This window comes from Pseudoduganella sp. R-31, from assembly GCF_049913235.1.
GTDB lineage: Bacteria > Pseudomonadota > Gammaproteobacteria > Burkholderiales > Burkholderiaceae_D > Rugamonas.
The window spans coordinates 2,149,234-3,056,868 of record NZ_CP183986.1; the positions used below are offsets into that span (position 1 = coordinate 2,149,234).

The window sequence follows — 907,635 nt, forward strand, 5'->3', positions numbered from 1 at the left end:
GCTTTGGCGACAACCGAAAAACAGACGACTATTTTTATGCCGGGCGTTACAGTCCTTTCTTTGCCAGTTCGGCGATTTCGTAATCGCCGTCATCGACCAGGCGCTCCCCTCCAGGCGTCAACCCCAATCCCAGGGTGCGCCCCAGCGACAGCAACTGGCTCTGTCCTGCGGCCTTGCGCACCGGCTCCAGCATGTAGACCGGATCGGCAAACGCTTCCGCCGGCGTGATGATCTTCCAGCCCATTTCCTTGAACTGTGCCAGCACGTCGTCCAGCCACAGCGCGTTGAGCAGGTTGTGGTGCAGCAGCAGGACTTGCGAAATATCGCGCCCCTGCAGTTGCTGCGACAGCTCGCGGTAAGCCAGCGCGCGTTGCCTGACGTGGGTCAGGTAAGCGGTCCGGATAGCGCTGATGTCGGCATTTGGATCCTTCTTCAGTACTTGCTCCAGCTTTTCGTTAAGGCGCCAATCGCTGGTGTCCAGGCTCACGCGAGCGTTGCGGTAACCATGGTCGCGCAGGAAGGTGCGCATGCCGTCGATCTTTTCAGGCGTGTTCCCCTCGCGCAGGTAAGTGAAGCGCAGCCATTTCTGGTAGCCGGGCTGGGTGCTGATCAAGCGGTCGCATTCCATCACCTGGCGCTGGTACTCGGCCAGTGGGATTCTTTCCAGGTCCGGATGGGTCACGGTGTGATTGCCGATGGCATGGCCCGCCTTGCTCCAGGCTTGCAGCAGCGGCAGGCCTTGCGGCGTGTTGGCGCCGAAGCCGGAGGTGACGAACAGCGCGGCCTGCACGCGGTGCTTGGCCAGCGCATCCAGAATGGCCTGGTTGCGTTCCGGGGCCGACATGCGGGGCGTGCTGCCTGCGTTCGGACCATCATCGATCGTGATGGCTACCGATTGCGCTTGCGCTGCGCTGGCAGCGGCCAGTGCAGCGGCGGCGAGAAGGCGGCGCATCATGCGGCACCCAATGCGTCAATGACGGCCTGGTAGACGCGTACGGGTTCCTCAGAGATGCGGTTCAATACGTACAGGAAGTACTCCTTTCCAAAAACTGCGTATTCACGCGTCGGAAATCCGGCGTCGCGCAGGTGGGCGATGTTCTGCTCGCCCAAGCCTATCAGGGATTCGAATTCATAGGGGCCTGCGGCGATGCCTTCTGCGCGGATCATCGCCGTCAGCTCATCCTGGATCGCCCGGTCATGCGTGGCAATCGAACATTTGTGGCCGCTGCGCAGCAACAGTGCGGCATAGCGGCGATAGGCCGATGCCAGTTCGGGACTATTGCGGGGATAAGCAATTTCCACCGGTTCGAACATCGCGCCTTTGACCAGGCGGATGCGGCCGGGATGGCGCAGCAGCGCGGGGAGATCGTTGGCGGTGCGATGCAGCTTGGCCGGTACCGTGATGCCGACGTTCGACAGGCCATCCTTTTCGTGCAGGCGGCCGTAGATCTCGTAAATGCCGGACGTGCGGTCCGAGGCCTCCATCGAGATCATCACTTCCTGCCCGATTTCACTGGCGGCGCGCGCGATGCGGCGCGCGTTCTGGTAGCCCAGTTCGGGATCGACCAGCGAGCCGACGTGGGACAAGTCGAAGGAGATCGAGCAATCAAGACGCTGCTCGCCGATGGCCTGGACCAGCTGCAAGAAGACGCCAGTCTCCGCATTGGCGAAGGCTTCGTTACGCACGCTCTCGCCCATGTATTCGGCGGAAGCGCGGTGCCCGTTCTGGTTGATCATGGCAGCGCGCACGATCGCGTCCGACACGGTGCTGCCGGCAACGTAGCGCTGCGACACGCGGTCCATGTAAGGGCGCAGCAGCGGGTCTTCGAGGAATCGGGCCTTGGCATCTTCATTGACGGCCAGTTCGCGCAAGGCGCTGGCCGCCCGGTCGACCAGGGGTTGCCACTGGGGCGGGAAATGCGGCGTGGTATTGTCTGTCACGGTGTCTCCTTGCGCGTTTGGACGTTGTATATTAACTAAAATTTCAATATGGAGCCGGCCATGGATGCTTCAACCCTCATGCTGTTCGTGCCTGCCTGTTTTGCGCTGAACATGGCGCCGGGGCCGAACAACCTGCTATCGGTCAGCAATGCCACGCGCTATGGCTTTCGGCGCTCCTGCCTGGCTGGTGCCGGGCGACTGGTGGCATTTGCGGGAATGATCGCCTTGGCATCGGCAGGGCTGGCAGCGGTGCTGCATACTTCGGAGCTGCTGTTCTACGGGATCAAGACCGTCGGCGCGATCTACTTGTTATACCTGGCCTGGCAATTGTGGCGCGCGCAGCCGGGCGTGCAGGTGGACAACGCTGCGTCGGCGCCAGGCTGGTGGCAGTTGGCGCGGCAGGAGTTTTTTGTCGCATCGGGCAATCCGAAAGCGATCCTGATCTTCACGGCGTTCTTGCCGCAGTTCGTCGATCCCGCCGGGCCGGTAGGCGCACAGTTCTTTGTGCTCGGGGTGTTGTTCCTGCTGCTGGAAGTGGTGGCGCTGGCAGCTTACGCCTGGATGGGCGCACGCCTGCAGAGGTGGTTTGCGCAACCGCGCGGGAAGAGGGTATTCAACCGGATTTGCGCCGGCCTGCTGGCCGGCGCGGGGATGGGCTTACTGCTGTCGCGAAGGACTTAGATGCGGTTCAGGCCGCCGTGCTCGCGCTTGACGTGGTCGCCGTTACGCAGGTTTGGATCGTTCTTCAGGACGACGGTGCCGACCTTGCCGGTTTCGTAGCGGACAGTCACGTGCCATTCCTTGACCTTGTTCATCTTGCCTTCGATCTTCTTGCCAGCGTAAGCGCCGCCTGCAGCGCCAGCAACGGTGGCCAGGGTCTTGCCGGTGCCGCCGCCAACCTGGTGGCCCAGCAGGCCGCCAGCAATACCGCCGGCAACGATGCCGGCTGCGCTGCCTTCGCCGTCTTTTTCGATCATTTTCACTGCGGTCACAGTGCCGCAATCAGCGCAAACAGCGCGCTTTGGCTGTGCGTAAGCGCCAGTCACCGTTACGGCCAGGATGGCTGGCAAGAGGAATTTAATTACTTTCATATGGGTTCTCCAAAAGCGTTGTGGTGTTGGTGAGTATAGGCCATTAGTTTCCTTCTGGAATGCTAATTTGTGACAAGGCGTTGCAGAGGGTGATATGTAAGAACGGCTATAATCGCGGATTGTTAATGCCTTAATTGATTTTTTACTATGATTGGCCAGTCATCCGCGCGCGTCGCAATTTTGGTGCCTTGTTACAATGAGGCGCTTACCATCGAAGCCATCGTGCACGATTTTCGCGCTAGTTTGCCGCAAGCGACAATCTACGTCTTCGACAATAATTCAACCGACGGCACCGCCGAGATTGCCCGTCGTGCAGGAGCCAGCGTGCGCCTGGTACCGCATCAGGGCAAGGGCAGCGTTGTACGCCGCATGTTCGCCGATATCGAGGCTGATGCCTACATTATGGTGGACGGTGACGACACTTATGATGCCGCGATTGCCCCACAATTGGTCGCTAAGCTGTTTGATGAAGGCCTGGACATGGTGGTTGGGAATCGTGTCACCGAGGAACAGGCTGCCTATCGCCTGGGACACCGCTTCGGTAACAACCTGCTGACCGGCTGTGTGTCCATGTTGTTCGGACGTACCTTTACCGACATCCTGTCCGGTTATCGCGTGTTTTCTCGCCGCTACGTAAAATCGTTTGCCGCCCATTCCACAGGTTTCGAAATCGAGACCGAGCTGACGGTGCATGCCCTCGAGTTGCGCATGCCGGTGGCAGAGGTCGAGACCGTATACAAGGCTCGGCCAGAGGGCTCCTTCAGCAAACTCAATACCTACCGGGACGGATGGCGCATCTTGATGACCATCTTGCGCCTGTTTAAGTCGGAGCGCCCGTTGGCATTCTTTGGCATCGGTTTTATGGCTTGCTTCCTGCTTTCGGTCGGCTTGGCCGTGCCACTACTAAGCGTCTATTGGGATACTGGGTTGGTACCGCGACAGCCTACCGCCGTATTGTGCTCGGCCATCATGCTGTTTGGCGTGGTGCTGCTGGTCTGCGGCATTGTCCTTGATGCAGTGACCAAGGCGCGTATTGAACAAAAGCGCTTTGCTTACCTGGCTTACCCGGCCCATGGAAACTAAGGGCGTGCGCCAGTTCCTGCGCTTTGGCATCAATGGAGTTGCCGGTGCGGGGGCCGACATGGGCGCTTTGTACCTGGCGCTGGCGTTGGGTTCGGGGCCGTACCTGGGGCGCCTGCTGTCTTTTCTGTTTGCGGTTTGGGTCACCTGGCGGCTGAACCGGCGGTTTACTTTCCGTGCCACGGCATCGGTCTGGCGTGAATGGTGGCGCTATTTGACGGTCATGGTTGGCGGCGGCGTGATCAACCTGGGCACCTATATGGTGCTGTTGCAGTTTTTGCCTGAAGCGCGCTGGGCACCAGCCGTTGGCGTGGTGGCTGGCTCGCTGGCCGGCATGACTTTCAACTTCATTTCCGCAAAATATTTCGTATTTCGTGAGCTCCATGATTAATAAACTCGTCTACACGCTATCGCATTATTTCGCCTTACTGATCTTCCTGGGGGCATGCTGGGGAGTTGGCCGCGCCATGCTTCGCCGCTGGGCGTCGGAGGTAATCCAGCAGGAACCCGAAGAAGCCCTGCTATGGCATGCCATTGCAGCCACGCTCGGCATGGGACTGTACATATGCGTACTGCAATGGCTGGCTATCGCCGGACAGTTGCGCATGATTCCACTGGTATTAGTGCTGGTGCTCGGCCTCGGTCTATGCCTGGCTGAATGGCGTGCGCTGCAGGGCCGCTGGTGGGCCGCCATGGTTCCGCAATGGCGTGAAGCAAACTGGCCTGCGCGCGGCACCGCCTTGCTGATTGCCTTGATGGTTTTCCCGACCCTCGTCGCTCCGTTGTGTCCGCCAATAGTATGGGATGAGGTGATGTACCACCTGCCGCACGCTCAGGAATGGGCTCGGAGCGGCAGGCTGACTGTCAATGACTGGCTGCGATATCCATGGTTTCCCTATAATGCAAACCTGCTGTTTGCCGGAGCCATGATCGCCTATGACGATGTGATGACCCACCTGATCAGCGCACTGATGGCGTGGCTTACCACCGTTTTGGTATATGTCACCGGCAAACGTTACGCTGGCCAAGGTGTCGCCAGCATCGCCACCCTTATCTACCTGTATTTGACGCGCAGCCTGTACGATAACGCGATGGTCGATGCCGCCGTCACGCTATTCATTTTTGCGGGCTGCCTGGTCTTCTATCGTTGGCAGCAGCAACCTCAGCGGCGCGCATTGCTGGCGATGGCTTGCTTCTTGTTGGGCGTTGCCGTCGGCATCAAGTACCAGGCGTTGCAGTTACTCCCCGTGCCGGCGATCGTTTTGTTGGTGCGGACACGTTCCCCGCGAGACTGGCTCATCGCGGCGGTCGCGCTGCTCCTGCCTTGCGCATACTGGTACGCCCGGAATTATGTGCTGACCGGTGACCCAGTCAATCCAATCGGTGGCAAGCTATTCGGTTTTAGCGATTGGAACCTGGGGGATTTCCAGCATCAATTCGAAGATCTCAAACGCAACGAGGGGTGGCCGGTGTGGTTTATCTGGCCAGCATTGTTGGCGCCTGTGATCGCCAGCGTGCGCCGCTTGCCAGGCGTGCGTGCCGGAAGCATGCTGGCGGCTCTCAGCATTACGTTGTGGTTGCTGAGCTCGCATTACCCGCGCTACCTGATGCCGCTCTATCCTGTCCTGGCACTGTTGGCGGCGGCAGTCTGGTACTGGCTTTTTGTCGCCGTATGGAAGCTGCTGGCCCGTGGGGAAACGTCGAAGCTGCAAAGCAAGGCGGTCGCAGTTTGTGTCGCCTTGGGGCTCCTGGCCGTTCTGCCAGGTGCACTTAAAACCGTACACAGGACCTGGAAGCTTGTTTCGCCGACAACTGCTGCCCGCGAGGCGGTTTTGCAGCAGAGGATTACCGGCTATCCAATGCTGGTCTATCTGCGCGAGCATCCGATGGGCCGTACCTACCAGTTTGGTCTGGAGGACTCAATCTATTACGCTCCACCGCGAACGGGCGGTGACCATTTTGGCCCGGGGCGCTATCGCGATCACGCCGATCTGCCTCCTGCTGACCTGGCCAAAGCCTTGCGTCGTTCCGGTTATGCCAGCCTGTTGATCCATACGGTGCGTTGGCCGGGCATCGAGACCAAGCCGGGATTCGCGCAGTTCTTCACGCTGGTACATCGGGACGGCCCGGTTTCCTTGTACCGGATTGCAGAACCTGCGCCGAGCGCCGCGCCGGCCAATTAACCGTAGATGCCGTCGGTGTAGAGCAGGTCGAACAGGCGGGCGATGGCGGCGATCAGGCCGAAGGCGCCAAACATCAGGGCGGCGACCAGCACGGTCGCCAGCGGCCAGCGCGAGTTCGATTGCTTGCCGCTGCCGGCGTTGAAGGTGGCGTCCCACTTCTCGTCGGGCATCAGGCCCAGCACGAGGGCTTCGAGGACGCCGGCCAGGATCGACAGGATCAACGGCAGCAGCAGGAAGTAGGGATCGGCTTTCGGCCATAATGCAAACACGGCTGCGACGCCGAGCAGGCTGGCGGCGTGCAGCCAGCCCCATTTGTCAGCCAGGCCGCGCAGGTAGAAGCGGTGCAGGCCGATGCCGCCGGCAACAGCGGCGAGCAGGGTGGCGAATGTTTTGTTCTTGTGTAAAACAGACATGATTGCAGCCGAGAAGTCCGAAAAACCGGCAGTATGGCACAACAAAGCTGTTGCCGACGAGGCCAGTTCAGGGGATAATCCCGGATTGTCCAATTCCCCACCAATTTGATTAATCTTGCCGGTTGGAGTTAAAGCGCGCTATAATTTGCGGCTTTTTCCGACTCAGCACACTTTTTTGGAATTATTATGGTCGTTATTCGTTTAGCTCGTGGTGGCGCCAAGAAGCGTCCTTTCTACAACATCGTTGCAACCGATTCCCGCAATCGTCGTGACGGCCGTTTCGTAGAGCGTATCGGCTTCTTCAACCCAATGGCTACCGGCCAAGCAGAAACCTTCCGCGTTGCTGCTGACCGTCTGGCTTACTGGCAAGGCGTTGGCGCTCAGCTGTCCCCAGCTGTTGCCAAGCTGGTTGCTGGCCAGAAGGCTGCTTAATAGTAGCTTCAAGTTTTGAGCAGCAAGACCGCATCTGGGGCGCAAGCCCCGGCTGACCTGGTTCAGGTTGGCTTTGTTTCTGGTGCCTACGGCATCACCGGCGGGGTCCGTGTCCGACCCTTCTCCACCGAAGCAGATGCGCTGCTGCATGCCACCACCTGGTGGCTCGACAAGCCAAGCCTGCGTGACGTTGAAGTCAAGCGGGCTAAGCTGCATGGTGGCGACGTGGTCACCACTATCGTCGGGATGACGGACCGTAACGAAGCAGAAGCGCTGAAGGGTGCATCGGTGTTCGTGTCGCGCGCCGATTTCCCGCAGCTGGAAGACGATGAATACTACTGGGGCGACCTGATCGGCCTGGCAGTTCAGAATCAACAAGGCGAGAGCCTTGGCACGGTCGCGGACATGATGAGCAACGGACCTCAGTCCATCCTGCGCGTCGAGTACGAGGCCGAAGGTAAGGCGCAAGAGCGCCTGATCCCGTTTGTAAGCCAGTTTGTTATCAAGGTGGACAAGGACGCGAAGCAGATCATCGTGGACTGGGGCCTGGATTACTAATCCGGAACCGCACAATGCAATTCGACGTCATTACCCTGTTCCCTGAGATGTTCGCTGCCTTGACGCAGTCCGGCGTGACCCGCCGCGCGTTCGAGCAGAAGCGCTGGGGCCTGTCGCTGTGGAATCCGCGCGATTTCACCACCGACAACCACCGTACCGTGGATGACCGCCCGTATGGCGGTGGCCCGGGGATGGTGATGCTGGCCAAGCCGCTGGAGCAGACCATCGCGGCCGCGAAGCAGCGCCAGGTGGTTTCCGGCCTGCCGGCGCCGCGCGTGGTGTACATGTCGCCGCAAGGCAAGCAGCTGACCCACGAACGCGTGATGCAGCTGAAGCAGGAACCCGGCCTCGTGATCCTGTGCGGCCGTTACGAAGCGGTGGACCAGCGTTTGCTGGACCGCTGCGTCGATGAAGAAATCAGCCTCGGCGATTTTGTGCTGTCCGGCGGCGAGCTGCCTGCCATGGCCCTGATGGATGCCGTGGTGCGCCAGCTGCCAGGCGTGCTGAATACCGATGCCTCCGCAGTCGAAGACTCCTTCGTCAATGGCTTGCTGGATTCGCCGCACTATACGCGGCCAGAAGTTTACGAAGGCGAGGCCGTGCCGCCCGTGCTGTTGGGCGGTAACCACGCCGAGATCGAGAAGTGGCGCCGCGAGCGCATGCTGGAGGCGACGGCGCGCAAGCGTCCCGACCTGCTGGTAAAGGCCCGCGAAGCCGGCCTGCTCTCGAAGAAGGACGAAAAGTTTTTGACGGGTTTATAAAAACCCGTTGTAGTACCGTGGCAGGCATGTTGCCTGCCGTGTTTCAACCCCATCCTCTACCGGGCATCTTTTTGGCGCCGGCAAGATGGTAATAGGAGTTTTAAAATGAACCTGATCCAGCAACTGGAACAAGAAGAAATCGCTCGCCTGGGCAAGAACATCCCTGAGTTCGCCCCTGGCGATACCGTGGTTGTCAACGTGAACGTAGTCGAAGGCACCCGCAAGCGCGCCCAGGCTTACGAAGGCGTTGTTATCGCCCGTCGTAACCGTGGCCTGAACTCGAACTTCATCGTTCGTAAAATCTCGTCCGGCGAAGGCGTTGAGCGTACCTTCCAGCTGTACTCCCCACTGATCGCTTCGATCGAAGTGAAGCGTCGTGGTGACGTTCGCCGCGCCAAGCTGTACTACCTGCGTGAGCGTTCGGGCAAGTCCGCACGTATCAAGGAAAAACTGCCAAACCGCAAAGTTGCGGCAACCGCAGCGTAATCCATACCCCGGTATCGGATTCGGAAAGGACGCCTTCGGGCGTCCTTTTTTTTCAGCTTGGTACAATGCCGCCTATGCCAAAAACACCTTTCGACCCGACTCAGCTACCGATTGAAGCGATTGCCGGCGAAGCCGCGGTGCTGCTGGAGCATCTTGCGCCGGATTGGCTGCGCCAGCGTTTTGCGCAGCCGCCGGAATGGACGCCCGAACCATCCGAGCCGCCGCTTGGCCTGCATCGCGGCGAGCCGACACCGGCTTCCGTGCTGGTGCCCTTGGTGCTGCGCGAGGACGGCGTCTACCTGCTGCTGACGATGCGCACGGCGCATTTGAACGATCATGCAGGGCAGGTGGCGTTTCCCGGCGGCCGTGCCGAGCCTGCCGATGCGGATGCGATCGACACGGCGCTGCGCGAAACCGAGGAGGAGATTGGCCTGGATCGCCGCCATATCGACGTGATCGGCACGCTGCCCTTGTATTACACCGGCACCGGCTATGCAGTGACCCCGGTGGTGGGGCTGGTGACGCCGCCGTTCGAACTGAAGGCCGATCCGTTCGAGGTGGCGGAGATCTTCGAGGTGCCGTTCCAGTTCCTGATGGATGGCGCCAACCACCAGCGCCTGGCGGCCGAACTTCCGAATGGCCGCCGCACTTTTTACGCAATGCCATACCAGAACTATTTTATCTGGGGCGCAACGGCCGGCATGCTGCGCAACCTGTTTCATTTCTTGCGCGCATAAGCTATCGTAGCGGGCATTGTGGTACTGCTAATCAAAGGATTTAGATGACTTTTCTCTCCATTCTCGTGGCCTTGCTGTTTGAGCAACTGAAGCCCCTGCGAGCGGACAACCCGATCTGGGCTGAATTCAAGCGCCTGGCCGTACGCATGGAGCAGTGGTTCAATGCCGGGCATGCGAGCCACGGCCGCATGGGCTGGTTCCTGCTGGTTGGCGCGCTGACGCTGCCGGCCGGCCTGGTGTACTGGCTGTTGCTGCGCTATAACCTGATACTGGCTGCCTTTGCCTGGAATGTGCTGATTGTTTACCTGACACTGGGCTTTCGCCATTACAGCCATTACTTCACGTCGATCCAGCTCGCGCTGAACGCGGGCGACGAGAGCCAGGCGCGTGTGCTGCTCGCAGAGTGGTGCAAGATCGACACCGTCGGCATGGAGCTGACCGAGATTTCCCGCATCGCCGTGGAAAAAGCGCTGGTCACTACCCACCGCAATGTATTCGGCGTGTTCTTCTGGTTCCTGATGCCGCTCGGTCCTTGCGGCGCCATCCTGTACCGCGTATCCGAATACCTGGCGCGCGCCTGGAACGAGCCGGAACACATGCGCCAGGAAGCTTTCGGCATCTTTGCCGCCAAGGCCTTCTACTGGATCGACTGGGTCCCGGCGCGCCTGACTGCCGTAGCTTTCGCCGTGGTCGGCAATTTTGAAGACGCGATCTACGCCTGGCGCAATTTCGCCCACCGCTGGAAGGATGAGGCGATCGGCATCATCCTGTCGGCCGGCGGCGGCGCCATGGGGGTGCGCCTCGGTACCCCGAATGAAAATGCGGCCAAGATCATCCCGTCCGATGCGGCGACCGTGGATATCAGCGACATGGAAGTGGACCAGCTGCCGGGCGACGAGCCGGGCGTGCGCGCCCTGCAAAGCACGGTCGGCCTGGTATGGCGCGCCTTGTTGCTGTGGATGATGCTGCTGCTGTTGCTGTCCGGAGCGGTGTGGCTCGGCTAAAATGACCTGAACCCGGAGCCCCGTTCAAGTCTTCTATAAGATATAATACTGGGGTTCCTTACAGCAACCGGGTTTCAGGTATATGGCCAGCGAGTTCTTCATTCTTGGGCTTACGACCGACGGCAAACAATTCCGTCCAAGCGACTGGGCGGAACGACTGGCCGGCGTGCTGGCGTGCTTCCGCCCGGAAGGCTCTGGCGGCCGCCACGCCCACCTGCAGTTCTCGCCTTACGTCACGCCGACCGTCGTCAATGGCATCAAGGCCGTCGTCGTCAACGAAGGCCTGCGCGAAATCCAGCCGATGGCTTATAACTTCGTTAAGGAATTCGCCAAGGATAACAAGCTGCAGGTCGTCGAGGCTTGTCTGATACCTGACGAAAAAGCTTAAGTGTCGTAGGATAGGGTTTTGCCAACATGAGCAGAACCCCATGCAAATCAAATACGTCGCAGCGCTGCTGCTGACCGCTTCTTCAGCTTTCGCCCAGACCTTGCCCGCCGGTGTCGCCAAAGGCCCTTCGGTCGAAGGCATCACCGAATACCGCCTGCCCAACGGGCTCAAAGTCCTGCTGTTCCCCGATGCGTCGAAACCGACGGTGACCGTCAACGTTACCTACCTGGTCGGCTCGCGCCATGAGAACTATGGCGAGACCGGCATGGCGCACTTGCTGGAGCACCTGATGTTCAAGGGCGCGCCTAACCATCGCAATATCCCGCAGCAGTTCTCCGAACGCGGCATGGAATTCAACGGCACCACTTCGCTGGACCGCACCAACTACTACGAAGTATTCCAGGCCAGCCCGGAAAACCTGAAGTGGGCGCTGGACATGGAAGCCGAGCGCATGACCAAATCCTTCATCGCCAAGAAGGACCTGGATTCGGAAATGACCGTGGTGCGCAACGAGTACGAGAGCGGCGAGAACAGCCCGTTCGAAGTGCTGTACAAGCGCCTGGAAAGCATTGCTTACGACTGGCATAGCTACGGTCGTTCCACCATCGGCAACCGCAGCGATATCGAGAACGTCAAGATCGAGAACCTGCAAGCCTTCTATCGCACCTACTACCAGCCGGATAACGCGGTGCTGCTGGTGGCAGGCAAGTTCGATCCTTCGCAAACGCTGGCCTGGATCAGCAAGACTTTCGGCGCGATCCCGAAGCCGAAGCGCAAGCTGCCGCAATTCTGGACCGTGGAGCCGACCCAGGACGGCGAGCGCCAGTACGCAGTGCACCGCAAGGGCGACGTGCAGATCGTCCTGGTGGGCTACAAGATTCCATCGGGCCTGCATAACGACGCCGATCCGCTGGCCTTCATGGGCCAGGTGCTGGGCGACACGCCAAACGGCCGCCTGCACAAGCAGCTGGTCGAAACCGGCAAGGCGGCACAGGTGTTTGCCATGACCCAGCCCGGCATTGCGCCAAGCCTCCAAGTGTTCGGCGCCGTGGTGAAGATGGGGCAGCCGATCGGGCCGGTGCGCGATGAGCTCATTGCCGCAGTGGAGGGCTTTGCCAAGGCGCCCCCGACCGAAGAGGAAATGGAGCGCACGCGCCGCGAATACAGCAACGCGATTGAAAAGGCGCTGAACAATCCGCAGCAGGTGGGCGTGGCCCTGAGCGACCATATTGCTCTGGGAGACTGGCGGCTGCTGTTCCAGGGCCGCGACGGACTCGCGTCCATCACTTCGGCGCAGGTCGCAGAAGCGGCAGGGCGTTACATGAAGCGCGATAACCGCACTGTCGGTACCTTCGTTCCAGACGACGCGCCTCAGCGCGCGGAAATCGGCGCGGCGCCGACGGCGGCCGAACTGCTCAAGGACTACAAGGGCAAGGCTAGCGCACTGACGTCCGAGAATTTCGATCCGAGCCAGGACAACATCATGGCGCGCACGGAGCTCAAGGAAATCGGCAATCTGAAACTGGCGCTGCTGCCGAAGAAGAATCGCGGCGAGACCGTGGCGGTGGACATGCGACTCCATTGGGGCGACGAAAAGAACCAGTTTGGCAAGCAGATGCTGTCGGCGGCAGCGGACCAGATGCTGGCGCGCGGCACCAGCAAATATTCGCGTGCGCAACTGGCCGATGCGATGTCGAAGCTGAAGATGAGCGGTTCGCTGTACCACTTTGAAACGACGCGCGAGCACCTGCCTGCCGCGCTGCGCCTGGTGGCGCATGTGCTGAAAGACGCTTCATTCCCCGAGACGGAGTTCGAGCAGATGCGCCAGCAATGGATCGTCGGCATCGAGGCTTCGCGCAACGACCCGCAGGCGATGGCCGGCAGGAAGCTGGCCGAATACTTCGACCATTGGCCGAAAGGCGATCCGCGCAGCGTGATGACGCTCGACGAACAGGTCGAGGCGGTCAAGGCGATGAAGCTGGCGGATGTGAAGGCTTACCACGCCGAGTTTTACGGCACCTCGCGCGGCGAGCTGTCGGTGGTAGGGGATTTCGACAAGGCTGAACTGGTCAAGGTGGTGAGCGAGGAACTGGCGGGCTGGCAAAGCAAGGCCGCTTACGCGCCGATCCTGGACAAGCATGTCGAGAAGGCCCCGACCCGCATCACGCTGGATGCACCGGACAAGGAAAACGGCATGTTCGCGGCGCGCATCAACCTTCCGCTGCGCACGGATGACCCGGACTACGCCGCACTGGAGGTGGCGAACTACATCTTCGGCAATGGCGGCCTGAAGTCGCGCCTGATGGACCGGATTCGCCAGAAGGAAGGCTTGTCTTACGGCGGCGGCTCTTCCCTCGATGCGGGCGACCGCGACGATGCGGGCGGCTTCACCATTGAAGCGATTGCAGCGCCGCAGAACATGGTCAAGCTGGAAGCTGCCGTTCGCCAGGAACTGGAGCGCGCCGTAAAGAGCGGCTTCACCGCAGCCGAAGTGGCTGGCGCCAAATCGGGCCTGATGCAGCAGCGCTTGCAGAACCGTTCGAAGGATGATGTGGTGGCAGGCGCCTGGTCGCACTTCCGCTACCTGGATCGCACTTTCGTGTGGAGCAAGGAGTATGAGGCGAAGCTGAAGGCGTTGACCGCGGAGCAGGTGAGCGCGGCCTTCCGCAAGCATATCGATCCTGCCAAGCTGTCGGTGGTGATCGCCAGCGACGCATCGAAAGCCAAGCGATGAAAAGGGCGCTTGCATTGATACTGGCGCTGGCGGCGGGCACTGCGCTGGCCGGTCCTCCGAACCAGTTATACCTGATCAAGCCGGACGGAAACGCTGCGCCGCTTGCGCGCATCGTTTCCGGCGGTTTCGAGTCCCTGAGCCTGGGCGACGACGAAACGGGCAAGCCGCCGCGCTCACTGCATGTCTATCTCGGCGCCCGGCATGCGGGCAAGGTCAAGGTCGGGGCGGCAGCAAGCCCTGACGACAGCGGCTGCAGCGATGGCGAAAGCCTGGCCCTCGCGCCACTGGCCGGCAGTGAGGTGCCGGGCAGCGGCCTGGCCACATCGCGGCCATTGACCTTGCGGCCGGCACGTCCTGAAATTGCCTTGACGCCGACAGATCTGCGAGGGCTTTCCCAGCTTGCCAGTGCGTGGATGGAAAAGCACGGCGTCAAGCGCAAAGATCGTATTGCCGCATTAAAGACACTGGAGGCGAACGAAGCCGGCCAGGCCGTGGCGGTATCGATCAACTACGACAATATCGAGGCGAACCAGATGGTGACGCTGTTCTTCCTGGCCGAAAAGGGCGCAGGCGGGCAATTTTCTCTGGTGTACGAGGACTCTTATGTCGGCCCGCATGGCGAGGCGGAAAAGGCGAACAAGAAGTACCTGGAACACCTGGACCTGGATGCAGATGGTGTGGACGAAGTCGTGATCTCCGGCAGTGCTTATGAATCCTGGTTCTACAGCATACTGAAACGGCAGGGCGGAAAATGGGTGGAGGCCCATAGCCAGGACGGTGGCGGATGTTAATCCTCAGGGCGTGCTGAGCTCCGCCACGAAATCGTACATGTCGCCGCGGAAGATCGAGCGGCAGAATTCCACTGCGCGGCCATCGCGCAGGAAGCCAAGGCGTTCGACGGCCAGGCCGGCGTCGCCTTCCTTGGCCTGCAGCAGCTTGGCCTGTTCGCCTGTCAGCAACAGGGCGGACAGGCGCTGCAGCGCGCGTACCGGCCGGTGGCCCGCCGCTTCCAGCGCCTCGTACATCGACACATCCACTGATTCCAGCGACGGCAGCGCATCGGCAACGATGGTCGCGTATTCGACGCACATCGGCACTTCGTCTGCAAAGCGGATGCGGTGATAGCGGTAGACCGGTGCGCCCGGGCTAAGCCGCAGGCGCAGGGCCTCTTCCGGCGTTACCGTGCCTTCCGATTTCTTCAGCCACACGCTGCGCGGCGTGCGGCCGCGCGAACGCATATCCTCCGAGAAGGACGTCAGCTTGGCGAAGTTCTTTTCAATGCGTGTGTTGATGAAATTGCCGGAACCTGGCCGCCGTACCAGCAAGCCTTCTTCCACCAGGCCGTCGATGGCCTTGCGCACTGTGATGCGGGAGATATTCAGGTCGGCCGCCAGCACACGTTCGGCCGGCAGGGCCTCGTCGGGGCCGAACACATGCAGGTTGATCGCTTCACGCAAGGCGCGTTGCAAAAGCTGGTAAAGCGGCTGGCTACTGGTCTGCACCAGGTCTTGCATGATCTGCGCGAGCGATGCCATTTAGTCTCCCTTTTTGTGTGCGGCTGATAATACCAAAAAAAGACCTTATGACCAGCGGTATGCTGCCACTCGCATCCGGCTTCCCCCTTGGATAGCGCTAACAGCAGCGCTTTCTAGCCAAAGTGGTATGTCTTTTCAGTACAACATGTGAAAAAAATATGTAAATTGGTAGTGTTCTGGTATTCAATCGGGGTATATTGGCGTCCAATTGGTTTGAACGTGGTTTTAGAAACTGGTAACAACAGACCGGGCTTTGAGACAGCCCATACTTAGGGGGAGTAAATGAACCGCAATATGACACCGATCGCGACTGCAGTCGCCATCCTGACCGCCACCATCGGCATGGCGCAAGCACAGCAAGCTGCTCCGGCAGAGCAGAACGTCGTGATCGTGACCGGCGTGCGTGCCGCACTGGCACAATCGATCAACCAGAAGCGCAACGCCGACTCGCTGGTTGAAGTGATTACCGCCGAAGACGTGGGCAAGATGCCGGACAAGAGCGTGGCCGACTCGCTGCAGCGCGTGCCGGGCGTATCGGTTGCCACGGCCGGCGGTTCAGAAGGCGGCTTCGGCGAGAACGACCGCGTCAGCCTGAAGGGCACTCCCTCCAACCTGGCGCTGACCACCCTGAATGGCCACACCGTGTCGAGCGGCGACTGGTACATCTCCAACATCACCAACGGTGGCCGCTCCGTCAGCTACTCGATGTTCCCATCGGAGCTGATCGGCCGCGTGACCGTGCACAAATCTTCGCAGGCCAACCTGATCGAAGGCGGCGCATCCGGCAACGTCGACATCGAAACCCGCAAGCCCCTGAGCTTCAAGGATCCGCTGACCCTGATGGGCGCCGTGACCGGCGTGTACAGCGAAGGTTCGAAGAAGACCGATGCGCAGTTCAGCGCACTGGGCAACTGGAAAAATGAACAGAACAATGTGGGCGTGTTGGTCCAGCTGTTCGATGAAAAGCGTACCCTGCGCCGTATCGGCCAGGAGTTCCTGTGGTGGGACAAGCTGAGCGCAGGCTATGCGCCGCAGTGGGTGGCCGCCAATCCTGAAGTGGAAGGCAAGTACATCTCCCTGCTGACCGGTACCGCCATGTTCAACCAGGAGCGCGAGCGCAAGGGCGGCATGATCGACGTGCAGGTCAAGGTCAACAAGGAATTCGACTTCGACATCAACGGCTTCTACACCCGCCTGGATGCGGACAATATCAACGCCAACTTCATGCTGGCGCCATACCAGCCGCTGACCAACAACTGGTCCGGCGTGGGCGGCGTGATTCCTTCCAAGTGGACCGTCACCGGCGACACCATCACTTCGATCACCTTCCCAAGCACCTGCCCGGTAGCAGACTGCTCGAAGATGGGGCCATCGGTGCAAGACATCATTGCCCGTCCAGGCTCCTATAGCGATTCGAAATTCGTCAACTTCGACTTCAACTACCGTCCTACCCAAGACCTGAAATTCAAGGGCCAGATCGGCACCACCCGCGGTACCGGCTATGCCCGCGACTATGGCTACGAAGCCTGGCTGGCTTATTCGGGCAGCAGCCTGACCACCCATGGCCTGGATTCGCCAGCCACCGTGACCGTGGATAACGCAGGCACCTTCAACCCGCGTACCGGCGCCGACTTCTTCGGCGGCTGGGCTTCCGACGTGACCGCGAAAGACAAGGAAACCTACGGCCAGATCGACGGCCAGTACAAGACCCAGTGGAATGGCGTGCCAACCCTGCATTTCGGCGTGCGTAACGCGAACCATGAGCGTTCGCTGACCTGGCTGGGAGGCACCGTTGCTGCCGCCGGTTCGCAGCTGGCCAACCGTCCTACCGGCTTGACCAGCTTCCCGAGCAGCCCTCTGCCTAACTTGCTGAGCAATGCGTGGACCTTCGATGCGGAATCGATGAAGGCCTGGGGCGACAAGTATGTCAGCTTCGCCAACCACGCCTACCAGAGCGAATTCCTGATCAAGGAAAAGGCCACTGCAGCATACGTGATGGGTGACCTGGAGTTCGGCAACTTCGGCGGTAACGTCGGTGTGCGCTTCGTGAAGACCAAGATCGATGTGGACAACGGCTCGCCGAACAACGTCTGGAATCCGACTCACAGCTCCAACACTTATAACGACTTCCTGCCAAGCATCAACCTGTACACCAACCTGACGCCGGACCTGAAACTGCGCGGTGCCGCCAGCCGCACCCTGGCTCGTCCAGACTTCGGTTCGCTGGGCGCCTTGAGCCTGAACGACCTGACCTTCTCCGGTTCCGGCGGCAACCCGAACCTGCGCCCGATCATGTCGAACAACGTCGATGTGGGCCTGGAATGGTACTTCATGCCGAAGTCCCTGCTGGGCATGAACATCTACAACATGAACATGGGTTCGTACGTGACCTTCGGTTCCTCGAAGGCTGACTTCTTCAACCAGTCGGTTGGCAAGATCACCACCTACAACATGAGCTCCGCAGTGAACACCAAGGCACGTGTACGTGGCGTGGAACTGCAGTATGTACAGGACCTGGGCAACGGTTTCGGCCTGAACGCGAACTACACCTATGCCGACGGCAAGGAAACCGCCGCTGCACCGAAATCGGCCTGTGCCGACCTGGGCGACTGCAGCATGATCGGCACTTCGAAGAACTCCTATAACCTGGGCGTGTTCTACGAGACCAGCAAATTCAGTGCACGCATCAACTACAGCTACCGTTCGGCTTTCCTTAATGGCCTGGACCGCAACAGTGCAATCTACCAGGATGACGTAGGCACCCTGTCCGCAGCCCTGAACTACAACCTGACCGACAACATCACGCTGTCGCTGGAAGGCAAGGACCTGAACGATCCGACCCTGAAGTCCTACGCAACGTCCCGTGACCAGCCACGCGCGTTCTACAAGAACGGCAAGCAGATCTTCTTCGGCGTGCGCGGCAAGATGTAAATGATCCCGATGTGAGAGTGTTATGGCAGGGTTCCTCCGGGGCCCTGCCTTTTTTGTATCCGGAGTTTGAATGCGTAAAGTAATGCTGGCGGTGCTCGCCGCCTTCTCGACTGTTGCCGTCGCGGCGCCGGCAGTCGTCCATAGCCCCTATAAATACCTGTCGCCGTGGGATCCTGCGCAGGGCGTCCAGACCTGGGCCTTCGCTAGCGGCGAATGCGGCGAAGAGCGCTGGGGCGAGGTTGACGGCGCCGCTGTCGCAGCCGCCAACGTGCCGCGCTTCGTCCAGGCTGGCGTTGGCTATGTCGTTTCGACAGGAGGGCAGGGCAGTATCTTCACCTGCGCCACTGACGAGGGCATGGAGCTGTTCGTGTCGCGCTATATGTCGCCACAGCTGATTGGCTTTGATTTCGATATCGAACATGGCCAGACGGCCGCGCAAATCGATTCGCTGGTGGCGCGCATCGCCCTGGTGCAAAGGGCGCGTCCGCAACTGCGGTTGAGTTTCACCATTGCCACCCATGCCGCTTCGGACGGCAGTGCGCGCAGCCTGAATGAAACGGGAGAACAGGTGCTGGCCGCCTTGCGCAAGCATGGCGTGCAGGATTACGTGCTGAACCTGATGGTGATGGATTTCGGGCCGGCCAGCCGTAAAGTATGCGTGGTGCGGCGTGGCCGCTGCGATATGGCCGCTTCCGCCATCCAGGCCGCGCAAAATGTACATCACAAGTACAAAGTGCCGTTCGCGCAAATTGAGCTGACACCCATGATTGGTGTGAACGACGTGGCGGAAAACGTCTACACCCTGGACGATGCACGCGCCACAGTAAGTGCCGTGCGCAAGATGGGCATGGCGGGAGTCCATTTCTGGTCGCTTGACCGCGACCAGCCTTGCGGCAAGCCGTCCAAGGGGGCGGAAGCGAATTGCAGCTCGATGGCGAACGTAGCGGCGGGCTCCTACCGGCGCATCCTGGTGCCGGCTGCGGCAATTCCGCGGAAGGCTTCACAATGACTGCCGCAGCCCGTTACCAGTCTCTGGACGTCCTGCGCGGCCTGACGGTCGCGTTGATGATTATCGTGAATACGCCGGGTGACTGGAGCCACGTCTACTCTCCCTTGTTGCATGCGCCCTGGCACGGGTTCACGCTGACTGATTGGGTATTTCCGAGTTTCCTGTTCGTCGTTGGTAACGCGCTTGCGTTCACGCTTCCGCGCTATGAAGGCATGGGTGGCGCGGCCGTGCTGGCCAGGATTGCCAAGAGGACCATTACCATCGTTGCCCTCGGCCTGCTGCTATGCCTATTGCCCAAGCTGGGCGGGCCTTTAAGCGAGGTGCGCCTGCCGGGCGTGTTGCAGCGCATAGGCCTGTGCTTCGGCATCGCCGCGCTGGTGCTGCATTATCTCGGCGAACTCGGTGCAGTGGTGTTCAGTGTCCTCGCTTTGCTCGGCCACTGGCTGGTCATGGCGCTGTTTGGTGACTATAGCCTCGAAGGCAATGCAGGCCGGGCTATCGACCTTTGGATATTTGGCGCAGGCCACCTGTACCAAGGGGAAGGCCTTCCCTTCGATCCGGAAGGCCTGATGGGTACTTTGCCCGCCACGGTAAATGTCATCGGGGGATATTTCGCAGGCCGCTACCTGCGCGGGCATGGCGCGACCGTGCGAACGCTCGGTGTGCTGGCCGGCGCTGGCGTCGTGCTGTCGGTATTGGCGCTGTGCTGGGCTCCGCTGCTGCCGATCAATAAGAAACTGTGGACTGGCAGTTACGTGCTTCTGTCGACCGGTACCGCGCTGCTCGTGCTGGTGGCGCTAGCGTGGATCATCGAAGTACGCGGCGCCAGGCGCTGGACCTACTTCTTCGAAGTGTTCGGCAAAAACACGCTGTTCATCTACATGCTGTCGCAAGTGGCTGTGGTAGCACTGGACAAAACCGGCACTTACGCGCCCTTGGCCGCAGCGCTGGAGCCGGTCGGCAGCCCTAGAGCCGCCTCGCTGGCGTTTGCGCTGCTTTTCATGCTTGCCTGCTGGCTGGTGGGCTATTGGCTGGACAAACGGAAAATCTACATCAAGGTGTAGTTTTCACGAACTCGAGGCGATTGTTTTCATATTTCCATTCGTTGTACGGTCCGAAGACTCGCAAGTTTTCCGGACTAACGGAAATCTGCTGCGCGCGCTTCAGTCGCCTGGACAGCGTTCCATCGCTTGGCGGGCCACTGGCCGGCCTGAACGAATCAAGCTTATACAGGCGTTTTCCATCAACGCTCACCATGGCCAGGGCGATCTCGCGCGGCGCTGGACTGAAGTAAATGCGCCTGACAGTCGTGTTTCGGTCCTGCAGATAGACACCGTCGTTGTGCCACTTTGCAAAAAAATAGTCGTCACATGCAGCCTTCGGCGTGTGCTTCCATTCACAGGCGAGCAGGATTTTCACATGGCGGTCATCCAGCCTTTTGATGGAGATGTGCGCCTTGCTATAGCCCCATTTGTCTGGTGACGAATGAAGGCTGTATTCGCCTTCCAGCTCCTGCAATGGGGCGCGTGGCGCGTTCTCGCGTGCGACGCTGCCGGAAGTTTCGTTCCAGATGTTACGCAGGTGATCCAGGAAGGCCGCGTTTTCCGGCAGCAGCAATGCGGCATCCGGCTTTGGCGTTCCGCCGCTTACCGGCTGGGCGGACGTGAAAACAAGTGCCTGTCCCCGCATCGCGTACTTGTCGTCACCCTGGCGCATGATGGCTTTGATTTCCGATGGCTCCGACTCTGTTCCACAAGTCAGGCTGTATGCGACGGTTACTTCTGCGGTGCCATCGTTATTAAGGTCTGTCACCGGGGCGGCATTGGGAAAAAATGTCGGCTTTGCTCCGGAACCTGCGGGACACTCTGCGCCATCCCTGATGATCCATTCACGCGCCCCGTTCTTGTTGAACGACATGGCGGCAAGGTTGATGGCCTTTCCAGCACGGCTTTTGGCCGCCGTTTCCCGTTCGGTGAGCAGGAGCGTATGGTCGCCATGAGAGTCGCTGTAGCGAACCAACGATACGACTTGCTCGTTTGGCTTCAAGTCTTCCTTGAGCATGGCAGGGATTTCGGATGTGCAGCAAGCGGCCATTAAAAGGCCCAGGAGATTATTCATGAACTTGAGGGTCCAAGGGCAGATACACCAATATCTTTCCAGAGGAGTTACAGGCAACGCCAACAAGCTCTCGGCCAGACTTCGTGACCGTCGTCGCATATTTTCTGCAATTGGCGCGGCTGGAGAGAATTGCTGTCGAATTCCTGTTCCTGTAGAGGAGATCGCGAAATTCCCTGGTGAGCCAGGGACGCGCGGCTTCGGGAACAATGAAAATTTCCCGGGCCGGCTCTTTGAGGGAGCTGAACCAGTCTTGTTCCTGCTCCAGCTCCGCGATTAAGGTCTGGAAGTCAGTGGGGCCAGGCACCCAGCCGGAGTCGTCGGGAGTCCCAAAGATCTCCCAGCGGGCGGATTTGGCCTCCATCGGGAGATTGACGATTGCGCGCAACGCGGCAATGTCTTCCGACTGCGGCTTCGGGTCTCCGAAGGAGCATCCGCAGAGGAGGAAGATGGTGGCGGCAATGAGAATTCGATTCAGGGTTTTCATTTCTGGATTCCGATCCGGTTGAATATTGCCTCAGTCTTATCATGGCTGGCACTAATCGTTAGTGCGTGAAAACTGCGTGGATACTTTTCGCTCACACTGGAAACGTCTGGCCTTGCTTCAAACCTGAACTTGATGTTCGCATTGCGCTGGAGCGCAAATTCAAACACGTTCACGTTCGTGACCGACTCGTGTTCCCGTTTCTCGGGAAAGGAGCCGGTCGAAACCAGGTCGGCGAAGAACGTCTTTGGCAAGCTCATACTGTACACACCGATGGGGAAATTCCTCGGGTGCACAGAAAGTATTGCGCTTTCCCAAGTACTCTTCGAAGTCTCGCGATGAAAGTCCACGGAGATCGACCTGAATCCAAAATTCTCCACTCCGAACCACAGTGCTGTTTTGATGGGAGCTCCTGGGTTCTTCGGCCAAAAGTACTTCCCCTCACCGAACACAGGATCGGATTCTTGCAGTGGCCTCTTGTTTTCGATCACCTCACGCATCGTTTGCGTAATGAGGGTCAAATGCTCCCGCTGTTCTGGCGACATCGGAACAGTGGTGGGAAGCTCCCTTGGGTCCATTTTGTCGAAGTTGACCGGGCCGCTTTGATCCATGTTTCTGGTTTCGGTGAATGGATTGTCCAAGTCGCGCGTACGTACCCAGGCAGTTGTGATTTTGGCGGTTGCAGGGTGTACGTATCGAACGCGCGTATAGGAATCGTCGCCTTCAAGGGCTGCGACTACGTCGCCGGCAACGAGCAAGCCCTTTCGTTCCTTAATGGCGTCGCCATCTTTGTCGTTAAATTTTGTCGTTCTCAGAACAACGCGAATACCGATGGCTGGCATCTTCTTCAAGATGGTGTAGCGTGTCGGATGGTCGTCGTCCGGGCCTTTGTCAAAAGTTCCAGCGGCGCTGCCGCAACCGGCCTGGGGTTCGTCGGTCTGAATGATCCATTCGCCGTTCCTCTCCCAAACTCGGCCCGGGATGTCGTCTTCCTTGCTTCCATCCCGAATGGGAAAAGAGTTGATGACGATAGGAGAATTGGCGTGGCGAGCGGTCTCCTTGAAGAGGAAGCTGCAAGAAAAATGCAGGATCTGGTGCGTCATGTTGAAGGCACCGCGAATGCCTTTGCTGGAAGTGGTGGCGACCAGGTGTGGATGGTCAAAGACCAGCAGCGTCTCGTTCGCGGTGGTGCTTGCGGCTGCGGTGCCCCCCGCCGCCAGGAATGCCAGCAGAATTGCCAAATGCGCCTGGATCTTCATTGTTCGGTTTGCGGGAATTCAAGCTGGCGAAAATCGTCGGACAGTATGCCGGTCGGCGTGCCCTCGACATCGGGGTAACTGCTGAACTTGACCGCCAGCCTGCCGTCCCGGATGGAATATGCGGAGAAAGCCGAGGCATTTTCCAAATGGTCGGGGAAAATCGATCGCCAGCAGCTCTCGACTTGTACCTTGCCGAGCACTTTGACTTTCGCATCGCTCATGCTCAGCGCATTGATAAATACCTCGGCTCCCGAGCCGCACTGGCCCATGCCTTCGCCGCCGCTGCTGCGAATGACAGAGTTGAACAGGACTACATTGCGTGACAGGTAGGGCTGCAATGCCATAGGCAGGAATCGGATGGATTTTTCCATGCCGATCAGTTCCGGGCCGTAGTTCATGTCGATTCGTTCTACCGTATGCGGGCGGCCGTTGACTGCGATGCTGACAGTGCGGGCTTTCGGCTGATAGTCCAGCGTCAGTGTCCTGCCAGGCAGGCAAAGGGAGGCTCCTGGCTGCTGTTGCTTGGCGCCGGCCGCGCAACCGAAGTCTTTTAACCCGGTCGCTTGCGCAGAAAAAGCTGCGAAGCAAGCGAGTACTGTGATCATGCGCATCAGGTTACTCGCAAGTTTAGTCGTTGACATGTCTCGACGTGACGAGAGGCGGCCGCTCCCCCTCACAATAGCCGGCCTCAGTGCCTTTGCCTTCAGTTGCGGCGTTATCGATGCAGGTCAGATTGCCTGCGCCATTTCGCAAGTAGCTCGTGTCGATTACACGTAAGTTGTACTTGGAGCAGACCGTGCGCCTCGCATTGCGCGCAGCAGCGATGGCGAAGACTTGGACGCTTCCTTTGGAGCTGAATTCAAGATGGCCGCGCGACGGATCAAGTTTCATCCACAATCCGGCGTCCTTGACCAGCGGCATAGCCAAGTCTTCAGGGGCCTCCGAATCCGAATAAAGCGAGATACGTGCCCATCGCTGCTTATCGTTATCACCTTGCTTGATGCGTTCGCTCATCGCTTCGCTTTCGCGCTGAGATTTATCCGCGGGGTTGGCAATGGCGGCGCAGCAGGCGAATGGCAGGATGATGGCGAACAGGATTCTCTTCATTGAAACAGGCGGCCTTGCCGGGACAGGCTGTCCCGGCAGCAAGCGCTTTACGGCAGGGTAATCGTGACGTGCGCTTGTCGCGGCGCCATGCGCACGACGTCGTTATAGGCGCTCACTTGCTGCGCCGTATGGCTGGACAGCGAAGTGCGCAGGCCGATATACGCCAGCGCGGAAATCAATGCGAACACGGAGCACAGCACCCACAGCGGCAGGTCGCTGCGCAGCTTGTGCATGACCTGGTCGGGACGTTCGGCGTGCGGCGCGAAGCCGGGACGGCGGCCCTTCATGTGGGCGATTTCGTCGCCCAGGCGGCTGGTCAGGTAGCCCAGTTTTTCCGAGCCTTCCAGGATGTAGCGGCCCTGGAAGCCAAGCAGCAGGCACATATGGAACACTTCCAGCGCTTCCACGTGTTCGCTGCTGCGGGTGCGCAGCGCATCCAGGCGGTTGAAGAAGTTCTCGCCGGCGAGCTGGTCGCCGAACAGGGTCAGTTGCAGCGGCTTCAGTTCCCACGCATCGCGGATGGAAAAGTGGGAGCGAAGGATGATCTCGTCGACCGCGGCGCAAAAGGCGTACTTGGCGGCGTCGATATCGTCGGCAGAGGCGTTCTTCTTGCGCGCATTGCGGCCGAAGTCGTCGAGGAAGCGCGTCATGCGCGACTGGAACTCGGCGTGGTCCTGCGGCGCGCTGCCGTTTTTCAGCATGAAGAGGGCGTAGAAGCCGTCGTACATCATGTCCAGCAAGGAGCCGCTGGCGGCCGGTGCGGCAACTGGTTCGGCGATAAGTGAAGGTGGGGCGATGGTGTTCATGTTCTGCTCTGATTCAGGAGTTCACGGCAATCAATTCAAGTCTCAATTCGCGCATGCCGGCCGGGGCATAGATTTCGATGGACTGGGCCTGCAGCATGCGCTCGTACAACGGGCCTTTGGAGTCCAGGGTGAAGTAGCAGGTGTCCGGGCGCACCGGCACCGCGGCCGGGACTTGCGGCGCATGTGCCAGCCGCACGCCAGGCATGGCGGACAGCACCAGCTTTTCGACGTCGTCCGGTGCGCCGACCTTGAAGCGCAACGGCACGACTTCCACCAGTTCGACGGCCGGCATCTCGGCGCCGACAGCCAGGTAGAAGGTGGTGTCTTCGCTGATCTTGCCGGAATCAAGCATGCCGCGGTGGTGAGCCGGCTTCGGCTGCGACAGAGCGATGGCAAAGTAGCGCGAGGAAATCACGGTATCCAGCAGTTCGCGCACGATCATGTAAAGCTGCGAAAACGCGGGGCCCGGATCGTCGTGGCGATAAGGCGGCAAGTCCGACAGCGACCAGCTGCGCGAGTACGTCATCAGCGCGCCCGCCAGCGACAGCAGCTGTTCGTACAGGCGTTCCGGGTGCAGCTCGGGGTTATGGTAGTAGTGCGACAGCGAAGCGAAGGCGGTGCTGGCGGTATGCAGCAGCCAGAAAGTGGACATGTCGCCGCTGCGGAATTCAATCACGTTGCGGCTAGGCTCGCGATGGTGGCCGTACAGCGCATTGACCTTGGCCTGCAGCGCATCGAGCAGGCGGCGCAGTTGCAGGAACAAGGGCTGGGCGGTGCGAATGGTCAGGCTTGGCGGCACGAAGCTCGGATCGAGTTCGAAGCCGCCGGTGGACAGGCGGCGCAGGCGCAGCAGCGGCAGGCACACATAGCCTTCGCGCGGTTCGGCGTCGGACACCAGGCGCAGGGATTTTTTCAGGTAGGCCAGTTCGGCTTGCGCAGCCTGGGTGTACAGGTCGGGCGTCTCGGCATTCGCTTGCGAGAAGCGGGCGCCATTCGCGGGCTGGCCGGCTTGCGCGAAATTGCCGCCGAAATGCTTGAACACGGGCAGGGCGGCGTACCAGGTCACGCTGTGCTGCGATTGCGCGAGCTGGCCCAGGTCGATCGCTTCCGGCAGGTTGTCATGGCCCGGCGCTTCAATCAATTCGCCATCCGGCAATACCAGCGACAGTTCGAGCAGGCGCAGCGTGTTATGCGCCAAGGCTTCCATGTCGATCGACAGGCGATCGACGCCCCACGCATACGGATGCACGGCTTTTACGCTGCGATGCAATCGGTGCTCGTGATAGCGGTCCTGCTGCTGGAAATGCTGAGGGCGCAAAAACAGGCCTTCGCCCCATAACACCTTGCTGGCCATCTGTGATCCTTCTGATAATTGTTTTCTGGTAAGTGCCAGAACAATAACACTTCCTGAGAAAGCCTGTATTAAAAGGCTCAATCGTGCGCGGGGATGTGGAAATTGGTGAGATTCAATTGTGCGTAGGTAATATTTTTTTTCTGCTAACGTTCGTCCGACGCAATTATTGTAAAAAAGCTATTTGTCCGTTCGATGAGGTTAGTTATGAAGAAAATCACTGTTATCTCCCGTATTTTGTGCATCGCAGCAATCGCTGCTTCCCTGTCTGCCTGCCAGACCATGGATACCGCTAAAGTTGCCGTTCCGGTAAAACCGAAGCTGGAAGACATGCTGGCCCGGGCTACCGAAGCCAAAGTGGCCGGTAAACAAGAGCAGGCCATCACCCTGTGGAAGGAAACTGCCAACGCCTACCCTGCCGATAAGTCGCCATGGGTGAACATCGCCCAGTCCCGCTATGACGCAGGGCAATATGGCGAAGCGATCGTGAGCGCCCAGGAGATCCTGGTGCGCGATCCATCCGACCAGCTGGCCAACAGCATCATCGCCATTTCCGGCCTGCGCCTGTCCACCCGTGCCCTGGGTGACCTGAGCCGCCAGAACAACCTGTCCGGTTCGATCCGTACCGAATCCCAGGACCTGGCCAAGCTGCTGCGCGAGAGCCTGGGCGAAACCGTGCTGGTGCCAAATACCGATAAAAAGCCGCAGGCGCGCAGCAACAACACCGCCAATGCCGCTGCCAATGCCGTCCGGACCAGGGCTCAATCTGCCCGGACGCCTGCATCGACCCCTAGCGCCGACCCATTCGGCGCACTGAAATAACCACCAAGTCCAAAGAAGGAGAAGCCATGTCCAAGAACGAAAGCGTCCAGAAGCGCCTGCAGAAAATCCGTCCGCCACGGGTCCAGATGACCTACGACGTGGAAATCGGCGACGCAATCGAAAACAAGGAACTGCCCTTTGTGATGGGGGTTGTCGGCGATTTCGGCGGCAATTCCGAGGTGGAGAAGAAGCGCCTGAAGGATCGCAGCTTCGTCAACATCGACCGCGACAACTTCGACGAAGTGATGAAGGGCGTGGAACCGCGCGCTGCCTTCCGCGTGCCGAATGAGCTGGGCGGCGAAGGCCAGTTCGGCGTCGACCTGAAATTCAAGGCCATTTCCGACTTCCGTCCGGAGTCGGTGGTGGAGCAGGTGGAGCCGCTGCGCCAGTTGCTGGAAGCGCGCAACAAGCTGGCCGACCTGCGCAACAAGCTGGCCGGCAATGACAAGCTGGAAGACTTGCTGAACGACGTTTTGCGCAGCACCGAGAAACTGGCCGAGTTGGGCCAGAAGCCTGAACAAGGAGAATGAGATGTCGGCACAATTGAACGCCGCCGGTGCACTGGCCACCGCAGAAGTAAACCTGCTCGACCAGATCGTCGAGCAGAGCAAGGTCGCCAAGTCGACCAGCGAGCACGCACGTGCGAAAGACATCATTTCCGAACTGGCGCAGCAGGTCATGGCCGGCACCGTGGTGGTGTCGGATAACCTGGCCGCCACCATCGACGCCCGCGTGGCGGAACTCGATCGCCTGATCTCCTCGCAACTGTCGGTCATCATGCACGCACCGGAATTCCAGAAGCTGGAAAGCAGCTGGACCGGCCTGCATTACCTGGTCAAGAACACCGCGACCAGCACCGGCCTGAAGATCAAGATGCTGAACGCGACCAAGAAGGAACTGGTCAAGGACTTCCAGGGCGCGCTGGAATTCGACCAGAGCTCCATGTTCAAGAAGGTCTACGAAGAGGAATTCGGCACCTTCGGCGGGGCTCCGTTCGGCGCCTTGCTGGGCGATTTCGAAATCACCCGCCAGCCGGAAGACATGTACTTCATCGAGCAGATGTCGCACGTGGCGGCTGCCGCGCACGCGCCTTTCATCAGCTCCGCTTCGCCCGAGCTGTTCGGCCTGGAGACCTACGCCGACCTGGGCAAGCCGCGCGACCTGTCGAAAGTCTTCGACACCGTGGAATACGCCAAGTGGAAGTCGTTCCGCGAATCCGAGGATTCGCGCTACGTCGGCCTGACCTTGCCGCGCTTCCTGGGCCGCCTGCCGTTCAACCCGGCCGATGGCGCCACGGTGGAAGGCTTCAACTACGTGGAAGACGTGGACGGCACCGACCACGAGAAATACCTGTGGTGTAACGCCGCCTACGCCTTCGGCGTGCGTCTGACCCGCGCTTTCGAGGACTTTGGCTGGTGCGCAGCCATCCGCGGCGTGGAAGGCGGCGGCCTGGTGGAAGACCTGCCAACCCACACCTTCAAGACCGACGAAGGCGAAGTCGCGCTGAAATGCCCGACCGAAATCGCCATTACCGACCGCCGCGAGAAAGAGCTGAGCGACCTTGGCTTCATCTCGCTGGTGCATTGCAAGAATACCGACTACGCGGCCTTCTTCGGCGCGCAGTCCGCGCAGAAAGCGCGCAAGTACAACACCGACGCTGCCAACGCCAACGCCGTGCTGTCGGCCCAGCTGCAGTACATCTTCGCCGTATCGCGCATCGCCCACTATATGAAGGCCATGATGCGCGACAAGATCGGCAGCTTCGCGGCTGCTTCGAACGTGGAGGATTACCTGAACCGCTGGCTGACCCAGTACGTGCTGTTGGACGACAACGCCAGCCAGGAGCAAAAAGCGCAGTTCCCACTGCGTGAAGCTAACGTGCAAGTGTCTGAAGTGCCTGGCCGTCCAGGCGTGTATCGCGCTGTGTCCTTCCTGCGTCCCCACTTCCAGCTCGACGAGCTGTCCGTTTCACTCCGTTTGGTCGCGGAGCTGCCGCAATCGACCAAGTCGTAATTTTTATCTTTAAACACAGAAAGGAATACCATGGCAATCGACGTTTACCTGCAAATCGACGGTATCAAAGGCGAGTCCACCGATACCGCCCACAAGGATTGGATCGAAGTCAAATCCGTCCAGTGGGAAGTCCTGCAGCCAAAGTCGGCCACCGCATCTACTGGCGGCGGCCATACCGCGGAACGCACCGAGCACCGCGATATCGTCATCAACAAGCTGGCCGACCTGGCTTCGCCACTGCTGCTGCAGAATTGCTCCTCGGGCAAAACCCTGCCAAAAGCGAAAATCGAATTCATGCGTGCTGACGGCCAGGGCGACCGCGTCAAGTACTTCGAAATCGAACTGGAAAACGTGCTGATCTCCAGCGTCGCTCCAGAAGTTCGCCAGGGCGACATCCTGGGCGAAGACGTTTCGCTGAAATACTCCAAAGTCAAGTGGAAGTACACCCAGCAGAAAGTCAACGGCGGCACCGGCGGCAACACCTCCGGCGGCTGGGACCTGTCGACCAATAAAGTAGCTTAAGCGGGGACTGAATGACGGTAAGGGGATTTGCGCCGGGGCTGATGGACCGGTTGCTCCAGCCTGGTGATGGCTCCGGCAGTGCGGCCGTCTACCGCATGTCGCTCGACGAGATGAAGGACTCCGTCGCGCGCGACCTGGAAGCATTGCTGAATACCCGAACCGTCATCCCTGAGCATCTGCTCAAACGCTTTCCGGAGTGCGGTCGTTCCATCGTCAGCTATGGGCTGAACGATTTCGCCGGCATGTCGCTGGCGAGCCCGGACGACCGCGCTGCCATTTGCCAGGGGCTGGAACGTGCCATTGCACGGCATGAGCCGCGCCTGCGCAATGTACGAGCCTCACTTGAAATGCAAGAGGGCGGCATCGACCGCCTGAATTTCGCCATTACGGCGCTGCTGGTGCTGCACGCGGCACAGGAGCCGGTCAACTTCGACGCGGTCCTGCAGCCATCCAGCCTGCAATACACGATTAGCAAGGCACGCCGCGCGCTGCCGGGAGCATGATTTGGAAGAGTTACTGCCGTATTACGAGCGCGAACTGGGTTTCCTGCGGCGCTATGCACGCGAATTCGCCGAGCGCTATCCCAAGATTGCTGGCCGCCTGCTGATTGGCGGCGAGGTATGCGAAGACCCGCATATCGAACGCATGATCCAGTCCTTCGCGCTGCTGAATTCGCGCGTGTCGAAGCGCCTGGACGACGATTACCCCGAATTTACCGAAGCACTGTTCGAGGTGCTTTATCCGCACTACCTGCGCCCATTCCCGTCCTGCTCGATCGCGCGCATGGACTATGCCACCACCGCCGCCCAGTTGACGGCGGCCAGCGAGATTGCGCGCGGAACGGTGCTCAACACGCGGCCCGTCAACGGCGTCGCGTGCACTTTCCGCACTTCCTATCCGGTGACGGTAGCGCCCCTTGTGCTGAGCCACGCCTCGTTCACCGCGGCGCTGGCCTCGCCGGAATCGGTGCAACTGCCTCCGGGCGCCGGCGCCGGCCTGGCGATCACGATCGATTCGGTGTCCGAGCAGATTGGCCTGCCTGCGATGGGCGTATCGAGCCTGCGCGTCTTCATCGACGGCGAACCCTCGTTCTGCGCCGCCCTGCGCGATGCGCTGTTCATGCGCAGCGCCAAAGCCTGGGTCGAGTGCGATGGCGACGGCCGCTGGCTGCCGCTGGCGCGCATTCCCGTCGCGGCCGCAGGCTTCGAGGAGGAAGATGCGCTGATCGATTTTTCGGCGCGCTCGCACCAGGCTTACCGCCTGCTGACCGAGTATTTCTGCTTCCCCGAGAAGTTCAATTTCTTCGATATCGACCTCGCTGCCCTGTGTGCGCTGCTGCCGATCGGCACCAAGCGCCTGACGCTGCACATCGCCATGAACGGCATACGTCCCGATTCGCATGTGGCGCGCATGCTGGCGACGCTGTCGACCAACAACCTGCTGCTGGGCTGCACCCCTGTGGTCAACCTGTTCCACCAGCGCGGCGAGCCGATTCGCATCTCGCATACGGCTGCCAGCTATCCAGTGCTGGCCGATGCGCGCCGCGCCTATGCCTACGAGGTTTACTCCATCGACGCGGTGCGCATGGTGCGCCAGACCCCGCAGGGCGAATCGATCGTCGAGTTCCGGCCGTTCTACTCGCTGCGCCACGGCGAGACGCCGGAAAAGCATGGCCATTACTGGGTGATGCGGCGCGATGAACAGATGGCGCACAAGAGCCCCGGCTATGAGACCGAGATCACTGTTGTCGACATCGACTTCGATCCGGCGGAGGTGGAAACCGATACCCTGAGCCTGCAACTGACTTGCACCAACCGCGACTTGCCGGCATCGCTGGCCTATGGCCTTCGAGGCGGCGACTTGTTCCTGGAAGGCGGCTCCAGCGTACGCAGCATCAGCTTCCTGCGCAAGCCGACGCCTTCCCAGCGCTTCGAGCGCGGACATGGGGCGCACTGGCGCCTGGTGTCGCACCTGTCGCTGAACCACCTGTCGCTGTCGGGCGGCGGCCTGCAGGCTTTCCAGGAAATGCTGGGACTGTACGACTTGCCGCGCTCGGCGGCGACCCAGCGCCAGATTCGCGGGCTGGAATCGGTGGAATACAAGCCGGCCAACGCCTGGCTGGCGGGAAACCCGTTCGCCTGCGTGGTGCGCGGCATGGAAGTGCGGCTGACGATCGACGAAGAAGCTTTCGTCGGCAGCGGCATCCATGCCTTCGCCCAGGTGATTGAACGTTTCCTGGGCCTGTACGTGCATGCCAACAGCTTTACGCAACTGGTCGTCGTGGCCGAGAGGACTGGGGAGGAGCTGCTGCGATGCACACCGCGAAGCGGCGATTTGAGCCTGCTGTAATCGAGCGCCTGTTCGCCGAGCCGTTCCGCTTCCAGTTCTTCCAGGCGGTGCGGATGGTGGAGCTATGGCTGCGCCGCAACGGCGTGGCGCAGGAGGGCGCGATCGCCAACTTCATGCGCTTCCAGAATTCGGTGACGCTGCGCTTCCCCGCCAGCCAGCTCGAAACGCTGCATCCGGAGCCGCGCGAGATCCTGCCTACCGCGCCGGCGCTGGCGGATGCCTTGCAGAGCAAGCAGCTGCGCTACCTGCGCATGACGCCCAATTTCATGGGCTTCCTGGGCAGCTCGGGAGCGTTGCCGGCGCATTACACGGAATCCATTGCGGCGCACCAGCTGTACGCGAAGGACGAGGGGCCGCGCGCCTTCCTCGATGCGTTTTCGACCCGCTCGCTGTCGCTTTTCTACGAAGCCTGGTGCAAGTACCGGCTGGAGCTCAAATACCAGGTCGATGGGCAGGACAGGTTCCTGCCGCTGCTGCTGGCGCTGGGCGGGCTTGGCAACAAGGGGCTGACGCAAAGGCTGTCGGGCCGCGAAGCCCAGGCTTCCGGTGCGGTGCGCGACGAGTCGCTGGCTTACTTTGCCACGGCGCTGCGCCAACGTCCGGCTTCGGCATCGACCATGGCGCGCGTGCTGGGCGAATACTTCCGCGTCGATATCAAGGCAACGCAGTTTGTCGGCTGCTGGTGCGAGGTGCCGGCGCTGCAGCAGACCATGCTGGGCGGCGTGCAGGCGCAACTGGGCGCCACCGCCATGATCGGCTCGCGCGTCTGGCAGCGCGACTTGCGCATGCGCCTGACCATCGGCCCGCTGCGGCGCACAGATTTCGATGCTTTCCTGCCCGGTGGTACTGCTGCGCGTGCCCTGGAAAAGCTGCTGTCGATGTTTACCGGGGTCACGCTGGAATACGAAATCTGCCTGGTGCTGCGCGCCGAAGACGTCTCCGGGGCGTCGCTTGGCGCCGGCGCGCGGCTGGGCTGGGACAGTTTCATACCGGACGAGGGTGCAAGCGAAGACCGCACCGATGTCCGCTACTTCATCCATGGATTAACAATGTGAGGACCGCTCGATGAGCATCAACCTGAAAACCCTGATCGGGAAACTGAATGACACTTGCCGCAATGCGGCCACTCGCGCGGCCAGCATCTGCGTTGGCCTTGGCCAGTATGAAGTAGACCAGGAACACCTGCTGCTCGCATTGCTGGAGAACCCGCGCAGCGACATGGTGGCCCTGGCGCGCCATTTTGAAGTCGACACCAGCCGCCTGCAGGCCGACCTGCAGGCCGAGATCGCGCGCTTCCGCAGCGGCAATGCGCGCACCCCGGTGTTTTCGGCGCGCCTGCCGAAGCTGTTCGAGCACGCCTGGCTGATCGCCTCGCTCGACCTGCAGGCCGGCCAGCAAGTCTTCATCCGCAGTGGCCACCTGCTGCAGGCCATGCTGACGGATCCGGAACTGTCGCAGCTGGCTTACCGCAGCTCGGCCCTGTTCCATCGCTTTGAGGCCGACGATATCAAGCACCACCTGGACAAGCTGACCGCCAATTCGGAAGAAGCCGAGGCGGCGGCCGCCACGCGCGCCGCGGGCGCGGGCGGCGACGGCGACCTGGGCGGCGATCCGGTCGGCGAAATGCAGCAGCCCGCAGGCAAGACCCCGGCGCTGGACCAGTTCACCACCAACCTGACCGAACGCGCACGCGCCGGCAAGGTCGATCCTGTGATTGGCCGCGATGCGGAAATCCGCCAGGCCATCGACATCCTGATGCGCCGCCGCCAGAACAACCCGATCCTGACCGGCGAGGCCGGCGTCGGCAAGACTGCCGTGGTGGAAGGCCTGGCCCTGCGCATTGCCCAGGGCGACGTGCCTGACGTGCTGAAGGGCGTGGCGATCCACACCCTGGACATGGGCCTGCTGCAGGCCGGCGCCAGCGTCAAGGGCGAATTCGAGAACCGCCTGAAGAACGTGATCGACGAAGTGCGCAAGAGCCCGACGCCGATCATCCTCTTCATCGACGAGGCGCACACCATGATCGGTGCAGGCGGCCAGGCCGGCCAGAACGATGCGGCCAACCTGCTCAAGCCGGCGCTGGCGCGTGGCGAACTGCGCACCATCGCAGCGACCACCTGGGGCGAGTACAAGAAGTACTTCGAGAAGGATGCCGCGCTGGCACGCCGCTTCCAGGTGATCAAGGTCGAGGAGCCGAGCGAGGAACTGGCTTGCGCCATGCTGCGCGGCATGGCTCCGCTGATGGAGCAGCATTTCAATGTGCGCATCTTCGACGAAGCGATTACCGAGGCGGTGCGCCTGTCGCATCGCTACATCATGGGTCGCCAGCTGCCGGACAAGGCAATCAGCGTGCTCGATACCGCCTGCGCCAAAGTGGCGCTGGGCCAGAGCGCCACGCCGGCTTTGATCGAGTCGCTGCAGCGTCGCCTGGAGCGCATGGCAGCTGAAACGGGCGCGCTGGAGCGCGAACTGGCGGCCGGCGGGGCGCATGAAGAGCGCCTGCAGGAACTGGCTGAAAGCCGCAGCGTGGCACAGGAAGAACTGGCTGCACTGCAAGCGCGCTGGGAGCAGGAGAAGGCGCTGGCAGCGCAGATCGGCGAGGCGCGTGCCAGGGTCGAGGCGGCATCTGCGCAGCTGGCCGGCGCCGGCGGCGCAGCGAGCCAGGCGCACGACATCCAGGCGATGCTCAAGGAGCTGCGCGCGCTGCAAGGCGAAGCGCCGATGGTGCCGGTGCAGGTGGACGGCAACGTGGTGGCTGAAATCGTTGCCGGCTGGACCGGCATCCCGCTGGGCAAGATGGTGAAAGACGAAATCCAGGCCGTGCTGAAGCTGCGCCCTGCGCTGGAAGAGCGCGTGATCGGCCAGCCGCACGCCATCGAAGCGGTGGCGCAGCGCGTGCGCACGGCACGCGCCAACCTGGACGACCCGAACAAGCCTAAGGGCGTGTTCCTGTTCGTCGGCCCGTCCGGCATCGGCAAGACCGAAACCGCGCTGGCCCTGGCCGACGCGCTGTACGGCGGCGAGCGCAAGATGGTGACCATCAATATGAGCGAGTACCAGGAAGCGCACAGCGTCTCCGGCCTGAAAGGCTCGCCGCCAGGCTACGTCGGCTACGGCGAAGGCGGCGTGCTGACCGAGGCAGTGCGCCGCAACCCGTACAGCGTGGTGCTGCTCGATGAAGTGGAAAAAGCCCACCCGGACGTGCTGGAACTCTTCTTCCAGGTGTTCGACAAGGGCGTGATGGACGACGCGGAAGGCCGCGAAATCGACTTCCGCAACACCATCATCATCCTGACCTCCAACGTCGGCTCGGCGACCATGATGCAGGCTTGCCTGAACAAGGAGTCGGAAGAAATGCCGTCGCCGGAAGAACTGGAAGCGGCGATCCGCCCGCAACTGGTGAAAGCCTTCAAGCCGGCCTTCCTTGGCCGCCTGAAAGTGGTGCCGTACTACCCGCTGGGCGACGATGTCCTGGCCAGCATCATCACGCTCAAGCTGGACCGCATCGGCCAGCGCGTGGCCGCCAACCACAAGGCGACCTTCCATTACGACGATACGCTGGTCGAAGCCGTGCTGGCGCGTTGCACCGAAGTCGATTCCGGCGCCCGCAATGTGGACAATATCCTGAATGGCACCTTGCTGCCTGAGATTGCGGAAGCGGTGCTGGCGAAAATGGCGGAGGGCAGTGCGATCGGCCGCATTGAAGTAGCGGCCGACCAGCAGGGGAATTTCAGCTACAGCGTAGTCTGATCAGTTGGACGAGGAGATGCCCAGCATCTCCTCGATATGCTGCAGCGAGTTGGAGTCTTTCACTACGCTGCGCAGCCAGGTGTGCAGGTCCTGCTCACCGGCGTCGGCGGCCTTGTCCGCGAAGTACGAGACGGGGCTGTGCGGCTCGGTGCGGCGGAAGAAGCTGGCGATCTCGCGCAGTTGCGTGATGGCCTGGGCGCGCGAAGCAATCGGGCCGCTCGCTTGCGGTGCAACGCCGGCCACCGGCTGCGCAATGATGATCTGCTCGCCGGCGGGAGCCGTGCCAAGCGGCGTGCTGACCGTGGCCGGCAGGCTGGCGTGCGACGGCATCGCGTCGATCATGGCCTGCACGGCATCGCGCGCTGCTGCAAAGCCGGGGCTGTCATTGCCCAGGAATTCATCGGACACCTGTTCCAGTTCTTTCAGGGCATCCATGCAATAGCGCGCATCGGTCGCGAATTGTTCGCGGAAGCGCGGCGAATTGCGCGAGCGAGCCGTCTCCATGTCGGCCAGTTTTGGCCAGTCCGGATTGCGCGCATGCTCCGGCAGGCTGGCCTGCTTGCGGGCCATGTCGAAGTCGATGGCGGAAAACGCCGTGCCCTGGCCTTCGGTCAGCGGCATTTCACGCAGCAGGGTGGGGGTGCGGCCCAGGATCCAGGCCAGGTTGCCGACGCGCTGCTCCATATCGTCGCCGTCCGGCTCAGGATACAAGCCGTTGTTCCAGAATTCACGGATCAGGCCCGCCAGCAGGCGGAAGGCTTCGCCCAGGCCCTGCATGCGGTGCTGCTTGGCCGCGGCTTCCGCCAGCCAGACTGCCACGCGCAGATCTTTGCTCTTTTCGCCCAGCAGGGTGCTGCAGCGCTTGACAACGAAGGCCCAGTCGGCCTCTTTCAGTTCGGTGACCCATTCGCCCTGCTCCAGTGAAGGGTCGTCAAAGCGGCGCGCCTGCGCAATGGCGTCGAAGTCGCTGGAGAAGGACAGGTCGTCGCCGGCCGGTTGTGCCGGCGAGATCGGCGCCAGCAAGGTTTCTGCGTTAAACATGGATATCTCCTCGGTTACTGCGCCATGCGGAATTCAATACGGCGGTTGCGTGCACGGCCTTCGACCGTGTCGTTGCTGGCGATCGGGCGATCCGGGCCGGAGCCGGAAGCGACCAGGGTCTCGGCAGCAATGCCCTTGCCGGTCAGGTAGTTGCGGACTGCTTCGGCGCGCGCTTGCGACAGGTTCTGGTTGCTGGCGCGCAGGCCCACGTTGTCGGTATGGCCGATGATTTCAACCTTCTGGCCTTTGAGCTTCAGCATCGCGGCGCCCATTTCGTCGAGGATGGCCCTGCCGGTTGGCGTCAGCACGGCCTGGCCGCTTTCGAACTCGACGATGCGGTTGGCCAGCGTGCGATCGAGCACGCCCTGGTCGGCGGCCGACACGCGCAAGCCGTTGGTGACGGTATAGGTAGGATTCAGCCGGGTGGCAAAGTCGCTGGCAATGCGCTGGCGCTGGGCTTCGTTGGCGACTTCGCCGCGCACGGAAACCGTGGTGCCGTCGATCTTGAGCTGGCCGCGGCTGACCTGTTTCAGGTCGGGCGTAATGAGCTTTTGCACGTAATCGCTCCAGTTGGCCGGCGTGGTGACCTGGCCCACGTTGATCTGGTCGAGCACCTTGTCGGCGCCATAGACTTCGCGCAGCTTGGCCAATACTGCAGCCTTGCTGGCTTCATCGGCCACGGTGCCGCTGGCGACCACCTGGCCGGGTACTTGTGCCTGCGCCGCAAAGGCGGCGCACAGCAGGAGGAGGGGAAGGTAACGCATATCAGTTTCCAATAAAGGAAGTACGCAACGAGTCGTGCGCAGATTTCAGGGAAAGTCCGGGATTGGCGAGGTAGGCCGACACCCTCTGGATCGCATGGTCTTCATTCACCTGGTCCTCGACCCAATTGACCTCGTCGAAGGCGATATGGTGGCCTTCGCCGACCTGCGGGTCCATGATGCTGAGCAGGGTTTGCGGCGAGGCGCCGCTGAAACCGAGCACCAGCACCGGCTTGTCATCCAGCCGTGTCAGGAACAGCGACAGCTCGAAGTCGGCGCGCGCCAGGAATGGCGTGACCACGTGCATCCAGAACGCCGCCACCAGGTAGCGGTAGATCGGGTCGGTAGGCAGGGGCAGCACCAGGCTCTTTTCCAGGCGGCTCGAGCTGCTTGCCATCACCGGTTGCAGCAGGATGCCAAGCGCCAGCAGCACCTGGCGCACGCTGCCGGTGAAGCCGGCCTGCGCCAGCATGGCGTCCAGGCCGCCGACAGTCTGCAGTTCGAGGAAATCGGCAAAGGCGGCATCGTAGGCGCTGGCATGGGTGTCCAGTTCCACGGTGTTGCCGTTCAGGGCTTGCAGCGGCGCGGCCGCATCCTCGGCGGACAGCACGCCGCCGCTCAGGTTTTCCAGGCGGTTCCACAGGCGGTTCAGCACCAGCGGGCTGTTGGCGGCAAAAGACGACGGTTCGTCGACGTCGATGCTGCCGGCCATCAGGAACGGAAAGCGGCGGCTGGACTGGTCGCTGCTGGCCGCGATATGGCCGGCGATCGCCGCGCGGCGGCGCGGCCCGAACAGCGCAAAGTGCAGCGGCTGCACGGCGTCGTAAGTCAGTTTCCAGCGCGCGTCGGTGCTCAGCATGTCCATCGAGCGCGCCATCCAGTCGTCCATCATCTGCAGCACTTTCGGGTCGCTGCCGCCTTTTACGAAGTCAGCCCGGCTCGGAATCTTGCCGAAGTAACCGATAGCAGCAGCGCGACTCATTGCGCACCTCCCGCGGCGGCAATGGCTGGTTCGCCACCGGCGCCGGCCGGGGCCGGGCCGCCAACCACGGTGTCAGGCAGGCGCAGCTTGCGGAAGCCCTGGCTGGCCTGGGCCGGTGCTGCAACCGGAGCAGGCGCCGAAGGCAACAGGCGCAGGTTGGCTGCCACGGTCACGCCGCCGTTGGTCCAGTTCAGTTCAAAGCTGCCATCCGGACGGCGCTTGCGCTGCGCCGCATCGATCATCTTCTTCAGGCCGAAGTGTCCATTCTCTTCCAGCACCACGACCTTCCTGCCGTCCGGCGTGAAGGCGGTAATGCGCGAACCGGGCACGCCTTGCGGGTTAGGCCAAACCATCGACACCCACGGCTGTTGCTGGCCTTTCCAGCGTACCGACTGGCCATCGATCTCGATGGTGTATTCGCTGACGCCCGTCACGGCCACGGTCTGCAGTTCGAAGCGGGTTTGCGCTTCCTCGCTGCTGGCGGCCTGGTTGGCGACGCCGTTCGCACTGAGCGGCGCAATCCAGCCCGGGAAGGCGGTAGCGACGGCAGGCGAGAGGGTAATGCCCATATTGGCCCAGGTCTTGGCGCTCAGGGAGTCGCCGCGGCGCACCACCAGCGGGCCGATGGTCGTGTTGAAGAATTTCGCCACGGCGCCTTCTGGACCGAACACCTGGCCGATTTCGGCATTGCTGGCTTCCTGCCTGGATTCGGTCGCGAACGGATACTTGGTCTGCAGGTCGCGGCGGAACGGCTCCAGCACCTGCGCCGCCCATACCTTGTTGATCTCGGCTTCGGTCGGCTGCACGATGACAGCAAAGGTTTGCATCAGTGGGCGCACCAGCAACGGACGGATGGCCTGCTTCTGCGGGTCGCTCATGCCGACCAGCATCTGCTCGTCGACATATTTCAGGGCGTCGGCCAGTTCGGAGCCGCTGCCATCCAGCGTTTGCTGCATGAGCTGCTTGGCGCCGGGGCCGGGGTCGCCCTGGTTCTTGATCTGGTTGAAGCGCGCGCGCAGCTTGCCCAGGCTATCCATATAGCCGCGCATCAGCGACGCGTTGTTGTCCTTGACGACCACCAGTTGCGCCACGCCGGCGAATTCCCGGCCGACAGGACCGAGCGGCAGCGGTGCGCCAGGCTGGCCTTGCGGATTGGCCGGCAGGTTGATGTTCACCTGCGAAGGCTTCTGGCGCAGGATGGTTTCGCGGAACCAGTCGCCGATGCCGCGCTGGGCACGCTGCAGGCCGCTATCCAGCAGGGTAGGGTTATCCCACGAGGTTTCCTGGTACACGGTGGTGACCAGCTTGGAAATCGGCGAAGTCTGCGGATCGCCCAGGCGATTCATCGCGGTTGCCGCCGCTTCGAAGCCGTTCAAGTCCTTGATCGCCACGCCCTGCAGGAATTTCTGCCATTCCTTGGCATAGTCGTTCTTGTACAGGTCGACCAGGGCTTTCTGGATCTGCTCGGGGCTGCCTTCCAGCGTCAGGTCGTCCTTGGCGGCGGTCTTCAGCACCCAGTCGGCGCTTTGCAGCTCGTGGTTGGCGGCTTCCTTGAAGGCGTCGCGCACATAGCCTTCCCAGGCGGCACGGGTGTAGGCGCCCGAAATCGAATAGCTGCCCACGACCAGTTCGCGGTCCTGGTCGCCAACGATGCGAGCCACGGTCATGGACGGGAAGCGGGTCGAGGCGCGGGCCTTGACGTCCGCATACACGCGTTCGCGCGCCGGCATGCCGCGCACCACGCCGCGCAGGGTGTTGCGCGACTGGTCGACCAGCGCCAGGCGGTTCTCGACGGTCGGCCAGGAAGGATCGTTGATCTCGGACAGGTAGAAGGCGATCAGGCGTTCGGCGCTGCGGATCATCTGCTCGCGCGGCATCGCCCCGCGATTCGACTCCAGCCATACGCGCCAGAAGCGGGTCAGCTGGTCGTTCAGGTGGCTCGCTTCGGCGCGCGACTTATCACCCAGCATCAGGTAGGTTTTCAGCGCGTTGTAGGCGTCTTCCACGTTTTCTGGTGAGGCGTCCTTGAACTGCTGCGGCCCGGCGTGTGCCACGGCAGGCGCCGGCGTTGCAGGCGCAGTGCCTGGCGTCGCGCCTGGCGCTGCAGGCGCCGCTGCGGCTGCCGGCGTGGCAGCGGCATTGCGCGCCAGCGGTTGAAGGCGCTCGGCATTGGTATTGACTTCGCCCAGGAAGGTTTCCAGGGATTGGCCAACGGGTTTCAGCATCACTTCACGAACGCCGGCGAAGTATTCTTCGCGCAGCTTGCGTTCCAGATAAGCACCCTGGTACAGGCCCAGGCTGACCGACAGTGGACGGTTGTCGCGGAAGCGGTCCAGTTGTTCGATACGGTCCTGCAGGATTTCCAGCGCCTCCAGGCGTGCCGCCAGGTCAGGGCGCTGCTTTTGCAGCTTCACGACTTTGTCGAGATCGGCCTGCACATTGGCCACCAGGGTGCGGTTGCCCATGTAGGACCAGCTCCAGCCGCCCAGCAGCAAGCCGCTCAGCGCCACTGCGCCGAAGAAGGCCGCATAGCGCATGCGCACTTTTGCCGGGCTGGCGTATTGCGCCACCAGGTTCTTGTCCGCAAAGATCACGTTGCGGAACAACTTGAGCAGGAAGTAGCCATGCTGCTGTTCGCTGCCGTGGTGCTCTTCGCGTTGCAGGCTCAGGTCGAAACGCTGCGCCACGCGGTGCGAGGTGGCGGAGACGCCTTCGCCTTCCTGCAGCGCGCTGGTGAAGTAGAAGCCGCGGAACACGGGCTTGAACTGGAAGGGGTTTTCTTCGAACAGCGTCGCGATGAAGGTGCGCAGCGGCGCCTTGACCGAGTTGAACTCCAGCGGGAATGTGAACACGCCGGACGGCAGGCGTTCGCGCCATTGCAGGGCCATATTGGCCAGGCTCATTTCCTTCAGGCCTTCATACAGCTCGTCAAAGCGCGCATCGAACTGGCGCAGCAGGTCTTCGTTCGGCTGGTTCTTGTGGTAGGGCAGGGTGGCGCCCCAGACGCGGTCGCGTTCGCCGATTTCGGAATCGTGGAAGAAGTCGGTGAAGCCGTTGATCAGGTCGGCCTTGGTAAAGACGACGTAGACCGGCGCATGCACTTCCAGCTTTTCGGTCAGCTCCTGCACGCGCTGGCGCAGGTTCTTGGCCAGTTCGATCGCGAATTCCGGGCGCTTGCCGGTCAGCTCGGCGATGCTGACGGCAATGATGATGCCGTTGATCGGTGCTTTCTTGCGGTACTTCTTCAGCAGGTTGAGGAAGCCAAACCATTCGGCGCGGTCTTCGTCGTTGACCGCATAGCGGCCGGCGGTATCGAGCAGGATGCCGTCGGTGGTGAAGAACCAGTCGCAGTTACGGGTACCGCCCACGCCTTGCACGATACGGCTGCCGGCCAGCGGAAACTGCAGGCCGGAATTGGCGATCGCCGTGCTCTTGCCGGCGGCCGGATTACCAATGATCATGTACCAGGGCAGCTCATACAAGGCAGCGCTGCCGGAGCGCAGGCCCAGCTTGGAAGTCTTGATGGTCTGGATCGCATCGAGCATGCGCTTGCGCAGGGCTTCCGTTTCGTGGCGCGGCGCTGGTTCGGCCTTGGCAGGCGTTGTGACGGCCTGCTGTTCCAGCATGCTGCCCAACTGGGTGGCGGCGCGGCGCGCGCGATAGCGACGCCACGACCAGACCATTATGCCAAGCAGCAGGGCGGCTGCCAGCACGGCAAAGGCCAGGGTGTATGGCAATTCCAGCAGCACCGCCGCCACTAGCAGGAATGCCGCGAAGGCAAGCCAGCCGTAGATAAGGAAGGCGGTGCGCGAGGTCAGGATTTCCCGGATTCTGTGCATCATTTTTCTACTCTTGCAAGGTTAGCTAAGGGATTGCGCTTTATTTGCCGGGGCCGGGTGCGGCCGGCCAGCAAGGCGTAACGTTGGGGTGGGGCGCTGTTGGCCAGCGTGAGCGCAAGGGCGCCGCGTCTTGTAAATGTGCTCCAGGCATTCCGAATTCCTATTTCCTTCTCACGCCGTCCACACGCAACTCCGTGTGGCCGAAATCCATCATCTTCCAGCGGCCGCCCCAGGTCAGGCCCAGGCTTTCCGCCACTTCACCGAACAGCTGGTATCCGCGCATGGCCCATGGATCACGCTCCGAGATCACGAGCTTGCCGTCGCGCAGGAAGGCGCAGTCGGCGGCCAGGCCGTATTGGTGCCAGCTCTGGAAGGCCTTGGCATTGGTCACGTTGCTGCCTTGCGCCGCCAGCGCGTCCTGGCGCTCAGGACTGCGGTAGCCTTCCAGGATGGCCATGTCGTAGCCATGGCGCTCCTTCATGATGCGGAACGCCTGCAGCAAGCGCTGCGAATAGTCCTTATCCAGCAAGGCCCAGTCGCGGCTTGCCGACACCAGGCCAGGGCGCACGATTTCGACTTCCGGTGTCATGAACAGCATCGGAGGCAGGGGAGCCGGCGGCACCAGCTGCTCACCGTGCAGCAGCTCCGATACCTGCTGGTTCGCTTCGCGCACCGGCGCATCGAAGCCGCCCACCATGGTGCGGCTGCTGGCCATCCAGGCGACGACTGCCGGCAGCAGCATGATGAACAGCGCCGCAAGCGCGGTCCATTTGTGTTCGCGCAGGAAGTTTCCGCCCTGGCGCATGGCCAAGGCCGATTCCGAACCCAGTGCACCGGCCTGCTCGCCGCCGCGGCGCGCGATGTTCTGCACGCGGCGCTGGAAACGGCTGCCCACCAGCTCCAGGCGGCGCGAGACATAGGCCCGCCCGGCAGGGAACAGGACCATCCAGCTCAGCGCGCAAGCCAGCAGGAAATACAGCACGACAGCGACGAACACCACAATTGACCTCTGGAATCTAAATTACTAATTTGATAACATCGCGGGCGCGTGTCGCCTTAGCAATAAATTATTGCGGGAAAGTATATCTTGAAGTTCTGATAATCTGCTTTTACTTGGATTTCAATCGTGCGCGCCCCCGTTAAAGGCGGTCTGCCCTAGAGTGCGCACCTTTTTCCTGGGATAAAGTATATTAATGATAACCTTTGCCAGGAGTAATCCATTGTCATCAAGCAACGAAACCCGGAAACCGGCAGGCCGTCCAAGCCTGCTTTCGGCCGAGCAGCAAAATGCTCTAGAGAATCAACCAGCTTCGCCGGCAGCGTTTGAGCCGCCGCCTGCGGAAGCTCCGCGCCGCAAACACTTGTGGATTGCCGGCGGCGTGAGCGTCCTGCTGATCGCCGTCGCCCTGGCGTTTGTGTCGTTCGGCGGAAGTGAACCGGCTGCCGAAACAGTGGCTGCCGCAGCGGCGCCTGCAACAGCGCCGGCATCCGCAGCAGCGACCGCGCCTGCTGCCGCACCCGCCGGTGCAGCGGTGCAGCCCGCACAGCCAGCAGACAATTCGCCGCTAGGCGCCTTGAATGCGCCACAAGTCGCAGCCATCATCGATGAATCGCCGCCGCCTGTCGTCGGCAAGCCAAAGGAATCGCTGAAGCAGATGCTGGAAAGCGGTACTCCGGCCGCAAGCAAGCCCGCTGCGGCAAAGGCGGTACGCAAGCCGGCCAAGGAAAAACCAGCCAGGGAGTCCGAGCAGGAAGCCACGCAGCCATCCGCGGAAGAGGAGAATGACGTCCAGCTCCTGGCGGCGCTGGTGGCCCACGCCAAGTACGACACTTCAGCAAACGCCCGCATGTCCTTGTCTAAGGCGCTCGACCAATGCAAGAAGCAGGGCAAGCAGGATGCGGCCCGCTGCCGTCTCCGTGTCTGCGAAGGTCGCTGGAAGAAAAACGAATGCCGCGTTTACAGCCGCAGCAAGCTTGAAAAAGCCGCGATGGGCGCTTGAGGCTCTGAGCTCGGAGGGGCGCCCCTTCAGTTCGTCGCCGGCATTGCGCGACCTTCGTCATAGTGCGCGCTTGGCAGCAACGACAGCATCAGGATTGAGAGGGAATTGTTGGCGGACCGGATCGCGCCTTCCGACGGAAGGCCGAGTGCTCCGTCATAGCCACATGCCAGGACGGCAACCGGCCGTGAGTCCAGCCATCCGCGCCTTGCTTTCTCGATCGTCACATGCGCGTTTTCCATTTTCAGGAAGGGCAGCGGGAATTGAAAGACTTCTGCCAGCACGCCCGTTTCTTCCGGGGCGGCCTGATGGACTAGCTCCTTCAGCATTTCGGGATCGCCGCAATGCTGTTCAACCAGTTGCGAGAAGTTGTCGGAATCCAGACTCTCAATCCCGAACTGAGGCAATGCCGAATACGTGATCTTTTCAACGCCAGTTGATTCGGGCGCAATCCGCGCGCTCCAACCGAAGGTTACCTGGCTTTGCCAGTTGTCGATGCGGATGCCCTGTAGCAGCGGCAGCTTCTCGAGCTTTTTCCAATGGATCTCGTTCGAGTAAATCCGGCCAAGGCCAGCCTTGCGCAGGACAGGGGTGATGTCCTGCCCGAGGAAGAAGGCCCGTTGAGTACTCGTTACGCGCAATGGGGCGCCGTCATGGAACGCCTTCAGATCGCGGAAGGTCTTGTCTGCATACGCTTCGCCTTCGCCAAGGTACTCGAACAGGGGAGTCGCGGCGTAGAGACCGGCATACTGCGGATGCTTCGTCGCGTTGTGAAAAGAGAGCGCCAGTTCCACCTCATGGCCGTTCAGGCGAATCCGGACGTCGTTGATCCTTGTCTCGCCCAGCTGGACGCCGACCGTCAATGGCACTGCATTCTCGAAGTCGTAAGCGAAGCCTGTGCTGGCGAAGCAGGCAGAAATGATGAAGGCCAGGGTGGTCTTAAGCCGCATGTTTGATTAATTTGCTGGTCTGATTCGCTTGAATTTACCGCTTTCGAGAAGCTGGTATTCCGGGTTGCCGTCCTCATCGACGCAGATATATTCTTCAGTGAAGTTGCAGCGTACATTGAGCTGATCGACGACCTTTCCGGATTTAATGGAGAGGTAAGCGCCACCCATGACATCGCGGCCTCCGTTCTCGCCCGCCTCAAGGTCGTTCACTCGAACGACGACAATGCCTTTGAATGGTGGGAGAACGTTAAAGACCGGGTGCAGGCCGTGTGAGAAAGGCGTTGCGTAGTCATCGGCAAAACTTGCGCCACCTTTTCGATAGTCGTGGTGGCCAACAAGCTGCGCGATATAGTTCGCGCTCTCTTTCCTGGCGATATAGGGGTTGAAAACCGGCGAGCATTGACTGGTTTCCCGCAAACCTCCGCCGCGGCCGGCCAGATGGCTCTCGCAATGGTTTGCAAAAATCTCGGCATCGAACGGCAGGTGAGATGGCGAGAGTCCCGCTAACTCGGGCTGGCGGGCTTCGTTGTTCGCGGCCATGCCTCCAGCGCGCACAAAGCTATAAAAGGTCTCGCCACCGGCTGCGACCAGCAATCTATCTCCGTCAACCAATACATCTTCGAATTCTTCGCTGCAGTCCTGCGAGGGGCCTTCCAGATGGTAGTAGAAACCGTTCTTGGGGAGTGCAACATCAAACTCTTTCCTGATGAAGGCGCCCAGGGCAGTCTCGCTTACCCCTCCTTTAAGCGCCAACTGAAAGAGTTCGCTGTAATAGTACTTTTTCCGCTGGTACGTGCCTAAGCAACGCGGATCAAAGTTGGTTCGATTGTTGACGATCTGGAGTATCTTTTTGCCGGGTGATCGAACAGTTTTCTGATGACGGTAGTAAGCGCTGGCCTTTTCAAATCGCCAGGTGCCGGAAAGGTCCGCGGCAGACGAATGAGAACAGGGAAGGAGAGCCAGAAGGTAAAGAAGAGTGAAGGATGTTAACCGGTTCATTCGCGTGGCGATCCAGGGCTTTTGTTAGAAGTGCTTGAACTTGCCTGTCGGCTGAAGCTGGTATTGCCTGGTTTCGCCCGCCATGCAGATGTAGTTCTCATTCATGACGCACGTGGCGTTGACCTGGTCGACCACCTTGCCGTCTTTGATCGACAGGAATACGCCGGACATCACTTCGCGTTCTCCATTCTGCGGCTCGAGGTCTTCCACATGAACCACGGTCACGTCTTTCATTAGCGGCAAAACCGTATACACGGGATGAAGCTTGTTCGCAAACGGAGGAGCGTAGTCTTGCGCCATCTGTGCTCCTCGTTTCTCGTAATTATTACTGCCAATTAGCTGTGCGAGCCTGTTCTTGCTTTCGCTATCTGCCACATATGGGTAATAGACGGGGGCACACTTCGTGGTCGCACTGGGTTTGCCGCTCTGGCCAGTGATGTTGGCGGCACAGAGCTTGTAGAAGCCAAGGGTATCGTAAGGCAGCTGGGAGAATCGATGGCCGTCCGCGATCGTCGAGGGCGGATTCGAATTGCCCTGGCCGGCGCCCGTGCGCCGGTAAACGCGAAGAACAACGCCGCCAACAGGAACGAGCAGGGTGTCGTCCTGGACCAGAAGCCGTTTGTAATCATCGCCGCACTTGGGTGAACCGACGTCGGATTTGAAGTAGACGGCCTTCGGGCCAAGGTCGAATGAAGCCTGACCCTTCAGGAAATCCTTCAATTTCGCTTCATTGAAGCCATTCCTTAACAGCAGCTGGAAGGCTTCCGAATAGTTGAACCTCTCCTTGTTCGCTTTTCCAGAGCAGTTTTCATTCACCCAGACCCCATTGTCAACAATTTGCAGATAGGGATTTGCAGGGGGCTTCGGTGAATCCATGACCTGGAGAGGGTCGAGGCTGCGTGCATACTTCCAGGTGCCATTGACGTCAGAACCGGAAGCTGCCTGAATTGAGAGTGCGCCGACCAGGGCTGCAGTAAAGCGCATCATTTACTTGAACAGGCGGGCTGCTTCCGCGGACATTGCTTCGTTCACGTCACAGAAATTGCGCTTGCTGGCGACCTTGCCAACCTCTCGGAAGGCCAGCGCCGGTGCGTCCACCGTCTCGGGATCATCATTCTTTTTCAATTCCAGCACCGTGAAGTTCACGCGGCGCTCGTCTGCCCACATGCCATCGCGCTCGGCATAAACCACACGCAGGCCAGACTTTGTCTTGAAAGCGCGGAATCCGCTGATGGCGCAATCTGCGCCAGATTCCAGTTGCAGCGCAGGAACGAAGCGCTTCTTGATTTCGAAGGGAATCTGCTGTGCTGGACCCTTGTCATTGGCGCGGAAAAAGGTGATGGAACGCAAAGTATGGGGCGTATTCCTGTCGATATCGGTGTACAGCATTTGCAGTTCCATGCCGTTTGCCGAAATGCTTGTGATGTCGCGTTGCGGGGTGATGAATTGCTGCGCGTGCAGCGGCAGGCCGATGGCGAGCAGCAGCGCGCCAAGGAAATGAGCTTTCATGTGACTCTCCGGGTTATGCGATGTGCGAGCGGGCGAAGTCGATCAGCTCGCGCGGATAGAAGTGGTCTTGGCGGTAGGTGGTGTCGTCGATGCCCAGCACGAAGCTGATGGCTGCGGCTTCCAGCGACCAGTAGCCGAAGAACTGGAAGCCCTTGCGGTTGGTGCCGAAATACGGTTCGTCTTCGCTCATGTCGTACCAGGCACGCATGTAGTCGGCCATCAGAGCGGGGCGCTTTTCGGGTACTGCGGCGAAAATCGGCAGGGCTTGCGAGTAGGGCCTGCCCCGCGTGCATTTTTTTGGCGGGGCTTCGCGGCCAGGCACGAATGGTGCGACCAGTTGCTCCAGCAGCGCGTCGCGACGACGGTTGCCATGGTCGAGGATAGGCATGATGCGCGCCAGCTTGTCCTGGTGGCCCAGCAGGATGGCGAAGCACACCAGCGACAGGCCGGTGTGATAGTCATCGTCTTGCAGGTCCAGCCAGTGCCTGTAGCAATCCTCGTCCTCGCCGTTCTCCGGCGCTGTAAATGGCGTTAGGAAGCGCGCGTAGTCTTCCCAAAAGCTGAGAGCCAGCGGAAAAAAAGTATTGAGGTCCTCCAATGCATGGCCGGCGCTGTAGCCATTGCGCAGGTGATTCACGGACTCCCATGCCAGCAGGTGTGCTCCGTCATACTGGTCCGGGTCGGCGCATTCGTAACAGACCTTGTCGGTGAAGTGCGCCAGGTTTTCTCCGTAGCTGTCATAGCGCATGCGGCTGGAGCGGCGCCGCTGCTCGAAATCTGCAGGGGACAGCTTCTTGTGCCGCCAGAACATGGCCAGCTCGTCAAGCGTGACGGGCGGCGCCAGTTCGGAGCCCTCTACGATAGAGGGAGCGACGTAGGACGGCATCTTGCCAGCGTTGGCCTGGCGTGCAAAGGCGACCATGTCCGCCGGGTAGTAGGGCAGGTGGCGATAGCTCGCCTCGTCGATGCCCAGCACCAGGGTGATTGCCGCAGCCTCCCACGACCAGTAGCCGACGAACTGGTATCCCGTCTTGTGCAGGTCGTAATAGTTTTCGCGGCGGCTGGCCTCGTACCATTCTGCGAGATATTGCGCCATCAGTGCCGGCCGTTCGGCGGGCTGCGCGGCAAAGATGGGGAGAATTTTCGAGTATGGCAGGTTGCGGCGGCAGATGCCGACAGCCGGATCGCGCCCTTCAACGCAGCAACTGAGCAAGCGTTCGACCAGCGCGTCGCGCTTCTCATTGCGGTAGTCGATCAGCGGCACCAGGCGATGCAGCATATCCTGCTTGCCGAGCAGGAGGCCAAGGCAAACCATGGTCAGCGCCTGATGGTACTCCGGACCGGCCAGCGCAACATGCGGCCACGGAGTCTCGCGATCATTGCTGTCGTTATAGGCCTGGTTGTAGTGGGCGTAGGTTTCCCAATGTTCGACCGCACGGTCGTAGAAAGCTTGAAGCTGGGCGATGTCATGCCCGCCGCTATAGCAGTTGACCAGGAACGCGGTGGCGTCAGTCGCCAGGCGCTTGGTCGTGTTCATCAGGTTATAGAGCGGGATCGCCGAGATCATCTCGGGCGGTTGCTGCAGGCGTTCCCTCACATGCTCGAACGTCTCGAGCTGGTCATGGAAGTTTTCTTCGTAGCCGTGATACCTAAGCAGGGGTTCGCGCAGGGACTGGTGAAAGTCGCTTTCTGACAGCGGGGCATGCATGGGTGTTGCTCTTTCTGTAACGATGCGGACCGCCATTACAGCCTAGAATTTCGTGAACGGCAAGAGTGATTCAATTGAATCGGGGGTAGCAGGCGAAAAAAAGCGGGAAGAGCCCGAAAGCCAATCCCGCTTTGTTGTATTGCATAGACGTTCAGGCGTCCTGCTTAGCCTTGTTTCTCGTCGTCGCCAGCAGTCGCTGGGTATGGACGGTTGACCCACAGGATCCAGTAGCGCGCCAGGTCGGCACGGCCATCGGCGCCTTGCACGGTTTCCAGGATCTTGATGGCTTCGTCCTTCTTGCCGGCCATCGCGTAGGAGTAGCCCAGGCGCAGCTTGGCATCTTCCGCGTTTTTCAGGCCGCCTTTGGCGATGCCGTCCTGGATCAGCTGGATACCCTTGTCATACTGGCCCATGGTCACGAACGCGTAACCAAGGTTGACCATGCCGGTGCCGTTCTTGGCCTTGCGGGCCGAAGATTCGGTGGAGGCGATGTTCTTCATGTCGTCTGCGGCTTGCCTGTCAAGTTCGCCCTTCAGCTTCTTGATCTTGGCGTTCTGGGTCACAGCACCGTTGGCGATGCCGGCATCCAGGGCGGCCTTGCCTTCGATGAACTGGCCTTCGAGCTGGTCGACTTCGGCCAGTTCCACGTAGTCCTGTTCTTCCATCTTGGTGGTGGCCACTTTCTGCAGGCGAATGATGTCAGCCGAGAAGCGGGTGGAGTAGTTTTCCTTGCCGCGGGTGCGGTACAGCATGTCCGACCAGTAGCGGTCACGTGGATGCCAGCGCACCAGGCCTTCCAGCGCCGTCAGGTAGGTAGCCTTGTCCTTCAGGCGATGCGAGGCGTCGGCCAGCATGTGCAGCTCTTCGCGGGTCATTGGCTGGTTAGCCTTGATGCTGTCGTTCAGCTTCTTCAGCAGGTCGGCCTGCACGCCCTTGTAATCGCCCGATTCGAAGCGGATCGCCATGATCTGGCGCGCCACTTTCGGGTCGCCGGACAGTTCGCCGTACTTCTGCAGGTTTTCGATGGTCTTGGGGTAGTTCTTCTGTTCCTGGTAGTAGCCTGCCAGCGCTTGCGTGAACTTGGCCTTCTCTTCTTTCTCCAGGCGGCCCGAGGCCAGCACGTACTCCAGCATTTCGATCAGCTTGGGCTTGTCGCCCATGCCAAGGGCGGTGGCCAGGCGCATGCGGTTGATGAAATACTGCTCGTAGGAGGATTTGTTCGGCATTGCATCTGCCTGGTCCAGCAAGGCGTTCACTTCGCCATATTTTTTGGCATCCAGCAGAGGGGCCAGGATTTTGCTGTCCAGGAATTTAACCATCTCTTTGCGCACCGTCTCTTGTGGAGCCGCGGCAGCCTGTTTGTCTTGCGCGTGTGCGGTCTGGACCAGCGCCGGGACGGCGCCCAGGCCGATGGCTGCCAGCAGCAGGCCGATACGTGCGAAACGATGTTGGGTCATGGTATGTGATCCTTCTTGTGGTTGAGGCAAACGTCTATTCTCCCATAATTTCGTCATGGGACCGGTTTTCTGAAGTAGCCAATTGTAACGATTTATTATGGCCGGTCGAAAGCCGTGCCATCGGCCGCAAACAGCATGCAGCGCTCCGGCGGCAGGAACAGCGTGGCAGTTGCGCCGGGAGCTGGCAGCGGATGATCCTGTGCCAGTTTCACCGCCAGCGCCTCCGCCATGCCGGGCAAGGCCGCGTAAACGATTGACTGATCGCCAAGATACTCCACATGGCTGATCGCGACAGCGGCCGCATTGTAAGCTTCTTCCCGCAATTGCAGGTGTTCCGGACGCACGCCAAGCGTGACGCTGGCGCCGCGCTCGACCTCGCCGGGCAGGACCGCCACTTCGACGATGGCGCCGCCCGGCAGCAGCACCGCCACGTGCGTGGCGCCCACGGCCATCACTTCGCCCGGGATGAAGTTCATGCGCGGCGCGCCGAGGAAGCCGGCCACGAACAGGTTGGCCGGGCTGTTATACAGTTGCTGCGGCGTGCCTGCCTGTTCAACCTTGCCGCCGTTGAACACCACGATGCGCTGGCCCAGCGTCATTGCTTCCACCTGGTCGTGCGTCACATAGATGGTGGTGGTGCCCAGTTCCTTGTGCAGCCGGCCGATTTCCAGCCGCATTTGTACGCGCAGGCCGGCATCCAGGTTGGACAGCGGTTCGTCGAACAGGAACAGCTGCGGCTTGCGCACGATGGCGCGGCCAATGGCCACGCGCTGGCGCTGGCCGCCGGATAGTTCCTTTGGCTTGCGATGGAGCAGGTGGCCGATCTGCAGCGTGGCGGCGGCGCGTTCCACTGCCGCGCGCAATTCGGCGGCGGGCGTGCCGGCCAGCTTCAGGCCGAATGCCATGTTTTCATACACCGTCATGTGCGGGTACAGCGCATAGGACTGGAACACCATCGCCAGTCCTCGCTGGGCCGGCGGCACGCTGTTGGCGAGCCGACCGCCGATATGCAGTTCGCCGCCGCTGATTTCTTCCAGCCCGGCGATCATGCGCAGCAGCGTCGACTTGCCGCAACCGGACGGGCCGACAAACACGGTGAATTCACCGTCCGCGATGTCCAGGTTTATGCCCTGGATGACCGGGTCATTGTCGCCATAGCGCTTGGCGATATTGCGCAGCGAGACCGATGCCATGAATCAGGCCGCCTCGGGCACGGCGTCGGCGCCGGATCGCTCGCGCGACTCCATCGGAATGAACTGCGACAGGATGGTGACGGGGATGGCAGCCACCAGTACCCACAGGAAGAAGTTCTTGTAGCCCAGCGCCATCTGGATATCGCCGCTGATCCAGCGGAATAGTACAAAGCCCCCCTGCATCACGCCGGTAGAGAAGGCGTAGTGCGCCGTGGTGTACTTACCCGGCGCTACGACTTGCATCATGTACAGGATGACGCCGACGAAGCCAAAACCGTAGCCGAACATTTCCACGCTGAGGGCGACGCCGATCGTGGTCAGGTCGGTCGGCAGGGAGTGCGACAGGAAGTAGAAAACCAGGTTCGGCAAGTTCATCGCCAGGATGAGGAACAGGATGGCGCGGCGCAGCGACAGCCAGGAGGTGAAATAGCCGCCGGCGATGGAGCCGATGATGAAGGCGATAGTGCCGCTGGTGCCGTAGACGGCGCCTACTTCGGCAGTGCTCAGGCCAAGGCCGCCCGCCTCGCGCGCTTCACGCAGGAACAGCGGGCCAATCGTCTGCACCTGCGCCTCGCCGGCACGGAACAAGATGATGAACAGGATCGAAATCAAGATGCCCGGTTTGCGGAAGTAGTCGGCAATCACTTCCACCAGGGTGCGCGCCACGCCGCCCACGGTATGGTCGTCCATGCGGGCGTTGGGGCTGAGGGGCAGCGCCCAGAGGTTATATGTGCCCAATGCGCACATCGTCAGGCCGAGGATGCCGAAGATGACGGTCCAGGCGGCGGTAACGCCCTGGGTCTTCTCCAGGTAGCCAGCCAGCATCAGCAAGCCGCCTTGTGCCAGGAATCGGCCGGCATTGAAGAAAGTACCGGTCCAGCCGGCGTATTGCGCCTGTGCCTTCTTGTTCAGGCTGGCGATGTACAGCCCGTCACAGGAAATATCATGGGTAGCGGAGGCGATCGACACCAGGAACAGCACGCCGATGCTGGCGCTGAGCCAGAACGGGAATTGCAGCGCGAGCGCCACCAGGCCAAGGCCCACGCCGCCGAACAGCTGCAGGCTGACCACGACCAGCTTTTTGCTGGACGCCAGTTCCAGGAATGGACTCCACAAGGGTTTGAAGATCCAGGCGCCGCCGAGGAAGGCCAGCCAGTGGCTGATTTCCGCGTTCGACATGTTCATGCTCTTCATCATCTGGCCGAAGACGAGCGCAATGGCGAAGTAGGGCAGGCCCTGCGCCAGGTACAGCGTGGGGATCCATTTCAGCGGGTTGTGGCGTGCGGCGTCCATCTTCTCTCCTTAAGCCTTAAGCAAAGCCGGGAACCGGGCAGCGGCCGGTGGCTTCAAGTTCGCCCGACAGCCAGGCGTTGACGGCTTCCAGTGCGGGAGCGGCGAAGCCATAGGTCATCAGGGCCGGGGACTGGATGTCCAGCGCCTGGTACGGGTTCCACAACGCCAGGTGCAGGTCCGGCTTCCAGTTGTTGCGGGCGTTGTCGCCGTAGCGCAGGCGCGATGTGGAGGCCAGCACGGTGAAGCGGCCATCCTGCGGCAGCGCCGACCAGTCAAAGGTGTTGGCGTCGGCGAAGGTGACCAGGTCCACGTCGTACAGCTTGCCCAGCGAAGCGGCCACGGTGGCTGCCGGTACGCCGGCTTCGGAAACGCCATCGCTGACCACATCCTGCCGTACCACCAGGCGCAGTTTGCTGCCCGGCGCGGGACGTTGCGGATTGCCGCGTGCTGTCAATGCGCGACGCCAGCCTTCGGCCATGATCACGCGGTCCGCGGCATCTTCCTTATAGGAGCGCTGCTGGCAAGGATAGGCTTGCGCCAGCGCGTTAAGGCGCGCCAGGCGTTCGTCGACAGCAGACTGCGACAGGGAACCATCGGCCAGCGCAGCCGCGATGGCGTCCAGGGTTTCGTTCTGGGTTTCGGTGGTGCCAAGCGCCATCACCATGTCGGCCCCGGCCAGCAAGGCGCGCACGGCGGCGTTGCCCACGCCGTAGCGGCCGGCGATGGCGTGCATGTCCATGCCGTCGGTGATGATAATGCCCTTGTAGTTCCATTGCTTGCGCAGGATGCCGTCCAGGATGGCCGGCGACATGGTGGCGGGATTATCCGGATCGATGGCAGGGTAGACGATGTGGGCGGTCATCATGGCCGGCGCCACCGGGGCGGCGGCGCGAAATGGCGCCAGCTCCAGCAGGTCCAGTTCCGGCAATGCCTTGTCGACGGTCGGCAGGTCGCGGTGCGAATCGACGTGGGTGTCGCCGTGGCCGGGGAAATGCTTGACGCAGCAGGCGACGCCTTCGGCATGGCTGCCGGCCATCCAGGCCATGGCCAGTTCCACCGCGCGTTTCGGCTCGGCACCGAAGGAGCGCTCGGCGATCACAGGATTGTCCGGATTGTTGTTCAAGTCCAGCACGGGCGCGAAATTCCAGTTGAAGCCGAGCGACTTGGCGGCGCGCGCCACGGCAGCGCCGGTGCGGTAGGCCAGATCGGCATCGTCGGCCGCGCCCAGGCCCATTGCCGCAGGCGGCGCCGGCACCCAGGTCGAACGCACCACAGCGCCGCCTTCCTGGTCGATGGCGATCAGCGCGTTCGGGCCCATGGCGTCGCGCAGGTCGGCGGTCAGCCTGGCCAGTTGCACGGAGTCGGTCATGTTCCCGCGGAACAGGCACACGCCGCGGATGCCGTTCGCGCGGATGAAATCGGCAGTCGCCTGGTCCAGCACCGTGCCGGGAAAGCGGATCATGATCAGTTGTCCCGCGATTTTTCGTAGTTCTTGTGTGCTCATTTGACTGCTCCGTCCATGCCGCGCATGAAGTAACGTTGGGTGAAAAGGAATGCCGCCAGTGTCGGCACTATGGTGATGATGGTACCCGCCGCGATCACGCGCGTGCTGCTGCCGAAGGTGCCGCGCAAATACAGCACGCCCACCGACAGCGGGAATTCGTCCGGCTTGCTCATGACGATCGATGGCCAGATGTATTCGTTCCATGCTTCGACGGCGGTCAGGATGCCGACTGTCGCCAGCCACGGGGCGATCAGCGGCAGCATGATCTTGCTGAAGATAGTCCATTCCGAGGCGCCGTCGACGCGGGCAGCATCGACCAGGTCTTGCGGGACTTCCTCGAAAGCCTGTTTCAGCAGCAGGATCGCGACCGCATTCACCACGTTAGGCAGGATCACGCCCGAGTAGGTGTCGACCAGCCCCAGTTCCGTCACAGTGATGAAATTGACCAGGAAGTTGACTTCGGACGGCAGCACCATGGTCGCGACGATCAGGCCGAATACCAGCTTCTTGCCCCTGAAGTGCAGGCGCGCCAGCGGGTAGGCAGCCATGGAGCACAGCACGAGTTTCCACAGCACGGTGCAGGCCGTGATCAGGATCGAGTTCTTCAGGAAGGACCAGATCGGGATGACGCGGAATACCTCGGCGAAGTTCTCCAGCGACGGCTGCCTGGGCCAGAAAGTCGGCTGGTAGGAGAAGACATTGCCTTCCGTGGACAGCGCCGTGACCAGCGTCCACCAGAACGGAAAGATGCACAGCAGCGCGATGGCGGCCAGCAGCAGGTATTGTGCGGTCTTTTTCATCGGTGCTTTGGCTTCAGGTAGCGCAGGCAAAGCAAGGCGATGCCGATGCAGATCAGGGAAACGATGAAGCTTGCCGCCAGGGCGCGCGGCAGCTTCAGGTGCTTGAGTCCCTGGTCGTAGGCGTAGTACAGGGCGGTGAAGGTGGAATTCATCGGCCCGCCCTGGGTCAGGACGTCCACTTCCTGGTAGGCCTTCAGCGCGCCCAGCACGGAAAGGATGGTGCAGACCATGATGGTCGGGCGCAGCATTGGTACCGTGATATGCCAGAAGCGCTGCCAGCGCGAGGCGCCGTCGAGAATCGCCGCCTCCTGCATTTCCTGTGGCACCGATTGCAGCGCGGCCAGGTACATCACCATATACCAGCCAAGGCCGCGCCACAACGTGACGAACATGATCGCGGCCAGCGCAAAAGTATCGTCCTGCAGCCAGCCGATGCGGATGCCGAGGATGTAATTCAGCGCGCCCTGTTCGTGGAACATGAAACCCCACATGATGCCGACCACCGAGACAGTCGTCACCACAGGCACGTAATACGCGGCGCGGAACATCTTGACGCCCGGGAGCTGGTTGTTCACCAGCACAGCCAACGTAATGGCGCCGAGCTGCACGCAGGGCACGATCAGCAGGAAAACCAGCGAGTTCTTCAGGCCGGTGACGAACATCTCGTTATTGAAGATGTAGCGGAAGTTGTCCAAGCCGACCCAATGCGTCGGCCGCACCAGCGAGAAGTCGGTGAACGCCAGCACGGAGCCGAAAAGCACCGGCCAGAACGCAAAGACGGCCAGCAGCACCAATGCCGGTGCGAGAAACAGCCAGGCAGCCAACGAGCGCTTCATTGTCCGTCCCTTACAGCTAACAAGTCGGGGTCAGGTCTGGCAATCGGACACGGGCTCAACCGTAGGCAGGGCCTACGGTTGAGCCCGTGTCCGATTGCCAGACCTGACCCCGACTTTATTAACGCAAGCTTGCGGTTCCAGATGGCGACCGCGGCGTTGAGCGCTTGCTGGATATCCTGGCGGCCGGTGACGCCGGCTTCGACGGCCTTCACCAGCGCGCGCCGCAGTTCGTCGTAGTCTTCGATGCCGGCCACGTACATCGTGCGGGAATAGGGCATCGATACGGCGCCGGCGGCAACGGCTTTTTCCGCTGCCCCAGCATTCGGCGGCACGGCGGTGAAGAAGGGATCATTGGCAGCCTGCGCCGAGGCTGGAAACACGCTGGCCTGGCGCGCGAATTCAAGCTGGTTCGCATCGCTGGTGAGGAAGCGGGCGAACTTGCCGATGCCAGGCAAGTCCGCCGCCGGCACCCGGGCCGGCACGCCAAAGTGGATCAGCCAACCGCCGTCGGCAATCCCGGTCGGCCCCAGCGGGGCAGGCGCCACATCGGTGATGGCGTAGACTTCGCGCGCATCGGCCTGGATGCGCTTCAACGCCGTCGGCGGCGCCAGCAGCATTCCCAGGCGTCCGCTCTTATAGGCCTCCACCGCAGGCGGGAAGTTATCCTCGGCAAACAAGCCATCCTTCAGCAGGCCTCCAGCGCGATAGGTCTCGGCCAGCTTGGCGACAAAGGCGACGTGCGCAGGCGTGTTGAATACCGCCCGTCCGCCAGCCAGTACCGGAAGGCCTTGCTGCAGCATCAGGCCATCAACCTTTGAAAGGGCTGGGCACAGGCCGGCCTTGCCGGTACGCTGGGCGATCTGGCGCGCGAACGCGAGCTGTTCATCGAGATTGCGCGGCGCGTGTGGAATGCCGGCGGCGCGGAAGATCTCGCGGTTATAGGCGATCACCGCGACATTGCTGTACATCGGGAAGCCGTAAGTCTTGCCCGAGAACGAAAGATCGCGCAAGGCGCTTTGCAGATAGCGTGCGCGATCGGCGCCCAGCAGCGGATCGACTGGCGTCAGCAGCCCGTCACGCGCGAACTCCTCGGCCCACGGCACGTTCAGGTTGACCAGCGCCGGCGGCTTGCCCGCCACGATGCGCGTGACCAGCTTGGTCTGGATGATGTCCCAGGGGAAGTCGACCCATTCGAGCTTGACGCCGGGATTTGCGGCCTCATAGCGCTGTACCACGTCCTCGAAGTAGGGCGTGAAGCGCGGCTTCATGCTGAAGGTCCAGAACTCGATATGCTGCACCGGCGCGGCGAATGCGGCGCCGGCAACGGCCATCAATGCAGCAAGCAGGAGTCTGTTCTTCATTGATGGCCGCGCGCAAATCAGTGGGTCTTGGTGACTTTGTTCAGGTGGCGCGGACGATCCGGGTCCAGGCCGCGCGCTGCGGACAGCTTGGCCGCCATCACGTAGAAGGCCTGGATCGCAACAATCGGGTCGAGATCCGGCGTGGCCGCAACCGGCAAGGTCAGGTCGCGCGTTGCCACGTCCTCCGGCGCCGCCAGCAGCACGCGCGCGCCGCGGCCGCGCATTTCTTCCGCCAGTGCCAGCAAGCCAGCCTGGGTCGGGCCGCGCGTTGCGAAGATCAGCAGAGGATAGCCTTCCTCGATCAGCGCCATCGGGCCGTGCTTGATTTCCGCGCCGGAGAAGGCTTCCGCCTGCAGGGCCGAGGTCTCCTTGAATTTCAGCGAAGCCTCCAGGGCGACCGGGAAGCTGATGCCGCGCCCGACCACCATGATGTTGCGGGCCGGGGCCAGGACTTCAATGGCCGGCGACCAGTCCACATTGCAGGCTGCGCGCAGTGCATCCGGCAGGGCCGCCAGGCCTTCCAGCAGGTCCGGGTCGTTCTGCCAGTGCGCAACGAGGCGCGCGCCGGCGACGAGGGACGTGATGAAGCTCTTGGTGGCGGCCACGCTCTGCTCCTTGCCAGCGCGCAGCGGCATGGCCCATTCGGCGCTGTGCGCCAGCGGCGATTCAGCGTCGTTGACCAGTGCTACGGTGGTCGCGCCGCCGTCGCGGAAATAGCGGATTGGTTCTACCACGTCCGGGCTCTGGCCGGATTGCGAGACCGACACCACCAGCGTATCGCGCGTGATCAGCGGCGATTTGTGCAGCGTCACCAGGGACATTGGCAGCGAAGCGACCACCCGCCCCAGGCGCGACATGATCAGGTAGGCGATGTAGTTGCAGGCATGGTCCGAGCTGCCGCGCGCCACCGTCAGCGCGGAGTTGAACGGCGTGCTCCTCAGTTTGCGGCCCAGTTCCGCGTAGCGGTCGGTGTCGTTCGCCAGCTGCTGTTCCACGCAGTCGGCGGCAGACAGGGCTTCTTTAAGCATCATTGAGGTCACAACGTTCTCCTTCGATATAAACGGCTTTCAGTTTCAAGTCCCGGTCCATCACGACCAGGTCGGCATACGCGCCGCGTGCCAGGCGGCCGCGGTCCTGCAGGCCGAGGTAGTCGGCTGCATGGGTGGAAACTCGTTTGGAGGCGTCGGCCAGGTCGAGGCCAAGCCCGACCAGGTTGCGCAGCGCCTGGTCCAGTGTCAGCGTGGAGCCGGCCAGGGTGCCGTCGGGCAGGCGCACGCCGCCCATGCATTTATGGACGATGTGGCGGCCCAGCATGTATTCGCCGTCCGGCATGCCGGTGGCAGCCGTGGAATCGGTCACGCAATACAGGCGCGGGATGGCGCGCAGCGCGCCCTTGATTGCGCCCGGATGCACGTGCAGGAGATCGGGAATCAGTTCGGCGAATTCGGCGTGCGCCAGCGCGGCGCCGACCATGCCGGGCTCGCGGTGGTGCAGGCCGCTCATCGCGTTGAACAAATGAGTGAAGCCGGTGGCGCCGTGGTCCAGCGCCGCCACGCCTTCCTCATAGGAGCCCAGCGTATGGCCGATCTGGACCCGCACGCCGTGGTTGGCCAGGTCGCGTACCAGTTCCAGGTGGCCCGAGATTTCAGGCGCCACGGTGATCACGCGCATCGGCGCCAGCGTTTCCAGTCGATGGACTTCTTCAATGGTGGCGGCGCGCGCAAAATTTGGCTGCGCCCCGAGCTTGCCGCTATTGATATAAGGGCCTTCCAGGTGAGCCCCCAGCACGCGCGCTTCGCCCTTGCCGCGCTGGCGCACGGCCTTGCCGATGGCGGCCAGCGCCACGTCGATGTCTTCCGGCGGGGCCGTCATGGTGGTGGCCAGCATGGAGGTGGTGCCGTGGCGCGCGTGGATTGCCGCAATGGCGTGCACCGCATCGCCGCCCTCCATCACGTCCTTGCCGGCGCCGCCGTGCACGTGCAGGTCGATAAAGCCGGGCAGGATATAGTCGTCGCCGTTCGCTGCCGGGTCGGTGCTGCTGCCCGCGACGTCCTCGATCCGCTCGCCGAAGGAAATCGTTCCGTTCAGCCAGCCGGACGGTGTCAGGATATTGCCTTTGATTGCCTGGTTCATCGACGCGACTCCGCTACAAATTCATAATAGTCACTCCGGCAGTAGGAGTGGGTAAGTTCTACCGCTGCGCCGCTTTCCAGGTAGCTCACGCGCGTAATGTGCAGCATGGCGGTGCCGGGCGCGATATTGGCCAGGCGCGCCTGCTCGGCATTGGCATTGATGGCGCGGATGTGCTGCAGCGCGCGCATCGGTACATTGCCGCTGGCTTCCAGGTAGCCATACAGCGAGCCGTGCACCGTGCCGGGATCGGGCATGTACATGGCCGGAATGGTCGAGGTCTCGATCGCCATCACCACGTCGTCGGCCGTGCGCAGGCGCTTCAGGCGCGCCACCGGCATGTTGGGCGACAGGCCGAGCGACAGCAGTTCCAGCGGCGCCGCCACGCCGATCTCGCGCTGCAGCCAGCGCGAGCCGGCAGTAAAGCCGCGCTGGCGCAGCTCTTCCGAAAAGCTGGTCAGGCGCGACAGCGGCTGTTCCAGCTTGGGCGTGATGTAGGTCCCGGAACCGCGGCGGCGCGTCAGCATGCCGCGCGCGCACAGCATGTCGATCGCCTTGCGCGCGGTCACCCGCGAGATATTGAGTATTTCCGACAGCACGCGTTCGGAAGGCAGCGCCTCGTTGGCGCGCCAGTCGCCGCTTGCTATGCCATCGGACAGCTTGTTTGCCAACTGCATGTACAGAGGGGTGTCGCTGTCGGCGTCAGGCCGGAAATCGCTCAACTGGGATAGCACGGGCTACTCCTTCAAATGTTGTTGGATCAGGCGCAGGCCACCCGCGGCCGAATCGCCCCTGGGGGGAACAATCCGCTGCAGCAGGGCAGGCGGCAGGAAAGCGCGCAGCGGCTCACCGAGGCCGCCGCACAGGGCGATAGGCAAGGTGCCGCTCGGGTCCAGGCCATGGGCGATCAGCGCCACCTGCTGGCCAGCTTCGGACAGGATGCCGCGCGCGGTCGCATCGCTTTCCCCAAATTGCAGCACGATGCGAGCCAGTTGCGCAAAGGCGGTCTGGTTGGCATTTGCCAGCCAGACCTGGATGCGGTCGCGGCTGCCTCCGCACGCCTCGGCCACCGCCTGCGAGAAGGCGCTGCCCCGGACCCGGCCGTCGACCACTTGCTGCACATGGTTGATCGCCTTCATGCCGATCCATGCGCCGCCGGCTTCGTCGCCGGAAGGGAAGCCCCAGCCGCCCACTTCATGGCGCGCGCCATCGGCATGCAGGATTTCGCCCACGCTGCCGGTGCCCAGGGCGATGATGGCGCCCGGCTGGCCTTCGTGAGCACCGAGCACCGTGGTAAACGCATCGGTTTCCAGCGCCACCGCGGCAAAACCGGGATTGGCGGCCACGAAATTGGCGGCCCACTGCTTGTTGTGCACGCCGGCCAGCCCCAGCCCGATCGCAATGTGTTCGCGCGCCGGTTGCGTCACGCCGGCCGCTTCGAAGGCGCGCCCCACGGCTTCTTCAACGGCAGCCCATGCATTCTTAATGCCGTGCAGCAGGGCAGATGGACCGGCTTGGCCTTCGCCCAGCAACTGTCCGTCGGCCCGCGCCAGGCGCACCCGTGTGCCGCTGCCGCCGCCATCGACGCCTATCAGGAATTCGATCATTTTTTCAAGGGATGAAAAGAACTGTGGCGACTATATGAGGAGCACACCAGCTTGTCAACAGGTATTTAACTGGTATTGTTTAGGTCTGCAGCTAAACTCGGATTTGCAATCACAAGTCTTTGATTTGTAATTGAAATTGTGCTGTCGCTAATGGTATGCACTTTGGTATGGACTGTGGTGCCAAAGTTGCAATATGGACGAAAAAAAGCCCGGCACGCTGGCCGGGCTCGGGAGAAAAGCTAATCGCTGCCGGCGCCTCAGGCGTCAGCAGCGATTTCGTCAATCATTCGGCGTGGGCGCCACGACGGTCGACCGTCAGCACACGCTGTTTGTCGGAAATCAATTGCTGGCCCTGGGCTGCGACCTTGCCTTCCACATTAACCGTGGCGTTGCCTGGACCGCGTACATTGACTTCTGCCTGCTTGGCCAGCATGTCGCGTGCATCAAGGCTGCCCGAGCCGGTGAGCTGCGCGTTAAGCGTGCCAGTCCAGCCGCGCAGCTGCACGCCGCCAGGGCCGCTCATCGTGACCTTGACGTCCTTGCACTCCGGTTCGGCCTTCAGGTCGCCCGAGCCGCGCACGTCGGCATCCAGCGAATCGCTTACCTTGCTCAGGTAGATATTGCCGGGGCCCTTGCTGCGCGCAATTGCCTTGGCTACCCGGAGCTGCTTGGCATCGAGGTCGCCGGAACCGCTGACGTCCGCGCTCAGGGTCTCGCTGCTGCCGGACAGATTCATGCCGCCGGGGCCGCTCAGGCTGACGCGCGTATTCTGGGTTTGCAGGCCGCGCGCTTCCAGGTCGCCGGAACCGTGCACTTCGGCGTCGAACTTCCTGATCTGGCCGCTCAGGCAAGCGCTGCCCGGCCCATTCAGCATGGCGCTGACGTTTTCGACCTGCATGCCGCACGCTTCCAGGTCGCCCGAGCCGGAAATCTCGACGCGCAGGTCGCGGCTGCTGCCGCGCAGTTCGACCGAGCCGGGGCCGCTCATCGCTGCGTTCACTTTATTGGCGCGCACGTCGCCCGCTTCCAGGTCGCCGGAGCCGGACAGCACGGCATTCAGGTCGCCGGTAATCGCCGGCGCACTGACGTCGCCAGGGCCGCTCATGACCAGGTTGACGTTGGTGGCCCGCATACGGTGCAGGTGCATGTCGCCGCTGCCGCTGGCCTTGACGGTCAATTCGGTGGCGGTGCCGGAAGCGCTGACGTCGCCCGGGCCGGTGGAGATCAGCTTCAGTTCAGTGCTGTCCACGCGTTCTAGTTCCACGTCGCCGCTGCCGCTGTTGCTCAAGGCTTTCAGGCCCTTGGCGCTGATTTTAACGATCACCGGTTCGCGCTGTTTGCCGAAGCTGAACACCCAGTGGTGGCGGCGCAAAGGCCGGACGTGCAGGGTATCGCCCTGGACCACGGTTTCCAGCTGTTCGACCTGGCGTTTCGGCCCGCTGACTTCCACCGCAGGCTCGCCTTGGGCATTGATCAGCACCTTGTAGGGGCCGTCCACCTCGATGCGCGAAAAAGCCGTCACCGGGCGGTTTTCCCGGGTCGGCGTGGCATCGGCCTTCTTTTCGCTTTCCGGAGGGCTCGCGTGCAAGGCCGTAACGCCCAGCGCGATCAGGGAAGCAGCGGCGCCGTAGGTGATCAGCTTATTCATTTTGATTGTCACTGTTCAGGATTGGTGATGCTGCAACGATAGGCGAATCGGCGTCGCCGCCGGGCCGGAAAAAGACAGACGCGCAAAAACGAGGAGCCAACTGCATTTTTCCGATACTGAAATGCACACGGTACCGGGCAAAAAGTTGTGATTTCGCCTTGAAATGTCATAATGCTCGTCAGGAGAGACACTTATGATCAAGTACTTGGGAACCAAAAAGACCGACCAGGGTGGAACGGTATACGTGTTCCTGATCAATGGTTTGCAAAAGGAAGTCCGCGAGGGTTCCCTGAAGCAATACCCTGGCTGCTATGAAGCGTTGCCTCCCTCGGCCAAGGCCAAGATCAGTGCCAACCGCGCCTGGTTCCAGAAGTTGTAACTGATGCGTCGATTGCGCTTCCTCACGGCGGCAGGCGTGCTCGCCGCCAGCCAGGCGACGCAGGCAGCGCCGCCTTCCCACTTCGGCGACGTGCTTGGCAATGGCCTGCTGTGCCGCGACCAGACCTCCAACCGTTATTATTTCGACTACCTCAGCCAGTATTTCGGGCGGCCTTACAAGCGCGAGGGCGGAGCCTACTGGTTCCGTACCAATGACGCGATCCTGTGGGGCTTTCCCGTGCTGGAAGTGATGATCAGCGACGAGAGCTTCCCCTACAGCTTTGTCGGCGCCGTGACCGACACCACGCCGGAGGAGCTCGAAAAGGCCATCCTTCGCCAGGACGGCCAGGCCTATGCGAAAATCGACACTTCGCGCTACCCGGTGCGGGAGTCCAAGCCGGGCAGCCGCATCGTCTATTTCAATACGCGCTCCAAGATATACTGCGCCAAATTCAAGCAACTGCCGCCCGCGCTGCGCTAAGCGCCCACCATGTACACGCAATACTTCAACCTCAGACAGCAGCCGTTTTCGATTGCCCCCGACCCGCGATACCTGTTCATGAGCGAACGGCACCGCGAGGCGCTGGCGCACCTCCTGTATGGCGTGGGCAGCGGCGGCGGCTTCGTGCTGCTGACCGGCGAGATCGGCGCCGGCAAGACCACGGTGTGCCGCTGCTTCATCGAACAGATTCCGGCCGACTGCCGCCTGGCCTATATCTTCAATCCCAAGCTGACGGTGGAAGAACTGCTGCAGTCGGTGTGCGATGAATTCGGCGTGGCGCCGGAAGGGGCGAGCGTCAAGTCCTATGTGGATGCGGTCAACAGCTACCTGCTGGAGTCGCATGCGGCGGGCCTGAATAATGTGCTGGTGATCGACGAGGCGCAAAACCTGTCGGCCGACGTGCTGGAGCAGTTGCGCCTCCTGACCAACCTGGAAACGAGCGAGCGCAAGCTGCTGCAGATTATCCTGATCGGCCAGCCGGAACTGCGCCAGATGCTGGCGCGCCCCGAGCTCGAGCAACTGGCGCAGCGCGTGATCGCGCGCTATCACCTGGGGCCATTGTCCGAGGCGGAAGTAGGCAGCTATATCCAGCACCGGCTGGCGGTGGCTGGCGCCGGGGCGGTGGAGCTGTTCCCGCGTGGCCTGCTGCGGCGCATCCACCAATTGAGCAAAGGCGTGCCGCGCCGGATCAACCTCTTGTGCGACCGGGCTTTGCTTGGCGCCTACGTTGAAAATCGTGCGCAGGTCAATGCCGTCATCCTGCGCCGCGCGGCGCAGGAAGTGTTTGCAGGCGAGAGCGCTCCAGTCGGGGCGCGGGCGTGGCGCGTGGCTGCAGCCGGAGTCTTGGCGGGGGCTGCGCTGACAGCCGCCGCGGCCTGGCAGCTGATGCCGTCGGTGCGCTCGCCGTCCGCTACGGGGGCCGCCGCCGCGCCGCGTGCACCCGCTGCCGCGCAGGCTGCTGCCCGTGCCTCTCAGGCGGCTGGCCGCGTGACGCAGGCCTCCGCCGCAAGTTCCGCTTCGGCCGCTGCCACGGCGCCGCAAGGGGCTGCATCGCCAGCGACCCTCGTCGCGCCAAGCTGGCTGACGATGGATGCCGCCCTGGGACAACTGGCGGCGAAGTGGGAAGTGGCATTGTCGGAAGGCGAAGGCTGCGCCGAAGCTTCCCGGCACAACCTGCGCTGCATGCAAGGCAAGGGCGGCCTCGAAGAAATCCGCAATCTCGACCGCCCCGCCATCATCAAACTGCGCGACGGCGATTCGCTGCCGCGCAATGTCCTGCTGACGGCCATCGACGGCAAGAGCGCCACGCTGGTTGGAGCGCGCGGCAGCGAAACGGTCTCGCTCGACGCCCTGGACGCCCGCTTCGACGGCACCTTCACCACCTTCTGGCGCGCGCCGCGCTCCTGGCGCGAGGAAGTCAGCGAAGGCGATAAAGGCCCGGACGTCGACTGGCTGGCCCGCCGCCTGGCACAAATAAACGGGGTCAAGAAACCGCGCGAGAACCTGCCACTAGCCGGCGAAACTTTGCGATACTTGCGCGAGTTCCAGCTTGCCCAGGGTTTGAAGGCCGACGGCGTGGCGGGACCGCGAACTTTCATCCGCCTGTCGCAGCCGGGCCGGGAGACCGAGCCGCACCTGTTGGCCAAGGCGGGTAATTAACATGTCCTATATTCTCGAAGCACTCAAAAAAGCGCAGGCCGAACGCCAGATCGGCAGCACCCCGACCATCCACGCACCCACGCTGGCCAGCGTGCCGGCCGGGCAGGGGGCGCGCAGCAGGCGTACGCCGGTGATCGTGGCCATGGCCCTGATGGCAGCCGCCATCGCCGGCCTCGCGACGATGCTGGTGCGCCAGCAGCCAGCCGCGAGCCAGCAGCCCGCCGCAAGCGCGCCGGTTGCCGCCGCTCCGGCCGCGGGTCCAGCGGCCGCCAACGGCAGCGCCACGCCTGTGGCCACGGCTTCCGGCCCGGGCGGCAACGCCCACAGCGCACCGGCAGCTCCTGCAGTCACCGTTGCCGGCGCCGCCCCGGCAGCGCCGGCCGCAGCGGTCACCGCAAGCCAGGCGCCAGCACGCCCAGGAGAAGCGCCTCCTGCACAGCAAGCTCCCGGCCAGCCAGCGGCCAACCAGCGTGCTGCCGACGCCCACGTCGCCGCTGCGCCACCCGCAGCCCGCGCCGCGGAGGCTCCCCGGTTGCCCGCCCAGAAGCAAGCCGGAAACGCGGCCCGCGGTGCAGACGTGACGCAGGCGGTCCCGGTCGCAGCGCAACCGCAGGCTGCAGTCCCGGCGCCAGCGCCGGCAGAAGAACAGGTGCAATCCCTGCGCGAGCTCCCTGAACCAATCCAGCGCGCCATCCCCCAGATCACCCTTGGTGGCTACATGTATTCGAAAAATCCCGCCGATCGCCTGCTCCTGATCGACAAAGTGCTGCGCAGGGAGGGCGAGGAAGTGGCCCCCGGCCTGATCCTGGACAAACTCCAGCCCAAGCAAGCCATCTTCAGCTTCCGCGGCTACCGCTACCGGGTACCGCTATGAGCAGCAAGCAGAACGTCGTCGGCGTCACCGGCCCCTCGGGCAGCGGCAAGACCACCCTGATCGAGTACCTGATCACCGAGCTGGCCGCGCGCGGATGGAAAGTCAACGTCATCAAGCATAGCCACCATGACTTCGAGCTTGAGCCGCCAAGGAAAGACAGCGCCCGTTTCCGCCATGCCGGCGCCGCCGAGGTGATGATCGCCTCGCCTTATCGTTTCGCCATCATCCATGAACTGCGTGGAGCCGAAGAACCCGGCGCCGACGAGCAACTGGCCCGCCTGCAGCCCGCCGACCTGACCCTGGTGGAAGGCTTCCATGCATGGCAAATCGACAAGCTGGAAGTTTACCGCGCCATCGCCGGCCAGCCGCCGCGTTACCTCGACGACCATACGATTGTCGCCGTCGCCTCCGACCAGCCCGCCCCGGAAGGCCTGCCGCCCCGCCTGCAATGGCTCGACCTGAACCGTCCCGACACCGTTCTGGCCTGGTTAATCAAAAAAATCGCGAGTCAGACCTAAAGTTCGCCAAATCCCATCCGTAAATCTGGATAGATATCAGTGGGAGGTTTAAATGGATGCGATGAGCATTGCAAAGCTGGCAACAACAATGGCCGATACGAGCAATCGTACCGAGGTTGGTTACGCCGTGTTAAAAAGAGCAATGGACGTGCAAGCCTCCAGCGCCCAGGCCCTGATCGAAGCGATTCCGCCAGCGACGCCTGCCGCCAACCTGCCATCCCACCTCGGCCAGAACATCAACACGACCGCCTGAACGCCGGTCGCCAGACCTCGCGCAGGCCGCAACGAACCCGCCGCACCGGCACCGGTGTCAGCGGGTTTTTTTTATGGTCTAATCGCAGACCTGCAAACCTACAGAGGAGACTCCGCATGAAAAACCGTCAAGCCCTGATCGCCGCCGCCCTGGCCACCGTCTGCGCCGCTACCAGCAGCGTTGCTTCCGCAGCCCAGGACAAGCCAGCAGCGGAAAAAGAAAAGTGCTACGGCATCGCCAAGGCTGGCCAGAACGACTGCGCCACCGGCACCCATGGCTGCTCCAACCAGGCCAAGACCGACAATATGGCAGGCGAATGGAAATTCGTCGCCAAAGGCACCTGCGAAAAAGCCGGCGGCAAGACCGCTGCGCCAGCCAAATAATCAATGACGCAACACGCGGTGGCGCGGGGAGCAGGCATTGGATTGCGGGCACCGCACTACCGCCAGTTCCTCGAGCAGCGGCCACGCGCCGCCTGGCTTGAAGTTCACACTGAAAACTACCTCGACCAGGCCGGCGGCGACTTCCACGTATTGCAGGAACTGAGGCGCGACTACGCGATCAGCCTGCACGGCGTAGGCCTGGGCCTCGGTTCGGCACGCGGATTCAGTGCCGGTCACCTGGAGCGTGTCGTGAGCCTCGCCCAGCGCATTGAACCGGCGCTGGTCTCCGAACACCTGTGCTGGGGCGCCATTGTCGACCGCCACCTCAACGACCTGCTGCCGCTGGCGCTGAACCACGCCGCGCTCGACCTGATGGCGGAGCGGGTAGGACGCATGCAGGACGCCCTTGGGCGCGCCATCCTGCTCGAAAACGTTTCCAGCTTCGTGCGCTTCGCCGACGACGCAATGAGCGAAGCAGAATTCCTCGCTGCGCTCGCGCGCCGCAGCGGTTGCGGCCTGCTGCTGGACGTGAACAACCTCTACGTCAACCAGCTGAACCACGGCGAAGACGCCATGGCGGCGCTGCAAGCGATCGCCCCCGGCACAGTCGGGGAAATCCACCTCGCCGGACACCTCGTCACACCCGATGCCGTGGTCGACCATCACGGCGCAGTCGTCGCCGATCCGGTCTGGCGGCTGTACGAAGCAGCGTTAAGCCGCTTCGGCGCCGTCCCCACGCTGATCGAATGGGACACCGATATCCCGCCCCTGGAAGTCCTGCTTGGCGAGGCCGGCAAGGCAGCTGCGATTGCCGAACACTTCCCGCCTCCTGAGAAAGTCGACTGGGGCTCCGGGAGCCGGAGCGGGCAATGCCTGCCGGTCGGCTGCGACGCCTTGGCCGCGCAGCAGCAAGCATTTTCCGACGCCTTGTTCTCGCCTGCTGCCGAGGCCACGCTACAGCTCAGGCACGGCGAACGCTTCGGCCTGTACCGAGGCAACCTGGCTTCGACCTGGACCAGGGCCCTGGCCGCCGCTTATCCTGTGATTGCGCAACTGGTGGGCGCAGAATTCTTCGCCGCCCTGGCGCGCGAATACGGCCGCGCCCACCCTTCCGACAGTGGAGACCTGAACCGCTTCGGCGCACACTTCGAGCCCTTCCTGCGCAGCTTCGAGCACGTCAAGGACTTGCCCTACCTTCCAGACATGGCGTGCCTGGAATGGCAGCTGCACCGCATCCATTACGCGCGGCACGAGCCCGCGCTGCAGGCGAAGGACATCAACCCGCAAACGGTGGAGGGCCAAAGCTTCCCCTGGCAGCCTACCGCCAAGCTATTTGAATCGGAATGGGCAGTCGTGCCCCTCTGGCTGGCCCATCAGGGCATGCCATTCCCACGGAAGATGGACGAGCCAAGCCGCGCGCTGCTCAGCCGCCCCGAATGGACAGCCCAGGTCACGCTGCTGCAAGTGCCGCAATACGCAGCGCTGCAGGCATTAAAAGAAGGGAAGGCATTCGGCGACGCGCTCGACGCCGCCTTTGCGCTGGATGAGAACTTCGACGTTGCCGCCAGCCTCCAGCAATGGCTGCAGCAGCAAATCCTAGTTAAACGCCCGCATTAACTTGTCTTCGCCGGACAAGTCCCGGTGCAGCAGGTTGGCGCGGTGGGTCGCCTCGATCATGCGCAGGAGCTGCGCGTCTTCACACCGTTCCAGTTCCTCGTTGGCGGCCAGCAAAGCCTGGGCGAGCTTGGCGCGCGCCGACTGGTACAGCACGCTGGTGTAATGATCGGTATTCTTGAGCAGCTCCTCGGCATTCTCGATGACCTGCCGCAGGTCGCCGATCAGTTGTTCCTGGGACTGCACTTGCTTCTCGTCGGGACCATCCATGGAGCTAACCCTCCGCGCGGATCAATCAGGCCGCACTGCCCTCGGCATGAACGTCGATCTGCACGTCGCCCAGGCGCACCTTCTGGCCCGCCCGGATCTTCGCCGTCTTGCGCAACTCCTGTTTGCCGTCGACCTTGACGTCGCCGCTAGCCACGATCTGCTTGCCGGCGCCGCCGCTGTCGCACAGGCCGACCACTTTCAGGAGCTGGTTCAGCTCGATGTACTCGCCTGTCAATTCGAAATCTACTTTCTGCATTTTAATCCTCTTTCTGTTGGGTTGGCGCGGAGGTGTTGTATTCCCACCTGGCATTAACCCTTGCCGCCTGGCTTGGTCATCTCCAGTGGAACAATCCACTCGTTGAACTGGCTTTCGTTCACAAAACCAAGGGCCAGTGCGGCTTCTTTCAAGGTCGTGCCCTCGTGCTGCGCCTTCTTCGCGATTTGCGCGGCGCGATCATAACCGATATGCGGGGCCAGGGCGGTGACCAGCATCAGCGACCGTTCCATCAGTTCTTCGATGCGGCCCAGGTTCGGCTCGATACCGTGTGCGCAATGCTCGTCGAAGCTGCGCATGCCATCGGCCAGCAGGCGGGCGCTTTGCAGGAAGTTGTGGGCGATCAGCGGCTTGAAGACGTTCAGCTCGAAATTGCCGGACGAGCCGCCAACGGTAATGGCCACGTCGTTGCCGAACACCTGGCAGCACAGCATGGTCAGTGCTTCGCTTTGGGTGGGGTTGACCTTGCCCGGCATGATCGAGCTGCCCGGCTCATTCTCGGGGATGCTGATTTCACCGAGGCCGGAGCGCGGGCCGGAAGCCATCCAGCGCACGTCATTGGCCAGCTTCATGAGTGCCGTGGCCAGGGTTTTCAGCGCGCCGTGAGCCGATACCAGGGCGTCATGCCCGGCCAGTGCGGCGAACTTGTTGTCGGCGGTGCGGAAGGGGAGTTTCAGGCGGCTCGCCAGTTCGGCTGCGATACGGCTGGCGTACTCGGGGTGCGAATTCAGTCCCGTGCCCACCGCGGTGCCGCCGGCTGCCAGTTCCAGCACGGCGGGGAGGGTGGCTTCGATGGCTCTCTCCGCATAGTCCAGTTGGGCGACGTAGCCGGAAAACTCCTGGCCAAGGGTGAGCGGTGTTGCATCCTGCAGGTGCGTGCGGCCGATCTTGACGATGCCCTCGAACGCCTGCGCCTTCGCCTGCAAGGTGGCGCGCAGCTGGCGCAGGGCTGGCAGCACATTGTTCGCGACTGCCTGCGCCGCCGCCACATGCATTGCGGTGGGGAAGATGTCGTTCGACGACTGCCCCTTGTTGACGTCATCGTTCGGGTGCAGCTTGCGCCCTTCGCCGCGCTCGCCTCCCATCAGCTCGGAGCCGCGGTTGGCCAGCATCTCGTTCATATTCATATTGGACTGGGTGCCCGAGCCGGTTTGCCACACGGCCAGCGGGAACTCGCCCGGATGCTTCCCATCCAGGACTTCATCGGCGGCCTCCATGATGGCCTTGGCTTTGACGCTATCGAGCACCCCGAGGTCGACGTTCACCTTGGCCGCCGCGCGCTTCACGCTGGCGAGGGCGGCGATCAGTTCGGCCGGCATGCGTTCGCTGGAAATGCGGAAGTGCTCGAGCGAGCGCTGGGTCTGCGCACCCCACAACTGGCTGGCTGGAACTTCAATCGGGCCAAAGCTGTCGCGCTCGGTTCTGCTGTTCATGTGCGGCTCCCTCGTTGGAAAGTGATGACTGGATTCTAACGCCAATGCTGCTTACTCTGCCGAGGCCTACAAAATCGGGATATTCTGCCGTTAATGAGTACATTGAAGTAATAGGCCTGTCCTCCATGTTAAGCAAACGATTGATCATTCGCGCCTTTGCGCTGCCGGTCTGCGCTGCTGCCCTGTGCGGTTCGCTGCGGGCGGCCGAGCTGGGCGAAATAAAGGTCAATTCCCACATTGGCCAGCAGCTTTCGGCGGACATCGAATTGGTCGACCTGACGGCGGCCGACTTGGCCGACATCCAGGCTCGGCTCGCCAATCCGGACGTGTTCAAGGGCGCCAATGTGGCCATGCCGCCTGCGCTGGGCGGCCTGTATATCTCGATTGCCAAGCGCGACAACAAGCGCTTCCTGCACCTGACCACGCTGCAGCCAGTGAATGCCGAGGCCTTGCATCTTTTCCTGGAGTTGAATAGTGGAGGGCGGCAGATCATCCGAGCCGCTTCGCTCTGGCTGACGCCGGAACCTTCGGGCCAGCGCGCTGCGGCTGTGGCCGCGATGCCGGCGGCGGAGCCGCTGCCTATGGCCGTTGCAGCAAGCAAGCCGGCCGCAGCCCCTCCCACATCGGGAGACAACGGCGAGGCGGGATTGAATGAAGCCGCCCAGCGTGCCTTTGCCCACCGCCAGCAGGTCGCCTTGGCGAAGGCACAGGAGCGAAGTGCCAACCCTGCGCCGCAAGCTGCACTGGTCACCGGCCCGAAGGCGGGGCCAGGCCCTGGGTCCGGGACGACGGCGCCTGTCCGCCAGCCAACCTCCAAACCGGCACAGCTGCCCACAGCCGTTCCCGCTGCGCCGGCGGCTTCCGCGCCCGCACAGTCTTGCGCCCCTGCGCAGCAGGTGGAAGCCCAGCTCCGTCAATGTGAAGCCATGACAAGCAAGCTGGCCGATATCGAAGGCAAGGTGCATCGCCTGCAAACCGCCATGGTGGCGCCTGCTGCCGCTGCGCCTGCGCGAACAGTCGAGTTGAAACCCGAAGCCGCGCCTGCCAAGCCAGCCGTTGCCCCGAACAAGCCAGGCGCGACGCCAGCCAAGCCGGGCGCCACTCCTGTCAAGCCCGGCGTTGCAGCAGATCTCGCGGCCAACCCGCGCAGCCGGCTGGCCATGATCGCCGGTGGTGTGCTGGCGGGGTTGGCGGCGCTCGGCGGCCTGATCTACTTCCTGCGCAAGCGCCAGGCGAAAGGCCCGCTGAAGATCTGGCAATCCTTCCGCAAGAAAGGGGGCGCGGAGGATGACGTGCCAACGCTGGAGGACGCAGTGGAGGTTGCTGCACACTAGTAACTACCGTTGCATTCCAGTGCTGGACAAGATTTTTTTACCTGCGTTATACTGGGCTCACACGGACCGGGTTCTGCCGCAGTCACCACCGATAGCGTGACGCGAACCGCAGAGCGACGTTGAAGAAACGACCCCGTCTGGAAGCAGTTCATAGCCGACTGAGGCGATATGAACGCCGGGTGCAACCGGCGCTGAGGCGACGCCAGGAGATACCTGGTGCTCGCCCCTCCGAATTCCAGGGCGCCCCAAGTGGGCGCCTTTTGTTTTAAAGGGTACGTCCCTTTAAAACAAAAAAGCGCCCGGAGGCGCTTTTATTGAGGGGCAGGCCGACTTAGCCGTTCAGGCGACTCTGCCAAGGATCGGTCACTTCGCGGATGGTGCGGTCGTTGGCCATGATCTGCTTCAGCAGTTCGATCTTGCGCTTGCGGGCGTCACCCTGCAGGGGAGCGGCACCGCCCATCAGGGCTACCGAAGCCGCAGCGCACTGGTTTTCCATGCTGTCGAGCGAATCCCAGTCGCTGGCTTGCGCGGCGCCCACCATCTGGCTGGTCAAACCGGCAATTTTTTCGTAGGTAGCGAGAATTTGGGTCGAGGACATTTTGAGCCTTGGATTCTGTGCGCGGAGTACCGCATGTCAGGATTAACGTCAGGCTCGGAAGGAACTTTAGGGTCTTTCTGAAAAATATTTGAGAAAATTCCAAAAAAATGCCGTTGCGCCCCCATCCCAAGGGTCACAACGGCAGACATCAAGCGAAATCGATTAGCTGATCAACTCATCCAGGCCGGCGCTCAGCTCGTCCAGCGATGGCATCTGGTCAATCAGCGCGTTCTCTTCCAGGCCCAGGCTTTCGGCAACTTCGGTCGGGTAGCAGGCCGCGATTGCGTCCGGGGACAGTTTGTTCTCGTCGACGCGGGCACGCCAGGCCGCCAGGTGAATCACTGCAGCCAGTTCGTTCTCGCCGGGATTAGGGATGGCGGCAATGGTCTCGCCAAAGGTTGGCGGGAATTTCCAGCGGTTGGCCAGTTCGGCGCCCACGTCGGCATAGGTGTAGCCCAGCGCGTTCTTTTCAATTTCCAGGCGGCGCTCGTCCAGCGGGCTTGCCACTTTGTCGAGTGCCTGCGCTTGCTCGGACATGCCGGCATGGATTACCAGCTGGCCGATCGCATGCATCATGCCAATGGTGAAGGCGAGGTCGGTGTTTTGCTTGCAAGCCTTGGCGATGAACTTGGCGCCCACGGCGGTGCGCAGGCTGTAGCGCCAGAACTGGCGCAAATCCATGCCGGGAACGGTCTTGAAGCCGCTCACCAGGCCGGAGCTGATCACCAGCGTGCGCACGGTGACAAAGCCCAGCATCAGGATGGCATCTTCAACGGTGCCAATCGAACGCGACACATGGTAGTAGGCGGAATTCGCCAGGCGCAGCAGTTTGGCGCTCAGCACGGGGTCGGCCGACAGCTTCTTTGCAATTTCCTCGGTGGAGACGCTGGCCTTGTCGAAGCTGCTGATCAATTCGTCAACAACCTTCGGGGCGGTTGGCAACGCAGTTGGATTCTGGAACAGTGCTTCGAGCTTCATGAAAAATCTCCTCTAAATTCGGCGTTGCTGTGGGTGAAACTATATAGCGATTCCAGAGGGGAGTGCAGCAAGTTTTTAACATTCGTTGGCCGCGCTGCACAGCATTCCCAGCTTTCTGCATTTGATCCCCGAAATTTGCAGTCTGTCGCAACGGGGCGATGTCACGCTTGCGTTGCAGTTAGAGTGCAGCCTGGCTCATTCCGCCACTTATAACTAGATAGGGATACAAAAAATGCAAGCATCCAACCGCGTTACGCCGCTCAAGCTGGCCCTTACCCTGGCCTTCTGTGGAGCCACCTTTGGATTGGCCCCGGCGATTGCCCAACAGGCAGCCCCGGCCGCGCAAACGCAAGACGCCGTCCCGCTGCCGGGCGACGATTTCTTTGGCCATGTGAACGCCGAATGGCTGGCCAAGACCCAGATCCCGGCCGACAAAGGCAGCTGGGGCGCCGGTTCGGCGCTGGGCGATGCGACCAACGAGCGCATCGTCAAGCTGATCGACGAAACCGCCGCCAAGTCGCCAACCGGCGACACCCGCCGCGTGACGGACTTCTACCGCAGCTTCATGGACGAAGCGGCAATTGAAGCGCATGGCCTGAAATCGCTCAAGCCGGAACTGGAAAAGATCGACGCCATCAAGGACAAGGCCGCGCTGGTTCGCGCCCTGGCTACCTCCATCCGCGCCGACGTGGATCCGCTGAACTCCACTAATTTCTACACCGAGAACCTGTTCGGCATCTGGATCGCACAGGGCCTGACCGACCCGAAGCACTACACTCCATACATCCTGCAGGGCGGCCTGGGCATGCCGGACCGTGCCTACTACCTGGACGACAACCAGCGCATGCACCAGCTGCGCACCGCCTACCAGGCCCACATCGCCGCCATGCTGAAGCTGGCCGGCTATAGCGAGCCGGAAACCCGTGCCGCGCGCGTGTATGAGCTGGAGCGCAAGCTGGCCCAGGCCCACGGCAGCCGCGAGGATTCGGCCGACATCCAGAAAGCCAACAACACCTGGACCATGCGCGACTTCGCCGCCAAGGCGCCAGGCATGGACTGGCGCGCCTTCTTCCGCGCCGCCGGCCTGGGCAAGCAGAACAAGTTCATTGTCTATCACCCGACCGCAATTACCGGTAGCGCCGCCCTCGTGAACGAGATGCCGCTGCAAGCCTGGAAGGACTTCCTGGCCTTCCACACCGTGAACCACTTCGGCGGCTTCCTGCCGAAAGCCTTCGTCGACCAGCGCTTTGAATTCTACGGCCGCACCATGAACGGCACGCCGCAACTGTCGCCGCGCTGGAAACGCGGCCTGAGCGCAGTCAATAACGCGCTGCCGGATGCCGCCGGCAAGATGTACGTCGAACGCTACTTCCCGGCTGAAGCCAAGGCGCGCCTGCAAACCATGGTGGCCAATATCGTCGACTCCTTCCGCAAGCGCGTCGATGCGCTGGACTGGATGGCGCCTGCCACCAAGAAGGAAGCGCAGGAAAAACTGCGCACCCTGTACGTTGGCGTGGGCTATCCGGACAAATGGACTTCCTACGAAGGCCTGGAAATCAAGGCTGACGACGCCATGGGCAACGCCCTGCGCGCCGAGCAGTTCCACTACAAGCAGCAGCTGGCGAAACTGGGCAAGAAGGTTGACCCAACCGAATGGTGCATGCCGCCGCACGTGGTGAACGCCGTGAACATGCCGATGCAGAATGCGCTGAACTTCCCCGCCGCCATCCTGCAGCCGCCATTCTTCGACATGAAGGCCAGCGATGCGCTGAACTATGGCGCGATCGGCGCCGTGATCGGCCATGAGATCAGCCACAGCTTCGACGACCAGGGCGCCCAGTTCGACTCCAAGGGCCGCCTGCGCGACTGGTGGACCAAGGAAGACGGCGAGCACTTCAAGCAGGCAGCCGCCAAGCTGGTGGCACAGTACGACGCCTATGAAGCCTTCCCGGACCTGAAGTTGAACGGCACCCTGACCCTGAGCGAAAACCTGGCCGACCTGGCGGGCCTGGCTGCAGCCCTGGACGCCTACCACGTTTCGCTGGGCGGCAAAGCCACCCCGGCGCAGGACCGTGACTTCTTCAACGGCTACGCCGCAAGCTGGGCCAACAAGGCCCGCGACGCCTCGCTGCGCAACCAGGTCATGACCGACGGCCACTCGCCGGCCAAGTGGCGCACCTACACCGTGCGCAACCTGGACGCCTGGTACCAGGCCTACGACGTGAAGCCTGGCCAGAAGCTGTACCTGGCGCCTGAACAGCGCGTGCGCGTCTGGTAAAGTAGGAGGATGGACGACATCGAGCAGATCACCCGCCGCACGCTGGAACACTACGAGCGCAACGCGCAAGCCTTCCTCGAAGGCACGCGCGACCACGACGTAAGCCAGAACATTGCGGCGCTGCTCGATGCGATTGAAGGAACGCCTCCGTTCCGCATCCTCGACCTGGGTTGCGGCCCTGGCCGCGACCTGCGCACCTTCAAGGCGCTTGGACATGAGCCGGTCGGCCTCGACGGCTCAGCCCATTTCGTGGAAATGGCGCAGAACTGGAGCGGATGCACAGTCCTGCACCAGGATTTCGTCGCGCTGGACCTGCCGCCCGTGTCGTTTGACGGCATCTTTGCCAACGCCTCCCTGTTCCACGTTCCCAGTGCCGTGCTGCCCGATGTGCTGAAGCGCCTGCATGCAGCGCTGAAACCGCGCGGCGTGCTGTTCAGCTCCAACCCTCGCGGTCACAATGAGGAAGGATGGAACGGTCCTCGTTATGGCTGTTACTACGATTTCGAGACCTGGTTTGAAGTCGTCACCGCAGCCGGCTTCGAGCCCATCACCCACTATTACCGCCCGGCAGGCTTGCCGCGCGAACAGCAGCCATGGCTGGCTTCAGTCTGGCGTAAAGCCTAGTTCTGTTAGCTTGCGTACAGTGGGTCTCGATGCCGATTCGTATCATTTGCTCGTCTCACTTTTTTAATGAGGAGCGCATCATGAACAAGGACCAAGTGAAGGGCAAAGCCAAGGAAATCGGCGGCAAGATCCAGGAAGAAACCGGCGAACTGGTCGGCAGCTCGAAACAACAGGTGAAGGGCGTCGCCAAGCAGGTTGAAGGCAAGCTGCAGAAACAGCGCGGCGACCTGCGTGAAGCCATCGACGATGCCACGGACGAGCTGATCGACCGCGGCAACCGTCAATAAGTGAACACACGGCAAGGCCGGCCCTCCCGGAGCCCGGCCTTGCTGTGCTAATCAGCTACAGGTAGGGCAGGGCTTGGCGAGCGCGAATGCGGCGTGGTCGTGGGCGTCATAGGTATAAATCTGCCCGTAGCCGTTGACTGCCCAAGCCTGGACCGACAGCGCTTCCGAAAATGCCGCGTTGTCGCATTCGCCCAGGATGTCCGACACCGTGACGTCTTTCCCGTAGACGAAATCCGCGCCTTGGGTAAAGCCATGGGTCCCCGCAGGGTCGCCACTTCTGCCGGTCGTGTCCGCGGCCCCGCTGCTGATTGATGTCGCCGCCCGAGTTGTCTGGAACGTGAACGTGGCAAAGTGGTTCGGATGCCGGGCCAGGAATGACACGTGCGCCTGGCTGTCCGGGCCGGCGTACAGGTGGAAACCGCATTCCGGGTCTGCCGAGACTCCCCCATCCACTGGCAGGATATCCGCCGCGCAGCGGTTGTTGTCGACGCGCAGTACCATGCGGAAGGCGCAGGTCTGTCCTGCTTCGCGCACCCTGTTGTACTCTGGTGCGCTGCTGGTGGTCAGGACGGGTGCTCCGGCCGGTTGATCCATGACGCGCAAATCGATATGCCGGGCATCCCAGTCCACGACCCTCGCGCCGGATGAGTCAAACAGTTCCAGCTTCACTTCATACAGGCCGGCGGCCATGTCTTCCGCCAGCACTGCGTCGGCTCGCGGCGCGCCGGGCAGGATATCGGTTTCAAAGTAGGCCGTCGCCTTGTCAATATGCTCCGACATCTCGTACCAGTAGCCTGAGGTGGACGGGGGATTTGCGGGCTGGATCCTGAACAGGTTTTCGGGACTTGGGCCGACAGCGGGCACTGGACCCATTGGTTCGGATGGATAGCTGTCGCCGTCGCGGTAATAGCGGTAGACGGCATGTGTCATCACGCGCCAGTCGCCCAGCGGAACCGAACCGGGAGCGACAATGGTTGATGTGCCGTTCGGCCCGGTCAAGCGCCGATATGACCATTGATAGTAAGGAATCCCCATCGCGATCAGCGTGGTCCGGCTGAAGTCGACGCGCATTTCCAGGGTGCCGCCAAGCGGTGCTCCGCCCAGGGTCGTGCCCTCCGTGCCGGATGTTTGCAACTGGTTCACCGTGATATTGGAGCCGATGGTGTTGAAGATCAACTGGCAGCCGGACAGGTCAGGGTTCGGGTCGCACGATGGCACCCTGGGGTCGGTGATACGGATCGTCACCTCGCTGCCGCAATGGTAATTCCAGTAAGTGTGGCAAGCCATGGCGGGCCGGTAGACCGTTTCGTAGCCTGCGCCAAAATTGAACTCAACCCAGAAATACACGTCGGGCTGGTCGCCGTGGCAAGGGATGATCAGGGTGGCGTCGAAGTGGCCATTCCCGTCAGTTTCGACGACGGCCATCTCGTCACAGCGCAGCCGGTGCCACCAGTGCGGCCAGTAGCAGAACCATGGAATCAGCACGGTCCAGTTCTCACGCAACATCGCCCTCAGGTGTGTCGACGACGCGCTGCGCAGCATGCGCGGCAAGCCGGCCGGCATGTCGGGCATCTGCAGCGCCATGTCGTTCATTGCCTGTGCTGCCTTGGAAGGAGCCGGTTGTGCAAAGCGTAACGGCAAGCGCAGGGGACCGGGATCGGGGTCTGGTACGGGCGGGAAGCGCAGGATGGCCAGCAAATCGTCGCGCAGGTGGAACAGGTCATGATCGGGCAGGGTATCGATCCAGAACGGAATGCGGTCCACTTCGCAGATGTGCACTCGCGCATGGCAGATCGGGCGATTATCGTCGTTTCGCACTACGCGGCCGCGCACACGGCAGAAGCAGAACGGCCAGATGTCGATCAGGGAGCCTGGAATGTCGATCAGGCTCTCCAGGCGGCCTTCGACATGCAACACAGGTTCATAGGCGCCCATGCGTTCCAGCCTGGCCGGTGTTGCCTTGGCGTCGAGCCGCTCGTTGAACGGTGCGACGAACAGGCGCATATGCCCCAGTCCTCCCGGTGGCAGCGCAAGTTCCGCCTTGCCTTCCTTCACTTCAACGCGCTGCTTGAGTTGCTGTCGGGTGTCGAACAGGTAAAGCACCAGGGGATGTTTGAAGTCGGGACGTTCCTCGCTGGTGATGTGGAACGTAATGGATTTTTCGGCGGACTGAGCCATGGCACACCTCGCTAATGTTGACAATCCAGGGGATTTGCCACCCTGGGTTCCAGGGCGGCATAGCGAGCAATGTATTGCGCATGGGCCTGATGCGAATTGGTGCTGGCACTCAGATTTCGGTGATGGCCCTACTCAGTTTTCGCCGTTTGCGGCGCTTATTCCTCGCCTGCCGGGACGCCCAGCGGGAACATATGGCGGTACGGCTTGGCCTCGGCCCAGGCCCGGGCGAACGAGGGGCGCGCACGCAGGCGCGCCAGATAGGCCAACACATGCTCATGCAGGGCAGGAATCGGATGTGACCAGTGCGCATACAACAGGAAGGGGGCGGCTGCGCAATCGGCCATGCTGAATTCCTCGCCGGCTGCCCAGATGCGATGTGCCATCACGTTGTCCAGCCACGCGTAGGCCGTATCGAGCTTGCGCCGCGCTTCGGCCGTGCCGTAGCCATCGTGCTCGCCTTCGGGGCGCAGGACGTCGGCCACCAGTTTTTGCTGCGGCGTGGCGATGTGGTTGTCGAAGAAGCGGTCCATCATGCGTACTTCCAGCGCCGCCTTCGGATCAGTGGGGAGCAGCTTTACCATCCCGGGATAGTGAAGCGCCAGGTGTTCGATCACGATGCTGGCCTCGACCACCATGCGCTCGCCGTCCAGTAGGATGGGGAATTTCTGGATCGGCCACAGTCCGGCAAACTGTGCGCAGTTTTCAGGATGTTCCGGCGACAGCATGCGGTACTCGAACGGCGTGCCGTTTTCATATAGCGCAATCAGCGCCTTCATGGAATAGGATGAAAGGGGATGGTAGAAAAGTTGCAGGGACATGAGGACTCCGTCGGTGGTGGTTGGATCGTACCACTACGACGGATGAGACTTTCTTAAATCGACATCTCGCTTCACTTCATTAACATCAACGCGGCCAGTGACCCCAAAAGGCAGGTAAAGCTTAGTCCTGCAATCCAGTTAAGGATGACTCTCGATGCTCGTTGCTCGTCTTTGAGAAATGCGGTGATTCTTTGCTTCATATCTTTTCCTTCGTGGGTACTCCCAGTCTGGCAGGGGAATGGCTATTTGCAAGCGAGCCCGAGCGCAAAAAGAACGACGCAATGCAAAACTGCGGCAATAATCATTGTGAATGTAGATACGCAAAGTAGTCGGTAGTGAAGGAGACAGGCGGCGACCGATCTAAACGTGATTGTCGGTTCGGCTACTGGGATTAGCGCTCCCAAGACGGCGAGCATGCAAGACAACCCGCGAGGCAAATGGTTCGATAGGCGTGCAGATCTTGCCGGCGATGAAGAGCAATGCCAGCGGGGCGAAAACCGGTAGCAGGATATTGATGGAGAACCAGCCCATCTTATAAGCGTAGCGCGGCAGTATCGGCACTGGCTTGAGGCGCAGCAAAGAAAAAGCCCGCCGGCTTGCGCGGGCGGGCTTCAGGGCAGGGCGCGTGGCCCGGGGCTTAGTTCGATTCCGGCTTCAGGTGCTTGCGGAAGAAGGCGTCGATGTAGGTTTGCACGTGGCGCTTGGCCAGGCGATTCGACACGCCGTGCTTGGCGCCCGGGTAGGTCATCAGCTCGAACTGCACGCCGCGGTTCACCAGCGCGTCGATCATTTTGGTGGTGTTGGTGAACAGGACGTTGTCGTCCGCCATGCCGTGGATCAGCAGCAGCTTCGACTTCAGGCCGTCGACGTGATAGAACACGTTCGATTGCTTGTAGCCTTCCACGTTGTCGGATGGGCGGTCCATGAACTGCTCGGTGTAGTGGGTGTCGTACAGGCCCCAGTCGGTCACCGGTGCGCCGGACACGCCGGCTGCGATCTTGTCCGAGCCTTGCGACAGCAGGCGCAGGGTCATGAAGCCGCCATAGCTCCAGCCGTACACGCCGATGCGCTTGGCGTCCACGAACGGCTGCTGGCCCAGCCAGTCGATGCCGGTCAGCTGGTCTTCCACTTCCACCTTGCCCAGGTTGCGGTAGATGGCGTCGGTGAACACGCGCTCGCGGCGCGAGGAGCCGCGGTTATCCAGGCGGAAGACCACATAGCCTTGCTGCGCCATGTACTGGTCGAACTGCTGGCTGTCCCATTTGCGGGTCACGTGCTGCGAGTGAGGGCCGCCGTAGGTGGACAGGTAGACCGGGTACTTCTTGCTGGCGTCGAACTTGTACGGCTTGATCATCGAGTAGTACAGGGTCTGGCCATCCTTCGCCTTCATGTTGCCGAATTCGACCGGCAACTGGTCCGATTTGTACTTGAAGTAGGGGTGCGACTCGTTGACTTCATTCTTTTCCAGCCAGCTCACCAGCGCACCGTCCGGACGGCGGATCGCGACTTGGGGCGGGGTGGCAGGATCGGACCAGGTATCCACGAACACTTCGCCATGCTTGGAGAAGGAGGCGTCATGCCAACCGTCAGCCTGGGTGATGCGCTTTGGCTTGTCGGCGGTCGAGCCGTCCAGTTTCAGCTCATAGACCTGCTTGTCGTAGACTGCGTCCTTGTTGGAGGAGACGAAGACCTTGCCCGCTTTCTCGTCCACTGCCAGCACATCGTCAAAGCCCCATTCGCCTTTGGAGATGGCGTGTTTCAGCTTGCCGTCCATGCCGTAGAAGTACAGGTGATTGCGGCCAGTGCGCTCGGACGACCAGATAAAGCCCTTGCCGCTTTCCAGGAAGCGCAGGTCGTCGTTGATGGTGGTCCAGGTTTTCGAGGTTTCGGTCAGCACAGGGCGCTGTGTCAGCGTGGCCGCATCGACTGCGATCAGCTCCAGCGTCTTCTGGTCGCGCGACTGGCGCTGGAAGAACAGCGACCGGGAGTCCTTGCTCCAGTCGGCACGCACCAGGTAGATGTCCTTGTTGGCGCCCAGGTCCACGTCGCGGATCTCGCCGCCGGTTGGCGACACGATCTTCAGGCCGACGATGGCATTCTTGTCGCCGGCGGCAGGGTAGCGCTGCTCCACGACGTCGGTGCGGTCGGCATAAATCTCGAAGCGGCGCGCCACCGGCACCTGCGCTTCGTCATACCAGCGGAAGGCAATGGCGGAATCGTCCGGCGCCCAGTAGTAGCCGGTGAACTGGTGCATTTCTTCTTGCGCCACGAATTCTGCTTCGCCGTTATGCACGGTGCCCTTGCCGTCAGTGGTCAGCTGGCGCTCCTTGCCGGTAGCCAGGTCGATCACGAACAGGTTCTGGTTGCGAACAAAGGAAACGTATTTACCCTTCGGCGAAATCTTCGGATCGATGACGCTGCCCGAAGCCACCAGGCGCGCGCTGTCAGGTTTCGACAGGTCGACCAGGTACAGATTGCCGGCCAGCGGCACCAGCAACTGCTTGCCATCAGGTGACCAGTTGTAGGAAATAATGCCTTTCAGGGCCGCGGTGCGGGCGCGTTCGCGCAGTGCTTTTTCAGCGTCGGACAAGTTCTCGACCGGGACCAGGGCCTTGGAGTCGACCAGGCGGCGCGTGGTCTTGTCCTTCATGTTGTATTCCCACAGGTCCATCTGGTATTGGTCGTCCGCGCGGGCGCGCAGGAAGGTGACGCGGGCGCCATCCGGTGAAACCTTGAGGGCGCGCACGCCAGGGCCGGACAGTGCCGGGTCGGCGTACAGGCGCTCCAGTGTCAGGCGTTCAGCGGAAGCGGTACCGGCAGCCAGCAGGGCTGCCAGGGTGAGGATAAGGCGCATTGTTTGTCCCGGAATGGTTTACTTACGAATCGCAAGACAATACCAGAACCCGCCCCCGCTGAAATTCGGAATGCAACGCCCTATGCCGTTTTTCCTTCGGCCACCCGGGAATTCGACAGTGTGCGCAGGTAGGCCGTAAGCAAAATGGCAGCAATTGTCAGGCCGAGCACCAGCCCGATCCAGAATCCGGCTGCCGCCATTTCCTTCCACAAGCCCAGCAGGCAGCCGACCGGCAGCGCAAACACCCAGAACGCCAGCAGCTGGATCAGCATCGGCCCGCGCGTCACCTTGTAGCCGCGGATCGCGCAAGCCGCCGCCACCTGCGTCGCGTCGGACAACTGGAACAGCGCGGCAAACAGCAGCAGGGTGACGCACGTCTGCTGGACTGCGACATCACTGGTGTAGGCGGCCGCGATCTCATTGCGGAATGCGGCAATGAACGCAGCCGACACCACGGCAAACGCCAGCGACATGCCGAGCCCGACCCATGACGCCGAACGGGCACGGCGCGCATCGCCTTCGCCCAGCGCCTGGCCCACGCGCGTCACCATGCCGATGCCAAGGCTAAGCGGCACCATGAACACCAGCGAAGAGAAGTTCAGCGCAATCTGGTGCGCCGACTGTTCGATCACGCCGAAGCGCGCCACCAGCAGCGCCACCGCGCCGAAGGCGCTCACCTCGGCGAAGTAGGTCACGCCGATCGGCAGGCCAAGCCGCAACATGCTGCGGATTTCAGGCCAGTGCGGTCCCTCCCAATGCGTGAAAGGATAGGTGGCGCGATAGGCGCGCGAAATACGCATCCACGCCAGCATGGCGCCCAGCATCAGCCACATGCAGATCCCGGTCGACACCGCGCAACCGACGCCGCCCATGGCCGGCAAGCCCCAATGGCCGAAGATCAGCAGCCAGTTCACGAACACGTTGAAGGCCAGCCCGAACAGGGCAATCACCATCACGGGCTTGGTCTGGTTGATGCTGGCGCTGTAGCCATACAGTGCGCGATAACAGGCGAACGGCGGCAGGCCGATACTGATGATGTGCACGAACAGCGAAGCGCGCTGGTTGACTTCCGGCGCCAGTTGCAGGTGGTCGAACAGCAGGGTGCAGAGATTGGCCAGCAGCATGGCCACAATGCCGACGCCCAGGCCTTTCCACAAGCCCTGGCGCACCAGGTGCGGGATGCGCTGGTAATTGCCGGCGCCCACTTCATGCGCCACCAGCGTATTCATGGCCATCATGGTGCCCATCACGGTCACCAGCACGATCGACCAGATCGCAGCGCCGGTCGACACTGCAGCCAGCTCGGAAGCCCGGGTGTGGCCGGTCATCGCCACGTCCGCCACCGCCATGCCGACCGTGGCGAGTTGCCCAATCAATACCGGCCAGGCCAATTTCCATAATGCTGTTGCTTCGTTGCGTAAATTAGCGGTCGAAATTGTCGTCGGCATGTGTTGCACAGTAGGAATTTGTTACAAGGTAGGGTAGTCTAACGGCCTTTGCGCCGCGTTAGAGCGCTTAGGATGCCTGAATATCGGAGATTTAGTAATGAAGAATACCTTGACCGCCGCTATCCTGCTGGCCGCTTCCCTTCTTGGCCAGGCCGCTTCGGCCGGTGAACTGCAACTCTTCTCGCGCGAAGACTTTCGCGGCCAGCGCGTGGTGATTGCCGACGGCGCCGCCGACAACTTCCGCGACTTCGATTTCAACGACCGCGCTTCGAGCCTGGTGGTGCGTTCCGGCACCTGGGAATTGTGCGAGCACGTTAATTTCCAGGGCCAGTGTGCCGTCTTCGAGCGCGGCGAATATCCTAACCTGCGCCAGTTCAACAACAACTTTTCTTCTGCCCGCGAGATCGAGCGCCGCCGCGACCGTGGCCAGGGCTGGGGCTGGGGCCGCGATAATCGTGATGACCGTGATGACCGCTGGCGTGAAGAGCGTCGCGAAGAACGCCGCGACTATCGTGGATATGAGCAGGAGCAGCGCGGTCCGGCGGTGGAGCTGTTCAACGACAACGGCTTCCGTGGCCGCATCGTGCAGGTCAATAACGACTTGAGTACCCTGCGCGATGTCCATTTCAACGACAACGCGAACTCAATGGTCGTCAACTACGGTACCTGGGAAGCATGCGAACACGCCGACTTTGGCGGCCAGTGCCGCACCTTCGCCCCAGGCCGCTACCCGGACCTGAGGGACTTCAGCGACCGCATCTCCTCGATCCGCCGCGTACGCTGATCGGAAACTGCTCCCAAGAAGAGCGCGCTTCACAGCGCGCTATTTTTTTCGCAACGCCGGAATTGAGCCGGGTTCCAGGGCTGTGCTAGCATTGTCTAATAGTATTTATAATTTCCATATGGAAATATTAATAATGTCTATTAAATAATCTAAATGCTAACAACCTGAGGGCAGAATGAAGTTCAATAAACTGATTTTGGCAAGTGCCGTGAGCATGGCCTTGGCCGCATGCGGCGGCGGCAGCAGTTCAAGCAGCGAAACGACGCCGCCACCGGTACAGACGTCCCCGGTTTCGGTGGTATTCAGCGGTACGGCAGCAGTGGGCGCGCCACTGGCCGGCAGCGTCACCGTCAAGGATTCGAAAGGCGCCACCAAAGTCGCCCAGATTGGCGTCAACGGCGCGTATTCGGTCGATGTCACCGGCATGACCGGCCCGTTCGTGTTCCGCGCCTCTGGCTCGGCCAACGGCCAGGTCTACACCGTGCACTCGATCGCCACCAGCGCCGATGCCTCCGGCAAGATCAATATCACCCAGCTTACCGACCTGATCGCCGCGAATGTAGGCGGCCAGCTTTCGGCGGATTACTTCGACCAGTTCGATAAAAACGCCGCCACCGCAACCGCTGCGACGATCGATGCTGAAGCTGCCAAACTCAAGGAAAAGCTGCAAGCGATTCTGACCGCGCTGGGCGTCGATGCCAACGCCGACCTGCTGCGCACGCCCTTCGTTCCATTGTCGAGCCCGCTCGATAAGGCACTGGACGCAATCCACGTCACGGTAGACTCGAGCACGGCCGTAGCCACCATCAGCACCAGCGCCAACACCTCGGTGATCACCGACGACCTGAAGCAGAAGGCAGCCGTCGAAACCAACCCGACGAAACTGGCAGCGGACAATATCAGCACCGCCACCACCGATGCACCGCTGGTGAAGAAGGCGCTGACCGACTTCATCGCCAAGTTCGCCGACGGCCTGCCGACGGTAGATGCGCTGCTCCCATTTGCAACCACCGGCTTCCTCAGCGACGACGTGGATGCCTCGGCCTTCTTCCGCCACCTGGTGAGTGAACCTGCCCTGGTAGGCGCCACCTTCAGCGACATTGAAATCCACCAGATCGATTACAGCGATCCGGCCAAGATCACTGCCCGCGTATCGTTCACCGTGAAGACCAAGTCTGGCCAGATCATGGACCGCCTGGAAAACTGGAAGATTCGCAAGAGCCCGACCGACGGCGTATGGCGTCTGCACGGCAACCAGCGCGCACTGGAGCTGGAAGCGTTTGCCAGCATGAGCAAGATTGTTGGCGCCAGCGGCACTTGCTACCGCACCGGCATCAATTTCAATATTACCGACCGTACCCTGAACAACAATACGACCGCTGGCACGCTCGACCACATCGTCATCACCGGTCCTGGCATGCCGCTGGCAGGCCTGCGCTACAACGCGCCAGGCGTGGGCGAAAGGTGGGTCAACGCTGTCAATTCGTCGGGTACCTATGTGATGGGCACTGACTGCGGCGGCAATTCTCCAATGGGCGACGATGGCATTGGACGCCTGCCTGACAATGCGGTGTATGTGCTGACTGCGTATGACGCCGCCAATGCCAAGCTCTCCTTCGCTTCCGGCAGCGCCGACGGCACTTACGTCCTGAAAGTGCAGCGCCGTCCACTGAACCTGACCGAAACCAAGGCCAGCACCGCCTTCGCAACGCTGTCGGAGCAGAGCCTGGCAGCACTGTCCAGCTACAGCACCCGTGACCTCACGCTGGCAGTCTCCAGTGTCAACCCGGGCACAGTGACCTGGCTCTCCATCACCGAGGAAACCTCGAATGGCCGCACAGGCCTGGAGTCGACCGAGTCGCCGACCGCGGCGGGAACCTTCAGCACCAGCTTCAAGCTTCCAGCGCTGGCGACTGGCGAGACTGTCAAGGCGCGCACCGTCTGGATGGAGTCCCGGGACAACTACCAGCGCATCATGGAGACTGTGTATAAGCGCTAATCTGCAGTAATGCCAGGCCAGCGGCGTGCCAGCGCGCCGCTGGCCCTGGGCGCGGCTTCGCTGACGAAGTCACTGAGGCCGCTATCGGGACTGCTTTCTCCGGTCAACTTGGGCATCTGTGCCTGGCACGTGCACGCGGACTTTTGATGCTGGCCGACCAAACACCTCTTCCGCCAGCGGCGCATGGACGCCGTAGAACAAGGCGGAGCGCAAACCTGCCTTAGCACCAAATGCCGCTCGAGTGAGCAGTGCAATGGACATTCGTTCTGCGGTAATAGTGTCGTGGCGCCGTGTCATGACATTTATGCTACAGCCGGACTCAAGAATAGGTCGCCACTTTGGAGTAAACGCGCGCATACTATCGGTATCAAGAGCACCTGCCATTTGACAAGAGGGCTGCCATGTCATCGGAACGGCCAGACCACAACAAGTGCGCGTTAGCCGATGACGCCATTGCGATTGCAAACAGCCAGTCTCGACTCGCCGCCGTTGAATTCCTGTTTGAGCACGGCTGTACCCCAGAGGTCATTGCCCACATCCTGGCGGCGCACATGGAAACTCAATTATCAAATCCGGCGACCGTGGCCTGACGGACCTTACAAAACAGTTGTTTTCGCACGCTCGTATTGTGAATATCCAAGCAAGCCATCTGACGTGTGCATATACTTTCTTTCGGCAAGGAGGTGCATATGTCTAACAGCTTAAGCAAGCCTCAACGGCGGCAAGATCACGAAATGGCGAAGATAGTGCAATGCGGCCTGTCGCTGCTGTATTTGGCAGGTGTGGCGGAAGCTTGCCAGTACATGACTCGTGCAGGGATATCGGGTCATATTGTCGAACGCATTGTGACAGCGCGAAATGTACGTGGGGCCAAGATTCCTGTCCGCGTGAGCGTTAATCGGAGCCCATGACTGGCGGTCTACTTTTCCTCGACCACTCCCCCCGATAAGGCGCCTGGGCGCAAATCCGATGGCTCACCTTACCTAGGGTGCATCATTGAACGCCGTTGGTGGAGGAGACCGAAGACACAGTCGAGAATGCTATTGCGCTATGCCCGAATGCCATCGTGAATCGCACTTCGGGTAGGCGGTTTTGCTAGTATTGTCATCGTATATCCCTTGAGTGAGCTCAATATTCTGTAGTCGTCATTCTGCGCCGTGGCACATGAGAATGCGGCAACGGACGTTTGTGGGCGTTTTCCGCTAGACTGGCAAGGACGCCATTTCGGGAGCGTGTACGTGGAATACAAGGACTACTACGCCACGCTGGGAGTCCCCAAGACTGCCAGCGAAGACGAGATCAAGAAGGCTTATCGGAAGCTGGTCCGCAAGTATCACCCGGACGTCAGCAAGGAAGCCGATGCCGATGCCCGCACCAAGGAGCTGAATGAAGCTTACGGTGTGCTCGGCGATGCCGAAAAGCGTGCCGCCTACGATTCGCTGGGCAGCGGCCAGTACCGCGCCGGCCAGGAATTCCGCCCGCCGCCCGATTGGAGCGCCGGCTTCGGAGGTGGCAGCGCCGAAGATTTTTTTGCCGACCTGTTTGCCCACGTGGGTGGACAGCGCGGCGGCCGCCAGGGTTTCCGCATGCGCGGAGAAGACATTCATGCCGTTCTCGAAATCAGCCTGCATGACGCCTACCACGGCGCCCAGCGCGAGATTTCGCTGGGCCGCGAACGGACGCTCAAGGTGAATATCCCGAAGGGCGTGACGGCCGGCCAGCAGCTGCGGCTGGGAGGACAGGGCCAGCCCGGCATGAATGGCGCCGAGGCAGGCGACCTGTACCTTGAAATCGCCTTCCAGTCCGATGACCGTTACCGTGCCGAGGGCCGCGACGTCTACGAGAAAGTCCCGATCCCGCCATGGCTTGCCGCGCTGGGCGGCGAGCGCGAAGTGAGCACGCCTTCGGGCCGCGTGACCGTGACCGTGCCGCCCAATTCGCAAAGCGGCCGCAAGTTGCGCCTGAAAGGACGCGGCATTCCCGCAGCCAACAGCTCGGGCATGGCGGGCGACCTCTACCTGATTCTTGAAATCTTCGCCCCGCCAGCCGATACGCCCGCGCGGCGCGCGCTATACGAACAGATGCAACGCGAAATAGGAGGATGAGCGATGCCCAAGGAAGAGATTGTGGAAGGCGTGCCGCTGGAACACCAGGCGCTGACGCTGGATGAACTGGCGCGTGCCTGCGCTGTCGAGCCGGAATGGGTCGTGCATCACGTACAACGCGGCATCCTGGTCGGAAGGGAAGGGGCAAGCATCGAAACCCTGCAATTCACCAGCGTGGACCTGGGGAGGGCGCGTCGCTTGGTCCAGCTTGAACGGGATTTCGATGCGGACGAAGATTTGGCGGCGCTGGTGGTCGATTTGTGCGACGAGGTCCGCCGCCTGAAGTCGCGCCTGCGCGCCGCCGGAATGGCTTAGCTGCGTGACAGCTTAGCGTTGCTGGTCTCGGCCGCCGCGATTGCCGCGGTTGCCGGTATTGCCTTCTTCCTCATCCAGCAAGTCATCGCGGCTGCCCTGGCGCTGGCCCTGGCCGACGTCGCTCTGCTTGTTGCCGCGCTCCTGATCGGATTGCTTGCTGCCGCGGTCCTGGTCGGATTGCTTGTTGCCGCGGTCCTGGTCGGATTGCTGGTTGCCACCGGTCAGGTTTTCGCGCTGGCCTTGTTGGCGATTACCGCCGCTCTGGCCAGCTTGCCCAGCCTGGTTGCGCCAATCGTCCGATTGCTCACTGTCCTTGCGTGGTGCCATGATCGCTCTCCTTTATGGTTGAAGCGAATCCATGCTAGGCCGAAGTGGCAGGCAAGCCTGTAGGTGCACACGCCGCTGGCCTGTAGGAATGTTTAGAAAGCGTCCGGCGGCAGCGTATGGTCGATGTCGACGAATTTCTGACGCAGCCATTTGCCGGCCGGCCCCAGCTCATCGTCGCCGCGGTGGATCACAAACAGTGGGTAATCAAGCTCGCGGCCCTCCTGGGTGTGCAGGCTCAGCAGGCGTCCTTCGGCCAAATCGCGCATGACCATGTGTTCGGGCATATTGCCCCAGCCTAAGCCGCCTAACAGCAGGGCGTGTTTGGAGCCGAGGTCGCCCAGCCGCCAGTCGCGCAAGCCCAATACGCCGAAATCGCGGCCCTCGGTCAACGGGCTGCGGTCGGTCACCACGAGTTGCAAGTGCTCGCGCAAGACCGCAGTCGGGATCGGCGCGGGTTCACGCGACAATGGATGCAGCGGCGAGCAGACCGGCATCATTTTGACGAAGCCGGCGGCATGACGCTCGATATTGACGGGCGCGGTGGCGGCCATGCCGGCCACGCCCAGCTGGCAGCGGCGGTCGGCCACCATCTGCGCCACGGCGCCCAGCGCTTCCGTATGCAGGCGCAGCGAGACGGTCGGGAACTCACGCTGGAATTGCTCGAGCGCGCGTACCAGCACGCAGGCCGGGAACATGACGTCGACCACCACGCTCAGCTCTGCCTCCAGCCCCATGCCGAGCGCCTTGGCGCGGGAACGCATGCCGTCCACCTTGCTGGTCACGGCACGCGCATCGGCCAGCAGGGTCTTGCCCGCTTCGGTCAGGGTCGGCTTGCGCGTGCTGCGGTCGAGCAGGGCGATATTCAGCTGTTCTTCGAGGTTGGCGATGGTGTAGCTGATCACCGATTGGGTGCGGTGCAAGGCCCGCGCGGCATGGGCAAAACCGCCGTGGTCGATCACGGCGATGAAGACGCGCAACTGGTCGAGGGTGGGAAGGCCGGGGTCTCGCATATCAATAAAATCGATAATTTCTATCGTTATAAAACCTATTTCATCGATAATAAACCCGTTCTAAGATGGCCGCAATCATCAACTTTCTTGGAGCAAGTACATGGCAAACGTTCTCTACATCAATAGCAGCGTGCGTAGCGCTGGTTCCCTGTCCCGCCAACTGTCGGCTGAGTTCATCGCCAAGTGGAAGGCTGCCAACCCGGCGGACACCGTGGTCGAGCGCGACCTGGCTGCCAATCCGGTGCCGCACCTGACGGAGCAGATGATGGGCGCCTTCTTCACGCCAGCTGAAGCGCGCAATGCGGAACAGGCGCATGTGGTCAAAGTGTCCGACACCCTGGTTGACGAACTGTTTGCAGCCGACGTGGTGGTGATCGGCGCCCCGATGTACAACTTCTCCGTGCCATCGTCGCTGAAGGCCTGGATCGACCACGTAGCCCGCGCCGGCCGCACCTTCCAGTACACCGCCAACGGTCCGGAAGGCCTGCTGAAGGGCAAGAAGGTCTACGTCTTCACCGTCAGCGGCGGCGTGTACAGCGAAGGCGCGGCGGTCGCCTACGACCACCTGACCACCTTCCTGCGCACCGTGCTGGGCTTTATCGGCCTGACCGACGTGCAGTTCATCCGCGCCGAAGGCGTATCGATGGGCGAGCAAGCCGTCGCCGATACGCTGGCCAAGGCCCAGAAGTCGATCGAGCAACTGATCGCAGCCTGATACAGCCCAGCCCGTGTCACACCCTGGGGTCAGACCCCAGGGTGTGACACGGGCTCGACCATTCACTCTCCCCGTAGTGGACTTGGCAGCATCGGCCCGCCGGCCCGTGCTGCCTTTTTTATCATTTGCTATCATTGCAAAATGAAACGCCACTACCACTTGCTCATCATCGATCCGCAGAACGATTTCTGCGATTTGCCCGTCGAGGCCAATTCTCCTGCCGTACCGGCCTTGCCGGTTCCCGGCGCCCACCGGGACATGCTGCGCGTCGCCAGCCTGATCGACCAGGGCGGCGCCGGGCTTTCGGCCATTACCGTCACGCTCGATTCGCACCATCGCTATGACGTGGCGCATCCGACCTTCTGGCGTACGGCCGAAGGCACGGCGCCGGGGCCGTTCACGCAGATTTCCGCTGCCGATGTGCGCGCCGGCCGCTTCGCGCCGCGCGATGAAGCCGCCTTGCCGCGCGTGCTGGCTTACCTGGATGCGCTGGAATCGGCAGGTCGCTATCAGCTGATGGTGTGGCCCGTCCACTGCGAAATCGGCAGCTGGGGCCACAATGTGCACGACGCCGTGCGCGCTGCCTACAACGCCTGGGAAGAGGCGCGCCATGCCGTGGTCGCCAAGGTCGGCAAAGGCTCCAATCCGTGGACCGAGCACTACTCCGCTGTCATGGCCGAAGTGCCCGATCCAACCGACCCTGCCTCGCAATTGAACCGCGAACTGATCGCAAGCCTGTCGCAAGGCGACACCGTCTACATCACCGGCGAAGCCGGCAGCCATTGCGTGAAGGCGACCACCGAACATATCGCCGACCACGTCGACCCGCGCAAGCTGGTGCTGGTGACCGACTGCATGAGCCCTGTGTCCGGCTTTGAAAACCAATACCTCGAATTCGCGCAAGCCATGCAGCGCCGCGGCGCGCGCCTTGCCACTTCGGCTGAAGTCCTGCCGGAACTGCTGGCCAATGCGGAGAACAAATAATGATCCCTGTCGTCCGCAGCTTGCTTGAAACCGACCTGTATAAATTCACGATGTGGCAGGCTCTGCTGCATAGCCACCCAAGCGCCCATGCCGAATATGAATTCGTATGCCGCAACCAGACCGTCTTCCCGCTGTCTGAGCTGAAGGAGGAAGTCGAGGCGCAGCTGGACCACCTGTGCGGCATGTCCTTCACCGAGGACGAGCTGAATTACCTGCGCTCCCTGCGTTATATCAAGAGCGACTTCGTTGACTTTCTCGCCGTGTTCCGCTTCCAGCGCAAGTTCATCGAAGTACGCGCGGAAGGCGATACCCTGGTCATCCACGCCGAGGGCCCGCAAGTGCACATCATGGCGTATGAGATCTTCGTGCTCTACATCGTCAACGAGTTGTACTTCCGCCGCGCCGGCACGCCGGCCGCGATGGAAGAAGGGCGCAAGCGCCTGGGCGAGAAGATCGCGCAGTTAAAGGCTTTCGGCACGACGCCGGCGCTGCGCCATCCCTTCGAATTTTCCGACTTTGGCCTGCGCCGCCGCTTTTCTTCCGCATGGCACGATGAAGTCGTCGAGCGCCTGGAACGCGAAGTGCCGCAGTGCTTCAAAGGTACTTCGAACGTCTATATCGCGAAAAAATTTGGCCTGATCCCTATCGGCACCATGGCCCACGAGTACATGCAGTCCTTCCAGGCGTTCGGCGTGCGGCTGCGCGACTTCCAGAAAGCCTCGCTCGAGGCCTGGGTGCAGGAGTACCGCGGCGACCTCGGTATCGCGCTGACTGACGTGGTGGGCATGGACGCCTTCCTCAACGACTTCGACCTGTACTTCGCCAAGCTGTTCGACGGCTTGCGGCACGATTCGGGCGATCCGATCCTGTGGGGCGAAAAGGCCATCGCGCATTACCAGGCCTTGCGCATCGATTCCAATACCAAGCGCCTGGTGTTCTCCGACGGCCTGGACTTCGACACGGCGTTCCGCCTGTACCGCCAGTTCGCCGACCGCATCATGGTGGGCTTCGGCATTGGTACCTGGCTGACCAATGATGTCGGCATCAAGCCGCTGAACATCGTCATGAAGCTGATCCGCCTGAATGGGCAATCGGTCGCCAAGCTGTCCGATTCGCCGGGCAAGACCTTGTGCAAGGACGAGACTTTCCTGGCCTACCTGCGGCAGGTGTTCAACCATCAGGCGTCCTGAGGACGGAAGCGCAGGCGGTAGTCGCCCGGCGTTACGCCAAGGCGGCGCACGAAGGCCCGCCTTAAGCTGTTCTGGTCGTGGAAGCCGCTGCGTGCCGCTATTCGCTTGAGCGGGTTGGCGGTTTCCTCCAGCAAGCGCCGCGCTGTGTCGAGCCGCGCGGCTTCGACAAAATCGGCCGGGGTTTCACCAGTATCGCTCTTGAATGCGCGCGAGAAGTTGCGCACGCTCATGCCCGCTTGTGCGGCCAGCTGGTCCACGGTCAGGTCCTCGTCCAGGTTTTCCAGCACCCATTCCTGCACTTGCCGGATCGGGGCGCGTTGCGCGGTTTGCGCGGCCAGGTGGGCGCTGAATTGCGACTGGCCACCAGGGCGCTTGATGAACATTACCAGTTCGCGCGCCACGGCCAGCGCCACGTCGCGGCCAAGGTCTTCTTCGACCAGGGCCAGCGCCAGGTCCATGCCGGCCGTCACGCCGGCCGAGGTATAGAGGTTCCCGTCGCGCAGGTAGATCTGGTCATGTTCGACCTGCACCTGTTCGAAGCGCCGCGCCAGCGAGGCCGAAATATTCCAGTGGGTGGTAACGCGCCGGCCGTCCAGCAGGCCGGCATGGGCCAGCAGCCAGGCTCCGGAGCACACGGAGCCCAGACGGCGCACGACGGCAGCCTGCCGCTGCAGCCACTGCGCCAGGCGCGGGTTGCCGGTGACGTCCTGCACGGCGTGGCTGCCGGTGACAAGCAGGGTGTCGACCGCGTGGTCCAGCGTATCGATGGTGGCCGTCGGCTGGAACAACATGCCGTTGTCGGCGCGAACCGGACCTTCCTCCAGCGCGACCAGGTCGAACTGGTAAGCGCCTGGCTTGCCCGACTGTCGGGACGCTTCGTGGAAGACATCCATCGGCCCGGCCACGTCGAGCAATTGCACGCCAGGGAAAACGAGTAAAGCGATACGCATGGTTAGCCTGCCAGGAGTTTGCCGGTGTATAGCGAATATAAGGTACGCACCAGCAGCGCGGCAATCGTCACGGTCAGGAAGGCAAGCAGCACGCCGGCCAGCAGCACCACGCCAGCGCTATCGGCCACGGCGGCATATTTGATCGCAGCGTTCACCAGCGCAGCGATCGGGAAGCTGATAGCCCACCAGGCAGGGCCGAAGGGCACCGAACGACGGAACACGCGCGGGGCCAGCACCAGGAACATGAACAGGCCAAAGTAGAACAGCATGGCGGCGAACATGTCGACGTGTTGGGTGACGTTGACGTAGGCCAGGAAGCCGACTTCGAATGGCGCGATCATCACCATCAGCGATGGCAGCATGCCGGCCGGCAGCGCGTCGCCGTGCACCAGGCGGCTGAAGATCATCACGTAGAAGACGATGGCGATGGCCGTGCCGATGCCAAGCGCGATCATGTTCATTTCATGGCCCCAGGCGCCGCCGGTGACGGCGATATCGAGCGAAGCCACGCCGGGAATCAGCCAGGCCGGCACTACATTGGCCGGCGTGATATTCCCTTGCAGGACGCGTGACACCACCACATAACCCAGCACCAGCGTGGCGACCGAACCGACAGTCCACACCAGTTTCTGGAGCTGCTCGCTCCAGGGCGCCACAACGCTTGAAAGCAGCAGCACAGCGATGGCAATCGTGCCGAAGAAGTTGCTCGCCACCGGGTGCGAGAATTCGGCCTTCACAGCATCGGGGAACGCAGCCAGTTTCGACAGGTAGCCCACGGCCAGCACCGCAAACACCAGCAGCGACAGGATGCCGACGCCATCGGCGATCAGCGTGCTGCTGCCGAACAGGTGGGCGGCGCCGCGCCAAGCCAGGGCCAGGCCGGCGATGCCCATGACGGAGCCAAACAGGTTGACGGGGAGGTTTTTGACCGTGGCGCTGCCGGCGGGCAGGGCGGCGATGGTAGTGGTTTGCATGATTTTCATCCGATGGATTTGCGATGAATCCATTATCGGACGGCAAGCTTTTGGCCGATAGTGTGTACATGCATCATTTTCGGCCAACCCTGCGCCACCCTCGGCCAAGGCCATTCCTGTCGGGGTGCGCCGGCCCGACAATGGCCACCCCCAAACAAGTTGCATCTTTACAACCCCAGCCCACTTGCTTAGTTGTATATTAAATAATTATTTCTTGGCAATGGGGACTTTTATGTGGAAGTCGCAATTTGCTGCATTGAGTTTGGCGCTGCTGGCCAGTGACGCGATAGCGCAACAATTACTGGCGAAAGAGGAAATTCTGCAGATGAAGAGCGGAACTAATTTCACGCTGAATAATTTGGAGAATGGGCAGACACAAAGCTTCAAGAAATCGCAGTTGAGTGGGCCGCCTCACGTAATTTTGCAAGATCTGGAGGGCAACGTTGTCATGGATTCGAAACTCTCCGTGAGCCCAATGATGAAATCTGTTCTGGATAAGCTTCATTCACGGCCAGAAACTATGCAAGTAGTTTCGCCGGACGGAATCATCAGATTAAACGAACAGCAGCCACGTGACGGGCTCATTTCTGCATTTTGTGACCAAGCCGACCAAACCTGCAGGGATGCAATCAAAGCATACGGCACAAGGGCAAAAGAATATGCCTCTGCCATTTCACAAGAGTGCAAGGAGGCAAAAGTCGCGTTAGCAAAAAATGATGCGATGGCTAATGGTGAGGTAACCTGACTTTTTCGGACACTCTCGTTTGTTAAACTTAGCAACGGGAGAAGCATTTATGAAATCGAAGACATACACACCGGAGTTCCGGGCAGAGGCGGTCAAACTAGTCCTCGCACAGGGACTGACACTGGAGGAAGCCGCGCAGCGGCTTGACATTCCTAAGGGAACACTGGGGACTTGGGTTAACGCTGCAAAGCGAAGCAATGATACTGGGGCTGCTCCCGGTAGTCGCAGCGTGGCGGAGCTTGAAGCGGAAGTGGCTAGGCTGCGCAAAGAATTGGCCGTTGAACGCATGGAGAAGGAAGTGCTAAAAAAAGCAACGGCGTACTTTGCAAGGGAGTCGCTGCCAGGTACGCGTTCATGAAGTCGGTGCGACTCGACGGATACCCGACGGATTTGCTTTGCAGGGTCTTCAATGTCTCTCGCAGCGGCTTTTACGCATGGCAGGGGCGCAAGCCGTCGCGCCGCGCTCAGGAGGACGCCAAGCTGAAGGTGGCGATTCAGGCCGTGCATCAGCAATCGCGCGAAACCTATGGCACGCTGCGCGTTCATCCTGAACTCCAGGAGCAAGGATTTGAGGCCGGGCGTGATCGCGTCGCCAGGTTGCGGACAGAACTTGGTCTGCGCTGCAGACAAAAGCGCAAGTTCAAGGCCACCACCAATTCCGGGCATGACATGCCGGTCGCGCCGAACTTGTTGAACCAAACGTTCCTGCCGACGCGGCCAAACGAAGCCTGGGTGGCAGACATTACCTACATCGCGACTGAGGAAGGCTGGCTCTATCTGGCCGGCGTGAAGGACGTTTTCACCTGCGAGCTGGTGGGGTATGCGATGGGGCCACGCATGACGCAGGACTTGACGGCGCAAGCCTTGTGGCGGGCTGTGCGCAACAAAAGACCGGCGGCGGGATTGATCCATCATTCTGATCGCGGCAGTCAATACTGCGCCGAGAAATACAGGAAACTGCAGAACCAATTCGGAATGAAGACTTCGATGTCGCGCAAGGGAAACTGCTTCGACAACGCGCCGATGGAGAGCTTCTGGGGCAGCTTGAAAAATGAGCTGGTTCATCATCGTCGCTTTGCATGCAGGTCTGAAGCGCAGGCGGCCATTACGGAGTACATCGAGATCTTCTACAACCGCCAACGGCGTCATTCGCGCCTTGGCTACAAATCGCCGGCACGCTTTGCGGCAGACTTCAACAAGGAAGTGCTGGCAGCTTGAGACGAGAGTGTCCACTATTGACAGTACACCTCATGGTGATGCTGACAGTATCGATACCAATGACCTCGCATTGGTGCGTACGTACTATGAGAAGTGTACCAGCCATGTTTTTCCAAGCGAAATGCGACAGCGAATTGGCGTCATTGTCGATCTGGGCGAGTCGTTGGGCGATGGTCATTCAGGGATCGTCATCAATAGCAAGACTTATCTGCCAATAGGCATGGCTGTACAACTGGCGCCAGACCGAATTTATACGGCAAGGCATGTGATTTTTCGTTGGGCATCTGATGATGGCGCGCTGCAAAGTAAACGACAAATCAGCAGTCTGGTCTTCATTCCCATGAACGCACCGCAGCGTGTCATAAGTCTGATGAGCGAGCTCGGCTCAGCAGAGGATAATCGAGATGATGGCCTGGTGGCCTTTGACCAAGTTATGTTGAAGCTTCAACAGCCGTATAACCCAGGTGGGTTATGGCCAATTGTTCGCGATGAGCGCTCCAAAGTGAGTAGCGAACCGCCAGAAGTAATATTGGCTGGCTTTCACGCCCCGTTTGCTCGAGCGCTTGCAGCGCCATCGTCGAAGCCAGCAGCCATTAAGTTGGCCGACTGGCCGCAATATGTCCGATTTGATTCCTCACTTTCTTGTCGCATCGTCACCAAGAGTGTGGATGGATGCATGATTCATGCGTGCGACACGATTGGCGGCGTCAGCGGAAGCCCAATTTTCCTGGCCAGACTTGAAAGTGGCAGGCCGGTCGTCGTAGGTGTGCATCATGGTACTGCATTCAATACCCAGCACCGCGCTTGCGCCGCTGGAAATACTGGAGTCGTGTTCAATATGGGGGCGATTCCACTCAAAACGGCAATCCAAAACTAAAGGGAATATATGAAAAAAATACTGTGTTTCGCGATGTTGACGGGAGCCTTGTCGTCCGTTGCTCTCGCTGCAGATGAGAAAAAGGAAGTTTCGGCCACCGCAGCGCCACAATTCCCTCGCGCCGATCCGCCCCTGTTCATCGACGTCAGCAACAAATGCCCGGTTACGAAATCCGGGCAGGACGACTCGCCTATGCTGTTGATCGCAGGCGCTCTCCTTAAACCGCTGGTCGATACCGTTGTGCCAGCGGCGACGGGGTGGTTGTATGACAAGGGCGTTCAGGCTCTCGCGAAACACAACGAGAAAAAGACTTCATCTTCTACCGCAGTACAGACTACGATGTTGTACTCGCCAGATGCCAAGAAATTCAGCTTCGGTTGCATCACGTTGATACGTGCCCCTCATGGCAAGGCGGAAAGCGATAATTATTTGAAATTGTCGAAAGATCTCAATGCGAAATTGAGTGCTGACAGCCCTTGGCATGCAATCGACAAGGACAGTGCGATTGGTAAGCTGAATCTCGCGCGCGTGCCTGATTTTTATATGGAGTTGACACTCGGTTCTGAAAAATCTTCCCCTGCACCAGTTGCTCCAGCTGCAGCAAAGAAAACTCCCCCGCCTGAAGCTAAGCAGCCACGTACCTTATATCGTACGTTGCGCCCGGGCCGTTTGGATTACTTCAACACGGGGGCGGAAGATGGCAAGCGCAAACATGTCAGCGTTGAATTGCACATGGATATTATGGAAGCCAATGGCGAATGGAAGCCCTTTTACGCGAAGACGTATGATCTGGGGATGCTAAGCGTCAACAGCGAGAATGTAGATTTGCAATCTCAAGGTAAAGATACATTCCTGCCTCCGTTGCCTCGTACTACTGCGGACGGCTATATCGATCCGATTCCTTTGCGTATTACTGCCGTGTTGACCGAAACCGAAGATAACCTGGATCTAGGACGCGCTATCGAGACTGCCCTTAAAGAAGATCAGCACCGTAAAGCAGTGGTTGATGCAGCGTCTACATCAATCGGCGACGCAATTAAGGATGCTATTGACAAGAAAACTGGTACAGCGTCGACTCCCGCCAAATAATTCTCCAAAGGCCTTGCGTTGGGCCCAACTTCGATGCATGGATTAATTGGTGCGAAATTGGTCTGCGTGGCGCCTTTGGTTGTCACGCTTCCTGCGCGCCGAAGCGCGACATGATGCGGTCGGCCTGCTCGCGCTGGGCGTCATCATCGACGTCGACCGACAGCAGGGCGGCAGGGCGGTCCGGCTTGTCGGTGTTGTCGACATCGTCCGGCGTGAGCGAATCCATGATGTTCTGCACCGCCGAAGCAGTAGTGCTCAGTGGGCGTGCTTCATGCAGGTTCAGTTGTACGGCCGAATTGGCAAAGCCTTCGGCCAGCAGGGCGCTGCGTGCGCCTTCGGCATCGGCGATCTGGCGGAAATTTCGGTAAATGGTGCTTGGCATGATTAGTCTCCTGTTTGGCGGGATTGTCGCGTAAGGCGCTGCGACGTGGCGCGCGCTTACTTCGCCTGCGACTTGCGTGACGACCAGTGCAAATGGACGATCTGCCAGCCGTCGCCCGCTTTTTCCAGCACGGCGGTTTCCAGCCCGAACAGGTGAATCTCGGCATCCTTGTAGCTGCCGGTGGTTTCCGTCTCGCGCATGACGATTGCGGTCGCGCCATCGCGGCGTTCTTCATGGCGCAGCAGGCGCGTTTTTGTCGTGCGCAGGAAGTCGATATCGCTGTCGAGATGGTGCGCGGCATATTCGTCGCGGCTATTTTCGGTATAGCCCGATTCGAATATCTTCACCTTGGGGCTGAGCAGGGCAAGCGCCGCATCGCGCTTGCCTTCGGCCAGCGCGCGCTGGAAAGCGTCCATCGTCTCGGCCGGCGTGGCGGCCAATGCTGGCAGGCTGGCCGCAGCCAGCAGCAGGCAGGCGAGGATTCGCATCAGAATCCGGCGACGACGTTGCTGGTGTGTTCGACGCGCGGGGTGTTGGCGAAGTATTGGCCAACCATGCCGCGCCACGCCTGGAAGTCTTCGCTGCCGCGGAAGTCGACGGTGTGGTTCTCCAGCGTTTCCCACACGATGACCAGCATATAGGTGTTGGCGCGCTCGATCACGCGCTCAAGCCGCATCGACTTGCAGCCTTTGGCGCGCTGGAACAGCGGCACGGCCTTCTGCACCGCTGCTTCAAACTCGGCACCCTGGCCATCCTTGATCTCAAATTCCGCCAGCTCGTAAATCATCGGGACATTCCTTTCGCAAAGTAATGTCCCGATTGTGCCTCAGATGGATCAGAAGCGGTAGCGGGCCGTTACGCGGAAATTGCGCGGCGCGCCCGGCAGGTTAAGCAGCTTGCTTGACCCGTGGCCGGAAACGATGTATTCGCGGTCGAACAGGTTGTTCACGTTCAGCTGCACGTCGTACGACGCGGTGCGGTAAGCCACCATGGCATCGACCACGGTGTAGCCGGGCAGGGTGGTTGTGTTGCCCGGGTTGGCAAAGCGGTCGCCCTGGTAGTTCACGCCGGCGCCGGTGAACCAGCCGCCGCCCAGTGCCTTGTTCAGCCACAGGTTGGCGCTGCGCTTGGGCGTGAGCGTTGGCTGCTTGCCTTGTACGTTCTGGCCGTCGTCGCGGGCGATGGACTTGATGATTTCCGCGTCCAGCAGCGCCAGGCCGGAAGCCACTTGCCAGCCCTGGCCCAGTTCACCGGTGAAGGTCAGCTCAAGGCCGTCGGTACGCTGGGTGCCGACCGGCATGACGACGTTCGTGACTGGATCGGTGGCCTTGATGCCAGTGCGCTGCAGGCGGAACAGCGATGCGCCAACAGTCGCCTGGCCATCAAACAGGTCGATCTTGGCGCCCACTTCCTTGTTGGTGGTTTCTTCCGGTTCGATGGCTGCATTGTTGGCGGCCAGCGCGAAGGTTTCACCCGAAGGCTGGAAGGACTTGCTGAACGAAGCGTAGTAGGAAACGCTGCCGCTCGGCTGGTACACCAGGCCCGCGCGCGGGCTCCAGGCGCGGTCGGTGCGCTCCAGGTCTTTCTGGCCTGCGCGGCGTTCGCGTGTCTCCTGGCTGAAGTCATCGTAGCGCACGCCGGCCAGCAGCTTCCACTGCGGCGTGAGCGTCGCCAGGTCTTGCACGTAGATGCTCTTGTTCTTCATGATGCCGAGGTTGTCCGTGCCCGGAGCGACGTTGGCTTCCCGTTGCAGTACCGGCAGCACCGGCTTGAAGAGGTTGACCGTGGCGACATTGGTCCTGGAGCGGTTGACCTGGTCCTTGTCCTGCTTGCCGATCTCCACGCCGTACAGCAACTGGTGCTGCATGCCGAAGAATTCTGCGCGCTGGGTCAACTCGGTCTGGTTGAAGTAGCCGTCTTCTTCGCGGCGCACATTGCCGTGGGTGAGGGAGGCGGTTTGCGCCGCTTCGTTAACGCTGCCGACCAGGGTGTTGTTGCGGTTCAGCGAATAGTCGTAGCGGCGGAAAGCGTTGCGCAGCGACCAGTTGGCGTTGAATCGGTGATCGAGCACCGCAGCCAGCGATTTCACGCGCGCCTGGCTGAAGTCCACATCGCGTGCATTGGCCGCGCCGTAGTAGGTGCCTGGGGCCACGTCGACCGGCGAGCCCTTGTAGGAAGGGATGCCGAAGTCGGTCAGGCGGCGGTCGGACAGGTATTCACCCTGCAGCAGCAGGGAGGTATCGGCGCTCAGCTTCCACAGCAGGGACGGCGACAGTGCTTCACGCTTGAGGAATTGCTGGTCGCGGTAGCTGTCCGAATCTTCCTTGGCGCCGGTGACGCGGAAAGCGACGCCGCTGTCCTTCAGGTTGCGCGCCACGTCGAACTCGCCGCGCTTCTTGCTCCAGCTGCCGAAGGTCACGCTGGCTTCGGTGCGGTCGATGCCAGGCTTCTTGGTGATGCGGTTGATCATGCCACCCGACGAACCGCGGCCATACAGCACCGAGGCCGGGCCCTTGATCACTTCAATCTGTTCGACATTGGACAGGTCGCGGAAATACAGCGCGTCGTCGCGCATGCCATCGATGAACTGGTCGGCGATCGCTGTGAAGCCGCGGATGGTCACCTGGTCGCGCTGGCCGTCGCCGTGCGACAGGCCGACGCCCGGGATACCCTTCATAGCATCCTCCATCGAGCTCACGCCTTTGTCGCGCAGCAGTTCCTGCGGCACCACGTTCACAGTTTGCGGAATGTCGCGCAGCGGCGCGTCGATCTTGGTGGCGCTGGTGGCCGTGCCCGGGTTGTAGGCAGCTTCGCGGCCGGCGGTGACGGTGACGGAGGGGAGGGTGGCTTCTTCGGCGAATACGGCGAAATGCGGCAACGCCAGCGCAATGGCAAGCGCCAGCGGGGACTTGTTCAACGACATGCTATTTCCTAAGTGGCTACGTAATGAGAATTGTTATCATTCTCAATTATGCGCCACCCAGGAAATTTGTTCAACAGTAAATCTTGTACTGGATTAAGAATTAGCGTTCGCTGCGGCGGACGGTATCGGGGCCGGTTTGCCGCGCGTCGCCTTGCCGATATTGCGGACCGGTCTGGAAACCGTGCTCGCGTTCGTCCTCATCGACACAGCCGGATAGCAGGTCGTCGGTACGGCCGGCCGTGTCGGCCGATTGCTGGTTGCCTTGCTGGGATTGCGACAGGTTGCGGCGGCCAGTGCAGCCGTCGCCCATGGTCGCAATGCTGCTGGTGCCATCGTGGGTTTGCTGCGCCAGGCTGCGTCCCTTGTTGAGTGTGGACATGATTGCCTCCTTGTAGCTAGGGCCAAAGTTCATTGTAGGCCTGCGGGGAGGAATCTCCTAGTTCTCGGTGTACTTGCGGAGCAGCAGGTTGAAGCGTTTGTTGCCCTCGGTGCCCATCCAGTTCCAGAGCGTATCGACGTCGTGGCGGTGGGCCTCGTAATAGGCGGTATTGGTTGCGATCCAGTTAAAGGATTTGAGCACGGGTTTCTCCAACCGGACCAGTTGGCCCTTGTAGCGGTCGGCCACATACTTGTCGAGGTCCGTCGCGGTGAGCATCGGCACCACAAAGGCATCGATGCGGCCAAGCTGGAGCTTTTCAAAATTGCTCGGGACAGTGGGGGCGCCCTGGTCGATGACGGCGCCGGCCTTCTCCAGCCGCACCGCATAGGACGAGCCAAACATCACGCCCACCCGTTTGCCGCGCACCATTTCCATCGGGTCGAGGTCGCGCGGATAGCCATCTTTGGCGCGCACGAAGGCGGCCACGACCAGGGTGGTGGCGCGCTTGGTGTCTGGCTTGCCCTGTGCATCGCGCGGGATCACGATGCCCGGCTGACCGTCGGCGGTGATGTCGACCGGCACGAAGTCCACGGCGCCGCTGATGAGCGAGCTGCGCAAGCGCATCACCGGCAGTCGCACCAGCTCGATCGCACAGCCACCGCTGGCGGCAAACTCGCGGATCCAATCAACGTTGGCGCCGGGCGGATCGGGCACGGTGGGGCCATTGCCCAGCCAATATGGGGGGCGGTGCTGGTCGGGGTAGGCGTAACGGATCGTGCCGCAGGCGGCATGCACGGTGTTGGCAGCGAATGCGAGGAGAGCAGCCGCAATGAAAGCTATGCATTTCATACTGCTACTATTCTAAGCCAACAGTACAGCGGCAGGCTGGGCAGAGTAGAATCTTATGGAAGGAGGCGACTATGGAAACCACTATGCGCCCGATCCATCCGGGCGAAGTCTTGCTGGAAGAATTCATGGACCCAATGGGGCTGACCGCGAGCACGCTGGCAGGCGTGCTGCACCTGGAACCCGGCTACCTGACTGGCATCGTGCGGCAGGAGCGCAGCATTTCGCCCGCCACCGCCCAGCAACTGGCCAGCTATTTCGACACCACGCCGGAGTTCTGGCTCAACCTGCAAACCACCTATGACACGCGCCGGGCCTTGCTAAAAGGGCGGCGCGCGCTAAAACGCACGCTGCATTGAATCGCCGCGGCGGTCGCTGGAGTGCCAGGGCAGGGATGCGACCGAGCGAACTTGCGTCGGGAAGCGCTCGGCGAAGGAGCGGATCAGCATGTGCTCCACGCCGCACAGGGCAAGGTAGGTATATGCTGCACCCTGGTCGAAAGCCAGGGCTGTGCGCACTGCCATGTCAAAACGTTCGGCAGTGCCGCTGTCGTTGCGTCGTTCCTGGTGACTTCGTTTTTCCACGCTGCCTCCTCGACCAAGCGCTTAGGCTACTGTGCGCGAGTTGGTGTGGTCTGTGCGTCAGTCCACATCGTGCAGCCAATAGCCTTTGTAGCCCGGATCAAGTTTGACTGCGGCGATGCCGACCAGCAGGCCTATGGCGCTTGCGATGAGTGCAGGTGTGGCCGACGTTTGCCAAAATGCGATGACAGGTAACCCAAAAGAGCCAGCAGCGGCAAGTATGGTCGCTATCGACAAAAAGAATGGCTTGCGTTGCGGCGAAGGAGAGTTGTGGACCGTTTTCGCTTCTCTCTCCTCCATGCAAATGATTGCTTCTTCAAGGAGCTTTGCCTCGTTCTCCGAAATGCTGACATTGGAGCGATTCGTCGCGAATCGGTCACGTAGCTTCATCAGGATGTATTGCCGATTTTCAGTATCGTTCTCGGTCATGTTTAAGCTCCCTCTTGTGCGAAATAGCCTAAAGATAGTACTCCAATGACCAAGAGGCTTGCGAAGACCTTGAGCGGCAGTCGAGGTTGCCAGCCTGAAGCTTGCCCGCGTTGATTCATTGCAGCCAGCAATAGCATTAGACAAAATCCTGCACCAATCATACACCCCCATGTTAGGAGTGAACGTTCGGCCCTTCCGACCGCACTTCTGATAGAAGCCTGAATTGCAATGATTAATGCACCGTAAAGCCAACCTAGCGGATCAACCGCTTCACGCCAAGCAAATGCCGGTTTCCAAGACCCTCTCGCTATGGCGATCAACAGGCCCCATAGGCTATAAAGGACGCCAGCGCCGAAAATTGGGAGCAGCCCTTCGAAGATGAGCCATTTCATCGGACCGTCGAGTGCCATTGTGGTATCCCTGGTCTGCAGTAGACCCAGGATACGCATGAGTCAATCGGTTCGATTGAGCTTGCTCAATGGCTGGTGGCTTCAGCCTAAGTCGCGGGCGTCGACGTAAGCCCACGCAACAGTTCCGGATGCCAGCGTGACGCTGTGCCGACGATACGCTGCCACCTCGTACGAGTCCGCTTGTCGTAGCTCCTCAGGTGTGACAAGGAGTACCGAACCCGTGACAGCATCCTCCTCGCTGCGACTGCGCGAAATGATCGGATGGTGCGTCTTGCCGCTCGTCGCAACCACGGCAGGATCATCGATCTCCTGCAGCCCGAGCTTATACCCGTTCAACTTGTCCGCCATGCCTTCAAGCTTGCGCCCAAACGTTGCAAGCTGAACGTCTTCCTGTTGCAGCGTCCCATAAGAAAACAGCCTCTCAAACTTTTCCATCTCGCCTCCGATGCGAACATTGAATTGTTTTAATGATAATGTAACGCAGCTGTCCACCATTCAAACACCAATACCGGAGCAAAGAATGCGACAAGATTTCCAGCCACGTTTCCAATCGTTCCTGCGCGTGTTCAGCAGCCTGCTGCTGATGGCTTCCGCAGGCTTCGCAGCCGCAGAACCATGCCGCAAGATCAGCACAGAAGCCGAACTTTCCAGCTACACCCAAACACAGGGAACCCAGGCCACAGTAGCCAGGGACATCTGCTATGCCGAGGGCACAGCGTGGGAGGAGAAGTCGCCAGCCGGTGCTTACGACGTTACGCTGGACCAGCGCTTCGACTTCTATCGACCTGCTTCACTGCCTGCCTCGCAAAGGCTGCCCTTGATCATCTGGGCGCATCCGAACGGCATGACCGATAACCTGCCGCAGCAGGGCGACCTTTATGCCAAGCTGGTGACGCCCGCGCTGGCGCTGGGCTTCGCGTTCATGTCGGTCGAATTCCGCCACCCGGTTGCGAGCCAGAGGTATGGCCAGCCGCCCAATCTCGATATCCCCAATACGGACATCGCACGCGCGGTGCAATGGGCGCGGCACCGTTCCGGCATGCTCGGCATTGATGGCACGAATATTTTCATCGTCGGCCAATCACGTGGCACGCTTGGGCTGATGAATGCGTTGTCGAAGAACCTGGCCGATGTCCAAAGCCCGTTCCCGTACCAGACCAAGTCTTCGCGTGTCAGGGCCGTGTATGCGGTGCAGGCGCAAACCAGCTACGAGAAAGACCAGGTCAAGGAGACCTTTATCCACCCGGACAGTTGGCCGGCATTCGATGAGCTCTATGCAAACTTCCACCAGCCGGGTAGTGCGATCAACGAAATCTCCACCGACGACCCACCCATCGCGATGCGATATGAGCGCATGCCGACCGACCAGTCGCTGCAGACAGTCGTGCCCCTTCATCTGCCTGCGCAGAACGGCAGCTGTGCTTATCCGGAGGGATGCTTCGACTTCCATCATCCGAACTTCGGCTTGAAACTGCACTTGGCATTCAAGGCGCTCTCACCAACCCAGCCGGCTTCGAAATTCGACATCGCGTACAACGTGCCGACCGGGTATCTCTACGTTGACCAAGCGACCAACCGCCCCTATGCCTGCTTCTTCGCGAAGAACCTGACGCTGGAAGGTCGTGCGAATCTGAGCGCTTATGCAGTTGAGGCATGCGGACTGTAAGCGGAATTCTGCGAGGGAAAACGACAAATCACCCTGAAAATGCGAGGGAAAACGACAAATCCGTCTAGATGAGCTGGAAAATGCGAAGGAAAACGGCAAGTCAAGCAATTCTATGAGCGAAAACGACATACCGCTAGAATTGGTGTGCGCCAAAAAACTGGGGCTCCAAGCTTGGCTTGGAGCCCCAGTTTTTGTTCGGTTGGTGGAGACGGCGGCTACCGTATCGAACGATGCCGTATGAGCAGAAACAGCGTGAAAATTTGAGTTCGGTACACGTAAATACCCCCAAAAATACCCCTCGTACGCGCCAAACGGCACTGGTTGGATTGATCCTTTAGGGCTGGCGAAGTTCGGGACTGGCAAGGGAACCCATACCGCGAATGTTTCGGTAACCAGCAAGGACGGTCAGGTCACGGACTGCGGCGTATTCGTCAGTGGGAATATGACCCCGGAAGAAAAGGCGCTAGGGTTCCCCAAATCGTCGCTTGCCACGCACACCGAAGCCAGGGCGACCAAAGAGGTCCCGATGGATGTGGGCGATACAATGCTGATCGAAGGGCAGTATCCGCCATGCCCTTCTTGCCGAGGTAAGATGAACGCCAAGGCGAAAGCCACTGGCGGCACCGTGATCTATGAGTGGGTAGAGAACGGAGAGAAGAAGACGTGGCAAACTCGCAAACCTAAACCACCGTGTAAATAGCTATGAGTAAAAAACTGGAATTCGACGCGACGGTTGTGTCTGTAGACGAACAAGACGAAGCCTACATCGTTGGCTTCGCTGACGATGCAATGGAGCCTTCTCAATACATCATCTTGCAGCGCTCTACCGAAGAGGATGAGCAAGACGATGAGCTTGGACTCAACACTTACTTCCTGGAAATAGGTAATCCATCAGTGTCTGGGTACGGCGGGATCAGTAGCGCGAAGTTAAAGCACAGCCAAATGGAGCTGAATCTTCGACAGCCGAGTGATTACGCCAATGAAGTAGAGCAGATCATTGTTCGCTTCCATGCGTCACAAGAGGAAAGGGAGCAACTTGCCAGGCACCTCGAACTCATCTTCCGAGACTCGGACTGCGCCTTGAACATTGGGTAGTAACAGACACCTGCGGGAACGGGGTAGGGCGCGCATTATTTTCTGCCTGCAGTGCTGTTTCCTAGCTCGGTTACGGCCCAATTTTTGGGCTGCATGATCGCTGTTTGGAAAGTTGTGATGGTTCTCCAGAACCGGTGAAGGCGGGCAGGTGGTTGCTGGCTTGATGGAGCATGGTAACGTCTTAGTGCTGCCCATGCGGCCACATGCTCCAGATTCAATGAATGGGAAGAATAAATGTCAACTTGGGCCGCAATCGAACTGGATGGGATGAGCATCCTTGAAGCGCAAAACTATCTTCCGCAGTGGCACTTCAGAAAGTCGGAGCGTTCAGGATTACATTCGGTGGGCCGCCCCGGTTGATGCTTCGGGGCGGTATTTCAGCAGCCTGCTAGTGCAGTCAATCAAGCTAATCATAGGAGAACACTCTGCTGCATCATCAGTGTGGCTCTTTGCTAATGGCGAAAAAATAGCCGCACTAAGCGGCTATTTTCATGTTGTCATTATGCTGTCATTCCAGTGCCAAAACAGCCCCTAAATGTCCAATTAATGACAGCATTAAAATCATAACTTCATGATTTTAAAGGAATTGGTGGTGGAGACGGCGGGAATCGAACCCGCGTCCGCAAGCACTCTACAGACAGTTCTACATACTTAGCACTATCATTTAATTTAACCTGTACGGCACGGATGTGCACGTTCCGGACAAGCGATTCACCTTAGATTTAGAGCTACTCGAAGTGAACCCTCGTAGCTCGATCCCTTCTAAATGACCCAACACGGCCTTGCGGCCACACCCGAAGGGCGAGGTGTTGTCGGGCAGGTCAGCGATTAAGCTGCCAGTGCGTACGAGTTATCGTTTGCAGTTAGTTTGTTTCTGGATGTATTTACGAGGTGACCAGCCCTCGGTATGCCCTGTTCTGCTTTGCAACCCACGTCGAAACCAGGTCGTCCCCACAGAAGGAAGCTCTATTTTACATGAATCTTTTCCGCCGCGTCACTCTTCGAGCGAAACCAGCGGGCGGGCATCCTCGGGCAGGCGATTGGCGTGGATCTCGCCGCCGGGGCCGAAGGTGAATTCGACCAGGTGGCGGCGCGAGACTGGCACGTTGGCGGACTTCAGGTCGTGGAAGCTGTCGGCTTCCTTGAAGCCGAGGTCGACGGTCAGGCTCTGCAGCTGGTAAGTCTCGACCAACTGCTCCACGCGGTTGCGCCGGTTGTTGCTTTCGATAGTACCGTGGTGGGCAGGTTTTTCGCCTTCGAAGTAGCGGATCAGCGCGCCTTCCATGACTTCGACGTGCGAGCGGGTGGTGGCTTCGCCGAGCGGGTCCTGGGTTGCGGTTTCCACTTTCACATCCATGCGCTTGATCAGCAGGAAGGTGTCGCGCGCGCCGTCATTTTCTTCCACGATGCGGTTGACGGACGGCAGGCGGCCCTTGGCCAGGCGCGATTGCTGATCGCGCGTGATGCCGACGTATTCCACCGTGCTTTCGTACTTCAGGTCGTTCGGGAATTTCTGCAGCAGGTCGTGCGCGGAATAGCATTCCGTCAGCGCGCCCCAGTTCAGCGTGATGTATTTGTCGTGCAAGGTGACGATCGGCTTTTTGAAGGTCGCTTCAAACGGCACTTCCAGCTCGATCGTGAGCGATTCCTTGCGGTTGTCGGTGCCGGCCAGCAGCGGCACAGTCAGTTTCAGGCCGAAGAAGCCCCAGCTCGTGCCTTTCTTGATGTCGAAGCGCAGGCGCGGGCGGGAGACGACGAAGAACAGCAGCTGCTTTTCCATGGTCGCGTCGAGCGCGAACTGCATGCGGCGCTGGTAGCGGCCGATCGGGGCGCGGAAGTCGGGCTCGAGCGGGTCGTTGACCAGCAGGTCGTACCAGTAGAAGCGGCTCTCGGCAACGGAGGCATCCCAGACCTGCGGCGCGCTGCTGCGCGGTGGGAGCGCCGTCTCGATGTTGTCGTCCCCGTCCATAAAATCTCCAGTTGCCTTTTTCTGTAATCGCTACTGACTATAGTATAGAAATTTATTGCCGTTGGGCAAGTGATAACGTAGTTTCTAGGCTGCCAACGGTGTCGGGGATGGTACGGTTGCGCGAATCAGGTCCAGCAAGTCGGCCGGTGAGGCCAGCAGGTGGTCGGCGCCCCAGGCTGCGGGTTCGACCGCGCCGCAATAGCCCCACTGGCAGGCGACGGTGCGCATTCCGGCGGCATGGCCGGCCTGGATGTCGCGCAGGTCGTCGCCGACGTACCAGCATTCTTCCGGCGCCAGGCCAAGGCGGGAAGCGGCTTCCAGCAATGGGGCGGGGTGCGGCTTTGCGTGGGGAGTCGTGTCGCCGGAGACCACGCAGCTTGCCAGTTCCAGGCCGATTTGCGGCACCAGCGGGTCGGTGAAGCGGGCTGGCTTGTTGGTGACGATGCCCCAGCGCAGCCCGGCTTCGGCAATCCCGGCCAGCATTTCGTGAATGCCGTCGAACAGGGTGCTGTGCACTGCCATCGCCGCTTCGTAATTGGTGAAGAAGCCGTCGCGCAGTTCTTCAAAGCCTTCGTCCTGCGGCTTGAGGCCGAAGGATACGCCGATCATGCCGCGGGCGCCGTGCGATGCCTGTGGGCGCAGCACCTCGTACGGCGTCGGCTCCAGTCCGCGCACGGTGCGCAGCAGGTTGATTGCGGCGGCCAGGTCGGGCGCGGTGTCGGCCAGGGTGCCATCCAGGTCAAACAAGATGGCGCGCGGGGCTGGGAACAGGCTCATGGTAGGGAAGGGGCTTTCGAAGCAGGCGGCGCGCAGGCCGCCTGGCTTTATGCGGGGCGGGTGCAGGCCACCAGGTAATTAACGCTGGTGTCGTTGTTCAGGGAGTAGACCTTGGTGAGCGGATTGTAGCCCATGCCCTTCAAGGCATCTACTTGCAGTCCAGCAGTGCGCACATATTGCGACAGTTCGGCTGGAGTAATGAACTTTTCATAATCGTGCGTGCCCTTGGGGAGCATGCGCAGCAGGTATTCTGCGCCAATCACCGCGAACAGGTAGGCCTTGGGGTTGCGGTTCAGCGTGGAGAAGAAGACGTGGCCGCCCGGCTTTACCAGGGCGGCTGCTGCGCGCACGATGGCGCCCGGGTCCGGCACGTGCTCGAGCATTTCCATGCAGGTGACCACGTCGTACTGGCCTGCTTCCTGGGCTGCCATTTCTTCGGCGGCGATCAGCTTGTAGCGTACCGGTACGCCGGATTCCAGGCTGTGCAGGTCGGCTACTTTGAGGGCTTTTTCGGACAGGTCGATGCCGGTGACCTTGGCGCCTTTGCGGGCCATGGACTCGGACAGGATGCCTCCGCCGCAACCGATGTCGATCACGTTTTTCCCGGCCAGCGGGGCGCGGGCGTTGATCCATTCCAGGCGCAGCGGATTGATCTCGTGCAGGGGTTTGAATTCGGACGTGGGGTCCCACCAGTGATGGGCCAGTTCGCTGAATTTTTGCAGTTCTAATGGGTCGGCGTTCATAGGGCGGATGATACTTTAGATTCTTCCGGTGCCCAAGCACAAAACCGGTGAATCTGGGTCTGACCCAAGGGTCAGACCCAGATTCACCGGTTCAAAAAAAAAGCCCCGCTCAGGGCGGGGCTGCAATAGCGCTTTAGCGCCGGGAATTACTTCTTGGTGCCAACAACCTCGATTTCCACGCGGCGGTTCTTGGCGCGGCCTTCGGCGGTCGTGTTGTCCGCGATTGGCTGCTTCTCGCCCTTGCCTTCGGTGTACACGCGGTTGGCTTCAACGCCCTTGCTCAGCAGGTATGCCTTGACGGCTTCTGCGCGGCGCAGCGACAGCTTGTCGTTGTACTGGTCGGTGCCCATGGAGTCGGTGTGGCCGACGCCGATGATCACTTCCAGGTTGATGCCGTCCAGCTTGCCAGCCAGTTCGTCCAGCTTTTCTTTCGCTTCTGGCTTCAGCACGGCCTTGTCGTAGTCGAAGAAGGCGTCGGCTGCGAAGGAAACTTTCTCAGCGGTCGGTACTGCGGTCGGGGCTGCCGGGGTTGCGACTGGCGGTACGGCGACTGGCGGCTGCTCTGGTGCTGGTGGCGGTGGTGGCAGCACGCACTTGCCATCCTTCAGCTCTTCCGGTGGGGTGCAGAGCGGCAGGTCGCAACCTGGCACGGCATCGGCCGGGGTCCAGTAGCCGGTGCGCCAGCACAGGCCGAACGGATTGCGGGCGATGACGCCGCGGGCATCCTGCACATAGGCGCTCTTTGGCGTCGCGGCCTTGATGTCCTGGGTTACTGGTGCGAACGGAGGAGCGGTTGGCTTGTCTTGTGCTAGCACAGGGCCGGCCAGAACGGAAGACGCAGCAAACACGGTGGCGAGGATTTTCTTCATATTGGTCTTTTCCTTAAACGGGGTGTCACGCAAATAAAACTAGCTTTTTCATTAGTTTCTCGACCATTTTGCCATATTTTGCAAAACCGCATCAAAACTGGGAGAAAAGGGCAGTTTCGCGTATCTGACCAAAATGTTGTTTTGTTGCAACGCAGCGGTCATAATAAGGTGCATTTGTGTCAACCAGATGACTTTCATCCGGCCGCCTTGGCGCCATGCTAAAATCGCAGGCTTGTACGCCTGGACACTATAGATCGACCCGCCAATGGATCAATTCGCAAAAGAAACAATCCCAATTTCCCTCGAAGAAGAGATGCGCAAGAGCTACCTCGATTACGCCATGAGCGTGATCGTTGGCCGAGCTCTGCCGGACGCTCGTGACGGTCTGAAGCCAGTACACCGCCGCGTCCTGTTCGGGATGCACGAACTGAACAACGTGTGGAACCGTCCTTACGTGAAATGCGCCCGCGTCGTGGGTGAAGTCATGGGTAAGTACCACCCGCACGGCGACGCGTCGATTTACGACACGCTGGTGCGCATGGCGCAGGATTTCTCGCTGCGCTACATGCTGGTCGACGGCCAGGGTAACTTCGGTTCCATCGACGGCGACAACGCCGCGGCGATGCGTTATACCGAGTGCCGCCTGGACAAGATTTCGCAGGAACTGCTGGCCGACATCGACAAGGAAACCGTCGATTTCGCGCCGAACTACGACGGCAAGGAGAAAGAGCCTACCGTCCTGCCGACCAAGATTCCTAACCTGCTGATCAACGGTTCCTCCGGTATTGCAGTGGGTATGGCGACCAATATCCCGCCGCACAACCTGACGGAAGTGATCAACGGCGCGCTGCACGTGCTGTCCAACCCGGATTGCTCGATCGATGAACTGATCGAGATCATCCCGGCGCCGGACTTCCCGACCGGCGGCACGATCTACGGCGTATCCGGCGTGCGCGATGGTTACCGTACCGGCCGTGGCCGCGTGGTCATGCGCGCCAAGACCCACTTCGAGGAATACGGCAAGGAAGGCGGCCGCACCGCGATCATCGTGGACGAGCTGCCATACCAGGTCAACAAGAAGTCCCTGCTGGAGCGCATCGCCGAAAACGTGCGCGACAAGAAGCTGGAAGGCATTTCCGACATCCGCGACGAGTCCGACAAGTCGGGCATGCGCGTGGTGATCGAGCTGAAACGCGGTGAAGTGCCGGAAGTGGTGCTGAACAACCTGTACAAGCAGACCCAGTTGCAGGATACCTTCGGCATGAACATGGTCGCCCTGGTGGACGGCCAGCCGAAGCTGATGAACCTGAAGGACCTGCTGGCCACCTTCCTGTCGCACCGCCGCGAGGTGGTGACCCGCCGTACCGTATTCGAATTGCGCAAGGCGCGCGAACGCGGCCACGTGCTGGAAGGCCTGGCGGTTGCACTGGCCAACATCGACGATTTCATCGCCATCATCAAGGCGGCGCCGACGCCGCCGATCGCGAAACAGGAACTGATGGCGCGCGGCTGGGATTCGTCCATCGTGCGCGAAATGCTGAAGCGTACCGGCGAAGAAGGCCAGGGCGGCATCGAAGCCTTCCGTCCTGAGCACTTGCCGAAGCACTACGGCCTGCAGTCCGACGGCCTGTACAAGCTCTCCGACGAACAGGCAGGCGAAATCCTGCAGATGCGCCTGCAGCGCCTGACCGGCCTGGAACAGGACAAGATCGTCAACGAGTACAAGGACGTGATGGCCCTGATCGCCGACCTGCTGGACATCCTGTCCAAGCCTTCGCGCGTGACCGCCATCATCACCGACGAACTGAATGCCTCCAAGCTGGAGTTCGGCGAGAAAGATCCGCGCCGTTCGAACATCGAGAACAACGCGACCGATCTGGAAACCGAAGACCTGATCACGCCGCAGGACATGGTGGTGACCCTGTCGCACATGGGCTATATGAAGGCCCAGCCGCTGTCCGAATACCGCGCCCAGAAGCGCGGCGGCCGCGGCAAGCAGGCGGCGGCAACCAAGGATGAAGACTGGATCGACCAGCTGTTCATCGCCAACACCCACGATTACATCCTGTGCTTCTCCAACCGTGGCCGCATGTACTGGCTGAAGGTATGGGAAGTGCCGCAAGGCTCGCGTACTTCGCGCGGCAAGCCGATCGTGAACATGTTCCCGCTGCAGGACAACGAGAAGATCACCGTGGTGCTGCCGCTGTCCGGCGAAAACCGCACCTTCCCGGAAGACCACTACGTCTTCATGTCGACCAGCCTCGGTACCGTGAAGAAAACCCCGCTGAAGGACTTCTCCAATCCACGCAAGGCCGGCATCATCGCGGTCGACCTGGACGAGGGCGACTTCCTGATCGGTGCTGCGCTGACCGACGGCAAGCACGATGTGATGCTGTTCTCCGACGCCGGCAAGGCAGTGCGCTTCGACGAAAACGACGTGCGTCCGATGGGCCGTACCGCGCGCGGTGTGCGCGGCATGAACCTGGAAGAAGGCCAGAACGTGATTGCGTTGCTGGTGGCAGAGAACGAGCAGCAGTCGGTGCTGACCGCAACCGAGAACGGCTTCGGCAAGCGTACCCCGATCACCGAGTACACCCGCCACGGCCGCGGCACCAAGGGCATGATCGCGATCCAGACCTCCGAGCGTAACGGCAAGGTGGTGGCGGCAACCCTGGTGCAGGCAACCGACGAGATCATGCTGATCACGACCGGCGGTGTGCTGATCCGCACCCGGGTATCGGAGATCCGCGAGATGGGCCGCGCGACCCAGGGCGTGACCCTGATTGCGGTGGAGGATGGCACCAAGCTCTCGGGCTTGCAGCGGATCGTCGAGGCAGACGCCGACGAGCCTGAAGCGGAAGCCGAAAACGGCGACGCGGCCGAATAAGGCCGACCCGCAACGGGCCCCGTCTGAGTGATCAGGCCGGGCCCGTTAGTTTTTTCAACGACCAAATTCGAAAAACGGATAAGCAATGAAGAAAATCGTCGTAGCCTTGATCGCTTCCCTCGCCCTGGCCCAGGGCGCATTCGCTGCCGAACCGGCGCCGGCCAATGCCGCCGCAGTGCGCGAACTGCTGGACGCAATGAACTACCGCACCATGTGGAAGGCGTCGATGGAGCAGATGTCGAAGACGCTGCCTGGCATCATGCGCCAGCAGATCGAAGCCACGATCCAGGCCGACACTACCCTGACCGAGGCGCAGCGCAAGGAAAAGCTGCAGCAGCTGCAGGCGCAATTGCCGAAAATGACTGAAATGCTGAACAGCGTTTTCACGGACCCGGGCCTGATGGCGGATATGGAAGCGGAAATGATCGCGCTGTACTCGCGCCATTTCACTGCCGACGAACTGAAACAGATCGCGGCTTACTACCGCACGCCGGTCGGCATGAAGAGCATGCAGTTGATGCCGCAAGTGATGGCAGAATCGATGGCGATTGGCCAGCGCGTGACCATGCCGCGCATTCAGAAGGCAATGGAGCAGTTCCGTTATAAATAAGGGAGCAAGCATGAAGAAGATCGCCTTTGCAGCTGCAGTATTCGCTTTCGCCGCCGCAGTCCATGCCGCCCCGGCAAGCGAAGCATCGGTCCGTGAGCTGATGGAAACGACTGGCGCCCGCGCCAACATGGCTGTTTCGCTGCAAAACCTGGCGAAGACGCTTCCGCAGATCCTGCGCATGCGTGCGGAAACGATGGCGCGCAATAATCCCAAACTCAGCGAGGAGCAGCGCAAGGCGGAACTGGCGACTGTGGAGCGCCGCATGCCGGCCATCACCATCGCGCTGCAAAAGGACCTGAACGATCCGAAGCTGGTCGACGAGCTGTACAACCAGGTGGTGCCGCTGTACACGCGTCATTTCACGCAAGATGAAGTGAAGGCATTGACGGCTTTCTACCGCAGCCCGGCCGGCAAGAAATCGCTGGAAGTCATGCCTGTCCTGATGGGCGAAAGCGCACAGGCTGCACAAAAGCTGGTGCAGGAGCGCGCCAAGCGCATTGTCGAACAAACGAAGTGAGGAGTATCGAAGTGACGAACACCTACAATTTCTCCGCCGGCCCGGCCGTGCTGCCTAAGGAAGTGCTGCAACAGGCGGCCGCTGAAATGCTTGACTGGCAGGGTAGCGGGATGTCCGTCATGGAGATGAGCCACCGTGGTCCGGAGTTCATTTCGATCTACCGCGCGGCCGAGCGCGACCTGCGCGAGCTGCTGGCGGTGCCGGACAATTACAAGATCCTGTTCATGCAGGGCGGCGGCCTGTCGCAGAATGCCGTGCTGCCGATGAACCTGTGCGGCGGCGCCGACAGCACCATCGATTTCGTGCAGACCGGCTCTTGGTCCAGCAAGTCGATCAAGGAAGCGGCGCGCTATGCCCGCGTCAATGTGGCTGCCTCGTCGCAGGCTACCGGCTTCGACCGCGTGCCGGACCAGAAGGACTGGAAGCTCACGCCGGGCGCGTCCTACCTGCACATCTGCACCAACGAGACCATCGACGGCGTTGAATTCAACTTTGTGCCGACCGCGCAGGGCGATACCGATATCGTGGCCGACATGTCGTCCCACATCCTGTCGCGTCCGGTGGACGTCAGCAAGTACGGCGTGATTTTCGGCGGTGCGCAAAAGAATATCGGTCCGGCCGGCGTGACCGTGGTTATCGTGCGCGATGACTTGATCGGCAAGGCGCTGCCATTCTGCCCATCCGCCTTCGACTTCAAGAACGTGGCGGATAATGAATCGATGTACAACACGCCACCGACCTACGGCATTTATATTGCCGGCCTGGTGTTCCAGTGGCTGAAGAAGCAGGGCGGCGTGGCTGCCATGGAAAAGCGTAATATTGAGAAAGCCGAGCTGCTGTACAACGCACTCGACGCCGACGAGTTCTACCAGAATCGCGTCGCAAAAGAATACCGTTCGCGCATGAACATCCCGTTCTACCTGCGCGACGAATCGAAAAATGAAGCATTCCTGGCCGGTGCGAAGGCGCGCGGGCTGTTGCAGCTGAAGGGCCACAAGTCCGTCGGTGGTATGCGGGCGTCGATCTATAACGCGATGCCGATCGAGGGCGTGCAAGCGCTGGTCGATTATTTGAACGAATTTGCTGGCCGTTAAAACCGGCAAACCGGTGTCTGACCCACGGGGTCAGACACCTATACGCAGCCGCCGCAGGCCGGAGGTGCCTGACCCTGCGGGTCAGGCACCGGGTTACCGGTTTAAGCCAGCACAAAAGTGAACGCAAACTAATGACAGACAAACTGAAACCCCTCCGCGAGAAGATCGATTCGATCGACGCGCAAATCCTGGCGTTGCTCAATGAGCGCGCCAAAGTGGCGCAGGAAGTCGGCCACGTCAAGGCCGAAACCAACGCGCCCGTGTTCCGTCCCGAGCGCGAAGCCCAGGTGCTGCGCGGCGTGGCCGACCGCAACCCTGGCCCCCTGGGTGCACGCGAAGTGCAGACCATCTTCCGCGAAATCATGTCGGCATGCCGCGCACTGGAGCGCCGCGTGACCGTGGCCTATCTCGGCCCGGCCGGCACCTTCAGCGAACAGGCGGTGTACGCCCAGTTCGGCACAGCAGTGGATGGCATCCCTTGCGCCTCCATCGACGAAGTGTTCCGCGCGACGGAAGCCGGTACCGCCGATTTCGGCGTGGTGCCGGTCGAGAATTCCTCCGAAGGCGCCGTGAACCGCACCCTCGACCTGATGCTGGCCACACCTTGCCTGATCTCCGGCGAGATCGCCATCGCGGTCCATCACAGCCTGATGACCAAGACCGGCACCATGGAAGGCGTGCAGGTGATCTGTGCCCATTCGCAGGCCTTGGCCCAATGCCAGGTCTGGTTGAACCAGAATTATCCGCACATCGAGCGCCGCGCCGTGGCCTCGAATGCTGAAGCGGCACGCATGGCGGGCGACGACCCGACCATCGCTGCCATCGCCAGCGAACACGCCGGCGCGCAATATGGACTGGGCGTGGTGAACGCCCACATCCAGGACGACCCGCACAACCGCACCCGCTTCGTGGTGATCGGCAGCCTGCAGACCAATCCGTCCGGCCGCGACCACACTTCGATGGTGCTGGCAGTGCCGAACAAGGCCGGCGCCGTGTACCAGTTGCTGGCTCCGTTGGCCAAGCATGGCGTGTCGATGACGCGCTTCGAGTCGCGCCCGGCCCGCATCGGCACCTGGGAATACTATTTTTATGTAGACGTGGAAGGGCACGTACAAGACCCGTCCGTGACAAAGGCATTGGCTGAACTCAAGGACAATGCTGCCTTCTTCAAAGTGCTGGGCTCTTACCCGACCAGCCTCACCTGACCTTTAAAAGAGATTAGAAACATGTCCAAGACTTACGGCCCTGAATACGTTCGTGCAATCGCTCCTTACCAGGCGGGCAAGCCTATCTCCGAAGTGGCGCGCGAATTTGGCCTGAAAGAAGAATCCATCGTCAAGCTGGCATCGAACGAAAACCCGTTCGGCGTGCCGGAATCGGCGCAGAAGGCGATGGCCGCTGCCGCCGCGGAGCTGGGCCGCTACCCGGATGCCAACGCTTTCGACCTGAAGATGGCGCTGTCCAAGCGCTATGACGTGCCGATGGATTGGATCACGCTGGGCAACGGCTCCAACGATATCCTGGAAATCGCTGCACACGCCTTCGTTGAGCGCGGCCAGTCCGTCGTGTACTCGCAGTACTCGTTCGCCGTGTACGCATTGGCGACCCAGGGCATTGGTGCGCGCCATATCGTGGTGCCGGCCAAGAACCATGGCCACGACCTGGATGCGATGGCTGCCGCGATTGAGGCAGATACCAAGCTGGTGTTCATCGCCAACCCGAACAACCCGACCGGCACTTTCGTGTCCGGCGCCGAGATCGAAGCTTTCCTGCAGAAGGTTCCGGCGCACGTTGTCGTGGTGCTGGACGAAGCTTACAACGAATTCCTGAAGAAGGAAGACCAGTACGAGTCGGCTGCCTGGGTCAAGAAGTACCCGAACCTGCTGGTGTCGCGTACCTTCTCCAAGGCCTATGGCCTGGCGGGCCTGCGCGTGGGCTTTGCGCTGGCGCAGCCCGAAGTGACCGACCTGATGAATCGCATCCGCCAGCCGTTCAACGTCAACTCGCTGGCGCAGGCTGCTGCGATTGCGGCGCTGAACGACAAGGAATTCCTGGAGAAGTCGGCTGCCAACAATACCGCGGGCTACGAGCAGTTCGTGGAAGCATTCAAGGATATGGGGCTGGAGTATGTGCCTTCGTACGGTAACTTCGTGCTGGTGCGCGTGGGTTCCGATGACGCGGCTGGCGCGCGCATCAACCTGGCGCTGCTGAAGCAGGGTGTGATCGTGCGCCCGGTGGGCAATTACGGCTTGCCGCAGTGGCTGCGTATTTCCATCGGCCTGCCGCAAGAGAATGCGGTGCTGATTTCTGCGCTGCGCAAGGCGCTGGCGGAGGATCGTGCTTAACAAGGTCGTCATCTTTGGCGTTGGCCTGATCGGCGGCTCGTTTGCGCGAGGGCTGAAGCAGGCTGGCGCTGCTCGGCATATTGTTGGCGTTGATCGCTCGGAGGCATTCCTGGCGCGGGCGCTTGAGTTGGGCATCATCGACTCGGCCGCCCAGACCGGTAACCCGGTGCCTGACCCGCAGGGTCAGGCACCGATACGCGACGGCCGCATACCGGTGTCTGACCCTGCGGGTCAGACACCGCTTTACAGGTTTGAAGACGCAATAAAAGGCGCCGACCTGATCCTGCTGGCCGCGCCAGTCGCGCAAACAGCCCGTATCCTGTCATCGATCCTGCCACACCTGGACGCCAACACCGTGGTCACCGACGCCGGCAGCACCAAATCCGACGTCGTCGTTGCCGCGCGCACCGTCATGGGCGACAAAGTCAGCCAATTCGTCCCCGGCCACCCCATCGCCGGCCGCGAAACCAACGGCCCCGACGCCGCCATCGTCGACCTGTACAAAGGCAAAAAAACCGTCCTCACGCCCCTGGCCGAGAACGCCCCCGCCGCCATCGAGCGCGTGGCGCAAGCCTGGAAAGCCTGCGGCGCCGTCATCCACACCCTGACCCCGGAAGAGCACGACAAAGTGTTCGCCGCCGTCAGCCATCTTCCCCACCTGCTGGCCTACGCGCTGGTAGACGACATCGAACGCAAGCCCCACTCGGATTTGCTTTTCCAATATGCTGCCAGCGGATTCCGCGACTTCACCCGCATCGCCGGCAGCTCGCCTGAAATGTGGCGCGACATCAGCCTCGCCAACCAGGCCGCACTCCTGACTGAGCTGGATGCATATCTGGCACAATTAACCCGTTTGCGCGCCAGCCTTGCCGCTGGCGACGCCGCCGCCCTTGAAGCGACCTACGCCAACGCCCAGCGCGCGCGCCGGCAATGGATCGAGACCATCGAGGCGGCTGAGCCGCCGCAGCCGAAAGACGCGGCGGCAGAATAAGGAACACGCATGACTGATTATCCGCATTACCTTGACCTGCTGCCGGTCGCCCGCGCCGAGGGCACGGTGCGCCTGCCAGGTTCGAAATCCATCTCCAACCGCATCCTGCTGCTGGCCGCGCTGGCCGAAGGCGAAACCCGCGTGATCGACTTGCTAGCCTCCGACGACACTGCCGTGATGCTGGCCGCCCTGCGCTCGCTGGGCGTGGAATGGACCGAGCATCGCGAAGGCGAAAGCACAGTGCACGTGGTGCAGGGCGTGAAAGGCAGCTGGCCGCTGCGCACTGCCGACCTGTTCATGGGCAACGCCGGCACCGCGATCCGCCCGCTGACCGCTGCGCTGGCCGTGATCGGCGGCGACTACAAGGTGCACGGCGTGCCCCGCATGCACGAGCGCCCGATCGGCGACCTGGTCGACGCGCTGAACGCCGCCGGCGCCGATATCGAATACACGATGAACAAGGGCTACCCGCCGCTGCACATCCGCACTGGCGAGTTCAAATCGCAGCGCTTGAAGGTGCGCGGCGATGTGTCGAGCCAGTTCCTGACCGCGCTGCTGATGGTGGCGCCGCTGATGGCGCGCGAGCATGCGGTGACCATCGAAGTGGAAGGCGAACTGATTTCCAAGCCTTACATTGAGATCACCCTGAACCTGATCCGCCGCTTTGGCGGTGTGGTCGAGCAGGATGGCTGGTCGTCGTTCACTACTCCGGCCAGCCAGACCTACAAGAGCCCGGGCACCATCCATGTGGAAGGCGATGCCTCCAGCGCCTCCTACTTCCTGGCTGCCGGCGCGATTGGCCGCGGCCCGGTGCGGGTGCAGGGCGTGGGCCGCGATTCGATCCAGGGCGACGTGCGCTTTGCGCAGGCGCTGGAGCAGATGGGCGCGACCATTGTCATGGGCGATAACTGGATTGAAGCCAGCGCGCCTGGCCCGCTGAAGGCGGTCGACATGGACTTCAACCACATTCCGGATGCGGCGATGACCATTGCCGTGGCGGCGCTGTATGCCGAGGGCACGACCACCTTGCGCAATATCGCTTCGTGGCGCGTGAAGGAGACCGACCGGCTGTCGGCCATGGCGACCGAGCTGCGCAAGCTGGGCGCAACGGTGGAGGAGGGGGTCGACTGGCTGTCCGTGACGCCGCCGGCTACACTGCTGCCGGCTGCCATTGATACCTATGACGACCACCGCATGGCGATGTGCTTCTCGCTGGCTTCCCTGGATGGGTTCATCCGCCAGGGCGCCAAGGTTCGCATCAATGATCCAAAATGCGTCGCGAAGACGTTCCCTGAGTACTTCACCGCGTTTGCGTCTATCGCTAAGCGTGGTAGCGTTTAACTTTTAGCCAAGACCTGGAAAACCGGTAAACCAGTGTCAGACCCGCAGGGTCTGACACTCGGCCTGCGGCTGCCGCGTCATAGGTGTCTGACCCTGTGGGTCAGACAACGGTTTACCGGTTTTAATGATTAAATTTATGCCAACATCGAACATCCCAGTCATCACCATCGACGGCCCGACCGCTAGCGGCAAGGGCACCGTGGCCCACAAGGTCGCGGATAAGCTTGGCTTCCACCTCCTCGATTCCGGCGCCCTGTACCGCCTGACCGCCCTGCAGGCCCTGCGCCGCGAAACCAACCTGAACGACGAGCACGCCCTGGCCAAGCTGGCCGAGCACCTGAACATCCATTTCGCTGGCGACGCCATCTACCTGTCGCAGGAAAACGTCACCGACGCCATCCGCGCCGAGGAAGTTGGCAATACTGCATCGAAAATCGCTGCTTTGCCCGCCGTGCGCCAAGCCCTGTACGGCCTGCAGCTGAGTTTCCGCAAGACCCCAGGCCTGGTGGCCGACGGCCGCGACATGGGCTCGGTCATCTTCCCGCACGCCCCCCTGAAGGTGTTTTTGACCGCCTCCGTCGAAGCGCGCGCCGATCGTCGCTATAAGCAATTGATCGGAAAGGGAATTTCTGCTAGTATGCAAGACCTGCTGATGGATTTGAAAGCGCGCGACGACCGGGATATGAACCGGGCCATTGCACCGCTGGCGCCGGCAGAGGGTGCGTACCTCCTCGATACGTCTGCCATGAACGCTGATGAAGCGACCGAGCAGGTGTTGAAATGGTGGGCCGCCGCCCATAAATAAATAGCTGTTTTTGTTCAACCCTCAACCCAGTTGAAGCCGCATAGTGCGGGCCTTACTGGCTAACCTGGAAATAAATAATGGAAAGTTTTGCAGCCCTCTTCGAAGAGTCCCTGTCGCGTCAAGACATGCGCTCTGGCGAAGTGATCTCCGCTGAAGTCGTGCGTCTGGACCACAACTTTGTGATCGTTAACGCAGGCCTGAAATCGGAAGCTTTCATTCCTGTTGAAGAATTCAAGAATGACCAAGGCGAACTGGAAGTCAAAGTAGGCGACTTCGTTTCCGTGGCCATCGAATCGCTGGAAAATGGTTTCGGCGATACCATCCTGTCCCGTGACAAGGCCAAGCGCCTGGCATCGTGGCTGGCACTGGAAAAAGCAATGGAATCCGGCGAAATCGTCGTTGGTACCGTCAATGGCAAAGTCAAGGGCGGCCTGACCGTTCTGACCAACGGCATCCGCGCTTTCCTGCCAGGTTCGCTGGTAGACACCCGTCCAGTCAAGGACACCACCCCATTCGAAGGCAAGACCCTCGAGTTCAAGGTTATCAAGCTGGACCGCAAGCGTAACAACGTGGTTCTGTCCCGCCGCGCCGTCATCGAAGCTTCGATGGGCGAAGAGCGTCAGAAGCTGATGGAAACCCTGAAAGAAGGCACCGTGGTGACCGGCGTCGTCAAGAACATCACCGACTACGGTGCGTTCGTTGACCTGGGCGGCATCGACGGCCTGCTGCACATCACCGACCTGGCATGGCGCCGCGTGCGTCACCCGTCGGAAGTCCTGACCGTTGGCCAGGAAATCACCGCCAAGGTCCTGAAGTACGATCAAGAGAAGAACCGTGTGTCCCTGGGCGTGAAGCAACTGGGCGACGATCCTTGGACCGGTCTGTCCCGTCGTTACCCACAAGGCACCCGCCTGTTCGGTAAAGTCACCAACCTGACCGACTACGGTGCGTTCGTTGAAGTTGAACAAGGCATCGAAGGCCTGGTTCACGTGTCCGAAATGGACTGGACCAACAAGAACGTGGCTCCTAACAAAGTCGTTCAACTGGGCGACGAAGTTGAAGTCATGGTCCTGGAAATCGACGAAGAGCGTCGTCGTATCTCCCTGGGCATGAAGCAGTGCAAGGCAAACCCTTGGGACGACTTCGGCATGACCCACAAGAAGGGCGATAAGGTCAAGGGCGCCATCAAGTCGATCACCGACTTCGGCGTGTTCATCGGCCTGCCAGGCAACATCGACGGCCTGGTGCACCTGTCCGACCTGTCCTGGACCGAGTCCGGCGAAGAAGCCGTACGCAAGTTCAAGAAAGGTGACGAACTGGAAGCCGTGGTTCTGGCAATCGACGTTGAGCGTGAGCGCGTTTCCCTGGGCGTCAAGCAACTGGAAGGCGATCCATTCAACAACTTCGCAGCCATGAACGACAAGGGCTCCCTGGTGACCGGTACCGTTAAGTCGGTTGAGCCAAAAGGCGCCGTGATCGCCCTGTCCGAAGAAGTTGAAGGCTACCTGCGCGCTTCCGAAATCTCCCGCGACCGCGTGGAAGATGCCGGCACCCACCTGAAGGTTGGTGATTCCGTGGAAGCCCTGGTGATCAACATCGATCGCAAGGCACGTTCGATCCAGCTGTCGATCAAAGCTAAGGACAACGCAGAAACCGCTGAAGTGATGTCGAAGATGGCTGCTGATTCCAGCGCCGCATCCGGCACCACCAGCCTGGGCGCGCTGCTGAAAGCCAAGTTCGACAACAAGAACTAATCTACCGAGCACTTAGATGACTAAGTCCGAATTGATCAACCGACTGGCTGAGCGGTACTCCCAGCTGGTGGCCAAAGATGCGGAGTATGCCGTCAAGACCATCCTCGATGCGATGACCAACGCTTTGGCCGACGGCCAGCGCATCGAGATCCGTGGTTTTGGCAGCTTTGCCCTGAATTCGCGGCCGCCACGCATTGGGCGCAATCCCAAGTCCGGCGACAAGGTGATGGTCCCTGAAAAACGGGTGCCGCACTTCAAGCCGGGCAAGCAGCTGCGCGAGCGGGTCGATGCGATGGTCGGGCAACCGATCATTGAGGACTGAGTCTCTGGCACAGTAGAATGAAGGGGCGGGCATTTGCCTGCCCCTTTTTTTGTTGTTAGAACCGGTAAACCAGGTTTCGAAGCCGCGGGTTTGGTTTCGAGGCCTTTGATCTTTTTCGAAAGTCAAAAGCTCAGAACCAACACCAACGGCCGTCGAGCAGACAGGGTCTGACCCTGCGGGTCAGACCCTGGTTTACCGGTTTTAAAGATAGGAACCAAGAATGAAATTTATTTCCACCGCCTTCGGCGTTGTCCTGTTTGTCCTGTTCTTTGGTTTTGCGTTAAAAAACACGCAGGAAGTCGACCTGCACCTGTTCCTGAATTACGAGCTGCGCGGCCCACTGGTGCTGATGCTGCTGGCCTTCTTCGTGGCCGGCGCCGCCCTGTGCATCCTTGCGCTGACTCCTACCTTGTTCCGCCAGCGCCGCGAATCGAACAAGCAGAAATCCACCATCCAATCCCTGCAGACCGCGGCCATGCAAGTAAACGAGCGCCCGCTGCCGGACAGCATCAACCCCCAGCGCTAAAATAAATATGGATTTTGAACTCTGGTGGCTGCTGGGCATCCCAGCCATGTTTGCCCTTGGCTGGATCGCCGCACGCGTCGATATCCGCGCCGTGGTATCCGAATCGCGCACGCTGCCGCGCGGTTATTTCCGAGGCCTGAACCATCTATTGAACGACCAGCCGGACAAGGCCATCGATTCGTTCATCGAGATCGTCAAGCTCGATCCCGAAACCGCCGACATGCACTTCGCACTGGGCAACCTGTTCCGCCGCCGCGGCGAAACGGAGCGCGCTATCCGCGTGCACCAGAACCTGCTGTCGCGCCCAGACCTGCCGGCCGAGCAGCGCGCCCATGCCGAATATGAGCTGGGCCAGGATTACCTGAAAGCCGGCCTGCTGGACCGCGCCGAAGAAACCTATACCCGCCTGCTGGACACTTCCTACGCCGTGCAAGGCCGCAAGGCGCTGCTGGAAATCTACCAGCGCGAAAAGGAATGGAAGCGCGCCATCGAAGCCGCGCTTGCGCTGCAGGAGTCCGGTGCCGGCTCGCGCCAGAAGGAAATATCGCAGTTCTACTGTGAACTGGCGCAGGACGCACTGGTGCACATGAAGCCCGAAGAAGCGGAAAGCCTGCTGGAACAAGCCCTGCAGGCCGACCGCAGCAGCGTGCGCGCCACCATCCTGTGCGGCGACGCGCAGCTGGCGAAAGGCGACACCGAAGCCGCGCTGGTCACCTGGCGCCGCGTCGAGCAGCAATCCGTGCCGCATACCGCGCTGGTCGCAACGCGCCTGATGGACGGCTACCGCAAGGTGGGCCGCCCGCAGGAAGGTGTCAGCCTGCTGAAGTCCTACCTGGAACAAGCATCCTCGATCGACCTGCTGGAAGTAGTGTTCAAGGCCGTCATCGAACTGGAAGGCGTGGACGCCGCCAAGCAAGTGGTGCTCGACGAACTGCGCCGCACGCCGACCCTGCTCGGCCTCGACAAGCTGCTGGAAGCGCGCATGATGGACGCGCCGGCCTCCGTGCTGTCCGAGCTGTCGATGGTCAAGAACCTGGTGCACGGCTACACGCAAAAGCTGGCCCGCTACCAGTGCAGCCACTGCGGCTTCAAAGCCCGCCAGTTCTACTGGCACTGCCCGGGATGCAGCCGCTGGGATTCCTACCCGCCGCGCCGCACCGAAGAACTCAACGTGATGAATTAATAGGTGCCTGACCCTGCGGGTCAGACACCGGTTTACCGGTTTTCAAAAATGACCACTAAAAAAGCGCTCGCACTCGACAAAGTACGCATCCTGGTCGCAGGCGACGTCATGCTGGACCGCTACTGGTTCGGCGACGTCAGCCGCATTTCGCCGGAAGCCCCGGTACCCGTGGTGCGCATCGAACGCCGCGAAGCCCGCCTGGGCGGCGCCGCCAACGTCGCACGCAATGCCGCAGCCTTGGGCGCACACGCCGGCCTGCTGGGCATCGTCGGCGCCGACGAAGCAGGATCGGAAGTGGAGCTGCTGCTGCAAAGCGGCGGCATCCACAGCTACCTGAAGCACGACAACGCCATCTCCACCATCATCAAGCTGCGTGTGATCGGCCGCCAGCAGCAGATGGTGCGCATCGACTTCGAAGAGCCGCCAAGCGACGCCGTCTTGCGCAACAAGCTGGTGCAGTTCAAGACCCTGCTGCCGGAATACGACGTGATCGTGCTGTCCGACTACAACAAGGGCGGGCTGGTCGACGTGGCGGAAATGATCGCCACCGCACGCGCAGCCGGCAAGATCGTCATGGTCGACCCGAAAGGCGACGACTTCTCGCCATACAAAGGCGCCACCGTACTGACCCCGAACAAATCGGAACTGAAGCGCATCGTCGGCTCGTGGAACAGCGAAGAACAGCTGGTCACCAAGGCACAGAACCTGCGCGCAGAATTGTCGCTGGACGCGTTGCTGCTGACCCGATCGGAAGAGGGCATGACCCTGTTCACCGACGAAGGCATCTTCAACGTGCATGCCAGCGCCCGCGAAGTGTTCGACGTCTCCGGCGCAGGCGACACCGTGATCGCCACCATGGCCGCCATGCTCGGCTCCGGCGCCGGCTGGCAAGAAGCCGTCGAGACCGCCAACCGCGCCGGCGGCATCGTCGTCGGCAAGCTCGGCACCGCCACCGTCACCCGCGACGAGCTATTCGCATAAAAGTCGGGGTCAGGTCTGGCAATCCGCCACAAAAGGCACGAATGTGCCTTTTGTGGCGGATTGCCAGACCTGACCCCGACTTTTATGGTAATTGCCGCGTGAGATTACCGGCGCGGGAGGGGAGGGATCTTTGTTATATTGGCAATCCGCTCACTCTTCCCGAATTGCCATGCGCCCGATCATCCTTTCCCTGCTGGCTGCCGCGTCGCTGCAAGCGAACGCGCAGCCGAACTTCAATAAAGACATCGCGGGCGGCAGCGACCATCCGCTCGTGCACCGCTATCAAGGTTCGATGCTCTACATGGTCGGCGGCGAAAACCTGGGCCAGGCTAAGGTCGTCGATACCGAAGCTGGCAAGCCGGTACTGAAAAAGGTGGAAGGCAAGACTGCCAACCGTTATTACTGGGGCCCGAAAGGCCGCAGTCCGCTGGAAATCCATCGCAACTACCAGCAGGCGCTGACTGCCGCCGGCTTCAAGGTCCTGTACGCCTGCGAGACCGACCAGTGCGAAAAGGCCAAAGTGCAGAACCTGGTCCAGGAGCTTCCGCGTGAAGTGAACTGGAAATCGTTCGACGCGTATATCAGCAGCACCTTTAATAGCGCCAACCAGCCGGGCTTCCATCTGGTGAGCGCTGCCAAGCCGGGGCCTGGTGGAAACACCTATGTCATGGTCGCACTGTCCGAGTACACCGACTTCCAGCGCGTGCGCCAGTTCGTGCAGATCGTCGAACCGACCGTGATGGAGGGCGGCAAGGTCACCGTTGACACGCGCGCCATCCAGGAAGGCTTGCAGCGCGACGGCAAGGTGGCGCTGTATGGCGTGACCTTCGACACCAACAAGGCCGTGATCCGTGAGCAATCGAGCGAACAACTGGAGCAGATGGCCAAGGCCCTGCAGGCGCAGCCCAAGATGAAAGTCTTCATCGTCGGCCATACCGACGACCAGGGCGAGTTCGAAGCCAACATGACGTTGTCGCAGAAGCGCGCCCAGGCCGTGGCCGATGCGCTGGCAGGCAAGTACGGCATTCAGGCCAGTCGCATGATGCCGCGCGGCGTTGCCAACATGGCGCCGGTGGCCAGCAACGCCAGTGATGAAGGGCGGGCAAAGAACCGTCGTGTGGAATTAGTTGTGCGTTGATTGATCTGCCTCAAACCGCGCGCGGCCCGTGTCAGCCGGGCGGCGCGGGCTGCGTTGTGGCGAAACGAGGTCTTCTCGTGTCCACTTTATGGAGGCAATCATGATCAGGAAACTGCTGCTCGCCGTCGCTACGCTGGTCGCTTGCATGGGCATGGCATTCGCCCAGGTTGACGTCAACAAGGCCGACCAGGCCGCACTGGATAGCGTCAAGGGCATTGGCCCGGCCAAGTCCAAGGCCATCATGGCAGAACGCGCAAAAGGGGAGTTCAAGGATTGGGCCGACCTGGAACAGCGCGTCAAAGGCATCGGCGAGAAAAACGCCATCAAGCTGTCGGAAGCTGGCCTGATGGTCAACGGCAAATCGCGCGAAGGCGCGGCGCCGCGCAAGGAGACTGCGCGCAAATAAGCCAGGACTCGCCGCGTTAATCCGCAGGCAGCGCCATTTATCGGGACGGGGAGGCGTTCATCGCATGCTTCCCCTGGCGCCAGCGGCATGGGGCACAGTTATGGACATGACAATGTCGTCATGCCATGAGAAACTAACGCCCCATGAAACCCCACGTTGTATTCCTCGCCGCAGTCGCCTCTGTTTCTTTGCTTGCATTAGCCCAGCCCACCGCAAGCCTAGACAAGAGCTGGTACCTCGCCGGTGAAAACCCGGACCTGTATGAAATAGGCGCCGACCCCAATGGCTTCCGCCGGGGCAGCTTTGCGAAGTTCCTGCGCGCGAAAACAGATGATCGCAAAGCATGGGCAACGCTGATGCAGACCATCGCTGCCGACAAGTATCGCGGCAAGCGCGTGCGTTTTTCTGCGCAGGTGCGTGCCGACAGCATCGGTGCCTGGAGTGGCCTGTGGATGCGGGTGGACCTGGAAAACGGCGAGACGGATGGTTTCTACAATAGCCAGGATAAGCCAATCAAGGGCAGTGCTGATTGGCAGCTGCGCAGTGTGACGCTTGATGTCGCTGAAAACGCGGACGTTGTCTTATTTGGCGTGAATGGCGTCGGCGGCGGCACGGTGTGGATCGATGACCTCAAAATGGAAGTGGTGGACAAGAGCGTGCCGGTCGATAAAATGCCGCCGCGCGAATACTGGCGTGCCCAGCACACCAATCCAAGCTTGTAATATGCAGAACGGACCCATGGCCGCCTTGCGCGCCCTCTTATCCGTGAGCCTGCGGGAAGGCGCTTCCAGTGCCTGCATATTTTTGCTGGTGGCCGGCTGCGCCGTGTTTGCTGGCTCTTACGACCGGCTTGCCTTGTTCGGCGCGCTCTTGCTCGATGCAGCGATCGTGCTGGCCGGTGCGCTGGCGCTGCGATGGCTGCTGCCGTCAAAGGCTGGCTGGACCTGGTGCTGGGCTGCCCAGCCACTATTGCAACTAATCGCTGCCGTGGCAGCGATGCAGGCTTACGCCAAGGGGACAAGCTACTTCCTGCTGCTGGCGCTGTCGCCCTTGCAAATGCTGGGGAGTGCGCTGGCTTTCGGAACCATCGTGCTGACGGTCCCGCTAATATATGCCCATCGCCAGGCGCGTGCCCTGGAAATTTCGGAGTTGCAGCGCGCAGCCTTGCAGGCGGAGTTGAGGTCCCTCCAGGCGCAGGTTGAGCCGCATTTCCTGTACAACACGCTGGCCAATACGCGCTACCTGGCGCGCCATGCGCCGGAACGTGCGGTGGACATGCTGGACCACCTGATCGCCTATTTGCGCACGGCCTTGCCCGACATGCGCACATCGTCGTCCACGCTGGCCCGGGAGTGCGAACTGGCGGGCCATTACCTGGCACTGATGGAGATCCGTTTCGGCACGCGCCTGGCCACCAGCATCGATTGCCCGCAAGGGCTGGGCGATCTGCCGGTGCCGCCGATGATGCTGATGTCATTGGTGGAGAACGCGGTGCAGCACGGAGTGGAGCCGAAACCGGGCGCCGTTTGCGTAAGCGTGGCAGCTGGACTCCGGGGCGATGGCCGGTTGGGCATCATCGTGCGCGACGATGGGGCTGGTTTGCAGCGCGAACAAGGCGCGCAGCTGCTGGGCAGCGGAGTTGGACTGCGCAACGTCCGCGAAAGGTTGCAAGCGCTATACGGCGGCCAGGCCGCGTTCGAACTGCGCCAGGCAGGCGATGGCGCCACCGAGGCGGAACTGTTGTTGCCGGTCGGGGGCGCTGCATGAAACCGCGCATCCTGATCGCTGACGATGAACCGCTGCTGCGCGCCGAGTTGCGCGAACTGCTGGCTGCACTGTGGCCCGAAGCGCAGCTGCTGCCCGATGCGGCGGATGGTTTCGAGGCGTTGCGGCTGGCACGCGAGCTGGCGCCCGACGTGGCTTTCCTTGATATCCGCATGCCGGGGCTGGATGGGCTGCAGCTTGCGGCCACCTTCGGCTCACGCACGCACGTCGTATTCGTCACCGCGTACAACGAACACGCACTGGCCGCCTTCGAGCAGGGGGCGCATGACTATTTGCTGAAGCCGGTCGATGCGGCGCGGCTGGCTCGCACTGTCGAGCGGCTGCGCGAACGTGTGTTGCTGCCGCCGCCGGACTTGCGCCGCATCGCCGGCGTTCGCGCGGCAAGCGCCGCTCCAGTGCAGCCGCCGTCATGGATCCAGGCTTCGGTGGGGCAGGCGGTGCACTTCATCGCGCTGTCCGACATCCTGTACTTCGTGGCGGAGGACAAGTACACGCGCGTGGTGGCGCAGGGCTTGGAGGCGCACATCCGCACTCCGCTCAAGGAACTGGCCGAAACGCTGGAAGGGGAGGGATTCTGGCAGGTCCACCGCAGCTACGTGGTGGCCGTGAAGCGCATTGCCGCCGCCGTGCGCGACGGCGACAACGCCATGTGGCTTTCTTTACGCGGGCATGGAGCGCGGCTGCCGGTCAGCCAGCGCTTCCAGCACCGCTTCAGGACGATGTGACAGGCAGGTTGGCCAGGAAGGCGTGGATCTGCGACACCACGGCCGCGCCTTCGCCGACGCCGGCTGCCACGCGCTTGGTGGAGCCGGAGCGCACGTCGCCGATGGCAAACACGCCGGGCACGCTGGTTTCCAGCGGCGCGCGCTGAGGCGCGTCGGCCAGCGTCATCTTGGCGCGGCACTGGTCCTTGATGGCGTCGAAGCCGGTGCGGATGAAGCCCTGCGCATCGACTTCCACGCCGCAGTCGGCCAGCCATGCCGTGTTCGGGTCGGCGCCGATGAACAGGAACAGGCGGCATACGTCGCAGCTATCGACTTCGCCGGTGTCCTTGCAGCGGAAGGTCACGCGCGACAGCCCGTCGTCATTGCCTTCCAGCGCCACGATCTCGGTATGCGTGTGCAGTTCGATATTCGGCGTGGCCTTGATGCGATCGATCAGGTAGGTCGACATGGTGGCCTTCAGGCCGTCGCCGCGGATCACCATATGCACCTTGGAGGCGAAGCTGGACAGGAATACTGCCGCCTGGCCGGCCGAGTTGCCGCCGCCCACCAGCACCACTTCTTCCGACTTGCATAGCTTGCCTTCGATCGGCGAAGCCCAGAAATAGATGCCGCGGCCTTCGAATTCGCCGATATTGTCGAGGGCAGGGCGCTTGTAGCGCGCGCCGCTGGCCAGCACCACGGTCTTGGCGCGCACCACCTGCCCGCCGGCGATCTCGACGCGCAGCGGCCAGCTGTCGCACAGCAGGCGGGTGGCTGGCGCGGGAATGGCAACTTCGACGCCGAACTTCTGCGCTTGCACGAAGGCGCGGCCGGCCAGGGCGCCGCCGGATATGCCGGTCGGGAAGCCGAGGTAGTTTTCAATGCGCGCGCTGGCGGCGGCCTGGCCGCCAAAGGCGCGCTGCTCCAGTGCCAGCACGGACAAGCCTTCCGAACCCGCGTAGACGGAAGTCGCCAGGCCGGCTGGGCCGGCGCCAACCACCACCACGTCCCACAGCTTTTCGGTATTGATGTCCGGCAGCAGGCCGATGCAATAGCCTACTTCCGCATTGCTCGGGTTCTTCTTCACCACACCGTCCGGGCACACCACCAGCGGCCAGTCGTCCGGGCCGGGCGCGTAGTACTCGCACAGCGCGCGCGCCTGCTCGTCGTCTTTCGGATCGAGGATGCGGTAAGGGTAGCCGTTACTGCTCAGGAAGCTGCGCAGGTGGAACAGGGCCGCATTGCCGGCCGGGGAAACCAGCACCAGGCCGCCGCCTTCCCTTTCCAGCAGGCCGACGCGGCGCAGGATCAGGGCGCGCACGATGCGCTCGCCCAGTTCCGCTTCCGCGATCACCAGCGCGCGCAGGTTTTCCGGCGATACTTCCAGCACTTCGACATCGTCCTTGGCGGTCGCATTGACCAGGGAAGGACGGCCGGACAGCTGCGACACCTCGGCGGTGAATTCGCCGGGACCATGCTCGGTCAGGAATTCGGAATTGCCAAGGCCGTCGTATTTGCAGATCGTGATCGTGCCTTTCAGCCCGATGATCAGGCCGAAGCAGGTGTGGCCCGCTTCGAGGATGCGCACGCCGCGCGCATACTGGCGCACCGTGCCGAATCGGTGCAGGCGCTTGATTTCCTGCTCGGTCAGCACCGGGTTGACCTGGTGCCGGCGGCTCTCCAGCGTGGAGGGCATGGATATGACTTCGGTGTCGCTCATGGGGTAGGGCTCCTGTGTTATCCGGGTAGTTTAATTCAATTACCCCGGCCTGCTATGATTTGTCATGACCTTTACCATCCGGCCGCTGCATCCAGAAGAATTGGCCGCCTTCTTCCGCTACCTCAACGACCACCTGCTCGATAACGGACGTGATGGCGCTCCCCTGTTCCAGCCCATGTCGCGCACCAGCGCCGGCTTCCCGCCGGAGAAGGTGAATGGCTTCAGCACCGGCCTGCAGGCCAGTTTTGGCCAGCAAGGCTGGCGCCGGGTCTGGGTTGCGCTGCGCGATGGAGAAATCATGGGCCATATCGACCTGCGTTCGCGCCCCGAGCCGGCGGCACGCCACCGCTGCTTGCTGGGCATGGGCGTGCACCGCGCTGCACGGCGCAGCGGCCTTGGTACGGCGCTGGTGGAAGCGGCTGCCAACTGGGCGCATGGCCAGGGGCTGGAATGGGTCGACCTGGAGGTTTTGGCGGGCAACCAGCCGGCCAGGGCCCTGTATCGCCGCTGCGGCTTCGTGCAGACGGGCGAGATTCCCGATCTGTTCCGGATCGACGGCGAGAGCCTGGGCTATGTCTTCATGTCCCTGCAGCTCGCCGCTGGAGCGGATAGAATGGGCGTTTGACAGAACAATTCATAGCAGGAACCATGGCATACAAAACAATCGCCGATACCATCGGTAACACGCCGCTGGTGCAGCTGGTGCGCATCCCCGGCGCGGAAGCGGCCGCACGCGGCAATATCATCCTCGGCAAGCTGGAAGGCGACAACCCGGCCGGCTCGGTGAAGGACCGCGCTGCCATGTCGATGCTGCGCCGGGCCGAAGAGCGCGGGCAGATCAAGCCGGGCGACACCCTGATCGAAGCAACCAGCGGCAACACCGGCATCGCGCTGGCCATGGCCGCCGCCATCAGCGGCTACAAAATGATTTTGCTGATGCCGGAAAACCTGAGTGAAGAGCGCCGCATGAGCATGGCCGCCTACGGCGCCAACATCATCCTGACGCCGAAAACCGGCGGCATGGAATACGCGCGCGACCTGGCCGAGCAGATGCAAAAGGATGGCAAGGGCATCATCCTCGACCAGTTTGCCAACGGCGACAACCCGCGCGCCCACTACGAAGGCACAGGTCCGGAGATCTGGCGCGATACCGAAGGCCGCGTGACGCACTTCGTGTCCGCCATGGGAACCACCGGCACCATCATGGGCGTGTCGCAATACCTGAAGGAACAGAACGGGAACATCCGCATCATCGGCGCCCAGCCTGAAGAAGGCTCGTCGATCCCGGGCATCCGCAAATGGCCGGAAGCCTACCTGCCGAAGATTTACGACAAGGCGCGCGTGGATCAGGTGGAATACGTGTCGCAGGCCGCGGCGGAACGCATGGCGCGCCGGCTGGCTGCTGAAGAGGGCATCTTCTGCGGGATTTCGGCAGCGGGTGCCTGTGAGATTGCGCTGCGCATTTCGCAGCAAGTGGAAAACGCGACGATCGTGTTCATCGTCTGCGATCGTGGCGACCGCTATCTGTCGACCGGGGTGTTCCCAGCCTGAGCATAGGGCTGCTCACCCTCCCCGGGCGGGGAGGGTCAACCAGGACTGGAATCAGCCCTCGTTTTTCGAGCCGCCGGCGCCTTCTTTCGGCTTGAACTGCTTGTCGCTGATGCGGAACTTATTGCGGCGGTCGCCCATCAGGTAGCGCAGGTCACGGATGCTCAGGTCGGAAACCTCGTGCATGCGGATCAGCAGCGATGCGCCAACCGGCAAGCGGTGGTGGCGGATCTTGGAGATCACAGGCGGCGCCACTTCCAGAGCGCGCGACAGGGCCGCATCGTTCTTCAGGCGCAGGTTTTCGATCAGGGTGTCGAGCAGACGGTTCGGATTGTACTGCAGCAGATCATCGCCTTCCGACTCGTTGTTCATATCGTTACCGACTTGGTTGGTCATGTCTTCTGTTCCTTCTCTAAAGTTGTCCTGCTAACGACCCACGTCCTGCGACGGATTCCTGTTTAACAAGTTTCATAATATATACACAATTGTACAACAGTGCGGTCAGCAGTACTGGCGTGCAACAAAAAATAGTATATTGCTCTCGAAACGCGTTGTCCTATCGCAACATTCTGAGAGAATTCTACCTGAATTTTTGTGTTAGGGTAATTCTCTACTCTTGTATTTCACACAAGTTACACGCAGTTACAAAGTTTCTTTCATTGAAAGCTTTACGGCGCGCCCAAGTTCGACTACTGACATGGCATAGAAATAACTTCGGTTGTACTTGGTGATAGAAAAGAAATTATTGCTGCCAACCCAGTACTCGGTCGGTTCAGGGCCGTTTTGCAGGTCGACCAGGCCGTACAGGCCCGGCGGCAGGTCGGCGTCCGGGTGCACGCCGGCAGCCAGCAGGTCGGCGCCGCTATATTGGGCTTCCAGTCCGGTGCCCAGGTATTTTTCCCAGCCGCGTTCGGGCGATACGGTTGCCGGATAGGCCAGCCGCGCCGGGTCGTCGCGCTTCCAGCCATGAGCAATCAGGAAATTGGCCACGCTGCCGATCGCGTCGGCTGGCGAATTGCGCAGGTCGACCTTGCCGTCGCCATCGAAGTCCACACCCAGCTTGTAGATATTGCTCGGCATGAATTGCGGCATGCCAACCGCGCCGGCGTAGGAACCGGTCAGCGATAGCGGGTCGATTCCGGTCTGGCGCGCCGAAACAATGGCTGCTTCCAGTTCGCCGCGGAAGAATTCCATGCGCGCTTCGCGGTTCGGCGTCAGCGGGTAGGAGAAGGCCAGGGTGGCCAGTACGTCGAGCACGCGGAACTTGCCCATGTCGCGGCCGTAGATGGTTTCCACGCCGATGATGCCGACGATGATTTCGGCCGGCACGCCATACAGCGCCTCGGCCCGCGCCAGTGTGTCGCGGTTGGCAGTCCAGAACTCGACGCCCGCATTGATGCGCTTGGGTTCGATGAAGCGGCTGCTGTAGGCTTGCCAGTTTTTCGGCTTGCCCGGCGGCGCCGGCTTCACCAGCTGCACCGCGGCGTCGATATAGCGCAGTTCGAGAAACAGCTTTTCGGATTCGGCGATCGGCACGCCATGCTTCAGTTCCAGGTCGCCCATGAACTGCTGCACGTCCTTCCATTGGCCGAAGTTGACGAATTCGCCGCTGTAGTCAATGGCTGGCTTCTTTGGCGCTTTCTTGACCTTGGCCGGCTTGTGGATGGCGGCGTCGGCCACTGGCGCCAGTGCCAGGCCAAGGCAAGCCAGGGCGAGCGTAATGGTGGGGAATTTCTTTAGAAAAGTCATCGGCATTGCTTCAGCAAACTATTCAGTCGTGCGACCGAGTTATCGTTTTGCGCCACCGGTGCGCCATATTTGAGCGCGCCGTATAGCTCCAGGAATCCTGTCATGGCCGCTATTTTCTCGCGGGGCAGGTTCAGCTGCCGCACGCGTTGGGCCAGGCCCAGCGGGCCTTCGTCCGGCGCCTTGTGCACGCCATGCCGCGCCAGCTGGCGGCAGAAGGCGAGGTAAGCAGCATCGACGGGGTCGCGCGCGCTTTCGCTGCGGCGGTATTTGATCATCAGCCACAGCCCGGCGCACAGGGCCAATGCCGCGAGCAGGCGCCAGTCGCCAAAGGCGGTGGCTAGTTCTCTGAGGAAATCTTGCTGCCTGTTTGGATTGTAGTCGAGGATCCATTGATTCCAAGCATTATTCATCGCGCTGATGCCAAAACGCATCTGCGCCAGCCAGGAATCCTGGTCGCGCGCCAGGTCGGCCAGGCCTTGCAAGCCGAAAGGTGCTGCTTGCGGCAAGGTTTGCGCCAGGCTGGTGCGGATGCGTTCCGGCGCCACCGCGGCAGTCGGGTCGATGCGCATCCAGCCGCGCTGGGGGCCCAGCCAGACTTCGCTCCAGGCGTGCGCATCGGACTGGCGCACCGTATAGTAGCCATCGACCGGATTGAGTTCGCCGCCCTGGTAGCCGGTCACCACCCGGGCCGGCAGGCCGGCCGCCCGCATCACGTAGACGAAGGCGCTGGAATAGTGTTCGCAAAAGCCCTTGCGGGTATCGAACAGGAACTCGTCGATTTCATCGCGGCCCAGGCGGCCCGGCTCCAGCGTGTATTCGAAGCCTTTGCGGAACATGTCCAGCACGGCAGCAATGGCGGCTTCGTCGCCGCGTTCGGCGCGCAGGGCCTGGATCTGCGCCGCATAGCGCAGCGTGCGCGGGTTGTAGCCTTTGGGGAGCTGCAGCCAGCGCCTCAGCGCCTGCGGCTCCAGGTCGGGTTGTGCGAGGTAATCCGGATGTGCCACGGAACTGTAGCGCAGGCGCTTGTCGCTGCTGGCCCGCACCAGCTGTTCCAGCTCGCCGGTATAGAAAGTATCGCCGTCGCTGGTCCTGGCGCCCGGTTCGCTCAGTTCCAGCATGAACAGGAACTGATGGCGGCCCGGCTCCAGCGTCACCTCGTAGGGATAGGACGGCCCTTTCCAGGCCAGTTGCCTGGAAAGGCGCAACTGGGCGCTTGGAAGCAGCGCCTGGGCGATGCGGTTCCAGGTGCGGCCGTCGTAGTTGCTCATCACCGGGCCGCGCCAGTACAGCAGCGCTTTCGGCGGTGCGGCGCCCTTGAAGCTGGCGCGGAACGCCACCTCTTCTGACAGCGCCAGGCTGCTCATCGAGCCGGGCGACATGGTGTCCGACATGCCGCTCTTGCCCGCAGCGTCGCCCGGCAAGCCCCACAACGGCCCCTGGATGCGCGGGAATCCGACAAACAGCAGCATGCCCAGCGGCGCGGCGATGAGAAAAATGCGTCCGGCCAGCTTCAGGCGTGCGGCCAGCGGTGGCACGGCGCCGGTGAACTGGAAGGTAATCTGCGCCGACAGCAGCACGATGATCGTGGCAATCATCGCCAGCGCCGTGAGAATCGATTGCGAGTAGAAGAAGTTGGTCAGCAGCAGGAAGAAGCAAAGGAAGATCACCACGAACAGGTCGCGCCGCGCATGCATTTCCAGGAGCTTGAAGGTCAGCAGCAGGGCCAGCATGGTGACGCCGGGTTCACGCCCCAGCAAGGAGCGGAAGGTCAGGTAGACGCCAGCCATGGCCAGCAGCGAGACCGGCAGCAGCAGCCACATGGGCGGCAGGCGGCTGCCGCGCAGCGTGATGGCGCCGCGCCAAGCCAGGGTCACGCAGACCGCAGCCGAGGTCCACAGCGGCAGGTGACCGAAGTGCGGCAGCAGAACCATCACGGCAGCCAGCAGCAGCAACAGGGTGTCGGCTTTGTCGCGTGTGAGGCGGTTGGCCATGCCGGTCAGGCGCGCAATCATGCACCCTCCTTGCCGTATAAGGCGAGAACGCGCAGGCAGTCGGCGCAATGCGCCTCGCCCAGGCCTTGCGCGATCTGGCGGTGGCCAACGGTCAGGGCGTAGGACAGGGCGCGCCGCTCCGCTTCCAGCACCCAGGCGGTCAGGCGTGACAAGCGTAGTTCAATATCGAGCTGCGGCGGCAGCGCGTTGAGGTCCAGCAGCAAGTCGGATACGGCGCCTCCTTCGAAATGCTTGCTGACCAGGTTGCCCCCATCGGCCGGGTGCAGGCGCGCAATCTGGCGCCAGGCCAGGTGGCGCATCGGGTCGCCCGGCTGGTAGTTGCGGATGCCGGAGAAATTATCCAGGCCCACGGTGCCGTGGCCATCCTCGCGTGCAGCGCCGGTGGTCGGCAGCGGCGGCGGCGCCACTTCCGGCTGCGGATAGACCAGTACTTTCAGGTCCGGTTGCCAGTACGACCAGGCACCGAACAGGCCAAGCGGGAAGCGGGTGAACAGGCGCACGCGCGGCGCCGCCAGCCAGCCGCGTTCCGTGGTGGGGCGCGACAGCACGATAGCCGCGCTGCCTTTCGACGCGACATCGATCGACTGGCGCGGTTCGCCGTCTTCCTGGAAACCAAGCCAGATCGCGTAGCGGTCGCGCGGCGTGGCGTTACGCACCAGCAGTTCGAACTGGGCCTCGTCGCCGGCAAACACCGGCTGGGCACGGCCCGGCGACAAGTGCAGGAAGGCCAGGTTCTTGGCCGTCATGTACATGTCGACGATGGCGCAGGACCCGGTGAAGAAGGTCAGCACGAAGCCCAGGCCAAGGGTGTAGTTGATGGAGCCGATCAGCATGATCAGCAGCAGGCCGATAAAAGCCAGGCCGGGCCTGGTCGGCAGGATGAACACGCGGCGCATCACCAACTGCACCTCGCCCGGTTCCCTTTCCTTCAACTGGAAGATCCAGCCCCTGAGCCATCTCTGCGTTGCAGCAAACATGGACTTAAACAGGTACGGATTTCTGCAGCTGCAGCACCAGGTCGCGGCTGGCCATCGCGGTGCCGTGCGAAGACTTGAGCGGGCGCAGGCGGTGCGCGCAGACCGGCACCAGCACGGCTTGCACGTCTTCCGGCATGACGTGGTCGCGGCCTTCCAGCGCGGCCCAGGCACGCGCCGCCTGCAGCAGGGCCAGCGCGGCGCGCGGGCTCAGGCCTTCGGCAAAGAAGCCGTTCTGGCGCGAAGCCTGCGCCAGCGCCTGGACGTAGTCGATCAGGGCCGGCGAGGCATGGATCTGGCGCAGCGACTGCTGTGCTGCAAAGAGTTCGGCCGGCGTCATGGCCGGCGCCAGGTGCTTGAGCATCTGGCGGCGGTCTTCGCCCATCAGCAGCGCGCGTTCGGCGGCAGCGTCGGGGTAGCCGAGCGAAATGCACATCAGGAAGCGGTCCAGCTGCGATTCCGGCAGCGGGAAGGTGCCGACCTGGTGGGTCGGGTTCTGCGTCGCGATCACGAAGAACGGTTCGGGCAGGGGGCGGGTCACGCCATCGGCCGAAACCTGGCGCTCTTCCATCGCCTCCAGCAGGCCGGACTGGGTCTTCGGCGTGGCGCGGTTGATTTCGTCGGCCAGCAGCACTTGCGTGAAGATCGGGCCCGGATGGAAGCTGAAAGCATTCAGCTCGCGTTCATAGATCGAAATGCCGGCCACGTCGGCCGGCAGCAGGTCGCTGGTGAACTGGATGCGGTTGAACTGCAGGCCCAGCGACAGCGCCAGGGCGTGCGACAACGTGGTCTTGCCGACGCCCGGCAAGTCTTCCAATAAAAGGTGGCCGCCGGCCAGCAGGCAGGTCAGGGACTGGCGCACTTGCAATTCCTTGCCGACGATGACCTGGCCAACCTGGCGTGCTACGGCGTGTAATTTGGTATACATGGTTTTGGTACTCATCCCGCCGCGTGGTAGATTAGTCGCATTCTATGCGAGAACGCGATTCATGAGCACAGCAATTTACAGCCATCCCGACTGCCGGCGCCACGAAATGGGCGATTGGCATCCAGAATGCCCGGCGCGCCTGCAAGCCATTGCCGACCAGTTGATCAACGCCCACATCGACGACCTGCTGGAACACCGCGAAGCCCCGCTGGCCGAGGAAGCTTCCATCGCACGCAACCACACTGCCAACGCCATCGCCATCGTGCGCGACCACCTGCCGGCTGCCGGCGACTACTACCCGATCGATGGCGACACTTCGCTCAACGCGCATAGCTGGAACTCGGCGCGGCGTGCGGCCGGCGCCGCGATTGCGGCCACCGATGCCGTGATTGACGGCGAAATCGACAATGCCTTCTGCGCCGTGCGCCCGCCGGGCCACCACGCGCGGCCGACCGAGCCGATGGGCTTCTGCCTGTTCAACAATGTGGCAATCGCCGTCAAGCATGCGCTCGACGTGCGCGGCCTGGAGCGCGTGGCGGTGGTCGATTTCGATGTCCATCACGGCAACGGCACCGAAGAAGCGCTGCTCGACGAGCCGCGCGCGCTGATGGTGAGCTTCTTCCAGCATCCCTTCTATCCGTATTGCGAAGTGCTGCCGGAAACGCCGAACCGCGTCAACGTGCCGGTGCCGGCCGGTTCCAAGGGCGACACGGTGCGCGCGCTGGTGCAGGAAAAGTGGCTGCCGGCGCTGCACGCGTTCAAGCCGCAGATGATCTTCATCTCCGCCGGCTTCGATGCCCACCGCGAGGACGACCTGGGCGGCATGGGCCTGGTGGAAGCCGATTACGCCTGGATGACGCAGCAAGTGATGGAGGTCGCGCGCCAGCACGCGCAAGGCCGCATCGTGAGCTGCCTGGAAGGCGGCTACAACCTGTCGGCCCTGGGCCGCAGCGTGGTGGCCCACGTAAAGGCCCTGGCCGAGATCTGACATGCTGTCGCTGCTGCTCGCGCTGGCCGGTGCCAGCGCTTTCCCCTATGAGTCGCTGGCCACCCCGGCCAGTTGCACCGTGCCCGAGTGGCCGCGCGAAGCCGTGCGCTACGAAATCGAAGGCACCACCACGCTGCAGTTCCAGGTCGGGCCCGACGGCGCCGTGCGCAATGCGCATGTGAAGCAGGGCAGCGGCTGGAGCATCCTGGACCAGGCGGCGCTGGCGGGCCTGGCGCGCTGCCGCTTCAAGCCCGGCCTGCTGGCGGCGCGCGAAGGCACGGTGTTCCCGCTGCAGTATGCGTGGACGCTGGAAGGCCCGGCGCCATTGCGGCCGGTTCTGATCCCGGGGAGCTGCAAGGCGGAGCCCCACATCGCCGGCTACGCCAACTTCGACCAGCAGGCGGAACTTCGCGCCGGCGTCAAGGTACGCTTCCTGGTCGGTTCCGACGGTGTGCCGCGCAATATCATTCCCGAACCGGGGCGCTATGCCCCACAGGTGGTGCGTGACGCAGTTGCCTACGTCGCCGGCTGCCGCTTCGGCATTGCACCTGGCGCCAGCGGCGAGCGCACCGATACCTCGTTTGGCAGGGTGCTGCTGAAGTAATCGTGCTATCAGCCGACCGAGGCGTTGGAGCTGCCAATCAGCTTGCATCCGCACTCAGTTTCGCAACCTTCCACCGCTACGGGAATTCCGCCGACTGTCAGTGACTCGTGGGCGGTGATGATCTTGTTGATCCCGTGTGGCTTGCCGCCCGGGTAGTGGTCCGGACAATCGACTGCGTCGCCTAGCCGTGCAATGGCCTTGCCGGCGATGTCGTGATCAGGCGAACCACTAATGACTTTGCCGTCATGGCTGGTTTTGTCGCCCACAGTGATGATTACTAAAGACATACTTCCCTTTCGAGGAAAACAGAACGCTTTTCCCGGACCGCATTGCTCGGGACGTGACGTGATCGCTGCATAGCTTGTTCAGCGGCATTGGGAGAGATATTTTGTCAGATGAGCGTAGGCCGCCGGAGGGTAGCTATGCATTCGGTGCGACAAGATGATTTCAATGTGGGTCAATTTAGCTGACCTGCGCATCGGCAGCATCCATTAGGTGCCACGTCAAATCCGTTGCTGGCAGGTCTAGTAGCCAGTCTTTGTCCGCTTGCGGGAAAGGCTGGCCTGCTGTGAGCCATGCCTGTCGCCAAGACTGATTGACGATGCTACTCAAAGCGTGATCTGGGTGCACCCACGGTTGCCAAGTGCCGGTGGCAGGACAAAGATCCTTGGCTGCGGCTGATTGGGCAAGAGGAAGCGGGGCGGTACGCGTAAGTCCGCTTGCCGCGCGTGGTGCGACCGAAGAGTGGTCGTGGCGGATGGTGTCCCAACGTTCCCATACCACGTCGCTGATCAAACGCCCGCCACCATTTGGCTGATAGAAGCGTTCGAAGGGCTCGTCCTGCAAGTACAGGCCTGGCGGGATAGCTGCCAGCGCTGCCTGGATCGTGGCATCCTGACCTGGCGCGGTAGGTTGCCAGTAGGCCGGAGCGGGCGCCAGCACTGCTGGGGCCTTGACTTCAGACTTGCGCAGCGTGAATTCGGCAGCCACGAAGTGTCGGCCTTTGAGTTGGGCCGCTGCGCTTGGTGGTGGTGCAACTGGTGGTGGATTCACACCCATCGCAGCTTTCAGCAAGGATTCTTTCTTGCCGTCCCAAGGAGGAAGTTTAGCTGGAGGCAGTGGCAAAATTTTGTCGAGGTTGGGGAACCGACGGTTGGGGTTAAAGCTCAAAGCATCACCAAGAATTCCATAGCGTTGCGCGCGACTCTTGTCAATTTGTGGTGGCAGCATCTTGGCTGGATCAAATGGCTCGCCGAATTCGATCTGCAATTTGTTAGCACAGTCTGCACAACCCAATTTGACCCCCTCGTGTAAAACCTTCAACGCACGTTCGTTGTTCTCTCGAGTTGGATTGCGGGCGATTTCGCGGTATTCGGACGCCAAGTAGTATGCCGCTGGACCGAAACCTTGTCCAAAGGCGCATTCGAGCATTTTTCTTCCAATAGGGATATTTGCCCAAAATCCATCCGCCGGACTGTCCCAAGTTGCCGTCAATTTCTCGCCAAGGAAAGTCATCGATTGTGGGTTACCCATTTCAGCTGCGCGCTGGAAAAATGAATACGCTTTGGTGGCGTCACTGTCGACTCCTGTGCCATTCATGTAATAAACACCCATGCGATCAAAGGCAGCAGGTACTCCGAGCTGCATCGCGTCTTCGACTAGCTTGATTGCATCTTGCGCGCCGTATTGGGGATCACGTTTTTCTAGGTAAAGGCTGGCCAGATTAAGCATCGCTTTCCAGTGATGTCGCTCGGCGGCCTGCCTCGTCAGCGCAACGATTTGTTTGTAATCACGGTCGTCTACGTAGATGGACGGGTCTTCGAGTTCAATGGCTTTTTTCAACCACGCATCGGCTTGCGCATCAATTGGGGGCAACTTATCAGCCTCGACCGTGCAAGTGAAATCTGGGCGGTGAGGGTTAAAAAGTGGAAGTTCTTGACTTCGCGGGCGGCTGTCATGTGTCATTTTGCAAGCGAATAACGTGAAACATAAGAATGCGAGCGCAGCAAGCGCCCTTAATCGTTGAAAGTTCTGTAGTAGTAGCATGACTAACTAAAACGAATTGTTGAACTGCGATTGTCACTGAAAGGAAGCAGGAAGCCGGTCATGCCTTGCCTCTTTGACTTCTGTATTTTGTTTGTCTTCATCAAATCGGCCCATTTCTTAAATGCTGAAGTAATCTCTTCCGCCGTGCCGTTCCCTCCTGATACTACGTCACCGCTATGCATCTTAAATATGCGCTGCCTCAATTCCGTCGCATGTCGCGGATCGTCGCTCGCGATATTGATCTCGCTGTCGACCGCCATGCTGCGCTGGTTTAAGTTGGCGCTGCCCAACGTGAAGAAACTGTCGTCAACTAACAGCAGCTTTGAATGGATGTAGATTTCGCGATAGCGCCAATGACCTTTGTCGACGCCGCTTGTTTGTAACATGGCAGTGCTCACCCTCAGGCCGAATTGATCTTCCAACATTTTCAGACTAGGCTTGCTGATGGTATTCGCGTACTGCACCACTTCAGGCGGCGGGGCCGGGCCTAAGTCGCGGGCGCCGGCTCGGGTGACTACGATGTGGCGTTTTGGGTTTTCATTGGCGTCTTTGATCAGCTTGCCTTGACCGGTCATGCCATCTTGTTGACCGAGTACGGCAAGGGTGTCGTAGGTGCGGGGAACCATCTGCGCGCGCTCGGGGGCCGGGATGACGATGAATACATGCATGTGGGGCATTTCTTCCATGCTTTTGCCGGCTTTTGCGCGGGCACGGTTCCAGGCGGCGACCACGCTTTTGCGCTTTTCGAGCAGGCGGCGCGACCAGTCTTCATATTGGAAGTACTGGTTCTCCATATACAAATAGCCACCGCCGAGGGCGGCGATATCGGTGGCCTGGAAATAGACCTCTTTGATCGTCATGTCACCATTTTCTTCGGGTTGGGTGCGTACGATCTGGACGGTAGAATCGTCGGGCCTTGCCGGGCGCGCCAAGCGGGCGGGCGGGGCACTGCAGCCATCTTGCCAGCTCGTGCAGGCGCGTTCCGCTGCGCGCGTTCGGTCGTCGACGGCGCGATCCCAAGCAGTGACAAAATTCTTGTACAGGCAGTGCAAGGCAGCGCCTTCAACACGGCACGCGTAGTCCTGGTAGGGCTTTAGCGTGGCAAAGCCTTGGTCAGGATTAACTATTGCAGTGCCGTCGGCAGCGCTAAGTTGCACGGCCTCCTCGGCTTCTTTCTCGCCCCCACATTCGCGGCGAGAGTCTTCCAGCAAGTGTGCCGTGGTACACCAGTAGTCGGTGACGGAGTTGAGGCCCATAACGTATCCGACAGCTTTCGCCCCTTCATTGTAGGCGTAATCGATCAGGATCGGTTTCTGGTGGTGGGTGCCGCCGTGCACCAGGAGCGCACGTTCGACTTCGCCATCGCGCAGCCTGCCGGGTTTCAGCCTTTCCATGCCAAGGGCGGAGTTGATGGCACTCGCATCTCCTGTACGGACCCGAACTTTAATCAGGCCCAGCAAGCCATGCATCGCCGCCTTGTACCAGCTGCAGCAATATTCGGTGCGCGCATCGGAGTGAATGTTCTCCTGCTTGAGTCTGCTGAAGAAGCCGGGGTCCTTCTGCGCAGCCTGGCGCCGCGCCAGGCTATTTGCAGCGCTAAAGTGTTCCCTGTCGACCCGGTCATCGGTCCAGGGATCATTGTCGTGTGAATAGCCCGGCATGTTTTTTTGCAGCCAACTTCCAATGGTGTCGTGCCAAATTAGCAGACGAACTGTGACGCCACGTTTGGCCGCCGCGATTAGCAGGTCGCCGTAGGTAGGTCCTCGTGGCCAGGTTTTCCCCGTGCGCACCAGTTCCATGCCGGGGTCGAAGCCCCAGCACACCAGGTCGATGCTCTGTTGGGCGGCTGCGATTTCTGCTGCGATGTCGGCGAACCCTTCCTGGCCGCAGATGAACAACTTAAGTTGATTGTTGTGCGTGATCGGATGGCTTGCCGCGCCTTTTTTGTTGCGATTTTCGGCAAACCATTGCACTGAACCATTGGCGGTGCGGTTTGTTTCGCAAATGTGCGAGGTTTCAGTTCGTTTGATCGGATCGGTCATGAATTGCTTGAATTACTCTGTCAGATGGTGCCGGTTTAAACATAGGTGCGGCTTTGCGCTTCGCCGTCGAGGGCGCGTGAACCGCGATTGGAAAGCGTTTGTTCCGCATGGGCGGCGTCGCCCGCCTGGGCCAATTGCTCTCTGACGGCCACCACGAACTCTTCGCCGGTCGGCAGTTTGACTTTATATTGCGGCGTTCCTGGCTCGTGATCGATGACGATGCGGCCGAACTCGTCGCTGAGGCCATCCTCGACCTTGGCGTCGCCCTTGTACAGCTCGTAGGGGACGTTGGCGAAAGGCCGGCCGCCGGCGCGCGATCGAATGGTGTAGTGCAATTGCTCTGGTGTGGGCTTGAGGTCCTTGTCAACCAAGGTTGGCGGTGTCGCGTTTTGCGGCCCCACGAGGCTATGTTTTGCGGCGTGGGCGACGAAGTCCCCATTGGTACCATGCTCAATGCCACCGGCTTTATAGATGCTGTAGCTACCCCCGCCGATGATTTTCAGTTCTTCCTTGGCACTGATGGTGATGCGATTGGCAGTCATGCTGATATCGAGTTTGGCGAGCATGTGGATGTTGTGCTTCAGTGCCTGAATGTCGATATCGCCGCTGTAGGCTAGCAGTTTCATGCCCAAGTTCTCGACGAAGAGGCGGAAAGTCTGTTTGACGCTGGCGAACAGGCTGCCGCCGCTGGCGAGCGACAAATTTTTGCCGGTCGTCAAGGCGGTATCCTGGTCGCTGGCGATGTGCGTGGACTGGGCGGTTGTTGTTGCGATGCCAGCGGGGCTGGCCAGCACCAGCAAGGGCTTGCTCAGTTCCGGGAAGGGGCCACTGCCACCCCGGATGGCGTCGTTTTGCTGCTGGATGCCAGCCGCCACGATGGCTTGTTGCTGTGCTTCCTGGGCGCCAGCCTGCTGCGCCAGGTCAGCCAGCGCGGCATGGTTTTCGCTCGCCACGTCCAGTCGCCGGGCGGATTCACCCATGTCCTTCACCGTGCCGCGCGCGCGCTCGCGCGCTTCGGTCGAAACCAACATGCCGAGACCGGCCCGGATTACGCCCCAAGCACCGGTGGCGAGTTCGAACCCTTCGCCACGCGTATCTTTGCGTCCGGCATTGTCTTCGATGCGGGTGATCTGGCCGAGGCTGAGTTGGCTGTGCTGGTGATCGCTTTTGAGCTGAGCCTGGATGCTCTGGTAGGTGTCATCGAGGATCAGGTGGTTGCTGCGTCCGCCGGCCTGGTTGCCGCCGCCCGGTGCCAGCTCGCGGCTGCGCATGCCGGTCAGCGCTTGTTGTTCGGGCAGCTTCCACGCCGGCATATTGTCCTGGTTGCTGACGGCTCCCATGATGATGGGGCGGTCAGGTGAACCATCCAGCCACTGCACAACGACTTCGCTTCCGACCCTTGGCGTCGCGGGGCTGCCCAGTTGGCTGCCTGTCCATGGATTGACGACCCTGATCCAGGCCGAGCTGCGGTCGTCGTGCTGGCCAATCCGGTCCCAATGGAATTGCACGCGGACCCGTCCAAATTCGTCGACGTGGATGCTGTCGTTTCCGTTTGGCCCGACCACCGTCGCTGTCTGTGGCGCAAAGATTTTGGTGTCGATGCTGTTGAAGCTGCGTCCTGGCCGCCATGGAATCATCTTGCGGATGCAGCTCAGGCTATTTGCATACTCGACGGCGTACTCAGGCTCTTGCAAGTAATTATTGGTGGCTATGTGGCGAACCTGAAGAACCAGGAACTCGTTCTGGTTCGAGGTGGCGTTGCCGAAATCCGCAGTGTCATCGAAATGGCCGGTCAAATGGAAGGCGCGACCAGGCATCATGAAGCGGTTGTTACCAGCACCGTCAAAGTGCTTGCCAAGCGCTTCCATCTCTTGCATGCGCAAGGTTGCCAGACCATCGCCGTCCTGGTCTTTGAACCCGTAAGCGCCGGTGTATTCGTAAGATTCGATATCCAGCACCGCGCCTTGCTTGTTCAAGGTGGGAGCAGTGCTTTGCATTTGCGGGCTTTGCAAAGGGTTCTTGAAATCGTACTGGGACAAGCGGACGCTGCCCGGCATAACCTGGCGTGTGGGCGACCATTCGCCTATGCCGTCTTCTTCGGTGGCGCCGCCGTGGCGCTGGAAGGGGGCACTGCCGCTGCCGTCGATGGGGGCGGCAGCCGTGGAGTCGTCCGTCAGGATCAGCTTATGGCCGGTGCTGCTGTGCTCATACCAGTAAAGCAGGCCAGCAGCCTCCCATCGGCGGCTGAGGTAATTGTGGTCGCTTTCGGCAAACTGGCAGGCGTCTGTCATTTGCGGATCCATTCCGGCGACGCGCCAGTCCCAGTCGGGGAGGGCACCGTAGCTGCCCAGGATGGTTTCTGTCTGGCCGTGCAGGTTCTTGTTGTGGAAGAGGTAACTATTCTTACGCAGGCTCAGGTATTTCAGCCAGGGACCGAGCTGAGCCTCGTAAAATGCCACCGCTCCGTCGGTCCGCTTCAGGCGGAATGCAAAGCAGTAACCTGTGAAATAGCGCAGAGTGCCATCGCCCCCGACCAATTCGATGCAAAGGAGCTTTCCTTGAAGTTGTTTGAGTTCCAGGGTGGCGCTGCCTGAGAGGAGTTCGACAGTAAATTCGAAGTCCCGCGACAGGCCCTCGTCCGCGTCGAGGCGGTTTACCAGCAGTTGCGCGGCAGGGCCGTCTTTATGCGGGAAAGCCAGGCGCAAAATACGGTTGTGTTGAGGGGTACTAATGAGTTCCCTGAAACTCTGGATGAACTTACTCATGCATTTTCGGCCCAACCACGAAGGATTGGTGTTGCAAATTGACAATAGTTACAAACTTTACCACATTATCAAAAATCTTCGGGATGGGCGGCGGGCAATCGTGTGAGCCCAAGTGTATGTGGGTAAAAGGCTGTGGCGCCATGTAAAATAGCGGATTGTTTATTCGATTTTTAGGGCAAGAGCATGTCTATCCAATGGTTCCCCGGGCATATGAACGCCGCCAAGAAAAAGGCGGCGGAACAGATGGCCGACGTCGACGTCGTCATCGAAGTGGTTGACGCGCGCCTGCCTGCGGCCAGCTGCAATCCTCTTGTGGAAGAGCTGCGCAAATTCCGCTCGCGCCCTTGCCTGAAGATCCTGAACAAGATCGACCTGGCCGATCCCGATGCCACCGCGGCCTGGATTCGCCATTTCGAGCAGGACAAGACCGTCACTGCCTACGCGATGACGACCAAGAAGCCGTCCGACGTAGCCAAGGTGATCGCCAAGGCGCGCAAGCTGGCGCCGCACCGCAATGAGCCGACCAAGCCATTGCGCATGATGATCATGGGAATTCCCAACGTCGGCAAGTCGACCCTGATGAACGCGCTGCTCAAGCGCCGCGTGGCGAAGGTGGGCGACGAGCCGGCCGTCACCAAGCAGCAGCAGAAGATCTACCTGGATATGGAAACGGTGCTGATCGATACGCCGGGCCTGCTGTGGCCGAAGATCGAGATGCCGTCCGACGGCATGGCGCTGGCGGCCTCGCACGCGATCGGCGCCAACGCGCTGATCGAGGAAGAAGTGGCTGTTTGGCTGGCGGAAGAACTGTTGAAGCGCTATCCGGAATTGCTCAAGGCGCGCTACAAGGCCGACGTGTCGGCGATGGATGGCGTGGCGCTGATCGAACGCGTGGCGCAATTGCGCAGCTACCGCTTGAAGGGCGGCGACTGGGATTTCGAGAAGGCGTCGCATATGCTGCTGCAGGACTACCGCAGCGGCGCACTGGGTCGCATTTCGCTGGAAACGCCGGCCACCCGTGCCGAAGCGCTGGCGGTCCACGCGGAGGCCGAGCGCATCAAGGCGGAAGAGGCGGAGCGCAAGGCCGCCGAGAAGGAAGCCGAGCGCATGAAGGGCAAGCGCGGGACCTGAAACCGGCAAACCCGGGTCAGACCCACAGGGTCAGACCCGCCTGCTCACCTGCAAACTGGAAAGTCTCCAGCAGCAGCTGATTTGACCGGGTCAGACCCTTGGGTCTGACCCTGGTTTACCGGTTTTAGCCAAGCTTAAAGCTGGACACCGCCAGCGCCCCCATGAAACGGTCTTCGTGATACACCACTTCGGCGGCTGCATCCTCGGCCGCACCCACCACCACCATCAAAGGCAGCAAATGCTCTTCGCGCGGATGCGCCATGCGCGCGGCAGGCGCCCGTTCCCATTCCAGCAAGCGCGCCGTGCGTTCACCCGGTGCTGCCGCCATGGTCTCGCGCAACCACGCATCGAACAGGCGTGAAGCCTCTGCGCCAGCGGCGTTGAACGCGCGCAGGTTGTGGAAACTCAGGCCGCTGCCGACGACCAAAATACCCTCGTCGCGCAAAGGACGCAGCAAGCGGCCAATCTCCAGGTGCTCCGCCGGATCCAGCCCGTGGCGCAGCGAAAGCTGCACGATCGGCACATCGGCTTCAGGAAAGGCGGGATACATGGCGCTGAACGTCCCATGGTCGAAACCGCGCTCCGGATCGAGGCGCGCCCGCCCGGCAAGCAGTCCTGCCACGCGTTCGGCCAGTTCCGGCGAGCCGGGGGCGGGGTACTGGATCTGGTAGGTATGCGGCGGAAAGCCGCCGTAGTCGTAGATCATCGGCGGCCTGGCCGACGATGAAACGAGGAAGTCGCGTCCCTCCCAATGGGCGGTGACGACCAGCAGGGCCTTCGGCTTGCCGCCGGCCTGGCGCGGCAAGTCGCGCAGCGATGCATCGAGTTGGTCGTAAGCGTTGCCGAACTGGTCACGCATCCAGGGCCATGGGCCGCCGCCGTGGGACAGGAAGAAGGTGGGCAAGGTAGTCATGCCCACCAATATACTCTGGTCAGCGATTCGTTGCAGACAGCGACATCAGCGCAAACAGGCGGGCGGCGCGCATCCACGCCATCGCCAGGGCGATCAGCTGTGCCAGCACGAACGCAGCTACCAATAGCGCGGCATTGCTGCCGGCCACATTCAGCCGTGCCACTGCCAGCACGGCCGCCAGCAGCAGGCCGCCCGCAGTCAGCGCCGTGTAGGCGCCCAGCATGGCCACGGGCCGGCGCAAGAGAAGCTTGACGCCCCGCCACCAGGCCTTGACGGCAGACGTGCGGCGGCGGTCGATCGCCAATTGGGCGCGCCCGGCATCGAGCGTCAGGTTGGTCAGCGCCACCAGCAGGGCTGTGACGACCGTGGCTGCCAGCTGCCAGCGTGCCGCATCGGCTTCCAGTACTGCCTTGCCGGCATAGTTCTCGGCAGCTTCCGCCAGCGCACCGCCCAGTGCAAACGCCACGCCCAGCGGCACGATCGCCCACAGCAGCATGCGGAACATGCGCGGGTATTCGGCGACCCCGCCTGCGCACAGTTCGCGCAAGGTGGCGGTTTGCTGCGCACGGCCGGCAGTGACGATGGCGCTGGTCAGGAACGGCGACAGAAGCAGGGTCAGGACCAAGGCAGCGATGCCGCCGGCTTGCAGCGAAACGGCGTTGCGCCGCAGTTCGGCGGATATGTCGGTGAAAGCGAGGCCGTCGAGCGCGCGCGCCAGTTCGGGGGCGCGCACCGAGTTGTCCAGCAGCGGCGCCAGGCTATTCCAGATGGGCAGGGCCAGCAGGGCTGTCGGCAGCAGCATGGCGATCAGCCAGATCAGCATCAGGCGCCATTGCAGGGCGGCGCGGGCGGCGTGTTTGAGGTTGGTTGTCAGCTTCATACAGTGGCGATGAAAGAGAGCAGGGTCTGGATGATGGCGGCCAGGTCGAAGGTCCAGCGGCGCGACGCGCTGCCGTCCTTCTTCAGGGTGCGGCTGTCATCGAGCTTGCTGACGTCGAGCAGGTGTTTGCCCTCAGGGTCGAGCTGGGCGGATACCGCTTTCACGGGCTTGGTCCACTCGTAGGTATGCCAGCGCTGTTCGCCGCCCCAGAACACGGTCTCCTTGGTGCCATCGGCGAAGGTGACCACCAGTGTTTGCAAGACATCGGCGCCGCGCCGGCGCACGGTGACCCGTGTCAGGTAGGGGAACGGGCCGGTGCCCGGCTTGGCTTCCGGGTTGGCCTTTTCCCATGCATCGCGCAGCTGTTCGACGTGCTGGTCGACCTGCTCTTCGCTCAAGTCGGCAAGCTTGCCGCCCTTCATTTGCCGGCCCGGCAGTGGCAGCACCTCGTCGCTGCTGAAGGAGGAAATGCGGTCATCCACGCGCGTGGTGGCGTAGACCTGCTGCGCGAAGACGGTTTCCACCAGCTGGCGCTGGCCGCTGACTTCTGCCAGCGTCTCACGGAAATCAGCCACGCTTGGGTGGCGGAATTTCCAGCGGCGGTAATACTCCTTGAAGGCGCGCTCCATGGTTTCCTTGCCCAGCTGCGCTTCCAGGTCATGCATGACCAGGGTGGTGCGCGAGTACACCGGGCCAATGCCTTGCAGGCGGGTATAGGCATTCTGGCCCAGCGGATCGGAGGGCTCGTCGCGCGGCGTGCCCTGGCGTTCGAACTCGAAGCCCTTGATGGTGGGCGCAAATCCGATCGCTCGCAGGAACGGCGTCGTGAGGTAGGCCTTGCGGCCCGTATCGCGCAGCATGCGCTGGTTCCAGTACTCGTTCAGGCCTTCGTCCAGCATCGGCTCTTCGAACTCGTTGCTGGCGAGGATGCCGTAGAAGTAGCCATGGCCGAATTCGTGAATGGTGACGAAATCCAGCGCCGCCGATGCGAACGTGCCCGGCTTCAGGCCGGCGAAGTTGTCGACAGTGAAGAAGGTGGGGTACTCCATGCCGCCCGCTTCGCTGGCGTTATGCGGAGGAATGACCACCGTCACGGTCTTGTATGGATAGGGGCCGAGGGTCTTCGAGAAGTAGTCCAGCGAATCCTTGGTGGCCTGCAAGGCAGGCGCCGCGTTGGATGCGAATTCCGGCGGATAAAGCACGGTGATCTTCACTTGCGGGCTGCCGGGCCCGGTCCAGGTGCCGGTCAGCGGTGCCGCAGTGCGCTTGTCGGCGGTCCACGCGAAATCGTGCACGTCGCCCTGCACGAAATGGTGGGTCAGCTTGCCGTCCTTTTCCTGCGGTGCGCCCTGCAGTTCGCCGGTGGCTCCCACGGTATATTCCCTGGGGACGGTGAGCTTGACGTCATAGCTGCCAAAGTCCGCGTAATACTCGGATTCCGCGTGGTATTCATGCGCGTTCCAGCGCACCGCGGTGGCGCCCCGTTCGCCCGGCAGTTCCAGCACGGCGATCTTGGGGAACCATTGCGCCACCAGGTGGAAGCTGTCGAAGTAGCCGCTGCGCGCCATCACGCGCGGAAGCTGGTCGAAAAAGGCGATATCGAGCGTGGTGCTGGCGCCCGCTGCGACAGCCTGCGGCAGGTCAAGGCGCACCACGGTCTGGTCGGCCGCCGGGCCGCCGTCGGGATGCACGAAAGTCCACGGCACCTTGGCGCCGCCTTGCTGCACGCTGCGCAATTCCGTGTAGCCCCATTCTCCATCTTTGCTCAGGGCGCTGTTGCGAATGCCGCTGCCGGTTTTGCGCTCCTCGGTGTGGAAGGTGCTGTAGCCGTTCTGGAAGGCATTCAGGTACAGGTGCAGGTAGACGCTGCGCACCGGTTCGGCGCTGCGGTTGCGCCAGGTCAGGCGCTGCTTGCCGTCGATGGTGTGCTTGACCGGATCCAGGCTGGCTTCGATCTGGTAGTCCACCACGCGGTCGGACAACGTGGCCTCCTGGCCGGTGCGGATGCCGCCCCAGGCGCCGGGAGCGCTGGGCTGCATGACGGCGGCCGCCTTGGCTGGCGCCAGTGCGATGCCGCTACCGGCTTCCGGCACGGTGGCGGACGTCGCGCCACCGGCCCACAGGCTGGCCTGGACCGCGACCCCGCCCAACAGGGCGGCCGCGGCCAAAAGGTGAGTGATGCGCATAAGACTCCATTGGGTTTTTTGCAACACCAAAATATAGCCCGGGTGGCGGCCGATTGCCAAACTTTTATGCCAACTTTAACCGGCGTATAATGGCGGCGCCTTGGTGCCCGCCTCCTGTTCGTGGAGGCAGTTAAACGGGAAACGCAATGTGCTGCCCCCGCAACGGTACGCAAGCGCCGTCATTGAGACGGCAGGCCGCGCCAATTAGCCACTGCTGCTGCAGGAAGGTGGCCCGGTCAGTCTTGCCAGCCCGGATACCGGCCAGGGAGGTGGAAGCGCGCCCGCGCAGGGTTCGTCTTCTGTGGATTCCGGCTGCGGGGACGCAGGCGGATACTCTTTCTACTGATTTGCCATGACCTTCATCACTTCGCGCTGCGCCGTTGCCGCAGCGGTTGCCCTGTGCTTTGCCGCAGCGGCCCAAGCCCAATCGAACACCGTTGTCGTTTCCGGCTCCCGCTTCGCCAGCGATCCGTCGCTGCTGCCGATCGGCGCCACCACCATCACCGCGGCCGACATCCGCCGCGCCGGCGTGTCCGACGTCAACCAGGCGATCCGCAAGATCGGCGGCGTGTACGGCCGCCAGAGCCTGACCGGCAGCCCCGACTTCGGCCTCGACCTGCGTGGCTTCGGCACCAACAGCGACCAGAACGTGGTGATTGTGCTGGATGGCGTGCGCCTGAACGAAAACGAGCTGTCCAGCGCAACCCTGTCCACCATTCCGATCGACATGGTGGAGCGCATCGACATCATGCGCGGCGGCGCCAGCGTGCTGTATGGCGAAGGCGCCACCGGCGGCGTGATCCAGATCACCACCAAGCGCCCGCAAGCCGGCGAGCGCAGCGGCAATATGTTCACTGAGCTGGGCCAGTTTGACAGCGGCGAGGTGCGCGCCAGCGTGGCACAGGGCTTCGACGGCTTTGCCTTCGACGCGTCGGCCGGCCACCAGCGCTCCGACAACTACCGCGACAACAATGAATTCAAGCAGTCGCGCCTTAACGGCGGCGTGAAGTTCAGCACCGGCGTGGGCAGCTTCTCGCTGCGTGCCGACATCGCGCGCCAGGACCAGCGCTTCGCCGGCAGCCTGACGGAAGCGCAATTCAACGCCAATCCGCGCCAGACCCTGACCCCGAACGATTTCGGCAAGCTCGATAGCGACCGCTATACCGCCGCCTGGGAGCACAAGGTAGGCGCTTTCGACCTGGCTGCGGAGCTGTCGCATCGCAAGAAGGAAGCGGAAGCCACTTACTTCAGTCCATGGGGCGTTTCCAGCTCCGCCTACGACACGAAGCAGACCCAGTTCTCGCCGCGCGTGCGCCACCTTGGCCAGTTCGACGGCATGCTGAATGAACTGGTCGCCGGCTTTGACTTCGGCCGCTGGAACCGCGTCACCACCGCGTCCTTCTCCGCCGCCGACGCCAGCCAGCGCAGCAAGGCTTTCTACCTGCGCGACGAAATGAAGTTCTCCGGCCCGCAGCAATTCCGCCTGGCCGCCGGCGTGCGCCGCGAACTGTTCGACAAGGATTCGATCGATCCAGTGCCATTCACCACCGCCACCTACAGCGTGAAGCAAGCCAACAACGCCTGGGAAGTGCAGGGCAGCATGCTTGCCGCGCCGGGCCTGACAGCGTGGGCCAAGATTGGCCAGAGCTACCGCGTCGCCAACTCCGACGAGAACGGCTTCACTCCGCAGGCCAACAAGCCGCTGGAAACCCAGACTTCGCACGATGTTGAAATCGGCCTTGGTTATGCGCAGGGCGCCGCCAAGCTTGACGCGCGCATTTTCCGCCACAACCTGGACAACGAGATCTATTACGACCCGACCGCAGGCATGTTCGGCGCCAACACCAACCTGGCGCCAACCCAGCGCAAGGGCTTCGAGCTCGATGGCAGCTACCGCTTCGCGCCGGAATGGCAGGTGCAGGGCCACTTCCAGCAGGTGGATGCCGAGTTCCGCTCCGGTCCGAACGCCGGCCGCGAACTGGCGCTGGTGCCGAAGAACATCCTGACCGTGCGCCTGGCCTGGCTGCCGTCCGACGGCCAGAGCGCCGACATCGGCGTGCAGCGCGTCGGCAAACAGCGCTACGGCAGCGATTTCGACAACAGCTGCGACGCCCGCATGCCGGCGTACACCGTGGTCGATGGCCGCTACGCGCGCAAGTTCGGCCAATGGGAACTGGCTGTGACCGCGCTGAACATGTTCGACAAGGAGCATTTCAGCCAAGCATTCAGCTGCCGCGCAGGCATCTACCCGAACAGTGGCCGTCAACTGAAAGTATCGGCACGCTACGACTTTTAAGCGCTTAAAACAGGCTTAAAAATGCCCCGTTGGCGCCTTTTTGGCCCACGGGGCTGATCACGGCGCGCAAAAAATGGTAATCTCGCGGCGTTTACCATTTACCTGTAAGGATGACCATGCGTTTGCTGCGACTGCTGCTTGCTTCTGCCGCCCTGATGTTCACCGCTGCCGGCGCCTATGCCGCCGAGCCGAAACAAGGCGTTGACTATACGGTTCTCGACACCCCGGTGCGCACCGAAGCCCAGGGTAAAAAGGTCGAGGTGGTCGAGTTCTTCATGTTCACTTGCCCGCACTGCAATGCGCTCGAACCGCGCATGTCGGCCTGGGTCAAGCAGAACGCCGACAAGATCCACTTCCGCCGCATCCACTTTGCCCGCGGTGAAAAAGACGTGCTGGCACGCGCCTACGTCACCCTGGAAACCATGGGCACGCTGGAACCAGCCAGCCAGAAGCTGTTTGACGCCATCCACAAAGAGCACAAGCGCCTGATGCGCGAGGACGACGTGACCGCCGTGGTGGTAAGCGCCGGCGTCGACAAGGCCAAGTACGAAAGCGTCTACAAATCCTTCAGCGTCGAGTCTAAAATGAAGCGCATGGAGACCATCATCGCCCAGTACAAGGTGGACAGTGCGCCAACCCTGGTGATCGATGGCCGTTACGTGACTTCCCCATCAATGGCCGGTCGTCCAGGCCAGCCGGAAGACCAGTCCCAGGCAGCCGCCCTGGCAGTTGCGGACTACCTGGTAGCCAAGGCTGCAGCGACCAAGAAGTAAGACATGGATCAACGTGAAGAAGGCGTGATGCGTGCGTTCCGGGAGTCGGCCCCTGACGAGGCCGGCTTGGTGCAGCGCACCTGGGTCAACCATTTTGCCTGGACGCTGGTGGTCCTGTTGTCCGGGCTGGTGTTCTGGCTCGTGGTGGCCGTGGTGAATGCCGAAAACCAGCGCAATGCGCTGGCCAATATGCAATGCCGCGACCGCGTCTTCAAGGAAGAGATCGACCGCCAGTGCATGCTGAGCGTGCAGTCACGCGAGCACTGGTGGCAGCACCTGGTCTACGCAATGAAGCACACCAAGCCCCAGAAATAAAAAAAATGGGGACGTACCCCATTTTTTTAATCAGGCTGTGACGTCGAGGTTGGCTAGCTGGCGCTTGAAGAGCTGTTCCTGCACGCGGATATCGTCGCCGTTGTAGCCGTCGTAAGCGCGGGTGGTGCGCGACCACACTTCCGGCATCACCTGCTCGATCAGGTTGCGGCCGGCATCGGTGAGGGTAATCATCACGCAGCGGCGGTCGCCCGGGCGGTTGCCGCGGGTGATCAGGCCTTGCGCTTCCAGGTCGTTGCAGACCCTGGTCAGGTTGGCCGGCTTTTCCATGCAGGCTTCGCCCAGGTTGGACGCCGTCGAAGTTTCATTCTCCGACCCATACAGCACCGCCAGCACCATGTAGCTGGCATCGACCAGGTCATACTTGCGCAGCACCGAATTCGCCAGGTCCTTCATGCGTTTCTGGACGTGATAGGTCATGCGCAGCAGGCGTACCAGGTCTTCCGGGAATTCCGGGATGCGAGTATGAATATTTTTCAGGCGCTTATTGGTTGCGTCAAAACTACTCATTCTGCAGGCACTCCTGTGCAATTTGTTCAAGCCTGAATTGTACTAGTGTTGACCTAAGGTAAATGCCTTTTTGATCTGTATCAAACCCCAAACGAAAGCTTCGGTGACGCTCGGGTTGCGTCTTTTTTGAAAGTTACATATTGGGAAAACCTTATACTTAAAGGGGAAATTTGGTACAAGCCGGATACGGCCGAAGATGTTTCAGCTTTATTGCCCATGTAACATAGTGTTGGCAACTTCCAACACTGCGCCGCTTGGCCCCTGTTTTCGTTAGATTATTGGAAACAGGAGGACACCATGTCAGGAACCAGTACCCTCGACCCGGACAATATGCCAGCCCAGCCTGACCGCGAAGTCAGCAAGGGCCATGGCACCGGGGCCCTTGGCCCCAGCGATTCGTCCGATTCCGGCAGCGACCTGCAAGGCGCGCGCCCGCCAGGGCCCGGCGACACTGAACTCGACAGTGATTCCGATGCCCAGGGCACCGGCGAACGCGCCAGTGTCGGACGCGATACGCCGGCCCCGGATGGCGGCGATATCGATGTCGACCATGTCGAATCGCTGCCCGACGCCAAACGCCAGGAACACGACGACGTCGAGCGCGGCAGCTAAAGGCTGTTGCTACAAGACTACAACCCACCCCGGCAGGGCGGGCCGGAAGAGGCACGAACGCGCTTTCTCCTCTGGGCCGCGCCGCTCCTCGATATCAAAACTGGTATTAAAGTCGGAAAAGATTTAATTGGATTGCATCCCGCTTGATCCCCTACATTCGGTTTTAACAAAAACCAACTCAGGGAGACCGCAAATGCAACACCAGTTAAATTTGAAAACCACCGTCGCCTGCATGCTGGCCACTGGCCTGCTGAGCAGCGCATCGGTCTGGGCGCAGGAAGCCGCCCAGGCCAATCCTGACGTCGTCGCCGAGAAGAAGGAAGCGACTGACAACGCGACCGTGATCGTCACCGGCGTCAAGGCATCGATGATCAAGAGCCTGGCGATCAAGCGCACCAGCGACCAGGTCCTGGAATCGGTCGTTGCCGAAGACATCGGCAAGCTGCCCGATAATAATGTCGTTGAAGCGCTGCAGCGCGTGACAGGGATTCAGGTCACCAACCGTTCCGGCGGCGAAGTCGGCACCTTGTCCATCCGTGGCCTGCCGGACGTGCAAACCACCTGGAACGGCCGCAACATCTTTACCGCGTCGGGCACCCAGGTCGCGCTCCAGGACATTCCTTCGACCCTGGTGCGCCAGATCGACGTCTACAAGACGCGCGACGCCAGCCAGTTGGACACCGGCATTGCAGGCCAGGTTGACGTCAAGTCGCTGCGGCCGTTCGATTTCAAGGGGCCAAAAGCTTCGCTGTCGGTGCGTGAAACCTATCTCGATCCCGCGAAAAAGGCGAACCCGCAGCTCAGCGGCATGTTAAGCAACCGCTGGCAAACCGGCGTCGGCGAAATCGGCGCCCTGGTCAATCTGTCGGTCAACAAGACGAATTACCGCAATGAAAGCGTGACCCCGGGCGCCATGGTGCCGTTCACCAGCCCCAATGCCGGCGAAGTTCCCCCAGGTTACATCCCGTTGCAGCGCATCTTCGATAATAAGATCTGGACGCCAGGCACCCATGCCGGCTTGCCGATGGCCGAGGGTTCAACGCTGGATTTCAACGGCAAAGCTTATCCTTACTACCTCGCGCGTGACGCCGTTTTCCAGAGCGACACCCACGGGGAGCGAAAGCGTCCGGCCGCCAATATCGCCTTGCAGTGGAAACCGAACGCCGATTCGGTCTACACCTTCGAATCGATGTACAACGGTTATCGTGACAAGTCCTTCAACCGCTTGCTGTTCAGCTTTGTTGACTGGTGGGGGGATCTCGGCAGCAATCCTGCGGGGACCATTACGACGTACCCGGGAACCAACGTTATCAAGAGCCGTCAAGTCAATAACGTCTATGGCTTCAACAGCGGCGACTACACCACATCGGCAACCGATTCTCGCATATATGCCCTGAACGGCAAGTGGGACCTTGGCGATCGCCTGAGGCTGGAAGGCGACCTGTCGTACCAATCCAGCACCTATCACTCGGAATTCACGGCCACCCGGATTGATCGCGTTGCACCGTCGATCAACGTCAACTTCAATGACGGCGGCAACAATACCGCCTTCCATTTCAACAACGATGCCGACCTGGCCGACCCGGCCAAGTGGAATGTTGCGCAGTTCTACGATAACGCCAACCGCAACAAGGGCAGCGCTGCGACGGCCAACCTGTCGGGCGTCTACGATGCCAACTGGGGTGCGCTGGAGACGATCCAGTTCGGCGTGCGCTTCGACGACCGCAAGGCGTCGGAGGCCAACCGGACGCAATCGGGCAATCTGGGCCGCACGCTCGCCTCGCTGGGCCCGGCGTATTCCTCCACCAACTCGAACTTCGGCACGGACATTTCGGACGTTCCGCGCTCATGGGTGGAGCCGAATGCTTATTACATCCGCGACCACATCGACGACTGGCGCAAGCTCTATAACTCGGTCGATGCCAACTTCCTGACGACAGACAAACTGAGCCTGCAGAAGACGTTCGAGGTCGATGAAAAGACGAACAACCTCTTCCTGATGGGGAATACCCAGAACGAATTGTTCGGCCGTCGCCTGCGCGGCAATTTCGGCGTGCGCTACGTCAAGGTCGATACCGACATGACCTTCTATAAGGTTGATCCCACCACCAAGGCGGTCTCGTCGTCTACTGCCAGCAAGTCGACTAGCAAGGTCCTGCCTAGCATGACCCTGATTTATGACGCATCCAAGGACGTGGTGACGCGCTTCAACTATGGTGAAACCCTGCGCCGCCCGAAGTTCAGTGACCTCAACCCTATCCTGCAGCTCAACGACGATGTTTCGAAGGTGGGTTATGGCTCGGGCAGCGGCGGCAATCCGGACCTGAAACCGACGCATTCCAAGAACTTCGACCTGACGGCCGAGTGGTATTTCCAGAAGGACAGCGCACTCTACGGCACGCTGTTCAAACGCAAGATCGACGGCTTGACCGTAGACTTGCGCCACAAGGTTCACGTCGATCCGGCGAACGACCCATTCCGCAACTCGACCGCGGGCGGCGACCATACGAACGGCTATGACTACGTCATCAACTCGCCGGTCAACGCCTCCAACGGCACGATCAAGGGCGCCGAGCTCGGCTTCATTTACTTCCCGAAGGGGCTGCCGAGCCTGCTGGACGGCCTGGGCGTCCAGGGCAGCTATACGCGACTGACCTCGTCGCAAAACGTGCCTGACGCCAATGATGCCGGCGTCATCGTCTCGCAACTCGAAACGCCGTTCTTCGGCGTGTCCAAGAGCTCCTACAACGCCACCCTGGCGTACGAAAAGGGCCCGGTCAGCGCGCGCTTGTCCTATGTCTGGCGCTCCGGCTTCCTGGACCGCAATGAAGCCGCCTTGTTTGCCAATCCGATTGGTATCTGGCGTCATCCGGAAAAGAGCGTGGACATGCAGATCTCGTACAAGATCAACGACAACATGTCGTTCGATATCAGTGGCGTCAACTTGACGAACGAAATGCAGCAGCAGTACTACCACTTCGGCAATGCGGGTAACGCGCAGTTGACCAATTTCGGCACGGTGCAGATCGGACGTTCGGTTTCGGCAGCGTTGCGTTGGAGGATGTAAGGCTAGACGGTCAAGAAGACCCCCTAGCCACGCAGGGCGTTGCTCGGTTCACACCGGCAACGCCCTTTTTCATGCACTCGGCCGGTCCCGGCGCTGGTGCAGGTGATCTGCCGCCAGCGGGACCGCAGGGTTCTCCTCCGCGCTCGCGAGGTAGATCGGCGTAACCTCAAGCAGCGTGTCGATTGCGACCCGCAGCTTGGCGGGCATGTAGGGAGTATGGGGCCACACCAGGTGCATGCGCGAGGCTTCCATTTCTCCGCAATCGAACAGCACCTTCAGTTCGCCCCGTTTCACGTACGGGGCCACCAGCCAGCAGGGCAGCCATGCCAGACCCATGCCGCGCGCTGCCGCGTCGGCAATCACCTGCAAGTCATCCACCAGCATGCGCTGCCGCGGCAGCAAGTCGTGCGTGCGGCCGTCCGGCATGGCGACCGTCCATTCTTTCACCACGCGTCCGCGCGAGTACAGGATGCCATCGCGCTCGCAGACTTCCTGGATGTCCTGCGGTTCGCCGTGCGCCTGCAGATAGGAGGGCGCGGCGCAGATCAGCATGCGCTGCTGGCCCAGGGGGCGCGCAGCCAGGCTGGTACTGTTCGGCAGCGGACCGACGCGCAGGCCGAGATCGAAGCCTTCATCCAGCAAGTCCACCACCCGGTCGCTGAACGAGATATCGATGGTCAGTTGCGGGTAGCGCTGGGCCAGGTCCATCATCAGCGGCGCCACGAACTGCCGGCCGAACAGCACCGGCACGCTGATGCGCAAGCGGCCGGTCGGCTCGCTGCGGCCGGTACCGATGCAGGCTTCGCCCGCATCCAGTTCGGCAAGAGCGCGCACGCAGCGCTCGTAATAGGACTGGCCCGCTTCGGTCAGGGCCTGGCTGCGCGTGGTGCGATGGAACAGGCGCACGCCCAGCCGTTCTTCCAGCCGCGCGATGGCCTTGGCCACGGCGGAGCGGGTCTGGTGCAGCCGCGTGGCCGCCGCCGAAAAACTGCCTGCCTCCACGGCCTGCACGAAGACGTTGATGCCATTCAGGCGTTCATTCATATTGATTCCTTTTGGGCGACAATCTGTCGATGAAACTCCACCACTGTGGATAACGTGGAAACTATATAGTTCTTCTCACTTAACCACAACTTGTAAGGAGATCCAAATGCATGCATACCAAATCACCCCCGGCGGCGGTATCGACAGCCTGGAAGCCGTCAAGCTGCCGAAACGTGAACTGCAATACCACGAGGTTCGCGTAAAGGTGCGCGCGGTTTCGCTGAACTATCGCGACCTGATGGTGGCGCAGGGCACTTACCCGACCAGCGGCGAAGGTGCAGTGGTGCCGGGTTCCGACGCGGCCGGTGAAGTGGTCGAGGTAGGCCCGGGCGTTGAACGATTCCGCGTCGGCGACCGCGTAGCGACCGCGTTTTTCCCTGAGTGGGAAGAAGGCAAGGTCACGCCGGGCAAGACGGCGGTGACGCTGGGGGCGGGCAGCAATGGCGTGCTGTCGGAAGAACTGGTGATCAAGGAAGGCGGCCTGGTTGCCGTGCCGGCGCACCTGAGTTATGAGGAAGCGGCGACCCTGACCTGCGCCGGCGTCACAGCCTGGAATGCGTTGTTCGTGGAAGGCGGCGTGAAAGCCGGCGACACCGTGCTGTTGCTGGGCACCGGCGGCGTGTCGGTGTGGGCGCTGCAACTGGCCAAGGCGGCAGGCGTGCGCACGATCGTCACCTCGTCCAGCGACACCAAGCTGGAACGGGCACGCGCCTTGGGCGCCGACGTGTTGATCAACTACCGCAAGACGCCTGAATGGCAGGACGAAGTGCTGCGCGCCACCAACGGCGAAGGCGTCGACCTGGTGCTGGAAGTGGGTGGCCAGGATACGCTGGCGCGCTCGATTGCCTCGGCCGGCATGGGCGGCAAGGTGGCAGTGATTGGCGGCCTGGGGGGCGGCTTCGAAACCAGCGTTCAACTGCTTGGCATTGTCATTGGCGGCAAGAGCATGAGCGGCATTTACGTCGGCAGCCGCAAGATGCAGGAAGACTTGTCGCGGCTGGTCTCCCAGCGCAACATCAAGCCGGTGGTGGACCGCGTGTTCGACATCCACGAGGCGCGCGAAGCCTACCAGCACCTCGCATCCGGCAACCACTTCGGCAAGGTCGTGATCAGCGTCAAGCCGCGCTATTGATCCTTCAATTCGGGGTCAGGTCTGTCATTTGGACACGCGTACAGTTTGTTTGACAAATCTCAATACGCAAATTCCGTGGAATTAGCGTATTGAGAAATATCAAATGAGAGCGCTAGCTGTCCGAATGACAGACCTGACCCCGAATTTGACCCCGAATTTGGTCGAAAAAAAGCCCGCTCGTAGCGGGCTTTCGATGGGCGAAGAACCGCGATCAAGCGAAGTTCTTGGCCACGAAGTTCCAGTTCACCAGGTTCCAGAAGGTTTCAACGTACTTAGGACGTGCGTTGCGGTAGTCGACGTAGTAGGCGTGTTCCCATACGTCGCAGGTCAGCAGCGGCTTGTCGGCGCCGGTCAGCGGAGTGGCGGCGTTGGAGGTGTTGACGATCTCGACCGAGCCGTCAGCCTTCTTCACCAGCCAGGTCCAGCCGGAACCGAAGTTGCCCACGCAGGACTTGGTGAATTCTGCCTTGAAGTTGTCGAAGGAGCCGAACTTGGCGTTGATGGCGTCAGCCAGGGCACCAGCTGGTGCGCCGCCGGCGTTGGGAGCCATGCAGTTCCAGTAGAAGGTGTGGTTCCAAACCTGGGCTGCGTTGTTGAACACGCCGCCGGAAGACTTCTTCACGATCTCTTCCAGGGACAGGTTTTCGAACTCGGTGCCCTTGATCAGGTTGTTCAGGTTGGTGACATATGCCTGGTGATGCTTACCGTAGTGGAATTCCAGGGTTTCCTTGGAGATGTGCGGCTGCAGTGCGTCCATCGCATACGGCAGTGGTGGCAGGGTATGTTCCATGAATGTTTCCTTTTGATTGAGACGAAAAGTTATTTTTGCCGAAACGGCCACTATTCTAATACGAACGCTAGGTAAGCGTCGGTTGCACGTTGGCCACGCCGATTTGGGCGCTGCCTTCGGCCAGGCGGACGCCCAGCGGCTGCCCCGGTTGGATATGCGCCGGGTCGCGCAGTACGGCGCCGGCGGCATCGGTGACGATGGCGTAGCCGCGTTCCAGCGTGCGCTGGGGATTCAGTAATTCCAGTTGCGCCGACAGCGCATTCAGGGCATCGCGCCGCTGCAGCAGTTGCGCACGCATGCTGGCGCCGGCGCGATGCTGCAAGGCTTCCATTGCGGCACGTGCCTTGCTCGCGTCGGGCTTGCGCGCGGCCAGGCGGCCGGCCAGCCGGTCGACCGTGAAGCGGGCCTGCTGCAGCGGGTTGCGCGTGGCGTGCATCATGGCGGTGGACAGGCTTTGCAACTGCATGCGCTGCTGGGCGATGCGGGCCGTCGGGCTGAGCAGGCGGCGCTGCAGGTTGTCCAGCGTCTGCGTGGCGTCGCTGAGGGCGCGGCGCATGGCGCGGCGCAGGTCGGTGGCGTCGGCGCGCAATGAACCGAGCCAGTCGGCACGCGGCGTTGCTGCCAGTTCGGCTGCGGCGGTTGGCGTGGCGGCACGCACGTCGGCGGCGAAGTCGCAGATGGTGAAGTCGGTTTCGTGGCCAACTCCGGACACTACAGGGACATTGCAATTGGCGACGGCGTAAGCGACCACTTCTTCATTGAAGCACCACAGGTCTTCCATGCTGCCCCCACCACGCACCACCAGCAGCACGTCGCATTCGGCACGGCGCGAGGCAGTTTCGATGGCGGCCGCAATCTGGGCGCCAGCCTGCTGGCCCTGTACCAGGGTAGGGTAGAGCACTACGTTGACGTGTGGCGCCCGGCGGCGCAACGCAATCAGCACGTCGCGCAGGGCGGCTGCCTGGGGGCTGGTGACGATGCCGATGGTGCGCGGGAACAGGGGCAGGGCGCGTTTGCGCTCGGTGTCGAACAGGCCCGCCGCCGCCAGGCGCTCCTTGAGGCGCTGGAAGGCTTCGAACAGGGAGCCGACGCCGGCCCGGCGGATTGCTTCTACATTGATCTGGTAGTCGCCGCGTGGCCCGTACAGGGTGACCAGGGCCCGCACCTCGACCTTGTCGCCTTCGCGCGGCACGAAGCCGGCGTACTGGGCGCGGCCGCGGAACATGACGGCGCGCACCTGGGCGGCATCATCTTTCAGGGTGAAATACCAATGGCCCGAACTGGCGCGCGTGAAATTCGAGATTTCCCCAGATATCCACTGCAAGGGGAATGAGCGCTCCAGCAGGCGCGCGACTGCCTGGTTGAGGGCGCTGACTGAAATGACCTGGTTGGGTTCGGGGCTATTGATCATGGACCTGTCCACACTTTTTGAAAGCGGTCATGCTTATGTCATATATCACTTCATATCGCAAGTATTTTTTGTAAACACATGATTATTAAGGGTAAACGCCAATGCCAAATAAGCGGGCAATTGTTGAATTTCCTTATAGATCAAGGACTTTGCGATAGCGCGTGGCTGTTACGCACAAAGATATCCACAGAATGTGTGAGGAACTTCTCGGCCCGAAGCCTTGCGTGATGAAAATGTTTGCAGGGTAACTTTCATTTTAGAAATCAACGGCTTGGCACTCCAGTCTGTCCCTTGCTAACAATTTTATCCACAGAAGCTGTGGGGAAAAACGCTGCCTAAATTTTCAGCTCGAAGTGATTGTCTTTCCATATCAAAGACTTGCGCTACCTCCTGTGGCCTTGCTCACACTTTTGTCCACAGAATTTGTGCATTTCGCTGAAAATGTGCCTGGAATGCATCGGGAAATCAGCGTGCGAGATTTTTACGCACGGCAAGAAAACCCTTATAGATCAAGTACTTTACCCCTCAAGCATAGCCTTGCTAACAATCTTATCAACAGAATATGTGAAGAAGTGCACAGATGGGGAAAAGCAGGAAAAGTGCCAATGCGCATTTTTTGTGCTTGAGAATAATTCGCTTTCCTTTCAAAGGCTTAGCATATAAAAGCCACCATTCCCCACAATTTTGTCCACAGAATATGTGTAGAACTGCGCTGAGCGAAGCTGATGAAAATTTTTGCATTAGGAAAAATCATAAACAAATCATGGGTTTAGGGTGAATTAGTTGGATTGCCAACAATGTTGTCCACAGAAAATGTGAAGAATGCGCACACTTGCCTGATAGCTCTCGACACGCTACATTGCGCGTTTAGGTTTTCTTTCTTAGGAGTATGTCTTGCTCGCAATTTTCCAGGCCGCCGGCTGGCCTATCTGGCCTCTGCTGATCGCTTCCATCGTTGCCCTTGCTCTGATCGTTGAGCGCCTGATGTATCTGCGCCGTTCGCGCATCATTCCGAAGACACTGCTGGACGAGGTGGTTCGCGTCTATCGCAGCGGAAACATCAATAACGACATCATCACCAAGCTGGAAAAATCGTCCCAGCTGGGCGTTGTTCTTTCGGCAGCGTTGCGTAACGTCAACGCCCCACGCGATGTGATGAAAGAGTCGATTGAAGAGGCGGGCGGCGCCGTGGCGCACGAGCTGGAGCGCTTCCTGACCACCCTCGGCACCATCGCTACCCTGGCACCGCTGATGGGCCTGTTCGGTACCGTGGTCGGCATGATCGAGATCTTCGGTTCGCAGAATTCCGCCGGCGCCAACCCTGCGCAACTAGCGCACGGTATTTCGGTGGCGCTGTACAACACCGGTTTCGGCCTGGCGATCGCGATGCCGACCCTGGTGTTCTATCGCCACTTCCGCGCCCTGGTTGACTCCTTCGTCATCGACATGGAGCAGCAGGCGGTCAAGTTCGTGGACGTGGTCCACAACTCCCGCAAGTAAGCGAGGGATCAGTTTATGGCGATGAATTTCCGCCGAGGCCAGAAGCGCGAAGATCCCGAGATCAACCTGATCCCGTTTATCGACGTGCTGCTGGTGATCCTGATCTTCCTGATGATCACCACCACGTACAGCAAGTTCACCGAGCTGAAAATCACCTTGCCGACCGCCGATGCGGAAAAGACGGTGGAGCAGCCGAATGACCTGAATGTGACAGTGGATGCCAAGGGCAACTACACCATCAACGGCACGCCGGTTGCGTTCCACGACGTAGCCGGCCTGGCCGAGCAGATGAAGGCTGCCACCAAGGATGCCAACCCGATCGTCAAGATCAACGCCGACCAGTTCGCGATGCACCAGATGGTGATCAACGTGATGGAAGCGGCGCGCGTGGCTGGCTTCGAGCGCGTGACCTTCGAGGCACAGACCGCCCAGGCCAGGTAATGGCCTCTTCCCTCGAGACGACGTTCTCGCGCGAGTGGTTGCGGCGGGGCGCGCTGGCATGCGTGCTCTGGCCCTTGTCCCTGCTGTTCCGGGGGCTGGCCGCCGTGCGCCGCGGCCTGTATGCGCTTGGCGTCTCGCACGCCGAGCGCTTGCCGGTGCCGGTCGTCGTCGTGGGGAATATCTTCATTGGCGGTACGGGAAAGACGCCGCTGACCATCTGGCTGGTCGATGCGCTGCGTGCGGCCGGTTTCCGGCCGGGCGTTGTGTCGCGAGGCTTCGGCAGCACGGATGCCGCGCCGCGCGAAGTCAGCGCCGTGTCGACGCCGGCCGAGGTGGGCGACGAACCAGTCCTGATTGCCGTCCGTACCGGCTGCCCGGTTTTCGTTGGCCGTGCGCGTGCGGCGGCGGGCGAGGCGCTGCTGGCGGCTTACCCCGAAGTCAACGTTATCGTCACGGATGACGGCTTGCAGCATTACGCCCTGGCGCGCGACATCGAAATCGTGCTGTTTGACGGCAGGGGAGTTGGCAATGGCTGGACGCTGCCGGCCGGGCCGCTGCGCGAGGCGCCGTCCCGCAAACGCGATTTCACCGTGGTCAACGCGCCCGAACTGACGGCAGCGCTGTGCACCGCCATCGCGCCACCCGGCGCTGTCCGCGGTGGCGCACCGGGTGCTCCCTGGCAGATGCGCCTCGCCGGCGACGTTGCAGAACGGCTGGCTGAGCGCAGCGAGCGCATGACGCTGGCCGAACTGGCTCGCCGTGCGGGGCAGGGCGACGGGCTGCGCGTGGCCGCGGCGGCGGGCATCGGCAATCCGGGCCGTTTTTTTGCCATGCTGCGCACCGCAGGACTTGAGCCGCAGGAGTTGCCGCTTCCCGATCATCACGACTTTAAAGACCGCCCGTTCGCGAATGTCGAGGCCGACTTTATTCTGGTGACGGAGAAGGATGCAGTAAAATGCTGGCAAATTGAAGAACTACGCAACGATCCAAGAATCTGGGTCGTTCCAGTCAGCGCCCGCATCGACGCGGCGCTGGCCGATCAAATTGTGGAGAAACTACGTGGACGCACGCCTGCTTGATATCCTGGTCTGCCCTGTGTGCAAGGGCCCTCTGGAGTACGACAAAAAAGCCCAGGAAATGATTTGCAAAGGCGACCGCCTGGCATACCCGATCCGCGACGGCATCCCGATCATGTGGGCCGACGAAGCGCGCTCCCTGCCAGACACCACGGAGTAAGCGGTGTCCTTCATCGTCATCATCCCGGCCCGCCTGGCCTCGACCCGCCTGCCCAACAAGCCCCTGGCCGACCTGGGCGGCAAGCCGATGGTGGTGCGCGTGGCCGAACGCGCGAAGGAAGCCGGCGCGGCCCGCATCGTTGTCGCCACCGACCACGCCTCTATCAAAGAAGCCTGCGAACAGCATGGCATCGAAGCTTTCATGACCCGTGCCGACCACCCGTCCGGCACCGACCGCATCGCCGAAGTGGCGCGCGCCATGAATTTGCCGGCCGACGCCGTCGTGGTCAACCTGCAGGGCGACGAGCCCCTGATCGAGCCGCAACTGCTGAAGGCTGCCGCCGCCCGCATCGGCGCCGACGTGCCGATGTCCACCTGCGCCCATCCGCTGCACGACGTGGCGGACGCCTTCAACCCGAACGTGGTGAAGGTGGTGCTGGACAAGCAGGGCCGCGCATTGTATTTCAGCCGTGCCACCATCCCGTGGCACCGCGATGCCTTCGCCAAGGACAAGTCGGCCCTGCCGGCCGGCTACGTTCCCTTGCGCCATATTGGGCTGTACGCCTATAGAAACGACTTCCTGCAGGCCTATCCGGCGCTGGAAGTGTCGCCGCTGGAAGGGATTGAAGCCCTCGAGCAGCTGCGCGTCCTGTGGCATGGATACCCCATTGCCGTACACGTGACCGATTCCGCCCCGGCGGCGGGCGTGGACACCCCGGAAGACCTGGCGCGTGTACAAGCACTCTACAAAAGTGGCGGATAAGCCAACTTCTGTGGTAAGTTTCTAGCAAGGTGGCTAAGGCATCATCAAAAATTATTATTAAATCGTTTAGGAACATTCATGCGTCTCATTCTGTTAGGAGCACCAGGAGCCGGTAAGGGCACCCAGGCCAACTTCATCAAGGAAAAGTACAACATCCCTCAGATTTCCACCGGCGACATGCTGCGTGCGGCAATCAAGGAAGGTACTGAACTGGGCCTGGCCGCCAAAAAAGTGATGGACGCGGGCCAACTGGTTTCGGACGACATCATCATCGGCCTGGTGAAAGACCGCCTGAAAGCGGCCGATTGCGCCAATGGCTACCTGTTTGACGGCTTCCCGCGTACCACCGCGCAAGCCGACGCGATGAAGGACGCAGGCGTCAAAATCGACTACGTGCTGGAAATCGCCGTACCGGACGACCAGATCGTCGAACGCATGAGCGGCCGCCGCAGCCACCCGGCTTCGGGCCGTGTGTACCACGTCAAATTCAATCCTCCTAAAGTCGAAGGCAAGGACGATGTCACCGGCGAAGACCTGGTGCAGCGCGACGACGACAAGGAAGAAACCGTCAAGAAGCGCCTGGACGTCTACCACAACCAGACCGAAGTCCTGCTTGGCTACTACGGCGAGTGGGCCAAATCGGGCCAGCCTGGTGCGCCGAAATATCGCAAGATCGAAGGCGTTGGTCCAGTCGAAGAGATTCGCGACCGTGCGTTCGCGGCTCTGAACAGCTAATACTTATGAAGCGGGCTCCTGGCCCGCTTTTTTCAAACCGGTACGCGACAGTCGCGTCGCAAGTGTCAGACCCTGCGGGTCTGACACTGGTCTACCGGTTTGGCGGCCCCCTGGCCGTGAAGTGTCAAAGTTTTGCAGTACGTAGTTCGGTCGTACCGAGTTCGTTTTGTGGCTTTTGATTCTAATAACGTAAGGGGGCAATCTATGGCAGCAAGTTTGTGGTTCGCGATTGCGTGCGGCGTGCTCGCGGTGGTGTACGGGCTGTGGGCGCGCAGCTGGATTCTTGGACAGAACGCGGGCAACGCCCGCATGCAGGAAATCGCGACAGCCATCCAGCAAGGTGCTGCGGCCTACCTGGCCCGCCAGTACCGCACCATCGGTATCGTCGGTGTTGTTCTGCTGGTAGCCATCGGGGCGGCGATCGATATGAAGACCGCCATCGGCTTCCTTCTTGGCGCCGTGCTTTCCGGCGCTTGCGGCTTTATCGGCATGAATGTGTCGGTGCGGGCCAACGTGCGTACCGCGCAGGCTGCGTCGGTGGGCATGAACGAGGCGCTCAATGTCGCCTTCAAGGGCGGCGCCATCACCGGCATGCTGGTGGTCGGCCTCGGGCTGCTGGGCGTAGCCGGATTCTACTGGGTGCTCACCGTGATGGGCGCTCCGGGCGCGCCTGACCCGACGCACAATGTGCATGAAGTGCTGAAGCCGATGATCGGCCTGGCCTTCGGCGCTTCCCTGATCTCGATCTTCGCCCGCCTCGGTGGCGGCATCTTCACCAAGGGCGCCGACGTGGGCGCCGACCTGGTGGGCAAGGTGGAGGCGGGCATTCCCGAGGACGATCCGCGCAATCCGGCGGTGATCGCCGACAACGTGGGCGACAACGTGGGCGACTGCGCCGGCATGGCGGCCGACCTGTTTGAAACCTATGTGGTGACCCTGATCGCGACCATGCTGCTTGGCGCGTTGATGATCACCAGCGCGCCGGCGCAGGCGGCCATCTATCCGATGCTGCTGGGTGCCGTGTCCATCATCGGCTCCATCATCGGCTGCTCCATGGTCAAGGCGAAACCGGGCAAGAAGATCATGTCGGCCCTGTACACTGGCTTGTGGTGGGCCGCCGGCCTGTCGCTGATCGGCTTCGTCATCGTAACCTGGATGGTCTGGCCGGATGATGAGATGCGCTACAAGATGCTGGGTGCAACGGTTGTCGGCATCGTGCTGACCGGCCTGATGGTCTACATCACGGAGTTCTATACCGGCACCGAATTCACGCCGGTGCGCCATATCGCGGAAGCTTCCACCACCGGCCACGGCACCAATATCATTGCGGGCCTGGGCGTGTCGATGAAATCCACCGCATGGCCAGTGCTTGCCGTGTGCGTGGCGATCCTGGTTTCCTTCAAGCTGTCCGGCCTGTACGGCATTGCGATTGCGGCGACCTCCATGCTGTCGATGGCTGGTATCGTCGTGGCGCTGGACGCCTACGGCCCGATTACCGACAACGCCGGCGGCATCGCCGAAATGTCGGGCATGCCGGATTCCGTGCGCGCCATTACCGACCCGCTGGATGCGGTGGGCAACACCACCAAGGCGGTGACCAAGGGCTATGCGATCGGCTCGGCCGGCCTGGCTGCGCTGGTGCTGTTTGCCGACTACACCCACGCCCTGCAGTCGCGCGGCATGGAGATGTCCTTCGACCTGTCCGACCCGATGGTAATCGTCGGCCTGTTCATCGGCGGCCTGATCCCTTACCTGTTCGGCGCCATGGCGATGGAGGCCGTCGGTCGCGCTGCCGGCGCCGTGGTGGTGGAAGTGCGCCGCCAGTTCCGCGACATCAAGGGCATCATGGACGGCACTGGCAAGCCGCAGTACGACAAGGCCGTCGACATGCTGACTGCCTCCGCCATCAAGGAAATGATCGCGCCTTCGCTGCTGCCGGTGCTGGTGCCTATCCTGGTCGGCATGCTGCTCGGCCCGCGCGCGCTGGGAGGCCTGCTGATGGGCACCATCATCACCGGCCTGTTTGTGGCGATCTCGATGACCACCGGCGGCGGCGCCTGGGATAACGCGAAAAAGTATATTGAGGACGGCAACCATGGCGGCAAAGGTTCCGACGCGCACAAGGCGGCGGTGACCGGCGATACCGTGGGCGACCCGTACAAGGATACTGCCGGTCCGGCCGTCAACCCGCTGATCAAGATCATCAACATCGTGGCGCTGCTGCTGGTGCCGCTGTTGCCGGTCACCGGCATCCTGTCGGTGACCATGGCGCCGATGCAGGCGCAGCAACAGGTGGTGGCCCCGGCTTCGGCTGCGGCGCCGCAGGTGGCAGCGCCCGTGGCTGCGCCAGCGGTGGCTCCCGCCATGGCCGAGGTGCCGGCCCAAGCCGCAAGCGAGACGCCGGCGGCGAAGTAAGTCGCGCCGCGTCAACCCTCTGCGGCGTATGATGTCTGTACGCTGCGGAGGGCAACATGAACTATCCACTCCTGCTGGCGCTGGCCGCCGGGCTGTCCGGCCCGGCCGCTGGCACCGAATCCCTTGACGAGTACCGGCGCTTGCCGGAATGCCGGCTCAGCGCAGATGGCAAGCGCCTGCTGCAGGAGCCTTGCCGCACGGCGCCTGCCCGCAAGAATATGCCGCGCCGCCCGGTGCCGCTGACTGTCACCCCGACTCCGCGCATTGCGCCGGCCCCCGATCCTTCACTGACCTGGGCGCCCATGCTGACCAAACGCGATCCGCATGCGGCGCCGACGGCGATCGCCCAACTGCCGCGTGCGGGCCAGCCGTCGCTGCCGCCGGGCGCTGTCTTGCCGCCAGCGACGCCGCTGCCCGGCCCCAGCGCGCCGATCCCGGTCCAGTGCGACGCTGGCGGCTGCCGCGACACCAGCGGTACCTATTACCACGGGCCGCCCGGCCAGGTCATCAGCCCGAGCGGAAAAGTGTGTTCCCAGAGCGGAGGATGGATGACTTGCTACTGATTTCGGCTACAATACGCCTCGATTGACGTTTACGTAACGTAAAGTGAATAGGGGAGACAAAAGCATGCAGATCAAGGACCAAGTATTCATCATCACCGGCGGCGCGTCGGGCCTGGGCGCGGCGACCGCGCGCATGATCGTCGATAACGGCGGCAAGGTCGTGCTGGCGGACGTGCAGGTGGAAGCCGGCGAAAAGCTGGCGGCAGAACTGGGCGCAGCAAAATTCGTCAAATGCGACGTGACTTCGGAAGCGGACGGCCTGGCTGTGGTGGCTGCGGCTACCGCCATGGGCACCCTGCGCGGCCTGGTCAACTGCGCCGGCGTGGCGCCGGCGATCAAGACCGTGGGCAAGGATGGCCCGCACCCGCTCGAATCCTTCGCGCGCACCATCAATATCAACCTGGTCGGCACCTTCAATATGTGCCGACTGGCGGCTGATGCCATGGGCAAGACCGAAGCGGCGGAGTGGGGCGAGCGCGGTGTGATTATCAATACTGCATCGGTGGCCGCATTTGATGGCCAGATCGGGCAGACGGCTTATGGCGCCTCCAAGGCTGGTGTGGCCGGCATGACCTTGCCGATGGCGCGCGACCTGTCGCGTTCGGGCATCCGCGTGATGACCATTGCGCCGGGTATCTTCGAGACCCCGATGTTGCTGGGCATGCCGCAGGAAGTGCAGGATGCGCTGGGCAAGATGGTGCCGTTCCCGCCACGGCTGGGCAAGCCGTTCGAATATGCTTCGCTGGCCAAGTCCATTATCGAAAATACTATGCTGAATGGTGAGACGATCCGTTTGGATGGCGCGATTCGGATGCAGCCTAAATAAACCGGAAAACCCGTGTCTGACCCGCAGGGTCAGACACGAATACGCGGCCGCCGCATGCCGAGTGCCAGACCCTATGGGTCTGGCACTGAATTGCCGGTTTTGGTGTAGCATGGCCGGATGAAAGCACTAGCCCTTGCCGCAGCACTGCTCTGCACCCTCCCGCTCCACGCCCAAGACAACCGTGCTCCTGAAATCGCCACTGGCTGGCAGGATAAAGCCGGTTGGTCCGCACAGAAATTCATGGTCGCCGCGGCCAACCCGCTGGCCACCGAAGCCGGCTACCAGATGCTGAAGCAAGGCGGCTCCGCCGTTGATGCAGCGATCGCCACCCAACTGGTACTGACCCTGGTCGAGCCGCAATCTTCCGGCATCGGCGGCGGCGCCTTCATGATGCATTGGGACGGCAAGAAAGTCCGTTCCTTCGACGGCCGCGAAACCGCGCCCGCCGCCGCCACCGAAACCCTGTTCCAGGACGCCAACGGCAAACCCTTGCCGCGGCCGGAAGGCGTAGTAGGCGGCCGTTCGGTCGGCGCCCCCGGCGTGCTGCGCATGCTGGAACTGGCGCATAAGGAGTACGGCAAGCTGGCCTGGTCCAAACTGTTCGCGCCCGCCATCAAGCTGGCGGAAGAGGGCTTCGCCGTCAGTCCGCGCCTGAACGCCTTGCTGACCAGCGAGCGTTACCTGCAGCGCGACCCGGTCGCTGCCGCCTATTTCTTCGACAAGGACAAGAAACCCTGGCCCGTCGGCCATGTCCTGAAAAATCCGGCACTGGCCAAGACCCTGCGTGAAATCGCTGCCGAAGGCGCCGATGCCTTCTACCGTGGCCGCATCGCGCGCGACATCGCTGCGAAAGTGCAGGGCCACCCGACCAATCCCGGCGGCCTGACGGCAGCCGACATCGCGGGCTACCGGGCCAGGGAACGCGAGCCGCTGTGCACCGACTACCGCGCCTACAAGGTGTGCGGCATGCCGCCGCCGTCGTCGGGCGGCGTAGCGATCGCGCAGATCCTGGGCATCCTGGAGAACAGCAAGATCGGCGACTATGCGCCGGTCAACGGCGTGATCACGGCTGACGCCATCCACTTGATGACGGAAGCCGAGCGCCTGGCCTACGCCGACCGCAACCGCTACGTGGCCGACACCGACTTCGTGCCGCTGCCCGGCAAGGGCGCCAGCGGCCTGCTCGACAAGTCCTACCTGCGCCAGCGCGCCGCCCTCATCGGCGACAAGTCGATGGGCCGCGCCCGCGCCGGCGTGCCGGCTGAAGTCAAAGTAGCCTGGGGCGATGACACTGCGCTGGACAAGCCGTCCACCTCGCACCTGGTGGTAGTCGACGGCAACGGCAACGCCATTTCCATGACCACTTCGGTGGAAGACGCCTTCGGTTCGCGCCAGATGGTCGACGGCTTCCTGCTGAATAACCAGCTGACCGACTTCTCCTGGGATTCGGTGGACGAAAACGGCCCGATCGCCAATCGCGTGCAGCCTGGCAAGCGCCCGCGCAGTTCGATGGCCCCGACCCTGGTCTTCGACAGGCAGACCAGGCAACTGGTGCTGGCCACCGGCTCGCCGGGCGGCTCGACCATCATCAACTACGTGGCCAAGGTGCTGGTTGGTGCGCTTGACTGGAACCTCAATGTGCAGCAGGCCATCAGCCTGCCCAATTTCGGCAGCCGCAATGGCCCCACCGAGCTGGAAGCGGGCAAGTTCCCGGGCGAGGTGGTGGATCAGTTGAAAGCGCGCGGCCACGAGGTGCGCCAGGTGGAACTCAACTCGGGCCTGCAAGGCTTGCAGCGCACGCCGGCCGGCTGGTTCGGCGGCGCCGACCCGCGCCGCGAAGGCATCGTGCGCGGCGAGTGACGAGCGCGCGACAGGCTGCTGGCGGGCAGGGCGCAAGTCATTCCCGCCCCGCAGCCAGCATGTTACCCTTGATAAATGGGCATGAAAAAGAAAACGGGCTTGATCCTGACGGGCGGCGGCGCCCGGGCGGCTTACCAGATTGGCGTTTTGCAGGCGATTTCCGAAATCCTGTGGGAAGAGGGATGGCCGCCGGCACGTAATCCCTTCCAGATCATTTGCGGCACTTCGGCTGGCGCCATCAATGCCACCGCGCTGGCCTGCCGCGCCGACAATTTCGGCGAAGGCGTGCAGAAACTGCTCGATGTATGGAGCAATTTTGAAGCGAACCAGGTGTATCGCGCCGATTCGCTGGGCGTGCTGCGTTCGGGGGCGCGCTGGCTGTCGCTGCTGTCCTTCGGCTGGCTGCTGCGCAAATGGCGCGCCGCGCCGCCGCAGTCGCTGCTCGACAACACCCCGCTGGTGAACCTGCTGCACCGCATGCTGGACTTGCCGCGCCTGGACAACTGCCTGCAGGAAGGCCTGCTGCACGCGGTAGCCGTCACCGCATCGTCCTACACCGGCGGCCAGCACATCACCTTCTACCAGACCGCCGCCGAAATCGCACCCTGGGTAAGGATGCAGCGCGTGGCGATGCAGGACCAGATCGGCGTCGAGCACCTGCTGGCGTCGTCGGCGATTCCCTTCATCTTCCCGGCCACGCCCCTGTACATGGGCGGCCACCTGGAGTATTGCGGCGACGGTTCGATGCGCCAGCTGGCGCCGATTTCGCCGGCCATCCACCTTGGGGCGCAGAAGGTGCTGGTGGTCGGCGCCGGCCGCCTGACCGAGCCGCCGCGCCAGATGACGGAAACGCCGCGCTACCCGAGCCTGGCCCAGATCGCCGGCCATGCCATGTCCTCCATCTTCCTGGACGGGCTGGCGGTCGATATCGAACGCCTGAACCGCGTCAACCAGACCTTGTCCGTGCTGCCGGAAGACCTGCTGGCCAAGACTCCGCTGCGGCCCGTGGAACTGCTGGTAATCGCGCCGTCCGAACGGCTGGACGACCTGGCTGCGCGCCACATCGGCAGCCTGCCGGCGCCGATTCGCACCATGCTGTCCGGGATCGGCGCCACCGAGGCGCGCGGTTCGGCGCTGGCCTCCTACCTGCTGTTTGAAGCCAGCTACACCCAGGAGCTGATCCGGCTCGGCCAGCGCGATACCCAGGCCCGCCGCGCGGACGTCCTGGCATTTTTCGGGTCCTGATGGCGAGCAATAGTAAAATGGCAGCTTTTGCCCATTTCTGAACCGTGGCTGGAATAGTTCGTCGTCTGCTTCCTCGCCTGGCCGCACTGGCCCTGGCTTGCACGCTCGCCCTCCCGGCGCTGGCGGCGCCGCCGCGCACCCTGCGTTTCGAGCAGCTGGACGTGGACGACGGCCTGGCTCAGGAGTCGGTACTGGCGATCATGCAGGACCGCCAGGGCTTCATGTGGTTCGGCAGCCAGGCGGGCCTGAGCCGATTTGACGGCTACAAGGTCACGGTCTACCGCAATATCGTTGGCGACCAGCGCAGCCTGGCCGAGAACTGGGTCGGCGTGCTGCACCTCGATCCGCGCGGCCGCATGTGGGTCGGCACCGATGGCGGCCTTGACCTGTTCGACCCCAGAACCCAGTCGTTCAGCCACCATCTGCCGCGCGAGCCGGAAAAGCGCGGCAGCGGCAACCGCCATATCAAAGCCATCATCGATGACGGCGCCGATGGCCTGTGGATCGGCACCGCCGACGGCCTGCAGCATTTCGATCCGTCGACGGGCAAGTTCCTCATTTACCACCACGATCGCGCTGAAGCGGGCAGCCTTGGCCACGACCAGGTCAATGCCCTGGCGCGCGACAAGCAGGGCAGGCTGTGGATTGCCACCTCGGCCGGCGTCGACATGCTGGAGACGGGGTCGCGCACGTTCATCCACTATCCGCTCAAGGCAGCGGGCGCCCGCGGCGCCCAGTCCCTGCTGGTGGACCGCGACCAGGTGCTGTGGGTCGGCACCCAGAACGGCATCGAGCGCTGGACGCTGGAAGGAAAATATCCGCAGCGCCGGGTGCTGGGCGCGGCGGAAGGCCTGCCGCAAAGCACGGTCAAGCGCATCTACCAGGACCAGGATGGCACGCTGTGGGTCGGCAGCCAGACCGGCGGCTTGTTCCGCTGGCGCCAGTCGGACGACCGCTTCGTGCAATACCGCCACCAGCAGGGCGACCCGCACAGCATCGCGGACAACTATGTGTTCTCGCTGTTCCGCGACAACGTCGGCACCTTGTGGGTCGGTACCTGGTATCGCGGCGTCAGCCGGGTCGACCTGGGCAGCGGCGGCTTTGCGCGCCTGGTCAAGGACCCGGGCCAGCCCTTCACGCTGACCGACAACAAGGTGCGCGCCTTGCTCGACGCAGGCGACGGCAAGGTCTGGGTTGGCAACAGCGACGGCCTCAATTACTACGATCCGGTGACCGGCAAGACCGTGCTGTATCGCACCGGCAGCGGCAACGACAGCCTGGAATTCCAGGTCACGGCCTTGCTGCACGACCCGCGCGACCGCAATGTGCTGTGGGTTGGCAGCCGCAACGGCGTGCGCCGCTTCGACATCAGGGCGCGCCGCTTTGGTCCGCTGATGCTGTCGCACGGCGATCCTGAAAACGATGTGATCCGCTTCCTGTACGGCGACCGCGACGGCATGGTCTGGGCGTCCGCCCGCAATGGCCTGCACCGCATCGACCCGTCCAGCAACGGCGTGCTCACCTTCCGCCACGATCCGGCCGACATCCACAGCATGGCCGACAGCGTGGTGCGCCCGGTGCTGGAAGACCGGCGCGGCAACCTCTGGATCGGTACCTTCAACGGCCTTGACCTGCTGGACCGCAAGACCGGCCGCTTCACGCACTATCGCAACAACCCGAACGACCAGGGCAGCTTGAGCCACAACGAGGTGCACTACCTGTTCGAGGACGACGATGGCATGCTGTGGATCGGCACCGCGGCCGGCCTGAACCGGATGGAGCGGCGCCCCGACGGCAGCGTGCATTTCCGCCGCTTCCTGCGCAAGGATGGTCTGGCCGACGATGCGATCGCCGGCATCCTGCCGGACCGCGGGAAATACCTGTGGCTGTCCACCAATACCGGCATCTCCCGCCTCGACATGGGCAACGGGCAGGTGCGCAACTACTCCGGCGTGGACGGCACCATCGAGGGCGCCTATTTCGACGGCTCGGCCTTGCGCGCGGCCGACGGGACCCTGTACTTCGGCGGCTTCAACGGCATCACGGCATTCGATCCGCAGGAGGTGCGGGAGAACAGTTCGGCGCCGACTGCCGTTATCACCGATTTCCAGATCTTCAACAAGCCGGTGCGGCCGGGCCAGGGCGGCGCCAACAGGGGCGTGCTGCAGCAGGCCATCGAATACACCAGCTCCCTGTCGCTGCGCGAAGGCGACTCCGTATTCTCGCTGGAATTCGCGGCGCTGCACTACGCCGCGCCGCAGCGCAACCGCTTTGCCTACCAGCTGGTCGGCTTCGACAGGGACTGGGTGGTGACCGATGCGGGCAAGCGCTTCGCGACCTACACCAACCTTGACCCCGGCACCTACCAGTTCCGCGTCAAGGCTGCCAACAAGGACGGCATCTGGAACGACAACGCCGCCACGCTGGAAATCACTATCGCGCCGCCGTACTGGAAAACCTGGTGGTTCCGCCTGTGCATGCTGGCCGCCGCGCTGGGCGCCGCCGGGGGCGCTTACCACATGCGCGTGCGCGTCCTGCGCAGCCAGCAGCTGCAGCTGGAAAAGCAGGTCAGCCTGCGCACGGCCGAAGTGGAGCTGAAGAACCAGCTGCTGGAAGAGCAGAAGCGCGAGCTGGAGCAGCGCGACAAGCACCTGTCGCTGGCCAAGCAGAGGGCTGAGGACGCGACGCGCCAGAAGTCCGAGTTCCTGGCCAATATGAGCCACGAAATGCGCACCCCGCTGGCCGGGGTGATCGGCATGCTGGGCTTCGCCCTGCGCGACAACGCGCTGGCCGAGCGCACCCGCGAGCAGATCGAGCGCGGCCAAGGCAATGCACAGTCGCTGCTGGCCATCATCAACGACCTGCTGGACTTCTCCAAGATCGAAGCCGGCAAGCTGCACATCGAGTCGATCGACTTCGCGCTGGCCAGCATGGTGGAGAACGTGGTCAGCCTGTTTGCCGAGCACACCATGTCCAATATGGTGGGCTTCGAAGTCGATTTTGCGCCCGACCTGCCGGAATTCGTGGTCGGCGACCCGACCCGCCTGCGCCAGGTGCTGGTCAACCTGGTCGGCAACGCCTTCAAGTTCACGGAGCGCGGCAAGGTATCGCTGCGCGTGGAGCGCGAAAGCAGCGGGCCGCAAGGGCATCGCATCCGCTTCACGGTGGAAGACACCGGCATCGGCATTCCGCCCGACGCCTTGCCGCGCCTGTTCCAGAAATTCGAGCAGGGCGACACCACCACTACCCGCCGCTACGGCGGCACCGGCCTGGGCCTGGCGATCAGCAGCCAGCTGGTGGAGCTGATGGGCGGCCAGATCGACGTAGTCAGCGCGCCTGGCGCCGGCTCCAGCTTCGCCTTCACCGTTCCGCTGCGCGACGGCGTGGCGCCGCCGCTGGCGCCGCACGTGGCGCGCGAGCCGCATACGCATCAACTGCGCGTGCTGTGCGCAGAAGACTTCCCCACCAACCAGATCATCGTGCGCATGATGCTGGAAGACCTGGGGCACAAGGTCGATATCGCCGGCAACGGCGTGCTGGCGCTGGCCGCCTGCGCCCAGCAGCGCTACGACCTGGTGCTGATGGACGGCCGCATGCCGGAAATGGACGGCTCCACCGCGACGCGCCTGATCCGCTCCGGCGGCCCGCGCGAAGCGCCGGTGCTCGATCCGCACCTGATGATCGTGGCCCTGACGGCCAACGCCAGCGACGAAGACCGCAGCCGCTACCTGGCCGCCGGCATGGACGATTTCCTGACCAAGCCGATCGACGAGGGCGCGCTGCACATGCAGCTGGAACGGGCCATCGAGCGCCAGCTGGCGCGCGGCATCAAGCTGCCGCCGTTGCGGGCGCGAACGGCCGAACTTCCTTCGGTGGCGGAGCTCGATGCCATGTTCGGCGTGTGCGACCTGCCGCCGCCGGCGCCGATGCCGGGCCAGGCAGGACAGGCGCTCAAGCTGCGCCTGCGCGATGCCTTCATCGCCGACTTGCCGGCGCGCCTGCGCGAACTGGACCAGGCCCTGGCCTCGGCCGACGCCGATGCTGCCGGCCGCCTGTTCCACGGCATGAAGGGCAGTGCCGCCTACCTGGACGAGGCCGAACTGCATGCCCTGTGCGGTGAACTGGAACGGGCCGCCGACCGCGCCATGTGGCCGGCGATCCGCGAAAAGCTGCCGCGCTTGCGGCTGCTGCTGGAACACGTCGTATCCCCAACGCGTCATTAAAACAAGAGCGGAGAGAGCATGAAAGTATTGGTAGTCGACGACGACGTAGTCTCACGCATGGTGCTCATGCACCTGATCGATGGTTGCGGCAAGTTCGAGATCGTTGAAGCGGAAGACGGCGCCGACGCCTGGCGGCAGCTGGAGGGTGGGCTGCGTCCGGGCATCGTTTTCTGCGACCTGCGCATGCCGCGCCTGTCCGGCATCGAATTGCTGCAGCGCGTGCGCGGGCAGGGCGACCTGGCCGAAGTGCCGTTCGTGCTGGTGTCCTCCGCCACCGACAAGGAAACGGTGCAGCAGGCCACCCTGGCCGGCGCCACCGGCTACATCGTCAAGCCGTTCCAGTCGGAGCAGGTGCGCGCCCACCTGGGCGCTTTCCTCGACCAGGCGGCCAACGGCTATGAGCACCGGGCGGAAGAGCCGGCAGCCACCCTGGCGCGGCTGGGCATTGCCGCCGACCGTTTGCTGGTCTACCTGACCGGTTTCCAGAACCAGCTGACGGCAGCCAGCAACGAGATCGATGCGCTGCTGGCGCACGACGAGCAGGCGGAGGTTCGCGTGCGGCTGGAGCGCCTGCTTACCGGCTGCACCACGCTGGGCTTGCACGGCGCCGCGGCCTCGCTCAAGCCGCTGATCGGCGTCCACGTCAGCAACGAAGCCGTGCAGGCGGCGCTGACGGACGTGATCAGGGCAGTGCTGCACCAATCCTCGCTGGTGCGCCAAAGCTGAGAAAATCGCCAGCCCGCTTGCGGGAAAATCCTCCCACCGGGCTGGCGCGGCCTTGCGGTAAATATAGTTTAGGTTTAAAGTAGTCTGCACCGCAGGCTGTACTTTCAACCGAACCTTACCCAGGCGACCATGAACAGACCCACTGCAGCAGAACCGAGCGCGCATCTCGACCAGTTCGCGCGCCAGCATCTACCTCCGGTTGAACAATGGCCGGACCTGGTGTTCGATCTTCCCGAGTTGCAGTACCCGGCGCGCCTGAACTGCGTGGCCGAGATCCTCGACCAGGCCGTGGCGGCGGGCAGCGGCGCGCGCATCGCCCTGCACGGCGAAGGCTTCAGCTGGACTTATGGCGAGCTGCAGCAGCAGGTTGACCGCATCGTCAACGTCCTGCGCGGCCCGATGGCGCTGGTGCCCGGCAATCGCGTCCTGCTGCGCGGCGCCAACCATCCAATGATGGCCGCCGCCGTGCTGGCCGTGCTCAAGGCCGGATTGATCGCGGTGCCCACCATGCCGCTGCTGCGCGCGCGGGAGCTGGGCGTCATCATGCAGAAGGCGCAAGTGCAGGCGGTGCTGTGCGCCCATGCCCTGCGCGAAGAGATCGAGGCTGCGCCCAACCGCCCTGGACGCACCCTGTGGTTCAACGTGCCGGCCGAGGCGCAGGCTGCCGCCGCGGCGTCCGGGCATTCGCTCGAGGCCATGATGGATGCGCAGCCGGCGAGCGCCGCGGCATGCGACACGGCGGCCGACGATATTTGCCTGATCAGCTTCACGTCCGGCACCACCGGCGTCCCGAAAGGCACCATCCACTTCCATCGCGACGTATTGGCCATCTGCGACTGTTTCCCGCGCCATGTCCTCGAGTCCCGCGCCGACGACCTGTTCATCGGCACGCCGCCGCTGGCCTTTACCTTCGGCCTGGGCGGCCTGCTGCTGTTCCCGCTGCGGGTGGGCGCCGCCGCCGTGCTGCTGGAAAAGCTGACGCCGGAAACGCTGCTGCAGGCGATTGAAAAATACCGCGCGACGATCTGCTTTACCGCGCCGACCTTTTACCGCCAGATGGCCACGCTCGCGGGCAAATACGATCTTTCGAGCCTGGACAAGTCCGTCTCGGCCGGCGAGGCGCTGCCGGTGGCAACGCGCGAAGCCTGGCAGCAGGCCACCGGCTTACGCATGATCGACGGCATCGGCGCCACGGAGATGCTGCATATCTTCATTTCCGCAGCAGGGGGCGATATCCGGCCGGGCGCCACCGGCAAGCCGATTCCCGGCTACCGCGCTTGCGTCCTCGATAACAAGGGCCAGCCGGTAGGCCCCGGCGTTGTCGGCCGCCTGGCAGTGAAAGGCCCGACCGGCTGCCGCTACCTGGACGACCCGCGCCAGCGCGACTACGTGCTGGACGGCTGGAACCTGACCGGCGACGCTTACGAAATGGATGCCGACGGCTACTTCTTCTACCGTTCGCGCACCGACGACATGATCATCTCCGCCGGCTACAACATCGCCGGCCCCGAAGTTGAAGACGCCTTGCTGCGTCATCCCGCCGTGGCCGAATGCGGCGTGGTCGGCAAGCCGGACGAGGAACGCGGCCAGGTCGTGGAAGCGCATGTCGTGCTCAAGCCGGGCTTTGAAGCAACGCCCGACATGGCGGCGCAGCTGCAAGACTTCGTCAAGGAACAGATCGCCCCGTACAAGTATCCGCGCTCGATCCGCTTCCTGCCTTCGCTGCCGCGCACCGAAACCGGCAAGCTGCAACGCTTCAAACTCCGTAGCACTTGAGGAACAGCATGAATATCGTTTGTATTGGCGGCGGCCCGGCCGGCCTGTATTTTGCCCTGCTGATGAAAAAGCAGGACCCGTCGCACCGCATCGTGGTGGTGGAGCGCAATCGGCCTTACGATACCTTCGGCTGGGGCGTGGTGTTTTCCGACCAGACGCTGGGCAACCTGGTGGCGGCCGACGAAAAGACTGCGCGCGAGATCCTGCAGTCTTTCAACCATTGGGACGACATCGACGTCTTCTTCAAAGGGCAGAAAGTCACCTCCGGTGGCCACGGTTTCTGCGGCATCGGCCGCAAGCGCCTGCTGAACATCCTGCAGCAGCGCTGCGAAGAACTGGGCGTGGAGCTGGTGTTCGAGACTGACGTGCAGGACGACCAGGAACTGGCGGCGCGCTACAACGCAGACCTGGTGATCGCTTCGGACGGCCTCAATTCGCGCGTGCGCGCTCGCTACGAGGCGACGTTCCAGCCGATGATCGAAGCGCGCCAATGCCGCTTCGTCTGGCTGGGTACGACGAAGAAGTTCGACGCCTTCACCTTCGACTTCCAGCAGACGGAACATGGCTGGTTCCAGGCCCACATCTACCAGTACGACGGCGAGACGTCGACCTTCATCATCGAGACGCCGGAATCGGTGTGGCGCGCTGCCGGGCTGGACGACATGCCGCAAGAAGAAGCGCTGGCCTGGTGCGAGAAGCTGTTCGCCGAGCGGCTGGAAGGGCATAAGCTGATGTCCAACGCCGCCCACCTGCGCGGCTCGAATGTCTGGATCAAGTTCCCGCGCATCGTGTGCCAGAAGTGGGTGCACTGGAATGGCGACGTGCCGGTGGTCCTGATGGGCGATGCGGCGCATACTGCGCACTTCTCGATCGGTTCCGGCACCAAGCTGGCGCTGGAAGACGCGATCGAGCTGGCGCGCTGCTTTGCTGCGCATGGCAGCGCACGCGACGCGCTGGCTGCCTATCAGGACGTGCGCGCGGTCGAAGTGCTGAAGATACAAAGCGCAGCGCGCAATTCGATGGAGTGGTTCGAAAACGTGCAGCGCTACTCCGCGATGGAGGCGCCGCAGTTCGCCTACTCGATGCTGACGCGCAGCCAGCGCCTGTCACACGAAAACCTCCGCGTGCGCGACAAGGATTACGTGGCTGGCTTCGAGCGCTGGCTGGCCGAACGTGCTTTCGCACAGGCCGGGGTGCCGCAGCCGGCGGCTGGCCGCCCCGTGCCGCCGATGTTCACCCCTTACAAGGTGCGCGGCCTGGTGCTGAAAAATCGCATCATCGTTTCGCCGATGGCGCAATACAGCGCAGTCGACGGCTGCGTTGGCGACTGGCATATGGCTCACCTGGGATCGCGCGCCATGGGCGGCGCAGCGCTGGTGATGGCGGAGATGACCTGTGTTTCCGCCGATGCCCGCATTACGCCGTTCTGCCCCGGGATGTACGCCCCTGCGCACACCATGGCCTGGAAACGCATCGTCGATTTCGTCCACCGGAACACGGACGCCAGGATCGGATTGCAGCTCGGCCACGCCGGTGCCAAGGGTTCGACCCGCGCCATGTGGGACGGCATTGACCTGCCGCTTGACAAAGGCAACTGGCCCCTGCTGGCGGCCTCGCAGCAGCAATACCTGGCCGGTGTGTCGCAGGTGGCCCGCACCGCGAGCGCGGAGGACATGCGGCGCATCGAGGCCGACTTCGTGCGCGCCACGCTGGCGGCCGAGGAAGCGGGCTTCGACTGGCTCGAGCTGCATTGCGCGCACGGCTACCTGCTGTCGTCCTTCATCTCGCCGCTGACCAATGAGCGCGGCGACGAGTATGGCGGCTCGCTCGAGAACCGTTGCCGCTTCCCCCTGCGCGTGTTCTCGGCCATGCGCGCGGCGTGGCCGGCGCATAAGCCAATGAGCGTGCGCATTTCGGCCCATGACTGGGTCGAAGGCGGCATCACGCCGGATGATGCCGTGCAGGTCGCGCGCCTGTTCAAGCTGGCGGGCGCGGACATGATCGACTGCTCCTCGGGCCAGGTCAGCAAGCTGGAAAAGCCGGTATTCGGGCGCATGTTCCAGACGCCGTTTGCGGACCGGGTGCGCAACGAGGCGGGGATTCCGACCATTGCAGTCGGCTCGATCTTCGAAGCCGACCATGCGAACGGCATCATCGCGGCCGGCCGCGCCGACCTGTGCGCCGTGGGCCGCCCGCATCTCGCAAACCCTTCCTGGACGCTGGCCGAGGCGGCCAGGCTTGGCTACACGCCCGTGACCTGGCCGAAGCAATACCTGGCCGGCAAGCAGCAGCTCGAGCGCAATCTTGAGCGCGAACGCCAGCTGGCCGCCGCCAATGCCGGGCTGACGCCGCAGCAGGTCGCGGCGAAATTGCTGGAGGGCTGACGATGGTGCTCTCTGGCCAGCATGCATTCATCACCGGCGGCAGCAGGGGCATCGGGCTGGCCTGCGCACGTGCATTGCTGGCCCAAGGCGCCAGCGTGACGATTGCCGGACGCGATGCGGTAGCGCTCGAACGCGCGGCGGACTCGCTGCGTACCGGGAACGCTCGAAGCGGGACGCAGGTGCCGCGTGTGGACATCTGCGTGCTGGACGTTACCGACGAAGCGGCCGTCCACGCGGCCATCGCCGCAGCCGCGCAGCAACTCGGCCCGATCACCATCCTGCTGAACAATGCCGGGCAAGCGCAGCCCGCGCCGTTCGCGAAAACCACCAGCCGGCACTGGCAGCAAATGCTCGACGTGAACCTGACCGGCGCCTTCCACTGCACGCAAGCGGTCCTGCCGCAGATGCTGGAAAAAGGCTGGGGAAGAATCGTCAACATCGCCTCCACGGCCGGCCTGAAAGGCTATAAATACGTCAGCGCCTACGTCGCCGCCAAGCACGGCCTGGTCGGCCTGACCAAGGCGCTGGCGCTGGAACTGGCGACAAAGAACATCACGGTGAACGCCGTCTGCCCCGGCTACACGGAAACCGACATCGTGCAGGACGCAATCGCCAACATCATGCAAAAAACTGGACGCAGCGAGGAGCAAGCGCGCGCCGAGCTGGCGGCCGGCAACCCGCAACAGAAGCTGGTGCAGGTCGAGGAGGTCGCCAACGCCGTGGCCTGGCTTTGCCAGCCATCCTCCAGTGCAATGACCGGCCAATCCATCGCCGTCGCCGGCGGTGAAGTCATGTAAGGAAACAGGAACAATGCAATTAGACCTGGAAAGCCGCCTGACCAAGGACCACCACCAGTCGCTGAAGCTGTGGCTGCGCATGCTCTCCTGCACTACCAAGATCGAAACCGAAATCCGCAGCCGCTTGCGCACCGAATTCGGCATCACGCTGCCGCGCTTCGACCTGATGGCGCAGCTTGAGCGCCACCCCGAAGGCCTGCGCATGGGCGAACTCTCCAAACGCATGATGGTCACCGGCGGCAACGTCACCGGCATCACCGACCAATTGGAGCAGGAGAACCTGGTCGTCCGCGTACCCGACCCGAAAGACGGCCGCGCCTTCAGTGTCAAGCTCACGCCCGCTGGACGCAAAGCCTTCGCGCAAATGGCCGCAGTCCACGAAAGCTGGGTTGCCGAACTGCTGCAAGAGATTTCGCAAGAAGACAAAGGACAGCTCATCGAATTGCTGTCGCAAATGAAGGGCCACCTGTACGCCCGCGAACCAAAGGACAAACCATGAAATACCTGCAAGGGGAACCGCAACACCTGCCGGGCAACCGCGCGCAACTCGCCGCCTACCAGGCCAGGCACTTCCAGTTCACGGTGGAGCAGGGCGTCGCCACGCTTACCCTGGACCGCCCCGAGCGCAAGAATCCGCTCACCTTCGACTCCTACGCCGAGCTGCGTGAACTGTTCCGCGCACTGGCCTATGCCGATGACGTCAAGGTCATCGTCATCACCGGCGCCGGCGAGAACTTCTGCTCCGGCGGCGACATGCATGAAATCATCGGCCCCTTGACCAAGCTGGACATGCCTGGCCTGCTGGCCTTCACCCGCATGACCGGCGACGTGGTGAAAGCCATGCGCGCCTGCCCGCAACCGGTCATCGCCGCCATCGACGGCGTGTGCGCCGGCGCCGGCTCCATGCTTGCCCTGGGTTCCGATATCCGCCTCGGCACGGAGCGCAGCAAGACCGCCTTCCTGTTCACCCGCGTCGGCCTGGCTGGCTGCGACATGGGCGCCTGCGCCTTGCTGCCGCGCGTGATCGGCCAGGGCCGCGCCGCAGAACTGCTATACACCGGCCGTTCCATGTCCGGTACGGAAGGCGAGCGCTGGGGCTTCTTCAACAGCCTGCACGCGCCGGAAAGCCTGCTCGCCGCAGCGCAAGCCTTTGCCCAAGGCCTGGCCAGCGGCCCGACCTTCGCGCACGGCATGACCAAGAAGATGCTGCAACAGGAGTGGAACATGGGCGTCGACGAAGCCATCGAAGCGGAAGCGCAGGCGCAAGCCATCTGCATGGCCACCAACGACTTTCACCGAGCCTATCACGCCTTCGTGGCGAAACAGAAACCGGTTTTCGAGGGCGATTGAGATGGCTGATAAATCCTACCTTGGCTGGCCCTTCTTCGAACAACGCCATGCGGTGCTGGAGCGCGACCTGGACGCTTGGGCCGCCGAACATGTGCGCGACGCGCACGGCAGCGACACAGACGCCCAATGCCGTTCCCTGGTGCGCGCCCTCGGCGATGCGGGCTGGCTGCGGCACGCCATCGGCGGCACCGCCTATGGCGGCGCGCTGGACGCCATCGACACCCGCGCCATCTGCCTGATCCGGGAAACCTTGGCCCGCCATAACGGCCTGGCCGATTTCGCCTTCGCGATGCAGGGCCTGGGCTCCGGCGCCATCAGCCTGTTCGGCAGCGACGCCAGCAAGCAAGCCTACTTGCCGCGCGTCGCGAAAGGCGAAGCGATTGCCGCCTTCGCGCTGTCCGAGCCGCAGGCCGGCTCCGACGTCGCCGCCATGCAATGCGCCGCCGTGCCGGATGGCGACCATTATGTGCTCAATGGCGAAAAGACCTGGATCTCCAACGGCGGCATCGCCGACTTCTATGTGGTCTTCGCCCGGACCGGCGAGCAACCCGGCGCGCGCGGCATCAGCGCCTTCATCGTCGACAAGGACACGCCAGGCTTCGCGATCGCGGAGCGTATCAACGTCATCGCCCCGCACCCGCTGGCGCGCCTGGAATTCAGCAACTGCCGCATTCCCTCCAGCCAGCGCCTTGGCGAGGCAGGGCAGGGCTTCAAGGTCGCAATGGCAACGCTGGACGTATTCCGCACCTCGGTCGCCGCCGCCGCGCTGGGCTTCGCCCGCCGTGCGCTGGACGAAGCGCTGGCCCATGCCCAAAGCCGCAAGATGTTCGGCCAGGCGCTGGCCGACTTCCAGCTCACGCAAGCCAAGCTGGCGCAGATGGCCACGGGCGTCGATTCTTCCGCCTTGCTGACCTACCGCGCCGCCTGGCAGCGCGACCAGGGCCAGAAAGTGACGAAAGAAGCCGCCATGGCCAAGATGACCGCGACTGAGACTGCCCAGCAGGTGATCGACGCCGCCGTACAAATGTTCGGCGGCATGGGCGTGGTCAGCGAACATCCGGTCGAGCGCCTGTACCGTGAAATCCGCGCGCTGCGCATTTATGAAGGCGCCTCCGAAGTACAACAATTGATCATCGCGCGCGAACTGCTGCGCGAAGGCTAAGGAGTCAGTATGCAAGTATTACAACCGCCGGGTTGGGCGCGTCCACGCGGCTATTCCAATGGCATCGCAGCGACAGGCCGCATGGTGTTTGTCAGCGGCATGATCGGCTGGGATGCAAATTGCGAATTCCAAACAGATGATTTCGCCGGACAAGTACGCCAGGCCATTGAAAACATCCTGACCGTGCTGAAAGAAGCGGGTGGCGGGCCTGAGCATATTGCCCGCATGACCTGGTATGTGGTGGACAAGCATGAATACATGGGCGCCTATAAAGAGATCGGCGCCATCTATCGCGAGCTGATCGGCAAGCACTATCCGGCCATGACGGCAGTCGAGGTCGCCGGGCTGCTGGAGTCGCGTGCAAGGGTGGAAATTGAGGTGACGGCAGTCGTGCCCGCGTAGTTTTAATGAAGTGCTATAGTCCGGCCGTGGAGGTGCAATCCCATGGCCAAACTTCTCTCGCGCCTGCTTGGCGCAATTTTCCTGCTAGTCTTGTCGACCGCGCAAGGCGCAACGCCGCTGTTGACGGAGGCTGACATTGCCCAGCTATCGACCTGGCTTGGCAATGGCCCGATCAGGCTGGAGCGCTTGTACAAGAAGCGCGATGGACAAACCGCAGCGGATTTCCACGCGGCAGTTGACGGCAAGGGCCGTACGTTTACCGTGATGGAAGCGACCAATGAGCTGGGGCAACTGTTCAAGGTCGGCGGCTATAACCCGCAAAGCTGGGACTCGTCCGGCAAATTCCACATCACGACCGAAGATGAAAAGCGCACCGGCTTCCTGTACAACCTGACGTCGCGCCAGATGCATCGCCAGACGCCGCGCACCTATGCGCTCGATACGGTCGGCTCCTTCCAGACCTGGAACGATGCCAGGACCGGCCCGGTGTTCGGCGCCGGCCATGACTTGTACGTGCCGTGGGACCTGACCAACGGCGGCTACTCGATCATGTATTCCTACATCGATCCCGAACGCAGCAATTTCGATTCCAGCCTGCTTGATGGGAGGGATTACAAGTCGCCGAACATCACATTCGGCGATATGGAAGTGTGGCGCGTCTTTGCTGTTCCCGAGGCCGACACCTGGTTGATGCTTGTAGCGGGCCTCGTCATACTGGGCTTTGCTGCTCGCTTCGCCCAACCCTTAAGACCGATCAGTAAAGCCCCGCAATGCGGCCCATCAAGCCAAGCAGAAAGAGGAAACCGGTCAGGAATGTCCCCATTGTCCACCTGAAATTTGTGTTTGCCTCGCGACGCAATTCCGCAATCTGCGCTTGCTGCTCATTGAAGCGCCGATCCATCGTGTCGCGCAGCGCAGTAATTGCTTGCGCATTTTTTTCGACCAGCTCTTTAAGTAATTCCACCTCAACCTCGACTTTTGCGAGACGATTCTCCCTTGCTATCTCCCAAAGCAGTTTGGCTAACTGTGGTGTGAAACAAGCCGGGAGATTTGAAATTGGACAGGCGGGAAGGAAAAAAGTTCCACTTCGGAGCTAATCGGTACGCCCCACCAGGTCGTTGAGAGCCCGGAATTGCTATGCCTTGCGGAGGTTCGGCAGCGTCGAAATCAGCACCGCACCGCAACTTACCTGATGACCTTCGTACGCCACTTCGATGCCGCCAATGCGATGCGTCGGATCGCCTTCGACAATGACGCAGTTGGTATGGCCAGGGCGTGGACAGGAACAAGCGTCTCCCTTGCGTGCCACCTTGATACCCACGATGCTGAAATTGTCGGAGGCGGAAACCACTTTTCCACCATGGCTGGTCGGGTCACCCAATCGAATAATTCTACGCATACAAAATCTTCCAGTGTTAACGGACAAAAATGACGACCTTCATGTCGCCGCGTGCTATTGCAGGCAATGTACCTTGCCCGCCGGCCGCGGAGGCGAGGATGTCAAATTGCATAGGCCCTGGCGGCGCATATCGGTCATGCGGCTTCTTGCATAACGTCTTGTGGCGCTTTCTCAAAAGGCGGAGCAACGAAAAACATCGCAACGGACTCGTCCTGATTGAATTCCGTACACATTACCGGCTGCTTCAACATGGCACTTTGCATTGCCGACAGAGCGAGCATGCCGACGCCGTTCGCTTTGCCAAAATCGCCGAGGACGATGGCCACATTGGTCGCTTTCTCCAACGGGTCGACATTCATCTTGTGATGGTTCATTGCCGTCGCGGTCGCCGCCAACCGCGCGCCCATGACGCTGACACTCCCGGCGTTGTGAATCAGCCAGCCGCATTCCGCCTTGTCTTCAGCCCTGTTGGCACTGTCGGATGCGGCCGGTTCGCCTACCGCTTCGCCATCAGCAATTGACGGCTGATCCGGCCAACCGGCATGCGCTTTGGCGCGCTCCAATAAAGTGCTCAGCGCGTTATGCAAGGCCGGCGGGCGCGCCGGGGCTTCGGGCTTGAGGACGATGGCAGTGCCGCGCCGGATCTGCGCCATGACAGGCAGCTCTATCAGCTGTTCTCGGGCCGCATGGTAAGCCTCCGCTAGTAGCTTGATCGCCAGCTGCTCGGCCGATGGGCGTCCAGAATACCTATTTTCTTCTTGCGTGCTTTGCACCGGCAGCGGTGAAAGCCCCGCCGGGGTCATCAGCAGGGCGATCACGCCTTGGCCTGGTGGTCCAGCCCATCGTTCCTGCGGCGTGGCGCCGGAACCCGTTTTCTGTGCCTGTACCAGCGGTGAGTCGAAGGCCAGAATCACTGCGCCAGGAAGGGCAGAATCGTTTTCGAATACCGACAGCACGGCATCTGCAATATTGCCGTCAACATGCAAGAGGCGAATAAAAGCAGGGTCATTCGGGACTGTGGACACAGGCTCCATTGCTTCCGCAATTTCTTTACGGATGCGGCCCAGTCCAGCGGACATCTGTGCCATGTCAATCTGATCCGACGCCACGACATAAATCGGCAATGCGATGCTCGCGGGGCACTTATCATAGAGATGCTGAAGTGTGTCGTATATCAACGGCGCAAATCCGTCGACAGCCAAGGCCGGATCGGCCTTCTTCATCGCCTCGAATACGTCCGACTCATCGCCTTTAGGCTGGGCAAGTTGAAGCACGACGTTGGGCAGATCAATATCGAACAACGTCTCCGGCGCCAGCGCCTTGGCTTGCATGACGATCGCGCGGCATTCGCAATGAGAACGACGGCTGGAGCATTCCTGTTCGTGGCGCAATTGGGCCGCCTCCATGTTTGCCTGTTGTTTGATGGCCGCCTCGTCTTCCTTTTCCTGGTCCTCGCTCCGCCACTGACGAAGCAAGCGCCAGCCACCCCAGGCCAGCAATGGGGGCGCCACGTGCATGACGATCAGCACGACTGCACTCCACCGCGCGAAGTTGAGAGTGATGCCGAACCATAGGATGGCTATCCACGCTACAGCTGCGACGAATAGGATAAAGAGATTGATTAAGAGACTGGTGATCACGATAAAGTCGAATGCTAATGATTAAACCGGAGCGAAAGAGTAGTCGGACGCACGACGGGGCCTGAGGGTGTGATGCAGGATGAACTCGTTACTTCCGTATCAACTAAAAAGGCCACATCAACGTTTGCCGCGAGAACTGGCGCGGCGCGGTTTCTTGGCTGACTTCTTTTCGGTGGGCAGGGCAGGCTTTCGGTCAAGGGTAGGCTTTCGGTCGCGTAGTAGGGGATAATCATCGAGCCGCTTCAAGAGTTCATTCCTCGCCGACTCATAGTCCGGAAAAATATCTTCCCAATTCGTTTTCCTCATCATCGGCGTACCGTCAATTTCATCTTCGTGTTGGATTCCGATAATGAATCCGGTTTTCGCCTCGGCAATGTGGAAATCATATCGAAATCCATCCTGATCGCGGACGCTTTCAAGCGGCACCGATTCGAAAACCGGAAAATTACGCGCGTAACGCCTGTCTTTTGCACCGAGTAAATATATCCACAAAAAAATACATGCGAACACTGCCACCATTGCAAGGAACATTCGCCAACCAATCATCAAAAAAAGGCCAATGGTTATGAGCGGGGCATAGACGAGGAAAGCCCGGTAGCTTAAAAGAAAGAAAAGACTGATTAAGGAGCCGGAAACAAAGAGCGCAGTTCCTGTTAATTGATAGTTGTCCATGAAAAAAAGGCTTTACTCGGCGGTAGATTGAGATCAATGGTGCTTATTTTTCATTGAGTTTTTGGATCATCAAATCAGCTTGCCAAGCAAATTTCCACCCCGTTTTTCCAAGATTCATGCTCCCAATTTTTAAAAGATCAATATTATTTGGCTGTGGAAAATTGAATATTTTGAAAATTGCTTCTGCATAAAAACAGGTACATTTGAATGTGCGGTATGTCCAGATTTCCATTGTGAAACTTAGGAAAAAAGTCCCTAATATAAAAACTGAAGTCAAGATCAACTGATCCATTTTTCCAATATTTTCATATTTCCCATCATGCAATCCCAAGAAATAAGATATTGCAAGAAAAAGAATTGAGCCTGCCGAAGCTAACCGGCTTGCGGTACGCATGCAGCTTTTAAAGAAGGCGTCTTTGCCCGCAAATACGTTCGGTGGCATATAAAATTGCCCGCTTTTTGCCTGCATGATGGCATGTAAATAAAATATGTCGCCTCGCTGTGACACCACAGCCTTAACCGGTTCGCCATTCTTGAACTGGTCGGCATGTTGCAGGGTGCCGCATACTATATGCTCACCTAATGCAGCAGCAAAGTTGTACGTGTCTTCTCCATCATACAACGCCAACGCGGCGGCATTGGCTACCACGCCGTGCATGCCACCGACCACACCGGCTGCCCCACTTGCGACGTTTTTTGCTTGGCTATTTTTCTCGATTTGCGCCATCAAATTTACGGCGGTGCGGGCGATTTGCAATTCACTAAGTGTGCCTTCAGCTAGGAAGAGTTTTTCGCCGTCGAATGTCACCAGCGGTAAGTCGGTATTCATTGAAATTCTTCACCTCTTGTGCTATATGCAATGCTTGAATGCGAACTTGAATGCAGAAGTAGGCAGCATGAGGCCAATATTTTTATTTTGCATTGAGTTTCTGGAGCATTAAATCTGCTTGCCATGCATGTTTCCACCCTGTGCTTTCATGATTCAGGAAACCCACTTTGGTGAGGTCAATGTTATTTGGCTGTGGGAAGTCAAATAGTTTAAAAATTGCCTCTGCATAACTCCCGGTATATCGAAAACTGCGGTATGTCCAGATTTCCATAATAAAACAAACGGAAAAACTCCCTGCTATGACGACTGAAGTCAATAGCAATTGTTTTTCTTGATTAATATTTTTATATTTACCATCATATAGTCCAATTGAATAAAATGCCGCAACGCAAGCAATTGATGTTGCTATAGTTAATCCATTGGCCACACGCATGCAGTGTTTTAAAAACGCCCCTTTGCCCGCGATTACATTCAAAGGCATATAAAATTGCCGGGTTTTCGCCTGCATAATTGCATGGACATAGAGCACATCACCTCGTTGTGACACCACCGCTTTGACGGATTCGCCATTCTTGAATTGGTTGGCATGCTCCAAGGTGCCGCATACGAAATGCTCTCCTAGTACGGCGGCGAAGTTGTACATGTCTTCGCCATCGTACAACGTCAACGCAGCGGTATTGGCAACCATGCCGTGCATGCCGCTGACCACACCGGCAACGCCGCTGACGAGGTTTTTTACTTGGTTGTCTTTTTCGATTTGCGCCAGCAAATTTACGGTGGTGTGGGCGATTTGCAATTCACTGAGCGTACCTTCCACGAGGAAGAGTGTTTCGCCGCCGTACATCGAGGATGGAGACTGTGTCATGGGACCATTGCCTGATAGGCTCTTTCAAGTTCTCCTAGCTCTTAAATGCAATGCTTTAGTGCCACCTTCAATCGCATAGGGGAGACTGGTCGTCGCCGACTATTTAGTATCGAGCTTTGGGAGTAGTAAATCCGCTTCCCAAGCCCTTTTCCACCCCCGTATTTTTAAAGTTAATGCTGCCTACCTTAAAGAGGTTAATTTTATGGGGTTGGGGGAAACCAAATACTTGAAATATTGCTTCCGCGTAAAAACCGGTATATCGGAAGGTGCGGTATGTCCATATTTCCATAATAAAACAAAGAAGAAAACTCCCCGTGATGACAACTGAAGTTAGCATCAACTGTTGCATGCGATTAAGGTTGTTGCCCTTTTCATCATATAGGCCGAAGAAATAAAATGCCACAATGAACACGATGGAAACCGCTATAGCCGATCTATTTGCCACACGCATACAGCTTTTAAAAAATGCTTCTTTACCGGCAAATACATTCAAGGGCATATAAAAATGCCGAGTCTGCGCATGCATGATGGCATGGACGTAGAGCACATCTCCTCGTTGAGACACCACGGCCTTGACAGGGTCGCCATTCTTGAACTGGTCGGCATGCACTAGGGTGCCGCATACGATATGCTCACCCAGTGCGGCGGCAAAGTTGTGCGTATCCTCTCCATCGTACAAGGCCAACGCAGCAGCATTGGCAACCATGCCGTGCATGCCGCCAACCACACCGGCTGCCCCACTTGCGAGGTTTTTTGCCTGGATGTTTTCTTCGATTTGTGCCAGCAAATTTACGGTGGTGCGGGCGATTTGCAGTTCACTTAGCGTGCCTTCAACGAGGAAGAGTGTTTCGCCCTCATACGTTGCAGATGGAGAGTTGATAAATGGTGTCATTGGGCGATCGCCTTATAAGCTTTTTCAAGTTCTCGTAATTCAATAGTTGCATCGGGATAGGGCTTTTCGCTAAGCCAACCTTTGCTTCTGTCTTTTCGGAAACAACAGGCTTGACACCAATTTTCCAGATCGTCGTCCATGATCCAACAGCGGTAAATAACTTCTCCCGCCGTGAAAGCAAAACCGATCAGATTAAATCTTGCCAGCCGGATGAGCCAGATGGTGCGTGCAGCCATAAATTTTTCTGCATAAAACATGCCTTTTGTAAGCAATGGGGCGAAGCGTTTAGCAATGACGGTGCCGTTTTCTGATATGCGTGTCAAGATAGGAACGGTATAAGAGAAGGCTGCGATTAAACCTATTCCGGTAGTTAATAGACTCACGCCTGCTCGAGAGAAATATAAGCTTGCCAATACCCAGTTCGTTCTATCCTTTTTGGCTTCTGTCACTCCTGAATATATGTCTAGCAGCACCGAAGTCGCCCCTGCCGCCGCACTGAAGGTTCCTGCAGCCATTTTGAGCCCGCCACGAATCAGGTCCGCAGCCGTATCCACGGTCGCGATACTCTTGAGCGGTGCAATCTTCACAGTCGCCATACTCTTGAACGGTTCAATTTCGCGAAGGGATTTGGTAACGGCATACACTAGATCAAGCGTCATGCCGATAAGCGAAAATGCGGAGGCGACCACTTCGGCCTTGCCGCGATAGGTCAGCTCTTTGTTATCGGTCAATTTCAAGGTCAGCGCCAAGCCTTCGATGGACATGAGCAGCACCCCCATGCGCGCCTGGCGGAAGTTATTAGTTTCAGGGCGCTTGCCCTTGTCCAATTCGTCTAGCGCAATTTTGACTTTGTCCCTGACTTTTCTTTGTTCATCGCGAATCAAGACCTCGATCGGGTCCTCCATAAACAATTGTCGCGGAGTGCGGCCAGCTTTTTTCGCAGCATCGCGCTCGGCCAGTTCAAGGTTGCGTTGTGCGGAACGTTTTCTGTAGCCTTCAGCTAGCCTGTCTGGCGGCACCTTGAGCATGAATGCTTCAAAACTGATTTCTTCCGCCAGTTTGCCGAGCCTCCCATAAAGCATCATGCCTACAACGGCCTGAATGCCTTTATCCATTTTCCCAGCCTTGTTGGACAAGGCTTGTGACCATTCGGCAATCCTGGCGTACATTCTCCCTTCGTTGCTGCGATGGAAGGTGGAAAGGTTGTGAAGGCGATCGCCGGATTTGAACTCGATCGAACCGCTTTGAACACCTTTAACCACTTTATCGCGCAGCCATTCGTCCCATGCTGAATCGGTTTTCTTCAGCACGTCAATCAAGCCCTTGCCAGCCTTGAGCCACGGTGCGCTTGCCACAGCACCTAAACTGCCCGCCGTCGCAACAAGTTGCTTGGCCTCGGTAAAAGCTTTGGCGGCTTCTTCTTCCAGCGACTTATGGTTATACAAATTGGCGCGCATGTAGAGGTTTTTCCGCTCCACCTTGCTCACATTCATCCATTCAGCCAATTTGGGTTTGTTCTTATCAATGCCAAACATGCCGAAGGTGCATACAGAGTGTTCTTGCGTAAAGCAGAAACCACTCCCCAGGTTGTTGGGGTCATATGTGTCAAAGGCATCAACCAGCCTGTCAGCGACAAGCCATTGCAGATGATCGTCTGTGCGGCTGTCGGCTTTTTTTCCGCAAGCTTCGGACAGTGCAGCAAGATCGTCTCCGAACTTTTTGATGCCGTCCATATCGAGCAGCTTGGCATACTTGTTTTTCCATTCGCGCTCTGCATCGGCACCCGACAGTATTTTCTGGCGATTGGCTTCGCGGGTTGCATGACTTCTCTTTATGTCTTCTTCGACTTTTTCTGCCTCTGCTACCCGACCCATACTGCGCAGATTTTTGGCGGTATTTTCCCGGAAGTCCGGCATGTGGCGAGAATCCATAAATTCGACCTGTTTTTGAGCCAAGCCGATGCCGTGCTGCATAAAGCCATATTTGATGTCTTCGATGGCATGTGCCACGTCCATCTTGCGTCTGTTGTCGACGCCTTCGCTGTCCTTTGTCTCAAGAAACTGTTCGATTGGTTCTAGCGCAGCATTCCTGAAATTATTGAGTTCCTGTGTAATGCCGATATAGTCGTACACGACGAAGCTTGCGGCACCACGGTCGCGCATGCTGAGATAAAGGGGCGTCAGCCGATCCGCAGCGGGGATTGCGCCCACTAGGCCCAAATCGGGCTTAGGAGATGCGGCCGGCGGGAACAACTGGTTTTCAAGGCCGGGGCCCAGCCGTGATTGCCACAATTCCTGCTTACCTTGCTTGTGCAGTATCCATTCCGTGGTGTGCGTGTGCATTTCGTCAGCCTGCATGGCATGCGGCTGGTTGGTCGATCCTGCCAGCCATGCCTTCGGATTGAAGACTTGCATCTTCCCTTGTCGGGCCAGTTCCGTTGCGTTTTTCTTGTATTCGTCCAGCTTGGCCTTGGTCATGGCAGTGGGCGTAAACAGGAAGTAGACTTTTTCGATCTCGCTGGCGTGCTCAATCGAGATCATCGACGCGTCGATGCCGCAGCTATTGGGCGCGCAGGTGAATTCGACCTTGGTCTGAGGTGGAACATCCACCGGGAATTTGTAAAGGTAAGCGTCTTTGGTGACCTGATAGCCTTCCCAGCTTTTGATGCCCTCTCGGTCGATCAATACGTATAGGTAGCCGGCCCGCAGCATTGCCGGAGCATACTTGCCCTTCGTAAGGACCAGGTCGCTTACGCCTTTGCCAAGGGTCGACGGCAGCGCTGGAATGGCGCGTAAGGATGCCATGTCGTCGGCAAGCGCCACGCTGTAACGCAGCGGCAGGATCATCAATCCTTTTTTGTCGCAAAATTTGCAGTCTTTTTTCATCAGAATTATTTGTTGGCAGGTGTTACTCGTGCTGGGCGGCCGGCGATACAAGCGCGATGCCAGCGGCTTCCAAAACGTCTCTCAGTGCGAAGGCGCGTTCGCGCACCAGGTTCAGTGCGCGCTGCCACTGCGGCTGGCGCAGAATGTTCTCGCTGCGACTGATAACGTGGCAAGCCAGTGTTGCTCGATCTTCCTTCGTCGACAATCCGCAGGCGTGGGCGGTCTTCAAGGCCGCATGCAGCGCAGCTTCGGTCTTTTCATCCAGTGCATATCCCTCCTGCCATAGCGTGTGCAATGCGAGGTTGAAGGTTTCGATCTCTTGCAGGGATGCCGATTGGGCGCTGCTGAGGCTCATGCGAACATAAGCAGGTTTGTCGGGCTGGGGGCCGTAGTCTTGCGCCTTGAGCGCAATGCGCCGGTCGCTCCAGTGCGGGTAGGTCCAGTAGTCTATGCCATTGAGCAGTTGCGCCATTTCCGCCGGCTGAAGCAGACGCGGCAAATGGTGCATCACGCGCGGATCGAAGAACCGGAAAAAAACACGTTTGCCGGTCTTGATGCGAAGATCGAGCTGGCGGGTCAGGTGCCCGGCGAGTTTTTCACATGGCAGATGGCTGAACAGGAAGGCGCAAATCGCTTGTCCTTGTCCAGGCCTTTGCGCTTCCTCTGCGGCGAGGGCAAGATAGCTCTCGATGAGGCTTGATGCATCCACCGACAGGCGCACCAGAAGCGGCGCCTCATCGGGAATCGTCATAAACAGCGGATCGATCAGCGGCAACGACTCTGCCAGATGGCCTTTCAGTGCTTTCAGTTCTTCGCGCAAGGGAAAGCCGCGCATCCGGTCGATGACGATGTCGCAGTGTCCGTATTCTTCCAGATGCGTGTGGAAAGACGTGGCGATATTGGGGGACGGGAATGACATGGCAACCTTACCTTTCTACAAAGGCTGCACCGGCGTCACTCGCACCTGATAATTTCATCTTGCACGGTTTGGCCGTTCCAGTGGGCAGTGTCAACGACGTGCTGCTGCTGGCCGGTCCCGCCAGGTCAAAGTCCGCCGCCTTGAGCGACAGGGCGCCAGGGTTGTGGATATCGATCCGGTTGCCCACATGGATCAACCCGCCTTCTCCCTTGATCCAAACTCCTTGCTCCGCCTCGATAATGTATTTGCCCCTGGTCTTGAACACGATATCGCCGTTCGATTCGACCTCGTATTTGCCCGCCAGCACGCGCTGCAGCATGTCGCCCTTGGCGACAGTGGTCTTGAACGTGTATTTGATCTTCGCCTTGCCGCCGTCAATGAACAGGCTGGCCGACTCGCCGACATTGTGAATCCAACGCCGCCCTGTCGTCTGGTTTGTGTCGCGTTGCGCTACCTGGTCGAGGTTGGTGTTGGCCGCCATGGTCACGCTGCCCTGGCTGGTCAAGGCTGTGCCATCGGTGGAACCGAGCATGAGAATGCCTTGCTTGCCGCGCTGCCCGCCCTGTCCGCTGCTGCCCTTCGGGTCGGTATTCCAGCCCCGCTCCAGATTGTCGACCGCTTCCTTTAATTGGGTTTGATGACCGGCATCGGTCTTGGCGCCGGGTTTGCTGTCTTCTTCGACCAGCATGTTATCGCGGCCCGTTTCCGGCAGATTGGCTTCGACTTCGCCGGCATGATCGCCTTGGCGCTGCACTTGGTCCAGTGCTGCGGTGAGCACTTGAATAATGGCTTCGCGCATCAATTGCGGTCCGGAGCCGCCTTTTTGCTGTTCGGCCGTCAGCAGCAGGGAACATGCGCGCAAGGCACCGGCAGCTTCGCTCGCCACTTCAAATCCTTCACCTCTCGGTTCGGCTTTGCCGTCGGCTCTCGGGTGCGTCAAATAGCCGAGATTCAGCTCGGTGTTCCCGTGTTCGCTCGCCAGTTGTGCACTGATCTGGCCGTTGGTATCGTCCAGGCGCAGCTGGTTATGGCGGGTTCCTTGCAGCTCCTGGCTCAGGAAGCCCGACAGCGATTTATTGCCGGGCAAGCTGCCCTGGCGGCTGAACCTCGGCGGCAGCGCGCGGCCGTTGAAAGCACTGCCGACAATAATCGGCTTGTCGCAGTTCCCATTAAGAAATAGAACAGTCACTTCGTCGCCAGCCCGGGGCAGGGCAATCATGCCGTAGCCTTCCCCGGCAAAGGGCGTGGCTACGCGCAGCCACGCTGAGCCAGGAACGGTGCTGTGGGCGATTGAATCGCCGCCGCGGGTATCAGTGCGGCTGCCGGCTTCGATCGTGTAGCCCGGAAAGCGGACCTTGACGCAGCCCAGTTCATTGCACAGGATTTCATCGCCTTCGGCATCCCCGGCGACCACAATGGCGCTCATGGGATGGACGGCCGGCAGATCGGTGCGCGGATCGTAGGACGGGACGATCGGAATGCCGCGCCGAACGCAAGTGAGGCGGTTGCTGTAGCGCGCGTTGCGTTCGCCGCTGGCTTCTTCTAGCGCTGCGGGGTCGAAGCCAGTCGCCGATGCTGTGTTCCAGCCGTTGCGGGCGAACAGGCGGCGCGCCTTGTCGCTGAGATCCGGGTGGACGTTATTTTCTGCGGTGACGTGCAGTTCAGTGATGACGAATTCGCGTTCTTCGGCCGGGTGGGCGTCGATTTCGGCGTGGCCGGTCAGGCTGAATGAGGCACCGACGCAGGCAGTGCGCTGGTCGGATTCGGCATAGAATTTCTTGCTCTCGTATTCATGGTGCTGGATGCGCAGGCGTGTCAGGTACTGAAAATCCGCGCTGTCTTCCCCAATATGCGGCGCCTCGACCAGGTTGTCGGTGAGGCTGACGGCGCATTGGTTGCCCAGCTCGCCTTGGTCGAGGGCGGTCGGGTCGCTGTAGGAATCCAGCTGCACCGTCTTGTAATCCCAGGTGTGGCGCGTGATGTTGCCGGGCGCGAGGGTGCGGGTCGCACTCCAGGCGGTGACGCTGTCGGCTTTTTCGGTGCCATCGGCGCGGTGGAAGCGCCAGACAGTGGCGTCTGCCTGAGGGAGCGTCCTGACGTCGTCGAACATGACCATGACATGGGTGGGTACGTGGTCGCTGCCGGAGTTGCTGGTGGGGCCGGGGCGGGTGAACCAGGCAATGCCCCGCCGGCTAAGCAATCGTCGGATGAACTGGGAATCGCTTTCGTTCGCCTGCATGGTGAACGCCCGCGCCGGATGCTTGGCGGCGCTCACGCCCGATAAGTCGAAGCTGAAGGTGCGCGCAGCACGGGGTTGGTCTGGCGCCATTCGCTCAAGTTCTGCTGAACAATATCGACTTCGCTCATATTGACGAAGACGCGGGTGTTTGTGTGCAGCGCCTTGAAGGCCAGGGCATCGCGCATGACGAGTTCATACGTGGCCCAGCCGCCGTCGCTGTGACCTTCCGTGGCGCTTTGGACGATGCCGCATACGGAGCGCAGGGCGCCCGCGGCGGTGACGAACTGCACTTCGGCAGGCATCGCGACGAATTGCTTGAGGGGCAAGCCGGCTTGGGTGGAAACACAGAGCAGGCGATATTCGATACCATCGCCGCACATCGCTTCGACGCCGCTCACGCATTGGACCATGAGCATATCTTCGGCGGCGAGGGCGCTACCTTTGGCGGGGAACAGGCGCAGACGGATGGGGCGGTTGGCTTGGGTGAAGCGGTCTCGTGATGCGAATGGATCGGACAAGTCCATGGAACTCCGTTTAAGTCAAATTGAGCGCTTGGGTCGTCAGGCGGCTCAGGGCAAGATATTTCTGTCGGTCAACTTGCAACTTTAGCATGATATAAAAAAAACAGCTCGCACAGTACGAGGCTCCCGATCCACCGGACTGGACGCGGCAGCGGGCATACGGCTTCAGGCCTAAATGTCGGAGGCGGATTGTGATGGAATGGCAGGCGGAGACAGCGCAAAACGACTGGAAACGCGCTTGGCCTTGAGTTGCGGGATGTATGAGGTGAGGGGGAATGCGGTGAGAGTGCCGATTGGTCCCCCCGACTGGAATCGAACCAGTATCCCACGCTTAGGAGGCATGTGCACTATCCATTGTGCTACGGGGAGGACGCAAAGCGAGCGCAATTATAGCTGACAGGCTAGCAACAGGTAAAATGCTTGTTTTTCTGTCCCTATTTGCACCCCATGGCTGTCATTTCCTTAACATCCGCACAACTGGCTTTTGGCCACCACGCCCTGCTGGACCACGCTGAATTTTCCCTCGAGACTGGGGAGCGGATCGGCCTGATCGGGCGCAACGGCACCGGCAAGTCCTCCTTGCTGAAAATTATCGCCGGCATGCAAAAGCTGGATGACGGCCTGCTGGTGATGCAGCAAGGCCTGAAGATCGTCTACGTGGAGCAGGAGCCGCAATTCGAGACGGGCCATACCGTGCACGATGCCGTCGCCGCGGGCTTGGGCGAACTGCCGACGCTGCGCAAGGAGTATGACGCGCTGACCAGCCAGTTCGGCCAGGGCGACGATGACAAGCTGATGGAGCGCATGCACGACATCCAGGTCCTGCTGGATGCCGGTGATGCCTGGAACCTGGATAACAGGGTGGAAAACGTGCTGGGCCGCCTGAACCTGGATGGCTCGGTGCTGGTGGAAACCCTGTCGGGCGGCACCAAGAAGCGTGCCGCGCTGGCGCGCGCCCTGGTTGGCGCACCGGACGTGCTGCTGCTGGACGAACCGACCAACCACCTGGACTTCAGCTCGATCCAGTGGCTTGAGAGCCTGCTGCGCGATTTCAAGGGCAGCATCCTGTTCATCACCCACGACCGCTCCTTCCTGGATAACGTGGCGACCCGCATCATTGAACTGGACCGCGGCATCCTGCTGTCCTACCCTGGCAACTTCAGCGCCTACCAGACGCGCAAGCAGGAGCAGCTGGCGATCGAGGAAGTGGAGAATGCCAAGTTCGACAAGGTGCTGGCGCAGGAAGAGGTGTGGATCCGCAAAGGCGTTGAAGCACGCCGCACGCGTAATGAAGGTCGGGTGCGCCGCCTGGAGCGCCTGCGCGAGCAGCGCTCTGCGCGCCGCGACCAGCAAGGCCAGGTGCGCTTGGAAGTGGGCACTGGCGAGCGTTCCGGCAAGATCGTGGCGGAACTGGAAAACGTCAGCAAGGACTTCGGCGAGAAGGTCATCGTGCGCGACTTCAGCGCGATCATCATGCGCGGCGACAAGGTCGGCTTGATCGGTCCGAACGGCGCCGGCAAGACCACGCTGCTCAAGCTGATCCTCGGTGAAGAGCAGGCTGACGCCGGCACCATCAAGCAGGGCACCAAATTGCAGGTGGCATATTTCGACCAGATGCGCGCGCAGTTGAACGACAATGCCACGCTGGCCGATACCATTTCGCCCGGCTCGGACTGGGTCGAAATCAATGGCCAGCGCAAGCACGTCATGAGCTACCTTGGTGACTTCCTGTTCGAGCCGCAACGCGCGCGCTCGCTGGTGAGTTCGCTGTCCGGTGGCGAGCGCAACCGCCTGCTGCTGGCGCGCCTGTTCGCCAAGCCTGCCAACGTGCTGGTGCTGGACGAACCGACCAACGATCTCGACATCGACACGCTGGAACTGCTGGAAGAATTGCTGGAGGATTACGCCGGTACCGTCTTCCTTGTCAGCCACGACCGCATGTTCCTCGATAATGTCGTCACGCAAGTGATCGTTGCCGAAGGGCAGGGCAAGTGGAAAGAGTATGTGGGCGGCTACAGCGATTGGGAACGCGTGCGCGACGCCAGCGTTGCCGCTGCACCCGCGCCGAAGAAGGCTGAAGCAAAACCCGCCGCAGCACCGGCCGCGCCCGCGGCACCGGCGCCAGCCAAGGCAAAAAAACTCAGCTACAAGGAACAGCGCGAGCTCGAAGAATTGCCGCAACTCATTGCCAAACTGGAAGACGAACAAACCGCGCTGAACCTCACGCTGTCCGATCCGGACTTCTATAAGAAGACGCCAGCGGAAGCGAAGCGCCTCAACGAACGCATTGCGCAGATTGAAGAAGAGCTGATGGCAGCGCTGGAGCGTTGGGAAGCAATCGAATCCCGCAACAACGTTTGATGTAACTCAATCCACTCTTTGCACTTTCTCACTTTCGTGCGCTTGCGCACGATTGCCCGCTGTAATATCTGACAACCTTAATGCCGAGGCAGTCCTGCTTCGGCATTTCCAACGGGAAGGCAGATATCGTGACTTTACAGCAGCCACCTAAGCGCATTTCCCAACAGCCGCAGGCCAGCGCGGCTGCCGCGCCTGTGCTCGCACTGCGCGCCCGCAGCGGCGCCATGCCGCGCGTGCTGCCGTTTGCCACCTTCATTATTTTCATCATCTTCGCCGACGTGCTTGAACGATTCGGTGCGCACGCTAACACCATGCGCTGGCTGTATCCCGCCAAGATTGCGCTGGTGCTGGCAATGCTGCTGGCGTGGCGCAGGCATTACCGCGAATTGCGCACGCTGCCTGCCAGGCGCGACGCCTTCGTTGCCGCCGGCATCGGCGCCGGTGTCTTCGTCTTATGGCTTGCACTCGATGCGAGCTGGATGCAGATTGGCGCTGCGCGCGGTTTCGATGCCGCCGGCAGCGATGGCCGCATCGACTGGCCGCTGGTTGCCGTGCGTGCATTGGGCGCGGCCCTGGTGGTGCCAGTGATGGAAGAACTGTTCTGGCGTTCCTTCCTGCTGCGTTGGCTGGAACAACGTGATTTCCTGTCGTTGCGTCCGGCAGCTGTCGGCCTGCGTGCAGCAGCGATTTCGATTCTTCTGTTCGGTATCGAACATAACTTGTGGCTGGCCGGCATTGTCGCGGGCCTTGCCTACACCTTGTTGTACATGCGCAGCGAAACGCTGTGGACTCCCGTCCTGGGGCATGCCGTGACGAACGGCTTGTTGGCTGCCTGGATCATGGTGACCGGCAGCTGGACCTATTGGTAGTGTTACATAAGGCTAAAAATAATATGCGCATCCTGCCAACTCCATTGGCGCTGGCTGCCGCACTGGCGTGCAGTCCTGCGCAGGCGGACATCAGCGAAACCTTCAAGCCCTTTATCAGCGTGGGCCAGACCTACGACGACAACCTGCTGCGCCTGCCGGACAATACGCCGGACGGCATCCAGCGTTCCGACCGCGCCACGCAAGCCATTGCCGGCATTGCGCTGGATCGCCCCATCGGGCGCCAGAAGATTACCGGGCAAGCGAAAGTCTCGCGCGTGACTTTCGACCACTACGACCAGCTTGATTACAACGGCAAGGATTTCAGCCTGGACTGGGCCTGGGTGGTGGGCAACCACTTCGACGGCAATATCGGCGGCAGCTACCAGCAGGTGCTGACGCCGTTCAACGATTTCCACTCGGAAGAACGCAACCTGCGCACGCAGCGCCGCGAGTACGCCAACGGCGGCTGGCGCATGCATCCGAGCTGGCGCATTTACACCGGCTTCCAGCGTGACCGTTTCGACTACGAGCTGGAAGCGCAAAGCCTGAACAACCGCAAGGAAGACCGTAGTGAAGTCGGCATCGACTATCATGCGTCGAGCGGCAGCAGGGTAGGCCTGGTGGCACGCCATATCAAAGGCAACTTCCTGAACCCGCGCCGAATCGGAGCCACCTTCCTCGACCAGAACTATACGCAGGATGAGCTGAAAGCCAATATCAATTGGCTGTACAGCGACATCACGCAGTTGCAATTGCTGGCCGGCTACGCCAAGCGCAAGCACGATACCTTTACCGAGCGTGACACCAGCGGCCTTAACGGCCGCGCCACGCTGAACTGGCGGCCGCGCAGCAAGCTGCGCTTTTCCGCCGAGACCTGGCGCGAATTCGCGGCGGTGGAAAGCATCGTGGTCAACAACAGCGTCAACAAGGGCGCCAGCCTGAATGCCACCTGGGACCTCTCGGCCAAGGTGCAGGCCAACGCCGGGATCAAGCGCGAGAAACGCAAATTCGAACGCATGCCCTACGTCACCTTCAATGGCGACCCGAGCGATACCACGCGCAGCACCAATGTCGGCGTGGTCTACCAGCCCTGGCGCAAGGTCCAGCTGAGCGTGACCGGCTTCAAGGACCGCCGTACCGGCACGCCGCTGATCGGCACCGGCAGCTACAAGGCCAAGGGCGTTTCCTTCATGGCCACAGTGCAGTTCTGATGACAAGGAGCGACGATGACGGTAAACGATATTCCCCTGGTCTCCTTTTTCCAGCGTGTGCTCGATCCGCTGATCATCATGGGGATGCTGTACGCCACGTCGATGGTGTATGGGGAGCCGTTTACCGGGTATTCGCTGGTGCTGATGGTACTGGCTTTCTTCATCTCGTCGGCGGTGTACCAGCACGTCGATCCTTACCGCACCTGGCGCAGCGGACGGATCACCGCCTATGCACGCGATATCTTCATGGGCTGGATCGTCACCGCCGTGATCCTGGTCTTCCTTGGCAATGTCAGCGGCCTTGCTTACCACTACGATGAGGCCGTGGTGTTCAGCTGGTTCCTGGCGACGCCGTTCGCGCTGCTCATGAGCCACCTGGCGGCCCGCCATGTCGGCACCGACCCGGCCAAGGAAAGCGAGGTGCGCTCGGTGGTCATCGTCGGCGCCAATGAAGTGGGCACCAAGTTCGCCGCCACCGTGGAGCGCATGCCCAACCTGTTCCTCAGCGTGCGCGGCTTCTTCGATGACCGTACTGCCGACCGCCGCAAGTCGGGCCTGTCGCACCCCGTGCTGGGCAATATGGGCGAGGTCGCCGGTTTCGTGCGTGACCACCACATCAAGATGATCTTCATCAGCCAGCCGATTTCGGCCCAGCCGCGCATCCGCAAGCTGTTGGACGAGTTGCAGGACACCACGGCCTCGGTCTATTTCCTGCCCGATATTTATGTGTTTGACCTGATGCAGGCGCGTTTCGACAGCGTGGGCGGCATGCCTGTGGTGGCGATTTGCGAAACGCCGTTTGTCGGTTTCGACGGCATCGTCAAGCGCGCCAGCGACGTGCTGATCGGCAGTGCGATCCTGATGGCGCTGGCGCCGCTGATGCTGGTGATTGCGCTGGCCGTGTGGATCAGTTCACCAGGCCCGGTGATTTTCCGCCAGCGCCGCTACGGCCTGTATGGCGAGGAAATCATCGTCTACAAATTCCGCTCGATGCGCGTGACGGAGGACGGTCCGGTGGTGAAGCAAGCCACTGCCCATGACGCGCGCATCACGAAGATCGGCGCCTTCCTGCGCCGCACCTCGCTGGATGAATTGCCGCAATTTATCAACGTGCTGCAAGGAACGATGAGCATAGTCGGGCCACGCCCGCATGCCGTTGCCCACAACGAACAATACCGCAAGCTAATCAAGGGCTATATGTTGCGCCACAAGGTCAAGCCGGGCATTACCGGCTGGGCCCAGGTCAACGGCCTGCGTGGTGAAACGGAGACCCTGGAAAAGATGGAGGCGCGCATCCGCTATGACCTGGACTACCTGCGCCACTGGTCGCTGTGGCTCGACCTGTGGATCATCTTGCGGACAGTCAAGGTGGTGTTGAAGCGGCAAAACGCGTACTGAGTCAATCGTGCGCGCTGGTCGCGCTATTAGAATGAGTTGCAACAGTCGAGGGAGGATATTTTGAAGCACATCAACCCGAATATGGCTTTCGCGGGCATGCTGGTGGTCCTCGTTTCCGCCTGCAGCAGCAAGGCGGAACAGAAACCGGGCCAGGCCCTGGCCAACGTCAATGGTGAGGAAATCACCGTGATGCAGTTGAACGACGAACTGTCGCGCAGTAACGCTCCGGCCGCGCAACAGGAAGCCGCGCGCAAGCAGGCACTGGAGGCCCTGATCGACCGCCAGTTGCTGATCGGCGAAGCGGCGAAAGAGAAGGTCGACCGCGATCCGCGCGTGGTGCAGGCGATCGAGAGGGCGCGCTCGGTGATCCTGGCGCAAGCCTATATGCAGAAGCGCCTCGGCACGCCGGCCAAGCCGACCGCGGCGGAAGTGGAAGCCTATTACAGCCAGAACCCGCAATTCTTTGCGCAACGCAAGCATTTCGACATGCGTGAAATCATCTTGCCGACACGCGAGGTGAACGATGAGTTGAAGGCGGTAATGGACAAGACCCGTTCGCTCGATGAGGTGGCAGCCTGGCTCGACCAGCACAAGGTCAAGTACCAGAAGGCGCAACTGAGCCGCAGCGGCTCGGAGCTGCCGCCGGAACTGTCGGCCAAGTTGCTGGCGCTGTCGAAGGGCCAGCTCTTCATCGTGCGCGAGGGCGAGCGCAGCATGCTGGTCACCATTGCCGATATCCGTTCTTCGCCGGTGGAACTGGATGCGGCCAGGCCGCAGATCGAGCAATACCTGGTCGCCAAGAAGGGCAAGGAGTCGGCCGAGGAGGAGGTCAAGCGCCTGCGCGCCAGCGCCAAGATCGCCTATATCAACCAGCCCTCGCCGGTAGCGGATGCGGGCGCCCCGGCCACCGCACTGGAACGTGGTGTGGCCGGCCTGAAATAATACTGGATCGAGGAGCAATCATGAAACGACTACTGATGTGGATGGTGGCGATGGCTTTCGTACTGGGTGCAGGCTTTGCACAGGCGGCCGACCTGACGCTGGGCGCAGGCGACGTGATCAAGGCTTCCGTGTTCGGCAACCCGGACATGGCGACAGAGACCCGGGTCAGCGAATCGGGCAAGATCACCTTCCCCTTGCTGGGGGAAGTCAAGGTCAGCGGCATGACAGTGCAGCAGGCCGAGCGGGCGATTGGCGAGCAGCTGGTCAAGAAGGGCTACCTGAAAACGGCGCAGGTCAGCATCATCGTCTCGCAGATCCAGAGCGCGCAAGTGTCGGTGCTGGGCATGGTGAACCGTCCGGGGCGCTATCCGCTCGATGGCGGCAAGCGCGGGGTGATGGACATGCTGGCGCAGGCCGGCGGCTTCAATGCCGATGGCGGCGATACCGTGAGTGTGGTGCGCACCCGCGATGGCAAGACCACCAAGACCGTGATCGACGTGGTCGACATGGTGCGCAATGGCGCGCTGGACAAGGAGATCGAGCTCGGCCCCAACGATGTGATCTATGCCGAGCGTTCGCCGCGCTTCTACATCTATGGCGAGGTGCAGCGCCCCGGTTCCTTCCGGCTGGAGCGCACCATGACGGTCAGCCAGGCGCTGGCGGTGGGCGGCGGCCTGACCCCGCGCGGCACTGAAAGCGGCATCAAGATCAAGCGCCGCGGCGGTGACGGCACGGTGCAGGTGATCGCCGCCAAGAACGAGGACGTGGTGCAGACCGACGACGTCATCTTCATCAAGGAAAGCTGGTTCTAAGGAGGTGTCATGAATTTCGCCCAGTTCCTGCTGATCCTCCAGGCGCGCAAGAAGATCGTGCTGCTGACCTTGCTGGTCACGGTGGCCGCCACCCTCGTAGTCAGCCTGCTGCTGCCCAAGACGTATGAGGCGACCAGTTCGCTGGTGATGAATTACAAGGGCGTCGATCCGCTGACCGGCATGGCCCTGCCGGGCCAGCTCTTGCCCGGCTATATGGCGACGCAGATCGACATCATCAGCAGCAAGAATGTCGCGCTGCGCGTGGTGGACCAGCTCAAGCTGGCCGAAAGCCCGGCCGTCATCGCCCAGTTCAATGAGTCGACAGGCGGCAAGGGCACAGTGCGCGATTGGCTGGCCGACCTGCTGCAGAAGAAGCTCGATATCGTGCCGGCCAAGGAAAGCTCGGTGCTGAACGTCACCTTCAAGGCTTCCGATCCGCAGTTTGCCGCCGCGGTGGCCAATGCCTTCGCCGACGAATACCAGAAGATCAATGTGCAGCTCAAGGTCGAGCCGATGAAGAAGGCCACCAATTATTTCAACGCACAGTTGAAAGTGCTGCGCGATAACCTGGAAGTGGCGCAGGCCAAGCTGTCGAAATACCAGCAGGAGCACGGCATCGTCAGCGTCGACAACCGGCTCGACGTCGAATCGATGCGCCTGAACGACCTGTCGGCGCAATTGGTGGCGGCGCAGTCGCAGGCGATGGAAGCCAATTCGCGGCAGTCGGTGGCGCGCGGCTCCGGCAGCGCTTCGCCGGACGTGACGGCCAGCCCGGTGGTGCAGAACCTGCGCGTCAACCTGGCGCAGCAGGAATCCAAGCTGGCGGAAATGGGCCAGCGCCTGGGCCGCAACCACCCGCAATACCAGAGCGCCGCGGCCGAAGTGGCGCGCCTGCGGGCCGGCCTCAATGAGCAGACCGCCCTGGTTACTTCCTCGGTCAGCAACAACGCCAATGTCTTTGCCCAGCGCGAAGCAGCGTTGCGCACGGCGCTGGCCGACCAGAAGACCAAGGTGCTGCAGCTGAACCGCCAGCGCGATGAAATGAATGTGCTGAACAAGGATGTCGAGAGCGCCCAGCGTGCCTTCGACAATGCCTCGCAGCGCTCTTCGCAGACCCGCATCGAGGGCGGCTCCGACCAGTCCGACGTGTCGGTGCTGAACCCGGCCGTGGCGCCGATCGAGCCGGCTGGTCCGCGCGTGGTACTGAACACGGTGCTGTCGCTGCTGCTGGGGAGCATGCTGGGCATCGGCATTGCGATGCTGTCTGAAATGTTCGATCGCCGCGTGCGGTCGGAAGCCGACCTGGCCGAAGTGGTGCACATTCCGGTGCTGGCCACGATCGACTGGAATCCGCCGCGCCAGCGCCGCTTCGGCCTGCCGCACCTGCATGCGCCGCGCACGCTGCGGCTGAACTGAGGAGGTGCTGATGAACAGCCCATTGCATTTCAATCCCGCCTCGCCGCACGGCGTGGGCGATGCGACCATCGGCGCCCTGCTGCAGGAAGCGGGCAAGCTGACGCCGGAAAATACCGATGCCGTGCTGCGCATGCAGGAGGAAACCGGCGTGCGCTTCGGCGAGGCGGCGCAGGCGCTGGGCATGGTCAGCGCGGCCGACATCCAGCAAGTGCTGGCGCGGCAGTTCGACTATCCCTATATCCCGGCCGGGGAAAAGTATTTCTCTTCGCGCCTGGTCGCTGCCTACGATCCCTTCAGCCGCCAGGTCGAAAAGCTGCGCGCAGTGCGCGGCCAGCTGATGCTGCGCTGGTTTGCACGCGGCCACAAGTCGCTGGCCATCGTCGGCGTCGAGCCGGGTTCCGGCACCAGCCTGTTCGCCGCCAACCTGGCGGTGGTGTTTTCGCAACTGGGGCAGAACACGCTGCTGGTGGACGCCAACCTGCGCCAGCCTTCCCAGCACGAGATCTTCAACCTGCAGGGCAAGACAGGGCTGTCGGACATGCTGGCCGGGCGCGCCACGATGGCGGCGGTGACGCGCATCGACGCGTTCGAATCGCTGTCCGTGCTGGGCGCCGGCACGCTGCCGCCCAATCCGGCCGAACTGCTGGCGCGCAAGGACTTCACCGGCCTCAATGCCCAGCTTGAGGCGCTGCACGATGTCGTGTTGTACGACACCTCGGACGTGCTGACGGCGCACGACTCGCTGCCGGTGATGGCGCGGGCCCACGGCGTGCTGCTGGTGGTGCATCGCAATGCCACCTCGCTGTACGAGGTGGCGGCGCTCAGCGAGCAGGTGCGCTATGCCGGGGCCGAAGTGGTAGGTTCCGTGCTGCTGGAGTTCTGAGTGGACCCGGGCCTGGCCATCCGCCCCCAAGCCGCAGCGCGTGCGGCCCTGCGCGATGCGCTGCCCGATTGGGCGCCCGTCCTGGCCGGCATGCTGGTGCTGTATGTCCCCACCTTCTATCGCCTGTTCACCGGCTTGTGGGCGACCGAGGAGCAGGCCCATGGGCCGATCATCCTGCTGCTCGCGCTGTGGCTGATGTACCGGCAATGGCCGGCCATGCAGGCGCGCGCCGACGGCCAGCCCGCCGCTGCCGGCTGGCCGGTGCTGGGCGTGGGCCTGCTGGCCTATATCCTGGGCCGCTCGCAAGGCATCATCGCCTTCGAAATTGCCTCCTTCGTCCTGTTGCTGGCCGCGGTGCTGATGCTCAAATGCGGCCATGGCGCGCTGCGCGTGCAGTGGTTCGCCTTCTTCTTCATGGCCTTCATGGTACCGCTGCCCGGGCCCCTGGTCGGCATGCTGACCATGCCGATGAAGATGGCGGTGTCCTGGGCGACGGAGCACATGCTGTATGCGGCGGGCTATCCGATTGCGCGCAGCGGCGTGATCCTGCAGGTGGGCCAGTACCAGTTGCTGGTGGCCGATGCCTGTGCCGGGCTGCAGACCCTGCTGACGCTGGAGGCGCTCGGGCTGTTTTACCTGAACGTGGTGCGGCATTCCTCGGCCTTCCGCAACGTGGCGCTGGCGCTGCTGATCATCCCGATCTCCTTTACCGCCAACGTGATCCGCGTGATCACGCTGTCGCTGGTGACCTACTACCTGGGCGATGCGGCAGGGCAGGGCTTCCTGCACGGCTTTGCCGGCATGGTGCTCTTCATCACGGCGCTGCTGCTGATTATCGGCGTGGACGCCTTCCTGCAATGGTTCGTCAGGTGGCGAAACTCATGAAAAAATCAATGATGGTGAGCTTGGCGCTGGGCGCGCTGATGGTGTGTTCCGCCGCGCTGACTCGGGCCTTGACCCCGACGGCGCGCATGGCCGATGCGGCTGGGCGCTTCAGCCTGGAGCAGATGGTGCCGCGCACCTTCGGCGAGTGGCAGGTCGATACGCGGGTGATGCCGCTGCAAGTCGATCCCGCCACGCAGGCCAAGCTGGACAAGATCTACAACCAGACCCTCGGCCGCACCTATGTCAACCGCAATGGCGAGCGCATCATGCTGTCGATCGCTTACGGTGGCGACCAAGGCGACAATATGGGCGTGCACAAGCCTGAGGTCTGCTATACGGCGCAGGGCTTCACCGTGCGCGATGGCCGGAAAAGCAGCCTCGATACGGGACTCGGCGTGCTGCCGGTGAAGCGCTTGTTTGCCGTTGCCGGTGCGCGCCAGGAACCGATTACCTACTGGATCACGGTCGGGCGCAAGGCGACCATGCCCGGCGTCGACCAGCGCCTGCAGGAATTGCGCTACGGCTTGAGCGGCACGGTGCCGGATGGCATGCTGGTGAGGGTGTCGAGCATCAGCGCCGATTCCGCTCCGGCTTACGCGCTGCATGACCAGTTCGTACGCGCACTGCTGTCTGCGCTCGACAAGCCCGCGCGCGAGCGCCTGGTCGGCGTGTTCGAAGGATAGGGGGCGACGATGCGCATGCCATTGTTCCACCGGGCTGCAGCGGGAACTGCCGTCGCCGCCGGACCGCGCGCGCTGGTTCGTCCCAATCGCGGGCTGCCGCTGATGCTGCTGCTCCCCTTCCTGCTGCTGGCGGTCTTCGTCGGCGTGGTCGGAGGGCTCGATTCGCCGCCGCTGGTGGCCATCGTCGGCACGGCCGTCTTGTCGGTGCTGATGGTGTTCGTCCTGCCGCTGCATGGCATGTTCTGGTGCCTGTTCGTGCTGACCTTCCTGCTGCAGGGTTCGGCCGTCTACTTCCTGAAATTGCGGCCGGCCGCCTGGCTGGCCTTCGGCCTGGCCATCTTGTTCTTTTGCCGCGCACTGCTTGACCTGGTGGTGCACAAGCGCGAGCAGCAGCGCATGCGCAAGGGCGACGGCTCGACCGTTGAGCTGGCGGCTGTGTTGTTCGTGGCGGCCTTCGTGATCAGCCTGGTGTTCAACCGCGTGCCGAAGTCGCAGATCTTCTCGGCGGCGAAAGCCATGCTGCCGATGTTTTCGGTGCTGTTTGCCCTGTACTGGTTTCGCTGGAAGGAGCAGCACCTGGAGCTCAGCTGGCGCATGATGTTCTGGGTCGTGCTGGTGCAGGTGCCTGTGGTGCTGTACCAGCACTTTTTCGTCGCCACGACAACCACCTTCGATTCCATCGTGGGGACCTTTGGCGGCACGCCTGGCTTTGGCGGCAATAGTGCAATCATGGTCTTGTTCACCGTGCTGGCCATGGGCTATGCCGCTTCGCGCTGGAACGCGGGCCAGATGTCGGGCAAGGCGATGTGGGCTTTCCAGGCGACCGGCTTTGCCATCATCCTGTTGGGCGAGGTGAAGGCTGCTTTCGTCTGGTTGCCGCTGGTGCTGGCCTGGGTGCTGCGGAAGCGCATCCTGCGCAGCATCGGCGCCTTCATCGGCTTTGCCGTGCTGCTAGCAGCCTTCGTCGGCACCACGTACACCGTGTACGAAACGCTGTACTGGGGCAAGAAGGTGCAGTCGGCGCATAGCATGGCCGAAAAGCTGGACCGCGGCGGCGGCTACTTCTTCGACCCGAACAACGTCAATTACCGCACCGGCGAGATCAGCCGCGCCGCTTCGCTTGCGCTGTGGGCGCATGACCCGCTGGCTTCGGTGCCGCGCCGCCTGGTCGGCTACGGACCGGGCGCCAGCAAACCGTCCGGCCTGCTCGGCGCGGGCGAGGTCGCCAAGCGCTACCAGCCGCTGCATCTCGATGCCACGGCGCTGGCGATCCTGCTCTGGGATGTGGGCCTATTGGGCGCTCTCGCTTATAGCTCCATGCTACTGTTTTCACTGCTAGCTGCCTGGCGCTACGTGCGCCGAAAACAAGGTAGCGTGGCCCAGCTCGCGCTGGCAGATACCTGTGTCGCAGCCATGCTGCTGTTCCTGATGATGCTCGTATATAACCGCGCGCTGATGGATGAACCCACCGCCCAGCTGCTCCTGATGATGTGCATGGGGACGATTGTCCAGTTGTGCCGTTTCGGCTCGTCCCAAGGCTAGGGGATTGTGTCATTTCTGAGCGACACTGTTACAAAAATTTTGTCGCACGGAAACGAATTTGTGAAATGCGTGATGTTAGACTTTCCTTGTTGTGCCGGATCAAAAAGTCGTTAACTTATTGATTCGCAAACGAAATTGTCTGGAGAGTATCACATGAAATTCGTTAAATATTCCCTCTTGCCCCATGCAGTCTTCGCCGCCCTGGCCACGTTCGCAAGTGCGAGCCGCGCCGACTGGGCGATTTCCCCCAACATCGAAGCTGTGCGCCCGGCGCCGGACAAGATGCAATTGCAGCCACAGAATCCGCCGGGATTTTCCTGGTCGCGTTATCCGATCGCTACTTCGTCCACCTGGTACCTGGTCATCATCCAGCCGCCCGGCACCGCCTCGCCCATCAAGCACGTGGTGCCGCGCAACTGGCTGCTGCCGACCCACGCTTTCGCCACAGCCGGCATCTATACCTGGAAGGTGGCGCCGTTCACCCGCACCCAGGCCATGAACGATGCCGACGCGGCAGCGCGCGCCAAGGCCAAGGCTGCCGGCTCGAACCTGGCGCAGATCGAAGCGGCAGCCGAAGCCGCAGTGGTGCCGCTGGCTGAAGCGGTGGCCAAGGACTGGTCGACCGTGCGCAGCTTCACCATCGACAGCAGCGCCATCAAGTTCGAGGTCTACGACAACGCCACCCTGCGCGACAATGTGCTGCGCCATGGCCGCTCGCGCACGCTGGCGCCGAACTTCCTGCCTTACCTGAAGTGGACCTCGGCCATGGTGACCGAGCGCGGCGACCAGGTGCGGCGCCTGATCGAGACCGTGCAGTCGCGCCTGACCATGGCGCCGGTGCGTGACAGCGATTGGCCGCTGATCAGCAGCGGCACCATGACCACGGCGCTCAGCAACCAGAACTCCGATATCCGCAACCGCATCAACCGTACGGCGCACCAGGTGGAAGCGGCTGCCTTGTTGTACCGCCTGAAGCAGGGCGAGGCCATCGCCACCGCCTACCTGAACGAAGCGATCAAGCGCGGCGACGAACTGGCTGCGCTGAGCCCGACCGGGCCGACCAGCTATGCCAACCAGGACCAGGCGACGCGCACCATCGCGCTGTCGCTGTCGAAGGCGCTCGACATGCTGTGGAATAACCTCGACGCCACGCGCAAGGCAAACTGGCAAGCTTCCATCGCGCGCCGTACCACGGATATCTACAACGACCTGGCCGGCAGCAATGGCCGCATGGACCAGTACCCGTATGACGCCCACGGCGGCAACACGCTGGGCTTCCTGGCGCTGATCGCGGCGCTGAACCTGGGCGACGTGCCGGCGGCGCAGACCTGGTTCGACTTTGCGGTGCGCACCTACGTGCACCAGGTGTACACCTGGAGCGGTCCGGAAGGCGGCTATGCCAACGGCACCGCCTATGGCCAGGCGGCGGCCGATTTCTCGATCCAGATCTGGGACCCGCTGAGCCAGGCGCTGGGCGTGTCGATCTACCGCAAGCCATGGTCGGACGGCTTCCTGCGCTTCATGGCGCACTTCGTCCCACCAGGCACGCCGAACCACGTGTTTGGCGATGGCCACGAAGACGTGCCCAACACCTATCTGCTGAAGGCCTTTGCGTCGCGCTTCAATACGCCGGCGGCAAAATGGTACTTCAGCAGCATGGTCGGGGTGGAAGATCCACTGACCCTGCTGCAGGCGCCTTCGCCGCTGCCGGTCAATACCGTGACGACCGCGCTGCCGCCGCCGAACGGCGCCTTTTATCCGAGCGTAGGCTGGGCCGCCATGCACAGCTCGCTGGCGGACATGAAGCGCACTTCGCTGTACTTCAAGTCCAGCCCCTACGGTTCGTACAACCACAGCCACGGCGACCAGAATTCGATCGTCCTGAACAGCGGCGGCAAGCGCCTGCTGATCGAGGCCGGGTATTACGACTGGTACGGCTCGCCGCTGTGGAGCAGCTGGTACCGCGCGACCAAGTCGCACAATGCGGTGACCTACGACAACGGCATTGGCCAGCGCATCGAGGGCAACACGGTGAACCTGGGCCGCAACGGCAAGATCACCGGCTTCTCGACCACCTCCGCCATGGACTACGTGGAGGGCGATGCCACGCCGGCGTTTGAAGGCGCGTTGTCGCTGAACCGGCGCAAGGTGTGGTATTTCCGCAGCCAGGATGCGGCAGTGGTGATGGATACGCTGACCGCGCCGGTGGCCCATTCCTGGGAATGGAACTTCCACGCGGCGGTCGCCATCACGGTCAACACCGATGGCACGGCAACCATCGTCAACGGCGACCGTTCGCTCTGCGTGCGCTCGATCACGCCGGGGGCCACCCTGGTCAAGCGTGACGGCCCGGCGCCGCGCACCGGTATCGAGGAGCATGCGGCGTTCACGCGCCCGGCCGCGCTCAAGGGCGAGTTCGTGATCTTGCTCGATGTGGGCTGCAAGAAGCCGGCAGTCAAGCTGACCACCGGCACCACCAGCCGCGTGCTGACGGTGGGCAGCCAGACCATTACGCTGCCGCTGCCTTGAGCCGCCAGGGGGACTGAGCCATGCTATGACAGCACCATACTCGGGCCCCCAGACGCGGCGTAATATCGCCGCTTTCCTGGTAGGCAAGGTGCCTACCGCCGTGCTGACAGCCTGCGTGCTTGGGTTGTCGGCACGGGTGCTGCCGTCCGCCGAGTTCGGCCACTACGTGGTCGGCATGGCGCTGGTGGAACTCATCCTCGGGCTGTCGAGTTTCGGCCTCGACTGGGTGCTGCTGCGCTTCCTTCCCGAATATCGCTTGCGCGGCAGCCGCCAGGCGCTGCTGCGCCTGGTGCTGGCGGTCGCCGCCTGCCGCATGCTGGTGCTGGCCCTGGTCGCTGGCGGGCTCCTGCTGGCGCGCGGCGCCGGCGTGCTGCCCGTTTCGTTCCCGGCCGAACTGGCCAGTGTGGCGGCCATCCTGCTGGTGGTGGAAGGCGTGATGCGCATCCTGCGCGACAACACGCTGGAGGCGCTGGCCCTGCAATCGCGCATGCAGCTGGTCACGGTGCTGCGCGGCGCTGTGATCGCCTGCGCCTTGCTGGCGATGGGCAGCGGCACGGCACGCCAGCTGCTGCTGGCGGAACTGGCGGCCAGCGCCGGTGCGCTGCTGCTGGCGGCGGGCTTTGTGGCGCATGCGGCGCGCAGCTTGCCGGTTCACGCGCATGCCGGTTGGCTGCCGCCCACGCGGGCGCAAATGCGCTCCGTAGCCTTGCATAACTATGCCAGCGGCATTGTGGAATACCTGTATTCGCCGTCCTGCCTGATCCTGCTGCTGGCGCGCAGCCAGGCGCCGGAAACCATGGCGGGACTGGGATTCGTCCTGCGTTTGACGGATATCATCCGCAACTACATGCCCGGCATGGTAATTTTCTCGGTAGTGCGCTCGCGCATGATCGGCGCCTATGCGGGCAATCGCGACTACGGCGAATTGCAGCGCTGGGCGCACTTCGTCTTTAAGGTCAGCGCCCTGAGCTTGCTGCCGGTGCTGGCGGTGGCGGCGGTGTATGGCGACCTGGTGCTGCAGCTGGCCAGCGGCGGGCGCTTTGGCGAATACCGCCTGCTGTTTGCGGTGCTGTGCGGCTGGCTGGCGCTGCGCCTGCATCGGCTGATCCTCAACGTGGTATGCAATGCGGTTGGACTGATGGGCATGTGGGCGCTGGCCTCGCTGTGTTCCTTGCTGGTGCTCCCCTTGCTGGCCTGGCTGGGCTCTGCGGCCCTGGGCTTGTGGCTGGTGCCTGCCGCCTTGCTGGGCAATGAGCTGATCGTCAACGGGCTGGTGGTGACGGGCATGCGGCGGCGCGGATTCGCCTGGCCGCTGGGCTTGCGCTGGTGGGCGCGCGCACTGCTGGCAATTGGTGCGGCGGCTTGCGTGGCCTGGCTGTTGCCGGGGCAGGGCGTGCTGGGCGCAGCGGTCGGAGCCATGCTGCTGTGCGCCGTTTTTGCTGTAGCGCTGCTATTGTCGGGTGCAATTGATGAGAAAGATCGACAGCTCATCAACCGAGTACTGGGACGCCAACTACTGCGCGAGGCCTCATGAAAGTGCTTGCCATCTATCCAGGATTGAATCCAACCTTCGACGAAGTAGCCTATGTGCTGCCGCCCCTGGTTGCGAAAGGCGTGGCGGTGCAGGTTGTGACGTCGCGCGTGTCGGCGCTCAAGAGTTCGGAGCCGGGCGAGGCATACGAAAATTTCCAGGGCGTACCGATCCACCGCATCTTTCCTAGCCTGCGCGCGCTGTCGCACGAAGCGGGGCGCTACCTGCCGCAAGTGCGCGAGATTGTCGATGCCTTCCGGCCGGATGTGCTGCTGGTGAATTCCTTCCACAGCCTGCCGTTGCTGGAGTTGTTGCGCCCCTTGTATCCGGTGCCGGTGCTGCTGCGGGTGGAGTCGGCCGACCCGGTGCAGCTGCTGCGGCGGCGCTATTACGGCGGCGTGCCGGCGCTGGGGCGGGTTGCGGGGCGCATGCGCTGGTGGCAGGTGTGCGGGCAGGTCGATGCGCTCATGAGCAACGATCCGGCGGACCTGCCGCAACTGGCCACGCTTGGCTTGCGCGGGCGGCGCGCCTACTACGCGGCGCATTGCGCGCAGCGGCCGGCGGACTGGCGGCCAGCGCGCGAGCGGCGGCAGGGCGAAATGATCTATGTCGGTTCGCTGATCCGCCACAAGAATTGCGAACGCTGGCTGGAGACGGTGCCTGCCATCCTCGAGCACACGCCGGTGGAGCGCTTCGTGGTGATCGGCCGCGGGCCGTATGCGCATATTGTCAAGCAGCTGCAGGAACGGCTTGGCGATCGCGTCGAGCATGTGGAAGGGGTGACGCGCATCGAGGCGCTGCAACGCCTGTCGTCGGCCTGGTTCGCCTATACGGAGAGCCATTCGGGGTGGGGCTTCCTGTGCGATGCGTGGTCGACGCGCACACCGGTGCTGTGCCCGCAATCGACTTTCAGCATCGTGCCTGGATGGACCGGGATGATGCCGCAGGACGTGCCGGCAATGCTGGCGACCATCAACCGCCTGTATGACGATGCCGAGTACTACAGCACCTTGCAGGATGGCGGCGCGCTGCGCTACGCCTCGGAACATACGGCCGAGGTGGTGAGCCGGCAGTATATGCAGATCTTGCGCGAGGTGGTGGCGGAGGGGCGGCGGCCATGATCCATGTCCTGCTTCCGCAAGCGAGCAGCTATCGCGACATCACCGGCTACCTGCGCGAACGCGGTGCGCGCGTGACGATCGTGGGCTCCGGCGCGCAGGGCATGAGCGGCAAGCTGTCCATCGTGATGTCGATGTTCTCGCCGAAGCTGCTGCGCTGTTTCGGCTTGTGGCAAAAGACCGACCGCTTGCTGGTGGTTGGCTGGCAGGCGCTACCTGTGCTGGCGCTGGTCAAGGCGGGCTTGCTGCCGCGGCCGCAGCGCCTGCTGGTCATGAGCTGCTTCGTCCACGGCAAGCGCGCGCGCCGCATTGCCGACCGCGTGCTGCGCGCGCTGCGCGTGCCGGGCCTGGGCTTCATCGCCTTCTCGCCGGGGGAGGCGCGCAACCTGGTCCAGAACGTCGGCATGGCGCCGCAGGACGTGCATTGCCACTTGTGGCGGCAGGAGCTGGATGGCCGGGCCGCGCAACAGGATGATGACGGCAGTATTTTCGCAGGCGGTTTCTCCAATCGCGATTACGACCTGTTGCTGGAAGCAGCCGAACCCCTGCCGGCACCGCTGGTGATCGTCGCTTCGCAGCGCAACCAGATACGCCAGCCGGCGCGCGGCAGCACCCGCATCCTGCGCGACCTGCCGGAGGCTGAATTCGAAGGTTTGCTGGCGCGCAGCAGCGTGGTGGCGATGCCGCTGCGCGGCGTTGGCGAGGCCTGCGGCCAGAGCGTCCTGCTGCGCGTCCTGCGGCATGGGAAGCCGCTGGTCGCGACCCGCCACGAGTCGATTGAAGCCTATCTCGGCGAGGACTACCCGGGCTTCGTCCCGCATGACGACGTAGGCGCGATGCGCGAAGCGCTGGCGCGTGCGATCGAGCAACCGGCGCGGCGCGCCGAACTTGCACAGCGCGTGCGGCTGGCGGCGGGAAAGCTGGAAGGGCGAGGCGAACCGGGCGCTGAAATCGAGCAGTTCTTGCTAGGATGAAGCATGGCTCGCCCAGTACGCATCTTGCAGCTGGTGCCGGAACCCTTGCCGACTTTTCGCGCCGACGTGGCGACCCTTTTCGGAAAATACCTGCCGCGCCATGGCGTGCAATGCCACCTGGTCGGCAAAGGCAGCGCGGCGCCAGCCGATAACCAGGGCTTCGCTTCTTCACGGCGGGCACGAGTTGGTGCGCGCTGGAAAGCGGAACTGTCTTTTCTCTGGCTATGCCTGCGCGCCTTGCTTGGCGCTAACCGCCGCACCCACGATGCGCTGCAGGTGCGCGACATGGTCAGCATCGGCTTGCTGGCGTTGCTGGTGGCGCGCATGAAGGGGATGCCGATGATGTATTGGCTGTCATACCTGATGAGCGAAGGGCGTATCGAGCGGGCTCGCGATGAGCTGGCGCGGCTGCAGGGGCGCCCTGGCTGGCGGCGCCTGCGGGCGCGCCTCGTCCTCGCCAAAGGCCTGGCCGAACGCTGGCTGCTGTACCGCGTGCTGCTGCCGCGCGCCGATCACGTGTTCGTGCAAAGCGAGGCGATGGCGCGCCTGGTGGCGCAGCATGGCGTGCCGGCAGGACGGATCAGCGCGGTGCCGATGGGCGTCGACATGGAAGCCCTGGCGCGGCCCGAGCTGCGGCCCGCGGCCCGTGCCTGGGCCGGCTGGCAAGGGCGGCCGGTGGTGGCCTATCTCGGTACGCTGGACCGGGCGCGCTGCCTTGAGCGCGTGCTGGATGCGCTGGTGCTGGTGCGGCGCGAGTTGCCGCAGGCGAGCTTGCTGCTGATCGGCAGTTCGCCGCAGCAGGGCGACGTGGTGCAGTTGCTCGGCGCCGCGCGCGAACGCGGGCTGGAAGAAGCGGTGCAGGTCACCGGCTGGCTGCCTCCCGTGCAAGCCTGGGAATACCTGCTTGGAGCGCAGGCGGCCATATCGTATGTGCCGCGCGGCGCACTGTATGACGTCAGTTCGCCGACCAAGTTGCTGGAATACCTGGCATTGGGCATGCCTTGCGTCGGCAACGACATCCCGGACCAGGAGGCCGTGCTGGCGGCAAGCGGCGCCGGCTGGCTGGCGGCAAGCACGCCGCAAGCCATGGCCGAGGGCCTGCTGGCGATCCTGCGCGATCCGCAAGCGGCGCGGGCACGCGCTGCGGCCGGCCCGGCCTATATCGAGGCGGCGCGCAGCTACCGCGTGCTGGGCGAGGCGGTGGCGCAACGCTACCGGAACCTGGTTGGAGGCGATCATGCTGGCCGAATTGCGTAAAGAGTTCCTGTACGGCGGGCGCGCACTGGTGCGCGACAATGCGCTGAGCCAGCGCCTGGTGCGGCGCCTGCGGGGGCATGAGCTGATGGACGATTACGCGCTGAAGGTGATGGGCGACCGGCTCCTGCACCGCAGCCTGCAGGCCGCGATCGAGAAGCTTCCATACTACGCCCACATCACGCGCGATTTCTCGCCTGTCGAAGCGCGGCAGGCCTTGCGCGAGCTGTTCCCGATTGTCGACAAATCGGCCTTGCTCGAGCATCCGCTGGCGCTGTATCCGAACGGAGGCAGCAAGCGGCCGTGGCAGGCGCTCGGCAAGACCAGCGGGACCACGGGCACGCCGCTGGTGATCATTCGCAGCCTGCAGTCGGTGCAGATGGAGCAGGCCTTCATCAAGCGCCATTGGACTTGGGCCGGCTATGTTGACGGCATGCCGCGCGCGACCTTGCGCGGGGACATGGTGGCCGGCCTGGACCAGGCGCGCCCGCCCTACTGGTTCGAGAACCGCTACAACCGGCAGTTGCTGCTTTCCTCGCGCCACCTGACCGATCATTGTGTCGGTCCCATCATCGACAAGCTACGCGACTATGCGCCCGCCATGATGCAGGCTTACCCGTCCACCGCCTACACGCTGGCGCAGCAACTCGAGCGGCGCGGCATGCGCTTGCACGTGCCCTACCTGTTCACCGCGTCGGAGCCGCTTTACCCGCACCAGAAAGAGCTGATTGGCGAGCGCCTGGCGGGAAAGATCATGGACATGTACGGCATGGCGGAGCGGGTTGCCTTCGCGACCCAGTGCGAGTATGGCTCCATGCACGTCAATCCGGACTATTCCCACGTCGAAATCCTCGACGAGCATGGCGAGCCAACCGACGGCTACGGCCATGTGGTGGGCACCACCTTGCATAACCTGGCGATGCCGCTGGTGCGTTATCGCCTGAGCGACCGCACGCGCTGGAGGCATGGCCATTGCCTTTGCGGCCGGCCGTTCCCCATGATCGAGCCTGTCACCGGCAAGCTGGAAGACCGGATCACCGGCGGCGATGGCTCGGAAGTCAGTCCTTCCGTGCTGACTTTTGCCTTCAAGGGCGTGGAAAACGTGCGCAAGTCGCAGGTCGCGCAGGTCGGCCCGGGCTTGTGGGAACTGCGCCTGGTGCCGGATGCGCGTTTCTCGCAGGCGGACCAGGACAAGCTGCTGCGCAACATCGCCCAGCTGGTCGATGCGACGGTGCAGGTGAAGGTGGTGCTGCGCGACGAGTTGCCAAATACCGCTGCAGGCAAGTTCCGCTGGGTCGTCAACGAATGGCAGGACGGGCGGCGCTCATGAAAACCATCGTGATGCTGGGCACCGGCATGGACACCATGGGTGGCATCGCTTCCGTGGTCAAGGTGTATGAGCAGGCGGGCATGCTGCGGCGTTTTCGCGTGCGCTACCTGGCTACGCATTGCGACGGCAGCAGGTGGCGCAAGCTGCGCGTGATGCTGGCGGCCTACGCCGTTTTCGCGGGCATGCTGTTGCGCGGACAGGTCGGGCTGGTGCACGTGCACCTGGCTTCGCGCGCGAGCTTCTGGCGCAAGTCGGGCTTCTTCCTGCTGGCTTTCGCCGCCGGGGTGCCGGCGATCCTGCATTTGCACGGGGCCGAGTTTGCGCAGTTCTATGGCGAGGAGTGCGGACCCTGGCGCAAGCGCTTCGTACGCTTCATCTTCGATCGCAGCACACGCGTCGTGGTGCTGTCGGAGGCCTGGCGGCGCTGGGTGGAGGGCATGTCGCGCAACCGGCATGTGCAGGCGATCTATAACCCGGTGCTGCTGCCTGCCGCCAGTGCGTGGGAGCAGCGGCGGCGCGGTGCGGTGCTGTGCCTGGGGCGCCTGGGGCGGCGCAAGGGCAGCTACGACTTGCTGCAGGCGGCGGCGCGCGTGGCGCCGCAGGTCTCGGCGCTGGAGTTGCGGCTGGGGGGCGATGGCGAGCTTGATGCCGTACGCGAGCGGGCGGCGCAACTGGGCATTGCCAACCAGCTCAACCTGCTCGGCTGGGTCGGGGCGGAAAGCCGCCAGCAGCAGCTGGCGCTGGCCTCATTGTTTGCGCTGCCTTCGTATAACGAGGGCCTGCCCATGAGCGTGCTGGAAGCGATGGCGGCGGGCTTGCCGGTGCTGGCAACGCCGGTCGGCGGAATTCCGGAAGCGGTCGCCGACGGCGTGGAGGGTTTCCTCGTCGCGCCGGGCGACGTCGATGCGCTGGCTGCGCGGCTGGCGCAGCTGCTGGAAGACGATGCGCTGGCGCGGCGCATGGGGGAGGCAGCGCGGCGCAAGGTGGAATCCACCTTCTGCAGCGATGCCGTGTTGCCGCAGCTTGAGCGGCTGTATCGCGAACTGGGGTTCTTGCCGCAATGACTGCACTTGCCTGGAAAATCAATCGCCTCAAGCTGATGGGGCCTGCCGAAGTTGTCTGGCGCGTGCACCAGCTGGCGCGGCGCAAGGCCGCGGCCATGGGGCTGGGACTGGCGAGCTATCCGCCGGTGCCGGCGCTGGACCGCTTTGGCGCGGCCTTCCTTGCCGCGCCGGCGGGCGTCGACCAAGCCGCGCTTTGCCTGGCCGCCGACTCGCTGCTGGCAGGGCGCTGGAACGTGTTTGCGCTGCAGGGCGTGCAGCTTGGCTTCCCGCCGCAATGGAACCGCGATCCACGCACCGGCACCACGTCGCCGATGGCGCCGGGGCCTTCGATCGATTACCGCGACGCCTCGCTGGTGGGCGATATCAAGTACCTGTGGGAGCCGAGCCGCCATCTGGAACTGGTGACGCTGGCACAGGCGTGGCGCGGCTCCGGCGAGCGCAAATACAGGGACGGCGCGCGTACGCTGCTGCTTTCCTGGCTCGACCAGTGTCCTTATCCGCAAGGCGTGCACTGGGCCAGTTCGCTGGAACTTGGCGTACGCCTGCTGAACTGGTCCGCCGCCTGGCAACTGCTGGCCGGCAGCCTTGACGACGACTGGCGGCATCGCTGGCTCAACGCGGTCTACAAGCATTGCCACTTCATCAGCCATCACCTGTCGCGCCATTCGTCGGCCAACAACCATTTGCTTGGCGAGTACATGGGCTTGTACATCGCGAGCGTGCAATGGCCTTGCTGGAGCGAGAGCGTGCGCTGGCGCGCCCTGGCCGAACGCGGCCTGGTCGAGCAGGGCTTGCAGCAGAACTGGGAGGACGGCGTCAACAAGGAACAAGCCATCTACTATCACCACGAAGTGATGGACATGATGCTGCTCTGCCAGCTTGCGGCGCAAGCCAACGGCAGCAGCTTCCCGCCTGCATGGCTGGCGCGCCTTGAGCGCATGGCGGAGTTCCTCGCGGCCGTGATGGATGCCGGGGGCAACGTGCCGATGATTGGCGATGCCGACGATGCGCGCATGCTGCGGCTGGACGGCTCGGCTGGGCCGCCGTACCGCTCCCTGCTCGCCAGCGCGGCGCTGCTGTTCGGGCGCGCCGACTTCAAGGCAAAGGCGGGCGTGCTCGACGAGCGCAACCGCTGGCTGTTCGCCGATGCCGACGCGCGCTGGGCCGCCTTGCCGGCGCCTGCGCCCGGCGCAAGGGAGACACCGCGCCTGGCGTTTCTGCAGGGCGGCTACTACCTGCTCGGCAAGGACTTTGGCACGCCGCAGGAAGTGCGCATCGTGGTCGATTGCGGCCCCCTGGGCTATCTTTCGCTGGCGGCGCACGGGCATGCCGATGCGCTGGCCTTCACGCTTTCCATGGGCGGGCAGGAGATGCTGGTCGATCCCGGCACGTATGCCTACCACACGCATCGCCAGTGGCGCGATTACTTCCGCAGCACGGCTGCGCACAACACGGTGCAGGTCGATGGGCTGGACCAGTCTGAGATCGGCGGCAATTTCATGTGGCTGCACAAGGCCAATGCGCGCGCGTTGTCGCACGATGCACCACATTTCTTCGAGGGAAAACATGATGGCTATATGCGCTTGCGCGATCCCGTCATGCATCGCCGCACCATTCGTTTCGATTCCAAACGGAACACGGTAAAAGTTGAAGATACCCTAGAATGTTCTGGCGAGCACGAGGTAGCCCTGCACTGGCATTTTGCGGAAGGCTGCCATGCCGAAAAGGTTGGGCAAGCTTTGCATGTCGCCAGGCGCGACAAGGGCTTGCACATGGCATGCCATTTCGGGAATGGGCCGCAACTCCATTGCGCCAGCACGGCGCCAATCGCGGGATGGATCTCGCGCAGCTTTGACAGCAAATCCGGCATCGCGACAGCAGCGTGGCGCGGAACGATACGCGGCACCAGCACGATCGTGACCGAAATTACCTTACTGGAAGGAGCGTCATCGTGAAGATCAGTATCTTTGGCATGGGCTACGTAGGTGCAGTGTCGGCAGGCTGCCTGGCGGCAGAAGGCCATACGGTGATCGGGGTCGATCCGAACCGCACCAAGGTTGGGCTGATCAACGAGGGGCGCACGCCGATTATCGAGAAGGATATCGGCGAGATGATTGCCGGCGCGGTGCGCGATGGCCGCTTGCGCGCCACCGACAGCGTGCGCGATGCCGTGATGTCGAGCGAGATTTCGCTGGTGTGCGTCGGCACGCCATCGCAACTGAACGGCAATCTCGACCTGAGCGCGGTGCGCAAGGTGTGCGAACAGATCGGCCATGCGCTGCGCGAGAAAGACGGCTTCCATGTCGTGGTGGCGCGCAGCACCATGTTGCCCGGCTCCATGCGTTCGCTGGTGATTCCGACGCTGGAGGAGGCGTCCGGGAAGCGCGCCGGCATCGATTTCGGCGTGTGCAGCAACCCGGAATTCCTGCGCGAGGGCACGGCGGTGCATGACTACCACCACCCGCCGAAGACGGTGATCGGCGAGACCGACGAGCGTTCTGGCGAGCTGTTGCTGCAACTGTATGCCGGCATGGATGCGCCGGTGGTGCGCACCGACGTCGAGACGGCTGAAATGGTGAAGTACACCGACAATACCTGGCACGCGCTGAAGGTCGATTTCGCCAACGAGATCGGCAACATCTGCAAGGCAGTCGGCATCGACGGGCACGAGGTGATGGAGATCTTCTGCAAGGACACCAAGCTGAATCTCTCGCCCTATTACATGAAGCCCGGCTTCGCCTTTGGCGGTTCCTGCCTGCCGAAGGACGTGCGTGCGCTGGTCTACAAGGCGCGCCAGCTCGACCTGGAGCTGCCCCTGCTGAACGCCATCCTGCCGTCCAACCACAAGCAGGTGGAAAAGGGCCTGAAGATGGTGATGGAAAAGCCGGGCAGGAAGGTCGGCATCCTCGGCTTTTCGTTCAAGGCGGGAACCGACGACTTGCGGGAATCGCCGCTGGTGGACGTGATCGAACACCTGATCGGCAAGGGCTATGAGCTGCGCCTGTACGACAAGAACGTGAAACTGGCGGCGCTCACCGGCGCCAACCAGGACTACATCATGAATATCATTCCCCACATCTCGCGGCTGATGGTCGACTCGATGGACGCGGTGCTGGCCTTTGCGGATACGGTGGTGATCGGCAACGGTGCGCCGGAGTTCCAGTCGGTGCCCGACCGGCTGCGGCCCGGGCAGCACCTGGTGGACCTCGTGCGCGTCTCCGGCAAGCAGAGCGAGGGGGCATACGATGGCATCTGCTGGTAAACGCACGGATCAGCGCCGAGTCCTCATCATCGTCGAAAACCTGCCGTCGCCATTCGACCGGCGCGTATGGCAGGAGGCGACGACCCTGCATGCCAACGGCTACCAGGTGGCGATTATCTGCCCGACCGGCAAGGGCTACGAGTCGCGCTACGAGGAGCTGGACGGCATCCACATCTACCGCTACAAGCTGCCGATGGAGGCCGAAGGGGCGCTGGGCTACGCCATCGAGTATTCGGCCGCCCTGTTCCACAGTTCGCGGCTGGCGTGGAAGGTCCTGTTCCGCCACGGCTTTGACGTCATCCATGCCTGCAATCCGCCCGACCTGCTGTTCCTGGTCGGGGGCTTCTTCAAGTTCGTGCTGGGCAAGCGCTTCCTGTTCGACCACCACGACATCAACCCGGAACTGTACGAGGCCAAGTTCGGGCGGCGCGACTTCTTCTACAAGCTGATGGTCTGGCTGGAACGCCTTTCGTTCCGTACCGCCGACGTCTCGATTGCCACCAACGATTCGTACAAGCGCATCGCCATCGGGCGTGGCGGCATGGACCCGGACAAGGTGTACGTGGTGCGCAGCGGGCCCAAGCTGGACCGCCTGCGCGTGCTGCCCGCGGTGGATGCGCTGAAGCAGGGCAGGCGCTTCCTGGTCGGCTATGTTGGCGTGATGGGAGCGCAGGAAGGCATCGACCTGCTGCTGCAAAGCGTGCGCGTAGTGGTGCACGACATGGGCCGGCGCGACGTGCATTTCGGCCTGGTGGGCGGCGGCACTTCGCTGGAGGACATGAGGTCACTGGCGCGCGAGCTTGGCGTGGCCGACTACGTGACCTTTACCGGGCGCGTGCCCGACCAGCAATTGCTGGAAATGCTGAACACGGCCGATGTGTGCGTGAATCCGGATGTGGCGAACGAAATGAACGACAAGTCCACCATGAACAAGATCATGGAGTACATGGCGCTGGGCAAACCGATCGTGCAGTTCGACCTGACCGAGGGCCGGGTCTCGGCACAGGAAGCTTCGCTGTACGCGGCAAGGAACGACCCGGTCGACATGGCCGTGAAGATTGTGGAACTGCTGGACGATCCGGAGCGGCGCGCCCGCATGGGTACCTACGGGCGCAACCGCGTGGTCAACGAACTCGAATGGGAGTACGAGGCGCCCAAGCTGCTGGCGGCCTACGAACGCCTGTACTCCGCTCCCGAGCTGGTGTTAAGAAAGGACAACCCATGAAAGCGATGATTCTGGCGGCCGGCAAGGGCACGCGGGTGCGCCCTTTGACCTATGAACTGCCCAAGCCGATGATCCCGATCCTCGGCAAACCCGTCATGGCCTATCTCGTCGAGCACTTGCAGCGGCATGGCGTCAGCGAGATCATGGTCAACGTCAGCTACCTGCATGAGAAGATCGAAGAGTATTTCGGGGAAGGGCACCAGTTCGGGGTGCAGATCGGCTATTCCTTCGAGGGCTATACCAACGACAAGGGCGAAGTGGTGCCGCAACCGATAGGCTCGGCCGGCGGCATCAAGAAGATCCAGGAGTTCGGCGGATTTTTCGACGAGACCGTGGTGGTGCTGTGCGGCGATGCGCTGATCGACCTGGACCTGAAGTCGGCCCTGTACGAGCATCGGCGCAAGGGCGCGCTGGCGACCGTCATCACGCGCGAGGTGCCGTGGGACAAGGTGAGCAGCTATGGCGTGGTGGTCAGCGATGACGATGGCCGGGTGCTGGAATTCCAGGAAAAGCCCGCGCGCGCGCAAGCGAAGTCGAATTGCGCCAGCACCGGCATCTACCTGTTCGAACCGGAGGTGATCGACCTGATTCCCTCCGGCCAGGAATTCGATATCGGTTCCGAGCTGTTCCCACTGCTAGCCCAGCGCGGCCTGCCGTTCTACTGCCAGACGCGCAAGTTCGACTGGATCGATATCGGCAGCGTCAAGGATTACTGGGAGGTGCTGCAAGGCGTGCTGACCGGCGGCGTCGCGCACATGACCGTGCCGGGCGTGCAGGTGGAGCAGGGCGTGTGGGTCGGCCTGAACACCAGCATCGACTGGAACGGCACGCGCATCATCGGGCCGGTGTACATAGGTTCCGGCTGCCGCATCGAGGCCGGCGCCACCATCATCGGGCCGACGTGGATTGGCCACGGCAGCCACATTCGCAGCGGGGCAAGGGTAGTGCGCAGCGTGTTGTTCGAATATACTCGAGTCTTACCAGACGTTACGCTCGACGAATTGATCGTGTTCAAAGAGTATAGTGTCGACCGCGCTGGCGAAATGCAGCATATTTCGCAGGCAGAAGGCGGGGGCTGGGCGAATGCGCGGGATCGACGCGCGACCCGGCGTGCCGCGCACAATGTTGCCAAAGAGACAACTCTAATATGAAAATTTATCCTGTCATCCTGTCCGGCGGCGCCGGTACCCGGCTGTGGCCCCTGTCGCGCGCGGCCTTGCCGAAGCAGTTGCTGCCTTTAGTGTCGGACAAGACGATGTTGCAGGAGACCGTGCAGCGCCTGGGCGGGCGCAACGGCATGATGGCGCCGCTGATCGTGTGCGGCAATGAGCACCGCTTCCTGGTGGCGGAACAGATGCGTGAGATCGGCGTGGCCCCGCTTGGCATCCTGCTCGAGCCGGTGGGGCGCAATACGGCACCGGCGGTAGCCGCCGCAGCCCACTACCTGAAAGCGATCGACCCGCAGGCGGTCATGCTGGTGCTGCCGGCCGACCACGTGATCAAGGACGTCGATGCTTTCTATGCCGCGATCCAGCGCGCCGCCGGCCTGGTGGAGGAGGGCGCGCTGGCCACTTTCGGCATCGTGCCGACCGCGCCGGAGACCGGCTACGGCTATATCCAGAGCGGCGAGACCTTGTCGTCTGAAGGCTGCTTCAAGGTGGCGAAGTTCGTCGAGAAGCCAGACCGAGAGACGGCACAGGGCTTTATCGCTGCCGGCAATTTCTTCTGGAATAGCGGCATGTTCCTGTTCCGCGCCGACGCCTACCTGAAAGAGCTGGCGCAATTCCAGCCCGACATGGCCAGGTTCAGCGAGGAGGCGGTGGGCAAGGGCTATCGCGACCTGGATTTCTGCCGCCTCGACGAAGCGGCATTCACGGCATGCCCGTCCGATTCCATCGACTACGCGGTCATGGAGCACACCCGGCAGGCGGTGGTGGCGCCAGCCTCGATCGGCTGGAACGATGTCGGGTCCTGGTCTGCGCTGGTGGACGTGCTGCAGGCCGACGGCGACGGCAACGTGACGCGGGGCGACGTGTACACCGATAACGCCAGGAACTGCCTGGTGCGCGCCGAAGGCCGCATCGTGGCAGCGATCGGCGTGCAGGACCTGGTGATCGTGGAAACCTCCGATGCGGTACTGGTGGCGCACAAGGACCATGTGCAGCGCGTGAAGCAGGTGGTGGACCACCTGAAGGCCAATGGCCGCACCGAGCACCTGCACCATACCAAGGTGTACCGTCCGTGGGGATCCTACGAAGGCATCGACATGGGCGACCGCTTCCAGGTCAAGCGCATTATCGTCAACCCGGGCGGCAAGCTGTCGCTGCAAATGCACCACCATCGCGCCGAGCACTGGGTGGTGGTGTCGGGCACGGCGCGCGTGACCTGCGGCGACAAGGTGACCCTGCTGACCGAGAACGAATCGACCTACATCCCGATCGGTATGAGCCATCGCCTGGAAAATCCCGGCAAGCTGCCGCTGCACCTGATTGAAGTGCAGTCGGGCAGCTACCTCGGCGAGGACGATATCGTTCGCTTCGAGGATGTCTACCATCGCGGCTAAGCGCTGCGCCTTTGCCGCGCTCCTGCTGATTGCAGCCGGCGCGCGCGCCCAACTCCAGCCGGCCCAGCTTGGGCTGGTCATCAACGATGCCGATCCTGCCAGCGTGGCGCTGGGCGCCTACTATGCGCAGCTGCGCGGCATCGCGCCGGCGCACATTGCCCACGTCAGCATTCCCGGCAAGCCGCACCGCCTCGATGCCGAGGCTTTTGCGCGGCTGAAAAGCGAGATCGACCAGCAGCTGCCGGCGGAAGCACGCGCCGTGCTGTTCGCGTGGACAGCGCCTTACGCAGTCGAATGCAATAGCCTGACATCGGCCTACACCCTGGGTTTCGATGCGGCGCAATGCGAGCGCAGTTGTGCTCCCGGCCGCAAGAATCCCTATTTCAATGCCAAGGCGCTGCCGCCCGGCATGCGACTGTCGATGCTGTTGCCGGCCGAGCCGCTGGACGTGGCGCGCGCCGTGGCCGAACGCGGCAAGGCGGCCGGCTTCAGCCTGCCGCAGGCGGGCGCCTACTTCCTGCAGACCAGCGAAGCCGCGCGCAATACCCGGGCACGCTTCTTTCCCCCCAGCGGCGCCATTCCCGCACGCAAGCTGACCATCCACACGCTGCAGCAGGATGCACTGGAGGGCGCGCAGGACATCATGTTCTACCAGACCGGGCTGGCGCGCGTCGGCAAGCTGGAGACGTTGCGCTTCTTGCCCGGCGCCCTGGCCGACCACCTGACTTCCTACGGCGGGGATTTGCTGGGCAGTGGGCAGATGAGCAGCCTGCGCTGGCTGGAGGCGGGCGCCACCGCCAGCTATGGCACGGTCAGCGAACCGTGCAACCACTGGCAGAAATTTCCCCATCCACAAATCCTGTTGCAGCATTACCTCAGCGGAGCCACCGCCATCGAAGCGTATTGGCGCAGCGTGGCCTGGCCGGCGCAGGGCCTGTTCATAGGAGAACCGCTGGCGCGGCCCTATCCCCGTTAGTCCGTTCGGACTAATCGTGTGTCACCAACTAGTCATATCAAACAGTTAATATGCAAAAGAACAATAAAAAATCCTTTTGGTAAAAACTCTGGGGGTACACCTTTTCATGGACAAACGCATTTCCTTGCGCGCTACCGCGCTGGCCGCCCTGTTGGCCTGCCAGCCGGCATTCGCTGCCGACGTGGTGATCAGCCAGATGTACGGCGCGGGCGGCAACAGCGGCGCTACCCTGCGCTACGATTACGTTGAACTGTTCAACCGCGGCAGTGCTGCCGTGGCGGTGGGCGGCTGGACCATCCAGTATGCGTCCGCCAGCGGCACAAGCTGGGGCAGGGCAGAACTGCCGGCCGGCACCAGCATCGATCCGGGCAAATACTTCCTGGTCAAACTGGCCAGCAGCAATACCGCCGTCGGCGCCGACGTGGCGGCCGATTTCTTCAGCGGCAGCGTGAACATGAGCGGCGCTTCCGGCAAGGTGGCGCTGGTCAACAACAACAGCGCGCTGACCGGCGCCCAGCCGAGCAGCGCGGCGATCCAGGACGTGGTCGGCTACGGTTCGGCGAATTTCTCCGAAACTGCGGCGGCGCCGGCAATGAGCGCCACCACCAGCCTGCTGCGCGCCAATAACGGCTGCACCGACAGCAACAATAACGCTGCCGACTTCACTGCCGTCGCGCCGCAATTCCGCACTGCCGCTTCGCCGGCCAATATGTGCGATGGCGGGCCGCTGCCGCAACCTGTCGTGCCGGTTTGCCCGGCCAGCGCCAAGCTGACTTTCGGCACGGGCGGCAGCATCGCCTTGTCAGCCTCGGACGCAGACGGCATCGTCAACGGCGCTGTGATTACGTCGGCAGCCGTGCCAGGCCTGAGCCTGGGCAGCCTGACTGCAGCTGGCGGCATCGGCGGCAGCGCCAGCGTGTCGCTGGTGGCGTCGCCATCGGTGGCAACCGGCACGTATCCGGTGGCCGTCAAGTTCAGCAACGACCAGGGCCAGGACGCCAGCTGTACCGTCAGCGTGACCGTGGAAATGGGAGCCGGCACCGTGGTGCCGGTGCCCCAGGTGCAGGGTTCGGGCGCCACCAGCCCGTACAACGGCGTGAAGCTGACCACCGAAGGCGTGGTGACCGCCAGGGTTGGCAGCGGCTTCTTCATCCAGGACCTGGCTGGCGACGGCGATCCGCATACCTCGGACGGCATCTTCGTCTACATGGGCTCGTCCCAGGTCACCGTGGGGCTGGGCGACCTGGTGCGCGTAAGCGGCACCGTAACCGAGTACAAGCCTAGCGGCGCCACGCGCTCCTACACCGAACTGTCGACTGTGACCAGCGTCGTCACCCAGAGCACGGGCAACAGCATTACCCCTGTCAATATCGACCTGCCCGGCACCAACCTGGCCAATGTGGAAGGCATGCTGGTACGCTTCCCCGCCAAGTTGACCGTCAACGGCACCGAATCGCTGGGCAGCCGCGGCGAACTGGCCTTGGCCGATGGCCGCCGTGAAGTGCCGACCAACCGCTATCCGGCGCGCAGCGCCGAAGCCATTGCCATGGCAGCCGCCAACGCGGCCAATATGATCACCCTGGATGACGGCCTGTTCGTTACGCCCGATAGCGTGCCATATCTCGGCCAGGACGGCACCGTGCGCAGCGGCGACACCGTCAGCGGCCTGACCGGCGTCATCGATTTCGGCGCGCTTGGCAGCGGCGGCGCCGGCTTCAAGCTGCAGCCGACTGAAACCCCGGTCTTCGCGCGCGAGAATCCGCGCAGCCTGGCTCCTGAAGTGGCGGCGGGTAACGTGAAGGTGGCCAGCGCCAACGTGCTGAACTTCTTCACCACCTTCACCGACGGCACCGACGTGCTGGGCCAGTCCGGCCAGGGCTGCACCCTCGGTTCAGGCACCAGCAAGAGCAACTGCCGCGGCGCCGACAATATGACCGAGTTCGTTCGCCAGCGCGACAAGATCGTGGCGGAATTGAAGGCGATCGATGCGGACGTGGTCGGCCTGATGGAAATCCAGAACAATGGCGACTATGCCGCCAGCTACCTGGTCGACAGCCTGAACGCCGCATACGGCAAGGTGGAATATGCCTACGTGCCGAAGCCGGACGCGACCGGCACCGATGCAGTTCGCGTGGCGATGATCTACAAGCCTGCCAAGCTGGCACTGGTGAGCGGCGCGCTGTCCGACGCGAACAGCGTCTACGAGCGTCCGCCGATGGCGCAGACCTTCAAGGCCGCCAACGGCGCGAAATTCAGCCTGGTCGTCAACCACCTGCGGGCCAAGCGCTGCAATAACGCCAGCGGCGCCAACGCCGACCAGGGCGATGGCCAGGGCTGCTACAACCCGGTGCGCATGGCTCAGGTGCAACAGTTGTCCGACGGCTTCGTGCCGCAAGTGGTGGCCGCGTCCGGCGACGCCGACGTGCTCCTGATCGGCGACTTCAACGCCCATGGCATGGAAGACCCGATCCTGTACCTGGCGTCGCAGGACCGCCAGGTCCGCTTCGAAAACCAGCTCGAGCGCTTCGTGCGTCCGAACGGCATTCCGCATTCCTATGTGTTTGGCGCCGAGAGCGGCTACCTGGACCAGGCATTGGCCAGCACTTCGCTGAGCCAGCAAGTGGCCGGCGCCGTGCTGTGGAATGTCAACGCCGATGAACCGGAAGTGCTGGACTACAACCTCATTGGCAAGAACGCTGCAGCCCAGGCGCTGTACAACACCCTGCCTTACCGTGCCTCCGACCACGACCCGGTGGTGGTCAGCCTGAACCTGCCGGCCGCGTATGTGGATGTGACGTCCAGCGTGCAGATCCAGCGCTCCGGCCTGGTACAGGGCCGCTTCAGCAGCGTCGGCACCGCGACTGCCTGGATCACCAACACCAGCGGCGCCGACATGGCCGCGCCGGTGCATTATGTGCTGCAGGGCCTGCCGGCCGGCGTGACCCTGGCCAACGCCATCGGTTACGTCAACGGCATGCCCTACATCACCGCCGCGCCGGCGCTGGCTGCCGGCGCCCAGGCCACCGTCCAGCTGCAATTCAATAATCCGAGCCGTGTAGCCGTCAACTACACGCCAAAAGTCTACAACGGCAGTTTCTGAGGACAGCAACCATGCAAAACACATTCATCACCCGTTTCCTGCGCAGCTTGGCGCTGCTGCTGGCTTTTAGCGCCAGCAGCCACGCCATGGCCGACGTCGTGCGCCTGGTGACGCTGGATACCGCCATTTATGGCGCCGGCCGCGCCGGCTACCTGGACTTCACCTTCAATGGCGTCGATGGCGCGCCGGCCGTGACTGCGACCATGTCGCAACTGCAGGGCTTTGACATGGACCCGGCCAATTTCTCGCCATGGGGCGATGCCGCCGCCGTGCCGGGCGGCTTTGCCCTGTTGAATACTGCCACCCCCAACGATGTGCTGTACCAAGGGGTGTTTGGCGGCGTGTTCAGCTTCCTGCTGACCATTTCCGGCGATCCGTCGGCATTGATGTTTTCCAATTTCGGCGTCCTGGCCCTTGACGATGCCGGCGTCCAGATCAAAGGCAAGGTCCTGGACCTGATGTTTGTCGCCGCGGCGGACGGCAGCCCGGACCTGCAAATCCTCAGCATCAACGACGCGGTCGCTACCGTTGCGGCGCCGGCCGCCGTGCCGGAGCCGGCTTCGCTGGCCCTGGCGGCACTGGGCTTGCTGGCGCTGGCCTGCGCGCGCCGGCGCCGCGCTTGAATACGGCAGGTTGCACAAACACCACAAGCATCCTGGGAGTTTCGGCTTCCAGGGTGCTTTTTCATTTGGATGGCACAGAGTGAAGCGGGGTATTTATTTCGGCAGAATATTAATACTTAATTAAAATTGTATTAGCGTGCAGGACTTGGCATGATTCATAGTTTTCCGCATAACGACCTGCGTTTTTTGCCATGTCCTTCAACATTCTCGTCATCGACAGCGACCCCGCTGTGCAGCAACTGCTGGCCCATAACCTGGGGCAGGCGGGCTACGCGGTGCAGTGCCACGGCGATGCGATGAGCTCGCTCGCAGCGCTGCAGGGGACGTTGCCGGAAGCGGTGCTGCTGGAGTGGGATTTGCCGGGCCAGTCGGGCCTGTCGCTGATCCGTCATGTGCGCGCCGCGCCGCGCACCAGCGAGCTGCCGCTCCTGATGCTGAGCGCGCGCTGCGCCGAACAGGACAAGGTGCTGGCGCTGGAAAGCGGCGCTGACGATTTCATCTGCAAGCCCTTCGGGCCGCGCGAAACCATCGCCCGCCTGCATGCGGTGCTGCGGCGCCGGCGCCCGGCTGGCATGCCGGGGACGCTGCAGGTGGCGGGCCTGCGGCTCGACCCGCATACCCTGAGCGTCACCGCCGGCGACCGCCAGTTGAACCTGGGACGCGTCGAATTCCGCCTGCTGAACTACCTGATGCACCATCCGGGCCGCGTGCACAGCCGCGCGCAGTTGCTGGACCAGGTGTGGGGCAGCCATGTCTTCCTCGACGAACGCACGGTCGACGCCCACGTCGGGCGCTTGCGCAATGCGCTGCAACCGAGCGGCCTGCACCAGGCGATCCAGACCGTGCGAGGCAGCGGCTACCGCTTCCACACCCAATGCTGAGCCCCGACGCCCGCGAGCAGGAATACCTGCTGCACGCCATCGATGGCGCGCATGGCCTTGCCACGCTGGGCGAGTTATTCCTGTGGAGCCAGGGCGCCTTGCAGGCCCTGTTGCCGCATGGCGTGCTGCTCTGCATGCAGCTTGACGAACAGGGGCGGGCGCGTAAGGTGGACTGCCTGCACAGCACGATGCTGGCGCCGGCCGAGCGTGCCTTGCTGTGCGAGGCGCGGCAAGGGCCGGTGCCGGCCTGGCTGCGCCTCTGGCAGCAGGCCGGGGGCCGGCCGCTGGCGCTGCAGGCCGGCGCCATGGGCCATGGCCTGCTGCACGGCAGCGGGCCGCTGGCGTCCGGCGGCAGCGCCGTGGTCCTGCTTGGCTTGCCTGCGGCGGCCGGCTTGCGCGAATGCTGGCTGTTGCAATTGCTGCTGCCGTACCTGCACCTGGTGCTGCAGCGTATCGCCACAGCGGCCCAGGCCCCGGCCATCTCGCCGCGCCAGGCGGAAATCATGCAATGGCTGCGTGAGGGCAAGAGCAATGAAGAAATCGGCCGCCTGCTCGGCATCAGCCCCTTGACCGTCAAGAACCACCTGCAACGCCTGTACCGCCAGCTCGGCGTGAGCAACCGCGCGCACGCCGTGGCGCAATTCCCGATCCTGCCTCTGCCCGATTTGTCGAAGATCTTTACAGTTTGATTAATTGCCAATAGTGGCATGACAGCAAGCGATTGATTCTTTTGGAAATGTTGTTTTGGCATGTTTTTTGCGTGCGCCGTCCCCCACGCACAAGTATCCGTGCGTAAAGTTGTGTTGTAGGCAATAGATTGGAGTCAGGCACCTATCCACGAGGCAGGCGCCATTTTCGAGAGTTCAACCATCCAGGGGATTCTGTGGCTAATTTTTCTAAGAACCAAACACATCGCGCAGGCAAGGCGATCAAACAATTCCTGTGTGCGGCAGCGCTGGCAATGGGCAGCGTGGCGCAGGCAGGGGTACTCGATTTCGAAGGCCAGGTAGATTCGCCGTTCGTCTTCGCCGGCGACCACATCAAGGTCGGCTCCTATTGGATCGAGTCGTATGGCGGCAGCCTGACTTCCGACCTGGTCGGCGCCTTTGTCGACGGCAGCGATACTGCCAGCTGCTTCGGCGTCAGCTGCCCCGTCAACAACGCGTCGCAGTACTACAGCGGCCTGGATGATGGCTACTTCTACTTTGGCATGAATAACGATTCCCTGTTCCGGCTCGGCAGCCTGCGCGCCAGCTTCATCGGCAACGGCCAGGCCAGCTTCCCGGCCGTCGCCGGCATGCTGGTGCTGCAAGGTTTTAATGCCATGGGCCAGGCGGTGGGCGCGGCGCGCCAGCTCGGCCTGTCCGGTCCTGTCGGCGGCCAGTTCCGCTTCGGCACCTTCGACCTCAGCTCCATCAAGGAACAATTCGCCTTCGTGCGCGTGCTTGGCTATGCCTGCGATGCCGCTGGCAGCTGCAACCGCAATTCCAACCTTGCCAACTTCGCCATCGACGATATCGTCACCGTTCCCGAACCAGGCAGCCTGGCGCTGTTCGGCCTGGGCGTGGCCGGCCTCGGCCTGGCCAGCCGCCGCCGCCGTGCGCGCTAAGCCGACGCTCTTTCGCTAACCTGAACCGGGAATCCAAATGAAAATGACCATGAAACTGCGTCCTGCGGCACTGGCGGTGCTGGCCGTGCTGTCCTGCCTGGCCGTGAGCGCCGGCGCGCAAGAGGCGCGCAAAACCTATATCGTGCAATTGAGCGACCAGCCGGCGACGACCTATGTCGGCGGCATCAGCGGCTATCCGGCTACCCAGCCGGCGCCAGGCGCGGTGTTCGACTACCGCGATCCCAACGTGCAGAACTATGTGCGCTACCTGGGCGACCGCAAGGCCGACGTGCTGGCCAGCGTCGGCAATCCGACCGTGATTGCCAATTACGATGTGGTGCTGAACGGCTTTGCCGCGCTGCTGACCGACAGCGAAGTGCTGGCCCTGAAGAACAATCCCGCCGTGGCCGACGTGCAAGCCGATTCGGTGCGCCGCATGGAAACGATTTCGACGCCGCGCTTCCTGGGCCTGAGCACCGCCGGCGGCCTGTGGTCGCAATTTGCGAGCGGCAGCCAGGTCAAGGGTGAAAACCTGGTGGTCGGCATCGTCGACGGCGGCATCTGGCCGGAAAACCCGGCCTTCGCCGACCGCGTCGATGGCAACGGCGTGCCGACCTTCGATGCCGGCGCCAGCCTGGCCTACACCGCGGCGCCGGCCACGTTCACCGGCGGCTGCGTGGGCGGGGAGGGCTTTGATCCTGCCACTCACTGCAACAACAAGCTGGTGGGCGCCAAGTACTACAACGCCGGCTTCCTGGCCAGCGGCCGCCCCAAGAACTGGACGGAATTCTATTCGCCGCGCGATTCCAACGTCGGCAGCAATGGCGTCAGCAGCGGCCATGGCGGCCATGGCGACCATACCGCCTCCACCGCGGCCGGCAACAGCAATGTCCCTGCCGTGGTGGCAGGCATCCCGATGGGCCCGGCATCGGGCATCGCCCCGCGTGCGCGCGTGGCCGCCTACAAGGTGTGCTGGACCTATGACGATCCGGCGGCCGACGACGGCACCGGCGCCTCCAACGGCTGCTTCAATTCCGATTCGGTGCAGGCCATCGACGACGCCGTCAAGGACGGCGTGAACGCCATCAACTTCTCGATCAGCGGCGCCCAGAACACGGTCAACGACCCGGTCGAACAAGCCTTCTACCGCGCTTCGCTGGCGGGCGTGTTCGTTGCCGCTTCGGCCGGCAACAGCGGTCCTGCCAACGCGGTGGCCCACATCAGCCCGTGGCTGACCACGGTGGCAGCTTCCACCCATGACCGCAGCCTGGTGGCCGACGCCACCACCGGCGGCGGCGTCAAGTACACCGGCGCTTCGCTGAACACCCATGCGCTGCCGCAGACGTCCCTGGTGCGTGCCGAGGATGCCGGCGTGGGCGGCGGCAACGCCAGCCTGTGTTTCAGCAGCTCGCCGCCTGCTGGCCAGGTGCTGCTCGATCCAGCCAAGGTGGCCGGCAAGGTGGTGATCTGCACCCGCGGCACCAACGCCCGCGTGGACAAGAGCCTGGCCGTGCTGAACGCCGGCGGCGCAGGCATGATCATGATGGACAATGGCGCCGGCCTGGTGGCCGAGGCGCATTCGGTGCCGAGCGTGCATGTCAGCTCCGCCGACGGCGCTGCCATCAAGGCTTATGCGGTGGCCCAGGGCGCTGCTGCCACCAGCGCCATCGGCACGTTCTACCCGGGCAGCAAGCCGGCGCCGGTCATGGCCGGCTTCTCGTCGCGCGGGCCGAACATGGGCGACGCCAACGTGCTCAAGCCCGACCTGACCGCGCCGGGCGTGGACATCATCGCCAGCGTGTCGGCAGCCTTGACACCGGCCCAGCACAACGCGGTGGTGGCGGGCAGCTTCGTGCCGCCGGCGGCTTACGAGTCCTACCAGGGCACGTCGATGTCGAGCCCGCACGTGGCGGGCCTGTCCCTGCTGCTGCGCCAGGCGCATCCCGACTGGTCGCCGGCCGCCATCAAATCGGCCCTGATGACCACCGCCTATTCGACCCTGAACGACGGCCTGGCCGGCGCGCAGAACGGCTTGCTGCCATGGTCGCAGGGCGCCGGCCATGTGGATCCGAACAAGGCGGTCGACCCGGGCCTGGTGTACGACATGGGCAAGGCCGACTACGTGCAGTACCAGTGCAAGGTCAACCGGCCTGCCGTGCCGGCAGCCGATTGCACCGCCTTTGGCACGCTGGACGAGACCTATAACCTGAACCTGCCGTCGATCACGGTCGCTTCGGCACTGGGCGGCGTCGGCACCACGGTGCGCCGCAAGGTGACCAATGTGGGCCCGGCAGCCACCTACACCGCCAGCGCGGTGCTGCCAGGCTTCACCGCAGTGGTTTCGCCGTCGTCGCTGACGCTGGCGACCGGCCAGAGCGGCAGCTTCACTGTCAAGCTGACCCCGAACGGCGCCCCTGCCAACGCCTGGCAGTTCGGCAGCCTGACCTGGAACGATGGCAGCCATAGCGTGCGCATTCCGGTGCAGGCCAAGGTGGGCAAGGCGGTGACGGCGCCAGCCATGCTGAGCGGCGACAAGGTTTCCGGCAGCCGCCTGTTCCCGGTCCTGACCGGCTTCTCCGGCCGCATGGGCTATGCGAAGGGTGGCCTGAAGGCGGCCAGCTATGGCGATGCCGTGACCCTGGAAGCCCAGGCGATCAACTCCGCCACCCTGAAGACCCTGTGCACGGCCGGAGTCGATACGGCCAACGTCAAGGTCTACAAGGTTAGCGTCCCGGCCGGCGCCGTGGCTGCCAAGTTCGCCCTGTTCGGCAAGGACTCCGGGGCGACCGACGACCATGACCTGGGCGTGCTCTCGCCAAGCGGCACCTGGGGCTACTCCGGCAACGACGGCAGCAACGAGTCGGTGCAACTGGCAGCACCTGCGGCCGGCACCTACAATGTCTGCGTGGTGGCATACGGCAGCACGACGCCGCAAGCCATGCAGCACAAGCTGGCATCGTGGGTCGTGACCACGGCCGACGCTGGCGGCAAGTTCGTGGTGGCAGTGCCGAGCAAGGTGGTGGCGGGCAACAACACCACCGTGGGCGTCAGCTGGTCCGGCCTCGACAATGACCAGAGCTATGTCGGCGCCGCCCAGTTCATGGACCTGAATGGCGTGGTGCAGGCGACCACCCTGGTCAATGTCAACACCGGTACCGCGGCCGTTCCGATTGCCGAGACCGACCGCGTGGCGGCTGCCAAGCTGAAAGACTAAGGCCTGGCAGGAGGCATCAGCTCCGCCCTGGCATGCGCAGCAGCGCATGCCAGGGCGGTTTTTTTTTGCGGCGGGCTGCCGGCACGGTTGACCGGGCGGGCGGCGGGGCCGATGATAGGCCATCGCCTTTGGAGCAATATGTCATGAAACAGTTTGCCATCCTGCTGGCCTGCCTGGGCGCCGCTGCCTGCAGCCACGCCACCCCCGACACCTTGTCGCAGTTGCGCGCGATGGGCCGCGATGCTGGCTGCGACAGCGACCAGCAGTGCCGGACTGTGCCGCTCGGCGCCAAATCCTGCGGCGGGCCGGAAGGCTACCTTGCCTATTCCACTGTGCGCAGCGACCCCGCCAAGGTCGCGCAGCTCGCCGAGCGCTACCGCAAGGAGCGCAGCGATGCCAATGCCCGCTCGGGCATGGCCAGCGACTGCCGCTTCATGGCCGATCCCGGCGCTGCCTGCGTGGCCGGCAAATGCCAGTTGGGCGGCGCGCTGGACCGCTGACCTCCTTTCTTCCTCCCCCGACCAAGCCGGCCAAGTGTCGGCTTTTTGTCGTGCATTCGTATGCAAAGTGTCGGAAATCTTTACACTTTTTGTAGTTAAATAAATCTTGCCAAGATAACATATTGATTCTTTTGATAATTATTTCCTTGGCATGAAATATGCTTCCTACCGGCAACTTGTGGTTAGAAAATTTTCCACAAGTAAAGTTGCTCGATAAGCAACCGTGTTGTAGTGGAGCCGGGCGGTGCGGAGCAAAAGTTCCGCCATCGCCTGTCATGATGATAATTCGCAGAGGAATCGAAGTTGAAATTTTTTAATAATCAAGCACCTCGCGCAGGAAAAGCATTCGGTCAAATAATGTTGGCGGCAACGCTGGCCATTGGCGGCGTCGCCCAGGCAGGAACCTTGAGTTTCGAGGGCAAGCCGCAATCGCCATGGGTGACGGCTGGCCAGCATGTCCAGATTGGCGACTATTGGATGGAAGCCTATGGCGGTAGCCAGCTGGGCGATCTGGTGGGGGTCTTTGTCAAAGGCAGCGAGCCGGAAACGTGCGTCTCGGCCAGCTGCCCCGTCAACAATCCCAGCCAGTATTACGCCGGCCTGGACGATGGTTATTTCTATTTCGGCCGCAATGACAATACTTCCTTCCGCCTGGATAGCCTGAACGCCAGCTTCGTGGGCGCCGGCCAGCAGAGCTTCCCGGACATGGCCGGCCAGCTGCTGCTGCAGGGCTTTGATGCCGCGGGCAAGGAACTGGGCCCGCTGGTGCGCCTGGCCCTGGCCGCGCCGGAAGATGGCCAGTTCAGCTTCCAGCATTTCAACCTGGGCAAGCTGACCGATTACTACAACTCCGTGCTGGTGTTCGGCCTGCAGTGCGACGACGTTGGCCAATGCTTCCGCGGCGCCGGCATGGCGAACTTCGCGATCGACGATATTGCGACTATCCCGGAACCGGGCAGCCTGGCGCTGTTTGGCCTTGGCATGGGCGGCCTGGCCCTGGCCAGCCGTCGCCGCCGCGTGCGCTGAACCTCCCGCTAACCTGAACCGGAAAGATTCCATGAAACTGAATTTGAAACGCCGTCCAGCCGCCCTGGCAGTGCTGGCGCTGCTGTCCAGCTTTACCCTGTCCGCCGCCGCGCAAGAAGAGCGCAAGGCCTATATCGTGCAACTGCAAGACCAGCCGGCCGCCACCTATACCGGCGGCGTCACCGGCCTGGCCGCCACCCAGCCGGCCAAGGGCGAAGTCTTCGATTACCGCTCGTCCAAGGTGCAGAACTACGTCAGCTACCTGGGCGCCAAGAAGGATGAAGTGCTGGCCAGCGTCGGCAATCCGACCGTGGTCGGCAATTATGACGTGGTGCTGAACGGCTTTGCCGTGATGCTGACCGATGCCGAAGTGCTGGCGCTCAAGGCCAATCCGGCCGTGGCCGACGTGCAGGCCGACGCCGTGCGCCGCATGGACACCGTGTCCACTACCCGCTTCCTGGGCCTGAGCACCATCAATGGCCTGTGGTCGCAATTTGCCGGCGGCAGCCAGGTCAAGGGCGAAAACCTGGTGATCGGCGTGATCGACGGCGGCATCTGGCCGGAAAACCCGGCCTTTGCCGACCGTGTCGATGCCAACGAGGTGCCGACCTTCGACCCGGCCGGCACCCTGGCCTACACCGCGCCGCCGTCGACCTTCAAGGGCGGCTGCGTGGCGGGCGAGGGCTTTGACCCGGCCCAGCATTGCAACAACAAGCTGGTGGGCGCCAAGTTCTATAACTCCGGCTTCCTGGCCACCCGCAAGCCGAAACACTGGACTGAATACTTCTCGCCGCGCGATTCGAGCTCCGGCACCGACGGCCATGCCATCGGCCACGGCGGCCACGGCGACCATACCGCGTCGACCGCAGCCGGCAACGCCAATGTGATGGCCACCATCGGCGGCGTTCCGATGGGGCTGACTTCCGGCATGGCGCCGCGCGCCCGCGTGGCCGCCTACAAGGTGTGCTGGAGCACGGCCGAAGAGGGCGCAGCCGACGGCACCAATGTCAACAACGGCTGCTACAACTCGGACTCTGTGCAAGCGATCGACGACGCCGTCAAGGATGGCGTCAACGTGATCAACTTCTCGATCGGCGGTTCGCAGACCAGCACCGGCGATGCCGTTGAACAGGCCTTCTACCGCGCCTCGCTGGCAGGCGTGTTCGTGGCTGCGTCGGCCGGCAACGCAGGCCCGGCCAATACCGTGGCCCACATCAGCCCATGGCTGACCACCGTGGGCGCATCGACCCATGACCGCAAGTTCCAGGCCGACGTCAAGCTGGGCAACGGCAGCAAGTATTTCGGCGCCTCCAACAACCTGAACAGCCTGCCCGATACGGCCCTGATCCGCGCCGAAGATGCAGGCGTGGGCGGCGGCAACGCCAGCCTGTGCTTCAGCGCCGCGCCGCCGGCCGGCCAGGTGCTGCTGGACCCGGCCAAGGTGGCCGGCAAGGTGGTGATCTGCACCCGCGGCAACAACGCGCGCGTCGACAAGAGCCTGGCCGTGCTGAACGCCGGCGGCGTCGGCATGGTGCTGAGCGACAACGGCACCGGCCTGGTGAGCGAGATCCACTCGGTGCCAACCGTGCACGTGAGCGCCGCCGACGGCAGCGCCATCAAGGCCTACGCCGTGGCGCAAGCTGCCGGCGCTACCGCGTCCCTGAGCGCCTTCTATCCTGGCACCAAGCCGGCGCCGGTCATGGCCGGCTTCTCTTCGCGCGGCCCGAACATGGGCGACGGCAATATCCTGAAGCCGGACGTCACCGCGCCGGGCGTGGACATCATTGCCAGCTACGCGGCACCGCTGAACCCTGCCGAAACGGCAGCGGTGGCAGCCGGCGCGCCGGGCCAGCAAGCCTATGCGTCGATCCAGGGCACTTCCATGGCCAGCCCGCACGTGGCCGGCCTCGGCCTGCTGCTGCGCCAGGCGCATCCGGACTGGTCGCCAGCGGCCATCAAGTCGGCGCTGATGACCACGGCATACGATACGCTGGACGACGGCCTGGCAGGCGCGCAAAACGGCAAGCTGTCATGGTCGCAGGGTGCCGGCCATGTGGCGCCGAACAAGGCCAACGATCCTGGCCTGGTGTACGACATGGGCAAGGCGGAACTGGTGGCCTACCAGTGCAAGGTGAACCGCGCACTGGTGCAGCCGGCTTCCGACTGCACCACCTACGGCACGCTGGATGAGACCTACAACCTGAACCTGGCATCGATCACGGCCGGCGCGATCCAGAACAGCGTCACCATCAGGCGCAAGGTCACCAATGTGGGCGGCGCAACGGCCACCTACAATGCCAGCGCCTCGGTGGCCGGCTTCAGCACCGTGGTGACGCCTTCCACGCTGACCCTGGCGCCTGGCGCCACCGGCAGCTTCACCGTCAAGCTGACCCGCACCACGGCGCCGGAAACCGCGTGGCAGTTCGGCAGCCTGGTATGGAGCGATGGCAACCACGTGGTGCGCAGCCCGATCCAGGCCCGCACCGCCAAGCCGGTCATTGCGCCGGCGCTGATGACTGGCGACAAGGCTGACGGCACCCGCCTGTTCACCGTGCGCACCACCTTCAGCGGCCGCATGACGGCGCTGAAGGGCGGCCTGAAAGCGGCCACCTTCGGCGACAGCGTCACGCTGGCTGCCCAAGGCCTCAGCTCGGCGGCACTGAAGACGGCCTGCGCGGCCGGCGCCGATACCGCCAACGTCAAGGTCTACAACGTCGCCATCCCGGCCGGCGCGGTAGCGGCGCGCTTCGCACTGTTCCAGAAGGATACCGGCAACGCCAGCGACGACCATGACCTGGGCATGCTGGCGCCGGATGGCAGCTGGAACTATTCCGGCCATGACGGCAGCGCCGAAGCGGTGCAGGTGGCATCGCCGGCAGCTGGCAACTACAAGGTGTGCGTGGTGGCTTACGGCGGCGAGAACCCGGCAGCGATGCAGCACAAGCTGGCATCGTGGATCGTGACCCCGGGCGACAGCGGCGGCCAGTTCACAGCGGCCCTGCCAGGCCGCGTGTACAGCGGCGCCAACGCGATCGTGGGCGTGAGCTGGGCCGGCCTGGACGAGAACCAGAGCTATGTCGGCGGCGTGCAGTTCCAGGACCTGAGCGGCACCGTGCAGGCGACCACCCTGGTCAACGTGAACACCGGCAGCGCCACCGTGCCGGCGGCGGACTCGGACCGCGCCCAGGCCAAGCTGCAGGACTGATTGCGGCTGGCTGAGTGAAAAACCGCCTGGACGCATGCCGTCCGGGCGGTTTTTTTTTGCCATTGACTGCAAAGACACACACTATTGCGCAAAATGTTGTTGAATACTTAAACCGCATGGTAGGCTTGCGAGTTTCTTCAGCGGTCATCATAGGAGTCGTCCGGATGCAAGTAGCAAAGTTTCAAGGTCAGCGCCGCGCCACCGGCTTCACCCTGCTTGAGTTATTGGTGGTGATCGTCATCATCGGCCTGCTGGCCGCCTATGTTGGCCCAAAATATTTCTCCCAGCTGGGTAAATCCGAAGTCACGGTCGCCAAGGCGCAGATCGAAGCCTTCGACAAGGCGCTCGACACCTACCGCCTGGATGTCGGCCGCTATCCGAGCACGGAAGAAGGCCTGGCTGCGCTGCTGACGGCGCCGGCCACGGCGGGCGCCAAATGGAATGGCCCCTACCTGAAGAAGGTTGTGCCGGCCGATCCATGGGGCCGTCCTTACCAGTACAAGGCGCCGGGCGCCAAGGCTGAATACGAGATCATCTCCCTCGGCAAGGATGGCCAGCCGGGCGGCGAAGGCGAGAACGCCGACATCGGCGCCCAGTAAGAACAGCGCAGACTGGATTATGCAGTTCGACGTTCGCACCCTGTCGCCGGACATGGCTATCGGCCAGATGGTGGTCGACGGCCGCGACGAGGCCGATGCCCGCCGCCAGGTAGAAGCGCGCGGCCTGTTTGTCAGCGCCATCACGCCGCGCAGCGCCGGCCTGCGCGCAGGCAAAGCCAAGGCGCTCTCGCTGGTGCTGTTCAGCCAGGAGCTGCTGGCGCTGCTGAACGCCGGCCTGGGCGTGGTGGAGGCGCTGGAAGCGTTGCTGGAAAAGGAATCGGCGCCGGCCACGCGCGGCGTGCTGGAACGCCTGCTGGCCGGGCTGCGCGAGGGCCAGCGTTTTTCCACGGTGCTGGCGGACCAGCCGCAATTGTTCCCGCCGCTGTATGTGGGCATTGTCAAGGCGGCCGAAGGCACCAGCGACCTGCCGCGCTCGCTCGAACGTTTTATCGATTACCAGCAGCGGGTGGACCTGGTGCGCGCCAAGCTGGTGAGCGCGGCCATTTATCCGTGCATCCTGCTGCTGGTGGGCGGCGGCGTGTCGCTGTTCCTGATTGCCTATGTGGTGCCGCGCTTTGCCGAGGTCTACCAGGGCGCGGGGCGCAACCTGCCGTGGATGTCGCAAGTGATGCTGAGCTGGGGCCAGTTTGCGGCCGCGCATACGCTGCCGCTGCTGGCCGGCATTGCCGCGGCGATCGGCAGCGCGGTATTTGGCGTGCGCCAGCTGGTGCGCAGCGGCGGCATGGCGCGCCTGCTGGCCCGCCTGCCGGGCGTGGGCGAACGCGTGAAGATTTACGAGTTGTCGCGCCTGTACCTGACGCTGGGCATGCTGAGCGAAGGCGGCATCACCATCCTGAATGCGGTGGACACGGTGCAGGCCATGGTGTCGGCCAATGTGAAAGAGGGCCTGCAGGGCGCACGCGCCATGATCGAGGCGGGCTTGCCGCTGTCGTCGGCCTTCGAGGCCAACGGACTGACCACGCCGATTTCGCTGCGCATGCTGCGCGTGGGCGAGCGCACCGGTGAGATGGGGGCGATGCTGACGCAGTCGGCGGCCTTCTACGACGGCGAGATCGGGCGCTGGATCGACCGCTTCACCCGTACTTTTGAACCGCTGCTGATGGCCGGCATCGGCCTGGTGGTGGGGGCTATCGTGGTACTGCTGTATATGCCGATTTTTGACCTGGCCGGAGAAATGGCATGACCTTGCCGGTGCTTGACGCAACCCTGCTGTCGAAGGCGCGCGCGCAAAGCGCGTTGTCGAAACGCAGCCTGGTGGAGGAGCTGGAAGAATTGTCCGGCATTGAACCGCGCATGGCGGTGCGGGCGCTGGCCCAGCCTTTCGGCCTGGCCGTGCTGGAAACGGCGGACATGCTGGCTTTCGCGCCGGCCTTCGACCTGCTGCCGCTGTCGCAAGCGATGGCGCGCCACTGCGTGCTGCTGCGTTCACACGAGGGGGCGGCGGTGGGCGTGATTGCCGATCCTTTCGACCTCGATTTGCAGACCTGGCTGGCGACGCAGGCGCGCTGCTCGGCGGCGGCGCCGCTGCAATTGCGGCTGGCGCTGCAGGCCGATATCCAGGCCTACCTGTCCAAGCAGGAAGAATCGGCGCGCGCCGTCGACACCCTGGTGTCGGGCGCGGAGGGCACGCGGCGCGACGGCAAGACGGCTGCGGTGCTGTCCTTTGCCTCGGTGTCGGAGGGCGCCAGCCCGGCCGTGAGGCTGGTGAATTCAACCCTGTACGACGCGCTGAAGGCGGGCGCTTCCGACATCCACCTGGAGTCGACCGCCGGCGGCCTGGCGGTCAAATACCGCGTGGACGGGGTGCTGGACCATGCCACGGCCGTCAACGGCATCGACGTGGCGGAGCAGATCATTTCGCGCCTGAAGGTGCTGGCCGAACTGGACATCGCGGAGCGGCGCGTGCCGCAGGACGGCAGCTTCCGCGTCGAATCGATGGGACGCGAGATCGACTTGCGGGTATCGATCATGCCTTCCATCCATGGCGAAGACGCAGTGATCCGTATCCTGGACAAGCGCGCCATGATCGAATCCTATGGCTCGCTGACGCTGGAAGCGCTGGGCTTCGACGAGTCGTCCCTGTCGACCTTGCGTGCGCTGGCGCAGGAGGCATACGGCATGCTGCTGGTGACCGGGCCGACCGGTTCCGGCAAGACCACCACGCTGTATGCGGCGCTGACCGAGATCCACAATGGCCGCGAAAAGATCATCACCATCGAAGACCCGGTGGAATACCAGCTGCCGGGCATCCTGCAGATCCCGGTCAACGAAAAGAAGGGCCTGACCTTCGCCAAGGGCCTGCGCTCGATCCTGCGCCACGATCCGGACAAGATCATGGTGGGCGAGATCCGCGACCGCGAAACGGCGGAAATCGCCGTGCAATCGGCGCTGACCGGCCACCTGGTGCTGACCACCGTCCACGCCAACAACGTATTTGATGTGTTCGGTCGCTTTACCCACATGGGCATCGATCCCTACGCATTCGTGTCGGCCCTGAACGGCATCTGGGCGCAGCGCCTGGTGCGCATCAACTGCCCGCATTGCGCGGTCGAAGTGACGCCGTCCGACGAGGAACTGGCCAGCGTGGGGCTGGCGCGCGCCGACGTCTACGAATACAGCTTCAAGGAAGGCAAGGGCTGCGGCGATTGCCGCGGCACCGGCTACAAGGGGCGCCGTTCGATCGCCGAGATCCTGACCCTGAACGATGAAATCCGCGAACTGATCGTGGAAAAACGGCCGATCCGCCAGATCAAGGCGGCCGCCTATGCCAACGGTACGCGCAGCCTGCGCCACGCGGCGCTGGAAGTAGTGCGGCGCGGCGATACGACCCTGGCAGAAATCAAGCGGGTGACCTTGCATGCTTAAGAATTTCACGCAATCGCTGCGCATCGACGTCACGCCGCAAGCCTTGCGCCTGCTGCGCGTGCGGCGCTGGAGCCCGGCCGCGCCGGAACTGCTGGCCGGTCAAGGCCTGGCCGCCGGAACCGCAGGGCCGGCCGGCGTGGCAGAAGCCTTGCCTGGCGCGCTGGCCGCGCTGCTGGCGGGGCAGGACGCCGCCGGCATGTGCGCCAGCTTTGTCCTGTCCGATGAACTCGTGCGGCTGTGGCAGGTAACCCCGCCGGTGCAGGCCGCCCGCCTGGCCGACCTGGAGGGCGCCGCCGCGCTGCGGTTTTACACGCTGTACGGTGAAACCCCTGCCGCCTGGCACGTCAGCGCGGACTGGAACGCTGCCGCCCCCTTCATGGCCGCTGCGGTTCCGCGCTTGCTGAAGGCCGCCATTGAAAACGCCGCTGCGCAGCATGGCCTGGCCGTCATTGCCATCGTTCCGCATTTCGTGGCGGCCTGGAACCGCCATGCCGGCGCCTTGAAGAACGACGCCTGGTTCGGCGTGGCACAAGACAATGTGCTGGCCTTGGCGGCCTGCGAAGACGGCAAGTTGCGCGCCGTGCGCCACGTCGCGATTCCGCATGGCGCCGATCATTACTGGCTGACGCAAGCGGCGCAGCGCGAGGCGCTGCTGCTTGGCCTTCAGCCGCCGGCGCTGATCCAGTTGAGCGGCGACATCCCGCCGGCGCTGGCAAAGCCGGCCGGCAGCGACAAGCATATCGCCACCGCCGCGCTGGGAGTGGCAGCATGAGGCCGATGCAGATCGATTTCGCCGCTGCGAGCTGGCGCGGCACGCTGTATCGCGTGCATCCGGCCTTCCTGGCTGCCGGCGCGCTGGGCGCCGCATTGCTTCTGGCCGGCGCCGCCTTCGGAATGCAGGCCGCAAAACAGCAAGCGCTGCGCGAAGAAAGCCTGCACGCCCAGCAGCGCAAGCAAGCCGCCGCCGTGCGTGCGCCGGAGCGCAAGCCGGAAACCGTGATTCCGGAAGCGCAGGCCGTGGCCGTCAACGCCGCCATCCTGCAATTGAACCTGCCATGGCGCGACCTGCAGGACGCCGTTGCAGCCGCCAATACGCCGGCCGTGGCCTTGCTGGCGCTGGACCCCGACCCGCGCAAGCAAACGCTGAAAATCACGGCCGAGGCCAAGAACAGCGACGACATGGTTGGCTACATCGAACAATTGAAGCAGCAGGAATTCTTCGCCGGCGCGGCGCTCTTGCGCCATGAAATCAACGACCAGGACCCGAACCGCCCGCTGCGGTTCCAGGTGGAAGTGCAATGGAGGGCGCGATGAACCTTGCCGCCCTGTTGCTGCGCCTGCGCCTGGTGGCGATGCGCCTTGGCGTTGCCGGCTGCGTTGCGCTGGCGCTGCTGCTGGCGGGGGCTTGTGCGCTGGCATGGTCGCTCAAGGCGCGCCAGCAGGCAGCCGAGCCTTTGCCGCCGGCGCCGCCGGTGCTGGTGCAAGCGGCGCCGCCGCCAACTGCCAACGAGAACCTGGCCCATTTCTATGCCACGCTGGGCGAAAAGCGCCTGGCGGAGCAGCAGGTCAAGCAACTGTTCGACATCGCTGCCAAGACCGGGCTGGCGCTGGAGCAGGGCGATTACAAATTCAGCGTAGACAAGGCCAGTGGCGTGTCCGCCTACCAGGTGACGCTGCCGCTGAAAGGCGCCTACCAGAATATCTGGCAGTTCAGCATGCAGGCGCTGTCGGCGATCCCGTTCGCGGCGCTGGACGACATCGCCTTCCGCCGCGAAACCATCAGCGAACCGGTGGTCGAGGCGCGGATGCGCTTTACGCTGTACCTGAAGGAGAAACCATGAAGCCTCGCCACATGCTGATGGGCGTGGCGCTGGCGGGGGCTGCCGCGCTTGTGCTGTTCGGCGACAAGGCGCCCAGCGACACGGTGGCGGAAGCGGTCGAACGCAAGCCTGCGCGCGCCCCGGCAACCAGCGTGGCGCCCGCCACCAAGGCGGACAGTGCGGCCAAGGGGGCGCTGGGCGAAGCATCGATCCTGCGCCTGGTGCCGCGCGAAGAATTGATTGGCGAAGTTGGCGAAGGTTCCTTCAAGAGCAAGGACGGGGTGTTCGGCGGCCAGAACTGGAATCCGCCACCGCCGCCGCCAACGGCAGCGGAACTGAAGCCGCCGCCCCCGCCGCCGCCAAGCGCGCCGCCGTTGCCGTTCCAGTTCCTGGGCAAGGCGGCCGCCGACGGCCAGTGGGAAGTCTACCTGGGCCGCGGCGAACAAACCTTTGTTGTGAAAAAAGGCATGCAGATTGACGGCACTTACCGCGTGGATGCCATTGCACCGCCAACCCTGACGATGACCTACCTGCCCATGAACCAGGTGCAGCAGTTAAATATTGGAGTGATTGAGTGAAGCCAAGTCTGAGAACGCTGTCGCTGTCCGTGCTGGTCCTGGCACTGTCCGGCTGCGCGGCCGAAATGGCCTACCGCGACGGCCGCAACCTGGTCGAAAAGGACCAGGTGGAAGCGGGGCTGCTGAAATACCAGGAAGCGATGCGGAGGGAACCGGACAACGCGATCTACCGCTCCGCCTACCTTGACACCCGCGACCGGGCCAGCGCGCGCCTGCTGGTGCAGGCAGACCAGTTCGTGAACGAGGGCAAATACGTCCCGGCTGCACAAAATTTCCAGCGCGTGCTGTCGATGGACCCGCAGAACGAGCGCGCGCGCGCCGGCTTGCGTTCGCTGGAAATGGCCGATCGCCATGATAAGCTGCTGGCGCAGGCCGGCGCGTCCCTCGAGCAGAAGGAATTCGAAGCGGCGAAGAACCGCATCGGCACCATCCTGGCCGAGAAGCCTGACCATGCGCGCGCCCGCGCCATGATGCGCGAGATCAATGAGCAGATGCCGCAGCCGCCGGCTGAAAGCGGCCTGTCCAAGGCCTACAAGACGCCGATCACGATCGAATTCCGCGAGGCGCCGCTGAAGCAGGTGTTCGACATCATTTCGCGCCGATCGGGACTGAACTTCATTTTCGACAAGGACGTCAAGAGCGACGCCCGCACTACCATCATGCTGAAGAACAGCACGGTGGAATCGGCGATCTACTTCCTGCTGATGACGAACCAGCTGGAACAGCAGGTGATGGATGCCAACACCATCCTGATCTACCCGAACACGGCGGCCAAGCTGAAGGAGTACCAGGAAACGGTGGTGCGTACCTTCTACCTGTCGAACGCGGAAGCCAAGACTGTCGCCAACACGCTGAAAACCATTCTCAAGTCGCGCGACGTGGTGGCCGACGAAAAGCTCAACCTGGTGATCCTGCGCGACAGCGCCGACGCGGTGAAGCTGGCCGAGAAAATCATCGCCACGCAAGACCAGGCCGAGCCCGAAGTGATGCTGGACGTGGAGATCCTGGAGGTCAAGCGCAGCCGCCTGCTGAAGCTGGGCGTGGATTGGCCGAACACGGTAGGGCTGTCGGTGCTGAACAGCGCTGGCGCCGGCGACAAGCTGAGATTGCGCGACCTCGATTCCATCAACCGCGATACCATCGGCGTGTCCGCGCTCGGCACGACCGTCAATATCAAGAAGACCGACGGCGACACCAACCTGCTGGCCAGCCCGCGCATCCGCGTGCGCAACAAGGAAAAAGCCAAGGTCGTGATCGGCGAAAAGGTGCCGGTGATTACCACCACCATTTCGCCGGGCACGGGCGGCTTCGCCTCGGAGTCGGTGAGCTATGTCGACGTCGGGCTGACCCTCAATGCGGAGCCGATCATCTACCTGAACAACGAAGTGGGCATCCGCATTGCGCTGGAGGTGTCGAACCTGATCGACCGGGTGACCACCGCCACCGGCACCACCGCCTACCAGATCGGCACGCGCCAGGCCTCCACTTTCCTGCAACTGAAGGATGGCGAGAACCAGGTGCTGGCGGGCCTGATCAACAGCGAAGAGCGCAGCACGGGCAACCGCGTGCCGGGCCTGGGCGACCTGCCGATCCTGGGCCGCCTGTTCGGCACCCAGACCGACGACAACCAGAAAACCGAAATCGTGCTGTCGATTACGCCGCACCTGGTGCGCAACCTGCAGCGCCCGGAAATCTCGGCCGCGGAATTCTCGGCCGGCACCGAAGCGAACTTCCGCCGCAAGCCTGATGTCGCGCCGCGCCAGGCCGTGGTGTTGCCGGGTGCACGCCCGGCCGGAGCCGCTCCGGCACAGGAGGCGGCACCGGCAGCCGTGCCGACCGCCGTGCCGACCCCTGGCGCCGCGCCAGCAGCCCCGGCCGACCTGTCCGCGCCGCAGAAGCTGCCTTTGTCGAACACCCAGCCCGGCCCCGCGTCTAGCGTGACCAAGCCGCTGCCGCCGCCGGCGCCCGCGCCGGCCAACACCGTGCAGCCGCCTGCCAGCACGGAGCGTAAAGAGTAAGCATGCGCGCGCGCGGATTCACCCTGATCGAACTGCTGGTGACGCTGGCCATCCTTGGCCTGCTCGCCGCGCTGGCGATCCCGGTCGGCCAGACCGTGGTCCAGCGCCGCAACGAGCAGGAGCTGCGCAGCGCGCTGCACGTGATCCGCAAGGCGCTGGACGATTACAAGACCGCCTACGATGAAGGCCGCATTGCCAAGTCCATCACCGGCAACGGTTACCCGCGCACGCTGGAGGTGCTGGTGGAAGGCGTGGTCGACGTGCGCAGCCCGAAGCGCGCCAAGATCTTCTTTCTGCGGCGCATTCCGCGCGACCCTTTCAACGCGGACTCGAACGCCAGCAATGGCCAGAGCTGGGGCAAGCGCAGCTACGCCAGCGATGCCGACGATCCGCGCGAAGGCGAGGATGTTTTTGACGTGTATTCGACTTCGGAGCAGGTGGGCCTGAACGGCGTGCCTTACAAGAAATGGTGAACAAGAAGGGCTTCACGCTGATTGAACTGCTGGTGGTGCTGGGCATCATCGCCTTGCTGCTGACGCTCGCCGTGCCGCGCTACTTCCCGAGCGTGGACAAGACCAAGGAAACCATCCTGGCCGACAACTTGCGCAGCACGCGCGCCATCATCGACCAGTACTACGGCGATACCGGCCGCTTCCCGGACAGCCTGGAACAGCTGGTGGAAAAAAAATACCTGCGCGCGGTGCCGATCGACCCGATCACGGAGAAAAGCGACAGCTGGACCATCGTGCCGCCGGACGACGTCGGCAAAGGCGGCGTGGCAGACATCAAGAGCGGAGCGCCCGGCAATGACCGAAGCGGCAAGCCTTATTCGGAATGGTAGGCAGCGCGGGTTCACCTACGTCAGCGTAGTGATCCTGGTGGCGATAATCGGCCTGGTTGGCGCCATGTCGCTGCGGCTTGGCACGACCATGCAGCGGGCGGCGGCCGAGCAGGCCCTGCTCGATATCGGCATGGAGTACAGCAATGCGCTGGCCAGCTATGCCGCCGCCACGCCACAGGGGCAGCCCAACTATCCGAAGTCTTTTGCCGAACTCCTGAAGGATCCGCGCTTCCCGCAGTTGCGCCGCCATTTGCGCCGCGTGTATGTCGACCCGATGACAGGCAAGGCTGAATGGGGGCTGGTGAAGGCCACCGAAAACGGCGGCATCCTGGCCATCTACAGCCTGTCCAAGGCCACGCCGATCAAGATCGGCAATTTCCCGCCGCGCTTCGTCGCATTTGAAGGCAAGACCAGCCTGGCGGACTGGAAATTCAGCGGCGAAGGCGTGCAGGTCGCGGGAGCCAAGAGTGGGGACGGACAGCAGCCCGCCCAGCAGCCGGGCCAGCCGGCCAAGCCGGGATCGGGCATGCAGCCAGGCAGCCCGCTGACCGGCATGGACGGCACCCAGCCGGGTGGCTTGAATGGCACGCCGCCCGGCAGCAAGACCGGCACGCCGCAAGAGCCGCCAGAGCCGCCACAGGAGCCGCAGGAACCGCCGCAAGAACCGGCACAGGAACCGCAGGAACCGCCGCAAGAACCGCTGCCAGGACAGTCCGGCGAGCAGCCGCGCGAGGAGCCGCCAGCACCGCCGCCGCGGCGCTGAGGCTGCGCCGCCTTATTTGGCGCGGCGCTTGAAGTCGCGCAGACGGAAACCGAGAGCGAACAAGGTGCCGAAGTACACCACCACGCAAGCGCCGATCACCAGGAACAGCGCACCTGCGCGCAGGAACGCATGGTGGCGCATGGCCAGCCACTCAAACTGCTGCGCACCGAACCAGCCGGCAAGGCCCATCAGGACGACAGCCAGCAGCAGGCGGGCCAGGAACTTCGGCCAACCCGGTTGCGGCGCGTAGATGCCCTTTGCGCGCAGGCCGCGGTACAGCAGGGCAGCGTTCAGCAGTGCCGCCACGCTGATCGACAGCGCCAGGCCGGCCACCTTGAACTGCCAGACGAAAGCCAGGTTCATCACCTGTGTCGCGAGCAGGGTGATGATGCCGATGCGTACCGGCGTGCGCACGTCCTGGCGCGCGTAGAAGGCCGGCGTCAGCGACTTGACCAGGATGATGCCGAGCAGGCCGACCGCATAGGCCAGCAAAGGCTGGGCCGACATCACGGCAGCGAAGTCGGTGAATTTGCCGTTGTGGAACAGGGTCGCCATCAGGGGCAGGGCCAGCACGGCGATGCCCACAGCCGCCGGCATGGCAAGCAGGAAGGTCAGGCGCAGGCCCCAGTCCAGCAGGGCCGAATATTCCGCGTGGTCCTGTTCCTGGCTGGCCTTGGACAAGCTTGGCAGCAGGATGGTGCCGAGCGCCACGCCGAGCAGGGCGTTGGGAAACTCCATCAGGCGGTCGGCGGCGGTCAGCCAGGAAACGCTGCCTTCCTGCATCCAGGAGGCATAGGTGGTGTTGATCATCAGGCTGATTTGCGCCACCGAGACGGCAAACAGGGCTGGCACCATATTCTTCAGCATGCGGCGCACGCCCGGATCGGCCAGGCCGGCGCGCGGATTCCACGACAGGCGTGGTAGCATGCCGATCTTCACCAGCGAAGGCACCTGGATCGCAACCTGCAGGACGCCGCCGACCATGACGGCAATCGCCATCGCGTAGACCGGCTGCTTCAGGTGTGGCGCCAGGAACAGTGCGGCGCTGATGAAGGAAATGTTCAGCAGCACCGGAGTGAAGGCCGGGATCTTGAACTGGCGCCAGGTATTCAGCACGCCGCTGGACAGCGCGACGAAGGACATGCAGGCGATATAAGGGAACATCAGGCGCGTCATCCAGACGGCGGCGTCGAACGATGCCGGATCCTTGCTCAGGCCGGAACCAATCAGGTAGATGAACAGCGGGGCGCCTATAATACCGACTGCGCTGGTGAGCAGCGTGGCCCAGACCAGCACGGTCGCCACATGGTCAACCAGGGAGCGGGTCGCTTCTTCGCCCTGTTTGTTTTTGTATTCTGCCAACATTGGCACAAATGCCTGCGAAAACGCGCCTTCGGCAAACAGGCGGCGCAGCAGGTTGGGGATGCGGAAGGCAATGTAGAAGGCGTCGGTCATGCCGCCCGCGCCGAAAGCGCGGAAGAACAGGACTTCACGAAGCAGTCCCGTAATGCGGGACAACATTGTCATGCTTGAAATAGCGGCGAGGGTCTTGAGCAAGTTCATGGGCGCTGATTATAGCGAAAGCGGCAACGCCCCGATATTTAGAATTGCCCTGGCAGCAAAACCCCGTTATAATTTAAGGCTGTACAGAATTCAGTAAGGCAGGCAGCGACGTTCAGCCGGCTCTGAAAACACCGCACCGGTTTGGCAAACGCTATTGTTTGCAAACGAACTTTGACAACGAATTAGGATTCTCAAATGGCAAATACCGCACAAGCGCGCAAACGCGCTCGTCAAGCAGTCAAGCAAAACGCTCACAACTCCGCTCAGCGTTCGACCCTGCGTACCGCTATCAAGGCTGTTCGCAAGGCAATCCAGGCTGGCGACAAAGCTGCTGCTACCACCATCTTCCAGGCTTCCGTGTCGACCATCGACTCGATCGCTGACAAGAAAATCATCCACAAGAACAAGGCTGCTCGTCACAAGAGCCGTCTGGCAGCTGCCCTGAAGGCACTGTCCGCCTAAGTTCGTGTGCTGGCGGCATTAGCCGCCAAACAGGTGTACCGGAATAACCCGCATGGCATTGCGCCATAGCGGGTTTTTCGCTTTGTGCTTACTTCATCGAAGCAGCCGCGGAAGCAGCGGAAGCGGCCGATGCGGCAGCGGAGGCTGCGGCAGAAGCGGCTTTCCTGGCTTTCTTGGCCGATTTCTTGGCGGAGGCAGCATCCGAGGCGGCGGCGGAAGCGGCCGATGCGGCGGAAGCCATTGGCGCGGCGGAAGCCATCGAGGCGGCGGAGGCTGCGGCCGAAGCGGAAGCCGAACCTTTCATGTGATGGTCGGCAGCGAAGGCGGAGAGGGAAAGCAGGGAGGCAAGCAGCGCGACAGTAGTCTTAGACATGACGAACTCCTTTTATAGTGGGTGCAGGTTCAGGTGAACCTGATTCATCAACGCTGCTGCAAGTTGCCTGGTTGACTTATTAGCGCGTGCTGAGGTCGTCTGGCGACACTTCGGCCCACTCGCCTGGCAGCAGCGGGTGGCTGGCCAGTGAGATGCCGCCGATGGCCGAGCGCACCAGGCGCAGGGTGGGGTGGCCGATGGCGGCCGTCATGCGGCGCACCTGCCGGTTCTTGCCTTCCTGCAGGGTGATCGCTAGCCAGGAGGTTGGCTGGCCGGCACGCTGCCGGATCGGCGGATTGCGCGGCCACAGCCAGACTGGTTCAGCAATGCGCACCGCCTTGCAGGGCAAGGTGGTGAAGTCGCCCAGGTCGAGCGGCGCCTGCAGGCGCGCCATGGCGCCGGCATCCGGCACGCCCTCCACCTGCACCAGGTAAGTCTTGGCCTCCTTACGGTCGGGGTGGGCGATCTTGTGCTGCAGCTTGCCGTCGTCGGTCATCAGCATCAGGCCTTCGCTGTCGTAGTCGAGGCGACCAGCGGGATAGACGTTCGGGATCGTGATGTAGTCGGCCAGCGTTTCCTTATCTCCAGAGGGGGAAAACTGGCACAATACCTGGAAAGGTTTATTAAAAAGTATCAGAGGCATAGGTAGCTAGTATAGCGCCCAGTAAAATACTGGTGCATAATGTGGAACGCTAGTGTCTTATGTCTTATAGAAGACTGCCAAAACCCTTCTTCGGAGAACACGATGTACCAACATATCAAAGTACCTGCCGGCGGCCAGAAAATCACCGTTAACGCCGACTTTTCCCTGAACGTGCCTGACACCCCGATCATTCCTTACCTGGAAGGCGACGGCACCGGCGTGGACATCACCCCGGTGATGATCAAGGTGGTGGATGCTGCGGTTGCCAAGTCCTACGGCGGCAAGCGCAAGATCAGCTGGATGGAGATCTTCGCCGGCGAGAAGTCGACCAAGGTCTACGGCCCGGACGTGTGGCTGCCGGAAGAGACCCTGAAGGTACTGAAGGATTATGTGGTGTCGATCAAGGGCCCGCTGACGACCCCTGTCGGTGGCGGCATCCGTTCCTTGAACGTGGCACTGCGCCAGGAACTGGACCTGTACGTCTGCCTGCGCCCGGTGCGCTACTTCAAGGGCGTGCCTTCGCCAGTGCGCGAGCCTGAGAAAACCGATATGGTGATCTTCCGCGAAAACTCGGAAGACATCTACGCCGGCATTGAGTGGCAGGAAGGCTCGGAAGGCGCCAAGAAGCTGATCGAGTTCCTGACCAAGGAAATGGGCGTCAAGAAGATCCGCTTCCCGGGCACCTCCGGCATCGGCGTCAAGCCGGTTTCGCGCGAAGGCACCGAGCGCCTGGTGCGCAAGGCGATTCAGTACGCGATCGACAACGACAAGCCATCGGTGACCATCGTCCACAAGGGCAACATCATGAAGTACACCGAAGGTGGCTTCCGTGACTGGGCCTACGAACTGGCGCAGAAGGAATTCGGCGCCGAGCTGATCGACGGCGGCCCATGGTGCAAGTTCAAGAATCCGAAGACCGGCCGCGAGATCACCGTCAAGGATTCGATCGCCGACGCGTTCCTGCAGCAGATCCTGCTGCGTCCGGCGGAGTACTCGGTGATCGCCACCCTGAACCTGAACGGTGACTACATTTCCGACGCGCTGGCGGCACAGGTAGGCGGTATCGGCATTGCGCCGGGCGCCAACCTGTCCGACTCCGTGGCCATGTTCGAAGCGACCCACGGCACCGCGCCTAAGTACGCGGGCAAGGATTATGTGAACCCTGGCTCCCTGATCCTGTCGGCTGAAATGATGCTGCGCCATATGGGCTGGACCGAGGCGGCGGACCTGATCATCTCCTCGATGGAGAAGGCGATCACCTCCAAGAAAGTTACCTACGACTTCGCCCGCCTGATGGAAGGCGCGACCCAGGTGTCGTGCTCCGGCTTCGGTGACGTCATGATCGAGCAGATGTAAGCCAAGCTCGTTTCCATGCAAACCCCGCCATCCGCAAGGAGGCGGGGTTTTTTGTTGTGCGCCTGACGCGGCTCAACATGGCGGCGTGTGAAGCGGCAGAGAATAAACCGCTTACGCTCACTCGAGGAGGCTGCCATGCCGCAGAGCTTGCTTGACGATGAATCGTCCCCGTCCGAAGATGATGATGACGCGCGACTTCACCGGCTGGAGAAACAGGTGGATACCCTTAATTGCGAACTGGCCTTATTACGTCAGCACATGGACAGTGGCTTTGCCCTGGTGCGGTCCGATATGGCGGCGCGCTTTGCCGAAGCCGACCTCAAGAGCTCCGAGCGCTTTGCCGAGGCGGAATGCAAGAATATGGAGCGCTTTGCCGAGGCCGAACGCAAGAATATGGAGCGCTTTGCCGAGGCCGAACGCAAGAATATGGAGCGCTTTGCTGAGGCCGAACGCAAGAATACGGAGCGCTTTGCCGAGGCCGACCGCAAGAATACGGAGCGCTTTGCCGAAGCCGAACGGAAGAATCTCGAGCGCTTTGCCGAAGCCGATCGGAAGAATCTCGAGCGCTTTGCCGAAGCCGATCGGAAGAATCTCGTGCACTTTGCCGAAGCCGAACGGAAGAATCTCGTGCACTTTGCCGAAGCCGAGCGCACGACCTGCGAGCGCTTTACCGAGGCGCGCCGAGAGTCGGAACAGCGTTTCATTCGGCAGGATGACAATATGAAGGCGCTAATAGGCCAGTTGCAAACGCAGATGCTTGAAATGGACAAGCGTCATGATGCACACATGGTCGAGATGAGACGTCGGCACGATACGTTCAGCCGCTGGATGGTAGGTCTGACGCTCGGCGTCGTTGTGTTGGTGGCGGATCTGGCCAGCCGCATGTTTTAGCGAATTGCGCGAGCGTGACAAAAGTGCAGGCAATCGAGTGCGCTGCCGGCGACTTCTGCCTGGATAGGGGAGGGGCCGGCAAAGATGAAGCCGGCCCGCTGCAGGACGCGGGCGGAGGCGGCGTTGGCGATAGTAACGTGGGCGTCGAGGCCACGTAGCTGCCAGTGGCCGTAAGCCAGTTCCATCAAGTGTGCCAGCGCGGCGCCGGCAAGCCCCCGGCCGCAGGCATAAGAGGCGATCCGGTAGCCGACTTCGGCGCGCAACGAGACCTGGTCGATACCTTTCAAGTTGCAACGGCCAATAATCTCCCCATCTTCAACCAGCAGGCAGGGATGCATGGTGCCGCTCGCATGGCGCGCCAGGTAGTCTTCGATATGCGCAGCCACGCCGATAAGATTGTAAAAGTCTGGCGCACGGGCATCGACCTGGGATTCGAACCAGTCGCGGTTGGCGAGCTCGAATTCCAGCAGCGCGGGCGCATCGGCTGTTGTCAAAGTGCGGATTTGCATGACGAAATCGGCATAGTGCAGGTATGATGGCAGGCGAAAAAAAACCCCGCGGGGCGGGGCTTTTCGTTGTCCGAGGCCAGGGATTAGTTGGTCTGGATGTTGGAAGCTTGCTTGCCTTTAGGGCCCTGAGTAACTTCGAACTGCACTTTTTGACCTTCTTTCAGGGTCTTGAAGCCGTTCATGTTAATCGCGGAGAAGTGTGCGAACAAATCCTCACCGCCATCATCAGGAGTGATGAAGCCAAAACCTTTGGAGTCATTGAACCACTTAACGGTACCAGTTGCCATTTTAAAAAAACTTTCAATAAAAACGAATCACACGAGCCATAAAAGCAAGAAGCTTCCTGCCCCCTCCTCGACAACTCACTTCTTACCAACATGTACAGATCTGCACAAAGTCGATATCGCATTGTTGGCGGAACAATTTTTAATGTCAAGCGCTTTCACTAGCACATGGTGAGCTTTTTGCAACAGCTTTTTTTCGAGCCCTTGATTTTGACCAAGCTGACCGCCATCTGCGGCAATCGGCGAAAACGCGTAAGATGAGTACTGGTGGAAATGGCCCTCTGAAATGGGCGTTGCAACTAGTCTGAAAGCATTAGAATATAAGCGTATGGCAACCAAGCATGACACCGAAACCGTCCTGGAACGGCAGGCGATAAAGCCGCCACCTATGTACCAGGTGGCGCTGCTGAACGACGACTACACTCCAATGGAGTTTGTGGTCGCCATCATCCAGGAGTATTTCAATAAGGACCGGGAAACGGCCACACAAATTATGCTGAGTGTCCATCGCTACGGCAAAGGCGTGTGCGGCGTTTTCTCTAAAGATATAGCTTCAACCAAAGTGGAGTTCGTTTTAACGCATGCACGCAAGGCGGGGCATCCCCTGCAATGTGTGATGGAGGAAGTATGATTGCGCAGGAATTGGAAGTAAGTTTGCATATGGCGTTTGTCGAAGCGCGGCAGGCGCGACACGAGTTCATCACCGTGGAGCACTTGCTGCTGGCGCTGCTCGACAATCCATCGGCAGCCGAGGTGCTGCGCGCCTGCGCAGTGAATATTGAGGACCTGCGCAAAACGCTGACCAACTTCATCGGCGACAACACGCCGACCGTGCCTGGCACCGGCGAGGTGGACACCCAGCCTACCCTGGGCTTCCAGCGCGTGATCCAGCGCGCGATCATGCACGTGCAGTCGGCTTCCAACGGCAAGAAGGAAGTGACCGGCGCCAATGTGCTGGTGGCCATCTTCGGTGAAAAAGACTCGCACGCTGTTTACTACCTGCACCAGCAGGGCGTCACCCGCCTGGACGTGGTCAACTTCATCTCGCACGGCGTGCGCAAGGACCAGCAGATGGATTCCGGCAAGGCATCCGAGGGCGTGGAAGAAGGCGCCGCGCCGGAAGGCCAGGCCAAGGAATCGCCGCTGGACCAGTTCACCCAGAACCTGAACAAGTCTGCCGCCGAGGGCAAGATCGACCCGCTGATCGGCCGCGAAGACGAAGTGGACCGCGTGATCCAGGTGCTGTGCCGCCGCCGCAAGAACAACCCGCTGCTGGTGGGCGAAGCCGGCGTGGGCAAGACCGCCATTGCGGAAGGCCTGGCCTACCGCATCACCCAGGGCGACGTGCCGGAGGTGCTGTCGAACGCGGTGGTCTACTCGCTGGACATGGGCGCGCTTCTGGCCGGCACCAAGTACCGCGGCGACTTCGAGCAACGCCTGAAGGCCGTGCTCAAGCAGCTGAAGGATAATCCGAATGGCATCCTGTTCATCGACGAGATCCACACCATCATCGGCGCCGGCTCGGCGTCGGGCGGCACGCTGGATGCGTCCAACCTGCTGAAACCGGCCCTGGCCAACGGCCAGCTGAAGTGCATCGGCGCGACCACGTTCACGGAATTCCGCGGCGTGTTCGAGAAAGACCATGCGCTGTCGCGCCGCTTCCAGAAAGTCGACGTCAACGAGCCGACCGTGGAACAGACCGTGCAGATCCTGCGCGGGCTGAAGTCGCGCTTCGAGGAGCACCATGGCGTGAAGTATTCGTCGTCGGCGCTGTCGACCGCAGCCGAATTGGCGGCGCGCTTTATCAATGACCGCCACCTGCCGGACAAGGCCATCGACGTGATCGACGAGGCGGGCGCCGCACAGCGCATCCTGCCGAAGTCGAAGCAGAAGAAGACCATCGGCAAGACCGAGATCGAGGAAATCATTTCCAAGATCGCGCGCATCCCGCCGCAGACCGTCAACCAGGACGACCGCAGCAAGCTGGCTACCATCGACCGCGACCTGCGCAACGTGGTGTTCGGCCAGGACCCTGCAATCGAAGCGCTGGCATCTGCGATCAAGATGTCGCGCGCCGGCCTGGGCAAGCAGGACAAGCCTATCGGTTCCTTCCTGTTCTCCGGCCCGACCGGCGTCGGCAAGACCGAGGTGGCCAAGCAGCTGGCCTTCATCCTGGGCATTGAGCTGATCCGCTTCGACATGTCGGAATACATGGAGCGCCATGCGGTGAGCCGCCTGATCGGCGCGCCTCCTGGCTACGTGGGCTACGACCAGGGCGGCCTGCTGACCGAAGCGATTACCAAGAAGCCGCACGCCGTGCTGCTGCTGGACGAGATCGAGAAGGCGCATCCGGATATCTTCAATATCCTGCTGCAGGTGATGGACCACGGCACGCTGACCGACAACAACGGCCGCAAAGCCGACTTCCGCAACGTGATCATCATCATGACCACCAATGCGGGTGCGGAAAGCCTGCAGAAGCGTTCGATCGGCTTCACCGACAGCAAGGAAGCGGGCGACGAGATGGCGGACATCAAGCGCATGTTCACACCGGAGTTCCGCAACCGCCTGGATGCGACCATCAGCTTCCGCGCGCTGGACGAGGAAATCATCCTGCGCGTGGTGGACAAGTTCCTGATGCAGCTGGAAGAGCAGCTGCACGAGAAGAAGGTGGAAGCCATCTTCAGCGAGAAGCTGCGCAAGTTCCTGGCGAAGAAAGGCTTCGATCCTTTGATGGGCGCGCGCCCGATGTCGCGCCTGATCCAGGACATGATCCGCAAGGCGCTGGCCGACGAACTGCTGTTCGGCCGCCTGGTGTCCGGCGGCCGCGTGATTGTCGACCTGGACGAAGCGGAAGCAATCAAGCTGGAGTTCCCGGAACCGGATGCGGCGCCTACGCCGCCACCGGAGACCGTCGAAGTCGAATAAGCAGTGTGCCGCTTCGAAAAACCCGCTCGCCGAGCGGGTTTTTTTTCCTTCAGAATTCCTGGAGTTGTTTCAATGCCGCCACGCGGCGGCGCGACACCTCTACGCTCATGCCGTCGACGCGCAGCAGGACGGCGCCACCGTCGCCATTCTCGATGCTGCACACGGCGGCCAGGTTGACGATGTGGCGGCGATTGGCGCGGAAGAACTGCTGTGGATCGAGGCGCTGTTCCAGTTGCAGCAGCGAGCGCGCCAGCAACGGCGCGGCGCCGTCGAAGTAAAGGCGGGTGTAATTGCCCTCCGATTCGAACAGGCGGATGTCTTCCAGCCGCACGAACCAGCAGCGTTCACCGTCGCGGATGAACAGTTTTCGCGGAATGGCGCTGGGCGCAGGCGCGAAGCCAAGCCGCGCAGCGGCACGCTCCAAAGCCGCGGCCAGGCGTCGCGGCTCGATGGGCTTCATCAGGTAGTCGAGCGCACTGGCTTCGAAGGCCTGCAAGGCGTACTGGTCGAAGGCGGTGGTGAAGATCACCTCGGGCGGGTCGTCGAGCGCGGCCAGCAGGTCAAAGCCGCTGGCGCCGGGCATTTGCACGTCCAGCAGCAACAAGTCGGGCTGCAACGCAGCCACCTGAAGCGCCGCTTCGGCGGCATTGGCCGCCTCTCCAACCACGGCGACGCCGGCGTGGCAGGCCAGCATGCGCCGCAGTTCGGCGCGAGCCAGGCGCTCGTCGTCAACGACCAGGACGCGTATCATGCGGCCCGTACCGGCCAAGCTTGCCAGAAGCGGATGCAGGGTGTCCGCCATTGTCATTGGGTGGCACCCATGACTTCCACAGCCACGCCCGCCACATTCAGCGCCAGTGAACCGCCGGCGGTTTGCACGATGCGATCGACATCGGCCAGGTTGACCAGGTGGCGGCTGCTGGCGCGGAAGAATTGCTGGCGGTCGAGCATTTGTTCGAGCTGCTGCAGGGAGCGCGGGATCAGTGGCGCAGCACCGTCGAAATAGGCGCGCGTATGCTCGCCTTCCGCTTCGAACAGGCGGATGTCGGTCAGGCGCACGAACCAGCAGCGATCCCCCTCGCGGATGAACAGCTTGCGTGGCCTGCTGCCCATGCCGGCGCGGACGGCAGCACGTTCCAGTGCGGCGGCAAGGCGTTGCGGGTGGATCGGCTTGAGCAGGTAGTCGGCCGGGCAGTGGCCATGGCCCGTGGTGAAAATAACTTCCGGCACGTCGTCCAGCGCATCGAGCAGGTCGAAGCCGCTGCCGCCCGGTATCTGCACATTCAGCAGGAGCAGGTCCGGCGCCAAAGCCCTGGCCCGCGCGATGCCATCGGCAACATCGGCGGCCTCGCCGACGATTTCAAATTGCTGCTGGCCTGCCAGCAGGCGGCGCAGCTCCTTGCGGGCCAGCCGCTCATCGTCGATAACCAGCACGCGCATCGTCATGACAAAGGGAAGCTCAGGGTGGCGCGTACCCAGCCATCGCGCTCCACCAGTTCAAGGCTGGCGTTGCCGCCCTTGGCATGCAGCAGCCTTTTGCGGGCGTTGGCCAGGCCGACGCGCGTCGAATCGCCTAGCCTTGCCAAGGCGCCGCGGTTGGCCACCTCGATAGCGGCGTGGCCGTTGGCATGGCTGGCACTGATGCGGATTTCCGTGCCGGCGCTGCTTTGCTCGACGCCGTATTTCACCGCGTTCTCAACCAGCGTCTGCACGGCCATCGGCGGAATGGTCACGCTATCCATGCCGTCGGCGATGCAGACGGTGACGTTCAGGCGCTCTTCGAAGCGGATCTTTTCGATGGCCAGGTAGGATTCAACAGCTTCCATCTCTTCTTGCAGCGGCACCGTATCGGCATAGCTGGCAGCCAGCGTATAGCGCATCAGCGTTGCAAGCTGGTCGATCATTTGCGCGGCCGATTGCTGGTTCTCGAAAATCAGGGCGCGCACGCTGTTCAGGCTATTGAAGAAAAAATGCGGGTTCACCTGGGCCTGCAGGGCCTTCAGTTCGGCTTCCTTGGCGAGCACGTCGAGCCGCAGCGCTTCCGATTCGAAGCGGTTGGCGCGCCGCAGGGCCGTGGCAGCCATATATGAGACCTGCCATGCTGTCATGATGCCGGACCAGAACAGCAAGAGCATGGGCAGCCAGCTGCCGCCGTCTGCCGCGCCGACCAGCGAACGGGCAATGATGGTGACGAGCGCCAACTGCACGGGGCCGAGGATGAAGATGGCGACAAGGACCTGCCGCCAGTCCACGCGGCGCGTGTTCCAGTCGCGCAGCTTCATGTAGCGGCGCCACAGGTCCGTCAGCAGCAGGCCGCTGGCGCCGTCCAGGATGCAGGTCAGGACGGCGCCCGGCCGCGCCAGGAACGGCCCGTTGACCAGCATGAGGAAGGCAATCACGGCGCTCCAGCCAAGCCCTTGCAAGATCCAATACCAGTTGAGCCGCGCCAGCAGCGGCATGTCGCTGCCGTCGGTGCGGTTCATTTGGTCGTTTTCCGTCCCGGTGAGTGCTCTTTTCATGGCATGGGAGCATACCGTATCCATCCAACTGGCGCTCCAGCGATATGACGAGCGGTCGAATCGGATGACAAGCGGTTGCTCAGGAGCTGTGCCGGCGGCGCCGGGCGCGCAGGGGGAAGACGAACCACGTGCCGATCAGCAGCAGGAAGGCGGCCAGTCCTCCGGCCGCGCTGCCCATATCGCTGCCGGTGACCATGTAGAGCACCACGGCGATGTCCATCGCCAGGCCTGCGGCCAATGGCGCGAGGGCGTAGCAGATGGCGCGCGAAGAAATGGTGATCGCATGCATGGAAACCTGGCCTGGTTCGGCGAGGCGATGGTAGGCGGCCGGCAACATGACCAGCGCGATGGCCACCACCACCAGCGCCAGGGCAGCAGCGTGGCAGTCCTGGGCATAGACCGGCAGCTGCTCGAAACGGTCGTTGAAGACGGCAATGGCCTGGAAGCCGAACAGGGCCTGGATACCTGGCAGTATCATGCGCGCCTCTTCGATGATGCGGCCCATCTGCTCTTTCAATGACTCTTGCTCGGTGTGCTCGTCCATGCCGTCGATTCTAGCGAGCAGCCGTTTTGACAGGCGCGCGCCTGTGCTGCCACGACCTGCTGCGCCACCAGCCCGGCGCCGTAGCTGGACATGTGGTCATCATCGAAATACAAGGCCTTGCCATCCTTGACGGCGTAACAGCGCGCAGCGTCACAGAACAGCGTTTCCGGCCGCAGGATGCGCACGCCTGCAGGCAATTCACCCAGCCGCTGCTCCACGAAGGCGCTGCGGCGGCGCCACCAGTCGGTCGTGACCCCATCCACCGTGCGCGGATCGTCGGCCTGGCGTATCAGCTTATCCACCTGGCGCGGGAGTTCGGGCGCCTGCAATACCACGGTGACATGCTTGCCCGCGCTGGCAAAGTGGTTCAATATCGTCTTGTACGAGGCCCAGATGGCGTCGCGCTTGGCATCGCTGAATTCGTCCGGCAGGCGCGGGTAAATGCCTTCATGGTCGCCAAACAGGGCACTGTGGATGCGGTAGCTGACCACGACCTCCTTGATATGCGGATCGGCGGCGATGAAGTCGACGGCCTCGCGCGTCCAGTCGCTGCAGCCGGGATTGGTGTCGGCGCGCTGGTAGGAAGGCGAGCAGCCGCTGAAGCTGAACTGGCGCACACCCTGGTGGCGGCCGTTCAACTGTACCGCCAGCGCGTGCGCCAGTTCGATCGCATGGCTGTCGCCGAACACTGCCCATTCCCCGGCGGGACCGTTGAAGGCGCAGGCGTCTTGCGGCTTGCGGTACTCCAGACCCTTGGTATGGCAGGCAGCGCGCTCCGGGCTTGCAGTGACAGTGCGCAGCACCTCTTCCTGCTGCGGGGTGGTCTTGACGCTGCGCATGCCGTTGGTCTTGTGGCCCGCCATGCCGATTCCGAAGAACAGCAGCGAGCCGGCAATGGCGAAGGCGAATATTTGTTGCCGGCCAAACCTGCTGCGGTTGCGGAACGGCTTTTCGACGAATTGCCAGCTAAGATAGGCCAGCACCAGCGTCAGCACCACCAGCGCGGCCATCAGGGCCGGACTTGGCCCGTCCAGGCTACGGTGGCGTGCGAATGCAAGGATAGGCTGGTGCCACAAGTAGGCGCTGTAGCTGACCAGGCCGACGCCAACCATCAGCCGGCTGCCCAGGATCTTGCCGACCGTGGTCGACGGGACTGCGAACAGGATGATCAGCGCTGCGCCGACCGTGGGCAGGAGCGCGTACACACTGGGGAAGGGCGTGTATTTGCTGAAAGCGAAAATGCCGGTGCCGATCAGGCCGAGGCCGGCAAGGCTGGCAAGTTCGCGCGTGCGTTGCGAATGCCGGCCGGCGCCGGGGCGCGACATGTAATAGGCGCACAGCGCGCCGATGGCCAGCTCCCAAGCGCGTGTGGGCAGCAGGAAGAAGGTGGCGGAAGGGTCCCTGGCCACACCCCATTGCGCCGCACCGAGGCTGGCCAGCGCCGTGCCGACCAGCACCGCCAGCAGCAGGCGCTGGTCGCGGCGCCAGAACACCATCAGGAACAAGGGGAACAGCAAGTAGAACTGTTCTTCGACCGCCAGGCTCCAGGTGTGGAGCAGGGGCTTGAATTCGGCCGAGCTGTCGAAGTAGTCGCTCTGCTCCCAGAACAGGATATTCGACGCGAAGGCGGTGACGGCCACCAGGCTTTGCGCAAAGCCTTTCAGGTCGTCCGGCACCAGCCAGAGCCAGGCGAACGGCAGGCAGGCAAACAGCAGCAGGAATAGCGCCGGCAGGATGCGGCGCGCCCGTCTTTCATAGAAATTGAGGATGGAGAACTGGCCAGCTTCCAGCTCGTGGATCAGGATCGTCGTGATCAGGTAGCCGCTGATGACGAAAAAGACGTCGACGCCGACGAAGCCGCCGCCAAAGAACTGGAACCCTGCGTGAAACAGGATTACCGGCAGGACGGCAACCGCCCGCAGACCATCGATTTCCCTGCGATATTCCATGTAATGCCCCTGAACTCAACGCAAGAAGATACTACGGGATTGTCATTGATGCAATATGCTGTGGCGTCGACGCCTCGGCTCAGGGTTCCTGCTCTTCGCGCAGGCGGCGCCACAGCGTCGTGCGGCTGATGCCCAGGTAGTCGGCGGCGGCGTCACGGCGGCCGCCGAAGCGGGCCAATACTTCGGTGACGCTGTTCGGCGCGGGGGCGGATGCATGGGGCGCAGGCAGTTGCGTTGCCGCCTGCGGCAAGGAATGCAGTTCGGGCGCGACGCCTGCAACGAAGCTGGGCGTCAGGGCCTGCAGCGGTTCGGCGGCGAGGAACAGGGCGAGGCGTTCGGTCAGGTTGCGCAGTTCGCGTACATTGCCGGGCCATTCATAGCGCAGCAGCAGGGGCGCGCAGGCGGCCAGTTCGGCCGGCAGGTTCGGATGGGCGCGCGCGCCCAGGCTGGCCAGGGCGGTACGCAACGACCATTCGGCCAGCGGCAGGATGTCGGTCGGGCGCTCGCGCAGCGGCGGCAGCGACAGGCGCAGCACGGCCAGGCGGTAGAACAGGTCGGGGCGGAAGCGGCCCTCGCGCACCCTCGCTTCAAGGTCGCAATGGGTGGCGCTGATGATGCGTACATTGACCGGAATCGGCCGCGTGCCGCCGACCCGCACCACTTCGCGTTCTTCCAGCACGCGCAGGAGCCGGGTCTGCAGTGCAAGCGGCATTTCGCCGATTTCGTCGAGGAACAGGGTGCCGCGGTTGGCTGCTTCGAACAGGCCGGCGTGGCCGCCGCGCCGGGCACCGGTAAAGGCGCCTTCCTCATGGCCGAACAGTTCCGACTCCAGCAGCGATTCGGCGATCGCGCCACAGTTCACCGCGACAAAAGGACGGTTGGCGCCGCCCAGCGTGCGCGGGGATTCGCGGTGGATGGCTTGCGCCACCAGTTCCTTGCCGCAGCCGGTTTCACCCTGGATCAGCACAGTGGCAGGCGACTTCGCGTACAGCACGACCGCCTGGCGTACGCGCTCCATCGCCTCGGACTCGCCGCGCAGGTCGGCCAGTCCATGCTTGGCGCGCAAGGTGTCGGCCACCACGTGGCGCCTGCTACGGTTGGATTCCAGCTGCGCCAGGCGCGCCAGTTCAAGTGCGTCGTCGAAGGCCTGGCGGATCGATGCGGCGGAATAGACAAAAACGCCGGTCAGGCCGGCTTCTTCGGCCAGGTCGGTGATCAGGCCGGCGCCGACGATGGCCTTGATGCCGGAGGCCTTCAGGTCATTGATCTGGGCGCGTGCATCTTCCTCGGTTGCATAGGTGCGCTGCTCGATCGGCACGCCGAAGGTGGCGGCGAATTCCGCCAGCGCCGGCATGTCTTCCTGGTAGGTGATCACGCCGATGCGGTCGGAAACCTTGCGGGCGCGCGCCAGGGCCTGCATGAAATCGAAGCCGCTGGCCTTGGCGATCACCACGGGCACCGACAGGCGTCCCTTCAGGTAGGCCGCATTCGAGCCGGCCGCAATGACGGCATCGCAGCGCTCCGTCGCCAGGCGTTCACGGATATGGCGCGCAGCCTCGTCGAAGCCAAGGTTGATCGGTTCGATATCGGCCAGGGCGTCGTATTCCAGCGTGATGTCGCGGAACAGCTCCGACAGGCGCGAGACGGAAACCGTCCAGATCACCGGCTTGTCGGCCGGGTCGAAGGGCAGGGGAGTGGAATGTCGCATGTTTCACCTGAAACGTTTCACGTGTTTCAACCTGAAACATTATACTCTGGCGCCCGCGTTGCAAGTGCTTGATTTTGCTGGGAAGCCACGGCTGGCATGCCACTTGCACTATGGACGGCAAACATTCCTCAAACAGAAAGGACATCATGAGCCAATATTCCGCAGGCGCCGCCTTCCGCAAGGCCGTGCAAGAAGAATCCCCGCTGCAGGTGGTGGGCGCGATTAACGCCAACCACGCCCTGCTGGCCAAGCGCGCCGGCTTCAAGGCGATCTATCTGTCGGGCGGCGGCGTGGCTGCGGGCTCCCTCGGCCTGCCGGACCTGGGCATCTCCAACCTGGACGACGTGCTGACCGACGTGCGCCGCATCACCGACGTGTGCGACCTGCCGCTGCTGGTGGACGTGGACACCGGATTCGGCGCCTCCGCCTTCAACGTGGCGCGCACCGTGAAGTCGATGATCAAGTTCGGCGCCGCCGCCATGCATATCGAAGACCAGGTGGGCGCCAAGCGTTGCGGCCACCGCCCCGGAAAGGAAATCGTCTCCAAGGGCGAAATGATCGACCGCATCAAGGCTGCCGTGGACGCGCGTACCGACGAAAACTTCGTGATCATGGCCCGTACCGATGCGCTGGCCGTGGAAGGCCTGGACGCCGCAATCGACCGCGCAATGGCCTGCGTGGAAGCCGGCGCCGACATGATCTTCCCTGAAGCGATGATTTCGCTGGATATGTACAAGCAATTCGCCGCAGCGGTAAAAGTCCCGGTGCTGGCGAATATCACCGAATTCGGCTCCACCCCGCTGTTCACCGTGGAAGAACTGAAGTCCGCCGACGTGGGCCTGGTGCTGTACCCGCTGTCCGCCTTCCGCGCCATGAACAAGGCTGCGGAGAATGTGTACACCGCGATCCGCCGCGACGGCACCCAGCAGAACGTGGTCGACACCATGCAGACCCGCGCCGAATTGTACGAGCGCATCAACTATCACGATTTCGAACAGAAGCTGGACGCCCTGTTTGCAGCCGCCAAAAAATAATTCGACGATCCGAGGAGAGACCAAAATGACCGAGCAAGCCCCAACCTTCAAGCCTAAGAAATCCGTCGCCCTGTCCGGCGTCGCAGCCGGCAATACCGCCCTGTGCTCCGTAGGCAAGACCGGCAACGACCTGCACTATCGCGGCTACGACATCCTGGACGTGGCCACCACCTGCGAATTCGAAGAGATCGCCTACCTGCTGGTGCACGGCAAGCTGCCGAACATGGCCGAACTGAAAGGCTACAAATCCAAGCTGAAATCCCTGCGCGGCCTGCCGCAAGGCGTGAAGTCGGCGCTGGAAGCGCTGCCTGCATCGGCTCACCCGATGGACGTGATGCGTACCGGCGTTTCCGTGCTGGGCTGCTGCCTGCCTGAGAAGGACGACCACAATATCGCCGGCGCGCGCGACATCGCCGACCGCCTGATGGCTTCCTTCGGTTCCATGCTGCTGTATTGGTACCACTACAGCCATAACGGCAAGCGCATCGATGTGGAAACCGACGATGAAACCATCGGCGGCCACTTCCTGCACCTGCTGCATGGCGAAAAGCCGTCCGAATCGTGGGTGCGTGCAATGCATACCTCGCTGATCCTGTACGCGGAGCACGAGTTCAATGCCTCCACTTTCACCAGCCGCGTGATCGCCGGCACCGGTTCCGACATCCATTCCGCCATCACCGGCGCGATCGGCGCGCTGCGCGGTCCCAAGCACGGCGGCGCCAACGAAGTGGCGCTGGACATCCAGCAGCGCTACGAAAACGCGGACGAAGCGGAAGCCGACATCCGCAACCGCGTCGCCAACAAGGAAGTGGTGATCGGCTTCGGCCATCCCGTGTACACCGTGTCCGACCCGCGCAACGTGGTGATCAAGGAAGTGGCGCGTTCCCTGTCGCAAGAAGCCGGCTCGATGAAGATGTTCGACATCGCCGAACGCCTGGAGTCGGTGATGTGGGAAGTCAAGAAGATGTTCCCTAACCTGGACTGGTTCTCCGCCGTGTCGTACCACATGATGGGCGTTCCGACCGCCATGTTCACCCCGCTGTTCGTGATTTCGCGCACCTCCGGCTGGTCGGCGCACATCATCGAGCAGCGCATCGACAACAAGATCATTCGTCCAAGCGCCAATTACGTCGGACCTGAAGACCTGGCCTTCGTACCGATCAAGGATCGCAAGTAATCATGAACTCCCAATACCGTAAGCAACTCCCTGGCACCAAGCTGGGTTATTTCGACGCGCGCGAAGCGGTCGATGCGATCAAGCCGGGCGCCTACGCCACGCTGCCGTACACCTCGCGCGTGCTGGCGGAAAACCTGGTGCGCCGCTGCGACCCGGCCACGCTGACCGCGTCGCTGTCGCAGCTGATCGAACGCAAGCGCGACCTGGACTTCCCATGGTTCCCGGCCCGCGTGGTGTGCCACGACATCCTGGGCCAGACCGCGCTGGTCGACCTGGCCGGCCTGCGCGATGCCATCGCAGAGCAGGGCGGCGATCCTGCCCTGGTCAATCCGGTGGTGCCGACCCAGCTGGTGGTCGACCACTCGCTGGCAGTGGAATGCGGCGGTTTCGATCCGGACGCCTTCAACAAGAACCGCGCCATTGAAGACCGCCGCAACGAAGACCGTTTCGACTTCATCAACTGGACCAAGAAGGCGTTCCAGAACGTCGACGTGATCCCGCCGGGCAACGGCATCCTGCACCAGATCAACCTGGAACGCATGTCGCCGGTCATTCAAGTGAGCGATGGCGTGGCCTATCCGGACACCCTGGTAGGCACCGACTCGCACACCCCGATGGTTGACGCGCTGGGCGTGATCGCCATCGGCGTGGGCGGCCTGGAAGCGGAAACCGTGATGCTGGGCCGCGCCTCCTGGATGCGCCTGCCGGACATCATCGGCGTTGAGCTGAGCGGCAAGCCACAGCCCGGCATTACCGCGACCGACATCGTGCTGGCGCTGACCGAGTTCCTGCGCAAGGAAAAAGTGGTCTCGGCCTACCTGGAGTTCTACGGCGAAGGCGCCGCCGCACTGACCCTGGGCGACCGCGCCACGATCTCGAACATGGCGCCGGAATTCGGCGCCACTGCCGCGATGTTCTCGATCGATGCGCAGACCATCAAATACCTGAAGCTGACCGGCCGCGACGACGACCTGGTGGCGCTGGTTGAAACCTACGCGAGGCACACCGGCCTGTGGTCGGACGACCTGGCAAAGGTGGAATACGAACGCGTGCTGAAGTTCGACCTGTCGACCGTGGTGCGCAATATCGCCGGTCCTTCGAACCCGCACAAGCGCGTCCCAACCTCCGAATTGGCAGCGCGCGGGATATCGGGCGTGGTGGAAAACGAGCCAGGCAAGATGCCTGACGGTGCCGTGATCATCGCTGCCATCACCAGCTGCACCAACACCAACAACCCGCGCAATATGATCGCGGCAGGCCTGCTGGCCCGCAACGCGAACAAGGCCGGGCTGCTGCGCAAGCCGTGGGTCAAGTCTTCGCTGGCGCCAGGCTCGAAAGCCGTGACGCTGTACCTGGAGGAAGCAGGCCTGATGCCTGAGCTGGAAAAGCTGGGCTTCGGCGTCGTGGCGTACGCCTGCACGTCCTGCAACGGCATGTCCGGCGCGCTCGACCCGGTGATCCAGAAGGAAGTGGTGGAGCGCGACCTGTACGCCACCGCAGTCCTGTCTGGAAACCGCAACTTCGACGGCCGCATCCACCCGTACGCCAAGCAGGCCTTCCTGGCATCGCCGCCGCTGGTGGTGGCCTACGCCATCGCCGGCACCATCCGTTTCGACATCGAGAAGGATGTGCTGGGCCACGATGCCGCCGGCAAGCCGGTCACCCTGAAGGACCTGTGGCCGAGCGATGAAGAGATCGACGCGATCGTGGCAAGCAGCGTCAAGCCGGACCACTTCCGCAAGGTCTACATCCCGATGTTCGCGCGCAGCGAAGAAGCTGCGGAACGCGCCGAGCCGCTGTACGACTGGCGTCCGCAATCGACCTACATCCGTCGCCCTCCTTACTGGGAAGGCGCGCTGGCAGGCGAACGCACGCTGAAGGGCATGCGCGCGCTGGCCGTGCTGGGCGATAACATCACCACCGACCACCTGTCGCCATCGAACGCGATCATGATGGACTCCGCTGCAGGCGAATACCTGCACAAAATGGGCCTGCCGGAAGAGGACTTCAACTCCTACGCCACCCACCGCGGCGACCACCTGACCGCGCAACGCGCTACTTTCGCCAACCCGACGCTGAAAAACGAAATGGTGCGCAATGCCGACGGCAGCATCAAGGCCGGTTCGCTGGCCCGTGTGGAGCCGGAAGGCAAAGTGACCCGCATGTGGGAAGCCATTGAAACCTATATGGACCGCAAGCAGCCGCTGATCGTGATCGCCGGCGCCGATTACGGCCAGGGCTCTTCGCGCGACTGGGCAGCCAAAGGCGTGCGCCTGGCGGGCGTGGAAGCCATCGTTGCCGAAGGCTTCGAGCGCATCCACCGCACCAACCTGGTGGGCATGGGCGTTCTGCCGCTGGAGTTCAAGGCTGGCGTCAACCGCCTGACCCTGGGCATCGACGGCACCGAAACCTTCGACGTGATCGGCGAACGCGCGCCACGCGCCACGCTGATCCTGGTGATCAACCGCAAGAACGGCGAACGCGTGGAAGTGCCGGTGACCTGCCGCCTCGACTCGTCGGAAGACGTATCGATCTATGAGGCAGGCGGCGTGCTGCAGCGCTTCGCGCAGGACTTCCTCGAAACCGCAAAGGCTGCGTAAATGGCACACAAACCGCAAATCAAGGTAGCTGCCACGTATATGCGTGGCGGCACCAGCAAGGGCGTGTTCTTCCGGCTGCAGGACTTGCCGGAAGCGGCCCAGGTGCCAGGCAAGGCGCGCGACGCCTTGCTCCTGCGCGTGATCGGCAGCCCGGACCCGTACGGCAAGCAGATCGACGGCATGGGCGGCGCGACATCGAGCACCAGCAAGACGGTGATCCTGTCCGCCTCCACCCGCGCCGGCCACGACGTGGATTACCTGTTCGGCCAGGTCAGCATCGACAAGGCCTTTGTCGACTGGAGCGGCAACTGCGGCAACCTGTCGGCGGCAGTGGGCGCGTTTGCCATCAGCGGCGGCCTGGTGGCGCCGGCCCGCGTGCCGCGCGACGGCATGGCCGTGGTGCGCATCTGGCAGGCCAATATCGGCAAAACCATCATCGCGCACATTCCGATGACCAACGGTGAAGTGCAGGAAACCGGCGACTTCGAACTGGATGGCGTGACCTTCCCGGCGGCCGAAGTCCAGCTTGAATTCATGGACCCTGCGGCGGAGGAAGAGGGGGCAGGCGGTTCGATGTTCCCGACCGGCCGCCTGGTCGACGACCTGGAAGTTCCGGGCGTCGGCACGCTGAAGGCGACCATGATCAACGCCGGCATTCCGACCATCTTCATCAACGCGGATGCCATCGGCTACACCGGCACCGAGCTGCAGGAAGCGATCAACGGCGATGCCGCTGCCCTGGCAAAGTTCGAGACGATCCGTGCGCACGGCGCAGTGCGCATGGGCCTGATCAAGGACGTGTCGGAGGCGGCCACCCGCCAGCACACGCCAAAGGTCGCCTTTGTCGCCCCGCCCACCGGCTATGCCGCGTCCAGCGGCAAGCAGGTGCAGGCCGGCGATATCGACCTGCTGGTGCGTGCGCTTTCGATGGGCAAGCTGCACCACGCGATGATGGGTACCGCCGCCGTGGCAATCGGCACGGCGGCGGCGATTCCCGGCACGCTGGTCAACCTGGCCGCCGGCGGCGGTGAACGCGAAGCAGTGCGCTTCGGCCATCCATCCGGCACGCTGCGCGTCGGCGCCCAGGCCAGCCTGGAAAACGGCGAGTGGACCGTGAAGAAGGCCATCATGAGCCGCAGCGCGCGGGTCTTGATGGAAGGTTGGGTACGGGTACCGGCCGAATAAGCCTTGCGCGCCCGGCTGCCGGCCGGGCGCGCATTTTAAAGCTGCAGTGAGAGCGCGTCCAGCATGCGGGATACCGCCGCACCGGCGTTGGACCTTGCTTTGGCGATGGCGCCCCGCAGTTGCGTGGCTTGGCCGCCGATGTCCAGGCCGTAGCAGGCCAGGGCATTGATCGAGTCGAGCGCGGCGATCGTCACGTCATCGTCTCCCTCTTGCATCAGCCGAAGCAACAAATCGAAACTCCGAGTCTGATTCGTGACTTCGCTGAGCGTTTCTGCGCATGAGCGCTGCCAGAGCCGGGGGCGTTCTGCCAGCAGGTCTTGCAACATGATCCACTCTTGGTCGGAAAATGCCTCCAGGAAGGCAATGGCGTCGAGGATACCGACGTCAGCCCAGTAGTCATCGCATTCGCGCACGCCCCTCAGCAGGGCATCATAATTTTTCAGCGTGTAGTTCATCCGAACAGACCGAGATCAGACCTTGCACGTCTTCTGCACGCGTGCTGTGGCGAGAGGTCAACTGATCCAATAATTGCTGCAGCCTTCCTCGCAGGGAAACTGGCAGTTGAACCTCCATATCGTCTAGTTGGCTGGCAGCGATTGCCGCGACATCGAGGCAGGACGATGACATAAGCAGCGTCGTCAAAACGCCAATTCCATCGTTGCTCCTGGACTCGCCAACTGCCTCGGCACAGCGCTCCTGAAGGCATGCGGAAAATGACAGGACCCTGGACTGCAGGTCGCTCCAGTCATCGGAGGTAAATTCATTCAAGGCTTCGCTAGCGATCTCCAGGTTGTATTCAAACCAGGGGGAGCTTTCATTGCCAAGCAGTCTTTCAAATTCACCTGTACTCATCATCCGATATCGTCTTCATCATAGAACTTTCCGGGAGGGCCATATTCCCCGTTCTCTAGTACCGGACACCAGCCAAAGCTTGTGTCGAACATGGCCAGGTCGATGATCTTGTAAATGCCCGGCTGCGCAATTTCCAGGGTCACCATGCCAAACGTGTAATGGGTGTACAGACCGCCAATGCCCGAAATAACCCGCTCGTGAAGCAGCTTCCAATCCCAGCCCTGCACAACACCTGTCGATCCCGGTAATGGATCCAAAAATTCGATCTCGAATTCCTCGGCTACCTTGCAAAGGCAAGGGATGTTTTTTTGCCGGGTCACTTCTTCCGAACTGAGGTTCTTTGGCAAATCAATTTGCAGGTACAAACTCACTACTTCTCCTGGAGCTCATTAGCAGTGCATCGTATCTGCTTAGCGCTGGCCCTCATCTTCCGAAATCGTCTTCTTCGTCATCATCAGAGAATTTTCCTGGGGGAGCGTAGTCTCCGTTTTCCAGGATCGGGCACCAACCAAAGATTCTGTTAAAGAACGCCAAATCGACGATCCTGTAAACGTCCGGCTGTACCTGGTCGAGGGTCACGAGACCAAATGCATAGTGCGTATAAAGCCCTCCCGCGCCGGCGACAGCACGTTCATCGAGCAATCGCCTGTCCCAGCCCTGAACCACGCCGGTCGCCTCTGGCAGCGGGTCCATGAATTCGATCTCGAATTCCTTGGCTACTTTACATAGGCACGGGATATTCTTTTGCCGGATCAGGTCAGCGGTGACCAGGTTCTTGGGCAGAGAAATGTTTAACTGCAGACTCACTTATTTACTCCTCGGTACTATGACTTCCCGCGTATAGTTTTTCTCAAATGTGCTAACCGGGCTGAAATACTGCTTGCCGTGAGGGTCCCGGATCGCAACAACCGGTACGCCGTTCCTCGTCGTCACGCCATCGACAACAATGAAGTGACGGAAGCTGGAACCGCCCGTTCTATCTTCAATGACAGCAACGACAGGTGTTCCATCCTTAGTATAACGTGCCAGGTCATTCACGTTGCGCCCAGTCCTGTAATTGGCGCGAACGCCTTCGGACTTGAACAGGGCAACGACGTCCTGCGGATAAATGCCATCCTTGCCGGGTGGGATGCGTTCAATCAGCGCGCCAATCTCAACGGGTTTTCCCATCGTGTCCAGGACCATGCCGCAGGAATTATGGCCGCAGGTCGGTACCCGCCCCTGGTTGACCACCAAGCGGTCCCCATCGCGCGGCATCGCATCGTCCTTCAGCGGGTTGCGGGCCGGGTTGGTATTGACAGTCGGTTCGCCTGCAGGACTCTTTGGAGACCAGAGCTTGCCGCCTTTGGCACCCAACAAGCCACCCAGCAAACCGCCGCCCAACATCGACCACTTCTGTCCATCGGACCCTTCGCCAAAGACTTTTCCACCCACCCAACTGCCGCCCATGCCACCAAGTATGCCGCCGGCAAGGCCGCCAATCGCTACGAGGGGCGCCGCCAAGACAAATGCAGCGCCTGCCCCCACGACGAACATGGTCACATGTACCCAGGTGGGCACCAGGTCTTCGGCGTGAATTTCGTCGGTCTGCACAGTCTCGCCGCCGATGTTCACGTTGGGAGAACCCTTGGTGATGGTGGCGCTGCAGGTCGTCTTGTCGTCGACACGCGCGGCAGGCCAGCTGTTGATGAACACCTTATTGCTGCCGGTCGCCACCTTTTCAGTGTCCGTATGCTTGTCGCATTTTGCCGTGTCGAGATGGGCACGTATGGCGCGCAGGCTGTTGGTGAAGACATTGGGCGAGCCAGTCGTGGTTATATTTCCCACTTCTTCCTTGGGAGCCCAACTCATGGTGCTCAATACTTCGCCGATGCCGCCGCCGGCGGCGGCAGCGCCGCCAATGATGGCAGCGGCAGCCAGGCCGCCAGTGCCGACGACAGCAACCGCCGTCACGGCGATGGCCGCGGCGGCAATCACGCCGGCCAACAGCCAGCTCATGGTCGGGCTATGGCCGATCGGGTCATTCAGCCTTGCAGCAGCCTGCGCCATGGCTAGCCTGCCTGCCGCTCAAGGAAGCTGCGCACCGCATCGAGGTGCGGAAGGCCCGGGATGTCCATCGGGGGATCGTAGATAGCCGCCAGGTGCAGGTTGTCGAGCAGGGTGGCCGCATCAGGATCGGAATGGGCGGCGAGCTGGTACATGCCTGTGTTGCGCAGCCCCGGATCGTAGGAATTGGGCGCCGTGAAATGCGGCTGCAGACGGTTGCCGGCAGCGTCGAAAAACGCCCAGGTTTCCAGCTCCACTTCGCGCGGATCGGTCCTGCGGCAGGCCTCGCCCTGGTTTGCGAAGACGTGCAGGCTGCGCCGGCGGGCGGAAAGCGCGAAGGTATAGGGCTGCGTGGCCACGACGACCTTGCGTTTTGGAGCTGCCGCGGCCACGCTCAAGGGATTGCGCAGCGTCATGCTGGCGAGGAGGCCGTCGAACGCTGCGTTCCATTCGTCGCTGAAGGCATTCAGGCAGGTGGCGGCGACCATCATGGCTTGCCGCGTGCCGGGCGCTGGCCCTTCGACCAGCACGATGGCCTGGCGCTGGTGCATGAAGTTGCCGTCCTTGCGCCAGCTATAGGCCAGCTCGATCGCCGGCGAGCCGCCGACTTGGCATTCCTTCAGGCCCCGCAGCTGGAAGCGGGGCAGGGCGCGGCCCAGTTCCTTTTGCAGGCGGTCGCCGAAGTCGGCCAGGCTCTCTTCCCGCTGAACGTCGGCTTGGGTGATCACTACGCTGAATTCACTGGGCCCGTCGTCGCGCACGACGAACATGTGCATGGACTTGTCCTTGAGCGGTGCCGGAAGCTCGAAGGTGGCGCTGTTGGTGTGATATTGCATGGTTGTCGGCTCCTACTTGTTCAGGTCGATACGGTCGCTACCGACGATGTCGACATACTTGCCCTGGATCGTGATGGTGCCGTCGGCGCGCAGTTCGATCTTGCTGGCGCCGACCTGCAGCGTGATGTCGGTGTTGGCCGTCAGGTGAATGTGCTGGGTGTCGGATTTAATGTCGACAAATTTGCTGGCGCCCACTTCCACGTGCTCGGTTTCGGCTTTCAGCTGGATGTGCTTTTTCGCCGTGGCGGCAATGTGTTCGGTCTCCGCCTTGAGTTCCACGAATTTCTTTGCGGTGGCGCCGATATGCTCCGTTTGCGCCACTACTTCGACATGTTTTTTCGCGGTCAGGGCGATATGTTCGGTCTCCGCCGTCAGCGCGATATGCTGCTTGGCCCGCTGGTCGATATAGGATGTCTCGGAAACGATTTCGATCTGCTGCTTGACCGTGTTGCGCTGGTAGCCCTGGCTCACCGTGTTGGTCTGGTGCGGGCCATTGACGGTCGTCGCGTGCGCATTCTGCACGGTCGTGACCATGTCCTTCTGCGCGTGGATGTTGATCAGCTCCGAGCCCTTGGAGTCGTGGATCACCATTTCGCTGTAGCCGCCACCGCCCGGCGTGGAGCGGCTCTTGAAGCCCATCATATGGGCGCCGCCGGGCAGTGCGTAAGGCGCCGGCTGGTCGGCGTTGAACAGGCGGCCGGTACAAACCGGGCGGTCCGGATCGCCTTCCAGGTAGTCGATCAGTACTTCCTGCCCGATGCGCGGGATGGAAACCGTGCCCCAGCCCTTGCCGGCCCACGGCTGCGAGACGCGGATCCAGCAGGAACTGGCTTCGTCGCGGCGGCCGTAGCGGTCCCAGTGGAACTGCACCTTGATGCGGCCATACTGGTCGGTGTGGATTTCCTGCCCCTTCGGGCCGACCACGGTGGCGGTCTGCGGGCCGGGCATGCGCGGCGAACGATGCTCGCGCACCGGGCGATAGGGGATCTTGCGGCGGATCGCCGTGAAGCTGTTGCGATAAACGTCGCTCTGGTCGCTGCCGAAGAAATTGTTGCGGCAGTTGATTTGCACGCCGATGACCAGGAAATCGTTGTCCTTTTCGTCGGTGACGTCGAACCAGTGGTGGCCGTGCAGCTTGAAGGTGTGGCCCGGCGCCAGGCCGCGGCAATCGGATTCGCCGGCAAACAGCTTGGCCTGCCATTCCATGGCTTCCATGCGCAGCTGCGCCTCGCGCTCGCCGCTGTCGCGGTCCTTGTAGGAGAAGGCCGGGTTGCCGTCGTAGACTTCGAGCGTCGGCACATCACCCTGTCGCGCGGCGGTCGGCAGTTCCACATATTGCACCGTGTTGGGCGACTTGAAGTCGAAGGTATTGAGAGCGACCTTGGTCGGTTGCAGCACACGCCGTGCGGTGAAGGCCGTGACGGCATCGCGGTCGTGCCAGCGGTTGCCGCCATTGAATTCGATGTCGGCATGTGCGGACTGCGGCGGGCAGAACGAGCTGTCACGCGAGTCGTCGCTGATCACCATGACGTGGCCTTCTTCGCTGTGCTCGAAGTAGTAGAACAGGCCATACTTCTCCATCAGGCGGCTGGCGAAGTGTTCGTCGGTTTCGTCGTACTGGACGATGTAGTTTTCCGGCAGGTAGGTCCTGGCGGTGCGGAATTCATAGGCCGCCAGGCTGCCGTAGTCGGAGCTGAAGATCTGCGTCAGCACATCGACCACGCTGGCGTCCTGGAAGATCCGCGAGTTGGTGCGGCGCTGCAGGAAGGCCAGCCAGGGCACGATTTCGGCGTGGTAGAAGGCGAACCCGCCATCCGATCGGGTGAATCCGAATACGTTGACATAGCCGTTGATGAAATGCTCGCTGCCGTCGGCCAGGCGCACGCCGACGCTGACGTTCTTGCCCAGCAGGTCTTGCAGGTCGATGCTGGAGCTCTTGGAGAGCAGGCCTAGCGTGTAGCGGTAAGGCGACGACAGCCTGGCTTCGCCGGTGACCGTTTCGACCAGCAGGGCCTTGTCGCCCTCCAGCGGCGAGTAAAAGCGCAGCAGGCGGCTGCCTTCGTGGAATGCGGCAAAGGGGCCGCTGCCAACTGCCTCCTGCAATGCCGCCAGGTGCGGCTTCATGACGGCCGGCGCATATTCCGGGGCCGGCGACATGAAGTCCTTGATGGCCAGGCCGGCCAGCGGGTGTTCTTCGATTTGCAGCGCCCTGGCAACGGCCGACGCGGCGACGGGCGCGGCTTGTTCGGCAGCGTACGTCCCCGCGGCACCAGGCTCGGGGGCCCGGCCTTCAGCAGCGTGGAGCCGGACGGCCTGGGATCCGGCGGTCAGCGCCTCCTCGGCAACCGGCGCCTTTTCCGGCGCGAGCAAGCCGCCGAGGCTTTGCACGGCCAGGGCGGTCGCGCCTTGCGTCAGCGCGCTTGCCGGCGCTGCAGCAGGCGCGTCGCCGCTTGCATTCGTGCCAAATCCGGCGCCAAGTCCGCCGATCGCGGTTTGCGCCAGTTGCGCAGCAGCGGGTGGGATTTTGTCTTGCGCCGCCATCTCAACTGCAGTGGGCACGATGTTGTCGGCCAGCTTGCCGACCAGCGACGATGCGCCAGGCGCTTCGCCCAAGGGCGACGACGCCAATGCTGTCTTGCCATCCAATGGTCCAAACGACATTCAGGCAACTCCTATCAATTATCAAGTTGCGACAAGCGCGTATCTAACGTACTTATCAAATAAGCAAACTTGCGGACGATACCAAATTGCGCCGAATTACTTCGCACGGTTGAAACTGGATGGTGGATTACTGCGTGGCGGCAAAAAGACATGTTTTTGTTGTAACAATGTCAGCAAGCCCGGCCTTTTCTTTGACTAGCCAGGTTTGTACGCTATGATCGGCTGGATACCCCCGGAGTCCAGGCGTACATGAATTCTGTTTCGAGTAATGTTGAAGTTGTGGCCAATGCCTTGCAATTGGTCGGAATGCCAGCCTGCGCCTGCGATGCGGACGGCCTGGTGTTCGCTTCCAACGCCGAATTCGACGCCTTGCTGCGATCCGATCCGCGTGGCCGCAACGTGGTGGAAATGTTTGCCCGCCATGTGCGCGCCGAAGCGAATGCGCAGTTGAATGCCGCGCTGGTGGTGTCCGCGGCATTGCCGAACATGGCGCCGCGCACAGCGCCCAAATGGGACAGTGTGCTCACCAACGCCAGCGGCAATTACGTCGCGGTGCAACTGACCGTCAAGGCGCTGCCGGGCGGGCTGGATGGCGGCGCCACCATCATCTTCAACGATATCAGCAGTGCCCAGCGCGACCAGCGTGCGCTGCGCAAGGCCATGCTGGAGCAGCAGGCCATCCTGGAAAATGCGGCAGTTGGCATCATCCTTGCCAAGAACGGCTATATCGTCGAGTGCAATATGCGCGCTGCCGAAATGTTCGGCTATGCACGCCAGGAGCTGGAAGGCGCGCCAAGCGAAATCCTGTACTCGACGCCGGAAGAAGCGCTGCGCATCCGCACCGAGTATTTCCCGATGCTGGCGAAAGGCACGCCGCTGACGCTGGAGCTGCAGTTGCGGCGCCGGGACGGCAGCCTGTTCTGGTGCCGTTCCAACGGCCGTGCGCTGGACCCGGCCGATGCCCGCGAAGGCACCGTGTTCATCCTGGAAGACATCAATGAGCAGCGCATGGCGAACGAAGCAATGGGCCGACTGTTGCTCGAGCAGAAGGCGATCCTGGACAATGCCTCGGTCGGCATCCTGTTCACCAAGAACCAGGAAATCATGACGGTCAATCCGCGCATGGCTGAAATGTTCGGCTATACGCTGGAAGAGCTGCGCGGCCGCCACGCTTCGCAGCTGTTTGAAAACGTGGAGCAGCACACGGCCTTCGGCCTGCAGGCGGGGCCCTTGCTCGCTGCCGGCCAGCTGTTCGAACTGCGCGAATGCCAGCTGGTGCGCAAGGACGGCAGCATCATCTGGTGCCGCGTGCGCGCCCAGGCCGTGGACCAGGAGCACAACGCAGGCGGCACCATCTGGATACTGGAAGACGTGACCGTTTCGCGCCAGACCCAGATGGAAGTCGAGGCCATCATGACCAATGCCTCGATCTCCATCCTGTTCACCAAGAACCGCCTGATCACGCGCTATAACCGCGGCTTTGCCGACATGTTCGGCTACCAGGGCGAGGAAGCGCTTGGCATGCCGGGCCGCGCCATTTATCCGGACGACGAGACCTATCATCGGGTCGGCGCCATTGCCGGCCCCCTGCTTAGCCAGGGCAAGCACTTCCACTGCGAAACGCTGATGCGCCGCAAGGACGGCAGCGACTTCTGGGCGCAACTGATCGGCTATGTCGTGAATCCGGAAGATCCGACCCAGGGCACGATCTGGATCATCGAGGATCGCACCGCGCAAAAGCATGACGAGGAATCGCTGCGCAATGCCTTGCTGGAAAACCAGGCAATCCTGGACAGCGCGGTGATGGGCATTTCCGTCTGCGAGAAGGGGCGCAACCTGCGCTGCAACGCCAAGATGGAAGAGTTGTTCGGCTACGGCCCGGGCGAAATGGCCGGCGTCAGCGTGCAGACCTTCTACCCCGACCTGGCTGCCTGGGACGCGGCGCGCAAGGCCACCGAAAAGGACTTCCTGGCGGGCCATGCCAGCTCCTACGAATACCAGCTTGTGCGCAAGAATGGCAGCAGATTCTGGGCACGTCTGTCGGGGCGTCCATTCGACATGGCCGACCCCAAGGGCCGCTCGGTATGGCTGATCGACGACGTCACCTCACGCCGCGAAGCCGCCGAAGCAGTGCGCCGTGCGCGCGACGAACTGGAGGTGCGAGTGCTGGAGCGCACCGCCGAACTGGCCGGCGCCAACGCGCAACTGCAGGCTGAAATCGTGGAACGCCGCCAGGCCGAGGCCCGCGTGCACCATATGGCCTACCACGACAGCCTGACCGGCCTGCCCAACCGTGCATTGCTGGCCGATCGCCTGGATCGCGCCATGCTGGCCGCGCAGCGTTCGGAGCGCCGCCTGGCCGTGATGTTCATTGATCTCGACCGCTTCAAGACCATCAACGATTCGCTGGGCCACATGACCGGCGACGCCTTGCTGAAGGAAGTGGCGGGGCGCCTGGTGGGCGCGGTGCGCGCCAGCGATACCGTGGCGCGCCTGGGCGGCGACGAATTCGTGGTGCTGCTGCCGGGCATCCACGGCACGGACGAATCGAGCCACGTCGCGCAAAAGATCATCGACCTGCTGTCCGAGCCGATTGCGCTGGAAGGGCGCCTGCTGCATATCACGCCGTCGATCGGCATCTGCACCTATCCCGACGACGGCGGCGACGTCGCCACCCTGATGCGCAATGCCGATGCGGCCATGTATCACGCCAAGGCTTCCGGACGCAACAACTACCAATACTTCAACGAAGAGATGAACACGGCGGCGGCCATGCATTTCGAAATGGAGAGCGCGCTGCGTTCGGCGCTGCAGCTCGGCCAGTTCGAATTGCACTACCAGCCGATCATGGATATCGCCACACGCCGCCTGGCCACGCTGGAGGTGCTGCTGCGCTGGCGCCGCCCGGCCGGCGGGCTGGTGATGCCGGACCAGTTCATCCCGCTGATCGAGGAAAATGGGCTGATCGTGCCGATCGGCGAATGGGTGCTGCGGCGCGCCTGCGAGCAAAGCATGGAATGGCAGCGCCAGGGCATGGCGCCGGTGCCGATGGCGATCAACCTGTCGGCGCGGCAGTTCATGCACCGCGGCCTGGTCGATTCGATCCGCCGCACGCTGGAAGACACGGGCATCGATCCGGCGCTGATCGAATTCGAAATCACCGAAACAGCGCTGATGCAGCATGGCGAACAGACGCTGGCTATCCTGGGCCAGATCAATGCAATGGGGATCCGGCTGTCGATCGATGACTTTGGCACCGGTTATTCTTCGCTGGCTTACCTGAAGCGCTTCCCGGTGCGAAAGATCAAGATCGACCGCGCCTTCATCAAGGACCTGGAGCAAAGTGCGGAGGACCGCGCCATCGTGGCCGCGATCGTCGCCCTGTCGGACAGCCTGCAGCTGTCGGTGGTGGCCGAAGGGGTGGAGACGGAAGGACAGTTCCAGCTATTGCGCGAGCAAGGCTGTACTTATGCCCAGGGCTACCTGTTCTCGAAACCGGTGCTGGGCGTGCGCGCCCAGCTCATGATGGAGCGCCAGGCCGCTTAGGCGCCCAGGGTTGCAATCACCGGCGCGTGGTCGGAGGGCTGCTGCCACTTGCGCGGTGCGCGGTCGATCACGCAGGAAACGCAGCGCTCCTTCAGCGGCGCGGACAGCAGCACGTGGTCGATGCGCAGGCCTTTGTTCTTCTGGAAGCCCAGCATGCGGTAATCCCACCACGAGAAAGCCTTCTCCGGCTGTTCGAACAGGCGGAAGGAATCGTGCAGGCCGAGGTCGAACAAGGCTTGCAGGGCGGCGCGCTCCTTGTCCGAGCAGAAGATGTCGCCTTCCATCGCCGGATCGTGCGTGTCGCGTACATCGGGCACGATGTTGTAGTCGCCCAGCACGGCCAGGTGCGGGTTGCGCGCCATTTCTTCGCCCAGCCAGTCGCGGAAGCCGGCCAGCCAGCCCAGTTTATAGGTGTATTTGTCCGAGTCCAGCGCCTGGCCGTTCGGCACATAGGCACTGACCACGCGAATGCCGTTGATGGTGGCGGCCAGGATGCGCTGCTGTTCGTCCGGGTAGTGCGGATTGTTCTTGACCACGTCTTCCATCGGGTGGCGCGACAGGATGGCGACGCCGTTGTAGGTTTTCTGGCCGCTGAAGGCCACCTGGTAGCCCATCTCCTCGATTTCGCGGACCGGGAACTTGTCGTCGGTGAGCTTGGTTTCCTGGATGCAAAGCACATCGACCGGATTTTCGCCCAGCCATTTCGTAACGTGCGGCAAGCGAACGTTCAATGAGTTAACATTCCAAGTGGCTAATTTCATTTCAGTCTTTCTAATCAGGTGGGGGCAGATCTTATCAATACTCACTATGCTATGGGAAGCTGTCGTATTTGAGCCAAACAATGATTCTACGGTGACATCAAAATTGTGCTTTCTTGTCGCAAAAAAGGTGCCGCTGTAAAAATAATTTCCAATAGTGCTTCATAGTTATCAGATTGGTACTAAAATTACGGTATCAACAACCGTAAATGTCAATATAATTACAAGGTTGGTATCGAAGTTGTTTCCACGAAGCTGGGTGATTTTGCTTATTTACAACGGATTTGAATGTTGTCCTGCGTCAATAAGTGGTAATATAGGGAAACTAATTCCGATTTAACGAGCACTGCAAACTAAAGGAATACACATGCGATCTGCATTCGAAGCATGGGCGCAGAAGGACGGCCAAATCGTCCGTCGGCGCGAAGACAAGCCAGAAGAGTATCTGGTCTATGAGACACAACGTCGTTGGCTGATCTGGCAAGCGGCGTTGGAACATGGCAAATCGCCAAGCGGCCGCAAGTCGGCCCGCGAGGCAAGCGCCCGCGCAGCGTCCCAGCGCCCGCAAGCGATTGCTACTGCTGACGCCGAGGTGCGTAACGAAGTCCTGAACGAAGTCCTCGATGCGTTCCAGGGCATCGGCGCGAACAGCATGGACGACATCATGCACGTCATCCAGGGGCTGCGTCAGAAAAGAGGCCAGTCGGCCGACTGAGCCCGACTGCATGCCATCCAGGCTGAGCCGATCCGCGTTCGCTGCGCTGTGCGCAGCGGCGTTGGTCGGCTGCGCCACGTTGTTCGACTCGACCGAGCAGTCGGTGCTGGTGCAAACCGTGCTGGATCACCAGCAGGTGTCAGCCATCGGCTGCGTGCTCTCCAATGACAGGGGGCGCTGGTTCGTTACTTCCCCCGGGCGGGTGACGGTGCGCAAGAGCACTCAGCCGCTGGTGGTGGATTGCCGCCGCGAAGACGTCTGGGCTTATGACCAGATCGAAGCGCGCCAGAACGCCTCCAAGTGGGGCAACATCATCTTCACGCTCGGCGCCGGCCAGATAGTCGACAAGCAGACTGGCGCCGGCTTTGACCTGCCTTCCACGCTGACGGTCGTCCTGCAGCGCGGGGAGGGCGCCGCCGCGCGCGGTGCGCCGCCGCAGCAGCCGATGCCGACATCGTCGATCTACTAAACAAAAAAGCCGGGTCTCCCCGGCTTTTTTGTTGGTCACTCCAAATATCAGCCTGCGCGGCCGATCAGGAAGTTGGTCAGCAGCGGCACTGGACGGCCGGTGGCGCCTTTGGCAGCACCCGATTTCCAGGCGGTGCCGGCGATGTCGACGTGCGCCCATGGATACTTGCGGGTGAAGTTTTCCAGGAAGGCGGCAGCGGTGCACGATGCGCCGCCTGGGGAGCCGATATTGGCCAGGTCTGCGAAGTTCGACTTCAACTGTTCGTTGTACTGCTCGCCGATCGGCAGGCGCCATGCGGTATCGCCGGTTGCCTTGCCCGATGCCATCAGGGCGTCGGCCAGCGCGTTGCCAGCTTCATCGTCGCGTGCGAACACGCCGCTATTGTGGTGGCCCAGGGCGACGATGCAGGCGCCGGTCAGGGTTGCCACGTCGATCACGGCGGCCGGGTTGAAGCGCTCGGCGTAGGTCAGGGCGTCGCACAGGATCAGGCGGCCTTCGGCGTCGGTGTTCAGGATTTCGATGGTCAGGCCGTTCATCGAAGTGACGATGTCGCCCGGCTTGGTGGCGCGGCCCGACGGCATGTTTTCGCATGCAGCGACGATGCCGACTACGTTGGACTTCAGTCCCATTTCGCCGATCGCGCGGAAGGTGCCCAGCACGGAGCCGGCGCCGCACATATCGTATTTCATCTCGTCCATGCCGGGGCCGGCCTTGATCGAAATGCCGCCGGTGTCGAAGGTGATGCCCTTGCCCACCAGGACGGTCGGCGCATCCTTGGCCTTGCCGCCCTTGTGTTTCAGGACGATGAACTTGGGCGCCTGCTCGGAGCCGTTGGTGACGGACAGGAAGGAGCCCATCTTCAGGGCCTCCATCTGCTTGCGGTCCAGGATTTCGACTTCAAAGCCGAAGTCCTTGCCCAGTTTCTTGGCGACGTTGGCCAGGTAGGTCGGGGTGCAGACGTTGGCGGACAGGTTGCCCAGGTCCTTGGTCAGTTCCATGCCGTTGGCGGTGGCAACCGCTTGCGACAGCGCCAGCTTGTTGCCTGCGTTGTTCGCCACGGCCAGGGCCACTTTCCCGGGGCCTGCCCAGGCAGGGTCTTTCCTGGATTTCTGCGCGTCGGTACGGTACACGGCGTCGCGCCCGGCCAGCACCACGGAGCGGATCGCCCAGTTGGCGTCGCGGCCTTTCACTTCTTCCAGCGGCAGTGCGATAATAGCGTCGCTCGATGCGACGGTGCCCAGCGCCTTGATGGCGGCATTGATCGCGGAGCCGATGGCTTTTTCGGCGACTGCTTCATCGGCGCCCAGGCCTACCAGCAGCACGCGTTCCGCAGCGGCGCCTTTCAGGCCGCGCAGCAGCAGGGTGGTGCCGGCTTTGCCGGTAATGTCGCCGGATTTCAGTGCGGCGGTGATTTCGCCTGCGCTGTCGAGGGCTTTAGCCGCTTTCGAGAGCTTCTTGTTTTCGAAGACGCCGACCACGACGCAGCCGCTTTTGGCGCTGGCGATGGTGTTCTTGGCGTCGAGTGCTTTTATGCTAAAGTCCATTTGGTTTCTCCTTAATTTTGTAGAACGAATTATAAACGTCGAATGATTTTCCATCGCGCCCTCCGCCGAGAGCTGGTCAGCTCTGCCGGGGCTTCCTTTACGGTGCTGTTCTCGATCCTCCTGACGTGGACCCTGATCTCGATCCTCGGCAAAGCCGCAGGCGGCAAGGTCGCGTCCAGCGATGTCATCGCGCTTATTGCGTTCGCAGCCCTGAATTATCTGCCAATTGTCCTGATTTTCACCAGTTTTATTTCCGTGTTGATGGTGGTGACCCGCATCTACAAGGATTCGGAGATGGTGGTATGGTTTGCCGCAGGCGTCAGCCTGACTCGTTTCGTCAGGCCGGTGTTCCTGTTTGTCCTGCCGCTGGTCCTGCTGACCGGTGCGCTCAGTTTTTATGCAACGCCGTGGGCGCGCTCGAAGAGCGCCGAATATATTGAGCGTTTCTCCAAGCGGGAAGACCTGCAGAAGGTTTCCCCCGGCCAGTTCAGGGAATCCTCGTCGGCCAACCGCATCTTCTTCGTGGAAGGCGTTTCGGGCAGCAGCTCGGTGGTGCGCAATGTGTTCGTCAACCAGGTTGATGCCAAGGGTACTTCCGTCGTGGTGGCGAGCGAGGGCGTGATCGAGACGCTGCCCTCCGGAGATCGCCACCTGGTCCTGAAGAACGGTCGCCGCTATCAGGGCAAGCCGGGCGATGCCAGTTTCCAGAGCATGGAATTTGAGCGCTACAGCATGCGCGTCTCGCAGCAGTCGTCCGAGGGCGATGGCCAGAAGGAAACCAAAACCCTTCCGACGTTGGAGTTGATCGCCGCCGGTACCAATCCGGCCAAGGGGGAGTTGATGTGGCGCCTGTCGCTGCCGCTGGCCTGCCTGGCGCTGTCGATGCTGGCGATTCCGCTCGGTTTCGTCAATCCACGGGCGGGCAGTTCGGTCAACCTGATTCTCGCAGTGCTGATCTTCTTCACTTATAACAACCTGATCAACGTGTTCGAATCCGGTATCCGGCGCGGCAACTTCACGTTTGGCTTGAGCTGGTGGCCCTTGCACCTGGCGATGGCACTGGCAGTACTGGCATTGTTTGCCTGGCGCCTGAACGTGAATCACCGCTACCATCCACGCGCGATCTGGGCGGCATTCAAGCGAGGCGCGCGCAAATGAGCATCCTGCAACGCTATTTCTTCGTCTCGATCCTGCAGGCGGTCGCATTTGCACTGGCGGCATTGCTTGGATTGCAGGCATTCTTTGACCTGACCGGCGAGCTGCCAGTCGTCGGCAAGAACGGCTATGGCATGCAACATGCTGCCTTGTACACGCTGACGATGCTCCCTCAGCACGTGAACGAGGTGCTGCCTGTGGCGGCCCTGATCGGCACCATCTACACCATGGCGCAGTTCGCGTCGACTTCGGAATTCACGATCATGCGTGCCTCGTCCCTGTCCACGGGCAGGGCCGCGGTCATGGTCGGGAAGGTGGGACTGGTGCTGGTCGTTGTTGCCTTCATCTTTGGCGAACTGATTACGCCACGCCTGGCGCCGGTGGCGGAGAAAGTTCGCTTGATGGGCCGCGGCGCCACGGTGTCGTCGGAGTTCCGCTCTGGCATGTGGACCAAGGATATCATCAAGAGCGGAGGCATGACCGGCGATGTGCAGGGGACGCGCTTCTTCAATGTGCGCGAAGTGCGCTCGGATGGACAACTGGTGGATGTCAAGCTGTACGACTTCGACAACCGTTTCCGCCTGCGCACCCTGACGCTTGCCGAGACGGCCACTTTCAAAGGCAACAATACCTGGCTCCTGAATGGCGTGACGGAAAACATCTTCAGCAATCCGGCATTGCTGGCCGACGGCGCGCAAGCCAATCTGGCCAATAATTACGCGCAGGCGACCAGCTCGGTGGAGATCCAGCGGCATGCCAGCAAGGAGCTGATTTCGGAGATCACCCCGAAAATCCTGTCGGTCTCCGCATCCGATCCGGAACATATGTCGGCCAACGAGCTGGCGGTTTACACCCGCCACCTGCAGGAAAACAAGCAAGGTACGGAACGTTTCAAGATCGCCTTCTGGAAAAAGCTGTTCGACCCATTGGCCATCTTCGTGCTGATGGCGCTGGCACTGCCTTTCGCCTACCTGCATACCCGCTCCGGCGGCGTGAGCCTGAAAATCTTCATCGGCATCATGATCGGCGTCAGCTTCCTGCTGGTGAATACGCTGTTCTCGCATATTGGATTGTTGTCGGCGCTGCCGGCATTCCTGACGGCGCTAATGCCAAGCCTGCTATACCTGTTGCTGGCGCTGGGTGCCCTTTACTGGGTGGAGCGCCATTAGCATGGGCGGCCGCGCGCTGGTGCTGTTTGCCCACGGCGCCCGTTCCGCCAGTTGGGCGGCGCCGTTCGAACAGCTGCGCGACATGGTCGCGGCGCGCGCGCCGGGCATCGATGTTTCGCTGGCTTTCCTGGAATTGATGTCGCCGCGCTTGCCGGAGCAGGTGGCTGCGCTTGCCGCACTGGGCATCGACGACGTGACGGTGATTCCGGTATTCCTGGGACAGGGCGGGCATGTGCTGCGCGACCTGCCGCTGATCCTTGACGAAATGCGCCTGGCGCATCCGGGAGTGACGATACGCGCAGTCGGCGCGGTAGGGGAAGACCCCACGGTGCTGCGCGCGATGACGGACTACTGCCTCAACTCGGTGACCAATGGCGCCTGACGTGCCGCTGGTTGCGGCAATCCAGTCGCTTTCCATCAAGGGTGATATCGCCGCCAATGTTGCGCGCCACGTGGCACTTGCAAGCCAGGCTGCGGCGCTCGGCGTGCGGCTTGCGCTATTTCCCGAACTTTCCCTGACAGGTTATGAGCCTGAAATTGCGGCAGCCGCGGCGCTGCGTGGCGATGACCCGCGCCTTGCGCCGCTGGCCTCGCTGGCCCGGCGCAGCGGAATGATTATCGTGACCGGCGCGCCGCTACGAATCGAGGGCGCACTGTACATCGGCGCCTTGTCCTTCCTGCCCGACGGCCGCGTGGCCGAATATACCAAGCAGCACCTTCACGCTGGCGAGGAGACCGTGTTCGCGGCCGGCAGCGGCGGCGCTTTGCTTGACGTCGATGGCGTCCCGGCCGCCTTGGCCGTCTGCGCCGATTTTGCGCATGCCAGTCATGCGCAAGCTGCAGCCAGGGCGGGGGCCATGCTGTATGCCGCCAGCGTCCTGGTCTCGCCAGCCGGCTATGCAAAGGACGGCGCAATCTTGCAAGGGCACGCCTCCCGCCACGCCATGCCCGTGCTGATGGCCAATCATGGCGGCCCTACGGGTGGGTGGCAATCGGCGGGGTGCAGCGCGCTTTGGGACGAAGGCGGGCAACTGGTGGTGCAGGCGGGAGAGGGCGAATGGCTGCTCCTGGCCAGCCGCGTGGCTGGCCGCTGGCAGGGACGGGCCGTGGCGGCCGGCCAGGCGGCTTAAGCGCCCTTGGCGTGGGAGACCATGGCGGCAATGGTGCTGCCCGGGTTGTCGAATTCGCGCTGCACAGCGTCGCGCAAGGCTTCCGACTTCAGGGAGTCGAGTGCCGCGGCGCTTGCCTTGGCCACTTCCTCATCTTTGCCCAGACGGCGGAACACTTCGACGATCAGGCGCACTTCCTTGGTGTAGTTCAACACGAACGCCAGCAACTGCGGGGCAGACGAGGTGTTGCCGCGCTTGGCCAGTTCTTCGGCGAAGTCGTTGACGCGCTTGGCCAAGGCAGCGATGCGTGCCACCGGGTCCGGTAGGTAGCGGCGCGCCAGCTGGAAATCCTCTACCGCCACCAGGGCCGGCAGGGCCAGTTCGGCACAATCCTTGGCTAATTCGGGCAGTTGGGCGTCGATCTGGGTGAACAGGTCGTGGGTGGCGCGTTCTTCGCCCAGCGCACTGTTGATGGCGCTGACGTCGTGGAAGCGGGCCAGGGTGGCGCTGCCGTTCAGGATGCGCTGCGTGTCGCGGTCGCGAATGGCCTGCAGTGCGCGGCGCGCCAGCGGGAATTGTTCGGCGAGGTAGATCCAGTCGCGCAGGGCGAAGGACAGGCGAACGCCCGCCAGGGTCGGGTCTTCGTCGAGCGCATGTTCGTGGAACCACAGGTGGTCGCGCAGGGCGTCTTCGTATTTGCCTGCCAGGCGCGCATTGCGGGCGCGCTCCAGGACTTCGTGGGCTTGGCTCATCTTGTTCCTCTCATTGCAAGAGGACGATATTCTACCGTTTTTGCTGCGGCCGCGGCGCCATAGCCTTGCCCAGCATGACCAGCACGGGACCGTGCGCGGCCGGCAGGCCATGCGCCAGCTCGGCCAGGGTGATGCGTTCGACGCGCTGGTCGGGGCGGCTGACATTTTCGATCACGACCACCGGCGTATCCGGCGAGCGGCCCTGCGACAGCAGATTGTTGGCAGTGGCAATCGCCTCGCGCCCGCCCATGTACTGCACCAGGGTGTCGGTGGAAGGGATAGTGAGTTCTTCCGGATGGCCCGGCGCGGTGGAGGAGGTGAAGAAAGCCACGCTGCGCGCCACGCCACGCTTGGTCAGCGGCTGCTGTGTTGCCGCGGCGGCGGCAACCGCGGTGGTGATGCCCGGAACGACTTCGACTTCGATGCCGTGCTGCTCAAGCGCCGTCAATTCTTCGTCGGCGCGGCCGAACAGCATCGGGTCGCCGCCCTTGAGGCGCACCACCAGGCGGTAGCGCGCTGCGCATTCGACCAGTTGCTGGTTGATGACGCCCTGGGCGGTGGAGCGTTGGCCGGCCCGCTTGCCGACTGAGATCTTCTCGGCCTGCGGGCACAGTTCCAGCATTTCTTCAGTCACCAGCGCGTCGTACAAAACGACGTCGGCTTGCGCCAGCAGCCGCGCGCCACGCATGGTGATCAGGTCCTGCGCCCCCGGTCCAGCTCCAATCAAATACACTTTCCCGTATGGCATGCGCAGGTTTCCTTTCTTGGCGAAGCTTACTCGCCGAGGCGGATCATGCCTGCAGCGACTGTCTGGTGCGTGACCTCATCGATCAGGATGAAGGCGCCGGTGGCGCGAATATCCGAATAGGCATCGGCCGCCAGCGGTTGCTGCACGGTCAGCGCAATGCGCGCCACGTCGTTCAGCTTCAACGCATCCGCATCGTGCCGCTGCTGGGTGTTGATGTCAAGGATCGAATCGATCTTCGTCACTTTGGCGGCGGTCTGCTTGGTGCCGTGCTTGATCCAGTATTTGCGGCGCAGGTCCAGCGGTTCTTCGGACAGCCAGCACACATCGGCGTTCACCTGTTTGAGCAGGTTGGCCGGTTGTGCGCTGGAGGCCAGCAGGTCGCCGCGCGACACGTCCACGTATTCTTCCAGCACGATGGTGACCGACTGGCCGGCGCTGGCCGTCTGCAGGGAGCCATCGAAAGTGACGATTTCCTTGACCGTGGCGCTTTGACCGGACGGCTGCACCACCAGTTTGTCGCCGACCGCGACGCTGCCGGCTTCGATACGTCCCATGTAGCCGCGGAAGTCGTTGGCTTCATGGCCGTTGTGGCGCGCCACCAGTTGCACAGGGAAGCGGAATGCGGAGTTGTGCGACTCATCGTACACCGACAGGTCTTCCAGCAGCTCGATCAGGGTAGGACCCTGGTACCACGGCATGCGTTCGCTTGCGTCGACCACATTGTCGCCGGCCAGTGCCGACAGCGGAATGGTCTTCACGTCCGTGATGCCCAGCGTTGCAGCGAATTCGCGGTAAGCCTTGACGATGCGCTCGTACACGTCCTGGTCGTAGTTCACCAGGTCCATCTTGTTCACGGCTACCACCACGTGCTCGATCTGCAGCAGGTGGGCGATGGTGGAGTGGCGCTTGGTCTGGATCAGCAGGTCCACGCCACCGTCTTCGCGCAGCTTCACTTTCGACACGTCGACCAGGATGATCACGGCGTCGGCGGTGGAGGCGCCGGTCACCATATTGCGGGTGTACTGCTCGTGGCCCGGGGTGTCGGCGATGATGAACTTGCGCTTTGGCGTGGCGAAGTAGCGGTATGCGACGTCGATGGTGATGCCCTGTTCGCGCTCGGCTTCCAGGCCGTCGGTCAGCAGGGACAGGTCGATGGTGTCGCCCACGGTGCGCTTATGCTTGGCGCGCGACACGGCTGCCAGCTGGTCGGCGAAGATGCCCTTGCTGTCGAACAGCAGGCGGCCGATCAGGGTGCTCTTGCCGTCGTCGACGGAGCCGGCCGTGATGAAGCGCAGCAGGTTACGTTCGTTCAGGTTGTCGTTCAGTGCGTTCATCAGAAATATCCTTGCTTCTTGCGTTTTTCCATGGAGGCTTCGGAGGTCTGGTCATCCATCCGGGTGGCGCCGCGCTCGGTGATCTGGGTCACTGCGGTTTCGGCGATGATCGCGTCCACGTCGGCAGCGTCCGAAGACACGGGGCAGGTGCAGGAGATATCGCCCACGGTGCGGAAGCGCACTACTTGGGTTTCAATGGTCTCGCCTTCACGGGCCGGGGTCAGGTCGGTCAGCGGCACCAGCAGGCCGTTGCGCGGGATCACCTGGCGCTCGTGCGCGAAATAGATCGACGGCAGCGCCAATTTTTCGCGGGCGATGTACTGCCACACATCCAACTCGGTCCAGTTCGAGATCGGGAACACGCGCATGTTTTCGCCCGGGTGGACGCGGGTGTTATACAGGTCCCACAGCTCCGGGCGCTGGGCTTTCGGGTCCCATTGGCCGAATTCGTCGCGGAAGGAGAAGATGCGCTCCTTGGCGCGGGCCTTTTCCTCGTCGCGGCGCGCGCCGCCGATGCAGGCGTCGAAGCCGTGCTCGGCGATGGTTTCCAGCAGGGTCACGGCTTGCGCGGCATTGCGCGAATCGGTGGCCGGATTGCGCAGGCGTACGGTGCCCTTCTTGATCGAGTCTTCGACCGAACCGACGATCAGGCGCTCGCCCAGTTCGGCCACGCGGCGGTCGCGGAATTCGATCACTTCCGGGAAGTTATGGCCGGTGTCGATGTGCACCAGCGGGAAGGGGAATTTCCCTGGGCGGAAAGCCTTCTCCGCAAGGCGCAGCAGGACCACGGAGTCCTTGCCGCCGCTGAACAGCAGGGCAGGGTTCGAGCATTCGGCGGCAACCTCGCGCAGGATGTGGATGGCTTCCGACTCCAGGGCGTCGAGGTGGCGCGAATTGACGTGTTGTTCTACCAGTGCGTTCATTTAGCCTACTTTCTTGATTCGAATCAGTTTGCCGTCTACCAGGTGCAAGCCGCATTCCTTCGAGTCCGGGTTTTCCCACCACCAGCGGCCGGCGCGTACGTCTTCGCCAGGCTGGATGGCGCGGGTGCAGGGTTCGCAGCCGATCGACGGGTAGCCCTGGTCGTGCAGCGGGTTGTAAGGCACGTCGTTGGCGCGGATGTAGTCCCACACTTCCTGTTCCGACCAGTCGGCCAGGGGATTGAACTTCTCCATGCTGTGCGAACCATCATACTCCTGCACCGACAGGTCGGAGCGGGTTGCAGATTGGGCGCGACGCTGGCCGGTAACCCAGGATTTTTTGCCGCTCAGGGCTCGGCCCAGCGGTTCGACTTTGCGGATCTGGCAGCATTCCTTGCGCAGTTCCACACTGTCGTAGAAGGCGTTCAAGCCTTTTTTTTCCACATAGGCGTCGATGTCGGCCTGCACGGGACGGTACAGCGCGATTTCGTAGCCGTAGCGCTCCTGCACGCGTTCGACCATGCCCAGGGTTTCCTTGTGCAGGCGGCCAGTTTCCAGTGAGAAGATGCCGATCGGCAGGCCGGCCTTCAGGATCAGGTCCGTCAGGACCATGTCCTCGGCGGCCAGGCTGGAGGCGAAAACGGCAGGCGAAAACTCTTCTGCAACGCGTTCGAGCGTGGCTAGCGTATCCCGCACGCGGGTGGCGAGCTCGCTCATGTTCAGGCTCCGGCGGCAGGCGTTGGACGCGCGTGGCGGCGAAACAGCGGTACGCGCTGGTCGACCGATGCCTGGTAAGTCTCGCTGAACACGGTCAGGCCTTTCAGCGCGTCTTCAATGCTGCGGTCCGGACGGGTGTCGTAGGCGTCAAAGCCTACGCGCTGCATCGAGAACAGCTGGTCGCGCAGCACGTCGCCGATGGCGCGCAGTTCGCCGGTCCAGCCCAGGCGGGAGCGCAGGTTCCAGGCGTGGGAGTAGCCGCGGCCATCCGTGAATTTCGGGAAGTCGATTGCGACCAGGGCCAGGCGCGGCAGGTCGTCGTGCAGGGCGACCGGATCTTCGTCAGGCGCCAGCCATACGGCGATCTCGCCGGCGGCGGCGCGGGCAGACAGCGCATCGCGCTGCGCCAGCCAGGTTGCCAGCGGCAGGATTACGCGGCCTGCCGGCACAGCCAGCGCAGCCACGGTGGCGGCTTCGGCGCCTTCCTCGGCGCGCAGCAGGTTCCAGTCGTCGGCCACGATCGCGCGGCCCTTGATGATTTGCTTAGGCATATTCGTCTTCTCCTACCAGGCGGCCAGCGGTTTCAATCGGCGTGGCGTATACATATTCCTTGAACGGGGCAATGCCCAGGCGCTGCGCGGTGTCCACGAAGCGCTCTTCCGGGGTACGCTCGCGTACATACACTTGCAGCAGGCGGTCGATCACTTCCGGCATCTGCTGCGCGGAGAACGACGGGCCAATGATCTTGCCGATGGCGGAGTTGTTGCCTTGCGCGCCGCCGATCGACACCTGATACCATTCGCTGCCGTCCTTGTCGACACCCAGCACGCCGATATTGCCGACGTGGTGGTGGCCGCAGGCATTGATGCAGCCCGAGATATTCAGCTCGAAGTCGCCAATATCGTGCAGGAAGTCGATGCGGTCGAAGCGTTCGGCAATCGCCTGCGCAATCGGGATCGACTTGGCGTTCGCCAGCGAGCAGAAATCGCCGCCAGGGCAGCAGATGATGTCGGTCAGCAGGCCGATGTTAGGAGTAGCCAAGCCGTGCGCCTTGATCTCCTGCCACAGGTCGAACAATTGGGATTGCTCGACATCGGCCAGAACGATGTTCTGCTCGTGGGTCACGCGCAGCTCACCGAAGCTGTAGCGGTCGGCCAGGTCGGCCATGTAGTCCATCTGTTCCGCAGTCGCGTCGCCCGGCGGCACGCCGGTCTTCTTCAGCGACAGCACCACGGCTGCATAGCCCGGCACCTTGTGCGCCTTTACATTGCGCTTCAGCCAGTTGCCAAAAGCCTTGTTGTCGGCGTGGCCCGCGGCCGGGTCGATGGCTGGCAGCGACTTGTAGGCGTGCGGCTGGAAGTAGGCGATGATGCGCTCCATTTCTTCCAGCGTCAGGGTCTGCTCGGTGCCTTTCAGGTCTTCCCACTCGACTTCCACCTGGCGGGTGAATTCTTCCACGCCCAGGGCTTTCAGCAGGATCTTGATGCGGGCCTTGTACTTGTTGTCGCGGCGGCCGTGCAGGTTATACACGCGCATGATCGCTTCGATATAGGTCAGCAGGTGCTCGCGCGGCAGGAACTCGCGGATCACGCTGCCCAGGATCGGGGTACGGCCCATGCCGCCGCCGACCATCACCTTGAAGCCGATCTCACCGGCTTCGTTATGCACAACTGTCAGGCCGATATCGTGCACGGCGATGGCGGCACGGTCTTCCACGGCGCCATTGATCGCCACCTTGAACTTGCGGGGCAGGGCGATGAATTCCGGGTGGAAGGTGGACCACTGGCGCAGTACTTCAGCGTATGGACGCGGGTCGATAATCTCGTCGGCTGCTACGCCGGCGAATTCGTCCGAAGTCACGTTGCGGATGCAGTTGCCCGAAGTCTGGATGGCGTGCATCTCCACCGAAGCCAGGTCGCTCAGGATTTCCGGCGTTTCTTCCAGCTTGATCCAGTTGAACTGGATGTTCTGGCGGGTGGTGAAATGGCCGTAACCGCGGTCATATTTGCGGGCGATGTGCGCGAACATGCGCATCTGCTTGGATGACAGCAGGCCGTAAGGGACGGCAATACGCAGCATATAAGCGTGGCGCTGCATGTACAGGCCGTTCTGCAAGCGCAATGGCAGGAATTCGGCCTCGGTCAACTCATCGTTCAGGCGTCGTTGAACCTGGTCGCGATACTGCTCGATGCGTTCGCGGATGATGAGGTGGTCGTATTGATCGTATTGATACATAGCTTTCCCAGTAAGGCATGCCCAAAGTGGAATCAATGGTAATAAACTGGGGGCTTATTCCAAACAACATAGTCTTTATTTGCTTATATGCTGTTAAGGCATAAGCATCAGCGTAAAATATGCGCTGGGGAGTCCAACGAGAGCGAGAATGAACCTTCACCAACTGCGATTCGTGCGGGAAGCCGTGCGCCAGAACTACAACCTGACCGACGCCGCCAAGGCCTTGTTTACCTCCCAGCCGGGCGTTTCCAAGGCGATCATCGAGCTGGAAGAGGAGTTGGGTGTTGATATTTTCACAAGGCATGGCAAGCGGATTCGCGGCCTGACCGAGCCTGGCCGCCTGGTTTTGTCTTCGGTCGAACTGATCATGCAGGAGATCGACAGCCTGAAACGGATCGGCAAGGAATACGCGGCCCAGGACTCGGGCAGTTTCACCATCGCCACCACGCATACCCAGGCACGCTATACACTGCCTAAAGTAGTACAGGCCTTCATGCAGAAGTACCCGAAGGTGCGCTTGTCTTTATTGCAAGGCAATCCGAAGCAGATCGCGGAGATGGTGCAGCGCGACCAGGCCGACCTGGCCATCGCCACCGAATCCATTGCCGCCATCGATGGACTGATTACGCTGCCTTGCTACCAATGGGAGCACGTGGTGGTGGTGCCGCCGGACCATCCGCTATTGAGGATCAAGTCCGTCACGTTGGAAGAAGTGGCCGAGCACCACATCATCACGTATGATGCCGCCTTCGCCGGCCGGTCGCGCATCGACCAGGCCTTCGAAAAGCGGGGCCTGAAGCCGGACGTGCTGCTGGAGGCGATCGATGCGGACGTGATCAAGACCTATGTGGAACTGGGCATGGGGGTCGGGATCATCGCCGGCATGGCCTTCGACCCTGAGCGCGACCGCAACCTGCGGGCCATTCCCGCCGGCCACCTGTTCGGCATGAATGTGTCGCGCGTGGCTGTCAAGCAGGGCGCCTACCTGCGATCCTATATATATACCTTCATCGAGCTGCTGGCGCCGACGTTGAACCGCAAGCTGATCGAACAGGCGATGAAGGGCGAACATGAGAACTACGAACTGTGATTAACGAAGAAGAATTGTACGAAGTGCGCGAGCACATCGAAGAACTGCTGGATGGCCACGAGGTCCTGCAGCTGGAAAGCGCCGACCTGTCCATGCTGGACGTTCAGCCGGGCCAGTACACGGCTGTCTACGCCGAATTCCTGTGGGCCCAGGTGCCGCGCGAGAACCAGGACAAATTCCTGAAACAATTGCGCGAGAAGGTCGGCAAGGATGTCTTGCTTGTCTTGATGGGTGAAGACTATGTCGACGGCGAGAGTTTCCCGGTTGCGCGCACCGACCAGCACGGAAATACCTACGAGTTCCAGAAAGATGACGAAGGAAATCGCTTCGAAGTGATGAAGAACTACCCATCCGACAGCTGGCTGCGCAAGCGTTTGGGCATCGCTGCGCGTGAAATCAAAGTGTTGCGGTCCGAATATTACTGGGTTGTTACATCACGCCTGAAGTAATTTTTTTCCTGTCACATTGTTGAAGTAATTGAGGGGCAATATAGCTGCGTTTGAAACATTTCCCTTAACTTCAACAACGTAGGACAACAAGTGAAAAAACTTACTCTGGCAGCACTGATCATCAGCGGTTTCGCAGCACAAGCTCAAGCCCAGTCCAATGTGACCATCTACGGTATCGCTGACGCAGGCTTCGTCGCAGAGCGTGGCGGCGTAAACGGCAGCGTCAACAAGGTGACCAGTGGTGTGGGTTCGGCTTCCCGCCTGGGCTTCAAAGGTGTTGAAGACCTGGGTGGCGGCACTTCCGCCATCTTCACGATTGAATCCGGCGTCAAGATCGACACCGGCGACCAGGACACCGCAGGCGTGTTCGCACAGCGCCAGGCCTTCGTTGGCCTGAAGAGTGCTGAAGCCGGCCAGATCACCCTGGGCCGCCAGTACACCATGCTGTACAACGCCCTGTCGCAGGTTGCCGACCCATTCGGCGCCGGCTATGCTGGCAGCGCCAAGAACCTGTTCCCAACCGGCGGCGTCAACACCCGCCTGTCGAACTCCATCGTTTATAACTCCCCAGTGTTCTCCGGCTTCAGCGTCGATGCACTGTACGGCATGGGCGAACAAGCCGGCGACAACACCGCTGGCCGCCAGTTCGGCTTTGGCGTGAACTACACCAGCAAGGAACTGAATGTTCGCCTGGTGCACAACAACAAGAACAACGACACGGCTGCAGTGGGTGCCACTCCAGCCGTGCGTAAGGACAAAGCCAAGAACACCCTGTTGGCAGCCAACTACGATTTCGGCGTTGCCAAGGTCTACTTCGGCTACGAAAAGGACAAAGGCGCCGGCTCGGCACCACTGCCAGTGGCTAACGCCTACGGCCTGAAAGTTGCACCCAAGTCCTCCGCGGACAGCGCTGAATGGCTGCTGGGCGTAGGCGTGCCAATGGGCGGCGGCACCCTGGTTGCTTCTTACATCCATAAAGACGACAAGCAAAACGACCAGGACGCCAACCAGTTTGGCATCGGCTACCTGTACGCCCTGTCCAAGCGCACCACTGCCTACACCGCGATCGCCAAGATCAAGAACAAGAACGGCGCCGGTTACACCGTTGGCAACAACACTGAAGCGGGCACTGGCGACAAGGCATTCAACCTGGGCCTGCGTCACGCCTTCTAAGCAGTTTTTGTAGCAAGCAGTACCTCTCTCTCTCGAGGTGATTCATGATCTTTGGCGGGTCTTCGGACCCGCCCTTTTTTTATGCGCCTGCGGGGAGGGGAATGCGGATCGCGATGCGCGTGCCGCCGCCGCCGTCGACGTTCATGGTGCCGCGCAGTGCGGCGACACGTTCGCGCATGCCAAGCAGGCCAAGCGCGTCTGCCTTGGCCATGTCGCCGACAGCAATGCCGCGCCCATCATCCGAAATATTGATGAGCAGTTCCCGGCTGTCGCGCCGGACACGCACTTCGGCAGTGGCGGCTTCCGCATGGCGGGCGATATTGGTTAAAGACTCCTGCACCAGCCGATAGATGGCGGTGCTATAGCGCTCGTCAAGCACCAGGGTCTCTGGCCGCGCATCGAGCAGGCAGCTAATGCCGTGCCGTTTTTCGAACTCGCGCCGCAGCGATTCCAGTGCAAAGTACAAACCGCCTTCATCGAGCGCGCGGGGGCGCAAGTTGCCTGCAATGCGGCGCAGCGAACCAATGGCCGTCACGAGCAGGTTGTCCATGCTGGCCAGGCGCGCCTCGGCATCGGGCGAGCCCGGAGGCAGCTGCTTCAGGAGAGTGAGTTCGACGCGCAGGGTTGCCAGCAATTGCCCCAGGTCGTCGTGTAGTTCGCGCGAGATGTGGACGCGTTCATCCTCACGGATTTCCGCCAGCGCGGAATCTGTGGAGCGACGTCCCTGGACGCGGGTGCGGGGATTCTTCAAAGTTGGCCTCCTGGTGGCTGCAACCACCAGGACACCGTATTACAGCAAGCCGGTGGACGGCTTGATCTGGATCACATCTGCTTGAACAGATGGAGGAAGGAGCGGCTGACTTCCAGCTTATCGGGGCGGCCTTTGATCATAACCAGGTGGCGGCCGCGAATGTCGCGCGTTACGCCTTCGATGGCGTTCACATTGACGAGGGTCGCGCGGTGGATTTGCCAGAACAGGGAAGGGTCCAGCTCTTCGGCCAGGTCGCGCACCGGCTTGCGGATCAGCGCCTCGAATTTATCGGTCTGCACGCAGGTGTATTTTTCGTCCGAACGGAAGAACAGGATTTCCTCGACCGGGATCATGCGCAGGTCTGAACCGATGCTGGCCTGGATCCATTGCAGGTACTTCGGTTTTGGCGCTGCGATTTTCTCGGCAAGCTGGTTCAGGATCGCGGCCATGTCGGCGCCTTGAGCGGCGCTGGCTGCCGGCGAAGACAGGCGACCTTTCAGGCGCTCGACGGTGATCTTCAGCCGCTCCGGCTCCGGTGGTTTCAACACGTAGTCGACTGCGCCGCGTTCGAAGGCTTCCACGGCGTAGGCATCGTAAGCGGTGACGAAAACCACATTGCTCTTGTTGCCGATTTCGGCAGCTGCTTCCATGCCGGTCTTGCCCGGCATGCGGATATCGAGGAAGGTGAAATCAGGTTTCAGTTCGTCGACCAGTTCTACTGCTTCGTCGCCGTTCTTGGCTTCGCCGAGGATCTCCAGTTCCGGCCAGACTTGTTCCAGCCGCATGCGCAGTTGGTCGCGCATCAATCGCTCATCGTCGGCAATAATTGCTGTGGGCATAGTGCTCAATATGTGGAAATAAGAAGTATCAATTATTCAATGGATCGCAGCGTAAGGCAATCGCTTATTCCGAACGCGCCAACTGGTATGGCACCTCGATAATCGCGATCACGCCGCTCGGCTGGTTGGGCTCGATTTTCAGCGAAGCCTGGTCGCCGTGCAGCAGCTTAAGGCGTTCGCGGATATTGGTCAGGCCCAGGCCGGTGCCGGTGCTCGGCTTGGCGCCAAAGCCCAGGCCATCGTCGCTCACCGTCACGCGCAGCTTGCTGTGCGCCACTTCGGCGCGGACTCTCAGGTAGCCGCCCTCCGGCTTGCCTTCCAGGCCGTGCTTGATCGCGTTTTCGACCATCGACTGCAGCATCATTGGCGGGAAGGCGGCGGTGCGCAGTCCTTCCGGCACATCGAAGTCGATGGTGAGGCGCTCTTCCATGCGCATCTTCAGCAGGGCCAGGTAGGCCGCCACCATATCGGACTCGCTGCCGAGCGTGCTGGTCAGCTTGTTTTCACGCATTTGCGGCAGTACCGCGCGCAGGTATTTGATCAGGCTGCGCTGCATGGCTGAAGCGCGCGGCGGATCGGTCTCGATCAGATGCTCCACCGAAGCCAGGGTATTGAACAGGAAATGCGGTTCGACCTGGGCCTGCATCATTTGCATTTTGGCTTCGCTCAGTTGGCGCTGCATGGATTCGCGCTCGGCCGCGGCGTTTGCCACTTGCGCCTCGGCTTCTGCCTTCTTCTTGCCGCCAACCAGCGCTTTCATCGCGAACAGTGCTAGCAAGAGCAGGGTGATGAAGCTGGTGAACCAGGTCGACGCCTGCTTGTGGTAGCGCGAGACTTTTTCTTCGGCTGCACTATCGACAGCCTGCTCCAGTGCGTTTGACAGTTCTTCGCCGATCTGCGGCGGCAGTTCGATATGGACTTCTTCGCCAGGCATTGGCGCCACTGGAGCCGCCGGCGCCGCAGGAGGTTTAGCCCGACTGGCCTTCGGCGCCGGCGGGGCAGGGGGCGTTGGGATCGCGGCATCTGCCGGCTCGGCTGGCATCGCCGGCGCTGCTGCTTCGGCTGCCGCCGCTTCAACAGCATCCGCTGATTCATGTTCATTGGCCGCATCATCGCTGCTGGCTTCAGTGCTGGCTGGCTTCTTGATCTTCCCAGCGCGCGGATTGAAATGGATGCCACTGTCGTCAATCGTGATGTTTGGGTCCGCGTTACCTGATTTTGTACGCTTATGGGAGCGAATCACCATCTCTTCGTCGCGGGAGGGCGAGAACAGCTCATCCTGCAAGATCGATGCTGCGATCATCGACAGCGCCGCAAACAGGAAGAACTTCCACCAAGACAAGTGCGTAACCCAGCCGGTCGTCGCATCAAAGCCGCGGTGGAGCCAGGCCAGGATGGTTTTTGCTGTGTCTTGGGCTTTCGGAGTTGGAAACATGCGCGACTTTCTATTGAATATGGGGCAAGTGTAGATAACCTTGCGTAAAGCCGCCACCGATGTGCGACAGAATGCAGAAATACGGGAATAGAAGAAGGCCCTTGCGGACAGCCGGGTCGTTTGCTATAGTTCTGTCCCTCGCAACGCAGCGCTGACAACTCAGCGAAGCGAAACGAGGAAAAGATGGGGTTGACGAGTTATACGAAACATTGCATAATCTCGCTTCTCTGCTGCAACGAACACAACGCTTCGTTAAATAAAAGCAGCGATCTTTAAAAATCAACAGTCGATAAGTGTGGGCGTTTGACGATATGCCCGGACCTTCGGGTCCGATGCTCAAAATATACGTTGTAACGCTCGCACAAAATTAAACGTAATCTCGAAAGAGATTTCGTCAGTATTTTGAGTGAGTGACCTGCCGCAGAAATGCGGCAAAAACAGAGATTGAACTGAAGAGTTTGATCCTGGCTCAGATTGAACGCTGGCGGCATGCTTTACACATGCAAGTCGAACGGCAGCGCGGGCTTCGGCCTGGCGGCGAGTGGCGAACGGGTGAGTAATATATCGGAACGTACCCAAGAGTGGGGGATAACGTAGCGAAAGTTACGCTAATACCGCATACGATCTAAGGATGAAAGCAGGGGACCGCAAGGCCTTGTGCTCCTGGAGCGGCCGATATCTGATTAGCTAGTTGGTGAGGTAAAGGCTCACCAAGGCAACGATCAGTAGCTGGTCTGAGAGGACGACCAGCCACACTGGAACTGAGACACGGTCCAGACTCCTACGGGAGGCAGCAGTGGGGAATTTTGGACAATGGGGGCAACCCTGATCCAGCAATGCCGCGTGAGTGAAGAAGGCCTTCGGGTTGTAAAGCTCTTTTGTCAGGGAAGAAAAAGGGTCTGGCTAATATCCAGATCTGCTGACGGTACCTGAAGAATAAGCACCGGCTAACTACGTGCCAGCAGCCGCGGTAATACGTAGGGTGCAAGCGTTAATCGGAATTACTGGGCGTAAAGCGTGCGCAGGCGGTTTCGTAAGTCTGTCGTGAAATCCCCGGGCTTAACCTGGGAATGGCGATGGAGACTGCGAGGCTAGAGTTTGGCAGAGGGGGGTAGAATTCCACGTGTAGCAGTGAAATGCGTAGAGATGTGGAGGAACACCGATGGCGAAGGCAGCCCCCTGGGTCAAAACTGACGCTCATGCACGAAAGCGTGGGGAGCAAACAGGATTAGATACCCTGGTAGTCCACGCCCTAAACGATGTCTACTAGTTGTTGGGTCTTAATTGACTTAGTAACGCAGCTAACGCGTGAAGTAGACCGCCTGGGGAGTACGGTCGCAAGATTAAAACTCAAAGGAATTGACGGGGACCCGCACAAGCGGTGGATGATGTGGATTAATTCGATGCAACGCGAAAAACCTTACCTACCCTTGACATGGCAGGAATCCTGGAGAGATCCGGGAGTGCTCGAAAGAGAACCTGCACACAGGTGCTGCATGGCTGTCGTCAGCTCGTGTCGTGAGATGTTGGGTTAAGTCCCGCAACGAGCGCAACCCTTGTCATTAGTTGCTACGCAAGAGCACTCTAATGAGACTGCCGGTGACAAACCGGAGGAAGGTGGGGATGACGTCAAGTCCTCATGGCCCTTATGGGTAGGGCTTCACACGTCATACAATGGTACATACAGAGGGCCGCCAACCCGCGAGGGGGAGCTAATCCCAGAAAGTGTATCGTAGTCCGGATTGTAGTCTGCAACTCGACTACATGAAGTTGGAATCGCTAGTAATCGCGGATCAGCATGTCGCGGTGAATACGTTCCCGGGTCTTGTACACACCGCCCGTCACACCATGGGAGCGGGTTTTACCAGAAGTAGGTAGCTTAACCGCAAGGAGGGCGCTTACCACGGTAGGATTCGTGACTGGGGTGAAGTCGTAACAAGGTAGCCGTATCGGAAGGTGCGGCTGGATCACCTCCTTTCTAGAGTCGGCATCAGACTCAAACGTTCACACTTATCGACTGTTGTAATACGAAGAACAGCAATGTTGGGGCTGTAGCTCAGCTGGTTAGAGCACCGTGTTGATAACGCGGGGGTCGTTGGTTCGAGCCCAACCAGCCCTACCAAACCAATGGGGGATTAGCTCAGCTGGGAGAGCACCTGCTTTGCAAGCAGGGGGTCGTCGGTTCGATCCCGTCATCCTCCACCAAGTTTTCAAACGTAAGCGTAGCCGCTTAGGTTTGAACGCTTAAATGTTCATCGTTCTTTAACAATCTGGAAGAAGTAAAAGTTTTATTAAGCGATATCGAAAGATATTACTTAGGGTAGTAGTAAAACTCATCAAACACAGTAGTAAGTGCTTGAACCTGTAGCCGTCAAGGTTATAGGGACAAGTGAATAAGTGCACATGGCGGATGCCTTGGCGATTACAGGCGATGAAGGACGTAGAAGTCTGCGATAAGCTTCGGGGAGCTGACAAACAAGCTTTGATCCGAAGATTTCCGAATGGGGAAACCCGGCCTTATAGGTCATCACTCACTGAATACATAGGTGTGTGAAGCGAACGCGGCGAACTGAAACATCTAAGTAGCTGCAGGAAAAGAAATCAACCGAGATTCCCAAAGTAGTGGCGAGCGAAATGGGAAGAGCCTGTACGTGATAGTCGTTTGGATAATGGAACAGATTGGAAACTCTGGCCATAGCGGGTGATAGCCCCGTACATGAAATCCAAGCGGTGGTACTAAGCGTACGACAAGTAGGGCGGGACACGAGAAATCCTGTCTGAACATGGGGGGACCATCCTCCAAGGCTAAATACTCGTAATCGACCGATAGTGAACCAGTACCGTGAGGGAAAGGCGAAAAGAACCCCGGGAGGGGAGTGAAATAGATCCTGAAACCGTGTGCATACAAACAGTCGGAGCCTCGTAAGGGGTGACGGCGTACCTTTTGTATAATGGGTCAGCGACTTACATTCAGTGGCGAGGTTAACCAGATAGGGGAGCCGTAGAGAAATCGAGTCCGAACAGGGCGCCAGTCGCTGGGTGTAGACCCGAAACCAAGTGATCTATCCATGGCCAGGTTGAAGGTGCGGTAACACGCACTGGAGGACCGAACCCACTAATGTTGAAAAATTAGGGGATGAGCTGTGGATAGGGGTGAAAGGCTAAACAAACTTGGAAATAGCTGGTTCTCTCCGAAAACTATTTAGGTAGTGCCTCAAGTATCACCGACGGGGGTAGAGCACTGTTATGGCTAGGGGGTCATCGCGACTTACCAAACCATTGCAAACTCCGAATACCGTTGAGTGCGAGCTTGGGAGACAGACATCGGGTGCTAACGTCCGGTGTCAAGAGGGAAACAACCCAGACCGCCAGCTAAGGTCCCAAAGATTGGCTAAGTGGAAAACGAAGTGGGAAGGCTAAAACAGTCAGGATGTTGGCTTAGAAGCAGCCATCATTTAAAGAAAGCGTAATAGCTCACTGATCGAGTCGTCCTGCGCGGAAGATGTAACGGGGCTAAGCCAGTCACCGAAGCTGCGGATATCCGCAAGGATATGGTAGGAGAGCGTTCTGTAAGCCTGCGAAGGTGTCTTGTAAAGGATGCTGGAGGTATCAGAAGTGCGAATGCTGACATGAGTAGCGATAATGCGGGTGAAAAGCCCGCACGCCGTAAGCCCAAGGTTTCCTGTTCAACGTTCATCGGAGCAGGGTGAGTCGGCCCCTAAGGCGAGGCAGAGATGCGTAGCTGATGGGAAGCAGGTTAATATTCCTGCACCGTCGTATGATGCGATGGGGGGACGGATCGCGGAAGGTTGTCTGCCTGTTGGAATAGGCAGTTCCTGGTTCATAGAAGGCGCTTAGGCAAATCCGGGCGCGTAATTCAAGGGACTGGGACGAGCGAACTTGTTCGCGAAGCAATCGGAAGTGGTTCCAAGAAAAGCCTCTAAGCTTCAGTCATACGAGACCGTACCGCAAACCGACACAGGTGGGCGAGATGAGTATTCTAAGGCGCTTGAGAGAACTCGGGAGAAGGAACTCGGCAAATTGGTACCGTAACTTCGGGATAAGGTACGCCTCGGTAGCTTGACCACTTTACTGTGGAAGGGCGAAAAGGTTGCAATAAACTGGTGGCTGCGACTGTTTAATAAAAACACAGCACTCTGCAAACACGAAAGTGGACGTATAGGGTGTGACGCCTGCCCGGTGCTGGAAGATTAAATGATGGGGTGCAAGCTCTTGATTGAAGTCCCAGTAAACGGCGGCCGTAACTATAACGGTCCTAAGGTAGCGAAATTCCTTGTCGGGTAAGTTCCGACCTGCACGAATGGCGTAACGATGGCCACACTGTCTCCTCCCGAGACTCAGCGAAGTTGAAGTGTTTGTGATGATGCAATCTACCCGCGGCTAGACGGAAAGACCCCATGAACCTTTACTGTAGCTTTGCATTGGACTTTGAACCAATCTGTGTAGGATAGGTGGGAGGCTTTGAAGTAGGGACGCCAGTTCCTATGGAGCCATCCTTGAAATACCACCCTGGTTTGTTTGAGGTTCTAACCTTGGTCCGTGATCCGGATCGGGGACAGTGCATGGTAGGCAGTTTGACTGGGGCGGTCTCCTCCCAAACGGTAACGGAGGAGTTCGAAGGTACGCTAGGTACGGTCGGACATCGTGCTAATAGTGCAATGGCATAAGCGTGCTTAACTGCGAGACCGACAAGTCGAGCAGGTACGAAAGTAGGACATAGTGATCCGGTGGTTCTGTATGGAAGGGCCATCGCTCAACGGATAAAAGGTACTCTGGGGATAACAGGCTGATTCCTCCCAAGAGTTCATATCGACGGGGGAGTTTGGCACCTCGATGTCGGCTCATCACATCCTGGGGCTGTAGCCGGTCCCAAGGGTATGGCTGTTCGCCATTTAAAGTGGTACGTGAGCTGGGTTTAAAACGTCGTGAGACAGTTTGGTCCCTATCTGCCGTGGGCGTTGGAAATTTGAAGGGGGCTGCTCCTAGTACGAGAGGACCGGAGTGGACGAACCTCTGGTGTACCGGTTGTCACGCCAGTGGCATTGCCGGGTAGCTAAGTTCGGAAGAGATAACCGCTGAAAGCATCTAAGCGGGAAACTTGCCTTAAGATGAGATTTCCCGGAGCCTTGAGCTCCTTGAAGGGTCGTTCGAGACCAGGACGTTGATAGGTCAGGTGTGGAAGTGCAGTAATGCATTAAGCTAACTGATACTAATTGCCCGTACGGCTTGTCCCTATAACCTTGACGGTTATGTAGCACTTACCGTGTTTGAGAAACACTACCCCAACCTTACTTCTTCCACGATTGTTGACAAGTCATGCCTGATGACCATAGCAAGTCGGTCCCACCCCTTCCCATCCCGAACAGGACCGTGAAACGACTCTGCGCCGATGATAGTGCTGCAACCAGTGTGAAAGTAGGTTATCGTCAGGCTCTTATTAGAAGAGGCCCGCTAAGCATAAGCTAGCGGGCCTTTTTGCTTTTCCGAGCAGGAGAATCAGCTACATCGCCTTGAACAAGTGTACGAACGCACGGCTGACCGGCAGTTCCTTCGCTTGCCCTTTCATGCGTACGAACAGGCGGCTGGCCTCGTCGCGCCGGGTGCCTTCCACGAAAGCCAGGTTAATCAGGGTGGAGCGGTGGACTTGCCAGAACTGGTTCGGATCGAGCTGTGATGCGAGGTCGGTGATGGTGGTACGGATCAGGTGCTCGCCGGCGGCGGTGGTGACCACCGTGTACTTGTCGTCGGCATGGAAGAACATGATGTCGTCGACCGCCACCTGCGATGTCAGTTCGCCGCGCGCCGCGCGGATGTAGCGCAGGCGCGGTTGCTGGGGCGGCGCCATCAGGCGTGCCAGAGCATCGGCCAGGCGCGCGTCGGGTTGCACGGAGGCGCGCGCCGCCTTGATCCGCTCCAGCGTACGTGCCAGCCTTTCGTTCTTGAGCGGCTTGAGAACATAGTCCAGTGCCGCGTGATCAAACGCCTCGACCGCGTATTCATCATAAGCGGTCACGAACACCACGCGCGTTGGTCCTTCGATTCCCTGAGCCACCTCGAGCCCGTTCATGCCCGGCATCTGTATATCCAGGAACGCCAGGTCGGGCGCGAGCGCAGCGATACGTTCGGCAGCTTCAATGCCATTGCGCGCGACATGCACGATCTCGAGCTCGGGCCATAGCAATGCCAACTGGCTGCACAAGTACTGCGCCAGGTGCGCCTCGTCATCGGCGATCAAGGCGCGCCATGGCGATTGCGTATCCAGTTTAGAAGTCATGGCGGCATTGTAGCCACTCGTCGGCTCGATTGTCGATTCGTCGCTTAGCGCGTGGCGTCGCGTGCGGGTTCTGGAATCCTTCTTTCATCTCAACCAACGAAGAAGGAATGCAATGCCAAAAAATATCGTCCTGATGTCCGCCTTGCTTTGGGCAGTGCCCGCTTTCGCGACCGACAAGGTCATGCCGATCGAACCGCCGATGGTCACCATCAAGGCCGGCGAGTTCATGATGGGAAGCGATCGCAAGGCCAACTCGCAGCCGGTGCATGCGGTGGCCATCAAGTCGTTCAGGTTGGGGAAGTATGAAGTCACTGCCGCTGAATTCCAGCGTTTTGTTGAGGCCACCAATTACCGCACCCCGCGCATGTGCACACAAATGGCGTCGAGGAGTTGGTTTCTCAGCATTCCGGGAGAATATCCTGTGGCCACCACGCTGCAGTCGATGAGCAAGTTCGAACCGGCAACCTGCATTGGCTGGAACGGCGCCGACGCCTATGTCAAATGGCTGGCCAAGGAAACCGGCAAGAAGTATCGCTTGCCGACCGAGGCTGAATGGGAATACGCGCATCGCGCTGGCAGCACCCAGCGCTACTTCTTTGGCAACGACGAAGCCCAGGCGTGCCGCTATGGCAATCTAGGCGACCGCTCGGCCGAGGCTGCGATCCGGCGCGACTTCGGGCTGGAGTCAATGAACCACGTCGGCGTCATTCCGTGCGACGACAAAGCCGAGTACGCCAGTATCGTCGGCATGTACGAACCGAATGCCTTCGGGCTGTACGATACGCTTGGAAATGTCGCCGAATTCCTGCAAGACTGCGAACACGATGATTATAACGGTGCGCCGAAGGATGGCAGTGCCTGGGTGAACGGAGCCTGCAAGGCGCGCGGACTGCGCGGCGGCACTTGGCACTGGCGCGGTTTCCACGCCTCGATGCGCGGCTTCACGGCGCCTGATTTCATCGGTGGCTTAGAGGGCTTCCGCATCGCCGAAGACTTGGGAGGGGGGCAGGCTTCTAGCGATAAGCCAAGCGCATTCGAAGTGGAGCTGGCGCAGGCACAGCGCATCGAGCGCGAACGGCGCAGCGCTCTTGCGGAAATCAAGCCGCCCAGGAACTGAGCCGTTACACTGTCGCCCCATGACGATCATACAAACCCTGAAATATACGCTGCGCACCTTCCTGGTCCTGAAGAAGGAGCGCGTCGATCCGTGGTGGGCGCGGTTGCTGGTGGGGAGCGTCCTGGGGCTCAGCGTTGCAATGGCATTGATGGGGCTGTCGGTCTTCTTGATGGGCAGCGATGCCCAGGGCTGGATGGCCTCGTCGTTACGCACCAATCTGCTGCTCGGACTGTGTGCGGCATGCACAATGATGTTCATGCTGCGCGGCTTCGAACTGTTGCTGCCAGGCGCGAAGCTCGACGCGCTGTCGGCCCGGCCGGACTGGCGCGCGGCAGCAGTCGTGAGTGTGCTGTTGATCGCAGGCATGGCAGTGGGCGTGCGCCTGGGCTACGTGCTATTGGGGTATCCATACAGTCTCAACCTTTGGAACAAGTTGTCTGGTGTCCCCTTGGTCCAGCTCAAGTTCTTGATCTTTGCGCTTTTCATTGTGGCAGCGAACTGGATCTGGTGGCTGCTGCGGGCGAAGGAGAATGCGTTGGCGCAGCAGGCGGCCGAATCGCAATTGCGCATGTTGCAGGCGCAGATCGAGCCGCACTTCCTGTTCAATACCCTGGCCAATGTACAAAGCCTGATTGCCATCGATGCGCCGCGCGCGCAGTTGATGCTTGAATCGTTTACCGACTATCTGCGCGCCAGCCTCGGCCAGATGCGGGCGAGCGACAGCACGCTGGACGTCGAGCTGGAGACTGCACACAATTATCTGCAATTGATGCAGATCCGGATGGGAGACCGGTTGCGCTTCTCGATCGACGTGAGCGAACAAGCGCGCAAGGCGGTGCTGCCGCCGCTGCTGCTGCAGCCGCTGGTGGAGAACGCCGTGCACCACGGGCTCGAGCCGAAGCTGGAGGGTGGCACGGTGCGCCTGTTTGCCGACGTCAAGGACGGGCAACTGAATATTCGAATCGACGACGATGGGCTTGGATTACATCATTCGCGGCGTCCGGCGCGACTGGGCAGCGGTGTTGCCCTGGCGAATATCCGGGCGCGTTTGCACACCCGCTACGGCGCACAAGCCTCGCTGGAGTTGGCCGCGCTGGAAGAGGGAACACGGTCATCGCTTACCTTGCCTTACTCCGGCAGCCAGGCGTTTAAACAAGATAGCGCTGAAACCGCTGTGAAAGCGGGCTATCGTCAGGCTCTTATTGGAAAATCCCGCTAGCCATGTGCCAGCGGGACTTTGTTGTGGAAAAGCATCAAAGTTTTCATTTATATTATGTTGCTTAATGGAAAATTCATATAATTTTCATTTTCCACCTAGCAGAAACATAATATGGCGTTGAAGTTCCGGTACGTAGCACTCCTGGCTTGTCTGCACTTCCCCGTGCATTTTGCACATGCGCAGGCATTTTCCCGCACCCCTAATGAAGAGTACGCAAAAGGCAATTACGCGCGCGCTTTCCGAGGGTTTTTTGAGCAAGCCACACGCAGCAATGACCCGAACGTACAGTTCAACTTGGGCATGATGTACGAGCGCGGACAGGGTACCGACCAGAACGATGTCGAGGCTGTGAAGTGGTACTCGCGCGCTGTCGACCAGGGCAGCGTACCTGCGATGCGCCAACTGGCTGGCCTGATGGCCGCTGGCCGCAGCATCAAGCAGGACGGCGCCGGTGCACTGGCCTTGCTGCGCAAGGCGATCGAACAGAATGATGTTGCAGCGATCGAGCAGGTGGCAGGCATGTATTTCGAAGGCCGGGGAGTCCCAGCCGACCAGGCGCAGGCAAAGCAGTGGTACCAGAAGGCAGCCGCCGCCGGCAGCAAGAGTGCACAGGAGGCGCTGGACCTGATCGCAGCAATGGAGCGCCAGGCGGCCGGTCCTCTTGCGCCAATCCGCAAGCGCGCCGTGACCGGAGATGCCAACGCCCAGTACGACCTTGCAGTGGCCTATCACACCGGTAATACGGTGCCAAAGGACCCTGCCCAGGCGCTGGAGTGGTACCTGAAAGCTGCCGCGCAGGGACATGCGATGGCGCAGTTCTACGCGGGGCTGCTGTATTCCAATGGCGACGGCGTTGCGCAGGACCTGGCGCAGGCCCGCGCATGGTTCAGCAAAGCTGCTGCACAGGACAACAAGGATGCCGCCACCAACCTCGCCGTCATGCTCGACCTGGGCAAGGGCGGCCCGGTCGACCTGGCGCAAGCCGCGGTGGTCTACCAGCAGGCGGCAAAGCTGGGAAGCGCGCAAGCGCAAGTCAGGCTGGCTGGCATGTACTGGATGGGGCAAGGCGTGAAAAAGGACTACATCCAGGCCGCAACCTATTATCGCCAGGCAGCGGAGCAGGGGGAAATTACTGCTATCCGCAAGCTGGTCTACCTGCTCGAGAATGGCGTCGGCACAGCCCGTAACGTCGACGAGTCGAAGAAGTGGGCCGCCAAGCTGGAACAACTGGGCGGCAGCAACTGACATGAAAAGCCCGCCAGGCGTTTGCTGGCGGGCTTTTTAGTTTAAGGGCTGACGTTCATGCGTTGCGTGTGCGTCCAATTGTGGTCATAGGCGCTGACTGCCGATGCAAAGGTGCGGTAGGTCTGTCCTTCGCCTGGCCACGGGTTCATGATGTAGATGTAGTTGGTTCCGTTGTAGGTTTCGTAACCGCGTCCCACCATGATATGCCCCCCGCCATTGGTCCAGCCGTAGCGGATCACGAAGGGGCGGTTGCCATTGATCTCATTCACCACCGAATTCCACGACAGGTAGTTGTTGATCGCCGTGTTTGGCACGCCCCAGTTGTACAGGATGTTCTGCACGCTGCCGGACGTGCCGTACATATTGTTCGGCCGGTTGGCGTAGCTGTTCCAGTTGAAGGTGCTGTTGCCGCAGGCGTAGTTGATGCCGTAAGCCCAGTTCACGATCTGGCATTGGCTGGGTGTGCGGCTGTAGTAGTTCAGGACCGCTTTGCTGGAGCCTGCCCAGCACCACTGGCTGTGTTCCTGCGTCACCAGCGGGACGTTCAAGGTACGCCATTGCGCGAAGGCTGAGGGCAGGGCAAGCACCAGCGCTGCACCGGCCACGATTTTTGCGATTTTCATAGTCGGTCCTCCTTAGCGAAATGCTTCAATGTTGGCTTTGACGGCGGCGCGCAATGGCTCCAGCAATTCCGTGCCGTCGACCAGCTGGTTGCCGTTCTTCTGAAGCAGCAGCGATTCGCGAGCCGAGTGCAGCGGCGCGAACTTGGCGTGGTCCACTTCCAGCAGGTCGGCGCGGGCCTGGTAGATGCGGATGAAGCGCAGGTTGGAACGCGCGCTGTTGCCGTGAACCGCCATCGCAGCATCCACGTCTTTTGCGAGGATGGAGGCGCCATAGGCGACGGTTTCATAACGGCCGTTCACACGCTGGACAGTCGCCAGTCCGATGGGCTTCCCGTGCAGGGAAATGACGAAGCGCCATTCGCCGGTAGGCTTGGCTAGGGATGCCAGGTCGCCGCGCGCCAGCAGGTCTTTCGGGTCGACGGTGTAGACCTCGAAACCGTGGCCGACCGTGGCTTGCTTCAAGTCGCCCACGTCCGTGATATCGAGCGGGAAGTCGACCGGTGCGCTGCCGGGGCGAATCGCCTGCTGGTGCTCGGCGAATTGTACGAGTCCGCGTTTGGCGGCCTGCAATGCCGCGCCGTTGTCTGCTTTTGCCAGGAACGGGGCGGCCAACATCGCTGCGCAGGCAATGCGCAGCCAGAGTCGATGCGTATGCATGTGACTACTCCTCTGAAGGTTGATCAGATGTTCTTGAGGTGCGAGGTGATTGCCCCCTCTGTGCTGGACCTGAGAGTTTCACAGGCGTTGGCGGCCTGCTTGCTCCTTCGGTGCGCCGGCGCTTACCCTTGCCGGCGGCTCTTCAGAGTTGTGAAAACACGCGACCGGTCCTTTGGCCTGAGAGATTCCGGGGGCGGCTTGCTCCTTCGGCGTTGTCCATGGGTGGGACAAACTCTCCCGATCGCGCGACCGGAATGCTCCGGCAGCGAAATCAGGATATCCCAGGGATTTATTCGATTTCAATCGTTTTCCGATACACGTTGCGTTTTCGCCAAGAAGGACTTTCCTGTTATTCTATTGACACTCGCCTGGGAAATTGGTAACGTTTCCAAAAATAAGCGGCACACAGAGGAGACGGGATGTTTAAGCAGTTATTTGCTTGTGCAATGGCGTTCGGCGCCACCTCCGCGCAGGCTGCCGGGCCAAGCGCAGAAGTGATCCATTGGTGGACGTCAGGCGGTGAATCCGCTGCCGTCAAGCAGCTCGCAAGTGCCTATCGTGCCGCCGGCGGCACATGGATCGATACGGCGATTGCCGGTGGCGAGCAGGCTCGCGCGGTGACCCTCAATCGCATGGTTGGCGGCAAGGCGCCTGCTGCAGCGCAGTTCAATATTTCCAAGCAGTTCCTCGATATAGTGGACCAGGACATGCTGGTGCAACTGGATGATGTCGCACGCCAGGAGCGCTGGGAATCCACGCTGCCGGAACCGATCGTCAACACCATCCGCATCGATGGCCATTACTACGCGATGCCGATGAACATCCACATGCAGACCTGGATCTGGTATTCCAGGGCCGCCTTCAAAAAGGCCGGCATCGCAAAAGAACCTGCAACCGTCGACGAACTTTTTGCCGCGCTGGATAGACTCAAGGCCGCGGGCCTGGTGCCGCTGGCGCATGGCGGGCAGGCGTGGCAGGAGCACATTCTGTTCGCATCGCTGCTGGCAAACATGGGAGGGCGCCAGCTCTACCTGCAAGTGATGCGCGATCGCGACCAGCGTGCGATCAATTCCGAACCGGTGCGCAAAGTGCTGCTGGCCTTCAAGCGCCTGCAATCCTATGTCGATCCCGCGTCACCGGGCCGCAACTGGAATGACGCGACCGCAATGCTGGTTAGCGGCAAGGCGGGCATGCAGATCATGGGGGATTGGGCCAAGGGCGAATTCAGCAATGCAAAAATGGCGCCCGGCGTCGATTACGGCTGCATCGCGGGCCTTGGCGCGAATTCGCCGTACCTGATCCAGGGCGACGCTTTCGTCTTTCCTCGTTCGGAGCAGGCGGTAGTGCAGCAGGCACAGAAGCTGATGACCAAAGTGCTGCTGGCGCCTGCGACACAGGTGAGCTTCAACAAACTCAAAGGCTCGGTGCCTCCGCGTGTGGATGCCGATACCAGCCAGCTCGACGCCTGCGCCCGCGCGGGCGCCGCCATCATGCGCGACCGCAATCGACAGGTCGGGGCGCCCGAAATCTACCTGACTCCCGACCAGAACGGTGCAGTCCAGGACGCGCTGACCGCGTACTGGAACACATCGATGACGGTTGACAAGGCGCAGAAGGCGCTTGCTGCGGCGCTGAGGAACTGAGCGGTGCGTCGAGCCATGTCTTATGCGGCGCTGTTGCCGATGTTGCTGACGGTATGCGTGGGCTACCTCGGCTCCTTCGCCTGGACGTTCTACGTATCCCTCACCAGTTCGCGCAGCATCGCGACCAGCAAGCTGGTTGGCATGGCGCAGTATGAGCGCCTGTTCGACAATGAGCGCTGGCTGCTGTCGCTGCACAACCTGGCGTTGTTTGGCGTGCTGTTCGTGCTGGCCTGCATGGTGATCGGCTTTCTGCTGGCTGCCGCGATCGATCGGCAGGTTGCCGGCGAGGGTGCACTGCGCACCCTGTTCCTGTACCCGTATGCGATGTCATTTGTCGCGACGGGGCTGGTGTGGCAGTGGATCCTGACGCCCGGCGGCATGCCGGGCGTTGAGATTGACTGGCTGGTGGACCAGGACATGGTGCTCTATACGGTGGTGCTGGCGTCGGTGTGGCAGGCATCAGGTTTCGTCATGGCGCTGATGCTGGCCGGCCTGCGCAGCGTTGATCCGGAAATATGGAAGGCTGCGCGACTGGACGGCATTCCGGCCTGGCGCGTCTATGTTTCCATTATTCTGCCGATGCTGGCGCCAACCCTGGCGACCGTTTTCATCCTGCTGGCGACCATGGTGGTGAAGTTATACGACGCCGTCGTGTCGATGACCCAGGGCGGCCCGGGTACGGCCAGCGAAGTGCCGGCGAAATTCATCATGGATCACCTGTTCCTGCGCGCGAATATCGGCCTGGCCTCGGCCGGCGCGGTGGTGTTGCTCCTGACGGTGCTGGCCCTGCTGGCGCCATGGGCTTATGCCCGCAGCAGGAGAGGTAGGGCATGAAGGCGGCGCGTATCGGGCTTTACGCCTTCCTGGCCAGCGCGGCGCTGTTCTTCCTGCTGCCGCTGTACGTGATGCTGGCGACTTCGCTGAAATCGATGGACGAGATCCGGCTGGGGAATATTTTCGCCTTGCCGCTGGCGCCCACACTGGACGCCTGGCGGGCTGCCTGGAGCGAGGCATGCACCGGCGCGGCTTGCGAGGGTGTGCAGGGCGGGTTCTGGAATTCGGTGCGTATCGCCGTGCCAAGCACGATGCTGCCGATTGCGCTGGGAGCGCTGAATGGTTATGCCTTGTCTTTCTGGCGGCCGCGCGGCGCGAATCTGTTGTTCGGCATCCTGTTGCTGGGAGCCTTTGTACCGGTACAAGTGATGATCTATCCGCTGGTGCGCATGATGGCCGGCCTGGGTGTCTTTGGTTCGTTGCCGGCCATTGTGATCGTGCACCTGGTGTTCGGCATGCCGGTGCTGACGCTGCTGTTCCGCAATTACTACGCGGCGCTGCCGCAGGAGCTGTTCCATGCCGCGCGTATCGATGGCGGCGGTTTCTGGCGCATCTTCTGGCACGTGATGCTGCCCTTGTCGGTACCTATGCTGGTAGTGGCGGCGATCATGCAGCTTACCGGCGTATGGAACGACTATATCCTGGGCCTGGTTTTTGCCGGGCGCGACAACTTGCCAATGACGGTGCAGTTGAACAATGTGATCAATACGACGACAGGCACGCGTCTTTACAACGTCAATATGGCGGCCACGATCCTGACGGCACTGGTGCCCTTGACGATTTATTTCCTGTCGGGCCGCTGGTTCGTGCGCGGCATCGCTGCCGGCGCTGTGAAAGGTTGAACGGATGTCGAACGTAAGTCTTAAAAAGCTGGACATTAGCCTTGGCGGCAACGCCATTATCCGGGGCCTGGATCTGGAGGTGGAGGAGGGCGAATTCCTGGTCCTGCTCGGGCCCTCCGGTTGCGGCAAGTCGACCTTGTTGCACAGCATTGCGGGGCTGACGGAAGCCAGCGGTGGCACGATCGAGATCGGCGGCAAGGACATGTCGCGCACGGATCCGAGCGATCGCGGGATCGGCATGGTATTCCAGTCCTACGCCCTGTATCCGACCATGACGGTCGAAAAGAACATGTCGTTCGGCCTGCGCATTGCGGGTGTGGCGAAGGAGGAAATCAGGCGCCGCGTTGACCGCGCGGCAGCCATGCTGCACCTGGGCGACCTGCTTGGCCGTAAACCGGCGGCACTTTCGGGAGGGCAGCGGCAACGAGTGGCGATTGGCCGCGCGCTGGTGCGCGAGGCCAGCGTTTACCTGTTCGACGAGCCGCTCTCCAACCTCGATGCGAAGCTGCGTACCGATTTGCGGCGCGAGCTGAAGCTGCTGCACCAGCAACTGGGCGCCACCATGATCTACGTGACGCACGACCAGGTGGAAGCCATGACGCTGGCCAGCCGCATTGCCGTCATGCGGGCGGGGCAGATCCAGCAGGTCGGCACGCCGGGCCATGTGTACGAGCGGCCGGCAAACCTCTTCGTCGCCGGCTTCCTCGGTGCGCCCGCCATGAACTTCATTGAAGGCGAAGTCGATGCCTCCGGCACGTTTGCGGGCGGCAGCCTGCGCTTGGCGATGGACGAGCATGCCGGGACTGGCGATGGGCGCAAGGCTGTATTGGGCGTCCGTCCGGAACATATTTCCCTGGTGCTGGCCGGCCCGATGCAGGGGCGCGTCACGCTGGTCGAGCCGATGGGAAGCCATCGCGTAGTATGGCTCGATTGCGGCGGCAAGCTGCTCTCCTGCATCTTGCAGGGCAGCCGCCCGATTGCGCCGGATGACATGGTCGCATTCGAGATTGATGCACAACGCGCTTCGCTGTTCGATCCGGATAGCGGCAGTCGCTTTGATTTGGCGGGCGCTTCAAGTATGCTCGCGATGACGTTATAAGAAGAAAAGGATTCCAGTGGCCACTATCAAAGACGTAGCCCGCCTTGCGGGTGTAGGACTGGGCACCGCCTCCCGTGTAGTCAGCGGCAAAGGTTCGGTGTCCCCAGCCACGCTTGAAAAGGTGAAGAAGGCGATTGACGAACTGGGATTCCGGCCGTCGCATGCGGCGCGCACGCTGCTGACCGGCACCAGCCAGATGATCGGTGTGTATATCCCGGTCCTGAGCGGCACCTTCTACACGCCGATCCTGCAGATCATCGATACCGAACTGCGGGCGGCCGGCCTGCACATGGTGGTGGCTTTCGGCGTCGGCCTGGGCGACGAACGCAAACAGGCCAAGGACGGCATCCAGTTCCTGATGGAGCGTGGCTGCGATGGCCTGATCGTGATGACCAGCGCCTTGCAGGACGAAGATATCGAGGCGCTGGGTACGCAGCAGGGCCGGATCGTGGTGCTGAACCACAGCCTGGCCAGCATTCCCGACCAGTGCTTCACCGTGGACCACAAACTTGGCGGCCGGCTCGCGGCACGCGCGCTTCTGGACCACAAGCACCGCGATATCGCCGTGGTGGCCGGACCGTCGCGCCTGGCCGACAACGTGGAGCGGATCGATGGCTTCATGGAGGAACTGCAGGACGGCGGCATCGACACCAGCCGCATGTGGGTCGCCGAGAGCGACTTTTCGCCGGCTGGCGGCTGGGCGGCGGCCAAGGAGCTGGTGGAGTCGGGGCACCGCTGCACAGCCCTGTTCTGCGCCAACGATGAAATGGCGGTCGGAGCGCTGTCCTATTTCCAGGAGGCGGGCATCCGCGTTCCGGTCGACCTGTCCGTCATTGCTTACGACGATACGCCAAGCGCGGAGTTTTCTGCGCCACGCCTGACTACCGTCCACATGCCATGGCGCGAAATGACCATGAATGGCCTGAGCGCCTTGCTCAACCGCTGTTACGACTTGCGGCGCACGGTTACGCGCAGCTTCCCCGTGACGGTAACGCTGCGTGCGTCCCTGGCCAAGGCGGCAAGCGCCAAGCGCCAGGCCGCTGCATGAACTGAACCAGTAGAAGGGCGCGTGCGCCCTTTTTTTTCGACTAGATATGGAAACCTTTCCAATTCCTGTACACTATTGAACATGACTACTCCAGACCAGATTGAACCAGGCGCCCCGGCGCGCAGCGACTTCGCCCGCGATTTTCTTTGGGGCTGCGCCACCTCGTCATACCAGATCGAGGGGGCCGGCAGGGAAGATGGTCGGGCCGAATCAATCTGGGACCGCTTTGCCGCCACGCCCGGCAAGGTGCGCGACGGCTCCAGCGGCCTGGTGGCCTGCGATCACTATCACCGCTGGCCGGAGGATCTGGACATCGCCCGCGACATGGGCTTGAACGCCTACCGCTTTTCGATTGCCTGGCCGCGCATCGTCTCCGGTTTGGGCGAGGAACCCAACCGGAAGGGACTGGACTTCTATTCGCGCCTGGTGGACGGCATGCTGGAACGCGGCCTCCAGCCCTGGGCCACCCTCTACCACTGGGACTTGCCGCAGTACTTGCAGGACCGTGGGGGCTGGGCCGAACGCGACACGGTGCGGCGCTACCTCGAGTTCGTGGACGCTGTAACGCGCCGCCTGGGCGACCGCGTGCAGCACTGGATTACGCACAACGAGCCCTGGTGCACCGCCATCCTGGGCAATTTCGAAGGCCTGCATGCGCCAGGGGTGACTGATTTCGGCACCGCGCTGCAGGTTTGCCACCACGTGCTGCTTTCGCATGGCAAGGCGGTACCCTTGATCCGCGAAAACGTGCCTGGGGCACGCGTAGGCATCTCCCTCAGCCTGCATCCGCTGCGCGCCGCCAGCTCCAGCGAAGAAGATCGCGCGGCATGCGAACGCCACGATGGCCTGCGTTACCGCTGGTTCCTCGACCCACTGCATGGCCGCGGCTACCCGGCGGCAGCGCTGGAGCGGTTTGGGGTGGCGGCACCGATGGTGCACGAGGGCGATATGGAGGCGATCGCGGTGGCGACCGACTTCATGGGCGTGAACTACTATTTTCCGGAAACGGTTGCCGACGCGCCCGGCCACGAGCCGCTGGATGCGCGCGTGCTGCCGCCTCCAGCCGGTGCGGAGACCACTGCGATGGGCTGGGAAGTGGCGCCGGAAGGTATGAGCGAGCTGCTTGGCCGCATCCATGCCGATTACGCGCCGAAGGAGTTGTACATCACCGAGAATGGCTCCTGTTATGACGACGAAGTGCTGGCCGATGGCAGCGTGGCCGACTTTGGCCGCCGCCGTTACCTGGCGCGCCACCTGGGCGCCATGAAGGATGCGATAGCGGCCGGAGTGCCGGTGAAGGGCTATTTTGCCTGGAGCCTGGTTGACAATTTTGAGTGGGCTGAAGGCTACCTGCGCCGTTTCGGCCTGGTCCACATCGATTACACAACACAAGAACGAAAGCTGAAGGAAAGCGGCAAGTGGTATCGCGCCTTCCTGCAACAGCCATAAAAGGAGGCAGGATGAAGCAGGTTTCAATGCTGGTCGCGGCGCTTGCAATGGCGCTACCGGCAGCGGCTGCGCCGCTGGCCGACTGGCCGCACGCAAGCAGCGCAATCAAGCGCGACCCGGCGCTTGAGAAGCGCGTCGCCGATATTGTCGGCAAGATGACGCTGGAGCAAAAGATCGGGCAAATGACACAGTCCGAAATCAAGGCCACCACGCCGGATGACGTGCGGCGCTACTACCTCGGCTCGGTGCTCAATGGCGGCGGTAGCTGGCCCAATGGGAACAAGCGTGCCAAGGCGGCTGAGTGGCTGGACCTGGCGCAGAAATACCATGACGCATCGATGGCCACCGACATGGCAGTCAAGGTGCCGGTAGTGTGGGGCATCGATGCAATGCACGGCAATAGCAATGTGTTCGGCGCTACCTTGTATCCGCACAATATCGGCCTCGGTGCGGCGCATGATCCCGGGCTCGCCTACGAGATCGGCGCGGCTACGGGCAAGGCCGTGCGCGCAACCGGCATCGCCTGGGTCTTCGGCCCGACTGTCGCGGTAGTGCGCGACGACCGCTGGGGGCGTACCTATGAAAGCTTTTCGGAAGATGGCAGGCTGGTGGCGCAATATGCCGGGCAATACGTGAAAGGCCTGCAGGGGCGATTCAGGTCCGATGCCAACGTGCTGGCCAGCGCCAAGCATTTTGTCGGCGACGGCGGCACCGACCAGGGCAAGGATCGCGGCAATACCAAGGTATCGCCGGCGGACATGGTCAATATCCACGGTGCAGGCTATGGGCCGGCACTGGCGGAAGGGGCGCAGACAGTCATGGCCTCGTTCAATAGCTGGAACGGGGTGAAAATGCACGGCAGCCGCGAGATGCTGACCGATGTGCTGAAGACCAGGATGGGCTTTGACGGATTCGTTGTAAGCGACTGGAACGGCATCGCCGAAGTGCCAGGCTGCCGTAACGATAGCTGTCCGCAGGCGATCAATGCCGGCATCGACATGATCATGGTGCCGGACGACTGGAAAGCCTTCATTGCCAACACCATCGCACAGGTGAAGGCGGGAGAGATACAGATGTCCCGCATTGACGATGCCGTGACACGCATCCTGCGCGTCAAGCTGCGTGCGGGCCTGTTCGGAAAGAGTCCTTCGCAGAACGCCCATGCCGGCCTGGACGCTGCCCTGCAGGACCGGGAGCTGGCACGCCGCGCCGTGCGGGAGACGCTGGTGCTGCTGAAGAACGAAGGACCGGCGCTGCCGCTGGCGCGCGGCAAGAAGATCCTGGTGGTCGGAAAGAGCGCCGACAATATCGCGAACCAGGCCGGCGGCTGGTCGTTGACCTGGCAGGGGACCGATAATACCAATGCCGATTTCCCGAATGCCGATAGCATCCTGGCCGGCATCCGCGCAGCGGCGGGAGAGGGCAACGTGGATTTCAGCGTGGATGCGCAAGGCGTCGACCTGTCGCGCTTCGATGCAGTGATCGCGGTCGTCGGTGAGCGCCCGTACGCGGAAGGCGATGGCGACATCGGACCGTCGGGCACGTTGCGCCACAGCAGCCGGTATCCGGAAGACCTTGCGGTCCTGGAAGCGGTGGCGGGCAGGGGCAAGCCGGTGATTACCGTATTTGTTGCCGGCCGCCCGCTGTTCGTGAACGACCTGCTCAACCTTTCCGATACCTTTATCGCGGCATGGCTGCCGGGTACCGAAGGCAAGGGCGTGTCCGATTTGCTGGTGGCTGGCCCGCGCAGCTATGACTTCCGTGGCAGGCTATCCTTTTCCTGGCCCGGAGCGGCATGCCAGACGCCGTTGAACTTTGGCCAGGCCGGCTATGCGTCGCTGTTCGCATTGAACTACGGCTTGCGCAAGGCGCAGCGTTCCAAGCTGGGCAAGCTGGATGCTTCCTATGCTCCTGGCGGCTGTGGATCGAGCAATAGCGTGCCAGTGCACGGCCAGGCCGACCGCGCCAGCTTCCCTCTCGTGATCCGCAGCGGCGGCGAGCAAATCGCGCTGGGCGCGGACCTGAACGCGACGTTCCGCCTGCCCGGCATCACGGTGCAGACAGCGCAGGTGAACACGCAGCAGGACGCCAAGCTGGTGACATGGTCGGCCGGCGCCCCGACCGGCGCCGCCCTCGTTGCGCGCGGCGCAAAGCCTATCGTATTGCCTGCCGCCGCCATGCGTGATGGCGCACTGCAATTTGATGCGATCGTCGCTGCCGCGCCGCAGGGAAAAGTCATGCTGGCGATGCAGGACACCGCATTGGATGCGACCCGGCTGTTCACCCGCATTGCGGGCAAGGGCAAGCAGTCAGTCAAGCTGCCTCTGGCCTGCTTCACGGCCCGGGGCCTGCAGCTGGAGCGCATGGATGCACCGTTCGCCATCAGCGCCGGGGCGCCGTTCGCCGTGGCCATTGCCAATATCGAAATCGCTGGCGGCGCAGCTACAGCTGCCGACGCGATACCTTGCGAAGAACTGGGACAGGAGAACTGAATGGCAAGCATCGCTCCCAACTCATCCCCCGCCACGCAGCAGGAGGCGGCCGGCGCCCGGCAGGACGGCGGCAACACCGGTGCCCTGGTGATCGTCACCATCCTGTTCTACATGTGGGGCCTGATCACTTCCCTGAACGACGTCCTGATCCCGCACCTGAAGTCGATCTATACGCTGACCTATGTCCAGGCAATGCTGGTGCAGTTCTGCTTCTTTGGCGCCTATTTCATCGTATCGATGCCCGCCGGCGCGCTGATTCGCCGCATCGGCTACCAGAAAGGCGCGGTGGCCGGCCTGCTGATCGCCGCCTGCGGCTGCGCGCTGTTCTATCCCGCATCGTTCGGCGGATATGGCCTGTTCCTGTTTGCTTTCTTTGTGCTGGCATCGGGCATCACCGTCCTGCAGGTGGCCGCCAACCCCTACGTGACGGTACTGGGCGCGGCGCGCACGGCGTCGAGCCGGTTGACAATGACTCAGGCCTTCAATTCGCTCGGCACCACGATCGGCCCGGCAGTCGGAGGCTTGCTGATCCTGTCGGCCGTTGGCGCGGCCGCCGGCGCGGCAGCGGATGCGGCGACGGTGCGCGGTCCTTACCTTGGCCTGACTGCTGCGCTGGTGCTGCTGGCCGTCCTGTTCCATGCCGCCAGGCTGCCTCGGGTCGCCGCCAGCGATGATCTGGCGCAGCCGGGGGACGGGCAAGGTTCCGCGTGGGCGCATCGCCATCTGGTGCTCGGCGCCATCGGCATCTTCCTGTACGTGGGCGCGGAAGTCAGCATCGGCAGCTTCCTGATCAATTTCCTCGGGGAGCCGCATATTGCCGGCTTGTCGCATGCCGAGGCGTCGCGCTACGTCAGCATTTACTGGGGCGGCGCCATGGTGGGCAGGTTTATCGGCTTCGCTGTGATGCGGGTTGTCAGCCCGGGCAAGACGCTGGCCTTCAATTCCTTGCTGGCGATTGCGCTGGTGCTGGCGGGGGTGTTCGGCAAAGGCAGCGCGGCGAAGTGGGCGATCCTGGCGGTTGGATTGTGCAACTCGATCATGTTCCCGACCATCTTCAGCATGGCGCTGCATGGGCTCGGCAAGTACACGGGGCAGGGGTCGGGAATCCTGTGCATGGCCATTGTCGGCGGTGCGCTGGTGCCGTTTGCGCAAGGCGCGCTGGCCGATTCGATCGGTGTGCAGGCGTCCTTCATGCTGCCGGCCGCCTGCTACACCTTCATTCTTTACTTCGGCGCCAGGTATTCTTCCATGTACGCGGCGCAGTAGTTTTCCACGTACTGCTGGTGCGGCGGCAGCTGCGCTACGGTACGCGCCACATTGTTGCGGATGCTGTCGAGGAAATAGGACAGCTCCGCATCTCCCATCAGGTCCGCGGAAGGGTGGTGCTGGAGCGGCATGATGCCCTGGCCCAGCATCACCTGGACCCATGAGTTTTCGGCGAACAGTTCGTTCGACAGGCGGAACACGCGGCCCGTGTCGCGGAACATGTCAATACGCTGCTGCAGGGATGGGGGCACCTCCATCTCGGCGCAATGACGCCAGAAAGGTGCATCGCGGCGGTTCGTTGCCTTGTAGTGCAGGATGATGAAGTCGCGGATATGTGCGATCTCGTCCCAGGCTTGTTTGTTGTATTCGTCGACCTCGGACTGGAAAATGCCCGCGGAAGGGAACATCTGCAGCAGGCGGACGACGCTGCGCTGGATCAGGTGGATGCTGGTCGATTCAAGCGGCTCGAGGAAGCCGCCGGCAAGGCCGATAGCGATGCAGTTCTTGCTCCACACCTTGCGGCGCTGGCCAGGCTTGAAGCGGATCAGGCGTGGCTGCACCAGTTGTTCGCCGACGATGTTCGACATGAGCTTGGCGCGTGCGGTATCGTCGTCGGCGAATTTGCTGGAGTAGACGATGCCATTGCCGACGCGATGCTGCAGCGGGATGCGCCATTGCCAGCCCCATTCGTGGGCGATGGCCCGGGTATAGGGCACGGCTGCCCCCGTCGAGGAAGTCTGTACAGCGATCGCGCTGTCGTTGTGCAGCCATTGCGACCAGTCTTCCAATGCCGCGCCCAGGGTTTCGCCGATCAGCAACGCCCGGAAGCCGGTGCAATCGATAAACAGGTCGCCTTCCAGCATGGCGCCGGAATCGAGTTGCAGCGCCGTGATATGGCCGATCGCGCCGTCGGTATGGACCCTGGCAATTTTTCCCTCGATCCGTTGGGCGCCGTAGCCTTCCGAATATTTGCGCAGGAAGCGTGCGTAGGCGCCGGCATCAAGATGGTACGCGTAGTTGATGCCTTCGCGCGGCAGGTGGCCAAAGCGGTTCAGCTGTGCCGCTTTCAGCTCGATGCAGTAGTCGCCATAGTCGCCGGCCAGTTTTCGTTCGCGCCCCTTGCGCCAGAAATGATTGAAGCCGGCGGTCCAATGATCGGTGCCGGTCACGCCGAAGGAATGAATGTAGTCTTCATGTACGTTGCGCCAGCTCTCGAAGCTGATTCCAAGTTTGAAGGTGGCCCTGGTGGCGGCCATGAATTCCTGTTCATTGATCTCCAGCAGACGATGGAAATTCAACAGGCTGGGGATGGTCGCCTCGCCAACGCCGACGGTGCCGATTTCGTCGGACTCCACCAGCTTGATGTCGAGGACCTTGCCAAGGTTGCGGGAAATCGCCGCTGCAACCATCCAGCCTGCAGTGCCGCCGCCTGCAATGACAACGCGCCGCACTGGGCGGCGCAGGAACTGTTCGTCTCTCACTTCGGTCTCCGTTATCGGTTGATTTTCCTGAGAAGCTGGGCGCGCAGCATGCGTGCTGTGTCGTCGTCGATCGGGCCAAGAGCACGCCTTGCGCCGGCGGGGATGTGGGCTGCGGTTTTCTCATCGGCCTGGAATACGTAATGGCGGAAAATTTCCTCCCAGGCGTGGCGCTGCTCGGGCGGCAAGTCGCGGATCGATAGCAGCGAGAGCAACAGCGCATTGGCAGGCGTGTCCATGTATGCAGGCGACTGGCGCCACCAGTAATTGACCAGGACATTGAAGCACTCCAGCGCTTCCACATGGTGCCACCACATGCTGGGAATGAAGATGGCGTCGCCGGGCTCAAGTTCGGCGGCTTGTGCATGGCGCATCGCTTCCCTGAAGCGAGGAAAGCGCTCGAGGTCCGGCTGGCCCAGGTCGACCAGGCTGATTGGCTGGCCGGCCGGGGTCAAGTCCAGCGGGCCGATATACAGGTTTTCCAGCTGCGCCGGCGGGAACAGCGTGAACCTGCGCCGGCCTGCCGTGACGCAGGCCAGGTTGTCGGGCAGGTCGTAATGGGCCGGAACGCGGGTCTGGTTGCCGATCCAGATGCTCGCGAGCGCGTCGCGCGGATGCAGGTTGAGCGGGTTTTCTTCGAGGTAGCCCGGCAGGGCCGTTTCTGCCGTGGTGGAGCCGACGTAGATGGCGGGTGGACGCGGGTTGCCGCGGTGTGCCGCCAGTTCGTTCAACACGTGGTCGAGGCGGGTGTGCACCGAGGTGAAATTGAAGCCGCTCAGGTCTTCGTTATAGAAAATGCGTCCGCCGATGGCGGGTGCGCCGAGCATGGCAACCACGCTGGCGTCGCGGCAGAAGCGGCGCAGGTAAGCGTCGGCGCTGGCTGCGCGTGCGATGCTGTCGGCGCCTTTGCGGCCAGCCTGCACCGCCGGCCAGCGCGCAACCAGGCCGCGCAGTACCAGCGGCCGCGTGGACGCCAGCATTTCATCGCCCAGGTCGGACGGGGTTACGCCGTGCAGTTCCCGGATTGGCTCAGCACTGGGCAGCATGGGCGCGGTTCTTGCGTTCGATCAGGGTGCGGAAGTTGGACATGGAGGCGATCACCATGTAGACCGGCTGCAGGTAGCCGGCGCGGTTCAGGCGTTCCAGCACGTTGCCCGGCAGCGTAGCGAGGCGCTCTTCGTTGATAATGTGGAAGCCGGCCAGCCGGCACTGTGCGCCATCATCGAGTTCGATATCGAATACAAAGGGCTCGAGCAATTGGTGCTCCAGGAGCGCCGCCAGAAAGCCTCGTGCCTGCCGCAGTCCCTGGTGGATGGCAAGCAGGGTAGAGTTGATGCGTTCCAGGTACTCGGAGGTGCCGCCATGCGGCAGGAATACGCGCTCGCCGCTGGAGGTGCCGACGCGCGGGTTTTCCAGGTCGATGTGCACGGTCAATTCATCGCCGCTCACCCCGATCAGGAAAGGCTGGCGCTCGATTGCCAGCGGGACGTAAGGCGCCTCCCAGCCGTGCAAGCCGAGGAACAGGTTTTCACCCTCCTGGAAACCGAACAGCGCATGGGCCTCGAAGCCGCCGCCGGCAGTCCGGCGGAACACGATCGGGTAGCTGGCCTGCACGTCGCGGAATTCGGCCGGGAAGGTGAGGGCGGACATGACGTTGTCGCCGAAATGGGCGCCGCGCCCGGTCTGCACATGCAAGTCTTTGTGGTCGATATTATTCAGCAGGACGGCTCTGGCCATGGAGATCCTCGGTTGGACGGCGGGCCGGGTGGTGCTGCCTACCCGGCCGCGCCGCCGCTTGTCATCAGAACTTGTAGCGGGCGCCCAGCATGTAGCGCGGCCCGGATTGGGTCACGAAAAGCGCCATCGTTTCAGCGCGGCCGTGGACACGCTGGATTTCATTGGTCAGGTTGATCGCCTCGAACTGCACGCTGAGCTTCTCGTTGAAGGCGTAGCCGACGCTCAGGTCGAGCTGGCCGTAGGCTTCCGTGTAGTTCGGATTGGGGCCTGCGCCGTCGAAGGTCGAGGACAGGAACTTGTCGCGCCAGTTGTAGGCCGCGCGAATCGACCAGTTCTTGTCTTCGTAGATACCGACCAGGTTGGCGGAGTTGCTCAGGCCGACCAGCGCAAATTGCTCGCCAATCTTGAAGTTGTCGTACTTCAGGCCCGAATCGACCCAGGTGTAGTTGGCCGAGAGGCCGAAGCCCGAATTGCCGAACATATGCTGCACATTGATCTCGGCGCCTTTCAGCTTCTCGTTCTTCTGGTTGGCGAAAGAGTTGATCTCGAACGACATCACCGGATCGTTTGGCTGGCCGATGATGGTGCCGGTAGCATTGCCGCTGGCGTCGTCCTGGCCGCGCGTCACGCCGGGAGCGGTAGGGTGGTTGCGGAAGATGTAGTTGCGGATGCAGACACGGTCGGTGCCGCAATTACCCTGCTGGACAGCTTCGTTCCACAGCGCGCCGCCAACCGGGGTATGCAGGTTGAACGGGGTAGCCGTGATCTTCGATTGGCCGGCATAGTTGCTCAGGTCTTTGTGGAACAGGCCGATCGAGGCGAAGCTTTGCTGGCCGTAATACCATTCCCACGACAGGTCCAGGTTCTTCGACTTCACCGGCTTCAGTTGCGGGTTGCCTTGGCTGCCGGTGCCGCCGAAATCACGCGCCAGGCGGTCCAGCGTGGTGCCGCCCTGGATCTGGTCGTAGCGCGGGCGGCCGATGGTTTCGCCGTAGCTGGCGCGCAGCTTCATGTCGGGACGGATATCGGCATCCCAGTCCACGGCGGGCAGCCAATGGCTGTATTTGCCGTCCAGCGTAGTGAAAGTCGGCGCGCCGAAACTGAGAGGGAACTCATTGGCCGACACCCAGCTGATGCCGGTCGCTGCGGGTACCAGCGCGGTCGAGATGACGTCGGTCTTTTCATAGCGCACGCCGATATTGGTATGCATCGGGATCGCGGTATCCCAGTCGGTGCCGAACTGGATATAGGCGCTTTTCGATTTCTCCTGGGTGCGCTGGTCGGAGTCGAAGGTACTCTTCGGCATGTACATGTCCGGCAGGCCGGTGACCTTGGCGGTCAGGGCACGCACTTTGGCAAAATTGAAAGTGTAGAACTGGTTGAACAGGGCAGGGTTGCCGCTGCCGTTGATCTTGTCGTAGTACTGCCGCAGCGACTCCTGGTGGAACAGGCTGGCCGGGTAGTCCGATGCCGTCGACGCGCCGCCCCAGGAATCGCGCTGCTGGGTCGACATGGCGGAGCGGTTCTTCACTTCGATCGCACCGACCCCGAAGTTCAGGTTCGACGCTTCCAGCAGCTTCAGGCTGCCCTTGAATTGGGCCTGTTCGATCTCGCCTTTCATGTAGCCATTCTGGAATACGGAGCCCGTCACCTGTTGCGGAGCCCTGGCGAAATCCGCGCCCTGGATGCTCAACACCGGGAAGTCGTCGCGGAAATCGACGGTAGTGTCGCCGCGGCTGAAGCTTGCGGTGCCGATCACGTTGCTGGAGCCGAAAGGACTGTCGGCCTTGGATACGGCGCTGGACTTGTGCATGTCCAGCTCCAGCTTCAGGCCATCGGTCTTCCAGGCGGCGTTGAAGCCGAGCGATTTGTTCTGGGTCTTGGTGGCAAAGTCGGCGCCGCCCATGGCGATATCGCTGTTGGCCGCCGGCAGCAGTTCGGTGTAGACCAGCGGCGCGGCGACCGGTCCGTTGCTCCAGGTCGAAGTGGATGGGCCGAAGTTGAACCAGGCGGACAAGTCCTGGCGGCGGGTCTGGATCTTGTTCTCGGAGTAGGTGTAGTCCAGCGTGGTGGTGAGCTGCTTGAGCGGCGCCCACTGCAAGGTCAACTGGCCGTTGGTGCGCTGGCGCTGCACGCCGTTCATGTTGTAGTTCAGGTTTTGCGGCAGCGAGTAAATGTCGCTGTCTTTCGGATGGTTGGTGGCGCCGGCTTGCGGGACCGGCCCCGCATTGCCCTGGTAAGGGCCGCGCCAGCCGTTCGAAACGGCTGCCTGGTTGAAGCCCAGGTTGCGCTCCTGGTAGCTGGCGCTGAGCGCCACGCCGAAGCGGTTGTCGTCGAAGGTATTGCTGTAGATGCCCGACACCTCCGGCGTGGTGGCGCTGCCTTGCTTGACGTCGCCTGGCAGCTTGTTGTGCGAGGTGTCATGTACCGCCTTGACGCCGACGCTGGCCACCATGCCCGGGCGGTCGAGCGGACGCGCGGTCAGCACATTGACGGTGGCGCCGATGCCGCCGGTCGGCGTTTCGGCGCGGCCGGTCTTGTAGACCTGGATCTGCGAGATCGCTTCCGAAGCCAGGTTGGCAAAGTCGAAGGCGCGGCCATTCAGGTCGCCCAGGTTGGAGGTCGGCATCTGGCGGCCATTCAGCAGCACCAGGTTGAAGTCGGGACCCACGCCGCGCACGGTGATCTTGGAGCCTTCGCCGATGGAGCGGTCGATCGACACGCCGCTGATGCGCTGCAGCGATTCAGCGAGGTTAGTGTCGGGGAATTTGCCGATATCGGCTGCCACGATGCCGTCCACGATACCGTCGGCATTGCGCTTCAGGTTCATCGAGGAACCCAGGCTGGCGCGCAGCCCGGTCACAACCACCGTGGTCACGTCGCCTGTACTGGCAGGGGCGGGCGCCACCCCTGCCTGGTCCGATTCCTGCGCCTGGGCTGGTGCGATGAGCGCCGCGCAGGCGGTGGCTACTGCAAGGCTCATCAATGTCTGCTTCGCCTTTGGATAGTGCATTTGGTCTCCTTGGTTCTTATAGTCTGGCCGCCTCCCAACTAGCATGGAAACGTTTCCATAACATGCTTAAAAATACTAGGGGCAGCAAAATCGATTGTCAATAAAATACGCCGGGGATCGGCTGGAAGTGTGGGATTTTCGTCATCAAACTGGAAACGTTTCCACTCTGGTTGGCGCAATATAGCACTCCTCAAATTTTGAAGTCAACAGCCTTTCCGTGCCGTGTTTGCAACAATAATGGGAACGTTTCCAGTGTGCGTGCGCGCTGACCCTGTGGCCGTCCTTGCAGTGGAAACGTCGCCAGGCGATATTCGGATTTTTCACTGGAGAGTCTGGTGGTACACTCGGTGCATGAATGCAATCATTCTTGCTGCGGCAATGCTGGCCGCCCCGGCCACGCCGGAACAGGCAGTCGCCACCCTGTGGCGTTCTCTAAGCCACGCTGCCGGCCAGGCCGGGGATGAGGCGGCCCTGCGCGCCATCCTCCACCCTGACGCCATGGTCTACGGCGCCCGTTACCGCGACGGCGTCGCCGCGCTGTCCGTGGCGCGCGGCAGCGATTTCGCCGCAGGCATTGGACGTGCTGCTGAAAAGGGCTTCTACGAATGTGAAGTGGCGCGCGAAGTACGCCAGTACGACCGCTTCGCCACTGTCTACAGCGTGGTCGAATCGCGCAACGAGCGCAATGCGCATCAGGCCAGTTTCACGGGCGTCAACAGCATCCAGTTATACCGCGCCGATGATGGCTGGCGCATCATCGGCCTGTATTACCAGGTCGAACGGCCCGGCCAGCCGATCTCGCTGCAGGGCGGAAAATCCGGCGCCTGCCTGGAGGGCTGAATGAACGAAAAGACCGCCCGAGCCATCATGCTGGTCAAGGCCATCGAGGAGGCCGACCAGCACAAGGAAGTACTGACTGACGACGACAGAAAATTCGCCAGCCGCACAGCGCGTGAACTGGCGCACTGGCAGGCGGCCGAGCAGCGATCGGCGTCCACGCTGCCGGACTTCCTTTACCAACGCGCCGAGCAATTGCTCAAGCGCCTGGCCACACGCCACAAGCTGTTCGCCTCCGTCACGCAAGGCCACAGCGGCCTGTGGGGAGCAAGCTGGATGCTGCCGCTGGCGGCGTTGCTGGCTGGCGGCATGGCGGAGCGCTTCGGCGACCCGCACCGCGTCGACTTGCTGTCAATGCCGCTGCTGGGAATCATCGCCTGGAATATGCTGGCCTACCTGTTGCTCATCTTGTGGGCGCTGCTGCCTGCACGCCGGGCCGGCCTGCGGCGGGGCCTGGCCAACCGCATGGCGCTGGGCGGCGGCCATATACCGCGCCGGTTGCCGCACGCGCTGGCGAGCGGCGTGCTGCAATTCATGGTGGACTGGGCGCGCGTGGGCGCCCGCCTGAACCTGGCCCGTATCGCACGCATCCTGCACTGGTCGGCCGCCGCCTTTGCCGTCGGCGCCTTGCTGTCGCTGTACGCGCGCGGTATCGTCGAGAGCTACGCGGCGGGCTGGGAGAGCACCTTTCTCAGCCCGTGGCAGGTACACCATCTGCTGTCGGTGCTGTTCGCGCCGGTGGAATTCATCTTTGGCCTGGAAGGCTTCACGATGGACGAGGTGATGGGCTTGCAGAACTGGGAAGGATCGCGCCTGGGCAACGGCGCGCGCTGGGTGCACCTGTATGCTGCAAGCCTGCTGCTGTATGTGGTGCTGCCGCGACTTGCGCTGGGCGCCATTGCCGCGCTGCGCGCCTTGTGGCTGCGCCGGCATTTTCCGCTCGACCTGGACCATGCTTACTACCGCCAGCTATCGGCGGCTGCCGGCGGCGAACCGGGCCTGTTGCGCGTGCTGCCCTACAGCCTGACGGTGGACGAAGCGCGCAGCAAGGGACTGGATATCCTGGCGCAAGCGATGCTTGGCGAGCAGGCTCGCCTACGGCTGCTGCCGCCGGCCGCATACGGCAGCGAAGCGCCGGCGCTGGAGGCCGGAGAAGGCGTGACCAATGCAGTGTTGTTTGGCATCGCCGCCACGCCGGAACAGGAAAATCACGGCGTTTTCCTGGCTGCGCTGGGGCGCGGGCGCAAGCTCATTGCCTTGCTTGACCAGTCCGCGCTGGCAGCACGCATGGACGCCGCCCGCTTGAGCGAGCGTATCGAGTTATGGCGCGAGTTCTGCATACAGCACGGCGCCGAGCCCATGGTGGTCGATTTGCTGGCGCCCATGGCGGCAAGCGAGAATCCGGCATGAGCGGCGCGCCTGTCACCATCCAGCTTGCGCTGGTCTCCCACACCAACAACGGCAAGACCACGCTGGCCCGCACCCTCCTGGGCACCGACGTCGGCCAGGTGCGCGATGCCGCCCATGTCACGGCTTTCGCCGAATCGCATGCGCTGATGACGACCCAGCAAGGCGACCGCCTGGTTCTGTGGGATACGCCGGGCTTTGGCGACTCCATGCGCCTGATGAAGCGCCTGGCGCTGACCGGCAATCCGATCGGCTGGTTCCTGCGCGAGGTGGTGGATCGCTACCGCGACCGTCCTTTCTGGCTTAGCCAGCAAGCCGTGCGCACCGCGCGCGACGAAGCGGACGTTGTACTGTACCTGGTCAATTCCACCGAGAACCCGGGCGATGCCGGCTACATCCCGGCCGAAATGCGCATCCTCGACTGGCTGGGCAAGCCGGTGCTGGTGCTGCTGAACCAGATGGGGCCTCCACGGCCGCTGCCGGAAGAGCAGGCCGAACTGCTGCGCTGGAAAGACTTCATGCTGCAGTTCGGCCAGGTGCGCGAAGTGCTGCCGCTGGATGCCTTTGCCCGTTGCTGGGTGCACGAGCGCGTGTTTTACGATGCGCTGGGGGCGCTGGTCGGGCCGGAAAAGCAGCCGGCCTACGAGCGCCTGTTCTCCGTATGGGAAGACACCAATGCGCGCCGCTTCAAGCAATCCATGGCGGTGATGGCGCACCAGCTGGCCGATGCTGCGCACGACAGGCAGATCGTGGAAACGGTGGAGCGCGGCGTCATCGCATCGGCCCTGAAGATCATCGGCATCGGCAAGGGCGAGGACCGTAAGCGGCAGGACCGGGCCATGAATACGCTGGTGGCGCGGCTCAACCTCTCGATCGGCCAGGCGACCGTCAACCTGCTGGCGCTGCACAAGCTGGACCCGAGCGAGGCGCCCAAGATCAATGCCCGCGTCAGCAACAACTTCGTGGTGCTGGCGCCGGTCGACAAGGGACAGGCGGCGCTGCTGGGGGCCATCGTCTCGGGAGCGGCAACCGGCTTGTCAGCCGACCTGGCTGCCGGCGGCCTGACGCTGGGCACGGGTGCATTGCTGGGCGGCGTGATCGGCGCACTGACCTTTGCCGGCGCGGCCTGGGGCTTCAATGTCGGGATGGAGCGTGAAGTGCCGACCATGTCGCTGTCCGACGATTTCCTGCGCACGCTGCTGGTATCCAGCGTGCTGCGCTACCTCGCCGTCGCGCATTTCGGCCGCGGGCGCGGCAACTTCGTCGAGAGCGAAGCGCCTCCCTTCTGGCAGGAGGAAGTGGAGCAGGCCGTGGCGTTGCATGAAACGGAGGTTGCCGCCCTCTGGAAGACCCTGCGCGAGCAGGAAGAGCGCGACCTGGCGCCGGCCAGCGCCGTGATCACCGGCATCACGGCGCACGTGCTGGCACGGCTGTACCCCGAAGGTCAGGCGGCGAATCCGCCGTCGATATTGAGGCCGGCACCGGTCACGTAACCGGCATCGTCGCTGGCCAGGTAGGCCACCATGGCGGCGATCTCCTCGCCGCGCGCGTGGCGCTTGATCGGCATCAGGTCGTGCAGCGCCTTGGCAAAATCGCTGTGCGCCGGGTTCATGTCGGTGTCCACCGGGCCAGGCTGCACATTGTTGATGGTGATGCCGCGCGGGCCCAGGTCACGCGCCAGGCCTTGCACCAGGCCAGTCAACGCCGATTTGCTCATCGCATAAATCGAACCGCCAGGGAAGGGCATGCGCTCGGCATTGGTGCTGCCGATATTGATCACGCGGCCGCCGGCTTTCATATGCGCCACAGCTGCCTGGGTGGCCGCAAACACGCCGCGCACGTTGACGGCGATGGTGTGGTCGAAGTCTTCCAGCGTCAGTTCGGACACGTCGCCCAGGTGCAGCACGCCAGCGTTGTTGACGAGGATGTCGAGGCGGCCGAAGCGCTTGGCGATATCGTCGATGGCGGCGCGGGTTGCAACGGCATCGGTGGCGTCGACTTTCAGTGCGAGGGCCTTGCCGCCGGCAGCGGTGATTTCGCTGGCCAGGGCGTCGGCTGCTGCGCCGGAGCTCTGGTAGGTGAAGGCGACCGTGGCGCCATCCTTGGCCAGGCGGCGCACGATGGCGGCGCCGATGCCGCGGGAACCACCGGTAACGAATGCGATCTTGCTCATGATTTTGCTCCTGAATGTTGGTTGGGATGAAGCTAGTATGGTCGCGACATTGCATGCCGACTAGATGGTAATATTGATTATCACTTTCAACCAAATGTATCAAATGCAGCCACTGAATCTCCTGGAATCCTTCCTGCAGAGCGCCGAATGCGCCGGCTTTTCCGAGGCGGCGCGGCGCCTGGGACTGACGCCGGCGGCGGTCAGCAAGAACGTGGCGCGGCTGGAGGCGCAACTGGGCGTACGCCTGTTCCAGCGCAGCACGCGCCGGCTGGCCTTGACCGAGGCCGGCGAACGCTTGCTGCAGCAGGTGCGCGGCCCGCTGGCCGAATTGCAAGGCGCGATCGCAGGCGCGGCACAGGATGCGGGCGAACCGGCCGGCACCCTCAAGGTGGCGGTGGCGCATGGGGTGGGCCGCATGTACATCCTGCCGTTGCTGAAGGGCTTCCTGCAGCGCTATCCGGGCGTGCAGCACGACTGGCGTTTCGACAACCGCACGGTGGACCTGATCGGGGAAGGCTATGACGTTGCTATCGGCGGCGGCATCGAACTGGCCCCCGGCGTGGTGGCGCGCGAACTGGGGCGGCCGCGCATCCTGGTCACGGCCGCCCCGTCCTGCCTGGCTGGCCGCAAGCGGCCTTCCCATCCGTCCGAGCTGGCCGGGTGGAAAGGCATTGCGCGCCGCTCCGCCGAAACCGGACGCCTGCGCGAATACCTGCTGCGCAACGCGGCAGGGGAAGAGGCGGTGGCCCAATTCAGCGCAGTCGCCACCTTCGACGATCCGGAAGCGATGGCGCAGGCGGCCTGCATGGGGCTGGGCGTGGCGCTGCTGCCAGGGCCGCATGCGGCCCCGCTGCTGGAATCCGGCCAATTGGTGCGCCTGCTGCCGGACTGGCATGCGGAGGTGGGGCCGCTGTCGATCTACTATTCCAGCAAGAAGCTGTTGCCGGCCAAGACGCGCGCCTTCGTCGATTACGTGATTGCTCAAATGCGCGCAGACGACTTTGCGGGGCGGCTCGACAGGCTTTGAAAGATCACGGTAATATGGGCTTCCAATTCATCAGCGATAGGGGTGCCTTCCATGAAGTTCCGCCTTGTTACCCGCAGTGATTTTGATGGCCTGGTGTGCGCGGTGCTGCTCAAGCACCTGGACTTGATCGACGAGATCCTGTTCGTGCACCCGAAGGATATGCAGGATGGGAAAATCGCCATTACCAGCCGCGATATCACCACCAACCTTCCTTACGTATCCGGCGCTTATCTGGCGTTCGACCACCACCTGTCCGAAACCATCCGCAATACGGGCGAGCGGCAGAACCACGTGATCGACCCCGGTGCGCCGTCGGCCGCGCGCGTGGTGTACGACTACTACGGCGGCGGCAACAAATTCCCTTCGGCGTGGAACGACATGATGCTGGCGGTGGACAAAGGCGATTCGGCCCAGTTCAACCGCGATGAAATCCTCAACCCGCAGGGCTGGGACTTGCTGAACTTCCTGATGGACGCGCGCACGGGCCTGGGGCGCTTCCGTGATTTCCGCATTTCGAACTACAACCTGATGATGGACCTGATCGATTACTGCCGCTCGCACACGATCAGCGAAATCATGGCGCTGCCGGATGTGAAGGAGCGCAGCGATCTGTATTTCGACCACGCGGAAAAGTGCAAGGAGCAGATTCGCCGCTGCTCGAGCGTGCATAAGAACCTGGTGGTGCTGGATCTGCGCCATGAAGAGACGATTTATGCGGGTAACCGCTTTGTCATTTATGCACTGTATCCTGAGCAGAATATCTCTATCCACGTGCTGTGGGGCCTGAAAAACCAGAATACGGTGTTCGCGACCGGCAAGTCGATCCTGAACCGTACGTCAAAGACCAATATCGGGGCGCTGATGCTGGAATACGGCGGGGGCGGGCATGAGAATGCCGGGACGTGCCAGGTGGAGAACGAGATGGCGGAGGATGTGCTGGGCGCGCTGATCGTGCGCATCAACAAGGAAGGGTAGAACCTCTAACCGGTGCCCGACCCGCAGGGTCGGGCACCATTGCCCGGCAAGCGAATTAGAAGTCTTTTTCAGGTAAAGCTATAGAATTATCGGTCGAGAACTGGTAGTCCTTGAACACGTGCTCCGCAGTCAGGATCTGGTAGGAACCATCCGGCTTCCTGAACGAAGTGTCCTTCAGGCGGTAGGTGTAATGACCGCAAGTCCAGCAGTTGAAGTTGCGCATGTGGGTGCACAGGCAGGTCTTGTCCATCACCTTGATGCCCTTGTCGCTGCCGCCGTTGGCCATCACTTCACGGTTGTACGAATTGATGTAGGCGCAGTTGCCGGTGGCATCGAGCAGGTAACCGTAGGATTCGCAGCCCGGACGAATGCCGGCGCCGATTGCCGGGGTGCTCTTCAGCATGCGCATCGGATAGCCGGTCGGCGAAACGCCGTTGACGATGATGTCTTCCTCGCTGGCCTTGAAGTATTCCTGCTTCACGTCTTCAGGCAGGCCGCATTCCTTGGTTACGGTAAAGCGGGTCGCTACCTGCACGCCGGCCGCCCCCATCTCCAGGAAGGACACCGCATCGCTGCCGGTGAACACGCCGCCTGCGGCGATCACTGGAACGTCCAGGTTTTCCGCCTTCATGTAGTCCAGGATCTCTTGCACGATCTGGTGCAGGTCGAAATCCTTCCAGTCTTCCAGGCCGAAACCCAGGTGGCCGCCGGCCAACGGGCCTTCCACGATCACGTAGTCGGGCAGGCGGTTCAGCTTCTGGTTCTTGCGCAGGAAGATCTGCAGCGCGCGCACGGAGGAAACGATGATGCCCAGCTTCGCTTCGCGGAAGCGCGGGTGGTCGGCCATCAGCGCGAAGGAGCCGAAGTGCAGGCCGGCCGACAGGGTGATGCCGTCGATGCCCGCGTCCAGCGCCGCGTTCAGGCGCGTGCGCAAGGTTTCCTTCGGGCCGTTCATGGTCAGCTTTTCCATGCAGTTCACGAAGATCAGGCCAGGGCCTTCCTTGCGCTGCATGGTGTCGCCGATGTGGCGGCGCTGGGCTTCTGCCAGGCGTCCCAGGTCGAACTGCACCTCGGACTTGTCCATATTGTTGATGTTGTGCTTGTACAGGCGGGTCTTGTCCTTGACGAAGGTGGTGTCGAACTTGCGGTCCGAAACATCCTCCACCATGGCATCGGAAATATGGCCGATGCCGCCAAGGCGCGCTGCTTCCAGCGCCAGTTCGGTCGTGGAAATATCCACGCCCATCCCGCCGATCATGATTGGCACATACTCTTTGTCGCCAAACTTGAGGCGGAAATCGTCAACACGTTTCATTACAGTCCTTCGATCAATCGCGGAAATTGTTGAACTCCAGAGGCGTGTCCGGCACGTCCTTGCGCAGCAGCTGCATCGCAGCCTGCAGGTCGTCGCGCTTGGCACCGCTCACACGTACCGACTCGCCCTGGATGCTGGCCTGGACCTTCATCTTGCTTTCCTTGATTACCTTGGTGATCTTCTTGGCGGTCTCGGAATCGAGACCGTTTTTCACCTTGATGACCTGCTTGACTTTGTCCCCACCAATCTTCTCTACCTTGCCTTCGTCGAGGAAGCGCACGTCGACCTTGCGTTTGGCCAGCTTGTTGGTCAGCACATCGCGCACCTGGCCAAGCTGGAATTCCGAATCGGCGAATGCCGTCAGGTCGTTTTCTTTTTGTTCTACGCGCGCATCGCTGCCTTTGAAGTCGAAGCGGGTCGAGATTTCCTTGTTGCTTTGGTCGACGGCGTTGCGCACCTCGATCATGTCCGCTTCGGATACTACGTCAAACGATGGCATATTCTTTCCTTTACAATGAAGCACCCGCCCAAGGGGCGGATTCAAAAGAAGCGACATTTTAACGGACAAACAAGCGAACGCTCGGTCGTTTTTGTCATAATTGCACTATAATCGAGCAAAAACTTGATCTACCCATGCCTTTCCCTGATTTTCTCCAGCACGAATACCCACTGAAGCATTTAAATACGTTTGGTATTGATGTACGCGCCAAACATTACCTGCGCGTGACATCGCTGGAGCTGTTGCGCAGCGCCCTGGCCGATCCCCAACTGGCGGCCATGCCGCGCCTGGTGCTGGGCGGCGGCAGCAACCTGCTGCTGACCCGCGATTTTCCGGGCCTGGTGCTGCATATTGCGCTGGAAGGCCGCGAAATCCTGGCAGGCACCGCGACTCACCACCACGTCCGCGCCGCAGCCGGCGAAACCTGGCACGGCTTTGTGCAGTGGGCGCTGGCGCAGGGCGTCGGCGGGCTGGAAAACCTTTCGCTGATCCCGGGTACCGTGGGCGCAGCTCCAATCCAGAATATTGGGGCGTATGGGGCGGAAACCAAGGACTGTTTCCTGTCGCTGACGGCGTTCGACCCGGCCAGCGGCAAAGTGCGGGTAATGGACGGCGCCGACTGCCGCTTCGCCTACCGCGACAGCATCTTCAAGCACGAAGGACGCGAGCTGATCATCCTCGACGTGAGCTTTGCCTTGCCGCGCGCCTGGAAGCCTAACCTGCGCTACGCCGAACTGGCCAATGCCGTGGCGGAGCAGGGCCTGGCGGCGCCAACGCCGCAGCAGGTAGCCGACACTGTGATCGCGATCCGCCGCCGCAAGCTGCCCGACCCGGCGCAAATCGGCAATGCCGGCAGTTTCTTCAAGAATCCCGTGGTCAGTGCCGAGCACTGCGCCCAGTTGCTGGAGAAGTTCCCAACACTGGTGCACCACCGCCAGCCGGACGGCAGTGAAAAGCTCGCTGCGGGCTGGCTGATCGACCAATGCGGCTGGAAAGGGAAGTCGATGGGCGCCGCCGGCGTCTACCCAAAACAGGCCCTGGTGCTGGTGAATAACGGCGGCGCCACCGGCACCGAAGTGCAAGCCCTGGCCGCAGCCATCCAGGCCGACGTATCTGCGCGCTACGGCGTATTGCTCGAACCCGAGCCAGTATTCATTTAAAAGTCGGGGTCAGGTCTGGCAATCCGCCATGTTTTTCGCGATGCGAAAAACATGGCGGATTGCCAGACCTGACCCCGACTTTCATTCTGCGTTGACGACGCGGTTGCGGCCGCCTGCCTTGGCGGCGTAGAGCGCGCGGTCGGCGGCCGATACCAGTTCACTCCACGATGATTGCTTGGTGGGCACGACGGTCCGCACGCCGATCGACATGGTGAGCACGCCGTAAGGCGCGGCATTGGCGTTTTCGATTTCCAGTTTCTCCAGCTGGCGCAGGCAGGACTGGGCCACGTTCATCGCACCGGCATTGTCGGTCTCCGGCAGGATGATGGCGAATTCTTCTCCGCCGTAGCGCGTGACCAGGTCGGCCGGGCGCTTCAGGTTCTCGGTCATGACTGCAGCTACCTTTTTCAGCGCCAGGTCGCCTGCCGGGTGGCCGTAGCTGTCGTTGAACTGCTTGAAATAGTCGACGTCGATCATCAGCAGCGACAAGGGTGTCTTGTCGCGCTTGCCGCGCTGCCATTCCAGCATCAGCGTTTCATCGAAACGGCGTCGATTGGAGATGCCGGTCAGCGGGTCGAGCGCGGCGAGCTTTTGCAGCTCCACATTGGCGGCGGCGAGCTTTTGCTGGCTTTCGCGCAGGAAGCGGAAGGCCTGGTCGCGCTGCAGGCGGTGGATGTGGGCATTCGAGTGGTGGCGTACGCGCGCCAGTAGCTCCAGCTTGTCGGGCAGCTTGACCAGGTAGTCGTTGGCGCCGACGGCAAAGCCGTGTGCTTTGAGCTTGGGGTCTTCGCGCGCCGACAGCACGATGATCGGAACATGCGCCAGCATTTCCTCGGCGCGGAAACGGCGGATCAGCTCAAAGCCGTCCACTTCCGGCATCACCAGGTCCTGCAGGATTACGGTAGGCTGCATCGAGTTGGCGACGGCAATCGCTTCGCGCGCATCGGTGATGAAGTGGAACTCGATGTCTTCCTGGTCGGCCAGCATGCGCCGTACCGCTTCCGCAATGATCAACTGGTCGTCAACCAGCAGCACGCGTACCTTGAAGTGGGTCAGGCTTGGCTCGGTTTCCAGGTTCAAGGTGAGTACGTCAGGCATCGCTTTCCTTTAAATCAGTTTGCCTCCGATCGTGCTTCGCAGGAATGGCCCGATCTTATCGAGAGGCAGGATGGTTTGCGCCGCGTCCAGTTCGATCGCGGCGCGCGGCATGCCGTATACCGCGCAACTGGCCTGATCCTGGGCAATGGTGTTCTTGCCCGCGCGGCGCAATGCCAGCATGCCCTCGGCGCCATCGCGTCCCATGCCGGTCAGCAGCACGCCGACTGCGTCGCCTTTCCAGTGCTGCGCCACGCAATTGAAGAACACATCGACCGAGGGCCGGTAGGCATAATCCTTCGGGTTGGCATCGTAACCCAGTTGGTGTTTTTCATCCAGTACCAGGTGGTCATTGCTCTTGGCGACCATGACGATACCACCCTGCAGGGGCGTGCGGTTTTCAATTGGGCGCACCGGTACCGCCAGTTGTTCCGACAGCCATTTGGCGAAATGGTCGGCAAAGTTTTCGTCGATGTGTTGTACCACGACGACGGCGCAATTGGCGGGCGGGGTCCAGCCGGCCAGGATGCGCGCCACTGCCATGGGCCCGCCGGTCGAGGCGCCGATCGCCACCAGCGTGTCGAGCACCGCTTCGCGCGGTTGCGGCAGCGTTGCGTGCCGGCGCGGCGGCATGGACTGGTTGCCGCCGCTGTGGCGGATCAGCTTGTCCATGGTCTTGATCTTGTGCAGCAACTCCGCGTCACCGCCTTCTTTCCCCTGCAGCACCGGGGTGGCCGTGACGTCCAGGGCGCCGGCGCCCAGGGCGCGGAATACCTGGTTGACGTTGTCCTGCGGGCGCCCCGTCACCACCAGAATGGCGCAGGGACTTTCCTCCATGATGCGGCGCGTTGCTTCAACCCCGTCCAGTTCCGGCATATTGAGGTCCATCAGGACCAGGTCAGGGCGGTCGGTTGCGCATTTCAGCACCGCTTCGAGACCGGTGCGGGCGATCCATGCCACCTGGTGTTCCTGCGTGCTGGCGACCACGCGCCGCAGCGCTTCAGCCGCCATCGGAACATCGTTGGCGATGGCGATCCTCATCGGTAAGCGTCGCCTATCAGGTCGGACACCGCATCCAGCAGCGTCTCGTCGTGGAAGCTGCCCTTGGTCAGGTAATAGTCCGCCCCCGCAGCCAGGCCGCGTGCGCGGTCTTCCGGCCGGTCCTTGTAGGAGACGATCATGACGGGCAGCTTATGCAAGTGCAGGTCTTTCTTGATCAGGGTGACCAGTTCAATGCCGTCCATGCGTGGCATGTCGACGTCGGTGATGACCAGGTCGTAGTCGCCGCTGCGCACCACGTTCCAGCCATCGATGCCGTCGACGGCGATGTCCACTTCAAAACCGCGCCCGACGAGCAATTTACGCTCCATTTCACGTACTGTCAGCGAATCGTCCACGACAAGGATGCGTTTCATTCTACGCCGTCCGGCGTGGTCTGCGCGCGTAAGTTGATGCAGGCCGCCTTCTTCCAGCAGCTTTTCGACGGAAAGCAACAGGTCCGGTACGTCCAGGATCAATACCGGTTCGCCGTCGTCCAGCAGCGCGGCGGCTGAAATATCGCGCATCTTGCCGAAAATTGGGTCGATCGCCTGCACTGCAAGGCTTTCCTCGCCGCGGATCTTGTCCACTACCAGGGCGTAGCGGCGCGCGCTGCCGCCGATGACGACGACGGGCATTTCCTCGGCATGTTCCATATCGCCCAGTTCCAGCACCTCGGCTGCAGCCACCAGGCCAAGGTGTTCGCCGTCATGGTCGAAGAACTGCTTGTTCTCCAGCGTGTGCACGGCGCCTTGCTGCACCATGAGGACGCGCTCCACCTTGACGATGGGAACCGCGTAGGCTTCGCCCTTGACGTCCACCACCAGGGCACGCACGATCGATTGCGTCAGCGGCAGCGTGATCGAAGTGCGGAAGCCTTTGCCCAGCTCCGATTCGATGCGTACCGTGCCGTTCTGCTGGCGGATGGTGTCGTGCACGATGTCCAGGCCGACGCCGCGGCCTGAAATCTCGGTAATGCCTCCCTTCAGGCTGAAGGCCGGCAGGAACAGGAATTCCATCAGCTCTGCCTGCGACATGGCAGCCACCATCTGCTCGGTGGCCATCTTGCGCTCGATGACGGTGCTGCGTATTTTTTCCGGATCGACGCCGCAGCCGTCGTCGCTGATCTCGATATTCAGCATGCCGGCGCGGTGGCGCGCCTCCATCACGATGGTGCCGGTGGCTGGCTTGCCGGCTGCAAGCCTTTCTTGCGCGCTTTCCATGCCGTGGTCGACGGCGTTGCGCAGCATGTGGCTGAGCGGGCTCTCGATGCGCAGCAGGATGTCGCGGTCGACCAGCGTGTCTTCGCCTTCCACGTGCAGCACCACGTCCTTGCCCAGGTTGCGGGCCAGGTCGCGCACCATGCGCGGGAAGTGCTGGATGCCGTCGCGGAAAGGCCGCATGCGCAGCGACAGCACTTCATCGACCATGTTTTCGGAGCCAGTCAGCAGGCGGCGCTCGTAGTTTTCCATGTCGGTGATGTGCTCCAGCATGAATTGCTTGAGCGGCTGGCTTTTCTGGATCGCCAGCAGGGCCTTTTCCTTCAGTGCCGGGTCGCTGGTGCGGGATGCGGCTTCCATCACGTCTTCCAGCACCGCGAACAGGGCGGCCTGGTTGCGCTTGTAGCGCTGCATGCCTTGGATCAGGGGATGCAACTGGTGGGCGTTGATGCGGGCTTCGCTCGCCAGCGCGAGCAGGCGGTCGAAGTTTTGTGCGTTTTTCATCGGCGGCAGGGAGCGGCCGGGCACCGGCTGTTCCGCTACGCCGTCGGCCTGCGCCGCCTCGACCAGACTCTCCGGCCGGATCTCAGGCGCCGGCTCCGCTGCCCGCGCCGCCTTGACGGCTGGCGCGGGCGGCGGCAGGGCAGCCGGCAGTTCGACCGGCTCGGGCAGGAAGGCAATGCCCTGCACATCGTTCATGGTCTTGCCGACTTGCGCGCTATTGGCCGCCAGCCAGGCATCCAGGTCGCCATTGAGGCGTGAGCACTGCACGATCAGGTCGACCGCAGCCAGCAGGGCGTCAACCCGGTTGGCAGTCAGTTTCAGCTTGCCTGCCTGGGCGGCGATGAATGCATCTTCCATGCCGTGGGCCAACTGCACGATCATCTCCAGCCCAACGATGGAGGCGGCGCCCTTGATCGAGTGCGCGGCGCGCATCATCGATTCCACGGCAGCCGGGTCGTTGCGGCGCTCGAAGGCCAGCAGGCCGTCGGTCAGGATCTGGGTCTGGCTGTCGGCCTCCATGCGAAACAGGTCCAGCATGGAGAACTGGCTCAGGTCATCCTTCTTGTCGGTCATCGCAAGGTCCTCGCTAGCTGGTGGCCGAGCAGGCTGTCGTCCAGGCAGCCCACCTGCATGTCCTGGTGCGGAAGGACCCCGGCCAGGTAACGCTCAATGCCCTTGTTGATGGTGGCGGCAGGTGGTTTCAGTTCGCTGGCCGCATAGCGGATGATGCCGTGCAGTTCCGCCACCGGCAGGGCGTAGGACTGGCCCTCCCACTGCACCAGCAGCATGCGGGCGAAAACATGGCGGCCGCCGGTTGCCTCGCCGCCGGCTTCGTCGATGCCCAGCAGTTCGGCCAGCGAGATGCAGGGATACAGCTTGCCGCCAGCGTTGACGATGCCGCGCAGCCCGCGTGCATTGCGGTGCGGCAGGCGATGCGAAATGGCTTTCGGCGCAATCTGCTGGAACATATTGGTCGGCAGGGCTAGCCACTCGCGGCCAATGCGGAAGGCGACGCAGGAGCTGTCGTGGCGCGTGCCCTCATCTTGCGGGGCGCGGAAGTGTTCGGCCCATTCGCGCAGGTAGGCCGGATCGACAGGGCGTTGCAGGTTGCGCAATGCGGCGCCGGCATACACGTCGCAATTGCGGCAGTGGACCGCCTTGTCGAGGATCTCGCAGCTATGGTCGCCGGCGACGCCGATACGGTTCCAGCAGGCGTCCAGGTCTTGGATTTGATCAGTCATTGTCTTGGTCTGCTATCACTGTGGCTGCTGGCGCTGGAAAGCGCGCGCGGCACGGGCCTTCAACGTAGCGGCGGCGCGGCTGTTGCCGCCTTGCTCCTGCAGCAGGGCCAGGTGGCACAGGGCTTCGTAGTGTTCCGGTTGCAGGTAGAGGCAGCGCTTCAGGTGTGCTTCGGCATCGGCCGGCTTGCCGGCGGATTCAGCCAGCAGGCCGAGGATGAAATACGCTTCGGCCGACTCGGGCTGCTGGGCAAGAAATTCACGGCAGGCGGCATCGGCTTCCAGCAGTTTGCCGGCGTCGGCCAGCTTGCGCGCGTGCGCGAGCAGGGATTCGTCGCCGGCAGCGACCGGACGGGACGTTGCGCTGGCGTTGGCGCGGTTGGCACGGGGCGGGTGCGGCGCCACCGGGGCAGGGCGGCTGCCGCGTGCCGGAAGGCTTGCCAGGGCCGGCGCAGCGGATGCGGTGGCTCGCTCCGGCGCGATGGCGGCGGGATGCGCGAGGCCGGCGCCGGACGGCAAAGGCGTGCCGGCAGGCAGGGCAGCCCGGGCCGGTGCCCCGGAGCGTTTGATGTCCTTGCGCAGGGCGAATGCCTGGCGGTGCGGCAGCGGCGAAAAGCCGTGACGCACGAAGGATGGCACTTCTGCGTATCCGGCCAGGATCATGCCGTCTCTGGCCAGGTATTCAGACAACCGTGCAATGGCAGCAGCGGTGGTTGGCTCGTCGAAATAGATCAGCAGGTTGCGGCAAAAGATCACGTCATACTGGCGCGCCGTTCCAAGCTCGCCTTCCAGGATGCTGCCCTGGCCGAACCGGATGCGCGCCCGCAGCGCGTCATTGATGCGATACAGTTCGTCGTCGCCGGACCAGGTGAAATAGCGGTCGCGGAACGACATTTCCCGTCCACGGAACGCATTGCGTCCAAATACCCCGGCCTCGGCGCGCATGATGCAGGCAGCGCTGATGTCCACGGCATCGATCATGAACGCTTGCGGCTTCACGCCGGCATCGAACAGCGCCATCGCCATCGAATAAGGCTCTTCGCCACCGGCGCAGGGTACCGACAGGATGCGCACGAGCCTGGACCCATCGGCCAGCCTCTGGCGCACAAACGCGACCGCCGCGGCGAAAGCTTGCGGATCGCGGAACAGCCACGACTCCGGCACCACCACCAGCTCCACCAGCTCGCGCAGTTCCGCTTCATCCAGCCCGTCGACGTAAGCCTTGCGCTCCGTTGCGCGGGTCGCCTCTATGCGCCGCTTGACCGCCAGTTCGACCGTGTCGCGGGCCAGGTTCATACCGGTCAGGCGGCGCAATGTGGAGAGTACATTCATTCCGTCGCCACCTCCGCCGGGAACAGGCGTGCCCGCAACTCGGCTGGCAACAGGTCATTGACCTCGACCAACTGCACCATGCCTTGCGCATCGCCTGCGACCCGGCCCAGGAACGGCGCCGCCTGCACGCCGCTTGGCACCAGGTCTTGCGGCGCCACGTCCTGCACGCCCTGCACCCGTTCGGCCATCAGTCCCAGTGCGTGCACTGTGCCATCGGGCGCCGTGTAATCGGTCACCACGATGCGCGTGTCGTAATGCTGCCGCGACGGCGCCCGGCCGCTGATGCGCGACAGGTCGATCACCGGCATCGGGGCACCGTGCAGGTTCAGCAAGCCCGCCACACTGTCCGGCGCCAGCGGGATGCCCTTCAGTTCCAGCAGGGGCAGCACGCGCTGCACCTGCCGCAACGGAAGACCGTAGCGGTCGGCTCCAATGTGGAAGACTAATACTTTCATGCGTTCACGGCGAAAGTGGAGACGCTCGACTGCAGGTCGCCGGCCGCATACTGCAGCTGGTGCACGGCCTCGCTGGTTGCCTTCAGCGATTCGACGGTCTGCTGGGTGGCATCGTTAAGCTGCATCATGGTTTCGCTGATCTGCTGCGCGCCCACAGCCTGCGCCTGCATGCCTTGCAGCACCGCGTCGAATTGCGGGGCCAGTTTCTGCACCTGGTCCATCACGCCGGACAACTGGTCGGTCACCTGGCGCACCTCGCCCACGCTGCGGCGGATCTCTTCCGAGAATTTGTCCATGCCCATCACGCTGGCCGAAACAGCCGACTGCATTTCCTTCAGCATCTGCTCGATATCCCAGGTCGACACCGAAGTCTGGTCGGCCAGGCGGCGGATTTCGGTTGCCACCACCGAGAAGCCGCGGCCTGCTTCGCCGGCCTTCTCGGCTTCGATGGCGGCATTCAGCGACAGGATGTTGGTCTGGTCGGCCACCTTGGTAATGGTGGTCAGCACCGAGTTGATGTTGGACGCCTTTTCCGACAATGCCGCCAGCTTGGCATTGATCGAATCGGTCGCGTTGACCATGTTCTGCATGGTCTGGTCCATGCGGCGCAGGTTGCCCTGGGCCTCAGAAGTGGCGGTGGTGGTGTAGTCGGCCACCGCGGTCGCATCTTCCATCGTCTTCAGCAGTTGCGAGGTATTGGACGAAATCTCCTTGGTGGTGCTGAGCACCTCGACCGAAGTCTGTGCCTGCTCGACACCGGTGGCTTCCTGCTGCTTGGCCGAAGCGGCAATCTCGGTGGCCGAGGTGGTGACCTGGATGCCCGCCTTCTGCACATTGTTCAGCAACTGGCGCAGGTTGTCGAACATGCGCTGCAAGCCATCGCCCAGCTGGCCGATGGCGTCATCGCCGCCCACGGAGATCTTGCCTGTCATGTCGCCGCCGGCAGCGCGCGCCACAACGCCAAGCAGGGAATCGACTTTCGCGCGCAGCTCATTGGTCTGCGCCTGCTCGCGCAGCGTTGCATCCTGCAGTTGCTGCGCCATCTTGTTGAAGTCTTCGCTGACTTTCCCCAGTTCGTCGCCTGACGTCACCACGGTTCGGGCGGCCAGGTCGCCGCCGCCCAAGCGGGCGAGCCCAGCGGTCAGGTTGGCCAGCGGGCCCAGGATGGCGCGCCCCAGCGTATAGGCGATCAGCAGGGACAGCATGAATACCGCCGCGCCGCCGCCCAGCAGCAGGTTGGTTTGGTTCGAGTGCAGGTCGACCGCTTTGGCGCTGCGCTCGGCCAGCAAGCGGCGCTCTTCTTCAGACGCCTGGTCCAGCAGTTCGCGCGCGCTGCCGACGATGGCGCCGGCTTCCTTCAGCTCCGACGACTGCCCCAGGATTTCGGCCGCGCCTTTGGTGTCGCCGAGTGCGCGGCGCTTGTCGATCTGGCGACGGATATTGACGTCGGCCCAGGTCGTGAGCAAGGCCTGGGCGCGCTTCAGGCGCTCGTTCTGTTGCGGATTGTCTGCCGTCAGCTGGACTGCTTTGGCGATATGCTGCTTGAGTTGTTCCGCGTTTTCACGCTCGCTGCCGATCAGGGCTTCGCTGCCGGTCAGGATATAACCGCGCGTGTCGACCTGGATTTGCAGGGACACGCTGTTGATGCGGTCGAGCTGAAGCAGCACCTCCATCGTGTGCCGGTCCCACCTGTTGGCATCGGTCAAGCTGGCGAAGTTGTTATAGGCCGTGATCAACAGTAGCAAGATGATTGCCACGATGCTGCCGAAGCCGATATACAGTTTGTTCTTGATGCTCAGATTGTTCATGCGCGGGTCTCCGGGGACGGGGGGCTTTCTTCCAAGGCAATGTAGCAAAAAAAACGGGCCGCGCAAAGCGGCCCGTCTTAGAGGAGCGGAGGCAGCTTACTGGCCGCGCTTGTTCCTTGCGTTGGCGGCGATGCGCATGCGCAGCGCGTTCAGCTTGATGAAGCCGCCGGCGTCGGCCTGGTTGTAGGCGCCGCCGTCTTCGTCGAAGGTGGCGATGGTCTGGTCGAACAGCGAGTCGGTCTTCGAATCGCGCGCGACGACGATCACATTGCCCTTGTACAGCTTGACGCGCACCCAGCCGTTCACGGTGGCCTGGGTGTGGTCGATCAGGGTTTGCAGCGCGACGCGCTCCGGCGCCCACCAGTAGCCGTTGTAAATCAGCGAGGCGTAGCGCGGCATCAGGTCGTCTTTTAGGTGGGCCACTTCGCGGTCCAGGGTGATCGACTCGATGGCGCGGTGCGCCTTCAGCATGATGGTGCCGCCAGGGGTTTCGTAGCAGCCGCGCGATTTCATGCCGACGTAGCGGTTTTCCACCAGGTCCAGGCGGCCGATGCCGTGCTTGCCGCCCAGGCGGTTCAGCTCAGTCAGCACGGTGGCAGGGGACATGCGCTTGCCGTTCAGGGCGACGATGTCGCCTTTTTCGAACTCGATGTCCAGGTATTCCGGCTGGTCCGGTGCAGCCTCCGGGCTGACGGTCCAGCGCCACATCGATTCTTCGGCTTCGGCGCTCGGGTTTTCCAGGTGGCGGCCTTCGAAGGAGATGTGCAGCAGGTTGGCGTCCATCGAGTAGGGCGCGCCGCCGTTCTTGTGCTTCATGTCGATTTCGATGCCGGCATCTTCCGCGTATTTCAGCAGCTTTTCGCGCGACAGCAGGTCCCACTCGCGCCATGGCGCGATCACGCGCACGCCTGGCTTCAGTGCGTAGGCGCCCAGTTCGAAACGGACCTGGTCGTTGCCCTTGCCGGTGGCGCCGTGCGAGATGGCGTCGGCGCCGGTCTGGTTGGCGATCTCGATCAGGCGCTTGGCGATCAGCGGACGCGCGATCGAGGTGCCCAGCAGGTACTCGCCTTCGTACACGGTGTTGGCGCGGAACATTGGGAAGACGAAATCGCGCACGAACTCTTCGCGCACGTCGTCGATGAAGATGTTTTCAGGCTTGATGCCGAACTTCAGCGCCTTGGCGCGTGCCGGCTCCAGCTCTTCACCCTGGCCCAGGTCGGCGGTGAAGGTCACGATTTCGCAGTTGTAGTTGTCCTGCAGCCATTTCAGGATCACGGAGGTGTCCAGGCCGCCGGAGTAGGCGAGGACTACTTTCTTTACGTCGCTCATGATTTTCTCAGTCAGTTGATATTGGTTGGTGTTGCCTGAAAAATGGGGTACGTCCCCATTTATTGAGCAATCTTGCCCAGCAGCAAATATTCGATCAGGGCCTTCTGTACGTGCAGGCGGTTCTCGGCTTCGTCCCACACCACGGATTGCGGGCCGTCAATGACGTCGGCGGAGACTTCCTCGCCGCGGTGGGCCGGCAGGCAGTGCATGAACAGGGCGTCCGGCTTGGCGCGGGACATCTTGGCGGCATCGACGATCCAGCCGTCGAAGGCCTTCAGGCGGGCGGCGTTTTCTTCTTCGTAGCCCATCGAGGTCCAGACGTCGGTGTTGACCAGGTCTGCGCCTTCGCAGGCGTCGGACGGGTTGGCGAAGAAGGTGTAGCGGTCGGTCGATACCAGCGACATGTCCATGTCGTAGCCGTGCGGCGTGGAGACATTGACGTGGAAGCCGAACACTTCGGCCGCCTGCAGCCAGGAGTAGAGCATGTTGTTGGCGTCGCCCACCCAGGCCACGACCTTGCCCTTGATCGAGCCGCGATGCTCGATATAGGTGAAGATGTCGGCAAATACCTGGCATGGATGATGTTCGTTGGTCAGGCCGTTAATCACCGGCACGCGCGAATGCGCTGCGAAACGTTCGATGATGTCCTGGCCGAAGGTGCGCACCATGATGATGTCGCACATGCGGGACATGACCTGGCCCGCGTCTTCCACCGGCTCGCCGCGGCCCAGCTGGGAATCGCGGGTATTCAGGTAGATCGCTGCGCCGCCCAGCTGGTGCATGCCGGCCTCGAAAGACAGGCGGGTACGGGTCGAATTCTTGTCGAACACCATGACCAGGGTGCGGTCGATCAGCGGGTGGTAAATCTCGTAGGCCTTGAATTTGCGCTTGATTTCCGCTGCGCGGGCGATCACATATTCGTACTCCTCCAGGGTCAGGTCCTTGAACTGGAGATAGTGCTTGATGCTTTTAGGTGGTATAGACATCTTTGCAAAGTTTTGCTGCGGTGGACTAAAGATTATACGGGCATTTCAATAAATCGTGGCCGGGCGTTCGGGGTCATGCCTCGGCGCCGATATCGGCAGGTCCAGCGTGAAGGTGGTGCCTGCGCTGCTGCTGTCGACGGCGATCTGGCCGCCCAGCAGGGAAGTGACGATGTTGTAACTGATTGATAACCCCAGCCCCGAGCCGCCCTGTCCCAGTTTGGTGGTGAAAAACGGGTCGAAGATGCGCGTCTGGTTCTCCGGCGCGATGCCGCTGCCGTCGTCACTGAACGATATTAGCACGCGGCCTTCTATCGGCGTGGTCGCCAGCAGGTGCAGCTGGCCCCCTTCGCGGCCGTCGAAGGCATGCAGCAAGGCGTTGTTGATCAGGTTCGTGATGACCTGGCCGAAGGGGCCGGGATAGCTGTCCAGCATGATCAGCTCCGGCACCTCGAATGCGATCGTGTGGCCTTCCTTGCGGATGCGGTTCATCACCGTCGCCACCACTTCATGCGTCACCTGCTGCAGGTTGAAAATGCGCCGCTGCTCGGTGGTGCGGTCCACCGCCACCTGCTTGAAGCTTGACACCAGGTCGGCCGCGCTGTGCAGGCCGCGCATGACCAGGGTGGAAGCCTTGCGCGCGTCGTCGATGTAGGCCAGCAGCTCGGATTTGCGCAGCCCCCGGCCATTGACCACTTCTTCCAGTTCGGTGGTTTTCTGTTCCAGCGTGCTGGCAATCAGCAGGCTGTTGCCGATCGGCGTATTCAGTTCATGCGCCACGCCTGCCATCAGCGCGCCCAGCGCCGCCAGCTTTTGCTGCGACACCAGCTGCGACTGGGCTTCCTGCAGCTGCCGGTAGGCGAGGGCGTTGTCGAGCGCGATGGCGCCGTAGGCGCATAGGGTGCGGAAAATCAACCGTTCCCGTTCGCCATAGGCATTGGCATGCATGGCTTGCGCCGTCATTACGCCCAGCGCACGCTCGCCCACCAGCAACGGCACGTACAGGGCGCTGCGGCTGGCTGCCGTGCCGGGCGTGGCCGTGCTGTCGCGCTCGGGCGGGATCTGGTCGATGTACACCTCGCGCCGCTCGCGCAGGCATTGCGCGGTGTAGGCGGTGGGGTGGTCGAGCGGGATTGCGTTGCGGGGCAGGGCCTGGCCGGCTTCCACGCCGAAGGCACGTTCCAGCTGGCGGCCGGCCGGATCGACCAGGTAGACCGCGAAGGTATTGGCCGACAGCAGGGCGTGGGTGTGGCGGTCCAGGGCCTGGAATACGGCGCCGGCGTCGAGGTGGGTGGTGATTTCCTGGCCGATGGCCGATAGCCGCTCCAGCAGCTTGGTGGTTTGCTGCAGCACTTCGGCGCGGCGCGCTTCGGACATTGCCAGTTCGCGATGATGCAGGCCTTCCGCACGCGCCTGTTCCGTCTGGTGGTGCACCTGCATGGCGATGGCGCGGCTGGTGGCGTCCAGCGTGTGGGTCTTTTCGCGCGCGGCGCTGGCGGCGGTCGCCATTTCGTAAGCACGGCCGAAATCGCCCAGGCGCGCGTACTCGGCGCCCAGTGCGTCATACAGGTCGCCCGGCACTGTGTAGCCTTTGATGGTCTGTGCCGCTTCCAGGGCTTGGTGCAGGTAATGCAGTCGGGCGTTGGGCGCCTGCATGCCGGGCGGCGCGGACAGCTGGAGCTGGCCGTGGATCAGGGCCAGCACCCGCAGTGCCGCCACGTGGTGGAAGGCATTATGGTGGCGCGATGCGCGTTCCACCGCCATCAGCGCCATGTCCAGTGCTTCCAGCGAACGATTGAGGAAGCACAGGGCATGGGCCTGGCCGCGCAGCGCTACGATCTTGAAGTCGCCCTGCTGCAAGGCTTCCGCGCGCTCAGACAGCCGCTGGAAAGCATCCAGCGCTTCGCCGTAATCCTTCTTGTCCAGGCACAGTTCGCCCAGGTGCTGCAAGGCGATGGCGTAGGTGCGGCCGTTCGCTTGCGGCGCCAGGATTACCAGCGCCTCGCGCAGCAGCTCTTCCGCCGCGCCAAGGCGGCCAAGGCGGCGCACGATGTCGGCCGTGTGCACCAGGCAGGAGCCGATGCTGCGCGGCCAACCGGTAGGTTTGGCCAGGTCCATGGCGCGCTGCATCCACTCCAGGCCGGAGTGGTGGTCGTTCAGTTGCGAGAATTTCTCCGCGATATTGATGGCGGCCGTGGCGGCTGCGCGAATCTGCCCCGTTTGCAGCGCGGCTTCATAGCTGCGGATGTAGAAGCTGGCCGAATTGCCGATATCGCCGGCCTGGCTGGCCGCGATGGCGAAAAAGTCGTTGATCCAGCATTCGACGCTGGGCGGCGCTTCCACCGACATGTTGAAACGCTCGCCCCAGCGCTCTGTCGCGGCGTGCAGGTCGCGCAATGCCGCCCAACGCGCCTGCACAGCATCCGCAATGGTGGCGCGCTGCTCGTCGGGCGCCGCATGGGCTGCGTTGGAACAGGCTTCCAGTTCAGCATCGCGCTGGCCATGGTTGCCGCGGTCGACCGAGATCCAGGCCTTCAGCCAATGGGCGTCGGCCCGGCCGATATTGTCGTTTTGTGCTTCGAACGCCTCCAGCGCGCGCGAAGCGAGGCTGGCGGCGGCATCGAGCTCGCCAAGCAGCCAGCGGATTTCGCCGTCGACCAGGTGCAGTCGCGCTTCGAGCGAAGCGCGTGCATCGCCCGGCAGGTGAGCCAGGGGCAGCAGGGCGGCTGCTTCGCGCGCCAGTTCCTGCGCGCGCTTGCCGTCGCGCTGGCGCAAATGCCAGGCCAAGGGGAGCAGCACCGGAAGCCGCGCAATGCCGCGCAAGGGCAGCAATTCGAGCTCCCAGTGCGCAACGGCATCGTCATCGGCAAACAGAAGCTGCATTGGCGTCCCGTCAATAGAGCGTCTGCGAGGACTCGTGCAACAACTGGCCGTACAGCGTATGCCGCATTTTCGCGATCTTGCCTTCGTTGACGGCCTCCAGCACCGCGCATTGCGGCTCGCTCAGGTGGCGGCAGTTATAGAACCGGCAGCCGCCGAGATAGGGCTGGAAATCGCGGAAGGCCCGTTCCAGCATGCCTTCGCTCAGGTGGTAAAGCCCGAACTCCTGGAAGCCAGGCGAATCGATCACGCTTGAATCCGGGCCCACATGGTACAGGCGGGTGAAGGTGGTGGTGTGCTTGCCGGTGTCGAGCGCCTCGCTGATTTCTCGCGTGGCGATATCGGCGTCCGGCACCAGGATGTTGATCAGCGAAGACTTGCCCATGCCTGACTGGCCGATCAGAATCGAGGAATGACCTTGCAGCAGCGGCGCCAGCGTTGCGCCAGTCTGCTCGGGCTGGCCGGTGGCCGAGACTTCGATCACTTCGTAGCCCATCGCCGAATAGACCTGCAGGCGCTTGCGCGCGTGTTCCAGCATGTCGGTCACGTCAACCTTGTTCAGCAGCAGGCGCACGTGAATGCCGGCCGCCTCCGCAGCCACCAGGGCGCGCGACACCAGGTCGTCCGAGAAGCTTGGTTCCGTTGCGACCACGATGAACAGTTGGTCGACATTGGCGGCCAGCAGCTTGGACTTGTACTGGTCGGAGCGGTACAGCAGCGTCTTGCGCTCCTGAATCTTGTCGATCACCCCCTGGTCGGGCGAAGTCAGGGTCAGGTCAACGATGTCGCCGACCGCCACATTGGTCTTCTTGCCGCGCGTGACGCACTGCAGGCGCTGGCCGTCCGCTTCGGCCAGGTAGTGGCGGCCGTGGGCTGCGATGATGGTGCCGGTGCGTTTGGTCCCCTTGCTCATGCCTGGCCCAGTGCATCGGCCTTGGCGGCGCAAATGAAATCGTTGATCGACAAGCCGTTGACCGAATGCGTGTCGTAGCGCACCTGGCAGGTCTTGTAGCCCACCACCAGTTCGGGGTGATGGTCTTCGCGGTGGGAGATGTAGGCCAGCGCATTCACGAAAGCCATCGTCTCGTAGTAGTTATTGAAGCCGAAAGTGTTCACCAGCTTGCCGCTGGCCATGCTCCAGCCATCCAGCAACTGGACCAGACGCAGCGCCTCAGGGGCGTCCAGGGCCTGCGTCTGGTGGCTGCAGCGCAGCGCGCGCAAATCGGCCGCGGTGTGGATATTCGCTGTCATTGAGATGCCGCCAGGTTGAGTTGACGAATCCGCACGCTGGCGGGCGGGTGCGAATCGTAGAAGGCCGAATGCAGCGGGTCAGGCGTCAGGGTCGACGCATTGTCCTCGTACATCTTGACCAGGGCCGACACCAGGTCGCGCGCATCGGTATGCCTGGCGGCGAAGGCATCGGCCTCGAACTCGTGCTTGCGCGAGCTGAGCGACGTCAGCGGGCCAAACAGGAAGGTAAATACCGGCAGCACCAGCATGAACAGCAGCAGCGCCAGTGCGTCGTTGGACTGGCCGGGCACGATGATCGGATTCACGCCCAGGCCGGTGTAGAACCAGAGCTGGCCTTTCAGGTAGCCAAGCAGTGCGAGGAAACCCAATGACAAGCCGAATATCACCACGATGCGCTTGATGATGTGTTTCAGCTTGAAGTGGCCCAGCTCGTGCGCCAGCACCGCCTCGACTTCCTGAGGCGACAGGCTGGACACCAGGGTATCGTAGAACACGATGCGCTTGGCCGCGCCGAAGCCGGAGAAATAGGCATTGCCATGCGCGCTGCGCTTGGAACCGTCCATCACGAACAGGCCCTTGGAGGCAAAGCCGACGCGCGCCATCAAGCCCTCGATGCGCTGCTTCAGCGATTCGTCGGCCAGCGGCGTGAACTTGTTGAACAGCGGAGCGATCAGGTTCGGGTAGAGCGCCATCACCAGCAGCTGGAAGCCGCACCACACGAACCAGGCGTACAGCCACCACAGGCTGCCCGATTTTTCCATCAGCACCAGGATGACCCACACCAGCGGCAAGCCGATCACGCCAGCGACGCCGACACCCTTGAGCAGGTCGATGAAGAACAGGCGCTTGCTCATCTTGTTGAAGCCGAAGCGTTCTTCCAGCTTGAACTGGCGGTAGTAGTCGAGCGGCAGGTCGACCAGGCCTGAGATGACGCAGACGGCAACGATCAGGCCAAGCTGGTAAGCCATGCCGCCGCCGGTGGCATTGAACAAAGTGGCCGAGAGCCATTGCAGGCCGCCCAGCAAGGTAAGGCAGATCAGCATGATGCTGGACACCATCATGTTCAGCAGTCCCAGCTTGGTGCGCTCGATGGTGTAGTCGGCGGCTTTCTGGTGGGCCGCGAGGGGGATTTTTTCCGCGAAATCGGCTGGCACGGCGGCGCGGTTTTGCAATACATGGCGGATGTGGCGCGAAGCGAGCCAGAATCGCACCACCAGAGTTGATGTTAAAAATGCAATGAACAAATACGAAAACGCGTGTGAATACATTCTGTGCCTGTGAGAAAATGGCGGATTAACCTGCCCTATATTGTCTTAGAGAGAATTATGTCACAAGCGAACGACACCCCAGCAACCCCGGTCACCCCGCAGCGCCCGAATGAAATGAACCTGGTGTGGGTCGACATGGAGATGACCGGCTTGGAGCCTGAGACCGACCGCATTATCGAAGTGGCAATGGTGGTCACCGACATGCACCTGAACGTGCTGGCCGAAGGCCCGGTGCTGGCGATCCACCAGTCGGACGAAACGCTGGACAAGATGGACGCCTGGAACAAAGGCACCCACGGCCGCTCCGGCCTGATCGACCGCGTGAAAGCGTCGACCGTGACCGAAGCCCAGGCCGAAGCCGAATTCATCGCCTTCATGCGCCAATGGGTCCCGAACGGCAAATCCCCGATGTGCGGCAACACCATCGGCCAGGACCGCCGCTTCATGGTCAAGTACATGCCCAAGCTGGAGGCCTTCTTCCACTACCGCAATATCGACGTGTCGACCCTGAAGGAGCTGGGCCGCCGCTGGAAACCGGAAATGGTCGCCGGCTTCAAGAAAGCCCAGAAGCACACCGCCCTGGCCGACATCATCGAATCGATCGAAGAGCTCAAGTACTACCGCGAGAACTTCATCAAGCTCTAATCAGCCGAGCCCGTGTCACACCATGGGGTCACACCCCAAGTGTGACACGAGCTGTGCTGCGCAGCCCGAGCGCCAGCGCGGCGCCCGCCAGCAGGGCCAGCGCGCAGGCCAGCAGGGCAGGCGGAAAGCCGGCGCCCGGCGCCGGGACAAACACTGGCAACCGTGTAAAGTCCGCCGCGCCGAACGGCTTCTCGTCAAATACGTAAGGATAGAAGTGGCGTCGCACCCGCTCATGGTAGGCGGCCACGCGATCCTGGTAGGCCATGCGGGCCTGCATATCGGTTCCCGCCAGCCGATGCAGCAGCACCTGCACATTCACTCCCGCCAGAAATATTGCCGCGTTGCGCGTCCACTCTTCACGCGACCACAGTGCGTTGCGGTACTGGGCTGCCTGCCCAGCAACCATGTCATCCCCGGCCTGGTGCATGGCGTAATACCACTTCCAATGGAAGCCTTCAGGCAGCGGCGCCGTGTTTTTCCACTCAGGATGGGTGCGGAAGAAGCGCTGCATCGTCTCCTCCTTCGGTTTGTCCCATGCCGCATGCACCGCCTGGCGCTGCGCCAGGGCCAGTTCCGCGCCTTGCGCTACCGGGATGGCCCGCTCCAGCGCGGCGTTGACTGCCGTCGGCAGCACCAATGCGAGCAGCACGAAGGCGGCCAGCAGCAACGCGGCGCCCGCTGCTGCGTTACGCGCCACAGTCGCGCCCCAGGCGGCCACGCCGCACCAGAAAACAAGGTAGAGCAGCGCAGCACCCGCCATCAGGGCCGTTTCACCCGGTGCGGCGTCGGACAGCAGCGCACCGGCAAGCAAAGGCACAAGCAGGGCCGCGGCAAGCAGGGCAAGGCGCAGCAGCACGCGGCGCCGCCACAGCGCGCCGGGCTTGCCGGGCAGGGAGGACAGCAAGCGCAAGCGCCCGGCCTCGCGCTCGCCGCTGACCATGTCGTGCATCAGGGCGATGATGAACAGCGGCGCCAGGTAGACCAGCACAAAGGCGAAGTCGAATCGTCCCGGCGCAGCCAGCTCGGGATTGATCGCTTCCGATTCATAGAGCTGCGCTTGCAGCCCAAGGGCGCGCACCTGCAGCGCATAGGGCTGGACGTCGCGCTGCCCGATGGCGGCAAAGGCCAACGGTGACGCCGGGTCGAAGGTCAGGTGAGGCGTGTAGTAGGCCGTGAGCCCGGCATCGCCGTCGGCAGGCTGGCGTTCTGCCCGTTCTGCAAGGTCGGCGGCATGGACGGCGGCGATCCGCTCCAGCGCGACGCGCTGAGCGCCCATCGCCTGCATGCCGTTCCAGACCGACAGTGCGGACAAGAGCGCCAGCACCACGAGCGCCGCAGCCGCAGGCCGCGAGCGTAACAACAGCAGCAGTTCAAATTTCCAGTTCTTCATTCAGATATTCCTTTCCAGACGGCGCGCGATCCAGGCGGCCAGCAATGCGGCGGCGCCCAGCCAGCCGGCGAGGACGGCCAGCGCGGGCCATACGCGCTGCGCGACTGTGCGTTCCAGCGGGGAGGGGGGATGGCGGTAGCGCGGCAGTGCGCGCCAGTAGTCAGCCGAAATGCGCTGAGCGCGGTCGTCGTGGTACTTCACTTTTTCGGCGTGCAGCCGGTTCAGCGCCTGGATCAGGCGATAGCGATAGTCCTCGCCGGCCAGAAGAAAGCGCTCATGCGCCGCCCGGTCGGTATCCGCCAGCGCCGCCGACATGCCGCGCAGGGCCAGCAGCGGCACCGCCAGCGCCGCCGTATCCAGCACGCTGCCTTGCGCGGCCTGGCGTGCGAAGTCGCGCTGCATGCTGGATAAAAACAGCTCGCTGGTCAGGCGCTCGCCTTCCTCGATCACCAGCCCCTTGTAGTTGACGGGCAGGTCCTCGACCTTGCTGACACCATACCGTTTCAGCACGCTGTCGCGGAAACTGCGGAAGTAGGGATCGTCCGGGTTATGGCTGTCGCCGATGCGCGCCAGTTCGGCGTGGACGGCCGCTTCCATTTCGATGCGGGTAGGGCGCGGCACCATGCTGGAAGCCAGGTCGGGCAGCATGCGCGGCAGCAGCACCGCCATCAGGGCCCAGGCGCCAACCAGCAAGAGCAGCGCATCGCGCGCCCGCCGCGCCAGGGCGGAAAGCAAGACCGCAGCAGCCGACCACAATAGCAGGTAGGCGGCGTAGCCCAGCGCCAGCCAGCCGGCCGGCGCCACCAGCAGCGGATCGGCCGCAGCGATCAACAGCAGGGCTGCCAGCGCCGGCGCCGCCAGCATGAGGGCCAACGCGCCGTGCGCCGCCAGCTTGCCCGTCACCAGCGCGCCGCCGCCGACGCCATGCGCCAGCATCAGCCGCAGTTGACCGCGTTCGCGCTCGCGCGCCAGGGCGCCGAACGCCAGGAACACCAGCAGTAAAGGGGCCAGCACCTGCAGCACGAAGGCCGGCGTCAATTGCCCGAAGCGCAGCAGCAGCGAAGACTGGCCGGCGTCGCTGAAGTTGGCGCTGTTCTGGCGGTGCCCTTCCAGGTACAGCGTGCTGCCGGTGAAAGGCGCCACGCCGAAGTCGAAGAAAGCGAGGGCGGTCAGCGGGCGGAACACGTAGTGCCCGTAATGCACCACCCGGTGCGGATGGCGGTCCGGCTGGCTGTTCCACTGCTCGTCGGCCTGCTGCTGGAGGCGGGCACGCTGCGCTTCCACGCTGTGGGCGCGTTCCAGGCTGACCATGATGGCCGCCAGCGTCAGCACCAGCAGCAGGCCCGCCGCAGCAACGGCGACCCTGCTGCGCCGCAGGGCGCGCCATTCCTCCAATGCCACGCGCCAAGCGGTGGCGGCAAACGCGGGCCTCATGCCGCCCTCCGTGCATCGGCATAGCGCTGGAACAACTGCTGGACATCGAAGCGCTGCGGCCCGTGCGCGGCCAGTTCATGGGCGATGCGGCCCCGGTCCAGGAAGCCGATGCGGTCTGCCACTTCGGCAGCGCCCAGCAGGTCGTGCGTCACCATGAACACCGTGACGCCGTGCTCGCGCAGCTTGAGCAGCAGGGCATTGAATTCGCTGGTGGCATGCGGGTCCAGGCCGGACGTCGGCTCGTCCAGCAGCAGCACCGGCACCAGGCGCGCCGCCGCCAATGCAATGGCAACCTTCTGGCGCATGCCTTTGGAGTAGCCGCCGAGACGACGGTCCCAGGCCGCCGGGTCCAGGCCGACGTCGTCCAGCGCCGCCTCGATGATGGCGGGCGCGGCGTCGGCGCCGCCCATGCGCAGCAGGTAATCGAGGTTCTCGCGTGCCGACAGGTGTTCGTACAAGGCGACGTTCTCCGGTACATAGGCCAGGCTGGCGCGCGCCGCCAGCGGATCGAACGCGGGATCGATGCCGCACACGCGGGCATAACCCTCCGCCGGGCGGGCGAAGCCGAGGAAGGCGTTCAGCGTGGTGGATTTGCCGGCGCCGTTGCCGCCCAACAGGGCGTAGATCTCGCCCTGGCGTACCTGCAAGTCGAGGCAGTCAAGCACCCTGGCCGTGCCATAGCGGACCGTCAGGCCCACCGCTTCAAGTGCAATCTTGGTCATCTGTGTTCTCCTTTCAATCAGTAGGAAGCCTGCAGCCCCAGCGAGACCGCACGCGGCGTTCCGGGCGCGACCCAGGTGCGCTGGTAGGAACTGGTGTAGTAGGTTTTGTCGAACAGGTTGTCGATATCGAGCGACAGCCGCAGGCCGCGGGCGATGTGCAAGTGCGCGACCAGGCGCGCCACCGTATAGGCCGGCAGATCGAACGGCGCTGCACCGCTGCTGGCCTGGGCCTGGGTGCGTGCTTCGCCCAGGCGGCGGCCCGTGTGCGTCACGCCGCCGCCAACGCCGAAGCGGGCGCCGTTGGCCAGCGCGCCTTCGTACATCAGCATCAGGCTGCCGTTCACGCGCGGCACGTTGAGCAAACGGCCTCCCGTTTCCAGCGTGTTGTCGCGCACCACCTGGGCGTCGATCAGGGACAGGCTGGCATTGGCGCGCCAGGCGCGGCCCAGTTGCCCGGCCAGGTCGAAGTCCAGTCCCCGGCTGCGCACCTCGCCAGCCGCCACGGAATAGGCGGGTTGCTGCGGATCGGTGGTGAGGGCATTGCGTTTGCGGATGTCGAACAGTGCCAAGGTGGCGCCGAGCCGGCCGCCTGCCTGCTCCCATTTCAGGCCCGCCTCGCTGGCCTTGCCGCGCTCGGGCGCGAAGGCGGAGCCGCTGGCGTCGCTGCCCGTGTTGGGACGGAAGGAGCTGCCCCAGTTGGCAAACAGCGTCCACGCCGGCGTGGCGAGGTAGCTGGCGCCGATGCGCGGGGAAGTGGCGTTCGGCTCCTGGCGCGCAACCGTGCCGTTGCGCCGGTTGGCCAGGGTCTGCTCGTGCCGGTCGTGCCGCAAGCCGGCCACCACGCGCCAGTGCTGGCCGAGGCGCAGCGTGTCCTGCGCATACACCGCCACGTTGCGCTGCTTCTCCAGCGTGTCGGTAAACAGGGCTGGCACCGGCAGCGGCTGGCCGTAGACGGGCGCCAGCACGTCGATCGCATACGGCGCGGCGGCGCTCGGGCTGGCGCGGAACATGCGCAGGTCGTAATCAAAGCGGTAAGCTTCGGCGCCGAGCAGCAGTTCATGGCCCGGCGCCGGACTGCCCGCCAGTTCCATGTGTCCGCCCAGGTCGTCGGAGCCGTAATCGCGCAGGCGGCGCTGGCGGCGCAGCGTGCGCTGGTCTGCATTGAGGGCGGCGGCCGGTTCAGTGGAGTAGCCATCGAGCAGGCCGCGCTTCCACAGCAAGCCGCCGCGCAGTTGCCACGCGTCCGACAGTACATGCTCGAACATCAGCTGCTGCGTGCTGTTGAAGATGCGGATATCGCCGTCGCCCGGTTCGCCGAGGAAGCGCCCGCGCGGCACGGCGCCCAGTTCATCGTTGACCGCTGCGATGCCGCGGTCCAGCGTGCCCACATGGCGCAGCAATTCGCCGCGGTACTCGAGGCGCGTGCCCGGTCCGGCCTTGATGCTGAGCGCCGGCGCCAGCAGGGTACGGCGTGAATGGACATGGTCGCGGAAACTGTCGCGCTTTTCGCTGGCAGCATTCAGGCGCCAGGCCAGCGCTTCGCCCAGCGGGCTGGTGGCGTCGAGGGCCGCGCGGCGCAGGCCGAAGCTGCCGGCCACCGCATCGAGCGCGTAGGCGGGCCGCCAGAGCGGCCGTTTGCTGACGATATTCAGCGTGCCGCCAGGTTCGCTGGCGCCGTACAGCGCCGCCACCGGGCCTTTCAGGAACTCGATGCGTTCGACGGCGGCCGTGTCGCGCGGCGCGTTGATGCCGCCGCGGTTGGCGGCAAAGCCATTCAGCAACAGGGCCATGCCGTTGTTCGGGTCCCCGGCCAGGCCGCGGATGGCGATGTTGTCCCACAGGCCGCCAAAGCTGTTCTGGCGCGACACGCCGCCAGCGTAATCGAGGGCATCGTCGATGCGCAGGGCGCCCAGGTCGTCCAGTACCTGGCGCGGCATGATGCGCACGGCTTGCGGCAGTTCACGCAGCGGCAAGTCGGTCTTGCTGCCCAGCGCGTCGCTGGCCAGGTAGCTGCCGGAGTCGCGGCGGCCCACGACTTCGACGGATTGCGGTTCTTCGGCACGAACCGACAGGGTGAGCAGTGCCAGCGCAGCCGGGATGGCACGCAGGCGGATTTTCTTCGTCATTTTTATCTTCTCGTCTTGCTTGATCAATGCGCCGCCGCACTGGGCGGCGCCGGGTCTTGGTCAGGGCAAGGCGTTGGCGGGCGGGCCGCGCGGGAGGTAGGGCGGTGCGGCGCGGCGGCCAGGCAAAGCCCGCTCGGCATAGGCCAGCGGGCGTGCCGGCGCCTGTGCCTGGGGCAGCAGGAGTGGCGCGGCCGGCAGGCGTTCGGCCAGCGTGGCGGCATCGTAAGCCAGGCAGGAATGCGCGTGCGCGACGTCGCGCACGTCCTTCTTCCAGGCGTGGGCGAGGCGGTGCTGCAGGCCGGCGGAAACCGCTGTCAGCAAGGCGGCCGCCAGCAGGGCGGCCAGCGCAATATGGATGGCACGCCGCGATGTCACGCGGGTGCGGCGGAATATGGGCATATCGGGTAGCGGCACGATGCCGCGGACGTAACAGGGAATCCTGCGCGCAAGCGGGCAGGGAGGTCAGGTCACGAAGCGATATGGGGCGGCGCCTGCCGCTGGGGGATCAGGTAGCGCTGGGGCGAAATTGCCGCTGGCGCCGAAGGCTGGCGCGCCAGGAAGTAGGCGACTGCCAGGAAGACCGCCAGGAGGGCGGGCGGCGTCGAAGGAACGTCGGCCGGGAAATGGCTGGCCATCTGGCAGGCCACGCAGTCATCCAGCTTGTCGGCCAGGTCGTGGCTGTGCGAGGACGCCGCCAGCAACTGCAATGCAAACACGATCGCGCACAACGCCAACAGCCAGCGCCACAAGCGATTGCCGTGGCGCAGTCCGGAACGTTGGGTATCGGGCCTGGTTTGCATAGCGAGCGAGTATAGCAACTTTTGTCCACTTTGTTCCTGACCCCAGGTGGACAAATTTTGCTGGTTGTTACTTGTCAGTCCTTGAACGCGGGCGGGCGCTTGGCCATGCCGGACATCATGGCTTCCTGCAGGTCGGCCGACATCAGCATGGCCGCGTTCCAGGTGGCGTTGTAATTGAGGCCGTCGGCAATCGAGTGGTCGCGCGCGTAGGTGATCATTTCCTTCACGCCCCGCACGGCCAGCGGCGCCTTGGCGGCGATATCGGCGGCAATGGCGCGCACGCCTTCGCGCAGCGCTTCCGGCGATTCGAACACGCGGTTGACCAGGCGGATTTCCCTGGCTTCCGCCGCCTCCACCTTGCGCGCCGTGTAGGCCAGTTCGCGCGCCATGCCTTCCCCGATCAGGCGCGGCAGGCGCTGCAGCGTGCCCACGTCGGCCGTCATGCCGATATCGATTTCCTTGATCGAGAACCAGGCGTCCGCCGAGCAGTAGCGCATGTCGGCGCAGGTGACCAGGTCGATGCCGCCGCCCACGCAGGCGCCATGCACGGCCGCCAGTACCGGCTTGCGGCAGCGTTCCAGGCTGGTGAGGGTGTCCTGCAGATCGAGGATGATGCGGCGCAGCGATTCGCGCATGCGGCCCTCGCAGTCGTTCTGGATCTGCTGGCCCAGGCCCATCATCATTTGCAGGTCGATGCCTGCCGTGAAGGCCTTGCCTTCGCCTTCCAGCACGGCGACGCGGATCTCGGGCGTGTCGTCAACGTAGCGGAAGGCGCTGCGGATGTCGTGCCACATGGCCAGGTTCATCGCGTTCAGCTTTTCCGGCCGGTTCAGGCGGACGGTGGCAATGTGGGCGTCAACGCTGATGGCGACAGTTTCGAGGACTGGAATGCTCATGGGGCTCTCCGTGCTTATTGCTCGGCGCCGTGGCACTTCTTGTACTTCTTGCCGCTGCCGCACGGGCAGTCGTCGTTGCGGCCGACTTTCGGCTCCTCGTGCTTGACGGTGGTCACGCCGGTCTTGCGGCGCGGCACCCACCATTTGTGGATGGCCGGCAGGTTGGCTTCGATGTCCAGCGCCAGTTGGTGGGCTTTCACCGGATCTTCCACTTCCGGCAGTTCTTCCGGCTTGATCTCGTCGGCGCCCAGCAGGTAGATCGGGCGCATCAGCGGAGCAGCTTCGGAATCCCAGATCTCGTCCCACGACCCCTCGCGCAGTTCCATGCCTTCCCAGAAGCCCCAGCACCAGGCCTCGGCGTTCAGCAGGACCTTGCCTTCATGTTCGTGCTCGACGAACAGCGGTTCGAATTCTTTCGGCGCCACTTCAAAGGTCACCAGCACTTCGTTCATGAAGCGGGTGATCAGGTTGTAGATGCGCTCTTCCTGCTTCGGGTTCTTGAACTTCGGACCGTCCTTGCGGTCCTCGCCCCAGATGCTCGGCAGCCATTCGGCCGGGGTAATCGGTTCCGGGCCGATGGCGATGGCGGTCAGGTAGCCATGCAGGTGGTCCATCGTCATGGAATCCTCCGGGCTCTGGTCGCCCAGCAGGAAGTTGTCGAGTTCGTCGAATTCTTTGTCGGTCAATGGCTGGTCGAGTTGCATGGCTTGGTGCTCTATATATTGGGTCGAAGGGCGACAGTATACGCCCTGGCCCTTACAATAGCGAGAATGACGCATCCATTCCTTGAATTGAGCCCGGACCGGGTACTCGACGCCCTGGCCAGCATCGGCCTGTATGGCGATGGCCGCCTGCTGGCGCTGAATTCCTATGAAAACCGTGTTTACCAGGTGGGCATGGAAGAGGGGCCGCCGGTGGTGGCCAAGTTTTACCGCCCGGGGCGCTGGACCGGCGAGCAGATCCTCGAAGAGCACGCCTTCGTGCAGGAGTTGCAGGAGCGCGAGGTGCCGGCCGTGCCGGCGCTGGCGCGCGATGGCCGCACCCTGCATGAATTCGAGGGTTTCCGCTTTGCCGTCTTCCCGCGCCACGGCGGCCGTGCGCCGGAAATGGACGATCCCAAGGTGCTGGAGTGGACCGGCCGCTTCATCGGCCGCATTCACGCGGCAGGGGCGGCGCGGCCGTTCGCCACCCGCCCGACCCTGGACATTGCCTCCTTTGGCGAAGAGCCGCGCGACTGGCTGCTGGCCAACGACTTCCTGCCGCCGGAACTCGTGACACCCTGGCGCTCGGTGGTCGACCAGGCACTGGACGGCGTGCGGCGCTGCTATGAGCGGGCAGGGCAGGTCGAGCTGATCCGCCTGCACGGGGATTGTCATGGTGGCAATGTTTTGTGGACTGATGCCGGGCCGCATTTCGTCGACTTCGACGACGCCCGCATGGGCCCGGCCGTGCAGGACCTGTGGATGATGCTGTCCGGCGAACGGAGCGACATGGTGCGCCAGATGGGCGATATCCTGGCCGGGTACGAAGACATGCGGGAGTTCGACCCGCGCGAGTTGTACCTGGTGGAAGCCCTGCGCACGTTGCGCCTTATCCACTACTCGGCCTGGCTGGCGCGGCGTTGGGACGATCCTGCGTTCCCGGTGGCTTTTCCGTGGTTTAATACACAACGATACTGGCAAGATCGTATCCTCGAATTGCGCGAGCAAATCGCGCTGATGGACGAGCCTCCCCTCTGGCCAGTTTGAAAAACCGGTAACCCGGTGTCAGACCCTGTGGGTCTGACACCTGCCACGCGGCTGGCGCAAGTCCGTGTCGCGGGCTTACCGGTTTTAAAACGAGAATTGCCGGGAAATCCCCGCTTTCCTCAAGAGCTTCGCCCCTGTTGGACTCATCGATAATGGCAACATCACCCCAAAAGCCAAGCGAGACCCTCATGCAAGCACAACTGCCGCCAAATACCGACGCCGTCGCCAGCGACCGTGCTGAGCATGAGAAAGCCGAGCTGAAGGCGATCACCGAAGCCATCGCCCGCGTCGAAGCCGAGGCGAAAGCCCAGTGCGCCGCAGAATCGCGCGCCGTGGCCGAGGCCCGCGCCCGCGCTCTGGCCGAAGACCGCGCCGCCCTCGAATCAGCCGCTGCTGCTGCTGCGGTGCAGAACGCCGAAGCTGCTGAAGAAGCCATCAAGATTAACAAGGAGCGCCTGGAAACCCTGCGCGCCGCCGCATCCGCCAGTGTGGCCCGCCTGGAAGCCGTCAAGCAGGAAACCGCCGAACTGCGCGCCCGCGTCGATGCCGACATCCAGGTGCGCCTGGCCGCCGAACAGCGCGCCAGGGCTGAAGAGGAAAGCCGCCGCCGCGCCGCCGAGCAGGTGGCCGAAGAGGCCAAACTGACCGAACTGGCCAGCAAGGCCGCCGAAGAACTGGCCGCGCAAGCCGAGCAGGCCCGCCTGCAAGCCGCCGAACGTGCGGCCGCCGTGCAAGCCGCCCGCGATGAAGTGGTGGGCGTGGCCTCGGCCGACGCCCGCATGACCACGATTGCACGCGAGCGCGAACGCCAGGCCCACGCCGCCCGCCTGACGGCCGAACAACTGGCCCAGGCCGAAGCCGAGGCCCTGGAAGCAACCCGCCAGCGCGAGCGTGCCGACCAGGTGGCCCTGGAGGCCGCTTTCAAGCGCGCCGCCGCCGAAGTGCGCGCGCTGGAAGAAGCCCGCGCCTTGGCACACCTGGAGCAGGAGCGTGAACAGATCGCCTTGGCCAAGGCCGAATCCGACCGCAGCGCCGCCCAGTCGCTGCACCTGCGCCTGCAAACCGAAAAGGAAATCCGCGACGCCGCCCTGCACCGCGAACGCGTCGAAGCCATGGCCGCCGACGCAGCCCAGGCTCGCCGTGATGCCGACCTGCAGATCATCGCCGCCACCGAGCGCCGCGTAGACACCGACCGCCAGCTGCACGCCATCGCCATGGCCCGCGTCGAGGCCGAGCAGCAAGCCGATTTCGAAACCCGAGCCCGCCTGGAGGCGGAGGCGGTAGCGCTGGAGCAGGCCAAGCTGCGCGAACAAGCCGAGCAGGCCGCTGCCGAGCAGGCCCGCATCGAAGCCGAGGAACACCAGCGGGCGGCCGCCATCGCAGCCGAACGCCAGCAACTGTCAGCGCGCTCCGTCGCCGTGGCAGCGGAGCAGGCTTCGGCCGAGAAGATCGAGCGCGATGCCGTCGCTGCGCAACTGGCCGCCGCAGAACAAGCCAATGCCCTGGCCCAGGAAAAAGCCGCCGCCGCTGTGCGCCTGGCCGATGCCGAGCGTGCCCGCGCGGAAGCCGAGCAGGCCGCGCAGGCAGCGATGAATGACCGTATCGCCGCTGAAGAAGTGGCCACCGCAGCGGCCAAGGCGCGGGTCGATGCCGAACGCGCCGGCGCTGCCGAAGCTCGGCGCAAGGCGGCTGCCGATGCCCGCTTGCAGGTGGCGGCTGAGCAGGAAGCCTCGGCCGTGCGTGCAATGGCTGAGCAGGTTGAATTTGATGCGGCCAACAAGGCTGCTGCTGCCGAGGCTGCCGCTGCCCAGGCGCGGCTGGCAGGTGAACTGGTCAAGGCGCAGGCTGAGCGTACCAAGGCCGAGCAGGCCCGCGTTGCGGCGGAGGAGTCGCTGCTCAAGTCGGAGCTGGAGTTCGTGGCCAAGGAGCGTGAGACCCTGGCGCTGATCGACCAGAAGCTGGTGCAGCAGCGTGCGGCCAATGCGGCCGAGGTGCGTGCGGCCAAGGCGATCGAAGTGCGCGTTGAGCTGGAGAAGAAGGCAGCCGCGGCCGCAAAGGCGCGTGCGGATGCCGAGGAACAGTTGGTGGAAGTGGCGCGCCAGCGTGAAGCGGCTGAGGTGGCGGCCAATGAGGCGGAATGGGCCAAGCTGGCGGAGCAGAAGACCCTGGTCGATACTGTTCATGCGCATGCCGAATTGCAGCGCCGGGTGACGGCGACAACTGCGGCGATGGTGGAGTCGAAGAAGAAGCTACTGGAGCAGGAGGCACGCCGCCAGCATGCGGCGCAGAATATGCTGAGTGCGATGGAAGATAAGGCGGCGCATCCGGCCGACGAGCATTCGGAGACCATGGCGCGCGATGTGATTGGGCGGCTGAAGGAAACTGCTGGCGCCGTGTGGCGCGGCCGTTAAACCGGTAAACCGGTGTCTGACCCACGGGGTCAGACACCTGGCCAGCGGCCGTCGCGTCACAGGTGCCAGACCCTGCGGGTCAGGCGGGACGGCCATCCGGCTGGTGTACCGGTTCAAGGCTGAACGTTCACCGACTCAACAAAATACTGCGTATCGCCGAAGCACGAAGTCGGCAACCCCTTATGCTGCGCATAATGCAGCACCACCCGCTTGCCCGCGGCCGCCGCGATCTGCGACGCGACAGCATCATCGCGCACGGTAAATTCGAACTTCTCCGGAATCGCCCCCGGCATCGAGGTCAGAAGAATCTCCCCCTCCCAGGTCTTGCAAATCCACCCGCGTTTGGAAAACTTCTGCAAATAACCGGCGCGCTCGCCCTCCGAATACGAATAGCTCAACGCCACCCACACATACGCTGCAAACAGCAGCGCCACGGCGGCCAGCAGGCCACCGACAATCACCAGCACACGACCCATTAAGACTCCTGAGGATGTAATTTCTTGTATTTGAGGGAAGACCACAGCGACACGGCAATGAACGCCACCCCGGACAGGCCGGTGAACCACTCCGGAATGTGATACTTCACGCTGGCGAACATGATCAGCGCCAGGATGCCGATTGCGTAATGCGCGCCGTGCTCGAGGTAAATGAACTCGTCCAGCGTGCCCTTGTGCACCAGGTACACCGTCAGCGAACGTACGTACATCGCGCCAATGGCCAGGCCCAGCATGATGATCACGACGTCGCTGGTAATGGCAAAGGCGCCGATCACGCCGTCGAAGGAGAACGAGGCATCCAGCACTTCCAGGTAGAGGAAGCCGCCGATCGAGCCGCCGGCCACCGCCTTGCCCACTTCGCCATGGCCTTCTTCTTCCAGCAGGCTGCTGATCCAGCCCACGCCCACGTAAATCGCGGTACCGATCACGCCCGAGTACAGCACGGTATAGCGCTTGGCTTCCGGCACCATCTGTACGCACAGCACCACGGCAACCAGGGTCAGCAGCACGGCCAGGCTTTCGGTGCCGTATTTGCCCACTTTTTCCTCGAACCAGTGGATCCAGTGCACGTCCTTTTCTTCGTCGAACAGGAAGTTCAGGAAAACCAGCAGCAGGAAGGCGCCACCAAAGGCTGCCACTTCCTCATGCACCCCCAGCAGGTGGCGCGAGTATTCTTCCGGCGTCTTGAGCGCCATGTCCCACACCGACAGCATGTCCAGCCCGGTCGCCGCCGCCACGATGGCCAGCGGGAAGATCAGCCGCATGCCGAACACGGCCACCAGGATACCGACGGTCAGGAACAGTTTCTGCCAGAACGCGTTCCAGTTCTTGAGGACCGAGGCATTGACCACGGCATTATCAAACGAGAGGGAGACTTCCATCACCCCCAGGACGCCGGTAATCCACAGCGCGGTAATCGCAGCGGACATGCCGCCATGGTTATAGCCCCACCAGCCGGCCAGCCCCATCAAGACGATGGTGACAATAATCGAAATCCTGAAATGCTTCATTTTTGCTTGCTATTAATAATTGTTAGTGCGCCGATTATAATGGGGGATTGCACCTTAGGACGCTATAAATGGATCTCGCTTACCTGCTGACGCCTGTCTTGACCTGGATTACTGTCGGTCCGATCAAATTCCTGATTAACAGTATCAAAGCCCGCAAATGGGCATTCAACCTGGTCGGGAATGGCGGCTTCCCATCCAACCACAGTGCCGTGGTCTCCAGCATGGCCACCCTGATCGCCCTGCGCGAGGGCATCGGGCATCCGGCCTTCGGCGTGGCAGTCGCGCTGTGTTTCATCGTGATCATTGACGCCAACAGCCTGCGCCAGCACGTCGGCCGCCAAGCGGCGGCGATCAACCGCCTGGCCAAGGATGCCACGGACCATAAATGGCTGCGCGAACGGATGGGCCATACCGTGATCGAGATCACCGGCGGCCTGGCCACCGGCATCGCCATGGGCCACATCATCTTCGCCCTGTTCCCGCGCGTCTGATCCCTTCAAATACCCCTGGATTGCTACACTAATGTAGCAATCCTTTCTTGCAGTTCAGCCACCGTTTTTGCGGTTCATCCGCGAATCCTGCAGTCCAGCCCTAAAAACCCGCAGTCTGGCCCGCGGTGAATTGACACTCTCCCTCTGTAAAAGGATACTTTTGCACGCTGCAGAAGTATGCATTCCATATTCAAAAATAAGCCGTCCACCAAACTGGAGATTCACATGTTGCGTAAAACCCTATTAGCTCTCGCCGTTGCATCCGCGCTGGTCGCCTGCGGCAAGTCCGACAAGGCGCCTGAAGCCGGCAAGGCCAGCGCCTCGGCGACTGCCGACGCGAAAGGCAAGGGCGATGACAAGAAGCTTGCAACGCTGCAGGTTGCATCTGAAGATCTGGTGACGGTGGAAAGCAATGCCCTGTCGTCCGGCCCGGTGATCACCGGTTCCATCCAGCCTGAACGCAAGGCCGACCTGCGCGCCGAAGTTGGCGCCGTCGTGATGCAGGTGCTGAAGGAGAACGGCGAAGCGGTCAAGAAGGGCGACCTGCTGGTGCGCCTGGACGATACTTCCCTGCGCGATGCGCTGAATTCGGCCCAGGAAGCCGTGCGCGCCTCGACCCAGTCGCTGGACCAGGCCGAGCGCGTCCTGCAGCGCCAGAAAACCCTGAAAGCCTCCGGCATGGTGTCCTCGCAGGTGCTGGAAGACGCCGAAGTGCGCCGCAATAACGCCCAGTCCGACCTGTCGGCTGCCAAGGCCCGCCTGGTGGCCGCCAACCAGCAGCTGACCCGCACCCTGGTGCGCGCGCCATTCGACGGCATCGTCTCCGAGCGCAAGGTCTCGGCCGGCGATACCGCGCAGATCGGCAAGGAACTGGTGAAAGTGGTCGACCCGGCGTCGATGCGCTTTGAAGGCCGCGTCTCCGCCGACTCGGTGGGCGTGGTCAAGGCAGGGCAGGGCGTGGTGTTCGCCATCAACGGCTACCAGGGCCAGAACTTCCTGGGCAAGGTCAAGCGCGTCGATCCGGCCGCCAATCCGGTCACCCGCCAGGTGGAAGTGCTGGTCGATTTCGCCGACAAGAACCTGCCGCGCGTCGCCGGGCTGTTCGCCGAAGGCCGCATCGAAGCGGAAACCACGTCGGCCCTGATGGTGCCGGAATCGGCCCTGGTCAAGCAAGGCGACACCACCTACGTCTGGAAGATCAAGGACAAGGCCTTGTCCAAAGCCACGCTGCAAATGGGCGCACGCGATGCGCGCAGCGGCAACTGGCAGGTGCAGTCGGGCCTGGCCAAGGGCGATATCGTGATGCGTACCCCGGCCTCCGGCTTCCGCGATGGCCAGAAAGTGGACCTGCAGATGAACAAGGCGGTTGCATCCGCTTCGGTGCCGGCCAATGCCGTCAAGGGCAACTAAAGAAGTATAAAAACCAGGGAAACCGGGGAAACTAAGTCATGTTCCTTTCCAATTTCAGTATCAAGCGCCCCGTCGCCATGATCGTCCTGATCGTGGCGATGATGGCCATGGGCCTGCTGGCCCTGTCCAAGCTGCGCGTCAACCAGAATCCCGACGTCGAGATTCCTCTGTTGATCGTCAACATTCCGTATCCTGGCGCTTCGCCGGAGACGGTCGAACGCGAGGTGGTCAACCGCCTCGAAAAATCGCTGCAGTCGATCGCCGGCGTGACCGACCTGTATTCGACCTCGCGCGAGGGCAGCGCCACCATCGAAATGCGCTTCACGTTCCAGAAGAACCTGATCGAAGCGTCCGACGAGGTGCGCAACGCCATCGCCTCGGTGCGCTACAAGCTGCCGACCGAGATGCGCGAGCCGATGATCCAGCGCATCGACACCTCGGCCGACCCGATCATGCAGATGTCGCTGTCGTCCAAGACCCAGTCGCACGCCGTGCTGTCGCGCCTGGCCGAAGACAAGCTGGCCGACCGCTACCGCGCGCTGGACGGCGTGGCCGTGGTCAACGTCAACGGCTCGCTGCGGCGCGAATTGTCGGTGCTGCTGCGCGCCGACAAGCTGCGCGAGTTCAACGTCTCGGTGGCCGAAGTGGCCAATGCGGTGCGCATGCAGAACACCAACGCCCCGGTGGGCAAGGTGCGAGGCGACCTGGAAGAGAAGGCGATCCGCCTGGTCGGCCGTATCGAGCGTCCGGAAGAATTCAAGGACGTGGTGGTCAAGCGCAACGGCGACCAGCTGATCCGCCTGGGTCAGGTGGCGACCATCGAAGACGGCTTCGCCGAGATCAATAACGTCAGCCTGCGGTCCGGCAAGCCGAACGTCGGCCTGGCCGTGATCCGCGCGCGCGATGCCTCCACCGTGTCGGTGGCCAAGGCAGTGCGCAAGCTGACCGAAGAAATCAACAAGGAATTCAAGGAAGAAGGCAACGGCACTTCGCTGGAAGTGACCCGCGACGGCGGTGAAGACGCGCAGGATTCCCTGAATAACGTGATCGAAGCCCTGGTATTCGGCGCCGTGCTGACCATCTTCGTGGTCTACGCCTTCCTGAACTCCTGGCGCTCGACCCTGATTACCGCGCTGTCGCTGCCGACCTCGGTGGTGGCGGCGTTCATCGCGGTCTGGCTGTGCGGCTTCACGCTGAACTTCATGACCCTGCTCGGCCTGTCGCTGGCAATCGGCGTGCTGATCGACGACGCCATCGTGGTGCGTGAAAACATCGTGCGCCATATGCAGAACGGTTCCGACCGCCGCAAGGCTGCACTGGAAGGCACGGCCGAAATCGGCCTGGCCGTGGCAGCGACCACCTTCTCCATCATGGCCGTGTTCATCCCGGTCGCCTTCATGGGCGGCATGCCGGGCGAATGGTTCCGTCCATTCGCGCTGACCGTGACCTGCTCGGTGGCGGTGTCGCTGTTCATCTCCTTCACGCTGGACCCGATGCTGTCGGCTTACTGGGGCGATCCGCCTGACCACCACAACGCGCCGAAGAAAGGCATCGGCAAGGTGCTGGACAAGTTCAACCACTGGTTCGACCACCAGGCCGACCGTTACGGCAAGGTGATCGCCTGGGCGCTGCACCATCGCCGCTGGATGGCTGTGATTGCCGTGGCGACCTTCGTTGGCGCGCTGGCGCTGCAGGGCACCATCGGCGGCTCCAGCTTCCTGCCGAAAGTGGACTTCGGCACCATCGCCATCGACGTGCGCACCCCGTCCTCGTCCAGCCTGGACTACACCAAGACCAAGATGGACAAGGCCGCGCAGATCGCTCACACCATTAAAGAAGTGAAGGCGACCAGCACCTACGTCAACCTGTCGGGCGGCCGTATCTGGGTCGACATCGGCAAGCGCAAGGAACGCAAGCGCGATGCCACCGAGATCGGCATGGAACTGCGACAGAAGCTGGCCGGCCTGGTGGGCGGCGAGTTCGTGGTGCTGGAAGACATCAACAACGGCGCCCGCAAGCCGGTGCAGATCGACTTCGTCGGTCCCGATTCGCGCAAGCTGATGGAGATCACCAACCAGTACATGGACAAGCTGCGCCAGGTCAAGGGCGCGGTCGATGTCGGCCTGTCCGAGCAGGATCCGAAGGACGAACTGCAGATTGAACTGAACCGCGGCCTGGCCAACTCGATGGGCATTTCGGCAGGCGATGCGGCGCAGTCGCTGCGCGTGGCCTTTGCCGGTATCGAGGTCGGCGACTGGGTCGACCCGACCGGCGAGACCCGCGACGTGGCAGTGCGCCTGCATCCGGAAGACCGGGTCAGCCCTGACAATATCGAGCGCCTGCCGATCGCCGTCACCGGCACCAACCAGATGGTGCCGCTCGACCAGATCGCCAAGATCACCATGGGCAAGGGCCCGGCCACCATCCGCCACAAGAACGGCAAGCGCATGGTGTCGGTATCGGCCAACGTGGAAGGCCGCTCGAACGGCGAAGTGATCAAGGAAGCCCGCGAGCTGGCTGAAAAGATGGACTACCCGCCAGGCTTCGGCATGGACGTGGGCGGCTCCGGCAAGGACCAGGCGGAAGTGTTCGGCGCGATGGGCATTGCCCTGGTATCCGGCATCGGCCTGATGTACCTGGTGCTGGTGATGCAGTTCGGCTCCTTCACGGCGCCGGGGGCGGTGATGCTGTCCTTGCCGCTGTCGCTGATCGGCGTGGTGGTGGGCCTGCTGCTGACGGGCGGTACGCTGAACCTGATGAGCTTTATCGGCGTCATCATGCTGATGGGCCTGGTCGCCAAGAACGCCATCCTGCTGCTCGACGCGGCGCGCAAGCGTGAGGAAGAGGGCTATGGCCGCGAGGATGCACTGATGTATGCGGGCCGCATGCGCTTGCGCCCGATCCTGATGACGACCTTCGCGCTGATCGCGGGCATGATGCCTGTGGCAATCGGCATGGGCGACGGCGGTGAGTTCTATCGCCCGATGGCGGTGGCCATTATTGGCGGCACCATCACTTCGACCCTGCTGACCCTGCTGGTGGTGCCGACCTTCTACGACAGCATCGAGATTACCCGCGACCGCATGGTGGCCAAGTTCAAGTATCGCGAGCAGCGCTGGAATACGGCAGTGGCCTTTGTGCTGACCTTCGTGGAAGCGATCCTGGCGCTGACCTTTGTGCGCCTGGTGTTCCGACTGGTGATGAAACTGGTTGGCCTGGTGACCGGCCGCCGCCAGCCATCGGCAGCGTAAAGCGCCTGAAACGCGTCAAGCGCGTACCAAGAAGGGCCTTCGGGCCCTTTTTTTGAACCAATGAGTTAAGGAAAATGCAAGATGTTCCTCTCCAATTTTAGTGTCCGGCGCCCCGTCGCGACGATCGTCCTGATCATCGCCATGATGGCCATGGGCTTGCTGGCCCTGTCCAAGCTGCGCGTCAACCGCGAGCCGGACGTTGAACTGCCGATGTTGTTCATCAATATCCCCTATCCGGGCGCCTCGCCGGAAACCGTGGAACGGGAAGTGGTCAACCGCCTGGAAAAGTCGCTGCAGTCGATTTCCGGCGTGGACGACCTGTTCTCCAATTCGGGCGAGAGCATGGCGACCTTCCAGATCCGCTTCAGCTTCAACAAGAACCTGATTGAAGCCTCGGACGAAGTGCGCAATGCCATTGCCGCGGTGCGCTACAAGCTGCCGACGGAAATGCGGGAACCGATGATCCAGCGTGTCGATACCGCGGCCCAGCCCGTGATGCAGCTGGCGCTGTCGTCGAAAACGCTGTCGCATGCCGCCATTTCGCGCCTGGCGGAGGACAAGCTGGCCGACCGCTTCCGCGCGTTGGACGGCGTGTCGGTCGTGAACGTCAACGGCGCGCTGCGGCGTGAGCTGTCGGTGCTGCTGCGCGCCGAGAAGCTGCGCGAGTACAACGTTTCGGTGGCCGAGGTCACCAGCGCCTTGCAGATGCAGAACACCAATGCGCCGGTGGGCAAGGTGCGCGGAACCCTGGAAGAAAAGGCGATCCGCCTGGTAGGCCGCATCGAGCGCCCGGAAGAATTCAGGGACGTGGTGGTCAAGCGCAATGGCGAACAGCTGGTGCGCCTGGGCCAGGTGGCGCAGATCGAGGACGGCTTCGCCGAAATCAATAGCGTCAGCCTGCACAGCGGCAAGCCGAACGTGGCACTGCATGTGATTCGCGCCCGTGATGCATCCGCCGTGTCGGTGGGTAAGGAAGTGCGCAAGCTGACCGAGGAAATCAACAAGGAACTGGCCGACAGCGGCACTGTGCTGGACATCACCGAAGACGGCGGCAAGGAAGCCCAGGAATCGCTGGACAACGTGATCGACGCGCTGGTGTTCGGCGCCGTGCTGACCATCTTCGTGGTGTACGCCTTCCTCAACTCCTGGCGCTCCACCCTGATTACCGCGCTCTCGCTGCCAACCTCGGTGGTGGCGGCCTTCATCGCGGTCTGGCTGTGCGGCTTTACGCTGAACTTCATGACCCTGCTTGGCTTGTCGCTGGCGATCGGCGTGCTGATTGACGACGCCATCGTGGTGCGTGAAAACATCGTGCGCCATATGCAGAATGGTTCCGACCGCCGCACGGCTGCGCTGGAAGGCACGGCCGAAATCGGCCTGGCCGTGGCCGCGACCACTTTCTCGATCATGGCGGTATTCATTCCGGTGGCCTTCATGCCCGGCCTGGCCGGCGAATGGTTCCGCCCATTCGCGCTGACCGTGACCTGCTCGGTGGCCGTGTCGCTGTTCATCTCCTTCACGCTGGACCCGATGCTGTCGGCCTTCTGGGGCGACCCGCCGGACCACCACAGCGCGCCGAAGCAGGGCCTCGGCAAGCTGCTGGACAAGTTCAACCACTGGTTCGACCGCCAGGCATCCCGCTACGGCAAGGTCATTGCCTGGGCGCTCGACCATCGCCGTTCGATGGGCGCGATTGCGCTGGCCAGCTTCGTTGCCGCGATTGCGCTGCAGGCGACAGTGGGCGGCACCAGTTTCATGCCGAAGCAAGACCACGGTGCCCTGAAAGTCGAAGTACGCACCCCTTCTTCGTCCAGCCTGGCCTACACGCGCGGCAAGATGGAGAAGGTGTCCGCTGTTGCCATGGGCATCAAGGAAGTGAAGTCGACCGAGGTGTACATCAACCAGGCCAGCGGCAATATCTGGATCGATATCGGCGAGCGCAGCGAACGCAAACGCGGCGCCGGCGAGATCGCCTCCGAACTGCGCCAGAAGCTGGCTGGCATGGTGGGCGGCGAGTACACCGTGATCGACGATTTTGGCGGCGGGGGCGGCGGCAAGGCCGTGCAGATCGACTTTGTCGGCCCGGACTCGCGCAAGCTGATGGAGATCACCAACGAGTTCATGGCCAAGCTGCGCCAGGTGCCGGGTGCGGTCGATGTCGGCCTGTCCGAACAGGATCCGAAGGACGAGCTGCAAATCGAACTCAATCGCGGCCTGGCCAACTCGATGGGCATTGCCGCCGGCGATGCCGCCACCTCCTTGCGCGTAGCATTTGCCGGAGTGGAAGTGGGCGACTGGGTTGACCCGACCGGCGAAGCGCGTGACGTGGCTGTGCGCCTGCATCCGGATGACCGCCTGAGCCTGGAACATATCGAGCGCCTGCCGATCAAGGTGGCTGGCACCAACCAGATGGTGCCGCTGGACCAGATCGCCAAGGTCTCGATGGGCAAGGGCCCGGCCGGCATCCGCCACAAGAATGGCATGCGCACGATCGCCGTCACCGCCAACGTGGAAGGGCGCGCGGCAGGCGAGGTGCTGGCCGACGCCAAGAAGATCGCCAAGGAAATGAATTATCCGCCGGGCTTTGGCCAGGGCGTGGGCGGCGCCAGCAAGAACCAGGGCGAAATCTTCTCCGCGATGGGCATCGGCCTGCTGTCCGGCATCGGCCTGATGTACCTGGTGCTGGTGATGCAGTTCGGCTCGTTCACGGCGCCGGGCGGTGTGATGCTGTCGCTGCCGCTGTCGCTGATTGGCGTGGTGGTAGGCTTGATCGTGACCGGCGGCACCCTTAACCTGATGAGCCTGATCGGCGTCATCATGCTGATGGGGCTGGTGGCCAAGAACGCCATCCTGCTGCTCGACGCGGCGCGCAAGCGCGAAGAGGAGGGCGCCAACCGCCACCAGGCCCTGATCGAAGCGGGCCAGATGCGCCTGCGCCCAATCCTGATGACCACCTTTGCCCTGATCGCCGGCATGATGCCGGTCGCGATCGGCATGGGCAACGGCGGCGAGTTCTACCGGCCAATGGCAGTGGCCATCATCGGCGGCACCGTCACCTCGACGCTGCTGACCCTGCTGGTCGTGCCGACCTTCTACGACAGTATCGAGATCGCCAAGGAGCGCATGGTCGCCAAGTTCCAGCGCCGTGATGAACGCTGGGGCGCCGCGCTGGCCTTCATCCTGACCCTGGTAGAAGCGATCCTGGCCCTGGTTTTCGTGCGCCTGGTCTTCCGCCTCGTTATGAAGCTGCTCTCGTTTGTAACCAGAAAGCAACGGAGTCAGCTCGCCTGATTCCCCTATGACAGAGGGCTTTCGGGCCCTCTTTTCTTAAACTATTTTCAATTAAAAAGCACCGTCGTACGGTTTTGGTGTAGACTGCGGTGCCCTCGCGCATTTCTTATGACGCAAGGTTGAACATATATCAATAACGAACAGCCGAGACCTACCTTGAACCCAAAATACCTCTCCCTGATGGTTGCTGCCGCCCTGTCGGCCGCCGCAATGAACGCAAACGCATCCGGTTACCGCTTCGGTTCCCAGTCCGTGTCCGGCCAGGGCACTGCGGATTCCAACACCGCTGAAGCTGCCGATGCTTCCACCATTTTCGCCAATCCAGCCGGCCTGTCCCGTCTGGAAGGCACCCAATTCTCCGGCGGCATCACCGCCGTGGTACCGCACTCGACCTACGACGACCAGGGCTCGCAGCGTTACGGCAAGGTCGGCTCGACCGGCGGCGCAGCGCATCAGGATGACTACGCTCCAAGCGCGGTGGCGGCTCCTTCCCTGTACATCTCCCACAAGCTGAACGACAAGTGGGCGTTGGGCTTCGGCGCCTTCGTTCCTTACGGCGCGAAGCTGGACTATGACAACAACTGGGCCGGCCGCTACGCGCTGACCAGCATCGACCTGAAGTCGGTGACCCTGAACCCATCCGTCTCGTTCAAGCTGGACGAGCGTCACTCCTTCGGCTTCGGTATCGATGCCGAGTTCATGAAGGCCGAGCTGGGCCAGGGCGTTGACGTGCCAGGCTCCATCATGTTCCTGAGCGCCAACGCTGCCACGAACCCTGCGATTGCCGCGCGTCGTGCTGAACTGCTGCAAAAGATCGTTTTAGCCGGTGGCAACCCTGCTGCCCTGTTAGCCGCTAAAGATGGCCACGCCACCATGGACGGCAAGGATTGGGGCGTAGGCTTCAACCTGGGCTACATGTTCAACCTGACCAAGGACACCCGCTTCGGCCTGGCCTACCGTTCGTCGATCCATCACAAGCTGAAGGGCGACGCGGTGTGGGACTTCTCCACCGTCACCAGCGATGCAAAGGTGAACGCCGTGTTGCAAGCGTCCTCCCGCAAGGCCAATTCGGGCGCCCTGGTTGACATCAAGACCCCGGAAACCCTGTCGGCCAACGTGTTCTCGCAGATCGACGACAAGCTGGCTCTGATGGCTGACCTGACCTGGTCCCGTCACTCCCGCATGAAAGACCTGCATATCGAGTTCGTCGGCACCGGCGAAGGCGATGAAGTGATCCGCCAGCAGTGGAAAAACACCATGCGCGCATCGCTGGGCATGAACTACAAGCTGAATGACGCCTGGCTGCTGCGCGCCGGTGTGGCAATCGACGAATCCCCAGTGGAAAAGGCATCCCTGCGCCATCCAGCACTGCCTGATTCGGACCGCAAGCAGCTCTCCTTCGGTGCAAACTGGAAGGTAACGGCTAATTCGTCGATCGACCTGGCTTACAGCTACCTGAAGTTCGACGACGCGTCGTCCACTTACCAAAACCAGTGCAGCACCCTGGCACCTGCCGGCACCTGCACCGGCAACGGCGAAACCACCGTCGGCACCTGGAAGACCCACATGTCGCTGGTTGGCCTGTCGTACAACTATAAGTTCTAATCCTCCACGGATGAACCGAGAAGCCGGCGCTTGCGCCGGTTTTTTTTATGTTTGAACCCACTGGCGGTATCGAAAATTCCCGATCGTTGTGCCCCATTGCTGCTGCAACAGCGCGAGAACGGGCGTCACGTTGGGGTTGGCCGGTTTGCCGCGGCTCAGGCGGCGCAGCTGGTGCTTCACCATCGCCATGTAGGTCACCGAAGCCAGCACCTTGTTCTTCCAGGTGATGGCGCGCAGCAGGGGAGCCTGCGCCTTGTCCGTGCGCCAGGCATTGGGCAGTTGCGGGTCGAGTGCGAGTGCGGTGCCGATGCCCGCCATGTCGATGCCGCTGGCCAGTACTTGTTCGACGACAGCAAAGCGGCGGATGCCGCCGGTGACCATGACCGGCATGCGCGCCACCGACCGGATGTCCTTCGCAAATTCAAGGAAATAAGCTTCGCGCGCCAGCGTACGTCCATCGCGCGCCTCACCCTGCATGGCCGGCGCCTCGTAGCTGCCGCCCGAGAGTTCGATCAGGTCCACGCCTAGCGGGTTGAGTATCCCGACCACCTTCTTCGCATCGTCGGTACTGAAGCCGCCGCGCTGGAAGTCGGCCGAATTAAGCTTCACGGCAACCGCGAAACTGCTGCCCACCACAGCGCGCACGCCTTTGACGATGTCGATCAGCAGGCGGGCACGGTTTTCGAGCGAGCCGCCCCAGCGGTCATCGCGCTTGTTGGTGATGGGGGAGAGGAATTGGCTGAGCAGGTATCCATGCGCCGCGTGGATTTGCACCCCATTGAAGCCGAACCCCTCAGCCAGTTGCGCGGCCTTGATGAAACGCTCCTTCACTTCGGCGATATCTCCCTCCGTCATCGCGCGCGGGGCTGCGAACTGCTTCGAAAAACTCCCCAGATCCATCGCCACAGCGGAAGGCGCGATGGTCGGCTGCCCCAGGGCGGCCGGCATCTGCCGGCCCGGGTGATTAAGCTGCAGCCAGATGTGGGCGCCATGGGCTTGCGCAGTTGCCGCCCAATCCTGGAAGCGGTCGCTGTGCAGCCAGGAATCCAGCACAACGCCGCCCGGCCCGGTCATGGCGCGCCGGTCGACCATGACGTTGCCGGTTATGAGCAGGCCCGCGCCACCTTCAGCCCAGGCGCGGTAAAGCCGGATCAACTGGGCGGAAGGAGCATGGTCCTTGTCCGCCATATTCTCTTCCATGGCGGCTTTGGCGATGCGATTCGGGATGACGGCACCGTTGGGCAGTGCCAGTGATTCGAAAGGGTTCATCGTGAAGTCCAGTGAGTTGCGATGGCTCCACCTTAGGATTAAAGTTCACTTGAAGGTCAAGCATTTATTTCGGTCATTGACCTTCAAGTGGGCTTTAAGCTTATAGTGATGCCGTGAACAGCGGGTGGACACTATGAAAATTGGGGAACTGGCTCGGCAAACAGGCTTGGCTGCATCGGCGATACGCTTCTATGAATCGAAAGGGTTGTTGAAGGTAGGGAGGCGGCAATCGAACGGCTACCGCGAATACCCGGAGGAAGCGGTAATGGTGCTGACGATCATCAGCGATGCGCAGCATGCAGGCTTCTCGCTTGAAGAAATTGCCCAGTTGTTGCCGGACGAGGCTTCGGCGTGGAAGCACGATGAATTGCTTGCGGCCCTGCGCAAGAAGATCGCCGACATCGAGGTGCTGGAACAGCGCCTGGCGCGCAGCAAGTCCGAACTCCAGTCGCTGGTGGAACTGATTGATTCAAAGCCCGCAGATGTTGGCTGCAAGGAGAATGCCGAACGGGTGATGGCCGCCATGGAAGGGCGCAGGAGATCGACGCTGCCGAAGCAGCCCTGAGCTGTCTCTGTCTTCCGGCAACCAATGTACCGTTTGACTTTCGAATCAGCGTTGCGCCGCGTCGCTGTCAAAGTGGAGCATGTGCTCGACATGCACCTTGATCTCGCCATTCAGGCAGGCCAGTTCCGAGCGCAGCTCACGCGCCGATTCATCGCCAATGCCTTTCACGGTAATACAGTGATCGTAGCAGCCTGCGCGGCGCGAGATAACCCATTTCTCGATTTGGGCGTTTGAGTTTTTCAGCGTGGCTTCCAGCTGGCCCGCAACGGGTTCGTTGGTTCCCAGCGAGAGATGGAACGTGTGGGTCATGCGGAACTGGTTGCGCCAGGCGCTGAGGTCCAGGGAGGAAGCAGGGGAGGTGTGAGTTGTCATGGTTTCTCCTGAGAGCTTGGCCCGATTCGGAGCAAACCATGTCGCACCCGCTTCGTTGCCGTTAATAGGCCGCATCGCCGTGATGGCTTCCACCTTGCCCGGGGAGGCAGGTTGGCGTCGAAAATTCGACTCTTGATGCTGATTAGTTGATAACAAACGTCGCTAAACGAATTTCGTTATACAGAACTTGCGTTCAATATAGCGGAATTTCTTTGGTTGAGCAACAAATCATTGTAGTGGTGAGCAAAGCACTAATATTTCACCTGCCAGCCGCTGGTAGAACTGCAGTAGACCACGGAGAAATGACGCTCCAGCCAAGGCGGGTATAGAGCGCCCGACCATCCTCGGTCGCCACGAGCAGCCGTTCGGTTACGCCGGCTTCGGTCGCGAGGGTATCGAGAGAGTGCATGACGACACTTCCCAGGCCGCGGCGTCGATGGGATTCTGCGGTTTCGATCTGGTCGAAGATGGCGGTCTGGCCGTGCAGCACAATACGGCCCGACGCTGCCAATTCCTGGCTTTCGTGAAACACTCGCACAACGTGCGCGCCGTGTTGGGTTTCGACAGTAGTCCGGTAACCCGGAGGCATCGCCACTTTGATGTTTGGCTGCGAAGGTCCGGCCATGAGGTAGCCGCGTCCTTCAACACTCCAATGCGCTGGCAATGCCCGCCGCAAGTCCTCCGGCTCGACAGGGGCCTTGAGGAAAATGAATGGTTCCCGTATGCGATCCGCGCATGCTTGAAGTGCTTGCCCTGCATCGGCAAACACGTAGCGCCGCAATTGCGCCGGCATGCCGACTTCAACGACCAAGCCACCATCGTAGGGCACTGGCAATGGCACGCCGCGCGACAAGCTCCAGCCCATAAGCCAGCGTTCGATCAGCGCAAGGTCGATATTCTTCAAGCCGGTTTCTCCGATTGAGATCAGGACGTTAGCCTAACATCAAACGCGCGCCGTTGCTTGGAGCCTCGCCGCCCAACCGCCGCCTTTGCAGTGGCAAGGCAAATTCCAGATCAATCGGGGGTAGGCAAGGGGCGGGTCAGCGCGCGTTCATTTGGCCTCGCAGAAGCTGTTGCCCGGACTGTCTCCTGGCACGTATCGAAGTTGCTCGATGTCGCGAATTTTCAAGTAGGGCCCTTCTTGCCGATCGCTGTATCCAACCAGGATGACGCATGCGTCTTGCCTGAGAACGCTGTATAGCTCGTAGAAGTGGCCAGCTTTCGGCTGGAAACTGGAGGTGATGCGGCAGGCGTAATCGCCTTTGGTAAGGTAGGCCGTAAACGTGAGCTGGCGATCCGCAGATAACTGCAAGGGATTTTCAAGCCGCCGAACGCGCCTTGGCGAACGGCAGGTGTTCGGGTCGTCATAGATGACAAGACCGGAGATCGCAGCGGAGCCACCAACGGCAACCTGAAGTTGTGCAGTCCTTCCTTCAGTGGGAGAAACGAAGTCTGGAACAGGGCTGTACTGCGCGGCTGCCGGCAAAGCTACAGCCATCAGCCCAACTAGAGCGAAGTGAGTGAAGTTGAACACGAAATGAGACTTTGATGTCACGAGCGACGCACAAGGCGTGAAAAATAACCCAGATCATCCCATGCAGCTGCGCCAGAAACGATTGCCTGGGCAAGCTCGGGAGCCAAAGCGTCCGCTCCGATTTGGCCCATAAGACTGAGCATACTCACTTGGTATCCCGCCACTATTTCAGCGCGTCGCTCCGGACTATGCCCAGACCACATGTAACCCTTGTCGTTGTACATTGCCGCTATTGAGGTAACCTGACTTTTTCGGACACTCTCGTTTGTTAAACTTAGCAACGGGAGAAGCATTTATGAAATCGAAGACATACACACCGGAGTTCCGGGCAGAGGCGGTCAAACTAGTCCTCGCACAGGGACTGACACTGGAGGAAGCCGCGCAGCGGCTTGACATTCCTAAGGGAACACTGGGGACTTGGGTTAACGCTGCAAAGCGAAGCAATGATACTGGGGCTGCTCCCGGTAGTCGCAGCGTGGCGGAGCTTGAAGCGGAAGTGGCTAGGCTGCGCAAAGAATTGGCCGTTGAACGCATGGAGAAGGAAGTGCTAAAAAAAGCAACGGCGTACTTTGCAAGGGAGTCGCTGCCAGGTACGCGTTCATGAAGTCGGTGCGACTCGACGGATACCCGACGGATTTGCTTTGCAGGGTCTTCAATGTCTCTCGCAGCGGCTTTTACGCATGGCAGGGGCGCAAGCCGTCGCGCCGCGCTCAGGAGGACGCCAAGCTGAAGGTGGCGATTCAGGCCGTGCATCAGCAATCGCGCGAAACCTATGGCACGCTGCGCGTTCATCCTGAACTCCAGGAGCAAGGATTTGAGGCCGGGCGTGATCGCGTCGCCAGGTTGCGGACAGAACTTGGTCTGCGCTGCAGACAAAAGCGCAAGTTCAAGGCCACCACCAATTCCGGGCATGACATGCCGGTCGCGCCGAACTTGTTGAACCAAACGTTCCTGCCGACGCGGCCAAACGAAGCCTGGGTGGCAGACATTACCTACATCGCGACTGAGGAAGGCTGGCTCTATCTGGCCGGCGTGAAGGACGTTTTCACCTGCGAGCTGGTGGGGTATGCGATGGGGCCACGCATGACGCAGGACTTGACGGCGCAAGCCTTGTGGCGGGCTGTGCGCAACAAAAGACCGGCGGCGGGATTGATCCATCATTCTGATCGCGGCAGTCAATACTGCGCCGAGAAATACAGGAAACTGCAGAACCAATTCGGAATGAAGACTTCGATGTCGCGCAAGGGAAACTGCTTCGACAACGCGCCGATGGAGAGCTTCTGGGGCAGCTTGAAAAATGAGCTGGTTCATCATCGTCGCTTTGCATGCAGGTCTGAAGCGCAGGCGGCCATTACGGAGTACATCGAGATCTTCTACAACCGCCAACGGCGTCATTCGCGCCTTGGCTACAAATCGCCGGCACGCTTTGCGGCAGACTTCAACAAGGAAGTGCTGGCAGCTTGAGACGAGAGTGTCCACTATTGACAGTACACCTCAGTACGCCCAACTATGAGGCATTCCATGGCTTCATGATTTGACCGTTCCAGGGCGTAAAAAGGTACCCCGATGAAGCATCCTGTAAAGCGACTTGGGCTTCCATCAGCGAGTTAATTTCGTCCAGAGCCGCATCCAGATCGGAAATAAAGAGTTCGAATCGAGATCCGCACTTAGACAGAAACTGTTCGTGCTCCGATCCTTGGCCAATTTCCTTTGCCTCCAGCAAAACATGAGGAAGTTGGACAAGCGTGATCTTAAACTCCTGTGATCCAAGCCTTTTCGCGAATAGCGAGCCCCCGCTCGATCTCACGTCGAAGTCGTATTTCGTAAGTTCTTGCTCCGCTTGCTGGAGTGAGGACGAACCTTCGGGAAAGAAGATAAGGCATGTGCTATTCAATGTTTGCGCTCCTACGTGCGTGCTAATCGACGGCTTGAGCGCGCAACCCGCAAGCTATCCGATTGGCTTTAAGGTTTGGCATTTGCGTCCACCCGCTTGAGCCGAAAAAGTTTATGAAGCACCCACACGAAAAGGCTAAGCAGGACAAGGAACGACGCTTGCAACGAGTACACTTGAACCGTTGAAGTGCAGCCCCGAGCGCAGACTGAGATATTGAGCGCAGCGGAAAAAGCTAGCGCGGCGATCAGTACAGCCAGTATAAGGAAGCGCTGCAACTTCGTCATGGCCAACGAATAGGTTCAGCTGCGTCGAAGACGTCGGTTGGAACACTTGGTTATGCGGATTCAGTCATTCGAGCGTAACCAAGAATGGTTAGGAACATGCAGCCAATGGCGATGCCAATAACAAGCGCTGAGATGAGACCCTTTTTCCAGCTGGGCAGTGAGTCCCAGTTTGTTGCTGCGTTGAAGAGAGACTGGCCTCCGACCAGTTCAATCGCTCCAACCAGCGCATAGGCGCCCATTATGACCCATACTGCCATTTATGTTCACGGACCACATAACGGCGCCGATCAAAGTCAAGGGCAACGCAATCAGGAGCTTTTTTTTCGCCGAGGATTGCGACAAAGTAGGTTTGGTGGGTTCAGACGTGTCGTTTGAAAAATCGGTCATAGGTTCCTCTAAGTGGCATAACATTGGACGTAACCGGCCGCATCAGCGCGAAGCGATGCGGAGGTCTGGTTGACGGAGCTGTAGGAAGTGTCAGGCGCTGCGTTTATTTTGCTTCGCATTAAGGCCGATATAAAACACCTGCGTTCCTGGTGGAACGTCGTCCTTCGTGATTGGATGAGGTACTGAAATTGGCACGTAGATCGTCGTGGGCCGTGGTCTCTGGCCGTAGTTGATCGTCTCCACTCCGTGGACTCTCGTTTCGATTGATTCGCCGTTCGGCTTGACCAAACGAATTGGGTCACCCACGCGTACCGGTGGGAGACCGGGCGTGGGGGCTATGCCGGGAGCAAGCACGCAGCCGCGCCCAGAAATTTGGAACGCTTGTTCCACGGTGAAAAGAATCGGCAAGTCCACTTGGTGCGCCTTTCGTCAAAATTCAGCCGCGCTGCAGGCGTCGGCCGCAATGCATGGTTGGGGTGTAGCCACCATCCTAAGGCGGGTTTGCAGTTCAATCGTCATCAAGAGCATCCAATCCGTCCAAGACTCCTTCGCGGCGCGCAGGATCACGAAGCTCATGCGCTGCGAAAAGAGCGCCAATCAGTGAAATAACTCCAATCAGAATGCACCAAACGATACCAGCGCCTTCAACCAACCCAAAGTGAAAAACGAAGATTGATCCAACTAGAGCCAACGCAAAGCCAGTGAAAATCGCTTTCCAACGCCGCTCGAATCGGGCGAATTCTTGTGCGTTCATGCGCTCGCTCATTCCATCCTCCAACGTCGAGCTCAGCGGCGACGCTGCGAAGCAGCGGCGTCGGCAGGTTGAAAAAGCCACGGCTCGCCTTTTGTGCAGCCAAGCATAAGGCGCCTTTGAGTAAACAAAAAACGGCTTACGCGAGAACGTAGGTCACCAATTCGGAAGGACCAAACAGGTCTTTCGCAAATGCGCAGGCTCCATTGATCATTTGTGCCGTAGAACCTGAAATTCAGCTCAAGTTCGGCCGGGCTTTCAACATCTTGAAGGAACCCGAAGTAGTCAGGAGTCGACACGATGTCTCGGATTCTTCCCTCGTCGTCAATCAGATGAAACCAAGTACTCACGCCGTCAAAGTAGTCGTAGTTTGTAACAAAAATGGTGAAGGCGCCGCACAAAAACTGTGCGGCAATCTCATCTCCATCGACCACCACCCGGTTGGTTTTCCATCGCGAACCAACCGGCGTTTGAACGCTCTGAAAGGGTACCAAGCGGGAAGCACTTGAAGTGAATATCGTTCAATCGGTTTCATGCGAATTTCTACGCCGAACGTGGCGCTAACCGGCGGCTGGAGGGTGCAGCGCGTAAGTCGTTCGGTTGAGCTAGATGTTGGACGCGCGCGTGAACTGGCCGAGAAGGCTCAGACGATAGCGTGTCCGCGAATGCGTCAACACGAACCGGAGCAAAACGCGCATGCTGGCACCTGCCACCGACCTGGGAGCAGCCAGCGGCCCAATCGCCACCGATAGTCACGGAGGCCGAGCAGTGGGCCTTGGAGCCAAGCGGAGAGGACGAAGCGTGCATCATGTTCACAGCGATGACCAACGTTACCGATCAGCGGCGCCGTCAGGCGTCCGCTGGATTGAATGGTTGGGCGGATTTAGCTGGTCGAGACGTTTTCCAACGGCCGGCCAGGGCTCCAGACCGAATTGATGCGACAACTTACTTAGCGCTGCGCTTTGATCTTCGGCAGTCTGGATTGCGCGAATTGCGCCTTCCATATTGTATGCGAGCTGTTCCAGTCCGAAGTACCCGTAGACGCAGCCAAGAGCGAGGAATTCCTCAATGTTCGCTCCGACAACGATATTTGGCCCATCAAAGGCCATAGGAACAGTCATTACAATGGGGCCGACGTCACCAAGTGGGACGTTGAACTGAACGCCATTGCCACCAGTTGACGCAAAAGTGACGTAGCCAAACGGTGACGCATCATAACCGCTCGACGCAAGCAACTCGTCTACACGAAGGCCTTCGTCTTCGAGCTCTGTTCGTTCAGAGTCCGATAGGCTTCGAAAGTAGTTTTGTAGATCAGAGATGTTCATAGCGCTACCGTATTGGCCCAACGTGGCTGTTCAGCGGCGCCGGTAGGCGTCCGTTGGAACTGGAGGTTATGCCAAAGCGTCATTGTAAGGGGCATCGGGTTTGGCGACGGAATACCTGGTTAAGGAGCGGCAAGCGAATCTCAGATATGTTGGGGTTGTGCTTGAACTCTTCGATCTGGCGCAGCTCGTACAAGTAACGATCCCAGAAAGAATTCCACTTCTTTGTTTTTTTCGGAGACGGGACATGGAGCTTCCAATGCACACGAACGCTCTCGCGACCGCAAAGCGGGCAGAAGAAAGCCTCGATGTTTTGATCTTTGCGTTGAAGTTTGCGGCAATGGAGGCACGCGAATGTTCGATTACTCATGATGCATAACGTTGGACGTAACCGGCCGCAGCAGCGCGCAGCGATGCGGAGGTCCGGTTGACGTGAAGGTTAGACTTTTCGCGCAAAATCATTGCGTCCTCTCCCAATGAATGCCAGGGAACTTCGTTTCGGCATGCGCAATCGCAGCATCGAGCGTCACAAGGTTTGGAATGAGGTTGCAGAATACGCCAGGAGCCCCCGCCATTTCGTATGCAAGAAAATAGCAAAGTTCCTCGCGATCTTCGCGAACATCTTCATCATCCTCGTAGTCGCCAGAGCCCCAAAACTCTGCACTTTCGAGAACTCGAACTTCGACCGGCACCGAGCCATCATAGAGCCAAGTGCCTTGTCGAAGAATTGGCCAGGTATCAGTATCGGGCATGGTCTAACGTTGGACGTAACCGGCCGCAGCAGCGCGCAGCGATGCGGAGGTCCGGTTGACGGAATTGTTGGGCGATTTTAGGCAAGTGCTCACTTGGGGTTGATCCAGTGACGAATAGCTTTCCCGCTGTGACATACCATGATGTAGGTTTGGCCACCGAACTGGCTTTGGCAACACCCGACCTCCCAACCTTCCTCATTAATTTGCAACGTAAATGCAGGCTTCCAACGCAAGGAATTGGCATTTGCGTATTCACGAGCAATCACCAACGCGAGCGCGGGTTCTAGTCTGTCCGATTCGTCTACGACCCGCCCATTCTCGCCGTTGATCCGAATGATCGATTCATTCTCAGCTTGAACTTGCCACTCACCTGCATCGAAGCCAATAAAAAATGGCGGTCGCCATGCCCAGCTTCGATCCTTTGCGGTGGCGCAAGCAGTTCTAAACACTTCGATTTCATCAATGGTCATGGCTGAAGGGCCCAACGTTGGACGTAACCGGCTGCAGCATCGCGAAGCGATGCGTAGGTCCGGTTGACGGAATGGTTGGGTCTATTCCAAAGCGTATGCGAGTTCAAATGCTCCTCCTCGATTGGTCGGCTGCCAGCCTTTGGTCAGGGCCTGTCGAATCGCCCGTTCGACCACAACTGGAGTGATTGGAACGAAATCTTCATTCATCCAATTGTCTGGGCGAACTACATTGAGCTTCACCAACAGCGTAGTCAGTCCGCCGTTTTCAAGATCTACAGCGAAAGTCATTCCGGCCTGTGCAAGTGCCTGATCATAAGTGGGGCGTGGCCGAACAGTCCATCGATAGGGTATGGAATCAACAACCACGCGACGACTGCCTTTTCTTGCGATTGCCATAGAGTTAGTTGGCCCAACGTGGTGCTAACCGGCGGCTGGAGCGCGTAGCGCGTAAGCCGTCCGGTTGAGCTAGATGTTGGACACGCGCGTGAACTGGCCGAGAAGGCGCAGCCGATAGTGTGTCCGGGAATGCGCCCACACGAACAGCGGCGAACCGCGAGTGCAGGCCCCTGCCACCAAACTGAGAACTGCAAGCGGCCCAAATGCCGACATTGGCCGCGCTGGCGGATTTGCCAGCGGCCCAAGCGCCAGAAGTAAGAGCTGAAGTCTGCATCATGTTCAAAGCGATGACCAACGTGGTGCTAACCGGCGGCGGAAGCGCGCAGCGCTGTAGCCGTCCGGTTGAGCTAGATGTTGGACACGCGCGTGAACTGGCCGAGAAGGCGCAGCCAACAGCGTGTCCGCGAATGCGCCGGCACGAACAGCGGCGAACCGCGCTTGCAAGCCCCTGCCACCAAACTGAGAACTGCCAGCGGCCCAAACGCCGGCATGAGCCGCGCTAGCAGATTTGCCAGCGGCCCAGGTGCCAAGCGTAGAGGACGAAGCGCGCATCATGTTCACAGCGATGACCAACGTAAAGTCGACGTCAAATTAACGTTTTAAGAAATTTCATAATGCCGTTGATTGGCAATCAATGCAATGCCAAGCCCCAGGTTTTGGCAATCTGCGCGCACAAAACCTCCCAAACTTAGATAAAAAGCGTCGATCGGTAGGCTTCGAAGGCAACTACGGCTGAAGGCGAGCAAAAAAGATGGGTGTAGTTGAATTACGTCGCACCAATTCAGCTTGGTTGAGTAAACAAGAGCTAAGGAGCAAAATCGATTCGCTGTTACGTAGTGGAAGTACATAAACCAATAAAATAGGAAGACTATATGAAAGTTCGCCGTGCCCTCGGGTTGGCGACGTTGGGCTGCGCCATGCTTGGCAGCCCGCTCGTCGTTCAAGCCGCTATCAATGCCAACAATCTCGGCGCCGCCTATGACGCCACGAAATCCAGCATCAACTTCAAGATCTACTCCAGCCGTGCCACCCGCATTGACCTGTACCTGTATGGCGCCGCCACCGGCCAGCAGGAAAAAGTCAGCTTGCCGATGACCCTCGGCACGGGAGGTATCTGGAGCCTGAACGTCACCAGCAGCCAACTGGCCGGCTACGGCATCACAGGCACCGTCTACTATGGCTACCGCGCCTGGGGACCGAACTGGCCCTACAACGCGGCGTGGACCAAGGGCTCATCAACCGGGTTCATCGCGGACGTCGACGCCAATGGCAACCGCTTTAATCCCAACAAGCTGTTGATCGATCCCTATGCGCTGGAGATCAGTCACGATCCGACCACGGCCACCATGAGCAACGGCACGATCTACGCCAGCGGCGCGTTATACCGCAACATCGACAGCGGCAGCAGTGCTCCGAAAGGCATCGTGCTGCAGGGCGATGCGCAATCGATCGGCACCAAGCCCACGCGCGCTTTCAAGGACGACATCGTGTACGAAGCCCATGTGCGCGGGCTGACAAAGAACGACGGCAGCATCACGGCCGCCTATCGCGGCACCTACAAGGGCGCGGGGTTGAAAGCGCCATATCTCGCAAGCCTTGGCGTGACCGCGGTCGAATTCCTGCCGGTGCAGGAAACCCAGAATGACACCAACGATGCCGATCCGAATTCAAACACGGGCGACAACTACTGGGGCTATATGACCCTGAACTACTTTGCGCCGGACCGACGTTACAGCTACGACCGGACGGCCGGCGGCCCGACCCGCGAGTTCAAGGAGATGGTGAAAGCCTTTCACGACAACGGCATCAAGGTGTATATCGACGTGGTCTATAACCACACTGGCGAGGGCGGCCAGTGGAATGCCGGCGACAAGACCACCTACAACATCTATGGCATGCGCGGGCTCGATAACCCAACCTATTATTCTCTGACCAGCGACTTCCAGAATTCCTGGGACAACACCGGCGTGGGCGGCAACTACAACACACGCAACACGGTGGCGCAGAACCTGATCGTCGATTCGCTGGCTTACTGGCGCGACATGCTGGGAGTGGACGGCTTCCGCTACGACCTGGCTTCGGTGCTGGGCAACACTTGCCAGCATGGCTGCTACAACTTCGACAAAATGGATAGCGGCAATGCGCTCAACCGCATCGTGGCGGAGCTGCCGGCACGCGCGGCCGCTGGCGGCAGCGGTGTTGACCACATCGCAGAACCATGGGCAATCGGCGGCAACTCTTACCAGGTTGGCGGCTTCCCGGCTGGCTGGGCAGAATGGAACGGCATCTACCGCGATGTGATCCGGCAGGACCAGAACAAGATGGGGCAGGTGGCCATCACCCCCGGCACGCTTGCCACGCGTTTTGCGGGTTCCAGCGACTTGTATGGCGACGATGGACGCAAGCCCTGGCATTCGGTGAACTTCATCACGGCCCATGACGGCTTCACGCTCAAGGATCTGTATAGCTGCAATTCGAAGAACAATTCCCAGGCCTGGCCTTATGGCCCAAGCGATGGTGGCGAGGACAATAACAACAGCTGGGACCAGGGTGGCGTTGCGGGCGAGCAGCGCAAGGCCGCGCGCAACGGCATGGCGTTGATGTTGTTGTCGGGTGGCGTGCCGATGATGGTGGGCGGTGACGAGTCGCTTCGCAGCGTCAACTGCAACAATAATCCCTACAACCTGGACTCCGTCGCTTCGTGGCAGAACTGGAGCTGGACTGCGGACCAGTCCAATTTCCAGTCCTTTACCAAAGGCCTGGTCGCCTTCCGCAAAGCGCATCCGGCGCTGCGTCCTGCGAACTTCTATTCATCGACGGACGGCAACGGCAACGTGATGGAGCAACTGCGCTGGTTCAGGCCGGATGGTGCAGTGGCCGATGCGACGTATTTCAATGACAACAATAACCACGCGATTGCCTGGCGCATCGACGGCAGTGAATTTGGCGACAGCGCTTCCGCCGTCTATGTTTCCTACAACGGCTGGAGCGGCAATGTGAACTACACGCTGCCGTGGCCGGGTTCGGGCAAGAGCTGGTACCGCGTGACCGACACTTGCACCTGGGCCGAAGGCGCCGGCCAGGTTCGCACGCCAGGCGCGGAAGACTTCATCGGCGGCGAAAACTATGTCTACGGCGTTTGTGGCCGCGGCTTGCTGCTGCTGATTGCGAAGTAGAAAGCTTGGATGGGTAAAACGCCGACGCTGTGACGCCGGCGTTCCGCTATCGGCCTGGTTGCTGGCCGCTGGGCGGCGTTGACGTTCCCGGTGTGTTGGCCGGGCTGGTCGCAGGCGTCGCGCCGCTGGCGGGGGCCGTTGGCTGCGTGCCCTGGGTGGCGGCGCTGCCGCCGCTGGCGCCGCTGGTCGAATTGCCGGCGCCGGTGGCAGGCGGGCTGGGAAGCGCGGCTGCTGGCGCTGGTGCGGTACCGGTGCCGCCAGTATCCGGCGTGGTCTGGGTTCCGATGCCTGTTGGCGGGTTGGCAGGGCTTTCGGCGTTATGTTTGCTGCAGGCCGGGAGGACGGCTGCAAGCAGGGCGCCCAGCATCAGGGCGCCCGCATGGCGGAGAATCGGCATGGCAGGGCCTCCGTTCTAATAAGTTGGGCGTCGATCGCGCTGCATGTCCTTCTGGTCTGTCTTGTCGGGCACAGTGGACGGCGGCTGGGCGGCGCCTGTGGTGCCTTGCGTGCCGCTGGTCCCGCTGGTTCCTGGCGTGGCTCCGCTTGCTGGCGTTGTCGTGGTGTCTGGTGCTGGCGTCGTGGAGTCGGACGGTGGCGTGGTTGGCGTCACGGGTGCCGGGGCAGGGGTTGCCGGCGGCGGCGTTGGCGTTGTTGTTTCTGGCGAAGTTACCGGCGCAGGCGTCGTGTCTTCCGTGCGGTTTTTGCAGCCGGCCAGGCCGGCGGCCAGGACTGCGCCCAGCAACAGGGCGCCTGCTTTGCTCATGGTGTTCATCTTGAATCTCCTTTATTGGGCAGCCAGCACCCGCAACAATGCCGGTACTTCGGCTGCAATTTCACGCGCCAGGTAGCCCAGTGGGCCGCAACGCAGCGCCAGTTGCTCGCCGGCGGCCGCGTGCAGCACCACGCCCCAGGCCGCAGCCTGTTCCAGCGAAGCACCACGCGCCAGCAGCCCGGCGATGATGCCGGCCAGGGTATCCCCCGAACCGGAAATGGCCAGGCCGGCATTGCCGCCCTGGTGTTGCCACAGCTTGCCGTCCGGCGTCGCCAGCACCGTGGTAGCACCTTTCAGTGCGAGGACGGCATTCCAGCGGTCGGCAGCGGCTTGCGCGGCGCCATGCGGCTCCCGCTCGATATTGCCGCGCACACCGCCCGTCACTCGCGCCAGTTCGCCGGCGTGGGGTGTCAGCAGTACAGGCGTGGAAAAACGGAAGTGCTCCCAATCGACTGCTTCGTCCAGCAAATGCGGCTCGCCACGCGGATGTACCGCGCACATGGCGATGGCATCGAGTACGATGGGAATGGCGCTGAAGCGCTGCAGCAGCTGGTGCACCAGTTCCACGCAGCTGGCTTCGTCCTCCATGCCGGGGCCGACCAGCAAGGCATCAGCCTTGCCGGCCAGTTCAGCGAGGCGGCGCGCGCTGTCGGCCTGGAAGCCGTGTGCCGCGGTTTCGCCCAGGCTGATCACGCGTGCTTCGGGGATGGCGGCGCCCACTTGCGGCGCCACGCTGGCAGCGGTAGCGATGGTCAGCTTGCCGGCACCGGCGCGCAGGGCCGCTTCGCCGGCGAGGATGGCGGCGCCGGGCATTTCCGCCGAGCCGGCAACCACCAGCACGTGGCCGCGCACCTCCTTGTCGCCATCGAAGCCGGGTTGCGGCAAGGGCCAATCGCGCAGCAGGGCGGGAGCCAGTTCGATCGGGGCGGCGTTGCTCATGGTTTCGGCGCGGCCGGGACGTCCGGCTTGTCGGTGACGGGGGTGCCGCTGTCTTTCAGCGGGGCGACGAAGTTTTCCAGCTCCAGCACCAGCTTGCCGCGTTTGCCCGCTTGCGGATCGAACTGGTAGGAGGTCACGCCGCAATTCGGCACATCGGCCGCGCGGTCGATGGCGAGAATGGTTTCCTCATCCAGCCGCTCGACCAGGTAGCGGAAGCAGTTCACGATCACCTGGTGGCCGATGATCAGCACGCGCTCGCGGCGGTATTCGCGGGTGATGGTGTCGAGCACACTGCGCAGGCGCAGGATCACATCGCACCAGCTCTCGCCACCTGGCGGTCGGAAGTAGAACTTGCCGACGTGTTTGCGCTGTGCCGCCAGGTCGGGGTATTTCTCAGAGATGCCCAGTGGTGTCAGGCGATCGGTAATGCCGAATTCCTTTTCGCGCAGGCGTTCATCGGAGACCACGGCCAGCATGTCCTCAGGGCCGAGGCATTGCAGCACCGCTTGCGCCGTCGCGCGGGCGCGCAGGTAAGGCGAGTACAGCACGACATTGGGCTGCTGCCCGGCGGGCAAGGCCGCGAACCATTGCGCCAGTGCGTCCGACTGGCGCATGCCCAGTTCGGAGAGGGGGACATCGACATCGCGCTCGGCAATGTCGATCAGCAACTCATTGGCAGCCGTGGCAGCATCACGCGCCACGTTGCCGGCACTCTGGCCGTGGCGCACAAGCCAGATCTGTTGCGGCCATTTTTGCTCCATCGCATACCTTTCGGTGGATAGCCAAAAGCCTATGGTAAGCGATGCGATGGCAGGGCGGCACACAATCCCCGCCAGCAAGAATTACAGCCGCGCCCGTGTCACACCCTGGGGTCACACCCCAAGTGTGACACGGGCTCAGCCAAGCCGTAGTCGAGGCCGTGTCACTTTCGGGGTGTGACCCCAAGGTGTGACACGGGCTCGGCTGGTGGGGCGGCTTAGGGGTTCCAGCCGGCGCCGTTGTTGTAGGCGGCGAAGAGTTGGGCGCGGGTGGCGAAGCCGGCAGCGACGTCGGTGGCGCTTAGCTGGTAGCCGCCGACGCGCGTGGCGAGGTTGAGTGGGGCGCCGGACAGGTCGGTGCTGCCGTACTCGCGCCAGCCGCTGCCGGCATTGGGCACGGCCGGGCTGGGCGCGGGTTGGCCGTTGACGCCGGCACCGGCCCAGCCGACTGGCGCAACGTGGCTATCCATCTGGCAGTTGATGAAGGCGATGTTGTCCCATACGCTTGCGTTGCCTGAACTGCGTGCCAGGTAGGTGGCGCCGTTTGGCACGTCGCCGTGCGCGGGGCCAGGGCCGGGGCCGTGCGTCAGGCGGCTGTTGAGGAAGACGTAGCCTTTGTCGCTGGCATTCGGCACGCGCGCTTGCAGGACATACCCGCCGCTGCTGGCGCTGGTAGTGTCGCCGACCGAGCGGATTTCGCTTTCTTCGAACAGGGCTGCGTGGCTGCCTCCCCAGATGAAGTCGACATTGCCCGCCACCAGCGTGCGGTAGAACCAGGACCAGCCTTTCAGGTTCAACGTGTCTTGTTCGCTGTAGAAGGCGGCGTCGCGCGCAATCAGCCGGCCGTTGTCGTTGTTGAAGTACAGCGTTTCCGCCTGTGCCGAGATGTTGGCGGCGCGCAGGGTGGTGTTGCGCAGGGTGAGGGTGTCGAGCAGCAGCATGTCCGAGGTTTCCACCAGCATGACGGAACGTCCACCCCCAGCAGTGGCGCTGGTGCCTGGAGCCTGGCTGGCGCCGGTGCCGGGATTGAGGGTGTCGTGGTTGGTGTATTGGATTACCGTGCCGTCGCGGCTTTCACCGCGCAGGGTGACGTTGTCCTTGCCCCGCAGGTAGAGCAGTTCGTTGTAGCTGCCGTTGCGGACCGTGACCGTGGCTGGCGTGGCCTTGTCCACGTTCTGCATCAGGAAGTTCAGCGCTCCCTGGACGGTGGCGAAGTCGCTGCCGGCATCGGCTCCGACCACCAGGTCCGGGCCCGCCGGAGCCGCAGCCTTTGTCGTGAAGGACCAGTTACCCAGCTTGCCGATGCCGACGAAGGGTGTACCACCCAGCGTGGCGCCATTGAATACGCCGTTCGCTATCGCAACGTAGTATTCGGTTGCGTAAACGAGCTTGCCGTTGTGCGGCTTGATTGTCACGACGTTGCCGTTGATCGTAATCGGATGGGTATTTACCTTGCGTACTGCCGCCTGGCCGGGGTAGCCCAGTTCATCGCTCTCGCCGGACAGCTTGATCACATCGACCAGCGCATCGTCCATCTTGCGGAAGATGCGGATGGTGCCGCTGCTGCCCAGTGATGGCGTGCTGTCGAATGCCAGGCGCAGGCTGGCGTCCACCTGGGCCTCGCCCTGTGCCGCAGCGGGAGAGGCGCGGTCGGCCAGGGTGTAGGTTTGCGTCGGTTGCACGAATTGCGCACCGATGGTGGCGCTGATCAACCGTACCAGCGTCGGGTCGCTGTCGCTGGTCACGCGCACCGTGGCGTTGCCGGCGCCGACCGGCGTCAGTGCCAGCGTGTTGCCGCTGATGCCGACTGCCAGCACCGCCGGGTTGCTGGAACTGGCGCTATAGCTGTCGGCCGATCCATCGGGCTTGACGGCGGTAACAGCCAATTGCAGCGGCGCGTCGCCCGCTTCGGCGGTGTAGCTCGTGGTGGCGGGATTGAGCGTCAGCTGCGCGGGCTTCAGGCTTGGGTCGCCAATCCGCACGTCGTCGATCTGGAAGGATTTGTTGGCGGTGTACAGGCCGACCAGCCCGCGCGCGCTGAAGGTAGTATCGGTCACGGAGCCAAGCGATTCGCCATCGAGATAGACCGTCAGCGTGCTGCCAATCATCTCAAAGCGCACGGTATAGAACACCGAATCCATATTGATTGGCTTGCGCACTTGCTTGGGGCGGGTCAGCGCGCCATTCAGCATCCTGGCGATTTCAACCTGGGTGCTGGTGTTGGCGTTCTGGACATTCAGGCCGGCGCCGTACCAGTTGCTGGCGTTGGTGTAGCGCGTAATCAGGTAGAGCTGCTTGTTGCCGGTGGTGCTGTTGGTTTGCGGCTTGATGCGCGCTTCGACAAAGTAGTCGCCGCTCGGCACATTGGCCATGGCGGCTGGCTTTAGCAGGGCCAGCACGCCGCCGGTCGTGGCGGCGGTGTACTGTATCAGCATATTCGTCGCGCCGACCGCTTCCGCCTTGACGCTGAAACTGCCGTTCGCGCCGGCCACGGGCAGCAAATCCCAGTTGGCGGAGGTGCCGGACTGGAAGTCGTCGCAGAAATACAGGCCGCTCGGCGGGCAGCTCCGGGTAAGGATCGGCGTGCCGCTGGTGTCGCCCGTGCCGCTGATGCTGATGGACAGCTTGCCGGCGCCGGCCTGCGCCAGCGCGTTGGCCTTCACCAGGGAGGTAGGGCGCACGCTGTAGGTATATGGCGGCGTCCACGTCACGTTATTGTTGATGGTGCATCCTCCAAGCAGGGTGCCGTTCAGCAGCGAGCCACTGTCCTTGAAGGCGCCGGTGGCGGCGCCGCCCGGATTGACCACGATATTGCTGCAGCCCTGGGCTCCGGTGATGTCGAACACGTTCGATTGCGACAGGATCCTGGAGTTGTAGCCGGCGCCGATGCTGTACAGGTTCGCATACACCGCGGCATCTCGGCTGCCGGTGAAATAGTTGTTAAACAGGTGGACCTGGCCGTAACGCACGCGCGGTGCGCGGCTGGACACGTTGCGGAAGACATTGTTGCTGAAAGTGACGCGCAGCTTGCCTTCGTCGGCTGTGGCGCCGTCGCCCGAACCGATCAGGTTGTTCTTGTGGTGCTCGCCGAACACGTTGTACGACACTGTCACGTAGTCGGATGCGTTGGTGATGTCGAGCGCCCCATCGTGGCATTGTTTCAGCTGGCCGTTTTCGATCGGCAGCAGGTTGTCCGTCATCGGAGCGTCAGTGAATGTATTGTGGTCGATCCAGACGTGGTCGGAGCCTGAAACGCCGATCGCGTCATAGGCCGAATTCCATGCACCATTGGCGCCGTCGTTCGGGTCCCACACCGGCCCCACGTCGCAGGGCGCAACGATCTTCAGGTTGCGGATGATGATTTGCGAGACGCCGACAAGCTGGATATGGCCGTTGACGATGCCTGCGCCGGCTCCAGCACCGACCAGGGTCGTATTGCTTTTCAAGCGGATCGCGCCGCGAATGGCCTGGTCGCCCGTGTTCGCGTAAGGCACGCCTTCAGTCATGTCGATCGTGCCGGTGATCTTGATGATCTTGGGATTGATGCCGCCGTTATTGATGGCGTTGACCAACTGGGCGCGATTGCTCACGCTGTAGATTTGCGAAGCGATGGCGGCTGAGCCGCCGGCGGTTCCGCCAGCTTGGCTTGCCCAGCCGTCGGCCGGGGCGGCGACGCGCGCCGGATCGTCGGCCGCCTGCGCGGGCAGGCATAACGCTGCAAGCAGGGCGAGCGCGATCCTGAAACCTTTGAGTTCCATAAGATTCTCCTTGGGGGAAAGGGGGACAGTGTCAGCTGCGTCGTGTGCGGCGGCGGCCTGCCGCCAGCGCGGCAAGGCCGCCCAGCATCAGTGCAGCGCTGCCCGGTTCCGGCACGGCGGTGGCATCCAGCTGGGCCGTGATGCTGGCAAATTCGGTCCAGGTGGTGCCGCTCAGGTCGATGTCGATCGAGTTGCCGTTGGCGCCCAGCGACAGGATGGGCAAGCCGCCGATGCCGCTGGCGTCAAGCAGTTTGAAGGCGGTCAACGGTGCAGCCAGGGTGCTGCCGAAGTCAAAGTGGAACTGGTATGTACCCGGCGTGACCGCGTTATTTGCGATCACGGTCAACAGGCCGCTGGCGTCGAAGTCGAAGCCGAACATGGCATCGGCGCTGAGGAATTCGACGCCGGTGCCGGTTGGATCAAGGGCGGTGGTGTTGGCGCCCGGTTCGGGTTGGAACAGGTGGTCAAGGCCGACGATGGTGTCGGGCGAGCCGTTGTAGGTGGCGGTGATGACGGCATCCTGCAAAGGTAACGGTGCTGCGTGCGCAATTCCGGTGGCGAGTACGGCAGCCACCAATGTCTCCATTATGGTTTTTCTCATCGTGTGCTCCGGTGGGGCTGAATAGGCGTGCCTGATCGGCACTGTCGATCTTATATTGGCCTGACCAATATTTCAATCAATCAGGCCAAATGTGATGCGGTCAGACCACGTTGCCTCGCGGAAATACAAGTCATTCTGTCGCGACCATTCAACACTCCACGCCACGAAGGTGTCATCGCCCGCAGCGCAGCGGCTGCAACCACAGGACGTAGCAGTGCTTAAGCCAAGGCAAGCGGTACCAGACAAGCAAGCAAGAGCGTTCCGCATAACCCGGGGGCTGCAAGACACGCCTATCGAGCATTAACTTTCGCATGACAGGGAAGCATTAATGTCAGCGTCATGCCTCATGGTGTCCGGCCTTGAGTCAGGTTGGACCATAAGACAAGTGCGCCTTCGCGATCAACTGGCGAGAGCCTCGTTGATTCCAGTACTTCCGACATATCCGAGTCTGAATACTTTGTGTAGAGCGCATAGCCATTCGAAAAGATCGAGATGCTATAAAGCGGGCCAGACGCCGACCCGCATTCAATCCAGGCATCGGGGTGGTCGGCGTCGGCTTTCTCAAAGAGCTCGTCAAGCGCGGTTTCCATTTCCGCTATTGTCGGATTGCGCAGGGAACTTCCGAATACCTTGGTGAGAGTAATCCATTCGTGCATGTGGTCCTCGATACAGATACGTGCCTGAAGCGTCAGGCTACATTCTCGAATTTGGCCGTGAAGCCAATCACTTTGCCCCCTGAAGCTTGAACAGCCCTCAGCACGAATACCTGCATTTCCGGCGAGACCGTTTCAAGAGGCATTGTGATGAACTGCGCCTTGGAAAACAACAGAAGCCAGAAGCCGGGAAAACACCATATTTCGACAACCGATGACCACTGCATGGTGGAGCTTCCAATGCCCGACGAAACTGAAAACGTCGATGCGTCGGCAGTGAAGACCGCTTGCGGCCTTCCCATGTCATGCAGCTTTGCCATCACGCTGCGATAGTGGACCACATAGATTGCCAGAACAATGGCAAAGGCAAACGCCAGAGCGGCGCCAAGGGCGCCAATGAACCAGGACGATTCACCTTCAACGAGCAGCCACACGAAGGCAATGGTGGCGAATGATAGTGCCAAAGGAAGGCTTATGCCGACTGACCGGCGCCAGAACGCCAGCACTGCTCGACGGAGGAGTTGTTTGTCATAGGTGAGCGTGGCTTGATGGGACATATTATTGGAGGCCACTGGGCCACCTGTAGGCGAGAACCATGGACTTTGGATAGAAGTGTTCCCGTACCTGTCCAAGCTGATTACCTCCGAGGAGGTAAACGAATTCTTGGTCTTCCCTCAAATAGAAGCCTACGTGTCCTTTCCAGCTGGCCGGATCATCTCGCCAAAGAACTGCAACGCAACCAGGTACCGGACGTTCAATTTCCTCACCCCACTCAAGCCACGATCTGGCGAGAGCAGACGCCGTACCGGCAATGCCCGCTTGTGCAAACGACCAATTGACGAACGATGAACACCAGGACACTTTGTCATCGTAACCTTCGATATTGGTGCCTGCGTGGTATGAATTGATTCGCGGGTTGCTCGAACCGACGGGGTATGCTGCGATCCCCAATTCGCCGATAGCGATTGCCAGCCAAGGTGGAGTGTTCAATTGAGCGGTCAACTTAACAGGTCAGGATTAAATTCTAGCCAGCGTCGTGCTTTTGCTATAGAGGGCGTAGTAGTACTGCTGTACTCTGCCTCTGAGCTCAGAGTTGGCTACGATAGTTCGCTGCCGCATACTGCTGAAGCGCGGCGATACGCTTGCGCGTCTCTCGCTTGAAAAAGAACACTACCGCTGGAGTCAGCAGCCAGGATAGCCAGCGCGGCTTGGTCGTGATGTTGTATGAGAAAAGAACCCTGGTCCTGTCGGGGCCGAGTTCCTTGAAATTCCACCCGCCGGCAAATTTATCGAAGATGTATGGGCCCTTGATCAGCTTCACGGCCGCAACCTTGTTGGGCTGGTAGGACACGTAGACCGTATCCATGCTAAGGCCATTGGCCGCAGTGCAGCGAACCAGTTCGCCTTGCGCAGCGTCCGTCGCATTGACCAGGAATGCCTCTGTCGTGAGAGGATCCCACTTTGCCCTCAGGTCGTAGTCCTGGGTGAGCTTGAACAGGTATTCGGCACTTGCGCTGACTTCGAAGTCGTAACGTATCAGCATAGTGAGCGTAGGTAGAATCTGGTATCGACTGCCATTACCGGGAAGGCAGGAGGCAATTCGCACTGGTTTATTTCGGTGAAGCCGTTCTTCTCGTAGAAGCGATGTGCCGCGACGAATGCATCGGTTGTTCCAAGATAGACTTTGTCGATCCCCTGGAGGCGCGACCATTCGAGCAAGCTATTGAGAAGATGCCTGGCCACGCCATGCTCGGCGCCTCGATGGGATTGCGAGACGAACAGTTTGCGCAAGGCGGCCTGGCTGCTGCCGATGTCCAGCAGGGCAATGGTGCCGACGATGGCGCCTCCATGCTCGGCCACCCAGAAGCCACCGGCGCCGTGCTGATAGAAGCTCGGAATGTTCAGCAGGTCGGGCTGGGCTTCGAGCGTGATCGGAATGCCGAACTCGGATTGCTGGATCGGAAGGATCACATCGATGACGGCTTGAGCGTCAGCAGGTGTGTATTGGCGAATGCGTAAGGTCGACGTCATATTGACGGATTACGCCGCGGCCTGGGAATCGACCTGCAACTCCTGGTCGCTGGCGAATGCCGCCATATTCGTTTCGCCCATCACGCGGCTGGTGACGGTGCCGGCGGCGATGGAGCCGCTGACATTCAGCGCCGTCCGGCCCATGTCGATCAGCGGTTCGATCGAAATCAGCAGGCCTGCCAAGGCCACCGGCAGGTTCATTGAGGACAGCACGATCAGCGCCGCAAAGGTCGCACCGCCGCCAACGCCGGCCACGCCGACGGAGCCGATGGTGATGATCGCCAGCAGCGGTACCAGGAACGAGGCGGTGAAAGGATCGATTCCGACCGTCGGCGCGATCATCACGGCCAACATGGCGGGATAAATGCCGGCGCAGCCGTTCTGGCCAATGGTGGCGCCAAACGACGCGGCGAAGTTCGCGATGCCTTCCGGCGTGCCCAGGCGCTGCGTCTGGGTCTGCACGCTCATCGGGATGGAGCCTGCGCTGGTGCGGGACGTGAACGCGAAGGTCAGCACCGGCAGGATCTTCTTCGTATAGCGCAGCGGATTGAGGCCGCTTGCGCTGACCATCGCCAGGTGCACGCAGAACATCAGCAGCAGGGCGCAGTAGGAAGCCACGACAAAGCCGATCAGGTTCAGGATGTCGGCATAGCTGGAGCTGGATACCACCTGTGCCATCAGCGCGAACACGCCGTAGGGCGTCAGGCGCAGCACCAGCGTCACCATGCGCATCACGATGGTGTGCGCCACGTGCACGGCATGGTCGAAGGAAGTGAAGTGCTCGGGCTTTTTCTCCGCGATGCCGATGGCGGCCACGCCGATAAACACTGCGAACACCACCACCGCAATGGTCGACGTCTTGCGCGCGCCGGTCATGTCGAGGAAGGGGTTGCTCGGGATGAAGGAGAGCAGCATGTTCGGCAGCGAAATCGACTGCGCGTCGGCCAGCTTGCCTTCCAGGTAGGCGCCGCGCGCCACTTCCGCCGCGTTCGACGCCAGGCCGGCCGCGCTCAGGCCGAATACCTTGGCCATCAGGATGCCGATCGCCGCCGCCACGGTGGTCGTCAGCATCAGGGTGCCGATGGTGAGGGCACTGATCTTGCCCAGCGAGCTGGCGTTGCGCAGCTTGAGAATGGCCGAGACGATCGACACCATGATCAGCGGCATGACGATCATCTGCAGCAGCTTGACATAACCGCTGCCGACGATATCGAGGTACTGGCCGGTCACCTTGACGATGTCGCTGCCGGCGCCGTACAAGGTTTGCAGCCCGGCGCCCAGTACAACACCCAGGCCCAGCGCGCTGAACACGCGCACGGTGAAGCTGGCATGGCGTTTCTGCTGCATGACGAGGAAGGCCAGCACGATGGCGGCGACGGCCAGGTTGAGGATCACTTGCAGGTTCATGTAGGGTCGGCGGCTTATATTCTGGAATCGACAGATTCTAATTGAATTGGTGTAGTCTTGCCTATTTGCAGTGCCGAGGTTGCAGAGTCGCTACGAAAGGAATAGCCATGTCGAAGCAATCGATGAAGGTGGGCACCCGGCTGGCGCTGGGTTTTGGCCTGGTGCTGGCGCTGATGGCCGGCGTGTCGGGCCTCGGCATCTTCAACATGCACCGCATCCACGCCCAGCTCGAGAAAGTCGTGCGGCTCAATGTGGCGAAGCTGACCTATGTGCAGGACATGTCGGAGGCGGTGCATGTCGTGGCACGCGTCACGCGCACCCTGGTGCTGCTCTCGGACGAAGCGGCAATGCAGCGCGAACTGCCCAAGATCCAGGCCGCGCGGGCTCAGTACGACAAGGCGCAGGCGGCGCTGGAAGCCTTGCCTGCCACGGAGGAGGGCAAGGCGATCCGCGCCCGCATTCGCGCGCTGCAACAGGAGTCCCGTTCATTGACCGACCAGCTGCTGCAGCTGGCCATGCAGCACAAGGATGACGAAGCCGTGGCCCTGCTGATGCAGAAAGCCGGCCCCGCCACTCAGCGCTGGCAGGACGTAATGGATGAAGACGTGCAATTGCAGCGCCAGCATAATGCCAGGGACGCTGCCGCCGCGACCGAAGCCTATGCCGCGGCCCGCAGCATGATGCTGGTGATGAGCGGCGTGGCGCTGGTGGCCGGCGTGGTGGCCTCTACCCTGATTGCGCGCCGCTTGCTCGGCCAGTTGGGCGGCGAACCCGATGTGGCGGCCGAAATCGCCGGCCGTATCGCTGCCGGCGACCTGACCGTGCATGTGGAAACCCGCCAGGACGATGAAGCCAGCATGATGAAGGCCATGAGCATGATGCGCGACAGCCTTCTGCGCATCGTATCCGAAGTGCGGCAGGGGACAGAGACCATCAACACCGCCGCCACCCAGATTGCGGCCGGCAACCTGGACCTGTCGTCGCGTACAGAACAGCAGGCCAGCGCGCTGGAGGAAACCGCGTCCTCGATGGAGGAGCTGACCAGCGCCGTGCGCGAAAACGGCAACAATGCACGCCAGGCCAACGAACTGGCCGCGGCGGCGACCGCGGTGGCGCAGCAGGGCGGCGCCGTGGTAGGGCAGGTGGTGCAGACCATGGGCTCGATCAGCGATTCTTCGCGCAAGATCTCGGACATCATCGGGGTGATCGACGGCATTGCCTTCCAGACCAATATCCTGGCCTTGAATGCGGCGGTGGAGGCGGCGCGCGCCGGCGAGCAGGGGCGCGGCTTTGCCGTGGTCGCCACCGAAGTGCGCCAGCTTGCGCAGCGTTCGGCCGCTGCGGCCAAGGAGATCAAGGACCTGATCGTCAATTCGGTGGAGCAGGTGGACCAGGGCAGCGCCCTGGTCGCCCGGGCCGGCAGCACCATGGATGAAGTGGTCGCTTCGGTGCAGCGGGTGTCTGAGATCATGCGTGAAATCACGGCCGCCGGCGATGAGCAAAGCGCCGGCATCGAACAGATCAACCGGGCCGTGACGGAGATGGATACGGTCACGCAGCAGAACGCCGCGCTGGTGGAGGAAGCCGCATCAGCAGCGGATGCGCTGAAGCAGCAGGCCGCCCACCTCGATACGCTGGTGGGCGTGTTCAAGCTGCATCACGATGTGGCCAGGCGTACCGCAAACAGCAGGATGGCGACGAAGCAGCTGGCCGCAATCAGCCCGCCTGCAATGACGTAGCCGGGACGCAGGGCGCCGGCGTCGCGCTCGAAATCGCTGCGCCGGCGCAGTCCGATGAAGGACCAGGCAACGGCCAGCATGGTTTCGCCGAAGCTGCGGGGTTTGGTGTCGTCCATGTCGTATCCTTTCGAGGTTGGGCCTATTGTGCGCCGGCCCGGCCTCGAAAAACAGGCGCAGAAGCGCCCGGAAACGACCGTATCAGTTGGCAGCCGGCTGGCCGCGCAGCCGGGCCAGGGCCTTGAGCAGTTTGCCGCGCTGGCCCCCGGTCCAGTCCAGGCGCAGCAGGTCGGCATCGCCCAGCGACTCCAGGCTGGCCGCCGCCTCGTCGCTGCCGCCGTCCGCTTCTTCCAGCATTTCCTCGTACAGCTCCGGGTAGGCCTGGATGCGCAGCATGACTTCGTCCGCGACCTCGTCTTCCACCAGCGTGTCGCCCCAGGCGAGCAGGCGTTCGGCCAGCTCGGACAGCGCGGCGTGGCGCTCGGGCGACGTGGCCTGCTGTTGCAGCAGGTCGAAACTGGCCAGGGCTTCCTGCAGCTGGCGGGTGCAGGCCGAGACGTGGCAGGCGTAGGTGGCGAATTCGCGTGCCAGCGGACCGCCTTCGGCGATCTGGCGCCAGCTCGCCAGCATGGCGTCGCCGCCCAGCACCGGGCCGGCGCCGGGCACTTGCCAGGCCTGGGGGGCGGCCAACTGGCGCAGCTGCACTTCGGCGCGCCCCAGGCAAACCTGCAGGTCGTCAAGGCGGCGTGCATAGGCGCTGTTGGCGCGCGACGCGCGCAGCCTGTCCAGCAGGTGAATCGGGATGGCTTCGCGGCCGCGCCATCGGGCCACGGCTGGCAGGGTGGCGGCACGCGGCGCGGATGCCGGTGCCAGCAGGTGGTTCATGGCGCGCGCTCCGCGGCTACGCAGCAGCCAGGTGTCGCCAGGTTTGAACTGTATTAAAGAGTCCATCACAACCTCCCTCGGGCTTTGAGGGAATTCTGAACCTTTTATCAAGCCCCCGCAAGCCTCAGCCAGCGCCGATGATGCGATTGCGGCCGGCGCGCTTGGCCTGGTACAGGGCGTCGTCGCCGCGTTTCAGCACGTCTTCGCAGGATAGGTCGCCGGCGCGAAAGCAGGCCAGGCCGCCGCTGATGGTGACGGAGTCGCCAATGCAGCCCAGGGCTTGCAGGGTTTCCGCGATGCGCAGGCGCAGGCGTTCGGCAATGGGCGTCGCCTGTTCGCAGGTGGTGTGTGGCATCAGGACCACGAACTCGTCGCCGCCCAGGCGGGCCGGCGCGTCGGTCGTGCGCAGCTCGCGCTGGCACACGTCGGCGGTGGTCTTGATCACCATGTCGCCGGCCAGGTGGCCGTGTTCGTCGTTGACGCGCTTGAAGTGGTCGATATCGAAGATCAGCATGGTCATCGGGGTGGCGTAGCGCTCGAAGGTATCGAAATGCTCGGCCAGCACGCTCATCAGCTTGCGCCGGTTCAGCAGGCCGGACAGCGAATCCACTTCGCTCTGCATGCGCAGCTGAACTTCCAGTTCCTTGCGCGCCGTGATGTTGCTGGCCACCCACAGCACGGCATCTTCGTCGTCAACCTGGAAGTCCAGCGCCTGGAGGCGGCCCTCGAACCACAGGCGGTAGCTCGGACCGCTGCCAGCCTGCCCCTTGATGTCGCCTTGCACCAGGCTGTATTCGACAATGTGCAGGGCGCGCCAGGCCAGGGCGGTTTCGATCTCTTTCAGGAACCAGCTGGCCTTGTCCGGCGTCAGGACGTCATGGACGGTTTTGCCGATCAGGTGGGTGCCGTCGTGGTAGTACCGCAGGTCGATGCCGCCAAAAATAGCCATGTAACGGCCGCTGCGGGTCAGGACGAACGCAGGGTCGGGCAGGGCATTCAACAGCGATGAGAGTTGATTGCCAGAAAATAGTGTTTCATCGCGCATGACTATGACAGTATCGAGACCCGCCCAATAACGCAAAAATTGTTAATAGGAAATTATTTAATTGTAACTATTTAACTTTCATCGTGTCGTGCCTGCCACGCGAGCTGGCCGCTGGCTGCCTCGTTCAGCTGGGCCGCCAATGCCGGCGCGGCGGCCTGGGCGATGCGGAAAGCCAGTGATACGCGCTGCCCGTGGCTCACTTCCAGCAGGATGGCGCCGGCGGCGGCCAGTTCACGCCGCACCATGCCTTCCAGCGAGTAAGGCAGGGTGCAATGCACTTCGGTATGGCGCACGATGGCGACTTTTTCCACTTTCATCAAGGCCTGGGCCACGGCATCGGTATAAGCTCGCACCAGGCCGCCCGCGCCCAGCTTGATGCCGCCGTAATAGCGCACCACGGCTGCCAGCACGCCTTCCAGGTCCTGGTGGCGCAGCACGTCGAGCATGGGGCGGCCCGCCGTGCCGCCGGGTTCGCCGTCATCGACTGCCGCCGACTGGCCGCCGGCCAGCAGGGCCCAGCACACATGGGCCGCAGCGGGGTGCTCGGCGCGCAGGCGGGCCACGACGGCCTGCGCCTCGGCGCGGCCGGTTACCGGAGAGACAAAACCGAGAAAACGGCTCTTCTTTACAATCAAATCGCTAGTCGCGGGAGATATAATGGTTTGTGGCATGGGGCCAACATGATACAGCTTTGCTGAACAGTTAACGTCCGGCTTCCCTTACAATGCCGTTGCAATTTGTTCAACTTGGTCTACGTGGCGACGTTCGTGGCAACTTATCGGATCAAAACCCTTGGCGTACAAAGCGGCTTCCTGCAGGAGCGGGTCGAGGCACGCCTGATGCTTTTGTTCCGCCGCCCCCTGGAGGCGGTGCGCCCGATCACGGCCGGCAATGGCGCGATCGTGAAGAAGGGCGTCGACTGGGCCATGGCCGAGCGCTTCCGCGACGCCTTGATGACCTGCGGTATCCGCTGCGAAGTGGAGGAGGAAAAGGCGCCGCCCCCGCGTGCGACGCTGGCTGAATACGCCGTGCAATTGCAATCGCACCTGGAATTGCTGGACCCGGGCCGGCGCTGGACTTTCATGGCGGCAGAAGGCGAACTGTTTGGGGTGCCCGGCCCGGAGTCGCCCTATCCGCTTGAACTGCTGGTGCCGCTGGAGAGCATGTACCAGGAATGGCTGGGCGCATCGCTGGCCGCCAGCGAAGACCTGCTGCGGCACACCGCGGGCATGGTCCTGATGGGAAATACGCCCGGCATGGTGGAGGAGGCCGTGCGCCACCTGCTGCCGATCGTGCGCAACAGTGCGGAGCGCGGGCAAGCCATGCTGGCTGCCGCCCGGGGCTACTCGCCGCTGCTGTTCCGTCCCATTTGCGAGGGCCTGGAAATGGGCCTGGCCTTCCACCGCGGCACGGTGACCCACCGCGTGGCACGGGCGCATCTCGAGGCCTGGGGGCTGACCGAGGATGCCGCTTTCGAAGCTGCCTTCGCCAATTTGCGCGCGCGCTCGACCGCGCCGCTGCTGTCGTCCCCGCAAGGTGTCTTTGCCGGCGGATGGGAAGATGGCTACAGCTCCTCGCGCATGCTGCTGCCTGAATTGATCAAGGCGGCCGTTCCGGATGGACGTCCGGTCGTCATGGTGCCGACGCGCGGCATGCTAATGGTGTGCAGCGACCAGAACCTGGTGGCGATGGAGGCGATGCTGAAGGCCGCTATCGAGGCCATGCGCGAAGAGAAAATGGTCATGCCACGCCTGCTGCGCCTGGTGGACGAGCGCTGGCAGGTCTTCGTGCCGCCAAGCCTTGAGCGGCGCCTGAACAGCCTGGCCAAATACGTCGAAGGCAATGATTACCGCTTGCAGAAGGAACTGCTGAAAACACACGAATGGGCCAGTGGGCGCAATCGCTGCGTGGTCACCTACCTGGTCGGCAAGCTTGGCCCGGAGCAGGTCCGCACCAGCGCCTGCACCTGGACGCGCGACATGCCAAGCCTGCTGCCGAAAACCGACCTGCTGTACTTTGCCGATCCTTCCAGCCTGGACCCGCCGATTACCGTGAGCTGGGACGCCGCCATGCCGGTGGTGGGAGCGCTGATGCAGCGCACCGACGATTACCCGCCGCGCTATTTTGTCGAAGGCTTCCCGAACGAGGTGCAGTTGGCGCAACTGGCCGATATCGCTGCCGGCGCGCGGCGCGAAGCAAAGGCGAAGGCCCTTGCCGCCGCCCAGGCTGCACAAGCGGCCATGGCCGCGCAGAACACCCGCCCCATGCTGGACTCGCGGCGCATGCAGACCGTGGCGGCAGTGCTGAACCGTCCTGTCGGCGAAGTGCTGCGCAGCGCGCTTGGCCGCAAGGCCGGCGCCAAAACCGCGCATGCTCGATAACAATGCACTGGTGGCTGCGGCCACGCCCGTCTTTCTTGTCATGATCGCTGCCGAAGCCTGGCTGGCCCATCGCCGCCGGCTGCAGGCCTATTCGCTGGCCGACAGCCTGACCAGCATGGGCTGCGGCATCTGGACCGTGACGCTGGAAGTGTTCACCAAATCCGCCATGCTGCTGGCCTATGGCTGGGTGTTCAGCCATTTGTCGCTGTGGCAGTCGGCGCCCGCGTCGGCCTGCACCTGGGCGTGGTCGTTTGTCGCCTTCGATTTCGTCTATTACTGGGCGCACCGCTGGTCGCACGAAATCAACTTCCTGTGGGCCGTGCATTCACCGCATCACCAGAGCGAAGAGTTCAACCTCACCACGGCGCTGCGGCAGGGCGCTTTCCAGGATCTTTTCCACGCGCCGCTGTTCATGGCGCTGGCGCTGCTCGGCTGCCCGCCGGGCGTCTTCATCATCCAGCTCACGCTGAGCAAGTTCTACCAGTTCTGGATTCATACGCGCCTGGTTGGCCGGGTGCCGCTGCTCGAGGGCATCCTCAACACGCCCAGCGCGCACCGGGTGCACCATGCCGTCAACGACGTCTACCTCGACCGCAACTACGCCGCCACGCTGATGATCTGGGACCGCCTGTTCGGCACCTATATCGAAGAAGGCGAGGCGTGCGTTTACGGCGTGCGCAAGGGCGCGCCGGGCTGGAATGCGGTGCGGGCGCAATTTGCCTGGCCGGCCGTGATGTGGCGCGATGCGCTGCGCACTGCGCGCTGGCGCGACAAGCTTTCGCTGTGGTTCCGCCGCACCGGCTGGCGTCCCGCCGATGTTGCCGCTGCCGATCCGTGGCCGGCCTTCTCGCTGCCTGCGGGCCGCCTGTACAGCGCCACCCGTGCCACAGCCGGCGGTGCGCGCTGGACCTTCGCCGCGCTGTCGATGTTTGCTGCCGCAGTGGCCATGCAGAACCAGCTGGTCCTGCATGCCGCCACGCTGTCGCTGGCGGCCAGGCTGGCGCTGGCTGGCGCCGTTACTGCGGCGCTGCTGCTGGTGGCGTATTGCCTGCAGCCTGTTGCGCCTTCTGCCGCCAACGCACCAGCCAGAACACGGGCAGGCTGACCGCACCCAGCGCCATGCCCCACCAGAAGGCTTCCCTGCCCATGCCGTAAAAGGCCCAGAGCGAAAAAACGCAGCTCATCACCGCACTCAGGGACAGCGCTGCCCCTCGCGCCAATACGCCGCGCCGGTGCAGCCTGAATACCGCCGCGCCGCCGACCAGGTAGAGCGGCATGCTGGCTGCCGTGACCACCAGCGTCAGGAAAGTGAAGGCCTCGGCCGTCGAGCGGCTGTAGTTCATTGCGATCATCACGCTGGCCAGCGCTCCCACCAGCAGCAGCGACCAGGCTGGCGCGCCGTGGCGGTTGGGCGCTTTCAACATGGCGGGGAAAATGCCGTGGCGAGCCATCGACGCGGTCACTTCGCCCGCCAGCATGGTCCAGCCATTCAGCGCCCCCAGGCCGCTGAAGATGACGGCCGTCGCCAGCCAATGCCCGCTGCCGCCATCCCAGTAGCGGCGGAACAGGTCGACGAAGGGGGCGTTGGAGGCGGCCAGCTCGGCCTGCGGCAGCAAGAGCATGGGAATCGTGCAGACCAGCACATACACTGCTGCCGCGGCCAGCGTGCCGGCAATCGTGGCGCGCGGGATGGTGCGCTCCGGCTCGTGCACCTTGGTCGCAGGCAGCGAGGCGCATTCCACGCCCAGCATTGCGAACAGGGCAATGGTGCCGGCTGCGGCGGTGCCGTCCAGCGTGAATGGCGTGGGCGGCAGGTGCGCCGCGTAGGCGGCGCTGTCGGTTCCCAAGATCCACACGCCCAGCAGCACGATGGCGCTCATCGGCAGCAGCTTGAGCGCCGCCGACACCAGTTGCACCCGGCCCGAAGCCAGCGCACCGCGCAGGCTGACCAGCACGAAGAACCAGATGATGCCCATGGCCGCCAGCGGCGGCAGGGCCGGGTGCGCGGACAGCGCCGGCGCCAGCGTTGCCAGGTAACCCACGATGCCGATCGCCAATGCGGCATTGGTGACCCAGATCGACACCCAGTAGCACCACATGGTGAAGAAGGCAACGCCGTTGCCGAAGGCGCGCCGGCAATAGCCGTAAGGCCCGTCCTCGTCCGGCATGGCGCGCGCCAGGCGGGCGAAGACGTGGGCGATGAACAGGCAGCCGATGACGGAGATGGCCCATCCCGCAAACGCGTTCCTGCCGAACGGCGCCAGCGCGGCGGGCAGCATGAAGATGCCCATGCCGATCATATTCCCCACGATCAGGGCTGTGCACATCCAGAAGCCGAGCGGCTTGGCCTTATCCGTGGCGTGCATAGGCCGCGCGCAGCAGGTTCTGGAAATGCCACACGCCGCTTTCGCGCCTCGGGTTCAGGCGCCCGGCGGTGTATGAGCCGGATGCCAGGCCTTGCTGGACGTGCTGGCAGATGCTGATGTCCTCGGCCTGGATCTCGTCGCTGAAGGCTTGCTCGGCCTGCGCCCGCGCCTGCACTGCCGGATCGTCGGCGTAGTAATAGTCGAACTCCACGATGCACTGCCTGTGCCCGGCCGGCAGGATGCGGTTGGTCTGCAGCCGGCCCGGTGTGATGTTCAGCATGATGTTGGGGTAGATAAAGTAGTACCAGGCATTGCCGTCGCCGTAGATGCCGTCGTTGTTGCGCAGCGGCGAGTGCTGCAGCGAATGCCATTGCGCCAGCTCGGTGTCGTAGGCGCGGTAGTCGAGCACCTGCGACAGGCCGGGATGGACGAAGGGCAGGTGATAGCCTTCGAGGAAGTTGTCGACATAGACCTTCCAGTTGCATTCGAGCTTGTAGGTGTCGCGCTTGGCGAAGCGCATGGACGACACGCCCGCCGGGGCGATGAGCTCGGCGATGCCGGCAAAGACCTGTTCGAACGGCGGCGCGGCGGCATCCAGCGCCACGAACACCAGCCCCTGCCACTCGCGCACCTGGATGCGGGGCAAGCGGATCGCCGACTTGTCGAAGCCGGCCGCGTCTTGCATTTCGGTGGCCGCACGCAGTGTGCCATCCAGTTCGTAAGTCCAGCCGTGGTATTTGCAGTGCAGCGCCCGCGCGCCCTTGCCGTTACAGGTCGCGAGCGGGCCGGCGCGGTGGCGGCAGACGTTGAAGAAAGCCTGCAGGCTGCCGTCGCCCTGGCGTATGATGATAATCGGCTTGCCGGCAATGTCGCCGACGACATGGTCGCCGGTTGCACTGAGCTCCCCGGCGTGCGCCGCCAGTTGCCAGGTCGATCCGAACACTTCCCGCAGCTCGAATTCCAGCCATTGCTGGTCGGTATAGAAGCTGGCATGCAGCGCGCGGGCGCGTTCCAGCGGCTCGATACGGCAATGCTCCTGCAGGGTCATATGTGCTCCGCGGCGCGAAAGATTCACTGTCTCATAAATTGCAGCGCACTGGAAGAAAGAGGTTGCAAAAATGGACGAAGGTCTTTTCTTTGAGGGTTTGCAAGCCTTGCCTGCATCGGCCTTCCCCAAGCATTGCGGCAATTGCGGGCGGGCTTTCGCCACGGCGCAGGAATTCATGCAGCAGACCCAATCGGTGCGCAAGGACATCACTGGCCTCAAGCAAAGCTTCGACGACGACAGCGTTGCGATCGTCGAAGCCTATCGCAATTGCCTGTGCGGCTCGACGCTGATGGACTTTTTCAGCGACCGGCGCGGTATCTCGGAGGCCGGAGTCCGGCGCCGCGAACTGTTCGAAAAGCTGCTGCCGCACCTGCAGGAAAAGGGCATGGCGCCAGCGGCGGCACGCCAGCATTTGCTGGCGCTTTTGCGCGGCAAGGAGAAATCTGGCAATATATGTAGGTAGCCTACCTAACTATATGGCCGATGCCGAAAAAACATGAAGCGATCCTGACGCCGCGCGTGCTCGCCGCCAGTGAAGAGCTGCGCCTGACGCTGAAACGGCTGGTGCGCGAGATGCGCCGCGACGCCAGCGAAAACGGCGGCGATATCCCCTTGGTGCAGTACATGCTGCTGGCCATCATCCAGGAACAGCCTGGCATCGGCGTGGCCGAACTGGCGCGCATGGAAAACGTGCGCACCGCCACCATGAGCGGCCATGTCAAGGCGATGGAGGAGGCGGGGCTGGTGCAGCGCAGCGCGCCCGATCCGCAAGACCGGCGCCGCTCCGGCCTGCAGGCGACGGCGCATGGCGCCGCGTGCATCGAAGCCTTGCGCGACAAGCGCCGCGACTGGATGGCGCAGCGCATCGCCCGCCTGACGCCGGCCCAGCTGGCTGCGCTGGAAGCCGCCATTGAACCCCTGAACATCATCGGAGCACCATGAAGGACACCGCTGTTACCGAGCGCGAAATCCGCGCTGTCTACCTGGCCATGATGGCCGTGCTGGGCCTCAGTGCGCTGGACCAGAGCATCGTCGCCACCGCCTTGCCGCGCATCGTGGCCGACCTGGGCGGCATGGCCCACCTGTCGTGGGTGGTCACCGCCTATGTGCTGGCTTCCACTGCCACCATGCCGCTGTACGGCAAGCTGGCCGACCAGTACGGCCGTCGCCCGATGATCTTCGCCGCCATGGGCGCCTTCCTGCTTGGCTCCGCGCTGTGCGGCCTGTCGCAGAACATGACGCAGCTGATCGTGTTCCGCGCGATGCAGGGCGTGGGCGCGGGCGGCTTCCTGCCGCTGGCCCAGATCATCATTGCCGACATCATCCCGCCGGCGGAACGCGGCAAGCGCATGGGCATGGTGCCGGTGGTGTATGCCGCCACCAGCCTGCTTGGGCCGGTGCTGGGCGGCCTGATTACCGACGCCTTGTCGTGGCACTGGACGTTCTACGTCAACCTGCCGGTTGGCGCCGTGGCCTTCTATGCCATCGCACGGGCGCTGCACAAGGAAAAGGTGCACCATGCGCACCGTGTCGATTATCTGGGCTCCGTGCTAATGACCGGCTCGATCACGTCGGCGCTGCTGGTGCTGGCGCTGGGCGGCACGGAATGGCCTTGGGATTCCCTGCAGGTGCAGGTGTGCAGCGCGGTGGCCGTGGTGCTGGGCGCCTGGCTGGCCATGCATGTACGCAAGGTGCCGGAGCCTGTGCTGCCGCCGGATTTGTTCGGCAACCGCGTCTTCAATATCGCCAGCGTGGTGATGGCGCTGACCTTCATGGGCCTGATGGGCGCGACCGTGTTCTTCCCGCTGTTCTTCCAGGTGGTGATGGGCAGCAGCCCGGCCAGCTCCGGCCTGCTTACCGTGGCCATGATGATTGGCCTGGTCGGTTCTTCCATGCTGAGCGGCCGCAGGCTGGCGCGCACCGGCAAGTACAAGGGCGTGCAAGTGGCTGGACTGGTCGCCGCGCTGGTGGCGTTCAGCACCCTGGCGCTGGGCATGGAGTCCGGGTGGGGCTACTGGGTCATCGAGCCGGCGATCTTCCTGCTCGGCGCCGGCCTGGGCCTGGTGATGCCGAACATGACGATCGCGGTGCAGAACGCCTTGCCGCTGCCGCGGCGCGGCGTGGGGACGGCGATGCTGACTTTCTTCCGCTCGCTGGGCGGCTTGCTGGGCGTGACCGGTTCGGGCGCCATGCTGGCGCATTCGCTGCATGTCCACGGCGTGAACGCCGTGGCGGCCGTCGGGCCCGGCGTCAGCGTGCTGGCTTCGACGGTGGCCGTCTATCGCCACGCAATTGCCGGCGTCTTTGGCGCCGGCGCGCTGCTGGTCCTGCTAGGACTGATTGTGCTGCTGTTCCTGCCGGAGATCGCGCTGGCAGGGCACAAGGCCGATTAGCGCGCGGCGCCGGCGTTCATCAACGAACGAGCAGCAGGCCGATGGCGAAGAAGAACCAGGCTAATGCGCCGAGCACGCACCAGGCGATATTGGCCGCGGTGAAGTTGTCGTTGCTGCTGCCGGCCGGGTCGCCGCTGCGGATGTTGATTTCCAGCTGGACCTGCTTCAGCAGCAGGCCAGTGGGGATCAACAGCAGGATCGAGACCACGTCCAGGAGCAGCGAGCCGGTGCCGGCCCATGACAAGGCGTAGCCAGCGAGCATCAGGAACACCATGCCGGTCGCGTAGGTGTCGCTGTTCCAGCTGCGGCCTTTGCCGCTGGGGTCGTAGTCGGCCACTTCGTGGTACAGGGTATGCGTAAAGAAGAGGGCGAACAGCGCGCGCGGCAGCGGCCAGACGTCATCCCCGGTAGCGCGCTTGTGCCGCTGCCAGTTCTGGAAATTCCAGTGCAGCTGGAACAGGCCGAAGGTGAGGAAGAACAGGATCAGCATCTTGCGCGTGGAGACCACGTAAAAGCGGTCTTCCACGCCGGAATGGAAATGTTCATCAAGGTTGGCGCTCGGCGCGGCGTATACGTTATCAGACACTGGGAATCCCGAAATTTTCAGAGTGCAAATTGTAACTTCTGTTGCTGTCAGCAAACTATCGAATAGTCACGGGTTGCATAAATCCGACATCAGGCATCGTGCTCGCGCGCAGCCAGCGGGCCAGGCTGACTCATACGTTTTCGGAATATCAATACTGAAAGACGCAATACTTTGATATTGCAAGCCCTGCGTAACATTGGCTCACCAAAACCAAAATAACGGAGACAATTTATGCGTAAGACTGTATTGGCGGCGCTGATCGCAGAGATCCTGCTGCCGCTGGGTGCCAATGCTCAAACGGCGGAAGAGCAGATCGATCCTTCTGCCAAGGTGGTGGTGAGTGGCGTGCGCGCTTCGCTGGCGTCCTCGCTCGCGACCAAGCGCTTGCAAGAAGGCGTCGTGGATGCCGTATCGGCCGAAGACGCCGGCAAGTTCCCCGATACGAACATTGCGGAATCGCTGCAGCGCGTCACCGGCGTGCAAATCCAGCGCAACAACGGGGAAGGGCGCTACATCTCGGTACGTGGCCTGGGCCCCGAGTTCAATAATGTGCTGGTCAACGGCCGCACCATGACCAGCGACACCGGCGGCCGCGATTTTTCGTTCGACCTGCTTTCGTCCGACCTGATCTCGAAGGCCATCGTCTACAAGACTTCCATGCCTTTCCTGCCGGAGGGCGGCATCGGCTCCACGGTCGATATCCAGACCGCGCGTCCCTTGTCCGGCAAGGCCGGCCACTCGGGCGTGATCAATGTATTCGACTCCTACGATTCGAACTCGAAGAAGAACACGCCCAACGTCAGCGGCATGTATTCCTTCGCCAATGAGAACAAGACTTTTGGCGTGACCGGTTCGCTGTCGTACACCGACCGCGCGTCGAAGCAGAACAAGGCCATCAACGATGCCTGGAACCTGCGCGACGTGTATATGATCGACGGCGACCTGAATTCCAAGGGCCTGACCATGGCCAACGTCACCAGCAAGAAGCTGCTGATGCCGCAAAGCTTCGGCTACCAGCAGGAGAACGAAACGCGCAAGCGGCTGGTCAGCAACGTCACCGTGCAGTACAACCCTTCCGCGGACTGGAAGCTGACCGCCGATGCCTTGTATTCGCGCCTCAACCAGCGCAACGACGTGATCGCCATCAGCGACTGGAACAACCCGGTGCAACTGGGCGTGAAGTACGACTCCAACAACCAGGTCACGAGCTTCCTGCGTCCCGGCGCGAACTTCTTCGCCAATAACCCGGCCCTGGTCGGCGACGGCACCGGTATCCTGACAGATGCCAATTCGAACGACATGATCGTCAAGGGCGGCGACCGGCTGTCGATTACCAAGGCCTTTGGCCTGAATGCGAAATGGAACGCTTCACCTGAGTGGAAGCTTGAAGGCGACGTCTCGAATTCGCGAACCACCACCAAGACTCCGGACCAGTGGATCGTGGCGGGCATGGTGCCGAAAAATGGCGATTCGCTGACCTTTGGCTCCATCCCGAGCCTGTCGTTCGGCGACGGCATTACGGACCCGAACGCGGTACGCGCCCACGCCGTGTCCAACAAGGATGTGCGCTTTGCCGATGAACTGAGCGAAGCCCGCATGAACGCCTCCTGGGCGCACGAGATGGGCGCCTTCAAGGGCATCGACACCGGCGTCTCATATTCGCAGCGCAAGGTCGGGCGCAACCAGTGGGAAAGCGATTCGTGGAACGCTTTCAGCGGCTACCACGTGTCGCTGCCGTCATCCTTGTTCACGGTGAAGTCGCTGGATAACGCCTTCCCGGGCGCGCCGGCGAGCTACCTGAGCTTCGATCCGTATGCTTACATGAATTACCTGAACCAGCCGTCCACGCTGGCGCTGTCGAACGATCCGGCGCTGTACCTGGACAAGAGCAAGTTCCCGAACGGCCCGATGTCCATCGATTACACCAAGCCGAACTTCTGGAGCGTGAAGGAGAAGGTGTCGAGCATCTTCCTCGATTCGAAGTGGGAAGGCGAGCGCTGGTCGGCGAATGCAGGCGTGCGCGTGGTGCGCGTGAATTCGACTTCCACCGGTATCAGCCGCGTGCTGCTGTCGGCGACCAAGAGCCCGAACGACACCACCTACATCCTGAACTACGGCCCGGCGGTCGAGACGTCGGTCGAGAACAGCTATAACAGCGTGCTGCCATCGGGTAACCTGAAATTCGACCTGACCGATGACATGGTGCTGCGCCTGGCCGCCTCCAAAACCGAGACCCGGCCGACGCTGAACCAGATGGGCGTCGACAACTGGTACGGCGGCCGTTTCGGAGACGTGCAGACCGGCGGCGGCAATCCATACCTGAAGCCGATGGAGTCGAAGAACCTGGACCTCTCTTATGAGTGGTACCTGTCCAAGACCAACTTCCTCGGTGCGGCGATCTTCCAGAAGAATGTGTCGAACTTCCTTGAAAAGCGCCTTGAAGACATCACCATCCCGCAGTACTCGGAAGTAGTGCACGATACCCGCATCCGCAATGGACAGAAGGGCAAGATCAAGGGTATCGAGCTGGCCGGCCAGTATGCCTTCGACAACGGCATCGCGTGGCTGCGCGGCTTTGGTGTCGCCGCCAACTACACCTTCGTCGACGCTACCGCCAGCCGAGACGATGCAGCAGCCCTCGATTGCGGCTACCCGGGCTTGTCGAAGCAGTCGTACAACGCTTCGCTGTTCTATGAGAACGAGACCTTCTCGGCGCGCGTGAGCTACAACTGGCGCAACAAGTTCGCCGTCGATTGCGGCGGCGGCAGCACCCAGCCACGCACCCGTGCAGCCTACGGCCAGTACGACCTGAGCCTGCGCTACAACATCACGCCGAAGATCGCCTTGTACCTGGACGGCATCAACTTGAGCAATTCGCGCATGCACGAATATGCCAACAACGAGAGCCAGTTCCTGACCCTGGAAGATGTGGGGCGCCGGGTCAACGCCGGCCTGCGCTTCGCCTTTTAAGCGAGCAAAGGAGCGATATCGTCTAGATGGGCGGCTTCGAAAGTGGGCAGGGCTTCGGTGTCGTTGTCTAAACGGCCCGGGTTGTACCAGCAGCTTTCGATGCCGAAACGGTTGGCGCCGAGAATATCGGCGTCCAGCCGGTCGCCCACGATGATGGTTTCATCCTTGTTGAAGGCACGCGCCATTTTCGTGGCGTATTCGAAGAAGCGGCTATCCGGCTTGGCATAGCCGCATGCTTCGGAAGTGGCAGTGAAGGAGATGTAATCGCCCAGGCCGGAGCTGGCAATGCGGCGGTCCTGGATGTGCGCCACGCCGTTGGTGATGATGCCCACTTCGCCGGCTGCGGCCAGCGTTTCGCACAGGCGACTGGCGCCATCGACCAGGACCACGGTTTCGGACAGGGACTCCAGGTAGCGGTAGCTGGCTTGCTGCGGATCGATCTCCAGCCCGTTTGCCGCAAAAGTTTTGCGGAAGCGTTCCACTTTCAGGAATTCCTTGGAAACCGTACCGGCTTCAAACGCCCGCCACAGTTCGATGTTGATGCCTTGATATTGCTGGAACATTTCATCGATGCTGTCACGGAAGCCAAGCTGCCGCAGCACGCGCTCAAAGGAAAGCTTCTCGGAAGCGCGGAAATCGAGCAGGGTGTCGTCGAGGTCGAACAGGAAGAGGGAATGCTTCATAATGCAGATAATAAAATAGCCAGCCCGAAGGCTGGCTATTCTATCTTTTTCTGGTAGGCCGTGCGGGGCTCGAACCTGCGACCAACGGATTAAAAGTCCGCTGCTCTACCAACTGAGCTAACGACCCGAAGGGCCCGAATTATATAGATACGGAATCGTTTCGGCAAGTGCCCGCATGACGCGTATAATCGGCGCCGGAAGGAACCGATCATGACTTACGAAGAATATCTCGACGAAGTGACCACGCTCATCTTCGAAAAATACAACCTGAAAGACACGCTTGCGGTCAAACTGGTGATGGATGCGCAGGACGCAGAATTCTTTGTCCGCCATGACGACGACAAGAAGCTGCGCAATATCGACCAGGCCCACAAGGACGCCAAGACGATCTACGAAGCCTACGCCGCCCGCACCCGGCGCCGCTAACATGGAGATGGATCGCGACTCGCTGGTGGAGCAGCTTTCGGCAGGCGTGCGCCATTTCGTGCAGTGCAGCTTTGACGAGGCGGACCTGTCGCGCCTCGACCTGCAGGACTGCGTCTTTGAGCGCTGCACTTTCAATGAAACGATTCTGTACGCATGCAAGCTGGCTCGCAGCAGTTGGCAGCGTTGCCGCGGCATGTCGGCCGATTTCGAATCGGCGGACCTGGTCGATGCACAATTCCAGGGCTGCGACCTGAATAACAGCAAATGGCGCCGCAGCAAGCTGGCGTCGGCCAGTTTCCGCAGTTGCAAACTGACTGGAGCGTCCTTCGAAGAGGTGTCGCACCTGGGCGCCAGCTTCGAGGAAAGCCTGCTGGTTGGCGCGGATATGCGCGGCTTTTCATTCCGCAAAGCGACCTTGAACCAGCTCGATTTTTCGGATGCCGACTTGTCCGGCTGCGATTTCCGCGAGGCCGTGCTGGAGGGCTGCAGCCTGCGCGAAGCCGTGCTCAAGCTGGCCCGCCTTGAAGGCGCCGACCTGCGCGGGGCAGATATCGGCGGCCTGGATCTGGCCGACTTGCGCACCTTCAAGGGCGTCGTGATATCCCACGCCCAAGCGGCGGCAATCCTGGGCGAGATGGGACTGTTGGTCGCCTGATCGCCCTAATGGCTGGCCTGTTGTGCGGCCAGCTTCTCCTCCGCTTGTGCCAGCGTGTTCGCGATGCGACGTGCATTGCGGTCGCGCCAGCCCGGCTCTAGCGCCACCCTGGCGTGCAGTTCACGACATTGGTTCAGCAGGCCCCAGGCCTCCAGCCGCGCCGAGCCAATACCCTGTTGATCGGCGTGCACGCAAGCGGCGACCGCCTTGCGCAGGCGCGACAGAGCTGTTTTGAGCGCCTGGCCTTCGCGTTCTGGCCACAGCAGCGCGTATATGGTGATCGAAACCGCCAGTCCAAGCAGAATGCCAATCAACCGGTCGCGGATCTCAGTGACGTCGGTGACGGGCCCGAAGCTGCCCAGTTGCGCCAGTGCGAATGCAAACATCATTTGGACGCCGATGTAGTTCGAACGCGGCGGCCCCACGGCAATCCACGCACCAAGCGCGATGATGGGCAGGGACATGGCCAGCAGTCCGACGATGCTGTCGAGGTGCGGCACGACAAATACCGTTGCCGCCAGCGCGGCCAGGCTGCCAAGGCAGCAACCCAGCAAGCGGTTGATGCCTTTATGCGTGGTCGCGCCGAGGCTTGGCAGGGCGAGAATGATGCAGGTCTGCATTGCTGTATGGATGCCGGGCCATTGAAGGCCCGTGTAGATGACGTAGGTGATCATCGCAGCCAGGACTGCCTTGAAGGCAAACTGCAGGTAAACGAGGCGCAAGGGATTTCCGACGGCACCGGACGAGCGGGTTCCGCCTTGGCGCGCCAGTCCGGCGGCACCTGGGGTGGCATCGGCGTCCGCATTTGCCGCGGCGTGCAAAGCCCGCGCCATCTCGCGCAAAACCACGCTGTGCGCGTGCGACGCGCCGGTTGCAGCTCCCGCTGCGGTGCCAGCCAGGCCGGCCGAAGCCGGCGCTGCAGAATCCGGCGTGAAGGCCGTCCCATGCCCGAGACACTCCCGCAGTGACGCGCAAGCCTGTCGAATCGCGATCATCTGCTTGTGCTCCTCCTGCGAAGCTTCGAACGGCGCCAGCCTGGCCAGTTGCGCGGCCGCGGCATGCAGGCGACCGACGGCCGCAGCACGCGCCGCAGTGCGTTCCTCATTGCCCAGGGCTGCAAACGCCAGTTGCCGCTGCAGGGCCAGCACGCCGCGCCCGACCTGGCCGCTGTGAAAGGCTGGCGCTGCGGCACCGGCGATGCGCGCCTCAAGCTGGTGCTCGACTTCATCAAGCTGGCGGCCATATTCTTCCACCAGGAGCTTGACCGGCAACGCAGGCCGGAACAGGCGCTGGATGATCATCGTCACCACCACCGGATAGGTCGAAGCTACCCATACCCACAACAAGGCGCGCGTCATCACTTCGGGATCTTCGTAAATGTCGGCCATGCTTTGCCCATACACCACGATCAGGGCGGTGAGGAAGCCGATGGCGCCGAGCTTGCTGGTCCGCATGAAATACATGCCGCAGAAAGCAACCAGCGCCGCGCCGAGAATCCGCAGCATCGGGGCGTCGATGAAGAATTTGAGCAGGAGGATGGACGACGCCACCGCCAGCGTACTGCCGATCCCCAGCACGATGCCGCTCATGCGGGTCAGCACGGTATTCTCCTGCGCGGTGAAGAACACCATGATCAGCGACAGCGAGAGCGAAGGAATTTGCAAGGCCATCGAGCAGACGATGACCACGGTGCAGCTCGCGAGCAGGCGCCACACCGCATCCATGCGGCCAGGGAAGGGCGCCAGTTCGGCGCGGATACGCGCCATCAGCGCTTCCATGATGTTCACTTCGCGTTCAGCATGGCGACGGCCGAAGCGCCGATGCGGAACGCTGCGTCTGGCTGTTCGATCAGGATGCGCACGGGGAAGCGCTGCGCCACCCGCACCCAGTTGATGGAACGCGGTACGCGCGGCAGCCCTGCCACTTCGCTGCCGCCGTCGTCGGGGAACACGCCGTAGCCGATGGACTCGACGGTGCCGCTGTAGCGTTTGGAGGTGTCGCCAAGCAGGTAGACTTGGGCATGGCGGCCGGCCTTGATGCCGGCCAGGTCGGTCTCGCGGAAATTCGCCACCACGTACCAGCGGCTGGAGCTGGCCAGCGTAAACACCGGATGGCCGGCAGCGGCAAACTGGCCCACCGAGGTTTTCAGGTTCAGCACGATGCCGTCGCCCGGCGCGCGCACCTCGGTATAGGACAGGTTCAGGCGCGCCAGCGCGATCTCGGACTTCACGACTTCGCGCCTGGCGACCAGCGCATCGACGCCGCTGACGGAAGCTTCGGCTCGGCGCGCATCAAGCAAGGCCGCACTAAGCTGGGATTGCGCGCCGCGCCTGGCGGTGCGAGCCTGGTCGATGCGCTCGGCCGACACGAAGCCTTTGGTGAGCAAGGGTTCGAGCCGCGCCAGCGTGTCGCCCGCCTGCTCGGATGCGGCCTTTGCGTGTTCGACGTTCGCCTGTGCTGCAGCGGCGGCAAACTTCTGGGCATCGACCGAGCGCTGGGTCAGCCTGATCTCGCTGTCGAGCGCTTTCAGGCTGGCTTCGGCCTTTGCCAGGGTTTGCTCGAAGGGCTGGGGATCGATGCGGAACAGAAGGTCGCCTTTCCTGACACGCTGGTTGTCCGCCACCGGCAGCTCCACGATCCTTCCGTTGACTTCGGGGGCGACGTTGATGGTGTCGGCATAGACGTAGGCATCATCGGTGCGCGGCGCTTGGTCGATCGTGCGCACGACGTAGATGGCGAGGCCGATTGCGGCCAGGGCCAGCACCAGCACGATGGCGCTCCAGCGGCGGGAGTTCCTGGTTTTCTTCATGACCTCACCTCAATGTTGGAAAAATACGAGCCACGCCGACAGGGACAGCACGGTGGCGAGGGCGGGGTAGCCCAGCGCGAGCAGATGCGCCGGGGCGCCGGCCAGCCAGCCGCGCGCATTCAGCACTGTGTGCAGCACGAAGCACAGCACCGTGGCGCCGGCAATGCAGAAAAGCCAGTCGGGAAAATAGGCTCCCAGCACATTGATTGAAGGTTCCACATTACTTCCTTAATGTAACATTGCCTAGGCAACCTATTCGGCAAAAAAAAGATCTATTTCCCGGCGAACATCTTCAGCAACAGGGCTTCGAGAGCATGCAGTTCCTGCGCACTGAAAGTACCGAAGTACTGTTCGATCACGGTGCCCGAAGCTTCCAGCAGGCTGGGGAAAAGACGCCGGCCTTCTTCGGTCAGTTCCAGTTGCACGGTGCGGCGATTGGCGGCGCTCGGCCCTTTCTGGATCATGCCTTTCTGTTCCAGGCGGTTCAGCATGCGGGTCATGGCGCCGGGGCTGTACGAGAGCTCCTTGCAGATCTGCGCTGCGATGTTGGCGCGGCCGCCATGCAGGGCAGACAGCACCACGTATTGCGCCGCCGTGATATCGAAGGGCGCGAGCCTGGCATCGAGTTCTTCTTCCAGGGCTTTCTGGGCGCGGCTGACCAGGCGGGCAACGCGGCGAGGGTCGGCTTGTTTGTTCATAAATGAACTATACGTTGCCTAGGCAACGGTTGTCAAGCACCTCGAGCACGCTTGCGCAATTCACAAGCTTGTCATTTTCGCTACCTACAATCCGCCAGTTTTCAACTTACACAGCGGGGCAACGATGAAGAAGGCGATAGCAGGAGCGGTAGCGGCAGCGGTATTGGCGGCATGTGGCGGGACTTCGCAGGCGCCGCTTCCCACGTTGGACGGCAAGCCGGCCCTGGTGGTGGCGCACCGCGGCGCCAGCGGCTACCTGCCGGAGGAAACGGTGGAAGCCTATGCCAAGGCCATCGAGCTGGGCGCCGACGCGATCGAGCCGGACGTGATCTCCACCAAGGATGGCGTGCTGATTGCCCGCCACGACCCGAACCTGGCGTTCAGCACCGACGTGGCGCAACATCCGGAATTCGCCGCCCGCAAGCGCAAGCTGAGCGTCGACGGTGAACTGCAGGACGGCTGGTTCGCCAGTGATTTCACGCTGGCGGAGATCAAGACCTTGGGCGGCATTTCAACCGATGCCGAACGCCCGCAGCAATTCAACGGCCAATACAAGATCGCGACCATCCAGGAAGTGATCGACATGATCAGGAAGAGCGGCCGCAATATCGCCATCTACCCGGAAACCAAGAACCCGACCTTCCACCGCCAGCAAGGCTTGCCGCTGGAAGACAAGCTGCTGGCGATGCTGGCGGCCGCCGGCTGGACCGAACGCGACTCGCCGGTCTACATCCAGTCCTTCGAGCCGGGCAGCCTGAAGTACATGCGCAGCAAAGGTTCGAAGCTGAAGATGGTGCAGCTGATCGACGCCGACGACGTCGATCTGAAAACCGGTGCGCTGACCTACGCCGCGCCATACGACAAGCCGTTCGACTGGGCGCAGGCCGGCGACAAGCGCCTGTTCAGCGACATGGTGACCCCGGCCGGGCTGGCCGAGATCAAGACCTATGCCGACGGCATCGGCCCATGGAAGCGCTACATCGTCAGCGTCAAAGGTGCTGCTGATATCAACGGCGACGGCAAGGTGAACGATGCCGACACCACCACCATGGAGCCCACCTCGCTGGTGGCGGATGCGCACAAGGCTGGCCTGTTCGTGCACCCGTACACCTTCCGCAACGAGAAGCGCCGCCTGGCCAGCAACTACAAGGGCGATCCTGTGCTGGAGTACAAGCACTTCTTCGCCCTTGGCGTCGATGGCGTGTTCAGCGACTTCGCCGACACCGCGCTGGCAGCGCGTGCGGAATACCTGAAGGAAGCGGGGCGCTGATTCAGAACTTGTGGTGGTACTCCGCGGCAAAGCGCACCTGGCGTTCAGGTGCGCGCCCCAGCACCTGCCCATAGTAGGGGCTGACGGTGTTGGCGCCCGCGTTGTAGACCGGCTGGGTCGCCAGCGTGGTCTGGCGGTTCAGCAGGTTGAACACGTCCGCCTTCAATGCCAGGCCCTTGAACATGCGCGGCATATAAGTCGTGTTCAGCGCGATGCGGAAATCGGTCGGCATCCTGCCCGCGGAGCCGCGCGGCGCCGGCTTGTCGTCGCAGTAGAAGACGGCAGCGCCATAGCCGGCTGCCGGATTCTTGCCATCCTGGTTGAGCGCGGCCGGCAGGTTGCCGATGCAGGACTTCGGCGCGCCGGTGACGATGTTGACGTTGCCGCCCACGGTCCATTCCTGGCCAAGCTGGTAGTAGCCGAAGGCCTTCAGCACGTGGGTATGGTCGTTCGGCAGGGGGCCGCTGGCGTGATCCATCAGTTCCGGGAAGTCGAACGAGGTGGTGGCGGCGATGTCGGCCTGGCCGATATCGGACATCACCTGGCCTTCCATATTGCCCCTGGTGCGCGACAGCGTGTAATTCAGCTTGCCGTACCAGCCATTGCGCATCGGGTGTTCGATGAAGAGGTCCAGTGCCGTATAAACGCGGCTTACCTTCGGCAGGCCGATGTCTTCAGCCGTCAATGGAATGGAAACCAGCTTGCCATCGCCGGCCAGGTCCAGCGTCAGGGTGTTGTCGCGGCCGGGATTGATCAGCAGGCATGGCATATCGTATTTGCTGGTATCGACGTTGTTGCGCTTGCCCCAGGCGCGCAAGGGACGCGAATCGCACCAATCCTCGATCGTGTTGCGCAGCGTGCGATAGGTGACCTTGCTGCCGACCGTGTACTCCGGCGTCAGTGCCGCCTCGAAGCCGAGTGCCAGCTCGTCCTGGTAGGTTGCACCCAGCTTGCTCGATGCGACCTGGCGCGGGTCTTTGGGCGTGCCCCATTCGTTGCCGCCGGAAACCGGTGGGGAAATTTCCGTCAGCCCGGTCGGTACGCCGGTTTTCGGATCGACGCCGGTATAGGTGTAGTAGTGGTCGATGTGGACCGGATTGCCGGCCAGGCGCGATGCCACGCTGGTCGGAATTTGCAGGTGGTAGCGGCCAAGGTTGGCAAAAGCTTTCAAGGTGCTGTCTCCGCGCACGTCCCAGGATGCGCCGATGCGCGGGGCGAGCATATGGCGCTGCGCTGCATAAGCCTGGCCGAAGCTGTTCTTGTTGGTGAACTGCTCGTTGCGCAAGCCCAGGTCGAGCAGCACTGTATCGGTGACCTGCCAGCGATCCTGGATGTACTGGGCCGACTGATCGGTTTTTGGCGAGGCGGAGTCGCTCTGGTGATACTCGTTCACGTAGTAGCCTTGCAGTCCGTATCCACCTCCCGATGCGGGCGTCCTGCCGCCAGGAACCGCTTTACTGGGATCGCCGCGGAAGTAGGTCCAGCTGCCACCGCCGGCCAGTTCCGAGCCATTGATCGATGAGACGTTGTTGCGGTCGATGCCGGCGCGCAGGCCGTGGTTGCCAAGCTTGTACTCCACGTCCAGGCGCAGCGTGGATTGCCTGTCTTCCGCATTCGGCACCTGGATGGTGCCGCCGATGGCCTGCGGGTTGGTATAAACCAGTCCCGGCACCTGGGCATTGAGCGGGGCATTAACCTGGTACACGCCCGGCACGTAGCCTTCACGCGATTGCGGATAGGTCGACTTGAAACGCCCCGCCAGCGCAGTCACTGTCAGGCTGTCGCTCAGGAAGCCGGTATATTTCACGATCGAGTCGTTGGTCTTGGCGCCATCGCCGGTGGTGCCGCCGGCGCGCACCTCGTTGCGCTGCAGGCTGGCGTAGTCGAAGCCGTAATTCTGCTGCGTTTTCTTGTTCTCGTCGTGGATCTGGGTGAACTCGAGGCGATGGTTGTCGCTGATGTTGTAATCGAGTTTGAGCAGGTAGCGCGGCGTGCGGGTCTCGCGTTCGGTCCAGCCGTTGGTCTTGTTGAGCGAATCGGAATCCTTGCTGATGTAGCCGGTGCTGAAGCGGTCCTGCTCGATATTGGCGAACATGAACAGCTTGTCCTTGACCAGCGGGCCGCCGACGTAGGCGCTGCCGAAGACGTCGGTGGCGTTGTTGCTGTGACGGTAGGTGAGCAGCTTGCCGTCGGTCTTCGGGTTATGTCCGGTGTTCGGATAGTAGGTGTTGTCCGGCTTGGCGCGCAGCCAGTCCGGCGTGTATTGCAGCACGGCGCCGGCTTCCCAGTTGTTGGTGCCGCTCTTGGTGGTGATGTTCACCACGCCGCCGGTGGAACGGCCAAATTCCGCACTGTAGCCGCCTTGCAGGATCTGCGCCTGTGCGATCGCGAAGAAGGGCAGGGTGGTCGAGCCGATCTGGCGATAGACATTGGTGACCGGGAAGCCGTTGATGAAGTAGGCGTTCTCGCTCACGCCGGCGCCGCCGAAGCTGTCACCACCGATGCGCGTGTTGCCGCGCGCAGTGCCGGGCGCAAGCTGGATAATGCCGGACAGGTTTTGCGAGATCGGCAACGTAGCCAGTTGGCGGGCGGTGAACACAGCGCCGTTGTTCGTGTTGCTGACGTCGATAGTCGGGCGCCGGCTGGTCACCTTCACTGCCTGGATGGGTTCGAAGGACGCTTCCACGCCTTGCCCAATCAGCGCCTCCACTTCCAGCTCGCGTTCGACGACGCCGTCGCGCATCAGCAGCACCTTGTAGACGCCCGGCGGCATGGAGCTGGCGTTATAGCGCCCGTTGGCATCGACGGTGATGGTGCGGCGCGCGCCGGTTGCGACGTTCACCAGCACGATGCTAGTCCCGCTCGCGTTGGCAACCTGGCCGAAGATGCTGCCGGTGGCATTCGATTGAGCAAGGACTGGCCCGGCGAAAGCCAATGCAAGGGCGTGCGCGACGAGCGTCAAGCGCACACGTTGGGAAGGGTTCTTCATTGCGTCTCCTGTTGTGGTTATGATTCGGCCGCGCAAGGCGGCCGACGGAGACATGCTAGGTAGCTTGGTGGTGGCGAACAATTGAATGTTTACTCGCCATCTATGCACAAAAGGTTATATCTTGCCTGGCAGCGTGACGAGCAGCGGCGCCTTGCCGTCCCAGGCCTGGTCCAGCAAAATCTTTCCATCCAGGCGAACCAGCACGCGCTGGCCGCGCGGCGTGCGCGTGGTGACGATGTCGATGCCGCCGCCGTCTTCGCCCGCGCCGAAGGCACGCATATGCCGCAACGCCATGCGCGGCCAGCCATGCGGCAAGCGCGGTGCGATAGTGAAGCTGCGCAGGCTGGCCGCCTCGATGCCGAACAGGCCTTCCGTCATGACCCGCGCATACAGCCCGCTTTCGGCGGACAGGTGGCGTTGCTGGCCTTCCGGCCAGGCTTCCACCGCATACGGCACGTGGTCGCCCAGCAGGCGCCGGCCGGAGTAGTAGCGCAGGTAGGGCATGGTGCGTTCCAGTTCGCCCGCTTTCAGCAAGCCGCGTAACGCATACAGCGTGGCGCGGTCCCAGAAGGTCTTGTCGCCCGCTTCGGTCAGCACCCCGTTCTCGCTCCAGAGTTGCGGCGACAGCAGGGCATCGACGGTGCCGCGCTGGCGCTCGTTGATGCCCACGGCCAGCGGCAGTGCGATCCAGGCGCGCAGCTTTTCGTTGCCGTCGTAATAGCGGTAGGTGTCGAAGCCACCCATGCGCGCACCGAAATGGCGTTCGATCGCACTGCGTTGCGCTTCCGCTTCCTGCCGCAGCGCAGTCGCACGCTGCGTATCGCCCAGCGAAGCTGCCAGCCGGGCAGCACCTTGCAGCCCGGCGTAGGCCAGCACATTGGTCGACAGGTTGGCCTTGCCGGCCGGGAAGCGGCCTTCCAGCTCGTCGCTGTCCGAATGCACGACGCCTTGCGCGTCGCGCTTGCGGCGTGTGAATTCCAGGCACCAGTCGATCAGGGGCAGCAGCTGGCGCGCGGTGCCCGGGTCGCCTTGTGCCAGTGCGAACTGGCTGGCGCCGTAGGAAATCATGGCGCAGTCGCCGCGGTCGCCGGCACCGTTCCAGTAGCTGCGTCCTTCGGCGATGATCGAGGAGGGGATGGGCTTGTAGGCTGCGTTCATGTAGCGCGCGAACATGCCGAAGCTGGTGAGCGCGCTCTGCACGCCGGCGCTGTCGCCCAGGTAAGGAAAGAAGGGATTGACGTATTCCGCCTGGTCGTTGGCCCAGATGGCGGCGTAGTAGCGCGTGCCGCCGGGCCCATGCAGCAGGCCGCCGCGCGTGGCGAAGATGCTTTCCGCAGCCCGGATCTTGGAGAAGGCGAACATGGCGTCGAGCACCGGCTCCGGCGTTTCCAGCACCAGGTTGCCGCGCCATTGCGCTACCTTGCGTGCGCGTTCCTGCAAGGCTTCGCCGCCGTCCACGTAGACCATCTCGTTCTGCAGGCGGCCGCTGATGATCACGTCCACGTGCACGCGGGCGCCGGGCGCCAGCTCGCCTTCGCGGGCCGGGGAGCGCACTTCAATCACGTAGGTGCCGTGGGTGCCGCGATCGGCCGGCGTGGTTTCGCTGCGCTCCAGCGCGCCGAAGCTGTAGTGCAGCATGCTTTGGCCGCTATTTTCCAGTTCCAGCCGCTCAACCAGAGCCGGCTCGCTGGGCGACGGCGTCAGGGTGCGCGTCAGCGTCAGGCCAGGCGCCAGCTCCGAACGCAGCGCGAGGCGGCCGTCGAATCGAACTTGCTTCAGGTGCTCGCCAGCGGCGGGTTGGCCGTCGATGGCGATGACCGGCGAGGCTTCCGCACCGAATTTACGAATCAGGCTGGCATGGGTGTCGTCGGGAATGGTGCGCAACATCGGCCACACCACGGTGCGCGCCAGCAGCAGCGAGCCGTCGCCCTGGCTGCCGTAGTCGATCACGGCCGAGACCTGGCGGCCGCTCATTTCAAGCTGGTCGCGGTGGACGTCTTTCACCTGCCAGCGGATAGCGTCGCCGTCGATCTGCCAGCGCGGCGCAAAGGCCGGCGGTACGGCGTGTGCAGGGCTTGCGGCTGTTGCGTCGGCGGCAAGGGTTGCGGCAATCAATGCCGCGCAAATGCGGGAATTAATTTGCATCCGCTTCTCCTCAATTCATCTTGCGGATGATCGCCGCCCAGCCGCCGCCCGGCGCCAGGCGCATCGTCAGGCGGCTGCCGCGGGTGACGCTGGCGCCGCCCTTCTGCACGTCGGTGGCGAAGACGCCGGCGTTCGGCCCATCTTCCATGCTGTCCAACTGGTAGCCGCCGTCGCCCAGGAAGGACAGGTCCAGCTCCAGGTCGCGGCCGTCGGCGCCGGTCATGGCGCCCACATACCAGGTATCGCCGCGGCGGCGCGCCATGGCGACGTAGCGGCCAAGCTCGGCGTGCAGCACGCGGCTTTCGTCCCATTCCACCGGCACCTGGCGGATGAACTCCAGCGAGGATGGGTTGGCGCGGTATTGCGAAGGGCTGTCGGCCAGCATTTGCAGCGGGCTTTCGTAGATCATGTACATCGCCAATTGGTGCGCGCGCGTGCCCTGGCTCATGGGGCGGTCGAAACTGGCGACGAAATCCTTGCGGTGCGCATTGTTCATGGCGCCCGGGGTGTAATCGACCGGGCCGGCGAACATGCGGATGAAGGGCAGGGTGACGTCGTGTTCCGGCGTCTGTTTGTCGCTCCACTTATTGTTTTCCAGGCCCTTTACGCCTTCGAAGGTCAGCACGTTGGGCCAGGTGCGCTGCAGGCCGCTGGGCTTGAAGCTGCCGTGGAAGTCCACCAGCAGGCGGCGCGCGGCGGCTTCGCGCGCCACGCGCTCGTAGTAGTTCACCATCCACTGGTCGGAGCGCTGCATGAAGTCGACCTTGATGCCGGCAGCGCCCCAGCGCGCGAACTGGTCCAGTGCCGCCGTCATCTGGGTGTCCAGCGTCTTCCACGACACCCACAGGATGATGCCGACGCCGCGCTGCCTGGCATATGCCATCAGTTCCGGCATGTCGATCTCCGGCTTGACGGCCAGCAGGTCGCCCAGCTTGTACCAGCCCTCGTCCATGATGATGTATTCGAGGCCGTTGTCGGCCGCGAAGTCGATGTAGTGGCGGTAGGTGCGGGTATCGAGTCCCGACTTGAAGGATACGCCATAGAGCTTGTTGCCGTTGTACCAGTCCCAGGCCACCTTGCCTGGCTTGATCCAGGCGGTCTCCTTCAGTTCTTGCGGCTCGGCCAGCAGATAGGGCATCTGGTTCAGCAGGAGGCCGCCGGCGTCGGCGGAAATACCCAGGATGCGCCACGGGAAGCTTCGCTTGCCAGCGGTGCGTGCGATGTAGGGTGCCTCCTGCGTGACCGGCACATTGCGGTCGTCGCGCGCCGTTTCGGCCAGCGCCACTTTCGGGAAGACGGCGCGCAGGCCCGCCGCTTCGCCGTGCAGGTACAGGCCGGGATAGTCGTGCAGGCCCGATTCGGTGAACACCAGGTGCACCCCGCCATCACGCACCAGGGCCGGCACGCCAACCAGCTTGCCGGCGGCGTCGCCTATGGTCAGCGCCTGGTAATAGTGCTCGTTGTGCGACTGCATCGACTTTTCCTGGGGCCAGTACAGGGTGTCCTGCGGCCGCAGCCTGACACCAGCCTGCTCGTCTTCCACCGTGACCTGGCCGGGCAGGGAGGTGTGGAAGCGGTAGGCGATGCCCTCGTTGTAGGCGCGCACTTCCAATGCATAGCCGCCGGCGAAGTCGAGCTGCAGGGAGTTGTAGTGGTCGCGCACTTCACGCGACTTCTGCGCGACCACCGGCCGCACGGTCGTATCGATGCTGCGGCGCTGCTGGCCGGCCAGGCGCGGCTTGTCGCCCAGCGTGCCAAGGCCGGCCAGGGTCATGCTGATTGGCGTGGGCAGCACCAGTTCGGTGCCGCGATGGCTGACGGCGAAGGCCAGGTGGCCGCCGGTATCTATCGTTACGAGCAACTGGCGGTCGGGGGAGCTGAGTTCGACGCGGGGCGCGGCGTGGCCGGCCAGCGGCGCGATCAGCAGCAGCGCACTGGCCAGGCAGCGCATAAGGGGCATATGGTTCAAGGCAGGTCTCCGGATATGGGTGTGCCGGTCCATGCTATGCGCATGCACCGGTACCGATCCAATGACTTTTTACGCGAGAGCTATGTCGTAGAGGTTATACGCCGCAGGCGTCGGCGCGGGCGCCGGCACAGCAGGGGGCGGCGCCGAAGCCTCGCGCCGGATCGCCTCCAGCAATAGTTCCGCGCCTGGCGACAACATGCTGTCGCGCCGGCGGATGATGCCGAAAGGGTCCATGCGGCAGTCCAGCTCCAGCGGCAGGATCGCCAGCAGCCCCAGTTCCCGAAGGCGCCGCGCCACATCCGCCGACATGACGTTCAGCGCATCGCTCATCTGCAGCATGCTGGTGATCAGCACAATCTCGCTGGTATCGACCACGTCGGCGGGCGGCTCCAGTCCAGCGTTGTGGAACAACTGGTCGAAACGCTGGCGCAGGATGCTGCCGGGCGGCGGCGTAATCCAGGGCGCATGCACCAGGTCCTGCAAGCCAAGGCCGTGGCGCACGGCCAAGGGGTGTCCAGCGCGAGCCACCACCACGACCGGCTCCGGCGCCAGCTCCTCGTACAGCAGTTCGGCGCAGTCGTGGAAACCTGTAAGGCGCGCCAGCAGGAAATCAAGCGTGCCCCGCTGCAGGCGCTCCAGCAGTTCGTTGCTGGACTCGACCTGCACGCCGATGCGCAGTTGCGGCACCTGCTGCTTGATGCGCGTGATGGCCCGCGGCAGCAAGCCCAGTGCCGGCGTCATGATGCTGCCCACGTCGACCTGGCCCGCCAGGCCGGCCTTGAGCGCCACGATATCCTCGTGCGCACGCGCCAGGCTGCTCAAGGCCATGCGTGCGTGGCGGATCATGCTTTCGCCGTAAATGGTGGGCAGCATGCCGCGTGGATGGCGTTCGAACAGCGCGATGCCGAGCATGTCTTCCAGTTCCTTGAGCTGCTTGGAAGCTGCCGGTTGCGTCATGCACAGGGTCTCCGCCGCGCGCAGGATATTGCCCGCGTCGTCGATGGCGATCAGCAGCAGGAGCTGGCGGGTCTTGAGCCGCGCGCGCAGGTACCAGTTCGGATTCGGAGCAGTCATTGCAGTGCCTTTCGGGTCGATTGGCGTTTTTAACATGTTCAAAATGGTATCGGTGTTGCCAATTTATCGATTGCGCGCATATCGTGGCCTCCTTTAACTTATTCAGCACAACGCGCCCCGTGGTAGACTGCGCCGTCCAATTGCCAATTTTCTAACGATGAAGATCCAGCAAAAACTGCGCTCAGTGAAAACCGCCCTGTCCGAACGCCGCGAAGTGCGCAAGCGCCTGCGCGGCCCCGCCCAACTGCGTTACGCCATCGCCGACTCGATCGGCATGCTCGACGCCCAGGCATGGAAAGGGCTCACGGCCCAAGCGGGCTTCTTCCTGTCCTACGATTACCTGCGGTCGCTGGAGACCGTGCTGCCGACCAACCTCGAGCCGCGCTATGCGCTGGTGTACGAGGATGAACAGCCGGTGGCCGCGCTCTATATGCAGCTGGCCGACATCAAGCTGGCCCAGGCCAGCAAGACTTCCTTCGGTGCGCTGGGCGAGAGCCTGGGCCAGCGCGTGCTCACCTGCGGCAACCTGCTCACCTTCGGCCAGCACGGCATCGCCATCGCCCCCGGCGTCGATCCGGAACTGGCCTGGCACGGGGTGGCCGAAGTGCTGTACCGCGTGCGGCAGGCCGAAAAGCTGGCCGGCTCGGCCAACTTCGTCATGATCAAGGACTTGCACGGACCGCAAGCGGAGGATGCCGCCTTCCTCAAGAACCTCAGCTACCGCTTCGTGGAAACGGAGCCGAACATGGTGCTGGCCCTCGGCGAAGACTGGAAAAGCTACGACGACTACCTGGCCAGCCTGGCCTCGAAGTACCGCGCCAACATCCGCAACGGCATCCTGAAGCCGATCGAGGCTGCGCAATGCACGGTGGAGCACTTTACCGGCATGGCCGCCATGCAGGACGAGATCCATGCCCTGTACAAGGCGGTGCAGGTGAACGCCGGCTTCCGTCCGTTCGAACTGCTGCCGGAGTACTTCCCGGCGCTGCAGCAGGCGGCAGGGGAGCGTTTCCGCTGCAGTGTGCTCAAGCGCGAAGGCAAGATGCTGGGGTTCCTGGTCACCATTGCCGACGGCGAGACCGCCATCGCCTTCCACATTGGCTTTGACCGCGCCGCCGCGGCCGACCTGCCGATCTACCTGCGCCTGCTGCACGCCGGCATTGCCGACGCCATTGGCCTGGGCTGCAAGCGCGTGTCCTTCGGCCGTACCGCGCTGGAGCCGAAAGCGGCGCTGGGCGCCCGACCGGAAACGTTCGGCGTCTTGATCCGCCACCGCCAGCCTTTGATGAACAAGGTGATCAAGCACCTGCTGCTGAACATCGACCACGATGAGGCGCCGGATCGCAGCCCGTTCAAGAAGGCCGAAGGCAAGGCTGCGTAACATCTGGTTACTTACGCGGTGCTAGGCGCGCGCCTCTAATCTGCTGAGCTCGGTTATCATGTCGACCTTTTGCACAGTCGGCAGCAGATGTAATGAAGTATGGCGTGATCAATTTATTAAAGGCTGTTGCAGCACAGCTAATTGTGTTGCACCACCTGGCGTTTTACGGCCCCATGGCCGACCACGTGCGGCTCATCCTGCCAGACCTGATCGACTGGCTGGGAGGCAGCGCGCGCATTGCCGTGCAAGTGTTCCTGGTGGTGGGCGGCTTCCTGGCCGCCAAATCACTGGCGCCGAGTGCGCAGCCGGTGATGGTCGACCCGCTGGGCGCCGTCTGGCGCCGTTACGCCAAGCTGGCGCCGCCTTTCATCGCCGCGACCCTGATTGCAGCGCTGGCGTCCGCGTTTGCCAGCCAGTGGATGGACCATCATTCGATTTCCGCCCCGGCGACAGTCGGCCAGTTGGCTGCGCACGCCGTGCTGGCACATGGCGTGCTCGGTTTCCCGTCCCTGTCGGCAGGCGCCTGGTACGTCGCCATTGATTTCCAGCTGTACGCCATGGTCGTGGCCATCCTGTGGCTGGCGGCCCGCATCAGCGGCCCGGTGCGCCGCGCCTGGCTGGTGCCAAGCCTGGTTGCCGTCGGCAGCGCGCTGTCGCTGCTGCACTTCAACCTGGACTCCGATTGGGACAATTGGGGGCAGTACTTCTTCGGCAGCTATAGCCTGGGCCTGGCCGCATGGTGGGCCGGCGATCCGCGACGCAAGACGCGCGGTGCAGTGCTGGTGCAGGCGGCGATTTTCCTGCCGGCCTTGCTGGCGCTGGCTGTGAACTTCCGCAGCCGCCTGGCGCTGGCCATCATGGTGGCGTGCGCGCTGGTGATCTTCGGCCGCATGCAGTTCAGCGGCGAAGGCCGCTTGCTGGCCGTGGTCAATTCACTGGCCCGCACCTCGTACTCGGTTTTCCTGATCCACTTCCCGGTCTGCCTGCTGGTGAATGCAGCCTTCACCCGCTTTGTGCCTGCCGATCCGGTGCTGCAAGGCGGCGGCATGCTGGCCGCCTGGGGCGCCAGCCTGGTTGCGGGCGCTGCTTTCCATCGCTGGATCGAAGTGCCGCTCGGACGCCTGCTGCAGCCTTCTTCCTCCACAGCCAGCGCTGCCCAGCGCGCGTAGGCTCGCTTACTCGAGCGACCAGACATACTCCATCACTAGCCATGAAGCGACGCGCTTGCCGTCCTGCTCGGCTGGTGTGAATTTGCTGGCGGCCACCGCCAGTAGCGCTGCGTTATCAAGCTCGCTGTAACCGCTCGATTTGAGCTTCCTGGCGCGCTTTACATTTCCTTCTTCATCAACCAGGAATGCGAGCCTGACGGAACCAGTCTCTTCGTAGCGCAATGAGGCGTGGGGCCAGGTTGGCCGGTTAAAGCTGGCGATGCTCGGGCGTGCCACTTTCTTGCCCGTTGCAGGATCCCTGGCGCCGGTGATCAGCTCAGGAAAAGCCGCTTCAACCTGGGCCAGCTTGGCCGCGTTCTGGTCGATCAGCGAGACGGCTTCATTGAAAACGGTTGCCGAATCACTTGCCTGTGCAGCCTTCAGGTATGCATCGCGCATGACGGTCGGGTTGCTTGCCCAGTTATATGCGACCAGCAGTGCCGCGACCGCATCGTCTTTCTGTCCCTTGCCCATGAAAACGGCAGCCAGGTCCGACCAGAACGGCGCGTAAGACGGTTGATGGCGGATGGCTTCCTTCGCTTCGCTCTCGGCGGCCTGGTACTGCTTTAGCTGCAAGTACTGCAGGGTGAGGGCGCGGCGGAACGCCGGCAACTGATCGTAGTCCTTGTTCGCATTTTGCAGAACCGCGGTCAGTGCGGTAGCAGGAGAGTCAATGCCTGTCGCTTCGGAGCCAATTCCCGGCCGGGTCTTCTGCCTGCTCTGTGTGTCTTGCCAGTTGGGGGCCAGGGAGGTCAAGTGCGCCATTTGCGCAAGCTCATTCGCATGTTCGCCCGCCCTGGCGCTTGCCAGCACACCTGCAATGCAGGCGTTTTGGTCCGGACACGCAGGACCTGCCAAGACGAGGCTCGGCGCCATTGCCGCACAAATGATCAAGAAGTGGCTGATTCGCATCGCTCTTAACATCTTTCCTGGAATATTGAGAAAGGCGCAATTATAGGCGCCTCAGTACGAGGCAACTAGGCATTCGGCCACGCCTGGTATATCGTGTAAGAAGCGCAGCTGTAGCTGGAGGCTGAATGTGGCGTTGGCATGCACTGGGAGTCCTGGCGCGAAAGTGGCTTTGGCTAGCCTTGGCCATAGGCTGCGCCGCGAGCGCGGCTGAGCCGGTCATGCCGGAGGTCCACGTCGGCATGGGTTTGCCCAAGCCGCCTTATGTCATGGAGTCAGGCATTGCAGGCCTGGACTACGACATCGCCAGACAAGCTTTGGCGTCCGGCGGCTATAAGCTGGTTGGACATATGCTTCCGCAGACCCGGGCGCTGGCGATGCTGCGCGCCGGCCAGCTCGATGGCCTGCTGTCCATCAGCGAAGGGATTGGCGGCCAGGACTACTTCACGGACAACTACATCGTCTACCAGAACGTCGCCACCACGCTCACCCGCCGCAACCTGAAGATCCAGCAGATTGAAGACCTGGCCAATTATTCAGTGGCAGCTTTCCAGAATGCGAGCATGGTGCTGGGCGACCGCTTCAGCCTTGTTGTCAGCGGCCATTCAGATTACAGGGAAGTGCCGGCCCAGATCACGCAGAACAAGCTTCTTTTCACAGGCCGGGTAGACGTCGTGGTGGGCGACCGCATGATCTTCCGCTACTTCTCGGAAAAGCTGGAGCCGCGAATCGATGCCAGGCAGCCTGTGACCTTCCACCGGATCTTCCCGGAAAGCCCGCGCAGGGCTGTCTTTCGCGACGTACGTGTACGCGATGCATTCAATACCGGCCTGAAAAACCTCCATGCCAACGGCACTTATGACGCACTGGTGAAGCAATACCTTGGCCCGCAGCCTTAGGAGAGCGAGAACTCTCGCAGGAAGCCATTGCGCCGGCCCATGCGCACCAGTGACGGCGGCGCACCAAGGTAGGTGGCGAACCTGGCGACCAATGCCTGCAAGGGGGCGCTTTCCATGTGCGCCTGCAAGGCTGCTGCATCGGCATAGTGTTCGAACACGATGATGCGGTTCTCGTTTTCCAGATCCGTGAGCACTTCATATTGCAGCGTACCGGGCTCGGTACGTGAATGTGCCACCAATTGATCGAGTGCGGCAAGCAGCTCCTGTTGGAATTGGGGATGGACGTCGAGTGTGGCAAGCAGGTACATGGCGGCTCCGGTGAATGAATGGAATCGCGAGTCTACGCAACCGGCCGCGATGGCGGATTGTAGAAATGGGACTTTTCGCGCAGGCCTGTGATGATTGCCTGCGGAGTGCTGCCGGTCAGTGCGCGCGTCTCGTGGATAAAGTGCGACTGGTCGAAATAGCCCATGCGCAATGCTGCATCGAGCGCAGGCAGGGAGGGGGTGAGCGCCAGCATGCGCATCGTATGACCCAGGCGGGCGACGCGGGCAAACTGCTTGGGGCCGAGGCCATAGGCATCGGTGAACTTGCGCTGGAAGTGGCGGCGGGTCCAGCCCGATAGTTCGGCCAGGGCATCAATGCTGGTGCCCGGCGCGTAATAGAGCTTATCGAGCAGGGAGTCCAGCCCGTGCCCGCTGCGGTCTTCATGCTTACCCAGGCGCGCCAGGAAGAACTGGTCGAGCGCAGCGGCGCGCGCGGCTGGGCCGTCGGCCTGCGCCAACTGGTCGGACAGGCGCTCAGCACCATCTTCCCAGACCGCTTGGGCCGGCCAGGCCTCGTCATGCAAACGGGACAGCGAGGCCGCGCAAAAATGCCGCAGGCTGCCTCCACGAAAGCGCACTGCGACGAACCCGAAAGCCCCATTTGCTTCGATGGCGATGGCGCGCGTGCGCAGGCAAAGCAGGACCGCCCGTGGCGACTCTTTGCCGTCCAAGAGATAAGGCGAGCTGTAATGAAATATGCACTCGGAACCGGTACCGGGCGGAAGCCGGGGCGGAAGGGGAGAATCGCCCTCCCAGCCCCAGTAGCGGTCGATAAACGGGCGCAATTGAGCGGTCGGGCGAAGATGCCAGCATTGTAGGAGCATGCCGGCGATGTTACCCGATTCCTGCCAACTGCTTAGCTGCCAATGGTGAGCGTCAAGGTAGCGGCACTGTAATTTGGCGTGACGTTGGCAAAGCCATCCACCGTAATGGTGGCGAACTTTCCCTTCAGGCTGGCGGCCGTGATGAGCGTCAGGACATCGCCGGCTTTAGGCTTGTAGCCGTTGGCGAACTTCACGTGCAGCGTTCCGCCGGCGATGGTGGCGGTAGATGCCACGGCCAGGCTGCCCTGGCTGCCTGAAGCGGCGCCAAGATCCAGCTCCAGGGTGGTGCTGCCGCTTAACTGGGTGTAGTTGCCGGCCAGTTTCAGCGCAGTCTGGGCGTTAGCCACCAGGGTTCCACCGCGTACGTACATGTCGCCTGTGCCGAATGCAGAGGCGGAGTCGCCTTGCAGGGTTCCTGCGGTCAGCTCGGTACCGCCACTCCAGGTATTTGCCCCGGCCAGTTTCAGCGTGCCTGTGCCTTGCTTGACCAGTTTGCCGTTGCCACTGATGTCGTTACGCCAACGATCTGCCGCGTTGAAGCCACCTTTGCTGGCATCCATCACGATGACGACGTTGCCGCTGAACGCCCCGTAGCCGTCGGCTGCGGCAAACAGGTTGATTCGGCCCCATCCCTCCGCATCATCCATCACTGGGTAGCCGGATGGCAGGGCGGTGGTTTTGAGCACGACGCGGCGCTGCGCATCGCTCAGGTAAGGCTGGCGCGTCTCCAGCAACACTTCGGCGCCTTTCGGTACAGCGGCGATGGCATTGGTCGCGGAGACAGGCGTGAAGCCATACGTGAGCCGGCGCAGGTAGTTGGCCTTGTTGGTCGCATAGTCGGCAAACCGGTCGTCGGCGAGCGTGCCCGATTGCGCGAACGTGGCAAAGGTATCGGCGTTGGTGCCGGTAGCCGCCATCAGTGTGGCGTGCGCCTGGGTGACGGCAGCGGCTTTCCTGGCCATGTTCGCAGGGTCCGCCAGATTCGCCGCGGCGCTGGCCTGGCCGAGGATACGGCCGCTCAAGACATCCAGCGGCGAATGCATGCCGGCCAGGATGCGCGATTCACCCAGCTCGAGGCCGCGGCTAAGCATTTCCTGGAAGCGCTCCGGCACCGCATACGCCATGGCGACAGCGTCGCGCACGGCTTCGGCTGAGTGGCCGCTGGTGAAACCGCCGTCGGTAGTCGGAGTGCTGCTCTTGGCCGGCACCAGTGTCGGCAGCACCTGCACGCTGCTGCTCCAGCGGTAGGGGCGGGCGTATTTGTAGAAACGCTTGGCCGGTTCGGTGGAAGCGTTGTTGCCGACCAGGTTGACAAGGTCGACCACGCTGCCGAAACGTTCATTGGCGCTGCCGGCAACGCCGGTGTTATTGCCGGTATCGTTATACAGCTTGCTGGTGGCGTCGCTGGCGACGGTGGTAATGCTGGTGACTTGCTGCGCCGCGCTGCGCCAGGCGTCGGTCAGTGGGCCCATGCCGTCGGTGACGCTGTAGCCTTTGCCGCGGCGGTCATCCAGGTAGGCCTGCACCGCTTGCACCGCGCTGCGGCTTGCGGTGGCTTTGACGACATAATCGATATTGGCCTGGTGCACAGCCGCGTTGACCACCTTGCCGTCCGGCGTGCCATCGTTAGGTACGCCGCTCCATGTTGAAGGGACCACCGCCGGGAAGCCATCAACAGCGGGCGCGCTGACGCCCGCATCGACTATTTCGGTCAGCGGTTTCCATACATCGAGAAAGCCACCCAGAACGCGTACGCCGGCATTGGTGGATAGCGTGGCATAGCGGGCGTCGCCGCGCTGGTTAGTGGCGATGGTGTCGACAAAAGCGGTCACGGTGGGAAGCGGCACCACTTCCGCCGCGCCCTGGTCGGCTGGCGCCGCCGGGATCACCAGCGGTTCGTCGGAGGAGGCGCCGCCGCAGGCGCTCAGGCCGAGCGTAATGCCCAGGGCCAGGAGGTTGCGACGCGAGGAAGGCTTTTGCATGTTGGTTACCGTGCGTTAGTTGAAAACGCACAAAGGTAAAGAGGGCTTGTGACATATCGATTACCCGGGGCCGCTGAAAAGCCTGATGATGAAAATGTCATCGCATGATATCGAAATCGATATTGCTAAAACTTCTTTTCAATTCGATAAAGTGTTATCTTGCGGCCTGGATTCCCTCATTACCCGCACCTGCCTCAAAGATGATCAGACATTTTCTTATTCCAGTTGCCGCGCTATGGAGCAGCGTGGTATTTGCCGCAGCTGTCAACCCGCTCACCGTCGATATTGGCACGGACGATGCCCGCCGCTTTGCAAACCTGATGAAGGACAATGCCGTGCCGACGGCCGAAGTCCTGCAACGTGAATACCTGGATCGCGCCGGCCCAGGCGTCAAGATTTTCACCCCAATGCGCATTGTCAACGCCGAGCGCCTGGCGCGCAACGTTGCGTCCAAACCTGACACCTATCGCTATGCCATCAGGGAATGCCTGCCACGCCTTCCAGCGTTGCGAAGCGACCTCAGAGCGATCTACCTCGCCTTTTCAGGCTTGCTTCCCGAGCGTCCGCTTCCTGCAATCGAGGTCGTGTTCGGCGCGTTGAATTCAGGAGGAACAGCCAGTTCGGACACGCAGGTAATTGGCCTCGAGGTGACCTGCCCGCCGGGCACAACCCCCGAACAGTTCCGTACCAGGATGCGCGGCTTCTTCGCGCACGAAACAGTCCACACCTGGCAGGAGGCGGAAACACCGCAGGCCCTCGCCGATCCACTGTTAAGCCAAGCCTTGAGGGAGGGCGTTGCCGATTACCTCGCAAATTTGGTCACCGGCGAAATACCCGAACCCGAGCGCGATGCGTGGGCACGCCAGCGCGAGTCGTGGTTGTGGGAAGAGTTCAAGCACGATCGCCAGTTTATGCAGTCCGACAGCGATAGTTTGCGCAAACCTGGCGCCAGCCCACGATTCAAGCGTTGGTTCGCTAACTACGGCAGCGCTCCGGAAGGCTGGCCGAGCGAGGCGGGCTATTGGATCGGCATGCGCATTGCCGAAGCTTACGTGAACCGCGCCTCCGACAAGCAGGCGGCGATCCGAAAACTTGTTGAACTCGAAGATCCTGCTGCCATCCTGGAGGCAAGCGGTTATAAGAATTAACCCTGCCGGCCAGAGACGTTATTTACCACTTCGGTATTGGGTGGCTGTGGGACTTGTCCCATTCATCAAAACTTGTGGGAACGTCGGGCTCTCCGTCCGACTTTGGTATGACGGCCAATTCTGGTTCCTCGCGCGGTTCGTGCGTGTACGCATCCAGTTTCGTCACGGTGCCCTTGATTTGATCTTTGTCGATCTTGCCCGAGAACGTTAGCTGGACGCGTGCCTCGCGCTCCTTGTCGCCCACAAATTCGGAGCCGTCCGAATACTTTGCCTTGAACGAGATGGTCTTTTGTTCTTCATTGTAGATAACGTCATAGATGGACGCTTGCGATGGTTCCAATGAACCGTCGGCGATACCAATGGCGCCAAAGACGACATTGCCTTGCTTGTACAGATCCAGGCTATAGCCGGAATTGGCGTGGGGCTCGTCGGTGTCGCTGTATTCCATGCTGAAGTAGGTGCCAATCACTGTCACAGGCCCGGCAGGAGTGCTTGCAGGTTTTGCGTTGGCCGTCACCGACGGCTGGACCGCCTTGGTGTCTGAAGCGGGCTGGCCGGCGGTCGAATAGCTGTAGATGCCAGCGGCCAGTGCCGCGAACACGGCGCCGGTTGCAGCGACAAGTGCGAATGTTTTTTTCATGAGTTTCCGATGTGGTCCCGGCAATTCGGCAGTGGGCGGGCATGTTATCAGAATGGCCGCATTGCAAATTGCGCAAAAAGTCACAAGATCGCTTGCCGCTTCAAGAACTCTTAATCCGTTGGTGTCCGGGATCATTAAGGAAACTGTTGTCGGGTATGGACTACGGCAAGAATTTCTATTGCAGTCGCGCTAACACGATAAACGACAAGGTAGTTTGGGTGAACAACCATTTCGTGGGTGTCGGCTACGCGTCCCAATCGGTATATGTATGGGTGTAGCGGGAGCTGCGAAACAGCGCGATCGATTTTGTTGTACAGATCAGTTGCGGCTTGCAGGTTGCGCTCTGCAATGTAGGCAAGAATCGTCGCCAGATCGGCTTGCGCTTCAGCTCGCCATTGAATCGGAAGCATTGATGTCACGCTTCGCTTCGATAATCTTGCGGAGTGCAGCCATTACTTCTTCGTGGGGGGCGGGGAGACACCGATCGTCAAGCGACTTCTGTACTTTTGTCCGAAACCAAATATCGTAGGCTTCGGCTTCTTCAGCCGTTGCGAACTCGGACTCGGTCGGGAGGGGGGAGGCAGACATGATTTGGGAATTATACGGCAGAAGGAATGCAAGTCGTCCGCCCAACGAACTTCATTGACTGGCGTCAAAACGGACGTTGTTCTCCGCTCAGCGCTGGCTTCACTGAGTTCGAATCCGTGGCTCGAGTCGGCGCCCAGGTGGGCGCAACCCAATGGGTGAGGCTGGCGGTGGGGTATTGCTTGAGATTCCCCTTGGTATTCCCATTTCTGAGGTAACCTGACTTTTTCGGACACTCTCGTTTGTTAAACTTAGCAACGGGAGAAGCATTTATGAAATCGAAGACATACACACCGGAGTTCCGGGCAGAGGCGGTCAAACTAGTCCTCGCACAGGGACTGACACTGGAGGAAGCCGCGCAGCGGCTTGACATTCCTAAGGGAACACTGGGGACTTGGGTTAACGCTGCAAAGCGAAGCAATGATACTGGGGCTGCTCCCGGTAGTCGCAGCGTGGCGGAGCTTGAAGCGGAAGTGGCTAGGCTGCGCAAAGAATTGGCCGTTGAACGCATGGAGAAGGAAGTGCTAAAAAAAGCAACGGCGTACTTTGCAAGGGAGTCGCTGCCAGGTACGCGTTCATGAAGTCGGTGCGACTCGACGGATACCCGACGGATTTGCTTTGCAGGGTCTTCAATGTCTCTCGCAGCGGCTTTTACGCATGGCAGGGGCGCAAGCCGTCGCGCCGCGCTCAGGAGGACGCCAAGCTGAAGGTGGCGATTCAGGCCGTGCATCAGCAATCGCGCGAAACCTATGGCACGCTGCGCGTTCATCCTGAACTCCAGGAGCAAGGATTTGAGGCCGGGCGTGATCGCGTCGCCAGGTTGCGGACAGAACTTGGTCTGCGCTGCAGACAAAAGCGCAAGTTCAAGGCCACCACCAATTCCGGGCATGACATGCCGGTCGCGCCGAACTTGTTGAACCAAACGTTCCTGCCGACGCGGCCAAACGAAGCCTGGGTGGCAGACATTACCTACATCGCGACTGAGGAAGGCTGGCTCTATCTGGCCGGCGTGAAGGACGTTTTCACCTGCGAGCTGGTGGGGTATGCGATGGGGCCACGCATGACGCAGGACTTGACGGCGCAAGCCTTGTGGCGGGCTGTGCGCAACAAAAGACCGGCGGCGGGATTGATCCATCATTCTGATCGCGGCAGTCAATACTGCGCCGAGAAATACAGGAAACTGCAGAACCAATTCGGAATGAAGACTTCGATGTCGCGCAAGGGAAACTGCTTCGACAACGCGCCGATGGAGAGCTTCTGGGGCAGCTTGAAAAATGAGCTGGTTCATCATCGTCGCTTTGCATGCAGGTCTGAAGCGCAGGCGGCCATTACGGAGTACATCGAGATCTTCTACAACCGCCAACGGCGTCATTCGCGCCTTGGCTACAAATCGCCGGCACGCTTTGCGGCAGACTTCAACAAGGAAGTGCTGGCAGCTTGAGACGAGAGTGTCCACTATTGACAGTACACCTCATTCTTTTGGTAGGCTACCTTCTTGATGAACGATTATCTCAGTTAGAAATACTGTCTTATCATTTTCCAGTTTCAAATAAATGCCTTTGGTATAAGAGCAGGGCGCAAATGCCGGATGATAAGCAAGCCCATCAAACTCAAGTGCGATGTGTTTTTGCTGGCAAACTAAGTCGTATACATGGGGCAGGAAATTTTCCCGAGGCGCTGTGCCATGATAGATCATCTCGTTCGTAAGATACGTATGGATTTTCCCATCATCTTGCCAAAATTGCGATAGCCAATGGCGTCGATAATACGCAGTTCGTGGATGAGATATTTTTACGAAGTTCTCATAATATTCAGGAAGGGGAAGTCCTCTGGCAAAAAAGTCAATTGGAAACTCTTCGCCTTGCTTTAACTTAACCCATGGTATTGCCAACAGCGCTGCTAAGACGGGGTCATTCTTTGTGTTAGGAAATAAATATTCAGTTGAAATATCTGGAATCGCATTGGACGCGAATTTCGCAAGTATGTCGGCTGGCGCAACAATTTTTGCGACAAGACAGTCGGGCGGAAGTGACTCCAGCGGCCCCACCATGAAGGCGTCTTGTACCAAAAATCGTGGGGTCCCCTGAGCCGTCGTAATCTCGGCGCGTGTCAAGGTAGTTGTCGCCCGATTCAAGCAGCAATTTGCTGAGTATGGCTCTCCTTTGCACTGGTGGAAACGACGTGATCGCGCTCTGGGTTCAAGGTAACGGCGCCACAAGGTGCCCAGTTGCGCGTATTGCCCGACCAGCGGGCCGGATGGCGCGCCTGGGCAGCCAAATAGAGCTGATGCCGCGCTGCCAGAATAGCCTTGTCTTGCCCAGCATGGCGCTGTGCGGGGCTGACATAGCGAATGCCGCTGTGTCGATGTTCGACGTTGTACCACTGCACAAAGCGGGCGGCCCAGTCGCGCGTGGCGGCCAGATCGGCGAAGCCACCCGATGGGAATTCCGGGCGATACTTTGCGGTGCGGAACAGTGCCTCGGCGAACGCGTTGTCGTCGCTCACACGCGGGCGCGAGTAAGAAGGCTTGATGCCCAGCCAATGCAGCATGGCTAACACCGTGGTCGCCTTCAGTGTGGCACCGTTATCGCCATGCAGCACTGGCTTGTTGCGGTTCATAGCGACGCCTTCGGCCAATGCGGTGCGGCGCACCAAGTGACTGGCATGGTCGGCATCATCCTCGGCATGCACCTCCCAGCCAATGATCTTGCGGCTGTAGAGATCCAGGATCAAGTAGAGGTAAAACCAGCGGCCCGCCACCCGAGCCGGCAAATAGGTCATATCCCAGCACCAGACCTGGCCGGGCGCAGTGGCGATATGTGTGGTCGGTGGCCGCTGCCGACGCGGCGCTTTGGCCCGACCGCGATGGCGAATCTGACCATGGGCGCGCAGGATACGACTGAATGTCGATTCGCTGGCCAAGTAGACGCCCTCGTCGGCCAGCATGGGGACGATGCGAGCCGGCGGCATGTCAGCAAAACGCGGTTCGTTCGCGGCGGCCAAAACGGCAGCGCGTTCGTTCTCCGTCAGCGCATGCGAAGGCAGAGGGCGTATTACCGTCGGCCGGCGGTCGCCGTTTTCCAAGCCGCCGTGCGCTTGCCAGCGTTGCAGGGTGCGCGCATTCAAGCCGACTGTGGCACATGCCTCACTCAGGCGTGCACCGGCCTGGCAAGCGTCGGCGATATCTCGGGCCATGACTTGGCGATCTTCGAGTCCGATCATTCGTCCTCGGCCTTGTACTTGCTGAAGATCGCCTCGGCTTTTTTTGATAGCACGAGCAAAGCTGCCGTCTCCGCTAACGCCTTGTCCTTGCGGCGGATCTCGCGTTCCAGTTCCTTGATGCGGCGCCTGTCTTGCTTGGCCTCTGCCGCAGTCACGCGCTTCTCTCCAGGTTCGGCTAAAGCATTGATTGCATGCTCGCGCCACACTGCCAGCTCGTGCGGATAGACGCCATTACTGCGGCACCAAGCGCCTTTGTTTGCCTCGTCCATCATGGACGTCGCCAGCACCGCTTCAAACCGCGCGGCGGGCGTCCATTCGCGGCGTTGCGTCGGATTGGCCAGCGCTTCACTGCGCCAGCGTTCCAATGTCGATTCGCTCACGCCAATCGACAAGGCGACATCCTTGATCGACGCGCTCTCTGGCGGCAACAAACGCGCTACCGCCTTATCCTTAAATTCCTGTCCGTACCGTGCCACTTCACACTCCTGTTATCGCCCCCATTTTCTCAGATCTATCGGAGCGACAACTATTTTGACACTGGGGGATCTCAACTAGGTCTACGGCGTTTATCGAATTACGGCGCAAGCTTTTGCGGCTGATCGCGTATACGACTCCCTTTCCAGGGTGGGGTTCATATTTTGCGTAATCACGAATTTTGTAAAGAGGGAGTTCGTCGCAGTCTTCGCTGAGTTCGATCGCTTGTTGTGAGTTGTACCGATTTGCAGCAAACCATGAAGCTACAGCAGGGCTAGATGTAGCATCGATGAAGAAAGACCTCCAGCCATAGTGTTGCAGAATAGCTTGATCAATCGCGAGGTCTGAAGTTTGCTCGAAGTTCTTGACGAAGGATTCCAGCAACGCTTTCGAATAATGCGTCCACTTCAACATTCTTTCGGGAATGCAGCCGTGGCGGCTAAAGCTTGTAACGATGCTTGGCGTTAAATCGGTGTTTAAGTATTCTTTGGTTTGCCCTCGGAATAAAGCGTTTGGCCCACATTCCTCAAAGGCCTTTGCAAGCTCGTTGATGCTTTCGCATTTGAAGGTCTCCATCATTTGCCCCTAGTTCCGCCCTCTGATGATCTGATCTGGCGACGATTACCGATTGAAAGGATGAGTGTACTCTGCAATTCTTTAGTGAGGAGCAAGTGCAGCAATGACGAGGAGGGGACCAGAGAGCGACCAGAAACAAAAAAGCCCACGAACCGAAATTCGTGGGCTTCTCTGCGTATCTTGGTAGGCCGTGCGGGGCTCGAACCTGCGACCAACGGATTAAAAGTCCGCTGCTCTACCAACTGAGCTAACGACCCAAGGTTCTCATTTCGAATGGTAGGCCGTGCGGGGCTCGAACCTGCGACCAACGGATTAAAAGTCCGCTGCTCTACCAACTGAGCTAACGACCCGTCGAAAGAAGAAGCGAGATTATAGGCTGGGTCGGCCCAGCTGTCAAATACTCGCCTGCACTTTTTACTTGATGGATTTCAGGCGGTCCTTGGCGGTAGCGGCCGCTGGGGTGCCTGGATAATTCTTGATCAGCTCCTGCAATGTCTTTTTGGCATTGTTGACCGCCTTCAGTTCGGTTTGGCAGCTTGCGATGTTCAGCAGGGCGTCGGCGGCTTTCGGGCTATCCGGCCAGGTCTTCACGACCACTTGCTGGGCGGTGATGGCGTTTTTGCAGTCGCCCTGGGCATAATAGGCGTTACCCAGCCAGTATTGGGCGTTCGAAGCGTAGGCCGAGGCGCCGAAGCGCTTCACGAAGTCTTGCAGCGCGCCAGCCGCGCCTTTGTAGTCGCCGCCCTTGAACTGTGCCATCGCGTTGTCATAGGCGTTCTGTTCGTCCATATTGACCGAGGAGGTCTGGCCGTCGATGGTTACCTGGCGCGGTTCCAGCTTCTTCATGCGAGCATCGAGGTCGGTGTAGAAGTCCTTCTGGCGCTTTTGCGCGACCTGGATTTCGTTCAGCAGAATTTCAGTCTGGCCGCGCAGGCGTGCAACTTCTTCGCGGAGCTGGTCCTGCTGCGAGATCATGTCCAGCGTGGTGTTCTTGTCGGTCTTGGTGTCGATCAGGTTTTTCAGGTCCGCTTCCAGCTTGGCGACCTTGGACTTGAGATCCATGATGGCCTTGCGTGCTTCATCATCGTCGAACAGGCCGGCCGATGCGGTCAGGGGCAGGGTGGCAGCGAACAGGGCTGCCATCAGGGCAGACTTAGTGAATTTCATTTTTTCTTCCTTGCACAAAAAAAGAAATGGGGCAGGGCGCAGTATAAACTGCGCGCTGCCCCTTGTGCGACATCTCTGGCGGTTGGCCTATCGCGCCTTGTAGACGATGTCAGCACGGCGGTTCTTGGACCATGCTTGTTCGTCGTGGCCTTCAGCCGCGGTCTGTTCCTCGCCCTGCGAGACGGCTTCCATCCGGCCTTCTGGCACGCCCAGTGCGGCCATCGTCTTGCGCACAGCTTCGGCTCGCTTCTGACCAAGGGCCAGGTTGTACTCGGAGCCGCCGCGTTCGTCGGTGTTCCCCTGGATCAGGACGGTACGCTTGTTCTTGACCAGGTACGCGGCGTGGTTCCGCGCCACTTGTTTCCCATCTTCGCCCACAATGTAGCTGTCGAAGTCGAAGTGTACGGACCGCTCGGCCAGGGAGCCCCCGGGGATATCCAGTTCGTCGATATCGGTGTCTGGGAGCGGCATCGGGCCACAAATCACGCGCTCGGGAGGCACCTGAATTTCCTGCGCAACCTCTTTTGACGCTGCCAATTGCTGCGGGGTGGAGCAAGCAGCCAGCAACGCGATACTGCAGATTGCGGGAATATGATTTTCGATTTTGCGCATTCTATTGCGAAAAAATTAGGGGCGGTGCGCAGACTAGACTGCGCACCGCCCCTCGAGTGCGGCATTGTTAAGCTAAAAAATTACTTAGCTTTGTAAACGATGTCAGCACGGCGGTTCTGCGACCATGCTTCTTCGTTGTGGCCTTCAGCCTTAGGCTTTTCTTCGCCCAGGGACACGGCTTCCATGCGGGACTCGGCCACGCCCAGGGCTGCCATCGACTTGCGCACAGCTTCAGCACGCTTCTGGCCCAGGGCCAGGTTGTACTCGGAGCCGCCGCGTTCGTCGGTGTTACCCTGGATCAGGATGGTGCGCTGGTTTTTGCCCAGGTATGCAGCGTGGTTCGACACCACTTCTTTGCCGTCTTCACGAACAACGTAGCTGTCGAAGTCGAAGTACACGGAACGGTTGGCCAGCTTGCCGCCTGGGATGTCCAGTTCGTCAACTTGTGCTTGCACTGGCTGAACCACGCGTGGTTCTTCCTTAGGTGGCTGAACCACTGGCTTTTCTTCCACGGCTACTGGCTTGGTTTCTGGCTGTGGGGTGGAGCAAGCTGCCAGCAGGGCTGCAGTGCTGAGGATGAAGGCTACGTGTTTTACGTTACGCATTTTTATTTCTCCTGGTCGTTAAAGGTGCTACTTCTCGTTTACTTCTTTTACTTCTTCACTTCATGAAAGGGCCCCAAGTGGGTTCCTTGATATTGCCCGCCTGAATACTCAGGCGTTGCTTAACCCGGCCGTCTGTCGATGCCACGGCCAGCGAGCGGCGGCCGCCGTTCTGAGTGGCGTACAGGATGTACTTGCCATTCGGAGCGAAGCTTGGCGAATCGTCGCTTGTGGTATCGGACAGGCGTTGCTCTTGGCGGGATTCCAGGTCCAATACGAACAGCTGGAAGGCGCCGCCATCGCGCCGCGAAATATAAGCCAGCGTCTTGCCGTCAGCGGAAATGCGCGGGCTGATATTGTACGAGCTGCCAAACGTCAAACGCTGTGCTTCGCCACCGTTGACGCTCATGCGATAAATCTGCGGACCGCCGCTGCGGTCGCTGGTGAAATAGATCGACTGGCCATCGGCGCTGAATTGCGGTTCGGTGTCGATGGTGGTGCCGTTGGTCAGGCGGCGCATGCCGCTGCCGTCGGCGTTGACGATGAAGATCTGGGTGTTGCCGGGCTTGGACAGCGCCACCGCCAGGCGCTTGCCGTCCGGCGACCAGGCCGGCGCGGAGTTGTTGCCCTTTTCGTTGGCCACTACGGTGCGCTGGCGGGTCGTCAGATTCTGCACGTAGACCACCGGTTTGCGCTGCTCGAACGAAACGTAGGCGACCTTGGTGCCGTCAGGCGACCACGATGGCGAGATGATTGGTTCGCTCGAGGTCAGGGCCGGGATCACGTTCTCGCCGTCGGCGTCAGCCACTTCCAGGCGGTACTGGCGGCCTTGCTGGACCACGTAGGCGATGCGGGTCGAGAACACGCCCTTGAAGCCGGTCAGCTTTTCATAGATGTCGTCCGCCAGCTTGTGCGCTGCCAGGCGGCCATACTGGTTCGGTACCTGTGTTCTCAGGGCCGACAGGTCCTTGCCCAGGGTGGAGATCAGGCGGTACTGCACTTCGAACGAACCATTCCCGGCTGGCTGCACGGCGCAAGCGGCCAGTGCGTCGACGCCGAGCGACTTCAAGCCGGTGGCATCGACCTGCATCAGGTTAGTGGTCGGCGTAACGTCGATGACCTTGAACATGCCGCTGCGGATCAGGTCAGCCTTGATAATTTCCGAGATCTGGGCCGGTGCCGCTGCTTCATTGGCGCATGGGCCGATGGCAACCGGGATCTGGTTGCTGCCGACACCGGAAATTTCGACGCGCAGTTGCGCCTGGGCCGACAGCGCAAACGCCGCGCCGGCCGCTACGAACATCAATTTAGCTTTGTTCATCAAGGTACGTCCTTCAAATTGAACACGAGTTCAAGCTCGCGCGCCACCGTGCCGTCATCGCGTTTCGGCAGGGGCGAGGCCTTATAAATCGCATTCTCCACCGCAGTGTCATACGCAGCTACACCGCTGCTTTTCGTTTTCTTCACGGACATGACTTCGCCGCTAGGAAGCTGGCTGACCATGAACCTTGCCTCGATATCCTGCTTGGCGCCAGGATAGTCGATGCGGCCCATGATCTTGGTGCGCAGCTTTGCGACATAGCCCTTGTCCAGGTTAGGCGCGGTTGAACGTGCCGCCGTTCCGGTGGAGCCTGCAGCTGCCGAACCCATGATGCGCTGCATTTCTGCAGCACGGGCTTTGGCAGCTTTTTCCTTCTCTTTCAGTTCCGCCAGTTTTTTGGCTTTTTCTTTTTCCAGCTTATCCAGCTTGTCTTGCTTGTCCTGCTGCTCGGCCAGACGCTTTTTCTCATCTTCGAGCTTTTTCTTTTGCTCGGCGATCTTCTGTTCGAGCTCTTTCTTCTCTTTTTCTTTCTTCTTCTGCAGCGCGATCTCAGGATCAGGCTGCACCGGCTTCACCACTTCCGGTGGCGGAGGCGGCGTCGGCTCAGGCTCGCGCGCAGGCGGCTCTGGTTCAGGCTGCGGCTCCGGTTCAGGCGCTTTAGGTGCGGCCATCTGCGTGGTCATGTCCCAGATTTCGGCGTCGACGCCGACCGGGTCGTTGTTCCACCGAATACCGACCCACAGGAACGCAAACAGCACGCAGTGCATCGCCAGCGCGAGCGCAAACGCGCGCGTGCCGCCGTGCCGCTTCGGCACGCGATACGGTCCGCCTGCATTTGCCATCGTCATTGCCATGCCTTACTTCGTTGCCAAGCCAACGCGGTTAATCCCCATCTTCTTCGCTTCGGAAATCAATTGGATCACATCGTCGTACTTGCTTTCCTTGTCGCCGGCGATCAGCACCGGGTACTCGGGATATTGTTCGTGCAGCGTGCGCAGCTTGCGCACCAGTGCATCGCGGTTCGGTTCGGTTTCCGGCGCTTCAGCCGACTTGCCGGCGATGCCGATCATCAGCGAGCCGTTCGGCTTCACCTGTACCTGGATATAAGCATCCGGCGGGCGCGACGCTTTTTCCGCGTGGGGCAGGTCGATCGACTGCGGGTTGTTCGAGGTCGGCATCACCATGAAGATGATCAGCAGGCAGAGCATCACGTCGATATAAGGCACGACGTTGATCTCGGACTTCAGCTTGCGGCCGCCGCGGCTGCCGCGCATGCTGCTGGAGAAGGAGGAAGCCATCTTCAGTTTCGCCTTTTAACGGGACTGGCGCTGCAGGATGTTCGAGAATTCTTCAACGAAGCTCTCGAAGCGGATCGCCAGGCGGTCAATATCGTGCGAGAAGCGGTTGTACGCCACCACGGCCGGAATTGCTGCGAACAGGCCGATAGCAGTCGCGATCAGCGCTTCGGCAATGCCGGGCGCCACAGCCGACAACGTCGCCTGCTGTACATTGGCCAAACCGCGGAAGGCGTTCATGATGCCCCACACAGTACCGAGCAGACCGATGTAAGGGGAAACGGAACCGACCGAAGCCAGGAAGGCCAGGTGCGCTTCCAGCGCATCCATCTCACGCTGGAAAGCAGCGCGCATGGCGCGGCGCGCGCCGTCCAGCACGTCGCCCATATTCATGTCGCGGCTGGAAGCTGCAGCCTGTTTGCCCTTGATGAATTCACCCATGCCGGCCTCGAAGATGCGGGCCAGTGCGCCGCTGTTGGCGCGGTTGCTGCCTGCGCTGGCGTGCAGGGCATGCAGGTTGCCGCCGGCCCAGAAGGTCTTCTCGAATTCGATGGTCTGATTGCGCGCACCGCGCACATCAAACAGCTTCTTGAAGATATAGGTCCAGCTGATAACGGAAACCGCAAGCAGCAGCGCCATGATCAACTGAACGATCAGGTGTGCGTTGGTGATGAGGGCGATGAAGGAAAGGTCTTGGGTGACGTTCATTGTTTCTCAATCTAATTATTATGCGCGCATGCGGGCCGCAACGGCATCAGGCACGGCGCGTGGGCGCAGGGCCGAGTCGACGCAGCCTACTTTTACGTGGGCAGTATTTAAGAGGCGGTCGCCGCACCACGCCTCCTGTACAAACTGGATCGAAGCGCGGCCCAGTTTATCAATACGAAGCGTCAATTTTATTACATCGTCTAGTCGCGCTGGCGCGTGGTAGTCCGCGCTGACATTTTTGACAACAAACATGGCGTCGTGCTCACGCAGCAGGATGTCCTGGTTAACGCCGAGGGAGCGCAACCACTCAGTACGTGCGCGCTCGAAGAACTTCAAATAGTTCGCGTAATAGACAATTCCGCCGGCGTCCGTGTCTTCGTAATAAACACGGACATCCCAGGTGAACTCAGACGACATAGATAGAAGAGCTACTAAGTGAGAATCGGCAACATTTTACGCCAAATGAATCAGCGACAAGGCATTTTGCACAATCTCGTAACAATTGCTTACGGTTTTCCCTTATATGGGGCGGCATTTTAGCTGCGTTTGATCGCGAATGGCGAGAATCCTTGGCAGGTTGGCATCAATTCGATGGAATTTACATTAATGTGTTGCGGCAATGTTGCAATCCAGAAAGCTGTGTTGGCGATATCGTCGGCGGTCAGCGGGGTGGTGCCTTCGTAAACCTTGGCTGCGGCAGCGTCGTCTTTCAGGCGCACGTTGGAAAATTCGGTGCCGCCGCACAGGCCTGGGGCGATATTGGTAGCGCGCACACCGGTGCCGATCAGGTCGGCGCGCAGGTTCAGGGTGAATTGTTCGACGAAGGCCTTGGTGGCGCCGTACACATTGCCGCCGGGATAAGGGTAGGCGCCAGCGACGGAGCCGAGGTTGATGATGGTGCCGCGGCCGCGTTCGACCATGCCTGGCAGCAGGGCACGCGTGATGGTGACCAGGCCGGTGCAGTTGGTGGCAATCATGGTTTCCCAGTCTTCCAGGTCGGCTTCGTGGGCGCCTTTGATGCCGAGGGCGAGGCCGGCGTTATTAATCAGGACGTCGACTTCTTTCCAGTCGGCGGGCAAGGACGCCAGGGCTGCGTGGATCGCGCCTTTGTCGGTGACGTCGAGCTTGACCGGCAGCAGGTTCGGGCCGAGTTCGGCGGCCAGGGCTTCCAGGCGCTCGGCGCGGCGGCCGGCGGCGATGACCTTGTGGCCGTTCTTCACGAAAACACGCGCCATCGCGGCGCCAAAACCAGCGGTTGCGCCGGTAACTAACACGATCATGGTCGAACTCCCAATGTTAACTTGGGGGATTCTAACGCCAAACCGGTAAGGCGGGTCAGACCCGCAGGGTCAGACCCCTGTGCGCCGAAGCCCCACGCCGTAGAGCAGAGGGTGCCTGACCCTGCGGGTCAGGCACCGGTTTACCGGTTTTAGGCCGAATAACCCCCGAAATCCGCCGAATCCGGCCAAACGATTGCCGGATCTGGCCACTTAATCTACAATCTTGGCTCCATTACTGTCTCACGTAACTGGCGAAAAACTAGCTGGCGCTTGCGCTGCTGGTGAGAGGTGGGCAACCACCGGGGAACGTGAGATCTCAAACAGCCGTTCGCCTGGGCAGCCACGATGGAAACCTGCGTTTCGGCTGCCCTGTCACTTTTTGGCTCCCGATTCGATCCAATCTGCCTTAAAAACTGGAGTAATTTCATGTTCGCAAAAGATCACACCCTCGCCAACGTTGACGCGGAGCTGTTTGCCGCTATCCAGAACGAGAACAAGCGCCAGCACGACCACATCGAGCTGATCGCTTCTGAGAACTACACCTCGCCAGCCGTAATGGAAGCCCAGGGCTCGCAGCTCACCAATAAATACGCCGAAGGCTATCCTGGCAAGCGCTACTACGGTGGCTGCGAGTACGTGGACGTCGTCGAGCAACTGGCAATCGACCGCGTGAAGCAGCTGTTCGGCGCCGAAGCAGCCAACGTGCAGCCTAACTCCGGTTCCCAGGCTAACCAGGGCGTGTTCTTCGCTGTCCTGAAACCAGGCGACACCATCATGGGCATGTCGCTGGCGGAAGGCGGCCACCTGACCCACGGCATGGCGCTGAACATGTCCGGCAAATGGTTCAACGTCGTTTCCTACGGCCTGACCGCTGAAGAAGACATCGACTACGACGCAATGGAAGCCCTGGCCAAGGAACACAAGCCTAAGCTGATCATCGCCGGCGCGTCCGCCTTCTCCAAGAAGATCGACTTCGAGCGCTTCGCCAAAGTCGCCAAGGCCGTTGGCGCCTACTTCATGGTCGACATGGCCCACTACGCCGGCCTGATCGCCGCTGGCCTGTATCCGAACCCGGTTCCGCACGCCGACTTCGTGACCTCCACCACCCACAAGTCCCTGCGCGGCCCACGTGGCGGCATCATCCTGATGAAAGCCGAACACGAAAAGATCATCAACTCCGCGATCTTCCCTGGCATCCAGGGCGGCCCGCTGATGCACGTGATCGCCGGCAAGGCAGTGGCCTTCAAGGAAGCCCTGTCCCCTGAATTCAAGGCCTACCAGCAGCAAGTGGTGAAGAACGCCGACGTGCTGGCCAAGACCCTGATCAAGCGCGGCCTGCGCATCGTTTCCGGCGGCACCGAGTCGCACGTGTTCCTGGTCGACCTGCGCGCTAAGAACCTGACCGGCAAGGAAGCGGAAGCGATCCTGGGCCAGGCGCACATGACCTGCAACAAGAACGGCATCCCGAACGACCCGCAGAAGCCATTCGTGACTTCGGGCATCCGCCTGGGTTCGCCAGCCTTCACCACCCGCGGTTTCAAGGAAGCCGAAGCGGAAGAAGTGGGCAACCTGATCGCCGACGTGCTGGATAACCCGCACGATGCAGCAACCATCGAGCGCGTGAAAGCCGCTGTGAAGGTGCTGGCTGACAAATTCCCTGTTTACGCCTAAGCAAGCGGTTGGTACTATCGAGGCGCCGGATCGTAAGGTCCGGCGCTTTTTCATTCAATAATAAGAGACGCTCAATCCATGAAATGCCCGTTCTGCCAGCACGATGATATCCAGGTCCTCGACACCCGCGTGTCGGAGGAAGGGGACGCCATCAAGCGGCGCCGGCGCTGCGTGAACTGCGACAAGCGCTTCACCACCTGGGAGCGGATCGAACTGACCATGCCTTATGTGGTCAAGAAGAACGGCAGCCGCACCGAGTATTCGGCCGACAAGCTGCGCGCCAGCCTGATGCTGGCCTTGCGCAAGCGCCCTGTTGCCGCCGAGTCCGTTGACAAGGCGGTTTCCTCGATCGAAGAAAAGCTGCTGACCAGCGGCCAGCGTGAAGTCGATTCGGTCTTCGTCGGCGAACTCGTCATGGCCGAGCTCAAGCGCCTGGACAAAGTGGCGTATATCCGCTTCGCATCCGTCTACAAGAACTTCGAAGACCTGGCCGAATTCCAGGACGCGATCGAAGAAGTTGGTGACGGTCAAGAGCTCTCTCCCAAGGCTTGATATTTCTCAAACCCGCGAGTCCTCTGCTGACTAATTTGATCAGCAGGGGAGGGCTGTGCCATGCATCGTCCATTTGCTGGGTTCACCATGGTGGAAGTGTTGGTTGCCGTGCTGCTGCTCGCCGTCGGCCTGGTCGGCGCGCTGGCGATGCAGGCCCACGCCATGCGCACTCGACAGGAGTCGAGCCTGCAGACCGAAGCCCTGCAGGCTGCCGCCACGCTTGCTGACCACATCCGCGCGAACGCCGCGCAGTCCTCCGCTTACCTGGGATTCGAATTCGACGCCAGCGATGCCAGCGGCGTTTCCGGCGCACCGGCTTCCTGTGCCGGCGCGCCCTGCGATTCCGGCGCCATGGCGCGGCAAGAGCTGGAAGAGTTCCGCCGTCACCTTGCGGCTGTGCTGCCGCAAGCCCGCGCCGTCATCTGCCGCGACGCCGACACGGCGCCGGGCGGCCAGTTGCAATGGCCATGCTCCGGTGGCGCCGATGCGCCCGTCGTCATCAAGATAGGCTGGCGCTTCCGGCGGCCAGATGGGGCTGCTGCCGGTTTGGCCACCGTTCCAGGCGTTGCTTTGCCCATCGCGCTGGCCGATCCGCCACCCTTGCCCGGCCCACCGCCAGCGGCGCCCGCCCAGCCGGCTCCAAACGATCCGGTTGATCCGCCAGCCGCAGGAGACATGCAATGACAGCACGCCAGCATGGCCTGGCCATGGCCGAAGTCCTCGTCGCGATGGCGCTCAGCCTGTTGGTAGCGTTGGCGGCCGCCTCCCTCCTGCACGCGTCCGATAGCGACTTCCTGCATAACGGCGCCAATACCCGCATTGACGATAGTGGCCGCTTCGCACTGGCAATCATCGGCCAATCCCTGCGGCAGGCGGGCTATCCCGGCGAGCCAGGCGCGGAGGTCGCCGCCGCGCCAACGTCGCCCATGGCCATCGAAGGCCGCGACGCCGCAAGTGTGGCAACCAACGCCGACGGCCTCGGCCCAGCGCTGCCAGCTGTCAACGGCAGCGACGTACTCGCCATTCGCTATGCACCTGCAGCAATCGCCGGCGCGGAGGGCGGCGGCGCCATGCTCAATTGCGCCGGTTTCCCGGCCGACCCAGGCGAATGGGCCTGGAGCATTTTCTACATTGCCCAAGCTGGAGACGGCGTTGCTGAACTTCGCTGCAAATACAAGGGGGAAAACGGTTGGGGCTCGGACGCCGTGGTGCGTGGGGTGGATGCCTTCCACGTGCTATATGGCGTCGATACGGATAGCCCGCGCGACAGTATCCCCAACCTTTACCTGACCGCCAGCGGCATCGATGCCCTCGATGCCGCGCTTCCCGTATCCGAGCGTGCGCTGCGTCCTCATTGGCGCCGCGTCACCAGCGTTCGCATTGCCTTGCTGCTGCACGGTGAGCGCGGTTCGCGTGCGGGCGGCCGGCTTGGCAGCTACGATTTGCTGCCGGGCCTTGACCCGGGCGCACGTATCGACGAAGCCGGTTTGCCGCAGCCGATGCAGCGTCGCGCGCGCCGGCTGTTCACGGCGACGGTCGCCTTGCGCAACCATTAAGGAGAGCACCATGCATGAATACCAGCGTGGCGTCACTCTTCCGGTAACGATGCTGTTGCTGTTCGCCGCCCTGACGATCGGCGCATCGGCCGCACAAATGGCGATGCTGGGCGAGAAGGCCGCCCGCGCTGAACGGGACCGCCTGCTTGCCTTCCAGTCTGCGGAGGATGGATTGATGGATGCAGAACGCGATATCAATGCCGGCCTTGGCCAGCCGCTCGACGTGCCCGCCACGCCGGCGCAGCCCGGGAGCGCGGCTCCCGCCTGGCAAACCGTTGACCTTGCAGGTATCGGAGGTACGGAATACGGCGCGCTGACCGGCGCCGCAATGGAGACAGGGCAGGGCGTGCTGCCATTTCGACGCCCGCGCTACCTCGTGGAGCGCGTCGGGTACACGCCAGCCGGAGCGCCGCCGTCCCACTATTACCGCGTGACGGTAATCGGCTTCGGCACGCGCCCCGGCGCCGAGACCGTGATGCAGGCCAGCTACACGCCCCCGGTACCGGTGCGACGCCACAGCTGGCGTGAAATCATGGATTGGCAGGCGCTGCACGATGCCGCCAGCCGCGAGGAGGAACAATGACCGCGCGCCCATCCGCCGGCGGCACCTTGCTCGGCATGCTGACCACCCTGATCATCATCGGCATTCTCTCGGCCGTGGCGATACCGGTCTGGAGCGAAGCGGTCATCCGCATGCGCCGCAGCGAAGCGCAGGCCGCACTACAAGAGCTGATGCAGCAGCAGGAGCGCCACTTCACGCGGTTTAATAGCTACGCCGCGTTTTCGGCGAATACCGTGAGCGACTTCCGGTGGTGGTCGGGCCGGAACGCCAGGTCCAGCGCTTACGAGCTTGAAGGCAAGGCCTGCGATGGCCAGCAAATCCGCGACTGCATCCAGCTTGTTGCCACGCCCGGCACGCCCAATGTCGACAGCCGATTCAGGGACCCGCAATGCGAACGCCTCATACTCACCAGCAGCGGGCTTCATCTCGCCACCGGGCCTTCCCGCAGTTGCTGGCGCTGAAGTGGGCGATGCGCCAGCAAGCGGGAAGGCGCCCCGGCTTTACGCTGCTGGAGCTGATGATTGTCCTTGCCATCCTCTCCATCCTGTTTGCCACCGCGCTGCCGAACCTGAGCAATATGCTGGCCGGACGCCAGCTGCGCACCGCTTCGGCCGACCTGCTGGCGGCAATCAACGACACCCGTGCCCAGGCCATCGCCCGCCGCCGCGTGGTCACCCTGCTGGCAGAAAGCGGCAACTGGCAGCAAGGTTGGCTGATTGTCATCGATGCCAACGCCAACCGTAGCCTGGACGAAGGCGAGGCAATCCTGTCCCGCCACAGAGCCGCGCCCGAGCGCCTGCAGGTAAGGGCCAGGTTCACCGACAACACAGCCCCGGCCTATATTTCATATAATGCAGCAGGACGAAGCTGCCGCGCCGCCCACCCGAATGCCGCCAACTTTGGCACCATCACGCTTGAACTGGCCGGTGCGCAGCGCAATATCAAGATCAATATGCAGGGCAGGGCGCGCTTATGCGATCCCGCCCTGGAACCGGCAACCTGCGCAAGCATATGAATATCAACAGCGACCTCGAAGGCATGCGACTGGCCCTGCAATGGGCAGAAAAAGGGCTGTTCACCACTTCCCCGAACCCGCGCATCGGCTGCGTGATCGTGCGCGACGGCGTCGTGATCGGTGAGGGCGTGACGCAAGCCGCCGGCCAGGACCACGCCGAAGTGCAGGCCCTGAAAGACGCCAAACGCCGCGGCCACGACGTACGCGGCGCCACCGCCTACGTCACGCTGGAGCCGTGCAGTCACCATGGCCGCACGCCGCCCTGCGCCGACGCGCTGGTGCGCGAAGGACTGGGCCGCGTTGTCGCGGCGATGGAAGACCCTAATCCGCTGGTTGCAGGAAATGGCATGGCGCGACTCTCCGCCGCCGGGATCGAGGTCGCCAGCGGCCTGCTGGCCGACCAGGCCTATGAAATGAACATTGGCTTCTTCCACCGCATGCGCCACGGCCTGCCGTGGGTGCGCATGAAGACCGCTGCCAGCCTGGATGGCATGACCGCCTTGCACAACGGCCAAAGCCAATGGATCACCGGTCCCGAGGCACGCGGCGACGGCCATGCCTGGCGTGCCCGCGCCTGCGCCATCCTGACCGGCATCGGCACGGTGAAAGCCGACGACCCGCAACTGAATGTGCGCGCAGTCGAAACGCCGCGCCAGCCGCGCCGCATCGTGGTCGACAGCAAACTGGAAATCAGCCCGCAAGCGCGCGTGCTGCAAGGCGGCGGAACCTGGATCGTCGCTGCCGGCCATCACCCGGAAAAGGAAGCAATCTTGCGCGACCAAGGCGCCGAGATCATTGTGCTGCCCAACGCGCATGGCAAAGTCGACTTGCCGGAGCTGATGCGCGAGCTTGGCCGCCGGCAGATCAACGAACTGCACGTCGAAGCAGGCGGCAAACTGAATGGCTCCATGATCCGCGAAGGCTGCGTGGACGAACTGCTGGTCTACCTTGCGCCAACCCTGCTGGGCGATGCGCAAGGCATGTTCGCCCTGCCTGCGCTGACTGAGCTCAGCGGCAAGCACAGCCTGAAATTCCACGAGGTTAAGCAAGTCGGCGCCGATTTGCGTATCCTTGCCCGATTCAACCCTCATTAAAGATCACTATGTTTACTGGAATCGTTGCCGCAATCGGCAAAATCAAAACCGTAACCCCGCTGGAAGGCGGCGCTGATGCAGGCGTGCGCCTGGACGTGGATGCCGGCGGCCTGCCGATGGCCGATGTCGGCCTGGGCGACTCGATCGCCCTGAACGGCGCCTGCATGACCGTGGTGGAAAAGACCGCGACCGGCTTCACCGTCGACGTCTCGCGCGAGAGCCTGAACAAGACCGTCGGCCTGGACACCACCACCGAAGTGAACCTGGAAAAAGCCCTGACCCTGGCTGAGCGCCTGGGCGGCCACTTGGTTTCCGGCCACGTCGACGGCCTGGGCGTGGTGCGCAAATTCGAACCGGTCGGCGAATCGCACGAACTGGTGATCGAAGCCCCGCGCGAGCTGGCGAAATACCTGGCCTACAAAGGCTCGGTGGTAGTGAATGGCGTGTCGCTGACCGTCAACCGCGTCGAAGACAGCGCTTCCGGCTGCTCGTTCTCGATCAACCTGATCCCTCACACCATCCAGGTCACGACGCTGAAGCACCTGAAGGCCGGCTCCAAGGTTAACCTCGAGATCGACCTGATTGCCCGCTATGTGGAGCGCATGCTGTCGTTGAAATCCTAAATGGATATATCGATTTCATTCGCCAGCCGACCAACAACAGCTCTTGCCGAGCTCTGAGTTGGACCGCTAACGGCCAAAAGCTGCCTGCGGCGAGTGCGTAAATTTTTGGAGCTTTCATGGGGCCGCATCGGGTCAACATCATTAACCTTTTGGACCTTAGCGCATCGCGCAGCGAGCAGCTTGAATACCAAGGATCAGCGCCAGTGAGGCGTTCATAAAGAGCCACTACAGCTCTGTGGGCAGCGTGACCTCATCGGACGCATGATTGTCGATGATCGGCAGGGCGGCGATGAGCATCGAGCTTAGTCGCTGCTGTGCCTTGCCGGCCCGCACCTTGCTGCGCAGGAATCGCGATATTGAACCTGCCTTCGCCATAAGGAACTCCGCAAGAATGGGGGGGCACCGCGGAATGCTACCTTGGGGCGGCCGTTCGCAAAGTTCGTTAAGCCGCGCAATCGCGCTGCACCACGTAAAATGGCGGGTTCGTTACCTGAATTCACCCCCCAATGCGGATATTGCATCTTATTCGGAATGGCCTCATTCTGTTTCTGCTGACTTCGCCGCTGCACTCCGGCGCAGCCACGGCAGGTTTTAGTCCGATTAATCTGCACCATAGGAGCTGGACGGCCAAGGACGGTTCGCCTTCGTCGATTATCGGAATTGCACAAACACCCGACAGGTGGATGTGGGTCGCGTCATTGGGCGGTTTATACCGCTTTGATGGCATCGAGTTCGAACGCTTCACTTCGGGAGGCGGCGCGGGCCCGAGAAGCGATATCTGGGGAATCAGGGTCCTGGAGAACGGCGACCTATGGATAGGGTACCGTTTTGGCGGAGCAAGCGTTTGGCGCGATGGGCGCCTGCGAACCTTTGGCGCCGCAGAGGGGTTTTCCGGAACAAGTGTCTTGGACTTTGCGCAGGATGCGCGTGGACGCGTATGGGCATCCACGGCGCGCGGCTTTCGCGTCTTCGATGGGGAGCATTGGACTTCTGCGGATGAAAGCGAATCAGGCCGCACCGGTTCATGTTTCCTGGCCAAGGACTCCAGCGGCACTATTTGGGCTCGATGTGAAACGGGGGTGTACGCGCTGGCAAAGGGCGCTGATTCGTTTGGCGCGAGAATTCGTCATCTGAGTTTCGGCCGCTTGGCCCTGGCTCCCGACGGAACGCTTTGGGCAACCGGAGGCTCGGCAAATGAACTGATCCCGCTGGGCGGGCCCGGAAAAGACAAGCCTGTTCCGGATTGGCCGCGTCCAAGAGGTGGCAATGGCCCCATGCTGTTTGAACGCGACGGAAAGCATGTCTGGTCTTCTCAGCCAGTTGGAGTAATCCGTCACGGGCCAACCGAAAAAGGCGAACCGTTTGGCGTGGCGAACGGACTGAGTGGAAGCCTGGCCAACTGTTTCTATCAGGATGACGAAGGAAACATCTGGGTCGGCACTGAAAACGGCCTGGACCGCTTCAGGAGAACTGTATTGTCAGGAGTGGCCTTGCCGCCGGCCTATTGGGATGCGGAAGCCATTGTTCCAGGAGAGGACGGAGCCCTGTGGGTCGGCGGCGTGGAGGTGAAGTCGCCCGGTGTTCGCACATTGGGCGCACTCCCGACTCAGAATTCGGCGACCGCAGTGAGTGTCGTCTACAAGGATGGCGCAGATGTCTGGACGGGTGGGCGCGATGGCGTCTGGCACTATGCCGCTGGTATCCGGACGCGTGTTCCTTTGCCCGATTACGTTAACGTGATGCAGTTCCATGCAATCGCCCGGGATACGGAGGGCGGCTTGTGGGTTTCGGCTCGTGGGGCCGGCGTCATACGCTTGAAAGATGGTGCCTGGCAGCGTGGCGGCGGATATCGGGAACTGGAAACGTATGCGAGTTCGATTTCGCGCGATCGTCATGGAAAGATGTGGTTCGGATACCCGAATAATGGCATCCGCATGCTCGACAAGAACACCGTTCGATCGTACGGGGAGGAAGACGGTTTGGCGCTTGGGGCCACCCTGCAAATACTTGACGATGGAAAGCGCGCGTGGGTTGGCGGCTCAGACGGCTTCAATTACTTCGATGGCACCAGGTTCCACCGGCTTGTCGGCGAAGGGGATGATCAGTTCCTCGGAGTGTCGGGAATCGTTGAATATGGCGGATCGCTTTGGCTCAATGGGGCGGCAGGTATCACCGTCATTGCTAACGCTGAACTGGAACGTGCCGCGTCAAACGTGAAGCACCGCATAAGATTCAGGCGCGTCAACCATCTTGATGGCTTGCGCGGTGCGGCAACAAATTCGTTCCCGATACCGACTGCGGTCGCCGGCACTGATGGCAAGCTGTGGTTTTCCACTGCAGCGGGCATCTTCTGGCTGGATGCTAAAAGGCCGATGACAAACAAGATGCCACCGGGAGTTCATGTCAGGGCCATCAACGTGGACGGCGCCAACTTCAAGTGGTCGAAGGATACGGTGACGCCCATCCCGCCGAACCCGGGCCGGTTGCGCATCGACTACACAGCCCTCAGCTTCAGCATGCCGGAGCGCGTGCGATTCCAGTATCGCATAGAGGGTATCGACCGTGACTGGCAAGACGGTGCGGCCGTGCACAGTGCAACGTACACCGGACTCGCTCCCGGGAAGTATCGGTTTCGCGTGCGAGCGGCCAACAATGATGGCGTGCGGAGTGAGGCAGATGCAGTAGCCGACTTCGAGGTACCCCCGGCCTATTACCAATCCATTTGGTTTCGTACTTTAGTCGTGTGCCTGCTGGCGCTTGCCCTATTGGGGATATACAAGCTTCGTGTTACATATGTGGCGCGGCGTGCGGTCGAGGGTTACGCAATCCAGGCGGCTGAAAGGACGCGCATTGCGCGCGACCTGCATGACACTTTGCTGCAAAGCGTGCATGTGCTATCTCTGCGGCTGGCGAAGGTGCTCGATCGCCTGCCAGCGGAGAGCTACGGGCGGGATGAAATTGAACGCTCGCTGTGCCTGGTTGAGGCAGCGCTGCAGGAAGGGCAGGATAAGTTGCATGGATTGCGGCGCGGGCCGGCGTCGGACCTGTTAGGCGAGCTAAGCAGTTCCTTTGCGGCCGAATATCCGCTGTTGCCGTTGAAGTTGTCATGTACTGGCGACGTAAAAGAATTCCAGCCTCCTGTCCGTGAAGAGCTCCGGGCGGTAGCCTTCGAAGCGCTTCGCAACGCCGCGCGGCATTCCGGAGCTTCACAGATTCGTTTTGGCATGGAGTTCGACAACCACGAATTTCGAATGTCGATCATCGACAACGGCAAGGGCCTGCCTGAAGAAGTCGCGTTAGCTGGTTTCAGCAATGGCCGCTGGGGCCTGGTTGGTATGCGTGAGCGCATCGATCAGCTTGGCGCGCAATTGATCGTTGAGAGCATTCCCGGGGAGGGAACGATGATCAAAATCTCGGTAACCGCGACCCGGGCATACGTGGGCTGATCTGTACTGGCGATCAGGCTGATTTTGTAGACGCTGACGGGGGGGTGTTGCGGCGACAGGAGGAAGGCCAGTGCGCAGGTCAGAATGGCAACCAGGAGCGATTCGAACATGCGTGGCAATTTGCCCACGTAAGGGCGAGCCACCTTGACCAGGCGACAGATGGCGACGACAAGACTGGCGGCAATTAGCGCGGCCAACGAAATCTCCCTCATTCCCCGAGCATTGCTAATCGCTCCAACTGGGCCAGGCTTTGGCGATGGAAGGTATCGGCAATTGATTTTGCTGCGATACCACTGCGTCGGGGAAGAAATATGACTGTCGAGCTGTGCCGCTTTGCGACTAAGGTGCGAAGTGCACCGCGTTTGCCATGGCCATGAGTTGCGATGTGCTTCTTGCACAAACCAGGACCGAGGTCGGCTTCGTAAAGGCCGGCCTCGATTTCACAGGCAGCGATGCAAAGCAGGACATCGCCAACTACTTTCCTGGCCCAGCGGTCGAAAGTCTTCGTCTTGAAAACTCTTTTGCAGTCCCTGGGCAAGGGTAGCGCGCAGTGCTACACCTTGTCGCAATCAAGCGGCTGCGCGTGAGGCGGCGATGTAGGCCGGCAGTTCAGCGTTGATGCCCAACTTGACCTGGCGGGTCAGGTCGTCCGCCAGTACTTCTTCCTTGCCTTCGGCCAGAGCGGCAAAGATTTGCGCTGCCACTTCTTCCGGCTTGATCTTCGCGACTTCGTAGCCGGCGGTCATGTCGGTATCCATATAGCCCATGTGGGCGCCGACCACCTGCGTACCTTGTGCGGCCAGTTCGATGCGCAGGCCGTTGGTCAGTGCCCAGGCGGCCGACTTCGACATGCTGTAGGTATTGGTCGGGCCCTGGCTGTACCAGGCCAGCACGGACAGGATGTTGACGATGGCGCCGCCGCCGTTGGCTTTCAGCGTTGGGGCGAAGCCTTTGCTCAGCAGCATAGGGCCGATTACGTTGGTTTCCATTTCGGCGCGGGCCTGTTCGAGGGAGTTGTCGGCCAGGATGCCGCCGGCGCGGACGATGCCGGCGTTATTGATCAGCACACTCACATCTTTGTATTCACGGGTGACGGCGGCGATTTCGTCGTGGTTGGTCACGTCGAGCTGGACCGGGGTGACGCCGGGCAGGGTGACCGATTTCGGGTCGCGGGCGGCGCCGTAGACTTTCTTAGCGCCTGCGGCGAGGGCGGCTTTCGCCAGTTGCTGGCCGAGGCCACGGTTGGCGCCAGTGATGAATACGACGGAATCTTTGATGTTCATGGTGGTTTCCTTGAGGGTTAATGATGACGGTCGTAATCGAATGACTTGATAATAGTGATCGCAATTAAAAAGTTCAAGGGAAATTTTTGGAAACCGGTAAACCAGGGTCAGACCCGAAGGGTCTGACCCTCGCTAAGCGACGGGCGCGGGATTACAGGAGGGTGGTGGTGAGGGTGATGTTGGCTTTGAAGAGCTTGGAGACGGGGCAGCCAAGCTTTGCTTTATTGGCAAGTTCTTCGAACTTGGCCTTGTCGGCTCCGGGGATCTTCGCCTGCAGGTCGAGGTGGATGGCGGAAATCGAGAAGCCGTCGGGCACTTTATCCAGAGTCACTTCGGCCTTGGTTTCCATCTTTTCGGCCGTCAGCCCGGCCTCGCCCAGGATCAGCGACAGGGCCATTGTGAAGCAGCCGGCATGCGCCGCGCCGATCAATTCTTCGGGGTTGGTGCCCGGTTTCCCTTCGAAACGGCTGGAAAAGCCGTATGGCGCCGCCTGCAGTGCGCCGCTTGCCGTGCTGATCGCTCCACGTCCATCCTTGATGCCGCCAGTCCAGACGGCCGAACCGCTAGTCTTCATCGCTGCCTCCTTCAGGGTTGAAAAGCAATTCAGTCTAGGCCAAAACCCCTAATGGCGGCGCTCGAGGGGGCGGAAGTGCGCCAAATCCTTTAAAATAGCGGGTTAACAAAGAAACGCTCTGTGCCTCACATCAAAGGAAAAAAATATGTCCATTTCCAGCACCGAAGAAATCGTCGCCGAACTGCGCGCCGGTCGCATGGTGATCCTGGTCGATGAAGAAGACCGTGAAAACGAAGGCGACCTGGTGCTGGCCGCCGAGCACGTCACGCCGGAAGCGATCAATTTCATGATCAAGCACGCGCGCGGCCTGGTGTGCCTGACTTTGACCGAAGAGCATTGCAACCAGCTCGACCTGACCATGATGACGGCCAAGAACGGCACTTCGTTCGGCACCAACTTCACCGTGTCGATCGAAGCGGCGGAAGGCGTCACCACCGGTATCTCGGCAGCGGACCGCGCCAAGACCATCCAGGTGGCCGTGGCCAAGGGTGCCAAGCCAAGCGACATCGTGCAGCCGGGCCACATCTTCCCGCTGCGCGCGGTGCCGGGCGGCGTGCTGATGCGCGCTGGCCATACCGAAGCCGGCTGCGACCTGACCGCGATGGCTGGCCTGATGCCGGCTTCCGTGATCTGCGAGATCATCAAGGATGATGGCACCATGGCGCGCCTGCCGGAACTGCTGGAATTCGCCAAGGAACATGGCCTGAAGATCGGCACCATCGCGGATCTGATCCACTATCGCAGCCAGAATGAATGCATGGTGGAGCGCATTGCCGAACGTCCGCTGCGCACTGCGCACGGCGACTTCCGCATGATCGCTTTCCGCGACAAACCGAGCGGCTCGGCCCACCTGGCGCTGGTGCATGGCGATATGGCGCCTGGCAAGGAATCGCTGGTGCGCGTGCACCAGCCGGTATCGATCCTGGACCTGCTGGAAACCGAAGCCACCACGCACTCCTGGAACGTGTCGTCCTCGATGAAGGCGATCAAGGCGGCGGAGCAGGGGGTGATGGTGCTGCTGAACTGCGGCGAGACTGCGGAGCAACTGTTCGGCCAGCTGGAAGCGCTGGACAAGAACGTGCGCCCAACCGGCCGCGCCGCCAGCATGGACCTGCGCAGCTACGGCATTGGCGCGCAAATCCTGCGCGATGTAGGCGTGCACAAGATGCAGTTGCTGGCCAGCCCGCGCAAGATGCCTTCGATGACCGGCTTTAACCTTGAAGTCACCGGCTACATGGCCAAACCTGCCGCCTGAAGCGCGGCTTAACCGAAATCCAGAAAAGAGGACCACCATGACCGTAGCAACCTACGAAACCAACCTGTCCGGCGAAAACCTGCGCATCGGCATCGTGCAAGCGCGCTTCAACGAAGACGTTTGCCATGGCCTGCTGTCCGCTTGCCTGCAGGAGCTGAAGAACCTGGGCGTGGAAGATGAAGACATCCTGCACGTGACTGTTCCGGGCGCGCTGGAAATCCCGCTGGTGCTGCAGAAGATGGCCGAATCCAACCAGTTCGACGCCCTGATCGCGCTGGGCGCCGTCATCCGCGGCGAAACCTACCATTTCGAACTGGTGTCCAATGAGTCCGGCGCAGGCGTGACCCGCGTGGGCCTGGACTACAGCATCCCAATCGCCAACGCCATCCTGACCACCGAGAATGACGAGCAGGCGGAAGTCCGCATGGCTGTCAAAGGCGCCGAGGCTGCCCGCTGTGCCGTCGAAATGGCCAACCTGTCGATCGCCCTGGAAGAACTGCACCAGGACCTGGGCGACGACGAGTAATTCAACAAGAAGGTAAGAACATGACTGACAAAATGACGCACGCCAACCCGAGCAAGAACCGCACGCCGCGCCATCGCGCGCGCGAGTTCGCGCTGCAGGGCCTGTACCAGTGGCTGCTGAACAACGAAGACGCGACCAAGGTCGTCAACAACATCCGCGGCGCCCATGGCTTCGACAAGGCGGACGGCGAGTACTTTGCCGACCTGCTGCGCGGCACCATCAAGCAATCGGTCGAGCTGCGTGAAGTGTTCACGCCGCTGGTCGATCGCGGCATTGGCGAACTGTCCCCGATCGAGCACGCGGTGCTGTTGATTGGCGCATATGAGCTGAAGAACCACGTTGAGATTCCATATCGCGTCGTGATCAACGAAGCGGTAGAGCTGACCAAGTCCTTTGGCGGTATCGATGGCCATAAATACGTGAACGGCGTGCTGGACAAGCTGGCGGCCCAACTGCGCGGCGACGAAGTCGCGGCAGACAAGAAGCGCTAATCCCTTCCCCCGGTGCCTGCGGCAGTGGCCGCGGGCCCGTCTTTCAGCACCAGTTGTCCCTTCACCAGCCATGCGGCCGAAAAGGCCATGACCGCAAGGGTCTCCGGCCAGAAGATCGATTGCTGCTGTCCGTTCAGTTCCAGGATCGCTATCCACGCGAATGCCACCGTCATCAGGGCGCCGCAGGCAATGTAGACCTTGTTGCGCGTGCATTTCTGTTGCGTCGGCAGGGAAGGCGTATTGGCGCGGAAGCGGAACGTCACCAGGTAAAACGTCAGTACGAAAAAGGCGGCAACGAAGATGAAGTGGTAGCCCAGCGGGCCATGCGGGGCGTGCAGCAGGGCTGCCACCAGCTTGCTCTCGTCGTCGGGCAGGATGGTGTCGGGTGACCTGAGGACGCCGATCGAGATTTTCATGGGGAAAAGGGCGATGCCGATGGCCGACGCTCCGGCCAGGATGGAAAACCAGCGGTCGCGCCGGTGGCCGGTATCGAAGAACGCCATGACCACTCCGCCCACCACCAGGGCGCCGACGAAGATGTCGCGCGCACTGCTGTAGTAATAGGCACTGATGGAGTTGGTGGTCCAGACCTGGTCCGGCGAGAGGAAGGCGAGCAGGCGCACGCTGACCGGCATCAGGAAGGCGATCCAGCCCACGGTTTGCTGCAAGGCCCGCTCGGAGATGAGCAAGTGGTTTGCGGTCGACATGCCTCCATTCTGCGCCGCGCATAATAAAAAAGCCACCCGAGGGTGGCTTCGTGCGCGGCAGGTGGTCGATTACAGGCCGGCCAGCTGGTCTGCGCTGATCGGCTTGTCAGCCTGGGCCACGGTGGTCGGGGCTTCTTTCGGCTTTGCCGGGGCAGGGGCGGAGGACGCGACCTGCTGCGGCGGGGTAATGTAAGGCACTTTCTTGCCGGCGGAGACTTGCTTCAGGCGCGAGTATTCCGCCAGCACGCGCGAACCATAGCCGTCATCGGTTTCGAAGGCGGCTGCGCCGACGTAGGATTTCAGGCCCGCTTCAACGGAACCGCCCTTGGCCACGTAATCCTTCAGGATCAGGGCGCCGACGCGGATGTTGGCGACCGGGTTCAGCGCAGCCTGCACGCCGCCCATGTCCTGGAATTTGTCGGTGTGGACCTTGGACATCACCTGCATCAGGCCTTGCGCCCCCATCGGGCTTTCCGCGAACGGATTCAGGCCCGACTCGATTGCCATCACGGCCAGGATCAGCAGCGGATCCAGCTTGATTTCGCGAGCGGTAAGGTAGGCGGTAGAGACCAGCATATTGGTCGCATCGCCAGCCACGCGGTAACGCTTGGAGAGCCAGTTGGTAACGGCATCCTGCTGCTTCTTGGAGCCCACCAGGTCTTTGTCCTCGGCGGCAAGCTGCGCTTCGGCAGTGGCGATGACCAGGCCGGCCGGACGCACTGCAGGCGCTTCCATCAGTTCGGACAGCGGAGGCGCCACGACGACTTGCTGAGGCGCTGGCGGCGCGCCGCGCAGGGCCTGGGCCAGATCGGTCGCCAGTTCAGGACGGGCAACCATGGCGCAAGCCATGACCAATGCAGCGATACCCAGGAGGCTCAGCAGAGACTGAGCGGCGGTCAGCAGACCGCGTGCCGAAATGCTCTGCGTGGAAATCCACGCGGCGGGCTGGCGAGCCCACAGGCGGGCGCTATCAAGCAACCCATTGAATCGATTGTTCATTCAGAACTCCCCTGAAATGTAAGAGTCAAAACGCGTCCCCGCCGCGCTAAAACGCGGTCAATTCGACGTGCCATAGTCGTTACATCAGTGTTATCTTCGTCCACCGCCGCACAGGTCGCACGGGACTGGACGCCATCATTGTTTGCTAAAGCTGGCGGGTCTATGGGGCCAGTTGCAACACAACTTTTTCCGGGAGGGAGGCAGACGCCTCGTGAAAAACACTCCTTAAAATGTCTGTGGAGCCCGGATACTCCGTGAATGTAATGAGTGACAACTTAGTTGGCATAAAGGCCATGTCCTCATCAGGTAGGTCAAATTGTAGGAGGGGTATTATATCTAGTCAATACTAACACCGTCGTTCTTTATTACTTTTGAGTATGATTTTCTCGTGAACACATTGACAAAAACCAATAAAATCAACGGCTTGACCAAAAGTGCTCAGACGGCCCGTCGGGAGCAAAAAAATCGTAAAAAAGTATGAAATATCGCGATCTCCGGGATTTTATTTCCCAACTGCAAGCAATGGGCGAACTTAAGCGCACAAGCTTGCCTGTTTCGCCACACCTCGAGATGACGGAAATTTGCGACCGCACCCTGCGTGCCGGCGGACCGGCCATCCTGTTCGAGAAACCGGCCGGTTTCGACATGCCGGTGCTGGGCAACCTGTTCGGCACCCCGCGCCGCGTGGCCCTGGGCATGGGAGCGGACGAAGTCGGCGAACTGCGCAAGATCGGGCATGTGCTGGCACAGTTGAAAGAACCCGAGCCGCCAAAGGGCTTCAAGGACTTGATGGGCCTGGGCTCGCTGGTAAAAGCAGTATGGGACATGTCGCCGAAGGAAATGCGCGGTGCGCCATGCCAGGAGATTGTCTGGGAAGGCAATGACGTAGACCTGGCCCGCCTGCCGATCCAGCATTGCTGGCCAGGCGACGTGGCGCCCCTTATTACATGGGGCCTTGTGATTACCAAGGGGCCGAACAAGAAGCGCCAGAACCTCGGCATCTACCGCCAGCAGGTCTTGGGGCGTAACAAGGTCATCATGCGCTGGCTGGCGCATCGCGGCGGCGCGCTGGACTTTCGCGAGCACTGCATCAAGCATCCGGGCCAGCCATATCCGGTCTGCGTGGCGTTGGGCGCCGATCCTGCAACCATCCTCGGCGCCGTCACGCCAGTGCCGGACAGCTTGTCGGAATATCAGTTTGCGGGCTTGCTGCGCGGCAGCCGCACCGAACTGGTAAAGGCGATCGGCAGCGAGTTGCGCGTGCCTGCTTCGGCCGAGATCGTGCTGGAAGGGCATATCTACCCGGACGAGAAGCATCCGTCGGGCTTCGAGCATGGCCTGGAAGGCCCGTATGGCGACCACACCGGCTATTACAACGAGCAGGACTGGTTCCCGGTCTTTACCATCGACCGCATCACCATGCGGCGCGACCCGATCTACCACTCCACTTATACAGGCAAGCCGCCGGACGAACCGGCTGTGCTGGGCGTGGCGCTGAACGAAGTGTTCGTGCCGTTGCTGCAGAAGCAGTTCAGCGAGATCACCGACTTTTACTTGCCTCCGGAAGGCTGCAGCTACCGCATGGCGGTGGTGCAGATCCGCAAACAGTACGCGGGCCACGCCAAGCGAGTCATGTTCGGCGTGTGGAGCTTCCTGCGCCAGTTCATGTATACCAAGTTCATTATCGTGGTGGACGAGGACGTGAACATCCGCGACTGGAAGGAAGTGATCTGGGCGATAACAACCCGCGTCGACCCGACCCGCGACACCACGCTGGTCGACAATACGCCGATCGATTACCTGGACTTTGCCTCGCCGGTCAGTGGCCTGGGCAGCAAGATGGGCATCGACGCTACCAATAAATGGCCGGGTGAAACCAGCCGGGAATGGGGCACCACGATCGCCATGACGCCCGATGTGAAAGCCCGTGTGGATGATATTTGGCAGCAGCTAGGTTTATAGCCTATAATTGCCGCCGGGCGGGCCCCTGCGCATTGTGGCACGGTTAACCTGGTCAGGTCGGGAACGAAGCAGCCAAAGCTGTTCACCGCAAGTGCCGCAGATCAGGCTCGCCTCCTTGAATTCTTAAAAAGCTGCCAATGGCAGCTTTTTTCATTCTGATTTTCCTTCAGCAGCACAGACTTCAGCGTGGGCGGTGCCGGTGCCGGTGCAGGCCAGCAGGGCAGTCAGCAGCAGCTTTCTCATGGTGGTGAGGTTGTAAGAAGACAAAGTCCGGGCGAAGCCTGGCCAAACGTCTAATGTTGTCCGCAGTGCTTGCTAACTACGGTAAAATTCCGTTCATGTCCTATCAAGTCCTCGCTCGCAAATACCGTCCCCGGAACTTTGAAACGCTCGTCGGCCAGGAGCACGTTGTCCGTGCACTGACCCACGCGTTGCATACCGGTCGCCTGCACCACGCCTACCTGTTTACCGGGACGCGCGGTGTCGGCAAGACGACGCTGTCCCGTATCCTGGCCAAGTCGCTCAATTGCGTCGGCCCGGACGGCAATGGCGGGATCACGGCTACCCCGTGCGGCGTGTGCGAGGCTTGTACCGCGATCGACGGCGGACGCTTTGTCGACTACGTCGAGATGGATGCAGCATCCAACCGCGGCGTCGATGAAATGGCGCAGTTGCTGGAGCAGGCGGTGTACGCGCCGTCCAATGCACGCTTCAAGGTCTATATGATCGACGAGGTGCACATGCTGACCAACCACGCTTTCAATGCGATGCTGAAGACGTTGGAGGAACCGCCTGAGCACATCAAGTTCATCCTGGCGACCACCGATCCGCAAAAGATTCCTGTCACCGTGCTGTCGCGCTGCCTGCAGTTCAATCTGAAGCAGATGCCGCCGGGGCATATCGTCGGCCACCTGGAAAATATCCTGGGCCAGGAAAATGTGGTGTTCGAACAGCCGGCCTTGCGCTTGCTGGCGCAGGGCGCGCACGGCTCGATGCGCGATGCCTTGTCGCTGACCGACCAGGCGATTGCCTACGCCGCCGGCGCTGTCACGCTGGATGCGGTGCAGGGCATGCTGGGCGCTTTGGACCAGTCCTATCTGGTGCGCCTGCTGGACGCACTGGCCAATAAGGATGGCGCGGATTTGATGGCGGTGGCCGACGAGATGGCGACGCGTTCGCTGTCATACAACGGCGCCTTGCAGGACCTGGGCACTTTGCTGCACCGGATTGCGCTGGCGCAGACCGTGCCTTCCGCCGTGCCGGCGGACCTGCCTGAATATAGCGATATCGTGCGCCTGGCTTCCCTGTTCGATGCGGAGGAAGTGCAGTTGTATTACCAGATCGCCGTGCACGGGCGGAATGAGTTGGGGCTGGCGCCGGATGAATATGCCGGCTTCTCCATGACCCTGTTACGCATGCTTGCCTTTCGGCCCGGCATCGGCGGGGCAGATGGCCAACCGGGCGGCGCCCCGGTAGCGGCTCGTCCAGCCGGTGCGAATCCGGCCCGTGCGGCTGCTGCAGCCGCCATGGCCGCATCGGCAGCAACGGCGGATCGCATGAGTGTTCCGGTTGGCCAACCCGCACCGGCCAGCGCCGCCCCGGCTGCGGCCGTGCCGCCAGCGCCGCCGGTCCAGCAAGTCGCACCCGCTGCCGCAGCGGCTGCAAACGCTGCCAGTGCCTCGCACCTGAGCAGCGTTCCGGCCAGTGCCCCGGCTGTCGCCGCGCAAGCCGCACCAGCGCAGCCAAGCGGTTCGCAGCTTGCCAACGCATCCGCTCCTGCGCCAGTCGCCACGTCGCAAACTGCTGCCGCTGCAGCCCCTGCGCAGCCCGCGCCAGCAGCCGTGGCAGCACCGCAGCCTGCTGCTGCACCTGCCCCGGCTGCAGCGCCTGCGCCGCAGCCAGCGCCTGCCGCCGGCAGCCGCCCGATGAGCCCAGCCAAGATGGCTATCACGGCGGCATTGGAAGCCGCGCGCGCCGCAGCCGCTGCCCGTACCGGCCAGCGCGCGCCGGCGCCAGCACGTCCGGCAGCGCCGCAAGCCGACGCGCCAGCATCGCCGCCTGCAGCGCCAGCCTCCGCGCCGCGCGCAGCGATGTCGCCGGCACCGGCCGCCCAGCCTCCTGCCGCGCCATCGGCACCCCGGGCACCGGCGCCGTGGGAAGACGCCCCGGCGATGCAAGCCAGCGCTCCTTGGGACGACCACGACGGTGCCGCCGCCGTGATGGAAGCCCCGCAGCAAGTGCAGCAGCGCCGCGCTCCTCCAGTGCAGCAGCCGGCGGATGAAGACGAGCTCCCGCCCTGGGTCACCGACTTCTCCGAAGACTCCGCAGTGCCGGCCGGCGCCGACCACATTTCCGGCATGGCGCAGGCAGCGCCGCAGCAACGCGCCGCCGCGCCGGCCCAGGCGCCATATGAATATGTCATTACCCCGGTTCCTGAATTGGGCTGGGACGGCAACTGGCCAGCGCTGGCCGCCCACCTGCCGCTGCGCGGCGTGGCGCAGCAGCTGGCAACCCAGGCCGAACTGGTAAGCTGTGCCTTTGACGGCAATATGGCCGTGTTCCGCATCCGCTGCCCGATCGAAACCTGGGCCACCCCGGCCAACGTGGAAAAACTGACCTCCGCCCTGACCGAACGCTTCGGCCGCGCCGCACGGGTCGAGACCGAAATCGGCAAGGCCTGGTACACCACCAGCGTCGAAGCCCAGGTGCACCGCGACAATTGCCAGCGAGCCGCTGAAGAAGCCGTAGCCGCCGATCCATTTATCAAAGCCATGGTGCGCGACTTCGGCGCCTTCGTCGTCCCCGGCTCGATCGTGGCGCCGATGACGCCAGCGCACTAAACCCAATACTCAACACCGAAATACGGAGAACCACACCATGATGAAGAACCAACTGGCCGGCCTGATGAAGCAAGCGCAAGCCATGCAGGACAACATGAAGAAGGCGCAAGAAGCGCTGGCCCTGATCGAAGTTGAAGGCCAGGCCGGCGCCGGCATGGTGAAGGTCGTCATGACCTGCAAGAACGACGTGAAGCGCGTGTCGATCGACCCATCGCTGCTGGGCGACGACAAGGACATGCTGGAAGACCTGGTAGCCGCCGCCTTCAACGACGCCGTGCGCAAGGCCGAAGCCACCGCTTCGGAAAAAATGAGCGGCCTGACCGCCGGCCTGCCGCTGCCACCCGGCTTCAAGATGCCTTTCTAAACCAACATCATGTTCATCATCACGCTCACGTACCTTAAACCGGCCGAGGAGATCGACAAGCTCCTCGCCGCGCACAGCGAGTACCTGCGCGAGCAATATGCCAACGGCATGTTCCTGATGTCTGGACGCCTGGTGCCGCGCACGGGCGGCATCATCCTTGCCACGGCCGATAGCCGGGCCGATATCGAAGCGGTGATCGAGCTGGACCCGTTCAACGAAGCGGGAGCAGCCAGCTACACGATCACCGAATTCGTGCCGACCAAGACGGCCGACTTCCTGAGCGCGTTCAAGCAATCCTGATCCAATGGCGAAGTCCTTTGAATTCCTGACGGAGGCGCTGCGCCGCCTGCCTGGTGTCGGCCCCAAGTCGGCCCAGCGCATGGCCTTCCACCTGCTGCAGCACGACCGCGAAGGCGCGGCGATGCTGTCGCGCGCTCTGTACCAGGCGGTGGAGCAGGTGCACCACTGCGCGCTGTGCAATACCTTCACCGAAACCGAGATCTGCGACACCTGCGCCGACGAGTCGCGCGACAAGCGCCAGCTATGCGTGGTCGAAACGCCGGCCGACCAGGCGATGATTGAATCCACGCTGACCTACAAGGGCCTGTACTTTGTCCTGATGGGCCGCCTGTCGCCGCTGGACGGCATCGGCCCGAAGGACATCCACCTCGAAAAGCTGCTGGCGCGCGCCGCCGACGGCGTGGTGGAGGAAGTGGTGCTGGCGACCAACTTCACCAACGAAGGCGAGGCCACCGCCCACTACATCAGCGAAATGCTGAAAGCCCGCGGCCTGGCCGTGACGCGCCTGGCGCGCGGCGTGCCCGTTGGCGGCGAGCTCGAATACGTCGACGCCGGCACCATCGCCCGCGCGATGCTGGACCGCCGCAGTACCTGATCGCCGCTGTCAAGTTGACGCGATGCCCGTCGGGCATGCGACCAGCATCTGGCTGATGGCTTCCTGCGGGGCGGGGCGGCCGAGCAGGTAACCCTGGGCCATGTCGCAACCGTAGTGCTTCAGCAGGTCGAGCTGTTCGGGCGTTTCGACGCCTTCGGCCACCACGATCATCTTCAGGCCGTGCGCCATGGCGATGATGGCGCGCGTGATGGCGGCGTTTTCGCTGTCCTGCGGCAGTCCGCTGATGAAGCTCTTGTCGATCTTCAAGGCGCGCACGTCGAAACGTTTCAGGTAGCTCATGGACGAATAGCCGGTGCCGAAATCGTCGATCGACAGGAATACGCCGATGCCGCGCAACTGTTCCAGCGTGGCCAGCGTGGCGAGGGCGTTGTCCATCAATGTGCCCTCGGTCAGCTCCAGCTCCAGCAGGCCCGGATCGAGCCCGGTATCCTGCAATACCGCCAGCACGATCTGCGCCAGGTTTTCATCCTTGAACTGGCGCGCGGAGAGGTTGACTGCCATGCGGACAGGACGATCGCATTCGCGCTGCCAGGCGCGGGCCTGCCAGCAGGCTGTGCGCAACACCCATTCGCCGATCGGCACGATCAGGCCAGTCTCCTCCGCCAGCGGAATGAACTCCGTGGGCGGGATGATGCCGTGTTCCGGATGGCGCCAGCGTATCAGCGCTTCCACGCCGACGATGCGCGTGGTGGGCACGTCGACCTGGGGTTGGTACAGCAGGTAAAGCTCGTTGTTCTGCAAGGCCTTGCGCAAGCCCACCTCCAGCTTGACGTGGCTCATGATCTGCATCGTGAGCGAGGAGCTGTATAGCTTGGCGTTGTTCTTGCCGCAGTTCTTGGCGTGGTACATGGCGGTGTCGGCGAACTTGAGCAGCGAGGTGCAGTCTTCGCCGTCTTCCGGGTAGAGCGAAATGCCGATACTGGCGGTGACGAAGATTTCATGGCCGTCCAGGTTGAAGGGGCGGCGCATGGCGTCCTTCACGCGATGGGCGACGGCCAGGGCGTCGTCCACGCGCTCGATATCGGGCAGCAGGATCGTGAATTCATCGCCGCCCAGGCGGGCCAGGCTGCTCAAGTGGTCGCTGGGGCGTATGGTTTCGCGCAGGCGCTCGGTGACGATCTGCAGCAGCAGGTCGCCGACATTATGGCCCAGCGTATCGTTGATGCGCTTGAAGGAGTCCAGGTCCATGAACAGGATGGCGAACTTGCGCTGTTCGCGCTGCGAGCGCTCCAGCTCGCGCTCCAGCGTCTCGAGGAATGCCTGGCGATTCGGGATGCCGGTCAGGCTATCGCAATAGGCCAGCTTGCGGATCTGTTCTTCGGTGCGTTTGCGCTCGCTGATGTCGCGCACCAGGCCGAGGACCTCGCCCGAGGCTGTGCCGACCAAACGCGCTTCAAAGTGGTGGCTGACGCCGTCGCGCGTCAATTCGTAATCGACCGAGTGCACGGAAGTGGAATGCAGCACGGCCGACAGTTGATCCAGCATGCGGCTTGCGATCGGGGCGGGCAGCACGTCGCGGATGTGGCGCCCCACGCATTCGCGGCTGGCGAAATCGGCTCCAGGCTCATGGCCTTCTTCGTAATCGAGGTAGTAGCCGTCGGCGCTGAGGCGGAAGAAGGTGTCGGGGATCGCGGCCAGCACGGCGCGGTTGTGGGCGTCGGCAATGCGCAGGCGGGCGATGGCATCGCTGGCGCGCAGCACATAGAGCACGCGGTGCCCGAGGATGGGCCAGTTGATCGGCTTGGAGACGAAGTCGGTGGCGCCGGCTTCATAGGCTTGCGTGACTGCGCCCAGGTCGTCGCCGCCGGTGACCATGATGACGGGAACGTGCGATGAGCTTTCCAGCTTGCGGATGGCGCGGCAGACGGAAAAGCCGTCGAGCAGCGGCATGTCGACGTCGAGCAGCACCAGGTCTGGCGCGTTGTCGCGGAAGCTGGCGATGGCGGCACGGCCATCGCTCGCTTCCACGGCGTCGAGCCCGACCTGGGCCAGCATTTCAAGCATCAACAGGCGCATGACGGGATCGTCGTCCGCCACCAGCACGGTGCCGCGTTTGGGTGAATAGAGCGCTGCCATGATTTCATGCTCCCTTCGGCAGAATGAGGCTGAGCGAATGCCGGACTGACTGGAATTCGCGCTCCAGTTGCGCTATCAGGTCTGCCGCACCATCGGTCTGGCCGGTGCGGGCAAGCTGTTCCAGGTCGCGGAACAGCCGGGCCAGCGTATCGGCGCCGACGTTGGCGCTGCTCGATTTCAGGCTGTGGGCGGTCTTGCGGATGGTGTTTGGGTCGCTTTCTGCGACCGCTTCGTGCAGGGCTGCGAGCTGGCGGGGCGTGTCTTGCAGGAAGGTGGCCAGCACGCGCTGCAGCAATGCCTCTCCTTGCCCTGCGCTGAGGGCGCGGATGGCGTCAAGCGCGAGCGGGTTGATGGCTGCGGGCATGGCTTGCAGGGGGGGGCGCACATGGCTTGCATCGGCTGGCTCGGCTGGGGGCGGGGCGTGCGCCTTGTGGTTGCCGACGGCGCTTGCTGGTGGTGCCTGGCCGGACGCGGCGCGCACTGCGAGAGCTACGGATAGCGCGCTGGCGGAGGCGCGGCTGTCCGGGGCCGTGGCCGGCAATGCGGCAGGCGCCGGGCGGGGCAGGGCGATCCACCGGCCAAGCGTATCGGCCAGGGCCTGTTGCGAGAACGGCTTGCTGATGTAATCGTCCATCCCCGCCGCAAGGCAGCGTTCACGGTCCCCTTGCAGGGCGTTGGCGGTGATGGCGACGATAGGCGTGGCGCGTGCGCGGCCGCGCTGCTGCTCCAGCCGGCGGATTTCGGCGGTGGCGGCCATGCCGTCCATCACCGGCATCATGCAGTCCATCAGCACCAGGTCGTAGTCGCCCGCCCGCACGGCCGCCAGCGCCTCCTCGCCGTTGGCAGCGCAGGCCACTTCCATGCCCAGGCCGCGCAGCATGGCCGACGCCACTTCCACATTGACGGGATTATCTTCCGCCAGCAGGGCGCGCGGGCGTTGGCCGAGGCGAGGACGCAGCGAGGCCTGGGACTGCGATGCGCCGCCGTGCGCAGCAGCGCCCACGCCTTCATTGGCCCGCACCGGCGTCACGATGCAGTCGTACAGGTCCGGCTCGCGCACCGGCTTGATAAGCTGGAACGCCACGCCGGCGGCACGGCGCTGCACCTGGTCCGCTGCATTGCGCTCGGAGGCCAGCAAGATCAGGCGGATGCCCGAAATGTCGGGATCGGCCTTGATCTCGGCCGCCAGCGCCAGCCCGCCGATATCGTCCAGCCCCATGTCAAGCAGCGCCACGTCGTAGGGCGTCCCCCGTGCGGCCGCCGCGTGCAGCTCGCGCAAGGCATCGGCGGCGCTTGGTGCGCAATGCCCCTGCAAGTGCCAGCGGCCCAGCAGGCGCTGGAGCGCCAGCGCGCTCTCGGCCTGGCGATCGACCACCAGCGCGCGCAAGCCCTTGGTCGGTTTTTGCTGGAAGCCTGCATCATCCGCGTCCACGCGCCGCTTGTCGAATTGCACGGTGAACCAGAACACCGAACCGCGTCCCAGCGCGTTGTCGACGCCGATCGAGCCTCCCATCAACTCCACCAGCTGCTTGGAAATCGCCAATCCCAGCCCGGTACCGCCATGCTTGCGGGTAGTCGAGCCATCGCCCTGCGAGAACGAGTCGAAAATGTGGGCCCGCGCCTCGCGTGAAACGCCGATGCCGGTATCTTGCACTTCTATGCGCAGGCGCGCCGATTGCGCGTCTTCCTCCGCCACGCGAACCGCCACCTTGATCCGTCCCTGGTCGGTGAACTTGACCGCGTTGCCCAGCAGGTTGACGATCACCTGCCGCAGCCGGTTTGGGTCGCCGCAGATCGCCAGCGGAATATTGTTCGCCACAGCAAACTCCATCTCGATGCCCTTGGCCTGGGCCTGCGGCGCAAATACGTTCTCGATATCGTCAAGGAGTTCGCGCAGGTTGAAGTTGATGTATTCGACGGTCAGCTTGCCCGCTTCAACCTTGGAAAAGTCGAGGATGTCGTTGATGATCACCAGCAGGTGCTCTCCCGAGCGACGCACCATGCTGGTGTAGTGGCGCTGGGTCTCGGTCAGCTCGGTCGCCGCCAGCAGCTCGGCCATGCCCAGCACCCCGTTCATCGGCGTGCGGATTTCGTGCGACATATTGGCCAGGAACGCGCTCTTGGCCTGGCTGGCCGCTTCCGCCGAATCCTTGGCTTTTTCCAGTTGCGCAGTGCGGATGCTGACCTGGCGTTCCAGTTCGCCGCGGTACTGCGCCAGCTTGGTGTCGCGGCTCTCGATCTGCGCCAGCATGCCGTTGAAGCTGTCGATCAGCGTGCCCAGTTCATCGCTGCGCTGGTGCTGCACCTGGGCGTAGGTCTGGCTGCTGCTCACCTTGTCCGCCGCCGCGATCAGCTGCGCAATGGGCGCCGCAATGCCTTCGCGAAAGCGCGCCGACAGCACCAGGGCCAGCCCGAAGGAGGAAACGGTGGCCGCCGCCGTAATGCCAAGGTTGCGCAGGATGCCAAGCCACAGCGAAGCCTGGCCGGCCTCGATCATCACCGCCCCGATCACATGCTGGCGCACCCGCACCGGCCGGTAAAGCCGCAGCAGCGGCGCCCACGGCGGCCCGTCACGCTCGGCCAGTTCGCCCGACGCCAGTTGCCGCAAGCGCGGCGCATCCAGCGCAATGGGCGCCGGTTCGCGCTGGGCAGGGTAGGAGGCAAACAGCCTGCCGTCCCGGTCGAACAGGGCGGCGCGCGTGATGTCGCTCTTGACCGCCAGCGCGGCCAAGGCCTGTTCGGCAGTCGGCCGGTCGGCATAAAGCAGGGAAGAGACGCTGTTGGCGCCGATGACATCAGCCAGCGAGGTTAGCTGCTTGCGCTCCTCGCTGGTGTGGGAAAGGATGGACGCGACGGCGAATGCCACGAACACCAGCAGCAGGGCGCTGCCGGTGGTGAGCACCGAGATGATGGTCAGTTTCTGGCTTAGGCCGGACCGTTCGAAATTGAGCATTTTCGCCGCCGAAGGACGATTCCATCGGGCAAAGAATAAATGCTAAGAATTTCGACACTTTGATCTGGCTCTAACTTCCAGTTACTAGCAGCAGCCACCCCGCTTGCCGGCGCCGCCGTAGCGCGCTTCCTGGCGTTCGCGGAAGAATTCCTCGTAGCTCATCACGGGCTCACCCGGGTGGGTGGTCTCGCGATGGGCGACGTAGGTGTCGTATTCCGGCAGGCCGCACATCAGCCGCATGCTCTGTCCGAGGTAGCGGCCTGCCTTGACGATTTCTCCGAGCATGGCTTTACTTGGCCGCGGCGGCGTATTGGGCCGGGGCTTCGTTGTGGGTCGGGCGGCTGGCGTTCCAGGCAGCCAGCGCGGTGCGCACGCCAAATACCAGTACGCTGACCACGACGATCATGAAGAAGGCTGCCAGGCCTGCATCGAGGTAGTCGTTGAAGATGACCTGCTGCATCTGCTCGATCGACTTGGCCGGGGCCAGCACTTTGCCGTCCGTCAGGGCCGCCTGGTATTTCGCGGCGTGGGCCATGAAGCCGATCTTCGGATTGGCGTCGAAGATCTTCTGCCAGCCGGCGGTCAGGGTGCACAGCAGCAGCCAGATGGTCGGCAGGATGGTGACCCAGGCGTATTTGGCGCGCTTCATCTTGAACAGCACGCAGGTCGCCAGGATCAGCGCAATCGCGGCCAGCATCTGGTTGGCGATGCCGAACAGCGGCCACAGGGTGTTGATGCCGCCCAGCGGATCGACCACGCCCTGGTACAGGAAGTAACCCCAGGCAGCCACGCACAGGCCGGTGGCCAGCAGGCTGGCGAACACGGAGTCGGTGCGTTTCAGCGACGGTGCGAAGGAGCCCAGCAAGTCCTGCAGCATGAAGCGGCCGGCGCGGGTGCCCGCATCGACAGCGGTCAGGATGAACAGGGCTTCGAACAGGATGGCGAAGTGGTACCAGAACGCCATCATGGCCTTGCCGCCCACCACGTTGGACAGGATGTGCGCCATGCCCACCGCCAGGGTCGGTGCGCCGCCGGCGCGGGAGATGATGGTGGATTCGCCCACGTCCTTGGCGGTCTGCGTCAGCATTTCAGGCGTGACGTAGAAGCCCCATTGGGAAATCGCCTGCGCTGCAGATTCGGCGGTGGTGCCGAGCAGTGCGGCCGGGCTGTTCATCGCGAAGTACACGCCTGGCTCGATGGTCGAAGCGGCCACCAGCGCCATGATGGCGACGAAGGATTCCATCAGCATCGCACCGTAGCCGATGAAGCGGGCGTGGGTTTCGTTCTCGATCATCTTCGGCGTGGTGCCGGAGGAGATCAGCGCGTGGAAGCCGGACACGGCGCCGCAGGCGATGGTGATGAACAGGAAGGGGAACAGGTTGCCGGACCATACAGGGCCGGTGCCGTCGATGAACTTGGTAATCGACGGCATCTGCAGCATCGGCGCCACGATCAGGATGCCCAGCGCCAGGCCGACAATGGTGCCAATCTTCAGGAAGGTGGACAGGTAGTCGCGCGGCGCCAGCAGCAGCCACACCGGCAGCACGGAAGCGATGAAGCCATAGCCGATCAGCATCCAGGTCAGTTCAGTGCCGGAGAAGGTGAACATCGGCGCGAGGGCAGGGTTTTCCTGCACCCACTGGCCGCCGAAGATGGCCAGCATCAGCAGCACGAAGCCGATCAGCGACACTTCGCCGACGCGGCCGACGCGGATATAGCGGGAGTAGACGCCCATGAACAGCGCAATCGGGATGGTCGCCATCACGGTGAAGGAGCCCCATGGCGAGTGCGCCAGCGCCTTCACCACGATCAGCGCCAGCACGGCCAGGATGATCACCATGATCATGAAGGTGCCCAGCAGCGCGATATTGCCCGGGATCGGGCCCAGTTCGGACTTGATCAGGTCGCCGAGCGAGCGGCCATCGCGGCGGGTGGAAATGAACAGCACCATGAAGTCCTGCACCGCGCCGGCGAACACCACGCCGGCCAGGATCCACAGCATGCCGGGCAGGTAGCCCATCTGCGCCGCCAGCACGGGGCCGACCAGCGGGCCGGCGCCGGCAATCGCGGCGAAGTGGTGGCCGAACAGAACGTTCTTATTGGTTGGCACGTAGTCCAGGCCATCGTTGTGCTTATGGGCCGGGGTCAGGCGGTTGGCCTCCAGGCCCATGACGTTTTTGGCAATAAACAGGCTGTAGAAGCGGTACGCGATCAGGTACACGCAAACGGCTGCAATCACCAGCCAGATGGCGCTGACAGGTTCGCCGCGCTTGAGGGCAATCACGCCCAGGGCGCCGGCACCGAGCACCGACATCGCTGCCCAGCCAAGTTTCTTCATAACGGGATTCATCGGGGTCTCCTCCAAGGATGAATGGCCAGTATTCAGGAATTGAATATCTGTCACAAGCGCACCACTACGCAAACGCCGTCCGTATAACTACGTAGGACAAGCGCCCGGCAGCGGGCTTACAATCGCCGCATGAAGCTGCGGCAAAAGTTCCTGTTCCTGGCCATTGCGCCCCTGATCCTGGCCTTGTGCGCGATCGCCGTCGCGGTGCGCTACCAGGCGGCGACGCTTGCCCGCCAGCAGCGCGACACCATCCAGCAGGCCTACCTGGCCAGCAAGGAAGCGGAGCTCAAGCACTACGTCACCCTGGCCAATCACTCGATTGCCCACCTGGTCAAATCGGGGCGCAAGGACCAGGCCACGCTGGACGAAGCGAAACGCATCCTGTCGACCCTGAGCTTCGGCGACGATGGTTATTTCTTCGTCTACGACATGCAGGGCAATTCGCTGATGCACCCGCGCCAGCCGGAGCTGGTGGGCCAGAACCTGTTCATGCTGAAGGACCAGGAAGGCAATCCCACCATCCAGCGCCTGCTGGCCCGCGCCCGCGAAGGCGGAGGGCTGGAGCGCTACAACTGGGTCAAGCCTTCCACCCACAAGCCGGCGCCCAAGCTTGGCTACGTGATCCCGCTGCCGGAATGGGGCTGGATGCTGGGCACCGGCATCTATCTCGACGACGTCGATGCGGCGCTGGCCCAGGTCGACGCCCAGCAGCGCGGCAACATCCGCAATACCCTGCTGTGGATGGCGGCGATTGCGGCGCTGGCCCTGGTGGCGGTCGGCGTATCGGGCCTGGCGCTGAATATCCGCGAATACCGCGTCGCCGATGCCAAGCTGAAGGTGTTGGCTCAGCGCGTGGTCGAATCGCAGGAAGAGGAGAGGGCGCGCCTGTCGCGCGACCTGCACGACGGCATCAGCCAGTGGCTGGTGTCGATCAAGCTGCAGATCGAGGCCGGCATCATCCGCCTCGGCAACCCCGCGCAGCAGGACAAGGCCAAGGCGGCTTTCGAACACACGGCGGAGCAGTTGAACAATGTGCTGGGAGAAGTGCGCCGCATCTCGCACAACCTGCGTCCCGCCATCCTGGACGACCTGGGCCTGGCCGCCGCGCTCGACCACCTGGCCGCCGAATTTCGCGAGCACATCGGCGTCGACGTGGCCTTCATCGCCAACGGCTGCACCGACCGCCTGCCGGACGTGGCGAACACGGTGCTGTTCCGCATTGCGCAGGAGGCGCTCACCAATATCGAGCGCCATGCTGCGGCGACCAGCATCAATATCGGCCTCGAAGGCGATGCCGAAGGCGTCACGCTGCGCATTGCCGACAATGGCAGCGGCTTCGATGCCGAGGGCATCGCCGGCCATCCGAAGCGCGGCATCGGATTACGGAATATGATGGAGCGCATGGAAGCGATCGGCGGCCAGTTCCGCGTCGAGTCCTCGCCAGCCGGCACCACGGTGCTGGCGCGTGTAGACAATAAGGGCAAAAAATGAGTGAGCTGCGGACAAGGATCCTGCTGGTAGACGACCACCCCCTCGTACGCGACGGCCTGCGCGCGCGGCTGGAAGCGATGGCCCAGTTCGACGTGGTAGGCGAGGCCGGCAGCGCCGCCGAGGCGCTGGAAGCTGCCGGCCTGCACAGCCCCGACCTGGTCCTGATGGACATCAATATGCGCGGCACCAATGGCATCGAAGCGACGGCCCTGTTCAAGCGCCAGTTCCCGTCGATTGCAGTGCTGATCCTGTCGATGCATGACAAGCTGGAATACGTGACCCAGGCCATCCAGGCAGGCGCCCGCGGCTACGTGCTGAAAGACGCGCCGGGCAAGGATATCGTGGTGGCCATCGAAACCGTGATGGCCGGCGGCATCTACTACAGCGCCAACCTGGCGCAGCAACTGGCCAAGCCCATGGCGCAGGACAACCATCTCACCACCCGCGAAGCGGAAGTGCTGCGCCACCTCGCCAACGGCGAATCGAACAAGCATATCGCGCGCGAGCTGGACCTCAGCGTGCGCACGGTGGAAACCCACCGCCTCAATATCAAGCGCAAGCTCGGCATCGAGGGACAGGCAGAATTGATCAAGTTTGCGGTACAACACGCACAATTCGACAAATAGAAATTGCTAAATAGCTCAGGAATGTATCGTTGCAGGTACAATCCGGCAATTCGATTGCTCCCTCTATCCCCAAAAAGCTGACTTTTCAGCAATTTCTGTTATATTCCCGGAGTCTTGTAACACAGGGTGTCAGCGGGCGCTCAATGGTTGCTTTACATCAATAAACCATTTACCATTGTTCGTATTGCCACACCGAGATTCCGATGTCTGCGTCAGATCCGAATTCGTTTCCGTTGGTGGGAATCAAGCCTGTCCTGGATAACCAAAACCACTGGGCAGGACTGGCGTTTCAAATGCCGGCAGCGGCTTCGCTGCCCGCGCTGCAATTGCTCCTTGGCTGTCCTGAATCCGAAGCACTGGGTTCGCTCGATTACTACATTCCCCTCGCCGATCCGCTTGCCATCGAGGCCAGCCAGCTCGATGGCCTGCCGCTCGCACGCATCGTCTTCACCGTCTCCGCCGCGCAGCTGGCCGACAGCGCAGTGCAGCAGCGGTGCAAGCAACTGGCCGAGCGCGGACTGCGCTTGCTGGCCGATGGTGAAGCTGGCGTCGCACCGGCCCAGGCCTGTCTCCGCAGCGAACTGCCGCGCGCGCAGCAACATGAAGCGGCGCAAGGCGACGGCACCACCCGCAAACGCTTGCTTGCCCTGCTTGGCCTGCTGGCCCGGGACGCCGATTCGCGCGAGCTGGAAACCCTGCTGAAACAGGACCCTGCGCTGTCCTTCCAGTTGCTCAAGCTGGTCAATTCAGCCGCCTTCGCGCCGAACAGCAACCCCATCCACAATTTCGGGCAGGCCATCAACCTGCTGGGCCGCCGCCAACTGCAACGCTGGCTGCAACTGCTGCTGTACGCGCGCCAGCAAGCGGACGGCCCGGCCAATGCCCTGCTGCCGCTGGCTGCCCTGCGCGCCGCGCAAATGGAAGCCTTGTGCAAGCTGCGCGAAGGCGACCGCGATGAGCAGGACATGGCGTTCCTGGTCGGCGTGTTCTCGCTGCTCGACGTGTTGCTGGCAATGCCCATGACCGACATCGTATCGGCACTGAACCTCGACCTGGACGTCGTTGCGGCCCTGCTGGACCGCACCGGCGAACTGGGTGAGATGCTGGCGCTGGTGGAAATGCACGAACCGCAGGCGAGTGCGCTGCGCGACGTCGGCATCGACAATGAGACCTATTGGCGCAGCCTGTTGCAGGCCTACCATTGGGCGCTCCAGGTCAGCAGGAACGTGTGAGCATGCCCGCGCAACCGCTTGCCAATTTCCTCGCCAGCAGCGCCGCCGTGTGCGATGCCGTGCTGCGCCTGCGCGGGCACGCGCTGGTGGAGGAGCTTGGCCGCGTCGCGCGCGAGGTCACCGGCAGCCCGCACGGCCGCTACGTGCCGCGCGACATGACGCCGGCCACCGGCCTGCCGGGATGGGAAAGCGGCTTGTCGCAGCTGATCCAGTTCGACAGCCAGTATTTCGGCCGCTTTGAAGTATCCGGTCTCGCATCCTATACCGACGCCAACCGGCAGAATCTCGCCAGCCTCGCCAGCCTGGCCGCCAGCATACTGCAAGTGCATTCGGTAGCGCAGCGCACCACCCACGCCTATGTGCAGGTGGAAGCGCGCCTGCAGCACCAGACGCAGATCCTGGACCAGATCCACGAGTCGGTACTGACCATGGACCCGAACGGCTTCATCACAAGCTGGAACAAGGGCGCCGAGCGCCTGTTCGGCTATTCGGCGGTGGAAGCGGTCGGCCGCAACATCATCTTCCTCTACGACGACGAAGACGAAGATCTCGGCGATGCATTCCTGGAGCAGGGCGGCCGCCTGATGGAAGTGCGCCGCAAGAAAAAGAACGGCGAAGTATTCTGGGCCAGCCTGTCGCTGTCGCAGCTATGCGATATGGAAGACCGCTCGATCGGCCTGATCGCCTACCTGACCGATATCACGGAGCGCAAGCGGGCGGAGGAGCGCATCCACCACCTCGCATACTACGATGCGCTGACCAACCTGCCGAACCGTTCGCTGCTGACCAAGCTGGTCGACCAGGCCTTGATCGTGGCCCAGCGCAGCAAGGCGCACGGCTGCGTGATGTTCATCGACCTGAACCGCTTCAAGCTGATCAACGACACCCTGGGCCGCGCCGTGGGCGACGCGCTGCTGCGCGAAATTTCGCAGCGCTTCCGCCTGGCCCTGCGCGACCAGGACGTGGTGGCGCGGCTGTCCGGCGACGAATTCGCGGTTGGCCTGTTCGACATCCACCAGCATTACGAAGCAAGCATGGTGGCAAACAAGCTGCTGTCGGCGCTGAACGAGCCTTTCCTGATCGATGGCCATGACTTGCGCGTCAGCGCCTCGATCGGCATCAGCGTCTACCCGCAGGATGGCAACGACGCGGAAACCCTGCTGCGCTTGGCCGATATCGCCATGTATCGCGCCAAGCAGAATGCCTCGACCGACGGCGAGCATATCGCCTTCTACAGCCAGGACATGAACAAGGGCATGCAAGAGCGCATGCGCATAGAATCCGGCTTGCGCCAGGCGCTGGGCAATGGACAGCTGCTGCTGCACTACCAGCCAAAATTCGAAATCAGCAGCGGCAAGATCATCGGCGCCGAAGCGCTGGTGCGCTGGAAGCACCCCGAGCGCGGCCTGGTGCCGCCGGCCGAATTCATCCCGCTGGCGGAAGCGACCGGCCTGGTGGTGCAAGTCGGCGAATGGGTGCTGGAAGCTGCTTGCGCGCAGGCGCAGGCATGGAAGGAGAAAGGCTTGCCGCCGATTCGCCTGGCAGTCAACGTCTCTGCGCGCGAGTTCACTTCCGCGTTGCCAGGCCGCGTGATGGAAACGCTGCAGCGCTACGGCCTCGAACCATCCTGGCTGGAACTGGAAATCACCGAATCCACCCTGATGCACAATATCGAGCGCGTGATCGGCATCATGGATCGCCTGACAGCGGCCGGCATCACCTTGTCGCTGGACGACTTCGGCACCGGCTATTCCAGCCTGTCCTACCTGAAGCGATTCCCGATCGATACCTTGAAGATCGACCGCTCCTTCACCACCGGCATTCCGGTCGACACCAACGACTGTGCCATTGCCAGCACCATCATCAGCATTGCCCAGCAACTGAAGCACAAGGTGATTGCCGAGGGTGTGGAAACGCCGGAACAACTGGCCTTCCTCAAGGATTCCGGCTGCGACGAAGTACAGGGCTACCTGTTCTCGCGCCCCCTGCCGGCCGAGGAGTTCGAAGAGGCCCTGGTGCAGAACTGGGCGCCGCCAGAACGTATCGCCGCGGCAGGCTGACCATGTTGCGCGCCGCCCTCCTGGCCATGCTGGTTTCCTGCTCCGCGCAGGCTGCAGAGCCGGCGCGCATCAGGTTCGGCCTGCAGGACGACATTGCCCCCTTTGTCATGCCCGACCGCCACAGCGGCCCGATGGTCGATGTGCTGCGTGACGCCATGGCAACGCAAGGCATCGCAGCGGATTTCCTCTACCTGCCGCAGAAGCGAACCGAGGAAGCCCTGCGCAAGGGCGTAGTCGACGTAACGACCAGTGCCAAGCCAGGGATGACGCTGCCAGGCGTGATGAGCCGCTGGCCGATAACCAGCTTCCACAACCTTGCGATCACCCGGCGCGCCAACTTGCCGCGGCTCGATTCGGTCGCCGACCTGTCGCACTACCGCGTGACCGCCTTCAATGGCGCCAGCCGCATGCTAGGCCAGGCCTACCGCGACGCAGTGCAGGGCAATGCTCGCTACTCAGAACCCTTGACGCTGCAATCACCGCTGCTGGTGCTGAAGCAGGTGGACGTAGTGATCTCGCAGAAGGATATTTTCAACTTCTACCTGGACCGGCAGTCCTACCTGCGCGATGGCGATTTCGACCTGGTGTATCACGACATCCTCGGCAAGCCGAATGAATATTGGTTTGCCTTCCGAACGGTCGAAATGCGTGAAAGCTTCGAGCGCGGCATCGCGGCCCTGTACAAATCCGGCGACATCGACCGTATCTTCAATCGCTATAACAAAGCTTACGGCACCTCGCGTGATTTCTTCCGCCCATTGGACTGCCGCTTCGCTGCCATCAAGCCCCAGGACTGCTAGCTTATCGCGGCAGGAAGTTATTCATTGTGTCGTTCAACCTGCGCACTGCAGAACTTATCGAAAATTTAATTATTTTGCTATCCTACCGGTTTTCCAATTGAGCAACGCCAGAGGGTAGCAATTTGCTTAACCAATCGTCGCGCATATGGTCTGAACTTGAAAAACGGGAGCGCCAGGTCAGCAAGGGGCATGGCACGGGTTCGGTTTTCGACAGCATGGGACGGGCCATCAGCCCCGCGCCCCCATTCGGCATCGGCAATTTCGCAAGCCAGAGCTCACGCGTCGAGCGCGTCCAGCGCGCGCTGGAGCAGTCGGGTGACATGGCCAGAAGGATCATTGTCCAGCAACTGTCGGGCATCGACCTTTCGTCCATCTGGCACATTCTCATCGAAGTCTGTAAAGACATGGCCCTGTACTATGGCGGCTCGGTTGTCGCCGGCGCCACGGTCGGCGCTGTCGGCGGCGCGTTCTTTGGTGGAGTCGGAGCTTTGCCGGGTGCTGCAGCCGGCGCGGCGGTGGGCTCACAAGTCGGCGCCTGGGTGATGGCGCTCTTGGGACTGAAATCGCTGATTGAAGGCATGGTGACGGCAATTCCCGAAGCCATGGAGCACTATGAACGTGGTTTCCGTGAAGCCTGGGGGCCGCCGCCGCGGGGTGAGCGAACCTGCAGTTACGCGCTAGCCGGGCCGGAACAAGGAAACGTACGCCACGCAGCCTTTGAGTTCGCCAACGGCCACGTGATCATGATCATGGCCATCCTGATGGCGCTGATGGCCTACTTCTCGCGGGGAAAAGGTAACAAAGCCCTGGCGTTGAAAGAAGTCCGTGAGAGCCCGCGCCTGGGACCAAAAGTGGCGCGCTGGATCGAGGAAAATGAAGAGAAGTTGAGCCGGCATCCGGCCTTACAATCACGCCGCAAAAATGCAGCGAGCGCGCTGGAGGAACCTGCACCTGCGCCGCCGAAACGAAAACGTCCAACTGAGGAGCCGGAACCACGGCGCCCGGCAGGTATGCCTCAAAAGAAGGTTCCGTGTTTCAAGCCGAATGACCTGCCGCAAGGAAGCCTTCCCGAATTTGACCGCCAACTGGCGGGGCAGGAAGCGGGTTTGAACGCAATGACTGTCGAGGAATACATGGAAGGCCGCAAGGCGTTCACTGCAAAAGATGCAATTCGTGATCCCAAAGTGGCGAAACAGGCTCGTGAGGGGTACGAAAGGAGACTTGTGGAAGCACTTACCATCCAATTCCGCAAAATTGGATTGTCGGTAGGCGATGCTGAAACTAAGGCCATGCAAGAAGCAGCAACTAGAATGAAGGCGTTGGCAGCCTTACATAACCCCGACATGGTCGTAGCTGGACGGGATGTTATCAGCGATTTCGGTGATCGCAATATTAACTCGCGCATCGGTTCTCAATGGCGAAGCCGAGTTGGAACACTTGATGACGCAGCAAAAGAAGTGCCAATCTCGCAACGCACCGTTGCCAAAATGAATGTAAAGCTCGAACGATGCAAATAAGGGAATAAATTATGGATGAAGACTTTGAGTACTTCCTTGAGAAAATGGGGCCGGTGATGAATAAGCGCCATGTTCCACCATCAAGCATTGCTCGCTTTCGAGGAAAACTCCCTGATCAATTGCTGGCGTATTGGGAAGAACATGGCTGGTGTGGTTATGCAGAGGGTTTATTCTGGACCGTCGATCCGCAAGAGTACGAGCCTGTTCTCGAGGCATGGATCGGTGAAACGCCCCTCATGGAAAGGGATGCGTATCACGTCATTGCGCGGAGCGCCTTCGGTGAGCTCTACTTCTGGGGCGAACAAACGGGCAACACGCTGACGTTATTTGCGCCAGGGTCGTACTGCTTTCCTACCGAACCAGCTTTTCAGGAGCATGAGCTAGAGTTTGGTATGCGAGTTTTTTTCGGCATGCGGAAACGAAAGGACAACGACTTTGCTGAAATGTTCTCGCCAGCGTTGAAGAAATTAGGCCAGTTGAAGCACGATGAAATGTATGGTTTCGTTCCTGCGCTGGCGCTCGGAGGCCCATCGGAACTGCCGCATCTTCAAAAAGTAAAAGCCGTCGAGCACTTGGTTCTTCTTGCTCAACTCGCCCCATTGGAAGTGATGAGATCGCCTACGCTTACTGATTTCTAAAGTGATGGACGAATACTTCGAGTTCTTCTTGAAAAAAATGGGGCCTGCCATGCACAAGCGTTGCGTCCCAGCGCTGAGCATCGAACGCTTTCGAGGAAAACTCCCTGAACAATTGTTGGCATATTGGGAGGACCATGGATGGTGTGGTTACGCGGGTGGTCTCTTCTGGACCGTAGATCCTCAAGAGTACGAGCCCGTACTGGAAGCATGGATTGGTGACAGCCCATTCATGGAAAAGGACGCTTATCACATCATTGCGCGTGGCGCTTTTGGTGAGCTGTATTTTTGGGGCGAACGTACTTGCGACTCATTGAAAGTCTTTGCGCCGGGCTCCTATTGTTTTCCTCGTGAATCGGCATTCCAGCACGGAGATATGGAACGCGGCATGCGGGTCTTCTTCAGCAAGCGAGATCGTGAAGAAAATGATTTTGCTGACTTATTTGTGCCGGCCTCAGAAAAACTCGGGCCGCTAAAACACGATGAAATGTATGGTTTCGTCCCCGCATTAGCGCTGGGTGGCCCGTCGGAATTGTCGCATCTCCAAAAGGTTAAGGCTGTCGAGCACTTGGTGCTGCTGGCCCAACTCGCGCCATTGGAAGTAATGACCCCACCTTAGCTGATTGCGGGCACATCGACCGAACAATAAAGTGATGGATGACGACTTTGAATTTTTCCTGGCGCAGATGGGACCTGCGATTGAGCGGCGGCGTGTCTCAACAGCGAGCATGGCACGCTTCCGAGGAAAGCTCCCCGAGCAGCTATTGGCCTATTGGGAACAGCATGGCTGGTGTGGATACGCCGACGGATTGTTCTGGACCGTCGACCCCCAAGAGTATGAGCCGGTGTTGGAAGCATGGATCGGCGATACGCCATTTATGGAAAAGGACGCGTATCACATCATCGCGCGCAGTGCGTTTGGGAAGCTGTATTTTTGGGGAGAGCGTACCGGAGACTCTCTGAAAGTGATAGCGCCTGGAGCGTATTGTTTCCCTCGTCAATCGCGCTTTCAGAATGGCAGACTCGAACTTGGCCTTCGCATGTTTTTCAGCAAACGGGATCGTGAAGAAAATGATATGGAGGGCCTTTTCTCTCCAGCGAGGGAGAAGCTAGGACAATTGAAGCATGATGAGATGTACGGCTTCGTTCCTGCATTGGCGCTGGGCGGCCCATCGGAACTGTCGCATCTTCAAAAGGTGAAAGCCGTCGAGCACTTGGTCTTACTAGCCCAACTTGCGCCATTAGAAGTAATGACCCCGCCCTAATTGATTGTTGATGCAATGGACGAACATTTCGAATTATTTCTGGAGGAGATGGGGCCGGCGATTGATAAGCGGCCCGTTCCGCCATCGAGCATTGAACGATTCCGCGGTAAGCTCCCCAGCCAGTTGTTGGCTTACTGGGAGGAGCACGGCTGGTGCGGTTATGCAGACGGGCTTTTCTGGACGGTCGATCCCCAAGAGTATGAGCCTGTGCTGGACGCATGGATTGGCGATACCGAGTTCATCGAGAGGGATGCTTATCACATCATTGCGCGAAGCGCCTTCGGTGGGTTGTACTTCTGGGGCGAACGTACCTGCGACTCGCTAACTGTGTTCGCTCCGGGCACTTACTGCTTTCCTCACGAATCAATTTTCCAGAACGGGGATATAAACCTCGGCCTTCGCACGTTCTTCGGCGTGCGTGATCGCAATGAGAACGATTTTGATGACATGTTCTCCGGCGCCCGAAAAAAACTGGGTCAATTGAAGCACGATGAAATGTATGGATTCGTTCCGGCATTGGCGCTCGGCGGTCCTGCACCCTTGTCACACCTCAAGAAGGTTAAAGCGGTTGAGCATTTGGTGTTCCTCGCACAGCTCGCCCCATTGGAAGTGATGACGCCGCATTCGCTTGCTGATTTCTAAAATGACGGACGAACATTTCGAGTTCTTTCTTGAAAAAATGGGACCGGCAGTGCACAAGCGTTGCGTCCCAGCGCAGAGTGTCGAACGCTTTCGAGGAAAACTCCCTGATCAATTGCTGGCGTATTGGGAAGAGCATGGCTGGTGTGGCTATGCTGACGGCTTGTTCTGGACCGTCGATCCGTCTGAGTATCAACCGGTCCTGGAGGCGTGGATCGCCGGTACAGGCTTCATGGCGCAGGATGCGTATCACATCATCGCGCGGAGTGCATTTGGTGAGCTGTACTTTTGGGGCGAGCGTACTGGCGAGTCCCTCCGGTTGTTTGCGCCCGGTTCTTATTGCCTTCCCGTTGATCCGGTCTTTGAAGAGGATGAGCTGGAGCTCGGTGTGCGTGCGTTCTTCAGCGTGCGAGATCGCGAGGAGAATGACTTCGCGGGCATGTTTCTCCACGCATTGGAAAAGTTGGGGCATTTGAACCACGATGAAATGTATGGTTTCTCGCCAGCGTTGGCGCTGGGAGGGGCTTCGATGTTGAAGAATCTAAGGAAGGTAAAGGCTGTCGAGCACTTGGTATTACTTGCGCAGCTCGCCCCTTTGAGGCTGATTTCGTGAATGAAGACTTCGAGTACTTCCTTGAAAATATGGGGCCGGCGATAAGCAAACGCCGTGCTCCGCCATCAAGCCTCGCACGCTTCCAGGGAAAGCTCCCTGACCAGCTTTTGGCTTTCTGGGACGAGCATGGCTGGTGTGGTTATGCCGATGGCTTATTCTGGACCGTCGATCCTCAAGAGTACGAGCCGGTGTTGGAAGCATGGATCGGCGACACGCCGCTTATGGAAAGGGATGCGTATCACGTCATCGCTCGAAGCGCATTTGGGAAGTTGTATTTATGGGGGGAGCGAACCGGAGACTCCTTAAAAGTGATGGCGCCTGGAGCTTATGGTTTTTCACGTGAATCGATTTTCCAGGGTAATAGGTTGGAGTTTGCGCTGCGTTTGTTTTTCAGTAATCGAGACCGCGAAGAGAACGATTTTGCAGACCTGTTTTCCCCTGCCTTGCGTAGGCTCGGTCAACTGAAACATGATGAGATGTACGGGTTTGTTCCGGCATTGGCGCTCGGCGGTTCCGCGGCCTTGACACACCTCAAGAAGGTCAGGGCTGTTGAGCACTTGGTGCTGCTCGCGCAGCTAGCGCCCTTGCAAATCATGAACCCCGCAAATTGATCCAGTTTCCGCATTATCGGAATCCGGTTTGGTGATTTTCGTAATTGCCGGGTAATCCTGTGCATTGGAGAATGCGCTTCCGATACTCTCCGGGAGACGACGCATGGGGTCTTTACTTAACGCTGGCCCGATTGGTGCAGGGATGGCGGCAATCATCTTATGCGTGGGCGCGGTTGCTGCGCCCCAGGCACCTGGCTATGTGTGGGACAGCGTGGCAATTGGCGGCGGTGGATTTGTGTCCGCCGTCATTCCGAGCCGTAGCGAGGCTGGCGTCGTGTATGCCCGAACGGACGTCGGCGGCGCCTACCGCTGGGACAAGGGTGCTGGGCGCTGGATGCCGCTGCTGGACTGGCTGGGCGATGCAGATACTGGCCTGTTAGGCATCGATTCCCTGGCCGTTGACCCACACAATGCCGGCAAAGTCTACCTCCTGGCCGGCATCGGCTACTTGCAGAATGGCCGCACGGCGATCCTGCGTTCCAGCGATTACGGCAAGACCTGGGCCGTAACGGAGACCACTGGCCAGTTTAAAACGCATGGCAATGGCATGGGGCGCAATAACGGGGAGCGGCTGGCTGTCGATCCCGGCAACGGCAACGTGCTCTATGTCGGCACACGCTGGAATGGCCTGTTCAAGAGTACAGATGCCGGCGCTAGCTGGCGCCATATGGCGAGCCTGGATGTCAAATCTACTCCGAACGGTGCGGGCATCAGCTTTGTACTGCCGGACCCGGCCAGCGTGAAGGACGGCGCGGTGCGGCGCCTGTATGTTGGCGTATCGCGCTACGGCTCCGTCGGCCCGAACTTCTATCGGAGCGACGACGGCGGCGCAACATTCACGCCAGTGCAGGGTGCTCCCGCCGCGCTGATGCCGCAACGGGCGGCGCTCGATGGCGCGGGCAAGCTTTACATCACGTTCGCGAACGGTGCTGGCCCGCATCCGAACGACAGGCAACCCGAGCCCATGGACCGGGGACAGGTCTGGCAATACGCCATCGCAACCGGCGCATGGAAGGATGTGACGCCAGCCGGTTTCACGGCGCCTTTCAGCGGTATCAGCGTCGATGCGAAGAACCCGCGCCGGCTCGCCGTATCCACCATCAGTACTTACCTGCCGCAGGGCGACGCCAAAGGGGACCGCCTGTTCGTCTCTAACGACGCCGGCAACAGCTGGACCGACGTCATTGCTCGTGGCTTTAAAAAGGACCTGCAAGGCGCGTCCTGGATGGCCGGACATGGCATCCACTGGGCCAGCACGTTCGAATTCGATCCTTTCGATTCAAAGGCAGCCTGGGTTACCTCCGGCAATGGCGTTTTCCGTACCGCCGATATCGATGCAAGGCCGGCGCGCTGGTCCTTCCATGTGCGGGGACTGGAGGAAACGGTTCCCCTGAATGCCATCAGCGTTCCGGGTGGGCCGCTGGTATCGGCACTGGGCGATATCGACGGCTTCCTACACGCGAATCCCGCCCGCTATTCGCCGATCCATATGCCGCAGATGGGCACGACGTTTGGCCTCGCCGTGGCCAGTGCCAGGCCTGGCGTAATGGCCCGAGTCGGCAAGGCGATGTACCTCACCACGGATGGCGGCTCACACTGGACGCAAACACGCTCGTTGAAGGGCGAGCAGGGCCAACTCGCCCTGTCGTCCGATGGTGCCGTCATGCTGCACGCTCCGCGCGGCAGCCGGGAGGTTTATCGCAGCAGCGATTCAGGGACTAGCTGGAGCGTCGTGCGCGGCCTGGCTGGCGCCAACCTGCGCCCGGTTGCCGATTCGGTTGCGTCGGGACTGTTTTATGCCTACGACAACGGGGTGATGCAGGTCAGTACCGACAGCGGCGTTTCATTTGCACCGCGTGCGCGGCTGGCTGCAGGCGGTTCGCGTGTGATCAGGGCTGCACCGGGCAGGGAAGGGGATATCTGGGTTCCGCTATACGGTGGCGGACTGGCGCGCTCCACGGATGCAGGTGCCAGCTTCGCGCCCTTGGCCGGCGTTACCTATTGCGCAGCCGTCGGCTTTGGCAAGGCTGCGCCGGGCGCCGATTATCCGGCGGTCTACATCTGGGGCAGTGTCGGCGGAGTGCGGGGCATCCACCGCTCGCTGGACGGCGGCACGACCTGGCAGCGCATCAACGACGACGCAAACCAGTTCGGCGGACCTGGCGATGGCCAATTCATCGTCGGCGACATGAACCGCTTCGGCGTGGTCTACATGAGCACTGCCGGACGCGGAATCATTTACGGCCTGCCAGCCGCGGGCAAGGGGGACCCGGTGTTGTAGCAAGTAGACACATGCGAGTAGGTCTATGGTTCGGAAATCCGGGTAATTGTTTGAAAACGTTTTCAGCTTTGGTGAATTTCATAATTGCGAACGCAAAAATAGCAAAGCAAACTCCAATCACTCAGTGGAAAACCACGAGATAGATACTAAAAAAGGAGACTACAGCGTGAATCAGACTCACCTCAGGAAGACCGCTATTGCCCTCGCCGCGGCCCAGTTTGCACTGCTTACCGCCAGCACCGCGATGGCCCAGGTGGGGGGCGATGCGGCCCAGCCTTCGTCAGTCGTGGTGGTGACCGGCCAGCGGGCGGCACTGCAATCGGCACAGAACATCAAACGCAATTCAGACGAAATCGTCGACTCCATCGTCGCCGAAGACATTGGCAAGCTGCCGGACCGTTCCATCACCGAAGTGCTGCAGCGCGTAGTCGGCGTGGCGATCGACCGCACCATGGCCAAGGGCGACCCGGAACACTATTCGGTGGAGGGCTCCGGCGTGACCGTGCGCGGCCTGACCTATGTGCGCTCTGAACTGAATGGCCGTGATTCCTTCTCCGCCAATGGCGGCCGTTCGCTGAATTTCGAGGACGTTCCACCGGAGCTGATGGCCGGCGTGGACGTGTACAAGAACCCTTCCGCAGAACAGATCGAAGGCTCGATCGGCGGCCTGGTCAACCTGCGCACCGCGCTACCCTTCGATTACAAAGGCTCCAAGGTCTCCCTGAGCGCCGACTACACGTACAATGAGCTGGGCGGCAAGAAGAAGCCGGGCGGCTCGATCCTGGCATCGGATCGCTGGAAAACGCCGATAGGAGAGTTTGGCGCGCTGGTCGACCTGGCATACTCGGAAAGCGCCACCCGCACCGACGCCTTCCAGGTCGAGCCTTATTATCCGCGCACCGACGTCGTCAACGGCAAGACGGTGTGGGTGCCGAAGGGCGCGCAATGGCGCACACTGGAATTCGACCGCAAGCGCGAGGGCTATTACGGCGCACTGCAATGGCAGAAGGATTCCACGCTGAAGTCGCACCTGACTTATTTCAAGTCCAAGTACCAGATGCAATGGGATGAGCGCGCAATCTTCTCGCAGGCCAGCCCGTACAACATCCGCGTCAGCCCCGATGCCACCTACGGCCCGAACGGCAACCTGCTGACGGGTACCTTGACCGATCCGGCCGATGGCGGCATCAATTTTGGCGGCGACACCCGTACCGCCAACCGCAAGTCCGACACCACGGACATCGGCTGGAATGTTACCTGGCGCCCTGCGAACCGCTGGACCCTGAAATCCGACCTGCAGTACATCAAGGCCAAGACCCGCAGCCTGGACTCCACCGTGGCGACCGGCATCCAGATGGCCAAGGAACAGGTCGACCTGAGCGGCGACGTCCCGCGCCTGATCTTCGACCAGTCCGACCTGGCTCACCTGGCCGACCCCAGGAATTACTACTGGGCCTTCACCATGGAGCACCTGGATCGCTCCAAAGCCACCGGCAAGTCGTGGAAGGGCGATGCCATTTACGACTTCGAAGACCATCCCTTCCTGAAGGACATCCGCTTCGGCGTCCGCCTGTCCAACAAGGACTCGGTGACGATGAACTCCAACCCGAGCTACAACTGGTCGCCGATCACCCAGACATGGCAACTTGGTGGAGACATCAAGCAGCTTGCTTACTTGGGCGACCCACGGTTCAGCGGCAATACCGAGGTGCATGCCTTCAATAACTTCTTCAACAAGAACATGCAGGTGCCATCGCTGGTGTTCCCGGCGGTCTCGCTGGCGAATGGTTATCCGGACAGCTATGCAGCGCTGCACAAATACCACGACATCCTGTGTACCGAAGCGCATAACGGCGACTCTTCCAGCTGCACCCCGTGGAAGGCCGCCACGTTCGGCACCGATCCGGCCGGCACCAACGTGCAGTCGGAAAAGACCAAGGCCTTCTATACCCAGGTGCGCTTCGGCTTCGATGAACTGAAGTACCCGATCGACGGCAACCTTGGCGTGCGCTATGTGAAGACCGACATGACCGCCCAGGGCTACGTCACCTTCAAGCCTGACTACACCATCCCAGCCGGTAACGTTGTGACTGGCCTGCCGTTTGCCCTGATCCCGGCCTACCAGGCAGCCCAGGACTTCGACAACAGCTACCACAACGTGCTACCTAGCCTGAACCTGCGCATGAAGGCCAGCGACAAGCTGCAATTCCGCTTCGGCTTTGCAGGTGCGATGTCGCGGCCGGACTTTGACCAGTTGCAGGCCTACACTTCGCTGTCGCAGAAGCTCGACATCACCAACAACGGCGGCGTCACCACCATCAACAGCGTCAACCAGTCGGGCGAGGCCAAAGGCAACCCGCAACTGAAGCCGATCACCTCCAGGCAGACCGACCTGACAGCCGAATGGTACTTCTCGCCCGTGGGTTCGTTCACGGTGGCCGTGTTCAACAAGCAGCTCAAGGACGTGATCCTCAAGCAGTCCCTGGTCTACCAGATCCCTGACGTATCGGGCAACCTGCAGAACTTTGTCGTGACCGGTCCGGTGAACGGCGCCAAGGGCCACGCGCGCGGCATCGAACTGGCTTACCAGCAGTACTTCGACAAGCTGCCGGGCTGGATGTCCGGCATCGGCATGCAGGCCAACTACACCTACGTGGACAGCAAGCAGAAGCTGTACACCCCGGTGTTCTCGCCGTACTGCAGCGGCAGCAGCCAGGCCGCTGGCCTGAACACCAGCATGAATGGTTGCGACACCAACGGCCAGACCTTCAACGATTTGCCGCTGCCACTGCTGTCGAAGAATGCCTACAACATCGCACTGCTGTACGACAAAGGCCCATGGTCGGCCCGCGTGGCCTACAGCTGGCGTTCCAGGAACCTGCAGGCGATCGACGTGAACGGCACCAACGGCGGCGACGCCACCGACACCAATCCGGCCAGCCCGACTTTCGGCCAGCACGTGCTGCACTGGGCGCTTCCGACCTGGGCCGATTCCTTCGGCCAGCTGGATGCCTCGGTGTTCTACCAGATCAACGACAAGGCAACCATTGGCATTGAAGGCACCAACCTGACCGATGCCAAGTACCGCCAGTTGATGCAGCAGCATACCGGCATGATGGGGCGCGCATGGTTCGTTTCGGGCCCGCGCTACGCCGTCAAGCTGCGTTATTCGTTCTAATCACAGGAGAGAGAATGCGTTTTAAACCGATGCGGGCCGCGCTGTTGTGTGCCCTGGCGGCGGCCGGCAGTGCAGGCGCCGGCACCTTCGAACAAACAGCCCATGGCCTGGTGGTCAAACCGGACCGCGGCGCTGCGAAGGAAGTCCGCCTGGAGCTCATGGACGACAACATCATCCATGTGCTGAAACTGGACCAGGGCGGCAAGGCGCTGACGCCATCGCTGATGACGGTCGCCAAGCCATGCAGCTGCAGTTTCACTGTCCAGCGCAAGGGCGATACGGTGATCCTCCAGGCTAACAAGATTGCTGCTGCCGTGTCGCTGGCGACCGGCAGCGTGCAATTTTCGGATGCGGGAGGCAAGCCGTTCCTGAGCCAGGCATCGGAATCCATTGAACCGATTGAAGTCGGCGGCAAGCCTTTCGTGGCGATCAAGCAGGGCTTCAACTACGGTACGAAAGATGCGTTCTACGGCCTGGGCCAGCACCAGAACGCCCAGATGAACCTGAACGGCGAAGATGTGCTGCTGGCCCAGCACAACATGATCGCCTCCGTGCCCTTCGCGGTCTCGGACAAGAACTACGGCGTCCTGTGGGACAACAACGCCATCTCGCGCTTCGGCAACCCGCATCCTTATGGGCCGTTAAAGCGCGACCTGAAGCTGGTAGATGCGGAAGGCAAAGCGGGTGGACTGACCGCGCGCTACTACGTGGACGGCAAGCTGGCGCTGACCCGCCAGGAACCTGATATCGCCTATCAGTACCTGAAGGACGTTGCGGAAAACTGGCCGAAAGAACTCGGCCCAGTGAAAAACCTGAAGGACGTGAAGGTGGTGTGGGAAGGCACGCTGTCCAGCGACAAGCCGGGCGTCCACAAAATGCAGCTGTACGCATCCGACTATGCCACGCTGACCATCGACGGCAAGCAGGTGCTGGATGTGTGGCGCCAGGGCTGGAATCCGTGGTACCACAACTTCGAGCTCAATATGGCCAAGGACAAGCCGGTCAAGCTGAAACTGGAATGGAAGCCATCCGGCGGCATGGTGGCCATGACGCACAGCGACCCCATGCCGGATCGCGAGCGCCATTCGCTGACGCTGTCCTCGGAAATCGCACAAGGCATCGACTACTACGTGATCCGCGGCACGAACATGGATTCCGTGATCGGCGGCTATCGCCAGTTGACCGGCCAGGCGCCCATGATGCCGAAATGGGCTTATGGCTTCTGGCAATCGCGCCAGCGCTACGAAACCCAACAGCAGCTGCTCGACACCCTGCACGAATATCGCAGGCGCCAATGGCCGCTGGATAATATCGTGCAGGACTGGTTCTACTGGCCGGAAAACGCCTGGGGCTCGCACGACTTCGATAAGACCCGCTTCCCGGACCCGAAGGGCATGGTGGACGAAGTGCACCGCCTGCATGCGCGCATCATGATCTCCATTTGGGGCAAATACTACGACACGACCGACAACTACAAGGAGTTCGCGTCCAAAGGCCATATGTGGACGAAGAACGTGGAGGACGGAGCGCTGGACTGGGTTGGTCCTGGCTACAAGAACAGTCACTACAGCCCCTATGCGCAAGAGGCGCGCGACATCTACTACCGCCAAATGAAGCACAAGCTGGTGGACCTGGGCTTTGACGCCTGGTGGATGGATAATACCGAGCCGGACGTGCTGTCCAACACGCGCCCCGAGGATTTCAAGAAGCTGATCGGCCCGACCATTTACGGCCCGGGCGAGGTCACCTTCAATCCGTATAGCCTGGTGCATACCCAAGGCATGTATGAAGGCTTGAAGCGCGACCAGCCCGACAAGCGCCAGTTCATCTTGTCGCGTTCCGGTTTTGCCGGCATCCAGCGCAATGCCACAGCCGTGTGGAGCGGGGACGTGGCCAGCCGCTGGAATAACCTGTACGACCAGATTGCCTCGGGCGTGAACATGTCGATGTCCGGCATCCCGAACTGGACGCACGACATCGGCGGCTACGCCCAGGAGAACCGCTACCAGTATGGCGACGTGGGTTCGGCGCAGGAGAATCGCGGGACCGGCGGCGGCAAGATCGATCCCGCCGACCTGAAGGAATGGCAAGAGCTGAACCTGCGCTGGTTCCAGTTCGGCGCGTTTTCGCCGCTATTCCGTTCGCACGGCGAAGTGGTCAAGCGCGAGATCTACAATATCGCGCCGGAAGGCTCGGAGATGCGCGACTCGATGGTGTCGTACCTGAAACTGCGCTACCGCCTGATGCCGTATATCTACGCGACCGCGTCGGACACCTATCACAAGTCCGGCACCATCATGCGCGGCATGGTGATGGACTTTCCGTATGACGAGCGTGTGAAAGACATCAAGGACCAATACCTGTTCGGCCACGACATCCTGGTCGCCCCGGTGACCAGCTACGGCGCCCGTGAACGCAGCGTCTACTTGCCCAAGGGGGCGTCGTGGTATGACTTCGACACCGGCGCCGTGCACCAAGGCGGCTCGACAATCACAGCTGCCGCGCCCGCCTCGCGCATCCCGCTGTTCGTGAAAGCTGGCGCGATCATTCCTACGGTGCCGGTGCAGCAGTATGTGGACCAGCAACCGGATGCGCCGGTTACCTTGAAGATCTACACGGGGGCCGACGGGGACTTCTCGCTTTACGAAGACGACGGCGTCAGCAACGGCTATACGCGCGGCGAATACACCCGCATCCCGCTACGTTACGACGCGAAGACCGGTGTCGTAACGATCGGTAAGCGGGAAGGGCAGTATCCAGGCATGGTGGCGGCGCGCAAGTTCAAGGTTCACTTCATCAAGCCGGGCACCTCGACCTCCGGTAGCCTCGATGTTGCCGACAAAGAGGTCACTTACGACGGAAAGGAAGTCGCAATCAAGCCATGATGAGTGCGCGGCCCTGCTTTTAGGGGTTCCCCGGCTTTAATGGGGATTTGGGCCGCGCTACCGAATACATCTCCCAAGTGATCTTCTCCAGCAGGGCGAGTTTGTTCTCGCCCTCTTTGTAGAGGTCAAAATGCGTTTTGCCGGAGACGAAGCGGAAGTCCGATTTTGCGTTCAGGCCTTCCATCACCGCTTGCAGGCGACGGGCCGAACCATCCAGGTAGAAAGTGTCGGCGGTACCCACGATCAGGTGAATCTTTCCATCGAGGTCGGCCTTCAGTGCAGGCCAATCGCGCTTCATGCGGTGGGCAATGTCGAAATTCTCCCGCCAATAAGCGACTACGGCGGGATCGACGTTGCCCGTGTCGCGGTCGAACATGGGCTGCGGCGCTCCGGCATGGCCGCGCGGCGAGAACACCCATTCCATTGAGGCGAGTTGGCCGCCATAGCTGCCCAGCACGCGTTCCAGCTTGGCGAACTGCTCAAACGTGCCAAGGACCTTGTCGTGGTCACGCACCAGCGGATAGGCGCTGCCATCGGTCTTGCGGAAGACATTGGCCTGCGGTGCGTACAAGTCTACACCGGTGAAATCGTGGAAGTCCGACGGGTCCGGCGACGTGGACCAGGTTCCGCCGAACAGTTTTGGATAGCGCGTCTGCAGCCAGAGGGTTGCCCAGCCACCCGACGAGTGGCCGTTCAGAAGGCGTCCATTGGCGTTGGCATCCATGCGGTAGTTTGACTCCAGCTGAGGAATCAGCTCGGACGTCAGCGCCTGGCCCCAAGGGCCATTATTCACAGAGTCTGCAAATTCGTGCGTGCCGGTGGGGCTCGATTCATCCAGCAGCACCCAGATCATGGGCGGCGTTTTCCCGCTTGCCATGCCTTTAAAAATGTCCGCCATGATCGGCACCAGGTAGGCGGCATTGCCGCCAAATCCGTGGGTGAAATAAACCGTAGGATAGGTCTCCTTCGCTTTCGCGTCATAGCCAGGCGGGGTCAGGACCCAGCCATCCATTTTGACAGGGCGGCCCCAGAAAGCGCTCAGGGCAGGGCTGGTGAACGCGATAGGCTGGGCGTGCGGACGGGCTGCATCCAGCGCCGCGCGCTCCTCGGCGGAAGCGGACTCCCGCGTCCACGGATCGGTTGCGGGCAGGGCTCGGGCCAAGTGGATCGTGGGTGCTTCCTTGGTTGGCAAGTGCACCTTGACGACGTCGCTGACCAGATCGCCCGCGCCACGCCCTGTGTAGTTGTAGCTGTGATCCACGTCAAGCACCGCCTGAACGTAATAGTCGCCGGGAGGCAATTGCGAGTATGGATGCGGGAAAGCGATGTCGTCTCCGTCAATGCCTACGCTTTCTCCTGGGTGGAGGCGGCCAACTTCCCGCGCCGTGACAGCAGTTTCAGTTGCAGCAAAGGGATCGGCATCTACTACCGTCACTGCATTGGACTTTTGCTTGGACTTCTCCAGCGCGTTCGCTTCGGCGGATTTGGCCTCTCTCGCAAACACCAGTAGCCGGCCTTGGGTGGCAGGGCTGGCGGCGGCATCCAGTTGGACCTTGATGAACTGCCGGTCTGGCGTGGCGGCGGCCTGCACGTTTGCTGCGCTGGCCAGCATCAGAAGGAGGGAGAGTGTCGAAATCTTCAAGCAGCTATGCATGGCGGCCTTTCAAAGAAATGGAAACACGAGAGTATCAGGATCAGCGGGAAACGCAACGAAGCCATAATTTCGTAGAACGATGCCGCTCCATCTTCCGCATCAACAAACAATGTGATTCCGCCGACATTTTGTGATGCGCGCCAGACGCGCTCCCCGCTGCATGGCGGCAGACTGAAGCCACCCCGTTGGTGGCAAATCGGGCTTGCTCTGTTTCGCAAGCCTTTCTTGAAGCAGGGTGCGATGGTGTTCTTAAGCCTTGCCGTAGGCTTTATGCGGGTGCTGTGCGGGTGTGGGAGCTTTCTTTGCCCCACCTTTCTTTGCAGGTGCATGGGGAGTCTTCTTTGCCGCTGACTTGGCTGGTGCGTTGGCCGGAGTCGCTTCGACCGTCATGGCTTTTGCAGCCGGCATTGAATGCACCGGCGCTCGCTTAGGTGGTGCCTTTCGAGCTGTTGGTGACAGGTGACGCACTTCCACTTTTCGTGAATCTATCTGTTGAGTCGCTTCTGCCTTTGTTAATTCAGCAGGAATTGGCTCGACCACCAAGCGTAACTGCATTGCGCCAAGAACTCGGGCGATAGTTTCCATGCGTGGCTGGCTGTTCTGGCGCAACGCCTTGTACAGCGCCTCCCGGGTAATACCAGCGCTTTTGGCAATTTCAGTCATGCCGCGAGCGCGGGCAATGTCACCGATTGCGGACGCGAGAAACGCTGCATCGCCTGTTGCCAGGGCTTCGTTAATATAAACAGCGGCGGCCTCCTCGCTGGTGAGGTATTCCGCAGGGTCGAAGTCCTCCAGGCCCAGACCGTCAAGGTCGGACACAGTAATATTTTGATCGGACATACATTTCTCCTTGCTTACCTTATTGTGCTATGTGAGTGAACTTAGTGTGTGCTTAAGTGGCACTATCTTTGTACGGACTTTGATGTCGATTTTGCGCCCGGTCTCGCCGCTGCGTTCGCGGCTGCCCGTTTCTTCAATTCTTTAAACATCGTTTTTGCGTCATCAATGTCGGCTTGTTGCCCTTTTTTTGTGCCGCCTGCGAGCAGAATGATTACTTGGCCGGCGAGCTCGCCGAAGTAGACCCGATACCCAGGCCCATGGTCGACCCTAATCTCACTGACCTCTTCTCCAACCGGTGCGACGTCGCCGAGACCCCTTTCCAACTTCTCGACGTTGGACGCAACGATCGCCGCTGTCTTGACATCCTTGATGCTGGCCATCCAGTCCCGATACTTTTGCGTGCTTTTGATAGCCTTCATAGGCAACTCGTGTAATCATTCGATTACATTCATTGTAATCACTCGATTACGGCAACGCAATCGAATAATCATGCGCTGCGGGAGTATTGCGAAGTCGCGGACTTAATGAAGTGTCCCAAGTTGCGGAACGTCGTTGCCTGTAATCTGCAATTAACAAGACGCCAAAAGAAATCTCATAACTGTTGTTACGCATTCCCAACCGGCATATATTGTGTCAAATATGCAATTTCCGGAGAGGAGGGCAGATCATGACTGTAGCTGAACATCAGCGGTTGCAAAGAGCTTGACATGAAAAAGGCAGCCATTTGGCTGCCCTCAACTGGTGTGACGCTTACTGCTTAACCCCAGCCGTACCACGCATCGCGCAGTTCGCCGACTTTGACGTCGGTCAGCTTGCTCTGCTTGGCAAGCCATTCCTGAACCAGGGTGCGATGGTGTTCTTCAACCTTGCCGTAGGCTTTGTTCGAAACCACAATGCCACCGAAATCATCGTTGTAGCCGCCGCCAAAAGCGAGGCCGTTTGGCTCGATTGCTTCGTCGAGGAATTGATGGATCAGCGCATTGTGTTCGGCCATGGACAATTGGCCCACGATTTGTGCTTCCACGAGGAAGCCGAGTTCCTGGAACTCACCGAGGTGTTTTTTCTTGAGTTGGCGTTTGTTGTAGCGGCGGGATGCGGTCATGGTAGATCGTGGTCAAAAAAATTGGGTTGATGGTCATCTATTACCACCAACCCATCAGTCAGGCTTACCTCACAATTCCGAAGTCAGCAGCCTTGATCTTCACCATGCGACCATCCGGGTGGTACCAAACCACACCTTCCATCACATTCTTGGTCAAGTAAGACTTCAGGCCATCGAAATCACGAGGGCAATCAACAAGTACATCTTTGCCGTGAGGTACCAGCAGGTGTTCAGATAACCGTTCAGGATTTGCGCCATGGCGGGTGCCGACCGTAGGACCGCAGAATTCGTACGTCCCATCAGGCAGGCCTTCTTTTACGGCCGCCATGATCCTCTTCAAGTTCTTGCCTTCCACCTTGACCCAGCCCGGCCAGTGACCGGTTTCAGGATCGGGTTGTGGTTGAGCAGGCTCAAAGCCGGCGGGAGGGGTGCGTCCTGTTTTCGCGTCGTAGCGTACAAAGATCACGCCATCTTTCAACCGCACAGCCAAGCCATCCCATTTACGGGTTGCGTAGCCGGTACCTTCGGTGACCCATTCGGATCCCGGCACGACTTCGTTTCGAACTTGACGATTTCCGTCGTAGTTACGCTGAAACAACGACTTAATCTTAATCATTTGCTGCTCCTAGGTAGTTGGTAAGGTTTCGATTCCGGCCCCATCCACACTAGGTACTTCTACTACTGCACTACTACTGCACATCAGGATCAAAGTCACGCGACCAAGTCCCAAAGCACGTTGGCGGAAGCGGTGAGATTCGAACTCACGAACGGGATTAACCGTCGGCAGTTTTCAAGACTGCTGCCTTCAACCACTCGGCCACGCTTCCGGAGGGCTGGATTATACATTCCCGGAGCGGATCGCGCCAAGAATCGTGCAGTTCGTCGCAAATTCCCGCGCCGGGATGCCTGCGCCGGTATGGTCGGCCCACGATTAAAACCCTGGGGGACCGAATGAAACTGCATGCCATCGCTTTTGCCGCAATGACCTTGACCTTGGGTGCTGCCATGGCCGCTCCGATCGAGGTGAGCGTGGCGCCTTCAAAGCCGCTGATCGAGCAGGGCAAAGGCCAGCAATTGCTGAACATAGACTTCCTGATCAAGAATGACAGCCAGGATAAGGTTGAATTGAGCGAGGTCGAAGTATCCGTGCTGGGCGACGCCGGCAAGCTGGTGGCGCAGTATCGCGTAGGCGCCAATGGCCGCAGCGTGCTGGTGGTGCCGAACCGTTTTATTGAGCCGGGCAAGTCGGAGCTGGTCTTCAATCCCCTGTATGCATTCCCTCAGGAGCTCGATTTGTCGCGCCTGCGCTATACCTTCAAGTTCGACGTAGGCGACGATACCAAATACACGGTCGAAATCCCGGTAGCGCCAACTTCCTACAAGCCGAAAGCGCAGCTGCAACTGCCCGTTGCCGGGCCGGTCCTGGTACATGACGGACACGATTTTTACGGCCACCATCGCCGCCTGCCGTTGCTGGACCCTATGGCGCAGGCGCTGAAATGGAAGCGCAACTTCATGCGTTACAGCTATGACTTCGTGGCCACCGATGACCAGGGGCGCATGTTCAAGGGCGATGGATCGCGCAATGACGATTGGTATGGCTGGGGCAAACCGATCCTGGCACCGGCTGGCGGGAAGGTAATCCGCGCCGTCGGCACAATCCCGGACAATGCCAAAGGCAAGGGGCCGTCGTTTGGCAAGGAGCAGTTCATCGCTGATCCGAGCATCATGTGGGGCAACCACGTGGAGATCGAACATGGCAACGGCGAAATCAGCTTGCTGGCCCATATGAAGCAGGGCAGTGTGGCGGTCAAGGCCGGTGATATCGTGAAGGCTGGCCAGAAGGTCGGAGAAATGGGCTTTTCCGGCGATGCCTTCCTGGTTCACCTGCACTATGACCTGAAAAACGCGCCGGGCTTCGATGCCGATGCGCTGCCATCGCCGTTCAATACCTTCGAACGCCTGACAGGCAAGAACTGGCTCAAGGTCAAGCAAGGCCAGGTCGATAGCGGCGATGTGGTGCGCCGCCTGCCGTAAGCCTTAGCGGATGCGCCGGGTGGTTTCGCGCACCACCAGCTCCACCGGCGGGATGGTGCCTTCCACTTCCTCGCTGTTGATGAGGCCGAGCATCGATTGCACGGCCGTCTGTCCGATCACGTACAGCGGCTGGCGGATGGTGGTCAGCGGCGGCGTGGTGTAGGAGGAGCCGGGCAAATCGTCGAAGCCGACCAGCGAGATGTCGTCAGGTACGCGAATGCCTTTGCGATACAGGAAAAGCCGCGCGCCATAAGCCGTCTGGTCATTCACCGCGAAGACGGCGGTAAAGGGATGGCCGCCGTCGAACAGTCGATTCATGGCCAACAGGCCGCCGGCCTCCTGCAGGTCGCCTTCCACCACCAGCGCCGGATCGAAATCGATGTCGGCTTCTTTCAGCGCGCGTTTGTAGCCGGCCAGGCGCTCGACCGAGTCGCGGTTCTCGCCCGGCCCGGCCAGGTGGGCAATGCGGCGATGGCCCATTTCGATCAGGTGGCGTACGGCCAGCCAGGCGCCGTGTTCATTATCGAGCGCGAAGCCGATTGCGCGGTTGGTGCGCAATACGCGGCCCAGCGAGACGATAGGGCGCTGGGCGGCGAAGCCCAGCACCGCTGCGTCGGTCATGCGGCCGGTCAGCAGGATGATCCCGTCCACTTTGCGCGCCAGCAGCAGGCGGATGCGCTCCGCTTCTTCGTCGGCGTTCCAGTGGCCGCTGACGATTACCGAGGCGTAGCCGGTGCCTTTCAGGCCATCGTCCACACCGTGCAGGATCTCGTCGAAGAAGGGTGAGGCGATATCCTGCACCACGATCCCGATCGTCATCGTGCGTCCGTGCTTCAGGCTTTGCGCCATCTGGTTGGGTGCAAAATTCAGTTCGCGGATCGCGGCCAGCACGGCTTGCCGTTTATCGTCGGCGACCTTGGCGGTGCCGTTCAAGATACGCGATACGGTGCTGGGGGAAACGCCTGCGCGGCGGGCGACGTCGGTCAGCGTGGCGGGCGATGGAGCAGTGGAGTGGTCGTTCAAAGGATTTCTCATTCTGAAAAGCTTTTCAAATGGAGATTACCATAGAACACAGCGGCAACTTCGACTTAATGAATTACTGTTGCACGAATAGTATGAAAATCGTTTCTGAAAGCGTTTTCATGCCGGCATAGCAGGTCTACGAAGGCGCGATGGTCGGGCAGGTCCGCCACTGCCCGTGCCGACACTGCAGCGATATTGGCGAATTCCTGGCGCGCGGCTTCTGCCAGCGGTTCAAGACCGGGCAGGGGAGGCATGGCTTTCGGGAAGTCCATTCCATACAAGACGTATTGCCAGCTGGTGGGCGGGTACATCTCGAAATCGGTCAGGAAATCCATGCGTTGCGGCGGGCGGCAGCGCCACATGGCCAGCTTGTCGCGCAAGCTGTCGGTCCAGGTGGCGGGGTCGCAATTGTCGATCCAGAATTGTTCGCGGCGTTTGCTCAGGCAATAGTGCAGCTTGATGAAGTCGACGATGCGGGCATAGCGCTCGCCCATGAACTGGTTGAAGTGGCGCGCCACCGGCGCCATTTCGCCGTTATGCGGGAACAGGGCGCCCAGCATGTGCACCGCGGTTTCGACCAGGCCGATGCCGGATGCCTCCAGCGGTTCGAGGAAGCCGCCAGCCAGGCCGATCGCCACGCAGTTTTTGATCCAATGCTGTTCGCGGTAGCCCACGCGCATGGGGATCTTGCGCACGTTCAGGCCTTCGGCGGCTGGGCCGGCGTAGGCGCGCAGCACCTGTTCGGCGCGCTCGTCGCTGGTGTGGCGGCTGGAGTAGACGTAGCCGATGCCGCGCCGTTCCTGCAGTCCTATGTCCCAGGTCCATCCCGCCTCGTGCGCGGTGGAGATGGTGGCGGAGGCGATCGGCGTATCGGGCGCCGGATGCGGCACTTGCACGGCCAGCGCGGTATCGCATAGCAGGATATCGCTCACGCTGTGGAACGGCGCGCCAAGTGCGCCGCCGATCAACAGGGCGCGGAAGCCGGAGCAGTCGATATAGAGGTCGGCCATGAGCGCGCCGTGTTCGCGGGTGTCGACGCTGGCGATGGCGCCATCCAGGTCGAGCTGTACGCCTTCGACATGATCCTGCACGTGGCGCACGCCGAGTTTGCGCGCATGCTTTGCCAGCAGGCCGGCAAAGCGCGCGGCGTCGAAATGGTAGGCGTAGTTCATCGGGCCGTTGTAGTCGCTGTCGCCGGGACGTTTCGGCGCGCGTTGCGCATCTACCACGCGCTTCTGCATGGTGACTGCTTCGGCAAACGGCTTGTTGCCGGCCAAGCCTTGCAGCCAGTAAGGCAAGAGCTCCGGCGCGCCCGGCCGCTGGCTCGGCATGGAGAAGGGATGGAAGTAGTGCTCTTCGCCGTGCAGCCAGTTCTGGAAGGTGATGCCTTGCTTGAAGGTGGCACTCGATTCGCGAATGAATTCCGCCTCCGGAATGCCGATCGCCGCGAGCGTGGCGCGCAGGGAGGGGAAGCTGCCTTCGCCCACGCCGATGGCGCCGATTTCGGGCGCTTCCACCAGAGTGATTTGCTTGCTGTCGCCGAACATCTTGGCCAGGTAAGCGGCGCACAGCCAGCCTGCGCTGCCGCCGCCAACGATCAGTATCCGCGTGGTTGGGATCGTTCCCATTTTTGTCGTCTCCTTAAAAATTTTTGTTGACTTTTTATTTTTTGAAAATGTACCATGAAAACGTTTTCAAGAAATAAGAAATCGTTTTTACAACAACTACCGGAGACAACATGAAGTTTTCTGCAATCCAGGTCGGGGTGCTGGCCCTGGTCTCGTCCGTCAGCGCCTCGGCGCAGCAAGCCGCCCCTGCGGCCAACACCGAATCCGCCGTCGTGCCAGAGGTTCTGATCACGGCGACCAAGCGCACCACCTCCCTTCAAAAGACCCCTGTGGCTGTTACCGCCCTGGATGCAGCGGCACTCGAAGACGCACACGTGCAAACCATCCAGGACGTGACCAACCTGGTGCCAAGTTTCCAGGCCACCGGCCAGGGCGACCACGGCGTCATCACGATGACCATGCGCGGTATCGGTAACGACTCCGCCAAGACTGAATACGCCGATCCGGAAGTAGCCTTCTTCGTCGACGGCATCTACTCGCCTCGTCCGGAAGGGGCTACCGCGCTGCTGTTCGACGTGGAAGCGATTGAAGTCCTGCGTGGCCCGCAAGGCACGCTGTGGGGCCGCAATTCCACCGTCGGCGCAGTCAATATGCAGACCGTCAAGCCCAAGCTGAAGGAGTTCTCGGGCAGCGTTTCCGGCGGCATCGGCGATTACGCCCGCCTGGGCGCCCGTGCGGCGTTGAACGTGCCGACCGGCGACAACTCCGCCCTGCGCGTGGCCGTGATCCACGAGCAGCACGACGGCTACGTCAAGTACCAGACCTTCCCGAACATTTCGCTGGCCGACCAGCGTGCGGCCTACCTGGCTGGCGGCGGCGACCCGGCCAAATTCCAGCCGATCAACCCGAACCAGTACGTCGTCAACGGCCCGCGCTACAACGCGCAGAACCAGAGCGGCGTACGTGTGAGCTGGCTGTACCAGCCGACCGATCGCCTGAAGTGGAACATCTCCTACGAGCGCTTCCAGGACCGTGGTACCCCGAACATGAACCTGATGCAGACTCCGCGCGCCGGCCAGGACGAGTGGTCGGCACTGATCGACACCGCGCCGTTCCTGCACCGTAACGTGAACACCTTCCGCAGCCGTCTCGAATATGCGGTGAGCCCGGACATGGCGCTGACCTACATCGCCGGCCATTCCAAGTTCTCCGGCTCGTCGACTTACGACCAGGACGGCGGCCGCGTACTGCCGACCAGCTTCACCACCGGCGGCGACTTCCAGGCCAATAACACGGTCTGGTCGAAATACAGCAGCAATAGCCACGAGCTGCAACTGCAGTCGGTCGGCCAGAAGGAAGTGGACTGGCAACTGGGCGCCTACTACGCGGCGGAAGACAACGGCATCCGCTTCGACATCCCGATCATGCACGGTACCCAGCAAGGCAGCGTGGCATGGCAAGGTTCCTTCATCCAGCCGAAGGAAACCGTGGATTCGCGCGCTGTCTTCGGCCAGGCGACCTGGAACGTCGGCAGCATGCACCTGACCGGCGGCCTGCGTTACACCTCGGACAAGCGCACCAATGAAGGCGGCAACGGCTATACCTGGAATTCTGACCCGAACGCACCGCAGGTTCCTCTGAGCCCAAGCATCGACCCGACCAAGCCGGGCCAGGGCTACAACCCGAGCGTGCCGTCCAACGATGGCCGCTACAAAGGCAGCAAGACCACCGGCCTGGCGCGCCTGAGCTACGACGTCGATAAGAACCACATGCTGTACGCCAGCGTCGCCACCGGCTACAAGGCGGGCGGCCTGCAGGACGGCGGCCGTACGTACGACCCGGAGACCCTGACCAACTACGAGATCGGCAGCAAGAGCTCCTTCCTGGGCGGCGCATTGCGCATCAACAACGCGCTGTACTACGAGGACTTCAAGGATTTCCAGTTCAGCTCCCCGGTCACCAATCCGGACGGTTCGCACACCTTCGTCACCAGCAATGTGGACGGCGCGAAAGTGTGGGGCTTCGAATCGGAAATCCAGGCCAAGCTGTCGCCGGATGACAAGCTGGCGCTGGCCCTGGCTTACACCCACACCAAGCTGGGCTTCCTGATCGCCGGCTCCAACGACTACGCGCTGCCGTTCTGCCCGGACCTGAACTCGAACTGCCTGAACGTCACCGGCAACATCATGCCGCACGCGCCAAAGTTCTCGGCCCACCTGAACTACCAGCACACCTTCCGCATGGCGAATGGCGACACCCTGATCCCACGCGTTTCGGCACACTACGAAACCAAGTCCGAACTGTCGATCTTCAACCTGGGCCCGGAAGACCAGCAAGCTGCCTACACCAAGTTCGACCTCGGCCTGCGCTACCAGGGACCGAAGCAGTTTTGGGTGGACGCCTTCGTGCGCAATGTGGGCGACAAGCGCATCAAGACCAGCGCCATGAACGGCGCCAATGTGTGGGTGGCGCAGTACCTGCCTCCGCGCACCATCGGTGTGAATGCGGGCATCGAATTCTAAGCCCGTTGCAACGCGGCCTGCCTCGTCCCTCGGGGCAGGCCATCCCTAAGCCTTAACCTGTGAATCAAGAAATGAAAGATAAACGCCTGCCGCCCGAATTTCTCTGGGGCGTAGCCACCAGCGCCTTCCAGATTGAAGGCGCCAACCAGGAGGACGGCAAAGGCCTCTCTATCTGGGACGTTTTCTGCAATACGCCCGGCAAGATCAAGGACGGCAGCGACGGCAGCGTCGCCTGCGATCACTATCATCGCTACCGCGAGGACGTCGACATCATCGACTGGCTCGGTGTCGATGCCTACCGCTTCTCGATCGCCTGGTCGCGCGTCCAGCCGGACGGCAAGGGCGCCTGGAATGAAGCCGGTTTCGCTTTCTACGACCGCCTGATTACAGCCCTGCACGAAAAGGGCAAGCAGGCATACATCACGCTGTACCACTGGGACTTGCCGCAAGCCTTGCAGGAAGAGGGCGGCTGGCTCAATCGCGATACCTGCTACCATTTTGCGGCCTACGCTGCCGAAGTGGCGCGCCGCTTTGGCGATCGTGTGGCCAGCATCGCCACCCACAACGAGCCGTGGTGCACAGCCAACCTGGGCTACGGCAACGGACAGTTCGCGCCTGGCGTGCGCGACGCCAAGGCGGCCATACAGGTTTCGCACCACTTGCTGTTGTCGCACGGCCTGGCTATGAACGCCATGCGCGCCGTCGGCTCGAAGGCAAAATTGGGCATCGTGCTGAACCAGTGGACCGCTGATCCTGCCACAGACAGCGACGCCGACCGCGAACTGGCGGAGTTCGAGTATGCGCGTTCGGTACAATGGTTCATGGACCCAATTTTCAAAGGCCGCTATCCGGAACTGGCGCTGCGCAAGCACGGCGCGAACGCGCCGCTGGTTGAGCCGGGCGACATGGCCGTCATCCACCAGCCGATCGACTTCCTCGGCGTGAATTACTACTTCCGCGCCTTCTGCAGCGCCGAAGACCCGCCGCGTACGCCGCCGCTGGAAAACGGCCGCACCGACATGGGCTGGGAGATCTACCCGCAAGGCCTGACCGAACTGCTGCTCAAGCTGAAGGGCGAGTACGAGCTGCCACCGATTTACATCACCGAGAACGGCATGGCCAGCAGTACGCCGGAGCACGATGAGGAGCGCATTTCCTTCGTCACGCGCCACCTCGATGCGCTGGCCAGCGCAATGGAGCAGGGCGTCGACGTGCAAGGCTACTTCATGTGGAGCCTGCTGGACAACTTCGAATGGGATTCCGGCTACGCCAAGCGCTTTGGCATCGTCCACGTCGATTACGCCACGCAAAAGCGCACGCTGAAAGACAGTGCGCACTGGTATCGTGAATTGATCAAGGTACAGCGTTCATGAACCGATCGCCGCTGCAGTGGGTCCCCACCGGCTACTTCGCGATGGCGATGGGGTACATGATGCTGACCAGCGTCACGTCCATCATGTTCAAGAACCTGGGCATGGACAATGGCCGTGCCGCGCAGTATTCGAGCATGCTGATCCTGGCCTACACCATCAAGCCCCTGTTCGCGCCAGTAGTGGAAATGTACCGCACCAAGAGGTTCTTCGTGCTGGTCACACAGTTGCTGCTTGGCCTGGGCTTCGGTGCGGTAGCCCTGGTGATGGGCATGCCGGGTTCGATGGCCCTGATGATGGTGCTGTTCTGGATCATGTCCTTCATCGGCGCCACCATGGACATTGCCAGCGATGGCGTGTACGTCACTTCGTTAAGCTCGCGCAGCCAGTCGCTTTACTGCGGCGTGCAAAGCCTGAGCTGGAATATCGGCCCGGTGGTGGCCTCCGGCGTGCTGGTTTACCTGAGCGGCCGCCTGCATTCGGACTACGGCATGGATTGGCTGGGCGCTTGGCGCATCGTCTTCGTGGCCGTGGCGATCCTGTTGCTGGCAATTACGGCATGGCACTGGCGCGCTATGCCGGATGGCGCCCGTGCCGCCGATACGCCGGAAAGCCTGGGCCAGGCTGCCTTCATCCTGCGCGACGCGTTCAAGACCTTCTTCGAAAAACGCGGCGTGTGGATGATGGTAGCCTTCGCGCTGCTGTACCGAGTCTCGATCGGCCTGCTGGAAAAAATCGGCCCCTTCTTCATGGTCGATCCGGTGGGCAAGGGCGGCCTGGGCATGTCGAATGAGTTGCTGGGCATCGTCTACGGCACATACGGCTTGCTGGCCGTGCTGGCGGGCTCCCTGATTGGCGGCTGGTACGTGGCGAAGCGCGGCCTGAAACCGGTGTTGTTCACGCTGTGCTGCGTACTGAACATCCCGATTGCCACCTTCCTGCTGATGGCGATCTACCAGCCGTCCAACCTGTGGGTAATTGGCGCCGGTGTGGTGATCGAGAAATTCTCCTTCGGCTTTGGCTCGGTGGGCTTCATGATCTACCTGATGCAGCAACTGGCGCCTGGCAAATACACCACGACCCATTACGCCTTCGGCACTGGCCTGATGGGGATGTGCGGCATGTTGACCGGCATGGTCAGCGGCCACCTGCAGGAAGCACTGGGCTACGTCAGTTACTTCTGGCTGGTGATGGCGGCGACCGTACCATCCTTCATCGTGACGTGGTACGCGCCTTTCCACCATGAAGAAGCGCGTCCTGCTACCGAACCCGATCAGCTGCAGCGCAAGGCTGGCTGACGCTTGCCGTCGTGGGCGCCGATCACGTCGCGGATCGCGCTGACCACGACCTCGGGATTGGCCTGCTGCATCTGGTGGTCGGAATCCACGATCACCTTGCAGGCTTTCGGATACATGTTCTTGACCATGTTGCGAGTCTGTTCGTCGTCGTTGACGGTACCTAGGTCCACCGCCACGGCGCCGGCCGATTTGGGCACGTTAAACAGGCGCACGACCGGAATATCGTCATTCCACGGCATCGCCAGCATGGCCTGGCCGGTGCTGTTGATCTGGTCGACTTCCGCCTCCATCGCCGCGTTCAGGAACACGTACTTGGCCACGCGCGTCATGAAGGGAAATTCTTCCGGCTTCTTGATGATGCCGGGGTAGACCGAGTCGACCAGCACCACCCCCTGGACTTCCTGCGGGTAGGCGCGCGCATACATCTGCATGTACAGGCCGCCAAGGGAATGACCGACCAGGGTATAGGGCGGCTGCAAGCCTTGCTGGCGCAGCAGCTGGCGCAACTCCTCGACCACGGTCTTGCCGTCGCGCGGGGTGGAAGGCTTGTCGCTCTTTCCGTATCCGGGGCGGTTGTAGGCAAACACCGTCGATTCCTTGGCCACTTCCGCAATTACCTTGTCCCATTTATCAAGGGTGATGCGCGAACCGTTCTCGAAGACCACGGTGGACGGCGCTCCTGGCTTGGCGATTTTCAGGACTTCGATCTTATGGCCTGCAAAGTTCTGCAGCACGGCTTCGGCATGGGCCTGGGCGCTGGCCAGCGCGATTGCCAGCACAGGCAGGGTGAAACGAGTCAAGGGCATGAATGTCTCCAGTTTGATAACGGTGGCGATTCTGACGGCTGCCACAGCTAGCTACCGGAAGATTGCGACGAGTTGTCAAAAATAATGCTTGAATTGCACAAATCGCGGCCTGGGGGCTAGAATAAAAGTCACTACTTAGAGGGGAATCGCCATGAAGCCTATCCTGTTCGCACTGCCCGGCAATGAGGCAATGACAGCGCAACTGTCGGCGTTGCTGGGTTGGGAGCAGGGGAGTTTGCAGGTGCGGCGCTTCCCGGACGGCGAATCCTACGTGCGCTACCACTCGGAAGTGAAAGGCCGCCAGGTGGTCTTGGTGTGCACCCTGGACCGGCCGGATGATCGTTTCATGCCCCTGTATTTCGCCGCCAGCATCGCGCGCGACCTGGGCGCGGCCAGCGTAGGACTGGTGGCGCCATACCTGGCCTATATGCGCCACGACGCCATCTTCAACCCCGGCGAAGGCATCACCTCTGCCCATTTTGCGCGGCTGGTGTCGGGCGTGTTCCATTGGATGGTGACCATCGATCCGCACTTGCACCGCCACCATGACCTGGCCGAGATCTACACGATCCCGACCCGCGTGGTGCGCGCCGCGCCTGCCATCTCGCAATGGATCGCGGCCAATGTGCCGCAGCCGCTGGTGATCGGGCCGGATTCGGAAAGCGAACAATGGGCCTCCGAAGTGGCGCGCGGCGCCGGTTGCCCCTTCATCGTGCTGGAAAAAGTGCGTCGCGGCGACCACGACGTGGAGGTATCGGTGCCGGACACCGAACGCTGGCTGCACCACACCCCCGTCATCGTTGACGATATCGCATCCACTGCCCGCACGATGATTGCCGCCGTGGGCCACGTGCGTCGGGCCGGCCTGCCGCCTCCCGTATGCGTCGCGGTCCACCCCCTGTTCGCAGGCAGCGCCTATGAAGATCTGCAAGCCTCCGGCGTGGCCCGCACTGCCAGCTGCGACACCGTCCCGCACAGCAGCAACGCCATTCCTGTCGCATCCTTGCTGGCCCCGGCCCTGGCAGGCATGACACAAGGCGCAGGCTAGGCTATATTCCTGCCTATGTGGAATTGGATTCGTAACTGGTATCGCAAGCTGCGCATGCCCGCAGCCTATCGCGCCTACGAGCGCAGGCTGCGTGCCGCCCATGAGGAAGAGGCACGCAAGAAGTTTTCAACCGTGCGCTACGAGGCGCGCCTGCTGGCCGCCAACAAGGCGATGGAGGAGCGCGCCCAGCGCCGGTTCGACATGCCGGTCGCCAAACTGCAGCTGGAAGTGGTGGCGCTGGAAAAGCAGCTCGAGTCCTGCCGCGCCCAACTGGGCAATTTCGAACGCCCCTTCCGCGACGAGTACGAAGTGCTGGAAGCGGAAATGGCCCTGCTGGGGGAGCGCCGCCGCAACGCCTACGCGGCCAAGGACGCCCAGGCCATCGACGAGGTCAACGCGGAAATCGCCGAACTGCAGAAGCGTACCAACGCCGTGCGCGGCGACCTGGCAGTGCAGACCGACTTGCGCGACCAGGGCCTGACGCCGGAAAAGCTGCGCCGCACCGTGCAGCGTTGCGAGGGGCGCCTGCAGACCATCAAGGACGAGCAGGAACGGATCCAGCGCGAACGCGCCAACTACATGAACCATTCGGCGGACCGCGCTGAAATCGACGCGATCGAGCGCGAGATGCTGGCGCTGGAACGCAAGCACATCCAGTTCTTGCGCGACTTCGACTCTCCGGCCGAGCGCCGCCGCCGTGAACGCGCCCACGAGCAAACCTGGCTCAACGGCGCTTAATCGCTGCACCTTTAATCTGCGTCAAGCCGGGGTATATTCCCGCCGGCCCAGTGCTGCCTATACTTGGCTTGTCGCGCCATGCCTTTGCACGGCGGATCGTCGGGAGGACGGCCATGCGCAACCAATCCCTTGGCAGCAATCTCGGTGCGCTCCTGCGCCGCTGCAAAAAAATGGAAGCCACAATGCGGGGCGTGGGCTTGCCAAGCTTCCTGGCCTGCCTGCCGCTGGCCCTGCTGGCCTGGCAATACGCGTTGATGCTGCACCAGAAAAATGCCAACATCAATCGCATCAGCCGCCGCATCCAGCGCTGGCAAGGCACGGTGTCGCAACTATCGGCCCATGAATACGCGCGTACCGAGTTCATCGACCTTGACCGCAAGATGCGCGCCGACATCGAAGGCGCTTGCGCTTCCATGCGCACCCTGCGTGACCTGTGCTTGGATATCTGCGAAATGTTCAGCGTAGTCGGTTACCAGTCGGCCATGCTGACGCGGGGCCGCGACCGCTTCGATGCCACGGTCAGGGAGGCGTGCCGGCTTTCGCAATCCTTAATTGACCTGGTCGATGCGCATGATCGCCGCGCGCTGGCAATCCGCCAGCAACTGCACGCGATCGAACAGGCCGGCGAGGCGAGCGCGGCAGCGCATGCCGCGCGTGCCGCCGCTGAAGCTTAAAACCCTTCCAGCACGATCTTGCCGCGCGCGCGATTGCTTTCGAGCAGGGCGTGTGCGCGTTTCAGGTTGGCTGCGTTGATGGCGCCGAAGCGCTCGCCCAGCGTGGTTTTCAGCACGCCGCTATCGACCAGGCGCGACACGTCGTTCAACAGCGCATGCTGTTGCGCCATGTCGTCGGTCTCGAACATTGAGCGCGTGAACATGAACTCCCAATGCAACGATACGCTCTTGCGTTTCAGCAGGCGCACGTCGATATGCGCAGGATCGTCGATCAGGGCCAACTTGCCTTGCGGTGCCACCAGTTCGGCCAGCGCGGCGAAATGGCGTTCGCTCTCGTTCAGGCTGGCGATGTAGTGGACGGGCGGCAGGCCGAGGCGACCGATTTCTTCATCCAACGGCTTGCTGTGGTCGATAACGTGGTGCGCGCCAAGCGACTTGACCCAGTCTGCAGTTTCAGCGCGCGAAGCGGTACCGATCACGGTCAGTCCCGTCAACTGGCGTGCAAGCTGGACCAGGATGGAGCCGACGCCTCCGGCGGCGCCCGTCACCAGCAGGGACTTGCCGGCTTCGCGCGCCTTGTCGCGGCTGGCGCCAAGGCGGTCGAACAGCAATTCCCAGGCGGTGATGGCGGTCAGGGGCAGGGCAGCCGCTTCGGCGAAGCCAAGCCTGGAAGGCTTATGGCCGACGATGCGTTCGTCAACCAGGTGCAGTTCGGCGTTCGTGCCCGAGCGGCCCAGAGCGCCGGCGTACCACACTTCATCACCCGGCTTGAACAGCGTCGCCTCCGGGCCGACCGCGCGCACGATGCCGGTGGCGTCCCAACCGAGCACCTTGTGTTCTCCTTCGGCGGGAGCGACGTTGCGCCGAATCTTGGTATCGACTGGGTTGACGGAAACGGCCTTGATTTCGACCAGCAGGTCGCGCCCGCTGGCAACCGGTGCCGGCAATTCGATGTCGACCAGCGCTTCGGCGTGGTCAATGGGCAGGGAGGCGCGGTAGGCAACAGCTTTCATTGTGATGTCCTTCGTCAAAAGTGGTGATGTCGCTATCTTCGATCATCACGGCTTCGCGAAAAAGACTAAAATTATGGAAACACTTTCAAAGGAATGCTGAAAATGCTGCGCCTCGACGATCTGGAAGTCTTCGTCAGCACGGCCGACCGCGGCAGCCTGTCAGCGGCGGCGCGTTCGCTCGACATCTCGCCGGCCCTGGCCAGCGCAGCCTTGAAGCGGCTGGAAGACGAACTGCAACTGCGGCTGTTTGCCCGCACCACGCGTTCGCTGCGCCTGACGGCGGAAGGCGAGCATTACCTGGGGCACGCGCGCGAAGCGGTACGCCAGTTGCGCGAAGGACATGAGGCGATCAGGCAAGGCCAGCAGGAGCTGGCGGGCTTATTGAAAATTTCGATGCCGTCCGATGTGGGCCGTAACGTGCTGCTGCCCTGGCTGGACGCTTTCCAGGCCGAATATCCGGCCATCAGCCTGCAGTTGTACGTCAGCGACCGGGTTGCCGATATGTATCGCCAGCCGGTAGACCTGGCCCTGCGTTATGGCAAGCTCGATGATTCAAGTCTGGTTGCCATGCCTGTTGCGCCAGGAAATCGACGCACCCTGGTGGCCTCGCCGGACTACCTGCGCCGGCACGGCGCCCCGGCCAACCTGGATGAGTTGGCGCGGCACAATTGCTTGCGCTTTGCTTTGGATGATGTGCTGTATGACCGCTGGGCCTTCCCCGCCCAGGGCAAAGTCGTGCAGGTCAGGGGCAACCGCAGCAGCGATGATGCCGACCTGGTGCGCCGCTGGGCGGTAGCGGGACTGGGGATTGCCTATAAATCACGGCTGGACGTGACCGCCGACCTCAAGGCCGGTCGCTTGCGCATGCTGCTACCAGATGTAATGGGTGAAGAGGTGCCATTACAGCTGGTTTGCATGCATCGCTCGCAGGTCACGCCCGTCGTGATTCGTTTGCGCGACTATTTGCGCGCTCGGTATGAACAGCTATGCGAGACTGAAGCTTAGTGGGCCTTGGAGAAGATCAGCAGCCAACGGCTGAACAGCAGTACTTCCAGGTGGCCAGGCTGTACGCCGGTGTCGCATTCGATGATCGGGTTCACAGCGTAGAAGCGCTTGCGGAAGTCGCGGCACACCAGCACTTCGCGTTTGCCGAAGCGAACCAGGAAAGACATAGGGGCATATTCCAGGCCAAAGCGGGAGCCGAAGGTGCTGTGCATAGTGGTCATGACGAATTCCTTTTGCTGTGATGTGTTTAACGAGTGATTAGAATAACACAAATACTGTATGAATCAACAGTACTGGATGAAATATCAGGTTTTTTTATTAAGCGTTGTATGAGAGATACGATCCGACTTCCCCTGCATCTGGTGGCCGGCCTGCTCCTGTTGCTCAGCGCCGCGGCCGTGTTTGATGCGATTGCCGGCGCTGCGATGGGACCCGGCGCCCGGCTGGCCGCACTCGATATCAGCGTTTCCCAATGGCTGCACGTTCGCGCCAGCGAGCCCTGGACTACGCTGATGCTGGCGGTCAGTCATCTGCACAGCGTGGCGGGCATTGCCTTCCTGACGCTGCTGTTTGCCTGGCAGCTGTGGCGGCGCCAGGCGCATTACTGGCTGCTGACCTTGCTGCTCTCCGTACCACCGGGCATGGTGCTGAACGTGTTGCTCAAGTACAGCTACCAGCGCGTGCGGCCCAGCTTCGACGCGCCCCTGCTGACTTTGCCGACCTACAGCTTTCCCAGCGGCCATACGCTGGCCGCAACCGTGTTTTATGGCGTGCTGGCCTGTTACCTGTGGCCGCGTGCCCGCGGCGCGGCCCAGCACGCGGCGCTGCTTGCTGGCGCAGTGGCGATGGTGGCGCTGGTCGGGTTCAGCCGCGTCTATCTCGGCGTGCATTTCCTGAGCGATGTGCTGGCGGCGGTGGCGGAGGGGCTTGGCTGGTTGGCCATCTGCGTCACGGCGGTGTCCAGCCTGCGCCGGCACCGGGAGCGCCGATGAGCCGCATGGCCGTCATCATCAACGCTGGAGCTGGCCTCGGATATGGCCTGCCGTGGCGCGATTCGCTGGCCGCGCGTTTCGCCAGCCACGGACTGGATGCCGACATCACGCTGGCCGCCGACCTCAATCATCTGATGGAGGCCGCCCGGGCAGCATTGGCCGCCGGCGCGCCAGTGGTGGTGGCGGGAGGCGGCGACGGCACGGTCAATGCCGTGGCCTCGGTGGTGCTCGATAGCGGCGCCATGTTCGGCGTCCTGCCGATGGGGACGCTGAACCATTTTGCGCGCGACCTGCGCATCCCGCCCCAGCTCGACGCAGCCATTGCCAACCTGGCTGCCGGCCACGTGGCAATGGTCGACGTCGGGGAGGTCAATGGCCGCATCTTCCTGAACAACTCGAGCCTTGGGCTCTACCCGGACATCGTGCGCGATCGCCAGCGGCAGCAGCGCCGCCTCGGGCGCGGCAAGTGGACTGCGTTCGGCTGGGCGACGCTGGCCGCGCTGAAGCGTTATCCTTTCCTCAGCGTGCGCCTGACCCTTGGTGAACAAGGCCATGCGCGGCGCACGCCCTTCGTTTTCATCGGCAATAATGAATACCATATGCAAGGATTCAACATCGGCGAGCGGGCACGGATTGATGGCGGCACGCTGAGCGTCTACGTGGCCCAGCGGCCGACACGTTTCGGCTTGCTGAAACTGGCCTTGCGCGCGCTGTTCGGACGGTTGCGCCAGTCGCGCGAGTTCCATGTATTCCAGGCCGGCGAGATGGTGATCGAGACCCGCCACCGCCGCTTGCGGGTGGCGACCGATGGCGAGGTGTCCGTCATGGCCCCGCCTTTGCGTTACCGGATCCGCCCGGCAGCCTTGCCGGTGCTCGTGCCGCGCCCTCTGGAGAAGTGATGCGAACCCTGGTCCATATCTCCGACTTGCATTTCGGCCGCGTGGACAACGCCTTGCTGGCGCCCTTGCGCGAATTGATCGGGGATTTGCGGCCGGACGTGGTGGTGGCTTCCGGCGACCTGACCCAGCGTGCCCGCAGCGCGCAATTCCGCCAGGCACGGCACTACCTCGACACCTTGCCCCAGCCGCAGATCGTGGTGCCGGGAAATCACGACATTCCCCTGTATAACGTGGCAGCGCGCTTCTTCCAGCCGCTGGTCAAATACCGGCGCTACATCACGCGCGACCTCGCGCCAGAGTTCGTCGACGATGAAATTGCCGTGCTGGGGTTGAACACGGCGCGCTCGCTGACCTTCAAGGATGGCCGCGTCAATCGCCGCCAGGTCGAATACTTGCGGCAACGCTTCTCGCGCCTGCCGCGCAGCGTCACGCGGGTTGTCGTGACTCACCACCCCTTCGACCTGCCACCGCACAAGGACAATGACGATATCGTGGATCGCGCGCCAATGGCGATGGAAACGTTCGCGCGCTGCGGCGTGGACTTGCTGCTGGCAGGGCACTTGCATACCAGCCACACTCACAATACTTCTGAGCGCTATGAGATAGACGGCTATGCCGCACTGGTGGTGCAGGCCGGCACTGCCACCTCCACCCGTAGCCGGGGGGAGACCAATTCATTCAACGTGCTGCGCGTACAGCACGACGAAATCCAGGTTGAGCGTTACAGCTGGCGCGAAGGAAGCGGCTTCGCCTTGGCTGCTACCGATATCTTCTGCCGTGTGGGTGACATCTGGCGCCCAGCTGCTTAAAGCACGCCAAGGTGGCGAGCTTCAATGCATATCAAACCTCAGAGCCAGTAGTCCCATACGCGGGCAAGCCACTCCTTCAGACGCGTGGAGATCGGCCGCTTGTTCCACTCCACCAGCGTGATCTCACGGGAATTGTGCAGGTCTTCCTTGAACGCCTTTTCCATCTCGAGGCCGAACACATCGCCCATCACGATCACATTCACTTCACTGTTGTGGAGGAAGCTGCGCCGGTCGAGGTTGGTTGAGCCGACAGTGGACCATACGCCGTCAATCACCACCGTCTTCGCATGCAGCACCGACAGCTTGAGCTCATAGATCTTCACGCCAGCTTCCAGCAAAGGCTGGTAGAACGCCCGCCCTGCGTGGAATACGAGCCCGCTGTCCGACACGCTGGGCAGCACAAGCTGCACATCCACGCCGCGCCGGGCGGCATCGGTCAGCGCCTCCAGGGTCTGGTCATCCGGCACAAAATAGGCGCAGGTGATATGGATCGACTTCTTCGCTTCCTGCATCGCCAGCAGCAGCGCCTTGTAGATCTCAAAATGTCCTTCAGGCCGCGAACCCAGCACGCGCACCACCTTGTCTCCCGCCGGCGCTACCTGGCTGAAGTATTTGGCGTCGCGCAAGTCGTCCGCATCCTGCTCGATCCAGGCTTGCACGAACAACCACTGCATGGCCTGCACGGCCGGCCCCTCGATGCGCACATGCGTGTCGCGCCAGCCGACGTCATTTTCGCCTTTTTCACGCCCCGGGCCGGACCCGCCGCCGGCGCCCGAACCCACGCCGCCGGAGCCGCCGCGGAATGGTGAACTCTTCGAGTACGTATCGCTGATATTGATCCCGCCCGTGAAGCCGACCTTGCCATCGACGATCAGCATCTTGCGGTGGTCGCGCGCATTCAGCTTCCAGCCGTTGCCGCGCGCCTTGGCAGGATTTACCGGGTTGAAGGCCAGCAGCTTCACGCCGCCTTCCTTCATGCGGTCAAAGAATTCCTGCGGCACGCCGATGGTGCCGACACTGTCGTAGATCACATTGACCACCACGCCTTCGCGCTGTTTCTGGATCAGCAGGTCGGCGAACTTCATCCCCAGTTCATCCTGGTCGAAGATATAGGTCTCGAAATTGATATGGTCGCGGGCTGCCGCAATGGCCTTCATCATCTCCGCCATGGTCTGCGGGCCATCGAACAGCAATTGCACCTTGTTGCCGGCAATAAGCGGCACCCCGGTTGCCGACTCCTCCAGGGCCGCCTGGGCTTTCAGGTCCAGCGTGGACTTGGCCCAGCGTTTCTTCAGCAGTTGTTCGGTGGTCTGGCGCGGCAGCTTGCCCTTGGCGGTGATGACTTGCGGCACGGTGCCCGCACGTGGCTTGGCCTGGTCGGCATCGACCTCCGGCAACGAAGCGCAGGCCAGCAGCGTCCAGCCCGCGAGGATAAAAGCCAGCCAACGACTTGCCTTCATGGGGCACCTCCGAAGGCCAGTCTAAGACAGCAGCGAACGGTTGAATGTTCGCTGCCGAACATAGTCAGCTGTAGTTCAGCCGGGCTGCTTCACGCCGCAATTCGCCCCTGAAATCGGGATGCGCAATCGAAATCAGCGCTTCGGCGCGTTGCTTGGCCGACTTGCCGCGCAATTGTGCCACGCCATATTCGGTCACCACGTAGTTGATGTCGTTCTTGCTCGTGGTCACATGTGTCCCGGCGCACAGGGTGGGCACGATGCGCGAAATGCTGCCTTCCCTGGCGGTCGACGGCAGCACGATAAAGGACTTGCCGCCGCGAGAACGATTGGCTGCCCGCACAAAGTCCACCTGGCCGCCGGTGCCGGAATAGGGCAGGTGCGCCAGGCTTTCCGAGCCGCACTGTCCCAGCAGGTCGATCTGCAGGCTGGCGTTGATCGATACCAGCTTGTCGTTCTGCCCGGCGATATAGGGATCGTTGCTGAAGCTGACCGGGTGCATTTCCAGCATCGGGTTGTGGTGCATGAAATCGTACAGCTTGCGCGAGCCCAGCGCGAAGGTCGCCACCATGCGCCCGGGCATGAAGCTCTTGCGGCGATTGGTCACGGCGCCGCACTCCACCAGCTTGAGGATGCCGTCGCCAATCATTTCGGTATGGATGCCCAGGTCCTGCTTGCTGGTCAGTTGCATCACCACCGCGTCGGGAATGCCGCCATAGCCGATCTGCAAGGTCGAGCCGTCTTCGATCATCGGCGCCACATGGGCGGCAATCGCCTCCTGCACCGGTCCGATCTTCGGCAGCCCGACTTCGATCACCGGCGCATCGCTTTCCACCACCGCCGTCACCTGCGAAATATGGATGTGGCATTGGCCGTGCGCAAAGGGCACGTTGGGATTCGATTCGAGCACGATGACACGTGCTTTCTGCAGGGCAGCCATGGTGTAGTCGGCGCCCAGGCTGAGCGAGAAGTTGCCGTGCTGGTCCATTTCCGATGCCAGCGCAAAGACCACGTCGGCGGGCATCTGCCCGTGCTCGATCAAGGAGGGGATTTCAGAGAAATACGCCGGGATGAAGCCTGCCCAGCCGGCCTGGCCCGCCGGCCGCGAAGCGCCGCCGAAGAACAGCGCGCAATGCCGCACGTGGTGCGCCGTTTCCTGGTCGAAGTAATCGTACTTGCGCATGGCCAGGATTTGCGCCACCTGTACGCCCTTGAAATTGCGGCGCTGCGCCGACAGTTCGGTCAACAGGGCCGGCGGCTCGCCGGCGCCGGTAGGAACAATGATCATGTCGCCATCACGCACGAGGCGAATGGCGTCGGCGGCGCTGCAACGCTTGCTGGACATACGCGGTCTCCGAATAGTTTTGTTTGTGTGCGCACAGATTGCATGACCGTGCTTACCCTAAGCTGACAAGCATGAAAGCTCTTGCCATCCTGCTCACAATGCCCGCACTGGCGCTGGCGCAGACCAGGGAACCGCCGGCGGGACAAGGCGTCCAGCCCTATGGCGTGGTCGATGCCGGCGTGGTGCTGGAGCGCGGCTGCAAGGAGGGCTGTGCCGGCAGCAAGGTTTCCCCCGGCATAGCGGAAGGCTCGCGCATCGGCATCACGGGGCGCGAACCGTTGGGCAGCAACGGGAATTCCGCCGTCTTCACGCTGGAAGGCGGCGTCGAGAACGATACCGGCCGCTCCGAAGAAGGCCGCCTGCTGGGGCGCCAGGCCTGGGTCGGGCTCGATGGGACGTGGGGCATGCTGACGCTCGGTCGCCAGTACAACCTGCAATACGAAACCTTGGCCGAGGTGGCTGACCCCTTCCATGGCGGACTCGCCGGTACCGCTACCAACCTGATGGGCTTTACCACCAAGCGTTATGACAATGCCGTCAAATACCGCACGCCGTCCGGCCACCAATGGAATGCCAGCGCCATCTACAGCTTCGGCGAATCCGAATTCAGCACCTCGCGCAACCGGGCATACGGCGCGACGCTGGGCTTTGCCAACGGCATCTTCAATGTCCGCATCGCCCACCAGCGCAAGCGCAATCCGATCGAAGCGGTCGGCACCACGCAGCCGGTCGACCTTTCCGCCCGCAATACCCTGGTGGCGGCCAACCTGAACTTTGGCGCCACCACCGTCTTCGCGGCCTATGGCATCAATCGCGGCCTCGGCAGCTCGCCGTGGGACCCGGCCAACCCGTATGGCGCGCTGACGCTGAACACGCCCTCGCTCTACAGCCACGATATGCTGGCAGGCATTTCCTACACCCGCGGCCGCACCACCTACATGGCTTCCTTCATCCACAAGGACGATCGCAGCCCCCCCAACCAGGATGCCGACCAGGCGGCTGTCGGCGTGGTGTATTCGCTGTCCAAACGCACCGCCCTGCATGCCTCCCTCGCCCATATCCGTAACCGCAACAACGCAGCTTATACCGCCGGCACCGCGACCGAAACCGGCAAGGGCAACCGCGCCATCACCTTCGGCCTGCGCCACGCTTTCTGATGTGCTACATTCCCAAGCTGGAACTTTCAGCGGGGAACACTATGTATCTGACTTACTTCAATGGAAACTGGGCGGAAGGCAATGCGCCACTGTTCGGCGCAATGGACCACAGCGTCTGGCTCGGCTCCTCGGTATTCGACGGCGCGCGCGCCATGCGCGGCAAGCTGCCGGACTTGCGCCCGCACCTGGAGCGCGTGATTCGCTCGGCGCGCAGCCTGGGCCTGGAATGCCCGCTCAGCGTGGATGAAATGGAGGAGCTGGTGAAAGAGGGCGTGGCCCGCTTCCCTGCCGATGCCGAGCTGTACATCCGCCCGCTGGTATTTGCCACCGATGGCCTGCTGATCCCGGTCGCTGAAAAATCCGCCTTCGCGCTGACCCTGTTCGACGCACCGGTGCCGCCATTCACAGGTTTCTCGGCCTGCCTGTCGGCCATGCGCCGTCCGGACCCGGACATGGCGCCTACCGATGCCAAGGCCTCCGCGCTGTATGCCAATTCGACCCGCGTGCTGCGCGAAGCGAAAGAACGCGGCTGCGACAACGCCGTGGTGTGCGATAGCCAGGGCAATGTGGCGGAGTTCGCCACCGCCAACCTGTTCTTCGTAACGCCGGAGGGGAACGTGGTGACGCCGGCCCTGAACGGCACCTTCCTGGCCGGCATTACCCGCGCCCGCGTGATCAAGCTGCTGGCCGAAGCCGGCATCGAAGTCGAGCAGCGTACCGTCAAGCCGGAAGAGCTCGATCGCGCCAGCGAAATCTTCAACACCGGCAACTTCGGCAAGGTCACGCCTTGCGTGCGCTATAACGGCCGTGAACTGCCGGCTGGTCCGGTCGCCACCAAGGCCCGCGAGCTGTACTGGGCCTTTATTGAGCGCGGCGAGTAGGCGCCTGCAAATCCGGCCCGGGCTTGCTGGGCGGTGCAGCGGGCGCCGGCGGCGCCACGCTGCCGCAGTCGGCGCTGAGCCAGCGGCCGCTGCCCTCCACCACCATGTTTTGCGGCTTGCCCTGCGCTGAACTGTTCACGTTCATGCGCATGCTGTAGGCCGTATTGCCGTTGAAGATCACCTGGCCATTACCGCTGGACGGCGGCCGGGTGCAATTGAAGGTCACGTTCAGGCCGCCCGGCACGGGCGTGCGGGTAGTGGTGCACTGGCCGGGTTGGCCGGCCGGCAGATCCTGCTTCTCGGCCATGTCCTTGGTCAGGCAATAGGTGAGCTTGACGCCACCGTTAGCGCCCAGTCCCAGGTTGACGCCGTGGCGCGCCATCATCTGTTCCATGGCCTTGCGCTGTTCCGGCGCCATATTGGCCATCTGTTGCTGGGCTGCCTCCATGATGGCCATCATTTCGGGACTGGCCGAGGCAATGCGGTTATCCAGCTCCCACAGTCCCGGTTTCAAGGTCTGCGCCATCGCCGGCGCGGCGGCCAGGCAAAGCAGGAAGAAGGCTTGGATTTTCATGCGGGCTCCTTGGGGGCAGGATGCGCGGCCCGGAGCGCCATGCCCCGGGCCGATGCGGCTTGCTTAGCCTTGCGGCTGGCGTGGCTCGGCCACGAAGATTTCCACGCGGCGGTTGCGTGCGCGGCCGGCTGCGTCGTCGTTGGAGGCGATCGGCTCCTGCTCGCCGCGGCCTTCGATCACGATGCGGGTCGGCGATACGCCGCGCGTGGCTAGGTAGTCGCGCGTATGGGCTGCACGGTCGACCGACAGTGGCTGGTTCACGCTGGCGTTGCCGGTGCTGTCGGTGTGGCCGACAATGCTGACGGTGGTCGCCGGGTTTTCATTGAGCGTGGTGGCAAAGCGGTCCAGGATCGGGCGGAAGTCGGGCTTGATGTCGGAACGGCCCGTATCGAACGAAATATCGCTCGGGATTTCCAGCTTCAGGCGGTTGTCGCCGGTTTGCGAGACTTGCACGCCAGTGCCCTGGGTGGCCTGTTCCATCTGCTGCTTCTGCGCTTCCATGCGCTTGGACCAGACGTTGCCGACCACGGCGCCGACTGCCGCGCCAATCGCAGCACCGCCGGCCGCCCGTTTGCCGCCGCCTGGACCGGTCGCGGCGCCAAGCACGGCGCCGATGCCGGCGCCGACGCCGGCGCCGGTGGCAGTGCCGCGCTGGGTGGCGCTCATGTCCGCACAGCCGGTTGTGGCGAGCACGGCAATCAGCAGGGCAGCAAGGGTTTTATGAGGCATGAGCTTTCTCCTTCGTTAAATATGCTCGAAAAAAAGCGGGACGGGTCCTGCGCCGCAGTTCCCGCCCCGCTAGTGTACGCCGGCTTGGCCGGCTTAACTAAATGCCGCGCCCACTGATCAGGCGCAGCAGGATCATGATGACTGCCACCACCAGCAAAATATGGATGAAGCCGCCCACAGTGTAGGAGGTCACCAGGCCGAGCAGCCACAAGATGATAAGTACGACAGCGATCGTATAGAGCATGATGTTTTCCTCTCATAATCCGTAATCCTGGATGCATTATTGCTGCGTCCGACCGCGTCATCTGTACGTTGTCGAACTATCAGCGTCGTTGCAGGCGTCCCTTGACGACTTTTACATGGTCGCCAGCCTGCCAGTTGGCCGAGCTGCTGCTGACGGTGCGCACCTTGCCGTCATCCATGCGCACGCGCACCTGGTAGGTGGTGGTCGACTTCATATTGTCTTCCACCTGGTTGCCGACCACGGCGCCGCCGACCGCACCGGCCACGGTGGCCAGCTTGCGGCCCGAGCCGCCGCCGATCTGGTTGCCCAGCAGGCCGCCGACAATCGCGCCGCCCGCCGCGCCCAGGCCGCTGCCCTGGCCGCGCTGGGTGACGGCATGCACTGCTTCCACTACGCCGCAGCTATGGCAGACGGCGGGCGCCGGCGCCGCCATGTGCGCTGCGGCGGGCTGCGGTGGAGACGCTTCTGCCGGGGCCGCCCTGCCGCCGCCATCGTTGCCGGCGCCATAACTGCCGCCGCCTGCGCCGCCACCGCTACCGGAATAGCCGGAGGTGTCGGCCACGCGATTGACCGGCGCATAGCCGGCCGGCGGCGGCGGCGGGCCGGCGTCGCGCGTATCGACCTGTACCGGCGCTTCGGCAACCGGCGGCCCCATCTTCGCCCCTGATTGCGGCAGCCAACCCATGACCGCAGCGATGCCGACGCCGCAAAACAGCACCACGGCAATGGCTGCAATCAGCAGCATCGGGTGGGTGGTGTAGCTCATGATTTTGGTTTCTCGTTGCATGCCGTAATTCCTTTCCTATTGGATAGACGCATTCTGGCGGCCGGGCTGGCCTGCTTCCGTGCGTCAGCGTACATACAGTCTTTTTAATTGCCGATACGCTCCGCCTAAACTCCACCAGGCTGACGGCAATGACCCTGAATCTTCATACCGTTCCAAGCAGTGAATCGCCACCACCCCGTATTGGCAACCGCCTGCTGGCAACCCTGCCGGAAGACGACCTCGAGCACCTCGAGGGCCTGTGCGAACTGGTGGACCTCGCGGCCGGCGATATCCTGTTCGAAGCCGGCCAGCCCATCGACTACATCTTTTTCCCGCTCGATACCCTGGTCTCGCTGCTGGCCGTGGCGGAAGGCCGCATGACGCTGGAAGTTGGCTCGGCCGGCCGCGAAGGCATGGTCGGCGCTTCGGTAGCGCTGGGCCAGCGTTTCGCCCAGGTGCGTGCCGTGGTCCAGCGCAGCGGCCATGCGCTGCGCATGGAGGCGGAAGATTTCATCGCCGAGTTTGCGGAAATGGAATCGCTGCAGCGCCTGCTGCACCGCTATACCGACACCCTGCTGGCGCAAGCGATCCAGATCGCGGTCTGCAGCCGCTTCCATGTGCTGGAGGCGCGCTTGGCGCGCTCGCTGCTGGTCACGCGCGACCGCCTGCAATCGGACCGCTTCCACATGACCCACGAATTCCTGGCCCACGCGCTCGGCGTGCGCCGCGTTGGCGTGACCAAGGCGGCCAGCGCCTTGCAGGGGCAGGGCTTGATCAGCTACAGCCGGGGCAATATCGAAATACTGGACCCGGCTGGCCTGGAAGCGGTGTCCTGCCATTGCTACCAGCAGGTCCGCACGCCGTCTTAGCGGCGAGGTTTGTCGACCTGGTTACCGATCACGCCGCCGACCACGGCGCCGCCCACCGTACCGGTGGTGGAGCCGCCCGTCAGCACGGAACCGGCGACCGCGCCGACACCGGCGCCAATGGCCGTGTTCTTATCCTGTTGCGACATCGAGGAGCATGCGCCCAGGCCCAGCATGGCGGTAGCGATGGCGAGGCGGGCTGCGATCTGTTTGGTATTCATGATGTTTCCTCCGTAACGTGGAATGCTGGCTCCAGCTTACGGGGGAGGGCAGATGTGATCTGTTCGCTATTTCACGGTGTAACGGTTTGTTACCTTTGCGTCTTGCCCGGCGGCGGCGCCTTCGGCTTTTCGCGCGCGGCGGCCAGCAGGCTGGCGCATTGGTTGTCGCCTTCGCCGCCCGCGCTGATCAGGGGCACCAGGGCCGCCGGTGCGGCCAGCGCGCCCAGCGCCAGTGCGCCGCCGGCCCGCATGGCGATCACGCCCTTGTCGATGTCGACGTCGGGTTGCTTGAGCGAGCCGCGCACATAGATTGGGGCGCGCAGCGAAATAATGCGCAAGCCCTTGCTTTCCGGTTTCATGGTGAGGTCGATTTTCTCGCTGGCCAGGTTGACTGCGCCGTTGATGCGCACCGTGGCATCGTCGGTATCGGCGATGAAATAGCGCGTCTGCGCCAGGCCGTCGCGCACGCCGAAGTCGCCGGCCAGGCAGTTCAGGTGCACCGGCTTGTCGCCAAACAGCTTGGTCAGCACGATGTTGCCGATGTTCAGGCCCATCTGCTCCAGCAGCAGCTTGCTGACGGTGCCGTCGTTGACCAGGGTTTTCAGTTCGCCATTGGAATGCGCCAGCAGGGTGGCCACCGAGTTGCCTTTCGCAGTCAGCTTGGCGTCGGCATTGATTTCGCCGATGGTGGCCTGCTTGAGTTCGGGCAGCTTGGGCAGCAGTTGCCTGAGCTTGATATGGCGGGCCGTGGCGTCGAGCGTGGCGGCGACAGCTTCGCCGCTGCTGCCGTCCAGCGTTGCCTTCGAGGCGACGCGGCCGCCGGCGAAATCAAAGTTGAGCGGGGTCAGGCGCAGCACGCCGTCTTTCAGGTGGAACGCCGTTTCCAGTTTGCTGAGCGGCAGTTCCTTGGTGCGCACGATGCGCTCGGCGCGGAAGCCGACGTCGGCATCGAGCGCCGTCCAGCGTTCAGTCTTGAAGGTCTCCACCGGCAGCAGCTTGCCGGCCGGCTGCACTGCCGCCACGCCGCGTTCTTCTTTCTTGGCATTGGAGTCGGCGCCGATCAGCGGCCCCAGGTCGGCGAACTGCAGCAGGCGCGAGTGCACTGAGCCGGTCAGCAAGCCGCGCGGCTGGCGCTGCTGGTAGGACAAGGTGCCGGCGATATCGCTGTCGCCGACGCGGCCGGTGAATTTTTCGTAGGTCCACTGGCTGGCGCCCTCGGCCAGGTGGCCGCTCAGGCGCCCGGCGGTACTGAAGGGCGGGGTTTCCGGCAGCAGCAGCCCGGTCAGTGCATACAGGCGTGCGGCCGAAGCGCCGGCGACCTTGAGCTGCAGGTCGATGGCAGCGAGCTGGGCCGGATTGGTCAGCGTGCCTTCGGCAGCCACGCTGACCAGGCCGATCTTGGCATCGGCCTGGATCGGGAAGGGCAGGCCGGTGTCGCGCAAGGCCAGCACGGCGCCGGTCTTGCCCTTGCCGCTGATGTCCTGCTTGTTCCATTTGCCGGCCAGGGTCCATTGCACGCCGTAGCGAGGATCGTTGTCGAGCGTGTCGACGTGGGCGGTGGCCGCGATCTGTTGCTGGGCATCGTCCAGCTTGATGGTGCCGCGCGTGAAGACCACGCGCTCCAGTTCCATGCGCCACTCGGACGGCGGGCGCTTGGGCAGGGTCCAGTTGTTCCTGCCGTCGGCCTGGCGCAGCAGGTCGAGCTGCGGCTGGTCGAAACGCAGTTCCGGGATGGCGATCTTGCGGCCCAGCAGGGCAAATGGACTCAGCGAGAACGCCAGGCTCCGGGCTGCCGCGGTGTCGCCTGCCGGCAGGCCGGCCGGGTTACCGACGTGCACGTCTTGCGCGACCAGATGGGGCCAGGGAATATGGTCGCGCCAACTGCGCGCCTGCGGCGGCAGCGCCTGCTTTTGCCAGGTCAGCGACAAGTTGCCGCGCAGTTCCACCGGCCTTTGCAGTGCCTCGGTGGCGCGCGCGCCCAGCCAGGGGCGGGCGCGGTTCCAGTCGTAGTTCAACACGATCACCAGGGCCACCGCCGGAATGGCCAGCAGGAAGCCCAGCACAGCCAGGCTAATCTTTGCGCGGCGAGAAATTGTGTGTGCCATGGCGCCAGCTTACACCCGGGCAGCCCGACTTCAATGTGCGGCACCGTACTGAACCCATCGGGGACAGCTTATATAACTGGCATACCCCAATCGCTTTGAGGAGAACAACAATGGATTCGCTGAATCGCCTACCGCTGTTGACTACCGCCTGCGCAGCATGCGTGATTGCGTTGGCAGGTTGCAGCAGCATGAAGACCCCGGCCACGGCCGAAGTAGCATCGTCGCGTACGGCGGTGGAAGCCGCTGCCTCGACTGGCGCACCGGAACTGGCTCCGGCCGAAATGGCGGCAGCGCGCGACAAGATGCTGCGCGCCAACCAGGCGCTGGCAGCCAAGGATTACCGCACCGCCCAGGACCTGGCACAGCAGGCGCAAGCCGACGCCAAGCTGGCGCAAAGCAAGGCCAGCAGTGCCAAGGCCACCGAGGCCGCCAACAAGCTGCAAGACGATATCCGTGTGCTGCGCGAAGAACTCGATCGCGCCAACAGCACCATGACTCGCTGAGAAAGGGGCCATCATGTTCAAGCCATTCCTGAAACCTGTTGCCCTGGCCGCCGCCCTGGCCCTGGCAGCCTGCAGCACCACCCCGACCACCACCGGCGAACTGGAAACCGCGCGCGCCAATTACGCGCAGGCGCAGGGCAACCCGATGGTCGCCAAATACGCCAGCGCCGAACTGGCTGCCGCCACCCGTGCCATGGACCAGGCCAATACAGCGGCGGCGCGCAATGAAAGCCTGCAAACGATCGACAAGCTGGCCTACATCGCCAAGCAGAAGACCGCCAGCGCCGAGGAAATCGCGCGTGCCAAGTCCGCCGAAGACCAGTTGAAGGACGCCGCCTCGCAGCGCGACCAGGTGCGCCTGCAAGCGCGCACGGCGGAAGCCGAGGCGGCCAAGCGCCGTGCCGACCAGGCCCGCATGGAGGCCGAAAATGCGCAGAACCAGGCCGCCAGCGCCGAAGCGGCGAAAAGCGACGCACAAGCCCGCGCTGCCGCCCTGGCGGCGCAGCTGGCCGACTTGCAGGCCAAGCAGACCGAGCGCGGCATCGTGATCACCTTCGGCGACGTGCTGTTCAACGTCGACCAGGCCGTGCTGACCTCGCAAGGCATGGCGACCGCCCAGCGCCTGGCCGATGTGCTGCGCGACAATCCCGACCGCACCGTGCTGATCGAAGGCTTTACCGACAGCACCGGCAGCGATGCCTACAACCTGCAGCTGTCGCAGCGCCGCGCCGAAGCGGTGCGCAGCGCACTGGGCCAGATGGGCATCGAGCGCTCGCGCATCGAGACGCGCGGCTATGGCGAAGCGTATCCAGTGGCCGGCAATGCCACGGCTGGCGAGCGCCAGATGAACCGGCGGGTGGAAATCGTGCTGTCCGAAGCGGGCCGCCCGGTGACCTATCGCCGCTGACGAGGAGTTTCCATGATCGATAAAAATGCGATCCGCGCGGCAGCCCGCAATATGGCCGACGGTCCGGTGACCGAAGGCTACAAGGGCAACCGCGCGATGGTGCTGCAAATGCTGAACGAAGCGCTGGCCACCGAACTGGTCTGCATCCACCGCTACAAGCGCCACTACTACATGGTGACCGGCCTGTCGAACGCCTCGATCAAGGCCGAGTTCCTGGAGCATGCGACGCAGGAGCAGCAGCATGCCGACTGGCTGGCCGAGCGCATCGTCCAGCTCAATGGCGAACCCGATTTCAATCCAGCAACGTTGCTCGACAGGAGCCATGCCGAGTATGATGACTCAAGGGAGGTGCAAGCGATGGTGCGGGCCAACCTGGTGGCAGAACGGGTGGCCATCGAGAGCTATCGCCAGATGATCGAACTGATTGGCGACAGCGACCCGACGACCAAGCAACTCTTGACGCAAATCATGGCGGTGGAGGAAGAACACGCCGACGATATGCGAGACCTATTGGCGTAAATCACTTACGAAAGAGGAGTCCTATCATGCTGGAACAGAACATCAGTACCGTCAATAACGATGTGAAAACGCTGGTCAAGGATGCGCAAGCCCTGTTCACGGCCGCCACCGCGCTCACTGGCGAAAAAGCGGATGAATTGCGTGGCCGCGGCATGAAAGCGCTCGATAGCGCACTGGCCAAGGCCCATGAAGCCCAGGCCAGCGCGATTGCCGGCGCCAAGCATGCCGCTGCTTCGACCGATGCCTACGTCAAGGAAAATCCATGGCGTTCCATCGCCGTGGCAGCCGGCGTGGGTCTGCTGGTAGGCGTTATCCTCGGCCGCAAATAAGCGATGTCCGCCGAGAACCAGGTACCACCACCGCCCGGCCTGATCGCCTCACTGGCCGGGCTTGCCAAAAACAGCCTGCATCTTTTACTGTCGCGCCTGGAACTGGCAGCCCTTGAGCTGACCGAGGTGCGCGACACCCTGCTGCAATTGTCCATCGTGTTTGCCGTGGCCCTGCTGGCTGCCTGGTTCGCCATCGCGTTCGGCACGGCGACCCTGATCTACCTGTGTTGGGAAGCGATGGGCTGGAAGATCCTGCTGGTGCTGGCGATTGCCTTTGCGGTAGTGGCGATCGGCCTGGTGCTGTGGGGGCGCAGCCTGGTGCGGCAAGGCAAACTGGGCTTGTCGGCGACGATGGCGGAACTCAAGTCCGACCGCGACATGCTGCTTTGAAAGGGAGACCATGGCGTCCAGACAGGAATTACAGGCGCTTGCCGTAGCCAAGGAAAGGCTGGTGCGGGAAGGCGAGTTGTACCGCCTCGGCACGCTGCGCTCCAAGCATGAAGTGATCAACGCCCTGCAGCCGCAAGCGCTGCTGCATGGGGCGGTGGACCAGGCCATCGGCACGCTGCAGTCACGCCTTGGCAGCTTCATCGGGCAGGGCGGCGGCTTGTCCGGCATCAGCTTCAAGACCGTGCTGCCGTATGCGGTGACACTGGGTTCGTGGATTGCCCGCAAGCGCTTGTGGAAGCCGGCCGCGGCGGCCGGGGTGCTGGCGGCAGTCGGCGCCTGGTGGCTGATGCGGCGCAAGCCCGATGCTTAAAGGGTCTTGCGCAGGCGCGACATGTACTGCGTCGTAATGCCGAGGTAGGAGGCCAGCGCGCGCTGGGTGATGCGTTGTTCCAGGCCGGGGAACTGGCTGCGGAACGCTGCCAGCCGCGCTTCCGCCGTATTGTGGCTGCGGATCTGCAGGTTGGCCGCATAACGGCGGATGCTGCATTCGATGATCTTCAGGTAGTACTCATTCACAAAGCCATGCTCGGCCCTGTGGCGCTGCATGGCCATCCAGTCGATGCGCCAGGCCTCGACGGCCGTCTCGGCGACGAAGAATTCGCGCGCCGGCTCGCCCTGCAGGCCGCCCATCATATCGCTGTGCGAACCGGTGTTTTCACCTTCGGTGATGAAGCCCAGGGTCAGGTCTTCGCCGGCCACCGAGATATGGCCGCGCCGCGCCACCCCGCTGGAAATCCAGTAGTAATGGGTGGCGCGCGTGCCGGCCTCCTGCAGCATGGTGCCCTTGCGCACGTGTACCGCAGTCACGTGCGGGGCGCTCAGCTCGGTGTAGCGGTCGTAGAGCTCAATGCCAATGCCCAAGCGCTGGACGGTGGTAGCCCGGTGTTGCTCTCTTTGTAATTGGTATGCATGTGGCATGCTCGCATCATACCCGACCTGCTGCCAGGCCAGGATGACTTTTTATGATGCGGCCATAACTGGCGGTTGTACGCTTGCTTATTTGCCACTGGTTTCAAAGGTACGCGACATGTCGCGCGTGGCCAGGTGGATCTGGCGCGCGTTGGCCATGTCCGACTGGGCAATGCTGCGCGCTTCTTTCACGCAGTCGCTGTTGGCGCCGGCCCCTTGCTGCTTGCAGGCTTCCAGGGCTTCACGCAGGGCTGCGTTGATTTCCTTGCGCAGCGTAGCAAGCTGGGCCGCTTCGGTGCGGTCCGGCCTGGTCCAGCGCGGCGGGTCGCCGCGCTTCAGTTCTTGCTGTTGCTGCCTTGCAACTTCCGGCGGCGTGACCTGGGCGCTGGCCAACCCGCACAGGGCCAGGGCGGCAGCGCCAATCAGCATTTTCATGATGGGCTCCTTCGCTACAGCCTGCCGGTCAGCAGCAGGATGAGCAAGACGACAACAATCAGGCCGGCAACGCCGCTCGGGGCATAACCCCAGTTGCGGCTATGCGGCCAGGTTGGCAGGGCGCCGATGACAAGCAGGACCAGCACGATCAGCAGGATGGTGGCCATGGCAACCTCCTTTAATAGCGGTAAACCCGGCCATCGACCACGCGCACGCGCGTGCCGACCCGCAGGTCGTAGGCGCTGTCCTGGTTGACGGTACGGTAGTCGCCGTTATCCAGGCGCACGCTGATCTGGTACACATCGCGCGGCATGTTGCGGCTCTCTTCAACGCGGTTGCCGATCACGGCGCCGCCAATCGCACCGGCAGCGGTTGCCGCGGTACGGCCGGAACCGGAGCCGATCTGGCTGCCGGCCAGGGCACCCAGCAAGCCGCCGGCGACTGCGCCGGCTCCGCTGGTGGCCGGGTCAACGCGCACCACGCGGATCGAATCGACCGTGCCATACGTCGAGACATCGGCCTGCGAGGAATAATCGGTTGCCTGGGGATAGGATGAGTTGCTGGCGCAGCCGGCCGACAAAGCGGCCACCGCCACCATCATCGCTGCAAGGGATACAGTCGGTTTCATAACGTCTCCTCCTGTGGGTGGGATTAGGCGCAGCTTATGGCCGCCCGCCCTTGCTCGTCTGTGCGATTCCGCACAATGTTCGCCAGCGAACAGAAAAAGGGGCTTGTTAGCTGGACACTAGTGCCCGGAACACCCACCTCACAAAGGAGAAGCGTCATGAAATTCACCCAGAAATTCGCTACTGCCGTGTTCATTGCCTCAACCCTCGGCCTGGCTGGCTGCGCCTCGACCCCCACCAAGGAAAGCGCCGGCGAATATATCGACGACGCCGCCCTGACCACCAAGGTCAAGGCCAGCATCTTCAACGAGCCATCGCTGAAGTCGACTGAAATCAATGTCGAGACCTTCAAAGGCACCGTGCAGCTGAGCGGCTTCGTGGCCCAGCCTGCCGACATCACCCGCGCCGGCGAAATTGCCCGCGGCGTGAAAGGTGTCAAGGAAGTCAAGAACGACATCCGCGTCAAATAAACGCGGGTGGCATGGCTCATGCGCCTGGCGCAGACCATCCTTGCCACCGTCGCCTTCCTGTACGCCTTGCAGTGGGGCCGGGGTTTCCTCGTGCCCCTGCTGCTTGGCATCCTGCTGGCCTACACGCTGAACCCGCTGGTGGCCTGGCTGGAACGCGTGCGCGTACGGCGTGCGCTGGGCACGACGCTTGTCACTTGCGCCATCCTGGGGGGCGGTGCGGTGACGGCGGAGAAAGTGCACGTCGAATTTTCCAACATCATCGAAGAACTGCCCGATGCGGGGCGCAAACTGTCGCGCCTGGTGGCCTCGACCACCAGCGGCAAGGACAGCACGCTCAAGCGCATCCAGGATGTCGCCACCCAGATCGAGCAGGCGACCGCTGGCAAGCCTGCCACGCCGCCGCGCAAAGCGATCGCCGTGGTCACGCAGGATGGCGGGCATATCAAGGTGATCGACTGGGTCTGGGCCGGTTCGCGCGGCCTGCTGTCTTTCCTGAGCCAGGCCACCATGGTGGTGTTCCTGGTGTTCTTCCTGCTGCTGTCCGGCGACACCTTCAAGCGCAAGCTGGTCAAGCTGGCCGGGCCTTCGCTGACGCGCAAGAAGGTCACGCTGCAGATCCTCGACGAGATCAACAGTTCGATCCAGGGCTATATGTTCATGCTGCTGGTGACCAATGTGCTGCTGGCGCTGCTGATGTGGCTGGCCCTGCATTTCATCGGGGTGGAAAACGCCGGCGCCTGGGCCATCGTGGCGGGGCTGCTGCACCTGATGCCTTATTTCGGCCCGCTGCTGATTGTCTGTGCGCTCAGCGTCGCCTCTTACCTGCAATCGGAATCGCTGCAGATGGTGGCGCTGGTGGCGCTGGCCTCGATCGCCATCGCGACCCTGGTCGGCACCGTCATTGCCACCTGGATGACCGGGCGCATCGCGCGCATGAATGCCGCCGCGGTGTTCGTCAGCCTGCTGTTCTGGGGCTGGCTGTGGGGCGTGTGGGGCTTGCTGCTCGGCGTGCCGGTGGTGGTGATCGTCAAGGTCGTGGCCGAGAAGGTCGAGGGCATGGAAGTGGTCGCCGAGCTGCTGGGCGAGTAGGCGGGGAATGCTGCCGCTATCTGAGCGTATCCATTCGGGGGCTGCCGTGCCGGTGGCGCAGGCTGCCCAGCTGGAGCGCATACTGGCGCGCAAATTCGGCGCCGAGGAAGAACACCTGGGCCGAGTAATAGACCCACAGCAGGACCGCGATCAGGGAGCCGGCGGCGCCGAAGCTGTCGGTCACGCCGCTGTTGCCGATGTAGACGCCGATGCCGTATTTGCCCAAGGTGAACAGGGCCGCGGTGCCGAAGGCGCCAATCACCACGTCGCGCCATGACAGCCTGACGCGCGGCAGCATCTTGTAGATCACGGCAAACAGGGCGGAAATCACGAAGAAACTGATGACGTGGTTGAGGATGGTCAGCAGCAATGCGGCATCCTGCCAGTAAGCGCCCATTTTCTTTTCGACGAGGGCGAGGGCGGCGCTGACCACCAGCGAAACCAGCAGCAGGAAGCCGAGCACCAGCACCATGCCGAAGGATAGCAGGCGCGTGCGTACGGTATCCCAGATGCCGCCGCCTTGCGCAGGTGGCAATTGCCAGATTTCGTCGAGGCTGCCTTTCAGTTCGGTGAACACGCTGGTGGCGCCAAACAGCAGCAGGGCGCCGGCCACCAGGGTGGCGATCATGCCTTGTGTTTCATTGCTGGCGCCAGAGAGGATCAGCTGGATCGCTTCCGCGCCCTGGCTGCCAACCAGGCCGCGCAGCTGGAAGAACAGTTCCCCCTGGGCCGCCTCCTTGCCGTAGAACAGGCCGGCTATCGCGATCACCAGCACCAGGATCGGCGCCAGCGAAAACAGGGTGTAGAAGGCGAGCGCGGCCCCTTTGCTGCTGGCGCGGTGCTCGAGCCATTCGGTGATGGCGCACCAGCCAACGGCAGGCAGCTTCTTGGCGATGTGGGGAAAGCGTCTCCAGCCCATGAGCCGAGTGTACGTCCGGCGCGGCCAGGCTGACGGTGCGCCGGGGCACAAAAAAAGGGGCCCGCAGGCCCCTTCCATACCGCGTTGGCAGTGATTACTTCACACGGCGTTCCGCGGTCACATTGTCGATTTCAACGCGACGGTTTGGTTCCAGGCACTTGATCAGGTCGGCGCGCTTCATCTTCTTGTCGTTGCACTGTACCACTGGCTGGGACTTGCCCTTGCCTTGCGCGGTCAGGCGGGATGCATCAACACCCTTGCTGACCAGGTAGGTCTTGACGGCTTCGGCACGACGCTCGGACAGCTTCTGGTTGTACTTGTCCGAACCCAGGCGGTCGGTGTGGCCGGTGATGACCACGTTGTTGACCGACTTGTCTTCGTTCAGCAGCTTGGCCATGTCGTCCAGCTTAGGCTGTTCCGGCGCCAGGTTGGCGCTGTCGAAGGCGAACAGTTCGTTGGCGGACATGGTGACTTTTTCGAACTTCGGTGCTGGTGGCGGAGGCGCCACTGGAGCGGCGACTGGCGCCGGGGTTGGCTCAGGCGCCACGACTGGCGCCACCGGTGCAGGCGGTGGCGCTGGCTGTGGCGCTGGGCCCAGCAGGTAGTTCAGCGAGAACATCAGGTATTTGTTGTTCGATTTCGAGTTGTCGAACTCGTTGCCGCGGATGAAGCCGTGCACATTGCGCAGGTCAGCTTGCAGGAACAGGCGGTCGGTGATGTTCGACTGCAGACCTACGCCAACGGAGACGAATGGGGAATTGCGCTTTGGCTCAGCAACGCTGTTCGCTGCGGTGAACACGTCGCGTTCCATGCCGGCACCAACCAGCAGGAATGGACGCACCGTCTTACGGGTCAGCATGTACAGGCCGTCAACGCCCAGGGTCTTCTGGCCGTAGCGGGAGCCGAACTTCTTGGTGGCAGCGTGGGTGGCGTTGAATTGCAGGTCCCACTGTTCATTCAGGGCTTTACCCAGTTTCAGGCCGTAGGCACCGTCGTATTTGTCGATGCCCCAGTCGCCGTCAGGGCGGAACGCGCCAGCGCCAGCGCCGACGTACCAGTTCTGGTTGAGCAGGGTGTCCTGCGCCGAAGCGGCGAACGAAGCCGACAACATCGCAGCGGCGATGGCGATATTCTTAATCTTATTCACTAGAAAACTCCCGTTGTTTGAGTAGCAAAGTCGCAAAAAAAAGTTGCGCGACTCCCTTTCCCAGCGGTGATACATTGCTGTGGGTTCAGTTTAGGCGGCGTTAACCGTCAGTATCCGTGCGTTGGCGCACATTTGGCTTGAAGTATAGCAATCACGTGGCATTTATACAACATATACCATAATTCACTATTGAAATTTCGTCAGGCCGCCACCTAAACGGGGATAGGTGGCGGTCGGTTGACAGACTGACTATTTCTTTTCAGGCTCAGGCGGCGGCGTCTGCGGCTGCACGATGACGGTGTCGCCGGCCTTGCCTGGCTCGCCTTGCGGACCAGGGGTGCCAGGTTCGCCTTTCGGGCCTTCCGGCCCCGGCGGACCCGGCACGACCGCTGGCGGCGGCGCCGGTTCCACCGTGGGCGGCGGATTATTGGTGACGGTCTTTTCGCAGGCGGTCAGGCCCACCAGGGCCAGGGCTGCGAGCAGGACTGGATATTTCATGGTCGTTCCTCTCTGGTTGGTTGATGCCGGCTCCAGCATAGGCCGCTGTCGGGTTGCGCCTCTGTTCGGGAACACACACAGGAAATCAAGGTCCAAGCTCCTGACGCAGCAGAGATTGGCAAATAACCAATGTTTGTTCGTTTGTATGTTCGTTGCCGCACAGACCGATGAGTCGCAGGCAGGGCACTCTGGAGCCTGCGAATCCACCCTGGCATCTACAAGGAGTGTTCAAATGCACGCAATCAGAGAATCGTCCCATGGCCTCGAAATCGAAGCTACCGCAGAGCTGCCGGCACCGTTGCCGGCTGTGCCGTCCCGTCCACGCCTGGCGCTTGTCGAGCGTCCCGGTCCCGTGACGGAGCGCAAAGCCCTGTCGCTGGCCCCGATCGAGCGCGTCCGATCCACCTCGGCGACCCTGCGCCGCATCGAAAATATGCAGAAACTGGTGGCGGAATTACAAAACCACGAAATGCTGGCTGACGAAATCGCCTGGTTCCTGAAATTTTCCCCATCCGGCGCCCGTAAATATATCCGCGACCTGCGCGAAGCCGGCGTGATCGAACTGGCCCGTTATATCGAAGGCACGGCGACCTACCTGGGCAAGGCTGTCTACCAGCTGACCCCGGATGCCGAACGCGTGCAAGCCTTCCTGGCCGCGATCGCCCAGCCCAAGCGCGAAGGCGCGCCGCCGCGCAAGGAGCGCCCCAGCCTGCGCGAACAGAGCATGGCCGGAAATGGCCGTCACTTCCATATCCTGGCAGATGACACCCATTACGCCATCCGCGTCAACCGCGGCCCGGTCCAGCGCGACCCCCTGGTGGCAGCGCTGTTTGGCGCCCCGAGCTCCCTGCAAAAGGCCATGCCTTAAGCCGGAACAGTGATAAGCTTCCATCAATGGCATGTTGAAATGCCATTGACCAGCCCCATCTGTGGCGGAACGAGTTCTGTTATGGACGGCATCATGGACGCTTGGGTTTTGCTTATCTTGACGGCGCTGGGCATCGCGGCGCCGATCGTGTATCCACGCTGGACCTTGCGGCGGGCGCTGGCCCGGCCGCTGGCAGCCGCCGAGCAGGCTATGCTCGAGCGCAGCATGCCTTTCTACCGCCAACTGGCGCCGGACTTGCAGCGCCAGTTGCAGCGCATGGTGGTGCAATTCCTGCACCAGAAAAAATTCGTCGGTTGCGCCGGCCTCGAGGTGAGCGATGAGATGCGCATCACCATCGCCGCCCAGGCTTGCCTGCTGTTGCTGAACAAGCCGAGCAAGGTCTACAGCGCCTTGCACACCATCCTGGTCTATCCGGGCGCCTTTGTCGCCAACCGCGACGAAGTGGGGGCGGGCGGCGTGATCACGCCGGCGCGCCGGCAGATGCTGGGTGAATCCTGGAGCGATGGCCGCATCGTGCTGTCCTGGGACGATGTCGCGCGCGGCACGCTGGATTGGCAGGGCGGAAACAACGTCGTGCTGCATGAGTTCGCCCACCAGCTCGACAGCGAATCGGGCAGCAATAACGGCGCCCCCTATCTTGGCAGCCCGGACAGCTATCGCAGCTGGTCGGAAGTGCTGTCGCGCGACTACGCCAACTTGCGCCATGCTGCCTGGCTGGGCCGGCAGGATAGCGTGCTGGACCATTACGGTGCGACCAGTCCTGCCGAGTTCTTTGCCGTGGCGACGGAAACCTTCTTCACGCGGCCGTGGCAACTGGCCGAGCGCCATGCCGCCTTGTATGACGAGCTGCAAAAGTATTACCGGGTCGATCCGCGCGACTGGCTGGCCGCACCGCCGCCGCCAGCGCCCGAACCGGCCTTCCTGTCAATGCCAATGCCTGTGCGGTCGTTCGCCTGGGCCGACTGGTAAGGAGACTCAAAGGCGCCCATGGAATTCGAAGACTTCGATTTCATCACCAGCGAAGCGCCGGCCCGCGCCAGCGAACCGGCCGATCCGCTGCAGCGCCTGAAATACCTGGTCGACAATACCCCGGCCATCATCTACAGCACCGTGCCAAGCGGCGACTTCAAGATGACCTTCGTCAGCGCCAACGCGCTCAACGTGCTGGGCTACCGGCCGGAAGACATGGTGGCCGACCCCAATTTCTGGTTCGACCATATCCACCCCGACGATGCGCCGAACATCTTCTCCAGCCTGGCGCAGATCTTTACCGAAGGCGAGAAGGCCTACGAATACCGTTTCCGTACCGCCGATGGCCGCTACCTGTGGATGCATGACCAGTTGCGCCTGATTCGCGACGAGCAGGGCGCGCCGCTGGAGGTGATTGGCTCGCTGACGGACATTACCGACCGCAAGCAAATGGAAGAGACCCTGGTGCAGGCCCAGAACATGGCCTCGATCGGCCAGCTGGCGGCGGGCGTGGCGCACGAAATCAATAACCCGGTCGGTTTTGTCACCTCCAATATCGGCACCCTGAAAAGCTATGCCGACACCCTGTTCGAACTGGTCGAGCACAGCACCACGGCGGAGCAGCGCAGCGCGGCCGATTTCGAGTTCATGAAGGAAGATACGGAAGCCTTGCTGCGCGAGTCGATGGATGGCCTGCGCCGCGTGCGCGACATCGTGCAGGCGCTGAAAGACTTCTCGGAAGCCGGCGACAGCCAGTGGCAGCAGACCGACCTGCATGAGGGTCTGGAGAGCACGCTCCATGCGCTGGCCAATGAGCTGCGCTTCAAGGCCAAGGTGGACAGGCATTATGGCAAGCTGCCGCTGGTGCGCGGCTTGCCGGGCCAGTTGAACCAGGTATTCCGCAACATCCTCATGAATGCCATCCAGGCCATCCCCGGCGAAGGCATCATCCGCATCGTCACCAGCGCCGACCGCGAGGCCGTGCATGTGCGGATCCAGGACAACGGCGTCGGCATTCCGCCCGAGAATCTGGGCCGTATTTTCGATCCCTTCTTCACCACCAAGCCGGTGGGCAGCGGCACCGGGCTGGGGCTCTACCTGGCTTACGGCGCCGTCAACAAGCACGGCGGCCGCATCAATGTGATCTCCGAGCCCGGCAAAGGCTCGGCATTTACCGTGGTCCTGCCACTGCGCTCCGCTGAACCCAGATAGGCAGACGGTGGCCGCTCTTTTTCTCGAAGTCCTGCAACTGCTGGATCATGCGCTCATTGAGCACGTGGTCGGAGGCCAGCAGCATCAGGCCATCGCGGCTGACGACGTCGCGCGCGAGCACCATGCCGGGCACCAGTTCGCCCGACAGCAGTTCGACGTCGGTGCTTTCCGCCACGCCGCGCACGCCGCCGTCGACCACCTGGCGGAAGGCTTGCACCACTTGCGGGTCATAGCGCTTGCCGCTGCCATCCATGACCAGCGACTTGGCTTCTTCCGGCTTCAGGTGGCGCTGCACCAGGGCGCCTTGCTGCAGGTTGAAGTAATCGATCGCCAGCGTCAGGATGCGCGAGCCGATCGGGATCGCAAAGCCCGCCAGCCGGTCCGGGAAGCCCTGGCCGTCGAAGCGCTCCATCTGGTGCCGCACGATGGCGGCGACGCCGGCCATGTCGGTCAGCGGCATCAGCAACTGCGCGCCGGAAACAGGATGCTTGCGGAACAGCGCCAGGTCGGCGCCGTGCAGCATGGTCATCGGGGTGCGCAGCATCTCGTCGGAAAAGCCGATGCGGCCAAGGTCGTGCAGCAGGGCGGCGATGAAGATATCCTGCACCTCGTTCATGTCGAGCTTGAGCTGGGTCGCCATCTTGCGCGCCAGGTCGGCCACCTGGCGCGTCTGGCCGGTCTGGCCGGTGCCGCGCGCTTCAGCGATGCTCGACAGGATCTTGATAGTGGTCAGGAAGTTGGCCTTGAGCTGGCGCGTACGTTCCTCGACCTTTTGCTCCAGGCCGGCGTTGAGCGACTTCAGTTCCTCGTTCTGCTTCAGGGTCAACGCTTCCAGGCGCTGCTTTTCCAGCTCGAGCTGGTGGCGTTCCAGCGCGTGGCGCACGATCAGCAGGATGTCGTTGTCGTCCCAGGGCTTGGTGATGTAGCGGTAGATCTCGCCGCAGTTGATGGCGTCCTGGATCGACTGCACGTCGGAATAACCGGTCAGCAGCAGGCGCACGGTATTGGGCCAGCGCTCGCGCACCTGGGCCAGGAAACGCGCGCCGTCCATTTCCGGCATGCGCATGTCCGAGATCACCAGGTCGACCGGCTGCTGCGCCAGCAGCTCGAGCCCCTGCGCGCCGCTGATGGCCGTCAGCACCTCGTAGCCTTTGCCGCGGAACAGGCGGCGCAGGGAAGAGAGGATGTTCGGCTCGTCGTCGACACACAGGATGGTCATCATGGGGTGGCTTCCTTCTGCTCGTTGGGCGGTCGCTTCTTGGGTAGGGTGACGCGGAAAGTGGTGCCCTGGCCGAGGGCAGAATCGACCTCGATCCGGCCGTGGTGCTTTTGCACGATGCCGTAGGACAGGGACAGGCCCAGGCCGGTTCCCTTGCCGACTTCCTTGGTGGTGAAGAAGGGGTCGAAGATGCGGCCCAGGTTTTCCGGCGCGATGCCGGCGCCGTTGTCGGAGACGCTGAACCAGACGTGATCGCCGTCGCAGCCGGTGCGGATCTCGATGCGGCCGCGCATGGAGCCGATGGCGTGGGCGGCGTTGACCAGCAGGTTCATCACTACCTGGTTGATTTGCAGCGGCAGGCATTCGATGTCGGGGATTTCGGCGTATTCGCGCACCACGTCGGCCTTGTACTTGATTTCGTTGCTGACGATGTTGAGGGTGGAGTCGATGCCCTGGCGCAGGTCGGCCCAGACCCATTCCTGCTGGCTGTCGACGCGCGAGAAGTCCTTCAGGTCTTGCACGATATGGCGCACGCGCACGATGCCTTCCTTCGATTCCTGCATCAGGGTCGGGATATCGGTGCGCAGGAAGCCCAGCTCCACCTGGTCGCGCATGGCGCGCAGCCGGGCCGCGACGGCCGGATCGACAATCGCCGCCTCGGCTTCCTGATAGGCGTCGAGCATGGAGAACAGGTTGTCCAGGTAGCTTTGCAGGGTGCCGAAATTGGAAAAGATGTAGCCGATCGGATTATTGATTTCGTGCGCCACCCCGGCCGCCAGCTGGCCAATGGAGGCCAGCTTGTCGGACTGCACCAGCTGCTGCTGGGTGCGGCTCAGGGTTTCATTGAGCTCGGTCAGTTCGATATTGCGGCGCCGCAGCTCCTCTTCGGCGCTCTGGCGCTGGCGGATGTCTTCGGCCAATTGGGCGGTGCGCTGGCGCACGGTCTGCTCCAGGTTGTCGTGCGCGCGGCGCAGGGCGTTTTCCGCCACGCGCCGCTCGGTCACGTCGCGCAGGCTCTGGATTGCGCCGACCAGCTTGCCGTCATGCCCGCGCAGCGGCGCTGCCGTCGATTGCAGCCAATGCCCGGCCGCGCCGAGGTTGGGGAAGAAGTCCTCTTCCTCGTAGGCGCCGTCGATCAGCGAAGACGGCTTGTATTTGTCGCGGAAATTGCGGTCGGTGGCCGGATCGATGTTATCGACGATCAGGTCGGCCAGCAGGGGGCGCGGCTTGGTATAGAAAGCTTGCCAGTGCTGGCGGGTGCCCACCATTTCGTGCGTGCCCCAGCCCAGCAGGTGTTCGCAGGCCTTGTTCCAGTGGGTGATGACGTGGTCGGTATCGATGACGAAGGTCGCAACGGGGTGACCGTCCAGCAATTCGGACAGGGCGCGTTCGACAGACCTTTCGACGTGGAAGCTGCTCATGTCAAAGTGGCATCTGGTGTGGACGGTCTGATTATACGGCGGGAAATAGAAAAGGTGCGCGTGCGATAGCTAACAGTCATAAAGGCCAGGCTTAGGCAGGCTAGGGCTTTTGGGAGGAACCGCCATGGCCACCATCATTGCAGGACATTTCCAGTTGCAGGAAACCGCGCTCGAGGTATGCGAAGCGTTCAAGGCTGCCGGTTTCGCTGCCGGCAGCGTATCGACCTTCTTCAACAACCCGCCCGGGCAGCACAATGTGATTCCGACCGGCGGCGACCGCCCCGAGTCGCCGGGCGCGCAGCAAACCCCGGAGGCGGTGGCCAAGGGCGAAGTGACCGGCGCGGCCATCGGCGCCGCGGCAGGGGCGGCCACCATTCCCTTGACCGGGCCGCTGGGCCCGGTGCTGGGCGGCCTGGTCGGCGCCCACGTGGGCTCGCTGTACAGCTTTTCCGAACTGAAGGAGAAGAACGAATCGGGGCCGCCGCCACGCCGCTCCGGCATGATGGTTGCCGTGGCAGTCGACGGCGGGCAAGAGGCGCGGGCGATCGAGCTGATGCGCCAGCAGGGCGCGGAAAAAATCGAGCGCGCCCAAGGCATTATCGAGAACGGCGACTGGAAGGATTTTGATCCCTTGTCAGTCCCACAATTTGTTTGAGCGCCCTGTTGCGGAATGCAAACGCCCCCTGTGCGAAAAGTAATTTTCGGTATGATAGTTGCTACAATAAAAGCAGCGAACTAGACGTGGATCATGACCACGGCGTGCCGTCCAGTACATCATCTGCCACAAGAGCTATCGCTTTGTTCTGAGGGGGAGAGGGCCAATGACACAGGCATGGGTAGTCCTTTCGCGGCCGGATCGCCGCGATATTTCGGCGCCGACCGAAGCCCAACTGGTGGCGGCACTGTCGGATGTGTACGGCGGCAAGATCCACGGCCCCGATGGCATTCCCGGCAGCGCCACCCTGAAGTTCGGCTATGACGACGGCCTGATGTACCAGGTCGAAGTCGGCCAGGACGGCGCCGTACGCTACGAGGAGTGGTCGGACCGCGATTGCGAAATTGCGCTCGCCACGCCGCGCCATATGAGCTGCAAGCAGGAAGATGCATTGCAAATCTGGAAGTGGCTGGCGCTGCGCCAGGTCGCCAAGATTCGCAGCCAGGCCTGGCTCTCCGAGGGATGATGGCGCGCTCAATGCGACATCAGCAGCGGCAGCGTCATCGCGTCGAGCACGCTGCGCGTGACGCCGCCCAGCAGCGTTTCGCGGAAGCGCGAATGGCCGTACGCCCCCATCACCAGTAAGTCGCAATCGCGCTCGCCGGCCAGGGCCAGCAGCTGTTCGCCCACGTTGCCGGGGCGCTTCAGCAGGCCCAGGCGTTCGCTCTGGGCCAGCACCAGTTTCGCCATCACGCCATGCCGCTCCAGCCAGGCCAGCACGTCGGTGCCGGGCGGATCGCCGAAGACGCCGGGACGCGCCTCGGCATCGACAATCGCCACCGTCACGCTGTCGGCGCGGCGCAGCAGGGGCAGCGCATCCTGCAGTGCGCGCCCGGCTTCGCGGCTGGCATTCCAGCCGACCAGGATGTGGCGCGCCGGCGCCGGGCCGCCCGGGCTGGCCACGCCATCGCTGCTGACGGCAATGGCAGACGAGGTGCGGGCGGCAAAGGGCATGACCAGCACCGGCTTGCCGCTGCCGGCCAGCACTTCGGCCGGCACGTCGGGACCGCGCCCGTTCGGCGCGAGCTGGCCGACGATCACCAGGTCGGCATGGCGCGCCATCAGGCTCAGGCCGGCAGCCGGTTCATCGTCGAGGATGCGCTGTTCGAACGATTGCACGCCCAGCGCCTGCAGGCGCGGCGCGAAGTCGGCCAGCGCATGGCTGGCCCGCTCGCGCAGGATGTCGAGGTGGCGTGCCAGATTGGGATCATTGTCGTCCACCGTTTCGTTCTGGTACAGGAAGCGCGAAATGCCGGTGGTGGCGACGCCGATGACGTGGGCGCCTTCCTGCAGCGCCAGTTCGCCGGCCAGCAGGATGCGCGCTGCGCTATGGGGCGCTTCATCGACGTGCACCAGGATAGTTTTGTAGGCCATGGCTTTTTCTCAGCGCAGGGCCGCCGTCGCTTTCTCCAGCCGCGTCTGGCACGCGATGCACAGCGGTGCTTCGGGCCGCGCATTCAGGCGCGAGAAGGGGATCTCATTGCCGCAATTGTCGCACAAGCCGTAGCTGCCTTCGTCGATCTTGGCCAGGGCGTGGCGGATACTGCTGAGCTGTGCCTGCTTGTGTTCGTCGGCTTCCAGTTCGAGCTGGTTGAGGGTGCGATTGCTGGCGCTGTCTGCCGGCGAGGTTTCGATTTCCTCCACCGCCGGGACGCGCGCCAGCTCGCCGTCCATGCGGCCGGCAAGCTGCTGCAAAAGTGCTAGCTTGCGTTGCTCCAGCGCGGCTTGCAATGATGCAAGCTGATCCGGCGACAGGCCCATGGCGGTCTCCACGAATTCATTGTTCGGAAGACCATTGTATGCCTGCTGCGTTAATTACGCACTCTCGCGTGCATGGCGTGCGGCCAGCTGTTTTTTCAGGCTCTCCAGCGGCGCTGCCAGGTGTTCGGGCCGGGCCGCGGCAATCGCTGCCGCCACGGCCAGCAAGTCGGCGCTGATGCCGGCCAGTTCCTTGACGCGCTCGATGCGGCGGATGGTTTCGCGTGCTTCGCTGGCCAGCCGCAGCAGTTCGGGCAGGGTGACGCCCATGCCTTCCAGCGAATGGCTGGCGGCATCGACGTACAGGCTGTTGGCCTGCTGGCGCAGCGCCACTTCGTTTTCGAACAGGGCCTGGGCCGCGCCGTGCGTCAGCGGCGCGCCTGCGCCCTTGCCGTTGTTGCCCTCCAGCCGTTGCTGCTGGCGGATGCCGCGCATGATGCGCTCGTGCAGTTCGTCGGCGCTGGCGGACAGGCTGTCGGCCAGCGTTTCCAGGTCGTGCGGCAGGGCGGCGGTCAGGCTCATGGCTGGGCTCCTTGGGCGGTGGCAGGCGGGATGGCGGACGATGCGCTGCCGGCGGTGTCGGTCGCCGGCAGCGGGTCGAGGCCGCGGTACAGGGCGGCGTGGCGTTCGCGGATGGCATCGATGTTTTGCGCCGCCAGCGTGTGGCGCAGGCCGAGCAGGCGGTACTCCTTCAACTTTTCCTGCTGGTGCGCGCGGGCCAGGGCGGCCAGCAGGCGGTCGCGCGGCGCGTCGGCATAGGGAATTTCCACCGCCAGCATGCCGAGCACGATGCGCTGCTCGTTGTCGTGGTTCTTGTTGAAGTAACGCAGCAGGGTGTGCATGGCGTCAAGCGTGCCTTGCAGCGGCTCGTACCCTTCGCGCAGCATGGCTTGCACGGCCTGGTCCTGTTCGCGTGCCGTGGCGCTGCGCAGCAGCAGGCGCACCAGGCCGGCATAGGCGTTGACATGGCGGTCGCTCAGGCCGGTATCGGGCCAGGCCTTGATGCTTTGCGACATTTGCTTGACCTGGTCGCCGTAATGGAAGGTGTCGCCGCTGGCCAGGGCGCCCAGGGCACGCAGGTAGGTGGTGGCGGCGCTGTGCAGGGCGATGAAATCGGGATAGGCGTCGTGGCGCTTGCGGTCGATCGCTTCCTCGCGCTGGACGGCTGCGGCGCTGAGGTAGGGCTGCTCGCGCTGGAAGGTATCGCGGAAGCGTTGGCTCAGGTCGTTGAATCCGGCCAGCTTGGGCGCGTCGTCGGCAAGGGCGCGCACCTCCCGCAGGCGCGGATTGCTGGCGCAGGCGGCCAGTAGCAGGCACAACAGGATGCACAGGTAACGTTTCATGGCGGGTCTCCTCGGGCGGCAGAGACCATCTTGCACCTCGGCGCAGCGGGCGCGTTTGCGCCAGCGCAAAGGTCAGGCGCGCAGGTAGGGCGTGGCCCAGGCCAGGCTGTCTTCGGTGCGCGCGCCAGGCAGGTACTCGCAGCCGATCCAGCCCCGGTAGCCGAGCTCGTCGAGCAGGCGGAACAGGAAAGGATAGTTGATCTCGCCCGTGCCCGGTTCATGGCGGCCCGGCGTGTCGGCCAGTTGCATGTGGCGGATATGGGGCAGGCAGGCGCGGATGGTGTTGGCCAGCTCGCCCTCCATGCGCTGCATGTGGTAAATGTCGTACTGCAGGAACAGGTTGGGGCGCGCGGCGTCGGCCAGGATCTCGAGCGCCTGGCGGCTGTGGTTCAGGAAATAGCCGGGAATGTCGAAATGGTTGATCGGCTCGATCAGCACCTCAATGCCATGGGGCGCGAACTGGTCGGCGGCGTATTGCAAGGCGCGGATATACGCCTCGCGTGCACGTTCCGGCGCCAGGCCGCCGGGCAGGATACCGGCCATGCAATGCACGCGCGGCGTGTCCAGCTCCCTCGCGTATTCCAGGGCGAGGCCGACGCTATCCTGGAATTCCTCGAAGCGGCGCGGATCACAAGCCATGCCGCGCTCGCCCGCTTGCCAGTCGCCGGGCGGCAGGTTGTGCAGCACCAGTTGCAGCTGGTGGCGCTGCAAGCGTTCCTTGATGTCGTCGGAATCGAAGGCGTAGGGGAAAAGGAATTCCACGCCCTTGAAGCCTGCCGCATGCGCCAGCCCGAAGCGCTCGATGAAGGGCGCTTCGGTGAACAGCATGGACAGGTTGGCAGCGAACTGTGGCATGCCCGCGATTATAGCGGGCCTGGCCTGGTTCAGCGTGGAGGGCGGTTGCGCGGGGCGTTGGATGGGCGCGAGCCGCTTGGGCTGCCGCCTGGACGGGCGTCGCGGCGGATGCCGGCCGGGGCTGCTGCGCGCGGGGCGCCGCCGTTGCCGCTGGCAGCCACGCGTGGCTTGCCCTGGCCATTCTGGCTGCGGTTGCCGCCGCCGTTTCCGCCATTGCCGTTGCCGCCAGGGCGTGGGGGGCGATTCGTATGGCGGCCGACACCGCTGCGCAGCTGGATCGGCTGCGCCTTGGCGTTCGGGTCCGGCTCGAAGCCCGGGATGATTTCGCGCGGCAGCGTGACCTTGATCAGGCGTTCGATATCGCGCAGCATGACGTGTTCGTCCACGCACACCAGGGACACTGCTTCGCCCTTGGCGCCGGCGCGGCCGGTGCGGCCGATGCGGTGCACATAATCTTCCGGCACGTTCGGCAGGTCATAGTTGACCACGTGCGGCAACTGGTCGATGTCGATGCCGCGCGCGGCGATATCGGTGGCGACCAGGCATTGCAGCGTGCCATCCTTGAACTCGGCCAGCGCGCGGGTACGCGCGGTCTGGCTCTTGTTGCCGTGGATCGCCATGGCTTTCACGCCGTCCTTGCCCAGTTGCTCGACCAGCTTGTTGGCGCCGTGCTTGGTGCGGGTGAAGACCAGTACCTGGGTCCAGGCGTGGGTGCGGATCAGGTGCGACAGCATCGGGTGCTTCTTGTCGCGGTCGACCGGATGGATCTTCTGCGAGATGATTTCCACCGTCGAATTGCGGCGCGCCACTTCGATGGTCTTCGGGTTGTCCAGCAGGCCGTCGGCCAGGGCCTTGATCTCGTCGGAGAAGGTGGCCGAGAACAGCAGGTTCTGGCGCTTCGGCGGCAGGGCGGCCAGCACTTTGCGGATATCGCGGATGAAGCCCATGTCCAGCATGCGGTCGGCTTCGTCCAGGATCAGGATCTCGATCTTGTCGAGGTTGACGGTGCCCTGGCCCATGTGGTCCAGCAGGCGGCCTGGCGTGGCCACCAGGATGTCGACGCCGTGCTTGAGCAGCTTGATCTGCGGGTTGATGCTGACGCCGCCGAAAATCACGGCCGAATTCAGCTTGGTGTATTTACCGTAAGTCTTGACGCTTTCTTCCACCTGGGCCGCCAGTTCGCGGGTCGGGGTTAGGATCAGGGCGCGGATCGGGCGCGGCGAAGTATTGTTGACCAGCTTGCTGCCGAAGGCGTCGGTGGACAGGCGGTGTAGAACGGGCAGCGTGAAGCCGGCAGTCTTGCCGGTACCGGTCTGGGCGCCTGCCAGCAGGTCGCCGCCATTCAGTACGGCAGGAATGGCCTGGCCCTGGATCGGGGTTGGGGCTGTATAGCCGGTTTCGGCGACCGCGCGCAGAATGGCATCGGACAAGCCGAGATCGGAAAAGTTCATAGTTATTATATAAATTATGTGGAAATTATTGCCATACGGAAACGTCGGCCCTGTGCGGAGTATAGCAGCAAGTCCGATTCATTGACGCACGGCAATAACAAAAGAGGCCCCGCAGGGCCTCGTTTGTGGCGGTTTTGGGCTTGTTTTTATGCAAATTCTGCCAGCAGGCCAACCATCTGGCCGAACACCTTTGGCGAGGCCGCGATGATGTGGCCGGTGTTCATATAGTTCGATTCGCCGTTGAACTCGCCGGCGATGCCGCCCGCTTCGGTCACCAGCAGGGCGCCGGCCGCGATGTCCCATGGCTTGAGGTTCTTTTCGTAGTAGCCATCCAGGCGGCCGCAAGCGACGTAGGCCAGGTCCAGGGCGGCGGAGCCGGCGCGGCGGATGCCGTGCGAGCGCTCGGCCATGATGGTGAACATCTTGGCGAACTCAGCGATGGCGGCCGGGCTGCCTGGCTTGTAGCCGGAAGCGAGCAGGGCGCCGCTGATGCGGTCGAGCTTGTTGACGCGGATGCGCTTTTCGTTGAGGTAGGCGCCGGCGCCCTTGGTGGCGGTGAACAGGTCGTTGTGTACCGGGTCGTAGACCACGGCCTGGGTCACTACGCCTTTTTGCTGCAGGGCGATAGAGATGCAGTACTGTGGGAAGCCGTGCATGAAGTTGGTGGTGCCGTCCAGTGGATCGATGATCCACACGTATTCGCTCTCGTCATTGACGGTGCCGGTCACGCCGGATTCTTCGGCGAAGATGGCGTGGTCGGGATAGGCTTTCAGCAGCACTTCGATGATGGCCTGTTCGGCGGCCTGGTCAACATCAGTGACGAAGTCATTGTGTTGTTTTTCAGTTACGTTCACGCGATCCAGGTCGAAGGATGCGCGGTTGATCACAGCGGCGCCACGGCGCGCGGCCTTGATGGCCGTATTCAGCATTGGGTGCATACTAGCTTCCGTAAAATAGACATTGCCGCCCACGGAAACGCTTCGCGCATCCGGCAGCGGAAATGATGACAAGATTGAAAAAGAGCGGCGCGTTGTGCGGGCAAGGTAAAATGCGGCCCAACGCAGAATCCCGCTATTGTAAATGAAGCAGACCGAAACCGCACCTTCCGCCTTCCACCGCCTCCGCGTCGTCCTGGTGGAAACCAGCCGCCCCGGCAATATCGGATCAGTGGCGCGCGCCATGAAAACCATGGGTTTTTCCGACCTGGTGCTGGTCAATCCGCGCTTCGAAGGGGCCTGCGAGCATGAGGAAGCGGTGGCCTTTGCCTCCGGCGCGCAGGATATCCTGTCGTCGGCGCGGGTGGTGGGCAGCATGGCCGAAGCGCTGGAAGGGATCAACTTCACGGCGGCCGTGTCGGCGCGGCTGCGCGAGTTTTCGCCGCCGGTGGTAACGCCGCGTGAATTTGCTGGCCAGCTGGCGGCCGGGGCGGAGCTGAACGCGGCCCTGATCTTCGGCAATGAGCGCTTTGGCCTGCCGAATGAGATTGTCGAACCTTGCAATGTGCTGGTGAATATCCCGGCCAATCCCGACTATTCCTCGCTCAACCTGGCGCAGGCGGCCCAGGTCCTGGTGTATGAATGCCGCATGGCGGCGCTCGACGGGCAGCGTGCGGCCAGCCCGGTCGGTTTCCACGGCGAAGCGGCCAGCGCGGCCCAGATCGACGGCATGTACGAGCACCTGGAGCAGGCGCTGGTCGAGGTCGGCTTTCTCGACGCCAGCAATCCGCGCAAGCTGATGCCCCGCCTGAAGCGCATGTTTGCGCGCGCCGGGCTGGAAACGGAAGAAGTCAACATCCTGCGCGGCATTGCGCGCCAGATGCAGGTGCGCAGCCGCAGGGATTAGAGGTCTTTCTCTAGTCGGGGCGCGGCGGCGTCCTTAGAATCCCCCTATAACTATTAAGAGGGGACTAGATGCAACGCAGATCATTCTTGAAGGCTGGGCTGCTGGGCGGCCTGGCGCTGGTCGCCGGCGGGGCCGTGTACCGGCAACTCCGTCCGGCCGTGGCCGAGCGTTTTGCGCTCGATGCCGAGGGCCGCACCATGCTGGCGGCGCTGATTCCAGCCATTACCGGCGTCGCGCCCGACGCGGCAGCGCTGCAGGCGGCAATCGACCGCGTCGGCGCGGCCATCAATGGGCTGCCGCTGCGCGTGCAGAAGGAAATCAGTGACCTGTTCGGCTTGCTGAACATGGCGCCCACGCGCCGGCTGCTGGCTGGCGTGCCGGCCTGGCATGACGCAACGGCGGAGCAGTTGGCGGCCTTCCTGGAGGGGTGGCGCACCCATCGCACCGAGATGCTGCAGACGGCTTACCATGGCTTGCATGACCTGGTACTCGGCGCCTGGTATGCCGAATCTTCGACCTGGGCGGCCATCGCCTATTCCGGCCCGATGAAGGAGTTGAGCGCATGAGCAGCCCGATTCCAGATCCAATCCAGGCCGGCATCGCCGCTGGCTGGCAAGTCATCGATGCCTCCACCTTGCAGCAGGACCGCAGCTTCGACGCCGACGTGGTCGTGGTCGGCACGGGCGCGGGCGGCGGCGTGACCGCGGAAATCCTGGCGCAAGCCGGCCTGAAAGTGCTGATGGTGGAAGAGGGCGCGCTGAAATCGTCGAAGGACTTCAAGATGCGCGAGGCCGATGCCTATCCTTCCCTTTACCAGGATTCCGCCGCCCGCAAGACCGCCGACAAGGCGATCAACATCCTGCAGGGCCGCACCGTCGGCGGCACCACGGTGGTCAACTGGACATCCAGCTTCCGCACTCCGGCCGACACGCTGGGCTGGTGGCAGTCGAAATACGGCCTGCGCGACTATAGTGTGGAAGGCATGGCGCCCTGGTTCCAGAAAATGGAAGAGCGCCTGCACATCAGCGACTGGCCGACCCCGCCGAACGCCAACAATGACCTGCTGCGCACCGGCGCCGACAAGCTGGGCATCAAGACCGCCCTGATCCGGCGCAACGTCAACGGCTGCTGGAACCTGGGCTATTGCGGCATGGGCTGCCCGACCAATGCCAAGCAGTCGATGCTGGTGACGACCATTCCGTCCGCGCTGGAAAAAGGCGCCGTGCTGCTGACGCGCGCCCGCGCCGAGCGCTTCACGCTGGCGGGCGGCCATGCCACCTCGCTCGAGTGCGCGGCGCTGACTGCGGATGGCATGGAACCGACCGGCCGCCGCCTGACGCTCAAGGCGCGCCACTTCGTGGTCGCGGGCGGCGCCATCAACTCGCCGGCGCTGCTGCTGCGCTCCGGTGCGCCCGATCCGCAGCAGCTGCTTGGCCAGCGCACCTTCCTGCATCCGGTGGTGGTGTCGATGGGGCTGTACCCGCAAGCGGTGGAAGCCTTCAACGGCGCGCCGCAGACCGTCTATTCCGACCATTTCCTGCATACCCAGGCGCTGGACGGCCCCATGGGCTACAAGCTGGAAGTCGCGCCGCTGCATCCGGTGCTGGGCGCGACCACGCTGGCAGGCTACGGCCCGTCCCATGCCAACCTGATGAAGCGCTTTGCCAACGTGCAGGGCATGCTGGCGCTGCTGCGCGACGGCTTCCATCCGGAAGCGGCCGGCGGCCGCGTGACGCTGCACAGCGACGGCTCGCCGCGCCTGGACTATCCGTTGACGCCTTACTTCTGGGAAGGCGCGCGCCGCGCCTTGCTGACCATGGCGGAAATCCAGTTCGCCGCCGGCGCCGACGGGGTAGGCCCGGTGCACGAACTGGTGCGTCAGCCCTACAAGAACTGGGATGAGGCGCGCCAGGCCATTGCCGTGCTGCCGATGCAAAAGCTGCTGACGCGCGTCGTCTCGGCCCACGTCATGGGCGGTTGCGCGATGACGGGCGATGCCGCCACCGGCGTCGTGGCGCCGGACGGGCTGTATCGCGGCATCGGCAACCTGTCGGTGCACGACGGCTCGCTGTTCCCGACCTCGATCGGCGCCAATCCGCAGCTGTCGATCTATGGCGTCGCGGCCCGGCTGGCAAGCGGCCTGGCCGAGCGCCTGGCAAGGAAGGCCTGACCAATGGTAAAACGCATGCTGCTGATGATCATGGCCACGCAAGTGGCCGTTGCGATCGTCATCGCATGGGCGTTATCGCGCCTGGTGCCAGCCGATGTGGCGCTGCTGCTGGCGGTGATTGTTGTGCTATTGGTACGCCTGGCGATCACGGCCAACAATTTCCGCATGACGCTGCGGCCGCTGCCGGAAGAGGCGCACCTGGGCCTGCTGCAACGCTTGCAACTGTTCTTTCACGAGTATGCGTCCACCATGGCCGTGACGTCTTGGCATATGTTGCGCCACCAGCCGCGCATGCATATTGCAAGGACGCCGCGCGGCTTGCCGGTGCTGCTGGTGCACGGCTATGGCGCCAACGGCGGCTTCTGGGTCCACCTGGCCGAGCAGCTGGAAGAGCGCGGCTACAGTCATGCCACCGTGGATCTGGAACCGGTGTTCGGCGATATCGAAGACTTTGCCGTGCAGCTGGAGCAGGGCGTGCAGGCGCTGCTGGCTGCCAGCGGCAGCGAGAAGGTCATCATCGTGGCGCACAGCATGGGCGGGCTGGTGGCGCGCGCCTGGCTGCGCCGCTTCGGCGCCGCGCATGTGGCGCGCATCATCACGCTGGCTACGCCGCACCACGGCACCGACCTGGCGCACCTTGGGCCGGGCCACAACGCGCGCCAGATGCAGCGCAATGCCGAATGGCTGGCGCAGCTGGATGCCGCCGACCGCAACCGGCGCGGCCTGTTCACCTCCATCTACTCCTGGCACGACAACATCATCGCGCCGCAGGATTCCTGCCACCTGCCCGGCGCCCGCAATATCGCACTGCATGGCATCGGCCATGTCGGCATGGGCCGCCATCCAGCGATCGCAAGCCACATTCTTGCGGAGATTTTGGGTATCACTTAGACTGTCTTGAGGCCAAGCAAGAAACGCTGCAATTTTGACCCTGGTTGGTTTCAATAAGAAAGCGGGACGATGGCGACAGACTACGGCAAGCTCGAAGAAACCCTGGAGGCCGAAGAGTGCTTTGGCAGCCTGCTCGAATCCATGCCGGATGCTATCGTGGTGGCCAACGAATCTGGCCGCATCGTGCTGGCCAACTGCCGCGCGGAAGACCTGTTCGACTACCTGCCGGGGGAAATGCGCGGCATGGCCCTGGAAGCCGTGCTGCCCAAGGGGCCGGAAGCCTGGGGGGCGCGCAAGGGCGGGGACAGGTTCGCGGCCGACGTGCGCAGCAGCCAGCTGGGCGCCGGCGCCAGCAGGCTGCAAGTCCATTCCGTACGTGATATCAGCGAACTGGCAAAGGCCAGCCAGGCCAAGGAGCGCTTCCTGGGCAGCATGTCGCATGAATTGCGCACGCCGCTGAATGCCATCATCGGTTTCACAGGCACGTTGCTGATGCAGCTTCCGGGTCCCTTGAATGCGGATCAGGAGAAGCAGCTGCGTACCGTGCAAGCCAGCGCGCGCCACCTGCTCGCCCTGATCAACGACCTGCTGGACTTTGCCAAGATCGGCTCGGGCAAGGTGGAGTTGAACGCCGAGCCGCTGAACTGCCGTGCCGTTGTCGAAGAGCTGGCGATGGCGTTCCGCCCGCAGGCAAAGCAGAAAGGGCTGGTGCTGCATTTCCGCGCGCCGGCGCAAGCCGTGATGCTGCGCACCGACCGCCGCGCCTTGCAGCAAATCCTGGGCAACCTGTTGACTAACGCGATCAAATTTACCGAACGTGGCGAAGTCAGTATCGCCCTGGAACGCAGCGTGGCCGGGGGCAAGCCCGTGGTGCAGGTCAGTGTCAGCGACACCGGTACCGGCGTCACGGAAGACATCATGCAACAACTGGGCATTCGCCTGAGCCAGAAACTGGCGGCACTGTTGAACGGCTCGGTCCGGCATTTCGACAAACCTGGCAATGGCAGCATATTTGTGCTCACATTGCCGCTGGAATAGCGGATACTAGAGGCGATACATTGACAGGAGTACCAATGTCAGCACGCATCCTGATTATCGAAGACAACCCTACGAATATGGAGCTGATGGTGTACCTGCTCCGTGCCTTCGGCTATCAGCCGCTCCTGGCCCACAACGGAGAGGAAGGCGTGGAAGTGGCGCGCCGCGAAGTGCCCGACCTGATCATCTGCGATGTGCACCTGCCCAAGCTCGATGGCTACGGCGTGGTGGCGCAACTGAAACAAGACCCGGAACTGAAAGACATTCCCGCGCTGGCCGTGACCGCACTGGCCATGGTCGGCGACCGCGAAAAGCTGCTCGCTGCCGGCTTTGACGGCTATATCGGCAAGCCGATCGAACCTGACACCTTCGTCTCGCAAATCGAGTCTTTTTTGCCGGGGGAGATGTCGCCCCGGGATGAGAACGACATCGCGACGATCCTGATCGTCGACGATCATGTACTGAACCGCGAATTCCTGATGACGCTGCTGGGCTACAGCGGCCACCGCCTGCTGGAAGCGTCCAGCGGCATGGAAGGCTTGAAGGTGATGGAAGCGGAGCGGCCGGACCTGGTCATTTCCGACATCCTGATGCCGAACATGGATGGCTATGAGTTCGTCAACCGCATCCGCAGCAAGCCGGAACTGGCTGACGTGCCGATCATTTTCTATACCGCGACCTACCGCGAGCGCGAGGCGATGGCAGTGGCGGAAGCGTGCGGCGTGCGCTGGGTGCTGCCCAAGCCGTCCGACCCGGACGTGATCCTGAAGACGGTGCACCAGGCCCTGGGCATGGCGGAGCAGGGCGAGGCGCTGCCGGCATTTGCACCGGAGCCGCCCAGCCAGGGCCGCCTGTTCGATATCGAGCACAAGGTGGCGGAATACATCGACGAACTGGAGTCGAGCAGCCAGGGCATTACGCGCATCGCCAACAACGGCGAGACGCATGAAGGCGAGCCGGAACACCTGAACCAGATGACCGAGCGCCTGTCGCGTTCCCTCTCCAGCCTGCAGGCTGTCAGCTTGCGCCTGACGGCCCTGATCGAGCTGGGGATCGAGCTCGGCGCCGAGCGCGATGCGCAAGGCCTGATTGAAATCGGCGTGCGCGTGGCCCAGAATATTTGCGTGTCGCGCTTCGCCTGCATCGGCGTGCTGGAACAGGATGCGCAGGAGACCAGCTATTTTGCATCCTGCGGCGTGGGCGAACAGGCCCAGGTCGTGGCGGGCCAGCCGCGCGCCGGCATCCTTGACAGCCTGCTGCAGCAACGCCAGCCGGTTCGCATGAGCCGCCTGGGCGGCGATCCGCGTGAGATCGGGCTGCCGGCCGGGCACCCGCAGGTGCATTCCTTCCTTGGCGTGCCGATTGCCTCGCGCGAACGCGTGCACGGCTGGCTTTACCTGGTGGACAAGCTGGGCGCCGACGAATTCAACGAAGTCGATGAACGGGTGGCGGTGACGGTGGCGGCGCAGATTTCAGTCGCCTACGAAAACCTGCTGCTGTACGAGGAAATCAGCCGCCACCACGCCCAGCTCCAGCTGGACATGAACGCGCGCATCCGGCTTGACGAAGACCTGCGCCGCTTCCGGCTTGCCATGGACGCGACGGCCGATGCGATCTTCCTGGTCGACCGCGCCAATTCCTGTTTCATCGACGTCAATGTGACAGCCTGCCGCATGCTGGGTTTCGCGCGCGAGGAATTCCTGAAGGTTGGGCCGGATCGTGAGCTGGTTCCCGGCTTGCAGCCTTTGCAGGACCTGTACGACAAGCTGCTGGCGGGCGACCAGAGCGGGGCGATGGCCGAGTTGCTGCTTGAATGCAAGGATGGTTCGCCGCTGTCCGTGGAAGTGCAGCGCCGCACGCTGCGCTCGGGCCAGAACTGGATCCTGGTGGCCGTTGCGCGCGACATCACGGAGCGCAAGGAGGCGGAGCGCCGCCTGCTCAAGCTGGCCCATTTCGATACCCTGACCGGCCTGCCGAACCGCAGCCAGTTCTACGATTCCCTGACGCTGTCGCTGAAACAGGCGGCCGAGCATAACTGGGCGCTGGCGGTACTGTTCCTCGACATGGACCGCTTCAAGAACATCAACGACACGCTGGGCCACACCATCGGCGACGAGCTGCTGCGGCAGTTCTCCAGCCGACTGGTGGAGTGCCTGCGCGTGCGCGACACCATCGGGCGTTTCGGGGGCGACGAGTTCGCGGCGATCCTGATGCTGCCGGAAGGTGCGCAGAACGCCATCGCGGTAGTCGACAAGATCCGCGAGGCGATGCGCCAGCCCTTCGACCTGAAGGGCCACGAGGTGACGGTCACCGCCAGCATCGGCATTTCCGTTTTCCCGGAAGATGGCAGCGATCCCGATACCTTGATCCAGTACGCCGATACGGCGATGTACCGCGCCAAGGAGGCGGGCCGAGACGCCTTCCGCTTCTTCACCGCGGAGATGAATGCGCAATCGCTGGCGCGGCTGGACATGGAAAATGCGCTGCGGCGCGCCATCGACAACAATGAATTCAGGCTGTACTACCAGCCCAAGGTGCATATTGCCTCCGGCCGCATCAGCGGCGCCGAAGTGCTGCTGCGCTGGGAGCGGCCAGGCCACGGGCTGGTGTCGCCGGCGCTGTTCATCCCGCTGCTGGAGGAAACCGGCCTGATCGTGCGAGTCGGGAGCTGGGTGATGCATGAATCCTGCCGCAAGATTGCCGAGTGGGCGAAAGGAGATGTCGGCCCCGTGCATTTGTCGGTCAACGTATCCGGGATACAGTTCTTCGTCGGCGGCCTGGAAGAAGAGGTGATGCGGGCGATCAAGGAGAACGATATCTCGCCGGAACTGCTGGAGCTGGAGCTGACCGAAAGCTCGCTGATGTCCAATGCCGAGGAAACCATCACGGTCCTGCAAAACCTGAAGGCGCTGGGCGTGAAGATTTCGATCGACGATTTCGGCACCGGCTACTCGTCGCTGGCTTACCTGAAACGCTTCCCGATCGACAAGCTGAAGATCGACATCGCTTTCGTGCGCGAGGTAACCAGCAATCCGGACGATGCGGCGATCGTGCTGGCCATCATCAATATGGCCCACAGCCTGAAATTGAAAGTGATTGCGGAGGGCGTGGAGAAGGATGCGCAACTGTCCTACCTGCGGCGCCACGACTGCGACGAAATGCAGGGCTATTACTTCAGCCGCCCCTTGCCCGAGGCCGACTTCGTGCAGATGCTGCGCGAAGGGCGCCACCTACAAACGCCGACGGACGAAAGCATCGTCGACCAGCAAACCTTGCTGATTGTCGATGACGATGCCTTCATGCTCGATGTGCTGAGCGATTTCCTGGCGCAGGACGGCTACCGGATCCTGACTGCCCAGACCGCGGCGGAAGGCTTCGACGTGCTGGCGCGGCACCGCGTGCAGGTGATCCTGTGCGACCAGTGCATGCCGATGATGACCGGGACCGAGTTCATGGAGCGGGTCAAGAACCTGGCGCCGGATACGTTCCGCATCATGCTGTCGGCCTATGCAGACCTGACGCCGATCATGGCTGCCATCAACCACGGGGCGATTGACCGCTTCTACACCAAGCCGTGGAAGGGGGCGGTGCTGCGCGAGAATATCCGCGAAGGCTTCCGGCTGCATTCGCAAGTCAGGGCGCCGCAATACCTCAATTAATCGGCCGCCTGGCCGAGGGCGGCGAAGTGCAGGACCCAGCGGCCTTTCTCCGCCTTGACCAGCGCCGCCGCCTCGTCGTCGTAGAACGCACCGACGGGACAGGCGCCCAGTCCCCTGGCGACGGCGCCCAGCAGCCAGCGCTCGCTCATCAGGCCTGCTTCCAGGAAGGCCATGCGGTAGCCGCGGGCGCCGTTTTTCAGCGCCCGGGCGCTGTCGGCGGAGAGGATGAGGACGACGGCGGCGTCGCCGATGACGTCCTGGTCCAGCGCTGCGTTGCGGGCCTGTGCCGCGAAGTCGCCAAGCTGCACTGGCTGCAGCGCATGCCGCGTTGGCAGGTAGCGATAGACGCCGGGCCTTAGTCCAGCTACGCGATTCACCACCAGGTCTGCATGCAATGCGCCTGACAAGAGCGGTGCCTGCGCCATGTCGGCCAATATCGATGCCAGTTGCTGGAGCTGGACCGGCCGTTCCGGGAAGCGGCGCTGGCTGCGGCGCTGCAGGATTGTTCGGGCCAGGTCCATTGGCGCCGCATCGCCCGGCGGCAGGGCGACCAGTCCGTCCGCACGCAGTGCGCGCGCGGACGTGCCGCCGTTGGCCGCCGAGGTGGCGGCATGGATTTCGCCGGTCACGCCGAGGCTGGCCCCTGGAGCAGAATCGGCACTGCCGGGAGGCAGCGTTTGGGCTGCCGGCCTGCCCGGCGCGGCTGCAGTCGGGCGTGAAAAAGTCGCCATCGCAATCACGCCTTCCTGCACGCCATCCAGCCCGAATAGCGACGCCAGGGCCGTTTCGTCGAATTGTTCTAGAAGGACGGCGTGCACGCCAACATAATGTCCCGCCAGCCGGGCATTTTCCAGCAGGTGCCCCAGGTCGGCTGCGACATAGCGGTAAGCGCGATCGCGATACTTGTAACCGGTCCTCTGGAAGACAGCCGACACCACCATCAGCAAATCCGCCTCGACTGCAAGCAGCCCGGAACGAAGTCCGCCAAGCCACGCCAGCCGATGCTGGTCGGGATCAAAATGGTAAAGCCCCGGTTGCAAGCCATTGACACGCCTGGCAACCAGGTAAAGCTCGGCAGGGAACAGGGCGCCGGAAGAGGGCGCGGCGCGCAATGCAAGTCCTCCGCGCCTGGCGGTGACGCCTGCAGTCAGGTGCAGTAACTGCCCAACGGCCGCAAGGTCGAGAGCCTGCCCTGGGTGCGGCGCTGCCGGGCCGCGCAGCATGGCGCCCAGACTGCGAGAGTCGGCATCGTCCGGTACGGCGCGAGGCAAGGCGATATGTGGCGAGGCCGGATAGCTTTTGAAGGGAGGCCGTTGTGCGCCCCAATCGACCGCGGGAGCGCGGCGCAACATGCCGCTGCGCGAAGACGATGACGCTTCGTGATAGCGCAGCACCGTCGCAATGGCAGCCGCGAGAGTGTCGCCGCGCGCATCCGTCACGCCAACCGGGGGCGGTACGCCGCGTGCGCCCCAATGCGCACCAAGCGCAAAGGCCAGCACCAAAGCCCCCGCGATACCGGCGATCAGCACGCTGCCGCGCCACGCCCTGGCGCCGGCAGGCCGGTGCGGCGCTGGCGGCGAGCCATGCCGCTGCCGCAGCCAGCGCAGGGCCGTCGGCAAATTGAAGAACAGATGCAGCGACACCAGGAGCAGCGTCGCATAGCCGAACAGGTAATGCCAATCGAACACGGGAAGCTGCTGGTTGGCGACCCAGAACAATCCCAGGCCGGCAGTGCAGAGAAGGTAGGCCATCAGCAGCAGGCTGCTATGCATATTGAGCGCAAGGCGCGACGGTGCTTTCCCGCGCCATGCCAGCGCGAGCAGGGCGGCGTACACCGCCAACGGCAGCAGCACCCACAGGATTTTCGGCCCCATGCGGGCATTGTAGACCGCATTAGAAGCCCCGTTCTAGAGAGCGCGACTTACAATGGCAGCAGAATAAATACAGGAGCCGCCGCCATGGGTAAAAAGACGAAATCGTTTGAGGAAAGCGAAGAACGGCTGACCAAGGCAGTACGCGAATCGGCACAGGAGATCTGGAAGGCGGGGCTGGGGGCCTTCACCGACCTGCAAAAACGTGCCCGAGCCGTCGAAGGCGACCGCGCCGTCCATGTGCGCGAAACCGTCAATTCGCTGGAAAGAGTGTTCGAGGAGCGGGTGACGCGGGCGCTGGACTCGATTGGCGTGCCAATGCGGCAGGACATCAACGCCCTGATCGACCGGATGGATGAACTGAGCCGGCAGGTCGAAGAATTGAAGGCTTTGGTGAAAAAGCCCGTCAAAAAGGCCACAACGAAAAAAGCGTAACTTCTGGAAAGCTTCTAATAGTGATATCCTTGCAGGGGAAACAATAGAGCCCCCCTGTTATGCTACAAAAAGCGCCAAGACGAACCCGCGAACGCATCCTGGAACTCTCGCTGCGCTTGTTTAACGAGTTCGGCGAGCCCAATATCACGACCACCGTCATTGCCGAGGAGATGAATATCTCCCCGGGGAACCTCTATTACCATTTCAGGAACAAGGACGACATCGTCAACTCCATCTTCGTCCAGTTCAAGGCCGAAGCCGAGCGCATGCTGCAGGTGCCTAGCGGCCGCCGCTCAAACGTGGAGGACGTGTGGCTGTACCTGCACCTGATGTTCGAGCTGATCTGGCGTTACCGCTTCTTCTACCGTGACCTGAACGACCTGCTGTCGCGCAACCGCAAGCTGGAGCTGGAGTTCAAGGAACTGCTGGCCCACAAGATCAAGGTGGCGCGCAATCTGTGCCTGGACCTGCGCAGCGAAGGCTCGCTGGAAGCCAGCGACATGGCGATCGACGCGATGTCGGTGAATATGGTGGTAGTGGCGACGTATTGGCTATCCTACGAATACGTGCGCAACCCGCGCAAATACTCCGAACAGCAATCGATGGCGGATGCACTGGCGCGCGGCTGCTACCAGGTGCTGTCCCAGATCGGCCCTTACCTGCGCGGCGAAACCAGCCTGCTGTTCCAGAAACTGTCTGAAGAATACCTGAAGAAGCTCAAATGAAATCGATTTGCGTATATTGCGGCGCCAATGCCGGCGCCTCCCCTCGTTACGCCGAACAGGCGCGTGCGCTGGCCGCGGCCCTGGTGGAGCAGAACCTGGCGCTGGTGTATGGCGGCGGCAATGTGGGCTTGATGGGCGTGATTGCCGACGAAGTGCTGCGCCTTGGCGGCGAAGTGACCGGCGTGATCCCGACCGCCCTGGTCGAGCGCGAAGTAGGCCATAACGGCCTGACGCGCCAGTTCATCGTCAAGGATATGCACGAGCGCAAAGCCATGATGGCGCAGTTGTCGGATGGCTTTATCGCCATGCCGGGCGGCATGGGCACGCTGGAAGAACTGTTCGAGATGCTGACCTGGTCGCAGCTCGGCATCCACAGCAAGCCGGTTGGCCTGCTGAACGTCGATGGTTTCTACGACAAGCTGGTCGGCTTCATCGAGCACGCCCGCGACCAGGGATTCATCAAGCCCCAGCACGCGGCCATGGTGCGTGTGAACGCCTCGCCGACGGCCCTGGTGCAAAGCCTGCGCGGCTAAGGCCAGAGCTTCTTGCCGGACGCATCGAGGTACGTCAGGTACAGGCGGGTGTCGAACTCGTATTGGTGGTAGTTCGGCTCCATATACGTGCACAGCTTGTAGAACGCCTTGTCGTGTTGCTTTTCTTTTACGTGGGCCAGTTCGTGCACTGCGATCATGCGCAGGAATTCCAGCGGCACTTCCCTGAACATCGTCGCGACGCGGATTTCGTGCTTGGCTTTCAGCTTGCCGCCCTGGACGCGTGACACGGAGGTGTGCAGGCCGAGCGCGTGGTTGATCACGTGGATCTTGCTGTCGAAAGCCACTTTGTCAATCGGGGCCGCATTGCGCAGGAATTCGTTGCGAAGATCCTGGACGTAGTCGTACAGCGCACGGTCATTGCGGATATCGTGGGCTTTCGGATAACGTTGCAGCAGTACTTCGCCAAGGCGGCCCTGGTCCATTACCTGGCGGACCTGCGAAAGTGTCTGTTCTGAGTAAGCGCTGAGGTATTTCATGGCGGGGCGAATGGTATCATGGCCGCATGCGCACCCACGTCAATTCGGTGGGACTGCTGGTGGTCAGCGACCCCGTATTGAACTTCAGCTATCCCGCCCACATCCCCAGAGAATGCATCGATGCCTTGCCGTCGCTGCCGGGTATTTACATCTTTCGCGATGCGGCCGGCAAGCCGGTCTACATCGGCAAGAGCGTCAATATCCGCACACGGGTGCTGTCGCACATGCGAACGACGGAGGAAATGCAGATGCTGGCGCGCGCCGCCACGATCGACTTCGAGCGCACCGGCGGCGAGATTGGCGCTTTGCTGCGCGAATCGGAACTGGTCAAACGGCACCAGCCGGTCTTCAATTCCAAGCTGCGCAGGCTGCGCGAAATGTGCTCGATCAGCATGGCGGGCGACCGTCCCGAGATCGTCTTTGCACGGGAAGTGGACTTTGCGCTGGCCGGCCAGCTATATGGACTGTTTGGCAGCAAAAAGGCGGCCATCGAAACGCTGCGCGACGTGGTTCATGCACGTAGCCTGTGCCCGGTGGCGACCGGGCTTGAGAAGGGCGTTCCGGGTCGGCCGTGTTTTGCGCGGCAGGTGGCGCGCTGCAAGGGCGCTTGCACTGGCGAAGAGCCTGCAGCCGATCACGCGGCACGGGTACGCCAGGCGCTGGAACCGTTGCGCGTGACACGCTGGCCGTTCGCTGGCGCGGTGGCAATCGTCGAAGAATCGGCGGGACTGCGCCAGCGTGCGATCGTCGATCGCTGGTGCTATCTTGGTGTCGACAAGCCGCGTGCGGCCGCTGTGAGCTTCGATATCGATGTGTACAATATCCTCGTGCGCCCGCTGCAGTCGGGCACTTTACGCATCGAGGAGCTTTGAATGTCGTTGAAGTTCAATGTATTCGGCACGCGCATCCATATTGAGCGCCAGGGCGGCCAGTGGGCTGCTTTCTATCCCGGTTCGGACGGCAAGCGGCGCGCGGCCGACTTCGTCATCCCGCACGATGTCGAGGAGGCCGACCTGGCCCTTTACCTCGGCGATCTTTTCCATGAAGAGGCGCGGCCTGCCTACCCTGAAGTGATCAGGGTAGCGTAATGGTTCCGTCAACACAGGTGATGGCGTTGCCGCCGACGCGGATTAGCTTGTCGCCGGTCGACAGTTTCAATATTCCCACACGTCCGACACGCGCGCCTTGCGACGCAAGGAATTCGCGGCCAAAGGCGTCGGCCTGGCCGGTGTGGCGCAGGTAGGCGGCCAGGCTGCCATTGCCGCTGCCGCAAACCGGATCTTCATTGATGCCATGTGCAGGGGCGAAGGCGCGCACTTCGATATGTGTCGCGGCGCCTGCAGCGTGCGGACCGAAGATCACCACGCCAGTGTGGCGGCCTTTGATGTCTTGCGCCTTCATCCGCGCAAAATCCGGAGCGCATTCCAACACCGCTTCTGCGCTCGGCAACTGCGCGACTACCCAGCGCGCGCCGACCTCGACCAGGTGAGGTGAGGCGCCTTGCGCCACTGGCGTGTTGAGGATAGCGTGCAATTCATCAGCCTGACCGGCGTCGAGCGCGGTACAGGTCGGGGTGGGCAGGTCAAACGCGATCCATTGGGCGCCGTCCGGGGCGCTTTCCACCGTCAAGCGGACCAGTCCAGCGGCGCACTGCTGGACTAGCGCGCCATCGCGGGCAGTCACCATGCCGGCTTCCAACAAGGCGTGTGCCGTGCCAATGGTTGGATGCCCGGCGAAAGGCAGTTCGCCACCGGGAGTGAAAATCCGCACGTGGTAGTCGGCGCCAAGGGCGGTTACTGGTAACACGAAGGTGGTTTCGGACAGGTTGGTCCAATTCGCGATTTGCTGCATCTGCGCCGTGGACAGGCCAGCGGCGTCAAGCATGACAGCGACCGGGTTGCCCTTGAAGGGCGTGCTGGTGAAGACGTCAACAGTTTTGAGCGGAACGGTTTTCATGGCCTCAAGTGTATTTGCCGCTTGCCGCGGGCTGAAGCGACACTTGAGCAATCCAGGGCCAGTACTGTACTGGCCCTGCGACCGTTACACATCGGCGTCGCGTGCGGATTCGAAGCGGGCGCGCGTCAGTTCTTCCTTGCGCTCTCCGAAGGCGTAGTTCGCCTCCAACCACATCACATTGATGATGGCGGCGAAGACGGCGACGCAGATGCCGAGGATCCAGGTGAAGTACCACATGACTGATTCCTTTCAATAAGCGGTGTGTTCGTTTTCGTGAATATGGGCGCTGGTGACCTTGCCGCGCACCACGCGGTACACCCAGCTTGTGTACATCACGATAATCGGCAGCATGATCACCACGACCCAGAACATCACGGCCAGTGTCTTGTGGCTGGAGGTGGCGTCCCATGCAGTCAGGCTGTGCGAGGGCGCCAGCGAAGACGGCAGGACGAAGGGGAACATGGCGCCGCCAACAGTGAGCAGGATGCCGGCGACGCTCACGCCGCTGGCAAGGAAGGCTGCAACGGTGCGGCCTGCGGCGCTGAGCACGATCACCAGCACGGCGCCGAGGATGGCTGCCGCCGGGAAGGCCAGCGTCAGCGGCCAGTGCGAATAATTGTCCATCCATGCGCCGGCGGCAAGTACCACGGTTTTCGCCGGAGGCATGAAGGCGGTGCCGGCATCGGGCATGGCGGTGATGCGGTAGCCGGGCAGGGACGTGGCGACCCATAGTCCGGCGGCGGCGAACAATACGATGGTCAACGCGGCGGCAACCATCGCCATGCGGCGCGCGCGCTCGGCGATGACGCCCTCCGTCTTCTGGTGCAGGAAGGTGGCGCCGTGCATGGCGAGCATGGCGACAGCCAGCACGCCCGACAGCAGGCCGAATGGGTTGAGCAACTGGAAGAAATTGCCGGTGTATTCGAGCCGCAGCAGGTCGTCGTAGCGGAACGGGACGCCTTGCAGCACGTTGCCCATGCCGACGCCGAAGATCAGCGGTGGCACGAAGCCGCCGATGAACAGTCCCCAGTCCCAGCTGTTGCGCCAGCGCGGGTCGGCGATCTTGCTGCGGTAGTCGAAGCCCACCGGCCGGAAGAACAGGGCGAAGAGGGCGACGAGCAGGGCGATGTAAAGGCTGGAGAATGCCGCGGCATACACCAGCGGCCAGGCTGCGAACAGCGTGCCGCCCGCGGCTATGAACCAGGTCTGGTTGCCTTCCCAGGTCGGGCCGATGGTGTTGATGATGACGCGGCGTTCGGTGTCGTCCTTGCCGAGGAAGGGGAGCGCCATGCCGACGCCGAAGTCAAACCCATCGGTCAGTGCAAAGCCAAGCAGCAGTACGGCGACGAAGCACCACCAGATCACCTTATAGGTTTCGTAGTCGAAGATCATGCTTGCTGCTCCCAATGGTATTTGCCGGTGTGCAGGGCGCTTGGGCCGAGGCGGGCGTACTTGAACATCAGCTTCATTTCAATCACCAGCAGCACGGTATAGAACAAGGCGAAGCCGGCCAGGCTGAAATACAGGTTCGATGGCTGGATGCTGGAGGCCGACAGGTGGGTCGGCAAAATCCCCGCAATCGTCCAGGGCTGGCGGCCGTATTCCGCCACGATCCAGCCCAGTTCCGCGGCAATCCACGGCAGCGGGATCGCCAACACGGCCAGCTTGAGCAGCCAGCGCTGCGGCGCCAGGCGCTGGCGGATCAGGAAGTAGAACGAGGCGCTGAAGATGAACAGGAAGGCCAGGCCAAGTCCTACCATGCCGCGGAAGGCCCAGAACAGCGGGGCTACTTTGGGGATGGTGTCATCCACCGCCATCTTTACCTGGGCGTCGGTGGCGTCGATCACGTTTGGCGTGTACTTCTTGAGCAGCAGACCGTAGCCCAAGTCTTCCTGCAGCGCTTTGAAGCCTGCCAGCGCCTCGGGCGACTTATCGCCGGCCTTGATGCGCGTCAGTGCGGCATAAGCTTTCATGCCATTGCGGATGCGGACTTCGTGGTTCGCCTTCAGCTCGGAAATGCCAGTGACCGGCTTGTCGATCGAGCGAGTGGCAATGAGTCCCATGACGTAAGGGATCTTGATCGCGTAGTCGGTGCGTTGATGCTCGTCGTTGGGCAGTCCGAATACGGTGATGCCGGCAGGAGCGGGTTCCGTGTGCCATTCGGCTTCGATGGCGGCCAATTTGACTTTGTTCACTTCACCCACGGTGTAGCCGGATTCGTCCCCCAGCACGATCACGGACAGGGTCGAGGCCAAGCCAAAGCCTGCGGCAATCGCGAACGAGCGCAGGGCAAACGCCACGTCGCGCGCCTTTAGTAAATACCAGGCGGAGACGCCGAGCACGAACATGGAGGCGGTGACATAGCCTGCCGCCACGGTATGCACGAACTTCACTTGCGCCACCGGGTTGAAGATCACGTCGGCGATGCTGGTCAGTTCCATGCGCATGGTTTCGACATTGAACTCCGCGCCGACCGGATGGTTCATCCAGCCGTTGGCGATCAGGATCCACAGCGCGGACAGGCTGGAGCCGAAGGCCACCAGGAAGGTGACGAGCAGGTGCTGGCGCCTGGAGAGCTTGTTCCAGCCGAAGAAGAACAGGCCGACGAAGGTTGATTCGAGGAAGAAGGCCATCATGCCCTCGATCGCCAATGGCGTGCCGAAGATATCGCCCACATAGTGCGAGTAATAAGCCCAGTTGGTGCCGAACTGGAATTCCAGCGTGATGCCGGTGGTAACACCCATGGCAAAGTTAATGCCGAACAGCTTGCCCCAGAACTTGGTCATGTCGCGATAGATTTCGCGGCCGGTCATCACATAGACCGACTCCATGATGACCAGGATCCAGGACAGGCCCAGCGTCAGCGGGACAAACAGGAAATGGTATAGGGCGGTGAGCCCGAACTGCAGCCGGGACAGGGCAACAACTTCATCGACGGGTGCCATCTTTGACCTTTTCGGTAAGGGTTGGCGCGGGCGCCGCCAGCAGGTGTTTTTCCACCTGCCCGGTCGGCAGCCGCATTTTCTTGGTTTGCGGATGCGAGAAGAAGGCGTACCACAGGCCGTACAGCAGCAAGGCCTTGACGGCCAGTGCGATCGTGATGGTCAGGGCCAGGCTGTGGCGGCCGGGGGGCTTCATTTGCTGTCCTCTTCAGCCTCGCTGCGGCTGGAGCGGAATTTGCCGCGCACAACGTCGCCCACATCAAGCAGCTTCTTGACGGTGGAGCCCATTTTCATCAGGGAAGCCAGGGTGTCCGGCGACAGGCGCTGCACGTCGTCGAACCAGGAGCTGGAAAGCTCGATCAGTTCATACATCTCGCGCATGCGTTCCTGGGCATAGCGGTCTTCCGCCGTGGAGGCGGATTCGAGCATCGCGTCGCGCAGCATGGACAGGGTCGGTTCGACCTCGCGGCGGCGCCGTTCTTCCAGCAAGGCCTTGAAAATGTCCCACACGTCTTTCGGCGGTTCGAAATATTCGCGGCGATCGTTTGGCTGGTGCAGCAGCTTGACCAGGCGCCAGGATTGCAGTTCCTTCAAGCCCATGGAAACGTTGGAACGCGAAAATTCCAGGTGCTCTGCAATTTCATCGGCATTCAGCGGGCGGTTGCTGACGTAGAGCAGGGCATAGATTTGCCCGACAGTGCGGTTGATCCCCCAGCGGCTGCCCATTTCGCCAAAGTGGAGGATGAATTTCTGTGCGAGGGGGCTCAGGTTTACCATTTCTTGATCTGCTTCCTTGAGTTTTTGAATTTTCAGGATTTCCTGAAATTATAGGACGATTCAAAAAACTTTGCGCTGTATAATCGTGTATATTGCGCTTTTGCAAAGGAATGCTGATGAAACGTATCACTGCTGTCTTGCTGTTGGGCGCCGCTGGCGCCGCCTCTGCTGCAGATATCACTGTATCCGCCGCAGCCAGTCTCAACAACGCTTTCCGTGAGGCAGCAGCGGCCTACGAAGCAGCCCATCCGGGCGACAAGGTCCTGCTGAACTTTGCAGCATCCGATGCGCTGGTGGCCCAGATTGCCAAGGGGGCGCCGGTGGATGTCTTTGCCTCCGCCGACCAGGACGCCATGGACAAGGCCCAGCCGCACCTGGCGCCGGGCAGTCGCCGCGACTTCGCCAGCAATCGCCTGGTGGTGGCTGTTCCGTTCGGCAGCAAGCTGGAACTGCGCACGTTGGCCGACTTGCGCCAGCCGGCGCTGCAGCGGCTGACCACGGGCAATCCGGCCAGCGTGCCTGTTGGCCGCTACACCAAGGGCGCGCTGGAAAAAATAGGGCTGTGGGGCGAACTGGAACCCAAATTCGTGTTCGGAACGAATGTGCGCCAGAGCCTTGACTATATCGCCCGTGGCGAAGTCGAGGCAGGCCTGGTGTACCAGACCGACGTCGCTTCGCAAGCGGAGAAGGTGCGCACAGCGATGGTGGTGCCGACCAGGACGCAGATCACCTATCCGCTGGCCGTCATCAAGGACGCGCCAAATCCGGTGGGTGCGCGCGGTTTTGCCGATTTCATCATGTCCGCCGGCGGCCAGGCCATCCTGGCGCGCCACGGATTCGGAAAACCATAAGCAATGGATGCTGCGCTGATCGCCCTTGGCCTGTCACTGAAGGTGGCGTTGTGGGCCACCTTGATTGACCTGGTCCTGGGTGTCGGCTTCGGCTACCTGCTGGCGCGCGGCCGCTTCCCCGGCCGCGATGTGCTGGATGCCTTGCTCACGCTGCCGATGGTGATGCCGCCGACGGTGCTGGGTTATTACCTCCTTGTGCTGATCGGCCGCAATGGCCCGTTAGGTCATTGGCTGCAGCAGCACTTCGGCATCAACCTGATCTTCACCTGGCAAGGTGCAGTCATCGCGGCAGCGGTCGTCGCTTTTCCGCTGGTGCTGAAAGGTGCGCGCTCGGCCTTCGAAGCTGTCGACGTGCAGCTGGAGCAAGCCGCCCGCGTGCTGGGCGTGCCGCCGCTTGGCGTATTCCTGCGTGTCAGCCTGCCGCTGGCGTGGCGCGGCGTGCTGGCCGGCACCTTGCTGGCTTTCGCTCGTTCGATGGGCGAGTTTGGCGCCACGCTGATGGTGGCGGGAAGCATTCCCGGCAAGACGCAAACGCTGTCGATTGCCGTCTATGAGGCGGTGCAGGCGGGGCAGGACGATACGGCCAACCTGCTGGTGATCATTACGTCGCTCACCTGCATTATCGTGCTGGTGGCTGCGAACCGGCTGGTACCGAATCGCGCGCAGGGGGCGGCATGACGATCAGTGTGAATATCCGCAAGGCCCTGCGCGCCGGGCCGCGCAGCTTCCTGCTCGATGCGCGGTTCGAATCGGCGAGCAAGCGGGTCGTGATTTACGGCGCATCAGGTGCCGGCAAGAGCCAGATGCTGAAAGCGATTGCCGGCTTGTCGCGTCCTGACAGCGGCATGATCGAACTGGATGGGCAGAAGCTGTTCGACAGCAGCACGGGAATCGATGTGCCGACGCGCAAGCGGCGCGTAGGCTACCTGTTCCAGGACTATGCCTTATTCCCGCACCTGAACGTGCGGCAGAATATCGGCTTCGGCCTGCAGCGCGGCTGGTTCAATCCGTCGCATCGCGGCGAGCCGGAAGCAGTGCGCTATTGGCTGGAAGCCTTTGGCCTGGCCGAGGTCGCGCATCAGCGGCCGGCGGAATTATCCGGCGGCCAGCGGCAGCGCGTGGCGCTGGCCCGTGCGCTGGTGGCGGAACCGAGTGCGCTGCTGCTGGACGAGCCATTCGCTGCGCTGGACCCGGCGCTGCGCGTGCGCATGCGCGCCGAACTCGATAGCCTGCAGCGCCGGCTCGATATCCCGATGCTGCTGATTACGCATGATCCCGACGACGCCGCCACTTTCGGGGGGCATGTATTGACGATGGCTGACGGCCGCGTGGCCGGAGAGGGCAGCAATGGTTAAAGAGGTCGCACTGCAAGGCGAGGTGTGGATCACGCTTGATGGCAAGGACTTCGGCGGCCACCAGCGCGTCGAATTGCTGGCCAGCATCGCGCAGCATGGCTCGATCACGCAAGGCGCCAAGGCAATCGGCATGAGCTACAAGGCTGCATGGGATGCGATCGATGCGATGAACAACCTGGCCGGCGAACCGCTGCTGGAACGATCCGCCGGCGGCAAGGGCGGCGGCGGTACGCGGCTCACGCATCGCGGCGCGCAGCTGGTGGCGAACTTCCGCCGCATCGAATACGAGCACAGGGTGTTCATGAAACACCTGAGCCGCCAATCGCAAGGGTTGGCAGATGATTACCTCCTGTTGCAATCAATGAAAATGAAAACCAGCGCGCGCAATCAATTCTCCGGAACCGTCACACGCATCAAGCCGGGCGCGGTCAATGACGAAATCATCCTGCGCATTGTTGGCGGCCAGGAGATTGTTGCAATCATCACACACGAGAGCGCAGAAAGCCTTTGTTTGCAAGAAGGAACGGAAGCTTTCGCTTTAGTTAAGGCTTCTTCGATCATCCTGGCGACCGGCGAAACCGGCAAACTGTCGGCGCGAAATCAGCTGCGCGGCACGGTATGCCGCGTGCAGCCTGGCGCCGTCAATTCCGAGGTGACCATCGCCTTGCCCGGCGGCGGCACCATCGCGGCCACTGTCACGCGCGACAGCGAGCAAGCGATGGAGCTCGAAGTGGGCATCGAAGCAACCGCCTTGTTCAAGGCGTCGAGCGTGATCATCGGTGTTCCGATATGAATTCCGTTTTGCAACCTTATGAGGATTTGCTAAGCTAGTCCACTTTTCGGGCCCGCCCCGTCCTTTGTGGAAAAGAAATGGAACTGCTAGCAAAATATTTCCGATGCCAGGGGCGCATCAATCGCCGCACCTGGCTGACACGTATCATCGCGCTTGGCCTGGTCTGCCTGGCCTTCGGCATGCTCGCCAATGAGCTGCTTGGCGATCCCGGCGCCGCCGCGTTCGCGCTGGCCTTCACCTGGGGCGCTCTGGCCGTCTCCACCCAGCGCCTGCATGATATCGGCCGCTCCGGCCCGAGTCTTCTTTTGCTGTTGATCCCTGTCCTGGGCCCGCTCTGGGTACTGCTCCTGCTTTGCCGCCGCGGCGGAGAAGGCAAGAACCGCTATGGCGACGACCCGCTGTCGCGCCACGATTACCTGCAAGTGAACATCGCAAAGTAAGACTATGCCAACTGTAAACGACGTCACCCAGCTCAACCCGATCAATGTCTACGCGGTAGCGACACCAAGCACCACGGCCGACCTGCAGGATGCGTTGCGCAAGACCAGCCTGCCGATTTCCATCGGCGGCGGCCATTTCAGCATGGGCGGCCATACGGCCAGCCCCGGCAGCCTGCACCTTGACCTGCGCGGCATGAACCGCGTGCTCGAATTCTCGCCGGCGGACCGCCTGATCCGCGTGCAGGCCGGCATCCGCTGGTGCGATATCCAGCGCTTCATCGACCCGCACGGGTTGTCGGTGAAGATCATGCAGACCTATGCCAATTTCACCGTCGGCGGCGCGCTGTCGGTCAATGCCCACGGGCGCTATATGGGCCTGGGCCCGGTGGTGCTGTCGGTGCGTTCGATTACGCTGGTGCTGGCCAGCGGGGAAGTGCGCGAAGCGAGCCCGCAGCAGGACAGCGAGCTGTTTTACGCGGCAATTGGCGGCTACGGCGCGATCGGCATCATCGCCGAGGCGGAGCTGGAACTGGTGCCGAATACGCGCGTGCAGCGCGGCAGCGTAAAGCTGGCGACCAGGGATTACCCGGCGTGGTTCGACGTGAATGTGCGCGGCCGCAAGGAGATCACTTTCCATAACGCCGACCTGTATCCGCCGCAGTACAACCGTGCGCGCGCCGTGACCTGGACCGTGACCGACCTGCCGGCCGACAAGCCGCGCCTGCAACCGCTGAACCGCGCCTACCTGGCGGAGCTGTATTTCCTGTGGTCGGTGTCCGAATCGCCGTTCGGCAAATGGCGCCGCGAGTACCTGCTCGACCCGCTGCTGTACCGGAAGAAGAAGGTCCACTGGCGCAATTACGAGGCCGGCTACGACACGGCGGAACTGGAGCCGCTGGGCCGCACCGAGCGCACCTACGTGCTGCAGGAGTATTTCGTGCCTTGCACGCGCATGGACGAATTCGTGCCGAAGCTGTCGGCTATCCTGGCCAAGCATCGTGTCAACACCATCAATATCTCGATTCGCCATGCACTGTCCGATCCGGGCACCTTGCTGTCGTGGGCGCGCGGCGAGACCTTCGCTTTCGTGCTGTACCACAAGCAGCGCACGCGCGACAATGCGCGCGAACGCGTTGGCGTGTGGACGCGCGAGTTGATCGACGCCGTGCTGGAATGCGGCGGCACCTACTACCTGCCATACCAGCTGCACGGCACGCATGAACAATTCCACCGCGCCTACCCGCGCGCGAAAGAGCTGTTCGCCATGAAGCGCGAGCTCGATCCCGAGTACCGCTTGCGCGGCGCCCTGTGGGACAAATACTATGCGCCGACGCTGGACCTGAACCCGGATGGCGAAGCGGCGCGCCGTTCGCTGTTCCATTCGGTGTACGGCAGCGAGCGCGAAGCGGACAAGTTCTACGCCTTCCTGCAGAACATCTTCAACCTGTTCCCGGAAGACCGCTTCCACACCCTGATCCGCAAGGCGACCACCGAAAACGACGACGAGGAATCGATCTACCGCGCCTTGCAGGCTGGCCTGCCGGGCATTACGCCGCCGCTGTCGCTGCTGCGTTATGCCTTGCCGTCATTGATGGTGCAGAAAGAAGAAATGGGTGTTCAGGCCAAGCGCCTGCTGGGCGACCAGGTGTTGAGGGATTACGTGGAGATCGGCACCACCGGCCGCTACGTCAACGCACTGCGCAAGCACCTCAAGCTGAAGGGCAAAGTGACGCTGGTGCACGACAAGGCGCCAGGCTATTCTCCTGTCGATATCGTGGAGCGGGGCGGCTTGCTGCAGGTCGGCAAGTTCGTGCAGATGAAGGACTTCGCGCCCATCGAACTGCCGGAGCAAAGCGCGGACCTGGTCAGCTGCTTCGTCGGCCTGCATCACATGGAACCGCACAAGCTGGCGCCGTTCCTGGCGTCGGTGGCGAATGTCGTGCGTCCCGGCGGCTATTTCGTGGTGCGCGACCACGACGTGAAAGACCGCGCCATGGACGATTTCGTCAGCCTGGCCCATTGCGTGTTCAATGCCGGCCTGGGCGAGCCGTGGGCGGTCAATTCGTCGGAGCTGCGCTTCTTCGCTTCGGTGGACGAATGGATCAAGCGCGTGGAAGCAGCCGGCTTCGAGCACACGGGCGAGCGCATCGTGCAGGCTGGCGATCCGTCCGCGAACGTCCTGATGGCCTTCAAACGGATCTGATATGCGCAAACTCTTGCTGGCTTTGAGCCTGCTGGCCGCTTGCCTGACCAGTTCCGCCGAAAGCCCGATTGCGGCGGAACAACGGCGCAGCGTGGAGCAGACTTTCCTGACCTTCCCTGAATGGTTCCTGGTGCACAGCCCGGCCGAATACGCCCGCTATGTGAAGCAGCATCCGGCCCACAACTTCCCCTTCCTCGGGCATGTAGGCCAGATCTGGACCAGTTATGCAGCCGTGACTGAAGAACAGGTGCGTGCCAGGTATCCGGGCAACGCCGGCTATCACGTGATGATCGGCGTCATCGGCGGCAGTACCTCGGTGGAATATGGCTTGCGCTCGCTGTATGAAAACACGCTGGGCCGCATCAGCTGGGCCACCGCCTCGGCGCTGACGCCGGAAGACGAATACGGCGCGCGCGTGGCGCAGGATTACGTCGACTTCATCCGCAAGGAGCCTTGGTACCTGTACAACTTCAGCATCAAGCTGAAAGGCCTGTGGACGGATACGCCGCTGTTCGGCGCCAATATGCTGCGCAAGCTCGAGCGGCGCTATGCCTTGACCACCGAATACCTGGTGAAGGCGGCCTACGGCAAGTTGATCAAGCTGGCGACCAGTGCCGCCTACGAGCCGGCCCTGATGACGACGCAGGTGGTGGTCGACCACGAGCCTTACGACCTGGCAGACATGCCCAACGTCAAGCTGCTGCGCATGCTGGACGATGGCCGCGCCGTGCTGGAGCTGCCGCGCTATTACGACTTCCGCCTGGCAGCAACGCGCCTTGGGCTGCAGGACGTGCAGTTGCAGGACATTGCCGGCAACAGCGGCGTCATCCTGGTGACGGTACTGACGCGCGGGCAGGGCACGGCGGCGCCACCGGACACGCGGGTGTTGTTCGAACAGCCGATCCTGACCGAACCGGGGCGCAAGCGGGTGGCGCTGGTGATGCGGGTGTCGGCATTGTCACGCTACCTGGTCGACGCGCCGCGCCAGGGCGTCGAGGTGGAGCACGTGTACGACTATTAATGCCGGCCGCTGCTGGCGACGCGCTGGAGCGCGCCGTGCTTGACGCAAGGCGCGGCCAGCGCTCGCCAGGCAGGCCTCAGCCTGCTTCGCCTTTTTCGCCTTGCCGGTTGCCGCCGCGCGCAGTCTGTCGACTCTCGCCGCCTTTGCGCCCGATTTCCGCCATGTGCTCGCGGTTGCGGCTCACCACTTCGCCGCCTTTCTGGCCGGCGCGGCGCGCTTCTTCCGGGGTGAATTCATGCGCCGTGCCCTTCTGGTGCGCGGCCTGGCCGCCCTTGCTGGCAATCATGCGCTGGGTTTCCTTATCCATCGCTGCGAAGCCGCGCTTGCCATTGCCGATTCTGACCTGCTCGTCCTGTGTAGCCATGATCCACCTCCCTCAATGTGCCCAGAAATCCGGGCGTGTGCCCGGGCCGGAAGCAGCGTCGCGGCTGCTTCTTGGGCTTGGAGGGAAGGTCTGCAATAAAGTTCAAACTTTTTTTTCGGTTCAGGAACCAGCCTGCCCGGTGGCGGAACGTTCGCCCTCCGCTTCGGCGGTGTTGTTGCCGCGCACCGGGGTGGCGCCGAAGTCATGCTCCAGTTCTTCCTTGCGGTCCTTGAGCTGTTCGCACAGTTCGGCCAGGTTGGCATCGCTCTGGCGGACTTTGGGGAACATTTGCTGTTCTTCTTCGGTAACGTGGTGTTCCACGCATTCGTGCAGTTTTTGCACGGTGGCATCCAGCTCGCCGTTCCCGGTGGCCATGCCGCGAATGTGCTCGACCAGCTCCTTGATCGAGCCATGCTCCTCGAGGGCTTCATCGACTTGCTGCTGGTGGCCGGTCTCGGCGCGCACAGCGGGATAGAAAATCTCTTCTTCGATGGTGGCGTGAATGGTCAGGTCCATGCAGATTTGCTGCGCCAGGTCGTGCTTCAATCCCTGGTGCGAGGCATCGCATTTCTCGAATTCACGGAACAGTTTCTTGACCTTGTCGTGGTCGGCGGTGAGTAGCGCCACGGCATCTTTTGCCGTGGCGCCCTGGTTTTGCTGGCTCATGCTGGCTCCTTCGCTGCGTCGGTTAGGCCGCGCAGAAGGAGCCGCAGGGGAAGGGGCTCAGGCGACTTGCAGCACCAGCTTGCCGAAGTTCTTGCCTTCGAACAGCATGGTCAGCGCCTGCGGGAATTTCTCGATGCCTTGCACGACATCTTCCCGGCTTTTGATTTTGCCTTCCTGCAGCCATTTGCCGAGCGCGGCAACGGCTACGTGGTAGCGGTCGGCGTAGTCGAACACGACCATGCCTTCCATGCGCGCGCGGTTCACCAGCAGGGACAGGTAGTTGGCCGGTCCTTTGACCGCCGTCGTGTTGTTGTACTGCGAAATTGCGCCGCAGATCACGATGCGGGCCTTCAGGTTGATGCGCGTGAGAACGATGTCGAGGATGTCGCCACCAACGTTGTCAAAGTATACGTCAACGCCATTTGGACAGTGTTCCTTCAGGCCGGCTCGCACATCGCCGCCCTTGTAGTCGATGCAGGCGTCGAAGCCGAGCTCATGGACCACGAAATCGCATTTTTCCTTGCCGCCGGCAATGCCGACCACGCGGCAGCCAAGCTGTTTGGCCACCTGGCCGACGGTCTGGCCGACGGCGCCGGCCGCGCCGGACACCACCACGGTTTCGCCGGCTTTCGGCTGGCCCACTTCGAGCAGGCCGAAGTAGGCGGTCATGCCCGGTATGCCGAGGGTGTTGAGCCAGGTGGTCGCGGGAGCCAGGCGGGTGTCGATCTTGTGCAGGCCGGCATGACGGTCGTCGGCGGCGCCGACCCAGTACTGCTGCACGCCGAAGCCGCCGCCGACCTGGTCGCCCACGGCAAAGCGCGGCGATTTGGAAGCGACCACCTCACCCAGGCCGCCGGCGCGCATGACTTCGCCGATGCCGACCGGGCGGATATAGGATTTGGCGTCGTTCATCCAGCCGCGCATGGCGGGGTCGAGCGACAGGAAGAGCGTCTTGACCAGCACTTCACCGTCGGCCAGCTCGCGCACCGGCTCCTTGGTGATTTGCCAGTCGCTGTCCTTGGGCAGGCCGACCGGACGGGCGGCGAGGCGGAACTGGGTGTTCTCCATTTTTGCTCCTTTTTTATAAAAAAGTACGGTCATTCTATTCCGGAATTTGCCAGACGTGGCAATGTTCATGCGACAATACCGTCCCGCCCATGACTTGAAATGCCATGAATCACCCAGAATACATCCTTACGCTCTCTTGCCACGACCAGCGCGGCATCGTCCATCGTGTATCGGGATTCCTGGCTGAACATGGTTGCAACATCATCGATTCCGCCCAGTTTGGTGACGCGGAAACGCAACGATTCTTCATGCGCGTGCACTTTGCGCGCGAGGATGCCGCGTTTACCGATGCCGCACTGCGCGAGGATTTCGCCAAGGTGGCGGAAGCCATGGGCATGGAATGGGCGCTGCACGATGCGCACGCCAAGCCGCGCGTGATGCTGATGGTGTCCAAGATCGGCCACTGCCTGAACGACCTGCTGTTCCGCTACAAGAGCGGGCTGCTGCCGGTCGACATTCCAGCCATCGTGTCCAACCATATGGACTTCTACCAGCTGGCGGCCAGCTACAACATTCCATTCCACCACCTGCCGCTGGCAACCGGCGCGCCGGAGGAAGCCAAGCTGGCGCAGGAAGCCCGCATCGCGGAACTGATGGAGAACCACAAGGTGGACCTGGTGGTGCTGGCGCGCTACATGCAAATCCTGTCGCCGTCGATGTGCGAACGCCTGAAAGGGAAGGCGATCAACATCCATCATTCCTTCCTGCCCAGTTTCAAGGGCGCCAAGCCTTATGCGCAGGCGCACAAGCGCGGCGTGAAGCTGATCGGCGCCACCGCCCACTTCGTGACCGGCGACCTGGATGAAGGCCCGATCATCGAGCAGGACGTGGAGCGCGTCGACCACGCCATGGATTCGGATGCGCTGACCGCGATCGGCCGCGACGTCGAGTGCGTGGTGCTGGCGCGCGCCGTGAAATGGTTCGTCGAACATCGCATCCTGCTGAACGGCGACCGAACTGTAATCTTCAAATAATTAGTAATGGCACTGAAATCTACGATCTACAAGGCGGAACTGTCCATCGCGGACATGGACCGCAATTACTACGCAACCCATATGCTGACCCTGGCGCGCCATCCGTCCGAAACGGATGAACGCCTGATGGTGCGCATTGTCGCCTTCGCGATCCACGCCGATGAAGCGCTGGTGAATGCGAAAGGCATTTCCGATACCGAAGAACCTGACCTGTGGCAGATGGACCTGACCGGCGCCATCCAGTTGTGGATTGAAGTCGGCCAGCCGGACGAGCGCCGCATCCTGAAGGCCGCCGGGCGTTCCGAGAAAGTGATGGTGTATTCCTATAGCTCCGCCTCGCACGTGTGGTGGAAGCAGCTCGCCAGCAAGATCGACCGCGCCAGGAACGTCAGCGTGGTGAATATCGATGCCGAGGCCAGCGCCGCGCTGGAAAAGATGGCGCAGCGTTCCATGCAACTGCAGTGCACGATCCAGGACGGCCAGATCTGGCTGACCGACGGCGCCACCACCGTGGAAGTCACGCGCGAGGTCTGGAAGTCCTGATCCGGCGAATCGGTGGCAGAATGTGCTCATCATGTTGCGCTACCTGATTGCCTTTCTATTCCTCGTCCAGGGGGCCACGGCCCAGGCGGTGACGCAGGCTGAAGTCATGGCCGGTTCCGCAAAGCTGTATCGCGGGCAGCTCGATGAGCTTCGCAAAGGCTATCGCCTTGTCGACGATGAGCGTTTTGGCGCGCGGGTGGCAGCGCTGGCGCGCCCCTTGATCGAGCAGGCGAAGCGCGAGTTTCCGGAAACGACCGCATGGGACTGGGAGCTGCACACCACGACCGACGGCGATGCCAATGCCTTTGCCATGGCGGGTGGAAAACTACTGGTCAGCCGCGCCTATGTCGATGAGCTGGCGCTGTCCGATGCGGAACTGGCAATGCTGCTGGCGCACGAAATCATGCACGCGGTACTGCGTCACAACCTGAAGGAATTCGAAGAGGCGCTGCGGCTCGAGCCGGGGCGGGCGACGCAGCCCTTCGCCGAATTCGAATACGATATCGACAACGATAGTGCCCTGATGCGCAAACTGGCGAGCTTCAATCAGCAACAGGAATTGGAAGCCGACCGCGAAGGCCTGCTGTTTGCGGCGCGCGCCGGATGGCCGCCGCAGGCGCTGGCGGCCTATTTCCGCAAGCTGGCAAAGCACAGCCACTCCCCCAATGTCGCACGCTTCGACCATCCTTCACCTGCCAGCCGCTGGCACGCCGCGCGGGAGCTGGCTGCGCAAATGGAAGCGTCCCGCTAGGCTATAATGCCCGCCATGCATATCAAATCGTCAACCCGCTTGCGCTGGATCTGGATCGCGTGCTTCGCCATCCTGATGAACGCACTTGCGCCGGCAATTTCGCATGCGGTGAACGGCAAGCCGCGCACATGGGAGATCTGCCTGAACGACGGCACGCGCGTGACCGGTGTCGGCGATCTCGATTACGCCACCTTCGTGGCCGTGACCGACCGCAGCAAAGCGCAGTCCCCGGCGCGGCCGATGGCGCAAATGGACATGGAAGACTGTTCCTACTGCTTGCCGCATGCCGGCTGGTTTGGCCTCCCGCCAACCGACCTTGCCTTGCCGTTGCCCCTCGACGGTGCGACCATGCGCCCAACCCTGTTCTACCAGTCGCCACAACCACTGCCGGTGTGGTCTGCGTCCAATCCGCGAGGACCGCCTGCACACGCCTGATTTCGTCCCCCATTTAACGAATCAAGGAGTGAAAAATGAAAAAGCAGTTCTTCGCGTTCGCAATGTCGATCGCCTTCGCCGCCTCCGCCGCGGCACAAGTTACCGTGCGCGAGCCATGGATTCGCGCCACCGTGCCGGCCGCACAGGCCACCGGCGCCTTCATGGAGCTCGTTTCCAAACAGGACGCGCGCCTGGTGGAGGTGCGTTCGCCTGCCGCCGGCATTATTGAAATCCACCAGATGTCGATGCAGGGCGACCGCATGATGATGTCGGCCGTCGAAGGCATCGACCTCCCGGCCGGCAAACCGGTGGCGCTGGCATCCGGCGGCTACCACATCATGATGATGGACCTGAAGCGCCAGATGAAGGCGGGCGAAATGGTGCCCATGACGCTGGTGATCCAGGGCAAGGGCAAGAAGCAGGAGACGGTGCAAGTGCAAGTGCCGGTCAAGCCGCTGTCGTACACCGCTCCCAAGCACTAAGGAGCCGACCATGAAAAAATACCTGATGGCCGCAGCACTGCTCGCGGCAGCGTCCGCGCACGCCCATATCTCGCTGGAGCAGCGTGAATTTGCGGCGGGCAGCTACCAGAAGCTGGTGTTCCGTGTCGGCCATGGTTGCAATGGCAGCCCCACGGTGGCGGTCAGCATCCGGCTGCCGGAAGGCTTTGCGCCGATGAAGCCCATGCTGAAGAATGGCTGGAGCATCGAACGCACGCCCGACAGCCTGGCCTGGCGCGGCGGTCCCTTGCCTGACGAGTTCTACGACGAATTTGTCATGTTCGGCAAAATGCCGGCGGCGGGCAGCCACACCTTCAAGATCGTCCAGTCCTGCCAGTTCGGCAGCGCGAACTGGGAAGCCACCCTCGAAACGCGCTAGGGGCTGATCATGAAATGCCAATACAAACCGCTGGCCGCAATGCTGGCGGCGATGGGCCTGGCTTGCCCGGCGCAAGCGGACCACGTGGTGACGATCAACGGTGGCCGCCCGACGTCGCTGCCTACGCAGATACCGACCACGATCGAAGGGATCACCGGGGCGCAGGTGGAAGACCGCATCAACGCCTTCGATAGCGAGGATGCGCTGAAATACCTGCCAAGCCTGAATGTGCGCAAGCGTTTTATCGGCGATTACGACCATGCTGTGCTGGCCAGCCGCGCTTCCGGCACTGGCAACAGTGCACGTTCACTGGTGTATGCGGACGGCATCCTGCTCTCCAACCTGCTGGGAAATGGCGCAAGCTACACCCCGCGCTGGGGATTGGTAACGCCGGAGGAAATCGAACGCGTCGACGTGCTGTACGGTCCGTTTTCAGCCGCCTATGCAGGCAACTCGGTGGGCGCGGTGGTGGATTTCCAGACCCGCATGCCAAGCAAGCTGGAGGCGCACGCCAAACTGTCGTGGGTGAGCCAGGATTTCGAGCAATACGGAACTGATTCTCGCCATGCCGGCAGGCAGTACAGCGCCTCGCTGGGTAATCGGACGGGCGCCTTGGCGTGGTGGCTGAACCTGTCGCGCCTTGACAGCGACGGCCAGCCGATCGCCTTTGCCAACAAGCTTTTGTCGGCAGGCGTCGCGCCAAAACCGGGCGAGCCGGCCGGCGTGGCCGTGACAGGCGCTGTTGGGGATCGCAATCCCGCCGGCAAGGATTGGTACATCCTTGGCAGCACGGGCCAGGTGAACACGGTGCAGGACCACGCCAAGCTGAAGCTGGCATATGATTTGTCGCCAACGCTGCGTGCCAGCTACACGCTGGGCTGGTGGCGGAACGACGTGGTGCGCAGTGCCGAATCGTATTTGCGCGATGGCGCAGGCAATGCCGTGACCAGCGGCGCAATCAATATCGGCGGCAAGCGTTTTACGCTGCTGCCTTCCGACTTTGCTGGTGCGCGTGCGGACCTTGAACATCTGATGCACGGATTGTCGTTGAAAACGCACGGGCGCGGCAGCTTCAATTGGGAAATCGCCGGCAGTGCTTACGACTATTCGCGCGACCTCGCACGAGTGCCGACAGGAGGCGGGCAGGGCAACCTGACCGATATGGGAGGCAGTGGGTGGAACACTTTGGCGTTACGCGGTAGCTGGCGCGCTGGCACTGTGCACCAAGTGGAGTTTGGCGTGCAGCGCGAGAATGCCAGGTTGCGCACGCATGTGACCAGCGTGGCGGACTGGATCGCAGGAGCAGGCGGCAAGCATGTGTCGACCTTCAATGGCAATACGCGGCTTGAGAGCCTGTATGCGCAGGACACCTGGCGGCTGTTGCCGGATTGGAAGGCAACGCTTGGCCTGAGGCAGGAAACCTGGCGCGCATATGGTGGACAAATCTCGGCTGCGACTGGAAATCTGCTGCCTTTCACCGAACGCCGCGAGCAGGCCTGGTCGCCCAAGGCTGCGCTGGCGTGGCGTGCAGGCGAGACCTGGAGCCTGAAGGCATCCATCGGCCGTGCGGTACGTAATCCGACCGCGGCGGAGCTGTTCCAGGGTTCCATCGTGGACGACAGGATCGTCAACACGGATCCGAACCTGGGTGCCGAGAAATCGTGGACCAGCGAGATGACAGCGGAGCGCATGACAGCGCAGGGTAGTGTGCGCGCCACGCTGTTTGGCGAAGCCACGCGCGATGCCTTGTATTCGCAGCCGCTGACTGCGACTGTGAATACGGTACAGAACGTGGGCAAGATCCGTACACGTGGGTTGGAGTTGTCGCAACAGGCTGACGACGTCCTGACGCATGGGCTGACGCTGCAAAGCAGTCTTACCTATGCGGATTCCGAGATCGTCTCGAACGATGCCATGCCTTCCAGCGTCGGCAAGCGGCAACCGCGCGTGCCGAAGTGGCGCGCGAATGCCTTGGCGTCTTACCATGTGGGCCAGCACTGGACCGGTACATTCGGTGTGCGTTATAGCGGCAAGCAGTTCGGCACGCTGGATAACAGCGATCCGAATGGGGCAACGTATATGGGAGTGTCGGACTACCTGGTCGCCGACGTGCGCTTGCGCTACCGCTTCAATCGCCAGTGGACGGCATCGGTCGGCATCGACAACCTGAACGGCGAAAAGTACTGGGCTTTCCACCCATATGCCCAGCGCACGTTCAGCGCTGACCTCAAGTTCGACCTCTAAGCCCCCAGTGAACAACGCCCCGCCGGGGCGTTCTCCTTTGCGCGGCTTGACAAGCTGATCGCAGGTGAAAAATTAGAAGAATTTCTGAGGGACGATGGCCCGTGAACTTTGTGGCGACACGGGCCGGGACAGAGGCATTGATCAGTTCGGGTTGCCAGTCAGGCGCTTCACGCTGCCGGAGCCCATCACGCTCTTGGTGAGCTGCGGCTCACCGTAGTAGCTGACATCGCCCGAGCCAGCCACGCTGACCGACAGCGATTGCTTGGCCCACACCACAGCGCGGCCTGAACCGCCAATGCTGACCGCAGCTTCGCGCGTCGCCAGTTGCCCGGTGCTGACCTTGCCCGAACCGCCAATCGACACCTTCAGTTTGTCGGCCGAACCGCTTGCCTTCAGGTTGCCGCTGCCGCCGAGGGAAACGGTGACGGACTCGCCTTCGATATTGCGCAAGTTCATGGAGCCGGAGCCGCCGACATTGAAGGACAGTTTGCCGCCACGCAGGCCTTCCGCATCGACCGAGCCGGAGCCGCCAACCGAAATTCGTTCCAGATTCTTTGCAATGATCACAACCTTCAGGTTGCGGGTATCGAACTGCAGGTTGGGACGGACAGGACGAATCTGCAGGGTGCCGTCTTCGACCACGGTTTCGATCAGCGGCAGGATGTTGTCATCCGATTCGATGCTCACGCTCTCGGTACTGCCGATGCGGACTTCGACGCTGCCGGGCAAGCCCAGGCCAAGGCCGGTGAAGTTGGCCGCTTCCCGCGCCTGCCTGGAGATTTTGCCATTGCCCTGCACGCGTTCGCCGGCAAACCAGCCCAGCGGGGCGGCTGAGACCACGGCAACCGGAGCGGCGACAGCAAAAACGGAAGCGGCGACCAGGGCATTGCGCATTGCAGCAGACATCTTCATCTTGTTTCTCCTCAATTTGAATAAGAAACATCGTATCGAAGCCGGCGCCCTGATGCCTGCGCAATGCGACAGGACGCCGCCTTGCGGGAACAGAATGCAAATGCCGCGGGCAGGGCGTCGCTCCTGTATCATTTCGCCCATGCTTACCATCATCATCAAACAGGGCAAGGAGAAATCCATCCTTGCCGGCGATCCCTATATTTACCTGTCCGCCATCGAGCGCGTCGACGGCCGTCCCGCAGAGAAAAACAAGCCAGGCGCCACGGCCACGGTCGTGTCCTCATCGCGCCAATTCCTGGCCCGCGCCGCCTATAACGCCAAGTCGCAGATCGCAGCCCGCGTCTGGACCCTGCGTGAAGACGAGCCGGTCGACCACGCCATGGTGAAACGGCGCGTGCGTGCCGCCATCGCGCGCCGCATCCATTCCCTGCAAGCGGCGCGGCCAGATGAGCTGGTGCCGATCGTGCTCGGCGATGAAGATGGCTTGTCCGGCCTGCTGGTGCAGAGTTATGGCGGCAAGGATGGCTACCTGGTGTGCCAGTTCCAGTCGGCTGCGGTGGAAGCGTGGAAGATCGCCATCGTGCAGGCCCTGATTGCCGAAACTGGTTGTCAAAATGTTTACGAGCGTGCGGACAAGCTGATTCGGGAAGGAGAAGGCCTGCATGTGAAGTCGCGTGCGCTGGCCGGCGAGGAACCGCCGCAACGGCTGACTGTGAGCGAGCGCGGCCGCAGTTTTGCCTACGATCTCCGTACCGGATTTGAATATCCGAAATAAATGTTGTTCACCAGCCACTTACATTCTACAAAGCAAATGCAATAGAATCTTGCGTAACAATTGGAGAACACAGGCACAATGGAAACCTCGCAAATTCGCACCCTGACGTATATCGAGAACGAAGACCACCCGGTCTTTGGCACCCTCGTCGAGCAAATCCTGCACCTGCTGAATTCCAAACTGGTTTTTTCGGACATCCTGATCCACCAGAACAGCCCTTTGCTGCTGCGCCAGCCGAAGGGCCTGGTGGCCGTGACCGATTCGCCGATCACGCGCGAAGAGCTGGAAGAATTCTTTGAAGTGGTGGAGCCAAACTGGCGCGAACGCATCCAGGACCGCGCCTTCGACCGCGCCATCGACCTGCACACTGCGCGCATCCGCGCCAACTGCTTCAGTTTCCAGGGCAAGAAGCGCCTCGGCTGCGTGATTCGCCGCTTCCCGAAAGAACCGCTGCTGTTGTCTGGCCTGGGCCTGCGCCCGACGGAAGAAAAGTTCGCGCAGCTCTCGAGCGGTTTGGTGCTGATTATTGGCGACACCTGCCAGGGCAAGTCGACCACCATCGCCTCCATGCTGGACGACATCAACAAGAACCGTTCCGGCCATATCATCACCATCGAAGACCCGGTCGAGACCCTGATCCCGCAACGCAAGTGCGTGATCACCCAGCGCGAAGTCGGCTTTGACGGCGACGTTGAAACCTTCGACCTGGGCGCCAAGGATGCGCTGCGCGAACGTCCCGACGTGATCGTAATCGGCGAGATCCGCGATGCGGAGACCGCACACGAAGCGCTGGCGCTGGCCGAATCCGGTCCGCTGGTGCTGGCCTCGCTGCATGCACGCTCGACCGAGCTCGGCCTGCAAAAGATGATCCGCCTGCTGGGCAACACCGAACCGCAACGCCAGGCACTGGCGCACGCCCTGCGCGGCGTGCTGTGCCAGGCGCTGATGCCGGCGATGGATGGCGACCGCTACTACTTGGGTACGGAAAGCCTGACCGTCAATCCCGACGTGGCGGCCGTGATCGAAAACGGCAATGTGGCCGACCTGCGCAATGTCATGGAGCGCAAGTCCGCCCCCGGTTGCTACACGATGAACGAATGCCTGCGCAAGCTGCTGGCCGAAAAGAAGGTCAGCATCGAAGACGCCCGCCACGCCACCACCGACCGGCTCGGCTTCGCCGACATGCTCTAAGAACAGCCGAGCCCGTGTCACACCTTGGGGTCACACCCCGAGTGTGACACGGGCTCATCCGATACCAGTTGAGGCCGTGTCACAGTTTGGGTGTGACCCCAGGGTGTGACACGGACTGGGCTGTAGTTATTCCAGCGGTACGTTGCGGTAGCGGTTGACCGTGCTGCTTTCGACCGGTGGGGCGTTGTTGCCCCATGCGGCGCGCAGGTAGGACACTACTTGTGCTACTTCCACATCATTCAAAGAATGGCTGAACGGCGGCATGCCGTAGGGACGCGGGTTGCCTGCCGTGCCGGGGGCGAAGCCGCCATTCAGCACAATGCGGATCGGGTTTACCGCTTCGTCCATCGTCAGCGCGCGGTTGCCGGCCAATGGCGGGTAGTGCGGCGCGATGCCTTCGCCTTTTTCACCGTGGCAGTCTACGCACGCCTTGCTGTAGATCTTTTCGCCCGCTGCGAGAAAGGCGGCGGCTTCAGGTTCCTTTGAACGTTCGTACGGCTCGCGGCTGCCGCTTTCGTTCGGCAGCGATTTGAGGTACACGGCCATGGCGCGTGCGTCTTCATCGCTCAGGTGCTGCAGGCTTTCGCGCACGACTTCCGCCATCGGGCCGAACACGGTGGCGCGCTGCGAGACGCCGGTCTTCAGCAGGTCGGTGATGTCTTTTACTTCCCAGTCGCCCAGGCCGGCTTCCCGGTCGGAGGTGAGCGAGGGCGCGTACCATCCCAGCACGGGAATCAGGCCGCCTGACAGGCCTTTGTCGCTGGCGCCCAGGGCGTTGCGTTCGCTGTGGCAGGCAATGCAGTGGCCGGGGCCTTGCACCAGGTAGGCGCCGCGGTTCCATTCGGCGGACTTGCCGGCGTCTGGCGTGTACACGGCGGGCTTGAAGTACAGGGCGCGCCATACCGCCAGCATGGCTTGCTGGTTGTAGGGGAAGCGCAGGCTATGCGGCTGGCTGGCCTGCTTCACCGGTGTGATGGACTGGAAGTAGGCGTACAGCGCGTCCGAGTCGTCGCGCGTCATTGCGGTGTAGTTGGTGTATGGGAAGGCTGGGTACAGCAGGCGGCCATCCTTTGCCTTGCCGTTGTGCAGCGCGTTCCAGAAATCGTCGGCGCTCCAGTTGCCGATGCCGGTTTCCTTGTCTGGCGTGATGTTGGGCGACATCACGTTGCCGAACGGCGTTTGCAGGGCGCGGCCGCCGGCAAAGGCGGCGCCGCCGCGCGTGGTATGGCAGGCCATGCAATCGGCGGCCTTGGCCAGGTAGGCGCCGCGCGCCGCCTTTTCCGCGATCGGCATGGTCTTCGAGGCGGCGCTTGGCGCCGGGCCGGTGTCGTGCTTGGGCCAGAGGAAGCCGACCGCTGCGACGACGAGCAGCAGCGGTACGGCGATGGCGATTTTCGTATTGCGCTTCATGGTCGGTTCTGTTTATTTGTGGATGCCGCCGCATTCCAGCGGCAGTTGTCCGGGCAGGGCGGGCGCTGGACGCGCGTTCGGGTCGGCCGGTTGCGCGGCCAGCCAGCCGGAGACGGCGGCAACGTCGGATTCGCTCAGGCGATTGGCCACTTCGGCCATGCAGTCCGGCGCGTGCGCCTTGCGTTTCTGGTTGCGCCAGGCGCCGAACTGGGCGTTGATGTAGTCGCGCGGCAGGCCAATCAGGCCGGGAATCGCGGGTGCCACCCCGGTCATCGCCTCGCCGTGGCAGGCCACGCAGGCCGGCACTTTGCGCGAGGGGTCGCCCTGGTGCACCAGCACGCGGCCACGCTCGATCATTTGCGGCGTGGCGCTGGTGGCGGCCGGCGGCGGGTAGGGGGCGTGCTGTTCGGAGAAGTATTGGGCGATCTCCCTCAGGTAGGCATCCGGCAGCTGTTCGACCATATACGTCATCATCGGGTACTGGCGGCGGCCCTGCTTGAAGTTCAGGAGCTGGTTGTACAGGTAGCCGGCGGGCTTGCCGGCAATGCGCGGGAAGAAGGCGTCTCCTTGCTCGTTGGCTTTGTGGCAGGCAATGCAGGCGGCGACGCGCTGCTCGACGGTGTCCGGCAGGCTGGCCGGTGCGGCCAGCGCCGAGGTGGCCACAACTGCGGCGCCAAATGAGAGAATGCGGAGCATGATGAATCCGTTTTTCTTGTGATGGGTCAAGGATACGCCTGCGAGGCGGAGAATAACAGGCTCAGAATGGCCACGGAATGAGGGTATCAGTTTGAAGCTTTACGAGGCGCTAGCCGATGAACTGGCGGGCTTGATGGCGTCCGGCGTGCTGCGGCCGGGCGAGAAGCTGCCTTCGGTGCGGCAGCAGCAGGAGCGGCGCGGCGTCAGCCCGTCCACCGTGTTCCAGGCTTATTACCAGCTCGAGGCGCGTGGCCTGATCGAGTCGCGTCCGCGCTCGGGGTATTACGTGGCTTCGCGGCGCTTTGCTGCCGCGGCGGAACCGGAGGTCTCGCGGCCCGATGCGGCTTCCACCCTGGTTGACGTCAGTGAGCTGGTGTTCCAGGTGCTGGAGGCCAGCCGGGCGCCGGGCAACGTGCCTTTCGGTTCCGCCTTCCCCAGTCCCTTGCTGTTCCCGCTCGATAAGCTGGGGCGCGCGGTCGCGGCCAGCATGCGCCATATCGATCCCTGGAGCACGATTGCCGACCTGCCGCCGGGGAATGCGGAGTTGCGGCGCCAGATCGCTTTGCGCTACCAGCTCGATGGCTTGCAGGTGGCGCCGGACGACATCGTGGTCACCAATGGCGCGCTGGAAGCGCTGAATCTCTGCCTGCAGGCGGTGGCGCGGCCGGGCGACACGGTGCTGGTGGAGTCGCCGAGTTTCTACGCGGCCTTGCAGGCGCTCGAGCGCATCGGCTTGAAAGCGCTTGAGGTGGCGACGCATCCGCGCGAAGGGATCGAACTCGGGGCGCTGGCTGCGGCGCTGGAGCAGCACAGGCCGAGCGCCTGCTGGCTGATGACCAGTTTCCAGAATCCGCTTGGCAGCCTGATGCCGCCGGAGAAGAAGCGGGCCCTGGTCGAATTGCTGGCGGCGCATGACGTGCCCCTGGTCGAGGATGACGTGTACGGCGAGCTGTATTTCGGCGCGCAGCGGCCGGCGCTGGCGAAGCGTTTCGACAGCAAGGGACTTGTGATGCATTGCAGCTCGTTTTCAAAATGCCTGGCGCCGGGATTCCGGGTTGGCTGGGCTGCGGCGGGGCGTTTTGCGCGGCAGGTCGAGCGTCTTAAACTGACTACCTCGCTGTCGGCGGCGATGCCTTCGCAGCTGGCGCTGGCGGAATACCTGGGGCAGGGTGGATATGAGCGGCATCTGCGCCAGTTGCGTGGTGCGCTGGCGGGACAGCAGCAGCAGATGTTGGCGGCGATCGCGTCGCACTTCCCGGCGGGGACGCGGGTGACGCAGCCGCAGGGCGGGTATTTCCTGTGGGTGGTGTTGCCGGAGTCAGTGGATGCGCTGGAGCTGCATCGGCTGGCTTTGGCGCACGGGATCAGCATTGCGCCGGGGCCGATGTTCAGCGCGAAGCGGGCGTTTCGCAATTGCATTCGCCTCAACTACGGGCATATTTGGGATGAACGGCAGGCGGCGGCGATTGCGAAGCTTGGGGTGCTGGCGAAAACCGTGAAGCCAGTGTCAGACCCTTGGGCCTGACACTGGCTTCCCGGTTTTAGGTCGCTTGGGCGGCTTGATCGGCGGCAGCACATTGCCGATGCCGACCCAGTGCCGGTACACGCGCAGCGCCACTTGCGCATCGTCGGCGGCGTACAGGATCTGCTTTTCATTGAGCCGCGGCGTGGCCCAGTTGGTGGTGGAGATCTTCTTGGACTTGGTCAGCGCCTGGCCGAAATACTTGGCGACAGCGCTCTTGGCGCCCAGGTCATTCTTCTGTCCTGGCACGCGCAGCACCACGCCCAGGTCCACCACTTTCAGCGGCTCGATGCCCAGCTTGGCGCGCACGCGCTTGATGTCGTCGGACAGGCCGAAGCCGATCTTCAGCGTCATGTCGGATTCAAGGATAGCCTTGACCACGGCCAGATGGGGAAAGGCAGCGCCAACCTGGAACAGCCAGGCATGGCGGTCGTCGGCAAACTGGATCAGGTGCGGGCCGTCCGAGCTCTCCCCCTTGACAAAGGTCGGCTTGGATTCGGTATCGAAACCGATAGCATCCGCCGCCAGCAGGGCCGCTTGCGCTGCCTCCGCGTCGGCGGCGGTCTTCACGAGCCTGACGTCGGCCAGCCGGATGCCTTCATAAGGAGGCAGCTCGGGGACCGCTTCTGGCGCGTCGCTCATTACTTCCTGGAGAACTTGGCGGTCAGCGCCTGCAGCTTCTCTGCGCGGCGGCGCTCAGCTTCCTGGGCGGCTGCAGCTTCGCGTTCGGCAGCGCGTTCAGCCTTGCGACGCTCCACTTCTTTCTTGTAGCGTTCAGCCAGGGTTTCCTTGGCGTGCTTGCGGTGTTCGTCGGTGACTTCAGCGCCGGTGCTGCCATCCAGGTTGTAGCGGACGGTGGCTTTTTCCATGGCGCGCAGGTAGCGCTGCGAGGAGGTGTGAATGCCCAGGGCGGCGCGCATCAGCTTGCGGTTAAGCTCCGGCATCGCGGCGATGAGCTGTTTGTCGATGCCGATCGACAGCGGCAGGCTGTCGCGGAACGGGGCATACTGTTGCTGCAATTGCTTGAGCAGGGCGCGTGCGGAATTGGGAGCGGCAGGTGCGGCGGCTTGGCCTTCGGCCGACTGCTGAGGGGTAGTGCTAGTGTTCATCGACTTCATAGGTTAATCAAGAGCCGCCAGCATACCACGACGCAAGCGCCCGGCGCATTGTGTTTTCGCTCATGATGTGGTTTTGATATCGAATTAATGGGTGCAGTCCGGGCCGAAACCTTGTATAATGACAGACGCACCAAATGCAGGACGGTGCGAATTCAGTTTGGTAAAGAGTTTTCGGCCGGGGCCGCGCTGCCCTGTGAAGTCCAGTTCCAGGGCATGTGCCCTCTCTAATCACTGAATCATCGGAATCGAGCCCGGTCATGCGGGCTTTTTCTTTTCCCGATTATCCCTGAAACCGGGCCATCGCGAGCCTTCGATAAGTGCACCTTCGGGTGTGCTGAGAGAGATATTGAATGACGAAACCTAAGACCCTGACGTTGTCCGCCAAGAAGTCCACTGGCTCCTCCACTACCAGCGCTCCGTTGGCTGTGCCAAAGACCAGCCTTTCGTATGTGATCGACAACGCTCAAGAGGAAGCAGGAAAAGTCACCGTAGTAAAGAAATCGCGCCGCCTGGCTGCCGTGCCGCCAGTGGAAGCGCCGGCGGAAGCCGTGGCCGACGAAGCGGTCGTCAAGACCCGCGCCCGTAAGACCGCTGCTGCCAAGCCGGTGTCGCTGGCTGTCGTCGCTGAAGAAGCGCCGGCGGCGCCTGCAAAGCGCGGCCGCAAGCCCAAGGCCGCCGAACCTGCGCCCGTGATCGTGACGAGCGGCCCGGCTGCCGTGACTGAAGTGCGCGACGCAGCCGTGCTGGCATCGATCGACACTTCCGGCTACCTGCTGCCGCAAGTGAAGGTGCCGGGCCGTCGCGGCCGCAAGCCAAGCGAATTCACCCCGGAAAACGATGAAGTGGCGGCACTGAACGCCGTGGAACGCGCCGAACTGAAGGCAGCGTCCAAGGCGCGCGAGCGCAAGGCCAAGGGCATCGACGCCTTCGGCATGGCCGACGGCGCCAACGCGGAGGAGCTGGAAAAGCGCCGCACCCAGTTCAAGAACCTGATCAACCTGGGCAAGGACCGCGGCTACCTGACTTACGCCGAAATCAACGATCACCTGCCGGAAAACATCGTCGAGCCGGAAGCGATCGAAGGCATCATCGCGACTTTCAACGACATGGGCATCGCCGTGTACGAGCGCGCGCCGGATGCGGAAGCGCTGCTGCTGTCCGATAACGTGCCGACCGCCGCCAGCGACGATGAAGTGGAAGCCGCAGCTGCCACCGCGCTGTCGACCGTCGATTCCGATTTCGGCCGCACCACCGACCCGGTCCGCATGTACATGCGTGAAATGGGCGCCGTGGCGCTGCTGACCCGCGAGGGCGAGATCGAGATCGCCAAGCGTATCGAAGGCGGCTTGCGCGACATGATCCAGGCGATTTCCGCCTGCCCGACCACCATCGACGAGATCCTGCTGCTGGCGGAGAAGATCGCGAAGGACGAGATGAAGGTGGACGACGTGGTGGACGGCTTTGTCGACTTGAACGAAGACGCGCCGGTTCCTGCGCCCGCCAAGGTCGTTGCCGCGGCTGACGAAGACGAGGAAGAGGAAGAGCTGGACGACGAGGAAGAAGACGGCGACGTCAACGGCGGCGCTGCCGGCTACTCGACCGAACAACTGGCGCAGTTGAAGGATGACGCGCTGGCCAAGTTCGCCCTGATCTCGAGCCAGTACGACAAGATGCGCAAGGCCGCCTACGGCAATGCCGCCTACGTGAAAGCGCAGGACATCATCTCCAACGAGCTGCTGGGCATCCGCTTCACCGCGAAAGTGGTGGAAAAGCTGTGCGACACACTGCGCGGCCAGATGGAGCAGGTGCGTTCGATCGAGCGCGCCGTGCTGGAACTGTGCGTGAACCGCTGCGGCATGCCGCGCGCTCACTTCATCAAGGTCTTCCCGGGCAATGAAACCAACCTGGATTGGGTGGACGGCGAAGTGGCGGCAGGGTATCCATACAGCGCGGTGCTGGGCCGTAACGTTCCCGCCATCAAGGAACTGCAGAACAAGATGATCGACCTGCAGGAGCGCGTGGCGCTGCCGCTGGCCGACCTGCGCAAGATCAACAAGCAGATGGCTGCCGGCGAAAAGCGTGCGCGCACCGCCAAGCGCGAAATGACCGTAGCCAACCTGCGCCTGGTGATCTCGATCGCGAAGAAGTACATCAACCGCGGCCTGCAGTTCCTGGACCTGATTCAGGAGGGCAATATCGGCCTGCTGAAGGCGGTCGACAAGTTCGAATACCGCCGCGGCTACAAGTTCTCGACCTACGCTACCTGGTGGATCCGCCAGGCGATCACGCGTTCGATTGCGGACATGGCCCGCACCATCCGCGTGCCGGTGCACATGATCGAGACCATCAACAAGATGAACCGCATCTCGCGCCAGATCATGCAGGAAACCGGTTCCGAGCCGGATATGGCAACCCTGGCGCTGAAGATGGAAATGCCGGAGTCCAAGGTGCGCGAGATCATGAAGATCGCCAAGGAGCCGATTTCCATGGAAACCCCGATGGGCGAGGACGGCGATTCCCAGCTGGGCGACTTCATCGAAGACAACACCACGCTGGCGCCGCTGGACGCCGCGCTGCACGCATCGATGCGCAACGTGATCAAGGAAGTGCTGGATTCCCTGACCCCGCGCGAAGCCAAGGTGCTGCGCATGCGCTACGGTGTCGAGATGTCCAACGACCACACGCTGGAAGAAGTGGGCAAGCAGTTCGACGTGACCCGCGAACGTATCCGCCAGATCGAAGCCAAGGCGATGAGCAAGCTGCGCCAGCCTTCGCGTTCGGACAAGCTGAAAACGTTCCTGACGGAGAAGTAATGAAGACGGAGGCCTCGGCCTCCGTTTTTTTTTGGCCTTGCGCGTCGCCGATTGCCTGAACAACTGCGATTAAGCGAGGATGGGAGCCGCTGCTCCCTCCTCAAGCAAGTTCTATGCGATAGAAAGCATCAGGCGTTTGCCGAAATCAAAGCCTTTGCGGAGGTGTTCGCGGACCTTGAAGCCTGCTATTGCGGCGATAACGGCCAGGAAGCCGAGCGTGAGCCAGTCGACCGGCTTCAGGCCATGGTCGGGGCGGGCCGAATCCACCGCGCCGGACTTCAGCACGTGGCCGGTGTAGCTGGAGCCAATCACCGTGCCGTCTTCCGTGATGTCGCGCGTCAGGTACAGGCTCTCATAACCGGAGCGCACCTGCATCCGGCCGCCCTTGTAGATGAAGGTATGCGGCGCGTCGTGGTCTTTCATGCGCACGGTGCCGACGATGTCGCCGTGGTTGTTGATGCCGTTGGCGAAGCTGGAGCCGTGCGCGATCATCGCGCCCAGGTCGATCATGCGGCCGTTTTCGTACATGAAGGCGTGCCAGCTGCGATCCTCCATTTCGGAGGCGCCGCCCACCACGCCGTGGTCGTTGACGCCGGTTGCCACGCTGACGCGGCCGCCCAGCGTCGGCAGCTCGATCATGCCGCTACCCGGCTTGTACAGGAAGGCGCGGCGGTAGCCGTTCGGCAGCTGCGCGGCGCCGACCACATAGCCATTGATGTTGATGCCGGTGGCGTAGCTGTTCTTGCCTCCGAAGGTGCCCAGGTCCAGCATGGCAATGCCGGTATCGACAAAGGCGTGGTAGTTGCCGTCGGCGGTGTCGGCGTAGCCGACGATGTGGCCGGATTCATTGAGTGCGGTGCCGACGCTGCTGCTGCCGCCCAAGGTGCCGAGGTCGCGCATGCCCAGCGACTCCTCGTAGCGGAAGGCATGCCAGGCATTGTTGGCGGTCAGGGCGCCGCCGGTGACCACGCCCTGGTTGTTGATGGCGTTGGCGGTGCTGTCGGTGCCGCCGAGGGTGCCGATCTCGATATGACGGCCTTGCGACATCAGCACTGCGCGGCGGCGGCCGTCTTCGTCCTTGATTTCGCCAACCCATTCGCCTGCTGCGTTAATGCCTGTCATGGTGCTGGACTCTGCTTTTCGTTCCCCCATCGGGCCGGCGGCGTGGGTAGTGGTGAAGGGCAGGGCCAGTGCGATGGCCAGGGCAAGCGTGGCAGGCTTCATAGGCAGTCTCCGGTAAATGGGAATTATTCCGGAGACTATACGGGAATCTTGCGAATAAATATTCGCAAATTGTCACACTTTGCGAACGAACTCCGATTTCAGGCTCATGGCGCCGAAGCCGTCGATCTTGCAGTCGATATCGTGGTCGCTGTCGACCAGGCGGATGTTCTTTACCTTGGTGCCTTGCTTGATCACGCCGCCGGAGCCTTTTGGCTTCAGGTCCTTGATGACGGTGACAGTGTCGCCATCTTGCAGGAGATTGCCGGCGGCATCCTTGTAGACACGTGCGGATTCGCCGGCTGCTTCAGCGGCCTGCATTGGCCACTCGTGGGCGCATTCAGGGCAAACATAGTTTTCGCCGTCTTCGTAGGTATACTCGGACTGGCATTTTGGGCAGGCTGGGAAATTGGACATTGGAACTCACATGCAGGAATTGGAAAACCCGATCTGGGCTGCGCTGTATGGCGCACAGCAACATTTTAGCATTCCGGCAGGCGCGGCCCGCCGCTATCCGGCCGAGGTGGCGCCGTTCATGGCGGTGCCCGAGGCCGGCGTGGCCTTGCCTGCGGCCGACCTGGAAGGCGTGGGCGCCGGCTACTACTTCCTCGGCGCCATGCCGGAACTGCCGCGGGGCTGGTCGCTGCAGCCGCTATCGGGCGTCCTGCAAATGGTGTACCAAGGCGGGCCGGTCGCGGCACCGGATGCCGGGGCGATCCGCGTGTTGGCGGCAGACGATCCCGCGATGGTGGAGCTGACCAATCTCGCCTTCCCCGGCTACTTCCGGCCGCGCACCGGCGAAATGGGCAGGTACGCCGGCATCCACGACGATGGCGGCCGGCTGGTGGCGCTCAGCGGCGAGCGCATGGATCTTGGCCACCTGCGCGAAGTGAGCGCCGTCTGCACCCACCCTGAATTCACGGGGCGCGGCTACGCGCGCAAGCTGGTGGAATTCATCATGCACGGCATGCAGCAGCAGGGCGTGCGCCCCATGCTGCACGTGGGAGCGGCCAATGCCCGCGCCCAGGCCTTGTACCGCTCAATGGGATACGTGCCAACCCGCGAGCTGGCGCACGCACGGCTTATTTGCCCGGACTGACGTTGCCGATGCCCTTGGCCGACTTGTTGATGTGTTTCGGGTTGCCGTAATAGGTGAAGTTGCCCATGCCTTCCACAATCAGGTTCAGGGTGTCGCTGGCGTAGAGGCTGATGTCTCCCATGCCGGTGAAGTTCACGTCGGCGCGTTCGGCTTTCAGGTCCTTGAGGTTGGCCTGGCCAACCCCCTGGCCTTTCATGCGCAGCAGCTTGACCTTGCCGCTGGCGTAGAGCGCGCCGGCGCCTTCGAAGCTGATGTCGATCCGTTCGCCGTTGATGTTGGTGACGCGCGATTCGCCGGCGCCCAGCACGCGATAGCTGGTCAGCGCCGGCACGGTGACGGTGATCTTGTCGCCTTCTTTGACGTCGACCGGGGCCTTGTTGGTATTTTCGTAGACGACGCGCAGCACGCCGCCTTCCACGACGATGCTGACCTTGTCGATGTATTCCTTGCGGCCGCTGATCTTGACCGACTGTTCCTTGCCGACGTCAACGTAGACGTTGATCGGGCCTTTGACGTTGATGCCATAGAAATTGTCAAGCTTGCGAGCCTGGTCCGCAGCCTGCGCCGAGGCAGATAGCAGCAGGGCGGAAAAGACGAGGGTTCGATACATTGTAAACAGCTCCTGGGTGAATGGACGCCTACTTCGTTGCCGCGCAAGTTTAACTGGCAATGCACCAGCTTGCACGCGGATTTCCGTGAGGCTTTTCGGGTGAATTAGCCATCTGGCCAGTTGGCGCATGAAGACAGGCTGGTTATTCTGGATCGGACCAGCCTTCAACTGCCGGATACCCCATGACCACGGTCACGCCAGCCGCCGCCGACAATATCGACCAGGAGTTGCTCCTGTTCTTCGCTCGCCAGGGCCGCAGGATGCCTGTGCCGGTATTTGTTGCTGCGCTCATGCTGGCCATGCTGGTGCATGGCCATGTGGCCGATGCGCTGGTGGTAGCCTGGGTCGGCGTGGTTTGTCTGATGCTGGTGGTGCGGCGCATTGCATTGGGACGGCTGCCCGCCATGCATGGCCTGTCCGGCGCGCGACGCTTGCAGATTGCAATTTGCCTGAGCGGCTTGAACGGGCTGGCGCATGCGCTATCGCTGCTGTTTTTCGGCAGCCTGCCAGAGTTGGAGCGGGTCATCCTGACGTTGTTGCTGGTTGGCTTATGCACCGGCGCCATCGCGACCACCGCAGGCTATCGCCCGGTTTTCGTGGCCTACATCCTGCCGATATTCGCGCCGCTGGTGCTGCTGTGGGCTGGCGGGCAGCGCACCGGGCATTCGGGCTGGACCCCTGGCGCGGCAGCCCTGATTCTTGCCGTGCTGGCGACGCTCCTGACCGCCATTGCAGGTGATTCCTATCGCCTGTTCCGCGAATCGTTCGAGATCCGGCTGCAACAGGTGCGCCTGAACCGGGAACTGACGGATGCGCTGGCAAGAGCAGAGCAGGCGAACCAGGCCAAGACGCGCTTCCTGGCTTCGGCCAGCCATGACCTGCGCCAGCCAATCCATACCTTATCGCTGTTCGCCGCTGCCTTGGCGATGCGTCCGCTGGACGAAGCAAGCCGGGAGATCTCCGGCCACATGCAAGCCGCCCTTGGCAGCCTGACCGCCCAGCTCGACGCGCTGCTCGATGTTTCTAAGCTCGACGCCGGCGTGGTACTGGCCAGCGTGGTGCCGGTGCGCCTGCCCGCCCTGTTGCATCGCGTGCACGACGAGTTTGCGCCAATCGCGCAAAGCCGTGGGCTCGCCCTCGGCTTTCACAGCGTTGGCGAGGCAGTAGTCGATACCGACCCGGTCTTGCTGGGGCGTGTGCTCTGCAACCTGGTGGATAACGCCATCAAGTACACGGCGGAAGGCGGTGTGCAGCTTGAGTTGCTGGCGCAGGGCGGCCTGGCTGTCGTGATCGTCGAGGACAGCGGTTGCGGCATTCCGGTCGATGAGCAGGGACGGGTGTTCGAAGAGTTCTATCAACTGGACAATCCGGAACGGGACCGTGCCAATGGCCTCGGCCTCGGCCTGTCGATTGTGGCGCGGCTGGCAAAGCTGCTGGCGCTGCGGCTGGAAATGGTGTCGCGCGAGGGCGTGGGCACCGCATTTTACGTGATACTGCCGCTGGCGCAGGCGGCGCCGGCGCCAGTCACTGCACAGTCGAGTGTGGCCGGTTCGCTCGCCGGGCGCCAGGTGCTGGTGGTCGACGACGAATTGGCAGTGCGCAGCGGAATGCAGGCGCTGCTGGTGGAGCTGGGCGCGCGGGTCAGCCTGGCCGATGGCACGGCGCAGGCCGTCGCGCTGGCCGCGCTGGACCGGCCCGACCTCGCCCTGGTCGATTTCCGCCTGCGTGGGCAGGACAGCGGCCTGCTGGCAGTCCAGTCGCTGCGCGAGCTCTATCCCGGTTTGCCGGTCATCCTGGTCAGTGGCGATACCGCCCCCAACCGGCTGCGCGAAGCGCGCAGTGCCGGCCTGCCTTTGCTGCACAAGCCGGTTCCGCTGGCCGCCTTGCTGGCGGCGGTAGCGCAACTGGAACAGTCACCGAAAGGGGTACATCATGGATACATGCAATAGGGAGCCGGACGCTGGCAGCACGCAGCGCCATCGCAACTGGCTGTCGCACGGCCTGGAGAGCCTGGCCGCGAAGCTGGCGCTGCGCGGCGCGGAGCCAGCGCCGGACTATGATGTCGTTATCGTCGGCAGCGGCTACGGCGGCGCAGTGGCGGCAGCCGGGCTGGCCGGCTGCCGTGGCGAGGAGTCGGGACAGCCGCTCTCGGTCTGCGTGCTGGAACGGGGCAGGGAATACCTGCCGGGCGCCTTCCCCAGCCGGCTGGCAGAATTGCCTGGACACCTGCGCTTCAGCACCCCGGGCGGCCAGGTACGCGGCCAGCGCGAGGGCTTGTTCGATTTGCGCCTGGCTGGCGATGCCAATGTGCTGCTGGCCAATGGCCTGGGCGGCGGTTCGCTGATCAACGCCGGTGTGCTGGAAGAACCTGCGGCCGAGGTGGTGGCGGCGCTGGAACAGGCGGCGCCCGGGCTGGCAACCCATTTCGCCAGCGCGCGCGCCAGGCTGATTGCCGTTGATGGCGGCACCTTGCAAGCGCACGGTATTGCCGCTCCGGCCAAATTGATGGCGCTGGAGCAGCTGGGGCGGCAAGTCAAAGGGGGCAAGCTGCGCCAGGCCCGTATCAGCGTGGCGCTCGAAGCCCGCGACAGCAGCGCACAGGTGCGGCTTGACCGTTGCGTTCAGTGCGGCGACTGCGTTACCGGCTGCAACTTCAACGCCAAGGAATCGCTCGACACCAACTTGCTGGTAGACGCCTGGCGCCATGGCGCCGAACTGTATACCGGCGCCACGGTGCTGCGGTTCGAACACGACCGGGCCGCCGGTTGCTGGCTGCTGCACCTGACGTATACCGACCCCGGCTTGCGCGAACGGCAGCCGCAGCCGCTGGTGCTGAGGGCCGGCAAGCTTATTCTCGCTGCCGGTGCGCTGGGTTCGACCGAGATCCTGTTGCGCTCCCAGACTGCTGACCTGCAGTTTTCCGGTCAGCTGGGATGCGGCTTCTCGAGCAATGGCGACATGATCGCCGCTGTCTACGGGCAGCAAGCCCCGGCGCATCCGACCGATGATGAAAACACGGCTGCGGGCGCGCGCAGGGTTGGCCCTACCATCACCGGCATTGTCGATGTGCCGGCGCAGGATGGGCAGCCGGGCTTCGTGGTCGAAGAGCTGGGAATTCCGGCGCCGCTGCGGCGCGTGCTGGAAGAAGTACTGGCCACCACCCATACCCTCGATGCGCTGGCCTATGCGGACGAGAGTGAACACGGCAACGATGGCAGCCAGGGCGATCCCTGCGCAGTCGATGCCGGGGCGATCGAGCGCAGCAGCATCCTGGCGATCATGGGCGATGATGGGGCCGCCGGCGCGCTGGAGTTGGCCATCGCCGACGATGAGAACGAAGGCAGCTTGCGGGTACGCTGGCCGGGCTTGCGGAACAGCGAACTGTTCCAGGGCCAGATGGCGGCGCTGGCCGCCGCTTGCGCCGGCCTGGCGCCGGACGGACAGGGCGAACCGCCGCGCCTGCTTGCCAACCCGCTCTGGAAGACCCTGCCCGATTCCATGGAATTCCTGCTGTCGGGGCGGCGCGGTCCTCCCTTGACCGTGCATCCTTTAGGCGGCTGCCGGATGGCGCACGACAGCGAGCATGGCGTGGTGGACGATTGCGGCCGCGTGTTCATGCGCCGCAAACGGGGCCAGGAGTCATTTCATCCAGGACTGGTAGTGCTGGACGGTTCCATCGTGCCGCGCGCGCTTGGCATCAACCCGGCGCTGACCATTGCGGCGCTGGCCGAACGGGCGATTGAGGCGCTGCGCAAAGAGTGGAAACTGGCCAGGCCGCCTGAGGCCGGCCTGGTCGGCCTGCCGCAGGAGCGCCCGCGCTTCCAGCTGGCGCCCAGCGCACAGGCGCGCAGCGCAGCGCCCACCATGGTCGACCTGCGCGAACGGCTGTGCGGCCCAAGCTGGCTCGATACCGCAGCCGGTCCGCGCCAGTTTTTTGTCGAACTGACGATCGCTTACGAACGGCAGGACCTGGCGCGGCTGGTCTTGCCGGCGGACGGCGGCGCCGTGCCGCTGCAGCGCCGCATGCTCACCCGGCCTGGGGAAAGCTGGCTCACGCTGTATGACTGGGATGCCTGGCAGGCGTGGAGCCCGAAGCGCGATGACCCCAGCCATCCCAAGCCGCCCATCTTGCTGAAAGCCAGGGTGGAAGGCGAGTTGCGCCTGTTCCATCGCGAGCCGGGCACGGCAGGCGGGCGCCGCTGGGCAGCGCTGCCCGCCTGGTTCCTGAACCGGGGCCTGCGCGACGCCTGCCAGGTATTGTGGCAGACGGTGCGCAGGGGGGAGTGGCGGCACGAACCCGCCCTGTTGTTTGCCAATGGCGGCCGGCGCATCCGGTCGGCCTGGAACCTGGCCTCGCGGGCCGGCGAGGTGCGCCTGCTGGAGTACGTGCTGCAGGTGCGCGAGCTGGTGGTCCCGCCCGCTGAGGCGCTTGCCGGGCTGGAGGTGGAGGGCCAGCCGATCGTTGGCCGCAAACGCCTGACCTATGCGCGTGCCGCCAACCCCTGGCACCAGTTGACCCGGCTGCAGCTCGAGCAGTTTCCCGGCCTGCGCGCCGGCAGCCCGGCCCGGCTCGAACTCGACACCGGCTTCCTGGTATGGAAGCAGCAGCCGCTGCTACGCATCCTCCGCCAGCAGGACCAGGTGTCGGCACTGGCCGATTGCGCCGGACTGGCCGGCTATTTCCTGCGCCTGTTCCTGAGCGTCCACGTGTGGAGCTTCCGCAAGCCGGACGATTCCGCGCCGCGTGCGCCGCGGCGCCTGCCTGGCAAGCTGCCGGGCTGGTTCCGGCCGGCACCCGAGGTGACCGAGCTTGAAGTCGACCGCCTGCCCGACGGCACCCCCGTGGTGGCGCGCCTGACCCGTTACATGGGCCACGTCGACCAGGGGACGCTGCCGCCCGTGCTGCTGATACACGGCTACAGTGCCAGCGGCACCACCTATGCCCATCATTTGCTGCGCCCGGGGCTGGCCAAGTACTTGTGGCAGCGCGGCCGCGATGTATGGGTGGCCGACCTGCGGACTAGCAGTGGTTTGCCCAGCGCGCGCCACCCCTGGACACTGGAAGATGTGGCGCTGGCCGATATTCCGGCCGTGGTGGCGCATGTGGCGCGCAGCAGCGTGCACGGCACGGTTGACGTGTTCGCGCACTGCATCGGGGCGGTAATGACCAGCATGGCGGTGCTGGCGCTGCCCGAGCCTGGCGCGCGTTTCCAGCAAGAGCGGCAGGCGCTGCCGGGAATGATCCGCAGCCTCGTGCTATCACAGCTGGGACCGGTGGTGAAGTTCAGCCGCGACAACCGCCTGCGCGGCTACCTGATGGGCTACCTGCGCCGCATGCTGCCGCTGGACCGCTACGAGTACCGGCTGGAGCGCGAGGCGACCTTGCTTGACGAACTGATTGACCGGCTGCTGGCGACCTTGCCGTATCCGGACGAGGAGTTCCGCATCGAAAACCCGCTCGGGCCGTGGCGCAACGCAAGCTTCGTGCGCACCCGGCATCGCATGGACGCCTTGTATGGGCGAGACTTCAACCTGCCGCAGCTCAGTTCCGCCATCCTCAAGCATATCGACGACTTCTTCGGGCCGCTGAATACCGAGACCCTGGCCCAGACCATCCATATCGCGCGGCTGCAGCGCATCGCCAACCGCGCCGGACGCAATGTCTATGTCGCGCAGGGAACGCTGGCCACGCGCTGGACCTTCCCCACCCTGGCACTGTTCAGCGACCAGAGCGGGGTGTCCGATCATGCGGCAGCCGCCTTGTTGCAGCGCCAGTTGTGCGGCACGCCGGTCCGGCTGACGCCGGTGATCCTGCACGATTTCGGCCACCAGGACTGCCTGATCGGGAAGCGCGCCGCCGGCGAGGTGTTCGGGCGGGTGGCCGCCTTCATGGCGCAGCCGCAATGCGCGGCACCGCTGCCGGCCATGCGGCGCTGGCGCGTGGCGCCCCCGGTTGCAGGCCCCTTGCGCAGCAGCCTTGACGAGGCGGTGCGCTGGAAGATTGGGCTCGGCATCGATCCGCAACAAAATGGCGCGGCCATGATTGCGCTGGTGCCGGTGGTGGAAAGGGGGCAGCGCCTGCAGGCGTCGCACGCGCCGCTGGCGAGCCACATCCAGTTCCGTCCAACCCCGGCCGAATGCGAAGGCTGGCTGCGGCTGGATATACCGCCGCCGCCCGCCGGCGCTACGGGCTGGCTGGTGCTGGTGGTGTACGACCTGGGGGCGCAGGCGCACGCGGATCGCGAGATCTACCACGAGCCCTCGGTGCGCGACATGAAGTTCATCGCCGGCAAGGCTGAGGCGGGACTGACGGCGGACGAGTCGGCACGGGTCCGCATGCAAGCCTTTATCAACCAGCAAGCCGCCGATATCGCCGCCGCAGTCGGCGATGCGCTGCAAGCCGGCTCGGCGATCGCCCACGGCTACCTGCCGCGCCGCCAGCGCGACGACAGGGTCGCACCGGCCCTGTGCATCGCCTTCGGCAGCTGCCAGTACCCGGCTGGCCTGTTGGATCGCTATCCGGCATATGGCTCCTATTTCCGGCTCGGCAGGCTGTTGCGCGAGCATGCCTGGCGGCCTGACTTCCTGCTCTTGCTGGGCGACCAGATCTATAGCGACGCGACGGCCGGCCTGTTCGATCCAACCGCCAGGGACGATCGCTTTGTGCGGCCCTACGAGAAGTTGCTGGGTAATCCGGATGTGCGCCGGGTCCTGCGCCGCCTGCCCGTGCTGGCGATGCTGGACGACCATGAAATTGCCGACAACTGGGAAGGCGCTGCCGGCGACCCGCAGATGCAGGCGGGGCGGGACGCCTTCCGCGGCTATTTGCGGGCCAAGGAGCGCGCTGGCGCGCCAGCGTGGCTGGATTTTGCCGCGCAGCCGCGCGGATTTCCACTGTTTGTCGCCGATACGCGCACCGAACGCGCCCGGCGCAGCGCCGCCGGCATCGCGCAGGACCGCATCATGAGCGAGCGACAGATGCAGTGCCTGCTCGATTGGCTTGACAATGCACCGCCAGAGCGGCCGAAATTCATCGCCAGTCCGTCCATGGTGCTGCCGCGCCGCCTGCTCGCTGCGCGCGACATCAGCGGCCCGCATTGCTTGCGCTCCGATGCCTGGGATGGCTATCCCGCATCCTTGACGCGCCTGTTGGGGCATATCGCCGAGAATGGCATCCAGCACGTGGTGCTGCTGTCGGGCGATGAGCATATCTCCTGCGATGCGCAGGTAACGTTGTCATGTCCTGGACGCGAGCCGGTGCGCCTGCGCTCCATTCATAGCTCCGGCTTCTACGCGCCGTTCCCCTTCGCGAATTCGAGCGAGGCCGACTTTGCGGGCGACGAGGACTTCAGCTTCAAGACGGGCGGCGGGCTGCAGGTCGATTGCCAGGTCCGGACGCGTTTTTACCCGGGCGACGGCTTTGCCCTGCTGCGCGTTGTGGCGGCAAGCGGGGGCGGCTGGCGCACCGAACTGCGCTTCCACCGCGGCGCTGGCGTCAGTGTAGCGAGCGGGTCAGGCCAAGCCGCGCAATCAGGGCAGCCAGTTCGCTCCTTGTCCGAGCCCCAAGCACCCCTCGAGCTCCAGTCAGATGAACCTTGACGGTGGCGATCGCCAGGTCCATGTCGCGGGCAATTTCCTTGTTCGACTTGCCCGCCGCCACCTGGCGCGCCACCTCCAGCTGGCGCGGCGACAGGCCGTGGGAACCCGTGTCGCCAGCTGGCGGAGCCGGGCGGGGAGCCCTGGCGGAGGTTGCCACGACAGCGAGATACTCCATGACCTTGCGCGGAATCACCACCCCGCCAGACATTGCCGCCTTGAGCGAGCCTTTCAATTCTTCTTCGTCCGCTGATTTCATGATCAGTCCGTCCGACGTGATCTTCAGCACGTCCACCGCCAGCTTCATGTCTTCATCGCCGGTGAGCACCACCACGCGCGATGGGGGGCGAAAGGCCGCGCGCGTCCTCTCCAGTGTCTCGATCGGCGTGCAGCCGGGCAGGTGAAGATCGAGCAAGACCAGGTCCACCACAGGGCCGCCGGCAAAGGCCAGGGCGGTGGCGGTGTCGCCAGCTTCCAGCACCTCGTAGCCGCCCTCGGGCATGACCGAGGACAGCGCGCTCATCAGCCCGCGGCGGTACATGGGGTGGTCGTCAACTAGCAGCACACGCATGGCACGGCTCCTTAAGCATCCTGGCCGTTCGGCCTAGTCCCAGTGTCTAGGTTAGCACAGCGCCACCGTGCTGAATACGTTGTTGGTTTAGCCGTCCGGCGAATGGCGCCGGCAGGGCTGCTTTCCTACACTGGACACGTTCCGATAACAACAGTGTCGACGAGGAAGGAGACCCAAATGAATATTCTGATGCAAGGCACAAAGGCCGCTACGGCAGGCGCCATGCTGGCGTTGCTGAACGGCTGTGCGGGATTCCAGCTGTATGACGAAGCGCGCGATAAACAAGGCCAGGCAGTGGTGAAAGCGTGGGGTGAAGTCAAGGCGGAAAACTACTTCGACTCCGTGCGCAAGGTGCGTGCCGCGGATGAAGTGCAGGCGCGCGAGTACCGCAAAGCCAAGCTGATGTTCGAGCGCGACAGCAGCTTCCAGCCCGTGCTTGATCTGCCCTTGGATAAAGGCCTGGCGGCCAATATCGACCACCGCCTGCTTGAGCTGGCCGGCCCCGCAAGCGCGGACTATGCCGTGCTTGACAGGAAAGTGCGCAACATCATGGACGCGATCGGCATCGAGCGGGTGAGCCAGGAGTTCTTCCAGCGCAGCCTGCTGGAGCGCCATTTCGCTGCGGACTGTACCAGCGCGCTGGCGGGCGAGCTGCGTGCCAGGCTGGAGAAGGCGCGCGAATTCGGCCTGTTGCTGGAGGCTGAAGGCTTGCGTGCTTCCTGCCAGCAGGAACAGGAGGCATCCGCCAGGCTGGACCAGGCTCTGGCAGGCACAGGCGGCGAATTGAAGAAGCAACAGGATGCGCTGCAAGCCTTGCGCAAGCAGTTGGTGTTCGAGGCGGGGCAGGCCCGCCAGGCGGAACAGGCGTTCAAGCTGGCCCAGGAAGAATACCGGCTTGCCGCCGAGCGCGCAGCACAATTTGCCGCCCGGCCGCTGCCGGGCGATGAGTTGCAGAAGTCGGCCGCGTCGCTGCACGACGCCATCGCCGTGTTGCAGAAGCTCGAGACCGCTGCCGGCAAGGAGGCGTTGGCCAGGACCAGCCTTAGCACGATCGACGATATCCTCGCCAGCGTCAGCGGCGACAAAGCGCCTGCCGCCGATGACGGCAAGCTCGAAAGCGCCGCCAGGATGTTCCCGGCGCTTGCCAACGACCTGCATCAATTACGCGCAGTGCGTGGCACCAACGTCATGCCTTCTTTGCAGATCGCGAAGGCGATTGCCAGCAGCCGCTCCGACACGGCACACAAGATGCTGGCGCTGCAAGCGCAACGGCTGGAGTACCTGGACCAGGCGCGCCTGGCCGCCTATGGGGAATTTGCATCCCTGCTTGCGGCGCGCGGGGCGCTGCCGGGCTTGAACGGCCCGCAGCGCAAGCTGAGCTTTGCTCAATTGTGGGACAAGTTTCCCGCCCATCGCCACGCGCTCGCGAAATCTGCCATCGACTACCAGACGGCGATCGGCGCGCGCCACCTCGCTACAAGTGATCTGCTCGCGGCCGCTGAAACCGTCAGGAACGAAGGCCCCTTGGTGCGGGCGGAGGGGAACTTCGGCGAATGGAGCAGCCTGATTACACCCACCGTGGACGAAGCAGCGCGTTTCGCTGCCAACGGACAGAAACCGGACCTTGTGCTGAATCTGGTCAAGGCCATTTCCCTGCTATGGATTGGAGTAGAACAATGAATTATCTCGCCATCTTGGGAGCAAGCTTGCTCAGCGCCTGCGCGGCGCCCCCTGCAATCCAGGCCAATATCGACAACGGAAGAAACCTGCTCGCTTCGGTGCGTGAGGAGCTGGCGGCGTTCAACGAACACGAGCAGGCCGCACGGCGCGGCCGGGTGACCAACCTGCGCTCGGATTGGGCGAAATTAACGAGCGACATGCACCAGGCCATGCTGGAGCGGCTGGCAGCACAATCGGCCGGCAATCCCGGGGCGGGGCAGTTGTTCGACCACCTGCGCCAGGCAGCCGACCAGCGTGTCCAGCAAGAGGCCGCCCTGGCCGGCCAGCAAGGCCATTTCCATGAGCGCGCCGATGCGCCGCCCACCGCATCCTTGCAGGCGACGGAGCTGTCCTTGCAGGAGTTGGGTAGCACGGCCCGCAAACCCGACCGGGTCAGCGTGTTGCGCCAGTTCGCCGTGGAACTGGCGCGCACGCAGGGGCCAGCTCCTGCCGCCGCCGAAGGCGTTCCCGCACCGGTTGCCGCCAACGAGGGCGCGGCACCGGTCCTGTCCAAATGAACTTGAATGGAGGTTGCCATGCCCGAAACCCTGATTGAATACCACATCTGGCTGCAATTGCTGATTGATTTGTGCATCGCAATCAAGAAGCGCATGGAGTCCGACGGCCGGCCGGAGCTGCACAGCCGTTTTACCAAAGCCGATGCGGCACGGCGCGAAGTGATGGGGCGCATCGTCGAGGCCGAGACCCAGGGGCTGAGCCTGGCGCCGCCGTCGCCGGCAGTGATCGATGGGACCAAGCGCGTGGCTGATGCCGCACGCGGCAAGAACCTGCAGCTCGAGACGACCTCGGCCCTGATGAAGCTGTCCACCGACCTGCTCAATCTTGTGTCCGTCGGTACCGGCAAGCCCGGGCTGGCCGCGGGTTAGCATCATGGACATGTGGCAAGCGATCGGCAACGTCAGCTCCCCGCTGACGTTCGTTGCCTTCCTGGCTGCCCTGGTATCGCGCATCTACGAAGGCCAGTTGCAGCGCATGGCGGAGGAAGTGCGCAGCAGCAGCGGGGCCCAGCGCGATGTCCTGCTGGGCGCCCTGTCCAACGTCATGCGACGCGCTGATGGCGATCAGGCGATGGCAGCGCTGACGCGCCAGGAAACCCGGCTCAAGCTCGCCTGGTTTAGTTTCCTGATCGTGGCGCTGTGCCTGATCGGCCTGTCGGCATTCGCCTATTGGGGCGAACATCCCGAGCGTACGGTGCGGGAAATGCTGCAGGGAGAGCACAAGGCGGCCGTGATTGCTGCGCTGAAGAGCCAGAAGATCTATCCGATCACCGATGCCGAACTGCCGGATGCGCTGACAACGCTGGTCAGCCTGGATGCCAGGGAAAATGCGCTGGACCGCTATGGCAAGTGGGAGAGCAAGCAGGTCAAGATCATGGCCGTGCCGTCGCTCGCCGAATTGCGCCGCCGGGCGGCCAAGCGCGAAGAACCGTTCGAGCCCATGGGAGAGCAATTCAGGGTCGGCGTGCCGAACATCGGGCCGGAACAGCCGGCGCGCTTCCACGTCTATGTGGGCATGAAGTCGCCCCTGGCCTGGCAGCGCCTCAGCATCACCAATCCCGTTACCGACCGCACGCTGCGGGTGCTGGCCAAACCCGGAATCGAGGAAGACAGCGATGTTGACCTGCACTTGAATTACCTGCAGGTCCGGCAGCTATTCAATGGAAACCTGCCGGCCCGGACCGCATCGGTGTGGGTTGAAGTACTGCAGCCAGGCACCTTGTACGACCCAGCCTGTGAACCGGCCCGCAAGCGGGGGGCGCGCGCTGGCCAATGCGATCCGGACCAAAGGCCCGATTCGAAGCAGTTCCTGCCCAAGGCCGGCGCCCTTTAAAGCAGCCCATACCTACCGGAGGAAGACATGAAAGAAACAGCCAAGTTCAAGCTGACAGTACGCGACCTCGACATCGGCGAGCGGCATGAAGACGTGCCGCGCGTTCAGATGTTCCTGCGCCGTTTTGGCTACCTGAGCGAATCGGCCTCGACGGACGGCACGTTCGACGAAGCGACGCGGCAGGCCGTCAAGCGCTTCCAGGCCTACCACCGCCTGCACGACTCCGGCCTGCTGGACGACCCGACGGTGCACCAGATGGAGCGCCCGCGCTGCGGCAATCCCGATTTGCGTCCGCCAGGGTTGCAGTCGCGCTTCCTGTTAAAAGGATGCAGTTACTGGTCGCGGCGCCGCTCGCTCACCTTCGGGTTTGCCAACGCGACGCCGGACATCGCGGGGGACGGGGAAAGGGAAGCGGTTCGCAGTGCTTTCCGCACCTGGCAGCAGGTGGCGTGGGTGGATTTTGTGGAGGTGCCGATCGAAGCCAACCCAGACCTGCGCATCGAATGGCAGGCCGGCGACCATGGCGATGGCTCGGCCTTTGACGGCGTGGGACGGATATTGGCCCATGCCTTTTACCCGCCGCCTTGCGGCGGGGCGCATGCCGGCAAGTGTCATTTCGACGAGGCCGAAGCCTGGGCGCTGGGGGCCTTGTCCGGCATGATCGACCTGGAAACCGTGGCGTTGCACGAGATCGGGCACCTGCTTGGCCTGGACCACAGCGCCGATCCGTCCAGCGTCATGGCGCCCAGCTACCCTGGCGTCAGCCTGCGCACCCTGCAGCCGGATGATGTCGCCGGCATCGAGGCCCTGTACGGCAAGCGCGGCCCGGCTATGCGGGTGCGCGCGCACGTGGAGGGTTATGGCGACATGCTTGGCGTGGAAAACCAGTTCCTCGGCACGCGCGGGGAGTCGCGCCGGCTTGAAGGGATGCAGCTGGAAATCAGCAGTCCGGTGCCCGGCCTCAGCATCGAATACATGGGCCATGTGGAAGGGTATGGCGACACGCAGTTCCAGTCCGAAGGCAGTTACCTGGGAACGCGCGGCCAGGGGCGCCGGCTGGAAGGAATCGCCATCCGGCTGGCAGGTCCAGCCGCCGGCCAGTACACCGTGCGTTATATGGCACATATCGAAGGGCATGGCGACTCGGCGTTGCACAGCGATGGCCAGTTCCTCGGCACGCGCGGTGAAAGCCGGCGCCTGGAAGGGCTGCTGGTGAGGATCGAAAAACGCTGAGGGAAAGGGGCAGCCGCCGTGCCGGCTGCCCCGCTGCGATCAACTTAGCCTGTGTTGCGCAGGCCGGCGGCGACGCCGTTGATGGACAGGTGGATGCCGCGGTTGACGCGCGGATCGGCCCTGTCCTCTTCATTACCCAGCGCGCGGCGGCGCTTGATCAGCTCCACCTGCAGGTGGTTCAGCGGATCGAGGTAAGGGAAGCGGTTGGTGATGGAACGCGCCAGCAGCGGGTTGCCTGCCAGGCGGTCGCGGGTGCCGGTGATCGACTCCAGGCAGTCGAGGGTCTGGTGGTATTCCTCGGTGATGCGCTTGAAGATGCGTTCACGCAGCTCCTTGTCCGCCACCAGCTCGGCGTAGCGCGAGGCGATTGCCAGGTCGGTCTTGGCCAGCACCATGTCCATGTTCGACAGCAGGGTGGCGAAGAACGGCCAGTGCTGGAACATGTCGCGCAGTTGCGCCTTGCGTTGTTCCTCGTTGCCGGCGGCGATCCAGGCGCCGATGGCGGAGCCGAAACCGTACCAGCCCGGCAGCAGCAGGCGGCACTGGCCCCAGCTGAAGCCCCACGGGATGGCGCGCAAGTCTTCGATGCGGCGCGTCGATTTGCGGGAAGCCGGGCGCGAACCGAGGTTCAGTTCCGCGATTTCCGCAATCGGGGTGGCCGAGAAGAAGTAGTCGGTGAAGCCCGGGGTTTCGTACACCAGGTTGCGGTAAGCCTTGTAGGCCAGCTCGGAGATTTCCGCCATCGCGTTTTCGAATCCGGCCAGGCGCGGGCCGTGGCAGGCGTCGGCCGGCGGCGGCATCAGGCTCGCTTCCAGGGTCGAGCACACCAGCAGCTCCAGGTTGCGGCGGCCGATTTCGGCGTTGGAGAACTTGGAGGCGATGATCTCGCCCTGTTCGGTCAGGCGCAACTGGCCGTTGACGGTGCCTTTGGGCTGCGCCAGGATGGCCTCGTAGCTTGGACCGCCGCCGCGGCCGACAGTGCCGCCGCGGCCATGGAACAGGCGCAGCTTGACGCCGGCCTTGGCGAAGATTTCCACCAGCGCCAGTTCCGCCTTGTACAGCTCCCAGTTGGACGTCATGAAGCCGCCGTCCTTGTTGGAGTCGGAGTAGCCCAGCATGACTTCCTGGATCTGTCCCTGCTTGGCGATCAGCTTTTGCACCATCGGCACGGCCATCAGCGCTTCCATGATGCCGGCGGCGCGCTGCAGGTCGGGGATGGTCTCGAACAGCGGGATCACCATCAGGTCCGAGGTGCGTTCGCCGTCGGCACCCTGGCGCAGCAGGCCGGTCTCCTGCTGCAGCACGAACACTTCCAGCAGGTCGGACACGGTCTCGGTGTGCGAGATGATGTAGTTGCGGATGGCGCGCTTGCCGTAGCGCTGGCGGATGTCGCGCGCGGTGCGCAGGATGGTCAGCTCGGAGCTGGTCTCGTCCGAATACTCGATGTAAGGCGAATACAGCAGGCGTGGTTGCGCTAACTCCGCCAGCAGCAGCTTGACCTTGGCATCCTCATCCAGCGACGGGTAGTCGGCCTGCACGCCGGCCTTGGCGAACAGCTCCGCCAGCACGCGTTCGTGGATGTCGGACGACTGGCGCATGTCCAGCGACGCCAGGTGGAAGCCGAAGATGTCGGCGGCGCGTTTCAGGGTGGTCAGGCGCGGGCGGGCCAGCACGGAACCGTGGTTGGCGTCCAGCGACTCGATCAGCACCTGCAGGTCGGCCGAGAAATCGGCCGGACACGGGTAGGGGGCGGCGTGGCCGACTTCCTTGCGCAGGATATTGGTCGCGCCCAGTGCGCGGGCGGTCGCTGCCAGTCGGGCGTACATGCCGATCAGGGCGCGGCGATAAGGCTCGTCGCTGCGGTGGTCGGACGTGTCGGTGGAGGCATCCGACAGTGCCTGCAGTGCGGGCGAGCAGCCGATCATCAGGGTCGACACCGACAGCTCGGCGCCCAGCGCGTGGGTTTCGTCGAGGTAGAAGTCGAGGATGGTGGTGGCCTGGCGCTCCAGCGCATGCTGCATGGTGCCGGCGTTGACGTTCGGGTTGCCGTCGCGGTCACCGCCGATCCAGCTGCCCATCTGGACGTAGGAACCGTCGATGGCGGCCGGCGCGGCCTGGCCGTAATGCTCGGCGATCTCGGATTCGATGTCGTCGTACAGGGCCGGCAGTTCGCGCAGGAAGGTAATGCGGTAGTAGGACAGGGCGTTGTCGATTTCATCGGCCACGGTCAGCTTGGAGTAGCGCAGCATGCGGGTCTGCCACAGCGTCGCGATACGGGCGCGCAGCATGTGCAGGTTGGCGGTGCGCTCCTTCGGCGTCAGCGGCAGGTCGCGCTGGGCCAGCAGGCGGGCGATATCGTGTTCCGCGTCCAGGATGGACTTGCGCTGCACCTCGGTCGGGTGGGCGGTCAGGACGGGGCTGATCAGGGCTTCCTTGAAGAAGCTGGTGACGGTGTCCAGTTCGACGCCGGATTCTTTCAGCTTGTCGAGAGCAAAGCTGATGCTGCCTTTTTGCGGCGCCGAGCCGGCCAGCAAGTGGGCGCGGCGGCGGCGGATGTGGTGCTGGTCTTCCGCAATATTGGCAAGGTGGGAGAAGTAGGAGAAGGCGCGCACCACCGTGATGGTCTGTTCGCGTGTCAGGATTTTCAGCATGCCGTCCAGTTCCTTGGCGGCGCCGGCGTCGGCTTCACGGCGGAAGCGGACAGCGGTCTGGCGAATGGTTTCTACGACGGCGAATACTTCCTCTCCCTCCTGTTCCCGCAGGACGTCGCCCAACAGGCGGCCCAGCAGGCGGATGTCTTCTTTCAATGGCGCGTCTTTATCGGCGCTCTGGTTTGCTTCGTCTGTTGCACTTACTTGATTTGCCATAGTTAATCAGTCAAAAGATAAGAATGGTCGTGCAATAGGCTTGTGGCCCGCTCTCTGCATAGGGGCGCGCATGCTAGAATTTGTGGTCCCAATCATGCGCAATAAACTGGTGAACGCCGGTTTGGCGCTAGCAACAGCGAAAGAACTGGTCTTGAATACTCCTGAAATGGCCCAACAGCTCCCTTCCAAATTGGTGATCGCTTCGCGCGAGAGCCGCCTTGCCATGTGGCAGGCCGAACACGTCCGCGCTCGCTTGTCTCAATTATATCCGCAGTGCAGCATTGAGATCCTGGGCATGACAACCCGCGGCGACCAGATCCTCGATCGCGCCCTGTCCAAGGTGGGCGGCAAGGGGCTGTTCGTGAAGGAGCTGGAAGTGGCGATGGAAGAAGGCCGTGCCGACCTAGCCGTCCATTCGCTGAAGGATGTGCCGATGGAACTGCCGGAAGGCTTCGCGCTGGCGGCGGTGCTGGAGCGCGAAGATCCGCGCGACGCCTTCGTTTCGAACGACTATTCCTCGCTGGCCGAACTGCCTGCCGGCGCCATTGTCGGCACCAGCAGCCTGCGCCGCCAGGCCCTGATTTCGGCGCGTTACCCGCACCTGGTGATCAAGCCTTTGCGCGGCAACCTGGATACCCGCCTGGGCAAGCTCGATCGCGGCGATTACGCGGCCATCATCCTGGCCGCCGCCGGCCTGAAACGCCTCGGCCTGCCGCAGCGCATCAAATCGCTGCTGGCGCCGGAAGATTCGCTGCCGGCCGCAGGGCAGGGCGCGATGGCAATCGAAATCGCCGAGCGTAACGATGGCCTGGACCTGAAAGCCATCCTGGCGCCGCTGAACGACCTGCCGACCGCGCAGGCCGTGACGGCGGAACGCAAGGTGTCGAAAGTGTTCGGCGGCTCCTGCCAGGTACCGTTGGCAGCCTTCGCCACCGTTGATGGCGGCCAGATGCACCTGCGCGCCATGGTCGCTACGCCGGACGGCACCCGCGTCGCCCGCGCCGAGATCAATGGCGCCGCCGCCGATGCCGAATCGCTTGGCGCCCAGGTTGCGGAACAACTGCGCGCACAGGACGCCGAAGCCATCCTCGCCGTCTGCGCCGCCGAGCAAGCCGACGCCATGAACCCCAACGCCGCCCCATCGGTATAAAAGCGCCGCCCGGATGTCCGCCGATCCCGCGAGCCCAGCAAACCAGGGACAGCCCCTTGCCGGATGGCCGTCCCGTCTGACCCAGATTTACCGGGTTTAAATGCCACGCCCAGTCATACTCACCCGCCCGATAGCCCAGGCCGAGCCCCTGGCCAGCCGCATCCGCGCCCTCGGCCGCGAGGTCGAAGTGCTGCCGCTGCTGGAAATCAGCCCGCTGCCAGACCAAACGCCATTGCAGGACGCCCTGGCCAGCCTGGCGAGCTACCAGCTGGTGACCTTCGTGTCCCCGAACGCCATTGACGCGGCCTTCGCCCACATCCCCGCATGGCCGCCAGGCCTGCAAGCCGCAGTAGTGGGCGAGGCCAGCCGCCTGGCGCTGATCGCCCAAGGTGTCCCCGCCAGCCAGATCTCCAGCCCCGCCGACCCAGCCCACAGCGACACCGAGCACCTGCTGCAAGCCCTCGACCTGCCAGCCCTGCGCGGCGCCAGGGTCCTGATCGTGCGCGGCGAATCCGGCCGCGAACTGATGGCCGATTCCTTCCGCGCAGCCGGCGCCGAGGTCACCGTGCTGCCGGCCTACAGGCGCGCCGTGCCGCAGCTGACGCCAGCACTGGCCGGGCGATTGACAGAACTGGCCGCCACGCCAGCCGACTGGATCATCACCAGTTCCGAAGCCTTGCGCGGCCTTGTCGGGCTGCTAAAGGAATTAAACAAGTTGACAATCGTTGCATCTTTGCAACATCATCGCCTGATCGTCCCCCATCCCCGCATTGCCGAAACGGCAAGAGATTTGGGCTTCCCGAATGTGACTCTCACAGGATCAGGCGACGAACGGGTACTCGCCGCGTTACAATCACGTCCATGAACGATTTGCCTAACCAAACTGACAACTTGCCAACGACGCCAACTGCGCCGGCCGTCGACACTCCCAACACCGCCCAGGCTGCGCCCGCGACCCCGCCGGCACAGGAGCGCGATGCCTTGCGCCAGCCGCTGACCATTGCCGTAGTGGTGCTCGGTATCCTGCTGGCAGCGCAAGCCTTCTACTCGAAGAACCAGGTGTTCCGCCTGCGTGAAGAGATGGCGCGCCGCCTGCAGCAGGGCGACTCGCTGAATGGCCAGACCAGCCAGCTGGCGAAGAACGTCCAGGAGACGACCAAGGAAATCCAGCTCAAGGTAGGGGTGCTGGAAAACCGCCAGCAGGAAGCGCAGGCGCAGCAGCTCGCGCTGGAACAGCTTTACCAGGACATGTCGAAAAACCGCGACGAGTGGGCGCTGGCTGAAATCGAGCAAGTGCTGTCCACTGCCAGCCAGCAGCTGCAATTGGCCGGCAACGTGCCAGGCGCGCTGATCGCGCTGCAAAATGCCGACCGCAGCCTGTCCCGTTCCGACAAGCCGCAATTCATCACCATCCGCCGCGCCATCGCCAAGGACATCGAACGCCTGAAGGCGCTGCCGAACGTCGATAACGTCGGCCTGGCCGTGCGCCTGGATAACGTCATCGCCCAGGTCGACGGCCTGCCGATGCTGTCGGACGCCAAGCCAACGCCGCCGGCGCCTGCGGAGCGCAAGCCGCACACCCCAGCGCCGGCCAAGGCCAAAGGGAAGGGCGCAGCCGGCAAGGAAGCTGCTTCCGCACCGGCAGAAGATGAAGATAGCTGGGGCAACCGCCTGAAGACCGTGTGGCAGGACTGGAGCAGCGACATGTGGTCGGAAGTGTCGACCCTGATCCGCGTGCGCCGCGTCGAAACACCGGACGCCATCATGCTGGCGCCGGAAGAAGCCTATTTCCTGCGCGAGAACCTGAAACTGCGCCTGCTGAACGCGCGCATGGCCCTGCTGTCCCGTAACGAAGCCGCCTTCCGCGCCGACCTGCTGGCCGCGCAAGAAGTGCTGGCGCGCTACTTCGACACCAAGACCGCCCAGACCAAGACTGCGCAGCAGCTCCTGCGCCAACTGCAGGGCAGCAACCTGCAGATCGAAATGCCGACGCTGGCCGATAGCCTGAACGCGGTGCGCAACTACAAGGCGAAGCCATAATGCGTCTCTTTATCTGGCTCGTTGTAATGATGGCTGCGGCCATCGGTATCGCCGTGACGGCGCGCTTCAATCCCGGCAATGTGGTGCTGTTCTACCCGCCGTACCGCGTGGACCTGTCGCTCAACTTCTTCATGGTGCTGCTGGTTGCAGCTTTCCTGCTGGTGCATTTCCTGGTGCGCGCCTTCAACGCCACCGTCGACATGCCGCGCAAGGTGGCTGCCTACCGCCAGAACAAGCGTGAACGCGACGGCAACAAGGGCCTGCGCGACGCACTGAAAGCCCTGTTCGAAGGCCGCTTCGGCCATGCCGAAAAGGCCGCGCTGCGCGCTGCTGAATTGCCGGAAAACGCCGGCGTGGCTGCCCTGATCGGCGCCCGCGCCGCGCACCGCATGCGCCAGCAAGCCCGCCGCGACCAGTGGCTGGCCCGCATCGCCAGCGACAACGGCATGAAAACCGCGCGCCTGATGACCGTGACCGAACTGCTGGTCGACGACCACCAGCCGGAAGCGGCGCTGGAAGCCGTGCGCGAACTGAATGCCAGCGGCACCCGCCATATCCATGCCCTGCAATGGTCGCTGAAGGCCGAGCAGCAAGCCAAGAACTGGCCCGAAGTGCTGCGCCTGGTGCGCCTGCTGGACAAGCACAAGGCCCTGCATCCGGCCCTGTCGGCGCGCCTGCGCGAACTGGCATATGACGACCTGCTGTCCGATAACTCGCACGATGCGGAATCGCTGCAGCGCGTCTGGAGCACCATCCCGAACGCCGATCGCTTGAAGCCCTACGTCGCCTGCCGTGCAGCCACCGCCCTGAATGCGCGCGGCCTGCATGACGAAGCGCGCGTGGTGTGCGAAGAATCGCTGGCCGCCAACTGGGACGAGCGCGTGCTGCGCGCCTACCGCGACGCCGCGGCGCCGGTTGGTTCCGCTGCGCTGCTGGTGCAGATCGAACACTGCGAAGGCTGGGTGCGCGAGCGCCCCAACGATGCCGAGCTGGCGCTGACCCTCGGCTCCCTGTGCCTGAAGCAGAAACTGTGGGGCAAGGCCCAGCGCTACCTGGAGCAGGCCCTGTCCGATGCCTCCGAATCGCGCATGGTACGCGAGTCCCACCTCAAGCTGGCGCAGTTGCACGAAGCGCTGTCCCAGCCCGAAGAAGCGGCGAACCACTATCGCCAGTGCGCCTTGGCAACTATTTTGTGAGACTGCTGCGCCGCACAAGCGGCGCGCAGTTCGCTATAATTGCAAGGTTAGACTGTCCAAAAATGCATTAATCCGAGGAAAACATGAGCCTGAACAAAGTACCGGCCGGCAAAGACCTGCCGAACGATTTCAACGTGATTATCGAGATTCCGATGAACGCGGATCCGATCAAGTACGAAGTGGACAAGGAATCCGGCGCCATCTTTGTCGACCGTTTCATGGGCACCGCCATGCACTATCCGTGCAACTACGGCTACATCCCTAACACCCTGTCCAACGACGGCGACCCGGTCGACGTGCTGGTGATCACCCCGTTCCCGCTGATCCCTGGCGTGGTGGTACGTTGCCGCGCTATCGGCGTGCTGAAGATGACCGACGAATCCGGCGAAGACGCGAAAGTGCTGGCCGTTCCGGTCGACAAGATCCTGCCGATCTACAAGCACTGGCAGAAGCCTGAAGACCTGCAGGACCTGCGCCTGCAGCAGATCCAGCACTTCTTCGAGCACTACAAAGACCTGGAGCCAGGCAAGTGGGTCAAGGTTGAGGGCTGGTACGGTCCTGAAGAAGCCAAGAAGGAAATCATGCACGGCGTTGCACAAGCCGCCAAGCAGGAAGGCAAATAAGCCTGATCGAAGAAAGCGCCCCGCGGGGCGCTTTTTTTGTATAGTCGTTGCGTGCACCCTTGCAGGGAGGACGCAACATGGAAGGATCATTGTCGATCTGGGCGAAGACCGCCCCCGTCGCCGCGATGCCGGAACTGAGCGGCGAACTGCAGGCCGATGCCTGCATCATTGGAGGCGGCATTGCCGGCCTCACCACCGCCTACCTGTTGACGCTGGAAGGGCGGCGGGTGGTGCTGCTGGAAGCGCGGCAGCTCGGCAGCGGCGAAACCGGCCGCACCACCGCCCACCTGATGCCGCCGGACGAGTGGTATCACTGCATAGAGCAAAATTTCGGCTCAGTCAACGCGAGGCTGGTTGCCGCTGGCCAGATGGCGGCCATCGAACAGGTGGCGTCCATCGTGGGCAGCGAAGGACTGGACTGCGAATTCGAGCGGCTCGACGGCTACCTGTACTCCGCAACTGGCGACCCCAATGAAATCCGGCGCGAGTGCGAAGCTGCAACGCGCGCCGGCCTGGAGGCCGAGCTGCTGCCCCAGGTGCCTGGCCTGCCGTTTGAAAGCGGCAGCTGCGTGCGTTACGCCCGACTGGCGCAATTTCATCCGCTGAAATACCTGGACGGGCTTGCCGACTGCATCCGCCGCCGCGATGGACGCATTTTCTGCGGCAGCCGCGCCACCGGCATCGACCGGGTTGGCGACAAGCTGCACGTGAACACGGCCGGCGGGCGCGTGGTGGCAAACGCCGTGGTGGTGGCCACCAACACCCCGTTCAACAACCGCGTCGTATTGCATACCAAGCAGAATGGCTACCGTACCTACGTGATCGGGGTCGAGGTGCCGCGCGGGTCCTTGCCGCGCATGCTGCTATGGGACAGTGGCGACCCCTATTACTACGTCCGGCTGGAATCGGGCGGGGCCAGCCCGGGCCACGACGTGCTGATTGTCGGCGGCTGCGATCATAAGGTCGGGCAGGACGGCGACCCGCGCCACCGGCATGAGCAGCTCGAGGCATGGACGCGGCAGCACTTCCCGATGGCAGGCGCGGTAACCCTGCGCTGGTCCGGGGAAGTCATGGAGCCAGCAGACGGCTTGCCCTTCCTGGGCCGCAATCCGGCCGACGACAGCCAGGTGTACGTGATAAGCGGGGACTCGGGCACCGGCATGACCAACTGCACGCTTGGGGCGATGATCGTGCGCGACCTTGTGGCCGGGCGGGAAAATCCCTGGACCGAACTGTATGACCCGGCGCGCAAGCCTTTCCACGGCATGAAGGAATTCATGCAGGAGCAGGTGAATACGCTGGCGCAGTATGGCGGCTGGCTGCGCGGCGGCGACGTGGAGTCGGCGGTGGAAATTGCGCCGGGGCAGGGCGCCATCCTGAATCGCGGCGCCAGGAAACTGGCGGTCTATCGCGACGACGATGGCGGGCTGCATGCCATGTCGGCCGCCTGCACCCACCTGGGCTGTGCAGTGAGCTGGAACCCGGCCGAGAGGTCCTGGGATTGCCCTTGCCACGGTTCGCGCTTTTCAGCCGAGGGGGCGGTGCTGCACGGGCCGGCCAACACGGCGCTGGCGGCGGAAGAACTGGACGATGACGAAGCCGGCATCCAGCCTGTGCCCGGCCAGCACGGCAGCAGCCACCGCGCGCCGCGCTAGCGCCGGAAAGGCGTGTGCTCGTTCAGTTCATCGAGGTAGGCATCGATACCGCCTGCCTCGCGCTCCAGGAAGCGCTCCACCGCGTCGCTGAAAGCGGGGTGGGCCAGCCAGTGGGCAGAGTAGGTTTTCTGCGGCAGGAAGCCGCGCGCCATCTTGTGCTCGCCCTGCGCGCCGCCTTCGAAGGTCCTGATGCCGTTGGCGATGCAGAATTCGAGCGGCTGGTAGTAGGCGGTTTCGAAATGCAGGCAGGGGATGTGTTCCATCGCGCCCCAATAGCGGCCGTACAGCGTGTCGCCGGTGTGGACGAGCAGCGAGGATGCGAGCGGCTGGCCATCGCGCTCGGCGAGCACCAGCAGCAGGTTTTGCGGCATGGTACGGGCCAGGCGCAGCCAGAAATCCAGGTTCAGATAGGGCGAGGAGCGGTGCTCGGCGTAGGTGTTGCTGTAGCAGCGGTGGAAGAAGCGCCAGTCTTGCTCGGTCGTTTCGGCTCCGCGCAGCTGGCGCATGGCGATGCCGGCTTCCCTGACCTTGCGGCGCTCGGCGCGGATGTTCTTGCGTTTTTTGTGCTCCAGCGTATCCAGGAACTGGTCGAAGTGCTGGTAGTCCTGGTTCAGCCAGTGGAACTGCACGCCGGTGCGCAGCATGAAGCCCGCCTGGCGCAAGTGTTCCGCTTCCTCCTCCGTCGGGTAGAGGACGTGGGTAGAGGACATGCCGGCGGCGCCTTGTTGCTCGCAAAGGAAGGCCAGCAAGGCGCTTCGCGCCGCTGCGTTGCGCGCCATCAGGCGCGGGCCGGTAACGGGCGTAAACGGGATGGCGGAGAGCAGCTTCGGGTAATACTCGATGCCGTTGCGGTGGTAGGCGTCGGCCCAGGCCCAGTCAAAAACATACTCGCCGTAGGAGTGGGATTTGACGTAGAGCGGCATGGCAGCGGCCAGGCTGCCGCCCTGCCAGACGGCCAGGAATTGCGGCTGCCATCCCGTATCGGCGCACGCGCTGCCCGATTCATGCAGGGCATGCAGGAAGGCGTGCGACAGGAAGGGATTGCCCGCCGCCAGCCGATCCCATTCGGCTGGATCGACATCGGCAAGGGAAGAAAGGACGCTGGTACGGTATTCCATCGGGCCATTCTAGCCAATTACGGCCGAGCCCGTGTCACACCATGGGGTCACACCCCAAGTGTGACACGGGCTCGGCCGTACGCTGGGGCGGGGGCAATGTTAAAATCTTCGCCATCACCTTTGCCTTGCCGAGATATGCCGCATTTCTTCCATAATTTGTACAACCATGACTTTGCCCGTGTGGCGGTTGGCGTGCCGCGCTGCCGGGTGGCTGATCCGCAGTTCAATGCGGCGCAGACGATCGCCTTGGCGGAGGAGGCGGCGGCGAAGGGCGCGGTCCTCGTGGCTTTCCCGGAGCTGGGCCTGTCTGCCTACTCTTGCGATGATCTGTTCCACCAGCGCGCGTTGCTGGACGGGGCGCTGCAGGCGCTGGCTTCCGTGGTCGAGGCTTCGAGCCGCATTCCGACGGCGATGGTCGTGGGCGCGCCGCTGCGCATCGACCATCAGCTGTTCAATTGCGCGGTCGTGGTGTCGGGCGGCGTGATTCGCGGCGTGGTGCCGAAGTCCTATTTGCCGAATTACGGCGAATTCTACGAGGCGCGCCAGTTCAGCGCGGCCGATGAGGCGATTTCCACCGAAATCTCGCTGCTCGGCCAGCAGGTGCCTTTCGGAGCCAACCAGCTGTTCGAGCTTGAAAACCTGCCGCTGTTCAAATTCCATATCGAGATCTGCGAGGACGTCTGGGTCCCGATTCCGCCGTCGTCCTTTGCCGCATTGGCCGGGGCGACCGTGCTGGTCAACCTGTCCGCTTCCAATATCCTCGTCGGCAAGGCCGATTACCGCCGCCAGCTGGTCGGCCAGCAATCGGCGCGCTGCATTGCGGCTTACCTGTATTCTTCGGCAGGCCGCGGCGAGTCGACCACCGACCTGGCCTGGGATGGCCAGGCGCTGATCTGCGAGAACGGCGAAATGCTGGCCGAGTCCGAGCGCTTCGCCGAAGAATCGCACATCATCTTTGCCGACGTCGACCTGGAGCGCCTGTCGCGCGAACGCATGCGCACCACCACGTTCGGCCATTCGACCCGCCGCCATAAGGCCGAAGTGGCGCAGTTCCGCACCGCGCGCTTTCCGGTCGAGCTGCCGTCGCAGCGCGTGCTGCCGCTGGAGCGCAATGTGGCGCGCTTCCCTTACGTGCCGTCCAACCCGCAACTGCGCGACAAGCGTTGCAACGAGGTCTATCACATCCAGGTCAGCGCGCTGGTGCAGCGCCTGTCCTCGTCCGGCATCAGGAAGGTGGTGATCGGCGTGTCGGGCGGCCTGGATTCAACCCACGCGCTGCTGGTCTGTGCCAAGGCCATGGACCACCTCGGCCTGCCGCGCACCAATATCATCGCGGCCACGATGCCGGGCTTTGCCACCAGCAGCCGCACGCTGGACCAGGCGAGGGCGCTGATGCAGTTCGTCGGCTGCACTGCGATGGAAGTCGACATCAGGCCAAGCTGCATCCAGATGCTGAAGGACCTGGGCCACCCGTACAGCGAGGGCAAGGAACAATACGACATCACCTTCGAGAACGTGCAGGCCGGCGAACGCACCAACCACTTGTTCCGCATGGCGAACCACCATAACGGCATCGTGATCGGCACCGGCGACCTGAGCGAGCTGGCGCTGGGCTGGTGCACCTACGGCGTGGGCGACCATATGTCGCATTACAACGTGAATGCCAGCGTGCCCAAGACCCTGATCACCCACCTGGTGCGCTGGGTGGCCGAGAGCAAGCAGTTTGGCGACGTCAATTCAAGCGTGCTGCTGGCAGTGGTGAATACCGAAATCAGTCCGGAGCTGGTGCCTGGCAAGGCCGACGACGAAGCACCGGCGCAGATCACGCAGAACGTGATCGGCCCCTACGAGCTGCAGGACTTCAACCTGTACTACACGCTGCGCTTCGGTTTCTCGCCGGCCAAGGTAGCCTTCCTGGCTTACCACGCCTGGCGCGACCGCGACGCAGGGTTGTGGCCGGAAGACGAGCACGTGGTGCGCAACCAGTACGAATTGAAAGACATTAAACACAACCTGGGCATCTTCCTCAAGCGCTTCTTCCAGACCTCCCAGTTCAAGCGCACCTGCGTGCCGAACGCGCCGAAAGTCGGATCGGGCGGCTCGCTGTCGCCGCGCGGCGACTGGCGCGCGCCAAGCGACTCGGAGGCTGCAGCCTGGCTGGAAAACCTGAAGACCGTGCCTGACGCTTAAAACCACTATAAGGAGAACGCAATGAAGCAAATTACCGCCATCATCAAGCCATTCAAGCTGGACGAGGTACGCGAATCGCTGGCCGAAGTGAACGTGACCGGCCTGACCGTGACCGAGGTAAAAGGCTTTGGCCGCCAGAAGGGCCACACCGAGCTGTATCGCGGCGCGGAATACGTGGTCGATTTCCTGCCGAAGGTGAAAGTGGAAGTGGTGGTGGACGACAGCGTGGTCGATACCGCTGTCGATGCGATCATCAAGGCGGCCCGCACCGGCAAGATCGGCGACGGCAAGATCTTCGTGCAGAACATCGAGCAGGTGATACGCATCCGTACCGGCGAAACCGGCGCTGACGCGGTTTGATCAGGCCGCAGATCTAACGACCTGCACGCAATCGCGGCCTGCGTGCTTGGCCGCGTACAAAGCCTGGTCGGCACGCGCCAGCAGCGTGTCCGGCCCGCTGTCTCCCGCCTCCAGGCAGGCAATGCCGATGCTCAGCTTGAGCGGCACGGCCCGGCCCTCATGCATAAGCAGCAGCGCCCTGGTGCCGGTGAGCAGGCGCTCCGCCACGATCTGCGCTTCGCTGATTCCTGTCGATGGGAGCACGATTGCAAATTCCTCGCCGCCCAGGCGGGCCGCCAGGTCGCTGCGCCTGCAGGCGGTGGCGCAATGGTGTCCGATGGCGATGATCGCCTGGTCGCCGGTGGGGTGGCCAAAGCTGTCGTTGATTGCCTTGAAGTGATCGATGTCGATCATCAGCAGCGAGAGCTTGTGCCCATAGCGCCGCGAGCGTTCGATTTCCATTTCCGTGCGCGCCATGAACTGGCGCCGGTTGGCGATGCCGGTCAGGAAATCGGTGGTCGCGATCTCGTGCAGTTCACGGTTGCGGTCCTCGATCGTTTTTTCCAGTTGCAGGCTTTCCATTTCCAGCGCTGCGGCCAGGGCCTCGAGCGAAGCGCGTGCATTGTCGCTCTCGATGCGGAACTGGGCTGCGATAACGAGGATGGCCAGGGCCCCGCGCAACAGCTCGCCGGCAACGACGTCTCCGCCCTGGACGGCCAGGGCGGCAAACAGCTGCCATGCAGTGTCGATGCCAAACAGCGCGCACAGCATGGCGCGGCCATTGCGCGGCGCATGACGCGAAAGGAGCGCGATGGCTGCCAGCAGCAATGGAATGCGTATCGCCGCCGCGAGAACCAGGCGCGCGTGGTCGCTTGCATGGCCGGTCGAGGCGCAAAGGACGGCGGCCGCCAGCAGGAATGCGAGCCAAGGCTGGGGCTTGAGCAGGCATGGCGGCGGGGCAGGCATATAGCGCACGGCGCCGCGCAGCAGCAGCATGGCGTTGGCGGCGGCCAGCACATTGGGCAGCACCACCGTCAGCGCCACAGGCAAGTCGCCGCGCATGCCGGCCAGTATCCATGCCAGGCCCTGGCAGATCGCCGCCAGGCTCCAGTTGGACCCGGCGGAACGGCCATCGCGTACCGCGTGCAGGCCGATGAAGGCTATGCCGAGTGCCAGGCAGGCAATGCCGAGGGTCAGTTGGCAAGTTCCGATGTGCAGGGTATTCAAACTGCCTCCACCCGGTTGCGGCCGCCGTTCTTGGCGCGATACAGGGCAGCGTCGGCCCGAACCACCAGGCTGTCCATCGAGGCATCATGCGACTTGAGTGCGGCGATGCCGAAGCTGGCGGTCACCTGGTGCGGCACGCCGGACAGCGCGGGCGGGATGGCGCTGATGGCACGCCGCAGGCGCTCGGCCGCAAGCCGGGCCGCAATGGCGCTGGTTTCAGGCATCAGCAAGGCAAATTCTTCGCCGCCGAGGCGGCCGGGCAGGTCGACGTTGCGGGCATTGGACTGGCAGGCCTGGGCAATGACTTGCAGCAGCTTGTCGCCTGCCGCATGACCGAAGCGGTCGTTAATCTGCTTGAAGTGGTCGATATCGAGCAACAGCAGCGTGAGCGGCAGGTGGTAGCGGCGGGCCCGTTCGATTTCGTCGTTGCCGCGCTCCATGAAGTGACGGCGATTGGCGATGCCGGTCATGCTGTCGGTGGTCGCTTGCCGGGTCAGTTCCGCGGTGCGTTCGGCGACCACGGCCTTCAGTTTGTTGCGCTTGTCCTGCAGGCGGCCGGCGTGGGCCGCAAGCTCGTCGCGGATCTTTTCGCTCTCCAGCCGGAACTGGAAGGCGTTCACCAGCAGATGCAGGATGCCGCCCACCGAGACCATGACTGCAAACGAGGAGCCGCCGTCCAGAAAATTGTCGACGTGCTCGCCTGAAAGGAGGGCAGTGCCTAGACGCACCACGCTCCAGATGGTGGCCAGCGCCAGGATGTCGACCAGGTAGCGGGTGCCGGCCGGCAGGCCGGGCCGCCTGACCAGCATCAGCAAGGTCGCGCAGTAAAAGGCGGCGCGGCAGGCAGACACCAGCCCGATCCGGGCCTGCACGCTCGGCTGGCCGTAACTGAACCAGGCGAACGCTGCGGCGGCCGCACCGACGCACAGGGCGTAATAACGGTCGCTGTAGCGTGCGCCGACCAGCATTGCCGTGCCGCGATGAATGAACACCAGGCTGACGACGGACAAGGCGTTGTCGGCGACGGTTCCAATGTAGCCGGGGAGTGTGGCGGAATTGGCAACAAGCAGCGCTGCGACACCGCCGGCCAGGGCGGAAAGGGCCCACTGGCCGCCGGGCGTGCCCGCCAGGGAGCGGCCGTGCAAGCCCCGGAAGGCGCAGGCAATCAGGATCGACAGGAAGCCGACCAGGCTCGTTGCAGTAGCGACATCAAAGGTAAACACGGACAGGCAAGCGCATCAAGAAAGTTGCGCAATTGTATCAGTTGTTACTTGATGGTAAGTTTTAACTTTCCAATTGAAAGTCTGTTGGCGATAGCCCTACGGCCGGCTGATCTTCAGGTCAAAGCGCCAGGCCAGCAGGCGCATCACGGTGATCAGGCCGGCACTGGACCACAGGGCGACGTCGTCCGAAACCTGGGTATATTGCAGCGCGATATAGAACCAGCAGCCGAAGAAGGCGCAGATCGCGTACGGTTTTCCATCGCGGAAGACCATCGGCACCTCGTTACAGATGATGTCGCGCAGCACGCCGCCGAAAATGCCCGTTACCACGCCCATCATCACGGCGACGAAAATCGGCATGTCGGCCGCAAGCGCTTGGGCCACGCTGGCAACCGCGAACAGGCCGAGGCCCACCGCGTCGGCTATCACGATCAGCCGTTCGGAAACGATATGGCGGATATGCTTGACGAAAGGCGCCGCCACCAGTGCCACCACGAACAGCAGGATCGTATATTCCTGGTGCGCTACCCAGAACAGCGGACGCTTGTCGAGCAGGATGTCGCGTACGGTACCGCCGCCGAAGGCGGTAATGAAGGCGACGATGAACACGCCGACAATGTCCATGCGCTTGCGGCGCGCTTCGATGAAGCCGGAGAATGCCCCAACCAGGATTGCTACGACCTCAATGATGGTGATCAGGGAAACGGCGGGGACTATTTTCATGAGGCGCAGATTAGCATCCTGATAGCAGAACCTGCAAGCCACGCATGCCGTGGCGCCGCCGCGGCGAAAGGAGGCCGGTCAGCGCTGGGGCGCGAGGGCGGAGCGCAGCAGCACCATGATGGCGCCTTCGCCGCCTTCTTCGGCGCGGGCCTGGCAGAAGGCGATTACGCCGTCGGTCTGCACCAGCCAGGAGTGGACCATGGATTTCAGCACCGGCTCGCCGCCGCGCGAACCGAAGCCGCGGCCGTAGATCACGCACACGCAGCGGTAGTTGCGGCGTTTGGCCTTGAGGAGGAAATCGTCCACCGCCTGGCGCGCCTCGTCGCGGCGCTTGCCGTGCAGGTCCAGTTCATCCTGTACCGGCCAATGGCCCTTGCGCATCTTCTTCATCACGTCCGGGCCGATGCCGGGCGCGCTGTAGTTCAGCGAGGGATCTTCTTCCATGTAATGGTCGACGTCGAACATATCCGACAGCATCGACTCGCGCAGCACGGCTGCGTCGTCCGCCGCCTGCTCCTCGGCCGTCTGCTGCTTGCGCGGGCCGGATGGGGCAGGGCGGCCCGCCGCGGCCGGGCCCTTGGCGGGCGGCGGCACGTAGCGGTCGGACGGCTTCATCTTCTGCACGCCGGCCATGGAGGACTGGAACACGTTGGCAGCGGCGGCCGCGGCCTTTTCCTGCCTGGCGCGCTCCTTCTGCTCGGCCGCGCGCTGCTCTTCCTGCTCCTTGAGCTGCTTGCCCAGTCCCTTCAGGTCGGCGAAGCTTTTCACTCTTGCGCTTCCAGGTAGCGTTGCGCGTCCAGCGCGGCCATGCAGCCGGTGCCGGCGGAAGTGATGGCCTGGCGGTAGATGTGGTCTTGCACGTCGCCGGCTGCAAATACGCCTGGCACGGAGGTGGCGGTGGCCATGCCTTCGGTGCCGGTGCGGGTCTTGATATAGCCATCCTTCATTTCCAGCTGGCCTTCGAAAATGCCGGTGTTCGGCTTGTGGCCGATGGCGATGAACAGGCCGTGCACTGCCACGTCGGACAAGCCGCCGTCATTGTGCTTGATGGTGATGGCGTTGACGCCGGACTGGTCGCCCTTCACTTCGTGCAGGGTGGAGTTCAGCTTCAGCTCGATCTTGCCTTCGGCGACCTTGGCCATCAGGCGGTCCACCAGGATAGGCTCGGCGCGGAACTTCTCGCGGCGGTGCACCAGGGTGACCTTGGTGGCGATGTTCGACAGGTACAGGGCTTCTTCAACGGCGGTATTGCCGCCGCCAACCACGGCCACTTCCTGGCCGCGGTAGAAGAAACCGTCGCAGGTGGCGCAGGCGGACACGCCGCGGCCCATGAATTCCTGCTCGGTCGGCAGGCCCAGGTACTGGGCCGAGGCGCCGGTGGCGATGATCAGGGTGTCGCAGGTGTAGGTGTTGCTGTCGCCCACCAGGCGGATCGGCTTTTCGTTCAGGTGGGTGGTGTGGATGTGGTCAAACACGATTTCGGTCTTGAAGCGCTCGGCGTGCTGCAGGAAGCGCTGCATCAGGTCCGGACCCTGGACGCCCATCGGGTCGGCCGGCCAGTTTTCCACGTCGGTGGTGGTCATCAGCTGGCCGCCTTGCTCGACGCCGGTCACCAGCATCGGATTCAGGTTGGCGCGCGCGGCGTAAATCGCGGCGCTGTAGCCTGCTGGACCGGAGCCGAGAATCAGGACTTTGGCGTGTTTGGTAGTAGTCATATGCGGATTCTTTACCTAGTTGGAGTGTCTGGTATATGGGTGCGGACAGGAATGCGACAAGTCCGGCCCCAAGCAAACCGAAATTATATGCGAAGCGTGCATTTCACATGTACCGTGGGGCCGTTTTACCTTGATATGCCTTAGAATAAGCGCAATTATGGAATTTTTGCCTCCAAGCAATGAGTAAGAAGAGTCAAAAGAGCCAGGAGACTTCTTCTGGTTACACTCGCAATGTCACCGAACGCCAGCCCTTACCCAATCGGCTGGTGCGACTGCTGTCGGAGGCCCGCTTTTTCGCGCTGTTTGTCGTCTGCGTTTATTTCATCCTGATCCTGGCCAGCTACAACCGGCTGGATCCGGGCTGGTCGCACAATAATGTGGTGCCCACGGTGTTCAACCTGGGCGGGCGCGGCGGCGCCTGGCTGTCCGATTTGATGCTGTTCATCTTCGGCTTCTCAGCCTGGTGGTGGTGCGTCTACATGCTGCGCGTGGTGTGGCAGGGCTATCGCCGCCTGACCCGTAAGTTCGTGCTGGAGAAGGACGAAGATCCTGAACACAAGCAGGAAGGCCTGATCCGCGTGATCGGTTTCGGCCTGATGCTGGTGGGTTCGATGGGCCTGGAGTTCCTGCGCCTCTACACGCTGAAAGTGCAGTTGCCGCGCGCTCCGGGCGGCGTGCTGGGTGAACTGATCGGACACGGCGCGCACGTGGGCCTGGGCTTTACCGGCGCCACGCTGCTGTTGCTGCTGTTGTTCGGCACCGGTTTCAGCCTGTTCTTCCACGTATCGTGGATGTCGGTGGCCGAGAAGATCGGTGAAGTCATCGAGATGGGCATCGACTGGGTCCGCGCCCGCATGGAAGACCGCGAGGATCGCCGCCAGGGCGACGTGGCCGTGGTCAAGCGCGAAGAAAAAGTGGTCAAGGAACGCGTCAAGCACGAGGAGAAGCATCCGAAGCCGGCCGACTTGCCCCCGGATGCGCCGCCGGCGCCTATCGTCAAGATCGAGCCGCAGATCACCCAGGTGGTGCAGTCCGAGCGCGTGATCAAGGAAAAGCAGGGCACCCTGTTCCAGGAAATCGAGAACACCACGCTGCCGCCGTTGTCGCTGCTGGACGATGCGCCGCCGCAGCAGGAAACCGTGGCCGTGGAAACGCTGGAATTCACCAGCCGCCTGATCGAGAAAAAACTGTCCGACTTTGGCGTGGAAGCCAAGGTGGTAGCCGCCTATCCGGGTCCGGTCGTGACCCGCTACGAAATCGAGCCTGCCACCGGCGTGAAGGGCAGCCAGATCGTCAACCTGGCGCGCGACCTGGCGCGTTCGCTGTCCCTGACCTCGATCCGCGTGGTGGAAACCATCCCGGGCAAGAACTACATGGCGCTGGAGCTGCCGAATCCCAAGCGCCAGATCGTGCGCCTGACCGAGATCCTCGGCTCCAAGGTCTATAACGACAACCATTCGCCGCTGACCGTGGCGCTGGGCAAGGATATCGCCGGCAAGCCGGTGGTGGCCGACCTGGCCAAGATGCCGCACCTGCTGGTGGCCGGTACCACCGGTTCCGGCAAGTCGGTGGGCATCAACGCCACCATCCTGTCGCTCTTGTACAAGGCCGACCCGCACGACGTGCGCATGATCCTGATCGACCCGAAGATGCTGGAAATGTCGGTGTACGAAGGCATTCCGCACCTGCTGGCGCCGGTGGTGACAGATATGCGCCAGGCCGGCCACGCCCTGAACTGGGCGGTGAACGAGATGGAGCGCCGCTACAAGCTGATGTCGAAGCTGGGCGTGCGTAACCTGGCCGGCTACAATGCCAAGATTGCCGAGGCCGAGAAACGCGAAGAGAAGATCCCGAATCCGTTCTCGATCACGCCGGACGCGCCGGAACCGCTGGAAAAACTGCCAACCATCGTCATCATCATCGACGAGCTGGCCGACCTGATGATGGTGGTTGGCAAGAAGGTGGAAGAGCTGATCGCCCGCATCGCGCAGAAAGCGCGTGCGGCAGGCCTGCACTTGATTCTGGCAACCCAGCGCCCATCTGTAGACGTGATCACGGGCCTGATCAAGGCCAATATCCCGACGCGCATTGCGTTCCAGGTATCGTCCAAGATCGACTCGCGCACCATTCTGGACCAGATGGGCGCCGAAACCCTGCTGGGCATGGGCGACATGCTGTACATGCCGCCGGGTACCGGCTTGCCGATCCGCGTGCACGGCGCCTTCGTGTCGGACGATGAAGTGCACCGCGTCGTGAAGCATCTGAAAGCCCAGGGCGAGCCGAATTACATCGAGGGTATCCTGGAAGGCGGCACGCTGGAAGAAGGCGGCGGCGACGGCGCCGCGGCCGGTGCTGGCGGCGGCGGAGACAGCGAGGCCGATCCGATGTACGACCAGGCCGTGCAAGTCGTGCTGAAGCACCGCAAGGCATCGATCTCGCTGGTGCAGCGCCACCTGCGCATCGGCTACAACCGGGCGGCACGCCTGTTGGAACAGATGGAAAACAGCGGCGTTGTATCGGCCATGCAGTCGAACGGCAACCGCGAAATCATCGCACCTACCGCATCGGCGGAATAAGGATTCTTATGAAGTACACCAAGTTGATGGCGGCCCTGGCCGCCGGCCTGCTGTTCGCAGGTTCCGCCAGCGCTGCGGCGCTGGACCAGTTCAAGTCTTTCGTTGCCAGCACCAAGGCAGCCAGGGGCGAATTCACGCAAAAGGTCGTGGCGCAGGGCAGCAAGGACAAGCTGTCCTCCGGCAGCTTCACCTTTGCCCGCCCGGGCAAGTTCATCTGGACCTACACCAAGCCTTACGACCAGGTGCTGCAGGCCGACGGCGAGCAGCTGTATATTTTCGACAAGGACCTGAACCAGGTTACCGTGCGCAAGCTGGGCGACGCTTTGGGTTCCTCGCCAGCCGCCATCCTGTTCGGCTCCAACGACCTGGAAAAGAACTTTGCCCTGGCCGAGGCGGGTTCGCGCGATGGACTCGAATGGCTGAAAGCCACGCCCAAAGCCAAGGATGCCAGCTTCGAGCAGATCCAGATCGGCCTGAAAAACGGCGTGCCGGAAGCGATGGAACTGAAAGACAGCTTCGGCCAGACTTCCATCCTGTCGTTCAAGAAGTTTGAAAAAAATCCAGCGCTGAATGCAACGTCCTTTAAATTTGTCATGCCCAAGGGCGCGGACGTCATCAACAATTAAGGCATGATGACGCAAGACCTGTTCGCCCCGGAACCCACCCCGCCGCTGGCCGAAGCGCTGCGCCCGCATACCGTTGCGGACGTGATCGGCCAGAGCCATTTGCTGGGCGAGGGCAAGCCTTTGAACCTGCTGTTCAAGTCCGGCAAGCCGCATTCGATGATCCTGTGGGGGCCGCCGGGCGTGGGCAAGACCACGCTGGCGCGCTTGTCGGCGCGCGCCTTCGACTGCGAGTTCATCGCCATTTCGGCCGTGCTGGGCGGGGTCAAGGACATCCGCGCCGCCATCGAACAGGCGGAGCAATTCGTCGCCAATGGCAAGCAGACCATCCTGTTCATCGACGAAATCCACCGCTTCAACAAGGCGCAGCAGGATGCGCTGCTGCCGTATGTCGAATCCGGCCTGGTCACCCTGATCGGCGCCACCACCGAAAACCCCTCGTTCGAAGTCAACTCCGCACTGCTGTCGCGCGCCCAGGTCTATGTACTGAAGGCGCTGACCGAAGAAGAGATGCGCCAGCTGCTGGCCCGCGCCCGCGAACGCTCCATGCCGGACCTGGACTTCGACGAGCTGGCGATCGATACCCTGATCGGCTACGCCGACGGCGATGCGCGCCGCTTCCTGAACCTGCTGGAGCAGACCAAGACCGCTGCCGCCACCGCGCGCACCAGCAAGGTCACCGGCGAATTCGTGCAAAACGCGCTGACCTTGAATGCGCGCCGCTTCGACAAGGGCGGCGACAATTTCTACGACCAGATATCGGCCCTGCACAAGTCTGTGCGCGGCTCAAACCCGGACGGCGCCTTGTACTGGTTCTGCCGCATGATCGACGGCGGGGCCGATCCGCGCTACCTGGCGCGCCGCATCGTGCGCATGGCGTGGGAAGACATCGGCCTGGCTGACCCGCGCGCCCTGACCATGGTCAACGACGCCGCCGAAACCTATGAGCGGCTCGGCTCTCCGGAAGGGGAACTGGCGCTGGCGCAGGCCGTGATTTACCTGGCGGTTGCGGCCAAGAGCAATGCCGGCTACAACGCCTATAACGCCGCCATGGCCTTCGTGCGCCGCGACAAATCGCGCGAAGTGCCGGTCCACCTGCGCAATGCGCCGACCAAGTTGATGAAGGAGCTGGGCTACGGCCACGAATACCGCTACGCCCACGACGAGCCGGACGCCTATGCCGCCGGCGAAACCTACCTGCCGGATGGCATGGCGGAACCGGGCTGGTACCAGCCGGTTCCACGCGGCCTGGAATCCAAGATTGCCGACAAGCTGGCCTTCCTGCGGAAACTGGACGAAGAAGCCCGCAAGGGTTAAGTGGCCGGTCTAGAGCGCAAGGGTGATGGTTTTACCTAGTTTGTCGCCTTTGCGGCCGAAGTAAGTGATGTTGACGGTGCCCGGCGATGCCTCCATGCGCGCGAAGTTGTCGTCCGAATAAACCGGCGAGGTTCGCTTGATCTGGTAGTTGCCAGGTCCTGCGGTCTGGAATCCAGAAAAGTCGAACTGGTTTTCTTCCATGTGCGGGTAAGGCCAGTAGAACGAGGAAGAGACAATCTGGCTTATCTTCAATGTGGGCGACAGCTGTAGCTGGCAGGTAAAAGAACAGTGAACGTCGCCAGAGACGAAAGCTACCCGGCGTATGCTGTTCTTCTCGATGTGCTGCAAGATGCGGTCCCGGTCCGGTACGAAACCATCCCATTTGTCGTTCCTGTCCGATTTCATGTCGGGGATAAAAGGCACCGACGTGACAATGAACTTGTTGCGGCCCGACCCGTCGGAAAGCCAGTCAAGAAGCGCCTTCATCTGCTCATCCTTGATCATTCGGCGATTTGCCGTCGGTGTCGGGATTCGCTCAGTACGAACATCCATCACGAACCAATCGACGCAACCGTCCTGGAAGGTGTACCAGAAGTGTGTTGGCGTACCTTCTATGCGCCCTTCAGCATTGGATTCGAACAGCGGGCTATGGCTGCACTGGTATATCTGGTAAGCGTGGATGGCGTGCGGATAAAGGTTGATCCGGTCACTGGGCGAGGCATTGCTTGGCCAGTTGTTTTCGATTTCATGATCGTCCAGAATCATGTAGGTTGGTACACGCGACATCAGTTCACGAATCGAGTCCTGTGAAAATGCGGTCCGGTACCGGTCCAGGAAATCGTCGATTGCGCTTGCTGGATCGAGGAAACTCTTATCGTCGGCGTAAATCTGGTCACCTATCATCAACAAGGCATCGACAGGTTGAGGCTGTTTGGCGTCGTCAATCTGCGACAGAATGCTTCTGAAACATTTGTCGCCCCGGCTGTCAAAGATGGCGCCCCCGAACAGGCGCAACACGTAACGGCAAGACCCGACGATATATGACCGCGCGTGGTTGGCGGCTTGGCTTCCGCTATTGAAGACGCGGGCATCGGGCCATTGGAAGAGAGCGCCATCCATGCGGGCCACATCGGTCAGTTCACTCTCGGCAAAGAACCATCCTGCCTGGTATTCATACGGCGTATTCCGCGCCAGGCCCTTCAGCGCAAATACGCCGGTCATGTCGAAATGTGGCTCGAGTTTGTTGAAAATCGGGTCGGACCATTGCTTGGCTCCCGGCTTGCGATAGCGCACCGCACCGAAGCAACGCCGTGGCTGGCCATTGTCCAGTTTCAAGTCTCCGCGTAACCAGATGCGTGACTCGGCTTCGCTGGTATAGCCCACGATAGGGCCAACTGTCGGCTGCGAAAGTTGCATTTCAACTCCTTTCGTGGCGGGCGTAGGAAAAATCCTACGTCATTATTGGCCTAAAAAAGAGGCAATATTCTCACGGATCGTAACGATGGCTTAAATTCTTGACATCGTAGGACGACTGTCCTACTCTTGTCGGCATGAACAAGCAGGCAATCAGCACCCGCGAACGCATTGTCGAAACGGCCGACCGGCTGTTCTATGAGCGCGGCTACGGCCACACCAGCTTCGCCGACATCGCGGCGGCGGTCGAGCTCTCACGCGGCAATTTCTACTATCACTTCAAGACGAAGGACGAGATCCTGGCGGCCGTGATCGAATTGCGCCGGCAGAAGACGCAAGCCATGCTCGATGCCTGGGCCGCGGACTCCACGCAGCCGGCGGCGCGCATCGGCCGCTTCATCGACATGATGGCGATGAACGCGCCATCGATCCGCCGCAATGGCTGCCCGGTCGGCACGCTGTGCACCGAACTGGCCAAGCTTGAACATCCTGCGCTGCCCCAGGCGAATATCCTGTTCACGCTATTTCGCGAATGGCTGCGCGCGCAATTCGCGCAGCTGGGCAGGAAGGCTGCGGCCGATGCCGATGGCCTGGCCATGCACCTGCTGGCACGCAGCCAGGGCATTGCCACGCTCGCCAACGCCTTCGACGACGGAGCATTTATCCAGCACGAGGTTTCGCAACTACACAAATGGCTGCACGCCATTTCCAACTAAAGGAGGAATCATGTTTGTTGTATCGCTCAAACTGACCGGCAGCCGCGAACAGGCCGCGCATTGGATGGCCGCACACAAGGATTGGTTGCAGGCGGGTTTTGACGATGGCGTATTCCTCGCGGCGGGCAACCTGCTGGGGCAGGCGGGCGGCGGCATCCTGGTGCATGGGCTGGAAGAGGGCGCCGTGCGTGAGCGGCTGGCGCTAGACCCGTTCGTTGCAAACGGGCTGGTGGAGGTGGAACTGACCGGCTTCACACCTGCCAAGACAGATTCCCGGCTGCAATTCCTATTGCCTTCATAAGCGGAACCCTTAAGCGAAGCGTTTACATTTCTATTGTCCAACGTTAGGATGTTGTAAATATTTTAACGGAGGGCGGGATGTCGCAGCGTCTGACAGTCGATGGAGTGACCGTCCATGTGGATGGTGTGGGAGAGGAAGCCATCATGATGATTCATGGGTGGCCGTATGACCGCAGCCTGTGGGATGCCCAGGTCGCTGCCTTTTCTTCGAGCTATCGCTGTGTGCGGTTCAGCTTCCCCAGCCAAGGCGCCAAGGGCAGCCATACGATCGATGAAGTCGCAAAACTCTACGCCGATACGGTCCAAGCCGTGAATGGCGGCCGCCCCGTGATCCTGATGCTGAGCGACTGGGGCTGCGTGTTCGGCTACCAGTTCGCGCTGCGCTATCCCGAACTGGTGAGCCGGGTGATCAGCGTCGGCATCGGCGGCTCCAGCCAGATGACTTACCGTGCCTCGCTGGACTGGAAAACCCGCTTGCGCCTGGCCTTTGCGCACCGCCGCCTGAAGGCATCCAGCAGCACCAGCCGGGCGGCGCGCGATGCTTGCGACCGCCTGCAATTGCCGCACGCAATTACCTGGCTGCGCGCCGCCACGCCTGCCGCAGGGACGCTGCCATTCAAGCTGCGCTGGCCCATGCTGTACATCTACGGCAAGCGCAAACCGTTCCCGTTCCATACGCGCAGTTTCGAGGCGGCCGTGCAATCCAAGCCGGACAGCCGCGTGATTGCCTTCCGTAGCGGCCACTGGGTCATGCGCGAGCAGCCGGAAGCGTTCAACAGTGCCGTGAAGGGATGGCTTGAGCAGGGCCGTACGGTCTGAAATTTGCATTTCATCCCGTGTTTTTTGCGCTTCGTCGCAAGTGCAAGGCAGGGCAGGGAGGCTTTAGGTACAGTGTAACCATGGAAGCACGGAAGTAGTTCAACACTGACCTGAAGGAGAACATCATGAAAGCCCTGAAACACATGGAAGCGATCTTCGTTATTGCAGCCGCCCTGGCCACCGTCACCAGCTTTGCAACCGCCACCACTCCGGTCCTGCACGTTGCCGCCGACCCGGTTGTTGCCAAGGTGGATACCAGCATTCCAACCGTGGTGGTGGCCGCCAAGCGCCTGACTGCAGCCGAAAAGGCAGCACTGATCTGACAGCACAACGCCGGAGGGCGTAAAACTCGGTTGTTGTGCTGTCATCTTGGTACAATTGCCCCTTTCGATTAAACCTCGTAGCGGCAGCAAAACATGATTGACATCCAACTTCTCCGTAAAGACATTGATACTGTCGCCGCCAAACTGGCGACCCGCAAGTTCCAGCTCGACGTAGCCGGCTTCAATGCCCTGGAAGGCGAACGCAAAGCCATCCAGATGCGCACCGAAGAACTGCAAAGCAAGCGCAATTCGCTGGCCAAACAGATCGGCATGTTGAAGGGCAAAGGGGAAGATGCCTCCGCCGTGATGGCCGAAGCAGCCAGCCTGCCCGAAGAACTGAAGGCCAACGAAAGCAAGCTGGCCGAAGTGCTGGCCAAGATGAATGCATTCCTGCAGGCTGTACCGAACCTGCCGCACGAATCCGTGCCGGCCGGTGCCGATGAAACGGCCAACGTGGAAGTCCGCAAATTCGGCACTCCGCGCAGCTTCGACTTTGAAGTCAAAGACCACGCAGACGTAGGCGCGGCACTGGGCCTGGATTTCGAAACCGCCGTCAAACTGACCGGCTCCCGCTTCAGCGTCATGAAAGGCGGCATCGCTCGCATGCACCGCGCGCTGGCGCAGTTCATGCTGGACACCCACACCGACAAGCACGGCTACACCGAGTGCTACACCCCGTACATGGTCAACGCGGAATCGCTCCTGGGCACCGGCCAACTGCCGAAGTTCGAAGCGGACCTGTTCTCGGTGAAGAAGGGCGGCGCCGAAGGCGAAGGCCAGAACTTCTACCTGATCCCGACCTCCGAAGTGTCGTTGACCAATATGGTGCGCGACGAGATCGTGGCAGTCGAAACGCTGCCGATCAAGGTCACCGCCCACACTCCATGCTTCCGTTCGGAAGCCGGTTCGGCAGGCCGCGACACCAAGGGCATGATTCGCCAGCACCAGTTCGACAAGGTTGAACTGGTCCAGGTCGTGCATCCGGATAAGTCGTACGAAGCGCTGGAAGAAATGGTCGGACACGCCGAAACCATCCTGCAGGCCCTGGGCCTGCCATACCGCGTAATGCAGCTGTGCACCGGCGACATGGGCTTTGGCGCCGCCAAGACCTACGACCTGGAAGTGTGGCTGCCGGCGCAGAACACCTACCGTGAAATTTCTTCGCTGTCGAACTGCGAAGCCTTCCAGGCGCGCCGCATGCAGGCCCGCTTCCGCAACGCGCAAGGCAAGCCGGAACTGCTGCACACCTTGAATGGCTCCGGCTTGGCAGTGGGCCGCACCCTGGTCGCCGTGCTGGAAAACTACCAGCAGGCCGACGGTTCCGTGGATATTCCAGCCGTGCTGCAGCCTTATATGGGCGGCCTGACGAAGCTCGTCGCATAAAGTTGAAAATAGCCCTTCCTTTTTTCGGAAGGGCTGCTATAATCTTGGCTCTCAACGGCGACCACCGTTAAATGCAGTACCTGGAGAGGTGGCAGAGTGGTCGAATGTACCTGACTCGAAATCAGGCGTAGGGTGTCCCCCTACCGTGGGTTCGAATCCCACCCTCTCCGCCAGAACACTGAAAAAGCCCTCGAGCGATCGAGGGCTTTTTCTTTTTCTTCGTCCAAATTTGCGCAGGAGGAAGCACAATGCAGGCATTCAAAGGATTTGCGGCACTGGTAAGTGGTGTTGAGAACTTTCCCGATTCCGGTGGGCTTTACACAAAGCCAAAGATCGACCGCAAAACAATTATGGATGCCGAGTTCGTAGTCATTCCGAGCATGGAGATGGAAGAGTGCATGGATGAAGAGGGCGGATATATTCCGGAGCAGTTGGCAGGGAAAGGCTACGTCGAATGGCTGGAGGCACCGATGGTTCGTGCCGTGGTCAGTAACAAACTTCAGCACTCCCCCCTGGCATCGACGGCGGAGATTGTCGATGCCATGTTCTACTATCTTGAATACGACACCTTTAAGGATGCGTAGTTGCCGCGTGCCGCGCAGCAGGATCTTTCAAACTGAGGGACGCAAATTGGCGAAAACCTATCATGGATTTATTGCGCTGAGAAATGCAGTCGATGACATGCTTCCCGCTGGAGATCGGCTTGAGAGGGACGCGAAGGCTCCACTGCACGATATCGTTGAAGCCGTCTTTCATTTTGAGAAATACGACACCTTCAAGGATTCAGAGTACTGAGGATTAACTGTTGAGGAATGACTATGGGTGCCTGGGGCCCTGCGCTATATTCGGATGACACGACATGCGAAGTGCGCGATGCATACATCGAAAATCTGAAGTTGGGGCGATCCGACACGGAAGCCTATGAGCAAATACTGCACGGTTATGCCGATCTGGCCGACGACCGCGAGGTCATGTGCCTCGTGTATTTCGCATTGGCGGATACAGCATGGAAGTATGGACGCCTCCACGAACATATCAGGGCTCGCGCACTTGATCTGATCGGCCAGGGTGGCGACATATCTGTTTGGGAGCGCGACGCGCCAGGTGAAGTTTCGGCACGACGAAAAGTACTGCGCACCCTGGAGGCGAGGCTGCTGTCTAAGCAACCAGAGCCCCGGCAGATCAAGGTATCAAAGCCCAAGCCGAAGAAGATCCGATGTAGCGCACCTGTCGGCTCGGTGTTTACGCTGGACTTGCCCAGCAAATACAGGGCCTTCCTGGCGTTGGTGGGGTTTATCGATCTCGGGAAAAGCGTAGATCCTGTGTTTTCGATACTGGACTGGCGCAGTCATCACCTGCCATCCGACGCGGAGCTCAATGAGGCGGCGCGAAAAACCCTCCCTGTCAAATCGGGACTTGGCGATCAAGCGCATTGGGGCATTTTCCCCAAGGACGAGCGAAAGAATGTCATGGCCTGCCTCCAGCAGACCAGGCACTCGCTTACCATCAACATGCCATACGACCCCTCGAAGGTAGTGTTTACGTATCCGGAGTCGCTTGCTGATGATATCGATGCCCACTATGCTGCCCATGGCCCGGCAGCGCGAGGAGAACCCTGAAAACTCAGAGCCTTTCGATCTGGCGATTGATGGCGGCTCGCGCCCGTTCGTTTCGTTCGCTGTAACGGTCGGTCAGGTAATCGCTTCGTCCGCGCATCAGTAATGTAAGCTTGAACAGTTCTTCCATCACATCGACGACCCGGTCGTAGTAGGCGGACGGGCGCATCCTACCCGCATCGTCGAACTCCTTGTAAGCCATTGGCACGGACGACTGGTTCGGGATCGTGAACATGCGCATCCAGCGGCCGAGCAGGCGCAGCGTGTTCACCACATTGAACGACTGCGAGCCGCCACACACCTGCATGACAGCCAGCGTGCGCCCCTGGCTTGGACGCACAGCTCCTTGTTCCAGCGGTATCCAGTCGATCTGGTTCTTCATCACGGCAGTGATTGCGCCGTGCCTCTCAGGGCTGCACCAGACCTGGCCTTCCGACCAAAGGCAAAGCTCCCTCAGTTCTACCACTTTGGGGTGCGTTTCGGGCACGCTGCCAACCATCGGCAGTTCCATCGGATCGAAGATTCTGACTTCGGCGCCGAAGTGTTCGAGGATGCGCGCGGCTTCGAAGGTCAGGAACCGGCTGAATGAGCGCTCGCGCAACGAGCCGTATAGCATCAGGATGCGCGGCGGATGGTTCATGTCACCTTGCGGCGCCAACTTGTCCAGGCTGGGAGCGTCGAGAAGCTCTGCTTTGATGTTCGGAAGTTCAGGGATGTTCATGCGTCAGTGCTTTTCGAGAGAGTCTGCAAAATCGCCGGGTGCTACAGTACCGCCAACGGTGGCATCGGCGGGCGGGGCTGGGTAGAGCCAGCAAAACAATGCAGTGGCTGCGACCATGCCCGCCAACTGAGCCAGGATGAAGCCAGGCGCATCGGCGGGGCGAATGCCGGCGAAGGTGTTGCTTGCTGCGCGGGCCAGCGTCACGGCAGGATTGGCGAACGACGTCGAGGACGTGAACCAGTAAGCGGCAGTGATGTACGCGGCCACGGCAAACGGCGTGACGGCGGGGCGGCTGCGGGAGCAGCCGATAATCACGCCGATCAGGCCGAACGTGGCGATAAATTCGCTCCACCATTGCGCGGGACCAGAGCGTACATGTTCGGACGCGAAGAACAGCGCTTCACCGAACATGCCGTGAGCTGCCGCCACGCCTGCGAATGCACCGGCTAGCTGCACCGCGATGTAAGGCAGGACTTCAGCCGCGGGAACATTGCGCTGCCAGGCCTCCGACAACGTCACGACGGGATTGAAGTGCGCGCCGGAGATGGTGCCGAACATCAGGATCAGGGCCACGAGTCCTGCACCGGTCGCAATCGTGTTGGCCAGCAGGGCGATGGCCACATTGCCGCCCGCAAGGCGTTCGGCCATGATGCCGGAACCGACCACCACCGCCAACAGCATGGCTGTGCCGAGTGCCTCGGCGACCAGGCGCCGAGAGAACGTCATGGCTGCACCTTCCCAATGCGTTCCAGCTCCGCTTTCATGCGTACCGGATCCTTCTTCAGTTCCTCCAGCGGCAGTGCGAAGAAGGTTTCGATGCGGTGGCGCAGGATGCGGTATGCCTTCATGAACGCGGCGTCGATTTCTTCGTCGGTGCCGGTCGCGTGTGCCGGGTCTTCAACCCCCCAATGGGCGCGCATGACTGGGCCAAGGTAGGCCGGGCAGGTTTCGCCTGCGGCGCTGCCACAGACGGTGATCACGATGTCCGGGGTGACCGGCAGGCTGTCCCAGGACTTGCTGTGATAGCCCTTGGTTGAGATGCCTTCGCGCTCCAGCAATGCCAGCGAACGTGGGTGGACGTAACCTGCAGGCTTGCTGCCTGCGCTGATTGCATGCCAGCCAGCTGGAGCGAGGTGGTTGAAGGTGGCTTCGCCGAGGATGGAGCGGCAGGAGTTGCCGGTGCAGAGGATCAGGACGTTCATGGTTTGCAGGATTTGATGGTGGAGGATGGGGCGCAGCTTTGTCCGCCGCAGCAGTTGTCGGTCAAGAAGGAAAGCACGCCGTTCATGGTGTCAAAGTTGGCGCTGTAGATAATGAAGCGGCCTTCCTGTCGCGGCTCGATCAAGCCCGCATTGGTCAGCTCTTTCAGGTGGAACGACAGCGAGGATGGGGCAATATCCAACTGTTCACCGATCTTGCTTGCTGCCAGGCCTTGCGGGCCGGTCTGGACCAGTAGCCGGAAGGTGTTGAGCCTGGACTCTTGCGACAGTGCCCCTAAGGCGGTCAATACGGCTTTCGTTTCCATGGTGCGGCTTTCTTTAAAGGTGTGGCCTGATTATGGCACAACGATACGACAGTTCAAAGAATATCGAAATATCTTGACAGCTTGATGACATGGACGCTAACCTTTGTTCGTAGATTGACGAATCGCTTGATGAATATGCTTAGCTGCTGCACCTCCAACCCCAAAACTGACCTGCCCGAGCTGGATGCCGACGAGGTGGCCATGCTGTGCAAGGCGTTGGCGCATCCTGCTCGCGTACAGTTGTTGCGCTACCTGGCAGCGTACGGGGCTTGCTACTTTGGCAGCCTGGCCGATGTGTTGCCATTGGCGCCCTCGACCATTTCGCAGCATGTCACCATCCTCAAGCAGGCGGGGCTGATTCTTGGTTCCGCCGACGAACAGCGCGTCTGTTATTGCGTCAATCCCGAACGGCTGGAGCAGTTCAAGCAGTTGATCGGCAGCTTGTAAAAAATTTGTCTATTTATTCGTAATTCGACGAACTTCGAAAGGAGCGCATCATGGTGCAATTGAATGATCTCCCCGTCGCTGTGCTGGGAGCTGGCCCCGTCGGTTTGGCTGCCGCTTCACACCTCTTTCAGCGCGGCCTGCGCCCAATCATCTTTGAGCGTGGGCTTGAAGCAGGCGCTAACCTGAATACCTACCGGCATGTGCGCTTGTTCTCGCCATGGCAATACAACATCGACAAGGCCGCGCGCCAGCTGCTGGAGCGTCATGGTTGGCGGGCGCCTGCCGAAGATGGCTTGCCGACCGCGGGGGAGTTGCTGGACTCCTATCTTGCGCCGTTGTCGAAAGTGCCTGAATTGGCTGGTGCGTTGAAGCTTGGTCATAAAATTATCCAGGTAACGCGCCAAGGGTTTGACAAGGTCAAAAGCCGTGGCCGGGAGTTGGCGCCGTTTGTGATCCGCGTGGCGGGGCCAGATGGTGAGGCAGACTACCTGGCGCGGGCAGTCATTGACGCCACTGGCACGTGGTCGAACCCGAATCCGCTCGGCGCCAACGGCATTCCTGCCCTGGGCGAGAAGGAACTGCACGACCGCATCGCCTACGGCATGCCGGATGTGGCGGGCGGGCAGCGATCCGACTACGCAGGCAAACGCACCTTGGTCGTAGGTGCAGGCCACTCTGCAGCCGGCACCTTGCTGGCGCTGGCTGAACTGGCGGAATCCGTTCCCGGCACATCGATTGTCTGGGCGACGCGCGGCGATCAACTGGCTCGCGTCTTCGGCGGTGGGGAAGCTGATGGACTCCCGGCTCGTGGCCAGCTTGGCCTTCGGCTCAAGGCATTGCGCGACTCTGGCAAGCTGGAGCTGCATACCAATTTCCGAATGGTCGCGTTGCAGGAGTGGGCTGGAGCTATCACGGTTGTCTGTGACAAGCCGGATGGCCAGCAACAGGTGATCAACGAAGTCGATCGTATCGTCGCAGCGACAGGCGCGCGCCCGAACCTGGACCTGACCCGTGAAATGCGTGTTCGGCACGATCCTTGGCTGGAAAGCACGGATGCGCTGGCTCCGCTGATCGACCCGAACGAACATAGCTGCGGCACCGTGCGTCCACACGGGCACCGGGAACTGGCCCACCCCGAGGCGGGATACTACGCAGTCGGCGCCAAGAGTTATGGCCGTGCGCCGAACTTCCTGATGGCGACGGGTTATGAGCAGGTGCGGTCGGTCGTGGCGAGGCTGGCCGGCGACATGGCCGCCGCCGATGACGTTCAACTGGACCTGCCGGAAACTGGCGTGTGCAACACGCGCCTCGCGTATGAAGGCGAGGCCGAACCCGGCGACGGCTGCTGTGGTGGTCCGGCCATCGATGCCGGCACGGCGTGCTGCGCTTTGGACGAGGCGGAAAAGGCCAAAGGACAGCCTGGTTGTTCGTCGTCGGCCGCTTGCAGCCCACGGTCGAAAGCAGGCGCGTGCTGCATATAAGTCGGGGAGGTAGCGTGATAAAGACTTTGCTCGCACGCTTTTTCCTGCCAATGGCGCTGGCGTTGAATTCCGGAGTCTTCCTGGTGGCCAGGAAAATTGGCGGAAGCCTTGAACTTGCTGTCGTGATCCCGAGCGCTCTGGTTCTCGCCGCTGCAGGATTTGCAGAGCGGAACATGACATACCGCCCTGATTGGAAAACAGGGCAGGGCGACCTGAGTACGGACATCACCAGCGCGGCGCTGCTGTTTGGCGTAGTCGATCCGCTACTGAAGTGGCTACTGCCGGTACCGGTGCTGGCGCTGGCGGGAGCGCAGGCGATGGAGATTGGTGCTGCAGTCTTCCCCGCCGATTTGCCCTTCGCCACGCAAGTCCTGGTCGCCACCCTGTTGGCCGAGTACACGAGTTATTGGTCGCACCGCTTGCATCATCGCCTGCCTTCATTGTGGTGGCTGCATGCCCTGCACCATGGCAGCCAGCGCCTGTATTGGCTTAATAACTTCCGCATCCATCCCTTGAACTATGCCATCAACTACATTCTGGGCTTTGCACCGCTTCTGTTAATCGGCACGCCGCCGGACGTGGTGCTTGGCTACCTTGCGCTGACTTATCCCGTCTTGATGACGCAACATGCGAACCTGCCGCTACGGAGCGGATGGTTGAACTATGTGTTCAGCACCAATGAAGTTCATCGTTGGCACCATGCCGATAACGCCAGGGACGGCGACCGGAATTTTGGCCGTGCTTTGGTGGTCTGGGATATGGTGTTTGGCACCTACCGCTATCATGCAAAAGGCAATGATCCTGCTGCGGTAGGCCTGTATCGGCCGACCACGTATCCGGCCAGGTCGTCTTTCGCAAAACAGGTGTGGTCGATGTTCTTGCCTGGCTGCTGCAAGGCTGCGAACTGAAGGAGGTGAAATGCAAATACGGAAGCCTGTTGCAGTTCTGGCGGTAACGCAGGTAATTTCATGGGGAATGTTGTACTACGCCTTCGGCATCCTGGCCAGCCGAATCCAGGCTGACCTGGCGCTGACGGCGAGCCAGACTTTTGGTGCATTCTCCTGGAGCGTGCTGGTGGCGGGGCTTGCTGCAACGCCGGTCGGCATTGCGATTGACCGGCATGGCGGTCGCTGGATCATGGTGGCGGGGTCCATGGCCGCTGGTTTGGGCTTGTGGTGCCTTGCGGTTGCCGGGTCGTACGCCACCTATATGGCCGCCTGGACCTTGATTGGCGCTGCAATGTCGCTCACCCTGTACGAGGCAGCCTTTGCAACGCTGAATGGCTCCCTCGCCAATGATGGTGCAAGGGCCATATCGACAGTCACCTTGCTGGGCGGCCTTGCCAGTACAGCATTTTGGCCACTGACCGAGGCCTTGGAGGTGCATTTGGGCTGGCGAGATACATTAACGCTCTACGCGCTTGTGCAACTGCTGGTTTGTGCGCCATTGCATTGCCTTCTTGACGGCGCGCACCAGCAGAAGGCGTTCGCATCATGTCACGCCGGTGCGACACTGCAGCAAGCCATCCGACAGCCACAATTCTGGCTTCTGGCCGCGGCTTTTGCGATTAACGCATTCATCTTTGCTGCGATTTCCGTCCACCTGATCCGCGTCATGCGGGCCTTGGGACATTCGATGGAGCTTGCCTTGATGCTGGCGGCCTTGATTGGACCGATGCAGGTGGCAGGACGGCTTATCGAGCGTACCTGGGGCAACGGAAGGCCGCCGACGATCGTGGGAATCTATACGTTCGCAGCATTGCCGGTGGCGCTGTTCGCGGTTGCTGCATTTGGAAGCCAGGCTTGGGGTGTCGCGGCTTTCTGCCTGCTGTATGGACTCAGCAATGGGGTGCTTACTATTCTGCGCGGAACGTTACCGGCAGCGATGTTCGGCCGTCTGCATTACGGGGCGATATCCGGCGCGCTTGCGGCGCCGGCGCTGCTGGCCAAGGCCAGTGGGCCGCTAGTGTTCGCAATGTCGTTTGACGTGATCCGCCCTCGTCAAGTACTGATTCTCCTGCTCGTGATGTCGCTCATTTCCTTCGCAGTGTTCATGCAGGCCATCCGGAAACGCGTTCGCCATTCAATGGCAGCGGTATAGCGCCAGAAGCGTGACGGCCAGTCAGCAAACGTCGCCGGTAACGCGGCGTTCCACCAGCACGACATCGCGCCAGACGCCATGTAACTGCCCCATCCTTTCCCTTCGGCCGACCTGGCGGAACCCGACGCTTGCATGCACAGCCAGGCTCGCGACATTCTCCGGAAATATGCCAGCTTGCAAAGTCCAGAAACCGTGTTGTTCCGAGGCCGATACCAATTCCCGCATCAGGGCCTTGCCAACCCCTTGTCCGTGGACAGACTGTGTTACGTAGACACTGACTTCAGCCACGCCGCGGTAGACCGGTCGAGCCGATATCGCCGCCAGGACTGCCCAGCCGACGACGGAATCGCCTTGCACGGCAACCAGGCGGCAGGCCTGCAAATGGTTGGCGTCCCATTGTTCCCAGTCTGGTGCTTCGGTCTGAAAGGTCGAATTTCCGCTGGCAATACCTTCGAGATAGATGCTGCGGACCGCAGGCCAATCCTCCGGACGCATGGGGCGTAACGTTATTTCTGGCATTTGACCCTCGATCTTTCATCAGGTGCGCTCAGCGCGGCGTGCAAGGTTTGCAAAGCATTGCGCAGCGCGGCCCTTTGTGCAGGTGGAACATCCGCTAGCAAGCCTTCTACATGTTGATTCAGTTGGAGATTCAAGGAAGCAGCGCGAGCTTTGCCTTTGGCTGTGAGCGACAGCATGACACTGCGTCTATCGCGCTGGCTCGGTTCCTTCGACAGGCATCCTTCCATGCAAAGGCCGTCCACAGCTCGGCTGATCCATGCTTTGTCCAGGCCGAGGCGATTGACCAATGCTTGTTGTGGCAGGGGCGTTTCGCGCAGCAATTCGTTGAGTATGTGGCAGCGTACCGTCTGTCCACCGTCCATGCACCCTGCGTTTTCTCTTTGGTCGCGAACGAATAGGCGCACGACGTCGCGGAAAAGCTGAGCAGTGTTTTCGTTGGTACTCATGGCGGATTGGTTGTGTTAGTCAACCAATTTTAGTTTTTGCACCGACTGGTTGTCAAGAACAACTAAATTCCCGGCGCCGGTGCTGGTCACAGGATCATTCGACAGGTATCTTGACTCGCCATTTGCCTTTGCCCCAGGTGGTCTGGACGGCCTGGCGGCAGATCACATCGACACTGTTCCTGGCGCCGTCCCGCCATTCGACGGCGAGGGGGACCGCGCATTTGGGCACCTGGGTCTCATTTGCCGGGTATCCGGCCTTGCGGTTCGATTTGCGCCGCGCGTTTTCGCGGCGTACGAATGTGCTCGCCGCTTTGTGGATATGGTAGTTCAGCTGCTCGCTCTCGCTGTAGACGTCGACCGCGGCCTTCCAGGTGCGCTTGTAGGCCGATGGATCGGTGCGGTCGCAACTCACCGTCACGCTTTTCCGGGCTTCGTATATGGCCCAGGTCGCACCCAGGGGGACGAGGCAGGTTTCAAACATCATCCTGATATCGGGGCCGAGTGGCCGCCAGTCGGTCTTGTCGCGGATGTTCTGCTGGTCCAGGAATCGTTTTGCGGCCGCCTGGATCGCACACAGTTCGCGTTCGGGACCGCCGTTTTCGGGGCGATAGTAAGGCGGCTCGCAAACTACTCCACCTGCCCAAGAGGGAAGGGCCACGAGCAGCACGGCGCCCCCAATCGCTGATCTTAACAGTCCTGGCAAACCTCCTCCTTTGTCGTCGTCCTGCCGCCCGGCGAGAGTTTGGGTATTATTATCAATCCGACCCGCTACCACCAACACTTTTGAGCCTCGACATGACCTCTGCTCCACAATTCGACTCCAGCCTGCCCCTCGACATGATCATCTTCGGCGGGGTGGGCGACCTGGCCATGCGCAAGCTGCTGCCGGCGCTGTATATGGCGCACCTGCACGGCAACCTGCCACCCGGGACCCGCATCATTTCCACCGGCCGCCAGGACTACGACCGCGCGGCCTACCTGGCCTTCGTCGAGGAGCATTCGCGTCCCTTCATCAGCGGGGAGAATTTCACGGACGAGGCCTGGCGCAGTTTCCTGCAGTTGCTGGAGTTTGTGCGGGTCGATGTGGAAAAAGACGGCATGGCGCCGCTGGCCAAGGTCTCGCGTCCTGGTGCAGAACGGGTTTTCTACCTGGCCACGGCGCCGTCGCTGTTTACCACCATCTGCGACAAGTTGGCCGAAGCCGGCCTGGTTGACCGCAACGCGCGCGTGGTGCTCGAAAAGCCGCTTGGCCGCGACCTGGCGTCAGCGGTAGAGATCAACGAAGCGGTCGGCAAGCATTTCGAAGAGTCGCAGATTTACCGCATCGACCACTACCTGGGCAAGGAAACCGTGCAGAACCTGATGGTGCTGCGCTTTGGGAATTCGATCCTGGAGCCGCTGTGGCGTGCGCCGAATATCACCAGTGTGCAGATCACGGTTGCCGAAGAAGTCGGCGTGGGCAGCCGCGCTGGCTTCTACGACAGCGCCGGCGCCATGCGCGACATGGTGCAGAACCACTTGCTGCAGCTGCTGTGCATCGTTGCGATGGAACCGCCTGCCTCGCTGGCGCCGGATGCGGTGCGCGACGAGAAGCTCAAGGTCCTGCGCTCGCTGCGCCGCTTCAGCCTTGCCTCGATCGCACGCGACACCGTCCGGGGCCAGTACGTGCGCGGCGTGAGCGGCAATCAGGAAGTGCCGGGCTACCTGGAGGAGCGTAACGTGCCGCAGGGCAGCAGCACTGAAACCTTCGTGGCGATGCGCGCTTACGTCGATACCTGGCGCTGGTCCAAGGTACCGTTCTATCTGCGTACCGGCAAGCGCATGGCGCGCCGCTCGTCCAAGATCGTGATCGAATTCGCCAACCCGCCGTTCCCGCTGTTCCCTGAGACGCCGGGCGGGGTAGCCAACCGGTTGGTGATCGAACTGCAGCCGGAAGAAGCGATCAAGCTGCAGCTCATGGCAAAGCAGCCCGGCAGCGGCATGCAAATGCAGCAGGTGGCGCTGAACCTGGACCTGCAATCCGCATTCTCGCAGCGCAGGGCCGAAGCTTACGAGCGCCTGCTGATCGACGTGGTGCGAGGCCGCCTGACCCACTTCATGCGCCGCGACGAACTGGAAGCTGCATGGGAATGGGCCGATCCGATCATCAACGGCTGGAGCGCCCTGGCCGAGAAGCCGAATCCTTATGCTGCCGGCACCTGGGGCCCGTCGGAATCGTTCGCGCTGCTGGCGCGCGATGGCTTCAGCTGGGTAGAGTAGGCCGCGCGAGGCGGTCTTTTACCGCCGCGGCATAACGTTCGCTGACCGGCAGTTGCGCACCGCCGGCCAGTGTCAGTTCGTGGCTTCCTTCCTGGAGCTGGCGAACGGCCAGCATTTCGCTGCTGCGCACCAGGATGCGGCGGTGAATACGAAGGAATTGCGCCGGGTCCAGGTAGCGCTCCAGCTCCGTCAAGGTGCTGCGGTGCAGGAAGGTACGCTGCGGCAGGTGCAGTTCCACATAATTTCCCGCGGATTCGATCCACAGCACTTCCGACAGGTTGACCCGGTCTATCCTGCCGACCGAGCGCACAGCCAGTTCGGTCCAGTAGCCGGGGCGGGGATCGACGAAGCCGCGCAGGGCTTGCGTGTATGCGGCGCGCTGGTCGAGCAGCTTGGCGGCGCGTTCCAGGGCCTGCTGCAGCCGGCGTTCATCCACAGGCTTGACGATGTAGTCGAGCGCGTGGACGTCGAATGCTTCCAGGGCGTGGCCCCGGTGTGCCGTCACGAACACGATCAAGGGCGGCAGTTCGCGCCGGCTCAGTTCACGCGCAAAGTCGAGCCCCGACTCCACCGGCATTTGCACGTCGAGCAGCACGATATCCGCGCCGCCGGTGTCCAGGAAGGTGCGTGCGGCCGAGGCGCTGGCGCATTCCGCCACGATCTCCCATCCCGGCAATGCCTCCAGGGCAAACCGGAGGTTGGTGCGGGCGTGCGCCTCATCGTCCACGATCAGCGCTTTCACGGCTGCGGCCTCCAGGGAAGGGAAAGCTCCGCCAGGAAGCGGCCGCCGGTGCGCGACGTCGCCAGGGTGGCTGCATCGCCGTAGGCCAGCTGGAGGCGCGCGCGAATGCCGCGCAGGCCAATGCCCAGGCCTGCCGAAGGCGCAGCGTGCATGCGGGCCGGATTCGATACTTGTACCGTGAGCCGGTCACCATGCCGCGTGAACGCCATGTCGATATCGCTGTCGCCTTCATGGCATTCAAGGTCGTGGCGCAAGGCATTTTCGATCAGCGGCTGCAGTAGCATTGGAGGGCAATCGATGCCGTCGTCCAGCAAATGGGCGCCTGCAATGCGTACCTTCAGGCGCTCGCCGAAACGCAGGCGCTGCAAGTCCAGGTAGCTGCGGACAAATTCCAGCTCCTTGCCGGCCGCCACCCAATCGCTTTCGCTGCTCGTCAAGGCATACTCCAGCAGATCCCCCAGCCGGGACAGGGCGTCCAGTGCGAGCGCCTTGTCGTCCATGCGCACCAGGGCGCCGATCGCGCTCAAGGTGTTGAAGATGAAGTGCGGTTCAAGCTGGCCGCGCAAGGCGGCCAAGCGCTGGCGTTCAAGCGAAAGCAGGGCCTGGGCCAGTTGCCGGTCTTGCTGCCGGCGCTGGCGCCACAGCAGGAGCGCCACCACGACGCCAAAAGCCATCGTCAGCAGCACGTACTCGATAAACCACTCGAGTTTGTCCATCGTGGCCACGTAGGTCCAGGCGTTTCCAAAGGTCGGGTCGATGTCGAATTTGAAGCAGCGGCGGAATGCCAGCCCAAGCATTGCAGTGGGCCAGCCTACTGCGAGATAGGCAAGGTAGCCAAGGCCGACGCGGCGCATGCTGGCGAGCCATTCCGGATGGCGGCGGTAGACCATGTACAGCATATAGCTTTGCAACATCATCGCCGAGTAGCCAACCCACCAGCCGGCGGTCATCTGCCAGTAGCTGCGGGTGTCGCCGCTTTCGATACGTTCGCCGTAGGTGGTGATGCCGGCCAGCGCGCAGACCAGCGTCCACAGCGCGAAGTTGGCCAGCAAGGCGCGCAGCCAGGCTGGCATTGAATGTAGTCGGTCCATGGCGCGGCAGTATAGCAGCCGCATTCCGGCGTTCGTCCCGGTGGGCCGGGTGTTCGTCACACTCCGTATCGGCTTTCCCGAGGTTTCGCCAACAATGCGCATCGTTCTTTTACAACCGGGTCTTTACGATGCGAATATTGCTTTACTTGCTCCTGTTTCCCCTTTGCGCCAGTGCCGAAAGCGACGTGGTGAGTGTCGAGGTCAAAGCGGCCAGCACCTTGCAGCAACCCCGCGATGATGGCGCGGGCCGGGTTATCGTTTCACGCGATGAGCTGTTACGCTATGGCGATCCCACCATGTCCGAGGCCCTGCGTCGCCAGCCCGGAGTTACGGTAAGCGGGGGGCAGGTGCAGTTGCGGGGGCTGGGCGGCGGGCATACGCAATTCTTGCTGAATGGCGAACCGGCGCCGCCCGGATTCTCGCCGGAGAACCTGGCGCCGGAGCTCGTCGAACGTATCGAGATCCTGCGCAGTGCAACTGCCGACAGCAGCACCCAAGGCATCGCCGGCAGCATCAATATTGTTTTGCGCCGAAGCACTGGGCGGGCCCGGTCGCTGGCCTCGCTGGCCGGCAAGGACGCTGGCGCCGGCTGGTCTCCGGAAGCGTCGTTCGACCTGTCGCGTCCCGGCGAGGTTTATTCCGGCAACGTGGCGATACAGGCCGCACGCGGAAAGAGCGCACCGGCAAGCAGCATTTTCGAGAGCACCTTGTCGGCCCGGCGCCAGACTGCCGAAGCGAACTTCTTGGCCACGGAGCGCATAGGCCTGGCGCCGCGCCTGAATTGGAAATTCGACGGCGGAACGAAGGTAGCCTGGCAAGGCCTGCTGGACCATGTCCGCAATCGCAACCGTGGCAGCAGCGGGGAAACTGCGCTGCTCGGCGCATCGAGCGATTTCCCGGTGAGCGCATACAGGGCCGATGCCCGCACCGGCATCGCGCGCAGCGATATCGAGGCCAGTCATCGTCTTGGGGACGCAAACCGCATCGATTGGAAGGCTGGCCTGGCGCATAACCGGCGCAACAGCGACTATCTTTTCACCGGAAGTGACGCGTCAGGAGATGCGGTCTGGCTGCGCCGCGTGATTTCCAGCGCGTCGGACGATAGCGCCAGCAGCAGCGGAAAATGGCGTCTGGGAGGCAGCAGCGGACATGTACTGGCGGCAGGGTGGGATGGTTCGGTGGCGCGGCGTTCGGAATGGCGGCGACAGGAGGACGCCAGTGCGGCAGGCGAGCCGCTTGGCGAGCTTGACCAGCGTTACATCGCCCGCGTGCGGCGCTTTGCCGTGTACGCCCAGGATGAATGGACGGTATCGCCTGGATTTGAGGCATATATCGGCCTGCGCTGGGAAGGGCTGCGCACGATGACCAATGGACGCGACCTGGCGGACGTGCGCAGCAGCACCGCCGTCGGGAGTCCGGTGGCGCATTTGCTCTGGCGCCTGCCCTGTTCGCGCGATCAGCTGCGGCTTGGTCTCGCGCGCAGCTACAAGGCGCCCAATACGCGCGACCTGGTGCCGCGCCGTTTCACGGTCAACAATGGCAACGGCCCCGCAAATCCCGATGTGCAGGGCAACCCGGCATTGCGTCCGGAGCTGGCATGGGGAATCGATGCCGCTTACGAACGCTATTTCGGCCAGGACAGCATGGCCAGCGTGGCTGCCTATCATCGGAGCATTGCCAATGTCATCGGTTCAGTTCTTTTCGAAGACAAGGGCAAGTGGGTGGCGACGCCTGGCAATATCGGCGGCGCCGTGACCCGCGGCCTGGAATTTGACGGGCGCCTGGCTTTGGCGGCGGGGACGATGGCGCGAATAGGCGTCGCGCGCAATTGGTCGAAGGTGGATTCCGTGGCATCGCCCGGCAACCGGCTTGGCGAACAAGTGCCGCTTACCATCAACGCGGGTGTCGATATTCGCTTCGGAGCGGGAAAGACGGCGGGCTTCAACTGGAACCTGCAGAAGGGTGGCCTGGCGCATATATCTGCCTCGCAGTGGAGCGGGCGAGGCACAGAGCGCCGGCTGGACTTGAACGCCGCCTGGCAATTGCGGCCGGGGCTGACCTTGCGCGCCACGGCTGGCAATGTATTGAAGCCCGATACCCGCAATACGCAAATTTTCGAGGACGGCCGCCACGATTCCTTGCGAAACGTGACAAGCAGTGGGCAGCGCACGTTCAAGCTCGCTGCGGAAGTCGCGCTATGACGCTACAATTGCGGCCGTCTAAACAAGTGGAGTAGGGAAATTAAGAAGCTTGCACTGATCTTTGCACTGATTTGTACTCATTCATACGCAGACACGGTCATCGGCGTTTCCGATGGCGACACGCTGACTGTGCTGAGCAAGGGCCGTCCGGTCAAGGTTCGCCTGGCGAATATCGATGCGCCGGAAAAGAAACAGTCTTTCGGCGCGCGTTCGAAGCAGTCGCTGTCGGACCTTTGCTTTGGCCGCGACGCGACGCTCGACTCGGGGAAACAGGATCGTTACGGACGCACCGTGGCCGTCGTCCATTGCGGCGACGTCAACGCCAACGTGGCGCAGGTGCGCAAAGGCATGGCCTGGGTCTACCCCCAGTACAACCATGATCCTTCGCTGCCGGCAATCCAGGCCGCAGCGCGCAGCTCCCGGGTCGGTTTATGGGCGGAACGCGAGCCGCTCGAACCCTGGTTGTTCCGCAAGGAGCGCAAGGCGCGCAGCAGCTACCTGAACTAGTGGACTGTGCCCTGAACGCCGCCCTGCAGCCGCCGTCAATCTGTTTTACTATTATCCGCCTGACGACACCCAACTCAAGAGGACCAAGATGGCGGAATTCAAATTGCACTGCTTTGCTGCTTCCGGCAACTCGTACAAGGCAGCCCTTTTCCTGGCGCTGGCCAACGCGGACTGGGAGCCTGTGGTAGTGGACTATTTCGGCGGCGAGACGCGCACGGAAGGCTGGCGTGACAATCTCAATGAAATGGGAGAGATTCCGGTGCTCGAGCACAAGGGGCTGAAGATCAGCCAGTCCGGCGTGATCCTCGACTACTTGGCCGAGGTGACCGGCAAATTCGGTCCTCGCACCGATGAAGAGAAGCGCGAAATCTGGCGCTGGATCCTGTTCGACAACCACAAGTTCACCAGCTATTACGCGACCTTGCGCTTCATGTACGGCCTGCAGAAGACCGGCGACACGCCCGTCACCCAGTTCCTGCGAGATCGTGCGATCGGCGCTTATCGCATCGTCGACAAGCACCTGGCCGCCAACAAGTTCCTGGTTGGCGACCGCCTGACCATCGCGGACCTGTCGCTGATTGGCTATGTCTACATGCCGGAGGAGACCGGGATCGACCTGGCTGAATTCCCGCACATCGAAGCGTGGAAACAGCGCATCAGCGACTTGCCTGGCTGGCGCCACCCGCACGAGCTGATGCCTGGCAAGAAGGCTTTCTAAGCCCAGGCGGTTTATTGCCCACTACAGCAGGAAGGAATGAACTTTTTCGCGGCATGCCGGTATTAACCTGCATTGTGATTATTTGAGGATCCCGACATGCCACAACATTCCCGCCTGCTCATTCTCGGTTCAGGTCCTGCCGGTTACACCGCCGCCGTCTACGCTGCCCGCGCCAATCTGCAGCCAACCCTGATTACTGGCCTCGAGCAGGGCGGCCAGTTGATGACTACGACCGACGTGGAAAACTGGCCGGCCGACCCGCTGGGCGTGCAGGGGCCGGATTTGATGCATCGCTTCCGCGACCATGCCGAGCGCTTCGGCACCCGCTTCATTTTCGACCATATCCACACCACCCACCTTGATGAGCGCCCGATCCGGCTGGTCGGCGATGCCGGTGAGTACACTTGCGATGCCTTAATCATCGCCACCGGCGCCTCGGCCCAGTACCTGGGGCTCCCCTCGGAGCAGGCATTCATGGGACGCGGTGTGTCGGCCTGCGCCACTTGCGACGGTTTCTTTTACCGTGGCCGCGAAGTGCTGGTAGTGGGCGGCGGCAATACCGCGGTGGAGGAGGCGCTTTATCTGTCGAATATTGTGGCGCGCGTGACCCTGGTCCACCGGCGCAGCCGGTTCCGCGCAGAACCAATCCTGGTCGACCGCTTGATGTCGAAGGTTGCCGAGGGAAAGGTTGTCCTGAAACTCGACACGACGCTGCACGAAGTCCGGGGCGACGATGCCGGAGTAAGCGGCGCGGTACTGCGCGACGCCAGCGGTGAACTGGAAGCGCTGGCGGTGCACGGCATCTTCATCGCCATCGGGCACAAGCCCAATACCAGCATCTTCGAAGGCCAGCTGGCGATGCGGGACGGCTACATCAGGACGAAGTCCGGCCTCGACGGCATGGTAACCCTGACCTCGATCGACGGCGTGTTTGCGGCGGGAGATGTGCAGGATCACATCTACAGGCAAGCAATTACGAGCGCGGGGACAGGCTGCATGGCGGCACTGGATGCACAGCGCTACCTGGAGCAGCTTTCCAGATAGGCCGGGCAGGGCGTCAGCGTTCTTCGGCCAGGAAGGCTTGCATCGCCCTGGTCGGCCTGCCGTCGTCGCCCCAGGCGCTGAGCGGGTAGTTGCTCCAGCTGCGCGCGCCCAATGGTTCCCAGTAGATCACGCCCAAGCCCTTCTGGTTGGGTACCGCCTTGACCTTGCGCTGCACGGCGACCAGCATCTCATACGTGTTTTGCGGGCGTTTGTCTTCGCCGCCCACCTCCACGATCATGACCTCCTTGCCGTAGCGCGCGGCCATGTCGTTCATATTGCGGGCAAGGGCGTCGATCGACTGTTTATAATCCGGCTTGCCGGGCAACCAGTAGGGGTAGTACGACATGCCGATCACGTCGTAGCGTGCGCCATTGGCCCTTGCATTGTCGAACCAGGTCCTGAAACGCTTGCTGTCATTGCCGCGGTCCAGGTGCAGGATCACCTTGGATACAGGGCTGACGGCCTTGATGGCATCGTAGCCCTTGTTGATCAGTTGCGCCAGTTGCGGCCAGTTCCTGGTGCTGCCTTCGGGATAAATCATCCCTCCCGGCGTTTCATTCCCAACCTGCACCCATTCCGGCGCGACGCCAGCCGCCTGCAGGGCGGACATGACCTCATAGGTATAGCTGTAGACGTCTTCCAGCAGGCGCGGGAAGTCGTGGCCTGCCCAGGCAGCGGGCTTGTTCTGCTTCGACGGATCGGCCCAGCTATCGCTGTAATGGAAGTTGATCATCACCCGCATGCCCATCTTCTGCGCGCGAACGGCCATGGCCACGGTTTCGTCCTTGCTGTTGTGGCCATTCGTCCTGTCGTCCGAAGGATTGACCCAGGTGCGCAGTCGCACCGTATTGATGCCGTGGTCCTTGAGGATCTGCAAGGCGTCTTCCTGCTTGCCCTGCTCGTCATGGAACTTGTAGCCGGTGGCTTCCATTTGCTGGAGCCAGCCGATGTCGGCTCCCTTGGCAAATTCCCCGGCTCCGGCAGGCGTCGCGATTGCAAGGAGCAAGGCAAGCAGCGCACCAATCTTCTTCATCATCCTCTTTCGCTATTTTTGGTGGCACAATGCTAGACCAAGGACAGGCTTCGCAGGTATGACGAAACTGGTGCGGGCCATGCAGGATTGATATGAGACTTTGATCGAGGTTTCAAGATGAAGACATCCCATCAGTTGAGCGAACTCCTCGAGCAGCGCTTCCTCAAGAACATGGAGCGCCACCAGGAACTGGCATGGAACGCAGTGCAGGCACGCCTGGATGCGCATCCAGGCAAGCTTCGCGTACTCGAGGAAATGGAACGTACCGGCGGCGAGCCCGATGTCGTGGGCGTCGACGCCGCGACGGGTGAAGTGGTGTTCTGCGACTGTTCGCCGGAAAGCCCGGCAGGGCGGCGCAGCCTGTGTTTCGACCGGGCCGCACTGGATGGCCGCAAGGAAAACAAGCCTTCCGGCAGCGCGCTGGAAGCGGCCAAGGCGATCGGCATCACGCTGCTGACCGAGGCCGAGTACCGCCACCTGCAAACGCTGGGTGAATTCGACCGCAAGAGTTCAAGCTGGGTGCAGACGCCGGCCGACATCCGCAAGCAGGGTGGCGCCCTGTTCTGCGACCGGCGCTACGGCCACGTCTTCCTGTACCACAATGGCGCCGAGTCGTATTACGCGGCGCGCGGCTTCCGCGGCATCCTGAGGGTTTAAGGCGGCAGGTAGCGTTCCAGCGTTTGCATCATCTCGTCGATATCGAGCGGCTTGGGAATGAAGTCGTCCATTCCCGCCGCCAGGCAATCGGCGCGTTCGGATTCCATGACGCCTGCCGTCATCGCCACGATAGGCAGCTTCAGGCCCAGTTCCTGGCGGATGATGCGGGTCGCCGTGTAACCGTCCATGACCGGCATCTGCACGTCCATCAGGACCAGGCGGTAGGCCTCGGGCGAGGCGCGCAGGATGCGCACCGCTTCCTCGCCGTTGCCGGTGACATCGATGGTAGCGCCGGCGCGCTCCAGGATGCCGACTGCGACAAGCTGGTTCATCGCGTTGTCTTCCACCAGCAGCAGGCGGCCGCTGATGCGCAAGGCCGGCGCTGCATCCGCCTGCACCTCATGCAGGTCGGCCTTGTCCAGCACCTCGTGCACGGTATCGTACAGGGCGGACGCGGTAATCGGCTTGGTGAGCAGGCCTTCTCGATCGGCATCGTCTTCGAGCATTTTGCTGCGCTCGTAGGCGCTCACCATGAGTATCACGGGAACTGCCGGTCCTTGCGCATGGCGCAGCGATTCGATATAACGCTGGTCTTCGCCGGGCACGCTCCAATCGGCGAGTATCACGTCATAAGGCAAGTTGCGCTGGGCGGCGAGGGCGAGCATCTTCTCCACCTCTGCCCCGGAGGAGGCAACGTCGACGCCCCAGCCCCAGGCTTGCAGCGTCTTGGACAGGTAGACGCGGCTGGTGAAGTGGTCGTCCAGCACCAGCACGCGCAGCGGCCGTGCGCCCGCGCCGCTTGGCGCCTGCTGCTGGCCGGCCGGTACGGCGCCGAAGGGCAGGGTGACGGTGAAGGTGCTGCCTTCGCCCGGCCGGCTTTCAAGCGCGATGCTGCCGCCTTGCAGTTCGACCAGGCGCTGGCAGATCACCAGCCCGAGCCCGGTGCCGCCAAATTTGCGGGTGACGGATTCGTCGGCCTGGGCAAAGGGCGCAAACAGGTTGGCCTTTTGTTCCGCCGAGATGCCGATACCGGTATCGCACACGATAAAGCGCATGACGGAGCGCTGCTCGTCGCACTCCGCGCATTCGACCTTCAGGCTGACTTCACCCCTTGCCGTGAACTTGATGGCATTGCTGGTGAGGTTGACCAGCACCTGTTGCAGGCGCAGGGGATCGCCGAGCAGCATGCGCGGAACGTCCGGTTCGACGCCGATGGCCAGTTCCAGCTCCTTCTCGCCGGCGTTCACGCTCATGATGGTGGATACCGCGTGCAGTACCGCGTCAAGTTCGAAGCGGGTCGTATTGAGCTGGACCTTGCCGGCTTCGATCTTGGAGAAGTCGAGGATGTCGTTCAGCAGTGCCAGCAGGGACTGCCCCGAAGTGCGCAGCATCGTCAGGTAGCGCCGCTGCTCCAGCGACAACGGGGTGGTGGTCATCAGATGCGCCATCCCCAGCACGGCATTCATCGGCGTGCGCAGTTCGTGGCTCATGTTGGCGAGGAAGGAACTCTTGGCCGCATTGGCTGCCTGCGCTTCCTTGACCGCCTCGCGCAAGGCTTCCTGCGACTTCTTCAGCTCCGTCACGTCGCGCAGGACGCCGACGAAACGATATTTGCCTTCGTCGCGGATGGCGCTGATGGTCAGTTCAACGGTGAACTGGGTGCCGTCCTTGCGCAATGCGGGCAGTTCGACGGCGCCTTTGCCGATCACGTGCGGATCGCCGCCCGACAGGAATCGCCGCATGCCATGCTGGTGCGCGGCGCGTATCGGCTCCGGCATCAGCATCTGGATGCCGGCGCCGACGGCTTCTTGCGCTGAGTAGCCGAAGATTTCGCTGGCCGCACGGTTGAAGGTTTCGATCCGGCCTTGCTCGTCGATGGTGACGATGCCTTCCCCGACGCTGTCGACAACAGTGCTGATGCGCACGTTGGCGTCCTCGAGCTGGTCGGTGCGTTCGTGGATCAGGCTTTCAAGCTGCCGGATCTTGCCGCTGATGAACCAGGCCAGGCCGAAGCCCGCCAGCAGGAGCGCCAGCACGATCCAGGTAAGCCAGGTGACGGAGGCCAGCAGCTCCTGCAAGATGGTGGCGCGCGGCACGCCGACCGCGACGGCCCAGCCGCTGCGGCTGGAGCGGGTGAAAATCGTGTACACCGGGATGCCCTCCAGCGTCGTGGACTCGAACACGGCTTCATCGGTCTCGCCCAGCCGCTTGACCAGGGCGTCCGAGCCGGGCTTGCCGACAAAGCGCTCCGGTTCGTGGGTGCGTGCAATGATCACGCCTTTACGGTCGAAAATGGCAAGCACCCGATCCCTGGGCAGGGTTCCGGAAGCGAGGACGCGCCCCAGGTTGCCGGGCTGGTAGCCAACCGAAAGGCAATAGACGACCTGGCCGCCCCGTATGACCGGCACATGGACCGCGACCAGGGGCTTGCCGGTAACGCCGCCAATAAATACGTCCGACACCACGACTTGCCCCGTTTCGAACACGCGCTGGATACGTTCGCGGCTGCCGGGGTCGGGAATCTGCTGGCCGAAGGGGAGCAGCGTGTTGAGGAGCTGGACCGAGTCGCGCGTGCTGAGCACGATGTTCGAACCGGGAAAGCCGGCATTGACGATATTGACCGCTTTGCGGTGAAAGCCGGCCAGGTCGCCCTGGTCGAGTTCCGCCGACATGGCCAGCGCCCTGGCCGCAGTGATGCCGAGGTCGAGATCGCGGTCGACCGCCTGCATCATCGAGCGCACGACGAACAGGGAATCGCGCTCGACCTGGGCCCGTTCGCGGGTATAGAAGTGCTGGATCAGCAGGCCGAAGCCCAGGGCCGCGGGGAGGGCGCATGCCAGCACGAGTGCAAACAGCATGCGGCGAACGGTGGGCCTTCTTGGTTGCCGAATTTGAGCCAAGTTGCTTCTTCCTTCGGATGGGCAAGTTGTAAGCTGGTCATGGCATTGTACAGTTGTAGGCCTCGACTGGGCGCTGGATTCCCACTGTGCGCATCGCCCGCTCGGCAACGTCGGCAATACTGGGATGGGCATCGCCCCAGCGGTCGAAGGGTGTGCGCAAAATGGCAATGATCTCGGGATCGGCTACCCCTGCCATGGCAAGATAGGCCCAGGCATATACACCGCCGTAGACGAAATCAATGCAGTGGGCATTCAGGATAAGGGAAGATGTGGGCGTGCGCATGCAGTTTCATGGTGAAGCTAGCGCACAAGAGTGGGGTGCAGCGGATATCAGGGCGGCGGCAGGCGGGATCGGGCATGCCGGAGCGTAGTGCTGCACTGTAGCACGCGGCAAGGCTTCATATCAAGTTTTGCCGCCCGCACCCGGCCCTCGGTCAGGATTGCCTGTAGCCGTGTGCGTGAAGCCATCAACGGAAGCGGTGAGCTGGTTCACGAACGGCTTCAGGACGTTTCGGGCGGCGGCAGGAAAAAGCTGCGCGGCGCCTGGCGGAAGCGCTGCCATACCATGCCGGCCAGGGCCCGGCCGCGGCCGAAACTGACGCGGCGCGAACGCAACGCAACCATCAGGGCCAGCGAGAAGCTGACCGCCAGGTTGGTCAGCGCGATCAGCACAATGCCCGACAGCGACAGCAGCCATTGCTCGGTGCTGAGCTGGTAGTCCAGTCCAACCAGCGCGAAAGCGAAATTGGCGCTCGAGAAGGTCACATGGCGGATGTCGATCGGCAGTCCCAGCACGTATCCGATGGTGCCGATCGTACCGAGCATGATGCCGAAGAAGAAATTACCTGCAAGTGCGCCAAGGTTGCGGCCGATGTAATCGGTGACGCGCCCCAGCCGCTTTTCGCCCAGCAGCCAGCGCAACCAGTGCAGCTGCCGTAGGCGCGCGGCGATATCGTTATAAGCCGCCTTGTTGTCGTAGTAGCCAGAGATCAGTCCGGCCAGGAACAGGCACACGCCGGCAATTGCCGCATGCGGCAAGGCCAGGCTATGCAGCGGGTCGATATCGTGCAGCAGGTGCTGGGCCTTTTCCGCGCCGGCCAGGTGCTGGCCGAATGCCGCCTGCCATCCCACGGCGATGGCGAAGGCGGTGGGCATGGCAAGCGCCACATTGCCGACGATCGCCACGAATTGCGAGCGCAGCACCCTGACCACCAGCTCGGCCAGTTCATCGAGCTTCTTCTGGCCTTCGTCGATTGCAGCGGCGATGCGCGCCGCCGTCATTGCCGGCTGCTTGGTGGCCACCGTGAAGTGCAGCACGTGGATCAGCATGAAGCCGAGCGAGTAGTTCAGGCTATACAGCGCGGCGTAGCCGATCGGGGCAAGCAGCAGGCGGGCCATCAATATCTTGAGCGTCGCCATGAAGCCGACGATGAATCCCGCGCCGGCGGCGGAGCGCATCATGGACAGCCATTCGGCGCGCGTGCTGGCGACATAATGTTCGCCCGAACGCCCGGCGTGCTCCGTCACCTGCAAGGCCAGCAACTCGGTATTGGTCTGGAACAGGTCGGTCAGGCTCAGTTTACGATTGTCGGCTTCCACCAGTTGCTGGAACAGGCCGAGCGCGCTGGGCAGGGATTCCTGCAAGGAGGGCGCTTCCAGCAGGTCCAGCAGGATGCGCAGGCGGCCGATGCTTTGCGTCAGGCGCAGGAACAGACGGGTCAGGCTGACCGACACCCCTTGCACCGATGCCGCCTTGCGCGCACGGCCGATGATTTCTTCGCACTGGCTGAGAAGCACGTCGAGGTGGCGGGCATCCGGCACTGCGGCCTGGGCGTCGACCAGGCGGGCGCGCCAGGCTTCGGTCAGCTGCACCACTTCGGCATTCTGGCGCAGGAAGGGCGATTCGAAGCGTTCGATGTCCGGATGGACGCGCACCAGTTCAGGCTCCAGGCCGATGGCGCTGATGCGGTAGGAGAGCACCTGGATGGCTTCCAGCAGTTCACTCAGCGCCTGCCCCTGCAGCCAGCCATGCTGCGGCAACTGGAGCGTATTGAGCAAGTCCAGCCAGACCGTGGGTTCGACGCCGTTGACCCACTTGTAGTCATCCTGGCGATTGAAGATCTGGCCGAAGACGTCTTTCAGGTAGGCGTCGTTGACGGTCGGCGGCAGCCATTTGTGATTCAGGCGGCGCCATAGCTCGCCGAAGAAGCCCTGGTTCTGCAACACGCCGGTATCGGTGAGCAGGTGCACCAGCTTGCGCTGTCCGATTACTTCGGCCAGGTATTCGCGCAGGGCTTGCGCCCACTCTGGCCGCGTAGCAAGCAGGTGCGCCAGGGCGCGCAGGCGGTTGGTAGCCTGTTGCAGGTCATTTGCATGGCGGGGACGTACAGTGCCGACCAGTTCCTGCAGCAGGGATGTATCGCGCGACGGGGCCGTGGCCTGGATGCGCGCCAGTATGCTGTCCATCATCATTCGCGACAGCATACTGGCGATCGCGCTGCTTGTCCAATCAGGCGCTTAGGGTAGCCTTAAGGACCTTGCCGCCGATCCTGACGTTTTCCAGCGCGAGGCCGGCCACGTTATACAGCCAGACCGGCTGCGCAGCATTGACCGGGTTGCCGAAGTCGCAGTTGCTGATGGTGACCCGGCGTACCGGCAGCACAGGCGGTGCGGGCTGCGGGCCGTTGTAATCGCTGGCGACGGGGCCGAGGATCGCAATGGCCTGGTAGCAGGAGCCGGAGGTGCCGCCTTTGGTCACGTTGCCGACGGTGAGGTTCTCGATGTGTACATCGGAGACCTCGGGCGGCCGGATGCGAACGCTGTCGGCGCCTGGCTGGTAGTCGCAGTCGAAGGAAACGACGGCGCCGGCGGCGGTGGCCAGCCCCCTGGTGTCGATCGGCGACCCGGGCAGCAGGGCGTAGTGCGAAGGGCTGAGCTGGACGCCATTCGGGATCTTCACATTCTTCACGTAGAAGTGGCGCAGGTAGCCGCCGCGGTTCATATTGGTCTTGAGCCGGATGGCGATATTCAGCGGATCGGTCTCCCAGTGCACGTTCTCGAATACCAGGTCGCGGGCGTAGACGTGCTCGATGCCGCCGGCCATTTCGGAGCCCAGCGTCACGGCGCCGTGGCCGCTGTGCATGGTGCAGCCCTGGATCACGATATTGCGCGTCGGGCCGTACTGGACGTCGCGGTTCTTGCCGGCCTTGATGGCAATGCAGTCGTCGCCGGAATCGAAGACGCAGTCTTCCACCAGCACATGGTCGCAGGCTTCAGGATCGAAGCCGTCGCTGTTCGGGCCGCGGCTTTCGGCGTGGACCTTGCGGATCACTAGGTTGCGGCAGTTGACCGGGTGGTGCTGCCAGAAAGGGGTGTTCTGCACATGGTAGCCCTGCAGCAGGACGTTGCTGCAGTTGATGAAGTGGATCATCGGCGGGCGCAGGTAGTGGCCTTTGCCGAACACGCGCTGTTCAACCGGCAGGCCTGCTTCGGACAAGGCAGGCAGGTAGCGCTCGTCGCTGCGCCATTTGTCGCCTTCGCCTTCGATCAGCTTGCGCTGGGCGGCGTTCAGGCCCGGGGCGATTTCCGCCAGCGGCTTGTTGAGCGGGTTGGGGACCACTTGCGTCGGCTGGCCTTCCTTGTAGCCGGGCGCCGTGGTCTGAGAGACCGCATTCATGGTGCGGTTGCGGCCCTTCCAGGACCACCAGCAATCGCCGGCTTCGTTGAAGGCGACGCCGCCCTGGCCGTCCAGTTTCGACGTCCAGTCTTCGCCGGTCAGCGCGATATTCCTGGCGTTGACGGCGTACACCATGGGCGAGTAGTTCAGGCAATCGTTGCTTTGCCAGCGCGAGAGCACCAGCTTGCCGTTTGCGTCGCAGTCGAAGTCGCCGTGGCGGGCGTAATCGTCGGGGTACTGCGAGAACAGGATATGGGCTCCGGCTTGCAGGTGGACGTGGACGTTGGAGCGCAGCACCAGCGGGCCGGCGCAGTACCAGTGCCCTTTGGGAATGACGACCCGTCCGCCGCCGGCGGCAGCGCAGGCGTCGATGGCCGCCTTGAAGCCTGCGTAGCAGTCATGGGCGTCGTCGGCCTGGGTCGGGACCAGCTCCTGGTCGTCGTGGGTAACCCAGGCCTTGACCGTCTTGGTACCGCAAGGCCTGGCGCCAAAATCCGTGACCAGGAAATCCTCGTTGCGGAAACTGACGGGAGCGCGCAGTGCAGCGGCGATGGCGTCGGCACGGCGCCAGGCATTGGCGCGGCTGGGCGGGGAGGCCGCCAGCGCGGGCAGCCATTGCGGTGCGAGCAGGGCGGCGGCGCCGGCTTGCAGCAGTTTGCGGCGGCGTAGTTGTCGTGGTGCGTTCAAATCAAGTCTCCTAAGCAGAGAAAGTGCGTGTCACGCGGCCAAGGTGCACCCGCATGGCCTTGCGGGCGGCGCCCGGGTCGTGGCTGGCGATGGCCTGCAGGATGGCGCGGTGATCGCCCAGGGTTTCCTTGCGCAGTTCTTCGGTCTGGAAGTGTTCCTTGAGCTTGTGCCACAGGTGGCCGCGCTGGTCCCACAGGTGGTTCATCACGCCCACCAGCGCGCTGTTGCCGGTGGCATTGGCAATCGCCATGTGAAAGTTGCGGTCAGCCTGTTCATTGGTGGCCACGTCGTCGTGGTCGCGCTCCATGGCTTCCACCGCGAAGAGGATGGCGTCGATCGCACGGTCGGTGGCCACTTGCGCGGCGATGGCGGCAATCTCGGCCTCGATCACGCGCCGCGCCGACAGCACTTCAAACGGTCCCGGGCCGGCTTCGGGCAGGGCGGGCGCGTGCCCTGGACGGTCGCATATATAGACGCCGGAATTGCTGCGCACCTCGATCACCCCGCCCAGCTCCAGCGCAATCAACCCTTCGCGCAGGGACGCCCGGCTCACCTCCAGCTTGGCCGAAAGTTCGCGCTCCGACGGGAGGCGATCGCCGCTTCCATATCCCTCGGTGGCGATCATCGCCTGGATCTTGTCCGCCACCTGTCTATATAGTCTGGTCTCCATGTGCGCAATTCTAATGTGGTCAGGCCAAAACAACAATCTGGACTGGCCAATAGTGGCTTTTTTGCACAAGCTTGCAATTTCTTCTTGTGAAATTGGCCTAACCACTTTAGTCTGTGGTTATACCAAAATCGAAAATCGATCAAACCAATTTGATCATACAACTGGAGGAGACTCATGAATTACGTTGCAGGCCCTCAAACCAAACGCGCCGTGCTGGCAGCAGCCGTAGCAGCGGCCGTTCTTCAGATGGCGAACCAGGCAGCCGCACAGACCGCGGCCCCGGCGGAAGAGCCGGTGGCTTCGGTGGTGGTGACCGGCTCCCTGATCCGCCGTGTAGCCAATGAGGGCGCCACCCCGCTGGTCACCATCAAGTCCAGCGAACTCCAGGCGCGCGGCAACACCGAGTTGAAAGACCTGGTGCTGGAAATGCCGCAGTCGCTGTCGCTGGGCACCAATAGCGGCGCGGCCGGGCCGATCATCAACCTGCGCGGCCTGGGGCCGATGCGCACCCTGACGCTGCTGAACGGCCGCCGCCTGGCCAACGAGCCTTTGCAGGACCAGTATGTCTCGGTCAACGTGATGCCGCGCATGGCGCTGGACCGCGTGGAAACCCTGAACGGCGGCGCCGCGTCGATCTACGGCGCGGACGCCATCGGCGGCGTGCAGAACTTCATCACCAAGCGCGGCTTCGAAGGCGCTTCGGTCAAGGCCGAATACGCGCCGACGGAAAAGGGCGGCGCCGATACGAAGAGCTTCGGCATGATCCTGGGCGCCGGCAACCTGTCGCGCGACGGCTGGAACGCCTATATTGCGATCGACCACCAGAAGAAGGATGCGCTGTTCCAGAGCGACCGCCCGGAGCAGCACGACCCTGCCATCCTGCGCACGCTGGGCCTGGGCATCACGCCGGACGCCCGCAACGCGACCCCGGCCGCCAACTTCGGCTTCGCGCGCAACGCCAACTCGAACTACAACCCGACTTTCGCCACCGGCTGCCTGTCGCCGTACGCCACACCGACCCTGGGCAACAACAGCACCGCCACGCCGCCAGTGTATGCGCCGGGCTGCGCCCGTAATCCGCTGTACTGGAATGCGGTGACCGACGGCAGCGAGATCACCAACATCAGCGGCCGCGCCAGCATGAACCTGCCGGGCGGCCACAAGGTGGACCTGGACATCCTGCACTCGGAGTTCACGGTCCAGAAATACCGCGGCATGCAGGCGCCGGGATCGACCAACCCGTTCACCACATATTCGCTGCCGGCTTCCAGCAAATACTATCCGGGCAAGGGCATCACGCCGGCCGTTCAGGTGGTGGGCAGCAATACCGGCAGCAACACGCCGACCATGTTCATCGACCCGGCCAAGACGCCGGGCACGGTCAGTAACCTGAACATGAACAACCGGACCATCTACTTCCAGTGGGGTCCTGCCGAACTTGGCCCGGCATACCGTAACGACGAACAGACCAACGACCGCATCGTGCTGACCGCCGAAGGCGAGGTGCTGGGCTGGGACTACCGCGCCGGCCTGAATTACGGTGAGTCGAAGCGCGACACGCGTGCCGGCGCAGGCTATATCTCGTACACCAAGGCGCAGGAAGGCTTCAATAACGGCACCCTGAACCCGTTCGGCCTGCAGGACGCGGCCGGCCTGGCTTACCTGCAAAGCATCCAGGCGGACGACTATACCTATCGCCTTAACAAGGCCTTCAACCAGAGTGTCGACGTGACCCTGTCCAAGGGCGTGTGGGACCTGAAGGGCGGCCCGCTGACCCTGGCCGTTTCGGGCGAGTTGCGCCGCGACGGCGCGCAGACCTTCAATGCGCCGCTGGACTACGTGCTGAAGAAAGCCGACGGCAGCTACAACATCGATGCGGCAGGCAACGTGGTGCAATCGGACCTGGTGGGCGAGACCCCGCAAGGCGTCGCCAAGAAGATCCACCGTACCATCGCTTCGCTGCTGATGGAGGCCGATGCGCCGATTACCGACAAGTTCCTGCTGAATGCAGCGGTGCGCGCCGACCGTTACTACGACCTGAAGCAAACCACCGTCAACCCCAAGCTGGCCGCACGCTGGCAGCCGTTCCAGCAGCTGGTCCTGCGCGGCAACGTGAATACCGGCTTCCGCGCGCCGTCGATCATCGACATCCAGAACCCGACGCCGGAAGTGCGCAACCAGGTGATGGACGATCCGGTCCTGTGCCCAAGCCCGCAGCCGCTGGTGGCGGGCACCGGCACGCCAAAGGCCGGCTACACCTATGACCAGGTGTGTAACGTCGCCACCAACTACTGGACCAAGTCGCCGAACAACGATTTCCTGAAACCGGAAAAATCGCGCGGTTTCTCGCTCGGCTTCGCACTCGAGCCGGTGAAAGACCTGTCGATCACCGTCGACTACTGGGGCCTGAAGCTGCGCGACGTGCTGGGCGCGGTGACCATCGCCGAGATTCAGCAGAATCCAGCCAAGTACGACGTGAACTTCGTGCGTAATGCGGACGGCACCATCGACCACATCGTGGCGAGCCAGGCCAACCGCGGCCAGACCCGCATCCGCGGCCTGGACCTGTCGGCCAGCTACCGCTTCCCGAAAACCAGCTTCGGCACCTTCGACGCGAAACTGGACGGCACTTATATGGACAAGTATGAGTTCCAGTCCGAGAAAAACGGTGCTTGGCTGAGCAACGTGGGCATCATCACCAACGATGGCCGCTACGGCGGCTCGGGTCCGAACGCTGGCCTGGCCGGCCTGCCGCAGATCAACCCGCGCTGGAAGCATACCGCCTCGGTGACCTACACCAACGGCGCCTGGGCCAGCACGCTGTCGCAGCGCTATAACTCGAGCGTGACCGACGTCACCCCGCGTGCCGGTTCCACCCTGACTGAAGTGGAGGCCTACAAGCAGTACAACCTGAACGTGAACTACACTGGCTTCAAGAACACGACCCTCAGCTTCGGCGTCAACAACCTGACCGAGGAATGGCCGCCACTGACCTCCAACAGCACTTATAGCGGCGGTTACGTGACCTCGATGGCCGACATGCTGGGCCGTGTGTATCGCTTCTCGGTGGAGTTCAAGTTCTAAGATGCTGCTGCGTTGCCTGTTGCTGGCCTGCGTCCTGCTGCTGTCGGCAGCGGCGCAAGCCGATCCTGTGGAACAGTGGGGCACGGCCGAGATCGAGCTGGCCGGGCCCCGCGACGGCAACCCTTTCCTGGACGTGCAACTGGCGGCCACGTTCAGGCAAGGGGGCCGCAGCGTCCCCGTGGCAGGCTTTTACGACGGCGACGGCAGGTACAAGGTCCGTTTCATGCCGGACAGCGTCGGCACCTGGGAGTATGAAACGCGCAGCAACCGGGACGCCTTGTCCGGCAAGACGGGCAAGATCCAGGTGGTGGCGCCGAGGCCGGGCAACCGCGGGCCGGTGCGCGTGCACAACACCTGGCATTTCGCCTATGCCGATGGAACGCCGTTCTGGCAGGTCGGCACCACGTCCTATTCCTGGACCAACCAGCCGGCGGCCTTGCAGGAGCAGACCTTGCGCACGCTGGCTATGGCGCCGTTCAACAAGCTGCGCATGGGCGTTTTCCCCAAGCGCTATGAATTCAACAAGAACGAGCCGCCGCTGTATCCATTCGAGGGCAAGGCGCCCTCGCAGTGGGATTTCAGCCGCTTCAATCCGGCCTTCTTCCGCAATCTGGAGCAGCGTGTCGGACAGTTGCGCGATCTCGGGATCGAAGCGGACATCATCCTGTTCCACCCTTACGACAAGGGGCATTGGGGCTTCGACGCCATGCCGCAGGAGGCCAATGAGCGCTATCTGCGCTACATCGTGGCGCGCCTGGCGGCCTACCGCAACGTGTGGTGGTCGATGGCCAACGAGTTCGATTTCATCAAGTCGAAGTCGATGGCGGACTGGGATCGCTACTTCCACCTCGTGCAGGCGAGCGATCCCTACCAGCACCTGCGCTCCATCCACAATGCATTCGAGTTCTATAACCATAGCAAGCCCTGGGTGACGCATGTCAGCGTGCAAAGCGGTTCGCTGGCCACGGATTACGAACGTGCGGTGCTGTTGCGCGATGTCTACAACAAGCCGGTGGTGTACGACGAAGTCAAATACGAGGGCAACTTCCCTCAGCGCTGGGGCAACCTGACGCCGCAGGAAATGGTGCTGCGCTTCTGGGAAGGGGCGATTGCCGGCACCTACGTCGGACACAGCGAAACCTACACTTCGCCGGACGAGGTGGTGTGGTGGGCCAAGGGCGGCGTGCTGCGTGGCCAGAGCCCGGCACGGCTGGAGTTCTTCCGCAAGATCCTGGCGGAAAGCCCGGCGCAGGGCCTGGAGCCAATCGACAAATGGCAGGGCTTCCCGTTCGCCGGGCGGCAGGGGCAGTACTACCTTGGCTACTTCGGCCGCGAGGCGCCGGTTTCCTGGCCGGTGGTCCTGCACAACAAGGGACTTGCCGAAGGCACGAGATTGCGGGCGGAGGTGATCGATACCTGGAACATGACCGTCTCGCCGGTGCCGGGAGTGTTTGAAATGCGCAAGCGCGATACGTACAACTTCGCCGACAAGGACGGGCGCAGCATTGCACTTCCGGGACGGCCCTACATGGCTGTGCGGCTGGTGCGCGTTGGCGAAGGGGCTGCTTGCGCCGGCGGAGCGGCGTGGTGCCGCGGCGAACCCTGGCTGGTTTCGCCTGCCGCGCCGACGGCTGCCGCGGCGCTGGTGCCGGCTGCGGAAACCGCGGCGGCGACCAGCGCTTCCTACTATGTCGAGGCGCGCCTGAGGCCTGCGCCGGGATCGGCGGCGACCGACGCGAAACGCAGCGGCTACGTCATTGCGCGCTACGCCGACGACCGTAACTGGCTTGGCTTCGGCCTGGAAGCCGCACCGGGCGGCAGGATGGCGGTCAATATTCTCCGCATGATCGACGGCCAGCCGAAATTCCTGAAGCAGGTGCGCATCGAGCCGGATGCAGGCGAGGCGTTCTACACGATCCGCGTCGACGTCGACGGTGCGGCGCTTACTGCCTACCTGAACGGCACGCGCCTGATCGGTGTCGACGAAGCCAATTCGCTGCCGCCGCGCATCGGCGTGCTGGCGCAGGGCGGCCGGTTCGAGATCGATGGCTTGCGTGCGGGAAGCATGGCGCAGCCGCCGGCCAGCATCGGCCTGGCCCATCGGCACAAGCAGCTTGCCTTGCAGGCCGGTGATCCGCCCCAGCGCTTTGCGGTACGCGCCGCGAGCCGCGGCGGCCTTCGTGCCCTGCGCTTTGCCGCCAGCTCGAGCGATGCCTCGGTGCTTGATGCCAGCGTGGACGGCGATGAGCTCGTGCTGGCGCCCCGCAGCGCCGGCTTTGCGGCAGTCACGCTCGCCAGTGCGGAAGATCCGAACGTGGCAGCGACGCTGGCGGTCCGCGTGGGGGCGGCGTTTGCAGCCTCTTCGCGCAGCGGCGCACTGGCTACGGGCAGAGCTTCGCCGGCGGCCGGTGAGCGCGACGTCCCGGTCGACACGCGGCTGCAGCTTCGTTTCGACCAGGCGCCGGCTCTCGGCGACAGCGGTTCGGTCCGCATCGTCCGCGCCAAAGACAATGTGACGGTCGACGTCATCCGCCCCGGCCTGGAACTGGACGAAATCGGCGCCAGCCGGGACGGCGTGAAGCGCGTCGTCCGCTACAAGGCGATCACGCTCGATGGAGCTACTGCCACGATCCGTCCACATGACGGCAAGCTGGCATACGGCACCGACTACTACGTGCTGGTGGACGGCAAGGTGTTCACGGGCGCGGCACTGGGCAAGGTCCCGTTCGAAGGCATCGCGAAGCCGGCCGGCTGGACCTTCCGCACCCGCGACCGCGCCCCGCAGGGCACGGCGCTGCGCGTGGCGCCGGCAGGCAAGGCCGACTTCCGTACCGTGCAGGGCGCGCTGGACCACGCCATGCAGAACATCCCGCGCGCGACCCCGGTTACCATCAACCTCGCCAACGCCAAGCACGACGGCCTGCTTTACCTGCGCGGCAAGGACAATGTCACGTTGCGTGGTGACAGCCGCCATGGCGCCATCATCGCAGGCGAGAACAGCGACGGCGTCAATCCTGGCAGCGGCAACGGCCAGTTGCCGCTGGCACCCTGGGCCGGCGGCGGCCGTTCAGTGTTCCTGGTCGAGGATGCGGACCTGCTGCGCCTCGACAGGCTGACAGTGGTCAACACGACATGGCGCAGCAAGACCATTGGGGCGCAGGCGGAAGCGCTCAACTTCAACAGCGAAGGGCGCCTGGTCGCCAACGAGGCCGATTTCCTCAGCGAGCAGGATACGATCCAGGTCAAGGGCTACGCCTGGTTCTACCGCAGCCTGGTGGCGGGCAACGTGGACTTTGTGTGGGGCTATAACCGTGCCGCCCTGTTCGAAGAATCCGAGATCCGCTCGGTAGGCGACAGCGTCAACCCCTCGAGCGGCGGCTACCTGGTGCAAGCGCGCACTGTGGCTGAAGACGATCCCGGCTTCGTCTTCCTGAACAGCCGCCTGACGCATGGACCGGGGCCGGCCGGCAACGATGTGCCGCCCGCTGCAACCTTCCTGGCGCGGCCGGGCGTGGCCACGGCCTGGGACAATGTGCGCTTTATCAATTGCAGCATCGGGCCGCACGTCAATGCCGCAGGCTGGCATGGCAAGCCGCGCGCCGGCAAGGGCTGGGAAGAGGGCGGCAGCACCGACCTGGCGGGCAGGCCGCTCGACCTTTCGCAGCGCGCAGCAGGGCGCGTGCTGGCGCCCGCCGACGCCGCCCGTTATGACAGCCGCGCCAAGGTCTTCGCCCAATACGCAAACGGGAAAGGATGGAACCCTCAGCCATGAGTAAAAATGTCCAGCATTCAGCGCGCCGCCGCAGGCTGCTGCAAGGCGCCGCCGCCGCGGGCGCGCTCGGTTTTGCCAGCGCCGCATCGGCCGTGGCGGCGTCCAATCCTTGGTCGCGGGCGCAGGATATCCGGCACCGCTTTGCCGTGCCGCTCCGCTTCCCCCAGCGCGACTACCTGGTGAGCGACTTCGGCGCCAGGCCCTGCGAACTGGCGAAGGTACACGGCTATCCCACTATCCGCGCCAAGGGCGAACTGGAGACGCAGGCGCCGGGATCGCATGACAGCCACCCTGCCTTCAGGGCGGCCATCGCAGCTGCGCACAAGGCGGGCGGCGGCCGTGTCGTCATCCCGGCGGGGAACTGGTACCTGAAAGGCCCGATCACGCTGCTGTCGAACGTTCACGTCCACCTGCAGGCCGGCGCGCATATCCTGTTCAGCGCCAACCCTGCCGATTTTGCGCGCGATGGCGACTATGACTGCGGCGGCAACGGCAAGCTGGTGCTCACGCGCTGGCAAGGCAACGACTGCCTGAACTTCAGCCCCATGGTCTATGCGCGCGGCCAGCAGAACATCGCCCTCACCGGCGAAGACTGGAGCAGCATCCTGAACGGCCAGGCCGGCGTTCCTTTCGAAGACGGCGGCGGCAACTGCTGGTGGGGCATGAACCCGAAAGGCGCCTTGCCCGGCGCCGTGCACCAGTCCGTTCCGAACCCGGCCAATCCGGCTTCGCTGGCGCAAGTGGCGCCCCAGCTCGATGCCGCGGCGCGGGCCCGGATACAGGGAGCGGGCGAGGGCTGGCGCGCGGACGCAAGCCTGTTGCCGGCGCTTTCCGAAGCCGGCGTTGCGCCGGAAAAGCGGGTATTCGGCCTTGGCCATTTCCTGCGTCCTTCGATGATCCAGTTCGTCGACTGCACCAATGTGCTGATGCAAGGCTATATGGTCGTCAACACGCCGATGTGGATCCACCATCCGCTCAACTCGCGCAACGTGCACATCAAGCGCGTGCGCATGGACAGCATCGGTCCCAACTCCGACGGCATCGACCCGGAGGCCTGCGACACGGTGCTGGTCGAAGGCTGCGAATTCAATACTGGCGACGATTGCATCGCCATCAAATCCGGCAAGAACCGCGACACCCAATACGGCCCGACACGCAATATGCTGATCCAGGATTGCGTGATGAACAGCGGCCATGGCGGCATCACGCTGGGCAGCGAAATGTCGGCCGGCATCGAGCATATCTATGCGCAGGACATCGAGTTCCGCAACGCGCACTGGGCCAGCGACCCGCTGTGGACCGCGATCCGCCTGAAGACCAATATGAACCGCGGCGGCTACCTGCGCCACCTTCACGTGCGCAACATCACGCTGCCAAATGGCGTACAGACCACGCCACGGCCCTACAAGCCCCTGCCGGGCAACAGCCTGGGCGGCAAGCTGCCATCGACCGGCGGCGGCGCGGTGCTGACCATCGACTGCGACTACGCTCCCGCGGACGATATCGTGCGCAGCCGGCCGCCCAGGGTGTCCGACGTCCACCTCAGCGGCATCCGCGCCAGCAACGTGCAAGGCCCGGACGGGGCCTACTCCTGCAACCAGGTCATGGTGGTGCTGGGCCCTGTAGCGGGCAGCTATAACGGGCCGCCCGGCACGCCTGTGCTGCCGCTGCGCGATATCTCCATCACCGATGCCGATTTCGGCACGCCGCGCAATGCCGCCGATCCCTGGTTTGTTTTCAACGCCAGGCGCATCAGGCTTGCCAATGTACGGATAGCCGGGAAAACCATCAACACGGAGCTGAACGCATGAAGAAGATGCTTGTGCTGCTGGTGGCGGCCCTGTTCGCCGCTGCGGGGGCGCAGGCGCAGGATGCTGGTCCGGTCGAGCGCTGGGGCAGCAAGGAAATTTCGCTGAGCGGGCCGCGCGACGGCAATCCCTTCACCGAGGTGGAAATTTCAGCCACCTTCCGCCAGGGCGCGCGCCAGATGACGGTGGACGGCTTTTACGACGGCGATGGCCAGTACAAAGTACGCTTCATGCCCGATGCCGCCGGCGAATGGGAGTACGAAACCCACAGCAATCGCACAACGCTTGACGGCAGGCGCGGCAGCTTCACGGTCATGGCTGCGAAACCCGGCAACCACGGTCCGGTGCGGGTGAAGGGCGTGCATCATTTCGGCTATGAGGACGGCACGCCGTTCTGGCAAGTCGGCACCACCAGTTACGGCTGGACCCACCAGCCGGAATCCATCGAGCGCCAGACCCTGGCGACCCTGGCGGCGGGGCCGTTCAACAAGATCCGCATGCTGGTATTTCCGAACCAGGACGTCCGGCACCAGCCGCCGCGCTTCCCCTTCGAAGGCACGCCGCCGAAAGAGTGGGACTTCACGCGCTTCAATCCCGAATTCTTCCGCCACCTGGAGCAGCGCATCGGCGACTTGCGTGCTCTCGGCATCGAGGCTGACGTCATCCTGTTCCATCCCTATGACAAGGGCTTCTGGGGCTTCGACCAGATGCCGGCCGAAGTCAATGAGCGCTACCTGCGTTATGTGGTCGCGCGGCTGGCTTCCTACCGCAACGTCTGGTGGTCGATGGCGAATGAGTTCGACTACCTGGTGAAGAAGCAGATGCCGGAGTGGGACCGCTACTTCGAAATCGTCCAGCAGCGCGATCCCTACCGGCACCTCCGCTCGATCCACAATGCCGTGCTGCTGTACAACCACACCAAGCCTTGGGTAACGCACGTCAGCGTGCAAAGCGGCGCCATTGCGGAGGACTTCGAGCGCGCCGTGCTGCTGCGCGACGTGTACTCGAAGCCCGTGGTCTACGACGAGGTGAAATACGAGGGCAATATCGAGCGCCGCTGGGGGCAGTTGTCCGGGCAGGAAATGGTGCTGCGATTCTGGATGGGGGCGATTGCGGGCACTTATGTCGGTCATGGCGAAATCTTCAAGGACCCTGGCGACATGTCCTGGCTGGGCAAGGGCGGGACCATGCGCGGTGAAAGTCCGCCGCGGCTGGCGTTCTTCCGCAAGATCTTTTCCGGCAGCCCGGCCGAAGGGCTGGAGCCGATCGACAAATGGCAGGAGTATCCGTTTGCCGGCAAGCCTGGCCAGTACTACCTGGGTTATTTCGGCCGCCAGGCGCCTGTTGCCTGGCCTTTCGTGCTGGCCAAGCCAGGCCTGGCGGATGGCATGAAGTTCAAGGCCGAAGTGATCGATACCTGGAACATGCTGGTCACGCCGGTGGAAGGCACGTTCGAAATCCGGAAACGCGACAACTACAGCTTTGCCGACAAGGACGGCCGCAGCATCGCGCTGCCAGGCCGTCCCTACATGGCCTTGCGCATCACGAGGCTGCTGTGAAGCGCGGCGCGGCACCAGCGGCCGGCGGAAGCCACACGCGGGGAAAATGCAGCCGCGGTTCGCGCAGGGCCAATTAGTTAAAATGTCTGCCATCATTGTTATGGGGAGACATTCTTGGAAAGCTCGAAGGGACACAAGATCGCGGCCGGCGCCGGCCTGACGCTGGCTGGGTTACTGGCCTACCTGCTGCTGTGGCCAGTGCCCGCTGAACCGGTTTCGTGGACGCCACAACAGGCCCCGGGATACCTTGGCGCGCATGCGCCAAACACGAGGCTCGCCGGCCTGCAGAAAATCGACATCGGAACCGAGCAAGGCCCTGAGCACCTGGCCATGGGACCGGACGGCAAGCTGTACGCCGCCGTCGCCAGCGGGAAAATCCTGCGCATGGCGCCTGATGGCAGCCAGCGCGAAGTCTTCGCCAGTACCGGCGGACGGGTGCTTGGCTTCGACTTCGACGCCGGCGGGCGCCTGATTGCAGCCGACGCGATGAAAGGCCTGCTGGCGATTGCCCCGGACGGCAAGGCCACCGTGCTGGCCGCGCAAGTCGCGCAAGGCGATCCAATCCGCTATGCCGATGGCGTCGTGGTGGCGCCCAGCGGCATGATCTACTTCACCGACGCCTCGACCCGCTTTGCGCCCGCCGAGTGGGGCGGCACGTTCGAGGCCAGCGTGCTGGATATCCTCGAACAGTCGGCAACCGGCCGCGTGCTGGCCTACGACCCATCGAAGGGCAGTACGCGCGTGCTTGCCGGCGGTTTTTCGTTCGCCAACGGCATCGCACTGTCGGAAGACGGGCGCACCCTGTTCGTCAGCGAGACAGGCCGCTATCGCATCTGGAAAATCGACGCGCAAAGCGGCAAGCGCGAAGTCCTGCTGGACAACCTGCCAGGCTATCCCGACAACCTGATGCGCGGGCGTGACGGCAAGATCTGGGCCGGCCTGGTCAAGCCGCGCAACCCGACCATCGACAAGCTGGCGCAAAAGCCCTTCATGCGCAAGCTCACGCTGCGCTTGCCGCGCGTCCTGTGGCCGGTGCCGAAAGCCTATGGCCACGTGTTCGCCTTCAGCGAAGAAGGCAAGGTGCTGGCCGACCTGCAGGATCCTTCCGGCGCCTACCCGGAAGCCACGGCAGTTCTGGAAAGCCAGGACCGCCTTTATATCCAAAGCCTGCACGCAGCCTATATCGGCTGGATGCCACGGCCCTGACCGGCCGGCGCGTCGTCTGGCACCGCCGGCAGGGGCGCCGGCGGTGCCGGCGTCGGCACGACGATCGTCGTGGTATCGACGGCGCCGGTGACGCGCTGCTGGACGACCTGCATGGCGACTGCCTTGCGCGGCGGTTCGGGCCGGGGTGGTTTCGGGAACATGGCTTCTCCTGTCTGTGCGGTCCGGCCCATATTGGGCGCCCCTGTCAAATTTACAAGCACATGCTGTTGCCAATATGGTCACAGCGAATCGTGCGCCGGATAGTTGTGTCTATAATTCCCTACGACAATTTTCCTCTTCGCCATGTACAGGAATTCCACTCCCTTGCTGTTGCTGGCCGTACTGTCCCTGGCGCCCGGCGCGCGCGCTACGGGCCTGGCCGATGGCGACATCGCCGACCTCACGCTGGAACAACTGAATGAAATTGTGGTCACCTCGGTCTCGCGGCAGGAAGAAAGGCTAAGCAAGGCCGCCGCTTCATTGTTCGTCATCAGCGCCACCGATATCCGCCGCAGCGGCGTGCGCTCGCTGCCGGAAGCACTGCGCCTGGCGCCAAACCTGCAAGTGGCGCGCATCGACGCGCGCAACTATGCGATCAGCGCGCGCGGTTTCAACGGCGCGTTCGCCAACAAGCTGCTGGTGCTGATCGACGGCCGCAGCGTCTACTCGCCATTCTTCTCCGCCGTGTTCTGGGACGCCCAGTCGGTGGTCATGGAAGACATCGAACGCATTGAGGTGATCAGCGGCCCCGGCGCCACCATCTGGGGCGTGAACGCCGTCAACGGCGTGATCAACATCATCACGCGCAGTGCGAAGGACAGCCAGGGCACGCTGCTGTCGGTCGCCGCGTCGAGTGGGGAGGGCGACGCCAGCCTGCGCTTCGGCGGGCGCCTGCCGCACAATGGCTACTACCGCGCCTACGCGCAAGCCATGGCTTCCGAAGACACCGAGACCGAAACCGGCCTCAATACCTACACCGGCATGCAGCGCCGCCAGGCCGGCTTCCGCGCCGACTGGGGACTGGAGCAAGGCAGCTTCGCCGTGTCGGGCGACGCCTACCAGGCCAACCTGGGCCAGCTCGGCACGCGCGATATCCGCCTGTCCGGCGCCAACCTGGTGGCGCGCTACATGCGCCAGCTGGGCGAAGACAGTGCGCTGCGCCTGCAGTTCGTGCTGGACCACACGGAACGCAACCAGCCCAACGCCTACGTCGACCGGCTCGATACGGTGGAGCTGGAAGGCCAGCACGACGTGCGCTTCGGCCTCCACAAGCTGTCGTGGGGCGGCGGCTATCGCCATTCGCGCGACGACAATACGCCCGGGCCGAACTTCGGCTTCTGGCCCTACGAGCGCAATATGCATTGGGGGAACCTGTTCGCACAGGACGAGGCGGCGTTGTCGCCGAACCTGCGCGCCACCGCCGGCGTGAAGGTGGAGCACAACACCTACACAGGCTCCGAAGTGCTGCCCACGCTGCGCCTCGCGTGGAGCCCGGATGCCAGGCAAACGGTCTGGGGCGCGCTGTCGCGCACGGTACGGGCGCCGGCGCGCGCCGACCGCGACTTCGTGCAGCCGCCCACGCCGGTCATGATCGGCGGCGTGCCGCGTTTCGCAGTCGGCGCCAGCCCCGAGTTCGAATCGGAGGTGGCCAAGGTGCTGGAACTGGGCTACCGGGCGCAGCCGGGGCAGAACTGGTCATACTCGGCCACGGCCTGGTACGCCGATTACGACAAGCTGCGCACCCTGGAGCCGAACGCCACGGCCGAACCTTACCGCGGCATCTTCGAATTCCGCAACCTGGCCGAAGGGCGCACGCGCGGCATCGAACTGTGGGCGCGCTGGCAACCGATGCTGCGCTGGCGCCTGAATGCCGGCTTGGTGGTGCAGGACATCGACACCAGGCTCAAGCCAGGCAGCAAGGACGCCAGCAGCATCGGCATCCTGATCAACGACCCGCACAGCTACTGGCAGTTGCGTTCTTCCCACGAAATTGGCGAACGCATCCAGTTCGACTGGACATTACGTTACAACGGCAGCATGCCTAAACCCCATGTTCCGTCGTATCATGAGCTGGATACGAACCTGGTCTGGAAAGCCAGCCAGCATATTGACGTCGCGCTCGCCGGACAGAACCTGCTGCATGCACGGCATGGCGAGTGGGGCGGCTACCCCGGCCGCAATGTGTTCGAACGGCGGGCGGTCCTGAAATTGACGATGCGATACTAAGGAAATGGTAAGCGCAAGCCTTACTTTATGGGCCGCGCCGCCGCTGGCGGCCGGCAGTTGGCGCAACCGCCTGCTGGCGCTGGCGCTGATGCTGTTCGCCTTCAGCTGCCTGGCGGTCGGCTCCCAGCAGAACGGCGCAACGCCGGTGCTGGAGCGCAGCGTCAAGGCTGCCTTCCTGTATAAATTCCTGGGCTATATGGAGTTTGCATCCGATCCCGGGCCGACGCTGGTGGTGGGCGTGCTGGGGGCGGACGAGGTGGCGGCGCAACTGGCGCAGATCAGCAGCGGCCGCAGCGTCGGCAACCGCAGCATCAGCGTGCGCAAGCTGAGCGAGGGCGACGCGCTGGGCGGCCTGAACCTGCTGTTCGTCGGCAGCGATGCCAGCCTGCCGGAAGCGGCGCTGCGCGCGGCGGAAAAGAACGGCACCGTCACGGTCACCGAGCAGGAAGATGGCTTGCAAAGTGGGGGTGTCATCAATTTCCGCCTGGTTGACGAGCGCGTGCGATTTGAAGTCTCGCTGCCGGCTGCCGAACGCTGCAATGTACGACTCAGTTCACGCTTGTTGTCGGTCGCCTATTACGTGCAGAAAGGCGGGCAGTAAATGATCACCAGGGCGGCAGGATCAGTGCGCATCAAGCTGATCCTGACGGCACTGGCCACGACTTTCGTCGCGCTGGTGGTGACCACGGTGACCATGCTGGTGTACGACCTGCAAAGCTTCCAGCAGGGCTGGATCGATGACCTGACCACGCAGGCCGAACTGGTGGCCACGGCCTCGGCGCCGGCGCTCTCTTTCAACGATCCGCGTGCGGCGCGCCAGAACCTGGGGCTGCTGCGCGTTCGGCCGCAGATCGAGGCCGGCGCGATCTATGCCGCCAATGGCGCCTTGTTCGCATCCTACGTGCATGCGCCGTCGGAAATACCGGCCCTGCCGCAAAAGCCCGGCCCGCTCGGCTATGCCATCGAAGGCGGGCGCATGGTGGTGACCCACCCGATCGTCGAGGAAGGTGAACGCATCGGCACGGTGTACCTGAGCGCCTCCTACCGCCTGCTCGACCGTGTGCAAAGCTATGCCCTGATCCTGCTGGGCGTGATGCTGGGCAGCCTGCTGCTGGCGGCCGTCGTCGCGCATCGGCTGCAGCAGGCCATCACGCGCCCGCTGCTGGCCATGACCGACGTGGCGCGCGCGGTGATGCAGCGTCGCGATTATTCGCTGCGCGTCGGCGAGCGTGCCAGCGGCGAGATCGGCACGCTGGTCGACGCCTTCAATGACATGCTGGCCGAAATCGCACGCCGCGCCAATGCACTGCAGGATGCCAACCTCACGCTGGAGCACGAAATGACCGTGCGCCAGGGCGCCGAGCGCGCGCTGCTGCTGGCTGATCGCCGCAAGGACGAGTTCCTCGCCACGCTGGCGCACGAGCTGCGCAACCCGCTGGCGCCGATCCGCACCGGCCTTGACATCATGCGCATCAATGCCAGCGACCAGGTGGCATGCGAGCGCGCCCGCTCCATCATGGAGCGCCAGTTGAAGCAGATGGTGCGGCTGGTGGACGACCTGCTGGACGTCTCGCGCATCAACACCGGCAAGCTGGCCATCCGCCGCGAGCAGCTCATGCTGCAGGACGTGGTGAACGATGCGCTGGAACTGGCGCGGCCTTTCATTGCTGCGCAGGGACATACCCTGCATGTGCAGGTCCCGGAGCAGGCGGTCTACCTGGTCGGCGATGCCACGCGCCTGGCGCAGGTGATATCCAACCTGCTGCATAACGCCGCCAAATACACCGCGCGCGGCGGCAGTATCGCGCTGGAAGCCGAGGCGCACGCGGGCCAGGTCGAGCTGCGCGTGCGCGACAACGGCATCGGCATTTCGTCGGCGATGCTGCACGCAATTTTCGAGATGTTCATCCAGGCCGACTCCTCGCTCGAGCGCAGCACGGCGGGCCTGGGTGTCGGCCTGTCGTTGGCGCGCAAGCTGGTGGAGCTGCATGGCGGCAGCATCCGCGCCGACAGCGCCGGCGAAGGGCAGGGCAGCACCTTCATCGTCACGCTGCCGGCGCTGGCCGACGGCCATGCCGCAACGCCCGCGGCGCAAGCCTTGCCGTCCGATGCGCGCCTGCACCGCATCCTGCTGGCCGACGACAATGTCGACTTCGTCAATGGCATCGGCGGCCTGTTGCGGTCGATGGGCCACCAGGTGCATATCTCGCACGACGGCAAGCAGGCGCTGGCGGCCGCCGAAGCGTTCGCACCGGAATTCGCCTTCCTCGACATCGGCTTGCCGGAGCTGAATGGCTATGACCTGGCGCGGGCGCTGAAGCGCCTGCCGGCCCTGCGCCATACGGTGCTGGTGGCGGTGACGGGCTGGGGGCAGCAGAAGGACCGCCAGCAAGCGTTCGAGGCCGGCTTCCACCATCACCTGGTGAAGCCGGTCAGTATTGACCAGCTCCAGGAAATCCTGGCTCACGCTGGCCCTTGATATCCGGCGAAAACGCCCGATCTGCTTTGACAGGCAACGTTAATCGAGGAGTAATGCCATGCGAGCGCATATCACACCCGACCCGGAATCCCCTCCGCCCGAGCCGGAAAAAGATCCGCCGCCGGACGACCTGCCACGGCCGGCCGAGCCGCCTATCGAGGAGCCGGTGCCGAAGCCGCCCCCGATGCAGGCTTGACCCCCGCGTCGGGCAGGGGAGGAATCTGGCGAATCTGCTCGTCGGTATCCTGTTCGCCCGGCGTTTTCTCGCCGCTGCCAATGTCGGCTTCTTCAATGAAATGGCGGCCTTTTTCAGGCTGCGATTTTGCTGGCTGTTCCATGCTGGATCCTCCTTGTTGCCGATGCTACCAGCGCCCCACACCTGCTGTCGCTTGCTTGCTAAAAGGAAATAAGTGTTGTGCGTTGAGAATATATTTTGCGCTGTCACGAAAGCGTCACGATCCGCTATCTATAATAGGTCATCGACACATGCTTTTTCTTCGTCGGAGGCCGCGATGGGCAATTCCCTGCACAACAAGATCTACCTCAAACGCCGTATTGACCTGCACAGCCGCCGTCTCCAGGCGCTGGTCTGTGCGACTGCCGTGACGGGGCTGGCGCTGGCATGGCTGGCGCTGCGCGCGCTCAAGTAAGCTTGCCGCCTCCGGTGCAGGCGCGTACCATGATGGGTTGCAAAGGCACCATCATGGAATACGAGCAATGAAAAACGAAAAACTGAGCACCGACGAATTCAACGCGCTGGAAGAGATTGCCCGCGGCATCAAGGGCAAGCCCAGCGCTTGCGTCGGGCGCAACAGCAAGCGCCTGTCCGGCATCAAGTTCATCAAATTCGAGCGCAGCGGGGCCATCATCCTGACCGATGCCGGCCGCCAGCAGCTGTTCCTGCGCCGCTGCGTGATGGCCTTGCGTGCGCTGGCCGTGGCGCCCGGTGCGGTGGCGGACAAGGACGTGGCCCTGTTCCTGGGCAAGAAGTCGCACATCGTGGCGACCGAAGGCGGTTTTGCCATCACTGAAAAAGGCCGCGAGTCGCTGGCCGATATCGAAGCGCAGGGCATGTAAGCCCCATGTCCAGCCACCTGCTCAGCGAAGGCCAGCCCAGCCGCAGCGCGCTGATGGTGGCGCGCTTGCGCGCAGCCCACCAGCTGCTGGACACGCCGGCCATTTTCGACGACCCGCTGGCGCTGCCGGTGCTGGGGCCGGAAGACTGCGTGCAAGTGCAGTCCAATGCGCGCGTCTACGACGCCGGCTTCAGCCGCATCCTGCGCGCTGCCATGGCCGTGCGCAGCCGCTTTGCCGAAGATGAACTGGCGCGCGCCGCTGCTGCCGGCGTGCGGCAATACGTGGTGCTGGGCGCGGGCCTGGATACCTTCGCCTGCCGCCGCCAGCATGACGCGGCGCTGCAGGTGTTCGAAGTGGACCACCCTGCAACCCAGGCGTGGAAGCGCAAGCTGCTGGCGGCCAGCAGCATCACCGTGCCGGACAGCCTGCGTTTCGTGCCGGTCGATTTCGAACGCGATGCGCTGGCCGATGCGCTGCGTGCGGCCGGCTGCCGCCTGGACCGGCCCGTGTTTTTCTCTTGGCTCGGCGTCACCCTCTACCTGACCGAACAGGCCATATTCGACACCCTGGGTTTGGTCGCCAGCCTGCCTTGCGGCAGCGGCATCGTGTTCGATTACGGCATCAAGCCGGAGCTGCTCGATACGCTCGAGCGGGCCGGCGTCGAGTACTTCGCGCGCCGTTATGCCGAGCAGGGCGAGCCCTGGCTGTCGTATTTTGATCCTGCCGGACTGTGCGCGCGCCTGCGCGATTTGGGATTTTCCGCAGTGCAAGATTTTGGGCGCGATGCGCTGGAAAGCCGCTATTTTGCTGGGCGCGGGGACAATTTGCGCCTCGGCGGCGGCACGCATTTAATGCTCGCTAGCAACTAGAAAGTTAATATTTTTGGAATGTTTCTTCTACTAGATGTAGTTTAGTTTCATGCTACCTTCCGGAGCGGTCGTGCCCGATGCGGAATCCGCATTTGCTTATGCTGGTTTCGCATATGGCGCGGCCATTCTCTTAAAAACTCAAAAGGAAGCAGAGAAATGACCATTCTGATTGAAACCACCCACATCCAGATCACCGACTCCACCGAGCCGGAATACCTGATGGACGACATGAGCGGCGCCCTGGCCGACGTGAGCGTCTCCTGCTGCACCTGCTCCTGCTCTTGCTGCTGCTAAACGGTTAAGTCCGGACACCGGCGTCGTTGCCTCGTGCAGCAGCGCCGGTGCCACGCCTTTTTTCTGAGATTGGTTAAGAGAATGAGTGAGTCCCTGTACATCTCGCCGCTGGCCGAAGTGACCACGCTGGGCGAAGGCAAGATTGCCATTTCCGTCGTCGGGCGCCGCTTCACGGTGGAAGACCGGGTCGGCATCCTGAAAAGCATCCTGGCCGACGCCGCGCAAGGCGTCACGCTGAAAAAGCTGCTCGACGACCGCGCCGAGAGCTTCCCGCCCGAGGCGGTGGAAGCGGCGGTCAACGCCCTGGTCGAGGCGCGCGTGCTGCTGAAGCAGAACGGACGCAGCGGCGGCGATGCCACCTTCCACCACCTGCAGCACCGCCGCGAGCAGGACGGCATGTCCGGCCCGGCACAGCGCCCGCACTACGACAAGTCCAACTGGGTGCTGGCGCTGGCAGGCACCGGCTCCTGCGCCGATGCGCTGGCCGCTTCGCTGACCGAACTCGGCGTGCAGGTGGAGCGCGTGGTGCGCGACGGCCCCTTGCCGGACAAGGGCGAACGCCGCGCGCTGCTGCTGGTGGCGTCCGATTTCGACGACATCGCGCTGTTCCGCGCCATGAATGCCACGGCCGTTGCTGCCGGCTGGCCGGCGCTGTTCGTCGGCATCGACTGGAACACCGTGCATTGCGGCCCCCTGGTGCTGCCGAAAGCCACCGGCTGCTACGAATGCTATTTCCACCGCGTGCGTTCGACCCGCAAGTTCGTGGCGGAATTCGACATGCGCAGCCAGTCGGAGAACATCCTGTACCACGCGCTGCCAAGCCGCCTTGCCGTCCAGTTCGGCGTGGCCGAGGCGTCGCGCCTGGCGCTGCAGTTCCTGGCCGGCACGCTGGAAGGCCTGCAGCAAAGCGTGTTCAGCGAAATCGACAGCGCAAGCGGCGAGATCGTGCGTTCGCGCGTGCTGCGCTTGCCGCGTTGCCAGGTGTGCGGCACCGCCAGCACCGAGCGTCCGGTAGGCAGCGTATTCCAGCAGGCGCTGTTGCGCCGTCGGGCCTGAGCCATGGAGCGCCTGTCCGATGCGGGCCAGCTGGCCCTGGTGCACGACGCCCTGGTGCATCGCCGCCACGGCATCATCACGTCGCTGCTGGAAGAAACCGAGCACCCCGATGCACGCGGCCTGTTCGTCTTTAATGCCTTGATGGTCGACATCAAGAGCATGATGGTCGACCCGGCGCGCGGCAAGGCGAACAACCCGAACACCGATCGCGCCAGCCTGGCCGGTTCGGGCGCTGCGTTCGATCGCACCTCGGCCATGTGGGCGGCGTTTGGCGAAGCGGTGGAGCGCTATGCGGCGGCCGCGCATTTCGACGACCAGTTGCTGTATGCCTCGCAGGATTCCCTGGGCGACGCGGCGGTCGGCCCTGGCCAGTTCATCCTCTTCGCGCCGGAGCAATATGGCGAGGGCTTCGAATTCGCGGCCGACGACACGTCGGTGGTGCGCGCCTGGGCGCCGGCTGCCGACCTGATGGACCCTGCGCGCGAGGCCTATGTGCCGGCGCAGATGGTCTACCTCGGCATGCAGGTCAAGGACAAGCGCGAGATCGTGATGCAATCCTCGTCCACCGGCCTGGCAACGGGCATGGACGAAGGCAGGGCCTTGCTGAGCGGCTTGGCGGAAGTGATCGAGCGCGACGCCTTTGCTGCCATGTGGCAGATGAAGCATGCGCCGCGCAAGCTGCTGGTGGCCCCGTCCACCATGGCACGCCTGCTGCCCGGCGTGCGCCGCCAGCTGGCGCACCCCAGCCTGGACGTGCATCTGTGGGACATCACGACCGATGTCGGCATGCCGGTGGTGCTGTGCCTGGCGCGTAGCCGCAACGACGGCACCATGTCGCTCGGCGCCAGCGCCCACCTCGACGTCGCCACGGCCATCAACAAGGCCGTGGTGGAAGCCTTCCACGGCTATGTGTGGGGCAGCTCCATCCTGGCGGCGGGCACGCCGCTGCCGGAGCAGGGCGCGATCCGCAACCCGGGCGACCATTTCGCCTTTTTCCTGGATCGTTCGCGCCAGGGGGCGATGGACTTCCTGTTCACCAGCGAGGCCACGGTTTCTTCCGACGACCCCGCGCTGCGCCAACTGGCCGGCATGGGCGACTTGCTGGCACGGCTGAAGGTCATGGGCCTGCGCGCGCTGGCGGTGGACGTGACTTCCGCCGACGTGGCCAGCCTTGGCTTCTGCGTGCTGCGCGCCTTCATTCCCGGCCTGCATCCGCTGCTGTTCGGCGACGGCCTGGTGAGCCGCGATGAGCGCCGCCTGCGCGCCATCGCTGCACACTGGGGCTTGCCGGGCGTGCCTGAACCTAACCTCGAACCGCATCCGTTCCCATGACCAAGACACTCCAGGAATTGCTGCCGCCGCAGGCCATGGCGGGCCAGTTCGACATCGACGACCCGGCCGAGATCCTGCATGAGCAGACCAAGTTCCACCGCGCCACCCTGATGGGTCAGGTGAAGAACATTGTGCGCTTCCTGCGCCATCCGGCGTATATCGCGCGCGGCGCGGCGGGCTATAACGCCTATCCGTCCTGCCCGGCGATTGAATTGCCGGAACCGGTGCTGGCGCTGGGCGAACTGGCGCAGGCCTTGGCGCAGCGCAAGAGCGCGCGCGCCTTTGCCGGCGCCATGACGCTGCAGGAGCTTTCCAGCCTGTTGCACCATTCGCTGCGCGTGCGCCGCATGGCCAAGAGCGATATCGCGCCGCATGTCAAGCTGGCGTTCCGCTCCTATCCGTCGCCGGGCGGCCTGTACCCGACCGAGTTCTATTTCTTCCTTAACCAGGTAGAGGGCATCGAGCCTTGCATCGCGCATTACGATGCGCGCAACCACTTGCTGCGCGTTTTGAAACCGCAGCAGGGCGACGCCTTCGGCAGCGCGGAAGTGAAGTCGGGCGAGTCGGGCGGGTCGGGCGTCCAGGCGCCGGTGGTGTGCGTGATGACCAGCGTGCCGCAGCGCGCGACCGCCAAGTACGGCGCGCGCGGCTATCGCATGTCGCTGCTGGAAGCCGGCCACGCTTCGCAGAACCTGTGCCTGGCCGCGCAAGGGCTGGGGCTGGGCTCCCTGGTCTACGGAGCCTATTATGACGACGAGCTGGCGGCCTTGCTTGATATCGATGGCGTGACGGAAACCGTGGCTTCCGTCATGCTGCTCGGCCGCGAAGCGCCGCTTGCACCTGCCGCCAGCGAGGACGAATGAACGACGCGCCGGGTTGGCAGGATAGTGAGTTGTGGCTGCGCGATGCGGCAGGTGCCGTGCTGCGCCTGGCCACGGCTGGCGATCGGGATGGCGCAGGGGATGCGCTGGAACGCCTGTTCGCGCTGCGCGGGCGCTTCCATGCCTATCCGGTCCTGCAGGACATCCTGGCCGGGCGGCGCGCCTGGCGTGCTTGCGGCAGCGTTTATGCGCTGGGCGAGCACGAACCGCCGCCTGCGCTGCTGCGCAATTTCGACGAGGCGGCTGCAGCCTGTGCCGCTTTTCTCGGCCTGCCGCCGCCGTGCATCCTGCTGCAATGCGTGCCGTCGGAGCGCGACATGCACTTGACGATGGAGAGCTTGCCGGGACTGGCCATGGTGCGCCTCTCCACGCAAACTGAAGGCTATTCCGATGGCCTGCGCGCGGTGGTGTTCCATGAAGTCGCGCATTGCTTCCTGACGTGCGGCGTGCGCCTGCTCGACGAGGGACTGGCGCAACTGTTCGCCAACCGGCTCGGCGGCGCCACGCCGCTGCCGCAGCGGCCGGAACTTGCCCCGCCATTGCGCAGCATGCTCTCGCGCGACGGCGATGCCATGTTCGCTGCGTCGGCAGGTGCCGGCATTGACGCCTACCGTGCTGCCTGCCGCCTCGGCGCCGACCTGCTGGATGCTGTCTGTGCCCGTGGCGGTGCGGCGGCGATTGTTTCGCTGTTCCGTGCCGTCGCCCGCGCCGCCAGCGACGCACAGATCGCCGGGCTGGTGGAGCAGGCCAGCGGCCTGGCGATTCCCGCCGCGCATGTTCAGGCCGTACAGCAGTCGGGGAACGAGACTACTGCCCAAGTGCAGCAAGCGATTTTCTCCGCGTGGAGCAGCAAGCGCGCCGAAGACCTGTCGGCCGGCATTGCTTTGCTTGAGGCGGAAGCGGTATTCACCCAGCCCGTGCTGCTGGACGCCTTGCTCAGCGCGCGCCTGAACCAGGCGCTGCTCCAGGTCCACGGCGGCGCCAAGCTGCCGGCCGAGCAGGAGGCAAGCATTGACGCGCTGCTCAAGGCTGCCGATATCCTCCCGGCGGGCCGCCAGTGGCTGTGGCGGGGCGTGCGCGCCATCCTCGCCATCCTGCTGGCCCAACCCAACATCATCAAGGTCGCGACGGCAGGGCAGAACGCCTTGCACGCCTTCGGCAAAGCGCAGGAATTGATCGCCGGCGACCCGGACCTGCTGATTCATCATGCTTCGCTGCTGTTGCATGCACCGCCCAATTACGGCGGTGATCGCGACCGCGGCGCCGGCATGTTGCGGCAAGCGATGCAGCACCCGCTGTACCGCGCCCACGCGCGCGAAATGCTGCTCGATAACGGCATCGATCCCGGCGACGAAGTCGTGGCCATCGCACCGTCGATACCCGAACCGGCGCCTTCCGCGACCGCGCATGCGCGCGAGCCCGCCGCCATCGCCCTCGAAGCGCTGGGCATCACGTTGCAGCTCCCGTCCGGCTTCAGGTTGAAACCAGGCGACCTGGCCCTGCGCAAGGGCGAGCGTGTCGCCATCGTCGGCCCCAATGGCAGCGGCAAGACCATTCTGCTGGAGACCCTGCTCGGCCTGCGCGCGCCCGACAGCGGCCAGATCCAGCTGGCCATCGGCGATCCGCGCGACGCCAGGGCAAGGCAGAAGCTGGGCGGCCTGCTGCAAAGCGCCGACCTGCCGGGCCAGATGCGCGTCAGCGAAGTCATGTCGCTGCACGAAACGATCTACGCCCGCACGGAATCGGCGGTGACCCGTGCCCTCGGCATGGACGAACTGCGCGGCAAACTCTGGCAGCAACTCTCGCGCGGCCAGAAGCAGCGCGTCATGCTGTGGCTCGCGCTATCCCACGTACCGGAACTGGCAATACTCGACGAACCATCGCTCGGCCTCGACGAATGGCATGCCCGCGCCTTGCGCGAGCTGTTGGCCGGCATGCCGACCACCGTGCTGCAGATCTCCCACGTCCCCGCCGACCTGCTCGGCATGGACCGCATCCTCTGCATGGAAAGGGGGGAACTGGTCGACGGCGGCACCCTGGACGAACTGCAGGCGCGCCGCGTCGGCCGCTTCAAGGCCCGCATCGGCCAGGCATTGCCCGGCGAGGCGGAACAATCCATGCACGCGCTGCCAGCGCTGCTGCGCGCTGAAGCAATGCAGGGCGGCTGGCTGCTCCAGGGCGCGCAAGGCTTCGACGCGGGATTCCGCCGCTTCATCGAGCAGCAAGGCATCGCCAATTTCAGTCTCGAAGCTTCGACCATCGAAGACTTCCTGGCCGACCTCACCAAAGGTGGAACCGCATGAAAAACCTGCTGCACCTGGTGCGCGCCGACCTGGCGCTCTTCCTGCGCGGCCGGCTGGCCTTATTCTGGACCTTTGCCTTTCCCTTGCTGATGCTGATGATGCAGATGGCGCTGTTCGGGCAAGAGGCGAAGCTGGGTCCCGTCACGCTGGTCATCCATGACATGGACCGCAGCACGGAAAGCACAAGTTACGCCAGCGAGCTGTCGCGCGGCCTGCGCCTGCAAAACAGCGTTGAATTCCGCGTGGTCGCGCCATCCCGCACGGTAAAGCCCGACCTGGAGCTCACCATCCCCGCCGGTTTCGCCGAAGCCGTGCGCGCGGGCCAAAGCACCGAGATGAAGCTCGAAACCTCGCTCGCCGCCGGCCCTACGCTGGAAGCCAGTTACGGCATGCTGCGCGGCTTCAGCGACGGCTACAACCTGGCCGGCCTGCAGGACGAACCGCGCGTCGTGATGCCACCGCCGCCGGCGCCGGCCGCCGGCGCACTGGACTACCGCCTGTTCCTGGTCAGCGGACTGGCCGGCCTGGTCATCCTGTCCACCAGCCTGATGGGATTCGCCGGGCCGCTGGTCGCCGCCCGCGAAGGCGGCATGTTCCGCCTCTACCAGCTGTTCCCGATGCCGACAGGCGTGGTGGTGCTGGCCTGGTGCCTGTCGCGCCTCGTCATCATCGTCCTGGCCAGTGCCACCATGTTTGCCGTGGCCTGGGCTGTCTATGGCGTGAAGCTGAATGCCGGTCCCGCCGGCATCGCGGCAGCTGGCGGCATGCTGGTCCTGGGCTGCGCCGCCTTCCTGGCATTGGGACTCTTGCTGGCCGCAGCGAGCCGCAGCGTGGCGGGCGTGACCATGGCCAGCAACCTGCTGTACTTCCCGCTGCTTTTTTCCGGAAACCTCATGATCCCGCTGGGCGGCTTGCCGCCGTTGCTGCGCGACGCACTCGAATTCCTGCCGCTGAATGCGATGATGGCCAGCATCCGGCGCGCGCTGACCGGAAGCATGAGCTGGAAGGGCGACGCCTACAGCATCGTGGTACTGGCCGCAATGATGTGCGCCTGCCTGCTGCTGGCTGTGCGCCGCTTCGGCTGGACGCCGCGTGACCTGCACTGAGAAGGAGTCCTGGATTGAAGAAGATGAATATCCTGATGATCGCCGGCGTGCTGGCACTGGCCGCTGCCGCTGCCGCCTATGCCTTCGGCAACCGCCAGCCCTCGGCCTCCGGCACGGCAACGGTGAACGTGACCCTGGGCGGCGTCGCAGGGCAGAAGGGCGCGTTGATGGGCGCCATCTGCAACAAGGATTCCTTCCTGAAGACCTGCCAGTACTTCGCAGTGGAGCCAGCCATCGCAGGCAATGTGCTGAGATTCCCCGGCGTGGCGCCCGGCAGCTACGCCGTGATGGTCTACCACGATGAAAATGCCAACGGAAAGCTGGACAAGTCGGCCAACGGCATGCCGCTGGAAGGCTGGGGCTTCTCCCGCAACGCGCGCGGCCATTACGGCCCGCCGGCCTTCGACGACGCCCGCATCGACATCAAGTCCGGCGCCAACGACATTGCATTGGACATGGTGTATTGATGGCGCCCATTGTCGACGTCAGGCAGGTCAGCAAGCATTACCGGCGCGGCGAAGAAAGGATCGCCGCGCTGGACAGCGTTTCCTTCCAGATAGGCGGGCCTTCGGTCGTGGCCATTGCCGGCCCCTCCGGCAGCGGCAAGACTACCTTGCTCGGCATGCTGGCGCGCTTCGAACAGCCGGACAGCGGCAGCATCCACCTTGACGGCGCCGCGCTGGACGCCTTGCCGGACCACGAACTGGACACTTTCCGCAACCGCAAGCTCGGCTTCGTCTTCCAGAACTTCAACCTGGTCGGCACCCTGACTGCGCAGGAGAATGTGGAACTGGCGCTGGCCACGTGCGCCTTGCCAAAGCGGGAACGGCGCAAGGCGGCAGCCGAAGCCCTGTCCCTGGTCGGCATGGAGCACCGCCTCGGCCACACCCCGGGACAACTGTCCGGCGGCCAGCAGCAACGCGTTGCCATTGCGCGCGCCCTGGTCAATCGCCCCAAGCTGGTGATTGCCGACGAACCCACCGGGAACCTGGACAGCAAGACCGCGCAACAGATGCTGGAGCTGGTCGATCGCCTCCACCGCGACCTCGGCACGACCTTCATCATCGCCACCCACGACCAGCGCGTGATGGATATGGCCGGCCAGGTGCTGCGCCTGGAAGACGGCAAGGTGACGGCATGACACAATGGCTGGTGCTGGCCCATCGCAACGTGCTGCGCAACGGGCGCCGCTCGCTGCTGCTCGGCGGGACCATCGCCATCGGTACCCTGGCCTTGCTGCTGTTCGCCGCCTACATCGCCGCCTCGCTCGATGGCCTGCGCGAAAGTACTATTCGCGGCGGCCTGGGGCATGCCCAGGTCAGCGCGCTCCCGCCTGCTGACGGTTACGTGGAACAGCAGCTCCAGTATGGGCTGGACGGTGCCGAGCGTAGCCGCATCGAGACGCTCCTGGCGAAAATGGACGGCGTCCGGCGCGTCGCCCCGCGCCTGCAATTCAGCGGCCTGGTATCGAACGGACCGCGCACGCTCACCTTCGAAGCCCAGGGCGTGGACCCGGTGCGCGAACTGCAGGCATTCGGCACTTTCCAGTTGCTGGCGCAAGGCGCACCGCTGCGCGCCGGCGACGAGGGGCGCTACCAGGTCCTGGTTGGCCGGGAAATGGCGCGCCGCCTAGGCGTTCGCCCCGGACAATCGCTGACGCTGATGACCACGACGGTGCAGGGCAGTGTGAACGCGATGGATGTCGAAGTCGCGGGCCTGCTCGCCACAGGCATTCCGGAGCGCGACCTGTATACGCTGCAGATTCCGATCGAGACCGCGCAGGAGCTGCTGCGAACCAGGAAGATCTCCCACCTCTCCGTGCTCTACCAGGACACGGCCATCGCCGATGCGCAATCGGCCGCCATCGCACAGGCAATCGGCGGCAAGGTACGCCTTCAGCGCTGGCAGGAACTGGCGCCGCTCTATCCGCAGGTGATGGCCCTGTTCCGCAACCAGTTCATCGTCTTCGGCGCCATTATCGGCCTGATCGTCTTCCTTGGCGTGGCAGCGATGACCCTGGCCACCATCTATGAGCGCGGTAAGGAGATCGGCACGCTGCGCGCGATGGGCATTCCGCAAGCGATGGTGCGCCGCCTGTTCATGTTCGAAGGCCTGCTGCAAGGCGCCTTCGGCGCTCTGGCCGGCGGCACGGCTGCATGGCTTGCCACGTTGGCGATCAACGCCGCCGCCATCGAACTGGCGCCGCCGCCCGGCCGCAACGTCGGCGTGCCCCTGCACCTGCTATGGCTGTTCCAGCCAAGCCTGGTGATCGTGCTGGTATTGCCGCTGCTTGCGATGGCGGCAGCCTGGCTGACCAGTCGCCGCATCGGCCGCATGCCGGTGAAAGCCATCCTGACTTCCAACTAGACCATGCTGAAACGATTCCTGATCCTGATGGTGTACGCCGGTGCGGCACAAGCATCGCCGCCGGGCGCCACCGAAATCCTGCAACAGGTAGACCAGTACCGGATGCCCGTCAACAGCTTTGAAGCGAACGTGCGCATCGAAGCCGGCGACGGCCAGGAGCCAGGCACCTATGTGATCCGGGGCGCCAATTACAACCAGGTGCTGGTGGAAGCGACCAGCGTCGACCAGCGGGGCCAGAAGTTCCTGACTACGGACAGCGGACTGTTTTTCTATGCGCCACGTACGCGGCGCGCCATTCGCCTGACCCCCTTGCAAACACTGCTCGGCAAGGCAAATATCGGCGACCTGTCGCGCATCCGCTTCAGCCATGATTACGACGCTACCGTGCTGGAAGGCGAGACCGAGGGTTGCCCGGCGAAGTCCTGCATCGCGCTCGAACTGCGCAGCCGCAACGAAGCCGCCACCTATGCCAGGATCAAGCTGCTGGCCGCAAGGCAGGACGGGCGTTATGTGCCGCTCAAGGCAATGCTCTACGTCGCCAGCGGCAAGCTGCTGAAGATCGCCACTTTCGATGCAGCGCATGGCGGCCTGCCGCCGACCACGCGCTATGCCGACCCGCAACAGCCCGGCGGGGAGACGAGGGTGGTGTTTGAAAAGGTGAGGGCGGCTGAATTCCCCGCCAATATGTTCAACCCGCGCACGCTGGAGCAATGAAGCGCCTGCAATGCCTGCCGCTGGCGGCGGCCGTCGCTGCCGCCGCTCCAGGCGACGCCTCGGCCGGCGAAGACTGGACCGGCGGCTTCGTTCTGGGTGCGCAAGAGCGCACGATCTTTCAGAACACGCCGCTGAATCGCGACAACTTCCTCGGCATTGCCGGCAGCGGCACGCGAGCCGTCGCACTGTTCGAAGGCCGCCGGCAGGACTTCACATGGCGCCTGCGCACCGAAGCACTGCGTACAGATCTTGACGGCACGCGCGGCAAGGCGGTGCTGCAGGAACTGAACCGCGTGTTCGACCTTGGCGCAGGCGCTTCGCTCTCGCTCGGCAAACGCCTGTATGCACTGGATCCCTCGTACATCAACCAGCCGCTAGGCTTCCTGCAAAAGCGCACGGACCTGAGCGACCCGCTGGACACGCTCGGCAATTCCGAAGGCATCCCGATGGCCGTCCTCTCCTGGAGCGGCGCGCGCGCCAGTGCAGCGGCCCTGCACGCCCGCGAAGCAGGCGGCCGCGTGCAAACCATCCTCAAATTCGGCTACGAATTCGACGCCATCAGCGCCGGCATGGTGCTGCGCCGCGCACATGGCGAACATGCCGGCATCGGCGCCACCATCAGTGCCGCGCCGGCCGATGCCCTATCCTGGTACGCCTCCGCCTACCGCGCCGGCGGTGCGGCCCGCTACACCCGCGCCACCGCAGGCCTGGTGCTGACACCCGCGGCCCTGCCGAAGCTGCAACTTGAATACGCCTACAATGGCCGGGGCATGCCGGACGGCGAATTCGAAGTACTCCAACAGCAAGCGCAATCAAGCCTGCCGCCCTATGTGCTGGCAACACTGGCGAGCCGCCTGCCCAGCCTGGGCGCAAGGCAGCACTACGCCAGCCTCACGATATCGAAAGCAGCAGGCGCCTGGGATGCCGGCGGTGGAATGTACCTGGGACTGGATGACAGCAGCAGGGTGTGGCACGGCCAGGTCGACTATGCCTTCAGCGCACGCACGCACCTGATGTTGTCAGCGATGCGCCAGCAAGGAAAGAACGGCAGCGAGCGAGCGCTCTCGCCGGTAAAGGAAACGCTGGCACTACGGTTACGCCATGCATTTTGAAAGTCAGGGTCAGGTCTGGCAATCCGCCACAAAACGCACGAACGTGCGTTTTGTGGCGGATTGCCAGACCTGACCCCGACTTTTATTATGGTTGGAAGCCGTCGGCGGTGATGTCGAGGTTGATGACGTCGCCGTATTTGGCGGCGATCTTGCCGATCTCGGATGCTTTGCCTATCAGTACCATCTGCAGGTTCTTGCGCGGGAAATGTTTGTCTATCAATTGCCTGGCGCGCTCGGGCGTCAGGCTGTCGACGTCTTTCATGAAGTTGTCGATCTGGCTGCGGCCTACGTCGTTGGCATACATGTCGCCGAGCAGCGATGCCAGCTGTTCGCTGGTCTCATAGCGCGGCGGGAACTGGCCTTTCACGTAGGCCTTGGCGGAATCCAGCGTCGCCTTGTCGATGCCTTTGCTCCACAAACGGTCGTAGGTTTTCAGCGCCAGGTCCAGCGCGGCTTCCGTCTTCGGCAGTGCGGTGAAGCTGGAGATCGAGAACGTCCCGGTTTGCGACAGCGTGTTGAAGCCGGAATTGGCGCCGTAGGTCAGCCCGGAGTTCACGCGCAGTTCGTCGTTGAGCCATGAAGTGAAACGGCCGCCCAGCACGGTGTTCAGCACTTGCAGCGGCACGTAGTCGGGGTCGTTGCGCGCAATGCCGGCGCCGCCGATCAGGAACGTGGTCTCGATCGCATCGGACTTGTTCACCACCCAGACGCGTGCCTTGTCCGCTTTCACCGCTCCGTAATCGGCGTGTTGCGGGGCGGGGCCTTCGGCTTTCCATTGGCCGAACAGTGTTTCGACTTTCCTGCGCATCTCTGCCGGATCGAAATCGCCGACCACCACCAGCGCTGCGTTGTCCGGGCGGAAGTAGCGCTTGTGGAAGGCTTTCACGTCGTCCTGCTTCAACCCCGCCAGGCTGTTGACTGTGCCCGAGGGGGGATTGGCGTAGGGCGCATGACCGAACAGCATGGCGCGGTAATAGTTGCCGGCCACCATGCGCGGGCTTTCCTTGGCCTGTTTCAAGCCGTCGACCTTGCGCGCACGCAGCTTGTCCAGTTCCGCGGCATCGAAGCTTGGCTCCTGCACCAGTTCTGCGAACAGCGGCAGCAGGGTATCGGTGTCTTTGCGGGCGAAGTTGGCGGCGATGGTCGATTGCTCGACGCTGCCGCCACCTGCCAGGACGGCGCCGCGGAAGTCGAAGGCCTGGTCGATTTCGGCCTTGCCATGCCTGGCGGAGCCGAGCAGCACGCCGTCGCCGGTCAGGTTGGCCAGGCCGGCCTGCGTGCCGTCGTTGACGGCGCCAGCTTTCACCACGGCGCGCACGGCGACCAGCGGCACGTCGTGGCGTTCCATCAGGTAGACGGTCAGGCCGTTTGGCAGCCTGGCGGTTTCAAACGCGGGCAGCTTGAATTCGGCGCCTTGTGCGGAGGCGGCAATTGCGCCGGTGAGCGCGATGGAAATCAGTTTCTTCATCAATCAGTCCTCCTTCGCGGCCAGCACGCCGATGGTGCGCTGCGATTTCTTAAGGTACTTGGCCGCGGCGGCCTGGATGTCGGCGGTCGTCAACTTTTCGTAGGCGGCAGGGGCGTTGAAGGCTTTCCTGTAGTCGCCGTTGAAGACTTCGTAATTGCCCAGCAACTGCGCTTTGCCGTTGATGGTTTCCTGCAGGCGGTAGATGCCCAGCAGGCGGGAATTCTTCACCTTTTGCAGTTCTTCCTCGCTCACGCCTTCCTTCACGACCTTGTCGATCGCTTCCAGCATCGCCTTCTCGATCCTGGACGGTTCGACGCCGGCGGCGGCCACTGTCATGATGTACAGCAGGCCGGGATCGAATCCGTCGCTGCTGTTGGCGCCGACGCTGGTTGCCAGCTGGGTTTCCACCAGGGCTTTGTACAGGCGCGACGTCTTGCCTTCGGTGAGCACGGATTGCAGCAGGTCCAGCGCGTAGGTGTCGGCGGAAGCCCGCTGCGGCACTTTGTAGGCCACGATCAGGTTGGCCGAAGTCGCGGACGGCTTGGCGACAAACAGGCGGCGTTCGCCTTTCTGTTCCGGCTCCACGGTGCGCACGGCGGGCGGCGCTGCGCGTTGCGGAATGCTGCCCAGGTATTTGGTGGCCAGCTTTTTCACTTCGTCCGCCTTCACGTCGCCGACGATCACGGACACCGCATTGTTCGGCGCATAGTAGGTGCGGAAGTAGTTCTCCAGGTCCTTCTGGGTCCAGGCCTTGATATCCGATTCCCAGCCGATGGTGGGAATCGCATAGGGGTGGGCCACGAAGGCGACGCTGTCCAGGTCCTGCATCAGCATCTGCACATTGGAGTTTTCCAGGCCGGTGCTGCGCTCGGACAGCACGACACCGCGTTCGCTGTCCACCATCTTCGGATCGATCGAGAGGTGGCCAATGCGGTCGCCTTCCAGCTTGAAGATGGTCTCCAGCGAAGAGGCGGGGAACCAGTCCTGGTACACCGTCACATCGCTATTGGTATAGGCGTTGTTGGAGCCGCCATTGGCTTCCATGGTGCGGTCGAACATCTTCGGCCCGTAGTGCTTCGAGCCGTTGAACATCATGTGCTCGAAGAAGTGCGACAGGCCGGTAATGCCCGGCGCTTCATTGCGCGAGCCGACCTTGAAGTAGGTGTACATGGTCGCATTCGGAATGCTCGAGCTTTCCAGCACGATGAACTTCATGCCGTTCTTGAGCGTGAAGGTCTTGACCTGGTCGGCCGTCAGCGCGGCCTGGGCGTGCGAGGCGGCCGCGCAGGCCAGCACCGTTGCCAGCATTTTCAACCTCATCTGGGTTTCCTTTTCATGACAGAGTTGCCGAAAGAGTACTAGATCCATAGGGGAAATGCCATTTTTTCAGGAAGGGCTAGAATGGGCCAGGAGCTGAGATGCCGATGAATGCGCCGAATACACTGAAGGCTGAGATGGGCATGGCCAGCGTAACCTTTCCGCTAGTCGGGATTGGTGCGTCGGCGGGCGGCTTGGCGGCGCTGGAACGTTTGCTCCCAGGCCTGCCGGCGCAACCGGGTTTTTCCATCGTGGTCATCATGCATCTGTTGCCGGACCATCCGAGCCAGTGCGCCGAAGCCTTGCAGCGCTTCAGCAAGCTGCCGGTGTCGCAGGTGACGCAGCACCCGACCGAAGTGCTGGTCAACCACATCTACGTCATTGCGCCCGGCACGCTGCTGAAGGTGGAAGACCGCTACCTTTTCATCGATGAAGCCAACGCCGGGCATACGACGCTGGGCGCCATCGATTATTTTTTCCATTCATTGGCCTTGTCGCACCGCCAGCGCGCTGTTGGTGTGCTGCTGTCGGGCATGGGGCACGACGGTTGCGGCGGGCTGGCGGCCTTGCGCGAGCAGGGCGGCAGCACCATCGTCCAGTTGCCGCAGGACGCGCAGTTCGGCACCTTGCCGCAGGCGGCCATCAAGGCCAGCCAGGCCGACATCATCCTGCCGGCCAACGATATCGCGGCGCGCCTGCTAATGCTGTGCAATGCCGCTGCCAGCCCCGTACTGGTTGGCGACGGCACGGAAGCGGAAGCCGAGGCGCAAGCCTTGCAGGAAGTGCTGGAGATGGTGCACCGGCACACCGGGCACGATTTCCGCCATTACAAGCGGCCGACCATCCAGCGCCGCCTGGAACGGCACCTGCATCTGCATGGGGTGCACAATGTGGCGGCCTATCGCACGCTGATGGCCAATGATGGCGATGAAGCGCGCAGGCTGATGAAAGACCTGCTGATTGGCGTGACCGGTTTCTTCCGCGACCGGCAGGCATTTGAGAAGTTGCGCGAGACGGTGCAGCCGGCCGTGCTGGAGGCGCGCACCAAAGGCGAGTTCCGGGCCTGGGCTGCTGCCTGTTCGACCGGACAGGAGGCGTATTCCTTGGCCATGCTGCTGGCTGACGCGGCGCGCAATATGAGCGATCCGCCGCGCATCCACATTTTTGCTTCCGATATCGATGAACAGGCGCTGGGTGTGGCGCGTGCCGGCCTGTATCCGGCAACGATCCAGGACGAGGTGCCGCAGGAGAGCCTGGAGCGCTATTTTGTACGCTCCGGCAAGCAATACCGCGTGCGCCAGCCCTTGCGCGAACTGATCACTTTCGCCAGCCATAACCTGCTGCGCGATCCGCCATTTTCCGACCTTGACCTGGTGAGCTGCCGCAACTTCATGATCTATCTCGACCGCGCGATGCAGAGGCATGTGCTGCAGCGTTTCCACTTGAGCCTGGGCCGCGGCGGCATGCTCTTTCTCGGCAGTGCTGAAACGGCGGGGGGCGTGCCGGAACTGTTTTCACCGCTTGACCGCACGCACCGGATATACCGCGCGCGCGTCATCAAGAAGCTCGCGCCGGTGACGGAACCAGGCGGCGAGGTGCTTGCCGCTGTCGAACCGCCGTTACCGCCTTTGCAGCACCGCGTCAGCTTTGCTCACGTGCCAAATGGCGCCGGCGCCGCGCTTCCGCTGCATCTGTCGCTGGACGAGTTGCGCGACCGGCTTTCGCTAGCGGAAAGCGGCTGCGAAGAACTGCAGTCGCACAACGAGGAGCTATCCACCGTCAACGCCGAGCTCAAGGCGCGGCTTGACGATAGCGGCCGGGCCCACGACGACCTGGCCAACCTGATCGCTTCGGTCGACCTGGCCACCATCTTTGTCGGCCCCGACCTGACGGTCAAGCGCTTTACCCCGCGCGCTGCCGGCATCTTCAACCTGATCCCACGCGACGTGGGGCGCAGCCTGCTGGACATTACGAATCGCCTCGATTATCCCCAGCTCAAGGAGGACGTGGCCGCCACTTTTGGCAGCCTGCAGCCGCTGGAGCGGGAAGTGGCCGCGACCGACGGCAATCACTACATTGTGCGGATGCGGCCTTACCGCACCGGGGAAGACGTCATCGCCGGCGCAGTAATGACTTTCTTCGACATCAGCCGCCGCCGCGCGGCCGAGGATGTGGCGCGCGCCCTGGCCAGCGACCAGGAATTCCTGCTGCAGCTGGGCGACATCCTGCGTCCCCAGTCGGACCCGATGCAGGTGCTGGCGCTGGGCTGCCGCTTGCTGGGCGAACGGCTAGCGGTGCCGCAGCTGGCCTTCGCCAGGATCCAGTCCGGTCGCTATGCCGTGCTGCCGGGCCACGCGGCCGGCGTGCCAGCGCTGCACGGCGAGGGCGAGGTGGAGGCGCTCGGGCAGCAGGCACTGGCCTGCTGGCGCGCCGGCGAGACAGCGGTGGAGGCGGACCTGTCGCGCGCCTGCGCCGGCGGCCTGGCCGAACTGGCCGGGGGGCGCGGCGCCTTGCTGGCGACCGCCTGCCGCAAGGGCGAGCAGTGGCTGGGCTTCTTCCTTGCCTGCCAGGCGGCTGCGCGCGAATGGAGCGCGACGGACATTACCTTGTTTTCCGAGGCGGTGGCCCGCATCGGTGTTGAATTCGAGCGTGCCCGTTCGCAGGCCGCCTTGTGCGCCAGCGAAACCCGCCTGCGCGACTTGCTGCGCGGGATCGCCAAAGTGTGCTGGGAGGCCGATGCCAGCGGCAAGGATGGCGAAGCCTGGCTCGCGGCTATCCATCCCGATGACCGAGCCCGCGCCCTGGCCATGTGGCGCGAGGCGGTGCGCACTGGCGGCAGCCGCGAAGCCGAAGTCCGGCTGGAAGATGCCGGCGGCGGCTGGAGCCGGGCCAGCGTGCTGGCCAACCCTTTGCTGGACGAGCAGGGCAACGTGCGCAAATGGACTGGCTGCATCATCGACATCGATGAGCGCATGCTCGCGCCATCGGGTAGCATATAGCCATCTATAACTACCCGTGGCAATAGCGATGGAAAATACGATGCACTGGTCGGCGCACGAGCTGTCGATGACGGTCTTGATGACGCCTGACATGGCAAACTTCTCTGGGAATGTGCACGGCGGCGCCATCCTCAAGCTGCTGGACGGCGTGGCCTATGCCTGCGCCAGCCGCTATTCGGGCAGCTATGTGGTGACGCTGTCGGTGGACCAGGTGATGTTCCTGCAGCCTATCCATGTCGGTGAACTGGTCACTTTCCTGGCCTCGGTCAACTACACCGGCACCAGTTCGATGGAAGTGGGCATCCGCGTCGTGGCGGAAGACATCCAGAAGCGCCTGGTGCGCCATGCGAACAGCTGCTACTTCACGATGGTGGCGGTGAGCCAGGACCGCAAGCCGCAGGCGGTGCCGCCGCTGGTGCCGCAGACGCCGGAACAGATCGCGCGCTGGGAAAAGGCAAAGCTGCGCAAGGCCGCGCGCCAGCAAGTGGCGGGCGCGGCCAAACAGGCTTAATTAAAAGCGACAGTAAAACCAGGCGGGTCTGGCCCTTGGGTCAGACCCGTCCAATCTGGCCTAGAGCGCGCGGCGGTGGGTCGGGTAGACCAGCGTGCGCAGCGCAATCGGCTGCGGCACGCCCATCGCGAACAGGAATTCGGCGGCGCGGCGCAAGCCCACTTCGGGCAGGGCGGCGACGGCCTGGTTGATGATGTCGCGCGTCCGGTGGTCGGTGCGCACTTGCTGCCGGTGCAGGTCTACGCTGTTCATGTCCACTCTCCTTATCTCCTCAGGCTCGCAGTCGGCGGGGCGCCGCGCTGGCTAGGTGCTTGCCTTCCTGCAACATCTGGCGCATGGCCGATGCGTCCACAGGACGGCTGAAATGAAAACCCTGGATCTCGTCGCAGCCATGGCGGCGCAGGAACTCAAGCTGCTCTTCAGATTCTACCCCTTCCGCAATCACGCGCAACTCAAGGTTGTGCGCCAGGGCGATCACCGACACCACGATGGCCGCATCGTCGGCGTCGGTGGCGATGTCGTTGACGAAGGAACGGTCGATCTTCAGCACGTCGATCGGGAAATTGCGCAGGTAGGACAGGCTGGAATAGCCGGTGCCGAAATCGTCGATCGACAGCGCCACGCCCAGTGATTTCAGTTCGTGCAGCAGGTTCACGCCTTGCGCCACGTCGTGCATGAACAGGCTTTCGGTCAGTTCCAGTTCCAGCGCGGAAGGCGGCAGGCCGGATTGCTCCAGCGCAGCGGCGATGGTGGACACCAGCTCCGGCTGCGCGAACTGGCGCGCCGACAGGTTGACCGCCATGCGCAAGTCCCTGAAGCCGGCATCGCGCAGCGTACGCGCCTGCTGGCAGGCCGTGCGCAGCACCCAGGCGCCGATCGGCACGATCAGGCCGGTTTCCTCGGCCAGGCTGATGAAGCGTGCCGGCGGCACCATGCCCAGTTCCGGATGCTGCCAGCGCAGCAGGGCTTCCATGCCGACGATCGCGCCGGAGGCCAGGTCCACCTGCGGCTGGTAATGCAGCACGAATTCATCGCGCTCCAGGGCATTGCGCAGGGCGCTCTCGATGCGCAGGCGCTCTTGTGCCTCGTCGTTCATTGCCGGCTGGTAGAACTGGTAGGTGTTGCGGCCCAGCTTCTTGGCCGAGTACATCGCGATGTCGGCGTGCTCGATCAGGTTCTGCGCCGGCGTGCCGCCGGCATCGTAGACCGCCACGCCGATGGAGCAGGTGACGAAGAATTCCTTGCCTTCCAGGAGCACCGGCTGCGCCAGGGCCTTCATCACCCGGTCGATGATGGCCGGCGACAGTTGCTCGTCCGGGTACTGGCTCAGGATCGCCACGAATTCGTCGCCCGACAGGCGCGCCACGGTATCGCTCTCGCGCACGCTCGATTGCAGGCGGCTCGCCACGGTCTGCAGCAGCTGGTCGCCGGCCTTGTGTCCCAGGCTGTCGTTGACGAACTTGAAGCGGTCCAGGTCGATCAGCACGACCCACATCGGCAGGCCGCTGCGGTTGGCGTAGGCGATGGCTTGCTGCAGGCGGTCTTGCAGCAGTACGCGGTTGGGCAGGCCGGTCAGCACGTCGTGGTGGGCGATGTGCTGGATGCGCTGCTCGGCTTCCTTGCGCTCCGTGATCTCGCTGCCGGTGCCGCGGTAGCCCTTGAATTCGCCCTGCGCGTCGTACACCGGCTCGCCGCTGGTGTTGAACCAGCGCGTCGCGCCGTCATGGCCGACGATGGCGTACTCGAAATTCGAGAAGGGCAGGCGGGCCTGTACCTTGTTGATGTGGTCGCGGCCGGCGCTGCTGGTATACAGCTCCGGCGTGCATTCCCAACGGGTGCGGCCGAGGAAATTCTCCTTCGCCACATGGCCTTTTTCGAAGAAGCCGCCGGTGATATGGGTGAAGCGGAACTGCGTGTCCTGTTCCCAGTACCAGTCGGAGGACAGGGCCAGCAGGCGGCGGAAGCGGTGCTCGGATTCCTGCAGCGCGCGTTCGGTGCGCTTGCGCGAAGCGACGTCTTCGGCCAGGCGCTGGTTGGAGCGCTGCAGGTCGGCGGTGCGGGCATCGACCAGCCATTGCACGCGGCGCGAGCGTTGCACCAGGGTGTGCACGAAAGCCGCAGCCAGGGCGCTGAACAGCAGGCCGCCAAGCAAGGTGCCGAGCGAGCCAAGATGGTCGGCCAGGAAGGGGCGCGGCAAGTCGTCGCTGCGGATATGCCAGGTGCGGCCCAGCACGTCGAAGCTGCGCATTTCGCTGCCGTGGTAATCGAAGTCCAGCCAGCGATGCAGCCAGTGCTGCTTGCGGTCCGCCGGCAACGGGCCGTGGCGGTAGGCCAGGGTGCCGTTCTCAGACGGGTCGCCGGCGTACACGCTCAGGCCCAGGCTTGCGTCGTCCAGCAAGCCGTTCTGCTGCAGGATGGTATGCACCAGGTGCGGCGTGCGGATCACGGCTGCCGTATCGCCAACCCAGGCCGCATGGCGCTCGTCGCGCGTGCCGGTCGGCATGCCGGGGCGGTACACCGGCATGATCATGATGAAGCTGTTGTGCTGGGCCGGGTCCTGTGCCAGTTGCAGCTGCTCGGTGGCGGAGGGGCGGCCGTTGTGCAGGATGCGGTCGATGGCGCCGCGCACATGCACGTTGTTGCCGGTATTCAGGCCCAGTGCAGGCTCGTTGCCGCGCATCGGCTCCAGGTATTCAACCACGTTGTAATAAGGCCGTTCCGGAGCGGGCACGGTCTTGCCTTCGGCAGAAAGCTCGGTGATCTGGAAGCCGGGGAAGCGCGCTTGCATGGAGGCTTCGAAAACCGGGCGCTCGGCTTGCGTCAGCACACGGTGGTAGTTGAAGGCCTGGATGAAAGGGTAGCGCTGCAGCAGCGGTGCCGAGAAGGTGTGGAATTGTTCACGGCTCACCGGTTGCACGGTGCGGAACAGTTCATTGATGACATTCAGTACTTCTTCGGCATCGGCCAGTCCGCGCTCGATGGCGGTCATGCGGGCATTGGCGCGCTGCTGGAAGCCCAGTTCCATCTTGCCGAATTCCAGGGCGCTGACGGAGACGAAAAGAACGGCAGTGGCCGCCAGGCCTGCGCCGAGCGTGAGTGCGGCTGCACCGTAGTGCGATAGTCTCCTGCGCCGACCTGCCATGGTGTCCCTTGCATAAAAAATGTAGTTTGTCACAATTCTCATGGCTTTGGGGCAATACCCATTAATTTCCCGTCAAATCTCCCTTGCGCAGGCGGGCAACGGTGTAAATTGCCAACAGTCGATTGGCCAGGCCAAAGCCAAGCCCGGGCGTTGGGCTGCCCCAGGCGGCCACGCGGCGCTGCATGGTGCTGGCCAGCGCACCGGGCGCGCGTCCTGGACGAATCGCAAACAGGATGTGGTTGTTGCCGGCGATGCCAGTGAACTGGCAGATGCGGTCATGGAAGGCATTGGACAGGCGCACCAGCACGCTGCGGTACTTGGGGTCATAGCTGAACACATTGGCCGCCAGCACGCCGTCCGGCCGCAAGGCGCGCCGGCAGTCGGCGTAGAAGTGCTCGCTCGCCAGGGCATTCGGCAAGCCGTCGGCATCGAAGCCGTCCACCAGCAGCACGTCGGCGCTGTCCTTCAATTCCTTCATGTAGCTGGCGGCATCGCAATGGATGACGCGGAAGCGCTCGCTGTCCGGCGGGATGGCAAAGCGTTCGCGCAGGGCGATGACGTCGGCGCGCAATTCGAGCACGGTAATGCGGGTGCGGGGCAGGTAACGATGGCAGAATTTGGCCAGCGAGCCGCCACCCAGGCCCACCATCACGATATGCTCCGGGTTGGGCTTGAACAGGACAAAGCACATCATGGCCCGGGCGTAGGCCAGCACCAGCGCGTCAGGATCGGCCGGATCCATCTGGCTTTGCACTTCGCCGGGCGTGAATTCCAGCGACAAGCGACCGCGCCGGTGGCGAACCAGGGGACGGTGGTGGTCGGGGATGGAAGTCATTTTGTCAACTTGTTACGAGCCGTGATGATCTGCTAAGCTGCCGGGCTCCGGTTTCGACCCCAGTGTACCGGATGAGCACTGCGTTTGGGCGCTCGCGTTTACATCGGCAACTTTTATAGGTACATTGCCAACATAGGCAGCTTGGAGACGATAAATGTTCTTAGACCATCCAACCATTACAGCGACCAACAGTTTTACCGAGCCGGATCGCATCGAGCGCCTGACCCGCGTGTATGGTTACGTGGCCGCACTGGCCGACCACGCCGGCAAGCAGCAGTTCATCGAAAAGGTCAGCCAGCTGCATGACCATAAAGGCACGCTGATCGTGTTCTGGCACGACGCGCCGACCGAAGACGAAAAAGAGTTCTTTTCCAAAGCCTGGGCCAGCAAGATCGGCGACGGCAGCAGCAACGTCGAACACGAAGTCTGATCGCGGCCCGTCCGCCAAGCAATGGATATCAAAACCCTGGTTCTCGCCCTGGCGCTGGGCAATCTCAGCCTGTGTGCAGCGCTGTTTTTCTTCGAGTACGAGAACAAGAAGTCGCTGACCCTGTCCACCTGGGCCATCGCGAAGCAGTGCCAGGCCGTGGGCTGGATCCTGCTGTATTTCCGCGGCGTGGTGCCGGAACTGCTGGCCGGGCCGCTGGCCAATACGCTGCTGCTGGCCGGCTTCGCGCTCGATGCCGGCGCCCTGTGGGAAGGCGTGGGCCGGCCGCGCTGGCGCAACATCCTGTACCCGGCGCTGTCGCTGGCAGTCGGCACGCTGCTGGCCTTCCACATCCTGGATACCTCGCCGGCGATCCGCATTTCTGTGGGTTCGCTGTTCGTCGGTTTCTTCTTCCTTGCCGGCGTGCTGGCGCTGGCGCGCGCCTGGCGCGGCGGCAGCATGCTGCGCCGGTACCTGGTGGTCGCCATGTTCGTGCTGGCGCTGGTGATCGTCGGGCGCGGCCTGCTGGCGGCGGCTTACCCTGAAGGCCTGTCCTGGATCAGCGCCAATGCGATGCAGCTGTTCGGCTTCGGCGGCTTCTACCTGATGATGCTGGTGAACGCTTTCGGCTACCTGCTGCTGTCGCGCGAAAAGCTGCAGATGGACCTGGCCCGCCTGGAAACCACCGATGCCCTGACGGACGTGCCGAACCGGCGCGGCTTTTACCAGGCGCTGGCGCCGTGGATGGCGCTGGCGCGCCGCCCCGGCCAGCCGACTGCCATGATCATCCTGGCGCTGGACCAGTTCAAGCGCGTCAACGACAGCTACGGCCACGCGGCGGGCGACGCTGCCCTGAAATCCATGGTGGAGACCTGCAAGAAGCAATTGCGCGATTCGGACCTGATGGGCCGCCTGGGCGGCGCCGAATTCGCCATCCAGCTGCCGCGTACCGAGCAGGAGGCCGCCATGCTGGTGGCCGAGCGCATCCGCCGCGCCATCGAGGCGACGCCGGTAAAGACCGAGCGTGCGATTATCAAGCTGACCGCCAGCATGGGCGTCACCACCATCCGTGCCGACGACAGCACGGTCAGCCTGTTCAAGCGCGCCGACGAAGCATTGCAGGCGGCGAAACTGCGCGGCGAAAACCAGGTGGCGCAGCCGCCGGAACCGCAATCCCTGGAGGCATTGTCATGACAGCGTAACACTGACGGCGTACTGTGCTACCATTTTCGTTATAAACGATATAAATGGATTCCTCGATGTACGCCGCAGTGGACCTGGGCTCCAACAGTTTTCGACTCTCCATCGGCCAGCACGATGGAGGCAAGATCCGCGTGCTTAACAGCATGCGCGAGCCGATCCGCCTTGCCGCCGGCCTGGATGCCGCCGGCAACCTCACCGACGAAGCCCTGCAGCGGGCGCTGATCTGCCTGAAGAACTTCCGCGTGGCGCTGGCCGCCTACCAGTTCGACGGCGTGCGCGTGGTTGCCACCGCCATCTTGCGCCAGGCGCGCAATGCAGCGGATTTCCTGCCGCAGCTGGAGCAGGCCATCGGCTACCCGATCGAGATCATTTCCGGCGAGGAGGAAGGGCGGCTGATCTACATGGGCGTGGCCAATGCGCTGGGCCAGCCGAACGAGAGCCGGCTGGTGGTGGACATCGGCGGCGGTTCGACCGAACTCATTCTCGGCCGCGGGCTCGATATCGAGCGCGTGGAGTCGTTCAGCGTGGGCAGCGTCAAGCAGAGCCTGTCCTTCTTCGTCGGCGGCCGCGTCGATGCGCGCTCCTTCGAAGCAGCCGTGCTGTCGGCGCGCTCGCATTTCGAGGATGGCGCACCGCCTTATCATCCGGAGTACTGGAAGCGGGCTTATGGCTCCTCCGGCACCATCCGCGCCATCGGCGAGATCATCGAAAAGAACAAACTGGGCGAGGGCATCACCCTGGCCGCCCTGAATGCAGTGCGCAAGCGCTTCATTGAATTCGGCCAGGTGTCGAAGATCGACATGCCGGGCCTGCGGCCGGACCGCGCCAGCACCGTCATCGGCGGGCTGGCAATCCTGATTGCGGTAGTGCAGGAGCTGGGCATCGAAAAGCTGGAGCCGATCGATGCCGGCCTGCGCATGGGGGTGATGTGGGACCTGTACCTGCGCTCGACCCGCCGCGACCGGCGCGACGAATCGGTAGGCGAGTTCCTGGCGCGCTTCCATATCGAATCGGAACGCGGCGTTCGCGTGTCGGAGGCGGCAACCATCCTGTTCCAGCAGATGAAGCCCGCTAGCGACGCCTTGCTGCGCCACCTGTCCTGGGGCGCCCAGTTGCACGAAGTAGGGCTGGTGGTATCGCAGACCGGCTACCACAAGCACTCGGCCTACATGATCGAGAACGCCGACTTGCCGGGCTTCACCACCCGCGAGCAAAAGCTGATGGGGCGCCTGGTCCTGGCCCAGAAGGGCAATCTGCGCAAGGTCAGCGAGCACCTGGCCGACAGCGATTTCGCCAAGGCGGTCGTGGCTTTGCGCCTGGCCATCGTGTTCATGCACTGCCGCATCGAGGTCGACGATCGCGCCGTGCGCTTGCGCATGAAGAACCGCATTGACCTGGAATTGAAGCGCGACTGCGTTACCAGCCATCCGACCCTGTCCTACTGGATGGAGAAGGAGCAGGAGTTCTGGGATGAAATCGGGGTTGACTTCAGTGTTCGTACCGTTGCGTAATAATCGTATATACTGTTTATATTATTCAATAATGGAGTATCCATGAACGCAACCAAAGCGAAAGCCCCTGCCGCCAAGCCGGCAACCAGGACCACGGCCAAACCCGCCGCCAAGCGCGCGCCAGCCGCCGCGAAGGCCGCCGCAGCCGCCAAGCCGGCGCCAGTCAAGGCTGCAACCAGGCCGGCGGCAACCAAGCCCGCCGCCGCCAAACCGGCCGCGAAGGCTGCCGCCAAGCCTGCCGTGAAGCGCGCAGCCGCCGTCAAGCCCGCTCCAGCCCCGGCGCCAGCCACCAAGCCGGCCAAAGTAGCCAAGGCCGAAAAACCAGCCAAGCAGCACAAGGAAAAACTGGTGCGCGACAGCTTCACCATGCCGGAATCCGAATACGCGGTGCTGGGCCAGGTCAAGAAGACCTGCCTGAAAAACGGCGTGGAAGTCAAAAAATCCGAGCTGTTGCGCATTGGCGTCGCCCTGATCAGCCGCCTGGACATGGCCACGCTCAGGGAAGTCCTGGCCTCCCTGCCGCAGCTGAAGACCGGCCGTCCGAAGAAGGCTTGATGTCATATTACTGACATGGAGTTGTCATGTTCGTGCAGCAATAGCGCAGCAAACTGGCTTCGTCACTACAGAAAGGACGAAGCATGCAAACTACGACGATTGCTACCGCCGAACAGCGGGTTTCCACCCCGCGACTGGCATTGAGCATGGCAGCCACCCCGGAAGAGGTGCGCGAAGTCCAACGCCTGCGCTATAAAGTCTTCATCGAAAACCAGGGCCTGACCGCCCTGGCGACGCCGGATGGCCTGGATTGCGACGAATTCGACGCCGCCTGCGACCACCTGATCGTGCGCGACACCGCCACCCTGAAAGTAGTAGGCACCTACCGCCTGCTGAACCCCGCCGGCGCCCGCAAACTGGGCCGCCACTACTCCGAAAACGAGTTCGACCTCGGTCGCCTGAAGCACCTGCGCAGCCGCATTGTAGAAGCTGGCCGCGCCTGCATCCACCCGGATTACCGTGGCGGCAGCGTGATCATGCTGCTGTGGTCCGGCCTGGCCGAATACATGCGCCGCCACCAGTGCGAATACCTGATCGGCTGCGCCAGCATCAGCCTCGCCGACGGCGGCCACAATGCAGTTGCCGTGTACCAGCAACTGCGCGAGAAGCACATGGCGCCAATGGAATACCGCGTCACGCCGCACCTGCCTTTTCCGGTGGAGAAGGTGGAGTCGGCACGCGCGGCCCAGGTGCCGGCCCTGCTGAAAGGCTACCTGCGCTCCGGCGCCTGGATTTGCGGCGCACCGGCCTGGGATCCTGATTTCGAAAGCGCCGACCTGTTCGTGATGATGCCGCTGGCGAACCTGGACGGCCGCTACGCCCGCCACTACAACGTTTGAAAAAACGTGCTATTCTTTCTGTACCGATCGGTAAATTGTGATCCGATCGGTACATTTGAAAGGATAAAACCATGTCGGTCCGACCACCTGTACCACCCTTCACCCGCGAAAGCGCCATCGAAAAAGTCCGCCTGGCCGAAAACGGCTGGAATACCCGCGACCCGGAAAAGGTCTCCCTCGCCTATACGGAAGACAGCTGGTGGCGCAATCGCAGCGAGTTCGCGCAAGGCCGCGCCGCCATTGTCGCCCTGCTGAAACGCAAGTGGGCGAGCGAACTGGAATACCGCCTGATCAAGGAATTGTGGGCCCATGACGGCAACCGCATCGGCGTGCGCTTTGCCTACGAATACCATGATGACTCGGGCCAGTGGTACCGCGCCTACGGCAATGAAAACTGGGAGTTCGACGAAAACGGCTTGATGCACCACCGCCACGCCAGCATCAACGAGCACCCGATCAAGCCTGAAGAACGCAAGTTCTTCTGGGATCGCAGCGGGCCGAGGCCTGACGATCATCCCGGCCTGACCGAGTTGGGGCTGTAAGCATGGCACGCGTTGTCGCAGAACGGGAAGACGTCATCCCCCTGGTGGCGGAAGTGTTCCGCACCTATGGCTTTGAAGGCTCCAGCCTGTCCCGCATCACCGAGGGGACGAAGCTGGGCAAGGGCAGCATCTATCACTTCTTCCCAGGTGGGAAGGACGAGATGGCCGCGGCCGTGCTGGAGGAAATCGACCAGTGGTTCCGCCTGCACGTCTTCGAACCGCTGCGCGAGAGCGCAGATGCAGGGCAGGGCATCGCCGCCATGTTTGCGGAGGTGGAGCGCTATTTCCTGTCCGGACAACGCGTGTGCCTGGTGGGCGTGTTCGCGCTTGGCAATGAGCGCGACCGCTTTGCCGAAGCTGTGCGCGACTACTTCGAAGAGTGGATCGAGGCGCTGGCGGCAGCGCTGGTGCGCAGCGGGCGTAAAGGCAAAGAGGCCACGGCGCTGGCGGAAGAAGTCGTGGGCGGGATACAGGGGGCGCTGGTGCTGGCTCGCGCGTTCAACAGGCCGGCGACGTTTAGGGCGGCGTTGAAGCGCTTGCGGGAAAGGTTGTAGAACAGCCTGAAATGGCGCCGGTGAATGCGATGCCGGCGCCTGGCATCTATCTCAGTGTGGACCGAGCTCAGTGTACTGAGGCATTCGACAGCTCTTTGAGCTCACGGATAGAGAGCTCGGATTTCTCATGCATGCGCAGCAGGATGGTGGCCCCGACTGCGAGCTTGCGGTGACGGATCTTGCTGATAATGGGCGGTTGCACTTCCAGCACCCTGCAGAGTTCCGCATCATTCTTCAGGTGCATCTTCTCGATTAGCGTGTCGAGCAGTTTATTTGGTACGAAACTGGATGGCTCCAGCGCGCGCGCCCTGTTCATTGCCTCGATTAGTTCGAGTTTCTTCTGCCTGACGCTCATTTGCTCCTCCTTGACGTTGTTAACTACGTGGATAGAAAAAGCAGGCTTGCATCTTGTATTGATAACGAAGCAAGTTAATTAAATAATACTCCGCTTACCAAAAAAGCCAAGAATTTGTGAGAAAAATAATGAGTTTTATTGCGTGGCAGGGTTGACGACTGTTGTAACTTTGAGTCCATTTTTAGTGAGGCGCAGAACTTTGTCGGCGCGCGCAGCGGCGGCCGGCGAATGCGTCACCATGATGGTCGTTGCTCCGCTGGATTTAAGTTCCTGGTGCAACAGTTGCAGTATGGAATTTGCCGTGTCTGGATCGAGGTTGCCGGTCGGTTCGTCCGCCAGCACAAGGGCCGGGCGGTGCACCAGGGCACGAGCTATTGCAACCCGTTGCATTTCACCGCCGGAAAGTTGATGGGGGTAGTCGTGGCCGCGGCCGCCGAGGCCAACGGCGTCGAGCATCTCGCGCTCGCGCCCATGCGGCATGCCGTTCAGCAGCAGTGGCAGGGCCACGTTTTGCTGCAAGGTCAGGTGGGGCAGCACATGGAAAGCCTGGAAGATGAAACCCATGCGCGCCCGGCGCAGGCGCGTGGCCGCGTCGTCGTCGAGCGAGGCGAGGGGCGTGCCATCGACGATGATCGCCGGCTCCTCGCTTGGGTCGGGCTGGTCAAGGCCGGCGATCAGGTTCAGCAACGTTGATTTGCCGACGCCGGAGTCGCCCATGATGGCGATGAATTCGCCGGGCTCGAAAGTCCAGCTCAGGCGATCGAGGACGCGCCGTTCGTTCGAGTAACTCTTGGTCAGGTTCTTTAACTGGAGCATGATTTAGCGGGTCAGGGAACGGCGCAGCGCAAAACTCAGGGCATCGACCACGGCCACCAGCAGCAGCATGGCCAGGATCACGGTGGCGGCGCGTTCCATCTGGAACAGGGACAGGTGATACTTGAGCATTTGCCCCAGGCCTCCGGCGCCCACCACGCCCAGCACTGCCGCGGCACGAATATTGTTCTCCCACCGATAGAGCGTGTAGGACAGCATCTGCGGCAAGGTTTGCGGCAGCGTAGCGTAGAAGAAGGCCGCCATCGGGCTGGCGCCGTTCAGGCGCAGGCTTTGTTCCGGCAGCGGCGGGGCATTTTCCAGCGCATCGGCGAACAGGCGGCCCAATACGCCGGCGGTGTGCGCGGCCAGCGCCATGGTGCCGGCGAATGGCCCAAGGCCCGCCGCCACGAGCAGGATCGACGCCCACACCAGTTCTGGGATGGAACGCAGTACGTTCAGCATGCCGCGCACCAGCGCACGCGGCGCACGCCCAAAGCGCCCAGCGCCGGGAATTGCCAGCAACAGCCCGCCAGCAACCGCCAGCAAGGTGCCGAGCGCCGACATGGCCAGCGTTTCCATGGTCGCGATGCCGGTCTTGCGCAGGAAGCCGCTGGCCATCTCCGGCGGGGCGAAGCCGGCCAGGAATTCGCCCATGCTGCGCATGGCTTCAATGGTGAACAGGTCGCCCAGCTTGAGCGACAGCGTGGCGAAGCTGGCGATGACCAGCGCCATGAGCGCGGCGGCAAACAGCCAGCCGGACCAGTTGCGTGCAGGCGGTGCGGGCATATGGCTCATCCCAGCCTCCTGCGCAAGAACTTGGACACCAGGTCGGCCGCGGCAACCAGCAGCACGAACACGATCAGCATGGTGGCCACTTCACCGCCGGCCAGCATCTTGGTCGATTCGTCCATGCGCTGCCCCAGGCCGCCAGCGCCGACAAAACCCATGATCACCGAGCCGCGAATCGCGCACTCCCAGCGATAAACCGTATAGGAAACGAGTTCGGAAGCCGCCTCCGGCAGTGCACCGTACAGCAGGGCTGCCAGCCGCCCGCTGCCGTTTTGCAGCAGGACTTCGCTGGCGTGATGGTCGGTCGATTCCAGGATTTCGGCGTACACCTTGCCCAGCATGCCGGCATAGGTCAAGGCGATGGCCAGCACGCCGGCGGTCGGCCCCAGGCTGAAGATGCGCACGAACAGCAGCGCCCACACCAGCTCCGGCACGCTGCGCAGCAGGACCAGCAGCCAGCGCACCAGCTGGCGCACGGCGCGCGGGAAAGCAGCGATACGGCCGGTGCCGATGCGCGAGATCGACAAGCGCTCGGTGACGATCAGCGTTGCAGGGATCGCGCCGAGCAGCGCGAGCGTCAGGCCACAGGTGGCAATGGCCACCGTCTTCCATGCTTCGCGCGCCACCATGGCAAGGAATTCCGCGTCATGCGCCGGCTTCAGGAAATCGGACAGGAAGCGCCAGGTGGCCTGCAGGCTTTGCAGGTCGAACAGCGTCCACGGGTAGAACTCTGTCGCCACCACCAGCGGCCAGAGCAGCACGATGCCGACAGCAATAGCCGCCAGGCGCTGGCGCCACGCTGGATCGGGATGGTGGGGCGAAAGGGGAACGGCAGGAACGTTATGCATCGCTTACAGGCAGGCCCCAACGGCCAGCTTGGCTGCCATTTCTTCCGGTTGCGGCGAATTCGCTGGCGGCAGTTCGCCGAGATAGAGCTCATCGATCATGGCTTGCGTGACTTGCTCGCGCGGCAAGTCGAAGCCGACGCGGCCGTTTTTCAATGCCACGATGCGCGGGAAATAGGCCAGCGCCAGGTCGACCTGGTGCAGGCTGCACACCAGCAGCGCGTTGCGCTCGCGCGCTTCCTGCTGCAAGGTGTTCAGCGTCAGTTGCGACAGCGCCGGATCGAGCGCGGACAGCGGCTCGTCGACCAGCAGCGCCTGCGCTGACGACAGCAGCAGGCGTGCCAGGCCGCAGCGCTGGCGCTCGCCGCCGGACAGGCGGTCGACGCGCGAATACAGCTTGTCGCCAAGGTTGAAGCGCGCCAGCGCGCGGTAGGCCGCCTCCGGATCGGAGGGCTTAAACAGCGACAGCAGCGCCTGGCCCAGGCTCCACTTCGGCAGGCGTGCCGCCAGCACAGCCGTCACCACGCGCTGGCGCGGCGGCAGCGGCGGCGTTTGCGGCGCCAGGAAAAGGCGTGCCCGCATGGCGTGGCGCCCGGCGTCCGTCAGATGCCAGGGATCGGTGCCAAAGGCCTTGAAAGCGCCGCTATCGGGGCGATGCGAGCAAGCCAGGGTGGAGAGCAGGGTGGTCTTGCCGGCGCCCGAAGGACCGATCAGCGCCACCTGTTCGCCAGGCTCGAAGTTCAGCGAGATGTCTTGCAGCGCAAGGCCGCGCGAACCGCCGATATGGCGGACCGAGAGGCCTTGCAGTTCGTACCAGGCAGAAGACATTGATTACTTCAGCAGGCCGGCGTTCTTGGCTGCCGCTTCGATATTGGTGTAGTTGGCAGCCTTGGTCGGGATGAACTTCGACGCGCGCTGCAGGTCCAGGATCGCCTTGTCTTCAGGCTTGGCGCTGTCCAGCGCCAGGAAGGCGTCGGTGATCTTCTTTTTCAGCGCTTCCGGCATGTCGGAGCGGACGGTCCAGTTGTAGTCGTAGTAGGCCGGGGTGGTGTAGAACACGCGCACCACGGATGGGTCGACTTTCTTCTGTTCGTTCAGCTTTTCCCACACCGAGATATTCAGTGCGCCGGCATCGACCTTGCCGCCGGCAACGGCTGCCACGGTTGCATCGTGCGCACCGGAGAAGGAAATGCGTTTCAGGTCGGTGTCCGGGTCGATCTTGGCCGCCAGCAGGAAGGAGCGCGGCATCAGGTGGCCGGAAGTCGAGGACTCGGAGCCGAAGCTCAGGGTCTTGCCTTTCAGGTCGGCCAGCGAGTTGATCGACTTGTTGGTGGTCACGAAGACGGAGCGGAATTTTTCATCTTCCACACGCTGCACCAGCGGCACGACCTTGCCCTTGCTCATGTGGTTGGCCTGCACGAAGGTGAAGCCGCCGAACCAGACCATGTCCAGTTTGCCGTTCACCAGGCCTTCCACCGAAGCGGCGTAGTCGGTCACCGGGGTGAATTCCACTTTCATCGCCAGTTTCTTCTCGAGGTATTCGCCGAGGGGCTTGAATTTACGCTGCAGCTCGGTTGGCGCTTCATCAGGAATCGCGGAAACGCGCAGGACTTGCTGGGCTTGGGCGCCGGCAGCGGCGAAGAGCACACCGGCTGCAAACAGGGCCGATTGAATGGTGCGGAGGGAAAACAGGGACATGGAAGATCCTTTTTTATGTTAATGACGAGCCGCACGCCTCGGGCGAGGGTCCGGTACCTGGTCTTGGATATTCAGCTATGATAGCAAAAATGTCCCTGGAGCCTGAGCCATGACCTTGTCACGCACGGCTGCGATCCGCGTGGTCGCACCGGAAACGAGCAGTGTGTTGTCCCCCAGAACCGCCCACGGCGATGCCGCAACCATTGCAGAGATCAGCGCAGGGCTGCTGGCGCCGCAAGCTTCCACCTCGCCCAAATACTTCTACGACAGCCTCGGTTCGCACCTGTTCGAAGCCATCTGCGAATTGCCCGAGTACTATCCGACCCGTACCGAAGCAGCGATCTTCGCCCGCCACGGCGCCGACATGGCAGCACGCATCGGACCCGGCATGACGCTGGTCGACCTGGGCGCCGGCAATTGCGCCAAGGCTGCCAGCCTGTTCCCCTTATTGCAGCCAAGCCAATACGTGCCGGTCGACATCGCCGGCGAATTCCTGCAGCAGGCCGCCGCGCAACTGCGCCAGCGCTTTCCCGCCATCGAGATCACGCCGCTGGTGATGGACCTGTCGCAGCCCTTAATCTTGCCGCCGTCGTTGCCGGCAGCGCGGCGCCAGTTCTTCTATCCCGGTTCATCGATCGGCAACTTCACGCCCCACGATGCGGTAACCTTCCTGCGCCAGGTGCGCGAGAACGTGGGCGCGGACGGCGGTCTGCTGATCGGCGTGGACTTGGTCAAGGACCCGGCGGTGCTGGACGCGGCCTATGACGACGCGATAGGCGTCACCGCCGCCTTCAACATGAACCTGCTGCGCCACCTGAACCATCTCGCCGGCGCAGACTTTGATCCGGCGCAGTGGCGCCACGTGGCCTTCTTCAATGACGCGGAAAGCCGCATTGAAATGCACCTGGAAGCGCGCTGCGCATTGAGCGTGCACTGGTGCGGCGGCGAGCGCAGTTTCGCCCAGGGCGAGAGGATTCATACGGAGAACAGCTACAAATACACGCTGGAAGGCTTCCGCAGCCTGCTGTGGGAGGCCGGCTTCCGCGTCGACGGCACCTGGACGGACGATGCCCACTGGTTCGCAGTGATGCACGCCGCGGCGGCATATGCGTGACGCCAGCCCCTGGACCGAACGCTACGCGCAAGTGCGCGCGGCAACCATGGCGCTGGCCGCGCCGCTGTCCGACGAGGATTGCGGCGCGCAGTCGATGCCCGATGCCAGTCCGGTCAAATGGCACCTGGCGCATACCACATGGTTTTTCGAGACCTTTATCCTGGAACGCTTCGAGCCCGGCTTCCAGCCTTTCCACCCGGCGTTCAGGGTACTGTTCAACTCTTACTACAATGGCGTCGGCGACAAACACCCACGGCCGCATCGCGGCCTGCTGACGCGGCCCTCGATGGCCGAAGTGCGCGCCTATCGCGCCAATGTCGACGCCCGGATCGCGTTGCTGGCAACGCGGCTCGCGGCCACGGATTCCCGCCTCGCCGCGCTGCTGACGCTTGGACTGCAGCACGAACAGCAGCACCAGGAACTGATCCTCACCGACCTCAAGCACCTGCTGGCGCAGAATCCGATGGCGCCAGCCTACCTGCCCGGCCCGGGGCCGGCCGCGCCCGCTGCTACAGCCCTGTCCTGGCACCGCTTCGAAGGCGGCGTACAGGAAATAGGCCATCATGGCGACGGCTTCTGTTTCGACAATGAGCTGCCGCGCCACAAGGTCTTCATCGCCCCGTTCGAACTATCCACGCGCCTGGTGAGCAACGCGGAATACCTCGCCTTCATCGAGGCCGGCGGCTACCGCGACCCGAGCCTGTGGCTGGCGGAAGGCTGGGACTGGATTCGCGCCCAAGGCATCGAAGCCCCGTTGTACTGGCGGCGCGGGGAGGGGAGCGCAGGCTGGACCGCCTACACCCTGCATGGCCAACAGCCGCTGGAGATGGGGGCGCCGGCAAGCCACATCTCCCTGTTCGAGGCCGACGCCTATGCCCACTGGTCCGGCGCCCGCCTGCCGACCGAAGCGGAATGGGAGCACGCAGCCGGCGCCGGCGCACTCACGCAAATGTTCGACCATTGCTGGCAATGGACCAGCAGCAGCTACGCCCCATACCCCGGCTTCCGCCCGGCCGAAGGCGCCATTGGCGAATACAACGGCAAGTTCATGGTCAACCAATACGTACTGCGCGGCTCCAGCGTGGCGACCCCGCCAGGCCACGCCCGCCCCAGCTACCGCAACTTCTTCCCCGCCAGTGCACGCTGGCAATTCACCGGCATCCGCCTCGCAAAATAAAAGTCGGGGTCAGGTCTGGCAATCCGCCACAAAAGGCACGCATGTGCCTTTTGTGGCGGATTGCCAGACCTGACCCCGACTTTTTAGTTGCGAGTTACAGGCGGATGCCGAGGGCCTGGACGATCTCTGCCTTGAACTTGGCTGCCTGGTCGGCGTTAGGAATCTCGCCGGCCAGTTTCAATGCCAGCAGGCGCACGTCGGTGATCTCGTCGAAATAGTCCCCGCAGACGATCGCTGCCATCGGACCAATGTAGGTGGCCAGGGTGTTTTCGAAGATGCTGCGCTGCGCTTCCGTCAGTGCCGGCTTGCCGGCAGGCTTGCTGGCGGGGGCCGCTTCCGGTGCTGCTGCCGGGCGGCGTGCGACGCCGGCCAGCAGGGTGGACGCCGGGGAGCTGCCTTCCGGCAGTTCAGTGATGCTGCCGTACAGGTAGTCGAGAATCGCTTCGGTCGACCATGGCAGAGGCTCGTTATTGCCCACGCTCGGACGGTCCATGCTCATCCGTGCGCGCTGGATGGTGCGCAGGATGTCCAGGCCGTCACGGCCGCGGCGGCCGCGGCACAGGACGAACACGATGCGTCCGTTGTCGAGATGGATCTGCGCCATGCGGTTGTCATCGCTGACCAGCATGATGGTCGCGGTGTCGCCCTGGGCGCAGAAGCCGGCGATCTTGTCGAGCAGCTCTACGAAGGGAGTGAACTCTGGCTGTGCCATATCAGTTCGCCTTTATCAATTATTTCTTACGCAGGCGATCCATCGCCATCTGGATACTCACGCCCAGGCGTTCCACAGCACGCGCCAGCGAACCGATTTCGTCGCCGCGGCTGGTCTGTGGAATGGTCACGTCGAGCTGGCCCTTGCTGAGCTTCTCGGCGATGTCGGTCAGGTGGTTGATCGGGCGGGTCAGTTGCTTGCCCAGCACGAACGCCAGGGCGCCAACCAGGACGATAACGATGATGATCAGCAGGCGCGCTTCGCTGCGCATCTTGGTCATGGCAGCATAGGCTTCGTCGTAGCGCTGTTCAACCAGCACGGTCCAGCCTTGCGGCAGGTTGCGCACGAAGCCCACCATCTTCACGTCACCGTCCATATAGACTTTTGGCTCGTCGGTGATGCCTTCCACTTGCAGGGCAGGGTGCTTGCTGAAGTCTTGCAGTGCGGATTTGATCTTGCTCGCATCGCCGTGGGCGATGACTTTCTTGTCGCCGTCCAGCAGGATGGCGTGGCCGGTTTCGCCGATGCGGATGTCGGTGACGGTGCGCGATACCACGCCCAGGTCCATCGCCATCGCGAACACGCCGACGATGGTGCGGTTTTCATTGCGGATCGGGACGCCGATGTTCAGCGATGGCTTGCCGCTGGTCTTGCCGATTGCCACCAGGCGGCCTTCGTTCTTGCCGGACATGATGGCTTTGAAGTACGAGCGGTCGCCGTAGTCGAGCATGGCGCTGCCGTCGCTGCGTGCCACGTCCTTGCCGGTGGTGTCCAGGGTGTGGATCAGGTACACCCATTCGTAGGACGCGGCGGTTGCCATCAGGACCGGGGTCTGGCGGCCGGTGTTCATGGAAATGACGTCGTCCAGGCGGGCGGCCTGGCGCATGGCGCGCATATTGGTGTCGTCCCAACCGTTAACGCCAGTGGCCACGGTGTCCGTGGTGGCGATCAGGTTTTCCGAAATTTTCGTGGTCAATTCCTGTTCGGCGGAAGAATTGCCCAGGTACCAAAGGGCAAACAGTGGCACGAGGGTTACCACGAGCAGGGTGATCAGGACTTTTTGAAAGATATTAAGAGACAGTTTCATTTTTATAAATCATTCGTAATAATCGAGCTGACACAACCGCATTCAGAATACGGACAACGTCTGCATTATGGCTGATTTCGAGGCAAAGCTGATGACTTGCCCGAGGCGGTTCGCAGCGCCAAGCACGCTACTTCGGGCATATGCCTGAGCAACTTATTGTGAACTCACAGGCCGCTTCTGGGCCCTTGTTGGCGTGATTTCGCTGTTGCTCAGTTTATAAGTACACGATTATACATCAGCCGCTTTCCATGCGGAAATGATTTATGTGTCGCGCGAATTGGCCAGGCGCGGCGTGTTGCGCGCCTGCGCCGGCAGGGCCGGGCGCTGGCGTTGCTGGCCAGCTTCCCCGGACAGGCGGAATTGGCTGACCAGGTTCTCCAGCCCGACGGCCTGGTCGCTCATGGCCGCGGCGGCGGCCGCAGCTTGCTCCACCAATGCGGCATTCTGCTGCGTGGTCTGGTCCATCTGCATGATGGCCATGTTCATCTGCTCGATGCCGTCGGTCTGCTCGCGCGTGGCCAGGGAGATCTCGGCGACGATGCCGGTGACGCGCTGCACGGCCGACACCACTTCTTCCATCGTGGCGCCCGCCTGCGCCACCAGCCTGGCGCCGGCATCGACCTGCTCGACCGAGCTGGAAATCAGTTCCTTGATCTCTTTGGCGGCGCTGGCCGAGCGGGCTGCCAGGTTGCGCACCTCGCTGGCGACCACGGCGAAGCCGCGGCCTTGCTCGCCGGCGCGCGCCGCCTCCACCGCGGCATTCAGGGCCAGGATATTGGTCTGGAAGGCGATGCCGTCGATCACTGCGATAATGTCCACCACCTTGCGCGAGGAATCGTTGATCGAGCCCATGGTCGTCACGACCTGGGACACCACTTCGCCGCCGCGCTGGGCGATGGTCGAGGCGGAGCTGGCCAGCTTGTCCGCTTCGCGTGCATTGTCGGCATTGGCCTTGACGGTCGACGTCAGTTCTTCCATTGATGACGCGGTTTCTTCCAGCGCGGACGCCTGGTTCTCGGTGCGCGCCGACAGGTCCATATTGCCGGTGGCGATTTGGCCGGAGGCCGAGGCAATGGCGACCGTGCCATTGCGCACCTGGCCGACGATCTGCGACAGTGCATCGTTCATCTCGCGCAGGGCTTGCAGCAGCTGCCCGGCTTCGTCCTGCGAATGGGCCTTGATATGGCTGGTCAAATCGCCGGATGCGACGGTGCGCGCCACCTGCAGGGCATAGTTGATCGGACGCGTAATCGAACGGGTAACCCAGTATGCGCACGCAACGCCCAGCACCAGCGCCGCCACGCCCAGCGCGACCATCATGACCTGGGCGGAGCTGATGTGCTGCTTGATCTCGGCGCCGTTGGCGGTGACGATGCCGTCCTGCAGGTCGGCGAGTTTTTCCACGGTGGCCTGCAGCCTGGCCAGGCGCGGCATGGTGTCCGATAGTGCGCGCTGCGTCGCCTGTTCGCGCTGGCCTTCCGCGAGCAGATTGAGCACGCCGGTAAACGATTGCACATAGGCGCTGCGCTCGCTGCCCACTTGCGCCAGCAGTTCGCGTCCGGCGGGCCGGTAGACCAGCTTGTCGAGCGTGGACAGGGCGGCTGTGATGGTGGCCTTGTTCCTGTCGACCTGCTTGCGCAGTTCCGCCGCTTGCGCGGCATCGGTCACCAGCAGCAGTTGCAGCACCAGCGCCGAATTTGCGCGGGTGGTGGCGGCAACGGTGGCGGCCGCATCTGCCTTCGCCCAGTCCTTGTCGATGATGGTGGAACTCAGCTCGCCGATACTGGAGAGGCGCAGGCTGGCTACGGCAATCAGCATGGCCATCAAGGCGAAGACAATCGCGAAACACAAGCCCAGGCGGGTCCCGATCTTCAGGTTGGCAATGCGCATGACTGCTCCTTCCGGCGGCGTGGAAAACGATTTACCAGTATAAATACTTGCCAAAAGGAGATAAATTCGGGGGCGGCGCGCAAGCCGTCCCCGAATGAAAAAGCGCTTAAGCTTCGGCTTGTGCGATGCTAGCCGAGGCCTCGGCCTTCAGCGCGATCTGGCGGTTGATGGCGCTAAGCACGGCCTTGAACGAGGCGGTGACGATATTGCTGTCGATGCCCGCGCCGAACAGGGTAGGGCCGCCGTCCAGGCGCAGTTCGACATAGCAGGCTGCCTTGGCGTTGGCGCCGTGGCCGATGGCGTGCTCGTGGTAGTCCATCAGCGTGACGTCCAGGCCGAGCGCGTCGACGAAAGCGTCGATCGGGCCGTTGCCGCCGCCTTGCAGGGACATTGACGCCTTGTTGTGCAGCAGGCCGATGTCGATCTGCACCGGCTCGTCGCTGGAGCTGTCCTCCACCATCTTGTGCGATACGTAGGCGTATGGCGTGCCCTGGGCCAGATACTCGCTTTCGAAGATCTGGTAGATGCCTTCGGAGGTGATTTCCAGGCCGGTCTGGTCGGCCACTTTCTGCACTGCGCGGCTGAATTCGATCTGCAGGCGGCGCGGCAATTCGAGGCCGTAATCCTGTTCCAGCAGGTAGGCCATGCCGCCCTTGCCGGACTGGCTGTTGACGCGGATGACGGCGTCGTAGCTGCGGCCCAGGTCTTGCGGGTCGATCGGCAGGTATGGGATTTCCCACGGCGCGCCTTCCTGTTGCTTGGCGAAGCCCTTCTTGATCGCGTCCTGGTGCGAACCGGAGAAGGCGGTGAACACCAGGTCGCCCACGTATGGATGGCGCGGATGTACCGGCAGCTGGTTGCACTCCTCGACCACTTTGCGCACGGAGTCGATGTCGGAGAAGTCCAGGCCAGGATGCACGCCCTGGGTGTAGAGGTTCAACGCCAGGGTCACCAGGTCGACGTTGCCGGTGCGTTCGCCGTTGCCGAACAGGCAGCCTTCGACGCGCTCGGCGCCGGCCATGACGGCAAATTCAGCGGCAGCGATGCCGGTGCCGCGGTCGTTATGCGGGTGTACCGAGATGATGATGGAATCGCGGCGCTCCAGCTTGCGCGACATCCATTCGATCTGGTCGGCGTACACGTTCGGCGTCGAGCATTCGACGGTGGCCGGCAAGTTGACGATCATTTTCCTGTCCGGAGTCGGCTGCCAGATGGCGGAGACCGCATCGACGATGTGCTTGGCGAAATCCAGCTCGGTGGTGGAGAAGGACTCGGGCGTGTATTCGTAAGTCCAGTCGGTTTCAGGATGCTGGGCCAGCAGTTGTTTCACCAGCCTGGTGCCGTCCGTGGCGATCTTGGTGATTTCTTCGCGGCTGGCGCCGAACACCACTTTGCGGAATACCGGTGCGGTGGAGTTATACATGTGCACGATGGCGCGCTTGGCGCCAATGCACGATTCAACGGTGCGGCGAATCAGTTCTTCGCGCGCCTGGGTCAGCACGATGATGGTGACGTCGTCCGGAATGCGGTTTTCCTCGATCAGCTTGCGCACGAAATCGAAATCGGTTTGCGAGGCGGAAGGGAAGCCCACTTCGATTTCCTTCAGGCCCACCTTGATCAACAACTCGAAGAACTTGATTTTCTTTTCCACGCTCATCGGCTCGATCAGCGCCTGGTTGCCGTCGCGCAGGTCGGTGCTCATCCAGATCGGCGGCTTGGCGATGACGGCGTTCGGCCAGGTGCGGTCGCTCAAGCCGACGGTTGGGTATGGACGATATTTGGCGGCAGGGTTCTTCAACATCATGGTGATACTCCTGTGTTTTTCAAATTTTGGGAAACCGGGACGTGGCGCGAGGGAGGCCGACGTGGGGTACTGCAGGGGGAAATCAGGCGCGTGCCAGTAGTAGCGCGCCTGGTAGTAGGGCGCCTGGCAGGTGTGCAGAAATGTGCAAATGCGAGGTCATGTCGACCAATGTAAGGCACCGGATTTGACCTTGTCAAGAAAAAATCTCAACAGAAATTTGCGATGTTTTCGCACTTTCTGCTGATAAAATGGTGGTCATGGCGAGGATAAATCGGATATGGATAAGATTGATCGAGAAATAATCGGACTTTTGCGCGATGATGCGAGGATAAGTTTTAAGGATCTGGGCGAGCGCGTAAGCCTCAGTGCGAACACGGTGGCGGACCGCGTGCGGCGCTTGGTGGCCGACGGCGCCATTCTCGGATTCGAGGCTCGCCTCGACCACGCGGCGCTCGGCCTGCACCTGCAAGCCTATATCGACGTCAAGCTGAAGTCGGGCACCAATACCCACGAGTTCGAGGAAATCGTCAAAACCATCCCCGGCGTGCTGGAAGTGGCGCTGCTGACCGGGAATTACGATGGCTTGCTTCGTGTGGCCTGCAAAGACCAGGCCCACTTGCTGCGCCTGATCGACACCTTGCGCGACCGGGCGGGCGTGCAGGATACCTACAGCCGCGTGATCCTGCACCAGACTCCGGTCAGCGCGCCGCTGACTGTGACAGAATAACGGCCCTGATGTTTGATTGCGGAATTCCGATGCAAAAGCTGAATGCAGAATTGACCCGGCTCTATCTCGCTCCACCGGCCGGTGGCACGCGCAGCATTTCCCTTGCGTTCAAGCGGCTGGCGGGCGACGGCGAGGCAGGACATTGGGAGCGCCTGTGCCAGGTGGCGAATGCACTGCAGGCGGAGCTGGGCTTGCCGGCGCCTGCAGTGAGCATTTCGGGCGCCGGCGCTTTCGGGCTCTGGCTCTCGCTGGAAAAGCCGGTGACGGAGGCGCAAGCGCAGGAGTTTGCGGCGCTGCTTTGTCCCGAGGCCGAATCCGCTGCGGCAGCGCTGCCGCCATACCTGGACCAGGCGAGCGGTAAATGGGCGGCATTCATTCACCCTGGCATGGGGGCGTCCTTTGCGGGCGATGAGGGCCTCGATATGCAGCCGCCGGAAGCGGGGCAGGTCGCCTTGCTGGAAGGGCTTGAGAGCATCGGCCCGGCCCCGTTTGCGCAAGCGCTTGACCAATTGCGGCGACCTGTTGGCATCGCGCTTCAGCCGTCCCCGCCAGCGCCCGAGGCCAGCGCCACGCCAAGAGGTTTGCTGTTGAAGGACGCGACGCTGGAAGACATCGTCAACTTCCTCCATTCAAAGAACATCGAGCCTACTTTCCGCTTCCTGAAATAAGCGGCAACTGCTCGACGAGTTGCGCTGTGGCCTCTGGCGTCATGTTGATGAATTTGCAGCCTATATGAAGCTGTTCGCCCAACAGGAAGGAGCGGAAACCTCGCGTGAAGCGCACTTCCAGCTCGGTGGGAATCTCAATGTCCGGCCCCAGCTCCAGTACCACGTCAGGAATCTTGCGGCCCTTGAGCAAACCCTTCGCTTCGATCTTCGAGCAGCGCAGCCCGATGCCGCCTAGCGAAAAATCGTAGATCGGCAGCTCATATGTGTGGCCGTTCAAGACGAACGACGCCATGAAGTTGGCGCCCAGCGGCGTTTCCACCCGCTCGGAGGCACGCCGGTCCAGCACCGCACAGGTCTCCGGGAATGTCATTGGAATCAGATGCGGCTTGCCGGGCACCGGACTCCATTCCTGGTTGGACAGGCGGAATTGCAGCTTGGCGGTACGCAGCCAGCTGACAAAAGTGACCTTGCCAGGCTGGAGGACGCCGCCTTCATTCAACTCCATCACGAAATGCGGCAATTCGGGATCGACCGACAGGATGCGCCCCAGCACCGCGTCACGGCTGCCGGCCGCGTACATCGAGATCGCATCGCCGCTCGCCGCCAAGAGGGTCAAGGCATCGCCGATATCATCCTCGCTCGTCATTTCGTACGAGCTTGCCGTAGCCAGGAAGGGGGCTAGCGCGTCTTGTGGCCGCGGTGGTCCCTTGCGAACCGGGACGGCATGGTGCTCATGGAGCTGCATAGCGCACGTTTATGAGGATGGCATGAATCCATCATAGGATGCGAATTGCCAAATAGCAACCTCTTTTGAATCCCTGAAAAGAGCCTTGAACCATCCTGTCATTCGAAGCGTTATCAGGCTGCGACTTGCACGCGCGCTTCGCCGGCGGCCATTTCGCCGATGACGGCGGCATGCTCGAAGCCGTGGCTGCGGAACAGGGCCAGTACTTCGTCGACGCTCGCCGGATCGCAGGAGACCAGCAGGCCGCCGGAAGTCTGCGGGTCGGTCAGCAGGGTATGCTGCGGCTGGGTGATGTTCGGCGACAGCAGCACGTCCTTGCCGTAAGCATCCCAGTTGCGGCCCGAAGCGCCGGTGAAGAAACCGTCGTGCGCCAGCTTCTCAACCCCTGGCAGCAGCGGTATTTGCGACATATTCAGCTTGGCGGTCAGCTTGGCGCCTCGCGCCAGTTCCAGCAGGTGGCCAAGCAGGCCAAATCCGGTGACGTCGGTCAACGCATGCACGCCCGGCAGTTCGGACAAGGCCTTGCCCGGCTTGTTCAACTTGGTGGTGTTGTCGATCATGGCCTGGTAGCCTTCATCGCCGAGGACGCCTTTTTTCAGCGCTGCGGACAGCACGCCCACGCCCAGCGGCTTGCCCAGCACCAGCACGTCGCCGGCCTTGGCATCCGCATTGCGTTTCACTTTGGATGGATGCACCAGGCCCAGGACCACTAGGCCGTAGATCGGCTCCACGGAATCGATGGTATGGCCGCCGGCAATCGGGATGCCGGCTTCGTTGCAGATCGATTCGCCGCCCTTGATGATCTTGCCGATCACCTCGATCGGCAGTTTGTTGACAGGCATGCCGACCAGGGCTAGCGCCATGATCGGAGTGCCACCCATGGCGTAGACGTCGGAGATGGCGTTGGTAGCGGCGATGCGGCCGAAGTCGAACGGATCGTCGACGATCGGCATGAAGAAGTCGGTGGTGGCGATCAGGGCCTGCTCGTCGTTCAGTTTGTAGACGGCAGCGTCGTCGGCCGTTTCGATGCCGACCATCAGTTCCTTCGGCACTGGGAAGCCGTTGGTGTTCTTCAGGATCTCGGACAGCACGCCGGGCGCGATCTTGCAGCCGCAGCCGCCGCCGTGGGAGAAGGAGGTGAGTTTGATTGGTTCAGTGCTCATGATGGGGTCTTTCAGTTCGTATGGAGCAGATTATCCACCAAGTCGAGCAGGGCTGCCTGCTCGGCTTCGGGAGTGAAAAGCCTGGCGCGGCGGGCGCATTGCTCTTGCAGCCTGGCGTACCAGCCGGCGTCGTCGATGCTTTTGTCAACCAGGGCTGCCAGCGCTCGCGCGTCGCCCAGCGGGAAGTAGCCGAGGTAGTCGTCGCCCAGCATGCCGCGGTTGCCGCTGATATCGCTGGCCAGCACGGGCACGCCGCTGGTGACCGCTTCGATGATGACGTTGGCGCCCCCCTCCATGCGCGAGCAGATGGCCATGGCGTGGGCAGCTTTGAGCCGCTGGCGCGTTTCGGCATGGGGCAGGGGACCAAGCCAATGGTAGCGTCCTGGCCAGGCCGCATTGGCTGCGGTGGCAGCCTCGCCTAGCGCGGGATCAAGCACGCCGCCGATATGCACCAGGCGCGCGCTGCGGGCGGTGACGTGCGAGGCGGCCAGCATGAACGTGCGCGGGTCTTTTTCCTCGCGCAGGTGGCCGACCATCAGGATGTCGTGGTGATGCGGCGCCGCGGCACGGGCGGCCGGCTGGAGCGAGGGCGCGGATTGATAGATGACGCGGGCCTTGGCGCGCAGGTGCGGCGGCAGCTCGTCCAGGCCGGCCGGCTGCAGCAGGACCAGCGCGCTGGCGCGCTGCAGCGAAGCTTGCGCGTCGGCGTCGACGCGGATGTCGCGATACAGGTCGGTGCCGGTCAATACCAGGACCGTTGGACGCTCGGGATGCGCTGCGCAAAAATGCGCCAGCGGCGCCGCCGAGCGGCGCGCATGAAGGGCGATCAGCAGGTCCGGCGCGGCCTCGGCAGGCCAATCGGAAGCGATGTCGGCCTGGTAGCGCGGGCGCAGGAATTGCGCCCAGCGGCGCGCTGTTTGCCAGTTGCCGTTGTTGGCCTGTGCCAGCGCCGGGCTGACGATGCAGATTGTCTGCTTGCTCACTGGTGTAATTCGCTCAAATATCGCTACAATCGACCCATGAATGCCATCCATGCCTCGTTCCGCGCCGCCCGAACACAGCAACTTGCCGATGCCTTGCAGGCTGCGCGCAATTATACGCTGAGCCTTTTCGAATGCTTTGCCGCCACCGGCATGGATGTATCGATGCGCGTGCCGCAGATGCGCATCGTCAATCCGCCGTTGTGGGAACTGGGCCATACCGCCTGGTTCGCCGAATGGTTCGTCTTGCGCGAAGCGATTTCCAGCCATCCGGCCGACGCTTTGTACATGTCCTTGCTGCGCAAGGGCGATGACTGGTTCGATTCCAACATGGTGCCGCACCGCAGCCGCTGGAGCCTTGACCTGCCCAGCACGGGCGGCGTGAAGACCTACTGCCACGAGGTCCTGGACCGCGTCCTGGACAAGCTGTCGCGCGAACCGAACACGGACGAAGCGCTGTACCCATACCGGCTGGCGCTGGCCCACGAAGACATGCATGGCGAGGCCTTCCTCTACACCTTGCAGACGCTGGGCTTGCAGGCGCCGGCGCACCTGACCCACGACGAACGTGCATCCGGCGCTCCCGGCGATATTGCTTTCCCAGGCGGCACGCTGCAACTGGGAAGCGCGCCGGAGACGGGCGGCTTCATCTTCGACAACGAAAAGTTTGCGCATCCCTGCTACGTGGCGCCATTCCGGATGGATGCCACGCTGGTCACCAACGCCCAGTATGCCGACTTCGTGGAAGATGGCGGCTACGAACGACGCGAGTTCTGGAGCAATTCGGGCGCCGACTGGCTGCTGCGGCAGGAGCGCTCGGCGCCGCGCTACTGGCGCCGCGACAACGGCCAGTGGCGCACGATGCGTTTCGGCCGGCTCACGACGCTGGCCGCGCACGAGCCTGTGCGGCACGTGTCCCTGTACGAAGCGCAGGCCTATTGCGCCTGGGCCAATCGCCGCCTGCCGACCGAGATGGAGTGGGAGTACGCGGCCTTGCACGGCCATCCTGCTTTCCGCTGGGGCCAGTTGTGGGAATGGACGGCATCGCCGTTCGAACCGTATCCCGGTTTTGTGGCAGACCGCTACCGCGAATATTCGGCTCCGTGGTTCAGTACCCACCAGGTACTGCGCGGCGCATCGTTCGCCACGCCATCCCGGCTTGGCTCCGCCAAGTTCCGCAACTTCTACCTGCCGGAACGGGACGACATCTTCAACGGCTTCCGCACTTGCGCATTTGAATAAGAAAGTCGGGGTCGGCAATTAAAATGGGGACGTACCCTTTGAACGGGTACGTCCCCATTTAATTGTTACTTCTTCAGGTGGTCATCCAGCCAGCCGATCACGGTGTGGTGCCACAGGATCGAGTTGGCGGGCTTCAGGACCCAGTGGTTTTCGTCCGGGAACACCAGCAGCTTGGACTCGATGCCCTGGCGCTGCAGCGCCGTGAAGGTGCCCAGTGCCTGCGCGGTCGGGATGCGGAAGTCCAGGTCGCCCTGTACCACCAGCATCGGGGTCTTCCACTTGGCCACGTGGTGAACCGGGTTGAACTTTTCGTAGCCGTTCGGGTTGGCGTAGTAGGTACCGCCATTGTCCCATTCAGTGAACCACAGTTCTTCGGTGGAGTAGGCCATGCCGCGCTGGTCGAACACGCCGTCGTGGTTGACGATGCACTTGAAGCCGTCGCTCCAGTTACCTTCGATCCAGTTCATCATGAAGCCGCCGTACGAAGCGCCCAGTGCGCAGGCGTTCTGGCCGTCCAGGAAGTCATACTTTGCCACGGCTGCCGCCAGGCCTTTCTGCAGGTCTTCCAGCGGCTTGCCGCCCCAGTCGCCGCTGATCGAATCGGTGAAGCCCTGGCCGTAGCCGGTCGAACCGTGGAAGTCGATGAACACCGAGGCGTAGCCTGCGCCGGCATACACCTGCGGATTCCAGCGGTAGCTCCAGCTATTGCCGAAGCTGCCCTGCGGGCCGCCGTGCACCAGGAAGGCGACCGGATATTTCTTGCCCGGCTCGTAGTTCCATGGCTTCATCACGTGGCCGTACACGGTCTCGCCGTTTGCGCCCTTGAAGGAGAACTGTTCGTACTCCGCCATCTTCACGTCTTTCAGGCGTTCGGCATTGGCCCAGGTCAGCTGCGTGCCTTTCTGCTCGGCGCCATCGGCCTTCAGCTTGACCAGTTGTGCGCCGCCGCCCAGCGAGGCTTGCGCGGAGATCACGGTGTCTTTCTGCACGTCGAACTCGCCGGCGTAGCCTTTGCCGGTCAGCGCGGTGACCTTGCCCGAGGCGACGTCCAGCGAGAACAGGCGGTGGTTGCCGATATCGTCGGCATTGGCCAGCAGGGCCTTGCCGTCAGGGCGCCATTTGTAGTCGGCGATGGAACGATCCCATTCCTGGGCCAGCACGCGCTTCTTGCCGGTGGCGACATCCATCAGCACCATATGGAAGCGGTCGGCTTCAAAGCCTGGGCGCTTCATCATCAGGTACGCGAGGGTCTTGCCGTCCGGGGAGAAGGATGGTTTGGCGTCCCATGCCGGGTTTTCGGCAGTCAGGTTGCGCGGGGCAGTGCCGCCGGCCGCAGGAACTTCGTACAGGTCGAAGTTGGTGGACCAGGATTCGGCCTTGCCGGCCACGCGTGCCGAGAACACGACCTTCTGGCCGTCCGGCGAGAACTGGTAGTCGGCGTTGTCGCCGAAAGGCTTGGAATGGACGTCGCCGTCCAGCGCGCCGCTCAGGCTGACCGGTGCACCAGCCTTGCCGCCGGCGTCGATCGGTGCCGAGTACAGCACATTGCGGCGGCCGTCGGCCCAGGTATCCCAGTGGCGCACGAACATTTCGCTGTACAGCATGCCGGTGGCCTTGTTCCTGGACTTGTCGTCCAGGCGCTTTTTGGTGCAGGCCAGGTCGGCGCAATCGCGGAACACTTCGAAGGCCATGGCCAGGCGGTCACCTTTTGGCGACAGGCGGAAGCTCTCCACGCCCAGCGGGTAATCGGTGACGCGCACAGCTTCACCGCCGGCGTTCATTGGCAGGCGCCACACTTGCGCGGAGCCCGAACGGCCGCTCACGAAATAGAGCGCGTCGCCCGAAGGGGACCATTGCGGCTGGCTGCTGCTGGCATCGTGCTGGGTCAGTTGGACCGGGGCCGGCTTGGCGGCCTTCAGGTCGATCATCCACAGTTGCGTGATGCCGCGGTTCTTTTCCATATTGGTGGCGCGGACGGTATACACCACGCGGCTTGCGTCCGGCGACAGCACAGGGCTGCCAACACGGTCCATGCTCGCCAGGTCTTCGATGGTCAGGCCGCGCGGGGCGGCAACGGCATTGGTTGCCGCTGCGATGGCGGCGCCCAGTACCAGCAGGCGTAAGGTCATTCGGGATCTCCGGTCTGTTATCAAATCTGCCAGCGGGTGGCTGGCCAAGCGGGCATGATACTGTAATATTTCGCGCATGGAGATCAACACTAAGAAAATCGCGGTCTGGGGATTGACCGGCGCGACGGCTGTTTTGTGCGCCGGCGCCGTGCTGTTGACGCAAACGTGGTATTCGAAACCGCTCAAGCTCGAATGGTTTTACATGCGCGGTTTTGCAGCGGCCGCGCTGAAAAGCCCGGAGATGATGTCGCGGCTTCACGTGCTGCCGGGCTGGCTGGATTTTTCCAGCTCGCGGCTGGACGACGAATCGCCCCGGCGCCGGCATGAGTTTTACCAGGACATGAAAGGTAACCTGGCCATGCTGGAGCGCTACGACCGCAATGAGCTGGGGCGCGAGGCCCAACTGTCCTACGATACGCTGCACTATTACCTGAACACCGTGACGGAAGGCGAGCGCTTCCAGCTTCATGAATTCCCTGTCAATCAGGTGCACGGCCTGCAAAGCGCGCTACCTGAATTCATGGCCGACGTGCACAGCGTGAGCTCCCGCAGCGAGGCCGAGAGCTATATCGCCCGCCTGCAGAAGTTCCCGCTCAAGTTCGAGCAGTTGATCGAGAGCCTGCGTGCGCAGGAAGCTGCCGGCATCTTGCCGCCGCAATTCCTCGTCGAGAAAGTGCTGCTGCAGATGCACGGCTTCGCGGGACGCCCGGCGCGCGAGAACATGCTGTACACCACCTTCAAAGCCAAGCTGGATGCGATCCCGCTGTCCGGCATGAGTGAGAAGGTGCGCAGCGAATTATTGCAAGGCGTGGGCGACGCAATCCAGAAAAGCGTCTATCCGGCTTATGCTGAACTGATCCGCCACTTCGTCGAATTGCAGGGGCGCGTTCGTTCCAACGACGGCGCCTGGTCGCTGCCAAACGGCGATGAATACTACGCCTGGTGCGTGCGCTATCACACCTCGACCAACCTGACGCCGCAGCGCGTGCACGACCTGGGACTGGCCGATGTCGATCGCCTCACCGGCATCATGGACCGCCTGCTGCGCCAGATCGGGTTGGAAGATGGGAGTATTGGCGAGCGGATGCAGCAACTGCAGCGCGATCCGAAATACCGTTACCCAGACACTGAGGAAGGCCGCAAGGAAATGCTGGCCGACTACCGCGCCATCATGAAAGAAGCCGATGAAAAGTTGACCGGGGCCTTCCTCAAGCACCCCAAGGCTGCGATCGAAGTGCGTCCGGCGCCTGCCGAATCGGCCGCCACCGCGCCGACCGCCTATTACATGCCGGGAGCGATGGATGGCTCGCGTCCTGGCGTGTTCTATGCAAACATGCGCTCACTGAAAGACACGCCGAAGTACGGCATGCGCAGCACGGTATTCCACGAAGTCATGCCGGGCCATCATTTCCAGATATCGCTGGCGCAGGAGATGAAGGGTGTGCCGTTTTTCCGCCGGGTGATCGGTTTTTCTGCATACCAGGAAGGCTGGGGGTTGTACGCGGAACGGTTGGCGTCTGAAATGGGCCTGACGCCCGATCCGGTCGACCAATTAGGCCGCCTGCGCGACGACATGATGCGCGCCGCAAGACTGGTGGTCGATACCGGCATCCATTACAAACGCTGGTCGCGCGAAGAGGCCATCGACTACATGATGGACAACACCGGCATGGGCGAACAGGAAGCGACGGCGGAAGTGGAGCGCTACATCGTCTCGCCGGGCCAGGCGCTGGCATACAAAGTTGGCATGCTGTCGATCCTAGGCTTGCGCGAGAAGGCGCGCGCCGAATTGGGCGACAAATTCGACCTCAAGGAATTCCACAACGAAGTCCTGGGCCACGGCGCATTGCCGATGACCGTGCTGGAGCGTGTGGTGGACGACTGGATCGCCCTGCGCAAATGAAAGTCGGGGTCAGGTCTGGCAATCCGCCACATTTTTCGCCATGCGAAAAATGTGGCGGATTGCCAGACCTGACCCCGACTTTAATTACAGGAGCTGCTTGCCGAGCGCTTCCAGGCGCTCGAAGTAGGCGGTCATGTCCAGCTCTTTACGGGCTACGCCGCTGCGCATTGCTGCTTGCGCGATTTTCGGGGTGACGGTTGGCAGCAGGCGGTCGTCCAGCAGGCCGGGGACCACGTAGTCCTTGCCGAAGCGGGCGTCGCTATGCGCCAAGCCGGCCAGGGCGGTTACGCAGGCGCGCTTCATTTCCTGGTTGATCGTGGTGGCGCCGGTGTCCAGCGCGGCGCGGAACAGGTATGGGAAGCACAGTGCGTTGTTGATCTGGTTCGGGTAGTCGGAGCGGCCTGTGGCGATGATCGCATCCGGCGCCACTTCGCGTACCAGTTCAGGGCGCAGTTCAGGCTCGGGATTGGCCAGGGTGAACACGATCGGCTGCTTCTTCATGCGCTGGACGTCGGCTTGCGACAGCACGCCAGGGCCGGATACGCCGAGGAATACGTCGGCGCCTTCCATCACGTCGGACAATGTGGTGGCAGTGGTGTCCTGCGCCCAGTCGGCTTTTTCGCCGGTCAGGTTGCGGGCCTTGGTCAGCACGCCTTTGGAGTCGCACACGAAGATGTTCTCGCGGCGCGCGCCGATGTCCACCAGCAGTTCCAGGCAGGCGATGGCTGCGGCGCCGGCGCCGGAGCAGACGATCTTCACGTCGGCGATGTCGCGGCCAGTCATTTCAACGGCGTTCAGCATGCCGGCGCCGACCACAATCGCGGTGCCGTGCTGGTCGTCGTGGAATACCGGGATCGACAGGCGTTCGCGCAGCTTGCGTTCAATGTAGAAGCACTCCGGCGCCTTGATGTCTTCCAGGTTGATGCCGCCGAAAGTAGGGTGCATGGCGGCGATGATGTCGACCAGCTTGTCCGGATTGGTTTCGTCCAGTTCGATGTCAAAGGAATCGATGCCGGCGAATTTCTTGAACAGGATGGACTTGCCTTCCATGACCGGCTTGCCGGCCAGTGCGCCGATATTGCCCAGGCCCAGCACCGCGGTGCCATTGGTGATGACTGCCACCAGGTTGCCCTTGGCCGTGTATTCGTAGGCCAGTGCCGGGTCACGCGCGATTTCCACGCAAGGCGCCGCTACGCCCGGCGAGTAGGCCAGGGCCAGGTCGTCCTGGCTGCCAACGCTCTTGGTCACTGCAATGGCCACTTTGCCGGGCGTGCCGGCTTTATGGTATTCCAGTGCCTTTTGTTCAAGACTGCTCATTCTGTGCTTCTCCTTTAGTTCTGCGAAAAACGCCCGCTACAGGCCAGTTTAGCCTGTGCGGGCGTGCTTTGCAGGGCGCTACGCGGGCGCCCGGCTCAGTATTTGATTATGGATACAGGCCACGTACTTCGCGGGCAGCCAGCACGCGGGTGCATGCCAGGATGAAGGTTGCGGTGCGCAGCGATACCTTCTTCTCTTGCGAGACTTCCCACACGGAGTTGAACGCGTCCTGCATGATGCGGGTCAGGCGTGCATTGATTTCTTCCTCGCTCCAGAAGAAGGAGGAGAAGTCCTGCACCCATTCGAAGTAGGACACGGTCACGCCGCCGGCGTTACACAGCACGTCCGGAACGATCAGGATGTCTTTGTCGTTCAGGATGTCGTCCGCTTCAGGAGTGGTTGGGCCGTTGGCGCCTTCCAGGATGATCTTGGTGCGGATCTGGCCTGCGTTCTTGGCGGTGATCTGCTGTTCCAGCGCTGCCGGTACCAGGATGTCGGACTCGATGCCCCAGAAGGAATCGCGGTCCTGGGTCGCTTCTGCGCCTGGGAAGCCGGCCACGCCGCCGGTTTCGGCTACGTGCTTGTGCAGTTCAGCCACGTTCAGGCCGCCCTGGTGCACCACGGTGCCGGTGTGATCCTGCACGGCGATGATCTTGGAACCCGCTTCAGCGAACATGTTGGCAGCGATGCCGCCCACGTTGCCGAAGCCCTGGATTGCAATGCGTGCGCCCTGGATTGCTACGCCGCGCTGTGCAGCCGCTTCACGGCCGGTCACGAACACGCCGCGGCCGGTTGCTTCGCGACGGCCCAGCGAGCCGCCCATCGAAATTGGCTTGCCGGTGACAACGCCGGTCGACAGGTTACCTTCGATCATGGCGTAGGAGTCCATCATCCATGCCATCACCTGTTCGTTGGTGTTGACGTCTGGTGCAGGGATATCCTTGGTCGGGCCGATGATCAGGCTGATCTCGCTGGTGTAGCGGCGGGTCAGGCGCTGCAGTTCACCTTTGGACAGGGTCTTTGGATCGACACGGATACCACCTTTTGCGCCACCGTATGGCACGTTGACGGCGGCGTTTTTCACCGTCATCCATGCCGAAAGGGCCATCACTTCCGACAGGGTGACATCCTGGTGGAAGCGCACGCCGCCCTTGCCTGGGCCGCGAGACATATTGTGTTGAACGCGATAGCCTTCGTAGTGGGCGATCGAGCCGTCGTCACGTTCGATCGGAACGTCGACAACGAGGATGCGCTTAGGGCGCTTCAGGGTTTCAACCCAGCGGGACAGGCCGCCCAGGTGAGGGGTGACGCGATCAATTTGTTTCAGGTACTGGCCCCAAGGACCGAGATCTTCAGCGTTGAGGTAAGACGGCAAGGCGTGGTTGGTCATTGTGTGACTCGCTCAGGTTGTTCGGTAACGCGGCGAATCTTATTCCTGTGCAATTGCCGAGGCCAATGCCGAGTGCGCATCCGGTTATGCAAAATTTGCATAACCTGTCTTTTTGGTATCGCTTGGTAGGCAAACTACAAACCCGTGCCCCAGTGTCTGACCCGCGGGGTCAGACACTGATACGCGGCCGCTGCAGGCTAGTGTCAGACCCTGTGGGTCGGACACTGGTTTACCGGTTCTATCGGTCCGAAGCCGGCACGCGCCGCTTCGCCGAAGCCGGCTTTTGTTTTTCCGCCAAATGCTCCCAAAGCCGCGCCACCACGGCCTTCCCAGGCCGCGCCGTGCTGGGCCGCTCGCGATAGAGCCGAATCTCCATCTCGATTTCCCACTCCGCCCGCCCGCCATCGGCCGGTGCCAGCAGCTTCTGTTTCACCTCGCGCGTCACCGCCGATTCGGGCAGGAACGCGATCCCGCGCCCCTCCAATGCCATCATCTTCAACCCTTCCGCCATATCGGTCTCGTAATGGGTCTCAAGGTGCAAAGCCTGCTTGGCATCGGACATGATCAGGTCGACCATGCGACCCAGGTAGGCATTGGTCGTGTAGGAAAGGAAGGGCAGGGGCGACGTCTTCCGCCCCGGCAGCACGAACTCCGGCTGCCTGGCCTTGTCGCAACGCGCATAGGCACGCAAAGCCTCGCGCCCCAGCACCAGCATGTCGTAGCGCCCCGGATCAAGCTGCACCGGCTGGCGCGGATGGTGGTAGCAAAGCAGCAGGTCGCAGCCGCCTTCCACCAGCTGCAGCACCGCATCGTGCACGTTCAGCGCCATCAGGCGCGAATTGATCGGCGCGAATTCCTCCTCAAGCTGCGCGATCCATTTCGGGATGAAGGTCAGCGACAGCGTGTGCGGCACGGCGAGATCGATGCTGTTCTGCGTCGCCGCCCGCTTGCCGCGCAACAGCTCGCGCACGCCGTTGATCTGGCTGAGCATTTCCAGCGCCTGTTCGTAGAACACCAGCCCCGCCGGCGTCACGCGCGTCGGGTAGGAGGTGCGGTCGATCAGGTCCATGCCCAGCCAGTTTTCCAGTGACTGGATGCGCCGCGAGAACGCAGGCTGCGTGACGTGGCGCAGTTGTGCGGAGCGGCTGAAGCTATTCGTTTCAACCAGGGAGATAAAGTCTTCCAGCCATTTTGTTTCCATGAACGAGATCCTAAGCAGCGGTTGCGATGCGGCGCATTGGCGTGAACAGCAGCGCAAGCGTAGCGCATACCACCAGGATGACGCCACCTCCAAAGAACATCTGCGGCAAGGTCGCGCTCTGCATGATCCAGCCGGTTGCGGCGGATGACAGCGGCGCCAGGCCGAACATGATGAACATGAAGATGCTCATCACACGTCCCATCATCTGCGGCGGCACACGCTTCTGGATCCAGGTGAACACGGCCACCTGCACCAGCCCGACCAGCGCGCCAAGCGAGAGCAGCAGCAAGCCGCCTTGCCACGCCGTGGTAATCAGGCCGAGCGGCATGATCAGCAGGCCGGCCATCGCATCGACCGACAAGGCGAGCAGGCCAATGCGCACCGGCTTGCCGGCATTGTACTTGGCCGTCATGCCGGAGAAGGCCATGCCCGCCAGCATGCCTGCGCCATGGGCTGCCATCAGCATGCCAAAGGCCGAGCCGTCGTGCAGGCGCTCCTTGGCCAGCACCGGCAAGGCCACCTGCATGGTGCCGCCGATCAGTACCGATACCAGGCCCCAATAGGCGAAGCAGGTGCGCATCTCCACGTCGCGCCATACTGCCAGCAGGCCTTCGCCGACAGCATGCAGCACGTTTTGCGGCACCGCAGGTGCGCCGCCTGGCAGCGGCACCACGCGCGACAGGGTCCACGCGGAGACCACGAAGCTCAGGCTGTCGAACGCGAAGGCCATGCCCAGTGCGCGCATGCCGCCATCGGAGCCGCCGGCGTCGCCGATCGCCAGCAGCAAAGCGGCCAGCAAAGGACCCGCAAGCATGCCGACCTGGCGCACGCCCATGATGGCGCCGTTCGCTGCCTGCAGCAGGTCCGGAGGAATGGCGCGCGGCATGATCGAACTGCCGGATGGATAAGCAAACGCCTGCGCCAGCCCGATGCCTAGCGAGAGCGCATACACCAGCGGCAGCGTAGCTGCGCCGGCCAACGTCAGCACAGCCAATGCGCCTACCAGCAGCGCGCTGGCGTGCTTGGTCAGCATCAGTACGCGCTGGGGCGAATGGCGGTCCACCACGGCGCCGCCAATCAGGATGAAGATGGCGCGTGGTGTGCCCAGCAGGGCGAGTACCAGTCCGAGCGACAGCGGATCGCCGGTCAGTTTAAGCACGAGCCAGGGCAGGGCGATCAGGGTGAACTGGTCGCCTAGCATGGACAGGATGCCGCCGCTGAGCAGCCAGCGGAAATTGGCATTGTTTTTAAGGGTGGGTGTCATTATCAGGGGCCGATCAAGTTGGCGAGGACGGCGTTCAGCGGCGCCAATTCTTCATCCTTTGAATGGCGCAGCAGGTCCGCAGCGTATTCGGCGGCGGTGCGCTGGGCGTTATCCAGCAGTGCGTGGCCGGGCGCAGTGATGACGGCATAGCCGACGCGCGCATCACGTTCGTCAGCCTGGCGTGCCACCCAGCCGGTCTTTTCCAGCGGCAGCAGGGTACGGGTGACCCCTGATGCGGTCAGTCCCAAGCGGTCGGCCAGGTCGACGCGGCGCAGGCGGCCGCCTGGTGCGTTGGCCAGGCTTTGCAGCAGCATGAAGTCGCTGAAGCTCAGGCCGTGGTGGCCGCCCAGCACGGTGTCGAGGCGGCGGATAATGGTGGCGTGGGCGCGCGCAAGGCGCAGGCAGAATTCGAGTGCGTTATCCATGACTATTCATTGAAAAGTGCTTGAGTAATCAAGTATATAGAAACTTCTTGCTGCGCGCCATAAAAACTTCGAATCGGCGTCAGCGGTAGACTAGAGCCATGAATAAGCGCAGATCATTCCTCAAGAGTTCAGTCGCGGTGGCATCGGCTTTGGCGCTGCCGGCAATGGCTCGCGCTGCCATCGCTGCGCCGCACGAACGCAGCCTGCGCTTCTACAACACGCACACCGGCGAAACCTTGCGCACGATGTTCTGGGCCGAGGGGCAGTTCATTCCCGAGGCGCTGCAGGACATCAACCACCTGCTGCGCGACCATCGCAACGACAAGGTCGCAACCATCGATCCCGAACTGATCCTGCTGCTCGACCGCGTCAGTTCGCAATTCAGCAACCACGAAGTGATCCATGTGATTTCCGGCTATCGCTCGCCTGAAACCAACCAGATGCTGGCCGAAGCCAGCGGCGGCGTGGCGAAACACAGCATGCATATCGAAGGGAAGGCGATCGATGTGCGCCTCCCCGGACGCGACCTGGAACGCCTGCACAAGGCGGCGCTGGCGCTGAAGGGCGGCGGCGTTGGCTACTATCCAACCTCACAGTTCGTGCACATGGACACGGGACGCGTGCGTCACTGGTGAACTACTGGCGGCCCAGCAGCGGATAGGGATTGATTGGCTTGCCCTGCCACCAGTTCTTCTCCGGACCCAGTTCAAACATGGCGAAATGCAGGTGCGGCGCGGTGGGATCGGCATTGCCCGTGGCGCCTACATAGCCGATCAGGTCACCGCGCTTGACCTGCTGGCCTTCTTTCAGCGCCGTGGCGTAGTGGTCGAGGTGGGCGTAGTAATACGAATACTTTTCATTCGGATCGAACTGATAAATCGTCAGGCCGCCGGGCTTGCTGGTAAACAGCTTGGCGATCTTGCCGTCGGCTACTGCGTAGACCGGGGTCCCGACCGGTGCAGGGATGTCCAGCGCTTCATGCATTCGCTCCGAGCCGCGCGGCTGGGCGTAGGTGTCCTGGATCTGCTCCGGCTTCACGCCAGCCACGGGGATAAACAGGGAAGTGCCGCTGCCGCTGGCAACCAGCCCGCCGGTGCCGCTGGTGTCGCCCGCGCGCATGCCGGCCAGCGAGTCGCCGGCCTTGCCGGCACCGGCGACATGCGGCGGATCGATCGGCGCCGCCTGGGCTGGCGTGAGCACCGGGGCTGCTGTTGTTGCTGGCTCGATGACTGGCGCGGATGCCGGCACGGTCTGCGGTACAGGCGCCGGCCGGTCGCCGGGAATCGTAATGGCAGCGGTCTCTCGGTTGTCCAGTGGCACGCGGCTAATCAGCAGCAGTGTGCCGCCGGCGCCAAGGACAATCCCGGCAATCAGGGTGCCGAATGCGCCTATGGGTCTCATGGCAGCCTCCTTATTCCTGTAGCACGGCTGGCGTCCCCGGCCCTACTGCATCGGCGACGCGTGCGGCGTCCCAGTTGGCGAGCCGGATGCAGCCATGCGACTGCGTTTGGCCGATCTTGCCCGGTTCGGGCGTCCCGTGGATGCCGTAATGGTCTTTCGACAAGTCTATCCACACGACGCCAACCGGATTGTTCGGTCCGGGCGGGATGGTGGCCTTGCCGTCGCCCGGCTTCGCATCCCAGAATAGTTTCGGGTTGTAATGGAAGGGAGGATTCCGTGCCACGCCATTTATCTTCCAGTGACCGACCGGTAGCGGATCATGTTCGCTGCCGGAAGTGACGGGCATTTGTGCGATCACCTTGCCGCCGGCATCGAGCAGCGAAAGCGTGCGGTCGCTGCCGTCCACCACGATGCTGGCCGCTTTCGGCAGGGGCGGCGCGGCGCCCACGTTCGGCACCATGATTTGCGCGCCTGCCTGTTCGATGTCCCTGCCGGAGTTGAGCTTGCGCAGCAGCGCCGGGCTGGCGTGGAAGCGCTCTCCCAAGGCTTCGGCGGCGCTCGAGTAGCTCAGTGCCTGAAGCTTGGCCTTGTCGGCCATTTCTTCCGGTACCGGCACGAACGGTCCGGCGACGTCGGCATCGGTGACCGTGTAGGCAGCCAGCACTGGCTGGCCATCATCAAGCGCCGCCAGCGTAGCGTCATCTGCCTTGCCGGTCTGGGGCAGGCCGCGTGCACGCTGGAAGCCAAGCAAGGCTTGCCGCGTATTGCCGCCTGCGGTGCCGTCGATCTCTCCGACGGAAAAATTGGCCCGGTCCAGCAGCACCTGGGCGCGCACGGTTGGGGAGGGCGAGTCCTGGGCCGCATGCGCGCCCGTGCTGGCTAACAACAGGGCAATCAGGATTGTTCTCATGGGCGCAGTGTCGCGCTGATTTTGCGGCCGCTCCGTTCGGTAACGTACAAAAGAAAAAGGCCGCCAGGTTGCCCGGGCGGCCTTGCTTATTGCACGCTAATGATTAGCGATCGCCCCAAGGACGACGCGGCGCATCGGTGCGCGGACCCTTGAAGCCGCCGGCATCACGATCGCGGTTGCGGAAGTTGCTCTCGCCGCGCTCGCGGAAACCGCCTTCTTTGCGGACGCCGCCTTCAGGGCGCTCAGCGCGGAAGCCGCCTTCGGAACGGAAACCGCCGCCATCAGCGCGATTGCGGAAACCGCCTTCGGCTGGACGCTCGGAGCGGAAGCCGCCTTCATTGCGGTTGCGGAAGCCACCTTCAGGACGCTCGTTGCGGAAACCGCCTTCAGCACGGAAGCCGCCTTCGTTGCGATTGCGGTAGCCGCCCTCGCTGCGTTCACGGAAACCGCCTTCGTTACGATAGCCACCTTCCTTGCGCTCGCCCGCAAACGGATTGCCTTCGCTGCGATAGTGGCCGCCTTCCGAGCGCGGGTTGGAGAAGGAGCGCTGGCCCGGCTTGCTGTTGCGGCCATCGCCTGGCTTCCAGCCTGGGCGCGATGCGGAGCGCGAAGGCGCTGCACGCTTAGGCTCGAAGCCTTCGATCACTTCGACCGGAATCGGCTGGCGGGTCAGGCGCTCAATACGGCGCACCAGCATGTTTTCAGCGTGGTTCACCAGCGATACTGCGATACCGTTGCGGCCGGCGCGGCCGGTACGGCCGATGCGGTGCACGTAATCTTCAGGGAATTTAGGCAGGTCGTAGTTGAACACGTGAGTGATGTTCGGCACGTCGATGCCGCGTGCTGCCACGTCGGTTGCAACCAGCACTTTCACGTTACCGCGGCGCAGGCCGTCCAGGGTGCGGTTGCGCGCGCCCTGGTGCATGTCGCCATGCAGCGCAGCGGCGGAAAAACCGGCGATGTTCAGGCGGTCTGCGATGGTGTCTGCGTCACGCTTGGTGGCGGTGAAGACCACTGCCTGGTCCATGGTTTCGTCGCGCAGCAGGTGGTCCAGCAGGCGGTTCTTGTGCGACAGGTCGTCCACGAAGTGCACGCGCTGTGCAATGTTTTCGTGCTTGGTGGTCGCGGTGTTGATCTGGATGACCAGCGGGTCCTTGGTGATGCGGCGGGCCATATTGCCCACCACGCCGTCCAGGGTTGCCGAGAACAGCATGGTCTGGCGCGAATCAGGGGTGGCGGCAACGATCTTCTCGATGTCCTCGATGAAGCCCATGTCCAGCATGCGGTCGGCTTCGTCCAGCACCAGCACTTGCAATTGCGAGAAGTCGATCTTGCCCTGTTCCATGTGGTCGATCAGGCGGCCTGGAGTCGCAACCAGGATTTCCGGATTCTTCGCCAGCAGTTGCATCTGTTTAGGGTAAGGCATGCCGCCCAGGATCGCCACGGACTTGATGTGGCGCAGGTTGGCGCAGTACTTGGTGGTGTTGGTGGTGACCTGCAGGGCCAGTTCACGAGTAGGAGTCAGCACCAGCATCTTTGGCTGGGCAGGGCGGAAGCGCGGGCGCTCGCCGCGGGCACGCGCGGACTGGGCTTCCTGCGCTGGAGTCTTGCCGGTGCCGGTGAAAGGCGCGCTGGCCAGGCGGTGCAGCGATGGCAGCATGAAGGCCGCGGTCTTGCCGGAGCCGGTTTGCGAGGAAACCAGCAGGTCCTTACCCTCGATCGCGGCAGGAACGGCCTGCTGCTGGACTGCGGTCGGCGCGGTGTAGCCGGCTTCGGTCAGTGCGGAGAGGATGGACGCGTGGAGACCAAGTGCTTCAAAAGTCATGTAAATCTTTCGTAAAAAGCGAGAAAATAGCTACGCTAAACCAGAACGAAACGACTCTATTTGTATAGAAATTTCGGCACAAAAGCTTTGCGCCGGGACGGTGTCATTTGACTACGACACACAGGGCGGAGGGCTTTTTAGGCGGCATCCAATGTTCAGGATGCGGCAGATAGTTTCGCGAAGCTGCTATTTGTGTTGTTATTTTCAGCTGCGTTATATGTGTTGCAGCGCACAAGCGATGAATTATACACGGAATCTCGGCTGCGCGGTAGCTTTCCATTCGGTTTGCGGCAGAGCAATATTGCTTAGTTTGGGGCGGACATGGGTAGCCCAACCATATGCAGATTGCAGTTGCATGGCCCGGCATGCGGCGCCGGGCAATATCATTTGTCGACGACGTTAAAACTGTCAATCACGCCTGCGACTCCAAGAAGATCAAAGCCATCTTCATAGTATGACTTTCCCCATTCAATAAACTCGACCGCGTTCATCTGAACCATGCTTAAAAGCCAGGCCGAGCCATCGTCGACTCCTGCAGGGAACAAGGCGGTTCCAGTTTCCCACGTTTTACCGTCAGTACTCCAGAAGCAAAATGTAACGTCTTCATGTTCTACCGCATCGTCCTTTAGCAGATCCAAAAGATCCGAAGGTAGACCGTCGTACATACCGGGCCAGACTGCGTATTCCTCGCGCGCGTATGGGCTAGCCTCTGATTCATGGTCAAAACCCTTGATCAGTGCTTTTCCGTCTTGCGTAAAAAATACAAATACATGGTCCCCTGCACCGTTGTCGTACTTCGCCATGGCAGTTCCATTTGACCAGTCTTCGTCATACCAAAAGGCTCTGAGCCAATCTTCAGACGTAATGATGGCATCGCAACACGCAGCTGACCGCAGCGCATGCCGAAGTTCGATAGGGGAGAGCTTAGGAATATTCATTGCGGGAGGCAGTTTAATTCAGCAGTAGGCAGTTTGAAGTCAATCCGATTTGAATCTTGTGGAACTTACTCGTCATCGTTCGCCGCCGAGTCGCGCGTCGTTCTCGGCTTGATGCCCCGGCGCGCCAGCGCCTCGCGCAGCAGGAACTCGATCTCCGCGTTCACGCTGCGCAGGTCCTGGGCAGCCAGACGTTGCAGTTCGTCCCACAACGCCGGGTCTATCCTTAGAGGGAAAGCTTTTTTGCCGGGGCTTGCCATCTTGACTCAGTTATACAGGGTGCCTGTGTTGACGATAGGCTGGGTCTCTTTGTCGGAGCACAGTACCACCAGCAGGTTGCTGACCATCGCCGCCTTGCGTTCCGCATCCAGTTCAACGATTTCGCGCTCGGCCAGCGCGTTCAGGGCCGATTCAACCATACTGACTGCGCCGTGCACGATGCGTGAGCGGGCGCTGACGATGGCTTCGGCCTGCTGGCGCCGCAGCATGACTTGTGCGATTTCGGGAGCGTAGGCGAGGTGGGTCAGCTTGGCATCCACGGTTTCCACGCCGGCGGCCTTGAAGCGTTCCTGCAGTTCGCTGCGCAGCGCAAGCGAAACTTCATCCATGCCGGAGCGCAGCGTCATTTCGCCCTTGGCGAGGTCTTCGCCGTCATCGTAGGCATAGCGCGAGGCGAGGTGGCGAATTGCGGCCTCCGCTTGCACCGCGACGTAGCGCTCGAAATCATCCACATCGAAGATGGCCTGCGCCGTGTCCTGCACGCGCCAGACGATGGCAGCTGAAATTTCGACCGGGTTGCCGCGCTTGTCGTTCACCTTCAGTGTTGGCGCGTTCAGGTTGCGGGCGCGCAGCGACAGGCGCTGTTTGCGATACAGCGGGAAGGCCCAGCGCAGGCCTTCGTTGCGGTCGGTGCCGATGTACTGGCCGAACAGGGTCAGGATGGCGCTTTCGTTTGGCTGCAGCATGTACAGCCCCGGCGCCAGGAAAACCGCCACGATGACGCAGGCTGCTGCCAGCAGCGGCTGGAATCCGCGCGCCAGAAGGAATGCGAAAATCGCCAGCAAAACGACGACGGTCAGCGCCAGGTAACCACTGTGAGACGAGAAGGGCTTTTCGGTTCGGTTCATGATCAATCCAGAGGGGGTTAAATCAAAGTGATATCACTTTAGTCTCACCTTTCCAAGTTGTCAATTTGATTCTGCATGAAGGCTTAATGGTGGGCCGCAGCGTTTTGAGCGTGCCAAACAGGTTGAGGTTGGCGTCCGCTGCAGCGGATTCGCAAGTGCGATAAAGAAAAAGCCGCCCGGATCAATCGGGGCGGCTTTGGCAGGCTTAATTGCCGAGATTGAGGCGGGTGGCGGTTGGAGTTTGCTGCACCAGGTCACGCGGGATTGGGATCGCGGCGATCTTTTTATTCCCTGCCCAAATGATGGTGTTACTGGATGGTGTGATGCTGAGCGCGCCGCGATAATCGCAGTTGGTGTTCGTTGGGCATTCGGACACGCCAGTCGGCAACGGAATCTCTCCGATCTTGGTCATGTCCGAGGTGCGGATCACGTCCAGGCGCACCAATCGGTTGGTGCCTGTATTTTGACTGTATTGCATTGCCGATGCATAGATCAGGCTGCCGTCGTAGGAGACCAGCGCTGGTTGGTAATAGCCGCCCGTCCCGCTTGGCAGGCGGCCGATCCGGCGGTAGTCCGCCACTTCGAAATAATCCGTGGCGCCGGTCAGCAAGTATTTGCCGTTACCGGACAGGGCAATGCCAGCGCCATAGTTGTACGGCGGTGCATTGTTCGGCATGACCATTTGGCCGTCCAGCGGATCGTAGCGGTAGGATTCACCATGGCCACCGGACCCGGTCGAGACGATCATGCGGCTGCCATCGCTGGAGACAGTGAATTTCGGATCGCTCAGGCTGACCCGGGCTGGGTTGAACGTGATAAACGTTTTGGTGCGCGGGTCAAAGTACATCAGATCGGACCATTGCGAAGACGTCAGCCATACTCGGCCATCGGCCGTGATTGGCAGTTCGAGGCCGTTCCACATGTAATCCTGGTACATCTGGGTGCATTTCTCGCACTTGTAGGTCGCCGTCACTTCCAGCGTGTCCGGACTGCGTGCCTCCAGCACGCCGGAGCCGTTGGTGGTGTATAGGATCTGTTGGTCGGCCGTCAAGCCGAGGCGTGCGCCGCTGCTGACTGGCATCGACTTAGCCAGGCTCCAGGCGCCATTGCTGGCGACGTATTGCTGCAGGACTGCGCGGTCGGCATTGACTACGTAGAAGGCATTACGCGGCGGGCTGAATGCGATCGACTTCTTGTCGCCTACGTTATCCAACATGGCGGCCGGCAAAGCCTCGGCGCTAGCCACAAAAATGCCGGGGTAGCCGGCAGTCAGGTTGGAAGCGAGCTCAAATGTGATCGGGTAACGTCCGATGGCAAGGCCCGGCAAGTTCAGCACGATCTCGGTATCGGAGACGATGGTGCCGGATGTAATCTGCGCGCCTTGCATCTTGACGCGCGCAATACTGCCCAGTTGCAGGAAGCCGCGGCCACGCAGGCGCACTTCTCCCGCTACCGATGGATGCAAGAGGTAAGGGCTGGAGGCAATTACCTCGGGCAGTTTCTTGCTCAGGGTAATGCTATACACAATGTCGTCCAGGCCTGCCGACTTGAACGTCAGCTTTGCAGTATCGCTGGTGAAATTCGGCACGTCGGCGAGTTTGCTGCCGTCGATGCGGTAAGCGACATTGCTGCTGCCCTGGCCGCTGAGCGAGCCAAGTGTCAGCCATGGCTTGTCGCTATATGCGGTCCATGCAGGCGACTGGCCGCCTTGGTAGGTCAGGTCGAACGTGCTATCGATGACGGACGGCGAACTAGCGTCAAAATCAAGCGAGCGATTGGCTGGTAGAGCTGCGCCCGCTCCTATATCAGCAATGACCTGGATTTGAAGACTGATACCAGGCATCGATTTCGCTCCAACCCACACCGTGCCGTTGAAGCGGCCTCGGGGCATGCCGGCGCCGTCAACATAAACCTGCAACCGGCCTTCGCTATCGATTTGTGAGCTCAACCATTTGCTGCCATTGTCTGCATAAGCCCTGACAGTCAAATCGGATGCTGCCTCTTTATAGCCCAGGTTGCGCAGCAGGATGGCTTGCCCTCCCTGGAAAGCGGTGATGCTGATTGGCGAAGCATCGATCTTGTAAGTACGGATCGAATAAGGGATGGTGCGCGACCATGCAACAGATCCGCAGTTGGCATCGTTGCATAGCTTGAACACGAACTTTCCATCGACATTTCCTGTCACGTTGGTGGTGCTAATGTTTACGGTCACCGACGTCAGGTTTTGCGATGCCGAAGTGTTAAAAACCGCCTGATTGTCCGATTCCACCTTCGCATAATAGGTTGCGTTGGCTGGAGCGCCGTTGAGCGAGAAGCGGATGACGTCACTTGTCGCGGATGGAGTGCCATTTAAGGTAACAAAAGCCAATGACGATTTATCGGCGGCGATTGAGAGTCCGGCTGTATTGACGTCGGCGCCGCTGCTTGAGCCACCGCCAGTGTTGCTACCCCCGCCGCCGCAAGATGCAAGAACCGCACAAGCCGCAATCAGCAGGAGTTTTTTAAATGAATAGAAATATTGCACAATATTTACAGTTGTATCAAAACAGTAATTGTAACAAATGCTACGCATGTTCGTGACAAGTAACTATCTACTTGGATGTCCGTGGCGTCGATTGCGCCTAGCTGTCCTGTTCGGTTCCATAAGTGTGTGGACAATATGCATAAACGCCCTGACCTTGCAGCAAGAGCAGGACGGACTGGCTGCGCAATCTTCGCGAGTAAAAAAAAACCGCCCGAAGGCGGCTTTTTTCCGAAGCGGGAGATTATTCGTAATCGCTCGAGTTCAGGCCCATCACATGGGAGAAGCCGCCGTCGACGTACATGATGTCGCCGGTGATGCCGGACGACAGGTCCGACAGCAGGAAGGCTGCGGCATTACCCACTTCTTCGATGGTCACATTGCGGCGCAGCGGGGCGTGGCCGGCGGCAAAGCCGAGCAGCTTGCCGAAGTCCTTGATGCCGGAGGCTGCCAGGGTCTTGATCGGGCCGGCGGAAATGCCGTTGGAGCGGATGCCGTGCTGGCCCAGGTTCTCTGCCAGGTAACGCACGGAGGCTTCCAGCGATGCCTTGGCCAGGCCCATGGTGTTGTAGTAAGGGATCGCACGAACCGCGCCCAGGTAGGACAGGGTCAGCACGGAGGAGCCTGGCTTCAGCAGCGGCAGGGCGGCTTTCACCATCGCTGGGAAGCTGTACGCCGAAATATCGTGGGCTACGCGGAAGTTTTCGCGGGTCAGGCCATCCAGGAATTCGCCGGCAATCGCTTCGCGTGGGGCAAAGCCGATGGCGTGCACGAAACCGTCCAGGCGGTCCCAGCTCTTGGCCAGGTCGGTGAACAGGTTGGCGATTTGTTCGTCGCTGGTCACGTCGCAGTCGAAGACCAGATTGCTGCCGAATTCGGCGGCGAATTCAGTGATGCGGTCTTTGAAGCGCTCGCCAACGTAGGTGAAAGCCAGTTCGGCGCCTTCGCGGTGGGCTGCCTTAGCAATGCCGTAAGCGATGGAACGGTTGGACAGGACGCCAGTAATCAGGATTTTTTTGCCTTGCAAGAAAGCCATATCTACTCCAATGGGGTTATACCGCAAGAACGGGATTGTAAACGTGCTGACGCCACCCCTGCAAGTTTGGCAAGGGGTAGCGTGTTGGCAACACGGTTAATTGCTGCGGCGGGACTTCGATTTGCCGGCTTCGTCACGCTTCACGCGTGCCTTTACCATGCTGACCGCTGGCTTGGAATCGCCGCGCGATGAGGAGGCTTGACGGTAGTTGCTGCGTTTTGGGCCGGAGCGTTCGTTTTCCACGGCCATCACGGCGTTTTCAATCACGTCGGTCGAAATGTCCGGGCCGGCGGCGGAGGCGGAAATATTCGGCACCAGGATGGTCGAGCCAGCCTTCAGCACCGACCGTTGCGGCATATTATTGGCCTGGCGGATGGCATCCGGGGTGGTGCCGAACTTGCGGGCCAGGGAGGCAATGCTCTCACGGGCGCTGGAAATCTTGTGGGTGGTCCAGCTCGACAGGGCGTGGGTCCACGAGGCCAGGTTGGCGGCGAACTTGGCGGCATTCTCGGTCGGCAGCAGGATCTTGGTCTGCTCGTTGCCGGTAATGACGGGCTTCTTGAACTGCGGGTTCAGGGCCTTGAACTCGTCGACCGAGATTTCGGCCAGCTTGGCAGCCAGCGCCATGTCGATGTCGCGGGTCTTGTCGATCGCGGTGAAATACGGCTCGTTGTCGATCACCGGCAGGTGGACGGCGTATTGCGACGGGTTGGCGACGATATTCTTCACCGCCTGCAGCTTCGGCACGTAGTTGCGGGTCTCGGCCGGCATGAGTTCGGCCAGGCTTTCGAAATTGGTCGGCTTGCCGGCGGCGCGGTTGCGCTGGACGGCTTTCTGCACATTGCCTTCGCCCCAGTTGTAGGCGGCCAGGGCCAGGTGCCAGTCGCCGAACATGGTGTACAGGCGCTGCAGGTAGCTTAGGGCGGCATCGGTGGAAGCCAGCACGGAGCGGCGGTCATCCTTGAAGGCGTTCTGCTTCAGGTCGTAGTCGCGGCCGGTGCCCGGCACGAACTGCCACAGGCCGGCGGCATTGGCGGTCGACAGGGCTTGCGGATTGAAGGCGGATTCGATGAAGGGCAGCAGGGCCAGTTCGGTCGGCATGCCGCGCTTTTCCAGCTCTTCCACCACGTGGTAGAGATAGAGCGAGGCGCGGGCGGTAGTGCGGTCGAGGTAATCCTGGCGGTCGGCGTACCACTTCACATGCTTGGCGACCAGCTCGTTGTTCACGTCGGGAATGGCGTAGCCGGAGCGGATGCGGCCCCAGACGTCGGTTTCCTTGTATTCTTCCACGGCAGGCACCTGCATCACCACGGATTTCGCGGCGTCGGTGGAGGCCAGGGAGGAGGCTGCCGGGAGCGCGGCGCTCAGCGCCAAAGCGATCAGGACAGCACTTTTGATTCGTTCTTGCATAGCGTTTCGCAGTTGTCTTGTGGAAACAAAGGGCGGACTATCTAATGGCGGAGTGTAGGGTTGAAACCTTGTCGAGTCAAGGAAAAATTCGCTATGTGCCTGATTTTCTTGGATAATTATGTCGATCAAGCTATATAATTGGTGTCTTGGATAACGACTTTTGGATGTATAAATGAGCAACACCCCAGTGGATTACGAAGCCGTTATCGCGGCAACCGAGCAGTGGCTGGAGAAGGCGGTCATCGGTTTGAACCTGTGCCCCTTCGCCAAGGCCGTGCACGTGAAAAAGCAGGTGCGCTATGTCGTGTCGGAGGCTTCCTCGCCTGAGGAATTGCTGGAAGACCTGATCAAGGAGCTGGAATTCCTGGCTGAGGAAGATCCGGAAGTGGTCGACACGACCTTGCTGATCCACCCGCTGGTGCTGCAGGATTTTGGGGATTACAACGAATTCCTGGATGTGGCGGACGCAGCTTTGGAAGAGCTGAAGCTGGATGGCGAACTGCAGGTGGCGAGCTTCCATCCCGAATACCAGTTCGCGGATACCGACAAGAACGATATTTCGAACTATACGAACCGTTCGCCTTATCCGACCTTGCACCTGCTGCGCGAGGCTTCGATCGACAAGGCGGTGGAGGCTTTCCCGGAGGCGGCCGATATTTTCGAGAAGAATATCGACACCATGGAAAAACTCGGCCATGAGGGTTGGGACAAGCTGGGCTTGCAGGTGAAGTGATGGCGGAAGAGAAATTACCTGAGCGGCCGGATACGCCTTGCGTGGCGGTTTGCTCGACGACCTTTGATGAGATCTGCCGCGGTTGCGGGCGCACTTATATCGAGGTGGCGCACTGGGTGGCCATGAGTGCGGAGGAGAAGGAGAAGGTTTGGCAGCGGATTCTGGCGCAGGGGTATCCGCGGCGGAATTCCTGAAACCGGTAATTCAGGGTCTGACCCGCAGGGTCAGACCCTTAACGGTTTCGCGGCCAGGGGTTAAGGTTGTCCGCCTTTGATCTTCGACGAACGTCAAAGGCCCAGAACCTACGCCCGAGGCCGACAATCTGACAGGGTCTGACCCTGCGGGTCAGACCCGGGTTTGCCGGTTTTACTCAGCCTTCCACGACCCAATAAAATCCTTCTTCCCAATCTCCAGCCCATTATGGCGCAGGATGTTGTACGCAGTGGTCGCATGGAAGGTGAAATGCGGCAACGCATAATGCATCAAATACTCCTGGCCAACCCACTGCTTGGCCTTTTCTCCGCTACCAGTAGTCACTGAACGTTGCGCAGAATCCTCAATCGCCTGGCGCGGCAGCGAGTCCAGGAAAGTCAGCGTGCGCTGGATGCGCAGTTTTAATTCACCAATGGTCTTTTCAGTATCTTCGTAAACCGGCACATCCGCGCCGGCCAGTCTTGCGCCTGCGCCCTTGGCAAAGTCAGTAGCAATCTGGATTTGACGGGTAAAAGGCAGCATGTCCGGGAACAAGCGGAACTGCAGCAGGGCATTCGGATCAATCTTCTTTTCCTCGATGTGGGCCTCGGTCTTGTCCAGGATGGCCAACAGGCTGCCGAGGATCTGGCGGAACACCGGAATCGAAGCGGAATACATGGAAAACGACATGGGTAAACTCCTCTGATATAGAGTAGCGATGATAGCGCGTTACGTGCATAATTGCTGCTGGATAATCTTTTCCACCAGACCCGCTGAATGGCTCGGAATTTTTATAACAAATTAAGGTCCCGCCTGAGCGCTCTGTATGGGCTGTCGATTTATGGCGCCTTGTTACTGGTGGTATTCGGCGGCCTGGTGATTCCTGCCATTATCGGCTCTTACCTGCTGATCGGGGTGCACGAACAGAAGTCCGCCCAGACCGCCCTCAACGAATCGCTGCAGCGCAACGCCGACATCCTGGCCCTGGGCATGCAGGAATCCCTGTGGAACATGAATGCGGAATCGGCTCACTCGCTGGTCGAATCCGTCATGCGCGACCGCTCGGTGCTGCAGGTGCAGGTCACCGGCCAGGCCGACACCCAGTTCATGCACGTCGAAGCGCCCAAGCGCGCCATCGGCAACGTGGTGCGGGCCGAGCGTGAAATCACGGTGCGCGGCGAAAAGATCGGCAAGATCATGGTCGAGATGGACGACGCCCGCAGCCAGCAGGAATTGCGCGAGAAGCAGCTTTCCTATGTCTTCGTGCTGGCGGCCCAGCTCACGGTGTCGCTGTTGCTGATCGTGCTGTTCCTGAACCAGCGCCTGCTGAAGCCCTTGCGCAAGCTGATGCGCTTCTCCGACCGCCTGTCGCATGGCGATTTCGAAACACGCATGGAGTTGAGCGGCAGCGATGAACTGGGGCGCCTGGCAGGCCAGCTGGACCAGATGCGAGTGGCGATCAAGCACCTGTTTGAAGATATTGCCCAGCGCGAGGAGCGCTTCCGCACCATCGTGACCCAGGTGCCGGGCGCCGTGTTCCGCTTCCGTCCCGACGGCCCGATCGATTTCGTATCGGACGCCATCGAGGAGATCTCCGGCTATTCGGCGTCGCAGTTCATGCGCAGCACCACGCACGCCTGGGCCAACCTGATTTGTCCTGAAGACCGCAAACGCCAGCGCCGCGTGGTGGTGCAGGCGATCCAGGACGGCAAGCCCTACGAAATCGAATATCGCATCATGGACTCCACCGGCACCGAGCGCTGGGTGGCCGAGAATGGCCAGCCGCAGGCGGTGGAGGCGGGCGGGGCGCCTTGGGTGGACGGCATCATCTCCGACATCAGCCAGCGCAAGCACAACGAAATGCGCATCGAAGCCCTGCTGGCCGAGCAGAGTGCGATCCTGGATAACGTGATGTTCGGCGTGATGTTCGTGCGCCACCGGACCATCGTCTCGGTCAACCGCCGCTGCGAAGAGCTATTCGGCTATGAGCCCGGCCAGATGATCGGCGCTTCCACCGCCATCGTGTTCCCCACCACCTTCGATTTCGAATCGGCCGGCGCGCGCCAGTATTCCACCCTGGGCAGCGGCGAGTACTTCAGCGAAGAGCGCAACTACCGGCGCCAGGATGGCTCGCTGTTCTGGTGCATGGTGTCCGGCTGCGCCATCGACCAGAACCGCCCGAACGAAGGTTCGATCTGGGTCTATGCCGACATCAGCGCCCGCAAGGAAGCGGAAGAAAAACTGCGCCTGTCGGCCACCGTGCTGGAACACATCGCCGACGGCGTGATGGTGATCGACGACAAGGGCACCATCGTGGCGGTCAACCCGGCCTTCACCCAGATTACGGGCTACACCGAAGCGGAAGCCTTGGGCCACGACGTTGGCCTTACGCGCTCCGGCCGCCACGACGAAGGCTTCCACGCCGAGTTGTGGAAAGAGCTGGTGGAGCATGGCTATTGGCGCGGCGAAATCTGGAGCATGCGCAAGAGCGGCGAGTTGTTCCTGGAGTGGCTGACGCTGACCGCGGTGCGCGATACGCGCGGCGTGACGACCCACTATGTCGGCGTGTTCAGCGACATTACCCTGGTCAAGCAATCGCAGGAAAAGCTGGACCACCTGGCCCACCACGACGCCCTGACCCAGTTGCCGAACCGCCTGCTGTTCCACGACCGCCTGCAGCACGCCATCCAGCGCGCCACGCGTGGCAACGAGCAGCTGGCGCTGCTGTTCATCGACCTGGACCGCTTCAAGAACGTCAACGACACCCTGGGCCACCACATCGGCGACGAGCTGCTGAAGCAGGTGGCGCATGCGCTGTCGGAAAAACTGCGCGAAGGCGACACCCTGGCGCGCCTTGGCGGCGATGAGTTCATCGTGCTGCTCGAGGATGTGGAAGGCCAGTATGGCGCCGGCCAGGTGGCTGAAAAGCTGGTGACGATGTTCGAACATCCTTTCATGGTGGCGGGCCACGAACTGTTCGTGACCTGCTCGATCGGCGTCTCGGTGTTCCCGACCGATGCGAGCGACCTGAATATGCTGATCCGTAATGCCGACGTGGCCATGTACCAGGCCAAGGCGCGCGGCCGCAACGGCTACCGTTTCTACCAGCCTTCCATGTCGGGCGAGGGCGTCGAGCGCCTGCGCCTGGAAACCTATTTGCGCCGCGCCATCGAGAAAGAGGAAGTGTTCCTGAACTTCCAGCCGCAGGTGGAAATCGATACCGGCAAGCTGCTGGGCGTGGAAGCCCTGGTGCGCTGGAACCATCCGGAACTGGGGCTGGTGCCGCCGAATCGATTCATCCCCCTGGCCGAGGATACGGGCTTCATCAGCCAGCTGGGCCAGTGGGTGCTGTACGAAGCTTGCCGGCAGATGGTGCGCTGGCAGGAGGCCGGCCTGCACGTGCCGAAGATCGCGGTCAACCTGTCCGCCAAGCAGTTCGAGCGCGGCAGCATGGTCACCACCGTGGCCGACATCCTGCGTGAAACCGGCCTGGAGCCGCATCGCCTGCAACTTGAAGTGACCGAGTCGGTAATCATGAATACCGGCGATGCGCTGGGCTTCATCAACGATCTGCACGCGGTTGGCGTGTCGCTGGCGATCGATGATTTCGGCACCGGCTATTCGTCCCTGGCTTACCTGAAGCAGATGCCGGTGCAGACTCTGAAGATCGACCGCTCCTTCATCAAGGACATTTCGACCGACGTCAACGACGAGGCGATCGCAATTGCCATTATCCAGCTGGGGCGCAGCATGAACCTGTCCGTTATCGCCGAAGGCGTGGAGACGGAGCAGCAGGCGGCCTTCCTGCTGCGCCACGGCTGCAACCAGGCGCAGGGATTCTATTACAGCCGTCCGGTCATGCCGGAGGATTTGCTGCAGCGCTGGCTGCCTTAACGAGAGTGCCATGCTCAAACCGAAGAAATTTTCCCGTCGCCGTTTCCTGCTGAGCGGCGTTGCCGTCGCCGGGGCGATGGTGGTGGGCTGGGGCGTGATGCCGCCGCGCCAGCGCGTGCGCGGGCAGGCGCCGCTGCCGCTTGAAAACGGCGCTGTCGCCCTGAATGGCTGGATCGCCATTGCCCCCGACGGCAGCGTACAACTGGCCATGCCGCGTGCGGAAATGGGGCAGGGCGTGCACACGGCGCTGTCCATGCTGGTGGCGGAGGAGCTGGATGTGAGCCTGGACGCGATCAAGGTCATCCAGGCGCCGGCCGACAAGATCTACGCCAACCTGGCGGTGATGCGTGAAACCCTGCCGTTCCATCCGGACGATACCGGCCGCTCGCGCGAGCTGGCGAGCTGGATGCTGGGCAAGGTGGCGCGCGAGATGGGCATTGTGATTACCGGCGGCTCGTCCAGCGTGAAAGATGCCTGGACTTCGATGCGCGAGGCCGGCGCCACGGCGCGTGCCATGCTGGTTGCCGAAGTGTCCCAGCAATGGAAGGTGCCGCCGGAGCAGGTGCGTGCCGAGAACGGCGTACTGTATCACGACATCAGCAAGAAATCGGTCGGCTATGGCGTGGTCGCCGCGCGCGCTGCGCTTGGCCAGCCGGGCAAGGTGACCCTGAAAGACCCGCACAGCTTCCGCCTGATCGGCACCAGCGTGCCGCGCCGCGATTCGCGCAGCAAGTCGGAGGGTACGGCGCTGTATGGCATCGATGTGCGCCCCGAGGGCATGGTGTATGCAGCGGTGCGCATGTCGCCCGTGGTGGGCGGCAAGGTCGCAGGCGTGACGCCGGGCGAGGTGGTGAAGATGTCGGGCGTGCTGTCGGTGATCGACTTTTCCAATGCCATCGAAGAGAACTATGGCGCCGGGGCCGGCGTTGCCGTCCTTGCGCGCAGCTACTGGCAGGCCAGGCAGGCAGCCGCCGCGCTGCCGATCCGCTGGGACGAAGGCCCGAACGCCAAGCTCTCCAGCGAGGAAATCTATGCATCGCTGACCAACGCCCTGGAGGCGGAGGACGGCGACAACTACCACAAGCGCGGCGACATGGCGCAGGCATCCAGCGCACTGCGCACCATCAAGTCGGTGTACCGCGTGCCTTACCTGGCGCATGCCTGCATGGAGCCGATCAACTGCACTGCGCAGGTCAAGGACGGCAAGGTCACGGTATGGGTCGGCACGCAGGCGCCGACTTTTGCCCGCGCCGCTGCCGCGCGCGTCGGCGGCGTCAGTGAAGCCAATGTGATCCTGCACGAATACCTGCTGGGAGGCGGCTTTGGCCGCCGCCTGGAAATGGACATGGTGGCGCAGGCGGTTGCCATTGCGCGTGAAGCCAAGGGCCTGCCGGTGCAGGTGATCTGGAGCCGCGAAGACGACACCACGCACGACGTGTACCGTCCGGCCGCGGTGGCGCGCATGACCGCGGGCCTCGATGCGGCCGGCAATATCATTGCCTGGGAAGCCAAGACGGCCGGCGGCGCGCTGACCCACCAGTTCACCAGGCGCAACCTGCGCATGCCCGCGGCAGGGCCGGATCGCTCGACTGCCGAGGGCGTGTACGACATGCAGTACGAAATCCCGAACCAGCAGATCAACCACGTCGTGGCGGACAGCGCCGTCCCGCTGGGCAACTGGCGTTCGGTAGGCCATTCGCAAAACGCCTTCTTCAAGGAGAGCTTTGTCGACGAAATGGCCAGTGCGGCCGGCAAGGACCCGGTGGAATTCCGCCGCACCATGCTGCTTGGCCACCCGCGCCACCTGGCGGTGCTGAACGCGGCCATCTCCAAGGCGGGCAAGGCGCCGGAAGGGCGCGCGTATGGCGTGGCGCTGCACCAGTCCTTCGGTACCATCGTCGCGCAGGTGGCCGAGGTGTCGGTGCAAGACAAGCAGATCCGCGTGCATCGCGTGGTGTGCGCGATCGACTGCGGCATCGCCGTCAATCCGAACATCATTGCGCAGCAGGTGGAATCGGGCGTGGTCTATGGACTGTCGGCGGCCCTGGGCGGTGAAATCACCATCAAGGACGGCAAGGTCGTGCAAAGCAATTTCGCCGACTATCCGGTGCTGCGCATGAACGAGGTGCCGCTGGTGGAAACGGTGATCGTGCTGAGCGCCGAGCCGCCGGAAGGCGTCGGCGAACCTGCTACCCCGCCGATCGCGCCGGCCGTGGCAAACGCGGTGTTCGCGCTGACGGGGCAGCGCCTGCGCAGCCTTCCCTTACGTTTGGCCTAACAGGGCGCGCAGGTTGCATTCCTGCTGCCATTGGCGGCGTTCCGGGGTGGACGCCGCCTGGCGTTCCAGTTCTTCGTCGGAGAGTTCGGCCTGGGTTTCGATCAGGCGGTGTGCTACCTTCGGATCGGGCAGCATGGTGCCGAAGAAGGCCACGTGCTCGTGGCGCTGGATCAGCAGGGTAGGGAAGTTTTCGACATCAAGGTCGCCGACCAGGTCGGCGTGGTCTTCGATATCGACCCACAGGAAGTATTTGTCCGGGTGGCGGCTTGCCAGTTCCTCGAAGACCGCGCGGTAGGATGCGCAGGTGCCGCACCAGGCGGCGCACAGGCAGGCCACGACCAGGTGGTTCTGCGCCAGCGCGGCGGCTACTTCGGCGCGGTTGTCGGCATGTAGGGTAGTGCTGTGCATGGGGTGCTATTGTACATGCCCACAGGGTAAAATACCGGCCATGGCTACCATTCTTGCAATCGAAACATCCTCTGAAATGGCTTCCTGCGCCCTGTTGCGCGGGGAGCGCGTGACTTTCCGCGAATCGTCCGGCGTGCGCACCCACTCGCAGGCAGTGCTGCCCATGGTCCAGGAATTGCTCGCCGAGGCAGGCATTGTCCTGCGCGATTGCGATGCCATAGCCTATGGCGCGGGCCCCGGTTCGTTTACCGGAGTGCGCACCGCTTGCGGCATCGCCCAGGGGCTTGGTTTTGGCGCCGGCTTGCCGTTGCTGCCCGTCGTCACGCTGGACGCCATGGCGCTGGCTTGCCGCGAACGCCACGGCTCCGGCGAAGTCCTCACGGTGCTCGATGCGCGCATGAACGAGGTCTATTGGGCCCTATACCGTTTTGAAGGCGGCCTGCCGGTTGCGATCCTGCCTCCGGCATTGTCGGCTCCTTCCGGTGTCGCTCCGGCCGGCCCGGCGCGCGCCTGCGGCAATGGCTTCGCCGCCTATGCCGAGGCGTTTGTCGGCCAGGCCTTTGCCGATGGCGCCGACGGCGAAGTGATGCCGCATGCGGTGCAGGTTGCGCAGCTCGGGCGTGCTGCTTTCGCCGCCGGCCACGCCGTGCCTGCGGCACAGGCGCAGCCGCTGTACTTGCGCAATAAGGTTGCCTATACCAAGGCGGAACGTGAAGAGATGAAGGCGTCGCAGGCATGATGCATCAGTTATGGGACCTGGCCCGGCTAATCTACGAGCCAATGCAGGAAAGCGACCTCGATGAGGTGGTGGCGGTGGAGCAGGAGGTTTACCCCTACCCATGGAGCCGCGCCAATTTTTCCGATTCGCTGTCGCAGGGCTATCACGCCTGGATTCTGCGCGCGCAGGATCGCCAGTTGATGGGATATTTCCTGGTGATGGGAATTGTCGACGAGGCGCATCTGCTGAATGTGGCCGTGTCGCGCAATTGGCAAGGCCGCGGCGTGGGACGGCTGCTGGTGAACCAGGCGGTCGCCTTGTCGCGCGGCCTTGGCATGGAGTCGATCTTGCTGGAAGTGCGGCCTTCCAACGTGCGCGCCCTGGAGATCTACCAGCGCTACGGATTTGCCGAAATCGGCCGCCGCAAAGGCTATTATCCCGCTGCCGATTCAACCCGCGAGGACGCTATCGTGATGCGTTTTGGCCTATGAGCGATCGCCGGTCTGCCGTGTTCCTGGAGGAGATGGGCGTGGGGCCGCAGTGGCGCCTGCGCAATCGCCCGGTTGCGGCTGATGCAGCCGGCGCCGGTGAAGTGGATGACGCGTTCGCCGACGCACAACCTGCGCCGGCCGCGGTGCAATTCGCTCCCGCTGCCGGCCAGCAATTGCCTGCCGCACAGCAGGAAGCCGCCGCCCTTGACCCTGCGCCGGCCGCAGGACTCGCTCCCGCCGCGCCACCGCGCCCGCCCGCCAACGCCCAATCGCCGGCCGCCGCCGCTGCCGCGCGCGCAGCTTCCACGGCGCCAGGGGCGGCAACAGGCGCGCGCCAGGCGCCGCCGATCCCGCCTGCGCCTGATGCGCAGGCCGCTCCGGCTCCGGCCGCACCGGTTCGCGTGCCCGGCACGCCAAGCATTGCATCGACAGGCGAGGACATGTCCTGGTTTGACGACGCCCCAACGCCGGAATACAAGCCGCAGCGCAAGAAAGTGGCGGCTCCGGAGCAGCCCGCCGAAACGCCGCCACAGCGTCCTGCGCCGGCAGCAAGGCCCGCGCCAACGCCGCCGCGCACTGCCGGCGTCCCAGCCTACGACGATATCCCGATGGACGAGCCGCCATCCTGGTTCGACGAGGAGCAAACGCCGCGCGGCGCTGCCACGGCCGTCGCCAGCGCCCCGGCGCCCGGCGGTGCAACGGATGAACAAATCGCCCAGATGGACTGGCCTGCACTGCAAGCAGCAATCGCCTCCTGCACCCGCTGCGGCCGCTGCCAGACCCGCCAGCAAGCCGTCCCGGGCCGCGGCGACGAGCAGGCGACCTGGATCGCCCTCGACACCGCGCCAGGCCAGGCTGAGGATGCGGAAGGTTACCAGTTCGCCGGCGATCCCGGCTACCTGCTCGACAACATGCTGAAGGCCGTCGGCCAGGTAGCGGAAAAGGGCGCCTACCTCACCAGCCTGGTGAAATGCCACGCCCCGCACGCGCCAGGCGCCGAAGAGTTGCAGGCCTGCCGCCCATACCTCCAGCGCGAACTGGAACTGACGCAGGCAAAAGTCATTGTCGCCTTCGGCCACAGCACCGGCAAAGGCCTGCTTGGCGGCGCCGCGCGCGGCCGCATCATGCTGCACGGCGCCGTGCCGGTCGTCGCTACTTACCACCCGGCCGACCTGCTGAAAAAGCCGGAAGAGAAGGCCAAGGCATGGCAGGACCTGTGTCTGGCCAAAGCCGCGCATGCCGGCCGACGCTAGGACATTCCACCGCAAATGGGGCCATCTCGCGCGGCCCCACGTCCGCGCGCTGGCCTGGCTGCTCGACTCGCCCGACCTGCTCGACCCGAACAGCCCGCACTGGCAGGGCAAGATCGCCACGCTCGGCCCCATGACGGCCGCGGTGGCAAACTGGCTGGACGACCTTGACGCCGATCCTGCGCCGCTCGAGGACGCCCTTGGCAACCGTTTTTACTCGCGCCTTGGCCTGTATGCCGAGAAGCTGATGGCCTTCTACTTCGCCCAGCACGGCGCGCTGGCTGCCCACGGCCTGCAAGTCCGCGACGGCAGGAACGGCACCATTGGCGAATTCGATTTCCTCCTGCGCGAGAAGGGCAGCGAAAGCTTGCGCCACATCGAGTTCGCCACCAAGTTCTACCTGCTGGACGGCGACCCGGATTCCGGGAATTACAATCGCCTGGTCGGCCCCAACCTGGCCGACACGCTGGGCCTGAAGATGCACAAGATCTTCAACGCCCAGTTGCAGCTATCACAGCACCCGATCGCGCAAAAAGTCGCACCCGCGCCCGTCACCCGGGCCCAGGCCCTGGTCAAGGGCTGGCTGTTCTACCATGCCACCGAAGCTGCGCCGCAGATCGAAGGCATTTCGCCTGAACACTGCCGCGGCTATTGGCGCACCCACAGCGAACAAGCCGCCGCGCAAGGCGAGCAATTCATCGTCATGCCGCGCCTGCAATGGCTGGCGCCGCTGCGCACGCCAGTCCAGCGCAGCGAAAGCACGCCCACGCCGGCTCCGCTCACGCGCGCTGCGTTGCTGGACGTACTGGCGGAAAAGTTCGTCGCCGATCCAGGCCCCGTGCTGGTGGCAACGGTGCGGGAAGAGGGCGGTTGGCTGGAAGAAGTGGAGCGCGGCTTTGTGGTGCCGGATGATTGGCGCGCCCGTGCCCAGGCGCGCCGCAGCGACGGAGGCCTGCCGTCCTAGTGGTGCTCGCCGATCAGGCCGAGCGAATCTTTCTTGCGCTGGTTGGCGGCATGCAGCGCCATGATGGCCAGCATCGATCCCGCCAGGAACAAGCCAAACAGTACGATGATGGTGTTCAGGCCCAGGCCAAGCTTCACCATCGTGGCATACACGGCCAGCATGGTAAGGATGGACAGGTTCTCATTGAAGTTCTGCACCGCGATCGAGTGGCCGGCGCTCATCAGCACGTGGCCCCGGTGCTGCAGCAAGGCATTCATCGGCACCACGAAGAAGCCCGACAAAGCGCCGACCACCAGCAGCAATACATAGGCGATGCGCAAGTCGTGCACGAAAATCATCGACATCACGATCACACCCATCGCGATCCCGAGCGGAATCACCGAAAGCGCCTTGCGCAAGGTAATGAAGCGCGCAGACAGCACGGCGCCCAGCGCCACGCCGACCACCACGATGGCAACGGTGGTGGTGGCCTTGTTCAGCGGCATGCCCAGCGACTGCTTGGCCCATTCCAGAACGATGAACTGCAAGGTCGCGCCGGCGCCCCAGAACAGGGTGGTAACCGCCAGGGAAATCTGGCCCAGCTTGTCGCGCCACAGGATGCCGCAGCAGTCCGCGAAATCGCGCACCAGGCGGAACGGGTTGCGCTCTTGCCGCTCATAGACATAACCGGTGTCCGGTATGCGCAAGTTGAAAACGGTCGCCAGCAGGTAGACCACGCCCACCCAGGCCAGCGCTATCTCGCCGACCGTGTCGAAGCCGGTGTCGATGCCAGGCACGTCGAAGGCCAGCAGGCCCGCCGAGACCGGGCCGCCGATCAGGGCGCCGCCCAGCGCGGTGCCAAGGATGATCGAGCTGACGGTCAAGCCTTCGATCCAGCCGTTGGCTGCGACCAGCTTTTCGGGCGGCAGCAGTTCCGTGAGGATGCCGTACTTGGCCGGCGAATAGATCGCAGCGCCCAGGCCTGCGACAGCATAGGCGGCCAATGGGTGCACGTTGTAGAAGAACAGGGCGCAGCCGAAAATCTTTATCATGTTCCCGATCAGCATGACGCGGCCCTTGGGCAGGGCATCGGCAAAGGCACCGACAAAAGCAGCCAGCAGCACGTAGAACAGGACGAAGGTCTCCTTCAGCATCGGCGTCATCCACGCCGGCGCTTTCATGGCTCCCAACATATAGATTGCGATGATCAGCAACGCCGAATCGGCCAGCGACGAGAAGAACTGCGCCGCCATGATGGTATAGAAACCTCGTTTCATCGCCTTAGTGCTTATGCTCTCCGATCAGGCTGAGCGAGTCGTGCTCACGCTGGTTAGCCGCATGCAGCCGCATGATGCCAAGCATGGAGCCGGCGACGAACAGGCCAAACAGCACGATGATGGTATTCAGGCTCAGGTGCAGCTTCACCATCAGCGAGTACACCGCAAGCATGGTCAGGATCGACAGGTTCTCGTTGAAGTTCTGGACCGCGATGGAGTGGCCTGCGCTCATCAGCACATGGCCGCGATGCTGCAGCAGCGCATTCATCGGCACCACGAAGAAGCCCGACAGCAGTCCGACGACCAGCAGCAGGGGATAGGCCAGGCGCACGTCATGCACGAAGATCATGCCCATCACGATGATGCCCATGGCAATTCCCAGCGGGATCACCGTCAGCGATTTGCGCAGCGTGATGAAGCGCGCCGACATGCCGGCGCCCACTGCCACGCCCACGGCAACGATGGCGATGGTGCTGGTCGCCTTGTTCAAAGGCATGCCCAGCGATTGCTTGGCCCATTCCAGCACGATGAATTGGAGGGTCGCGCCGGCGCCCCAGAACAGGGTGGTCACGGCCAGCGAAATCTGGCCCAGCTTGTCGCGCCACAGGATGCTGCAGCAGCCGGCGAACTCGGTGATCAGGCGCAGCGGGTGGCGCTCCTGGTGCTCGTAGACATAGCCCGTATCCGGAATGCGCAGGTTGAACAGCGCCGCCAGCAGGTAAGTGACGCCGACCACTGCCAGCGCGATTTCGGCCGTCGTGTCCAGGCCCGTTTCGATGCCCGGCAAATCGAAGTGGAGCAGCGCCGCAGCAACGGGCCCGCCGATCAGGGCGCCGCCCATGGCAATGCCGAAGATGATGGAGCTCACGGTCAGGCCCTCGATCCAGCCATTGGCTACCACCAGCTTTTCCGGCGGCAGCAGTTCGGTCAGGATGCCGTATTTGGCCGGCGAGTACACAGCCGCGCCAAAACCGACCACCGCATAGGCGGCCAGCGGGTGCACATGATAGAAAATCAGTGCGCAGCCGAAGATCTTGATCAGGTTGGAAATGAACATGACCCGGCCCTTCGGCAAGGCATCAGCGAAAGCGCCTACAAATGCTGCCAACAGCACGTAAAACAGCACAAAAGTCAGCTTCAGCAATGGGGTGACCCACGCCGGAGCTTGCATGGTCACCAGCAGGTCGATTGCCACGATGAGCAGCGCATTGTCTGCCAGCGACGAAAAGAACTGCGCGGCCATGATGGTATAGAAACCACGATTCATTCAGGACGCCAGATAATAATCTCGGCATGCTTTATACCATGGAAAGTAAGGTTTCCCAAGAATTCGGCCAGCATCCGGCAGGTACAAAAGGTAGAATGCTGCTTTCTTATTCTGCCGGTTTTAGACATGCCAAGGCCCATCGTCGCGCACATCCATCTCGCTGCAATGCAACATAACCTGGAGCGCGCCAAGGCCTGTGCGCCGGGCGCCAAGGCCTGGGGAGTGGTCAAGGCCAACGCCTACGGGCATGGGCTTGAGCGTGGCATGCGCGGTTTCGCCGCCGCAGACGGCCTGGCGCTGATCGAACCGGACAACGCGGTGCGACTGCGCGAGATGGGCTGGAGCAAGCCTGTTCTTCTTTTAGAGGGATGGTTCGACACCGCGGACTTGCTGGCAATGGCGGAACATAGTATCGAAGGCGCCGTTCACTGCATCGAACAGCTTGAAATGCTCGAGCGCACACCGCTGGGGCGCCCGCTCAATGTGCACCTGAAAATGAACACCGGCATGAACCGCCTCGGCTTCAAGCCAGGCGAATATGCCGCCGCCCACGCCCGCCTGCGCGCCATCCCGCACGTTGGCACCATTACCCTGATGACCCACTTCGCCAACGCCGACGAACTGCACCACCCGTGCATGCCGCTGGCGGAACAGGTGCGCCGCTTCAATGAGGGCACTGCCGGCTTGCCGGGCCCGCGCAGTTTGTGCAATTCGGCCGGCATCCTGCATATGCCGGAGCTGGGCGCCAGCCTGGCGACCGACTGGATCCGTCCGGGCATCATGCTGTACGGCGGCACCCCCGGCGGCCAGACGGCGGAAGAATTCGGCCTGCAGCCGACCATGACCCTCTCCAGCGAATTGATCGGCGTGCAGGAAATCGGCCCCGGCGACTATGTCGGCTACGGCAGCCGCTTCAAGGCCGAGCGCGCCATGCGCATCGGCGTGGTGGCCTGCGGCTATGCCGATGGCTACCCGCGCCACGCGCCGGTCGATACGCCGGTCCTGGTGGACGGCGTGCGCACCCGTCTCGTAGGCCGCGTCTCGATGGACATGCTGACGGTCGACCTGGGCAATATTCCAGATGCGCGCGTCGGCAGCAAGGTGGTGCTGTGGGGCGAAGGCATGCCGATCGATGACGTGGCGACGGCTGCCGGCACCATCGGCTATGAGTTGATGTGCGCCCTGGCGCAACGCGTGCGTGTGATCGAGGCGTAAGCAGATGGCCAAGGCAAAGACCAACTACACCTGCAGCGAATGCGGTGGCATCAGCAGCAAGTGGACCGGCCAGTGCTCGTCCTGCCAGCAGTGGAACACCATGGTGGAGACGGTGATCGAAGCCGCCGGCGCCAACCGCTTCTCGCAGGCCCAGCACCAGTCGCTGGCGCAGACCGCGCCCGTGCTGTCGCTGCAGGATATCGAAGCGCTGGACGTGCCGCGCTTTGGCACCGGCATTGAAGAATTCGACCGCGTGCTGGGCGGCGGCCTGGTGGCGGGCGGCGTGGTGCTGATCGGCGGCGACCCCGGCATCGGCAAATCGACACTGCTGCTGCAGGCGCTGGCCAATATGTCCAAGGTTAAGAGCGTGCTGTATGTCAGCGGCGAGGAATCCGGCGCCCAGATCGCGCTGCGCGCCAAGCGCCTGGCGGTCGATGCCAAGGACCTCAAGCTGCAAGCCGAAATCCAGCTGGAGAAAATCCTCGGCACGCTGGCCGACCTGAAGCCGCAGGTGGCGGTGATCGACTCGATCCAGACCCTGTATTCGGATGCGCTGGCCTCGGCGCCCGGCTCGGTGGCCCAGGTGCGCGAATGTGCGGCCCAGCTGACCCGCGTGGCCAAGATGAGCGGCACCACCATCATCCTGGTCGGCCACGTCACCAAGGAGGGCTCGCTGGCCGGTCCGCGCGTGCTGGAACACATTGTGGACTGCGTGCTGTATTTCGAGGGCGACAACCACTCCAGCTTCCGCCTGGTGCGCGCCATCAAGAACCGCTTTGGAGCGGTCAATGAACTGGGCGTGTTTGCGATGACGGAAAAGGGCCTGAAGGGCGTATCGAATCCTTCTGCGCTGTTCCTGTCCTCGCATGAAAACCAGGTGCCCGGTTCCTGCGTCATGGTGACGCAAGAGGGCACGCGCCCGCTGCTGGTGGAAGTGCAGGCCCTGGTCGATACCAGCCACCTGCCCAACGCACGCCGGCTGTCGGTCGGCCTGGAGCAGAACCGCCTGGCCATGCTGCTGGCCGTGCTGCACCGGCACGCCGGCATTGCGGCCTTCGACCAGGACGTATTCATCAACGCCGTGGGCGGGGTAAAGATCACCGAACCGGCCGCCGACCTGGCGGTCCTGATGGCGATCAATTCTTCGATGCGCAACAAGGCGCTGCCGAATGGCTTCGTGGTATTCGGCGAGGTGGGCCTGGCCGGCGAGATCCGGCCGGCGCCGCGCGGGCAGGAGCGCTTGCGCGAGGCGGCCAAGCTCGGCTTCTCGATCGCCATGATTCCCAAGGCGAATGCGCCCAAGCAGCCGATCGAAGGCATGACCATCATTGCGGTCGAGCGCATCGACGACGCATTCAATCGCTTGCGCGAGCTGCAGTAATGTAGATTTTTACGAAATATTGGCTACAATAACAGGCTCGATTCCAACCAGAAACCGGACAAGAAATTGTTAGTAGATTCAAGGCAAGGCGCCCGTAAAATCCTGCGCGTACGGGCAATGATCGTGATGGACGGCGGCGCGCCGATGGCGGCACGTACCTTCGACCTCGGCCTGGCGGGCATTTCCCTGACTTCCGAACATAAGGTGCAAGTCGGGGCCAGCGGCCAGATCGTGTTCGAAATGCTGGTCGATGGCAAGCCGCAAATCGTCAATACGCGTGGCAAGGTCAACAATTGCATTTTCAGCGGCGACGAATTCAAGATCGGTTTCACTTTTGCGCCACTCGACAACGAAGCAGCCGGAGCAATAACCAAGTTCATGCGCTAATATTAGGTTATGGACTATGTGAGCAGCTTGCTAAGCACAATGTACGGGACCTCGCTGGGCTTGGGGAATGCCAGCGTCATTGGTACGCCGTCGGAGGCAGTGCTAGCCCGGGTCGAACAGACGCTGGCGCCGCAGCGCAGTGCCGCGGCCAAGCTCAACGCAAGCATCAGCCTGACCCAGGCGCGTTTTTCCGGCCTGGGACAGCTGCAATCGGCTCTGTCGGTGTTCCAGGATATTGCAGAAAGCCTCGCCGGTACCGGCCTTAGCACGCGCGGCAGCAGTTCGGCGAGCGGCGTGCTGGGCGTGACGACTAGCGCCTCGGCGGCGGCCGGTTCGCATGATGTCAAGGTCAGCCAACTGGCCCAGCAGCAAATCCTCATCAGCCCCGAAGCGCAGACCGCTGATACGCGGCTCGGTACCGGCTCGCCGGCCGTGATCCGGATCGGCACCGGCGACAGCAGCAAGACCATCACGATTGATAGCCGCAACAACACCTTGCAGGGCATCGCCGATGCGCTCAAGGAGGCGGGCGTCGATGCCAGCCTGGTGCGCTCCAGCACCGGCACGGCGCTGCAATTGCGCAGTGCCAGCGGTGAAGCGAGCAAGCTCAGCATTTCAGTAGCAGGCGACACCACGATCCGCAGCCTGTTCAGCCAGGCGACCCAGACCCAGGCGGCGCAGGACGCCGTCCTGACCGTTGACGGCAAGACCATCAAGAGCGCCGACAACACTGTGGAGTCGGCCATCGAGGGCGTCACGTTCAAGCTGACCGACGAAGGCGACACCACGGTCACCATCGCGCGCGACAACAGCCAGGTTGCCAAGAACGTGGAAGCTTTCGTCAAGGGCTTCAACGCGCTGCAGGACCGGCTGGACAACCTGGGCAGAGGCGCGCTGCGCGGCAATCCGGCGCTGGGCCAGGTACGCACCCAGCTCGATCAGTTGCTGCGTTCAGCGGGCGGCAGCAGCGAGGCGCTGGCCAATGTCGGCCTGTCGGTCGACACGAATGGCCGCCTCAAGCTGGATAATGGAATCCTGAATGCCGCGATGAACGCCAACCCAGATGCGGTGACCAAGGTCTTCACCAACGAGGGCAGGGGCTTGGCCGATGCCCTTGGTTCGCGCCTTGAAAGCCTCGGTGGCGAACGCAGCGTGGTATCGCGAGCCCTGGCGCAGGCCGACCGCGAAGTCGATACCCTGCAAAGCCGCAAATCCTCCATGGCCCAAATGCTCACGGTGCAAGCACAGGCACTGGTGCGCCTCTATACGCAGGACGAGCAACTGGGCGGCGCCTCGTCGCTCTTCGACCTGTTTGCCTGACCCCATAAAGACTGAAGGCCCCGACACCAGAATCCCGGAGGATCTGTTGCGGAGCCTCGCTTCTGCAGAAGCGCAAAGCTACTCGTGGTAGCGGTCGACCAACCTATGATGTCCGCCGCGATATTCAGCGACAATTTCGAACGCGATTAACGCGATCATGGCGCCGAAGATGCCCATGGTGAACAATACCCACATAACAAACCAGCCGACGTTTCCGGAGGCTGCTCCCTAGAGTTGATACAATTAAACTCTAGCATCCATTTAAGCAATTACAAGCCCAGCAGAAAGATCTATTTCGTCACGAGGTCAGGCTGCATCACTGCCTTGAGGTAAAAGCTCGATGGATCGCCCGCTTCACGCTGCACAAACCACCACGCAGCGCCTTTTTTCATCTCCCAATCGCTATCGTCGCCTGTCATCAACAGGGCTGCAGCCTGGCCAAGCGTAGGCTGGTGGCCAACAATGAGCACCGATTCCTTCGACGACGGCCAGTTGGCCGCCTTCAGGATATCGCCGGCGTCCGCCCCCGGCGCCAGGTCGGGGTGGACCTTGTACTTGCGTCCCAATCCCGCCACAGTCTGCACCGTGCGCGTGGCCGGGCTGACCAGGATGCGGCAATTTTCCGGCAATACGGAATCCAGCCACTGGCCCATGCGCCGCGCCTGCTTATGTCCTTTGGGCGTGAGCGTGCGTTCCAGGTCTTCCAGGCCGGGCTGGGATGGTTCGGCTTCTGCGTGGCGCCACAAGATCAAGTCCATGCTTCCTCCCGTGACCAGGCTTCAATCCGCCGGCGCATCGGCCGGCGTACCTAGTAACTCCATCAAATGCTGCTGGGCGCTGAAGGCCTTCTGCTTGCCGCGTGCTTTGCGGCGGTGATACTGGCCGTGCGAATCCAGCTCCCATGCGTTGGAGTTGTCCTTCAGGTAAGGCGTCAAACCTTCCGCAATGACACGCCGTTTCAGGCCCCGGTCCAGCACCGGGAACGCCACTTCAATGCGGCGCAGCAGGTTGCGGTTCATCCAGTCCGCGCTGGCCAGCATGACGTCATGGGCCAGGTCGTTGCGGAAGTAATAGATGCGGCTATGTTCAAGGAAGCGGCCGATGATGGAGCGCACCCGGATGTTTTCGGACAATCCCGGCACGCCCGGCATCAGGGTGCAGGCGCCGCGCACGATCAGGTCGATCTTGACCCCGTCCTTCGAGGCGGCATACAGCGCCCGGATGACCGGTTCATCGGTTAATGCATTGATTTTAGCGATAATCCGGCCCGGACGCCCGGATTTCGCGATTTTGGCTTCGTTCCGTATCGCTTTGATGATCTGGTCTTGCAGCGAGAACGGCGCCAGCCAGATGTGGTTCATGCGCTGCGGCTTGGTCAGGCTGGTCAGGTGCATGAAGACTTCGTTGACGTCGCGGCCCAGTTGCGGCCCGCAGGTCAGGATGCCGAAGTCGGTATAGAACTTGGTCGTGGTGGGGTGGTAGTTGCCGGTGCCGAGGTGGGCGTAGTAGCCGAGGCCGCCTTCATCGCGGCGGATCACCAGGGCGATCTTGGCGTGGGTCTTCAGGCCCACCACGCCGTACACCACCTGGGCGCCGGCCTGTTCCAGCTTGTCGGCCCAGTTGATATTGGCTTCTTCGTCGAAACGCGCCATCAGTTCCACCACTACCGTGACTTCCTTGCCGCTGCGGGCGGCTGCAATCAGCGCTTCCATCAGGTCGGAGTTCATGCCTGTGCGGTAGACGGTCTGCTTGATCGCCACCACCGCCGGATCGAAGGCCGCGCTGCGGATGAAGTCGATCACGGTCTGGAAGCTCTGGTATGGGTGGTGCAGCAGGATGTCATGCTTGCGGATGGTGGCGAAGATGTCATTGTTGACGGTCTTTGCTTGCACGCCCGCGATGAAAGGCGGGAAGCGCAGCTCGGGGCGGCGCGCCTGTTCCACGATTTCGTTCAGGCGCACCATATTCACCGGGCCGTCGACGCGGTACAGGCGGCTCTGGTCCAGGCTGAACTGGTCGAGCAGGAATTGCGACAGTTCGGGCGGACAGTTCTTGGCCACCTCGATCCGCACCGAGCGGCCATAGGCGCGACCTTGCAGCTCGCCTTTCAGCGCCTGGCGCAGGTTTTTCACTTCATCTTCATCCACCCACAAGTCGGAGTCGCGCGTGACCCGGAACTGGGAATACGCCATCACATCGCGCCCGGCGAACATTTCGGAAATATGGGCGTGGATGACGGAGGACAGCAGGCAGAATGACACGCCGCCCTCTTTAGATAGATGGTCGGGCAGGCGGATCACGCGCGGCAGCACGCGCGGCGCCTTGACAATAGCAATGGCGGTGCCGCGCCCGAAGGCATCCTTGCCGCTCAGCGCGACGATGAAATTGAGGCTCTTGTTTACTACTTGCGGGAAAGGGTGGGCCGGGTCGAGGCCGATCGGGGTCAGCAGGGGGCGTACTTCGCGGTCAAAATAATCCTTGACCCAGGCCCGTTGGGCTTCGTTGCGCTGGCTGTGGCGCACGATGTGGATGCCCTGGGCTTTCATTTCTGGCAACACTGCCGTATTAAATATTTCGTACTGGCGCTTGACCAGTTCATGACACTCGTGGCTGACCCGTTCCAGCGTGGCCGCGAGGGCAGGGTGATCGCCCAGGTCGCCATCGACGCTGGCGGCGGCCAGCAGGCTGGCGACCCTTACTTCAAAGAACTCGTCCAGGTTGCTGCTGACAATGCACAGGTAGCGCAATCGTTCGAGCACAGGGATGGTGGCGTCTTCTGCCTGGGCCATCACGCGGCGGTTGAACGCCAGCTGTGACAGCTCCCGATCAAGGAATGCTGTTTTCATAACTAATAGTATATTTGAGAAATATGACAAGTTTGTGACCTTGTCCTAGACTTAATTTTGACGTGTCATAAAGCTGTCATATTGACGTCATACACTGCGCAGCATTCAACCCAACCCCTGAAAAGGACCTTTGATATGCGCATGAAACAGTTGTTGACCTCCTTCGTTGTTGGCGCTTCGGCGGCAATGGCATTCTCGACCGCTTTCGCAGCGGACATGACCGGTGCAGGCGCAACTTTCCCTTATCCGATCTACGCCAAGTGGGCTGAAGCCTACAAAGCATCCACCGGCAATGGCCTGAACTATCAGTCCGTCGGTTCCGGCGCAGGTATCAAGCAGATCAAAGCCAAGACCGTCGATTTCGGCGCTTCCGACATGCCGCTGAAAGCGGAAGAGCTGGACGCTGACGGCCTGATGCAGTTCCCGGCCATCATGGGTGGCGTGGTGACCGTGGTGAACCTGGACGGCATCGCTCCAGGTCAGCTGAAACTGACCGGCCCGGTTGTGGCTGACATCTACCTGGGCAAGATCACCCAGTGGAACGACGCAGCGATCGCTGCCCTGAACCCAGGCGTGAAGCTGCCAGCTGCTGAAATCACCGTGGTGCACCGCGCTGACGGCTCCGGCACCTCCTTCCTGTTCACCGACTACCTGTCGAAAGTGAACCCAGAGTTCAAGACCAAGATCGGTGCCGGCACCGCCGTGAAATGGGTAACCGGCGTGGGCGGCAAGGGCAACGACGGTGTTGCCGCCAACGTGCAGCGTATCAAGGGCGCCATCGGCTACGTGGAATGGGCCTACGCCAAGAAAAACAAGATCGCGCACACCCAGCTGAAGAACAAGGACGGCAACTTCCTGCAACCTGACGACGACAACTTCAAGGCCGCTGCTGCCAACGCGGAATGGACCAAGACCCCAGGCTTCGGCGTGGTGCTGACCGACCAGGCCGGCAAGACTTCGTGGCCAATCACCGGCGTGTCCTACATCCTGATGCACAAGCAGCAGGCTGACGCGAACAAGGGCAAGGAAGTCATCAAGTTCTTCGACTGGGCTTTCAAGAACGGCGATGCGGCTGCTGTCGAACTGGACTATGTGCCGCTGCCTGACACTGTTGTGAAGCTGGTGCAGGGTTCGTGGAAGGCTAACCTGAAGGATGCTTCGGGCAAGCCGCTGAACTGATCTTCTGAAACCGGCACCCCGGTGTCAGACCCGCAGGGTCTGACACCTAGGCCCGCGGCAGCCGCAGGCCAGGTGTCTGACCCTGTGGGTCAGACGGGGCGGCCATCCGATCGGGGTGCCGGTTTAAAGAGGAAGCTAAGCGGGGTGGCTTGAACAGAAGGCCTCCCCGGTTAGCTAAACCAAAAAACTAAATCATGAGTGCAGAAATCACCTCACCAGCTCCCCTCCAGTTATCGGAACCCGCCACCATGAGTGCCTCCGTTGCTGCCATGCAGTCCGTGGTGCGCAAGCAGCGCATCCAGGATTGGTTCTTCCACAAGATCACGATGGTCTTTGCGCTGACCGTACTGTTTGTACTGGTCGGCATTATCATTTCCCTGATCAATGGCGCCTTGCCTGCCCTGAAAGAGTTCGGGCCTGGCTTCATCACCACCGTTGAATGGGACCCGGTCAACGACCAGTTCGGCGCCGCGATTGCCATCGTCGGCACGCTGGCCAGCGCCGGTATCGCCTTGCTGATCGCCTTCCCGGTCAGCTTCGGCATCGCGCTGTTCCTGACCGAGGTATGCCCGGTCTGGCTGCGCCGCCCGCTAGGCACCGCCATCGAGCTACTGGCTGGCGTGCCATCGATTATCTACGGCATGTGGGGCCTGTTCGTGTTCGCCCCGATGTTCAGCGAATACGTGCAGCCGCTGCTGAAGTCCACCCTCGGCGCCTTGCCTTTTATCGGTGCGCTGTTCAAAGGCCCGACCATGGGCATCGGCATCCTGACCGCAGGCCTGATCCTGGCCGTGATGATCATTCCGTTCATCGCTTCCGTGATGCGCGATGTCTTCGAGATCGTGCCTGCCGTGCTGAAGGAATCGGCTTACGGCCTGGGTTGCACCCGTTGGGAAGTGGTGCGCAAGGTTGTGCTGCCGTACACCAAGACTGGCGTAGTGGGCGGCGTCATGCTGGGCCTGGGCCGCGCCCTGGGCGAAACCATGGCGGTCACCTTCGTGATCGGTAACGCGGCCAAGCTGCCTACCTCCCTGTTCTCGCCGGGCAGCTCGATCGCTTCGACGCTGGCCAATGAATTCGCCGAAGCGTCCAGCAAGCTGCACGTGTCCTCGCTGTTCGCGCTGGGCCTGCTGCTGTTCATTATTACCTTTATTGTCCTGTCCGGCGCCAAGCTGATGCTGATGGGCCTGTCGCGCAAGGAGGGCATCAAATGATCCAGACCAAAAATCCTGTCTACCGCAAGCGCCTGTTCTTCCATCGCGTCGGCATGGCGCTGTCGGTCGGCGCCATGTCAGTCGGCCTGGTTGCACTGCTGTGGATCCTGGCAACCCTGCTGATCAACGGCTTCTCCGCCCTGAATGTGCTGATCTTCACCGGCGATACCCCGGCGCCAGGCAGCGATGGCGGCGGCCTGCGCAATGCCATCGTCGGCTCGCTGATGATGGTGGGCCTGTCGACCGCTGTGTCGACCCCGATCGGCATCCTGGCCGGCATCTACCTGGCTGAATACGGCGAGGAAAACAAGGTGGCGCAACTGACCCGCTTCGTGACCGACATCATGCTGTCGGCGCCGTCGATCGTGATCGGGCTGTTCGTGTATGCGCTGTACGTGGCGAACGTGCAGCACTTCTCGGGCTACGCCGGCTCCATCGCGCTGTCGCTGATCGCGATCCCGGTGGTGGTGCGCACGACCGACAATATGTTGAAACTGGTGCCGAACTCGCTGCTGGAAGCGGCCTACGCCCTTGGCGCACCGCGCTGGAAAGTGTCGGTGATGGTACGCCTGCGCGCAGTCAAGGCCGGCGTGATGACCGGCGTGCTGTTGGCCGTGGCCCGCGTGGCCGGCGAAACCGCACCGCTGCTGTTCACGGCCCTGAACAACCAGTTCTTCAGCGCCGACATGAACCAGCCGCTGGCCAACCTGCCGGTGGTGATCTACCAGTTCGCCATGAGCCCATACGACAACTGGCGCGAGCTGGCCTGGGGCGGCGCGCTGATCGTGACCTTCAGCGTCCTGGCACTGAACATCCTGTCGCGCACCGTGTTTGCGCAAAAAGCACCAAAATAACGAGTACAGATCATGACCCAAGCTAGCAAAATCATTGAAATCTCCGGCCTGAACTTCTACTACGGTAAGACGCGCAGCCTGCACAACGTCAACCTCGACATCCACGAGAAGAAGGTGACCGCCTTCATCGGCCCGTCCGGCTGCGGCAAATCGACCCTGCTGCGCACCCTGAACCGCATGTACGACCTGTACCCGGGCCAGCGCGCCGAAGGCGCCATCCGCTACCGTGGCCACAACATCCTGGAAGCGGGCCTGGACGTGAACATGCTGCGCGCCAAAGTGGGCATGGTGTTCCAGAAGCCGACCCCGTTCCCGATGTCGATCTACGACAATATCGCTTTCGGCGTGCGCCTGTACGAAGACCTGTCGAAAGGCGAGATGGACGAGCGCGTCGAATGGGCGCTGAAAAAAGCCGCCCTGTGGGGCGAAGTGAAGGACAAGCTGGCCAAGAGCGGCCTGTCGCTGTCCGGCGGCCAGCAGCAGCGCCTGTGCATCGCGCGCGGCGTGGCGGTGAAGCCTGACGTCCTGCTGCTGGACGAACCGACTTCCGCGCTGGACCCGATTTCCACCTCCAAGATCGAAGAACTGATCTCCGAGCTGAAAGAGGACTACACGATCGCCATCGTGACCCACAATATGCAGCAGGCGGCGCGCTGCTCCGACTACACCGCCTATATGTACCTGGGCGAGCTGGTGGAATTCGGCGAAACCGACCAGATTTTCATGAATCCTGTGCGCAAAGAGACCCAGGACTACATCACCGGCCGTTTTGGCTAACCAGAAGAAGAGAGAGAAGCGATTATGATGGGCGAACATTCCTCCAAAGCTTACGACACCGAACTCGAAGGCATCCGCTCCAAAGTGCTGCTGATGGGCGGCATGGTCGAGACCATGTTCCTGGACGCGATGACCTGCTTCCGCATCGGCAACCTGGAGCGCGCCGAACGCGTGGTGGCCGAAGACGCCAACGTCAACCAGCTGGAAGTGCAGCTGGACGACCAGTGCAGCCACCTGATCGTCAAACGCCAGCCGACCGCCAATGACCTGCGCACCGTGATGGCCACCCTGAAGGTGATCACCGACCTGGAACGCATCGGCGACGAAGCAGCCAAGATCGCGCGCATCGCCAAAGCCCTGCACGGGCGCGGCGCCGTGACCCTGAACCACTATGAAATGGTGCGTACCATCGCCACCGCCACCAGCGACCTGCTGCACGATGCGCTGGACGCCTTTGCGCGCAGCGACGAAAAGGCCGCGCTGGACTTGATCGCCCAGGATGCCGTGATCGACCACGAATACCGCTCCATCATGCGCAACCTGATCACCTTCATGATGGAAGATCCGCGTACAATCTCGGCAGCGCTGGACACGATGTGGGTGGCCAAGGCCATCGAGCGCATCGGCGACCACGCCAAGAATATCGCCGAATACGTGATCTACGTGGTGGAAGGCAGGGATATCCGCCATTCCCACGGAGCGACCCAAGAAGCAAGCAAATAAATGGCATCCGACAAAACGACTGTACTGATTGTTGAAGATGAACCGGCGATCGTGGAGCTGGTGAGGTTCTCGCTGCGCGAAGCTGGCTGGAACTGCGTGGTGGCACAATCCACGCAGGAAGCCTGGGAAGTCATGCAGACCCGCACGCCGCAACTGGTGTTGCTGGACTGGATGCTGCCGGACCAGAGCGGCCTGCGCCTGCTGGCCCGCATCCGCGGCGACCGCCACTTCGCCGCCGTTCCTGTGATCATGCTGACGGCCAAGAGCATGGAAGAGGACAAGCTGGCAGGCCTGAATGGCGGCGCCGACGACTACATCACCAAGCCGTTTTCACCGCGCGAGCTGCTGGCCCGTGCCCGCGCACTGTTGCGGCGCAAGAGCCCCGAACTGGCCGAAACCCAGCTCAAGGCCGGTCCGGTGGTGCTCGATCCGGTCAGCTGCACCGTGTCGATGAACGACAACAAGATCGACATCGGGCACGCCGAATACAAGCTGCTCAAGTTCTTCATGGCCCACCCGGAGCGCGTGTTCTCACGCAGCCAGCTGCTGGACAAGGTGTGGGGCGACCATGTGGTGATCGAGGAGCGCACGGTGGACGTCCACGTGCTGCGACTGCGCAAGGCGCTGAAGGATGCCGAGCACCTGATCAAGACCGTGCGCAGCGTGGGATATATGCTGACCGAGAAGCCATGAATCCAAAAGTCGTGTTCTGGGTACCTGTCGCCATCCGGCTTGGCTTCCTGCTGGCAGGCGCGGGCCTGATGTGGTGGTGGTTTGGCCTGGCGGCCGGCATTGTCACCGCCTTTGCCGGCGTGCTGGCTGCCGTGTTCATCCAGCTCAAGTACCTCTATCAGCTGAGCGAATGGCTGGACAAGCCCGAGTCGGGCCGCCTGCCTGATGGCTGGGGCGAGTGGACCAATATTTTCTCGCGCCTGTACCGCCTGCGCCGCGACGACGAAAAGAACCAGGCCGAGTTGACCGAATGGCTGGCGCGCTTCCGCCAGGCCATGCACCTGCTGCCGGACGGCGTCGTGATCATGGACGACGTGCTGTTCCTCGAATGGTGCAATCCGGCGGCGGAAGAGCACCTGGGCCTGCAGCAAGCGCGCGACAAGGGCATGCGCGTGACCAACCTGGTGCGCAGCCCGGACTTCATGGATTACCTGATCCTGGGCCGCTACGACCAGCCGCTGACGCTGAACTTCCGCGGCCGCAAGCTGGTCGTGCACATCATCCCGTTTGAAAACCGGCGCCAGATCCTGGTCACGCACGACATCACCGAGACCCAGCGCGCGGAAATGATGCGCCGCGACTTCATCGCCAACGCCTCGCACGAGCTGCGCACCCCGCTGACCGTGATCGCCGGTTTCCTGGAAATCGCCGCTTCGATGGAGCTGGACGCGGAGACCCGCGCCGCCCACCTCAAGCTGATGACCGAGCAAAGCCACCGCATGCAGCACCTGATCGAGGACATGCTGACCTTGTCGCGCCTGGAATCGGTCGACCACCCGATGCGCCCGGAGCACGTCAACATCCCGGCCCTGCTGGAGCAGGTGCTGCACGAAGCGCGCGCGCTGTCCGGCGGCAAGCATGAAATTTCGCTGGAACTGCATGGCGGCGATGTCATGGGCAATATGGACGAATTGCACAGCGCCTTCGGCAACCTGGCCTCCAATGCCGTGCGCTACACGCCTGCGGGCGGCACCATCAAGCTGCGTTGGGAAGACACGCCGACCGGCGTGCAGTTCCAGGTGCAGGACACCGGCATCGGCATCAATCCGGAGCATATTTCCCGCCTGACCGAGCGCTTCTACCGCGTCGACAAGAGCCGCTCGCGAGAGACGCAGGGCACCGGCCTGGGCCTGGCCATCGTCAAGCACGTACTGCTGCGCCACAGCGGCAAGCTGAATATCAGCTCCGAGGCAGGGCAGGGCAGCACCTTCACGGTCAGCCTGCCAAAATCGCTGGTTTCCACTACCGTCGAACCGGCGCAAGCTGCCTGAGAAGAAAAATGGGGACGTACCCCATTTATTAGGTAAAATCTGCTCGCCTAAAAAAACGAGCAGATTAACCACTACATGCACTTGAAACGTTTCGCTTTTGCCATCCTGGCCGCCGCAGCGCTTGCCGGGTGCCAGACCAATCCCAATACCGTTACCACCGAACTCGATCCGCCGATCAAATCGACCGACGTGCCGCTGGTCTCCGTTGAACCGCCGGTGCAGCCCCCTGTGGTACCGCCGGTTGCGCCAGTGCAGCGCAAGGTGAAGATCGGCCTTGCCCTCGGTGGCGGCGCCGCCCGCGGTTTCGCCCACATCGGCGTGATCAAGGCGCTGGAAGCGCAGGGCATCGTGCCGGATATCGTGGTCGGCACCAGTGCCGGCTCCGTGGTCGGCGCCCTGTATGCGGCCGGCAACGATGCCAAGGCCCTGCAGAAGATGGCCGTCGACCTCGATGAATCGGCCATTTCCGACTGGGCGCTGCCCTTGTTCGGCAAGTCTTCCGGCGTGCTGAAGGGCGAGGCCCTGCAATCCTTCGTCAACAAGGCTGTCGGCAACCGCGTCATCGAGAAGCTGAAAATGCCGTTCGGCGCCGTGGCGTCGGACCTGAAGACCGGCCAGCCCATCCTGTTCCAGCGCGGGAATACCGGCATGGCGGTTCGCGCCAGTTCCGCTGTTCCTGGCGTATTCCAGCCGGTGAAGATCGGCGACCACACCTACGTCGATGGCGGCTTGGTGGCGCCGGTGCCGGTGCGCTTTGCGCGTGAAATGGGCGCGGAATTTATCATCGCGGTGAATATTTCGACCCAGGCCGAGGCGCAGGCCACCAATTCTTCGCTGGAGGTCATCATGCAGACCTTCTCCATCATGGGCCAGCGTATCAACCAGCTTGAACTGCGTGATGCCGACATCGTGATCCAGCCGCCGCTGGGCAAGATGGGTTCCGCGGAATTCACCAACCGCTCGGGCGCCATGCAGGCGGGCGAGCGTGCAACCCTGGCCGTCATGCCGCAACTGAAGCAAAAGCTGAAGGCGCGCCGCGAAACGCCGGCCCCATAATTATCAGGAAACGAGAGAATGATCACCAAGCCAGTGCTGTCCCTGGACGACATCAAGAAAATCGCCGCTGCCGCCGAGGCCGAAGCAAGCAAGAACAACTGGGCGGTCACCATCGCCATCGTCGACGACGGCGGCCACCTGCTGTGGCTCCAGCGCCTGGATGGCGCGGCGCCGCTGTCGTCGCACATCGCGCCTGCCAAGGCACGCCTGTCGGCCCTGGGCCGCCGCGAAACCAAGATCTATGAAGACATGATCAACGGCGGCCGAACTTCCTTCGTCGGCGTGCCGATGGTGGAAGCGCCGCTGGAAGGCGGCGTCAATATCGTGGTCGATGGCCACACCATCGGCGCGGTGGGCGTGTCGGGTGTGAAATCGAGCGAAGATGCACAAATCGCCAAGGCGGGTATTGCTGCACTGGCTTAAGTCTTGCAATTGAGGCAATGACTTCCTAGAATACAGGCAAGGGGGAGTTATGAGACTGCCGTTTGCCTTGCTGCTTTGTCCAATCATCCTGTCGGCGCCGCTGCGCGCTGAAGAGCTGCAGCTGTCCGTCATCTCGCGCAGCACCACTCATGCCGATTTGTGGAAGGCGGCGGAAGTCGCTTTCCAGCGCGCCGGCATCAATGCGGTGGTGCGCGAGGTGTCGCCCGAGCGCTCGGCGGTGCTGGCTAATGAAGGCACGACCGATGGCGACGTCGGACGTTCCTCCGGCCTCGAAAAAAACTACCCCAACCTGGTCCAGGTACCTGAGCCGATCTACCAATACGCGCCAACGGCGTTCTCTTATAAACGCTTCGACGTGACGGGCGGCTGGGAGTCCCTGCGCGCGCACACGGTCTGCATTCGCCGCGGCCTGCGCCAGACCGACCAGCGCACCAAGGACCTGGCGCGCCAGGTGCTTGCCGACGAGGCGACCATGCTGCGCATGCTGGCAGCCGGCGGTTGCGATGTCGCGGTCATGGAGCGCAATAATGCGCTGGCGCGCGCCGCCATGACGGCGGACCCGCCGCTCCAGCGCCTGCTGCCGCCGATGGAAATCATGCCCCTCTATATCTACCTGCACAAGAGCCATGCGGCGCTGGTGCCCAAGGTTGCCGCCGCCCTGAAGCAGATGCGGGCCGACGGCACCATGCATAAGCTGCTTGGCGAAGGGGAGTAGCGATGAAAGTCCTGGTCGCCTTGCTGTGCGCGCTGGCTTCAGCGCCCGTGCCAGGCCAGGACCTGCAGCTCTTCGTGATCCCGGATACGCCAGCCCATCTCGCGGCGTGGAAAACCGTTGAAGCCGCAGCTCACCGTGCCGGGCTGGGCGTCAAGGTGAGTGCCTTGTCCGCTGAACGCGGCATGGTGCTTGTCAATGAAGGCAAGCTGGATGGCGCGATCGGACGCACCATGCTGGCCGCCAGCAGCTATCCACAACTGGTGGCAGTTCCGGAGCCGATCTATATGTACGCGCCAACTGCCTATTCCTATAAGAAGATCGACGTGTCGCGCGGCTGGAAGTCGCTGCGCGGCCACACACTCTGCATGCGGCGGGGCTATAACTTCACGGAAGAGCGCACGGCCGGCATGCCGCGCCATCGCCTGGACAACGATGCGTCCTTATTGCGCATGCTGAAGGCCGGCGGTTGCGATATCGCCATCATGGGCCGCAGCAACAAGGAGGTGCTGGCGATGCAGGGGCACGACCCGGACCTGTTGCAATTGCTGCCGCCACTGGAAGAAGTGCCGCTTTACCTGTTCCTGCACAAACGCCATGCGGCGCTGGTGCCGCGCCTGGCCGAGGCCCTCCGCCAAGGCCGGTGATGCTCCGGCAGGGGCTTGCCGTTGAAGGAACTTTGGGTTATAATTCAAAGGTTTAGCCAATTACCATTCGACCGTAGCGCCTACCTCACACATCCATCATCATCTGACCCGCGAGCCCGGCATTGCGCCCGTACACCCGTGGGTTGTCTGAGTGGCGTCGCTACGGTAACTTAATCAGGAGTTGCCCTTGCCGCCATTTTTTTCTGGCCCAGCCGTTCCAGCCATCCTGGCACTAGCCGACGGAACAATCTTTAAAGGTATTTCCATTGGCGCTGCCGGTCACACGACGGGCGAAGTCGTTTTCAATACCTCCATGACGGGTTATCAGGAAATCCTGACCGATCCATCGTATTCCCGCCAGATCGTCACCCTGACTTACCCCCACATCGGCAACTACGGTATCAATACCGAAGACGTCGAAGCTTCCAAAGTCCACGCCGCAGGCCTGATCATCCGCGACCTGCCGCTGATCCACTCGAATTTCCGCTCCAGCCAATCGCTGACCGATTACCTGAAGGCCGAGAACATCGTCGCCATCGCCGGTATCGACACCCGCAAGCTGACCCGCGTGCTGCGCGAGAAGGGCGCCCAGGCCGGCGCCATCGTGACCGGCGTGCAGGGCAACGAGCCGTCCGTGCAGCAGGCACTGGAACTGGCACGCAGCTTCCCTGGCCTGGCGGGCATGGACCTGGCAAAAGTCGTGACCGTGCCGGAAGTGTACGAGTGGACCGAGACCGAATGGGAACTGGGCAAAGGCTATGGCAAGGTAGCTGACCCTAAATTCCACGTTGTCGCCTACGACTTCGGCGTCAAGCGCAACATCTTGCGCATGCTCGCTTCGCGCGGCTGCAAGGTGACCGTGGTGCCGGCGCAGACTTCCGCCGCCTACGTGCTGTCGCTGAACCCGGACGGCGTGTTCCTGTCCAACGGTCCCGGCGACCCTGAGCCATGCGACTACGCGATCGAAGCGACCAAAGTCTTCATGGAGAAGAAGATCCCGGTGTTCGGCATCTGCCTGGGCCATCAGATCATGGCACTGGCGTCCGGCGCCAAGACCCTGAAGATGAAGTTCGGCCACCACGGCGCCAACCACCCGGTGCAGGACCTGGACAGCAAGAAGGTGATGATCACCTCGCAGAACCACGGTTTCGCCGTGGATGCGGACACGCTGCCGGCCAACTGCCGCGTGACCCACGTGTCGCTGTTCGACGGTTCGCTGCAGGGCTTCGCCCGCACCGACGTGCCGGCCTTCTGCTTCCAGGGCCACCCTGAAGCATCGCCTGGCCCGACCGACGTCGCCTACCTGTTTGACCGCTTCATCAACATGATGAATGCCGCGGAGAAGAAATAAATGCCAAAACGTTCTGACATTAAAAGCATCCTGATTATTGGCGCCGGCCCGATCATCATCGGCCAGGCCTGCGAATTCGACTACTCCGGCGCGCAAGCCTGCAAAGCGCTGCGCGAAGAGGGCTACAAGGTCATCCTGGTGAACTCCAACCCGGCGACCATCATGACCGACCCGGAAATGGCCGACGTGACCTACATCGAGCCGATCACCTGGCAGGTTGTGGAGCGCATCATCGACAAGGAGCGTCCTGACGCGATCCTGCCGACCATGGGCGGCCAGACGGCGCTGAACTGCGCGCTGGACCTGCACCGCAACGGCGTGCTGGACAAGTACAAGGTCGAACTGATCGGCGCGACCCCGGAAGCCATCGACAAGGCCGAAGACCGCGCCAAGTTCAAGGATGCGATGACCAAGATCGGCCTGGGTTCGGCGCGTTCCGGCGTGGCGCACTCGATGGAAGAATCGTGGGCGGTGCAGAAGGAAGTCGGCTTCCCGACCATCATCCGTCCATCGTTCACCATGGGCGGTTCCGGCGGCGGCATCGCTTACAACGAAGAAGAATTCGAAGCGATCTGCAAACGCGGCCTGGAAGCATCGCCAACCAATGAGCTGCTGATCGAAGAATCGCTGCTGGGCTGGAAAGAGTACGAGATGGAAGTGGTGCGCGACAAGGCGGACAACTGCATCATCGTGTGCTCGATCGAAAACCTGGACCCGATGGGCGTGCACACCGGCGACTCGATCACCGTCGCTCCAGCGCAGACCCTGACCGACAAGGAATACCAGATCATGCGCAATGCCTCGCTGGCAGTGCTGCGCGAGATCGGCGTGGATACCGGCGGCTCCAACGTGCAGTTCTCGATCAACCCGAAAGACGGCCGCATGATCGTCATCGAGATGAACCCGCGCGTGTCCCGTTCCTCGGCACTGGCATCGAAGGCCACGGGCTTCCCGATCGCCAAGGTGGCGGCGAAACTGGCCGTGGGCTTCACCCTGGATGAACTGCGCAACGAGATCACCGGCGGCGCAACCCCGGCTTCGTTCGAGCCTTCGATCGACTACGTCGTGACCAAGGTGCCGCGTTTCACCTTCGAGAAATTCCCGACCGCCGACCACCACCTGACCACCCAGATGAAATCGGTGGGCGAAGTGATGGCGATTGGCCGCACCTTCCAGGAATCGTTCCAGAAAGCCCTGCGCGGCCTGGAAGTTGGCGTGGATGGCATGAACCAGAAGACCGTCGACCGCGAGAAGCTGGAAGAGGAGCTGGGCGAGCCAGGCCCGGACCGCATCTGGTATGTCGGCGACGCTTTCGCCCAGGGCTTCACCCTGGAAGAGGTGTACCAGCTGACCAAGATCGACATGTGGTTCCTGGTGCAGATCAAGGAAATCATCGACCTGGAACTGTGGCTCGACACCCAGAAGCTGGAAAACCTGGACAAGAACACCCTGTACAAGCTGAAACAGAAGGGCTTCTCGGACCGCCGCCTGGGCTACCTGCTGCAATGCGGCGACACCGCCGTGCGCAACAAGCGCCGCGAACTGGGCATCCGTCCGGTGTACAAGCGCGTCGACACCTGCGCCGCCGAGTTCTCGACCGACACCGCCTACATGTACTCGACCTACGATGAAGAGTGCGAGTCCAACCCGACCGACAAGAAAAAAATCATGGTGCTGGGCGGTGGCCCGAACCGTATCGGCCAGGGTATCGAATTCGACTACTGCTGCGTGCACGCCGCACTGGCCATGCGCGAAGACGGCTACGAGACCATCATGGTCAACTGCAACCCGGAAACCGTGTCGACCGACTATGACACCTCCGACCGCCTGTACTTCGAATCGCTGACCCTGGAAGACGTGCTGGAAATCGTCGACCTGGAAAAACCGGTTGGCGTGATCGTGCAGTATGGCGGCCAGACCCCGCTGAAGCTGGCGCTGGACCTGGAAGCCAACGGCGTGCCGATCATCGGCACCTCGCCGGACATGATCGACGCCGCGGAAGACCGCGAGCGCTTCCAGAAGCTGCTGCAGGACCTGGGCCTGCGCCAGCCGCCTAACCGCACCGCGCGCACCGAAGAAGAAGCGCTGGCGCTGGCACAGGAAATCGGCTACCCGCTGGTGGTGCGTCCTTCCTACGTGCTGGGCGGCCGTGCGATGGAAATCGTGCACGAGCAGCGCGACCTGGAGCGCTACATGCGCGAAGCGGTCAAGGTGTCGAACGACTCGCCAGTGCTGCTGGACCGCTTCCTGAACGACGCCATCGAGTGCGACGTGGACTGCATCTCCGACGGCGACACCACCTTCATCGGCGGCGTGATGGAGCACATCGAACAGGCCGGCGTGCACTCGGGCGACTCCGCCTGCTCGCTGCCGCCGTACTCGCTGTCGCAGGAAACCATCGATGAACTGAAGCGCCAGACCTCGCTGATGGCCAAGGGCCTGAACGTGGTTGGCCTGATGAACGTGCAGTTCGCGATCCAGAAGCAGGATGGCAAGGACGTCGTCTTCGTGCTGGAAGTGAACCCGCGCGCCTCGCGTACCGTGCCTTACGTTTCCAAGGCGACCGGCCTGCAGCTGGCCAAGATCGCCGCACGCTGCATGGTCGGCCAGAAGCTGGCAGAGCAGGGCATCACGAAAGAAGTCGTGCCGCCTTACTTCAGCGTCAAGGAAGCCGTGTTCCCGTTCGTGAAATTCCCTGGCGTGGACACCATCCTCGGGCCGGAAATGAAATCGACCGGTGAAGTGATGGGCGTTGGCACCACCTTCGCGGAAGCCTTCGTGAAGTCGCAGCTGGGCGCCGGTGTCAAGCTGCCGACCTCGGGCAAGGTATTCCTGTCGGTGAAAGCGTCGGACAAGCCGCGCGCCGTGAAAGTGGCGAAGGACCTGGTCGATGCAGGCTTCACCCTGTGCGCCACCAAGGGCACCGCCGCCGTGATCGAGGCAGCCGGCATTCCTGTCACCCCGGTGAACAAGAAGTCCGAAGGCCGTCCGCACGTGGTCGACATGATCAAGAACCACGAAATCGTCCTGGTGATCAACACCGTGGAAGAGAAGCGTACCGCGATCAACGACTCGCGCAGCATCCGTACTTCCTCGCTGGCGGCCCGCGTGACCACCTACACCACCATCGCCGGTGCTGAGGCCGCCGTGGCCGGTATCCGCCACCTGGACGAATTGCGTGTGTACGATTTACAAGGCCTGCATAAGTCTTTAAACTAAGACCCGGTAAAGTAGTACGCTTGACAATATAACCACAGAGCCCGCGCTGAAGCATGGCGCGGGCTCTGTGCTTTTTAGCAATTTGACTAGAGACAGATATGAATTCCGTTCCACTCACTAAATACGGCGCCGAACTCCTGAAAGAAGAGCTGCACCAGCTCAAGACCAAGGAACGCCGCATTGTCATCGATGCCATCGCCGAAGCGCGTTCGCACGGCGACCTGTCCGAAAACGCCGAATACGATGCCGCCAAGGAGCGCCAGGCCTTCGTCGAAGGCCGTATCGCGGAACTGGAAGGCAAGCTGAGCTCGGCCCAGATCATCGACCCATCCACCCTGGACGCGGAAGGCCGCGTGGTGTTCGCCTCCACCGTGGACCTGGAAGACCTGGAATCAGGCCAGAAGGTGAGCTACCAGATCGTCGGCACCGATGAAGCCGACCTGAAGATGAGCAAGGTGTCGGTGACTTCGCCGATCGCCCGCGCCCTGATCGGCAAATACGCCGGCGACGTGGTGGAAGTGCAGGCCCCGTCCGGCCCGCGCGAATACGAGATCATCGACGTACGCTACGTTTGATGCTGCTGGCGAAAGTACGCCTGCTGGTGGCCGCCCTGTGGGCTGGCAGCCTGTGGGCGGTCGGCTACCTGGTGGCGCCGGCCCTGTTCGCATCGCTGGACCGCGTACTGGCCGGATCGATTGCCGGCCTGATGTTCCATGCCCAGGCCATGCTATCGCTGGGTTGCGGCGCCGCCATGGGCGTGCTGCTGTTCTTTGGCACCCGCGACTGGACGCCAAAGCGCCGCCGCTCGGTGCTGCTGATCGTGGTGGCGATGGTGATGTGTACGGTGGTTTCGCACTTTGGCCTGCAGCCGATGATGGCTGCGGCGAAGGCTTCGGGCGACGGCAGCTTCGGCAAGCTGCATGGGATTTCGAGCAGTATCTACCTGGCGCAGAGCCTGCTGGCTGGCTGGCTGGTCTGGAAGCAGTAAAACCGGCAAGTCAATGTCTGACCCGCAGGGTCAGACACTTGGCCAGCGATCGTCGCGTGTCGGGGTGTCTGACCCTGCGGGTCAGGCACCGGGCTACCGGCTTTAGGCAGCCGACTTCTTGGTGCCAACCTTCTTCTTGACCCGCTTGATAGTACCGCCAGCGGTAACGCGTTCGTTCCCCTTCAGCAGGACCTTGCTCACGGATGGCTTCTTGGTGCCGGAGGCGCTTGGCTTGACGATCGTTACCATGCGCATGCCTTTGCCGGCCTTGCCGGTCGAGGCCTTCTCGGCTTCCACGCGCGGGCGGTACAGCACGAGCAGCTTGCCGATATGCTGGACCGGCGCGGCGCCGGTCTTTTCGCAAATGGTTTCGTACATTTCGATGCGGGCTTCGCGGTCATCGCCGAAAACGCGCACCTTGATCAAGCCGTGGGAATCCAGGCCCAGCTCGATCTCCTTCATCACGGAAGGGGTCAGGCCGGATTCGCCAACGAGGACGATAGGCTTCAGGCCATGGGCTTCGGCGCGCAGGACGCTGCGTTCGGCAGGAGTAAGGTTCAGCATAGTTTTTTTTGGATAGGTTCTCTTAAAGGCAGTATTCTACGCTAATGGCTAAGAACAAAATAAACAAAAACTGGTTGCACGACCATATTAACGATCCGTACGTGAAGGCCGCCCAGAAGGACGGATACCGTGCCCGGGCAGCCTATAAGCTGAAAGAGATCGACGAAGATGCCAAGTTGATCAAGCCCGGCCAGGTGATCGTGGACCTGGGCTGCACGCCCGGCTCCTGGGGCCAGTACACCCGCCGCAAGCTGGCGGGCAAGGAGGGCGGGGGCATCAATGGCACCATGATCGGCCTGGATATCCTGCCGATGGAGCCGATTGCCGACATGCACTTCATCCAGGGCGACTTCCGCGAGCAGGCAATCCTCGACCAGCTGGCCGAAGTGCTGCAAGGCCGCAAGGCGGACCTTGTGCTATCCGATATGGCGCCCAATTTATCCGGTATTGCGGTAGCCGATGCTGCCCGTATGGAAGACCTTATCGATATCGCCATCGATTTCAGCCAGCATCATATGAAACCGGGTGGCGCTTTATTGGTGAAATGCTTCAAGGACCTGGGATTCAGCCAGATCGTCGAGAAATTCCGGCGCGAATTCAAGACCGTGGTGCAGAAAAAGCCGAAAGCCAGCCGCGATAAATCGTCGGAAATCTTCTTGCTGGGCCGCGGGCTGAAAAATCCGGTGGAATAATGCCATTTTCGCTCTTGATTTAGCTGGAAAAACCCACATATCCGGCGCAGGAGTGTGCACCATAGGGCCGGTTTGTAGCACGGCCCGGGTTTAACGAGTAAAATCGAATTTCTGCTACAGGTAACTGGTGCGCTTTCGCATCCAAGGAGTTTTCGTGAATAACATGTTTTCCAAATCGGCTATCTGGGTCGTTGTAGCCTTGCTGTTATTTATGCTGTTTAAGCAATTTGACAGCCACAGCATCGCCGGCGGCGCAAAGCCTATCGCTTATTCCGATCTGCTGGATGAGGTCAAAGCGAAGCGCGTGAAAGATGTCCTGATTGAAGGGCAGACCATTACTGCCACCCGTGTTGACGATTCCAAAGTCCGCACCACCTCCACCTTCCTCGACCGCGGCCTGATCGGCGACCTGCGCGACAATGGCGTGCGCTTCGACGTGAAGCCGCCGGAAGAGCCAGGCATCCTGCAACAGGTCTTCGTGTCCTGGTTCCCGATGCTGCTGCTGATCGGCGTGTGGGTATTCTTCATGCGCCAGATGCAGGGCGGCGGCAAGGGCGGCGCGTTCTCCTTCGGCAAGTCGAAGGCGCGCATGCTGGACGAAACGAATAACACCGTGACCTTCGCCGACGTGGCAGGTTGCGATGAAGCCAAAGAGGAAGTGACTGAGATCGTCGACTTCCTGAAAGATCCGACCAAGTTCCAGAAACTGGGCGGCCGCATTCCACGCGGCGTGCTGATGGTTGGTCCTCCAGGTACTGGTAAGACCCTGCTGGCGCGCGCCATTGCTGGCGAAGCCAAGGTGCCGTTCTTCTCGATTTCCGGTTCGGACTTCGTTGAAATGTTCGTCGGCGTGGGTGCATCCCGTGTCCGCGACATGTTCGAGAACGCCAAGAAGCATTCGCCTTGCATCATCTTCATCGACGAGATCGACGCTGTGGGCCGCCATCGTGGCGCCGGCATGGGCGGCGGCAACGACGAGCGCGAACAGACCCTGAACCAGTTGCTGGTTGAGATGGACGGCTTTGAAGCATCGTCCGGCGTGATCGTGATTGCCGCAACCAACCGTGCCGACGTGCTGGACAAGGCGCTGCTGCGTCCAGGCCGTTTCGATCGTCAGGTTTCCGTTGGCCTGCCGGATATCCGCGGCCGCGAACAGATCCTGAACGTCCACATGCGCAAGGTGCCGATCAGCACCGACGTGAAAGCCGACATCCTGGCACGCGGCACCCCGGGCTTCTCCGGCGCCGACCTGGCCAACCTGGTTAACGAAGCCGCACTGTTTGCCGCGCGCCGCAACAAGCGCCTGGTCGACATGATCGACTTTGAAGATGCGAAGGACAAGATCTTCATGGGCCCGGAACGCAAGTCCATGGTAATCCGCGAAGAAGAGCGCCGCAACACCGCTTACCACGAGTCCGGCCACGCCGTGGTGGCCAAGCTGCTGCCGAAGGCTGACCCGGTCCACAAAGTAACCATCATGCCGCGCGGCTGGGCCCTGGGCCTGACCTGGCAGCTGCCTGAGCACGACAATATTTCGGGCTACAAGGACAAGATGCTGGAAGAGATTTCCATCCTGTTCGGCGGCCGTATCGCGGAAGAGATCTTCGTCGGCCAGATGTCGACCGGCGCCTCCAACGACTTCGCCCGCGCCACCAAGCTGGCCCGTGCCATGGTCACCAAGTACGGCATGTCCGATGCGCTGGGTGTGATGGTATATGAAGACAGCCAGAACGACGGCTGGCTGGGCGGCGCCAACAAGACCATCTCGGAAGCGACCCAGCAGAAAGTGGATGCGGAAATCCGCACCATCCTCGACACGCAATACGCCCTGGCGCGCAAGCTGCTGGAAGAGAACCGGGAAAAGGTCGAAGTGATGACCAAGGCCCTGCTGGAATGGGAAACCATTGATGCGGACCAGGTGAACGACATCATGGCTGGCCAGGAGCCGCGCCCGCCGAAGGCTGGCACCACCATCCGCAAACAGCCAGGCGCTGACGGCGGCTCGGGTTCCAACCCGAACCCGAACGCCACCGCCCCAGCTTAATCGCTTTTCAAAAAAGGGGACGTAACACATTTAAATGTGTTACGTCCCCTTTTTCCGCCACTATGCCTCAACACAAGTTCGGCCGATTCAACTTCCCGACCAGCCGCGCGCTGGTAATGGGCATCCTCAACGCTACTCCCGACTCCTTCAGCGACGGCGGCCAATTCGCCAGCCTGGACTATGCGATCACCCACGCCGAGCAAATGATCCGCGATGGCGTCGACATCATCGACATCGGTGGCGAAAGCAGCCGCCCCGGCGCACCAGCCGTTCCCCTGGATGAAGAACTGCGCCGTGTCATGCCCCTGATTTTTGCGCTGCGCGATTGCGGCAAGGCGATCAGTGTCGACACCTATAAACCGGAAGTCATGTGTGAAGCAGTACTGGCAGGGGTCGACATGATCAACGATATAAACGGTTTCCGCTCCCTAGGCGCAATCGAAGCCGTCAAGGATAGCGATTGTGCGTTGTGCATAATGCACATGATTGGTAATCCGACAACAATGCAATCCAACCCCGAGTACAATGATGTTGTGCGTGAAGTCACAGATTTCCTGGCTGAGCGCATTACTGCCCTGACCGGGGCAGGCATCGACAGGGAGCGCCTGTGGATCGACCCGGGCTTTGGGTTTGGCAAAACGGTAGAACATAATTACGCACTGCTGAAGGCCGGCAAACAGATGGTTGCCGAGCTCGGCGTACCGCTGCTGGCCGGCCTGTCGCGCAAATCGATGATCGGGGCGATCACGGGCAAGCCGGTCGAGCAGCGCCTGGCCGGCAGTATCGGCGGCGCGTTGGCAGCGGTCGCGCATGGCGCCCAGATCGTCAGGGTGCATGATGTAGCTGAGACCGTCGACGCACTTCGTGTGTGGCAGGCGGCGCATTAAGAAAAGGAAGAGAAGACAATATGGCACGCAAATATTTCGGTACTGATGGCGTACGCGGCCTCGTCGGCCAGGCGCCGATAACCCCCGATTTCGTCATGCGCCTGGGCTATGCCGCAGGCAAGGTGCTGGCCAAGACTGCCGCGACTGGCACGGCGCGCCCAGCCGTCCTGATCGGCAAGGACACCCGTATTTCCGGCTACATGCTGGAAGCTGCGCTGGAAGCAGGCTTTTCGGCTGCGGGCGTGGACGTCAAGCTGGCCGGTCCAATGCCGACCCCGGCAATTGCCTACCTGACGCGCGCGCTGCGTCTGCAAGCCGGCGTGGTGATCTCTGCGTCGCACAACCCGTTCCAGGACAACGGCATCAAATTCTTCTCCGACCAGGGCACCAAGCTGCCCGACGCAGTCGAGCTCGACATCGAAGCGATGCTGGAGCAGCCGATGGAATGCGTGTCGCCGGAAAAGCTGGGCCGCGCCCGCCGCCTGGATGACGCTCAGGGCCGCTACATCGAATTCTGCAAGAGTACCTTCCCGTACGAGCTGGACCTGCGCGGCCTGAAGGTCGTGGTCGACTGCGCCCACGGCGCCGCCTACAACATCGCCCCGCACGTATTCCACGAACTGGGTGCGGAAGTTGTCGCCATCGGCAACAAGCCTGACGGCCTGAACATCAACGACGGTGTCGGCGCCACGGCCCCGAAAGCCATGGCTGCCGCCGTGCTCGAGCACAAAGCCGACCTCGGCATCGCGCTGGACGGCGATGCTGACCGCCTGATCATGTGCGACGCAAGCGGCCGCCTGTACAACGGCGATGAGCTGCTGTATGTCATGGTGATGGATCGCGTGGCCAATGGCGGCGTAGCTGGTGCCGTTGGCACCTTGATGACCAATATGGCCGTCGAGGTGGCGCTGAAACAGAAGGGCATCGGCTTCGCGCGCGCCAAGGTTGGCGACCGCTACGTGCTGGAAGTGATGCAGGAAAAGGGCTGGATCCTGGGCGGCGAGGGCAGTGGCCACCTGCTGGCGCTGGACAAGCACAGCACCGGCGACGGCATCATCTCCGCGCTGCAAGTGCTGTCCGCGCTGAAGCGCAATGGCAAGACCCTGGCCGAAATCGCCGGCGAAGTCACGCTGTTCCCGCAAACCCTGATCAACGTGCGCGTGCCGGCCGGTTTCGACTGGCAGAAGAACGCAGCCATGGTCGCGGAAAAAGAGAAGGTGGAAGCCGAGCTGGGCGACACCGGCCGCGTGCTGATCCGTGCTTCCGGTACCGAGCCGCTGATCCGTGTGATGGTTGAAGCACGCGACGCCGACAAGGCCCAGAGCATGGCGCGCCGCATCGCGGACAAGGTTGAAACGGCCCTGGCGGCATAAAGTTGCCGCCGCGACATTGACGGATGATGCCTCGCCGGGGTATTATTCGTTTATCGGAGTGTAGCGCAGCCCGGTAGCGCACCTGCTTTGGGAGCAGGGGGTCCAAGGTTCGAATCCTTGTACTCCGACCAGGAAATTCTCGAGCGGGTTGTCTTCGGACAACCCGCTTTTCATTTGCGGCATGGCTTTTTTTGCTTCGCCCGCGACTCTGCCCTTAGCTCAGTTGGATAGAGCATCGGCCTTCTAAGCCGAGGGTCGCAGGTTCGATTCCTGCAGGGCAGGCCAATCTCAGCTTCGTTTCCAACTTGGAATTTTGGTATCCTCGCCCGATCGATAGATCATTGGCCAGAATTTGAACAAGTTGCGCTTTTTCGCCGCCTGTGCCGGCGCCGTTATTGTTTTCCAACCCATGCTGGCCAAGGCAACACCGCCACCAAGGCAGCCGGAGTGCATAGTCCCGCCTGCAGCAGCCCAGCCGATTTCAGCTGGCTATCGCTACAGTACGTCGCTGGTGGATGCGATGTTCAAGCGCTACCTGCAGGATTAGCCGAATTGTGCCGAGCTCCGCTTGGTCCTTGGCGAACCCAGTGGGCTGATCGGAAGCGAATTGAATGGGGAACTCAGCCGACGTTACGGCGGCGCAGGAGCGCCAGTGAAGCCAGGCCAATTGCCAGCAAGGGCAGTGAGCCTGGAACCGGCACTTTCGAGTTTTCCTCCGGCATGGCGGTCACGATGGTATCCAGGTCCAGCTGAATGTTCTTGCCTGCCATGAAGATGCCGCCCAGCTTGTTGCCCTGGTTGAAGTGCATATTGCTGTTGGCGCCGGAAGCGAACAGGGTGCCGAACCATTCACCCCAGGCGCCCTGCGTCCAGTTGCCAGTCGTTTCAGTGTAGATGTCGTTGGCGGTACCGTTCAGCATTTCGAAGTCGAAATTCGAGCCGATGTTCACGTGGTTTTTGATGAACAGCTTGATGGCGCCACCGGACAAGTCGAAGATGAACGCGCTCTCGGCACCGACAGTCAAGGAATCAAAGTAATACGTGCCTGCAGTCAGCTTCAGGGTGGAGTCGTACTCAAGGTTGACGTTGCCGTACTGGCCGCCCGCCAACACGGCCGTTGCGCCGGATTTGAGGCCGTATGCGTTTCCGCCCGACTTGAAATCGGTTGCAGGCGGCAAGGTATTCAGCGTTGGCGAATTCATCTTGCCGGACACGTTGCCAGTCACATTGGCTTGATATTTCACTTCCACCTGGTTGCCGGCGGTGGCATTGCCTTTGATTTGCGAGTTCTGCTCAAGGGTGATGTTCCTGCCAGCTGCAACGTTGCCGGTTACCTGGGAGCCATACTTTACGGTGACGTTGCCTTTGGCGCCCACATCGCCAGTCACTTTGCTGCCTTGTTCCAGGGTGACGTTGTTGCCAGCGAAAAGGGTGAGTGGGGTGGCGTTAGCGAAAGCCGGGACCGTGAGAATGGCTGCGAGAGCGAGGAACTTTGGTTTCATGGATGGCATCTGAAATTTGCTTTTGGAAATTTTTAATAATCATAAGCAATTTTTAGGCCATGCATTTGTAAATCATTGATTTGTAGAGAAATGGCGTGGGTCAGGCATTCAGAAAGAATGCCGACTGTAAAGTTTCTCGACATTAAAAATCCAACAAAGATTGCTGTTTCTCTAATGTTGGCTTTTTCTTGGCAGCCGGGCGCGGATCTTCCCATGCCTGCATTAGTTCGTGCGGGTAGGGGCTGAGGAAGGCGCGGGCAACTTCAGGATCGCGGCAGGAGAGCCAGTCGCGGTAGGCTTCCGGTGGCACCACCACCAGGGTGCGCTTTTCGTCATCCGGCTTGTGGAAGCGGTTCAGTAAAGGGTGCTCATCGGCATTGATGGTCAGTTGCGTGAATGCGTGGCTAATGCTCCCGTCGGCTTCTTCCCAGCTGCGCCACATGCCGGCAACGGCAAAGGGCCTCTGGTCCGCCATGCTGATCTGCCAACGCACCGCCTTGCCGGACTCGTAATTTGGCTCGTAAAAACCGGTCATTGGAACCAGGCAAAGCTGGCTTGCACGCCAGTACTTGCTGTAGGAGCGCAGTTGGCCGATGGTTTCGCTGCGGGCGTTCATGGTGATCAGCGATGGCATTGCGGCCGGAGCATGCCGACGCGGCACAAAGCCGAAAGACGCGACCAGGCATTCCGGCTGGCCGTCGAGGCCAAGACGGATGATGGGGGCGTCGTAGTCCTTCCAGGTTTCATCGGGCCATTCCATGCCGGCGAGCGTGGAGAGGTCGAGATCCATCATCTCCTGCAGGAGGTCGCGTGAAGTCGGGCGGTAATTAGTGCACATCGGCCTATGCTAACCGGAACGGGCTTGCTAAACTACTGTATATGCATACAGTTACACGAAAGCCGCTGACAGCCGCGCAACTTCGCGAAATCTGGCTTCGAAACCAGAATGAAGACATGCTCGCCGTGCTGTGGGAAGTCAAGCGCTTGCGTGGGCTGGTAGTGCGAGCGAGCCATCTGCATTGGACATTTCGCGATGAACTGAAGGACGAGCCGTGCTTGGAAGAGGATCGTCCGTTTGCCACGGAGAGGGAACTGCGGCGGCGGGCTAATGCAATCCGGAATGCGGACTGATAAGATCCCTGCATGAAAAAACTGCTCCTGGTGGGATCAACCGGCCTTGTCGGCCGTGAAGTGTTGAAGCTGGCGCTCGGCTCGCCGGAGGTTGGCCAGGTTGTCGCGCCTACGCGCCGCAGGCTGGAGCCGCATGCCAAACTGGTGGCGCCGATCGTGGACTTCGACCGGCTTCCGGCGCTGGAGCCCTGGTGGCAGGCCGATGCCGTGATCTGCACCCTGGGCACGACCATCAAGGTCGCGGGCTCGCAGGATGCCTTCCGCCAGGTGGACTACAATTATCCGATGGCGGTGGCGCGATTGGCGCGCCAGCATGGCACGCCAACGTTTGTGCTGAATTCAGCACTGGGTGCGGACGCGGGATCGAGCGTTTTCTATAACCGCGTAAAGGGCGAGGCAGAGCATGGCGTGCGCTCGCTTGGCTTTGAAACGCTGGTGATTGCGCGGCCCGGTTTGATTGGTGGCATGAGGGAAGAATTCCGCCTCGGCGAAAAAATCCTGGTGCCGATCCTGTCGGCGCTTGGGCCGGTGCTGCCGCGCGCATGGCGCATCAACCCGGCCGGGAATATTGCCCGCGCCATGTTCGACGCGGCAATGCACCCGCAACCGGGTGAGCACATCATTACTTCGGACAGGATGGCCTGAGGCTCATTCTTCCAGCAGGCTGCGCAGCATCCACGCAGTTTTTTCATGCACGTCCAGGCGCTGGGTCAGCAGGTCGGCGGTCGGCTGGTCGTTGGCTTCGTCGACCACTGGCAGCAGCGAACGGGCTGTGCGGGCGGTTGCTTCCTGGGCGGTGACCAGGTGGCGCACCATGTCCATCGCCTTCGGCACGCCGGCCACTTCCTTGACGGTGCTTAGCTTGCCGAATTCGGCATAGGTGCCCGGCGCTGGATAGCCCAGCGCGCGGATGCGTTCTGCGATCAGGTCCAGCGCGGTCCACTGTTCGGTGTACTGCGTCATGAACATCTGGTGCAGGGAATTGAACATCGGGCCCTTGACGTTCCAGTGGAAGTTGTGGGTCATCAGGTAGAGCGAGTAGCTGTCGGCCAAGAGGCGGGACAGGCCATCGGCAATGCGTGCGCGGCTGTCGTCGGACAAGCCAATATCAATCTTCATTGCGTGTTCCTTTCGGTCAGTATTTGCCTGACGATTATTTCATGATTTCAAGCAGGCTGCTGTAATCGTCCGTCCATGGCCGCACATCCGGGGCGGGCGGCAGTTCGTGCAGGCCGGCGTATTGCAACAGCTTCTCGCGCTGGCCTATCAGCACCCAGGTGGCGGCGGTCGTGCCGCGCACGGAATCGGATTTGTTCTGTGACAGGAAGGCCGTGCGGTGGAAGGTATCCGCGGCACGCCTCACAACGGGCGCCATGTCCAGGTAGCGGTTAGAGATATGAATGGCCAGCACTCCGTCCCGCTTCAGGTGGCGGAAGTAGATATTGAAGGCTTCCGTGGTCAACAGGTGTACCGGTACCGAGTCGCCCGAAAAAGCATCTACTGCCAGCACATCGAACTGCTGCGGCGCTTCGGCGCCCAGTACCAGGCGCGCATCGCCGAGGGCGATGTCTTTCCTGGCGGGGCAGTCGCGCAGGAAGCTGAAATAGCTTTCGGCGAAGTCGAGCACCAACGGATTGATTTCGTAGAAGCGGTACACATCGCCAGGCCGGCAATAGGCGGCCATGGTGCCGGCTCCAAGGCCGATCACGCCCACGTGTTGGGCGGCGCCATCGCGGCTGGCTGCGATGGCAATGCCGGCGCCGCTGTTGTTGCCGTAATAGCTTGTTGGCCAGCGCCGTTTCTGCGCTTCGAGAAACTGGCGTCCATGCACGATGGTGCCGTGGGTGAGCTGGCGGACCTGGCTTGGACCGGGTTCCGTATCCTTGATCTTGACCGTCCCATAGAAATTGCGGGCCTTGATGGTCGGTATCGCCGGCCAGATCGCGTTGGCGCCCCACAAGACGCCGACCAGGGTGGTGAAAAACACTGCCGCCTTGACGCGCGCGCCGCGCTTCATCGGCTCAGCGGGGCGGTGGTGGCATGCGGCTCCGACGATGCAAACGGCGGCAATGCAGGAAAGGGTCAGTTCGTAGTCGTCGTTGAACATGCGCGGCGCGAGCAGGCCGGTGAAGATGCCGCCGATTGCACCGCCAGTTGCGATCACCAGGTAGTAGCCGGTTAGCTGCGCGGGTTGCGGCTTGAGGCGCGCCAGCTCGCCGTGGCATGCCATGCAGAAGGTGAAAATGCTGGTGCTGAAGAGCAGGGTAGGCCACACAATCCCGCGTGGCATCAGGCTGGGGAACGTGGTGCAGGCAATTAGCAGTGGTGTCAGTAGTGCCATCAAGGGCAGGAACAGCCAGCGCCTGTACCAGCGCGCGCTTTCAAAGCAGAGGATGAACGTCAGGAGATAGATCACCAGCGGCAGTACCCAAAGCATCGGCACCGGAGCGATATTGGCAGTCAGGTGGCTGGTGGCTGCCATCAGGACCACCGTAGGCACGGCGGCCAGGCCACACCACAACAGGCTGTCGCGCAAGGTCGGCTTGCCCGCTATCCCATCTTCGCGCAGGGTATGGGGCACTGCGCTGCGGCCGCGCCCACTCAAGGCGAGGGCGGCGCAAAACAGGGCAAACAAGCCAAAGCCCGCCGACCAGAAAATGGACATTTCCTTGACGGTAAAGCGTGGCTCGAACAGCAACGGGTAGCTCAGCAAGCCAAGCAGCGAAGCGAAGTTCGATAGTGCAAACAGCCGGTAAGGCACGCTGCCCGGGCGTTCCTGGGCGAACCAGTGCTGGACCAATGGTCCCGTGGTCGAAAGCAGGAAATATGGCAGGCCGATTGTTGCTGCCAGCAGGCCAAGCAGCAGGAAAGCCGGGTCGCTGCCGGTCGACGGCTTCCAGCTATCGCTCGGCATGATGGGAAGCGTGAGCGCTGCGGCCAGCAGCAAGCCTGCATGCAACCAGGCTTGCCGGTGCGGCGGCAGGTAGCGGCTGGTGAGGTGCGAGTAAAGGTAGCCCAGCAGCAGCGTGAACTGGAAGAACAGCATGCAAATCGTCCACGCAGCCGCGGATCCTCCGAACCATGGCAGGACCATTTTGCCGATAATGGGCTGCACCTGGAACAGCAGGAAAGCGCTGAGGACAATCGTTCCGGCGTAGAGAATGAGCATGCAAAATATTAACGCATGACGAGCCCCGCGGCGATGGTGAGCATGACCGCACCTGTCAGTCCTTCAATGCACTTCCAGGCCAGCGGGCGGCCGAACACACCGGCCAGGCGCGTGGCGCCCCAGCCCAGTGCCGTGAACCACAGCAGGGAAGCTGTCATGGCGCCGGCCGAAAAGCCCACGCGCTGGCCGTCCGGATAGCTGCCGCCGACGGACCCCAGCAGCACGACCGTATCGAGATAGACGTGCGGGTTCAGCAGCGAAAGCGCGACGACGCTGGCCAGCGCCTGCCGGGCGCCCGGTGCCGGCGCGCTGGCGTCGACAGCCAGCGATTTCGGCGTCAACATCGAACGCCAGCTGCGCAGGCCATACCACAGCAGGAAGGCTGCGCCGCCCCAGCGCGCGGCCGCCAGCAAGAATGGAGAATCCTGGATCATTGCCCCGGCGCCAGCGACACCCAGCGCGATCAGTATCACGTCAATCACGATGCAAGCTGCCACCGTCAACGCCACGTGCTGGCGCTTGATGCCCATGCGCAGCACGTGGGCATTCTGGGCGCCAATTGCCATGATCAGGCTCGCTCCGAGCCCCAAACCGTTCACATAACTCTGCATTTTTAACTCCTGTTGTGGAGCCGGAATTTTGCCGCCGCTAGCCACGCAAATGAAGCTGAATTAAGATGTTTCAGTGTTCATTAATTTTGCTAAAGGAGTGGTGCAATGATTCCGGACGCGCGACAGGGCGAAGCTTTGCTGGCTGTGATCGATTCCGGCAGCTTCGAGCAAGCTGCCGCGGCCCTGCATTTGACGCCGTCGGCGGTGTCGCAGCGGGTCAGCGGGCTGGAGTCGGCAGTTGGCGCTCCACTGCTGATCCGCAGCCGCCCGATCCGCCTGACCAGCGCCGGGCAGCGCCTGGTGCAATACCTGCGCCGCAGCCGTTTGATGGAGCAGGAATTCCTGGCCGAATTAAAAGCCGATGAGGCCATGCCGCCGCGCATTCCGGTTGCGGTGAATAATGACACGCTCGGCACCTGGTTCCTGCCGGAATTGAGCGCTTTCCTGAATCGCGAAAACATCCTGCTGGAGATAATCCTGGACGATCAGGATCACACTTATTCGCTTTTTGAAAAGGGCTTGGTGCTGGCAGGGGTTTCCAGCGAGCCCCAACCAATGCGTGGTTGCCGCTCGCAGCACCTGGGTTTCATGCGTTATCGATTATTGGCGCAACCGGAATTCGTGAAGCGCTGGTTTCCGGAGGGGTTTACCCGAGAAGCAGCGCGTAAAGCGCCGGTCATGTTTTTCGATCGTAAAGATTCGCTGCAGGCGATATTCATCGAGCGTGAACTAGGGCTGCCGCTTGGGGCATACCCGGTCCATTACGTTCCTTCCAGCGACCCTTTCGTTGAATCCATCCGGCTGGGAATGGGCTATGGCATGCTGCCGCGCCAGCAATATAAAGATCTTCTGGAATCGGGAGAGCTGGTGGATTTGGTTCCAGGCAAATGTCTCGACATCCAGCTGTATTGGCATTCATGGCGCATTCAGTCGCCGAAGCTGGAGATGCTCACTGAACAGGTGCTTGCCGCCGCTGGGCGGGCACTGGATCGTTAGACTCGAAGTTGGTGCGAACGCGCCAATTGCTGGCGCGCGGCGGGCGTAAAAAAGCCCGCACTCGGCGGGCTATCGATTAATACGTGTAGAACATGCGCTGCAGTTCTTTGGTATTGCTGGTTTTGGTCATACCCAGCATCAGCAGGATGCGGGCCTTTTGCGGGCTCAGGGTATCGGAAACCACGAAGTCCAGTTCGTCGTCATTTGCTTCGCCATTACGAGCCAGGATGCCATTGCCAACGCGGCTGGCGCGAACAATAACAGTGCCGTTCTTGCGCGCTGCAATCAGTTCCGGTTTTACTTTGGCGGCCAGGCTGCCATCGCCAACGCCTGCGTGGACAATGCCTTTGGCCCCTGCGGCGATAAAGGCGTTCAGCGCAACCGCATTCATATTCGCATAGCCGTACACGATATCGACTTGCGGCAGGACGCTCAGGTTCGAAATATCAAATTCGGTGTCGACGGTATTTTTGCGAGTCGAGGTGCGATAGAAGAATGCCTTTGGACCTTGCACATAACCGAGCATGCCCAATTCCGGGGTCTTGAAAGAGTCCGGGGTGGAGGTATTGGTTTTCGTTACTTCGCGCGCGGCATGGATTTGATCGCCCAGGGCCACCATGACGCCTTTGCCAATTGCATCCTGGCTACCGGCAATCAATACCGCGTTGTACAGATTGATCGGGCCGTCTGCCGACAGCGCGGTACCCGGGCGCATGGCGCCAACCAGCACAACCGGCTTGCGCGACTTGACCACCAGGTTCAGGAAGTAGGCGGTCTCTTCCATGGTATCGGTGCCGTGGGTGATGACGATGCCATCCACGTTCGGTTGCGCCAGCAGCGTGTTGACGCGCTTGCCCAGGGTGAGCCAGTGCTCGTTGGTCATGCTTTCGGAAGCAATCTGGAACACTTGTTCGCCGGTCACGTTTGCAATCTTGGACAGTTCCGGTACCGCGTTTATCAATTGTTGGACGCCGACAGTCGCGGCAGTGTAGCCGACCGTTGTGGTGGAAGTGGCGCCCGAGCCGGCAATGGTGCCGCCGGTGGCAAGAATCGTGACGTTCGGCAGCTTCTCCGCGTGAACGCTGAAGGCAAGCAAGAAGGCAAACAGGGCAAAAATGAACTGCTTGGCTGTGTTACGTTGCATAAGTTCTCCTGTACTTAGTTTTAAGAATGTTGCGCATGTTACTAGATTTGGTGCAGTATGGCTGTAATTCCTAAGCAAGGACAATGCCAGTGGAAACAGACGAACTCAGTCTCGCTGTCGTTATGCAGCGCAAACCATTGAAGAGCACTTGGCAGCCATTCCAGTGGCTGCCCGCTGAGGTGGTGTTGTCTCCCTTGCCCGGTGGTGCTGCGCGCTGCCTGCGCGACGATCCTTCCGAGACGCTGTGGCTTTATCCGGGCATGTCGATGCGCCTGTATTCCGACGAGGCGGAAGGCTACTTCCTTAACCTGGATTCCGGCTCGCCGTGCTGGTTCATCATGTGGCGGCTGGAAGGCGAGGTCGGCGTGCCCCAGTGCGTGACCTTGTCGTATAACGAGGCTGCGCGCCTGATGGATGGGGGCGAGCAGGTCGATACGCTGCCTTTGCCGCCTTCGATGGTGGAACGGCTTGGCGCGTTCGTGGCGGAGTATTACCGGCCGGAGCCGAAAGGCAAGCGGCGCAGGCCGTCGTTCGAAGGCGGCGCCGCCGTTCAGCAAATGGCGCGCGAGGAGGGGGAGGGACGCCGTGGCCGCTGAAACCTTCTTCGCACGCTGGTCGCGCGTCAAGACCGAAGCCCAGGAGCAAACGGTGCGCGAAGCGGCCGCCATCGTGTCAGGCGCCGAGGAGCAGCCCGCCGAGGCGCCCGCCGCACCGGTACCGGCTCCAACGCTTGAGCAGGTGGAGAGCCTGACCCCGGAGTCCGACTTCACGCCATTTATCGCGCGCGGCGTCGACGAAACGGTGCGCCGGGCAGCGCTGAAAAAACTCTTCGCCGACCCTCGTTTCAATGTGATGGACGGCCTGGACACCTACGTTGACGACTACAACAAGTTCGAACCACTGACGCCCTTGATGGTGGCAGCCCTCAACCACGCCAAGAACCTGATTGCGCGCGAATTCGCGGCGGAAGAAGACGATGAGCCAAAAGACGAGGATCTGTAACTGCAACAACACCATGCCGCTGGACGGTGCTGCCATCGGCAGTGCTTTGGGCGAAGCGCCACTGCCGATGGCCAGCCAGCTTTGCCGCCGCGAAGTCAACGACTACTTGCAAACGCTGGAGGGCGGCGAGCGCATCGTCATCGGCTGCACGCAGGAGGAGCCGCTGTTCCGCGAGCTGGCCGAAATGAAGTCCAGCGTGGCGCCGCTGCGTTTCGTAAACCTGCGCGAGACCGGCGGCTGGAGCGACGAGGCGCGCCACACCACGCCCAAGATGGCGGCCTTGCTGGCTGCTGCCCGCCTGCCGGACCCCGAACCGGTGCCCGAGGTCGAATACCAGTCCGAAGGCCGCGTCCTGCTGCTTGGTCCGGCGCGCCGTGTGCTGGCATGGGCGCGCAAGCTGGAGCGCCAGCTTCAGGTGAGCGTACTGCTCACCGATGGCGACGATGCGGCAATCGCAGGCCACTCCTGGCCCACCTTCAGTGGCAGCGCGCCCCGCGTGCAAGGCTGGCTTGGCGCATTCAAGGCCAGCTGGCAACAATCCAACCCGATCGACCTGGAGTTGTGCACGCGCTGCAATGCCTGCGTCAAAGCGTGCCCGGAAGGCGCCATCAGCATGGCATACCAGGTTGACCTGGACGCTTGCCGTTCGCATCGCGAGTGCGTCGCAGCGTGCGGTGCGGTTGCCGCTATCGACTTCGATCGCGCCGACAGGGATCGCGGCGGTGAGTTCGACCTGGTGTTCGATTTGGGAGATGCGCCGCTGCTGCGCATGCACCAGCTGCCGCAGGGTTATTTCGCACCCGGTGCCGACGAAGCGGCAACGGCCCTGGCAGCTATGCAGATGCTGGAGCTGGTCGGCACGTTCAGCAAGCCGCGTTTCTTCCAGTATAAGGAGAATATTTGTGCGCATAGCCGCAGCAGGCAACCGGGATGCAATGCCTGTATCGATATCTGCTCGGCGGAGGCGATATCGAGCGCAGGCGATCATATCAAGGTGTCGCCGCAGTTATGTGCGGGCTGCGGGGCTTGCACGACCGTGTGCCCTTCCGGCGCCCTGACGTACGCCTGGCCGCGCGCTCCTGACTTTGGCGAACAGATTCGGGCGATGCTGGCTACTTATGCGCGCGCCGGCGGCGCGCGGCCCGTGCTGCTCGTGCATGGCGACGAGGAGGGCGGTGCGCTCGTACATGAACTGGGGCAGCTTGCGGCTGCTGGCGCTGCGCGCGGCGTGCCGGCGCGCGTGCTGCCTTTGCCTGTCCATCACGTGGCTTCGGTCGGGATGGATTTGTGGCTTGCCGGGGTTGCGTATGGCGCGGTTGGGGTGGCCGTGTTGGCCACTGGCTGCGAGGCGCCGCAATACCTGGATGCGATCGCGGAACAAATGACGTTTGCTCAGGCGATCCTCGATGGCCTGGGCTACAGCGACATCCAGCTCCACCTGCTGCGCGCACGCGACGCCGCTGAACTTGACTGCGAACTGCAACGTTTCGCCGCCAGCGCTGGCGGCGTGGCGGGGCGGGGGGCGATGCTGCCGGCAGCCACTTTCCACGTTGCGGCGTCCAAGCGCGAGACTCTGGACTTCGCGATCACGCACCTGGCAAGGCATGCCCCAACTCCGCAAGACTGCATAGCCCTCCCACGAGGCGCACCGTTCGGGGCGATCGACATCGACACAGGCAAATGCACGCTCTGCATGGCTTGTGTTGGCGCCTGCCCGGAGTCTGCGCTATCCGATAATCCAACATTGCCGCAATTGCGTTTCACCGAGTCGAACTGCGTGCAATGCGGCTTGTGTGTGCGGACCTGCCCGGAGCGGGCGTTAAGCCTGCAGCCGCGCCTCGCGCTGGGCGCAGCAGCGAAGCAGGCGCGCGTTATCAACGAGGCTCAACCCTACCACTGCATCAAGTGTCAAAAGCCGTTCGGTACCTTGCAAATGGTGGAGAATATGGTCAGTAAGCTCGCGGGCCACGGAGCCTTCAGCGGCAATCTCGACCGCCTGCGCATGTGCCCCGACTGCCGCGTTATCGACATGATGCAGCCGGAGAAAGAAGTTTCCATCTTTGAGGTGAAACGCCAATGACCGAAGACGAAGAATATGCGCGTTCCGAACTGTACGGTGTGTTGTCCATGCTGTTCTACGGCCCGCCATCCCAGGCGGTGCTGGACTTGATCGAAGGCGCAGCCATCGAAGGCGACGGGGTGCTGGCCGACGCCTGGCGCGGCCTGCAAACGGCCAGCAGCAAGACCGATGCCGAGCGCGCGCGCGAAGAGTATGAAACGTTGTTCATCGGCGTCGGCAAGCCCGAGATCATGCTGTACGGGTCCTACTACCTGTCCGGTTTCCTGATGGAGAAGCCATTGGCCGCGCTGCGTGAAGACCTGGCGCGCCTGGGCCTGGAGCGCTCCGAGCACCTGTCCGAAAGCGAGGATCATTTCGCTGCCCTATGCGATGCAATGCGCCTGCTGCATGGCAGCATTGCAACACAGAAGGAATTTTTTAGCGCTCACATCCGGCCGTGGGCGCACCAGCTTTTTGACGCTATCGATGCGCATCCCGGGGCGGCTTACTATCGTGCAGTCGCAGGGCTGGCACGCAGCTTCGTCGAGGTGGAAAGCCAGGCGTTCGATATGGACTAGGCATTAGTGCATTGTTAAAACATTTGTGCTAGTGTTAAAAGAGAAACTGTTGTTGGTTATGGGAGACCATGATGTCAACGCAATCCAAGCCTGGAAGACGATCCTTTTTCGCTGGCATGGGGGCCGTGGCCGCCGCCGGCATCGCGGCAAAAATTGCCAGCAGTCCGCCTGACACGACGCCGCCTGCGGAACCGGAACCACCGCCGGGTTCCGGCTACCGCCTCACAGAACATATCCAGAAGTACTACCGCACCACCAAGATCTGAGTGGAGGGCAACATGACGCTCCTTACACGTAAAGGGCCTGCCGGCCCTCGCGCGTCTGGCCGTTTCGCATCCAGCCTGGAAGGCAGCCTGGCGCGGGCCTTGCCAACGATGGACCGGCGCGCGTTCCTGAAACGCTCCGGCATCGGCGTCGGCGTCGGGTTGGCCGCATCGCAGCTTTCGCTGATGCGCAAGGCGCAGGCAAAAGATCCTGCCGCTGTTGATAGCGGTAGCAAGCAGGTTGTGCGGCGCACGGTCTGCAGCCACTGCTCGGTGGGCTGCGCGGTCGATGCGGTGGTGGAGAACGGCATCTGGATTCGGCAGGAGCCAGTGTTCGACTCGCCGATCAACCTGGGTGCGCATTGCGCCAAGGGCGCCGCGTTGCGCGAACATGGCCACGGCGAGTACCGCCTGAAATATCCGATGAAGCTGGTCAACGGCAAATACCAGCGCATCAGCTGGGACCAGGCCTTGCAGGAAATCTCAGCCAAGCTTCTGGACATGAAAAAGAAGGATGGCCCGGATTCCGTATTCTTCGTCGGCTCGTCGAAACACAATAACGAGCAGTCAGCTTTGCTGCGCAAATTCGTCTCCTTCTTTGGCACCAATAACTGTGACCACCAGGCGCGCATCTGCCACTCGACTACCGTGGCAGGCGTCGCGAATACCTGGGGCTACGGCGCCATGACCAACAGCTACAACGACATGCAGAACGCCAGGGCGGCCATGTATATCGGCTCCAACGCGGCGGAAGCGCACCCGGTGTCGATGCTGCACATGCTGCACTCGAAGGAAAACGGCTGCAAGATGATCGTGGTCGACCCGCGCTACACGCGCACGGCGGCCAAGTCGGACCAGTACATCCGCATCCGTTCCGGCTCCGACATTCCCTTCCTGTACGGGATGCTGTGGCATATCTTCAAGAACGGCTGGGAAGACAAGGAATACATTGCCGCCCGCGTCTACGGCATGGACAAGGTGCGCGAAGAAGTGGCCAAGTGGACGCCGGACAAGGTGGAAGAAGCCTGCGGCGTACCGGAAGCCCAGGTGTTGCAGGCAGCGGAGACGATGGCAAAGAATCGTCCTTCCACCGTGGTCTGGTGCATGGGCCAGACCCAGCACTCGATCGGCAACGCGATCGTGCGCGCTTCCTGCATCCTCCAGCTCGCGTTGGGGAATGTCGGCAAGAGCGGCGGCGGGACCAATATCTTCCGTGGCCACGATAACGTGCAAGGTGCGACAGATGTCGGCCCGAATCCCGATTCGCTGCCCGCGTACTACGGCCTCGCCGCAGGCGCATGGAAGCACTGGTGCGCCGTCTGGGGCGTGGATTACGAATGGGTCAAGAGCCAGTTCGCCTCGCAGGCCATGATGGAAAAGTCCGGAACGACGGTATCGCGCTGGGTCGACGCGGTCCTCGAGAAAAACGAGCTGATCGACCAGGACAGCAATGTGAAGGCGGTCTTCTTCTGGGGCCACGCGCCAAACTCGCAAACGCGCGGGCTGGAAATGAAGAAGGCGATGGACAAGCTGGAAATGCTGGTAGTGATCGATCCGTATCCGTCCGCGACGGCTGCCATGGCCGCGATGAAAGTGGAAGGACAGGAGGTCAACCCGAACCGCGCCGTCTACCTGCTACCGGCGGCCACGCAGTTTGAAACCTCCGGCTCCGTCACTGCATCCAACCGTTCGGTGCAGTGGCGCGAAAAGGTGATCGAACCGCTGTTCGAATCGCGCACCGACCACATGATCATGTACCAGCTGGCCGAAAAGCTCGGCTTTGGCAAGCAACTGGTGGCGAAGCTGAAGCTTGTGCCGGGCAAGGGCAATATGATGGAGCCCGAGCCGGAATCGATGCTGCGGGAGATCAACCGCGGCAGCTGGACCATAGGCTACACCGGCCAGTCGCCGGAACGCCTGAAGGCGCACATGCGCAATATGCACATGTTCGACGTGAAGACCTTGCGCTGCAAAGGCGGCAAGGATGCGGAGACAGGGTACGACCTGACGGGCGACTATTTCGGCCTGCCATGGCCGTGCTACGGCACGCCGGAACTCAAGCATCCTGGTTCGGCCAACCTGTATGACAACAGCCAGCATGTGATGGATGGCGGCGGCAACTTCCGCGCCAATTTCGGCGTGGAGCGCGACGGCGTCAACCTGCTGGCGGAGGATGGCTCGTTCTCCAAGGGAGCCGACATTACGACCGGCTATCCCGAATTCGACCACGTGCTGATGAAAAAACTGGGCTGGTGGGACGAGCTGACCGATGCCGAAAAGCTGGCGGCGGAGGGGAAAAACTGGAAGACTGACCTGTCCGGCGGCATCCAGCGCGTATGCCTGAAGGTGCATGGCGTGCACCCCTTCGGCAATGCCAAGGCGCGTGCCGTGGTGTGGAACTTCCCCGATCCGGTGCCGCTGCATCGCGAACCGCTGTTCGGCACCCGGCCGGACCTGGTCGCCAAGTATCCGACCCACGACGACAAGAAAGCCTTCTGGCGTATGCCGACGCTGTACAAGACCGTGCAGCAGAAGGCGGTCGACGATGGCCTGGCGAAGAGATTCCCGATCATCCTGACCTCCGGGCGGCTGGTGGAATACGAAGGCGGCGGGGAGGAAACACGTTCCAATCCCTGGCTGGCCGAACTGCAGCAGGAGAACTTTGTCGAAATCAATCCGAAGGCTGCGTCGGACCGCGGCATTCGCAATGGCGACTACGTGATCGTGTCGACGCCGACTGGTGCGCGCATCAAGGTGCGGGCGCTGGTGACGCAGCGCGTGGGCGTGGACACGGCCTTCATTCCCTTCCATTTCTCGGGCTGGTGGCAGGGCAAGGACATGCTGGAATACTACCCGGAAGGCGCAGCGCCGATCGTGCGCGGGGAGGCGGTCAACACGGCCACCACCTACGGCTACGACTCGGTCACCATGATGCAGGAGACCAAGACGACGATCTGCAATATCGAACGCTTCGCGGGCTGAGGAGATTGCCATGGCACGGATGAAATTCATTTGCGACACGGAGCGCTGCATCGAATGCAACGCCTGTGCGACGGCGTGCAAGAACGAGCACGAGGTGCCCTGGGGCGTAAATCGGCGCCGGGTAGTGACCATCAACGACGGCATCATCGGGCAGGAAAAGTCGGTATCGGTGGCGTGCATGCATTGCTCGGACGCGCCTTGCATGGCGGTGTGCCCGGTCGATTGCTTCTACCGTACCGAGGAAGGCGTGGTCCTGCATAACAAGGATGCCTGCATCGGCTGCGGCTACTGCTCCTATGCCTGCCCGTTCGGGGCGCCGCAGTTCCCCTCCAACGGGACCTTCGGCCTGCGCGGCAAGATGGACAAGTGCACCTTCTGCGCGGGCGGCCCGGAGGAGAACGGCTCGCAAGCGGAATTCGAGAAGTACGGCCGCAACAGGCTGGCCGAGGGTAAGCTGCCGGCCTGCGCGGAGATGTGTTCGACCAAGGCGCTGCTGGGCGGCGATGGCGACGTGGTGGCGGACATCTTCCGTACCCGCGTTGTCACGCGCGGCAAGGGCAGCGAGGTCTGGGGCTGGGGCACGGCTTACGGCAAACCGGAGGCGAAACCATGAAGCTCTATCTGGTAGCGCTGCTGGCGCTGGCGGCCTGCGGCGAGGTCTCGCAGTCGAAGCAGGGCAGTGCGGTGAATCGCGGTGACGATCCGGCATACAAGGGCGCCAGCACGGCGCAGGTGGCCAAGGGATGGACGCCGGGCGAAAAGGCGTCCTGGGACAAGCAGGTGCGCGAACGCGGGCAGCTGCAGAATGAGTATGTGAAGACCAACCGGTAGGGAGGTTTGCCATGAAACGATGGTTGGCAATGCTGGCCGTGGCACTCGCCGCCGGCACGTCCCTCGCGGCGGATGCCCCCGCGATTCGCCAGCAGGGCGCCGCCGCAAATGCAGCCAGCGCCCCCAACGCGGCGCCGCGCGTCGAATCGCTGGACATCCTCAAGCAGGACCCGGCCGAACGCACGCGCGACCAGCCTGGCAACAACGCGCCGGTGTGGCGCAAGGTAGTGGCCGGCGAAGCGCATTACAGCAGCCTGCCTTATCCCGAATCCGGCGTACTGATCCAACCCAAGGCCCAGCTCCCCGGCCAGCCCGTGGCAACGACGGCCGGCGAGGCCTGGCGCCGCTTCCGCAATGGGCCGATGATCAGCATTGGCGGCTGGCTGATTTTGGGTGTGCTCGCCGCGATCGCCGTGATGTACTTCGCCAAAGGCCCGATCAAGGTGCATGCGCCGCCAACCGGCCGCAAGATCCAGCGCTTTACGCCAACCGAGCGCTTCGTGCACTGGACCACCGCCATCACCTTCGTCGTGCTGGCTGTCTCCGGCCTGTGCATGATGTTCGGGAAATTCGTGCTGATGCCCATCATCGGCCACAGCCTGTTCGGCTACCTGACCTACGCCCTGAAAACCATCCACAACTTCGTCGGCCCGCTATTCACGGTCGCGATCATCGTCACCTTCATCCTGTTCGTGAAGGACAATTTCCCTATCGTGGCGGACCTCAAATGGCTGGCCCGGCTGGGCGGCATGTTCGGACAAGGGCATGCTCCCGCCGGACGCTTCAACGCCGGCGAAAAGCTCTGGTTCTGGGGCGGCGTCACCTTGCTCGGCCTGGCTGCCAGCGGCTCCGGCTTCGTGCTCGACAAACTAGTGCCCAACCTCGAATACACGCGCTTCATGATGCAGGGCGCAAACCTGCTGCACATCACAGCCACGGTGCTGATGATGGGCTTGGCGCTCGGCCATATTTACCTGGGCACCGTCGGGATGGAAGGGGCATACAAAGCCATGCGCGAGGGCTATGTGGACGATGCGTGGGCGCGCGAACACCACGACATCTGGTACCAGGAAGTAGTGGACGGCAAGGTGCCGCGCGTACGCGCCCCCGAACACGACGGCGAAGCGGTGCCGCCGCCTGCCCCCAAGACCATCTGAGGAGGAACCAGCCATGAACAAGCCCATATACGCACTGGTCCTGCTGGCCGCCTGCACTGCCGTGCAAGCCAAGCTCGCCGCGCCCACTGAAGAGCAGAAGGCCGCCGCTGCTGCGGCCAAGGACAAGCAAGCCTGGACCGACAAGGTAGCCGCCTTCAAGCTTTGCCAGGCGCAGGATCGCGTTGCTGCCTATTATTTCAAAACCAAAGGCAGCGGCGGCAAGCCAACGGCAGCGTTGCCCGCATGCGTCGATCCCGGGCCATATGTGGCACAGGTGGCGGCCACCAGGGAAGTTGGCGTCGCCGATTCGAAACCGGTGCCAGAAGCCGGGAAGAAGAAGCAATGAAAAACCCGCCGCAGCGGGTTTCCACGGGGGGAGTGGTTGCGGCTTAGCCCAGCTTGTCGTTGGACTTGCGACGGGAAGCCAGGCCCAGCAGGCCAACGCCTACCAGCAGCATCGCATAGGTAGCAGGTTCCGGAATTGGAGCTGCCAGGCCCAGGTTACCGGCATAGGAACCGCCCAGACCTGCGATGGCGGTGCTGCCAGTGACCGTGAAGCCATAATTGCCCGACATCAGGGCATCGATCGGGAAGAACTCGATACCGGACGAAGTGTCGAAGGTCGTTGCCAGGGCGGTTTGGCTGCTGTCGGCTTCCACTTTGAAGAACTGGATACCCGTGATGCCATAGTTTGCCAGGCGGGAACCATCGATCCAGGTCTTGCCGACCACCACGTTACCGCTGGCATACGTGGCGTTGGTGTCGACTGAGAACAGATAGGTGTCGATATAGTCCCCGGCTGTTGCGTGCAGTGCGCCAAAGATGGCATTGCCCGCAGCATCAAAGGTCAACGTTGTCTGTGCCATGGCGCCCGAGCTGGCAAACAGCCCGGCCGATAGCATCAGTGTTCCGGCTACCTTGCTAAGAAACGCTTTCTTCATGTTAATACCCCTTGAGATAGTGTTGTTGTGAAGGTGAAGCGGTTTGTCAGCGCGCAAGAGATTGCCTGGTTATATCGTCAGTGGCCTGCTGAAAACATAACCTTTCCTGCTTGCCAACGACGATCAATATAGCCCACCCCCTCCGCCAATTAGTTCATTAGTGAAGTGTGTATGTTTTCAAGCGCACAGAGCTCGACGACGTTCGCGGGGCACGGGAAAAGCGCCGTAAAACGTCAAGGGAAAAATTTTTGCGTGCTCGAGGCCGCATGACTTGCAAACCACATTTCGTAGGCCGATTCCGACAGCAACAAGAGCCGAACTGACGGGGGAATTGTGAGCAAACGCACCGTGTGCTAGCGGGGCGGGAAATAAGATGGAAGCGTGATCGAAGCGCCCAGCGCTCATCTACCAGACATCCTGGCCGGTTCCTTCCATAGCAAGGCACCCCGGCCCACAAACAGAATACGGAGGCCTATCATGACCCAGACCAACCACCCATCCAAGTACGTGGTAAGGGAGTACCTCGAACGCCGTTCTCAAGCCGTCAAGCCACCTCCATCGCCAGAGGAGATTCGCCGCCAGCTGGGCTGGGGCTTGATGCTGTTCGAGCCGAAGATGGAAACAGGGCGCTAGACCCCCGTACTGCCATATGACCCGCCGGCTGGCGGGTTTTTTTTCGCCGTTCGCTGAAATTTTCGCCATTCACCGAGCCGCCGCCGCCGTTCGCCGAAAAGCCGTTTCGCCGCCATTCGCTCCCCGGTATCGTTCATCCATCCAATCAACGGGGAGCAAGAAATGAGCAAAGAAATGCAATCGCGCAGCCAGCTGCTTTGGGGCCTGATCGTGATCGCCGTCGGCGTGCTGTTCCTGACCGATATCGACATTCCGCCAATTGGCCAGCTGTGGCGTTACTGGCCTTTCCTGGCCATGGCTTTCGGCGCCGTCAAACTGATCCCGCCGACCACGCCGAAGCATGTGGTGGATGGCCTGTGCCATATCGCCTTCGCCGGCTGGTTCTACATGTCGTTCGAGCATATCTGGGGCCTGACTTTCCACAACAGCTGGCCCATCCTGGTCATCATTGCAGGAATCTGCCTGCTGGTGCAGCCAGTTGTGATTAAATACAGCGCCAATAAAGAGGAGAACCAATAATGCGCAACCGCAGCCATCGCGAACGTAATACCGCATCCCAGATGCTGATTGGCGCCGCCGTCATCCTGGCCGGCTTCCTGTTCCTGATCGATAACCTGGGCTGGATCGACCTCGACATGCGGGTGCACTTCTGGCCCTTCATCCTGATGGTGGTCGGCGCCTCGACCCTGGCGCAAGCGCCGCGGCGCGGCAGCGGGGCAGCAGTGGCAGGGATCTTCATGATCGGCTTCGGCGCGCTGTCGCTGCTGAAAGGCCTCGGCCTGATCTACATCAGCTGGAAGGTCATCTTCCCGATCGGAATTATCGGCCTGGGCCTGATGATGGTGTTCCGTGCCAGCAAGCGCCGCAGGCAGCCGGACAGTGAAAGCTCTGTCGCCAGCGGCTTTGCCGACGATACGTCGCTGTTCGGCGTGTCGGAAGGCGAAACCAGTGAGCGCGTACTGGAATTGACGGCCGTTCTCGGCGGGTTCCAGCGCAAGGTGACCACCCAGGACTTCCGTGGCGGCGACCTGACCAGCATCATGGGCGGCATCGACCTCGATATGCGCACTGCGTCGCTGAACGGCGTTGCCGTACTCAATGTGTTCGCCTTGATGGGGGGCATCTCGATCAAGGTGCCGGCCGACTGGACGGTGGAGCTGGAAGGCACGCCGATCCTGGGCGGCTTTGAGGAAAAGACCATGGAGCCGAAGGACAACAGCAAGCGCCTGGTCATCCGCGGCACCGTGATCATGGGCGGCCTGGAAATCCGCAACTGATGCCGCGCGTGTTGACCAGTCGCAGCGGCGTGCTGCTGTACCTGACGGTATGGCTGCTGCTGGGGATCGGACTAGGCGGGGCTGTGGCCCAACTGGGCGACGAACCATGGCTGCGCGCCATGTTGTTTGCGGTGCCGGTGACCCTGCTGTTTTCGGTTGGCGCCGGGTTTTCGGCCTACTACATGTGCAAGGCCAATCCGTTGCGCGAGCGCAGCCCGTCGGTGATCCTGGTGTCGATGCTGACCGCAGCCGTCTGGGCCGGCTTCCTGTGGGTGTTCCTGATGCGCCTCTGGAACGTTGGGGCGGAATCGTTCGGCGCCGAAGGCATTGCGATCCGGCCCCAGTTGACGGCCTTGCTGTTTTCGCTCGGTGTCCTGATGTACGGCCTGCTGGCGAGCCTGAATTACCTGGTCAGCGAGTTTGTCCGGGCCCGCCAGGCTGAGCAGCGCGAACTGGAATCAAAGCTGCTGGCGCGCGATGCGGAATTGCGCATGCTGCGCACCCAGATCGACCCGCACTTCCTGTTCAACAGCCTGAACTCGATCAGCGCGTTGACCTCGATCGACGCCAAGCGGGCCCGCGACATGACGCAGCGACTGTCGGACTTCTTCCGCCAGAGCCTGGGGATTGAGGCGCAGGGCAAGATCACGCTGGAAGAGGAGGTGCGCCTGATCGGCCACTTCCTGGCGATCGAAAAAGTGCGCTTCGGCGCGCGTCTTGGCGTGCAGCAGGAAGTGGATGAAGCCGCGCTGCCATGCCTGCTGCCGCCGATGATCCTGCAGCCGCTGGTGGAAAACGCGGTCAAGCACGGCATCGGCGGCATGCCGGAAGGCGGCACAGTGCGCATCGACGCCCGCCGCGAAGGCTCGCTGTTGAAGGTTGAAGTCGAAAACGATACTGACCCGGACACGCCGCCCCGCAAGGGCAATGGCATTGGCCTGGTCAACGTGCGGGAGCGGTTGGCGGCGGCCTATGGCCACCAGGCCAGCCTGCACTGCAGGCACGAAAACAATAAATACCGGGTAGCCCTGACGCTGCCCGCCGAGACGAAGGAGTCCTGAACCATGCGCGTCATCATTGTCGATGATGAAGAATTAGCCCGCGGCGTCATGCGGGAATACCTGCGGGCCCACGCTGACGTGGAAGTGGTCGCCGAATGCGGCAACGGCTTCGAAGCCGTCAAGGCGATTGCCGAACTGGAGCCGGATGTCGTGTTCCTCGATATCCAGATGCCAAAGCTCGATGGCTTTGAAGTGGTGGAACTAGCGGGCAGCAAACCGCACTATGTGTTCGCCACGGCCTATGACCAGTACGCGCTGAAGGCGTTTGAGGTCCATGCGATCGATTACCTGCTCAAGCCCTATCCGCAGGAAAGGCTGGACCAGGCCGTGGCGCATGTGCGCACTCGCCTCGGTAGCGAGCGTCCGCCAGTGGCGCAGATGGCGACCGAGGCGGCGACCCGCAACGGCCCGCTGGAACGTGTGCTGATTCGTGACGGCTCTCGCGTGCACGTGATTGCCGCCGAGCGCATCGACACCATCGAAGCGCAGGACGATTACGTCGAGATCCTGGCCGAGGGCAAGCCATACCTGAAGAACCAGCGGCTGTCCGAGCTCGAGGAACAACTCGACCAGACCCGTTTCGTGCGGCTACATCGTTCGTGGATCGTCAATGTCGAGCGCATCGAGCGCATCGAGCAGGCCACCAAGGATAGCCATTGCGCCGTGCTGAAAGACGGGCGAAAGATTCCTGTGAGCCGCACCGGTTACCAGAAGGTGAAAGGGCTATAGCGAAGAATGTGCTTTTGCTGAAGCCTGTACAGGAAGTTGGCGAACGACTCGGCGGCAAAGAAAATGTTGCCTTAGTAAGGCTGGATTTCCGTATTGGCCTCTTGTTCGTGGTCCAGGTGGACTGCTGAAAATACTACCATTCGTCCTTCAGGATAGCGGCCCTCCCAGCCGCAAGGCATTCCTCCGTCAAGATAGGCTTGTTGTACTGCTTTCCACAGTTGATGCACGTCGCCGTAGGCATGGCAATGGAGTAACCTGGCAACATCGCCCTGCATATTGTTGATCAGGGTTTCGTTAAGTGCGCTGGGATACAGCTTGCTTGTCATCTGGTCAAGAAGCTCTATGGTTCTTCTTTCAATTTCACGAGGCATTTCCGGCCAAGCCGGCGTGACCGACTCCAGCAGGTCCTGCCAGTCTTCGAACCGTTCGCCAGAGTCATCCGTGAAGCGCGCGACAGCTTCTGATATGTCAAAAATTACCCGATGAGTTTTTAAGTCTCCAGTGTAAGGTTGGTCAAAGAAAGTAGGCCGGCTTAAGAAGTCGAGCAGTTGGCCTGCGGCAAGTCGGACTTCACTCCAATTTTTCTTCATGATTAATTGAACTATCTCGCTATGACCAGTCGCTTATAGAGCTTGCAAAGACGATGTCTTCCGCCTGACGATCTTTTTCAAATGCAGCTCTGGCATCGGATTCAATATTATAGTTAATGGGAGACCGGGTCTGGAAAGAAGATGCACAGCTTCCCGTTCGGAAATTCGCCTTTCCATCCACAGGGAAAGAAGCCGTTTTTGTAAGCTCTCCACATCTTTTTATACAAGTCCGGTTCGAAACCTACAAGTTTAGCCTTCGCGATCTGTATCAGGTCACCATAGACATCGTCAAAGAAGTGCATCATCTCGCCAGCTATGTTTTGCTCGCAGATTTCAACGATTTGGGATGCAATGCACTTATCAAAGGACTTTGTTTCTATCCCTTTTTCCCGGCAGTGCGAATACAGCTGGCGTGCTGCATGAGCCCTCAATCCGTTCCAGGATTTAAATGGCTCTTCAATTCCTTGATGCCAGGCCAGCCACTGCGCTTGCTCGACGTCGTTGGTAAATATGCTATTGCGTAAGCCATTAGGATGTGCGCCAAAATCAAAAATGTGGCCCTTACGAACCAGATTCATGAGGGCCTCCAGCTCGACATTGTCCAAGCTGGCGTCAATGGTGACGATGCTTATCTTTTTCTTGCAGACATATAAGGTGCCAAGAGCCCGATTTCTGACCTCAATTGAAATGTCAAGTTGCAAAAGACGTTCGAGCAACGGGATTGCTTCCGAATAAGCGCCTGTTTGATAACACAATTCAAGTGCAAGGATCGCCAGCAATAGAGCTTCCTGCTCGGTTCCTTGATACTGTTCAAGTAGCGAATAGAGCGAGCGACCTGCATCCACTACACGACCATATTTGATCTGGGTTCTGATTTTCTTAATTGCGCAATCGAAATCCATAGAGGCAAAATCTTAGAACTTTAAATAAATGGGCCGTCTAAGTGGTTTGGATAAAGAACAGGCCGCTTTCAGGTGAATCACACATTTGCCGCAGATACAGATACCCCAATGCATCAAGAATTCCAAATATACCATTAAACTTTTCAGGAAAGTCTGAGCTTCTTAATTGAAGAACAAAGGACATATCTTGCAAACCAAGAAATTCATCTTGAAGCAAATTTGGGGCGGCACCGATTCTCGATCCGCAATCATTGTCATCTGAACAAAATTCGCCCAGTTCGAGCGTATGAGGTGGAATGCCAACGGATTGAGCTACGCAGGAGCCGGGACGATGCTGGAGTACTTTCGTGCCGCCGCGCCGCAAGCATTCAAGCTCTTCCCGAGTACCGTGGTAAGTGATTTCATCGAGAAAATAATCTACCTCCGAATAATACGAAAAGACAGAGGTGTAAAGATCAGGTGCAAGTCGAAGCCCGGTAGCATTTGAAATGAAGCTATTTGGTAATGATGCAACCAGAATTAATGGATTGCCTCTTGCACTTACAGGCCAATTTACAATCCCACCTATTAATGCTGGTCCTCCAATGCGGGGTTCGACGACGTCTAGCGTTGGCGAAGTAATTAATAGTTGTCTACCCAAAGTATAGCTCTTCCGTAATATGGTGGATGGACATTACTATCACGACTGGCGCATAAAGTGCCCTTGATTGTTCTGCCTCAGGATATTGCCTGCATCTTTTCCCCTCAGTTGCGCCGAAAGAGGAAGTTCCAAAGCTTACTCAAAAGCTGCGGGATCTGTACTGTCAAAATACCATGCGAGGAAACTGTTGAAAGACTCCCATCGTGCTGGAATTTCTCCGCTCATAACGTCAATGCTAAGAACTTTTCCGGCAGTTGATATCGATCCTGCGAATAGTCGGTTTGATCGGGGATTGCGGGAATGCAGAGTCGTCTATGTCCAACAACTCGGCAATAGGACGCGGACTGATGAATGCACCTTGATATTCCAAGTAGAATTCTCCGAATTCGGAATTTGGATCGACGCCTAACTGGCTGAGCGTACGAAGTGCTCCTTGCTTGTTCTGCCTCAGAACATCACCCCCATCTTTTGCCAAATAGTCTTTTACTTTCTGTGGAATCATAAAGAACGTTTCCTCTCCGTTACGCTAAACAGAGGGCGATCCAAGGCGGAAATAGGTGATGCTTCAACTATTTGAAAATACTACCAAATCGCCTGATGGGTACCTGCCATTCCAACCGCAGGGGAAACCATCGTTTAGATAAACCTCCAATATCTCAGACCAGATTCTTGGGAAAAAGTCATTTGCATAACAGTTCAGCAAAATTTTGACGTCCCGGTGCATCAATTCATTAATTAAGCAAACTCCAGAATCGGTTAACTTTACATCTGCGCCGTTGAAATTTTTCATTGATAGATCGAAATAATTGTTTTTCCTTAAATTGTGAACAATCCAACTCTTCCACTCGAAATCTTCGGAAAATTCCTCGGAGCCATCGGTAACAGATTCCCAATCGTCGAAACGGTCCCCAGAATCGTCCGAAATAAAATCGATCGCAACTGCCGGATCGTTCACAATAAGTTTTCCAACGCTGGGCCCGGAATAAGCAGCTTGATAAAAATTATCGCGAGATAAAAAATCAAATAGCGGCTTTGCAATTATCGTAAGTTCATTCCAGCCAATGTTCATTTGGACCTCACATGGTTTCGAATACTATTTACCCAATCCATCATTACTCCAGGTACTCCATTTGGATGCTGATTCCCGTACATTGTTTGGCCACCGCTCTCCAACTGGGACCGTAAAGCTGATTGAATAACTCGCAATTTTTCACAATTGGTTACTCCACTCTTCTTAAAGCGGGCCGCAACTGCCATAGCCTTCTCGGCGGCCTCACTATAGCCGGAATGATAACCTTTGTGGGTGGTCTTTCCGAATCCCCTTCCCGGCGGCACCGTGATCGAGGAATCTGTGGGCAGCGCAATTAAGTTGGATTCACTATGAACGTCAAAATTCGGACATAGTTTCTTCACCGCTGCAACGGAGGATTTGCTCTTCGGAATAATGTGGTGGACTTGGAACCCGTTAGGAAGCGGTCCATGCACTGCTTCCCAATTCGTCTGCCATTCCGATTTTAAACCGAGAGGATCGGTCCAACTCACCGGATTTAATCCATAAGCATAGGGATTAAGCCCGCCCGCCAATCGAATTGGATCTTGGCTAATGAAGCGCCCGATGGCTGGATCGTAATAGCGATGTCTTGTGTAAAACAGTCCGGTCTCAGAGTCCTCATATTGGCCTTGGAAGCGCAGCGGTTGAATTGCAGCGCCCCTTGATTGCCGGAATATGCTCCCAAACGCACGATGGCGCGCCGCCCATACAATTTCTCCAAGCTCATTACGCAGCTCAAGCGGCATTCCGACATGGTCGCATTGGTAGTACAGTATGTGATCCTTTAACGCGTGTTCTTCAGCGAGCGCAAGCCGCTGCGTCCACTGTGTTCTGTGGTGCTGGTCGAAGACCGCTTGCCGTTGGGAGTGCCAAGACTCGACATGGGCACCTGCGTCGTGCGTGAGGGATAATTGCTCCCAGAAATTCCCCTGCCACAAAATCATTTCGTTCGCTGGACACGTTTCGATTCCGCCGCTGGATTCGATTTGGGCGATGGGTAAAAAGGTGTCTGGTTCGTAAAGATAGGTGATCGTATTGTCCGCAGAGATTTCTTGTGCCAACGTGTCGCCATCCCATACGAAGAGCGTTAATTTGCCCTTATGTTCGAGCCCGACGGAAGGCGAGGCGTGTCCAACTGGCCACTGCTGCTCTTGGACCCGTTTGGCTATGCGTCGTCCAAAGGCGTCGTAGCTGTAGCGCGCGACCTGCCGCGAGTTTGCAAACGTGCGCGTAGCGGTGGTCAAACGATTTGCCGAGTCATATTCGAACTCGAGGTTGCCCTCGTCATTTGCAACTTTAGCTAAGCGGGCGCGTTTGGCGATGGTGTTACCCTGCACATCATAGTCATAGGCATAACCCATGTACTGGCACAGCAGGTTATGCGTGACTTTTGCCAGGCGCGGTGCGTTTGTGCTGGGGGCGGGTTGATCGTCCAGATCACGCAGAATCTGTCGGGTGCTGATGGACTTTGCCGCAGCTTCGGGATCGAGAAGGTTGCCAGCCGGGTCGAAGGCGAACATTTCTGTCAAGTCGGGCTGGACTGCGAACAGCAATTGGCCCAGCGGATCGTAGGTGTAGCGAATGTTGCCGCCGAACGTGTCATTAATATGTACCAGGTTGCTTGCTGCATCATATTCGTAGCGGCGTTCGCGCAGGCGCTGCGCTCCTTTGTCGAGAGTGAAGGAATTCAGTCGCGACTGCGGATCGTAACTGCGGCGTTCGGTGAGGCGTTCCTTACCTCCACCTAGCTGGCGCTGCGTCTCGCGGTGCAAATGATCCCGCTCCAGATCGACCAGTGATTTGCCTTGCCACAGGGTGCCGTGCCAGTGGCCGCTGCCATACCTTAGGGTGTCAACCCGTCGGCCGTTGGGCAGGACGGTCTGGATATGGTTGCCTAGTTCGTCATAGGCATGGGTCATTGTGAATGCAGCGACGTATTCTTGGGGTTCGCCAGGCAGACGTACCGGACCTGGCGAGTAGGCCATGCGTTCTTCTACGAGCTGGCCTGCTGCGTCGTAGACGAAGCGATGTTCGGCTTGGGACGTGGCTGCGGCGGTGAGGCGGCCAAGCGCGTCATAGGCGTAACGTACTGCGCCGTCTGGGCTGCTTTTTGCGAGCAATCGGCCTAGTGCGTCGCGAGCGAAATCGGTGGTGATGCCTGCACTGTTGCTGGCCAGGAGACTGCCGGCGGGGCTGTACGTAAAGGTGGTGACCTTGCCGTCGAAACCAGTTTCGCTGACCAGACGACTCTCGGCGTCGTAGTTGAACAGGTAGGAGTCGCCATTGCCGTTGATAAGCTCAACGAGCCTCAGCGCCTTGTCGTACTTGTAGCGCAGAACCTGTTCTTTCGCATCGATCTTCTGGACCAGCGCGCCGTGTCCGTCGAAGTGGTAGCGCGTGCGCTGTCCTTTTGCATCGGTATGAGTAACCAGGTTGCCGTCTGCATCGTAAGCGAAGCTTTCAGTTGTGCCGTCGGGGTAGATGATCGACGTCATCTGACCGACTTGGTTGTATTGGTAACGGGTGGTGTTGCCAATGGCGTCGATGTATTCGCTCAGGCGTCCATTCGAGTCGTAGTTGTAGCGAGTAGTGAAGTTCGAACAGTCGGTGTATGAAGCAAGGCGGCCAGCAGCGTCGTACGACAGGCGCTTGTTGCCGCCGCGTGCATCTGTCACGATGGACAGGCGGCCTTTCGCGTCATAGTCATAGGCGCTGCGGCGGCCCAAGGCATCGGTGCGCTCGGCAATTCGGCCTGCGCCGTCATAAGCGGTGCGCGTGGTGTAGCCCAGCGCGTCCGTTACGGCGATCGGCTGGTTGTGCGCATCGTATTCGATTCTGGTTACATTCTGCTGCGCGTCAGTGATCGAAATGAGGTTGCCTGCGCTGTCGTAGCTATAGCGGCTGTCGTTGCCGTCGGCATCGATGTCGGCCAACAGCATGCCGTCGCGGTCCCATTCGCGCCGTCCCAGTGAGCGGGGGCTGCCGTCCGGGCCGATGCGGTGCACGCTGGTGGCCAGCCATTGTGAGTTGAACTGGTATTCCAGCACACCGCCATCGGGCTCGGTGACGCGGGTGGTGTCGGCGTCGATGTACGCGATCTGGACTTCATCGCGGCCGTCGGCCGTCGTGGTGCGGACGGCGCGGGCCTGGTAGCTGTTGCCAACTGTGATAGCGCAACGCTCGGACAGTTGCGCGTCGTCGAGGGCATTGCCGGCCCAGCGCTCGCGCAGGAAGGCGAGGCTGACCCATCCCAGGCCATGGGCGAAGCCGGAGTAGGTGGTGTAATGCACCAGCAAATGATGTTTGTACGTATAGCTGCGCGACTGGTCGGCGATATTGCTTTGCTCAACCAGGTTGCAGCGTAGCGGCAGCGCTTCGAAGGAGCCCGCTGGCGCAGTTGCCGTGACCAGGTCGGGCAGGTCGGCTTCGTAGCGGTAGCGCACATGGCACAGACGGGTGCCGTCCGGCAGCACTTGTTCGATGCTGCCGATGCGCGGCGCGGCGAACTGCGGCTCGGGGCCGGATTCGACCGGCAGGTAAGTGTCCCGCAGTGCTTCGATCGTCAGGCCGTCGTCGGTGCGCACGCGGAGAAGGACTTCGCCTGGCCGGGCTGCATGATTGCGCTCGATGGTGATGCCGCTGCCATCGCGTTCGGCGCGGCGAGTGAGGTAGTAGCGTTGCGTGCGAATGGGGGAGCGGGGCGCGAGCATGGCGTTGACGCCATCGTAGCCGTGCGGCAGCCATCCGTCAGGACCTGCGCTGAAGGTATCGGTGGCGCCGTCGCGCCAGGTCAGGGTGACTTGCTGGTCGCTGTCGCGCCGCAGGGTGAAGCCTTCGCCGCGGTGGTCGTGCTCCTGGCCGATGTCCAGCGCTGGCAGCCTGATCGCGCGGCCGCTGGCCTCGTGATAGACGATGCCTTTCGCGCAAATGGAGATGCTGCTGGTGTAGGGCGTGCTCCAGCGTGCGCCCAGCAGGCCCCAATCTTCGGTCTCCGAGCCGGAACGGTAGGTGCGGGTCCAGGCCAGTGGCGTCGGTCCTTCCAGGACGAAGTCCGTTTGCGGCAGGATTTCTTCGCCGGTGCCGAAGTGTACGGGGTGGCTGCTCTTGACGGATTTGCCGCCCGGTGCGCCGTCCTTGGGACAGCAGTCGGATGGCTTGTCGGACTTGGGTTCCTTGACCTGCTTGGTCTTGCCGCCGTCGTGGCCGTCCTTGCCGGCGCCGCCGGTTGCCTTGGACTGGGGTTTGGGCTGCGCCGGTGGTGTCGAGCCAGGCTTGGCTTTCTTCGTCGGCATGAGCTTCTTCAGGAAACTGCCGACCTTGGCGACCTTCTTGAATACCAGGTTTTCTGCAGCGCTATAGGCCATGCCGGTTGCTGCGGTCACGATATCCGGCGTTTTGCCGGTGAGGATATAGTCGGCCGCCTGGTCCAGTACCGTGGCCGAGGTGTCGGCAGCATAGCCAGTCGCTGTCACTGCGCCGGCGGTTACGCCGCCGGCTGCCGCCGTCGTTTCCATCGCCGCGGCGACGGGCAGCCCGACGCCGGTGGCGCCGACTGCAAGTCCGCCTACACCCACGGCGGCACTGCCCATGGCGATGTCGCCGCCTTTGTCCATCGCGTCCTTGCCGAACTGGTGCAGGCTGTCCGATACGTTGTCCTTGTAGCCTTGGGCCGCGTCGTGCAGTGTTTCGCTTGCCGCTCTTCCAAGGTTTTGCAAGCGCGTGCGCGCCGCTTGCACACCGCGTTCGTAGATCCGGCCGATGGTGTTGCGGTTGTTCATCCAGACAATGCGCGACTCCTGGATGGTCTGCGTGCCGTTGGCGCCTTTGGTGGAGCTGTAGTCTTTCGATTCAACCGTTTTGAGGTAGGTGCCGCTTTTGACGCCACCCAGCGTACCGCGTTCGTCGCCTTTGACGCTGGGGATCACGCTTTTGTTATGCAGGAAGACCGGGGCGCTTTGCGTCTTCACCGAGCGGGATACGTCCTTGGCGTCCTTGAACTCCCCGGTAATCGTGTATGGGATGGGTACGACGGAATTGCCTACCGGAGTTTTGCAGATATCCGGAGTGAGGCTGACGCAGTAAAAGCGTTTGGACTTGGTGACGGTTTCGTGAGCCATGGAATCTTAGACGCTTTGCGTTTCGGTTTCGGCGTGCCAGGCATTCAGGCGCTCCAGCGCTTGCGGCGTGTTGGCATGGTGCAGTCGTACTTCCTGGAAGTCGTCGGCGGCGGAGATGGCGATGCGCCAGGTCAATTCAACTTGGCCGGCGTCGAGGTCGACCACCACCGTGTCGATGAGCATCGGCATGGCGGCGATGGCCGAATCGGCGTCGACCCCAAGCAGGAACAGGGATTCTTTCGGCATCGTGAAGGAGAGTGTGCTGTTGCCTTGGTCGTCAACGCGGGCGTAGGGAGCATTTGCAGCGCACAGGTTGGTGAGATGGAACTGCTCGCCGCCTTCGATGTATGGGCATTGCTGGTCGGCCGGGGCGCCGTTCCAGTAGCGGAAATCGAAATCCTTGGGCAGCAGGGGAACCTCGTCGTCTTTCCAGCTGGTTTTCATGTCGACCTGGCCTATCAGCTCCCGGCGCGGAAGCCAACCCCGGCCAACATAGCCCATTCCAGCCGGCGCTTGCGGCTTGCCGCCGCCCGCCATTTGCCAGAACCCGCTGGCGGTAAAAGCCTGGTCAGAATATTCGATGCGCGGCGCAGGCAAGGATTCGGTGCGGCTGGCCTCCAGGTACCAGTTGGGGGCGAAGCCACGGCCAAGTGGATTTTGCTGGCAGCTGTCATGCGCCTCCGGAGCCATTGCCGGGTCCGGATACGCTTGGCGTTGTTCTGTTGAGAGCCTGTGCTTGGCGGGAACCCGGCCGGCGTCAACGCTGCCGGCTTCAATCCGGCAATCGCCGCCATAGGCTAATTCGTAGCGCAACGGGGTGCGTGCGGGGGCGCTGGCCGTGCTCAGGCGCCAGGGAACAGCATCCGCCATGCCGAGCGAGCACGCGCGCAAGGTGGATTTCAGCCAGCGCTCCGGAGCGGCGTTGCGGTATACGCGGCGTTCGCCGGTAACCCGCAGGGTCTTGTCGACCAGGACCTCGCCGGGCGTGACGGCGTTCTGCGCGGCGGCCACGCGCTGCAGCCAGTCCTGCTCGACGTCGTGCGACAGGCGCATCATCGGATTGAGCGGCTGCGGGCGTTCCGGCAGCGGCGACGGCTGGCCAGGGCGCTGGACTCGCAGCGATACCTCGAAGGCGCACGCTTCAGCGCCGGCTGGCGCGTGCGCGTCGCCAACCACGACGATGTCGCACAGCGGCTTGAATGGCGCCAGGTCGCTTTCGTAACGAACGCTCTGCTCGATATCGTCCTCGTGATGAACATCGGTCACGTGCAAGGGCGCCGGCTCCTCAAGGGCGATCAGTTGAGCGCGGCCTTGCTCATCGCAGGGGCCAAGCGCGTAAGCCGTCTTGGCGGCGATCACATGGAAGAGCGCGCCATTCTGGTCGAGAGTATCGAAATGCAGCGCGTCGAACCCGGTGCGGTTGTCGAAGCGCAGGCTCGGGATTGCCGGGAGCTCCACGTTCAACCTACCGGATTGGTGTCGACGTCGTCGCCATGCAATTCGACTTTCTTCGAGCCGCGAATGATGATTTCCTTGCCCGAAATCTCGATGCGACCGTCCTTTTTCATGACGAAGGTGCTGGCGCCAACCTCAATACGGAACTCGTCGCCTGCGGTGTAGGAGATCTTCTGGCCGACCATCACCGTTTTCGACAAGCCCACTTCCTCGGCCTGCATCAGGGCCACGGTGGTGTTCATGGCCGCTCCGACCGAAGTCTGGTATGCGCCGCCGATGGTGACGATCTTTGCCAATCCCACGGTTTCAATTTTCATGTGGCCGATGGTGACATTGCGCGTGCCGCCGATGTCGATGGTCTCGTTCTTTCCAACGTCCTCGGTACGGTTGTCGCCGATGCTGATTGTTTCGTTATGATCGACGCGTTCCTTGCGGTCGTTGTGCACGGTGATGGTTTCGTTGTTGTCAACGGTTTCCGTGCGGTCGTGCTTGATGTGGCTGGTCTCGTCGTGGTCGATGGTTTTGCGGCGGTCGTTGCCGACCCACTTGTCCTCATCGTGTTCGACTTCGGTCAACTGGTCCTTTTCGGCGTGCAGCCAAAGCTGTTCGGCGCCTTTCTTGTCCTCGAAGCGGATCGCGTTCGCATTGTCGTAGCCACCGCCCGGCGTGGAGCGCGACAGGATGCCGCTTTGCGTCTTGTTGTCCGGCAGTGTCCACGGCGGCATGGTTTGCGCGTTGGGCACCATGCCTGTAATCAGGGGACGGTCGGGGTTCCCATCGAGGAACTGGACGATCACCTCGGTACCAATGCGCGGGATCGACGTCATGCCGAAATTCGGGCCGGACCATGCAGTGGCGACCCGCACCCAGGCGGAACTCTTTTCGTCATACTGGCCCACTCGGTCCCAATGGAACTGCACGCGCACGCGGCCATACTCGTCGGTATGGATTTCGTCGCCGGCCGGGCCAACCACGGTAGCTGTCTGCAGGCCATAGAGCTTGGGAGCTTCGCTGTTGAAGCCGCGTCCCGGGCGCCATGGAACGTTCCTGCCGATGCAGGTCAGCGAGTTGCTGTAGTGCGCTGGGGCGAGGGCGCCGGTCTGGTAGTTATTGCTGGCACTGTGCCGCACTTCCAGGATCATGAACTCGCTGTCCTGGCTGTCGAAGTGCCCGGTCAGGCGGAACCAGCGGCCGGGTTGCGCAGTGCGGTCGTTGCCGCCGGCTTCGAAATGCTTGGCACCGGCTTCGATTTCTTCGGTGCGCCTGCGGGCTTGTGCGTCGCCGTCGTCGCCGGCCATGAATCCATACGCGCCCGTGTAGTCGTAAGTTTCGACTTGGTGCACCTTGCCCTGGTCGTTGAGCACGGGCAGGTTGGTCATCTCAGGGCGGGGGTTCTTGAAGTCGAAGCTGGCCAGCGCGACTTTGCCGGGCACGATGCGTCGCACCGGCGACCAGTCGCCGATGGCGTCGTCTTCCTGCGCCCCGGCTTCGCGCTGGAAAGGAATCTCTGGCGATTCGCCATCGATGGCGTCGGCGCGGGTCGTGTCGTCGGCCAGCACCAGGGTATGGCCGTCTGCACGGTGCTCATACCAGTAGTGCCAACCGCGTTCTTCCCAGCGGCGGTGAAGGTAGTTGTAATCGCTTTCCGCTGCCTGGCAGGCATCGGTCATCCCGGCGTCTTCGCCATGGATGCGCGCTTGCCAGTCCGCGACCGGGTAATCATTGAAGATGTCGGTGGTCTGTTGCTGGACCGTCTTGCTGTGGAAAAGGTAATAGTCGCGCCGGAGCCGCAGGTAGGATATCCATGGCGCCAATTGCATGCGGTAGAAAGCGTGGCCGCCGTCGGTCTTCACGAACTGGAATTCGAATACGTAGCCGTTGAAGTAGCGCAGGCTGCCGTCTTCGCGCACCAGCGATATGGTTACCATGCGTCCTTGTACGTCCGTGAGGGGTATGCTGGCGTCATTGGACAGCACTTCTACGGTGAAGCGGAAGTCGCGCGACAAGCCTTCCTCGGCATCCAGCCGGTTGGCCAGCATGAGCGCGCGCGGACCATCCTCATGCGGGAAGGAAAGGCGTAACAGCCGGTTGGTTTGGGCCGTGCCGAGCAGGGCCTCTGGAACGGCGGCATTGAGGTAAGTCATGCTAGTTATCGATTTGATATCATTGGCGCAGAATTTAACATAGACCGGAAATGCATGGATCAGTTTCAATTCAACGGTGTGCGCCTTGTAGAGATTGGACGTACGCCCATTTCGAAAGTAGCGATTTGATTGTTAGTGTTTTGATGAGAGGAGGGCGCCATGGGGCTCTTGACCTTCAGTATCAACGTCACGCTTGACGGCTGCATCGACCATCAGGAAGGCATCGCCGACGATGAGACGCACGCCTTCTTCACGCGGCTCATGGATGAGGCCGGAGCGATGCTCTGGGGCCGCGTCACCTACGAGATGATGGAGAGCTATTGGCCAGCGGTCGCCGGCGGCGACGTGGAGGCGGCACCGGCGATGCGCGAGTGGGCGGTCAAGCTGGAGGCCAAGCCGAAATACGTGGTGTCGTCGACGCGCAGGGATTACCCTTGGACCAATAGCCACCATATTCCGGGCGACCTGCGTGCAGGTGTTCAGAAGCTCAAAGACGGGACCCCGGGCGGAGTACTCCTTGGCAGCGGCAAGCTCGCGACCGAATTGGATCGGCTGGACCTGATCGATGAATACAAATTCCTCGTCCATCCCAGGATCGCCGGCCACGGCCCGACCCTGTACCAAGGCGGGCTGCCCAGCACGCGGCGGCTTGAGTTGATTTCAGCGGAGCCCTTGCGCAACGGTGCAATCGCCATGCACTATCGACGCGCGCAGCTTTCGTCGTGATGCGGTAAACTGCGTGGATTGCTAATTAACCAAACGCATAGGCTGGCCCTCTGCGACCGCCAACGTGATCCGAACCGATCGCATTCTCTTCGATTCTTTGGAGCCAGTTCCCGAAGGCTTCCTGGCATGCTCAGAGCTCGTTGAGGCTGATGTATCTGGCTTTTCCGTTCCTTATGGTCTGGTGCATATGAGGAAAGCCGCCTGGCCTGAACATGTGGAGCCTGATCCATTTTGGTCATGGAGCATGTCCCAGGACAGAAATCTTGATCATGGCGCCGGTAGGATAAGAGCGGTCGGGCCATCGGTACTGCAACGTATTCTGGGGACGATCGCGACTGGCCTCGCGCGAGCAAAGAAGTCGATGGATCTGCCGGAGCCGGCCAACGTTACTGAAGGATTTGTGCTTGAAGATGGATGTGAATACTGCTTCGGTCAGGTCTTGTTGGTGCGGGGGCGTGAGCATGCGTACTATTTCCACTACCACTGCGAGTCGTGATTGACTCGAATTCGCTCGTCGACGCGGCTCGTTTTCCCTTCAAACCACCACCCAAATGCTGAAGAATCTTTTACGCTTTATTTTCATCGCGGCCTTCATCGGGAGCGCTGCCGCCGCTCAAGACTATTCGACGACCCAGTGCACAAAGTACGGCCAGCCTGAATTTGTCTTCTCCGTGGACGATGGATCATTAGGCGAAAAGGACGCGCAGTGGTTCCGTGAGACCTTGGAAGAGATGGTCGCAGCTGGCGAGAAGTTCAAGGCCGGCGAAACACTGCTCGTCGGCCCTGTGCCCCTGAAGCTTGAAGCTGCGGAGGATGGCAAGCTTCGGGTCCTGGAGCCTGACATGAAAACGATCCCGTTCAAGTTCGTGCCAAGCGTTACCAGGACGCTCAAGATCGTGCGGCGGCAGCGCTATGCAGCCGATAGCCTGGGCGCTACGAAGGCGATCCGGTTCGCGCCATTTCATCATCCCCTGATGGTGACCCCGGGAGCATTGCAATCGCCTTCGATCATCATGATCCGGGCAAAGAAGCAGGACGGCGTCACCGGCTGGGTCCTGACGGAATTGGAAACCAAGAGCAAGTCGAAGGACGATCTAGAGGTGATGTCCGTCTACGAGGCGATGCTCAAGCGGCCGGACATCATGGATTTCCTGGCACTCCCGGAGCAATTCTCGGTCGTCGTTTCAGGCCGCAAGAAGTTTGAAATATTCAAAGACGGCACTCCAGTCGAACCGCGCAAGGGCAGCTATCTCGACATGCGCTCAAAGCAATAACGAATCCGTTGCCGGGGACGTTGGTCTCCTCGGCTCTGGCCTACCTTGTCCCGCGTTCACGGCGGCATTGGGTTTCCAGCGTTTCGGTGCCGGATACCACGAGTCCCCGATAAACGCCGCAAGGCCAGACGAAGCCGCCGTATTGTTCCATGTACCAGTAGGGTGGCTCAGAGGCGCAAGGGTCCAGATGCTTGACGTGCCAGCCATCGTTCTTCTTTCTCAGCACAACCCACAACATACGGTCGAGATCCGCCCGGCAGGTGACGCTCTTGTCCCAATCGATGTACTTGCCAGGCGGTCCCACCAGGTTTCCAACCAGGACGGCCCAGCCGGAGTCGATATTTAAGGTGTTGACCTTGATCCTGACAGGTTGGTTGAGTTCTTCAGCAGCCAGCGGCCGGATGGCGTCCAGGATTTGTTGCCTGTCGCTTGGCCCCTTGGCATGTGCCGCGCCAATGATGGCAAACGCGACCAGCGTGCCGATGAGTGCTTTCAGGTAGTTCATTGTGTCGTGATAAAATTTGCAAGTAAGCAATTTTAAGGCAGATTCAATGAAGATGGGCCCGTTGGACCAGGACAGCCTGGAGGATATTCGCTATAACGCCGAGTTCGTGGAATCGGTCATCAATAAGGCGCTTGGCAAGAAGGCCGGCTACAGCATGGAGGGCGTGACCTGGCTCGACGATTTCCTGCAGCGGCAACACGAGCAAGGGGACAAGAGCTATGTCGATCGTGTCGTCAGCGTCTACGGCTCCTATCTGGGCGAGTGCATCACACGGAACGTTGGCGGCCAGTGGGTAGAACTTGACGGCACCCATGCGATTGCGTTTGACGAAACGAATGGGACGTTCCCGTTCAATAAAGTGCACAAGCATCTTAAGAATGGGCGGGAAGGGGGCGATTCTGTGCTGGGCTACTACGACAGCGTTTCGGTGCTGTTCCAGTCATTCGCCCCGCCAGCAAAGATGGACATGAATGACCAAGCCCAGATGTACCTGAACGCATTCTTCACGAAGGCTGAAATCCCGGGCGGGCTCTCGTTCAGTACTGCGCTGGGCCAGTCGAACCTGGATGGCAGCCTGGAGAGCCTGGACCGCGTCGACCATTTGCTGGACCAGATCCGCATCAAGTTCAAGCCGGACTTCGACTCGTTCCTGGACAAGCACGCCAACCAGAATTTCCTGTACCTGCTGGCCTTCTACATGGGGCACGTGATTACCAGGTCCACCGGCGGCGCGGTCAAATGGCTGTCGTACGAAGACATGTTGAGGGAAATTCCGGACAACCGGGCGATGTTCCCCGAGTGCTTCCAGACGTCGGTCACGTGCATTACGCCGGCGATGTTTTTTGTTCCACTTTATTCCATCACCAGTCGCCTGTTTGATGAGGTGACGACCAAGAGCGTGAGAATGAGCGCGGAGCTGAACATTCGAGGCGGTGACAATGTGTGAGACACGGCAGGAACTGTTTTTCATATACTTCGCGTTATGAAAATCTTCTTGCTACTGATCCTCGCCCTGGCCGCCTTGCCGGCGCACGCACAACTCTATAAGTGGACCGATGCCGACGGCAAAGTCCATTATTCCGACCGTCCGCAGGACGGCGTCAAGAGCAAAGAGATTGCAGTGCAGCGCCCTGTGGCGAAGCCGGCTGCGGCGCCTGCCGGCGACTGGCAAAGGCAGGAACTGGAATCGCGCGAACGTCGTATCCAGCGTGAGGCTGCGAATCAGGAGGCAGCCGACACTGCGGCGCGCACCGCAGGGAAGGCGCCTTATAACCCCAGCCAGCACCGCAGCAACAAGCCGATGACTGACGATGAAGTCTGCAAGCGCGATGCACAGCAGATCGAATTTTCCGAGAAGGTCCCCAAGCTGGCCTTCGGCAATTCGAACGGATCGGTCAGTGTCAGTGAAGAAGAGCGCCAGGCCATCGTGCGCCAGCGCAAGGAGAATCACGCTTTACTGTGTGGCTCGGGCCAGCGTACGCGCTAGGACGCGCCGAGTTGCCACCAGGCGGGCAGCAGGGCCTGGACTTCAGGGCGGCCGAAGCGGTCGTCGATCAGGTGCACGGTGCCGCGGTCGCTGGTGGTGCGAATCACGCGGCCGGCGGCCTGCACCACTTTCTGCAGGCCGGGGTAGAGATAGGTATAGTCATAGCCGGCCCCAAATGCAGTTTCCATGCGGGCCTTGATTTGTTCGTTGACCGGATTGATCTGCGGCAGGCCGAGCGTGGCGATGAAGGCGCCGATCAGGCGGTCGCCAGGCAGGTCGATGCCTTCACCAAAAGAGCCGCCCAGCACGGCGAAGCCGATGCCTTCGCCGTCTTCCCTGAAGCGGGCAAGGAAGGCGTCGCGCGCGGTTTCATCCATGCGGCGCTCCTGGCGCCATAGCGGCACGTTCGGGTGGCGGGCGGCGAAAAGCTGGGCCACTTTTTCCATGTAATCGAAACTGCTGAAGAAAGCCAGGTAGTTGCCGGGCTGGCGCTGGTACTGCTCGCCCATCAGCGCGGCGATTGGCGCCAGCGAGCGCTCGCGGTGCTGGTAGCGGGTGGAGATGTGGCTGGCGATATGTACCTGCAGCTGCTGCGCGTCGAAGGGCGAGGCAACATCGATCCACGCCGTGTCGGCCGGCATGCCGAGCGTGTCGGCGTAGTAGTTCCACGGACTGAGCGTGGCGGAAAACAGGGCCACCACATGCGCGGCCTCGAAGCGTTGCTTGAGGAAGGGCGCGGGCAGGATGTTGCGGACGCAAAGCACCGAGTTTGCGCGTCCAGCCGCCGCGCCACGGCCCACGTCGGATTTTTCAATGTCGAACAGCGAGTGCTCGCCGAAGTTTTCCGCCAGGCGCCCGAACAGCAGGGCGTTGAAATAGAAGTCCAGCACGTCGGCGTCGAACCAGGCGGGGTGCTCGGCCATGTAGTCGCCGATCTCGGTGCAGGCTGTTTGCAGCGCGGCCATGAACTTTTCCGGCAGCTCGGCATGGCTGGCATATTCGGCTTCCTGCGCTTTTTCCAGGGCGCTCCATTGGCGATGTACGCGGTCGAGTGGCTTGCGCAGGGCTTCGGGCGCGGTCTTGCGCAGCACGCGCAGGCGCACGTGGTCCATTTCGGCGGAGTACATCTTGCGGGCGCGCGAGACCATATTGTGGGCTTCATCTGCCAGCACGCCGACCTTCCAGCCGTTCATCTGCGTCAGGCTGTACAGCATGGCGCTGATGTCGAAGTAGTAGTTGTAGTCGCCCACCACCACGTCGGCCCAGCGCACCAGTTCCGATTGCAGGTAGTAGGGGCAGACCTGATGGGCCAGGGCCACTTCGCGCACCGAGGCGCGGTCCAGCATGGGCTGCTGCAAGGCAGCTTCCCGGGCGGCCGGCAGGCGGTCATAGAAGCCTTGCGCCAGCGGGCAGGATTCGCCGTGGCAGGCTTTGTCCGGGTTCTCGCAGGCTGTGGTCTTGGCCGCCAGCTCGAGTGCGCGCAGCGGCAGCAAAGGCGCGCTGCGCTTGATGGTTTCGACGGCGCCAAGCGCCATGCTGCGGCCGCTGGTTTTCGCGGCGAGGAAGAACACCTTGTCCAGGCCATGCTCGGCGCTGGCTTTCAGCATCGGGAAGATGCTGCCGATGCTTTTGCCGATGCCGGTCGGGGCCTGCGCCAGCAGCGAGCAGCCGCGCGCGCTGGCCTTGAACATCGCTTCCGCAAGCTGGCGCTGGCCAGGACGGAAGTCGGCATGCGGGAAGCGCAGCGCGCGCAATTGCTCGTCGCGCGCAATGCGGTGCGCCAGTTCCTGTTCGGCCCAGGCGACGAAGCGGCCGCATTGCTCTTCGAAGAAGACGCGCAGGGTGGGGGCGTCCGCCTCTTCGGTCAATACGGTTTCTTTTTGCGTGCCAATGTCGAAGTAAACCAGCGCCAGGCGCAAGGCTGGCAGATTACGCGCGGCGCACAGCAGGTGGCCGTACACCTTGAGCTGGGCCCAGTGCAGGAGGCGGTGGTTGGCGGGCTGGCGCGACAGGTCGCCGCGGTAAGTCTTGATTTCTTCGAGCTGGTTCTGGCGCGGGTCGTAGCCGTCGGCACGGCCGCGCACGTGCAGCGGGCCGAAGTCGCCGGACAAGCCGAGCTCGCGTTCGTAGTCTTCGCCACGGCGGCTCGCGACGATGGCGTGGCCTTCGATGCCTTCCTGTGCGGTCGGCGTTGGGGTGAAGCGCAGGTCAAGGTCGCCTTGCTTGGCGGTGAACTCGCACAGTGCGCGAACGGCAATGGTGTAGCTCATTCTTGCCACGCCAGGTAGCACACGGACACCGGCATGCCATGCTCGGCGCAATAGTCGATCCAGCGCAGCTGGTTGTCCTGCAGGCGGTCGCCCGGGCCTTTGACTTCCACCATCTGGTAGCGTTGTTCCGCAGGCCAGAAGCGGATCAGGTCGGGAAAACCGCTGCGGTTGGCCTTGATGTCGAGCAGGATGCGCTCGAACCACAGCTTCAAATGCGCGGCGGGGATGCAGTCCAGCGCGAGGCCGAGCAGTTCCTCATCGATCGCGTCCCAGTAGACGAAGGGCGATTGCAGCCCGGCCTTGGCGGCGAAGTTGAGGCAGATCGCGTCGCGGTAGCTGCCGTCTTCCAGCCGCGCGAAGCAGGCCTGGAACAGGGCGGCGCGGCGGCGCTGGAAGTCGGCGCTGTGCAAATCCGCCGGGCCGTGGTGGAAGGGGTGGAAGAAGGCGCCGGGAATGGCGGCGAATACCGCGTCCCAGCACAGCAGCCCAAACAAGGAGTTGGCCAGCGCGTTCTCCACGTAGAAGCAGGGCGCTTCGTCCCGCCACAGGTGGTCGCGCACCACGCCTTCCACCCACCAATCCTCGGCCGGCATCGGCAGCACCAGGTCGATGCGTTCGACCGGCGTCAGCTTGTGCGCCGGCTCGCGCATGTGGCCAAGCTTGCGGCGCAGCCGCGGCGCCATGCGCAGCAGCTGCTGGCGTTCGGCTTCGCTTTCGGGCGCGGCTTGTGCGCGCTGCAGCCATTCGTAGGCCAACCCGATACGCTCGTCTTTCTCCAGCACGCGGATGGCGCGCGCGCGGGCGCCGGGATAGGCGCATTGTTCGTACAGTTCGAAGGCGGCAGCCCAATTGCCCAGTTTTTCCAGCTGCTGGCCGAACTGGAACAGCATTTTCTGGCGGCGGCTATGCAGCCATTCGTTGTCATCGGCCGGCGCCGGCAGCTCGCGCGCCAACTGCAGCGGGTCTTCGCCTGCCGCGAATCGCTCGCGGCAGGCGTGCAGGGCGAGGTAGTCGTCGATGTCGCGGCGCGAACGGAAACCGCGTGCGGCGGGCGAGAATTCGACTTTTTCGTAGCGGTAGATGCCCAGGTTGGACAATACGAATTCCGACCAGTCCTGGTGGAAGTTACCGAAGAAGATCAGGCGCAGGCGGTCGCACAGGGGCTTCGACACAATGTGATAGACCTGGTCACCGGCGTCGGCATACCAGGACGTGAAGCGGTGGCTGCCTTCGTGGCGCTCGCGCAGGGCGGCCAATTGGTCGGCCTTGCGTGCGCTGCGTTCGGCGCCGCTGAGGGCGAACACACGGGTGATCTCGGGCTTTTGCAACAAGTCGAACAGCTCGTCCAGCGTCAGCTCGGGGTCTTGCACCACCCAGCCTTGCTCGACCAGTGGGCCGGCGGCGGCGATGGAACAGCCAATCTCGGGGTAGTTCAGCCTGGAGGCGCGGAACAGTTCCCCCTTGCGCATCACCATGCGCACGAACAGGGCGCGCGATGGCTGGGGCACGGTGGGGAAGCTGGCGAGGAACTGCGCTTCCTCGTCCGTCAACAGGTCGCTATAGCGCTCGCCAATCCAATGCAGGACCTGGTGGAAGTTTTCCAGGTAGTAGAACGGATTTTCAAGGACTGGGTTCATGCAGGCGAGGCGACGCGAAAACTGTATTTATATACAGTATAACGCGCCGCAGCCTGGATTGTCAGCCCTTCTTGCTGGCCGCGTTGGCTTTCTCGACCTGCTGCTCAAAGGCGGTGACGGCGTCGCGCGTGGCCTGCGTCACCTGTTCATAGCCTTTGAAGGCGTTTTCAATGGCGTTTTTGACAATCTCCACCGCGTTGTCCGAGCCGGGGCGCACGTTCTTGGTCACGTCGTAAATCAGGGCGCTCAGGTTGGATTTGGCCTCGGCCAGGTGGGCATCGGCCGCCTTGTGGAAGTCGTTCGACATTTCGGTCAGCAGGGCGCCCAGTTGCTGGTTATAGGCGTTGGTGGCGGCCATGCCGGGCTGCAGGCGGGCGTTGATCACATCCAGCGCTTCCTGGGGCGTGGCCGAGGCATTGACTTTGCGGCCCGCCTCGATCTGGTCATCCAGTGCTTTTTTCGCCGTGGCGATGTTCAGCGCCACCGCCTGTTCCACCCCTTGCATGGCGCGGTTGGTCAGGGTGTTGAAGGTCTCCAGCTGGAACTCAAACAGCGTCTTGGTGGCGTTGGCGAACTGCTCGGGATTTTGAAACATACGGTCTCCTTGTCGAGGTGGGATGGCGTTGCTTCTTGCTTTGACTTCATTATTTATTACGCACCAACTTTTCGCAATGGGCATCTTTAAACGGCCCGGCCATTTGCACCCAGCCTTCGCCCAGCGGGGTCTGCGAGCAGGCGCGCTGGCCGTCGATCCGGCTTTGGTACAGGTACCACCAGGCCGGGCGGGCGCTGGCGATGCCGGCTGCGGTGACGGCGATCAAGAGGATGGCGAGGTGTCGTTTCATAGCGGAGCAGTCGCCGGAAGGCGCATGGTGAAGGTGGCGCCCTGGCCGGGCGTGTTGGCCACGTCGATATGGCCCGCCAGGACGCCGGTCACGATATTGTGCGTGATGTACAGCCCCAGGCCCGACTGCCCGGCGCCAAGCCGCGTGGTGTAGAAGGGATCGAATACGCGGTGCAGGTGATCGGGCGCAATGCCGACGCCGTTGTCAGCTACCGACAGCAGCACGTCGCAGCCCTCGGCGCTGCCGGTAATGGTGACTGTTGGCTCGCCGCTTGCCGGGGCGCCAAAGGCGTGCACGATGCAGTTGTCGACCAGGTGCCCGATGGCCTGGGCCAGCGGAATCGGATAGCTGTCCAGCTGCAGGCCGGGCACCACGTCCAGCACCAGGTGGGGGCGCGGTTGCGGTAGGCTGGCCCACAGGGGCGCGAGCATTTCCTGCAGCAGCTGGTCGAGGAAGAAATGGCGGCGCTGGGCGTCGGTGGTTTCGACGGCGATCTGCTTGAAGCTGCCCACCAGGTTGGCGGCGCGCTGCAGGTTGCGCTGGATAATGTCGCCCGCCTCGCGTGCGCGCTCCAGGTAGGCGTCCAGTTCCGAGCGGCGAATGCCGGCGTCGACCTGGCTGCTCAAGGCTGCCGTGAGGTCGGCCAGCGTGGAGGCGGTGATCAGGCTGTTGCCGATCGGTGTGTTCAGTTCATGCGCCACGCCCGCCACCAGCGAGCCGAGGGCGGCCAGCTTGTCACGCCGTACCAGTTCATCCTGCGTCATGCTGAGGTTTTCCAGCGCAGCTTGCAGTTCTTCGCTGGTCAGCTCCGCATGCTGCTTGGCGCGTGTCAGTTCGGCGGTGCGGGCTTCCACCAGTTCTTCCAGGTGGCTGCGGTGGCGTGCCAGTTCCGCCTCGCGGCGCGCGCGCTCGATGGCGATGCTGGCCAGGTGGCTGGCGACGCCGATCAGCCGCTGTTCTTCCGCGTCCGGATGGCGCACGGTGCGGTAGTACATGGCAAAAGAGCCCAGCACGGTGTTCTCGTCCTGCATGATCGGCATGGACCAGCAGGCGCGCAGGCCGTAGTCCCGGATCAGATCCAGGTATGGCGCCCATAGCGGGTCGTGTTCGATGTCCGACACTACCACGGCCTCGCGGCGGTGCATGGCAGTCCCGCAGGAACCCACGCCGGGGCCGATTGCCATGCCTTCCAGCAGGGCGGCATACGAGGCGGGCAGGCTGGGACAGCAGGCGCAGCGCATGTGCACGCCGTCTTCGTCGAGCAGCATGACGGAGCACAGCACGCCCGGCGATTGCGACTCGACCAGCTGCACCAGCTTGTGCAGCGTGTCTTCCAGCGGCACGCCGCGCGCCATCATCTCCAGCAGCTGTTCCTGGCCGATGCGCAGTTCGTCTGCGCGCTGCGTGCCGGTGACGTCCACCAGGCGGATGTGGAACAGGCGCCGGCCCGGCTTGGCGATCCGCACGCCCCGCGCGTTGCATTCGACCGCGCGCCCGCTACTGTGGCGGAAGGTGATGCGATGCACGCGCAGCTCGCCGGCCAGCACGCTTTGCATCATCGCGTTCATTTCCAGCGGGTCGCAGAAGGCGGAAAACGGGGCGGTCAGCAGTTCCAGTGCGCTGCGGCCAAGCAGTTGTTCGGCGCGATGATTCAGGTCGACCGGGCGGCCGCTGTCCATGTCGATCAGCACCACTGCATCCGGCGAGGCGGCCGCCATCATGTGGTAGTTCACTTCGAGGTCGAAGCCGCCGATGCGCTGGCCCTGCAGCGCGAACAGCACATGGTCAACCACGCTGGTGGTGGCCAGGGGCAGGGTGAAGTAGCCGTCGGCGCCGGCGCGGGCGGCGCGCTCCTTTTCGTCGTTCGACGGGCGATGCGACATGAGCAGCACCGGAATGCGGCGGTTGGCGTCAGCCTGGGTCAGCCGGCCGGTCAATTCCAGCGCGGCGCCGCCGGCCAGCGCGGTATCCAGCAGCACCAGCACCACGCCTCCGGCGGAAGCCACTTCCAGGGCGTGCTGGCCGCTGGTGACCGATTCGACGCGGTAGTCGTGCCGGGCGAGCGCCAGCTCCAGCGCCGCCACGTCGAGACTGGCGCCGGTTGCCACGAGGACGGTTTTGTTCGGTTCCACGCCGCCAGTGTATTACAAGCTGGACTCGGCCTCGACCTGCGGAACGAGGATGCGTGGCAGGTTGTCCTCAATCCAGTCGACCAGGACTTCCAGCCGCTCAGCGACTTCGCGGCCCAGCGGCGTCAGGCTGTACTCGACATGGGGCGGAATCACCGGCAGGGCAGTGCGCAGCACGAAGCCGTCACCCTCGAGCGCAACCAGGGTTTGGGCCAGCATTTTCTCGCTGACGCCGCCTACTTCCTTGCGCAACTGGCTGAAGCGGTGCATGCCGCCCAGGAGTACCACCAGCACCAGGACGCCCCAGCGGCTGGTGACGTGGCTCAATACCGCCCGTGACGGACACGCTGGCGCCAGCACATTGCCCGGTCTTGCCGAGCGGCGGGACAGCGAAGCCCGCAAGGATTTTGAAGTTTTTTCCATACTTACCAAAAAGTACGTACTTACGAAAAGTTAGTGTTGAGCCTATTATAGCCCTACATCGTTTTCAACCAAGGAGAAAAACATGATCGTCGTAACTGGCGCCTCGGGCGCATTGGGGCAATTGGTGGTGGAAGGTTTGCTGGAGAAAGTGCCGGCAGCGCAAATCGTGGCGGCTGTGCGTGATCCGGCCAAGGTGGCGCACCTGGCGGCGCGCGGCGTGCAGGTGCGCCGTGCGGACTATGAAGATCCGGCCAGCCTGGATGTTGCCCTGGCTGGCGCGGATCGCGTGCTGCTGGTTTCGGCCAACGAAGTGGGCAAGCGCACGGCGCAGCACCGCGCTGTCATCGACGCGGCAAAACGTGCTGGCGTGAAACTGCTGGCTTACACCAGCATCCTGCACGCAGACAGCTCGCCGCTGCGCCTGACCGAGGAGCACGTCGCCACGGAAGCAGCGATCCGCGCTAGCGGCCTGGCGTATTCTTTCTTGCGCAATGGCTGGTACGTCGAGAATTTCAATAGCCGGATCCAGGGCGCCGTCCAATGGGGCGAGCTGGTAGGGAGCGCAGGCGAGGGCCGCATTTCGGCAGCCGCGCGCGCCGACTATGCGGCTGCCGCGGTGGCTGTGCTGACGACGGAAGCCCCGCAGCCGGTGTATGAACTGGCCGGCAGCACCTCGTTCACGCTGGCGGAACTGGCCGCAGAGGCAGCGCGCCAGTCCGGCAAGGCTGCCGTGTACCGCGATGTCCCGCCGGCGGAATTTGCCAACGTGCTGGCTGGCGTCGGCGTACCTGCACCTTGGCCTGAATTGCTGGCCGATTCGGATGCCGGCTCGGCACGCGGCGGTTTGTTCGATGACGGGAAAGCGCTGGAGAAGCTGATCGGCCGCCCAACCCGCAGCCTGTCGCAAGCAGTGGAAGCGGCGCTGAACGCGTAAATGAAAAAAGCCCTTCAGCCTGAACGCGCTCTAGATCGCGCTCAGTGCAGAAGGGCTTTTTTGCGGAATTCTTGGTGCCCACGGAGGGACTCGAACCCCCACACCTCGCGGCACATGGACCTGAACCATGCGCGTCTACCAATTCCGCCACGTGGGCACTGGTACTGCATTTGTCTCAGAAGGTAGCGTTTGGTGCCCACGGAGGGACTCGAACCCCCACACCTCGCGGCACATGGACCTGAACCATGCGCGTCTACCAATTCCGCCACGTGGGCGCTAACTTCTTCAACTCTCTGTTGCGGTGTTGTGTGCAACAGAGGCACGCATATTAATGGTCGAGACCGAATCGGTCAAGCCTTAATTAATAATTTCGTGCAACTTTTTCCAATTCGGGGTCAGGTCTGTCATTTGGACAGCCGTGGCGCACCTTTGACATGTCTCAAGAAGTGGCGGAAAAGTCATGCTGCGGGTAGATTATTCGACTGCAGAAACTTGCAGATATGATTTGATGAAGATCAAATGCCTGGTCTCTGTGTCCAAATGACAGACCTGACCCCGAATTTGGCGGAAACAAAAAAGCCGCTTTTCAGCGGCTTTTCTGCGGAATTTTTGGTGCCCACGGAGGGACTCGAACCCCCACACCTCGCGGCACATGGACCTGAACCATGCGCGTCTACCAATTCCGCCACGTGGGCATTGTCGCGTTGTTCTGCAACGAGGCACGCATAGTAAAGGCCGGATCCACGCCCGTCAAGACATTTATGAAAGCTTGTTGGAGCGGCCACGCTGGCGCACCGCGAGCAGCATCAGTCCGGCGCCCAGCATGGCCCAGCCCGACGGCTCGGGAATCGCGGCCACGTTCCAGCCGATGGCGTCCATGGCCAGCACGTCATTGCCGGTAATCTGCAGCGTTTCGCCGAGGCCGGCGGTCGGGTCCATCAGGCCGATGAACAGGTTGTCCTTCCAGTGGCTGGCCTGGCGGCCGTCGCCAAAGTTGTCGCCAGTGGAGAACTGCGGCCCTACTGTCGTGCCGTCGAGCGAGAAGTATTTGCTGCGGTTGTCGGCGGTCCAGTCGATCACGCCATGCGCTGCGCTCATGGCGGAGTAGCGGAACAGGTCGAGCGCGGAGACGTAGGTGAACAGGTTGTCGTTGAACGGGCCGTTGTAGGGTGGTGAATTGCCGTCCAGGATGTCGACGCCGCTGATAAAGCCCAGCACGTGGCCGATCTCGTGCGCGGCAACGCCGACAAAGTCGAAGGCGTTGGCGTCCGTGCCGTTATTCGGATTGAAGTCGAAATTGAAATCGCTGTTGAACTGGATGAAGCCATCGCAGTTGCCGATGCAGCCGGACAGGGTTTGCGGCGTGACGGCCAAACCGATGGCTTTGGCTTCGGCATTGGTGATGGAAAGGATCTGGTTGTTGGCGTCGCCGTCATTGTCGACATAGGGCAGGGCGCTGCCGGAGCCGTTGGGATTGTTGGCGGTGCGGTTGATCAGCATGCCGAAGCTTGAGCCGCCTGGGAGGTGGGCCACTGCCGTGGCATCAGCGGCGGAGGTGGCGTCGGCCGCCAGTGCATTGCGAACTGAGGCATAGGTGTGGAAGTCTTCGGCAGAGGCTGCCTGTCCAAGAATGCCGCCGCCGAGGGAGTTAAAGCCGACCGTCAAATTTATCGTCACATTATCATTGAGCAAATTTGACCAGCGCGCGGCCGCGGCCTGGAATCCCTGCTGCGCCTGGAGCGAGGTGCCGGCGACGTAGTTGAAGTTGAAAACCGGGGCTGCAGATGCGGTGCTGGCAGCCAGCAAAAGGCTGGCGAGCAATGTTTTCATGGCGGTCTCCTACGGATTGGTGGGGTAGGGAGGATGCCGCAAGAAGTATGCGCGCCGCCGCTAGCGCGTGGCGCGCGACAGCCGGGAAGGCGGGAGCGTCAAGAAACTCGACGCCGGAAAACAAAAAAGCCGCTGAAATCAGCGGCTTCTCTGCGGAATTTTTGGTGCCCACGGAGGGACTCGAACCCCCACACCTCGCGGCACATGGACCTGAACCATGCGCGTCTACCAATTCCGCCACGTGGGCATTAGCAACAACATCTGCTATCATACTGCTTTGGAGAGTTTTGCGCCAGATGAACTTTCATTCCACGCTGCACATCGACTCGCCATTCCCGCATCGCTGCGAGAGCCAGAATTATAGAGGAAACTCTGCCGATGTCAAAGGGCCTGCGAAAGATTTTTGTGCACGGTCCTTCCTGTTACACTAACCACCAATAATAAGATTACTGAAGAACTTTTGAACTCCACTCATACCATTCCTAGCCGCGAAGAGATTCTCGGCATCTTCCGCAGCGCCAAAGCGCCGCTCGACCTGCGCACGTTGGCGCTGTCGCTCAAAGTCAAAGCCGATTCCCAAGCCGTCCTGACGCGCCGCCTGAATGCGATGGAGCGCGACGGCCAGATCCGTTCCGATACCAGTGGCTTCTATGTGCTGGCGGACCATTCCGAATTCATTGCCGGCCGCGTGTCCAGCCACCGCGACGGCTACGGCTTCCTGATTCCTGACGAACCGGGCGAAGACCTGTTCCTGGCCGAGCGCGAGATGCAGAAGGTGCTGCACGGCGACAAGGTACTGGGCCGCATCATCGGCTACGACCGCCGTGGCCGTCCGGAAGGCACTATTGTCGAAGTGGTACAGCGCGGCACCACCCACATCATCGGCCGCCTGCTGAAGGAAAACGGCGTGTGGGTCGTGGCGCCGGAAGACAAGCGCATCAGCCAGGACATCCTGGTGCAGGGCGCCGTCGGCAAGGCCAAGTCGGGCCAGATCGTCAGCGTGGAGCTGACCGAGCAGCCGGGCCGCTTCAAGCAGCCGTCGGGCAAGATCGTCGAAGTGCTGGGCGACATGGATGACCCTGGCATGGAAATCGAAATCGCCGTACGCAAGTTCGGCGTGCCGCACATTTTCTCGGACGCCGCGCTGAAGCAGGCTTCCAAGCTGCCGGACGTGGTGCATGAAGCCGATTGGGGCGAGCGTGTCGACCTGCGCGACGTGCCGCTGGTGACCATCGATGGCGAAGATGCTCGCGACTTCGACGATGCCGTGTATTGCGAGCCGGTGAAAGTCGGCCGCAGCACGGCCTTCCGCCTGATCGTGGCGATCGCCGACGTGTCGCATTACGTGAAGCCGAACGACGGCCTGGATGGCGACGCCATCGAGCGTTCGACCTCGGTTTATTTCCCGCGCCGCGTGATCCCGATGCTGCCGGAGAAGCTGTCCAACGGCCTGTGTTCGCTGAACCCGCGCGTCGACCGTCTGACCCTGGTGTGCGACGCCGTGATCACCGCACAAGGTGAACTCAAGGCCTACCAGTTCTACCCGGCCGTGATCCACTCGGCCGCGCGCCTGACCTATACCGAAGTGGCGGCCATCCTCGGCAACACCAAGGGCCCGGAAGCGGCGCGCCGCGCGGAAATCGTGCCGCACCTGCAGAACCTGTACGACGTCTACCACGCGCTGCAGAAGTCGCGCCAGGAACGCGGTGCGATCGATTTCGAAACCACCGAGACCTACATCGTCTGCAACCCTGCCGGCAAGATCGAGAAGATCATCCCGCGCACCCGCAACGATGCGCATAAGCTGATCGAAGAGTGCATGCTGGCGGCGAACGTGTGCGCGGCGGACCTGCTGTTGCGCCACAAGCACCCAGGCACCTACCGTATCCACGCCGGGCCGACCAAGGAAAAACTGACCCAGGTCCGCGACTTCCTGAAGCAGCTTGGCCTGTCGCTGGGCGGCGGCGATACGCCGGTAGCGCGCGATTACGCCGACTTGATGAAGAAGATCAAGGAGCGCCCGGACGCGCAGCTGCTGCAAACCATGCTGCTGCGCTCCATGCAGCAGGCGGTGTACAGCCCTGACAATATCGGCCACTTCGGCCTGGCGTATGAGGCCTATGCCCACTTCACCAGCCCGATCCGCCGCTATCCGGATTTGCTGACCCACCGCGCCATCAAGGCGATTTTGGCGGGCAAGAAGTACGAGCCGAAGCTGGCCGACAAGTCGGTGCTGAACACCACGATCTCGAATGCCCAGCGCCGACAGGCCCTGAAAGACAAGCAGGAAGGCAAGGAGCCGAAATCCAAGGGCGACCAGACCATCTGGGACGCACTGGGCGTGCACTGCTCGGCCAACGAGCGCCGCGCCGACGAAGCTTCGCGCGATGTGGAGGCCTGGCTCAAGTGCTACTTCATGCAGGACAAGCTGGGCGAAGAGTTCAGCGGAATCATCACAGGCGTGACCAACTTCGGCATCTTCGTGCAACTGGACCAACTGTTCGTGGAAGGCCTGGTGCACATCACCGACCTCGGCGCGGACTTCTTCGAATACGACGATGCGCGCCACGAGCTGCGCGGCGAGCGCACCGGCAAGCGTTACCAACTGACTGGCCGCGTGAACGTGCAGGTTGTCCGCGTCGACCTCGAGTCGCGCAAGATCGACCTGCGCCTGGCCGACAGCGAAATCTCGACCCTGCCGCCGCAAGGCAAGAAGGGCTCCCGCAAGGGCGGCGGCCTGGTTGGCTCGCTCGGCGATTTCGACAGCTTCGATGATGAAGACGAGAATCCAGCGGTAGCGCGCAAGCGCAAGGCAGCCCGCACTGCGCCGTCGATCTCGACGCGCGACGAAGCGTCGACCCGCACTCCTGGCCGGGCGCCGGCCAAGCGTGGCGCGGCATCTTCTGCTTATGCCCCGCCGGCTCCAGCTGCGCGCAAGGCAGCCAAGCCGAAGCCAAAGGCCAAGCCGAAAACCACCGCCAAGCGCGTGACCAAGGCTGCAAAGCCCAAGAAAAAACGATAAGCACCCGTCCGGCGCTTCGGCGCCGGACTTATTTTGAGAACTACGATGTCCAAGAACAAAATGATTTTCGGCTTCCACGCCGTTACCTCGCGCCTGCGCCACGAAGCATCCAGCGTTGAAGAAATCTTCTTTGACCAGGCCCGCGACGACCGCCGCATGAAAGACCTGATCGCCCACGCGAAAGCGGCCGGCGTGCGCGTGATGCCTGTAGAATCCGAGCGCCTCGACAAGATCGTCGGCACCCGTCGCCACCAGGGCGTGATCGCGTTTGCCTCGCAGCTGGCGCTGGCGCGCAACCTGGACGAACTGCTGGATGCGGTGGAAGGCCCGCCGCTGCTGCTGGTGCTGGACGGTATTACCGATCCGCACAACCTGGGCGCCTGCCTGCGTGTGGCCGATGGCGCCGGTGCGCATGCGGTGATCGCACCGAAGGACCGCTCGGTTGGCCTGAATGCGACTGCGGCCAAGGTGGCTTCGGGCGCGGCGGAATCGGTGCCGTTCATTACAGTGACCAACCTGGCGCGCACCCTGCGCGAGCTGAAGGAACGCGACATCTGGCTGATCGGCACCTCCGACGACGGCGACAAGACCTTGTACGAAGGCGATTACACCGGCCCGACCGCGATCGTGATGGGTTCGGAAGGCGAGGGCATGCGCCGCCTGACGCGCGAGACCTGCGATGTGCTGGTGTCGATTCCGATGTTTGGCTCGGTTGAGTCGCTGAACGTATCGGTCGCCTCCGGCGTCTGCCTGTACGAAGCGCGACGCCAGCGTATCGCACGCGAAGCCTGAAACCGGTAAACCGTTGCCTGACCCGCAGGGTCAGGCACCTTGGCCTGCGGCCGCCGCGTATCAGTGTCTGACCCTGCGGGTCAGACACTGGGGTACCGGTTTGGCGGCCAGCAAACCACAGGCATATGCGCTATGATATTTGCCTGAACAACAGCATCCCAAAGCACCACCATGTTTGACCACCTCCGCGACGACATCCGCAGCATCATCGAGCGCGACCCCGCAGCTCGCAATGGCTGGGAGGTGCTGACCTGTTACCCCGGCCTGCAAGCCATCGTCATGCACCGCTGGGCGCACTGGTGCTGGACCCACGGCCTGAAATGGCCAGGCCGCTTCATCTCGTACCTGGGCCGCATCATCACCGGCATTGAAATCCACCCCGGCGCCACCATTGGCCGCCGCGTCTTCATCGACCACGGCTTCGGCGTAGTGATCGGCGAAACCGCGGAAGTCGGCGACGACTGCACCATCTACCAGGGTGTTACGCTCGGCGGCACCTCGCTGCATGCCGGCGCCAAGCGCCACCCCACGCTGGAACGCGGCGTCATCATCGGCGCCGGCGCGAAGATCCTGGGCGGCTTCACGGTGGGCGAATACGCCAAGGTCGGCTCCAACGCCGTCGTGCTGAAACCAGTACCGGCCGGCGCCACCGCCGTCGGCAACCCTGCCCACCTGGTACAGAAAGAGCACGCGCCATCGCCATCCTCGCGCTTCTTCTCCGCATACGGCGTGACCGCCAACGGCGACGACCCGCTGTCGAAGGCCCTGCATAGCCTGATCACCCACGCGGTGGCGCAGGAAGAACAGATTGAACGCCTGTCGGCAGCCATGAAGGCGGCGGGCTTGACCTGTCCAGACCTCAAGCCTTGCGACAAGCTGGATCAGGAAGAACTCAACAAACTGGTCGAATAAGGAAAAACCATGGACGACATTCTGGACCCGTTTGAAATCCGCGTACTCGCGGTACTTGCCGAAAAAGAAGGCCTGACGCCGGATAACTATCCGCTATCGCTCAACGCGCTGACCAACGGCTGCAACCAGCTCTCCAGCCGCGAGCCGGTCATGCAGATCAGCGAAGAAACCGTAGCCGACGTGCTGGCCCGCCTGGGCGAGCGCAAGCTGGTGGGCACCGTCAGCCAGTCCGGCGCGCGCGTGGTCAAGTACGAGCACCGCATGCGCATGAAGTGGACGCTGGAGCAGGACAAGCTGGCAATCCTGACCATCCTGATGCTGCGCGGCCCGCAAACGGCCGGCGAGATCCGCACCCGCACCGGCCGCCTGCACGAATTCAAATCAGTGGCCGAAGTTGAAACAGGCCTGCAATTCCTGATTGATAAGTATCCGCCGCTGGTACAGAAACTGCCGTTGGCGCCAGGCTCGCGCGAACCGCGTTACGGCCAACTGCTGGGAGGCGAAGAAGCACTGGCGCGCGATGCCACGGCAGGCGCCTACGGCGGCAGCGCAAGCAGCGCAGGCGAGGGCGGCGGCAGCCGTGCCGACCGCGTGACGCAGCTGGAACAGGAAGTGGCCGCGCTGCGTGAAGAGGTGGCGGCCCTGGCAGCGCAAGTTGCCGAATTGAGGGCTGTAATCGAGTAGCAGTAGCTGTTGTGAGAATCCGCCATATTCGTTTGGATTGATTGTGGCGGCTCCCGGGCGTTGATATGCTGGACGCACAATATCAATACCCCGGGAGATCGAATGGAATTGCTGCACCGCTTGTCCATCCGGCACAAGCTTCTTCTCAGCATGGGCTTGACCCTCCTGCTGTTCATCATCATTTCCTCCACCCTCAGCATCATGAAGACCAGCCAGGCAGCGCGCGAACGCGTGCTGCGGCAGGAGCTTCCGGCGCAGGTAGCGGCCATCCGTAACGACGTGCTGCGCCAGATTGCAACTCCGCTGGCGGTCTCGCAAACGCTGGCCAACAACACCTTCCTGCATGCCTGGGAGGAAGCGGGCGTGCCGGACGAGGGCTTAAGCGCGTGGACGACCGAGGCGAAGAACCTCAAGGCCAAGAACAATGCCGCCACCGTCTTCTGGGTCTCGCGCTCCACCGGCAAGTACTTCACCGACAAGGGGTACGACCGCACGCTAAGCGAGAAAGCAGCCAGTGACCAGTGGTTCTACGGTTTCCTGTCCGGCAGTTCGCCCTACGCGCTCGACATCGACAAGGACGTCAGCGCCGACACTTATATGTTGTTCATCAATACCCGCGTGCAGACGGCTGGCGGCAAGCAGGCGGTGGCCGGCCTTGGCCTGTCCGTCAATGCGCTGGCGGAAGCGGTGCGCAACTACAAGCTGGGCCAGTCCGGCTACGTCTACCTGGTGCGCGCCAATGGCCTGATCCTGATCCACCGCGACCCGAAACTGGTCGACGGCAAGCATGCGCTGGCCGAGATGCCGGGCATGAACCCAGCGCTGGCCAAGCGCCTGCTGGGTGGGGAAGCCTTTGTCGCCGACAGCTTTAAAGCGACCGATGGCGAACACCTGGTGGCGTCGTCCTTCATCCCCGAGCTGAATGCCTACCTGGTCGCGCAGGTGCCGGAAGCTGAGGTGCTGGCCGGTATCGCGCGCGGCGCCGCCATGACTTCATTGATTGCTGCCATCATTGGCGGCGGCATCGGCATGCTGGCGATCTTCGTCATTGCCCGTGCAATCGCATCGCCGGTCGCGCAGGCGGCCGAACTGCTGGAAGACATTGCCAGCGGCGGCGGCGACCTGACGCGGCGCATGCCGGTGCAGTCGCGAGACGAACTGGGCGCGCTGGCGGCGGCCTTCAACAAGTTTGTCGAATCGCTCAACGTCACCATCCTGCGCGTGCGCGACAGCAGCCGCGCCATCGGCGCCGCGACAGGCGATATCGCCAGCGGCAATATGGACCTGTCGGCCCGCACTGAAGCGCAAGCCTCCAACTTGGAGGAAACCGCAGCTGCAATGGAAGAACTGACATCGACCGTCCATAACAACACGGCCAACGCGGAACAGGCCAACAAACTGGTTGCCGGTACCGCCGATTCCGCCAAGCGCGGCGGCGTGGTGGTGGGGCAGGTGGTGGAGAAGATGGCCTCGATCACGGCCAGCTCGAACAAGATCTCCGACATCATCGGCGTCATCGACGGCATCGCGTTCCAGACCAATATCCTGGCGCTGAATGCGGCCGTCGAGGCGGCGCGCGCCGGTGAGCAGGGGCGCGGCTTCGCGGTCGTCGCCAGCGAGGTGCGCAACCTCGCCCAGCGCAGTGCCGCAGCGGCAAGAGAGATCAAGGAGCTGATCACCGAATCCGTACAACAGGTGGCCGACGGCGGCAAACTGGCAGATTCTGCCGGCGAAGCGATGCAGGACATCGTCAAGTCGGTGCAGAACGTGGCGAGCCTGATGCAGGAAATCGCCAGCGCGAGCCAGGAGCAAAGCCTCGGCATCGACCAGGTCAACCAGGCCGTCACGCAGATGGACAACACCACGCAGCAGAATGCCGCGCTGGTGGAGGAAGCCGCCGCCGCCGCGCAATCGCTCAGCGAACAGGCCGCACGATTGGAAGAAGTGGTCGGGCTGTTCAAGCTCGACGCCACCCCGAAATTACGCTAACAGGAGGACGCATGACCCGACTCGCACCGCTGGCGCGCACTGCCGCCGTTGTCTCCCTGGCGCTCGGCGCCGCCCAGCCGGCCCTGGCGCTGGACTGGATGGACAACTCCATCGGCTACCGCTTCGGCACCAGGTTCGCCGAGCCGTACAACCCGCAGGACATCCGCAAGAACGTGATCAACCTGACCCACGCCAGCGGCTACCAGTACGGCAGCAATTACATGAACCTGGACATCCTGAAGTCCGACCGCAAGGACGACAGCGCAACCGAAACCTACCTGCTGTACCGACACACGCTCGATATCGGCAAGCTGTCCGGGAAGGAGTTCAAGGGCGCCGGCATGCGCGGTTTTGGCTTCACAGCGGGCTTTGACTGGAACCACAAGAACGACAAGGGCTACGCCTCGCGCAAGCAAATGCTAGTGGCCGGGCCGACCGTGATGGTTGACGTGCCGGGCTTCCTGAATATCAGCCTGCTGGCGCTGTGGGAAAGCAATGAACCGATCGGCGTATCCAAGCGCTATCACTACGACACGCACGCGATGCTGAATGCGGCCTGGGGCATCCCGCTGGGGAGCGGCTGGTCTTTCGAAGGGTATATGAACTACATCGGCGAGAAGGGCCGCAATGAATTCGGCGGGCCTACCTCGCCGGAGACCAACATCGATATGCAGGTGATGTATGACTTCAGCGCCGCAGCGGGACTGAAGCCGGGCAAGCTGAAGGCCGGCTTCGAGTATCAGTACTGGCGCAACAAGTTCGGAAATCCGTCGAATGTCCCGGGCAGCCTGGCGCAGACACCGATGGTCCGCGCCGAGTATCATTTCTAAAAGCTTCAGTGAATGGAAACCGATGGCGTGAAGTGGTCCTGCTTGAAATATTGCCATGTAGTTTCCCATGATGATTCTGTGCCAATATGGAATGGAAATGCAGAGACAAATACGAAATGCCATTCACTGCGCAATGCTATCCGCGCTTTGTGTGGGTACAGTGAATGCGACGGAAAGCCTGAACGTCGTCACACGTCACAATGCTCCCGAAGAGGTGGCGCTGAAGGCGCGGGTAGAAGCGGTCGTCGTTCGGTACCAGCTGGGGAAATGGCTGTATACGAAGGACATCAGGATAGATAAAGATGCGTGGCCCCCACATAGTCATCCTGTTCTGACGCTGGGCGTCCGCAAAGCGATGCCTGATGATGATCTCTATCTTGTCGGTAGTTTATTGCACGAGCAGTTCCATTGGCACATGGTATTGAACTCAAAGTTCATGCCCGACGAGACCAGAGCGCTTGTGCAAGCGAAATTTCCAGGGCTCGATCCCCGGCAGCCGAAAGGATCGGGCGACGAGTCGTCGACATACAACCACGTGCTGGTTTGCTATATGGAGTACAAGGCCCTGGCAGGGATTTTTGGCGAAGCAGCAGCGTTGAGTGCGATCAAGAGCCATCCGTTCTATACCGGCATCTATGCGCTCATAGCCGACAAACAAAATCAGGAAGTGATCGAAGACTTGTTGCGCCAGGAAGAGCTTAGCTTTTGACGCCTGGTGCGGAGGGAGCGCCGAATTTCGGTTCTTTCCGGCCTTGAAATTTCCGGAGCCGACCCAGAATTAATTTGCCTTGTTATGTGTTCTTAAGGAGCGACTATGGAACATAAAGAGGCATTGCTGGAAAGCCTGGCGGAATTGCGGACCGCGCATGACAAGGCCAGCCGGGCAATGGCGGAAATCACCGCCACGGGAGCGCGCGCACTGAAGGGCAGCGACAGCTTGCCGTCGCTGCACCAGCTGCGAAGTTATGCGCAGGCTCTGGCGCAGGCGCAGCGCCACCTTACTCATTGCCAGGAGCTGTTGCAGGGCGGGCCTCCCGTAGGCGCAGGCGCTGAACCGGCAACTGGGCGGTCTTACGTGCACTGACATGGCAGTTGGAGGACGTTGCCATGCATGTATTCGATGCTGTGTCTGCGCAAATTTCCGCCATGGGCTTGCCGCTGTTTGCCGTCAGCGCCACGCGCGCCAACTGGCCCGATGCACCTTTGCTGTTGTTCCTCCACTGGCATGGCTTCCGGCGTGCTACGCCGCTGCAACTGCAAGGCGTGAACCTGCCGGCACGCGCGGTGGCCAGTTCGGCCCTGCAGTTTGACGGTCCCTGGGCCAGCAGTGCGGCGGCAGAGGATGCCTTGCTGGATGCGGCCTGGCGGCTTGGCGCCTGGCAGCTGGAGCGATTGCAACAGCGGGCCTGCAACACGGCGGGGGCTCCGGCCAGCGAGGCCTTCGCCTGCCGCCTGGCGTTTGGCGACAACGCTGCGGGCTACCCTGATGAACCGGTGCTGGGTGCAGACCAGGTTGCTCGCCTGGAGCAGATGGAACTGGCGGCCCGCAAGGGCTATCAGCAGTGGCTATTCCAGCCCATCAAAGGCGGCGTATGGCAGGGCGTCGGTCCAGCGGATGACAGCCTGGCGGGGGACGGCGGGCGCTTTTTCGACTGCCCGGTGCGGCCCGTTCCGCCAAGTGCGGAGAAGCGTGTGGTCTACCAGCTGGGCCACCATGACCGCCTGATCCTGCCTTGAAACATTTTGTTACAAACTTGACTGCGGCACCCATCTTGAAAATGAAAAAGCGAAAACATACTTTCGACGACGCTGAAGTCTGGCTCTAGCTTTGTCTGGACCGATTCACTTGTTAAATGATCTGACACCATTTGGAGATAAGAGATGAAAATTCGTCCCCTCTATGACCGGGTTATTGTTAAGCGAATTGAAAAACAACGCCAAACCGCGTCCGGCATCGTGATCCCCGATTCCGCTACCGAGAAGCCCGAGCAGGGCGAGGTGCTGGCGGTCGGTCATGGCCGCGCCCTGCCCGATGGCAGCGTGCGCCCGCTGGCTGTAAAAGTCGGCGACGAGGTCCTGTTCGGCAAATACGCCGGGCAGACCGTCAAGCTTGATGGCGAAGAACTGCTGGTCATGCGCGAGGAAGACATCCTTGGCGTGATCGACCACGCTGCCGCCACTGCCAAAGCCGCTTGATTCCAGAACGTTCCAGGGAGATAAAAATCATGACTGCTAAAGACGTACAGTTCAACGAAGATGCCCGCGTCCGCATCGTCAAGGGCGTGAATGTGCTGGCCAACGCTGTGAAGGTCACGCTGGGTCCGAAAGGCCGGAATGTGGTGATTGACCGCAGCTTCGGCGCGCCGACCATCACCAAGGATGGCGTTTCGGTTGCAAAGGAAATCGAGCTGAAGGACCGCCTGGAAAACATGGGCGCGCAAGTGGTCAAGCAGGTGGCTTCGAAGACCGCCGATGTGGCCGGCGATGGCACCACCACGGCTACCGTGCTGGCCCAGGCCATCGTCCAGGAAGGCATGAAGTATGTGGCCGCCGGCATGAACCCGATGGACCTGAAGCGCGGCATCGACCAGGCCGTGGCCGCTGCCATCGCGGAACTGAAGGCCATCTCGCGCCCCATCGCCACCAGCAAGGAGATCGCGCAAGTGGGCTCCATCTCGGCCAACTCCGACAGCGCCATCGGCGACATCATCGCCCAGGCCATGGAGAAGGTGGGCAAGGAAGGGGTGATTACCGTCGAAGACGGCAAGTCGCTGGAGAACGAGCTGGATGTGGTGGAAGGCATGCAGTTCGACCGCGGCTACCTGAGCCCATATTTCATCAACGATCCGGACAAGCAGCTGGCGCGCCTGGATGATCCGCTGGTGCTGCTGTACGACAAAAAGATCAGCAATATCCGCGAACTGCTGCCGGTGCTGGAGCAGTCGGCCAAGGCCGGCAAGCCGCTGTTCATTGTGGCGGAAGATGTGGAAGGCGAGGCATTGGCGACGCTGGTGGTGAACTCGGTGCGCGGCATCCTGAAAGTGGCTGCGGTGAAGGCGCCGGGCTTTGGTGACCGCCGCAAGGCCATGCTGGAAGATATCGCCGTGCTGACCGGCGCCACCGTCATCTCGGAAGAGACCGGCCACACGCTGGAGAAGGCCACGCTGGAGCATCTGGGCAGCGCCAAGCGTATCGAAGTGCAGAAGGAAGCCACCACCATCATCGACGGCGCCGGCGAGCAGCGGCGCATCGATGATCGCGTGGCCACCATCCGCGCGCAGATCGAGCAGGCTACCAGCGACTACGACAAGGAGAAGCTGCAGGAGCGCGTGGCCAAGCTGGCGGGCGGCGTGGCTGTGATCAAGGTTGGCGCAGCCACCGAAGTGGAAATGAAAGAGAAGCGCGACCGCGTGGATGATGCGCTGCACGCGACCCGCGCCGCCGTCGAGGAAGGCATTGTGCCAGGCGGCGGAGTGGCATTGCTGCGCGCCCGCGCCGCCATCACCCAGCTGAAGGGCGCCAATGCCGACCAGCATGCAGGCGTGCAGATCGTGCTGCGCGCACTCGAGGCGCCGCTGCGCGTGATCGTTTCCAATGCCGGCGAAGAGCCTTCGGTGGTGGTGGCCAAGGTTGCCGAAGGCAAGGGTAACTTTGGCTATAACGCTGCCACCGGCGAGTATGTCGACATGGTGGAAAACGGCGTCATCGACCCGACCAAGGTGACCCGTACCGCGCTGCAGAACGCTGCCTCCATCGCTGGCCTGCTGCTGACCACCGAGGCGACCGTGTCGGACGCGGCGCCAGAGGAAAAGAACGCGTTGCCGGCCTGATGCCTGCTGGCGTATCCTGATGAGGGGGCGGTCGTGCCTGGTGGGCGACCGCCCTTGTGTTAAGAAGTCATCCGCGACCAGGACCTGGCTGTGAGGGAAAACTAGCGCCGGTGCTTCGCAAAGAAGTCCAGCATCATGCGGCTGGCATCCGGGCCTGCCGCTTCATTGAATTTGTAAGACGGGTCGCCGCCGCTCCAGGCATGCCCCAGGCCCGCAATGCTTGCAACGCGCAGCAGAATCTTGCGGCCGACGTGAAAATCGCGGATCTCGCAGGCATTCCGGCGAACGGTTTTCCCCTCGGGTTTGAGCGTTACTTGCGACGGCGTGTCGGCGCCCAGGCCGTTTAGCGCCAGCCATTGGCGCGCAAGATGCGCCTGGTTGACTGGCCGGACCACCTTGTCGGCTTCGCCCTGGATCAGGATTGCCGGCATCAGTTGATCCGCGCTACGGGCACCCGGCTTGGTTTGCAATGCGCGCTGGTGCAGCAGTTCGTGAATCACTCCCTCCGCGTTGAGGCTTGCCCCGTGGCGCATCACGTGCAACGCTTCGGCCGAGGACCTGGCAACGCCGGCCACCGGGCCGGAATGCAGGCCGATCGCGGCAAAAAGCTCCGGGTGCTGCAGCGCCATTACGGCGGTCATTCCTGCCCCGGCTGAGATGCCGCATGCATAGATTCGACTGCGATCGATGTGATGCTGCTCGCAAATGTGGGCGATGAGTGAAGCAAGCTTGGCAGCGTCCCCGCTGCCTTCCTGGGTGGCCTGGCTATACCAATGCCAGCAGCGCTGGGCATGCGCGCTTACCGGCTGCTGCGGGTAGAGCACGGCATAACCCTTGTGCTCCGCCAGCAAATTCATGCGGGTGCCTTGTGCGAACTGGGTTGCGCTCTGGTGGCATCCGTGGAGCATGACAATCAGAGGCCAGCCATTTCGCGTGACGCTTTCAGGAACACGATCAGGCAGGTAGAGCCAGTAGGCGAGAGAAGGGACGCCCGACAGGGCCGGGTAGCGCGCTGCCATCCATTTGCCGGGCGCCGCAGCCAGGCTGATTTGTGTTCGCCGTGCCGTGCGCCGGGGCTTTTTGGGCTTCGCTGTCTTCGGTGTCGAAGCGGTCAGGAAAGCGGTCAGCAATTTTTGCTGCGCCTTTCCTGCACGGGCCAGGCTGCGCAACAGGCGTACTCCTGGGGGCGACTTGGCCATCGGCAGCTCCTGTGTCGTGCGATCCCGGCACTATAGCGGTGAACCGATGGGATTTCAGTGCGCTGCCGAACGGGTGGCATGAGCGGCAGCTCGACGAGCATCGAGCTGCCGCGAACAACCGCCTGGCCGATCAGTTTTCTTCGCGCCAGCGGCGCAGCCAGATCGCGGCGGCAATCATCGCCACGCCTGCCGCGACACCAACCCACAGGGTCGGGCTGGCCAGCGAGCCGTATGCCTCGTTGAAGAAGGAAACAACCTTGGCTCCCTGCATGCCATCCATGTTTTCGGCATGGCGTATCGACTCCTGGGCCGAGCGGTCGAATATGAACCAGGCGCCCGGCAGCACGCTGCCCAGCAGGCGCAGCACCACTTGCGAGAAGAACCATTCGATGTTGAGGCCCATCTTGAATGCGTAGTTGCCCCAGGCCAGCAACGCACCGGTCATCAGCGGGGTGCCGACCGCCCACAGGAACGCCTTGCTGCGCGCCCAGCTCGACACCATCAGCAGCCAGCCCACGGTCGGCAGCGCCCACAGCAAGTACACTGGGATCAGCGACAGCACGCGGAACGGAGAAAGCCACAGGTTGGTGGAAGAGAGCAGGTCGCCAAACACGTTCACGCCGTGGAAGCTGAGGGCGATGGACGTCATCAGCATGATCGCGAGCGAAGCCACGAAGCCGATGGTTGCCACGATCAGCGGCGCGGCCACGGTTGCTACGGCCACTTTGGACAGCACGGTGGTAGTGTCCGACACCGGCAGCGATTTCCAGAACAGGATGCTGCGGTCGCGGCGGTCGTCGTACAGCGCGCCCAGGCAGTAGAAGAAGATCACGAAGCCCATCAGGATGTACAGGGGCGCGGCCATCATAGGGAAGGCGGCGCCAACGGCGCTGGCCAGTTCATGCCGCTGCACGACGCTCATTTCATGGAAGCGCGACAGGCCTTCGCCGTCAAAGTGCAGTTCCATATTGTTGCCGATGATGAGCATCACGGCGAAGAAGGCGACCATCAGGCCGGCGACAATGGCAGGGGCCCAGAACAGCATGCCCTTGTTCTCCCAGTACTCGCGCTGCATCAGCCATTTCATCGTATTCATTGATATTCTCCTTGCATGCTGGCCACGAACAGGTCGGCCACGCTAGGGGTACGGGTTTCGCCAAACGTTTCCAGCTGCTTGCGCGAGACGCCGTCGAACAGCATCACTGCCTTGCCGAACACCGTGCGCTGGTGCAGCGGCTGCAGGGCGCTGGCCGCGGTCATGTATTCCGGCTGCACCATCACTTCGGTGTAGCGGTCGCCGATTTCGTCCATCGAGGCGGCGAGGGTGATCTTGCCGTCGCGGATGAACATCAGGTCGGTCAGGATGTTTTCGACTTCCTCGATCTGGTGCGTGGTGATCAGGATGGTCTTGTTCTCGTCGAAGTAGTCTTCCAGCAGCTGGTGGTAGAACTGCTTGCGGTACAGGATGTCCAGGCCCAGGGTCGGCTCATCCAGTACCAGCAGCTTGGCGTCGATCGCCATCACCAGCGCCAGGTGCAGTTGCACGATCATGCCCTTGGACATGGCCTTGACCTTCATGTCCGGCGACAGCTTGGTGTTGGCGATGTATTTCTCGGCGCGCTCGCGGTTGAAGCGCGGGTGAATGCCTTCGCAGAAGCTGATGGCATCCTTCACTTTCAGCCAGCGCGGCAGGATGGCGACGTCGGCGATAAAGCACACGTCCTTCATCAGTTCATCGCGCTGCTGGCGCGGGTCCAGGCCCAGTACATTGAGCTCGCCTTCGAAGCGGGACAGGCCGAGGATGGCTTTCAGGGTAGTGGTCTTGCCGGAACCGTTGGGGCCGATCAGGCCGACGATGCGGCCGGCGTTGATCTGGAAGCTGGCGTCATCCAGGGCCTTGGTGGCGCCGTAACGCTTGCTCAGGTTTTTCGCGGTGATGATCGCTGTCATGCCGGGGCTCCTTGTGGCGGCACATTCGTGCTGCGCAGCAGTTGTTCAATGTCCAGGCCCAGGCGGCGGATGCGTTCGACCATTGCGGGCCATTCTTCGCGGATGAAGCGTTCGCGTTCAGTGGACAGCAGTTTATCAACGGCGCCTTCGGTAACGTACATTCCTAATCCCCTTCTTTTTTCCACCAAGGTTTCGTCGACCAGCTCCTGATAGGCGCGGGAGACGGTAATCGGGTTCAATTGATAATCGGCCGCGACCTGGCGCACCGAGGGCAGGGCATCGCCGGGCTTGAGCAAGCCATCCAGCATCATGCCGACGACCCGCTCCTTCAACTGCAGGTAGATCGGGCGGTTTTCATTCCACATACATCGTTTCCTCCAGTGTTGGTGAATTAATGAACTGGTGTTGTAGTGAACTATAACACTGAATCTGTCCGCGGCAAGTGGTTTTTTTGCAAATGCGGACTATGATCAAACCTGGAGTACCCGTTTAAAAGGAGATTGCCATGTCCAGAATTACACCTCGCGCCCTGGCTGCTGTCTTTGCCGCTGCTGCTTTTGGGTGCCTGATTCCCGTTTCCGCTATGCATCTCGCCGATGAGATGAAATGGGGCGATGGCCCACCCACCTTGCCTAAAGGCGCCAAAGCGGCTGTGTTGCAGGGCGATCCCGGCAAGGCAGGTCCGTTTGTCATGCGCTTGCACGCCCAGTCGGGCTACAAGGTGCCGCCGCATATGCATTCGATGATGGAAAACGTCACCGTGATCAAGGGCACGCTGATGCTGGGCATGGGGGATAAGCTTGATGAAAAGGCGGCCAAGGCCCATCATGCGGGGGACTTTGTGGCGATTCCGGCCAAGACCAACCATTACGCGATCATGAAGGGCGACACCATCGTCCAGATCCATGGCGAGGGGCCGTTTGATATCACGTATGTGAACCCGGATGATGACCCGATGAAGGGGAAAAAATAGTATGTGGCATCAGGCTGGCGCGCATTTCAGCAGGAATTGGCCGATCTATCGGCAGGGGCTGACAGGGATGGCCTGCCTCCTGGCGCTTTGGGGAGCTTTCGAACTGTTTCGGCAAAATCTGGATGTGTTCGGCCTGGGTGGAACCGATCCGGCGATCATCACGATGGCTTGGCTGGTTCTTTTGTGTGCCTGCTATGGCCACTTTGCGGGCAGGATCCTCAAGGAGGTAAAGAGGAACCCGGCGCGCGATGGGTGAGCAGGGCGTGAAGCTGCCTTGCCTGCCTGACCTGCGTGCCTGACATTGTGTTATCGAAGATGACCAGTGCGTTGCCGCGCTGGTTACGCAGCCAGGCGGCGACTTGCTCCAGCCGCTCGGGTTCGTAGCTTGAGCGATAGATCAGCGGGCTGCCGTGCAGGCGCACGTAACTGGCGTCATCGCGTGTCGGTATGAAAGGTCCTGGTTCTCCGGCGGGCGGATCGGCTACTGCCCGGATCACTTCCATGTCGCGCAGCAGCGCCGTGGCCTCGGCGCTAAACCATGTGCCGTGGCGGGCCTCGCAGGCCAGAAATACTGGCTTCTTGCCGCGGTCCTTGCCGCCAAAGCGCTCGCCGAGGGCCGTGAAGAGGGCTGCGGCCGCCGCTGGGTCGAAGCGCAGGCTGGGCGGCGTCTGCACCAATATCCATCCGAGCTTTTCGCCCAGCGCCCCGGCTTCGTCTGCGAAGCGGTCGAGGTCAGCACCGACATCCTGCAAGCGCTTTTCATGCGTGATGGAGCGCGGGAGTTTGACGGCAAAGCGGAAGCCGGCCGGCACGCTATCGGCCCAGCGCGCATAGGTTTCTGGCCGGTGAGGGCGATAGAACGAAGAATTGATTTCGACGGCGTCAAACACAGCGGCGTAGCGTGCCAGGTTGCTGCCAAAACTCGCCGGCGGAAACAAGTCCGCGTCAGCGCGCGGCAAAGCCCATCCAGCGATACCAATGGTTACAGGTTGCATATGCGATCCCCGTTATCATTGCTGCGACTATGACACAGGAGCCTGAAATGACCCCACACAGACGACTTGCCACGCGCGCCATCGCCGCTGCTGCGTTAGCCGCAGGAGGTGGCGCTGCCGTGCTGTTGTCCGGCTGCGCAAGCTTTGCCGGACCGCGCGATTACGAAGTCCCGCTGGCGCGCCTGCAACGCAATATCGACCAGCGCTTCCCGCTCGAGCACCGTGCGCTGGCAGTCTTTGAACTGCGGCTGGAGCAGCCGCGGCTTTCCACCTTGCCGAACGACCGGATCGCGCTTGGCGCCATGCTGTCTGTTTCGTCGCCGCTGATGCGGCAGCAATTTACCGGCAGCCTTTCGCTGTCGGGGCGCCTGAATATCGACCCTTCGCGCAATGCGGTCATGCTGGCCGATGCGCGCGTGGAGGACTTCACGCTGGACGGCCTGGATGAGCGCACGCAGCGCCAGGTGGCTGGTGCTGCGCGCTTGCTTGCCGATAGCCTGGCGCGTGACACGCCGATCTACACCTGGCGTCCGGATGAGTTGCGTTATGCCGGCGTGCAGTTTGTGCCCACCGCCATCCGCACTTCAGCAAGCGGACTGAGCATTCATCTGGAACCCTTGCGGGACGGTCGTCTATAATCGAAACTTCAACTAATAGGAGAAAGAGAAATGCCGTTTTTCGGTCTGGGTCTGCATATTCTGGTTGCCATCTTTTTTGCCGTGCATGCGGTGCGCCGCGGGCGGGAATTGTATTGGCTGCTGATCCTGTTCTCCTTCCCACTGCTGGGTAGTCTGGTGTATTTCTTTGCCGTGTACCTGCCGAGTTCGCGCCTGGAAGTCGGTGCGCGCAAAGCCGTTGTGGCTGCCGGCCGCATGCTCGATCCGGGGCGTGAGTTGCGTGAAGCACGCGATGCGTTCAACTTCACCCCGACTGCGCAGAACCAGATGCGCCTTGCCTCGGCCTTGCTGGAAGCGGGCGAGGCTGCCGAAGCTGCTACCACGTACGAAGCTTGCCTGCAGGGTGCGTTTGGCTCGGACCTGGAAATTCGCCTTGGTGCGGCGCGCGCTAACCTGGCGATTGGCGCCCACGGCAAGACCATTGAGCACCTCGAGTTTATCCGCCGCGCGGATGCGAATTATCGTGCTGAGCAGTGCAGCCTGCTGTTGGCGAAAGCGTTGGGCGCGGCCGGTCGCCGTGAGGAGGCGCGCGCCGAGTTCGAAAACGCCGTCAACCGCTTCGGCAGTTTTGATGCGCGTGCCGAGTATGCGATCTGGGCCGCGGGCATGCGCGAGTACCAGCTTGCCCAGCGACTGCAGAGCGAGCTGCAACATACGATGGACCGCTGGAACCGGCACACGGCCTCGATGAATAACGATATGGTGCGGCGTCTGAATGCCGCTTTCGCGCAAGTGCCGCGTAGCTGAACAATGAAAGGAACATCAGAATGCATAGCCCGGTCCTGATGTTCCAGTCTTCCCGCTTCGAAATCGTCGCGGATGAAGACAAACTGACCAATCCCGGCATTTATGGCTTGCGCCTGGCCGAGTGGATGGCCCATGAACTGCCCACGCACGGCTTTCGCGCGCTCGGCGAGGTGATTCCCGAGGATTTCGCCTGGTGCGTGCCGGTGGAGGCTGAGGATTGCGAGCTGTACGTGGCTTGCACCAGAGCGGAAGAGGGCTGGCAGGCCTACGTCTTCGCTGACTGCGGCTTGATGGAGCGGCTTGCCGGCCGCGATCCGCGGGCGACGGTGGTGGCGCAGCTGTACACGGCGGTGCGCTCGATTCTTGAAGAAGCACCGGGCATCACTTATTTGCATATCCAATGACTTATCCAGTTTCAGTGAAGGGCGTGTTTTGCGCTCCTGACGGCAGGGTAGTGCTCTTGAAGAACGAGCGCGAGGAATGGGAACTGCCGGGCGGGCGCATAGAGGATGGCGAAACGCCGGCAGGCTGCCTGGTGCGAGAGGTCGAGGAAGAACTCGGCGTGCGCGTCCGCGTAGGGGCGCCGCTGGATAGTTACTTATTCGAAGTCGTGCCAGGGAAGACAGTGTTTATCGTCGCCCATGCGTGCACGCTGGAGGGTGGTTTCGTGCCGGTGCTGAGCCACGAACACAAGGAAGTCGGCTTGTTTGCTGCCGACGCGCTGCCAGGCCGGCTGCCGGAAGGCTATCGCGCCTCGATCGCCGCGTGGGCTGCGGCAGAGGCCGTGTCACCCTTCGCCCCTAGGGGCAACCCCAAGGTGGGACACGGGCTCGAGCGTAATCGGCTGTCGCGGCATTTATTGACTGAAGCGTATAACAATGGCTGGGCTAACCATCGGCTGCTGAGGGCTTGCGCGCGCTTGCCGCAGGCGGAGTTTGTGGCGCCGCGGTCGGGGTTTTTTCCGTCGATTAAGGCGACGTTGAATCACATCCTTACCGTGGACTGGTTTTATATCGATGCACTGGAGCGTGAGGCGCGCGGGGCGCCGCCGCATCCTGATTATTGCAGCGAGTTTTTCGCGGTGGAGGAGCCTTTTGATACCTGTGCGGCGCTTTGGGGGGCTCAGCGTGCCGCCGATCGCCGCCTGATCGCTTACTGCAAGGCTTTGCGCGACGAAGACCTGCGCCGGATCGTGGTCATTGACCGCGGCGAGGGTGAATTCCAGCGCGATACGCGACAGCGTCTGCTAGCCCACCTTTTCGGGCACCAGATCCATCATCGCGGGCAGGTGCATGCCATGCTGTCGTCGACGCCCGTCGCGCCGCCGCAACTGGATGAATTCTTTTCTGTAGGCGAGGCGCCGCTGCGGGCCCAGGATTTCAGGGAACTGGGCTGGTCGGAAGAGGTGATCTGGCCGCCAAACTTATCCTGAATCAAGGAATTTACCCGGGCATTCGTGGATAGTCGGGCTCAGTTTTAACCTGAGCAGGACTATCCATGAATGCAAACGAAAAAATGTTCGGCAACCCCATGCCGCCCCAGGAAATCTCGCTGGACGTGCTGCGCGAAAAATACGCGAAAGGGGATGAGCAGGACATCATCGACGTCCGCCGCCGCGTAGCGCGCGCGCTCGCCGCGCTGGAGGCGCCGGAACTGCGCACCGAACTTGAAGAAAAATTCCTGTGGGCGCAGGAGAATGGCTTCGTGCCCGCGGGACGCATCAATTCTGCCGTTGGCCTGGGGCTGAAGGCGACCCTGATGAACTGCTTCGTGCAGCCGGTGGGCGATTCGGTGACCGGCGAGGACGATGGCCTGCCCGGCATCTACACCGCGGTGGCGGAAGCGGCGGAGACGATGCGCCGCGGCGGCGGCGTGGGCTACGATTTCAGCGCCATCCGTCCGGCCGGGGCCAAGGTGAAGGGCACCCAATCGCGTGCTTCCGGCCCGGTGTCGTACATGGACGTGTTCGACGCTTCCTGCAAGACAGTGGAATCGGCTGGCGCGCGGCGCGGCGCCCAAATGGGCGTGCTGCGCATCGACCATCCGGATATCGAGCGCTTTATCGCCGCAAAGGATGATGGGGGCTTCCGCAACTTCAACCTGTCGATCGGCGTGACGGACGCCTTCATGCGGGCGTTGGCTGCCGATTCCGGGTTCGAACTGGTGCACAAGGTCGAACCGGGCGATGAAGACCTGGCTGCCGGGGCATACCGGCGCGAGGATGGCCTTTGGGTGTATCGCCGCGTGCCGGCGCGCGAACTGTGGGACAAGGTGATGAGTTCCACCTACGACCACGCCGAGCCGGGCGTTCTGTTCGTGGACCGCATCAACGCCGAGAACAACCTGTATTACTGCGAGACCCTACGCGCCACCAATCCTTGCGGCGAACAGCCGCTGCCTGGCTATGGCTGCTGCGACCTGGGTTCGCTCAACCTGACCTGCTTTGTGCAGCATCCTTTCACCGATCGCGCGAGCTTCGATTACGAGGCGATGCGCCAGGTGGCTGGCATCGCGGTGCGCATGCTGGACCTGGCCCTGGATGCGACCCAGTGGCCGCTGCCGCAGCAAGCGGACGAGGGGGCGGCCAAGCGCCGCATCGGCCTGGGCTTCCTTGGCCTTGGCAGCGCATTGGTGATGCTGGGCATGCGCTATGACTCCGAAAGCGGCCGCGCAATGGCGGCCAGCATTGCCGAGGCCTTGCGCGACGCAGCTTATACGGCCTCGGTGGCGTTGGCGCAGGAGAAGGGCGCTTTCCCGTTCTTCGACAAGGAGCAGTACCTTGAGGGCGCGTTCGTGCGCCGCTTGCCGGGCGCCTTGCGGGAGGCGATTGCAAGGCATGGCATCCGCAACTCGCACCTGCTGTCGATTGCGCCGACCGGCACCATTACGCTGGCCTTTGCGGACAATGCTTCCAACGGCATCGAGCCGGCGTTCTCCTGGGTTTACCAGCGCCGCAAGCGCATGCCGGATGGTTCGTCGCGCTCCTACGAGGTGGCGGACCATGCGTGGCGACTGTACCGCCACATGGGCTTCGACATGGGGCAGTTGCCGCCGCAGTTCGTCACCGCGCTGGATATGGCGGCGCTGGACCACGTGAGCATGATGGAGGCGGTGCAGCCTTTCGTCGATACGGCGATTTCGAAGACGGTGAATGTGCCGGAAGATTATCCGTATGAGGATTTCAAGGAGCTGTACACCGAGGCGTGGGTGGCGGGGTTGAAAGGGCTTGCGACTTTCCGTCCGAATACGGTGACGGGCAGCGTGCTGAGCGTGGCGCCGGAACCGGCGGCGGCTTCTGCGGCCGTTGCACCTGTGCTGCTTGATGACGATCCGCTGCGCAAGCGCTTCGATGGGCGTCCGTTGGGGGAACTGGAGTCGGTGACCTCCAAGGTCGAATACTGGACGCAGGAGGGCAAGAAGTCGGCCTACCTTACCGTGAGCTTCATCACCGTGGACGGCATGCTGGATGGGGCGCCGGTACGGATTGAGCGGCCGTTTGAGTTCTTCATGCCGGCGAACCAGCGTAGCGATGGCCAGCAGTGGATTACGTCGTCCATGCGCTTGCTGTCGATGGCGGCGCGGGCGGGAAGTTCGATCGCGAAGGCGCTGGCGGATATGCGCGAGGTGGCCTGGGAAAAGGGGCCGGTGCGCTGCGGCTTGTTGACGCGGGAGGATGGGGTGCAGGTGCCGGTTTATCACGATTCGGAGGTGGCGGCGATTGCGTTTACCTTGCAGCGGATTTTGATACGGCGCGGGTTCCTGGATGCTTTTGGCAACCAGGTGCCGGTGCCGCAACTGGCCTTGCGGTGCGCGTCGACGGGGCATGTGGCGCCCGAGGCGATGACGGCGGCGGGAGCGGCGCCGACGAAATCGGCGGGCAAGTGCCCGGAGTGCGGGGCGCGGGCGCTGCATAAGGTGGATGGGTGTACGCGGTGTGTTGAGTGCCACTATATGGGCGGGTGTGGGTGAAAACCGGTAAACCAGTGTCTGACCCGCAGGGTCAGACACTGTCTGCGGCGCGGCTGGTGGCGTAGGCCTCAGCCGTCAGACCGTTGGGTGTCTGACCCTGCGGGTCAGACACCGATTTACCGGTTTTTGCTTAAGGTGCGTCAAGGACATCCCCTTCGCCACTCCATAAACTTCCTCCCACACTAACCCCGAGGAGGACTTACAAATGCATCATTCTTTCCAACTTGCTTCCGCCCTGGACGCCGCCAACGTCACCCGCGTGCTTGACCTGCTGCGTACCGTCCCCGGCATCCGCGGCGTGCACGCCCCAGCCGGCGCGGCCCACGTTGAAGTCGCCTTCGACGACTCCCTGACCAGCGTCCCCCAGCTCGGCAAACTGCTGGAAGAACACGGCTACCCGCCTGTGGCGCCGCAACAGCGCAGCCACACTTGCTGCGGCGGTTGCGGCGGCCATTGACCAAGACTTGACCTGGATCATGTGAGCTGCCCGAGTGGCGGCTGTATTCTGGCTAAAAACATACATTTGAAACACCACAAAAGGAGCTATCATGCACGCCACTAAGAAGTTATGGACGTGGCTCGCCATTATCTGCCTGCTATCGTTTACGGTACTGGGCTGGGTGGGCCGCGAAATTTACCTGAAAGCGCCTCCAATAGCGCAAGTCGTTGACGACACCGGTGCGGTGCTGTACACGCCTGACCAGGTCAAATACGGCCAGAGCGCCTGGCTGTCCGCTGGCGGCCAGCAACTGGGCACCGTCTGGGGCCATGGTTCCTACCTGGCGCCTGACTGGTCGGCCGATTGGCTGCACCGCGAAGCCGTCGCGCTGCAAGACCTGTTCGCACGCAAGAACTTCAACAAGGACTACGCCCAGCTCGAAGCCGGCGCCAAAGCCCACGTTGACGCCCTGGTGAAGACAGAGCTGCGCACCAACACCTACAACGCCGACACCAATGAAGTGAAGCTGTCGGCCATCCGTGCCGAAGCGGTGCGCACCGTGGCAAACCACTACGCTGGCCTGTTCGGCAACGCCGAGCAATACGACAAGCTGCGCGAACAGTACGCCATGGCGCCGAATTCGCTGCCTGAAGCTAGCGACCGCACTGCGCTGACCGGCTTCTTCTTCTGGTCGTCGTGGGCCGCCGCCGCCGACCGTCCAGGCGAAGTTGGCCTGAGCTACACCAGCAACTGGCCGCACGAACCGTTGATCGACAACACTCCGACCGCCGGCGCCGGCATCTGGTCGATTGCCTCGATCATCCTGATGATCGGCGCCATCGCCGGCATGCTGTTCTACCACGGTATGCACAAGGAGGAAGAAGATCCTGTGCCGCCGAAGAACGATCCGCTGTTCTCGCTGAAAGCCACGCCTTCGATGAAGGCCACCAAGAAGTACTTCCTGGTCGTGATCGGCCTGATCCTGGCGCAAGTCGGCATGGGCGTGATCACCGCGCACTTTGCGGTGGAAGGCTCGAGCTTCTTCGGTATTCCGCTGGCCAACGTGCTGCCGTTCACCGTCAGCCGCACCATCCACACCCAGTTCGCCGTGCTGTGGATCGCCACCGCCTGGCTGGCTACCGGCCTGTATATCGCTCCTGCGATTTCCGGCGCCGAGCCGAAATTCCAGAAGCTGGGCACCGATGTACTGTTCTACGCGCTGCTGTTCATCGTGGTCGGTTCGACCGCCACCGGCTGGCTGGGCACCCTGCAACACAAGGGCGTCGACTTCTCGTTCTGGCTGGGTAACCAGGGCCTCGAGTTCACCTCGATGGGCCGTGTGTGGCAGATCCTGCTGTTCGTCGGCCTGCTGTTCTGGGCCTTCCTGCTCGGTCGCGGCCTGTGGCCGGCTCTGAAGAAACCATCGGAAAGCCGCGGCATCATCGCCATGGTGTTCCTGGCTGCACTGTGTATCGGCGGCTTCTACGCTACGTCCCTGACCTGGGGCAAGGGCACGCACTACTCGATGATCGAGTACTGGCGCTGGTGGCTGGTCCACCTGTGGGTGGAAGGCTTCTTCGAAGTATTCGCAACCGCTGTTATCGCGCTGCTGTTCACCCGCCTGGGCCTGATCCGCGCTGCTTCGGCCAATAGCGCCATCATCCTGGAAACCATCGTGTTCCTGTTCGGCGGCATCCTGGGTACCTTGCACCACCTGTACTTCACCGGCACGCCTACTTCGGTGATCGCTATCGGCGCCATGTTCTCGGCCCTGGAAGTGGTTCCGCTGTCGCTGATCGGCATGGAAGCGTATCGCAACTACAAGCGCTCGAAATCGGCGCCCTGGATCGGCGCCTACAAATGGGCCATCCTGTGCTTCATCGCCGTCGGCTTCTGGAATACCGTGGGCGCCGGCCTGCTGGGCTTCTCGATCAACACCCCGATCGCGCTGTACTACATGCAAGGCCTGAACATGACCGCCGCCCACGGCCACGCTGCACTGTTCGGTGTGTACGGCATGCTGGGTATCGGCCTGATGCTGTTCTGCCTGCGCGGCCTGGTTGACCGCTTTGCATGGTCGGACAAGCTGCTGGCTTCGATGTTCTGGACCATGAACATCGGCCTGGCCATGATGGTGTTCATGTCGCTCGTCCCTGCCGGTATCTACCAGGCCGTGGCTGCGATCACCAAGGGCATGTGGTTTGCCCGTTCGCCGGAAGTCGTTCACTCGACCTTCATGGAAACCGCAGTATGGCTGCGCGTCCCTGGCGACATCGTGTTCGCGGTTGGCTGCCTGTTCCTCGCCCTGTTCGCCCTGCGCCTGATCGGCAAGGCGAAGAAGGAAGAGACCGTGGCAGAAGGCGTGGCGCTGGAGAACTAAGCAAATGCGCCTCACGGGCCACACCGACTACGCCTTGCGCCTGCTGATGTACCTGGGTCGGCAGCAGGGCAGGTTGGTGACCGTGCAGGAGATCGCCAAGGCACACGGCATCTCCGAACATCACCTGCGCAAGGTGGCTCACCGGCTCGGCCAGGCCGGGCTGGTGGCCACCTGGCGCGGACGGGCCGGTGGCCTGCGCCTGGCGCAGCCGCCGGCTTCGATTTCGGTGGGCGCCGTGGTGCGCCTGGCCGAAGCCGACTTTACGATCGTCGAATGTTTCAATGTCACGCGCAATACCTGCCAGTTGGCCGGCGCCTGCCGCCTGCAGGAGGGGTTGCACAGGGCGACCGAGGCTTACCTCGGTCATCTCGACCGCCAGACCCTGGCGGACCTTATCTGAAGGAACCATCATGAGTGCGCCTGAAATTTTGTTAGAGCTGTGCGGCATGGTGCCGCCTGAACCGATGGAGCGCGTACTGGAAGCGCTCGACCTGCTGCAGCCCGGCCAGCACATCCGCATGGTCATCGACCGCGAACCGGTCCCCCTTTACCGCATCCTCGAGAAGAACGGTTACCGCTACCGCACGACGATGCGCGACGACTATATCTACGAAATCCTGATTTCCCAGAACGACTGATGCAACGCAAGCTGGCTTTCGAGCATACGCCCGGGCTGGCGCTGCCGCTGCGCTTCCTGCTGGCGGCGCCATGGTTCGGCGCCTTGGCTGGCCTGCTGCTGCTGTGGCAGGGCGCCGACGCAATGAGCACACGCTGGGCTCCGGCCACGCTGGCCGTGACCCATTTGCTGACGCTCGGTTTCCTTGGCATGGCCATGGCCGGTTCGCTGTTGCAGATGGTGCCGGTGGTTGCCGGCGTCGAGCTGCACTGGGCGCGCCGGCTTGGTCCCGTGATCTGGGGCGCCCTGGCCGGCGGCGCGCTGCTGCTGGCGGCAGGATTCCTGCATGGGTTGCCGTGGTGCCTGCGCGCGGCTGGTATCCTGCTCGCGGGCGCCTTCATTCTTCTTATTGCCGTCCTGGCGAGGGCGCTGTCGCAGCGCTCGGCGCCGAACGCATTGCCGGTCGTGGCGGGCATGCGCCAGGCCGTGGTGGCACTGGCCTGCGCCGTGACGATTGGCGTGGCGCTGGCGGCCTTCCTGGTGGGCGCGGTGCGCCTGCGCGTGATGGAATGGACCAATGTGCATGCTGCCTGGGCCCTGGTGGGCTGGGTCGGTGTGCTGGTCGTATCCGTGGTGTTCCAGGTGGTGCCGATGTTCCAGTCCACCCAGCTGTTTCCGCGCCAGCTTGCCTTCACGCTGCCGCCGCTATGCCTTGGCGGCTTGGCGCTGTGGACCGCCGGCTACCTTCTCAACGCGCCATGGCAATGGATCGGGGCGGGGCTGGTGAGCGTCTGCCTGGGGCTGTTCGCGGTGTACACCCTGGGGCTGCTGTTTCGCCGCGAGCGCGCGGCCGACGTATCGACCTGGTATTGGTGGCTCTCGCTTGGCTCGCTGCTGGCCAGCGTCGCCGTCTTCCTTTGCCCGCGCGGCGTGGACAAGGCGCTGGTGCTTGGCGTGCTGTTTATCGGTGGCTTTGCCATGTCGGCAGTGAACGGCATGCTGTACAAGATCGTGCCGTTCCTGTTGTGGTACCACGGGCAGCATGCAGGCTGCGATGTGCCGGGCGTGCGCCAGTTGATGCCGGAGAGCGAACCGCGCGTGCAGTTTGCCTGGCATGCCGCCAGCGTGGTGATGCTGCTTGCTGCTGCCATCGCACCTGGCTGGCTTGCCCAGGCGGCAGGTGCGGTACTGGCAGTTTCCTGCATGCGCCTGGGTTTCGACCTGGCGCTGGCTGCGATCAGCCTTCGTAAGCTCGCAAACGAGCAGAATCAAGAATCTTGATCTGGCGGCCGTTCACGGCAATCATGCCCTGGTCGGCCAGCTCGTGCAGCACGCGCGAGAAGTATTCCGGGGTCAGGTTCAGGCGCGAGGCCAGCAGCTTCTTGCTGACGGCCAGCGTAATCTCCGAACCGTCGGTCGCATCGTCATCCTTCAACAGATAGCCAATGATCCGCTGGCTGCCGGAGCGCAGCGAATAGGCTTCCACATCTGAAATCAGGCCGTGCAGGCGGCGGCTCATGCCGGCCAGCATGCGGCGTGCAAACTGCGGGTTGCGCGCCAGTTCGGCAAATACGGTGTGCTTGGAAATGTGCAGCAGCATGCAGTCGCTGACTGCGTGGGCGGTGACGATGTAAGGCTTTTCCATGAACATCAGCGCTTCGCCGAAGCTGTGGCCCGGGCCGATGATCTCGACGATTTTTTCGTTGCCCTGGGCGGACAGGAAGCTGAGCTTCACCTGGCCGAAGATGACCATGTGGAAGCCGACGCATGGATCGCCGCGCTGGAAGACGGCGCTGCCGCGCGGGATGTGGTGTTCGGTAGTGCCGGCAGCCACCAGCGTCAGCTCCTCCGGCGACAGGTCTGCGAACAGGGGCAGTCGCTTGAGGAACTCGCGGGGGTCGATTTTGGGGCTAGGCATCTGGTTCTCCTGAAATGGCAAAAGGACCCGCTGGGCGGGTCCTGTCCTGGTTAAGGTAATGTCGGTGTTAATCCTGTGGATCAGTGGCCCGAATCACCGTCAGGCTTGCTGGTGGTCCGGAAGATTTCCGGATTCTCCTTGCCGGTCACGTAGAGGAAGCCGACCAGGCCTTTCTCCATCCGCGACAGCGCGTGGTCGACCAGGATGAAGCGTCCCGGCACCTCGGTCTTGAACTCGACCATCGTTGCACCGCCTGGCGCCACGGTGGTGGTCTGCACGTTCTGCAGAGGAGGCGAGGTCAGGTCGCCCATGCTGTAGACGCGGTCGAACACTTCGCCGATCACGTGGAAGCTGGAGGTTGCGTTAGGACCGCCGACGCCGAAGAAGATACGGACGGTTTCGCCAACCTTGGCTTCCATGCGGTGGGTCTTGGTCAGCGCGTCATGGGTGCCGTTGAACATCAGGTGTTCCGGCTGTTCGGCCAGCAGTTTGTCCAGCGAGAACTCGGCTTCGCCTGGGGTGCCGTGCTTCTGCGCGGTGTACAGCTCGCCCTGCATCACGTAGAACTCGCGGTCCACTTTCGGCAGGCCGCCTTCAGGTTCGACCAGGATCATGCCGTACATGCCGTTGGAGATGTGCTGGGCCACCATCGGGGTAGCGCAGTGGTACACGTACAGGCCTGGATTGATGGCCTTGAAGGTAAAGCTCTTGGTGCTGCCGGGAGCTGCCTGGGTCACGGCCGCACCGCCGCCAGGGCCGGTCACGGCGTGGAAGTCAACCGAGTGGATCATGTGGCTGTCCTTGGCGTTGGACATGTCCACGTTCACGGTATCGCCCACGCGAACGCGGATGAACGGGCCTGGAACCTTGCTGTTGAAGGTCCAGTATTTGTAGGTGGTGCCGTCCATCATCTGGCCGAGCACCTCGGTGGTATCCAGCTTCACGTTGACGGTTTGCGGGCCGCGTTTGCCGACCGGCGTGCCTACTTCCAGTGGGCTGCGCGAAACATCGGCGCCTTTTGGCGCGGCTTTGAGTTCGCCTTCGCCCACGATAATCTTGCCGATCATGCCTGCCGCCACGTGGCCGGGCAGGGAGCAGATGTAGGTGAATTCGCCTTTCTTGTCAGCCTTGAACACGACGGCGGTCGATGCGCCTTTGTCTTTCAGCTGGTTCGATTTGACTTTGAAGTCGGGCACCGAAATGTCGTGGGTTGCGCCATCGCCGTTGACCAGGTTGATCTGCACCACAGCACCTTCCGGCACGCGCAAGGTCGGGTTAACCTTGCCCTTGGACTCGCCGGCGTCGCTGATGAAGACCAGCTTACCGTCTGCGATATCGGTATGCAGGGTAAAGGTCACGTCAGGACGATACTGGACGGCTGTGCTGCCGCCGTGCTGGCCATGTTGTGCATAAGCTGGCGCTAGTGTAGCGGCGCCGATCACCAGTGCTGCAATGGCTTTGGACATCAAGGTCGGTTTCATTTTCTTCTCACAGGTTTGTCCGGCACGGGATTGCGCCGTTTGACAACTAAATCTTATGTTTTACATGCATGTTATTGAATTGACGCAGGTCAAAAATTTGGAAAGAACTGCGTATTCTCAATGCAAGTCAGATATTTTTGATCTAGGTCAAGCGAGGAGAAGACCCGGCGCAACGCGCTAGGGGACCAACTGCGGCAAGCGTGCCAAAAAGTTATCGCGTTCGTCCATGCCGCTGGCGCTGCCGGCTTGGGCGAAGACGATGCGCTTGCCATCGCGTTCAATCCAGCCGACGTACCAGCCAACGTCTTTGCCACTGCCGGTCTTGCCGAAGACCTGCCAGCCCCCGGCAGGTTCAGGGCGCCGTACCAGAGCGGCGGACATGGCATAGGCTTGCGGCTTGACGCCGAGTTCACGATTCAGCACGCGGCGCAGGAAGCCGATTTGTTCGTCCGGGGAGATGCGCAACGAAGAGCCTAGCCACGATTCGGACAGACCGTTGTTCTTGCCCGGATCGCCGCTGACATCTGCATTGCCGTAGCCAAATTGCTTGACGTAGCTGGCGAAGCGCTCTTCGCCCAGTTGCAGCGTAAGCTGCTGGGAGTACCAGACGACGGATTCCTTCATCCACGAGCTGGGATCATGTGCTTGCCGCCACACGGTACGCCAGTCCACGTAGCCTTGCTTGAAGGGGAGAACGGGCGAATGCTCGTCCCGCAGCACGCCCGAGTCATAGCCCATCAGCGCTATGGGTAGCTTGAAGGTCGACATCGGCGGCAGGCGCTTATCGCACACGCCCTCGTGCACCAGCCACTTGCCGGTGGCCGCATCGGCCATCGCCAGGCAGTGTTCTGCAGAAAGCGCGAGCAAAGGGAGGCCCAGCCCTGCAAGCAGGGCGAAGATTTTGCGTTTCATTTTGTAGTCCTTAGAGTGCTTTGAGTTGTGCCGGCAGCTGGTTCAGGAAGGCTTCCTTGAGCCGCGGTCCGGCAGCGCCTTCCTCAACTTTCTCGTCTTGCAGGAGGCGGGCGAACACGATGGTGCGTTCGCCATTGGTGGCCCAGCCTACGAACCAGCCGTAGGAGCGCGAGTAATCGTCCTTGCCGTCCGGGCCGAGAGGGGCGCCAGTGCCGGTCTTGCCAAAGACTTGCCAGCCGCCCGGCAGGTCCTTCACCTTCAACAGGCCGGCTGTCTGCTCATAGGCGAGCGGCGAGAGGCCCAGCTCGCGCCGCACCAGACGACGCAGGAAAGTGGTCTGCTCGTCGGCCGAAATCTGCAGCGAGGAGCCGATCCATGACCAGGTCAGGCCGTTGTCCTTGCCCGCATCGCCGCTGGTATCGCCGTTACCATAGCCAAAGGCCTGTACGTAGCGGTTGAATCGCTCTCGGCCGAGATGTGTCGTGACTTGCTGTGCATACCAGGAAGCCGAGACGCGAATCCATTCTTGCGGATCGAGATCGCGCCGCCATTCGGGCCGGCCGGCATGGTAGCTGGCGAGGTAAGGCAGGGTCGGCGCGTGCTGGTCGCGCAGGAAGCCGCTGTCATAGCCCATCAGGCTGACGGCGATATTGAAGGTTGAAACAGGCGTGATGCGCGTCGAGCAATCGCCCTTGCGCAGCAGCGCCTTCCCGGTGGCGGCATCGACAAAGCTGGTGCAATCGAGGGCTGCCATCGACTGCGCGGAAGGCGAGACGCTCCAGGCCAGCGCCGGCTGCAAGGCGAAATTGCCGGCCCCGATGGCAAGCAGTAGCGTGACGGTCGCAGCTCGGGCCCACATGGCACGGCGCGCGTTGCCTGGCGTGCGGATCAGCGATACGCGCTCGGTCAGCGTGTTGGCATCGATACTGCCGAATGCCAGGGCGCCGTGTGTAGGCACGTGCTGCAGTTTGAGCTGGGCTACGAGGGCGGCGGCATACGCCTTGCGCTGTGACGCTGGGCGACCGCGCAACACGTCACGGTCGCAGCCCAGCTCCTGGGCCCAAGTGAGGTTTGCGCGCAGAAGCCGCATGAAAGGGTTAAACCACAACAGCGTCTGCAGCAAGACACCGGCAGCCATCCACTGCAGGTCATGCCGCCGCAAGTGGGTCATCTCGTGTTCGACGATCAGCTCGCGCTGTAGCTGGTCGAAGCCACCGAGATGGCGCGGCAGCAGCAAGCGAGGGCGCAACAGCCCAAGCAGCATTGGCGAAATCGGAGCGTCGATCTCAATGATGTCGGCATGTTCTGGCGCTTCCCCGGCGGCGCGCCTGGTGCCGCTGTCGGCAAGGCGTTCCAGCCAGCGCTGCGCACGGCGTAGATTGATGACCGCCCGCGCCAGCCCAATCAAGTAAATGGCCAGCCAGAACTGCGCGCCATGCAAAAGCCAGCCGCGCGCGTGAGTCGTGCCGCCTTCATTCTGTTCCGGCGCCGCTGCCGCATCGGTTGGCCGTGGCGCTTTGGGTGGCGTGATGTAATGCGTCACGGTTTCCGTTGCTATTTCGAGCGGTGGAATCAAGCGCACGCGCTCACTATGCGGCAGCAATAGCAGGGCGAAGGTCGCCAGCACGGTGAGTTGACCGAGCAGCCACAAGGACCGCTGCGCCGCCAGCGCCGGCAGGAAGCGCCGAAGCAGGGCGCTCAGCGCCCACACGCTGAAGCCTGCCGCAAGGCAGCCCAGGCTCGCGAGCAGGAAGCGCATCAACAGTAGGTCGAAGTCGCTCACTTTGCTTCATCCTCATCGGGCCAGTCGGACAGCATCTGCTCAAGCTGTGCCAGTTCGCTGGCATCAACGAGCTTACTGCCCGAGAACATGTTGACTGGCAGCGGTGACTCCAGTTCCATGATGCGGGTGCCGAAATCATGGGCATAAGCGGCCAGGGTTTCCACCTTGTCGAGCAAGGCTTCGTAGACCTGCACGCCGTGGCGGACGTGCTGCGCAACCATCTGTTTCTCCATCATCCGTTCCACCGTCTTACGCGTGGATGAGAACGACCAGCCCAGATCTTCTTCCACAGCCTCGTGGATTTCGCGCGCACTCAAAGGCGTTTGACGCCAGAGTGCTTTGAGTACGCATAATTCGGGGGTAGAAGGGATAAGCATGACAAAACGAGTCTGTGACGATTGATGTTAGTATGTGACATATGTCGCAAACATGTCAAGCATCTGGCAAAGTAACTGCATTGCAAAAAAACCATTGAAAATTGGCAACAGATAGCCCTTCAGTGCTACCATCGATTGCACGCGCAAGTTTGCTGCTCTTGTTCTACGCGAGCTGTGCAACGATATTCAGTCGATGGCGAAGTAAGTAAACATGATTAACAAAGACCTGATGTACGCGCTGCAGACCCGCAGCAAACAAATGATCCGGGTGTTGGACGATTTCGTGCAGGAATTGAAAAGCTACTCTCCTGAAGAGGGTTGGTCGGTGGTTGCCGAAACCATCAAGCTGGTAAAGGAGATTTCGCCGACCGAAGGCAAATACGGTCATTTGGTCAAAGCCGTCAATCGGGCATGGTTGGCGTTTGGCGAGACTTCCCCGGTTGCCGCTAATCGTCTGTACGACGACATCATCGGAAGACTGGAGGGCATCGATTGGACGAAGGCAGGTGATGCGCAAGTCGGGTACCAACTGGTCTTTTCATTCCACAAGAACCATCTCCGCTTTCCAGGGACGAATAACTGTTTGCATATCGCGCTATGGCAGCACTCGCCCAGGATCCTGGCTTTGATCAGGAAGATCGCTGCATATTCGACAGAAAAACTCTTCACCTCGCCAGTAAAGCCAGGCACCGGCACCGGTGCCGACGCGATTGAAATGCTGCTCGAGATTTACTTCTACCATGGCGGCCTTGGGCAAAGCGAAGAACTGCGGGCGGAAGCGGCCGAATTGATCTTGCCACTCGTTCGGGCGAATCCTGATATCGGCAACAACATTACGCTTTCCCTACTGGAGCATTGCGCCGAGCGTGCAACGATCCTGAGCCAGTTGATTAACCACTATCTATTCGCTGGCGTGCATGAGAAGCACGAGGGCATGTTCTTCGACATCATGCTGGCCCTGCTGGATAACGACGGCGGCAGTTTCATCTATGATGACCTGGACAAGATTGCGGCACAGCTTGAAGTAAGTTCGAGACAGTGGAATGCCAGCCAGTTCGACATATTTGCCGACCATGCCTTCTTCTATCGTTTGGATTCCGATGAGGACAGGCGCCTCCTGTTGACCAAATCGAAGAAAGCAAAGCGGCTGGCCAAGATGATCGTGGATAGCGGGCATTCTGGAGAGTACATCGACGAATTGAGGTCCTTGTATCAGTTAATTGGATTGCCTGAATCGGGTAAGGCTCCGGCCAATGCAGCAAGTCAGTTATTTAGTGACCTGAACTTCAAGCTGCTCGTCATCCAGGAGCTGATGTACGTGCAGGGTAAGCTCCTGCCGAAGTTTGAGGTCGAGGAATTCGTCCGCCGGTACACGGATCGTGAGATCCAGGTTAAGAAGGAAGGCTACGAAGTCATTCCCGAAGTGCTTGCCCACTTTAAGGAGTTACCGATTCCTCCATCGCTTTTGGCGCAAGTAGAGAAGCTTGACTTCGATGGCGGCAATGAGATCTATCGTCAAGTCTTCCCATACTGGGATGGGGAGTGCGACACGTTTGACGTGATATCTCCAGAGGACGTCAAGCTTGTTCCGAACTTGAAGCGCATGTCGTCCATGCCTACCGTGTTTGTCGCGCGACATGATGCAGAGTTGAACAAGAAATCGATCGAAGTGAGTTAATGGGAATAATGGAGCTCTGCCATACGTCCTTGGTGTCTATGTTTTCTTTGGATGCAATTCGAAAATCAACGGACCCACACTGCCTATATTCGGATGTGTCGAACATCGTAGCGGGATAGCTGGGGAGCGGCGATGCACCTTGCCGGCCCCTGTTACACCTGTACACCTCGGACGTACGGTTGCAGAACCGGATCGACACGAAAACTCCGCGCACCATCCAGTTAGGGCTGCTGGTCGAGGTACTGACGTTCCTGAAGTACGTGCGCGCGTTCCGGGCGGACTTTATCCCGGGACTCGAGGCATTGAACAAGGAACTCAATTCGTCTCTAATGCATCTTGGCGTTGAGGGATATATCCAAATGGCCGATTTGGCCGTGCGCAGCGAGCGATTAATCGGAGAGAGCAATGATTTCCAATGCGCGTTGACGCCGGAAGCGTTGACCTATACGTGCAGGAGATATGCGGCATACCAACGGCAACCCTCACCAGCAACGGCGATCCGGGCGGACAAGGCATCCTGGGAATCATGAGCAGAGCAGACAAATTGGTGCACTGGGTCTACCGCGATAGCGGAGGGAATGTGTATAACTGGGGGAAGGTGATGTCTCCCCTCCAATGGCCTATCGATGGCAATTATGGATTGCGTGCGGAAGGGCTCGACCATGTTGGCTGCCACGTCTCGCTGTCCTGAGCGGGCGGTACATGGCGGCATTGACTTCTACCTTGATGCGGATAGGTGCAGCTTGGCTGTGCGCTTTTTGGCGGATTGCCAGACCTGACCCCGACTTTCGAATTTATAGGTAGGGGGTGATGTGGCTTAGGGCGCGGTCGGCGTAGCTGTCTTTTTCGCCGATGGGGGCGACATAGTGCAGGGCTGCGCGGGCTGACTCTGGGCCGTCAAGGCGTGCCAAAACCCAGGCTGCGAGATATTGGGAGGCGAGGCAGCCGCCGGCCGTGGCGATGTTGCCGCTGGCGTGGAAGGCTTGTGGCAGTACCTGCACACCTGCTTCGGACAGCCACGGGGCGGTTGTCGAGTCGGTGCAGGCGGGGAGGCCGGTCAGCAGGCCAAGGCGGGCCAGCAGCAGGGCGCCGGAGCATTGCGCGCCAATTAATTGGCGGCTTGGATCGAGTTGGAGCAGCGCCATCATCGCGGGATCGGCGGCGATGTCGCGGGTACGGATGCCGCTGCCAACCAGTACCGCGTCAGCCTGGCATGCGTCGGCCAGGCTGCACTGGCCGTGCAGCGTGACGCCATTCATTGAGGTCACCTGTTCGCTTGGCGTTGCCAGCGATACTTTCCAGCCCGGTTTCTTGTGCCGGTTCAGGATGCCAAGCGCCACCAGCGAGTCGATTTCGTTGAAGCCGTCGAAGGTGAGGATGGCGACGTGCATGGCGTCAGAGTATGGTGCCGTCGAGAGCGTGGCGGACGATGATGCCGTCGGTGGCGATGGAGATCCAGCCGCCGCGCGGGGGCGTGGATTCTGGCTCCCAGTCCGGCAGCACGTAGCGCCGGGTGCCGGCGACTTCGTGCAGGGCGGGGCGGTGGGTGTGGCCGTGGATCATGATCGCGGTGCCGGTTTGGGCGAACACGTCGGCAATCGCTTCGGGCGTCACATCCATGATTTCGTAGGATTTCTCGGCGTGGCCTTGCTTGCTCTGCTCGCGCAGGCCGGCAATGATCTGCTTGCGCTGGGCCAAAGGCATGGACAGGAACTGCCGCTGCCATTCCGGCTGGCGCACTTGCGCGCGGAAGGCCATGTATTTCACATCTTGCGTGCACTGGGCGTCGCCATGTACCAGCACGATGCGCTGGCCGTAGGCGTCGATGACCCAGGTTTCGGGCAGCAGGGTCAGGCCCGCTGCGGCGGCGAAGGCTTCGCCGACCAGGAAGTCGCGGTTGCCCGCGATCCAGAATAGCTGCACGCCCGCGTCGCTTACGCGGCGCAGGGCGGACACGATCTGCTGGTGGAACGGATCGGGCAGGTCGTCATCGCCTGCCCAATATTCAAAAATATCGCCCAGCAGGTAGAGCTGCTTTGCACCCAGCGCATGTTCGTCGAGGAAGCGCAGGAACGCTTCCGTCAGCACCGGCCGCGCCGGCTGCAAATGCAGGTCTGATACGAGGAGAATCAAATTACGCCGCTTCGATCTTTTCGATGATGATGTCTTCCGCTGGAACGTCGGAGAACATGCCGGAACGGGTGGTTTTCACGCCCTTGATCGCGTCCACGACTTCGGTGCCCTGGGTGACTTTGCCGAATACGGCGTAGCCCCAGCCGTCCTGGCCTGGGTAATCCAGGAAGCCGTTGTTCTTCACGTTGATGAAGAACTGTGCGGAGGCGGAGTGCGGTGCCGAGGTGCGTGCCATGGCCAGGGTGTATGGCTCGTTCTTCAGGCCGTTCTTGGCTTCGTTTTCCACGGTCTGGTCGGTTGGCTTTTGCTTCATGCCTGGCTCGAAACCGCCGCCCTGGATCATGAAGCCATCGATTACGCGGTGGAAGATGGTGTTGTTGTAGTGGCCAGCGTTCACGTAGTGCAGGAAGTTCTCAACGGTCTTCGGTGCCTTCTCTGCGTCCAGCTCGGCAACGATGGTGCCTTTGTTGGTGGTGATGGTGATGGTGGTCATCTTGTTGTCCTTTTGTGTTACTGAAAAAGAGTTATTTTACAGGCTCTTGCTGCGGAACAGGAGTGGGTTCCTGAACCGGTGCAGGTTCCTGGGCTGGTGCAGGCTCGGCAACTGGCGGCGGTGCCGGTGGGGCTGGCGGTACGATGCGGTTTTTGAGGACGGTGGCCGATTTGATCACGATCGGGTTGACCGGGATGTTCTGGAAGCCTGGCTTGTCGTCCACCAGCACGCCCTTGATCTTGTCGACGGTCTCTTTGCCCTGGATGACTTTACCGAAGACGGCATAGCCGTGGCCTTTCATGTTCGGGTAATCCAGGCCGATGTTGTCCACTACGTTGATGAACCATTGCGCATTGGCGGAGTTCGGCGAGTCGTGGCGCGCCATCGAGATGGTGTAGGCCAGGTTGGACAGGCCGTTCTTTTCTTCGCTCTTGATGTCGGGGCGCAGCGGTTGTTTGGATTTCAGGTCGGCCGTATAGCCGCCACCCTGGATCATGAAGCCGTTGATCACGCGGTGGAAAATCGTGTCCTTGTAAAAGCCGCTCTTGACGTAGGCGAGGAAGTTGGCGGTCGTAATCGGGGCCTTTTCCTGGTCCAGTTCAACGATGATTTCGCCAACGTTGGTCTTGATCGATACTTGAGGGTTGTCGGCAGCTGCCGCGGCGCTGCCAATCAGCAGGCCGGCCAGCAGGGCAATCCATTTCTTCTGCATTCTTGTTTCCTTTATAAGAATTGCGACTCGCGTGCGCGAATTTTTCAGTGCTATACTTCGCCAGACGTTCCATTCTAACAAAGTAGAACTATAACAAAGGGACCAAACATCCCCCTGGTACACACCGAGCACCGGTGCGACGCCCCAGGCGCTTCGCACCAGTGACCCGTTTACTTCTAGTCCGATGAGCAATTTAAAGATCTTCAACACGCTGGCACGCGAAAAGCAGTCGTTCAAACCCATTGAGGCGGGCAAGGTCCGGATGTATGTCTGTGGCATGACCGTTTACGACTACTGCCACGTGGGCCACGGCCGCATGCTGATGGCGTTCGACGTCATTTACCGCTGGTTGAAGGCATCGGGCTACGACGTGCGCTATGCGCGCAATATCACCGACATCGATGACAAGATCATCAAGCGTGCGGTCGAGAATAACGAGACGATTGGCCAACTGACTGGCCGCTTCATCAAGTACATGGATGAAGATTGCGAAGCCCTGGGCATCCTGAATCCGACCGACGTGCCGAAGGCGACCGAATACGTGCCGCAGATGCTGGGCATTATCGAGAAGCTGGAAGCCAAGGACCTGGCCTACAAGGCTGCCGATGGCGACGTTAACTACGCTGTGCGCCAGTTCGAAGGCTACGGCAAGCTGTCGGGCAAGTCGCTGGACGACCTGCGCGCGGGTGAGCGCGTGGACGTCAACACCGGCAAGCGCGATCCGCTGGATTTCGTGCTGTGGAAGGCCGCCAAGGAATCCGAGCCGGAAGAGGTGAAGTGGGATTCCAAGTGGGGCAAGGGCCGTCCGGGCTGGCACATCGAGTGCTCGGCCATGTCGTGCTCCCTGCTGGGCGAGACCTTCGATATCCACGGCGGCGGCGCTGACCTGCAGTTCCCGCACCACGAAAACGAAATTGCGCAGTCGGAAGGCGCTTCCGGCAAGACGCTGGCCAACTACTGGGTTCATAACGGTTTCGTGCGCGTGGACGGCGAGAAGATGTCCAAATCGCTGGGCAATTTCTTCACCATCCGCGAAGTTCTGAAGCAGTTCGATGCGGAAGTGGTGCGTTTCTTCATCCTGCGCGCCCACTACCGCAGCCCGCTGAACTATTCGGACGTGCACCTGGAAGACGCGCGCGGCGCGCTCACCCGCCTGTACACGGCGCTGGATGGCGTGGAAGGTGACGGCCAGCCGCTGGACTGGAACGAAGACAATGCCAAGCGCTTTGCCGAGGCAATGGATGACGACTTCAACACCCCGATCGCGGTGTCGGTGCTGTTCGACCTGGCTTCGGACGTGAATAAGACCAAGTCGCCGGCCGCGGTGCGCCAGCTGAAAGGCCTGGCCGCTATCCTGGGCCTGCTGGAGCGCAGCCCTGAGGAATACCGCAAGGCCGCACCGAAAGGAGCGGAAGGCGAGGGCATGGGCGAAGCGGCCATCGAAGCCGCCATTGCGACCCGTGCCGCAGCCAAGAAGTCGCGCGACTTCGCCACTGCCGACAAGGTGCGTGCAGACCTGCTGGCGGCCGGCATCGTCCTCGAAGACAAGCCTGACGGCACCACGAACTGGCGCCGCGCGTAATGGTTCTATCCAGGGATAACGGGGATCAGGCCCCGGTGCCGCCGTATTGGGAGGAAGCCAAGGCAGAGCTCATGAAGCGAGATCGCATCATGAACCGCCTGATTCCCCAATTTGGCGATTTGCACCTGGTCGGCCATGACGACCCGTTCATCACCCTGGCGCGCGCCATCGTCAACCAGCAGGTCACGACCCAGGTCGCCAATGCGGCGTGGGCCAAGCTGCTGGAAATCTGTCCCAAATTCACCCCGGTGGCCGTGCAAAAGGCCGGCGCCGCTGCGCTGGCAGGCTGCGGCCTCTCAAAGCGCAAGGCCGAGTACATCCTGGACCTGGCCGACCATTTCAAGAACAAGAAGGTCCATGCCGCCCAATGGGCGCAGATGGATGACGAAGCGGTGATCGCTGAGCTGGTTCAAATTCGCGGCATTACGCGCTGGACAGCGGAGATGTTTTTGATATTTAATTTGCTCCGACCCAACGTGCTGCCGCTTGATGACAGCCGGCTGATCAGTGGGATCAGCCAGAATTATTTTTCCGGGGAGCCCGTGTCGCGTAGCGATGCGCGCGAGGTTTCGGCCAACTGGGAACCCTTCCGGACGGTCGCGACGTGGTATTTATGGCGTAGCCTTGATCCGGTTCCGGTAAAATAGCGCAAATTCTCACCGGCAACCGCCAAAAGCAGTGTTGTCGGAGAAGCAAAAAACCTTGGAGGTACAATGATTAAAACGACTTTCCTCAATTTTGAGCAACCGATCGCGGAACTGGATTCCAAGATTGAAGAGCTGCGTTTCGTACAAGACGATTCGGCCGTCGACATTTCCGAAGAAATCGACCGCCTGGCCAAGAAGAGCCAACAGCTGACCAAAGACATTTACGCCAAGTTGACTCCTTGGCAAGTTTCCCAGATTGCCCGCCACCCACAACGTCCATACACCATGGACTATGTGAACGAAATCTTCACCGACTTCCACGAACTGCACGGCGACCGCACGTATGCGGACGACCAGTCCATCGTGGGCGGCTTCGCCCGTTTCAACGGCCAGCCATGCATGGTGATCGGCCACCAGAAGGGCCGCGATACCAAAGAACGCGCCATGCGCAACTTCGGCATGCCGAAACCGGAAGGCTACCGCAAGGCCATGCGCCTGATGAAGCTGGCCGAGAAGTTCAACCTGCCTATTTTCACCTTCGTTGACACCCCTGGCGCATTCCCTGGTATTGACGCGGAAGAACGCGGCCAGTCGGAAGCGATCGGCCATAACCTGTATGTGATGGCGGAACTGAAAGTGCCGCTGATCGCCACCATCATCGGCGAAGGCGGTTCCGGCGGCGCGCTGGCGATTGCCGTTGGCGATTCCGTGCTGATGCTGCAGTACGCGACTTACTCGGTGATTTCGCCTGAGGGTTGCGCTTCGATCCTGTGGAAGACTTCCGAGCGCGCATCCGATGCGGCTGAAGCGCTGGGCTTGACCGCGCACCGCCTGAAGGCCATGGGCCTGGTCGACAAGATCATCAACGAGCCATTGGGTGGCGCTCACCGCGATCCGAAGGAAATGGCCAAGCTGCTGAAGCGCGCGCTGGCGGATTCGCTGCGCCAGTTCCAGGGCGTGAAGACCAAGGACCTGCTGGCTGCTCGTCACGAAAAGCTGATGAGCTACGGTAAGTTCAAAGAGACTACTGCTTCCGAATAAAACCTGTAAAGCGGTGTCTGACCCGCAGGGTCAGACACCGGACACGCGGCCGCCGCGTCTTAGGTGCCTGACCCTGCGGGTCAGGCACCGGTTTACCGGTTTTGAATTATGCGCGCCCAACAAATCCTCCTGCAATCCCTCGCCGAACTCCCGCAAGGCCCGATCGCCATCGCCTACAGCGGAGGCCTGGACAGCAGCGCCTTGCTGCACCTGGCTGCAGCGAGCGGCCGCAAACTGTACGCCTTCCACATCCACCACGGCCTGAGCCCCAACGCCGACGCCTGGGAAGCCCACGCCCGCGCCGAATGCGAACGCCTGAACATCGCCTTCGCCAGCCGCCGCGTCACCCTCGACGACCGCAGCGAAGCCTCCGCCCGCAAGGCCCGTTACGCAGCCTTGGGAGCACTCTGCACTGAGCACAGCGTGCACCTGCTCCTGACCGCCCACCACCTGGACGACCAGGCAGAAACCATCCTGCTGCAACTGCTGCGCGGCGCCGGTCCGGCCGGCATGTCCGGCATGGATGCCTTCAATCGCGCCCCAACGTTGCTCGGCACCCCTGACGTGCTACTGGCCCGCCCGCTGCTGCAAGCCAGCCGTGCCGATCTCGAAGGATACGTGCGCGAAAACGCCATTGCCCACATCGAAGACGAGTCCAACGCCGACACGCGCTACGCCCGCAACGCCTTGCGCCATGAAGTCATGCCGCGCCTGGCCGAAGCCTTCCCCGGGTACCAGGAGCGCTTCGCCCGCAGCGCGCGCCACGCGCAATCCGCGCAGCGCCTGCTGACCGAGCAGGCCGCCGAAGACCTGCGCGCCTGCCTGGCCGGCGAGGACAGCCTCGACATGGCCAAGGTCCGTACGCTCAGCGCCGACCGCACCTCCAACCTGCTGCGCCATTGGTTCGCCGAGCGCGGCATCCGCCTGCCATCGGCCAGCTGGCTGGCCGAAATGCAGGAGCAGGCCCTGACCGCGCGCGACGACGCCAACCTCAAGGTTACCCATCCCGACTGCGAAGTGCGGCGCCACCGCGACCGCCTCTACCTCGTGCCGCGCAAACCCGAGGCCGACGCCGGGCAGCGCGCAAGCTTCCGCTGGAACGGAGAGGGCAGCATCGACTTCCCGGCCTTTGGCGGCACGCTGCATGTTGAGCTGGCGCCGGTCGGCCTCGACCCCGACTGGCTGCGCCAGCAAATGCTGACGATCGAACTGCGCAAGGGCGGCGAAAAGCTCAAGCCCGCCCGCAACCGCCCCACGCGCACACTCAAGCAGCACTACCAGACCTTGGGCATCCCAGCCTGGGAGCGCGAGCGCCTGCCCATGGTATCGATTCCCGGCGATATCCTGTATGCCGCCGGTATCGGCATGGATTGCCGCAAACTGAGCTCGGGCGCCGGGCATCGTTTGGTGTTTCGCTGGGAAACCAAATAATTTTTGCCGACACCTGTCTAGACATATGAACTTATGCCAATTAGGTATGAGTGTATGAGCTTTTTGACTTGAGATTTTGCAACGCAGCATGTAGAGTAAAGGGCTCCCTTTATCACATCAATGCGGAAAAATCAGCATGGCTTTAATCGTTCACAAGTACGGCGGCACGTCGATGGGCTCGACGGAACGCATCAAGAACGTCGCGCGTCGCGTCGCCAAATGGCACGACGCGGGACACCAGGTGGTCGTAGTGCCGTCGGCAATGTCCGGCGAAACCAACCGCCTGATTGCCCTGGCCAAGGAAATCCAGAACCCGCCCGACCCACGTGAACTGGACATGATTGCCTCCACCGGCGAACAAGTGTCCGTGGGCCTGCTGTCGATGGCGCTGCAAGCGATCGGCAAGGACGCCATTTCCTACACCGGCTGGCAAGTAGCGATTAAAACCGACTCCGCCTTCACCAAAGCCCGCATCCAGTCGATCGAAGACGGCCGCGTGCGCGAAGACCTGGACAAGGGCCGCATTGTGATCATTACCGGCTTCCAGGGCGTGGACGAGAACGACAACATCGCCACCCTGGGCCGCGGCGGTTCCGATACTTCGGCCGTGGCGATTGCCGCCGCGCTGAAGGCTGACGAATGCCTGATCTACACCGACGTCGACGGCGTCTACACCACCGATCCGCGCGTGGTGTCCGAAGCGCGCCGCCTGAAGGCGATCACGTTTGAAGAGATGCTGGAACTGGCTTCGCTGGGCTCCAAAGTCCTGCAAACCCGCTCGGTGGAATTCGCCGGCAACTACCGCGTACCGACCCGCGTGCTGTCCTCGCTGACCGATCCGCTGATGGATCTGGCAGAAGAAGCCAACTCGGGCACCCTGATTTCGTTTGAGGAAGACCAAAACATGGAACAAGCAGTCATCTCCGGCATCGCCTTCAACCGCGACGAAGCCAAAATCACCGTCCTGGGCGTGCCAGACCGTCCAGGCATCGCTTACCACATCCTGGGCCCGGTGGCCGAAGCCAATGTCGAAGTCGACATGATCATCCAGAACCAGGCAGTGGACGGCAAGACCGACTTCACCTTCACCGTGTCGCGCAACGACTACCAGAAGGCGATGGACGTGCTGCACAACGAAAAGGGCGAGATCGGCCACCACACCCTGGTGGGCGACGCCAAAGTGTCCAAGATCTCCGTGGTCGGCGTGGGCATGCGTTCGCACGTCGGCGTGGCTTCCCAGATGTTCAAGACCCTGGCGGAAGAGGGCATCAACATCATGATGATCTCCACCTCCGAGATCAAGATTTCCGTCCTGATCGACGAGAAGTACATGGAGCTGGCCGTGCGCGCCCTGCACAAGGCATTTGAACTGGAAAAAGAATAAATATTTCCAAAAAAACTTCCGTATTATCCTTGACCAAAGCGGTATCGGTCTTTAATATTGCGGTCGCGTTGACGCAGTAACAGTTCAACGAGGAGGCGTGGCCGAGTGGCCGAAGGCACTTCCCTGCTAAGGAAGCATACGGGCAAAACCTGTATCGTGGGTTCGAATCCCACCGCCTCCGCCAGATTCAAGCGAAAAGCCCCGAGGAAACTCGGGGCTTTTTGTTTTCATACTCAACAAAAGGAATGATATGAAGTTGATCTCTGCAATCTTGCTTGCCGCCTCGCTTGCAGTGAGCGCCCATGCAGCCAATCCGAATCCCGATGCCAAGCAGGTCAAGGCCACGCACGACCTCCTGGTGGCGATGCAAGCCGAGAAAATGATGCGCATGACCGCAGGCATGAGCCGCTACGCATCGGAGGCGGAGCGCAACCGGGTGATGGACAAAGTGATGGCAACGCCGGCGGAAATCATCTACGCGGGACTGGCAACGCCTGTGGCCCGCCTTCTCAGCCCGGAGACAGTGACCGAGATGACGCGCTTCTACGAGTCCAGCTACGGCAAGAAGTCGCTGGACAGCATCTACAACAGCGGCGCCCAGCTTTACCCGGCAGTTCCCAAGGCAACGCCCGCCGAGCAGGCCGCGATGAAAAAACCTGCCTACATCAAGGCCGACCGCGAATTCAAGGAGAACGAGCAGGCGATTCGCCACGAAGTGTTCGTGCTGCTGAAACAAATCATCAACCCGAAGAAGTAGGCCCTTGATGGGGCGCTTGCCGGGTGCGAAAATCGCGCGGCACAGCGTTCCTTTTCAAACATTCGTGAGATTTTAAATGGCAGTTTCCAAAACCCGTCTCGATGCATCCCGCTTCTTCCTCCGCCTCGCCATTGGCGGCATGGCCATCCTCATGGGCTTCCAGGCCCTGCGGCATTCCGGCTTCCCATCCAGCCTTAACGGTGCCGGCTATTGGGCCTTGCACCTGACCGAGATGCTGTGCGGCGCACTGATCATGATCGGCCTCCTGATGCCTTACGCCAGTGCAGTCCTGACCCTGGTAGTGGGCTTGCCGATCGTGCTTGGCTGGATTCACGGCGCGCCCGTCCTGGGCAACCTGCATGCCCTGTTCCTCTTGCTCGTCGTGACTGCAACCGCGCTTGGCGGTGCAGGGCAGTGGTCGCTCGGCAAAGACTGAGGATTCTGCGCTATGCTGGAGTGATGCATTGGAAGTCACTCCTGGTTTGCTTACTCGCCGCACCGTGGGCGCGGGCGGAGACTATTACGCTCAGTAACGGCGAGTGGTTGCCTTACCTGTCCGAGACTTTGCCGCATTACGGCGCCGTGTCGCGCATCGTGTCCGAAGCGTTCGCGCTGGAAGGCATTACCGTCAAATATGTGTTCCGCCCCTGGCCGCGCGCTTATGCTGAAGCGCAGCGTGGGCTGGTCAACGGCTCGGTGGTCTGGAGCGTGGGGCCGTTGACGACTGAGCGGGCACGCGAATTCCTGTCCAGCGACACCGTGCTGGAAGCCCAGTCGGTGTTTTTCCTTCGCAAAGGCTACAACTTTACCTGGACCAAGGATGCCGACCTGGCCGGCCTGCGTATCGGCGGCGTGGCCGGCTACGAATACCGCTTCGAGGAAGTGCCGGGTGTTCGCCTGGACCGCGCCTCCACCGAAGAACTCAACTTGCGCAAACTGCTGGCCGGGCGCGTGGATGTCGTTCCTGCCAGCCTTGATGTGGGCCGCTACATCCTGCGCACGAAATTCAAACCGGAAGAAGCCGCCGGCATTACCGTGGCGCCGGGACGCTACAACAGCACCCAATACCGCCTGATCATGCGGCGGGCCGACGCCGAAAATGCCGGCTACATCGAGCGTTTCAACCGTGGGTTGCGTAAGCTGAAGGAATCGGGCAAGTACGACCAACACATGGCCGACCTGGCCGCCGGGCGATACTGATCGTGGCGCTACTTGCTGGAAATAAATAACTGTATATAATCACAGTATTTTCAGCAAGCTAACACTGGAGCCGCGATGATCGATGAATTGATGGAAGAGGAAGTGCTGGTGCAGGAAGACCGCGTCTGGCAGGACAACGGCTGGACTGCGCGCGTCATCAAGAATGAAGATGACGATGGCTGGGCGGTGGCGATGATCAAGGATGGCGAGGCGGAACCGGCGCTGGTCGGTCCCTGGACCATGGGCCGCGACAAGAAGAACCCGAAGCCGCTGGATGTGAATGCCTTCAACACCCTGGTGAAGACCGCCAGTGAAGTGATCCGCCGCCACGAGCAGCAACTGCACGCCCAACTGCACCGCAGCGTGCGCGTCCACACCGAGGGCGCCGCCTACATCACCGTCAACCTCGACATCACTCCGGATGAAGACGATCCCTTCGCAACCCTGACCGCCTTCGATCCATTCGGCGAAGAACAGGCACAAGTGCGCGTGGCGCCGAATTTCAAGCTGAGCGTTGCAAGCGCGACGGCGTGGATGGAATCGGGATACCGCAAGCCTTCCGCGTGAAAAAAAATCATGTGCGCCGATAGTCCATTCGTGACAAAGCGCGCACTTTGCAGGCCCTTCCACGGCTAAGCTGGAAGGGTTTGCGCGAACTCAATTGCAGACGATCTTTGTGACGATATAGTCGCCTGACGCCGTCGTGGCGTTCACTTTGATTAGGAGGCTCAGCATGATCGCAAGCTCCAGCAGCAAAGTCGTCCAACTCGGTTCGTACAAGGCATCCAGGCGAAACAACTCGATCTCCGGCTTATCGTCGGGGGCATTCATGACGGTACAGCTTCACCTGGCCCATTCGTCAAGCTTCGCGGGCGCGGGCATCATTGCAGGCGGGCCGTTCCGGTGCGCGGAGGTGTTCCGGCCGGACGACATGATGACTGCCGAAGATGCTTGCATTGAGAACTCGCTGTACATCTGCATGAATCCACTGATCCCGCAGGTGTCGCCGGATGCGCAAAAGCTCGCAGACATGGCCCGGCTGACGGCAAAGGCAGGGATGATCGATGCGGTGACCAATCTTGCCGACGATCGCCTCTACATCTTCACCGGCAGCGCGGACGACGTGGTCGATTCGGACGTGGTGGCGCGGACCCGCAAGTTCTATGAGCTGCTTGGCGTGAAGCCGGCAAATATCCGTTACGTCGATAATGTGCCCGCAGGGCACAGCATCATCACCGACAACCCGGAGGATTCGGGCCTGTCCACCAACCAGCCGCCCTACATCAATAATGGCGGCTTCATGCAATCGCACGACATCCTGCGCCATATCTACAGCGACCTGCAGCCCGCGGCGGAAAGCCTTTCCGGCCAATTGCTGCGATTCGACCAGACCGAATTCTTTGCCGACGCGACTGACCGGGCCAGCATGAGCCAGTTCGGCTATATCTACATCCCGTCCAACGTCGCGGCAGGGAAGGTGAAAGAGCCGCGCGTGCACATCGCGCTGCATGGCTGCAAGCAGGGCTACAACTACACCGATTACGTCAACGGCCGCGCCGATATCGCCAACCAGCCGCCGTACGGCAACCGCTATTTCACCACCACCGGCTACAACCACATCGCGGAGAGCAACGACATCATCGTGCTGTATCCACAGGCCGAGGGTACGGACAATGACGCCGTGCAGAACCCGGATGGTTGCTGGGATTGGTGGGGTTATACCAGCGCTAATCCGCAAGCTCCCGACTACTATTCGCGCGAAGCGGTGCAGATCAAGGCGATCCACGCCATGCTCGACCGTCTTTGCGCCTGAGCGACCCTGGAGGACGATATGAGCAAACTTCCCGTTTCCGTCGGTTTGAAGTCGATCGATAAGCCAGGCGTTCCCGCCTTGCGCGAGTCCCGGGCCATCGCGCCGCTGGCTGTCTCAATCAAGGCCGGCAGGCTGGCGCAGCGGCAGGCATCGCGCATGCTGCACAACAGCGTATTGTCGGCGGGGCTGGCGAGCCGCTTCGGTGATCCGCAGGTCTGGAGCGAATGGCTGCAGCTGCAGGCGGCCGTCATGCAGCGCCTGCACCAGCAGAACCTCGATTGGCGCCAGGGCTGCGCCATCCTGGCCGAGGACTATGCCCTGATCCGCCATGCCAACACCATGTCCAAGATGGTGGAAAAGCAGGGCAACTTCTTTTCGCAATGGACGCTGCTGTTGACCAACCAGGCGACCAGCCTGTTTGAGCTGATGGAGAACATCCACGTCGATTACGGATATTGGGCGAGCCAGAAGACTTCAATCGAAGCAAGCTAGGCGTTATTGACAAGCTAATATCCGGCGACTTTCAGTTTCCGGATTTTAGATGCGTTACTTGTTCCTTGCCCTGATCGGCAAGGGACGGCTCACATCCGAAAAGGCCGTTGAAATGGACGCCTCCGGAAAGGCGATCCGGCTGGCCGATTCCGGTCGACGCCACGCCGGTCGCTGTGCGCGACAATCAGCTGATGTTCGAATATGGCGATAAGCGCTATTGGGTCGAGCCGGACGGAAAAGTCCAGCGCGCAGGCAAGCTTTCGCTGCCTGCGGTGACGGAAACGCAGTGCAAGACCGCCATTGAGTTCAAGGACGCCGACTACGTTCATTGCGAGGCGTTTCCCGATATGGGGACGCGCGCGCCGCGAACGATCGCTTATGAAGGCGCCTGCGCCTAGAAGCCCAGCGAATAGCCTAGTGTTACGCTGCGTCCACGTCCTGCGAAATAGCGGGCCGGTTCAACCAGGGCGCTTTGCGAATAGTAAGTGATGTAGTCCTTGTCGAACAGGTTGGCGATGCCGACGCGCAGCTCACCTTTACCCAGCTTGTAGCCGAGGGATGCGTCGGCCAGCGTATAGCCGCTGAATTCCTTGGCCGGATCGTCGAAGCTCTGGTTGAAGGCGTGCTGCACCTGGACGAAGGTGGACAGCTTGTCGCTCCAGTCGGCGCTCCAGCTTGCGATCAGGCGGTTGGGAGCCACGTTCAAGCCGTCCAGCTTAGCATCCAGGCTGCCGTCGCTGTTGCTGTCGTAGCGGCCCTTGGTGTAGGCGTAGGCAATGCTGGCGCGGTGCGCTTTGCTGAAGCGGTAGGTTGCGCTGGCATCATAGCCCTCCAGGCGCGTCTTCTCGCGCGCCATGTTGAAGACACCATTGACCGAAATCACGCGCGCGCCGAAATCGGAGTCGGAGCGGTAGTACGCGGCGTCCAGGTCCCAGTCGCCATTGCGCACGCGGGTGCCAAGCTCGATGCCCTCGGTCAGGATCGGCTCCAGGTTGCGCATACTGCTGATCTTCTGTCCGGGCGTGTTGATGGAACGCAGGGTGCGGCCGATGTCCGGCAGGCCGAAGCCTTCGGAATAGCTGGCATAGATGGTGACGTCCTTGGCGGGCGTGAGCACCAGGCCCGCGTTGGCCAGCGTTTCATTGAACTTGATCTTGCCGCCTTCGACGAAGGTATTGTTGTATGCGGCGAGCGTGCGGTAGCTGTCCACCTTCAGGTCGGCGTTTTCGCGGCGTACGCCGGCATGCAGGGTGAGGGTGTCGAACACCTTGTATTCGCCCTGGAGGAACAGCGAAAGATTGGTGTACTTCGATTCGGGCACGAAGGTGCGGCCGGTCAGGTACATGTCCTGTTTGCCTTTGTCGGACAGGGTATCGAAGCCTACGGTCAGCTTCATGCGGCCGTCAAGCAGGCCAGCCTTGGTCAGGCCGGTCTTGCTGCCGAACTTGGAAGCGACGGCGCGCGACTGATCGTATAAAGTGCCGCGCGGTGCGATCTTCACGTCCTGGAACGTAGCTGATCTGTCGGCGCCGAACAGGCCGACGAATTCCTGGTTGAAGACCATGGCGGACAATTCCATGCCCGCCAAATCGAAGTGGTTGTAGCTGGCGCTGCTGGTCGACACGTCGTTCCAGGCCGGAACGCCGGGCGGCGTGCCTTCCACCGAAGTGGAAGGAAAGCCGCGCGTGCGGTCGCCGGCCACGCCGAGGTAGCTGGCCTTTGACTTGATGCGGTAGCGGTTGACGGAGAACTGCAGCTTTTGCTGGTCGTCCGGACGGTAGCCGATCTTGGCCAGCACGTCGTAGCTGCGTGAGTCCATCAGGTCGCCCTGGGTGACGTCGACGCCGATGCTGCGGCCTTTGCCGTCCAGGTAAAGGCCCTGGTCTTCATAGGAAGCGGCGAACAGGTAGTCCAGCTTGTCCAGCCGGCCGTCAATGCGGTAGCTGGTCTTGTAGTTCAGGGTGTCGCCTTCGACATGCGTGGTCGGCGCGGTGACCTGCACGTCGACATGCTGGTTCATCGTTCCTTTTTCCGGGCGGCGCGTGATGATGTTGATGGTGCCGCCGGTTGCACCGAGGCCGTTGATGGCGTTCGGGCCCTGTACGATTTCGATGCGCTCTACCATGGAGTAGTCGATGGTGTGGGCTTCGCGGCCGGTCGGACGCACCGGATTCGATTGCGGCACGCCGTCGACCAGGATCAGCGGCGTGCGGCCTCGCAGCGTTTCGCCGGAGCCGTTCATCTTGCCGCGACTGGGCGTGTACGAGGGCAGGATGCTGCTCAATACATCGGACGAATTGCCCGAAATGGCCAACTGCCGTTCGATCTCCTTGCGGGTAATGACCACCACCGTTTGCGGCGCCTTGTCCGCTGCGACATTCGAGCGGGAAGCCTGGATGACGACGGTTTCGATAACGGGATCTTGCTGGTCCTGGCCCTTGGTTTGCGCCTGCGCTTGTGCGGACAGGCCAAACAGGACGGCTGCGGCCAGCGGGCGGTATTTGAACGGGAATGGCTGGTACGACTGCACTGGGAGCTCCTTGACGACTTGCGATGACCAAGGGCTGGCAGGTTGCTGGCTGAGGTGAGAATGTTTCTCATTATCATTCGCGCAAGCTGCTGCTGTCAACGCCGAGTGCGCGGGCCCCAGCCTGAAATATCGTTGTACGGCTCGGTGAATTTCGCAATTGTTTGGCGTGTGCCGTTGCTTGCACAATCCAGCCTACCGCCAATCTTGCCCCGAATCGACATGATAAAAACATCCTTGCCTGTAGCGCTGATCGCGTCCGCATTCTTGCCGCCGGCTTGCGCCGCGGCTGCACCGTTAATCGTTTCGTCGCCGGATGGGCGAACGGCAATCCGGATCGAACGGGATGCCAGCCGCTTCAGCGTTTCACGCGGCGGACAGGCGGTGATTGCGCCGTCGCCGATCGGACTGGAGTTCGATGGCGTCCCTGAACTGGGCGCGCTCGTGCTGGAAAAGCGCAAGGACGTCAAAGTCGACCAGGTCATTCCGCTGATCGCTACCAAGTCGGCGCAAGCGGCGGACCGTTATCGCGGTGCGACGCTGGTGTTCCGCGAGCGGGGAGCTGCAGGGCGCCGCTTGTCGATCGACCTGCGGGCTTATAACGACGGCGTGGCCTTCCGATACCGTATCGATAGTACTGAGCCGGTGCGGCTGCGCGGGGAAAAGACGGCCTTCGTTCCGGCAGGCGATCCGGAATGCCTGGTGACTGTAGCGGACCGGGCACACGAAGCATCGTTCGAGCGCATGCAGCTGTCGCAACTGCGCGCCGGGCAGGCGTACGACGTGCCGGTAGTGTGCACCGCGCCTTCCAGCGGAACCGCCTACGCCATCACGCAGTCGAACCTGGGCGGCTACACCGGCGCATCGCTTGTCCGCGAGGGCAATGCCCTGAAGCTGCGGCTGTCGGCGCCTCCGGAGCGCAGCGCGCCGGCCTTCGTCTCGCAGGCAGGACTGGCCACCGCCTGGCGCGTCGTGATGATGGGAGACCGCGTCGGCGACTTGATCGGCTCGCACCTGGTCGGCAACCTGAATCCGGCGCCGGCAGGGGACTTCAGCTGGGTCAAGCCGGGCAAGGCAGCCTGGGACTGGTATTCGGGCCCATTGGCCGGCATGAAGCCGGACATGGCGAGCTATAAGCGCTTCATCGATTTCGCCGCCGCCGCAGGATTGCCGTACTACCTGATCGATGCCGGCTGGGCGATGGGCAGCGGCCCGGAATGCTGGATAGCGCTGCCGGGCACCGATATCACCCGCGCGGCGGATGGCATCGATATGCCGGAACTGGTGCGCTATGCGGCCGCCAAAGGCGTGGGCCTGATTTTGTGGGCCCACTGGGAGCACGTGGCGCAGCGCATGGATGAAGTGCTGGACACCTATGCCCGCTGGGGCATCAAGGGCGTCAAGATTGATTTCATGAACCGGGACGACCAGGATATTGTGGCGTACTACTACCGGGTCGCGGAGGCGACGGCCAGGCGCAAGCTGCTACTGGACCTGCACGGCGCCTATGTCCCGGCCGGCTTGCAGCGCACCTATCCGAATTTCATTACCCAGGAAGGCGTGCGCGGCGCCGAGTGGAACAAGATGGACAAGAGCATCACGCCCCGTCATAACCTGATGCTGCCCTATACCCGCATGCTGGCCGGGCCGATGGATTACACGCCGGGCGGCTTCCGCAACGGCACGCCTGCCAGCTTCGCCGTGCGCGAGGTGAACCCGCAGGCGCAAACCACGCGGGGCCAGGCGCTGGCCATGTACGTGGTGTACGACAGCCCTCTGCAGATGGTGTCGGACGATCCCGGCGCATACCAGGATGCCGACGGCTTCGATTTCGTGCAGCGCGTGCCGACCGCCTGGGACGACACGCGCTTCCTGTCCGGCACGCCGGGCCAGGACATCGTGCTGGCGCGGCGCAAAGGCGACAGCTGGTACCTGGGGGCGATGAGCGCGGAAGAGGGCGAGCGGGTCGAGCGCGTGGCGCTCGGCTTCCTGCCAGAAGGCCGCTACCGCGCCACCGTGTGGCAAGACGGCGACGCGCCGAACGCGGTGCATCGCGTTGTGCGCGAGGTGACTTCACGCGATGTGCTGTCGCTGCGGCTGGCAGGGGCTGGCGGCGCGGTTGCGATCATCGAGCGCTTGCCTTGAGCAAAGGCAGCACGCCGGTCGCATGGCCGGGGGTGTTGAATTTCATCCATCGTTTTGCGAATTATCGCAATTGCGGCCGAGTACCAATGTTTGCAATATATAGTGAACCCGCGAATGGCTGCGGCCGTCGCGGGGGACGCACAATTTAAACAAAAGCAGCAAACAGGGGATATTCCATGAGGAGACAAACGATGTGGTACCAGAATTCAGCATTCGCCATTGCCTGTGCCGCGATGCTGGCCGCCTGCGGCGGCGGTGGCGGCGGTAGCGATGGCGGAGCAGTGCAGACAATGGCTTTCAGCTTCCCGGGCGGCACCGAAGTCGCCATTCCACCTGAAGTGGCAAGTACTACCTTGAAGGCGACCGCCAGTTCCGGCGGTCCGGTCACGTTCACTTCGAACACGCCGGACGTTTGTTCGGTGAGCGGCGACAAGCTGTCGCTGCTGAAAGCGGGCGAGTGCTCGGTGACCGCCACCCAGGCCGGGTTCGAAGGCTACGCCCCGGTTTCGCAACGCCAGCTTTTCGTGATTCCCAAGCGGCCGCATATGGTCTCCTTCCGCAATCCGGGAGCGCAGGCGCTTGATTCGCAGCCGGTGGCACTGGCTGCAGTGTCCGACCTAGGCCGGCCCGTCACCTTCTCATCGAGCACGCCAACCGTGTGCACCGTCAGCGGCAGCACGATGACCAAGGTTGGCAATGGCCTGTGCACCATCACCGCCCAGTCGGACGGCGGCGATATCTATGCGACGGCGACCATGGTCAAGAATATTCCGATCGGTACCGAAAAGGCGCCGGTACTGACGCACTTCAGCGGCTTCAAGGACGCCTCGACCACCAAGGAAGGCGGAACCATCAACGGCTACGCGGGCGTGAACCTGAACGGCTGGTGGTGCAATGGCTGGTGCGACCAGGTCCTGTCGGAAGACGGCAACAATCTCAGGTTCACCTTCAACGTCAAGCTGGACAAGCCGAACGACGGCAGCTGGATTGGCGGCTACTACGGCTTGCATGTCCTGGGCGCCGGCCTGAAGGAAATCTCCAAAGTCGGCCCGATGATCAGCGGCGTGCGAATCGACTCGCAGGCGTCCATGAAGTTCCGGATCGCTCAGAACGCCGAATGGATCAACACCGGCAACAACACTGTCAACGTCGACCTGGTCCTCGGCCACTTTGCGCTAAAGAACGGCAAGGACGCCTGCAACGTGACGCTGCGCTCGAAAGTCAGGCCCGCCACCACCGACGCCACCGACTACACGGTCTCCTTGCGCGATGTGACGGTCGCCGAGTCGTGCGGCCTGAGCGACATCAACACCTGGAATGAGCTGCAGGACTACCCGATCGTCCAGGTCTCGTTCAACGCCGACAGCATGAACGTTTCGGTTTCCAGTACTCCGCTGGACAAGCCTACCTATCCGACCCGGATTACGTTGACCGGCCCGATTACCTTCCAGTGATGCGCCAGCAAGCAAAGCAGATAACAGGATAAATATAATGAAGAGAATAGAGACAACGAACGCCAGGCAGCCACTCAAGATGACCGCGCTGGCTTTCGCCGCAGCGCAGCTTGCAATGCTGTGCAGCAGCGCCGCGCAGGCCCAGGCCCAAGCAACGGAGCCGGCGGCCAAGGACACTCCGGCAGTGGTGGTGGTGACCGGCCAGCGCCGCCAGGTCGAAACCGCACAGCGCATCAAGCAGGAGTCTGAACTGATCGTCGACTCGGTGGTGGCCGACGAAGCCGGCAAGCTGCCCGACAAATCGATTACCGAAGTGCTGCAGCGCGTGGTGGGCGTCACCATGGACCGCAACCGCACGCGTACCGGCGCCAACCTGGCGGCCAATGGGCTGGGGTTCGACGTGGAAGGCTCGGGCATCCAGGTGCGCGGCCTGTCCTGGGGTTCCTCCACGCTGAACGGACGCGAAACCTTTTCGGCGGGCTGGCCCGGCCGTGAGCTGAGCTGGGGCGACGTGCCGCCGGAACTGATGGCGGGCGTGGACGTGTACAAGAACCCTTCCGCCGACCTGATTGAAGGCGGCATCAGCGGCCAGGTCAACCTGCGCACGCGGCTGCCGTTCGACACCAAGGGCCAGAGCGGCGCGCTGACCGTATCGGACAACTACGCGGTGCTGGGCAAGAAAAACTCGCCGGCTTATTCCGGCCTGTACTCGAACCGCTGGCAAACCGATATGGGCGAGTTCGGC

At 62.2% G+C, this 907,635-nt stretch carries 845 protein-coding genes, 15 tRNA genes, 3 rRNA genes, 2 other RNA genes, 1 pseudogene and 4 riboswitches (1 of these 870 only partly in view); of the genes and pseudogenes, 478 read left to right on the plus strand and 388 right to left on the minus strand.

What is annotated here, in order from left to right; all coding sequences use genetic code 11:
- Window positions 1-46: 46 nt before the first annotated feature.
- Window positions 47-955: a polysaccharide deacetylase family protein gene (locus tag ACN9MY_RS09785; RefSeq protein WP_426170219.1), complete on the minus strand. Its 909-nt coding sequence runs from the start codon at window positions 953-955 to the stop codon at window positions 47-49.
- Window positions 952-1,941 (minus strand): proline dehydrogenase family protein, encoded by a 990-nt coding sequence (locus tag ACN9MY_RS09790; RefSeq protein WP_426337227.1) that lies wholly within the window; start codon window positions 1,939-1,941, stop codon window positions 952-954. The genes ACN9MY_RS09785 and ACN9MY_RS09790 overlap by 4 nt, the downstream gene beginning before the upstream one ends.
- Window positions 1,942-2,001: 60 nt before the next feature.
- Here ACN9MY_RS09790 and ACN9MY_RS09795 point away from each other — a divergent pair, with 60 nt between their 5' ends.
- Window positions 2,002-2,622 carry a LysE family translocator gene (locus ACN9MY_RS09795; protein ID WP_426170224.1) on the plus strand — a complete coding sequence of 207 codons (621 nt, stop codon included), beginning with the start codon at window positions 2,002-2,004 and terminating at the stop codon, window positions 2,620-2,622.
- On the opposite strand, the gene ACN9MY_RS09800 is transcribed toward ACN9MY_RS09795, so the two are convergent.
- Window positions 2,619-3,032 (minus strand): glycine zipper 2TM domain-containing protein, encoded by a 414-nt coding sequence (locus tag ACN9MY_RS09800; RefSeq protein ID WP_426322041.1) that lies wholly within the window; start codon window positions 3,030-3,032, stop codon window positions 2,619-2,621. The two genes, ACN9MY_RS09795 and ACN9MY_RS09800, sit on opposite strands and share 4 nt — an antisense overlap.
- A gap of 147 nt (window positions 3,033-3,179) precedes the next feature.
- On the opposite strand from ACN9MY_RS09800, the gene ACN9MY_RS09805 reads away from it, so the two are divergent.
- The 3 genes from ACN9MY_RS09805 to ACN9MY_RS09815 are packed head-to-tail and all read left to right on the plus strand — an operon-like array spanning window position 3,180 to window position 6,295.
- The gene (locus ACN9MY_RS09805; RefSeq protein WP_426322043.1) at window positions 3,180-4,115 is read left to right on the plus strand and encodes a glycosyltransferase; all 936 of its coding nucleotides are present in this window, start codon (window positions 3,180-3,182) and stop codon (window positions 4,113-4,115) included.
- Window positions 4,116-4,119: 4 nt separating this feature from the next.
- Window positions 4,120-4,503, plus strand: a complete 384-nt coding sequence (locus tag ACN9MY_RS09810; RefSeq protein ID WP_426322045.1) for a GtrA family protein — start codon at window positions 4,120-4,122, stop codon at window positions 4,501-4,503.
- Window positions 4,496-6,295, plus strand: coding sequence for an ArnT family glycosyltransferase (locus tag ACN9MY_RS09815; RefSeq protein WP_426337228.1), 1,800 nt, complete (start codon window positions 4,496-4,498; stop codon window positions 6,293-6,295). The genes ACN9MY_RS09810 and ACN9MY_RS09815 overlap by 8 nt, the downstream gene beginning before the upstream one ends.
- On the opposite strand, the gene ACN9MY_RS09820 is transcribed toward ACN9MY_RS09815, so the two are convergent.
- Window positions 6,292-6,708, minus strand: a complete 417-nt coding sequence (locus ACN9MY_RS09820; protein ID WP_426337229.1) for a hypothetical protein — start codon at window positions 6,706-6,708, stop codon at window positions 6,292-6,294. The genes ACN9MY_RS09815 and ACN9MY_RS09820 overlap by 4 nt on opposite strands.
- Before the next feature lie 186 nt (window positions 6,709-6,894).
- Between ACN9MY_RS09820 and rpsP the strand changes: the two genes are divergently transcribed.
- The 9 genes from rpsP (at window position 6,895) to ACN9MY_RS09865 (ending at window position 14,599) form a co-directional block, all read left to right on the plus strand.
- Window positions 6,895-7,140, plus strand: coding sequence for a 30S ribosomal protein S16 (rpsP, locus tag ACN9MY_RS09825; protein WP_057261569.1), 246 nt, complete (start codon window positions 6,895-6,897; stop codon window positions 7,138-7,140).
- Between the two features lie 15 nt (window positions 7,141-7,155).
- Window positions 7,156-7,698: a ribosome maturation factor RimM gene (rimM, locus tag ACN9MY_RS09830; RefSeq protein ID WP_426170238.1), complete on the plus strand. Its 543-nt coding sequence runs from the start codon at window positions 7,156-7,158 to the stop codon at window positions 7,696-7,698.
- Window positions 7,699-7,712: 14 nt separating this feature from the next.
- Window positions 7,713-8,459, plus strand: coding sequence for a tRNA (guanosine(37)-N1)-methyltransferase TrmD (trmD, locus tag ACN9MY_RS09835; protein ID WP_426322051.1), 747 nt, complete (start codon window positions 7,713-7,715; stop codon window positions 8,457-8,459).
- 105 nt (window positions 8,460-8,564) lie between these two features.
- Window positions 8,565-8,945 carry a 50S ribosomal protein L19 gene (rplS, locus tag ACN9MY_RS09840; protein WP_426170243.1) on the plus strand — a complete coding sequence of 127 codons (381 nt, stop codon included), beginning with the start codon at window positions 8,565-8,567 and terminating at the stop codon, window positions 8,943-8,945.
- A 74-nt stretch (window positions 8,946-9,019) separates the two neighbouring features.
- Window positions 9,020-9,682 carry a CoA pyrophosphatase gene (locus ACN9MY_RS09845; protein ID WP_426170246.1) on the plus strand — a complete coding sequence of 221 codons (663 nt, stop codon included), beginning with the start codon at window positions 9,020-9,022 and terminating at the stop codon, window positions 9,680-9,682.
- Window positions 9,683-9,726: 44 nt separating this feature from the next.
- Window positions 9,727-10,686: a CobD/CbiB family protein gene (locus ACN9MY_RS09850; protein WP_426337230.1), complete on the plus strand. Its 960-nt coding sequence runs from the start codon at window positions 9,727-9,729 to the stop codon at window positions 10,684-10,686.
- A gap of 82 nt (window positions 10,687-10,768) precedes the next feature.
- Window positions 10,769-11,074, plus strand: a complete 306-nt coding sequence (locus tag ACN9MY_RS09855) for a DUF3579 domain-containing protein (RefSeq protein ID WP_055936782.1) — start codon at window positions 10,769-10,771, stop codon at window positions 11,072-11,074.
- A gap of 40 nt (window positions 11,075-11,114) precedes the next feature.
- Entirely contained in the window at window positions 11,115-13,808 is a 2,694-nt protein-coding gene (locus tag ACN9MY_RS09860; RefSeq protein ID WP_426337231.1) for a M16 family metallopeptidase, read from the plus strand.
- A complete protein-coding gene (locus tag ACN9MY_RS09865) occupies window positions 13,805-14,599 on the plus strand; it encodes a hypothetical protein (protein ID WP_426337232.1) in 795 nt (264 codons plus the stop codon). Before ACN9MY_RS09860 ends, ACN9MY_RS09865 begins: the two co-directional genes overlap by 4 nt.
- Before the next feature lie 3 nt (window positions 14,600-14,602).
- Here ACN9MY_RS09865 and ACN9MY_RS09870 read toward each other — a convergent pair whose 3' ends face one another.
- The gene (locus tag ACN9MY_RS09870) at window positions 14,603-15,343 is read right to left on the minus strand and encodes a GntR family transcriptional regulator (protein ID WP_426322060.1); all 741 of its coding nucleotides are present in this window, start codon (window positions 15,341-15,343) and stop codon (window positions 14,603-14,605) included.
- 282 nt (window positions 15,344-15,625) lie between these two features.
- Here ACN9MY_RS09870 and ACN9MY_RS09875 point away from each other — a divergent pair, with 282 nt between their 5' ends.
- From ACN9MY_RS09875 to ACN9MY_RS09885, 3 genes are all read left to right on the plus strand, one after another.
- Window positions 15,626-18,274 (plus strand): TonB-dependent receptor, encoded by a 2,649-nt coding sequence (locus ACN9MY_RS09875; protein WP_426337233.1) that lies wholly within the window; start codon window positions 15,626-15,628, stop codon window positions 18,272-18,274.
- 70 nt (window positions 18,275-18,344) lie between these two features.
- On the plus strand, window positions 18,345-19,283 hold the full coding sequence (locus tag ACN9MY_RS09880) for a glycosyl hydrolase (RefSeq protein ID WP_426337234.1): 939 nt from the start codon (window positions 18,345-18,347) through the stop codon (window positions 19,281-19,283).
- Window positions 19,280-20,347 (plus strand): acyltransferase family protein, encoded by a 1,068-nt coding sequence (locus tag ACN9MY_RS09885; protein WP_426337235.1) that lies wholly within the window; start codon window positions 19,280-19,282, stop codon window positions 20,345-20,347. The genes ACN9MY_RS09880 and ACN9MY_RS09885 overlap by 4 nt, the downstream gene beginning before the upstream one ends.
- Here the strand turns inward: ACN9MY_RS09885 and ACN9MY_RS09890 are convergent.
- Genes ACN9MY_RS09890 through tssK form a run of 7 tightly spaced genes read right to left on the minus strand, consistent with a single transcriptional unit; the run spans window position 20,337 to window position 26,408 of the window.
- Window positions 20,337-21,401, minus strand: a complete 1,065-nt coding sequence (locus tag ACN9MY_RS09890; protein WP_426337236.1) for a M949_RS01915 family surface polysaccharide biosynthesis protein — start codon at window positions 21,399-21,401, stop codon at window positions 20,337-20,339. The two genes, ACN9MY_RS09885 and ACN9MY_RS09890, sit on opposite strands and share 11 nt — an antisense overlap.
- The gene (locus ACN9MY_RS09895) at window positions 21,394-21,885 is read right to left on the minus strand and encodes a hypothetical protein (protein WP_426337237.1); all 492 of its coding nucleotides are present in this window, start codon (window positions 21,883-21,885) and stop codon (window positions 21,394-21,396) included. The genes ACN9MY_RS09890 and ACN9MY_RS09895 overlap by 8 nt, the downstream gene beginning before the upstream one ends.
- The gene (locus ACN9MY_RS09900) at window positions 21,882-23,141 is read right to left on the minus strand and encodes a hypothetical protein (protein WP_426337238.1); all 1,260 of its coding nucleotides are present in this window, start codon (window positions 23,139-23,141) and stop codon (window positions 21,882-21,884) included. Before ACN9MY_RS09900 ends, ACN9MY_RS09895 begins: the two co-directional genes overlap by 4 nt.
- Window positions 23,138-23,752, minus strand: coding sequence for a hypothetical protein (locus ACN9MY_RS09905; RefSeq protein WP_426337239.1), 615 nt, complete (start codon window positions 23,750-23,752; stop codon window positions 23,138-23,140). Before ACN9MY_RS09905 ends, ACN9MY_RS09900 begins: the two co-directional genes overlap by 4 nt.
- 16 nt (window positions 23,753-23,768) lie before the next feature.
- On the minus strand, window positions 23,769-24,248 hold the full coding sequence (locus tag ACN9MY_RS09910) for a hypothetical protein (protein ID WP_426337240.1): 480 nt from the start codon (window positions 24,246-24,248) through the stop codon (window positions 23,769-23,771).
- Between the two features lie 47 nt (window positions 24,249-24,295).
- Window positions 24,296-25,054, minus strand: coding sequence for a type IVB secretion system protein IcmH/DotU (gene icmH, locus ACN9MY_RS09915; protein ID WP_426170273.1), 759 nt, complete (start codon window positions 25,052-25,054; stop codon window positions 24,296-24,298).
- 13 nt (window positions 25,055-25,067) lie between these two features.
- Window positions 25,068-26,408: a type VI secretion system baseplate subunit TssK gene (gene tssK / locus ACN9MY_RS09920; protein WP_426170274.1), complete on the minus strand. Its 1,341-nt coding sequence runs from the start codon at window positions 26,406-26,408 to the stop codon at window positions 25,068-25,070.
- 204 nt (window positions 26,409-26,612) lie between these two features.
- On the opposite strand from tssK, the gene ACN9MY_RS09925 reads away from it, so the two are divergent.
- From ACN9MY_RS09925 to tssH, 8 genes are read left to right on the plus strand one after another with little or no spacing between them, the layout of a single operon-like run.
- The gene (locus ACN9MY_RS09925; RefSeq protein WP_426170275.1) at window positions 26,613-27,227 is read left to right on the plus strand and encodes a tetratricopeptide repeat protein; all 615 of its coding nucleotides are present in this window, start codon (window positions 26,613-26,615) and stop codon (window positions 27,225-27,227) included.
- Window positions 27,228-27,253: 26 nt separating this feature from the next.
- Entirely contained in the window at window positions 27,254-27,757 is a 504-nt protein-coding gene (gene tssB / locus ACN9MY_RS09930; RefSeq protein ID WP_426170277.1) for a type VI secretion system contractile sheath small subunit, read from the plus strand.
- A 1-nt stretch (window position 27,758) separates the two neighbouring features.
- On the plus strand, window positions 27,759-29,240 hold the full coding sequence (gene tssC / locus ACN9MY_RS09935) for a type VI secretion system contractile sheath large subunit (protein ID WP_426170279.1): 1,482 nt from the start codon (window positions 27,759-27,761) through the stop codon (window positions 29,238-29,240).
- 30 nt (window positions 29,241-29,270) lie between these two features.
- Entirely contained in the window at window positions 29,271-29,762 is a 492-nt protein-coding gene (locus ACN9MY_RS09940) for an Hcp family type VI secretion system effector (RefSeq protein WP_426170281.1), read from the plus strand.
- 41 nt (window positions 29,763-29,803) lie between these two features.
- The gene (gene tssE, locus ACN9MY_RS09945; RefSeq protein WP_426170283.1) at window positions 29,804-30,265 is read left to right on the plus strand and encodes a type VI secretion system baseplate subunit TssE; all 462 of its coding nucleotides are present in this window, start codon (window positions 29,804-29,806) and stop codon (window positions 30,263-30,265) included.
- Between the two features lies 1 nt (window position 30,266).
- On the plus strand, window positions 30,267-32,111 hold the full coding sequence (gene tssF / locus ACN9MY_RS09950; RefSeq protein WP_426322081.1) for a type VI secretion system baseplate subunit TssF: 1,845 nt from the start codon (window positions 30,267-30,269) through the stop codon (window positions 32,109-32,111).
- Window positions 32,075-33,166, plus strand: a complete 1,092-nt coding sequence (tssG, locus tag ACN9MY_RS09955) for a type VI secretion system baseplate subunit TssG (protein WP_426322083.1) — start codon at window positions 32,075-32,077, stop codon at window positions 33,164-33,166. The genes tssF and tssG overlap by 37 nt, the downstream gene beginning before the upstream one ends.
- A 10-nt stretch (window positions 33,167-33,176) precedes the next feature.
- The gene (tssH, locus tag ACN9MY_RS09960; RefSeq protein ID WP_426337241.1) at window positions 33,177-35,861 is read left to right on the plus strand and encodes a type VI secretion system ATPase TssH; all 2,685 of its coding nucleotides are present in this window, start codon (window positions 33,177-33,179) and stop codon (window positions 35,859-35,861) included.
- Here the strand turns inward: tssH and tssA are convergent, their stop codons facing one another.
- The 5 genes from tssA to ACN9MY_RS09985 form a co-directional block, all read right to left on the minus strand.
- Window positions 35,862-36,902: a type VI secretion system protein TssA gene (tssA, locus tag ACN9MY_RS09965; RefSeq protein WP_426170290.1), complete on the minus strand. Its 1,041-nt coding sequence runs from the start codon at window positions 36,900-36,902 to the stop codon at window positions 35,862-35,864.
- Between the two features lie 14 nt (window positions 36,903-36,916).
- Window positions 36,917-37,666 (minus strand): OmpA family protein, encoded by a 750-nt coding sequence (locus tag ACN9MY_RS09970; protein ID WP_426170292.1) that lies wholly within the window; start codon window positions 37,664-37,666, stop codon window positions 36,917-36,919.
- 1 nt (window position 37,667) lies between these two features.
- Window positions 37,668-38,645, minus strand: a complete 978-nt coding sequence (gene tagF / locus ACN9MY_RS09975; RefSeq protein ID WP_426170293.1) for a type VI secretion system-associated protein TagF — start codon at window positions 38,643-38,645, stop codon at window positions 37,668-37,670.
- The gene (gene tssM, locus ACN9MY_RS09980; protein WP_426337632.1) at window positions 38,642-42,484 is read right to left on the minus strand and encodes a type VI secretion system membrane subunit TssM; all 3,843 of its coding nucleotides are present in this window, start codon (window positions 42,482-42,484) and stop codon (window positions 38,642-38,644) included. Before tssM ends, tagF begins: the two co-directional genes overlap by 4 nt.
- Before the next feature lie 160 nt (window positions 42,485-42,644).
- A complete protein-coding gene (locus ACN9MY_RS09985; protein ID WP_426170295.1) occupies window positions 42,645-43,484 on the minus strand; it encodes a M15 family metallopeptidase in 840 nt (279 codons plus the stop codon).
- Between the two features lie 220 nt (window positions 43,485-43,704).
- On the opposite strand from ACN9MY_RS09985, the gene ACN9MY_RS09990 reads away from it, so the two are divergent.
- Window positions 43,705-44,484: a hypothetical protein gene (locus ACN9MY_RS09990; RefSeq protein ID WP_426337242.1), complete on the plus strand. Its 780-nt coding sequence runs from the start codon at window positions 43,705-43,707 to the stop codon at window positions 44,482-44,484.
- 26 nt (window positions 44,485-44,510) lie between these two features.
- Here the strand turns inward: ACN9MY_RS09990 and ACN9MY_RS09995 are convergent, their stop codons facing one another.
- From ACN9MY_RS09995 to ACN9MY_RS10075, 17 genes are all read right to left on the minus strand, one after another.
- Window positions 44,511-45,431, minus strand: coding sequence for a hypothetical protein (locus tag ACN9MY_RS09995; protein ID WP_426337243.1), 921 nt, complete (start codon window positions 45,429-45,431; stop codon window positions 44,511-44,513).
- A 6-nt stretch (window positions 45,432-45,437) separates the two neighbouring features.
- Window positions 45,438-46,430 (minus strand): hypothetical protein, encoded by a 993-nt coding sequence (locus tag ACN9MY_RS10000; RefSeq protein WP_426337244.1) that lies wholly within the window; start codon window positions 46,428-46,430, stop codon window positions 45,438-45,440.
- Between the two features lie 24 nt (window positions 46,431-46,454).
- Window positions 46,455-47,417, minus strand: coding sequence for a hypothetical protein (locus ACN9MY_RS10005; protein WP_426337245.1), 963 nt, complete (start codon window positions 47,415-47,417; stop codon window positions 46,455-46,457).
- Window positions 47,418-47,939 (minus strand): hypothetical protein, encoded by a 522-nt coding sequence (locus tag ACN9MY_RS10010; RefSeq protein ID WP_426337246.1) that lies wholly within the window; start codon window positions 47,937-47,939, stop codon window positions 47,418-47,420.
- 13 nt (window positions 47,940-47,952) lie between these two features.
- The gene (locus ACN9MY_RS10015) at window positions 47,953-49,647 is read right to left on the minus strand and encodes a PoNe immunity protein domain-containing protein (RefSeq protein ID WP_426337247.1); all 1,695 of its coding nucleotides are present in this window, start codon (window positions 49,645-49,647) and stop codon (window positions 47,953-47,955) included.
- A 164-nt stretch (window positions 49,648-49,811) separates the two neighbouring features.
- Window positions 49,812-51,104 carry a tetratricopeptide repeat protein gene (locus tag ACN9MY_RS10020; protein ID WP_426170306.1) on the minus strand — a complete coding sequence of 431 codons (1,293 nt, stop codon included), beginning with the start codon at window positions 51,102-51,104 and terminating at the stop codon, window positions 49,812-49,814.
- 95 nt (window positions 51,105-51,199) lie between these two features.
- Window positions 51,200-52,297: an ABC transporter ATP-binding protein gene (locus tag ACN9MY_RS10025; RefSeq protein ID WP_426337248.1), complete on the minus strand. Its 1,098-nt coding sequence runs from the start codon at window positions 52,295-52,297 to the stop codon at window positions 51,200-51,202.
- A 3-nt stretch (window positions 52,298-52,300) separates the two neighbouring features.
- A complete protein-coding gene (locus ACN9MY_RS10030) occupies window positions 52,301-53,590 on the minus strand; it encodes an MFS transporter (RefSeq protein WP_426337249.1) in 1,290 nt (429 codons plus the stop codon).
- 16 nt (window positions 53,591-53,606) lie between these two features.
- Window positions 53,607-55,094, minus strand: coding sequence for a glycoside hydrolase family 3 N-terminal domain-containing protein (locus ACN9MY_RS10035; RefSeq protein WP_426337250.1), 1,488 nt, complete (start codon window positions 55,092-55,094; stop codon window positions 53,607-53,609).
- A complete protein-coding gene (locus ACN9MY_RS10040) occupies window positions 55,091-55,894 on the minus strand; it encodes a carbohydrate ABC transporter permease (RefSeq protein WP_426337251.1) in 804 nt (267 codons plus the stop codon). The genes ACN9MY_RS10035 and ACN9MY_RS10040 overlap by 4 nt, the downstream gene beginning before the upstream one ends.
- Complete coding sequence (locus ACN9MY_RS10045; RefSeq protein WP_426337252.1) at window positions 55,891-56,730, minus strand: carbohydrate ABC transporter permease; 840 nt, start codon at window positions 56,728-56,730, stop codon at window positions 55,891-55,893. The genes ACN9MY_RS10040 and ACN9MY_RS10045 overlap by 4 nt, the downstream gene beginning before the upstream one ends.
- The gene (locus ACN9MY_RS10050) at window positions 56,727-58,091 is read right to left on the minus strand and encodes an ABC transporter substrate-binding protein (RefSeq protein ID WP_426337253.1); all 1,365 of its coding nucleotides are present in this window, start codon (window positions 58,089-58,091) and stop codon (window positions 56,727-56,729) included. Before ACN9MY_RS10050 ends, ACN9MY_RS10045 begins: the two co-directional genes overlap by 4 nt.
- A 17-nt stretch (window positions 58,092-58,108) precedes the next feature.
- On the minus strand, window positions 58,109-59,122 hold the full coding sequence (locus ACN9MY_RS10055; protein WP_426170316.1) for an SIS domain-containing protein: 1,014 nt from the start codon (window positions 59,120-59,122) through the stop codon (window positions 58,109-58,111).
- A complete protein-coding gene (nagA, locus tag ACN9MY_RS10060) occupies window positions 59,112-60,224 on the minus strand; it encodes an N-acetylglucosamine-6-phosphate deacetylase (protein ID WP_426322118.1) in 1,113 nt (370 codons plus the stop codon). Before nagA ends, ACN9MY_RS10055 begins: the two co-directional genes overlap by 11 nt.
- On the minus strand, window positions 60,221-60,898 hold the full coding sequence (locus ACN9MY_RS10065) for a GntR family transcriptional regulator (RefSeq protein ID WP_426172167.1): 678 nt from the start codon (window positions 60,896-60,898) through the stop codon (window positions 60,221-60,223). Before ACN9MY_RS10065 ends, nagA begins: the two co-directional genes overlap by 4 nt.
- Before the next feature lie 60 nt (window positions 60,899-60,958).
- Window positions 60,959-61,828, minus strand: coding sequence for a BadF/BadG/BcrA/BcrD ATPase family protein (locus ACN9MY_RS10070; RefSeq protein WP_426170319.1), 870 nt, complete (start codon window positions 61,826-61,828; stop codon window positions 60,959-60,961).
- 283 nt (window positions 61,829-62,111) lie between these two features.
- Window positions 62,112-63,476 carry a GIN domain-containing protein gene (locus ACN9MY_RS10075; protein WP_426322120.1) on the minus strand — a complete coding sequence of 455 codons (1,365 nt, stop codon included), beginning with the start codon at window positions 63,474-63,476 and terminating at the stop codon, window positions 62,112-62,114.
- Between the two features lie 193 nt (window positions 63,477-63,669).
- Between ACN9MY_RS10075 and ACN9MY_RS10080 the strand changes: the two genes are divergently transcribed.
- The 8 genes from ACN9MY_RS10080 (at window position 63,670) to ACN9MY_RS10115 (ending at window position 69,660) form a co-directional block, all read left to right on the plus strand.
- The gene (locus ACN9MY_RS10080; protein WP_057261510.1) at window positions 63,670-63,855 is read left to right on the plus strand and encodes a hypothetical protein; all 186 of its coding nucleotides are present in this window, start codon (window positions 63,670-63,672) and stop codon (window positions 63,853-63,855) included.
- A 3-nt stretch (window positions 63,856-63,858) separates the two neighbouring features.
- Window positions 63,859-64,335 carry a hypothetical protein gene (locus ACN9MY_RS10085; RefSeq protein WP_426170322.1) on the plus strand — a complete coding sequence of 159 codons (477 nt, stop codon included), beginning with the start codon at window positions 63,859-63,861 and terminating at the stop codon, window positions 64,333-64,335.
- A gap of 9 nt (window positions 64,336-64,344) precedes the next feature.
- Window positions 64,345-66,015, plus strand: coding sequence for an AAA family ATPase (locus tag ACN9MY_RS10090; protein ID WP_426337254.1), 1,671 nt, complete (start codon window positions 64,345-64,347; stop codon window positions 66,013-66,015).
- Window position 66,016: 1 nt separating this feature from the next.
- On the plus strand, window positions 66,017-66,889 hold the full coding sequence (locus ACN9MY_RS10095) for a general secretion pathway protein GspB (protein WP_426337255.1): 873 nt from the start codon (window positions 66,017-66,019) through the stop codon (window positions 66,887-66,889).
- A complete protein-coding gene (gene mobB, locus ACN9MY_RS10100; protein ID WP_426337256.1) occupies window positions 66,886-67,407 on the plus strand; it encodes a molybdopterin-guanine dinucleotide biosynthesis protein B in 522 nt (173 codons plus the stop codon). The genes ACN9MY_RS10095 and mobB overlap by 4 nt, the downstream gene beginning before the upstream one ends.
- A 52-nt stretch (window positions 67,408-67,459) precedes the next feature.
- Window positions 67,460-67,660 (plus strand): YjfB family protein, encoded by a 201-nt coding sequence (locus tag ACN9MY_RS10105; RefSeq protein WP_426170328.1) that lies wholly within the window; start codon window positions 67,460-67,462, stop codon window positions 67,658-67,660.
- Window positions 67,661-67,776: 116 nt separating this feature from the next.
- Complete coding sequence (locus ACN9MY_RS10110; protein WP_426337257.1) at window positions 67,777-68,043, plus strand: DUF2282 domain-containing protein; 267 nt, start codon at window positions 67,777-67,779, stop codon at window positions 68,041-68,043.
- Window positions 68,044-68,046: 3 nt separating this feature from the next.
- Window positions 68,047-69,660, plus strand: a complete 1,614-nt coding sequence (locus tag ACN9MY_RS10115; RefSeq protein ID WP_426337258.1) for a DUF692 family multinuclear iron-containing protein — start codon at window positions 68,047-68,049, stop codon at window positions 69,658-69,660.
- Here the strand turns inward: ACN9MY_RS10115 and ACN9MY_RS10120 are convergent.
- From ACN9MY_RS10120 to fumC, 3 genes are read right to left on the minus strand one after another with little or no spacing between them, the layout of a single operon-like run.
- On the minus strand, window positions 69,640-69,927 hold the full coding sequence (locus tag ACN9MY_RS10120) for a DUF883 family protein (RefSeq protein ID WP_426322131.1): 288 nt from the start codon (window positions 69,925-69,927) through the stop codon (window positions 69,640-69,642). The two genes, ACN9MY_RS10115 and ACN9MY_RS10120, sit on opposite strands and share 21 nt — an antisense overlap.
- 25 nt (window positions 69,928-69,952) lie before the next feature.
- Window positions 69,953-70,183, minus strand: a complete 231-nt coding sequence (locus ACN9MY_RS10125; protein WP_028100522.1) for an RNA-binding S4 domain-containing protein — start codon at window positions 70,181-70,183, stop codon at window positions 69,953-69,955.
- 53 nt (window positions 70,184-70,236) lie between these two features.
- On the minus strand, window positions 70,237-71,634 hold the full coding sequence (fumC, locus tag ACN9MY_RS10130; RefSeq protein WP_426337259.1) for a class II fumarate hydratase: 1,398 nt from the start codon (window positions 71,632-71,634) through the stop codon (window positions 70,237-70,239).
- Window positions 71,635-71,759: 125 nt separating this feature from the next.
- On the opposite strand from fumC, the gene ACN9MY_RS10135 reads away from it, so the two are divergent.
- Window positions 71,760-72,968 carry a type IV pilus assembly protein FimV gene (locus ACN9MY_RS10135; protein ID WP_426170338.1) on the plus strand — a complete coding sequence of 403 codons (1,209 nt, stop codon included), beginning with the start codon at window positions 71,760-71,762 and terminating at the stop codon, window positions 72,966-72,968.
- Window positions 72,969-73,299: 331 nt separating this feature from the next.
- Here ACN9MY_RS10135 and ACN9MY_RS10140 read toward each other — a convergent pair whose 3' ends face one another.
- The gene (locus ACN9MY_RS10140) at window positions 73,300-73,566 is read right to left on the minus strand and encodes a flagellar protein FliT (RefSeq protein WP_426170339.1); all 267 of its coding nucleotides are present in this window, start codon (window positions 73,564-73,566) and stop codon (window positions 73,300-73,302) included.
- 162 nt (window positions 73,567-73,728) lie between these two features.
- On the minus strand, window positions 73,729-74,544 hold the full coding sequence (locus ACN9MY_RS10145; protein ID WP_426170341.1) for an HDOD domain-containing protein: 816 nt from the start codon (window positions 74,542-74,544) through the stop codon (window positions 73,729-73,731).
- 232 nt (window positions 74,545-74,776) lie between these two features.
- On the opposite strand from ACN9MY_RS10145, the gene ACN9MY_RS10150 reads away from it, so the two are divergent.
- The 3 genes from ACN9MY_RS10150 to ACN9MY_RS10160 all read left to right on the plus strand — a co-directional run bounded on the left by ACN9MY_RS10150 (window position 74,777) and on the right by ACN9MY_RS10160 (window position 77,733).
- The gene (locus ACN9MY_RS10150) at window positions 74,777-76,822 is read left to right on the plus strand and encodes a M13 family metallopeptidase (RefSeq protein ID WP_426322138.1); all 2,046 of its coding nucleotides are present in this window, start codon (window positions 74,777-74,779) and stop codon (window positions 76,820-76,822) included.
- Between the two features lie 9 nt (window positions 76,823-76,831).
- The gene (locus tag ACN9MY_RS10155; RefSeq protein WP_426322140.1) at window positions 76,832-77,446 is read left to right on the plus strand and encodes a class I SAM-dependent methyltransferase; all 615 of its coding nucleotides are present in this window, start codon (window positions 76,832-76,834) and stop codon (window positions 77,444-77,446) included.
- 80 nt (window positions 77,447-77,526) lie between these two features.
- On the plus strand, window positions 77,527-77,733 hold the full coding sequence (locus ACN9MY_RS10160) for a CsbD family protein (RefSeq protein WP_057261494.1): 207 nt from the start codon (window positions 77,527-77,529) through the stop codon (window positions 77,731-77,733).
- A 51-nt stretch (window positions 77,734-77,784) separates the two neighbouring features.
- Here the strand turns inward: ACN9MY_RS10160 and ACN9MY_RS10165 are convergent, their stop codons facing one another.
- The 4 genes from ACN9MY_RS10165 to ACN9MY_RS10180 all read right to left on the minus strand — a co-directional run bounded on the left by ACN9MY_RS10165 (window position 77,785) and on the right by ACN9MY_RS10180 (window position 85,031).
- Window positions 77,785-79,911 (minus strand): hypothetical protein, encoded by a 2,127-nt coding sequence (locus ACN9MY_RS10165; RefSeq protein WP_426170347.1) that lies wholly within the window; start codon window positions 79,909-79,911, stop codon window positions 77,785-77,787.
- A 155-nt stretch (window positions 79,912-80,066) separates the two neighbouring features.
- The gene (locus ACN9MY_RS10170) at window positions 80,067-80,729 is read right to left on the minus strand and encodes a glutathione S-transferase family protein (RefSeq protein ID WP_426337260.1); all 663 of its coding nucleotides are present in this window, start codon (window positions 80,727-80,729) and stop codon (window positions 80,067-80,069) included.
- A gap of 637 nt (window positions 80,730-81,366) precedes the next feature.
- Window positions 81,367-83,583, minus strand: coding sequence for a DPP IV N-terminal domain-containing protein (locus ACN9MY_RS10175; RefSeq protein WP_426322144.1), 2,217 nt, complete (start codon window positions 83,581-83,583; stop codon window positions 81,367-81,369).
- A gap of 80 nt (window positions 83,584-83,663) precedes the next feature.
- The gene (locus tag ACN9MY_RS10180) at window positions 83,664-85,031 is read right to left on the minus strand and encodes an MATE family efflux transporter (RefSeq protein WP_426322146.1); all 1,368 of its coding nucleotides are present in this window, start codon (window positions 85,029-85,031) and stop codon (window positions 83,664-83,666) included.
- A 97-nt stretch (window positions 85,032-85,128) separates the two neighbouring features.
- Here ACN9MY_RS10180 and ACN9MY_RS10185 point away from each other — a divergent pair, with 97 nt between their 5' ends.
- From ACN9MY_RS10185 to ACN9MY_RS10205, 5 genes are all read left to right on the plus strand, one after another.
- Entirely contained in the window at window positions 85,129-85,815 is a 687-nt protein-coding gene (locus ACN9MY_RS10185) for a beta/gamma crystallin-related protein (RefSeq protein ID WP_426322148.1), read from the plus strand.
- A 175-nt stretch (window positions 85,816-85,990) separates the two neighbouring features.
- On the plus strand, window positions 85,991-87,814 hold the full coding sequence (locus ACN9MY_RS10190; RefSeq protein ID WP_426337261.1) for a hypothetical protein: 1,824 nt from the start codon (window positions 85,991-85,993) through the stop codon (window positions 87,812-87,814).
- A gap of 401 nt (window positions 87,815-88,215) precedes the next feature.
- Entirely contained in the window at window positions 88,216-88,404 is a 189-nt protein-coding gene (locus ACN9MY_RS10195; protein ID WP_426170357.1) for a hypothetical protein, read from the plus strand.
- A 648-nt stretch (window positions 88,405-89,052) separates the two neighbouring features.
- The gene (locus tag ACN9MY_RS10200) at window positions 89,053-89,919 is read left to right on the plus strand and encodes a DnaJ C-terminal domain-containing protein (protein ID WP_426337262.1); all 867 of its coding nucleotides are present in this window, start codon (window positions 89,053-89,055) and stop codon (window positions 89,917-89,919) included.
- 3 nt (window positions 89,920-89,922) lie between these two features.
- On the plus strand, window positions 89,923-90,234 hold the full coding sequence (locus ACN9MY_RS10205) for a chaperone modulator CbpM (protein ID WP_426170360.1): 312 nt from the start codon (window positions 89,923-89,925) through the stop codon (window positions 90,232-90,234).
- A gap of 12 nt (window positions 90,235-90,246) precedes the next feature.
- Here the strand turns inward: ACN9MY_RS10205 and ACN9MY_RS10210 are convergent, their stop codons facing one another.
- Complete coding sequence (locus ACN9MY_RS10210; protein WP_426337263.1) at window positions 90,247-90,561, minus strand: hypothetical protein; 315 nt, start codon at window positions 90,559-90,561, stop codon at window positions 90,247-90,249.
- Window positions 90,562-90,653: 92 nt separating this feature from the next.
- Window positions 90,654-91,571, minus strand: a complete 918-nt coding sequence (locus tag ACN9MY_RS10215; protein ID WP_426337264.1) for a LysR family transcriptional regulator — start codon at window positions 91,569-91,571, stop codon at window positions 90,654-90,656.
- A gap of 100 nt (window positions 91,572-91,671) precedes the next feature.
- Between ACN9MY_RS10215 and ACN9MY_RS10220 the strand changes: the two genes are divergently transcribed.
- From ACN9MY_RS10220 to pncB, 3 genes are all read left to right on the plus strand, one after another.
- Window positions 91,672-92,286 (plus strand): FMN-dependent NADH-azoreductase, encoded by a 615-nt coding sequence (locus tag ACN9MY_RS10220; RefSeq protein ID WP_426337265.1) that lies wholly within the window; start codon window positions 91,672-91,674, stop codon window positions 92,284-92,286.
- Between the two features lie 141 nt (window positions 92,287-92,427).
- Window positions 92,428-93,270, plus strand: a complete 843-nt coding sequence (locus ACN9MY_RS10225) for a cysteine hydrolase (RefSeq protein ID WP_426170366.1) — start codon at window positions 92,428-92,430, stop codon at window positions 93,268-93,270.
- Window positions 93,270-94,460: a nicotinate phosphoribosyltransferase gene (gene pncB / locus ACN9MY_RS10230; RefSeq protein WP_426170368.1), complete on the plus strand. Its 1,191-nt coding sequence runs from the start codon at window positions 93,270-93,272 to the stop codon at window positions 94,458-94,460. The genes ACN9MY_RS10225 and pncB overlap by 1 nt, the downstream gene beginning before the upstream one ends.
- Here the strand turns inward: pncB and ACN9MY_RS10235 are convergent.
- Window positions 94,448-95,410 (minus strand): GlxA family transcriptional regulator, encoded by a 963-nt coding sequence (locus tag ACN9MY_RS10235; RefSeq protein ID WP_426170370.1) that lies wholly within the window; start codon window positions 95,408-95,410, stop codon window positions 94,448-94,450. The genes pncB and ACN9MY_RS10235 overlap by 13 nt on opposite strands.
- 2 nt (window positions 95,411-95,412) lie before the next feature.
- Window positions 95,413-96,393 carry an SLAC1 anion channel family protein gene (locus tag ACN9MY_RS10240; protein ID WP_426337266.1) on the minus strand — a complete coding sequence of 327 codons (981 nt, stop codon included), beginning with the start codon at window positions 96,391-96,393 and terminating at the stop codon, window positions 95,413-95,415.
- Between the two features lie 223 nt (window positions 96,394-96,616).
- Here ACN9MY_RS10240 and ACN9MY_RS10245 point away from each other — a divergent pair, with 223 nt between their 5' ends.
- The 4 genes from ACN9MY_RS10245 (at window position 96,617) to ACN9MY_RS10260 (ending at window position 100,313) form a co-directional block, all read left to right on the plus strand.
- On the plus strand, window positions 96,617-97,129 hold the full coding sequence (locus tag ACN9MY_RS10245; RefSeq protein ID WP_426337267.1) for a hypothetical protein: 513 nt from the start codon (window positions 96,617-96,619) through the stop codon (window positions 97,127-97,129).
- A gap of 49 nt (window positions 97,130-97,178) precedes the next feature.
- Window positions 97,179-98,347 (plus strand): IS3 family transposase gene (locus tag ACN9MY_RS10250; RefSeq protein WP_426317910.1). Its coding sequence is split into 2 segments (ribosomal slippage): window positions 97,179-97,446 and window positions 97,446-98,347, totalling 1,170 coding nucleotides; the frame shifts between segments, so codons are not numbered across the junction.
- A gap of 7 nt (window positions 98,348-98,354) precedes the next feature.
- Window positions 98,355-99,224: a trypsin-like serine peptidase gene (locus tag ACN9MY_RS10255; RefSeq protein ID WP_426337268.1), complete on the plus strand. Its 870-nt coding sequence runs from the start codon at window positions 98,355-98,357 to the stop codon at window positions 99,222-99,224.
- A gap of 9 nt (window positions 99,225-99,233) precedes the next feature.
- The gene (locus tag ACN9MY_RS10260; protein WP_426322171.1) at window positions 99,234-100,313 is read left to right on the plus strand and encodes a hypothetical protein; all 1,080 of its coding nucleotides are present in this window, start codon (window positions 99,234-99,236) and stop codon (window positions 100,311-100,313) included.
- Window positions 100,314-100,395: 82 nt separating this feature from the next.
- Here ACN9MY_RS10260 and ACN9MY_RS10265 read toward each other — a convergent pair whose 3' ends face one another.
- From ACN9MY_RS10265 to ACN9MY_RS10290, 6 genes are all read right to left on the minus strand, one after another.
- Window positions 100,396-100,695, minus strand: coding sequence for a hypothetical protein (locus ACN9MY_RS10265; RefSeq protein ID WP_426170375.1), 300 nt, complete (start codon window positions 100,693-100,695; stop codon window positions 100,396-100,398).
- Window positions 100,696-100,751: 56 nt separating this feature from the next.
- A complete protein-coding gene (locus tag ACN9MY_RS10270; protein WP_426337269.1) occupies window positions 100,752-101,183 on the minus strand; it encodes a YybH family protein in 432 nt (143 codons plus the stop codon).
- Window positions 101,183-101,482, minus strand: a complete 300-nt coding sequence (locus ACN9MY_RS10275; protein WP_426170377.1) for an antibiotic biosynthesis monooxygenase family protein — start codon at window positions 101,480-101,482, stop codon at window positions 101,183-101,185. The genes ACN9MY_RS10270 and ACN9MY_RS10275 overlap by 1 nt, the downstream gene beginning before the upstream one ends.
- Window positions 101,483-101,530: 48 nt before the next feature.
- Entirely contained in the window at window positions 101,531-103,618 is a 2,088-nt protein-coding gene (locus ACN9MY_RS10280) for a TonB-dependent receptor (RefSeq protein WP_426337270.1), read from the minus strand.
- A gap of 100 nt (window positions 103,619-103,718) precedes the next feature.
- On the minus strand, window positions 103,719-103,997 hold the full coding sequence (locus ACN9MY_RS10285) for a hypothetical protein (RefSeq protein ID WP_426322176.1): 279 nt from the start codon (window positions 103,995-103,997) through the stop codon (window positions 103,719-103,721).
- 57 nt (window positions 103,998-104,054) lie between these two features.
- Entirely contained in the window at window positions 104,055-104,846 is a 792-nt protein-coding gene (locus ACN9MY_RS10290) for a substrate-binding periplasmic protein (RefSeq protein ID WP_426322178.1), read from the minus strand.
- A gap of 71 nt (window positions 104,847-104,917) precedes the next feature.
- Here ACN9MY_RS10290 and ACN9MY_RS10295 point away from each other — a divergent pair, with 71 nt between their 5' ends.
- Window positions 104,918-105,202 (plus strand): HigA family addiction module antitoxin, encoded by a 285-nt coding sequence (locus ACN9MY_RS10295; RefSeq protein WP_426170384.1) that lies wholly within the window; start codon window positions 104,918-104,920, stop codon window positions 105,200-105,202.
- Here the strand turns inward: ACN9MY_RS10295 and ACN9MY_RS10300 are convergent.
- From ACN9MY_RS10300 to ACN9MY_RS10315, 4 genes are all read right to left on the minus strand, one after another.
- On the minus strand, window positions 105,182-105,427 hold the full coding sequence (locus tag ACN9MY_RS10300) for a hypothetical protein (protein ID WP_426170386.1): 246 nt from the start codon (window positions 105,425-105,427) through the stop codon (window positions 105,182-105,184). The two genes, ACN9MY_RS10295 and ACN9MY_RS10300, sit on opposite strands and share 21 nt — an antisense overlap.
- Before the next feature lie 57 nt (window positions 105,428-105,484).
- A complete protein-coding gene (locus tag ACN9MY_RS10305; RefSeq protein ID WP_426170387.1) occupies window positions 105,485-105,853 on the minus strand; it encodes a hypothetical protein in 369 nt (122 codons plus the stop codon).
- 2 nt (window positions 105,854-105,855) lie between these two features.
- Window positions 105,856-106,263 carry a hypothetical protein gene (locus tag ACN9MY_RS10310; protein ID WP_426322181.1) on the minus strand — a complete coding sequence of 136 codons (408 nt, stop codon included), beginning with the start codon at window positions 106,261-106,263 and terminating at the stop codon, window positions 105,856-105,858.
- A gap of 81 nt (window positions 106,264-106,344) precedes the next feature.
- Window positions 106,345-106,698 (minus strand): gamma-glutamylcyclotransferase family protein, encoded by a 354-nt coding sequence (locus ACN9MY_RS10315; RefSeq protein WP_426322183.1) that lies wholly within the window; start codon window positions 106,696-106,698, stop codon window positions 106,345-106,347.
- 85 nt (window positions 106,699-106,783) lie between these two features.
- Between ACN9MY_RS10315 and ACN9MY_RS10320 the strand changes: the two genes are divergently transcribed.
- From ACN9MY_RS10320 to ACN9MY_RS10330, 3 genes are all read left to right on the plus strand, one after another.
- A complete protein-coding gene (locus ACN9MY_RS10320; protein WP_426337271.1) occupies window positions 106,784-107,929 on the plus strand; it encodes an alpha/beta hydrolase family protein in 1,146 nt (381 codons plus the stop codon).
- Window positions 107,930-108,269: 340 nt separating this feature from the next.
- Window positions 108,270-108,629 carry a hypothetical protein gene (locus tag ACN9MY_RS10325; protein ID WP_426337633.1) on the plus strand — a complete coding sequence of 120 codons (360 nt, stop codon included), beginning with the start codon at window positions 108,270-108,272 and terminating at the stop codon, window positions 108,627-108,629.
- A 2-nt stretch (window positions 108,630-108,631) separates the two neighbouring features.
- Complete coding sequence (locus ACN9MY_RS10330) at window positions 108,632-109,024, plus strand: Imm10 family immunity protein (protein WP_426337272.1); 393 nt, start codon at window positions 108,632-108,634, stop codon at window positions 109,022-109,024.
- Between the two features lie 590 nt (window positions 109,025-109,614).
- On the opposite strand, the gene ssrA is transcribed toward ACN9MY_RS10330, so the two are convergent.
- The 5 genes from ssrA to ompA form a co-directional block, all read right to left on the minus strand.
- Window positions 109,615-109,977, minus strand: a transfer-messenger RNA (tmRNA) gene (ssrA, locus tag ACN9MY_RS10335).
- 41 nt (window positions 109,978-110,018) lie between these two features.
- Window positions 110,019-110,993: a hypothetical protein gene (locus ACN9MY_RS10340; RefSeq protein WP_426170401.1), complete on the minus strand. Its 975-nt coding sequence runs from the start codon at window positions 110,991-110,993 to the stop codon at window positions 110,019-110,021.
- A gap of 84 nt (window positions 110,994-111,077) precedes the next feature.
- Window positions 111,078-111,770, minus strand: coding sequence for an HAD family hydrolase (locus ACN9MY_RS10345; protein WP_426322189.1), 693 nt, complete (start codon window positions 111,768-111,770; stop codon window positions 111,078-111,080).
- A gap of 47 nt (window positions 111,771-111,817) precedes the next feature.
- Window positions 111,818-112,513 carry a bifunctional 2-polyprenyl-6-hydroxyphenol methylase/3-demethylubiquinol 3-O-methyltransferase UbiG gene (gene ubiG, locus ACN9MY_RS10350; RefSeq protein ID WP_426170405.1) on the minus strand — a complete coding sequence of 232 codons (696 nt, stop codon included), beginning with the start codon at window positions 112,511-112,513 and terminating at the stop codon, window positions 111,818-111,820.
- 146 nt (window positions 112,514-112,659) lie between these two features.
- The gene (ompA, locus tag ACN9MY_RS10355; RefSeq protein WP_426322191.1) at window positions 112,660-113,382 is read right to left on the minus strand and encodes an outer membrane protein OmpA; all 723 of its coding nucleotides are present in this window, start codon (window positions 113,380-113,382) and stop codon (window positions 112,660-112,662) included.
- A 265-nt stretch (window positions 113,383-113,647) separates the two neighbouring features.
- Between ompA and gyrA the strand changes: the two genes are divergently transcribed.
- The 19 genes from gyrA to ACN9MY_RS10450 all read left to right on the plus strand — a co-directional run bounded on the left by gyrA (window position 113,648) and on the right by ACN9MY_RS10450 (window position 132,792).
- Window positions 113,648-116,269: a DNA gyrase subunit A gene (gene gyrA / locus ACN9MY_RS10360; protein ID WP_426170408.1), complete on the plus strand. Its 2,622-nt coding sequence runs from the start codon at window positions 113,648-113,650 to the stop codon at window positions 116,267-116,269.
- A gap of 85 nt (window positions 116,270-116,354) precedes the next feature.
- Window positions 116,355-116,879, plus strand: a complete 525-nt coding sequence (locus ACN9MY_RS10365) for a DUF2059 domain-containing protein (RefSeq protein ID WP_426337273.1) — start codon at window positions 116,355-116,357, stop codon at window positions 116,877-116,879.
- A gap of 10 nt (window positions 116,880-116,889) precedes the next feature.
- On the plus strand, window positions 116,890-117,396 hold the full coding sequence (locus ACN9MY_RS10370) for a DUF2059 domain-containing protein (RefSeq protein WP_426337274.1): 507 nt from the start codon (window positions 116,890-116,892) through the stop codon (window positions 117,394-117,396).
- Between the two features lie 11 nt (window positions 117,397-117,407).
- Window positions 117,408-118,490 carry a 3-phosphoserine/phosphohydroxythreonine transaminase gene (serC, locus tag ACN9MY_RS10375; RefSeq protein ID WP_426337275.1) on the plus strand — a complete coding sequence of 361 codons (1,083 nt, stop codon included), beginning with the start codon at window positions 117,408-117,410 and terminating at the stop codon, window positions 118,488-118,490.
- Window positions 118,491-118,621: 131 nt separating this feature from the next.
- Window positions 118,622-119,695, plus strand: a complete 1,074-nt coding sequence (gene pheA, locus ACN9MY_RS10380; protein WP_426170415.1) for a prephenate dehydratase — start codon at window positions 118,622-118,624, stop codon at window positions 119,693-119,695.
- Window positions 119,696-119,716: 21 nt separating this feature from the next.
- On the plus strand, window positions 119,717-120,835 hold the full coding sequence (gene hisC, locus ACN9MY_RS10385) for a histidinol-phosphate transaminase (RefSeq protein ID WP_426170416.1): 1,119 nt from the start codon (window positions 119,717-119,719) through the stop codon (window positions 120,833-120,835).
- Window positions 120,828-121,826 carry a prephenate dehydrogenase gene (locus ACN9MY_RS10390; RefSeq protein ID WP_426337276.1) on the plus strand — a complete coding sequence of 333 codons (999 nt, stop codon included), beginning with the start codon at window positions 120,828-120,830 and terminating at the stop codon, window positions 121,824-121,826. The genes hisC and ACN9MY_RS10390 overlap by 8 nt, the downstream gene beginning before the upstream one ends.
- 9 nt (window positions 121,827-121,835) lie before the next feature.
- Complete coding sequence (gene aroA / locus ACN9MY_RS10395; RefSeq protein WP_426322204.1) at window positions 121,836-123,167, plus strand: 3-phosphoshikimate 1-carboxyvinyltransferase; 1,332 nt, start codon at window positions 121,836-121,838, stop codon at window positions 123,165-123,167.
- 136 nt (window positions 123,168-123,303) lie between these two features.
- Complete coding sequence (cmk, locus tag ACN9MY_RS10400; RefSeq protein WP_057260304.1) at window positions 123,304-123,972, plus strand: (d)CMP kinase; 669 nt, start codon at window positions 123,304-123,306, stop codon at window positions 123,970-123,972.
- A 77-nt stretch (window positions 123,973-124,049) separates the two neighbouring features.
- Window positions 124,050-125,726 carry a 30S ribosomal protein S1 gene (rpsA, locus tag ACN9MY_RS10405; protein WP_155453574.1) on the plus strand — a complete coding sequence of 559 codons (1,677 nt, stop codon included), beginning with the start codon at window positions 124,050-124,052 and terminating at the stop codon, window positions 125,724-125,726.
- Window positions 125,727-125,742: 16 nt separating this feature from the next.
- Window positions 125,743-126,048 (plus strand): integration host factor subunit beta, encoded by a 306-nt coding sequence (locus tag ACN9MY_RS10410; RefSeq protein WP_028100433.1) that lies wholly within the window; start codon window positions 125,743-125,745, stop codon window positions 126,046-126,048.
- A 220-nt stretch (window positions 126,049-126,268) separates the two neighbouring features.
- The gene (locus ACN9MY_RS10415) at window positions 126,269-126,574 is read left to right on the plus strand and encodes a LapA family protein (RefSeq protein WP_426170425.1); all 306 of its coding nucleotides are present in this window, start codon (window positions 126,269-126,271) and stop codon (window positions 126,572-126,574) included.
- 7 nt (window positions 126,575-126,581) lie between these two features.
- Window positions 126,582-127,757, plus strand: coding sequence for a lipopolysaccharide assembly protein LapB (gene lapB / locus ACN9MY_RS10420; RefSeq protein WP_426170427.1), 1,176 nt, complete (start codon window positions 126,582-126,584; stop codon window positions 127,755-127,757).
- Between the two features lie 48 nt (window positions 127,758-127,805).
- Complete coding sequence (gene rfaE1, locus ACN9MY_RS10425; RefSeq protein ID WP_426322209.1) at window positions 127,806-128,738, plus strand: D-glycero-beta-D-manno-heptose-7-phosphate kinase; 933 nt, start codon at window positions 127,806-127,808, stop codon at window positions 128,736-128,738.
- Between the two features lie 169 nt (window positions 128,739-128,907).
- Entirely contained in the window at window positions 128,908-129,876 is a 969-nt protein-coding gene (locus ACN9MY_RS10430; protein WP_426337277.1) for an OmpA family protein, read from the plus strand.
- Between the two features lie 100 nt (window positions 129,877-129,976).
- A complete protein-coding gene (locus ACN9MY_RS10435) occupies window positions 129,977-130,282 on the plus strand; it encodes a ComEA family DNA-binding protein (RefSeq protein WP_426170433.1) in 306 nt (101 codons plus the stop codon).
- Between the two features lie 143 nt (window positions 130,283-130,425).
- Window positions 130,426-131,004: a transcriptional regulator gene (locus ACN9MY_RS10440; RefSeq protein WP_426170434.1), complete on the plus strand. Its 579-nt coding sequence runs from the start codon at window positions 130,426-130,428 to the stop codon at window positions 131,002-131,004.
- A gap of 1 nt (window position 131,005) precedes the next feature.
- Window positions 131,006-132,049 (plus strand): sensor histidine kinase, encoded by a 1,044-nt coding sequence (locus ACN9MY_RS10445; RefSeq protein WP_426170435.1) that lies wholly within the window; start codon window positions 131,006-131,008, stop codon window positions 132,047-132,049.
- Window positions 132,046-132,792 carry a LytR/AlgR family response regulator transcription factor gene (locus ACN9MY_RS10450; RefSeq protein WP_426170436.1) on the plus strand — a complete coding sequence of 249 codons (747 nt, stop codon included), beginning with the start codon at window positions 132,046-132,048 and terminating at the stop codon, window positions 132,790-132,792. Before ACN9MY_RS10445 ends, ACN9MY_RS10450 begins: the two co-directional genes overlap by 4 nt.
- Here the strand turns inward: ACN9MY_RS10450 and ACN9MY_RS10455 are convergent.
- Complete coding sequence (locus ACN9MY_RS10455) at window positions 132,779-134,491, minus strand: FAD-dependent oxidoreductase (RefSeq protein ID WP_426337278.1); 1,713 nt, start codon at window positions 134,489-134,491, stop codon at window positions 132,779-132,781. The two genes, ACN9MY_RS10450 and ACN9MY_RS10455, sit on opposite strands and share 14 nt — an antisense overlap.
- A 64-nt stretch (window positions 134,492-134,555) precedes the next feature.
- On the opposite strand from ACN9MY_RS10455, the gene ACN9MY_RS10460 reads away from it, so the two are divergent.
- Together ACN9MY_RS10460 and cysM are read left to right on the plus strand one after the other, a co-directional pair.
- Complete coding sequence (locus ACN9MY_RS10460) at window positions 134,556-135,116, plus strand: GNAT family N-acetyltransferase (protein WP_426170438.1); 561 nt, start codon at window positions 134,556-134,558, stop codon at window positions 135,114-135,116.
- Window positions 135,117-135,139: 23 nt separating this feature from the next.
- Window positions 135,140-136,042: a cysteine synthase CysM gene (gene cysM / locus ACN9MY_RS10465; RefSeq protein WP_426170440.1), complete on the plus strand. Its 903-nt coding sequence runs from the start codon at window positions 135,140-135,142 to the stop codon at window positions 136,040-136,042.
- A gap of 51 nt (window positions 136,043-136,093) precedes the next feature.
- Here cysM and ACN9MY_RS10470 read toward each other — a convergent pair whose 3' ends face one another.
- The 5 genes from ACN9MY_RS10470 to ACN9MY_RS10490 form a co-directional block, all read right to left on the minus strand.
- On the minus strand, window positions 136,094-136,435 hold the full coding sequence (locus tag ACN9MY_RS10470; RefSeq protein WP_426170441.1) for a hypothetical protein: 342 nt from the start codon (window positions 136,433-136,435) through the stop codon (window positions 136,094-136,096).
- Between the two features lie 246 nt (window positions 136,436-136,681).
- A complete protein-coding gene (gene mltB / locus ACN9MY_RS10475; RefSeq protein ID WP_426322222.1) occupies window positions 136,682-137,794 on the minus strand; it encodes a lytic murein transglycosylase B in 1,113 nt (370 codons plus the stop codon).
- Window positions 137,785-139,800, minus strand: a complete 2,016-nt coding sequence (locus ACN9MY_RS10480; RefSeq protein WP_426337279.1) for a transglutaminase TgpA family protein — start codon at window positions 139,798-139,800, stop codon at window positions 137,785-137,787. Before ACN9MY_RS10480 ends, mltB begins: the two co-directional genes overlap by 10 nt.
- Window positions 139,797-140,732, minus strand: a complete 936-nt coding sequence (locus ACN9MY_RS10485; RefSeq protein WP_426322226.1) for a DUF58 domain-containing protein — start codon at window positions 140,730-140,732, stop codon at window positions 139,797-139,799. Before ACN9MY_RS10485 ends, ACN9MY_RS10480 begins: the two co-directional genes overlap by 4 nt.
- A gap of 49 nt (window positions 140,733-140,781) precedes the next feature.
- Entirely contained in the window at window positions 140,782-141,702 is a 921-nt protein-coding gene (locus ACN9MY_RS10490; RefSeq protein ID WP_426322228.1) for an AAA family ATPase, read from the minus strand.
- A 61-nt stretch (window positions 141,703-141,763) separates the two neighbouring features.
- Between ACN9MY_RS10490 and ACN9MY_RS10495 the strand changes: the two genes are divergently transcribed.
- On the plus strand, window positions 141,764-142,690 hold the full coding sequence (locus ACN9MY_RS10495; RefSeq protein WP_426322230.1) for a histone deacetylase family protein: 927 nt from the start codon (window positions 141,764-141,766) through the stop codon (window positions 142,688-142,690).
- Window position 142,691: 1 nt separating this feature from the next.
- A complete protein-coding gene (locus tag ACN9MY_RS10500) occupies window positions 142,692-143,294 on the plus strand; it encodes an energy transducer TonB (RefSeq protein WP_426170447.1) in 603 nt (200 codons plus the stop codon).
- Between the two features lie 8 nt (window positions 143,295-143,302).
- Here the strand turns inward: ACN9MY_RS10500 and ACN9MY_RS10505 are convergent, their stop codons facing one another.
- From ACN9MY_RS10505 to ACN9MY_RS10520, 4 genes are all read right to left on the minus strand, one after another.
- A complete protein-coding gene (locus ACN9MY_RS10505; RefSeq protein ID WP_426170448.1) occupies window positions 143,303-143,581 on the minus strand; it encodes a PAAR domain-containing protein in 279 nt (92 codons plus the stop codon).
- Window positions 143,582-143,756: 175 nt separating this feature from the next.
- Window positions 143,757-145,259 (minus strand): tetratricopeptide repeat protein, encoded by a 1,503-nt coding sequence (locus tag ACN9MY_RS10510; protein WP_426337280.1) that lies wholly within the window; start codon window positions 145,257-145,259, stop codon window positions 143,757-143,759.
- 83 nt (window positions 145,260-145,342) lie between these two features.
- The gene (locus ACN9MY_RS10515) at window positions 145,343-147,382 is read right to left on the minus strand and encodes a phospholipase D-like domain-containing protein (RefSeq protein WP_426337281.1); all 2,040 of its coding nucleotides are present in this window, start codon (window positions 147,380-147,382) and stop codon (window positions 145,343-145,345) included.
- A gap of 35 nt (window positions 147,383-147,417) precedes the next feature.
- Window positions 147,418-150,147 carry a type VI secretion system Vgr family protein gene (locus tag ACN9MY_RS10520; RefSeq protein ID WP_426337282.1) on the minus strand — a complete coding sequence of 910 codons (2,730 nt, stop codon included), beginning with the start codon at window positions 150,145-150,147 and terminating at the stop codon, window positions 147,418-147,420.
- Window positions 150,148-150,330: 183 nt separating this feature from the next.
- On the opposite strand from ACN9MY_RS10520, the gene ylqF reads away from it, so the two are divergent.
- Window positions 150,331-151,278 carry a ribosome biogenesis GTPase YlqF gene (gene ylqF / locus ACN9MY_RS10525; protein WP_426322239.1) on the plus strand — a complete coding sequence of 316 codons (948 nt, stop codon included), beginning with the start codon at window positions 150,331-150,333 and terminating at the stop codon, window positions 151,276-151,278.
- Between the two features lie 124 nt (window positions 151,279-151,402).
- Here the strand turns inward: ylqF and ACN9MY_RS10530 are convergent, their stop codons facing one another.
- The 3 genes from ACN9MY_RS10530 to ACN9MY_RS10540 are packed head-to-tail and all read right to left on the minus strand — an operon-like array spanning window position 151,403 to window position 155,257.
- Window positions 151,403-152,191, minus strand: coding sequence for a DODA-type extradiol aromatic ring-opening family dioxygenase (locus ACN9MY_RS10530; protein ID WP_426322241.1), 789 nt, complete (start codon window positions 152,189-152,191; stop codon window positions 151,403-151,405).
- A 19-nt stretch (window positions 152,192-152,210) separates the two neighbouring features.
- Window positions 152,211-153,071, minus strand: a complete 861-nt coding sequence (locus tag ACN9MY_RS10535) for a hypothetical protein (RefSeq protein WP_426322243.1) — start codon at window positions 153,069-153,071, stop codon at window positions 152,211-152,213.
- Window positions 153,068-155,257, minus strand: a complete 2,190-nt coding sequence (locus tag ACN9MY_RS10540; protein WP_426337283.1) for a M1 family metallopeptidase — start codon at window positions 155,255-155,257, stop codon at window positions 153,068-153,070. Before ACN9MY_RS10540 ends, ACN9MY_RS10535 begins: the two co-directional genes overlap by 4 nt.
- A gap of 84 nt (window positions 155,258-155,341) precedes the next feature.
- A riboswitch (cobalamin riboswitch) is annotated at window positions 155,342-155,537 on the plus strand.
- Window positions 155,538-155,609: 72 nt separating this feature from the next.
- Here ACN9MY_RS10540 and ACN9MY_RS10545 point away from each other — a divergent pair.
- From ACN9MY_RS10545 to ACN9MY_RS10555, 3 genes are all read left to right on the plus strand, one after another.
- A complete protein-coding gene (locus ACN9MY_RS10545) occupies window positions 155,610-157,553 on the plus strand; it encodes a TonB-dependent receptor (protein WP_426322247.1) in 1,944 nt (647 codons plus the stop codon).
- A gap of 116 nt (window positions 157,554-157,669) precedes the next feature.
- Window positions 157,670-158,326: a thiol:disulfide interchange protein DsbA/DsbL gene (locus ACN9MY_RS10550; protein ID WP_426170461.1), complete on the plus strand. Its 657-nt coding sequence runs from the start codon at window positions 157,670-157,672 to the stop codon at window positions 158,324-158,326.
- Between the two features lie 3 nt (window positions 158,327-158,329).
- Window positions 158,330-158,641: a hypothetical protein gene (locus ACN9MY_RS10555; RefSeq protein ID WP_426170463.1), complete on the plus strand. Its 312-nt coding sequence runs from the start codon at window positions 158,330-158,332 to the stop codon at window positions 158,639-158,641.
- A gap of 30 nt (window positions 158,642-158,671) precedes the next feature.
- On the opposite strand, the gene ACN9MY_RS10560 is transcribed toward ACN9MY_RS10555, so the two are convergent.
- A complete protein-coding gene (locus tag ACN9MY_RS10560; RefSeq protein WP_130314940.1) occupies window positions 158,672-159,169 on the minus strand; it encodes a transcriptional regulator, SarA/Rot family in 498 nt (165 codons plus the stop codon).
- 297 nt (window positions 159,170-159,466) lie between these two features.
- Between ACN9MY_RS10560 and ACN9MY_RS10565 the strand changes: the two genes are divergently transcribed.
- Window positions 159,467-159,781: a hypothetical protein gene (locus ACN9MY_RS10565; RefSeq protein ID WP_426322250.1), complete on the plus strand. Its 315-nt coding sequence runs from the start codon at window positions 159,467-159,469 to the stop codon at window positions 159,779-159,781.
- 193 nt (window positions 159,782-159,974) lie between these two features.
- The gene (locus tag ACN9MY_RS10570; protein ID WP_426337284.1) at window positions 159,975-162,848 is read left to right on the plus strand and encodes a TonB-dependent receptor; all 2,874 of its coding nucleotides are present in this window, start codon (window positions 159,975-159,977) and stop codon (window positions 162,846-162,848) included.
- Window positions 162,849-162,917: 69 nt separating this feature from the next.
- On the opposite strand, the gene ACN9MY_RS10575 is transcribed toward ACN9MY_RS10570, so the two are convergent.
- Complete coding sequence (locus ACN9MY_RS10575) at window positions 162,918-163,892, minus strand: LysR family transcriptional regulator (protein WP_426337285.1); 975 nt, start codon at window positions 163,890-163,892, stop codon at window positions 162,918-162,920.
- 106 nt (window positions 163,893-163,998) lie between these two features.
- Here ACN9MY_RS10575 and ACN9MY_RS10580 point away from each other — a divergent pair, with 106 nt between their 5' ends.
- The gene (locus ACN9MY_RS10580; protein ID WP_426170469.1) at window positions 163,999-165,024 is read left to right on the plus strand and encodes a zinc-dependent alcohol dehydrogenase family protein; all 1,026 of its coding nucleotides are present in this window, start codon (window positions 163,999-164,001) and stop codon (window positions 165,022-165,024) included.
- Between the two features lie 211 nt (window positions 165,025-165,235).
- Here the strand turns inward: ACN9MY_RS10580 and sodB are convergent, their stop codons facing one another.
- Together sodB and xseA are read right to left on the minus strand one after the other, a co-directional pair.
- Window positions 165,236-165,814: a superoxide dismutase [Fe] gene (sodB, locus tag ACN9MY_RS10585; RefSeq protein ID WP_426322256.1), complete on the minus strand. Its 579-nt coding sequence runs from the start codon at window positions 165,812-165,814 to the stop codon at window positions 165,236-165,238.
- Window positions 165,815-165,881: 67 nt separating this feature from the next.
- The gene (gene xseA / locus ACN9MY_RS10590) at window positions 165,882-167,225 is read right to left on the minus strand and encodes an exodeoxyribonuclease VII large subunit (RefSeq protein ID WP_426322258.1); all 1,344 of its coding nucleotides are present in this window, start codon (window positions 167,223-167,225) and stop codon (window positions 165,882-165,884) included.
- 894 nt (window positions 167,226-168,119) lie between these two features.
- Here xseA and ACN9MY_RS10595 point away from each other — a divergent pair.
- The 21 genes from ACN9MY_RS10595 to ACN9MY_RS10695 all read left to right on the plus strand — a co-directional run bounded on the left by ACN9MY_RS10595 (window position 168,120) and on the right by ACN9MY_RS10695 (window position 192,462).
- Complete coding sequence (locus ACN9MY_RS10595; protein ID WP_426170474.1) at window positions 168,120-168,725, plus strand: MotA/TolQ/ExbB proton channel family protein; 606 nt, start codon at window positions 168,120-168,122, stop codon at window positions 168,723-168,725.
- 21 nt (window positions 168,726-168,746) lie between these two features.
- Entirely contained in the window at window positions 168,747-169,166 is a 420-nt protein-coding gene (locus tag ACN9MY_RS10600; protein ID WP_057260354.1) for an ExbD/TolR family protein, read from the plus strand.
- On the plus strand, window positions 169,166-170,245 hold the full coding sequence (gene lpxK / locus ACN9MY_RS10605; RefSeq protein WP_426322261.1) for a tetraacyldisaccharide 4'-kinase: 1,080 nt from the start codon (window positions 169,166-169,168) through the stop codon (window positions 170,243-170,245). The genes ACN9MY_RS10600 and lpxK overlap by 1 nt, the downstream gene beginning before the upstream one ends.
- Window positions 170,226-170,402, plus strand: a complete 177-nt coding sequence (locus ACN9MY_RS10610) for a Trm112 family protein (RefSeq protein WP_082507565.1) — start codon at window positions 170,226-170,228, stop codon at window positions 170,400-170,402. The genes lpxK and ACN9MY_RS10610 overlap by 20 nt, the downstream gene beginning before the upstream one ends.
- Before the next feature lie 3 nt (window positions 170,403-170,405).
- A complete protein-coding gene (kdsB, locus tag ACN9MY_RS10615) occupies window positions 170,406-171,164 on the plus strand; it encodes a 3-deoxy-manno-octulosonate cytidylyltransferase (protein ID WP_426322263.1) in 759 nt (252 codons plus the stop codon).
- A gap of 78 nt (window positions 171,165-171,242) precedes the next feature.
- The gene (gene adk, locus ACN9MY_RS10620) at window positions 171,243-171,899 is read left to right on the plus strand and encodes an adenylate kinase (protein ID WP_426170479.1); all 657 of its coding nucleotides are present in this window, start codon (window positions 171,243-171,245) and stop codon (window positions 171,897-171,899) included.
- Window positions 171,900-172,103: 204 nt separating this feature from the next.
- Window positions 172,104-174,314 carry a sodium-translocating pyrophosphatase gene (locus ACN9MY_RS10625; RefSeq protein WP_426322266.1) on the plus strand — a complete coding sequence of 737 codons (2,211 nt, stop codon included), beginning with the start codon at window positions 172,104-172,106 and terminating at the stop codon, window positions 174,312-174,314.
- A 56-nt stretch (window positions 174,315-174,370) separates the two neighbouring features.
- Complete coding sequence (locus tag ACN9MY_RS10630) at window positions 174,371-174,877, plus strand: hypothetical protein (RefSeq protein WP_426337286.1); 507 nt, start codon at window positions 174,371-174,373, stop codon at window positions 174,875-174,877.
- Between the two features lie 64 nt (window positions 174,878-174,941).
- The gene (locus ACN9MY_RS10635; protein WP_426337287.1) at window positions 174,942-175,703 is read left to right on the plus strand and encodes a 3-hydroxyacyl-CoA dehydrogenase; all 762 of its coding nucleotides are present in this window, start codon (window positions 174,942-174,944) and stop codon (window positions 175,701-175,703) included.
- Between the two features lie 117 nt (window positions 175,704-175,820).
- Entirely contained in the window at window positions 175,821-177,563 is a 1,743-nt protein-coding gene (gene ggt / locus ACN9MY_RS10640) for a gamma-glutamyltransferase (protein ID WP_426337288.1), read from the plus strand.
- Window positions 177,564-177,638: 75 nt separating this feature from the next.
- Window positions 177,639-178,808 (plus strand): patatin-like phospholipase family protein, encoded by a 1,170-nt coding sequence (locus tag ACN9MY_RS10645; RefSeq protein ID WP_057260261.1) that lies wholly within the window; start codon window positions 177,639-177,641, stop codon window positions 178,806-178,808.
- 44 nt (window positions 178,809-178,852) lie between these two features.
- A complete protein-coding gene (locus ACN9MY_RS10650; protein ID WP_426337289.1) occupies window positions 178,853-183,031 on the plus strand; it encodes a two-component regulator propeller domain-containing protein in 4,179 nt (1,392 codons plus the stop codon).
- A gap of 18 nt (window positions 183,032-183,049) precedes the next feature.
- Window positions 183,050-183,757: a response regulator gene (locus ACN9MY_RS10655; RefSeq protein WP_426337290.1), complete on the plus strand. Its 708-nt coding sequence runs from the start codon at window positions 183,050-183,052 to the stop codon at window positions 183,755-183,757.
- A gap of 129 nt (window positions 183,758-183,886) precedes the next feature.
- On the plus strand, window positions 183,887-185,533 hold the full coding sequence (locus ACN9MY_RS10660; RefSeq protein ID WP_426337291.1) for an AMP-binding protein: 1,647 nt from the start codon (window positions 183,887-183,889) through the stop codon (window positions 185,531-185,533).
- An 8-nt stretch (window positions 185,534-185,541) separates the two neighbouring features.
- Window positions 185,542-187,917: a bifunctional salicylyl-CoA 5-hydroxylase/oxidoreductase gene (locus ACN9MY_RS10665; protein WP_426337292.1), complete on the plus strand. Its 2,376-nt coding sequence runs from the start codon at window positions 185,542-185,544 to the stop codon at window positions 187,915-187,917.
- Between the two features lie 2 nt (window positions 187,918-187,919).
- Window positions 187,920-188,714 carry an SDR family NAD(P)-dependent oxidoreductase gene (locus ACN9MY_RS10670; protein WP_426337293.1) on the plus strand — a complete coding sequence of 265 codons (795 nt, stop codon included), beginning with the start codon at window positions 187,920-187,922 and terminating at the stop codon, window positions 188,712-188,714.
- A gap of 13 nt (window positions 188,715-188,727) precedes the next feature.
- Window positions 188,728-189,213, plus strand: a complete 486-nt coding sequence (locus tag ACN9MY_RS10675) for a MarR family winged helix-turn-helix transcriptional regulator (protein ID WP_426170495.1) — start codon at window positions 188,728-188,730, stop codon at window positions 189,211-189,213.
- On the plus strand, window positions 189,210-190,064 hold the full coding sequence (locus ACN9MY_RS10680; RefSeq protein WP_426337294.1) for an enoyl-CoA hydratase family protein: 855 nt from the start codon (window positions 189,210-189,212) through the stop codon (window positions 190,062-190,064). Before ACN9MY_RS10675 ends, ACN9MY_RS10680 begins: the two co-directional genes overlap by 4 nt.
- A gap of 1 nt (window position 190,065) precedes the next feature.
- On the plus strand, window positions 190,066-191,226 hold the full coding sequence (locus ACN9MY_RS10685; protein WP_426322281.1) for an acyl-CoA dehydrogenase family protein: 1,161 nt from the start codon (window positions 190,066-190,068) through the stop codon (window positions 191,224-191,226).
- Between the two features lie 9 nt (window positions 191,227-191,235).
- Window positions 191,236-191,628 (plus strand): RidA family protein, encoded by a 393-nt coding sequence (locus ACN9MY_RS10690; protein ID WP_426322283.1) that lies wholly within the window; start codon window positions 191,236-191,238, stop codon window positions 191,626-191,628.
- Between the two features lie 42 nt (window positions 191,629-191,670).
- Complete coding sequence (locus ACN9MY_RS10695; RefSeq protein ID WP_426170502.1) at window positions 191,671-192,462, plus strand: PEP_CTERM-anchored TLD domain-containing protein; 792 nt, start codon at window positions 191,671-191,673, stop codon at window positions 192,460-192,462.
- A 301-nt stretch (window positions 192,463-192,763) separates the two neighbouring features.
- Here ACN9MY_RS10695 and ACN9MY_RS10700 read toward each other — a convergent pair whose 3' ends face one another.
- From ACN9MY_RS10700 to ACN9MY_RS10750, 11 genes are all read right to left on the minus strand, one after another.
- Window positions 192,764-193,027: a PAAR domain-containing protein gene (locus ACN9MY_RS10700; protein ID WP_426337295.1), complete on the minus strand. Its 264-nt coding sequence runs from the start codon at window positions 193,025-193,027 to the stop codon at window positions 192,764-192,766.
- A 134-nt stretch (window positions 193,028-193,161) separates the two neighbouring features.
- The gene (locus ACN9MY_RS10705; RefSeq protein ID WP_426337296.1) at window positions 193,162-194,667 is read right to left on the minus strand and encodes a hypothetical protein; all 1,506 of its coding nucleotides are present in this window, start codon (window positions 194,665-194,667) and stop codon (window positions 193,162-193,164) included.
- A gap of 117 nt (window positions 194,668-194,784) precedes the next feature.
- Entirely contained in the window at window positions 194,785-195,339 is a 555-nt protein-coding gene (locus ACN9MY_RS10710; protein WP_426337297.1) for a hypothetical protein, read from the minus strand.
- Window positions 195,340-195,382: 43 nt separating this feature from the next.
- Entirely contained in the window at window positions 195,383-196,168 is a 786-nt protein-coding gene (locus ACN9MY_RS10715) for a putative type VI secretion system effector (RefSeq protein WP_426337298.1), read from the minus strand.
- An 82-nt stretch (window positions 196,169-196,250) separates the two neighbouring features.
- Window positions 196,251-197,033, minus strand: a complete 783-nt coding sequence (locus tag ACN9MY_RS10720; RefSeq protein WP_426337299.1) for a hypothetical protein — start codon at window positions 197,031-197,033, stop codon at window positions 196,251-196,253.
- A 103-nt stretch (window positions 197,034-197,136) separates the two neighbouring features.
- Window positions 197,137-197,925: a putative type VI secretion system effector gene (locus ACN9MY_RS10725; RefSeq protein ID WP_426337300.1), complete on the minus strand. Its 789-nt coding sequence runs from the start codon at window positions 197,923-197,925 to the stop codon at window positions 197,137-197,139.
- Window positions 197,922-200,810 carry a T6SS effector BTH_I2691 family protein gene (locus ACN9MY_RS10730; RefSeq protein ID WP_426337301.1) on the minus strand — a complete coding sequence of 963 codons (2,889 nt, stop codon included), beginning with the start codon at window positions 200,808-200,810 and terminating at the stop codon, window positions 197,922-197,924. Before ACN9MY_RS10730 ends, ACN9MY_RS10725 begins: the two co-directional genes overlap by 4 nt.
- A 22-nt stretch (window positions 200,811-200,832) precedes the next feature.
- Window positions 200,833-201,729 carry a DUF4123 domain-containing protein gene (locus ACN9MY_RS10735; RefSeq protein WP_426337302.1) on the minus strand — a complete coding sequence of 299 codons (897 nt, stop codon included), beginning with the start codon at window positions 201,727-201,729 and terminating at the stop codon, window positions 200,833-200,835.
- A 7-nt stretch (window positions 201,730-201,736) separates the two neighbouring features.
- On the minus strand, window positions 201,737-204,058 hold the full coding sequence (vgrG, locus tag ACN9MY_RS10740) for a type VI secretion system tip protein VgrG (RefSeq protein ID WP_426337303.1): 2,322 nt from the start codon (window positions 204,056-204,058) through the stop codon (window positions 201,737-201,739).
- A complete protein-coding gene (locus tag ACN9MY_RS10745) occupies window positions 204,001-204,492 on the minus strand; it encodes a contractile injection system protein, VgrG/Pvc8 family (protein WP_426170519.1) in 492 nt (163 codons plus the stop codon). The genes vgrG and ACN9MY_RS10745 overlap by 58 nt, the downstream gene beginning before the upstream one ends.
- 291 nt (window positions 204,493-204,783) lie before the next feature.
- Window positions 204,784-204,858, minus strand: a tRNA-Arg gene (locus ACN9MY_RS10750).
- Between the two features lie 78 nt (window positions 204,859-204,936).
- Between ACN9MY_RS10750 and ACN9MY_RS10755 the strand changes: the two genes are divergently transcribed.
- From ACN9MY_RS10755 to ACN9MY_RS10970, 44 genes are all read left to right on the plus strand, one after another.
- Complete coding sequence (locus tag ACN9MY_RS10755; RefSeq protein WP_426322302.1) at window positions 204,937-206,850, plus strand: ATP-binding cassette domain-containing protein; 1,914 nt, start codon at window positions 204,937-204,939, stop codon at window positions 206,848-206,850.
- A gap of 128 nt (window positions 206,851-206,978) precedes the next feature.
- Window positions 206,979-207,719: a CAAX prenyl protease-related protein gene (locus ACN9MY_RS10760; protein WP_426170534.1), complete on the plus strand. Its 741-nt coding sequence runs from the start codon at window positions 206,979-206,981 to the stop codon at window positions 207,717-207,719.
- 23 nt (window positions 207,720-207,742) lie between these two features.
- Window positions 207,743-208,930, plus strand: coding sequence for an XrtB/PEP-CTERM-associated polysaccharide biosynthesis outer membrane protein EpsL (gene epsL, locus ACN9MY_RS10765; RefSeq protein WP_426170535.1), 1,188 nt, complete (start codon window positions 207,743-207,745; stop codon window positions 208,928-208,930).
- A 15-nt stretch (window positions 208,931-208,945) separates the two neighbouring features.
- Window positions 208,946-210,328 (plus strand): undecaprenyl-phosphate glucose phosphotransferase, encoded by a 1,383-nt coding sequence (locus ACN9MY_RS10770; protein WP_426170537.1) that lies wholly within the window; start codon window positions 208,946-208,948, stop codon window positions 210,326-210,328.
- Window positions 210,329-210,388: 60 nt separating this feature from the next.
- Window positions 210,389-211,270, plus strand: coding sequence for an EpsD family peptidyl-prolyl cis-trans isomerase (locus ACN9MY_RS10775; RefSeq protein WP_426170538.1), 882 nt, complete (start codon window positions 210,389-210,391; stop codon window positions 211,268-211,270).
- Between the two features lie 20 nt (window positions 211,271-211,290).
- Window positions 211,291-212,082, plus strand: coding sequence for a polysaccharide export protein EpsE (gene epsE, locus ACN9MY_RS10780; RefSeq protein WP_426170540.1), 792 nt, complete (start codon window positions 211,291-211,293; stop codon window positions 212,080-212,082).
- Window positions 212,083-212,091: 9 nt separating this feature from the next.
- Window positions 212,092-213,498, plus strand: coding sequence for a chain length determinant protein EpsF (gene epsF / locus ACN9MY_RS10785; protein ID WP_426170541.1), 1,407 nt, complete (start codon window positions 212,092-212,094; stop codon window positions 213,496-213,498).
- A gap of 10 nt (window positions 213,499-213,508) precedes the next feature.
- Complete coding sequence (gene epsG, locus ACN9MY_RS10790) at window positions 213,509-214,381, plus strand: chain length determinant protein tyrosine kinase EpsG (RefSeq protein WP_426170543.1); 873 nt, start codon at window positions 213,509-213,511, stop codon at window positions 214,379-214,381.
- On the plus strand, window positions 214,382-215,266 hold the full coding sequence (gene xrtB, locus ACN9MY_RS10795) for an exosortase B (RefSeq protein ID WP_426337304.1): 885 nt from the start codon (window positions 214,382-214,384) through the stop codon (window positions 215,264-215,266).
- Window positions 215,263-215,949 carry an exosortase-associated protein EpsI, B-type gene (gene epsI, locus ACN9MY_RS10800; RefSeq protein ID WP_426322308.1) on the plus strand — a complete coding sequence of 229 codons (687 nt, stop codon included), beginning with the start codon at window positions 215,263-215,265 and terminating at the stop codon, window positions 215,947-215,949. The genes xrtB and epsI overlap by 4 nt, the downstream gene beginning before the upstream one ends.
- Before the next feature lie 9 nt (window positions 215,950-215,958).
- Complete coding sequence (locus tag ACN9MY_RS10805) at window positions 215,959-217,491, plus strand: hypothetical protein (RefSeq protein WP_426170548.1); 1,533 nt, start codon at window positions 215,959-215,961, stop codon at window positions 217,489-217,491.
- A 153-nt stretch (window positions 217,492-217,644) separates the two neighbouring features.
- Complete coding sequence (locus ACN9MY_RS10810; RefSeq protein ID WP_426337305.1) at window positions 217,645-220,020, plus strand: heparinase II/III domain-containing protein; 2,376 nt, start codon at window positions 217,645-217,647, stop codon at window positions 220,018-220,020.
- Between the two features lie 25 nt (window positions 220,021-220,045).
- A complete protein-coding gene (locus ACN9MY_RS10815) occupies window positions 220,046-221,554 on the plus strand; it encodes a hypothetical protein (protein WP_426337306.1) in 1,509 nt (502 codons plus the stop codon).
- The gene (locus tag ACN9MY_RS10820) at window positions 221,551-222,672 is read left to right on the plus strand and encodes a glycosyltransferase (protein WP_426322313.1); all 1,122 of its coding nucleotides are present in this window, start codon (window positions 221,551-221,553) and stop codon (window positions 222,670-222,672) included. The genes ACN9MY_RS10815 and ACN9MY_RS10820 overlap by 4 nt, the downstream gene beginning before the upstream one ends.
- The gene (locus tag ACN9MY_RS10825) at window positions 222,669-223,643 is read left to right on the plus strand and encodes a glycosyltransferase (RefSeq protein ID WP_426322315.1); all 975 of its coding nucleotides are present in this window, start codon (window positions 222,669-222,671) and stop codon (window positions 223,641-223,643) included. Before ACN9MY_RS10820 ends, ACN9MY_RS10825 begins: the two co-directional genes overlap by 4 nt.
- Before the next feature lie 3 nt (window positions 223,644-223,646).
- A complete protein-coding gene (locus ACN9MY_RS10830) occupies window positions 223,647-224,900 on the plus strand; it encodes a glycosyltransferase (protein WP_426337307.1) in 1,254 nt (417 codons plus the stop codon).
- Complete coding sequence (locus ACN9MY_RS10835; RefSeq protein WP_426337308.1) at window positions 224,881-226,227, plus strand: phenylacetate--CoA ligase family protein; 1,347 nt, start codon at window positions 224,881-224,883, stop codon at window positions 226,225-226,227. The genes ACN9MY_RS10830 and ACN9MY_RS10835 overlap by 20 nt, the downstream gene beginning before the upstream one ends.
- Complete coding sequence (locus ACN9MY_RS10840) at window positions 226,224-227,291, plus strand: glycosyltransferase family 4 protein (protein ID WP_426170558.1); 1,068 nt, start codon at window positions 226,224-226,226, stop codon at window positions 227,289-227,291. Before ACN9MY_RS10835 ends, ACN9MY_RS10840 begins: the two co-directional genes overlap by 4 nt.
- Window positions 227,288-229,246, plus strand: a complete 1,959-nt coding sequence (locus tag ACN9MY_RS10845) for an alginate lyase family protein (protein ID WP_426337309.1) — start codon at window positions 227,288-227,290, stop codon at window positions 229,244-229,246. The genes ACN9MY_RS10840 and ACN9MY_RS10845 overlap by 4 nt, the downstream gene beginning before the upstream one ends.
- A complete protein-coding gene (locus tag ACN9MY_RS10850; protein WP_426170561.1) occupies window positions 229,243-230,553 on the plus strand; it encodes a nucleotide sugar dehydrogenase in 1,311 nt (436 codons plus the stop codon). Before ACN9MY_RS10845 ends, ACN9MY_RS10850 begins: the two co-directional genes overlap by 4 nt.
- Window positions 230,537-231,778 (plus strand): glycosyltransferase family 4 protein, encoded by a 1,242-nt coding sequence (locus tag ACN9MY_RS10855; RefSeq protein ID WP_426322323.1) that lies wholly within the window; start codon window positions 230,537-230,539, stop codon window positions 231,776-231,778. The genes ACN9MY_RS10850 and ACN9MY_RS10855 overlap by 17 nt, the downstream gene beginning before the upstream one ends.
- Window positions 231,775-232,929 carry a sugar phosphate nucleotidyltransferase gene (locus ACN9MY_RS10860; RefSeq protein WP_426170564.1) on the plus strand — a complete coding sequence of 385 codons (1,155 nt, stop codon included), beginning with the start codon at window positions 231,775-231,777 and terminating at the stop codon, window positions 232,927-232,929. The genes ACN9MY_RS10855 and ACN9MY_RS10860 overlap by 4 nt, the downstream gene beginning before the upstream one ends.
- Window positions 232,926-234,341 carry a mannose-1-phosphate guanylyltransferase/mannose-6-phosphate isomerase gene (locus tag ACN9MY_RS10865; protein ID WP_426170566.1) on the plus strand — a complete coding sequence of 472 codons (1,416 nt, stop codon included), beginning with the start codon at window positions 232,926-232,928 and terminating at the stop codon, window positions 234,339-234,341. Before ACN9MY_RS10860 ends, ACN9MY_RS10865 begins: the two co-directional genes overlap by 4 nt.
- Entirely contained in the window at window positions 234,322-235,317 is a 996-nt protein-coding gene (locus tag ACN9MY_RS10870; RefSeq protein WP_426337310.1) for a TIGR03790 family protein, read from the plus strand. Before ACN9MY_RS10865 ends, ACN9MY_RS10870 begins: the two co-directional genes overlap by 20 nt.
- 106 nt (window positions 235,318-235,423) lie before the next feature.
- A complete protein-coding gene (locus ACN9MY_RS10875) occupies window positions 235,424-238,417 on the plus strand; it encodes an ExeM/NucH family extracellular endonuclease (protein WP_426337311.1) in 2,994 nt (997 codons plus the stop codon).
- Window positions 238,418-238,428: 11 nt separating this feature from the next.
- The gene (locus tag ACN9MY_RS10880; protein WP_426337312.1) at window positions 238,429-239,040 is read left to right on the plus strand and encodes an NF038129 family PEP-CTERM protein; all 612 of its coding nucleotides are present in this window, start codon (window positions 238,429-238,431) and stop codon (window positions 239,038-239,040) included.
- Between the two features lie 191 nt (window positions 239,041-239,231).
- The gene (locus tag ACN9MY_RS10885) at window positions 239,232-239,921 is read left to right on the plus strand and encodes a winged helix-turn-helix domain-containing protein (RefSeq protein WP_426337313.1); all 690 of its coding nucleotides are present in this window, start codon (window positions 239,232-239,234) and stop codon (window positions 239,919-239,921) included.
- Complete coding sequence (locus tag ACN9MY_RS10890) at window positions 239,915-240,610, plus strand: LuxR C-terminal-related transcriptional regulator (RefSeq protein ID WP_426337314.1); 696 nt, start codon at window positions 239,915-239,917, stop codon at window positions 240,608-240,610. Before ACN9MY_RS10885 ends, ACN9MY_RS10890 begins: the two co-directional genes overlap by 7 nt.
- Before the next feature lie 194 nt (window positions 240,611-240,804).
- Window positions 240,805-241,530, plus strand: a complete 726-nt coding sequence (locus ACN9MY_RS10895) for an NF038120 family PEP-CTERM protein (protein ID WP_426337315.1) — start codon at window positions 240,805-240,807, stop codon at window positions 241,528-241,530.
- 49 nt (window positions 241,531-241,579) lie between these two features.
- The gene (locus ACN9MY_RS10900) at window positions 241,580-244,744 is read left to right on the plus strand and encodes a S8 family serine peptidase (RefSeq protein WP_426337316.1); all 3,165 of its coding nucleotides are present in this window, start codon (window positions 241,580-241,582) and stop codon (window positions 244,742-244,744) included.
- A gap of 143 nt (window positions 244,745-244,887) precedes the next feature.
- Entirely contained in the window at window positions 244,888-245,244 is a 357-nt protein-coding gene (locus ACN9MY_RS10905; RefSeq protein ID WP_426170578.1) for a hypothetical protein, read from the plus strand.
- A gap of 357 nt (window positions 245,245-245,601) precedes the next feature.
- A complete protein-coding gene (locus ACN9MY_RS10910) occupies window positions 245,602-246,270 on the plus strand; it encodes an NF038120 family PEP-CTERM protein (RefSeq protein WP_426337317.1) in 669 nt (222 codons plus the stop codon).
- 31 nt (window positions 246,271-246,301) lie between these two features.
- A complete protein-coding gene (locus ACN9MY_RS10915) occupies window positions 246,302-249,475 on the plus strand; it encodes a S8 family serine peptidase (protein ID WP_426322339.1) in 3,174 nt (1,057 codons plus the stop codon).
- A 164-nt stretch (window positions 249,476-249,639) separates the two neighbouring features.
- A complete protein-coding gene (gspG, locus tag ACN9MY_RS10920) occupies window positions 249,640-250,074 on the plus strand; it encodes a type II secretion system major pseudopilin GspG (protein ID WP_426322341.1) in 435 nt (144 codons plus the stop codon).
- A gap of 19 nt (window positions 250,075-250,093) precedes the next feature.
- Window positions 250,094-251,278, plus strand: a complete 1,185-nt coding sequence (locus ACN9MY_RS10925) for a type II secretion system F family protein (protein WP_426170585.1) — start codon at window positions 250,094-250,096, stop codon at window positions 251,276-251,278.
- Window positions 251,275-252,960: a GspE/PulE family protein gene (locus tag ACN9MY_RS10930; RefSeq protein WP_426322343.1), complete on the plus strand. Its 1,686-nt coding sequence runs from the start codon at window positions 251,275-251,277 to the stop codon at window positions 252,958-252,960. The genes ACN9MY_RS10925 and ACN9MY_RS10930 overlap by 4 nt, the downstream gene beginning before the upstream one ends.
- Window positions 252,953-253,732, plus strand: a complete 780-nt coding sequence (locus tag ACN9MY_RS10935) for a hypothetical protein (protein ID WP_426322345.1) — start codon at window positions 252,953-252,955, stop codon at window positions 253,730-253,732. The genes ACN9MY_RS10930 and ACN9MY_RS10935 overlap by 8 nt, the downstream gene beginning before the upstream one ends.
- Complete coding sequence (locus tag ACN9MY_RS10940) at window positions 253,729-254,274, plus strand: hypothetical protein (RefSeq protein WP_426170588.1); 546 nt, start codon at window positions 253,729-253,731, stop codon at window positions 254,272-254,274. Before ACN9MY_RS10935 ends, ACN9MY_RS10940 begins: the two co-directional genes overlap by 4 nt.
- Window positions 254,271-254,801: a hypothetical protein gene (locus ACN9MY_RS10945; protein WP_426170589.1), complete on the plus strand. Its 531-nt coding sequence runs from the start codon at window positions 254,271-254,273 to the stop codon at window positions 254,799-254,801. Before ACN9MY_RS10940 ends, ACN9MY_RS10945 begins: the two co-directional genes overlap by 4 nt.
- Window positions 254,798-255,358: a hypothetical protein gene (locus ACN9MY_RS10950; RefSeq protein WP_426337318.1), complete on the plus strand. Its 561-nt coding sequence runs from the start codon at window positions 254,798-254,800 to the stop codon at window positions 255,356-255,358. The genes ACN9MY_RS10945 and ACN9MY_RS10950 overlap by 4 nt, the downstream gene beginning before the upstream one ends.
- Window positions 255,355-257,376 carry a secretin N-terminal domain-containing protein gene (locus tag ACN9MY_RS10955; RefSeq protein WP_426170593.1) on the plus strand — a complete coding sequence of 674 codons (2,022 nt, stop codon included), beginning with the start codon at window positions 255,355-255,357 and terminating at the stop codon, window positions 257,374-257,376. Before ACN9MY_RS10950 ends, ACN9MY_RS10955 begins: the two co-directional genes overlap by 4 nt.
- A 2-nt stretch (window positions 257,377-257,378) precedes the next feature.
- A complete protein-coding gene (locus ACN9MY_RS10960) occupies window positions 257,379-257,849 on the plus strand; it encodes a prepilin-type N-terminal cleavage/methylation domain-containing protein (protein ID WP_426170594.1) in 471 nt (156 codons plus the stop codon).
- Window positions 257,843-258,217, plus strand: a complete 375-nt coding sequence (locus ACN9MY_RS10965) for a type II secretion system protein (RefSeq protein WP_130314880.1) — start codon at window positions 257,843-257,845, stop codon at window positions 258,215-258,217. Before ACN9MY_RS10960 ends, ACN9MY_RS10965 begins: the two co-directional genes overlap by 7 nt.
- Window positions 258,183-258,980, plus strand: coding sequence for a type II secretion system protein (locus ACN9MY_RS10970; RefSeq protein ID WP_426337319.1), 798 nt, complete (start codon window positions 258,183-258,185; stop codon window positions 258,978-258,980). The genes ACN9MY_RS10965 and ACN9MY_RS10970 overlap by 35 nt, the downstream gene beginning before the upstream one ends.
- Before the next feature lie 12 nt (window positions 258,981-258,992).
- On the opposite strand, the gene murJ is transcribed toward ACN9MY_RS10970, so the two are convergent.
- Window positions 258,993-260,543: a murein biosynthesis integral membrane protein MurJ gene (murJ, locus tag ACN9MY_RS10975; RefSeq protein WP_426337320.1), complete on the minus strand. Its 1,551-nt coding sequence runs from the start codon at window positions 260,541-260,543 to the stop codon at window positions 258,993-258,995.
- Between the two features lie 195 nt (window positions 260,544-260,738).
- Here murJ and rpsT point away from each other — a divergent pair, with 195 nt between their 5' ends.
- Window positions 260,739-261,005, plus strand: coding sequence for a 30S ribosomal protein S20 (gene rpsT / locus ACN9MY_RS10980; RefSeq protein WP_055937377.1), 267 nt, complete (start codon window positions 260,739-260,741; stop codon window positions 261,003-261,005).
- Between the two features lie 88 nt (window positions 261,006-261,093).
- On the opposite strand, the gene ACN9MY_RS10985 is transcribed toward rpsT, so the two are convergent.
- Together ACN9MY_RS10985 and ACN9MY_RS10990 are read right to left on the minus strand one after the other, a co-directional pair.
- A complete protein-coding gene (locus tag ACN9MY_RS10985; protein ID WP_426322353.1) occupies window positions 261,094-261,378 on the minus strand; it encodes a hypothetical protein in 285 nt (94 codons plus the stop codon).
- Window positions 261,379-261,457: 79 nt separating this feature from the next.
- On the minus strand, window positions 261,458-262,021 hold the full coding sequence (locus ACN9MY_RS10990; RefSeq protein WP_426322355.1) for a pseudouridine synthase: 564 nt from the start codon (window positions 262,019-262,021) through the stop codon (window positions 261,458-261,460).
- A 102-nt stretch (window positions 262,022-262,123) separates the two neighbouring features.
- On the opposite strand from ACN9MY_RS10990, the gene icd reads away from it, so the two are divergent.
- Entirely contained in the window at window positions 262,124-263,377 is a 1,254-nt protein-coding gene (gene icd, locus ACN9MY_RS10995; protein WP_426337321.1) for an NADP-dependent isocitrate dehydrogenase, read from the plus strand.
- Window positions 263,378-263,512: 135 nt separating this feature from the next.
- Window positions 263,513-264,268 carry a hypothetical protein gene (locus ACN9MY_RS11000; RefSeq protein ID WP_426337322.1) on the plus strand — a complete coding sequence of 252 codons (756 nt, stop codon included), beginning with the start codon at window positions 263,513-263,515 and terminating at the stop codon, window positions 264,266-264,268.
- On the opposite strand, the gene ACN9MY_RS11005 is transcribed toward ACN9MY_RS11000, so the two are convergent.
- Window positions 264,265-264,777, minus strand: coding sequence for a GNAT family N-acetyltransferase (locus ACN9MY_RS11005; protein WP_426337323.1), 513 nt, complete (start codon window positions 264,775-264,777; stop codon window positions 264,265-264,267). The two genes, ACN9MY_RS11000 and ACN9MY_RS11005, sit on opposite strands and share 4 nt — an antisense overlap.
- Window positions 264,778-264,860: 83 nt before the next feature.
- Window positions 264,861-265,064, minus strand: coding sequence for a transcription antiterminator/RNA stability regulator CspE (cspE, locus tag ACN9MY_RS11010; protein ID WP_130314874.1), 204 nt, complete (start codon window positions 265,062-265,064; stop codon window positions 264,861-264,863).
- Window positions 265,065-265,389: 325 nt separating this feature from the next.
- On the opposite strand from cspE, the gene clpS reads away from it, so the two are divergent.
- Together clpS and clpA are read left to right on the plus strand one after the other, a co-directional pair.
- On the plus strand, window positions 265,390-265,692 hold the full coding sequence (clpS, locus tag ACN9MY_RS11015) for an ATP-dependent Clp protease adapter ClpS (protein WP_055937573.1): 303 nt from the start codon (window positions 265,390-265,392) through the stop codon (window positions 265,690-265,692).
- A complete protein-coding gene (gene clpA / locus ACN9MY_RS11020) occupies window positions 265,689-267,989 on the plus strand; it encodes an ATP-dependent Clp protease ATP-binding subunit ClpA (protein WP_426170608.1) in 2,301 nt (766 codons plus the stop codon). Before clpS ends, clpA begins: the two co-directional genes overlap by 4 nt.
- Window positions 267,990-268,038: 49 nt before the next feature.
- On the opposite strand, the gene ACN9MY_RS11025 is transcribed toward clpA, so the two are convergent.
- The 6 genes from ACN9MY_RS11025 to prpR form a co-directional block, all read right to left on the minus strand.
- Window positions 268,039-268,797 (minus strand): LytR/AlgR family response regulator transcription factor, encoded by a 759-nt coding sequence (locus ACN9MY_RS11025; RefSeq protein WP_426337324.1) that lies wholly within the window; start codon window positions 268,795-268,797, stop codon window positions 268,039-268,041.
- On the minus strand, window positions 268,794-269,435 hold the full coding sequence (locus ACN9MY_RS11030) for a LytR/AlgR family response regulator transcription factor (protein ID WP_426322366.1): 642 nt from the start codon (window positions 269,433-269,435) through the stop codon (window positions 268,794-268,796). Before ACN9MY_RS11030 ends, ACN9MY_RS11025 begins: the two co-directional genes overlap by 4 nt.
- Window positions 269,432-270,472, minus strand: a complete 1,041-nt coding sequence (locus ACN9MY_RS11035; RefSeq protein WP_426322368.1) for a sensor histidine kinase — start codon at window positions 270,470-270,472, stop codon at window positions 269,432-269,434. Before ACN9MY_RS11035 ends, ACN9MY_RS11030 begins: the two co-directional genes overlap by 4 nt.
- Window positions 270,473-270,587: 115 nt before the next feature.
- Window positions 270,588-271,052, minus strand: coding sequence for a DUF6328 family protein (locus ACN9MY_RS11040; protein ID WP_426337325.1), 465 nt, complete (start codon window positions 271,050-271,052; stop codon window positions 270,588-270,590).
- Window positions 271,022-273,001 carry an acyltransferase family protein gene (locus ACN9MY_RS11045; RefSeq protein WP_426337326.1) on the minus strand — a complete coding sequence of 660 codons (1,980 nt, stop codon included), beginning with the start codon at window positions 272,999-273,001 and terminating at the stop codon, window positions 271,022-271,024. The genes ACN9MY_RS11040 and ACN9MY_RS11045 overlap by 31 nt, the downstream gene beginning before the upstream one ends.
- 79 nt (window positions 273,002-273,080) lie before the next feature.
- Window positions 273,081-274,709 carry a propionate catabolism operon regulatory protein PrpR gene (gene prpR, locus ACN9MY_RS11050; RefSeq protein WP_426322373.1) on the minus strand — a complete coding sequence of 543 codons (1,629 nt, stop codon included), beginning with the start codon at window positions 274,707-274,709 and terminating at the stop codon, window positions 273,081-273,083.
- Between the two features lie 146 nt (window positions 274,710-274,855).
- Here prpR and prpB point away from each other — a divergent pair, with 146 nt between their 5' ends.
- From prpB to prpF, 4 genes are read left to right on the plus strand one after another with little or no spacing between them, the layout of a single operon-like run.
- Window positions 274,856-275,743: a methylisocitrate lyase gene (prpB, locus tag ACN9MY_RS11055; RefSeq protein ID WP_426170622.1), complete on the plus strand. Its 888-nt coding sequence runs from the start codon at window positions 274,856-274,858 to the stop codon at window positions 275,741-275,743.
- A gap of 25 nt (window positions 275,744-275,768) precedes the next feature.
- Window positions 275,769-276,920 carry a bifunctional 2-methylcitrate synthase/citrate synthase gene (prpC, locus tag ACN9MY_RS11060; protein ID WP_426170623.1) on the plus strand — a complete coding sequence of 384 codons (1,152 nt, stop codon included), beginning with the start codon at window positions 275,769-275,771 and terminating at the stop codon, window positions 276,918-276,920.
- Between the two features lie 2 nt (window positions 276,921-276,922).
- A complete protein-coding gene (gene acnD, locus ACN9MY_RS11065; protein WP_426337327.1) occupies window positions 276,923-279,520 on the plus strand; it encodes a Fe/S-dependent 2-methylisocitrate dehydratase AcnD in 2,598 nt (865 codons plus the stop codon).
- Window positions 279,521-280,705 (plus strand): 2-methylaconitate cis-trans isomerase PrpF, encoded by a 1,185-nt coding sequence (gene prpF / locus ACN9MY_RS11070; RefSeq protein ID WP_426322379.1) that lies wholly within the window; start codon window positions 279,521-279,523, stop codon window positions 280,703-280,705.
- A 35-nt stretch (window positions 280,706-280,740) separates the two neighbouring features.
- Here the strand turns inward: prpF and ACN9MY_RS11075 are convergent, their stop codons facing one another.
- From ACN9MY_RS11075 to tssI, 7 genes are read right to left on the minus strand one after another with little or no spacing between them, the layout of a single operon-like run.
- Complete coding sequence (locus ACN9MY_RS11075) at window positions 280,741-281,160, minus strand: hypothetical protein (RefSeq protein ID WP_426337328.1); 420 nt, start codon at window positions 281,158-281,160, stop codon at window positions 280,741-280,743.
- Window positions 281,135-281,560 (minus strand): hypothetical protein, encoded by a 426-nt coding sequence (locus ACN9MY_RS11080; protein ID WP_426322383.1) that lies wholly within the window; start codon window positions 281,558-281,560, stop codon window positions 281,135-281,137. The genes ACN9MY_RS11075 and ACN9MY_RS11080 overlap by 26 nt, the downstream gene beginning before the upstream one ends.
- Window positions 281,557-281,928: a hypothetical protein gene (locus tag ACN9MY_RS11085; protein ID WP_426170630.1), complete on the minus strand. Its 372-nt coding sequence runs from the start codon at window positions 281,926-281,928 to the stop codon at window positions 281,557-281,559. The genes ACN9MY_RS11080 and ACN9MY_RS11085 overlap by 4 nt, the downstream gene beginning before the upstream one ends.
- Before the next feature lie 52 nt (window positions 281,929-281,980).
- A complete protein-coding gene (locus tag ACN9MY_RS11090) occupies window positions 281,981-282,364 on the minus strand; it encodes a hypothetical protein (protein ID WP_426322385.1) in 384 nt (127 codons plus the stop codon).
- Window positions 282,365-283,606 carry a PAAR domain-containing protein gene (locus tag ACN9MY_RS11095; RefSeq protein ID WP_426170633.1) on the minus strand — a complete coding sequence of 414 codons (1,242 nt, stop codon included), beginning with the start codon at window positions 283,604-283,606 and terminating at the stop codon, window positions 282,365-282,367.
- A 2-nt stretch (window positions 283,607-283,608) separates the two neighbouring features.
- Window positions 283,609-284,439 carry a DcrB-related protein gene (locus ACN9MY_RS11100; RefSeq protein WP_426170635.1) on the minus strand — a complete coding sequence of 277 codons (831 nt, stop codon included), beginning with the start codon at window positions 284,437-284,439 and terminating at the stop codon, window positions 283,609-283,611.
- Between the two features lie 12 nt (window positions 284,440-284,451).
- The gene (tssI, locus tag ACN9MY_RS11105) at window positions 284,452-287,100 is read right to left on the minus strand and encodes a type VI secretion system tip protein TssI/VgrG (RefSeq protein WP_426337329.1); all 2,649 of its coding nucleotides are present in this window, start codon (window positions 287,098-287,100) and stop codon (window positions 284,452-284,454) included.
- 249 nt (window positions 287,101-287,349) lie between these two features.
- Between tssI and ACN9MY_RS11110 the strand changes: the two genes are divergently transcribed.
- Window positions 287,350-290,646 (plus strand): sensor domain-containing protein, encoded by a 3,297-nt coding sequence (locus tag ACN9MY_RS11110; RefSeq protein WP_426337330.1) that lies wholly within the window; start codon window positions 287,350-287,352, stop codon window positions 290,644-290,646.
- Here the strand turns inward: ACN9MY_RS11110 and xth are convergent.
- The gene (gene xth / locus ACN9MY_RS11115) at window positions 290,643-291,407 is read right to left on the minus strand and encodes an exodeoxyribonuclease III (protein ID WP_426170640.1); all 765 of its coding nucleotides are present in this window, start codon (window positions 291,405-291,407) and stop codon (window positions 290,643-290,645) included. The two genes, ACN9MY_RS11110 and xth, sit on opposite strands and share 4 nt — an antisense overlap.
- Window positions 291,408-291,771: 364 nt before the next feature.
- Between xth and ACN9MY_RS11120 the strand changes: the two genes are divergently transcribed.
- Entirely contained in the window at window positions 291,772-292,119 is a 348-nt protein-coding gene (locus ACN9MY_RS11120; protein ID WP_426170642.1) for a hypothetical protein, read from the plus strand.
- Between the two features lie 10 nt (window positions 292,120-292,129).
- On the plus strand, window positions 292,130-292,588 hold the full coding sequence (locus tag ACN9MY_RS11125; RefSeq protein ID WP_426337331.1) for a hypothetical protein: 459 nt from the start codon (window positions 292,130-292,132) through the stop codon (window positions 292,586-292,588).
- A 47-nt stretch (window positions 292,589-292,635) separates the two neighbouring features.
- Here ACN9MY_RS11125 and ACN9MY_RS11130 read toward each other — a convergent pair whose 3' ends face one another.
- The gene (locus tag ACN9MY_RS11130) at window positions 292,636-294,132 is read right to left on the minus strand and encodes a leucyl aminopeptidase (RefSeq protein ID WP_426322395.1); all 1,497 of its coding nucleotides are present in this window, start codon (window positions 294,130-294,132) and stop codon (window positions 292,636-292,638) included.
- A gap of 42 nt (window positions 294,133-294,174) precedes the next feature.
- Between ACN9MY_RS11130 and lptF the strand changes: the two genes are divergently transcribed.
- From lptF to ACN9MY_RS11150, 4 genes are read left to right on the plus strand one after another with little or no spacing between them, the layout of a single operon-like run.
- Window positions 294,175-295,290 carry an LPS export ABC transporter permease LptF gene (lptF, locus tag ACN9MY_RS11135; protein WP_426170646.1) on the plus strand — a complete coding sequence of 372 codons (1,116 nt, stop codon included), beginning with the start codon at window positions 294,175-294,177 and terminating at the stop codon, window positions 295,288-295,290.
- Window positions 295,287-296,456 (plus strand): LPS export ABC transporter permease LptG, encoded by a 1,170-nt coding sequence (lptG, locus tag ACN9MY_RS11140; protein ID WP_426170648.1) that lies wholly within the window; start codon window positions 295,287-295,289, stop codon window positions 296,454-296,456. Before lptF ends, lptG begins: the two co-directional genes overlap by 4 nt.
- Window position 296,457: 1 nt before the next feature.
- Window positions 296,458-296,838 carry a sirohydrochlorin chelatase gene (locus ACN9MY_RS11145; RefSeq protein WP_426322399.1) on the plus strand — a complete coding sequence of 127 codons (381 nt, stop codon included), beginning with the start codon at window positions 296,458-296,460 and terminating at the stop codon, window positions 296,836-296,838.
- On the plus strand, window positions 296,828-297,586 hold the full coding sequence (locus ACN9MY_RS11150) for a carbon-nitrogen hydrolase family protein (RefSeq protein WP_426337332.1): 759 nt from the start codon (window positions 296,828-296,830) through the stop codon (window positions 297,584-297,586). Before ACN9MY_RS11145 ends, ACN9MY_RS11150 begins: the two co-directional genes overlap by 11 nt.
- On the opposite strand, the gene ACN9MY_RS11155 is transcribed toward ACN9MY_RS11150, so the two are convergent.
- Genes ACN9MY_RS11155 through ACN9MY_RS11185 form a run of 7 tightly spaced genes read right to left on the minus strand, consistent with a single transcriptional unit; the run spans window position 297,583 to window position 304,271 of the window.
- Entirely contained in the window at window positions 297,583-298,317 is a 735-nt protein-coding gene (locus ACN9MY_RS11155; protein WP_426337333.1) for a hypothetical protein, read from the minus strand. The two genes, ACN9MY_RS11150 and ACN9MY_RS11155, sit on opposite strands and share 4 nt — an antisense overlap.
- Before the next feature lie 31 nt (window positions 298,318-298,348).
- A complete protein-coding gene (gene cobA, locus ACN9MY_RS11160; RefSeq protein WP_426170654.1) occupies window positions 298,349-299,065 on the minus strand; it encodes a uroporphyrinogen-III C-methyltransferase in 717 nt (238 codons plus the stop codon).
- 26 nt (window positions 299,066-299,091) lie between these two features.
- Window positions 299,092-300,399, minus strand: a complete 1,308-nt coding sequence (locus ACN9MY_RS11165; protein ID WP_426322407.1) for a sulfate adenylyltransferase subunit 1 — start codon at window positions 300,397-300,399, stop codon at window positions 299,092-299,094.
- The gene (gene cysD, locus ACN9MY_RS11170) at window positions 300,399-301,322 is read right to left on the minus strand and encodes a sulfate adenylyltransferase subunit CysD (protein ID WP_426322409.1); all 924 of its coding nucleotides are present in this window, start codon (window positions 301,320-301,322) and stop codon (window positions 300,399-300,401) included. Before cysD ends, ACN9MY_RS11165 begins: the two co-directional genes overlap by 1 nt.
- Window positions 301,323-302,036: a phosphoadenylyl-sulfate reductase gene (locus tag ACN9MY_RS11175; RefSeq protein ID WP_426337334.1), complete on the minus strand. Its 714-nt coding sequence runs from the start codon at window positions 302,034-302,036 to the stop codon at window positions 301,323-301,325.
- A gap of 2 nt (window positions 302,037-302,038) precedes the next feature.
- Window positions 302,039-302,587 carry a DUF934 domain-containing protein gene (locus ACN9MY_RS11180; RefSeq protein WP_426337335.1) on the minus strand — a complete coding sequence of 183 codons (549 nt, stop codon included), beginning with the start codon at window positions 302,585-302,587 and terminating at the stop codon, window positions 302,039-302,041.
- Window positions 302,580-304,271, minus strand: coding sequence for a nitrite/sulfite reductase (locus ACN9MY_RS11185; protein ID WP_426337336.1), 1,692 nt, complete (start codon window positions 304,269-304,271; stop codon window positions 302,580-302,582). Before ACN9MY_RS11185 ends, ACN9MY_RS11180 begins: the two co-directional genes overlap by 8 nt.
- 148 nt (window positions 304,272-304,419) lie before the next feature.
- Here ACN9MY_RS11185 and ACN9MY_RS11190 point away from each other — a divergent pair, with 148 nt between their 5' ends.
- From ACN9MY_RS11190 to ACN9MY_RS11200, 3 genes are all read left to right on the plus strand, one after another.
- Window positions 304,420-305,361 (plus strand): CysB family HTH-type transcriptional regulator, encoded by a 942-nt coding sequence (locus ACN9MY_RS11190; RefSeq protein ID WP_426170664.1) that lies wholly within the window; start codon window positions 304,420-304,422, stop codon window positions 305,359-305,361.
- Window positions 305,358-305,810 (plus strand): hypothetical protein, encoded by a 453-nt coding sequence (locus tag ACN9MY_RS11195; RefSeq protein WP_426170665.1) that lies wholly within the window; start codon window positions 305,358-305,360, stop codon window positions 305,808-305,810. Before ACN9MY_RS11190 ends, ACN9MY_RS11195 begins: the two co-directional genes overlap by 4 nt.
- Window positions 305,811-305,900: 90 nt before the next feature.
- Window positions 305,901-306,983 (plus strand): porin, encoded by a 1,083-nt coding sequence (locus ACN9MY_RS11200; RefSeq protein WP_426170666.1) that lies wholly within the window; start codon window positions 305,901-305,903, stop codon window positions 306,981-306,983.
- Window positions 306,984-307,062: 79 nt separating this feature from the next.
- Here ACN9MY_RS11200 and ACN9MY_RS11205 read toward each other — a convergent pair whose 3' ends face one another.
- From ACN9MY_RS11205 to ACN9MY_RS11215, 3 genes are all read right to left on the minus strand, one after another.
- Window positions 307,063-307,734 carry a sensor histidine kinase gene (locus ACN9MY_RS11205; protein ID WP_426170668.1) on the minus strand — a complete coding sequence of 224 codons (672 nt, stop codon included), beginning with the start codon at window positions 307,732-307,734 and terminating at the stop codon, window positions 307,063-307,065.
- Window positions 307,735-307,805: 71 nt separating this feature from the next.
- The gene (locus ACN9MY_RS11210; RefSeq protein WP_426170669.1) at window positions 307,806-308,573 is read right to left on the minus strand and encodes a LytR/AlgR family response regulator transcription factor; all 768 of its coding nucleotides are present in this window, start codon (window positions 308,571-308,573) and stop codon (window positions 307,806-307,808) included.
- 64 nt (window positions 308,574-308,637) lie between these two features.
- The gene (locus ACN9MY_RS11215; RefSeq protein ID WP_426170671.1) at window positions 308,638-310,008 is read right to left on the minus strand and encodes a sensor histidine kinase; all 1,371 of its coding nucleotides are present in this window, start codon (window positions 310,006-310,008) and stop codon (window positions 308,638-308,640) included.
- A gap of 446 nt (window positions 310,009-310,454) precedes the next feature.
- On the opposite strand from ACN9MY_RS11215, the gene ACN9MY_RS11220 reads away from it, so the two are divergent.
- From ACN9MY_RS11220 to rrf, 5 genes are all read left to right on the plus strand, one after another.
- Window positions 310,455-311,986 (plus strand): 16S ribosomal RNA (locus tag ACN9MY_RS11220).
- Between the two features lie 67 nt (window positions 311,987-312,053).
- Window positions 312,054-312,130, plus strand: a tRNA-Ile gene (locus tag ACN9MY_RS11225).
- A gap of 7 nt (window positions 312,131-312,137) precedes the next feature.
- Window positions 312,138-312,213: transfer RNA gene (locus ACN9MY_RS11230), tRNA-Ala, on the plus strand.
- 178 nt (window positions 312,214-312,391) lie between these two features.
- A 23S ribosomal RNA gene (locus tag ACN9MY_RS11235) occupies window positions 312,392-315,263 on the plus strand.
- Window positions 315,264-315,348: 85 nt separating this feature from the next.
- Window positions 315,349-315,461 (plus strand): 5S ribosomal RNA (rrf, locus tag ACN9MY_RS11240).
- Together the 16S, 23S and 5S rRNA genes with 2 tRNA genes alongside form the textbook arrangement of a ribosomal RNA operon.
- A gap of 68 nt (window positions 315,462-315,529) precedes the next feature.
- Here the strand turns inward: rrf and ACN9MY_RS11245 are convergent.
- Entirely contained in the window at window positions 315,530-316,303 is a 774-nt protein-coding gene (locus ACN9MY_RS11245) for a LytR/AlgR family response regulator transcription factor (protein ID WP_426170673.1), read from the minus strand.
- A gap of 112 nt (window positions 316,304-316,415) precedes the next feature.
- Here ACN9MY_RS11245 and ACN9MY_RS11250 point away from each other — a divergent pair, with 112 nt between their 5' ends.
- From ACN9MY_RS11250 to ACN9MY_RS11260, 3 genes are all read left to right on the plus strand, one after another.
- Window positions 316,416-317,420 carry a formylglycine-generating enzyme family protein gene (locus ACN9MY_RS11250; protein WP_426337337.1) on the plus strand — a complete coding sequence of 335 codons (1,005 nt, stop codon included), beginning with the start codon at window positions 316,416-316,418 and terminating at the stop codon, window positions 317,418-317,420.
- A gap of 19 nt (window positions 317,421-317,439) precedes the next feature.
- Complete coding sequence (locus ACN9MY_RS11255) at window positions 317,440-318,639, plus strand: sensor histidine kinase (RefSeq protein ID WP_426337338.1); 1,200 nt, start codon at window positions 317,440-317,442, stop codon at window positions 318,637-318,639.
- A 111-nt stretch (window positions 318,640-318,750) separates the two neighbouring features.
- The gene (locus ACN9MY_RS11260) at window positions 318,751-319,884 is read left to right on the plus strand and encodes a tetratricopeptide repeat protein (protein ID WP_426337339.1); all 1,134 of its coding nucleotides are present in this window, start codon (window positions 318,751-318,753) and stop codon (window positions 319,882-319,884) included.
- A gap of 41 nt (window positions 319,885-319,925) precedes the next feature.
- Here ACN9MY_RS11260 and ACN9MY_RS11265 read toward each other — a convergent pair whose 3' ends face one another.
- Together ACN9MY_RS11265 and ACN9MY_RS11270 are read right to left on the minus strand one after the other, a co-directional pair.
- Complete coding sequence (locus ACN9MY_RS11265; RefSeq protein ID WP_426170679.1) at window positions 319,926-320,507, minus strand: C39 family peptidase; 582 nt, start codon at window positions 320,505-320,507, stop codon at window positions 319,926-319,928.
- Window positions 320,508-320,519: 12 nt separating this feature from the next.
- Complete coding sequence (locus ACN9MY_RS11270) at window positions 320,520-321,164, minus strand: hypothetical protein (protein WP_426170680.1); 645 nt, start codon at window positions 321,162-321,164, stop codon at window positions 320,520-320,522.
- 155 nt (window positions 321,165-321,319) lie between these two features.
- Window positions 321,320-321,414: riboswitch (glycine riboswitch) on the minus strand.
- A gap of 169 nt (window positions 321,415-321,583) precedes the next feature.
- Between ACN9MY_RS11270 and ACN9MY_RS11275 the strand changes: the two genes are divergently transcribed.
- The 8 genes from ACN9MY_RS11275 (at window position 321,584) to ACN9MY_RS11310 (ending at window position 331,837) form a co-directional block, all read left to right on the plus strand.
- Complete coding sequence (locus ACN9MY_RS11275) at window positions 321,584-322,807, plus strand: ABC transporter substrate-binding protein (protein ID WP_426322426.1); 1,224 nt, start codon at window positions 321,584-321,586, stop codon at window positions 322,805-322,807.
- A 15-nt stretch (window positions 322,808-322,822) separates the two neighbouring features.
- Entirely contained in the window at window positions 322,823-323,641 is an 819-nt protein-coding gene (locus ACN9MY_RS11280; protein ID WP_426323727.1) for a carbohydrate ABC transporter permease, read from the plus strand.
- The gene (locus tag ACN9MY_RS11285; RefSeq protein WP_426322428.1) at window positions 323,638-324,483 is read left to right on the plus strand and encodes a carbohydrate ABC transporter permease; all 846 of its coding nucleotides are present in this window, start codon (window positions 323,638-323,640) and stop codon (window positions 324,481-324,483) included. Before ACN9MY_RS11280 ends, ACN9MY_RS11285 begins: the two co-directional genes overlap by 4 nt.
- A 4-nt stretch (window positions 324,484-324,487) precedes the next feature.
- Window positions 324,488-325,582, plus strand: a complete 1,095-nt coding sequence (locus ACN9MY_RS11290; RefSeq protein ID WP_426322430.1) for an ABC transporter ATP-binding protein — start codon at window positions 324,488-324,490, stop codon at window positions 325,580-325,582.
- Window positions 325,583-325,598: 16 nt separating this feature from the next.
- A complete protein-coding gene (locus tag ACN9MY_RS11295) occupies window positions 325,599-326,630 on the plus strand; it encodes a LacI family DNA-binding transcriptional regulator (protein WP_426322432.1) in 1,032 nt (343 codons plus the stop codon).
- Between the two features lie 81 nt (window positions 326,631-326,711).
- Window positions 326,712-328,079, plus strand: a complete 1,368-nt coding sequence (locus ACN9MY_RS11300; RefSeq protein ID WP_426322434.1) for a GH1 family beta-glucosidase — start codon at window positions 326,712-326,714, stop codon at window positions 328,077-328,079.
- Between the two features lie 11 nt (window positions 328,080-328,090).
- Window positions 328,091-330,571: a glycoside hydrolase family 3 N-terminal domain-containing protein gene (locus tag ACN9MY_RS11305; RefSeq protein ID WP_426337340.1), complete on the plus strand. Its 2,481-nt coding sequence runs from the start codon at window positions 328,091-328,093 to the stop codon at window positions 330,569-330,571.
- Window positions 330,572-331,837, plus strand: a complete 1,266-nt coding sequence (locus ACN9MY_RS11310) for a sugar MFS transporter (RefSeq protein ID WP_426337341.1) — start codon at window positions 330,572-330,574, stop codon at window positions 331,835-331,837.
- On the opposite strand, the gene ACN9MY_RS11315 is transcribed toward ACN9MY_RS11310, so the two are convergent.
- The 4 genes from ACN9MY_RS11315 to ACN9MY_RS11330 form a co-directional block, all read right to left on the minus strand.
- Window positions 331,795-333,318, minus strand: coding sequence for a tryptophan halogenase family protein (locus ACN9MY_RS11315; protein WP_426337342.1), 1,524 nt, complete (start codon window positions 333,316-333,318; stop codon window positions 331,795-331,797). The genes ACN9MY_RS11310 and ACN9MY_RS11315 overlap by 43 nt on opposite strands.
- A gap of 11 nt (window positions 333,319-333,329) precedes the next feature.
- On the minus strand, window positions 333,330-334,361 hold the full coding sequence (locus ACN9MY_RS11320; protein ID WP_426337343.1) for a cupin-like domain-containing protein: 1,032 nt from the start codon (window positions 334,359-334,361) through the stop codon (window positions 333,330-333,332).
- Window positions 334,345-335,052: a SapC family protein gene (locus tag ACN9MY_RS11325; RefSeq protein WP_426337344.1), complete on the minus strand. Its 708-nt coding sequence runs from the start codon at window positions 335,050-335,052 to the stop codon at window positions 334,345-334,347. The genes ACN9MY_RS11320 and ACN9MY_RS11325 overlap by 17 nt, the downstream gene beginning before the upstream one ends.
- A 64-nt stretch (window positions 335,053-335,116) precedes the next feature.
- Window positions 335,117-338,035, minus strand: a complete 2,919-nt coding sequence (locus ACN9MY_RS11330) for a TonB-dependent receptor (RefSeq protein WP_426337345.1) — start codon at window positions 338,033-338,035, stop codon at window positions 335,117-335,119.
- Window positions 338,036-338,416: 381 nt separating this feature from the next.
- Between ACN9MY_RS11330 and ACN9MY_RS11335 the strand changes: the two genes are divergently transcribed.
- Genes ACN9MY_RS11335 through ACN9MY_RS11345 form a run of 3 tightly spaced genes read left to right on the plus strand, consistent with a single transcriptional unit; the run spans window position 338,417 to window position 341,802 of the window.
- Window positions 338,417-338,905 carry a hypothetical protein gene (locus tag ACN9MY_RS11335; protein ID WP_426170701.1) on the plus strand — a complete coding sequence of 163 codons (489 nt, stop codon included), beginning with the start codon at window positions 338,417-338,419 and terminating at the stop codon, window positions 338,903-338,905.
- On the plus strand, window positions 338,906-340,312 hold the full coding sequence (locus ACN9MY_RS11340; protein ID WP_426322448.1) for a DUF2868 domain-containing protein: 1,407 nt from the start codon (window positions 338,906-338,908) through the stop codon (window positions 340,310-340,312).
- On the plus strand, window positions 340,309-341,802 hold the full coding sequence (locus tag ACN9MY_RS11345) for a DUF3482 domain-containing protein (RefSeq protein ID WP_426322450.1): 1,494 nt from the start codon (window positions 340,309-340,311) through the stop codon (window positions 341,800-341,802). Before ACN9MY_RS11340 ends, ACN9MY_RS11345 begins: the two co-directional genes overlap by 4 nt.
- On the opposite strand, the gene ACN9MY_RS11350 is transcribed toward ACN9MY_RS11345, so the two are convergent.
- Window positions 341,754-342,482 carry an SDR family oxidoreductase gene (locus tag ACN9MY_RS11350; protein ID WP_426170705.1) on the minus strand — a complete coding sequence of 243 codons (729 nt, stop codon included), beginning with the start codon at window positions 342,480-342,482 and terminating at the stop codon, window positions 341,754-341,756. The two genes, ACN9MY_RS11345 and ACN9MY_RS11350, sit on opposite strands and share 49 nt — an antisense overlap.
- A gap of 103 nt (window positions 342,483-342,585) precedes the next feature.
- Between ACN9MY_RS11350 and ACN9MY_RS11355 the strand changes: the two genes are divergently transcribed.
- Both ACN9MY_RS11355 and ACN9MY_RS11360 read left to right on the plus strand, forming a co-directional pair.
- Window positions 342,586-343,509 (plus strand): LysR substrate-binding domain-containing protein, encoded by a 924-nt coding sequence (locus ACN9MY_RS11355; protein ID WP_426170706.1) that lies wholly within the window; start codon window positions 342,586-342,588, stop codon window positions 343,507-343,509.
- Between the two features lie 51 nt (window positions 343,510-343,560).
- Window positions 343,561-344,484 carry an exopolyphosphatase gene (locus tag ACN9MY_RS11360; RefSeq protein WP_426170708.1) on the plus strand — a complete coding sequence of 308 codons (924 nt, stop codon included), beginning with the start codon at window positions 343,561-343,563 and terminating at the stop codon, window positions 344,482-344,484.
- A gap of 55 nt (window positions 344,485-344,539) precedes the next feature.
- On the opposite strand, the gene ACN9MY_RS11365 is transcribed toward ACN9MY_RS11360, so the two are convergent.
- Window positions 344,540-345,799, minus strand: a complete 1,260-nt coding sequence (locus ACN9MY_RS11365) for a nitronate monooxygenase (protein ID WP_426170709.1) — start codon at window positions 345,797-345,799, stop codon at window positions 344,540-344,542.
- A gap of 13 nt (window positions 345,800-345,812) precedes the next feature.
- Entirely contained in the window at window positions 345,813-346,298 is a 486-nt protein-coding gene (locus tag ACN9MY_RS11370) for a YajQ family cyclic di-GMP-binding protein (RefSeq protein WP_057262600.1), read from the minus strand.
- Between the two features lie 134 nt (window positions 346,299-346,432).
- On the opposite strand from ACN9MY_RS11370, the gene murB reads away from it, so the two are divergent.
- Window positions 346,433-347,458, plus strand: coding sequence for a UDP-N-acetylmuramate dehydrogenase (gene murB / locus ACN9MY_RS11375; RefSeq protein WP_426337346.1), 1,026 nt, complete (start codon window positions 346,433-346,435; stop codon window positions 347,456-347,458).
- Window positions 347,459-347,539: 81 nt separating this feature from the next.
- Here murB and ACN9MY_RS11380 read toward each other — a convergent pair whose 3' ends face one another.
- The 13 genes from ACN9MY_RS11380 to ACN9MY_RS11440 form a co-directional block, all read right to left on the minus strand.
- Window positions 347,540-348,556, minus strand: a complete 1,017-nt coding sequence (locus tag ACN9MY_RS11380) for a diguanylate cyclase (RefSeq protein WP_426170714.1) — start codon at window positions 348,554-348,556, stop codon at window positions 347,540-347,542.
- A gap of 9 nt (window positions 348,557-348,565) precedes the next feature.
- Window positions 348,566-349,594: a chemotaxis-specific protein-glutamate methyltransferase CheB gene (cheB, locus tag ACN9MY_RS11385; protein WP_426170716.1), complete on the minus strand. Its 1,029-nt coding sequence runs from the start codon at window positions 349,592-349,594 to the stop codon at window positions 348,566-348,568.
- A complete protein-coding gene (locus ACN9MY_RS11390; RefSeq protein ID WP_426337347.1) occupies window positions 349,591-351,888 on the minus strand; it encodes a hybrid sensor histidine kinase/response regulator in 2,298 nt (765 codons plus the stop codon). Before ACN9MY_RS11390 ends, cheB begins: the two co-directional genes overlap by 4 nt.
- Window positions 351,885-352,556, minus strand: a complete 672-nt coding sequence (locus ACN9MY_RS11395) for a chemotaxis protein CheW (protein WP_426170720.1) — start codon at window positions 352,554-352,556, stop codon at window positions 351,885-351,887. Before ACN9MY_RS11395 ends, ACN9MY_RS11390 begins: the two co-directional genes overlap by 4 nt.
- A 15-nt stretch (window positions 352,557-352,571) precedes the next feature.
- Entirely contained in the window at window positions 352,572-353,885 is a 1,314-nt protein-coding gene (locus ACN9MY_RS11400) for a CheR family methyltransferase (protein ID WP_426337348.1), read from the minus strand.
- Window positions 353,882-354,340 (minus strand): chemotaxis protein CheW, encoded by a 459-nt coding sequence (locus tag ACN9MY_RS11405; protein ID WP_426337349.1) that lies wholly within the window; start codon window positions 354,338-354,340, stop codon window positions 353,882-353,884. Before ACN9MY_RS11405 ends, ACN9MY_RS11400 begins: the two co-directional genes overlap by 4 nt.
- On the minus strand, window positions 354,337-356,148 hold the full coding sequence (locus ACN9MY_RS11410; protein WP_426170725.1) for a methyl-accepting chemotaxis protein: 1,812 nt from the start codon (window positions 356,146-356,148) through the stop codon (window positions 354,337-354,339). The genes ACN9MY_RS11405 and ACN9MY_RS11410 overlap by 4 nt, the downstream gene beginning before the upstream one ends.
- A 96-nt stretch (window positions 356,149-356,244) precedes the next feature.
- Entirely contained in the window at window positions 356,245-357,477 is a 1,233-nt protein-coding gene (locus ACN9MY_RS11415) for an argininosuccinate synthase (protein ID WP_342119563.1), read from the minus strand.
- A 59-nt stretch (window positions 357,478-357,536) separates the two neighbouring features.
- Window positions 357,537-358,463: an ornithine carbamoyltransferase gene (argF, locus tag ACN9MY_RS11420; RefSeq protein ID WP_426322467.1), complete on the minus strand. Its 927-nt coding sequence runs from the start codon at window positions 358,461-358,463 to the stop codon at window positions 357,537-357,539.
- 45 nt (window positions 358,464-358,508) lie between these two features.
- Window positions 358,509-361,343 carry an ATP-binding protein gene (locus tag ACN9MY_RS11425; RefSeq protein WP_426337350.1) on the minus strand — a complete coding sequence of 945 codons (2,835 nt, stop codon included), beginning with the start codon at window positions 361,341-361,343 and terminating at the stop codon, window positions 358,509-358,511.
- 10 nt (window positions 361,344-361,353) lie between these two features.
- Window positions 361,354-362,253 (minus strand): ribosome small subunit-dependent GTPase A, encoded by a 900-nt coding sequence (gene rsgA, locus ACN9MY_RS11430; RefSeq protein WP_426337351.1) that lies wholly within the window; start codon window positions 362,251-362,253, stop codon window positions 361,354-361,356.
- Entirely contained in the window at window positions 362,250-362,591 is a 342-nt protein-coding gene (locus tag ACN9MY_RS11435) for a 4a-hydroxytetrahydrobiopterin dehydratase (RefSeq protein ID WP_426337352.1), read from the minus strand. The genes rsgA and ACN9MY_RS11435 overlap by 4 nt, the downstream gene beginning before the upstream one ends.
- A complete protein-coding gene (locus tag ACN9MY_RS11440; RefSeq protein ID WP_426337353.1) occupies window positions 362,588-363,859 on the minus strand; it encodes a M48 family metallopeptidase in 1,272 nt (423 codons plus the stop codon). The genes ACN9MY_RS11435 and ACN9MY_RS11440 overlap by 4 nt, the downstream gene beginning before the upstream one ends.
- A gap of 57 nt (window positions 363,860-363,916) precedes the next feature.
- Between ACN9MY_RS11440 and orn the strand changes: the two genes are divergently transcribed.
- Window positions 363,917-364,504 carry an oligoribonuclease gene (orn, locus tag ACN9MY_RS11445; RefSeq protein ID WP_426170736.1) on the plus strand — a complete coding sequence of 196 codons (588 nt, stop codon included), beginning with the start codon at window positions 363,917-363,919 and terminating at the stop codon, window positions 364,502-364,504.
- 28 nt (window positions 364,505-364,532) lie between these two features.
- Here the strand turns inward: orn and ACN9MY_RS11450 are convergent, their stop codons facing one another.
- The 8 genes from ACN9MY_RS11450 to ACN9MY_RS11485 form a co-directional block, all read right to left on the minus strand.
- Window positions 364,533-365,894: a DUF3526 domain-containing protein gene (locus ACN9MY_RS11450; protein ID WP_426322474.1), complete on the minus strand. Its 1,362-nt coding sequence runs from the start codon at window positions 365,892-365,894 to the stop codon at window positions 364,533-364,535.
- Complete coding sequence (locus ACN9MY_RS11455; RefSeq protein WP_426337354.1) at window positions 365,895-367,328, minus strand: DUF3526 domain-containing protein; 1,434 nt, start codon at window positions 367,326-367,328, stop codon at window positions 365,895-365,897.
- Entirely contained in the window at window positions 367,325-368,050 is a 726-nt protein-coding gene (locus ACN9MY_RS11460; protein ID WP_426337355.1) for an ABC transporter ATP-binding protein, read from the minus strand. Before ACN9MY_RS11460 ends, ACN9MY_RS11455 begins: the two co-directional genes overlap by 4 nt.
- A 17-nt stretch (window positions 368,051-368,067) precedes the next feature.
- The gene (locus ACN9MY_RS11465; protein ID WP_426337356.1) at window positions 368,068-370,176 is read right to left on the minus strand and encodes a TonB-dependent siderophore receptor; all 2,109 of its coding nucleotides are present in this window, start codon (window positions 370,174-370,176) and stop codon (window positions 368,068-368,070) included.
- Window positions 370,177-370,236: 60 nt separating this feature from the next.
- Entirely contained in the window at window positions 370,237-370,575 is a 339-nt protein-coding gene (locus tag ACN9MY_RS11470) for a hypothetical protein (protein ID WP_426170743.1), read from the minus strand.
- A 68-nt stretch (window positions 370,576-370,643) separates the two neighbouring features.
- Window positions 370,644-370,976: a hypothetical protein gene (locus ACN9MY_RS11475; RefSeq protein WP_426170745.1), complete on the minus strand. Its 333-nt coding sequence runs from the start codon at window positions 370,974-370,976 to the stop codon at window positions 370,644-370,646.
- Between the two features lie 74 nt (window positions 370,977-371,050).
- Window positions 371,051-371,872, minus strand: coding sequence for a crotonase/enoyl-CoA hydratase family protein (locus ACN9MY_RS11480; RefSeq protein ID WP_426322481.1), 822 nt, complete (start codon window positions 371,870-371,872; stop codon window positions 371,051-371,053).
- Window positions 371,873-371,886: 14 nt separating this feature from the next.
- Entirely contained in the window at window positions 371,887-372,576 is a 690-nt protein-coding gene (locus ACN9MY_RS11485) for a UPF0149 family protein (protein ID WP_057263497.1), read from the minus strand.
- Between the two features lie 66 nt (window positions 372,577-372,642).
- Here ACN9MY_RS11485 and ACN9MY_RS11490 point away from each other — a divergent pair, with 66 nt between their 5' ends.
- Window positions 372,643-373,620, plus strand: coding sequence for a serine/threonine protein kinase (locus tag ACN9MY_RS11490; RefSeq protein WP_426337357.1), 978 nt, complete (start codon window positions 372,643-372,645; stop codon window positions 373,618-373,620).
- Window positions 373,621-373,808: 188 nt separating this feature from the next.
- Entirely contained in the window at window positions 373,809-376,031 is a 2,223-nt protein-coding gene (locus ACN9MY_RS11495; RefSeq protein WP_426337358.1) for a hypothetical protein, read from the plus strand.
- Window positions 376,032-376,144: 113 nt separating this feature from the next.
- Here ACN9MY_RS11495 and ACN9MY_RS11500 read toward each other — a convergent pair whose 3' ends face one another.
- Together ACN9MY_RS11500 and ACN9MY_RS11505 are read right to left on the minus strand one after the other, a co-directional pair.
- Window positions 376,145-376,507: a hypothetical protein gene (locus ACN9MY_RS11500; protein ID WP_426170753.1), complete on the minus strand. Its 363-nt coding sequence runs from the start codon at window positions 376,505-376,507 to the stop codon at window positions 376,145-376,147.
- Complete coding sequence (locus tag ACN9MY_RS11505) at window positions 376,507-377,538, minus strand: DUF475 domain-containing protein (protein ID WP_426170754.1); 1,032 nt, start codon at window positions 377,536-377,538, stop codon at window positions 376,507-376,509. Before ACN9MY_RS11505 ends, ACN9MY_RS11500 begins: the two co-directional genes overlap by 1 nt.
- A 68-nt stretch (window positions 377,539-377,606) precedes the next feature.
- Between ACN9MY_RS11505 and ACN9MY_RS11510 the strand changes: the two genes are divergently transcribed.
- From ACN9MY_RS11510 to ACN9MY_RS11530, 5 genes are all read left to right on the plus strand, one after another.
- A complete protein-coding gene (locus ACN9MY_RS11510) occupies window positions 377,607-378,029 on the plus strand; it encodes a divergent PAP2 family protein (RefSeq protein ID WP_426170755.1) in 423 nt (140 codons plus the stop codon).
- Between the two features lie 225 nt (window positions 378,030-378,254).
- On the plus strand, window positions 378,255-379,439 hold the full coding sequence (locus ACN9MY_RS11515) for an efflux RND transporter periplasmic adaptor subunit (protein ID WP_426337359.1): 1,185 nt from the start codon (window positions 378,255-378,257) through the stop codon (window positions 379,437-379,439).
- A gap of 38 nt (window positions 379,440-379,477) precedes the next feature.
- Window positions 379,478-382,690, plus strand: coding sequence for an efflux RND transporter permease subunit (locus ACN9MY_RS11520; RefSeq protein ID WP_426337360.1), 3,213 nt, complete (start codon window positions 379,478-379,480; stop codon window positions 382,688-382,690).
- A gap of 81 nt (window positions 382,691-382,771) precedes the next feature.
- Window positions 382,772-385,981 (plus strand): efflux RND transporter permease subunit, encoded by a 3,210-nt coding sequence (locus tag ACN9MY_RS11525; RefSeq protein ID WP_426170760.1) that lies wholly within the window; start codon window positions 382,772-382,774, stop codon window positions 385,979-385,981.
- Window positions 385,982-386,137: 156 nt separating this feature from the next.
- Complete coding sequence (locus tag ACN9MY_RS11530) at window positions 386,138-387,586, plus strand: OmpP1/FadL family transporter (RefSeq protein ID WP_426337361.1); 1,449 nt, start codon at window positions 386,138-386,140, stop codon at window positions 387,584-387,586.
- Between the two features lie 45 nt (window positions 387,587-387,631).
- Here the strand turns inward: ACN9MY_RS11530 and ACN9MY_RS11535 are convergent, their stop codons facing one another.
- Window positions 387,632-388,855, minus strand: coding sequence for an NADH:flavin oxidoreductase/NADH oxidase family protein (locus ACN9MY_RS11535; RefSeq protein WP_426337362.1), 1,224 nt, complete (start codon window positions 388,853-388,855; stop codon window positions 387,632-387,634).
- A gap of 133 nt (window positions 388,856-388,988) precedes the next feature.
- On the opposite strand from ACN9MY_RS11535, the gene ACN9MY_RS11540 reads away from it, so the two are divergent.
- The gene (locus ACN9MY_RS11540) at window positions 388,989-389,420 is read left to right on the plus strand and encodes a MerR family transcriptional regulator (protein WP_426337363.1); all 432 of its coding nucleotides are present in this window, start codon (window positions 388,989-388,991) and stop codon (window positions 389,418-389,420) included.
- A gap of 45 nt (window positions 389,421-389,465) precedes the next feature.
- On the opposite strand, the gene ACN9MY_RS11545 is transcribed toward ACN9MY_RS11540, so the two are convergent.
- The 3 genes from ACN9MY_RS11545 to ACN9MY_RS11555 form a co-directional block, all read right to left on the minus strand.
- Entirely contained in the window at window positions 389,466-389,792 is a 327-nt protein-coding gene (locus ACN9MY_RS11545) for a hypothetical protein (protein ID WP_426170764.1), read from the minus strand.
- 41 nt (window positions 389,793-389,833) lie between these two features.
- Window positions 389,834-389,936: riboswitch (SAM-I-IV-variant riboswitch) on the minus strand.
- Between the two features lie 115 nt (window positions 389,937-390,051).
- Window positions 390,052-390,696, minus strand: a complete 645-nt coding sequence (locus tag ACN9MY_RS11550; protein ID WP_426170765.1) for a GNAT family N-acetyltransferase — start codon at window positions 390,694-390,696, stop codon at window positions 390,052-390,054.
- Between the two features lie 147 nt (window positions 390,697-390,843).
- A complete protein-coding gene (locus ACN9MY_RS11555; RefSeq protein ID WP_426170766.1) occupies window positions 390,844-391,326 on the minus strand; it encodes a hypothetical protein in 483 nt (160 codons plus the stop codon).
- A gap of 295 nt (window positions 391,327-391,621) precedes the next feature.
- Between ACN9MY_RS11555 and ACN9MY_RS11560 the strand changes: the two genes are divergently transcribed.
- Window positions 391,622-392,790, plus strand: a protein-coding gene (locus tag ACN9MY_RS11560; protein WP_426317910.1) for an IS3 family transposase whose coding sequence is annotated in 2 segments (ribosomal slippage) — window positions 391,622-391,889 and window positions 391,889-392,790 — 1,170 coding nt in all. Because the reading frame shifts where the segments join, the coding sequence is not laid out codon by codon here.
- Window positions 392,791-393,554: 764 nt separating this feature from the next.
- Here the strand turns inward: ACN9MY_RS11560 and ACN9MY_RS11565 are convergent.
- The 7 genes from ACN9MY_RS11565 to ACN9MY_RS11595 form a co-directional block, all read right to left on the minus strand.
- The gene (locus ACN9MY_RS11565) at window positions 393,555-393,761 is read right to left on the minus strand and encodes a hypothetical protein (protein ID WP_426337364.1); all 207 of its coding nucleotides are present in this window, start codon (window positions 393,759-393,761) and stop codon (window positions 393,555-393,557) included.
- Window positions 393,762-394,399: 638 nt separating this feature from the next.
- Window positions 394,400-394,657: a hypothetical protein gene (locus ACN9MY_RS11570; RefSeq protein ID WP_426337365.1), complete on the minus strand. Its 258-nt coding sequence runs from the start codon at window positions 394,655-394,657 to the stop codon at window positions 394,400-394,402.
- A 20-nt stretch (window positions 394,658-394,677) separates the two neighbouring features.
- Window positions 394,678-395,136, minus strand: a complete 459-nt coding sequence (locus tag ACN9MY_RS11575) for a hypothetical protein (RefSeq protein ID WP_426337366.1) — start codon at window positions 395,134-395,136, stop codon at window positions 394,678-394,680.
- A gap of 336 nt (window positions 395,137-395,472) precedes the next feature.
- Window positions 395,473-395,967, minus strand: coding sequence for a hypothetical protein (locus tag ACN9MY_RS11580; RefSeq protein WP_426337367.1), 495 nt, complete (start codon window positions 395,965-395,967; stop codon window positions 395,473-395,475).
- A gap of 455 nt (window positions 395,968-396,422) precedes the next feature.
- Window positions 396,423-396,716, minus strand: coding sequence for a hypothetical protein (locus ACN9MY_RS11585; protein ID WP_426337368.1), 294 nt, complete (start codon window positions 396,714-396,716; stop codon window positions 396,423-396,425).
- An 89-nt stretch (window positions 396,717-396,805) separates the two neighbouring features.
- A complete protein-coding gene (locus ACN9MY_RS11590) occupies window positions 396,806-397,186 on the minus strand; it encodes a hypothetical protein (RefSeq protein ID WP_426337369.1) in 381 nt (126 codons plus the stop codon).
- 81 nt (window positions 397,187-397,267) lie between these two features.
- Complete coding sequence (locus ACN9MY_RS11595; protein WP_426337370.1) at window positions 397,268-397,474, minus strand: hypothetical protein; 207 nt, start codon at window positions 397,472-397,474, stop codon at window positions 397,268-397,270.
- A gap of 980 nt (window positions 397,475-398,454) precedes the next feature.
- Between ACN9MY_RS11595 and ACN9MY_RS11600 the strand changes: the two genes are divergently transcribed.
- A complete protein-coding gene (locus tag ACN9MY_RS11600) occupies window positions 398,455-400,758 on the plus strand; it encodes an alpha-amylase family glycosyl hydrolase (protein ID WP_426337371.1) in 2,304 nt (767 codons plus the stop codon).
- 46 nt (window positions 400,759-400,804) lie between these two features.
- Here the strand turns inward: ACN9MY_RS11600 and ACN9MY_RS11605 are convergent, their stop codons facing one another.
- From ACN9MY_RS11605 to ACN9MY_RS11660, 12 genes are all read right to left on the minus strand, one after another.
- Window positions 400,805-401,155, minus strand: coding sequence for a hypothetical protein (locus tag ACN9MY_RS11605; RefSeq protein WP_426170789.1), 351 nt, complete (start codon window positions 401,153-401,155; stop codon window positions 400,805-400,807).
- 15 nt (window positions 401,156-401,170) lie between these two features.
- Window positions 401,171-401,530 (minus strand): hypothetical protein, encoded by a 360-nt coding sequence (locus tag ACN9MY_RS11610; protein ID WP_426337372.1) that lies wholly within the window; start codon window positions 401,528-401,530, stop codon window positions 401,171-401,173.
- 12 nt (window positions 401,531-401,542) lie between these two features.
- Entirely contained in the window at window positions 401,543-402,469 is a 927-nt protein-coding gene (locus tag ACN9MY_RS11615) for an NAD(P)H-hydrate dehydratase (RefSeq protein ID WP_426337373.1), read from the minus strand.
- Entirely contained in the window at window positions 402,466-403,230 is a 765-nt protein-coding gene (locus tag ACN9MY_RS11620; protein WP_426170793.1) for a histidine phosphatase family protein, read from the minus strand. Before ACN9MY_RS11620 ends, ACN9MY_RS11615 begins: the two co-directional genes overlap by 4 nt.
- A 215-nt stretch (window positions 403,231-403,445) precedes the next feature.
- Window positions 403,446-406,985 (minus strand): pectinesterase family protein, encoded by a 3,540-nt coding sequence (locus ACN9MY_RS11625; protein WP_426337374.1) that lies wholly within the window; start codon window positions 406,983-406,985, stop codon window positions 403,446-403,448.
- Window positions 406,986-407,016: 31 nt separating this feature from the next.
- Window positions 407,017-407,586 (minus strand): PEP-CTERM sorting domain-containing protein, encoded by a 570-nt coding sequence (locus tag ACN9MY_RS11630; RefSeq protein WP_426170796.1) that lies wholly within the window; start codon window positions 407,584-407,586, stop codon window positions 407,017-407,019.
- Between the two features lie 344 nt (window positions 407,587-407,930).
- Window positions 407,931-408,242 carry a hypothetical protein gene (locus ACN9MY_RS11635; protein WP_426170798.1) on the minus strand — a complete coding sequence of 104 codons (312 nt, stop codon included), beginning with the start codon at window positions 408,240-408,242 and terminating at the stop codon, window positions 407,931-407,933.
- Between the two features lie 32 nt (window positions 408,243-408,274).
- Window positions 408,275-408,811 carry a YcxB family protein gene (locus ACN9MY_RS11640; protein ID WP_426170799.1) on the minus strand — a complete coding sequence of 179 codons (537 nt, stop codon included), beginning with the start codon at window positions 408,809-408,811 and terminating at the stop codon, window positions 408,275-408,277.
- Window positions 408,798-409,241, minus strand: coding sequence for a TIGR02594 family protein (locus ACN9MY_RS11645; RefSeq protein ID WP_426170801.1), 444 nt, complete (start codon window positions 409,239-409,241; stop codon window positions 408,798-408,800). Before ACN9MY_RS11645 ends, ACN9MY_RS11640 begins: the two co-directional genes overlap by 14 nt.
- Before the next feature lie 85 nt (window positions 409,242-409,326).
- Window positions 409,327-409,782, minus strand: coding sequence for a type II toxin-antitoxin system RatA family toxin (locus tag ACN9MY_RS11650; protein ID WP_426337375.1), 456 nt, complete (start codon window positions 409,780-409,782; stop codon window positions 409,327-409,329).
- The gene (locus tag ACN9MY_RS11655; RefSeq protein ID WP_426170804.1) at window positions 409,776-410,270 is read right to left on the minus strand and encodes a GNAT family N-acetyltransferase; all 495 of its coding nucleotides are present in this window, start codon (window positions 410,268-410,270) and stop codon (window positions 409,776-409,778) included. Before ACN9MY_RS11655 ends, ACN9MY_RS11650 begins: the two co-directional genes overlap by 7 nt.
- 9 nt (window positions 410,271-410,279) lie before the next feature.
- Window positions 410,280-411,677: an L-cystine transporter gene (locus ACN9MY_RS11660; protein ID WP_426170806.1), complete on the minus strand. Its 1,398-nt coding sequence runs from the start codon at window positions 411,675-411,677 to the stop codon at window positions 410,280-410,282.
- A gap of 107 nt (window positions 411,678-411,784) precedes the next feature.
- Here ACN9MY_RS11660 and ACN9MY_RS11665 point away from each other — a divergent pair, with 107 nt between their 5' ends.
- Complete coding sequence (locus ACN9MY_RS11665; RefSeq protein ID WP_426337376.1) at window positions 411,785-413,416, plus strand: methyl-accepting chemotaxis protein; 1,632 nt, start codon at window positions 411,785-411,787, stop codon at window positions 413,414-413,416.
- On the opposite strand, the gene ACN9MY_RS11670 is transcribed toward ACN9MY_RS11665, so the two are convergent.
- The 4 genes from ACN9MY_RS11670 to ACN9MY_RS11685 all read right to left on the minus strand — a co-directional run bounded on the left by ACN9MY_RS11670 (window position 413,335) and on the right by ACN9MY_RS11685 (window position 416,014).
- Window positions 413,335-413,532 (minus strand): DUF2970 domain-containing protein, encoded by a 198-nt coding sequence (locus ACN9MY_RS11670; RefSeq protein ID WP_426170809.1) that lies wholly within the window; start codon window positions 413,530-413,532, stop codon window positions 413,335-413,337. The two genes, ACN9MY_RS11665 and ACN9MY_RS11670, sit on opposite strands and share 82 nt — an antisense overlap.
- 82 nt (window positions 413,533-413,614) lie before the next feature.
- Entirely contained in the window at window positions 413,615-414,364 is a 750-nt protein-coding gene (locus tag ACN9MY_RS11675; protein WP_426170810.1) for a hypothetical protein, read from the minus strand.
- A gap of 58 nt (window positions 414,365-414,422) precedes the next feature.
- Window positions 414,423-415,247, minus strand: a complete 825-nt coding sequence (locus ACN9MY_RS11680; RefSeq protein WP_426170812.1) for a GGDEF domain-containing protein — start codon at window positions 415,245-415,247, stop codon at window positions 414,423-414,425.
- Between the two features lie 167 nt (window positions 415,248-415,414).
- Complete coding sequence (locus ACN9MY_RS11685) at window positions 415,415-416,014, minus strand: IMPACT family protein (RefSeq protein WP_426337377.1); 600 nt, start codon at window positions 416,012-416,014, stop codon at window positions 415,415-415,417.
- Between the two features lie 96 nt (window positions 416,015-416,110).
- Here ACN9MY_RS11685 and ACN9MY_RS11690 point away from each other — a divergent pair, with 96 nt between their 5' ends.
- Both ACN9MY_RS11690 and ACN9MY_RS11695 read left to right on the plus strand, forming a co-directional pair.
- On the plus strand, window positions 416,111-417,724 hold the full coding sequence (locus ACN9MY_RS11690; RefSeq protein WP_426170816.1) for a hypothetical protein: 1,614 nt from the start codon (window positions 416,111-416,113) through the stop codon (window positions 417,722-417,724).
- Window positions 417,714-418,829 carry a sterol desaturase family protein gene (locus ACN9MY_RS11695; RefSeq protein ID WP_426337378.1) on the plus strand — a complete coding sequence of 372 codons (1,116 nt, stop codon included), beginning with the start codon at window positions 417,714-417,716 and terminating at the stop codon, window positions 418,827-418,829. Before ACN9MY_RS11690 ends, ACN9MY_RS11695 begins: the two co-directional genes overlap by 11 nt.
- Here the strand turns inward: ACN9MY_RS11695 and ACN9MY_RS11700 are convergent.
- Both ACN9MY_RS11700 and ACN9MY_RS11705 read right to left on the minus strand, forming a co-directional pair.
- Window positions 418,741-420,090 (minus strand): APC family permease, encoded by a 1,350-nt coding sequence (locus ACN9MY_RS11700; protein WP_426322533.1) that lies wholly within the window; start codon window positions 420,088-420,090, stop codon window positions 418,741-418,743. The genes ACN9MY_RS11695 and ACN9MY_RS11700 overlap by 89 nt on opposite strands.
- Window positions 420,074-421,138, minus strand: a complete 1,065-nt coding sequence (locus ACN9MY_RS11705) for an aromatic ring-hydroxylating oxygenase subunit alpha (RefSeq protein WP_426337379.1) — start codon at window positions 421,136-421,138, stop codon at window positions 420,074-420,076. Before ACN9MY_RS11705 ends, ACN9MY_RS11700 begins: the two co-directional genes overlap by 17 nt.
- A gap of 70 nt (window positions 421,139-421,208) precedes the next feature.
- Here ACN9MY_RS11705 and ACN9MY_RS11710 point away from each other — a divergent pair, with 70 nt between their 5' ends.
- The 3 genes from ACN9MY_RS11710 to ACN9MY_RS11720 are packed head-to-tail and all read left to right on the plus strand — an operon-like array spanning window position 421,209 to window position 423,531.
- Complete coding sequence (locus tag ACN9MY_RS11710; RefSeq protein WP_426170823.1) at window positions 421,209-421,601, plus strand: hypothetical protein; 393 nt, start codon at window positions 421,209-421,211, stop codon at window positions 421,599-421,601.
- A 20-nt stretch (window positions 421,602-421,621) separates the two neighbouring features.
- On the plus strand, window positions 421,622-422,080 hold the full coding sequence (locus ACN9MY_RS11715; RefSeq protein ID WP_426170824.1) for a MarR family winged helix-turn-helix transcriptional regulator: 459 nt from the start codon (window positions 421,622-421,624) through the stop codon (window positions 422,078-422,080).
- Window positions 422,077-423,531, plus strand: a complete 1,455-nt coding sequence (locus tag ACN9MY_RS11720) for an MDR family MFS transporter (protein ID WP_426170826.1) — start codon at window positions 422,077-422,079, stop codon at window positions 423,529-423,531. Before ACN9MY_RS11715 ends, ACN9MY_RS11720 begins: the two co-directional genes overlap by 4 nt.
- Window positions 423,532-423,550: 19 nt before the next feature.
- Here ACN9MY_RS11720 and ACN9MY_RS11725 read toward each other — a convergent pair whose 3' ends face one another.
- Window positions 423,551-424,117 (minus strand): hypothetical protein, encoded by a 567-nt coding sequence (locus ACN9MY_RS11725; protein ID WP_426170828.1) that lies wholly within the window; start codon window positions 424,115-424,117, stop codon window positions 423,551-423,553.
- A 231-nt stretch (window positions 424,118-424,348) separates the two neighbouring features.
- Between ACN9MY_RS11725 and ACN9MY_RS11730 the strand changes: the two genes are divergently transcribed.
- Window positions 424,349-427,087 (plus strand): TonB-dependent receptor, encoded by a 2,739-nt coding sequence (locus ACN9MY_RS11730; protein ID WP_426170830.1) that lies wholly within the window; start codon window positions 424,349-424,351, stop codon window positions 427,085-427,087.
- Here ACN9MY_RS11730 and ACN9MY_RS11735 read toward each other — a convergent pair.
- Together ACN9MY_RS11735 and ACN9MY_RS11740 are read right to left on the minus strand one after the other, a co-directional pair.
- Complete coding sequence (locus tag ACN9MY_RS11735) at window positions 427,084-427,770, minus strand: YjjG family noncanonical pyrimidine nucleotidase (RefSeq protein WP_426170831.1); 687 nt, start codon at window positions 427,768-427,770, stop codon at window positions 427,084-427,086. The two genes, ACN9MY_RS11730 and ACN9MY_RS11735, sit on opposite strands and share 4 nt — an antisense overlap.
- A gap of 51 nt (window positions 427,771-427,821) precedes the next feature.
- Window positions 427,822-427,897, minus strand: a tRNA-Lys gene (locus ACN9MY_RS11740).
- Between the two features lie 83 nt (window positions 427,898-427,980).
- Between ACN9MY_RS11740 and ACN9MY_RS11745 the strand changes: the two genes are divergently transcribed.
- Window positions 427,981-428,196 (plus strand): hypothetical protein, encoded by a 216-nt coding sequence (locus ACN9MY_RS11745; RefSeq protein ID WP_426337380.1) that lies wholly within the window; start codon window positions 427,981-427,983, stop codon window positions 428,194-428,196.
- 1 nt (window position 428,197) lies between these two features.
- A complete protein-coding gene (locus tag ACN9MY_RS11750) occupies window positions 428,198-428,851 on the plus strand; it encodes a pentapeptide repeat-containing protein (RefSeq protein ID WP_426170833.1) in 654 nt (217 codons plus the stop codon).
- Between the two features lie 5 nt (window positions 428,852-428,856).
- Here ACN9MY_RS11750 and ACN9MY_RS11755 read toward each other — a convergent pair whose 3' ends face one another.
- The 4 genes from ACN9MY_RS11755 to ACN9MY_RS11770 are packed head-to-tail and all read right to left on the minus strand — an operon-like array spanning window position 428,857 to window position 432,358.
- Window positions 428,857-430,629, minus strand: a complete 1,773-nt coding sequence (locus ACN9MY_RS11755; protein ID WP_426172172.1) for an FUSC family protein — start codon at window positions 430,627-430,629, stop codon at window positions 428,857-428,859.
- Between the two features lie 5 nt (window positions 430,630-430,634).
- Window positions 430,635-431,660 carry a multidrug transporter subunit MdtN gene (mdtN, locus tag ACN9MY_RS11760; protein ID WP_426170834.1) on the minus strand — a complete coding sequence of 342 codons (1,026 nt, stop codon included), beginning with the start codon at window positions 431,658-431,660 and terminating at the stop codon, window positions 430,635-430,637.
- 9 nt (window positions 431,661-431,669) lie between these two features.
- Window positions 431,670-431,879, minus strand: coding sequence for a YtcA family lipoprotein (locus ACN9MY_RS11765; RefSeq protein ID WP_426170836.1), 210 nt, complete (start codon window positions 431,877-431,879; stop codon window positions 431,670-431,672).
- A gap of 53 nt (window positions 431,880-431,932) precedes the next feature.
- A complete protein-coding gene (locus ACN9MY_RS11770; protein WP_426170838.1) occupies window positions 431,933-432,358 on the minus strand; it encodes a MarR family winged helix-turn-helix transcriptional regulator in 426 nt (141 codons plus the stop codon).
- 124 nt (window positions 432,359-432,482) lie between these two features.
- Between ACN9MY_RS11770 and ACN9MY_RS11775 the strand changes: the two genes are divergently transcribed.
- Complete coding sequence (locus ACN9MY_RS11775) at window positions 432,483-433,628, plus strand: glycerophosphodiester phosphodiesterase (protein ID WP_426170839.1); 1,146 nt, start codon at window positions 432,483-432,485, stop codon at window positions 433,626-433,628.
- Between the two features lies 1 nt (window position 433,629).
- Here the strand turns inward: ACN9MY_RS11775 and ACN9MY_RS11780 are convergent, their stop codons facing one another.
- From ACN9MY_RS11780 to ACN9MY_RS11795, 4 genes are all read right to left on the minus strand, one after another.
- Complete coding sequence (locus ACN9MY_RS11780; protein WP_426337381.1) at window positions 433,630-436,617, minus strand: TonB-dependent receptor; 2,988 nt, start codon at window positions 436,615-436,617, stop codon at window positions 433,630-433,632.
- A 114-nt stretch (window positions 436,618-436,731) separates the two neighbouring features.
- Window positions 436,732-438,762: a hypothetical protein gene (locus tag ACN9MY_RS11785; protein WP_426337382.1), complete on the minus strand. Its 2,031-nt coding sequence runs from the start codon at window positions 438,760-438,762 to the stop codon at window positions 436,732-436,734.
- A 10-nt stretch (window positions 438,763-438,772) separates the two neighbouring features.
- On the minus strand, window positions 438,773-440,722 hold the full coding sequence (locus ACN9MY_RS11790; RefSeq protein WP_426337634.1) for a glycoside hydrolase family 97 protein: 1,950 nt from the start codon (window positions 440,720-440,722) through the stop codon (window positions 438,773-438,775).
- 78 nt (window positions 440,723-440,800) lie between these two features.
- Window positions 440,801-441,805 (minus strand): LysR family transcriptional regulator, encoded by a 1,005-nt coding sequence (locus ACN9MY_RS11795; RefSeq protein WP_426170843.1) that lies wholly within the window; start codon window positions 441,803-441,805, stop codon window positions 440,801-440,803.
- Between the two features lie 157 nt (window positions 441,806-441,962).
- Here ACN9MY_RS11795 and ACN9MY_RS11800 point away from each other — a divergent pair, with 157 nt between their 5' ends.
- Window positions 441,963-443,186: a GNAT family N-acetyltransferase gene (locus ACN9MY_RS11800; protein ID WP_426337383.1), complete on the plus strand. Its 1,224-nt coding sequence runs from the start codon at window positions 441,963-441,965 to the stop codon at window positions 443,184-443,186.
- Between the two features lie 104 nt (window positions 443,187-443,290).
- The gene (locus ACN9MY_RS11805) at window positions 443,291-444,355 is read left to right on the plus strand and encodes an acyltransferase family protein (protein ID WP_426337384.1); all 1,065 of its coding nucleotides are present in this window, start codon (window positions 443,291-443,293) and stop codon (window positions 444,353-444,355) included.
- A 6-nt stretch (window positions 444,356-444,361) separates the two neighbouring features.
- On the opposite strand, the gene ACN9MY_RS11810 is transcribed toward ACN9MY_RS11805, so the two are convergent.
- Complete coding sequence (locus ACN9MY_RS11810; RefSeq protein ID WP_426337385.1) at window positions 444,362-445,318, minus strand: TonB family protein; 957 nt, start codon at window positions 445,316-445,318, stop codon at window positions 444,362-444,364.
- A 206-nt stretch (window positions 445,319-445,524) separates the two neighbouring features.
- Between ACN9MY_RS11810 and ACN9MY_RS11815 the strand changes: the two genes are divergently transcribed.
- Complete coding sequence (locus ACN9MY_RS11815) at window positions 445,525-446,202, plus strand: substrate-binding periplasmic protein (protein WP_426170848.1); 678 nt, start codon at window positions 445,525-445,527, stop codon at window positions 446,200-446,202.
- On the opposite strand, the gene ACN9MY_RS11820 is transcribed toward ACN9MY_RS11815, so the two are convergent.
- The 3 genes from ACN9MY_RS11820 to ACN9MY_RS11830 are packed head-to-tail and all read right to left on the minus strand — an operon-like array spanning window position 446,199 to window position 449,334.
- Window positions 446,199-446,510, minus strand: coding sequence for a putative quinol monooxygenase (locus ACN9MY_RS11820; RefSeq protein WP_426170850.1), 312 nt, complete (start codon window positions 446,508-446,510; stop codon window positions 446,199-446,201). The two genes, ACN9MY_RS11815 and ACN9MY_RS11820, sit on opposite strands and share 4 nt — an antisense overlap.
- A gap of 32 nt (window positions 446,511-446,542) precedes the next feature.
- Complete coding sequence (locus ACN9MY_RS11825) at window positions 446,543-447,352, minus strand: helix-turn-helix domain-containing protein (protein ID WP_426170851.1); 810 nt, start codon at window positions 447,350-447,352, stop codon at window positions 446,543-446,545.
- A 32-nt stretch (window positions 447,353-447,384) separates the two neighbouring features.
- Window positions 447,385-449,334: a phosphatase PAP2 family protein gene (locus tag ACN9MY_RS11830; protein WP_426337386.1), complete on the minus strand. Its 1,950-nt coding sequence runs from the start codon at window positions 449,332-449,334 to the stop codon at window positions 447,385-447,387.
- A 104-nt stretch (window positions 449,335-449,438) separates the two neighbouring features.
- Here ACN9MY_RS11830 and ACN9MY_RS11835 point away from each other — a divergent pair, with 104 nt between their 5' ends.
- The gene (locus ACN9MY_RS11835) at window positions 449,439-450,482 is read left to right on the plus strand and encodes a hypothetical protein (RefSeq protein WP_426337387.1); all 1,044 of its coding nucleotides are present in this window, start codon (window positions 449,439-449,441) and stop codon (window positions 450,480-450,482) included.
- Window positions 450,483-450,504: 22 nt separating this feature from the next.
- On the opposite strand, the gene ACN9MY_RS11840 is transcribed toward ACN9MY_RS11835, so the two are convergent.
- From ACN9MY_RS11840 to ACN9MY_RS11850, 3 genes are all read right to left on the minus strand, one after another.
- Window positions 450,505-451,122 carry a hypothetical protein gene (locus ACN9MY_RS11840; RefSeq protein ID WP_426170857.1) on the minus strand — a complete coding sequence of 206 codons (618 nt, stop codon included), beginning with the start codon at window positions 451,120-451,122 and terminating at the stop codon, window positions 450,505-450,507.
- Between the two features lie 134 nt (window positions 451,123-451,256).
- The gene (locus tag ACN9MY_RS11845; protein ID WP_426170858.1) at window positions 451,257-451,532 is read right to left on the minus strand and encodes a type II toxin-antitoxin system RelE/ParE family toxin; all 276 of its coding nucleotides are present in this window, start codon (window positions 451,530-451,532) and stop codon (window positions 451,257-451,259) included.
- A complete protein-coding gene (locus tag ACN9MY_RS11850; RefSeq protein ID WP_426170860.1) occupies window positions 451,507-451,710 on the minus strand; it encodes a stability determinant in 204 nt (67 codons plus the stop codon). The genes ACN9MY_RS11845 and ACN9MY_RS11850 overlap by 26 nt, the downstream gene beginning before the upstream one ends.
- Before the next feature lie 269 nt (window positions 451,711-451,979).
- Between ACN9MY_RS11850 and ACN9MY_RS11855 the strand changes: the two genes are divergently transcribed.
- Window positions 451,980-453,148 (plus strand): IS3 family transposase gene (locus ACN9MY_RS11855; RefSeq protein ID WP_426317910.1). Its coding sequence is split into 2 segments (ribosomal slippage): window positions 451,980-452,247 and window positions 452,247-453,148, totalling 1,170 coding nucleotides; the frame shifts between segments, so codons are not numbered across the junction.
- Between the two features lie 30 nt (window positions 453,149-453,178).
- Here ACN9MY_RS11855 and ACN9MY_RS11860 read toward each other — a convergent pair.
- The 14 genes from ACN9MY_RS11860 to ACN9MY_RS11925 form a co-directional block, all read right to left on the minus strand.
- Window positions 453,179-453,820 carry a hypothetical protein gene (locus ACN9MY_RS11860; RefSeq protein ID WP_426337388.1) on the minus strand — a complete coding sequence of 214 codons (642 nt, stop codon included), beginning with the start codon at window positions 453,818-453,820 and terminating at the stop codon, window positions 453,179-453,181.
- 17 nt (window positions 453,821-453,837) lie between these two features.
- A protein-coding gene (locus ACN9MY_RS11865) for an IS3 family transposase (protein WP_426336026.1) occupies window positions 453,838-455,405 on the minus strand; the annotation gives its coding sequence in 2 pieces (ribosomal slippage) (window positions 453,838-454,967 and window positions 454,967-455,405; 1,569 coding nt in all).
- 1 nt (window position 455,406) lies between these two features.
- The gene (locus ACN9MY_RS11870; protein WP_426337389.1) at window positions 455,407-455,982 is read right to left on the minus strand and encodes an FRG domain-containing protein; all 576 of its coding nucleotides are present in this window, start codon (window positions 455,980-455,982) and stop codon (window positions 455,407-455,409) included.
- A 178-nt stretch (window positions 455,983-456,160) separates the two neighbouring features.
- A tRNA-Lys gene (locus tag ACN9MY_RS11875) sits at window positions 456,161-456,236 on the minus strand.
- A gap of 17 nt (window positions 456,237-456,253) precedes the next feature.
- Window positions 456,254-456,329 (minus strand) — tRNA-Lys (locus tag ACN9MY_RS11880).
- Between the two features lie 64 nt (window positions 456,330-456,393).
- Window positions 456,394-457,146 carry a tol-pal system protein YbgF gene (gene ybgF / locus ACN9MY_RS11885; protein WP_426170865.1) on the minus strand — a complete coding sequence of 251 codons (753 nt, stop codon included), beginning with the start codon at window positions 457,144-457,146 and terminating at the stop codon, window positions 456,394-456,396.
- A gap of 87 nt (window positions 457,147-457,233) precedes the next feature.
- Complete coding sequence (locus ACN9MY_RS11890; RefSeq protein WP_426337390.1) at window positions 457,234-457,758, minus strand: OmpA family protein; 525 nt, start codon at window positions 457,756-457,758, stop codon at window positions 457,234-457,236.
- A gap of 80 nt (window positions 457,759-457,838) precedes the next feature.
- Window positions 457,839-458,363 carry a peptidoglycan-associated lipoprotein Pal gene (pal, locus tag ACN9MY_RS11895; protein WP_426170869.1) on the minus strand — a complete coding sequence of 175 codons (525 nt, stop codon included), beginning with the start codon at window positions 458,361-458,363 and terminating at the stop codon, window positions 457,839-457,841.
- Window positions 458,364-458,418: 55 nt separating this feature from the next.
- A complete protein-coding gene (gene tolB / locus ACN9MY_RS11900) occupies window positions 458,419-459,681 on the minus strand; it encodes a Tol-Pal system beta propeller repeat protein TolB (RefSeq protein ID WP_426170870.1) in 1,263 nt (420 codons plus the stop codon).
- Window positions 459,681-460,535, minus strand: a complete 855-nt coding sequence (locus ACN9MY_RS11905) for an energy transducer TonB (protein WP_426170872.1) — start codon at window positions 460,533-460,535, stop codon at window positions 459,681-459,683. The genes tolB and ACN9MY_RS11905 overlap by 1 nt, the downstream gene beginning before the upstream one ends.
- Before the next feature lie 3 nt (window positions 460,536-460,538).
- Window positions 460,539-460,979: a biopolymer transporter ExbD gene (locus tag ACN9MY_RS11910; RefSeq protein WP_426337391.1), complete on the minus strand. Its 441-nt coding sequence runs from the start codon at window positions 460,977-460,979 to the stop codon at window positions 460,539-460,541.
- Between the two features lie 15 nt (window positions 460,980-460,994).
- Complete coding sequence (tolQ, locus tag ACN9MY_RS11915; protein WP_426170875.1) at window positions 460,995-461,684, minus strand: protein TolQ; 690 nt, start codon at window positions 461,682-461,684, stop codon at window positions 460,995-460,997.
- An 18-nt stretch (window positions 461,685-461,702) separates the two neighbouring features.
- Window positions 461,703-462,101: a tol-pal system-associated acyl-CoA thioesterase gene (gene ybgC, locus ACN9MY_RS11920; RefSeq protein ID WP_426170877.1), complete on the minus strand. Its 399-nt coding sequence runs from the start codon at window positions 462,099-462,101 to the stop codon at window positions 461,703-461,705.
- 119 nt (window positions 462,102-462,220) lie between these two features.
- Entirely contained in the window at window positions 462,221-462,964 is a 744-nt protein-coding gene (locus ACN9MY_RS11925) for an SDR family NAD(P)-dependent oxidoreductase (protein WP_426337392.1), read from the minus strand.
- Window positions 462,965-463,198: 234 nt separating this feature from the next.
- Window positions 463,199-463,309: riboswitch (ZMP/ZTP riboswitch) on the plus strand.
- 81 nt (window positions 463,310-463,390) lie between these two features.
- Here ACN9MY_RS11925 and glyA point away from each other — a divergent pair.
- The 9 genes from glyA (at window position 463,391) to ACN9MY_RS11970 (ending at window position 470,037) form a co-directional block, all read left to right on the plus strand.
- Window positions 463,391-464,635, plus strand: coding sequence for a serine hydroxymethyltransferase (gene glyA / locus ACN9MY_RS11930; protein WP_426170880.1), 1,245 nt, complete (start codon window positions 463,391-463,393; stop codon window positions 464,633-464,635).
- Between the two features lie 78 nt (window positions 464,636-464,713).
- Window positions 464,714-465,187 (plus strand): transcriptional regulator NrdR, encoded by a 474-nt coding sequence (gene nrdR, locus ACN9MY_RS11935; RefSeq protein ID WP_090443505.1) that lies wholly within the window; start codon window positions 464,714-464,716, stop codon window positions 465,185-465,187.
- Between the two features lie 60 nt (window positions 465,188-465,247).
- Window positions 465,248-465,871, plus strand: coding sequence for a type IV pilus modification protein PilV (pilV, locus tag ACN9MY_RS11940; protein WP_426170881.1), 624 nt, complete (start codon window positions 465,248-465,250; stop codon window positions 465,869-465,871).
- Window positions 465,868-466,743, plus strand: coding sequence for a PilW family protein (locus ACN9MY_RS11945; protein WP_426170883.1), 876 nt, complete (start codon window positions 465,868-465,870; stop codon window positions 466,741-466,743). The genes pilV and ACN9MY_RS11945 overlap by 4 nt, the downstream gene beginning before the upstream one ends.
- 10 nt (window positions 466,744-466,753) lie before the next feature.
- Window positions 466,754-467,326 carry a pilus assembly PilX family protein gene (locus ACN9MY_RS11950; protein WP_426170884.1) on the plus strand — a complete coding sequence of 191 codons (573 nt, stop codon included), beginning with the start codon at window positions 466,754-466,756 and terminating at the stop codon, window positions 467,324-467,326.
- Entirely contained in the window at window positions 467,323-467,766 is a 444-nt protein-coding gene (locus tag ACN9MY_RS11955) for a type IV pilin protein (protein ID WP_426170885.1), read from the plus strand. Before ACN9MY_RS11950 ends, ACN9MY_RS11955 begins: the two co-directional genes overlap by 4 nt.
- Entirely contained in the window at window positions 467,694-468,320 is a 627-nt protein-coding gene (locus ACN9MY_RS11960; RefSeq protein ID WP_426337393.1) for a GspH/FimT family pseudopilin, read from the plus strand. The genes ACN9MY_RS11955 and ACN9MY_RS11960 overlap by 73 nt, the downstream gene beginning before the upstream one ends.
- Window positions 468,317-469,414 carry a bifunctional diaminohydroxyphosphoribosylaminopyrimidine deaminase/5-amino-6-(5-phosphoribosylamino)uracil reductase RibD gene (gene ribD, locus ACN9MY_RS11965; RefSeq protein ID WP_426172175.1) on the plus strand — a complete coding sequence of 366 codons (1,098 nt, stop codon included), beginning with the start codon at window positions 468,317-468,319 and terminating at the stop codon, window positions 469,412-469,414. Before ACN9MY_RS11960 ends, ribD begins: the two co-directional genes overlap by 4 nt.
- 8 nt (window positions 469,415-469,422) lie before the next feature.
- Entirely contained in the window at window positions 469,423-470,037 is a 615-nt protein-coding gene (locus ACN9MY_RS11970) for a riboflavin synthase (RefSeq protein ID WP_426337394.1), read from the plus strand.
- A gap of 225 nt (window positions 470,038-470,262) precedes the next feature.
- Here ACN9MY_RS11970 and ACN9MY_RS11975 read toward each other — a convergent pair whose 3' ends face one another.
- A complete protein-coding gene (locus ACN9MY_RS11975; RefSeq protein WP_426170889.1) occupies window positions 470,263-470,412 on the minus strand; it encodes a hypothetical protein in 150 nt (49 codons plus the stop codon).
- Between the two features lie 131 nt (window positions 470,413-470,543).
- Here ACN9MY_RS11975 and ACN9MY_RS11980 point away from each other — a divergent pair, with 131 nt between their 5' ends.
- Complete coding sequence (locus ACN9MY_RS11980; protein ID WP_426170890.1) at window positions 470,544-473,483, plus strand: sensor histidine kinase; 2,940 nt, start codon at window positions 470,544-470,546, stop codon at window positions 473,481-473,483.
- 208 nt (window positions 473,484-473,691) lie between these two features.
- Here ACN9MY_RS11980 and ACN9MY_RS11985 read toward each other — a convergent pair whose 3' ends face one another.
- The 3 genes from ACN9MY_RS11985 to ACN9MY_RS11995 form a co-directional block, all read right to left on the minus strand.
- The gene (locus ACN9MY_RS11985; RefSeq protein ID WP_426170892.1) at window positions 473,692-474,021 is read right to left on the minus strand and encodes a type II toxin-antitoxin system RelE/ParE family toxin; all 330 of its coding nucleotides are present in this window, start codon (window positions 474,019-474,021) and stop codon (window positions 473,692-473,694) included.
- Window positions 474,022-474,052: 31 nt separating this feature from the next.
- Window positions 474,053-474,766 (minus strand): SDR family oxidoreductase, encoded by a 714-nt coding sequence (locus tag ACN9MY_RS11990; protein WP_426170894.1) that lies wholly within the window; start codon window positions 474,764-474,766, stop codon window positions 474,053-474,055.
- 151 nt (window positions 474,767-474,917) lie between these two features.
- On the minus strand, window positions 474,918-475,340 hold the full coding sequence (locus tag ACN9MY_RS11995) for an OsmC family protein (protein WP_426170896.1): 423 nt from the start codon (window positions 475,338-475,340) through the stop codon (window positions 474,918-474,920).
- A 145-nt stretch (window positions 475,341-475,485) separates the two neighbouring features.
- Here ACN9MY_RS11995 and ribBA point away from each other — a divergent pair, with 145 nt between their 5' ends.
- The 3 genes from ribBA to nusB are packed head-to-tail and all read left to right on the plus strand — an operon-like array spanning window position 475,486 to window position 477,612.
- Complete coding sequence (ribBA, locus tag ACN9MY_RS12000) at window positions 475,486-476,595, plus strand: bifunctional 3,4-dihydroxy-2-butanone-4-phosphate synthase/GTP cyclohydrolase II (protein ID WP_426170898.1); 1,110 nt, start codon at window positions 475,486-475,488, stop codon at window positions 476,593-476,595.
- Window positions 476,596-476,632: 37 nt separating this feature from the next.
- Window positions 476,633-477,121, plus strand: a complete 489-nt coding sequence (ribH, locus tag ACN9MY_RS12005) for a 6,7-dimethyl-8-ribityllumazine synthase (RefSeq protein WP_057263414.1) — start codon at window positions 476,633-476,635, stop codon at window positions 477,119-477,121.
- Window positions 477,122-477,141: 20 nt separating this feature from the next.
- Entirely contained in the window at window positions 477,142-477,612 is a 471-nt protein-coding gene (gene nusB, locus ACN9MY_RS12010; RefSeq protein WP_426170900.1) for a transcription antitermination factor NusB, read from the plus strand.
- Here nusB and ACN9MY_RS12015 read toward each other — a convergent pair.
- Window positions 477,609-478,319 carry a hypothetical protein gene (locus ACN9MY_RS12015; RefSeq protein WP_426322597.1) on the minus strand — a complete coding sequence of 237 codons (711 nt, stop codon included), beginning with the start codon at window positions 478,317-478,319 and terminating at the stop codon, window positions 477,609-477,611. The genes nusB and ACN9MY_RS12015 overlap by 4 nt on opposite strands.
- 69 nt (window positions 478,320-478,388) lie before the next feature.
- Complete coding sequence (locus ACN9MY_RS12020; protein WP_426170902.1) at window positions 478,389-479,318, minus strand: transglycosylase SLT domain-containing protein; 930 nt, start codon at window positions 479,316-479,318, stop codon at window positions 478,389-478,391.
- A gap of 477 nt (window positions 479,319-479,795) precedes the next feature.
- On the opposite strand from ACN9MY_RS12020, the gene ubiD reads away from it, so the two are divergent.
- From ubiD to recR, 6 genes are all read left to right on the plus strand, one after another.
- On the plus strand, window positions 479,796-481,280 hold the full coding sequence (gene ubiD, locus ACN9MY_RS12025; protein WP_426170903.1) for a 4-hydroxy-3-polyprenylbenzoate decarboxylase: 1,485 nt from the start codon (window positions 479,796-479,798) through the stop codon (window positions 481,278-481,280).
- A gap of 16 nt (window positions 481,281-481,296) precedes the next feature.
- Window positions 481,297-481,395, plus strand: an RNA gene (gene ffs / locus ACN9MY_RS12030) — signal recognition particle sRNA small type.
- Between the two features lie 223 nt (window positions 481,396-481,618).
- On the plus strand, window positions 481,619-484,120 hold the full coding sequence (gene dnaX / locus ACN9MY_RS12035; protein WP_426322599.1) for a DNA polymerase III subunit gamma/tau: 2,502 nt from the start codon (window positions 481,619-481,621) through the stop codon (window positions 484,118-484,120).
- A 37-nt stretch (window positions 484,121-484,157) separates the two neighbouring features.
- A complete protein-coding gene (locus tag ACN9MY_RS12040) occupies window positions 484,158-484,484 on the plus strand; it encodes a YbaB/EbfC family nucleoid-associated protein (protein WP_130313213.1) in 327 nt (108 codons plus the stop codon).
- Window positions 484,485-484,493: 9 nt separating this feature from the next.
- Window positions 484,494-484,784, plus strand: a complete 291-nt coding sequence (locus ACN9MY_RS12045) for a YciI family protein (protein WP_426170909.1) — start codon at window positions 484,494-484,496, stop codon at window positions 484,782-484,784.
- A gap of 4 nt (window positions 484,785-484,788) precedes the next feature.
- Window positions 484,789-485,379 carry a recombination mediator RecR gene (recR, locus tag ACN9MY_RS12050; protein ID WP_426170911.1) on the plus strand — a complete coding sequence of 197 codons (591 nt, stop codon included), beginning with the start codon at window positions 484,789-484,791 and terminating at the stop codon, window positions 485,377-485,379.
- A 9-nt stretch (window positions 485,380-485,388) separates the two neighbouring features.
- Here recR and ACN9MY_RS12055 read toward each other — a convergent pair whose 3' ends face one another.
- The 4 genes from ACN9MY_RS12055 to ACN9MY_RS12070 form a co-directional block, all read right to left on the minus strand.
- A complete protein-coding gene (locus tag ACN9MY_RS12055) occupies window positions 485,389-487,476 on the minus strand; it encodes a putative bifunctional diguanylate cyclase/phosphodiesterase (RefSeq protein ID WP_426322602.1) in 2,088 nt (695 codons plus the stop codon).
- A gap of 4 nt (window positions 487,477-487,480) precedes the next feature.
- The gene (locus ACN9MY_RS12060) at window positions 487,481-490,429 is read right to left on the minus strand and encodes a response regulator (protein ID WP_426337395.1); all 2,949 of its coding nucleotides are present in this window, start codon (window positions 490,427-490,429) and stop codon (window positions 487,481-487,483) included.
- 84 nt (window positions 490,430-490,513) lie between these two features.
- A complete protein-coding gene (locus ACN9MY_RS12065; protein WP_130313223.1) occupies window positions 490,514-490,714 on the minus strand; it encodes a YbdD/YjiX family protein in 201 nt (66 codons plus the stop codon).
- Between the two features lie 4 nt (window positions 490,715-490,718).
- Window positions 490,719-492,779 (minus strand): carbon starvation CstA family protein, encoded by a 2,061-nt coding sequence (locus ACN9MY_RS12070; protein WP_426337396.1) that lies wholly within the window; start codon window positions 492,777-492,779, stop codon window positions 490,719-490,721.
- A gap of 129 nt (window positions 492,780-492,908) precedes the next feature.
- Here ACN9MY_RS12070 and ACN9MY_RS12075 point away from each other — a divergent pair, with 129 nt between their 5' ends.
- The 15 genes from ACN9MY_RS12075 to ACN9MY_RS12145 all read left to right on the plus strand — a co-directional run bounded on the left by ACN9MY_RS12075 (window position 492,909) and on the right by ACN9MY_RS12145 (window position 512,612).
- The gene (locus ACN9MY_RS12075; RefSeq protein WP_426322607.1) at window positions 492,909-494,270 is read left to right on the plus strand and encodes a cache domain-containing protein; all 1,362 of its coding nucleotides are present in this window, start codon (window positions 492,909-492,911) and stop codon (window positions 494,268-494,270) included.
- Window positions 494,267-494,896, plus strand: a complete 630-nt coding sequence (locus ACN9MY_RS12080; RefSeq protein WP_426322609.1) for a response regulator — start codon at window positions 494,267-494,269, stop codon at window positions 494,894-494,896. The genes ACN9MY_RS12075 and ACN9MY_RS12080 overlap by 4 nt, the downstream gene beginning before the upstream one ends.
- Window positions 494,897-495,189: 293 nt before the next feature.
- On the plus strand, window positions 495,190-496,128 hold the full coding sequence (locus tag ACN9MY_RS12085) for an HDOD domain-containing protein (RefSeq protein ID WP_426322611.1): 939 nt from the start codon (window positions 495,190-495,192) through the stop codon (window positions 496,126-496,128).
- Between the two features lie 2 nt (window positions 496,129-496,130).
- On the plus strand, window positions 496,131-498,188 hold the full coding sequence (locus ACN9MY_RS12090) for a putative bifunctional diguanylate cyclase/phosphodiesterase (RefSeq protein WP_426322613.1): 2,058 nt from the start codon (window positions 496,131-496,133) through the stop codon (window positions 498,186-498,188).
- A gap of 2 nt (window positions 498,189-498,190) precedes the next feature.
- Entirely contained in the window at window positions 498,191-498,988 is a 798-nt protein-coding gene (locus ACN9MY_RS12095; protein WP_426322615.1) for a substrate-binding periplasmic protein, read from the plus strand.
- A 122-nt stretch (window positions 498,989-499,110) separates the two neighbouring features.
- Complete coding sequence (locus ACN9MY_RS12100; RefSeq protein ID WP_426322617.1) at window positions 499,111-500,505, plus strand: DUF6861 domain-containing protein; 1,395 nt, start codon at window positions 499,111-499,113, stop codon at window positions 500,503-500,505.
- An 11-nt stretch (window positions 500,506-500,516) separates the two neighbouring features.
- The gene (locus ACN9MY_RS12105; protein WP_426170928.1) at window positions 500,517-501,143 is read left to right on the plus strand and encodes a GAD-like domain-containing protein; all 627 of its coding nucleotides are present in this window, start codon (window positions 500,517-500,519) and stop codon (window positions 501,141-501,143) included.
- Between the two features lie 4 nt (window positions 501,144-501,147).
- Window positions 501,148-501,759 carry a GAD-like domain-containing protein gene (locus ACN9MY_RS12110; RefSeq protein ID WP_426323737.1) on the plus strand — a complete coding sequence of 204 codons (612 nt, stop codon included), beginning with the start codon at window positions 501,148-501,150 and terminating at the stop codon, window positions 501,757-501,759.
- A gap of 34 nt (window positions 501,760-501,793) precedes the next feature.
- Window positions 501,794-502,405 carry a GAD-like domain-containing protein gene (locus ACN9MY_RS12115; protein WP_426322619.1) on the plus strand — a complete coding sequence of 204 codons (612 nt, stop codon included), beginning with the start codon at window positions 501,794-501,796 and terminating at the stop codon, window positions 502,403-502,405.
- A 15-nt stretch (window positions 502,406-502,420) separates the two neighbouring features.
- Window positions 502,421-503,047, plus strand: a complete 627-nt coding sequence (locus ACN9MY_RS12120) for a GAD-like domain-containing protein (protein ID WP_426170931.1) — start codon at window positions 502,421-502,423, stop codon at window positions 503,045-503,047.
- A gap of 1 nt (window position 503,048) precedes the next feature.
- Window positions 503,049-503,657, plus strand: a complete 609-nt coding sequence (locus ACN9MY_RS12125; RefSeq protein WP_426170932.1) for a GAD-like domain-containing protein — start codon at window positions 503,049-503,051, stop codon at window positions 503,655-503,657.
- Window positions 503,654-504,268: a GAD-like domain-containing protein gene (locus tag ACN9MY_RS12130; protein WP_426322622.1), complete on the plus strand. Its 615-nt coding sequence runs from the start codon at window positions 503,654-503,656 to the stop codon at window positions 504,266-504,268. Before ACN9MY_RS12125 ends, ACN9MY_RS12130 begins: the two co-directional genes overlap by 4 nt.
- 142 nt (window positions 504,269-504,410) lie before the next feature.
- Window positions 504,411-506,549, plus strand: a complete 2,139-nt coding sequence (locus tag ACN9MY_RS12135; RefSeq protein WP_426322624.1) for an exo-alpha-sialidase — start codon at window positions 504,411-504,413, stop codon at window positions 506,547-506,549.
- Window positions 506,550-506,715: 166 nt separating this feature from the next.
- Complete coding sequence (locus ACN9MY_RS12140) at window positions 506,716-509,727, plus strand: TonB-dependent receptor (protein WP_426322626.1); 3,012 nt, start codon at window positions 506,716-506,718, stop codon at window positions 509,725-509,727.
- Between the two features lie 14 nt (window positions 509,728-509,741).
- Entirely contained in the window at window positions 509,742-512,612 is a 2,871-nt protein-coding gene (locus ACN9MY_RS12145) for a TIM-barrel domain-containing protein (RefSeq protein WP_426170938.1), read from the plus strand.
- Between the two features lie 19 nt (window positions 512,613-512,631).
- Here ACN9MY_RS12145 and ACN9MY_RS12150 read toward each other — a convergent pair whose 3' ends face one another.
- From ACN9MY_RS12150 to ACN9MY_RS12175, 6 genes are all read right to left on the minus strand, one after another.
- Window positions 512,632-514,254 carry an alpha/beta hydrolase gene (locus tag ACN9MY_RS12150; protein ID WP_426170940.1) on the minus strand — a complete coding sequence of 541 codons (1,623 nt, stop codon included), beginning with the start codon at window positions 514,252-514,254 and terminating at the stop codon, window positions 512,632-512,634.
- 261 nt (window positions 514,255-514,515) lie between these two features.
- On the minus strand, window positions 514,516-515,106 hold the full coding sequence (locus ACN9MY_RS12155) for an addiction module antidote protein (RefSeq protein WP_426170942.1): 591 nt from the start codon (window positions 515,104-515,106) through the stop codon (window positions 514,516-514,518).
- Window positions 515,107-515,168: 62 nt separating this feature from the next.
- Window positions 515,169-515,525, minus strand: a complete 357-nt coding sequence (locus tag ACN9MY_RS12160) for a type II toxin-antitoxin system RelE/ParE family toxin (protein ID WP_426170943.1) — start codon at window positions 515,523-515,525, stop codon at window positions 515,169-515,171.
- A 338-nt stretch (window positions 515,526-515,863) separates the two neighbouring features.
- Window positions 515,864-516,208: a YggL family protein gene (locus ACN9MY_RS12165; protein WP_426170945.1), complete on the minus strand. Its 345-nt coding sequence runs from the start codon at window positions 516,206-516,208 to the stop codon at window positions 515,864-515,866.
- 64 nt (window positions 516,209-516,272) lie between these two features.
- On the minus strand, window positions 516,273-516,824 hold the full coding sequence (locus ACN9MY_RS12170; RefSeq protein WP_426170947.1) for a hypothetical protein: 552 nt from the start codon (window positions 516,822-516,824) through the stop codon (window positions 516,273-516,275).
- A 121-nt stretch (window positions 516,825-516,945) separates the two neighbouring features.
- Window positions 516,946-517,035 (minus strand) — tRNA-Ser (locus tag ACN9MY_RS12175).
- A 124-nt stretch (window positions 517,036-517,159) separates the two neighbouring features.
- On the opposite strand from ACN9MY_RS12175, the gene ACN9MY_RS12180 reads away from it, so the two are divergent.
- Window positions 517,160-518,245, plus strand: a complete 1,086-nt coding sequence (locus tag ACN9MY_RS12180; RefSeq protein WP_426170949.1) for a M23 family metallopeptidase — start codon at window positions 517,160-517,162, stop codon at window positions 518,243-518,245.
- 3 nt (window positions 518,246-518,248) lie between these two features.
- On the opposite strand, the gene ACN9MY_RS12185 is transcribed toward ACN9MY_RS12180, so the two are convergent.
- Together ACN9MY_RS12185 and ACN9MY_RS12190 are read right to left on the minus strand one after the other, a co-directional pair.
- Window positions 518,249-519,268, minus strand: a complete 1,020-nt coding sequence (locus ACN9MY_RS12185; RefSeq protein ID WP_426170951.1) for a LacI family DNA-binding transcriptional regulator — start codon at window positions 519,266-519,268, stop codon at window positions 518,249-518,251.
- 65 nt (window positions 519,269-519,333) lie between these two features.
- Window positions 519,334-520,896 (minus strand): tryptophan halogenase family protein, encoded by a 1,563-nt coding sequence (locus tag ACN9MY_RS12190; protein WP_426322632.1) that lies wholly within the window; start codon window positions 520,894-520,896, stop codon window positions 519,334-519,336.
- Window positions 520,897-521,006: 110 nt separating this feature from the next.
- Between ACN9MY_RS12190 and ACN9MY_RS12195 the strand changes: the two genes are divergently transcribed.
- From ACN9MY_RS12195 to ACN9MY_RS12205, 3 genes are all read left to right on the plus strand, one after another.
- The gene (locus tag ACN9MY_RS12195; protein WP_426322634.1) at window positions 521,007-523,358 is read left to right on the plus strand and encodes a TonB-dependent receptor; all 2,352 of its coding nucleotides are present in this window, start codon (window positions 521,007-521,009) and stop codon (window positions 523,356-523,358) included.
- 71 nt (window positions 523,359-523,429) lie between these two features.
- Window positions 523,430-524,731 carry a GH1 family beta-glucosidase gene (locus tag ACN9MY_RS12200; RefSeq protein WP_426170954.1) on the plus strand — a complete coding sequence of 434 codons (1,302 nt, stop codon included), beginning with the start codon at window positions 523,430-523,432 and terminating at the stop codon, window positions 524,729-524,731.
- The gene (locus ACN9MY_RS12205; protein ID WP_426322636.1) at window positions 524,728-526,026 is read left to right on the plus strand and encodes an MFS transporter; all 1,299 of its coding nucleotides are present in this window, start codon (window positions 524,728-524,730) and stop codon (window positions 526,024-526,026) included. The genes ACN9MY_RS12200 and ACN9MY_RS12205 overlap by 4 nt, the downstream gene beginning before the upstream one ends.
- Here the strand turns inward: ACN9MY_RS12205 and ACN9MY_RS12210 are convergent.
- Window positions 526,002-526,832, minus strand: a complete 831-nt coding sequence (locus ACN9MY_RS12210; protein ID WP_426322638.1) for an alpha/beta fold hydrolase — start codon at window positions 526,830-526,832, stop codon at window positions 526,002-526,004. The two genes, ACN9MY_RS12205 and ACN9MY_RS12210, sit on opposite strands and share 25 nt — an antisense overlap.
- A 151-nt stretch (window positions 526,833-526,983) precedes the next feature.
- On the opposite strand from ACN9MY_RS12210, the gene ACN9MY_RS12215 reads away from it, so the two are divergent.
- The 3 genes from ACN9MY_RS12215 to ACN9MY_RS12225 all read left to right on the plus strand — a co-directional run bounded on the left by ACN9MY_RS12215 (window position 526,984) and on the right by ACN9MY_RS12225 (window position 529,292).
- A complete protein-coding gene (locus ACN9MY_RS12215; protein WP_426322640.1) occupies window positions 526,984-527,880 on the plus strand; it encodes a ribose-phosphate pyrophosphokinase in 897 nt (298 codons plus the stop codon).
- 15 nt (window positions 527,881-527,895) lie between these two features.
- Window positions 527,896-528,618, plus strand: a complete 723-nt coding sequence (locus tag ACN9MY_RS12220) for a hypothetical protein (protein WP_426170960.1) — start codon at window positions 527,896-527,898, stop codon at window positions 528,616-528,618.
- A gap of 113 nt (window positions 528,619-528,731) precedes the next feature.
- Complete coding sequence (locus tag ACN9MY_RS12225; RefSeq protein WP_426322642.1) at window positions 528,732-529,292, plus strand: hypothetical protein; 561 nt, start codon at window positions 528,732-528,734, stop codon at window positions 529,290-529,292.
- On the opposite strand, the gene ACN9MY_RS12230 is transcribed toward ACN9MY_RS12225, so the two are convergent.
- Window positions 529,289-530,305 (minus strand): zinc-binding alcohol dehydrogenase family protein, encoded by a 1,017-nt coding sequence (locus ACN9MY_RS12230; protein ID WP_426322644.1) that lies wholly within the window; start codon window positions 530,303-530,305, stop codon window positions 529,289-529,291. The two genes, ACN9MY_RS12225 and ACN9MY_RS12230, sit on opposite strands and share 4 nt — an antisense overlap.
- Window positions 530,306-530,407: 102 nt before the next feature.
- Between ACN9MY_RS12230 and ACN9MY_RS12235 the strand changes: the two genes are divergently transcribed.
- Window positions 530,408-531,310, plus strand: a complete 903-nt coding sequence (locus ACN9MY_RS12235) for a LysR family transcriptional regulator (RefSeq protein WP_426170966.1) — start codon at window positions 530,408-530,410, stop codon at window positions 531,308-531,310.
- Here ACN9MY_RS12235 and ACN9MY_RS12240 read toward each other — a convergent pair.
- Complete coding sequence (locus ACN9MY_RS12240) at window positions 531,307-531,531, minus strand: hypothetical protein (protein ID WP_055934969.1); 225 nt, start codon at window positions 531,529-531,531, stop codon at window positions 531,307-531,309. The two genes, ACN9MY_RS12235 and ACN9MY_RS12240, sit on opposite strands and share 4 nt — an antisense overlap.
- Window positions 531,532-531,639: 108 nt before the next feature.
- Between ACN9MY_RS12240 and ACN9MY_RS12245 the strand changes: the two genes are divergently transcribed.
- From ACN9MY_RS12245 to ACN9MY_RS12255, 3 genes are read left to right on the plus strand one after another with little or no spacing between them, the layout of a single operon-like run.
- Window positions 531,640-532,302 (plus strand): phosphatase PAP2 family protein, encoded by a 663-nt coding sequence (locus tag ACN9MY_RS12245; RefSeq protein WP_426322647.1) that lies wholly within the window; start codon window positions 531,640-531,642, stop codon window positions 532,300-532,302.
- Entirely contained in the window at window positions 532,299-533,201 is a 903-nt protein-coding gene (locus ACN9MY_RS12250; RefSeq protein ID WP_426322649.1) for a diacylglycerol/lipid kinase family protein, read from the plus strand. Before ACN9MY_RS12245 ends, ACN9MY_RS12250 begins: the two co-directional genes overlap by 4 nt.
- A complete protein-coding gene (locus tag ACN9MY_RS12255; protein WP_426322651.1) occupies window positions 533,201-534,010 on the plus strand; it encodes a metallophosphoesterase family protein in 810 nt (269 codons plus the stop codon). The genes ACN9MY_RS12250 and ACN9MY_RS12255 overlap by 1 nt, the downstream gene beginning before the upstream one ends.
- A gap of 38 nt (window positions 534,011-534,048) precedes the next feature.
- On the opposite strand, the gene ACN9MY_RS12260 is transcribed toward ACN9MY_RS12255, so the two are convergent.
- Window positions 534,049-535,470 (minus strand): phospholipase D-like domain-containing protein, encoded by a 1,422-nt coding sequence (locus ACN9MY_RS12260; protein WP_426322653.1) that lies wholly within the window; start codon window positions 535,468-535,470, stop codon window positions 534,049-534,051.
- A gap of 64 nt (window positions 535,471-535,534) precedes the next feature.
- Entirely contained in the window at window positions 535,535-536,812 is a 1,278-nt protein-coding gene (locus ACN9MY_RS12265) for an acetyl-CoA hydrolase/transferase family protein (RefSeq protein WP_426322655.1), read from the minus strand.
- A 71-nt stretch (window positions 536,813-536,883) separates the two neighbouring features.
- Here ACN9MY_RS12265 and ACN9MY_RS12270 point away from each other — a divergent pair, with 71 nt between their 5' ends.
- Together ACN9MY_RS12270 and ACN9MY_RS12275 are read left to right on the plus strand one after the other, a co-directional pair.
- On the plus strand, window positions 536,884-537,969 hold the full coding sequence (locus tag ACN9MY_RS12270; RefSeq protein ID WP_426322657.1) for a porin: 1,086 nt from the start codon (window positions 536,884-536,886) through the stop codon (window positions 537,967-537,969).
- A 41-nt stretch (window positions 537,970-538,010) separates the two neighbouring features.
- Window positions 538,011-538,850: a branched-chain amino acid aminotransferase gene (locus ACN9MY_RS12275; protein WP_426322659.1), complete on the plus strand. Its 840-nt coding sequence runs from the start codon at window positions 538,011-538,013 to the stop codon at window positions 538,848-538,850.
- On the opposite strand, the gene ACN9MY_RS12280 is transcribed toward ACN9MY_RS12275, so the two are convergent.
- The 4 genes from ACN9MY_RS12280 to ACN9MY_RS12295 form a co-directional block, all read right to left on the minus strand.
- On the minus strand, window positions 538,831-539,424 hold the full coding sequence (locus tag ACN9MY_RS12280) for a DUF3617 domain-containing protein (protein ID WP_426322661.1): 594 nt from the start codon (window positions 539,422-539,424) through the stop codon (window positions 538,831-538,833). The two genes, ACN9MY_RS12275 and ACN9MY_RS12280, sit on opposite strands and share 20 nt — an antisense overlap.
- 63 nt (window positions 539,425-539,487) lie before the next feature.
- Window positions 539,488-540,153 carry an OmpA family protein gene (locus tag ACN9MY_RS12285; RefSeq protein ID WP_426322663.1) on the minus strand — a complete coding sequence of 222 codons (666 nt, stop codon included), beginning with the start codon at window positions 540,151-540,153 and terminating at the stop codon, window positions 539,488-539,490.
- 97 nt (window positions 540,154-540,250) lie between these two features.
- Complete coding sequence (locus ACN9MY_RS12290) at window positions 540,251-540,397, minus strand: lmo0937 family membrane protein (RefSeq protein ID WP_139232699.1); 147 nt, start codon at window positions 540,395-540,397, stop codon at window positions 540,251-540,253.
- Between the two features lie 79 nt (window positions 540,398-540,476).
- Window positions 540,477-541,184: a glycine zipper 2TM domain-containing protein gene (locus ACN9MY_RS12295; RefSeq protein WP_426322665.1), complete on the minus strand. Its 708-nt coding sequence runs from the start codon at window positions 541,182-541,184 to the stop codon at window positions 540,477-540,479.
- A gap of 128 nt (window positions 541,185-541,312) precedes the next feature.
- Between ACN9MY_RS12295 and ACN9MY_RS12300 the strand changes: the two genes are divergently transcribed.
- Entirely contained in the window at window positions 541,313-542,032 is a 720-nt protein-coding gene (locus ACN9MY_RS12300) for a Crp/Fnr family transcriptional regulator (protein WP_426322667.1), read from the plus strand.
- On the opposite strand, the gene ACN9MY_RS12305 is transcribed toward ACN9MY_RS12300, so the two are convergent.
- Together ACN9MY_RS12305 and ACN9MY_RS12310 are read right to left on the minus strand one after the other, a co-directional pair.
- Window positions 542,029-542,250, minus strand: coding sequence for a glycine zipper 2TM domain-containing protein (locus ACN9MY_RS12305; RefSeq protein WP_426170985.1), 222 nt, complete (start codon window positions 542,248-542,250; stop codon window positions 542,029-542,031). The two genes, ACN9MY_RS12300 and ACN9MY_RS12305, sit on opposite strands and share 4 nt — an antisense overlap.
- Window positions 542,251-542,339: 89 nt before the next feature.
- Complete coding sequence (locus tag ACN9MY_RS12310; RefSeq protein WP_426170987.1) at window positions 542,340-544,355, minus strand: AsmA family protein; 2,016 nt, start codon at window positions 544,353-544,355, stop codon at window positions 542,340-542,342.
- A gap of 110 nt (window positions 544,356-544,465) precedes the next feature.
- Between ACN9MY_RS12310 and ACN9MY_RS12315 the strand changes: the two genes are divergently transcribed.
- From ACN9MY_RS12315 to ACN9MY_RS12340, 6 genes are read left to right on the plus strand one after another with little or no spacing between them, the layout of a single operon-like run.
- Complete coding sequence (locus ACN9MY_RS12315) at window positions 544,466-544,858, plus strand: DUF4398 domain-containing protein (protein ID WP_426170988.1); 393 nt, start codon at window positions 544,466-544,468, stop codon at window positions 544,856-544,858.
- Between the two features lie 13 nt (window positions 544,859-544,871).
- The gene (locus ACN9MY_RS12320) at window positions 544,872-545,765 is read left to right on the plus strand and encodes an OmpA family protein (protein WP_426170989.1); all 894 of its coding nucleotides are present in this window, start codon (window positions 544,872-544,874) and stop codon (window positions 545,763-545,765) included.
- 12 nt (window positions 545,766-545,777) lie between these two features.
- Entirely contained in the window at window positions 545,778-546,284 is a 507-nt protein-coding gene (locus ACN9MY_RS12325) for a ferritin-like domain-containing protein (RefSeq protein WP_426170991.1), read from the plus strand.
- Between the two features lie 26 nt (window positions 546,285-546,310).
- Complete coding sequence (locus ACN9MY_RS12330) at window positions 546,311-546,613, plus strand: DUF883 family protein (protein ID WP_426170993.1); 303 nt, start codon at window positions 546,311-546,313, stop codon at window positions 546,611-546,613.
- Between the two features lie 3 nt (window positions 546,614-546,616).
- Entirely contained in the window at window positions 546,617-547,003 is a 387-nt protein-coding gene (locus tag ACN9MY_RS12335; protein ID WP_426170995.1) for a phage holin family protein, read from the plus strand.
- Between the two features lie 10 nt (window positions 547,004-547,013).
- Window positions 547,014-547,373, plus strand: coding sequence for a hypothetical protein (locus ACN9MY_RS12340; RefSeq protein ID WP_426170997.1), 360 nt, complete (start codon window positions 547,014-547,016; stop codon window positions 547,371-547,373).
- On the opposite strand, the gene ACN9MY_RS12345 is transcribed toward ACN9MY_RS12340, so the two are convergent.
- From ACN9MY_RS12345 to ACN9MY_RS12360, 4 genes are all read right to left on the minus strand, one after another.
- Complete coding sequence (locus tag ACN9MY_RS12345; RefSeq protein WP_426322672.1) at window positions 547,370-547,981, minus strand: Crp/Fnr family transcriptional regulator; 612 nt, start codon at window positions 547,979-547,981, stop codon at window positions 547,370-547,372. The genes ACN9MY_RS12340 and ACN9MY_RS12345 overlap by 4 nt on opposite strands.
- A 78-nt stretch (window positions 547,982-548,059) precedes the next feature.
- The gene (locus tag ACN9MY_RS12350; RefSeq protein ID WP_426171001.1) at window positions 548,060-548,407 is read right to left on the minus strand and encodes a hypothetical protein; all 348 of its coding nucleotides are present in this window, start codon (window positions 548,405-548,407) and stop codon (window positions 548,060-548,062) included.
- 14 nt (window positions 548,408-548,421) lie between these two features.
- On the minus strand, window positions 548,422-548,574 hold the full coding sequence (locus ACN9MY_RS12355) for a DUF3309 domain-containing protein (RefSeq protein WP_082507486.1): 153 nt from the start codon (window positions 548,572-548,574) through the stop codon (window positions 548,422-548,424).
- Window positions 548,575-548,585: 11 nt separating this feature from the next.
- Window positions 548,586-549,035 carry a glycine zipper 2TM domain-containing protein gene (locus ACN9MY_RS12360; protein WP_426171002.1) on the minus strand — a complete coding sequence of 150 codons (450 nt, stop codon included), beginning with the start codon at window positions 549,033-549,035 and terminating at the stop codon, window positions 548,586-548,588.
- Window positions 549,036-549,191: 156 nt separating this feature from the next.
- Here ACN9MY_RS12360 and ACN9MY_RS12365 point away from each other — a divergent pair, with 156 nt between their 5' ends.
- Together ACN9MY_RS12365 and ACN9MY_RS12370 are read left to right on the plus strand one after the other, a co-directional pair.
- Window positions 549,192-549,503, plus strand: coding sequence for a BON domain-containing protein (locus ACN9MY_RS12365; RefSeq protein ID WP_426171004.1), 312 nt, complete (start codon window positions 549,192-549,194; stop codon window positions 549,501-549,503).
- Between the two features lie 18 nt (window positions 549,504-549,521).
- Window positions 549,522-550,592, plus strand: a complete 1,071-nt coding sequence (locus tag ACN9MY_RS12370) for an AI-2E family transporter (protein ID WP_426171005.1) — start codon at window positions 549,522-549,524, stop codon at window positions 550,590-550,592.
- A 16-nt stretch (window positions 550,593-550,608) separates the two neighbouring features.
- On the opposite strand, the gene ACN9MY_RS12375 is transcribed toward ACN9MY_RS12370, so the two are convergent.
- The 3 genes from ACN9MY_RS12375 to ACN9MY_RS12385 all read right to left on the minus strand — a co-directional run bounded on the left by ACN9MY_RS12375 (window position 550,609) and on the right by ACN9MY_RS12385 (window position 553,156).
- Window positions 550,609-551,511, minus strand: coding sequence for a YihY/virulence factor BrkB family protein (locus ACN9MY_RS12375; RefSeq protein WP_426171007.1), 903 nt, complete (start codon window positions 551,509-551,511; stop codon window positions 550,609-550,611).
- A gap of 94 nt (window positions 551,512-551,605) precedes the next feature.
- The gene (locus ACN9MY_RS12380) at window positions 551,606-552,658 is read right to left on the minus strand and encodes an OmpA family protein (protein ID WP_426171008.1); all 1,053 of its coding nucleotides are present in this window, start codon (window positions 552,656-552,658) and stop codon (window positions 551,606-551,608) included.
- Window positions 552,659-552,907: 249 nt separating this feature from the next.
- Window positions 552,908-553,156, minus strand: coding sequence for a hypothetical protein (locus ACN9MY_RS12385; protein WP_426171010.1), 249 nt, complete (start codon window positions 553,154-553,156; stop codon window positions 552,908-552,910).
- 232 nt (window positions 553,157-553,388) lie between these two features.
- On the opposite strand from ACN9MY_RS12385, the gene ACN9MY_RS12390 reads away from it, so the two are divergent.
- The 3 genes from ACN9MY_RS12390 (at window position 553,389) to ACN9MY_RS12400 (ending at window position 556,226) form a co-directional block, all read left to right on the plus strand.
- Window positions 553,389-554,024, plus strand: coding sequence for a winged helix-turn-helix domain-containing protein (locus tag ACN9MY_RS12390; RefSeq protein ID WP_229210060.1), 636 nt, complete (start codon window positions 553,389-553,391; stop codon window positions 554,022-554,024).
- A 93-nt stretch (window positions 554,025-554,117) separates the two neighbouring features.
- Window positions 554,118-555,014 carry a zinc-dependent peptidase gene (locus ACN9MY_RS12395; protein ID WP_426337397.1) on the plus strand — a complete coding sequence of 299 codons (897 nt, stop codon included), beginning with the start codon at window positions 554,118-554,120 and terminating at the stop codon, window positions 555,012-555,014.
- An 18-nt stretch (window positions 555,015-555,032) separates the two neighbouring features.
- Window positions 555,033-556,226 carry an ATP-binding protein gene (locus ACN9MY_RS12400; RefSeq protein ID WP_426171013.1) on the plus strand — a complete coding sequence of 398 codons (1,194 nt, stop codon included), beginning with the start codon at window positions 555,033-555,035 and terminating at the stop codon, window positions 556,224-556,226.
- Here the strand turns inward: ACN9MY_RS12400 and ACN9MY_RS12405 are convergent.
- Together ACN9MY_RS12405 and ACN9MY_RS12410 are read right to left on the minus strand one after the other, a co-directional pair.
- On the minus strand, window positions 556,186-557,448 hold the full coding sequence (locus ACN9MY_RS12405) for an HD domain-containing phosphohydrolase (protein WP_426171014.1): 1,263 nt from the start codon (window positions 557,446-557,448) through the stop codon (window positions 556,186-556,188). The two genes, ACN9MY_RS12400 and ACN9MY_RS12405, sit on opposite strands and share 41 nt — an antisense overlap.
- A complete protein-coding gene (locus ACN9MY_RS12410) occupies window positions 557,445-558,866 on the minus strand; it encodes an ATP-binding protein (protein WP_426322678.1) in 1,422 nt (473 codons plus the stop codon). Before ACN9MY_RS12410 ends, ACN9MY_RS12405 begins: the two co-directional genes overlap by 4 nt.
- 124 nt (window positions 558,867-558,990) lie before the next feature.
- On the opposite strand from ACN9MY_RS12410, the gene ACN9MY_RS12415 reads away from it, so the two are divergent.
- Entirely contained in the window at window positions 558,991-559,521 is a 531-nt protein-coding gene (locus tag ACN9MY_RS12415) for a hypothetical protein (RefSeq protein WP_426171018.1), read from the plus strand.
- Between the two features lie 166 nt (window positions 559,522-559,687).
- Entirely contained in the window at window positions 559,688-560,047 is a 360-nt protein-coding gene (locus ACN9MY_RS12420) for a hypothetical protein (RefSeq protein WP_426171020.1), read from the plus strand.
- Between the two features lie 8 nt (window positions 560,048-560,055).
- Here the strand turns inward: ACN9MY_RS12420 and ACN9MY_RS12425 are convergent, their stop codons facing one another.
- From ACN9MY_RS12425 to ACN9MY_RS12455, 7 genes are all read right to left on the minus strand, one after another.
- The gene (locus ACN9MY_RS12425; RefSeq protein WP_426322681.1) at window positions 560,056-560,955 is read right to left on the minus strand and encodes a universal stress protein; all 900 of its coding nucleotides are present in this window, start codon (window positions 560,953-560,955) and stop codon (window positions 560,056-560,058) included.
- A gap of 9 nt (window positions 560,956-560,964) precedes the next feature.
- Window positions 560,965-561,342 (minus strand): TraR/DksA family transcriptional regulator, encoded by a 378-nt coding sequence (locus ACN9MY_RS12430; RefSeq protein ID WP_055934865.1) that lies wholly within the window; start codon window positions 561,340-561,342, stop codon window positions 560,965-560,967.
- 54 nt (window positions 561,343-561,396) lie between these two features.
- The gene (locus ACN9MY_RS12435) at window positions 561,397-561,861 is read right to left on the minus strand and encodes a hypothetical protein (protein ID WP_426171023.1); all 465 of its coding nucleotides are present in this window, start codon (window positions 561,859-561,861) and stop codon (window positions 561,397-561,399) included.
- The gene (locus ACN9MY_RS12440) at window positions 561,858-562,682 is read right to left on the minus strand and encodes a hypothetical protein (RefSeq protein ID WP_426322684.1); all 825 of its coding nucleotides are present in this window, start codon (window positions 562,680-562,682) and stop codon (window positions 561,858-561,860) included. Before ACN9MY_RS12440 ends, ACN9MY_RS12435 begins: the two co-directional genes overlap by 4 nt.
- Before the next feature lie 72 nt (window positions 562,683-562,754).
- Entirely contained in the window at window positions 562,755-563,537 is a 783-nt protein-coding gene (otnI, locus tag ACN9MY_RS12445; protein WP_426322686.1) for a 2-oxo-tetronate isomerase, read from the minus strand.
- A gap of 29 nt (window positions 563,538-563,566) precedes the next feature.
- On the minus strand, window positions 563,567-564,988 hold the full coding sequence (locus ACN9MY_RS12450; protein WP_426171028.1) for a DEAD/DEAH box helicase: 1,422 nt from the start codon (window positions 564,986-564,988) through the stop codon (window positions 563,567-563,569).
- Between the two features lie 146 nt (window positions 564,989-565,134).
- Window positions 565,135-565,917 carry an inositol monophosphatase family protein gene (locus ACN9MY_RS12455; RefSeq protein WP_426172179.1) on the minus strand — a complete coding sequence of 261 codons (783 nt, stop codon included), beginning with the start codon at window positions 565,915-565,917 and terminating at the stop codon, window positions 565,135-565,137.
- A gap of 151 nt (window positions 565,918-566,068) precedes the next feature.
- Between ACN9MY_RS12455 and ACN9MY_RS12460 the strand changes: the two genes are divergently transcribed.
- From ACN9MY_RS12460 to ACN9MY_RS12485, 6 genes are all read left to right on the plus strand, one after another.
- Window positions 566,069-566,830, plus strand: coding sequence for an RNA methyltransferase (locus ACN9MY_RS12460; protein WP_426171030.1), 762 nt, complete (start codon window positions 566,069-566,071; stop codon window positions 566,828-566,830).
- 68 nt (window positions 566,831-566,898) lie between these two features.
- Window positions 566,899-567,396 carry a hypothetical protein gene (locus ACN9MY_RS12465; protein ID WP_426337398.1) on the plus strand — a complete coding sequence of 166 codons (498 nt, stop codon included), beginning with the start codon at window positions 566,899-566,901 and terminating at the stop codon, window positions 567,394-567,396.
- On the plus strand, window positions 567,393-569,000 hold the full coding sequence (locus ACN9MY_RS12470; RefSeq protein ID WP_426337399.1) for a GMC family oxidoreductase N-terminal domain-containing protein: 1,608 nt from the start codon (window positions 567,393-567,395) through the stop codon (window positions 568,998-569,000). The genes ACN9MY_RS12465 and ACN9MY_RS12470 overlap by 4 nt, the downstream gene beginning before the upstream one ends.
- A 3-nt stretch (window positions 569,001-569,003) precedes the next feature.
- The gene (locus ACN9MY_RS12475) at window positions 569,004-569,891 is read left to right on the plus strand and encodes an esterase/lipase family protein (protein WP_426322694.1); all 888 of its coding nucleotides are present in this window, start codon (window positions 569,004-569,006) and stop codon (window positions 569,889-569,891) included.
- 69 nt (window positions 569,892-569,960) lie between these two features.
- Window positions 569,961-570,929: a PAS domain-containing sensor histidine kinase gene (locus tag ACN9MY_RS12480; RefSeq protein ID WP_426322696.1), complete on the plus strand. Its 969-nt coding sequence runs from the start codon at window positions 569,961-569,963 to the stop codon at window positions 570,927-570,929.
- Window positions 570,930-570,964: 35 nt separating this feature from the next.
- On the plus strand, window positions 570,965-574,588 hold the full coding sequence (locus ACN9MY_RS12485; RefSeq protein ID WP_426171038.1) for an EAL domain-containing protein: 3,624 nt from the start codon (window positions 570,965-570,967) through the stop codon (window positions 574,586-574,588).
- Here ACN9MY_RS12485 and ACN9MY_RS12490 read toward each other — a convergent pair.
- A complete protein-coding gene (locus ACN9MY_RS12490; RefSeq protein WP_426337635.1) occupies window positions 574,585-575,940 on the minus strand; it encodes a SagB/ThcOx family dehydrogenase in 1,356 nt (451 codons plus the stop codon). The genes ACN9MY_RS12485 and ACN9MY_RS12490 overlap by 4 nt on opposite strands.
- A gap of 606 nt (window positions 575,941-576,546) precedes the next feature.
- On the opposite strand from ACN9MY_RS12490, the gene ACN9MY_RS12495 reads away from it, so the two are divergent.
- Genes ACN9MY_RS12495 through ACN9MY_RS12505 form a run of 3 tightly spaced genes read left to right on the plus strand, consistent with a single transcriptional unit; the run spans window position 576,547 to window position 578,152 of the window.
- Window positions 576,547-576,894 (plus strand): phasin family protein, encoded by a 348-nt coding sequence (locus ACN9MY_RS12495; protein ID WP_426171040.1) that lies wholly within the window; start codon window positions 576,547-576,549, stop codon window positions 576,892-576,894.
- Window positions 576,895-576,953: 59 nt separating this feature from the next.
- Complete coding sequence (locus tag ACN9MY_RS12500; RefSeq protein ID WP_055934831.1) at window positions 576,954-577,619, plus strand: TetR/AcrR family transcriptional regulator; 666 nt, start codon at window positions 576,954-576,956, stop codon at window positions 577,617-577,619.
- Window positions 577,616-578,152 (plus strand): TIGR00730 family Rossman fold protein, encoded by a 537-nt coding sequence (locus ACN9MY_RS12505; RefSeq protein WP_426171042.1) that lies wholly within the window; start codon window positions 577,616-577,618, stop codon window positions 578,150-578,152. The genes ACN9MY_RS12500 and ACN9MY_RS12505 overlap by 4 nt, the downstream gene beginning before the upstream one ends.
- Here the strand turns inward: ACN9MY_RS12505 and ACN9MY_RS12510 are convergent.
- Window positions 578,149-578,649: a YgjP-like metallopeptidase domain-containing protein gene (locus tag ACN9MY_RS12510; protein ID WP_426337400.1), complete on the minus strand. Its 501-nt coding sequence runs from the start codon at window positions 578,647-578,649 to the stop codon at window positions 578,149-578,151. The two genes, ACN9MY_RS12505 and ACN9MY_RS12510, sit on opposite strands and share 4 nt — an antisense overlap.
- Before the next feature lie 26 nt (window positions 578,650-578,675).
- Between ACN9MY_RS12510 and ACN9MY_RS12515 the strand changes: the two genes are divergently transcribed.
- Together ACN9MY_RS12515 and ACN9MY_RS12520 are read left to right on the plus strand one after the other, a co-directional pair.
- On the plus strand, window positions 578,676-579,521 hold the full coding sequence (locus ACN9MY_RS12515; protein ID WP_426337401.1) for an endonuclease: 846 nt from the start codon (window positions 578,676-578,678) through the stop codon (window positions 579,519-579,521).
- Window positions 579,522-579,737 (plus strand): DUF7661 family protein, encoded by a 216-nt coding sequence (locus ACN9MY_RS12520; protein WP_426322702.1) that lies wholly within the window; start codon window positions 579,522-579,524, stop codon window positions 579,735-579,737.
- Here the strand turns inward: ACN9MY_RS12520 and ACN9MY_RS12525 are convergent.
- From ACN9MY_RS12525 to ACN9MY_RS12550, 6 genes are all read right to left on the minus strand, one after another.
- On the minus strand, window positions 579,724-580,605 hold the full coding sequence (locus tag ACN9MY_RS12525) for a PhzF family phenazine biosynthesis protein (RefSeq protein WP_426337402.1): 882 nt from the start codon (window positions 580,603-580,605) through the stop codon (window positions 579,724-579,726). The two genes, ACN9MY_RS12520 and ACN9MY_RS12525, sit on opposite strands and share 14 nt — an antisense overlap.
- An 84-nt stretch (window positions 580,606-580,689) precedes the next feature.
- On the minus strand, window positions 580,690-580,842 hold the full coding sequence (gene cydX, locus ACN9MY_RS12530; RefSeq protein ID WP_426171053.1) for a cytochrome bd-I oxidase subunit CydX: 153 nt from the start codon (window positions 580,840-580,842) through the stop codon (window positions 580,690-580,692).
- 12 nt (window positions 580,843-580,854) lie between these two features.
- Window positions 580,855-581,997 carry a cytochrome d ubiquinol oxidase subunit II gene (gene cydB / locus ACN9MY_RS12535; protein ID WP_426322706.1) on the minus strand — a complete coding sequence of 381 codons (1,143 nt, stop codon included), beginning with the start codon at window positions 581,995-581,997 and terminating at the stop codon, window positions 580,855-580,857.
- A complete protein-coding gene (locus tag ACN9MY_RS12540) occupies window positions 581,994-583,550 on the minus strand; it encodes a cytochrome ubiquinol oxidase subunit I (protein WP_426322708.1) in 1,557 nt (518 codons plus the stop codon). The genes cydB and ACN9MY_RS12540 overlap by 4 nt, the downstream gene beginning before the upstream one ends.
- Window positions 583,534-583,743 (minus strand): cytochrome oxidase putative small subunit CydP, encoded by a 210-nt coding sequence (cydP, locus tag ACN9MY_RS12545; RefSeq protein WP_426171059.1) that lies wholly within the window; start codon window positions 583,741-583,743, stop codon window positions 583,534-583,536. Before cydP ends, ACN9MY_RS12540 begins: the two co-directional genes overlap by 17 nt.
- Window positions 583,740-584,324, minus strand: coding sequence for a GbsR/MarR family transcriptional regulator (locus ACN9MY_RS12550; RefSeq protein WP_426171061.1), 585 nt, complete (start codon window positions 584,322-584,324; stop codon window positions 583,740-583,742). The genes cydP and ACN9MY_RS12550 overlap by 4 nt, the downstream gene beginning before the upstream one ends.
- Before the next feature lie 116 nt (window positions 584,325-584,440).
- On the opposite strand from ACN9MY_RS12550, the gene modA reads away from it, so the two are divergent.
- The 7 genes from modA to ACN9MY_RS12585 all read left to right on the plus strand — a co-directional run bounded on the left by modA (window position 584,441) and on the right by ACN9MY_RS12585 (window position 590,987).
- A complete protein-coding gene (gene modA / locus ACN9MY_RS12555) occupies window positions 584,441-585,175 on the plus strand; it encodes a molybdate ABC transporter substrate-binding protein (RefSeq protein WP_426322713.1) in 735 nt (244 codons plus the stop codon).
- A 3-nt stretch (window positions 585,176-585,178) separates the two neighbouring features.
- Entirely contained in the window at window positions 585,179-585,853 is a 675-nt protein-coding gene (modB, locus tag ACN9MY_RS12560; RefSeq protein WP_426171065.1) for a molybdate ABC transporter permease subunit, read from the plus strand.
- The gene (locus ACN9MY_RS12565; RefSeq protein ID WP_426337403.1) at window positions 585,850-586,530 is read left to right on the plus strand and encodes an ATP-binding cassette domain-containing protein; all 681 of its coding nucleotides are present in this window, start codon (window positions 585,850-585,852) and stop codon (window positions 586,528-586,530) included. The genes modB and ACN9MY_RS12565 overlap by 4 nt, the downstream gene beginning before the upstream one ends.
- Window positions 586,523-587,323, plus strand: a complete 801-nt coding sequence (locus tag ACN9MY_RS12570) for a TOBE domain-containing protein (protein WP_426337404.1) — start codon at window positions 586,523-586,525, stop codon at window positions 587,321-587,323. Before ACN9MY_RS12565 ends, ACN9MY_RS12570 begins: the two co-directional genes overlap by 8 nt.
- 77 nt (window positions 587,324-587,400) lie before the next feature.
- Window positions 587,401-587,763 (plus strand): DUF805 domain-containing protein, encoded by a 363-nt coding sequence (locus ACN9MY_RS12575; protein ID WP_426171070.1) that lies wholly within the window; start codon window positions 587,401-587,403, stop codon window positions 587,761-587,763.
- 4 nt (window positions 587,764-587,767) lie between these two features.
- Window positions 587,768-589,966, plus strand: a complete 2,199-nt coding sequence (locus tag ACN9MY_RS12580) for an FAD-binding protein (protein WP_426337405.1) — start codon at window positions 587,768-587,770, stop codon at window positions 589,964-589,966.
- Between the two features lies 1 nt (window position 589,967).
- Window positions 589,968-590,987: a hypothetical protein gene (locus tag ACN9MY_RS12585; RefSeq protein WP_426337406.1), complete on the plus strand. Its 1,020-nt coding sequence runs from the start codon at window positions 589,968-589,970 to the stop codon at window positions 590,985-590,987.
- A 76-nt stretch (window positions 590,988-591,063) separates the two neighbouring features.
- On the opposite strand, the gene ACN9MY_RS12590 is transcribed toward ACN9MY_RS12585, so the two are convergent.
- The 3 genes from ACN9MY_RS12590 to ACN9MY_RS12600 all read right to left on the minus strand — a co-directional run bounded on the left by ACN9MY_RS12590 (window position 591,064) and on the right by ACN9MY_RS12600 (window position 593,085).
- Complete coding sequence (locus ACN9MY_RS12590) at window positions 591,064-591,351, minus strand: KGG domain-containing protein (protein WP_426171074.1); 288 nt, start codon at window positions 591,349-591,351, stop codon at window positions 591,064-591,066.
- Window positions 591,352-591,471: 120 nt separating this feature from the next.
- Window positions 591,472-592,017, minus strand: coding sequence for a hemerythrin domain-containing protein (locus tag ACN9MY_RS12595; RefSeq protein WP_426171075.1), 546 nt, complete (start codon window positions 592,015-592,017; stop codon window positions 591,472-591,474).
- Between the two features lie 57 nt (window positions 592,018-592,074).
- Window positions 592,075-593,085 carry an NADP-dependent oxidoreductase gene (locus ACN9MY_RS12600; RefSeq protein WP_426337407.1) on the minus strand — a complete coding sequence of 337 codons (1,011 nt, stop codon included), beginning with the start codon at window positions 593,083-593,085 and terminating at the stop codon, window positions 592,075-592,077.
- Between the two features lie 104 nt (window positions 593,086-593,189).
- Here ACN9MY_RS12600 and purU point away from each other — a divergent pair, with 104 nt between their 5' ends.
- Genes purU through ACN9MY_RS12635 form a run of 7 tightly spaced genes read left to right on the plus strand, consistent with a single transcriptional unit; the run spans window position 593,190 to window position 598,911 of the window.
- Window positions 593,190-594,059: a formyltetrahydrofolate deformylase gene (purU, locus tag ACN9MY_RS12605; RefSeq protein ID WP_426322723.1), complete on the plus strand. Its 870-nt coding sequence runs from the start codon at window positions 593,190-593,192 to the stop codon at window positions 594,057-594,059.
- Between the two features lie 6 nt (window positions 594,060-594,065).
- On the plus strand, window positions 594,066-594,602 hold the full coding sequence (locus tag ACN9MY_RS12610) for a YaeQ family protein (protein WP_426171081.1): 537 nt from the start codon (window positions 594,066-594,068) through the stop codon (window positions 594,600-594,602).
- Window positions 594,603-594,633: 31 nt separating this feature from the next.
- On the plus strand, window positions 594,634-595,353 hold the full coding sequence (locus tag ACN9MY_RS12615) for a M48 family metalloprotease (protein WP_426337408.1): 720 nt from the start codon (window positions 594,634-594,636) through the stop codon (window positions 595,351-595,353).
- A 15-nt stretch (window positions 595,354-595,368) separates the two neighbouring features.
- On the plus strand, window positions 595,369-595,788 hold the full coding sequence (locus ACN9MY_RS12620) for a DUF2946 domain-containing protein (RefSeq protein WP_426337409.1): 420 nt from the start codon (window positions 595,369-595,371) through the stop codon (window positions 595,786-595,788).
- 35 nt (window positions 595,789-595,823) lie between these two features.
- Window positions 595,824-596,270, plus strand: a complete 447-nt coding sequence (locus tag ACN9MY_RS12625) for a copper chaperone PCu(A)C (protein ID WP_426337410.1) — start codon at window positions 595,824-595,826, stop codon at window positions 596,268-596,270.
- 10 nt (window positions 596,271-596,280) lie between these two features.
- Window positions 596,281-596,667, plus strand: coding sequence for a YcnI family protein (locus ACN9MY_RS12630; protein ID WP_426171088.1), 387 nt, complete (start codon window positions 596,281-596,283; stop codon window positions 596,665-596,667).
- Between the two features lie 9 nt (window positions 596,668-596,676).
- Window positions 596,677-598,911, plus strand: a complete 2,235-nt coding sequence (locus ACN9MY_RS12635) for a TonB-dependent receptor (RefSeq protein ID WP_426337411.1) — start codon at window positions 596,677-596,679, stop codon at window positions 598,909-598,911.
- A gap of 141 nt (window positions 598,912-599,052) precedes the next feature.
- On the opposite strand, the gene ACN9MY_RS12640 is transcribed toward ACN9MY_RS12635, so the two are convergent.
- Window positions 599,053-599,823, minus strand: a complete 771-nt coding sequence (locus ACN9MY_RS12640) for a head GIN domain-containing protein (RefSeq protein WP_426337412.1) — start codon at window positions 599,821-599,823, stop codon at window positions 599,053-599,055.
- Between the two features lie 139 nt (window positions 599,824-599,962).
- Between ACN9MY_RS12640 and ACN9MY_RS12645 the strand changes: the two genes are divergently transcribed.
- Together ACN9MY_RS12645 and ACN9MY_RS12650 are read left to right on the plus strand one after the other, a co-directional pair.
- Entirely contained in the window at window positions 599,963-600,598 is a 636-nt protein-coding gene (locus ACN9MY_RS12645) for an SAM-dependent methyltransferase (RefSeq protein ID WP_426322735.1), read from the plus strand.
- 78 nt (window positions 600,599-600,676) lie between these two features.
- On the plus strand, window positions 600,677-601,789 hold the full coding sequence (locus tag ACN9MY_RS12650) for a type IV pilus twitching motility protein PilT (RefSeq protein WP_426171094.1): 1,113 nt from the start codon (window positions 600,677-600,679) through the stop codon (window positions 601,787-601,789).
- 126 nt (window positions 601,790-601,915) lie between these two features.
- Here ACN9MY_RS12650 and ACN9MY_RS12655 read toward each other — a convergent pair whose 3' ends face one another.
- Window positions 601,916-603,199 carry a c-type cytochrome gene (locus ACN9MY_RS12655; RefSeq protein ID WP_426322737.1) on the minus strand — a complete coding sequence of 428 codons (1,284 nt, stop codon included), beginning with the start codon at window positions 603,197-603,199 and terminating at the stop codon, window positions 601,916-601,918.
- Between the two features lie 12 nt (window positions 603,200-603,211).
- Window positions 603,212-603,895: a c-type cytochrome gene (locus ACN9MY_RS12660; protein ID WP_426337413.1), complete on the minus strand. Its 684-nt coding sequence runs from the start codon at window positions 603,893-603,895 to the stop codon at window positions 603,212-603,214.
- Between the two features lie 91 nt (window positions 603,896-603,986).
- Between ACN9MY_RS12660 and ACN9MY_RS12665 the strand changes: the two genes are divergently transcribed.
- Window positions 603,987-605,420, plus strand: a complete 1,434-nt coding sequence (locus tag ACN9MY_RS12665) for a PLP-dependent aminotransferase family protein (protein ID WP_426337414.1) — start codon at window positions 603,987-603,989, stop codon at window positions 605,418-605,420.
- Here ACN9MY_RS12665 and ACN9MY_RS12670 read toward each other — a convergent pair.
- Together ACN9MY_RS12670 and ACN9MY_RS12675 are read right to left on the minus strand one after the other, a co-directional pair.
- Entirely contained in the window at window positions 605,403-606,059 is a 657-nt protein-coding gene (locus tag ACN9MY_RS12670) for a 3'-5' exonuclease (protein ID WP_426337415.1), read from the minus strand. The two genes, ACN9MY_RS12665 and ACN9MY_RS12670, sit on opposite strands and share 18 nt — an antisense overlap.
- Window positions 606,059-606,535 carry a ProQ/FINO family protein gene (locus ACN9MY_RS12675; RefSeq protein ID WP_426337416.1) on the minus strand — a complete coding sequence of 159 codons (477 nt, stop codon included), beginning with the start codon at window positions 606,533-606,535 and terminating at the stop codon, window positions 606,059-606,061. The genes ACN9MY_RS12670 and ACN9MY_RS12675 overlap by 1 nt, the downstream gene beginning before the upstream one ends.
- A gap of 350 nt (window positions 606,536-606,885) precedes the next feature.
- Here ACN9MY_RS12675 and rpoD point away from each other — a divergent pair, with 350 nt between their 5' ends.
- Window positions 606,886-609,348 (plus strand): RNA polymerase sigma factor RpoD, encoded by a 2,463-nt coding sequence (gene rpoD, locus ACN9MY_RS12680; protein WP_426337417.1) that lies wholly within the window; start codon window positions 606,886-606,888, stop codon window positions 609,346-609,348.
- 111 nt (window positions 609,349-609,459) lie between these two features.
- On the opposite strand, the gene ACN9MY_RS12685 is transcribed toward rpoD, so the two are convergent.
- Together ACN9MY_RS12685 and ACN9MY_RS12690 are read right to left on the minus strand one after the other, a co-directional pair.
- Window positions 609,460-610,572 (minus strand): HAF repeat-containing protein, encoded by a 1,113-nt coding sequence (locus ACN9MY_RS12685; protein ID WP_426337418.1) that lies wholly within the window; start codon window positions 610,570-610,572, stop codon window positions 609,460-609,462.
- Window positions 610,573-610,644: 72 nt separating this feature from the next.
- Window positions 610,645-610,986: a zinc ribbon domain-containing protein YjdM gene (locus ACN9MY_RS12690; protein WP_426337419.1), complete on the minus strand. Its 342-nt coding sequence runs from the start codon at window positions 610,984-610,986 to the stop codon at window positions 610,645-610,647.
- Between the two features lie 10 nt (window positions 610,987-610,996).
- Between ACN9MY_RS12690 and ACN9MY_RS12695 the strand changes: the two genes are divergently transcribed.
- Window positions 610,997-611,668 (plus strand): GNAT family N-acetyltransferase, encoded by a 672-nt coding sequence (locus ACN9MY_RS12695; RefSeq protein WP_426322749.1) that lies wholly within the window; start codon window positions 610,997-610,999, stop codon window positions 611,666-611,668.
- Here ACN9MY_RS12695 and ACN9MY_RS12700 read toward each other — a convergent pair.
- Entirely contained in the window at window positions 611,652-612,278 is a 627-nt protein-coding gene (locus tag ACN9MY_RS12700; protein ID WP_426322751.1) for a head GIN domain-containing protein, read from the minus strand. The genes ACN9MY_RS12695 and ACN9MY_RS12700 overlap by 17 nt on opposite strands.
- A 182-nt stretch (window positions 612,279-612,460) precedes the next feature.
- On the opposite strand from ACN9MY_RS12700, the gene ACN9MY_RS12705 reads away from it, so the two are divergent.
- Together ACN9MY_RS12705 and ACN9MY_RS12710 are read left to right on the plus strand one after the other, a co-directional pair.
- A complete protein-coding gene (locus ACN9MY_RS12705) occupies window positions 612,461-614,227 on the plus strand; it encodes a hybrid sensor histidine kinase/response regulator (protein WP_426322753.1) in 1,767 nt (588 codons plus the stop codon).
- Complete coding sequence (locus ACN9MY_RS12710; RefSeq protein ID WP_426322755.1) at window positions 614,211-619,877, plus strand: alkaline phosphatase D family protein; 5,667 nt, start codon at window positions 614,211-614,213, stop codon at window positions 619,875-619,877. The genes ACN9MY_RS12705 and ACN9MY_RS12710 overlap by 17 nt, the downstream gene beginning before the upstream one ends.
- On the opposite strand, the gene ACN9MY_RS12715 is transcribed toward ACN9MY_RS12710, so the two are convergent.
- On the minus strand, window positions 619,774-620,445 hold the full coding sequence (locus ACN9MY_RS12715) for a response regulator (RefSeq protein WP_426322757.1): 672 nt from the start codon (window positions 620,443-620,445) through the stop codon (window positions 619,774-619,776). The two genes, ACN9MY_RS12710 and ACN9MY_RS12715, sit on opposite strands and share 104 nt — an antisense overlap.
- Before the next feature lie 177 nt (window positions 620,446-620,622).
- Here ACN9MY_RS12715 and ACN9MY_RS12720 point away from each other — a divergent pair, with 177 nt between their 5' ends.
- Genes ACN9MY_RS12720 through ACN9MY_RS12740 form a run of 5 tightly spaced genes read left to right on the plus strand, consistent with a single transcriptional unit; the run spans window position 620,623 to window position 625,248 of the window.
- Complete coding sequence (locus ACN9MY_RS12720) at window positions 620,623-622,125, plus strand: hypothetical protein (RefSeq protein ID WP_426322759.1); 1,503 nt, start codon at window positions 620,623-620,625, stop codon at window positions 622,123-622,125.
- Window positions 622,122-622,682: a hypothetical protein gene (locus ACN9MY_RS12725; protein ID WP_426322761.1), complete on the plus strand. Its 561-nt coding sequence runs from the start codon at window positions 622,122-622,124 to the stop codon at window positions 622,680-622,682. The genes ACN9MY_RS12720 and ACN9MY_RS12725 overlap by 4 nt, the downstream gene beginning before the upstream one ends.
- Window positions 622,683-622,700: 18 nt before the next feature.
- Window positions 622,701-623,051, plus strand: coding sequence for a hypothetical protein (locus tag ACN9MY_RS12730; protein WP_426337420.1), 351 nt, complete (start codon window positions 622,701-622,703; stop codon window positions 623,049-623,051).
- A 4-nt stretch (window positions 623,052-623,055) separates the two neighbouring features.
- On the plus strand, window positions 623,056-624,015 hold the full coding sequence (locus ACN9MY_RS12735; RefSeq protein ID WP_426322765.1) for a hypothetical protein: 960 nt from the start codon (window positions 623,056-623,058) through the stop codon (window positions 624,013-624,015).
- A 27-nt stretch (window positions 624,016-624,042) separates the two neighbouring features.
- Window positions 624,043-625,248 (plus strand): matrixin family metalloprotease, encoded by a 1,206-nt coding sequence (locus ACN9MY_RS12740; RefSeq protein ID WP_426337421.1) that lies wholly within the window; start codon window positions 624,043-624,045, stop codon window positions 625,246-625,248.
- Window positions 625,249-625,292: 44 nt separating this feature from the next.
- Here ACN9MY_RS12740 and ppc read toward each other — a convergent pair whose 3' ends face one another.
- Window positions 625,293-628,115 carry a phosphoenolpyruvate carboxylase gene (gene ppc / locus ACN9MY_RS12745; RefSeq protein WP_426322769.1) on the minus strand — a complete coding sequence of 941 codons (2,823 nt, stop codon included), beginning with the start codon at window positions 628,113-628,115 and terminating at the stop codon, window positions 625,293-625,295.
- A gap of 166 nt (window positions 628,116-628,281) precedes the next feature.
- On the opposite strand from ppc, the gene hemC reads away from it, so the two are divergent.
- The 6 genes from hemC (at window position 628,282) to ACN9MY_RS12775 (ending at window position 634,779) form a co-directional block, all read left to right on the plus strand.
- On the plus strand, window positions 628,282-629,265 hold the full coding sequence (hemC, locus tag ACN9MY_RS12750) for a hydroxymethylbilane synthase (RefSeq protein ID WP_426172183.1): 984 nt from the start codon (window positions 628,282-628,284) through the stop codon (window positions 629,263-629,265).
- Window positions 629,266-629,365: 100 nt separating this feature from the next.
- Window positions 629,366-630,130, plus strand: coding sequence for a uroporphyrinogen-III synthase (locus tag ACN9MY_RS12755; protein WP_426171116.1), 765 nt, complete (start codon window positions 629,366-629,368; stop codon window positions 630,128-630,130).
- Window positions 630,127-631,305 carry a uroporphyrinogen-III C-methyltransferase gene (locus ACN9MY_RS12760; protein WP_426171117.1) on the plus strand — a complete coding sequence of 393 codons (1,179 nt, stop codon included), beginning with the start codon at window positions 630,127-630,129 and terminating at the stop codon, window positions 631,303-631,305. The genes ACN9MY_RS12755 and ACN9MY_RS12760 overlap by 4 nt, the downstream gene beginning before the upstream one ends.
- Window positions 631,305-632,501: a heme biosynthesis protein HemY gene (locus tag ACN9MY_RS12765; protein WP_426322772.1), complete on the plus strand. Its 1,197-nt coding sequence runs from the start codon at window positions 631,305-631,307 to the stop codon at window positions 632,499-632,501. The genes ACN9MY_RS12760 and ACN9MY_RS12765 overlap by 1 nt, the downstream gene beginning before the upstream one ends.
- Before the next feature lie 83 nt (window positions 632,502-632,584).
- Window positions 632,585-633,124, plus strand: a complete 540-nt coding sequence (gene ppa, locus ACN9MY_RS12770) for an inorganic diphosphatase (protein ID WP_426171119.1) — start codon at window positions 632,585-632,587, stop codon at window positions 633,122-633,124.
- 77 nt (window positions 633,125-633,201) lie between these two features.
- Complete coding sequence (locus tag ACN9MY_RS12775; protein ID WP_426337422.1) at window positions 633,202-634,779, plus strand: FAD-dependent oxidoreductase; 1,578 nt, start codon at window positions 633,202-633,204, stop codon at window positions 634,777-634,779.
- On the opposite strand, the gene ACN9MY_RS12780 is transcribed toward ACN9MY_RS12775, so the two are convergent.
- Window positions 634,776-635,897 (minus strand): GNAT family N-acetyltransferase, encoded by a 1,122-nt coding sequence (locus ACN9MY_RS12780; RefSeq protein ID WP_426171122.1) that lies wholly within the window; start codon window positions 635,895-635,897, stop codon window positions 634,776-634,778. The two genes, ACN9MY_RS12775 and ACN9MY_RS12780, sit on opposite strands and share 4 nt — an antisense overlap.
- 135 nt (window positions 635,898-636,032) lie before the next feature.
- On the opposite strand from ACN9MY_RS12780, the gene ACN9MY_RS12785 reads away from it, so the two are divergent.
- Complete coding sequence (locus ACN9MY_RS12785) at window positions 636,033-638,087, plus strand: NAD(+) synthase (RefSeq protein ID WP_426337423.1); 2,055 nt, start codon at window positions 636,033-636,035, stop codon at window positions 638,085-638,087.
- 21 nt (window positions 638,088-638,108) lie between these two features.
- Window positions 638,109-638,447, plus strand: coding sequence for a P-II family nitrogen regulator (locus tag ACN9MY_RS12790; protein ID WP_028103924.1), 339 nt, complete (start codon window positions 638,109-638,111; stop codon window positions 638,445-638,447).
- Here the strand turns inward: ACN9MY_RS12790 and ACN9MY_RS12795 are convergent, their stop codons facing one another.
- From ACN9MY_RS12795 to trxB (ACN9MY_RS12815), 5 genes are all read right to left on the minus strand, one after another.
- Window positions 638,448-639,653 (minus strand): GGDEF domain-containing protein, encoded by a 1,206-nt coding sequence (locus ACN9MY_RS12795; protein ID WP_426337424.1) that lies wholly within the window; start codon window positions 639,651-639,653, stop codon window positions 638,448-638,450.
- Window positions 639,650-640,876: a GGDEF domain-containing protein gene (locus ACN9MY_RS12800; protein ID WP_426337425.1), complete on the minus strand. Its 1,227-nt coding sequence runs from the start codon at window positions 640,874-640,876 to the stop codon at window positions 639,650-639,652. The genes ACN9MY_RS12795 and ACN9MY_RS12800 overlap by 4 nt, the downstream gene beginning before the upstream one ends.
- Window positions 640,877-640,972: 96 nt before the next feature.
- Entirely contained in the window at window positions 640,973-641,599 is a 627-nt protein-coding gene (locus ACN9MY_RS12805) for a trimeric intracellular cation channel family protein (RefSeq protein ID WP_426171129.1), read from the minus strand.
- Between the two features lie 78 nt (window positions 641,600-641,677).
- Entirely contained in the window at window positions 641,678-642,367 is a 690-nt protein-coding gene (locus ACN9MY_RS12810; protein ID WP_426337426.1) for a Smr/MutS family protein, read from the minus strand.
- Window positions 642,364-643,314, minus strand: a complete 951-nt coding sequence (trxB, locus tag ACN9MY_RS12815; RefSeq protein ID WP_426171133.1) for a thioredoxin-disulfide reductase — start codon at window positions 643,312-643,314, stop codon at window positions 642,364-642,366. Before trxB (ACN9MY_RS12815) ends, ACN9MY_RS12810 begins: the two co-directional genes overlap by 4 nt.
- 179 nt (window positions 643,315-643,493) lie before the next feature.
- On the opposite strand from trxB (ACN9MY_RS12815), the gene ACN9MY_RS12820 reads away from it, so the two are divergent.
- The 3 genes from ACN9MY_RS12820 to ACN9MY_RS12830 are packed head-to-tail and all read left to right on the plus strand — an operon-like array spanning window position 643,494 to window position 647,830.
- Window positions 643,494-645,890 (plus strand): DNA translocase FtsK, encoded by a 2,397-nt coding sequence (locus ACN9MY_RS12820; RefSeq protein WP_426171134.1) that lies wholly within the window; start codon window positions 643,494-643,496, stop codon window positions 645,888-645,890.
- An 8-nt stretch (window positions 645,891-645,898) separates the two neighbouring features.
- A complete protein-coding gene (gene lolA, locus ACN9MY_RS12825; RefSeq protein ID WP_426322788.1) occupies window positions 645,899-646,516 on the plus strand; it encodes an outer membrane lipoprotein chaperone LolA in 618 nt (205 codons plus the stop codon).
- A gap of 3 nt (window positions 646,517-646,519) precedes the next feature.
- Entirely contained in the window at window positions 646,520-647,830 is a 1,311-nt protein-coding gene (locus tag ACN9MY_RS12830) for a replication-associated recombination protein A (protein WP_426322790.1), read from the plus strand.
- 9 nt (window positions 647,831-647,839) lie between these two features.
- Here the strand turns inward: ACN9MY_RS12830 and ACN9MY_RS12835 are convergent, their stop codons facing one another.
- Window positions 647,840-649,246: an alkaline phosphatase D family protein gene (locus ACN9MY_RS12835; RefSeq protein ID WP_426322792.1), complete on the minus strand. Its 1,407-nt coding sequence runs from the start codon at window positions 649,244-649,246 to the stop codon at window positions 647,840-647,842.
- Window positions 649,247-649,380: 134 nt separating this feature from the next.
- Here ACN9MY_RS12835 and ACN9MY_RS12840 point away from each other — a divergent pair, with 134 nt between their 5' ends.
- The 8 genes from ACN9MY_RS12840 (at window position 649,381) to ACN9MY_RS12875 (ending at window position 654,403) form a co-directional block, all read left to right on the plus strand.
- The gene (locus ACN9MY_RS12840) at window positions 649,381-649,959 is read left to right on the plus strand and encodes a TetR/AcrR family transcriptional regulator (protein WP_426337427.1); all 579 of its coding nucleotides are present in this window, start codon (window positions 649,381-649,383) and stop codon (window positions 649,957-649,959) included.
- 10 nt (window positions 649,960-649,969) lie between these two features.
- A complete protein-coding gene (locus ACN9MY_RS12845; RefSeq protein WP_426171141.1) occupies window positions 649,970-650,260 on the plus strand; it encodes a YciI family protein in 291 nt (96 codons plus the stop codon).
- Window positions 650,261-650,337: 77 nt separating this feature from the next.
- Complete coding sequence (locus ACN9MY_RS12850) at window positions 650,338-651,078, plus strand: alpha/beta fold hydrolase (protein WP_426337428.1); 741 nt, start codon at window positions 650,338-650,340, stop codon at window positions 651,076-651,078.
- 125 nt (window positions 651,079-651,203) lie between these two features.
- The gene (locus ACN9MY_RS12855; RefSeq protein WP_426171144.1) at window positions 651,204-651,401 is read left to right on the plus strand and encodes a hypothetical protein; all 198 of its coding nucleotides are present in this window, start codon (window positions 651,204-651,206) and stop codon (window positions 651,399-651,401) included.
- A gap of 93 nt (window positions 651,402-651,494) precedes the next feature.
- On the plus strand, window positions 651,495-652,784 hold the full coding sequence (serS, locus tag ACN9MY_RS12860; RefSeq protein WP_426322799.1) for a serine--tRNA ligase: 1,290 nt from the start codon (window positions 651,495-651,497) through the stop codon (window positions 652,782-652,784).
- 82 nt (window positions 652,785-652,866) lie between these two features.
- A tRNA-Ser gene (locus ACN9MY_RS12865) sits at window positions 652,867-652,957 on the plus strand.
- 75 nt (window positions 652,958-653,032) lie between these two features.
- Window positions 653,033-653,368: a DUF7716 domain-containing protein gene (locus tag ACN9MY_RS12870; RefSeq protein WP_426322801.1), complete on the plus strand. Its 336-nt coding sequence runs from the start codon at window positions 653,033-653,035 to the stop codon at window positions 653,366-653,368.
- Between the two features lie 234 nt (window positions 653,369-653,602).
- Window positions 653,603-654,403, plus strand: a complete 801-nt coding sequence (locus ACN9MY_RS12875) for a hypothetical protein (protein ID WP_426171150.1) — start codon at window positions 653,603-653,605, stop codon at window positions 654,401-654,403.
- Between the two features lie 4 nt (window positions 654,404-654,407).
- Here ACN9MY_RS12875 and arsH read toward each other — a convergent pair whose 3' ends face one another.
- From arsH to ACN9MY_RS12895, 4 genes are read right to left on the minus strand one after another with little or no spacing between them, the layout of a single operon-like run.
- A complete protein-coding gene (gene arsH / locus ACN9MY_RS12880) occupies window positions 654,408-655,121 on the minus strand; it encodes an arsenical resistance protein ArsH (protein ID WP_426337429.1) in 714 nt (237 codons plus the stop codon).
- 3 nt (window positions 655,122-655,124) lie between these two features.
- The gene (locus ACN9MY_RS12885) at window positions 655,125-655,847 is read right to left on the minus strand and encodes an aquaporin (RefSeq protein ID WP_426337430.1); all 723 of its coding nucleotides are present in this window, start codon (window positions 655,845-655,847) and stop codon (window positions 655,125-655,127) included.
- A complete protein-coding gene (locus ACN9MY_RS12890) occupies window positions 655,844-656,323 on the minus strand; it encodes an arsenate reductase ArsC (RefSeq protein ID WP_426171154.1) in 480 nt (159 codons plus the stop codon). The genes ACN9MY_RS12885 and ACN9MY_RS12890 overlap by 4 nt, the downstream gene beginning before the upstream one ends.
- Window positions 656,320-656,646, minus strand: coding sequence for an ArsR/SmtB family transcription factor (locus ACN9MY_RS12895; RefSeq protein WP_426337431.1), 327 nt, complete (start codon window positions 656,644-656,646; stop codon window positions 656,320-656,322). The genes ACN9MY_RS12890 and ACN9MY_RS12895 overlap by 4 nt, the downstream gene beginning before the upstream one ends.
- Window positions 656,647-656,775: 129 nt before the next feature.
- On the opposite strand from ACN9MY_RS12895, the gene ACN9MY_RS12900 reads away from it, so the two are divergent.
- Genes ACN9MY_RS12900 through ACN9MY_RS12915 form a run of 4 tightly spaced genes read left to right on the plus strand, consistent with a single transcriptional unit; the run spans window position 656,776 to window position 660,674 of the window.
- Window positions 656,776-657,093 carry an ArsR/SmtB family transcription factor gene (locus tag ACN9MY_RS12900; RefSeq protein WP_426171158.1) on the plus strand — a complete coding sequence of 106 codons (318 nt, stop codon included), beginning with the start codon at window positions 656,776-656,778 and terminating at the stop codon, window positions 657,091-657,093.
- A gap of 50 nt (window positions 657,094-657,143) precedes the next feature.
- The gene (locus tag ACN9MY_RS12905) at window positions 657,144-658,574 is read left to right on the plus strand and encodes an NAD(P)-binding domain-containing protein (RefSeq protein WP_426337432.1); all 1,431 of its coding nucleotides are present in this window, start codon (window positions 657,144-657,146) and stop codon (window positions 658,572-658,574) included.
- A 14-nt stretch (window positions 658,575-658,588) separates the two neighbouring features.
- The gene (locus ACN9MY_RS12910) at window positions 658,589-659,482 is read left to right on the plus strand and encodes a sterol desaturase family protein (RefSeq protein WP_426337433.1); all 894 of its coding nucleotides are present in this window, start codon (window positions 658,589-658,591) and stop codon (window positions 659,480-659,482) included.
- A 10-nt stretch (window positions 659,483-659,492) separates the two neighbouring features.
- Window positions 659,493-660,674 (plus strand): MFS transporter, encoded by a 1,182-nt coding sequence (locus tag ACN9MY_RS12915; RefSeq protein WP_426337434.1) that lies wholly within the window; start codon window positions 659,493-659,495, stop codon window positions 660,672-660,674.
- A gap of 21 nt (window positions 660,675-660,695) precedes the next feature.
- Here ACN9MY_RS12915 and ACN9MY_RS12920 read toward each other — a convergent pair whose 3' ends face one another.
- From ACN9MY_RS12920 to ACN9MY_RS12930, 3 genes are all read right to left on the minus strand, one after another.
- The gene (locus ACN9MY_RS12920; RefSeq protein WP_426337435.1) at window positions 660,696-661,193 is read right to left on the minus strand and encodes a GNAT family N-acetyltransferase; all 498 of its coding nucleotides are present in this window, start codon (window positions 661,191-661,193) and stop codon (window positions 660,696-660,698) included.
- Window positions 661,181-661,639, minus strand: a complete 459-nt coding sequence (locus ACN9MY_RS12925) for a MarR family winged helix-turn-helix transcriptional regulator (RefSeq protein WP_426337436.1) — start codon at window positions 661,637-661,639, stop codon at window positions 661,181-661,183. Before ACN9MY_RS12925 ends, ACN9MY_RS12920 begins: the two co-directional genes overlap by 13 nt.
- Before the next feature lie 94 nt (window positions 661,640-661,733).
- Window positions 661,734-662,306, minus strand: coding sequence for a hypothetical protein (locus ACN9MY_RS12930; RefSeq protein WP_426337437.1), 573 nt, complete (start codon window positions 662,304-662,306; stop codon window positions 661,734-661,736).
- A gap of 128 nt (window positions 662,307-662,434) precedes the next feature.
- On the opposite strand from ACN9MY_RS12930, the gene zwf reads away from it, so the two are divergent.
- Window positions 662,435-663,898, plus strand: a complete 1,464-nt coding sequence (gene zwf / locus ACN9MY_RS12935) for a glucose-6-phosphate dehydrogenase (protein WP_426337438.1) — start codon at window positions 662,435-662,437, stop codon at window positions 663,896-663,898.
- Here the strand turns inward: zwf and ACN9MY_RS12940 are convergent.
- Window positions 663,882-664,640: a LytR/AlgR family response regulator transcription factor gene (locus tag ACN9MY_RS12940; RefSeq protein ID WP_426322826.1), complete on the minus strand. Its 759-nt coding sequence runs from the start codon at window positions 664,638-664,640 to the stop codon at window positions 663,882-663,884. The genes zwf and ACN9MY_RS12940 overlap by 17 nt on opposite strands.
- Window positions 664,637-665,713, minus strand: coding sequence for a sensor histidine kinase (locus ACN9MY_RS12945; RefSeq protein ID WP_426337439.1), 1,077 nt, complete (start codon window positions 665,711-665,713; stop codon window positions 664,637-664,639). The genes ACN9MY_RS12940 and ACN9MY_RS12945 overlap by 4 nt, the downstream gene beginning before the upstream one ends.
- A 155-nt stretch (window positions 665,714-665,868) precedes the next feature.
- Here ACN9MY_RS12945 and ACN9MY_RS12950 point away from each other — a divergent pair, with 155 nt between their 5' ends.
- From ACN9MY_RS12950 to trxB (ACN9MY_RS12965), 4 genes are all read left to right on the plus strand, one after another.
- A complete protein-coding gene (locus tag ACN9MY_RS12950) occupies window positions 665,869-667,932 on the plus strand; it encodes a TonB-dependent receptor plug domain-containing protein (protein WP_426337440.1) in 2,064 nt (687 codons plus the stop codon).
- A gap of 129 nt (window positions 667,933-668,061) precedes the next feature.
- The gene (locus ACN9MY_RS12955) at window positions 668,062-668,439 is read left to right on the plus strand and encodes a thermonuclease family protein (RefSeq protein WP_426171174.1); all 378 of its coding nucleotides are present in this window, start codon (window positions 668,062-668,064) and stop codon (window positions 668,437-668,439) included.
- Between the two features lie 88 nt (window positions 668,440-668,527).
- A complete protein-coding gene (locus tag ACN9MY_RS12960; RefSeq protein WP_426171176.1) occupies window positions 668,528-669,157 on the plus strand; it encodes a glutathione S-transferase family protein in 630 nt (209 codons plus the stop codon).
- 96 nt (window positions 669,158-669,253) lie between these two features.
- A complete protein-coding gene (gene trxB / locus ACN9MY_RS12965; protein WP_426322833.1) occupies window positions 669,254-670,201 on the plus strand; it encodes a thioredoxin-disulfide reductase in 948 nt (315 codons plus the stop codon).
- A 13-nt stretch (window positions 670,202-670,214) separates the two neighbouring features.
- Here the strand turns inward: trxB (ACN9MY_RS12965) and ACN9MY_RS12970 are convergent, their stop codons facing one another.
- Window positions 670,215-671,237 (minus strand): glycoside hydrolase family 53 protein, encoded by a 1,023-nt coding sequence (locus tag ACN9MY_RS12970; protein ID WP_426322835.1) that lies wholly within the window; start codon window positions 671,235-671,237, stop codon window positions 670,215-670,217.
- Between the two features lie 114 nt (window positions 671,238-671,351).
- Here ACN9MY_RS12970 and ACN9MY_RS12975 point away from each other — a divergent pair, with 114 nt between their 5' ends.
- Window positions 671,352-671,891 carry a DUF4256 domain-containing protein gene (locus ACN9MY_RS12975; RefSeq protein ID WP_426322837.1) on the plus strand — a complete coding sequence of 180 codons (540 nt, stop codon included), beginning with the start codon at window positions 671,352-671,354 and terminating at the stop codon, window positions 671,889-671,891.
- On the opposite strand, the gene ACN9MY_RS12980 is transcribed toward ACN9MY_RS12975, so the two are convergent.
- The 5 genes from ACN9MY_RS12980 to ACN9MY_RS13000 form a co-directional block, all read right to left on the minus strand.
- On the minus strand, window positions 671,888-674,749 hold the full coding sequence (locus ACN9MY_RS12980) for a response regulator (protein ID WP_426322839.1): 2,862 nt from the start codon (window positions 674,747-674,749) through the stop codon (window positions 671,888-671,890). The two genes, ACN9MY_RS12975 and ACN9MY_RS12980, sit on opposite strands and share 4 nt — an antisense overlap.
- A 79-nt stretch (window positions 674,750-674,828) precedes the next feature.
- Window positions 674,829-675,074 carry a hypothetical protein gene (locus ACN9MY_RS12985; protein WP_426171183.1) on the minus strand — a complete coding sequence of 82 codons (246 nt, stop codon included), beginning with the start codon at window positions 675,072-675,074 and terminating at the stop codon, window positions 674,829-674,831.
- A 218-nt stretch (window positions 675,075-675,292) separates the two neighbouring features.
- Window positions 675,293-677,275 (minus strand): site-specific recombinase, encoded by a 1,983-nt coding sequence (locus tag ACN9MY_RS12990; protein WP_426337441.1) that lies wholly within the window; start codon window positions 677,273-677,275, stop codon window positions 675,293-675,295.
- A gap of 25 nt (window positions 677,276-677,300) precedes the next feature.
- A complete protein-coding gene (locus ACN9MY_RS12995; protein WP_426171187.1) occupies window positions 677,301-679,154 on the minus strand; it encodes a glycoside hydrolase family 28 protein in 1,854 nt (617 codons plus the stop codon).
- 10 nt (window positions 679,155-679,164) lie between these two features.
- Window positions 679,165-679,824 carry a FadR/GntR family transcriptional regulator gene (locus ACN9MY_RS13000; protein WP_426337442.1) on the minus strand — a complete coding sequence of 220 codons (660 nt, stop codon included), beginning with the start codon at window positions 679,822-679,824 and terminating at the stop codon, window positions 679,165-679,167.
- Between the two features lie 174 nt (window positions 679,825-679,998).
- Here ACN9MY_RS13000 and ACN9MY_RS13005 point away from each other — a divergent pair, with 174 nt between their 5' ends.
- The 5 genes from ACN9MY_RS13005 (at window position 679,999) to ACN9MY_RS13025 (ending at window position 691,253) form a co-directional block, all read left to right on the plus strand.
- Complete coding sequence (locus ACN9MY_RS13005; RefSeq protein ID WP_426337443.1) at window positions 679,999-682,908, plus strand: TonB-dependent receptor domain-containing protein; 2,910 nt, start codon at window positions 679,999-680,001, stop codon at window positions 682,906-682,908.
- 1 nt (window position 682,909) lies between these two features.
- Window positions 682,910-686,680: a pectinesterase family protein gene (locus ACN9MY_RS13010; protein WP_426337444.1), complete on the plus strand. Its 3,771-nt coding sequence runs from the start codon at window positions 682,910-682,912 to the stop codon at window positions 686,678-686,680.
- Entirely contained in the window at window positions 686,677-688,491 is a 1,815-nt protein-coding gene (locus ACN9MY_RS13015) for a glycoside hydrolase family 28 protein (RefSeq protein WP_426337445.1), read from the plus strand. The genes ACN9MY_RS13010 and ACN9MY_RS13015 overlap by 4 nt, the downstream gene beginning before the upstream one ends.
- On the plus strand, window positions 688,488-690,047 hold the full coding sequence (locus ACN9MY_RS13020; RefSeq protein WP_426337446.1) for a DUF5060 domain-containing protein: 1,560 nt from the start codon (window positions 688,488-688,490) through the stop codon (window positions 690,045-690,047). Before ACN9MY_RS13015 ends, ACN9MY_RS13020 begins: the two co-directional genes overlap by 4 nt.
- Window positions 690,048-690,161: 114 nt before the next feature.
- Complete coding sequence (locus ACN9MY_RS13025) at window positions 690,162-691,253, plus strand: SMP-30/gluconolactonase/LRE family protein (protein ID WP_426337447.1); 1,092 nt, start codon at window positions 690,162-690,164, stop codon at window positions 691,251-691,253.
- Here the strand turns inward: ACN9MY_RS13025 and ACN9MY_RS13030 are convergent.
- Window positions 691,226-691,474, minus strand: a complete 249-nt coding sequence (locus ACN9MY_RS13030; protein WP_426337448.1) for a hypothetical protein — start codon at window positions 691,472-691,474, stop codon at window positions 691,226-691,228. The two genes, ACN9MY_RS13025 and ACN9MY_RS13030, sit on opposite strands and share 28 nt — an antisense overlap.
- 82 nt (window positions 691,475-691,556) lie before the next feature.
- On the opposite strand from ACN9MY_RS13030, the gene ACN9MY_RS13035 reads away from it, so the two are divergent.
- The 3 genes from ACN9MY_RS13035 to ACN9MY_RS13045 are packed head-to-tail and all read left to right on the plus strand — an operon-like array spanning window position 691,557 to window position 695,958.
- On the plus strand, window positions 691,557-693,479 hold the full coding sequence (locus ACN9MY_RS13035) for a TonB-dependent receptor plug domain-containing protein (RefSeq protein WP_426337449.1): 1,923 nt from the start codon (window positions 691,557-691,559) through the stop codon (window positions 693,477-693,479).
- A gap of 4 nt (window positions 693,480-693,483) precedes the next feature.
- A complete protein-coding gene (locus tag ACN9MY_RS13040) occupies window positions 693,484-694,080 on the plus strand; it encodes a YfiR family protein (protein ID WP_426337450.1) in 597 nt (198 codons plus the stop codon).
- Window positions 694,081-695,958: an ATP-binding protein gene (locus ACN9MY_RS13045; protein WP_426337451.1), complete on the plus strand. Its 1,878-nt coding sequence runs from the start codon at window positions 694,081-694,083 to the stop codon at window positions 695,956-695,958.
- 152 nt (window positions 695,959-696,110) lie between these two features.
- Here the strand turns inward: ACN9MY_RS13045 and ACN9MY_RS13050 are convergent, their stop codons facing one another.
- Window positions 696,111-696,296 carry a hypothetical protein gene (locus tag ACN9MY_RS13050; RefSeq protein WP_426171203.1) on the minus strand — a complete coding sequence of 62 codons (186 nt, stop codon included), beginning with the start codon at window positions 696,294-696,296 and terminating at the stop codon, window positions 696,111-696,113.
- A 174-nt stretch (window positions 696,297-696,470) separates the two neighbouring features.
- Here ACN9MY_RS13050 and ACN9MY_RS13055 point away from each other — a divergent pair, with 174 nt between their 5' ends.
- From ACN9MY_RS13055 to ACN9MY_RS13120, 14 genes are all read left to right on the plus strand, one after another.
- Window positions 696,471-696,608 (plus strand): hypothetical protein, encoded by a 138-nt coding sequence (locus ACN9MY_RS13055; RefSeq protein WP_426171205.1) that lies wholly within the window; start codon window positions 696,471-696,473, stop codon window positions 696,606-696,608.
- 67 nt (window positions 696,609-696,675) lie between these two features.
- Complete coding sequence (locus tag ACN9MY_RS13060; protein WP_426171207.1) at window positions 696,676-697,035, plus strand: hypothetical protein; 360 nt, start codon at window positions 696,676-696,678, stop codon at window positions 697,033-697,035.
- Between the two features lie 5 nt (window positions 697,036-697,040).
- Window positions 697,041-697,904, plus strand: a complete 864-nt coding sequence (locus tag ACN9MY_RS13065) for a class I SAM-dependent methyltransferase (protein WP_426171208.1) — start codon at window positions 697,041-697,043, stop codon at window positions 697,902-697,904.
- 156 nt (window positions 697,905-698,060) lie between these two features.
- Window positions 698,061-698,198 carry a hypothetical protein gene (locus ACN9MY_RS13070; RefSeq protein WP_154668206.1) on the plus strand — a complete coding sequence of 46 codons (138 nt, stop codon included), beginning with the start codon at window positions 698,061-698,063 and terminating at the stop codon, window positions 698,196-698,198.
- Window positions 698,199-698,279: 81 nt separating this feature from the next.
- A complete protein-coding gene (locus tag ACN9MY_RS13075; protein WP_426171210.1) occupies window positions 698,280-699,254 on the plus strand; it encodes a TOMM precursor leader peptide-binding protein in 975 nt (324 codons plus the stop codon).
- Window positions 699,255-699,257: 3 nt separating this feature from the next.
- Window positions 699,258-700,586, plus strand: a complete 1,329-nt coding sequence (locus ACN9MY_RS13080; RefSeq protein ID WP_426337452.1) for a YcaO-like family protein — start codon at window positions 699,258-699,260, stop codon at window positions 700,584-700,586.
- Entirely contained in the window at window positions 700,583-701,449 is an 867-nt protein-coding gene (locus ACN9MY_RS13085; protein ID WP_426171213.1) for a SagB/ThcOx family dehydrogenase, read from the plus strand. Before ACN9MY_RS13080 ends, ACN9MY_RS13085 begins: the two co-directional genes overlap by 4 nt.
- Complete coding sequence (locus tag ACN9MY_RS13090) at window positions 701,446-703,770, plus strand: ATP-binding cassette domain-containing protein (RefSeq protein WP_426337453.1); 2,325 nt, start codon at window positions 701,446-701,448, stop codon at window positions 703,768-703,770. The genes ACN9MY_RS13085 and ACN9MY_RS13090 overlap by 4 nt, the downstream gene beginning before the upstream one ends.
- Window positions 703,767-704,876: an ABC transporter permease gene (locus tag ACN9MY_RS13095; protein WP_426322871.1), complete on the plus strand. Its 1,110-nt coding sequence runs from the start codon at window positions 703,767-703,769 to the stop codon at window positions 704,874-704,876. Before ACN9MY_RS13090 ends, ACN9MY_RS13095 begins: the two co-directional genes overlap by 4 nt.
- Window positions 704,877-704,899: 23 nt before the next feature.
- Window positions 704,900-705,343 carry a DUF2141 domain-containing protein gene (locus ACN9MY_RS13100; RefSeq protein ID WP_426323744.1) on the plus strand — a complete coding sequence of 148 codons (444 nt, stop codon included), beginning with the start codon at window positions 704,900-704,902 and terminating at the stop codon, window positions 705,341-705,343.
- Window positions 705,343-706,017 carry an ABC transporter ATP-binding protein gene (locus ACN9MY_RS13105; protein WP_426337454.1) on the plus strand — a complete coding sequence of 225 codons (675 nt, stop codon included), beginning with the start codon at window positions 705,343-705,345 and terminating at the stop codon, window positions 706,015-706,017. Before ACN9MY_RS13100 ends, ACN9MY_RS13105 begins: the two co-directional genes overlap by 1 nt.
- Window positions 706,014-707,243: an ABC transporter permease gene (locus tag ACN9MY_RS13110; RefSeq protein ID WP_426337455.1), complete on the plus strand. Its 1,230-nt coding sequence runs from the start codon at window positions 706,014-706,016 to the stop codon at window positions 707,241-707,243. The genes ACN9MY_RS13105 and ACN9MY_RS13110 overlap by 4 nt, the downstream gene beginning before the upstream one ends.
- Window positions 707,244-707,246: 3 nt before the next feature.
- Window positions 707,247-707,957: an outer membrane lipoprotein-sorting protein gene (locus tag ACN9MY_RS13115; protein ID WP_426171219.1), complete on the plus strand. Its 711-nt coding sequence runs from the start codon at window positions 707,247-707,249 to the stop codon at window positions 707,955-707,957.
- Window positions 707,954-709,069, plus strand: coding sequence for a hypothetical protein (locus ACN9MY_RS13120; RefSeq protein ID WP_426337456.1), 1,116 nt, complete (start codon window positions 707,954-707,956; stop codon window positions 709,067-709,069). The genes ACN9MY_RS13115 and ACN9MY_RS13120 overlap by 4 nt, the downstream gene beginning before the upstream one ends.
- 85 nt (window positions 709,070-709,154) lie before the next feature.
- On the opposite strand, the gene ACN9MY_RS13125 is transcribed toward ACN9MY_RS13120, so the two are convergent.
- Entirely contained in the window at window positions 709,155-710,537 is a 1,383-nt protein-coding gene (locus ACN9MY_RS13125) for a M16 family metallopeptidase (protein ID WP_426337457.1), read from the minus strand.
- A 3-nt stretch (window positions 710,538-710,540) separates the two neighbouring features.
- Window positions 710,541-711,857, minus strand: a complete 1,317-nt coding sequence (locus tag ACN9MY_RS13130; protein ID WP_426322881.1) for a M16 family metallopeptidase — start codon at window positions 711,855-711,857, stop codon at window positions 710,541-710,543.
- Window positions 711,858-711,955: 98 nt separating this feature from the next.
- Here ACN9MY_RS13130 and ACN9MY_RS13135 point away from each other — a divergent pair, with 98 nt between their 5' ends.
- Together ACN9MY_RS13135 and ACN9MY_RS13140 are read left to right on the plus strand one after the other, a co-directional pair.
- Complete coding sequence (locus tag ACN9MY_RS13135; RefSeq protein ID WP_426337458.1) at window positions 711,956-714,853, plus strand: CheR family methyltransferase; 2,898 nt, start codon at window positions 711,956-711,958, stop codon at window positions 714,851-714,853.
- A gap of 28 nt (window positions 714,854-714,881) precedes the next feature.
- On the plus strand, window positions 714,882-715,364 hold the full coding sequence (locus tag ACN9MY_RS13140) for an acyl-CoA thioesterase (protein ID WP_426171228.1): 483 nt from the start codon (window positions 714,882-714,884) through the stop codon (window positions 715,362-715,364).
- A 60-nt stretch (window positions 715,365-715,424) separates the two neighbouring features.
- Here the strand turns inward: ACN9MY_RS13140 and ACN9MY_RS13145 are convergent, their stop codons facing one another.
- The 3 genes from ACN9MY_RS13145 to ACN9MY_RS13155 form a co-directional block, all read right to left on the minus strand.
- Complete coding sequence (locus ACN9MY_RS13145) at window positions 715,425-715,616, minus strand: hypothetical protein (RefSeq protein ID WP_426171229.1); 192 nt, start codon at window positions 715,614-715,616, stop codon at window positions 715,425-715,427.
- A 19-nt stretch (window positions 715,617-715,635) separates the two neighbouring features.
- Window positions 715,636-718,506, minus strand: a complete 2,871-nt coding sequence (locus ACN9MY_RS13150) for a bifunctional diguanylate cyclase/phosphodiesterase (RefSeq protein ID WP_426322886.1) — start codon at window positions 718,504-718,506, stop codon at window positions 715,636-715,638.
- Between the two features lie 61 nt (window positions 718,507-718,567).
- A complete protein-coding gene (locus ACN9MY_RS13155; protein ID WP_426322888.1) occupies window positions 718,568-719,341 on the minus strand; it encodes a transferase spermidine synthase in 774 nt (257 codons plus the stop codon).
- A gap of 154 nt (window positions 719,342-719,495) precedes the next feature.
- On the opposite strand from ACN9MY_RS13155, the gene ACN9MY_RS13160 reads away from it, so the two are divergent.
- From ACN9MY_RS13160 to ACN9MY_RS13190, 7 genes are all read left to right on the plus strand, one after another.
- Entirely contained in the window at window positions 719,496-719,771 is a 276-nt protein-coding gene (locus tag ACN9MY_RS13160) for a hypothetical protein (RefSeq protein WP_426171234.1), read from the plus strand.
- 21 nt (window positions 719,772-719,792) lie between these two features.
- A complete protein-coding gene (locus ACN9MY_RS13165; RefSeq protein WP_426322890.1) occupies window positions 719,793-720,962 on the plus strand; it encodes a GGDEF domain-containing protein in 1,170 nt (389 codons plus the stop codon).
- 65 nt (window positions 720,963-721,027) lie between these two features.
- Window positions 721,028-722,482 carry a Ppx/GppA phosphatase family protein gene (locus ACN9MY_RS13170; protein WP_426337636.1) on the plus strand — a complete coding sequence of 485 codons (1,455 nt, stop codon included), beginning with the start codon at window positions 721,028-721,030 and terminating at the stop codon, window positions 722,480-722,482.
- Window positions 722,483-722,524: 42 nt separating this feature from the next.
- Entirely contained in the window at window positions 722,525-723,037 is a 513-nt protein-coding gene (locus tag ACN9MY_RS13175; protein ID WP_426337459.1) for a hypothetical protein, read from the plus strand.
- A gap of 83 nt (window positions 723,038-723,120) precedes the next feature.
- A complete protein-coding gene (locus ACN9MY_RS13180; protein WP_426171239.1) occupies window positions 723,121-723,876 on the plus strand; it encodes a GNAT family N-acetyltransferase in 756 nt (251 codons plus the stop codon).
- Between the two features lie 71 nt (window positions 723,877-723,947).
- Window positions 723,948-724,418 (plus strand): DUF1348 family protein, encoded by a 471-nt coding sequence (locus tag ACN9MY_RS13185; protein WP_426322894.1) that lies wholly within the window; start codon window positions 723,948-723,950, stop codon window positions 724,416-724,418.
- Window positions 724,419-724,420: 2 nt separating this feature from the next.
- Window positions 724,421-724,972 carry a TetR/AcrR family transcriptional regulator gene (locus tag ACN9MY_RS13190; RefSeq protein WP_426171243.1) on the plus strand — a complete coding sequence of 184 codons (552 nt, stop codon included), beginning with the start codon at window positions 724,421-724,423 and terminating at the stop codon, window positions 724,970-724,972.
- A 67-nt stretch (window positions 724,973-725,039) separates the two neighbouring features.
- Here ACN9MY_RS13190 and ACN9MY_RS13195 read toward each other — a convergent pair whose 3' ends face one another.
- From ACN9MY_RS13195 to ACN9MY_RS13220, 6 genes are all read right to left on the minus strand, one after another.
- Entirely contained in the window at window positions 725,040-725,327 is a 288-nt protein-coding gene (locus tag ACN9MY_RS13195; protein WP_055934583.1) for a hypothetical protein, read from the minus strand.
- Between the two features lie 135 nt (window positions 725,328-725,462).
- Window positions 725,463-726,143, minus strand: a complete 681-nt coding sequence (locus ACN9MY_RS13200) for an ABC transporter ATP-binding protein (protein ID WP_426322898.1) — start codon at window positions 726,141-726,143, stop codon at window positions 725,463-725,465.
- A gap of 3 nt (window positions 726,144-726,146) precedes the next feature.
- Window positions 726,147-726,935, minus strand: a complete 789-nt coding sequence (gene phnE, locus ACN9MY_RS13205) for a phosphonate ABC transporter, permease protein PhnE (RefSeq protein ID WP_426171246.1) — start codon at window positions 726,933-726,935, stop codon at window positions 726,147-726,149.
- Complete coding sequence (locus ACN9MY_RS13210) at window positions 726,932-727,777, minus strand: PhnE/PtxC family ABC transporter permease (protein WP_426322901.1); 846 nt, start codon at window positions 727,775-727,777, stop codon at window positions 726,932-726,934. The genes phnE and ACN9MY_RS13210 overlap by 4 nt, the downstream gene beginning before the upstream one ends.
- A 3-nt stretch (window positions 727,778-727,780) precedes the next feature.
- Window positions 727,781-728,602 (minus strand): phosphonate ABC transporter ATP-binding protein, encoded by an 822-nt coding sequence (locus ACN9MY_RS13215; protein WP_426337460.1) that lies wholly within the window; start codon window positions 728,600-728,602, stop codon window positions 727,781-727,783.
- 3 nt (window positions 728,603-728,605) lie between these two features.
- Entirely contained in the window at window positions 728,606-729,472 is an 867-nt protein-coding gene (locus tag ACN9MY_RS13220; protein WP_426171251.1) for a putative selenate ABC transporter substrate-binding protein, read from the minus strand.
- Window positions 729,473-729,581: 109 nt separating this feature from the next.
- Between ACN9MY_RS13220 and egtD the strand changes: the two genes are divergently transcribed.
- Window positions 729,582-730,586, plus strand: coding sequence for an L-histidine N(alpha)-methyltransferase (gene egtD, locus ACN9MY_RS13225; RefSeq protein ID WP_426322907.1), 1,005 nt, complete (start codon window positions 729,582-729,584; stop codon window positions 730,584-730,586).
- Window positions 730,579-731,763, plus strand: coding sequence for an ergothioneine biosynthesis protein EgtB (egtB, locus tag ACN9MY_RS13230; RefSeq protein WP_426337461.1), 1,185 nt, complete (start codon window positions 730,579-730,581; stop codon window positions 731,761-731,763). Before egtD ends, egtB begins: the two co-directional genes overlap by 8 nt.
- A gap of 94 nt (window positions 731,764-731,857) precedes the next feature.
- Here the strand turns inward: egtB and ACN9MY_RS13235 are convergent, their stop codons facing one another.
- The 4 genes from ACN9MY_RS13235 to leuA all read right to left on the minus strand — a co-directional run bounded on the left by ACN9MY_RS13235 (window position 731,858) and on the right by leuA (window position 737,256).
- Entirely contained in the window at window positions 731,858-732,475 is a 618-nt protein-coding gene (locus ACN9MY_RS13235) for a hypothetical protein (RefSeq protein ID WP_426171255.1), read from the minus strand.
- 19 nt (window positions 732,476-732,494) lie between these two features.
- The gene (locus tag ACN9MY_RS13240; protein ID WP_426171257.1) at window positions 732,495-733,562 is read right to left on the minus strand and encodes a HAMP domain-containing protein; all 1,068 of its coding nucleotides are present in this window, start codon (window positions 733,560-733,562) and stop codon (window positions 732,495-732,497) included.
- 261 nt (window positions 733,563-733,823) lie between these two features.
- Window positions 733,824-735,452: a methyl-accepting chemotaxis protein gene (locus tag ACN9MY_RS13245; protein WP_426322911.1), complete on the minus strand. Its 1,629-nt coding sequence runs from the start codon at window positions 735,450-735,452 to the stop codon at window positions 733,824-733,826.
- A 106-nt stretch (window positions 735,453-735,558) separates the two neighbouring features.
- Window positions 735,559-737,256 (minus strand): 2-isopropylmalate synthase, encoded by a 1,698-nt coding sequence (gene leuA, locus ACN9MY_RS13250; protein WP_426322913.1) that lies wholly within the window; start codon window positions 737,254-737,256, stop codon window positions 735,559-735,561.
- Between the two features lie 277 nt (window positions 737,257-737,533).
- On the opposite strand from leuA, the gene ACN9MY_RS13255 reads away from it, so the two are divergent.
- Together ACN9MY_RS13255 and ACN9MY_RS13260 are read left to right on the plus strand one after the other, a co-directional pair.
- The gene (locus ACN9MY_RS13255) at window positions 737,534-737,983 is read left to right on the plus strand and encodes an Lrp/AsnC family transcriptional regulator (RefSeq protein WP_426171262.1); all 450 of its coding nucleotides are present in this window, start codon (window positions 737,534-737,536) and stop codon (window positions 737,981-737,983) included.
- A gap of 29 nt (window positions 737,984-738,012) precedes the next feature.
- A complete protein-coding gene (locus ACN9MY_RS13260) occupies window positions 738,013-738,651 on the plus strand; it encodes a hypothetical protein (RefSeq protein ID WP_426337462.1) in 639 nt (212 codons plus the stop codon).
- Here the strand turns inward: ACN9MY_RS13260 and ACN9MY_RS13265 are convergent.
- The 3 genes from ACN9MY_RS13265 to senB all read right to left on the minus strand — a co-directional run bounded on the left by ACN9MY_RS13265 (window position 738,629) and on the right by senB (window position 741,542).
- Window positions 738,629-739,297 carry a flagellar brake protein gene (locus ACN9MY_RS13265; protein ID WP_426322918.1) on the minus strand — a complete coding sequence of 223 codons (669 nt, stop codon included), beginning with the start codon at window positions 739,295-739,297 and terminating at the stop codon, window positions 738,629-738,631. The two genes, ACN9MY_RS13260 and ACN9MY_RS13265, sit on opposite strands and share 23 nt — an antisense overlap.
- A 212-nt stretch (window positions 739,298-739,509) precedes the next feature.
- Window positions 739,510-740,559: a selenide, water dikinase SelD gene (selD, locus tag ACN9MY_RS13270; RefSeq protein WP_426322920.1), complete on the minus strand. Its 1,050-nt coding sequence runs from the start codon at window positions 740,557-740,559 to the stop codon at window positions 739,510-739,512.
- 11 nt (window positions 740,560-740,570) lie between these two features.
- Window positions 740,571-741,542, minus strand: a complete 972-nt coding sequence (gene senB, locus ACN9MY_RS13275; RefSeq protein WP_426171268.1) for a selenoneine biosynthesis selenosugar synthase SenB — start codon at window positions 741,540-741,542, stop codon at window positions 740,571-740,573.
- 36 nt (window positions 741,543-741,578) lie between these two features.
- Between senB and senA the strand changes: the two genes are divergently transcribed.
- Window positions 741,579-742,781, plus strand: coding sequence for a selenoneine synthase SenA (gene senA, locus ACN9MY_RS13280; RefSeq protein WP_426322922.1), 1,203 nt, complete (start codon window positions 741,579-741,581; stop codon window positions 742,779-742,781).
- A gap of 65 nt (window positions 742,782-742,846) precedes the next feature.
- Here the strand turns inward: senA and ACN9MY_RS13285 are convergent, their stop codons facing one another.
- Entirely contained in the window at window positions 742,847-744,910 is a 2,064-nt protein-coding gene (locus ACN9MY_RS13285) for a prolyl oligopeptidase family serine peptidase (RefSeq protein WP_426337463.1), read from the minus strand.
- A gap of 76 nt (window positions 744,911-744,986) precedes the next feature.
- On the opposite strand from ACN9MY_RS13285, the gene ACN9MY_RS13290 reads away from it, so the two are divergent.
- Entirely contained in the window at window positions 744,987-746,813 is a 1,827-nt protein-coding gene (locus ACN9MY_RS13290; RefSeq protein WP_426322926.1) for a DUF885 domain-containing protein, read from the plus strand.
- 84 nt (window positions 746,814-746,897) lie between these two features.
- Here the strand turns inward: ACN9MY_RS13290 and ACN9MY_RS13295 are convergent, their stop codons facing one another.
- The 5 genes from ACN9MY_RS13295 to ACN9MY_RS13315 all read right to left on the minus strand — a co-directional run bounded on the left by ACN9MY_RS13295 (window position 746,898) and on the right by ACN9MY_RS13315 (window position 752,410).
- Window positions 746,898-748,130 carry a malic enzyme-like NAD(P)-binding protein gene (locus ACN9MY_RS13295; protein ID WP_426171274.1) on the minus strand — a complete coding sequence of 411 codons (1,233 nt, stop codon included), beginning with the start codon at window positions 748,128-748,130 and terminating at the stop codon, window positions 746,898-746,900.
- A 106-nt stretch (window positions 748,131-748,236) separates the two neighbouring features.
- Entirely contained in the window at window positions 748,237-749,520 is a 1,284-nt protein-coding gene (locus tag ACN9MY_RS13300) for a Glu/Leu/Phe/Val family dehydrogenase (protein WP_426322928.1), read from the minus strand.
- Between the two features lie 238 nt (window positions 749,521-749,758).
- Entirely contained in the window at window positions 749,759-750,721 is a 963-nt protein-coding gene (locus ACN9MY_RS13305) for a LysR substrate-binding domain-containing protein (protein WP_426171276.1), read from the minus strand.
- A 10-nt stretch (window positions 750,722-750,731) separates the two neighbouring features.
- Window positions 750,732-751,985 carry an MFS transporter gene (locus ACN9MY_RS13310; protein WP_426322930.1) on the minus strand — a complete coding sequence of 418 codons (1,254 nt, stop codon included), beginning with the start codon at window positions 751,983-751,985 and terminating at the stop codon, window positions 750,732-750,734.
- A 2-nt stretch (window positions 751,986-751,987) separates the two neighbouring features.
- Window positions 751,988-752,410, minus strand: coding sequence for a MarR family winged helix-turn-helix transcriptional regulator (locus ACN9MY_RS13315; protein WP_426322932.1), 423 nt, complete (start codon window positions 752,408-752,410; stop codon window positions 751,988-751,990).
- A gap of 98 nt (window positions 752,411-752,508) precedes the next feature.
- On the opposite strand from ACN9MY_RS13315, the gene ACN9MY_RS13320 reads away from it, so the two are divergent.
- Window positions 752,509-753,045 (plus strand): DUF882 domain-containing protein, encoded by a 537-nt coding sequence (locus ACN9MY_RS13320; protein ID WP_426171281.1) that lies wholly within the window; start codon window positions 752,509-752,511, stop codon window positions 753,043-753,045.
- A 1-nt stretch (window position 753,046) separates the two neighbouring features.
- Here ACN9MY_RS13320 and ACN9MY_RS13325 read toward each other — a convergent pair whose 3' ends face one another.
- The 9 genes from ACN9MY_RS13325 to ACN9MY_RS13365 form a co-directional block, all read right to left on the minus strand.
- Window positions 753,047-753,811 carry a M23 family metallopeptidase gene (locus tag ACN9MY_RS13325; protein WP_426322934.1) on the minus strand — a complete coding sequence of 255 codons (765 nt, stop codon included), beginning with the start codon at window positions 753,809-753,811 and terminating at the stop codon, window positions 753,047-753,049.
- A 10-nt stretch (window positions 753,812-753,821) separates the two neighbouring features.
- A complete protein-coding gene (locus ACN9MY_RS13330; protein ID WP_426322936.1) occupies window positions 753,822-754,721 on the minus strand; it encodes a L,D-transpeptidase family protein in 900 nt (299 codons plus the stop codon).
- Window positions 754,722-754,824: 103 nt separating this feature from the next.
- Window positions 754,825-756,546, minus strand: coding sequence for a DEAD/DEAH box helicase (locus tag ACN9MY_RS13335; RefSeq protein ID WP_426322938.1), 1,722 nt, complete (start codon window positions 756,544-756,546; stop codon window positions 754,825-754,827).
- 383 nt (window positions 756,547-756,929) lie between these two features.
- The gene (locus ACN9MY_RS13340; RefSeq protein WP_426322940.1) at window positions 756,930-757,349 is read right to left on the minus strand and encodes a hypothetical protein; all 420 of its coding nucleotides are present in this window, start codon (window positions 757,347-757,349) and stop codon (window positions 756,930-756,932) included.
- Between the two features lie 200 nt (window positions 757,350-757,549).
- Complete coding sequence (locus ACN9MY_RS13345; RefSeq protein ID WP_426322942.1) at window positions 757,550-757,741, minus strand: hypothetical protein; 192 nt, start codon at window positions 757,739-757,741, stop codon at window positions 757,550-757,552.
- A 6-nt stretch (window positions 757,742-757,747) separates the two neighbouring features.
- Window positions 757,748-758,608, minus strand: a complete 861-nt coding sequence (locus ACN9MY_RS13350; RefSeq protein ID WP_426322944.1) for an SPFH domain-containing protein — start codon at window positions 758,606-758,608, stop codon at window positions 757,748-757,750.
- Window positions 758,609-758,813: 205 nt separating this feature from the next.
- Window positions 758,814-761,132: a hypothetical protein gene (locus ACN9MY_RS13355; RefSeq protein ID WP_426322946.1), complete on the minus strand. Its 2,319-nt coding sequence runs from the start codon at window positions 761,130-761,132 to the stop codon at window positions 758,814-758,816.
- Window positions 761,133-761,373: 241 nt separating this feature from the next.
- Complete coding sequence (gene fabI, locus ACN9MY_RS13360; RefSeq protein ID WP_426171296.1) at window positions 761,374-762,165, minus strand: enoyl-ACP reductase FabI; 792 nt, start codon at window positions 762,163-762,165, stop codon at window positions 761,374-761,376.
- A 96-nt stretch (window positions 762,166-762,261) separates the two neighbouring features.
- The gene (locus tag ACN9MY_RS13365) at window positions 762,262-763,575 is read right to left on the minus strand and encodes a transglycosylase SLT domain-containing protein (RefSeq protein WP_426322948.1); all 1,314 of its coding nucleotides are present in this window, start codon (window positions 763,573-763,575) and stop codon (window positions 762,262-762,264) included.
- Between the two features lie 172 nt (window positions 763,576-763,747).
- Between ACN9MY_RS13365 and ACN9MY_RS13370 the strand changes: the two genes are divergently transcribed.
- Window positions 763,748-764,308, plus strand: coding sequence for a DUF1415 domain-containing protein (locus tag ACN9MY_RS13370; protein WP_426322950.1), 561 nt, complete (start codon window positions 763,748-763,750; stop codon window positions 764,306-764,308).
- The gene (locus ACN9MY_RS13375; protein ID WP_426171300.1) at window positions 764,308-764,502 is read left to right on the plus strand and encodes a DUF1289 domain-containing protein; all 195 of its coding nucleotides are present in this window, start codon (window positions 764,308-764,310) and stop codon (window positions 764,500-764,502) included. Before ACN9MY_RS13370 ends, ACN9MY_RS13375 begins: the two co-directional genes overlap by 1 nt.
- 172 nt (window positions 764,503-764,674) lie before the next feature.
- Here the strand turns inward: ACN9MY_RS13375 and ACN9MY_RS13380 are convergent, their stop codons facing one another.
- Entirely contained in the window at window positions 764,675-765,190 is a 516-nt protein-coding gene (locus tag ACN9MY_RS13380) for a DUF1993 domain-containing protein (RefSeq protein ID WP_426322952.1), read from the minus strand.
- A gap of 87 nt (window positions 765,191-765,277) precedes the next feature.
- Between ACN9MY_RS13380 and ACN9MY_RS13385 the strand changes: the two genes are divergently transcribed.
- Window positions 765,278-768,394, plus strand: a complete 3,117-nt coding sequence (locus ACN9MY_RS13385; RefSeq protein ID WP_426171302.1) for an EAL domain-containing protein — start codon at window positions 765,278-765,280, stop codon at window positions 768,392-768,394.
- Between the two features lie 10 nt (window positions 768,395-768,404).
- Window positions 768,405-770,672, plus strand: a complete 2,268-nt coding sequence (locus ACN9MY_RS13390; RefSeq protein ID WP_426171304.1) for a molybdopterin cofactor-binding domain-containing protein — start codon at window positions 768,405-768,407, stop codon at window positions 770,670-770,672.
- Here the strand turns inward: ACN9MY_RS13390 and ACN9MY_RS13395 are convergent.
- Complete coding sequence (locus tag ACN9MY_RS13395; RefSeq protein WP_426322955.1) at window positions 770,658-771,080, minus strand: thioredoxin family protein; 423 nt, start codon at window positions 771,078-771,080, stop codon at window positions 770,658-770,660. The genes ACN9MY_RS13390 and ACN9MY_RS13395 overlap by 15 nt on opposite strands.
- 40 nt (window positions 771,081-771,120) lie before the next feature.
- Here ACN9MY_RS13395 and tsaB point away from each other — a divergent pair, with 40 nt between their 5' ends.
- From tsaB to ACN9MY_RS13415, 4 genes are read left to right on the plus strand one after another with little or no spacing between them, the layout of a single operon-like run.
- On the plus strand, window positions 771,121-771,819 hold the full coding sequence (tsaB, locus tag ACN9MY_RS13400; RefSeq protein WP_426322957.1) for a tRNA (adenosine(37)-N6)-threonylcarbamoyltransferase complex dimerization subunit type 1 TsaB: 699 nt from the start codon (window positions 771,121-771,123) through the stop codon (window positions 771,817-771,819).
- Complete coding sequence (rimI, locus tag ACN9MY_RS13405; protein ID WP_426323748.1) at window positions 771,819-772,289, plus strand: ribosomal protein S18-alanine N-acetyltransferase; 471 nt, start codon at window positions 771,819-771,821, stop codon at window positions 772,287-772,289. The genes tsaB and rimI overlap by 1 nt, the downstream gene beginning before the upstream one ends.
- Window positions 772,286-773,542, plus strand: a complete 1,257-nt coding sequence (locus ACN9MY_RS13410; RefSeq protein ID WP_426322959.1) for a uracil-DNA glycosylase — start codon at window positions 772,286-772,288, stop codon at window positions 773,540-773,542. The genes rimI and ACN9MY_RS13410 overlap by 4 nt, the downstream gene beginning before the upstream one ends.
- Window positions 773,526-774,503 (plus strand): DUF1853 family protein, encoded by a 978-nt coding sequence (locus ACN9MY_RS13415; RefSeq protein ID WP_426322961.1) that lies wholly within the window; start codon window positions 773,526-773,528, stop codon window positions 774,501-774,503. The genes ACN9MY_RS13410 and ACN9MY_RS13415 overlap by 17 nt, the downstream gene beginning before the upstream one ends.
- On the opposite strand, the gene lplT (ACN9MY_RS13420) is transcribed toward ACN9MY_RS13415, so the two are convergent.
- Entirely contained in the window at window positions 774,500-775,759 is a 1,260-nt protein-coding gene (gene lplT / locus ACN9MY_RS13420; protein ID WP_426171313.1) for a lysophospholipid transporter LplT, read from the minus strand. The genes ACN9MY_RS13415 and lplT (ACN9MY_RS13420) overlap by 4 nt on opposite strands.
- A 4-nt stretch (window positions 775,760-775,763) precedes the next feature.
- The gene (lplT, locus tag ACN9MY_RS13425; RefSeq protein ID WP_426322963.1) at window positions 775,764-777,026 is read right to left on the minus strand and encodes a lysophospholipid transporter LplT; all 1,263 of its coding nucleotides are present in this window, start codon (window positions 777,024-777,026) and stop codon (window positions 775,764-775,766) included.
- 126 nt (window positions 777,027-777,152) lie between these two features.
- Between lplT (ACN9MY_RS13425) and alr the strand changes: the two genes are divergently transcribed.
- From alr to fliD, 4 genes are all read left to right on the plus strand, one after another.
- Entirely contained in the window at window positions 777,153-778,241 is a 1,089-nt protein-coding gene (gene alr, locus ACN9MY_RS13430) for an alanine racemase (RefSeq protein WP_426171316.1), read from the plus strand.
- A 4-nt stretch (window positions 778,242-778,245) separates the two neighbouring features.
- Complete coding sequence (gene radA, locus ACN9MY_RS13435) at window positions 778,246-779,622, plus strand: DNA repair protein RadA (protein ID WP_130313671.1); 1,377 nt, start codon at window positions 778,246-778,248, stop codon at window positions 779,620-779,622.
- 66 nt (window positions 779,623-779,688) lie between these two features.
- Entirely contained in the window at window positions 779,689-780,009 is a 321-nt protein-coding gene (locus tag ACN9MY_RS13440; RefSeq protein WP_426171317.1) for a PilZ domain-containing protein, read from the plus strand.
- A gap of 27 nt (window positions 780,010-780,036) precedes the next feature.
- Entirely contained in the window at window positions 780,037-781,329 is a 1,293-nt protein-coding gene (gene fliD, locus ACN9MY_RS13445) for a flagellar filament capping protein FliD (protein ID WP_426322966.1), read from the plus strand.
- A gap of 290 nt (window positions 781,330-781,619) precedes the next feature.
- On the opposite strand, the gene sixA is transcribed toward fliD, so the two are convergent.
- Together sixA and ppk1 are read right to left on the minus strand one after the other, a co-directional pair.
- Complete coding sequence (gene sixA, locus ACN9MY_RS13450; protein ID WP_426171320.1) at window positions 781,620-782,087, minus strand: phosphohistidine phosphatase SixA; 468 nt, start codon at window positions 782,085-782,087, stop codon at window positions 781,620-781,622.
- A 21-nt stretch (window positions 782,088-782,108) separates the two neighbouring features.
- Window positions 782,109-784,175 (minus strand): polyphosphate kinase 1, encoded by a 2,067-nt coding sequence (gene ppk1 / locus ACN9MY_RS13455; RefSeq protein ID WP_426322968.1) that lies wholly within the window; start codon window positions 784,173-784,175, stop codon window positions 782,109-782,111.
- A 135-nt stretch (window positions 784,176-784,310) separates the two neighbouring features.
- Between ppk1 and pstS the strand changes: the two genes are divergently transcribed.
- The 15 genes from pstS (at window position 784,311) to ACN9MY_RS13530 (ending at window position 799,342) form a co-directional block, all read left to right on the plus strand.
- Window positions 784,311-785,354 carry a phosphate ABC transporter substrate-binding protein PstS gene (gene pstS, locus ACN9MY_RS13460; protein ID WP_426322970.1) on the plus strand — a complete coding sequence of 348 codons (1,044 nt, stop codon included), beginning with the start codon at window positions 784,311-784,313 and terminating at the stop codon, window positions 785,352-785,354.
- A gap of 248 nt (window positions 785,355-785,602) precedes the next feature.
- Window positions 785,603-786,568 carry a phosphate ABC transporter permease subunit PstC gene (gene pstC, locus ACN9MY_RS13465; RefSeq protein WP_426337464.1) on the plus strand — a complete coding sequence of 322 codons (966 nt, stop codon included), beginning with the start codon at window positions 785,603-785,605 and terminating at the stop codon, window positions 786,566-786,568.
- Window positions 786,565-787,422, plus strand: a complete 858-nt coding sequence (gene pstA, locus ACN9MY_RS13470) for a phosphate ABC transporter permease PstA (protein ID WP_426171327.1) — start codon at window positions 786,565-786,567, stop codon at window positions 787,420-787,422. The genes pstC and pstA overlap by 4 nt, the downstream gene beginning before the upstream one ends.
- Window positions 787,423-787,434: 12 nt before the next feature.
- Window positions 787,435-788,199, plus strand: a complete 765-nt coding sequence (pstB, locus tag ACN9MY_RS13475) for a phosphate ABC transporter ATP-binding protein PstB (protein ID WP_426171328.1) — start codon at window positions 787,435-787,437, stop codon at window positions 788,197-788,199.
- 24 nt (window positions 788,200-788,223) lie between these two features.
- Window positions 788,224-788,922 (plus strand): phosphate signaling complex protein PhoU, encoded by a 699-nt coding sequence (gene phoU, locus ACN9MY_RS13480; RefSeq protein WP_426171329.1) that lies wholly within the window; start codon window positions 788,224-788,226, stop codon window positions 788,920-788,922.
- A complete protein-coding gene (gene phoB / locus ACN9MY_RS13485) occupies window positions 788,923-789,615 on the plus strand; it encodes a phosphate regulon transcriptional regulator PhoB (protein ID WP_057263163.1) in 693 nt (230 codons plus the stop codon).
- Window positions 789,612-790,925: a phosphate regulon sensor histidine kinase PhoR gene (gene phoR / locus ACN9MY_RS13490; RefSeq protein ID WP_426171332.1), complete on the plus strand. Its 1,314-nt coding sequence runs from the start codon at window positions 789,612-789,614 to the stop codon at window positions 790,923-790,925. Before phoB ends, phoR begins: the two co-directional genes overlap by 4 nt.
- A gap of 75 nt (window positions 790,926-791,000) precedes the next feature.
- Entirely contained in the window at window positions 791,001-791,981 is a 981-nt protein-coding gene (locus ACN9MY_RS13495) for a patatin-like phospholipase family protein (protein ID WP_426171333.1), read from the plus strand.
- Window positions 791,982-791,999: 18 nt separating this feature from the next.
- Complete coding sequence (locus ACN9MY_RS13500) at window positions 792,000-792,404, plus strand: heme-binding protein (RefSeq protein WP_426171335.1); 405 nt, start codon at window positions 792,000-792,002, stop codon at window positions 792,402-792,404.
- Window positions 792,405-792,453: 49 nt separating this feature from the next.
- Entirely contained in the window at window positions 792,454-793,140 is a 687-nt protein-coding gene (locus ACN9MY_RS13505; RefSeq protein WP_426171337.1) for a substrate-binding periplasmic protein, read from the plus strand.
- A gap of 2 nt (window positions 793,141-793,142) precedes the next feature.
- Window positions 793,143-793,784, plus strand: a complete 642-nt coding sequence (locus ACN9MY_RS13510) for a hypothetical protein (RefSeq protein ID WP_426337465.1) — start codon at window positions 793,143-793,145, stop codon at window positions 793,782-793,784.
- A gap of 187 nt (window positions 793,785-793,971) precedes the next feature.
- Window positions 793,972-795,135 carry a glutamine-hydrolyzing carbamoyl-phosphate synthase small subunit gene (gene carA / locus ACN9MY_RS13515; RefSeq protein WP_426322979.1) on the plus strand — a complete coding sequence of 388 codons (1,164 nt, stop codon included), beginning with the start codon at window positions 793,972-793,974 and terminating at the stop codon, window positions 795,133-795,135.
- A complete protein-coding gene (carB, locus tag ACN9MY_RS13520; RefSeq protein ID WP_426171342.1) occupies window positions 795,136-798,354 on the plus strand; it encodes a carbamoyl-phosphate synthase large subunit in 3,219 nt (1,072 codons plus the stop codon).
- 98 nt (window positions 798,355-798,452) lie between these two features.
- Window positions 798,453-798,929, plus strand: a complete 477-nt coding sequence (greA, locus tag ACN9MY_RS13525; RefSeq protein ID WP_426171344.1) for a transcription elongation factor GreA — start codon at window positions 798,453-798,455, stop codon at window positions 798,927-798,929.
- Complete coding sequence (locus ACN9MY_RS13530) at window positions 798,929-799,342, plus strand: DUF4149 domain-containing protein (protein ID WP_426171345.1); 414 nt, start codon at window positions 798,929-798,931, stop codon at window positions 799,340-799,342. Before greA ends, ACN9MY_RS13530 begins: the two co-directional genes overlap by 1 nt.
- A 102-nt stretch (window positions 799,343-799,444) precedes the next feature.
- Here ACN9MY_RS13530 and yhbY read toward each other — a convergent pair whose 3' ends face one another.
- Entirely contained in the window at window positions 799,445-799,906 is a 462-nt protein-coding gene (gene yhbY, locus ACN9MY_RS13535) for a ribosome assembly RNA-binding protein YhbY (RefSeq protein WP_426171346.1), read from the minus strand.
- 44 nt (window positions 799,907-799,950) lie between these two features.
- Here yhbY and ACN9MY_RS13540 point away from each other — a divergent pair, with 44 nt between their 5' ends.
- The 7 genes from ACN9MY_RS13540 (at window position 799,951) to ACN9MY_RS13570 (ending at window position 805,449) form a co-directional block, all read left to right on the plus strand.
- Window positions 799,951-800,598, plus strand: coding sequence for an RlmE family RNA methyltransferase (locus ACN9MY_RS13540; RefSeq protein ID WP_130313709.1), 648 nt, complete (start codon window positions 799,951-799,953; stop codon window positions 800,596-800,598).
- 154 nt (window positions 800,599-800,752) lie between these two features.
- Window positions 800,753-802,642 (plus strand): ATP-dependent zinc metalloprotease FtsH, encoded by a 1,890-nt coding sequence (gene ftsH, locus ACN9MY_RS13545; RefSeq protein ID WP_426171348.1) that lies wholly within the window; start codon window positions 800,753-800,755, stop codon window positions 802,640-802,642.
- A gap of 116 nt (window positions 802,643-802,758) precedes the next feature.
- The gene (gene folP, locus ACN9MY_RS13550; protein WP_426322983.1) at window positions 802,759-803,529 is read left to right on the plus strand and encodes a dihydropteroate synthase; all 771 of its coding nucleotides are present in this window, start codon (window positions 802,759-802,761) and stop codon (window positions 803,527-803,529) included.
- A 20-nt stretch (window positions 803,530-803,549) separates the two neighbouring features.
- The gene (gene glmM, locus ACN9MY_RS13555; protein WP_426322985.1) at window positions 803,550-804,902 is read left to right on the plus strand and encodes a phosphoglucosamine mutase; all 1,353 of its coding nucleotides are present in this window, start codon (window positions 803,550-803,552) and stop codon (window positions 804,900-804,902) included.
- 54 nt (window positions 804,903-804,956) lie between these two features.
- Window positions 804,957-805,033 (plus strand) — tRNA-Pro (locus ACN9MY_RS13560).
- A 77-nt stretch (window positions 805,034-805,110) separates the two neighbouring features.
- Window positions 805,111-805,187: transfer RNA gene (locus tag ACN9MY_RS13565), tRNA-Arg, on the plus strand.
- A gap of 67 nt (window positions 805,188-805,254) precedes the next feature.
- Entirely contained in the window at window positions 805,255-805,449 is a 195-nt protein-coding gene (locus ACN9MY_RS13570) for a hypothetical protein (RefSeq protein WP_426322987.1), read from the plus strand.
- 73 nt (window positions 805,450-805,522) lie between these two features.
- Here the strand turns inward: ACN9MY_RS13570 and ACN9MY_RS13575 are convergent, their stop codons facing one another.
- Entirely contained in the window at window positions 805,523-806,404 is an 882-nt protein-coding gene (locus ACN9MY_RS13575) for a DUF7305 domain-containing protein (protein ID WP_426322989.1), read from the minus strand.
- Between the two features lie 142 nt (window positions 806,405-806,546).
- Entirely contained in the window at window positions 806,547-807,197 is a 651-nt protein-coding gene (locus ACN9MY_RS13580; protein ID WP_426322991.1) for an SOS response-associated peptidase, read from the minus strand.
- Window positions 807,198-807,547: 350 nt separating this feature from the next.
- Between ACN9MY_RS13580 and ACN9MY_RS13585 the strand changes: the two genes are divergently transcribed.
- Complete coding sequence (locus tag ACN9MY_RS13585; protein ID WP_426322993.1) at window positions 807,548-808,180, plus strand: NAD-dependent dehydratase; 633 nt, start codon at window positions 807,548-807,550, stop codon at window positions 808,178-808,180.
- Window positions 808,181-808,183: 3 nt separating this feature from the next.
- Here the strand turns inward: ACN9MY_RS13585 and ACN9MY_RS13590 are convergent, their stop codons facing one another.
- The 3 genes from ACN9MY_RS13590 to ACN9MY_RS13600 are packed head-to-tail and all read right to left on the minus strand — an operon-like array spanning window position 808,184 to window position 811,315.
- Window positions 808,184-808,654: a Dps family protein gene (locus ACN9MY_RS13590; RefSeq protein WP_130313738.1), complete on the minus strand. Its 471-nt coding sequence runs from the start codon at window positions 808,652-808,654 to the stop codon at window positions 808,184-808,186.
- A gap of 34 nt (window positions 808,655-808,688) precedes the next feature.
- A complete protein-coding gene (locus tag ACN9MY_RS13595; RefSeq protein ID WP_426337466.1) occupies window positions 808,689-810,704 on the minus strand; it encodes a spermidine synthase in 2,016 nt (671 codons plus the stop codon).
- An 8-nt stretch (window positions 810,705-810,712) separates the two neighbouring features.
- Entirely contained in the window at window positions 810,713-811,315 is a 603-nt protein-coding gene (locus ACN9MY_RS13600; RefSeq protein WP_426322999.1) for a LysE/ArgO family amino acid transporter, read from the minus strand.
- A 105-nt stretch (window positions 811,316-811,420) separates the two neighbouring features.
- Here ACN9MY_RS13600 and ACN9MY_RS13605 point away from each other — a divergent pair, with 105 nt between their 5' ends.
- Window positions 811,421-812,311 (plus strand): LysR family transcriptional regulator ArgP, encoded by an 891-nt coding sequence (locus tag ACN9MY_RS13605; RefSeq protein ID WP_426323001.1) that lies wholly within the window; start codon window positions 811,421-811,423, stop codon window positions 812,309-812,311.
- Between the two features lie 76 nt (window positions 812,312-812,387).
- Here the strand turns inward: ACN9MY_RS13605 and ACN9MY_RS13610 are convergent, their stop codons facing one another.
- Entirely contained in the window at window positions 812,388-813,455 is a 1,068-nt protein-coding gene (locus ACN9MY_RS13610) for a type II asparaginase (RefSeq protein WP_426171372.1), read from the minus strand.
- A 122-nt stretch (window positions 813,456-813,577) separates the two neighbouring features.
- Between ACN9MY_RS13610 and ACN9MY_RS13615 the strand changes: the two genes are divergently transcribed.
- The 10 genes from ACN9MY_RS13615 (at window position 813,578) to ACN9MY_RS13660 (ending at window position 822,673) form a co-directional block, all read left to right on the plus strand.
- A complete protein-coding gene (locus tag ACN9MY_RS13615) occupies window positions 813,578-814,051 on the plus strand; it encodes a DUF3305 domain-containing protein (protein WP_426323750.1) in 474 nt (157 codons plus the stop codon).
- A complete protein-coding gene (locus ACN9MY_RS13620) occupies window positions 814,041-814,457 on the plus strand; it encodes a DUF3306 domain-containing protein (protein ID WP_426337467.1) in 417 nt (138 codons plus the stop codon). The genes ACN9MY_RS13615 and ACN9MY_RS13620 overlap by 11 nt, the downstream gene beginning before the upstream one ends.
- Window positions 814,432-816,537 (plus strand): 4Fe-4S binding protein, encoded by a 2,106-nt coding sequence (locus ACN9MY_RS13625; protein ID WP_426337468.1) that lies wholly within the window; start codon window positions 814,432-814,434, stop codon window positions 816,535-816,537. The genes ACN9MY_RS13620 and ACN9MY_RS13625 overlap by 26 nt, the downstream gene beginning before the upstream one ends.
- Entirely contained in the window at window positions 816,534-817,094 is a 561-nt protein-coding gene (locus ACN9MY_RS13630; protein WP_426171380.1) for a TorD/DmsD family molecular chaperone, read from the plus strand. Before ACN9MY_RS13625 ends, ACN9MY_RS13630 begins: the two co-directional genes overlap by 4 nt.
- 68 nt (window positions 817,095-817,162) lie before the next feature.
- Window positions 817,163-817,360 carry a hypothetical protein gene (locus tag ACN9MY_RS13635; RefSeq protein WP_426171382.1) on the plus strand — a complete coding sequence of 66 codons (198 nt, stop codon included), beginning with the start codon at window positions 817,163-817,165 and terminating at the stop codon, window positions 817,358-817,360.
- Between the two features lie 12 nt (window positions 817,361-817,372).
- Window positions 817,373-820,339: a formate dehydrogenase subunit alpha gene (locus ACN9MY_RS13640; RefSeq protein WP_426337469.1), complete on the plus strand. Its 2,967-nt coding sequence runs from the start codon at window positions 817,373-817,375 to the stop codon at window positions 820,337-820,339.
- A 10-nt stretch (window positions 820,340-820,349) separates the two neighbouring features.
- Entirely contained in the window at window positions 820,350-820,952 is a 603-nt protein-coding gene (gene fdh3B, locus ACN9MY_RS13645) for a formate dehydrogenase FDH3 subunit beta (RefSeq protein ID WP_426171386.1), read from the plus strand.
- Window positions 820,949-821,170: a hypothetical protein gene (locus ACN9MY_RS13650; RefSeq protein ID WP_426171387.1), complete on the plus strand. Its 222-nt coding sequence runs from the start codon at window positions 820,949-820,951 to the stop codon at window positions 821,168-821,170. Before fdh3B ends, ACN9MY_RS13650 begins: the two co-directional genes overlap by 4 nt.
- A gap of 11 nt (window positions 821,171-821,181) precedes the next feature.
- Window positions 821,182-822,327 (plus strand): formate dehydrogenase subunit gamma, encoded by a 1,146-nt coding sequence (locus ACN9MY_RS13655; protein WP_426337470.1) that lies wholly within the window; start codon window positions 821,182-821,184, stop codon window positions 822,325-822,327.
- A gap of 13 nt (window positions 822,328-822,340) precedes the next feature.
- The gene (locus ACN9MY_RS13660) at window positions 822,341-822,673 is read left to right on the plus strand and encodes a hypothetical protein (protein ID WP_426323013.1); all 333 of its coding nucleotides are present in this window, start codon (window positions 822,341-822,343) and stop codon (window positions 822,671-822,673) included.
- Window positions 822,674-822,716: 43 nt separating this feature from the next.
- Here the strand turns inward: ACN9MY_RS13660 and ACN9MY_RS13665 are convergent, their stop codons facing one another.
- Entirely contained in the window at window positions 822,717-823,268 is a 552-nt protein-coding gene (locus tag ACN9MY_RS13665) for an FxDxF family PEP-CTERM protein (RefSeq protein WP_426171391.1), read from the minus strand.
- Between the two features lie 477 nt (window positions 823,269-823,745).
- Here ACN9MY_RS13665 and ACN9MY_RS13670 point away from each other — a divergent pair, with 477 nt between their 5' ends.
- The 5 genes from ACN9MY_RS13670 (at window position 823,746) to ACN9MY_RS13690 (ending at window position 826,968) form a co-directional block, all read left to right on the plus strand.
- Window positions 823,746-823,901 carry a hypothetical protein gene (locus ACN9MY_RS13670; protein WP_426171393.1) on the plus strand — a complete coding sequence of 52 codons (156 nt, stop codon included), beginning with the start codon at window positions 823,746-823,748 and terminating at the stop codon, window positions 823,899-823,901.
- Window positions 823,902-824,063: 162 nt separating this feature from the next.
- Window positions 824,064-824,420, plus strand: coding sequence for a LiaF transmembrane domain-containing protein (locus ACN9MY_RS13675; RefSeq protein WP_426171395.1), 357 nt, complete (start codon window positions 824,064-824,066; stop codon window positions 824,418-824,420).
- Window positions 824,420-825,178, plus strand: a complete 759-nt coding sequence (locus ACN9MY_RS13680) for a LiaF transmembrane domain-containing protein (RefSeq protein ID WP_426171397.1) — start codon at window positions 824,420-824,422, stop codon at window positions 825,176-825,178. The genes ACN9MY_RS13675 and ACN9MY_RS13680 overlap by 1 nt, the downstream gene beginning before the upstream one ends.
- Window positions 825,178-826,239, plus strand: coding sequence for a sensor histidine kinase (locus ACN9MY_RS13685; protein ID WP_426171399.1), 1,062 nt, complete (start codon window positions 825,178-825,180; stop codon window positions 826,237-826,239). Before ACN9MY_RS13680 ends, ACN9MY_RS13685 begins: the two co-directional genes overlap by 1 nt.
- A 3-nt stretch (window positions 826,240-826,242) precedes the next feature.
- Window positions 826,243-826,968, plus strand: coding sequence for a LytR/AlgR family response regulator transcription factor (locus tag ACN9MY_RS13690; protein ID WP_426171400.1), 726 nt, complete (start codon window positions 826,243-826,245; stop codon window positions 826,966-826,968).
- A 71-nt stretch (window positions 826,969-827,039) separates the two neighbouring features.
- Here ACN9MY_RS13690 and ACN9MY_RS13695 read toward each other — a convergent pair whose 3' ends face one another.
- From ACN9MY_RS13695 to ACN9MY_RS13730, 8 genes are all read right to left on the minus strand, one after another.
- A complete protein-coding gene (locus ACN9MY_RS13695; protein ID WP_426337471.1) occupies window positions 827,040-827,558 on the minus strand; it encodes a hypothetical protein in 519 nt (172 codons plus the stop codon).
- Between the two features lie 113 nt (window positions 827,559-827,671).
- Window positions 827,672-828,460 (minus strand): hypothetical protein, encoded by a 789-nt coding sequence (locus tag ACN9MY_RS13700; protein ID WP_426337472.1) that lies wholly within the window; start codon window positions 828,458-828,460, stop codon window positions 827,672-827,674.
- Between the two features lie 37 nt (window positions 828,461-828,497).
- Entirely contained in the window at window positions 828,498-829,100 is a 603-nt protein-coding gene (locus ACN9MY_RS13705) for a hypothetical protein (protein WP_426337473.1), read from the minus strand.
- 235 nt (window positions 829,101-829,335) lie between these two features.
- Window positions 829,336-829,602 (minus strand): hypothetical protein, encoded by a 267-nt coding sequence (locus ACN9MY_RS13710; protein WP_426337474.1) that lies wholly within the window; start codon window positions 829,600-829,602, stop codon window positions 829,336-829,338.
- Between the two features lie 63 nt (window positions 829,603-829,665).
- Window positions 829,666-830,169: a hypothetical protein gene (locus tag ACN9MY_RS13715; protein WP_426337475.1), complete on the minus strand. Its 504-nt coding sequence runs from the start codon at window positions 830,167-830,169 to the stop codon at window positions 829,666-829,668.
- The gene (locus tag ACN9MY_RS13720; protein ID WP_426337476.1) at window positions 830,166-835,268 is read right to left on the minus strand and encodes an RHS repeat-associated core domain-containing protein; all 5,103 of its coding nucleotides are present in this window, start codon (window positions 835,266-835,268) and stop codon (window positions 830,166-830,168) included. The genes ACN9MY_RS13715 and ACN9MY_RS13720 overlap by 4 nt, the downstream gene beginning before the upstream one ends.
- A 6-nt stretch (window positions 835,269-835,274) precedes the next feature.
- Window positions 835,275-836,726 (minus strand): DUF2169 family type VI secretion system accessory protein, encoded by a 1,452-nt coding sequence (locus ACN9MY_RS13725; protein ID WP_426323021.1) that lies wholly within the window; start codon window positions 836,724-836,726, stop codon window positions 835,275-835,277.
- A gap of 2 nt (window positions 836,727-836,728) precedes the next feature.
- Window positions 836,729-838,867, minus strand: a complete 2,139-nt coding sequence (locus tag ACN9MY_RS13730; RefSeq protein ID WP_426171413.1) for a type VI secretion system Vgr family protein — start codon at window positions 838,865-838,867, stop codon at window positions 836,729-836,731.
- 159 nt (window positions 838,868-839,026) lie between these two features.
- Here ACN9MY_RS13730 and ACN9MY_RS13735 point away from each other — a divergent pair, with 159 nt between their 5' ends.
- The 3 genes from ACN9MY_RS13735 (at window position 839,027) to ACN9MY_RS13745 (ending at window position 840,867) form a co-directional block, all read left to right on the plus strand.
- The gene (locus tag ACN9MY_RS13735; protein ID WP_426323024.1) at window positions 839,027-839,593 is read left to right on the plus strand and encodes a dihydrofolate reductase family protein; all 567 of its coding nucleotides are present in this window, start codon (window positions 839,027-839,029) and stop codon (window positions 839,591-839,593) included.
- A gap of 64 nt (window positions 839,594-839,657) precedes the next feature.
- Window positions 839,658-840,089, plus strand: a complete 432-nt coding sequence (locus ACN9MY_RS13740; RefSeq protein ID WP_426323026.1) for a hypothetical protein — start codon at window positions 839,658-839,660, stop codon at window positions 840,087-840,089.
- A gap of 55 nt (window positions 840,090-840,144) precedes the next feature.
- Window positions 840,145-840,867 carry an immunity protein Imm33 domain-containing protein gene (locus ACN9MY_RS13745; RefSeq protein ID WP_426323028.1) on the plus strand — a complete coding sequence of 241 codons (723 nt, stop codon included), beginning with the start codon at window positions 840,145-840,147 and terminating at the stop codon, window positions 840,865-840,867.
- A 40-nt stretch (window positions 840,868-840,907) separates the two neighbouring features.
- Here ACN9MY_RS13745 and ACN9MY_RS13750 read toward each other — a convergent pair whose 3' ends face one another.
- Window positions 840,908-841,372 carry a hypothetical protein gene (locus tag ACN9MY_RS13750; RefSeq protein ID WP_426171420.1) on the minus strand — a complete coding sequence of 155 codons (465 nt, stop codon included), beginning with the start codon at window positions 841,370-841,372 and terminating at the stop codon, window positions 840,908-840,910.
- 46 nt (window positions 841,373-841,418) lie between these two features.
- Between ACN9MY_RS13750 and ACN9MY_RS13755 the strand changes: the two genes are divergently transcribed.
- Together ACN9MY_RS13755 and ACN9MY_RS13760 are read left to right on the plus strand one after the other, a co-directional pair.
- A complete protein-coding gene (locus ACN9MY_RS13755; RefSeq protein WP_426323030.1) occupies window positions 841,419-842,318 on the plus strand; it encodes a hypothetical protein in 900 nt (299 codons plus the stop codon).
- 48 nt (window positions 842,319-842,366) lie between these two features.
- On the plus strand, window positions 842,367-842,858 hold the full coding sequence (locus ACN9MY_RS13760; RefSeq protein ID WP_426171423.1) for a DUF4124 domain-containing protein: 492 nt from the start codon (window positions 842,367-842,369) through the stop codon (window positions 842,856-842,858).
- Here ACN9MY_RS13760 and ACN9MY_RS13765 read toward each other — a convergent pair.
- The 6 genes from ACN9MY_RS13765 to ACN9MY_RS13790 form a co-directional block, all read right to left on the minus strand.
- Window positions 842,855-845,128 carry a helicase C-terminal domain-containing protein gene (locus ACN9MY_RS13765; RefSeq protein WP_426171425.1) on the minus strand — a complete coding sequence of 758 codons (2,274 nt, stop codon included), beginning with the start codon at window positions 845,126-845,128 and terminating at the stop codon, window positions 842,855-842,857. The two genes, ACN9MY_RS13760 and ACN9MY_RS13765, sit on opposite strands and share 4 nt — an antisense overlap.
- Window positions 845,125-846,765 carry a VRR-NUC domain-containing protein gene (locus ACN9MY_RS13770; RefSeq protein ID WP_426171427.1) on the minus strand — a complete coding sequence of 547 codons (1,641 nt, stop codon included), beginning with the start codon at window positions 846,763-846,765 and terminating at the stop codon, window positions 845,125-845,127. The genes ACN9MY_RS13765 and ACN9MY_RS13770 overlap by 4 nt, the downstream gene beginning before the upstream one ends.
- A gap of 61 nt (window positions 846,766-846,826) precedes the next feature.
- Window positions 846,827-847,360: a phasin family protein gene (locus ACN9MY_RS13775; protein ID WP_426171429.1), complete on the minus strand. Its 534-nt coding sequence runs from the start codon at window positions 847,358-847,360 to the stop codon at window positions 846,827-846,829.
- A gap of 49 nt (window positions 847,361-847,409) precedes the next feature.
- Entirely contained in the window at window positions 847,410-847,610 is a 201-nt protein-coding gene (locus tag ACN9MY_RS13780) for a hypothetical protein (RefSeq protein WP_426171431.1), read from the minus strand.
- A complete protein-coding gene (locus tag ACN9MY_RS13785) occupies window positions 847,607-849,742 on the minus strand; it encodes an ATP-binding protein (RefSeq protein ID WP_426337477.1) in 2,136 nt (711 codons plus the stop codon). The genes ACN9MY_RS13780 and ACN9MY_RS13785 overlap by 4 nt, the downstream gene beginning before the upstream one ends.
- A 12-nt stretch (window positions 849,743-849,754) precedes the next feature.
- On the minus strand, window positions 849,755-850,162 hold the full coding sequence (locus ACN9MY_RS13790; RefSeq protein ID WP_426171434.1) for a winged helix-turn-helix transcriptional regulator: 408 nt from the start codon (window positions 850,160-850,162) through the stop codon (window positions 849,755-849,757).
- Between the two features lie 82 nt (window positions 850,163-850,244).
- Between ACN9MY_RS13790 and ACN9MY_RS13795 the strand changes: the two genes are divergently transcribed.
- Window positions 850,245-851,096, plus strand: coding sequence for an NAD(P)H-binding protein (locus ACN9MY_RS13795; RefSeq protein WP_426337478.1), 852 nt, complete (start codon window positions 850,245-850,247; stop codon window positions 851,094-851,096).
- Window positions 851,097-851,168: 72 nt separating this feature from the next.
- Here the strand turns inward: ACN9MY_RS13795 and ACN9MY_RS13800 are convergent.
- From ACN9MY_RS13800 to ACN9MY_RS13820, 5 genes are all read right to left on the minus strand, one after another.
- Window positions 851,169-851,253, minus strand: a tRNA-Leu gene (locus ACN9MY_RS13800).
- Between the two features lie 33 nt (window positions 851,254-851,286).
- Window positions 851,287-851,371, minus strand: a tRNA-Leu gene (locus ACN9MY_RS13805).
- A 335-nt stretch (window positions 851,372-851,706) separates the two neighbouring features.
- Window positions 851,707-851,791 (minus strand) — tRNA-Leu (locus tag ACN9MY_RS13810).
- A 64-nt stretch (window positions 851,792-851,855) separates the two neighbouring features.
- On the minus strand, window positions 851,856-852,926 hold the full coding sequence (locus ACN9MY_RS13815; protein WP_426171438.1) for an NF038122 family metalloprotease: 1,071 nt from the start codon (window positions 852,924-852,926) through the stop codon (window positions 851,856-851,858).
- A 162-nt stretch (window positions 852,927-853,088) separates the two neighbouring features.
- Window positions 853,089-853,173: transfer RNA gene (locus ACN9MY_RS13820), tRNA-Leu, on the minus strand.
- Window positions 853,174-853,386: 213 nt separating this feature from the next.
- Here ACN9MY_RS13820 and rnr point away from each other — a divergent pair.
- The 11 genes from rnr (at window position 853,387) to groL (ending at window position 864,985) form a co-directional block, all read left to right on the plus strand.
- Window positions 853,387-855,948 carry a ribonuclease R gene (gene rnr / locus ACN9MY_RS13825; RefSeq protein WP_426337479.1) on the plus strand — a complete coding sequence of 854 codons (2,562 nt, stop codon included), beginning with the start codon at window positions 853,387-853,389 and terminating at the stop codon, window positions 855,946-855,948.
- A gap of 60 nt (window positions 855,949-856,008) precedes the next feature.
- Entirely contained in the window at window positions 856,009-856,740 is a 732-nt protein-coding gene (gene rlmB / locus ACN9MY_RS13830) for a 23S rRNA (guanosine(2251)-2'-O)-methyltransferase RlmB (protein WP_207232908.1), read from the plus strand.
- 171 nt (window positions 856,741-856,911) lie between these two features.
- Window positions 856,912-857,652, plus strand: a complete 741-nt coding sequence (gene cysE / locus ACN9MY_RS13835) for a serine O-acetyltransferase (protein WP_426337480.1) — start codon at window positions 856,912-856,914, stop codon at window positions 857,650-857,652.
- Window positions 857,653-857,661: 9 nt separating this feature from the next.
- A complete protein-coding gene (locus ACN9MY_RS13840; protein WP_426171443.1) occupies window positions 857,662-858,336 on the plus strand; it encodes a YceH family protein in 675 nt (224 codons plus the stop codon).
- Between the two features lie 102 nt (window positions 858,337-858,438).
- Window positions 858,439-860,325 carry a methyl-accepting chemotaxis protein gene (locus ACN9MY_RS13845; RefSeq protein WP_426171445.1) on the plus strand — a complete coding sequence of 629 codons (1,887 nt, stop codon included), beginning with the start codon at window positions 858,439-858,441 and terminating at the stop codon, window positions 860,323-860,325.
- An 11-nt stretch (window positions 860,326-860,336) separates the two neighbouring features.
- Entirely contained in the window at window positions 860,337-861,155 is an 819-nt protein-coding gene (locus ACN9MY_RS13850; protein ID WP_426337481.1) for an outer envelope protein, read from the plus strand.
- Between the two features lie 67 nt (window positions 861,156-861,222).
- Complete coding sequence (locus tag ACN9MY_RS13855; protein ID WP_426171448.1) at window positions 861,223-861,864, plus strand: hypothetical protein; 642 nt, start codon at window positions 861,223-861,225, stop codon at window positions 861,862-861,864.
- Between the two features lie 105 nt (window positions 861,865-861,969).
- Window positions 861,970-862,239 carry a hypothetical protein gene (locus ACN9MY_RS13860; RefSeq protein WP_426323048.1) on the plus strand — a complete coding sequence of 90 codons (270 nt, stop codon included), beginning with the start codon at window positions 861,970-861,972 and terminating at the stop codon, window positions 862,237-862,239.
- A 23-nt stretch (window positions 862,240-862,262) separates the two neighbouring features.
- A complete protein-coding gene (locus ACN9MY_RS13865; protein ID WP_426337482.1) occupies window positions 862,263-862,892 on the plus strand; it encodes a diguanylate cyclase in 630 nt (209 codons plus the stop codon).
- A 144-nt stretch (window positions 862,893-863,036) separates the two neighbouring features.
- On the plus strand, window positions 863,037-863,351 hold the full coding sequence (locus tag ACN9MY_RS13870; protein WP_426323052.1) for a co-chaperone GroES: 315 nt from the start codon (window positions 863,037-863,039) through the stop codon (window positions 863,349-863,351).
- A 29-nt stretch (window positions 863,352-863,380) separates the two neighbouring features.
- On the plus strand, window positions 863,381-864,985 hold the full coding sequence (gene groL, locus ACN9MY_RS13875) for a chaperonin GroEL (protein ID WP_426323054.1): 1,605 nt from the start codon (window positions 863,381-863,383) through the stop codon (window positions 864,983-864,985).
- 101 nt (window positions 864,986-865,086) lie between these two features.
- Here the strand turns inward: groL and ACN9MY_RS13880 are convergent, their stop codons facing one another.
- From ACN9MY_RS13880 to ACN9MY_RS13895, 4 genes are all read right to left on the minus strand, one after another.
- Window positions 865,087-866,184 carry an extracellular catalytic domain type 1 short-chain-length polyhydroxyalkanoate depolymerase gene (locus ACN9MY_RS13880; RefSeq protein WP_426323056.1) on the minus strand — a complete coding sequence of 366 codons (1,098 nt, stop codon included), beginning with the start codon at window positions 866,182-866,184 and terminating at the stop codon, window positions 865,087-865,089.
- Window positions 866,185-866,314: 130 nt separating this feature from the next.
- Entirely contained in the window at window positions 866,315-867,280 is a 966-nt protein-coding gene (locus tag ACN9MY_RS13885) for a hypothetical protein (RefSeq protein ID WP_426337483.1), read from the minus strand.
- Window positions 867,277-868,134 (minus strand): ABC transporter ATP-binding protein, encoded by an 858-nt coding sequence (locus ACN9MY_RS13890; RefSeq protein ID WP_426171459.1) that lies wholly within the window; start codon window positions 868,132-868,134, stop codon window positions 867,277-867,279. The genes ACN9MY_RS13885 and ACN9MY_RS13890 overlap by 4 nt, the downstream gene beginning before the upstream one ends.
- Window positions 868,131-868,499: a GntR family transcriptional regulator gene (locus tag ACN9MY_RS13895; RefSeq protein ID WP_426171461.1), complete on the minus strand. Its 369-nt coding sequence runs from the start codon at window positions 868,497-868,499 to the stop codon at window positions 868,131-868,133. The genes ACN9MY_RS13890 and ACN9MY_RS13895 overlap by 4 nt, the downstream gene beginning before the upstream one ends.
- 140 nt (window positions 868,500-868,639) lie before the next feature.
- On the opposite strand from ACN9MY_RS13895, the gene ACN9MY_RS13900 reads away from it, so the two are divergent.
- Complete coding sequence (locus ACN9MY_RS13900) at window positions 868,640-869,107, plus strand: cupin domain-containing protein (protein ID WP_426171463.1); 468 nt, start codon at window positions 868,640-868,642, stop codon at window positions 869,105-869,107.
- A 218-nt stretch (window positions 869,108-869,325) separates the two neighbouring features.
- On the opposite strand, the gene ACN9MY_RS13905 is transcribed toward ACN9MY_RS13900, so the two are convergent.
- Entirely contained in the window at window positions 869,326-870,102 is a 777-nt protein-coding gene (locus ACN9MY_RS13905; protein ID WP_426171465.1) for a DUF72 domain-containing protein, read from the minus strand.
- A gap of 47 nt (window positions 870,103-870,149) precedes the next feature.
- Here ACN9MY_RS13905 and ACN9MY_RS13910 point away from each other — a divergent pair, with 47 nt between their 5' ends.
- The 10 genes from ACN9MY_RS13910 (at window position 870,150) to ACN9MY_RS13955 (ending at window position 880,211) form a co-directional block, all read left to right on the plus strand.
- A complete protein-coding gene (locus ACN9MY_RS13910; RefSeq protein WP_426323065.1) occupies window positions 870,150-870,740 on the plus strand; it encodes a DUF1439 domain-containing protein in 591 nt (196 codons plus the stop codon).
- Window positions 870,741-870,770: 30 nt separating this feature from the next.
- A complete protein-coding gene (locus ACN9MY_RS13915) occupies window positions 870,771-871,526 on the plus strand; it encodes a hypothetical protein (protein ID WP_426171468.1) in 756 nt (251 codons plus the stop codon).
- A gap of 20 nt (window positions 871,527-871,546) precedes the next feature.
- Window positions 871,547-871,930, plus strand: coding sequence for a hypothetical protein (locus ACN9MY_RS13920; protein ID WP_426171470.1), 384 nt, complete (start codon window positions 871,547-871,549; stop codon window positions 871,928-871,930).
- Window positions 871,927-872,958, plus strand: coding sequence for a DinB family protein (locus tag ACN9MY_RS13925; RefSeq protein WP_426337484.1), 1,032 nt, complete (start codon window positions 871,927-871,929; stop codon window positions 872,956-872,958). The genes ACN9MY_RS13920 and ACN9MY_RS13925 overlap by 4 nt, the downstream gene beginning before the upstream one ends.
- Window positions 872,959-873,023: 65 nt before the next feature.
- Window positions 873,024-875,495 (plus strand): adenosylcobalamin-dependent ribonucleoside-diphosphate reductase, encoded by a 2,472-nt coding sequence (locus ACN9MY_RS13930; RefSeq protein WP_426171473.1) that lies wholly within the window; start codon window positions 873,024-873,026, stop codon window positions 875,493-875,495.
- Window positions 875,496-875,700: 205 nt separating this feature from the next.
- The gene (locus ACN9MY_RS13935; RefSeq protein WP_426171475.1) at window positions 875,701-875,952 is read left to right on the plus strand and encodes a hypothetical protein; all 252 of its coding nucleotides are present in this window, start codon (window positions 875,701-875,703) and stop codon (window positions 875,950-875,952) included.
- A gap of 91 nt (window positions 875,953-876,043) precedes the next feature.
- Window positions 876,044-878,314, plus strand: a complete 2,271-nt coding sequence (locus ACN9MY_RS13940) for a nitric-oxide reductase large subunit (RefSeq protein ID WP_426323072.1) — start codon at window positions 876,044-876,046, stop codon at window positions 878,312-878,314.
- A gap of 4 nt (window positions 878,315-878,318) precedes the next feature.
- The gene (locus ACN9MY_RS13945; RefSeq protein WP_426323074.1) at window positions 878,319-878,714 is read left to right on the plus strand and encodes an RrF2 family transcriptional regulator; all 396 of its coding nucleotides are present in this window, start codon (window positions 878,319-878,321) and stop codon (window positions 878,712-878,714) included.
- Between the two features lie 10 nt (window positions 878,715-878,724).
- Window positions 878,725-878,952 carry a DUF2249 domain-containing protein gene (locus ACN9MY_RS13950; protein ID WP_426323076.1) on the plus strand — a complete coding sequence of 76 codons (228 nt, stop codon included), beginning with the start codon at window positions 878,725-878,727 and terminating at the stop codon, window positions 878,950-878,952.
- Window positions 878,952-880,211, plus strand: a complete 1,260-nt coding sequence (locus ACN9MY_RS13955; protein ID WP_426323078.1) for a permease — start codon at window positions 878,952-878,954, stop codon at window positions 880,209-880,211. Before ACN9MY_RS13950 ends, ACN9MY_RS13955 begins: the two co-directional genes overlap by 1 nt.
- Here ACN9MY_RS13955 and ACN9MY_RS13960 read toward each other — a convergent pair.
- The 6 genes and pseudogenes from ACN9MY_RS13960 to ACN9MY_RS13985 form a co-directional block, all read right to left on the minus strand.
- Entirely contained in the window at window positions 880,168-880,848 is a 681-nt protein-coding gene (locus ACN9MY_RS13960; protein WP_426171485.1) for a Crp/Fnr family transcriptional regulator, read from the minus strand. The genes ACN9MY_RS13955 and ACN9MY_RS13960 overlap by 44 nt on opposite strands.
- 80 nt (window positions 880,849-880,928) lie before the next feature.
- Window positions 880,929-882,329 (minus strand): copper-containing nitrite reductase, encoded by a 1,401-nt coding sequence (nirK, locus tag ACN9MY_RS13965; RefSeq protein ID WP_426323080.1) that lies wholly within the window; start codon window positions 882,327-882,329, stop codon window positions 880,929-880,931.
- A gap of 177 nt (window positions 882,330-882,506) precedes the next feature.
- Window positions 882,507-883,241: a class D beta-lactamase gene (gene blaOXA / locus ACN9MY_RS13970; protein ID WP_426323082.1), complete on the minus strand. Its 735-nt coding sequence runs from the start codon at window positions 883,239-883,241 to the stop codon at window positions 882,507-882,509.
- Window positions 883,242-883,251: 10 nt separating this feature from the next.
- A complete protein-coding gene (gene blaOXA / locus ACN9MY_RS13975; protein ID WP_426323752.1) occupies window positions 883,252-883,995 on the minus strand; it encodes a class D beta-lactamase in 744 nt (247 codons plus the stop codon).
- Window positions 883,996-884,139: 144 nt separating this feature from the next.
- Window positions 884,140-885,000, minus strand: a pseudogene (locus ACN9MY_RS13980) (M56 family metallopeptidase); the annotation flags it as partial.
- A 20-nt stretch (window positions 885,001-885,020) separates the two neighbouring features.
- Window positions 885,021-885,401 (minus strand): BlaI/MecI/CopY family transcriptional regulator, encoded by a 381-nt coding sequence (locus ACN9MY_RS13985; protein WP_426323084.1) that lies wholly within the window; start codon window positions 885,399-885,401, stop codon window positions 885,021-885,023.
- 211 nt (window positions 885,402-885,612) lie between these two features.
- Here ACN9MY_RS13985 and ACN9MY_RS13990 point away from each other — a divergent pair, with 211 nt between their 5' ends.
- From ACN9MY_RS13990 to ACN9MY_RS14000, 3 genes are all read left to right on the plus strand, one after another.
- Complete coding sequence (locus tag ACN9MY_RS13990; protein ID WP_426171493.1) at window positions 885,613-887,079, plus strand: DUF6892 domain-containing protein; 1,467 nt, start codon at window positions 885,613-885,615, stop codon at window positions 887,077-887,079.
- A 179-nt stretch (window positions 887,080-887,258) separates the two neighbouring features.
- Window positions 887,259-887,609: a hypothetical protein gene (locus tag ACN9MY_RS13995; RefSeq protein ID WP_426337485.1), complete on the plus strand. Its 351-nt coding sequence runs from the start codon at window positions 887,259-887,261 to the stop codon at window positions 887,607-887,609.
- On the plus strand, window positions 887,606-887,770 hold the full coding sequence (locus ACN9MY_RS14000; RefSeq protein WP_426337486.1) for a hypothetical protein: 165 nt from the start codon (window positions 887,606-887,608) through the stop codon (window positions 887,768-887,770). The genes ACN9MY_RS13995 and ACN9MY_RS14000 overlap by 4 nt, the downstream gene beginning before the upstream one ends.
- Window positions 887,771-887,873: 103 nt before the next feature.
- Here ACN9MY_RS14000 and ACN9MY_RS14005 read toward each other — a convergent pair whose 3' ends face one another.
- The 4 genes from ACN9MY_RS14005 to ACN9MY_RS14020 are packed head-to-tail and all read right to left on the minus strand — an operon-like array spanning window position 887,874 to window position 890,417.
- On the minus strand, window positions 887,874-888,470 hold the full coding sequence (locus ACN9MY_RS14005) for a DJ-1/PfpI family protein (RefSeq protein ID WP_426171497.1): 597 nt from the start codon (window positions 888,468-888,470) through the stop codon (window positions 887,874-887,876).
- Between the two features lie 4 nt (window positions 888,471-888,474).
- Window positions 888,475-889,212: a UDP-2,3-diacylglucosamine diphosphatase gene (locus tag ACN9MY_RS14010; protein WP_426323090.1), complete on the minus strand. Its 738-nt coding sequence runs from the start codon at window positions 889,210-889,212 to the stop codon at window positions 888,475-888,477.
- Window position 889,213: 1 nt separating this feature from the next.
- Window positions 889,214-889,705, minus strand: coding sequence for a peptidylprolyl isomerase (locus ACN9MY_RS14015; RefSeq protein ID WP_426171501.1), 492 nt, complete (start codon window positions 889,703-889,705; stop codon window positions 889,214-889,216).
- Between the two features lie 31 nt (window positions 889,706-889,736).
- Window positions 889,737-890,417, minus strand: coding sequence for a peptidylprolyl isomerase (locus tag ACN9MY_RS14020; protein ID WP_426337487.1), 681 nt, complete (start codon window positions 890,415-890,417; stop codon window positions 889,737-889,739).
- A gap of 184 nt (window positions 890,418-890,601) precedes the next feature.
- Here ACN9MY_RS14020 and cysS point away from each other — a divergent pair, with 184 nt between their 5' ends.
- The 10 genes from cysS (at window position 890,602) to ACN9MY_RS14070 (ending at window position 899,026) form a co-directional block, all read left to right on the plus strand.
- Complete coding sequence (gene cysS / locus ACN9MY_RS14025; RefSeq protein WP_426337488.1) at window positions 890,602-891,999, plus strand: cysteine--tRNA ligase; 1,398 nt, start codon at window positions 890,602-890,604, stop codon at window positions 891,997-891,999.
- Window positions 891,999-892,646: a DNA-3-methyladenine glycosylase family protein gene (locus ACN9MY_RS14030; RefSeq protein WP_426337489.1), complete on the plus strand. Its 648-nt coding sequence runs from the start codon at window positions 891,999-892,001 to the stop codon at window positions 892,644-892,646. The genes cysS and ACN9MY_RS14030 overlap by 1 nt, the downstream gene beginning before the upstream one ends.
- A 66-nt stretch (window positions 892,647-892,712) precedes the next feature.
- Window positions 892,713-893,687, plus strand: coding sequence for an acetyl-CoA carboxylase carboxyltransferase subunit alpha (locus ACN9MY_RS14035; RefSeq protein WP_426171507.1), 975 nt, complete (start codon window positions 892,713-892,715; stop codon window positions 893,685-893,687).
- Window positions 893,688-893,795: 108 nt separating this feature from the next.
- The gene (gene tilS / locus ACN9MY_RS14040; protein ID WP_426337490.1) at window positions 893,796-895,118 is read left to right on the plus strand and encodes a tRNA lysidine(34) synthetase TilS; all 1,323 of its coding nucleotides are present in this window, start codon (window positions 893,796-893,798) and stop codon (window positions 895,116-895,118) included.
- Between the two features lie 136 nt (window positions 895,119-895,254).
- Window positions 895,255-896,502 carry an aspartate kinase gene (locus ACN9MY_RS14045; RefSeq protein WP_426323099.1) on the plus strand — a complete coding sequence of 416 codons (1,248 nt, stop codon included), beginning with the start codon at window positions 895,255-895,257 and terminating at the stop codon, window positions 896,500-896,502.
- A 91-nt stretch (window positions 896,503-896,593) separates the two neighbouring features.
- Window positions 896,594-896,686, plus strand: a tRNA-Ser gene (locus ACN9MY_RS14050).
- A gap of 66 nt (window positions 896,687-896,752) precedes the next feature.
- Window positions 896,753-897,259, plus strand: coding sequence for a hypothetical protein (locus ACN9MY_RS14055; RefSeq protein WP_426323101.1), 507 nt, complete (start codon window positions 896,753-896,755; stop codon window positions 897,257-897,259).
- A 76-nt stretch (window positions 897,260-897,335) separates the two neighbouring features.
- A complete protein-coding gene (locus ACN9MY_RS14060) occupies window positions 897,336-897,695 on the plus strand; it encodes a hypothetical protein (protein WP_426171513.1) in 360 nt (119 codons plus the stop codon).
- A gap of 107 nt (window positions 897,696-897,802) precedes the next feature.
- Window positions 897,803-898,459: a substrate-binding periplasmic protein gene (locus ACN9MY_RS14065; protein ID WP_426171515.1), complete on the plus strand. Its 657-nt coding sequence runs from the start codon at window positions 897,803-897,805 to the stop codon at window positions 898,457-898,459.
- Window positions 898,460-898,534: 75 nt separating this feature from the next.
- Complete coding sequence (locus ACN9MY_RS14070; RefSeq protein WP_426323104.1) at window positions 898,535-899,026, plus strand: hypothetical protein; 492 nt, start codon at window positions 898,535-898,537, stop codon at window positions 899,024-899,026.
- A 90-nt stretch (window positions 899,027-899,116) separates the two neighbouring features.
- Here the strand turns inward: ACN9MY_RS14070 and ACN9MY_RS14075 are convergent, their stop codons facing one another.
- Window positions 899,117-899,290, minus strand: a complete 174-nt coding sequence (locus ACN9MY_RS14075) for a hypothetical protein (RefSeq protein WP_426323106.1) — start codon at window positions 899,288-899,290, stop codon at window positions 899,117-899,119.
- On the opposite strand from ACN9MY_RS14075, the gene ACN9MY_RS14080 reads away from it, so the two are divergent.
- From ACN9MY_RS14080 to ACN9MY_RS14090, 3 genes are all read left to right on the plus strand, one after another.
- The gene (locus ACN9MY_RS14080; protein WP_426337491.1) at window positions 899,289-900,272 is read left to right on the plus strand and encodes an extracellular catalytic domain type 2 short-chain-length polyhydroxyalkanoate depolymerase; all 984 of its coding nucleotides are present in this window, start codon (window positions 899,289-899,291) and stop codon (window positions 900,270-900,272) included. The genes ACN9MY_RS14075 and ACN9MY_RS14080 overlap by 2 nt on opposite strands.
- 18 nt (window positions 900,273-900,290) lie before the next feature.
- Window positions 900,291-900,764 (plus strand): hypothetical protein, encoded by a 474-nt coding sequence (locus ACN9MY_RS14085; protein WP_426171520.1) that lies wholly within the window; start codon window positions 900,291-900,293, stop codon window positions 900,762-900,764.
- 107 nt (window positions 900,765-900,871) lie between these two features.
- A complete protein-coding gene (locus tag ACN9MY_RS14090; protein ID WP_426171521.1) occupies window positions 900,872-901,162 on the plus strand; it encodes a hypothetical protein in 291 nt (96 codons plus the stop codon).
- On the opposite strand, the gene ACN9MY_RS14095 is transcribed toward ACN9MY_RS14090, so the two are convergent.
- On the minus strand, window positions 901,159-903,294 hold the full coding sequence (locus ACN9MY_RS14095) for a TonB-dependent receptor (RefSeq protein WP_426171523.1): 2,136 nt from the start codon (window positions 903,292-903,294) through the stop codon (window positions 901,159-901,161). The two genes, ACN9MY_RS14090 and ACN9MY_RS14095, sit on opposite strands and share 4 nt — an antisense overlap.
- Before the next feature lie 219 nt (window positions 903,295-903,513).
- Between ACN9MY_RS14095 and ACN9MY_RS14100 the strand changes: the two genes are divergently transcribed.
- From ACN9MY_RS14100 to ACN9MY_RS14110, 3 genes are all read left to right on the plus strand, one after another.
- Complete coding sequence (locus ACN9MY_RS14100) at window positions 903,514-905,436, plus strand: glycoside hydrolase family 97 protein (RefSeq protein WP_426337492.1); 1,923 nt, start codon at window positions 903,514-903,516, stop codon at window positions 905,434-905,436.
- A 176-nt stretch (window positions 905,437-905,612) separates the two neighbouring features.
- On the plus strand, window positions 905,613-906,890 hold the full coding sequence (locus ACN9MY_RS14105; protein WP_426323116.1) for a hypothetical protein: 1,278 nt from the start codon (window positions 905,613-905,615) through the stop codon (window positions 906,888-906,890).
- Window positions 906,891-906,927: 37 nt separating this feature from the next.
- Window positions 906,928-907,635: the 5' portion of a TonB-dependent receptor gene (locus ACN9MY_RS14110; protein WP_426337493.1), read on the plus strand. Its footprint extends 2,451 nt past the window's final position; only the first 708 of its 3,159 coding nucleotides appear in the window; its start codon is at window positions 906,928-906,930; its stop codon lies off the right edge, out of view.

Coding starts and splice junctions, on each gene's coding strand:
- ACN9MY_RS09785 (WP_426170219.1), bottom strand. CDS start 955: ATGATGCGCCGCCTTCTCGCCGCCGCTGCACTGGCCGCTGCCAGCGCA.
- ACN9MY_RS09795 (WP_426170224.1), top strand. CDS start 2,002: ATGGATGCTTCAACCCTCATGCTGTTCGTGCCTGCCTGTTTTGCGCTG.
- ACN9MY_RS09800 (WP_426322041.1), bottom strand. CDS start 3,032: ATGAAAGTAATTAAATTCCTCTTGCCAGCCATCCTGGCCGTAACGGTG.
- ACN9MY_RS09805 (WP_426322043.1), top strand. CDS start 3,180: ATGATTGGCCAGTCATCCGCGCGCGTCGCAATTTTGGTGCCTTGTTAC.
- ACN9MY_RS09815 (WP_426337228.1), top strand. CDS start 4,496: ATGATTAATAAACTCGTCTACACGCTATCGCATTATTTCGCCTTACTG.
- ACN9MY_RS09820 (WP_426337229.1), bottom strand. CDS start 6,708: ATGTCTGTTTTACACAAGAACAAAACATTCGCCACCCTGCTCGCCGCT.
- rpsP (WP_057261569.1), top strand. CDS start 6,895: ATGGTCGTTATTCGTTTAGCTCGTGGTGGCGCCAAGAAGCGTCCTTTC.
- trmD (WP_426322051.1), top strand. CDS start 7,713: ATGCAATTCGACGTCATTACCCTGTTCCCTGAGATGTTCGCTGCCTTG.
- rplS (WP_426170243.1), top strand. CDS start 8,565: ATGAACCTGATCCAGCAACTGGAACAAGAAGAAATCGCTCGCCTGGGC.
- ACN9MY_RS09845 (WP_426170246.1), top strand. CDS start 9,020: ATGCCAAAAACACCTTTCGACCCGACTCAGCTACCGATTGAAGCGATT.
- ACN9MY_RS09850 (WP_426337230.1), top strand. CDS start 9,727: ATGACTTTTCTCTCCATTCTCGTGGCCTTGCTGTTTGAGCAACTGAAG.
- ACN9MY_RS09855 (WP_055936782.1), top strand. CDS start 10,769: ATGGCCAGCGAGTTCTTCATTCTTGGGCTTACGACCGACGGCAAACAA.
- ACN9MY_RS09860 (WP_426337231.1), top strand. CDS start 11,115: ATGCAAATCAAATACGTCGCAGCGCTGCTGCTGACCGCTTCTTCAGCT.
- ACN9MY_RS09865 (WP_426337232.1), top strand. CDS start 13,805: ATGAAAAGGGCGCTTGCATTGATACTGGCGCTGGCGGCGGGCACTGCG.
- ACN9MY_RS09870 (WP_426322060.1), bottom strand. CDS start 15,343: ATGGCATCGCTCGCGCAGATCATGCAAGACCTGGTGCAGACCAGTAGC.
- ACN9MY_RS09875 (WP_426337233.1), top strand. CDS start 15,626: ATGAACCGCAATATGACACCGATCGCGACTGCAGTCGCCATCCTGACC.
- ACN9MY_RS09880 (WP_426337234.1), top strand. CDS start 18,345: ATGCGTAAAGTAATGCTGGCGGTGCTCGCCGCCTTCTCGACTGTTGCC.
- ACN9MY_RS09885 (WP_426337235.1), top strand. CDS start 19,280: ATGACTGCCGCAGCCCGTTACCAGTCTCTGGACGTCCTGCGCGGCCTG.
- ACN9MY_RS09890 (WP_426337236.1), bottom strand. CDS start 21,401: ATGAATAATCTCCTGGGCCTTTTAATGGCCGCTTGCTGCACATCCGAA.
- ACN9MY_RS09895 (WP_426337237.1), bottom strand. CDS start 21,885: ATGAAAACCCTGAATCGAATTCTCATTGCCGCCACCATCTTCCTCCTC.
- ACN9MY_RS09900 (WP_426337238.1), bottom strand. CDS start 23,141: ATGAAGATCCAGGCGCATTTGGCAATTCTGCTGGCATTCCTGGCGGCG.
- ACN9MY_RS09905 (WP_426337239.1), bottom strand. CDS start 23,752: ATGCGCATGATCACAGTACTCGCTTGCTTCGCAGCTTTTTCTGCGCAA.
- ACN9MY_RS09910 (WP_426337240.1), bottom strand. CDS start 24,248: ATGAAGAGAATCCTGTTCGCCATCATCCTGCCATTCGCCTGCTGCGCC.
- icmH (WP_426170273.1), bottom strand. CDS start 25,054: ATGAACACCATCGCCCCACCTTCACTTATCGCCGAACCAGTTGCCGCA.
- tssK (WP_426170274.1), bottom strand. CDS start 26,408: ATGGCCAGCAAGGTGTTATGGGGCGAAGGCCTGTTTTTGCGCCCTCAG.
- ACN9MY_RS09925 (WP_426170275.1), top strand. CDS start 26,613: ATGAAGAAAATCACTGTTATCTCCCGTATTTTGTGCATCGCAGCAATC.
- tssB (WP_426170277.1), top strand. CDS start 27,254: ATGTCCAAGAACGAAAGCGTCCAGAAGCGCCTGCAGAAAATCCGTCCG.
- tssC (WP_426170279.1), top strand. CDS start 27,759: ATGTCGGCACAATTGAACGCCGCCGGTGCACTGGCCACCGCAGAAGTA.
- ACN9MY_RS09940 (WP_426170281.1), top strand. CDS start 29,271: ATGGCAATCGACGTTTACCTGCAAATCGACGGTATCAAAGGCGAGTCC.
- tssE (WP_426170283.1), top strand. CDS start 29,804: ATGGACCGGTTGCTCCAGCCTGGTGATGGCTCCGGCAGTGCGGCCGTC.
- tssG (WP_426322083.1), top strand. CDS start 32,075: ATGCACACCGCGAAGCGGCGATTTGAGCCTGCTGTAATCGAGCGCCTG.
- tssH (WP_426337241.1), top strand. CDS start 33,177: ATGAGCATCAACCTGAAAACCCTGATCGGGAAACTGAATGACACTTGC.
- tssA (WP_426170290.1), bottom strand. CDS start 36,902: ATGTTTAACGCAGAAACCTTGCTGGCGCCGATCTCGCCGGCACAACCG.
- ACN9MY_RS09970 (WP_426170292.1), bottom strand. CDS start 37,666: ATGCGTTACCTTCCCCTCCTCCTGCTGTGCGCCGCCTTTGCGGCGCAG.
- tagF (WP_426170293.1), bottom strand. CDS start 38,645: ATGAGTCGCGCTGCTGCTATCGGTTACTTCGGCAAGATTCCGAGCCGG.
- tssM (WP_426337632.1), bottom strand. CDS start 42,484: ATGCACAGAATCCGGGAAATCCTGACCTCGCGCACCGCCTTCCTTATC.
- ACN9MY_RS09995 (WP_426337243.1), bottom strand. CDS start 45,431: ATGCGGCTTAAGACCACCCTGGCCTTCATCATTTCTGCCTGCTTCGCC.
- ACN9MY_RS10000 (WP_426337244.1), bottom strand. CDS start 46,430: ATGAACCGGTTAACATCCTTCACTCTTCTTTACCTTCTGGCTCTCCTT.
- ACN9MY_RS10005 (WP_426337245.1), bottom strand. CDS start 47,417: ATGATGCGCTTTACTGCAGCCCTGGTCGGCGCACTCTCAATTCAGGCA.
- ACN9MY_RS10010 (WP_426337246.1), bottom strand. CDS start 47,939: ATGAAAGCTCATTTCCTTGGCGCGCTGCTGCTCGCCATCGGCCTGCCG.
- ACN9MY_RS10015 (WP_426337247.1), bottom strand. CDS start 49,647: ATGCATGCCCCGCTGTCAGAAAGCGACTTTCACCAGTCCCTGCGCGAA.
- ACN9MY_RS10020 (WP_426170306.1), bottom strand. CDS start 51,104: ATGACCCAACATCGTTTCGCACGTATCGGCCTGCTGCTGGCAGCCATC.
- ACN9MY_RS10025 (WP_426337248.1), bottom strand. CDS start 52,297: ATGGCATCGGTCTCGCTGCGCAATATCGCCAAGCGCTATGGCGACAAT.
- ACN9MY_RS10030 (WP_426337249.1), bottom strand. CDS start 53,590: ATGGACGCCGCACGCCACAACCCGCTGAAATGGATCCCCACGCTGTAC.
- ACN9MY_RS10035 (WP_426337250.1), bottom strand. CDS start 55,094: ATGAGCACACAAGAACTACGAAAAATCGCGGGACAACTGATCATGATC.
- ACN9MY_RS10040 (WP_426337251.1), bottom strand. CDS start 55,894: ATGAAAAAGACCGCACAATACCTGCTGCTGGCCGCCATCGCGCTGCTG.
- ACN9MY_RS10045 (WP_426337252.1), bottom strand. CDS start 56,730: ATGAAGCGCTCGTTGGCTGCCTGGCTGTTTCTCGCACCGGCATTGGTG.
- ACN9MY_RS10050 (WP_426337253.1), bottom strand. CDS start 58,091: ATGAAGAACAGACTCCTGCTTGCTGCATTGATGGCCGTTGCCGGCGCC.
- ACN9MY_RS10055 (WP_426170316.1), bottom strand. CDS start 59,122: ATGATGCTTAAAGAAGCCCTGTCTGCCGCCGACTGCGTGGAACAGCAG.
- nagA (WP_426322118.1), bottom strand. CDS start 60,224: ATGAACCAGGCAATCAAAGGCAATATCCTGACACCGTCCGGCTGGCTG.
- ACN9MY_RS10065 (WP_426172167.1), bottom strand. CDS start 60,898: ATGCAGTTGGCAAACAAGCTGTCCGATGGCATAGCAAGCGGCGACTGG.
- ACN9MY_RS10070 (WP_426170319.1), bottom strand. CDS start 61,828: ATGATCGAATTCCTGATAGGCGTCGATGGCGGCGGCAGCGGCACACGG.
- ACN9MY_RS10075 (WP_426322120.1), bottom strand. CDS start 63,476: ATGAATAAGCTGATCACCTACGGCGCCGCTGCTTCCCTGATCGCGCTG.
- ACN9MY_RS10080 (WP_057261510.1), top strand. CDS start 63,670: ATGATCAAGTACTTGGGAACCAAAAAGACCGACCAGGGTGGAACGGTA.
- ACN9MY_RS10085 (WP_426170322.1), top strand. CDS start 63,859: ATGCGTCGATTGCGCTTCCTCACGGCGGCAGGCGTGCTCGCCGCCAGC.
- ACN9MY_RS10090 (WP_426337254.1), top strand. CDS start 64,345: ATGTACACGCAATACTTCAACCTCAGACAGCAGCCGTTTTCGATTGCC.
- ACN9MY_RS10095 (WP_426337255.1), top strand. CDS start 66,017: ATGTCCTATATTCTCGAAGCACTCAAAAAAGCGCAGGCCGAACGCCAG.
- mobB (WP_426337256.1), top strand. CDS start 66,886: ATGAGCAGCAAGCAGAACGTCGTCGGCGTCACCGGCCCCTCGGGCAGC.
- ACN9MY_RS10105 (WP_426170328.1), top strand. CDS start 67,460: ATGGATGCGATGAGCATTGCAAAGCTGGCAACAACAATGGCCGATACG.
- ACN9MY_RS10110 (WP_426337257.1), top strand. CDS start 67,777: ATGAAAAACCGTCAAGCCCTGATCGCCGCCGCCCTGGCCACCGTCTGC.
- ACN9MY_RS10115 (WP_426337258.1), top strand. CDS start 68,047: ATGACGCAACACGCGGTGGCGCGGGGAGCAGGCATTGGATTGCGGGCA.
- ACN9MY_RS10120 (WP_426322131.1), bottom strand. CDS start 69,927: ATGGATGGTCCCGACGAGAAGCAAGTGCAGTCCCAGGAACAACTGATC.
- ACN9MY_RS10125 (WP_028100522.1), bottom strand. CDS start 70,183: ATGCAGAAAGTAGATTTCGAATTGACAGGCGAGTACATCGAGCTGAAC.
- fumC (WP_426337259.1), bottom strand. CDS start 71,634: ATGAACAGCAGAACCGAGCGCGACAGCTTTGGCCCGATTGAAGTTCCA.
- ACN9MY_RS10135 (WP_426170338.1), top strand. CDS start 71,760: ATGTTAAGCAAACGATTGATCATTCGCGCCTTTGCGCTGCCGGTCTGC.
- ACN9MY_RS10140 (WP_426170339.1), bottom strand. CDS start 73,566: ATGTCCTCGACCCAAATTCTCGCTACCTACGAAAAAATTGCCGGTTTG.
- ACN9MY_RS10145 (WP_426170341.1), bottom strand. CDS start 74,544: ATGAAGCTCGAAGCACTGTTCCAGAATCCAACTGCGTTGCCAACCGCC.
- ACN9MY_RS10150 (WP_426322138.1), top strand. CDS start 74,777: ATGCAAGCATCCAACCGCGTTACGCCGCTCAAGCTGGCCCTTACCCTG.
- ACN9MY_RS10155 (WP_426322140.1), top strand. CDS start 76,832: ATGGACGACATCGAGCAGATCACCCGCCGCACGCTGGAACACTACGAG.
- ACN9MY_RS10160 (WP_057261494.1), top strand. CDS start 77,527: ATGAACAAGGACCAAGTGAAGGGCAAAGCCAAGGAAATCGGCGGCAAG.
- ACN9MY_RS10165 (WP_426170347.1), bottom strand. CDS start 79,911: ATGGCTCAGTCCGCCGAAAAATCCATTACGTTCCACATCACCAGCGAG.
- ACN9MY_RS10170 (WP_426337260.1), bottom strand. CDS start 80,729: ATGTCCCTGCAACTTTTCTACCATCCCCTTTCATCCTATTCCATGAAG.
- ACN9MY_RS10175 (WP_426322144.1), bottom strand. CDS start 83,583: ATGCGCCTTATCCTCACCCTGGCAGCCCTGCTGGCTGCCGGTACCGCT.
- ACN9MY_RS10180 (WP_426322146.1), bottom strand. CDS start 85,031: ATGCCGACGACAATTTCGACCGCTAATTTACGCAACGAAGCAACAGCA.
- ACN9MY_RS10185 (WP_426322148.1), top strand. CDS start 85,129: ATGAAGAATACCTTGACCGCCGCTATCCTGCTGGCCGCTTCCCTTCTT.
- ACN9MY_RS10190 (WP_426337261.1), top strand. CDS start 85,991: ATGAAGTTCAATAAACTGATTTTGGCAAGTGCCGTGAGCATGGCCTTG.
- ACN9MY_RS10195 (WP_426170357.1), top strand. CDS start 88,216: ATGTCATCGGAACGGCCAGACCACAACAAGTGCGCGTTAGCCGATGAC.
- ACN9MY_RS10205 (WP_426170360.1), top strand. CDS start 89,923: ATGCCCAAGGAAGAGATTGTGGAAGGCGTGCCGCTGGAACACCAGGCG.
- ACN9MY_RS10210 (WP_426337263.1), bottom strand. CDS start 90,561: ATGGCACCACGCAAGGACAGTGAGCAATCGGACGATTGGCGCAACCAG.
- ACN9MY_RS10215 (WP_426337264.1), bottom strand. CDS start 91,571: ATGCGAGACCCCGGCCTTCCCACCCTCGACCAGTTGCGCGTCTTCATC.
- ACN9MY_RS10220 (WP_426337265.1), top strand. CDS start 91,672: ATGGCAAACGTTCTCTACATCAATAGCAGCGTGCGTAGCGCTGGTTCC.
- ACN9MY_RS10225 (WP_426170366.1), top strand. CDS start 92,428: ATGAAACGCCACTACCACTTGCTCATCATCGATCCGCAGAACGATTTC.
- pncB (WP_426170368.1), top strand. CDS start 93,270: ATGATCCCTGTCGTCCGCAGCTTGCTTGAAACCGACCTGTATAAATTC.
- ACN9MY_RS10235 (WP_426170370.1), bottom strand. CDS start 95,410: ATGCGTATCGCTTTACTCGTTTTCCCTGGCGTGCAATTGCTCGACGTG.
- ACN9MY_RS10240 (WP_426337266.1), bottom strand. CDS start 96,393: ATGAAAATCATGCAAACCACTACCATCGCCGCCCTGCCCGCCGGCAGC.
- ACN9MY_RS10245 (WP_426337267.1), top strand. CDS start 96,617: ATGTGGAAGTCGCAATTTGCTGCATTGAGTTTGGCGCTGCTGGCCAGT.
- ACN9MY_RS10260 (WP_426322171.1), top strand. CDS start 99,234: ATGAAAAAAATACTGTGTTTCGCGATGTTGACGGGAGCCTTGTCGTCC.
- ACN9MY_RS10265 (WP_426170375.1), bottom strand. CDS start 100,695: ATGCCAAGCACCATTTACCGAAATTTCCGCCAGATCGCCGATGCCGAA.
- ACN9MY_RS10270 (WP_426337269.1), bottom strand. CDS start 101,183: ATGCGAATCCTCGCCTGCCTGCTGCTGGCTGCGGCCAGCCTGCCAGCA.
- ACN9MY_RS10275 (WP_426170377.1), bottom strand. CDS start 101,482: ATGATTTACGAGCTGGCGGAATTTGAGATCAAGGATGGCCAGGGTGCC.
- ACN9MY_RS10280 (WP_426337270.1), bottom strand. CDS start 103,618: ATGTCGTTGAACAAGTCCCCGCTGGCGCTTGCCATTGCGCTGGCGTTG.
- ACN9MY_RS10285 (WP_426322176.1), bottom strand. CDS start 103,997: ATGTCCACACTCAACAAGGGACGCAGCCTGGCGCAGCAAACCCACGAT.
- ACN9MY_RS10290 (WP_426322178.1), bottom strand. CDS start 104,846: ATGAAATGCATAGCTTTCATTGCGGCTGCTCTCCTCGCATTCGCTGCC.
- ACN9MY_RS10295 (WP_426170384.1), top strand. CDS start 104,918: ATGGAAACCACTATGCGCCCGATCCATCCGGGCGAAGTCTTGCTGGAA.
- ACN9MY_RS10305 (WP_426170387.1), bottom strand. CDS start 105,853: ATGACCGAGAACGATACTGAAAATCGGCAATACATCCTGATGAAGCTA.
- ACN9MY_RS10310 (WP_426322181.1), bottom strand. CDS start 106,263: ATGGCACTCGACGGTCCGATGAAATGGCTCATCTTCGAAGGGCTGCTC.
- ACN9MY_RS10315 (WP_426322183.1), bottom strand. CDS start 106,698: ATGGAAAAGTTTGAGAGGCTGTTTTCTTATGGGACGCTGCAACAGGAA.
- ACN9MY_RS10320 (WP_426337271.1), top strand. CDS start 106,784: ATGCGACAAGATTTCCAGCCACGTTTCCAATCGTTCCTGCGCGTGTTC.
- ACN9MY_RS10330 (WP_426337272.1), top strand. CDS start 108,632: ATGAGTAAAAAACTGGAATTCGACGCGACGGTTGTGTCTGTAGACGAA.
- ACN9MY_RS10340 (WP_426170401.1), bottom strand. CDS start 110,993: ATGGACGGGGACGACAACATCGAGACGGCGCTCCCACCGCGCAGCAGC.
- ACN9MY_RS10345 (WP_426322189.1), bottom strand. CDS start 111,770: ATGAGCCTGTTCCCAGCCCCGCGCGCCATCTTGTTTGACCTGGATGGC.
- ubiG (WP_426170405.1), bottom strand. CDS start 112,513: ATGAACGCCGACCCATTAGAACTGCAAAAATTCAGCGAACTGGCCCAT.
- ompA (WP_426322191.1), bottom strand. CDS start 113,382: ATGAAGAAAATCCTCGCCACCGTGTTTGCTGCGTCTTCCGTTCTGGCC.
- gyrA (WP_426170408.1), top strand. CDS start 113,648: ATGGATCAATTCGCAAAAGAAACAATCCCAATTTCCCTCGAAGAAGAG.
- ACN9MY_RS10365 (WP_426337273.1), top strand. CDS start 116,355: ATGAAGAAAATCGTCGTAGCCTTGATCGCTTCCCTCGCCCTGGCCCAG.
- ACN9MY_RS10370 (WP_426337274.1), top strand. CDS start 116,890: ATGAAGAAGATCGCCTTTGCAGCTGCAGTATTCGCTTTCGCCGCCGCA.
- pheA (WP_426170415.1), top strand. CDS start 118,622: ATGACAGACAAACTGAAACCCCTCCGCGAGAAGATCGATTCGATCGAC.
- hisC (WP_426170416.1), top strand. CDS start 119,717: ATGTCCAAGACTTACGGCCCTGAATACGTTCGTGCAATCGCTCCTTAC.
- aroA (WP_426322204.1), top strand. CDS start 121,836: ATGACTGATTATCCGCATTACCTTGACCTGCTGCCGGTCGCCCGCGCC.
- cmk (WP_057260304.1), top strand. CDS start 123,304: ATGCCAACATCGAACATCCCAGTCATCACCATCGACGGCCCGACCGCT.
- rpsA (WP_155453574.1), top strand. CDS start 124,050: ATGGAAAGTTTTGCAGCCCTCTTCGAAGAGTCCCTGTCGCGTCAAGAC.
- ACN9MY_RS10410 (WP_028100433.1), top strand. CDS start 125,743: ATGACTAAGTCCGAATTGATCAACCGACTGGCTGAGCGGTACTCCCAG.
- ACN9MY_RS10415 (WP_426170425.1), top strand. CDS start 126,269: ATGAAATTTATTTCCACCGCCTTCGGCGTTGTCCTGTTTGTCCTGTTC.
- lapB (WP_426170427.1), top strand. CDS start 126,582: ATGGATTTTGAACTCTGGTGGCTGCTGGGCATCCCAGCCATGTTTGCC.
- rfaE1 (WP_426322209.1), top strand. CDS start 127,806: ATGACCACTAAAAAAGCGCTCGCACTCGACAAAGTACGCATCCTGGTC.
- ACN9MY_RS10430 (WP_426337277.1), top strand. CDS start 128,908: ATGCGCCCGATCATCCTTTCCCTGCTGGCTGCCGCGTCGCTGCAAGCG.
- ACN9MY_RS10435 (WP_426170433.1), top strand. CDS start 129,977: ATGATCAGGAAACTGCTGCTCGCCGTCGCTACGCTGGTCGCTTGCATG.
- ACN9MY_RS10440 (WP_426170434.1), top strand. CDS start 130,426: ATGAAACCCCACGTTGTATTCCTCGCCGCAGTCGCCTCTGTTTCTTTG.
- ACN9MY_RS10445 (WP_426170435.1), top strand. CDS start 131,006: ATGCAGAACGGACCCATGGCCGCCTTGCGCGCCCTCTTATCCGTGAGC.
- ACN9MY_RS10450 (WP_426170436.1), top strand. CDS start 132,046: ATGAAACCGCGCATCCTGATCGCTGACGATGAACCGCTGCTGCGCGCC.
- ACN9MY_RS10455 (WP_426337278.1), bottom strand. CDS start 134,491: ATGAGCGACACCGAAGTCATATCCATGCCCTCCACGCTGGAGAGCCGC.
- ACN9MY_RS10460 (WP_426170438.1), top strand. CDS start 134,556: ATGACCTTTACCATCCGGCCGCTGCATCCAGAAGAATTGGCCGCCTTC.
- cysM (WP_426170440.1), top strand. CDS start 135,140: ATGGCATACAAAACAATCGCCGATACCATCGGTAACACGCCGCTGGTG.
- ACN9MY_RS10470 (WP_426170441.1), bottom strand. CDS start 136,435: ATGACCAACCAAGTCGGTAACGATATGAACAACGAGTCGGAAGGCGAT.
- mltB (WP_426322222.1), bottom strand. CDS start 137,794: ATGCCGATGACTTTTCTAAAGAAATTCCCCACCATTACGCTCGCCCTG.
- ACN9MY_RS10480 (WP_426337279.1), bottom strand. CDS start 139,800: ATGATTGCGCGCCTGACCGGCATGGCCAACCGCCTCACACGCGACAAA.
- ACN9MY_RS10490 (WP_426322228.1), bottom strand. CDS start 141,702: ATGTATACCAAATTACACGCCGTAGCACGCCAGGTTGGCCAGGTCATC.
- ACN9MY_RS10495 (WP_426322230.1), top strand. CDS start 141,764: ATGAGCACAGCAATTTACAGCCATCCCGACTGCCGGCGCCACGAAATG.
- ACN9MY_RS10500 (WP_426170447.1), top strand. CDS start 142,692: ATGCTGTCGCTGCTGCTCGCGCTGGCCGGTGCCAGCGCTTTCCCCTAT.
- ACN9MY_RS10505 (WP_426170448.1), bottom strand. CDS start 143,581: ATGTCTTTAGTAATCATCACTGTGGGCGACAAAACCAGCCATGACGGC.
- ACN9MY_RS10510 (WP_426337280.1), bottom strand. CDS start 145,259: ATGACACATGACAGCCGCCCGCGAAGTCAAGAACTTCCACTTTTTAAC.
- ACN9MY_RS10515 (WP_426337281.1), bottom strand. CDS start 147,382: ATGACCGATCCGATCAAACGAACTGAAACCTCGCACATTTGCGAAACA.
- ACN9MY_RS10520 (WP_426337282.1), bottom strand. CDS start 150,147: ATGAGTAAGTTCATCCAGAGTTTCAGGGAACTCATTAGTACCCCTCAA.
- ylqF (WP_426322239.1), top strand. CDS start 150,331: ATGTCTATCCAATGGTTCCCCGGGCATATGAACGCCGCCAAGAAAAAG.
- ACN9MY_RS10530 (WP_426322241.1), bottom strand. CDS start 152,191: ATGACTACCTTGCCCACCTTCTTCCTGTCCCACGGCGGCGGCCCATGG.
- ACN9MY_RS10535 (WP_426322243.1), bottom strand. CDS start 153,071: ATGAAGCTGACAACCAACCTCAAACACGCCGCCCGCGCCGCCCTGCAA.
- ACN9MY_RS10540 (WP_426337283.1), bottom strand. CDS start 155,257: ATGCGCATCACTCACCTTTTGGCCGCGGCCGCCCTGTTGGGCGGGGTC.
- ACN9MY_RS10545 (WP_426322247.1), top strand. CDS start 155,610: ATGACCTTCATCACTTCGCGCTGCGCCGTTGCCGCAGCGGTTGCCCTG.
- ACN9MY_RS10550 (WP_426170461.1), top strand. CDS start 157,670: ATGCGTTTGCTGCGACTGCTGCTTGCTTCTGCCGCCCTGATGTTCACC.
- ACN9MY_RS10555 (WP_426170463.1), top strand. CDS start 158,330: ATGGATCAACGTGAAGAAGGCGTGATGCGTGCGTTCCGGGAGTCGGCC.
- ACN9MY_RS10560 (WP_130314940.1), bottom strand. CDS start 159,169: ATGAGTAGTTTTGACGCAACCAATAAGCGCCTGAAAAATATTCATACT.
- ACN9MY_RS10565 (WP_426322250.1), top strand. CDS start 159,467: ATGTCAGGAACCAGTACCCTCGACCCGGACAATATGCCAGCCCAGCCT.
- ACN9MY_RS10570 (WP_426337284.1), top strand. CDS start 159,975: ATGCAACACCAGTTAAATTTGAAAACCACCGTCGCCTGCATGCTGGCC.
- ACN9MY_RS10575 (WP_426337285.1), bottom strand. CDS start 163,892: ATGAATGAACGCCTGAATGGCATCAACGTCTTCGTGCAGGCCGTGGAG.
- ACN9MY_RS10580 (WP_426170469.1), top strand. CDS start 163,999: ATGCATGCATACCAAATCACCCCCGGCGGCGGTATCGACAGCCTGGAA.
- sodB (WP_426322256.1), bottom strand. CDS start 165,814: ATGGAACATACCCTGCCACCACTGCCGTATGCGATGGACGCACTGCAG.
- xseA (WP_426322258.1), bottom strand. CDS start 167,225: ATGATCAATAGCCCCGAACCCAACCAGGTCATTTCAGTCAGCGCCCTC.
- ACN9MY_RS10600 (WP_057260354.1), top strand. CDS start 168,747: ATGAATTTCCGCCGAGGCCAGAAGCGCGAAGATCCCGAGATCAACCTG.
- lpxK (WP_426322261.1), top strand. CDS start 169,166: ATGGCCTCTTCCCTCGAGACGACGTTCTCGCGCGAGTGGTTGCGGCGG.
- adk (WP_426170479.1), top strand. CDS start 171,243: ATGCGTCTCATTCTGTTAGGAGCACCAGGAGCCGGTAAGGGCACCCAG.
- ACN9MY_RS10625 (WP_426322266.1), top strand. CDS start 172,104: ATGGCAGCAAGTTTGTGGTTCGCGATTGCGTGCGGCGTGCTCGCGGTG.
- ACN9MY_RS10630 (WP_426337286.1), top strand. CDS start 174,371: ATGAACTATCCACTCCTGCTGGCGCTGGCCGCCGGGCTGTCCGGCCCG.
- ACN9MY_RS10635 (WP_426337287.1), top strand. CDS start 174,942: ATGCAGATCAAGGACCAAGTATTCATCATCACCGGCGGCGCGTCGGGC.
- ggt (WP_426337288.1), top strand. CDS start 175,821: ATGAAAGCACTAGCCCTTGCCGCAGCACTGCTCTGCACCCTCCCGCTC.
- ACN9MY_RS10645 (WP_057260261.1), top strand. CDS start 177,639: ATGGGCATGAAAAAGAAAACGGGCTTGATCCTGACGGGCGGCGGCGCC.
- ACN9MY_RS10655 (WP_426337290.1), top strand. CDS start 183,050: ATGAAAGTATTGGTAGTCGACGACGACGTAGTCTCACGCATGGTGCTC.
- ACN9MY_RS10660 (WP_426337291.1), top strand. CDS start 183,887: ATGAACAGACCCACTGCAGCAGAACCGAGCGCGCATCTCGACCAGTTC.
- ACN9MY_RS10665 (WP_426337292.1), top strand. CDS start 185,542: ATGAATATCGTTTGTATTGGCGGCGGCCCGGCCGGCCTGTATTTTGCC.
- ACN9MY_RS10670 (WP_426337293.1), top strand. CDS start 187,920: ATGGTGCTCTCTGGCCAGCATGCATTCATCACCGGCGGCAGCAGGGGC.
- ACN9MY_RS10675 (WP_426170495.1), top strand. CDS start 188,728: ATGCAATTAGACCTGGAAAGCCGCCTGACCAAGGACCACCACCAGTCG.
- ACN9MY_RS10680 (WP_426337294.1), top strand. CDS start 189,210: ATGAAATACCTGCAAGGGGAACCGCAACACCTGCCGGGCAACCGCGCG.
- ACN9MY_RS10685 (WP_426322281.1), top strand. CDS start 190,066: ATGGCTGATAAATCCTACCTTGGCTGGCCCTTCTTCGAACAACGCCAT.
- ACN9MY_RS10690 (WP_426322283.1), top strand. CDS start 191,236: ATGCAAGTATTACAACCGCCGGGTTGGGCGCGTCCACGCGGCTATTCC.
- ACN9MY_RS10695 (WP_426170502.1), top strand. CDS start 191,671: ATGGCCAAACTTCTCTCGCGCCTGCTTGGCGCAATTTTCCTGCTAGTC.
- ACN9MY_RS10700 (WP_426337295.1), bottom strand. CDS start 193,027: ATGCGTAGAATTATTCGATTGGGTGACCCGACCAGCCATGGTGGAAAA.
- ACN9MY_RS10710 (WP_426337297.1), bottom strand. CDS start 195,339: ATGGACAACTATCAATTAACAGGAACTGCGCTCTTTGTTTCCGGCTCC.
- ACN9MY_RS10715 (WP_426337298.1), bottom strand. CDS start 196,168: ATGAATACCGACTTACCGCTGGTGACATTCGACGGCGAAAAACTCTTC.
- ACN9MY_RS10720 (WP_426337299.1), bottom strand. CDS start 197,033: ATGACACAGTCTCCATCCTCGATGTACGGCGGCGAAACACTCTTCCTC.
- ACN9MY_RS10725 (WP_426337300.1), bottom strand. CDS start 197,925: ATGACACCATTTATCAACTCTCCATCTGCAACGTATGAGGGCGAAACA.
- ACN9MY_RS10730 (WP_426337301.1), bottom strand. CDS start 200,810: ATGAAAAAAGACTGCAAATTTTGCGACAAAAAAGGATTGATGATCCTG.
- ACN9MY_RS10735 (WP_426337302.1), bottom strand. CDS start 201,729: ATGTCATTCCCGTCCCCCAATATCGCCACGTCTTTCCACACGCATCTG.
- vgrG (WP_426337303.1), bottom strand. CDS start 204,058: ATGGCGCCAGACCAACCCCGTGCTGCGCGCACCTTCAGCTTCGACTTA.
- ACN9MY_RS10745 (WP_426170519.1), bottom strand. CDS start 204,492: ATGGACTTGTCCGATCCATTCGCATCACGAGACCGCTTCACCCAAGCC.
- ACN9MY_RS10755 (WP_426322302.1), top strand. CDS start 204,937: ATGGCTGTCATTTCCTTAACATCCGCACAACTGGCTTTTGGCCACCAC.
- epsL (WP_426170535.1), top strand. CDS start 207,743: ATGCGCATCCTGCCAACTCCATTGGCGCTGGCTGCCGCACTGGCGTGC.
- ACN9MY_RS10770 (WP_426170537.1), top strand. CDS start 208,946: ATGACGGTAAACGATATTCCCCTGGTCTCCTTTTTCCAGCGTGTGCTC.
- epsE (WP_426170540.1), top strand. CDS start 211,291: ATGAAACGACTACTGATGTGGATGGTGGCGATGGCTTTCGTACTGGGT.
- epsF (WP_426170541.1), top strand. CDS start 212,092: ATGAATTTCGCCCAGTTCCTGCTGATCCTCCAGGCGCGCAAGAAGATC.
- epsG (WP_426170543.1), top strand. CDS start 213,509: ATGAACAGCCCATTGCATTTCAATCCCGCCTCGCCGCACGGCGTGGGC.
- epsI (WP_426322308.1), top strand. CDS start 215,263: ATGAAAAAATCAATGATGGTGAGCTTGGCGCTGGGCGCGCTGATGGTG.
- ACN9MY_RS10805 (WP_426170548.1), top strand. CDS start 215,959: ATGCGCATGCCATTGTTCCACCGGGCTGCAGCGGGAACTGCCGTCGCC.
- ACN9MY_RS10810 (WP_426337305.1), top strand. CDS start 217,645: ATGAAATTCGTTAAATATTCCCTCTTGCCCCATGCAGTCTTCGCCGCC.
- ACN9MY_RS10815 (WP_426337306.1), top strand. CDS start 220,046: ATGACAGCACCATACTCGGGCCCCCAGACGCGGCGTAATATCGCCGCT.
- ACN9MY_RS10820 (WP_426322313.1), top strand. CDS start 221,551: ATGAAAGTGCTTGCCATCTATCCAGGATTGAATCCAACCTTCGACGAA.
- ACN9MY_RS10825 (WP_426322315.1), top strand. CDS start 222,669: ATGATCCATGTCCTGCTTCCGCAAGCGAGCAGCTATCGCGACATCACC.
- ACN9MY_RS10830 (WP_426337307.1), top strand. CDS start 223,647: ATGGCTCGCCCAGTACGCATCTTGCAGCTGGTGCCGGAACCCTTGCCG.
- ACN9MY_RS10835 (WP_426337308.1), top strand. CDS start 224,881: ATGCTGGCCGAATTGCGTAAAGAGTTCCTGTACGGCGGGCGCGCACTG.
- ACN9MY_RS10840 (WP_426170558.1), top strand. CDS start 226,224: ATGAAAACCATCGTGATGCTGGGCACCGGCATGGACACCATGGGTGGC.
- ACN9MY_RS10845 (WP_426337309.1), top strand. CDS start 227,288: ATGACTGCACTTGCCTGGAAAATCAATCGCCTCAAGCTGATGGGGCCT.
- ACN9MY_RS10855 (WP_426322323.1), top strand. CDS start 230,537: ATGGCATCTGCTGGTAAACGCACGGATCAGCGCCGAGTCCTCATCATC.
- ACN9MY_RS10860 (WP_426170564.1), top strand. CDS start 231,775: ATGAAAGCGATGATTCTGGCGGCCGGCAAGGGCACGCGGGTGCGCCCT.
- ACN9MY_RS10865 (WP_426170566.1), top strand. CDS start 232,926: ATGAAAATTTATCCTGTCATCCTGTCCGGCGGCGCCGGTACCCGGCTG.
- ACN9MY_RS10870 (WP_426337310.1), top strand. CDS start 234,322: ATGTCTACCATCGCGGCTAAGCGCTGCGCCTTTGCCGCGCTCCTGCTG.
- ACN9MY_RS10875 (WP_426337311.1), top strand. CDS start 235,424: ATGGACAAACGCATTTCCTTGCGCGCTACCGCGCTGGCCGCCCTGTTG.
- ACN9MY_RS10880 (WP_426337312.1), top strand. CDS start 238,429: ATGCAAAACACATTCATCACCCGTTTCCTGCGCAGCTTGGCGCTGCTG.
- ACN9MY_RS10885 (WP_426337313.1), top strand. CDS start 239,232: ATGTCCTTCAACATTCTCGTCATCGACAGCGACCCCGCTGTGCAGCAA.
- ACN9MY_RS10890 (WP_426337314.1), top strand. CDS start 239,915: ATGCTGAGCCCCGACGCCCGCGAGCAGGAATACCTGCTGCACGCCATC.
- ACN9MY_RS10900 (WP_426337316.1), top strand. CDS start 241,580: ATGAAACTGCGTCCTGCGGCACTGGCGGTGCTGGCCGTGCTGTCCTGC.
- ACN9MY_RS10905 (WP_426170578.1), top strand. CDS start 244,888: ATGAAACAGTTTGCCATCCTGCTGGCCTGCCTGGGCGCCGCTGCCTGC.
- ACN9MY_RS10910 (WP_426337317.1), top strand. CDS start 245,602: ATGTTGGCGGCAACGCTGGCCATTGGCGGCGTCGCCCAGGCAGGAACC.
- ACN9MY_RS10915 (WP_426322339.1), top strand. CDS start 246,302: ATGAAACTGAATTTGAAACGCCGTCCAGCCGCCCTGGCAGTGCTGGCG.
- gspG (WP_426322341.1), top strand. CDS start 249,640: ATGCAAGTAGCAAAGTTTCAAGGTCAGCGCCGCGCCACCGGCTTCACC.
- ACN9MY_RS10925 (WP_426170585.1), top strand. CDS start 250,094: ATGCAGTTCGACGTTCGCACCCTGTCGCCGGACATGGCTATCGGCCAG.
- ACN9MY_RS10930 (WP_426322343.1), top strand. CDS start 251,275: ATGACCTTGCCGGTGCTTGACGCAACCCTGCTGTCGAAGGCGCGCGCG.
- ACN9MY_RS10935 (WP_426322345.1), top strand. CDS start 252,953: ATGCTTAAGAATTTCACGCAATCGCTGCGCATCGACGTCACGCCGCAA.
- ACN9MY_RS10940 (WP_426170588.1), top strand. CDS start 253,729: ATGAGGCCGATGCAGATCGATTTCGCCGCTGCGAGCTGGCGCGGCACG.
- ACN9MY_RS10945 (WP_426170589.1), top strand. CDS start 254,271: ATGAACCTTGCCGCCCTGTTGCTGCGCCTGCGCCTGGTGGCGATGCGC.
- ACN9MY_RS10950 (WP_426337318.1), top strand. CDS start 254,798: ATGAAGCCTCGCCACATGCTGATGGGCGTGGCGCTGGCGGGGGCTGCC.
- ACN9MY_RS10960 (WP_426170594.1), top strand. CDS start 257,379: ATGCGCGCGCGCGGATTCACCCTGATCGAACTGCTGGTGACGCTGGCC.
- ACN9MY_RS10965 (WP_130314880.1), top strand. CDS start 257,843: ATGGTGAACAAGAAGGGCTTCACGCTGATTGAACTGCTGGTGGTGCTG.
- ACN9MY_RS10970 (WP_426337319.1), top strand. CDS start 258,183: ATGACCGAAGCGGCAAGCCTTATTCGGAATGGTAGGCAGCGCGGGTTC.
- murJ (WP_426337320.1), bottom strand. CDS start 260,543: ATGAACTTGCTCAAGACCCTCGCCGCTATTTCAAGCATGACAATGTTG.
- rpsT (WP_055937377.1), top strand. CDS start 260,739: ATGGCAAATACCGCACAAGCGCGCAAACGCGCTCGTCAAGCAGTCAAG.
- ACN9MY_RS10985 (WP_426322353.1), bottom strand. CDS start 261,378: ATGTCTAAGACTACTGTCGCGCTGCTTGCCTCCCTGCTTTCCCTCTCC.
- ACN9MY_RS10990 (WP_426322355.1), bottom strand. CDS start 262,021: ATGCCTCTGATACTTTTTAATAAACCTTTCCAGGTATTGTGCCAGTTT.
- icd (WP_426337321.1), top strand. CDS start 262,124: ATGTACCAACATATCAAAGTACCTGCCGGCGGCCAGAAAATCACCGTT.
- ACN9MY_RS11000 (WP_426337322.1), top strand. CDS start 263,513: ATGCCGCAGAGCTTGCTTGACGATGAATCGTCCCCGTCCGAAGATGAT.
- ACN9MY_RS11005 (WP_426337323.1), bottom strand. CDS start 264,777: ATGCAAATCCGCACTTTGACAACAGCCGATGCGCCCGCGCTGCTGGAA.
- cspE (WP_130314874.1), bottom strand. CDS start 265,064: ATGGCAACTGGTACCGTTAAGTGGTTCAATGACTCCAAAGGTTTTGGC.
- clpS (WP_055937573.1), top strand. CDS start 265,390: ATGGCAACCAAGCATGACACCGAAACCGTCCTGGAACGGCAGGCGATA.
- clpA (WP_426170608.1), top strand. CDS start 265,689: ATGATTGCGCAGGAATTGGAAGTAAGTTTGCATATGGCGTTTGTCGAA.
- ACN9MY_RS11025 (WP_426337324.1), bottom strand. CDS start 268,797: ATGACAATGGCGGACACCCTGCATCCGCTTCTGGCAAGCTTGGCCGGT.
- ACN9MY_RS11030 (WP_426322366.1), bottom strand. CDS start 269,435: ATGACGATGCGCGTGCTGGTTATCGACGATGAGCGGCTGGCCCGCAAG.
- ACN9MY_RS11035 (WP_426322368.1), bottom strand. CDS start 270,472: ATGAACCGCACCGACGGCAGCGACATGCCGCTGCTGGCGCGGCTCAAC.
- ACN9MY_RS11040 (WP_426337325.1), bottom strand. CDS start 271,052: ATGGACGAGCACACCGAGCAAGAGTCATTGAAAGAGCAGATGGGCCGC.
- ACN9MY_RS11045 (WP_426337326.1), bottom strand. CDS start 273,001: ATGGAATATCGCAGGGAAATCGATGGTCTGCGGGCGGTTGCCGTCCTG.
- prpR (WP_426322373.1), bottom strand. CDS start 274,709: ATGCGACATTCCACTCCCCTGCCCTTCGACCCGGCCGACAAGCCGGTG.
- prpB (WP_426170622.1), top strand. CDS start 274,856: ATGAGCCAATATTCCGCAGGCGCCGCCTTCCGCAAGGCCGTGCAAGAA.
- prpC (WP_426170623.1), top strand. CDS start 275,769: ATGACCGAGCAAGCCCCAACCTTCAAGCCTAAGAAATCCGTCGCCCTG.
- acnD (WP_426337327.1), top strand. CDS start 276,923: ATGAACTCCCAATACCGTAAGCAACTCCCTGGCACCAAGCTGGGTTAT.
- prpF (WP_426322379.1), top strand. CDS start 279,521: ATGGCACACAAACCGCAAATCAAGGTAGCTGCCACGTATATGCGTGGC.
- ACN9MY_RS11075 (WP_426337328.1), bottom strand. CDS start 281,160: ATGAACTACACGCTGAAAAATTATGATGCCCTGCTGAGGGGCGTGCGC.
- ACN9MY_RS11080 (WP_426322383.1), bottom strand. CDS start 281,560: ATGATGAGTACAGGTGAATTTGAAAGACTGCTTGGCAATGAAAGCTCC.
- ACN9MY_RS11095 (WP_426170633.1), bottom strand. CDS start 283,606: ATGGCGCAGGCTGCTGCAAGGCTGAATGACCCGATCGGCCATAGCCCG.
- ACN9MY_RS11100 (WP_426170635.1), bottom strand. CDS start 284,439: ATGCAATATCACACCAACAGCGCCACCTTCGAGCTTCCGGCACCGCTC.
- tssI (WP_426337329.1), bottom strand. CDS start 287,100: ATGTCGTTTGGACCATTGGATGGCAAGACAGCATTGGCGTCGTCGCCC.
- ACN9MY_RS11110 (WP_426337330.1), top strand. CDS start 287,350: ATGAATTCTGTTTCGAGTAATGTTGAAGTTGTGGCCAATGCCTTGCAA.
- xth (WP_426170640.1), bottom strand. CDS start 291,407: ATGAAATTAGCCACTTGGAATGTTAACTCATTGAACGTTCGCTTGCCG.
- ACN9MY_RS11120 (WP_426170642.1), top strand. CDS start 291,772: ATGCGATCTGCATTCGAAGCATGGGCGCAGAAGGACGGCCAAATCGTC.
- ACN9MY_RS11125 (WP_426337331.1), top strand. CDS start 292,130: ATGCCATCCAGGCTGAGCCGATCCGCGTTCGCTGCGCTGTGCGCAGCG.
- ACN9MY_RS11130 (WP_426322395.1), bottom strand. CDS start 294,132: ATGGACTTTAGCATAAAAGCACTCGACGCCAAGAACACCATCGCCAGC.
- lptF (WP_426170646.1), top strand. CDS start 294,175: ATGATTTTCCATCGCGCCCTCCGCCGAGAGCTGGTCAGCTCTGCCGGG.
- lptG (WP_426170648.1), top strand. CDS start 295,287: ATGAGCATCCTGCAACGCTATTTCTTCGTCTCGATCCTGCAGGCGGTC.
- ACN9MY_RS11145 (WP_426322399.1), top strand. CDS start 296,458: ATGGGCGGCCGCGCGCTGGTGCTGTTTGCCCACGGCGCCCGTTCCGCC.
- ACN9MY_RS11150 (WP_426337332.1), top strand. CDS start 296,828: ATGGCGCCTGACGTGCCGCTGGTTGCGGCAATCCAGTCGCTTTCCATC.
- ACN9MY_RS11155 (WP_426337333.1), bottom strand. CDS start 298,317: ATGAGCCAAGCCCACGAAGTCCTGGAGCGCGCCCGCAATGCGCGCCTG.
- cobA (WP_426170654.1), bottom strand. CDS start 299,065: ATGCCATACGGGAAAGTGTATTTGATTGGAGCTGGACCGGGGGCGCAG.
- ACN9MY_RS11165 (WP_426322407.1), bottom strand. CDS start 300,399: ATGAACGCACTGAACGACAACCTGAACGAACGTAACCTGCTGCGCTTC.
- cysD (WP_426322409.1), bottom strand. CDS start 301,322: ATGAACGCACTGGTAGAACAACACGTCAATTCGCGCCACCTCGACGCC.
- ACN9MY_RS11175 (WP_426337334.1), bottom strand. CDS start 302,036: ATGAGCGAGCTCGCCACCCGCGTGCGGGATACGCTAGCCACGCTCGAA.
- ACN9MY_RS11180 (WP_426337335.1), bottom strand. CDS start 302,587: ATGCCTAAGCAAATCATCAAGGGCCGCGCGATCGTGGCCGACGACTGG.
- ACN9MY_RS11185 (WP_426337336.1), bottom strand. CDS start 304,271: ATGTATCAATACGATCAATACGACCACCTCATCATCCGCGAACGCATC.
- ACN9MY_RS11190 (WP_426170664.1), top strand. CDS start 304,420: ATGAACCTTCACCAACTGCGATTCGTGCGGGAAGCCGTGCGCCAGAAC.
- ACN9MY_RS11210 (WP_426170669.1), bottom strand. CDS start 308,573: ATGCCCACAGCAATTATTGCCGACGATGAGCGATTGATGCGCGACCAA.
- ACN9MY_RS11215 (WP_426170671.1), bottom strand. CDS start 310,008: ATGTTTCCAACTCCGAAAGCCCAAGACACAGCAAAAACCATCCTGGCC.
- ACN9MY_RS11245 (WP_426170673.1), bottom strand. CDS start 316,303: ATGACTTCTAAACTGGATACGCAATCGCCATGGCGCGCCTTGATCGCC.
- ACN9MY_RS11250 (WP_426337337.1), top strand. CDS start 316,416: ATGCCAAAAAATATCGTCCTGATGTCCGCCTTGCTTTGGGCAGTGCCC.
- ACN9MY_RS11255 (WP_426337338.1), top strand. CDS start 317,440: ATGACGATCATACAAACCCTGAAATATACGCTGCGCACCTTCCTGGTC.
- ACN9MY_RS11260 (WP_426337339.1), top strand. CDS start 318,751: ATGGCGTTGAAGTTCCGGTACGTAGCACTCCTGGCTTGTCTGCACTTC.
- ACN9MY_RS11265 (WP_426170679.1), bottom strand. CDS start 320,507: ATGAAAATCGCAAAAATCGTGGCCGGTGCAGCGCTGGTGCTTGCCCTG.
- ACN9MY_RS11270 (WP_426170680.1), bottom strand. CDS start 321,164: ATGCATACGCATCGACTCTGGCTGCGCATTGCCTGCGCAGCGATGTTG.
- ACN9MY_RS11275 (WP_426322426.1), top strand. CDS start 321,584: ATGTTTAAGCAGTTATTTGCTTGTGCAATGGCGTTCGGCGCCACCTCC.
- ACN9MY_RS11280 (WP_426323727.1), top strand. CDS start 322,823: ATGTCTTATGCGGCGCTGTTGCCGATGTTGCTGACGGTATGCGTGGGC.
- ACN9MY_RS11285 (WP_426322428.1), top strand. CDS start 323,638: ATGAAGGCGGCGCGTATCGGGCTTTACGCCTTCCTGGCCAGCGCGGCG.
- ACN9MY_RS11290 (WP_426322430.1), top strand. CDS start 324,488: ATGTCGAACGTAAGTCTTAAAAAGCTGGACATTAGCCTTGGCGGCAAC.
- ACN9MY_RS11300 (WP_426322434.1), top strand. CDS start 326,712: ATGACTACTCCAGACCAGATTGAACCAGGCGCCCCGGCGCGCAGCGAC.
- ACN9MY_RS11305 (WP_426337340.1), top strand. CDS start 328,091: ATGAAGCAGGTTTCAATGCTGGTCGCGGCGCTTGCAATGGCGCTACCG.
- ACN9MY_RS11310 (WP_426337341.1), top strand. CDS start 330,572: ATGGCAAGCATCGCTCCCAACTCATCCCCCGCCACGCAGCAGGAGGCG.
- ACN9MY_RS11320 (WP_426337343.1), bottom strand. CDS start 334,361: ATGCTGCCCAGTGCTGAGCCAATCCGGGAACTGCACGGCGTAACCCCG.
- ACN9MY_RS11325 (WP_426337344.1), bottom strand. CDS start 335,052: ATGGCCAGAGCCGTCCTGCTGAATAATATCGACCACAAAGACTTGCAT.
- ACN9MY_RS11330 (WP_426337345.1), bottom strand. CDS start 338,035: ATGAGCCTTGCAGTAGCCACCGCCTGCGCGGCGCTCATCGCACCAGCC.
- ACN9MY_RS11335 (WP_426170701.1), top strand. CDS start 338,417: ATGAATGCAATCATTCTTGCTGCGGCAATGCTGGCCGCCCCGGCCACG.
- ACN9MY_RS11340 (WP_426322448.1), top strand. CDS start 338,906: ATGAACGAAAAGACCGCCCGAGCCATCATGCTGGTCAAGGCCATCGAG.
- ACN9MY_RS11345 (WP_426322450.1), top strand. CDS start 340,309: ATGAGCGGCGCGCCTGTCACCATCCAGCTTGCGCTGGTCTCCCACACC.
- ACN9MY_RS11350 (WP_426170705.1), bottom strand. CDS start 342,482: ATGAGCAAGATCGCATTCGTTACCGGTGGTTCCCGCGGCATCGGCGCC.
- ACN9MY_RS11355 (WP_426170706.1), top strand. CDS start 342,586: ATGCAGCCACTGAATCTCCTGGAATCCTTCCTGCAGAGCGCCGAATGC.
- ACN9MY_RS11360 (WP_426170708.1), top strand. CDS start 343,561: ATGAAGTTCCGCCTTGTTACCCGCAGTGATTTTGATGGCCTGGTGTGC.
- ACN9MY_RS11365 (WP_426170709.1), bottom strand. CDS start 345,799: ATGAAACGTGTTGACGATTTCCGCCTCAAGTTTGGCGACAAAGAGTAT.
- ACN9MY_RS11370 (WP_057262600.1), bottom strand. CDS start 346,298: ATGCCATCGTTTGACGTAGTATCCGAAGCGGACATGATCGAGGTGCGC.
- murB (WP_426337346.1), top strand. CDS start 346,433: ATGCCTTTCCCTGATTTTCTCCAGCACGAATACCCACTGAAGCATTTA.
- ACN9MY_RS11380 (WP_426170714.1), bottom strand. CDS start 348,556: ATGCCTGACGTACTCACCTTGAACCTGGAAACCGAGCCAAGCCTGACC.
- cheB (WP_426170716.1), bottom strand. CDS start 349,594: ATGAGGATCGCCATCGCCAACGATGTTCCGATGGCGGCTGAAGCGCTG.
- ACN9MY_RS11390 (WP_426337347.1), bottom strand. CDS start 351,888: ATGACCGACAAGAAGGATGACCTGAGCCAGTTCTCCATGCTGGACCTG.
- ACN9MY_RS11395 (WP_426170720.1), bottom strand. CDS start 352,556: ATGACTGATCAAATCCAAGACCTGGACGCCTGCTGGAACCGTATCGGC.
- ACN9MY_RS11400 (WP_426337348.1), bottom strand. CDS start 353,885: ATGAATGTACTCTCCACATTGCGCCGCCTGACCGGTATGAACCTGGCC.
- ACN9MY_RS11405 (WP_426337349.1), bottom strand. CDS start 354,340: ATGAAAGTATTAGTCTTCCACATTGGAGCCGACCGCTACGGTCTTCCG.
- ACN9MY_RS11410 (WP_426170725.1), bottom strand. CDS start 356,148: ATGAACAATCTGAGCATCAAGAACAAACTGTATATCGGCTTCGGCAGC.
- ACN9MY_RS11415 (WP_342119563.1), bottom strand. CDS start 357,477: ATGAGCGACGTAAAGAAAGTAGTCCTCGCCTACTCCGGCGGCCTGGAC.
- argF (WP_426322467.1), bottom strand. CDS start 358,463: ATGTCTATACCACCTAAAAGCATCAAGCACTATCTCCAGTTCAAGGAC.
- ACN9MY_RS11425 (WP_426337350.1), bottom strand. CDS start 361,343: ATGCAGCTTCTGTTTGCCGATGACGATGCCGTTGCGCACTGGGAGCTC.
- rsgA (WP_426337351.1), bottom strand. CDS start 362,253: ATGAGCAAGGGGACCAAACGCACCGGCACCATCATCGCAGCCCACGGC.
- ACN9MY_RS11435 (WP_426337352.1), bottom strand. CDS start 362,591: ATGACAGCGAATATCCACACCGCGGCCGATTTGCGCGCGCTGCGCTGC.
- ACN9MY_RS11440 (WP_426337353.1), bottom strand. CDS start 363,859: ATGTATTCACACGCGTTTTCGTATTTGTTCATTGCATTTTTAACATCA.
- orn (WP_426170736.1), top strand. CDS start 363,917: ATGTCACAAGCGAACGACACCCCAGCAACCCCGGTCACCCCGCAGCGC.
- ACN9MY_RS11450 (WP_426322474.1), bottom strand. CDS start 365,894: ATGAAGAACTGGAAATTTGAACTGCTGCTGTTGTTACGCTCGCGGCCT.
- ACN9MY_RS11455 (WP_426337354.1), bottom strand. CDS start 367,328: ATGAGGCCCGCGTTTGCCGCCACCGCTTGGCGCGTGGCATTGGAGGAA.
- ACN9MY_RS11460 (WP_426337355.1), bottom strand. CDS start 368,050: ATGACCAAGATTGCACTTGAAGCGGTGGGCCTGACGGTCCGCTATGGC.
- ACN9MY_RS11465 (WP_426337356.1), bottom strand. CDS start 370,176: ATGACGAAGAAAATCCGCCTGCGTGCCATCCCGGCTGCGCTGGCACTG.
- ACN9MY_RS11470 (WP_426170743.1), bottom strand. CDS start 370,575: ATGCCCATATTCCGCCGCACCCGCGTGACATCGCGGCGTGCCATCCAT.
- ACN9MY_RS11475 (WP_426170745.1), bottom strand. CDS start 370,976: ATGCAAACCAGGCCCGATACCCAACGTTCCGGACTGCGCCACGGCAAT.
- ACN9MY_RS11480 (WP_426322481.1), bottom strand. CDS start 371,872: ATGAGCATTCCAGTCCTCGAAACTGTCGCCATCAGCGTTGACGCCCAC.
- ACN9MY_RS11485 (WP_057263497.1), bottom strand. CDS start 372,576: ATGCAACTCGACCAGCCATTGACCGACAAAGAATTCGACGAACTCGAC.
- ACN9MY_RS11490 (WP_426337357.1), top strand. CDS start 372,643: ATGACGCATCCATTCCTTGAATTGAGCCCGGACCGGGTACTCGACGCC.
- ACN9MY_RS11495 (WP_426337358.1), top strand. CDS start 373,809: ATGCAAGCACAACTGCCGCCAAATACCGACGCCGTCGCCAGCGACCGT.
- ACN9MY_RS11500 (WP_426170753.1), bottom strand. CDS start 376,507: ATGGGTCGTGTGCTGGTGATTGTCGGTGGCCTGCTGGCCGCCGTGGCG.
- ACN9MY_RS11505 (WP_426170754.1), bottom strand. CDS start 377,538: ATGAAGCATTTCAGGATTTCGATTATTGTCACCATCGTCTTGATGGGG.
- ACN9MY_RS11510 (WP_426170755.1), top strand. CDS start 377,607: ATGGATCTCGCTTACCTGCTGACGCCTGTCTTGACCTGGATTACTGTC.
- ACN9MY_RS11515 (WP_426337359.1), top strand. CDS start 378,255: ATGTTGCGTAAAACCCTATTAGCTCTCGCCGTTGCATCCGCGCTGGTC.
- ACN9MY_RS11520 (WP_426337360.1), top strand. CDS start 379,478: ATGTTCCTTTCCAATTTCAGTATCAAGCGCCCCGTCGCCATGATCGTC.
- ACN9MY_RS11525 (WP_426170760.1), top strand. CDS start 382,772: ATGTTCCTCTCCAATTTTAGTGTCCGGCGCCCCGTCGCGACGATCGTC.
- ACN9MY_RS11535 (WP_426337362.1), bottom strand. CDS start 388,855: ATGAACCCTTTCGAATCACTGGCACTGCCCAACGGTGCCGTCATCCCG.
- ACN9MY_RS11540 (WP_426337363.1), top strand. CDS start 388,989: ATGAAAATTGGGGAACTGGCTCGGCAAACAGGCTTGGCTGCATCGGCG.
- ACN9MY_RS11545 (WP_426170764.1), bottom strand. CDS start 389,792: ATGACAACTCACACCTCCCCTGCTTCCTCCCTGGACCTCAGCGCCTGG.
- ACN9MY_RS11565 (WP_426337364.1), bottom strand. CDS start 393,761: ATGGCAGTATGGGTCATAATGGGCGCCTATGCGCTGGTTGGAGCGATT.
- ACN9MY_RS11570 (WP_426337365.1), bottom strand. CDS start 394,657: ATGAGCGAGCGCATGAACGCACAAGAATTCGCCCGATTCGAGCGGCGT.
- ACN9MY_RS11580 (WP_426337367.1), bottom strand. CDS start 395,967: ATGAACATCTCTGATCTACAAAACTACTTTCGAAGCCTATCGGACTCT.
- ACN9MY_RS11585 (WP_426337368.1), bottom strand. CDS start 396,716: ATGCCCGATACTGATACCTGGCCAATTCTTCGACAAGGCACTTGGCTC.
- ACN9MY_RS11590 (WP_426337369.1), bottom strand. CDS start 397,186: ATGACCATTGATGAAATCGAAGTGTTTAGAACTGCTTGCGCCACCGCA.
- ACN9MY_RS11595 (WP_426337370.1), bottom strand. CDS start 397,474: ATGACTTTCGCTGTAGATCTTGAAAACGGCGGACTGACTACGCTGTTG.
- ACN9MY_RS11600 (WP_426337371.1), top strand. CDS start 398,455: ATGAAAGTTCGCCGTGCCCTCGGGTTGGCGACGTTGGGCTGCGCCATG.
- ACN9MY_RS11605 (WP_426170789.1), bottom strand. CDS start 401,155: ATGCCGATTCTCCGCCATGCGGGCGCCCTGATGCTGGGCGCCCTGCTT.
- ACN9MY_RS11610 (WP_426337372.1), bottom strand. CDS start 401,530: ATGAACACCATGAGCAAAGCAGGCGCCCTGTTGCTGGGCGCAGTCCTG.
- ACN9MY_RS11615 (WP_426337373.1), bottom strand. CDS start 402,469: ATGAGCAACGCCGCCCCGATCGAACTGGCTCCCGCCCTGCTGCGCGAT.
- ACN9MY_RS11620 (WP_426170793.1), bottom strand. CDS start 403,230: ATGGAGCAAAAATGGCCGCAACAGATCTGGCTTGTGCGCCACGGCCAG.
- ACN9MY_RS11625 (WP_426337374.1), bottom strand. CDS start 406,985: ATGGAACTCAAAGGTTTCAGGATCGCGCTCGCCCTGCTTGCAGCGTTA.
- ACN9MY_RS11630 (WP_426170796.1), bottom strand. CDS start 407,586: ATGAGAAAAACCATAATGGAGACATTGGTGGCTGCCGTACTCGCCACC.
- ACN9MY_RS11635 (WP_426170798.1), bottom strand. CDS start 408,242: ATGCACGAATGGATTACTCTCACCAAGGTATTCGGAAGTTCCCTGCGC.
- ACN9MY_RS11650 (WP_426337375.1), bottom strand. CDS start 409,782: ATGCTGATACGTTACGACTTCGAAGTCAGCGCAAGTGCCGAATACCTG.
- ACN9MY_RS11655 (WP_426170804.1), bottom strand. CDS start 410,270: ATGACGTCGACCTTACGCATTCGCCAATACACACCTGCTGACGCTCAA.
- ACN9MY_RS11660 (WP_426170806.1), bottom strand. CDS start 411,677: ATGAACCTGCAAGTGATCCTCAACCTGGCCGTCGCCGCCATCGTGCTG.
- ACN9MY_RS11665 (WP_426337376.1), top strand. CDS start 411,785: ATGTCGAAGCAATCGATGAAGGTGGGCACCCGGCTGGCGCTGGGTTTT.
- ACN9MY_RS11670 (WP_426170809.1), bottom strand. CDS start 413,532: ATGGACGACACCAAACCCCGCAGCTTCGGCGAAACCATGCTGGCCGTT.
- ACN9MY_RS11675 (WP_426170810.1), bottom strand. CDS start 414,364: ATGGACTCTTTAATACAGTTCAAACCTGGCGACACCTGGCTGCTGCGT.
- ACN9MY_RS11680 (WP_426170812.1), bottom strand. CDS start 415,247: ATGGCTATTTTTGGCGGCATCGACCTGCGGTACTACCACGACGGCACC.
- ACN9MY_RS11685 (WP_426337377.1), bottom strand. CDS start 416,014: ATGCCACAAACCATTATATCTCCCGCGACTAGCGATTTGATTGTAAAG.
- ACN9MY_RS11695 (WP_426337378.1), top strand. CDS start 417,714: ATGCTCGATAACAATGCACTGGTGGCTGCGGCCACGCCCGTCTTTCTT.
- ACN9MY_RS11700 (WP_426322533.1), bottom strand. CDS start 420,090: ATGCACGCCACGGATAAGGCCAAGCCGCTCGGCTTCTGGATGTGCACA.
- ACN9MY_RS11705 (WP_426337379.1), bottom strand. CDS start 421,138: ATGACCCTGCAGGAGCATTGCCGTATCGAGCCGCTGGAACGCGCCCGC.
- ACN9MY_RS11710 (WP_426170823.1), top strand. CDS start 421,209: ATGGACGAAGGTCTTTTCTTTGAGGGTTTGCAAGCCTTGCCTGCATCG.
- ACN9MY_RS11715 (WP_426170824.1), top strand. CDS start 421,622: ATGCCGAAAAAACATGAAGCGATCCTGACGCCGCGCGTGCTCGCCGCC.
- ACN9MY_RS11720 (WP_426170826.1), top strand. CDS start 422,077: ATGAAGGACACCGCTGTTACCGAGCGCGAAATCCGCGCTGTCTACCTG.
- ACN9MY_RS11730 (WP_426170830.1), top strand. CDS start 424,349: ATGCGTAAGACTGTATTGGCGGCGCTGATCGCAGAGATCCTGCTGCCG.
- ACN9MY_RS11735 (WP_426170831.1), bottom strand. CDS start 427,770: ATGAAGCATTCCCTCTTCCTGTTCGACCTCGACGACACCCTGCTCGAT.
- ACN9MY_RS11745 (WP_426337380.1), top strand. CDS start 427,981: ATGACTTACGAAGAATATCTCGACGAAGTGACCACGCTCATCTTCGAA.
- ACN9MY_RS11750 (WP_426170833.1), top strand. CDS start 428,198: ATGGAGATGGATCGCGACTCGCTGGTGGAGCAGCTTTCGGCAGGCGTG.
- ACN9MY_RS11755 (WP_426172172.1), bottom strand. CDS start 430,629: ATGGAAGCGCTGATGGCGCGTATCCGCGCCGAACTGGCGCCCTTCCCT.
- mdtN (WP_426170834.1), bottom strand. CDS start 431,660: ATGAAGAAAACCAGGAACTCCCGCCGCTGGAGCGCCATCGTGCTGGTG.
- ACN9MY_RS11770 (WP_426170838.1), bottom strand. CDS start 432,358: ATGAACAAACAAGCCGACCCTCGCCGCGTTGCCCGCCTGGTCAGCCGC.
- ACN9MY_RS11775 (WP_426170839.1), top strand. CDS start 432,483: ATGAAGAAGGCGATAGCAGGAGCGGTAGCGGCAGCGGTATTGGCGGCA.
- ACN9MY_RS11780 (WP_426337381.1), bottom strand. CDS start 436,617: ATGAAGAACCCTTCCCAACGTGTGCGCTTGACGCTCGTCGCGCACGCC.
- ACN9MY_RS11785 (WP_426337382.1), bottom strand. CDS start 438,762: ATGCAAATTAATTCCCGCATTTGCGCGGCATTGATTGCCGCAACCCTT.
- ACN9MY_RS11790 (WP_426337634.1), bottom strand. CDS start 440,722: ATGCCCCTTATGCGCTGCCTGGCCAGTGCGCTGCTGCTGATCGCGCCG.
- ACN9MY_RS11795 (WP_426170843.1), bottom strand. CDS start 441,805: ATGACTGCTCCGAATCCGAACTGGTACCTGCGCGCGCGGCTCAAGACC.
- ACN9MY_RS11800 (WP_426337383.1), top strand. CDS start 441,963: ATGAAGATCCAGCAAAAACTGCGCTCAGTGAAAACCGCCCTGTCCGAA.
- ACN9MY_RS11810 (WP_426337385.1), bottom strand. CDS start 445,318: ATGTTAAGAGCGATGCGAATCAGCCACTTCTTGATCATTTGTGCGGCA.
- ACN9MY_RS11815 (WP_426170848.1), top strand. CDS start 445,525: ATGCCGGAGGTCCACGTCGGCATGGGTTTGCCCAAGCCGCCTTATGTC.
- ACN9MY_RS11820 (WP_426170850.1), bottom strand. CDS start 446,510: ATGTACCTGCTTGCCACACTCGACGTCCATCCCCAATTCCAACAGGAG.
- ACN9MY_RS11825 (WP_426170851.1), bottom strand. CDS start 447,352: ATGCTCCTACAATGCTGGCATCTTCGCCCGACCGCTCAATTGCGCCCG.
- ACN9MY_RS11830 (WP_426337386.1), bottom strand. CDS start 449,334: ATGCAAAAGCCTTCCTCGCGTCGCAACCTCCTGGCCCTGGGCATTACG.
- ACN9MY_RS11835 (WP_426337387.1), top strand. CDS start 449,439: ATGATATCGAAATCGATATTGCTAAAACTTCTTTTCAATTCGATAAAG.
- ACN9MY_RS11840 (WP_426170857.1), bottom strand. CDS start 451,122: ATGAAAAAAACATTCGCACTTGTCGCTGCAACCGGCGCCGTGTTCGCG.
- ACN9MY_RS11845 (WP_426170858.1), bottom strand. CDS start 451,532: ATGCTTCCGATTCAATGGCGAGCTGAAGCGCAAGCCGATCTGGCGACG.
- ACN9MY_RS11850 (WP_426170860.1), bottom strand. CDS start 451,710: ATGTCTGCCTCCCCCCTCCCGACCGAGTCCGAGTTCGCAACGGCTGAA.
- ACN9MY_RS11870 (WP_426337389.1), bottom strand. CDS start 455,982: ATGATGGAGACCTTCAAATGCGAAAGCATCAACGAGCTTGCAAAGGCC.
- ybgF (WP_426170865.1), bottom strand. CDS start 457,146: ATGAAATTCACTAAGTCTGCCCTGATGGCAGCCCTGTTCGCTGCCACC.
- ACN9MY_RS11890 (WP_426337390.1), bottom strand. CDS start 457,758: ATGCGCAAAATCGAAAATCATATTCCCGCAATCTGCAGTATCGCGTTG.
- pal (WP_426170869.1), bottom strand. CDS start 458,363: ATGCGTAACGTAAAACACGTAGCCTTCATCCTCAGCACTGCAGCCCTG.
- tolB (WP_426170870.1), bottom strand. CDS start 459,681: ATGAACAAAGCTAAATTGATGTTCGTAGCGGCCGGCGCGGCGTTTGCG.
- ACN9MY_RS11905 (WP_426170872.1), bottom strand. CDS start 460,535: ATGGCAATGACGATGGCAAATGCAGGCGGACCGTATCGCGTGCCGAAG.
- ACN9MY_RS11910 (WP_426337391.1), bottom strand. CDS start 460,979: ATGGCTTCCTCCTTCTCCAGCAGCATGCGCGGCAGCCGCGGCGGCCGC.
- tolQ (WP_426170875.1), bottom strand. CDS start 461,684: ATGAACGTCACCCAAGACCTTTCCTTCATCGCCCTCATCACCAACGCA.
- ybgC (WP_426170877.1), bottom strand. CDS start 462,101: ATGTCGTCTGAGTTCACCTGGGATGTCCGTGTTTATTACGAAGACACG.
- ACN9MY_RS11925 (WP_426337392.1), bottom strand. CDS start 462,964: ATGATCGTGTTAGTTACCGGCGCAACCGCTGGTTTTGGCGCCGCGATG.
- glyA (WP_426170880.1), top strand. CDS start 463,391: ATGTTCGCAAAAGATCACACCCTCGCCAACGTTGACGCGGAGCTGTTT.
- nrdR (WP_090443505.1), top strand. CDS start 464,714: ATGAAATGCCCGTTCTGCCAGCACGATGATATCCAGGTCCTCGACACC.
- pilV (WP_426170881.1), top strand. CDS start 465,248: ATGCATCGTCCATTTGCTGGGTTCACCATGGTGGAAGTGTTGGTTGCC.
- ACN9MY_RS11945 (WP_426170883.1), top strand. CDS start 465,868: ATGACAGCACGCCAGCATGGCCTGGCCATGGCCGAAGTCCTCGTCGCG.
- ACN9MY_RS11950 (WP_426170884.1), top strand. CDS start 466,754: ATGCATGAATACCAGCGTGGCGTCACTCTTCCGGTAACGATGCTGTTG.
- ACN9MY_RS11955 (WP_426170885.1), top strand. CDS start 467,323: ATGACCGCGCGCCCATCCGCCGGCGGCACCTTGCTCGGCATGCTGACC.
- ACN9MY_RS11960 (WP_426337393.1), top strand. CDS start 467,694: ATGCGAACGCCTCATACTCACCAGCAGCGGGCTTCATCTCGCCACCGG.
- ribD (WP_426172175.1), top strand. CDS start 468,317: ATGAATATCAACAGCGACCTCGAAGGCATGCGACTGGCCCTGCAATGG.
- ACN9MY_RS11970 (WP_426337394.1), top strand. CDS start 469,423: ATGTTTACTGGAATCGTTGCCGCAATCGGCAAAATCAAAACCGTAACC.
- ACN9MY_RS11975 (WP_426170889.1), bottom strand. CDS start 470,412: ATGGCGAAGGCAGGTTCAATATCGCGATTCCTGCGCAGCAAGGTGCGG.
- ACN9MY_RS11980 (WP_426170890.1), top strand. CDS start 470,544: ATGCGGATATTGCATCTTATTCGGAATGGCCTCATTCTGTTTCTGCTG.
- ACN9MY_RS11990 (WP_426170894.1), bottom strand. CDS start 474,766: ATGAACATCAAAGATTCCGTCGTATTCATCACTGGCGCCAACCGTGGC.
- ACN9MY_RS11995 (WP_426170896.1), bottom strand. CDS start 475,340: ATGAAGACTAGCGGTTCGGCCGTCTGGACTGGCGGCATCAAGGATGGA.
- ribBA (WP_426170898.1), top strand. CDS start 475,486: ATGTCCATTTCCAGCACCGAAGAAATCGTCGCCGAACTGCGCGCCGGT.
- ribH (WP_057263414.1), top strand. CDS start 476,633: ATGACCGTAGCAACCTACGAAACCAACCTGTCCGGCGAAAACCTGCGC.
- nusB (WP_426170900.1), top strand. CDS start 477,142: ATGACTGACAAAATGACGCACGCCAACCCGAGCAAGAACCGCACGCCG.
- ACN9MY_RS12015 (WP_426322597.1), bottom strand. CDS start 478,319: ATGTCGACCGCAAACCACTTGCTCATCTCCGAGCGGGCCTTGCAGCAA.
- ACN9MY_RS12020 (WP_426170902.1), bottom strand. CDS start 479,318: ATGAACAATCGATTCAATGGGTTGCTTGATAGCGCCCGCCTGTGGGCT.
- ubiD (WP_426170903.1), top strand. CDS start 479,796: ATGAAATATCGCGATCTCCGGGATTTTATTTCCCAACTGCAAGCAATG.
- dnaX (WP_426322599.1), top strand. CDS start 481,619: ATGTCCTATCAAGTCCTCGCTCGCAAATACCGTCCCCGGAACTTTGAA.
- ACN9MY_RS12040 (WP_130313213.1), top strand. CDS start 484,158: ATGATGAAGAACCAACTGGCCGGCCTGATGAAGCAAGCGCAAGCCATG.
- ACN9MY_RS12045 (WP_426170909.1), top strand. CDS start 484,494: ATGTTCATCATCACGCTCACGTACCTTAAACCGGCCGAGGAGATCGAC.
- recR (WP_426170911.1), top strand. CDS start 484,789: ATGGCGAAGTCCTTTGAATTCCTGACGGAGGCGCTGCGCCGCCTGCCT.
- ACN9MY_RS12055 (WP_426322602.1), bottom strand. CDS start 487,476: ATGGCAGCGCTCTATTCACCCAAACGCGGCACCGTGCTGGTGGCGGAC.
- ACN9MY_RS12060 (WP_426337395.1), bottom strand. CDS start 490,429: ATGCTCAATTTCGAACGGTCCGGCCTAAGCCAGAAACTGACCATCATC.
- ACN9MY_RS12065 (WP_130313223.1), bottom strand. CDS start 490,714: ATGCTCGGAGAAATCGTCAAGGCAGGCCGCTACCTCGGACAGAGCATG.
- ACN9MY_RS12070 (WP_426337396.1), bottom strand. CDS start 492,779: ATGAATCCCGTTATGAAGAAACTTGGCTGGGCAGCGATGTCGGTGCTC.
- ACN9MY_RS12075 (WP_426322607.1), top strand. CDS start 492,909: ATGAAGCTGCGGCAAAAGTTCCTGTTCCTGGCCATTGCGCCCCTGATC.
- ACN9MY_RS12080 (WP_426322609.1), top strand. CDS start 494,267: ATGAGTGAGCTGCGGACAAGGATCCTGCTGGTAGACGACCACCCCCTC.
- ACN9MY_RS12085 (WP_426322611.1), top strand. CDS start 495,190: ATGCCGGCAGCGGCTTCGCTGCCCGCGCTGCAATTGCTCCTTGGCTGT.
- ACN9MY_RS12090 (WP_426322613.1), top strand. CDS start 496,131: ATGCCCGCGCAACCGCTTGCCAATTTCCTCGCCAGCAGCGCCGCCGTG.
- ACN9MY_RS12095 (WP_426322615.1), top strand. CDS start 498,191: ATGTTGCGCGCCGCCCTCCTGGCCATGCTGGTTTCCTGCTCCGCGCAG.
- ACN9MY_RS12105 (WP_426170928.1), top strand. CDS start 500,517: ATGGATGAAGACTTTGAGTACTTCCTTGAGAAAATGGGGCCGGTGATG.
- ACN9MY_RS12110 (WP_426323737.1), top strand. CDS start 501,148: ATGGACGAATACTTCGAGTTCTTCTTGAAAAAAATGGGGCCTGCCATG.
- ACN9MY_RS12115 (WP_426322619.1), top strand. CDS start 501,794: ATGGATGACGACTTTGAATTTTTCCTGGCGCAGATGGGACCTGCGATT.
- ACN9MY_RS12120 (WP_426170931.1), top strand. CDS start 502,421: ATGGACGAACATTTCGAATTATTTCTGGAGGAGATGGGGCCGGCGATT.
- ACN9MY_RS12125 (WP_426170932.1), top strand. CDS start 503,049: ATGACGGACGAACATTTCGAGTTCTTTCTTGAAAAAATGGGACCGGCA.
- ACN9MY_RS12135 (WP_426322624.1), top strand. CDS start 504,411: ATGGCGGCAATCATCTTATGCGTGGGCGCGGTTGCTGCGCCCCAGGCA.
- ACN9MY_RS12145 (WP_426170938.1), top strand. CDS start 509,742: ATGCGTTTTAAACCGATGCGGGCCGCGCTGTTGTGTGCCCTGGCGGCG.
- ACN9MY_RS12155 (WP_426170942.1), bottom strand. CDS start 515,106: ATGTCCGATCAAAATATTACTGTGTCCGACCTTGACGGTCTGGGCCTG.
- ACN9MY_RS12160 (WP_426170943.1), bottom strand. CDS start 515,525: ATGAAGGCTATCAAAAGCACGCAAAAGTATCGGGACTGGATGGCCAGC.
- ACN9MY_RS12165 (WP_426170945.1), bottom strand. CDS start 516,208: ATGACCGCATCCCGCCGCTACAACAAACGCCAACTCAAGAAAAAACAC.
- ACN9MY_RS12170 (WP_426170947.1), bottom strand. CDS start 516,824: ATGATTAAGATTAAGTCGTTGTTTCAGCGTAACTACGACGGAAATCGT.
- ACN9MY_RS12180 (WP_426170949.1), top strand. CDS start 517,160: ATGAAACTGCATGCCATCGCTTTTGCCGCAATGACCTTGACCTTGGGT.
- ACN9MY_RS12190 (WP_426322632.1), bottom strand. CDS start 520,896: ATGGGAACGATCCCAACCACGCGGATACTGATCGTTGGCGGCGGCAGC.
- ACN9MY_RS12195 (WP_426322634.1), top strand. CDS start 521,007: ATGAAGTTTTCTGCAATCCAGGTCGGGGTGCTGGCCCTGGTCTCGTCC.
- ACN9MY_RS12200 (WP_426170954.1), top strand. CDS start 523,430: ATGAAAGATAAACGCCTGCCGCCCGAATTTCTCTGGGGCGTAGCCACC.
- ACN9MY_RS12205 (WP_426322636.1), top strand. CDS start 524,728: ATGAACCGATCGCCGCTGCAGTGGGTCCCCACCGGCTACTTCGCGATG.
- ACN9MY_RS12210 (WP_426322638.1), bottom strand. CDS start 526,832: ATGCCCTTGACTCGTTTCACCCTGCCTGTGCTGGCAATCGCGCTGGCC.
- ACN9MY_RS12215 (WP_426322640.1), top strand. CDS start 526,984: ATGAAGCCTATCCTGTTCGCACTGCCCGGCAATGAGGCAATGACAGCG.
- ACN9MY_RS12220 (WP_426170960.1), top strand. CDS start 527,896: ATGTGGAATTGGATTCGTAACTGGTATCGCAAGCTGCGCATGCCCGCA.
- ACN9MY_RS12225 (WP_426322642.1), top strand. CDS start 528,732: ATGCGCAACCAATCCCTTGGCAGCAATCTCGGTGCGCTCCTGCGCCGC.
- ACN9MY_RS12230 (WP_426322644.1), bottom strand. CDS start 530,305: ATGAAAGCTGTTGCCTACCGCGCCTCCCTGCCCATTGACCACGCCGAA.
- ACN9MY_RS12235 (WP_426170966.1), top strand. CDS start 530,408: ATGCTGCGCCTCGACGATCTGGAAGTCTTCGTCAGCACGGCCGACCGC.
- ACN9MY_RS12240 (WP_055934969.1), bottom strand. CDS start 531,531: ATGACCACTATGCACAGCACCTTCGGCTCCCGCTTTGGCCTGGAATAT.
- ACN9MY_RS12245 (WP_426322647.1), top strand. CDS start 531,640: ATGAGAGATACGATCCGACTTCCCCTGCATCTGGTGGCCGGCCTGCTC.
- ACN9MY_RS12250 (WP_426322649.1), top strand. CDS start 532,299: ATGAGCCGCATGGCCGTCATCATCAACGCTGGAGCTGGCCTCGGATAT.
- ACN9MY_RS12255 (WP_426322651.1), top strand. CDS start 533,201: ATGCGAACCCTGGTCCATATCTCCGACTTGCATTTCGGCCGCGTGGAC.
- ACN9MY_RS12260 (WP_426322653.1), bottom strand. CDS start 535,470: ATGAAGGCAAGTCGTTGGCTGGCTTTTATCCTCGCGGGCTGGACGCTG.
- ACN9MY_RS12265 (WP_426322655.1), bottom strand. CDS start 536,812: ATGTCCAGCAAGCGTTGCAGCGCCGCCGACGCCATTCGCCTCGTGCGT.
- ACN9MY_RS12270 (WP_426322657.1), top strand. CDS start 536,884: ATGAAAGCTCTTGCCATCCTGCTCACAATGCCCGCACTGGCGCTGGCG.
- ACN9MY_RS12275 (WP_426322659.1), top strand. CDS start 538,011: ATGTATCTGACTTACTTCAATGGAAACTGGGCGGAAGGCAATGCGCCA.
- ACN9MY_RS12280 (WP_426322661.1), bottom strand. CDS start 539,424: ATGAAAATCCAAGCCTTCTTCCTGCTTTGCCTGGCCGCCGCGCCGGCG.
- ACN9MY_RS12285 (WP_426322663.1), bottom strand. CDS start 540,153: ATGCCTCATAAAACCCTTGCTGCCCTGCTGATTGCCGTGCTCGCCACA.
- ACN9MY_RS12290 (WP_139232699.1), bottom strand. CDS start 540,397: ATGCTCTATACGATCGCTGTCGTACTTATCATCTTGTGGCTGCTCGGC.
- ACN9MY_RS12295 (WP_426322665.1), bottom strand. CDS start 541,184: ATGCAACGAGAAACCAAAATCATGAGCTACACCACCCACCCGATGCTG.
- ACN9MY_RS12300 (WP_426322667.1), top strand. CDS start 541,313: ATGACCCTGAATCTTCATACCGTTCCAAGCAGTGAATCGCCACCACCC.
- ACN9MY_RS12305 (WP_426170985.1), bottom strand. CDS start 542,250: ATGAATACCAAACAGATCGCAGCCCGCCTCGCCATCGCTACCGCCATG.
- ACN9MY_RS12310 (WP_426170987.1), bottom strand. CDS start 544,355: ATGGCACACACAATTTCTCGCCGCGCAAAGATTAGCCTGGCTGTGCTG.
- ACN9MY_RS12315 (WP_426170988.1), top strand. CDS start 544,466: ATGGATTCGCTGAATCGCCTACCGCTGTTGACTACCGCCTGCGCAGCA.
- ACN9MY_RS12320 (WP_426170989.1), top strand. CDS start 544,872: ATGTTCAAGCCATTCCTGAAACCTGTTGCCCTGGCCGCCGCCCTGGCC.
- ACN9MY_RS12325 (WP_426170991.1), top strand. CDS start 545,778: ATGATCGATAAAAATGCGATCCGCGCGGCAGCCCGCAATATGGCCGAC.
- ACN9MY_RS12330 (WP_426170993.1), top strand. CDS start 546,311: ATGCTGGAACAGAACATCAGTACCGTCAATAACGATGTGAAAACGCTG.
- ACN9MY_RS12335 (WP_426170995.1), top strand. CDS start 546,617: ATGTCCGCCGAGAACCAGGTACCACCACCGCCCGGCCTGATCGCCTCA.
- ACN9MY_RS12340 (WP_426170997.1), top strand. CDS start 547,014: ATGGCGTCCAGACAGGAATTACAGGCGCTTGCCGTAGCCAAGGAAAGG.
- ACN9MY_RS12345 (WP_426322672.1), bottom strand. CDS start 547,981: ATGCCACATGCATACCAATTACAAAGAGAGCAACACCGGGCTACCACC.
- ACN9MY_RS12350 (WP_426171001.1), bottom strand. CDS start 548,407: ATGAAAATGCTGATTGGCGCTGCCGCCCTGGCCCTGTGCGGGTTGGCC.
- ACN9MY_RS12355 (WP_082507486.1), bottom strand. CDS start 548,574: ATGGCCACCATCCTGCTGATCGTGCTGGTCCTGCTTGTCATCGGCGCC.
- ACN9MY_RS12360 (WP_426171002.1), bottom strand. CDS start 549,035: ATGAAACCGACTGTATCCCTTGCAGCGATGATGGTGGCGGTGGCCGCT.
- ACN9MY_RS12365 (WP_426171004.1), top strand. CDS start 549,192: ATGAAATTCACCCAGAAATTCGCTACTGCCGTGTTCATTGCCTCAACC.
- ACN9MY_RS12370 (WP_426171005.1), top strand. CDS start 549,522: ATGCGCCTGGCGCAGACCATCCTTGCCACCGTCGCCTTCCTGTACGCC.
- ACN9MY_RS12375 (WP_426171007.1), bottom strand. CDS start 551,511: ATGGGCTGGAGACGCTTTCCCCACATCGCCAAGAAGCTGCCTGCCGTT.
- ACN9MY_RS12385 (WP_426171010.1), bottom strand. CDS start 553,156: ATGAAATATCCAGTCCTGCTCGCAGCCCTGGCCCTGGTGGGCCTGACC.
- ACN9MY_RS12390 (WP_229210060.1), top strand. CDS start 553,389: ATGCACGCAATCAGAGAATCGTCCCATGGCCTCGAAATCGAAGCTACC.
- ACN9MY_RS12395 (WP_426337397.1), top strand. CDS start 554,118: ATGGACGCTTGGGTTTTGCTTATCTTGACGGCGCTGGGCATCGCGGCG.
- ACN9MY_RS12400 (WP_426171013.1), top strand. CDS start 555,033: ATGGAATTCGAAGACTTCGATTTCATCACCAGCGAAGCGCCGGCCCGC.
- ACN9MY_RS12405 (WP_426171014.1), bottom strand. CDS start 557,448: ATGATGACCATCCTGTGTGTCGACGACGAGCCGAACATCCTCTCTTCC.
- ACN9MY_RS12410 (WP_426322678.1), bottom strand. CDS start 558,866: ATGAGCAGCTTCCACGTCGAAAGGTCTGTCGAACGCGCCCTGTCCGAA.
- ACN9MY_RS12415 (WP_426171018.1), top strand. CDS start 558,991: ATGGCCACCATCATTGCAGGACATTTCCAGTTGCAGGAAACCGCGCTC.
- ACN9MY_RS12420 (WP_426171020.1), top strand. CDS start 559,688: ATGACACAGGCATGGGTAGTCCTTTCGCGGCCGGATCGCCGCGATATT.
- ACN9MY_RS12425 (WP_426322681.1), bottom strand. CDS start 560,955: ATGGCCTACAAAACTATCCTGGTGCACGTCGATGAAGCGCCCCATAGC.
- ACN9MY_RS12430 (WP_055934865.1), bottom strand. CDS start 561,342: ATGGGCCTGTCGCCGGATCAGCTTGCATCATTGCAAGCCGCGCTGGAG.
- ACN9MY_RS12435 (WP_426171023.1), bottom strand. CDS start 561,861: ATGAGCCTGACCGCCGCCCTGCCGCACGACCTGGAAACGCTGGCCGAC.
- ACN9MY_RS12440 (WP_426322684.1), bottom strand. CDS start 562,682: ATGAAACGTTACCTGTGCATCCTGTTGTGCCTGCTACTGGCCGCCTGC.
- otnI (WP_426322686.1), bottom strand. CDS start 563,537: ATGCCACAGTTCGCTGCCAACCTGTCCATGCTGTTCACCGAAGCGCCC.
- ACN9MY_RS12450 (WP_426171028.1), bottom strand. CDS start 564,988: ATGAACTTTTCCGATCTCGGCTTGTCCGATGCCATTCTGCGCGCGGTC.
- ACN9MY_RS12455 (WP_426172179.1), bottom strand. CDS start 565,917: ATGCTGAATACGGCCATCAAGGCCGCGCGCCGTGGCGCCGCTGTGATC.
- ACN9MY_RS12460 (WP_426171030.1), top strand. CDS start 566,069: ATGAAGCAGACCGAAACCGCACCTTCCGCCTTCCACCGCCTCCGCGTC.
- ACN9MY_RS12465 (WP_426337398.1), top strand. CDS start 566,899: ATGCAACGCAGATCATTCTTGAAGGCTGGGCTGCTGGGCGGCCTGGCG.
- ACN9MY_RS12470 (WP_426337399.1), top strand. CDS start 567,393: ATGAGCAGCCCGATTCCAGATCCAATCCAGGCCGGCATCGCCGCTGGC.
- ACN9MY_RS12475 (WP_426322694.1), top strand. CDS start 569,004: ATGGTAAAACGCATGCTGCTGATGATCATGGCCACGCAAGTGGCCGTT.
- ACN9MY_RS12480 (WP_426322696.1), top strand. CDS start 569,961: ATGGCGACAGACTACGGCAAGCTCGAAGAAACCCTGGAGGCCGAAGAG.
- ACN9MY_RS12485 (WP_426171038.1), top strand. CDS start 570,965: ATGTCAGCACGCATCCTGATTATCGAAGACAACCCTACGAATATGGAG.
- ACN9MY_RS12490 (WP_426337635.1), bottom strand. CDS start 575,940: ATGTTGCGCCGCGCTCCCGCGGTCGATTGGGGCGCACAACGGCCTCCC.
- ACN9MY_RS12495 (WP_426171040.1), top strand. CDS start 576,547: ATGGGTAAAAAGACGAAATCGTTTGAGGAAAGCGAAGAACGGCTGACC.
- ACN9MY_RS12500 (WP_055934831.1), top strand. CDS start 576,954: ATGCTACAAAAAGCGCCAAGACGAACCCGCGAACGCATCCTGGAACTC.
- ACN9MY_RS12505 (WP_426171042.1), top strand. CDS start 577,616: ATGAAATCGATTTGCGTATATTGCGGCGCCAATGCCGGCGCCTCCCCT.
- ACN9MY_RS12510 (WP_426337400.1), bottom strand. CDS start 578,649: ATGAAATACCTCAGCGCTTACTCAGAACAGACACTTTCGCAGGTCCGC.
- ACN9MY_RS12515 (WP_426337401.1), top strand. CDS start 578,676: ATGCGCACCCACGTCAATTCGGTGGGACTGCTGGTGGTCAGCGACCCC.
- ACN9MY_RS12520 (WP_426322702.1), top strand. CDS start 579,522: ATGTCGTTGAAGTTCAATGTATTCGGCACGCGCATCCATATTGAGCGC.
- ACN9MY_RS12525 (WP_426337402.1), bottom strand. CDS start 580,605: ATGAAAACCGTTCCGCTCAAAACTGTTGACGTCTTCACCAGCACGCCC.
- cydX (WP_426171053.1), bottom strand. CDS start 580,842: ATGTGGTACTTCACCTGGATCCTCGGCATCTGCGTCGCCGTCTTCGCC.
- cydB (WP_426322706.1), bottom strand. CDS start 581,997: ATGATCTTCGACTACGAAACCTATAAGGTGATCTGGTGGTGCTTCGTC.
- ACN9MY_RS12540 (WP_426322708.1), bottom strand. CDS start 583,550: ATGGCACCCGTCGATGAAGTTGTTGCCCTGTCCCGGCTGCAGTTCGGG.
- cydP (WP_426171059.1), bottom strand. CDS start 583,743: ATGAAGCCCCCCGGCCGCCACAGCCTGGCCCTGACCATCACGATCGCA.
- ACN9MY_RS12550 (WP_426171061.1), bottom strand. CDS start 584,324: ATGGTAAACCTGAGCCCCCTCGCACAGAAATTCATCCTCCACTTTGGC.
- modA (WP_426322713.1), top strand. CDS start 584,441: ATGAAACGTATCACTGCTGTCTTGCTGTTGGGCGCCGCTGGCGCCGCC.
- modB (WP_426171065.1), top strand. CDS start 585,179: ATGGATGCTGCGCTGATCGCCCTTGGCCTGTCACTGAAGGTGGCGTTG.
- ACN9MY_RS12565 (WP_426337403.1), top strand. CDS start 585,850: ATGACGATCAGTGTGAATATCCGCAAGGCCCTGCGCGCCGGGCCGCGC.
- ACN9MY_RS12570 (WP_426337404.1), top strand. CDS start 586,523: ATGGTTAAAGAGGTCGCACTGCAAGGCGAGGTGTGGATCACGCTTGAT.
- ACN9MY_RS12575 (WP_426171070.1), top strand. CDS start 587,401: ATGGAACTGCTAGCAAAATATTTCCGATGCCAGGGGCGCATCAATCGC.
- ACN9MY_RS12580 (WP_426337405.1), top strand. CDS start 587,768: ATGCCAACTGTAAACGACGTCACCCAGCTCAACCCGATCAATGTCTAC.
- ACN9MY_RS12585 (WP_426337406.1), top strand. CDS start 589,968: ATGCGCAAACTCTTGCTGGCTTTGAGCCTGCTGGCCGCTTGCCTGACC.
- ACN9MY_RS12590 (WP_426171074.1), bottom strand. CDS start 591,351: ATGGCTACACAGGACGAGCAGGTCAGAATCGGCAATGGCAAGCGCGGC.
- ACN9MY_RS12595 (WP_426171075.1), bottom strand. CDS start 592,017: ATGAGCCAGCAAAACCAGGGCGCCACGGCAAAAGATGCCGTGGCGCTA.
- ACN9MY_RS12600 (WP_426337407.1), bottom strand. CDS start 593,085: ATGGAGAACACCCAGTTCCGCCTCGCCGCCCGTCCGGTCGGCCTGCCC.
- purU (WP_426322723.1), top strand. CDS start 593,190: ATGAATCACCCAGAATACATCCTTACGCTCTCTTGCCACGACCAGCGC.
- ACN9MY_RS12610 (WP_426171081.1), top strand. CDS start 594,066: ATGGCACTGAAATCTACGATCTACAAGGCGGAACTGTCCATCGCGGAC.
- ACN9MY_RS12615 (WP_426337408.1), top strand. CDS start 594,634: ATGTTGCGCTACCTGATTGCCTTTCTATTCCTCGTCCAGGGGGCCACG.
- ACN9MY_RS12620 (WP_426337409.1), top strand. CDS start 595,369: ATGCATATCAAATCGTCAACCCGCTTGCGCTGGATCTGGATCGCGTGC.
- ACN9MY_RS12625 (WP_426337410.1), top strand. CDS start 595,824: ATGAAAAAGCAGTTCTTCGCGTTCGCAATGTCGATCGCCTTCGCCGCC.
- ACN9MY_RS12630 (WP_426171088.1), top strand. CDS start 596,281: ATGAAAAAATACCTGATGGCCGCAGCACTGCTCGCGGCAGCGTCCGCG.
- ACN9MY_RS12635 (WP_426337411.1), top strand. CDS start 596,677: ATGAAATGCCAATACAAACCGCTGGCCGCAATGCTGGCGGCGATGGGC.
- ACN9MY_RS12640 (WP_426337412.1), bottom strand. CDS start 599,823: ATGAAGATGTCTGCTGCAATGCGCAATGCCCTGGTCGCCGCTTCCGTT.
- ACN9MY_RS12645 (WP_426322735.1), top strand. CDS start 599,963: ATGCTTACCATCATCATCAAACAGGGCAAGGAGAAATCCATCCTTGCC.
- ACN9MY_RS12650 (WP_426171094.1), top strand. CDS start 600,677: ATGGAAACCTCGCAAATTCGCACCCTGACGTATATCGAGAACGAAGAC.
- ACN9MY_RS12655 (WP_426322737.1), bottom strand. CDS start 603,199: ATGAAGCGCAATACGAAAATCGCCATCGCCGTACCGCTGCTGCTCGTC.
- ACN9MY_RS12660 (WP_426337413.1), bottom strand. CDS start 603,895: ATGCTCCGCATTCTCTCATTTGGCGCCGCAGTTGTGGCCACCTCGGCG.
- ACN9MY_RS12670 (WP_426337415.1), bottom strand. CDS start 606,059: ATGAGCGACGCGCCAGAAGCGGTCCCCGAGCTGCCTCCTTATGAAGGC.
- ACN9MY_RS12675 (WP_426337416.1), bottom strand. CDS start 606,535: ATGAAGTCGATGAACACTAGCACTACCCCTCAGCAGTCGGCCGAAGGC.
- rpoD (WP_426337417.1), top strand. CDS start 606,886: ATGACGAAACCTAAGACCCTGACGTTGTCCGCCAAGAAGTCCACTGGC.
- ACN9MY_RS12685 (WP_426337418.1), bottom strand. CDS start 610,572: ATGAAGCCTGCCACGCTTGCCCTGGCCATCGCACTGGCCCTGCCCTTC.
- ACN9MY_RS12690 (WP_426337419.1), bottom strand. CDS start 610,986: ATGTCCAATTTCCCAGCCTGCCCAAAATGCCAGTCCGAGTATACCTAC.
- ACN9MY_RS12695 (WP_426322749.1), top strand. CDS start 610,997: ATGCAGGAATTGGAAAACCCGATCTGGGCTGCGCTGTATGGCGCACAG.
- ACN9MY_RS12700 (WP_426322751.1), bottom strand. CDS start 612,278: ATGTATCGAACCCTCGTCTTTTCCGCCCTGCTGCTATCTGCCTCGGCG.
- ACN9MY_RS12705 (WP_426322753.1), top strand. CDS start 612,461: ATGACCACGGTCACGCCAGCCGCCGCCGACAATATCGACCAGGAGTTG.
- ACN9MY_RS12710 (WP_426322755.1), top strand. CDS start 614,211: ATGGATACATGCAATAGGGAGCCGGACGCTGGCAGCACGCAGCGCCAT.
- ACN9MY_RS12715 (WP_426322757.1), bottom strand. CDS start 620,445: ATGCGTGTGCTGCTAGTTGACGACCACCCCATGTACCGCCGCGGGCTG.
- ACN9MY_RS12720 (WP_426322759.1), top strand. CDS start 620,623: ATGAATATTCTGATGCAAGGCACAAAGGCCGCTACGGCAGGCGCCATG.
- ACN9MY_RS12725 (WP_426322761.1), top strand. CDS start 622,122: ATGAATTATCTCGCCATCTTGGGAGCAAGCTTGCTCAGCGCCTGCGCG.
- ACN9MY_RS12730 (WP_426337420.1), top strand. CDS start 622,701: ATGCCCGAAACCCTGATTGAATACCACATCTGGCTGCAATTGCTGATT.
- ACN9MY_RS12735 (WP_426322765.1), top strand. CDS start 623,056: ATGGACATGTGGCAAGCGATCGGCAACGTCAGCTCCCCGCTGACGTTC.
- ACN9MY_RS12740 (WP_426337421.1), top strand. CDS start 624,043: ATGAAAGAAACAGCCAAGTTCAAGCTGACAGTACGCGACCTCGACATC.
- ppc (WP_426322769.1), bottom strand. CDS start 628,115: ATGGCAAATCAAGTAAGTGCAACAGACGAAGCAAACCAGAGCGCCGAT.
- hemC (WP_426172183.1), top strand. CDS start 628,282: ATGGCCCAACAGCTCCCTTCCAAATTGGTGATCGCTTCGCGCGAGAGC.
- ACN9MY_RS12755 (WP_426171116.1), top strand. CDS start 629,366: ATGCCACGCCCAGTCATACTCACCCGCCCGATAGCCCAGGCCGAGCCC.
- ACN9MY_RS12760 (WP_426171117.1), top strand. CDS start 630,127: ATGAACGATTTGCCTAACCAAACTGACAACTTGCCAACGACGCCAACT.
- ACN9MY_RS12765 (WP_426322772.1), top strand. CDS start 631,305: ATGCGTCTCTTTATCTGGCTCGTTGTAATGATGGCTGCGGCCATCGGT.
- ppa (WP_426171119.1), top strand. CDS start 632,585: ATGAGCCTGAACAAAGTACCGGCCGGCAAAGACCTGCCGAACGATTTC.
- ACN9MY_RS12775 (WP_426337422.1), top strand. CDS start 633,202: ATGGAAGGATCATTGTCGATCTGGGCGAAGACCGCCCCCGTCGCCGCG.
- ACN9MY_RS12780 (WP_426171122.1), bottom strand. CDS start 635,897: ATGGAATACCGTACCAGCGTCCTTTCTTCCCTTGCCGATGTCGATCCA.
- ACN9MY_RS12785 (WP_426337423.1), top strand. CDS start 636,033: ATGCCGCATTTCTTCCATAATTTGTACAACCATGACTTTGCCCGTGTG.
- ACN9MY_RS12790 (WP_028103924.1), top strand. CDS start 638,109: ATGAAGCAAATTACCGCCATCATCAAGCCATTCAAGCTGGACGAGGTA.
- ACN9MY_RS12805 (WP_426171129.1), bottom strand. CDS start 641,599: ATGAAAATAGTCCCCGCCGTTTCCCTGATCACCATCATTGAGGTCGTA.
- trxB (WP_426171133.1), bottom strand. CDS start 643,314: ATGACTACTACCAAACACGCCAAAGTCCTGATTCTCGGCTCCGGTCCA.
- ACN9MY_RS12820 (WP_426171134.1), top strand. CDS start 643,494: ATGAGTAAGAAGAGTCAAAAGAGCCAGGAGACTTCTTCTGGTTACACT.
- lolA (WP_426322788.1), top strand. CDS start 645,899: ATGAAGTACACCAAGTTGATGGCGGCCCTGGCCGCCGGCCTGCTGTTC.
- ACN9MY_RS12830 (WP_426322790.1), top strand. CDS start 646,520: ATGATGACGCAAGACCTGTTCGCCCCGGAACCCACCCCGCCGCTGGCC.
- ACN9MY_RS12835 (WP_426322792.1), bottom strand. CDS start 649,246: ATGCAACTTTCGCAGCCGACAGTTGGCCCTATCGTGGGCTATACCAGC.
- ACN9MY_RS12840 (WP_426337427.1), top strand. CDS start 649,381: ATGAACAAGCAGGCAATCAGCACCCGCGAACGCATTGTCGAAACGGCC.
- ACN9MY_RS12845 (WP_426171141.1), top strand. CDS start 649,970: ATGTTTGTTGTATCGCTCAAACTGACCGGCAGCCGCGAACAGGCCGCG.
- ACN9MY_RS12850 (WP_426337428.1), top strand. CDS start 650,338: ATGTCGCAGCGTCTGACAGTCGATGGAGTGACCGTCCATGTGGATGGT.
- ACN9MY_RS12855 (WP_426171144.1), top strand. CDS start 651,204: ATGAAAGCCCTGAAACACATGGAAGCGATCTTCGTTATTGCAGCCGCC.
- serS (WP_426322799.1), top strand. CDS start 651,495: ATGATTGACATCCAACTTCTCCGTAAAGACATTGATACTGTCGCCGCC.
- ACN9MY_RS12870 (WP_426322801.1), top strand. CDS start 653,033: ATGCAGGCATTCAAAGGATTTGCGGCACTGGTAAGTGGTGTTGAGAAC.
- ACN9MY_RS12875 (WP_426171150.1), top strand. CDS start 653,603: ATGGGTGCCTGGGGCCCTGCGCTATATTCGGATGACACGACATGCGAA.
- arsH (WP_426337429.1), bottom strand. CDS start 655,121: ATGAACATCCCTGAACTTCCGAACATCAAAGCAGAGCTTCTCGACGCT.
- ACN9MY_RS12885 (WP_426337430.1), bottom strand. CDS start 655,847: ATGACGTTCTCTCGGCGCCTGGTCGCCGAGGCACTCGGCACAGCCATG.
- ACN9MY_RS12890 (WP_426171154.1), bottom strand. CDS start 656,323: ATGAACGTCCTGATCCTCTGCACCGGCAACTCCTGCCGCTCCATCCTC.
- ACN9MY_RS12895 (WP_426337431.1), bottom strand. CDS start 656,646: ATGGAAACGAAAGCCGTATTGACCGCCTTAGGGGCACTGTCGCAAGAG.
- ACN9MY_RS12900 (WP_426171158.1), top strand. CDS start 656,776: ATGAATATGCTTAGCTGCTGCACCTCCAACCCCAAAACTGACCTGCCC.
- ACN9MY_RS12905 (WP_426337432.1), top strand. CDS start 657,144: ATGGTGCAATTGAATGATCTCCCCGTCGCTGTGCTGGGAGCTGGCCCC.
- ACN9MY_RS12915 (WP_426337434.1), top strand. CDS start 659,493: ATGCAAATACGGAAGCCTGTTGCAGTTCTGGCGGTAACGCAGGTAATT.
- ACN9MY_RS12920 (WP_426337435.1), bottom strand. CDS start 661,193: ATGCCAGAAATAACGTTACGCCCCATGCGTCCGGAGGATTGGCCTGCG.
- ACN9MY_RS12925 (WP_426337436.1), bottom strand. CDS start 661,639: ATGAGTACCAACGAAAACACTGCTCAGCTTTTCCGCGACGTCGTGCGC.
- zwf (WP_426337438.1), top strand. CDS start 662,435: ATGACCTCTGCTCCACAATTCGACTCCAGCCTGCCCCTCGACATGATC.
- ACN9MY_RS12945 (WP_426337439.1), bottom strand. CDS start 665,713: ATGCCAGCCTGGCTGCGCGCCTTGCTGGCCAACTTCGCGCTGTGGACG.
- ACN9MY_RS12960 (WP_426171176.1), top strand. CDS start 668,528: ATGGCGGAATTCAAATTGCACTGCTTTGCTGCTTCCGGCAACTCGTAC.
- trxB (WP_426322833.1), top strand. CDS start 669,254: ATGCCACAACATTCCCGCCTGCTCATTCTCGGTTCAGGTCCTGCCGGT.
- ACN9MY_RS12970 (WP_426322835.1), bottom strand. CDS start 671,237: ATGATGAAGAAGATTGGTGCGCTGCTTGCCTTGCTCCTTGCAATCGCG.
- ACN9MY_RS12975 (WP_426322837.1), top strand. CDS start 671,352: ATGAAGACATCCCATCAGTTGAGCGAACTCCTCGAGCAGCGCTTCCTC.
- ACN9MY_RS12980 (WP_426322839.1), bottom strand. CDS start 674,749: ATGCTGTTTGCACTCGTGCTGGCATGCGCCCTCCCCGCGGCCCTGGGC.
- ACN9MY_RS12985 (WP_426171183.1), bottom strand. CDS start 675,074: ATGCGCACGCCCACATCTTCCCTTATCCTGAATGCCCACTGCATTGAT.
- ACN9MY_RS12990 (WP_426337441.1), bottom strand. CDS start 677,275: ATGCTGTCGCGAATGATGATGGACAGCATACTGGCGCGCATCCAGGCC.
- ACN9MY_RS13000 (WP_426337442.1), bottom strand. CDS start 679,824: ATGGAGACCAGACTATATAGACAGGTGGCGGACAAGATCCAGGCGATG.
- ACN9MY_RS13005 (WP_426337443.1), top strand. CDS start 679,999: ATGAATTACGTTGCAGGCCCTCAAACCAAACGCGCCGTGCTGGCAGCA.
- ACN9MY_RS13010 (WP_426337444.1), top strand. CDS start 682,910: ATGCTGCTGCGTTGCCTGTTGCTGGCCTGCGTCCTGCTGCTGTCGGCA.
- ACN9MY_RS13015 (WP_426337445.1), top strand. CDS start 686,677: ATGAGTAAAAATGTCCAGCATTCAGCGCGCCGCCGCAGGCTGCTGCAA.
- ACN9MY_RS13020 (WP_426337446.1), top strand. CDS start 688,488: ATGAAGAAGATGCTTGTGCTGCTGGTGGCGGCCCTGTTCGCCGCTGCG.
- ACN9MY_RS13035 (WP_426337449.1), top strand. CDS start 691,557: ATGTACAGGAATTCCACTCCCTTGCTGTTGCTGGCCGTACTGTCCCTG.
- ACN9MY_RS13040 (WP_426337450.1), top strand. CDS start 693,484: ATGGTAAGCGCAAGCCTTACTTTATGGGCCGCGCCGCCGCTGGCGGCC.
- ACN9MY_RS13045 (WP_426337451.1), top strand. CDS start 694,081: ATGATCACCAGGGCGGCAGGATCAGTGCGCATCAAGCTGATCCTGACG.
- ACN9MY_RS13050 (WP_426171203.1), bottom strand. CDS start 696,296: ATGGAACAGCCAGCAAAATCGCAGCCTGAAAAAGGCCGCCATTTCATT.
- ACN9MY_RS13055 (WP_426171205.1), top strand. CDS start 696,471: ATGGGCAATTCCCTGCACAACAAGATCTACCTCAAACGCCGTATTGAC.
- ACN9MY_RS13060 (WP_426171207.1), top strand. CDS start 696,676: ATGAAAAACGAAAAACTGAGCACCGACGAATTCAACGCGCTGGAAGAG.
- ACN9MY_RS13065 (WP_426171208.1), top strand. CDS start 697,041: ATGTCCAGCCACCTGCTCAGCGAAGGCCAGCCCAGCCGCAGCGCGCTG.
- ACN9MY_RS13070 (WP_154668206.1), top strand. CDS start 698,061: ATGACCATTCTGATTGAAACCACCCACATCCAGATCACCGACTCCACC.
- ACN9MY_RS13075 (WP_426171210.1), top strand. CDS start 698,280: ATGAGTGAGTCCCTGTACATCTCGCCGCTGGCCGAAGTGACCACGCTG.
- ACN9MY_RS13080 (WP_426337452.1), top strand. CDS start 699,258: ATGGAGCGCCTGTCCGATGCGGGCCAGCTGGCCCTGGTGCACGACGCC.
- ACN9MY_RS13085 (WP_426171213.1), top strand. CDS start 700,583: ATGACCAAGACACTCCAGGAATTGCTGCCGCCGCAGGCCATGGCGGGC.
- ACN9MY_RS13090 (WP_426337453.1), top strand. CDS start 701,446: ATGAACGACGCGCCGGGTTGGCAGGATAGTGAGTTGTGGCTGCGCGAT.
- ACN9MY_RS13095 (WP_426322871.1), top strand. CDS start 703,767: ATGAAAAACCTGCTGCACCTGGTGCGCGCCGACCTGGCGCTCTTCCTG.
- ACN9MY_RS13100 (WP_426323744.1), top strand. CDS start 704,900: ATGAATATCCTGATGATCGCCGGCGTGCTGGCACTGGCCGCTGCCGCT.
- ACN9MY_RS13105 (WP_426337454.1), top strand. CDS start 705,343: ATGGCGCCCATTGTCGACGTCAGGCAGGTCAGCAAGCATTACCGGCGC.
- ACN9MY_RS13110 (WP_426337455.1), top strand. CDS start 706,014: ATGACACAATGGCTGGTGCTGGCCCATCGCAACGTGCTGCGCAACGGG.
- ACN9MY_RS13115 (WP_426171219.1), top strand. CDS start 707,247: ATGCTGAAACGATTCCTGATCCTGATGGTGTACGCCGGTGCGGCACAA.
- ACN9MY_RS13120 (WP_426337456.1), top strand. CDS start 707,954: ATGAAGCGCCTGCAATGCCTGCCGCTGGCGGCGGCCGTCGCTGCCGCC.
- ACN9MY_RS13125 (WP_426337457.1), bottom strand. CDS start 710,537: ATGAAGAAACTGATTTCCATCGCGCTCACCGGCGCAATTGCCGCCTCC.
- ACN9MY_RS13130 (WP_426322881.1), bottom strand. CDS start 711,857: ATGAGGTTGAAAATGCTGGCAACGGTGCTGGCCTGCGCGGCCGCCTCG.
- ACN9MY_RS13135 (WP_426337458.1), top strand. CDS start 711,956: ATGCCGATGAATGCGCCGAATACACTGAAGGCTGAGATGGGCATGGCC.
- ACN9MY_RS13140 (WP_426171228.1), top strand. CDS start 714,882: ATGGAAAATACGATGCACTGGTCGGCGCACGAGCTGTCGATGACGGTC.
- ACN9MY_RS13145 (WP_426171229.1), bottom strand. CDS start 715,616: ATGAACAGCGTAGACCTGCACCGGCAGCAAGTGCGCACCGACCACCGG.
- ACN9MY_RS13150 (WP_426322886.1), bottom strand. CDS start 718,506: ATGGCAGGTCGGCGCAGGAGACTATCGCACTACGGTGCAGCCGCACTC.
- ACN9MY_RS13155 (WP_426322888.1), bottom strand. CDS start 719,341: ATGACTTCCATCCCCGACCACCACCGTCCCCTGGTTCGCCACCGGCGC.
- ACN9MY_RS13160 (WP_426171234.1), top strand. CDS start 719,496: ATGTTCTTAGACCATCCAACCATTACAGCGACCAACAGTTTTACCGAG.
- ACN9MY_RS13165 (WP_426322890.1), top strand. CDS start 719,793: ATGGATATCAAAACCCTGGTTCTCGCCCTGGCGCTGGGCAATCTCAGC.
- ACN9MY_RS13170 (WP_426337636.1), top strand. CDS start 721,028: ATGTACGCCGCAGTGGACCTGGGCTCCAACAGTTTTCGACTCTCCATC.
- ACN9MY_RS13175 (WP_426337459.1), top strand. CDS start 722,525: ATGAACGCAACCAAAGCGAAAGCCCCTGCCGCCAAGCCGGCAACCAGG.
- ACN9MY_RS13180 (WP_426171239.1), top strand. CDS start 723,121: ATGCAAACTACGACGATTGCTACCGCCGAACAGCGGGTTTCCACCCCG.
- ACN9MY_RS13185 (WP_426322894.1), top strand. CDS start 723,948: ATGTCGGTCCGACCACCTGTACCACCCTTCACCCGCGAAAGCGCCATC.
- ACN9MY_RS13190 (WP_426171243.1), top strand. CDS start 724,421: ATGGCACGCGTTGTCGCAGAACGGGAAGACGTCATCCCCCTGGTGGCG.
- ACN9MY_RS13195 (WP_055934583.1), bottom strand. CDS start 725,327: ATGAGCGTCAGGCAGAAGAAACTCGAACTAATCGAGGCAATGAACAGG.
- ACN9MY_RS13200 (WP_426322898.1), bottom strand. CDS start 726,143: ATGCTCCAGTTAAAGAACCTGACCAAGAGTTACTCGAACGAACGGCGC.
- phnE (WP_426171246.1), bottom strand. CDS start 726,935: ATGAGCCATATGCCCGCACCGCCTGCACGCAACTGGTCCGGCTGGCTG.
- ACN9MY_RS13210 (WP_426322901.1), bottom strand. CDS start 727,777: ATGCATAACGTTCCTGCCGTTCCCCTTTCGCCCCACCATCCCGATCCA.
- ACN9MY_RS13215 (WP_426337460.1), bottom strand. CDS start 728,602: ATGTCTTCTGCCTGGTACGAACTGCAAGGCCTCTCGGTCCGCCATATC.
- ACN9MY_RS13220 (WP_426171251.1), bottom strand. CDS start 729,472: ATGTCCCTGTTTTCCCTCCGCACCATTCAATCGGCCCTGTTTGCAGCC.
- egtD (WP_426322907.1), top strand. CDS start 729,582: ATGACCTTGTCACGCACGGCTGCGATCCGCGTGGTCGCACCGGAAACG.
- egtB (WP_426337461.1), top strand. CDS start 730,579: ATGCGTGACGCCAGCCCCTGGACCGAACGCTACGCGCAAGTGCGCGCG.
- ACN9MY_RS13235 (WP_426171255.1), bottom strand. CDS start 732,475: ATGGCACAGCCAGAGTTCACTCCCTTCGTAGAGCTGCTCGACAAGATC.
- ACN9MY_RS13240 (WP_426171257.1), bottom strand. CDS start 733,562: ATGAAACTGTCTCTTAATATCTTTCAAAAAGTCCTGATCACCCTGCTC.
- ACN9MY_RS13245 (WP_426322911.1), bottom strand. CDS start 735,452: ATGCGCATTGCCAACCTGAAGATCGGGACCCGCCTGGGCTTGTGTTTC.
- leuA (WP_426322913.1), bottom strand. CDS start 737,256: ATGATGTTGAAGAACCCTGCCGCCAAATATCGTCCATACCCAACCGTC.
- ACN9MY_RS13255 (WP_426171262.1), top strand. CDS start 737,534: ATGGATAAGATTGATCGAGAAATAATCGGACTTTTGCGCGATGATGCG.
- ACN9MY_RS13260 (WP_426337462.1), top strand. CDS start 738,013: ATGCAAAAGCTGAATGCAGAATTGACCCGGCTCTATCTCGCTCCACCG.
- ACN9MY_RS13265 (WP_426322918.1), bottom strand. CDS start 739,297: ATGACGAGCGAGGATGATATCGGCGATGCCTTGACCCTCTTGGCGGCG.
- selD (WP_426322920.1), bottom strand. CDS start 740,559: ATGAGCACTGAACCAATCAAACTCACCTCCTTCTCCCACGGCGGCGGC.
- senA (WP_426322922.1), top strand. CDS start 741,579: ATGAATGCCATCCATGCCTCGTTCCGCGCCGCCCGAACACAGCAACTT.
- ACN9MY_RS13285 (WP_426337463.1), bottom strand. CDS start 744,910: ATGACCTTACGCCTGCTGGTACTGGGCGCCGCCATCGCAGCGGCAACC.
- ACN9MY_RS13290 (WP_426322926.1), top strand. CDS start 744,987: ATGGAGATCAACACTAAGAAAATCGCGGTCTGGGGATTGACCGGCGCG.
- ACN9MY_RS13295 (WP_426171274.1), bottom strand. CDS start 748,130: ATGAGCAGTCTTGAACAAAAGGCACTGGAATACCATAAAGCCGGCACG.
- ACN9MY_RS13300 (WP_426322928.1), bottom strand. CDS start 749,520: ATGACCAACCACGCCTTGCCGTCTTACCTCAACGCTGAAGATCTCGGT.
- ACN9MY_RS13305 (WP_426171276.1), bottom strand. CDS start 750,721: ATGGAAACAAAATGGCTGGAAGACTTTATCTCCCTGGTTGAAACGAAT.
- ACN9MY_RS13310 (WP_426322930.1), bottom strand. CDS start 751,985: ATGACACCCACCCTTAAAAACAATGCCAATTTCCGCTGGCTGCTCAGC.
- ACN9MY_RS13315 (WP_426322932.1), bottom strand. CDS start 752,410: ATGGATAACGCACTCGAATTCTGCCTGCGCCTTGCGCGCGCCCACGCC.
- ACN9MY_RS13320 (WP_426171281.1), top strand. CDS start 752,509: ATGAATAAGCGCAGATCATTCCTCAAGAGTTCAGTCGCGGTGGCATCG.
- ACN9MY_RS13325 (WP_426322934.1), bottom strand. CDS start 753,811: ATGAGACCCATAGGCGCATTCGGCACCCTGATTGCCGGGATTGTCCTT.
- ACN9MY_RS13330 (WP_426322936.1), bottom strand. CDS start 754,721: ATGAGAACAATCCTGATTGCCCTGTTGTTAGCCAGCACGGGCGCGCAT.
- ACN9MY_RS13335 (WP_426322938.1), bottom strand. CDS start 756,546: ATGACTTTTGAAGCACTTGGTCTCCACGCGTCCATCCTCTCCGCACTG.
- ACN9MY_RS13340 (WP_426322940.1), bottom strand. CDS start 757,349: ATGGCGAAGTACGACAACGGTGCAGGGGACCATGTATTTGTATTTTTT.
- ACN9MY_RS13345 (WP_426322942.1), bottom strand. CDS start 757,741: ATGGCAAGCCCCGGCAAAAAAGCTTTCCCTCTAAGGATAGACCCGGCG.
- ACN9MY_RS13350 (WP_426322944.1), bottom strand. CDS start 758,608: ATGAACCGAACCGAAAAGCCCTTCTCGTCTCACAGTGGTTACCTGGCG.
- fabI (WP_426171296.1), bottom strand. CDS start 762,165: ATGGCTTTCTTGCAAGGCAAAAAAATCCTGATTACTGGCGTCCTGTCC.
- ACN9MY_RS13365 (WP_426322948.1), bottom strand. CDS start 763,575: ATGCAAGAACGAATCAAAAGTGCTGTCCTGATCGCTTTGGCGCTGAGC.
- ACN9MY_RS13370 (WP_426322950.1), top strand. CDS start 763,748: ATGAGCAACACCCCAGTGGATTACGAAGCCGTTATCGCGGCAACCGAG.
- ACN9MY_RS13375 (WP_426171300.1), top strand. CDS start 764,308: ATGGCGGAAGAGAAATTACCTGAGCGGCCGGATACGCCTTGCGTGGCG.
- ACN9MY_RS13380 (WP_426322952.1), bottom strand. CDS start 765,190: ATGTCGTTTTCCATGTATTCCGCTTCGATTCCGGTGTTCCGCCAGATC.
- ACN9MY_RS13385 (WP_426171302.1), top strand. CDS start 765,278: ATGGCTCGGAATTTTTATAACAAATTAAGGTCCCGCCTGAGCGCTCTG.
- ACN9MY_RS13390 (WP_426171304.1), top strand. CDS start 768,405: ATGCTCAAACCGAAGAAATTTTCCCGTCGCCGTTTCCTGCTGAGCGGC.
- ACN9MY_RS13395 (WP_426322955.1), bottom strand. CDS start 771,080: ATGCACAGCACTACCCTACATGCCGACAACCGCGCCGAAGTAGCCGCC.
- tsaB (WP_426322957.1), top strand. CDS start 771,121: ATGGCTACCATTCTTGCAATCGAAACATCCTCTGAAATGGCTTCCTGC.
- rimI (WP_426323748.1), top strand. CDS start 771,819: ATGCATCAGTTATGGGACCTGGCCCGGCTAATCTACGAGCCAATGCAG.
- ACN9MY_RS13410 (WP_426322959.1), top strand. CDS start 772,286: ATGAGCGATCGCCGGTCTGCCGTGTTCCTGGAGGAGATGGGCGTGGGG.
- ACN9MY_RS13415 (WP_426322961.1), top strand. CDS start 773,526: ATGCCGGCCGACGCTAGGACATTCCACCGCAAATGGGGCCATCTCGCG.
- lplT (WP_426171313.1), bottom strand. CDS start 775,759: ATGAAACGAGGTTTCTATACCATCATGGCGGCGCAGTTCTTCTCGTCG.
- lplT (WP_426322963.1), bottom strand. CDS start 777,026: ATGAATCGTGGTTTCTATACCATCATGGCCGCGCAGTTCTTTTCGTCG.
- alr (WP_426171316.1), top strand. CDS start 777,153: ATGCCAAGGCCCATCGTCGCGCACATCCATCTCGCTGCAATGCAACAT.
- radA (WP_130313671.1), top strand. CDS start 778,246: ATGGCCAAGGCAAAGACCAACTACACCTGCAGCGAATGCGGTGGCATC.
- sixA (WP_426171320.1), bottom strand. CDS start 782,087: ATGGACTTGATCTTGTGGCGCCACGCAGAAGCCGAACCATCCCAGCCC.
- ppk1 (WP_426322968.1), bottom strand. CDS start 784,175: ATGAAAACAGCATTCCTTGATCGGGAGCTGTCACAGCTGGCGTTCAAC.
- pstS (WP_426322970.1), top strand. CDS start 784,311: ATGCGCATGAAACAGTTGTTGACCTCCTTCGTTGTTGGCGCTTCGGCG.
- pstC (WP_426337464.1), top strand. CDS start 785,603: ATGAGTGCCTCCGTTGCTGCCATGCAGTCCGTGGTGCGCAAGCAGCGC.
- pstA (WP_426171327.1), top strand. CDS start 786,565: ATGATCCAGACCAAAAATCCTGTCTACCGCAAGCGCCTGTTCTTCCAT.
- pstB (WP_426171328.1), top strand. CDS start 787,435: ATGACCCAAGCTAGCAAAATCATTGAAATCTCCGGCCTGAACTTCTAC.
- phoU (WP_426171329.1), top strand. CDS start 788,224: ATGATGGGCGAACATTCCTCCAAAGCTTACGACACCGAACTCGAAGGC.
- phoB (WP_057263163.1), top strand. CDS start 788,923: ATGGCATCCGACAAAACGACTGTACTGATTGTTGAAGATGAACCGGCG.
- phoR (WP_426171332.1), top strand. CDS start 789,612: ATGAATCCAAAAGTCGTGTTCTGGGTACCTGTCGCCATCCGGCTTGGC.
- ACN9MY_RS13495 (WP_426171333.1), top strand. CDS start 791,001: ATGCACTTGAAACGTTTCGCTTTTGCCATCCTGGCCGCCGCAGCGCTT.
- ACN9MY_RS13500 (WP_426171335.1), top strand. CDS start 792,000: ATGATCACCAAGCCAGTGCTGTCCCTGGACGACATCAAGAAAATCGCC.
- ACN9MY_RS13505 (WP_426171337.1), top strand. CDS start 792,454: ATGAGACTGCCGTTTGCCTTGCTGCTTTGTCCAATCATCCTGTCGGCG.
- ACN9MY_RS13510 (WP_426337465.1), top strand. CDS start 793,143: ATGAAAGTCCTGGTCGCCTTGCTGTGCGCGCTGGCTTCAGCGCCCGTG.
- carB (WP_426171342.1), top strand. CDS start 795,136: ATGCCAAAACGTTCTGACATTAAAAGCATCCTGATTATTGGCGCCGGC.
- greA (WP_426171344.1), top strand. CDS start 798,453: ATGAATTCCGTTCCACTCACTAAATACGGCGCCGAACTCCTGAAAGAA.
- ACN9MY_RS13530 (WP_426171345.1), top strand. CDS start 798,929: ATGCTGCTGGCGAAAGTACGCCTGCTGGTGGCCGCCCTGTGGGCTGGC.
- yhbY (WP_426171346.1), bottom strand. CDS start 799,906: ATGCTGAACCTTACTCCTGCCGAACGCAGCGTCCTGCGCGCCGAAGCC.
- ACN9MY_RS13540 (WP_130313709.1), top strand. CDS start 799,951: ATGGCTAAGAACAAAATAAACAAAAACTGGTTGCACGACCATATTAAC.
- folP (WP_426322983.1), top strand. CDS start 802,759: ATGGGCATCCTCAACGCTACTCCCGACTCCTTCAGCGACGGCGGCCAA.
- glmM (WP_426322985.1), top strand. CDS start 803,550: ATGGCACGCAAATATTTCGGTACTGATGGCGTACGCGGCCTCGTCGGC.
- ACN9MY_RS13575 (WP_426322989.1), bottom strand. CDS start 806,404: ATGAAACCAAAGTTCCTCGCTCTCGCAGCCATTCTCACGGTCCCGGCT.
- ACN9MY_RS13580 (WP_426322991.1), bottom strand. CDS start 807,197: ATGATGGATCTCGACCTCTCCACGCTCGCCGGCATGGAATGGCCCGAT.
- ACN9MY_RS13585 (WP_426322993.1), top strand. CDS start 807,548: ATGAAAAAACTGCTCCTGGTGGGATCAACCGGCCTTGTCGGCCGTGAA.
- ACN9MY_RS13590 (WP_130313738.1), bottom strand. CDS start 808,654: ATGAAGATTGATATTGGCTTGTCCGACGACAGCCGCGCACGCATTGCC.
- ACN9MY_RS13595 (WP_426337466.1), bottom strand. CDS start 810,704: ATGCTCATTCTCTACGCCGGAACGATTGTCCTCAGCGCTTTCCTGCTG.
- ACN9MY_RS13600 (WP_426322999.1), bottom strand. CDS start 811,315: ATGCAGAGTTATGTGAACGGTTTGGGGCTCGGAGCGAGCCTGATCATG.
- ACN9MY_RS13605 (WP_426323001.1), top strand. CDS start 811,421: ATGATTCCGGACGCGCGACAGGGCGAAGCTTTGCTGGCTGTGATCGAT.
- ACN9MY_RS13610 (WP_426171372.1), bottom strand. CDS start 813,455: ATGCAACGTAACACAGCCAAGCAGTTCATTTTTGCCCTGTTTGCCTTC.
- ACN9MY_RS13615 (WP_426323750.1), top strand. CDS start 813,578: ATGCAGCGCAAACCATTGAAGAGCACTTGGCAGCCATTCCAGTGGCTG.
- ACN9MY_RS13625 (WP_426337468.1), top strand. CDS start 814,432: ATGAGCCAAAAGACGAGGATCTGTAACTGCAACAACACCATGCCGCTG.
- ACN9MY_RS13630 (WP_426171380.1), top strand. CDS start 816,534: ATGACCGAAGACGAAGAATATGCGCGTTCCGAACTGTACGGTGTGTTG.
- ACN9MY_RS13635 (WP_426171382.1), top strand. CDS start 817,163: ATGATGTCAACGCAATCCAAGCCTGGAAGACGATCCTTTTTCGCTGGC.
- ACN9MY_RS13640 (WP_426337469.1), top strand. CDS start 817,373: ATGACGCTCCTTACACGTAAAGGGCCTGCCGGCCCTCGCGCGTCTGGC.
- fdh3B (WP_426171386.1), top strand. CDS start 820,350: ATGGCACGGATGAAATTCATTTGCGACACGGAGCGCTGCATCGAATGC.
- ACN9MY_RS13650 (WP_426171387.1), top strand. CDS start 820,949: ATGAAGCTCTATCTGGTAGCGCTGCTGGCGCTGGCGGCCTGCGGCGAG.
- ACN9MY_RS13655 (WP_426337470.1), top strand. CDS start 821,182: ATGAAACGATGGTTGGCAATGCTGGCCGTGGCACTCGCCGCCGGCACG.
- ACN9MY_RS13660 (WP_426323013.1), top strand. CDS start 822,341: ATGAACAAGCCCATATACGCACTGGTCCTGCTGGCCGCCTGCACTGCC.
- ACN9MY_RS13665 (WP_426171391.1), bottom strand. CDS start 823,268: ATGAAGAAAGCGTTTCTTAGCAAGGTAGCCGGAACACTGATGCTATCG.
- ACN9MY_RS13670 (WP_426171393.1), top strand. CDS start 823,746: ATGACCCAGACCAACCACCCATCCAAGTACGTGGTAAGGGAGTACCTC.
- ACN9MY_RS13675 (WP_426171395.1), top strand. CDS start 824,064: ATGAGCAAAGAAATGCAATCGCGCAGCCAGCTGCTTTGGGGCCTGATC.
- ACN9MY_RS13680 (WP_426171397.1), top strand. CDS start 824,420: ATGCGCAACCGCAGCCATCGCGAACGTAATACCGCATCCCAGATGCTG.
- ACN9MY_RS13685 (WP_426171399.1), top strand. CDS start 825,178: ATGCCGCGCGTGTTGACCAGTCGCAGCGGCGTGCTGCTGTACCTGACG.
- ACN9MY_RS13690 (WP_426171400.1), top strand. CDS start 826,243: ATGCGCGTCATCATTGTCGATGATGAAGAATTAGCCCGCGGCGTCATG.
- ACN9MY_RS13695 (WP_426337471.1), bottom strand. CDS start 827,558: ATGAAGAAAAATTGGAGTGAAGTCCGACTTGCCGCAGGCCAACTGCTC.
- ACN9MY_RS13700 (WP_426337472.1), bottom strand. CDS start 828,460: ATGGATTTCGATTGCGCAATTAAGAAAATCAGAACCCAGATCAAATAT.
- ACN9MY_RS13710 (WP_426337474.1), bottom strand. CDS start 829,602: ATGATTCCACAGAAAGTAAAAGACTATTTGGCAAAAGATGGGGGTGAT.
- ACN9MY_RS13715 (WP_426337475.1), bottom strand. CDS start 830,169: ATGAACATTGGCTGGAATGAACTTACGATAATTGCAAAGCCGCTATTT.
- ACN9MY_RS13720 (WP_426337476.1), bottom strand. CDS start 835,268: ATGGCTCACGAAACCGTCACCAAGTCCAAACGCTTTTACTGCGTCAGC.
- ACN9MY_RS13730 (WP_426171413.1), bottom strand. CDS start 838,867: ATGACTTACCTCAATGCCGCCGTTCCAGAGGCCCTGCTCGGCACGGCC.
- ACN9MY_RS13735 (WP_426323024.1), top strand. CDS start 839,027: ATGGGGCTCTTGACCTTCAGTATCAACGTCACGCTTGACGGCTGCATC.
- ACN9MY_RS13745 (WP_426323028.1), top strand. CDS start 840,145: ATGCTGAAGAATCTTTTACGCTTTATTTTCATCGCGGCCTTCATCGGG.
- ACN9MY_RS13750 (WP_426171420.1), bottom strand. CDS start 841,372: ATGAACTACCTGAAAGCACTCATCGGCACGCTGGTCGCGTTTGCCATC.
- ACN9MY_RS13755 (WP_426323030.1), top strand. CDS start 841,419: ATGAAGATGGGCCCGTTGGACCAGGACAGCCTGGAGGATATTCGCTAT.
- ACN9MY_RS13765 (WP_426171425.1), bottom strand. CDS start 845,128: ATGAGCTACACCATTGCCGTTCGCGCACTGTGCGAGTTCACCGCCAAG.
- ACN9MY_RS13770 (WP_426171427.1), bottom strand. CDS start 846,765: ATGAACCCAGTCCTTGAAAATCCGTTCTACTACCTGGAAAACTTCCAC.
- ACN9MY_RS13775 (WP_426171429.1), bottom strand. CDS start 847,360: ATGTTTCAAAATCCCGAGCAGTTCGCCAACGCCACCAAGACGCTGTTT.
- ACN9MY_RS13780 (WP_426171431.1), bottom strand. CDS start 847,610: ATGAAACGACACCTCGCCATCCTCTTGATCGCCGTCACCGCAGCCGGC.
- ACN9MY_RS13790 (WP_426171434.1), bottom strand. CDS start 850,162: ATGGAAAAAACTTCAAAATCCTTGCGGGCTTCGCTGTCCCGCCGCTCG.
- ACN9MY_RS13795 (WP_426337478.1), top strand. CDS start 850,245: ATGATCGTCGTAACTGGCGCCTCGGGCGCATTGGGGCAATTGGTGGTG.
- ACN9MY_RS13815 (WP_426171438.1), bottom strand. CDS start 852,926: ATGAAAACATTGCTCGCCAGCCTTTTGCTGGCTGCCAGCACCGCATCT.
- rlmB (WP_207232908.1), top strand. CDS start 856,009: ATGATTTTCGGCTTCCACGCCGTTACCTCGCGCCTGCGCCACGAAGCA.
- cysE (WP_426337480.1), top strand. CDS start 856,912: ATGTTTGACCACCTCCGCGACGACATCCGCAGCATCATCGAGCGCGAC.
- ACN9MY_RS13840 (WP_426171443.1), top strand. CDS start 857,662: ATGGACGACATTCTGGACCCGTTTGAAATCCGCGTACTCGCGGTACTT.
- ACN9MY_RS13845 (WP_426171445.1), top strand. CDS start 858,439: ATGGAATTGCTGCACCGCTTGTCCATCCGGCACAAGCTTCTTCTCAGC.
- ACN9MY_RS13850 (WP_426337481.1), top strand. CDS start 860,337: ATGACCCGACTCGCACCGCTGGCGCGCACTGCCGCCGTTGTCTCCCTG.
- ACN9MY_RS13855 (WP_426171448.1), top strand. CDS start 861,223: ATGATGATTCTGTGCCAATATGGAATGGAAATGCAGAGACAAATACGA.
- ACN9MY_RS13860 (WP_426323048.1), top strand. CDS start 861,970: ATGGAACATAAAGAGGCATTGCTGGAAAGCCTGGCGGAATTGCGGACC.
- ACN9MY_RS13865 (WP_426337482.1), top strand. CDS start 862,263: ATGCATGTATTCGATGCTGTGTCTGCGCAAATTTCCGCCATGGGCTTG.
- ACN9MY_RS13870 (WP_426323052.1), top strand. CDS start 863,037: ATGAAAATTCGTCCCCTCTATGACCGGGTTATTGTTAAGCGAATTGAA.
- groL (WP_426323054.1), top strand. CDS start 863,381: ATGACTGCTAAAGACGTACAGTTCAACGAAGATGCCCGCGTCCGCATC.
- ACN9MY_RS13880 (WP_426323056.1), bottom strand. CDS start 866,184: ATGGCCAAGTCGCCCCCAGGAGTACGCCTGTTGCGCAGCCTGGCCCGT.
- ACN9MY_RS13885 (WP_426337483.1), bottom strand. CDS start 867,280: ATGAATACGATGAAATGGCTGATGCAGCGCGAGTACTGGGAGAACAAG.
- ACN9MY_RS13890 (WP_426171459.1), bottom strand. CDS start 868,134: ATGACAGCGATCATCACCGCGAAAAACCTGAGCAAGCGTTACGGCGCC.
- ACN9MY_RS13895 (WP_426171461.1), bottom strand. CDS start 868,499: ATGTGGAATGAAAACCGCCCGATCTACCTGCAGTTGAAGGAGCGGGTC.
- ACN9MY_RS13900 (WP_426171463.1), top strand. CDS start 868,640: ATGTCCAGAATTACACCTCGCGCCCTGGCTGCTGTCTTTGCCGCTGCT.
- ACN9MY_RS13905 (WP_426171465.1), bottom strand. CDS start 870,102: ATGCAACCTGTAACCATTGGTATCGCTGGATGGGCTTTGCCGCGCGCT.
- ACN9MY_RS13910 (WP_426323065.1), top strand. CDS start 870,150: ATGACCCCACACAGACGACTTGCCACGCGCGCCATCGCCGCTGCTGCG.
- ACN9MY_RS13915 (WP_426171468.1), top strand. CDS start 870,771: ATGCCGTTTTTCGGTCTGGGTCTGCATATTCTGGTTGCCATCTTTTTT.
- ACN9MY_RS13920 (WP_426171470.1), top strand. CDS start 871,547: ATGCATAGCCCGGTCCTGATGTTCCAGTCTTCCCGCTTCGAAATCGTC.
- ACN9MY_RS13925 (WP_426337484.1), top strand. CDS start 871,927: ATGACTTATCCAGTTTCAGTGAAGGGCGTGTTTTGCGCTCCTGACGGC.
- ACN9MY_RS13930 (WP_426171473.1), top strand. CDS start 873,024: ATGAATGCAAACGAAAAAATGTTCGGCAACCCCATGCCGCCCCAGGAA.
- ACN9MY_RS13935 (WP_426171475.1), top strand. CDS start 875,701: ATGCATCATTCTTTCCAACTTGCTTCCGCCCTGGACGCCGCCAACGTC.
- ACN9MY_RS13940 (WP_426323072.1), top strand. CDS start 876,044: ATGCACGCCACTAAGAAGTTATGGACGTGGCTCGCCATTATCTGCCTG.
- ACN9MY_RS13945 (WP_426323074.1), top strand. CDS start 878,319: ATGCGCCTCACGGGCCACACCGACTACGCCTTGCGCCTGCTGATGTAC.
- ACN9MY_RS13950 (WP_426323076.1), top strand. CDS start 878,725: ATGAGTGCGCCTGAAATTTTGTTAGAGCTGTGCGGCATGGTGCCGCCT.
- ACN9MY_RS13955 (WP_426323078.1), top strand. CDS start 878,952: ATGCAACGCAAGCTGGCTTTCGAGCATACGCCCGGGCTGGCGCTGCCG.
- ACN9MY_RS13960 (WP_426171485.1), bottom strand. CDS start 880,848: ATGCCTAGCCCCAAAATCGACCCCCGCGAGTTCCTCAAGCGACTGCCC.
- nirK (WP_426323080.1), bottom strand. CDS start 882,329: ATGAAACCGACCTTGATGTCCAAAGCCATTGCAGCACTGGTGATCGGC.
- blaOXA (WP_426323082.1), bottom strand. CDS start 883,241: ATGAAACGCAAAATCTTCGCCCTGCTTGCAGGGCTGGGCCTCCCTTTG.
- blaOXA (WP_426323752.1), bottom strand. CDS start 883,995: ATGGCAGCCCTCGATTGCACCAGCTTTGTCGATGCCGCCACCGGGAAG.
- ACN9MY_RS13985 (WP_426323084.1), bottom strand. CDS start 885,401: ATGCTTATCCCTTCTACCCCCGAATTATGCGTACTCAAAGCACTCTGG.
- ACN9MY_RS13990 (WP_426171493.1), top strand. CDS start 885,613: ATGATTAACAAAGACCTGATGTACGCGCTGCAGACCCGCAGCAAACAA.
- ACN9MY_RS14000 (WP_426337486.1), top strand. CDS start 887,606: ATGAGCAGAGCAGACAAATTGGTGCACTGGGTCTACCGCGATAGCGGA.
- ACN9MY_RS14005 (WP_426171497.1), bottom strand. CDS start 888,470: ATGCACGTCGCCATCCTCACCTTCGACGGCTTCAACGAAATCGACTCG.
- ACN9MY_RS14015 (WP_426171501.1), bottom strand. CDS start 889,705: ATGACCACCATCACCATCACCACCAACAAAGGCACCATCGTTGCCGAG.
- ACN9MY_RS14020 (WP_426337487.1), bottom strand. CDS start 890,417: ATGCAGAAGAAATGGATTGCCCTGCTGGCCGGCCTGCTGATTGGCAGC.
- cysS (WP_426337488.1), top strand. CDS start 890,602: ATGAGCAATTTAAAGATCTTCAACACGCTGGCACGCGAAAAGCAGTCG.
- ACN9MY_RS14030 (WP_426337489.1), top strand. CDS start 891,999: ATGGTTCTATCCAGGGATAACGGGGATCAGGCCCCGGTGCCGCCGTAT.
- ACN9MY_RS14035 (WP_426171507.1), top strand. CDS start 892,713: ATGATTAAAACGACTTTCCTCAATTTTGAGCAACCGATCGCGGAACTG.
- tilS (WP_426337490.1), top strand. CDS start 893,796: ATGCGCGCCCAACAAATCCTCCTGCAATCCCTCGCCGAACTCCCGCAA.
- ACN9MY_RS14045 (WP_426323099.1), top strand. CDS start 895,255: ATGGCTTTAATCGTTCACAAGTACGGCGGCACGTCGATGGGCTCGACG.
- ACN9MY_RS14055 (WP_426323101.1), top strand. CDS start 896,753: ATGAAGTTGATCTCTGCAATCTTGCTTGCCGCCTCGCTTGCAGTGAGC.
- ACN9MY_RS14060 (WP_426171513.1), top strand. CDS start 897,336: ATGGCAGTTTCCAAAACCCGTCTCGATGCATCCCGCTTCTTCCTCCGC.
- ACN9MY_RS14070 (WP_426323104.1), top strand. CDS start 898,535: ATGATCGATGAATTGATGGAAGAGGAAGTGCTGGTGCAGGAAGACCGC.
- ACN9MY_RS14080 (WP_426337491.1), top strand. CDS start 899,289: ATGACGGTACAGCTTCACCTGGCCCATTCGTCAAGCTTCGCGGGCGCG.
- ACN9MY_RS14075 (WP_426323106.1), bottom strand. CDS start 899,290: ATGAATGCCCCCGACGATAAGCCGGAGATCGAGTTGTTTCGCCTGGAT.
- ACN9MY_RS14085 (WP_426171520.1), top strand. CDS start 900,291: ATGAGCAAACTTCCCGTTTCCGTCGGTTTGAAGTCGATCGATAAGCCA.
- ACN9MY_RS14100 (WP_426337492.1), top strand. CDS start 903,514: ATGATAAAAACATCCTTGCCTGTAGCGCTGATCGCGTCCGCATTCTTG.
- ACN9MY_RS14105 (WP_426323116.1), top strand. CDS start 905,613: ATGAGGAGACAAACGATGTGGTACCAGAATTCAGCATTCGCCATTGCC.